Genomic DNA, 922,746 nt, shown 5'->3' with positions numbered 1-922,746 from the left:
AAAAATATTTAATATTTACTTTTTTAATACCCTAACCTTTTATAAACATAGAGTTTTTTATAAAACTGCTCAAAAAATTTTCTATTCACTATTGAATTGAATTAAAAATAGAAGTACAACATTAAACTTATTCTTGACTAAAACATTCAGTTTTAGCACAACCACAAGGAGGGATGGAGATGTTATCATTACATTTCAACAAACAAGTCTTCATTAACACTCTGAACAGCAAAGATTCAGTTGTTTATGGAGTAACGCCGCTTGCTCTTATGCTGACTTTACTGTTTCAAGGTATGATTAAGGGAAATCTGAAACCCGAATACTTTATGTATGCGATGGTTGTTTCTTTCATATTTTGTGTGTGGGCCTTTGTCGACCATAAGATGCGAAAATTAGCTAAAAGACGTCTTAGTCAACAGAACTCGAATACTTAAAAAATGGATGAGTGATCATCCATTTTTATATATCTAAAAATAAAAAAATTGTTCCGATAACTAAAATAGCCGTAGCAAGTAATTCAGTCACAATTAATCCTACCATCATTAAAGACATTAACCATGAAGGCAAACCAAAACGGCCTAACTTGTGCGGTCGTTTAAATTGATTTGTCGTGTCCTGTAAATAGCCATGTAGGATATAAACTAAAATTGAAAAACTAAAAAACAGAATATTTGCAAACACGCACCACAAAGTAATATTTTCATTTAAAACAGTAAAGTAGCTTAAGACAGCTAGAATTAGGCTAGCGGCTGCATATAACAAACTACTTCGATGAGCGATATCTACATAATAATGAGCACGACTTAATTCTGAACGGCGTATTTGCCAATATTTCCATACTCCGGTTAACATCCCTATCCATAAAAATATGCCACTAAACACAATAGCTAACTGTACAGCCTGTGGTAAATACATCTTTTTTCCAATTATTCGTTTTATTCAAATTTAATGAGTTGTATAACATAATTATTGACTTCATAGTCACATTTTAATCAAGTTTCATTTTAGAACTCGTGTAAATTAAAGATATCTACAAACTTATCACTATGAAATATTATGGATAATACTTTTGAATCATTTTGGATGACCTGCAAAGATGGTTATCAACTTGCTGCACATTTTTATCCAGCTCAATCAAAACAACTGGCCAGTCCCGTGTTGATTTGTCCAGCCACAGGTATTACCAAAAACTTTTATCATTCTTTTGCTAGTTGGTTAAGTGAACAAGGCTATGATGTATTAAGCTTTGATTTCCGTGGAATTGGAGATTCATTGCATGGGCCGTTAAAGCAAAGTGGTGCAAGTATTAATGATTGGGGAACTCTCGATATCCCTTGTGCAATTGATACTTTATTAGGAAAAACCCAAGCACAACAAGTTACTCTTCTTGGCCATAGTGCTGGTGGGCAATTGCTAGGAATTGTGCCTAACTTCCATAAAGTAGCAAAAGTTGTTGCAGTCGCAGGTTCTACTGGCCACGTAAAAGGTCTTAAGGGTAAAACCAAGTTTTTAGCGCCAGTGATGTTTAATGTTATCTTCCCGATCTCTAGTGCCTTAAAAGGTTATGCTGCTACCCAATTTATTGGAATGGGAGAAAACTTACCTAAAAAAGTCGCTCAACAGTGGCGTGAATTTTGTAGTCATCCCGGCTATGTGAAAAACGCCATTGGTAAAACTATTTTTCAGGATTTTCATACTGAAATTAGCTGCCCTATTACTTCTATTTGGGCAAGTGATGATGAAATTGCAACCGAGCGTAATGTTGAAGCTTTATTAAAGTTGTATCCGAATGCACCTACAAAAATGCTAGAGCTAAACCCTATTAAACTCGGATATAAATCAATTGGGCACATGTTAATGTTTAAAAAATCACATCAAAAGTTGTGGTCGCTCTTGGAACAAGAAATTCGACACTAATTTTAATTAATCTTTCACTTTTTTTGCCTCTATACCCGTAATCCGGTATAGAGGTTTTTTTATCTGGAGGATTTAACTCCTTTTATAAAATTACTTTATTATCTTTATGGTTAATATAAAAATTTAAAATACTATTCATGGATTATCCTTTGTATTAAAAACAAGCATTTTTTACGTAAATACGTCGATATACCTTTAAAGTTCTGCTATGGTAATTTATACGAAGCTGTTGTTTAAAAACGGTTAAATTAACCTATTTTTAATACAAACGGCTTCTTTTTTTCTGTTTTAGCTAAACCTAAAGATATTGTTCAAGGATAAATATGCTAGCACTAGAGCCTCGACATATTCATATGAATCAACATGCTGTTGATAAAACACATGCATTACAGTGTCTAGTAGATATATTGGAGAAAGATGGGTTAGTCACACCTGACTATATTACAGGACTCATTAATCGTGAAGAGCAAAGCGCAACCTATTTAGGTCAAGGCATAGCTATTCCCCACGGTACTCCCCAATCTCGTGAATGTATTTTGGAAACAGGTATCCGTTTAGCTCACTTCCCCGAAGGAATAATATGGGATGGTGAAAACAGAGTTTATTTAGCTGTTGTTATTGCAGCAAAATCAGATGAACACTTACAAGTCCTACAAATATTAACCCGAGCTTTAATGCATGATGTAAGTGAACAGGTAAAAAATGCAAAACAACCTGAGCAAATTATTGAAATATTACAAGCTCAGCCGTTATCTTTAAATTTACATGAAAATTTAATTCAAACTGAAATTGAATCTCAAGATATTGAAGATTTGTTTTGGTCAGCATCTCAAATTCTAAAAAAACACAATTTTGTAAAATGTGGTTTTCTAAGTTCGCTTAATCCAGATCAAGTTATTCAACTACAAGATCAGATCTGGTCTATTTCAAGTACCAAATTCGTTCAACAACCAGCAATCAGTATCGTAAAGCCTCGCCATGCATTACAGCTAGGTGGAAAAAAGTTAAATACACTCGTATGTATTGCTGCCAATGAGCAATTAGATAGCCAGAGATTTAATCGGCTAATTGATATTCTGTTTAATCCAGAGCAAGTTGCACAATTAGATCAAACACAAGCGCCAAATGAAATTGCCAAAATCATTGGGGCAGATGTTATTCCAGATTGGCCTCATCGTTCTGTTGTACTCGCTAATGCACATGGATTACATGCACGACCAGCCACTCATTTGGTGAACTTAACAAAAAGTTTTCAAGGTGATATTCAGGTCGCAGTAGATGAAGGGAATTTTGTTTCTGCTAAAAGTTTGACACGCCTCTTGGCTTTAGGATGTAAACGTGGACAAACTCTACGTTTTATAGCCGAACCAGAAACAGATGCAGTCGAAGGTTTAGATAAAGTTATTCAAGCAGTGCAACAAGGTTTAGGTGAAGAAGTCGAACCTATACAATCTTCCGATATAAAAATAGAGCCATCAAATAAAATTAAAGCTCCATCAAAACTACTTAGTTCAAATACGGGCATTGCCGCTTCAAGTGGTTTAGCTTTTGGTCCTGTTCATGTCATTAAACCTAAGGTTTATCAATATGAACGTATGGGTTTGAGCGTCAAAGTAGAAAAAGAAAATCTTGATATTGCCCTTCACGCAGTTAAAAACAACATTCACCAAGTTATTGCAAAATCTGAAGTGGCTGAAATTAAGCAGATCTTCCAAGCACATTTAGAAATGCTTGACGATCCAGATCTTATTAATGGTGTTTATCAAAAAATTAACTTAAACCTTTCTGCTCCTGCTGCTTGGCATGAACATATTGAAGCAGCAGCCAAAGAGCAAGCAGCTTTACCAGATCGCTTATTGGCTGAGCGGGCTGCAGACTTACGAGATATTGGCGATCGGGTTTTGGCTCAACTTTGTGGTGAAGTTATCATTGAAGAGCCTAAAGAGCCTTATATTTTAATTATGTATGATGTGGGGCCAAGTGATGTGGCCCGCCTTAATAAAGATCGAGTTGCAGGTATTTTGACAGCCGTAGGTGGTGCAAGTGCGCATAGTGCTATTGTTGCTCGTGCTTTAGGTATTCCTGCAATTGTCGGCGCTGGTGAGCAAGTACTAGATATTGAGCAAAAAAGTTCTCTTTTAATTAATGGAGATACAGGAACCTTTATCTTAAATCCTAATACTCAGCAAATCGAACAAGCAAAACAAGAACGCGAGCATCAGAAAAAAATTCGTGAAGAGGCTGAACGTCACAGTCAAGAACCTGCAATTACTCTAGATCAGCATCAAATCGAGATTGCTGCCAATTTAGGAAAAGTTCAAGCGACAGCCCATGCAGTCGAGTGTGGTGCTGAAGCAATTGGCCTACTGAGAACAGAGCTTGTTTTTATGGCGCATAGTAGCGCCCCTAGTGAAGCTACCCAAGAAGCAGACTATCGTATTGTTTTAGATGCTCTTGCAGGCCGACCACTCGTAGTACGTACTCTAGATGTAGGTGGTGACAAACCACTCCCTTACCTTCCAATTGCTGAAGAAGAAAATCCATTTTTAGGATTAAGAGGCATCCGCTTAACTCTGAGACAGCCAGAACTGTTGCGTCAACAACTTATTGCTTTGCTTAAGGCTGCCGATGATCGCCCTTTAAGAATCATGTTTCCAATGATTGGCCGTGTAGAAGAATGGCGTGCAGCGAAAGCCATTCTTGACGAAGTAAAAGCAATATATCCGTGTACCGACTTACAAGTTGGTATCATGATAGAAGTTCCTTCAGCTGCTTTACTTGCACCTATCCTTGCTCAAGAAGTGGATTTCTTTAGCATAGGAACAAATGACTTAACTCAATATACTTTAGCCATTGACCGTGGACACCCTATCCTCTCGGCTGAAGCAGATGGCCTACACCCAAGTATTTTGCAATTGATTGATCAAACTGTAAAAGCTGCCCACAAACATGGCAAATGGGTGGGCATATGCGGTGAACTCGCTGCTGATCCAAAAGCTGTACCGATCCTTATGGGTTTAGGTGTAGATGAGCTTAGTATGTCACCGAATAGTATTCCTTTGGTTAAAGCTCAAATTCGTACACTCAACTACAGCAAAGCTCAGTTGCTTGCAAAGCGTGCACTAGAATGTGATAGCGCCCCTGCTGTACGTCAGTTATCCGAACAAGAAATGTAAAGATTAGGAATGGTAATGGCTAAAGTTTTAACAATTACTTTAAATCCTGCAATTGATATGACTATACAACTCAATGAGTTACAGATAGGTCAAGTGAATCGTCAAGAATCTGTAGAAATACATGCAGCAGGCAAAGGCTTAAATATTGCACAAGTTTTAAAAGATTTGGGGCATGAGGTTATTGTTTCTGGTTTTTTAGGCACAACTAACAAACAGATTTTTGATGAGCATTTTAAAAAAGCTCAATTCCAACCAGAGTTTATTTATATTGAAGGTGAAACTCGCCAAAATATAAAAATTGCTGAACATTCCGGAAGGATGACTGATTTAAATGGAAAAGGTTTCTTAGTATCCGAACTAGATAAGAAAAATCTCTTTCAAAAAATCGAAATGATTTTACCCCAGATCGATGTGGTTGCTATTGCAGGGAGTCTCCCGCAAGGTTTTAATGTTGATGAGCTACAACAACTTATTAAATTCATTCAAGGGCAAGGCAAAAAAGTTGCACTTGATACAAGTGGTAAAGCATTGGTCGCTGCAATCGAATGCCAACCATGGATGATTAAACCAAATACAGATGAGTTAGTTGAAAGTTATCAGCTTCCTGCCGCGACGTATTCTGAACAAAAAAAGCTTTTTGAAAACTTAGCTAAAATTGAGCATGTCGTCATTTCGATGGGTGAAGACGGTGTAAACTGGTTACATGACAGTCACCCACTTCATGCCAAAGCTCCTAAAGTGATCGTTAAAAGTACCGTTGGTGCAGGTGACTCTCTTTTAGCAGGAATGATCCATGGTTTAATCAATGGTTTCTCTGCCGAAGAAACATTAAAAACAGCCACAGCAATTGCGAGCCATGCTGTAACACAAATAGGTTTTCGCATTCCTAATGCTGAAAAGCTAAACCAATTAAAAGCCCAAACTACAATCAATTCATTGAGTGAATCTGATGCCAACTGCTAAACATTTATTATTTGTCATTAATAGTCCGCAACAGCAAGTCAATGCTTTGATTTTAGCTCGTAAACTTGCACAAGTTGCATCCCAACAAGGTTATGAGAATAGCATTACCACGATCAACGAATTTGATCCGAATGAAAGCTTTGACCAAGTCATCGTGATTGGTCAACGGCCGAAAGATCTTCATATTTTTGGTACACATTCTTTATCTTTCATTAGCATTGAAGAGATCAAAAATGATGCTCACACAGCGTTGCAAATAGCATTAGACAATTTTAAGTTTGCCCAAGACTGGCAAAATGATAATAGCCTAGCATTAACTACCGCTAAAAAATTTGTTGCAATCACCGCCTGCCCTACGGGGGTTGCACACACTTTTATGGCTGCTGAAGCTTTACAACAAGGTGCAGAAAAACTGGGTTATGACATTGAAGTAGAAACTCAAGGTTCTGTGGGTGCAAAGAATATCTTGTCACCTCAAGCTATTGCTGAAGCAGACATTGTCATTCTTGCGACTGACATTGAAGTTAATACAGATCGTTTTGTAGGTAAGCGCGTTTATCGATGCGGAACAGGCTTTGCTCTAAAGCAAACAGATAAAGCCTTTGCTGAAGCTATTAGCAATGCACAAGTTTTAGAACAAGGTAAGCAGCAAACATCTGCAGAAAACAAAGATAAAACCGAAAAAGTTGGCGTATATAAACATCTCTTAACAGGTGTTTCTTATATGTTACCTATGGTGGTAGCTGGAGGCCTTTTAATTGCTCTCTCTTTATGCTTTGGCCTTAATGCCGCTGAACAAGCAGGCAGCTTACCAGCTATATTAAAACAAATTGGGGCCGCTGCATTTATGCTTATGGTTCCAATGCTATCTGGTTATATCGCTTACTCGATTGCTGATCGTCCTGGTCTTGCACCTGGTTTAATTGGGGGCTTACTCGCTTCTCAGCTGCAAGCAGGCTTTTTAGGTGGCATTGTCTCAGGTTTTCTTGCTGGCTACATCGCGCTTTTTATTGCAAAAAAACTTAAACTTCCTACAAGTTTAGAAGCACTTAAACCTATTTTAATTATTCCCCTATTGGGTACATTATTCGTTGGCCTTATCATGTTTTACGTGGTGGGTCAGCCAGTAGCACATATTTTTGAGCTAATGAAAGACTTCCTAAACAACATGGGTACAACAAATGCCGTGTTAATGGGAATTATATTAGCAAGCATGATGTGTATTGATTTGGGTGGTCCAATCAATAAAGCAGCCTACGCTTTTACTGTCGGCTTACTGACAACAAACACGTATATGCCCATGGCAGCTACGATGGCTGGCGGTATGGTTCCTGCTATTGGTATGGCAATTGCAACTTTCATTGCTAAAAGTAAATTTAGTACAGGAGAGCGAGATGCTGGAAAAGCCGCTTTCGTATTAGGTTTATGTTTTATTTCTGAAGGTGCTATTCCATTTGCAGCAAAAGACCCAATGCGTGTAATCCCGACGTGTATTTTAGGTGGAGCAGTAACTGGAGCACTTGTTGCCCTTTTCCATTGCGAATTGGTTACTCCTCACGGCGGTGTATTTGTTCTTTTAATTCCGAATGCAATTAATCATGCTTGGTTATATCTTGCTGCAATTGCTGCGGGTAGTATCGTTACAGGAATAAGCTATGCGATTGTTAAGAAAAAGTTAGAAGAAAAGCCCGTGGCTATTTCATAATAAAAAAGGGAGAATTTATATTCTCCCTTTTTTATAAATTATATATGCCAGATCTCATAAAAATTTAAATTAAAAACTACTTAATAGTTAATTGTCTAAGACTTAACTCATTTAATCTGAATAGCTCTTGCCATAATTTGTGCTGGCACTTCCTCTGCCAACATTACAGTTAAAGTTGGTTGGTTTTGCGATTTAGTAGATAAATTCTGAGATTCTAAAACCGCATTCACATCCTTAGGAGCTAATTTAAACATTGCACCTGTCGCAGGATCTACAATTAAAATACCAATTAACCCGCCAAAAAGAATATTACCAAAATACCACCCACTCAATGTTCCAGTAACTTCTACAGTCTTGCTTTGATAACCTGCTTTACTAAAAGTGACCTGATAGCTTTCTGGTTTGAAATAACCTGCTCCTTTTTTCAAACTTACTGTTGCTGGGGTTTGTCCTGTATGGATTTTTATTCCTTTACGATTTTTAATTTCAATTGTTGCAGATTCTGGAACACTAGTGAAAGTAAGTGTTTGGGAAGAACCAGAAACAATAGTTGCACAACCATTAATTCCCAAAGTTAAAGCAATCAACGAAGTAAGTAGGATTTTTTTCATCATTAAGCCAAAAGATTTATCAATATTTATTGGAATACGCACTATAATAAACGAAACAAAAAATAACAATTAAAATACAATTCATCAGATTAACAATTAAACATTTAGTACAATATAATTTATAGACAAAATTCACTCTCTATCATAATTTATGATTTAAGAGCTAATATATAAATTACTAATAAAATTCAATAGCTTATAATAAAAAATAATTTTAATTTACTAAATAATAGATGTTTCATGTTAAATTTATGGTAAATTTTATGAATATAAAAATAAATCAAAACACTGATATATAAAGATATTTATTATTTAAATATCTTAATTTTTCATAATTATGACTTTAGAGACAAAAACTTTCTCGTTCAATGCCACGGTCAAATCATAATTTTTTTTCTACGATGCGGTTGCAAGCAATATCGTTCATTTAACGATCAAGCAAGCTTAGATGCAAACTTATATATCGATTCAAAGAGCTTTTGGGACTGCTTTGTTAAGCAGTATTAATTTTCAATACTCTTTGATTATAGAGGAAGAATATTTTTAAGTTCGTGCAAAGATATAGTAATGCTCTATAAAGATAAGGAATATTCAAGGCCATTATCAACTGAAGCTATATAACTTTTGCTCATCAAGTAAAGTCCTGCTATAACTTGCTTGATGAAACTATATTTTTCAACTATTAAAGATAGTTCACCAGGAATGCGATCCACCAAGGTATGGGGAAAAGTCAATGACAAAGAAGTATGCGCGTTTTTTACCTACAACAGAATCTTTTACTCTTGAAGATTTTCCATATTATTGGATTACTCAAGTACATGCTCAATATGTACAAAACATTGATAATGCTTTAAAAAAATATGGTTTAGATAACTCACGTCGACGTATTATGTTGGCTTTAAGCAGCAAGCCCCATGCGAGTGTTTCTGAACTTTCAGATATGATTATTTCAAAAATGTCGACTACTACAAAAATCGTTTATCGATTAAAAGATGAAGGACTGGTTGAAACATATTCCTGCCAGTCTGACGGCCGAATTACCCGCGTAGTACTTACAGAAAAAGGTACTGAAATGATCAACAAGATCAATGATCTAACCAGTGTAGTACTTGAGCAGTCGTTTGAAGGTATTACTCCTTTACAACTCGAAAAAATGATGGAAAGTTTAAAATTACTTTTAAAGAACCTTTCTCGTTAAAACCAAATAAAAACTCTCTTATAGATAACAATTTAAGCTCTCCTTACGAGAGCTTAATTATTTTAATATTTTGTCTGAGCCATTGAGAGATATAGCAGCCTACATAAAATAATCAATTAACCTTCTATCTGTTGACTTGAGCTTGCAACTCAAGTAGAAATTCTCTTTCAATAACTGAATAGCAAACCCCGGAAAAATGGCTAAAAGAAAATACAAAAGTGACAAGTTTCAAGTACGTCGTATTAACCGTGAATGGTGGGTACTCGAAAAAGATCTTGAATCAAATTGCTATTTAAAACATGAGCAAGTGGCGACAAAAACATTAGCAAACAACTATGCTGATGATTATATCGAACAATACTATATGAACCTGTACATTCAAGAACAGTTAAAAAAACCAGAAACTGCGTAAAAAGCCATTTTGGCTTTTTTTATTTTTAGTAGTTAGAATTTCTAAAAATTATGTATAAAAAAAACCTACATCTTGGGGAAAATGTAGGCTATAAAATGCACAAAAAGGAAATATATATCCTTTTTGACAAAAAGAATTTTACGATAATAGAAGCCTTTATTTTATGTTACTTTTGTAAACTTAATAGTGATTATTGTATTTATTTAAACTGTCTTTAGGATTTCTTTATTTATATAATCTAAAGGAAATTTAAGTTACTAGATTTTTTATTTTTCCCGTTTTCTTCTTCTCATCGTTAAGTTTATTTGTATTAAGCTAATTATATCAAGCCAGTTATAAGTTTCTGTTTTAATAAGTTTTTTACAAAAATCATCATAAATATTTTTTTAAAGTCAAGAATGCTAAAAACTAATAAATAACAAAAACATAAATTAAATATTGAGTATATAATAATTTTAACAACCCAGTTTTAGTTCAAAAAAAATACACATAAAATTTATTTATACTATTTTGGATACTACAGAAAGATTACAATACCCACTAATAAATAGATTAATCAACTCTCAATCTTTCTAGGCATGTTATGACTTCAATGTCGAACACTACCCAAAAGCATTTTATTGTTGAGCAAATTCCACTACCAACTTGGGTAAGTGATGAAAATGGCTTGATATTATATTGCAATGTAGAGTGTACAGAATATTGGTTGGATACTTTTTCTCCATTGCCAGAGCAATGGTTAGATTTTATATATCCTGCTGATTTAGATGAAGTCAAAAATAGATGGCTCGAAGCAATTCGCCTTCAAAAAAGAATAGAATTAAAATGTCGACTTCTCCAAGTTGGAAATCAATATAGATGGTGCAAACTCTCTATTCAAGCATCTAAGTATCACGGCCCATCTCAAGTTAACGAATGGTATGTTAGCTTTTTAGATATTGATCATGATATCCAAGAACAACAAAACTTGCAGAAGAATATTGAAATACAAAATCAAATGTTAGACATCAGTGAGGATTGCATTAAAGTACTTAATGTAGATGGCACAGTTTCTCATATGAATAAATCAGGATGCCTCGCTTTAGGTATCCCTGTTGACGAAACAGAATTTGGAATGAAATGGCTTGAGTTATTGCCACCTCATATTCGTAAGCGTGGGCGCGTTGCTTTAAAAAAAGCTCTTCAAGGAAAGGTTGCTCGATTTGCAGGGATGAGCTGTTTACCCAATCAAAACCCTGAATATTGGGATAATATGCTTACCCCGATTCATCGGGAAAATGGTGAAATTGGACAAATACTTTGTGTCTCACGTAATGTTACCCAACAACATTTGGCAGAAAACCAGCTCAGGAATATGAGTGAGAGAGATGAGCTGACTGGTTTATGTAATCGGCGCTCATTTAAATTTCAACTTAAACGTACCCTCACCTACTCAAAAGACACCCAAACAAGTGTGGGGTTGCTTTTAATTGACCTTGATCATTTTAAACATATTAATGATACTTTAGGGCATAGCGCAGGCGATCATCTTTTAAAAGTTTTATCCAAACGCTTTAGCCATTGTGTCGATGATGAACGATGTTTTGTTGCGCGATTAGGTGGAGATGAATTTGCGGTTATTATTAATAACCTCAAATCTGAAAATGATGTGCGCGACCTAGCAGCCATTTTACTTCAACAGCTAAATCAACCTATCACCTATTTAGGTAATGTTCTAAATGGTGGCATGAGTATTGGTTGCGCAATTTACCCGCAAGATGCCATAGATCAGTCAGGTTTACTTAGTTGTGCTGATATGGCATTACATGACTTAAAAGCACGTGGTCGTGGCGGAATTCGCATGTATGATCCATGCATGATGCAAATGACTGAAACAGTCGCTTCTCAGCTTAATTTAGCACGCCAGTTAATTCGCCATCATACAATTCAGCCCTACTATCAACCTAAAGTAGATTTAAGAACCCATCATGTAGTTGGTTTTGAAGCTTTATTAAGATGGCATACCACCTCAGCTCAAAGAGGCTACCCTGCACAAATTGCAGAAGCTTTTAAAGATTATAATTTAGCGAGTAAAATCGGTGAAACAATGCAACATCAAGTTTTACGTGATATCGCAAAATGGATAAATCTTGGTATTACACCCCTTCCTGTTTCCTTAAATGCCGCACCTGTAGAGTTCTTAAGAGATAACTACGCTGAGCGGCTTTTGAAAAAGATTAATCAATTTCAAATACCGACTCATTATATTGAAATTGAAGTCACTGAACACATGTTGGGTGATCGAGGTTCAGAGTATGTAATCCGAGCACTGAATAAATTAAAACAGCATGGGGTCCGTATTGCACTAGACGACTTTGGTACTGGTTTTTCATCGCTCACACATATTCGTGATTACCCGATTGACAGTTTGAAAGTAGATTGTAGTTTTATACAAAAGATGCAGCACGACCCATCAATTTATGCAATTGTGCAAGCAATTGGGTTACTCGCTCCAAATTTATCACTTGGGCTTATCGCTGAGGGGATTGAGACCCCTGAACAAGAAGAGCTACTTCGGCAGTTTGGTTATAGTATAGGTCAAGGATTCTTATTTGAATCTGCTATAGATGCCAATCAAGTTATTTCAATACTTAGACAAAATCAACCTTACTTAGAAAGTCATTACAATGCTTTAAGCTAAAATAGCTAATAAGCTTTTTGGTTCTGTTCATACTAAAAATAAACAATAACTTTTAAAAAATTGTTCATAATATAGGCATAAAGATAATAATTTGGTGTTTTGCCACCCCACATTGTCACAGGACAATAAGGAGCAATATATGAGTTATCACCATATCTTGGTTCCAGTCGATGGTTCTCCTACTTCACTTATTGCTGTCAATCATGCAGCGGCAGTTGCTAAGGCCTTTGGTAGTAAAGTGACTCTAGTATATGCGCTGACCATAGATCCTTTCATTTCTGTAGAATTTATTGATAGTACAGAATTAGCACAGGATTACTTTAATAAAGCTAGAGCATCTATTCAGACTATTTTAGATCAAGCTAAAGAACAATTTAGCCAGCATGGAATTTCTGTTGAAACAAAAATTGTTGAAGGTCACACAATTCACACAGAAATTATTAAAGCAGCTACCGAGCTAAAAGCAGACTTACTAGTGATTGGCTCTCATGGTCGAAAAGGGTTTAAAAAGTTCTTCTTAGGAAGTGTGACTCAAGCTCTTTTAGGAGAAATTCATTTACCGGTACTCGTCGTAACCGAATAGTTTTTCTAAAGCAAAAAACCGATCTATAATGATCGGTTTTTTAATGGGCAGCTTTATTGAGTCTTATATGTAAACTTAATGAGAGATCCTGGATTTTCTAATGTGTTGGTTACAGAGCCATCATCCTTTTGAACATTCCCAGCCGTGTCAGTTAATACATATAAAACGTTCCCATCTGGGCTGGCAATTACATCACGATAACGGTTGTTGCTTTTAAACATTGGCACAGCATCATCATAAGTCGTACTGTAGGTTGGATCTAGCTTGATACGGAAAATAACGCCACGTTTTAAAGATGGAACCAATAATGTATTTTCCCAACCAGAAATAGCTTTTCTACCGCCCTTATAGACATAAGCAGATGACGGCGCAACTGTTGGCCAGCAAATATAGGCCATATCCCCACAAGTTGGGTCATTATAGTTATAGGTATCTTGAACGGTATATAAAGTTTTTAATGGTGGTATAAAGTTTTTACCAGTCCATTCAGATTCTTTCGTTACTGGTACACCTGCGGCTACTTTTACTCCGTTCTGAGCCAAATCCTTAATTGATTTATTGGCGGCTGCCGAATAATTTGCATAAGCATAGCCACTATCGTCTTTATAACCTGCTACATTTGGCCAACCATAGTTTCCGCCTTTAACTATGATGTTAATTTCGTCATCAGAGTTTGGGCCTTGTTCAGATTGCAACAATTTACCATTTGGAGTGAATGCTAAGCCCTGTGGGTTACGGTGCCCGAGCGTATAAATATGGCTAACCACCCCGTTAAAACTTGGATTATCTTTTGGAATACTTCCATCAAGATTTAAGCGGAGTACTTTACCCATGTAGGTGTGATAGTCTTTGCCATTCAGCTCTTGTTGAGTCGGCGTGTGTTGTGCTTGATTTGGCAAGAACAAATAAGCAAGTTGGTTACGCCCTTGGTCACCAATCGTATAATAAATCTTTTGATCTGGACCAATGACAAGACGACCTGACTGATGGTCTTTCGATGAAGGTAATCCTGCTAACAAATCGACTGGCTTCTCAAGCGTATCTGTTGACTTGTTATAAGTATAGCGACGAATAATCGTTTGATTCGGTAATTCTTTATCTAGAGATTTCGGATTTTTAAATGTACCTGAAATATAAATATAAGGATTATTTTTAAAGTCAGGATGAAAAGCAAAGCCTAACAAGCCATTTTGTCCATCAGCATCACTTACAATCTCAGGCACCTGAAAAATTGTTTTTACACTGGCCGACTCAGGATTCACTCTTAAAATCTTACCTGTTGCTCGTTCAGTTAACCAAATTTGATTATCAGGTCCCCATAACAAAGCATGTGGCTTATTTAAATTAGTTAGAATAACTTTTTTATCAAACTTGTCTATTTTAGCTTTAGCAAATTGAGAAGGAGTAAGAGGAACATCAGCTAATGCTGCATTGAGAGTAACTAACTGAGCAGCGCCCAGTAAGGCAATTTTAGCCAATAAATGTTTATTCATGTGTCCACCTTATAAATTGTCAGAATTTTCCGAGAATTTTTAAACCTTTATTAAAGGCTTTGTACGTTTTCTCTCTATATTTTGTATTATGATGAATAGCAAATTTATTAAAATCCAATTTTCTGAAAGGCTCTGTTGCATAAAAGTAGCTATTAAAAATAAATAAACTCTTTTTAAGATGAGTCACTTAACTTTACGATTTTTCTATTTATTTACCGCTCTACTCATTTTATATCTAAATTGTCTTGAAAGCGGCGCAATTTAAATAAACACTTATTAACGAAGTAATTGATTGTTAAAAATTAATACTTAAAGAGACAATTCTAATGAGAAAAATATACATCATAAAAAGATAAAAGTTAGAAGCTGTAATTAAAGAAAAGTTTTATAAGCAAGGCGGTCTTATGTATGCAAATTTTAAACCTATTAAGAAAAATCATGCTGATCAATTAAATTTATTTGAACCAACTTTTGAATATAAGATGGATATTTTCCCAAGTGATGATTGTCCACTCATTTTATTGAATCAAAATGAGCTTAAGTGGCGAAAAGCTAAATTTGGAATGCTTCCTCCTTATGCCAAAGAAATCGCATTTAAATATGCAACTTATAATGCCAGAACAGAGACAGTACAACAGAAACGCTCTTTTAAACATGCTTGGTTAAATAACCAATTTGCACTTATTCCTGTTGAAGCCATCTATGAACCTAAATACATCAATGGAAAAGCTCATTGGTATGGAATTTTCCGGCAAGATGGGCAACCTTTTACACTTGCAGCGATCTACGAGGAAACACTTATTGATGAACAGAAAGTTAGGTCAATGTCGCTATTAACAATTAATGCTGATCACCACCCTTTTATGAAACAATTTCATAAACCTAATGATGAAAAACGATCCATCATTGTGATACCTGATGATCTGAGGAATGATTGGCTTAATTGCTCTCACACTGAAGCAAAAGATTTTTTCCTAGATATGCCTTCGAATGAGTTTACTTCGATGCCAAAAGCCGAAATGAAAAATTATGATTAACTCGGTTTAGCAAGCTTAGGTTAGTCAACCTTAAAAACTTATGTTATTCTTCGGGCACTTTTAAATGCCTCAAATTTTCTATACCTATGACGCTTACGCCACCTTAAGTTTATTTACGCTTATCTCCTGTAAATAACTCATCACTGTTTAGTGATGTGGTGTAGTCGCTTGTGTTGGTATATCACATCACTAGCCTTTTCAAAATTTAGAACTTAGGCTATTTCTCATGTTAACGAATGTCCGAGAACAATGGTTCTCTAATGTCCGCGCAGATATTCTTTCCGGTCTTGTTGTGGGTCTTGCTTTAATTCCAGAAGCAATTGCATTTTCAATTATTGCAGGTGTAGATCCAAAAGTTGGCCTATACGCCTCTTTTTGTATTGCCGTCATTATTTCTTTTGTCGGCGGTCGCCCGGCTATGATTTCGGCTGCTACGGGTGCCATGGCTTTAGTTATGACAACGCTCGTAAAGGAACATGGACTTCAATATTTATTTGCTGCAACGGTATTAACCGGTGTCATACAAATTTTGGCTGGATATTTTAAACTTGCCAAACTCATGCGTTTTGTTTCCAAGTCAGTTGTTATTGGATTCGTTAATGCCCTAGCCATACTCATCTTTATGGCTCAATTACCAGAATTAATAAGCGTGACATGGCATGTCTACTTACTAGTAGCTATTGGTTTAGGAATTATTTATCTATTCCCCTATATTCCCAAAATTGGAAAATTCTTTCCATCTCCCCTTATCTGTATTGTGGCAGTCACACTACTCGCTATTTTCTTAGGCTTTGATGTTCGAACGGTTGGTGATATGGGTTCACTACCCGACACTTTACCGATATTTCTAATTCCCGATATTCCTTTTAATTTAGAAACACTTCTGATTATTCTTCCATATTCTTTAGCTCTTGCTGCCGTTGGTCTACTTGAATCAATGATGACGGCAACAATTGTTGATGAAATGACAGATACATCTAGTGATAAGTTTCAAGAGTGTAAAGGTCAAGGCATTGCCAATATTGCCTCAGGTTTTATGGGGGGTATGGCGGGTTGTGCCATGATTGGTCAATCAATGATTAATGTAAAATCGGGTGGCCGCACACGTTTATCCACTTTTTGTGCAGGTATATTCTTACTTATTCTCGTTGTATTTTTAAGTGATTGGTTAAAGGTTATTCCCATGGCCGCTCTGGTTGCTGTCATGATTATGGTATCGATTAGTACTTTTGAGTGGAGCTCACTGACTCAATTTAAGAATAATCCTAAAAGTAGTAATGTCGTTATGATCGCAACAGTTATTGTGGTAGTTGCTACCCATAACTTAGCGTTAGGTGTATTAACTGGAGTATTACTTTCAGCACTTTTCTTAGCAAATAAACTTGAAAATGATATTCGTATAGAAACTTCATTCGAAAATCAAGCTCGTCTATACGAATTAAGAGGTCAAATATTTTTCAGTTCATCTGAAAAATTTATGCAAAGTTTTAACTTTAAAGAAGAAGTTAAAGACGTCATTATTGATCTCACCCATTCTCATATTTGGGATGTGACTTCAGTTGCCATGCTAGATTCAGTAGTGAATAAATTTCAAAAGAATGGTATTAGGGTAACAGTTCGCGGTTTAAATGAAGCCAGCTCAATCATGATTGATAAATATGGTACTCATGCGAAAATTTAAGAAAGGTCCTTCGGGACCTTTTTTAATTTCAAGCCATGCTTCTTATTAAGGAGATTTATATAGCAACCGGTTTGGGCTACCTGAAGGATTTTTTACTACATTACTACTTGCTTGATTTAAAAGATTAGTTGTAATTGTCTGAGGCGTAGCACTAGGTGTACTTTGTAACATTTGAGCAACTATACCTGCAGTATGAGGGGTAGCCATTGAGGTTCCATTTAAAACTTTAGTTGCTGTATTACTCCCAATCCAAGAAGAGTTAATCTGGCTTCCGGGCGCGAAAATATCAACACAGCTTCCATAATTAGAATAGCTGGCTCGAGTATCTGTATTATCTGTAGCAGCAACAGTAATCGCCTTACTTACTCTGGCAGGAGAAGAACTACATGCATCTGTATTAGAGTTCCCTGCAGCCACAACCATCACATAACCATTATTAAATAAGTTTTCAACCGCACTATCTAAAGATGTACTTGCATCACCGCCTAATGACATATTCACAACAGCAGGCTTTTTACCATTCTTTAATATCCAATCTAAACCAGCAATCACGTTACTCGAGGCACCAGATCCATCACATCCTAAAATTCGTATCGGTACCAAACTTACATTCTTAGCCACACCATAAGTACTGCCTCCCACTGTTCCTGCAACATGAGTACCATGACCATTACAATCCGTTGTGCCATTTCCATCAGATATCGCGGTATAACCACTTAATACTCGTCCAGAGAACTGTTGATGTGTAGACAATATTCCTGTATCAACAATATAAGCTGTTGTACCTGAACCTGTCTGTAAGTATGAATAGGCTGAATTTAAAGGTAAGGTTTTCTGATCAATACGATCTAGTCCCCAATCTGGATTGCTTTGGGTAGTCGCATCAATTTTCATGATTGTGTCATTTTCTACTGAAAGGACATTTGGATTTTTTTTCATGGCTTCAACAAAAGCAGTACCAGCAGCCTCAGGTAGGTAAACAGCAAACCCCTTAAGTACAGTGTCATAAGTCTGCAATACTTTACCACCATGTTGTTTAGCAATATTTTGTGCAAAATCGTTAGAAGGACCAGCATCTTTATTGAGAATAACAATGTATTGGTTTTTAATGATTCCTTTTGCTTGAGAAGAACTTAATACAGAATTTGTTGTAACTGGTGCAGCATAAATTAAATGACTCACAGCTATTGTTAAAAGAAAACTCGAAACTTGGCAAAACTTCATAAAAAATCTCCATATCTTTTACTTCAGATATCGTTGTTATGATCAGTACAGTTTTTATATTGAGGGTGTAAATTTTTTAGAAAGGAATTTTTATTATATTCTCCATGTATTATGACCAAGTCATATTTTCATAAAACTTGGGTACATGCAATGCTCTTATCTTTTTTCAATTAAAATTGAGAACCAATTCAAATAAATCAATAAAGCAAAATTTTAGATTAGTTGGTTATTTTACTCTTTTATCATTTAGATTAGGTAGGATGTATAATGTAAAAATATATAATCATTAAAAATAATATAAATGTAGAAATAATGAGATATGTGCCAGTCGTATTAAAGCTTTTTAAAAATTTCCAGATATCCATAAATAAACTATAAAACAGTATGTTATAGAAATTCTTGCAAATTTTAATATCGCCTTCAACTAAAAGAGATTTACATTTTTTTAAACTATAGATGTTCAATGCCAAATACGTAAAGATATATTGCATAAATACTGCTTACTTAAAGTAGCGTACAGTCTTTAAAACATTGCAGTTAAAATAAATACTAAAATTATTATAATCTATAATTATTTAATTCTAGTTCTGGTAACTCAACTCTACATCCAGCTAAAGGATGTCTACAATTAAGGCTATATTCAATAAAACCATCTTTAATAGAGTAATTACAACAGTCATTTATAGTTATGATTGAATCAAATGTAGGTTTTTCTAAGTTATTATTAAAATCCCATTGGTTTCCATTGGAGAAAGGATGATGTACAGGAATATAATGAAGGTATCCGCAACCAGGACACATATATTTATACATACCTCCTTCAAAATATTGTATTTTCATAAAGGCTCCTTTATAAATAGAAAAACCAACTCATAAGAGCCGACTAAATCATTTAATTTAAAGTTATATATATTATTTAATTACCTACTATAGCTTATTTTTTATATTTAATTTATCAAGACTATATGACAAATTCATGAAGATTAAACAAATTATATTTTTATTTTACTTAACTTATTAAATGACAATTCAATTTAAATAATAGAAATCCAATATAAATTTATCTATTATTTAATTCATTTTTATCTTATTAATTTATATTAATTATTAAATAGATATTAATTCATATCTAAGTACAAAACTTTGTCTACCTTATTGTTTTTAAAAATCAATAAAAAAGTCCGTATCTTGGGAAGCTACGGACTTGAAACTCAACTAAACAACAGCTAAACATTTTGCCGCTTAGTGAGAAAGCACTATCTTTTTAATCTAATTAAATTCTTTATTCAGGTCAATAAGAACACACCCTTTCTATAAAAAATACAGCAAGTTGTGAACTAACTCACATTTAGATCCTGATCGCTTAAGTTAATCATTTCATAAAATAATATCTTATATATTATTTTCAAATACCTAGTTTAATATATATCTAAAATAATACTCTAAAATCATATAATGATTGATATGAGGTATAAGCTTAAAAGATACTAACTCCTGATCTCCTCTTTTTTTAATTTCAAAATAATTTTGGCTTTGCCATTTCAACTCATCAAGTTCCATTTCACCCCATAAAATTGAACATGGAATAGTAATTCGATCGCTGTAATGAATAGGACTATATTTTAAAATATCTTCACTTGAAAGATTGAGAGCATGATTTAAATGGGTGCTTTGAATAGGTTCTAAATCATAAATTCCACTTAACAACACCATCTCAGAGATGATTGGATGGCCTAATGACAAAGCAGCTAGATGTGCCCCTGCCGAATGCCCAACCAAAATCATCTCGTCGGTTCGCCAGTTTTGCTCTCGAATAAAATCGAGAGCTTGATTAACTTGAGAATTAATATCTGAGATTTTACTTTGTGGTGCCAGATCATATTCTAAAAGCACACACTGTGCGCCCTTGGCTAGAACATACGGTACGATAAATGCAAAATCTGACTTATCACACCATTGCCAATAGCCACCATGAATAAAAATAACAGTCTTTTTAGCTTGCTCTAAAGGAAAGAAATCTAAAGTTGATCTTGGGTTCGGACCATACTGAATATCTGAGATATGGGGGAACTTTTGGTAGCTAAGTAAACTTGTCTGTTGAAATCCTGCCAATATTTCATGTTCATTCGCTACATTTCTAGCATTGTCATATAATCTCATAGGTGTCTCACTTCAATGATTCTTCATGAGCATTTAAAGCAAGCTTGGCTGATGATCGTTTTAAATAATAGAAAAACGTAAGCACAACAACTAATGGAATCCCAAATTGTAAAGTTGACTTGAACTCATTGGTAAACCATGTTGTGACGGTGATACTTAAAATTGCAATTAATCCCAACAGTGAAATTAACTGGCTCGCTGGAACCTTAAATTTTAATTTCTGTCCTTTCCGCGCCATATTTCTTCTAAAAAACATATGGGTAATAAAAATACTGCCCCAAGTGAACAACGCACCAAACATAGATAAAGCAATCATGATCGGGAAAGCAGAGCTCGGATTAATGGTATAAACAATACTCGCGATACCAATACCAACAGCTGACAATAACAATGCGTTAATTGGTACGCCATTGTGACTAATACGGCCGAATAGTTTTGGTGCATCACCTGCTCGTGACAAGCTAAATAGCATACGTGTCGAGATATACAGCATACTATTCATGGCTGATAAGGCCGCAACAATTACAATAAAATTTAAAATACTATCTGCATATGGAATACCTACAATTTTCATCACCATCACAAAAGGACTAGTCGCGTCTGCTCCAATTAAAGTTGTCCAAGGAACAAGTGCCACTATGAGAAATAAAGACAGTAAATAAAATAGGATTAAGCGAATTGCAGTACTTTTAAAAGCTTTCCTAACCGCTCTTTCCGGATCTTTAGCCTCACCCGCTGCTACAGCGATCATTTCAATACTTAAATAGCTAAATATTGAAATGATTACCCCAATCCAGACTCCACTAAAACCATGAGGGAAAAAGCCCCCATGCTCGGTTAAATTAGAAACAACCTGAACTGCTCCTCCATGACTTTGAGTCAAAATACCAATTGCTAAAAGAATAAATACAATAATTGCAAAGACTTTTATGGTCGAAAACCAATATTCAACCAATCCAAAAGCTTTAACACTATATGCATTAACCACAAGTAACGTCAGCGAAAAAAACGCAATCCAGACCCAAGAACTTACCTCTGGAAACCATAATTTCATATAGTCAGCAACTGCTGTAATTTCTGTACCAACCGCTAAGACAATACATGCCCAATAACAATAACGGACTAAAAATCCCGCAAGTGGACTTACATAATGCTCAGCATATGCTCCAAATGAGCCTGATGTAGGGTGCTGAATTGTCATCTCAGCCAAACAAGCCATAATAGCAAATGCGATTAAGCCACCAATGGCATAACTCACAATGACAGCGGGACCAGCAAAGCTGATTGCAAACTTGCTTCCCATGAACAGCCCTGTACCAATCGCTCCACCAATTGCAATCATTCCCATCTGTTTTGCAGATAATTTCTTATGTAAACCCGCTTCTCGATTTTGTATCTCATCAAAACTGCTCATAGGCCCTCCTAGCCATTCTTCTGCTATTAACCTTTAATGATCAGGTCACTTCGCTGCGCACTAGATAACGCTCATTTTTCCATTCACTATTCAGCATAATTTGCTTAAGTTGTTGTACAGCATTCCAGATATCTTCAAATCCCAAATATAAAGGTGTAATTCCGAAACGTAATACTTCTGGCTCTCGGTAATCCCCAATCACACCACGAGCAATAAGTGCCTGAATAATTTCATAACCAAACTCATGTCTATAACTGACATGGCTGCCGCGATATTTATGGTTTAAAGGAGTAATGAGTTCAAAGCCAAACTGAGCACATTCTTGTTGAACAAGTTGAATAAACAAATCAGTTAATTTGAGTGATTTCTCACGTATTTGTTGCATATCAGCTTGTAAGAAAATATCGATACCACATTCAATTAGACTCATCGAAATGATGGGTTGAGTTCCACACAAATAACGACGAATGCTATTGGCTGGTTCATAGTGCTGAGCCATATCAAAAGGTTTTTTGTGCCCCCACCAGCCCGAGAGAGGTTGCCAGAACTGATCACGATGCTTTCGATTTACCCATAACAACGCAGGAGAACCTGGACCACCGTTTAAGTATTTGTAAGTACAACCAATCGCAAAATCACTGTTGCTTTGATTAAGATCCATAGGCACCGCACCAACCGAGTGACACAAATCCCAAATAATCAAAGCATCTTTAGCGTGAATTTGTTGATTAATAGACTCCATATCATAGAAATATCCAGTCCGATAATTCACATGAGAAAGAACAACTACAGCCACTTCTTTTGCCAAAACACGGGATAGATCATCTGCACCATCAATCAACTCAACTTGATAACCTTGATTGATCAAGTCTATAAAGCCTTCAATAATATAAATATCGGTTGGGAAGGCATCTTTTTCTGCAACAATAATTTTACGTTCCGGAAATATTTCGGCTTGAATTTTTACCGCTGCTGATAAAACTTTAAATAAATTTAAGGTCGTTGAATCTGAAATAACCACTTCCCCTTTTTCGGCACCGATAAGCTGCGCGACTTTATCTCCGAGTCTAGTCGGTAGCCCCCACCAATCTGCTTTATTCCAACTATTAATAAGGTCCTCGCCCCACTCTTTGGCAATAATATGCTGAGCAACCTCTAATGATTTCTTTGGTCTTGCACCTAAAGAATTCCCATCTAAATAAATGACGTTTTTTGGCAGTGCAAATTCATCTTTAAACTTTTTGAGTTCATCTTCCTGATCCCAATAGAGGCATTGTTCGTGAGTAATCATTTGTTATTTCACCTATTTTCAACATTTCCTTTGTTTTTGAATTTTATCATGCTCATTCTTTCGATTTATTCGATAATATTTGATTAAAATTTGCTATTTTCGTATAAAATTCGAATTAAAATCAAAAAACATGGATGAAATTCGAAAATGAATGTAGATGCGATTGATCTTAAAATTTTAAAATATTTGCAAGATAACGCTCGGTTAAGTAACCAAGAACTGGCCGATCTGGTTAACCTTTCGGCTTCGGCATGTCATCGACGAGTTAAAATTTTAGAAAGCAATGGTGTAATTGAAAAATATCAAGCCAAAGTTAACTATGAAAAATTAGGAATAAAAATTGAGGCAATTGTCGAAATAAAACTTGCCCAGCTAACAGAAAATGATCACAACTTCTTTTTAAGTCAGATCAAAAATTTTGATGAAGTCATTAATGCATATATTATTACGGGTGAGTCTAATTATGTTTTGCACGTTGCGACCAAAGATTTAAGTTCTTTTTCTCATTTTGTTATTAACACCTTAAATAAAATTAAAGGTGTAGTCAGTATCAATTCTAAGATCATTTTACAGAAGATTGTGCAAAAACCGCTTTGATTTTCCTGATTTTTATTAAAGAACCCTCTCATGATCGAAACTCAGCGTTTGATTCTAAGATAGTGAAAGGAGATTCTGAACCTTTTATAAAATGGGCTTAGATAAAGTTGTTATACAGTTTTTCCCCAATCTTTTAATGCCTCTTCTCAAGCTGTAATGGAGCGGAGAGGAAAGCAAATATTAAAAAAATTTGCTCATTCCAAGGCTCCTCTCCATCACTAATTAAAAGTATAAGTCTTATGTGAAATTACGAGCTCTTCATTTAATTTTTGATTTTTAAATTCAAAATTTTAAGTTATTAATAAATATTTCTTACTCATCAAAATCATAGCCAACACAGGTAGAGCATTCCCAATATTCATGGATTTTAGTCGCGATATCTTCTTTCTCCATTGTTGTGAGTACATAAAAGAGCTTAGCCTCTTTATTTTTTCTTAATATTAATAAGTTGTAATAATCATACTCAGGGCCATTAAGCCCTAATGTTGGCTGTGATTCACAGTGCTTTTCTGCTTTGTAGTGCCATTCAAGCTTATAAGTATCAAGGCCATCAGCGGCATTAATTACAATACCGTCATTGGCTCCGCCAATAAATCCAATTTTCATTGCTTTCTCTAAATTCTTATTAGGGGTAATTTTAAATATAACTTTAAACAAGTATGCTTCAATTTATAAAATGTATGTCAATACGTATCCTATGTAAGTAAAATTAACCATAAATATAAATGAAACATAAAACTTCTAAATTTTGAAACTTTGTTCAACTAGTTTTATTCCACACACGAAAATTTTCTACTAAAAGTATTTATTATTTTTTTGTTTTGCAAAATTACAGGCTATAATTTTCAAATCATTTATCCTCCTTACCCATCACATTAATTTAATCTAAACAACTTTTGAAAAAATTAATGAGTGGAGTTTTAAATTAATTTTTTATATACCAAGCTTCTTTAATTTATGATTTTAAAAAGGATATATGGTAGATGTGTCTTAAAAAATTTGCTTTGAATGGTTTTGGAGATATTTAAAATATGTCTAAAATCGTAATGTTTGACATGGATGGAACTTTATTAGACCTCGCTTTTGATGATTTTATTTGGAATGAATGTCTTCCTAAGCGACATGCAGAAATACATCATCTTCCACTTGGTGAGAGCCAAAAAACCCTCTATCAGTTCTATCAATCACATAAGCATACACTTGTTTGGTATTCATCAGCTTATTGGACTAAAACCGTAGGCGTTGATGTACTCAAATTACAGCAAGAGTTTCAGAACAAAATTCAAACTCGTTCTGGTTGTATGGAGCTTCTACAGCAACTGAAAGCTCAAGGATATAGTTGTTGGTTAGTTACAAATGCTGACCGTGCAAGCTTACGGTTAAAGCTCGATAATATTGCAATTGAACACTTCTTTGATGTAATCGTATCGAGTGAACAAATTGGTTATGCAAAAGAAAACATTTATTTTTGGCAAGAGCTCCAAAAATTGCACTCTTTTGATCCAGACTCAACAATTTTTATTGATGATACAGCTCCTGTACTAAAAACAGCTGAAAAATTTGGTATCAAGCACTTGTTTACTATCTTACAGCCCTCAAGTCTAAAGGATGTAAGAAAGCATGAGGATTTAGAGTATAAAGCGCTAGATCGACTTACAGAATTGCTGTCTATATTGAATCAAATTGATAGAAAGGATAATGATGTCAAAATTGCTTGAAAACGATGCTGTAGAGACCATGCGTGTCGACAAATGGTTATGGGCTGCTCGTTTTTTTAAAACTCGTTCAATTGCTAAAGCAGCGATCGAAGGAGGTAAAGTACATCACAATAATGAGCGTGTAAAAGTTTCAAAAGAAATTCGTGTCGGAATGGAACTTATTATTCAACAAGGTTTTGATAAAAAAACGGTTGTCGTAAAAGCGCTTTCGAATACACGTGGTCCAGCGCCAGTTGCCCAGCAACTTTATGAAGAAACAGAAGTAAGTATTGCTAGACGGGAGTTGATTGCATCCCAACGAAAATTGCATAATCTTGCTCGACCTGAAAATAGACCGAGTAAAAAGGATCGTCGTCAGATTAATCGCTTTAAACAGGAGAATGATCAACACTGGTCATATAGTGATGAATAAAAACGTCGAGTTGTGTCGCACACACACAGACAACACATAGAAGCTATAGAAAAAATCTGTCACTATTAGCCCTGTGAAACAAGTTGAGATTCAATGCATCCACTTGGGTTAAACGTGATGAACTTAGAGTATTGAGGTTTTTGAGATGGATGAGAATAAAAGCAAAGCATTACAAGCCGCGCTAAGTCAAATTGAAAAACAATTTGGCAAAAATACGGTGATGCGTCTCGGTGACAACACTGTTCAAGCTGTTGAAGCTGTATCTACAGGTTCTTTGACTTTAGATATTGCATTGGGGATTGGCGGTTTACCAAAAGGTCGTATCGTTGAGATTTATGGTCCAGAATCTTCTGGTAAAACCACAATGACTCTACAAGCAATTGCGCAATGTCAAAAAGCTGGTGGTACTTGTGCATTTATCGATGCAGAGCACGCATTAGATCCACAATATGCACGTAAACTCGGTGTGGACATTGATAATCTACTTGTATCACAGCCTGACAACGGTGAACAAGCTCTTGAAATTGCAGATATGCTAGTTCGCTCTGGCGCAATTGATTTAATCGTTGTCGACTCAGTTGCTGCACTTACTCCTAAAGCAGAAATTGAAGGCGAAATGGGCGACTCTCACATGGGCTTACAAGCTCGTTTAATGAGTCAGGCGCTACGTAAAATTACGGGTAATGCTAAACGCTCAAACTGTATGGTTATTTTCATTAACCAGATCCGTATGAAAATTGGTGTAATGTTTGGTAGCCCTGAGACTACGACTGGTGGTAACGCATTGAAGTTCTATGCTTCTGTACGTTTAGATATCCGCCGTATTGGTCAAGTTAAAGAGGGTGATGAAATCATCGGCTCTGAAACTCGAGTTAAGGTTGTTAAAAACAAAATGGCTCCTCCTTTCAAAGAAGCTATTTTCCAAATCTTATACGGTAAAGGTACAAACCAGCTTGGCGAACTTGTAGATTTAGCTGTACAACAAGATATCGTGCAAAAAGCGGGTGCTTGGTATTCGTATCAAGGCAATAAAATTGGTCAAGGTAAAAACAACGTTATCCGCCACTTTGAAGAAAACCCTCAAATGGCTGGAGAGATTGAAAAAGTTATCCGTGAACAACTATTAACTACGGGTACTAATGGCGCTGTACAGGTCGAAGAGGAAGAAGAAGATCTTCTATTAGAGTCTTAATCATTATCGCTCATTAGTCTTAAAAACGCCCTTCGGGGCGTTTTTTATAAGGAAACCTTAATATGTTCAAAAGATCAGAAGAACAGTCTCAACAACGTGCTTTGCTTACAGGTCAGCGTTTGCGCTCCTATGCTTTCGCTTTATTGACTCGTCGAGATTATTCAAAAGCAGAACTTACCGAAAAATTAAATCGTTATGCACAAAACCCAGAAGAGGTTAAACAACTTGTTGAAGAATTATCTGAACAAAACTATCAAAGTGACCAACGCGTTGCAGAACTGACATTAGCTAGCCAAATTCGAAAAGGTAAAGGCCCAAAACGTATTAAACAAGCTTTAAAAACAAAACAAATCGAAAATGATTTAATTGCAGATGAAATTCATAACATTGATTGGGTAGAACAGGCTTATCAGCTTAAAGTAAAGAAGTTCGGTGAAGAAGTAGAAAAAGATCCTAAACTTAAAGCAAAACAAATGAGATTTTTACAATATAGAGGATTTGATTTAGATGTAATTATTAAAGCAATCCAACGGAAAGTGGATTAAGGAATGGTGGCAGCCCCACTAGCAAAACTTCGGCACATCATAGATCTGCTACCGTTGCTACCTTCCGGTCCTGGCGGGGTTCACAGAGTACAATTGCGAAGCCACCAGCGGGGCTACCATTGCAAAACAGAGTATAGAGATTTTTAAAAGAGTTGCAAGCCTTCTTCTCATTTTTAAGCAAGTTTATGTTTCAATTGATTAATTCATCAGCAAAAATACATAAAATTCTAGAATTTCTAATCTTATATTCTTTCTTGATACTTATTTTTAATAAAATATGCTTGAAGATTGTAAACTATTCTTGCATTTATACTGTTAGCTGTTTTAATTGCAATGATCAATTAAAACCTTAGATAGCTAGCGTGAATAGTTTATATATTCCCTTCTCAAGTTGGCTTTTACATAAAATTATGGACCTATACTCATGCGATTGATGAAGCATTCTTTATTATTTATTGCCTTAATGAGCACTACTTCTCTCTATGCCAATATTCCAATTGAATCGCGCGGTTTAAGCCAAAGTGGCGGCAACTCAACCACTACTGTATCTAGTAATTCTTCAGCTCCTAGTAATTTAAATTGGGAATTGATGCAAAAAAATCAACAATTAGAAAGTGATATACGCACTCTACGTGGACAATTAGAAGAACAATCCAACGATATTGAACAATTGAAAAAAGATTTAGCTAATCGCTATACTGATTTAGATCAACGTCTAGAGTTACTTAATCAAAAAGTAGATCCGGAAAGTGCAACGCCAGACAATACCGCAAATAGTGATACTACAACTGCTGGAAGCACAGAAACTTCGCCTACTGACAATAAAGCAGTAAATAGTACAGCTTCTACAAATCAAGTTGCCCCTTCCTCACCGACTCAAGTAACACAACCTGTTCCATCGCCTGTACAAAATCAATCAAACCCTGTAGAACTTGAAAAAGCAGCGTATACCGTCGCTTTAGATGCCTATAAACAAGGTGGAGCAAAAAAAGCGATTGCTCCAATGCAAAACTTTATAAAAAATCATCCTAATAGCGTCTATACAGGGAACGCCTACTTTTGGTTAGCCGAGTTTAATTTAGCTACTGATCCAGTAAATTATAATGAAGCTAAAAAGAACTATAATGTAGTCGCTACGCAATACCCAAATTCCAGTAAAGCTCCTCGTGCCCTTTACCAACTCTACAGTATTGCCAAAGATGTCGATAAAAATACTGTTTCAGCAAATCAATATAAAGCTAAGATCTTAAGTCAGTATCCAAAATCTGAAGAAGCCAAATTTTTTAATAAATAAAAGTTTTTAAGAAAAAAGACACCGCATATTGCGGTGTCTTTTTTATAATATCTTTGCTTAACGCACAATACCACGTTCTGATTGTTCAACAGAGTCAATTAACAATTGAGCTTCTGGAACGTTTGGAAGGATATCATTTTTAATCTGCTCAACCGCTTGAACAGAAGTCAGGCCTGATTTAAAAATCAATTTATAAGCCTCTCTAAGACCTTGAATTGTATTTTTAGACCAACCCTTTCGGCGCATACCTTCAATATTGATACCAAATGCATGTGCTGGATTACCAGACGCCATAACATAAGCCGGCACATCTTTTAAGATTAAAGATGCTCCACCAACCATACTGTAAGAATCAATTTTACAGAATTGATGAATCCCAGAATTACCACCAATAATGACATGATCACCGATATGTACGTGTCCAGCAACACCGACATTATTTGCGAAAATATTATGATCACCAACAACACAATCATGTGCAATATGCGTATTAACCATCAATAAGTTATGACTACCTATTTTAGTTAAAGCATTATCTTGTACAGTTCCTCTATGTAAACTGCAATGCTCACGAATTAAATTATGATCTCCAATCTCTAACCAAGTTTCTTCCCCTTGGTATTTCAAGTCTTGGCAAACTTCACCAACACTTGCGAATTGAAAAATCTCATTATTTTGACCAATTTTGGTAAAACCACCCACTACAACATGTGAATGTAATTTAGTACCAGCACCAATTGTCACATTTGGACCAATAATACAATAAGGTCCTATTTGGACATCTGGGGCAATCACTGCAGATGGATCAATAATGGCCGTAGAATGAATTAAATCGTGATTGCTCATGCCTGCTCTGTTTTTTGGTGTGAAATCATAATTTCAGCGGTTGTTGCTACAATACCATCAACGGTAGCCGTACAGTTATATTTGTAGATACCGCGTTTTTGCATTACTAATTCAGATTTTAATACAAGTTGGTCGCCCGCAACTACTTGTTTTTTAAATCTAACCTTTTCTGCACCAGCAAAGAGGAATAAAGAACCTGGTTTTGGCGTCTCATTGTTCATAATGAAACCTAGAACGCCTGAAACTTGAGCTAATGCTTCTACAATTAATACACCCGGCATAATTGGATATTCAGGGAAATGTCCTTGCAAGAACTCTTCATTGATAGAAACATTTTTATAACCAACAATACTGTTGTCAGTTACTTCAGTCACACGATCAACCAATAAGAATGGGTAACGATGCGGCAAATATTGACGAATCGTTTGAATCTGCATTGGTAATTCAGGGATGGCAAATTTAGGTGTAGTTGACTCGGTCATAATATTCTATTTACGCAAATTAAAAGTTGATTCAAGAGACTCTATTTGAGCTTGTATATGATCAAGTCGTTTAGTGATTTGGGTCAATGGCACATCTGCTAATTGTCGCAAGCGTACAATCGTCTTTTTCCAATGACTATTTTCAAATAATCCAATTCCTGAAGAATAAGTACCAGCTTCAGAAATATTTTTTGTGACCATTGACATTCCTGTTAAAGTCACATTATCAGTGATTGAAAGGTGACCAGACACACCACAGGCACCTGCAAGAATACAGTTTTTGCCAATTTTAGTACTTCCTGCAATTCCACATTTAGCAGCAATAGCAGTATTTGAACCAATATGAACGTTATGTGCAATTTGCACAAGGTTATCAATAATTACCCCATCTTCCAAAATTGTATTATCTAAAGCACCCCGATCAATACTACAATTTGAACCAATGCGGACATCATTACCAATGATAACTGAACCTAATTGTGCAATACGATGCCATTTACCTTGATATGGTGCAAAGCCAAATCCTTCACTACCAATTACGGTACTTGCATGGACTCGAACGCGGTCAAGTAATTTAGCCCCACCCGTAATAGTGACATGAGAATCAATAAAACAATCCTTTCCAATTTCCACATTATCATCCAGACGAGTATGAGACTGAATAATCGTGTTATCTCCTACTACACAATTTTCACCAATTACAACGTAATGGCCAATATATGCATTTTCAGAAATAATTGCAGATGGATGAATTTGAGCAGTACTTTCAATACCTATTGATGTGATCTTTTTATCAAAAGCATCGGTAAGGATGGCAAAAGCTAAATAAGGATTATCAACAATAATAAAATTTTGTTTATCAGTAAGCTGTTCTTTAATTGAGTTTGTAACAATGTACGCACCCGCACGGCTAGCTTTTGCTTGATCTATATACTTTTCGCCATTCACGAAAGTAATATGAGAAGGTTCAGCATTTTCTAAACTTGCTAAGTTTATAAATTGAAGACTACCCGTACCAACTAACTCACCATTAACTAGGTGAGCTAGTTCATCTAAACGATAATGTTGCACTTTCATTAATTTATTTCATTGAATTAACCTTTTGTATCATTTTATCAGTTAAATCATATTTAGCGTCATAGGCAACGGTCGAATTTTTATTCAAAATGAAGTCAAGATTATTTTCTTTTCGTAATTGTTCAGCGGCTTGCTTCACACGGCTCTCAAAAGTTGAGTTCATTCCTTGCAAACTAGTTTGAACTTTAGACTGCAACCCTTGTTGAGTTGAATTAAATTCATTTAATTTTGACTGATATTGAGTCTGAAGCTTTTTAATATCATCTTCTTTCATTTTTTGGCCTTGTGTTTGGGCTTGACGCTGAAGACCTTCTAACTCTTTACCCAACTGCTCAAGGCGAGTAGTCGTTGGTTTAACGGATTGATTTAAACTTGCATTTTGTTGTTTTAAATAAGTACTGCTTTCAACAACTTTAGCAAGATCAATCACGCCATAACCAGCAGCATTCGTCATAGCAGAAACAGTAAGGCCTAACCCTAACATTAATATATTTAATTTTTTCATCTTAATTTGTGTCCTTATTTGATTGTTTAGTCAAGTCGTACTTAGAAAGTACGACCGATTTCAAACTGAATCTCTTTAGTTTCGTCACCAGGCTTGTCATTTAACGGGAATGCATAACTAAGAGATAATGGTCCAATCATAGTGATCCATGTAAATCCTACACCTACGCTATAACGCATATTGCCTAAATCAAAACCGTAGTTATCTTCACAGTATTTTCTAGCGTCTGCGATTTGCTGCCCATTCATAATCATAGAATAGGAGCCAACATCGCACTTGGTATCAAATACTTGACCGCCTTCAGCAAAAATGACTGGTCTCACTTGACGAGTCCAATCTCCTTTGAAAGGTAATGGTAAAGCAAGCTCTGTTCCAAACTGAACTAAAGCATTACCACCAACTTCTTCTGGAGAAGAGTCATTTTTACCTTCTTCTTGTAAATTCACACTTGAATATTTCGGCCCCAAAGTACTGTTGTCATAACCACGAACAGAACCGTAACCACCCGCATAGAAGTTTTTATAGAACGGCAAATCATTACCATAGCCAAGCTTACCATAACCACGAAGTACAAAACCTGTACTACCAATTGGGAAAAAGGCTTGAGCATCATAAGTTACTTTTTGATAATCGACATCACTACCCGGCAAACCAATTTCAAGGCCAACTCGATGTGACATACCTGAAGTCGGGAAAATTGGTCTATTTAAGGTGTTATATGACCAACCTAAATTCAGGTTATAAGTAAAGAACTCACCCTCAAATGCACTTCCATAAGGCTCAGAAGTTTTGCCATCTGGACACTTATACAATCCTGTTGTTGGATCTTTTTCAAGGTCAACGAGGCAGTAAGTACTTGTTGAAGTAGTTTTTCCACCATTTGCCTTTAAGTAGTCACGTACATAAGTAGAGACATAAGGACCAGTTGTTACCTTAGTATTATCAACACCAAGTGAAGCACTTAAACTTTGATTTTCATCAATTGGATAACCAAAACTCAAACTACCACCGAAACTATCGGTAACATAGTTATTAACGTTATAATTATCATTAAGTTTAGTCTTACGGTAGTAAACGTTATAACCTCGGCTTACCCCATCAATTGTAAAGTAAGGGTCGGTAACACTTAAGTTATAGTAATCTTGAGTTTCAGAACGAGATAAATCGATCGAAACACGATTACCCGTTCCCATAAAGTTCGTTTGGCTTAAACCTGCCTGGAAGGTGACACCACCACTTTGTGAGTAACCCACAGCTAAGGTTGTAGTTCCCGAGTGTTGTTCTTCAACATTTACGTTTAAGTCCACCTGATCTGGTGAATTCGGGATACGAGCTGGTTTAATATCAACTGTTTTGAAGAATCCTGTACGCTCTAAACGTACTTTAGATAAATCAATTTTTTCATTACTCGCTAAAGCGCCTTCCATTTGACGCATTTCACGACGCAATACTTCATCGGCAGTTTTACTGTTACCTGTAAAATTAATACGACGTACAGTAACTTGCTGACCTGGGTTTACATAGTAATTTAAGTCAACAACACCCGTCTCATTATTAATTTGCGGAACAACGTTCACATCAGCAAAGTAATAACCAGCATTACCATATTTACGCAATAACAATTGCTTAACAGCATTTACTTTTTCTTGTGAATAAGTATCGCCATCTTTATAAATTTTTAAAGCTTGCAGTTCTTCAGGTTTATAAAGTGCATCACCTAAAAACTTGGTTTGACCAAATTTGAACTGACTACCTTCCTCTACAGCAACTTCAATAAAGATATTCTTTTTATCTTCACTAATATTAAGCTGCGAGTTATTGATATGAAAATTGATATAACCTTTATTCAGATACATCGCACGCAAAGCTTCAAGGCTTGCTGCCATTTTCTCTCTAGCATAACGGTCATTACGGGTTACAACAGAAGCCCAACCACTTTCTTTAACTGCGAAAGCTTGTTTAATTTCGCTGTCTTTAAAAACAGTATTACCAATGATATTAATATTAAAAACTTTAGCAGCCGTACCTTCATTAAAATTTAATTTAAGTTCAACACGGTTATTTGGACGAGCAATAGTATCAATAGTTACATCAGCATCATAACGGCCTTGCTGTGTATATTGCTGCTCTAATTCAGTTTCAATTGTTTGTAAAGCTGACTTCTTAAAAACTTCGCCTTCAGCAATGCCCATTTTTTTGAGGCCTTGCTCTAAAGCCTCTTTAGGAATAAGTTTGTTACCCTTAAATTCGAGTTTTGAAATAATTGGGCGCTCTACGACATTAAAAACTAAAGTGTCGTTGTCTCTTGAGGCTTTAATATCGTCAAAAAGTCCAGTGGCATACAATGTTCGAATTGCTTCTGCGATCATCGGTTCATTAACGCGATCGCCACTGTTGATTGGCAACATGGTAGAAACATTTGCAGGAGTAAGACGAACCAATCCATCTATACGAATATCTCGAACAACGAAATCATCAGCTGCATATGCTTGTTGTACCGCTGCCATAGCGCTAACAAGTGCCAAAGGCATTAAAAAATGTGTGTGCCGCATGCCAGTTTTTTCCAGTAAGTTATAAATCCATATACGTTTACAAACGCATAAAATCGTTAAATAAAGCTAAAAGCATCATACTACCGAGCAGTACCATACCAATTTTTAGACCAAACATTTGTATTTGTTCAGAAACAGGCTTACCGCGAATAGCCTCAATAATGTAATAAACAAGATGTCCACCATCTAGCATTGGAATGGGCAATAAATTTAAAATTCCAAGACTTACACTCATTAAAGCCATAAATGAGATGAAAGTCTGCCATCCCATTTCTGCACTTTGTCCCGCTACTTTCGCGATAGTAATTGGTCCAGAAAGATTCTCTAAACCAATTAAACCCTTAACCATTTTTACTATCGAACTCAATATCATGCTAGAGATTTGGCCAGTCTTATCTAACGACATCTCGAAAGCTTGTATTGGAGTATATTGAATTGTTTGCTTATATTCGTCAGGAATTGTAATTTTTCCTGCATCGCTTTTTACGCCTAAAACCCCGCTCACTTGCCCCATGTTGTCACGCTTTCCTTGAGGCATGACTTGCAAATGAACGAGTTGACCATTACGCAACACATCAATACTGAGCAATTTTTCTGGTGAGTGTTGTACAACTTCTACCACATCAAACCAGTCTTTCATCGCTTGACCATTAATAGATACAATACGATCACCGACTTTCATTCCTTGTCGAATTGCTGCTCCATCTGCAGTCAACTCAGTTACAACAGCTGGAATAACAGGACGATATGGTAAAAAGCCTAATACATCTAAAGCTGATTCATTCTGATTTTTTAAAAAGTTTTTAATCGGCAAAACAATATTTTTTTCAGTGCCTGCACGATCTACATCAAGATTTAGGCTACCAGTTTCACCCACACGGTCAATCAAAGCAAAGTTAAGTTTTTCCCAAGTTTGCGTTTCTTTTCCGTCAACAGCAATAATCTTGTCACCTACTTGCAGTTGGGCAGTTGCTGCTGGCGAGTTTGGTATAACTTTACCTACTCTCGTATTTAGTTGTTCTTGTGCTGGTAAAAATAGAATCCAGAAAAGTAAAACAGCAAAAATCAAATTAATTAAAGGTCCGGCCGCAACAATTGCTATACGTTTCCATGGTTTTTGACGGTTAAACGCATAAGGTAAATCTTGCTCTGCAACATTACCTTCTCGCTCATCGAGCATTTTTACGTAACCGCCTAAAGGTAAAGCTGAAAGTTGATATTTAATTCCAGATTTTTTTGATGTCCATTTGAGTAATGTTGGACCAAAACCAATTGAATATACTAAAACCTTAACGCCAAGTTTTCGCGCCACCCAATAATGGCCGAACTCATGAATTGCAATTAATGGACCGAGCAAGAGAGCTGCTGCTGCAATCATAAATAATGCGCTCATTTCAGCCTCCTATACTTGATATATACTGCTGTGCTACTTGTCGTGCTACTTCATCTTTATTTAAAATAGACTCGATATTATCAGCAACTGAGTTTTCCAATTTTTGCAAAGTATGCTCTACCACTTGTGGGATATTTGTAAATCCAATCTGTTCCTTTAAAAATGCAGCAACAGCAATCTCATTTGCAGCATTTAAAATAGTGGGTGCCAACCCTCCTGCACGCATTGCCTGACGTGCCAAGTCAAGTGCAGGAAATTTCTGGATATCCGGTGCTTGAAAATTAAGTTGAGAATACTCAAATAAATCTAAAGCAGGAACATTAGTCTGTAAACGCTCTGGCCATGCTAATGCATGAGCAATCGGAGTACACATATCTGGATTACCCATTTGCGCTAATGTTGAACCATCAACATATTGCACCATAGAATGAATAATACTTTGTGGATGAACAACAACTGTAACAAAATGTTCAGATATTGAAAACAAATGACATGCCTCAATTAACTCCAACCCTTTATTCATAAGAGTAGCTGAGTCAACTGAGATTTTCTGCCCCATAGACCAGTTCGGATGCTTACAGGCTTGCTGTGGGGTAACTTTTTCTAATTGTTCTAACGAATGATTTAGAAATGGGCCACCTGAAGCGGTCAATAAGATTCTTGATACGCCCTGTTGCGGCTGTCCATTTCTTTCAGCCTCTAAATAATTATGAGGTAATGATTGGAAAATAGCGTTATGTTCTGAATCTACAGGTAATAATAATGCCTGATGATCACGTGCTGCTTGCATCATGATTTCACCGGACATTACCAAAGCTTCTTTATTAGCTAGCAAAACGCGTTTACCAGCTTTTACAGCCGCTAATGTTGGCAATAAACCTGCTGCACCAACAATCGCAGCCATAACCACATCCACATCAGGGTGAGATGCGATACTTACCAACCCTTCCTGATCAGTCAAAATCTCAATATTTCGTAATTCATTTTCTACAAATAAAGCTGCTAATTCATCAACTTTTTGCTTTGGAACAACTACAACTTTTGGTTGGAATTGTTTACATATATCAACCAATTCAGAAATTCGACTATGAGCGGAAACTGCAAATACTGAATACTTATCAGGATGTTGATTTAAAATTTTTAAGGTACTTTGCCCAATGGAACCGGTTACACCCAATATGCAAACAGATTGTGTCATTTATAAATCTACACCAATAAGTTTTAATATATACATTCCCGTTGCAAAAATCGGGGCTGCAGCAAGTAAAGAATCAATACGGTCTAAGACACCACCATGACCAGGTAGTACACGTCCAGAATCTTTAATACCAGCACGTCGTTTAATCATTGACTCAAATAAATCACCCAAAACTGAACCAAATACTGTAATGAGTGACAATATAAGAAATAGAATTTGCTGGATTAAAGTTAAATTTAAATAATTATATTGCACAACCAGCATAACCAATATAGTGGTGATAATACCACCATATAACCCTTCTACTGATTTGTTCGGACTTACGGTTGGAGCTAACTTTCTTTTACCAAATTTACGACCAACAAAATAAGCACCACTATCTGCGCCCCACACAAGCAAGAACAGATACATTAACCACCATGGTGAACTTTGCCACACGACAAAAATTGAAGTTACTGCAGCACAGACTAAAATTATGCCAATTACATACAAAGTCGCGTTATACCAACCATCAAATTCAGGAAAAGACTTGACCCAATAAACGCTTACAAGCCAAGTCAAAATTGAGGCAGACCACAACAATAAGGCAATATCATGGAAAAATAAGGCAACACCTGAAACGAATGCAACAAGCAGACCGTAGCACCAAGCTTTAGGCTTTACAGCATTTACAGTTTCACGAGGCATTAATTTATACCATTCATACCCCGCAACCCCTGCTGCTACAATCATAAGAACCAACATTGGATAATGTGATTGCGTAGCAAACATACAGCCTAAAACAACTGCAACAAGTACCAATGCGGTAACAATCCGCTCTAACATTATAAGTTCTCTATTTTCTCTTGCTGAATTTGTTCAGATGTTTTGCCAAAACGACGCTCACGCCCTGAAAAAACATTCAATGCATGATCGAATTCTTGTACTGTAAATTCTGGCCATAAAGTATCAGTAAAATACAGCTCCGCATACGCTGCTTGCCATAACAAAAAGTTAGATATGCGATAATCTCCACCTGTACGGATCAATAAGTCCACAGCTGGCAGATCGTTTAGACTGACATATTTTTCGAACAAATCAACATTTATTTGATCAGCACCAAATTCACCACGAGAAACTGCTTCAGCAACTTGTTTTGCTGCATTTGCAATATCCCACATCCCACCATAGCTCACGGCAATAGTTAAGGTCATAGTGTCATGATGTGCTGTTTGTTGCTCTGCATCTTCCATTAAGGCAACTAAGTGTGAGGGTAATCGAGAACGATCACCAATAAAACGCAAAGCAATATTGAATTTCTTCATGCGAGGTATTTGCTCATGAATAGTTTCTTCAAGAAGCTTCATAAGCAGATCGACTTCAAATTGTGGTCGATTCCAATTTTCGCTTGAAAATGCAAAAACCGTTAAAGCACGAATACCCGTTTTTTTACAATGTTCAACGATAGGATCAAGAACATTTTTACCCTCTCGATGTCCATCGCCTTTTTGCATTTGATTTTTTTTTGCAAAGCGGTTGTTGCCATCCATGATGATGGCAACATGCTTAGGAAGATGATACTCTTCTGAATCGGTCATAAAATTTAGACCTTCATCAATTCTGCTTCTTTCGCTGCAAGACGTTTGTCTACTTCTGCAACATATTTATCTGTAATTTTCTGAATATCCTCACCTGCACGGCGCTCATCATCTTCAGAAATTTCTTTTTCTTTCAATAACGCTTTAATATCACCTAACACATCACGGCGAATATTACGAATCGCAACTTTTGCATTTTCAGCTTCACTACGTGCAACTTTTTGCATGTCACGACGTGTTTCTTCAGTTAATGCAGGTAAAGGGACACGAATTGAATCTGCCGTAATCGGGTTTAAACCAAGATCGCTTTCACGGATTGCCTTATCAATAGCAGATACCATAGTACGCTCGAATGGTTGAACAACAAGTGTACGAGAATCTTCAATACCTACGTTTGCTACTTGATTTAAAGGCACATCAGAACCGTAGTAAGGAACCATCACACCATTTAAAATTGATGGGTGTGCACGGCCGGTACGAACTTTAGCAAACCCTTGTTCCAAAGAATCAAGAGTTTTTAACATACGCTGTTCGCTGTCTTTTTTCAGATCGTTAATCATATGATCTACCTTACTTATTTATTCAAGAATGTATTTAACAAATTTAATTTAGCGCTAGTATAAAGAGCTTTCAACAACACGTACATTATTTAGTAACGCGTGTACCCTCTTTTTCGCCCATTACTACTGACAATAGCGCACCTGATTTATTCATATCAAAAACTTGTAGCGGCACATTATGGTCACGACATAAACAAATAGCTGTCAAATCCATAACACCAAGCTTTTCATCTAATACCTGATCAAAAGTTAAATGATCGTATTTAACTGCGTCTTCGTATTTACTTGGATCTTTATTATATACGCCATCTACTTTGGTTGCTTTTAGAATTAAATTCGCTTCAATTTCAATTCCGCGCAAGCATGCTGCTGTATCAGTTGTAAAGAATGGATTTCCTGTACCAGCAACAAAAACACAAACTTCGCCCTGACTCAAATGACGAATCGCATCACGACTTGAATAAGATTCTACAACCGTACCAATTGGTAATGCAGACATAAGACGAGTTCTGATATTACGGCGAACCAATGCATCACGCATAGCCAAACCGTTCATTACAGTTGCAAGCATCCCCATTTGATCGCCAGTAACACGACCAACCAAGCCATCTTTTTGCAACTGACTGCCACGATACAAGTTACCGCCACCAACAACGATACCCACTTGCACGCCCAAACCAACTAAGTGAGCAATCGAAAGGGACATTTGATCAAGAACTTGGGCATCAATACCCATATCTTTATTACCTGACAATGCCTCACCAGATAGTTTTAATAAAATGCGTGAATAACGGGGGCTAATTGTTTCCGCCATGAGTTTGCTCCAAAACCTCTTAAACTGAATGCTTTTTGAATCGTTATCGATTAGACCGACTTAATTTTAATTAACTTTGCAAATAAATCGTATTCATCCGCATCGGTGATTTCGACTTCCAACATATCGCCTGGTTGAATAGTGCTCTTATCGATATCTTCTACAAAGACATTACCGTCAATTTCCGGAGCATCCGCATAAGAACGTGCAACAGCAACAGGATATTCATCTTCCAAACTATCGACTAATACAGTCATCGTTTGACCAATACGTTTTTGCAACTTGGCAGCAGAAATTTGTTGCTGCACTTGCATAAAGCGCTCGTAACGCTCTTGCTTAATTTCTTCAGACACATGATCGGGTAAATCATTTGCCGTAGCGCCTTCTACTGGTGAGTAGGTAAAGCAGCCTACACGATCAAGTTCAGCTTCAACTAACCAATCGAGTAATATTTGAAAATCTTCTTCAGTTTCGCCAGGGAATCCCACCACAAATGTAGAGCGAATCACAAGTTCAGGGCATTTTTCACGCCACAATTTAATTTTTTCTAGTGTATTTTCACTGTGAGCCGGACGCTTCATTAACTTAAGAATGCGCGGGCTTGCATGTTGGAATGGAATATCAAGATAAGGTAGGATTTTACCTTGTGCCATTAAGTCAATAACTGCATCGACATGTGGATATGGATAAACATAATGTAAGCGCACCCAGATGCCAAGTTGGCCTAGTGCTTCACACATATCAAAGAATTTTGTTTTAACAGGTTGGCCATTCCAGAAATCAAGCTTATATTTGGTATCTACACCATAAGCTGATGTGTCTTGAGAAATAACCAAAATTTCTTTAACACCTGCTCTTTTAAGCGCAGCAGCTTCTTCCAGTACACTTCCGACTGGACGAGAAACAAGATCGCCACGCATACTTGGAATAATACAGAAGGTACAACGATGGTTACAGCCTTCAGATATTTTTAAGTAAGCATAATGTTTAGGTGTTAAACGAATTCCCTGTTCAGGAACCAAATCAACAAATGGGTTATGTTTAGGCGGTGCTGGCACATATTCATGCACAGCTTCCATCACATCTTGATAAGCTGCTGCACCAGTAACCTTTAAAACGTTTGGATGCATTTGACGAATTTTATCTTCGTCTTTACCTAAGCATCCAGTAACGATTACTCGACCATTTTCACTCATGGCCTCGCCAATTGCATCTAGCGACTCTTGTACCGCAGATTCAATAAAACCACAGGTATTAACAACTACTAAATCAGCACCATCATAATCTGATGCAACTTGATAACCTTCAGTCTTTAACTGAGTTAAAATTCGTTCAGAATCTACCAATGCCTTAGGACAACCTAAAGAAACAAAACCGACTTTGGGGGTCTTCATGAATCTGCGCTCCACTTGAATGCGCGTATTGTATGTCTTTTCTTGCCTCAAGCATAGGTGGAAAGCCTACTCTTTGTGTAATGCACCAAAATACGACCAACATTTGCACCAAAACTCACCTTTGCACCAAGTTGGTTCATGTTATTATCTATTTTTAAGCCATCAGTTTTGATCAATAGATATAAAGACCGATTTCAGCGCGTTTTTAAATACCTTAAAACTTTAAAATAACCCATAAACAAAGTTGGCGTATATTTTGCATCGTTCATGTTCTATAACGGTGAAAATCCGATAACCAAGAAGATGCCATTGCGCTATTTTAAGACAGGAACGATTCGCTAATGGATCAACACAACCCTATCGACTATCGCCTATTGGTAGACAACCTAACTACTGCGATTTTATTGATCGATAGTAACTTAAATATTTTTTATTTAAATTCTGCCTGCGAAGCACTATTTGATATTAGTTTGCTTCGAGCTTCAGGACAGCCCGTTCTAAACCTACTTCATGCACCTGATGATACTTTTAATACACATGAAGCGTTATTAAACACCATAAAAACCGGTCAACCCTATACTCGTCGAGAAGCTGTTATTAATGTCAACTTTAAAGATCTTCATGTTGATTACACAGTATCTCAATTAAATACCGGTAAAAGTTATCATCCATTACTTTTGATTGAGCTCAACCCGATTGATCGCATGTTAAAGATTTCTAAAGAAGAAAATCTGGTACAACAACATCAAGTGGCTAGGCAGCTTGTACGTGGCGTTGCCCATGAAATTAAAAACCCACTTGCAGGTATTCGTGGTGCCACTCAATTACTGGCTCGAAGTTTAAACGATAAGAGTTATTCGGAATTTACGGATGTCATTATCAATGAAGTAGATCGCTTAACAAACTTGGCAGATACCATGTTGGGTTCTAGACAACTTCCAAGTTATGAAAATGTTAATGTACATGAACCTTTAGAGCGGGTACGTTCACTGATTGCTAATCAGACAAAGAAGAAAATTAAAATCATACGGGATTATGATTTGTCTTTACCCGATGTTAATGCTGATCGTGATCAATTAATTCAAGTTATGCTCAACATTAGTGTAAATGCAATTCAAGCTATAACAGAAAACAAAGCATTCTTTATAGATCATGAACCGGAGCTAATTCTACGCACACGCATACAACGTCTTGTCACAATTAATGGTGTACTCAATCGCTCTACTGTACGAGTCGATATAGAGGACAATGGACCAGGCATCCCAGAAAGCATTTTGGAGTCTGTGTTTTATCCTTTGGTTACTGGACGAGCAAAAGGTACCGGGCTTGGCCTGAGTATTGCACAGAATATTATGCATCAACATAACGGAATGATTGAATGCCAATCTGTTCCTGGAAAAACAATTTTTAGCTTATATTTACCTTGGGAGTCAGACCGTGTCGCGAAATAAAATATGGGTTATTGATGATGATCGCGCCATGCGATGGGTATTGGAAAAGACCTTTAAAGAAGAAGGATTTGACGTTACCAATTTTGAAGAAGCTCAAACTGCGCTGGAACGTTTGCATCATGATGCTCCCGATGTCATTTTAACTGACATCCGAATGCCTGGAATTGATGGGTTAACTTTTTTATCTAAAGTCAAAAATTCTCATCCAGATTTACCTGTCATTATTATGACAGCGCACTCTGACTTAGAATCAGCTGTATCAAGCTATCAAACAGGTGCATTTGAGTATTTACCAAAACCTTTTGATATTGATGAGGCTTTAGCTTTAGTCAATCGTGCAATTCTGCATATCAACAAACTACAACAACAAGAAGCTACAAAAACAGCTTCACCTCTTCAATCAACAGAAATTATTGGTGAATCTCCTGCAATGCAGGAAGTTTTCCGTGCTATCGGTCGTTTGTCTCAATCCCATATTACCGTTTTAATTAATGGTGAATCGGGTACAGGTAAAGAGTTAGTTGCTCATGCTTTACACAAGCATTCCCCACGCCGCGCCAAACCTTTTATTGCTTTAAATATGGCAGCAATACCAAAAGACTTGATTGAAACTGAGTTATTTGGACATGAAAAAGGTGCTTTCACAGGTGCAAACACTCAACATCAAGGTCGCTTTGAACAAGCAAATGGTGGAACACTATTCCTTGATGAAATTGGTGACATGCCATTTGAAACACAAACTCGACTACTGCGCGTACTCGCTGATGGTGAGTTTTATCGTGTAGGTGGACATATTCCAGTTAAAGTTGATGTTCGAATCGTAGCGGCAACACATCAGGATTTAGAAAAACTGGTAAATGAAGGTCGCTTCCGTGAAGACTTATATCATCGCCTAAATGTGATCCGTATTCACATTCCTAAACTTGCTCACCGTAGCGAAGATATTCCAATGCTTGCTCAGCACTTTCTTGCGCGTGCAGGTAAAGAACTTGGCGTAAGTCCCAAAATCTTACGTGCCGAAACCACAGACTATATGCAACAGTTACCATGGCCCGGCAACGTTCGACAACTTGAGAATACATGCCGTTGGTTAACTGTAATGATCACTGGTCGTGAAGTTTATCCAGAAGATTTACCATCAGAACTCAAACAGGTTCCCTTACAAAAGAATAGTGACTCTGGACAACCGGCACCTTCCTTTGAACGTATCTCCCTACACCATTGGGATGAACTACTCAATCAATGGGCCATTCAAAAGCTTAAGAATGGTGAAATGAAAATTTTGGATATTGCTACGCCAATGTTTGAACGCACGTTGATTAACGCGGCATTACAACAAACACGCGGACGCAAACGTCACGCAGCAGAACTATTAGGTTGGGGTCGTAATACCCTAACTCGCAAGTTAAAAGAACTTGGAATGGACTCTGCAGATGATGATGAAGAAGATGAGCATAAAATTACTCAAACTGAAGCCTAGAAAGCTTATGAGTTAAGTTCAAAGCGGTTAAGTCATTCTTAGCCGCTTTGTTTTTATTAGCAATTTTTCATTAAATTCTAAATAAACATAAGGTTACATCATATTACCCACCTACAACCCACTCTAAGCTTATATTTTCTATTAGTTTATTTATTGAATTAGCCATGTATTGTTCAGCAGTTAACCTAAAAAAATAGCAACAAGCATCCTTAAAGATAGTTTTGCTATACTAGATAGGCAAAGTTAACCGTTGTTATGAAATTATATGCATGATCCAGTCCTTGAGTCACATCACTCAGTATGTGATAAACCACAAACACGTCGCGGTATTGAACGTCGTTTAGCACTATTGTTAAGCGCAACCGAGCTGTTTTTGGATAAAGGATATGATGCTGTTTCACTCGATGACATTGTGAATCATGCGGGTGGTTCAAAAGCTTCAATATATAAGTATTTTGGCAATAAAGATGGTTTATTCACAGCAATTTGCGACTATCGCCGTGAAATGTTCTTTAAAGATATTTGCATCCCTTTTCAGCCCTCACAAACCTCTCTACGCGATTATTTAGTTCAAACGCTTATTCGTTTTTATACTCATATTATTCAACCTGAACATATCGCTTTTTTGCGTCTAGTTATTGAGCAAACCCAATGCAATGCAACTTTGAGCCAATACTTATATGAAAAGTGTGCTCAAGATGTACAAAACACAATTGCTCAGGCACTTCTACTTTCTCATCAAGCTGAAGAAATTTTTTGCGCATCTCCAGATTATTCTTCACTAATGTATTTTGGAATTTTACGCGATATTGAATGGCGTATGATTATGGGAATGCCCCTCCCTCCCAATGAGAAAGAAGTCATTGATTATATTAATTATTGTGTAGATATTTTCTTAAAGGGCCATCATAAAGTCTAATTCTTTTGCATTTTAAAATGCTTATAGTATAGTAGACTTCTTTTTTCCCACATCCACCCAGCCAACAACAGATAATTGTTGTATTTCAAAACAATTATTATGGAGTAGCTACATGGCTCTAAGACATTTCCTGACTTTACGTGATCTATCCACTCTAGAACTTAATCGCATTTTAGAACGCGCAAGCGAACTAAAAAAAATGCAACATGACAATAAGGTCTATCAGCCTTTTGTCGGTAAAGTATTGGGAATGATTTTTGAGAAATCTAGTACGCGTACACGTATCTCTTTTGAAGCAGGTATTAACCAATTTGGCGGCAGCGCGATTTTCTTATCGCCTCGTGACACACAGTTGGGACGTGGCGAACCAATCGAGGACTCAGCACGTGTAATTTCAAGCATGCTTGATATTGTGATGATTCGTACCTTTGGTCATGACATTGTTGAACGTTTTGCATCTTATTCAAAAGTTCCTGTGATTAACGGCTTAACTGATGACCATCATCCATGCCAGTTACTTGCTGACTTACAAACGTATATTGAACATCGCGGTAGTATTGAAGGCAAAACGGTTGCGTGGATCGGTGACGGCAATAATATGTGTAACTCATATATTGAAGCTGCACATATGATGGGTTTCAAACTTAAGATTGCATCACCAAAAGGATATGAACCTAAACCTGAATTTTTAGCAGAGTTTGGTCATTGTGTTGAGCTTTTTGATAATGCAGAAGATGCAGCAGTAAATGCTGATCTCATTGTGACAGATGTATGGGCAAGCATGGGCCAAGAAGAAGAACAAAAACTTCGTGAAAAAGCCTTTGCTGATTTTCAGGTTAACGAAAAATTAATGAGTCTTGCTCACCCTGACTGTTTATTCATGCATTGCTTACCTGCTCATCGTGGTGAAGAAATTTCTGAAACCATGCTCGATCATAAAAATGCAGTAGTATGGGATGAAGCAGAGAATCGTCTTCATGCTCAAAAAGCTTTAGTCGAATTTTTATTGAATGAAAATCTAAAAGCTTAAGTATTGAGCAGGTAAGCAATTAGACAGGAAACAGCATCTTTATGATGCTGTTTTTTTTATTTTATAAGGCTTGTACTTTTCCAGTTAATTATTTTTAAAATTTTGATAACGTTGTCGAATATATAAGCAGGCTGTATTTCAACTATTCTCTAGAATCGTGTATAACATTCTACACAATAAGCTAAGCCTACTCGTGTAGAGTGCGATCATGACAACCCTTGAACAATCATTATCTCAAATTCCCGCATTTTCGATTATTCATGAACATTTATTTAGTTCGGCACAGCCTTCCATTGAACAACTAAAATTGATTAAAGAGTATGGCTGTAGCACAGTCATTAATCTTGCTTTAACTAATGCCCCAAATCACATTGAGAATGAAGATCGTATTTGTTTAGACCTTGGTTTAAATTATATTCATATTCCAATTGATTGGGAGATGCCTTCTGCTGAGCAGTGCTTATTAGTTTTAGATTTGGTTAATCATTTAGTGCAAAATGAAATTGTTTGGGTACATTGTGCCAAAAATAAATGCGTAAGTTGTCTTATGTATGTCTATAGACAGTTTTATATGAATATGGACATGCCGACTTCACAAGATTTACTACACGAAATTTGGGAACCTAATGAGACTTGGACTGGTCTCATTCATAATATTACCTTACAGCTACAAGGCCGTAAGGCAACTCTCGAACTTCAACAGTCTTTGCAACAGGCCGATCACTTAGTGTGATGAGAGACTAAAACAGTCGCCGTAGCCAAAATACCCTCTTGACGACCGGTAAACCCTAGTTTTTCGGTTGTCGTTGCTTTAATACTAATTTGATTAATATCGACATTTAAAACATCAGCAATGCTTTGACGCATTTCCAAATTGTGCTTAGCTAATTTTGGACGCTCACAAGCTACCGTAATATCGGCATTATTTAACTGATAACCACGGTCTAAGATTAATTGGTAGACATGCTTTAACAATACGCGGCTATCCGCACCCTTGTATTCCGGATCAGTATCAGGAAAATGTTGTCCAATATCTCCAAGCGCTAAAGCACCTAATAAAGCATCACATAGTGCATGAAGCACCACATCACCATCAGAATGTGCTTTCAAACCATGTGTGTGTGGAATTTGAATACCAGCCAATGTAACAAAGTCCCCCGCTTCAAAGGCATGTACGTCTATTCCTTGTCCAATACGAATCTGAGCAACCATATAAATTATTACCTTCCATAAAAACTTAAGAAATCTTGTATTCAGCCTTTCTGTTTCGCTATAGTACACCTAGCAAAGTAGACTGAAAGTATAAGCGATCATGCTGTCTAATACTGATATGAATCAATTGAAAAGATTAAGTTTTGTCGTGACACTGAGTTGTTTATGTTCACCTCTTGTCTTTGCAGAATCCATAGACTGTTCCAATACTGGAGCTGAGCTTAAAATCTGTTCAAAAACATTTAGTGAATCGAGAAAGCAACTCAATAATAAATATCTTTCTGCATATTTAGTTACTGATGCCCCTTTACAGCTTTTACAGGATACACAAAAGTTATGGTCTAAGCATACTCAGCAATGCAAGAGTAATACGTGCATTCAACAACAGTTTGATTTACGTACTGATGACCTAAATTTTTATGCGTCGCTTAAGCAAACCCTTACCCAACATTATCTTAAGTTTGAAAATGGACATATAGCAGCTCAACCTGTCCACATTCAAGTCCATCAACTCGCGAAAGATAAAATCAAAATTGAAGGGATAGCCTACCGCAATCCAAATAACCGCAAGGAAACTCAAACGATTTCACTGATGGCCTATAGTTCACCTGAACAAAAAAGTGAAATTTTAGACAATGAGCACAACTGTAAATATCAGTTTAATTTTCAAAAAGCTTTACTGAATGTGAAAACCCAACAAAAAGGCTGTGAGCGTTTTAGCGGAATATATCGACTATATGACTAGCACTTTAAATAAAAGCCAGTGTTTGAACACTGGCTTTTTTAGCTTCTACGCTGGATATTTTTGAGCAATATCTTGACCGACTAAAACGGCGGTTGCCGCAGACAAAGTCCAACCTAAATGCCCATGCCCTGTATTATAAAAAACACGAGGTTGTTTAGATTGTTTCACCACTGGCAACATATTCGGCATCATAGGTCTTAAACCTGCCCAAGGCACCACATGCTCAGTTGAGATATCAAAGTTACGGTTTACCCAATTGACTAATGGTTGAATACGATCAGCTCTTATGTCGCGGTTATAGCCATTAAACTCAGCGGTCCCCGCTACACGCAATCGATCCTTACCTAAACGAGAGGTCACAATTTTTGCACTTTCATCTAGTAAGCTCACCCAAGGAGCATTCTTTACACTGTGCTCATCTCTTAATTGCACAGTAATTGAATAACCTTTTACTGGGTACACATTTACTCGCTCACCAATCATGTCAGCAAGTTGATAACTCCCTACACCACCACAAACAACAAGCACATCGCCTTCAAGCTGGATGTTATCAGATTCAACCCGATAAGGATGCTCTGCACTTGGCTGACAAGTCACGACTACTTTGTCTGCGCTGCACTTAATATCCATAACTTCTAGGCCGAACTTATATTGAACGCCATATTGCTTAGTCTTCTCGGCCAAAGAGGTCGAATACTTATGAATATCGCCCGTTGCATCACTTGGTGTGTAATAACCTCCGAAGTAATCTCCCGTTAACGATGGCTCTATTGTTTTCATTTCATCAGGTGAAACCGAATAGCGCTCTAATGTACCTTTGTTCAATACATTATTCACTTGTTTAGCAATCTCGTAGTCAGCCTTACTATGATACATATGGAGAATTCCACGTTTCTCCAAATCAAACTCAAGTTGCTCTTTTTCCGCAACTTCAAATAAACGCTTACGAGCGAGTAATGCCAAACGAACTGTTTCAATCGTATTCGCTTCATAGTTTTTAATATGTGATAGAAACTCAACTAGCCAACTATACTTATGCAAACTAAATGAAGGATTCAGCAATAGAGGTGCATCTTTTTGTCTCATCCATTTAAAGCCTTTAATCACGGTGGCTTTTTGGTTCCATACTTCAGCATTACAAGCCGATAGTTGCCCTCCATTGGCAAATGACGTTTCCATTGCAGGATATAAATGTCGATCGATCACTGTGACTTGATAACCCAGTTGCGATAATTCATAAGCAGAGGTAACCCCTGTGATTCCCGCACCTATCACAATAACATGTGGCATAACAGACTCCTCAGAAATGCAAAGCATTTCATCAGTACAGCCCATCTGTCATTGGTACCTGAGAGTTTCGACCCCAACGTTACCTTTTAACGTTTAGATCTTCCCCTTCGGTGAGTTTATAATTTATAAGTTATTATTTTCCATTCTTATAAATCTAAGCTTCTCTCCAGATTTTTTAATTATTACAGTCCTTTTGCCTGAGAGTTTCCGGGCTTGTTGCTCCTTCGGCGGGTTCTTAATGAACCTCTCTCCCGCAATAATTTTGTATTTATATAAGCAATGTATCTGCCACATTGAAAAAAACGCATTCTTTTCTTGTAAACTTTTGTATAAGCAATTTTTTAGTTATAAAAATTTGATTTATATAAAAAAGGTGAATTAATATAAATTCACCTTTTTTATATAAATTAGAGTTTTCCGTTGAGCACTTGGTCTGTAACTGTACCCTTCCATTGCTCACGCAAAGTAGGTAAATAGAATTTTTCACCAATAGTGACCAGTTCAGCATCAATCAATGCGTGAACTTCGTGCATAAAAATATAATCAAGTGCAACTAAAGAAAGCTGATGGTTCTTTTGGGCTGTTTTCTTACGTTTTACCTGTGCTTGTTTCACTAACTCATTTGCAAAGTTTTTATCTTTGTAAGCAGTAATTGCGTTTAAACGAAGCTCAATAACACCCCATCCCGCTAATAGCTTTTTAAAGATTTCAAAATCTTTTGAGGTTGATTCCCAAGTTACATTTTCTAGGTCATTATCTTCAGGTAAAACTGGCAACAATAAGTCCGCTGTACTTGGGAAAATCTTTTTAAGATTTAACAGAAACTTAACCGGCTGATCACTAGGGTAATCATTAAATTGCACATGTTGTTGGGTATCTGTTAAATAAATAGAGAGCATTCAAAAAATCCTTAGCTAAGCAACTGTTTTTATTTATTTTATCTCTAACTTCGCAAAATAAATGCAAAACAAAAAACAATATAAAAACAGGATAAGGTGGGCATTTTAACAATTATGACGGCTTATTCAACGCCAATTCACCATTAATTAGTGAAACTTTAAACCTTTGTGATAAAAAGCCCTCCGAAGAGAGCTTAAATTTAAATAGAACACTTAAAATCCAATGTCATTCCTAGTTTTGATTAAACTTGGTATTGATCGACTTTATGATTGGGTTGATCTACAAGCAATTCAATAAAAGTTGGAATGGATGTAGTGTTAAGCAAATATGGATTAAACTCATCAACATGATGATGACGAAAGAAATCTTTTATTTTCGTATTAATAGGAGCAAATTTCATGCTCCAATGTTTAAATAAACGTTGTTCGGAAGATTCAGAAAAGATGATTTCGCAGTTTTGGTGTCTCGAATCTTTTAAAATTAAGTTATAAAAAAGTGATTCGACTTGTTCTTTCTCACCTTCCAAATATTGCAAGAAGTATCCATTACCATAGTAAAGTACTCCTGTAATATCATTATAAGAATTGAATTTGACTGCTTCTGTGAGAATATCAATTAAATCTTGTTTTATTTGACTATGTTCACTATTGGTTTTACTTGCATACATAAAGCCTATTAAACTCATAGCGATACTCGAAGATAAATTTCAGTGTCCATTCTGACATCTACCTACTCCTCTTACAATGTAAGCTATTTAAAACCTTGTATTTCAAAAGTAAAGATTATTTTCATTTTGAAAATGACAAACTTTAACAACTCGAAATCTTTTGTAAATGAATGCCAACCTAACAAGTTAATCAAATAGAATTAATTTGAGTAAAATTAAAAATTGTATTTAATGGATGGATGTCTAATGGAGAACCATGAAATTATTCTTCAAGACGAACATCATAAACAATTTAAGATTGTTAAAGTACAAGATGTTCGTTTTGATAAAAGTACGCTTAATAATAGCTACCAATGGTTATGGATATTTGATCATAGTTCAGAGTTTTTCCCATTTGAATTATGGGATCAGCTTGATCATGCAACCATTCATCAAAAAATTAAACTCGGTAATCAAGTTTTCAAAATTATTAAGATCTTAACGAAGAAAACAAAAGTTAGGCCTTCATAAAAGATAAGTACTTAACCAAGTTGAAATCACTGAAACCAATATCTTCGGCTGTTCAATCGGAATCATATGGCCCGTATTTTTAATTATCTCAAGCTTTGCATGTGGTAACTGATCTAATAACTCTATCGCTTCTTCCTTAGAACGCAGCTGGTCCTCTGCACCAGAAATAATTAAAGTTGGGCATGTGATCTTACTCATATCATAAGAACTTCTATCTAACATAGATTGTTTAACGAACTCTTCATAACCTAAAGCCCTACCCATCTCTTGGATTCTTTTTACAAGAGCGCGATTCTGAACATTCGATGGATGAAGTGTTTTTTCAATTGATATTGAACTTAGCCCATGGAAAGTTTTCCCAGAGTTAAGCTTAATCGCTGTTAACTTTTGATTTTTCTGCTCTTCTGTATCTGAGCGTAGTGAAGACGCTATTAAAACAAGCGCCTTAACTTTTTCAGGAAATTGCTCCACTATAGATCTCGCAATGTATCCTCCAAGTGAGAATCCAATTAGTACAAAGCTCTCAGGCGCATTTTTAGCAATATTCTGAGCAATCTCTTTTATTGTTTGCCCTTCTTTTAAAGTAGCTCGATATATATTCCACTCTTTAGGCACTTCATTTATGACTTCATTCCAGAGAGATTCGTCAAGCATATAACCAGGAATTAAAACAACTGAAAGTGGCTTTTGATTCATAAGTTTTTTAATACCTTACTTGTAAATTATAGCTGACAGCATTTTATGCTAATAAAAAATCTATAATTAGAATATTGAAGTAAAAAATAAAATCACTATATAAATTAAACAGTATTAACTCTACAAGCACGCCAGACTAAAACATTCCCTTTCTACGCTTGAAGGAGGTACACATGAAAGTTAGAGCATCACGTACGTATTCCGCTTCAGCAAATAATTATTTTATTTCCAAAGAATATGATTGTACTGTTATTCCTGTAAAAGGAATATGTTTTATAGACTCTGGTCTAACTGAGAGTGGAGTGATCCAACCAGTAGAAATTATTGAAGTGACTATAGAACCAGAAACTAACTCTTATCATGTTCTTTTAGCAGGCGATCCTCATAACTACGAAAAAGAAGAGCTAAAAAAGAAGTTTGAAGCTATGAAATCTCATGGTTGGGAATATATAGAAGGTTTACTTTGATATTTTCCTATCTCGAGCTATAAGTTAGTCTCTATATAAAAGCCCTCAGATGAGGGCTTTTATATAAACCTTAACGCTTACTTTGTTTTTAGTGATTACTTACTATTTGGCGAAACCATTTTTTCAGGTTTTACCACTTCATCAAATTGCTCTGCTGTGACCAAGCCAAGCTCAACAGCAACCTGCTTCAAAGTTTTATTTTCTTTATAAGCAGTCTTTGCAACTTTTGCAGAATTTTCATAGCCAATTACTGGATTTAACGCTGTGACCAACATGAGAGAGTTATGTAAGAAGTGGTCAATCTTATCGCGATTAGGCTCAATTCCTACTGCACAGTGGTCGTTAAAGCTATTGCACGCGTCTCCAAGCAATTGAATAGATTGCAATAAGTTATAAGCAATTACAGGCATAAATACGTTTAACTCAAAGTTACCTGAAGCACCAGCCACATTAATGGTTGTGTCATTGCCAAGCACTTGTGCAACCACCATGGTCATTGCTTCACTTTGGGTCGGATTTACTTTGCCCGGCATAATGCTTGAACCAGGTTCATTTTCTGGAATACGGATTTCGCCGAAACCACAACGTGGACCACTTGCCAACCATCGAATATCATTCGCAATTTTATTTAAGCTTACAGCCAATGTTTTTAATGCACCTGATGCAAAAACAGCCGCATCACGCCCTGCTAGTGCTTCAAATTTATTAGGTGCAGTTACAAATGGCAAGCCTGTAAGTAGAGCAAGCTGTGCTGCTGCTTTTACTGCATAGTCAGGATGTGCATTTAACCCAGTCCCTACAGCAGTTCCACCCAATGGCAATTCATATAAACCAGTTAAAGCCTGTTGTAATCGAACCAATCCATGCTCAAGCTGAGAAACATAGCCACTAAACTCTTGGCCTAAAGTTAATGGCGTGGCATCTTGCAAATGAGTACGGCCAATTTTGACAATATCTTGGAACTCATCAGATTTTTTTTGCAAAGTCGCTTTAAGTTGCTCAACCGCAGGGATGAGTAATTCATTAATTTGCAAACTTGCTGCTACATGAATAGCCGTTGGAAATGAGTCATTTGTTGATTGAGCACGATTAACATGATCATTTGGATGTACTGGTTTTTGTGCGCCTAAAGCTTGCCCTAATTTCTGGTTGGCAATATTGGCAATCACTTCATTACAGTTCATGTTACTTTGCGTACCAGAACCCGTTTGCCAGACAACTAAAGGAAACTGTGAATCCCACTTGCCATCAATTACTTCTTCAGCTGCACCCACAATATATTGGCTCAAGTCTTGCGGTAATTGTTCAAGTTCAGCATTGGTTATTGCAGCAGCCTTTTTGACCAAACCCATTGCTCGAATCATGGCACGAGGTAATCGTTCTTGCCCAATTTTAAAGTTCTGTAAGCTGCGTTGAGTCTGTGCTCCCCACAATGCTTCATTTGGTACTTCAATCTCACCCATCGTATCATGTTCAATTCGTGTTTGCATAGAAACCTCGGTTATCTCAATAAAGAACTCACGGGCTGAAGCAAGTGTTTGCTCTGGCTAGTTAATTTTGGATATCGTACTCAAGCATTCCATTATTGTAAATAAGAATCATTATCTTATCTTCCATTTAATGTATTTTGATAAAAGCGCCATTCATCTTCAATCATTTGTTTTAACGGACGTTTTGGTGCCCATTGCAGTAATGTTTTGGCTTTTTCAATATTAGCTCCAACTTGATCCAACTCAACATGCTTATAAATTGCTGTTTGTGTTGGAATCTCAGCTTGAGTGACTTGCGAAATTTCATCGAGTAATTGACGAATTGAATGAACTTGATCATGGGCAATATTAAATGCTTCACAACAATGTGTTTGATCATGCAACCAATGTAAACTCGCACTCACCGCCTCACACAAATCTAAAACATGTAGGAAACTGCGTTCAGTTGTATGATCTGATGTTTCAGCTTGATCTTGTAATTCAATCAAATCACGCTGCATCGCTGCTACTTGCATTGCAAGCGGTACGATATTTTTAGGAAGCTGAGCGACATACTCTCCGAGTACACCATGTTCAAATGCACCTACAATATTAGATAAGCGCAAGATTGCAATTTTCCACTCATGATCAATTTTATAAGTATCACGGATAATTTCTTCAATCATCTGTTGAGACTTAATGTAGGGATTAGGATAAGCGTAATTAAATTCTTCTGTTTCACTTAATTGCAGTCCAGATTTACCATAAGCTGCAAGGCTAGACAGGTGAATAAAATGACGTACACCTGTACGTTGCATGGCACGTAGTAAACTCATGATGCAACTGACATTATCATTATAATATTCAAGAGGTTTAAGGTTAGATTCTTCAATTGATTTAAACCCGGCAGTATGAATAACCGCATCAATTGAGTATTGCTCGAAAACCTTATTCAATGCTGGTGTATTACGTACATCAAGTTTGACAAATGGAACGTACATACCAGAAATAAACTCTAGTCGTTCAAGCGTTTGCAAGGTCGAATTAGCCAAATTATCGACGATTACCACTTCTTGCCCTTGAGCCATAAGACTCAATGCAATGTGTGAACCGATAAAGCCTAAACCACCTGTCACTAAAATCATTGTATACTTACCTTTCTCTTAATGTATCTACGCCCATTTAGACGTATGACCATAGTGAATTCTCAATGAGTACATTACTACTAATTACCTCTGCTCCTACTTCCATTCATGCTTGGCATGCGTTAGGACTTGCTCAGGCACTCAAAAGTAAAAATGAAGACTTCCGTGTATTCTTTTACCAAGATGGCGTGCAGGTTGCTAATGATTTTCAATGGGTTCCTGACGACCAGCGTAATTTAACGCATGAATGGCAAAAGCTTGCGATTCGTCTTCCTGTTTGTGTGAGTGCTGCCCTCGCTCGTGGTATTACGGATGCAGAAAATGCTAGTCGCCATCACCTTACTCATCACAACCTTGCCAAAGACTTTGAACTTGTCGGGTTAGGTGAACTTGCTGATGCAGTACAGTCAGCATCTCGTCTTATTCAATTTTAAGTTACTTTGTTTGCTTAGATTGTTGCTTTTAAAAGGTATATTGTGTGAAATCTGTACTCGTCATTTTAAGCCAAACCAATTTAACCAGTCTTCAAATCAATGAAAGCCTTTCCGCTACTATGGTTTTAGCAACCTTTGGCTCACCAGTCAAAGTATTATTGAAAGATGCTGCTCTTAGTCTTTTGCAAAATAATTTGAGCTTTGATCAGTTTGCTCAGGCTTTTAAAGTGGCTTCAAATATGGTCGAAAGTTTTGAGTTCTACGACTTGAGCCCCATTCTGATTGAAAGTAAAAATCAGCAACATCCTCTTGTACAAAAAACCGAGCAAGAGATTGAATTTGTTCAGTTGAATGCTGAATTTATTCAATCTTTTGATCATGTTCTATATTGGTAGATGAAGGTGTAAGTTTAATGAATCCATCAACTCTTTATCTTGTGCAATCTTCTTACCACGCTACGCCTAAAATTATTGATGAGTTAAGTCATCTTTTTCAGGCAGGTGACCAGATTGTTTTTATGGGTGATTCCGTTGCGCACCTTTCTGCCAAAATGATTCAATCATTTGAAGCTGTTTCATGTTTAAGCATCGAAAAAGACTTACTTGATACAGATACTTTAGCTCAGATTAATGTATTAGATTATGATCAATTTGCAGATCTTGTTTTAACATTTAATCGCTGTATTTCTCTTAAATAATATATTTAGGCTGGTTTCATGAATTTAGAATTAGACCAAGATGGTCATTTGGTTGATTACACAATCTGGAATCCTGAAGTTGCACAAGAACTTGCCAAATCGCTTGATCTTGAACTCACCGATTGGCATTTTGAAGTTTTAGCAGCTGTACGTCAGTTTTATCAACAGTTTGGACATTCTCCAGCAACTCGCCCACTGATTAAATTTTTAATGAAAACGGTCAGTCCAGAGATTAATAATGCAGTTTTACAGCAACAATTTAATACTGGTTTAGTTGCCCGTCATTTAAGTCGCTTAGCAGGGATTCCTAAACCAGCAAATTGTTTATAAAGTTAGGTAAATTTTTTAGCAGCAGCGACACATAAAACAGTTGCTGCTGTAACCACTAACATTGACCAGCTCACATGTTCGTGCAACAAAGCCGCTGCAATACCTAGCCCCATTAAAGGCTGTAAAAGTTGTAGTTGGCTAATCGCAGCAATTCCTCCTTGAGCAAGCCCTTTGTACCAAAAGAAAAAGCCAATGAGCATACTAAACAAAGACACATAAATAAGCCCAGCCAAAGCTGACGTAGACACGCTCTGAAATGAAGCTGGCATATAAAAAACAGTCAGAAACAGCATAAAAGGTAGTGACAAAATAAGCGCCCAACAAATGACCTGCCAGCCACCTATTTTGCGCGAAAGTACGCCACCCTCAGCATAGCCAAAGCCACAAAAAATAATTGCCATCAACATATAAAAGTCACCCATCCCAAGTGATGTATCACCAGAAATGAAAAACATATAAGCGAAGACAACCGCACTCCCCAAGACTGCAAATATCCAGAAAAATTGATTCGGTTTTTCGCCACCTCTCAACACAGCAAATATTGCTGTTGCAAGCGGTAAAAGGCTAACAAAAACGATTGAATGAGCTGCATTCATGTATTGTAGGGCAAGTGCTGTAAATAGTGGAAAACCTATCACTACACCTAAAGCAACGATGGCAAGAGGCCACCAATCTTGCTTAGCTGGTTTCTTTTGTTTTAAAACTAATATGAGAATAAGGCCTAAAATACCGGCAATTGCCGCACGTGCTGCGGTTAAAAAACCCGGATCGAAACCCATTACAGCTACACGTGTTGCTGGCAATGAACCCGCAAAAATAGCTACGCCAATAAAACCATTTACCCAGCCATTCATAAACCTATTCATAATTTTCTCCGTCACTATACGAAGAATTTAAGCTGTGCTAAGGTGATTAAACCAGATACAAAGCAGTACAATTTAAAAGAACTGTTATGTACGACTAACCAGTACAGTTGGGATTTTAAGTCAGTGAATCAGAGCAAAACAAAAATTGAAATTGTTATTTCAGAGATTGAGCAACAAATAAAAAATCGGTCTTTAATGCCTGGAGTACGCTTACCTTCTGTTCGTAAGTTAGCGAATAATCTTGGCTTTTCTGTATCAACGGTTGTAGAAGCATATGAACGATTAATTGCTTTAGGCAAAATCGAATCAAGAACTGGATCTGGTTTTTATATTGTTGGTCCGCTCGCACCTTTAGCTTTAAGCGAATTAGGTCCTAAATTAGATCGCTCAGTCGATCCATTATGGATTTCACGTCAATCTTTGGAAGCAAAAGCAGATGTTTTTAAGCCCGGCTGCGGTTGGTTACCCGATGACTGGATGCCATTAGACAGTATTCGTAAAGCATTAAGATCTGCTGCAAGAAGCCCTGATGATTGCTTGATGAGTTATTCAACACCGTTAGGATTACCCGCTCTACGTGACTTACTGGCAAGACGCGCTCAAGCAAAAGGGATAAACGCAAACCTTAATCAGGTACTTTTAACAGACTCAGGGACTCAAGCGATTGATCTGGTTTGCCGATTTTTATTAAAGCCCGATGATGTCGTTTTGATTGATGACCCTTGTTATTTCAACTTTCATGCATTACTTAAAGTTCATCAAGTCAAAGTGATTGGTATTCCCTACACACCAACAGGTCCTGACTTAGAGGCATTTAAAGAAGCAATTGAGACTTATAACCCACGTCTTTATATCACCAACTCAGGAATTCATAATCCAACTGGAGCAGTACTTTCTCTTTCTACGGCGCATCAATTATTAAAACTTATTGAACAATCAAATTTGATTGTTGTTGAGGATGATATTTTTTCAGATTTTGAATATAACGCGGCTCCTCGGCTTGCTGCTTTGGATAATCTTTCACGTGTAATCTTTATTGGAAGTTTTTCTAAAACGTTATCAGCATCTATTCGCTGTGGTTATATTATTGCTAAACCAGAATGGATTGATCAGCTCACTGACCTGAAAATTGCCACCAGTTTTTCTCACAATGGAGTATCGGCTGAAGTTTTATTAAGTGCTTTAACAGATGGATCTTACCGTAAACATATAGAACTACTAAAAGTTCGTTTAACCAAAGCGATGCACGATACTATTACTAAACTTGAACCATTGGGTATAAAGCCATGGATTAAGCCTCAAGCTGGAATTTTTGTTTGGTGTCATTTGCCAGAGGGAGTTGAAGCTTCAGAAATTGCAAAATATTGTATTAACCATCAAGTTATTCTGGCACCAGGAAATGCGTTTAGCCAAGCTCCCTATGCTGGTCAATTCATCCGCTTTAATGTAACCCAGTCAAATCATGACCACATCTATAAGACTCTGGCTGATGCGATTCAACAAGAGTCTTTATGATGGGTAATAAGAAAAATTAAGCTTGTTTCTGTTTTTGCTGCATATATGCAAAATAACCCGGCCCAGCTGAAACCTGAACTTGTTTTGCATGTAAAGGTTCACGGCAAACCGAACACACCATGACTGGTTCAAACTTATGACCACAAGTTTTATGACGATATTCTAAAGGTTTACCTAAGCCTTGATCCATCCATTTATCTGCCCAATTTGCCATAGATAAGATAATTGGATAAAGCTCAAAACCTTTATCAGTCAATTTGTATTCAAAGCGTTCCTGACGGTCAAAATAAGGAGCTTTGACTAAAATTTCATATTCAACCAAACGCTTTAAACGATCCGAAAGGACATGACGAGTTACGCCTAATGACTTTTGAAAATCGTCAAAACGACGTATCCCCATAAAAGCATTACGTAATATTAGCATCGTCCATCGATCGCCAATCACTGATAGCATACGAGCAACCGAACAAGGTTGATCACCGATGTCGTCCCATTTCATCTTTATGCGTTCCTCGATATTTCCTAGCCTAATGGCCCTATTATTTATACCCTAAACCACTTACCACGATTTATGCAAGATTCATTATAAAAATAACTTCTTATCAATTATATAAAAGAATTCTTATTATAAAAAATAGGAAGTTATTATATAAATTTACTTAACAAATATAACTCACACAATTGTATAGTGAGTTATATTTATCATTAGTTATGCTTAGTTTGAAATAAATACGCCTTTCAATATATAACCCGCTTCCAACTTTACATTTGCCGGAATTCGAACCAGACAATTGGCTTGCATTAAATTACTCAGCATGTGCGATTGCTGTTTTGCCAAACTTTTAACTTTGAGCTGTCCATTGTCAAAATAAGCATGCATCCGTAAAAAACGTTCACGCGCATCTTCTTTTAAATCATGATCTAAAATTGCACTAAACCACTCTGGCCCATTTTGATTCCCCTGCAAAGTGTCGAGCAATACTTTACCGTAAACCTGCATAGAGACATAGACCGCAGCAGGATTGCCCGGCAATCCCAACAAATAACAACGGTGATCTTTTTCAGGTTGAGAATATTCAGCAAAAAAGAGTGGCTTACCCGGCTTTTGTTTTACTTTCCAAAAGATCTGTTCAAAACCCGCTTCAAAAGCGCATGGTCGAACAAAGTCATAATCACCTACTGACACTCCGCCTGTGGTTATGATGACATCATGACTATCTTTTAAACGGTCGAAATACTGTTTGACCTGTGCTGCCTCATCTGCCACATGAATAATTTCAACATCTAAACCATAATCTTCAAACCAAGCTTTTAGTAATGGACCATTTGCATCAAAGATTTTACCTTCGGCAAGATCTTCTGCTTTTTCGGCAACTTCATCACCAGTGACTAAAACAGCAACTTTCGGTGCACGATAAATCTCAACCGTTTGTACACCAGCCATACTTAAGGCAGCCAAGCTTCCAATATTTAGAAACTGTCCAACTTGTGCAAGTAACTGTCCGTTCTGGATTTCTTCGCCTGTAAAACGAATGTCAGCTTGAGGTCGAATATGTTCAGTTAACGAAATTTCTTGTGCTGATACGACCTCTACTATTTCTTGCCTCGCAACATGTGTTGTGCCTTCAGGAATTTTACCACCTGTAAATATACGAATTGCTTGACCTTCACTCAGAATGTCATGACTTTCGCTTCCAGCACGAATCTCACCCGTAACCTGAAACTTTTGATTTTTTAAATCTTCTACATGGCTACAAAGCGCGTAACCATCTACAGCACTTTGAGAAAAGCTTGGCAAGTTAATTTCTGAATAAATTTCTTTGGCAAGATACCTACTTAGGCTATTTTGAAGTGCTTGCTGAATTGAACCTAATTTTTTAGGACGATTACTCATCAACTCAATTGCTTCATCTACGCTAATCAACCCACGCTCTGTACCACAACCTGACATTATTCATAGCCTCCCGGATGTGGTAAATCACGGCAAACATCAAAAATATGAACTAATGCGGGCAGGATAGCAGCCATTGATTCGCTTGCTCCACCACGGCTTCCCGGTAAAGTCACCACCAATGAACGGTCAATAAAACCAGCTACTCCACGTGACATTGCAGCATATGGCGTGCGTTTTTGCCCAAAAGATCGTGCAGCTTCCATTAAACCATCTAGCTTACGCTCTAAAAGTGGCTCTAGCGTATCAACCGTAATATCACGCTTACCAATTCCAGTGCCACCAACGGTCATAATACAAGCATATGACTTGCTCAACTCAAGCACTAAGTTTTTTAAAGTATCTGCTTCATCTGGCAAAATTTGGTAATGAATCGGATCGAATCCTGCCTCGGTTAAAGTTTCAACCACAGATTTTCCGGCAGTATCTGGCTTTCTACCCGCTGCCACAGTGTCTGACAACACAATAACAGCAGCCGAAACAGGCTGACGAAGAACACGCTTAAAGTATGATTTGCCACCTTTTTTCTTAAGCAATTTACATTGGTCCATCCAGAGTTCTTCTGGTTCACAATGTGGTTTTAACATGTCGTAAATGGTTAAGCCTGCAAGACTTGCAGCCGTTAAGGCTTCCATTTCTACGCCAGTTGGACCAATGGTTTCGACCACAGCAATAATCTTTACAAAATCATGTTCTAATTCATATTCAACATCTGCACGATAAATCGGCAATGGATGACACAAAGGAATCAGCTCATCAGTTCGTTTTGCTGCCAAGATTCCTGCAACACGTGCAGTTTTTAATGCATCCCCTTTTTCAGTATTTCCTTGTCTTAATAATTCAATACAGTGAGGTGGTGCATATAAAATCGCTTGTGCTTCAGCAACACGATAACTTTCCGGCTTCATTCCTACATTTTTCATTATTTATCCTAGTCTTGCTTATTTCAGTGTGAGTGTTCATGGCCAGCATGATGATGTTTGTGGTCGTGCGGTGCATCCTTACGAATACAGCAGCCTTCTACATAGTGACTTGTACCATCTGTAAAGAACTCTTCTTTAAATACAGGTACTTCATGCTTTACTCGCTCAACTGCTTCCTCACATGCTTGAAAAGCTTCACGGCGATGGGCTGCATAAGCAATTGCAATAATGGCTGTTTCACCAACATCTAAATATCCAATCCGATGAACCACTCGCACATAAGATACCTGATACTTTTTCTCAATTTCCAGTTCAATTTCACGTATCATTTTTTCAGAAAGCGGTTTATACGAGGTATATTTCAATGCTTTAACAGCTTTACCTTCATGATGATTACGAACCGTACCCATAAAAATATCAATTCCACCGCATTCAGGAAATGATTCAATAGGATCAAAGGTATCAAGGCTTAAAGCCTGCTCTTGTATACGTGCAAAATCTCGCATGACTTACCCTCCTGCAACTGGTGATAATAAAACCAAAGTACACGGCTCACTTAAGGCAGATTGTCTGGTTATAACGTTATCCTCTATCGCACATGCACATTTTTCCATGGCCTGTGTACATTCCGGATGTAAAGTCACAATTTGATCTAAGACATCTTTCACTAAAATATTGGTAGGACAAACGATCGAAAGATTTTGTGGAAGCAATTTTTCAATTGCACCAAATGATTCGATTTTAATTTGGATAGATTGCTGCATTTATCCCCCAAGCATATGCATACTGATTTTACGGGTTTGTTGATGTTGTAAAGCATGAAAGCCCTTAGCTTTATTCCAGATATACGGCATAACTCTCTCTTTTAACTGCTGACTATGCAACATATGATCGGTTGAGTTCTGTGCGCGTAATAGTGCTTGAAGCTGTGGCTTAATATTTAAACCCTGCGGGGCAAAGAGACAGTTATATAGCTCACCTTGCGCCGTTAGTCGAATGCGGTCACATTGGTGGCAAAATGAATGAGTAATGGTAGAAATGATGCCTAGAGCATAATGATTGTTCAGCAAATATTGGCGAGCTGGCTCATGTTGTTGCTCGATAACTTGTACTGAATAATGCGGTTGCAACGCCTGTAAAATTTCAGCTTCACTCACCACATCTTTATTTGACCAAAGTGCATCGCCATCAAGAGGCATGAATTCAATAAAACGTAGTGGAATCTGGTTAGCAATCGACCATCTCACCATAGGTAGGATTTGATCGTCATTTTTATTTTTCATTAACACACAGTTAATTTTAAAGGGTAGTCCTGCATCTTTTGCAGCTTGAATACCTTCAAGAACTGGTTCTAATTTTTTCTTGGTGAGTTCTTTAAATTGAATCGAATCAAGACTATCTAAACTAATATTTAAGTCATCTAAACCAGCATCTTTTAACTGCTGAGCGTATTTAGCCAGATAATGTCCGTTGGTGGTCATTGAAATGCGTTTTAAGCCTAATACTTTTAAAGCTTGTAAATCGCGAACGAAATGCACAATGCCTTGACGCATTAATGGCTCTCCACCCGTAATACGGATGCTTTCAACACCATGTTGCACCATAAAACTGCAAAACTGAAAAAGCGCCTCAAAACTAAGCAAATCTTGTTTATTCAGCCATTCAGGATGTTCCGGCATGCAATATACACACTTAAAATTACAGCGATCGGTTACTGAAATTCGTAACTTTCGCTTGATACGCCCATATTGGTCTTGCAGAACAGATGGCGTATTTTCAGAGTGATATTGTTTCATCTTTTGCACTCATGTCGAGAACAGTTCAAATATTGCTGGCACCTTTTCTGGGCAATTAAAGTAGAAAATTGCGCCTCTATAGTGCTCTGATGTTTATGCAAAATTTGTTCCAATTCTATTTATCATCCATAACTCTTCGGGTTTTAATTAAAATATTGGCCTACTGTTTTAGCTCAGATTTAAAAAGTCTTGCACAATCAGCGCGGCCTCAACTTGTTATATTGCCCTACTTTATTTCTAGCACTTTTCTAAACGGATGGGTACATATTTATGGTACGGCGTTTTAGATAATGGATCACAATGTTCACCGGAAATTAGTCGATTTAATTGTGGTCCAATTGGCTCTCCACCTTGAAAACGCATGCCATAACCATGTGGAAGTGACACCACACCTTTTCGCATTCCCTCATCAAAATCTACAGTAACCTTAATTTCTCCATGTTGTGAAATACATTTAAGCTGACCTCCTACATCTATATTTAGTTGTTTTGCATCTTCAGGATGAATCCGTAAGGCTCCTTCAGCATCTACTTTTCGCCAGGCTGGATCACGGTAAATTTGATTGGCGTTATAACTACGTCGCTCACCTGATAAAAGTATGAAGGGAAATTCTTCTACATTAACCTGATGATTTTTTAAATTTGCAAGCTCGTTTAACATCTCTGGAATAGCAAGACGTATTTTCTTATCCTTATAAGCCACTAGTTTCCAGACTTCATCATATTCATGTTGTGACAACACCACACCTGAACGTTGCTTTAAAATTTGATCGAATAAACGGACGCCTAAAGTTAAAGGATTACCTTTATAACCTGCACGGCGTACCGCTTTGGTGTGTAACACAGCATATTGAATTGACAGTGGGAGTAAAAAAGCAACTGAACCAGCTGAGTTTTCTAACCGTTTTCCTAAAGTGCGATAGAGAATTGAAGCGGCAAAAGGAATATATTTTTTATGTCGGGCAAAAGTTAAACCTAAAGCGGATAGATAAGGTAAATAGGCTGTTTTTTTCGAGTCAACCGCAGCAATTTTTTCTAAAAGCGGAAAGCGTTTTGGAATCACCTGCATAGCTTCAAGTAATCGTGTATAAATTTCTGCCTCTGGCAAAGTATTCGCTTGAGCGGTCAATACTGGATGTCTTAGGTGAAAGCCATTCTTAGGAAACTCAAGATTAAAGCCCGTAAATTCCCATTTTTCAAACTGAGTGTGTGCAGGCAAAATATAGTCAGCAAGTCTAGCAGTTTCTGTCATGGCGACATCGACCACAACCAACAAATCTAATGCTTGAAAGGCTTCCTCAAAAGCAGGTGTATCTGGATAAGTTAATAACGGGTTACAGCTATCTACAAAAACTGCGCGAATTCGCTTTTCCCCTGCTTTTAAGATTTCATCGGGTAAAATGTTAGGTGGAAAAAACCCTGAGATCGGGAACATTTTATGGTAAACGCTACGTCGATATTTTGGCTTTCTTTCATCTGTGTCGCTTAAGATTGGAATAAACATGGTATGCAAATTATTGGTGCCTTGCTTTCCAAAGTTTCCAGTCACTAAGTACAGTAGTTTTTCTAAATATCCGTTTAATGTGGTATTTAAAGTATGTTGAATACCTAAATCAATACGCACACATCCTCTTTTTGCCTTTGCAAAATCTCGAACCACTTGGTAAATCAAGTCGACTGGAACATCTGCTTTGGCAATATAGTCTTCAATCGGCACACGACTAAATGCTTTTTTTACTTCTTCAAAACCTTGTGTGTGCTGCTCAATGAATGCTGCATCATAAAGGTTTTCTTTAATAATGATTGCAATCATTGCTGACATTAAAAAAGCATCTGTTCCAGGTTTTAGCTGCACATGAATATCTGCTTGTTTGGCTGTCTCGGTAACACGTGGGTCAAACACTACCATGGTCCGATTCGGATCTTTCTTAATATGTTTTAGCGTGTCGCGTGCGTTGGGAATGCCATGGGCCTGAAAAGGATTTGTCCCAATAAAAAGAACATAATCGGCATACTCAACATCTTCTGTGGTATGGCAAGCCTGACTCCCGAATAACCGCCCATTGAGCCAGAAATCACCCGTTTTTTCTTGTGCAAGAGAGTTGTAAGCATAATAACTTTTCATGGCCAGCAAAAGTTGGCGACCATATGCGGCACCCAGATGATTGCCTTGACCGCCACCACCAACAGAAGCAAAAGCAGTTCCACCAAACTTATCTCTAATCTGCACTAATCGATTAGCAATTTCTTGAATTGCAACATCCCAACTCACTTCTTTAAATGAGCCATCTGGCTGGCGTTTTAAAGGTGCGGTCAAACGATCTGCGTGTTGCTGGTAGTGCTGTAACCTAGCAGCTTTTTGGCAAATGTAGCCTTGAGAAAATGGATGTTCGGGATCACCTTTAATTTTGACAAACTGGTTATCTTTAATTTCTACGCTTAAACCGCAGTTTCTAGAACACAAAATACATGCGGTCACATCTGTTTTATTTTGCTTCAGCGCTTCAATCATGCCCTTTGACTCCCTTTATTTTTATACATTTGATTGGAATAAATACCAAGTTCCAAAATAGAACTTAAATAATAAATAGTCAACAGTACAAAGATTAAAAACGTATTTCACTTGACCAATGTAAGTTTTAAATCACTCATATACGAAGTTAATTTGCTGTAAAAATTTCTTTAAATGCTTTGATTTGTTTGTATTGCTGAAGCTCATCCAATGAGTTGATGCTATGAAAAAAAAGATTCTGTTTTTGAAATATAGCCACTTGAGCATGTAAAAGCTTAAAGCACTCTTTCAAACTTAACCGCTGCTTTTCAATTTGCTCTGTTATGGCATTTAAACTTTCACGTTTTAATAAGCAAAATGGGTATAAGGCATCTCCATTAATTGAAACATAAGCTGCCTGAGCCTGTTTATTTTTCCGAAGTGCACCGTGTAATTTAGCAACGACTTGGGTAGGTATATAGGTCACATCACAAGGGATAAATAAAACATAGTCTGCGCTTACATTTGACCATGCACTTTTCATTCCCATCAGCGGACCGAAAAAACCTGCTGCATCATCTTGATAACATTGAATGTCCGGCACAATACTTTGATAAATTGAATAATCGCGATGGCTATTCACCCAAATTTCAGACACTGATGATCTTAGTTTCTGATGAATTTTAGTGAGTTGAGTTTCACCATCAAATTGCTGTAACAACTTATTTAAACCATTCATACGGCGGGCTTGTCCACCCGCCAGAATGACCAAATCAGTTACGGGATACCCCTTATTCACACTTCCACCTCCTGTTGGCAAGCTTTAATCAAGCCACGGATTTCAGGTAAACATGAACCACAGTTACCACCTGCTTTTAAACAAGCTGTCACTTGCTTTTCATGAGTAATATTTTGAGTTTTGATTGCGTCTATAATTTTGTTCTTACCTACTTTAAAACAACTACAGACTAAAGGTCCGTCATTATTTGTAGCAGACATTGGCATACCAGCCAGTAACGCTTTTCGATGTAACGCACTTAAACGTTCACGTTTAAATAAACTTGCGACCCAATCACGATCCGGCAATAAATCTGGTGGGGCGATATATAAACTTGCAATCACCACACCATCTTTCAAAATGATGCTATGACTGAGTTGTGAAGAAATATCTTCAATACTCAACCATTCAAAAGTTTCATCGGCAAACGGTAAAAAGCTTTTCAGGTTCTTTTGAGTGTCATGAAAAGTTTGACGGTCTGCAAGTTCATAACGGTTGGTTTTCACCATTTTGACCTTAGTCCACCACGCACAAGTATGCAATGAGGTTTGGATGTGTTGATCAAACCCATCACGTACATACAGTACACCCTGCCAAGTGGTATAAAACGGTTGAATCGTGACAGGTGTATGTTTGAACTCAGGTTCGCCTGAAATAGCATCGACTTCGGGGTTAACGACTTTACCAATACGAGCATCGGATGCAACTTGTTCAGTCCAATGAATTGGGGCAAAAATTTGGCCGCGACGTACTCCCGACGAGAATGTTACACGTAGTACACAACTGCCCCATTTTGAACGGACTTCGACCAAGCCTTGATCACGCACACCAAACTTCAAGGCATCACTCGGATGAATCTCGCAAAATGGTTCGGCACGGTGACTGGTCAAATTTGCTGACAAACCTGTACGCGTCATGGTGTGCCATTGGTCTCGAATACGTCCAGTGTTTAAAATAAGTGGATAATCTTCTGAAATCGCATGAACTGGATCAATTGCAAGAGTTGGAATCAATTTCGCCTTAGTGTTTTTATGACTAAACTGACCCTTGGCAAATAGTTGTTGAACGGCTTTAGCGTCTTGGTTTTTATTCCACACTGGCCATTGAATGGGTTGCAGCGCATTGTACTCAGCAGCGCTCAGATTCATTAAGCCTTTTAAGTTGAAATAACGAAAATTATTACTTTGTTCACGAGCTTCGATATCTGCATTGTCTTGTGCAGATAACGCTGCATGTTCATTAAAGATGTCACTGGCACTCGCAAAGTCAAAACCTTTAAAGCCTAATTTTTTCGCGACTTGGCTAACAGACCACCAATCCGCTTTTGCTTCACCTGGCGCAGGTAAAAAAGCACGCTGACGTGAAATACGACGCTCAGAGTTCGTCACAGTTCCGTCTTTTTCACCCCAACCTAAAGCTGGAAGCAAAACATCGGCATAAGCCGTAGTATCCGTATCTGCACAGATATCTGACACGACGACTAACTCACACTTCTCTAAAGCACGTTTCACTTGATCGGCATCTGGCAGGCTCACTACTGGATTGGTTGCCATAATCCAGATGGCTTTAATTTTTCCAGCCTCAACGGCACGGAACAAATCCACTGCTTTTAAACCCGCTTGAGTTGCAATAAATGGACTGTCCCAGAAAGTTTGAACAACTTTTTGATGTAGTGGGTTATCTAAATCCATATGTGCAGCCAACATATTGGCTAAACCACCAACTTCACGCCCACCCATCGCATTGGGCTGACCTGTCATTGAAAATGGCGCAGCGCCGAGCTTACCAATTTTTCCAGTCAATAAATGACAGTTAATAATACTGTTGGCTTTATTTACACCCTGACTTGATTGATTCACACCCATTGAAAATAAGGTAATGACTTTTTCAGTTTGAGCGAATTTCTCAAAGAAATGCTGCAATTTGTCTAAAGAAATACCACTACGTTTTGCCACATATTCGATATCAGTTTCTGGCTGACTACTTGCCAAAACATCGTGCAGACCTTCGGTATAAGCATCTACAAAGGCCTGATCAGCATGACCATTTTCATATAAATATTGAAATAAGCCATTAAACAATGCGACATCTTGACCCGGCAAAATCGGTAAATGTAGATCCGCTTGTTCACAAGTACTGGTAAAACGTGGGTCAATTACCACCACAAACATATCCGGATTTTGGTTCTTAGCCTGCATGATCCGCTGATAAAGTACAGGATGACACCATGCGGTATTAGAACCGACTAAAACCACCATGTCGGCATGTTCAAAGTCTTCATAGCTTGCAGGGACAATATCTTCACCAAAGCTGCGTTTATGCCCAGCAACCGCAGATGACATGCAAAGGCGCGAGTTGGTGTCGATATTTGCTGTGCCCAAATAGCCTTTTACAAACTTATTTACTACATAATAGTCTTCAGTCAAAAGCTGACCTGAAACATAAAATGCAATGCTGTCACGGCCATATTGGTCGATACAAGATTGGAATTTATCGGCAATTTTATTGATTGCCGCATCCCATGTCGTTACTACCCGATCGGCTTTTCGTCCCATCATCGGTTGTAGAACACGTGTTTCTAACCCCAAAGTATCCGCCAAGCGGCTACCTTTAATACATAAGCGTCCAAAGTTGGAAGGATGCTCAGCATCCCCCTCAACTTGTACCAGAGGTCCTTGAGGTTTTTGCTGGACGTTTACGCTAACACCACAACCCACCCCACAATATGGACATGTTGTTTTGGTTATAGTTGTTGCAACATGGTCGGAGCTATCGATTTCAACGCTTGGAATACTATTCATAACTGCTCCTTTCCCTATTTAGCCTGCATTTTTTAATGCAAAATCTCGACCAAATAGCAGTTTATTTCTAAATGATGAGACTGGGGTTTGATCTGCAATTAACTCTGCATACCACATACCATCTTCAGTATCGCCAAATAAAACTGCACCAATTACTCTATCACTTTGAATAATAATGCGTTTGTAGATGTGACGTTTTTCATCATTCAAAATAATGTCTTCATAATCATCTTTCGGCTCAAAGTTACCCGCCGAGAATACATCGACACCGCTCACCTTTAACTGAGTCGGTACGGTTGGTGCTTTAAAAGTTAAGCTGCCGTGCTCTGCTAAATGTGTCGCGCAGATAAATGCTTGACCCCATAATGGTTCAACCAAACCAAAAGTTTGTCCGCGGTGTTCAATACATTCACCCACCGCATAAATACTTGGGTCAAACGTTTGCATGGTGTCATTCACCAACACACCGCGGTTACAACGTAAACCAGCACTTTGTGCCAAGCTAATATTTGGTCGAATACCGACTGCAAATACCACAAGATCGGCTTCTAAAACCGTGCCATCTTTCAAACGGATTTGCTTCACATGACCATCTTCATCACCAATTAACGCTTCAGTATTCGCTTCGGTAATAATGTGAATACCTTTTTGCTCAATGCTATGACGCAGTAACTGACTCGCACGGCTGTCGAGTTGACGTTCCATAATGCGGTCCATTAAATGCAGCACAGTCACATTCATACCGCGTTGTTTTAAACCGTACGCTGCTTCTAAACCAAGTAAACCACCGCCAATCACCACTGCATTGGTTTTTGAATCGCAGTATTCAATCATGGTATTAACGTCATAAATATCACGGAAAGTTAACACGCCTTTTAAGTCAACACCTTGAACTGGCGGAATAAACGGAGCCGAACCTGTCGCCAAGATCAAACGGTCATAATCAACAGTTTGTCCTTTTTCGGTGTAAACCACTTTACGTGGACGATCAATTTTTACAGCCTTGTCACCTGCAATAAATTTGATGCCTTTATCGTCATACCACTTCGGTGGATGGAGCATAATGTCTTCAATGGTTTTTTCACCTGATAAAACCGGAGATAGCATAATGCGGTTATAGTTTCCCCAAGGTTCTTCACCAATTACCGTGACTTCATAACGGTCTGGTGCCATATCCAGTAAATCTTCTAGGCAACGCATTCCTGCTAAACCATTACCAATCAACACCAGTTTAAGTTTGTCTTGAGACACACCTGTATTGGTAATATAAGTTTTTTGCGGCACAGGATTGATCAAAACACGACCATCAACAATTTTGCTCGGATAAACTGAAAGTTTTTGATCTTTATCTTCTAAACAACGACCTGTTGCCAAACTAAAGTGTTGTTTATAGATTGGCGATGCAATGACCCGTTCACCTTGCAAATCGCCAATAATGCCGCGGCTCATGACGTTGGCTTGGCTAAACGGATCTTTATTGCTTAACACGTAAACACGTTTTTCATGCCCCACGCGAAAGATTGCAACCGCTTGACCGCCCACTAGCGCACCTGCGCCAGTATTTGGGGTTAAATCATCGAGCGCACATACATCAATCCATTGATCATCAGGAAGCATATTTTTGTCTTGTACAATATTCATAGAGATTCTCCTTGTTATGCTTCAACCATTGGAATGCGGTCTTCTGAACGTTCAGCATCAGTTAATGGACGGATCTGACCACGTTCAGTCGTAAATTGAATGTGTGGATCGGCCTGTTCACTTGCATCTGCATTGATATAGGTCTGGAAGCGTTTACGTACTTCAGGATTTTCTACCGCAGTACGCCATTCGTCTTGATATGTGCCAATAATGTGTTCCATACGACGCTCAAGCTCGGCAGCCAAACCAAGAGAGTCATCTACAACTACAGATTTAAGGTAATCTAAGCCACCTTCCATGTTGTCGCGCCATACGCTGGTACGTTGTAAACGGTCTGCGGTTTGGATGTAGAACATATAGAAACGGTCGATATAACGGATGAGCGTTGCTTTATCGAGGTCAGAGGCGATTAATTCTGCATGACGTGGTTTCATACCACCGTTACCACATACATAAAGGTTCCAACCTTTTTCAGTCGCGATAATACCGACGTCTTTACCTTGTGCTTCCGCACATTCACGTGTACAGCCAGACACAGCCATTTTTAATTTATGTGGTGAACGTAAACCTTTGTAGCGGTTTTCAAGTTCGATCGCTAAACCAACCGAGTTGTCTACACCGTAACGGCACCAAGTACTTCCCACACATGATTTCACGGTACGCAATGATTTACCGTAAGCATGACCAGACTCGAAACCAGCAGCATTTAACTCTTCCCAAATGAATGGAAGCTCGTGAACTTGCGCACCGAACATGTCAACACGTTGACCGCCAGTAATTTTGGTGTACAGGTTATATTTTTTCGCGATTTGACCAATGGCAATTAAACCATCTGGAGTCACTTCACCGCCTGCCATACGCGGCACAACCGAGTAAGAACCATCTTTTTGGATGTTACCCAAGTAATAGTCGTTACTGTCTTGTAAGCCTGCGTGACTTGGCTCAAGTACGAAATCATTCCAGCAAGAGGCCAAAATGTTTGCCGCAGCTGGTTTACAAATGTCACACCCTAAACCATGACCATGTTGATGAATCAAATCATCGAAAGTTTTGATTTCATTAACACGAACCAAGTGATACAACTCTTGGCGCGAGTACGGGAAGTGTTCGCAAATATGGTTATTTACAGTCACACCTTGACGTTGTAACTCAGATTTCAATACTTGAGTCACTAATGGCGCACAACCACCACATGCTGTTGCTGCTTTGGTGCATTTCTTTAATGCACCTAAAGAGGTCGAACCATCGCTAATTGCTTGGCAGATATCCGCTTTTGAGACGTTGTTACATGAACAGATTGTTGCGCTGTCAGGCAGCAAATCTACACCACTACCACCCGACTTACCTGCTGATTGCTCAAAGCCCGGCATAATCAAGCTTTCAGGAACTTCCGGTAAAGCCAGACCGTTTAACATCATTTGTAAAAGGTCGTTATATTCTTTGGCATCACCCACCAAAACTGCACCAAGCAATTTGGTTTTGTCGGCATTTACAACAATCTTTTTATAAACCAGTGCATGCTCATCTGCATAGAAATAGCTTAATGCACCCGGCGTCATGGCATGCGCATCACCTACAGAGGCAACGTCCACACCCATCAACTTCAACTTAGTGCTCATGTCTGCACCAGCGAAGCAATGACACTCTTCATCTAAAATGTGTTTTGCTGCAATACGTGCCATGTCATAGCCCGGAGCAACCAAACCATAAATTTTGTTTTGCCAAAGTGCACATTCACCAATGGCATAAATATTGGTATCTGAAGTTTGGCAGTAATCATTAATGACGATACCGCCACGCTCACCAATCGCGAGTCCACTGTTGCGTGCAAGCTCATCACGTGGACGGATCCCCGCAGAGAATAAAATGACATCGGCTTCAAGCTCACTACCATCTGCAAATTTCATTACATGCGTAGTGCTGTTGCCCGATTCAATAGACTGAGTCGCTTTTTGTGTATGAACTTTTACACCAAGATCTTCGATTTTGCGGCGTAAAACTTTACCGCCCAAGTCATCAATTTGAACTGCCATTAAACGTGGTGCAAACTCAACAACATGAGTTTCTAGATCTAAATCACGCAACGCTTTGGCTGCCTCAAGCCCCAGTAAACCACCACCAATAACTACACCTGTTTTTGCATTAAGACTTGCTGCACGAATCGCGTCTAAGTCTTCAATCGTACGGTAAACAAAACAGTTTTCACGGTCGTTACCTGGAATTGGGGGGACAAATGCATAAGAACCCGTTGCCAACACCAATTTGTCATAGCTAATCACATCGCCATGGTTGGTTGTAACTGTTTGCGCTGCTGTATCAATTGCCGTTGCTTTAGTGTTTAAACGTAAGTCAATACCATGCGCATCGGCAAAGTCAAAACGAGCTAAAGATAAATCTTTTGCCGATTTCCCCGAAAAATATTCTGTCAAATGTACGCGGTCATACGCGATACGAGGCTCTTCCGCGAGAATCGTGATTTCCAGTTCATCATCTGCTTTTTCTAAAATGGCTTCGATGAATTTGTGGCCCACCATACCATGACCAATCATTACCAATTTCATAGTGTTTCTCCTCAAATCACGTTGCTTTTAAGCTGCGTTATTGCGTTCTAAAATAGCTTGCTCAAATAGACGTTGTTCTTTTGCCTTGTGCTCTACCGAGAAGCGAATCAACATCACGAAGCATCCAGCGACAATGACAAATCCACCTAATGCCATCAGGCAAGATTGAATATCTGTCATACCTTTTAATAAAAAACCTGCAACGACCGCCCCAGCATTGCCTCCGGCACCGATAATGCCAGACACACCACCCAGTGCTTCACGGTCGATAAATGGAACCATGGCATAGGTCGCACCGCATGCCATGTTGATGAAGAGTGCAAAGACCACCATGCTCATGATGGCCAAGTGCGCGACATTCATTTGTGAAAATAAAATCAGGAATAGCCCTTCGCCTAAAATCATGACAAAGAGTAGTTTTGTACGGCCATCCAAACCTTTTTTGATTGCTACTTTGTCAGAGAGAAAACCTCCCAAAGAGCGAGCAAAGATGGCAAGTAGTCCTAAAATTCCGGCAGTTAAGCCTGCCTCTTTTAAGCCAAAGTGAAATTTTTCGACGTAGTACATGGCCAAGATGTTGTGCATAAAAATCTCAACACCAAAACATGCGCCGTATGTACCAAATAAAATCCAGACACGGTAATTGCCAGCTGCTTGTTTCATTACAGCCCAGCCGCCTTTTTTACCACTATCGGTTGCAATGCCTTGAGCGCGTAGCTCATCAAAGTTGCCTTGTGGACAGTCTTGGGTAAATTTCCAGTACATAAATGCCACCACAAGCATCATTATGCCGGGCATTAAAAGTGCAATACGCCAGCCCATAGATTGCTCAACGCCAAACATCACAATTGCAGAGAGAATCAAAGGCATGACGGCTTGTGTTGTACCACCGCCGGCATTACCCCAACCTACGGCGGTTGCATTGGCTGTGCCCACTACATTTGGAGCAAACATGACGCTGGTGTGATATTGAGTGATGACAAAGCTTGCGCCAATGGCACCAATCAAAAAGCGGAAAAAGAGAAAAGATTCATAACTTCTAACAGCAGTGATCCCAATGACTGGGATACTGCCAACAAGTAAAAGCGTGATGTATGCTTTACGTGGGCCATATTTGTCACACAAAGGCCCGACAATCAAACGTACGACAATCGTGACAGCAACAGCCGCAATACTAATGTTAGCAATTTGGTCTTTTGTTAAATGGAACTCACCTGCAATGACAGGCATGAGAGGCGCACAGGCAAACCACGCAAAAAAGCAAGCAAAAAAAGCGAGCCAACTCATGTGGAAGGCCCGCATCGCTGGAACTGTAAAATTAAACAGCTTAATAGATGTTGCTTTTGTGGCTGACAAATTCAAAGACATTGCCTTCACTCCGACTGAACGTAACTTCTTTGTGCACACCTAGGTATTCACAAACTCGATCAGAACGGACTTCATTGGCCGTCTTTAAAACTCATGGTCGTCTTCGACCTGTTATTGAATAAGCATTTTGCATGCCAGCTTTTTTAAAAATTAAATTAATATTTTTTTATTATTATTTTTCATATAGATAAAAATTTTTTAAATATCAAAATGATCATTCTCACATCTTTAACTGCTCTAACCTTGCACACTTATAGGGTTCAGGTAAAAATACGCTCTGCTACAAAATGAATCGCATTTTTGCACCAAGATTGATCAGTAGCGCCATTAAGCATGCTAATTTAGCGATAAAGCTCGATTTTTTCTTTAGTTTGCTATGGCATTAATCTTGCTTAAATAATTGATAACAAAAACGCGTCGAATTGGCGCATTTTCTTAGCCTGATTTTCTGAACTTATGCCAAAACTCAAAATAGCCCTTATTGATGATGATCATGCGCGAGCCGACTATATAAGAAAAAGTTTGCTTGAAAATGATTTTGAAGTAGTCGCATGCCTTACTTTGGATCATTTGAATATCTTCCGCCTGGAGCATTTACAAGCTGATGTCATCTTGCTTGATATGGATCATCCCCATCGTGACATTATTGAAAGTTGTGTCAGTAGTTATGACCTGCCTACAGTTCTATTTACCAAAAATTCTGATAAAGACACCATTAAACAAGCCATCGATGCGGGAGTAACTGCATATATTGTGGATGGCATCGACCCTTCCCGCTTACATACCATTTTAGAAATCTCAATTGAGCAATATAAAAAGCACAAAAAACTCGAAGGTGATTTAAAAGAAGCTCAAACCAAACTTGCTGACCGCAAGGATGTCGAAAAAGCCAAAGTGCTACTGATGCAACTGCATGGCCTACCTGAAGAAACTGCATTTCAGCTTCTTAGAAAAAATGCGATGAGCCACCGCATTACAATTGGAGAAATGGCACGGCGTTTACTTGACGCTCAAAAATTACTTGGCAATCAACTAAAGGATGAATAAATGAGCAGATTAGAAAAGACTCAATTACAACTCGGTTATATTCCTTTGCTTGATTGTCTTGCGTTGCTTTGGGCAAAGCAAAGAGGTTTCTTTGAAGAAGAAGGTTTAGAAGTTACTTTAGTTAAAGAAGCCTCGTGGGCGAGTCTGCGCGACCGTCTTGCTTTTGGATTATTGGATGCAGCCCATTGCTTATCTGCAATGTTACCTGCGGCGGCTGTAGGCGCAGATCAAATTGGTACACCTCTACAAACATCGCTGGTTTTAAGTGAAAACCGTGCTTTTATTAGCTTAAGTCAAAAGCTTACTCGTCAACTTGCAATTCAAGAAAATGACACCGCACAAGTAACAGCACAAAAAGTGGCGAGCTATCTTGAACAAGGCCATCCTCTTTCTTTAGCGCATGTGTTTAAGCATTCTATTCACCATTATTGTTTAAGAGAATGGTTGGCTTTAGCAAATCCAAAAATCGCACAGTCTATTCAGCTCAAAACATTACCGCCACCATACATGGTCGAAGCACTGGATAAACATGTGATTGATGGTTTCTGTGTAGGTGAGCCTTGGAATACCCAAGGTGAGCTTCTTGGTTTAAGTAAAATGATTTGCTCAAGCCAAAACGTTATTCCATCTGTCGCTGACAAGGTTTTAGCCGTAACGCAAGAATGGGCGGAGCAGCATCCACAAACGCTCGTCGCGCTCACCGCCGCAATCATGAAAGCCCAACAAGAGTTGAGCGAGTTACAAGACTTTGCGCCAATTTTAAAATTATTGGTTGAGTCTGGAATCGTTCGTTTTCATTGTTCTGAAGAAGTACATGTCGATAAATATTTCATGATTCAGGATATTGTCCGTCATTTAGTAAAAGAAAGTGCACTTCCAAAAGTAGAAGATTTTTACTGGCTGCTCGAACAAATGCAAAAATGGGATGAGCTTCAAATCGACCAAGCACAAATCACAAGTTTGGGAACTCAATGCATTAATCTTGAGGCTTATAATCAAGCCAAACAGCGATATTCTTCATAAACTATCTGGGTCAAATCAGTATAAAAATGCTGTCTTTTGTGACAAAGACAGCTTGAAAGACCCATAAGACAAAATGCGAAACACGCATTACTATACTTTCTGGACTCAACTGATCCATTGAAAATACAGTGCTTATGCAAATGATCATATCTATCTAAGCATATCATTTTCAGACATTTTCATATCAATAACTGCCACTTAGTCAATTTCAGTTAATCATTCTCAGCCTTTTAAGAAAGCCTTCAAATATTCCTCTCTTTTTAAGCCTTCATCTTAGCTATGTTCTCTACAAAATAGTGATACATAACTGATGTGGGTCTGGTCATCAATTTCTTTTTAATTCTTCGAAGTAATTTCAAACAGACGTCTTAATTAAATTAATTTTTTTAGCTTAAAAGTAATTTATTGCCTATGTGGTTATATTTAAAAAGATTTATTTATTTATCCTTCTATAAAACTTAAATATTACGATTCAAATAATTACCTAAAAAAAATTAGTGAAAATTCCTCTAACTATCTCCTTTTTTGAGTTACAAACAGCAACAATCTTGTCACAAATGGTAATCATAATTAAATTAATAATCATTATCATTCACACCACATAAAAACCTGAGAAGATCTACCATGATCCATGAAAATATTCTCGAATGCATAGGTAAAACGCCACTATTACAACTATCAAGGCTATTCACGCATCAATCAGTCTCAGTGATTGCGAAAATGGAATTGTTAAACCCAGGAGGAAGTATTAAAGACCGTCCAGCATTATTCATGCTACAGGAAGGTCTGAAATCTGGAGTCATCAATAAGGATAGTCATATTGTTGAAAGTTCGTCAGGGAACTTAGCTATTGCTCTTGCAATGGCATGCAAAATCTATGGATTAAAATTTACTGCGGTGATTGACCCGAAAATTGCTTCAGCAAATTTACAAATGTTGAAGCTCTACAAAGCCAATATCGAAATGGTCTCTGAAAAAGACCAAAACGGCGGTTACTTAAAAACCAGAATTGACACTGTAAAACGACTCTGCCAACAACTGCCGAATGCTGTCTGGATTAATCAGTATGCAAATCCAAACAACTGGAAAAGCCACTATTTTGGTGAAGCAGAAGAAATCCTCAATCAAATTGACCGCAAAATTGATTACCTCGTGATTGGGGCGAGCACTTCAGGCACGATTATGGGCGTATCTCGTCGCCTTAAAGAAAGATTTCCAGAATTAAAAGTGATCGCAGTCGATATCGTCGGCTCTGTGTTGTTCGGTGGTACATCTGGTCCACGCGAAATTCCTGGCATTGGTGCAAGTACTGTCCCCCCACTACTCTCCCCCGATGAAATTGATGATGTCATTTATGTAGATGACTATGAGTCGGCACTCGGTTGCAGAGAGCTTCTTGAACATGAAGGAATTTTTGCAGGCGGTTCGAGCGGCTCATCTATTTCAGCCATCAAAAAACTGATTCCAACCATTCCAGAAGGTTCATGCGTCTTAACGTTGTTGCCTGATCGTGGCGACCGTTATCTCGATCTGGTTTATGAAGATGAATGGTTCGAAATGATCAAGAAGCGTCACTTCAATCGAAACTTACGACGCCAAGAAAACCTTACTTTACAAAATGTTGTTTAACTTTCTCCTTAGGACATATTCATGAGCAATTTGGCTACCCTTCGCTATTTAAGTCAATCAGATTTATTAAATCTGGGCGCAAATCATAGTAATTCATTTATTGAAGCGATTACTGAAGGTTTAACCCTGCATGCAAATAAACAGTTTGTACAACCCTTAAAACCATACCTTCGCTGGCAAGGTGCCGACCATATTGCTGACCGCATTATTGCTATGCCTTGCTATTTAGGTGGCAATGACCCGATTGCTGGAATTAAATGGATTGGCTCAAGACAACATAACCCTAAAAAATTCAATATTCCTCGTGCTAGCGCACTGATTGTTTTAAATGACTCAGAAACAAATTATCCGGTCGCGGTGATGGAAGGCAGCTTAATTAGTGCCATGCGAACTGCTGCAATTACGGGTGTTTCAATTAAATATCTAGCGAAAAAAGACTTTTCAGACATTACCGTAATTGGCTGCGGACCAATTGCCCAAATGCAGATTAAAACTGTGCTTGAACAATATGCTCAAGTGAAAAAAATCCATTTATTTGATGTGAACCCTGAAGCGGCTGCAAAACTCAAAGCGTTGTTCTTATCGGAATATCTGCAATTAGAAATTGAAATTCATGACAGCGCTAAGTCTGCAATTGAGCAAGCCGATGTCCTTATTACCTGTACCGTTTCAGATAAACCTTACATTCCATTTGAATGGCTTAAAAAAGGCTGCTTTGTTTCAAATATTTCAATTATGGATATTGAGCCCGAAGTCTTCTTAAAAGTAGACAAAGTGATTGTAGATGACTGGGACCAATCAAACCGAGAAAAGAAAGTCATCAACGTACTCGTTGAAGATGGCTTATTCAGCCGTGAAAAACTGCATGCCGAACTTGGCGACATCATTATTGGTCATAAAAACGGCCGCGAACATGAAGATGAAATCATTTTGCTCAACCCAATGGGCATGGCGATTGATGACATTGTCTGCGCCAAGTGGTTCTTCAATGCCGCACAAGAACAAAACGTTGGCACAGTTCTACCGCTTTTATAAGAATAGGAATAACTAAAATGTTAGATCGGATTTACACAGCACAACTACAAAAAACGATAGATGCTCTCTACATGGAGAATTATGGAGATTTTAAAGATCATATTTCCTATAAAAAGCCGCATCTGGCAATAACTCTCAATGATGAGTTGGAACTCTATTTAAACTGTTTAAAAGTAGATGGTGTAAATCCTTTCTATGTCACCCAACCCGAAGTTCTGCTTTATAACCTCTTAAACAATACGACGTCTAAAATTTCTATTTCTGAAGTTTTTAACTATTTAACCCAAGCGTCTTGGTGGCCGTCACCACACCGTCAGAAAGCAATTAATTATTGGCTTGACAACTTAGTAACGGCTGAAAAAATTCCTCAAATTTTACAGTCAGCACTTTCATTTTCATCGCCTTTAGTTACTAGCGAACTGCTCTCGCTGGTAGCCGACCGTCCATTTCATCCGTTCGCTCACTCAAAAGGTGAACTTGCACCACTCACAACTCAAAAAGAAATTGAGGTGTATTGGTGGGCTTTTAAGAAAGATGACGTCATCAATAATATGGAATCGATTCCTCATAAAGAGCTTCTGTTATCAGAAGCTGAGGACAAGCATATTACTGAAAAAATGGCTGAGCTTTCAGATGACTACTTAGCCCTGCCTTTGTTAGAGACTCAACATCGCTATTTAAAGTTTGATGAAAATAAGTACGGCGCTATTGACCTGAACCATGTCACGACAATTGGCTCACCGACTTCTTCATTAAGAACGCTTATTCATAACGCAAACCCTACTCTACATTTAAAACTCTCGACCAATGCTAAAACATTAGGCGCAATCCGCTCTATGCCAGGTCGTTATTTAATGAATGGGCATACGGCTTATGATTTTTTAAATGAAGTCATTAATGAAACTTCTTTATTAAAAAATCGTCTCTTTTTGAGTAATGAAACGCATTGGTGGGTGTTGGGTAAACAAGAGCCGATTGTAAAAAATTTAGGTGTAATCGGTTGCCAAGTCAGACATTTACCTGATTTTTGCCAAGATAAAAATGTCTCTCCTATTACCATGTCAGCTTTAAGCTGTACTTATGTTGACCCTTGGGAAACATTGGGCATTGAAGGTGACAAATGGTCATTACTAAAAGACTTAAGTGTTCATTTTATTCAAACATTCTTAACGCTTTGGGCAAAAGGCATCATGCCGGAATGCCACGGGCAAAACACCATGGTGTGTTATGAAAATAATAAGTTTAAATGCTTTATTTTACGAGACCACGATACCTTAAGAATATGTACAACAGCCATTGAAGAAAGCGGTTTTATACCTCCGATCTATACCATTGATACCAGTACGCCGAACAATCTTATCTTTACTAAAAATGAGGACTTATTTAACTACTTCATTACTTTAGGGATTCAAATTAACCTCTACCCAATTGCTTTAGCGACTTTGAAATATACAGATCGTACAGAAAGCGATTTTTGGGAAATGGTTCAAGACATTATTCAAGATTTTGTAGAAACCCAATCGATTTCAGAGCAAACAAAATCACAAATTCAAACTTATCTTTTTGACAATAAGACTTGGCCATTCAAACAGCTACTTACCCCTTTACTCGCGCAAGAAAGTGACTCAACAGGCATGCCAAGTAAAATCGGAACCACACCAAACCCTTATCAGAACTTGTGTGTTTCTAGCTATGAGACCATGGACATCTAAATCATGCGCTCATCTCGCCTAGATCATTTCATTATTTTGCTCTGTCAGTTTTTTTCCACTTTTGGGCTTATGGTACTTATTCCAATCATGCCGCTTTATATGGAAAAACTGACGGCGCATATGAGTGCTCCCACTATCTGGGCAGGTTTGGCACTCGCAGCTCCGGCTATTGGCAGTTTATTTACAGCACCGATTGTGGGTCATCTATCCGACACATTCGGCCATAAAAAAGCCTTGTTACTTTCTTTGGCTGGTTTCTGTATTTCAATATTGCTTATGGCGAGCGCCCAGCATTTATACCTATTTATTTTTGCGCGAATTTTACTCGGGTTTTGCGGTCTTTCCGTGATTTTAAATGCCTATGTTTCATATCTTTCCAATGAACAACAACGAGGTGCCGCTTTTGGGCAACTACAAAGTAGTGTTGCGCTTGCTTGCCTATGTGGTCCGGTTCTCGGTGGGATATTTATGGATCAGTGGAGAGTTGAAGTATTACTTAACGCGACTGCATTTGTTGTGATGACCTTAATTTTGATTGCGTCATTTGTATTAACCAATCCCGTTAAAACCGAAGCGTCAAAAACCAAAGAGAAATCTAAGCTTCCAACCTTCTTTGATAGAACGATTTTTTCATGGTTAAGCGCCGGTATTTTGGTTCAAGCGGGCGGCTTTGGCTTAGTGTCTTGCTTTGTTTTATACATTAGTGAAATAAGCCAGAGCATTCATTCATCGTTATCTGCTGCAAGCTTAACAGGAACAATTCATGCACTCTCGTGGGGCGCGGCTTTTATTGCAGCAACCTATTGGGGAAAACGAAATGACCATAAAGGAGATTCTTTTAATAACTTCGTTTATGCATCTTTAATTTGTGGCATCACAATTTTTGCATTGATCTGGGTTTCTAATCTCTGGCTGATTCTTATATTACGACTCATACAAGGTTTCTGCTTTGCAGCTTTGATTCCTTCGATCTTACACACAATGTCTCTAAAAGCTGGCGCTCAAAGCCAAGGAAAAGTGATTGGTATTTCTAACAGTGCCTTTGTTTTAGGGCAACTTATTGGCCCAATCACCATCACCCTCACCTACTCATTTTTCAATATTACCGCTGCATTAATCTGCACTTCACTATTTTTTATCGGTGCGGGATTAGTGGTGATTTTGAACAGATTCTTAATGGATACAATTTTAAAAGAGGCACAAGAATGAACTCAATTATTACAACAGATGCATGGTCTTATAAACTTTTCGAACAGTACCTGAATACTTTCTTTCGTGAACTTAAAGTGAATCTTGAAGAGCACATTATTCCAGCTCAAGATTCTCCTTTATTCACACTGTATACGGAGCGCCCAGACACCCTATATTTTGCTTATACATTTAATGCATCTAACACAGTTGTTTATGGCGCAGTTCAACATCTATCCACCACTGGTTATCATAGATATCAACGTGGTTTTAGCCTACAAAACTTAAGCAACAATACATTTGACTCGCTTACCGACCCTAAAAATTTAGTGAAGCTGATTACAGATGAGCTGAATAGCTTATTTAAAGATAAAAAACAAAATAAGAACCTGTATTTTGATATTGCTAATAGTATCGAGAATACAAAATTCTTTTTAGAAAATAAGCCTTCCCAATCAGCAACTAAAGCATTAAGCGGTTTTCAGGCAACCGAACAAGGCATGTTATATGGACATCCTTTTCATGTGACTTCTAAAGCCAATTTAGGTTTTTCTAAAGAAGACATGAAAAAGTATAGTCCTGAGTTAGGCGCATGTTTCCAACTCCACTACTTCGCGGTTCATTCTTCTCTAATTCAAAAGCTGGTAAGTGAAGAACAGCCTTCTTACCATATTGAAGATGAAGTTTTAGAGACCGCAAAAGAGCGTTTGCAAGAAAACTTCGCAAACTATGAGCTGATGCCAACTCACCCTTGGCAAGCCAACTTCTTACTTCAACATCCATCTTTAAAGAAACATTTAGATAACCAAGACGTTATTTATCTAGGTGCTTTAGGTCAAACAGTGTGGCCTACTTCATCCGTTCGTACCGTGTGGTTACCTCAATCGAACCTGTTCTTAAAGCTCTCGATTGATGTACGAATTACCAGTTTCATTCGTAATAACCCAATGGATGAAATGGAGCGTGCCATTGATGCAAGCAAAATCATTATCAATCATAAGATTAATGAGCAATATCCCGACCTTGTGATTCTGCCAGAGTTAGAAGCAAAAACAGTCAAAATTCCTGAGCTTGAAAGTTCATTTGGCATTATTTATCGAGCAGGACTCACGCCAGAGGTATTAGAAAATACCAGAATGCTCGGCGGCTTGGTTGAAGAAAACGAACATCATGAAATCCCACTTTTAAGCTTCATTCAGCAAGCTGCCCCAAATCAAAATTTACAATCGAAAGATGCCAAAGACTTCATTACCTTTTGGTGGAAACAGTACGTTAAAGTTTCACTTATTCCATTAATTGAGTTGTTTGCAAATAAAGGTATTAGCGTAGAAGCGCATATGCAAAACAGTTTGATGGAATTTAAAAACGGCTATCCACATCGCCTTATTCTTCGAGATATGGAAGGCATTAGTATTGTTCCAGAAATGATAGAAGACAACTCATCTATTTCTGAAGATAGTACTGTTTGGTTCTCTCAAAAAGATGCATGGACCTTTTTAAAATATTATCTCGTGATCAATCACATTGCTCATCTCATCAGTGCAATTGCACGAGTTACCGTGATTGAAGAATCTGAACTTTGGCAAGCCACCCGTCTTACGCTCACACAAGAAAATTTTAGCGCAAAAGGTCAGCAGTACCGCGATTTATTAATTCATTCACTCACATTACCAATCAAGGCAAATATGTTAAATACGCTCTACCACAGTGGTGGCAATCCTATCTGGATTGAAGTTGAAAACCCTATTTATAAATATCGCGGCGCAGAAGCGCTTTGCCCTCTTCAACCAACGCAACAAACCAATTATAAAACCCTTGCGGAAAATCGCGTGATGGGCCAATTATTAGAAGCACTCATTTTTGAAAATACTTTTAAATACGAGTTTTCTAAAGGTCAGATCAAGTTCTATATTTCCGATACAGTTTTTTATACTTGCGCGGCCAAGAGACATTTCAGCTTCAAACGAATTAAGTTAGATCCTTCAAGCTTAGTCCGTTCTGATATTACGTTAGACACTGAAACTCGCCCTAACTTAAAAACACTACTTGCCGACCTCAAAAATATTATTGAAGCTGATCCTGTGAAATGGCAAAACTTTAATGATGAACTCAATTTAACTTACGTTAAACATACGCAAACTTTAAGCCAAGCACCTGCTCAACCTTTAAGAACCTTGCCTTACCTAGAACAAGAAGCACGAATTACCAATGCGCATTTATATCATCCAAGTTTTAAATCTCGTATCGGCTTCGATTTAAAGGAAAACCAGAAATATGCACCCGAGCTTTCTGAAGGTTTTACGGTTCAATGGGTCGCGACTCATAACAGTTTATGCAAACTGGTTTTAAGTGAAACAATTAACTTAGAACAGCTTTATAAACAGCATTTTTCAGAGAAAGATCTACAAGTCATTAACGATCAATTGAAAGATAACAATGTAGATTTTAAAGATTATATCCTCACCCCAATTCATCCTTGGCAGTGGGATAAAATTATTGAACTGTATTATCAAGATGCAATCAGCAACCAACTCATCATTCCGTTAGATATTGAAGGTCCAACCTATTTACCACAGCAGTCAATTCGAACCTTATCAAATATTAGTGATATCTCGGCGCTTTCTCTCAAATTGGCAATGAACTTGGTTAATACTTCTACCTCTCGTGTATTGGCACCGCATACCGTTCAAAATGCTGCAAAAATGAGTGACTGGCTTTATAACATTGTTGAGCAAGATCATATTTTAGAAAAACAACGCAAACCTGTTATTTTAAGAGAGATTGGCGGTCTTTCAATTAACCAGCCAATTGCTCTTCCAGTTCAATACGGCGCACTCGCCTGCATTTGGCGCGAAAGTATTTACAGTTACTTAAAAGAAGGTGAATCAGCAACGCCAGTAACCGGTCTAATGCAACTCGATACAGACCAAAAACCTTTAATTGATGAGTGGATTCAAGAGTACGGGATCGAGTTCTGGTTAGAAAAGTTACTCACCAATGCTTATTTACCGATCATGCATATTTTATGGTGCCACGGCCTCGCTTTAGAGTCACATGCACAAAACATGGTGCTCATTCATAAAAATGGCTTACCTGTTAAAGCTGCTTTGAAAGATTTCCATGATGGCATTCGTTTTAGTCGTCATCTGTTGCGCGAGCCCGACCTTTTACCTAACTTGCAAGATGCGCCGAAAGAACATGCCAAAATTAACCCGAACTCTTTCTTGGAAACCCATTCTCCAAATGAGTTAAGAGACTTTACTCAAGATGCGCTGTGGTTTGTAAATTTGGCAGAGTTAGCAATTTTCTTAAATGAACATTATGACTTTGATGAAATCAAATTCTGGACTATGTTAAGAACCATCATCAATCAGCATAAAGAAGCTCACCCAGAATTTAGCGAACGATATGAATTATTTAACTTTACAGATGACACTATCGACATTGAACAGCTGGCGAGTCGCCGTTTCCTTCCGGAAATTCGCCTAAGAGTACAAACCACACCAAACCCGCTTAGTCTTATTAAGGAAATTGAATATGAATAAATATTCGATTTCTTTTAAGAAACGAATAGCACACGGCGAGACGCTCTACGGAATATTTTGTTCCGTAGCCTCTCCCATTAATGTCGAGCAACTGGCACTTGCCGGCTATGACTTCATCATTATCGACTTAGAACATACTTTATTTAGTACGTCTCAAGTCGAGACTATGATTTTAGCTGCTAGAGCCATAAGGCTTGATGTCTTCGTGAGAGTGCCATTAAATGCCAATCATTTGATTCTACCTCTGCTCGATGCAGGGGTAACGGGTATTGTGTTTCCGCGTATTGAAAATGCCCAGCAAGCACAAGAGGCCGTGAACTATTGTCACTACATGCCGCTTGGACAAAGGGGGCTGAATTCGACAAGGTTAAATCGCTATGGCATGGACGATTTAGCGAGTTTTGTTCAACAGGCTGCAAACGAAACGGTCGTCATTGCCATGATTGAAAGCTTGGAAGGACTGGAGCAACTAGATGCAATTCTAAAAGTTGAAGGTATAGATATTATTCTGGAAGGTGCTGCCGACCTTTCTCAATCGATGGGAATGCCGTGGCAAACTAGCCATCCCAAAATGAAAGAAAAAGTTCAAGAGATGTATTTAAAGACTAAAAATAGCCAAAAACATTTCTGTGCTATTCCTCGACAACCTGAAGATATTGCAGCTTGGAAACAACAATCCGTTCAGCTTTTTGTACTCGGTGATGACCGAAGTATTATTCGCCGTGCCCATCAAAATCATTTGAATTCTTATAAGGAAATCTCATAAATTTTCAGTCGTGTAGAGCGATAGAAATACGGTCCTCTACACAACAATTAATAAAAACGAATTTTATTATTTTTTGTCCAACAACGATATTGTGAATTACAATCATTCTCACTTATAATTCGACAAATTTAAAATCACTCTCAGGGCGAGACAATGGGAAATAAGATAAAAAGTCACAAACTTTTTACGAGGAAGTCTGAAGTAAAAAATATTATTCCACTCCTTTCACTTGGTGGGGCCATCTTTCTCTCAAACTCAGCCTTTGCAGCCTCGTCTTCTGAGGCCACCGATGCTGAAAAAAAGCCTGAAGCATTACCTACAATCACAATTACCGCTTCACGTGCAGATGAACTTTCTACTTCTGCCAAGCAAGTAACCAAGCTAGATGAAAAGCAAATTGAACTTTTAAGAAATGGTTCATCTGGCAGTATTGCAACCGTTTTAGCGAAAGCCGTACCGGGCCTGTCAGATTCAAGCCGAACCATTACCGATTACGGCCAAACTTTACGTGGCCGTAATGCCCTCATCTTGGTCGATGGCGTACCAATGAACCTGACCCGCGACACATCACGCGGACTTTCAGCAATTGACCCTGAAAGTATTGCCAACATTGAAGTGATTCGAGGCAGTAACGCAATTTATGGTGGTGGTGCTGCTGGCGGTATTATTTCAATTACCACAAAAGCTGCGGGTGGTGAACCTACAGCTAAAACCGTGGTTGGACTTCAAACACCTTTAACAAATTTCCGTTCTAATGCTTTAAGTGGCGATATTCATCAATATTTCACAGGCAGCTTTAACGCTTTTGATTATGCGCTCGACTTTGGTTACCAACGTATTGGTAGCCCGTATGATGCAAGCGGTGACCGTGTTGCACCTGAACCAAGTCAGGGTGATTTATATGATTCCGATGGCTACAGCGTAGGCGGTAAACTTGGTTATCATATTGATGACAACCAATATCTACAGTTTGCTGCAAATTACTACAATGCCGAGCAAGACTCAGATTATGCATCTGACCCAAGTGTGAAGAATGCCCCTGCCGGAACCGTACCAGCTAAAGCCATTAAAGGCTTAAAGCTCAAAGACCAAAATAAAAACGAAAACCAGATCTACAACTTAACTTATAACCATAAAGACTTTTTTGGTAATAAGGTCGATGCTCAAATTTATTACCGCGACTTCTTTACCCGTTTTTCACCATTTGATGCACGAAAAAATGCAAATCGTGGTGGACAAGTCGATCAGATTTATCAAGAAAATAACGTACTCGGTAGCCGCTTAACTGTTACCACACCACTTGAGTTTTTAGGGGATACCTCATTGGTTTGGGGGGGCGACTTTAGCCGTGAAAAAAGCGAAATGCCTTTAGATATTTTTGATCAAAAAATTTATGATCAATCTGGTGGCTTAGAGTTTGTAAAAACTGGCAAGCTTATTTATTTGCCTGAGCTCACCACGCAAAGTGTCGGTGGTTTTGTACAGTTAAAGCACCGCTTTAATGATCAATGGTCAGCAGAAGCTGGTACACGTTATGAAGATAGCTATGCCCAAATTGATAGCTTTGTTCCATTATCACAATTGGGCAAGACTAACCCTTATACAGTTCCAGGCGGAAAAGTGAAAGCTGATGCATGGTTATACAATGCCAATTTGACTTTCTCACCAAATGATCAAAACTCGATTTATGCATCGTTTAACCAAGGTTTCCAATTACCTGATGTAGGTTTGATTATTCGTAATGCTGGCGAAGGTTTTAACCTTGGTTCGTCATTCTTAGAGCCTGTAAAAGTAGATAACTACGAGTTGGGCTGGAAAGGAAACTTCAATAACTTCTCTTCAAGTTTAGCGGTCTTCCACTCTACTTCTGACCTAGGCGCTGTGCAATCATTCAATAACGGTCTAGTACTTGCTAGAACCAAAGAAAAAGTTACTGGTGTGGAAGCAACTTTTGACTATCTGGACGATGCGAACATTTGGGGAACGGGTGGTAGCGTTACGTGGATGAAAGGTCGTGAAAAACCGCAAAACGGTGCTGAACAAGACATGACAGGCTTCCGTATTCCACCATTAAAACTCACAGCTTACGTTTCTTATAGCCCAACTGAAACTTGGACAAATCGCCTGCAAGCCACATACTTTGGCGCAGAAGATTATCGATTGAATGGCGTAAATGGTTTTGGTCGTTACGATGTAAAAACTTATACAACAGCAGATTTAATTAGTAGCTTTGTGCTTAACAAAAAAGATACTGTGACGATCGGTTTAGAGAACATGTTTAACCGTAAGTACTATCCTCTCTACAGCCAACTATTAAGAACAAGTGATAACACTAGCCATTTAGTGGCAAATGGTGCAACGCTGAAAGTTTCTTATAGTCATAAGTGGTAATCAAAAATAACTTAGAATGTTTCATCAAAAGGAGATCTATACGATCTCCTTTTTTTATTAAAAACTTTAAACCCTTATCTATTTTTTCCATGGTTAACTTGAGGTAAACCCGCAGAACTCCTCTAGCTTTCCGTTAGAAACTTTGTTAACTTGATTTTGTTACATATTCAAGATGTAATTTTTTCAGTTAACACACCACCTCACTGTGTTTATGAAAGCAATATCAATATGTAGTTTTACCAATATTTTTAATGGGGCAAATCATAATGGAAATCTCACACCGCGAAATTTACGCGCTTGTCGACATTAATAATTGTTATGTCAGTTGTGAGCGCTTATTTAACCCCAAACTTATTGGTCTGCCTGTTGTAGTACTTTCTAACAACGATGGATGTGTTGTATCACGTAGTGAAGAAGCAAAAAACATGGGTATCAAAATGGGTATTCCATGGTATCAAATCGAGCAAGACGCTCTTCAAGCAGGTGTACACGTCTATTCAAGTAACTACACTTTATATGCCGAGATGTCGCGTCGCTTTTTTTCAGTACTTGGGGAGTTTTTCTCACCCGATGATTTAGAAGCTTATTCTATTGACGAATGCTTTATTCGCCTTACCCCTTACCTACAGTCTATAGATATTCACTCTTACTGTGCCAAAGTCGTAGAAACTCTAGAAAATTGGTTAAGCTTACCTTGCTGTATTGGTATCGGATATTCAAAAACTCAAGCAAAATTAGCCAATCACTATGCTAAAAAGATTCCAAGCTTTAATAAAATTTGTAATTTCATCACTTTAGATCCTTTGCTTCTTGAAGACCTCATGCAAAATACTTCGGTCAAAGAAGTGTGGGGAATTGGCTATCAATTGGTCAAACAATTACGAAGCTATGAGATTTATTCATGCTTAGACTTAACTTTTGCCAATGAGCATCATTTAGCAAAAGCTTTTTCTGTGGTGATGGCACGTACCATTCGTGAGCTAAAAGGCCAATCCTGTATTCAACTCGATGATCCTGCCATCGTCACAAAACGAATTTTAGCTTCACGTAGTTTTGCTCAAGCTTTATCCAGTATTGAGATTATTAAACAAGCACTTATTTTCCATCTCAACCGTGCTCATCGCCGTTTAATGAAACAAGAGCAGCTATGTGCCTGCATTCAAGTCATGCTTTATGAAAAAATAGATAAACCACCTTATAAAAAAGCATCATCTCAAGCGATAGGCTTAAATTATGCAACAGATGATCTATGCATACTAACAAAAGCAGCAATGCAACAAATTGATGTTTTATATAAAGAAAATAAGAAATATATTAAGATTGGAGTTTTATTTTGTGGTTTGCATCCCCGTCAACATCACATTGATGATTTATGGCAACCTCTGGAGTTAATTCATCAAAGACAACAATTGATGCAAACGCTCAGCACAGTTCGTAACCGATTCGGTAGTCACTATTTACAAGTCGGTTATCATTCTCGAAGTTCATCTTGGCATATGAAACAATGCCACCGTTCAAAAAACTATCTGACTCGGTGGAATGAACTATTAGTGATTGGAGAGAACTCTATAGTCGTTACACAAAATACATGAACTGTTTTTGTCAATTCAGTTTAAAATAAGCTCCATTAAATTACTTGAAATTTTGTCATTTTTTAACATTGCTAAATCATCGCAAAATTTACAATATATAAGCCGAATTTGGTATACCCTTTCTGCGACGATGAAAACAAATTATAAAAAAATTGTAGAAACATATGCCATAATAAGCAAACTTTGCAGACATCTTGCAAAGAATATTTGCAACTTTAGAGCTGGAGCAATCTGAATGAGTTCGACCATTTTGGTGATTCATGGACCGAATTTGAATTTGCTGGGAAAACGCGAACCAGAAGTATATGGTCATCTTACCTTAGGTGATATTAACCAACAACTTATTAATCAAGCTCAACAAGCTTCAATTACATTAGATACTTTTCAAAGCAACTGGGAAGGTGCCATTGTTGATCGTATTCATCAGGCACAAACTGAAGGCGTAAAACTTATTATTATTAACCCTGCTGCCCTCACCCACACTTCCGTTGCTCTACGTGATGCCCTACTTGGCGTTGCGATTCCATTCATTGAAGTACATTTGTCGAATGTCCATGCAAGAGAGGCATTCAGACACCATTCTTATTTATCTGATAAAGCAATTGGCGTGATTTGTGGTCTAGGTGCAAAAGGCTATCGTTTTGCACTCGATTACGCTATTGAAAAAATTCAACCATCTAACCCAAACTAGTTTAGGAATAGTCGCCCATGGATATCCGCAAAATTAAGAAACTCATCGATTTAATGATTGAGTCTGACTTGCAAGCGATCGAAGTTAAAGAAGGTGATCAATCAATCGCTTTAACTCGTCGCAATCCTGTCGTTGCTGCGGCTGGTGTAGCACTTCCGGCTGCTCCTGTTGCAGAAGCACCAGTTGCAAAAACACCGCGTGGAGCAGTTGAAACTTCTCCAATGGTTGGCGTGTTCTACGCTGCTCCAAGCCCAGGCGAAGCACCATTTGTTAAAGTAGGTCAAACTGTATCTGCTGGTGAAACTTTGGGTATTATTGAAGCAATGAAAATCATGAACCCAATTGAAGCAACTCAAAGTGGCGTGATTGAAGAAATTTTAGTGAAAAATGGTGAAGTTATCCAATTCGGTCAACCTTTATTCCGTTATCGCGCGTAATTACCCCGGGGACGTCTATGTTGCAAAAAGTTTTAATTGCAAACCGTGGTGAAATCGCTTTACGTATTACCCGGGCTTGTAAAACATTAGGAATCAAGACTGTTGGTATCTATTCAGATGCCGATAAGGATTTGATGCATTTACGTTTTGTTGATGAAGCAGTATGTATTGGTCCGGGCGCAAGTAGTGATAGCTATTTAAATATCCCGGCAATTATTACTGCTGCAGAAATTACCGGTGCTGATGCTATTCACCCGGGTTATGGTTTCCTTTCAGAAAATGCTGAGTTTGCTGAAATTGTAGAAAGTTCAGGCTTTACTTTTATTGGCCCTCGTCCAGAACATATTCGCCTTATGGGGAATAAAGTTTCTGCGATTGTTGCCATGAAAAAAGCTGGCGTACCTACTGTACCAGGTTGTGATCATGCAGTGACCATCCACAATGCATTGGCAGAAGCGAAAGAAATTGGCTTCCCGCTTATTGTTAAAGCCGCTTCTGGTGGTGGTGGACGTGGTATGCGTATTGTTGAGCGTGTAGATACACTACTTGAATCAGTTCAAGCAGCGCAGCGTGATGCAGAAATGTGGTTCGGTGATGATACCGTTTACATGGAACGCTTCTTACAAAAACCTCGCCATGTCGAAGTTCAAGTTCTTGGTGATGGTAATGGTCATGCAATCCATTTATATGACCGCGACTGTTCATTACAACGTCGTCATCAAAAAGTACTAGAAGAAGCACCTGCACCGAATTTACCAGAGCAAGCTCGAGCTGATATTTTAGAAGCTTGTGTTCATGCTTGTCAGTTAATGCAATATCGTGGTGCTGGTACATTTGAATTCTTATTTGAAGACGGTGAATTCTTCTTTATTGAAATGAATACTCGTGTTCAGGTAGAGCACCCTGTAACTGAAATGGTTACTGGTGTTGATATTATTGAACAGCAGTTACGTATTGCAGGTGGCCTAGGACTAGAGCTTCAACAAGAAGACATTAAAGTTCAGGGACATGCAATTGAATGCCGTATCAATGCAGAAGACCCGACAACTTTCTTACCTTCACCAGGTAAAATCGAAAGTTTCTATGCGCCAGGTGGTGCAGGTATTCGTTTAGATTCTCATATCTACCCAGAATATAGCATTCCTCCTTACTATGACTCTATGATTGCTAAATTGATTTCTCATGGTAAAGATCGTGAAACTTCAATTGCACGTATGCGTCAAGCATTAGATGAAATGATCCTTACAGGAATTAAAACAAATATTCCTTTGCATAAAGATCTTATTTTGCAAGATAAGAGCTTCTGCTCTCAAGCAATGGACATTCATTACCTTGAAAAACACTTGTTAAAGCAAGTGGAAGAAAAGAAAGCTGAAACTGCATAATAAAAAAAGCCTCTTATTTTTAAGAGGCTTTTTTTATATCTATCATTTTATGGTAACACTCTACGCAGAGTCGCAAAGCATTGCTCACCCTTCGCAGTCGAACAGAAATTGATGGTATGATCGTTTTTCCATTGTACAAAATATTGTGAGACATCCCCTGTTTGGTCTTGCTTCTGACCAGAACAATCTACTTTATTATTATCAAATTTAATTTGCATCACTAAAGCGGCTAGCTGCTCTTTAGGATCATCAGATGGTTGATATTCATAAATACCATAAGACCATTCCTGACCGCTTTTAATCACTACATCGTTACTACTACGAAAGTTATAATATTCCACACATTTCTTATTATTTGGAATCTCCATTCCCCATAATCCCATAATTTCAGGACGCGTAACAATACGTATAGCGTTAGGATTACTTGCAGTCCGAACAGGTTGTTCGGCTGGCTGTTGAGTAGCTGTTTCTGCCACAGCTAAACCAGAACAAGCCCACAATAATCCAATAATATAAATATTTTTCATAGATTTATTAATCATTAAACGCATGAACTTAAGTTAGCATATTTTTTTAGAAAATCATTGCTCCATAACCATATAAAAACAATATTTTTCAACTGTAACGTGCCACAACAAGTCAACAAACAATTTTATATTTATTTGCTTTTTTCAATACTAAAGTTATTAAAGTTTTATCTCACCTCAAACTTATGTGGAAGAGTCAATTTGTTTAGGAAGCCACATCACAAAACCTAGGCCTAATAGCACCACCGCACTTGCACACATAAAGATGACTTCACCAGAAAGAATTTTCCAGAAATGCCCAGCTAAAACACTACCAAAGGCTACCCCTAATCCCCACATCGTGCTGTAAAGTGCTTGTCCGCGGCCCTGTTGTCCCGCTGAGAAGTTCTGAAAAATTACTCGCATCGCAATTAAATGAAATAAACCAAAACTAAAAGCGTGCAAACACTGCGCAAAAATTTGACCAACAAAATAATGTGAAAATATTGCAACCATCATCCAACGTATGCTCGTCAATATTAAGCAAACAATTACCAAAATACGCCATGAGAAATGTTGAAAAACTTTTGCAGCAATTGAAAACATAAAAATTTCAGCAAAAACCCCCATAGCCCATAAGAAACCAATTTGAGTGGTACTAAAACTTAAAGATTTCAGAAAATTACTATAGAAACTATAAAAAGGCGCATGTGAAAAAAGCAGAATAAATTCAATTGCAAAAAATGCAGCCACAGTTGGACGTTTAAGAACAGGAAGTAAAGGTTCTAAATGTTTTTGTGAGGTAGGTGCACTATCAGGTTCGCGGATTGTGAAAGACCAGACGAAGGCCAGTGAAGCAATAATTAATAATAAAATTGGGAGCATTGAAATAGGCACTATTTCTAAAATTGCTCCAATAGTGAATACCCCAACAATAAACCCAACAGACCCCCATTTACGAATTTTGCCGTAAAGCTTCGCTTTTTGGTCACCCAACCAAAATAAAGTAACACCTTCAAATTGAGCTAAAATAGCATTTTGAAAGAAACTAAAAATAAGCATGAGCAAAGCAATTGACTGAAAAGTATTTGGCACTATAAAAATAGCTAACCATATACAGGACTCTATCCAAGTTGCCAGCCGGACAAGTAGCATTCGTTTACCAGATTTATCAGCAATCCAGCCCCAAACTAACGGTGCAAAAAAACGCGTTACAATCGCAATTGATGATAAAACACCAATTTCTTGATAATTAAATCCTTGATCTTGAAGATACAAATTCCAATAAGGCATGAATGTACCAACAATGGAATAGTAGAAAAAGTAGAATCCGCCAAGTCTAGTTTGGATGGTAAGTGGTTGGAACAAGCTGTAAACCTTTGCATTTTCAATAGGTTAAAATTAGAGATAGTCATATATCAAAACATCCCAACTTTTTAATTTTAACACTTTGTTTTGTAATACAAATAACTAAATTATCGTTAATTCCATTGTCTCTAAAAGCATTTTTTATGGATAAGAAAGAAAAAATAAGGGAAAAGAGAACTGTAATTTAATTTGTACAATCTGTTAACTTGTGTAAAAATACATTTAATATTCATAAGGTATTTAATCATCAGATGTTTTTTCTTATTTTTTTAATTTGTCTTTTTCTGTTTTTACTCATCCTAAAACAACATTATCGATAAACCCCTCTATAAATTCCGATATATTCAAAATTTCGCTTTCAATCTAAATTAAGTCATCCTATTTCCCCCACTCCAATTCGCTGTGTAAAATTAAAAATATATTAGATTTCTTTAAATTAATTAAGAGATCTAGAAAAGACAATAAAAAGCAAAAAATTTAATTCTCAGCTCCGAGTAACTTCACATTTAAAAATAGAATTTATCTAAAATAAATAACCCCCTTAATTTTTATTATTTGTGTGGATTTTATATCTTCTACTTTATTTTAGGTTTGAGCTAACAATTCCATACTTGTAGTTTGACTTGCTTCTTGGCAAGGTATGTGCCAGTAAAACATTAGGAATTTGTTCCAATATGGCGAGTCCAGCACAAATCATTCGACATAAATTTCTCAATACATTTTTCTCACGCCATTCTATCTGGTTTTTATGTATTTTTACTGCGCTCAGTATTACGTGGTTTCGTACTGTATATACCCCTCACAGTATCTACTATTTTGTTTCTGACACTCTCCTTAACGGTTTATGGGTGGTTACAGGCGCCTTAAGCTTATTAGGTCTCTATGATGTTTTGCAGAATAAACATTCAATATTAAGAAATTACCCAATTATGGGGCATTTTCGTTTTTTGTTTGAAGATATCCGTCCTGAAATTCGCCAATACTTTATTGAAGCGGATCAAGATGCTCTACCTTTTTCACGCATGCAAAGAAGCTTAGTTTATCAACGTGCTAAAAATGAAAATGCAGATAAACCTTTTGGTTCAATCATCGATGTTTATCAAGAAAATTATCGTTTTATTGTTCACTCAATAAGCCCTTGCCCGCCCGCAGATCCAAAAAGCTTCCGTATTCAGGTAGGTAATGCACAATGCCTACAACCGTATAGCGCATCTATTATGAATATTTCTGCCATGAGCTTTGGTAGTTTAAGTGCCAATGCAATTCGTGCCTTAAATAAAGGAGCACAATTAGGCGGTTTTTATCATGATACTGGCGAAGGAAGTTTAAGCCCTTATCATCTGGAAAATGGCGGTGATATTGTTTGGCAAATTGCCAGTGGTTATTTTGGTTGTCGTACGCTTGATGGAAAATTTGACGAGCAAAAATTTGCCAAGCAATCTCAATTACCACAGATCAAAATGATCGAGCTGAAGCTTTCACAGGGTGCCAAACCTGGTCACGGCGGTATTTTACCTAAACATAAAATTACCGAAGAAATTGCTCAAATACGTGGTGTTTCGCGCGATCACGATTGTATTTCTCCTGCCAAGCATTCTAGTTTTTCTACCCCAATTGAAATGATGCATTTCTTACAAAAGTTACGCACATTATCTGGTGGTAAGCCAGTTGGTTTTAAATTGTGTATTGGCCAACCTTGGCAATTTATGAGTATTGTTAAAGCAATGCTTGAAACAAAAATTGTTCCTGATTTTATTGTTGTTGATGGTTCTGAAGGTGGTACAGGAGCAGCACCAATTGAGTTTAGCGACAATATCGGTACTCCATTACGTGAAGGCTTACGCTTTGTCCATAACACACTTGTCGGTGCAGGGCTAAGAGATCAAGTTAAAATTGGCGCGAGTGGAAAAATCATTAGTGCATTTGATATTGCGAGTACTTTTGCGCTCGGTGCAGATTGGGTTAACTCGGCACGTGGTTTCATGTTTGCTGTCGGGTGTATCCAGGCACAAAGCTGTCATACCAACCAATGCCCAGTAGGCGTTGCAACCCAAGATAAAGATCGTCAAAAGGCAATTGATGTACCGACTAAATCAGAACGAGTATTTAATTTCCATAAAAACACATTGCATGCATTATCAGAAATGATTGCTGCTGCTGGTTTACGTCATCCTTCTGATATTAAAGCTCATCATTTAGCTCAGCGAGTAAATGACCGTGAAATTAAGAACTATGCTCAATTGCATTTTTTCTTAAAAGAAGGTGAACTTTTACAGTCTGAACTTAATAATGAAGATGATAATTTTTATTATCGAATGTGGAATATGGCGGATGCTAATCATTTTTAATTGATATTAATTTTATTAGTTAAGCATTTATAGTGGGATGCATCTCCCTATCAATACTTCATACAACTTTATCAAAATTAAAAAATAAAGCCCCGGATTCATGCATCTATCTAAAATTTTTGGATAGATGCATTATTTTTTAATAATAAAAATGTTTTGGCTTTGCATGTAAAAAGGCCGGAATCAATCCTGTTAATGCGGCACGTATATCCGCACGTTCATTAATTAATTGATGAGAACCTTCTTCAAGCATTAACAACGTTTGCAGTCTAAATTTACGACGAATAAATTCAATGTTGTAACGCCAATCAACCGTTTGATCGAGAGCACCTTGTGCAAGCCAGACTGGGATACGGCAAGCAGGTCGCGCTTCCATTTCTTGCATCCATTTTGACATGGCCAAAATCCAGTCCATTCCCATCATTCGGGGTTGTAACGGATCTTTTAAACGAATAAAACGCAAAAATTCAGGATTATGATTATTACGTCTAAAGTGTCTTGGTACTTGACGTTTAATACGGCGAATAATGCCCAATCCAACAGGGTTATGCCACCATGCAGTTTTTGCCGGTCGAATCAAAGGAGAAAGTAAAAGTACTCGATCTACAATCGGATCTTGCCGTTTTTCAGCATACTCCAATAGGTGATGCATCCAGATTGCGCCCCCCGTACTCTGACCGATACCAACCCATGGCTTTGGCAATTGATCTGCATGTTTTACATATTGATAAACAGCCATCAAAACTTGCTGATAATGATCAAAATTTTTAATACTGGCCGGTGAACCATCACTTAATCCGTGACCAGGCAAATCATAAGTAATGATGCTAAAACCCTGCTCAAGAATTTCACGGATAATTGGCTGATAAATACCGCTATGTTCAAGATAACCATGCAATAGGCAAACTGTACCTTGTATTTTTTCTACTTTGGGTTTAAAAACTTGTACATGCAAACGGAATAAAGGCATTTGAACATAGCCCTGCCAATGGTCACATTCAAGTAAATGTAAACCATATAATTTGCGGTAAGCTAACAAATCACGAGAAGGTTCTTCTAATGTATTTAAATTGAGTGGACTCAAAACCTGCGGCGTAAGATCACGGTTAGGAACCGGTAAATCTAATTGTTTTAATACGGCAGGATTGAGAAATGGAATATCTGACATTAAGGAACCTCTCGACAATCACTTGAGCCAAACAACATGTCGCGAATTGTCGCAAGTAATTCATAATTTGCACGGCGGCTATGATCGTAATTTTGCACACTTGGTTGCCAGCGCGTCAGTGGAGTTGGCATTGGTGCCACAACAGGAATTGTTTCTATACCATTTAAGGCAAAGAGTCGGCGTGTACGCGGCATATGATATTCATCTGTAACCAGCATCACCGTCGGTGCTCCACCTTTTTTCTGAAGCAATAAAGAGCTAAAACGAGTATTTTCACATGTGTTCATACTACGCTTTTCTAATAGCTTGGCATCAACACCGCGCTCTTTTAACCAAGCTTGCATATAAGGCGCTTCTACACCACTCAGTACAATAGGTAGATGATTTTGTTTTTCAACTTCTAAAGTTTTTTCTAATCGCAAACGCGTATAGCCATTCACTACAATATCTTTACCATTTTTGTCTAAAGTTAATCCTCCGCCCAACACAACAATTGCATAAGGCTCTGATAACTTTTTAGGTTGTACAGGTATTGGATTTTTACGTACATATTCGATTTTCTGTTCAGGTTCACTGACAGCTTCTTGATGCTCCGATACCACAGGTTTTCTTGCTAAAAACTCTGTATATTGCTCGGTAAGTGCCTTATTTTCAGAACTATTAATAAAAAGTGTTTCATCAACAGGGCTACTCGCCTCGTCTGCAGCATCAATTTCTGAATTTTTAGCAACTAGAGGAACGGTTACCGTGGTTTCCTGTTCTTCTGTATCCTGTTCCTTTTCTTCTAAAAGAATAATTTGCTGTAAGGCTTTATAATTTTCTTGAATATAGGTCAGATCAGATGTCTTTTTTTCACGTAAAGCTTGCTCTGTCAATTTTAAATACGCCTGACGAGCAATCCATAAATTTGAACCAGGTTCTAAATTATCATGTTCACTTAACGAAGCCTGTCTTTGGCTCTCAGCGGCAACCTGATTAACGTCAACAGGAACAAAATAATTAAGCCCAGCTACAATAAGTTTTGAATAAAACGGTGAATATAAAAAAACCACGAAACAGCCTAATAGCACAAATAGTACGGTGACTACTTGGACTAAACGTACCATTAAGTGTACTTTTGGCATAAAACTATTCCGTATGATTTTCAATTAAACCTAAACTGTTATAAAGCACAGGCTCTGGTTCTAACATAATATGGAAACGCTGATCAACATCATGTTGTACAGCCTGATAAGTTTTCTTTACATCAGTAAGAGATGCATTGGCATAATTCACCAAAACTAATGCCTGTTTATGGAACATCCCCACCATATCGAGTTGCTTCCCTTTCCAACCTGCCTGATCAATTAACCATCCTGCTGCAATTTTAACGTTTCCATTCACTTGAGGATAATGAGGAATTGTTGAGAATTGTGTGACTAAGCGCTCAAACTCTTGAGGACTAACAATCGGATTTTTAAAGAAACTACCTACATTTGGATATTCTTTTGGATCAGGAAGCTTACTTTGGCGAATATGGATGACCTGATTCTGTAAATTTTCAGCAGTCTGATTATCTCCAACTGCTTGTTTCAAATCGCCATAGTTAAGTTTTAAGCGTGGCTGTTTAAGTAATTTAAAAGTGACATGCGTAATAATGTAACGGTTCGGATCATCTTTAAAAATACTATGGCGGTAGGCGAAATGGCAGTCAGCCGCTAAAATTGTTTGAGTTTGTTTTAATTTACGATCATACACTTGTACTGACTCAATAAACTCACCCACCTCTACCCCATAAGCCCCAATGTTTTGTACGGGAGAAGCGCCGACTAAGCCTGGAATAAGTGCAAGATTTTGCAAACCAAACCAGTTTTGCTCAGTGCTGTATAAAACAAAATCATGCCAGACTTGGCCTGCACCAACCTTAACCCGAACAAAATCATGATCGTTCGATAAAACTTCAATTCCCTGAATATCAAGATGAATAACTAAAGCATTAATCTGCTGCGGCAACAACATATTACTACCGCCCGATAATACAAGTACATTTAACTGATGCTGCTCTGCAAAATCTAAAGCTTCTTCAATATCGTGAATATTGGCAACTTTAGTATAGTGAGAAACGGTTGCATCTAAACTTAAGGTATTGAATGGCTTAAGCTGTACTTGATTCTGAATTTGCATTGTGTTGAAAAACCTATTCTTAAACATTCAATTGTTTTTTTAAAATATTAACCCACGCCAAACTACTAGACTCACATTGATTGAGTACACGTTCAAAGCCATCCGCACCGCCATAATAAGGATCTGGCAACGCTTGTTGTGGATATTCAGGATCATGCTCACTCATTAAAGCTACTTTTGCACGAATTTGATGAGCGCCAAATTGTGAGACTGCTCTTTGCAGTACTTCATGAATATCTTCAAAATTTTGATGATCCATTGCCAAAATCAAATCAAACTCTAAAAAGTCTTGAGTTGAAAGTTGTCTTGCTCGTAAAGACGATAAGTCATAGCCTCTTTTTTTAGCATGCAACTGACTGCGCTGATCTGACGCTTTATTTGGATGATAATTACTTGTTCCAGCTGAATCGACAATGACACTGAGTTGATGTGCGTCACAATAATGTCTAAAAACCACCTCAGCCGTGGGAGAACGGCAAATATTTCCTAAACAGACACATAACACCTTATATTGTGTTTCCATTAGAAATTACATCCAAACTTTTGAATTAAATAAAAATAAATTGGGTGCACGCAAAATCTTAACAAACTATAAATTTGTGACAACCGCATTGACCATGTGACTTGTTGCATTTTGTCAAAACTCACATGGGTTGAAAAGGAAAATAATGTTTATCAATAGATTAAAAGTTGATAAATCGGTCGATAAACTATCTGATCTTTTATCCTTTCTTATGACTCAGCCATATCAAAGAACTCGAGACACGATATAAAAAAAGCCTACTTTTTCAAGTAGGCTTTCCCCTTATGACTTTTGCGCTGATCATTAAGGTTTATTGTTGTTTAAAGCAACTCGGGGATCTTACAGAAATACTTAAGAATAAAAAAGCTTATTTACTTAACTGAATGTAAGTACTCATATGCGCCTTTTTCGTTACTCTCCAGTTTAATGACTGCATCTGTTTCATCATTTAGTGTCAGGTTAAATACTTTTTCACCATCATATGAAATTTGATGCCCCATGCGAAACTCCGAGTCAAGTGACTCAAGAATAATAAAATTTCCTTCGTTGTTCGAAGCGATATAGTAAGTATTGTTCCGATGAACATATCTAATTGTGTACATCACTATTTAAATTCCACCTCAAAAAATTATGTTTTTTCTTAATAATAAAAAGACCTTGTTTTCCCTTCTCAACCAGAAATGGTCCTAACGAAAAAGACATCTAACCTCTAAAAACAGGAAATACGTATTTGTTTATACTATTAAATTCATATTACAGAAATACTTAATAATAAAAAACCCCGCCATTAGTCGATAGTGAGCGGAGTTTTTTGTATTCTAAATTTGCTTTTGCTGGTTTAAATGCTGAGCTATAAAATCACCTTACGAGAATGCTTTATTTTAAAGTGTCTTATGCTAACTTATTTGAAGCTTGAATCTTATAGAACCATTCAACAATAATGTTCAAAAATAAGGAAATAATGTATATGAGCCATTTTCAATTTCAAACTGTTCCAAATATCATCTCTGGCTTAGGCTCTATACAAGAATTACAGAATATATTGTCCTCAAAAACTTACCGTAAGTTATTGCTGGTCACTGACGCGGGTATGGTTAAAAATCAATTACACCGTCCCATCCTTCAAATTTTAGATACCCTCAATATTGAATATGTCATTTATGCGGATGTGCAGGCTGACCCACCAGAACAAGTGGTTTTAGATGCAGCCAATTATGCAAAACAGCAAAATGTCGATGTCATTATTGGTTTTGGTGGTGGTAGCTCTTTAGATGTTGCAAAAGTTATTGCTTTACTCGCCCACCCCAACCAAACTCAACATTTGCAAGAGATGTATGGTGTAAATCAGGTCACCACAACTCGCCTTCCGCTTATTTTGATTCCTACTACGGCTGGTACTGGCTCAGAAGTAACGCCAATCTCAATTGTGACTACTGGTGAAACGACAAAAATGGGGATTGTTTCTCCAGTACTGTATGCCGACACAGCAATTCTTGATGCAACCTTTACTCAAAACCTTCCAGCCCATATTACTGCTGCAACAGGTATTGATGCGATGGTGCATGCCATTGAGGCATATACCTCTAAGCACAAAAAAAATATATATACCGATATTTTAGCCAAACATGCACTCAAGCTACTAAATCATAACTTACCGAAAGTTCTTAAGAACGGCAATGATTTGGAAGCAAGGCAAAATATGCTGTTCGGCTCAATGCTTGCAGGTCAGGCATTTGCAAACTCGCCCGTTGCTGCGGTACATGCTTTAGCTTATCCACTGGGTGGACATTTTCATCTTTCGCATGGTCACACCAATGCCTTAGTATTGGTTGAAGTATTAAAATTTAATGCACCACATGCTAAACAATATTATGCAGAGCTTATGCAATGGTTAGATCCATATAGTAATGGCAGCACCGATGGTCTATGTGATCTGTTTATTGATCATATGCAAAACCATTTAGACCGTAGTGGTTTGACTTTAAAACTTAGAGATCTGGGTATTGATGAGTCTAGCTTACCTAGACTTGCTCAAGATGCCATGTTGCAAACCCGCCTACTACAAAATAATCCACGTGACATGACAGAAGCCGCTGCTTTGGCAATTTATCAGGCGATTCATTGATGACTAAACCCGTTTTAAAAAACCGTGATCAATTTAAGTTCTTTTTAGACATTCAAACGCGTTGGGCAGATAACGATATTTATGGTCATGTGAATAATGTGACTTACTATAGCTATTTTGATACAGCAGCCAATGCATTACTGATTCAAAAAACAGGTTTTGATATTCATGAAGCAAAATCAATTGGGTTAGTCGTCGATTCAGCTTGTAGCTTTAATCAGGAATTGTCATTTCCAGAAATTATTCAAGTGGGTGTTGCGATTGGTAAAATCGGCACCACATCTTTACGCTATGAATTGGCAATCTTTAAACAAGGTCAAGACCAAGCGTCAGCTCAAGGACATTTTGTTCATGTGTTTGTTGATCGCGAAACGCGTAAAATTGTACCTATTTCTGAGACAGTTCGTGAGGTTTTAGAAAGTTATTTATTATAAAAAATGGGGCAAAAAGAAAATAAACTACTCTTTTTGCCCCTCTCTACTTATATCATTGCAGGATCACTAAAGGAGTCTTCACCCGTCTCAACTCGACCAGCAAAACGTCGGTAATAATACGGATCACTTTGACTGGTGATTTCAAAATCATACCAATGTCCTACGTCAGCCAAAGCCCAATGTTGTTTAACGACTTGACCTGCTTTTATGGTCAGTTGTAACGGTGCATCTTGGCGGTATGCACAAGGTTTTACCGTCAATATTGTATCCTTAGTTCCTTCATTCATGAGTTCGACATACACATCACCGTTGGCAACGTCATAACACACTCGAATTTCTGGTTTAACGCCACTATCGACAATACGTTGAGTATCTCCTTTAAAATGACGATGGTAGCCATTTGGACCGAGTACCCATAAGTCGTAACGACCTAAATTATCTTTTAAAGCGTCCCATTCATCATCTAGCGTTTTATTCGGCTCTACAATATAACGCTTTGGAATACGGTCTAAGTTGAGCTTGTCATATACGTGGAAAACCGCTGCTTGCGTACCCGTATTAGAGAATATCAATTGTACCGTCCCATCTGCTTTACAGCGCGCACTGGTATGCAGCTCGTAAGGTAGCGCACGTGACAGACGTATGCCACTCTGTTGAATCGGCAACTTAATATCTGTCGGTACGGGAACAGCTGGCAAAGCTTCTTGATTTTCTCTTAACTCATCTGCCTGCACACGGGTTTGTTTACCATTAAGCTGCGGTAAAATATCTGCATTTGGTGTTTTAAAGTTAAATGCACTGGTTAAATCACCACACACTGCACGGCGATATGGACTGATATTCGGCTCTTTTATTCCAAAACGTTTTTCTAAAAACATGAGTACAGAGGTATGGTCAAAAACTTGTGAGTTGACCCAACCACCACGGCTCCATGGAGAAATCACATATAACGGGACACGCGGACCCGGACCATAAACTCGTCCATCAGGTGTAGGCTGAGAATGGCTTCCCTCAGGTGCAGCATGGTCAAAATATTCGTCCTGCATATCAGCACTGCTTAATGTTGATTTTCCAGCGTACTGACCATTTTTAAGACGAGATGGCGCTGATGGTGATGGCACATGGTCAAAGTAACCATCATTTTCATCGAAATTGATAATGAGTGCAGTTTTACTCCAGACTTCAGGCACCGCAGTTAACGCGTCAATAATTTCTTGAATAAACCATGCCCCTTGAACTGGGCTTGAAGGATCCGGATGTTCACAATAAATTGATGGCGCATTAATCCAAGAAACTTGCGGTAATTTACCCTCACGAATGTCTCGTTTAAAAGCGTCAAGATATTCTTCTGGTTTATTACCCGGCAACGTATTTGCAATGCCTTTGTATAGGGGGTTTTTGGCATTATCGGTCGCAGCATCATAGGCTTTATACGGTAGCTTTTGACCCGTATCGGCATACGGTTTATTCGGTTCGCCGCCGCTTGAAACTGGATAACCAGATGCAATGTTCGCCTTTCTAAACGTACGAAATGCACCAAGCATATTATCGCCCCATTCATCTGGCATATTTTGATAACAAATCCAGTTTATGCCTGCTTCTTCTAAACGCTCGGCATAGGTCTTCCATGTATAACCACGATCTGCCGTCGCTGGGTTGCCATCAATCCAGTCCCACTCATTGTTCACAAATGAACGCTTGGTCGGTGTTGCACCATTGGTACCCGTCAAATGATAAGAACGATTTGCATCTGTTCCTGTATGCATAGAGCAATGGTAGGCATCACAAATCGTAAAGGCATTCGCAAGTGCAAACTGATATGGAATTTCTTTTTCTTTAAAATAGCCCATGGAGATATCAGTTTTGTGGGTTGGCCAGTTCGCCATACGCCCATTGTCCCAAGCCAACTGACTGTCATTCCATGTATGTGGCGTCCCATCTGCACGCTGTGCATTATTGGCCGTTCCATCCAAGTGAAAAGGTGTTAAAACTTGTCCATTACTTCTAAGCTGCTCCCAGACACGACGGCCACTGGGCAAAGGAATCGTAAAACGATCAGCAAAACCTCGAACACCTTTTAATGTTCCAAAGTAATGGTCAAAAGATCGGTTTTCCTGCATTAAGATAATAACGTGTTCGACATCCTGAATGGTGCCTGTTTTATTGTTTGCAGGAATTGCTAAAGCTTTTTGAATACTCGATGGGAAAGCTGCCAATGCCGCAGCACCAAAACCCATATTTAAAGAGTAATTTAAAAATTTACGGCGTGTAATCATGATCAGGTTCTTTTTATTATTTAAGTTTATGGAGCACAGCGCATTACAGGCTTTTTACCTGTATCTGGCGTATTTGAATTATCATTTGATGAGTCGTTACAACCACTCAGCAGAATCGCGCCAATTAATAAAAGATATGAATATTTAAAAAAATTTATTCCAGTGCATTGCCTTTTCATTGCTATGTACAATCCATTTAAAATCTAAAATGGCTAACATAGAAAAGTACAATGACAGTGACATGACCTGAATATTTCAATCCAGTGAAGAATATGAAAATACTATGATTTTCATATTCTTCACCAGATCAAAACTTAGATGAATTTAAGGCTTTAATTGAATATTTTGCAGTTCGCCATCAAAAGTTTCTATGAGACTCTTAATGACTGGCTGTTGCTGTAATAGCTCAGCTGCTCGGTGAAAGGCCTTTTCTTTACGTGCACTTTGAATGGTATATGGGGTAGATGTATTTAAAGCACCATATTCAACTGTAAATTGAGTATTCGGCCATTGTCCATTTAATGCATCAATAAGCCCTTGTTGTAATTGAGTCAGCATATTTTCATATTCTTGAGGAATATGGAAAACAGTATTGCCACCAATTTCACCAGTCATCACACCATGCTGAGCAAGTTCTTGAACCGCTGGAGACAGTTGACTATTTCTAAACCAGTATTCCCATTTTTCAAGTGTCCACTCACCTTCCAAAACTTGAGGAGAAAGCTTCAAGATATCTTGAGGCATAAGCTGCTCATTATCAGTTACGCTAGAGTCTTTTACAACGGCAACTGTTTCAATAACTTCAGACTGCACCAATGACTGTTGTTCAACAACAGGTTCAGCAGGCAAATCATGAGTTATAGGTGCATCTTGACCAAGGGAAAATTCAGCGCTAGATGATTCAAACAAACCTTGAGGTTCAGCAGAGAAAGCTGGTTCAGATTCAATTTGTTTGGCTTGAGTCTCTGCCTGAACTTGTACTAACTTTTGCTCTGGTACCGGAATGAAATCTTCTTCCAGAACACTAACTGTTTCTTGAACAGCTGCTGACTCAAGCCCAATCAGCTCATGATGATTTGGGTCGAATACCATTAAATCCTGATTAGACTGTGGTTCAGGTTCAGGTTCAGGTTCAGGTTCAGGTTCAGGTTCAGGTTCAACCATAGCGGGTTGACTAATAACTTCAACAGGCTGAACAGTATTTACTGGAGTAATCTCCTGAGCTGTGGGCTGAGTCTGTTGACTCAAAGCTACCACTGCTTGCCCATTTTGCTGAACTGGCTCTGACACTACAATTTCATTTGGTGCTAAAGGACGGAATGCCAATAAGCGTAAAACGCACATTTCAAAACCTTGCTCTTGCGTCACGGCAAGTTGTAAGTCTGAACGTCCTTTACACGCGATCTGATAGTAAAGCTGCAAATCTTGAGCAGAAATCAGCTTAGACAGCTGCATGATTTTGCGATTGATTTCATCGCTATATTTCAAACTCAAATCAGGCAAATATTGCAAAATTGCCAATTCATGCAATGTCGAAATCAACTGATCCAGCACCAGTGAAACATCTAGCGCTTGATGTCTAAATTGCAATAAAAGCTGACTAACTTTCTCACGTTGGTTCTGATGAATCGCTAAAATCAAATCATAAATAATGGTGCGATCAATTAAGCCAAGCATTTCTTTAACATCTTGGTGATGTACCGCACCCTGTCCATAAGCAATGGCTTGGTCAGTTAAAGATAATGCATCACGTAATGAACCTTGAGCAGATTCGGCAATTTGCCAAATTGCATCTTGGTCAGCAGTAATCTGTTCTTTTTCAAGAATAGCGCCAAGATGCTTGGTAATTTCATCTACAGCTAAAGGACGCAGAGTAAATTGCAAACAACGTGAAATGACCGTAATTGGCAGCTTTTGCGGGTCTGTGGTTGCAAACAGAAATTTAACGTGTTCTGGTGGCTCTTCGAGTGTTTTTAATAACGCATTAAAAGAATGCGTCGATAGCATATGTACTTCGTCAATCAAGTAAACTTTAAAACGACCTTGCGTTGGCGCATAAGGAACGTTGTCTAAAAGTTCACGCGTATCTTCTACTTTTGTTCTTGAAGCAGCATCGATTTCGATTAGGTCAATAAAGCGGCCTTCATTTACCGCCTTACAAGTGGCACAGACTTCACATGGCGTAGAAGTCACACCCGTTTCACAGTTCAAACACTTGGCTAAAATACGTGCAATTGTAGTTTTACCTACACCACGCGTTCCTGTAAATAAATAAGCATGGTGAAGACGGCCGCGTTCCAATGCACTGCTTAATGCACGAGAAACGTGGTTTTGCCCCACTAACTCATTGAAATTACGTGGACGGTATTTTCTAGCAAGTACTTGATACATGTATGCTCCTTGTTACAGGCATAAGCATACTTTGTTTTTAAAAGAGAGTGAACGCATAAAGCTCATATCCGTACAGATAAACTGCGAACTACACCATTTGTCTGAACTATCAATGATTTTAAAGTTTCGGAAAAACTGTCTACCGAAACTTTAAATACTATGAAATATTCTAATTTACTTTCTTTGGAAAACTAAACCAGACAAATACAGTTAAAAGGAAGAAACAAATGGCGGAGATGGTAAGCACCCAACTATGTGCATAGCTAAAAGCTTGCTGTGCAACTGCAATTAATTGTCCACCCAAAGGATTTTCAAGATTAGATGCTAATTGCATAGTTTCACCAATCGAAATACTCGCTTTTTCAATTAAGCTTGTCGGAAGCTGTTCTGGCAAAATAATTGAACGACTGTAAAACCAAGACAACATTAATCCAAAAATAGCAACGCCCAAACCAGCGCCAAGCTCATAGGCCATCCCTTCAATAGCACCTGCTGCACTCGCTTTTTGAGGCGGTACAGATGACATAATGGCAGCGGTGGAAGCCAATAAGGCAATTTCAATGCTAAAGCCTAAAAAGACCATACACGTCCATGCTAAAAAGTGATCGGTCGAGAAATTAAGCTGAGCGAGCCCCCATAAACTAAATCCACTTATTAAAATACCAACAGTAGATACAAGTCTAAGTCCCCATTTATTTAAACAGATTCCTGCGAGTGGACCACCTAAACTAATTGCAATCATAAATGGAATAATAAACATCGCTGCCTGTAACGGCGAAAACCCATGTACAAACTGCAACTCTTGAGACAAAAGTAATTCGAACCCAACCAAAGCAATCATCGAAACAACAGCCATGACAATGCTGGTAGAAATCACCGGATGTTTAAATAACTCCAAATCAATCATTGGCGTCGTACTTCTTTTTTGGCTTCGAATGAAGTGAATTAATGTGCTTATACCCACTACGAACATCACAACCGTAAGTACCGAGAAGTTATACATAGCCGATTTGATTGAATAGATAAGACTTAAAATTGCTACAACCAAGATTAAAGCTTGCCCTAAGTTAATAGGCTGATCGGTTTTCTCTTGTTGTTTAGGAATGATCATCACGATCATGAGCAAAACCACTAAAATAATCGGTATGTTAATGAGGAACACGGCTCCCCAATGAAAATGTTCTAGTACAAAACCACCTACCAATGGACCGAAAGCTGCCCCTCCACCACCTACTGTAGACCAAAGTCCAAGTGCAAAATTTCTCTGCTTTTCTTCGGTAAAAGCATTACGAATGCCAGATAAAGTGGCAGGAATAAGCATAGCTGCCCCTAACCCCAAAACAGCACGGGAAGCAATTAGGGCGTAGGCAGTTGGAGAAAAGGCAGCAGCTAGCGAACCAACACCAAAAACTGCGGTTCCAATAAATAATAATTTTTTAAAGCCAATACGATCACCGAGTGCACCCATTGGCAAAATCAAACCCGCCATAATCAGTGAATAAATATCAATGATCCATAAAAGCTGATTGGCAGTTAAATTCAATGCTGCACTTAAAGATGGTGTTGCAACATGCATCACTGTTGCGTCAATCGTAACTGGTAAATATATAAGGACAATAATTGTCAGGATTAACCATTTCTTTTGCATAACGCTCTTCGATATCCAGAACTTGGACATGTGTTCAAATTGTGGTTATTATATACACAACTGGACACTTGTCCAACTTTTAATTTTAATGTAGTTTGTGTCGAATTCAGTCAGGTGAAATAAACATGGCCTATCTTAATCGCGATCAACGCAGAGAAATGATTCTGCAAGCCGCCATGCAAGTTGCTTTGGCTGAAGGTTTTGCAGCTATGACGGTACGTCGAATCGCAACAGAAGCACAAACCTCCACAGGACAAGTTCATCATCATTTTTCTTCGGCATCTCATTTAAAAGCTGAAGCTTTTTTAAAGCTGATGGAACAGCTTGATGAAATTGAACAAACCTTAAAAACAACTAGCCAATTTCAAAGAGTCTTCATTTTATTGGGTGCAGAAAACATCGATAGACTTCAGCCCTACCTACGCCTATGGAATGAAGCTGAACTCTTAATTGAACAAGATATTGAAATACGAAAGGCTTATAACCTTGCTATGCAGAGTTGGCATGAAACAATTGTGCAGGCCATTGAATGTGGCAAACAACAAGGTGAATTTAAAAACATATCCAACTCAACAGACATTGCGTGGCGACTCATTGCCTTTGTGTGCGGATTAGAAGGTATTTATCAACTTGGATTACAAGGTTTAGCTGAAGAAGACTTCAAGCGCCATACCGAAGCGATTATTCGACTAGAATTATTATAAATATTGAGCTGGCATTGCTTAAAAATACCAGCTTTAAAATATTAAAATTAGAACCAGCCTTTACGGCCTTTTAAAATTTGGTCGGTACACCGTAAGGCTTCTTGAGTCAGTCCCCATAAACGGTAATCGCCCGTTATTGAACCAATCTGGAAGTTATGCGTATAGGCAAAGCTAAGATCACGCTCAGGATCGCACCACGCCCCTGAACCGTTGTAACCAATATGTCCAAAGCCATTTTTAGCGCGTTTACCCATGGTAATAATACGGTGATAGCCTAAACGCCAATTCATCGGAATTGGCATGACACGATCACGTGCATAACTTTGAATAGTACTAAGTTCTTTAAATACTTCTGGGCGAATCAATTGTTGTCCATCCCATTCACCTTGATTTGCTAGCATCGCATAAATTTTAGCAAGGCTATTTGCAGTAAACGTGCCGTTCGCTGCCGGAATGACTGCTTGAAGTCCCTCATCACTAAAGAAACTAAAATTTTTCATTCCTTTTGGAATCATGGCATCCTGAAAATCTTGCGGGTCTTGTCCAGTCCACGTAATCATTTTTTCAGAAAGTGAACTTTTACGGGGCTGAGGCTTTTTAGGTTTTTCAGCTTGAGTAGACGCTGGTTTTTCTGGTTTCGGTTGAATTATTAAACGTGCTACACGATCTAACTCGCTTACAGGCGTTCCAAAGTAAGCACCATCTAACTGCAAAGGTTCAACCAGATATTTTTGCATGAGCTGATCTAGAGATTGACCAGTTGCTTTTTCGAGTACACCACCCACCAACCAACCAAATGTTAAGGCTTGGTAGGCATTACCCTCTCCTGCAAGGAATCTAGGCTTAGTCGCCGCAACCACATCTAACATATGTGACCAGTCAAGCATTTCTCTCGCACTTTCGATGATATTACGAACATCAAACATGCCGCTTTGATGGCTTAGCACATGGCGCAATGTCATTTGCTCTTTTCCATTTTGAGCAAACTCAGGCCAACAGGTCGTAATCGGTTTGTCGTATTCTAAAAAACCTTCACTTACTAAAATATGCGCTAAAGTTGCAAGTACACCTTTACCCGTAGAGTAGCAAACTGCCAAAGTTTCAGGTTGCCAAGCTTCATTTTGTGATTGTAGACCGGTGTAGATATCTACAACTTTTTGGCCTCTAAAATAAACCGCTAAAGCAGCTCCACCTTGTCCTGTTCTAGCATCTTGAAGACGGCTGAACTGGTGAGCTAAATCAATAAAACGTTCATCTAAAATACCGTGATAGTTATGGGTATCGGCCAGTAAAATTTCTTTAATCACATGAAGTTCCTTGCATTTTTTGTTATTTTGCTCAAAAGCAGCCCAAACATTTGCTTAGGCTGCTGATATTTTTATAATGCTTTTACTGTTCCTGCAACATGCGGTTTTTGTGATTTCGCATTACGAATCAAGAAATCAGTCTTTTTGTCTGCATTGGCAGTTAAAAACTCAACTTTTGATGGCAAGAACATTGGCAGCTTAAACCACACATCTGCTTCATAAGCATTTGGCAGCTCAAGATTAGCTAAAGCTTTTGCTTTGCTCCACATACCATGAGCAATTGCTTGTTTAAAACCAAATGCTTTTGCTGTGATGGCATGGATATGGATTAAGTTAAAATCACCAGACACTTTTGCGTAACGGCGGCCAGTGTTTTCTAAAATATCCCACTGGGCTTTTGGAGCATAAGAAGGTGCTTGTTCTTCTTTAGCTTTCTCACCCACTCTTTTCTCAACTTTTTGGCGAGATAAATAAGTGGTTAAGCCTTCCATCACCACTTCATTGCCAATTTTTGCCGTGGTAATAAAGTCAAACTGAACACCTTTATCATGCGGTTTTAGTTCCCCAAATTTGCATGACAAAGTTAGTTTTTCAGTTACACCAATTGGTCTAGTCTGTTTAATCTGGTTGCGGATATGCACTAAACCTAAAATTGGAAATGGAAAGGCTTCTGCCGTCATCATATGCATTTGCAAACTTTGAGAAAGCACAGCCAAATAAATTGCTGGTACAAAGCCATTATTTTTAAAACCACATACTTCGTTATACGCTTTGAGATGGTTCTGATCAATTTCTAGAGCATCAACCACATATTCAACTTGCGGTAAGATTTTTGGGCCCTTAGGCTTTTTAAAAATTAAACCTTGTACTACTTTTGGGTAAGCCAATGCCGCTTTTGGTAGCTGGCTAAAATGACGAGTATTCATACCTAACCTTTTATAATTTATAGATTCTTGAATAAAAAAGGGATGCACAAGCACCCCTATTTCACTAAAAGTGCTTAAGCGCCCAACAAGCTTTGACCACACACACGTACAACGTTGCCATTTACGCCTGTAGAAGCAGTTGATGCAAACCATGCAATCGTTTCTGCTACATCAACAGGTAAACCACCTTGTTGCATCGAGTTCATACGGCGACCAGCTTCACGAATTGCAAATGGAATTGCAGCTGTCATTTGTGTCTCAATAAAGCCAGGAGCTACTGCGTTGATGGTAATACCATTTTTTAGAATAGGTGCAGTAAATTTCACTAGGCCAATTACACCAGCTTTCGATGCAGCATAGTTGGTTTGACCAAGGTTACCCGCAATACCGCTAATTGATGATACACAAACAATGCGGCCATTTGCATTTAGACCATCATTTTCTAATAAATAGTCATTTACGCGTTCAGCAGCAGACAAGTTAATGTTAATTACCAAGTCCCAAAGCTCTGGCTTCATGTTTGCCAAAGTTTTGTCACGAGTAATACCCGCGTTATGAACGATAATATCTAAACCACCTTGTTTTGCAGCAGCAGCTTTAATTTTTTCGCCCGCATCAGCAGCTGTAATGTCAATTGCCAATGTAGAGCCACCAATATCAGCAGCTACACGGTCAAGATCAGCTTGTTGTTGGGGCACGTCTAAACAAATAACATGCGCGCCGTCACGTGCCAATACATGTGCAATTGCTTCACCGATACCACGGCTCGCACCTGTTACCAACGCAGTTTTACCAGCAAGCGGTTTTGCCCAATCAACATCAACTACATCTGCTTTAGAAACACGAATTACTTGACCAGACACATAAGCTGAACGTGGAGAAAGTAAGAAACGTAAAGTTGATTCAAGGTTTGCAGCAGCACCTTCATCTACATATACAACTTGGGCAGTAATACCCTTTTTAAATTCTTTACCTACAGATTTAATAAAGCCTTCAAGTGCACGCTGAGCAATCGCCTGTTTTACAGTTTTTGCAGTTTCAGGTGTTGTACCAATAACAATCACACGACCAGAAGTCGCAACTTGACGTGCAATCGGGTTAAAGAATTTATAAAGTTCATTTAACTGTTCTGAGTTTTGGATACCAGACGCATCAAATACTACTGCTTTGAATTTTGATTCTTTATCGCCTGCATTAAATGGGCGTAAATTTAAACCAACTTTTGCAGCTTCTTGCTGTAATGCAACATGATTACCTACATAGCTATCTGCATGAATATTGCTAAGTACTTGTGCAATCGCACCAGACAATACACTTGACGGCGCTGCGCCAACCAATACTGCACCATTCACTACTGGCTGAGCACTTTCAAAACGCTCTAATACAACAGGTGATGGTAAACCCAGATTTTTGACAACGAATTTACCAATAGGAGATTGTGTAAATGCTTGGTATTGATCAGTCATGATTATTATCTCTCAAAAAAATGATTTTCTACGACAGGCTTCATTATGTTATGAAATGGAGAGGAACAATATGAAAGCGGCCGTTCATTAGAGTCATCCCAAATCATACTTGAGTTCATCTTTTGATGTCTTGACCTGAATGCTATCTACAATGTCATTCTAGTCAATACAGGTCTATTTGAATTGTGTTAAGGTAGCTTATAAGAATATCGTTAATATGCTTGGAAAAGCCTTATGAGCAAACCAACTCAAGAAAATCCAGCAGTCGAAAATTCTGCTCAGGAAAAAGTGTCAAATACATCAAAGCCGGCTTCTAACACGGCTAAGCGTAACAGTACTACTCCTAAAGCAGCAACTAATACTCCAAAAACGACACGTACTCGTTCAACGACTGCACCTGCACGTAGCCCCCGTACTAAGAGTGCCGCTACAGCAACTACTTCTACATCTTCAAATGTAGCTGCAGAACCAAAAGCAACAAAAACCAAAACTTCTGTTCAACAGGATAAAACCATGAGCCAAAACACTGTTCGCCGCGTTGCAATTATTGGTGGCAACCGTATTCCATTTGCACGTTCAAATACTGCTTATTTTAAAGCGTCTAATTCTGACATGCTGACAGCAGCATTAAACGGTTTGGTTGAGCGCTTTAATTTACAAGGTAAGCGTATTGGTGAAGTCGTTGCGGGTGCTGTTTTAAAACATAGTCGTGACTTCAATATGACTCGTGAAGTTGTATTGAGCACAGATCTTGCTCCTGAAACTCCTGCTTATGACATTCAAATTGCTTGTGGTACAGGTTTACAAGCAGCTTTTGTTGTTGCAAACAAAATTGCACTTGGTCAAATTGACGTAGGTATTGCCGGTGGTGTAGACACCACGTCTGATGCACCGATTGCTGTAGGTGATGGTTTACGTAAAGTTTTACTTGAACTCAATGTTGCTAAAACTGGTAAAGACCGTCTTAAAGCTTTAACAAAAATTGATTTTAAAAAGCTTCTTGATGCACCAAGTAACGGTGAACCACGTACTGGCCTTTCAATGGGTGAGCACCAAGCAATCACTGCTTTAGAATGGGGTATCACTCGCGAAGCACAAGATGAGTTAGCTGCTAGCAGCCATCAAAAACTTGCTGCTGCTTATGAGCGTGGTTTCTTTGATGACTTAATGACTCCATTCTTAGGTCTTAACCGTGACAACAACTTACGTGCAGACAGCACAGTTGAAAAGCTAGCTAAATTAAAACCAGTTTTCGGTAAAGGCGAAACTGCAACAATGACAGCTGGTAACTCAACTCCGTTAACTGACGGTGCTTCTGTTGTCTTGCTTGCTTCTGAAGAATGGGCAAAAGAAAACGGTCATGAAGTTTTAGCTTACCTTTCTTTCTCTGAAACAGCAGCTGTTGACTTCATTGGCAAGAACGGTCCTAAAGAAGGCTTATTGATGGCTCCTGCTTATGCAGTACCTCGTATGCTTAAACGTGCGAATCTTAAACTTCAAGATTTTGATTTCTACGAAATCCATGAAGCATTCGCATCTCAAGTGTTATCTACTTTGAAAGCTTGGGAAGATGAAAAATTCTGTAAAGAACGTCTTGGTTTAGATGCACCTTTGGGTTCAATCGATCGCTCTAAACTGAACGTAAATGGTTCATCTTTAGGTGCAGGCCATCCATTTGCTGCAACTGGTGGTCGTATCTTAGCTACTGCTGCTAAATTGATTAATCAAAAAGGTTCAGGCCGCGCATTAATCTCGATCTGTACAGCAGGTGGTGAAGGTGTGGTTGCGATTGTAGAAAAATAATTTCTATAATGAACTAACAAAATAAGCACCCTTTTGGGTGCTTATTTCATTTCAATAGATTAGCTTAATGAAGTGATGCAGCTTTAGCATCGGGGAAAAATTTATCTTCGATATAGTCATAACACCACTGAAAAATAAAGGTATAAACCAAAATACATAAGGTTAAGCCAATATCTAAAATAAATGCATCAATAACACTCATCTGCATCATATAGGCGATCATCGGTACAGTCGCAATCAGCAAACCGCCTTCAAAACCAATCGCATGTAAAATCCGTACAGGGATCGTTCTTTCCCAATTATATTTATGCTCTACTTTTTCGAAATAATGGTTAAAAATCATATTCCAGAAAACTGAAACCACCGCCATAAACACACCGAGTGTTCCGGTCACTTCCATCGGCATATCAAAAATAAAACTTAATGCAATCGCAATGATGACCAATAAAATTCCTTCATAACTGATTGCATGAATGAGTCTTCTCTTGGAAATCAACATTTTTAAATACTCAATAATTACTTGGATAATGTGCATTTTATTTTTATAATATTGATTAATCCAATCAGGTTCTTTCAGTTTTTTTGACAGATGAATATTAATCAAGAACAACTACTCATGTTTCAAGCTGTGATTGAAACTGGCTCTTTTTCTGCAGCAGCCCGTAAACTTGGCAAAGTTCCTTCGGCTGTAAGCATGTCTATTGCCAACTTAGAAATTGATCTGAACTTAACATTATTTGACCGTAAAGGCCGTGAACCTATTCCTACTGACGAAGCACGAGTTTTATATGAAAAGACATCTCAGCTTTTGATTGAGATGAATCAATGGAAACAACATGCTCATGCATTAAGTACAGGGTTAGAAGCTAATTTAACTATAGTGATTGTCTCTGAACTCTTACATACCAATTGGACTGACTATATTTGTCTTTTAGAGAACCGCTTTCCAGACTTACAAATTAATATTGTGTCTGCCCCTCAAGAAGATGCGCTCCAAATGCTATTGGACGGGTCTGCCCAACTTGCACTGATGTTTGAACGCGAGAACTTAGATAATAGAGAACAATTTGTAGAACTAAAACGTGAGGCTCTAATTCCAGTCATTTCAAATAACCATCCTCTAGCCAGCCAAAATCAGGTTTCTTATGAGCAGATCCTCACTACACGACAAATTGTAGTCGCAAGTCGTGATGAGACTTTAAAGCCTGAATTACTTTTTTCAAAACATTATTGGCGTACAGACAACCACCACTCTGCTTGTTTAATGATTTTACGTAATCTAGGTTGGGGTGTTCTTCCTCAAGAAATGTTTAAAGAAAACCCTGAATTAAAAAATAAACTTAAAGTATTGGATTTATTGGATTTCACTCCACGCTTTGAATATTATGTCGACTTGGTTTGGAGCCGGGAAAGTGAACTTGGTGCCGCTGCTAGATATCTCATTGAGTATATCCGTACGCAAAGAATGCAACAGGTGCCTTAAAATTATTTCAATTTAGATGCAGAACCTAAACGTTTTTCTTTGAAAGATAACAATTGATATATCGACAGCATGAATAGACTTTGTGCTATAAAGAAAACATAAGATTTATTACTGAAGATGTTGAATATCAATGACTCATACAGCACTTGACCAATTAAAAACATTAACGACCGTTGTTGCCGACAGTAGTGACCTTGATGCAATTCGTAAATTCCGTCCATTAGACGCGACGACTAATCCTTCATTGATTACGGCAGCAGCAGAACAACCAGAAAGTAAAGAGCTCATTGAAGATGCTTATTATCAAGCCAAAGAAGAAGGCTATACCAATGATGAATTAATCGAAAGAACCATTGATATTCTAACCGTAAAATTTGGTGTAGAAATTTTAAAACTGATCGAAGGCCGAGTTTCAACAGAAGTGGATGCTGCACTTTCATATGACACTGAAGCAACTATTCAAAAAGCACATGAATTATGTGAACTTTACAAAGGTTATGGGATTGATCAGTCACGTATTCTGATTAAAATTGCTTCGACTTGGGAAGGTATTCAAGCTGCTAAAGTATTAGAAGCTGAAGGTATTGCTTGTAACCTCACCCTCCTTTTCGGTTTACATCAAGCTCAAGCATGTGCAGATGCAAAAGTAACTTTAATTTCGCCATTTGTAGGTCGTATCTTAGATTGGTACAAAAAAGCTGAAGGTGTAGATGCTTACCCAATCGAAAAAGACCCAGGTGTTGTATCAGTGAAGAAAATCTATACCTATTACAAACAGCAAAACATTCCAACTCAAGTGATGGGTGCAAGCTTCCGTAGCATCGACCAAGTACTTGGTCTTGCTGGATGTGATTTACTTACGATCTCACCAAGTTTACTTACCCAACTTGAGCAAGATACACGTACAGTTGATGCGGCACTTGATGCCTCTCAAGCAAAACAAGCAGAAGCGATTGTTCGACCAGCGCAAGATGAACAAAGCTTTAAAGATGAACTTAACCATGACTTAATGGCATTTCAGCTTTTACAAGGTGGTGTTGATGGCTTTATCAAAGCACGTGACCAATTAAGCCTTTTGTTACGTCAGTCTTTTGGAATTGATGCGGAAATAAAATCTTAAAAAACTGCACTTTTCATACAAAATCACCGATTTTTGTTATCATGACAAAAATCGGTTTTTTATTGGGTTTCTCGTGTTCGGCATAACAGACTTAACAACATATATTATTGGTACATTCCTAATTGTGTTATTGCCCGGACCCAATTCTCTTTATGTGATGTCAATTGCTTCACGTTACGGCATTAAAACCGGATATATGGGTGCATTCGGTATTTTCACCGGTGACCTTATTTTAATGCTGTGTACAGTGCTTGGTGCTGCTTCTTTACTTAAAGCCTTTCCATGGGTATTTGTTATTCTTAAATTAACAGGTGCACTTTATCTTTCTTACTTAGGCTTTAAACTATTACAAGGCAGTATTCAACGCTGGAAACAACGTAATCAACGTCAACCAGAAATGGCCGATTTACCCGCTTTAGATAAAATTCATCCTTATAAAACAGCACTTAGTATCAGTTTACTCAATCCTAAAGCAATTTTATTTTTCCTCTCTTTCTTTGTTCAATTTGTTGAACCAGACTACGCTTATCCTGCTCTGAGCTTTTTAATTTTAGCGATTATTTTACAGATTATTAGTTTTAGTTATTTAACTGCATTAATCTTCTCTGGCATCAAACTCTCGGCATTTTTTAAAGAGAACCATAAAATTGCAGCAAGCGGAATCTTTCTCGTAGGAATTCTATTTTTTGGGTTTGGTTTAAAACTAGCAACTTCAACGATTTAATCATTTTACCCTATCAGTTTTGTATTAGAAAGTTAAAGCATGATGAGCCATTAAAATGCCAGCATGCCATCTGTTTTAACTTCATTCAGCACAAAAAATGTTCTGACTTGTCTTACTCCGGGTAAAGCAATAATCTTTTCGCTATGAAATCGATTAAACGCAGCTAAATCTTTAACACGGATTTTGAGAAAATAATCGACTTCCCCAGCTACCAGATAACATTCTAAAACATTTTCCAAATCACCCGATGCTTGTTCAAAAGCCTGAAAGCTATCAGGAGTTGAACGATCCAAAACTACACCGACTAACACCACAGTACCACGTTGAACGGTATGGGGATTGATCCGAGCACGAACATCCAAGATGGCCCCAATCTTAAAAAGGCGCTGAGTATGATTCCAACAAGATGATGTACTAATGCCTACAAGTTTTGCCAACTCAGCATTACTTAAACGTCCATTTTCTTGTAAAGCACGCATAATTTTCAGTTCAAGGGGTGTCAAATTTTCAGCTTGCTCTTCCATAAAATAATATCCCAAATTAATTATTAGTTCCGAAATAAATAATAGCATTATTCAATATTTTAAAAATATTATTTCTTTTTTATGCTCAAAATAGAAAGCACCTTCTTAAAAAAAATTGTTAAATTCACCCCAACTGGAAGCAATGGCAGAAGCCTATAAACTTTTCTTGGATTTAGAACACGTATTATGCAAAAGATTCTTCAAGATTTTTCAATTCCGGCAGTATTTGCTGGCTTTATTACTTTTTTAATCGGTATTAGTGTTTCGGCCGTTTTAGTCATTCAAGCGGCTCAAATTTTAGGTGCTTCACCTGAACAGATTACCTCTTGGTTTTGGGCATTAGGTCTAGGAATTGGCTTATCGGGACTCATTCTTTCTTGGAAATTTAAGTATCCCGTAGCGACTTCATGGTCAACCGCTGGTCTTGCTTTAATTATGGCAACAGGCAGTGGATATAGTTTAAATGAAGCGATTGGTGCTTTTTTAGTGGGTGGTTTACTCACTGCTATTTTGGGCTTTTCAGGTATTTTTCAAAAAGCTTTGTCATATATTCCTCAAAGCTTAACCAGTGCCATGCTTGCTGGAGTCTTACTCAAATTTGGTATCTCACTTTTCGCAAGTTTACAAAATGATTGGGCATTTATTTTGTCCTTACTTAGCATATATGTCATTACAAAAAGATTGTGGCCGCGTTATAGCATTGTATTTACCGCAATTGCAGGAATTGCCCTCTGCCCCGTTTTTTTAGAATTTCATATGCCTACACTTCAGTGGTCTTTAGCAAAGCCTGTTTGGATTAGTCCAGACTTTAGTTGGTCGGCACTGTTGGGCTTAGCTTTACCACTGTTTGTGATTAATATGGCCTCGCAATATTTACCGGGAATTGCCATGATCAAAAGTTATGGTTACAAACCACACGTTAACCAACTCATTGGCTGGACAGGTTTAACTCAAGCTTTGCTTGCCCCTTTTGGTTGTTACACCGTAAATATTGCTGCCATTAGTGCTGCGGTAAGCTTAGATGATCAAGTTCATCCTGACCCTAACAAACGCTATATTGCGGGCATGAGCTGCGGATTTTTCTACATCTTAATGGGCTTGTTTGCTGCAACACTCACAAGTTTATTGATGTCATTTCCTCACATTTTTATTGTAGCTTTGGCAGGCATTGCTTTACTTGGTACGATTAGCCACAACGTTGCAATTGCCTTTGCTCAAGTTGAAGAACGTGAAGCCGCATTATTTACCTTTTTATGTAGTGCTTCGGGTATTCAATTTTTCGGTATTGGTTCAGCATTTTGGGGATTAATTGTCGGTATCCTTGTATTTGTAATACTTAAATTTAAAACCAAAAGAAACTAATAAAAAGCGTTCATAGCCTGCTATTTTCAATGCTATGAACGCCTTTGCCATAATTCTTATAGCTCTCTGACTACGACTGTTTTTGCCATTTTGTCATGCCACCCTTGTTTTTTAGAATCAAATGCAACCCAGAAAAGGCCAATGCCAAACACTAAAATTGATGGAATATAGCCAATGTAGCGGATAATACTTTGCATAACAGTGAGCTTATTGCCTGTTTTTTCATCTAAAACTTTTAATCGCATTAAACGTTTACCAGGTGTTCCCGCAAAATACAACCAACATAAAACTGAATACAAGAAAGGAAATGCATAGTTCACAATAAGATCGAACAAATAATTTTGTGGCTGACTACTTAAGCCAGTAGCAAAAACCAAGTCATAATCTCCCCGATAAAAAATCCATGCCGCTGGAATAATTGCTAAAAAAAGAATCAGACTATCAATAATCATTGCACCAAATCTTAACCAGAACCCTGCATACTCATACTTATAAGACATGCTCACCTCACTTTGTTATTGTTTAATAGATCAAAACGTTCTTACAATTTTAATTTTATCCTAAAGGAATCTTTTTTAGTTTTAAATACTTAAATAAATTTAATATTTTCTACTTTTATATTTTATTGTAATTATTTTGATCAAAATAAATCTAAATTTAATATTTTAAAACTGACACTTTTTATGTCAGTTATATTGAAATACTTTTTCTAGTCGATGAAAATTAAATTAAAGATAAATATTATATTTATTCCCAAAATAAAATATCTATTTTAAACTCATTTTTTAATAGTAATGCTGCAAATAATACACCTAACCCAATGACAATTAAAAAAACACTTAAACTGAATAGTCCACAAATAATAGCTATAGCACCTAATATAGCTAATATATAGAATATAATTACACTAAATGTTGGCATTTCAATTTATTCCACTACTTAAAATAAAAGCAATTTATTTTATCGAGTTTATAAACGATTGCTGTTTTCAAATGTTGGTTACACTATTAATTTGTATCATCATACAATAATCATGTTATTAAACTTAATTAGTGTTACTTTGTTTTAATAACGAGTGATGCAGTTCACATAATTTTTAACGAATTTCAAAGTAATGTTTTTCAGTTACAAGTTTAATTTTTAAATTTTTATATAAACGTTCTTTTGAATCTTCGAGTGAAGGAACAACTTTTTCTGCAAATTTATCTTCCGTCATGAGTCTGGCATAAGTTTTGTAGCCAATGATTAATTTTTGGGGTTCTTTACCGGTTTGACGAAACTCTTCAATGAGCTTATTTACTTTCTTTGCTGTTAAATCTGCCATCTTCCTTTCTCCCCCTAAATTTACTATTTTGTTATACGGGTTCTATGTGACAGAAATATGAATAGTAATTTTTTGTAATTTTCATGTAAATATTAAAGATTTACTTCTGTAGTGTGGTCACCCATTTACAGTGAAGCAGAAAATTCATTCAAAATAATGATTTATATTGTTTTTGTTTAATTTCAAATACTTTCAATTGAATAGATGTCTCCAAAGAATGAAATATGTTAATCTTTAATTAATAAAAGCTTCATACATATAACAACTGTAAATAAGAGGAATAACATCATGAATTATCAACATATTATTGTACCAGTAGATGGTTCTGAAATTTCTTTAGCAGCAGCTAGACAGGCAGCCCACATTGCAAAGGCATTTGGTAGTAAATTGACCGCCATTAGTTTGGTTGCGGTAGACCCTTTTAGTGGCGTAGATTTTTATTACATCTCACCTGTTGTAAAAGATTATTTTGTTGAAGCACGTGCCAATGCAGAAAAGACTCTCGCTAAAGTAAAAGCTTTATGTGCAGAAGAAGGTATTGATGCAGAGACTCAAATTATCCAAGGTGAAATTTCTTCAGATGGTATTTTGAAAGCTGTAGAAGACTTAGGTTCTGATTTGATTGTGATTGGTTCACATGGTCGTAAAGGCTTCCAAAAACTAATATTAGGTAGTTTTGCTCAAGATGTTTTAAATAGCACTAAAATTCAAGTTTTAGTCGTAAAAGAGTAAAACCCTAGAAAGACAAAAGCCCAATCTAATGATTGGGCTTTTTAACAGAATAACTCCTAGAAATTTTACACTTATCTAAAACCTCTATAGAATAGTTCATTATTCCCCCAAATTTTGTGAGTCACGCCAATGAAGTAAGTCTTTTTTCTCATCAATTTTTTCTTTCTTTGATGTGCAAAATAGACTATTTTTGTGATTTACCATCTCTCCTAAAAATTATTACTCTCCTATTTTGTACATCCTGTATTTATGAGGTTTTTTATGACTCAACAGGCATGTGTAATATCGCAACTTACCTTAGAATTCCCTTCAAAGGTAATGTTTAAGCATCTAAATTTTAGTCTTGAATCAAATCAGGTATCTGCACTAATTGGTCGTAATGGCCAAGGTAAATCTTTGCTTATGCAAATGTTAAATGAGACGCTTGCAGCAGATTCAATTTTTATTTCTGGCCAAATATCTTGGCATGTGAAGCATGCATATTTACCTCAATTACATCGTTTGACGGCGCTGACCATTGCCGAAGCATTAAATATCTTAAATATTTATCAGGCTTTTAAAAGAGTCGAACAAGGTGATGCTAGTTTTGAAGATTATGATTTATTAGAAGGTAAATGGGACTTACCCACCTTATGGAATACCCTATTAGAAAATGCTGGTTTACCAACAGATTTAGATTTTCCAGTTAAAAATTTAAGTGAAGGTCAAAAAACCAAGTTAGCTTTAAGCTGTTTATTTCTAAAAACAGATCACTATCTATTACTTGATGAGCCTAGCAATCATCTAGATCAGGAATCTAGGCAATGGTTAATTAATCATTTGAAAAAACACCCAGCAGGTGGACTGATTATTAGCCATGATCGGACTTTATTAAATGAAGTAGACCATATTTATCATTTAAATGAACATGGACTACATCACACCACAGGAAACTATGAAAAATTTTATGAGCAATATCAGATAAATATTGCTGCTCTGGAGCAATCCATTCAACAAAACCAACGTGAAGTTAAACACATGAAGCAAAAGCAGCATGATGTATTAATGAAAGCTCAAAAACGTGAGCGTGCTGGTAATAAATTAAGAGAATCAAATTCTCAAGCCAAAATTTTGCTCGACTTTAAAAAGGAACAAGCAGGCCAAAGTATTGCCGCTCTACAGTCTCAACATCAACGACAAATTTCGAACAGTCAAAATGAATTAAAAGACAAGAAAATGCTTCTTGAAACCGTCAAACCTCAACAGTTTGTATTCCCAACTTTTCAGAAGAAATCAGGTGAAATACTTCGTATTAAAAAACTTAAACTGAAACATGGAACTCAAAGACCCATTGATCTCGCTGTACAAGCTGCTCAAAAAATTCACATAACTGGACAAAATGGCATTGGAAAGTCAACTTTGCTTAAAGCAATTTATGAACAGAACAAGCAGCCATGTGACAGCATCCACTTATCTGTAGGGTGTTTCTATCTCGACCAGAACTTTAGCTTTTTATGTGACGAGATGACTGTGATTAACAATCTAACTCAACTGAATAATGAACTTTCAGAAGTCGAGTGGCGGAATTTATTAGGTCAACTCCGAATCCGCGGTGATAAAGGTACACAACTACTGTCTCAGCTAAGTGGTGGTGAAAAACTAAAAGTAGCTTTATTGGCTCTTAGTCAGATAAAACCTACACCTGAACTTCTGTTATTAGATGAACCCGAAAATCACTTAGATATTGAATCTAAGGAGTTACTCGCTCATGCAATTCAGAGTTATGAAGGCGCCGTATTACTCATTTCACACGACCCATTGTTTGTAGAAAATTGCGGTATAAGTGAGTCATTTACATTAGCCGAATAGTTTTTTTCAGACTATTGTGCAAATTTACTAGTTCTCATTTGAGAGCTAGTAAATTTTATCAATTCTTATTTTTTTACTTTATTTAAAAGTTCAAGGTCTAAATTATATTTCACAGTTTTATTTTTACGGGCACTATTACGCATTTGATAAACTTGAATAATATAATCACCATCGGCTGGTAAAATTAGCTCTCCTTTAAAACCTACTGTTGAGCCAATCAATAATGCTGTATCTTTACCAGGTTTTGTTCCGGGTGCAAAAATATTAATGTAGGCTAAATTACCAAGACTATTAATATCAAACTTTAATATTTGACCTTTTTTTGCATAAATTCTATACCGCACATCATTATAGCCCTGAAATTTTCCAGTTAAATTAGTATGCGGTGAACCTTGTAAAAAATTAACTTTTTGTTCAATATTTTTTGCATAAATAGTAAATGAAGTCATTGAGATTAATGATGTTAAAAATAAAGTTTTAATGATTTTTTTCAATTTCCAACCCTCAAAATATTTTTAAATTATTATATTAAAAATAGTTTTATAGAATTTTACTTTATGTATAAGTTTAATAAGTAATAGTTGTTTTTTATAAATAGTAACAAATAAGGTATCTCAAAAATTTAATATTATTAATTCTGAGATACCTTTTTTTAAAACTTAGAATCGATACCCTACCCCTAAATAGGTAATCAGCGGATCAATATCAACTTTTGTTGTTGCATGTATTAAGCGAGTCCCAGTATTTTGATTAACTACATCAATTTGTGCTTTGTTGTTTAGTTTTGCATATGATACTGAAGCAACCGTATACCATGAGTCATTAAAATCATAGGTAAAACCAGCAGTAAAAATAGGGGCTATTGCATCATCTGTATCGACATTAACCACCATTTTTCCGCTCGACTCTTTTCGATCTAAAGCCGCTCCAGCTTTACCATCTAAGACATTTTGAATCATATGACCTGCGGAGACTAAATCAGAGTGAATTCCATCATTAAGTTTAATATCATTAAAATGAGCATACATTAAGCCCGCACCAATATAAGGTCTAAACTTATTTACTCCGCTTCTACCAAATTGGTATTGTGCTTCTATCGTAGGTGTCCAGGCTCGAATAGATGCCGCTTTAGATTTATTTCCTAAGTTAGTAATTGGAATCGCTTGACCCAAGGCAATCCCATTCGGAAAAAGGTATTTTACCAAGTCAAACGGAGACATGGCGACTCCACTTAATGGCGCTAAGATTTCTCCTTTACCTTTAACGTCCACTTTAGGTGGAATTCCGCCAATAAATTGTAAAGACACATTATCATTCAGATAATAGTTAAAGGTTAATCCCAACGTATCTACATCATCAACTTCAAGCCCTGCATCATTTTGTTGCCAGTTTTCGATTCCTCGAACCGTCGCAATACCTGAAACTTCAGGTTTAATATTGCCATCTGCATCAAGAATAATTTCTCGCATAGACTTCTCTTTGAGAACCAGGTCTAGAAATTCTTTTTGATTAAAGACTCCGCCGCCCAAATCTACCTCTGTGGCATTTGGATCAACAGAGTTTAAAAAGCTTGTTGTTGAAATAGTGCCAACTTTAGCAGCAGTTCCATTTTTAACAGCGGTATTAATATTAAACGGATTAGCTTTACCTTGTGGCATTACATGTAACCATCCAGCAGATACAGAGAATCTTTTAAATCCTTCCGCATAACTCATGCTTGTTATTACAGATAATGAGCTCACTATTGCTATTTTTATTACTCTTTTTTTCATTTTTATTCCATCCTAGAAATATATTGCTGATTTTGCAATATATGTATGGAATATAGCCAAGTTGCCTTTTTTATCAATCAGTATATTTATTAAACAAAATTAATTTAGATAACTCTATCAATTTATAGCATTAATTATATGAAATAGTTATCTAATTTTTCTGACGAATGGCATAAATAAAGTTAAAAATAATTTAACGTTTGGTAAAATAATAAAAATAAGGCTTATATGAGTTAGCTATCATAATTGAATTACTTAGACTAAAATCTAAATAGATATTTAAATTTCTTTTATGGATATTTCGACAAAAACCAATAAAGAGAACTTATCTAACTGTTAAGCCGTATAGCTAATCAATAAATCTGGAAGAGTTTTTTAATGAATATTATTATTCGTGATGAGCAAGATAAAGATATTGAAGCGATAGAAAAACTAACAAAAGCAGCTTTTGAAAATGCTGAGCACACAAGTCATACCGAACATTTTATTGTTAATAGTTTAAGAACTCACGGTCAACTCATTATTTCTCTAGTGGCAATTGAAGATGGCTCTATTATTGGCCATGTTGCCATTTCACCCGTTCAAATAAGTTCAGGTGAAATAGGTTGGTATGGTTTAGGTCCTATTTCTGTTCACCCCGCTAAACAAGGTCGTGGTATTGGCTCACTCCTCATGAATAAATCATTGGAAAAATTAAAAAAACTCGAAGCACAAGGATGTGTTTTATTAGGTGATCCAAGCTATTACAACAGATTTGGTTTTAAAAATTATCCTGAGCTAATTCTGCCTGATGTACCGAGTGAGTATTTTCAAGCTCTAACTTTCTCCGGCAATATTCCAAAAGCGAATGTTGCATATCATGAGGCATTTAATGCGACACAATAATAGAAAGTTATTGTCTTTAAAAGAAAACTCCTAAAAGTAGGAGTTTTCTTTTTATTAAGATGAATACGATTTATGCAAATTAAACTGTTTTATTTAACTCGTTCAATCTGAAAAACTTCAATATCGGTAGGTTTAACTCTATGCTTATCTACCTCTCCCACCACACGGACTTTATCCCCTGCTTTTAACTGTAAAGGCTTCCATAAGTCATCATCGATATCAATAATGATGGAACCAGTTGCATCTTTGAGCTCAAAATGATCACCAGCAATATGCTTTACAATAGTTCCTGTTAAAGTTACCCCAGCTTCATCAGCTAAAGTTTTTATTTTAGATACTGCGACTACATTCTTTGTCGCTTCTTTTAATAAAGCAGCATCTGGTTTAGCCATCACAGCATTACTACCTAATAAAGCACATCCAGCCAATGCTGTTAAAAGTATTTTTTTCATTACAATTTCCTGTTTTATAATAGTCTTAGTTATATAAACAAATTCTTTTAAAGTTATAGATTTAGCTTTTGTGGTTTTTTGTATCTTATTAAAGGCTTTGTTTAAAAAGATAAATTAAAACACGGAATAATTTTATGAGTTCTACTGTTTAACTCTATTTTTCACTTAAAGTTTTTTGTTCAATTTACTCAAGAAAAAGTGTCCGTAAGTAAATTGAACTCATTTAAAAAATCACTTAATTTTTAAACAACAAGCTGTCCTAAATCCATTAAAACATTCATGGCTTCTGTCTCTTCTTCTGTTTGCATAACAATTATTCTGTCATAAGAAATTCCACCAATCTCAATATAAATTTTCGGATGTGGAAGTTGGGGAATATAGACTTTTAGCGGCTGATAAAGAGCAAGAAGATAACCAAATGAATCATAAGGATAATGGTCATTTTTTAATGACTTTTTTATCACGACATAATGGTTCAATATATTTAATATAAAACCATATTCATTTTCAGAGTGAAATTTAGCATCCATACCCACCTCCTTGATTCATTTATATTTTTATAATCAAATTTAAAGGTTAAATTTCTGAACTGATGATATTTAAACAAGTTATTTTAAATATAGAGTTCTATTTAAAATAATGAGTTTCAAATTTAAATATATTTAAAACCTAGTGTACTAGTCAACATATTTTGAACAGTGCCGTTAAAAATAAATATTTTGAGTTACAAATCACACTTTGGTATAAGAATAAAAGATATAAAAAAACCCATCTTACGACGGGCTTTAGAGATTTAACTAGGTTATGAATCCTTATCCATTGAATGTGGAGTCGTGGTTTTATCTTGCTGGTTTGTGTCGTTTTCACCTTGGCAAGCGCTCACACTTAAAGCAATAAAAGCAGCTAAACCTAAGGACGCTATAATTTTTGTCATGTTTCACCTCATGAATTGTTTAGATTAATGAGTTAATAAATACTTTTTATTAGTTTTACGATCAGCATAGGTTTCTAGGCTTTTTTGTAGATTTAACGCAAAAATGTAAAGCTATTTAGATATATCTTAAATTTCAAAACAAAATGTGCAAACAAATATAAGTAGTTCCCCAAAATGTTAAAATCAAACATTAACCGAATGCCGAAGTGTTTTGATGAGTAAGTCATATAAGTGATCTACAGCTTTTGATTCTAAAGATGCTCTACTTCGATAGACAGCGGCCTCCATCGGTTCTAAAGGTCCAAGGCCATGATCAGCCCCCAATATCGTTAAATGCTCGGGTGCACTACACTGTGTGAACACAGCAATTGCTAAACCACTTTCAACTGCTGCAATTTGGCCTGCTAAGCTTGAACTGTTATATACCACACGATAACGGCGTCCTTGTAATGCTAAGGAATTAATCGCACTCTTTTTTGCTTGGCTGGTACTTTCATAAACTGCAATTGGAAGTGGGTCTTCTCGCCAAAGCTCAAACTGTGGGGAGCCTACCCACACCATCGGTTCATGAAATAAAAGTGTGCCTTGACGAGCGTTATCTCTTGAAATTAATGCCAAATCTATATCCCCATTTTCTACCCGCGGTATTAACGAAGTAGATTGCTCACAGATCAACTCGATTTCAACTCCTCCATAACGTGGCGCAAAACGCTTCAGTACGGGCGTTAAATATTTCGCTGCATAATCATCGGGTACCCCAAGACGTATACGCCCTTTCAGTTCATCTCCGTGAAATGCCATTTGAGCTTCAGCATGCAAGTCAAGAATACGACGTGCATAACCTAAAAGTAGCTGCCCTTGCGACGTTAATTCAATTTGTCGATGTGTTCGTATTAAAAGTTGGCAATGTAGCGCTTCTTCTAGTTTTTTCAATTGCATGCTAACAGCAGACTGTGAGCGGTATAACTCAGGGGCTGCATTCGATAGTGAGCCTGTATCTACTACGGTGACAAAACACTTTAACCAATCGATCTGTAGGTTTTTTAAATTCATGAGGATTTATCTATTCGATTTTCAAATAGTATATAAAAGAATTATGCGCTTTTCTTTATTTGTTGTCTCTCTCATACTGAAATTAGAAGAAGTTAAACCAATTCATTTTTCTTAAAAAAGTTATCCATGAATTGCTTAATGACTAAATAAACCTTTAATCACTGTACTTAAAAATTATTTTATCACTTCGTATTTCTTAGATATTACGCACTAGGAGGAGGTTTTATGCGCCTAAATAAACAGCTGCTCGCATCACAAAGTGCGACATCTATTTTCGTTTTACTTTGGGGAAGTGCCGCGATTTTTACTCGATGGGGACTCGATAATGCCTCACCCATAGCATTATTAATTCTAAGATTTTCTATCGCTTTGATTGTTCTGTTGTTACTTGCGATTTTCAGAAAAAGGTTCTTACCCAAGCACGGAACTCGAAAGCAAGTTTTACTGACTGGATTGCTCATGATTGCAGGTTATTCAATCTGTTATTTCAAAGCGATGGCTCACGGGGTTACTCCTGGTTTAATGGCAACAATCATGGGAATACAGCCAATCTTGACGCTTTGTCTTCTAGAAAAGAATTTACAAAAAGAAAGATTATTAGGGCTATTTATTGCTTTAGCCGGACTCATCCTTTTAGTGTGGAAAAGTCTGACTATATCTTTTATCGCTCCAATTGGCATATGCTTTGCCTTGGCTGCACTGATCTGTATAACGTTTGGCGCCATCATGCAAAAGAATATTCAACAAGCTCCAACTGATATCTTACCGCTCCAATATGTAGTCAGTCTTGTCGTTTGCTTATTTATAGTTCCGTTTGAACATTTTGAAATAATGTGGAATTCACAACTCATTATTTCGGTGTTATTTCTTGGAATTTTAATTTCTGTAGTTGCTCAACTTTTACTTTACCGGCTTCTAAGTCAGGGCAATATTGTAAATGTTACAAGCTTGTTTTATTTAGTCCCTGTGGTTACTGCAATTTTAGATTTTCTAATTTTGAAAAATAAGTTGCCACTGGCAGGTTTAATTGGAATGATGGCAATTTTAATAGGCTTAATGCTTGTATTTAAAAAGAAATAAATCATTTAAAATTTAGTCTAAAACCCTCGGGTGAGGGCTTTAGAAGGATTGAAAACTAGTCTAAATTTTTCCAATCTTTGCCGATTTGAGCGAGTGCGGGAAGTTCATCACTGTTAAACACATTAGAATTGCGATCAATAGCAAATCGATAGATGGGTACAGAATCAGCTTCTATTTTTTTATAGAAGCTAAAATTTTCAGTAATATGATAATTGCCAGCTTCTGTAGATTTTACAGCCGCTCCTGATGGGATATGGATATAACTTTCACATTCCACTTCAACATTATTTCCGTCAAGATCTTGGTAGGAAAATTTCATATTCTCATCCTTTTTAACTTTTTATGATTGAGAAAAACTTAACATGCTACCTGACTAAATAATGGAAACTTTTTTCAACTAATTGTTTAAGTGTGTATATTTAGTTAAAACCAAAAAAGTTATTTAAGATAAAAATCCTATCCAAATGCTGCGGTCCTCAATCACAATCCCAAAGCTTTAAAAGCCCGCTCATCCAGTTCTTTAAGCTCCTCAAGTGTATATAATCGCCCTTCTGGATCAAAAAACTTATCAAAATCGAATTCCCCTTCTTTATATAGTTGATACCTTTTAGGTCCTAGCCACTCTTTTTGAAAGAAATCATCTGTCAATTTAAAAAATTCTTTAAAAGAAGTATTTGCATCTAATTGACCAGTTAATTGTTCACGTTCACTTTTAGGAATATCCTTAAATTTTCTTTCATCCATAATGAAAGCTCGGCTGCCTACGAGCTGACCATCTTCATGTGTTGGAATTAAAATACTACGACAATGAGGATGTAGAGGAGGAACTTTCTTTGTAGGATCATTGATGGTCCAGACACTACTATCAAGTGCAGCACACACTTTAGAGGTTCTTCCATCAAGGACACTTACAAATCTGACATATTCAAACTTTAACTGTTTATAGCTATTTAAATAGGCCTGATTGGATATATGGCTTCGAATTGTACGTACAGTTCGTTCAATATCTGCCTTTGTGCTATTTAATAGTCCATCTTCATATTTAAGGCGTTTAGTACCCTGAATCCTTTGAATAATTTGTTGATTTGTGGCTCCAGTATTAAGGCCATCCCGAATTGCATATTCGACACGTTGACGCGCCACCTCTACAATTTTCAAGAGCAACTCATCTACCAATGCGCCACCTGCTAAAGGAACACGTTTAGCAGCTTTATAGAGCTGTTCACCTTTTAACTCTTTATGTTTACCACCAAAAATTTTTGACATATATCTGGCTTCATAGACAGCCAATGCCACAGCAGAGACGGTAAACGTATCAATGAGTGCATCATTCGTTACATTAAACCATTGAGAAATTAGTGCACGTATCTCTTTTAATGGAGCTGTTGAGTAAAGCCCACCTGCTAGCGCTGTTTTTTCCTTTTCATTTAGTCCATCTAACAAATTACTTAACTTGGTAAGCATGTTAACCGTTTCGGAATTAAATAAATTAAGAAGCTCATTGACCGATCTTGAGGATGCTCGATATAGATAAGCCTGATGTTGAGTCAGAACATCAAAAAGTGATTTCTGGTGAAGATTAACCATAAATTACCTCTACAGAAGTGCCTTTTTTGTTATTTTCTATTTGCCCGTCTTCCCTTACATATTCGTTATTTATTAATATTTTCAGTATCTCTAGAAGAAGTTATGACTAACAAGTGTAGCTACGTAAAGTTATTTAGCTAACAGCTCATCCTTGTAATTTATGTCTTTATAAAATTGTTTGATGCCTAGACTAAATAGAGTCATTCATACTGAGTAACACAGCATTACTCGGAATATTTTTAAGTATTTTCTTTTGTTGTTTTCGCCATTCTTTATGAAATTTTTTATCAGATTGTTCGGAAAAACTGTCTCTATGCTTTTGACAATCAGTATCTTCTAAATTTGCTGATTGTATACATGGCCAATTGTTTAATTGAGGTGTCAAAACCGCATTACTCATCAATGAGAGTTCTTCTAATCTAATCAAATTCATATTTACTTCCTTGCTTACATCCGCCCTGATTCTTCAAAATGTTCACTCCAAACGTTATTTGAATCATTTAACCGCTATTGCTTCGTTCCCAAAGCCAATCTAATCGGGGCTTACACACAAATACCACACACTCCAGAATACAAAGTGCAAGTTTTGTGTCTTGGTTTACTATTGATGTAACTTGCTATATGCCTCAATAAATTAAGTACAAATAGAATAAGTAAGCTATTTAAAGGTTTTCTTCTCTACTCCCCTAAATTCAGTTATACTGTTCTTAGTATGAGATGAGCCTTATATAGTTCATTGGTAGATCAATGAATGACTAAGCCCTTCGCTTTCGAGCAAGGGCTTTTTTAATGCGTATATTCTGAAAAATTTAATTTTAGCTGACTCAGCAATTCAAGCCTCAGTTTGCCTTTACAGAGCAGGTCTGTTAGATTGGTCTTGTTCATCAACTCCTATTGTCGATGAATACTGAAGCCTGATTCGTAGCATCAGGCTTTTTTTATGCCTAAAATTTTATAGATATTGTTCTTTAACTTAATTTCATCTTCTGGCGTCATAATCTAAAAATAGCTGAACTATCTTGCTTTTAACCAAGTACCTACTTCTTTTAGCACCTCAACCAAGCCGTTTAATTTCTTGCCATCTTCAGTTAAAGAATACTCAACTTTAACAGGAACTTCCGCAAAAACTTCCCTATTAATAAATCCTTCTTCTTCGAGAAAACGCAATTCCAAAGTTAACATTCTTTGAGAAATATTAGGAATGGCACGTCTTAACTCATTGAAACGCATAGGTCGTTCGATGAGAAATGAAATAATTAACATTCTCCAACGACCACCCAATACAGTCATTGCTTCTTCTACAGAACAGCCAGAAATATTATCTTTCATTGATGATATAGGTATAAAAAATATACCTATATAACAAAATAGTGCCTAATTTACAATCTATACCTAGTGATAAATAATAGATTTTTATCACGCAAATGCTGGCCTATATTATGGAATATAAAGAAGTTGCAAAAAAAACGATTAATCATTTGTACTCTGCACATGCCTCAATTCGAAGCTCTGGAATTGATCCACAATTAATAGCTTTAGCTGAGTTATATGTGTCACAAATTAACGGCTGTGCTTACTGCTGTGCTTTTCATGCACAGGAATTAAGAGACATGGGTATGAGCCAAGAAGTTATTGATAAAATTCCGGGCTATAAATATTCGAATGTCTTTTCTAAGAAACAACTGATTGCACTCGAACTTGCAGAAGCAGTCACTTTTTTATCTGAAAAAATTGAAACTGTAAAAGCTCACTTAGCAGAGTATTTCAGTGAAAGAGAGATTGTAGAGTTAACGACTAGCATTTCACTCATGGGAGCATTAAACAGGCTTAGAATTACCTTAGGGGATAAAGCTTAATTCATTAAAGCTATGGAGATGAAAATAATTTCTTTTCCATGGCACGCCGTCTCACCAATCCCGGTAAACGCTTACCTCCTGCGTTTACCCATACATCAAACTGATTCGCAGCCTCTTTGTAATCACCTGAATTTAATTTTTTTAGTAAGGTCGAGTTTTTAAAAGCACCCGTCCCAATGTTGTAGGTTAGAGATACTAATGCATCGAATTGATTTTGCGTTAAAGGAACTTTTACAGCGTTATTTACGGCATGTTCAAATATTTTTAAATCATGCTGCATATAAGCCTTGGCCTGCTCAAGGGTACATGTGTCACCTTTTTGAACGCTCACACCATTGGGATATCTTGTTGTACCATAACCGATACTCCACACGCCTACTCCATCATCATAAGCACTGAGTCTTAGTCCTTCAAAATTACAAATGTGGTTTATACCGACCTGACTAAGAGACATCTCATCAACAGCGAAACCAACTTCTTCAGTGCCGTTATCAGTTGCTGTAGCAATGAGACTATTATTAGCATCACTTGACCGAGACATACCAGTAAAAAATTTGTGAAGATAATCCAATATTTTTTGCATTTAACCCTCTGTCATATTACTTTTTCTCTGTAACCCAAAGCGTAATATACCCTTGAACTACAGGCTGTCCATCTGCTCTATAGGCATTTACTTTTATTTGTATATCGCCAACTTTCCATTCTTCATCAATTGTTGCGACGACTTTAATATCAGAATCGGCTTTGGCAACATAATTTACGGTCATGCCTTTAGGTAGCCATCTTAAATGTTGAGGAATAGATGCTTCCGTTAGTACACCCATAACAAATTCTAATCCATTACATATGGCAATAACGTGAACTGTTCCTATGTGATTTTCGACTGATTTATTCTTTTTGATGAAAGCTTCGCACATGTCAGCATCTAGCTTTTGAATAACCGGATTTACCGTTTGAAAATATGGAGCAACGCGGCTAACAACTTTTGACAATAACGTTAATCCACCTGGTATTCCTTTTAAAGTTCTAAAAGCGAGCAAAACGTCATTAATTGGTGGTACAACGTTATGTTTGATTTTGTTGGCAAATTTATAAATATAATTACTCATAGTTTTACTTCTGGCTGAGAATAAGAATTTAATAAATATATAGCCTTATATCTCTAGACTCATTGCTTAACTCTCATTTTTTTAAGTCATTGATGATAATTTTTGAATAACATTTAGATTTTTTTTGTTCAACCAAATATGCTAAAAATTAAAATGCCCAATATTGAATTGGGCTATGGATTACTCTTCAACTTCTATCGGATCACCATCTTCAGGGCGAATATGCCGCTCACCATCATCGGCCGGATCTACACTAGAGCCATCTTTGGTAATAGTGTTATATAACTCATCCTCTTTTTTATCATCGATAAATTCTTCATCTGCAAAATCAAGAGGTTCTTCATCATCGTCAAAATTTAAGGGTTTTTCTTCATCAATCATGAGATTTATCCTTTACTTAACTTGTGTTATTCCATGCTTAAATAATTGAAAGATACATTCAATCCTAAACATTCACCATTTGTGTAACAGACACTTTAAGATACATTTGCTAAAAAACCGCCATAAAAGGCGGTTTATAAATCTTATACATTTTAAGAGGGCAATTTATTATTTTTAAGATAATCATCTGATTTAAAATAATTAACAATCATTTCTGCATTTTCTTCTTTTTCAGGTAAAGTGGTTACTGGAATACTTTCATTTCCCAGACTAAAACCTTGAGGCACTAACTGTGAAATTGGCGGAAATTTAGGTTTTCCACCCTCAGTGATCCTTTCAATAAATCCCGCTAACCATAAAATAAATTCCCCTTCATTTTCAAATTTAGGTATAAGACTAAAATCAATTTTTACTGAGCATTGCTCAGTAGGTTTGGTTAAGCAGTCTTCAAAATTAATAAAGTTATACTTTAATTTAAATTCAGTCCCTTTTATGGTATTACGAATTAGACCGACCAAACAATTTAAGTTCTCTATCATGTCATCAGAAAACAAGTTGTCATTTTTAATTTTTTTATAAACCTTATCCGCTATAGCTAGATATTTTGGCATCATAACCTCCTATCTTCTTATGAGTATATTCATATACTTTTTTAATCTATAATTTTTTTATGTAATATAGGGTAAAACTCATAAACCTAATGTAAAAAGTATAGGTACTTTGCAAGTTAACATTAAAATCAATCACACTTTAAACACTAAAATGCAAAATAAATCACATTAATTCCCATATAAAAAGTCTTTTTTGAAAAATTTACTTTCAATCTTTGCTATAAATTATTAATAATTTTTGCTCAATAAAATTTTTTAATTTTTATTATTTTCTAGATGATTCAAAATACTACTAATTTTTAGAAGTAAATAACCAAACAACAGTCCATTAAATATAATAAAAAGACCTATGGTAATCATTTCTGTAGACCATACTTGAATAATGTCTAAATTATCATTTCTTGTTTCAACTTGCCCATATGACAAAATAAAGGCTATTCCTAAAACAATTCCGAATAAAATTATGCACCACGCTACGACTTTAGTAGCTTTACTCTCGCTATGAGATTTCATTACTTCACTCATATATTTTCTAGACATTTTTATAAATTCACTTATTTTTTATAATGATTTTTACTCTTTTAAAGTTTTCTTTATGTTACCTTTTGATAGTAATGTAATTAATTTTTATATTTTTTTAATTTATAAATAATATGTCTTATTTTCTAACTACACTGAAATGTTAGCTTGCTACTTTTGAAGTTGAATTTAGCTCTTAAAGATCACTTCAACGCAGCTAAAACCTAATATATCAAAGCTATAAATAACCAAAGAGCAAATTTAATTTCCCTTAAAAATTATAAATTGCTCTCAGTGTTTAAACATAACTGACTTATTTTGCTTGAAATTTCATATTGAATTTTCTTGCTTGCTTTCTTGCCTCAGGATTAGAGGGTAAAACAAATGGACTTGCACGCCATATCGCTTTTTCAATACTTGTTTTAAATTTTTGCTCTTCTTTATCTAAAAAGATAATTTGCTCAATTTCACCACTATCCGTTAAAAAGACTTTTACACTTGCACTCATGCCTGTAGAAGACTTTGGAATATCCCATATTTTATAAATTTTCTTTTGATATTGTTTTTTATATTTCTCAGCTTCTGAGGTAATTTTAGTATCAGTCACTTGAACAGGAGTAGTTTGTTTATGACCTGTATTACACCCAACTAACAAAAATAAAGAAGCAATAATAGTAAAAATTTTCATATAAAGTACCTTTTTTCAATCATTAAAATTTAACAGTTTAAAATTTAAAAAACTACCTAAAGGTGATATCGATTATTGATTACGTTGAGTCAGCAAAGGTGTTAAGCCACCTTTGCTCATCCTTTTGTTAATTTACTAATTGGTTTGCTTTAAAAAGCAATTTCATAACGGAAATTCATATTGGAATTTTCCGGCATATTATAGATATCTTGATCAGTAAAAAGTCCATGATCTGGTGTTTTAAAACTACTAAATGCTTTATTGACTGGAACAACTGGAGGTTTATTTAAATAATTTTCTTGAGAATTATATGTTGATGAGGCACAACCAACTAGCCCAAAACCCAATAAAGAAATAATTAAAAATGTCTTCATAAATTCCGCCCACTTTTATAAAAACCAAACAATCTAGCAAATTAAATAACGATTGTCACATCAGAATAGTTTAGATTTACTTAATAATTAAGTACTTACAAGCCTTTTGATAAATAATAAATTATTGATAGATAAATATTAAATTAGATAATAGACAGGTGCTTTGAATTGAACATTTTTTTAATTTAAATCTTAATATTTATCTGAAGTCATCAATAGAGCTTCATATACAGCACTATATATCCCTTGGTTATTTACCAATTGATCATCTGGTCTAAAAAACGGCCCCAAAATTCCAAATTTTAATGTTACAATACAGTGATTTACTCAATTTCAATTGGACTTCCAAAGAAATGAATAGATTTTTATTAACTTTTTTATTTTTAAATATTGGGCTTTTTTCTTCTTCCGCATTTGCTGAAACAAACACATTTCAAACGAAACAAGAATATAACCGCCCTAAATTTAATCAGCATAAAAGCATGCTTGAAGTGAACGCAAACTCTCAAGATCAAAAGCTGAGTGAACAACAAAATGTAGATTTTTTTGAAATTGCAAAACAATATCAAGAAAATGAAACGAGACCTTCCTCTTTTACTGATGACACAGTAAATATGAGTGATCATGAGCGTAGTCTTTATTACATTAGACATCATGATAATGTGGGTATTCAAAGAGAAATTCGTGGCCAACAATTTAGATCGCTCAAACAACAGCGAGATAAAGGTGTGATTTCTAATGATGCCTATAAAGAAAAAGTCTATAAAATTTTAGAAAAACCTACTTTTAGGTAGATTCAAAGCCCTCTTAGGAGGGCTTTTTAAATTTTACTTTGCAGCTTGTGGAGTATTTCTAAAACTAATCGCCATACGGTTATATGCATTCATCAAACTAATCGCTATCGTCAAATCAACCAGTTCTTTTTCCTCAAATACAGAATGAGCAAGTTGATAAACATCGTCAGGTACACCAGTCGTAGACACTTTAGTTACTGACTCTGCCCAAGCTAAAGCTGCTCTTTCTCTTTCATCAAAGAGATGACCACCCTCTTGCCAAGCTTGAACTAAAGCAAGTTTCTCAATTGCTACCCCTTTCTTGATTAAGTCTCTGGTATGCATATCCAAACAATATGCACAGTTATTAATCTGCGATATCCGTAGATAAACCAATTCAACTAAGTCTGTTGGTAAACCGCTTTGCATGACATAGCTATAGACACCACCTAGAGCTTTAACCCCTGCTGGAGCGACCTGATTATAATCAATACGTTGAACCATAATAGACACCTATTCACTTTCTATTTTACTGGGGTAACTAATTCTTTATCGTCAGTATCGACAACAAATACTGCTAATAACTTTGCTGGTTTAGTCTTACTTACATTACGACTAATAGAATGAACCGCTCCTGGTTCTTCAAACCAGCTCTGACCAGCCTGATAAATTTTCGGCTTCTCATTATTCACCTTAGACTCAATGCTGCCTTCCACTACATATGCATATATAAAAGATGACTTCGCATGAGTGTGAGGAATTGAAGCCCCGCCTGGTGGATAATCAACTTCTAAAGCAATAAGAGATTTGCCCGGTATATTAGGAATTGTGTGTTCAAAATTAGGTGTAACTTTTTCAACTAATTCATGTGCCATAGAGGGTGTAATACTCACAAGCATTAGACCTAAACTTAAAAAGAATCTTTTTTTGATCATTTCCATTTCAAATTAAACCTACACAAAGTTAGGGAGTTGTTTTTATTTTATAGATCCGTAGTATAAATTCATGAACCAAAAATGTACTAAAAGGCTGTACCACGCATGTACCAACAGCTCAAAATTAAATTAGATCGCCAATTAAAGACCCCCTTAGCAGAACAAATACGCCTTGGGATTGAACAAGCCATTATTTCTGGAACTCTACAACAAGGTGATCGTTTACCGTCATGGATAGATTTGGCTAGTCAACTTGGCGTTTCTAGAGGTACTGTAAAAGTTGCCTATGAAAGACTTGCCGATGGTCAATTTATTATTGCTTCTAGATCACAAGGTACACGTGTTGCCTACCAAACAGTTAAATTACCCTCTACTCAAGATAGTCATAAAAATAGTTCGTTTACACAGATGTACTTAGATATGACATCTGTGCAGGGGATTTTTCAATTAGGTATTCCCGCAAAGGAAATTTTTCCTGCAAAATTATTTGCAAAAATCAGATCTAGATCTGTACGTAATGAATCGAGTGGTTGGCCCAATTATCCTGACCCGCGAGGAGAATATGCTCTTCGCCGAGAAATTGCTGCTTATTTAGCTTTATCGAGAGGAATTCAATGTACTCCTGATCAAGTATTTATTACTTCAGGTTTTTCGGGTGGGCTTGGTCTTACATTACATGTTTTAGGATTAGCAGGAAAAAAAGCTTGGGTTGAAGATCCCGGTTTTCCTTTTTCTAAGCATGCCCTTGAAGTAGGAAGAATGGAGTTATGCCCAATTCCCGTCGATCAAGATGGGATCGACGTAGAGTTCGCAATAAAAAATGCACCCCATGCTTCTCTTGCATTAGTTACGCCCGGACAGCAAGCACCTTTAGGGATGTCCCTTTCTTTAACTAGACGATTAAAGCTACTAGATTGGGCTAACCAAAACAAAAGCTGGATTATTGAAGATGATTATTTAGGAGAATTACAATTAGATGGCCGAGCAGCACCTGCTTTATTTTCATTAGATACGACAGGAAGAGTGATTCACTTAGGAAGCTTTAGTAAAACAATCAGCCCCAAATTACGGATTGGTTTTGCAGTTGTGCCTTTTCATATGATTAATGACTTTGCAGAAACTACAGCCACTTTAGTACCCGCTCCCTCTCCATCTTTACAACTTTCGATTCAAGAGTTTATGCATGAAGGTCATTTTTTAAGACATTTAAGACGGACAAAAAGAACTTATAGCGCTCAGCGAGATGAATTAATAAAGTGTTTAAACCAATTTAATCTACAAACTTCTACCGCAGGTTTATCAGTTCTTATTGACTTACCTTGTTCTTTATCTGATCAAAAAATTGCTCGTGAAGCATTAGCTTTTAATCTGGCTCCTGTTCCATTATCACTCTGGTATCAAGACCCTAAAAATGTTGTTTCAGGTTTAATGTTAGGTGTTGCAACCACACCTATATCAAAAGTAAATCAGTCATGTGAAAAATTAGTGGAAATCATAGAACAACATAAAGTTTCCTAATAAAAATCTTTAAAGTTTAATTGCACAATCAATAGGCTTTTTACACTAATTTTTATTCGTATGAATTCGTACTTTAATATGATTCATCCCATAGTTTGATTTGGAAAAATGGGCTTCTAACTTTTTTATTTTAATCAAGAATTTTTACTTTTTATCATAATACTTTTTGTACCAAATGGTTTACAATTAGGACTAATATCATTGGTTTTCAAATAGATTTTTTTACCCACTACTAAAAAAGCCTTATTAATCAATTTAAGTGTAAATAAGCCATTAGCAGAGGAACTAAATGGATTATCATCAAGAGTTAATTGAAAATGGTTTATCAGCTACCTCTTCGCGTGTTGCTATTTTCCGTTTTTTACATGAGAACGATAAGGGAATAACTGCAGAAGAAATATATCTGTTATCCCAAAAGAAAAACCTAAAAATTAGTCTGGCCACTACATATCGTACTTTAGCGGAACTTGAACATAGAAAACTAATTAAAAGAGTTGTTTTGGGTAAAAGTAACAGAGGAATTTATAGACCAGCCTCTAATAAAATTAGTTTAAATCTGATTAATACAAAAACCGGGAAATCTCATCCTTTCGAATATGATGAAAAAATAGAAGAACTATTAGAATGTTTATTGAAAAAAATTGATGAAAAGGCATTAAATATTGAAGTAAATGTTTATAAGTAGCGTATCAAATAATTTACGCTACTTAATCACTTTTGTTGTTATTTAAATCTCAGCCCACTTACGAATTAAGTTGTGATAAGTATTTGTTAAGTTCAACACTTCTTTGTGATCATCACCTAGTTGCATACGTAAGTTTTGAATAGTTTGATCTAGGTTAAATAACATATGTCGCTCTGCGTCATCACGAATCATACTCTGTACCCAGAAAAAAGATGCTATACGACAGCCTGAAGTAATAGCGGTCACTTCATGTAGACTAGTAGATGGATACAAAATCATATCACCAGCAGGCAATTTAATTTCGTGATATCCGTAAGTATCTTCAACTACGAGTTCCCCTCCTTCATACTCTTCTGGCTCGCTTAAAAAAACCGTACAAGATAAATCTGTTCTTAAACGCTGATTACTACCACGTATTAGCCGTATTGAATTATCTACATGAAAGCCAAAAGACTCATGATTTTCATAGCGATTAAATAAAGGCGGTATGATATTCAGTGGAATTGCAGCAGATAGGAATAATGGATGTTTTCCTAAAGCATCAAGAATAATATTACTCAGTTGATGGGTTAGAGGATGATCTTCAGACAATTGTTGATTATGTTTTACTGTAGCTGAAAGTGTACCAGCAGTGACTTTCCCATTAACCCATTCTACCTTGTCCATTTCTTGACGGAAAAACTGGACTTGCTCTTTACTAAGTACATTAGGAATATGGTGAATCACGGCGATACCTTTAAAAATAGCCTCAAATTGAGGCTATTTTAGATTACTTTTTTAGACTAATAAATTTTTAAACTTATTAGTATTTGAAGTTAACTGATAATACTGCACTACGTCCTTCTGCTTCAGTTGCATAGTGTGAAGCATAGGCTTTAGTAAAGTAACGCTTATCAGAAAGGTTATTTAAGTTTAGTTGCAAATTAACATTCTTGTTAACGTCATAACGAGCCATTGCGTCATAGCGAACATATGATGGAACCCATTTTGTATTAGCTGCATCACCATATACTTTGTCAGCATAGAAAGCGCCAGCGCCTACAGTAACTTGTGGCAATACTTTATATGTAGTCCACAAAGTTGCTGAATTTTTAGGTACGTTTGGAAGTTGCTTACCTTTAGCTGCATTTTCAGGAGTACATACACCAGCACGGCTACAACTTGGTCCTGGATCAGTATTTTCACTATCTAAGTAGGTGTAACCTGCGCTCACAGCCCATTTATCAGTAATATTTCCGTTTGCTGAAAGTTCAATACCGTCAACTTTACTATCGCCGCCATTCGTATAATGGCTTGAGTCAACTTGAATACGTGTATTTTGTTTCTCTGTACGGAAAATGGCAGCAGTTAAATTAAGTTTTTCGTTTAGAACGTTCCACTTTGTACCCAATTCAATGGTTTGGCTTTCTTCTGGTTTAAGGTCCATATAAGCTTGACCGATTGACTCAGATCCATCACCGCCATCAACACCTACAGGGTTAGCAGAAGTTGCATAACTTGCATAAATACTACCATTTTCAGTAGGTTTGAAAGTTACACCTGCATTATAAGTAACAAAATCTTTATTACTCTCGATTTTAGCGCCAGTGGCATTTGTAACCTGTTCGGTATCAAACTTGTCCCAACGAACACCTAAATCAAGTAACCATTGAGGATTAAACTCAATATTATCTAATAAATAGACAGAAGTATTTTTTGTAGTCGTTGTCGTAGTTGCTTTATTGGCAATACGACCACCTAACCACGCATCTTTAGAATTAGGATTAGTTAATGAAGTACACCACGCATCATTAATAGCACAGTCACTATTAAAACCGCCCGTTGTAGAACCTACATACCCCGGATATGTTGTCGTGTAGCTACCTTTATCTGACTCTTGATCACTGTATTCTGCACCGACATTAAAGCTATGCTTGATAGCTCCAGTATTAAACTTACCTCTTAAAGATAATTGATCGGTGAAAATATCAGTGTCAGTAATTCGAGAGTTAATACGGCGCCAAACTTTACCGTTTGCTACATTACCTTTTGAATCATCTGGCTGAGTCCAAAGGTAATCATTTTTTGATTTGCTGTAGAGTACGGTGTTAGCAAGAGTAAGATTTTCATTTAAATCATGCTCTACTTTAAAAGTACCAATATGATTTTCTTGTTTTTGGAAATCACGACCTTTTAAACCATAATAAATACCTTGTTTAACATCAACAGGCTTACCAACAGTTGTCTTTTTAGCCGTATCGTAATTATATGGAACACCTGAATCTGGAGTGTCATCAGATCTTAAGTAGTAATAACTTAAAGTTGCACGTGTTGGTGTATCCAATCCAAATGTAATGCTAGGTGCGATACCTACTCGCTTGTATTCAGCGCCATCGCTTTGACCCGCTTTTTCATTTTTATGCCCCATAAGAACAACGCGACCAGCAGTACCATTACCGAAGTCTTTATTACCATCTAATGTGATACGTTGATAATTATCAGTACCTGCTTGTACAGAGCCTTCTAAAAAGTCACCTTTTTTAGCAACTTTAGAAATCATATTAATGCTACCGCCAACAGAACCTGCACCACCCATAGAAGAAGCAGACCCCTTAGTCACTTCAACTTGCTCGATAGCAAACATTTCACGGTTTTGTGAAGATGAGTTACGAATACCATCAACGTACATCGAACTTTCTGAATTGTAACCACGAATAAATGGGCGATCTCCATTCGGGTTACCGCCTTCTCCTGCACCTAAGGTAATGCCTGGTACAGTACGAAGTGCGTCACTTAATGTATTTACTTTGATATCTTCAATAAGTTGTTTTGAAATTACTGAAACTGATTTTGGTGTATTTAATAGAGGTGCGACAAATTTAGAGTTAGCCGATTTATCAACTTTAAGGCTCTGTGCAACCTCTGCATCTGCTTGAACATGAATTAATGGAAGCGCTACAGAATTTTCCTGAGCGGCCATTGCAGTTGTAGCTACAATTGATAATGAAGAAGCTATTGCTGATTTAGCAATCTTCTTGCGAGACTTAATAAATTCCATATATATTTTGTGTGTTCATGTAAATATTAGCGCGAATAATAATGATTATTGATTATTAAAACAATAATTTAATATAAAAATCCTATAACAAATGTTCAATAAAAATTAATAATTATTTGATTTTAATTAAAAATATTTATGAAATTATTTTCAATTTCACACAAATAGCCTTTAAACTCAACTTATTACCTGTTTATCTTCATTAAGTTTGTAATAGTATACTTTTGATCTCACCACTACTTTTATACTTACTGTGTCTTTAAATAGAAATTATATGTGGCTGTACATAAGAGGGCTTCGATCTTTTAACAGCCAATCTCTAGCTAGAATCTTATTATTTATATCTAAATCATAGTCAGCTCTTTGAAATTATTATCAAAATTAACCTTTTAGAAAAAGTTTAAAATTCTTAGAAAAAAACATGAACCATTTTATAAAATTTTGTTACTTTTTCGCTATAATGATTATAATTATCGTTTAGGATTTCGATACATCAACATGGACCGCTCATCTGCTCTTTCACTCCCAAATTTTAAGTTCAAAGTTTCTACACTTAGCTATGCAATCGGAATTGCGTGTACTTATTTAGCACTTCCTGCTCATGCTGAAGATACAACTACCAGTGCATTACCGACCATCACCATTAAGGCACAAGGTAACTGGTTAGAAGAAGCTAATGCTGAAACCGTTCACAAACATGCTGGCGCTCGAACTATTGTTGACCGCAAACGTTTGGATGAAACAGCTGCAACTTCAATTCGAGAAGCATTAAAACAAATTCCTGGAGTTCAAGCTCAAGATAGCAGCGGAACAGGTGGTAGTGATGTTTCACTCAATATTGGTGTCCGTGGTCTAGCATCTCGCCTATCACCTCGTTCAACAGTTTTAGTAGACGGCGTTCCGCTTTCATTTGCGCCTTATGGTCAGCCACAATTATCTTTAGCTCCTGTTTCAATTGGTAATATTGAGTCAGTTGACGTCGTCCGTGGTGCGGGATCGGTTCGTTTTGGACCTCAAAACGTAGGCGGAATTATTAACTTTGCCACTCGTTCAATTCCTCAAGATTTTAGTGGAACTGTTAGCCTAACTTCAGAATATGCCTCTGGCACTGACCAAGTAAAGCTCAGCCCTAATCTATTTGTGGGTGGAACTTTAGATAATGGCTTAGGTCTTGCTCTGTTATATTCAGGGACTAAAGGTAACGGTTATCGAGAAGCAAATAACAAGATTGATATCGATGATGTAATGTTAAAGTCTGCTTATCAATTTAATGATAAAGACTCGGTTGCTTTAAATCTGCATCACTATGAAGGTCGCGGCGAAATGCCAGAGGGTTTAACTCAGGCGCAATATGCTGAAAACCCATATCAGTCTTCTGGTGAAAAAAACTATTTTGCAGGTCGTCGTACAGATGTCTCTTTACGTTATAACCATAAAGATGAAAAAAATAACTTCGAAGTTCTGAGTTACTACATCGACTCTTTCCGTACAAGTAATCTTGAAACTACTTTAGCGAGTGGTGACAAGCGTCTCGACTCTGCTCCACGTGATTATAAAGTCTATGCAATTGAACCGCGTTACTCTCGTATTTATCAACTAGGTAATACTCAAAATGAAGTAACGGTAGGCTATCGTTACTTAAAAGAAGAAAGCTCTGAGTTTGCTGGGCGTACTGCTTCTTATGCTGCTGGTTCATCAGCCCCAGATTTTGCTCCACGTAGTAGCAGCGAAGGCGGCACCAAAGCGCATGCGGTATATATCGACAACCGTATGGAACTCGGCCGCTGGACCATCACACCGGGCGTACGTTTCGAATCAATCGAAACTCATAATAGCTTCACTGGTTATGATAAAAATGGGCTAGCGAATACGGTTCATCCAAAAATTGATTCAGACGAATTTTTACCAAGTTTATCTGTAATGTACTCGGCAAATGAAAACTGGAATATATTTGCAAACGCAGGTGTATCTTTCGGGCCACAGCAATACAGCCAACTAGCACGTCTTGAAGGAACCACTGCGACTGCTACAACCGATGGCTTACATCCTGAAAAGTCTAATAACTATGAAATTGGAACTAAATATCTAGGTAATGGGTTAAACGCCGAAATTACGGTGTTCTACCTAGACTTTGATAAAGAGCTTTCATTAGTACGTGATGCTGGAAATAACGGAATCTGGACAGATTTAGGTGCAACTAGCCATAAAGGTGTCGAAACAGGTATTAGTTATGATTTCGGTCATTTAACAGATGCGTTAGAAGGCTTAAAAGTATATGGAAACTATACTTTTACCAAAGCAGTTGCTGAAGCGGGTCAATTTAAAGATAAAGACCTACCGTTTTACTCACGCCATGTCGGTAATGTTGGGTTAGGTTATACCTTAGATAAATGGTCTTTAAATGCCGATATGTTTGCTCAGTCTAAGCAGCATTCACCCGATGTTCCTGATAGTGATGTCTATCAAACAGAAGAAACTGCAGATGGCAAATACGGAGATATTCCGGGTTACACCACTTTTGCGCTACGTACCTCTTATGACTTAAGTTCACAAGTTAAAGGTTTAAAAATCGCTGGTGGAATTAAGAACGTTTTTGATAAGCAATATTTTACTCGCTCAACAGACTCTACGGGCGGTAAGTATGTAGGCCAGCCACGTACGTTCTATCTTCAAACATCTTTTGACTTTTAAAACTCAATTAAGTTAAAAAAAGCCCTCTTCGGAGGGCTTTTGTATAAGTTAAACGCTAAAATATTAATCAACCTAAGTAAGTGTCGACATAAAATATTCTAATAATTTATCTCTTTCATCGATCTTATTTGCACTTAAAAGCTGCACCATTGCCCCATCAATCACAAACAAAAACATATAGGCATCTTCAACTGTAGCGGTAACTTTTACAGTTAAAAGTAATTTATAAATTTCTTGAACAAACCAAGTCCGATAGTCGCTAACGACTTTGTAAGCTACGGGATAAAGCTTTTCAATTTCAAAAATGGCTTTAAATGGCAGCCGATAAAAGCCCTCTAAGTTTGCATGTAAAAAGTAGATTTTCTTAAGTTTATCGAATGCCATGAGTTCACGGTACGAGTGAATGATAGAAAACACCTCATGTTTTAATGCATCTGTTTGAAAAGTTAAGCTCATCTGAATGAGCCTTTGTTTGGAATGAAAATAGTTATAAAAAGTGGCTTTAGGAATTTTGGCTTCCTCAACAATTCGATCGACCCCGATGTAAAACCCATGTTGATTAAATAAATCTTTTGCCGCGTGGAGCACGCGAAGTGCTCTAAATGATGCTTCTAAATTTGGCATTTTTATACCGTTTAAAATATTTTTTTGTTGTATGTAAAAGAGATAGAAATGCCGTCACTCTTAAATTGAGCGCTAAAAACAGGCATGCAAAAGCCGCACGAAAAAGGTGTGCTCGCCTATCTCAGGTTTATTGTTGCTATGATTTTTAGTCGTAACGATTCTTAAGGCGTAGAAAACCTTGTGTTGATTAAACCTTTTAAAGACCGTTTACATGAGACAAATAGAAAGACTTTAGCAAAGGCCAATAAAGAAAAAGAATTAGTACGCATAGCGGACTCCTAGATGAAATAGAAGTTCTGCCAAATCACTGCTAAATGATTATGGTGGCAGAACGAAGAAGGGTTAGCAGACCAGTCATCTAGGAACCGGCACGCCCGAAGGCGTCCCTCCTCCGTCCTACCGCTACGAAGGGGGACGAACGAGTTCGACACCAAAAAATTTCTTTTTTGATGTACTAGATGAAAACGGTCTGCTAAAACCGACTGGCAATGTGGCCAGCAAGCAAAGAATAATCGGAGCGGTTTTGGGTGTCAATGTGATATTGGCTAGAAAACAGTTAAATAATTATTGTTTTTCATTCTCTTAACTTAATTTTATTCAACATCTTACTAAAGCTTTTATCAGTTGCTTTAAGTTGAGAATATTGAACAAGTCAATTTCAAGACAAGCTAAGTTCTTGGCTCCATGCCGAATCAGGCTGCTGATAGATGTGCTGACAGACTTGTTTAAGAGATGAAGTAAAGTGCTGATTTTGCCCCTCCCATTTTTCAATCATGCAATAAGCAACATGAATACCTTTAGGCTGAAACTCTCTTGCCAATGACTGCGATAAAGCGCGAATACCCGCAAACATACTTTGGCCTAACACATCGTATTGAGTCGACTGACTAGAGGGTGCGCCAAGAAAAATAAGGGTTCCCCGCTGTTGTTTGAGCATCGGCTTAATCACGGCTTGCGCTACACTCACTGCACTTAAACCTGTGGTCTGCCAGCTATGTTCAATTTCTTCTAAAGATAACGCTTCGATGTTTGATGAAGATGAGAAACTTGGCTGAAATACACAGAGCTCAATAGTATGTCCATGGCTGGAAATATAACGCACCAAGCTTTTTAAATGATCTGCATTCACCAAGTTTAAGTGAACTGCGGTCACGCCATCATTTATAGAATGAATTTTCATATTCTGCACGGCTGAATCATGCACAACCTGATAAAGGTGTAATGGGAAGTGCGCATTTTTATCTAAAATTACAAAATCACGCTCAATCAGTTGTAGGTCATGGCCCGCGACCACTACACAGCCCTGCTTTTTTTGAAATCTTTGAAATATTTTTTTTAGCATTTTAGTCTCTCAAAACTTTTCTTGATAAGGGCGTAAATCTAGTTCATGTGTCCAAAGCTTCGGAGTTTGTTGGTAAAGCATCCAATAGTTTTCTGCAATCGCATCGATATTGAGGCCACCCGTGCCACGCGTAAGGCGGACTAAACGCCCCAGCCCTAATAAGGCTTTATTGACTCTATCGCCATCGACCATTCCATCAACAATCACATGAGCAATATGGATGCCTTGTGATTTATAAATTTGAGCGAGATTTAAAGCATAAGCTCGCAAAGCAGATTTTCCCATGGTAAAGGCAGCAAAAAAAGGTTTGCCGCGCAATGAAGCACTCGCCCCTGTAAAAATAAGCGTACCGTGATTTTGGTCTTTAAATATTTTTAGACAGCTTTGAGAAACTAAATAGGCCGATAAAAAAGTGGATTGCCACATTTGAGTAAAAAACGACAATGGACTGCGTAAAAAGATAGAAGGAATATTTCCTCCCACATTATGAATGACAGCAGTAATACGCTCATTCTGACTAGTGATGGTGTCAAACAAGGCCTGTACTTGCTTTATATCTTCTGCATCCAGACGGAACGCTACAGCATCTCCACCATTGGAATGGATTTCTGCAGCCACTGCTTCAATTTTCTGGAAAGTACGCCCAGCAACATAAACTTTTAAACCTTCTTTGGCGAAAAGACGACACACGGCTGCACCAATCCCTTGTAATGCTCCGACGCCAATAACAACCACACAATCTTGTTTTTTATTTAGTGTTGCTGATGTCATAGACATTTCACCCTGTTTGTTTTTTATACCCTAATGCAATCAAAGGACGAACCGACATTTATTCACCTTTGTTTAATTGCCTGTACCCTCTTCTAGTTCTTTTTTAGAACTAATCAATAAATATACAGTATGTATTTTCAAGTCAAATTGTTTTTGATGACAGGTAAGTTTCAAAGAATGAAAATATATTGAAATTACGCAGATCCCTTCAGTGAAAAGATCTGCGCGTAGATTAAAAAAATTAATAAGTCACTGTCACAACAACACTATCAGAATAAGTGCCCGGTCTACTTGCAATGGAAGTACCTTGCGGAATCTTTCCATAAACAGGTGTACTTTGAGCACCGCCTGTACCCGTTTTTGAGACTCCTCCCGTTCCCCCAACACTGGTTACGCCACCTGTAGCGTCCCAGACCGTACTATAGTTAGAGTCTTTATATAACTGATATGGAATAAATTCATTATTACTATTAACCATACGCCTGAACCCACCAGTGATACGGTTATTGCCGTCTCCTAAATAAATACTGTATGGCGTTCCAAAATTACAAGTTGTATTTACCGCTCCTTGAGCTGTGTAATCTTTCTTAGTAATACCGATATCATTAATATTGCCAAAATCAACATTTGAAGTTGAGTTTAATTGGCACAGACTTGGAACCACAAAGTTCGCTGTTAGTAATGTATCGCCAGAATCCCAGCCACCAATTAAATCACCGCATATTAAGCCCAGAGCATCCATATCCCAATATAGCCGCACCGTAGCCGTATATGTTCCTTGAGGATAGGCAATAAGTGAACCTGTTCGGGCAGGCACTTTCACATTTACCGAGTAGTTAACAATATTATTTGAAGCAACCGTTCTTACTGGACCATACCAAACATTGGAGGTTTGGTTTGTGGTGGTAGAACCCGCTCCACCTACTGTACCCACTACTGTATAAGGTAGTGAAACATTATTATGGCTATTCGTTGTTCCAGTAAAGACGGTTTTCATACACATATAAGCAGAAATCTGGGGAAGTCCCAAATTTGTACAAGTAATTGTTCCTGAAAGGTTTACAGTTGCATCACTATTAATATTTGCTGCCGTATAGATAAAAGTATTATTGGTGGTTCCACTTACCGTACAAGCAGCATGTGCTGGACTAAAAAATGCATAAACGAGATAAAATAAGCAAATACCGATGAGGTATTTCAAAAACAATGGAATTTTCTTGCAGCTCTCTATTTGAGCCTTATCAAAAATACTTATCGACATACATAAGGTCCCAATTTCTTAGTTGAGTACTGATTACTGTTATAGGTGAAGTCAACTTGGCACGAACCATGATCCATAAGATCGACTTCAAGTTTGTTTTGCTTTAATAAGTTTTGAATAAATACTTCACCGTCATAGCCAACAACCCCATCCTGCTGCCCATTAATTTGAACCGTATAACCTGGCAATAATGGTGAATTGTTTTGATCAACAAGTTTTACTAATCCTGAAATAACCTGATGAGCACCAAAGTCAACTAGAGTTCCTTGGCGATAGCCGACCACTGTTTTTTGATCTGTTGCCTTAACGCTCCAATTTAAAGGAAGATAAGACGGATCTAAATAAATATGGTTCTCTTGATACGGCATTAAGCTCGGAATTAGAAATCTTCCAGACTTATCAGTAAAACCTAAATTAACCCCACCATTTAAAATCTGGCTTCGCGGTCCAGCATTGGTGACAACTGCATAACCGTCTCCAATTTCATTGGCCGCAAATATACGTCCCGCTGCCGCAACCAGTGAACCTGTTGCTGAAAGTGCAACCTGATCGTTATCTCCAAATCGGTTATAACGTCCTGTCAGGTAAGCAGCACGGGCACGGTAAGAGGCATAAATCGAAGCATTATTTTCATGTGCATCCTGATCTCGCTCAACATAACCACCCCATCCAAATGAACCGATTTTCGGTTCCGATAAACCAAATATTTCTTGGCGGTAGCTCAGTCTGCCACTCTCATTAGATACACTTGTGATCGCATTGAGTTTGTTAGACGGTGTGTACCGCAGCGCAAAGTAAACGCCATAGTCCTTATTATTTTCATAATCTTTATAGGCAGAAGTATAAAATCCCCAGTTCTTATTGAGACTTCCGCTTAAGTTGGCAGACAGTAATTTATAGGAATTGTCGCTATATTTGATCTGGTTATATCCCAGATAAGCCCCATAGCCTGCGTAAAAGTTGTAGTTAATCCCTGCCCTAAAAATCTCATCTGCCAGTGCACTGTAGCTCAGATAGTTTTGTGACTCGGCATTAATCTGGTTATCTTTTAAATATCTGACTTGAGACACACGGGCAAGATCAAAATAGTTATCAAATACTTTACGGTAACTGGTGTTAAATGAAATATTTTTACTGATGCGCCCTTCTAAACCCAATAAGGCAGAATAGCCGTTTTCATCTTTATACTGGCTCGCTGCAATGTCGGCATTAATCACTCCAAAACCAAATAGGTTCTTGGCAAAACCTGTACCGAGATTCGACAGGCCATCTGTTGAAGCTTCCACTCCTCCGCTTAAAGTCAGTGAATTGCTATAACCGTAACGGATTGCACCTGATGCAAAGGTGGCATCGTCGTAATCGTTTGAATAGAGACCATAGTTATAACGAGGAACACCAACATCTACAGAGAACTCATTAATACCTTTTGCCAGAATCTTGGATGAAAAATAGTAAGGCTTTTTGGTAATGCTCTGCTGTCCTGTTGCATCCGTGGTCACTAGCGTGACTTCGTTGCCTGAAATAAACGGGAGCTGTTTAATGTCAAATGGGCCTGAAGGTACCAGTCCTGAATAAATCTTTTGCTGGTTAACGTATAAATCCAAAGTTGAAGGCAGTGCAGCCGAACCGGAGAATTGCGGGAGTGCCGAGGTGACAATATCACCGCGCTGGGTGTAAGCACTCGACCACTGGAAGCCTGCAAGGCGTACACTACTACCCCAGTCGGAACTGTTAGAAATAAAATCCCCTAGGGTATAAATCCTGATCTTTTCAGGGTCAACATATTGCCACTTACTTTCTAGGCGTACCCATTTTTCATGGCTATAACTATCTTCATTACTTCCGTTATATAAAACCCCTGACGAAAAGTTACCAATCGCGCTGTTAAAAATTCCCTCAGCCGAACCTGAAAATGTATTTTCGTCATTGGTTATACTGTTATACAGGCTATAGTTAAGAATAGCCGCGTTTAACGGTTTCATCTTAAGTAAATGCGGGCTAGTAATCTGCTGACCATTGAGGTCCACTGCATAACCCGTCAACATGTTTGACGGAACTTGCAAATTTAAAGACTGCTCATTCTCTAGATATTTAAACTGGATTCCTTTTAGATCATTAATACATACCAATTGACTGTCAGCAGTCTGCTCATCCATTTTCAGCCTTAAAGCTTTTAAGTCACGGGCACGGATATATAACTTGCCATCTTTAGATTGTTTGACAGCAACCAAGTCTTCAGAAGCATTTGCATTAATAGAAATATTTAAAAAAAGCTGAGTAAAGTTAAGCTCTTGTTCCTGTTTATCACCCTTCGCTTGCGCATATTCATTGTTACTATTTATAGCATCCGGAACACGAGGAGTTACTGTGTTCGTATGATCTTGAAGTTGCTCAGCAAAAGAATATGCAGGAAGATATGCAACACATAAGACACCTATAATGTATTTCATATAAGCCTCTTAAAGTGTTGTTTTCTTACCATTAACTGTCAGAGACACACTGTATTTATGAGTTGGCTGATATGTAAAATTATTAATAGTGTAACTTCTGTTCTGCTCCGCAAGAATATAGCCATTTACGGTGTTTACTTTAATCGGATAACTTTTTTTCGCGGTCGTATCAACAAGCGTTAAATTATTTAAAAGCGCATGTCGATTTCCAATATTGCTAATATTTAAAGAAGGTGATTTCTGATTAGGATCAATTTTCCAATTTAGTTTAGTAATCGCGTCTTTATCTACTACAAATACAGGCAATGACGAACGTAGTAATACATTTATTCCTTGAGCTGCTTTACGGCTATCCGCGGGTTTTGGTAACTCATCAATAATAATACGATAGGTTTTTTCACCAGTAATCGCTGCCGGATTAATTCTGACAACACGCAAATTATAAGAATCATTCGGTTTTAATTTTAAAAACGGCGGGCTAATCGCGATCTCATCTGTCGGGATAAGTTGATCTTGTCCATCCTTCTGCTTCCATTCAAACACACGAATCTGCAAATCAGTACTTTCATTCGACTGGTTAAATAAACTAATCGAAGAAGCACTCTGATTACTCAATATTTCTACATTCACAGGTGAAATTCGGATTGTAGCCGCACTCAAAGCGCTAGATAGAGATAAGAATAAACTCGTAATAATAAAGATATTTTTTTTCATGACTTGCCCAAATAAATCTTTTAAAGCATTAGCCCTTTAAAAGGGCTAACAGTATTTCTTATTTATAAAAATTAATAAGTTACGGTCACTGTTACTGTATCTAAATAACTACCGGCACTTGGTAAAGTCGTACCGGCAGGAATACGGCCATACACATTTACAGTTTGAACATTACCCGTACCGGTTCCGCTGTAGGCAGTTGTGGCAATACCAATTGCTGTTGCACGTCCCGTGTCCGAGAAAAGGTTATAAGGAATATATTCTGTAGTGGTTGCTCCACCAATCATGCGACGTTGGGTTGATAAAACATTCTGGCCACCATCAAATGATAAAGTCCACGGCACAGTGTTGTTACAAAGTACTCTGATTGGAGTACCACCTGTGGTTGTGGTATCTGCGTCTACATTGCTCGCAAGTGAACTTAATGTTCCAAAGTCTAAGACTGCATTTGAAGTTGTGCCTGTGGCTGAGGTATTTAGAACACAGCTATTTGTTACTGTCGCTCTAACAGTCAATGTACCTGTTGCTGTAGCGGCATTTGCTGTATTGAGAGAAAATAATCCTACAGCAATTGCTGATAAATAATAAAAAGTCTTTTTCATGGTCTAAACCTTTTTACATTAAATTGTTGAAATTAATAGATGTAAAAAAATTAACCCTTAACATTACAATCATTTTAATTTGACTGCTCTTTTAGAGCTTATATTTTTTACCCTATTTTTGGCATAATACATAAAAAAAATTAAAATGTTTGACAGCATTTTTATTGGAAATTTCAAATAATAAAATATACTTACCCAAATTAACCACCAATAACAATCCATTAACATTATAAAAATTAAGTTATTGATTTTAAATATATTAATTAAATTACAATAAAATTTATTAGAAAAAATTTAAATAAATATGTCAATCGATTTTATTAAATTAATCCATAAGAAAAGATTATTTAGCATATTTATTTATGTTTACTTTTCTTTTTAGATTCATTTAAAGGTATATTTTAAATAGATCATTAACAATCATGATTAAAGCCATCAGCAAAATATTAAGCAATCTATCTACAGCAAAATCACTATAGAAAGAATTTCTGAAAACTATCTTTCTGTAGAGATAAAATAAAGGCCTCATATGAGACCTTTATTTATTTTATTTCAAACTAATTAAACACTCAGCATACTATTTAAAGTTTCAGAAACGTTTTTCGACTTCACTTTAGGCTGTAATGCTTGTAAAGCCTGCTGAACTTGAGTGCGCTGAGGCTCTGCAAGCGTATACCAACGTGACAATACCTGTAATAAACGCGAACCTAAAATTGGATTTTTCTCGTCTAGATATTGTGCAAGGTTAATAAAGTGAGCTACACCAAAACCCCATGTATTTTCAGGGTTATTTGATAGGCCACCGCTTACAGCACGAATACGGTTTGGAGTTGTTAAATCATAGTCAGGATGTTGAGTTAAGTACTCAATTGTTTCTGCGGTCGCATTTGGATTCGCAGCTTGAATCATAAACCACTGATCTAAAGACAAAGCCTCATCTTTAAAGCGGTCATAGAAATCAGCAAGCACTTCTTGAGCTTGAGGCGCATTTTGCCAAACCAATACACGTAGTGCCCCTAAACGTTCAGACATATTGCCTGTGTTTTGGTACTGCACATGTGCTAATTCAAATGCAGTTTGATCACCCTGACGTGCCATCATCATGAGCATGATATTCTTTAACGCACGTACACCCATCGCTAAAGAAAATTCTTTTTGCAGGTCTGGGTCAAGCGTTAGGTAAGTATCTTTCCAGAATGAACCTAATTCTTGTGCCAAACGATTAAGTAAGGCTTCACGTTTGACATGAATATCAGATGGTGCATAGTCTTGATCGATACGGCTACCTAAATAACCTTCACTTGGTACATCAAATAAGCGCGAAGCTAAAAGCGGGTCACGACCCACTAACTCAGGCAACGTACTTTGAATAGCTTGAATGTACGCATCTGCAGAATGGTCTTCTAACAAAATACGTTCAAGCAAAGTTTGTGTTGCTTGCCACTGGTTAAAACCATTTGTTTCGTGCTGAATTAAGAATGCTAATTCTTCATCAGTATAATCAAATACAAGATTTACTGGAGCAGAGAAATTACGCAGTAACGACACTACGGGTTGCTCAATCACCCCTGTAAATTCAATGGTTGTCTCATCTTGGTCAAACAAGTACACGCCATCTTTAACATCATTTACGAACAGGCTGTCACTGTGCAATGTATATTGCTCACCTGTTTTCGCATTAAATAGGGCTAAAGCTACAGGTATCGGAACCGCTTTTAAATTTGGATATTTAGGATGTGCTTTTAGGCTTTGTTTAAAGCTTAAACGGTAAGTTTGTGCTGCGGCATCATATTCACCTTTTGCTTCAAGCTTTGGTGTACCCGGTTGGTTATACCAAGTTAAGAATGCAGATAAATCGACACCTGAACCTGCTGATAATGCAGCAACCCAATCTTCTACAGTCACGGCTTGGCCATCATGACGGCGGAAATATTCATCAGTACCCTTACGGTATTTTTCTTTACCCAACAAAGTCGACATCATGCGGTTAATTTCCGCACCTTTTTCATAAACAGTTGCCGTATAGAAGTTATTAATTTCGACAAAATGGTCCGGACGTGGTGGATGCGACAATGGACCTGCATCTTCAGGGAATTGGTGCGATTTAAGTACCGCAACATCATCAATACGTTGAACCGCAGCAGATTGTAAATCTTCAGAGAAAGATTGATCACGGAATACCGTTAAACCTTCTTTTAAACATAATTGGAACCAGTCACGGCAAGTAATACGGTTTCCTGTCCAGTTATGGAAATATTCATGGGCAATCACAGACTGCACACGCATAATTGCAGCGTCCGTGGTGTATTCTTCATCGGCCAGCACGCATGAAGTATTAAAGATATTTAAACCTTTATTTTCCATTGCACCCATGTTGAACTGGCTCACCGCAACAATCATATAGTTATCGAGGTCATATGCGCGGCCATAGTGTTCTTCATCCCAACGCATAGAATGCTTTAATGCTTCCATCGCGATATGGCATTTTGGAATGTCTTTCTCGATTGCATAGATTTCTAAAGCAACATCACGCCCTTCAGAAGTCGTGTAACGATCTTTAAGTACAGCTAAATCACCAATGACACAAGCAAATAAATAGCTTGGCTTTTTAGTCGGGTCTTGCCAGATTGCAAAATGACGGTTTTCACCCACTTCACCAGTTTCAAGCAAGTTACCATTGGCAAGTAATACCGGATATTTTTTGTCTGCTTCTACACGTGTCGTAAAGACAGAAAGTACGTCCGGACGGTCTGGATAGAACGTAATTTTGCGGAAACCTTCAGGCTCATTTTGCGTAACAAATAACTCATCTGCTTTATATAAACCTTCAAGCTGAGTATTGGTTTCAGGGTGAATAACGACTTGAATCTGTAAAATGACTTCATCTGGTGCATCAGTGATCACCAGTTGCTCACTATCGAGTGAATATTGTGCAGGAGTGAGAACTTGACCATTGAGCTGAATAGATTGCAACTCAAGATCACGGCCCAATAACACCAGATCTCCAGCAGTTTGACGCTTCATCACCAATGTTGAATCAACAACTGTTTTATCGTCATAAACTTGAATATCAAGATTAATGGATTCAACCAAGAACGAAGGTTTTTGATAATCTTTTAAATAAACTGTTTGATCTGCCTGAACTGGAGGCTGTGCCGCAATATTCATCTTTATTCCTTATATACTTTTCGGAAACCGTAGTACAAATTGTTATGAGTTGACCATATTCAATCATACATACTGTGTTTACTTACCTTTATAAAATTAATGGGACTTCATTTATACATTTCAAATTAGAATCGTCTTTTATTAGCACAGATTAGACCAAATTTACGATAATCGTTGCTTATATAATCAATCTATACAATAAAAATAAAACAACTTCAGCTTTTAACATTTTTTAGAGTCAGCTTACATTTTGGGCATGGTTCTTGCCTTATCTCATAGACCAATATGAATATTTCAATGAGATAAGAGGTATTAACATGGAATTAAAAGCACATTTTCATCGCTTAGAAAATATTAAAGCGATTCATGATCTAGACGCGGCAGGACTTGATCACCACGTGATTGCAGTTTTTCTATCTGCCGAGGGCGTTTCAATGACTGCTCAAGAGGTAACCACAATCGTCAACACTTACGATGCTTTAGGTAAAGTCAAATTACCAAGTAAAAAAGTACAGGCACTTATCAACGCTAAAAAACTTGGACAACATGATGAGAGTTTGCCGTGCCCTGTTTAATTAAACTTCGAATTATGATGAAGACCTAAAATCTAAACGTAGATTTTAGGTCTTTCTATTTTAGCAGCAAACAAAAAGACAATCTCAGCCATCGATAGCGTTGCTGTGTATAATACCCCTTTCATTTTTTATTTTATGTTCGGAGCAAAATGGCCTTACAAATTCTACAGAAACAGCTAGATGAAAGTAGCCATTGTCCTCTCTGCCAAGCTTCGATGTACTGGGTAGATGCCGAGCAATTTGAACAAGACATTCAATTTCATGAATGCAGTCATTGTCAGCACCGCATATTTAAAGATGAAAAAATGACATGCCACTGTGAAACTTGTACTAAACAACGTAAAAAGCTTTTACAGCAAACGCGCTTACAAGAACAACGCCAATTTAAGTCAAAAGATCAACCACAGCGAAGTCTGGAACAACTGAGTTTTTTACATAAATTATTTTTACTTAGTGTACTTGATGACTATGCCCGTGATGATATTGCACATGATGAATACATTCACTGGGACCGGATTAAATCCCATCACATTACTCCGAACTGGATGTTTCAAAACTATCTAATTAAACAACTTCATAAAGATGGAATTTTAAACGCTCAAGACCAAGCGAATGAACCTCAATGTTTTTATCTAAATATTCGACTAGATGGTTATAGCGACCCAAGTTTATTTAGTGTTGCCCAGCAACTACGCCATTGGTTTTATGAAAACTTAAGTCTCGGTATACCATTTCGCAGTGCCGATGAAGTGAAAGATGTGCTATTTCAGGTGCTCTATCAAGAAATTATCCAGTTTATGCAGTTCTATTGTAGAACATGGGGCATTCAAATTGCAGGAAGTACTCATTTCCAAACTTTTTGCTACCGTTTAATGGATTCATTAGCGATTGGACAAATTTACTATTTGATTCAAACGGCGCTCGAATATCTTTATAAACAAAATGCCCTACAGCCGCGCAATGAAAAATTTATTAATACCAATTTATTAAAGAAAACCTTAGAACAATATCGTGAGAAAGCCTTAGCCGAAAAGTGGGAAACCTCAGTGCTGCCTCGTCCTCACAATATTCCATACAGTAAAATGAGCTATATTTTGCTTAACCGCTTCTTAGGCTACGACGAACAGATATTCGTACAACCTGTCTGGAAAGCATGGCGTAAAATTGAACCGCGTTTAAACTTCTATTCGGTTAAACGTTGTATGCATTGTGGTTCAAATGATTTAACTGTTGATTATGATGCGGCCGATTATGTTTCTTTGATTTGCCAAAAATGTAAGCATCAAGATCACTATTTCACCCACTAAATCTGTAATCACTTTGGCTTGATAAGGATAATAATATGACATCAGCATCGACTTTAATTGAGCAAGTAATTGAAGCTTGGCAAAACATGCAGGCAAAAACGCCTCTTGTGCAATGTATTACCAATAGCGTTGCAGCGAACTATACAGCCAATGTGTTGCTTGCTTCTGGTGCTTCACCTGCCATGATTGATAATCCTTATGAAGCCGAAAGTTTTACCAAGATTTCATCAGCTTTAAGCATTAATTTGGGCACGCCAACTTCGGAGCAAATGCAAGCTATGCAAATCTCTGCAAAGACTGCACAGCTTCATAATATTCCTTGGGTACTCGACCCAGTCGGCTATGGACCAATTTTAGCTTGGCGCAGTCAAATGACGGACGAGCTTTTACAATTTAAGCCAAGTGTTATTCGAGGTAATGCCTCAGAAATTAGTACGCTTGCAGGCAACCAAGTTCAATCTAAAGGTGTCGATAGTACCTTAAGTAGTGATCAGGCCTATCAACAGGCTTTCTCCCTCTTAACGCATGCAGACTGTATCGCTATTTCGGGCGAGTCAGATTACATTTTATCTAAAGAATTAGACATCGTTATCCAAGTAAATGGCGGAAGTCCGTTGCAACCTAAAATTACGGCAACGGGCTGTGCGTTGGGTGCTTTAATCGCAGCATATAGCGCTGTGACTACCCCAAGCATTGCTGCACTTTCAGCTCATGTTCACTTCGCAATTGCAGGTAAACTGGCAGCAAATCAGGCACAAACTATGGGAAGTTTTAGTACCCTCTTTATGGATTATATCCATATGTTAGACGCCAACTTAATTGAGCAATATGCTGATATCAAACTTCTAAACCTACAGGCATAACCTAAGTTAGGCCTGTATCACTTGCACTTACTTTAAAAGTAAGTAGATATCTGTAATAAGCTCGGACTCTTTCACCTCATGTACAAAATTGTGATAGTGAAAGAAAACAGGATAATCCCCAGCTTCTTCTGATTGCTCAGATAACCAGTTTCTAAAGATGTAATACACACTATCTTTAATCTGGTCATGACTACCAACATGCCTTACGGTTGCATAACGACCCGCAGGAATTTCTCCTGTTTGTACGCCGTAAGTATTTTCAGGTACAGCTTTTTCAATTGAACCCGCAATATCAAATCTAAACTCGTCAGATGGCGTCTGTTCAGGGTCAGCAAACGGAATACCATAAGTTCTAGATTTGGTCACAGGTGATAAACCCGTTTCTTTACGCCAAGCAATAAAACGTGCAGCCGTTTCAAAGACTTTATCTGGACTGCCTAAATGCGACAGATAGGCAATCTTTTCAACAGGCCGCTCAACAATATTTACATTCATTTTTAGCTCACTTTTTGGAATCATAAAAACAAACTTCTGGTGCCAAGATTCCCAGTCTGGTTTCTCTCTAAAAGCCCGAGGAGTTTGATCAAATGAACGCTTAAATGCACGAGTAAAAGCCTCTGGACTCTCGAACCCTGCTTGCAATGCAATCTCAATAATTTTGAGATCAGGTTCAAATGCCAGTTGAAAAGAGGCCCGCTTTAAACGAGAAAGTTGAATAAACTTCATCACATTTAGGCCAATATGAATGGCAAAAATTCGATGAAAATGAAACTTGGATAAGGCCGCAATCTGGCTCAATCGATCAACATCTAAATCTTCATCTAAATGTCTTTGAATATAATCACAAACCAGTTGCAGCTTTTGTATATATACAGCCATACATTTATGTCTGTTCATTCGATAGCACTACTTTTACATAGTGCTCATCTCTATTCTTGATCGAAATTGCGCTTTTTTAGTGTTATACAACTTGCTTAAAATAATCTTCTCTTGGCATATCGATAAGCTCAACGCACAATTGAATTTCTTTATTAAAATCTGGTTCTAGATATTTTTTGTTGCTGAGTGCCGCTAATAACTGCTCACCCATAAGTTGTTTTTGTTCGGCTGTTCTTCCTGACAAAATGTAGGCTTTTACATGAATATAGGCTTGATCAGCCCCTAAGCCAATGAGGAAAACATCATCTTTACGCGCACGGCTTTTAATATCTTCTGGGCTGAATAGCTCTGTCTCAATAAGCGTGGTATTAATTTCTTCAAGTAATTGTTTTGCGTTTAATCCAGTTAAATTTTCTGAATAATCAACTACAACGTGCGGCATAGCCACCTCAATTTATATAATAAGTCATTAAGCGAATTAAACTTTACTCAATAAATAATAAAGCTAATCGAACTTGATCATATCCCATCCGAGGGCTGGTTGCCTCAACAATTGGTCTTAGTTTGATCGAACCATCATCAGAAAAATGATCTGGATTTTGGCGTTTTTTAAGCTTCTTATAAATTTTACGAATTTCTTCGACCACCTCTTCACCCGGATGGGCAACCGAAATATCTAGCTTTTGTTCTTTATGAAGTCGAGCCAAGTGATTAATAATCGTCGCTGGGGTTAAACCACGTTCATGCGCGATATCTTCAATCTCATAACCTTCTTCAAACAAGACACGTGTCTCGTCTAGCGTTGCCGTAGCGTAATTTTGCTTGCCACCTTTTGCGAGTTTCTTCTCATTACGAGAAATCTCAGTTTCATTTAAGGTACCACCGCAATGACGAATAAAAGCTTTATGCTGAGCAGTTAAATCTACATCTGCAAAGTTATCTTCGGCTTCTTTAGACAGCTCTTGAAAACGGCGATCGGCTTTTACAGCTAAACTGTCTAATTCTAAAGCTTGCTCATTAATACCTAATAGCTTTAACCCCGTTAAAGATTTTAAGCGCGAAAGTGCAACATAACCCTGACCTTTCTCAAAGGTATTCATGAGGTTAATTTCAGCCGCTTCTAACGTCATACCTTGGCTTTTATGAATGGTAATCGCCCATGCTAAGCGAAGTGGAATCTGCTGAAAACTTGCAATGACCTTACCTGCTTCATTTTCAACTGACCATGTTTCAGGAGCAACCAGTAATGTAGTGCCATCAGTAAGTTTTACCTTTGGTAGTAAGCCATTTTCGTCATCTTCTTCAAAGCCGATGACTTCACCTAAACTTCCGTTGATATAACCCATATCAAAGTTGTTTTTTACAAACATGACTTTGGCATGCTTTTTAAGCGTTAACTCTTCTGGCGCACGAACAGAAGATTTTAAAGTTTCTAATAGTTTTTCATTACCATCTAAAACAGCATTGAATTGGTGCCCTTCATTATCAATTTCATTTAGGTGCTGATAATTAATATTGTCGACATCCATATTGTGCGTGTAAAGACGCGTAAAGGTCTCACCAATATCGTGTGAGCGTGATTGACGCAGTGCTTGTAAATGATCTGCTTGAATATTTTGCGCGCGAATAGCATTTAAAATCTGGTTCAGAATTTCATCGTCTTGACGGTGCTGTTCTGTTAAATAACATACGCGAAATTTAGCTTCGACCCATGCATCCGACATAAAACAGAACTTGTCGCGATTGGCTTCACCATTACGGCCAACAGGTGGCAACTGGAAGAAATCTCCAGCCACGATGACTTGAATGCCACCAAAAGCTTCATCGCTTTCTTTAAAATATTTTAGAACTTGGTTAACCAAATTAAGCTGCTTCGCATGGAGCATCGAGATTTCATCAATCACAAGAACTTGCGCATTTTCAAGGTGTTCCTTAAGGTATTTACGCTCTTTCATGCGTTTTAGATCATCATCGGTTAACTGATCTTTAATACCGATACCAGCCCATGTATGAATAGTCATACCGTTCATATGCGTTGCAGCAATACCTGTAGATGCCGTAATCGCCACAGGCACTTTACGTGCTTTTAGGTATTGGATGTACTGATTAAGTGTATAGGTTTTCCCTGCACCAGCCGAACCGGTTAAAAAGACATTTTCACCTGCTTTAAGCAGTTTAAGCGCAGTTTCCTGTTTCATAATCTCATATGTACATCTTCAACAGCCCATAGCTTAACGATTTTCCCGAAAAAATTAAATGAATGTGCCAAACTTTCTAAAAAGCACCTATAAATCAATAATTAATAAACAAATAATATTTGGTAGGTTTTTGGTAGGTAGGAAAATAATCCTCACATCACAATACTAAGGCCATGGTGAGGCTCACCTGTAATAACAAACAATGGATTTATGGAAAAGGAATCACTCCATGGCTTTTAAAAATATTGCAGATCAAACAAACGGTTTTTATATCCCATGTGTATCACTCTTTGGACCAGGATGTGCCAAAGAAATAGGTATAAAGGCACAAAACCTCGGCGCAAAAAAAGCATTAATTGTGACAGATGAGGGCTTATTTAAATTTGGTGTTGCAGATCTTATCGCGAACTATTTAACTGAAGCAGGCGTCGCGAGCCATATTTTCCCGGGTGCAGAACCGAACCCAACCGATATTAATGTTCACAACGGTGTGAATGCCTATAACGAAAATGGCTGTGACTTTATTGTTTCTCTAGGTGGCGGTTCATCTCATGACTGTGCAAAAGGGATTGGTTTAGTCACTGCAGGTGGTGGCCATATTCGTGACTATGAAGGCATCGATAAAAGTAAGGTTCCGATGACGCCATTGATTGCAGTGAATACAACGGCTGGTACTGCATCTGAAATGACTCGTTTCTGTATTATTACCAATACAGACACTCACGTGAAAATGGCAATCGTTGACTGGCGCTGTACCCCACTCATTGCGATCGATGACCCGAAACTTATGATTGCAAAACCGGCAGGTTTAACCGCTGCAACAGGTATGGATGCGCTAACCCATGCAGTTGAAGCATATGTTTCTACGGCGGCAAATCCAATTACTGATGCCTGTGCAGAAAAAGCCATCACGATGATTAGTCAATGGTTACAACCTGCAGTTGCCAATGGTGAAAACATCGAAGCGCGTGATGCAATGAGCTATGCACAATACTTGGCTGGTATGGCATTTAACAATGCATCTTTAGGTTATGTTCATGCAATGGCGCACCAGTTAGGTGGTTTTTACAACTTACCTCACGGTGTGTGTAACGCAATTTTGTTACCACACGTATGTGAATTTAACTTAATTGCTTGTCCAGATCGTTATGCAAAAATCGCTGAGTTAATGGGTGTGAATACTCAAGGGCTGACTCTAACAGAAGCTGCGTATGCTGCAATTGATGCCATTCGCAAACTGTCTTCATCGATTGGTATCCCATCTGGTTTAACAGAGCTTGGAGTAAAAACCGAAGACCTTGCTGTCATGGCAGATAACGCTCAAAAAGATGCATGTATGCTCACCAACCCTCGTAAAGCAAACCATGCACAAGTTGTGGAGATTTTCAAAGCAGCACTTTAATACTGATGTAATGGCATATCCCTCTAGTAAGTCAAATCCCTCCGACCGTTGACTTACTTTTTTGGGAATACTTAGCTCCAGCGGTATTCCCTTTTTTTTAGTACCTTTATTCCAACCTTCTCTAAACCTGATTGACAATTCGCCCATTTCATTGAAGGATACTCTGCATGACTTAATGACAATAGCTCGATAAAAATGAATACATCTTCAGCTAATCAAACTTATGTTCCAGATATTTTAGGTACTGGCTACGAACAGCTCACACTCAACTTTCCTAATGATTATGAAGGTAAAGTTGTAGCAACTTTAGTGCGTAAAAAGGCCTCTCAACCGCCTCAAAAAGCCGTACTTTATATTCATGGTTTTTTAGATTATTTCTTTCAAACCGAAATGGCCGAGCAATTCAATGCCCATGGTTATGACTTCTATGCACTCGATCTCAGAAAATACGGCCGTTCAAAGCTGCCTCATCAAATTTTCTATAATGTACTTGATTTAAATGAATATGATGCCGAAATTACTCAAGCATTACAAATTATTGGCAAAGAGCAACACAATCAAGTTTTACTTGCAGGACATTCTACGGGTGGTTTAACTGCGACGCTTTATGTTGCCCATCATCCAGCTCATCCTCTTATTAAAGCGCTCTGGGCGAATAGTCCGTTTTACGATTTTAATTTAAGTTTGGTCGAGAAGAAATTCGGTATTCCAGTGCTCAGTCGAGTAGGAAAATATCTGCCTAAGGTTAAATTTCCAAGCAAACTTAACAAATGGTACACCACCAGTCTTCACAAACAACTTAAGGGTGAATGGGACTTTAATCTGGACTGGAAACCTACCTCTGCACCTACTGTTCAACTCAGCTTTCTACATGCAATTCATACGGCACAAAAAGAAATACACCGCGGCGTTAAACTGAATATTCCAGCACTCATTATGCATTCACATCAAACTAAAAACCCTAAAAAATGGGGAACAGACGCGACTCAAAGTGATGTGATTTTAGACGTTAAAGACATTGCGAAATTTGGTAAAAAAATCAAAGGCGATGTCTCTATTGTCCCTATTCAAAATGGATTGCACGACTTAGTTCTTTCGGCCCAGCCAGTACGAGAACAAGTCTATCAACAATTGTTCCAGTGGCTGGATCAAAAAATCACTTAACTGAGTTTAGGTGAATCAAGGTATTTCACCAGCAATTGATGCGCAGGATGCTCACTCGGTAATAGCTCCATCAGGCGTTCTACCGCATCGATTGCTTCAGGGAAATGGGCGAGATGCTTAAGTAATAAATCTGTTTCTTGGGTTTTAAAAATTGCATCACTCAAGCGTGACTCAAGGCAGTCACGCCATGCACATAAAAATGGACTTTCAGTTTTTGCCAGAAATACGCCTGTGTAAAGCTGCAAAGCAGAAGCCGCATATCCTGCATCCAGTGCCTGTTCAGCTTGTAAAAAATCAGCTTCAACATGCACAAGCAGACGATATGGACGAGAACCAAGTAAGCCCCCCAAAATATCTCGTAGTTGAGACATTTCAGCTTTAAGTGTGCCCATGCTGACTTTACGCTCACCATAAAGCGCCTGATAAAGATGCTCTAAAGTTAAACCATGTGGACATAACGCCAATATTGTCAGAATTTCAATTTGACGCGGCGTTAATAACAAGCTTTTGCCGTTAAATTTAACTTGCGGTGTCGAAAAAGCACGAATATGTAATTGCTGGCGCTGCTGCTCCAGCAAAGCGGATTGAATAATGGATGCACATCGTTCGGCAGCTAATATTCCTAAACTATTATGATTCTTCCAAGTCGTCGACAAATCAACGACACCAAGAGTTTGTTTCGAGTATGGATCGATAATCGGCGCAGCATAACACACCCAATCATGAATCGATTCCATATAATGTTCATTTGAAAAAACACAGCTTGATTGTTGAGTTTTTAAAGATAAAGCCAAAGCATTAGTGCCTACAAATTCTTCACGCCACTGTCCACCTTGTACAAAATGCACACGCTCAGCAGCACTTTGCATTTGAGCACTTGGCGCCGTCCAAATAATGGTACTACCGATATCACCGACAGCAATCACCATTGAAGATTGCTCTGCAATATGACGCAAGTCGTCGGCACATTGGCTTAAAGCCAGATCTAAAGCATTTTGTGAAGCAGTTTTTTTCTCGACTAATGGAGCAGCAAAACGCTCTTTAGGAATCGCAGCAGAAGCTGATCGTTCCCATGAGCTTGCAATGCTTTGACCGAGTTTGGCAGCGTTTTGAGGAGAGAGACTATTTTGCGTGCGCAGTTGATCAATCAACGTCCGTTGCTGCAATAAATCCTTTTTTGTGAACATTTGTAAATTCCTTATATATCCACATTTCTATTCCAACCTTTCTCCAACCTTCTTCTTTATATCCTAATTATACAAAGTACGAAAGTACCTACTGACAGGGTTCTTGTTAGTCTTTAGTCCTAAAAAGCAAAGGAATATTTATATGCGCTATATCGATCCAAATCAACCAGGCTCAAAAGTTCAATTCAAATCACAATATGAAAATTTTATTGGCGGTGAATGGGTAGCACCTATAAAGGGTGCATATTTTGATAATGTATCTCCTGTTGACGGAAAAGCTTTTACACGTATTCCACGCTCTAGTGCCGAAGATATTGAGCTCGCTCTAGATGCAGCACACAAAGCGAAAGCAACATGGAATAAAGCCTCTCCAACGGTACGCTCAAATATACTTTTAAAAATTGCTGATCGCTTAGAAGCAAATCTTGAAATGCTTGCTGTTGCAGAAACTTGGGATAACGGTAAAGCAGTCCGTGAAACTTTGGCAGCTGACCTTCCACTTGCGATTGACCATTTCCGTTATTTCGCAGGATGTATTCGTGCCCAAGAAGGCGGTATCTCTGAAATTGATGAAGATACCATTGCCTATCATTTCCACGAACCACTCGGTGTAGTTGGTCAAATCATTCCATGGAACTTCCCAATTTTAATGGCGGCATGGAAACTTGCACCTGCTTTAGCAGCTGGTAACTGCGTTGTGATTAAACCAGCTGAACAAACGCCAGTGGGTATTTTGCTAGTTGCTGAACTCATCCAAGACATTTTACCGCCGGGTGTCCTTAATATTGTCAATGGTTTCGGTGCAGAAGTCGGCCGTCCATTAGCGACAAACCCACGTATTGCCAAAATTGCATTTACAGGGTCAACTCAAACTGGACAAATGGTGATGCAATATGCGACCGAAAATATTATTCCAGTAACGTTAGAGCTTGGTGGTAAGTCACCAAACCTTTTCTTTGAAGACATCATGGATAAAGAAGATGACTTCTTAGAAAAAACGCTTGAAGGTTTTGCCATGTTCGCCTTAAACCAAGGTGAAGTATGTACTTGCCCTTCTCGTGCTTTAGTACAAGAAAGCATTGCTGACCAGTTCTTAGAGATGGCTGTCGAACGTGTAAAACGTATTAAGACTGGTCATCCACTTGATACTGAAACCATGATTGGTGCTCAAGCATCGCTACAACAACAAGAGAAAATCTTACGTTGTATTAACACGGGCCGTGAAGAAGGCGCAGAACTTTTACTAGGTGGTAGTGGCCGTAAAGAAGTAGGTGATGGTTACTATGTTGATCCGACTATTTTTAAAGGTCATAACAGCATGCAAGTTTTCCAAGAAGAAATTTTTGGACCTGTACTTGCTGTGACAACGTTTAAAGACTTTGACGATGCAATCAAAATTGCCAATGACACTATGTATGGTTTAGGTGCAGGTGTATGGTCACGTTCAGCTCATATTTCTTATCGTGCGGGTCGTGCTATTGAAGCGGGTCGTGTTTGGACAAACTGTTATAACATCTACCCTGCACATGCTGCATTTGGTGGTTATAAGAAGTCAGGTATTGGCCGTGAAAACCATAAGATGATGCTTGATCACTACCAACAAACCAAAAACTTGTTAGTGAGTTATTCAACTAAACCAATGGGCTTCTTCTAAGTCTCGCACCAAGTTGATACCAAATTATCAACATTAGAAAGAAGTACGGTCATTAATTATATGAGAAGCCAGTAATTTAGATTGCTGGCTTCTTTACTTACGATTGTTAAGCTGAAGTTTTTATCATTTGGAATAAAAAACCATCATCGATTATTTAATGCTGATTGGTGAACACCCTGATTTAAGCTCCATTGAAAGTATGGGAATTTACTACACATGGAATGCATATTCGGGTTGTCCTGATGCCAATTGCAGCACAAAGTTTAATTGCATTAATGAAAAAATCAAAACAGCTTGGCTTTTCAGGAGTTAATTTAAAAGACGCACATCAACTTCCAGATATAGGCTTCGAACAAACTCAAAAGCTATTATTTTAAGCAAAGGAATATACAAAGAGATTTATTGAAAAATAGATAATCCTTTGCATAACAATATTCTCTTAACGAAAAATATCAATTTTCAGGTATTGACGATTTATACAGATATTTTCTTCTTTATATTTATCGCTATACTCCACCTATTGATCTTCTATGAATCATTTGTATGAACACAACAAACGCCTTCCCTAAAACTATTTATGCCATCCAGCATCTTGCTTTCGAAGACCTAGGTTCATTAGAAGATGTCTTTTATCAACTTGGATTTCGCGTCCGTTATTTTGAAGCTGGTGTTGATGATTTAACTGCTGCTTTTGCACACGATGGATTAACTATTATTTTAGGTGGACCAATCGGGGTTTACGAAACCGAAGATTATCCGTTTTTAAAAGATGAAATCGCTTTACTCAAACAACGCTTGGCAGCAGACAAACCTACACTTGGTATTTGTTTAGGTGCGCAGCTTATTGCCCATGCACTTGGGGCCAAAGTATATGCAGGCCATCAAAAAGAAATTGGCTGGGGAGCCTTAAGCTTAAGTTTACGTCCTAATCAGGTGTTATCTCCTTTGCTTAATAATGTGCATGTTCTACATTGGCATGGTGATACTTTCGATCTTCCTGAAAATGCTGTGCTATTAGCTAGCTCAGAGATTTATACCAATCAGGCATTCGAAGTTGGGAATAATATTCTTGCATTGCAATTCCATATTGAAACGACAGAAGAAAATTTTGAGAAATGGCTGATTGGCCATACATGCGAACTTCGCCATGCCAATGTTTCAATTCCAAAACTTCGAGAAGAAAACTTACAACATGCTCAAGCACTCGAACATGCAGCATTTGAAGTAATTCAAAAATTTCTAAAACGCATTGGATATAGTGGTTAATAATATAAATTAATCTACAATCCAATATATTAATCAAATTATATTTATAAACCAAATGTTTATTTTTTACCCAAAGATAGATTATTAATCTATCTTTGGGAACATTTACTATTAAATTACGTGTATTATAAATTTATTAATTTTGTAACATAAAATATACGCTGATTTACTATGGACATCTGGAAATTTATTAAAAGCTTTAATACGGTTAATACCTATTTATTGCTTGCATGTATTCTTCTTACCGTATTAGTTCTTTATTTTTATGTGATTAACCCAACCTAAGCTACTTTGCCAAGGACGTTAATCATAAAGAAAAAGAAAATATGAGAAGACATCTAATAAAAAAGCCCAACTTTACAGTTGGGCTTTTTTATTAGCTAAAATTTACTCACAATATGTTGCGTCTTACTTTTTCTCAGGCTTAAAGCTGTCTTTTAAATCAAGAACACGGTTAAACACAGGCTTTTCAGGAGTGTGATCGTATTGATCAGCAACGAAATAACCTTCGCGCTCAAATTGGAAACGATCTTCTGGCTTCGCTTGAGCTAAAGCAGGTTCAATCACTGCCTGAACGACTTTCAAAGAATCTGGATTTAAGTTTGCTAAGAAATCATCACCAGTTTCTGGGTCAGCTTCTGTAAATAATCGATCATAAATACGTACTTCAGCAGGAATACCTTTAGTTGCAGACACCCAGTGAATCACGCCTTTTACTTTACGACCTTCAGGGTTTTTACCTAAAGTTTCAGGATCGATTGAACACTTCAGCTCAATCACCTCACCGTTTGCATCTTTAATTACTTCATCACATTTAATGACATAAGCATGGCGTAAACGTACTTCACCATCAGGAATTAATCGTTTAAAGCCTTTTGGTGGTACTTCTTCAAAATCTTTACGGTCAATATAGATTTCCTTAGTTAAAGGAATCACACGATCACCCATATCCACATTAGGATGGCGAGCATGAGTAAGATCCATATCTTCAGGTAAGTTAGTTAAAGTCACTTTAAGTGGACTTAAAACAGCCATACCACGCGCAGCAGTATTTTCTAAAGATTGACGAATACAGAACTCAAGCATTGCAACATCTACAATACCATCAGTTTTTGACACGCCTACACGTTTACAGAAATCACGTAAACCTTCAGGAGTAAAACCACGACGGCGCATACCTACTACGGTTGGCATACGAGGGTCATCCCAACCATTTACATGGGCACCTTCCACCAATTTACGTAGTTTACGTTTTGAGGTGATGGTGTAATCAACGTTTAAACGTGAAGATTCATATTGATGTGGAACTGCTTTAGATTTTACTTTTTCTACAACCCAGTCATAAAACGGACGGTGGTCTTGGAATTCCAATGTACAAAGTGAATGAGTAATCCCTTCAATGGCATCAGACAATGGATGAGCGTAGTCATACATTGGATAGATTTTCCATTTATCGCCCGTTTGGTGATGCTCTGAATGCAATACACGATATAAAATCGGATCACGCATGTGTACATTTGAACTTGCCATATCAATCTTGGCACGTAAAACTGCTTCACCTTCTTTAAACTCACCATTACGCATTTTTTCAAAGCGAGCAAGGTTTTCTTCAATAGAGGCATCACGGTATGGAGAGTTTTTACCCGGTTCAACAAAGCTACCGCGGTTTAACTTAATTTCTTCTGGAGATTGTAAATCTACATATGCATCGCCCTGTTCAATCAATTGAACTGCCCATGCATATAATTGATCAAAGTAACCTGATGCATAGCGTGGTTCACCATTCCAGTTAAAACCAAGCCATTTCACATCATTCGCAATACCATCAACATATTCTTGTTCTTCAGCATCAGGATTTGTATCGTCAAAACGCAAATTACATAAACCATCAAACTCTTCAGCCACACCAAAGTTCAAGCAAATTGCTTTTACATGGCCAATATGTAAATAGCCATTTGGTTCTGGTGGAAAACGCGTTACGATCTGTTTTGCACGACCCGTTGCTAAATCATCAGTAATGACTTGGCGAACAAAATCTAAGCCAGCCTGTTGTTCTTGCTGCGCAGAATCGACAGAGGCATGAGTATTCGGTGTCGGGTTATTTGGCAGGTTCGAGACAACATCATTAGGCTTCATAGTGTATCAATCACTTCTTTGTAGATAAATTTCGAAAAATTTAAACGCTATCTTCATTTTTCACAAAGATTTTAACGTTTTTTACTTGCCTTGTAGTTTACAGTTTGCTTATGCTTCTCTCAACCAAAAACCCATGGTCATAAGCCCATGTTTAGGAGATTAATGTAATGAGTTTTCCTCAAGTCGAATTAAACACCAATAAAGGTCGTATTGTTCTTGAACTAAATACTGAAAAAGCACCAAAAACAGTAGCAAACTTTTTAGAATATGTACGTGACGGTTTTTATGACGGCGTTATTTTCCACCGTGTCATTGATGGTTTCATGATCCAAGGTGGCGGGATGGATGAAAACTTCAAAGAAAAAGCAACTCGTGATTCTATCGAAAACGAAGCGGACAACGGTTTAAGCAATGATGTTGGTACGATTGCTATGGCACGTACTCAAGCACCTCACTCTGCTTCTGCACAGTTCTTCATTAACGTAAAAAACAACTCTTTCTTAAACCATACCTCAAAAACTGCTCAAGGTTGGGGTTATGCTGTATTTGGTAAAGTTGTTGAAGGTATGGACGTTGTTGAAGCGATCAAAGGTGTTCGCACAGGCAACCGTGGTTACCACGCTGACGTTCCTTTAGAAAACGTTGTTATCGAATCTGCTAAAATTATTTCTGAATAATTTTAGGAATAAGCTGTGACTTATCTGTTTATTTCAGATCTACACTTGTCACCTGAACACCCTCGACTTGTTCGAGGGTTTTTAGATTTATTGGTGCATTATCAAAATAAACAAACACAGCTTTATATTTTAGGTGATTGGTTTAACGCTTGGATTGGCGATGATTACTCAGCACCATGGCTCGATGAAATTGTTGAAGCATTAAAAGAATTTAGCAAAAAAGGAAATCGGGTTTACTTTCAAGTTGGCAACCGTGATTTTGCCTTAAATCAGGTTTTTCTTAATAAATTTAACGGTGTATTACTACCTGACATTTATTATCTCAACATTGCTGGACATCAGTACCGTTTAGAACACGGTGATGCTCTATGTACAGATGATATTTCTTATCAAAGATTTAAGAAGATTATTCGAAATCCGCTCTTAGTTGCTCTTTTACGCCGGACACCTCTCAGTTTTCGTACCAAACTGGTGAATGGTTTTCGTAAAAGAAGCTCTGCTGATAAAGAGCAAAAAAGCTATGAAATTATGGATGTGAATGAACAAGCTGTTATTTCTGCTTTAGAAGATGTAGATATACTGATTCATGGGCATACTCATCGCCCTTCAATTCATCAGGTACAAGCTAAACAACGAATTGTTCTTGGCGATTGGCGTGAAGATCAAGCTTATATTTTGGAAATTGATCCATCTACAAATACGAAACAGCTTGAATTGGTTGTCTGGAATTATTAGCTAGAGAAGACTCAATACAAATGCAAAAATTAGAAAGGCTTTAATAATTCTAATTTCTCGCAGTTTACTTTTTCAATTAATTGATATTAATTCAAACATTTTCAAAAAATTAGTAAAAATTTTATATAAGTATTATATTTCCTTAGCACATTAAAATGCAGAGGTTTTTCTCTAAAATCGCGTATGATGCCAAAGATTAGCCCCCTTCCATTGTAATAAGATTGATATGGAGTAAAGTATGGATTTATTAAATACGGTAAAAAGTCGCTACACTACCAAAGCGTACGATCCTGAAAAAAAAATTCCTCAAGAAAAACTTAATAAATTATTAGAAATATTACGTTTCACTCCCTCTTCAGTAAATATTCAGCCTTGGCATTTCGTAGTTGCAGATAATCTTGCTGCTAAAGAACGTATCGCGAAAGCCTTAACAGGCAAATATGCTTACAATGCACCCAAAGTGCTTGAGTCATCACATACAATTGTTTTCTGCACAAAAACAGATATTTCATCTGAATATTTAAATCAATTACTTGAACAAGATGATTTAAGTGGTCGTTTTAAAGATGAAAAAGCAAAGCTCGGCCAAAAAGATACTCGCCATGGCTATGTTGAATTCTATCGAAATGAACAGAAAAATTTATTTGGATGGATGGAAAACCAAACGTTCATTGCTTTAGGACAGTTGCTGTTTGCTGCTGGCTTAGAAGGCATTGACGCAACTCCAATGGGTGGCTTTGATGAAGAAGTTTTAAATACTGAGCTCGGATTAACTGAAAAAGGCTTAAGAAGCTCTGTGATTGTTTCGCTAGGCTATCGTAGTGAAAATGACTTTAATGCCAAACTTCCTAAATCACGTTTGCCAGATGAAGTGATTTTCACATACTTATAAAGATCTCAATAGTTCAAGAGATTCGATTCTCTTGAACTATGAAGCCATCGCACTTGCCAAACAAATCACCCCACTTATTCCTAAAAGAATCCCCAAAATAGTAGGCCATTTTAATTTTTCTTTATATAAGATTACTCCACTGACAGTCCCCAATAACACCACAAGAATATTCATGCTTGCAAAAACAATTGCAGGTGAATCTTTTAAAAGAATATGAGCCTTTACATATAAAGCAATATTCAAAAAATTAAGTACACCTAATACTAATCCAGCTAGCGTACTTTTAAATTGCCACTTTTGATTTTTCTGTACGAGTAAATATGAAATCGATAATATAAAAGCAGTAATAAAAATAAGATTTAAAGTGAGGGTAAACTGAAGTCCTAGACTACTTGTATATTTTAAGAGAATGTCTACTGCTGCATAACCACACCATACACTTAATAGAGCAAATATCGCTTTTCGAGATTGATGATTTGAGAAAGAATTCATTTGTCCAAATAAGACAAGTAAGACTGCAAAAATTCCTAGACCTATTCCCCACAGTTTTAATGCATTAAATTGCTCATGAAAAAGGAAATATGCTGCAAGTAAAGAGAGAACAACCGAAAGTCTTTGGGCAAGTTCCGTCTTAACAATTCCTGCATATTCTAATGATTTAGCAAGACATAAAAAAATACTAGGTAAAATTATCCCTAAGGCAATAATTAGCCACCAAGGCGTATGTTGTATTGAAACATGTTGAATATCAGGCTGAAACCACAAAAAACAAAGCAGACTTGCGCTTGCATAATTCCATGCAATCATTTGTAAGGGTTGATAACCTTTTCTCTTTAAATTTTTTAATAGGATAGACACCAAGACACTGCTTAAAGCAGCAGCTAATATTAATATCATTTGTTAAGTCCTATTTATTTAAATATATTAGCTATCATGTTCAAATCTTTACCCATGACCAGTTAAATATTTGGAAGCAACTTTTAAATACACATAAAAAAACCAGTCATTATCTGACTGGTTTCTTTTTTAGATTTCAATTAACGATTATTTTCGTCGTCTTGACCATCTTCAAATTTAGTATCGTTGTCAAAACCACCTTGATGACCGCCGAAACCGCCTTGACCACCGAAGCCGCCTTGACCACCGAAGCCACCTTGACCACCGAAGCCGCCGCCTTGACCACCGAAGCCACCTTGACCACCGAAGCCGCCTTGAGCGCCGCCGAAGCCACCTTGAGCGCCGCCGAAGCCGCCGCCTTGAGCGCCGCCGAAGCCGCTACCTTGACCACCAAAACCGCCTTGAGTGCCGCCTTGTGCTGGGAAGCCTGTACCTTGAGCGCCTGCTGGACGTGGGTTACGTGCTGGAACAACAGTTGAAATCGCGTGTTTGTAAACCATTTGACTTACAGTATTTTTTAATAAAACAACATATTGGTCAAAAGATTCAATATGACCCTGTAATTTAATACCGTTCACAAGGAAAATAGAAACAGGGATACGTTCTTTACGGAGAGAATTTAAGAACGGATCTTGTAAAGTTTGACCTTTAGACATTTTTAACTCCAAAAAAAAATTTTTAAATCAGCGCAAAAAAACTATCTTTATTTTTCAACTAAAAATTATAAAAAGACAGTGTGCAAATTTTGCTTTATCCATAAGAGTTTCGCAAGTCTTCTTTCGCCTGCTTTATCGTCAAGTAAGTTTTAAAATCGTGTATTTCTTGCAAAGAACGTAACCACGTATATTGACGTTTGGCAAGTTGTCGTGTTGCAAATAAAGCTTTATCCTCCATTTCACGTTTACTTTTGAGACTTAAGTCACTTTTTAATAAAAATTCTAGTGCTTGTCGATAACCCACTGAACGCATTGAGGGTAAATTTTCATCTAAATCGTATTTTTCAATTAGAGATTCAACTTCACTCAAAAAACCGATATCCCACATTTTGCTTAATCTTTGCTCAATGCGTTGATGTAATTCTACCCGATCTGGAAGCAAAGCATAGTTATGAAATATGTATCGATATGGTACGTTTTTTGGTTGTTCTGCCTGTAATTTAGTAATTGGTTCGCCCGTTATTTTATAAACCTCTAAAGCCCGAATAATCCGTTGCTTATCAGTCACATTAAACTTTATAGCCGCGTCTGGGTCTACAGAAACCAACTCATCATAAACTGCCTGCCATCCTTCATTTAGAGCTTTCTCTTCAATTGCAGCTCGAACTTCTGCATCTGCGCTTGGCAAATTACCAGACAAGCCCTCTAATAATGCCTTGAAATACAGCATTGTCCCTCCTACTAAAATAGGAGTTTTCCCACGCGAATGCATGTTATCAATTAATTTACAGGCATCTTCAACAAATTGAGCAGCTGAATAGACTTCTAAAGGAGTAATAATATCAATGAGGTGATGAGGATAGAGCGCTTGTTCTTCACGCGTTGGCTTAGCAGTACCGATATCCATATCTTTATAGACGAGTGCGGAATCAACAGAAATTAGTTCAAAATTTCCACGCTCATATAATTCACATGCCAAAGCGGTTTTCCCGCTCGCAGTTGGTCCCATTAAATTGATGACGGGCAATTGATTTGACATGTAAAACTACTCTCCTCGAGCAAATAATTTATCTAGTTGAGATAATGGAAATGCACGCCAAGTTGGCCGCCCATGGTTACATTGGCTTGCAAATTCGGTTTGTTCCATTTGACGAAGTAAAGCGTTCATTTCTGAAAGACTGAGTTGTCGATGTGCACGCACTGCCCCATGACATGCCATTCCAGCGAGTAACTCATCTCTTTTTTGAAGTAATCCTTGTGCTTCATCATTCGGATCTAAATCGTTTAAAAGTTCTGGAATGAGATTTTCAAAATCAGCTTTTTGCAAAATGGCTGGCACACCACGAACAATAACCTGCTCATCACCGTATAAATCAATTTCCAAACCTAAGCGCTCAAGCTGAGGTTTTAATTCCTCAACCCTAACAGCTTGCATACGGCTAATGGAAATCACTTTAGGTATAAGCAATTGCTGAGATGTCCAAAATTCCGGTTTATCCCAAGCATTTTTCATTTGCTGTAATAAAATACGCTCATGGGCCGCATGCATATCAACAATAATAAGCCCTTCAGTATTTTGGGCTAAAATATAAATTCCATGTAGTTGAGCAATTGCGATCCCTAATGGAAACTCATCTACTTTAGCAACTGGCTCTATATCTTCATTTATCGAGAAACTCGCAGGTTGGTCACGCAGAGGCGCTAAATAAGTTTTTAAAGCATTATTTAATTGAGCAGAACCATTATATTTGGGTGTTTGATCTGCATACTGAACTGCTTGCGGACGGCTAGCGTTAAAATCGGTTAACAACTCTGTTGGTACAGAATGAGTTCGTTCTTCATTATCTGGATTTAAAGTTTCATTTGCTCGATGCAATGAAAATTGTTCTTGATATTTAGGCTGCGGTTGTACCGAGTAATCTGAGCTTTCATCCGTTTTCATCGCTTGAGCTAGATCAGCACTCGCTGTCTGAAATTGCGCTAGAGTTTCTTTTGTATAATGCCTTACAAACTCATGTACTTCTCTTTGATTTAAAAAGCGAATTTCATGTTTAGTCGGATGGACATTGACATCGATATTTTCAGGATCAACTTCTAAGAAAAGTAAATAAGATGAATGTTGATGACCATGCAAAATACCATCATAGGCCATGCGTAGTGCATGTGAAATTGTTTTATCTTTGACAATACGGCCATTCACATAGACATATTGCATGTCGGCCTGTGCACGTGCATCTGAAGGATGACCAAGCCAACCTGATAAACGCATGCTAATACTTTCGGCATCCATCCAATATGCATTTTGTACGAATTGCGAACCTAATAATTGCTGAACTCGCTGAAAACGCAGTTCTCCGCTATCTGCTATAGGTAAATTAATTCTAATATTATCATTATGTTCAAGCACAAAACGTATATCGAAATGTGTTAGGGCTAGACGGCGAACGATTTCTTCAATATGACCAAATTCAGTGGTTGGTTTTTTTAAGAATTTACGACGTGCAGGAACATTAAAAAATAAGTCCTGAACTCGAATATGGGTACCTTTTTGTGCTGCAACAGCTTGTACCTCTTGATGATCAAATGCTGTACCGTTTACTTCAACCTGGTGACCAATACCACTTTCATCTTGGCTACTGGTTAAAGTCAATCTTGAGACAGCAGCAATCGAAGCTAGGGCTTCTCCACGGAATCCCAAACTCACAATCGCATGTAAATCTTCAGCGGTTTTAATCTTACTTGTGGCATGACGCATGACAGCAAGCGCCAAATCATCCGGATGAATACCGTGCCCATTATCAATGATTTCGATTAAAGTCGAACCACCTTGTGCAATTCGTACAATCAGTTCAGTCGCGCCGGCATCGATAGAGTTTTCTAATAATTCTTTGACCACAGAAGAAGGACGCTCAATTACCTCACCCGCTGCAATCTGGTTCGCTAACGCTGCGTCTAATGTATGGATACGACGTTTTGTTAGCTTTTCATCAGTCATGAAGCTGTTCCTGCAAAGTCTGGTATAAATTTTTTGTTGGTAGAGTTAATGTTACGAACCGGCTCAACTCATCATCTGACTTTTGAATGTCAATGATGATATCCGCTTGCGGAATTTCATCCCCACCTTTAGATGGCCATTCAAACAGAAATAAAGCATCAGTGATATCTAAATAGTCACGGATTCCCATTAATTCAAGTTCGTACGGATCATTCAAGCGATACAAGTCAAAATGAAAAATTTCTTTATCATTAATTTTATATGGCTCAACGAGTGTATAAGTTGGGCTTTTAACAGAGCCTTTGTGACCTAAAGCCTGTAAGAAATAGCGCGTAAGTGTGGTTTTACCCGCGCCCAAGTCCCCAATTAAATAAATTACACCCGACTGAACATGCTGCGCCAAAGCTTGAGCTAAACGCTCAGTATCTTCTTCATGATTTAAGACCAATTTCAATGAATACGACATAGCACACATAACATGATTCGAAATAATCGATATGATAACATTGCCCTGCCTTAAAAGCCTACTTAAGCCCTAGAAGTTGGCTTTTTTTATATCAATTTTCTTAAATATTCATACTTTCTTATGTCTAGTCCGAACGATTTTTTGCCGCCTATGATTGATGGAGTAAGTGCGAGCCAAGTCTATCTTCCTCCGCAAAAAGATACTCAAACGATTTATGAGTATCTATGTGGTCACTTTGCACATATTAGAACAGATGAGTGGAAACAAAGATTTCAAGATGGACTTATTTATGGGGCAAATGGGGATAAATTAACTTTAACTAGTCCCTATGTAAGCAACACCCATATTTTTTATTATCGCTTTCTTGCCTATGAACCGCATGTTCCATTTGAACATCGGATTTTATTTGAGAATGATGATTTATTAGTGGTCGATAAACCACATTTTTTAACAATTAGCCCGACTGGACAATATGTTCAAGAAACACTTTTAGTTCGTCTAAAAAAACAAACAGGTAATGAATTTTTAACCCCTATTCATCGTTTAGACCGTGAAACTGCTGGCGTGGTTTTATTTTGCAAGCGAGTTGAGTCACGCGGTATTTACCAACAACTATTCGCAGAGCGCCAAGTTAATAAAATTTATCAGGCTGTTGCACCTTATAAAAAAGATTTAAATTTTCCTCAAACTTTACATTTGCATTTAGATAAAGGTCATCCTTTTTATACTATGCAGGTTATAGAAAATGCTAAAGCCAATACTCAGACTTATATCGAGCTGCTCGAGCACAATCAGATTTGGGCAAAATATCGCTTAACCCCAACAACGGGGAAACAGCATCAGCTTCGCGTGCATCTTAATTACTTAGGCATCCCGATTAAAAATGATCCATTTTATCCAATAGTTCAGCACAAAGCTGAAGATGACTTCTCGGAACCCTTACAACTTTTAGCTAAGCATATTTCATTTATAGACCCTCTAACAAAAGAGGGTATGTCTTTTAATTCTGAGTTTGAATTGACATTGTAATGCAACCGTAATGACAAAAAGAATATTTTTTATGCCAAAAAACATTGAAATTACATTGCGATGGTTTAAAATGAATTCCTAAAAATTAAAAATCATTTGGTTTTGTTATTCATGCGAAAAACAGAAGTTTATCAGGTTCGACTTGACTCCCAAGAAAAAAAGCAGGCTTTTGCTGTTTTTAAACAACTTGGAATTACCCCTGCCCAAGCGGTACGACTTTTTTTCAAACAGGTCGTACTCACTAAATCTATTCCTTTTGCGATCGAAAATCAGAATATTAATATGGAACAATTATTAAAGCTGAGAAAAGCAAAAGCATCTTCATTGAACCAAAACCCTTTGACTTTAGCTGAAGATGACGACCATGAAGATTTATTTGAAGAACTGAATGCTCTTCTTGGTGAAAGCGACAAAACTTAACACTGTTGCATTTATAAACAAGTTTTAACGTCAAAAAGCTCTTTTTTTCGTTATGCTCTCTTTGTAAAAACATAATGATAAGTTACAAGGAGTGCCAAATGATCGTTAGACGAGCGACTTTTGAAGATTTAGAGCAACTCGCCGTTTTATTTGATGAATACCGCCAGTTTTATGGGACCTCTTCTAATTTTAATGAATCTCTTCACTTCCTTAAACAACGTTTTGAGAATAGAGAAAGTGTGTTCTTTATTCATATTAAAGACGATAAAATTACGGGTTTTATTTTACTCTATTTAGGTTTTTCTTCAGTTGCTTGTTCAACTTACTATATCTTAGATGATGTCTATGTTACACCCGTTTTCCGTCGTCAAGGTTCAGCTAAACAGCTCATCGATACAGCAATCTTATTTGCAAAACAAGAAAATGCATTGCGGATTAGTTTAGAAACCCAAAGTAACAACCATGAATCTCATCGTTTATATGAACAAATGGGATTCATTCGAGATAGTGAGTTCCAAACTTTTCATTGTTTCCTCAAATAATATTTTGAGCGAGCTGTTTTTGTTGGTCAGATAAATACACCCATTCTCCATCTTCAAGTTCAGGTAAAACCAATTGTCCTACTTGATGGCGATGCAATGCTTCTACTTTATTTCCTACAGCTGCAATCATTCTTTTTACTTGATGATAAACACCTTGATGAATTGTCATAGTTAATTGATGAGTTGCTAATATCTCTACATCCGTTGCAGCAAACACACCTTTTTCTTGATGCAAACTTACGCCTTGACTCAACATTTCAATTTGCTCAGGTGTGACTGGATCTATAGTCGTAACATGATAAACCTTTGGGACATGTTTACGAGGATGGGTTAAAGCTTGAAGATATTTACCATCATCGGTAAGTAAAAGTAAGCCTGTGGTATCTTGATCTAGACGGCCAATGGCTTGCACGCCACGTTGAATCATGATTTCCGGTAAAAGACTAAATACACTTTGATGATGGTGAGGCTGATGTGAACATTCAAAACCTTTTGGTTTTTTTAAAGCGAGGTAAACTTTTTCTCTATATTGATAAGTTTCTCCAAAAAGAGAAAATTCTAAATTTTCAGGAGAGAATTGTTTTTTAAGTTCACTTACAACCTCTCCATCAATACTTACAGATCCATTTTTTATTAACTGCTGACAATATTTACGTGAACCAAACCCTTGTGATTGTAAAATTTTTTCCAGCAGCATGAAGTTTTCTCATTAGAACTAAGCTGTTATTTTAACGTAGTTTCTATTTTTTGCTAAACACTACTCTCTACTGTTTTCATCTATTTGATTTAAGGTGCTCTCTTACTCTTCCACTACTCGATAAATATTTTCGTTTTGTTCACTTTCAAACAATAATTCAGTGGTAGGCAAAATAATTTCATTATCAACAATAATATGCTCAATACGTTGGCTCAGCTTTAAAGGCTCATTTTCATGTTCCACTAAATTTTTCTTTAGTTGCGCTTTTGCATCATGAATCTGGTCAAACTGATCTTTGATCTTAATATCTATAATATCCATAAAATTATCCTGTACTCATGAGTAATCACTATTTTTATATCACAACTTTAAGAAACTAAATTTTTTAACTTGTTAATTTATATAACATTGTTTCCAAGCGTAACCAGAAATTAAAAATCTTTATCATTTATAGATATACAATGATTTTTTATCAAAAATAAGATTTAAAATCAGCTATATCTTTTAAAGCCTTCACATCAATACTCTTAAATATTATACAATTCCACTTATTTACTTCCTCTGCACTCCCCATGCTTGCCCAATTTGATGTGAATTTAGTTGTTTTACTCGTCCTGCTGATTTGCGGCTTATTAAGTCAAAATGCAGCTGTAACGATTGCAGCAGGTGTGCTCATTGTCGTTAAAATTACGCCATTAAATGAGTTTTTTCCCTATATTCAAGCTCACGGTCTTAATTTAGGAATTCTTATTTTAACAATTGGTGTACTTACTCCAATTGCCAGTGGCAAGCTCAGCGGCGAGAGTATTTTAAAATCATTTATTAGTGTTAAATCACTGGTGGCTATCGCAATTGGCTTATTAGTCGCTTGGTTAGGTGGTCGTGGCGTAAAACTAATGTCGAGTCAACCCGATGTGGTTGCAGGTTTACTCATTGGTACGGTCGCTGGTGTTGCTTTACTCCGAGGTGTACCAGTCGGTCCTCTGATTGCAGCAGGTTTACTCTCTTTATTCATTGGTAAATAAGAAGTCGAAATAAAAAGGTGCAATTAAGCACCTTTTTAAATACTTAGGCTAAATTAACTGTTTTAGCCGGAATAATAGGCGTTTCGTTTTAAAGAGAACTTTTCCAACTGCTTTAAAAAGCCTTCAAAATAACTTTTCTCTTTTTCTTCAGTTCGATAACCTGCATATAAAGTTCGTCTTAAACCTGTATGAGAAACACAATCTAAACGACGACTTGTGACCCATCCTTTTTGTTCATATTCATTTACGACCCAATCAGGTAAAGCAGCGATACCGCGTCCACTTGCAACAAGTTGAATAAGCATTTGGGTTAAATCTGTTGTTCGTATTTGCTTAGGCTGAATATTCGTAGGAATAAAAAGTTTAGACATAATATCTAAACGATGTTTATCAACTGGATAAGTAATTAAAACTTCTTCGGCCAGGTCTTGAACTGTAATATTTTCAGCCCGCACCAAAGGATGAGTATTTGATAAGACTAAACGTGATTCGTATTCAAAAATTGGAAAATACTCAATTCCTTTTAAAGCAATTGGATCAGCTGTAATCAATAAATCAAATTCTGCATTTTGTAAAAGTTCATGCGGATTGGCCTCAAAACCTGAGGCAAAATCTAAATCAACATCTGGATATTGCTGGCGATACTGATTTAACAAAGGCATTAACCAGTCAAAACAACTATGACATTCCGATGAAAAAATAATTCTACCTGTCTGCCCATGCACAATACGTGTGATATCACTGTGAGTAATCTGAATTTGTGGCAAAACATCATCAGCTAACTTCAGTAACCGCTGTCCAACATTAGAAAAGCTAACAGGTCTGCTTCGACGATTAACCACTTCTACCCCATACCAATGATCTAATTCTTTTAATTGATGGGAAATTGCAGATGGTGTTAAACAAAGATCGTTAGCTGCCGAAACTAATGAACCATGCTCACGTAAAGCAACTAAAGTTTTAAGGTGACGAATTTCTAACATGGACCAAGCCTAAAAAGAGATTTATCTACAAATGGATAAAGCTCATCTTTACTTTTCCACAAAACTTTCGACAAATCTTTATTGATGAATTTTATTCACTTTAACACAAAATTAGTTATTTTGTCTCAACATGAATTTTATTTCACTATTTTTATTTACGATGAATTTTGGTATCTTCAAAAAAAGTAGAAAATTAACACGATTTTATGAAATTTTTTAAGTCGTTAAAAAAGTATGAAAACCTAAAATAGACCTCATAAAGGTCTATTTTTTAAAACATTAAAAGCTACTGTGGTAATACATTTAAACTAATAATTGTATAGCTCTGATCTTTAGGTTTTAATTTCAAATTTAAAGGAGCGGTTACTTCTACTAGATATTCTCCAGTTTTTGGAAATACAAGCTCAACCTGACCGTTGTTCTCTGCCTTAAACTGCTGAACCTGTTTGTTAGTTGCACCCTTTTCTCTTAAATTAACTTCCGCATAAGCTAAAGGTTGTCCTTTTTCAGTGATAGCTAATTTAACAGGTTGAGCAGCTTTAATTTGATTTGGGTGTACAGAGAAACTAACTTTAATCGGTGTATTTGGAAGGTGAATATCTGAAACTTTTCCTTTAGAAAGATAACTCTGCAATATCCACTCACGTGTTACTTGCTCTGTTTTAATTGTCTTTGTTTTAAGATCAGTCGGAATCAAATATTCACGTTCTGCTTTAGGGGGAGCTTTGTCAGCTGGCAAATCAAAAAATAGATGCCAAGCTTTTTGGTTATATACATATTTTAAAGGATAACTCGCCTGAGTTTGAACAATATATGTACCTTCTTCAGGTAGCTCTACATCAAACACACTTACAGACTTATGCAAAGCTTCTGAGTTGACAGTTTTAAGCTCATTTTTAGGTGTGATTACGGTAAGTTTCGCGTCCTTTAAAGCATATTCACTATTTAATGCTTCTTCAGCATAACCAGCAATTACAGGCATTTGGGTTTGTTCGGTTTTATAAGCTATAGGTGCTACATAAGGTTCGTGAGCGAAGCCTGTTGTACATATCAATACAAGTGACGTTATTAGAAATCTATTCATTATTACAAAATCCTGTTGTACACAAAGTTAAATAATTTCAGACAAAGTATAAGCACATACAGTATACACAAATAAAAATAATTCTTATTATCATTAATGGGTTTAATTTTATATCGGAAAAAATATGTAATCATTCTCTCAATATTTTAGTTTTTTATTATTCTGTTCACTTTTCCCTTATACTTCTCTTTTTTGTGTTTTCCCTTAACTTATTATGGCGTCCCCGCAATCCCCTCTTTCTAAACATCAACATTATTCTCTCTTTTTAGCAATTTTCTCACTCGCTGTGGGTGGTTTTTGTATTGGAACCACTGAATTTGTCGCAATGGGACTTATTCAGGAAATTGCAAATAATTTACATATTACAGTACCTGAAGCTGGCCACTTTATTAGTGCCTACGCATTAGGGGTAGTTATTGGTGCTCCTATTATCGCTATTCTTGGAGCCAAAGTACCTAGAAAAACTTTATTACTTGGCTTAATGCTTTTTTATGGAATTGCTAATGCTTGTACCGCTTTGGCTCATACTCCTGAAACTGTCTTAATCTCACGTTTTATCGCTGGTTTACCACACGGAGCATATTTTGGAGTCGGTGCGTTAGTTGCAGCTGAACTAGCGGGTCCATCAAGAAGAGCTTCTGCTGTTGCTCAAATGATGATGGGACTTACTGTCGCAACTGTAATTGGTGTTCCTCTAGCAACTTGGTTAGGTCAAAACTTTGGTTGGAGAGCAGGTTTTGAATTTTCGGCCACCATTGCTTTTGTTACTTTAATTGCTGTTGGCTTCTTTGTACCTAATATTCCAGTCCAAGCTACTGCCAGTATAAAAACAGAATTAGCTGGCCTTAAAAATATCAATATGTGGTTAACACTAGCAGTAGGCGCCATCGGTTTTGGTGGCATGTTTTCTGTTTATAGCTACGTTTCCCCAATTTTGACTGAATATACACAAGTTAATATCCAAATCGTTCCAATTGCCTTGGCTATTTGGGGTGTTGGTATGGTTATTGGAGGTCTAACGGCAGGATGGCTTGCAGATAAGAACCTCAACAAAACTATAATAGGCGTATTAATTAGCTCAGCTATCGCTTTTGTGGTTGCTAGCTTCTTAATGAGTAATATCTATACTGCTATCGCCTCTTTATTCTTAATTGGTCTCACGGTAATGGGATTAGGTGGAGCATTACAGACTCGTCTAATGGATGTAGCGGGCGATGCTCAAACTTTAGCAGCATCACTTAACCACTCTGCCTTTAATATGGCCAATGCCTTAGGTGCATTTTTAGGAGGTTGGGTGCTCAGTCATCAAATGGGTTGGATCGCACCAATCTGGGTGGGTTTTGTTTTAAGTCTCGGCGGTCTTATCATTTTACTTATTGCATTTGCAGTAGAAAAAGCCAGTAAAAAAGCTTAATTAAGAGTGAAGCTAACTTATTTTTCTAATCAGTTAGCTTTCCACCACAGTGTGGGCAATAACATTTTTTCTCTCGAGCTGATTCATCTTCCTCTAATACTTTTTCACGCATAATTTGAATAATCAGGTTATGCGCTTGCTCTTTGGGTAATCCCACTTTTTGACGGACTCGTTCTATTTCAATTTCATCATGTAAAATATCAATGCCTCGTGCTTGAAGTAACTCACGAAATTCTTGCTCTAATCTTTGATTACGTTGATTAAGCTCATTTGCGAGTCCAGATGCCAAAATACCTGCGGGTAATGCTGCAATACCTACACCCAAAATAGTAATAAGCGCCCCTAATAACTTTCCTAGGCTAGTTACCGGAGTGACATCACCATAGCCTACTGTAGTTAAGGTAACCACTGCCCACCACATAGATTTAGGTATTGAACTAAAAGCTTCTGGCTGAGCTTTATTTTCAACTACGTAAATTCCAGAAGCAGTCATAATAATCATGATAATTAAAATAAAGATAACGGCTTGAAAAGATCCTTTCTCACGTTTAATCACGCATAACAGTATCTGTAGCGAGATGAAATAGCGTGTTAATTTTAATAAGCGGAGTAAACGTAAGATTCTAAGCATACGAAGGTCGATTCGTACAAAGAAATTTAGGTAAGCCGGTAAAATTGCCATCAAATCAATTATAGCTTCACCGCTTTTCATCCAGTTCAAGCGGATTTTCCATGAGGGTTGTGTCGTATCTCGATCAGCAATACTCCACAATCTTAATAAATATTCGATACTAAAAATTGCGATAGAAATATTTTCAAAGTAGTCAAACCAAATACGATAACTTGTGTACAGATCATTTACTGTTTCCAATAAGACCGCAGCGACATTACCAATAATTAAAACAACTAAAAAATAGTTAATGCATTTACTTACCGTAGTTTCACAGTCATGGTTATGAAGATTATTATAGAAAAACTTACGCAATCCCTTCAAAGCTGAATTTTGCATATGGCTCTGACCACTTGATATTGTAGTTATAGTAAGCGCTTAGTCTGTATTCACCAATATAGTCTCTAACAATTTTTGCTTTTACTTACATCCATATTTAAGGCTTAAACTTTACTTCGTGCATCAATCCGCGGCTACACACCGGAATTCTTTTTCTTCCCACCACATCACATCGTAGATGCCGGGATGTGATTTTAAAATAATATTTATATAGTTTTGCAGCACCATAATATGATGAGTAATATCAAGCTTTCTAAATAGAAATTTTCTTAAAATTGGAGTATTTGGAGAAATAAAAATTGCGAATCCATTGCTATATTCTTCATAAACGCTGATTCCAAGATACATTGTTATTTCAGGTAGTGGAATCTCAATTTGCCACCCCCATTTCTCACTATATAGTTCTATATTTAAATGATATCTATTCTTTAATATACTAAAAATATATTGCGCAATATCTTCAGTTTTTTGAACTAAAATACCACCTTCATTAGCATAAGATTTTTGATCATATAATTGATAATCATCAAATTTAAATTCAACAATTGTCTTTAACATTCTTAAGTTCCCTATATAAAATACTCATATTTTTTTTAATTATTATTAAGTTCATTCAATTATTTTAAAGCAAAAAACGTTTTAATATCTAGAGTAATATTTATTTTTACATTTTCATTAAATAAAATTTGATCTATTTATTATTTTTAAAACTAATTATGTATAAAGTCTCATTTAAATAAAAAAGGAGCTGAATAATCAGCTCCTTTTTTGTACTAAATCGACATATTAAGTCAATTGAGCAGCTTGGATTTTCTTAGTATCAACTTGATCAGCTTCTTTAGTATATTCACTCATCTTGTCAAAGTTTAAGTATTTGTAGATGTCAGCAGAAGCGCTGTCGATTTGCGACGCGTACTGTTGATATTCTTCTGGGCTTGGTAATTTACCAAGAACCGCAGCTACAGATGCAAGCTCAGCAGACGCTAAGTAAACGTTTGCACCTTGACCTAAACGGTTCGGGAAGTTACGAGTAGAAGTCGATACACATGTTGTGTTCGGCGCTACACGTGCTTGGTTACCCATACATAATGAACAACCAGGCATCTCTGTACGTGCACCAGCACGGCCATAGATGTTGTACAAGCCTTCTTCCATTAATTGATGCTCGTCCATACGAGTTGGTGGAGCCAACCATAAACGAGTAGACAATGAACCACCAGGTACTTTGTCAAGTAACTGACCAGCTGCACGGAAGTGACCGATGTTCGTCATACAAGAACCGATGAATACTTCATCAATCTTGTCACCTTGAACATCAGAAAGAAGTTTCGCATCATCTGGATCGTTCGGGCAGCAAAGAATTGGTTCTTTGATGTCAGCTAGATCGATTTCGTAAACTTTTAAGTATTCAGCATCCGCATCCGCTTTTAACAAGCTTGGGTTATCTAACCACTTCTGCATGTTTTCAGCACGACGAGCAAGTGTACGTGCATCACCATAACCTTCTGCAATCATCCACTTCAACATAGTGATGTTAGAACGTAGGTATTCAGCAACTTTCTCTTCAGAAAGTGTGATTGAACAGCCTGCAGCAGAACGTTCAGCTGACGCATCAGAAAGTTCGAATGCTTGCTCAACAGTCAAGTCATTTTCCATTTCTGATAAATCGATCTCAAGTATACGACCAGAGAAGATGTTTTTCTTACCTTTCTTCTCTACAGTTAAATCACCCGCTTGAATTGCATAGTAAGGAATTGCATGTACAAGGTCACGTAAAGTGATACCAGGTTGCATTTTACCTTTGAACTTAACAAGTACAGACTCAGGCATATCAAGTGGCATAACACCAGTTGCTGCTGCGAACGCAACAAGACCTGAACCCGCTGGGAATGAAATACCGATTGGGAAACGAGTATGCGAGTCACCACCAGTACCTACTGTATCTGGAAGTAACATACGGTTTAACCAAGAGTGGATAATACCGTCGCCTGGACGTAGAGATACACCACCACGGTTCATGATGAAGTCAGGTAATGTATGGTGAGTTGTTACATCAACTGGTTTTGGATACGCAGCAGTGTGACAGAAAGACTGCATCACTAAGTCAGCTGAGAAGCCCAAGCACGCTAAGTCTTTTAACTCATCACGAGTCATTGGACCTGTTGTATCTTGAGAACCAACAGTTGTCATTTTAGGTTCACAGTAAGTTCCTGGACGGATACCTTGGCCTTCTGGTAAACCACATGCGCGGCCAACCATTTTTTGAGCTTGTGTGAAGCCTTTGCCAGTGTCAGCAGGTTGTACTGGAGTACGGAACAATGTAGACGGTGCAAGACCTAATTCTTCACGTGCTTTAGCAGTTAAACCACGACCAATGATCAAGTTAATACGACCACCAGCACGTACTTCGTCTAAAAGTACAGGAGTTTTAAGTTCTGCTTCAGAGATTTGTACGCCATCTTTAAAAGCAGTTACTTTTGCAGCAGCGTGGTCAATCTTCAATACTACTTCGTCGCCCATGTTCATGTTAGCAACGTCGATTTCTACAGGTAATGCACCTGCATCTTCCATAGTGTTAAAGAAAATTGGAGCGATCTTAGAACCTAAGCACACACCACCATCTTTTTTGTTTGGGATGTGTGGAAGTTCATCACCAAAGAACCAAAGAACAGAGTTAGTTGCAGACTTACGGCTTGAACCCGTACCAACAACGTCACCTACGTAAGCAACTTGATTGCCTTTCGCGATAAGTTCTTTAATTTGGCTTAATGGACCAACTTCACCTGGTTTTTCAGGGTTGATACCATCACGCTCGTTTTTCAACATCGCATTTGCGTGTAATGGAATGTCTGGACGGCTCCAAGCATCTTGAGCTGGAGACAAGTCATCAGTGTTTGTTTCACCTGTTACTTTGAACACAGTGATTTTGATTTCTTCTGGAACGTCAGGACGGCTAGTGAACCATTCTGCTTCAGCCCAAGATTGTAAAACAGCTTTAGCAGCTTCATTACCAGCTTTTGCTTTATCTGCTACGTCATGGAAAGCATCAAATACAAGAAGAGTTTTCTTTAATGCTTCAGCGGCTAAGCCTGCAAGTTCAGCATTGTCAAGAAGCTCAACAAGTGGTGCTACGTTATAACCACCTAACATAGTACCGAGTAAGTAAACTGCACGTTCTTTAGAAACGAGTGGTGAAGTTGCTTCGCCTTTTGCAATCGCTGCCAAGAACGCTGCCTTTACGTAAGCTGCTTGGTCAACACCTGCAGGAACACGGTTTTCAAGCAAATCAACCAAGAACGCTTCTTCGCCTGCTGGTGGATTTTTTAGTAATTCAACAAGCTGAGCTGTTTGAGCGTCATCAAGTGGCTTCGGTGGGACTCCGAGTGCGGCACGTTCTTCAACGTGTTGGCGGTAAGCTTCTAGCACGGTGTTCATTCCTCTTTTTTTGAAAAATTACTTGCAAATTCCAGCTTTCTTAAAAGCTTCACAAGTAATATGGACTACAAAAGTTTACTAGAGTTCAAGGTAAAAGTTAATGAGCGCGGGGTGTTTCTCCGTGATGCCCATTATTTTGTATCTAAATACCCATGTACAAATAATGAGCATATTGGGCAAACTTGAACTATTTTTGAGCAAAAAGAGCTTTAGCTGGATAGAATTCAATAATCTGATCTTCAATTAGAACGATTTATATTTTGGCATTTTGTCATGCGGTGTTGCCAAACATTCATCCATCATTTGCTTTCTAACTTTTTCTTGAATTGCTTGAGAATCTTTTGTCAGTTCTTCTTTTGGAATTGCGTAAACTTTCTCAATAATATTAAGAATGAATTTTTTAGTTATCTCATCTTCAATCTTATTTGCATGCTCGATAGCCTGAGTTTTTTCAATAGCTTGTTGACGATCAAAAACAATACTTCTAGCTGCATTTCCTACGCTAGTACAAAAGCCGTGCCACTGCTCTTCTGGTGTTAACGGCTTCTTTTCTGAACAACCGACAAAGAACAAACTCACTGCAATCAATAAAATCTTTTTCATCACTTCACTACACTAATTATTGCTGTTCATATCATACGGAAAATCATCATTTTTGCAAAAACTGCTATAAAAAAACCGAGATAGCACAACCTCGGTCTTTTATTTCAGGCACTAGAAATGCCAGTTTCATGATTCGGATTAATTAAAGAACTTAATATCCGTAGGTGTTGATATTTTTGCTGCATCGCCAGCTGGTTTTAAGGTGCCATTTTTTTCGTCAAAACGGAATAAACTAATGTTATTACTAAAAACATTGGTCACATATAGATATTTACCAGATGCATCAAATGAGAACGCGCGTGGTTCAATACCATTGGCTTTATAAACTGCTGGTTTACCAAGCAATCCACTCTGTTGGATTTTAAATACCAAGAGTTTATTGTCCGCCCCCCGATTGGCAGCAATCACATATTTACCATTTGGACTAAGAATAATTCCACTCGCGCTCTTAAATTCAGGTGTTTTGTCCTCATGGATCAGTTTCAGCTCAGCCACTTTTTTCAAATGACCATCTTGCACGTTAAATGTCACAATCTCACTCCGCATTTCTGCGGTAACGTACGCTTGTTTGCCATTTGGTGAAAAGACCATATGGCGTGGGCCAGAACCATGGGTAAAAGTCACATCTCGAGTGCTATCCGCTTCGAGTGGTTGAGGCTTGTTAGGGTTATAACGGAAGGTGTAGATTTTGTCATTTCCAAGATCGCTAGCATATAGATACTTACCGTCTGGGCTGAAGGTTGTCGAATGTGCATGACCACTGTCCTGACGACCTTTGACGTGACCAGAACCTTCGTTAAAAACAATATTTTGTACTTTTTGACCTAAGTGGCCATTTGGTAAAATTGGTAAAACAGCCACACCACCACGACCTTTATCAAATGCCGAATAGTTCGATACAAACAGGAATTTACCGTCTAAACTGATTGATGCATGTGTTGGGTGCCCACCATGGCTATCCACAGTGTTCAATACTTCTACCTTTCCATTTTGAATTGATAATGCAGTCACCGCTCCTTCATTTTCTTCATTAGTGGTATATGCAAAACGCCCATCTTTCGACTTCACAATCCAAGAAGGACTTTTCATTTTCAACACATTAACTGGAGTTAAAGTTCCATCGCTATTTACTTTAAGCTGATACAAACCTTCACTGGCTTGTTTTGGTTTTTGCACAAGTGGCGCATCAGGAATTGATGTCCATGTTCCGACTAAAGCAATTTGTTGTTGTGCGGCATTTACGGCGGAGCCCCATCCCAATGATAAAAGCGTCAATGACAATGTTGCTGTTAACTTTTGAATTAGCTCACGATATTTAATATTTGTATCGCTTTCCTTGCTATGTTTAATTTCAACACAAGTATCTATTTTCACTAGTATATCCTTGAAAAATTACCTTATTTGCACTTATCAACAAGGTATTATTAATTTAATTTCGTTTGATAATTCTGAAAACTAATTTATAAAACAGCAATTTTCAAGTGAATTTTCTTTAATCATAAGCCTGATCAAGGTTTACGGACGTAAAAGAGAATGGATCGTGTATAAGATAAATATTCAATTTTTTAAGTCTTATGAAGATGTTATCAAATAAAAAGCCCACTTGAGGTGAGCTTTTTATTTATGAGTCGTATTGAAACCCATTAAGGCATTTCCGATACTAACGTACTTTTAATGCTTGATTTCCACCCACTAAAAACGCCAGTTATAGAAAAGGTCGATTGCTCTTTCTAAAGACTGACTCGCTTCTAGATATAAACGTCGATTCATTTGATAACGTAAAGTGAGTTTATTTACTGGCGTAAACACTCCGACACCATAACGAATAAACAGATCTGGTGTGATATAACCCGTTAAACTCACTTGCGTATCATCACCTGTACCCTGTGCATCTAAAGCAAGGCCGCTCAAACCAAACGTACGTCCAATCTGATTCGTTAAAGCACGTGTACCACCTAAGCCCATACTAATACCTGCAGCCGCAATGGTGTTGTTTACATCAGATTTAAAGCCCTCTGCATTACTCAAGCCACTCGAACCTTCATTAATACGTCCAGTAACAAGCGCATTTAATGCTTCTTGTTCAGATAGACCTGCATCGTTATAAACCTGAATGTTTGGTGATGTCGCCGTACCTGTCACACGAACACCAACCATACTACCTTGAACATTTTTATTCGCATCGATATCTAAAGTCGGGTTTGCCAATGGTCCATTAAAACGGGCAATTGCTCGGTTCAAGTCTAGACTTTGTCCATAAGCTTCAATTTTCACTTTTTGGCTAACACCAATCGCGCCGTTAGCCCTCATTGCCGTCTCAAAGCCACGTTGGCTTAAGTTTAGACGGCCAACTAATGGAATATTACTGTTAAAGCCTTGGAATATCACTTGTTTTCCAATATTAACAGAAATATCAGCTCGAATATCCCAAGGTTTAGCAGCCCGTAAAATTGCAAGTGGGTCTTGACCTTGGCGTACGATACGAACATCTGATGAGGTATTAATAATTGGTGCAGTTGTTTCTGGCATTGAAATACGTGCGCGAGGAACATCTACGGATCCTTTTAAACTTAATCGCTTATCAAAAGGATACATATCAAGTGTCAGGTTCGGGTTAGCAATCGCGGTAATTAATGGAGCTTGACGCACCAATAAATTATCACCTTTCAGATTTAATTGAAGGCGTGGTGCATCTTTCCATTCAAAACTACCTTTAAGTAAACCCACACCTTGTCCACTGTTAAATGCTCCATCAATTGTTGCCATATCTTGACGAATTGATGAGTAAACCTGAACATTGGTTAAATTAACTGGCAAAGAAATCATACTGATTGCACCATTTTTCAGACGCATTTCACCAGTAAACTGAGGTTGAGTTAACGTACCGTTGATTTTACCTGCCAAGGCTAAGGTACCACTCATTGAACGGACATCTTGGATAAATGGTTTTAAGACTTTTAATTGAACATCATTAAAAGCCACCTCACCATGCATTGGCATTGATGACTGGAATGGATTAACAATAACGTTCGCATAACCCGTACCAATATCAGGTGTTTTAACATCAACTCGGAATAACAGCCCTTCTGATACACTTTTTGCAATCACACCCAACTCATCATAAGCCAGAGTAGTTGCAGGATCTTGCGGATCTTCAGCGGCTAAACCAATTTCACCTTTACGCGTAATTAAACGTGCATCAAGTTTTGGATTACCACCATTTACCCATGATGCCTTGGCATAGCCATTTAATTGTCCAGTCATTGCCAAACCTTCTGGCATAAATGCCGCGAAGTCGCTTAAATCCATGTTCTGAGTTACAAAGGAAACATTACCTCGTGCTTTACTCACTCGTACCGGCTGATCGAAACAGAGTTGACTGTTAGTACTTTGCCAGCAATGTTGACCCACATATAGCTCAGACTTAGCAGAAGAAAAAATTACTGGAGCATTTTGATTTTGTGCCAGACGGATACGTCTTGAATCAAAACTTCCTTTTTGGATTTGTCCTAACCAATCATTATTTTGGTTAAAACCGCCAGCTAACTGAACATAGAATTTAGAAATACTATTATTGCCGAGTAGTTTCAATAAATGCGCTTTTCTTGTTCCTGTTAAATTCACTTCCGCAGACTGGATTTGTCTATTTCCGCTACGCAAATTATCTAATTTTGCGGTTAATTGAGTCGGTGTTGTTTCCGAAGTTGGAAGCTCACCTTGAATACTCAATCTCTTTACGCTGACTAGTGTATTAAAAGCAAAATTATCTACTGCAATATTTGCTGTTGCTTTTAAACGTGGTTGTGATTGAACATTCAGATCACCATAAGCTCGACCACGCAGCCCTGGATATAACTCGTAGAGTGCTGGTGCATTCAGCTTAATTTTTAGATTTTGTGCATTGCCCGTAGCTTGTAACTGGTTCTGCCCATACACTAAAAATAAGTTATTTGCTTCAAACTGCTGAGGTAAAAAGCCATTTTGATTGGAATCCATCAATAGAGATAGATTACCTTTACCTCGAACAGGTTTATTATTTAAAAAGCCTGCAAGATTCAATTGCTGAATATTAATTCGCTTCAAGTGATCAGACCAAACCCCTTGAGTTTTCAGATTCCCTGAAATTTCACCTTTAACAGTTGAGGCAAAATATTGAGGTTTAAAGCGTACCAATGAACTATTAATATCCCATGCGATACGGTCTTTTAAATTTACAGAACCAGTAGCATAGATTTTCCCAGCCACACCATCGTGTTGTAATTGGCTAATTCGAATAAAATCCGGTGTGCCGGCTATAGAAAACTTCAACAAACCATTTGCTTGTTTTAAGGCTTTTAAAGACCCGTCATAATTAACTGCAAAGCCTTTAAACCCGCCACCAGCTTTCACATCATGAAATAATAATGCAGCAGTACTTTTTCCACCTAAACTTACAGTTTCTTGACCTGCTTGAGCCAATCGACCCGTTAAATCAATTTTCTCAAATTGGATAATTTGCTGATTTGGTTTAGCAAAACCATTTGCCTTAATTGAACCATTTAACAAATTAACTGGCGCTGCGGCCTGAATACTTTGCGGATTAAAATCTTTTGCATTTAACAAAGCATTCCAAGCGAGCTGACGTTTTTCAGTAGGTAATAAAACTTTAGCCTGACCCGTTAAGCTACCTTTTTCAGCAGTGAAACTAAAATTAGGAACATTTAAGATATTATCTTTAACATTTAAATTGGCTAGATATTGTCCTGCTGGCAATAAAGTTTTTTCATGCTGATATACTTTTGTTGCAACTTTAATATCTTGCTGACCGTCACGTAATGTTAAATCGACTTGCCCCTTATCACTGCTTAACCATCCAATATAAGGCATTGCACGGTCTATTTTCGTCCAAGCTACATTCATGAGCATCGGTTGAGGTTTATTATTCTTTTCCGGAGCCTGATTAAGTTTGAGTTTCCACGACTCATACCGGTCAAAGTCAATGTTAGCAAATACTTCTGTACCTTTTTCCAAAGACCCAGTTGAGGCAACAGCCGCATCTAAACTTGGCGGTAAAAAGTCTTGAACCACCTGAGGAATTGCTTTGTCTTTAGGATTAAGGTGATCTAAACGGCCTTTAATATCCCAAGTAACATGATCTTTCCAATTCACTAAACCTTTAAGGTTAACGGCACCTTTCATAACTTGGCCGTTAAAATTAGTAATATTAAGCTGATGAACCAAATCAGTATTCATTAAAGCGTTGTACTGACCTTCAGGTAAATTTTCACCTTTTAAATCTGTATCAAGTGCCAAATTAAGTTGTTTAATATCACCTTGAAACTTGATCACACCATTTTTTGCAAAGAGTTTCTGCTCTTCTAGCAAAGGTAAGTGATAGTTTTTTAGCAATAATTCTCCCTGCATTGGAACTTCATCGCGAACAGGATGCAGTACAACCCAACCCGTCAATAGATCAGGAGTAGTTGTTGCTACACCAGCTTTTAAAGTATCTAAACTTCCGCGAGCTGCAACTTTAATATTTTGAATATTTAAACTGTTTAAAGATGGGATTCTTAAATCCGCCGTAGCATTTAATGGATATTTACCACTAAAATCCATTTTCCCTGTCGCGTTATGAACTGAGAGATAACCCATATCCATACTGGATTTTTCAAACTCTAGTTTGGTTTCTGACCAAAGTGCATCTTGCAAATGAACGTCATGAAAACTTATATCTGAGGTTGCTAGTTTAATCTCTAAATGATCAACATCCCCTTCATTTACCCGCAAGACAAAAGGTAATTTAATTGGTTTAAATTGGAATGGCTCATCTGAGGATGGCATTTTATCAATGATGCGTAGATTACGTACATCCGCATGGCTTAAATGCACTTCTTTTTCTAATAATAAAGAGCGCCATCCTAAGCCTACATCAGCTCGATCTAATGAGACATCGACTTCCTTTAATTGCACCAATACATTTTTAAGGATGATGCCCCGCAGTAAGTTGCCGCCTTCATATTCATATTTAATTATTTTCTGAGCTTCTAAAACCCGATCTAATAAAAAACGACTTCCGCGATCTGTTGACATCATAATGACCAACGAAGAAGCCAACAATAACAATATGATCAATATCGTCAGCAAGAAGCTACGCAAAATGCGACGCTTCTTCTTAGGAGAGCTAGGTGCCGAAGTGGGCTGCTGTTCTACTTCCGCCATAAAATAAACCTAATAAAATTTTATTTTTAAAGTTGTGGGCCTATAAAGAAATGTAGACGAATCGGATGATTTTCATCTGAAATACCCGAAGCGACATCTAAACGGATTGGCCCGATTGGAGACTTCCAGCGAATTCCCACCCCAACGCTATAAGCTGCCGGATTATTAAAGTCTTTATCGTAAGCATTACCAAAGTCAGAGAAAACGGCTGCTCGCCATCCATCTTTGAACTGATAATTATATTCTAAAGAACCTACAGCTAAAGCTTGGCCCCCAATTTTATATCCATCTACTTCTGGAGAAAGACTCTTATAGTCAAATCCACGAATTGTTTGGTCACCACCCGTAAAGAATCTAAGATTGTACGGAACTTTATCAAAGTCATCCGTAAAGATGTAGCTAAGATCAGATCTTCCAACGAATTGGTGATCATCATTTTCACCTAGAGAATAAATAAATCTCCAACCTGCACTCGCAATTGCCATATTGGCATCAGACAGTAAACTCTCGCTACCTAGTTCTAATTTATAGGTTTGTTTAAAAGCTTTGGTTGGGTTTAAACGTGTATTACTCGAAGTTTTAGATGTTTCGTAACTAAATAATAATGCTTCTTGCTCAGATGCAGCCGTTTTAAATGCATCCGGTAACTCAGAAATATCAACATCCCCTTGTTGGGTCAAACGGTCTAAACGATAACGGACCCCAATAGTATGTTGCCAATTTCCTAATGGACGTTTGATTACGCGCTCGCCACCCACAACAGCAGATTCAGTTAACAGACTTACATCTGGGCCAATATCATCACGTGTTTCACGCTCATATCCGCCCACAATATTAAAATAGTCATTTAACGGGTGTTTATAAGGAATACTATATCGACCATCAATAGATTGACGAATTTGTGAGACTTCCAAGTTGGCATCAAAAGAATGACCATACTTATTTACAATAGAACGGCGATACTGACTACGTAGACGCGCACCCGTATCGGTGCCGTAACCAATACCAGTTTCCAAACTATTTAGCTTATCTGCATTTAAAGTCACAATAACCGGAATTCTTTTTGTTTCTCTGGCTTGGGCTTGTAAACGGTCTTGTTCTGTTTCTTGTTCGTCTTGTGGAACTGCTGCACTTTGCAACATCGCTGTTTGAGGCTCTGCCTCTTTTGCATTTTGTGTGCCAGCAAACTGTTTTTCATCTACTACGTTTTGTGTAACTTCTTTATTCGATGTCGCTAATTGACGCGCTTTAGCAAGTTGTCGTTGTTCTGGTGATAGTAAATTAGACTCATCAACATCGATGTTTTGTTCATCGACCAAAGCTTGTAAATCTGGCGGTAGCTCAAGTGGCTTTTCAATCGGATCTGGTTTGATACTATCAACCAAAGTGTAATTAAAATAACGTGAGTTGGTTAGATTGTTTGCTAACACATTCACACGCCAGAAGGCATAGTCATCACCCTCTTTCCAAGGTGCCATACTTTCTAATATATTTTGATTTAATGGCAAAGGTTTCGATGGATCACTCATACGAAACTCGACCTTATCTAATTTATAACGCTCGCCTGTCTCGTAGCGTAAATTAATATCAGCCTTATTTTCTGGCTGACTCACTTTCACGTCGTGCAGTCGCCAATAGGCATCAAAATAACCATTATCAGATGCTGCATCGACAATACGGCTTTTTGTGGTTTCATATAAACCATGGTTAAAGATATCACCGACATCTTGATCAGGAACTAAACGAATAACCTGAAATTGTGGCTGCTTTTCACCTGGGCCTGTAAATTCAATATTTTGCTCATTAATCCGTACTGGTTCATTTGGTGTAACTCGGACACGTACCCGAGTCGGACTTAATTTTTCAAATTTAAACTCAGCATTATAATAACCAACAGCTTGAGCAGCTTGATTACTCAATGTTCTAAGCTGAGGTAAAGCAGCATTAAAGTCTTCAAAAGACTCTTGCGTAAAGGTTGATAATTTACCTTTAATATTTTTAGCCAGCACATCTGAAGCGCCTTCCACTTCTGCACTAATACGCGGTACTTGCTCCATTGGAATTGCACGCGGCGGACGCACTTTATTTAAAATACGTTTAAAGAAGCCAGCTTGTTCAGGCGGTTCTTCAACTTCTGGCGTTAATTCAGGTAGTGTTTTCCCAGTCTCATTGGCTTCGACAACAATCTTACTATCAGATTTAATCTCCTGCATGAGCTGATCAATATTTACAGGTGCCTGATTAATTTGATTTAATTCAGATTGAGTTGCATCGCTTACAGTAACTTCAGGCTGTTTTTGTGCCCCATTTTGAAAGTTCTGTGCTTCACTTTTAGCTTCTTCCGCTACCCTATAAATTTCATTTGCCATGTTTTGATCAACAGGCAAGTCGGGTAAATCTTCAAGATTATCAAGAGTAATTGGCTTAAATTCATCAATTTGATTTGGAAATTGTTCTTGTTGTTGCAATATAGCCAAGCTATCTTGTTGCTGCTGAGCTTGGGTTACAAGTGTAGCAATATCTGTAACTGGAGCGGAGTATTGTTGATTAGTCTGAGCTAATTGTTCAGTTGACTCATCAGATACAGTCTGGTTTAAAGTGGATGAACTATTCTCAACAGAAGTTTGAGCAAAACTTGGCGTTACACAAACACTTAACAACAAGCTGCTACAAATAAGTTTAGGAATGCCCTGCATTTTTAAAATTAAATGCATAGAATGTGAGAGAGTTGACTGTTTAAACTTAATTTTAGAAGGCATAGAAAACTCTAGACTTATTTTTTAATAAAACGCACCAAGGTAAGTGTAAAACTCACTCAAAACCATTGATTTTTCATTTAATCAAGCGTTAAAAATATCATACATGGTTTTCGATGCAAATTAACACTCGGTCACATTTTTTTATAAAACACAATGAAGTTTGCACATGATGAAACAAGATGAGCACCTGATGACCTCACGTCGGTTTGTACCGATGTTTTTTACCCAGTTTTTTGGCGCATTAAATGATAACGTTTTTAAGCAAGCTTTATTATTGGTGATTACTTATGGATGGATTCAGCAACAATCTGCTCCTGTAAGCACACTTAATAATTTGGCAGCCCTCTTATTTATTTTGCCGTATTTCTTTTTTTCGGCAACTGCTGGGCAAATTGCAGATAAATATGAGCGTTCTCAACTCGTCCGTGGCATTAAAATTTTAGAAATCATCATTATGCTCATCGGTACTGCTGGTTTCATGTTGGGGCACTTATGGCTACTTCTTTTCGCTTTATTTTTAATGGGTACACATTCGACATTCTTCGGTCCCATTAAATACGCAATTTTGCCTGAAATCTTAAAACCGAATGAGTTAATGTCAGGTAATGCGCTATTTCAATCTGGCACATCCATGGCAATCTTGTTCGGTATGATCTTGGGTGGTGCCGTAATTGCCTCATCAGATGGAAATTTATTGTGGATTAGTATCACCGTAGTGGCTATTGCTTGCATAGGCTATTTATTTAGTCGCTTCATTTTGCCACAAAAAGTTGCCGCGCCTGACTTAGATATTGATTGGAATTTTATTCGTACCAGTTTCCAAACGATTAAATATGCTAAAAGCTTACCGTTAGTATTTACTATTTTGCTAGGCAACTCATGGTACTGGTTTTATGGAGCGACTTATTTAACTCAAATTCCGCAGCTGACCCAACAAAATCTGCATGCATCAGAAAATGTCGTTAGCCTTTTGCTGACTTTCTTCTCAGTAGGAATTGGTATTGGTTCACTGCTTTGCCGAAAGATTGGCGGTTCGGAAATTAATATTAAAATGGTACCGATCGGTGCAATTGGTCTTACTGTTTTTGCGCTTTACCTTGCCGCCAGTTTAGCTTTTGTACCTGAACGAACTGGAGCATTACTGACTTTAAAAGATATTTTCACTCAAGGCTGGGTTTACTACCACGTCATGTTAGCGGTGACTTTATTGGGAATTAGCGGTGGTTTTTACATTGTTCCTTTATATGCCATGATGCAGGCTTACTCACCACGTTCACATCGTGCTCGTGTTGTAGCAGCAAACAACATTTTAAATGCTGTATTCATGGTTTCTTCTGCAGTTTTTTCAATCTTAATCTTAAGTGTTTTAAAAATTGATATTAAAATACTATTTATTATTACAGCTGTACTTAGTGCAATCTTTAGTATCTGGCTTCTTGCCCGACTAAAGCCAATGCTTGCCACAGCACATCTTTCTTTAGAGGACTAATTTATGCGCCACTATACTGGAATTGATCAGCTTATTAACTCATTTGATCAAGCATTACGTAGTCTTGTTCCGGGTGCAACAGCAGCACAGCGTCAAAACCCAGCTGAAACAGTAGAAACAAAACTTGGTGTAGAAGATGCTCGCCATGTTGCAGGCCTAATGCGTGTTAATCATAGTGGTGAAGTATGTGCCCAAGCGCTTTATCATGGACAAGCATTAACAGCGAAATTACCCAATGTACGCCGTGAAATGCAGCAAGCAGCAATTGAAGAACAAGACCATTTAGCTTGGTGTGAAGATCGTTTAAAAGAGTTAAATAGCCATACAAGCTTATTAAATCCTATCTGGTATGGCCTCTCATATGGTATGGGCGCTCTTGCAGGTATTGCTGGTGATAAATATAGCTTAGGATTTGTTGCTGAAACTGAGCGTCAGGTAAGCATGCATTTGCAAGACCATTTAAATCAATTACCAGCTCAAGATGAGCGCTCTCGTAAAATTTTAGAGCAAATGAATGAGGATGAATTGCACCACCGTCATACTGCGCTTGAAGCAGGTGGTGTTGAATTACCTTATGCAGTAAAAATCAGTATGACTGCTATTTCAAAGTTAATGACAAAAACGAGTTATTACCTTTAAAAAAAACAAAGGATTGATCTTAATCAGATCAATCCTTTTTTCAAATATTATTTTAAACCGTGATCATATTTGAAACGTTCGATATCTCGAATTGAGTTCCAATAGTTGCGATTAATACGGTCACGATCAATTTGTAATTCTCTTAAAAGTTTACGATAACGTTCCCGCTCTTCTGGCTTTAATTTTTCGTTGTATGCACTGTCCGAATATTGCTTAAACTTTTCGTCATAACGATCATATTCAGCTTTTGCATTGTAGTAATCGGAAGCTGCACGATAGTAAGGTCTTAAACGACTACGCTGCTCAACTGGGCATACATTAATATTTCCATTCCCCTCTAAAGCATTATAAAAAATGTTCGCTGGCTGACAATAGTACCCTAGACCTTCTTTATACCCGCGATCATAAGACTTTTGATCTGGCACAATATTAGCCTTTCCACATGCTTTATAATATTGATCTAATCGTGGTGACAAGCCTTTTGAACCATCTTTCTCACCCACTAATGACCAATTTGCAGTCTTACATTCTTCTACGCTCATTGCAGCACAACCTGAGAGGCTGATGGCCAGAATGGCTAAACCGATATTTTTCATATTAAGAGAACTCAAAAATAAAATTTAAAAAAACGCAAAAAATAAAATTCCAGTACAGGGACTATATAAGTCTTGCTCTATTCAAGATTTATATATCAATGTTTAACTGGATAAGCGTTTAAGTTTAAAGTAGTTTGATCATCTCACCAAATTTAAGAACTATAATTCATAGCCAAGCCTGCAATATTTATCATCAGCGACAAATAAGATAACTGGACTTAGCTCAAATCATGATAAAGGCTGTAACCGTATGCAAAACAAGTTCCATTTCATAATTAGTATTAAACTTTAAAATTAACCACTGGATAAAGCGTATTGTCAGCCTTTAAAGTTTCACAATGCCAAAGCTCATATAAAGGAATTTTTACATCAAGTGCTAAGGGCAATTTTTTAGAATTAAATTGCATATGTTCCAGATCACTTCCCCACGCAATCAAATCTACATCTAAAGAAATATGGTGCGATGGACGAACACGCCCAGAATCTGACTCAAGTTGCTTTAAAAAAGATTCAATTTGTTCACATGATAAAGTGCTTTTTAATAGACATGCCGAATTCCAATAATCATCTCCAATGCCATCTCTGCATGGAATTTGATAAACAGATGAAAACTGCACTTTCCCCAATGTTGCTAATTGTGTGTAAGCAAAATTAAAGTGCTGATCTGCGTCTAAATTACTCGCCAGAGCGAGCGCAAAAATTGTTTCTGGTGCGTTCAAGACGAATTCCTACAGCATTAGCTTCTGCAATGATGGCTGGCTTACGGATGGTTATGATAATTTTTTCAATTGTTGGAAAGGTTTCAAATAAGCATTGCAAAACCAGATGGGCTGCATGTTCGATTAATTCAGGTTCGGCGTTTTGAATAGTTTGAGCCGATAACTCACAAATCTGCGCATAGTTGAGTGTGTCCTCAAGCTTGTCAGACTCTGCAGCACGGCTCAAATCATTATGGATGGTTAAATCCAACATTAAAGGTTGAATGATTTGTCTTTCCCAGTTGAAACAGCCGATCACTGTCTCAACCTTCAAGCCTTCAATAATAATGGCATCCATAAATTTAAACTGACCTTAGTGCTTTAACAACGAAGCAGGTTCCATATTTTGAACCATTTTCAAACGTTGGTCTGCATAAATATCAGTATATGGTGCGAGTACGCGCATAAAACGATCGAAATAAAGCATTTGCTTAAATAATAAAGCAAAATCACGTGGGAATTTAATACCGTGACGCTCGCCCACACCTACCATATCCATCATGATGTCATTTAAATCAGCTGGATTTGAAGACAATATCTGCTGTGGATCGGCCATTAATACGCCATTAAATAAACGCTCTAGATCATGAGCCAAAACCTGAACATCAATTTTGTTATGGGTCATACCCATTTTCAGCATATTTTCAGCCATTGCCTGATAATCGGTCTTTTGTAAGGCGTCCATAAACGCAATACATGCTGTCCAAACTTCAGGCTTTAACTGCCCCACGATACCAAAATCGATAAAACCAATACGTCCATCTTCAAGAAGCATTAGGTTCCCAGCATGTAAGTCAGCATGGAAACTCTTACACAACATGAGACTACCAAACCATGTATTCATGGCAGTAATCAATACTTGTGATGGATCTTTAGCATATTGTTTTACAACACTAAAGTCAGTCAAAGACACACCGTATAAACGCTGCATGGTCAAGACACGGCGCGTAGAAAACTGATGATAAACTTTAGGTGCAGTCGCAGCTTTATTTTGTGAAATGTTCAGATATTCCACAAAATCATCCAAGTTTTGTGCTTCTTCAATGAAATCGACTTCACGAACCATACGGCTTTTAATTTCATCAACAATTTCAGAAAGAGCAGCAAATTTAATCTTTGGTACTGCACGCTCAAGCAGCTTAGCAGCCCAATGCACTACACTTAAATCAGTATATAAAATGGTTTCAACACCAGGCTTTTGTACTTTAATAACTACATCTTCCCCTGTGGTCAACTTAGCGGCATGAACCTGAGCAATTGATGCAGAAGCTAATGGCTTTTCATCGATATAGCTAAAAATCTGGCTTAAATCGCGTCCTTCAAACTCAGATGCAAGCACACCTTGAATATAACTAAATGGGAGTGTTGGAGTCTGGTCTAAACAACCTTGAAATTCTTCTACATATTCACGCGGAAATAGCGATGGAGTACTCGCAATAAACTGACCAAGCTTAATATAAGTTGAACCAAGTGACTCAAAAGTCTCTCGCATGAGTTTGGCATTACTTGGTTTTTCAGTTGCGTATTTAATTCCAGCTTTGGCCGCAACCACTGCTGTTTCACCAATGCGGGCGACGGAACGTAACCCATCAAACAAAATATTTTTTTTCATATTTCTTCAAAACCAAATCATTCAGGTTGAGTGTAGCAAATTTTGTTTCATTTACTGATTAGCTTGCCTGACAAAGTGGGCAATTTACATCTTTATCAAAACTAACAATACGTTGTGTCATGTTTAAACCATCCCACAATAATAGTTTCTGCTTTAAAGGTGCACGATTTAAACCTAAATATAGTAAAGTGTGATGTGCTTGTAATGACGCTATCATTACAGGAGTAGTCGCAAGTACGCCTGACTCAGCACAGCGAAGGCCTTCATTGGCATGTTGTTCTTTTGGAAAAATACATTCATAACAAGCTGAATCTCCATCAACCATAAACATTTGTGCCTGAAAACCAATTGCTGAAGCACTAATTAATGCGACCTGATGTTTCTTACAAGCTGCATTTACCAAATAGCGAGTTGTAAAATTATCGCATCCATCTAAAACCACATCTTGGTGTTCAACAAGTCTATCAATGTTATGTTCGTCTAAGCTTTCGTTATAGTATTCAACACAGATATAAGGGTTAATTTTCTGTAAACGTTTAGCCAAAATTTCTGCTTTATAACGTCCGATATCTTCATGACCAAATGCGATTTGGCGCTGTAAATTACTTATCTCGATCGTATCTGCATCAATCAGTGTAATTTTCCCAACCCCTGCTCGTGCAAGTAGCTCTGCACTACTACAGCCTATTCCACCCGCACCGACAATCAACACATTAGCAAGTTTGAGTTTTTCCTGAGCTTCAATATCCCATCCATCGAGTAAAATCTGACGGCTATAGAGATGCATTTCTTCATCACTTAACTCTACAAAATCGATATCTTGAAGCTCGGTCACTTGTTAATCCTTTCACTTAGAAGCGAAATGATTTTATGATTAAGTCAATCATTATGAAAGCTATAAAATAGAAACAAGTTTTTATTCTTATAAAGCTTGTTTAATAACATTGCATCTATAAAGCTTTCTGCAACAATAGAAATATCTATTTTCTTTATTACTTAGGCTAAATATGACGCAATCATATATTGCACCAGTAGAGTTAGAAAAAGCTTATCGTTTGTTAAATCATGGTCCAACTGTCCTTGTTTCTGCACAACATGGCGATGACCGCAACGTGATGGCTGCTGCTTGGGCATGTGCCTTAGAGTTTAAACCAGCCAAAGTGTCTGTGGTTCTCGACAAAAGTACTAAAACCCGACAGCTCGTTGAGCAAAGTGGTTATTTCACCCTACAAGTTCCCTGCTATGCACAGCTTGATATGACCAAGCAACTTGGAACCATTAGTAAGTTGGATGACGCTAAAAAGCTTGAACATTGCGGTACTGAACTATTTTATCAAGAAGGTCTTACCAGTCCGCTTGTATCAGGATGCATTGCATGGCTCGTATGTAAACTTATTCCAGAACCGCATAATCAGTCAGCACATGATTTATTTATTGGTTCTGTTGTAGGTGCCTGGGCAGACAGTCGCGTTTTTAGAGATGGGCACTGGTATTTTCAAGATGCACCTAAAGAACTTCGAAGTCTGCATTATATTGCAGGAGGAACGTTTTACTTAATTGGTGAAGAAGTCAAAGCTCAGCTTTAATTATCAAAAAGCTAGCTCTAACATTCTAAATTTCATTGAAATGAGTTAAAACTAGACAGTTTTAATTGCAAAAGACCGCATAACAATTGCGGTCTTTTGCATTCAGTGACTATTTTCAAAATCTTATACTTAAACTTGGGTTACTTCTCGAGCAATCACTAAACGTTGAATATCAGAAGCACCTTCATAAATCTGACTTACACGAACATCCCGATAAATTCTCTCAACAGGGAAATCACTGACATAGCCATACCCTCCATGAATCTGAATCGCATCCGAACACACTCGCTCAGCCATAGTAGATGCAAATAGCTTTGCCATTGAAGCTTCTTTTAAACAAGGCAATCCCGCATCTTTTAAAGTTGCAGCATGTAAAACCAACTGATGTGCAGCTTCAATCTGGGTTGCCATATCGGCTAAACGAAAACTCACTGCCTGATGTTGGACTAACTCTACACCAAAAGCTTTACGTTCATTTGCATATTGCACCGCCGCATCAAAAGCAGCTCTTGCCATTCCAACAGATTGAGCAGCAATCCCAATACGTCCAGCTGCTAAATTAGAAAGTGCAATTTTATAACCTTCACCTTGTTGCCCTACTAAATTTTCTAAGGGAATTCGACAGTCCTCAAAAGTAATGGTCGCTGTGTCGGAAGCATGTTGGCCCATTTTGTCTTCAATTCGAGTCACCAAGTAACCTTGTGTATTGGTCGGCACAAGAAAACACGAAATGCCTTTTTTTCCCGCTTGTTTATCTGTAACCGCAAAGACCAAAGCCACTTGGGCGTTTTTACCGCTGGTAATAAATTGTTTTACGCCATTTAAAACCCAATGGTCGCCATCTCGCTCGGCTTTACATAAAATCGCGCTTGCATCAGAACCCACATGTGGCTCAGTTAAACAAAAACATCCTAGCCATTCACCAGATGCAAATTTTGGCAAATAGGTTTGTTTTTGCTGTTCTGAACCGTATGCCAGTGTAATACCGCAAACTAAGGAATTTTGTACACTTACGATAGTCGAAATAGCGCCATCTCCCGCAGCAATTTCTTCAATTGCAAGCACCAAAGATATATAGTCCATTCCAGCACCGCCCCATTCATTTGGAACAGTCATCCCCATAGCACCTAGTGCACCTAAATCTTTTAATTCCTGCGCAGGAAATTCATGGGTTTTATCGCGATGTGCGGCTGTGGGTTTTAACTGATTTTGCGAGTAGTTACGCATCATCTCCTGAACCATACTTTGTTCAGCATTTAAAATCATTTCAACATCCTTATTTTTATTATTTTGCTGCCATACGAATTGCACCATCTAAACGAATAACTTCACCATTTAAATAGGAGTTTTCAGCAATATGAGCAACTAAACGAGCAAATTCTTCTGGTTTTCCTAAACGAGATGGGTACGGTACCATTTGCCCTAAAGCATCTTGTACATTTTGTGGCATACCCTTAAGCATTGGAGTTTCCATAATTCCCGGTGCAATGGTCATAATACGAATGGCATGACGCGCTAACTCACGAGCAATCGGCAATGTCATCGCCACAATAGCCCCCTTAGATGCAGAATAAGCTGCCTGCCCAATTTGACCGTCAAATGCCGCAACAGAAGCAGTGTTCACAATAACACCACGGTCCTCTTCACCTGCTTCAACTGTATTTTTACTCATTGCATCTGCTGCAAAACGCAGCATGTTAAATGTACCTGTGACATTAATATTTAAAGTCTTTGAAAATAATGTCAAATCATGCACACCTTCACGACCAACCACTTTTGCAGAAGGACCAATACCTGCACAGTTAACTAAACCATGCAAACTGCCATGTTTTACCAAAACATCCTTAAAGAACTGTTCAGCAGCAGCTTCATCGGTTACATCAAGTTTTACAAAGTCAGCTTTTGACCCTAGTTGTTTCGCCTGTTGCTCGCCTGCTTCTACATTCATATCAACCAATGTGACTGAAGCACCTTGCTTTACCAAATGCTCAGCTGTAGCAGCACCTAGACCAGAGCCACCACCAGTAATCACGAAATGTTTTCCTTGAATTTTCATTATGGAACGTCCTATAAAAATATTCTTTAACTTTAGTTGTGAGAGTAAAAGTTGTTGTTTTCCGATACAATTTCAAAAAGCCTCAAAATGTTTGCAGCTTTTGATCAATCCAAATTTTAAATATGAAATATTTCACTTGAAATATATGAAGAAAATATGAGTCTTTGACATGGTTGTCCAGTCTTCTTTAAGTAAAGGCACAATTTCGATTGCACTAGTACATGAAGCACTGAGTGCGGCTTATGCCAAAGGTCTAAATACACAAATAATTCTAAATAAAGCAGGCATCCCCGCTGAATTACTGATGTCTCCAAAGGCGCGTGTGCCTGTTACCACCTATGCCCAATTGTGGATAGAGCTTGCCAATGCCATGAATGATGAGTTTTTTGGCATGGATAGCCATCCCATGCGGCGTGGAAGCTATAAGTTACTGACTAAACTCGTCAGTACGGCTGAAACTTTAGAAAAGGCACTCTACGATATTTTGAAGTTTTTTAACTTTGTGCTTGATGACATACGTGCAGAACTCATTCGAGAGCAAGAAAAAGCTTATTTGGTTATTCATGATCGTGGACAGCCTAAACGCATGTTTACTTATGCAACCTTTTTAATGTTGGTACATGGACTTATGTGTTGGTTAGTTGATCAACGAATAGGCTTAAATAATATTATGGTGCGCTGCCCTAAACCTCAGGATATTCAGGATTATCTCGTACGTTTTGGTGAAGATATTCAATTTAATGCTGAGGTAAATCGAGTTGAATTCGAGGCTCATTACTTAGATATTAAAATTAAAAAAGATAAAAAAGCGGTTTATGATTTTTTAAAGCAAACGCCACAAAATCTTTTAGTTCGTTTTAAAAATGAGAATGCATTGAGTGTTCTTATTCGTCGCCATTTATTAAAACTCCACCCTGAGCACTGGCCAGAACTCAAAGATGTCGCACAACAACTTAATATTTCCGAAGCCACTGTCCAACGCAGGCTGAAACATGAAGGAGTTAGTTATCAACAAATTAAAAATGAAATCCGCTGTGATATTGCGGTTGAACGCTTAAGTAAAACGAATGACTCAATTCAAGATATTAGTGAAGATCTAAGCTTTCATGACCCAAGTGCATTTCATCGTGCCTTTAAAAAATGGACAGGTGTTAGTCCAGGTGCTTATCGGGAAGCAACCTTTAACTCTATAGATTAAATCGTTCTTATTCTATTAATAATGAAGCCAAAGTGACCCGATCATTTTGGCCATAGTCTTGAATAGTTTTTATCTCACTAAAACCATGCTCTGCGAAAATGCCTCGAACAGCTTGCCCTTGATCATAACCATGTTCCAGAGCAATCCAGCCTTTTGGGTTTAACCAGCTCTTACCTTGAGAAATAATAATTTCAATATCAGCCAACCCCTGACGATCTGCAACTAATGCACGGCGTGGTTCTGTAGCCAAAGCTTGCATGTGTTCATCTTCAGGGTCAATGTACGGCGGATTAGAAACAATTAAATCAAACTTTTGTGGTTCCAGCGCTTCAAACCAAGCTCCAAGAGCAAATTTCACATGTTGCAAATCATGTGCTTGTGCGTTTTCTTTTGCGACTTCTAAAGTAGGTGCATAAATATCCGTTGCCGTGACTTGCCAATCTGGACGTTCACTCGCTAACGCAAGTGCAATTGCACCTGTTCCTGTTCCCAAATCCACAATATTTGCATTCTTTGGCAAATTCAGATTTAAAACGGTTTCAACTAAAACTTCTGTATCCGGACGTGGCACCAAAGTATCGGAAGTCACTTTTAAATCGAGCGTCCAAAAAGGCTGTGAACCAGTCACATAAGCTAAAGGTTCACCCTTTTGAATACGTTCAAGACCCGCCAAGTAGTCTTGCTCTTGTTGGGTTGTTAACTCTTGCTCAAGTCTAAACTTTAATTCAAGCGAATTGATTTTTAGAAAATGCTCAAGTAACCAAGCATTTTCTTGTCGTTCATAACTGTCAGGCTCACCACGAATTGTAAGCGCTTGAGCAATATTCATTAGCCGCCATTTTCCTGTGCAAGCATCGCTAACTGATCTGCCTGATATTCACGGTGTAAGCTATCAAGCAACTCAGTTAAATCGCCTTCCATAATCGCGTCTAACTTATATAAAGTTAAGTTAATACGATGGTCAGTCATACGCCCTTGTGGGTAGTTATAAGTACGGATACGTTCCGAACGGTCACCAGAACCTACTAAATCACGACGCATTTCAGAAGTTGCTGCATCAGCTGCTGCACGTTTGGCATTTTCTAAACGCGATACCAAAAGAGCCATCGCTTTAGCTTTGTTTTTATGCTGTGAACGTTCTTCTTGGCACTCAACCACTGTACCCGTTGGGATGTGGGTAATACGCACTGCCGAGTCAGTTTTGTTAATGTGCTGACCACCTGCACCAGATGCACGGTAAGTATCAATACGTAAATCTGCCGGATTAATTTCAACGTTGGTATCGACATCAATTTCAGGCAAGATCGCAACTGTACATGCTGAAGTATGAACGCGCCCTTGTGATTCAGTTGCAGGAACTCGTTGCACTCGGTGAGCACCACTTTCAAATTTTAAGCGACCGTAAACGCCATCACCATCTACGCGGCAAATGACTTCTTTAAAACCACCATGCTCGCCTTCATTTTCAGAAAGAACTTCAATACGCCAACCTTGTGTCTCGGCATATTTACTGTACATGCGGAATAAATCACCAGAGAAAATTGCGGCCTCATCACCACCTGTTCCAGCGCGAATTTCTAAATAAGCCGCGTTAGAGTCATTTGGATCTTTTGGAATCATTAAAATATTGAGCTGGCTTTCTAATTCTTCAAGCAATGTTTTATTCGCCTGAATTTCTTCTTCTGCCATATCTTTGAAGTCTGGGTCAGACTTCATCATCTCAGCAGTTTCAATATCTTCTTCTGCTTGACGGTATTTACCCCAAACTTCGGTAATTTCAGATAAATCACTATGTTCACGAGACAATTTACGGAAACGTTTGTTATCGGAGATCACTTCAGCATCTGCAAGCAATGCAGTAAGTTCTTCATGTCGATCACAGAGTTGATCAAGTCGTAAACGGAGTGACGCTTTCATAAGAGGAAATATCTCAAAAGTCCAAAAAGCTTATCGAACGCTATGTAAGTATAGAAGATAAGCAAAATCGTAAAAATAGCGCATAGTTTACAGATTATGGCGCTTAAATGACATATATAATCAGCTAATTCATCAACTTTCATAGTCAGTAGCGGTATATCAATACAATGATTTCAGATGAGATTTATCGAGTAATCTAGAATTTTGCTTTTTATTAAGAATAATAAATCAGCTTTTTAAAGCGTCTATGACAAGAGAGACTTTATTTCTAAAGCCTCTCTATCACGGTTATCTTATTTTAATTTCCCTAACAAAGTTTTACCGACAAGAACAGCCGAGGCTGGATTTTGCCCAGTAATAAGCTCACGATCTACCACCACGTTTGGAGTCCAGGCAGTTGTATTACTTTGATATTTACCTCCTATAGACTGTAGAGCCGTTTGCGGATAGAACTTCATTTCACCACCTTTTAATAAAGCTTTTGCTTGCTCTTCTTCTTGATTGCTAATCACCGTCATTCGATAATTTTTATAAATCCATTCACCAGTTTTGACTGTTTTACCTTGTTCTAGTTGGCTAACTACTTCCGAAGCATTAGGTAAAGTTGACATTAAAGCGATAGGACCATGACAAACCAATGCGGTAGGTTTTCCAGCTTTATGAAAAGCCGTGAGAACTTTGCCAAGCTGTTTATCTTTTAATAAGTCTTGCATGGGCGCATGTCCACCCGGAATATAAATCGCATCAAACTTATCAAACCCAATTTGCTCGATACGAGACAAACTCAAAACTGGAGAATCTTGAGGAGAGGTTAACTTTAGATTATGCAATAAACCTGCATATTGCTTTAACGCTTTTTCATCTTGGTTAAAATACATTGCACTATTTGATGACTCATCTAAAGTCGGAGCTTTACCATGAGGGGTCGCAAAAGTTACTGTGTGGCCTGCATCTAAAAGCATTTTTGTAGGCTGCATCAATTCATTAAGGTAAAAACCTGTTTTAAAAACCTGATTATTCTTTAGCTCTAATTGGGCTTCATCAGACAACACAACCAATACATGAGCTGCATTTGCACTTAACGCTGCTGAAGCGGTAATCATTGCAAACATTATTTTATTTAACATCTTCATTATTCGACCTTCATTCCAAGCATTTGCTGGATTTATAACTGGGATGGATATATTCTATTTTTACCCCAGAGGTAGAAAAACAACTCCATTTACAAATCTTTTTTGCGTTTGAGGACAAAATGTCTCGCCAATTTGACTACCTTGCCGATGTTGAAGTGTTTTTAATTGTAGCTGAGAAGCTTTCTATTAGCGCAGCGGCGATTTATTTGTCCACCACACCCTCCGTTATTAGTAGAACAATTACACGGCTAGAGAAAAAATTAGGGATACAGTTTTTTAGACGAACGACTCGCCATTTAAGTCTGACTGAAGCTGGTCAACTTTATTATGAAAAAATGCAACATGCTTTTCAGTTAATTGACCATGCAGAGCGTGTGATTCAAGGTGAACAACTACAAATTTCTGGAAAGATTAAATTAAGTGTTCCTACAACTTATGGGCATTATCGGTTACCTCCCTTATTAGAAAAATTTCTTTTGCAATATCCGGACATTCAAATTGAAATCAGTATTTCTAATCGAAACGTTGATTTAATTGCTGAAGGATTTGATTTAGCTATTCGTCAAGGACATCTTCCAAATAGCTCTTTTGTAGCTCGACCTTTAGAGCAGGCCCCTTTAAAACTTGTTGCCTCACCCACTTATTTAAAACGTATGGGTATTCCAAAAACGCTAGAAGAATTAAATCATCATCAATGTATAGCCTTTGAGTTACCAAGTAATGGTAAGGTCACTCCATGGTTTCTTAAAGATATAGATCAGGAAATTCAGTGGATACCAACAAATCGGATTTTAGTAAAAGAAGATATTTTAGGAGTCGTGTCTCTTGCTGAAAATGGACTAGGGATATGCCAGAGTTACGACTTTATCGTTAATGAAAAAATTCAACAAGGAACGCTACAGCCTTTACTTGAGCCATATGCAGGTCACACACGCCCTTTCTCTTTACTATATGCACAACATAAGCATATGTCTTCCGCCACACGAGCTTTCATTGACTTCTTGTGTTCAACTGACCGTAAATAAACTTAAGAATGTTAAATGAGAATTACTTTTTCTATATGAGCATTAAATACTCTATTTTAATAGAAAACATACAAACCAGACACTAAACTGCAATACTCAAAAGATGGTTCTCCATATTTTAGGAGAAGTGTTTTGTTACATTTGCCGTAACAAAAGATTAGGGGTCCTGCAGTTAAGGACACGGAGTAGAAAATGAAATTAAATGCTTGGTTATGTAGCGCTGTTTTAGCAACTTCTATGGTTACTGTAGCGCATGCTGACAATACAACACATGTAGCAGCTGCTTCTGCTCTAGGTAGTGTCGCTGGTACTGCAATTGGTAAAAGTATGGGCGGTACTTCTGGCGCAACAATTGGTGCTGCTTTAGGTGGTGCTGGTGGTGCAGCTGTTGCAAGTGATCGTCGTCACCGTACAGAATCTGCAATTGGCGGTGGTTTAGGCGGTGGTGCTGGTTATACCGTTGGTAAAAGCATGGGCGGTACAAACGGTGGTTACATCGGTGCTGCTTTAGGCGCGGCAGGTGGTTCTGCTTTAGGTAATAAAATCTCTAAAGACCGTGATGCTGACAGATCGTCTAAGCACTGGAAGAAAAAACACCGTCGTCATCACTAATCAAAGTTGATGAATAGACATTTAAGCACCTTCGGGTGCTTTTTTATTTTTAATAGATTTTCACGCTACCCTTTTGTATGCACATGATTTATCCACATATTAATACAAACCATACAAACCGACACAAAACACTCGTATCTCCGTTTGGCTTCTCCATAATTATCACGAAATTTTTTATTACATTTACCTCAAGATAAAAATACTGTCCTTTCAGTAAAAAGGACATGGAGTTCCAAGATGAAAATGAATATTTGGTTAGCTAGTGCAGTACTTGCAACGTCTTCTATGGTAACAGTTGCACATGCAGATAATGGTACACGTGTTGCTGCAACATCTGCTTTAGGTAGTGTAGTTGGTACAGCGATTGGTAAAAGCATTGGTGGTACATCTGGAGCGACAATTGGTGCTGCTTTAGGTGGAGCTGGTGGTGCAGCTGCAGCGAGTGACCGTCGCAATCGTACAGAAGCTGCGATTGGCGGTGCATTAGGTGGTGGTGCTGGCTATACCGTTGGTAAAAATATGGGCGGTACAAATGGTGGTTACATCGGTGCAGCAGTAGGTGCAGCTGGTGGTTCGGCACTCGGTCGTAAAGTAGCTGAAGACCGTAATTACGATGACCGTTACGACCGTGGTCGTTATGATCGTGATGACCGTAGATATTACGATGGTGACCGCCGTTATTATAAAGGTGGACGTCACCGCCACGACAATGGCTTACACCGTGGCTGGTATAAAAATCGTTAATTTATATATGAGTCAAAATAGCACCTTCGGGTGCTTTTTTATTGTATGATAAAAATTAATATCGAAAAAAAACGATATACATCGAACTTCATATATCGTAGTATTTCGATATATCCTTATTCGAGAATATCGCATGCGATCACTTCAAGATACCAAGTTTTCAATTTTGGAACTTGCTCCCATTCGTAATGATAAAACCATCGAATTTTCATTGCGCCACGCACTAGAATTAGCACAACATGCAGAAAAGCTAGGTTATGAACGTTTCTGGCTGGCAGAGCATCACAACATGGATGGTATCGCAAGTTCAGCTACAGCCGTCTTGCTCGGTTTCATTGCAGCACACACACAGCACATTCGTTTAGGTTCGGGTGGGATTATGCTCCCTAATCATGCCCCTCTCGTTGTCGCCGAACAATTTGGGACACTTGCTACACTCTATCCAAATCGTATTGAACTTGGTTTAGGTCGTGCTCCTGGTACAGACCAACTCACAATGCGAGCTCTACGCCGGGGTCATCAAGAAACAGAAGACCAGTTTCCAAGAGATGTTGTCGAAATCTTAAAATATTTCGATGTACCTCAGGCAGGACAAAAAATTATTGCTACACCAGGACAAAGTACCCATGTTCCTGTTTGGTTACTGGGGTCTAGCCTTTTTAGTGCGCAACTTGCGGCAAAACTTGGACTTCCGTACTCATTTGCATCCCATTTTGCCCCACGTATGTTAGGTCAAGCGATTCAACTCTATCGAGAGAACTTTGAACCTTCTGAATACCTAGATAAACCATATGTTTCAATGGGTGTGCCTGTTGTTGTGGCAGACACAGATGAAGAAGCACAATATTTAGCAACCAGCGCATACCAACGCGTACTAGGTTTAATCCGCGGAGAAAGCTTAAAGCTTAAACCTCCAGTTGAGTCAATGCAGGGATTATGGAATACAGCAGAACAACTGTCTGTCGAAAACTTCTATGCAATGGCGCAAATTGGTTCTGTAGATACAGTTCGCACTGGTTTACAAAAGCTTTTAGCAACATACGATGTTGATGAGTTTATTTTTACATGTGATGTATACGATACAGCTAAACGTTTAGAAAGCTTTACCCAGCTCATGAATGTAAAAACAGAACATTAAAACTCCGTCTCACATTCCCATACTTGAATTGATTTTGAGTATGGGACGACCATCTATCTGAAAAGACTTTACCCCAACTTCCTGCTTGGTTATTTATATTAAAACGATAAAAACATCATGATTTAAAAACCAAAAGGACTTTTGGAAAATGAGTATTAATATTAAAAATAACACTTCAAAATCAGTAATTTTTCAGAATACTTCTCAAGATTTTGAAGGTTTTACTGGACAAGTGATTTCATCAAGTTCAATTAAAGAATTTGACTTTTCACATTCAACTGTCGCAATTATTGGTACTAATCAAGATAGCGTGACGCATCTTGAAAAAATCTGTCAGCAAGCAAAATTTGTGACTGTATTTCAAATCACGCCACACTTTATTTTGCCCCACAGTCAAATGGGCACAAATAAGTTAATTACCCATCCACTCATTATCAAAAACCGGAGATTATTTAACAATCGAGTAAAAAGTCTTTTGGCCTTACGTTTTCTTGACACGCAAGTGAGTGAAACGTGGCTTAAACGCCTTTTAACCCCCAATATTGCAACCAGCAAAAAAGTATTTTTTAAATCTGATAGCTATTATGCTGCACTTCAAAAACCTAACTGTAAATTACAAACTTGGCCCATTGTTAAGATTACCCCTACTTCTATTCATAGTATGGACGGTATAGAACACCCCATTGATATCATTATTAGAACCACCGTATAAAAATAAAAAAAAAGCATGGTTTTTAAACCATGCTTTTTTTTATTTACTCATATTTTTGCAAATTACCATGATCATCGTAATGCAAAATGATGCGTTGTTTTTTTTGCAACTCAGTTAATATCTCGGGCGTAACCAAAAATTGGGCGGCTAGTAATTCAACTGAACTATTAGGTGCCTTAGCTCGTCGATCTTCGCCACTAAATCTAATCCAGTTATAGCTCGCCCACAAAATTAAAATGAGCGCACTAATTCCGATGAGCAATGCTAAATGTAGTAAGGTCTTAACTTCTGATATATGGTCAACCCAGACGTAGTCATAAATTAAATGCCCTTCAAACACCCATAAAAACAATGAAACCAACGGAAATAGCAACCACATTAAACAGAACCAACCAACTGTTTGTAATGTATAGTTTGCCGTTTTATTTTTGACATATTCTGGCTGGTCAATATATTCAGGAATATCTAGCGCTTCGATATTCTTATTTTCCTCAGGTTTCATGGGTTATCTCCACGGAAGCCTCGGTCTGGACTTACCCAGCGAGCACGTTTTTTAGTGTTAAATAAAGTTTTTGGTACCGCCACAACACTTGTAAACAAAGTCAGTAACCAGAAAAATAACGGATACCAAATGACCCAAAAGTAATTTCTAAAGAAACGCCCTCGGTCATAGCGCTGGTCAATCCACAAACTCACTAAAAACTGAATTAAACATGTTCCGCCGAGTATTACACCGTACCACTGTGGCATAAGCGTTTTGATTTGCCATTGTTGAGGCAGTTCAATAAATAATCCCACAAAAAATAGCGTGAAGATCATAATCATGACATAAGACCAGATAATACTGACTAGCGCCTCAATCATGACAGGCCACATTCTGCGAACACGCAGTTTGAACATTTGTGGAATATATTCTATAAGAACCTCTACCCCACCTTGTGCCCAGCGAAGACGTTGTTTCCATAACCCTTTAAATGTCTCAGGCATATAGATATAGCAAAGCGCTTGCGGAATATATTGAATATCCCAATGGTCGAGCTGTAGCTTCCATGAAATATCAATATCTTCAGTAATTTTATCGTCTGACCAAAATCCCACTCGAACAAGTGCTGTTTTACGAAATGCTGCAATCACACCCGATACTGTAAAAATACGACCATATGTACGCTGTGCACGTTTAATCAAACCAATAATCGAAGAAAATTCACCTACCTGTAATTTTCCTAAAATACTAGATCGGTTTAAAATTCTTGGATTACCCGTTACGGCGCCAATTCGCGGGAAATTAATAAAGGGCTGCATTAACCAAAGTACAGCATGCGGATGTAGTAATGCATCGCCGTCAATACAAACAAGATATTCGTATTTACTCACCAATACTCCCGATCTTAAAGCTACGGCCTTACCCTGATTTTCTGCCAAATGCACAACCCGAAGTCGTGAATCTTGCGCTGACAATTCATCAAGTATTTCAGCTGTTCTGTCACTACTTCCATCATTGACGGCGATCACTTCAAAATTAGGATATTGGGTTTGTAGCGCATAACGAATTGTTTGGCGTACTTGCGCTTCTTCGTTAAAACACGGAATGATGATACTGCATCCTTCGCCTGTAGGTTCAGGAAGCGCTTGTTCACGGTATTCTCTTTTAAAGAAGAACCAGAGTCCGCCCACCATCCATGTCCATGCCATCAGTAAGGGATATAAAAAGGCAAAAGCAAACAGAATATCGAGCAATACTCTCATTACTTTTTCCCCTCTACCAATCCAGCAAAAGGCTGATACATCACAGGGCTAGCATTCAAACTAATCGGATTATATAAATATTGATGAACATCTTTTGATTTTTCAAAATCATAGCCATCAATACCAAATTTCTGAATGCCTATCCGCTGAATAGCAAAGAGGGCTTGCTGCACTTCAGTCCAAGCAGTTTTTTGCGATTTTTCTGGTAACGCTAAAGTCAGCATTAATCTTTGCTTATCATTTTCATCAAGTGTATTTAAAAGCATTAATAACTGATGAAATTGCTTTTTCTTGCCAATCACATCGAACTTTAAATTGACTAAATCATGTTGCAATAAAAGCGTTTTTATAAGCTCAGGTAGATTTTCGATATGATCTAAATCAGGTGTAAGCAATAAACTAAACTGTGCCTGATTACTCATATTTAAATAAGGTTTAACTGCTTTTTTAGTCAGCTGGGCAAGTTGTGCGAGATGTTTAGATTGTTCAATGCAACTATTTTCCTGAACTGTGATTTTTTGCATTGCGCAATTTAAAGATGTTCCCGCATTAAGTTGAACACCACTTAAATTACTGTTAAAGCGTGCTATATCCTTAGCCAAATCTACAGTTAAAAATGGTTTATCTTTTTGCGGATAAGCTGGTAATTCTAATATTACCGATTGACCCGCACGAGTTTGAGCCTGCCATAAACTACGGTTTAAAATATCTTGTTGGACAGACATTTTATTTGTAGGGAAATAAGCAACATCATATTGCCCATCCCCATCTTTATCCTCTAAAGGCTTTAAGATTAAAGCATTGTTTTTTAAGCTATATAATTTTGATAACAACTGCCCTAATTTTTCATCGGTCTGAGCATTTTGTTGAGCTGCTAACTCCTTTAAATCCATACTTACAAAGTGACGAGGTTGCTTAAATAAATCTGACTCTTCGAAATTCAGAATATTTATCATGCCTTCTGTCAGTTGTTCGGCCGTAGGATTATTAATGACTAGGCTGCGGTTAAAAGTTGAGTCACTTACGCGATTCATGCCATCACGTCCTAGACTGAACGAAAATTGAAAACCTGCCTGTTGCGCTAGTTTTTCTAATTGCTCGTTTACCGCGCCATATGGCCAAATAATTGCTTTCGGATTAACACCTATTTCTTTTTTTAAAACTGCATGAGATTTTTTTAAATCCTGCAAAATACGTTGTTGATATTCTGTATCGGTTTCATAACGTGATTGCGATTTTAAATAGGCATAAGAAGTCGCAGCAGGTTGCTCATTGCCTTGAGGATTGGCCAATACGCCATGATGTAAATCATCGCTATGGCTTGCAAACTCTGCTAAACCTGAGGCTTGCATTTCACGAACTTGAGCCCAATTCACCAAGTTACCTTGCCCATAAGCTTCATAACCTGCTTGAGTATTGCCATTTAACCAACTGGTTGGAAGAGCAAAAACTGCTGGAATCTGATATTGCTTAAGTAAAGGAAATACTCGGCTGTAACTACTCAAAGCACCATCATCGAAGGTGAGTAGAATAGAGTTATGAGGTAATTCTTTACCTTGTTTACGCGCCTCTTCGATGTCTTTTAGACGAATCGGTTTCCAATCGGACTGACTGAGCCAATCAAGAAACTGTGCCAGATTATTGGTCTGAATCGCATAAACATCACGGTCACCTTCCTTGAGTACGTCATCTCTGACATCATGAAAAGTTAAAGAAACCGTATGATTTTTTGGTAGTTCAGTTTCAACGTGGGCATGAGAAAATTGTACGGGTAATAATGTTGAGGCAAACACACAACTCAACATTTTTGACATCATATTATTCATTAAAAACGCCCTTCAAATCCGAAAATACCGTAGGTATGTTGTTCATCATGACCATCGTATGGATGGTATTGCCAACCAATTCCATAATTAAGTTGCCAAGTCCGTGAGAGCTGCCATTGATGTTGATATTGCAAAGAGTATGTTGGTCGAGCTGAGTAATCTGCTTGTTTATAAAGCCCTACTCCAGCTTCAAAATGCTGTTTAAATGAGCGTTCATATTCTCGCCAAGTAACCCAGTCATGACTTAAATTCAGCTCAGCGCTGTAATGATTGCTTGGGCTAAAGTAAGCGGTCTGATCTTGGCTATTGCTGCCATAAAATCCACGCACCGTTCCGTAGGTAATATGATGAGGTGCATCAAATAATCGCTCGCGCCAAAAAGTAGAAAACTCTTGTTGTTTATTACCGTCGCTTATATCGGTTAAGCCATAACTTGCCCCAATTTGACGTGACTCATCTTTTTGCCATGTCAGAGCAGCACGGTAAGCTTGTCCATCCTCACCAGCATCAATTGCCTGTAATGGAATATTAGCTTGGCTGTCATATTGCAATTGATATTGCCAGTGGTCGTTTAACCATTGCGACCAATCAAGGCGAGCACCGGCTTGTCCACCATCTGTACTTTGCGACAAGATTGCCGACAATGCCTTACGGTTTGCTTGCCACTCAGCGCCGACCCCATAACGTTGGTCATGCACATCTCCAAAACGGTATTCTCCGTAACGATCTTGATGCCAAGCAAATAGACGATAATTATCTTTAATCCACGGGCTATTAATACGAGTTTCCATTTCACGGTCTTTCAAACCATTTTGCCCACTCACAGAATCACTGTTCTCTGCTTTACTTTGGCCCCAAGTTGTTGAGTGCGAGATCGTTGCTCTATCACGATCATCCAACTCTTTTCGACTTTTAACTACCCCGCTATCTTCAGGATAATATTGCAAAAGACTTTCTGTGCTTTTGCGCCACTCAGGAATATTCCCTAAAGCCTGAGCATTTTGCATTTGGTTAATACGCGTATCTTTAGCAACTGGTGTTAAACCATTTAAACGATCAATTGTTTGCTTCGCCTGTAATGGCTTATCTCTCCAGCGCTCAACACGAGCAAGGTTATTAATTAAACCTTCATTAGCAGGTGCAAGATCTACTTGTTTCTGAAAGTGCTTTTCTGATTGATCCAAATGGTTTGCATAAGCTAAATGCATACCTTGTAAAGCAATATAATCATCACGATCAGGATGGCTTGATTTATCTACGCCTTTCGCTTGACTATATTTATACGTAGGAATCAACCGATCAACGTCACTCAAAAGTTGTTCAGCTTGTTTATATTTTTCTTGTTCAATATAAGAATAATAAAGCCCCGTATATACCGTCATATCTGAGTAGTTTTTTTCGGTAAGCAGGGTTTTAAAAGCAAATTCAGCTTGCTGCGGTTTTCTTTCAGCTAAATAACTATCAGCAATCGCATGACGCACATAAGCCGGGAGTTTTTCTAAAGGCATATTTAATTTAGCAAACTCATCTAATACCGTACGGCTACGCCCACGAAAGTCCAAAGCATACAAATAGTCATAATGAAATCTTAAATAATTAGGGTCTGAAGATTGAATCAAAGGCTGTATTTGTTCACCTTGCTTCAATACTTCATCTAACTCTGAAAAACCTTCACTATCCGATAAACCTTCTCGATTGAGATATTTATAGCGAGTAATTGCATTATTTACGCGTTGAGAAAACTCACTGACCTTTAACCAATGCTGAAGCGATTCAGTTTGTACATTTTTATCACTGGCAAGCAATAACTGCTGAGCTTTTTTATAGGCGCCTACAGCGGCTAAGTCGTAAGTATATTCTTGCAAAACTGCAAAAGACTTTGGTTGTTGCTGATAAGCTTGCTCAATTACAGATAAAGCATCTACGGGTGAATTGATGAGTCGATACGCATAGGCAACTCGAACAAGTTGATCTGCTGTAAGTTTTTTACTTTTAATATTTTTTAAGTGTAGTTTTGCATTTACAGTATCTTGAGCCTCGGCATATAAAACTGCTAACAAAATTTGCCCATCAGGCGTTTTTTGAATATTAAATTTGTTTGACCATTCAATCGCATTTTTAAAGTGTTTAAAATCACGGAAATTACGTATTAATGGGAATTGCCCATATTCTGGAAAATTCACATAATTAATATTTGCTAAATGTTGAGAAAAAGTCATTAGATCTTTTTTCTCACTTGCCATTACAACTAAATAATCGGCTAGCAACTTTTGGTCATGCGGGTACTTATTTAGCAATTGTTCTAGTTGCAATATTGCTTGTTGAGTTTGTCCAGTTTTGTAAATATGAATAGCTTGCTCTCGCAATTCATCCACTTGAGCGGCATATAAATTAAGTGGCAAGATATATACCAATGAAAAAACACATTTTCTTAGCATTTTGATAATCGGATAGTCCCATATCGAGGTGGGAAAGTATAATTAAAATCAAAACTCAATCACATAACACCAAAAAAAGTGTGATCTATTTAACATTTTATGAATTATGGATTTTTTATGGATGCTTTCTAAAAATATTTAGAAAAAATAAATAATTACTATTTTTTAGCGCTATAAAAAACATACATTTCTTTTCAATAGTATTATTTAAATTTACGAATGAGTTTCAAAACGACTACGGGTTTATAACCAATAAAAACCATTTAATAATATTTGGTTTTATATATAAAACTTTTATTTTTTACTATGATAGATATTAAAAAACCATTCAACTTATCTATAAATTAATATAAAAAATCGAATGGTTAAACTAAGCACTTGATTAAATTAACCAATACGACGTTTTAATCCCGTCATTTGTAAAATACGTGTTGAAATCTCTTCAATTGACATTTCGGTCACGTTTAAATATTTAATACCTTCTGAAATATAAATTCCTTCAATTGCTCTAAGCTCCATTTGGCATTGGCTAAAACTCGCATAACGGCTATTCGCTTTACGCTCACTACGAATCGCAACTAAACGTTCAGCATCAATCATTAAACCAAATAATTTACTACGATGAGCTCTCAATACTGCTGGTAAACGGTTATCGTCCAAATCTTCTTCAGTTAATGGGTAGTTTGCAACACGAATCCCGAATTGAAGAGATAAGTAAATAGAAGTCGGCGTTTTACCCGAGCGGGAAACTCCAATTAAGATTAAATCCGCTTTATCATAATGACGAGTACGTGCCCCATCATCATTATCAAGCGCAAAATGAACAGCATCAATACGGGCTTTATAGTATTCAGAATCGGTTACCGCATGGGTCTGCCCGACCAATGTTGTTGGTGGTGTCCCAAGCTCTTGCTCAAGTTTACTAATTAAGCCTTCAAATACATCCAGATTAACCGCTTTAGCCGTATTAATAATCTCTCGTACATGCGGATCGACTAAAGTATCAAATACTAAAGGGAGACAACCGTCTTTGGTTTGACATCGATTAATCTCAACCACCACATCCATTGCCGCCTCTTCAGTGGTAATATACGGCATGATATGGATATCAAAATCTACATTGGGAAATTGAGCTAATAACGAATGTCCAAGGGTCTCGGCAGTAATTGCAGTTCCATCAGAAATAAAAAAAACACTCCGCTTAAACTGTTTACTTTCTGACATTAAAATTCTCCTTAAACATTTGTCTTAGTGCTATATAATCTTTATAGTAAACTGATCTTACATGACTGTCGCTTAGTATAATTCTCAACTAAGCACTTTATTTTTATAATTTCATGCCAAGATAGACATTAATACTGCAAAAGTGGAGTGAAAACTTTGGAAGCGCGCGTAATCGGTCTAGAAAAATTAGGGAAACACGATGTCGAACTCGTAGGTGGGAAAAACTCATCTTTGGGTGAAATGATCAGCCATTTATCAAATGCTGGTGTATCGGTACCTGGTGGCTTTGCAACTACTGCTGCTGCCTATCGTGAGTTCTTAGACCAAAGTGGTCTTAACGCTCGAATTCAAGCAGAACTTGCTCAACTCAACGTTGATGACGTAAATGCTCTTGCAGAAACAGGCGCTAAAATTCGTCAATGGATTGTAGAGACTCCACTCACTGCAACCTTAGAACAAGAAATTCGCGCCGCTTTTACAGCACTTTCTAACGGCAATCCTGATATCGCGGTTGCCGTTCGTTCATCTGCAACTGCTGAAGATTTACCAGATGCATCTTTCGCGGGTCAACAAGAAACTTTCTTGAATATTCGCGGTATTGATAACGTACTTATTGCGATCAAAGAAGTATTCGCTTCTTTATATAATGACCGTGCAATTTCTTACCGTGTACACCAAGGCTTCGATCATGACGTTGTGGCATTGTCTGCTGGTGTACAACGCATGGTTCGTTCTGAAACTGGCGCTGCGGGTGTAATGTTTACACTTGATACAGAATCTGGTTTCCGTGATGTTGTATTTATCACAGCATCTTACGGTTTAGGTGAAATGGTTGTACAAGGTGCGGTTAACCCTGATGAATTCTACCTATCTAAACCATTATTAAATGCTGGTAAACATTCTGTTTTACGCCGTAATCTTGGCTCTAAACACCAAAAAATGATTTATGGTGAAGAAGGTTCTGCGGGTAAATCTGTTGTTGTTGTTGACGTTGAAAAACAAGAGCGCCAACAATTCGCTTTAAATGACCATGAACTACAAGAGCTTGCAAAACAAGCACTTATCATCGAAAAACATTACGGTGCTCCAATGGACATCGAATGGGCAAAAGACGGTGATGATGGTCAAATTTATATTGTTCAAGCTCGTCCTGAAACTGTAAAAAGCCGCCAAAATGTAGGCACTATGGAACGCTACCTTCTCAAACAAAGAGGTACTGTTCTTTGTGAAGGCCGTTCAATTGGTCAACGTATTGGTTCTGGTAAAGTCCGTATTGTTAACTCAATTAAAGAAATGGACAAAGTTCAAGAAGGTGACGTTCTTGTATCTGACATGACCGATCCTGACTGGGAACCGGTAATGAAACGTGCTGCTGCAATTATCACTAACCGTGGTGGTCGTACATGTCACGCAGCAATTATTGCACGTGAACTTGGTGTACCTGCTATTGTTGGTTGCGGTAACGCAACAGAAGTATTAACTGACGGTCAAGAAGTAACTGTTTCTTGTGCTGAAGGTGATACAGGTTTCATTTACGAAGGTGCATTAGATTTCGAAGTTCAACGCAACTCAATTGAATCTATGCCTAAACTTTCGTTCAAAATTATGATGAACGTAGGTAACCCTGACCGTGCATTTGACTTTGCTCAAATTCCAAACGAAGGTATTGGTCTTGCTCGTCTTGAATTCATTATTAACCGTATGATCGGTGTGCATCCTAAAGCCTTACTCAACATTGACAGCCTACCTCGTGAAACTCGCGCTGCGGTTCTAACGCGTACTGCAGGTTATGCGTCACCTGTAGACTTCTATGTTGAAAAATTGGTTGAAGGTATTGCAACTCTTGCTGCTGCATTTGGTGACAAGCCAGTGATCGTTCGTATGTCTGACTTCAAGTCAAATGAATATGCAAACTTAATTGGCGGTAAGTTATACGAGCCTGAAGAAGAAAACCCGATGCTCGGTTTCCGTGGTGCTAGCCGTTATGTATCTGATAACTTCCGTGATTGTTTCGAATTAGAATGCCGTGCACTTAAGAAAGTTCGTGATGAAATGGGTCTTACCAACATTCAAATCATGATTCCTTTTGTACGTACAGTATCTGAAGCAAAACGCGTTATTGAATTACTTGCACAAAATGGCTTGAAACGTGGCGAGAATGGCTTAAAAGTAATCATGATGTGTGAATTACCAACTAATGCCTTGTTGGCTGAACAATTCCTTGAACACTTCGATGGCTTCTCTATCGGTTCTAATGACTTAACTCAGTTAACATTAGGTCTTGACCGTGACTCAGGTATTGTTTCACATTTATTTGATGAACGTGACGCAGCGGTTAAAGCACTTCTTTCAATGGCAATCCATGCCTGCCGTAAAGCAGGTAAATATGTAGGTATCTGTGGTCAGGGTCCTTCAGACCATCCAGATCTTGCAAAATGGTTAATGGAACAAGGTATTGAATCTGTCTCTCTTAACCCAGACTCAGTTTTAGATACATGGTTCTTCCTTGCTGAAGAAAAAATCAAGCAAATCTAATAAGTTATAAAAAAAGGCCCATCCGTGGGTCTTTTTTCATCTTTAGAATAGAGAATTTTTATTTATGCAAATTTACTTGGCACGTAATAATCAACAAGCTGGGCCTTATACTTTAGAACAAGTAAATCAAATGTTGGCGAGCCAACAAATTTTGTTGACTGATTTAGCTTGGCATGAAGGCATGACAGAATGGAAAGCTTTAGGAGAATTAACCCAAGGTAAACTTGTATATCAACCTATTGGTTATTCTGTACCTCCGATAAACACGAATACTTCACCTAATGAAACTATTCGTCAAATTCGTGTAGAACCTAAAGTTCATGAACTTGCGTCTATCCCAGCTCGGGCTTTAGCGAAAATTATTGATTTATTGCTATGGTTACCAATCGCTGCAATTCCTTCTTTTTTCTTTAATGAAGCTCAATATAAGCAATTATTCGAATTACAAAAACAAATGCAATCTGCAGAAGTTGCATCAACTAAAGCTGCAGAATTGCAACAGCAACTTTTTACTTTAATTCCGATAGAAGCGTGGCATTCAATGCTTGTTTATGTCGTAATTATGCTTGCAATTCAAGCCATCCTTTTAACAAAGTTTGGGCAAAGTATAGGTAAGAAAATCGTTGGAATTAAAATTGTAGATGCTGAGGACAATAGCAAGGTTAATCTAACTCGTATCTTCTTATTAAGAAGTATTGTTTTTATTATATTAAACTTACTGTTTATGCCGATCAGTACAATTATTGACTACGCTTTTGCATTAGGACAAAAGCGACAAGCTTTACATGACAAAATTGCAAGAACAAAAGTGATCAAATGATAGTGAATGACTCATTCATTTAATGTCTAAAAAAAGAGGAGGTACCCCGCCTCCTTTTTTCTATAGAGAGTTGATATTTAAATAAAAGCTCTTTTGAAATTAGATACCCTACAAAAAAAATCGGGTTTTAAAACAATTATTTCAGCCTACTTTATGTATAGCTTAGTTTGTCGATATGAGGCATAATGCCCTACAACGTAGCGGTGTCATATAATTGAGAAGTCTAAATTTTAGAATTAGCGTTCTCAATCATGCGACACTTTAATCGCTATCCCATATTTAATTAGGGAATGGGACTCTTCACCGAGGTTGTAAAATGAGACAAACGATTTTAGCTGTATTGTCTTTATCAACGCTTGCCGCACTTTTGACTGGGTGTGGTGGTGATATGGTACTTCTAAACTCTAAAGGTCCAGTTGGTCAAGGTCAAAGTGACCTTATGATGACTGCGATCTATTTAATGTTACTTGTGGTGATTCCTTCAATCATCATGGCATTATGGTTTGGTTGGAAATATCGCGCGTCAAATAAAGATGCAGACTATAAACCTACATGGGCACACTCAACTGCAATTGAAGTTGTAGTATGGGGTATCCCTGTCATTATTATTGGTATTTTAGCTTGGTTAACTTGGTGGGGTTCCCACAAGTATGACCCATACCGTCCTTTAGAATCAGATAAAGCACCTTTGACTATTCAAGTTGTTGCTGAACAGTTTAAGTGGATCTTTATTTATCCTGAACAAAACATTGCAACAGTTAACGAAGTACGTTTCCCTGAAAAAACTCCGTTAAGCTTTAAAATCACTTCTAACTTTACAATGAACTCATTCTTCATTCCACAGTTAGGCGGCCAGATTTATGCAATGGCAGGTATGCAAACTCACCTTCATTTGTTAGCAAATGAAACTGGTGTATATCGTGGTTTCTCTTCTAACTACTCAGGTTACGGTTTCTCTCAAATGCGTTTCAAGGCGCATAGCGTTACAGAGCAACAATTCAATGAATGGGTAGCAGCGGTTAAAGCAGGTAATGGTTCAACCATTAACCCAGAAGCAGTTCAAAAAACTACGCTTGACCAAGCTGAATTGGCAACCTTACGTGATGGTGACCGTTCTAAGCATCAGATTGAGCATTTAGTAAATCGTGCTAAAGCTGCTGGTGATCAAGAAGCGCTTGCTAAAGCTGAAGCTATGAAACCGTTCCCGACTAAGCCACACCCTGTGACTTATTACTCTTCAGTTGAACCAAAATTGTTTGAAACAATTATCAACCACTATATGAGTAACTATCATGGTGTTGACCACTCTGCTGAACACGCAACAGCTGACACTCATGCTGCAGCTGAACATGCTGCTCAAGGGGAATAAGACATGGATATGATTTTTGGTAAACTGGGTTGGGACTCTATCCCGACAGAGCCAATCGTACTTGTCACCATGGTCCTTATGGCAATTGGTGCAATTGCAGTGCTTGGCGGTATCACCTATTTTAAAAAATGGGGATATTTGTGGAATGAGTGGTTTATTACGGTAGACCACAAAAAGATTGGTATCATGTATATCATCGTATCTGTTGTCATGCTTCTGCGTGGTTTCGCTGATGCGATCATGATGCGTTTACAACTTTTCCTCGCTAAAGGTGGCGGCGAAGGTTATCTACATCCTGACCATTACGACCAGATCTTCACCGCACACGGTGTAATCATGATCTTCTTCGTAGCAATGGGTCTCGTTGTAGGTATGATGAACATCTCTGTACCTTTACAGATTGGTGCTCGCGACGTTGCTTTCCCATTATTAAACTCTTTAAGCTTCTGGTTATTCGCTGGTGCTGCTGGTTTAATGATGCTTTCACTTGTATTAGGTGAATTTGCTGCGACTGGTTGGATGGCTTACCCTCCTCTATCTGGCATTCAATATTCTCCTGGTGTAGGTGTTGACTACTATATCTGGGCACTTCAGGTTTCTGGTCTAGGTACGCTTTTATCTGGTGTTAACTTCTTCGTTACCATCATCAAAATGCGTGCACCTGGCATGAAATTAATGGACATGCCTATTTTCACGTGGACTTCACTTTGTACGGCTGTATTAATCATTGCATCGTTCCCTGTATTAACAGGTACTCTTGCAATGCTTACTCTTGACCGTTACTTCGGCTTCCATTTCTTCACAAATGAGCTTGGCGGTAGCCCAATGCTTTATGTGAACTTGATCTGGACATGGGGTCACCCTGAAGTATATATCTTGGTATTACCAGCATTTGGTCTATACTCAGAAATCGTTGCAACCTTCTCTCGTAAAGCGTTGTTCGGTTACAAGTCTATGGTGTATGCAACTATCGCAATTACTGTTCTTGCGTTCGTTGTATGGCTTCACCACTTCTTCACCATGGGTGCTGGTGCGAACGTTAACGCGTTCTTTGGTATCATGACCATGGTTATTGCGATTCCTACTGGTGTGAAAATCTTCTCTTGGTTATTCACCATGTATAAAGGTCGCATCACCTTTACTACTCCAATGTTATGGACGCTTGGCTTCCTTGTAACATTCGGTATCGGTGGTTTAACTGGTGTACTTATGGCTGTTCCACCTGCGGACTTCTTGGTACACAACTCATTATTCTTGATTGCTCACTTCCATAACGTAATTATCGGTGGTGTGGTGTTTGGTATGTTTGCCGGCATCATTTACTACTGGCCAAAAATGTTTGGTTGGAAGCTCAATGAAGCATGGGGTAAAGCTGCGTTCTGGTTCTGGTTCTTCGGTTTCTATTTTGCATTCATGCCACTTTATATCCTTGGTTTCATGGGTATGACTCGTCGTTTGAATACATATGACAACCCTGAGTGGGATCCGTACCTCGCAATTGCATTATTTGGTGCTGTTCTTGTTGCAATTGGTATTGCATGTTTCCTAATGCAAATCATCGTTGGTTTCTTACAACGTAAAGACAACATGGACCTTACAGGCGATCCATGGGATGCTCGTACGCTTGAGTGGGCAACCTCTTCTCCTGCTCCGTTCTATAACTTTGCGCATGAACCAGATGCAAGCGGTATCGACCGTTTCTGGACTGACAAAGAAAACGGTGTAGCATACGCACGTAACACTAAATATGAAGACATCCACATGCCGACTGATCGTGCTGCTGGTTTTGTCATTGCAATGTTCATTACGCTTCTTGGCTTTGCACTCATCTGGCATATTTGGTGGCTCGTTGTTGTTTCATTCGTTTCGGCTGTTGTTAGCTTGATCGTAAGCTCATTCACTAAGAATGTTGATTACTATGTTCCAGCTGCTGAAGTTGAGCGTATTGAAAACGAACGCTATGCTTTACTTGAAAAACACTTGAAGAAGGACTAAGGAAATGGCTGAAGTACTTCATCACGACAACCACGGCCATGACGGTCATCATGAACATGATGATACTGATTTAACGGTTTTTGGTTTCTGGACATACTTGATGAGTGACTTGATTCTTTTCGGATCACTCTTCATTGCGTTCGCTGTATTAAGCAGTCATGTTCCAGCAGGGACTCCAAGTGCATATGACCTATTCCATGAGTCATTAGGCTACGTGTTAACTGAAACATTTGCCTTATTGATTTCATCGGTAACTTTCGGTTTTGCTGTACTTGCATCTTATAAAAAGAATGTAAATCAAGTGATCACTTGGTTATTTATTACATTCCTTTTTGGTGCGACCTTCATCGGTATGGAACTCTATGAATTCCATCACCTTGTAGAAGAAGGTCATGGTCCAACTCACAGTGCATTCTTATCATCGTTCTTTACTTTGGTTGGTACACACGGTATCCACGTAACTTCTGGTTTAGTATGGATGCTTGTATTAATGTATCAAATCAAAACTAAAGGTTTGACTTTACCGAATACACGTCGTCTTGCTTGCTTAAGCTTGTTCTGGCACTTCCTTGACATCGTTTGGATCTGTGTATTCAGCGTCGTTTACTTACTGGGAGTTCTCTAATGAGTAGTCATGAGCATAATGCTGCTGGTGCGTCACACGGTAACTTTAAGCAATACACTGTTGGATTTATCCTTTCTGTTATCCTCACCATCATCCCGTTCGGGATGGTGATGATGGGTGGTTTCAGTCGTGGTCTTTTAGTTACTGTGATTGCGATCACTGCGGTTGCTCAGGTTCTTGTACAACTTGTGTACTTCTTACACATGAATACATCATCTGAACAACGTTGGAATATGATTGCATTTATCTACACAATCCTCTGTATCGCTGTACTTTTAATTGGTTCTGTGTGGATTATGAATTACCTTCACTACAATATGATGATCTAAACTGATTGTCATGTTGAAAAAATATCTATTCCTGACTAAACCAGGAATTCTCTTCGGTAATTTCATTACCACCTTGGGCGGCTTTTTCTTAGCCGCCCAAGGCTCTATAGACATCTCATTATTACTTCTTACCCTAATTGGAACAACTTTAGTTGTGGCCTCTGGTTGTGTGGTTAATAATGTTATAGATCAAGATATTGACACAAAGATGCAGCGTACCCAAAACCGCGCACTTGTTAAAAAAACAATCTCTCCTACTGTTGCGCTGATATATGCATTAGTGCTTGGAGTAATTGGTTTTAGCATTTTATGGTTCGGTGTAAATGGTTATGCATTTTTGTTTGCAATGATTGGTTTTATTGTCTATGTCGGTTTTTATAGTTTGTGGACCAAACGCACCTCAATCCATCAAACCGTCATTGGTAGCATCTCCGGAGCGAGCCCTCCTGTTATTGGTTATACCGCAGTAACTCATCAATTTGATGCAGCAGCCTTGCTTTTGTTTTTAGCATACGCTTTATGGCAAATGCCTCACTCTTGGGCAATTGCAATTTATCGTTTTGATGATTACAAAAATGCGGGAATTCCAATTTTGCCTGTAGCACGTTCTATTTATCGTACGAAAATTGAATGTGTCATTTATATCCTATTATTTGCAGCTGTTTTGAATGGATTATATTGTTTTGGCTATACCAATATCTTCTTTTTAATTACCTTTAATGCTTTAACAGCTTATTGGTTATATTTATCAGTTATTGGATTTAAGGCCGAAAATGATCAACTCTGGGCTAAACGATTTTTCCTCTACTCGGTCATATTAATTACCCTGTTAAGTTTGAGTTTTAGCTTTACCTATCAATCCCCTGCTCCAAATCTTCCTCTCTTTTAAACAAGAGAGGATTTCCTCTTTATAGTAAAGAAGTTTTACTTTTCTGATCAAAAGATTTGTTTTTAGTCGAACTTTTACCTATAATTCAGCCTTCGCAATTTTTGCGACATAACTTATTAAGTTATGACTCCTTGCTTCTAATTTTTTGATTAGGGGCTGTTTAAACCGTAAGGAGCTGACAATGCGTCATTACGAAATCGTACTTTTGGTACACCCAGACCAAAGCGATCAAGTTGTAGGTATGGTTGAACGCTATATCTCTCAGATCAAAGAAGCTGAAGGTCAAATTCACCGTTTAGAAGATTGGGGCCGTCGTCAATTGGCTTACCCAATTAACAAAATTCACAAAGCGCACTACATTCTTATGAATGTTGAATGTGGTCAAACTACGCTTGATGAGTTAGAAGAATTATTCCGTTATAACGACGCGATCATTCGTAACCTTATCATCCGTCGTGAACACGCAATCACTGAAGAGTCATTGCTTGCTAAGAGTGCTGAAGAAAAGCGTGCGCGTAAAGCTCAACGCGAAGAAGCACAGCAAGTTGCTCAAGAAGCTGAATAAGGAGAACATCAATGGCACGTTTTTACCGTCGTCGCAAGTTCTGCCGCTTTACAGCTGAGAATGTTGCGTACATCGACTACAAAGATATCGACACTTTAAAACAGTACATCACTGAAAACGGCAAGATTGTTCCTAGCCGTATCACTGGTACTAAAGCTCGTTATCAACGTCAATTAGCACTTGCTATCAAACAAGCTCGCTATTTGTCTTTGATTCCGTACACTGACAACCATAAGTGAGGTGATCTGTGGACGTTATCTTATTACAACGCATTAAGAACCTTGGTAAATTAGGCGATAAAGTATCAGTTAAAGCTGGTTACGGCCGTAACTTCCTTATCCCTCAAGGTAAAGCAGTTGCAGCTACTGAAGCTAACACTGCTGCTTTTGAAGCTCGTCGTGCTGAACTTGAGAAGCAAGAAGCTGAAGTTTTAGCTGCTGCTCAAGCACGTGCTGAACAATTGAACGAAGTTAACATCGTTATCACTGCTAAAGCTGGTGACGAAGGTAAACTGTTCGGTTCTATCGGTACTCGTGACATCGCTGACGCATTAACGAATGCTGGTCTTACAGTTGACCGTGCAGAAGTTCGTTTACCAAATGGCGCGCTTCGTCACACTGGTGAATTCAACATCGCAATTCAATTGCACCATGATGTTGTTGCAGAAGTTCTCGTTACTATCGTATCTGAGTAATTTCTCATCAAAAAAAAGAGCATGCTTTTGCATGCTCTTTTTTTATGTTTCAAATTTTAAAATAAGATATATTAATTCCTGATCAGTTCTTCAGTTTAATTGGTTTTTTAATTAGGTAGTTTATTTAATTTTGTTTTAAGATAGTTCTCGGCTTTACAGCCTCGTTGTGTACACCCTTCTTTATCATCAGGTCTAATTATGTCTCAGGCGAATGCCACTTCTTTAGCGCTTTCATCTCCAATAGAAAATAAAACGAGTGAATCAGGCCAACTTAAAGAGTTTCGCACTCCCCCACACAATTTAGCCATTGAGCAAGCTGTTCTGGCTGCTTTGATGACAGTTGCTGAATCTTTTGAGCAAGTCAACGATGTACTAAAAGAAAATGATTTTTACGCGACTCGTCATAAATATATTTTTCGTGCAATCGAGAAATTAGCACAGGAAAACTCACCCTATGATGCTGTCTTAGTAAGTGACTGGCTTCTAAAACAAAATTTACTTGATGCTATTGGTGGCGAAGAATATTTAATGCAGCTCATGGCTGATTCACCATCAAGTTTCTATAATTTAGAAACCTATGCCACTAAAATTAAAGAATTTTCTACTCTACGCAGTATGATTAAAGTTAGTACTGAAATCTTACAAAATGCTTATGACACAAAAGGTCGTGGTGTTAGTGAAATTTTAGACTTAGCTGAAACGAGTATTTTCTCTTTAGCAGAACAGCACAATAATAATAAAAAAGATGCAGGCCCTAAATCTATTAGTTCAGTTACCGCAGACGTTATTAGCAAGCTAGACGAGCTTTCAAAATTAGACGGCAATATTACAGGTTTAACTACAGGTTTCTTAGAACTTGATAATAAAACATCAGGTATGCAACCTGGTGATTTAATTATTGTTGCTGCACGTCCATCGATGGGTAAAACTACCTTTGCCATGAATTTGGTTGAAAGTGTTTTGCAATATAACAAACTACCTGCTCTGGTATTTTCAATGGAGATGCCAGCAGACTCGATTGCGATGCGTCTTATTTCTGCAATGGGTAAAGTTCATCAAGGACATTTACGTTCGGGGAATTTAGATGCAGATGAATGGACCAAGGTAACTGGTACAATTTTGCAGCTTCAACAAATGCATTTGTATATTGATGACTCATCTGCTCTACCTCCAACTGAACTCCGTGCCCGTGCCCGCCGCGTTGCCAAAATGCATGATGGTAAAATTGGTTGCATCATGGTCGATTACTTGCAGCTTATGAAAGTTCCAGGTATGGGTGATAACCGTGTAGGAGAGATTTCAGAAATTTCTCGTAGCTTAAAAGCACTAGCGAAAGAAATGCAATGTCCTGTTATCGCACTTTCCCAGCTTAACCGAAGTCTGGAAAACCGTCCAAATAAACGCCCTGTAATGTCCGACTTACGTGAATCCGGTGCGATCGAGCAGGATGCCGACTTAATTATGTTTATTTACCGTGATGAGGTTTATAACAAAGAGTCGAAAGAAGCTGGCACTGCAGAAATTATTATTGGTAAGCAGCGTAACGGTCCAATTGGTTCAGTTCGTCTTGCTTTTGAAGGTCAATATACTCGATTTAGTAATCTCTCTCCTGAGTATTACAGCCAATATGATGATGAAGAATAAACTCTATCTCTAGCCCAAAGGAGTAAATGAGGGTGCGCCAAGCAACAGTTTATATTGATCGCAATGCACTTCAATATAATTTAAACCGTGTCAAACAACTCGCAACAAATTCAAAAATTGTAAGTATGGTGAAAGCTAATGCTTATGGACATGGAATCAAAGACTGTTTAGCAGCCTTAAATGCCTCAGATGCCTTTGGTGTCGCCTGCCTACAAGAAGGTTTGGAAATTCGTCAACACGGATTCCAACAACCCGTTACTTTAATTGAAGGGGTATTTTCTGAAGATGAAATGCCAATTGCAATTAAACAAAAATTTGAATGTGTGATTCACCATCAACAACAATTTGAATGGTTAATTAAACACAAACAAGCCTACATTACCCAAGGTTTAAAAGTTTGGGTTAAGCTTAACAGCGGCATGAACCGTCTAGGTTTTAAAAATCCAGAAATTATTGAAGTTATTAAGACTTTAAAATCTGAAGGATTTACTTGTGTGCTTGCAATGCATTTCGCAAATGCAGATGTAGACCATCCACTGAACGAACAACAAAAACAACAATTTTTACAAGTTAAACACGCTTGTGATCCTGTTTTAGCATCTTGCTGTAACTCAGCTGCTATTTATAAATGGCCAGAATTACATTTTGATTATGTTCGTCCCGGTATCATGCTTTACGGCGCCTCACCTTTTGCAGATCAAACAGTCCATGATCTTGACTTAAAACCAGTAATGACTTTTTCAGCAGAAGTCATTGCCCTAAACCATATTCAACCTGATGAACATGTCGGTTATGGTTCTACTTTCTGCGCAACGCAAGCCATGGATATCGCCATTGTTTCTATAGGATATGGTGATGGTTATCCACGCGCTTATGTTAAACAAAACTATGTCGCTATTGATAAACAGCTCTGCGCAGTTGTAGGACGAGTGAGTATGGATATGCTTGCAATTGACGTAACAGGTCTGCAAGTGAAATTAGGTACTCCAGTTGAACTTTGGGGTCCCCACCGCCTCGTTGATGATGTTGCGGATGCAAACGGAACGATAGGATATGAATTACTCTGCCGCCTAAGTAATCGCCCTACTCGTAAAAGCAGTTAAATAATAAAATATAAAAAAATCCAAGCTTGCTTGGATTTTTTTATTTAAATATTCAATATTTTATCGCCAGTAATCATCTGTTGGTTTTGGCATTTCTTGTAAGCCGCGACGTAGAGTATCTGACCATTGCCGACTAATTTGTGAAAAATAAGGATCGTCTTCTGTAATTCGTTTTCCCATCGGAATAACAAAACTATCTTTCTTATAAATCAATGCATCAAGTGGTAAGCCAACAGATACATTTGAACGTAAAGTTGAGTCAAAAGAAATCAGGCTACAACGTAATGCATCATCTAATGGCATTGCATAATATAAAGCTCGATCTAGAATCGGTTTGCCATATTTACTTTCACCAATTTGAAAATAAGGTGTATCAGTCGTCGCACAAATAAAATTGCCTTGTGGATAGACATTATAAAGCTGCATGTCACCACCCTTAATCTGACCACCGACCAAAATACTACAAGCATAATTCATTTGTTCTTGAGTGTCTGAACTAATATCCTCTAAAACAGCTTTTAAAGTTTTCCCTATCAGTTCGGCTGCCTCAAACATCGTATTAACACTATACAAATTAGGCTCTTGCTGCAAAGTAAGCGCATTTTGCAAATGACCTATAACAGCTTGCGTTGTTGCCAAGTTGCCTGCTGTTTGCAACGCCATAAAGCGCTCTCCGGTAACGCCGAAAGTATGCAATTTTCGGAACACAGAAATATGATCAACCCCTGCATTGGTTCTTGTGTCACTGATAAACACTAAACCCTGTTCCAATCTTAGCGCACAACAATAGGTCATTTCATTCTCTTTACATTCAACATGCCAACACTTGAACCACAGACATCATGTTCTCAATTCCACCTTGCTCTCTTACACCACGAATAGGTGCTACATCGAGATAGTCACGTCCTACAGCAAGGTAAATATGATGTTTGGGTGTAAACAACTGATTGCTTACATCAAAACAATACCACTGATTTTCTAAAAATACTTCCGCCCAAGCGTGACTGGCAAGGTGCGGATAGTTCTGATCAAATAGATAACCCGAGACGTAACGTGCAGGTAATTGTAACGCACGGCACATCGCAATTAAAATGTGCGCATGATCTTGGCATACACCTTGTCCAGCATGAAATGCTTCGATCGCAGTTGTCTGAACTGAAGTACTTTCAGGCTGATAAAGTATTTTCTGTAAGATATATTCACTTAATAATGCAATATGTTGTCGGTCTTTAATCACCACAATATTTTTTGCAAAGTCCAACATTTCCAAATCACATCGAGTTGCACCTGTCATTTGCAAAAACAAATTAGCGGGTGTAGAGAGATTTACACAACCCATTTCCACGTTTTGAAGCTCAACAATTCCTTGAGCCATAAAGGTTAGATGTTGGTATGAATAACGCTGACTAGCCGTCATCCATACATTATTAAATATATCTCTTTTGATGGTTTTATCGCCCGGCACACTAATTGCCCAATTCATAACATGTTGATGAGCCGATGTTTGAGGCATCATTTTAATATACTGAATGCTATTTCGAGCAGTTTCAGTATAGCTATAATGCGTTTGATGATTAACCATCAATTTCATAATCAGCCCTCAAACATATTTTCCAACTGCTGTGTAAAAGTATAATAAGCGTCCCACGTAAGTTGCTGCTTTAATACTTGCCAATTTTCATCTATATTTTCCCAATTCAAATGAGCAAGCTGTTGCACCACAATATCTAACTCTGATAAGAGAACAGATAAATCTTTTCCAAAACGCAGTTCTATATCAAATTGCTCTATTTTTTGGCCTAAATACAAAAATAAATAAATATCTTCATGTTCCGCTTCTAATATTTGAGTGCAGTGTTCAACAGCTTTTTTCAATGCATCAGGTTGAGGTTGAAGCGTATTAATCACATTATTTAATTCTGCATAAGCATGTGCCGACAAAATCCCTCTTAGTTCCTGAATATTATCTTTAGCAATAATGAGCTGGTTCAGTAATGAAAATGTTTGCTTCTTGTCTAACATATAGTGATTTAGTAATTCAGCATTTTCTATAACTAAACCAAATGCTGCTGCAAATTTTGTTGCTTTCTCATCTTCTATAAAGGGTAAATGAGAGGCTGCAAATTTAACTCGCATCAAATATCGACCCAACCAATATATTTGATGCGCACTCGAATTGAGTAAAACCATAAAGTTCCTCTTTAACCCACAATCAGGAATGTAATGTTTCGACAACCCATGTATCTTTTATGCCGCCACCTTGAGATGAATTTACGACCAAAGAGCCAGCTTGCATGGCCACGCGTGTTAAACCACCAGGTACAATCTCTGTACGATAAGGTGAGCTCAACACGAATGGACGCAAATCAATATGACGCTCAGCTACTCCTCCCGTAGTTAAAGTCGGAGCAACAGATAAAGCCAAAGTAGGTTGTGCAATGTACATATGAGGCATAGCTATTAATTTTTTTCTAAATTCATCAATTTCGCATGAGCTTGCTTTAGGCCCGATCAACATGCCATACCCACCTGAACCTTGTGCTTCCTTAACGACTAATTGATCCAGATTAGAGAGTACATAGTCTAAGTGTTCTTCTTTACGGCACTGATAAGTAGGTACATTTTTTAGAATTGGTGTTTCATCCAAATAATATTGAATCATTTGGTCTACATAAGGGTAAATAGATTTATCATCTGCCACACCTGTTCCAGGTGCATTTGCAATCACCACATTTTTCTGCAAATAAGCAGACATAAGACCAGCTACTCCTAAAGCACTGTCGGGTCGAAATGCTAAAGGATCTAGAAAATCATCATCTAAACGGCGGTAAATTACGTCTACTTTTTGACGCCCACGAATAGTTTTGACAAATACTTGATCATTTTCTACAAATAAATCTCGATTTGTAACCAATGGCACATCCATTTCGCGCGCTAGAAAAGCGTGCTCATAATAGGCACTGTTAAAACGCCCTGGTGTTAGTACCACGACAAAAGGTTGATCCGGGGAAGAATTTTCTTGCAATATCTCTTTTAAAAGTTTTGGATAATGCTCAATCCCCTGTAAATTATTGGCTGTACATAGCTCAGGCATTAATTTCTGGCTAATGTTTCGGCTTTCAATCATGTAAGATACGCCAGAAGGTGTTCTTAAATTATCCTCCAATACAAAAAACTCTCCTTCACCATCACGGATAATATCAATTCCACTAATTTGTGAATAAATTTTACCTTTCAAAGCGTGTTTGAGCATATGAGGTTGGAAAGCATCATTCCCCATAATCTGTTCTTCGGGAAGAATGTGTTCTTTTAAAATATGTTGTCCATGATAAATATCATCTAGGAAATAATTTAATGCCTTAACACGCTGTGCACAGCCCGAGGCAATTTTTTCCCATTGTTTTTTCTCGATTACTCTTGGAATTAAATCGAAAGGTATGGTGCGCTCGGTTCCTTCTTTATCGCCATAAACATTAAAGGTAATCCCTTGATAAAGAAAATGCTGCTTCGCCTGAGCATTTAGCTCTTTTAACTCATCTAAAGTGCGGATACTCAACCATTGTTCAATTTTTTTAGAAGCTGCCCCATTCGATGTTACATCATCAAGCATCTCGTTAAAGAACTGTGATTTTAGTTGTTCAAAGAGATTGGTTTGCACAGAAATATGTTCTAAAAAAGAGGTTGGATTAATAAGTGCCGTTGTTGTCTGCTCTTGTATAAAAAAATCGTTATCTAGATGTAATTCATGCTCTTGTTCTGACATAACCACCTCGTCTTATCATTTATCTATATTTCATTTTTAAATAAGCAATTTCAGTGCCACTTATATATCTGTAATACTTTTACGGCATCATTGTTATAACTTTCTTCTAAATCTTATCATCCTTTGTCCAACGGGCTATAAACTGAATCTGACAAACTTGCTAAATCTGTAAAGATTTTTTATTGTGTTGACACCAAAGCAATTGGATATAGATGTATTACGCTTATGTCTGTAATAGAAAAAGAAACTTCAAATAGTTTATATCGCCAATGGCAGATCTTGTCTCGCCTACCCACCGGTAAATGGATCGGAACTCGAGAATTACAAGAAATGCTTGAGCGCGAAGGTATTGAAATCAGTTTAAGGACTATTCAGCGTGACTTAAATCAAATTGCTCAGCGTTTTCCGATAGAGAGTAATAAAGCCGTACCTCAAGGCTGGCGGTGGCAGTCAGACGCTCCTATCCAGAGTTTACCTCACATGACGAGCTCACAAGCAGTGACCTTTATGATGGTTGAGGAACACCTAAAGCACTTACTTCCTCCAAGCCTGCTTGATGAGATGGGTCCATGGTTTGATTTAGCCAAACGTAGCCTCTCTACTCAAAATAATGTGAGACAGTGGATTAACCGTGTACGCATTGTTCCTGCAAGTCAACCGCTTATTCCACCTGTAGTGGATCGTGGCGCTCAGCAGGCAATTTATGAAGGTCTACTACAAGACAAACAGATTGAGTGTGTTTATCGGGCCCGTGTAAATCAAGGTGAAGATAAAACTTATATTTTAAACCCTTTAGCTTTGGTACAAAAAGGTGCAGTCATTTATTTGATTTGCACACGGCATGACAAAACTGAAGTGCAAACATTTGCTCTGCACCGTTTTAAATCAGCAAAAGTATTAGATAGTCGCGCCCTACATCCGGTCAATTTTGATATTGATCATTATATTGATTCAGGCGCTTTAGGCTTTAGAGTGGACTACAACCAGCCAACTGAATCAATTCAGCTCACCTTAACCATGACAGAGCAAACTGCGAAAACTTTTTATGAAAGTCAGTTAAGTAAAGACCAAACAATTACTCCACTTGAAGAAAATATCGTAGAAGTTACAGCTACCGTACCTTTTACATCTCAACTGGTGTGGTGGCTACGTAGTTATGGTAAAAAATTACTGCATATTGAGCCAGTTCAAGTACACAACGCTGTACGTGAAATTGAAACTGATAGTAAATAGTTATAAAAAAGAGAACCATACGGTTCTCTTTAGATTTTGAATTATAATTTTCTTAATTTTATATTCTTTTTATATTTCTACTTGTTTCCAGATCAAGATGTTCTCCCCCACCAAAACTGATCCGCTCTTTCTTTTGCGCTATTTTGAACATGAGCATTGGCATGCCATTTCATATCCATTGTAGCGAATTGATTTCATTGTCATGGTTAAAGCCCTCTTGTTTGAACGTGAATTCAATATAACTGGCGGCTTAAAATATGTGAAATAAGAAAAAAAGGAAGCGAAATCTCTTTTCTTCCTTAGGAAGTTTCCATATATTTTTTGAACAGAAAATAAAAAAGCCCAGTCTTAACTGGGCTTTTTATATACTCAAATGATTAAGCTGTTTTCTTAATCATATTGTTCTTACGAATTGTGATCATGACAAGCTGAACAGCTGCTGGCGTAACACCAGGAATACGGCTTGCTTGAGCTAAAGTTTCTGGAAGCACTGTTTTTAACTTCTGTGTGATTTCACGTGATAAACCAGACACGTTATCATAATCAAAATCGGCTGGTATTTTAGTTTCTTCAAGACGCTTTAATTGAGCAACATCTTCATGTTGACGGTTGATGTAACCTTCATATTTCACGGCAATTTCGATTTGCTCACCCACTTGCTCTGAAACTTCAGAACCCGTAAGTTCTGCAATTTGACCAAAGTTGATGTTAGGACGCTTAAGCAAATCAATTGCGCTGCATTCCTTACTCAAATCTGCACCCGTCATTTCAACGAATTTTTTACCCATAGGGTTATTTGGTGCTGCCCATATATGTTGTAAACGAGAGGTTTCACGCTCAACTGCTTCCATTTTTTCACAATAAGCAGCCCAACGTACATCATCGACCAAACCAAGTTCACGACCAATAGTTGTCAAGCGTTGATCCGCGTTATCTTCACGCAACATCAAACGATATTCAGCACGTGAGGTAAACATACGGTACGGTTCTTTAGTACCTAACGTGATGAGGTCATCAACCAATACACCCATGTAAGCTTGGTCACGTTTAGGCGTCCATTCTTCTTGCTCCCACGCACGGCGTGCAGCATTTAAACCTGCAAGTAAACCTTGAGCACCCGCTTCTTCATAACCTGTTGTACCATTAATTTGACCAGCGAAATACAAGCCATTAATCGCTTTAGTTTCGAGGGTAAATTTCAAAGCTTGCGGGTTGAAATAATCATATTCAATTGCATAGCCTGGACGTAAGATATGAGCGTTTTCCATACCACGAATTGAGCGTACAAGCTCAAACTGAACATCAAACGGTAAAGAAGTCGAAATACCATTAGGATAAAGCTCATGTGTATCTAGACCTTCTGGTTCCAAGAATACTTGATGTGAGTCTTTATCAGCGAAACGGTGAATCTTATCTTCAATTGATGGACAGTAACGTGGACCTACCCCCTCAATAACACCCGTATACATTGGTGAACGATCTAAACCACCGCGAATAATATCGTGGGTTTTTTCGTTTGTATGCGTGATATAACAGTTTACTTGTTCAGGGTGCATAGAAGCATCACCCATGAAAGACATGACTGGAGACGGGAAATCACCCGGCTGTGGAATCATGACAGAAAAGTCAACTGAACGTGCATCAATACGTGGTGGAGTACCGGTTTTTAAACGACCAACAGGTAGTTTTAATTCACGTAAACGCTGAGCAAGTGCAATAGAAGGAGGATCACCCGCACGACCACCACTTGATTTTTCTAAACCAACGTGGATTACACCACCCAAGAATGTACCTGTAGTCAACACAACAGTTTTTGCATCAAAGCGAATACCCATTTGGGTAACAACACCTTTAACAGTATCGCCTTCAACAATCAGATCATCAGCTGCTTGCTGGAAAATATCAAGATTTGCTTGATTTTCCAAAGTGTCGCGGATGGCAGCCTTATAGCGCACGCGGTCAGCTTGAGCACGTGTTGCACGCACAGCTGCACCTTTACGCGAATTTAAAATACGGAACTGAATACCACCTTTATCGGCAGCTAAAGCCATTGCCCCACCAAGTGCATCAATTTCGCGTACTAAGTGAGACTTACCAATACCGCCAATTGCTGGGTTACAACTCATTTGGCCCAAAGTCTCAATGTTATGGGTCAAAAGCAAAGTCTGTCGTCCCATACGCGCAGCAGCAAGGGCCGCTTCCGTACCTGCGTGACCGCCACCGATAACGATAACATCATAAACTTTAGGATAGTGCATGAGTACAAAAACACCAGAAAAAAAAGACGGAACATTATAGCAAAATTATCTGCTTATTGATGTACATAATTACAAAATTGTCTTCACATGATTTACGGTACTCCACATGTTTTGACATTTTGTTGCATGAATTCAATACAAAATGAATGTTTTTAAGAATCTTTCATCTTAGAATAAAAAATGTACAGCACTTCTACGACTTTAAAATTAACGCAACGAGAAGGAATACAAAATGAAAACGACCATGTTAAAAATCTTAACTGCATCTCTAATTTGTTTTTCAGGCGTAACTTTTACCCATGCTGCTGACACGAGCAAAGCCGAAATGCAAAAACAAATTCGAGTCTGTGCAAAAAAACAGCAAGGTGAATGGGTCTCTTACAATCACAACGGTGTAACCTTTAACGGTACTTGCCAACCAAACGAAAATGGCAAGTTACAATTTAAGGCCCCTGCTCCTTAATCTGTTTTACATAAGGTATAGTAGAAGTCATTTATTTACTGCTATATCTCATCAGTATTTTCAAAGACGGTCCATTAAAGATGGGCCGCTTTCTTTTTTAAAATGGTCTAGTCCGCTACAATACGCCTTTAAATAAAATTTTTAGGTCCTTTTCGTGAAGTGGTTACAAATACACATTACCGTTGATCAAGAACAAGTTGAGTTCACAGAAACACTTTTAATGTCTCTAGGTGCGGTAAGCGTAACTCTGGATGATGCTGAAGATCAGGCTTTACTTGAACCATTACCAGGTGAAACACCTTTATGGAATAAAGTCATTGTGACAGGCATCTATCAACAAGACGAACAAGACCCGATTGATGTCGACACTTTAGAAGCTTTCTTAAAAGCTCAACTTCCAGATGTTCCTATGCGTCATGAAGAACTTGAAGATCAAGTGTGGGAACGCGCATGGATGGATTATTATGAACCAATTCAGATTGGGGAAAAGTTCTGGATCGTACCTGAATGGCTAGAACCACCAGAAGCGGACGCTACTAATATTAAGTTAGACCCAGGTCTTGCGTTTGGTACAGGTAATCACGCAAGTACTTTCCTGTGCTTACAATGGCTAGGTAAAACTGATGTTAAAGATAAAATCGTGATTGATTATGGCTGTGGTTCAGGCATTTTAGGCGTAGCGGCTTTATTATTAGGTGCTAAAAAAGTATATGCTACCGATATTGACCCTCAAGCTGTTTTAGCAACAAAACAAAATGCAGAACTTAATGGTGTATTAGATCGCCTTTATGTAGGTCTTCCGGAAGAATTCGATCAAGAGTTCAAACCTCAGCAGGCAGACGTTTTAGTTGCAAACATTTTAGCGGGTCCATTAATGGCACTTGCATCTGAGTTTGCAAATTTAATTAAATCTGAGGGTGAGTTCGCACTTGCAGGTGTAATCGAAGAGCAAGTTGCTGATGTTTCACGTGTTTATTCTGAATTTTTTGATATATTAGATGTCGAAAAACGCGAAGAAAATTGGTGTCGCATTTCAGGAAAACGTAAAACAATAAATTGAGACTTCTAACTCATGAATGAAAAACAAACCCGCTGCCCTAAGTGTTTAACAGTTTATAAAGTATCTCTTACTCAATTGACTGTTGCTCAGGGTATGGTTTGTTGCCCCAAATGTAATTCGAATTTTAATGCATTAACCAATCTGATTAATATTGAACAGCCAGCCATGGTTAATTCATCTACTTTAGTTAATGGTTCAATGCAAACACGATATATGACACATTCACACGTGTTAGATATCTTTGACCAAAAAGTTGAGAACTCTAATATTGATCTATTAACCTATCTCAACAACTTAAATTACTTTCATAATGAACCTATTAATGCTTTACCAAACCTTAATTTGGCTGAGCAAGTGTCCCCACAAGAACAAGACAATAATAAAAAACATAGTTGGTTGTACTATACGCTCTGGAGCTCTGCCAACCTTATTCTGATTTTAGTTTTTACTTTCCAGATTCTCTGGTTTAACCCTAAACTCATGCATACAAGCCCTACCGTTAGTCATGCATTTAATTATGTTTGCCAAATACTACATTGCAATAAAACAGCAGAACTGTATGAACTTATTCATATAGAAAAGATAAAAGTTCGTAGAATTGATGCAAACCATACCCAATTTTCAGGCATATTACTTAATCAGAATGATAAAAGTATTGAGCTTCCTAACTTAAAGTTGATTTTTACGACAGAACCAAGCAAAACTGAAGAAATCATACTAACTCCTCAGCAATATTTAGTAGAGAACTTACAGGGTATTCAGCGCATTCCATCCAACACCCCTTACCGATTCCAATTTGAGCTAAACAAAAGCAAAAAAAGCCTAGTAAATTATCGATTAGAAATTGTCCACCCCTAAAATGTAAAAAAAGTGAAAAAAAAATAAAAAAAAATGCAGTTAATTTGCTCACTTTTTCCTAGACAATGTTATGATACGCGCCACGAAAGCTTTGACTCATATACTCCTCGCTCTCAATCCAAAAAAAATACTGTTAAGCATGTGTGCTTTTCTACTTTAAGCGCATAGCCTAACTTTTTTTGTTTTTGAGGGGGCTGTAACAAATATTTAATTATTGTTACGCTTATTTTTTATTCAATACGAAGAAATATGGCAAGCTAATTGTTCTTATGTTTTAGAGTCACTGTTTTAGGATCTAAAACAGGACTCCGTATTTTTAGACCACATTTATATACTACTTTACCCAAGTTAGTATTTGATTTTCGGATTAACTCGCATGAATAGCAAATCTCCTATTTTTACTGCACAATCTGATGTTGCTCTTCGCATCCACGTGGATCGCGCAGTTCGCCATTATTTTGCACAATTGCAAGGTGAGCAACCATCTCAGGTATATGACATGGTGCTAGCAGAAATGGAGAAACCTCTTTTATCTGTAGTTCTTGAATATACACGTGGTAATCAAACACGTGCTGCAGAGATTCTTGGACTCAACCGTGGCACTTTACGTAAAAAGTTAAAAGCTCACGGTTTAATGAGTGAATAAATGATAAAATGCTCACGACGTCGTGGGCATTTTTTTATGCTTATTGGTTTTAATCCGTAGACTTGAAATTGTTGAATTAAACATCATGACTATTAAACGTGCTTTGATTTCTGTATCTGATAAGACAGGAATTGTCGAATTTGCTCAAAACCTTGCAGCTCTAGGGGTAGAACTATTATCTACAGGCGGCACATATAAGTTGCTTAAAGATAATAATATCGCGGTTGTAGAAGTATCTGAACATACGGGCTTCCCTGAAATGATGGATGGTCGTGTTAAGACATTACATCCAAAAATTCATGGTGGTATTCTTGCTCGTCGCGGTTTAGACGAAGCAGTTATGGAAGAACACAACATTGATCCGATTGATCTTGTTGTTGTAAACCTTTATCCATTTGCTGCAACTGTTGCAAAACCAGACTGTACTCTTCCTGATGCAATCGAAAATATCGACATCGGTGGTCCTACAATGGTGCGTGCAGCAGCTAAAAACCATGCTTCAGTGGGTATCGTTGTAAATGCTTCAGATTACGACACTGTAATCAATGAATTAAAAACCGCTGGTTCACTTTCTTATGAAACGCGTTTTGATTTAGCAGTTAAAGCATTTGAACATACAGCTCAATACGACGGCATGATCGCTTCTTACTTAGGCGCTCGCGTTGGTAAGACCGAAGGCGAAGCTGATTTATTCCCTCGCACATTCAATACCCAATTGAACAAAGCACAAGATTTACGTTACGGTGAAAACCCACATCAATCTGCAGCATTTTATGTTGAAGCAAATGCAAAGGAAGCTTCAGTTTCTACTGCAAAACAGTTACAAGGCAAAGAATTGTCTTATAACAATATTGCAGATACAGATGCAGCACTTGAATGTGTTAAATCATTCGCAAAACCTGCTTGTGTAATCGTAAAACATGCTAACCCTTGTGGTGTTGCTGTTTCTTTAGACGGTATTAAAGCTGCTTATGATTTAGCTTACGCAACAGATCCAGAATCTGCTTTTGGCGGTATCATTGCATTTAACCGTGAGTTAGATGTAGCAACTGCTCAAGCAATTGTAGAGCGTCAATTCGTTGAAGTCATTATTGCTCCAAGCATTGCCGATGGTGTACTTGAAGTAACTGGCGCAAAGAAAAACGTACGTGTTTTAGTATGTGGTGAATTACCTGCAATTGATGCACGTGCACCGCAACTTGACTACAAACGTGTTAATGGCGGCTTACTTGTTCAAGATCAAGACTTGGGCATGATCACTAAAGATGATCTTAAAGTAGTTACTAAGCGTGCACCGACTGAGCAAGAAATTGATGATCTCATCTTTGCTTGGAAAGTTGCGAAATATGTGAAATCAAACGCAATTGTTTATGCTAAAAACCGCCAAACTATTGGTGTAGGTGCAGGTCAAATGAGCCGTGTTAACTCAGCTCGTATTGCTGCCATTAAAGCTGAACATGCTGGTTTAGTTGTTGAAGGTGCTGTAATGGCTTCCGATGCATTCTTCCCGTTCCGTGATGGTATTGATAATGCAGCTAAAGCTGGCATTAAATGCATCATTCAACCAGGTGGTTCTATGCGTGATGAAGAAGTAATCGCAGCAGCAGATGAAGCTGGTATTGCAATGGTCTTCACTGGTATGCGCCATTTCCGCCACTAATTTAAATTTAGTCCTCCCTAACCCTCCTTTTATTCAGGAGGGTTTTCCACAATAATGGAGCTAAACTCCACCTTGAGGGATAGAGGGGGATGAAAAGGATTAAAGTTAAGGAACAAATTAAAAATGAATATTTTAGTTTTAGGTAGTGGTGGTCGTGAACATGCTTTAGCATGGAAAATCGCGCAAGATACCAAAGTTACTCAAGTTTTCGTTGCACCTGGTAATGCTGGTACAGCAACAGAAGACAAATGTATAAATGTTCAACTTGATATTTTAGACAACCCTGCAATTATTGCTTTTGCTAAAGAAAATAATGTTGAGCTAATTATTGTTGGCCCAGAAGCACCTTTAGTGAATGGTGTAGTAGATGCTGCACGTGAAGCAGGTCTAAAAATTTGGGGACCGACTCAATACGCTGCTCAGCTTGAAGGCTCAAAAGCATTTGCTAAACATTTTTTAAAGCGTCATAACATTCCAACTGCTTTTTACGAAGTATTTACGGAAGTTGATGCAGCTAAAGCTTATGTTGAAAAAAATGGTGCACCAATTGTAATTAAGGCAGATGGTCTTGCTGCTGGTAAAGGTGTAATCGTTGCAATGACTAACGAAGAAGCTTTTGCAGCAATTGATGACATGCTTGCTGGCAACAAATTCGGTGATGCTGGTTCACGTGTGGTAATTGAACAGTTCCTTGCAGGCGAAGAAGCTTCTTTCATTTGTATGATTGATGGTAAAAACATTTTACCAATGGCAACTTCTCAAGATCACAAGCGTATTTTTGAAGGTGACCAAGGTCCTAATACTGGTGGTATGGGCGCCTACTCTCCTGCTCCAGTTGTTACTTCAGACATTTTCGAACGCGTTATGAATGAAATCATGCGCCCGACTGTTGAAGGTATGGCTGCTGACGGACATGTCTACACTGGTTTCTTATATGCTGGCTTAATGATCGATGAACAAGGTCAACCACGTGTAATCGAGTTCAACTGTCGTTTTGGTGACCCTGAAACTCAACCCATCATGATGCGCTTAAAATCATCTCTTGTTGAATTGGTAGAAGCAGGTATTGCTGGTAACTTACCAAATGAAGCTGAATGGGATGAGCGCAAGTCAATCGGTATTGTACTTGCAGCAGAAGGTTATCCTGATAGTGTGCGCAAAGGTGATGTAATTTCAGGTATTGGACAATCACCTGAAGATACTAAAATTTTCCATGCAGGCACTGCAACTCGTGAAGACGGTCATATTGTGACTTCTGGTGGTCGAGTTCTTTGTGTAACTGCTTTGGGTGACAGCGTTCTTGAAGCGCAAATCAATGCACTTGAAGTATGTGGCCAAGTTACATTCACAGGTATGCAATATCGTAGCGATATCGGTTATCGCGCAATTGCACGTGAAAAAGCTGAATAAAAGTTTAAATATAAAGAAGCTCTCTTTGGAGGGCTTTTTTATTTTTCGTCTTCACTTATCTTAAATATTCATATTAATCTTAATTTTTATTCAATTGTGATGATTAAGATCGAAAGATGTCCACTATATTGAATATGTTTTTATTGATATGATTAGTTAAAGCGTTGGAACTTTCCATAAAGTTAATGTGTCTTTAAATATTAGGGCACATCATCTAATTCTGTTAAAGATAATCGTTATTTTTAACACTCATACTTTTAGAGACCGTTTAAAAACTGAGAATACAAGATAAAACTGTTGTAAAAATAGTTTTATTTAGCTCAGATGAATGCGGTAAATCAAGTGTCTGAAGAATTAGAAAAGAGCTATAAGTAATAACCTTTAGCCTTGAAAACTTTGTGACGTTGCAACAAAACTCATTTCTTTACTAGTCGAGAGGCAACTTAAATAGTTGATCTCTCACTTAATCAGGACTTTTTTTACATGAAAAAGCTGATCAGTCTTTTTTTAAGCGTGTCTGTGCTATTACTTGCAGCCTGCGGTAAACAACAAAGTGAACCACAAGCTGGAAAAAGCGGTGATTCATCACAACTTCAAACTGTGGTTATTGCCTCAACGGGTTCTGACGCTGACATCTGGCGTTATATTTCAACTTTACCGGAAACTAAAGCTGCTGGTATTAAGCTTGAAGTGAAAAACTTCACTGATTATGTTGCAATGAATACAGCTGTAGCTAATAAAGAAGTTGACTTAAACGCATTCCAATCTTATGCATATTTAGTTGCTTTCAATGCATCAAACAAAGATAAAATTGCACCAGTTGCTACAACTTATCTTGAACCAATGGGTATCTACTCAAGTAAACATAAAAAAGTAGAAGAATTCCCTCAAGGTGCAAGCATTGCAATTCCTAATGATGCGGCGAATGAAGCTCGCGCGTTATTGTTATTACAAAGTGCTGGTTTAATCAAGCTTAAAGCTGACTTCGATCCTGCGAAAGGTACGCCAAGCGATATTATCGATAACAGCAAAAAAATTGATATTAAACCAATCCAAATGGCAACTGCTGTACGCGTAAAAGATGAAGTGGATGCAATCATTTTAGGTAATACTTTAGCGCTGGAAGGTGGTCTAAATGTACTTAAAGATTCTATCTACTATGAGCCAGTTGATCAAAGCACTAAACTCAATGTAAATATTCTTGCGGCAGCAGAATCTCGTAAAGATGACCCAATTCTTCAGAAGGTTGGTCAGCTATACCACACTGAAGCTGTTAAAAAATACGTTGAACAACACTTTGGTGGTACAAAAGTTGACGTGAATCAGCCAATCAGCTACCTCACGGAAGCTAAATAGTAATATAATACCGGCAACGCGAAACAGGCAAAGTCTCTTTGCCTGTTTTTTCTTTTTAGCATAGTTTTTGACGACATGATTCAATTTAAAAACATTTCAAAGCACTATCAGCTTAAAGGCCAAACCATACGAGCTCTGGACCAAATTAATTTGGAAATTCCAGAAGGAAGTATTTTTGGGATTATTGGCTATAGTGGTGCAGGTAAAAGTACTTTAATCCGCCTGATTAACTTACTTGAACGACCAAATGAAGGTCAGGTTATCATTAATCAAAAGGACTTCACTGCTTTGGATGCGCGTTCATTACGTCAGGAACGTGCAAATATTGGTATGATTTTCCAGCACTTCAATTTGCTACAAACCAAGACGGTTGCTGAAAATATCGAAATGCCAATGCGTCTGCTGAATTACAATAAGGCAGAACGTGAAAAGCGCTTGAATGAATTATTGGAGTTCATTGATCTTAAGCATAAAAAAGATGCTTATCCAGATGAGCTTTCTGGCGGCCAAAAGCAACGTGTCGGTATTGCTCGTGCTTTGGCAAATCATCCAAAAATTCTTTTGTGTGATGAAGCAACCTCTGCCCTCGACCCACAAACAACCAAGTCTGTGTTAGAGCTACTCAAGAAAATCAATCAAGAGCAAAAAATCACAATTGTTATGGTGACCCATGAAATGGATGTCATTGAAACTGTTTGTGATCATGTGGCTGTGATGGAAGCAGGTAAAGTCATTGAACAAGGTTCAACGATTGATATCTTTAGTAAACCTCAACACCCGACGACTAAAAACTTCATTCAAACTGTTTTACATCAACAGTTGCCTGTGAATATTTTAAATCAACTCGAGAATCAGCATCATCATAGCATCTACTGTTTACAGTTCTTAGGGCGCTCGGCTCAAGAGCCAGTAATTCAGTCACTGATTAAACAATTTGATATTAGCTTAAATATCTTGTTCGCAAACATGACTGAAATTAACGGTACTGTGATTGGCCAAATGTTTGTGCAGCTTCTAGGCGATCCTCAGTTGATTAAACAGGCTATCGAGTTTTTGGAACAAAATGAAGTAGGTGTAGTTCAATCAGGAGATCAAGTATGAGAGATTTTATCGTACAATGGTTGACTGAACTTACTCAGCCTTTCTGGCACAGTTCCCTTTCAATTGACCAATTTGTAACAGCGTTGCAAGAAACATTTCACATGGTGTTTTTTGCGCTTTTATTTGGTGGTATTTGGGGTTTTATTCAAGGAATTATCCTGCTTGTAACCCGTCCGGAAGGTATTTTGCCAAATAGATTCATTTATCATTTACTTAACCCGATTGTAAATGCGTTACGCTCTCTGCCATTTATTATCTTACTTATTGCAGTAATTCCTCTTACCAAGTTATTGGTAGGTACTTCAATTGGTACATGGGCCGCGATCGTTCCTTTAACAATTTATGTTGGGCCATATATGGGACGCCTGATTGAGACTTCCCTACTCGAAGTAAATGAAGGAATTATTGAATCTGCTCAGGCGATGGGTGCTACACCTTGGCAAATTATCTCCCGCTTTGTTTTGCCAGAAGCACGCAGTTCACTCATTTTAAACTTAACCACAGCGACCATCAGTCTCATCGGTGCAACAGCAATGGCTGGTGCCGTTGGCGCAGGTGGTATTGGCGATTTAGCTATTTCTTATGGCTATCAACGTTTTGATACAAGTGTGGTGATTTTAACAGTGATTGTTCTATTGCTCTTAGTACAGATTGTACAGACACTAGGCAACTGGCTCGCCAAGGTACGTTAAATCATCCATATAAAAAGCTCCCTACATGGGGGCTTTTTTGTTTTATATAAGTCCTTTTCATCAACTAGTTGAGTGCATAGGTTAATACTATTTTCTGTTATGATCAAAATTAGTGATTATTTACTTTTTGGATTTGGTTTTAGGATAAAACAATGCGTTATAGAATTCATTTTATTGATGTACAGAATGCCCTCCAAAACTATATCTGGATTTTAGAAGATACTGAAACCCAAGAAGCTGTTGCAGTTGATCCAACAGAGGCAGAACTCGTTACCCACTTTTGTCAGAATCATCAGTTAAATTTAAAACAAATCTGGCTTACACATTGGCATAAAGACCATATCGGTGGAGTTGCTGATTTAACTGCTGCTCAAAATATTACAGTGTATGGTCCACGTGATGAGCTTTCAAAAATTCCGGGAATTACCCATCCCTTACAGCATAATGACCACCTAAAGTTTAATGATTTAAAAGTAGAAATTATTGCGACCCCTGGCCATACTTTAGGTCATATTGTCTATTTTATTGAAGAGTTAGAAGCTGTCTTCTGCGGCGACACTTTATTTGCAATGGGATGTGGTCGATTATTTGAAGGTACGGCAGAACAAATGTATCACTCACTTAGTCGTTTAGCAGCATTACCCACACAAACCAAAGTATATTGCACGCATGAGTACACACTTTCAAATGCCGAATTTGCATTAACGGTAGAACCACACAATCATGCTTTATCTGAACGAGCTGAAGAAGTCCGTGAGCTACGTAAACAAGGATCAATCACCCTACCCAGTACCATAGAACTTGAATTGGCAACAAATCCTTTTCTCCGTGCAGAAAGTGCCGAAGACTTTGCTCACTTACGTGCCCTTAAAGATAATTTCTAAAATTAATCTTCAATAAAAGATACAGTTTCATTTTAAAAACTGTATCTTTTTGCATAGTACAGATTCATGGTAATTATTTTTTACATTTACTTTATTCTTATTTATTCAGCTTTTTTTAAAATTTCGCCAAATTTATAATTTTTTAAAAATCTGCTAAGGGACAATCTTTTAAATAAAAAGTTTTTATTTTTTAGTTACATAACCTCTCTATAATTTTATAAAAAAGAAAACTTTTCTTTCTCTATCTTACTTTTTTTACAAGTTGCAAAATAAAACAAAGATTTCCCCCTTTAAAAAATCTACTTAAAACCCTATTAATAAATAAGATGTAATGCCACGGATAGAAGGAGTTCTCACGTGAAAAAGGTTGTTAAAGCTAAAAATTTGATTGCGTTTCGTATTTGGTTAGAAAAGTTAGGGTATTCAGTTAAAAATCTTGCTGATGGAAAAGGTTTTACTTTTAGTTTTAAAAAAGAATATGGTTTAGTGACCTGTGATTTGGCAGGAAATTCATTAGCGATGCAATTAGGTGAAGAGTTTGAAGATCACTTAAAAGCATAATTTTTTACAACTCATTTTTTATTTAAGATTGTCTTTTTTAAAAGATAAGCAATGTTGCAGAACTTTAGAATGGTTTAATTAAAATATATTTTTAGATGTTGAAAAAATCTGTAGCCGGGCTACTCTCCCAAATTGCCCTTAGCTACAGATTTTTTTTATAAGGTTATTCTGCTTTATGGTTCTTTAAGGCTTTATCTAAAAGATCTTTATCTAAAGCTTTATCCCAACGTGCTACAACGATTGTTGCGCAGGCATTCCCTACTAAGTTTGTTAATGCACGGCACTCAGACATAAAACGGTCAATACCAAGAATTAACGCCATACCTGCAACAGGAACAGCTGGTACAACCGATAGAGTTGCAGCCAGAGTAATAAAGCCTGCACCAGTCACCCCTGCTGCACCTTTAGAACTTACCATCGCAACTAGAAGCAATGCAATTTGTTCACTAATGGATAAGTCCACGTTACACGCTTGTGCAATAAACAGAGCAGCCATGGTCATGTAGATATTTGTACCATCAAGGTTAAATGAGTAACCTGTTGGAATCACCAAACCGACTACCGATTTTTCACAACCTGCTTTTTGCATTTTATCCATTAAAGATGGTAAAGCTGCTTCAGAAGAACTCGTCCCTAAAACCAGCCAAAGTTCATCTTTGATATAGCGAATTAAATGGATAATTGAGAAGCCGTTATAACGAGCTACAGCTCCTAAGATCACGATGACAAACAACACCGCTGTAATATAGAACGTCATAATTAATAGTAATAAATTACCAATTGATTCGATTCCATAAGCACCGATGGTAAAAGCCATTGCACCAAAAGCACCGATTGGAGCTAGCTTCATTAACATACCAACCAGATAGAAAACTGGAGCTGTTAAGTTATTTAAGAAATCGGTAATTGGACGTGCGCGGTCACCCAATGCAGCCAAAGAAATACCAAATAACACCGCTACAAATAGAACCTGCAAAATTTCGCCACCTGCCAGAGGGCTGACTAGTGTTTGCGGGATAATATTCATGAAAAAGTCGGTAATATTTGTTGCGTGCGCCTTTTCAACGTAAGTATTTACTTTATCGTTGACTAAGGTAGCAGGATCAATATTAAGACCTTTCCCCGGTTGAATAATATTTGCCACAATCATACCCACCACAAGAGCCAAGCTTGAGAAGGTAAGAAAATAAAGCATCGCTTTACCAGTTACACGGCCAACTCGGCTCATGTTTGTCATACTGGCAATGCCTGTCACAACAGTTAAAAAGATGACGGGAGCAATAATCATTTTAACAATCTTGATGAATGCATCACCAAGCGGTTTTAAACTTTCGCCAAGTTCTGGGTAAAAATGACCTATTAAAATGCCCAAAATAATTGCAAAGATGACCTGTACATACAAAATTTGGTGAAACTTCTGTTTTTTCTGTACTGTTTCTTGGTCAAGGGTATTGAAATCCATTATCTAAATACCTTTTCGATGGGGATAAAAAAAATAAATATAAAGCGTACACCACAAGCTGCTTTATCAAGGAAAAGCCATTGTAAAGAATAAAAAACGGGCTGTGTTATAAATTTAAAAAATGTCAAATTTAATAGTCATGCAATAAATTATATAAAATCATTTTTATTTTTAAGTTTTAAAAATTAAAAATGCAACTAAAATTAATCATAAGTATTTATTTACTATTATTATTTTTGATAAAAACTATATTCATATTGCCTATATGAGCTTAATTAAGCCATACCACCCAAACATTTATTAAATAAATGATTTTATAAAAAACATGTAAATTAAAAATTATGAAAATTTAATTTAAAAATAATAAGAAAAATTGATATAAAATTTTATAAATAAGATAAATTTTTGCCTATTTTTATAAAATATTTAGATTTGCAGCCGTTTCAATTAAATTACATCAGAATGTGCTTTGAATAAACGTGCTAATAAAGTTTGGACATAGTCTAAACCTAATGCTCGATCAGTGAATAAAATTCTGAACAGCATAGGTGCAATCACAGCTTCGATAATCTCTTGATTGTCTATAGTGAGTTCATTACGTGATTTAGCTCTGGCTTGAATAATATCAAGTTGTTGAATAATTAAAGTTTCACATTTTCGAGCATTTGAAGAGTCATTTGTATATAGCACATCTCGTAGCAATGTTTGACCAACTTCAGAAGAGTATTCTTCAAAATATTGTTCAATCCATGCAGTGATATCAAGCTGAAATGAACCTAAGTCTTTCGGTTCCATGTCTGGCTTCAGTTCATTTAGAGCTACATCTGAAAATAGCTGATTGATATCGCCCCAACGGCGGTAAATTGTTGAAGGTGTTACACCTGCTTCATTAGCAATCATAGGTATAGTAATTTGGCTTTGTTCCAAATTTTTTTGAAGCTCTTTTACCGCTTGATGCACTGCGGTTTGAATTCTTTCACTACGACCACCTGGACGTAACCCAGTAACAACTTTTGCCATTAATCAGCTCTACTTTAAGAAAAAACAATTAAAATATTATTTGTATATACAAAATACACTAAAGCTAATGATTTGCTTTAGTGTGAAAATAATGTATAAAAGCTAAATATTCGCTTTAATGTTATTCATCTTATATGAACAATTCAAGTTCAAAACGGTCTGGATCAGTTTTTCAGTTAGATTCAAAAGTCGCGTTGACCTTAAACACAATCACGCTCATGACCTTTATGGCGGCGTCTAGTGCCCCTACGCCACTATATCGTCTGTATCAGCAGACATGGCAATTTTCGCCTGTTACCTTAACTTTAATTTTTGCGACCTACGCGTTTACCTTACTTGCTTCTTTACTCATTATTGGTTCTTTATCTGATTATATCGGACGTCGGCCTGTCATTATTTCAGCAATTTTTTTGCAAATTGCTTCAATGAGTTTTTTCCTTTTTGCCTCAGATGTTTCGATGTTATTTATTGCGCGTGGCTTACAAGGTATTGCAACAGGTCTTGCTGTTTCTGCAATTGGAGCCGCAATTTTAGATTTCAGTAAGCATCATGGTTCCCTAATTAATAGTATTGCTCCCATGGTCGGCATGGCGGTAGGAATTTTTATTACTTGCCTTATTCTGCAATTTTCGGTTCAACCTTTACATCTAGTTTTTGAACTCTTATGTGTATTGTTTGCAGTTGAACTCATTTTAAGTTTTTTTAATCCTGAAACAGTACGCAAAAGATCAGGTGCTCTTGCTTCTTTAAAACCCAACATGGCTATTCCACATCAAGCAAGGAGTGCTCTATTCAGTATTAGTCCTATTAATATTGCGCTTTGGATGGTCAGTGGTTTTTTCTTATCACTTATGCCCTCTTTATTAGCAAAAATTTTTCACACATCTTCAGCTTGGCTAAATGGCGTTATGTTTATGGCACTCGCCCTTTCAGGTGCAGCAGGGATTCTGACTCTTAGAAAATCTACCAACTTTCGTATTTTGCTCACGGGTACCTTATCCATCATTATTGGTGCAACCGTTTTATTTCTAGCGATTAATTTTACCAGTGCCGTAATTTTACTCTTGGGCTCTATTATTACTGGGGTAGGTTTTGGTACGGCTTTTATGGGTGCAATTCGTACAGTCATGCCTCTAGCTTTACCCGAAGAACGCGCAGGACTCATGGCTGCTTTTTTTGTAGAAAGTTATTTGGCTTTTAGTATTCCAGCAATTTTAGCAGGTTACTTTGTGGGTAAAATTGGACTCATGAACAGTGCCAACATTTATATGAGTTTAATTATTGGTCTTGCTCTGATTGCACTTGTGATGATTTTTAAAAATATTAAAAGCAAATAATGATTAAAAAAAAGCCTCCATTGAGGCTTTTTTACTTTACTGATCACGCCAAGGTTTCAAAAAACGCTTTACATACTTTTTAAAGGGCCAAGTAAACTGTTTTATAAAACTATTTGGGATTTTATAACCCACCGTCCCATATACAGTCGCCAAGTGACTAGGCATATATACGCTTTTAAAAATAACATCGTATAGAGGAATAAAAGCGGCGTAATTTTTATCAATGGCAGGTTTTTCTGAAGAATGATGCCAATGATGAAATTCTGGCGTTGCGATAATCCAGCGTAAATATGGAAAGCGAAAACGCACATTGGAATGAATGAAAATAGCGTGGAATGAAATGAAGACTAAATAGGCAAAAACAGCCGAAGTATGAAAACCCAGCAGGAAAATCGGTAAAGTAGCAATGAAGCGAGTCATGAGCACTTCAATGACATGCAAACGAGAAGATGCTAACCAATCCATATATTCAGTCGAATGATGAATTGCGTGAAAGCGCCATAAGAAATTAACCTCATGCATAGCCCGATGTAACCAGTACACCGTAAAATCGACCACAATGAGCAACTCAATAAATTGCAGCCAAATTGGTTGAGCTTGTACATAAGGCACAATTGGATTATCAGGTAGATGCGTAATCCAATATTGAATTGGCATGACGGTTAAAAAGCTAAATAATTGAATGCCAATATGGCTGACCATGAAATATTTCATATCGGTCACCCACCCTACTCTTAATATTTTTTGTTCAGGATTTTTAGCAAAAAAACCTTCAAGTGGAATAAAAACAAAGGCTAAAATAAATAAAGTTAGTACAAAATAATCGATACCTGCATAAAACGGCACACTTGGTAAAACGGGTGCTTCAATTACACCACAGCCCAAAACCGCTGCCACAAGTGAAAAACATAACCCATAAAAACCATATCGGTTTTGACGAATAATTGCACTAAATGCACCAAAGCCAGCGCTAATAATAATGCCTGTGATCAGCCCATAATAAAAAAGATTATAGTGTTTTGCGTAAATAGGACGGAGTTCTGGGGTGGTTAATACACTGGGAAATAAAAAACATAATGCACCAAATAGACAAAGTAAGCTGAGCGACATTGAAATAAAGGCGCTAATTTTCCCTAATCCTGCGTTAAGTTCTAAATTTTCAAATTTTGCTCTTAATTGATCGGTCATAATTCATATAAAGTTCTTATTGTATATAACGCGAATGCTATCAAAATTTAATAATAAATTGGAAAGAACTTTAAATTCTCAAATATTCCCCATTCCACTGAAAATGAGATTTTAAATAGCATTAACTAGTTTTATAAAACCTCAAATATTTGACCGACAGATTGAATCAGCCATTTTCTGGCAATAATATCATCACTACGATTAAACCAGTTCAAGCTCACTTTAAAAGAATCCATAGCAAAAGGTAATTCAAACATTTGGACATTACCATGGGCTAAATAATGCCGAGCTGCTCGCGATGGTAAGGTCACCAACATATCTGAACTCTGCACAACCCCTTGTAAAACACTAAAATGTGGGACCTCTAAACGAATTCGTCGCTTTAAATCCATTGTTTTTAAATATTGCTCAACTTGGATATGTCCTGTAGATGATTTGATAGCCACATGATCTTCTTGCAAATATTGCTCTAACGTCAGTTGCTGCTGTAGCCTTGGGTGGTCAGCTCTAGCAATGCATACATATCTTTCTTCAAATAAAGTACGCGTTTCTATTTTAGGCATTATGGTCTGCGTACTATTAAATACGGCTAGATCTAAAAAGCCGTCAATAAGCCACTGTTCAACCTTAGACGACTGAATCTCTTCAATCTCAATTTGAATATAGGGTGCTGTTTTCTGCAAAAAAGCCATAAGACTAGGCAAAAGACAAATTTCCCCTGCGTCAGAGAGTCCGATTCGGAAAGTTTTATTTGAATTTTCAGGACGAAATTCCTGTGCTTGAGCGATCGCTGATTCAATATTAAAAATTGCTTGATGAAAAATTGGATAAAGCTCATGCGCAACTTTTGTCGGTTCGACCCCACCTCGGCTTCGGGTAAACAACTCATCATTTAACTGACGGCGTAAACGATTCAAATTATAAGTCACAGAAGGCTGACTCAAATTTAATTTATCAGCAGCTTTACTAATATGCCGAGACTCATAAATACAGACAAAAACTTTAATCAAACCTAAATCCATGGTTCTGATCCTTTAAATACTCTAAACAAAGACTTTAACTTCTTTGTTTAGAGTTTAGTTCCTTTTATAGGAAAAAAATGCTTCATTCTTATGGAGATATACTTGAATTTAGCATTACGCGTTTAGTTCGATTGCAAATACTTATGGCAATAACACTTAAGGTTGCCAGCACACAAGGGATGGCTAGAGCGATAAAATTATATTCAATGGGTAGATGCAAACTTAAAAGCCAGCCGCATAAAATCGGACCTAAAATCGCCCCAATCCGACCTACCCCCAAAGCCATACCAATGCCGGTACTGCGAATTGGTGAAGGATAAAACTGAGCCATATAAGCTAACAATAAAATTTGCCCGCCAATAGATGCCGCTCCTGCAATGGCAACACAGAGATATAAGATGACCATAGGTAAAGCATAGCTCAGCAAGTAAAGTGAAATTGCACCCGCCAAGAAGAGTAAACAAATGACTTTACCTAGGTGAAAACGATCAGCAAAGTATCCTCCACCGATTGCACCCAGCATCCCACCCAAGTTTAGCGCCAGTAAAAAAACAAGACTGGTTGATAAATCATATCCAGCCTCGACCATGAGTTTGGGTATCCAGTTACCGAGCGCATACACCATGAGTAAAGCCATAAATACACTCAGCCAGAAAAATACAGTGACTAAAGCACGGTTCTCGGTAAATAGAGCAACCAAAGGTCGAGCCGCAGTTCGTTGGTTTTCTTGATGTAATACGATGCTCGTATGATCAGCTATGTTTTGTTCTGGCGCTAACTGTTTAAGTAAATCACGTACCTCATTCCATTTTTTTTGGCGAACCAGATAATCAATTGATTCGGGTAAAAATTTCCAAATAATAGGTAATGAAATGAGTGGTATGCCCGCCAGAATAAACATGATTTGCCAACCAAACTTAGGAACCAACCACATGCCTAAAAGCGCTGAACTCATCCCGCCAATCGCATAGCCGCTAAACATGAGCGACACTAAAGTTGATCGTAATTTCTTTGGGGCGAATTCGGTCATTAAAGCAATGACGTTCGGCATTACTCCGCCCAAACCAAGGCCAGCAATAAAACGGTAAATGGCAAACTCTTTGGGGCTGTTGGCAAAACCACATAACACCGTAAAACCACTAAAAATAAGGACACATAGCATAATTAAACGCTTACGGCTAAAGCCATAAGACTCTAATTTATCGGCTAAGCTACCGAAAATCATGGCACCAAACATCATGCCAAATAATGCAACACTGCCCAGCAATCCAGCAGTCATACTATCTAACTGCCAATGTTGCATAAGCTTAGGCAATGCAACACCATAAATAACTAAGTCGTAGCCATCAAAAATAATAATAAGCGCACTCAGCAAGATCACACGCCAATGTAATGGTGTTAATCTTGCGTCATCAATCAATTGATTTGCATTTAGTTTTTCCATAATTGCTTTCCTTAGCAAATTGCGTGTAAAACAAAAATTTATTTAAATCGTTGCTATTTTTAATTGATGTAATTGTCGCTTTGCTTCTGCAACATCCTGTTCTAGATCGTGTTGCCATAACCAATCAAACCGATGTTCAAGATGTTCACCAATTTCGGCAAATGTTGGGTACTGAGTCGAATAACACTCATAAATTTCGCCAGATTCACGAGAAGTTTGCTGAACACGACAAGCACGTTTTAAACGGAGCTTTTCATATATTGAAGACACATCGGTTAACTGATCTGCGTGTAAGTTTTTTGTCGACAATAATGCTGCAAGGATTAATGCATCTTCAAGACCTTGTCCTGCTCCTGCACCTTGATGGGGTAACATCGCATGTGCAGCGTCCCCCATAACAATCACATGACCAGAGGCACTTTGATAAGTTGAAAGTTCTTCAATTTCATGTAAAGCCCAAATGGTAGGTTGTTCAATTAAACCCAGTAATGTTTGGCAGCTTTCGCTCCAGTCTGAAAAATCAGAAAGCATTTGAGCTTTATCTACAGGTTTGGTCCACGGTGTATCAGCTGGGAGTACCGTATCTTCACGGTTTGAGCAGAAAGCAACGATATTAATTTGCTCCCCCTTACGAATGGGGAACGTTAAAATATGTTTGTCTTTGCCCAATAACATTTGGGGAATATCTGCTAAATCTGTATCGCTGTTTATTTGCTTCAAAGCTTCTTTAAATGAAGCGTGAGAAATAATGCCACGATAAGCCCAAGTTCCTGAGAAACGTGGATGAACCGGTGGTAAATCGTGAGTAGCTAAAACATATTGGCGAGCCACAGAGCGGATACCGTCAGCCCCAATTAAATAATCGCACTCATATTGACTACCATCATTAAAATGCAAAATTACCTGATCATTTTGTTCTTCAATTGCTTCTAGCCGTTTCGAAAAATGGACATTTTGCGTAGGCATGTGAGGAATAATGGCATCTAGAAAATCAGCACGATGAACAGATGACTGCCCTACATCTGTCGCGATAGATGCAGATAAATATTCATCGGTGTAGCCATTGCGCCATTGAAACCAAACGTCTTGAAAGGGTACCGATACTTTATCTGCAATTGCGTGATATTCGTCGGCTAAACCTAGCAGTTCAATGGCTTTGACTGCGTTAGCACCAAAAGAAATTCCTGCCCCAATTTCAGAAAACTGAGGTGCAGATTCAAACATTTGCACATCTAAATGGGCGTGTTTACTTAAATTACTTGCTAAAGCCAGACCAGCAATACCACCACCAACCACCGCAATTCGAATATGTGTATTCATGTGTTTGTTCCTTAAACATCATTATCGTTTTCACATATTCATTTTTGAGAAGTTAGCTTATAAAGTCCAATTAGTATTTTTTTTGTTCAATTATTTAAAAATTAAATAATAGCCATTTGGACGAGCCTCTATAAAGCTTAGAGGCCGTCCATGCTAATCAATTATTTTTGATAGACTTTATGGTGTGCCTGGCGGGGTTCCAATAGCATGTTTCATGGGAGCTTCATAAGTCGTCTCGGCAACCGGTGAAACGCGCCAAATCGTATTGCCTACATCATCTGCAACTAATACGGCACCTGAAAAATCAATTGCCACACCCACAGGACGACCATACGCTTTGCCTTTATCACTCAGGAATCCGGTCAAGATATCTTGTGGTGGACCAGAGGGTTGACCACTTCTAAATGGTACAAAAACGACTTTATAACCACTGTGAGGCTTACGGTTCCAAGAACCATGCTGACCGATCAATGCGCCTCCTCTAAATTGTGGCATGAGTTCAGCTGTATAAAATGCAAGGCCCAAAGAAGCCGTATGGTTACCAAGTGCATAGTCGGGTTTAATTGCACGAGCAACCATTTCCGGATTTTGTGGTTTTACTCGCACATCTACATGTTGACCATAATAGCTATATGGCCATCCATAAAAACCACCGTCTTGGACTGACGTCATATAGTCAGGTACTAAGTCACTACCAATTTCATCGCGCTCATTAACAACAGTCCAGAGTTTTCCACTTTGCGGTTGCCAAGCCATACCATTTGGATTACGCAGTCCTGTTGCAAATGGACGTGACTGACCGCTTGCAATATCAAACTCTGTAATTTGTGCACGGCCTTTTTCTTGATCTAGGCCATTTTCAGCAACGTTACTGTTAGAACCAACGGTAATGTAGAGCTTTGTACCCGCCGCGTTAGCAATGACATTCTTGGTCCAATGGTGATTTAAAGGACCGCCCGGTAAATCTAATACTTTGGTTCCACTGGCTGTAATTTGAGTTTCACCCTCTTGATAAGGGAAACGTACAAGCGCATCCGTATTGGCGATATATAGGTTATTACCTACCAATGCCATGCCAAATGGAGAATTTAAGTTTTGAAGAAATGCTGTTTTCTGATCGGCAACTCCGTCTCCATTAGTATCACGAAGTAAGCTAATACGGTTTGCACTTGGATGGGATGAGCCTGCACGTTTCATCACAAAAGACATAATTTTACCTTTAATGCCTTTGCTATCTTCTGGTTTAGGCGGAGCATCCGTTTCAGCAACCAATACATCGCCATTCGGCAATACATAAAGCCAGCGCGGATGCTCAAGTCCTTTTGCAAATGCTTTTACCTTTAAACCTTCCGCGGGTTTTGGCATTACCCCACTCGGCCAGCCTTCTGCAGGTGCAATATTAACAGTGGGAAACAAACTTGATTTAGGTTCAGGTAATTTTGGATCTGGACCATAACTCTCAGTAATCGGATATTGTGAGGATGAAGCGCATCCAGCTAATGTAACTAAAACCGTAGTGCCTAAAACTGGCAGTAAAAAACGTTTAATCATGATTTATCACCATTTCTTTTTTGATGTCATGGAAATAGCGTAATTTATGTCTGCAATTAAACAAGCAACTTTAATGGAGTCTTTTGTTTATCGCTTGCAAAAAAGCTTCTTTATTTTTCGGTGAAATCATAACCGTTGCGATTTTTCCATTTTTCATATAATAAATTTTGAGTCGATCTAATGAGAGCGCTGGAGATGAAAGTGGATTATGAGTAGGTTCTATTTGGGTAATATCATTAATATTAATTTTCCATCGGAATACCAAGCTTTTAATCACTAGAGTACCGTTTTCTACCACATAGTAAGTATTAAAGATGGGAAGCCAAATAATAAAAATGACTAAACTATAAATGATAAGATGCGGAAAATTTGAAGCTAAAGAATAATGATGATTTGCTTCATAAATTTTTATAACAATATTGGCAGTGATAACAATAAATATTAACAAAAGCCACCAATCAATTTTTGATCTAAATTTCAAAATTTATCCTCCATTTTTAAATTAGTTCTTAGCAATTTATTCATTCTAATTTATTTAATTTATATATTCTTAAATTAAAGCAAAACTCACCGCCTCTTTGGCATGAATAGTGGTTGTATCAAATAAAGGAACCGAGAATTTAAGCTCACCAATCAACATACAAATTTCAGTACACCCCAAAACAATCCCTTCAGCACCTTCAGCTATGAGCCTTTCTACAATAGCGATGTACTGTTGCTGCGAATCTGGGTTGATCACACCTAAACAAAGCTCTTCATAAATGATGCGATGGACGATCTTTCGGTCGGCTTCATTTGGAATAACGACATCAATTCCATAATCTTGTAATCGGGCTTTATAAAAATCTTGCTCCATTGTAAAAGCTGTCCCTAACAGTGCAACTTTACCAATGTTTTGACTCAAAATTTCTTTTGCAGTTGCATCAGCGATATGTAAGAAAGGAATCGTAATAGAATCTTCAATCTGTGCAGCAACTTTATGCATGGTATTAGTACACACCAAAATACAATCTGCCCCTGCTTTTTCTAAATTTTGTGCTTGCTCAGCTAAATATGCGCCAGCTTCTTGCCATAAACCCTTCGCTTGTAAGGCTGCTATTTCTTCAAAATCGACACTATTAATAATGACCTTAGCTGAGTGCAATTTTCCTAATTTACGATGAACCATTTTATTGATTTGCTGATAATAAAGCGCTGTAGATTCCCAACTCATTCCGCCTAATAAGCCGATTGTTTTCATTATTGAATCCTTCTATTTATTTAAAACTTATCTATATCTCTTATGAGTAAAGTGTAGCTAGAATAAAATTGCTGCTTTTATACTAAAAACTTTAAATGAAGTTAAAATATTTTGAGTAAATTTATACTTGATAAAAAAGATATGAACATTGATATATTTAATGATAATTATGAACACATTGGGATTATTGATAAAAAATTAGCCCACCAATTAGGTCTATGGCATAGGGTGTTTACTTGTCTTGTATATAACCCATCAACTCGATATGTTTATTTTCAGCTTAAAAATTCTGATAACTATACTTTTAATAGAAAAAATTTTATTGATATTTCAGTTGGTGGGCATTACGAGGCAGGTGAAACCATTGAACAAGGAATAAGAGAGTGTGAGGAAGAGTTAGGAATTAAAATAGAATTCAATCAACTTATCTCTATTGGAATTCGACAGACTGCTTGCCATATTGCGGAAAATTATATTGCAAATGAATTTCAGCATATCTTCTTACTCCCTTTAAATATTGAATTATCTGAGCTAAAACCAAAAGATAATGAGGTAGTAGGATTTGTAGAAGTTCAAATATATGATTGTATTGATTTACTTCAACATAAAGTTAATACAATACAAATAAAACAGAGTATTAAAATCAAAGAAGACTTATGGGAAATAAGTACCGGAACCATTACATTAAAAGACTTTCCTCCAAATTATTTAGCCATTGATAAAATAATAGAGAGACTGCTCATCGCAGCTACGAGACAAATTTCTGGCGAAAATAAAGACAATATTTATTGGTGAGTTAAGAGTCAATTTAAGGGGAGTTTAGTCATGCTTATACATCACAATGAGAACTCTATGTTAGAGACAGAACGTTTAATTCTACAACCATTTATTGAAGAAAATTTATCTATTGTGATCGAGTTTTTACGAGATAAAGATTTTATGGCTTTTTCACCTTATGGTGCCCTATCGACTGAAGTAGCAACTAGTCGATTTTTAGAAATTTTAGAACATTATAAAAATTATAATTTTGGCAAAATGGCTATCGTCTCAAAACAAACGCATAAAATTATTGGTTATTGTGGTTTTGAAACTTGTGAGGTTGATGGCAAGACAGAAGCTGAGCTAGGTTTTAGACTTATTAAAAGTGAACGAAATAAAGGCTATATTGTTGAAGCTTCACTTAAATTACTAGAAGACATGAAAAATCGAAACTTTAAGCATGTGATCGCTTTTTCAGAAAAAGATAATTTACCCGCCCACAACTTATTAAATAAACTTGGTTTTGAAAAAACAAACTCATCTAGTTACATGAATATGGATGTTATCTTTTTCAAAAAAGATCTGTAATTTCTTTGATAAAAGATAAAACATTACTACAAAAAACTTTGAGTTAGTGAAGATCTATTTGCCTCAAAAAAACCAGCATTAACCCCAAATCATAAAACAAGAATTCACGCAAACTTCACGACCAGCTCTTTAATTTAATCTTATAAAGTTGGTTCGGATATAGACATGAAAATTATAACTACAGCCCTAGGGCTAATTACCTTGGCAGGTTTAACAGCGTGTAAAAGTGTGCCTAGCTACTCAGGTGATTACGGCAAAGCCGAACAAAAAATTACTGGAATAGAATTAAATGACCAACAAGCGCTAGATATTGGCAATCGTTTTGTTGCCGCATTTAATACGCTTGGCACCCCTTCTTTTGTGAATAACGCGAGTCATCTTTACGCTGATCAACTTTATATCAACGATACACTTTCGCAGTTCTCTCAGAAAAAAGATCTGATTAAGCATTTTGAAGGTATGAATGCCCGAGTGAGTAATGTCACTGTAAAACTCATTAGTGCAACTCATCACCAAGATACAGCCTACATTCATTGGTACATGACCTATGACTTTAAAATGTTAGGCCGCTCAAAAACCATGGCTTCTTATGGAATTAGTCAAATTAAGATTAATGAGCAACAAAAAATTATTTTCCAGCAAGATTATTGGGATCCGGCGAATGGCCTTTACCGTTCTTTACCAATATTTGGAGGAGTATATAAATGGGTATTACCGTTCAAAAAAGTCGAATCTTGATATTTCTGGGAATCTTAATCGTATCTCAAGCAAATGCGGCTGAACTAAAAAAATGCAGTTCAGTACCTTTAATGGTGACGAGTAAAAAAGTAGGAAATGTCAGTTACTTTGCTGAAGATTGCTTAAAAAATTGGCAAAGCCAAAGTATCAAAATGGAGTTTAGCTATAACCGCGATATTCCCGAGTGGGCATTTAAACGCGCAGCAACCCACTTTTTGAAGAAAAATGTTAGCGGCTTTGATGCAAAATCTCCGCTTAATCATATTAATGAACTATATCGACCAATTAAGAGTGGAGATCTTTACAGTCTTTACTATCAACATGAAAATCAAAAACTAGAACTAAAATTAAACCAGAAGCTGCTCGGTTCTTTAGACAATCCAAATGCAAATCAATATTTTAAAATCTGGTTTGGTAGCGAACCGTTTAATGCTAAATTAAAACAACAATTATTAAATTAATGGCTTAATAAAATCTCATGGGTAATCACTTTATCCTCATGGTTGAGGACCATTTTGAACTCGCAGCAACGGTCTGCGAATTTCTTGAAGTGCATGGTTATGTCATCGATCATGCGCGTAATTTAGATGCTGCACGGACTTTTCTTAAATCTCAGCATTATCACCTTTTACTGCTCGACATAAATCTGCCCGATGGCTCTGGTTATGACCTATGTAACTGGCTACGCACCGAACAAGGTGTTGATATTCCAGTTCTTATGCTGACAGCAAGAGATACCTTAGATGACAAACTTAAAGGCTTTACTGCTGGCACAGATGATTATTTGGTAAAACCTTTTGATTTTAACGAACTAGTGATGCGGATTCGTGCATTAATCAAAAGAGCAGCTGGTGAAGTTACTCATCATAAAATTCAGATTCACGACTTAATTCTTGATAGTGCAACTCAAACCGTGGTTCGTGCCGGAAATAATATTGAGTTACCCCCCATTCAATTTAAATTATTAAAAATTTTGATGCGCCAGTCTCCAAAAGTGGTGACCAAACAAGAACTGATGATGGAACTATGGGGCGATGAAGAACCCGAAAGTGATGCGTTACGCAGTCATATCTATAATTTGAGAAAAATGGTTGATAAACCTTTTGACCCTAAACTATTACACACAGTAGCAGGCGTCGGTTTAAAAATTGCTTTAGATAGTTCCGCAACTTAACTCAAATAGACCACAACAATTAAACCCGTGGTCGGCTCCAAATCCAATTCAGGATGAGTAGTTAAATAATATTGTCGATCAAACAACTCAACTCGCCATCCTAATTGTTTGCAAAGCTTTTGTACCAATTGCAAACCAATTCCATGGCCTTTAGCCTTTAAGGAAAGTTGTGAATCGCTGAGCTCTTGTACTTTTACATCGTTAGGTAAAGAAATTCCAATTCCATTATCTGCAATAATTAGGCTGTTTTTTTGTTGAATGATGTCGATTTGTGATCCTTGAGAATAGTTCAGCGCATTACGTAAAATATTGCTTAACACCATTTGTGTCATAGAGGGATATAACCAACGCGGCTGTTCAGAAAGATCGGGTTGAATATGAATATGTATGCCCTTACTCTCGCTGACCGCATCTAAACTTTCGACTAAATCCCTCACAATTCTGGATAAAAAATTCTTTTCAGACGGTAAGCTTTTTACTGTATTACGTGCGATTGCCAGCAAGGTGTCGACTAATAACTGCATATCTTCAATTGTATTATGAAGTCGAACTAGGGCTTTATCCTCTCCATACTTCGCCTGACAAAGTTGCACATTACCCTTCAAAATTGTGAGCGGAGTGCGTAACTCATGGCTCACATCTCCCGTAAATTCTCTTTCGCGTCGAATAAAATCGCTTAAAACCTGATGATATTTTTCCAAGGCTTGTTTGAGATATTCTGCTTCCATATTGCCATTGGTATTAATATCTTTAAAAGGAGAAGCTTGAGTGTCTTGATGTGCCCAATCAATATTTTCTAAGGCATTCGCTAAACGCGTAATTGGGGAAAAATAGCGTCTTGCTCTTCGGTTTGACCACCATAAAAAGCTATATAAAACAGATAGACTGAACATCAGTGGAGCAAGTCCAAATAACCAGATCAGCTTATTGACATTACTTTCGCCAAACACCAATAGAACATGCTGACCGTGATGCTCACCATAGACCGTCATCCGTTCTTTACCATCAACAAATACTCGGTGCACACCACTTTTTAAACGCATGTCTTTAAAAGGTTGAGGTGCGACCTCTGTATTCCACCGATATCCATATAAATTTTTGGTATCAGGTAGATCAGCATTTGGATTACGTTCTATGCGTAACCAGTAATGTTCCATTTCCTGTTCTAAAGCAGTTTTAAGTAAAGAGCCTTTAATGACCCAAGCACTACAAGCCAACCCGACCACGATCGATAATGCAATCAGACCAATCTGCAACCAATAATATCGATTGAACATTTGGGCTAATGGATGACTCGCTTTGCCATCGTTTCGAGTTCTTATCATATCTTTATCGCCGGGATAGGCTGTAGAAATTACAATGCTCTCTTTTTAAATAAAAAGTGACCAATGACCCATTCTTGTCCTTGCTCAAAACCGAATAGCTCAGCACAAGCCATGAAGAAAATACGCCAGCGTTGCCACCAAATATTGGCATCTTTTCCATAGATTTTTTTAAACAGTGGTTTCATTTCGACTTCTTGGTTATCCATGTTATCAAGCCAAGCATTTGCCGTTCTCATATAGTGCTCACCCGTCCACTGCCACTGTTGAGCCAACTCTAAATGCTCTTGAAAATGCAAAAAAGTTGAAGTCGACGGCATTAAACCACCAGTAAAGAAATACTTCGACATCCAATCATAGTCTGATTTCACTTCAAAAGGATAATGTAAAAAGCGATGACAAAAAATATGGCACCAGAGTAAGCCATCTGCTTTCAACCAACCCTGAATTTTTTCAAAAAGACGTTGATAGTTACGAACATGTTCAAACATTTCAACCGATAAGACTCGGTCAAACTGACCTTTTTCAAGTTCAAGTACATTTACATCACAGGTAAGTACTTCAATATTGTTTAAACCTCTTAACTTTGCTTGCCCAAGAATATGCTTCTTCTGTGTAGCAGAGTTAGAAACTGCCGTAATCCGTGAACGTGGATAGTTTTCTGCCATCCACAAAGTTAAAGAACCCCAGCCACAGCCTAGCTCTAAAATGTGTTGACCATTTTTAAGTTGTGCTCTTTCACAATAAAGCTGAAGTGCGAGTTCCTCTGCCTGATCTAAAGTTGTTGTTTTAGTCGGGAAATAACATGCACTGTATTTGAGTCTTTTTCCAAGCACCGCCTGAAAAAACTCAGTGGGTAATTCATAGTGCTGCTCGTTTGCTTTATCTGTTTCAACGGCGATTTCACTCCGTTTTAACATATTAAGTACATCCATATAGCGCTGTGCCCCTTGTTCAGGGTCATAACGGCCTTCTTGAATTAAGCGTTTTTTGCTTAAAGCACGAATTGCAGCTCGAATGGCATGATCTGGAATCACACCACTTTCAACAATTTTCAAAGACTGATGAACAATAAAATCCATATGCGCACCTATTTTTTGGGTTTTCGCGGAATAAACATTGATGTTTTTTGTTGATAATCAAGATAATTTTGACCGCGACTTTTAATTGCTTGTTTTTCACTAAATGGAATACCCGTGACGTAATATAAAAACAGCCACATCAGTAACGGATAAATCCACAATAAATATTGGCCTGCCGCTAAACCAATGATTGGATAGGTAAACCAATGTAACCATTCAAAAAAATAATTTGGGTGACGTGAGTAACGCCATAAACCCTGATCCATCGTTTTGCCATGATGTTCTGGATTTAATTTAAATCTATATAACTGCTGATCAGCGAGCTGCTCTCCAATGAAAGCAATCGCCATAATTACAGCTGCAATCACTAAAGTGACTTTATATCCACTACTCCATTCAGTTGCTTCTACATTGAGGAGTGTCCACATTGGTAAAAAGAACAAACACACTAAAAGTGTTTGAAAGATAAAAAATAAAAAGAAGCCAACATGCTGAAACTTTCCCATGGCTTGACGCATGTTTGCGTAACGACCATCTTCTTTTTGTTCAGATTGATAACGTCTTAACAGATGCCAAAATAATCTTAGAAACCATAAGCCGCTAAAAATACCAATAAACAGACGTACTTCAACAGGAGCAACTGAAATGAGTAAAGAAGACACAATAATGTTTAATGCCAGACAGAAACTCCATGCGGCATCTACAATTCCAGCTCGGCCATTTGCGGTAGCAAGTAACCAACTTATCAACATGATAAATAAGTCTAGAATCAGTAAATTCAAAAACATCAGCAGTCTCCTTACTTGAGCTGTTTGAGTTAGTAACTGCTACTTTCAAACAACAAGTGAACATTGCTTATCACGCCTTCTTTAAAACCACCCTCGCAATAACATAAATAGAAATCCCACATGCGAATGAAGTTTTCATCGAAACCCAGAGCCAATACTTCTTCTCGTGCGGTTAAAAACCGTGCTCGCCAGTGATGAATTGTTTGTGCATAACTTAAACCGATATCATTTAAATGCTTTAGCCTTAAACCACTTTCAGAGGCGGTTTGAGTTAATACACTCACGCTAGGAATAAAGCTACCAGGGAAAATATAGCGCTTAATATAATCAACTGTATTTAATGCTTTTTTATATCGAAAATCTTCAATGGTAATGGCTTGAATAAAGGCTAGACCTTTTGGTTTTAACAGTGTTTTACATTGATCAAAATATGTCGGCAAATATTGCGCTCCAACAGCCTCAACCATTTCAATTGAAACAAGCTTGTCGAACTTTCCTTCAAGTAAGCGGTAGTCTTTGAGTTGCACATCAATTCGATGTGCCAAACCCGCTTCATTTACACGGATAACGGCTTCATCATATTGAGCTTGTGAAATGGTAATGGTGGTCACTCTACAGCCGTAATGCTCAGCCGCGTAAATTGCAAAACCGCCCCAACCGCTTCCAATTTCAACTAAATGATCTAGTGGTTTTAAATCTAACTTTTTGCAGATGATCTCTTTTTTTAAATCAGATGCTTCTTCGAGAGTCATGGTTTCATTTTCAAAAACCGCACTCGAATACATTAAAGACGGATCTAAAAATAATTTAAAAAAGTCGTTGCTTAAGTCGTAGTGCTCAGCAATATTTTTACGGCTGCCACTTATAGAATTCTTTCGATTTTGATACCAAGCTTTAAGAAAAAACTGGCTCGCTTGAGCAATAACATTTTGATTAAGTTGGTCTAGTACATCTCGATTACGTGCCAAGATCTGAATCAACTCTACAAGTTGCTCGCTGCTCCAGTCACCACGGATATAGCCTTCCGCAGCCCCTAAAACACCATTTTTCAAAATGAGATCCATAAGCAAAGGATTGTGAACTTCAATTACAGCATGCAAGTCTGATACTTCACCAACCGTACCATTCCATGCACCCTGAAAAGTGATCTGTCCATGGCGTAGTTTGAGAAGACTTTTGAGTAGCACTGGTAGTGAGTCATCCTCACCATACAGAAATGTTTTTATCATGTCTTATCTACCTTGATCTTTTTAGGATGACGATAAAATGGAACTTTTTTTCGCCACAACTTAAATGCCTCTAAATATATTGAAAACAGCATTTTAAAAGGCGCTAGGCTGTTCATAAGAGCATATCGATATTGCTGTGAAGGAAATGTGATGGGCACAAGCTCAAATCGCATAGTGGCATCGAAGAGTTGTTTTTGTTCTTCAAAAAGCTGCATGTGAATGACATTTTGCTGATCTGAAAAACTAAACCGCCAGTGATAAGTCAACTGCATGGGCATGAACGGCGAAACATGAAATGATTTTTCAAAGTTAAAATTAAAACTCTGATAATCACCCATATTTCTTTGTTGTTTTGAGCAGTCGTGTATATAAACTTTTCGTTCATTCCACGGGGTATTGGTAATTTCACTGACAATAAATACGGGTTTTCCAGTTTTATTTAAAACAAAATAAAATACGACCGAATTAAACCTAAAACCCAAACAACGAGGTAAAGCCAAGACTCTGATTTGCCAGTCTGGCCGAAGATGTGAGTTGTTATTTTGCAGTATCGCTTTCTCGACTCGATCCCTTATAGAACCGCGATACATATTTAAAAAATCTTTTTCAGATAGTGTTAGTACATTCCAATGATCAGTCGACCAAAGTGAGCAACTCTTTGAAATCTCATCTAATTGATCTGGATCAAACCATAAATAATTTAGGGTCGATGTGAATTGATGCGGTTTCGGGCTATAGCGTCTGTGACGAATAAGTGCAGGAGCGATAGCAAGTTTATTTAATAACATTTGAAAGCTCCTTACCTATTTTTATAACGCTAAGAGTTGCTCTACAACACGTGCTGCACTACGGGCACCATCTTCATGAAACCCCCAGCCCCAATACGCTCCACAAAACGAAGTCCGATTTTGTCCATTAATTTCTTGCCAACGAGATTGAGCTTGAATTGCTTTTGAATCAAACACAGGATGACGATATTTACGCTCAACCAAGATGTCTTCGGCTTTAATTTTCATATTCGGATTTAACGTAGAAAAAATCTGAGTAGCGCAGGATAAATTCTGCAAATTATTCATCCAGTAGGTAAAACCATAATGTATGTCGGATACTTCGTTTTGAACTTGAGATTTTGGTGTTACATGCACATGCCAGCTTGCCCACTGCAAACGGCTTTTAGGCATAATTGAAAGATCACGGTGAACCACCATTCGATTATCTTGATAACCAAATTGGCTTAAGATTTCCCTTTCAAGCTCTGATGCATCTTTAATTAAACTTAGGCTATCGTCAGCGTGGCTTGCAAAAATTACCCAGTCGTATTGGGCTTGTCCTTCTGAAGTTTCGATCAAAACTGTTTCTAGTGAACGGCTCACAGCTTTTACTTCTGCAAACTTCCACTCAATGGATGGGCAATTCTTTTGAATAGCACGAATGTAACTTGCTGAACCGTGTTTAACTGTTTGCCATTGCGGCCGCTCTTTTAGCTGTAACATGCGGTGATGCTGAAAAAAGCTCACCACAAATCGATATGGAATTTGTCCTACTTGCTCAACGGGTGCCGACCATAAGGCACCGCACATCGGATAAAGATGCTCATAACGGAACTCATGACTATATTTGTGAAGGTCCAAATATTCTTCAATCGATAAATTAGGATCAATATCCGCCACATCTATATCTTTATTGTCATCATAAAAACGCAGCAAATCTGAGAGCATTTGCAGGAATTTACGGTTTAAAAAGTTCTGCGGACGGGCAAAGAGCGACCATTTTTTTGAAGGATTGTATTGAAGTCCACTCACCAAATTATTCACCGAAAAACTCATATCGCTACTTTGAGTTTCTACACCTAATTTTTTAAGCATGTTGGTAAATAACGGATAGTTGTAGTCATTAAACACGATAAAACCACTATCTACCGCGACTTTATCCCCTTCTATCTCTAGCTCGTGAGTGTCGGTATGACCACCAAAATAGTTATTTTTTTCATACACAGTGACTTGATGTTGTTTTGACAATCTCCAAGCTGCGTAAAGTCCAGATATACCCGAACCAATAATGGCAATTTTCATAACACTTCACCGTTTTCAATTTTCTCTATCGATAAGTCTTTAATCTTTTTATATTGATAAACCTTGTCTGGTACGGGCTTTAGTCCCCACACTAAACCAAATAAAGACATCATTTTGAGTACATAAAAGGTGATATCAATCTGCCACCAATAAAAACCTTGACGCACACTGCCAGCGTAAAAGTGATGGTTGTTGTGCCATCCCTCACCCAAGGTAATTAAAGAAAGTAGGAAGTTATTACGACTGTCATCTGGGGTATTAAACTCACGTGAGCCATAACGATGAGCGAGTGAATTAATACACAAGGTTGCATGCGTTAATAGAACTGTGGAAATCACAAAACCCCACACCAAAAGCTGTAAGCCATTCGTACCTAACTCAGGAAAATGTTGTGCAAGCCATGAACCTAGGCCATAAATTGCTAAGGCCGTCAAAATCACAATAGGCAAACTAAATCGGTCCAGCCAAATCAGCTCAGGATATTTCAACCAGTCTTTAATGACTTTTTTTCGAGTGGCAAAATTCTGCTCATTTAAAAACCAACCAACATGGGAATACCAAAAGCCTGCTTTCGCTGAATGCGGGTCCTGATCGGTGTCGGTAAAGTGATGGTGATAACGGTGATGTGCTGCCCACCATAATGGTCCGCGCTGCGCACTCATGGTTCCGATCAGTACAAAAATGAATTGAACAATACGTGATGTCTGAAAAGTTTTATGCGAAAGATAGCGGTGGAAAAAAGCAGTAATTGCAAACATGCGAAGAAAATAAAACCCCAGCATGAAGAACACAGCGAACCAAGATACGCCCACCCAAAACGCTGCTAAACAAGCGATATGTAATAAAATAAAAGGAATAATTCTTAACCATTGAATTTTCTTTTCAATGACATATTCGCTAGAAGCACCCACTTGCGCATTTCCTGAATCTGACCAGCTATCGATCCAGCGCAGAAAAAATTTAGACATTGATTCTTCCTGATCTAAAGCATTTCTTTTGGTTCTAATTTAGAGAATGCGCAATGAATTTTATGTGAAGTTCACTCGGTTACGAGATAAATATAAGCATCTACGCAACTAGCATTCACTATTTAGACTGTGTTGTCTTAACGAGTTTAGAAACGTCGTAGCCATAGCTTTTTGCGGTTTGCAGATAAGATTGATATGTCGCCTCATCAAGTTGAGGGCTACGAGAAAGAATCCATAAATATTTATGGCTTGGACCACCCACTAAAGCGACCTGATAATTTGGGTCAACTCTTAAAACCCAGTAATCCCCTTTTGTAAAAGGAATCCATCTAAGACCAGAAGGTAAAAAGCTCACCTTCAATTTACTGTTGCCTTCATTTTGCGGATAGGCAATCCCTTCAGATGAAATCATTTCGCCTTTTTTAGTCGTACAAGTATTTAAAACACCAACGGTTTTGTCCGCGTTAATAGAATAGTTTGCAGTTGTATTGGCTACGCAATTACGCTGAAAAAACATGGGTAAATGCGCAATCTCATACCACTTACCTGCATATTTATTAATATCGATAGATTCAACAGCGACAGGTTTCGTATTTGTGTCGGCGTAAGTGCTCAAAGGAAGCATTAAGCTCACCGCTGCAAGGCTGCTGCTGATGACAAGTGACTTAAATAATAATTTCATGATTGCCCTCTTTTGTTTGTTTCATATGTTTAAACATACTTTAGAGGGCTGTGAACAAAGTGTGAATTTTACAAATTAAGGAATATTAATAAAGATTTAATTATATTTCTTTACAGCATCTGCAACTGGAAAATCAAGCTCAAAACACACCCCCTCGACCGTGTTATAAACTCGATAGAGGCCATGATGTAGATCCATAATAGAAGCAACAATCGACAAACCTAATCCACCTGTTTGATTCTCATCACTTCGACTTGAGTGACATTGGTAGAATCTTTCAAAAAGATGCTCAAGTTGATGATCAGCAATTGAAACACCACCCGTTACCACAGTCAGGCTGACCCATTGCTTATGCTCAATCATCTTATGTTTAGTTGCGATATAAATAGTCCGCTTGTCACCACCGTGAACCAGCGCATTTAAAATCAGGTTATAAACTGCTCTTTGAAATAGCTCAAGATCTGCAAATAAATTTTTAGCCTCTAAGTTAAAACTAAAATGACACTCTTGTTCTTCAGCTTGATATTCAAAAATCTGGCATAGGCCATCTATAACGTCTTGAACGTTTATTTCCTGTTTATTTACAAGAACCATTTTCTGATCGGCTCTTGCCAAGAAAAGCATGCTATCAATCATGCGTTTTAATCTGTGGTAATCATCTAAATGAGACACCAGTAAATCTTCATATTGCTCAACCGAACGTTCGCCAGTTAAAGCAATCTCGGTTTGCCCAATCAGATTATTTAAAGGCGTACGGAACTCATGAGCGATATCTTCAGAAAAACGGTTGAGCTGCGTATAGCCCTTTTCGATACGCTCAAGCATGTGGTTTATATCTTTTGAAAGTAGCTCAACTTCTAAAGGAGAATTTGGTAGGTTTAATCTTTTCTGGAGCTGATTTACGTTAATAGAATGAGTTTGCTTGCGAAGCTGTTGCAGCGACCGTAAACCTAAATGACACGCTAAAATGCAAAGCACAAAGATTGCAAACACGCCCCCGACCACATACATCAAGAGACTTTCTTGAAAAGGTAAAATAATATTGATGCGTTCCGACCACTGTTTACCTGCAATGAGCAGATAAGGTTCGTCATTAATTTTTATGGTTTTCCACGCAATTCGCGTTGGATATGGTTTGTTCACTAAATCTTGAAATTGAAGGCTATTGCGCTGTGCAAGTTCAGGTAACTGAATATGCAGTGGATTGATATTAATTAAAGTTTTGTCTTTATGAATGAGCAGAAACAAATTGTCTTGGTTGCCGAGCATGTTTTGATACAGTTTAGGGCGCGCAATGATTTGCTCTACATTTTCGCTATCTTGCAGCAAAATTTCCAAACGGTTAATTCTGTCTGCTAAAGCTTTATCTTGCTGCTTTAATAAAATCTGGTTAATGCCCAAATAGGTCATAAAGCCGACTGAACATAAAATTAAGGCAGAACAAAGCGTGACCAATAATGTAATACGGACTTCCAGAGAACGCAGAAATTTAAATTTCATAAGCTAACCGAAATTTTATAGCCCAAACCACGTATGGTATGAATGAGTTTTAATTCATATCCCTCATCAATTTTGCTTCGTAAACGGCGTACAGCGACATCAATAAAGTTGGTATCTGTGTCAAAGTTAATATTCCAAACTTCGGAACCAATTTGTCTGCGCGTCACGATTTGCTCTTTGTTGAGCAACAGGTAACGCAACAAATTAAATTCGGTCTTACTCAGCTCAATTAAATTTCCGTTACGCCATACTTTATGGCTGACCACATCCATTTTTAAATCACTAATAGACAGCTCATTTTCTTGTAGATATAGCTGTCGTCTTAACAGGCTTTTAATACGTGCCAACAGTTCAATATAAGAAAATGGTTTAGCCAAGTAATCATCTGCACCCAGCTCCAAACCTTTAACTCTATCTATTACCTGATCTTTTGCCGTTAAGAAAATCACCGGAATTTTTGAAAACTGGCGTAATACTTGTAATACGCTCCAGCCGTCTATGTCCGGCAACATGACATCAAGAATAAGCAATTCATATTGATCTCTCTTTAGCAATTCCAACCCTTGCAGCCCTAAGTGAACACACTCTGCTTGATATCCAGACTCTTTTAATCCTTTGACCAAATAAGTGGCGATCTTGATCTCATCTTCAATAATAAGGATACGCATTTTGTAGAGACTCATTAGAAAGATGACAACTTTGTAATGTGATTGTCATGCTTGAAATTAAGCAATGTGTTTAAGATTTTCAAAGCGACATAGAGGCGATCATTATGAAAAAATTGAACTGGCTGATGTTAACAGCCTTGCTATTCGGTAATAGTACTTTTGCACAGCCCCCTGCTTTGAATCAAGTTTATTCGTTAGATCTAAAAACTGCGCATCTGCTAGCCGACAGTGCTAAAGAAGCATGCAAAAAACTAAATCAAAATATTGCGGTCGTTGTTGTGGATCGTGGCGGTAATCCATTAACTGCCGAACGGCATGAATTAGTTGGTCCGCATAATTTAATGGCTGCCGAGAAAAAAGCCTATACCGCTTTATCTACCAAAACATCGACCTTAGTTTTAAGCCAAAACATTAATCAAAACCCCGATGCAAAAAATTTAACCACCATAACAAATTTACTTTTGTTAGGTGGTGGCGTGCCTGTTCGTTTTGAGAACCAAGTGATCGGAGCGATTGGGGTTGCAGGTGCTGGCGGCGCACAAAATGACAATCAATGCGCAAGCAAAGCTATTGATACCGTTTTTCATTCATAAGGAGTTCACCATGACTAAATCATTTATTGCTTTATCTTCGTTATTTATTGCTTCAGCTACGTTTGCTCAAACTAATCCGCTAAGTGTGCATGTGTTAAATCTAGAAACGGGTTTGCCCTCTTCTCAGGTTGAAGTGGTTTTAGAAAAAAACACCAATAACCAGTGGGTGAAACTCAATCAGCAAGTGACCGATTCAAATGGTCGTATTACTGCGCTCTATCCAGAAAATAAAAAATTAGAGCAAGGGGTTTATAAAGTTACTTTTAAAACTGAAGACTGGTTTAAAAAGAACAAACAACAAACTTTTTTTGCCGAAGTACCTGTGATTTTTAAAGTGGATGGAAGTGTAAACCACTACCATATTCCGTTATTACTCAGCCCTTACGGTTACTCAACCTATCGAGGCAATTAAAATAAAAATCCCTTTATCTGTTGTGTACAAATAAAGGGGTTGATTAAAAGCGCTTGGTTTTACGAACAAACACCATCGCTAATAACCGATTTTTTATTTGAATCCAGCGCCACAATTGAAGAAGAAACCGTATTAATAATTTGGGTCATGGCCTCACTTGAAGCACTCACAATCGCATCCATTTTTTTAGCTTTTTGATCAATCGGCTGCTTAAACGCAATTCGACAATTCAACTGCGAGCCTGCATTAGTGATGACTTTTGCATTATTTGACTCTAATTGAGTGGGTGGTATTTGACGCTTCACTACCCAAGACACCGCAATATTAATATAGCTTTTATCTACAATATCAAAATGAGAAAAGTCTGTAGAAACTCGATATAAAGGTTGGTTGTTTCCAGCAAGACCACTGCTATAACTATCAATTGCCCCTAATTTTTGCTGTAAACCCGCCGACAAGGTATCGCGTAATTGCGTACCCATAGTCGATGTCCAGCGCTCATTATTTAACACCGTAGACTTACCACTACTGTCTTGTAGCACCAAAGGCGCACGGTCCAATCGGTCTGGAATCCCGACGGGTAATACCTCAATTACCTGCACAGTTGTTTTTGTAGCCGCAGTGATTTTAGGAGACATCGTATAATAGTTTGGTGTTGGCGAGCTCGAACATGCCGTCATGGTAACTGCCGTTAAAAATAGGCCACTCCCAAGCAGCCATTTGGCTGCTTTAGGATGCTGAAAAGATAGAGTGTTTTTATTTTTCATCATCGGTCTCTGGTGTTTTACCACGAATAATTGATTCAGGGTGTTGTTCAATATAATCTGCCATTAACTGTAATGAAGCTGCCGCACGTGTCATTTGCTGCAATGCTTTACGTACATCTTGTTGTAACGGCGCATCACTCGACAAAATAGACTCAGATGATCTTACCGTTTTACGGACATCGTCTAGCGTTGCTTGTAAACCAGGTGCAACTTTTCCATCTAACTGTTTAACCAGTTTATCGGTAGAGGCAATGGCTGTGTTCATATTGTTGAGCGTTTTACGTACATCTTGCCCAATCTCAACTAACGGGAATTTCGTTAACTTGTCAGCAATCTGAGAAACTTGTGCTTGTAAGCCACTGAGTTCGGTCTGTGTAGTTGGAATCACTACGCGATCATCACTCAAAATTTGTAATTTGGCTGGTTTAGCTTTAGGGAACTTATCTAGGGCAATATAGTTTTGACCCGTGAGTAAGTTGCCTGTTCTCATTTGAGCACGCCATCCATGTTCAACAAAGTCTTTGAAGATTTCACTATTCGGATTAAGTGCCAAACCTTTTTCAACACGTGAAGGATAAAAGACAGCATCAACACGCATACGCATCTGTTTATAGTCGTTAGTAAATTCGGCATTAATCGCTTTAACATTACCAACTTCAATGCCCATGAAGTCAATTGGCGCACCGACTGCCAATCCACGCAATGAATGATCAAAATACATAATCACACCACGAGGTTGTCCATCCGGATCTTTCAATGCATCAGATTTTGAATCCCAAAGATTAAAGCGGCTATGATTTGCTGCTGTGGTCGCATGTGAGTTTTCAGGGTATCCAAAAGCAATACCACCCGCAACAATACTTGCAAGCGACTGAGTATCTAAATTAAAGCCAGAAGCATTTAAGGTCACATCAATCCCACTTGCCTGCCAGAAACGTGCATCGGTAGTTACAAACTTGTCATACGGCGCGCGGATAAATGTTTGCAGCTCTACAGTTTTACCATCATCAGATAATTTATAGGCCGTAATTTGTCCCACATTAATGCGACGATAATAAATTGGAGAACCAACATCTAAAGATCCCAAATCGTCTGCATTTAAGAAAAATATTTTTCCGGGCACATCTGAAGATATGACTGGCGGTATCTCTAACCCAGTAAATTCAAGTTTTTTCTCCTCAGACTTGCCCCCATCCACTTCAATATATGAACCTGACAATAAAGTATCGATGCCCGAGACCCCACTCGTCCCAATACGTGGTCGCACGACCCAAAACCGTGAATCTTTTGCTGCAAAGTTACTCGCGTCTTTACGCAAATCAATTCTGGCAATCACGTGTGAGCGGTCTTCTGAAAGATCAATCTGTCGTACTAAACCAATATCCACCTGTTTATAACGGACCGTTGTTTTACCAGCAACCAGTCCCTCAGCAGTCCTAAAAGAGACGTCAATTGTAGGACCGTGAGACAAGAGCGCTTTTATCGCTAATGAAAGCGCGATTAAAAGAGCAATCAATGGAATAAGCCAAATTAAAAGAGGCTTCCACCGACTTTTCTTTTCTTGAGGTTCTGGTAAATCATTCATGCTATCCAGTTCAATATCGGTATCACGACGATCTGAGTTACCAGGGGTTATTTCATTTTCAGACATACTCATTGTTCTTTTATTGACTTGGATTAATGGAATCATTATTCAACGGCGGGTGTTCTGCCTGAATAATCGTTGGTTTTTCTGAAGCAAAAGAAGAAGGTTTGTTTGTATTTTGAGATGCGTAGAAGTTATCCCAAATAAGTCGTGGGTCAAAACTTAAAGATGCAAACATGGTTAACACCACAACCGCACCAAAAGCAATCGAACCCGGCCCTGCTAAAATAGTAGCAAGCGATTGAATCTGAATAAGCGCTGTTAAGAGTGCCACCACAAACACGTCAATCATTGACCAACGTCCGATAAATTCGACAATTCGATATAATTTAACGCATTGCTCAGGTAAAAACTTCCAAGCTGCTGATTGTTGAAGATATACCGCTACCAATAAAAAATACAAAATTAGTAGCTTCAACATGGGAATAAAAATACTGGCCATGAAAATGACCACAGATACCAGATAGTCTCCGCTTTTCCAGAAGTAAATGACACCACTCATGATGGTATCTTGCTGACTACCTAAAAGTGAGTCAGTTACTGTCATTGGAAGTACATTGGCTGGAATATAAAGAATAGTTGCAGCCACAACTAGGGCAAAAGTTCGGTTTAAACTCGCTGGCTTACGTGAATGCAGTACGCTATTACAGCGAATACAACGTAACTCCTGATGGCTTTGGCCTAGACGTCTTTTTTCATTTTGAGCAGAATTTACGACACCACAGCAGTGACACACAATTAATGAGAGATCTTTAGCTCTTGGATATTGCTTAATTATCGAACCTTGCTGCGAGCTTTTTGTTTGGGTCACGTTTTTTATCGTTTTCATGGTAGTGACCTATCAATTTCGTTCCATATATCACTTACCTTTATGGAAGTAATATAAACCAACAATACACTCAAGATCGCAAATGCCCATAAAGCAATCTCGGGAATGACTAAGACCATTCCTATTAACTTTACGAGCGTGACCAAAATCCCGATTAAAAACACCTCAACCATTCCCCACACTCTCATAAAAAAAAGTGTGCGTAAGGCAATCACCAAAAATGCGGGTCTTCTCTTCAATATACTCACTGTACCTAACACATAGGAAAGTAATAAAAGATAGGAAAGCGGCACAATAAAAGTAGTAATTAAAATAAGTATGCCAACGAAAGCCCGATCATAATGAAACATTACCCAAACCGCACCAAGTAAGGTAGTTTCAGAGATATTTCCCTGTAATTCAATTTTTACGATAGGAAAGCTATTGGCAAGAATAAATACAATTAATGCCGTTAAGATTAAAGCCAATAATGTCGAAAAAGGCTTGGTGTGCCGATAGAGTTCAGCGCCGCAACATACGCAATAAGCTCTTTTTCCATAAGCAAGCGGGGTTCTACGATAGACTGTATCGCACTCCTCACAACCTGCTAATTCTTTAAGCCGCATAGTCATACTCTGAAATTTATAATTTTTACTGTGTCAGAACTGCTTGCTACAACGCTTGCATAAAATTCTACGTCTAAGCAATGTGCCAAACTAATCTCATTTCTTCAAGAGAAAATTGAATAACGACTCTACGGTCTAGTTTATTAAATTATATAAATAACAGAAAAGTATATAAGAAACCCCTTTCTTAAAAAGGGGCCTTAATTGATTTAAACCAAAGAAATCATCAGTAAAAAGTAATCCCAAAGCTTATCTCGATCATCTATCTGATTCTTCCCTGCAAGCTGAACCATTGCCCCATCAATCAAAAATAAAAACATATAGGCATCTTGGACTGAGGCAGTCGATTTTAGCGTTAAAAGTAGCTTATGAATTTCATTAATTAACCATTTACGATAATCAATTACCACCTTATAGGCATTAGGATAGAGCTTTTCAATTTCAAAAATGGCTTTAAATAGCAAATGGTAAAATCCCTCTAGATGGGCATGCAGAAAATAAATCTCCTTGAGTTTATCGAGCACCATTTGCTCACGATAAGAATTGAAAATTGAAAGTACTTTTACTTTGAGTGCATCTGTTTGAAAAGTAAGGCTCATCTCGATGAGTCGTGCTTTTGAATGAAAGATGTTATAGAAAGTGGCTTTGGGAATTTTGGCCTCAGCAATAATGCGGTCAATACCCACCTTATTAAATCCATATAAATTAAATAAGTCTTTTGCTGTGTGAAGCACTCTGAGTGCTCTAAACGAAGATTCTAAATTTTTCATGTATACCGCTTAAAATAATTTTTTGTTGTATATAAAAGAGAGAAAAATGCCGTCACTCTTAAAATGAGTGCTAAATACAGGCATGCGAAAGCCGCACAATAATGGTGTGCTCGCCTATCTCTGGTTTATTGTTGCTATGTTTTAGTCGTACTGATTCTTAAGGTGTCGAAACCTAGAGTCGATTAAGCCGTTTTAAAGACTGTTTAAGTGGTATGGATAGAGAGAATTTGGCAAAGACCAATAAAGAAAAAAAATTAGTACGCATGAGCGAACTCCTTTTGATTTAAAAGAGTCTTACCAATTACTGTCAAATAATGGTGGCAAGACTAGAAGGGTTGACAGACTGGTACAAAAGGAAACCAGCGCACGCAAGCGTGCCCCTCCTAGCCTCACCATAAAGGCGTGACTTAGGAGAACGCACAAAACGAAATAATACGTTGTTGTGCGCCTTTTGTACCAGCTCTGTCAAAAGCTGACTGGCAATGTGGCCAGCAGGCAAAGGATAATCGGCAAGGTTTAGAGTGTCAATGTAAGGTTGAATAGAAAATAGTTAAATAATTATTGTTTTTCATTCAATTAGATATTGAATCTTAATAATACCTAAGTTCAACTTTAAAGAAGCTAAACATTTCAACCAACAATAATATTTGCAGATAAAAATTGATTAAAACAAAAAAGCCAACTCTTTCGAATTAGCCCTAATTACCTCACGACCACGTCTGTGAAAATTGCTTTTGATTTTATTGTTCGCAACAATCTTCATCAATTTTTGTTATGAGTTTAAATTAGCCTTTCTTTATGACAATTCAATTAAAAAATACCGTAATTTTCCCAAAAATAAACTTGATACATAAAATGTAATTTTTGCAGAAGTCGCTCCCGATTTAAAGGGTCGCATATTTTAAAGGCACTCCTTAGATGGCTTATAGTGATTTTGTAGAAGTGCTTCTAAACAGAACTTTTACAGATATTTTTATGCTAATTCAGGCTTTCATTATCTGAGGCATCTTCTTTGTTTAAAATCCGCCCTTCTTGTTTCGGTCGAATTAACGGTGCAGTTGGTCGTGGATGATGAGCATGTGTATATTGCAAACCAACTCCAGCATATACATCGTCTGCTGCAATTTCAGTTTCAAATCGCTCATTATCAAGATCTCGAATTTCGTCGCTAATTCTTACGACTTCGTCTTCATCTACGCCAAGTTCTTGTAAAATCACTTCGCCCAACTTGATTGCAGATTCAAACGTTTCACGAATCATAAAGTCTACTTTTTGTTTGACTAAATGCAGTGAATGCTCGCGGTCATATGAACGGACTAATAATTTCGCTAAAGGAAATTCATGGCTAACAAGTTCAACAATTCGATTGGTCGTTTCCTTACTGTCTACACACACCACAATCGCTTGCGCTGTTGCAGCGCCAGAAGCATGCAGAATATCTAAGCGACAGCCATCGCCATAATAAATTTTAAAACCAAATTTTTCAGCGTTTTGAATCATGTCAGTATTATTATCAATAATGGTGACATCTACGCCTCTTGCCAATAAGAGTTGACTGGTTACTTGCCCAAAGCGTCCAAATCCAATCATTAAAACACTACCGCTTAACCCGTCAGCAACATTCACGTTTTCTAGTGAAATATTGGCTTTGGTCTGAGTGAAACGTTTAAAAATAATACCTACAATTGGAGTCAACACCATTGAAAGTACAACAATAGCGGTGAGGTTAGATTTAATCATACTATCGATGACTTGTGCACTGAGTGCGGCAGAGAAAAGTACAAAGGCAAACTCGCCTCCTTGAGCCATGAGCAAAGCGCGATCCAAGGCTTCTGTGTGAGGACTTTTAGTTATACGGGCTACTATATAAATCATGAGCGCTTTGACAAACATTAGAGCAACTACGCCACTCACAATAAGCTGCCAGTTTTGAGCGACAACTGATAAATCCAACGACATACCCACGCCAAGGAAAAACAGACCTAACAAGATTCCTCGGAATGGTTCAATATCCGCTTCAATTTGATGTCTAAATGTTGATTCAGATAGAAGTACACCCGCTAAAAAAGCACCCATCGCCATGGACAAACCGCTAACTTGCATGAGTAACGCAGCGCCCAACACCACCAATAATGCGGCGGCAGTCATGACTTCTCGGGCTTTGGCAGCAGCCAAGAGTCTAAATAATGGATTAAGTAACCAATACCCTGCCGCAATAAGACCTGCAATTGCGATTAAACCGATTCCTATATTTTCCAAACGTACCGATGTGCTTTCAACTACATGATTCGGTGCCATAAAAGCGACAATAGCCAGTAATGGCACAATTAATAAATCTTCAAATAGTAAGATGGCTACAATCTTTTGCCCACGTGGCTGAGTCAAATCACCGCGGTCACCCAACAACTGCATCACAATCGCAGTCGACGTTAAGACGAAACCTGCCGCACCAATAAATGCCACTTGCCACGTAAAACCAAATAATAGCCCTACGCCAGTCAAAGCCAGCGCACAAATAATGATCTGTAGTGTACCTAGACCAAAAATTTCGCGTCTAAGACTCCACAAATGTGATGGTTGCATTTCCAAACCAATCACAAATAGGTACATCACAATGCCCAACTCAGCAATATGCAAAATTGCGGCAGAATCTTGAAAAAAAGCAAAACCGAATGGGCCAATAATCAGCCCTGCAATTAAGTAACCTAATACTGAACCCAAACCAATACGTTTAAAAATAGGAACTGCAATGACAGCCGCTGCCAATAAAACCACTGGGGCAACCAAGCTAATTGAATGCGCTTCTGAGCTCATACATTTCTCATTTTATTTATCTGCAAATTATTCTAAGTGAAACTTGGTGTAAGGGCGATTATTAGTTTTGAGAAAAAGCATCCTAAAAATAAAATGGCTTAAATCCTCCGAAAATAAAAATTGGGCCTATAGATACAAATCAAATATTCATAGACAAACACCCATAAAAAAAGCCCTTACGGGCTTTTTTAAATTAAGCAATAAATTTCAACATGAGCTGAATAACCGTTGCATTAATTAAGTCGACAAAGAATGCCCCACAAAGTGGAACAATCAAAAAGGCCTTATGCGATGGACCATACATGTTGGTAATAGCTTGCATGTTTGCAACGGCGGTTGGTGTCGCCCCCATACCGAAACCACAATGACCTGCTGATAACACTGCTGCATCATAGTTTTTGCCCATAACACGGAATGTCACAAATGCTGCATATAGCGCCATCGTAATCGTTTGAGCACCCAAAATTACAACTAATGGGCCAGCTAAGTCGGCAAGTTGCCAAAGCTTTAAAGAAAGCAATGCCATTGCTAGATAGAGTGATAATGATGCATTACCAAATACATCAATCGCACGGTCGAAAATATCAATTTTCAGCACGCTCTCTAAAATATTTCTTAAGATAACGCCGCCACCGAGTGCCCAAACGAAAGTTGGTAACTCAAACCACGTTCCCTTACTAAAGCCCGTCATAAATTCAGCAAATGCTAAACAGGCTGCAAACATACCCAGCGTAGTAATCGCATTGTCTGCTGTGATTAAACGAACTTGATGCGGGTTTTCAAACGGTGCAAGATCATCTGAGTTTTGTTCAAGATGCGTATCACGATTTTGGATTTCAGCATTGGTTTTTGCTTGAGCAAGGCCATAACGGTTGATAAGCAATTTTGCTAAAGGACCGCCAATCACACCACCAATAATCAAACCAAAAGTAGCACTCGCCATTCCTAATGCTAAAGCACCTTGAATACCATGTTGGGTTTCTAAAATTTCACCCCATGCACCAGCTGTACCATGACCACCTGTTAAGGTAATTGAACCCGCAATTAAACCAATGAGTGGATCAAGACCGAGTAAAGTCGCAAGACTCATACCTACCGCATCTTGTACGACAATAAAAGAAGCTACACAAATCAAGAAGATGACTAAGCCCATACCACCTTCTTTCAGCTTCATAAAATTGGCACTTAAACCAATTGAAGCAAAGAATACAAGCATAAAGCTGGTTTGCAGCTCACTGCTGAAAACAACGCTATATCCCCATACTGAATGAACAAGTAAAGAAATAACCGCAGCCACCAAGCCACCTGCTACAGGTTCGGGAATATTATAACGCTGTAAAAAATTAATTCGATTAACAAGAAAGCGGCCTAACAACAAGACGATAACCGCCGAAATTAGTGTATAAAAACCATTAAAAACAAATTCCATATATGCTACTTTCTAATTACATTCCTAACGGATTGTAAAATATTTATATTTTTATTTTTAATATGTAAAAAAAACACAAATAAACTTTACAAAAATACGCTACCAATATTTTTTATTATTTTTAAAAGTAGCTTAATTTTTTAATATTTTACATTACTTTTTGATCTTAAAACCATTTAATTATTTATTTTCAACAACTTAAACAAAACAACCCTTGATTAAAAATAATATTCTCTTGATATCTTAAACAGAAAATCCTGTCTTTTGGGTCACTGAACTCATCTTTTATTCCATTTAATATCCGTAAAAGACCAGCTCGTCACTGCTCTGGGCAACATCTTTATAGGTTTTATATTCAATGAGTTTATTGCTTAAAGTTCGTCAGAACGTTCCACAGCTACAATCTATTAAAAAATCTCTTCAGACACGTGCTGGTCAAAAAATACCTCACATGCTGATCAATGCATCAGATCTATTTTTCCGAGGCCCTCAAATTGCCTTGTCAGGAAAAACACCTTTTGATGTGATTTACAAGCATGAAATTATTAGCTTACGCCATTATAGAAATGAGACTGACACATCCACACCTAAACACCGCGTACCGTTAGTAATCGTTCCACCGCTAGCAGTGAACATGCTCATTTATGATTTGTTTCCTACGCGTAGTTTTGTACGCTATTTTTTAGCGCAAGGTTTTGATGTCTATTTAATCGACTGGGGTGTCCCAACTCGGCACCAAGCAAAATACAATTTCGGCACTTATATTAAAGTTTTCATGCCAGAGATGTTAAAGCAAGTTCGCTTGCACAGCGGTCAACAACAGCTTTCTTTACATGGTTGGAGTTTAGGCGGTGCACTTTCACTCTGCTATACCGCATTATTTAAAGATAAAGATATTAAAAACCTGATTATTCTTGCTTCCCCTATCGACACACATAAAGCGGGTTATATGGGGAAACTCTACGGTAGTCTTACCAAACCTGCCGAATGGGTTCGTAAACATACGCCGTTTCGTATTCGCCATCATGTACCAAGTGAAGCATTTCACATTCACGGCTGGCAAAACACCCTTGGTTTTAAATTAACCGACCCGATTGGAAATCTGAAAACATATTGGGAACTTTTTAAGAATCTTGATAACCGAGAGTTCATTGTCGACCATGCAACTTCAAGTTCATTTATCGATAATATGCTGGCTTACCCAGGTGGTGTCATGCGCGATATTATTCTCCGCTTCTGGATTGATAATGAACTGTCTAAAGGCGTCGTTAAGTTTGGTGAGCTTACAGCTTATCTAAAAGATATTGAATGTTCAGTACTCGCAGTAGGTGGCAACACAGATATTATCGTGACCGCTGAAGCTGTTAAGCCGCTTATGGATTTGATTAGTAGCGAAGACAAAACCTTTAAAGTCGTACCGGGTGGCCATATGGGTGTCGTTTCGGGTAACCAAGCACCGACTACAGTCTGGCCAGAAGTGAATCAATGGTTAGTCGAGCGCTCAGATTAATCCATTCAAATATTAGCGAAAACCAGTCTAATCAACTTAGATTGGCTTTAATTCTCACTAAATTTTTAAAGTTTTGCACAAATCTTCTAGAACTGCGTTGATCTCTTTTGTAACGTTCTAGAGGCAAGAGTTAAAAATTTACGGGTCAAAGATTATGGGTAACTGGGTGGATATTTCAAAAGATACCAATACTGGTATCGAAACAATCCGTGCCCATTTTACGGGTCATGCCTATGACCCTCATTGGCATTCAAGTTATTTAATTGGCGTAACCGAATCTGGTGTTCAGCAATTTCATTGTCGTAAAAAACAGATTAATAGTCATGCTGGACAAGTCTTTATGCTTGAACCAGAAGAAATTCATGATGGAAATGCCCCTGCCTCTGATGGCTTTACCTATCAAATGCTTTATCTGCACCCGGAATGGTTGAAGCAACGTATTCAAGGATTATTTCATAACAGTCCTGATCATTACGAGTTAATCATTGATGCACCATTAAAGTCCGATGAGCAACTTGCAATTATTACGTCACAAGCATTTCAGCATTTGCATTATAAAGAAATGAATATTGTGAAAGACAATAGTCTGGACTTGCTAATTCAATATATTGCCCAAGGGAAATGGTTAAAAAGAGCTCAACAAACATCGTCTATGCATGGTCCTCGGGTCGCCCACCAAATCCGAGATATTCTGCATGACCATTTATTTGATGATATTGGATTAGAAGAGATTTCAAATATGATCGGTCTAGACCGATATCATATTCACCGTATTTTTAAAGCTGCCTTTCACTTGGCTCCTCACCAATATCTGATTCAACTCAGACTTACACGAGCAAGAGAGCTACTTTCCAGAAGCATCTCACCTGCACAAGTTGCTTCAGATTTATGTTTTGCCGATCAAAGCCATTTGAGCCGCTGGTTTAAGCGTTGCTATGGTTTAACTCCCGCCGCCTATAGAAAAATCTGCACAAATCTTTAAGATTAAAGTTTAAATTAACTCATCTTATAGTTGCTCTTTAATAAAGCCGATAAAATAAGAAATCTCACTATATTTTCATTATTTACGATTATTAATGTAATTATTCAAATAAACAAACTTCATAATTATAAATTCAAGCATTCATCACAATTGTTTTTTAATAATAATATTTTTTGTTTATTCTTTTTATTTAAAAAAACATAAAAAGCCGATGTTACTTTTTGTTATTTATGTAAAGTTTGGCTTACTCCTTAAATCAATATAACCTCCTGAAAAATATATATTTAATATAAAATCAGCTTTGTAAATTTTGCTTATTTTTTGAACAAATGTAGGTATTCTCTCACAACCATGTAAGCTAAAACTTACAATACAACTCATTGTTTTTCTTATAATTAATTTCAGTACATATAAGCACTCTTTCCTATTAAATAGAAAGCTTAATATTAATAAAGAGATCTGGAGAAAATGATAAAGTTATCTTTATTAATAGAAAAACTCTTAATAATAGAAAAAGAATCTCAAAAAATTAATATGTACTATCTTTCCTCTGGAAACAGAGGAAAGATAATTTTTTAATCATCAGATAGGATATAGAAAATGTTTATTGCAAAAAATATATTCGTATATTTACTATCAATGTTAGCTTTATGCTTACTGATTATTCTTTTTAACTATATAGGAATGAACGAGACGATTAATCTCCTTCTCTCTTCCACGCTTTTTGGGATATTTATTACTTGGTATTTCAAAGGTAGTGGACTGTGCCTTGCTTTATTTGGCTTTTTTTATTGGGCAATGTTTGTCATTAGTCAAAGCCTAGAAGTGATATGGATGCTTGCAACTACAGTTATTGTATATTTAGTGATGACTAGAATACTACCTAAACTCAAGATCATCCATATCGGTGTAATAGCCAAATAGCTAAAACGGGTTCACACCCCGATTCACCATACCTACTCTCTTAACTGTCTTAATTTTGGTTTGCTCAGCAGTAACTAATTCTTTGATGAAAGCTTTTAAATTTTGCTCATCAAGACGAATCGGATTAAAAGTAGTTTCTCCCATTTTTAGAAAAAAAGATTCAATATTGGTATTGCGTTGCACATATTTCATTGACCATTTTTTAAAAGAGTTTTGTTCAATGGAATATGTACACAACCATTTAACATTGTGGTGTCTTTCATCATTTGCAATTTTTTCAAATAATGTCTCAACTATCTCTTGTTCACCTTCTAAACATTGAAAGAAAGCATTATCAGCATAATAGAGTACGCCACAAATTTGATTCAAATCATTGAAATCTCTAGCTTCTGTCAAAATATCACGTAGATCTTGCAACAAATCTTCATTTTTTTCGTTTCGTTGACTGGCATAACACAGGCGAACGTTCATTAGCAATTCCGTGAAATATAAAATTTCTTTATTTAAAGATTTTTTAATCTAACATACATCTGTTACTAATAATTTATATTTCACATATATTTTAAAGTTTACATTAAAATTAAATGAGTAATTACATGTACTTGAAATTAAATATTAATTTTTATATAAAAATAAAAAGCCCTCTTATTTAGGGCTTTAAGGCTTCAAAAAACATCAATTAATTACTTTAAAGCCGAAATAAAAAAAAGCACTAAAAAGTGCTTTTTTTTGTTTGCTGTATATTATTGTGGAATAATATTTACAGCATTTGGGCCTTTTTGCCCTTGAGTAACAGTAAACGTTACACGTTGACCTTCGTGCAAAGTTTTGAAACCTGAACCAGAAATTTCTTTGAAGTGAGCAAACACATCTGGACCATTATCTTGTTGAATGAAACCGAAACCTTTAGTTTCGTTAAACCACTTAACTGTACCACTTACTGTATTAGACATGATATATCCTACTGATTTCTAATATTTTAGAATCATTAAACAAATAATGACCCTATCATAACTTTGAAAAAAGAATAACAAATTGAGCTTAATATCTTAAAAAACGAAGGATTATGACTAAAACTACGATACTTAAAAGAAGATTTACTAACAAGACTTTTTTCTAGTTAACTAAATCATACAGGAAATAAATTTGTATTCAAGGCTTTTATTTAAATAATTTCCAAAACGTAACTTAAATAAATAGAAAACAATAGCTTAAAAAAATATTAAGAAATTCAGCATATTGTCTAAGTAAAGAATAATCTATTATTTAATATACAACCATGCAAAACAGAGATCGAAATATCTATTTATAAAATTACCTTAATCGCCAATAAAAATTTATCTCTAAAAATTATAGATAATAAAAAAACTCCTAAATAGGAGCTTCATCTTTTATTCAATGGCAGAGGATCAAGGACTCGAACCTTGACGAACGGTTTTGGAGACCGTCATGCTACCATTACATCAATCCTCTATATTCATGACTAAACCCGTTAGATTTAATCATAAAAAAAGCAAGATCATTGTCTTGCTTCTTTCAATGGTGGGGGCGAAGAGACTCGAACTCTTACACCTTGCGGCGCTGGAACCTAAATCCAGTGCGTCTACCAATTTCGCCACGCCCCCATCTGGGACATTTATTTAAAATAAATGTGGCAGAGGATCAAGGACTCGAACCTTGACGAACGGTTTTGGAGACCGTCATGCTACCATTACACCAATCCTCTTCCAAGATCTAGATGACTTAACATCTACATCAACTTTAAGTTTCTAACTTAAAGTGGTGGGGGCGAAGAGACTCGAACTCTTACACCTTGCGGCGCTGGAACCTAAATCCAGTGCGTCTACCAATTTCGCCACGCCCCCGATGGCTGTGTATATTAGCGATAAGATCTAACAGTGACAAGTGTTTTTTTTCTAAAAAAAACTAACCGTGTAAATTGTATACAGATACTAGATCAATGATTTTTATCAATTTGAATCTGCTTTAAGCAATTTATTGCTTCACTGGCATTTGAAAACCGATTTTGCTGCTGTTTTTGTAATAAACCTGTGAGCAATGGATAAAAATTGAGAAACTGCGGAGGCAATTGAATGCTTAATTTTTGGCAATGTAATATTGCCCAATCACGATAACTGGTTGCTTCTAAGCGAGTTTGGGTTAACCATTCATATAAAACGATACCCAATGCATATAAATCGCTTTGTATGCTCTTATACCCTCCTCGAAATAGTTCAGGAGCCATATAACGAGGTGTTGCATCCATGATTGATTCTTGACTTGAGATAGGCCTTGTTTTCTCAAAATCAATCAAATAAGGCTTTTGCTGAAACTCTCTAAAATGTTCTGTCTTAACATCCCCATGAATCCAGCCAAATTCATGCAGTTCAGCAAGCTTATTTATTGCGAACCAAATCTTTCGATATACATCATTAAAAACAGTTTCATGATTTAATGAATCAAACCACACATCACTATCGGGTAAAATCAGAACTTTACCTAAAGACTGGCCTAACTGAGGAATTAAACTGACTTCAATCAATTTGTAAGGTAAAAGCCATGTTGAGTTCTTAAGGTTAATTTCTTTGTAAAATAATTGCTCATGCAAGAAGTCTTGCTCACTTTGAGCATGGGTTTCAGGCAAATGATATTTTAACCAGTAATTCTTAGTGTCTATGGTACATGTCCATAAACACCGCCCTAACACTGCACTTGCTGGCTTGGTCACACATATTAAGTTTTCTATGGGGGAAGCAAAATCATGCTTCAGCATAGTAGGACTCAGGCTGTTGTTTCTTTTCTTCAAAACGCAAAACCTCTAAACAATGCTGAATTGTTTTACCAATACGAGCATGCGTCTCAATTGAAGAAATTTTTGGCCAAGTCGCGCGTTCTCCTTCCCTTTGCAAACGTTTAAACAAATGTGGACGCGGATTTTGCAAAGTATAGGTATAGTGACTTAGGCTATATTTAGCAATGATATTTACATCACCATAATAACGTTGCCCCATTACGCCATATCCATGATCTAACAATCTTCTGACTGGGGATATAGAACCAAGTCGCTGACGAGTAAAATCCATAACGCCCATTGATAGCACTTTACCTTGGCGTCTTAGAATTCTTTCAGGCCAACTTAGTACATCTTTACGAAAGCGATCCGCATCATTTTGCATAAATGGAACAATATGGGGATTAACCTGACTCGCAATCGTGTAGTTTAAATTGTAAAGCCGAGCCATTCTTTCTTGAGGGAAATCGCTTCTGACACTTCCATCCACCCACTTTGTATTTGCCATATAAGGTGTATGCTCACCATCATAACGCTTACTAGTTAAACGTACCGGTGGGAATAAAATTGGCACAGCACATGAAGCTAATACCGCACTCCACACCAAAACGTTCGGTGTCATAATGGCGTTCATAATCCGCGGGTTTTCTGTTGCATCATACGGCGCTACAGCAACATTAATATTCAAACCTGATTTTTTAAAGGCCTCTTCAAAAGTAAGATCACCTAAATTTTCAATAAGAAATTTTTTCAAATAGTGAACATCGGCAATCCCACCATTGCCTTTAATAAGTTCACGGAATTTTCTGAAATGAAACGCATCACTAAAGAATTGCTCGCCATTTAACAAGTTTTGAATATCTTCACTAGCAGAGGTTCCCAGCATACCTGTCATAATTGCTCCAGCACTTGAGCCAGAGAGTACTTTAGGCATTAAGTCTTGTTCAATTAGAGCTTTACATACCCCAGTATGAAACAGACCTAAAGTCGCCCCACCCGAGAACATAAGTGCGGGCTGTCCGTAAGCCTTTTCACAGTTTTCAAAAAACTCAATTTTTTCTTTTCTTTGAAAGGTGATGCATTCACTTGAAGCAATGTAAGCCAAGCTTTGGCTTACCTCATCAATATAGTCTTCAATTAACTTTTTTGTTCCCACATGCGTTGCAGCAAAAAGCATGGGGTGACCAATATTTGCAATATCATAGGTTAGACCTTCTTTGAGTAAATAGATGAGGTCTAGTGTTCGATGTTGCTGACGATATCTTTTGAGTAAGGTATACCGATAAGAAATGAGCTCGGCATCGAAGTAAGGTGAACTATTATCAAATTTCCACTCTTGTACCCCTGTTTCTTCATCTAGCTTTAGGGCAAAAGACTTCCATTCTTCATAAGATTCAGCCATGTCTAATTGACGTTGTAATTTTTTGATACGGTAAGCCTGATGTGGATTCATATCACTTCGTAATTTTTCAAACATAATTCGTCCTCATCTTCTCAGATGATTTTACTGAATAGACATGACAACACTATGCTCGGTCTGAACATTTCAATCAATTGCAAAACCGATAAAGTGTATAGGCAATAAGTTTTTTGTCAGCCTGTTAATTTCGGTGTTAGTATCCTAGTAAATTACTGTTTAACATGATTGATTAACCATGGCTACCATTGATTTACCAGAGAATTTAGTTCAAACATTATCACTTGTATTAAATCAGCTACAGCAGGTCTTACCTGAACCTCGAGAAGAGACAGATTTTACTGCACCTGCTTTTAGATGGGAAAATCAGCAACTTAAAGCCATCTACACACCGAAAAATATTTATCTTGATGACTTAAAAGGCATTGAGCGTCAAAAAGAAAAAATCCTCCAAAATACTTTGCAATTTTTAAATGGCCTACCGGCCAATGATGTGCTTTTAACGGGTTCGCGTGGTACAGGAAAATCTTCTATCGTTCGTGCTTTATTAACTGAGTATGCCCCTCAAGGATTACGTTTAATCGAAATTGAACGTGATGATTTAGCAGACTTACCTAAAATTCAAAAACTCATTCAAAATCGACCTGAAAAATACATCGTCTATTGTGATGACTTAGCTTTTAACGCTGAAGATGAAAATTATCGCAGTTTAAAAAGTGTATTGGATGGTTCATTACAATCTGGTTCAACAAATTTTATTATTTATGCAACCAGTAACCGTCGCCACTTGTTACCAGAATTCATGCATGAAAATACACCTGTAACCAAGGTCGATGTTCCGCAATATACTGAGTTACACCCGCAAGAAGCGATTGAAGAAAAGATCTCTTTATCAGATCGGTTTGGTTTGTGGTTATCTTTTTATCCTATGGACCAAAATTTATATTTAGAAATCGTAGAACATTATCTTGATAAAGCGAACATGCCTTTTAATGACGAAGTTCGTGCTGAAAGTTTACGTTGGTGCCAGATGCGTGGTCAGCGTTCTGGTCGAGCTGCTTATCAGTTTTCTAAGCATTGGATTGGTTTAAATGCGTTAAAAGAGCTAACCAGTTCTTCCAAATAAAATAAAACGGCTATTTCAATAAAAATAGCCGTTTTTTTAAGTATTAAGAATTTACTGGAATAGATAACTCGGTCATTGGCCAACGCGGTGTAGTCGTGACAGCTAAACCATCATGTTGGCCGGCTTTTAAACGCTGATAACCTGCAAAAGCAATCATTGCCCCATTATCAGTACATAAAGCAGGTTCGGCATAATAAACTTGCGCTTTAATTTTCGCTAAGGAAGTTTCTAATTGCTCACGCAGTCTTAAATTTGCACTGACTCCACCGGCAATAACTAAACGTTTAAGTCCAGTTTGCTTTAAAGCTTTTACTGATTTTTTTACCAAGGTATCTACAATTGCTTCTTGGAAGGAAGCAGCAATGTCCGCGTCTCTATTTTCACCATTCAATTTTTTCAATTGAACAGAAACGGCTGTTTTTAAACCACTAAAAGAAAAATCTAGACCTTGATGAAGCATAGGTCTTGGAAATTCAAACGCTAATGGATCACCAGATAATGCAAGTTTTGCGATATTTGGCCCACCTGGATATGGTAGGCTCATCATTTTTGCAACTTTATCAAAAGCTTCACCTGCAGCATCATCAATAGACTCACCCAATAACTCATATTGACCAATAGCATGGGCTGCCATCAATTGTGTATGCCCACCTGAAACTAACAATGCCACAAATGGAAATTCGGGTGGTTGACTTGAAAGTAATGGTGCCAACATATGCCCTTCCATATGGTGTACACCAATAGCAGGCTTATTTAGAGAAAAAGCTAAAGTTCGTCCAAATAAGGCGCCTGTCATTAATGCTCCCATTAAGCCAGGACCACGCGTATACGCGACTGCATCAATCTCTTGTTTTTTTACACCACTTTGCTCAAGCAATTGATTCATTAAAGGAATTAATTTACGAACATGGTCGCGAGAAGCAAGTTCAGGTACTACCCCACCATATTCGGCATGAAGTTTAATCTGGCTATAAAGAACCTGTCCCCGTAAGCCGAGTTCGCTATCATAAAGTGCCAACCCTGTTTCATCACAAGAAGTTTCCAAGCCTAAAACAATCATCAAAACTGCCTTTTATATGAGTCAAAATATTGCAATCGCTATTATAGACTTGTGATATGAGTTGTAAATGAGTAAAATACTGACCTTCACTTGTGATCCGGCGCAATGGTGTGCCTGATCTTATCCATAATCTAGAGGATTTTACATGCCACAAGTTAAGTTGAAAGAAGGCGAACCAGTTGACGTAGCTATCCGTCGTTTCAAACGTTCATGCGAAAAAGCTGGTGTTTTAGCTGACGTTCGTAAACGCGAATTCTACGAAAAACCAACTCAAGAACGTAAGCGCAAAAAAGCTGCAGCAGTTAAACGCTACCAAAAGAAATTGGCTCGCGAATCTGTACGTACTACTCGCCTTTACTAATTAATTTGTGATTGACTGCTGAATTATGACTACTTTAAAAAACCAAATTACTGATGCATTAAAAACTTCTATGCGTGCCAAAGATATGGCAACAGTGACGGTTTTGCGTAGTCTACAAGCGGCAATTAAGCAAATCGAAGTCGATGAGCGCAAAGAGCTTGACGACGCTCAGGTTCTTGCGGTCATTGAAAAGCAAATTAAACAACGTAAAGAATCGATCAAAGCCTTTGAAGGTGCTGGTCGTAATGATTTAGCTAGTAAAGAACAAGCCGAAGCTGAGATTATCTCTCAGTTTCTACCAGAAGCTATGACTGAGGAAGAGCTTGATTCTCTCATTGAGCAAACGATTTCTGCTCAAGAAGCAACTAGCATGAAAGATATGGGTAAGGTGATGAATTCTCTACGTCCGATCATAGCCGGGCGTGCCGATCCTGCTCAAGTTTCAGCAAAAATTAAAGCTAAATTAGCTTAATCCCCCCTCTTTTCTTATTCTTTCTTAGATTAAACTTTCATTTACTTGTAAGTTTAAATATATCTACGTCTACGAAAATTATAAGGTCAAACTACAGATCTAAATTTTCATTCGTCGTTCATCTTGCATTTGTTTGAGTCGACTGTCTATTCTAGCTGACATTGCTTGATTGTCTTTTGCTAATCGTTGAGCATGCAACATTGATTTAATTGCATTTTCTTCACTACCTGACCAATACTCTGCTTCAGCCCGATAGCGTAAAACATTAACCGCTCTTAAAGGTGCATTCTTATCCAAATTAGCGGCTTGCTGTAAAAATTGCCAGCCTTGTATATCTCTCGGATTCTTATTAATAAATCTTTGAACCAAGGTTTGGACTTGCGCAAATTTACCTTGACGTAGCAACACTTCAGCCAACTTATAACTAAAAGCTTTATTTTCAGGCATCGTCATTTGTGTAGCAGCAATCGTAGTATAAGCTTGATCTAATTTGTTTTGACCCAAATAAATATCTGTCTGCAATAATGCCACTAGAGGCTTTCCACTAGATTTCGCTTGATCTAAAATAGACTGGGCTTGAGCATAATCACCTTGTCTTGCATAAAATGCTGCTAAAGCAATCAGACCAGCAATATTCTTTTGAGCGGCCAAACTTTGTAGTTGGTTTTCAGTTGCCTGATTTGCAACCACCATGGTGTACCATTTTAGAATCTCAAAATCAGCATCATATATACGGTTTTTAACTCTAGGCATCTGGTTTGCACGAAGGCGAGCTTCACTCATACGCTCGGTCGTTAATGGATGAGTCAACCAGAAGTCTGGTAAAAAACTCACTCGACTTGTAGCCCTATGCATGGTTTCAAAGTAATCTGCCATACTTTGTGGGTTATAACCTGCCGCATACATATATTGCATGCCGATACGGTCTGCTTCACGCTCTTGATTTCGACTATATGTTAATTGCTTGTCCATGAGTGCAGCTTGCGTTCCAAGCATCACTGCTGCACCCGCATCACCACCACCCTGTGCAGCTATAGCCACACCTGCCAAAAGTCCTGCTAGACTTAATAAAGTTTGACCCTTAAAGGCTTCTTCAGAGCGACTAAAATGTCTTTGTGATACATGGGCAATTTCGTGCGCCATCACCCCAGCAATTTCATCAATATTACGAGCTGAAGCAATAAGCCCTGTATTGAGTGCAAATAATCCACCCGGCACAGCAAAAGCATTAATTTGGGGATCTTTGATAACAACCAAACCAATGGGCTGTCCAAGCTGAGTTTCGCTTAAGATACTCGAAAATACCTGAAAAAATTGGTCTTCTAACCAGACATCTTGAATGACTGGCATTTGTTTGTGAACTTCTCGGAAAACTTTTTCACCAATAAATTTTTCTTTTTGTTGATCAAGCAAACCGATCCCACTTCCAATATTTGGAATTTCCACCTGATTTGCAGATGGTTGAGGGTCAAAAGGCTGCGCGTACGAAGCATTTGTTATAAAAGCCGTACTTAAAATAATTGGCAGAAATCTCAAAAGTTTTTCTCTATTAAAATTAAACCATCAAAAAAGTCTACTGATATAAAACATAAAAAATTATGTTCAATCAATAGACTTTTACTATATCACTCGAGATAGTTTAGTTTTGCAATGAAGTGTTATTCATCATTTATGCAAAATTTGGATTTACCAAATATCTAGGAGTTTTATCTTCTAAGGCTTCAACTAGATTTTTATAAGCAAGATTTGCCATTTTTTTACGGGTCTCTGCAGTAGCCGATCCTACGTGAGGCAAAGTAACCACATTAGGCAATTTAAAAAGCGCTGAATCTTGCAAAGGTTCTTTTTCGTACACATCCAAACCGGCTGCAAAGATTTCCTCACTTTGTAAGGCCTCAATCAAAGCTTGCTCATCAACCACTGAACCACGCGCAATATTAATAAAAATAGCGTGCTTTTGCATAAGCTCAAATTGAGCTTCGCCCATTAAGGCTTTTGATTCATTATTTAAGTCAACAGCGGTTACTACAAAATCAGACTGTTGCAGCAATTCATCCAAACCAAGATATTGTGCTTTTAAAGGCTCAGCCAATTCAGGCTTTTCACGGCGATTATGGTAAACAATATTCATGTTAAATCCGTAAAAACCCCGGCGTGCAATTGCAGCACCAATATTACCAAGTCCTATAATTCCTAGGGTTTTTCCAAAAACATCCAAACCGAACTGCTGAGGCCCTACTGTTCTTTTCCATTCACCTTGTTTAGTCCAATGATCAAGAAAAGGAACTTTTCTAGCAGCGCTTAGTAATAATGTAAAAGCAAGATCAGCAGTTGTTTCAGTTAAAACGTGAGGGGTGTTTGATAACCAGATTTTTCTTTGATTTAAATAAGCCACATCATAATTGTCATAACCTACCGTTACAGATGAGATAATTTTTAGTTTTTGAGCCGGCGCAAGATTACTTTCATTAAGAAGTCTCCCAGCACCAATCATTCCATCGGCATCTACAACTTGCTGGCGTATTTGCTCATTAATATCACCCAATTTTGGGTTAAGAACCACAACCTGATAATCCTGTTGTAATCGAGACAAAATTTCTTCATCAATTTGGCTAAAAACTACAACTTTTTTCATGTAAATCCCTACTACTCGTTGTTATCTTGCATCAATTGCCATAATCTTTTTTTAAGGAGCGGTTTCTCCAACATCTCTTTTAAACTTGCCAAGTGAATAATATTGGCATGTTGAATATAAGAACATTCACCCAAACACAAAATTTTCTTATCTGCTGCAATAGCATCTAAAAATCCTTGAATATATGAACCTACACCGCGTTGGTCTTGATAACTAGCCAAAGGGAACGGCCATTTCAATTCAGTATATTGCCCTATTTTTGCTTTTTGAATGTTACTCCAAAGCTGCTTTTCTTCATCAGCTAAATTGGTAACATCTAAAAAAATGACACACTTTTCAAGTGCAAATGCTTGCATCTCAAATGAAGCAATCGTAATCGTTGGAACGTGTACCTCATTACGAGGTGGCACAACAGGCGGAACTTCTGCTGGAATTGGGGCCACAATTTCAGGTTCAACTTTGGGAATTTCGTTGACTTGTGGTTTTATGGGTTGTTCAAGAACTAGATTATTCTTAGAAGGCAGTATAATCGGCTCCACTTCTGGAGCAGTGTGATCTCGCCAGAGGCTTTGAGCATTATTTTTTTGGCACGCCTGTGTCTTAGGAACCCATACGTCAATCCCTAAAGTCGCCAATATATTTCTTTGCTGCCCAATCATTTGTAAATCAATACCTCTACTCTATCTACATTCTAACGGGCTTGAGTTTTTTTTTCAGTGTTTTATTTCATTCAATTATTTTTATAATCGTATATGTCTTTTAAATAATCATCACACTATTTCTTTTTTGCATTTGATCGACAATTTCTTCTGTCTCAAAACCAAAACGCCAATAAAGCAATTCAAGGACATCTAACTCATCTTGCGTGATAATACGATCGCTCCACAGACACATTTCTGCAATTGCTAGAATACTTAGACGGTCACGCAATAATAAACCAGCAATATCATTTAAAATTTCAGCCAGATCTAATGGCTCATCTGAAATTTCATCATAGATGTACATTTCATCTGGGTTAAGTAGTGAACGCAAAATACGCTCACGTACTTCTAACTGATTTGGGCTATTAATTTGCTGAACATGAAGCAATGCATCAATCAAACGAACAATTTGAGGTTTTACTTCTTCAAATGCAGTGGGCAAATGTAACGGCATCAAATTCAATTCATATTTAACCCGCTCTAGCAAAAGTGCATCTAATAGACCAATCTCACCATCTTCCTGAATAATAAGTGCCAGTTTTGTCAAAAATTGACGCGCAATACTTGCAGGTATATGACCGATATTTTTACATGCATCGTGAAATATCTGAATATGAATACGCCCATCCAGATTTAGTAGCGCATCTATAATGGCATGACTAACTGGCGCGTCTTTTGGAATGAATTCTCGATATTGGCGAATCATCAAAATAGCGACCATTACCTCGCGTGAGCCAGTAGCAGTTTGTAGTGCCCGCTGAATTAATTCAGGACGCTTCTTATTTCGACGTACGTCGCTACTCAGAGGTTTAATAGCATCATTTAATGCAAAACTAATCGGTGACAGTCTTAACAAAGGTAGAGGCTGCGGAGATGACCAAGGAATATAAATTTCTTTCTCAGATTCTTCCAAGAAATGAAATAAGCTAAACAATGGACGATTACGAAGTTTCTTTAAATTTTCTAATTGCAGATCTTGTAGTAAAGTCGGATTTAACTCATAAATACGTTCACGAATACTCGGATGAATATTCATCCAGCTTTGTGGGCTCAGTGAGTTAGCAAAACACATGTGTGCGATTGATTCAGAGTAAGCACTATGAATTTGCGAACCAGAGTGGTGAACATAAATACGCAACAAGGTTTGGGTGTTCGCATTATTTTTTAATAGTCGTACTGTTTTTTGATCATTACGGAATGTACGTCCACTCAAAGTCAAATATTTAATAAAACGAGTAATCAGCACGCCTAAGCTTCCGGCTAACCAAATTACCCCACCTACGGCAACAAAAACTGTTTCAAACTTATGTTTATAACCCGGGCTATAGCGCTTAAAACCTTGTTTGGCTAATTTACTGCCCCACTGACTAAAAGTTGTTAAACCACTATATAAAATCTTTAATTTCGTATTCTCAACAGCCTCACCCGATAAAATCTGATTAAACTCATGGCCTAATAAACCATATAACTCAAGCTTATCCAAATTTTGTAAAGCACCCCAGGTCAGAATAATGACAATATCTTTAGGATGAAAACCTGCCGTAAGTGCATTTACACCCACTTCATCAGGTAAAACATATACGGTTGGTACTTTTAAGGAAAAAGTTTGCGCCAAGTGTTCTGTAATTTTTAATGCGGCGAGTTCTTCGGGAGTACTTTCCTCTTTCACCAAACGACGTGCTTTAAGTTGTTTTGCTAAAGAGTGCCCACCTTTACGCAGAATATAAAGTTCGGTAACTACTGACCAAACCATAATAAAAAGTAATAGCGCGACGAAATAAGGACTTAAAGTATGCCACCAAATTGGTTGGCTATAATCAAAAAAATGGACGAGTAAACCTAAAATTAAATTTAAAATAAAAATAGTCAGCAACACGGCAACCAAACACATAGTGATGGACCATGCCATATTTTTATTTTCGATTAGATAGTGGCTTACTTCTTTCAATGTAAATATTCCCAATTACATTGTTAGGTTTCATCATAAAAGAAAAAAGCGGGAAACACCCGCTTTTTTCGGCTATTTCTATTCTTCTTTAATACCAGTTAAATCTACAGAAGCAGCATCGACATTCACATCAATATAACCATCTTTTTTCTTTTTCGCAGAATCATTACGCTTCTGCTCCAAATTATTTAAATAGTTAACATCAATATCACCAGTTACATAGATTCCATCAAATACCGAGCAGTCAAACTCAGTTAAATCAGGCACTTTGCTAGTACGTACAGCATTTTTCAAATCTTCCAACTCTTGGAAAACTAAGCGATCAGCACCAATAATTTCTTGGATCTCTTCAACACTGCGCTCTGAAGCAATAAGTTCAGCCTTCGCAGGCATATCAATACCATAAACGTTTGGATACATCACTTTTGGTGCTGCTGAAGCAAAGTATACTTTTTTTGCACCAGAATCACGTGCCATTTGAATAATCTCATTACACGTTGTACCACGCACAATAGAGTCATCAACCAATAGAACGTTTTTCCCTTTAAACTCTAACTCAACAGGGTTTAATTTCTGACGTACAGATTTTTTACGTTGCTGTTGACCCGGCATAATAAAGGTACGGCCGATATAACGGTTTTTCATAAAACCTTCACGGAACTTCACACCCAGAATATTTGCAAGTTCTAAAGCTGAAGTACGGCTCGTATCTGGAATTGGGATAACCACATCAATATCATGGTCCTCACCCCAGTCACGTAAAATTTTATGAGCAAGCTTTTCACCCATTTTTAAACGTGCTTTATAAACCGAAATTCCATCAATAATGGCATCAGGACGAGCAAAATAAACATATTCAAAAATACATGGACGGTATTTTGGATTAACCGCACATTGTTTAGAGAATAATTGACCATTTGCATCGATAAAAATTGCTTCACCTGGTTCAATATCACGCTCAATTTTAAAACCAAGAGCAGTAATAGCAACTGATTCAGAGGCAATAATGTATTCCATCTCACCCTGTTCAGTTACACGTGAACCATAAATAAGTGGACGAATACCGTTTGGATCACGGAAACCTACTAAACCATGACCAGTGATCATCGCCACGACACCATACGCGCCCTGACAACGCTCATGCACACGAGAAACCGTATGGAAAATATCGTCAGCTGTAGGATTTAAAGTACCTTTCTTTTGTAATTCATGTGCGAATACATTTAAAAGAACTTCTGAGTCAGAATCAGTATTCATATGACGTAAATCTGTTTTAAACAGGTCATCATGAATTTCTTCTGCATTGGTTAAATTACCATTATGTGCAAGTGTAATACCGTAAGGTGAGTTCACATAAAATGGCTGTGCTTCAGCACTGCTCGCAGAACCAGCAGTTGGGTAACGTACATGGCCAATACCATAATTACCAAGTAATGCTCTCATATGACGAGTATGAAAGACATCACGTACCATACCGTTATCCTTACGCAGGAAAAGACGGCCTTCATGGCAGGTTACTATTCCAGCTGCATCTTGCCCACGATGTTGCAACATCGTTAAAGCATCAAACAACATTTGGTTCACTGGCGATTTACCGGCTATACCAACAACTCCACACATAGCAACCTCGCAGACAAGCTAGGAATTAATAAAAAGGATTCTTTGTCGAATGGTCAGATCGGCTTTCTAAATCTTCCGATTTGTCCATTGGTTTTGAAGGCGCGCCTGATGCGCTACCTCCAGATGTTATTTGATGAAATGCCTCACTTGCTGCATCTTTAGATAACTCTGTAGCTAAAGGGGCATATGGCAATAAATACTGTATAAGCTTGGATTGCTTCCAGTGTGGTGAACTCTCAACCCAAGGTCCTATACCCTGCATTGTAATCAGCACAACCAACAAACCTTTTAAAGAACCAAAAGCGCCACCTGCTAAACGATTTAATGGCCCCAATTTCAGACTTTTCAAGAGGCCATTTAAAAATGCAGAGACGATCCAAGTTAAAACAATGATCAAAAGTGCTATAAATGCAAAAGCTGCAATTTTTTGAACCACTGGATCATGACTTAAACCCGCCATAGACGGCGCAAGAAGGACAGCATATTTTGCACCCATAATTAATGCAATGACCCATCCTACCAAGTTCGCAAAGGCTTTGATAAATCCTTGTCGCAAACCGTTTAGCCCCCCAATGAGCAAAAGTATCAGAATAATGATATCAATTGTGTTCATATTCACTTATGACATAGATGCAACACATTGTTTCACTAAAATAGGACCGGTATAAATCAGCCCACTATAGATCTGTACTAATGTTGCTCCAGCTTGCTGTTTGACTGCTGCTTGTTCACCCGACAAAATTCCACCCACGCCAATTAACGGGATTTGTCCTTTTAATGTTTGGGCAAACAAACGTAAGCATTCTGTACTTTTTTCAAAAACAGGTGCGCCTGATAAACCACCCGACTCGTTACCATTAGGAAGATTTTCTACACCTTCTCTTGATAAAGTCGTATTGGTAACAATTAAACCATCAATTTTAAAATGCAATAATTGTGCTGCAATAAACTCAACATCTTCAGCTGTTAAATCAGGTGCAACTTTTAGAACCAAAGGAACATAATGGTTATATTGTTCGGCTAGCTCAAGTTGTCTTTCTTTTAAGGTTTGCAATAATTCAGTTAATGCATCACCGCTTTGTAAACTTCTTAAGTTCTTAGTATTTGGAGATGAAATATTAACGGTAATATAAGAAGCGTAGTTATAAACTTTCTCTAGGCAAATTAGATAATCATCGACAGCCTTTTCTACAGGCGTATCGGCATTCTTACCAATATTAATGCCTAAAATCCCTTTAAATTTTGAAGCTTTGACATTTTCAATCAACTTATCAACGCCATCATTATTAAATCCCATGCGGTTAATAATGGCTTTAGCTTCAGGAATACGGAATAAGCGGGGCTGCGGATTACCCGACTGAGGGCGAGGCGTAATGGTTCCAATTTCAATAAAACCGAATCCTAGACCTGCCAGTGCATCAATGTGTGCACCATTTTTATCAAGTCCAGCTGCTAAACCTACCGGATTTGGAAATTCAATTCCCATACAAGTCGTTGGTTTCGCTTCTACGCTCTGACGTAGCAGGCCGAACTTATGTGCTTTATCAAGCATAGATAATGTTAATTCATGGGCACGCTCTGGTGCTAAACTAAACAACATCGGGCGAGCAAGTGAATATAACATACCAATCACAATCTACTGATTTTAGGTAGGCATATTATAGGCACAGGGAGCACAAAACACCATGCTTAAGACCAGCATATTTTAATATGTTATTGAACCGTCGCTGTTAATTTAATCTGACCTTCACTTGAAACCATTTCCATTTTTTCAATACTTAAGCCCATTTGCGCCAGTTGGGTTAAAAAGTTCGCTAAAATTGCGTAATTCTGATGAGTAACAATAATTTGTAACTGCTCACCATTTTGTTGAGAAGTGACAGTTAACCCTTGTTGTTGAGCTACACGTTGTATTTTTTCTGCTTGACCCAACTCAAGCTCACTCGCAGGTTTCATCGTGACTGCATTACTTTGCATCCACACCATCAAATCTTTTAAATCATTTAGGCGCTGTTGCTGTTGTTCTGCTAAGGAATGCATTTTCCAAAGTGAAGCTCCAATAATAGCCACTACAACAAAAATTGTAGTAAAGACCACCATGATACGTTCACGGACAGTTAAACGGTCTAAATATTGATTGATTTGTTCAATCCACTGATCAAACCGGTTTTGCAATTGAGCTAACATTTTCATTATTGTATTTTCACCACCCCAATTGCCCCACCACCATCGGCTTGAATATTACCTAACTCTGCCTTGAAGCCTTGCTGATTAAGCTGCTGTGTTAAAGCTTGCAAATCATCTCCCGATTTTGCTTTTAAGGCCATGATTAGTGTAGAAGCATCATAATTTAACTGCTGAGCTAAAATTTGTCTTTGCATTAAAATAGGTCCAACACGGCTCAACAGAGAGAGTGCTTGTGTATCACCCTGTTTACTCATTCTTAAATGACTTTCAAATTGGCTTTTTATATTTTGTTCATTTACACGACTAGAAGGACCAAACCAATATTTATATTGCTCAATTGTCTGCTCAGCTGTTTGATTTGCTACATTTCTTAATTTCACCCAACGCAACAAATCATAGCTAAACTGAACCACAATTATTGCTAAAACAATAACCGCACATGCTTTCCAGTACCCAGAAACCGTCTGCTCTTGCCCTTTGGCTTTTGGTAAAACATTAAAAGGATGTTGTTTAGGTTTATCTAAGCCCTGAAACTCATAAAAAAATTCTGAACGCTGCTCAACACTAGAAGCTGCTTCTAAGCTTTCTAACTGTTCTACAGTCAGCCCACTATATTGATAATGTGTTTCAACTGGCTGGAACTCCAAAAACAATCCCAAATCATCCAGTGAATTACCCACCCACTTGCTTTCGCGTACCAATAATTTTTGATCAATATTACACAGAATAACTTGTTGATCTTGAGGTTCCGGCAAAATCAAAAAGTCTGGTAATAAAGCAACGAGCTTGATTGGCAACAAATTCATCGCATGTTGCCATGTTTCCACAGTAGTTTTTGCGACGCCCAATATTGTTAATTGATCAGCATGAAAATGATGAACCACTTTCATGTGATCAATCGGCAAAGTTACAAACTCTTCAAGCAAATATTTAACACCATCTGCTCCGAGTTGTTTGTAATGAGACTTTGCTATTTGTTGCTGGAATACCTGAGCATGACGGCTAGGAAAAAAGACGACAGCCTCTTTTCCTTGATGCAATTGTAGGTCTTGTATTAATTGATCCAGACTTGCAGCCTGTAACCAGTTTTCTCCGTTAGACCAATGCCATATTCCATTGGTTTCAGGCATCCATAAATACAGCATAATGGGCGAAATAACCTTTTTTAATTATATTGTGGGTATAAAACTATTTTTTTGTGTTGATAAACCAGTTGCAATCACAGCCTGATCATAAATTCGGGCTTCAGCCAATGCAAATGGATTAAAGCTTTCATGAGTCAGCAGTTCAGCAATATGTCCTACTACATTCATATGACACACCACTACAATTGACTCATAAGGAACCTGAGATAACCACTCAATTGCTTCTTTCGCATTATCATCTGGCTTAATTTTATCGCATAACAGCACAGGCACATCTTTAAAATACGCTTGAATATGTGCCAATGTTTCTTGAGCACGTAGTAAAGGACTAACTACAAAAATGTCAGGCTTAACAATATCTTTTAAAAATGTTGCTGTCTGTTCAGCTTGAGCGTGTCCACGAGCAGTAAGAGGGCGTTTAGTGTCGTTACCATTTACAGGTGGAGCGGCTTCCCCATGGCGAACCAATGTCAGTTGCATAAATTTTCCTTGTTAATAATTCTTGCATTATAACCACAATTTATGACATTTCTTCTTCAGACTTCGTGATGAGGCAAAACAAATTCTACATCACTACGATGTCCGTTTTTCATAAGAGATAATGCAATATTTAAAGGAGGTGCCCCTTCAAAAATAACTTCATATAGAGCGTTGGTAATAGGCATATAAACATCTAGTTCTTCTGCTTTACCACGCACCTGAACGATTGTATTGATGCCTTCTGCTGTCTGGCCCAACTCTTTACTGGCTTGATCAAGTGTTTTACCCGAACCTAAAGCATAGCCAATCTGATAATTACGGCTTAAAGGACTATTACAAGTCGCGAATAAATCTCCCACACCTGACAACCCCAAGAATGTAAGTGGATTTGCACCTTGTTTTACTGCAAAACGACTCATCTCGGCCAGAGCACGGGTTAAAATCATACTCTTGGTGTTTTCACCAATTTTGTAAGCTGCGCCAATTCCCATTGCAACCGCATAAATATTTTTAAGCGCACCACCTAATTCCACACCATGTACATCATCACTACCAAAAACACGGAATAGAGCACTATGCAGAGCATGTTGCACAGCATAACGAACTAATTCCGAATCACTAGCAATAACGGTACCCGACGGCATACCTGCCATAATTTCTTTTGCAAGGTTTGGACCTGATAGCACACCATAAGGTACTTCCGGCAATTCTTCACGAATAATATCACTCATGAAGCTGAAAGTTTTAGCTTCAATACCCTTAGTTAAAGAAACAACCGCTTGTGCAGTAATATATGGAGCAATTTGTTTTAAGACATCACGGAATGAGTGACTTGGAATTGCGACCAAAATAATATCTCGGTCACACACGGCTTGCTCAAGATCAGACACGGCACGTAATGATGACTCTAAAGTAAAGTCCGGCAAATAACGTTTATTAATGTGGGTTTTATTAATTTCCTCAGCTGTTTCGGCATCACGAATCCAGATCATGGTATCGCAACCGTTACGTGCAGCTAAATTTGCCATAGCCGTTCCGAAGCTCCCTCCCCCTAGAACGGTAATACGTAAAGCGGTTTTTTTATCAACCGCAACAGGTTCTACCAAATCTGTAAACTTAAATTCAGCCATCTTTTATTATCCTATTTCTTACTTTTACAGACTTTTAAGCCTGCCAAACTTTTACAAATTCTTTACTTTCAATATCTGCACGGGGTGCAATTACTTTAGCTGCCGTACCGACGTAAATAATACCTGAAATTAAATCACGGGCTTGCAGGCCTAAATGCTGTTTTAACCAATTTGATTCAACAACTGCACCACTACGCCACATGGTCGAAAAACCTTGAGCTTGCAAAGATAACAAAAGATTTTGTACTGCGGCCCCTGTACTTAAGATTTGTTCAAAATGCGGTACTTTTGGATGATCTTGTAATTGTGTAAGCGCCAAAATGAGTAGCGGGGCGCGAAAAGGATGTTGTTTAACTCGTTCGAGTTGAGCGGGATCAGTTTCACCCAAATCTGCCAAAGCCTTTGTTAGCACTTCTCCAAAAGCAGCACGTTGTTCGCCCGAAACTACCACAAAACGTGTTGGCTTAAGTCTATGATGATCTGGAGCTGTCAAAGCTGCTTGGAAAGCTAACTCTAATTGCTCTGTATTTGGAGCTGGCTCAACTAATTGGCCAATAGACTGACGCTGATGAATATTTTGGTGAATTATTTGTATTGCTGAATCCGTCATTAATATTGATCTAACTCAAAAATTCAAAATAGATTAGCATAATCTACCGTTAATCCACCATTGAATCTAGCTTATAAAATTAGCGAACTCACACTTTGACATTTTTTAATACAAAACATCAAAACTCATACAACGTATTCAAAATCAATTAGAAAACCTGTGTTCAAATGGCAATATCTTTTAGCGATTAACTTTAGGTGAATTATGAAAAAAATAATTTTAGCGAGCGCAATGAGCGGTGTCGTTTTATTACTTGGTGCTTGTGCAACTACTCCTAAAAATACTCTAGCAGTTCAGAAAGAAAATAATCAGTTTGAAGTTACAGGTATTGGCAAAACCAATTTAATTGCAAAAAACAATGCAATTACAGCAGCCCAAAAAACTTGCTCAAAAAGCACTTCACCAGTGGTTGTGGATGAAAAAACAACCTACAACGGTGTATTAAAAGATGTTGTAAGTGAAAAAACTGGTCAAATGGTTGAAGCTGCGGCAGGTGTTATTGGTACATTGACTGGTAAAAATGCATCTTTAGCAAAAGATGATGACTATCAAACAACGCTTACTTTCTATTGTAAAATTAATTAATTAAAAAAATCCCAATCAAATGATTGGGATTTTTTTAATTAGCAGTAACCATCTAATCTGGTCAGTGGTAATTTCTTACCAATTGCTTTTTCAATTTCGGGTAAATAAAAGGCATCATCTTCTGAAAGAAAACTAATACTTACACCTTGTGACCCAGCGCGACCTGTACGACCAATACGGTGTACATAATCATCAGACTGCTCAGGCAAAGTAAAGTTAATGACATGTGATACGCCATCTACATGAATACCACGACCAGCAACATCCGTCGCAATCATAATATTATGTTTACCTTGCTTAAATTGCTCTAGCATTTTTAAACGTTTATCCTGAGCAATCTCACCTGAAAGCATACCGACTCTATATCCATCTTTCTTTAAATGATCATAAAGACGGCGCACCTGATCACGTCGATTAGCAAAAATCATGACTTTATCGATCGGCTCTTCACGCAAAATATCTTGTAATAAACGATATTTATCTTGTTTAGCCACGACATACACTCGTTGCTCTACATCGTTATTCGTTTTTTGCTCAGGCTCAATTTCAACAGTGATGGGTTCAAACAACCATTGTCTTGCCAAATTCAAAACATCATAACTAAACGTCGCAGAGAACATCAGCGTTTGACGTTGTTCCTTACGCGGAGAGTAACGGACAATACGTTTTACAGAAGGAATAAAACCCATGTCCAGTAAACGGTCAGCTTCATCAATCACTAAAAATTCAATTTGATCGAGCCAAACTTCTTTTTGTTCTACAAAATCAATTAGACGCCCAGGTGTAGCGACCATGATATCGACAAAATTAGCATCTAGCTGTTTCTTTTGCTTATCAAAATCTACACCACCTAATAATGTTACAAGGTGCAAATCTGAGAATTTTGTGAGTAGCTTTGCATCACTTTCAATTTGCAACGCCAATTCACGAGTGGGTGCCAAAATTAAGGCACGTGGCTCACCACGGAAACGCTGCTCTTGAACCGGATTATTGAGTAAATCATTAATTACACTAATCAGAAAGGCAGCTGTTTTACCAGTTCCTGTCTGTGCTCGCCCAATTGCATCATGCCCGGCTAATGTATATTTTAAAACCTTTTGCTGAATTGGGGTCATTTGAGTAAACCCTAAAGCATCAATCGCCTTTTTAAGTTGCGGATGTAAATTCAAGGTTTCAAAACCAGATGTCATAAATACGTGCTCTAACAAACAATCTCTCGAATGAGAAGATCATTATAAACAAAAACGCCCCAATTCAAAAATTGGAGCGTCCATCATTCATCAAAAAGATGAATTAGTCTTAGTCTAAAGGCTGAACGTTTTCAGCTTGAAAACCTTTTTGGCCTTGAACTACGCTAAATTCTACACGTTGGCCGTCACGTAAAGAACGGTGACCGTCACCTACGATCGCACGGAAATGAACGAATACATCGTCACCGCCGTTACGTTGAATAAAACCAAAGCCTTTAGTGTCATTAAACCACTTTACTACGCCTTGTTCACGAGCTGTCATAAGTCAATCCTCAGATGTTGAAAAAAGGACCTTCCGGTGTTGCAAACAGCAGAGCAAACAAGGTTTTAAAATATTTATAATCTTAAAGCTTGTAATCATTCTGTAAAACTATCAACAATTTCCGGTTACATCCATTTGTTATAGGGTTATTAAATCAATTTGATTGTGTGGTAAATCCTAAAACGGTTCGAGCTTAACACGGGTTTATGACAATTAATAGAATTTTTTTCAATTATTTCCCCTATTTTTAGTTCTTTTTTTAAACAGCTTATTACAATATTTTTTATAGAAATTCCCCCTATCTTGTTCCATAAAATATGCTGTATTTACTAAAAATTTGTTAGAATATTTTTTTTAGTTGTTTTGATGATGAATGAGCAATACTTCTTCTAATACAGCACCCATTGAAATTAATGCCCTTGGGCAGCCCTGCCCGATGCCATTGTTAATGCTAAAACGTGAACTTAAAAAAGCGCCAGGCAAACAACAATTTTTATTAAAATCGTCAGATCCTCATAGCGAAATTGATGTAACTCGTTACTGTGGTTTGCATCATTTTATGTGTCAAACTACACACGTATCAGAGAGAGAATTTCACTATTTAATTGAAACTCAATAATTCTTTGCTAAACTAAAAGATTAGAAATTGCATAAAATTTTACATTTCTCTACCCAATTTTCCTTAATTATGAAGCTGATTCAAATTAAGATGAATTTATTGGTTATCCCATTCGATCCTATAAGGAGAACTCATGAGTGACAGCAGCAATCAATTGATGCCCCTGTCATTGTCTGCGCCCGGTGTAAACCTTGGTGCATATATCAGTACTGTCAATCAGATTCCTATTTTAACGGCCGAGCAAGAAAAAGAACTTGCTGAGCGTTATTATTATGACCAAGATCTTGATGCCGCAAAAATGCTGGTAATGTCGCATTTACGCTTTGTCGTTCATATTGCGCGCAGCTATGCAGGTTATGGCCTACCACAAGGCGACCTTATTCAAGAAGGTAATTTAGGCTTAATGAAAGCCGTGAAACGTTTCGACCCAAACATGGGTGTACGTTTAGTATCTTTTGCCGTCCATTGGATTAAGGCAGAAATTCATGAATACGTTATTCGCAACTGGCGTATTGTCAAAATTGCAACGACAAAAGCTCAGCGTAAATTATTTTTCAATTTACGTAGTCTAAAAAAATCGAGTAAAAAACTTACCCTCGAAGAAGCTCAATCGATTGCTAATGACTTAAATGTAACACCAGAGCAAGTACTGGAAATGGAAGGTCGTTTAACTGCCTATGATGCTGCTTTTGAGGCACAAGGCGACGACGATGACGACACCCCACATACTGCTCCTGCGTTGTATCTTGAAGATAACCGCTATGACCCTGCTCGTTTAGTCGAAAACGAAGACTGGGAAGAGCAAAGTACTTCAGCCTTGCATGATGCAATGGACCAGTTAGATGACCGTTCACGTAATATTTTGCAACGCCGCTGGTTAGATGATGACAAATCTACTCTTCATGAGTTAGCGGCTGAATATAATGTTTCTGCAGAGCGTATCCGTCAGCTTGAAAAAAATGCGATGGAAAAGATTAAAACTGCTATGTCAGCAAGCTAAAATAAATGAAAAAATAAAAGGGCGATTCGCCCTTTTGTTTTATCTGGCTATGTTTAGCCAACCCAATCTATGTTAACGTTGCCTTTCATTATTCAGTTGCGTTTTTTGTTATGTGGATTGCCATTTCAGCCCTTAATCTTGCCTTTGCAGTCATGTTGGGTGCTTTTGGAGCACATGGTCTTAAAGCTCATGCGGGTCCCGAGCAACTTGCTTGGTGGCAGACTGCAACCGACTACTTTTTTTATCATGCACTGGGTCTATTGGCGCTTGGTATTTTAAGTAAGGTTCTTCCTCATTTCCCAATCAAGTTATCTTTCTTGTTTATCCAGATTGGTATTCTATTTTTTTGTGGTTCGCTTTATATCATGGCGCTAGGTTTACCACGAATATTAGGTGCAATTACACCAATCGGTGGAGCCTTAATGATTGCTGGATGGCTGGTCTTGGCTTGGAATGCTTTCAAATACGCAAAATAATCGGAATGTGATCATGCAAATTTATTTAAATGGCGAATTAACGGACACGCCTTGTCAAAACCTGTTGCAACTCATTCAGGAACTGGCACTTGAAGGAAAACGCTTTGCTGTAGAACACAATCAGCAAATCGTTTCTAAAAGCAAATTAGAGCAAATTTCTATTGCTCAACATGACCGTATCGAAATTATTCACGCTGTTGGCGGCGGCTAAGTCGGAGTTATCCATGCAAGACACCCCTCTCATTATTGGTTCACGTTCTTTTCAATCTCGTTTATTGGTCGGAACTGGCAAATATAAAGACTTAAATGAAACGGATTTAGCTATTCAAGCCAGTGGTGCAGAAATCGTAACCGTCGCAATCCGCCGTGTGAATATTGGACAAAATCCGGATCAACCAAACTTACTCTCAGTTATTCCGCCAGAAAAATATACAATCCTACCAAATACTGCAGGTTGTTTTGATGCTGACAGCGCGGTACGGACTTGTATGTTAGCGCGTGAGTTACTGGATGGTCATAATCTAGTAAAACTTGAAGTTTTAGGCGATGAGAAAACCTTATATCCAAATGTGACCGAAACTTTAAAAGCAGCACGTACTTTAATTGATGACGGTTTTGAGATTATGGTTTATACCTCGGATGACCCTATCATTGCGCAAGAACTCGAAAGTATGGGTTGTGTTGCGATTATGCCTTTAGGAAGTCTGATTGGCTCGGGTTTGGGCATTTTAAATCCACATACCATTTCAATTATTAAAGAAAATGCAAAAGTGCCAGTTTTGGTAGATGCAGGGGTTGGTACAGCAAGTGACGCTGCTATTGCAATGGAACTCGGTTGTGATGGCGTACTCATGAATACTGCTATTGCAGCTGCTCAAAATCCTATTTTGATGGCTTCTGCAATGAAAAAAGCTGTTGAAGCAGGACGTGAGGCATTTTTAGCTGGTCGTATGCCACGTAAGCGCATGGCAAATGCAAGCTCGCCAGAAACAGGTTACTTCTTTAAATAATTTATTTCTTGCAATAACACAGCCTTTAATTGTCGTTATAACGCCCATGCAACTTGTATAGGCATTTTACTTTTCAAAGATGAAAAGTAACAAAAATCTTTTGTTTCGCTGATATTACATCCATGTGATACAGCGAAACGGTGGCATCCATGCCACCTCACGATAGTTATCGCTTGCGAGAGTTTACGTTGAGTAAGACTAAGCCTGTTGCTCATCACGTTTAAACACCAACTCTTTTGCTGATGAATTCTCAGCATCAAAGTAGTAACCTTCGGTATTAAATGCTTTCATGTCATCAGCTTTATTTAATTGATTTTCAATAATAAAACGAGCCATTAAACCGCGCGCTTTTTTCGCATAGAAACTAATGACTTTATATTTGCCATTTTTCTGGTCAAGAAAAACAGGCTTCACAATTTCAGCCTTAATTTTTTTCTCATTAACCGATTTGTAATATTCATCTGAAGCTAGATTTACCAACAATTCAGATTTAATTGCGGCCAAATCTTCATTAATCTGGTTAGTAATAATATCACCCCAGAATTCATACAAATTATGACCACGAGTATTTTTTAATTTAGTACCCATCTCAAGACGATATGGCATCATTAAATCCAAAGGACGCAACAAACCATACAAGCCCGATAACATACGTAAATGGTGCTGTGCAAAATCAATATCTTTGTCTTTTAAGTGGTAAGCATCTAATCCAGTATAAACATCACCCTTAAATGCATAAATCGCCTGACGAGCATTTGAAAAATCAAACTCGGGCTTCCAATCTCTAAATCGGTCTGCATTTAGTGTGGCAATTTTTTCACTGACATTCATTAAGCTCGCAATTTCAGAAGCGGAAAGTTTACGGCTAACATCAATTAATTGTGCTGAATGTTCTAACAAGCGAGGCTGAGTAAACTCATCTGTAGGTAACGCTGTTTCATAATCTAAAGTTTTTGCAGGAGAAATTAAAGCAAGCATAGACAACCTGAAAAAATTATTATTAATGCCAACTATAACAGTAGATATTTTTTAATGCTAACTCGTGTTTTCAATGACGACTATCGGTAAAATAGGAATACGTATTGTTATTTATCGATTCTTATATGTCTGAGCAAATTTTCATTCAGGGTCCAGTAGGTAAAATTGAACTTTTTGTAGACCGCCCTGAAGGTGAAATCAAAGGCTTTGCGGTTGTTTGCCATCCGCACCCATTGCAAGGTGGAACTCCTCAACATAAAGTCCCTGCTCTTTTAACCCAAATCTTTAATGAATATGGCTGTATTGTATATCGTCCGAGTTTCCGTGGTTTAGGCGGTAGTGAAGGTATTCATGATGAAGGTCATGGTGAAACCGAAGATATCTTAGCTGTAATTGAACATGTCCGTAAGCTTCATGAAGGCTTGCCATTTTATGCAGGTGGTTTTAGTTTCGGTTCACATGTTTTAGCAAAATGCTTTGCACAGCTTGAACCTGAATTACGACCTGTACAGTTAATTTTATGCGGTTTACCAACGGCTACTGTAGTAGGTTTACGTCACTATAAAACTCCTGAAATTCAAGGTGATATTCTACTCATACATGGTGAGCAAGATGACATTACCTTACTTTCAGATGCGATTGAATGGGCAAAACCGCAGAAGCATCCAATTACAATATTACCGGGCGCCAACCACTTTTTTACAGGTTATTTAAAACAGCTTCGTCAAATCATTACACGCTTTATTATTATGAAATAAACGATAACTTGATGGGCATGGATTGAGCCTATGTCCATCATTTTATAGGCAGCTTCATTATTAAAAATTATTCCAAATTAATCCGAAACGGGCTAAATATTTTTTACTTGGTCGCTATCTTTTATCCTGATTCTTATAAAATTTTAATAAGTGTCTATAATAACTTTACGCATTTGACTAAAAAATTCCAACAATATGCTTCATTTTACTTTTTTAGGCACATCTTCAGGTGTACCCACTCTGACACGTAATGTTTCAGGATTAGCGGTTCGTAACAGCAGAAATAAGGACTGGATTTTAATTGATGCTGGTGAAGGTACACAGCACCGCCTTCAACAAGCTAGACTATCCTTACAAAACCTAATAGCCATTTGTATTACACATGTTCACGGGGACCATTGTTACGGTCTAGTTGGCTTATTGGCAAGTGCAGGCATGAATGCTCGTACCAAACCATTAACCGTGATTGCACCGAAAGAGATACAGCAATGGTTTGAAATTACAGCCCAACTTACAGATTTATATTTGCCCTATCCCATCAATTTTATTGATGTTAATGAGGCAATACAGTCTCAGCAGATCTCTGATGAGTTTATTGTTCAGGCCCATCCTCTTAGCCATCGTGTCCCAAGTTTTGCCTTTAGCGTTTATATAAAATCTACACAGAAGAAGTTAGATATCCAAACTTTAACTCAACTTGGTGTACCCAAAGGCGATATCTGGGGGCATTTAAAACGAGGTTACGATGTTGAGTTTGAAGGACGAATTTTAAAATCGAAAGACTTTATCAAAGTTCAGAATCAGCAAATCCACGCAGTTATAGGTGGTGATAATGATCAACCTGAACTATTAGCAGATGCTTGCAAAGATGCTCAATTACTCATTCATGAATCGACTTATTTACAAACGGTTTTGGATAAAGTTGGTAAAGGACCAATGCATAGCTCAGCAAAAATGGTCGCTGAGTTTGCGGAACAGCAATCTTTAAGTAATTTAATTCTGACACATTTTAGTCCTAGGCATCAGGATAAAATTGGACAGCAAGCTATTACCGAAGAAATTCGCCAATTTTATAAAGGTCATTTTTATTTAGCGAATGATTTTGATGAATTTACTTTAAATGAAGCTGGACAACTTTTAAAAGTCGAGTAAAAGTTAAAGTTGAAGAAGCTCATGACTGAGCTTCTTATTTCTAAAAAAATTACTCTACAGATGCTAAAGCTGTTACCAACAACTTCCAGCATTTCTCTACAGTGTCTACTTTAACTCGTTCACCTGGCGCATGAGCGCCCTGAATATCTGGTCCAAACGATACCATTTGTAAGTCTGGATAGTGTTCAGCAATAATCCCACATTCCAAGCCTGCATGAATTACTTTAAGATTTGGTTCAATATTAAAAGTCTTTTGATATGCGTGTTGTAAGCACTTTAGAGCAGCCGAATCTGGATTTGGTGTCCAACCCGACACTAACGGTGTAAGTGTAGAACTGATATTAAATTGACTAAAATGTGCCTGAATTTTTTCTGCAAAATCTTGAGCTTCTTGATTCACCATTGAGCGAACCATTAAGACAGCTTTTCCACCTTCGCGATTTAATTTCACAACCCCAATATTATTTGAGGTTTCAACTACGTCCGGTAGAGCTTGACTCATACTTGCAACACCGTATGGACTTGTTGCCAAAGCTTGCAACCATTCGTTTTGCTGTTGTTGAGTAATCACTTGATTCGTTTCAACGCTAGTAGGTTGAATAGTTAATTGCAAATTATCATCAATACCCTTTAATTGGTCTTTCCATATCGTTTGATATTCAGCGAGTAATTTTTCTAATTCAGGCAATTGGTTAGATGAAATTGCAATGGTTGCTATAGCTTCGCGAGGTAAAGCATTACGAGCAGTACCACCTGTAAACTCAACAAGGTGTCCACCAAGCTTTGCTAAATACTCATTTAAAAAACGGGCTAAAATAACGTTGGCATTGCCGCGTCCTAAATGAATATCTACACCAGAGTGACCACCTTTAAGACCAGCAACTTGAATATTTACAACCGTCAAATTTTCAGGAATTGGTTCATACGTAAGTGCTTGTTCGACTTCAACATCAATACTGCCTGCACATCCAAGATATAACTCGCCCCACTCTTCTGTATCAATATTAAATAACCATTTTCCTTTTAGCACACCTGCCTGTAAAAGCCGTGCACCACTCATCCCTGCTTCTTCATCAACAGTTAAAAGAACTTCAATTGGCCCATGAGCAATATCATTTGAGTCTAAAACTGCCAAAGCTAAAGCGACCCCAATGCCATTATCAGCACCTAAAGTAGTGTCTTTGGCCACTAACCACCCATCCTCAAGAACTGGGCGAATCGGATCTTTAAAAAAGTCGTGTACTGTGCCAGTGTTAGCCTGCGTGACCATATCTAAATGGCCTTGGAGAATGACTCCAGCTACATGTTCTTTACCCGCAGTCGCATCCTTACGGATAATTAAATTACCGACCTCATCTACATAAGTTTCTAAATTCCGACTTTGTGCCCATTTCTGTAAAAATTTACGAAGTTGCTGCTCATGCTTTGATGGGCGCGGAATAGTGCAAAGCGTTTGAAAATGCTGCCAAACCACTTGAGGAGATAATGTTGCAATATCAACTTGTGTCATGAAAACCACACTCTAATTATGTAAATATCTTAATAATTTCAATATACACAATGCATTAAAGATAGGTAGAGATTTCGGGAAAGATTTTGTATTTTTATCTTTAATCTAAAGAGTACGACTTTTTAAAAAGCCGTACTTCATAAATAAGTCTTAACAGTCTTAGACTTAGTTTTTCCATTCAAATGCTGAAAAACTCTGATCAGCTTTCAGACTATTTTCCACGGCCTGTGCAAGCTGGCGAATAATGCTTTGCGTTTCAATCTTTTCAAACCAGTCTTGTTCTTCATCAGGATTGGCAGAGATTTCACACATCAAATGCCCTTCATGATCTGTTTTTTGGCAAGTAATAGATAAGGGTAAAAGATGATTATCAATACTGACTTCTACTTTTTCATGTTCATGCACAATATGTTGTGCATCAAAGCCATAATGTCCCAATTGTTTAAATAGTAAAGCCGCTACATATTCTTGTGTGATATGGCATTCATTTGGTGGATGATCAAGCACCCCATGTTGTGGGCAACTGGCAATAAATTGTAATTTTTTCATCCTTTGTCCTAACACTTTTATCATTATCTGCGCTTAGCATAAGCAATAAACAAACAGCAGCCAAGCCTTTAGCCCGCTGCTGCCGTTGCTATTGTGTTAGCAATTATAAAATGTGTTAGGTCAAAAGTTATTGGCTAACTTCGATTGTTAAGCCTGCACGATTCGCCAACTCAGTGAAAGTTGGGAAGCTTGTAGCAACAGTTTCAGTACCGTGAATTGTAATCGGACCAGAAGTACGAAGACCAGCCATACTAAAACTCATAGCAATACGGTGGTCATGGTGCGATTCGATTTCACCACCAGCAAAAATTGGTGACCAATCGCCAGATTTGCCTTTACCTTCGATAATGATGCCATCTTCAGTTGGCGTACAATTAATGCCCATAATTTTTAAGCCATTTGCCATAACTTGAATACGGTCAGATTCTTTCACACGAAGCTCTGCTGCACCAGTCAATACCGTTTGGCCTTCGGCACAAGCTGCTGCAATAAATAAAGCTGGGAATTCATCAATTGCTAAAGGCACTTGGTCTTCAGGCATATGAATACCTTTAAGCGTGCGTGAACCTTTAATATGAATGTCTGCAATAGGCTCACCACCAGCAATACGTTCATTTTCAACAGTGAGGTCGGCACCCATCTGTTTTAAAATTTCAATTACACCAGTACGTGTAGGGTTAATACCTACCGCTTCCAAAACAACATCGGATCCTTCAGTAATTGCAGCACCCACCATAAAGAAAGCAGCAGATGAAATATCAGATGGAACCTGAATATCAGTACCTACTAATTTTCCACCACCAACAAGTGAAATCTTGTTGCCTTCGGTTTTAACATCATAACCAAATGCACGAAGCATACGCTCTGTATGGTCACGAGTTGGCTCTGGCTCAGTTACCGAAGTTTCACCTTCAGCCCACAAACCAGCAAGTAAAATACCCGACTTCACTTGAGCAGAGGCCATTGGTAAGTCGTATTGAATGCCTTTTAATTGCTGACTACCCGTAATGCTGACAGGTGGTGTACCTTTTTCACCTGTTGTTTGAATTTGCGCACCCATTAAACGCAATGGCTTAGCAATACGCTCCATTGGACGTTTAGAAAGCGATGCATCACCCGTCATCACTGAATCAAACTTTTGCGCAGACAACATGCCTGAAAGCAAACGCATGCTCGTTCCAGAGTTACCCATATACAATGCACTTGCCGGTGCTTTTAAGCCATGCATGCCCACGCCATGGATGGTCACTTCACCATTTTTAGGGCCTTCAATGCTTACACCCATATCACGGAAAGCCTGCAAAGTTGCCAAAGCATCTTCGCCTTCAAGGAAGCCAGTTACATGGGTAGTGCCTTCGGCAATAGCACCAAACATAATGGAGCGATGTGACACAGATTTGTCACCCGGTACGGTAAATTTACCTTTAAAGGTCTTATTTCCCGGTAAGATACTGAATTGCTGTGTCACCTTATTTTTCTCCATTAAAGGTTTTTTGGCTAACATATGATTGAAATGCTGACGTGCTGCCTGAGCATGGCCGAGTAAACCCATTAATGCATGAGAATCTTCGTTTTCAATCAATTTTCTAAGTACGGTAAGTTGTTTTTCGAAGCCATCAACAGCATTTAATATCGCTGTTTTATTGGCAAAGAAAATGTCATGCCACATTTGAGGATCACTGGCAGCAATACGCGAAAAATCACGAAAACCACCGGCTGCATAACGGAAAATATCAAGATTATCTTCACGGTTTGCAAGTTGCTCGACCAAATTAAATGCCATCAAGTGCGGTAAATGACTGGTATGCGCCAAAACTTCATCATGCTTGGCAACATCCATACAAATGACTTCAGCTTTGGCTGCTGACCAAAGTTGAATCAGTTTCTCAACTGCCCATTCTGCACTTGTTGGTAACGGCGTTAAAATGACTTTGTGATTTGCAAATAGATCAACCTTGCCCGCATGAACACCAGTATGTTCACTCCCTGCAATAGGATGTCCCGGTACAAAACCTGCTGGTAACTCTTCACCAAATACAGCTTTTGCTGCATCAACCACATTGCCTTTTGTACTTCCCACATCAGTTACGATCGTGGTTTCTGACAAATAAGGCTTAATTTGCTCAAGTACTTTTTGCGTCGCACGCACTGGCAAGGCTAAAACAACTAAATCGGCCCCTTCCACGGCTTTAATAGGATCGGAAAATCCTTCTTGTATTAAGCCAAGTGACTTTGCATCTTCTAAAGTTTTCTGCGAGCGTGTAGATGCCACGATAGTTGTCGCCAACTTTTCGGTAATAATAACGCGAGCTAAACTCGACCCAATGAGTCCTAAACCAATAAATGCAACTTTTTTAAATAGGGGTTGTGACATAACTTCAACTTTGCTTTTGCTCAAAGTTATTTAGACCTTTGAGCAATTTGTTTTTAAGCATAATGACATGCCCATCTTAATGCATGTCATTATTCCAACATGAATAATTAGAGAACAGCAGCAGGATAAGAACCTAAAATACGAAGCTCTTTTACCATTGGACGAATATCATTGATTGCCGCAGCAACATTCTCTTGATCGATATGGCCTTCTAAATCGATAAAGAATACATAGGCCCATTTTTCAGGTAATGCCGGACGTGTCTCAATGCTTGTTAAGCTAATATTATGTTTTGCAAATGGCGCTAAAATTTCTAATAAAGCACCTGCGCGGTCATGCGCTGAAATTAATAATGAAGTTTTATCATTACCGCTTTGTGGAATCTTTTCACGACCAATCACTAAGAAACGAGTGGTATTTTCAGGGTTATCTTCAATATTGCTATGTAGGATTTCAAGATTATACATGCCTGCTGCGATATCAGACGCGATCGCTGCTGAATGCCATTCGTTGCGAATACGACGTGCAGCTTCTGCATTTGAGTTTAAAGCAACACGTTCAACACCCGGATAATGCGCGTCTAACCATTGACGACATTGAGCCAAAGTTTGCTGGTGTGCATAAATCTGTTTAATACTGTCTTTACGTGTATTTTCAGAGACGAGGAATTGATGATGAATACGTAATTCAACTTCACCAATCACATTTAAATTCGATGTTTTAAAACAATCTAAAGTATGGTTCACAATACCTTCAGATGAGTTTTCAACTGGTACTACGCCGTAATGTGCACTACCCGCTTCTACTTCACGAAACACTTCATCAATTGTTGGTAATGGACGAACAACTGCATCTTTACCAAAGTGTTTAAGTACAGCAGATTGAGTAAAAGTACCTTCTGGCCCTAAAAATGCAATACTTTGCGGAGCTTCTAAAGCGAGACAAGCAGACATAATTTCACGGAACAAACGCGCCATGGTTACATCAGACAAAGGACCTTGATTACGTTCCATGACTTTACGTAAGACTTGTGCTTCACGTTCAGGACGATAAAACAAAGGATTCTCTTCGGAAGCAAATTTAGCTTTTGCAACAGCTTCAGCAAGGCTTGCGCGGCGATTTAATAATTCTTGAATCTGTTGATCTACACTATCAATATCTTCGCGAATTTGTTCCAAACTAAGAGAAGTCGTTTTGTTTTGATCATCGTTGATCATTAGAATGCAGCCTCAGTAAAATCATCTTTTGAACGAGAGTATAACAATAGTCTGCTTTGATTTGTTAGGCAATATGGCTGTAAAAGCTTTTTTCATTAACCTTTTTGCGCACATTTCTTTGATCACTTTATTTGATAATGATTTTCATTTATCATTTGCATAATAAATTTTATTATTCCCCATTATGCATAAATCATTTTTCTTTTTATCTTCAAGTTTTTTATTAAGTACTTTAATAAGCTGTTCTGTTTTGGCTCAAACGTCTGTACAAAATCAATCAAAAATCGTTTTTCAAAATAATCAGGCACAATTTCAAATTAAATCTAAACATACAGGTCATGATTATCTTATTCAAATTTATAAACCGCCTGTTGCTCCACCCCAACATGGTTATCCAGTACTTTATATATTAGATGGCAATGCAACATTTCCAAGTGCTGCCAATATTGCTCAATCGATTGGAGCTGGTTCTACCAAATTAGGCTTAGACCCGCTCATGATCGTCGCGGTTGGTTACCCTCAGCAAAAAACCTTTGATGTGCAGAAGCGTGCTTATGATTACACTCCAAAACCTTCTGCTGAATTTCAAGCACAAGGTAAATATAAATATGGTGGTGCCGATCAGTTTATTGCGTTTTTAGATAGCGAACTCAAGCCTGAAATTGCGAAACAATTTCCAGTTAATAGCCAACAACAAAGTCTCTATGGGCATTCTTTTGGAGGCCTATTTGTGCTTTATCATTTTTTTCAAAAGCCTGATGCATTCCAACGCTACTTTGCTGCAAGCCCTTCTCTTTGGTTCGATCAAGGCATGTTATTTCAACAGTTAAATCATTGGCAAAGTCAAAAACAAAGTCACTCTCCGATGCTTTTAACCACGGTCGGTACCCATGAACAAGGCGGCCCTCGTACTCAACTTAACAATAAATTTAATGAAACAGATTTCTTTAAAGCTTTAGAAAAAAAGCGTTCAGATCAATTTACTTATTGGCATTTTTATAACCCAGCTGAACAACACATTACAAATTTGTATGCGAGTTTACCCAAAGCCCTTATGTTTGCTTCATCTCAAAATTTAGAAAGCTGTAAATCTTTATTTGATGAGCAGAAGCAGAAGACAGCCCAATAAAAACTTACTCGATTTTTAAAAGCTGAGCTCGTCTCAATGTGTAGATTAGCTATACTACCTAAAGACGTCATAACAACAGTAAAATAGAATGAATAAAATTATTATTTTAAGCCTACTTGGCTTCACCAGTTTCACTTTAACAGGTTGTGGTGGTTGCCCAATAATTGCAGGATGCAATGGTACAGACCCTTCTCCATATTATATAACGACTACCAGCAGTCAAGTTCGTGGTATTCCAATTCCACCCAAAACCAAGCTGACCTATCAATCTCAACATTTCAGGCAGAAATTTGAGCAAACGCATGCTTTAAAAGAAAGAAATTTATCAGGTATCTCTTTACCGGCAGACACAGCCATCATTTGGGGTGGAATGCCAGTTGACATGTTTATACAGTTTTCCAATCCTGAAATGAAAGGATTTTCGGTCTATCCTGCACCAGGATTTAAAGCAGAGTTATCAAATGAGTTTTTACGTTTATGGAAAAGCTGTGAAAGTGATTTAGACATAACTTTAAAGGATCCAAATGACTGGTCATTTAATCCTAAAAATATGAAAATAAGAGGTTGTAGTATCAATATTCAAGAACGTAGTGCATACACCGAAGATTCATTTCATCAAGATGAAGCAGATGAGTTTTTAAGAAAGATGAATCATGTATTACAGCAATTACCAAAACAACAAGACTATCCTGTCATTCAACAGAAAACTAAATAGTTAAAAACAAAACAGCCTGTTCTAAGACAGGCTGTTTTTCTCTGCTTAACTAGGCTTTGCCAATTAATCCACGTGCTACGATTTCTTTCATAATTTCGTTTGTACCACCGTAAATACGCTGGATACGGGCATCTACAAAGAAACGTGAAATTGGGTATTCAGTCATATAACCATAACCACCGAAAAGTTGTAGTAAGTTATCAGCGACTTTCATTTGCATATCACTACTGAAACTTTTCAATGCTGCAGCCGTTTCTACATCTAGTTTACCTTCTTGATATAAGGCAACGTTTCTTTCATAGAAAGCTGCTGTTGCAAGCTCATCAATTTTTGCTTGTGCTAAAACAAAACGAGTATTTTGGAACTGTGAAATAGGTTGACCAAATGCTTGGCGCTCTTTTACATACGCTGTTGCCAAATCAATTGCACCACGAATTGCCCCAATTGCAGTAGATGCAATGGCTGTACGTTCACGAGGTAACTCTTGCATTAAATAAGCAAAACCTTGCCCAGCTTGACCGAGTAACTGGTCTTTAGGCACTTTTACATTGTCAAAAAATAGTTCAGAAGTATCTTGAGAATGCAGGCCGATTTTGTCGAGATTTGTGCCTTTTTTAAAGCCTTCTAAATGCGTATCTGCTAATAGTAACGATACACCTTTGGCACGCGCTTGAGGATCTGTTTTTACTGCGAGTACAACAAGATCAGCATGTTGTCCATTTGAAATAAAGGTTTTTGAACCATTTAATAAATAGTGATCGTCTTGCAAAATGGCGCTGGTACGCATTGATTGTAAATCCGAACCTGCTCCCGGTTCAGTCATGCCGATTGCACCCACAACCTCGCCTGTTACCATTTTCGGCAACCAGTATTGTTTTTGCTCTTCTGTCCCGATATGTAAAATATACGGTGCAGCAATTTCAGAGTGGCAAGAAATCGCTGTTGATAATGCACAAAAACCAGCACGTGCAGATTCTTCAACTAACATTAATGAATAATAGGTTGGTACACCGTAACCACCATATTCTTCTGGGACATCCACACATAAAAAGCCATTTTCGCCCAGTTGACTCCAGACAGAACGCGGCATAATTCCTTCACGCTCCCATTGGTCGTAATGTGGCGCAATATGCTCACTCAAAAAACGTTTAAAATTATCACGGAATAATTCTAAATCTGCATCGTATGCCAACATAATATTTTCCTTCAGCTTTATTGTTTTATCGAATCTCATTGCTGTGCATGCTAATCATTTTTTTAGCAACTGTCATGGCATAGCCGCTCATTAAAACTGTACTTTTCAGTCAGCCAATAAAAAAGGAAGCCTAAAGCTTCCTTTTTTATATAGGTTTATTTGAATTAATCTAGACCTTCAGCGACTTGAGGAGTTTTTTGTTCCATCATTTTTCTGTCGACTTCATCTGGATTATTCAAAGCATCATTCAACTTATCTTTATCTAAAGCACCGACCCATTTTGCGACGACTATCGTTGCTAAAGAGTTACCTACAAGATTGGTTAATGCGCGTGCTTCTGACATGAAACGGTCAATACCTAAAATCAATGCCAAACCTGCCACTGGAATATGACCAACAGCAGATAAAGTTGCTGCCATCACAATAAAGCCAGAACCTGTTACACCCGCTGCACCTTTAGATGAGATTAAGAGTACTAGTAACAAAGTAATCTGATGCTGAATATCAAGCTGTGTATTTGTTGCCTGAGCAATAAAGATTGCAGCCATGGTCAAATAAATTGAGGTACCATCAAGGTTAAATGAATAACCTGTCGGTATCACTAAACCAACTACAGATTTTTCACAACCTGCAATTTCAAGTTTACGCAACATGCGAGGCAAAACTGATTCAGAAGAAGATGTACCAAGTACAATTAATAACTCTTCACGAATTAAGCGAATCATCTTAAGGATACTAAATCCGCTAACACGGCTGATTGTACCCAAGATCAAGAAGATGAAGAGTAAACACGTAATATAGAAGCAGATAATGAGCTGCCCTAATTGTACAAGTGAACCAACACCATATTTACCGATAGTGAATGCCATCGCACCAAATGCACCAATCGGAGCCAATTTCATGACCATATTCACAATGTTAAAGAACACATGTGCAACTTGATCAATAAATTTTAAAACTGGACGTCCGGCATCACCTAACTTATGTAAAGCAAAACCAAAAAGAATTGCAAAAAGAAGGACTTGTAAGATTTCACCATTTGCAAATGCACCAACAACCGTATCTGGGATGATGTGCATTAAGAAATCAATGGTAGATTGTGACTCACCAGAACTGACGTATTTTTGAATGCCCGAAGTATCAAGAGTAGTAGGGTCAACATTCATCCCTACACCCGGTTTAGCAATGTTAATTACAACAAGGCCAATTAGAAGTGCAATTGTTGAAACGATTTCAAAGTATAACAATGCAACGCCGCCAGTTTTTCCGACTGACTTCATGCTTTCCATACCAGCAATACCGCTTACAACGGTACAGAAAATAACTGGAGCGATGATCATCTTGATCAAACGAATAAAGGCATCACCTAATGGCTTGAGTTTCTCACCTAAACCTGGGATATGTTGTTCAACACCATTGACAATTTGCGTGGAGCTTGGAGAAAAATGTCCCACCAAGATACCTGCAATAATCGCAATAATCACCTGAAAATAAAGTGATTTATAAATCGGTTTTTTAGCCATAACTTTACTTCAATCTATATTTCCAAGTCCGTTGGAAATACCAAAATGAAACGTCTATTCTTTACGAATACACAGCCCTAACCTTTCACATTAACACCGCAAAAGGGAAATGGTTTTTTGTGAACAAAAAACCTTCCTACTACCTCAATGAAAACAAAATAGATGTTTTCTAAAACAGGAGAATACCTGAAGTTTCTAACCACTTTGAGTAGCTAGAAATAACCTCTTACTTTTTCAATAAAAAGCTGAAGATATAGGAGAATCACATAAAATTATGATATGAGTGCTCAAAAAAGCACGAGAAAGTGTACTCGAATTAAATAACGATTCGGTTAAATTTTTAGCTGATACGCATAAAAAACACTCAGGCAATCCTAAGACTTTAGTATAAGAAACACTTTTGATATTTTTTCAGCAGTTTTTTATGTCATATTGATTAAATACTTGTGGACATTTCATTTTGAGCTGCCTACATCCCATCATTTTTATTGTTTTGAACTACGATGAATACTAAACGTAATATCTATAAAGATGCTGAACATCCCTTTGCTCAATATGTCCGTATTTTAGGTAAGGGGAAAACCGGATCTCGCTCTTTAAGCTACGAAGAAGCCTATCAAGCATTTACCATGATTTTAAAAGGTGAAGTTTTAGATGTGCAGTTAGGCGCATTTTTAATGTTACTTCGGGTTAAAGAGGAATCTATTGAGGAACTTGCAGGATTCGTACAAGCGACCAAAGACCAGCTTCATTTTGAACCTCTAGACGTCGATTTAGACTGGTCATCTTATGCAGGTAAACGAAAACACTATCCATGGTTTTTGTTAGCCGCTCTTACACTTGCACAGCATGGTCATAAGATTGTTATGCATGGCGCGTCAGGTCATACGCTTAACCGTGTTTATACCGAGCAAGTTTTAGAATATCTTGGTTATCAAATTTGCCATTCTGAACAAGAAGTTCGCACTCAATTAGCAGAGCAAAATTTCGCTTACTTACCCTTAGAGGTAATTTCACCAGTTTTAAGCGAACTGATTTCTCTAAGAAATGTCATGGGATTACGTTCACCAATTCATACTTTAGCCCGATTAATTAATCCTTTTAATGCCAAGGCCACCTTACAAGCAATATTCCACCCGGCCTACAGAAGTTCCCACCAACATAGTGCATTCCGCTTAGGCTATCAAAATAGCGCAGTCATTAAAGGTGAAGGTGGTGAGTTTGAACGAAATCCAGATGCCAAAACACTCATCTGTGGCATTAAAAATGGTGAACTCTATGAACATGAGTTGCCAAAGCTCACGCCAGAACGAAGCCCAATTGAAGAAGAGCTAGATTTAGCTACTTTTAAGGCAGTATGGCTTGGTCAACAGCACCATGAATATGGGGAAATGGCAGTAACAGAAACCATCGGAATCGCGCTATATACCATGGGAGTTATTGCTAGTTTTGAAGAAGCGATGCAAAAAGCAAAAGTGTTATGGGAAACACGTAATTCAAGCCAATAAAACTAATATAAGATCATACAGCCTTGTATTGCATGTTTTTCTTATATTGCTACATATAGGCAATACTTACTTTTCAAAGATGAAAAGTAACAAAAATCTTTTGTTGAGCAAACAGTACTTCCTTGTACTGTTGCTCAACTGGCGACATCCATGTCGCCCACGCGATAGCAAATGCTAAATAAGATTTATTCTGAAAGTGATTTCAAACAAAACGAATTGGTTTAAATTCAGGTTCATGCTTGTGATGATCATCATCACACTCTTCACCTTCTTCTTTCGTTCCACGGTCAATATAACCGCTACGCTGATCTTCTGGTAAGTTTTTTAACTCCCAAGCAATCACAGCTTGCATACAAGTCTCACGCTGCTCTTTTGTTAAAACAACGCCATTTGGCCATTTACCAATCTCTACTGCTGTTTTTAAACGCTCTACAATTTCAGGGTTTAAAACAGATAGCATTTGTTCAATATTCATGATTCATCTCTTTGAAAAGATTCAAAATCTTGGTTCCAACCAAGTTTGGTACGGCAGGCCATATAGAAATCATAACCTGGTGGATGCAATAAACTTAGTTTAAATGGGTGTTTACGAATGTGTAAACTGTCTCCAACATTGAGCGAGACACTATGTTGTCCATCTGCACTCACCATTGGTAATACCCGATTTTCGCGAATAACGATTTTAATTTCGCTTTGACCACCAACTACGATAGGTCGTGATGACAATGTATGGGGATGCATTGGAACTAATGCAATAGCATCCATACTTGGATGTAAAATTGGTCCACCACCTGACAAAGCATAAGCTGTCGATCCGGTTGGGGTCGAAACAATTAAACCATCACTATGTTGGCGATAAACATATTGACCATCAATATTAAGCTCGAAGTCAATCATGTGTACCGATTTGCCCGAATGCAAAACGACATCGTTTAAAGCAATCGCATCATAAATCACTTCACCATTTGTTCTTACTTCCATTTCCAGTAAGAAACGACGGTCAAGTTGAAAATGTCCTTGAAGCACTTGGTCGAGTTTGAAAATAGCTTCTGAAGGTTTGATATCAGTTAAAAAACCTAATCGCCCTCGGTTAATGCCAATTACAGGCGTATTGTAGCGAACTAAAGCTCTTGCAGCGTGGAGTAATGAACCATCCCCTCCTACTACTATGACCAAATCAGCAACTTCACCTAATAAATGACGGCTCACTACCTGTGCATGGTCATAAGGCACTAATTCAGCAGTTTCCTGATCAAAAATGGGGTTTAAGCCTAGGTTCAACAAATGATCATGAATTAAACATAGTGTTTCTACAACTGATGATTTATCTGGTCGACCGATTAACCCGACGTTTCTGAAGGACTTATGTGAAATTTGCACGAATGAGTAAGCTCCGCTGCGATACTTGCCTATAATAACATTAACCTGATTAATTTAAAAAAACATAACTACAAGATGCTGTAAAATTCAATCTAAGTTTTCTAATTATTCACAGTTTTATCATTGCAAATTGATGACAAGCTATCGCATCATTACAGGCATTGTTAGGGTTTTATCTCATTTTTATGAAGTTTGAACGTGGTATCGGTTTCTTTGCACTAATCTTTTCCATTTTGGTCATTGGTGCTTTTATTGCTCTTAGTATCTATCTGATTCGTCTAGATAATATTATCCGTGAAAAATTTGAAGGGCAACGGTGGGATATTCCTGCCAAAGTGTTCGCACGACCTTTAGAAATTTATAACAATGCGCCTATTACCCAAGCAAACTTCACTCAAGAATTAAAACTTTTGGGTTACAAAGCTTCAAGTAATTATGACAAGTCTGGAACGTATGTTGCTCAAGGTAGCAATATGTATATCCACACGCGTGGTTTTGATTACGGCGATAGTGTTGAACCAGAACAGGTACTAGAGTTAAGTTTTGCAAATGATCAAGTTGCTGAGGTTCGTAGCACAAAACCCTCTTCAACAGGTGTTGCACGATTAGAACCTTTATTAATTGGAGGGATCTATCCTCAACATAATGAAGACCGTGTTCTAATTAAACTGAATAAGGTTCCTAAACCACTCATTGAAGCTTTAATTTCAACAGAAGATCGTAATTTCTATCATCATCACGGAGTTTCAATTCGTGGTACTGCTCGTGCATTGGTGAGTAATATTACAGGCGGAAAGCGTCAAGGTGGTTCCACCCTAACTCAACAATTAGTTAAAAACTTCTACCTTACACCTGAACGCACCTTAAAACGTAAAGTTAATGAAGCATTAATGGCTTTGCTCATTGAGCTACATTACAGCAAAGGTGAAATTTTAGAAGCCTATTTAAATGAAGTAAATTTGGGCCAAAATGGTAGCTACTCAATTAATGGCTATGGTTTGGCTTCACAATTTTATTTTGGTTTACCATTACGTGAACTGAATGTTTCACAACAAGCTTATTTAGTCGGTTTGGTGCAAGGTCCTTCTTTATATAATCCTTGGAAAAACCCTGAAGGTGCGAAAAAACGCCGCGATACCGTGTTAAATAACATGCGTGTAATGGGTTATTTAACTCAATCAGAATATGAAGATGAAATTGCACGTCCTTTAAATGTGCTAAGTAAACCAAGTTTAGGTCCTGCAAAATTCCCAGACTTTTTAGATATTGTGCGTCGTCAATTACGTACAGAATATCAAGAAAGTGATTTAACTAATCAGGGTTTACGTATTTTTACGACTTTAGACCCAATTACTCAAACGCAAGTTCAAAATGCTTTTAAAGCTTCTGTAGATCGCTTGGCAAATAGTAATCCATCACGTTTGAAAAATTTACAAGGTGCTGTACTCATTGCGCATCCTGAAAATGGCGAACTGGTTGCAGCAGTTGGCTCTACACAAGACTTTACTGGTTTCAACCGTGCGTTAGATGCAAAACGTCAAGTCGGTTCTTTATTGAAACCTGTAATTTATTTAAGTGCTATTGAATCAGGACGCTACAACTGGGCAACCCAAATTGAAGACGCACCAATTAGTGTTCCTGTAGATGGTGGTAAAAGCTGGACGCCTAAAAACTATAGTGGTGGCGGACATGGCATTGTAAGCTTGAGTGAAGCATTAGCAAACTCATATAACCTATCGGCTGTACGCTTGGGTCAAGAGTTTGGTTTATCTACTTTTACCAATAATTTAAGAAAATTTGGTGTCGAGTCAACAATTCCTGCCTACCCTTCTATTTTCCTTGGGGCAGTCAATATGTCACCAATGGAAGTATTGGGAATCTATGAGAACTTCGCTACAGGTGGTTTTAAATATCCAACACGTGCGATTCGATCTGTCGTAGATGCCAACGGCCGCCTACTTGATCGTTATGGCCTTAATGTTCAACAAACAATTGATCCATCTGTTGGCTATATCATGAATTATGGCCTACAACAGGTCATGTCTTCAGGTACGGGTCGCTCAGCTTATAACAGCTTATCTCCAGCTTTAAAATTGGCAGGTAAATCAGGTACGACTAACGATACACGTGACTCATGGTTTGCGGGTTACTCAGGTAATCACGTTGCTGTAGTTTGGTTAGGTTTAGATGACAACAAAGTAACAGGATTAACGGGTTCATCTGGTGCGTTGCCAGTATGGATTAATGTGATGAAACAATTACGTCAAACCCCTGTGAATCTACGTCAACCAGACACTGTACAGTGGCAGTGGATTGACCGTGCAACTGGTGATTTATCTGCTCAAGCTTGTGATGGTGCTATGTATATTCCAATGTTAACGCATACGGTTCCGCACCGCGCTACCCCGTGTGGAGCACCTTATTATCAAGTTGATCCAACATATACACCACAAAGTGATAACACAATTCCTGAATCTCAGGATGATAATACCGACAGTTATATTCGTGAAAGTGAAAACCAGATGGAACAAGATCTGGCAAACAACACGCATGTAATATCGAGTGGTAGTTATAACAACTAAGCGTTAACAGGAAATTAGGATATGTTGAAGAAAGGTGTTTTTTATATTGGTGCTGTTCTTATGGTTGGCTGTACAACTTTGCCTGATCATTCTGACTCCAAACAGAAAACACCTACTCCTCCTGTTAAAAAGACGGAAACTCCATCAGGCGTAAAAATTACGCCTTATGACCATCCGGAAATTCAACGCAAAAATTTACAGGTGATTGTTCCTCAGCAAAAAAAGCCTCAACATTTTAGTGATGATGGCAGCCAGCTACCGGCATTTAAAGTGTTAATGCAAAAAACGCAGCAGGCTTATAAAAACCAGCAATGGTCAGAGGCTGAGCGCTATGCACTTCAAGCACAGCGTTTAGCACCGCAAGCAGCTGAGACTTATTTATTTCTTGCACTTACGGCAAATCATAAACAACAATATTCTAATGCTGAGTCTTTAGCACGACGTGGTTTGAGCTTTGCCCAAAGTCAGCCAATGAAAAAGCAGCTTTGGTTGGTCATCTTAAAAGCTGGTCAACAACGCAATAATCAAAAAACTGTTCAAGAAGCACAGCAAGCATTAAAAGCCCTTTAGCTTTTAATGCTTATTTATTTTCTCATTAGAAATTACGAATACCCGCTAAGCCATATGCACCATGCTGCTGTGCAGTGGCTAAATCGTCCGGATGTACTCCCCCTAAAGCAAAAACCGGAATCTGGCTATTTTGGGCAAGCTCACTAAAACGCTCCCAACCTAATGCCACAGCTTCGGGATGAGTCGCTGTTGTTTTTACAGGACTAATAAAAACAGCATCACAACCAATCTGCTGAGCCTGTTTTAAAGAAACTGCATCATGACAAGCGGCAATATATCGCACCCCCACTGTTAAATCGCCTTTATGCAAATTCATGAGTTGAGATTGTTTTAAATGAACGGTCTTAATCTGTTTTTGTAATTCAGGGCTTAATTGCTGCCAGATATCTACATTTATAATTAAATTTGATCGTTGCCCTTCATCTAAAGCAGTTAATTGCTCTATATACTGCGGTTCAAATTCTTCAATACGCCAATACAATAAGACATCACTGTTTTCTAGAGGTTTAAGCGTATTGCTAATTTTGATGAGATGAGGCCAATAGAGTCGTTTTATGATGTTTTTATTGGCTTTAGGGAAGTTTAAATGAAGTAGCTGATCACGTGTGTACCATGCCCATGGTTGGTGAATAAGATTTAATAACTCATCAGGTACATAACTATGGAACAAATGAAGGTTGACGATAATGTCATCATATTCATGGTGAATATAATTAAACTGATGCCAATCTTTTAAACCAATACCCACCTCTTCATAGATTTCACGGCGGCAGGCTTCTTCTGGCGTTTCACCCTGCTCAACCTTTCCTCCGGGAAACTCATGCTTTCCGCCTTGATGTTGCTCTTCTTGGCGCCATCCAACTAATATTTTTCCACGATGAATTAAGATAGCTATTGCGACATCAACAATCGGTTTGGGCATTTTTCTACTCTCTAAAACTTTTCTCAAGTGTAAGCAAATTTTATCATTTTATAAAATCTTAAAAATCTCATTGACAGATCTATTCGATAATGATTATCATTTAAATCGTTCAAGAACATACCACGGAGCACAACAAATGAACGCACCTTTTAGCTTATTTACTCGTAACAATGACACAGCTCACGCCTTACCAATGTTACATTCTAACAACCTATTTGCATTAGGCCGTGAAATCCGCATTATGCATGCTGGCGAGGAATATCGTTTACGCCTCACTCGCAACAATCGTCTAATTTTAACTAAATAAAAAATACACTCGCGTTTCAATAATATTCGTGGGAAAACAAAAAATGGATAGCATGGGTAACCATGCTATTTTTTATGAAGGAAGAATAATCTCTGCCCTCAGACCACCTTGTTCGGCATGCATAAAATGTAATGTGCCATTATGCAATTCAATAATTTTTCGCGTAATTGAAATTCCTAACCCAGAACCTTGCTGCTGAGTACCGAGTACCCGAAAAAAACGCTGCCCTAATCGTAGCAACACCTCATCATCCACCCCATTTCCCGTGTCTTCAATTGACACCTTAATTTGCTGTTCATGACGACCAATCTCAACATGAATAGAGCCTAAATTCGGGCTATAACGAATGGCGTTATCAAATAAATTTCTAAAAGCAATAAATAGTAATTCTTCATTTGCAAACGTTTTAGTTTCTGTCGATAAAGTATTTGTCTCTATCAACATCTGTTTAGCTTTCGCATCTAAATCTACAGTTTCAATAACTCTTGCCAGTAAGTAATTTAAATCGATAACTGTCTTAGGAAGTTGTGGCTGCTCAGCTTCATTCGGTTCCAAACGAGCAAGCAGGAGTAAATTTTCAAGTATCTTTGTACTTCTAGAAACGTCTTCTTGTATACGTTCAAAATCTTGATGAAGCTCCGGAAGATGCTGGTATTTACGCTGTAAAACTTGAAGACGCATTTGTATGGCGGATAACGGAGAACGTAGCTCATGCGAAGCATCTGCGGTAAAACGCTGTTCAGCAACGAGAGCCCTTTGCAATCTTGCAAGCAACTGATTTAAAGCATCTATAACAGGTTGAATTTCTGTAATGACATCTGGTTCTTGAATTGGTTCTAAATTTGATGCAGTTTTTTGAGCAATTCGCTTCGAAAGTAAATTTAGTGCAGCCAATTGATGCCCGGTACGCCAACTTACAATCACCCATTGCAGCAGCCAGAACAACACCATAAGGCCGCTATATCCGGCAAGTGCTTTAAGTACCTCTTCAACACGTGTACTCATTGGTTGAAAAACTTCAACTTGTAGTTGAGAGTCTTCTTGTTGTGCAGCCAGACTACGCCATAATTGACCATCAAACCAAAAATATGAGAATCCTTCTGACAAGTTACCCTGTTCAAAAAGTTCATGCTGATAGCTATGAGAATGGGTCAATACTTGGCCTGTGTTTAATAACTCATATTGAATATCAAATTCATCACTCAGCTCATCAAACTGTTTCATGGAGTGTCCAGAAAGGTCAGAAACCAGCAAAGTATCTGAAATTTCATCCATGATTTCGTCTTGCACTGACATGTTGTGATAGATCGAAAATATGGTGAGTAAACTTAATGCCAACAGCCCCACCACAACGCTGCTCCACATCGTGGTTTTAACCAGTTGCGACTGTAAGGATGAGCGATTCGATTTCATTTTAAATCTCCCATACGGTAGCCTAGCCCCCGTATGGTTTTAATACTGCTACTTCCAATTTTTTTTCGAAGCTGATAAATAAATACTTCAATCGCGTTACTTTCAATTTCTTCACCCCATGCATAGAGTGCTTCTTCTAATTGATCACGGGTAATAATATGCTCGGGATGTACCATAAGCTTACGTAATATCTGAAATTCTTTTGCCGTTAAATCGATAGACTTTCCAGCACTTAATACAACTTTTGCTTGTGTGTCGAGTTGCAGATCGCCCCACGTTAAAATTGATTGCTGACTCAAAGTTTGTTTGCGTAATTGAGCGCGGATGCGAGCCGATAATTCTTCTAAACTAAAAGGCTTAACCAAATAATCATTTGCGCCTAAATCTAGCCCCTCTACCCGATCATGAATGCTGTCACGTGCAGTAATAAAAATAACAGGAACATTTTTTTGTTTATGGCGGATCGTTGTTAAAACCTTTTCACCAGCCAGTTGAGGTAGCCCCCGATCAAGTAAAATACAGTCATAATCATGCTGTTCGATTGCCGTAAGTGCATAGTCACCTCTTTCAACCCAGTCTACTTGATAACCGTCTAACTCTAACCATGATTGAATGCTTTCAGCTTGAGAGCGATCATCTTCTGCAAGCAAAATTCTCATCTATTTTTCCTATTATATCCTGATTTGATCTTGCCAAGCCTTTATAAAAAAAGCAAAGCCGCATGATTTAAATGCGGCTAAAAGTAGATCTACAGACTCATGAATTAAAACTGAACTTGATCCACATCAATTTCTACGCGTTTTAAAGGTTTATAATCAATGTCTACTTCACCAATTAAAGTTACATTTGTATTGGCTGAAATAGGACGACCTTGCCAAAGTTCATCATCTACATCAATTGTAATGCTACCCGTCTTGTCAAGAAATTGATATTTTTCATCACCTAAAGACTTTACAACCTGACCATGTAACTTGATCGGTGTATTGTCTTTTGAGGTTAATGCCTGTTTGACCGTTGTAACAGTTGCTGGAGCAATTGCAGCTTGATTCACTGGTGTATTCGCGACAACTACGCCAGCAGCAGTCATACCAGCAGTCATCAACATTACTTTAAGCATATTCATATTATTACCCTCTGTTTATGGTTCCCTCTTGGGATAAAGCAATTAAATCAAGCATAAATGAGGTGAATCTTAAGAAAAATTTAATTTAATGGCACAACCCGCAATACCTCTTCTAATGTCGTAAGCCCTTCAATCACCTTACGGGCCCCAGCAATTCTTAAAGGTTCTATACCTTCTTTTTTAGTTTGAGTTCTCAAATCATTTAACGTCCCATGACTGCTAATAAGATGCTTAAGCTCAAGACTGACTGGCATAAATTCATAAATACCAATTCGCCCCTTATAACCTGTATGACGACATTCTTCACAGCCTACTGCTTGATAAACTGTTTCAGGCATTTCCATAATATAGTCAAATGTTAGGTGTTCCCACTCGTCCTCATTAATATGAGTTTTTTGTTTACAAGGGGGGCAAAGCTGTCGTACTAAACGCTGTGCAAGAACACCTAAAATTGTTGCGGCAGTCAGAAATGGTTGTACACCCAAATCATGCAAACGAGTCAAACTAGACGGCGCATCATTGGTATGTAAAGTTGATAATACTAAATGCCCTGTTAATGCTGCCTGAATCGCCATATTTGCCGTGTCTTGGTCACGAATTTCACCAATCATAATAATGTCTGGGTCTTGTCGCATCAGCGCACGCACGCCATCTGCAAAACCTAATTCAATTGCATTATTCACCTGCATTTGGTTAAAACTAGGCTCTAGCATTTCAATCGGATCTTCAATAGTACATACATTGACCTGCTCAGTTGCGAGCTGTTTTAAAGAAGAATATAGCGTAGTTGTTTTACCTGAACCTGTAGGACCGGTAACCAAAATAATGCCGTGGCTATTTTTTGTTAATTGTTGCCACTGTTGTAATAAACGCTCTTCAAAACCCAATTGCTGAAAAGAACGCACCAGCACATCAGGATCAAAAATTCGCATGACCAGTTTCTCACCAAATGCTGTTGGTAAGGTTGATAAACGTAATTCGGTTTCTTGCCCTTTAGGTGTCCGTGTTTTTAACCGGCCATCTTGTGGTTTACGTTTTTCCGCTACATTCAAACGTCCTAAAATTTTAATCCGAGAAATCACGGCGGTCAGTGTATTTGAAGGCATGTTATAAATGGTGTGCAAAACGCCATCAATACGGAACCGGACTTTACCATTGTCTTTACGTGGTTCCATGTGAATATCACTGGCACTCTGCTCAAATGCGAACTGTAAAATCCAGTCGACCAATTTAACAATATGCTGATCATTAGCATCTGGGTTTTGACTATCACCAAGCTGCAAAAGCGCTTCAACATTTTTACTGTCACGGTCATGCGCTGCATCTTTTTGAGCCGAGTTTACTGCGCGACTCACTTGATAATATTCTCGCAAATAACGCTGTAACTGTTCGGGATTAAGCAGTACCCGTTCAATTTTTTTAGGCGCTAGACTTCGTTCAAGGTTATTGAGCCAATCTGTTTGAAATGGTTGATCTGTTCCAATCACGATTCGGTCAGCATGAATTTCAACAGCTAAAATATGATTGCGAATGGCAAACTCTTGTGACATGACCTGCGTTAAAGCGCTGACATCGGCCTTTAAAGGATCGATCACAAATAGAGGTAGCTGAACCCGATCTGCAAACCATAAACATAAGCGGTTTAAACTTAAATGAGCGTGTGTATGCTGCTGATCTTTTAAATTAAAATGTGCAATCCACTGTAAAGGGTGCCACTTTAACTGGTCTTTTTGGCGGTGGCTTGACTGTACCAGTAATTTATCTCGTTCTGTTATACGGCCTTCTTGTAATAGTTGTTCTAGACACCAATACGTGTCTATTTCTACATGTGCATTCATGCGTTATCCCCAATATATTTTTATAATATAGCAGAGATGATTTAGATTTAAATATCCTTCAACTTCAATTAATTAAACCAATTCTCAACTTAATATTTTTTTGTGTCATAGGTCATATTTATAAAAATATTTTCTACCTAGTTTTGTCTAAAAAAGACACTATTCTCACTGTAATAAAAAGCATAAACTGAATATGAATACATGATTTTAAAATGATTCAAATCTACATATAACAATAAGCAAAGAGGAAGTAATATGGAACTTCCAATGACAATGTCATTACAAACAACATCATTTGAAGAATTTATTACGGTGATTGCCGCTGCGCTCGGTTGTGGTTTATTAATTGGTTTAGAACGTGAACGAAGCAAGCTTAAACATGAATATAAAACCTTTGCCGGATTCCGATCTTTTGCCATTAGTGCATTACTTGGAGCGATTTGTTTTTTATTTGGCACTGAAATTGGAATTGTAGGCGCCCTTCTCATTGGGGCTATTAGTATCGTTTCCCTCAAAAATCAGCCGAATGACCCAGGTGTGACCACAGAACTCGCCTTTATTATGACTTATTTCATTGGGGGAATTTGCATTTGGAATATTTCGCTCGCTGCTGGCTTAGCTGTGATCATGACGATTATTTTATTTGCAAAGCAGTCTATGCATGGCATTGCCAGTCAGTGGATTACCGAAACGGAATTGCGTGATGGTATTTTTCTACTTGCCTTACTTCTAATTGCTCTACCTTTAGTACCCAATAAACCCTTTTGGGGTCCAGTTTTAAATCCTCATGTGATTTTAAAATTACTGACTTTGATCTTATTTGTACAAGCACTCGCTCATATTGCGAAACGACTTTTGTCATCTAAAAATGCCCTATTACTTTCTTCTCTAGCTTCAGGATTTGTTTCTAGTACAGCGACGATTGCCAGTTTAGGTTTAGAAGTACGCTCTGGCAAAGCCAATGCAACGACAAATGCAGGTGCTGCGTTAATGTCATGCGTCTCCACACTGATTCAAACCTTAATTATTGTGATCGGTATTAGCTTTGCTTGGTTTAAGCTAATTATCTTTCCGACACTTATTGCATTAGTAGTTTTATCAGTATGGGCCTTTATTTTATTACGTAAAGCAGAACCTAGTACGGCTTCGCCCGAGCTTGACTCAAGAATGTTCAGCTTAAAAGAAGCCATTATTATTGCAGGTACACTTACCCTTATTCAGGCAGGTGTTTATGGTTTAAGTCTATCTTTAGGCGATGCTGGATTAATCGCGGGGACCTTACTCGCATCTTTGTTTGAAATACATGCAGCAATTGCGGCAGTTATTGTGCAAGGTGAACCTGATAGCGCACATATGACACCTTTACTCATTGCCTTTTTAGGAGGTTTCGCAGTTCATGCACTTGCCAAAAGTGTGAACTCCGCAATTTCGGGGGGGCTGCACTATGCACTTGCTTTCGTTCCCGCCCAACTCATTCATATGGCTATTTTTATTAGTTTACTTTGGCTCAATATCCATTGGTTTTAAAAAATTTCTATTGTGCAAGCGAAGAAGTCTTCACCGCATCAACCACAGTAACTACAAATTGATCGACCTTAAAATGAATATCAAAGTTTGAAAATTTCATTTTATAGATTCGTTCAGCGTCTTCTTGATAGGCTGGTCGAGGATCTAAAGCTAAGACTTGCTCAAGCTCATCAATATATTGAGAATTCATTTCATTATTTTTTAAAAAATATTTTTGTGCTGTTAATGCAGCTTCCCCCCAAATGACTGCCTTCCGTTCTGGTTCTGCATGGGCATAACCACTTTGTGCATCGCTAATTGCATCAGAATATTGAATATAAGGCTTAATATCTAAAATTGGAGTGCCATTTAATAAATCGCTTCCTGTGATATAGACGCGGACAGCCTTCCCCACTTTTTCCACTTTATTAAGTTTTACGACTGAAAGACCTATAGGAGAAGGTCTATACATGCTACGTGTAGCAAATACGCCTATTTTTTCATTGCCCCCTAAACGTGGCGGACGAACCTGTGGACGAAATTTATCGGCACTCCCCTGATTTTTATTATCATGAAACTGCCAAACTAACCAGAGATGACTGAACTGCTCAATTCCCTCAAATGCTAGCAAGTCGTTATATGGTTCTACCATGTCAATATAAGACTCAATATTGACCAAATTAGGCTGGCGTGGAATACCAAATTTTTCACGATAAGGAGAACACATGTAGCCAATTATGGGGAAGGTGACAGAGTTGATCATCACTTTTTCTTATAAACACAATTAAATATATTCAGTTTATCGGGAATGAAATTAGATTAGAATAGCAATCTGTTTTCTTTTAATCGTGATCGAGACCTTTAATGGCTGCTTTTAACGTTGAACGCATTACTCATGTTCACCACTGGAATGACACTCTTTTCAGTTTTAAAACTACACGCGACACCAGCTTACGTTTTAAAAATGGTCAGTTCGTAATGATCGGACTTGAAGTGAATGGCAAACCGTTAATGCGTGCATATTCGATTGCAAGTGCAAACTACGAAGAAGAGTTAGAGTTCTTCTCAATTAAAGTACAAGACGGTCCTTTAACTTCGATTTTGCAAAAAGTACAAGTTGGTGATGAAATTTTAGTTTCTAGAAAACCAACAGGTACTTTGGTTCATGATGACCTTTTACCAGGTAAAAATTTATATCTTTTATCTTCTGGTACTGGTCTTGCACCATTCTTATCAATTATTCGTGACCCAGAAACTTACGAACGCTTTGAAAAAGTAATCGTTGTTCATGGTACACGTTATATTTCTGAATTAGCTTATCAAGACCTTATCTTGAATGAATTGCCAAATCACGAATTCTTTGAAGAGTTAGGCATTAAAGACAAACTTGTTTACTACCCTACAGTAACTCGTGAGCCTTTCCACACTCAAGGCCGTGTAACAACTGCAATTGAAACTGGCGCTTTATTTGAAAAAATTGGTTTACCACGCTTCAACCGTGAAACTGACCGCGCAATGCTTTGCGGTAGCCCTGCATTCTTGAAAGATGTTGCTGCATTACTTGACCAACATGGTTTAGTTGAATCACCTCGTATGGGTGAAATGGGCGACTATGTGATTGAACGTGCGTTCGTAGAAAAATAATTTTTTCTAGAAATAAAAAACCGAGGCAAAGTCCTCGGTTTTTTTATGTCTGTTTAGAGAAATTTAAGACGCTAAATTTACTCGGCTAATCTATTTCTTAAAAAGTCTAGAGTAAATCAAACTAAAGTCGCTGATCCTCTTAAATAACTATGCAGATCAATGTTTAAATTAAACGAATAAATAGCTGAGACCACATAGCTAGTGATAAAATCAATTTATCAGTTCAGTTTGATTTACTGGTAATTTTGTACCAAAAAAATTAAACAATCGTTAAAACTGCCAAACCATTTCAACATTTCATGTAGATTGATTAAAACTCATTCTGGCGCAACTTCCCATGTCTTATCTTTATTTAGCAATTGCGATTGCTTGTGAAGTCATTGCAACTTCAGCTTTAAAAGCATCTCAAGGTTTTACTGTTCCTATTCCATCCATCATTACAGTGGTGGGCTATGCAATTGCTTTTTATTTATTGTCCCTGACTTTAAAAACAATTCCGATAGGGATTGCATATGCCATTTGGTCAGGTGCAGGTATTATTTTAATTTCCGCAATTGGCTGGATATTTTACAAACAGCATTTAGACTTGGCAGCGTGCATTGGTCTTACTTTAATGATCGCGGGTATTATCATTATTAATGTGTTTTCTAAAAATACTCATCTTTAAACTATAGCTAAAACAACCGAGTAAGATACAAATCCTTGTTTAAAAAAATTCACCTTACTCGGTATGAACAACTTATTTCAAACTACCCGTCAAAAATTGCTTTAAACGCTCACTTTTTGGGTTATTGAGCACTTCATCAGGATGACCTTGTTCCTCAATTTTCCCCTGATGCAAAAAAATCACTTGATTAGATACATTGCGCGCAAAGCCCATTTCATGTGTGACCACAATCATGGTGCGCCCTTCTTCCGCCAAGCCTTGCATAACTTTAAGTACTTCACCTACCAACTCTGGGTCAAGTGCACTGGTTGGCTCATCAAACAACATCACTTCCGGTTCCATAGCCAAAGCACGAGCAATTGCTACACGTTGCTGCTGACCACCAGATAAAAATGTCGGATATTTACTTTCAACGCTTTCAGGTAATCCAACTTTGCGTAGATATTTGCGTGCACGCTCTTCAGCCTCAGCACGTTTAACCCCAAGTACATGAATTGGTCCTTCAATGACATTTTCCAGCACTGTCATGTGTGACCACAAATTAAAATGCTGAAACACCATCATGAGCTGGGTACGCATTTTTTGTAGTTGCTTTGGGTCAACGACTTTTAAATTGCCTTTTTTATCAAAGACTGTGTGTAGTTTTTCACCATTAAGTTTAATAGTGCCATTACTGGGTTGTTCCAAAAAGTTAATACAACGCAGCAAGGTACTTTTACCTGAACCAGATGAACCAATGATACTAATGACATCACCAGCATTTGCATCAAGTGATATTCCTTTTAGTACTTCATGATCGCCAAATGTCTTATGTAAATCGCGAATCACTAGTTTTACAACGTGTTCCATTTATGTCTCCTAATGATTCGATGGTTTTAAAAATGCCAGCCAACGTTTTTCAAGCCGACGAAATATCCAAATCAAAATAAATGCCAATACGGCATACAACACCGCGGCAATCCCAAAAGCATTGAAGGTGTCATAGGTTGCTGCATTCACATCACGCGCAATTTTCAAAATGTCAGGAACTGTTGCTGTAAATGCAATAGTTGTCGCATGTAACATTAAAATGACTTCATTGCCGTAAAATGGTAAAGCACGGCGCAACATCGACGGGATGATAATACGGGTATAGCGTTTCCATTTCGACATACCGAAAGCTTGTGCAGCCTCTATCTCACCATGTGGAATAGAACGGATCGCTCCAGCGAAGATTTCAGTGGTATATGCACTAGTATTGAGCGCAAATGCCAAAATGGTACAATTTATGCCTTCTCTAAAAAATGCATCGAGTGTCTGATGTTCATGGATGTAATCAAAGCTGTAAATGCCTGAGTAAATAATCAGTAGCTGGATGTACAGTGGTGTGCCACGAAAAACATAGGTAAACAACCAGACTGGACCACGCAACCAAAGATTTTCTGATACACGTGCAAGCGATAAAGGCACAGCAAGCACAAACCCAATACCAATAGATAACACCAATAACCAAGTAGTCATCGCTACCCCAGTCATTTGAAAACCATCTGTCCAAAGGTATGCCTGCCAATATTGTTGAAGGATTTCAATCATAATTGTCCCTTCCTCACACCAGCAGAATAACGACGTTCAAGCCCCATTAAAATCAGGTTCGACACTGTGGTAATTGCCAAATAGATCGCAGCAGCCACGATACTGAAAAAGAACAATTGCATGGTATTTCTACCGGCATCTTGCGAGATTTTTACAATATCAGTCAGACCAATAATTGAAACCAATGCGGTTGCCTTAATCAAAACTTGCCAGTTATTACCAATACCCGGTAACGCAAAACGCATCATTTGAGGGAATAATACTCGGTGAAAAACCTGCCAAGGAGTCATACCATAGGCCATTGCTGCTTCAATTTGTCCTCTTGGAACCGATTGAAATGCACCACGAAAGGTCTCGGTAAAATATGCACCATAAATGAACGCTAAAGTAATCACACCAGCCACAAACGGGTTGATATCAATTTGATCCATTTGCAAGGCTTCAGTAATTTGGTTTAGGCCCAACTGCAAGCTATAAAATAACAACAGCATAATGACCAAATCAGGCACACTACGGATGAGTGTGGTATAGGCTGTCGCAATGTAACGTAAGATTTTAATATTAGAGAGTTTTGAGCTCGCACCAATTAAGCCAATAATCACAGAAAGCAAAAGTGACAACAGCGCAAGCTGTATGGTCATCCATGTACCGCTGAGAAGGAGTGGCCCATAGCCAGAAAAAAACATGACTCCTCTTCTCCTTAAAAACAATATCTAATATTGATAAGATGAGAATAGATCTAAAAATGTCGGCTTAAAGCCGACATTTTTCACATCATTAGTAAATGCTAAAGGAGAAATATTTTTTCTCGAGTTTCTTATATGTGCCATCTGCAATGATTGCAGCTATTGCTTTATTAATGTTAGCTTTCAAATCTGCATCTTCTTTGCGTAAGCCAATCGCCGCGCCTACACCCAGTGTTTTTGCATCAACCACATTGCCACCAACAAAACCGAAGTTTTTGCCTTTTGGTTGTTTTAAGAAAGCACCATCAACCATAATTGCATCTTGTAAGGTTGCATCCAAACGTCCTGACATCATGTCTTGGTAAATCAAATCTTGGACTGGATAAGGTACAACAGTTACACCTTTTGGTGCCCAATAGGTTTTAGCATAAGTTTCTTGAATTGTGCCCTGTTGTACGCCCACACGTTTACCCTTCAATGATGCAGCGGTCGGTAATAACGGTGAACCTTTTTTTGCAACCATACGTGTTGGCGTATTGTAGATTTTGCTAGTAAATGCAATTTGTTTCCCACGTTCATCCGTGACTGTCATTGATGAAAGAATGCCATCAAACTTTTTCGCTTTAAGTGCCGGAATCATCCCGTCAAAAGAGTTCTCAACCCAAACACATTTGGCTTTGAGTTTTGCACAAATAGCATTCCCTAAATCAACATCAAAACCAGTTAACTTGCCATCTGGTGTTTTATATTCAAATGGTGCATAAGACGACTCAGTACCAAAACGAATCACCTTCCAATCCTTTGCTTGAACATTCGTCGCAACAGCAGCCAAAACTAAAGTTGTTGAAACGAATATTTTTTTCATAAAGCTTGCCATCTTGAAGCTTCTCCTTAAAATCCCAATAAGGTGATAAAAACTTGAGTATTTCTAACTTACTCTTCTGCCGAAATAATTGCAATTTCTATACCATAAATTAAGGATTTATGAAGATGACTAAACAGTGGATTGTATTAACTGATTAATTGTTGAAAAATCACTCAAAATATGAAGCTAATTTTTGAGTGCATAGGCTTCTGCCATATTTTCATTTTCGACCAAGGTCCTAATGGTATATTCATGGTTATGTTCTTTGGCAGTGGCAAATTCACATTTCTGATCCCATAACATTGAGCAACCACTTAGCAACGGACAACCTGCAAATAATTCGGCTACCCAATCAACAAACACTCGAACTTTAGGCGATAAATGACGGTTTTGTAGATACACAACTGATATTGGCATAGGTGCAGGCAACCATTCAGTCAGTACTTCTTTGAGCGTACCTTCTTCTAGATGTTTCGCCACCATGTAATACGGGCATTGAATTAAGCCAAAACCTTGGACTGCCAAATCAACATAGGAGTCGCCATCGTTGACAGAAACACGCCCCTTTACACCAACACTATGAATTTCGCCATCCACCATAAAATCCCAGTCGATATTGCGTCCGGTACGGCTGTTAAAATAATGCACGACTTGATGCTGCTTTAAGTCATCAATAGTTTTTGGTTCACCATGCTCTGCCAAATAACGGGGTGCAGCAACCGTCACACACTGAATTGTTCCAATACGACGTGCAACCAAACTTGAATCTTTCAACTGACCAATACGGATGACACAGTCCACCGCATCTTGTACCAAATCGACTGGACGATCACTCATTCCAATTACCAAATCAATATCTGGATAACGTGTATGGAAGTCACAGAGCATTGGAATTAAGATCATGCGCCCAATCGAAGCTTTAACATCAATACGCAGACGGCCTCTTGGTCCACGTTCCGAATCATGAAAATTTGATTCTACGTCTTCGACATCGGCTAAAATTCGTGAAGTACGTTCATAATAAACTGCCCCATCTGGTGTCAAACTAAGTTTACGAGTCGTTCGGTTAAGCAACCTAACTTGTAAATGTTTCTCTAAACCCTGGATGGTTGTCGTCACAGAAGCACGCGGTAAACCCAAACTATCAGCTGCTAAACTGAAACTATTTGTTTCGACAACTTTATTGAATACTCTCATGGCATGAAATAGATCCACACGCACACTCCTATTAATGCGTTTTATTTAACTCAAACACATCAATTATTATAAAAATACGAATAGTGTTATCAAATTTAATATATTTATTCGTGATTGACAAACTTTTATGCTCCGTCCATCCCATAAACCCTGTTTCTCCCATACGGACCAAAACTAAAAGTCTGAAAACAGGTATCCAAATAACTAGGAGCACCTCATGTCATTTTCCCGCAAACAGTTCGCACTGTCTGCCATCTTTGTTGCCATTTTAGCAACAGGAGGCAGTTTTATGTTTTTACATGAAAATGCCGATGCAAAAGCTGCACCGACCGCTGCCCAACAAGCTGCTACTGTTGATGTCGCCCCTGTAGTGAATAAAACCATTACCGATTGGCAAGAATATTCCGGGCGTTTAGAGGCGATTGATCAAGTCGATATTCGGCCTCAAGTTTCAGGAAAACTCATTGCTGTACATTTCAAAGATGGCAGTCTGGTTAGAAAAGGCGACTTACTTTTTACAATCGACCCGCGTCCTTTTGAAGCAGAACTCAATCGTGCCCAAGCTCAACTCGCTTCGGCTGAAGCACAAGTCACTTATACGGGTTCTAATCTTTCCCGTATTCAACGTTTAATCCAAAGTAATGCTGTCTCACGTCAAGAGCTAGATTTAGCTGAAAATGATGCACGCTCAGCCAATGCCAACCTGCAAGCTGCTAGAGCTGCCGTTCAATCTGCACGTTTAAATCTTGAGTACACCCGCATTACTGCACCAGTCAGCGGCCGAATTTCACGAGCCGAAGTCACCGTCGGCAATGTAGTTTCTGCAGGCAACGGAGCACAGGTTTTAACAAGTTTAGTATCTGTATCTCGCCTTTATGCATCTTTCGATGTTGATGAACAAACTTACCTGAAATACATCAGTAACCAGCGTAATTCTGCACAAGTTCCTGTTTATATGGGACTTGCTAATGAAACAGGCTTTACTCGTGAAGGTACGATCAATTCAATCGACAATAACCTAGATGCAACCTCAGGAACAATCCGTGTTCGCGCGACCTTTGACAATCCAAACGGCGTTTTATTACCGGGCTTATATGCACGAATCCGTTTAGGCGGGGGCCAACCTCGTTCAGCAATTTTAATTAGCCCAACCGCAATTGGGGTCGATCAAGATAAACGCTTTGTCGTGGTCGTTGATGCTAAAAACCAGACTGCTTACCGTGAAGTAAAAATCGGAGCGCAGCAAGATGGTTTGCAAATCGTGAATAGCGGATTAAAAGCGGGTGACCGTATTGTGGTGAATGGTTTACAGCGGATTCGTCCGGGTGACCCTGTTACACCACATCTCGTTCCTATGCCTAACGCACAAATCACAGCTAATAGCACCACGACTCAACCTCAGCCAACAGATAAAACATCAACTCCGGCAAAAGGTTAATCGCATATGAATATCTCTAAATTTTTTATTGATCGGCCGATCTTTGCTGGTGTTTTATCAGTATTGATTTTACTCGCCGGTCTGCTTTCGGTGTTTAAACTGCCGATTTCTGAATATCCGGAAGTTGTTCCCCCGTCTGTGGTGGTTCGCGCTCAATATCCGGGGGCAAACCCGAAAGTAATTGCTGAAACTGTTGCTTCTCCGCTTGAAGAATCGATCAACGGTGTAGAAGACATGCTGTACATGCAATCTCAAGCAAACAGCGACGGTAACCTCACCATTACGGTAAACTTTAAACTCGGTATCGACCCAGATAAAGCTCAGCAACTAGTTCAAAACCGTGTGTCTCAGGCAATGCCTCGCTTACCTGAAGATGTACAGCGCTTGGGTGTCACGACTTTAAAAAGCTCACCAACATTAACCATGGTTGTGCATCTGACCTCACCAGATAGTCGCTATGACATGACCTACTTGCGTAACTATGCGGTATTGAACGTGAAAGACCGTTTAGCGCGTTTACAAGGGGTGGGTGAAGTTGGTTTATTTGGTTCTGGTGACTACGCGATGCGTGTGTGGCTCGACCCACAAAAAGTGGCACAGCGTAACCTCACAGCAACCGAAATTGTGACTGCAATCCGTGAACAAAACATTCAGGTAGCAGCGGGTACAATCGGTGCATCACCAAGTAATTCACCTTTACAGCTCTCAGTCAATGCTCAAGGTCGTTTAACCACTGAACAAGAATTTGCAGATATCATTTTAAAAACTGCTCCAGATGGTGCGGTTACCCGATTGGGTGATGTAGCTCGTGTTGAACTCGCAGCTTCACAATATGGCTTGCGTTCATTGCTTGATAATAAACAAGCAGTCGCGATTCCAATTTTCCAAGCACCGGGTGCTAATGCATTGCAAGTTTCCGATCAAGTGCGCGACACGATGAAGGAGCTTTCAAAAGATTTCCCATCTTCAATTAAATACGACATTGTGTATGACCCGACCCAGTTCGTACGTGCCAGTATTAAAGCGGTCGTTCATACCTTACTTGAAGCAATTGCACTGGTTGTTGTTGTTGTAATTTTATTCTTGCAAACATGGCGTGCCTCAATCATTCCATTGCTTGCCGTACCAGTTTCAATTATTGGTACGTTCGCACTCATGCTTGCTTTTGGTTATTCCATCAATGCACTGTCACTATTCGGGATGGTACTCGCCATCGGGATTGTGGTCGATGACGCGATTGTCGTCGTCGAAAATGTCGAGAGGAATATCGAAGCAGGTTTAAGCCCAAGAGATGCAACTTATCGCGCCATGCGAGAAGTGAGTGGGCCGATTATTGCGATTGCCTTAACGCTTGTTGCAGTATTCGTACCTCTTGCCTTTATGACAGGCTTAACAGGGCAATTTTATAAACAATTTGCCATGACCATTGCCATTTCAACAGTCATTTCGGCATTTAACTCACTTACTCTATCTCCTGCTCTAGCAGCCATGTTACTTAAAGGACATGATGCTAAACCTGATGCTTTAACGCGCATTATGAATCGCGTATTTGGACGTTTCTTTGCGCTGTTTAACCGCGTATTTACACGTACTTCAGACCGTTACGGTAAAGGTGTGAGTCGTGTCATCTCACACAAAGCATCGGCAATGGGTGTCTATGCAGCACTTTTAGGTTTAACCGTTGGTATTTCTTATATTGTTCCGGGTGGTTTCGTTCCCGCGCAGGACAAACAATATTTGATTAGCTTTGCGCAGTTACCAAACGGCGCGTCATTAGATCGTACCGAAGCTGTCATTCGTAAAATGAGTGATACAGCTCTTAAACAGCCTGGGGTAGAAAGTGCTGTTGCCTTCCCGGGCCTCTCAATTAACGGTTTTACCAACAGCTCAAGCGCTGGTATTGTCTTTGTAACCTTAAAACCATTCGATGAACGTAAGGCGAAAGACTTATCTGCCAATGCAATTGCAGGTGCGCTCAATCAGAAATATTCAGCTATTCAAGATGCCTATATTGCAGTTTTCCCACCACCACCAGTGATGGGCTTAGGGACCATGGGCGGCTTTAAACTCCAACTCGAAGACCGAGGTGCCTTAGGCTATTCAGCCTTGAATGATGCTGCACAGAACTTTATGAAAGCAGCACAATCAGCTCCTGAACTTGGCCCAATGTTCTCAAGTTATCAAATTAATGTACCTCAACTGAACGTAGATCTGGACCGTGTCAAAGCTAAACAACAAGGTGTTGCTGTAACAGATGTTTTCAACACCATGCAGATTTATTTAGGTTCTCAGTACGTTAACGACTTTAACCGTTTTGGACGTGTTTATCAGGTTCGAGCACAAGCCGATGCGCCTTTCCGTGCAAACCCTGAAGATATTTTACAGCTTAAAACCCGTAACAGTGCCGGACAAATGGTGCCGTTATCTTCACTGGTAAATGTAACTCAAACCTATGGTCCTGAAATGGTCGTTCGTTATAACGGCTATACCTCAGCAGATATTAACGGCGGCCCTGCACCGGGTTATTCATCTAGCCAAGCAGAAGCTGCGGTTGAACGTATTGCCGCACAGACTCTTCCACGTGGTATCAAGTTTGAATGGACGGATTTAACTTACCAAAAAATCTTGGCTGGTAATGCAGGACTCTGGGTATTCCCAATTAGCGTATTGCTCGTGTTCTTAGTTTTAGCCGCACAATATGAAAGTCTAACTCTGCCTTTAGCTGTAATTTTAATTGTACCAATGGGAATCTTGGCGGCTCTGACAGGTGTCTGGCTGACAGGTGGAGATAACAACATCTTTACCCAAATTGGTCTGATGGTACTGGTCGGACTGGCCTGTAAAAATGCCATCTTAATTGTCGAATTTGCGCGGGAACTTGAAATGCAAGGTGCAACTGCCTTTAAAGCAGCTGTTGAAGCAAGTCGACTACGTTTACGTCCAATTTTAATGACTTCTATTGCATTCATTATGGGGGTTGTACCACTGGTTACCTCAACTGGTGCAGGTTCTGAAATGCGCCATGCCATGGGTATTGCCGTGTTCTTCGGCATGATTGGTGTAACACTGTTTGGTTTATTCCTGACTCCTGCCTTTTATGTGCTGATTCGTACCCTGAACAGTAAACATAAATTGCATTCGGCAGCCGTTCATGAAGCGCCTTTATCTACCCCACATGATCATTAAGGAGGATATTTGATGGCTACAGCAAAACAAAGCTTATTATTGTCCTCACTCATGGGAAGCCTGCTCCTTGCAGGCTGCTCTTTGGCTCCAGAATATCAACCTGCAAAGGTGATTGTTCCAGTCAAATTTAAAGAGTCCGATCCTCAACTTGAGGACAATAACTGGAAAATTGCCCAACCTGCCGATCAGCAGGTTCGAGGTGAATGGTGGCGTGTTTTTAATGATGCTCAATTGAATGAGCTAGAACAACAAGCCATTTCCGGAAACCAGACCCTTAAAGCGGCAGCAGCCAATATTCAGGCTTCACGTGCGTTACGTTCAGCAGCACAAGCTGAACTTTTGCCAAGTATTGGTGCTGGCTTTGGGCCAACTCGTCAAAAGCCCTCTCCAGCTTCACTCGGTTTAGATGAAAATGCCCATACGTCTGCACAAACCTTATGGCGTGCTCAAGCGAATGTTTCATATGAGCTCGATTTATTTGGTCGTATCGCCAGTAGTGTGAATGCAGCAACAGCTGATGTACAGCAACAAGAAGCATTATATCAGTCAGCACTTTTAGCCCTACAAGCAGATGTTGCGCAAGGCTATTTTCTTATTCGACAGTTAGATGCTGAACAAGCAATTTATAATCGCACCATTAAGTTACTTAGCGAAACACGAGATCTTGTTCAAACTCGATTTCAAAATGGTTTAGTCAGTGAATTAGATGTTTCCCGCGCACAGACCGAGCTTGCTACAGCACAAACGAGCGCATTGAATATTGCTCGTAACAGAGCCAATGCTGAGCATGCACTTGCAGTATTATTAGGCAAAACACCTGCTGATTTTAGCTTGGCAGTTCAGCCTTTAACTGCAAACAGCCTCCGTCTTCCAGCGGGTTTACCGTCAGCTTTACTTGAAAGACGACCGGACATTGCTGCGGCTGAACGTGCTATGGCAGCGGATAATGCGCGTATTGGAATTGCGCGTGCTGCCTTCTTCCCAAAACTGGACCTGACAGGTGCGCTCGGTTATGAATCATCAACTTTAGGTGATTTAGGTAAATGGTCGAGCCGTACATTCTTACTTGGTCCAGTTGCAGGTACTATTTTGTCTTTGCCATTATTTGACGGCGGGCAACGTAAAGCTGGAGTCGCTCAAGCACGGGCTGCCTATGAAGAAAGCGTGGCAAACTATCGGCAAACTGTACTGAATGCATTTCGCGAAGTTGAAAATGGTTTGTCCGATCAACGTATTCTCGATCAGCAAATTCAGGCTCAAAATCAAGCGCTCTCCTCTTCTCGTCATGCAAACCAGCTTTCTCATCTGCGCTATAAAGAAGGTGCGATTAGCTATCTTGATGTGATTGATTCAGATCGGACTATATTGCAACAAGAGCAACTTTCCGCACAGCTTAACGGCAGTAGAATGATGGCGAGTGTAGATTTAATCCGCGCATTAGGAGGCGGATGGCAGACTGCCTCACCTAATTAACTTGATATAAAAAAGCGCCATATGGCGCTTTTTTTATATTTACAACTTATTGTGCATATACAGGGAATTTTGCACAAACAGCTTCAACTTTTGCTTTTACGTCAGCAATAACTTTTTCGTCACCTTTACTGTCAATCACGTCAGCGATCCAACCAGCAAGTTCACGAACTTCAGCTTCACCGAAACCACGAGTTGTTACTGCTGGAGTACCAATACGGATACCAGAAGTCACAAATGGAGAACGTGGGTCATTTGGAACTGAGTTTTTGTTCACAGTAATGTGAGCAGCACCTAACCAAGCATCTGCATCTTTACCAGTTACATCTTGCTTGATTAAAGATAACAAGAATAAGTGATTCTCTGTACCACCAGAAACAACATCATAACCACGTGCAATTAATACTTCAGCCATTGCTTGAGCATTTTTCACAACTTGTTGTTGGTAAGCTTTGAAGTCATCAGACATTGCTTCTTTGAAGCAGATTGCTTTAGCAGCAATCGCATGCATTAATGGACCGCCTTGGTTACCAGGGAATACAGCTGACTGAAGTTTTTTCTCGATTTCTTCATTCGCTTTCGCAAGGATTAAACCAGAACGTGGACCACGAAGTGTTTTATGAGTCGTAGTTGTCGTTACGTCAGCAATTTGAACTGGGTTTGGATATACGCCAGCAGCAACAAGACCTGCAACGTGAGCCATATCAACAAAAAGGTAAGCGCCAACTTTGTCCGCGATGTCACGGAAACGTTGCCAATCTACAACACGGCTATAAGCAGAGAAACCAGCAACGATCATACGTGGCTTGTGCTCTAACGCTAAACGTTCAACTTCTTCATAATCGATCTCGCCAGTTTCAGCGTTTAGACCGTATTGAACCGCATTATAAGTTTTACCAGAGAAGCTTACTTTTGCACCGTGAGTCAAGTGACCACCGTGAGCCAAGCTCATACCTAAAACTGTATCGCCCGGGTTAAGAAGCGCTAGATAAACAGCAGAGTTAGCTTGTGAGCCAGCGTGTGGTTGAACGTTTGCGTAATCTGCACCAAAAAGTTCTTTAGCACGATCAATCGCCATTTGCTCGATGATATCCACATACTCGCAACCGCCATAATAGCGTTTGCCTGGATAACCTTCTGCATATTTGTTCGTAAGTTTTGATCCTTGCGCTTCCATCACAGCAGGAGAGCAATAGTTTTCAGATGCAATTAACTCGATATGTGCTTCTTGACGCTCACCTTCAGAAGCAATTGCTTGAGCTAATTCTGGATCAAATTCAGAAATGGAAATATTGGCAAACATTAGCGGGGGTCCTATAAATTAGGGCTTTTAAGCCGTGCTAAGATTGCGGCATATTGTAGCATGAACTTTATAATTAAACAGAATGAAGTTAGCTCAGTTTTAAATAAAAATGGCTCAAGTTTTATAAAAAATGAGCCATTGTTTATAAATCAAATAAAAAGCACGTTTAAAGCTTATATTTTAAATTTTTCCATCGTTTATTTTAGCTTACAACAATATTAAAAAGCCTTTAAATATCAATAACTCTATTGAGATGTCAGTAAGGTCTGAACATTTCCAACGATGTTATCAACATTACTACTCATTGCCGTGCCATGATCCCAGTTACCCGTTACATAACTATTAATTTTGGTGCCTACAACAGTGGCATTAGATATCAAGATATCCGTTGCTACTTTAGGAACTGTTGAATCTGCTAAGCCCTGATAAATAATGATTGGTGTCGTGACTTTTACTTGTAACGGCTGCGAATCTTTATCTAAAAATGTTTTAACTAACGGCACAGCCATAAAGTTAGGTTGTGTCCGCGTATAACCATCCAGCGTTCCATTGTGATCTGTAGCATACTTAGTCATACCTGCGCCAAAAGCTTGGCCCAATGGCCCGGAACAAATGGTTTCTGCTTGCGCTGCAATACTTGAAATTTGCGAAGTAAAGACTTGTCCATAATCAAAGCTCGACTGTGTGTTGCGGATACCCGCACTAACTAAAGCTGTATAAGTATCAAGTTGAGCATACATTGATATCTTTTTATCTAGAGTCGCATTAGCAACAGATTGCTCTCCCGCCACTAAAATAAAACCTAAATTAGAAGCAGGCGCTACGGCTACAGTACCTTTATAGTCGAGCTGTGCACGACTCGCATATTGTGCAGCACCCAATGCAGCATGCCCACCTTGCGAATGCCCTACAGTGACCCATTTTTTCGAAGTTAATAAGTTACGCTGTAATAAATAATTGCGTGTTGCAACCACCGCATCTGTAATTGAAAAAGCCTCACTTTTAACATTTAAAAAAGGATGTATACCTGGTGTACCTAAACCCTCATAGTCAGGTGCAACAACAACATAACCTGCTGTTAGTAATTTACTAATTAAATCTTTTGTACTATCTGCTAAAGCTGCTTTACTTGGTGCACAAGCATCTGCCACACCCGTAGTGCCATGCGCCCAGACTACAATTGGCCAACCGCCTACTGGTGGTGGAGTATTTGGTGTAAATACCAAACTGGTTGCCTGTACTTCTTGACCACTTTGACCCAACATTTTATAAGTCAAAATACTACTTTCTGCTGCCACACTTCCTAAGTTGGTACTTGTGTAAGCTTCAACTTTAACAACTGGATTTTGAATATTATTGACTGGTGTCCCGGATGGATTAGTAGGAGCTGGGCTATCATCACTACTCCCTCCTCCACAAGCGACTAAAAATAAACTCGTGCTCAGAACGCTTGTCATTAATAGGTTCATTTTCATTGATATATCTTCCCTTAAATTCCATTTTTGTTGTGCTTTAATTTTTAATCAACATTTTCTAATGTCTTAAAAACAATTACGCCTAATCTTTCTTTTCCGCAAGTTCTATTGTATGGAATTAATCTCTGAAAACTCTGTTTTTAATATAAATTGACGTTATCGCTACTTTATAGCTTCACTTCATGTTTTAAAGTAGGTAGTCAACTGTTAACATTCATAATTACTCGTGATTGTTTAAAGGGCCAGTTATGCAAACCATTATTTTAGATACAGAAACACATACACTAAATGGTTTGCCAATTGAAATTGCGTATGCCCCAATTGAGATTAATGCAGGCAAGCTCACCTTAGATAAAAGCAAATTGTTTGATCAACTGTATCAAGTCGGAACCCCTATCTCTTACGCTGCTATGGCAGTACACCATATATTAGAGTCAGATTTAGAAAACCAACCCCACTATAAAACCTTTAAATTACCAGAAACTACCACTTATATTATTGGTCACAATATTGATTACGATATTGCCGCGATTGCTCGTTGTGGTGTAGATGTATCGAATATCAAACCGATTTGTACTTTAGCCTTAGCGCGTAAAACTTGGCCTGACGCAGAAGCGCATAATATTTCAGCATTGATCTATATGATTTCTCAAGGCAGCAGTAAAGCTCGAGAATTGCTCAAAGGCGCACACCGTGCTGACGCCGATATTATTTTGACCGCTAATATTTTGATGCATATTGTCTATCATTTAAATATTCAAGATATTGAAGAGCTGTACCGAGTCTCTGAAGAAGCACGTATCCCTACAACTATTAACTTTGGAAAGCATAAAGGCACGGCAATTGCTGAACTTCCTAAAGACTATATTCAATGGCTATTGCGCCAAGATGAACTGGACGTCTATTTACGTAAAGCGTTAGAAGGCGCATTTTAAAGACTTAAATAGATGATATTCATAAATTCTTCATCATATTGTCATTTTTGAGTTTTATCGTTAACCCCATTTATATTTTATTAAAAATAGTACTGTTCAACTGAGAAGATTGAACAGTCTGATTTATTTTTTATCTTGGGGAAAAATGATGGCTGGTTTTTATCGAACCAATTTGGGAAGAGTCGCGCTTCAACAACGCAATATTGTTTTAAATGCAAAACAAAGACGTTTACTACTATTAATAGACCATGAAGATTTTCAAAATTTAAATAGTGAATTTAAAAAACGTATTGCGTCTCCAGAACTTATTCAACAACTTATCGACTTAAAACTTATTGCTCCTTCAAGCGAAAACTATTCAGAATTAAATGAACAAATATCTTTTCCACAACCCCCTATAACTACTGTAGAAGAGCATCAGAAAAATCCTACAGATGATCATAAAAACGACAATATAATTGGTGAAATTCAGGTTCCCCAATCTTTGCAATCTACAAATATTGAAAATACTCAGCCACCAGTTCCTGTTCAACAACTTTCTTTTGAAGAAATACAACAACTGATGAAGCAAAATTTAAATCAGTACTGTGGACTTATGGCAAAACCACTTATCCAGAAAATAGAGCAAATAAAAACGCTTCAAGAGCTTAAAATGTGCCAAATTCAATGGATTACCCACTTACAGGACTCACGTATTCCACCTCATGAGCTAGCCCATACTCTTCATTCTATTAATTATTCAATTCAACTTATCCAACAGCGCATCTAAAAAAACAACAAGCTGCTGTTTAATTAAGCATTAAACTCACTTGTTACCTATTTCGTGCTTTACCTATTGGTGTTTTTTTCCTATGATGTGGCCCACACACGTGCGCTCGTAGCTCAGTTGGATAGAGTACAGGTTTCCGAAGCCTGGGGTCGTGGGTTCGATCCCCGCCGAGCGCGCCAATTTATATATAATAACTTCATAAATTTATCTCAATTTTATAAAATTCCGACTATTTTACTTGGTTTATTAATCATTATCGCTCAAAATATACCCCTCTTTCATAATGTGAGAATTTCATGACTGATGCTTTGGTTTTAAGAGATTTGTCCAAAACATATCGTAATGGTTTTCAGGCGTTAAAAGGTATTAACCTCACTGTGCCTGAAGGTGAATTTTATGCGTTGTTAGGCCCAAATGGTGCCGGCAAATCAACAACCATTGGTATTATCAGTTCCCTCACGAAAAAAACCGAAGGGACAGTTGAGATTTTTGGGCATAATCTCGACACTCATCCATCCTTGGCAAAACAGCAGCTTGGCGTCGTCCCTCAAGAATTTAACTTTGGACAGTTCGAAAAAGCGTTCGATATTTTAGTCACCCAAGCGGGTTATTACGGCATTCATAAAAAGATTGCAGAAAAACGCGCCGAACATTATTTAGAAAAGCTAGGTCTCTGGGAAAAACGTAATATACAAGCACGCATGCTATCGGGTGGTATGAAGCGCCGCCTCATGATTGCGCGCGCCATGATGCATGAGCCTAAACTACTTATTCTAGATGAGCCTACCGCGGGTGTAGATATTGAATTGCGCCGCTCTATGTGGGATTTTCTCACCGAAATGAACGAAAGTGGTACTTCTATTATTTTGACTACACATTATCTCGAAGAAGCAGAAATGTTGTGTCGTCAAATTGCCATCATTGACCGTGGTGTCATTAAAGAAGACACCAGCATGAAAAGTTTCTTAAACCAGCTGAGTGAAGAGTCTTTTATTTTTGATTTGGCAGAACCCATTGCCCCACTTCAATTAAACATCATTGGTGTGAAGTTCAACTTAATTGATAGCAGCACTTTAGAAGTGACAATGGATAAGGCCCATACATTAAATGACTTATTCCAGCTTTTAGAATCACAAGGTATTCGTGTTCGTAGTATGCGAAACAAATCGAACCGTCTAGAAGAGCTATTCGTCAAAATGGTCGAGAAAAATCTTGAAGGAGAGGCAAAATGAATTTTAACCAACTGCAAATTGCCCTCTGGACTCTAGTTCGTAAAGAAGTACGCCGTTTTCTACGTATTTGGCCACAAACTTTATTACCACCTGCGATTACAATGAGTTTGTACTTTGTCATTTTTGGTAATTTGGTTGGTTCGCGCATTGGACAAATGGGCGGTGTGAGCTATATGCAGTTTATTGTGCCCGGCCTAATCATGATGGCGGTTATTACTAATAGTTATGCGAACGTATCTTCAAGTTTCTTTAGTGTGAAATTCCAAAAAAGCATTGAAGAGCTGATTATGAGCCCCGTGCCACTCCATATTATTTTATGGGGTTATGTGATTGGTGGGATTTGCCGTGGTGTATTGGTCGGAACAATTGTGACTGCAATGAGCTTATTCTTCACCGACCTTTTTATACACAACTGGTTCGTGACTATATATACAGTCTTAATTACCTCGGTTCTTTTCTCATTAGGTGGTTTTATTAATGCAGTTTATGCGAAATCATTTGATGATATTTCTATTATTCCAACATTTGTCCTTACACCTTTAACCTATTTAGGTGGTGTGTTCTATGCCATTAGTGCACTTGGTCCTTTTTGGCAAAAACTTTCTTTAATTAATCCTATTGTGTACATGGTCAATGCTTTCCGTTTCGGTATTTTAGGTCATAGCGACGTGAACGTTACGTTCTCTTTAATCATTGTGACATTATGCTGTGTTGTACTTTACGGAATTGCTTACTATTTACTTGCTCGTGGTTCAGGAATGCGTGAATGAGTGTCGAACAGTCTTTATTGGGTAAAGAAACTCAATATCCAACTAACTATCAACCTGATGTTTTATTTCCAATTGCTCGTGCCCAGTCTCGTGAAGCTTACTCGCACATTGAAGGTATTACACAAGGTAAAGATTGGTGGCATGTTTTTGAAATTTCATGGTTAAACGCTCATGCCATCCCGCAAGTTGCTATTGGCAGAATTACGCTGCCAGCTTCTTCACCAAATTTGATTGAATCAAAGTCATTAAAACTTTACTTCAATAGTCTTAACTTTACTCAGTTTGATTCTAAAGAATCATTCATTGAAACAGTTGAAAAAGACTTATCGGCTGCGGCAGGCGCTAAAGTTGAGTTAACCCTATTTCAGGTAGATGATTTAGAGATTTCTAAGCCTCAAGGTATTTGTATTGATGAGCTAAACCCAGAGCGTTTAGAGCAACATCCAGATGCGACTCTTTTAAAACAAGATGAGTCTAACGAAGAAGTGGAAATTGAACTGTATTCTCATCTTTTGAGAAGTAACTGCCCAGTCACGGGACAACCGGATTGGGGTACAGTTTTTATCCGTTTTAAGGGCAAAAAACCTTGTTATCGTAGTATTTTAGCTTATATTATCTCGTACCGTCAGCATAACGGTTTTCACGAACAATGTGTTGAGCAAATCTTTGCTGATATTTGGCAAAATTTGCAGCCTGAAAAGCTGATGGTTTATGCAACTTATACTCGTCGCGGCGGACTTGATATTAACCCTTGCCGAGTATCGGATCTTTCATGGATGCCAAAACCGATTCGATTGGCACGACAATAAAACGAATAATTTGAGGATATACCATGCCGTTTTTTGGTTTTACCCCTTCTGAAGGCTTATTGAACGATATACAAACTGGAATTGCGAATAAAAATTCTAGCGAACCTTTGTATCCACTTCGCGATAAGATTGCTTTACAACTCAATGAAGAGATTATTGATAATGTCTTAATTCAGTTAGTTCAGCATTTCCCTGCAAGTGAAAAACGCGATACTGCCGAAAAACTAGCAGGCTATGTCAAATCAACAGTTGCAGTTCTTTTAAAACAATTGTTAAGCAAAGCACCAAACGATGTTGTTAAACAGTCTGTAGAGTTCTCTGAAAAAAGCTTATTTAAAGACCCACAAGGTCAATATAAAGTAGGTGTAACTTTAGATCCTAGTTTAGTCACTAACCTTAAGCATAACTTCACTGAGCTTGAAGCTGGCAACGATATTAATAAAGCTGCATTAGCTGAACTATATAAACAATTCGGCGATGCTATGATCAAGCATTTTATGTCTGATTTTAACAAAACATTAGACCTCGGCATGATCAAGCGTAAAGCGGCTGATATTGGTGCTGCGGCTGTAACAAAAGCAGTTCATATTGCAATTGATAAGCTCATCCCTAGCTTAAATCGTACTGAACTAAAAGCGATGGCTGAATATCATGATGGCCTATTCTTTAACTAATAAAAAATAGCCTATCGGAAACCTAGCGAGAGCTAGGTTTTTTTATTGCAAAATATTGATATACATTGCCATTAATCAGGTTTATGTTAGCATGCGCCAAGCACTGATTGACCTAGTTAACGCCGCATGTCTCCGAGTCCACAATATAAATTTTTACGCCAAGCTCCTCGAGATGGTCTTAGCACAGCTATGCAACCATCAAAGTGGCAACAACTCCATATTGACCCGTGGTTATGCCTATTTTTGCTCTTAAATGCTCTGTTAGGTTTAACTGTACTATATAGTGCTTCAGCACAAGATGTAGGGTTAGTCAGTAAACAAGCCATGAGTTTTGGTATTGGTTTCCTAGTGATGGTTGGCCTAGCCCAAATTCCACCTAAGGTCTATCAAGCTTTTTCACCCTATTTTTATTTGTTTGGTCTATTTTCACTTGTGGCAGTCATGGTGTTTGGTGAAGTCCGAATGGGTGCTCAGCGCTGGATTGATATTCCTGGTTTCGGAAGTGTTCAACCCAGTGAATTCATGAAAATCGGCATGCCAATGATGATTGCGTGGTTCTTAGCAAGAAAACCTCTTCCCCCTAGCTTTTCACAAGTTGTTTTATCATTAATGTTAATTGGTATTCCTTTTTTACTGATTGCAGAACAACCAGATTTAGGGACATCGCTTTTAGTCTTGGCAAGCGGCATATTTGTCTTATTTTTAAGTGGACTATCATGGCGGATGATTGGTGCAGCTGCCGCTTGTGCAGCGGTCATAATTCCCATTGCATGGGAGTTTCTTTTGCACGACTATCAGCGTCAAAGGGTGTTAACTTTACTTAATCCAGAAGCAGATGCACTCGGTACAGGTTGGAATATTATTCAATCTAAAACTGCAATTGGCTCTGGCGGTTTTTCAGGTAAAGGTTTCCTTGAAGGTACTCAATCACATTTACACTTTTTACCCGAAGGACATACTGACTTTATTATTGCTGCGTATTCCGAAGAATTTGGTCTAATCGGTGTACTTATTTTAGTAACTCTTTATTTTGCTATTATTTTTAGAACATTCCAGATCGGTTTACAAAGCTTCCATAACTATGGACGTTTAGTTGCCGGCGCCTTTGGTTTGTCTTTTTTTGTTTATGTATTTGTAAATGCGGGAATGGTCAGTGGTATTTTACCTGTAGTAGGTGTTCCTTTACCTTTTATGAGTTATGGCGGAACAGCTATTATTACTTTAATGGCCACCTTTGGTTTAGTCATGTCCATTCATACACATCGATAATCTGGAATTTTAAAACGATATGTTGTCTCAACACTTAAATAAAACTTTAAAAATGCTTGCTTTGTGTACTGGCTTAATCAGTACCAGCCATTTTGCTCAGGCTAACGATTTTGCCACACATCCTGATTATTTAAACTTTAAACAAAAAACGATGAATGCTTATGGCTTAAGTAGCGACCAAGTCGATGCAGCCATGAGTGGCGCAAAAAATTTACCAAATATTCTAAATATTATGACTCGTCCAGGTGAAAGTAAGCCTTGGTATGATTACCGTTCCATGTTCTTGGTAGAAGGCACAATTCAACGCGGCGTGCGTTTTAAAAACCAATATGCAGATGCTTTAAATCGCGCTGAACAGCAATATGGCGTATCTCAAGCTGTCATTTTAGGTATTTTGGGCGTTGAGACAGGTTATGGTGCAAATAAAGGTTCTTTTATTACACGTGATGCCTTAGCTACCCTTGCTTTTGGCTACCCTCGCCGCGCTGAATATTTTGGTGATGAGTTAGCTGCTCTGATTGCATGGACATATAAAGAAGGTTATCCAACTAGAAGTATTGTTGGCTCATATGCAGGTGCGATTGGCTATCCGCAATTTATGCCAAGTAATATTAGTAAATATGGTGTGGATTATGACGGTAATGGCCATATCGACTTAAGAAACTCAGCAGAAGATGCCATCGGTTCAATCGCTAACTATTTAGCAAAACAAGGTTGGCAACGCGATCAGCCTATCGGGTTTATTGCACGTTACACAGGATCAAATCCGGAAAGTATTATTGCGAAAGATTTAACTCAACCTTTCCCCTATGGCGCACTAAAGACACTGGGTATCGCACCATTAAATCCTTTAGTTAAAATTGATGATCTGGATATGGTGAATGTAATTCAATTACAAGACTATAACGGTCCAATTTACTATTTAACTTACCCGAATTTTCAAGTGATTACGACTTATAATAAGAGCCGCATGTACGCTACCGCTGTGTGGTTATTAGGCACTGAAGTGGCTAGCCGATAGGCTAGCTTTTTTACATCCATACCAAAAGTCAATAAATATTTTTGTTAAATAGCTCACAATACATACATTTTAAATAAATTGTTACACTATTGATTATTTTTTAACCTAAAACTGTAAGTTTTTGCCCTTTTTGTAACGATTTCTCGTTAAAGACTAGACACTCTCCGTAAGCGATGAATATTATCCACCCCAATATAGCAATTGCAAAAGTGAATAATAAGGCATGTTCACTTTAAATTTCAGTCAATGGCTGAAAGAAAAAAGTACATGTTCTCAGGAGTTTATACAAATGCAGTTATCGCTGAAATACATTCTTGCACTGACGGCTAGTTTAAGCATGGCCCCACTGCACGCTGAAATGGTGCAGTCATCATCATTAAACAGTGATGTAGATGGTCCTAATCTAGCAGCACGTGTGTTGAGTAAAGATACTCAAAACTTTAATTCTCGTTTTTCTAACATTAACAGTCTTTCAATCACTGAACGTTCTGGCGATCAAATCCGTCGTCAAGCGATCGCAGCAAAAATTGAAATCCCTGAAGATGAGCCTTCAGTGATTGAAAAACTTAACACAGTAGCTTCAAATACTGTTCGTAAGTTTAGCCAAACTGGTATGGCGTCTTGGTATGGCCGCCAATTCCATGGTCGTAAAACTGCAAGTGGTGAAACATTCGACATGAATGCTCTAACTGCTGCTCACCGTAGCCTACCATTGAACTGTTATATTCGAGTAACGAATAAAGACAATGGTAAAAGTGTGGTTGTAAAAGTAAATGACCGTGGTCCTTTCCATGGTAATCGTGTACTTGACCTATCTTACGGTGCAGCTAAACGTCTTGGTATTACCAATGCCGGAACTGCAAAAGTAAATATTGAGCGTGTTGATGGCCCAACTTCATAAGTTATAGCCTCTCGAGTTCATGTAAAAAGCCGCATATTTTCTGCGGCTTTTTTATATTTTAAACTATCAAATATAATTTCCCACCTAGAATTGAAGTGACTTCTTTTTTGCCCCTAATTCACCCCAAATTTGAATACTTATTAATCAAAAAAACACATTAATTTAGTCCAACTCAATTTAACGCCTAAATTGCGCTTAGAGCAACTTTATAAAATTTTGGCTACCCTAGTACCATTTTTCTAAAACAAAGGCTATTTACGGCGTTTTTAGAGTAGATGAGTAGAGCTTTTTCACACAATTTTCCCGACTATCTCAAAATGGCACTTTTTTTGATAATTTCATCATCTAGCAACATAGAAAAAATATTATGAAATATTGCACCTCTCTTGAGGTCAAATTGATCACTTTTTCAATTACCGTGACCTTATTTTTTCCATTGTGCTTTCCTAAGCGTTTATTACCAATTTTCCATAGTTGAATAGTGTGAGTTTCTTGTCGATATCTTCAAGAACAGGCTAAAATACACTCAGAAAAAATAAATCAAATTTAAAACAAGGAGTGTGCTACTCATGAAATCCATTACTGAATGGTTTGATGAATATAGTGAAAGTCATCAAAATCCAACAAACAAACAAATTCACTGGCTTTGCGTTCCTGCCATTTTATTTTCTATTATTGGAATTATTGCGCATTTCAGCACCTTACTTACTGCGCTATTACTTGTGCTGACCTTAGTATTTTATGCACGTTTAGATCTTGTACTTGCTGTTGCGATGGCTGCTTTACTTGTTGTTATGGCATGGCTCATTTACACCCTGCCTGTAGGAGTCGGGTTTTATATCGCTATTTTTGTGATTGCTTGGGTTGGACAGTTTTACGGACACAAAGTAGAAGGCAAAAAGCCATCATTCTTTAAAGATTTACAATTCCTACTGATTGGACCAGTTTGGTGTATGGATGCTTATCTCGGAAAAATCTTACCCAAATGGAAAACTAGACAAAAACATGCTATTTCCTAATTGTTAAATTAGAGCTGAATCCTCTCGATTCAGCTTTTTTATATCTTAGTAATTTATTAGAAAATTTATAAAATAAAAGAATCCCAAACTTGCTATCACACTTAAAAGTACTTTTTTTAGATAAATAGCGATCACAATACAAAAGATTGCTGCATAAATATAAGGATTATTTATCATACCTCTAAAATGATCACCATCGAAAAAAATAACTGGAATGCAGATTGCAGTTAACAAACAAGGTGCGGAATAATGAAGCATCTTATTCATCATAAGCGGCATTTTAATTTTTACTTTCGGCTCTAAAAAGTAATAGCGATTAAAAAAGACAATTGCTGCCAAGCCTAAAATCATAAACCAAGACATACTATTCCCCCATCCCTATTTTTTCAGTTAATACAGCAATTAACATCCCTATTAATCCTGAAAGTAAAATCGCCCCCTCAATTTGATAAAGTTTAAATAAAAATCCGCTTAAACAAGTGGTTAATACACCCGCCACAACAGGATATCCTTTACATAACGGCACAATCATGGCAATAAAAATAGCAACGATCGAAAAATCTAAATGATAATTTAAAAGATTAGGTATCACTGTTGCGAGCAATATGCCCGCCAAGCTAAATACCACCCAAAATAAATAAAAAGACAGTCCGGCTCCGAGCAGATATTCCGATCTTCTTTTTTCCAAGGGAGCGCTCACAGCAAACAATTCATCTGTTAATAAAAAACCTAAACTTAACCGTTTTGGGAGGGACAAAATAGAAATATCATTTCTGAAAGTTAATGCATAAATAAAATGCTGAGCAGTTAAAAAGAAAATAGTTAAATAAATTGTAAAAACAGATGCCCCTTCCATAGACATGCTTAAACTAACTAACTGAGCAGCTCCAGCAAAGACAAGTCCAGACATTGCCAGTGCTTTAGAAAAAGATAGTCCCGCATGAATTGCCATAGACCCCGCCAAAATTGCCCACGGAATAATAGAAATTGACAAGGGCAAAATATCCACTGCACCGCGTAAAAACAAATAGGATGGCTTATTTTTTGAAAACTCAACCGTCTGATTAAGCTGAAAATTCATATATAAAATCCAATATAAGAAACACCTCCATAACTTGCTTGATGAGTGCTGACTTATATTGGATAAAATTGCTTGAGTACCAGTTTATTTATATGTTTAAACTTGCCACATATTGAGTAGGTGTAACGCCCATTGCTTTTTTAAAGTGACGGTTAAAATGGCTTTGATCAGAAAAACCACATTGTTGTGCCACCATCACAATTTGATCCCCCTGTTTTAATAACTGTCTCGCTTTTTGCAAGCGCGCTTGAACCAGCCACGCATGAGGTGGTAAGCCTACATATTTTTTAAATTGTCTTAAGAAATGCCAAGCGCTCAAGCCGACCATGTCCGCCAAATCTTGTAAAGAAAAGTTCGTTTCAGGCATTTCTACCAGCAATTCTTTAACTCTTAATATTTTTGAATACGCCTCTGGCAGCTCACAAAAAGTATGATTTGATTTACCATGTCGTTTCATTAAACAAGCTAATGTCGATAAATACATTGTTTCTTTGAGTAGAAAATTATCTTTTTGTTCTAATAAATCAAATAGTAAACAAAGCTGTTGAGCCAAACCTAGATCGTGAATCACAGCTTGTGGAAACCATGGAGCTCCATGCGGATTTTCAAAAAAATCTTGGCTAACTTCTGCCAACATTTCCGGTGTAGGATAAATTGCTCGATAGCGCCAACCCGATTCGACAGCAGAGGAGCCAGTATGAATCTCATCTGCATTAACTAAAATAATATCGCCTTTAGGGGCTACATGTAGCTGTCCCGTCCGAAAAAAAGACTGTGCCCCTTCTTCAATTACACCAATACAATATCCTTCATGAGTATGCTTTGAAAATTGTGTTTGGTGATAATGTGCTTTTAATAACTCTAAACCGCCCAACTCTCGCACATGCAGATAATCGGCTTGCTCCCGCTGCATAAATACGTCTCATCTATTCAATAAAAAAACCATAGCATGTTTTAATAAACTGAATAGAACAAAATTGCTCTATGAAAATAATCTAATCAGACATTCACTGGAGTTTTATTGGTAGATTTGTCCATCATGTTTAAGCCAACCACTTTCATGACGACCTTGTGGATCATGATGAGTCCAATGTAATACCCCACCTTTTGGGTTGTATTCATATTCGCCGTAAAACTCTACGATATCACCTTTATTTAGATTGGAAATTTTAGGTGCCAAATCGATGTTATGAGCGACCAAAATTGAAAGGCCATTGTTTAATACTAGAATGAATTTCTGATGTCTCGACCCATCATTATCATCTCTTAAAATTGCTTTAACTCGACCCTTTCCCCCTACTTGAACATTACTTTGTCGCTGCTCGTAAGCAGTTTTTATAGTGTCCACCCAATTATTTGAAAATGTAGTTTTATTATTCTGAGCTGTGGGTATAGTTGATGAAGGCGATTGGCTTTGCTTATGTCCAGATAAATCTAGACCAAAATACGCAGCAATCAATAAAATAATGATACCACCAATACTAAGATTTTTTTTATTTGTCATTGTATACCCTTATTTTAACTAAGATAAAAAAAGCCCCATTGGGGCTTTTTTTATTGTGATACGAATTACTTCGCAGCAGCTTGAGCAGCAGCAACTTCTTCAGCGAAGCTAAGTTCTGCTTTCTTCTCAATACCTTCACCAACTTCGAAACGTACGAATTCAGCAACAGTAGTACCAGTTGCTTTTAATACATCAGCAACTTTTTTGTCGTTGTCGATTACGTACATTTGACGATCAAGAGCAACTTCGTTCAAGTATTTATCAACTGAACCAGTTACCATTTTCTCAACGATGTTAGCAGGCTTACCAGATTCTAACGCTTTCGCTTCAGCAATTTCTTTTTCTTTAGCGATAAGGTCAGCAGGAACAGCTTCAGCATTTACAGCTACTGGGTTGAATGCAGCAACGTGCATTGCAATACCTTTACCAGTATCAGCATCACCAGTATAAGAAACTACAACACCGATTTTTAAACCGTGTTTGTAGATAGCCAAGTTTTCGCCTTCAACGATTTTCGCACGACGAACTTGGATGTTTTCACCGATTTTTTGAACAAGCGCAATACGAGCTTCTTCAACTGATTGACCGTCTGCTAATTTTAATTCAGCGATTTTAGCAGCATCAGTTTCACCAGCAGCTAAAGCAGCTGTAGCAACAGCTTTTGAGAAGTTAGAGAAGTTTTCATCTTTAGCAACGAAGTCAGTTTGACAGTTAACTTCAACTAAAATTGCTTTGTTGCCTTCTTGAACGATTGTGATTGCACCGTCAGCAGCAATGTTACCAGCTTTTTTAGCAGCTTTAGCTTGACCAGATTTACGAAGGTTATCAATAGCAAGCTCGATGTCACCGTTCGCTTCTGTTAATGCTTTTTTGCATTCCATCATTGCAAGACCAGTACGGTCACGTAATTCTTTTACCATGCTTGCAGTAATTGCAGTCATGTTGATCTCCTAAAATCGGTAGAAAATAAATCTTTTCAACAAAAACGGCCCAAAGAATCTCTGGGCCGTTTGCACTCTCGACGCTTAATTTGCCACCATTACATGTCGCAAAAATGACAAGCCTGCGTCAAAACGCATTAAGCCTCAGAAGCGTCTTTCGCAGCGTCATCGCCTTTTGCTTGAGCGTTCGCTTGAGATTGAGCGTATTCTTTACCAGCAAGAATTGCGTCAGCCATAGCTGAAGCATATAGAGTTACTGCACGGATCGCATCGTCGTTACCAGGAATAACGTAATCAACGTTGTCTGGGTTAGAGTTTGTATCAACGATACCGATAACAGGAATACCTAAGTTCTTCGCTTCTTTGATTGCAATCGCTTCGTGATCAACGTCGATTACAAATAATGCGTCAGGTAAACCACCCATGTTTTTAACGCCGCCTAAAGAGCGCTCAAGTTTTTCCATCTCACGAGCACGCTCTAAAGCTTCACGTTTAGTAAGCTTAGCAAAAGTACCATCTTGAGATTGAGTTTGAAGATCTTTTAAACGGTTGATAGATTGGCGAAGTGTTTTCCAGTTCGTCAACATACCACCTAACCAACGGTGATCTACGTATGGTTGACCAGCGCGTTGAGCTTGTTCACGGATGATGTTAGAAGCAGCACGTTTTGTACCAACGAACAAAACTTTGTTCTTTTTGCTTGCTAATTGGTTAGCGAAGTTCAAAGCATCATTTAACGCAGGAACAGTGTGCTCAAGGTTGATGATGTGAATTTTGTTGCGCGCGCCAAAAATGTATTGACGCATTTTTGGGTTCCAGAAACGAGTTTGGTGACCAAAGTGCGCACCTGCTTGAAGAAGGTCGCGCATGCTTACGTTGTAATCTGCCATTTTCTTTACCTTAAAAGTTGGGTTAGGCCTCCATATATCCGCATTCTCCACCCTTTTACAGGCACCCAGAGTAATGTGACGATATATGTGCGGATTTTTTACTCCATCTATCAAAATTGTTCGTAAAAGATATTCACGAAAAGCATTTGATAAAATGGGCGGCTATTTATACCATAGACACTTGTAAATTACCAAAAGTTTTTAGAGATCATGAACAGTACTTATACAGCTCCACGTCGATTAATCAAAACTCCAGATGAAATTGAAAAAATGCGCATTGCAGGACGACTGGCGGCTGAAGTTCTAGAGATGATCAAGCCCCATATTAAGGCAGGTGTAAGTACACTTGAACTTGATACCATTTGTCGCAATCACATTGAAAATGTGCAGCATGCTATTCCTGCATGTGTCGGCTATGGTGGAGCTCCTGGCCGCCCGGCTTTTCAGCACTCTATTTGTACTTCGGTTAACCATGTTGTATGCCATGGTATTCCCTCTGAAAATAAAATTTTAAAAAATGGTGACATTCTTAATATTGACGTAACTGTCATTAAAGACGGTTATCACGGCGATACCAACATGATGTATGTCGTTGGTGGTGAAACTTCTATTTTAGCAAACCGTCTATGTAAGGTTGCTCAAGAAGCGATGTATCGTGGAATGGCAACTGTCAGAGATGGTTCATATTTAGGTGATATCGGCCATGCAATCCAGAAGTATGTTGAATCAGAACGTTTTAGCGTAGTACGTGAATATTGTGGCCACGGTATTGGGACTGTTTTCCATGATGAACCTCAAGTCCTCCATTATGGTCAAGCTGGTACAGGTATGCGTTTAGAAGCTGGTATGACTTTTACGATTGAACCTATGGTAAATGCGGGTGTTTGGCAAACCAAATTATTGGGTGACAAATGGACGGTTGTAACGAAAGATCATAAACTTTCAGCTCAATATGAACATACTATTTTAGTCACTCAAACAGGTATTGAAGTTCTAACTGCTCGTCCTGAGGAAGATCTATCTCGCTTTAACTAAATAGTTTAACAACCTTAAATAAAAGGCTGCCTTGTGTAGCCTTTTATTATTTATTATGTACTTTTTATTAATAAATATTTCCAAATATAAACAAATATTTCAAAAAAATTACAATTGTTAATTTTAAATACACAATCATTTTAATAAAACACGCTATGGTGGGCTCAATAAAAATCAGTAAACAAATGCCGGACATGGAGTCCTTTTATGATGAAAAAGTCATTATTTTGTATGACAGCTGCTTTTTTTGCTCTGCCAACAGTCACTTGCGCCGCTTCTCCATATTTTAGTTTAAAAGATGGCGATGGCTTCAAACGTTTTTCTATCTCTGCTGGTCCGTTATATGTCAAACCGACAGGTAATGCTCAACCATTTAGAATTAATACTTCTGTTAAAGAGAATGAGCAGTCTAAGGTCGGAGATATTAAAGTAAAAACTATTCAAGACAATATTTCAGACGATAATAGTAATGTCGTTCTTGAACAGCTCATTGATGTTATTGGTTTAGGTACAGATACTATTCCTGCATGGTTAAGTGGGACAGCAGAAATCCGCGGTTTAAGCCAATGGGAAGCTGAAAATACAGGTTTAGAAGCAGATGATGTGACTACTCTCGGTCTCATGTCAAATTACTTTTTTACAGATAATGTTTCACTAGAAGTAAAAGCAGGAATTCCCCCTAAAGTTGATTTACAAGGTAAAGGGAAAATATATGCTCCCTTTTCTGCTACTGCAAAACCTGCTGGTGGAATCCTCGGGTCGATGGAGCTTGAAAATAATATTTTTATTACCGATCTTGAAGCACATGGAAGTGCGGCATCGGCTCGAGCTTGGACACCTGCATTTGAACTACAGTACCATTTTGGCAAAACTGGCGTAAATAAGTTTAGACCTTATGTCGGATTAGGTGTGATGTATGCCTATTTCAGTGAGTTAGAAATGAATCCTGAAATTGAGAAAGATTTGGTCAGTGCCGGGCACATGATTGTCAATATTAAAGATGGTAAATCAGGTGCTGCCTTAGAAAGAAAAACTAGCTCAGGAGATCCTAAAGTAGAACTTGAAGCATCCGATGCAATTGCGCCTGTAGCAACTTTAGGTTTCACCTATGACTTCAATGATAAATGGTATGCGGTCGGGTCTGTTTCTTATGCTCATTTAAAAACAGATACAACGATTACAGTCAATGATGCTAAGTATGGTGAATTAATTAATGCAAAAGCAGATATCGAAATTAATCCAATTTTAGGTTATGCAGGTATCGGTTACCGTTTCTAACTTTTGTGTCACGTAAAGCTATAAGAACGGAGGAACGTTGTTATAGCTTTCTTTCTCTCTACACACTGCCTCTTTTTAAAACAAAGTGCTAAAAAAATGAGCACTTTTTAAAAATAGGTTTATCAAATCTCTCTTTCTTCACTTTTATCATCTTCTTTCTTTAAAATTCCCTACCCTAATAGTTTTTAATTTTAATAACTAAATGAATAAAATTAAAAACTAAGGTTTTCCTTTTAGTAAAAATAATTTTTTGGCACAAGCTTTGCTTTATTCATAGCAAGATGAGTCAACGATGACTCAATGAATAAACCAAGACGGCCAATGATGTCCGCTCTGATCGGTATGCAGTAGGCAATAAATTGCCAAGCAAATTAACATTTCGTTCAGTTCAGGGGGACGGCGTATGTCTTCAAATATCAATCTAGATGCAAAAAAAGCAACTGAGATTAAATTATTCAGTTTTTCTACTCCAGCAATGCGTGCCTTCCATATGACATGGCTCGCATTCTTTGTGTGCTTCTTCGCATGGTTTGCATGTGCTCCATTAATGCCAGTGATTAAAGGTGAGTTCGGCTTAACCAAAGATCAAATTGCCAATATTAATATTGCTGCCGTTGCGATTACGATTTTAGTAAGACTCGCTGTCGGTCCCCTATGTGATAAATATGGACCCCGCATCACTTACACCACCCTATTGCTATTAGGAAGTATTCCAGTATTTGGAGTAGCCGCAGCCAACAGTTATGAATCCTTTTTATTCTTCCGCTTGCTGATTGGTGCAATTGGTGCAAGCTTTGTCATTACTCAATATCACACCAGTGTCATGTTTGCCCCTAACGTAGTAGGGACAGCAAATGCGGCAGCAGCTGGTTGGGGAAATGCTGGTGGCGGTGCAACCCAAGCGCTTATGCCTTTATTACTCGGTGCAATTATCATGTTTGGCGTCGAGCAAACTATGGGCTGGCGTGTTGCGTTAGTCGTACCGGGCATAATGATGGTCATTGTTGGTATTCTTTACTGGAAACTCACTCAAGATTGCCCGCAAGGAAATTTTAAAGAAGTCCGCGCACAAGGCATTGAAGTTGGCAGTGGCAAAAAAGGTGGCATGGCAATTTTAATGCAAGCTGCTCGCAACTACCGCGTCTGGATTTTATTTGTAGCTTACGGGGCATGCTTCGGAATCGAAATTTTTATCCATAACGTTGCAGCAATGTACTATGTTGATCAATTCAAAATGGATTTAAAAACTGCGGGTTTAACTGCCGGAATATTTGGTCTTTTAGCATTATTCGCTCGTGCGCTTGGCGGTATTATTTCTGATAAAATTGCTCTCAAAAAAGGTTTAGATGGCCGCACTAAAGTACTGGTACTCATGATCTTGAGCGAAGGTTTATTCTTAATTCTTTTTTCTCAAATGAATATGGTTGCTCTTGCAATTATTTCTATGACAATTTTTGCCCTCTTTACTCACATGGCTTGTGGCGCGACCTATGCTCTCGTACCATTCATTGACCGTAATGCATTAGGTGGTGTTGCTGGCATTATTGGGGCTGGTGGCAATGTAGGTGCTGTAGCTGCTGGTTTCTTACTTAAAGGCTTGCTTGATGTTCAAACTTGCCTATTTATTTTAGGTGGCCTAGTCATGGTCGCAGGCTGTAGCGTCATTTTGATTCGCTTTACCACCGAACATAAAGAAAAAGAACAAGTGCTTTTTGAACAAGCATTACTTGAACGTAATTCCGCCGCGTAATTTTTATAAGAAGCAGAGATCAAAATGATGTCTGCTTCTTTAATTGTCTTCTCATAAAATACGACCCTTAAAAACTTTTTAATTCTTCTTAAATATCATCCCAACCATATCGATATTGTTCGATATATCTTCTACAATAAATCATCATTATTATAATTTTCCATTAATCATGACTAAAACTGGCAACCAATTTTCTCAGTCCCTCATCTATATGTTGATTGGCAGTGCAATTATTCTGGCACTTTCATTAGGTGTTCGTCATGGTTTCGGCCTTTACCTCGTACCAATGAGCCATGAGTTCGGTTGGGGGCAGCATGTTTTTAGTCTTGCAATCGCTATGCAAAATTTAATCTGGGGCGCAGTTCAACCTTTTACTGGGGCAATCGCAGATAAATACGGCAGTAAAATTGTGGTTGCTGTTGGTGGGCTATTTTATTCCCTCGGCTTACTACTCATGGCTTTTAGTTCAAGTGTACTCATTTTGAATTTGAGCCTAGGTCTTATTATTGGTTTAGCTTTATCAGCAACTTCTTTTACAGTTTTACTGAGTGCAGTAGGCCGAGCTGCTCCACCTGAAAAAAGGAGTATGGCAATGGGGATTGCCAGTGCAGCAGGTTCTTTTGGTCAGTTTATTATGCTGCCCTCAACCCTTCTCTTACTTAAAAATGTTGGATGGTCAGCAGCCCTAATGGTCAGTGCGCTATTAATTGCCCTTATTATTCCACTAGCGTGGATGTTAAAAGGTCCTAGTACTCAAACACCAAAAGCAATTACACAACCTCAGCTCACATTTAAACAAGTATTGAATATTGCCCAAAAACACAAACCCTTCTGGTGGTTAGCATTAGGCTTTTTAGTTTGTGGATTTCAAGTTGTATTCTTAGGTGTACATTTACCCGGTTATTTAATCGACCATGGCTTTGATGCAGCTACAGGTACCGTGTTTCTGGCACTAGTTGGACTATTTAATATTGTGGGGACTTACGGCGCAGGCTGGTTAGGAGATCGCTTCTCGAAGCCTAAGTTATTAATGGCACTTTATGGTAGCCGCGGCATCGCAATTATTGCTTTTTTACTATTACCTTTAAGCACATATACGGTATATGCTTTTGGAGTGATTATGGGCCTTTTATGGCTTTCTACAGTTCCACTCACAAACGGCATTGTGGCAAATATGTTTGGTGTTAAATACCTTTCAATGCTAAGTGGTATTGTGTTCTTCACTCATCAAGTCGGCTCTTTCTTTGGCGGTTGGCTTGGCGGTGTTAATCACGACTTAACAGGTAATTACAATGCGATTTGGCTATGTTCTATTGCATTGAGTATATTAGGTGTAATCGTACACTTCTTTGTAAATGAGGAGGCTGTTATTCATGACGCATAATGCCTTACTTTTGAAAACAATTATGATTTTTCTCGTCATTACTCTTTTGGTCTGTTCACTTATTTTATGGATGCAGACACCTGATTTATTTGAGTATTTTAATCAAGCATTTTGTGCTCACTAGAGATATCAACAATCAGACTAAAGCTTTGCATTGTCATAAAAATATAAGAAACCTATGGTCTAATAAAAATAAAAAAGCCCGCAAATTTGCGGGCTTTTTTATGGAAAAATTATTTAAAATCAAAATAAACGGTTCATACCATTAAGTGCAGCTACACGGTATGCTTCCGCCATGGTTGGATAGTTAAATGTCGTTTCAACGAAATATTTCAATGTATTATTTGGGCTGTGCATAACTGCTTGCCCAATGTGGATAATTTCGGCAGCGTTATTACCAAAACAGTGAATACCCAAAATTTCCATAGTGTCGCGATGGAAAAGAATTTTTAACTCACCTACGGTATCGCCGGTAATTTGTGCACGAGCCAAATGACGGAAAGAAGCTTGACCCACTTCATACGGAATTTTCTCTTCCGTTAATTCCTGTTCATTCTTACCAATTGATGAGATTTCCGGGATGGTGTAGATACCCGTTGGGATATCACGTACTGGCTTCGCATCTTCACCACTCATGTTTGCGCCCGCACAGCGCCCTTGGTCATAAGCAGCAGAAGCAAGTGAAGGCCAGCCAATCACGTCACCAGCAGCATAGATGTTTTCAACTTCAGTTTGGTACTGATCATTTACTGAAAGTTGGCCGCGGTTGTTTGGAACTAAGCCAACATTCTCAAGACCTAAACCTTCTGTGTTTCCTGAACGACCATTACACCAAAGGATCGCATCAGCTTTAATCTTTTTACCACTTTGTAAATGCAGAACCACATGGTCATCAAACGTTTCAAGATGATCCATTTGTTCATTGTGACGAATCAATACGCCTTGTTCACGTAAGTGATAAGACAGGGCATCAGCAATTTCATCATCTAAATAGCTTAAGAGTTTTTGCTGAGTATTAATCAAGTCAACTTTATGATCTAGACCAATAAAGATTGAGGCATATTCACAGCCAATAACGCCTGCGCCGTAAATAATAATTTTTTGAATTGAGTAATCAAGATCAAGGATTTTATCCGAATCAAATACGCGAGGATGATCAAAATCTAGACCTTGCGGATGATAAGGACGGCTACCTGTTGCAATCACGATTTGCTTACAAATAATCGTTTCTTTAATACCTTCATGGCTAAAAACTAAAACTGTATTTTTATCTTGAATATATGCACGGCCGTGGAATACACCGATTTTGTTGCGGTCGTAAAAACGTGTATGCGTATCAACCTGTTGTTGAATTACTTTGTGCGCATTACGCAATACCTGTTTCATGGTGAACTGTTTCCATTCACCTACTTTTTGAAACATTGGATCACGCTGATAGCGAATAATACTAGAAACCGTTTGACGCAATGCTTTACTTGGAATGGTACCTACGTGTGCACAGTTACCACCAAGTTGATCACGCACATCTACAATTGCAACACGCTTACCCGCTTTTGCAAGCTTCATTGCCGCGCCTTCACCTGCAGGTCCAGAACCGAGAACTACCGCATCGTACTTAACGAAATTCCCACTAACGACCTCTTTTTTACGTGGCATTGAAAGCTCCTTCCTCACTTGAATGACCATATTTTATAATAAATTATGGGTAATATGCGGTGAATTTATGTATTTCTCAACCCTATATTTCTGAATAACCACATTTATTATATGAATAGTTATTTTCCGCTATTAACTGCAGAAGTTCGCTATAATACAATGTCAATGTCTCTATAAACGAGTGGAAAAGTTAAATATGTCAGAACACCGTAAACCTGAACAGGGTGTAAAACTTCGTGGCGCAGAAAAAGTCGCAAGAATTCCTGTAAAAGTTGTACCTACGGTTGAAGTGCCGCGTAAACCTGACTGGATTCGTGTCAAGATGACGGCACCAGAAGAAGTTCAGCGTATTAAAACGACTTTACGTGCTCAAAAACTCCATACCGTTTGTGAAGAAGCTGCTTGTCCTAACCTACCTGAATGTTTTGGTGGTGGTACAGCAACATTCATGATTATGGGTGATATTTGTACACGTCGTTGCCCTTTCTGTGATGTAGCACATGGCCGTCCAAATGCACTCGATGCTGATGAACCTCGTCACATGGCAGAGACAATTGCTAATCTTAAACTCAAGTATGCAGTCATTACTTCGGTTGACCGTGACGACTTGCTTGACGGCGGTGCACAACACTTTGTGGACTGTATCAAAGAAGCTCGCGCACTTAGTCCAAATACATTACTTGAGATTTTAGTACCAGATTTCCGCGGACGTATGGACATTGCTTTACGCATTATGACTGAATGTCCGCCAGACGTATTTAACCACAACATTGAAACTGTGCCACGTCTATATAAAGCGATGCGCCCAGGTTCAGACTATCAACATTCTTTAAACTTATTAAAAATGTTTAAAGAATATTGTCCAGACATTCCAACGAAATGTGGTTTGATGGTCGGTATCGGTGAAACTGAAGAAGAAGTTATTGCATTACTTGATGACTTACGTGCTCACGATGTTGACTATGTAACTATTGGTCAATATTTACAGCCTTCTAAACAGCATGCACCAATTGACCGCTTTGTAACGCCAGAAGAGTTCGAACGTTATGCAGAGCATGGCCGTAAACTTGGCTTTAGAAATATTTGGTCTGCACCAATGGTTCGTTCAAGTTACTTTGCTGATCGTCAATACCACGGTGAACCAGTACCAGAAGTTCGTCGTAAAGTAGATCCAGCTAAAAAAATTGCCGTTCAAGTTGTCGAAGCTTAAAAATTCAAATCAATGAAAGCCCTCTAGTTCAGAGGGCTTTTTATTTGTATAAGAAAATCAATAACATTTCTTGACAAATCGATAAAACAAGCCATTACACTTTCACTTAAAAATATCTTATACCTAAAAGTACGATATATCCCTGCTCTAGCATATACATCAATTGCGACATAAAAAATTAAATTTAAACAGCATTAAAATTAGCTAGTTAAGCCTTAAATCTCTCCTCGCTTTTTTTTGTAACTTCTAACTTGAGGGCTTATCTAGCAAGGAGCAAATATGATTTTCCTACTCTTTGTTTTAAGCATTGTCATTCAGCTTTTTGCAATATGGGCAATTTTCTTTTTTAACCTGAATCGAATCATTGGTAGTGTAATTACGATTGCTATCGCTATATTTACAGCACTCATATTAACGCCATGGGCTCTCATTTTAGGTATCCCCCTCATTGCCCTTAGTATCATTATTTTATTTGCACCATTACGCTTTAATTTGATTACTAAACCGGCATATAAAACATTAGCAAACTCAATGCCAAGCATCAGTACAACTGAACAAGAGGCTTTAGAGGCAGGTACCAGTTGGTGGGAAAAAGAATTATTTATGGGGGCACCTGATTGGTCGCAATTTGAGAAATATCCCTACCCAACGTTGTCAGCAGAAGAACAAAGTTTTATCGACAATGAAGTTGAGCTACTTTGCAGCATGCTAGATGAGTGGGAAATTCATCATCACTTAAAAGATCTTCCACCAGAGGTTTGGCAATTTATTAAAGACAAAGGTTTTTTAGGTCTCATTATTCCAAAATCTTTTGGTGGTAAAGAATTTAGCTCATTTGCCCAAAGCCGTATTATGAGCAAAATTGCTTCACGCTCACTCACCACTGCTGTGAGTTGTATGGTTCCAAACTCGTTGGGGCCGGGTGAGCTACTCATGCATTACGGTACCGATGCTCAAAAGCAACAATATTTACCGGGCCTTGCAAAAGGTGAAGAGATTCCATGCTTTGGTTTAACCAGTCCAGAAGCGGGTTCAGATGCTGGTGCCATTCCAGATTCAGGCGTTGTTTGCTACGGTGAGTATGAAGGTGCTCAGGTTCTTGGGCTGCGCATGAATTTCTCTAAACGCTGGATTACGCTTGCTCCAATTGCCACCGTTGTTGGCTTAGCATTTAAACTTTATGACCCAGAAGGCTTACTCGGCGATAAAAATAAAATAGAGTACGGTATTACCTGTGCCTTAATTCCTGCCAGTCATGCAGGTGTAAAAATAGGAGCACGTCATTATCCTGGCTCTCCATTTATGAATGGAACAGTAGAAGGAGAAGATGTTTTTATTCCTATTGATTGGATTATTGGTGGTCAAGAAAATGCCGGTAAAGGCTGGCGTATGCTCATGGAATGCTTAGGTGTGGGCCGTGGTATTTCCCTTCCAGCTTTAGCAACAGCAGCAGGTGAAATGAGCTATTTAACCGTTGGTGCTTTTGCGAAAATTCGTCAACAGTTCAATATTTCTGTCGGTAAATTTGAAGGTGTACAAGAAGCGACCAGTGAAATTGCCAGCGATGCCTATATGCTTGAAGCATTCCGTTATTTAGTGACATGTGGCTTAAACCAAGGTGGAACTCCTGCTGTAATGACTGCCATGGCAAAATATTATGCAACTGAAACGATGCGTAAAGTGGTCAATCATGGGATGGATATTGCGGGAGGACGTGCAATTCAACTTGGACCACGTAACTTCCTTGCCCTTACCTATCAAGCCATTCCAATTGCAATTACGGTAGAAGGCGCAAATATTTTGACCCGTTCATTGATGATTTTTGGCCAAGGCTCAATGCGTTGTCATCCTTATCTATTTGAAGAGTTGCAACTCCTTCAGTCTGAAGACAAAAATAACTCAGTCAAAAAATTCGATGATTTATTATTTAAACATTTAGCCTATACCTTTAACCGTGGTGCTAGATCATTTGCTTACGGTTGGACAGGTGGCTCAAGCGATGCACCTCAGTCAGCAGATCAATTCACCGCAAGTTACTATAAGACGATTAACCGTTTTAGTGCCAACTTCGCGCTTGTTTCGGATATGTCACTTGGCTTACTTGCAGGAGACTTAAAACGCAAAGAGATGTTATCAGGCCGTTTGGCAGATATTCACGCGCACCTGTTTATTTCTACTGCGATTTTAAAATTTTATGAAGCTGGACAAAAAACTGAAGCTGAACAACTTCACGCTAAATTAGCGCTACAAAAAGCGTTCTTGAATATTCAAGAAGCATTTTGGGGATTATTTGAAAACTTCCCAGCCAAACTTCCAGCAACGTTTGTGAAATGGATCTGTTTCCCTTTTGGTCGTGTCATTTCAAAACCAGATGATGAGTTAAAACAACAAGTCGCTGAACTTATGATGCAAGAGCATCCTTTCAGAGAACAGCTTAAGCATCACGTATTTTATTCAACCAAAGCCGATGATGTAACTGGCCGTTTAGAGCATGCTTTCCAAATTCTGCGAACACTTGAGCCGCTTTGGGATAAGTTTAAAAAAGCTGAATCTAAAGGCAAATTTAAAGGGCTTACTTTTGAAGAAAATATTGAACAAGCAATAAAAGAAGGCTTTATTTCTGAAAGTGAAGCTCAACAATTATTGCAATACAACGCAATTCGATTTGATAGCATGCTTACAGATGTATTTGATGAAGATTTAAATAAGGATCTTCCTTTGTCGAACCCTCATCAAATTTAGTGACTGATGCCTCCACTAATTCACTATTGCAATCACACTTGATTCGCATTAATTAATAAACAGCCATAAAAGCGTCAATCGACGCTTTTATTTTTAGGAGAAATTAATGTCTAAGCAAGATTACGAAAATGGATTAAAAATACGCACAGAAGTGATGGGAGAAGCTTTTGTAAAACGTGCCCAAGAAAACACCGTATCCTTTACCCAGCCTTTACAAGACTGGATTAATGAACATGCATGGGGATCGACTTGGCAGCGTGAAGGTGTGCTACCACGTAAATATCGTTCATTAATTACTTTGGCAATGCTCACGGCACTCAAATCACCTACTGAACTCAAAGGTCATGTTCGTGGTGCGCTCAACAATGGCTGTACAGTTGAAGAGATTCAAGAAACTTTATTGCATAGTCTGCCATATTGCGGTGCGCCTGCTACACAAGAAGCTTTTCGTGCTGCTTTAGAAGTGATTCAAGAATATCAACAACAATAACTTCAATATGAGCCAGCACGCTACTGGCTCTTTTTTAATCTAATTCAATTTGGTCGGATATGCCTGAAAATTACGGTCATCAATCACGATAGCCTGACGACAAATCCCTTCTACTTGACGCTGCATTTCAAAAACTGTTGCCGACATCGGCTCAAAACTATCAAAAAAGCAGATTTCATTTGAGTCAATAGAATAGATAAGTGACTGATTTCCGATACCTGCTAAAGTATCGTAATAGACAATCACCATTTTTCCATTTTCAATTGCAGTTTGAATATCTTGATAGCTGAGCGCTGGTCCAGTTGGAATTTTTAATACCTTTGCTTCTTTATAGCTCATGCGTTCGCTTTGGCTAATATTAGGGTCTTCATCTGAATGAAATGAAACTTCAAATCCGAGTTTGTTTAAAGCGACGGCTAAAGCAATCGTATAGGTCCCTCCTTCATCATGTCGACAAACTTTGATCAACTCGGTCACATCAATTTGCACTGCATGATGCTGAAGTACCATCCACACTGCAAATACGCCACAGTTGGCTTCAAGGTTCGCTAATACTTCGGGGATATTTACTGCCATAATTGAAATCTAAAGTAATAATTACGCAGATAATAAACAAAACTGGATTGGCACTAAAAGCTTTTCCAAGTACAATGTCCCACTAGTCGAGGGATGCTGCGACAAATGATCGGCACTAAAGATCAATTTGCCAGGCTCGACGATCGGTTAAACACTCGTTTTAACCAACAACGGCATCCGCGAACAGAATGATCAATACTATTTTTTCCTAGGAGATCCTGATGAACGCGGTTAATGCTTCATTTACAGATTACAAAGTTGCTGACATTTCACTTGCTGACTACGGTCGTAAAGAAATCAAACTTGCTGAAGCAGAAATGCCAGCTTTGATTGGCTTACGTAAACGCTATGCAGCGACTAAACCACTTGCTGGCGCAAAAATTCTTGGTTGTATTCACATGACCATTCAAACAGCGGTTCTTATTGAAACGCTTGTTGAGTTAGGTGCTGAAGTACGCTGGACATCATGTAACATTTTCTCGACTCAAGACCACGCTGCTGCTGCAATTGCTGCTCGCGGTATTCCAGTTTTTGCTTGGAAAGGCGAAACTGAAGAAGAATATGTATGGTGCCTTGAACAACAGATCAATGTGAATGGTCAACCTTGGGATGCCAACATGATCTTGGACGATGGCGGTGACTTAACTGCTCTTGTTCATGAAAAATACCCTGCTCTTTTAGAACGTATTCACGGTATTACTGAAGAAACTACAACAGGTGTTCAACGTCTTATCGAAATGTGGAAAGACGGTTCTTTGAAAGTTCCTGCAATCAACGTAAATGACTCAGTTACTAAATCTAAAAACGACAACAAATACGGTTGCCGTCACTCATTAAATGACGCAATCAAACGTGCAACTGACATGCTTTTGTCTGGCCGCCGTGCACTTGTAGTTGGTTATGGTGACGTAGGTAAAGGTTCTGCTCAATCTTTACGCCAAGAAGGCATGATCGTTCGTGTAACTGAAGTTGACCCAATTTGTGCAATGCAAGCATGTATGGACGGCTATGAAGTTGTATCTCCATACAAAAACGGCGTACAAACAGGAAAAAAAGAAGATATTAACCATGATCTTCTTAGCAACACTGACCTTGTTGTAACAACAACTGGTAACTACCACGTGTGCGATGCAGCAATGTTAGACAGCTTAAAAGCTGGTGCAGTTGTATGTAACATTGGTCACTTCGATACAGAAATCGACACGGCTTATTTACGTGGTTACAAGTGGGTTGAAGTTAAGCCACAAGTTCACCAAGTTTATCGTTCAGAAGACGAAAACAACTACCTTATCCTTCTTTCTGAAGGTCGCCTTGTAAACCTAGGTAATGCAACTGGTCACCCATCACGTGTGATGGACGGTTCTTTTGCTAACCAAGTTTTAGGTCAAATTCACTTATTCCAAGAGAAATTTGCTGACCTTCCTGCAAATGAAAAAGCTGCAAAAATTCGCGTAGAAGTTCTTCCTAAGAAACTTGACGAAGAAGTTGCTGCTGCAATGGTTGCAGGTTTTGGTGGTGTACTTACTCAGTTAACTCAAGAGCAAGCCGATTATTTAGGCGTTGCTGTTGAGGGACCATTCAAATCTGACGCTTACAAATACTAAGAAATTAAGGGCAGACGGTGAACCGACTGCCCTTTTTTCTAAAAATGTTTCGCTGTTTACAAGGATTTGACATGACTAAACGTACACCTATTTCTTTTGAGTTTTTCCCACCAAAAACTGATGCTGGTGCAGAAAAACTTCGTATTGTTCACCAAGAATTACAACTATTAAACCCTGAGTTTTTCTCGATTACTTATGGGGCTGGTGGTTCTACTCGCGAACGTACTCTTGCTGCTATTGAAGATTTTAACGGTAAAGGTACGCCAGTTGCACCTCACCTTTCTTGCATTGGTGATGATAAAGCTCGTATTGCTGAGTTACTGGATTTATATAAAGCGCAAGGCATTAATCGTATTGTCGCTTTACGCGGTGACTTGCCTTCTGGTCAGGTTGGACTTGGGGAACTTCCTTACGCACAGGATTTAGTACGTTTTATTCGTGAGCACTCAGGTGATCATTTTCATATTGAAGTTGCAGCTTATCCAGAAATGCATCCTCAAGCTGAAAACCTTGATTCGGACATTCAACGTTTTATTGAAAAAGTACAATCTGGTGCCAATGCGGGAATTACCCAATTCTTCTTTAATCCAGATTCATACTTTTATTTTATAGAGCGTTTAGATAAAGCTGGAATTAACATTCCGGTTGCTCCTGGTATCATGCCTATTACCAATGCAAGTAATTTAATTCGCTTTGCAGATGGTACGGGTGCTGAAATTCCTCGCTGGATCCGTAAGCAGTTACAAGCCTATGGCGATGACAGTGAAAGTATTAAAGCTTTCGGTCATGAAGTTGTTGTTAAGCTATGCGAACGCCTTATTGCAGGTGGAGCACCAAGCTTACACTTCTATTCAATGAATCAAGTCGAACCAACTCGTCAGCTTGTTGTTGACCTTGGTTTAAATTAATTTTGTAAGGCGTACCCAATGAATCGTTTTTTTATCGAAACTGAACTTACAGTTGGCTCAACAATTCAACTGACAGAATCAGTATTTCATCATTGGGTACGTGTTTTACGTGCACAACTACAAGAACAAGCGACTTTATTTAATGGACAAGGTGGTGAATATCTCGCAACGTTGACCGAAATTAATAAAAAAAATGCCTTTGTCACAATTGAAAATTTTAACCCTGCAAACCGTAATGCCCCTTTTAAAGCTGTTTTGGGCCAGGTTATGAGTAAAGGCGATCGAATGGATTATGCTATTCAAAAAGCCACTGAGCTGGGTGTAAGCCAAATTCAATTATTAACAAGTGAGCGTTGTGAAATGCGCTTAAAATACGATCGAGATCAAAAAAAATTAGATCACTGGCAAGCAGTTGCAATTGCAGCATGTGAACAATGTGGCTTGAACTTAGTGCCAGAAGTATTAGCACCTATTTCCCTTCATGAATGGTTAAGTTCGTCTGAACTTCCTCACTCTAAATTTGTTTTAGCGCCTGAAAAAGAACAAAAAGATGTATTGGCAGGAATACAACCTGAACTTGCCCTATTAATTGGCCCAGAAGGTGGGCTAAGTGAAAATGAAATTACCCAAGCCAATCAAGCTGGTTTTATGAACTGGTGTATTGGTGACCGTGTTTTACGTACAGAAACTGCCCCAGTTGTTGCCTTGTCTATCTTAAATTATCGATTTTTATCCACCTAAGTTCTCAGAACATTGATTAAATCGTGATTTAAAGTTAATTTACTTTTATTGTATGAATAAAATTTCAAATTCTTTTTCACTGATAAATCAGATTCTTTCTGTATATATGTAAAAAAATAGGATAGAAAAATCTTATGTCTGGGCTTCAGGAAGAATATCTACAGCATCAAACAAAAATTGAACAGCTGAAACTTTCAACTCAATATATACGTTGGTATTTGATTAGCCTGATATTACTGTGCCTTATTTCATATGGTATTTTTTCTTACTATTTTTCCTCTGTAATAACAATATTTAGCTGGTCTATTGGACTGACTATCATTTCTTTTATCTGCTTATTATTTATTCTAAATATTTTAACTCACTACCGCACTATCGACTTCACAAAAAAAGCTGATCGTGTCTTACAAAGTATTTGTTTATTATCTGGCATTTTAATGGGAATAAATGTCACGATTATTCATTTTTATCTTCCGCCTGAGCTAGTTGCACTACCAGATGCTCATATTTTAATTGCTTTATTTATTACCTCTGCTCATATCATTGGCCTTACGTTTTTAACGCAACAACCTCGATACTTTTATCTCTTATTTATTCCTAGTACTTTGCCGCTATTGTTCGCCCAATTCACACACAACTCCATTACTGAATTACCATTTTATTTTGCCTATAATCTTACCTTTGTAGCAACAGTACTTTGTGCATACGCAACTCAACGTAATTACCAAAAAATTTCTCAACTATTACTTAAAAACAAACAGCTTGTTCAAATTTCAGACCAACATACTCAGTGGGCTGAAGAATTATGTGTACAGCTCCAGCAAGAAGTAAATAAGTCTAAAGATATTGAAGCCCAACTTCAGTTCAACAATCATTTACTTGAGCAAAAAGTACGTGAACGTACTTATGATCTCACCAAAATGAATGAGCAACTCGAAAGCCATCACTACAATTTAGCTTTTGCGCATGAAACTGCAGGTATCCGGCCTTGGGATTGGGATATTGAAAATCAAAAGTTAGAAATTACTTTTTTTGATCAACAAAAGCAAAGTCAGACTGCTGTTATTCATCTTCATGCGATATTAGATCGGATCCATCCAAGTGATAAAAAGCTTTTTGAAGAACGTTTAAAACAACATTTGGAAGGTATTACAGATCATTTTAATATCAATTTTCGCATTTTACGTCGAGATGGTTCTTGGCGATGGATTCATGATGTAGGTCGAGTCATCACAAGAGATCCTAAAACACAAAAAGCGCTTCGTATGGTTGGAATGACCCGAGATATACATCAAGAGAAAAAAGATCAAGAACATCTAAGACTATCAGCTATTGTGCTTGAGCAGGCTGCGGAAGGAATATTTATTTTAGATGAACATCTGAACTATATTAATATTAATCCTTACTACGAAAAATTGACTGGATTTACTAAAGCAGAACTTTTGAATAAAGAGTTATTTAGCATTACAAGTAATCAAAAGGAATTACAACAACAATTTCATACCTCAATAAAACAGCAGCTCCTCGAGACAGGAGAATACATGGGCCAGTTTGACGAAAAATTTAATTCTGGCAAAAGCGTCTATTTGTGGTTGCATATTAATGTCGTCAAAGATGAGTTCAATCAAATCACCAATTACATTGGATTTGCCCGCGATCTCACTGAGCAGAAGCGCCAAGAGCAGCACCTATCTTATTTAAAAAATTACGACAGTCTCACCCACTTACCTAATCGTCTTTACTATTACAATCAACTACATCAATATCTTGTAAATCCTTCATATAACATTAAAAATTTAGCTTTAATACGAGTCAATATTGACCGATTCCGGGCTTTTAATGAATTTTTAAATAATGATAGTGGTGACGAACTACTTAAACAGTTCGCACAAAGATTACGCTTAATCAATATTAATGCAATTTTAGTCGCCTACTTAAATAGTGATGATTTCGCAATTATTTATGAAATTTCACCAATTCATCCAAATATTGAGCAATATTGCCAAAATATTTTGCAAGCGCTAAACGCACCATTTTATATTGATAATCACGAATATTTTATTACTGCTTCTATTGGTGTGGCATGTTTCCCTGAACATGGCAGACAAATTGACCATCTCAACCATCATGCAGAGCAAGCACTTTCAGAGGCAAAACGTTTAGGAGGCAATACCATTTCTTACTACTGCAATAAAACAGATCACCCATATAAAACTGCCGATTTAGAACAAGAATTACGCAAAGCTATTCAAAATAATGAATTTGTAGTTTATTACCAACCTAAAATTAGTCTACAAGATCAATCCATTATCGGTTTTGAGGCACTCATTCGTTGGCAACATCCTGAAAAAGGATTAGTCATGCCGAATATGTTTATACCTTTTGCTGAGCGTAGTAGCCTAATTTCAGACATTGGTAAAGTTGTTTTAGATAAAGTTGGAAAGCAACTACAAGAGTGGAAAAATGCAGGCTATATCAACATTCAAGTCTCTGTAAATATTGTGGCACAACAGATACATCGAGGCTTATTACTCAGTGATTTAGATGAGGTTTTGCAAAAATATAATATACAAGGTTCAGATCTTGAACTTGAAATTACTGAGTCAGCCCTTTTAGACAATACTGATAACGTAAAAACACTATTACACGCGATAAAACAACGAGATATCTCAATTGCCTTAGATGACTTTGGTACGGGTTATTCTTCTTTGGCGTACCTGACAGAATACCCAATTGATGTATTAAAAATTGATCGTGCTTTTATTTCTAAAATTGGTGATCACAAACAAGAAGCGATTGTGAATGCAATGATCGCAATGGGTAAAAGCATGGGGCTTAAACTGGTTGCTGAAGGCGTAGAAACAAAAGAACAAGTAACCTATCTGCAAAAACAACAATGTGATTTTTTACAAGGCTATTTCTTTAGTCGTCCAATCCCTGCCGAGCAGGTCATTCCTTATCTACAAACAAATCCACATATTTCTTAACTGTTTTGGCCATCTATTTTACCTATGCTGCTTTTTCCAAAAATGAGCGTTTTTGACTGTGAGAAATAAAGAAGTAGTGTTATATTCTTTAGCATTTAGCTCACCACGGGGCTATTGGCAATTCGTCTACTATTCTCTTAATTGGTAAAAATTAAAGCATAGTCAAAGAGCCGCGTTGCCTCTCCCTAAATGAGCGATTTGACTAGTTTGCTTTTTTGTATCAAATAGAGACTCAGATGGACGATCAATCTTTAAAACAGGCCGCTTTAAATTACCATGAATATCCAAACCCAGGGAAAATCAGCGTCACCCCAAGTAAGCAACTTGTCAACCAACGAGATTTGGCTTTAGCCTACTCACCAGGAGTTGCTGCGCCATGTTTAGAGATTGAACGTGATCCATCAACTGCTGCTAAATATACAGCTCGCGGAAATTTGGTTGCCGTAGTCAGTAACGGTACAGCTGTTCTTGGTTTAGGTAATATTGGACCATTAGCTTCTAAACCTGTAATGGAAGGTAAAGGGGTTCTATTCAAGAAGTTTGCTGGTGTTGACGTATTTGACATCGAAATTGCAGAAAACGATCCAGATAAAATTGTAGATATTGTTGCTTCTCTTGAGCCAACTTTCGGCGGTATCAACCTCGAAGATATTAAAGCGCCAGAATGTTTCTATATTGAGAAGAAACTTCGTGAACGTATGAAAATTCCTGTATTCCATGACGATCAACATGGTACAAGTATTATTGTAGGTTCAGCTTTGCTCAATGCATTGCAACTTGTAAATAAAAAAATTGATGAAATCAAAATTGTAGCTTCAGGTGCAGGTGCAGCAGCACTTTCATGCTTAGACTTGCTTTGTGCACTTGGTGCTAAAAAAGAAAATATTATTGTTGCCGATTCTCGTGGTCTATTAACGACTTCTCGTGATGGACTTGATGAATCTAAAAAACGTTATGTTCAAGACATTACTGCATCTCAGCTTCATGAAGTAATGGCTGGTGCAGATATGTTCTTGGGTCTTTCTGCTGCTGGTATTCTCACCAAAGAAATGGTGAAACAGATGGCTGAGAACCCTATTATCTTTGCTTTGGCAAACCCAGATCCAGAGATTTTACCTGAACATGCACATGAAGTACGTCCAGACGTGATTATGGCAACAGGTCGTTCTGACTATCCAAACCAAGTAAACAACGCATTATGCTTCCCTTACATTTTCCGTGGTGCACTTGACGTTGGCGCAACGACGATTAATGAAGAAATGAAAATTGCATGTGTACATGCAATTGCACGTATGGCACATGTAGAAGCTGATGCAGCTACTTATGGTGAAAAATCTGCTTCATTTGGCCGTGATTATTTAATTCCACGTCCACTTGATCAACGTTTAATTTTAGAAATTGCCCCTGCTGTTGCTAAAGCTGCAATGGATTCAGGTGTTGCAACTCGTCCGATCGAAGATTTCTCTGCATACCGTCAAAAACTATCTGAGTTTGTTTATAACTCTGCATTCTTGATGAAACCGATTTTTGCTCAAGCAAAAACAGATCCTAAACGCATCGCATATGCTGAAGGTGAAGATGAGCGCGTATTACGTGCAGTGCAAATCGCAGTTGATGAAGACTTGGCTAAACCAATTTTAGTAGGTCGTACTGCTGTAATTGAAGCTAATATCAAAAAATTAGGCTTACGTTTACAACACGGTGTAAATATTGAGATCGTAGATCAAGAACAAAACCCGATGTATGAAGAGTTTTGGAAAGACTACTATCAAACAATGCAACGTAAAGGCATTACTGTTGAATATGCTCAACGTGAAGCTCGTCGCCGTTCTACTTTAATTGCATCTTTACTGGTTAAATTCGGTAAAGCAGACGGTATGTTATGTGGTACTTATAGTAGCTATAACATTCACCTCGACTTTGTACGCAATGTGATTGGCCTTAAAGAAGGCATGAATAACTTCTTCACATTAAATGCATTAATGCTTGAAGATCGTAATTTATTTATTGCAGATACCTACGTAAACACCAACCCGACTGCTGAACAACTTGCTGAAATGACTATTTTAGCAGCTGAAGAAGTGCGTCGTTTTGGTATTACTCCACGTGTAGCCCTACTTTCTCATTCAAGTTTTGGTAGTGATCAAACTGATTCAAGTGCTCAAAAAATGCGTGAAGTTTATCGCATCTTATCTGAGCAAGCTCCTGAACTTGAAGTTGAAGGTGAAATGCACGGTGATGCAGCATTAGACGAAAATATTCGTCAATTTGCATTCCCAGGTTCACGTTTTAAAGGATCTGCAAACTTGCTCATTATGCCGAACCTAGATGCAGCAAATATTTCATTTAACTTATTGAAAGCGACTTCTGGTAACAACGTTACTATTGGTCCAATTTTGTTAGGGGCTGCTAAACCTGTTCATATTTTGACACCGACTGCAACAACTCGTCGTCTTATCAATATGACTGCTTTAACTGTTGCTGAAATCCAACAACAAGAAAAGTAATTTAGAAACCGCTTTTTACGAAAAGCCTCTCTAATGACTTGAGAAAACCTCTATTCTGTAGCATGATTGCTTGAAGAATAGAGGTTTTTTCATGCAAGTGTATTTAGTAGGCGGTGCTGTCCGTGATTCTTTACTTGGGCATCCCTATCAAGAAAAAGACTATGTTGTGGTCGGTGCAACGCCGGAACACATGCTCGCCCAAGGTTTTCAACCTGTAGGCAGAGATTTTCCTGTGTTTCTTCATCCTGAAACAAAAGAAGAATATGCACTTGCACGCACTGAACGTAAGTCCGGTAAGGGATATCACGGTTTCCAATTTTTTACCGATACTACTGTAAGTTTAGAAGAAGATTTAATTCGCCGTGATTTAACCATCAATGCCATAGCAATGGATCAAGATGGCAAACTATATGACCCATATGGCGGTCAAAACGATTTAGAAAATAAAACTTTACGTCATGTTTCAGAAGCTTTTGCTGAAGATCCTTTACGTGTTTTACGTGTTGCACGCTTTGCAGCGCGTTATTCTTCATATGGTTTTCATATTGCACCTGAAACCTTAGAACTCATGCAAACAATGGCAGAATCAGGTGAACTAGATGCATTAACGCCAGAGCGTGTATGGAAAGAGACTTCACGTGCACTTTTAGAAGATCATGCCGATGTTTATTTCCAAACATTACGTGATTGCGGTGCCTTAAAACATCTTTTTCCTGAAATTGATGCATTGTTTGGTGTTCCACAGCGTCCTGAATATCATCCAGAAGTAGATTGTGGCATACATACCTTAATGTCCTTACAGCAAGCTTGTAAGGCCAATTATTCGCTCGATGTTCGATTTGCTGTGTTAGTGCATGATTTAGGTAAAGCATTAACTCCAGTTAATGAACTTCCTCGCCATATCATGCATGAAGAACGTGGAGTGAAACCCGTTACCGAGCTATGTGAACGTTTAAAAGTTCCTACTCAAACTCGACAGTTGGCACTCTCAGTGTGTAAAGAACATCTAAAATGTCATCAGATTATGTCGTTAAAACCTGGAACTGTATGGCGTTTATTACAGCGTCTAGATGTCTTACGCCGTCCTGAGAGAGTAGAAGCTTTTGTACAAGCATGTGAATGTGATGCTAAAGGAAGACTAGGTTTAGAAGACCGACCTTATCCTCAAGCTCAATATATGTTAGACGCGATGCAAATCGTTCGCTCTATTAAAGTTCAGGATTTACCTGAGAATATTAAAGGTGCTGAGATTGGTGAAATGTTAATTCAGTCTCGCATTGATGCTTTAACTGAGTTTAAACATCAACATCAAGCACCCTCTCATTCTTAATTCAAGCCAATAAAAAAAGCCTCACTAAGAGGCTTTTTTACTTTTATTGTTTAGGCAGTGGTATAAATTGTGATTGAGTATTTTGGTTTTTCCTTTCCCCTACTGTCACCACAAAGTTTTGTTGCTTCCCATCTCGCTCAACCATTACATTAATTTCGCTATTAGGCGCTTGTAATGCGACGTAATTAATCAAATGAGATGCTGAAGTGATTGGCTCATTATTAACTTGAATAATTTTATCGCCAATTTTAATACCTGCTGACGCAGCTGGACCACTTTTCAAGACATCTGCAACTACTACGCCAATTTGCTGTTTCGGCGCTAATACATCTTCTTGTGTAGGGGGTACTAAACTAATCCCTAACCATCCACGGACAACACGACCATCTTTCAAAATTGAGTTTAAAACTTGTTGGCAAACTTTAGCGGGAATTGCAAAACCGATTCCTAAAGAACCACCTGACTGAGAGAAAATAGCAGTATTTACACCAATTAAATTCCCAGCCACATCAATTAATGCTCCACCAGAGTTACCTGGGTTAATTGCTGCATCCGTTTGAATAAAGTCTTCATAGGTATTGATACCTAAATCAGAGCGTTCAGTCGCAGAAATAATACCCTGGGTTACCGTTTGCCCTACACCAAATGGGTTACCGATAGCCAAGACAACATCACCTACTTCATTGCCACTTAGCTTAAATGGCAATACAGGTAATTTATCTAAATCGATTTTAATTACGGCTAAATCCGTATCAGGGTCTGTACCAACAATCGTTGCTTCTGCACGACGCCCGTCATGTAATGCTACTACAATTTGATCAGCTTGAGCAATTACATGATTATTCGTAAGAATATAACCGTCAGCTCGTACAATAACTCCAGAGCCTAAGCTATTTTCATTTTGCTGTTGTTGTTCAGGAACCTGATTTCCAAAAAATTCGCGGAAGACAGGATCACTTAATAATGGATGATTTTGTTTAACTTTCTGGGTCGTAAAAATATTAACAACGGCTGGCGCTGCAACTTTTACCGCAGCGCTATAAGATACCACCCCGCCCGTTCGTGAAGTATCAACCAATGGTTCAACTTTCTCAGCAGGCATTTGCACCCCATCAACTGCAACAGTTGGTTTCGGCTGATGGTATTTTTGCCATGCAATAAAACTGGCAATTACAATAATAAGTAACACCCAAGGTAACCATGTAAAGGTGCGGCGCACGTTCATATCCTCTACGCAAAGAAGTTTTTAATTAAATTAATATATTGAACAAAAAGACTTTTCAGTTAAGCATTTTAAATTAAATATGTCGATATACATAAAAAAGTCAAAAAAGATTTGTCTAGCTTTAGTTACACAACAAAATATGTTTCTATAGCTTTAGCAATTATTTACTACTCAATTCAGGAAATATCATGGCAAATTTGCATGAAATTATTCAGTGGTGCGACCAAACCTTAAAAGCAGCAGAATTTAAAGATTACGCACCTAATGGCCTGCAAATTGAAGGTTCAACTGAAGTAAAACATATTCTTTGTGCGGTTACTGCTTCCGAAGATGCAATTGATGCTGCAATTGCTCAGAATGCAGATCTATTACTCGTACATCACGGTTATTTTTGGAAGGGCGAACCGTATCCAATTACAGGAATGCGCGGCAATCGCATTAAGAAACTCATCCAAAATAATATTTCATTAGTTGCTTACCATTTACCTTTAGATGCCCACCCAACTTTAGGCAACAATGTGGCTATTGCAGAAAAACTGAACTTGCAGAATTTAGAACCACTCGATTTAGCCGAGAAACATCCAATTGGCAATATTGGTTATTTAGAACAAGCGCTTTCTGTTGATGAATTTAAAGCAAAACTACAAAACAGTTTTGATTTTAAGGTGATTCATTTGCCAGCAGAAAAACAAAGCATTCAAAAAGTGGGCTTCTGCACAGGTGGGGCTCAAGATTTTATTGCTAAAGCGGCTTTGCAAAATTGTGATGCTTATATCTCAGGTGAAGTCAGTGAACGAACTTTTTATGAAGCAAAAGAGTTAGGTATTCATTATTTTGCTTGTGGCCACCATGCAACTGAGCGTTATGGTGTTCAACGTTTAGCACAAGCAATCTCAAAACAGTTCTCAGTTGAAAGTGAATATTTTGAATTGAATAATCCGATTTAATTAAGTCTTTTTTTCAATCTGTGTTATGCGTATTAATTAGATCTTTATTGTGTATAGTTCTTTAAAACGATGCCCTATTGTGACCAGAATCATTTACAATAGAGCCACTTAATTGTATAACCCAGCAAATGCAAGGAATAGGAACATGACAACCATTACTTTACCTGCACTTCCATATGGCTATGATGATTTAGCGCCACATATTAGTAAAGAAACTTTAGAATACCATCACGACAAACACCACAATACCTATGTTGTTAACTTAAACAACTTAATCAAAGGAACTGACCTTGAAGGTAAAACTTTAGAACAAATCATCAAAGCAACTGCTGGTGATGCATCTAAAGCTGGTATTTTCAACAACGCTGCTCAAGTTTGGAACCATACATTCTACTGGAATTCTATGAAGCCAAATGGTGGTGGTAAGCCTACTGGCGCAATCGCTGCTAAAATTGACGAAGCTTTTGGTAGCTACGAAAAATTTGCAGAAGAATTTACTGCTGCTGCGACAACTCAATTTGGTTCAGGTTGGGCTTGGTTAGTTGCTGATGAAGTAAACGGTAAACTTTCTATTACTAAAACTTCTAATGCAGACACTCCACTTGCACATGGTCAAATTGCTGTATTAACAATTGACGTATGGGAACACGCTTACTACATCGATTTCCGTAACTTACGTCCTAAATATATCGCAACTTTCTTAGAAAGCCTTGTGAACTGGGACTATGCAAATGCAAAACTTGCAGGTCAACCAGCAGGTGTAGAGAAATAATTTTATTTCTTTATAAAAAACCACCCTATTTCGGGTGGTTTTTTTATTTTTGATACCACAAAAGCATATTAATCAAGCAAACGATTCATTTTCTTTAATATTCTTATTGACGGTTTTAGATTTCATCCATAAAATGCGCATCAGATTCTCCAATAGCTCAGTCGGTAGAGCGACGGACTGTTAATCCGCAGGTCCCTGGTTCGAGCCCAGGTTGGAGAGCCATCTACTAATCTCCCATAGCTCAGTCGGTAGAGCGACGGACTGTTAATCCGCAGGTCCCTGGTTCGAGCCCAGGTGGGAGAGCCAAGATTCTAAAAGCCCGCATTTATTGTGGGCTTTTTCTTTTTTATCATTTAATACTTTTATTATTTTTAATAAAATCAACGTTTCGAGTATTTTTAAACCAAACGATTAGATATTCTCTCTAATTCTGCCATTAAGGCTTGACCCAGCCCCCTTTCCTGCCTAAAATCCTTTTCCAGATTCTCCCATAGCTCAGTCGGTAGAGCGACGGACTGTTAATCCGCAGGTCCCTGGTTCGAGCCCAGGTGGGAGAGCCAAGATTCTTAAAAACCCACTCATCATGAGTGGGTTTTTATTTGTATGATGCTTTCCCATGTTCGAATCGAGTCACTTATTTTTTATTATTTTAGGTTGCGTAAGCACCTGTATTTTTCTTCTCGTTTGTTTACGCCCTTATTTATTTCCAAAACAAAAATTCTTTGCTCGTCCTGTCATTACAAACTTTGAAACTCAAATGTTTATCCGTTTAAAACAAAGTTTTCCAAATTATCATGTGTTAGCACAAGTGGCTTTTAGTGCTTTAATTACCAGTAATGACTATAAAATTCGTAGTCAGTTCAACCGTAAAGTCACTGACTTTGTCATGCTAAATGACAAGATGGAAGTGATTGCTATTATTGAGCTAGATGACCCTACCCATCTTGAAAAAGTAGAAGAAGACCGTATTCGTGATCAAATGCTTACTGAAGCAGGTTACCTAGTAAAGCGCTACACGAATATTCCTACCATACGCCAGTTACAAAAGGATATTCATTAACAAGCTGCTGTTATTTCTTTTCAGAATTTACCGCTTCTTTTTCAGCGATTCTTTTTGCCATTTCTAAACGCTGCTGTTCGTATTGTTTTTTATTCTTCGCATCGCTTTTTGCAGCAAAGAAAAGAATCCCTATAATCAGAAAAGGAATGAGTAAACCTAATCCCATTAATAACCAAGGAACAGATTTTTTTTCAACTGATTGCTGATTCATAAGTGATTTAAACTCGAACATCATTAATTTTAAGCTACGTAACAATATAATAAAAAAGAGCCTATATAAAGGCTCTTTTCTTAAGCTAAATGCTAGTTAAATAAAACTTAGAACTTACCTGTACAGTGCGGGCTTTGGCTAGCATCTTTCTGTGCATCAGTCAGCACAATACCCGTACCCGCTGACATATTAGCTTGAATGAAATCTACAGCATTGGCATTTTCACATATGATTGCTTGAGTATGGGTCGCATTCGGTACAATAGTTAGCTTATAGCCTTTATCATAGCCGGCTTGTGGGAAGAATTTCACAGCATTAGCTTTCATATTATTAAATAAGCTTGTCGTTACCACAGGCAACACAGCTTGATCTTTTTCACCTTGAATAATGAATACTGGTGTTTTAATAACTTTCTCGGCTGTAGCATTCGTCGCAGGTTGAGTCGCCGTCAAGAAGCGTTGAACAACTTGATCTCCTTTAAATTTATTTAGATCAATACCGTACTGGGTAATTTGATGTGCAGGGTCAGCCAAGAAAGCTAAGATTCCCGCTTTAAACTTTTCTTGTAAGCCATTAGCACTATCTGGTGCAGGATAACTTAAACATGCACCATCATCACCTGTACGACCATAAGCCAATTCTGCAATATCAGCCGCTCCTGAAGTAAAAATTGCCTTCAAGTCATAGTCTGGTTGCTGTGCTTTAATCCCTGCACTAGCAAAAGCTGCATATGCTAATAATTCGGCATATCCTTCTGCAGTTTTATCAATTGTAGGTACAGCAAGCGCCAGTGGATCATTTGGAGACATTTGCCCTGCAGCAATCGCTGCATCAATCTGTCTACGCGCTCTAATTGCCTGATCTAGCTTACTAACTGCAAAATTACTATCTTGATTCATTGCGGGATCAATATAAATTTGAATAATTGTTCCTAAGCTTGATGCAGGTGCACCAGCTACAGCACCTTTATAACTTGCATCAGTATTAGCAAATTCAGCAGTTCCCAAAGATGCATGCCCACCTTGAGACTGACCAATCGACATCCAGTCACCTTTTAATTGAGCGCCATAATGTTCTTTTACTGCTTTAACTGCAGCTAAGGCTGATTTTGCCTCACTTGATAAGTTTAAGTACGGATGCACCCCTTGTGTACCTAATCCCTCATAATCTGGTGCCACAATCACATAACCTGCTGCTAACAAAGACTCAGCAAGGATTTTAAATCGCGGATTAATTGTATTTTTACTTGGTGCGCAACCATCACCCACCCCAACAGTTCCGTGTTCCCATACCACTACGCGATAACCATCTTTCGGTTGTGTAGCTTTTGGAAACAATACCATTGCTGTAGCAGTTGCTGTTTTTCCTTGAACATTTGCCATGTTATAAGTCATTACTTTGATCGTTGAGGCATTATCAACTTTATCAATTGCGTAATTACTTTCAGAGACATAGGCTTTATTTGTATCTATCCCAGTGTAATTATCATCATCGTCATTACACGCTGTAAGAAATAATGCTGAAATTGATAATGTTATAGCTAAAGCAATGTTTGACCGTTTCATAGAATATCCTTTTTATATGTTATTTATTCCGCATATTTTTTATGCACAAATATTAAGACATAAAAAAAGTGCTCTGCATAGAACACTTTTCAACCTCATGGTCATTTTTACTATATGAAATTTAAAAATATTCCTAGAAAAATGATTAATCCAACCCAACGATTGTGACGGAATGCCCAAAAGCAGACTTGAGGATTGCGGTCTTTGGTTTTCATTGTTTGATATATAAAATCGAATGCTACAATCACTAAAGCGATGATCGCCCATGGAAATAAGATATTTTCTAAATACAGTGCCGAACCAATCAAAACAAGACTCGTTACCTGTAGGAGTGCAATAATCTGGATGTCATATCGACCGAAAAGAATAGCGGTAGATTTCACACCAATCTTTAAATCATATTCACGGTCAGTAATTGCATATTGAGTATCGTAAGCAACCGTCCAAGCCAAATTACCAAAATAGAGCAGCCAACACGTTATATCTAAAGGCTTACCCATTGCTGTAAATGACATTGGAATACCCCAAGAAAATGCCATACCTAAAACGACTTGCGGTAAATGGGTATAACGTTTCATGAAAGGATATATAAATGCTAGAACCAAACCTCCTAATGCACAGTAAAATGTTGCTATAGGTAAAAAGAACAAGGTACAAGCACTCGCAAATACTAAAGCTAAAAATACATATATAGCTTCTCTTGGGCTAATTACACCAGTTGCCAAAGGACGTGTCTTTGTACGCTCTACATGACCATCTACTTTACGATCAGCAAAGTCATTAATGGCACAGCCAGCAGCACGCATAAAAATTGTACCTAATACCATCGCCAGAAGAATATGTAGAGGTGGCATCCCCTCTACTGCAACCCAAAGTGCCCACATGGTTGGCCAAAACACCAGTTCTGTTCCAACAGGCTTATCAAATCGACATAGATAATAATAAGCTTCTAAGCGCTGACGCCATGTTGTGCCTGTTGCAGTCGTCATAGTAATTCCTTGTCGTGCTGCTGATTTAAAAAAGCTTCAAAAGCCGGTAAGAATGTCTCTTGGACGATAAATTTACATCCATGCCAAGTATAGCAACTTTGCCGTGTCCAACCTTCTGGTAAACGAATGACACGGCGGTCACAAAGCGGAGTGGTTCTTTGAAATAAAAAAAAGCCAATCGGCTTAGAACCAATATGCTGAAATATACGGGCTTTTTTTTGTAAGCTTTGAATTGGAAAAATACTTTTTGCCTTCACCCACGGCTCTGCCTCACAGCCATATAAATAAGTTTCCCTTACCCACGAGGTGTGAGCATGAGACATATTCATCCATTGGCTATCTGCAAAAGTTAAACGCTGAAAGTGTTCTTTAAAGGGTTTTACACTGAACTGGCCACCACCAAGCTCAGTTAATTGTTGGGTCAGAGAACCAGACGCATACAACCATGTTTTCAACTCAGGATTTAAAGTCTTTTCCTGTTTAAGTACTGGTTGCCGTTTACGCATAATCTGCTCACATGAAAACTCGCACCTAGTTTACCCCAATTTTTTGATAAAAAACGTAGAGAATTCAATCAACATTTTGAACAATAAAAAAGCCTGCATAAGCAGGCTTTTTTACGAAAATATGTATTACAAGCTGTAGTACATATCGAATTCAACTGGGTGAGTAGTCGTGTTAAGACGACGTACATCTTCAGTTTTAAGTTCGATGTATGCATCAAGCATTTCTTTAGTGAACACGCCGCCTTTTAACAAGAATTCGTGATCTGCTTGAAGTGCTTCAAGAGCCATATCTAAGCTATGAGCAACTGTTGGGATTTTTGCTTCTTCTTCTGGAGGAAGATCATACAAGTTCTTATCAGCAGCTTCGCCTGGATGGATCTTGTTTTGGATACCGTCGATACCAGCCATCAACAATGCAGCGAAACCTAAGTACGGGTTCATCATTGGGTCTGGGAAACGAGCTTCGATACGCTTACCTTTAGGGCTAGAAACGTATGGAATACGGATAGAAGCAGAACGGTTACGCGCTGAGTAAGCAAGCATAATTGGTGCTTCGAAGTGAGGAACCAAACGCTTGTATGAGTTTGTAGATGGGTTTGTGATTGCATTCAATGCACGAGCGTGCTTGATGATACCACCGATGAAGTACAACGCCATTTCTGAAAGGCCTGCATATTCATCACCAGCAAACAAGTTCTTGCCATCTTTAGAGATAGACATATGAACATGCATACCAGAACCGTTATCACCTACCATTGGTTTAGGCATAAACGTAGCTGTTTTTGCATATTGATGTGCAACGTTCCAAACAGCATATTTAAACTGTTGAACTTCGTCAGCTTTACGTACAAGAGTATTGAAGCTCACACCAATTTCTAATTGGCAAGAAGCAACTTCGTGGTGATGTACTTCTACACGACCTGGGCCCATGATGTCTTCGATTTTCGCACACATTTCTGCACGCATATCTTGTGAAGAATCAACTGGAGGAACTGGGAAGTAACCGCCTTTAACACGTGGACGGTGACCAGAGTTACCAGACTCGTAGTCTTTACCAGTAGACCAAGCAGCTTCTTCAGCGATTAATGTATGACGAGCGCCAGACATATCGATGTCCCATTTCACTTCGTCAAATACAAAGAATTCTGGTTCTGGACCAAAGAATGCAGTATCACCGATACCTGTAGATTTTAAGTATTCTTCTGCACGGCGAGCAATCGAACGTGGGTCACGCTCATAACCTTGACCTGTTGAAGGTTCAATAACGTCACAAGTCACAACTACAGTTGGTTCAGCAAAGAACGGGTCGATGAAACCAGTTTCTGCATCTGGACGTAAAATCATGTCAGATGCTTCAATGCCTTTCCAACCAGCGATTGAAGAACCATCAAACATTTTACCGTCTTCAAAAGTATCTTCATCAATAGAATCAGCTGGGTAAGTTACGTGCTGCTCTTTACCCTTAGTATCAGTAAAGCGAAAATCGACCCATTTTGCGCCACTTTCTTGTATGAGTTGAAGGACCTTGTTCGCCATGCTCATTTTGCTCCAATGAAATTTTGTTGCACTTGTTAAGTGCGTGTTAGTTGCTGGTATTTATATAGCAATTCTCATACCAACTTTATAAGACTTACCTAAAACATTGAATTGCTTATAACTATCGATGATTTAGGTCCCTTGTCTCGAACCCATTATACTGTTTGCATAGTTAAATGCACCATATTCAGACATTTTCAAATTATGGCATACAAGAATAGCTCGCAATCGCCCTAATTTAGTGCAAAATTGTTGCGCCAATATGTATCATCGCATCAATATCTAGCAGTCATTCACGATCATAATACTTTCTTATATAGAAAGCCGACCTTCCTACTGCAATGCATGAAAATAATAATCTATTTTATATGAAATTTTTAAGCTAGAGCTGAGACCATGGTATATACCCCATGATTTGCTAATAAGAGCTTTAAAAAGACTTCGTCTGAATAGATATTTTAAAAATGGAATAGTTTATGAGTTCATACTCATCCATTGAAATTCTAAAGCTTTAAAATATTAATCTAATTTTGTTCTTATTGTTCTTTGTACTAAAGCGAGAGTTGATCAGCTTTGGTGCAGTAAAAACTTTATAGAACCCACCTCACCTTATAATTTTTCTGATCTAATTTTTACCATTTGTTATATACCTTTTTTATACATGACAAACTTGCTTTTCAAGTTAAAAAAATCTAAAAAATGAAACATAACTTTTTTTTATAATTAAACAAACTAAAAGTTTGGTTTTCTCTAAACTACCAATCAGTTCAAAGGATTTGAAATGAAGCATGAAATCGAACAATATGACAGAGCTTTTTTCGGCCATCCAAAACCCCTAAAAACTTTATTTTTTACAGAGCTTTGGGAAAGATTTTCTTATTATGGTATACGGCCTTTACTCGTTCTTTATATGATTGCAATGGTCAACGACGGTGGTTTAGGCCTTGACCGTCCAACCGCTGCAGCAATTGTTGGGTTATTTGCCGGCTCTATGTATTTAATGACTGTTTTTGGTGGTTGGATTGCCGATAACTGGTTAGGTCAGGCACGATCAGTCTGGTACGGTTCCATTATTATTGCGCTAGGCCATTTATCAATTGCCCTCACTACCATTTTTGATCAATTCTTTTTTTATTTCGGTTTAGTTCTTATTGTGCTTGGATCAGGTCTATTTAAAACCTGTATTTCAGTGATTGTCGGAACCTTATATAAAGCTCAGGATAGTAGACGAGATGCAGGATTCTCCATTTTTTATATGGGAATTAATACGGGCTCGTTTATTGCCCCGCTCATTACAGGTCTATTAGCTCGCGATTATGGCTGGCACTTAGGCTTTGGTATTGGTGGCATTGGGATGCTCATTGCTTTATTAATTTTCCGCTTTTTAGCTATCCCACAGCTCCAAACTTTTAATGAGCTACGCCAAGAAGCCAACAGCTGTAGCAAACCTGTCGTAGAAAATAAAAATGCGCCTAAAATTGTATTTAGCTTTTTATTCGCTGTGGCGGTGGTTATTGGATTAACTTTCTTTGGGATTATTCACATCAACCCAGTCGTTGTTGCAACCTACTTAACTGTAGGAATTAGCATTGGGATTATTGCTTATTTTGCCTACTTATTACTTTTCCTGAATTTAGAGCAACATGAAAAATTTAAAATCGTTATTTGCTTCGTTTTATTAGCAGCATCTGCCCTATTCTGGTCAGCTTTCGAACAAAAACCCACAACTTTTACTTTATTTGCCCAAGATTATACGGATCGTATTGTTTTTGGATTTGAGATCCCAACTGTATGGTTTGAATCAATCAATGCCCTTTTTATTATTATATTTGCTCCAGTAGCAGCTTGGCTATGGGCTAAACTAGGTAAAGCAAATAAAGATCCAAGCTATATAAGTAAATTTATTATTGCGTTGCTATTCGCAGCAGGTGGCTTTTTGCTTATGACTTTAGCCAGTCATTTTGCTATTCGTGGCGGAGTAGTTTCACCATTTTGGTTAGTCGGTACTTTATTTCTTCTTACCATAGGTGAACTTTGCTTAAGCCCGATTGGCTTATCAACCATGACCAAACTTGCACCTGATGTCATACGCAGTCAAATTATGGGTTTATGGTTCACTGGTTCAGCTTTAGGCAACCTCATGGCAGGTTTAATTGGCGGACATGTATCGGCAGATGGTATTAATCATTTACCTAGCCTATTTATGCGCTGTGTATTGGCCTTGGTTATTGGCGCAATCGTGTTATTTTTATTAAAGAAACCAATGAATAAATTAATGGGCAAAAGCACCAACAAAGTTCAACCTGATTTGGAAACAATATGAACGATTTAACTGTTCCAGAAAAACTAGCGAAACTTCGTGAACTCATGCGCATTCAGCAAATTGATGCATTTGTTGTGATGAGTGCCGATCCCCATATGTCAGAATATTTACCAGACTATTGGAAGGCGAGACAATGGCTCAGCGGGTTTAGTGGCTCTGTTGGAACACTAGTAGTGACTCAAAGCTTTGCAGGACTTTGGGCCGATGGGCGCTATTGGGTACAAGCCGAGCAACAACTTGTTGGAACTGGCTTTAATCTTCAAAAATTAACAAGTGATGAGTCTTCAACACATTTAGCTTGGATTGGACAAAACTTAGCAGCAAATTCAATCATTGCTGTAAATGGACATACCTTATCTATTCAACAATTTAAAGCACTCGAACATACTGCACGAGTTCATAGCTATAAACTCGAGACTCAAAAAGATTTAGTTGGAGAGATTTGGTTAGACCGCCCAGAACTACCCTCTGAAAAAATCTATTTAATGCCTGAAGGGCTAAATGCACTATCTCGTAAAGAGAAAATTCAGGCTATTCGTGAGACTTTACATAGCAAGAATATTTCAGGGCATTTTCTTTCATCTTTAGATGATATTGCATGGGTCTTAAATGCACGTGGACAAGACGTAGAATACAACCCAGTTTTTCTTTCTCATTTTTATATTAATGCAGAGCAAGCTGTTCTGTTTATTGATAGCAGTAAAATAGACTCAACCATTCAACAAGCTTTCGCAGCCGATGGCATCGAAATTCGTAATTATGAAGATACGTCTAAGTTTTTAACGAATATTTCTGATTCATCTGTGCTTTTAGATCCAGCAAAAGTATCGATTTTTCATGAACAAGCCATCGCAAAAGATATTCAGGTTGTATACGACATCAACCCAAGTACTCTTTTTAAATCGCGCAAGCATGAAAGCGAAATTGCTCATATCCGCCATGCAATGCTTAAAGATGGAGTCGCGCTTTGTCACTTTTTCCATTGGCTAGAAAAAGCACTTCATCAGGGTGAACGCATTTCAGAACTGACTATCGATGAGAAAATTACTGCCTACCGCGCTCAGCAAGACGGATTTATAGGACCAAGTTTTTCAACGATTGCAGGCTTTAACGCCAATGGTGCTCTACCTCACTACCGTGCAACTCCAGAGCAATACTCATTCATTGAAGGCGATGGTCTATTGCTCATTGATTCTGGTGGCCAATATGTAGATGGAACAACTGATATCACTCGTGTTGTTCCTGTGGGGACACCAACAGAGCAACAAAAACGTGACTATACGCTGGTTTTAAAATGTCACATTGCTTTGGCAAAAGCTATTTATCCAGAAGGGTTAGCTGCACCGCTACTCGACTCAATTTGTCGACATACTTTATGGCAACATGGTTTGGATTATCGACACGGAACAGGTCACGGCGTAGGCTTTGCACTTAACGTACATGAAGGGCCACAAGTTCTTTCTTACTATGCGCCTGTACATGCCTACAGCAAATTGCGTGAGGGAATGATTCTCTCTAATGAACCGGGTCTATACCATGAAGGACAATATGGTATTCGTATTGAGAATTTGGTTACAAACAAACTTCACTCAGGCTTTGAAAAAACTTACGGTGAATTTTTAGAGTTTGAAACGCTCACACTGTGTCCAATTCATTTAGACTGTATCGTAGTTGACCTACTAACAAATGAAGAGAAAGACTGGCTAAATCATTACCATCAAACAGTTCAAGAAAGACTCGCTGAACATTTGTCGGGAGAGGTCTTAGACTGGCTGATTTATAACACACGTAAGATTTAATCTTCTCTTTTTATGGGGGCAGAATAATTTTTTATTTCTAATGAAAAGCTTATTCTGCCTTTAGTGTCTTTATCTCTATTTTTAAACAAACTTAATATGCATCAAAGCTTAATTTTTTCTCAAATGTCTAACGAATGAAATAGTTAAACTGGTCACTTCTTTTTTTGTTATATTAGCCGCTTAGAAAGCGGCTTTTTATTTGATCAAATAAAGGTACTTTTTAAAAAGTGAGTAACATTGTGAGTAAAACTCTAGTCACTTAATTAAATATATATTAATTATCATGAGGTTAAGTTCATCATGCTTCTAATGATCGACAATTACGACTCTTTTACCTACAACATCGTCCAATATTTTGGCGAGTTGAATCAGGAAGTAAAAGTAGTTCGCAATGATCAAGTCACATTAGAGGATATTGAACGATGGCAACCTAAATATCTGGTTATTGGTCCTGGTCCTTGCTCTCCAAGTGAAGCGGGTATTTCCATTCCTGCAATTAATCACTTTGCCGGAAAAATTCCTTTGCTTGGCGTGTGTTTAGGGCATCAAAGTATTGGGCAAGCGTTTGGCGGAAACATTGTAAGAGCCAAAACGGTTATGCATGGACGTTTATCTGATATGTACCACAGCAATAAAGGTATTTTCAGTAATCTCCCTAGCCCATTCTCGGCAACTCGTTACCACTCTTTGGTGATCGATCAGCAAACATTACCTGATTGCCTTGAAGTCACGTGTTGGACCAATGAAGCAGATGGCTCAATGGAAGAAATTATGGGTGTTAAACATAAGACATTGCCTATCGAAGGTGTGCAGTTCCATCCAGAATCTATTTTGAGTCAACATGGCCATCAAATCTTTAAAAACTTTTTAGATATTTATGCATAAGTGATCACTATGAATATTCAACAAGCACTTAACCATATAACAAAAAATATTCACCTGACTCAGCCGCAAATGGAAGACATTATGCGCAGCATCATGCAAGGTGAGGCAACCGAGGCACAAATTGGTGCTTTGATGATGGGCCTTCGCATGAAAGGTGAAAGTATTGACGAAATTACTGCTGCCGCACGTGTTATGCGTGAATTCGCCATCAAAATTGATGTGAGCGATATCAAATACTTAGTTGATATTGTGGGTACTGGCGGTGACGGACAAAACTTGTTTAATGTATCTACCGCTTCAAGCTTTGTCATTGCAGCAGCAGGCGCAACTATTGCAAAGCATGGTAACCGAGGCGTTTCGAGTAAATCAGGTTCATCAGACTTACTTGAGCAAGCAGGAATTAATCTTGATTTAGACATGCAACAAACTGAACGCTGCATTCGTGAGATGGGTGTAGGGTTTTTATTTGCTCCAAATCATCACAAAGCAATGAAATATGCTGTCGGCCCACGTCGTGAGCTTGGTGTTCGCAGCATTTTCAATTTACTTGGCCCGCTTACGAATCCGGCCGGCGTAAAACGCTTTGTGATTGGGGTATTTTCAGATGAACTTTGTCGTCCGATTGCAGAGGTTATGAAGCAACTCGGTGCTGAACATGTCATGGTGGTTCATTCAAAAGATGGACTCGATGAAATCAGCCTTGCTGCTCCTACTGCTGTTGCAGAACTCAAAGACGGCGAAATTACTGAATGGACGCTTACCCCAGAAGATGTCGGAATTGAATCACAAACTTTAAATGGTTTAGTTGTTGCGGATGCTGCTGCCAGCTTAAAGCTAATTAAAGATGCGTTAGGTAAAAATAAAACTGCTATTGGTGAAAAAGCAGCAAACATGATTGCACTTAATGCGGGTGCAGGAATTTATGTGGCTGGTATTACCAAAACCTATGCTCAAGCTGTTTCATTCGCTCAAGATATTATCTACGGCGGACAAGCTTTAGAAAAAATGAGTGTTTTGGCTGAATTTACCAAAACATTAAAACAATGTCAGGCAGATTAAGGATTTCTCATGATTAATATTCAAAATACCATTTTAGGTAAAATTGTTGACCGTAAACATGAGGAACTTGCTGCGCGTTTAAAACAACGTAATTTACAGGATGTTGAAGAACTTGCGAAAGCTGCAACTCCGGTAAGAGGATTTGCAAAAGCGTTACAACACAAACGCCCTGCCGTGATTGCTGAAATTAAAAAAGCGTCTCCATCAAAAGGTATTATTCGTGCAGATTTTAATCCTGCTGAAATTGCCGAACAATATGAACAAGCTGGCGCAGCGTGTTTATCTGTTTTAACTGATGTTGATTTTTTTCAGGGTGCAGATGAAAATATCGCAATCGCAAGAAGCCACTGTGCTTTACCCGCTTTACGTAAAGACTTTCTGATTGATCCATATAATGTAGTTGAAGCACGTGCTTTACATGCTGACTGTATTTTATTGATTGTTGCCTCTTTGTCAGACCAGCAGCTCGAAGAAATGTCTAAAACTGCTTTTGAACATCAACTCGATGTATTGGTTGAGGTTCATGACGAAGAAGAACTTGAACGTGCTTTAAAGTTGTCTGAGCAATGTATATTAGGTGTGAATAACCGTAATTTAAAAAATTTTGATGTTGATTTAAACACATCAATTCGTTTGAAAAATTTACTTCCTGCCTCTCGTTTACTCGTGACTGAAAGCGGCATTGCCACTCCAGATGATGTTCGCATGATGCAAGAACATGATATTCACACCTTTTTGGTTGGTGAAAGTTTTATGAAACAACCAAGACCAGATCAAGCCTTTAGTGCCCTTTTTGGACAACCCCAAACGGTTTAATAGAAGATATATGAGTAATAAAGATTCATCGCTTTCTAAAGAGCAACAAAAGTTATTGAAGCAATTTAAAAAGCAAATCTCCAATCCTCATTCAAGCAAAATCGCAAGTCAGCCTGAGGTCAAACAACCTCAGGCTGAGTCTGAAGAATTGGAAAATGCAAATCTGTTTCAAAGTGCTGTAGCAGGTGTTAAACCCATCAATAATAGTAATATTGCTGATGTGAGACCCCCTCGCGTAAAAAAAGTTGATGCTCAAACATTAGCAAAACGTGCAGCTGCCGAAGGCGGGCGTGACACTGAACATGCCGAGTTATCTGATACTCAAGCGGCTTTAAACCCTGTCGCAAGCCAAGCGACCTTAAGCTATCGCCTTGCTACCCTTCAGCATAAAGTATTTGAAGACTTAAAAGCTGGCAAAATGCGTTGGTTTGAAGCTGTCGATTTACACGGCTGTACCATTGAACAAGCACGTGATGCGGTTCTACAAATTATCCAGATCGCAAAAGATGAAAATCAAAATGTGATCAAGATCGTACATGGTAAGGGCCCAGAAGCTGTCTTAAAAACCTATGTCAACGGATGGTTACGCCAACACCGCGATGTTTTAGCCTTTGTAAGCGCTCCAGAAAATCAAGGTGGCACAGGTGCCGTTCTCGTACTGCTTAAACGTGCAGAAAAAAATCCCAAGTACCAACAATAATCGGCATTTTCTACAGAATTCAGACTTTTTATAGTTTTCTGATAGAATGCCGTTTTGTTCAACCAGTGTAAGTGAACATTCTTATGTCTATGCAGCAATCGTACGCAAATATTCTGACTGCCGTCGGTGAAGATCTTGATCGTCCCGGCCTTAAAGATACGCCTGTGCGTGCGGCTAAAGCTTTTTCATATTTAACTTCTGGCTATAGTAAAACTTTAGAAGAAGTCACCAATAATGCTGTTTTCCCATCAGATAACCATGAAATGGTATTGGTGAAGAATATTGAATTTTATTCGCTTTGCGAACATCATCTCCTTCCATTCTATGGTCGTGTTCATGTTGCCTATCTACCGGAAGGCAAAGTTCTCGGCTTGTCGAAATTTGCACGTATTACTGAAATGTTTGCACGTCGTTTGCAAATTCAGGAAAACTTGACTCAGCAAATCGCAGAAGCTGTGGCTGAAGTGACTGGTGCTCGTGGTGTAGCCGTAGTTATTGATTCAGCACATATGTGTATGATGATGCGTGGTGTAGGTAAGCAAGAATCAACTACACGTACTGTGTCATTTATTGGTGATTTTAAAACTGATAAAGAAGCACGTCGTGAGTTCTTAAGTGCCGTACCTGAAAGTTACTAATTTTTATTTAGTAAACTAATTAAAGCCCGACTCAGTTGGGCTTTTTTTACATCTTAATACTTCGCGAACTCCATAAAACATAACAATTAAATTATGTGATTTTTGTTATAAAAGTACCCATCTTTATTTTTAAAAAATTTATGAGCTAATCATGCGATTTAAAAAAATTTCTTGTCTACTTTTATCCCCGCTTTTTATTTTTAGTACCTCAATTTATGCGGGCAATACACCAAAAGACCAAGAAATTAAAAAACTGGTAGATCAAAATTTTAAACCATTAATAGAAAAATATGATGTGCCGGGTATGGCTGTGGGGGTTATTCAAAATAATAAAAAGTATGAAATGTATTATGGTCTTCAATCTGTTCAAGATAAAAAAGCCGTAAATAGCAGTACTATTTTTGAGCTAGGTTCTGTCAGTAAATTATTTACCGCGACAGCAGGTGCTTATGCAAAAAATAAAGGAAAAATCTCTTTTGACGATACGCCTGGTAAATATTGGAAAGAGCTAAAAAATACACCGATTGACCAAGTTAACTTACTTCAACTCGCGACGTATACAAGTGGTAACCTTGCCTTGCAGTTTCCAGATGAAGTACAAACAGACCATCAAGTTTTAACTTTTTTCAAAGACTGGAAACCTAAAAACCCAATCGGTGAATACAGACAATATTCAAATCCAAGTATTGGCTTATTTGGAAAAATTGTTGCTTTGTCTATGAATAAACCTTTCGATCAAGTCTTAGAAAAAACAATTTTTCCGGCCCTTGGCTTAAAACATAGCTATGTAAATGTACCTAAGACCCAAATGCAAAACTATGCTTTTGGCTATAACCAAGAAAATCAGCCGATTCGAGTTAACCCCGGCCCACTCGATGCCCCAGCATATGGCGTCAAATCCACCTTACCGGATATGTTGAGTTTTATTTATGCCAACCTTAACCCACAGAAATATCCGGCAGATATTCAACGTGCAATTAATGAAACACATCAGGGTCGCTATCAAGTAAATACCATGTATCAAGCGCTTGGTTGGGAAGAGTTTTCTTATCCGGCAACGTTACAAACTTTATTAGACAGTAATTCAGAACAGATTGTGATGAAACCTAATAAAGTGACTGCTATTTCAAAAGAACCTTCAGTTAAGATGTACCATAAAACTGGCTCAACCAACGGTTTCGGAACATATGTGGTGTTTATTCCTAAAGAAAATATTGGTTTAGTCATGTTAACTAATAAACGTATTCCCAATGAAGAACGCATTAAAGCAGCTTATGCTGTGTTAAATGCAATAAAGAAATAATCGTCTTTTCTAAAAACAAAAAGAGAAATGAATAATCTCATTTCTCTTTTTTTATGGGCTTATTCTTTAAAAGAACCAAACATATCCTAGACTTAATTTCATCCAGTCTTGACGATTTTGTTGTTCATAATCCCAGTTTAAACGAACAGCATTATTGCGATTAATTATATATTGCCACTGCGTATTGACTCTCAAATTCCATTGATTTTGGTCTTCCCAATAGGGCAATTCGATTTGCACGACCGAGTTGAAGCGCTCAAACCATTGGTTCATACAACCTAAAGTTGGACCTACGCCTACACGCCATCCTTTATCTAGATTTGAACCAGTTTGTACGTAGCTTTGCAGTTGCCCATAGCAAATATGCTTGCGCTCATAGTCAGCAAGACTGTAACCGACCTGTGCATTAAAGCTTGCGACGCCGTGTTGTTTGTCTTCATTAAAACTTCCGTCATGAATAGCTTCCTGACGCCAGCCTAAGTTAAACCCCCAACTCAGCGGTGTTTTAAAAGGTTGAATCGGGTTATAAGAATTTACTTCGAGCAAATCAAGACGTTCTAGTTTTAAATGGTCATCTCGCCACTGCGCATTACCATTTAAAAAGAGTAATTGAGTACCTGCACGATATCCGCCTTGAGGGTCTATTAAGTCATGGTAGGCTTGCCGATGACCAAGTTCAATAAACTTATCACCCTGCACCTCTCCAGCTTTCACGGAAAAGTTACGAGCGTTATGACCTTGAGTTGGTTCCTTTGCTGGTCTTTTAGGTTCTTGACGTTGCTTATCTAAATCAATCTGACTTCTTAGCGCTAAAAGCTGACGTAACTGCGGTTGAGCAACACTTTCTTCTATTTTTCGGCTAATAAATTGGAGATATAAATCATCGTAAGCCATCTCGAGGATTTTAGCCTGATCCTGTTCACTAAATGATTTTAAAATCTGAGAAGACTGCTGTGTAGGTAGCATCGTAATTTGATGAGCCACCTTTGCCAAAGAGGCACCATGCTGATGAGCTTGGGCTAGTAGCTGAGTTTCTAAAGCAGGTCGGTACACAGGAGCTTTGGTGAGTCCCTGCTGCTGCATCAATTTAATGGTTTCCATTGGAATGGAGGCATAAGTAAATTTTTCTTGTAAGTTAGATTCAGGTTTGACTAAATCGACTAACCCTAAAAGCCTATAGGCGCAGTTATCACTCACAAAATAATAAGGGAAGCTCACATGTTGCATTTCCCAAATATGACTTACTAAAAACCGAGTTTCTTCAGGTGATAGATTTAACTCATATTCCCATAAATCACGGCTTTCAAAATCACCGTACTCTTTTACCTTACGGTAATAAGGCATCAGTGAATATTCACCCGGATACTGCCCTGTTAAACCTTTCCATGCATATGACCAGTTATCGCTCCCTGCCACAGTTGCTGCATAATTTACAGCGTAGGAAACTAAATTTAATTGTTGCTGATCTTTAGGGTCTAAACGCAATAACGTATGGCCAAACATGGAGCTAGGATTGCCCATAAAATCGGTCGCATAAATTAATGTCGCTTTGTAGGGCTTAATCTGCCCAATCCAGTTTTCAAATTCTGAACATTTTACTTGTGGCAATTCATTTTCTTGAATACCGACTTTTTGTATGAGCCATTGGCTACGTGCAGGGAACTTACAACGAATCGACTGATTATCTTGAGCGGGCATAAATAATGCCGAGATATCCGCTTTCAGCTCTTCTTTTAGATTATTTTTTCCATTTTTTGATAGGAAATAGCCACCGTAAGTGACCTCACTTTTCTGGTTTTTATTGGCATACATGAGCCTTTGCCATGTAATGTCTTGATCTAGATTTTGTTGTTCTGCGATTGACCAATATTTTTGAATAGATGGATTTATATCTGCTGAATACGCAATATTCACTGCCAAAGAGGCAAAAACTAAAACAACTGACTTCATTAAGCTCATCAATTTTTATCATTAAATATAAGAAAAACCCTGCCATACGACAGGGTTTTCAGTTTCAAACTTATACGTAAGCTTTTAAAACGTCGTCTTTAGCCATTACAGTTTGTAATGATGCTAATACTTGAAGCGTATTTTGGTTGTTTGCAGAATAGATTTCACCAAAGTTTGCTTTTGAAACTTTGAAGAAACGATCTTTGTCTTGAGGTTTAATTTGCATTAACTCAGCAAGTACGTTCAGGCTTTCACCTTGGCCTACTGCCATATCACGAGCTAAAGCTTCAGCATTTTCATTTGTGAATGTAACCACTTGAGCAGTTACTGTTCCGCCTTGTCGGCAGCCTAAAGTACCGAAAGTGATCCCTAGTAATTGGTTAGTAAAAATACCGTTTGTTGTCGCAGCAAGAATTTTAGGCGCTACTCCTTTTTTGCCAGCCCAGACTTGTGTACCCACACCACAACCTACATCGTTGTCAGCCATTGCAACACTTGAACCAGCTGCTAATAACGCAGCTAAAGCTAATTTTTTTAACATAGATGTATAACTCCAAAATCATTATTGATTGTTTCTTATGTGTTGTATTGTTATGTGTAATTTTTATTACACGCTATTAAAGATAACGAGAAGGCTGTGAATTAGCAATTAAAAAATAAACAATATGATAAAAAGTGCAAAAGAAAAATTTATCTTAAATTCCAGTTACCTTGATTATCTCGATGACCTAATATTTTAAGCACCAGTACTAAACTTAACAGTAATAATAAATACCATGAACCAAGTTTACCCCAGCCCACCATATGCCAAGCATCTACCTGACTTGGATAGAGCCAGATTTTATAAAAAGTACTAATATTTTCAGCAATCCAGATGAGAAAAGCGAGTGTAAACAATACAGGCAACATCGGGATTTTAAATTTATGTTCATTTAACTGAAAATAAAGCTTAGTCTTCCAAAAAATAAACATACTGATCGCAAATAAAATATAGCGAATATCAGGTACAAAAAATTTACTCATAAAGTTTATATATGAGAAAAATGCCAATAAAAGCATACTTCCAAAACTAGGAAGCTTTTCAAAAGAAACTTGAAACAGTCGGATTGAACGTGCAAAAAAACTACCCACAGCCGAATACATAAAGCCTGCAAATAAAGGCACAGTTAAGATTTTAAATACGGCGGGCTGAGGATATTGCCATGATGCAATCGCAGGATGCGTTAAAAATATTTCCATGACCATCGCCATGACATGAAATAAAGCAATAACTTTGGCTTCTGCCCATGATTCAAGCTTTAAATAAAGTAAGCAGATCTGGATTAACAATGCATAGATGAGTAAATAATCATAGCGATAAAAACCCATATATTCATGGCTTCCCATCGGTGCTGTTAAAGCAAAAGCAATTAAAAGCAGAATACCAAACAAGGCTGCCGAAACAGCCTTGCCGATAAAATGAATTGGTAAAGTCAGATGGCGCACAAAAAACTATCCTAGATATTTAGCACTATACTCATGTACTGTATCTACAAAGATTTTTGGCTGTGCAGGGTCTACCCACTGGGTAATCCCGTGGCCTAAGTTAGCAACGTAACCTGTTTTTTCACCATTTGCGTAGGCATCGTCTAACATCGCTTTCACTGCTTTTTCAATTGAAGCAGCCGAGCCATATAAAACAGCAGGATCAAGATTACCCTGTAACGCTACGCGTCCAGAGACAACATTACGTGCTGTATTGAGCGGAGTAGTCCAGTCCAAACCTAATGCATCTGCACCAGTGGTAATCATCGGTTCTAACCATTGACCGCCACCTTTGGTGAACACAATAACAGGAATACGTCGGCCGTCTTTCTCACGCTGTAAACCTGCAATGATTTTATTCATGTAGTTTAAAGAGAATTCGACATATTCACGGTGTGCTAATGCCCCGCCCCAGCTATCAAAGATCTGGATCGCCTGAGCACCTGCATCAATTTGAGCATTTAAATAATCAATGACTGAATCTGCTAAATGATCAAGTAAAGCATGCAAAACTTCTGGCTGCGCATACATCATTTGCTTGGTGAAACGGAACTCTTTACTTGAACCACCTTCAACCATATAAGTTGCAAGCGTCCAAGGACTACCAGAGAAACCAATCAGTGGAACTTGACCACCTAAAGCTGAGCGAATTGTACTTACCGCATTCATCACATAATCAAGATCTGATTTTGCATTTAACTTTGGTAAATTCGCGACATCTTGTTCAGTACGAACAGTCTTTTGAAATTTAGGACCTTCTCCAGTTTCAAAATAAAGCCCTAAACCTAATGCATCAGGAATAGTTAAAATATCTGAAAATAAAATCGCTGCATCTAAGTCGTAGCGGCGTAAAGGCTGCAAAGTCACTTCGCAAGCAAATTCTGTATTTTTACATAGAGATAGAAAGTCGCCTGCTTTTGAACGTGTTTCACGATATTCAGGCAAATAACGTCCCGCTTGACGCATCATCCATACCGGTGTGGTATCTACAGGTTCGCGTAACAAAGCTCGTAGGAAACGATCATTTTTCAAAGTCGTCATTACCAATCTCTATATTCTTTATGTGGCAGCATCATATCAAAAACATAGAGAATTTTATAATTTCAATTTCACACAAAAAACGCGTCAATCTACTAAAAAATGCATATTTACACAAAAGTCTACTGCAAGTAGCGGGCTTTTCTGCAATACTTGCAACATGTTACATTGGGTTTATTGATATTCTTTTAATCACTAAATTGCCAATCTTGGGCTCATAGAGATGAGTTATTGGTAGTTTTATGCACTTTGAGATCAAATCAATCTTCCTATTGCTTATATGAAAATTCTTAAGGTTGAATTACATGTTTGTTCGCTCATTACTCGCTATGAGTTTAAGTTGTATTATTGCTAATGTTGCTTTTGCTGCTTCAACAACTGAGCAACCCCTGAACCCTAAAAAGGTATCAGCTCCTGTAGAAGATCCGATTGATCCTTTAGCAGTAGAAGCAGCTTCAACTGTACAAGCTCAAGCTCCGACACAAATCACCGCTCAAGAACAAAATGACCTAAATCGAGCGTCAACAACATTACAAAATTTACAGAAAACTGAAGACCCAAATGCTGTATCAGGCATCGCGGCGTCGACTCCAGCTGTTGCTAAAACCACTGCTGCGTCTACGACTACTGCGACAACCGCTGCATCATGGACTTTAGATAGCTTAAACTCGGCGGAATGGTCTGAAAATATTGGTAAAGGCCAGCTTCCAGTTTATGCACGTGCTCACGTTATGCTAAATAATGCACATGCATCACCAGGTGCAATTGACGGCATGAGCGGTAAAAATACTTTAAAAGCAATTTCTTCATTCCAACAAATGAATGGTTTGTCACCTACTGGTGAACTCACTAAAGAAACTTGGGATGCTTTAGTTGCTAAACAAACAAAGCCAGCATTTATTGAATACACAATTTCTGATGCTGACTTAAAAGGTCCATATGCTGAGTCGATTCCTTCTGACTACGCATTACAGGCCAAAATGAAAGGTTTGTACTACACGCGTGTTAGCGAAATGTTGGGTGAGAAGTTTCACATTGATGAAGCTTTCTTAAAGAAAATTAACCCAACTGCGACATTCAAAAAAGTGGGCGAAAAAATCATTGTTCCAAATGTACGCAATGATTTACCAGAAGACATTCATTTGATTATTGCGCATAAAGGCGCAAAACAACTGTACCTCTTTAACAGCCGGAACCAAATGATTGCCTCATTTCCTGCAACAATTGGCAGTACTGATACGCCTTCTCCGACCGGTACTTACAAGGTAGTTGGTGTAGCACGTAACCCATGGTACAGCTACTCACCTTCAAACTTCGTACAAGGTAAAAACCTAAAACCACTTTCTTTACCACCAGGTCCAAATGCTCCTGTAGGTAATATCTGGATTGGTTTAAGTAAAAAATCTTTTGGTATCCACGGAACACCAAACCCGTCTTTAATTTCTAAAACAGCTTCACACGGTTGTATCCGTTTAACTAACTGGGATGCAAACGATTTAGGAAGTAAAGTACGTTCTGGCGTAACTGTTAAATTCCTTGAGTAATTAATAGCTCTATTAAAGACCTGCCTTCATGGCAGGTTTTTTTATCCTTAAAAATATATGAGTAAAGAACCCTATAATCATATCAATTATGCAACGACATGTTGCAGTTAACCTATTTTTTCGCCCTTCATAGAACATTAAGATATTTCTCAAGAGATAAATAAAAATTTGGGAGATTAGGTCATGAATGCTTATCTACATCGTAGTGAAGATCGAGGTCATGTAAAAGCAGGCTGGTTAGAGTCTTATCATAGCTTTTCATTTGGTAGCTGGTACGACCCTAAATATATGGGTGTAAGCGCTCTACGCGTAATTAATGACGACCAGATTGATGCGCATAATGGTTTTGGTACGCACTCACATGACAATATGGAAATCTTAACCTGTGTGTTAGATGGTGCGATTTCACACCGCGACACGATGGGAAATGAAGGCCAGATTAAAGCGGGTGAATGGCAACTTATGAGCGCCGGCACAGGTGTTGCCCACAGTGAAATCAACAACACTGATACGCCTGTACATTTATTACAGATCTGGATTATTCCAAATGAAAGAGATGCCGAGCCAAATTATCAACAAATTAATTTGGACCCACGTAAAGAACCAAACAAATGGCATTTAATTGCAGGGCCTGATGCAAATGCACCAATGCATATTCGCCAAGATGCAGAAGTAAAGTCTGCTGTATTGGAAAAAGGCCATGAGTTAACTGTCGATACGGTTAAAAAAGTGAACTATGTGCACGTGATTTCAGGTGTAGTTCGCATTGGCGATCAAGAAGTTAAAGCCGGTGATGCTCTAGTTTTTGAAGACAAAGCGACAATTCAAGCAACTGAAGACAGTCAATTTATCTGGTTTGATTTGCCTTAAATCACCAACAGCCCTTTGCATAAAAGGGCTTTTTTTAATCTCCGCCACCACCGCTATCACAGCTACCTGAGTCTGAAGATGACGAACAATCATTTGAATGGTTAGTACTATGATGATGGCTAGCACTGTTATCGTGAAAATGATGCGTTGAAGAAGATGAATGATCATGCTCACCAGATGGTGAATAATTTTTTAAATTTCTAAACAGAGCAATTAAACAAATCAGTCCGATACTGGAAAAAATCGCAATAAATATAATAATAAATAACTTCAAATAACGACCTCCTAAACTAGATCAAGCTATAGAGATGCTTGCGTGTTCCTATTCATTTAATTATTTAAATGAGTCATGCCTAATAAACAAGTTGTTTTTTGATGAATAAGATAAAACTTTTAAGTTTCCTTCACATACAAATAGGCACTTGCTCTTGATATACCTAAATGTTGTGCAACTGTCTCGACAGCCTTTTTAATATCTAATAAGCCATTATTTTTTAACTCATGAATTAATTGTTTTCTCTCATTAAGTTTTAACATACGTGGTGTAGTGGCATGTTTTGAAGCAAATTGATCGATGTATTTACGGATTGCTTCAGTACCTTTCGGCTCCAAATTTTCAACAATGTTATCAGTTTCAATTTTAGCAAACTGTTCTAAAGCGCTTTGCATTCCCCTAAATAGGGTTAAATCAATATTCATACATAAAGCGGCCACATACTGCCCCTCTTCATCTTTAATACCAATAGAAGTACTTTTTGCAGGGCGACCATCAGCAAACTGGTTTGCATAGTTTGAAATAAGGTTTGGAAATTCTGGAGACATGATTCTAGCCAGCCCTAACTCAGTTGCCGGATCACCCACTTTTCGGCCTGATAAATTATTGTGTATTGAGAGTATGGCATGCTCAGGATTTGTTAAGTCATGGACAACAACTTCGCAAAAAGGAAATAGCGTTTCACTTAACCCTTTCGCGATAGTATCTAGTTGAGTGAGTAAATGTTTATCACGATTGTCCAATGTATTTCCTCCAAATGACTTGCTTACTATTTCAAACTCGAGTGTAAAGAATGTAATAGTAATTTAGACTTTTTATCTAATTTTAAACTTAATGTAAATCAAAATCTTATATCTCATTGTTATCTCATTAGAAAATAAAATTAGACATTTTATCCAAAAGTATATACTTTATCTAAAAAGGTTAATATTTAGTGTATTCCTTGCGCAATACGGAATCTTGAACTCAAAAACATTGAATAGAATTAGGTTTAATTATGAAAAATTTAACCCTTCCAACTTATGAAGATGTCGCAGCCGCTGCTGAACGTATAAAAGGTTTTGCAAATAAGACTCCTGTTTTAACTTCACGCACTGTTAACAATGAATTTGAAGCAGAAGTATTCTTTAAATGTGAGAATTTTCAACGTGTTGGCGCTTTCAAATTTCGTGGCGCAATGAATGCACTTTTGCAATTCAATGAGGCTCAAAGAAAAGCGGGCGTGGTTGCTTTCTCTTCGGGAAATCATGCACAAGCGATTGCACTTTCAGCAAAAATTCTTGGTATTCCAGCCACAATCATCATGCCCCACGATGCTCCTGCTGCAAAAATGGCAGCAACGCGAGAATACGGCGGAGATATTGTTGAATTTGACCGTTATACAGAAGATCGGGAAAAAATTGGAAAAGAAATTGCTGAAAAAAATGGCCTAACCTTAATTCCATCTTATGACCATCCCCATGTAATTGCGGGTCAAGGTACGGCTGCAAAAGAGTTATTTGAAGAAGTAGGTGAGTTGGATTACCTATTTGTATGTTTAGGAGGTGGCGGTTTATTGGCTGGTTCTGCCCTATCTGCTCGCCAGCTTTCTCCAAACTGTAAAATATATGGTGTTGAACCTGCCCTAGGAAATGATGGACAGATGTCTTTTAGAAAAGGAGAAATTGTTCATATTGATACACCGCAAACGATTGCCGATGGTGCTCAAACTCAGTATTTAGGCAAACTCACTTTTCCCATTATTCAACAAAAAGTTGATGACATTTTGACTGTAACTGACGAAGACCTTGTTACTTCAATGAAGTTTTTTGCAGAGAGAATGAAGATGGTGGTTGAACCGACAGGATGTCTAGGTTTTGCTGCTGCGCGTAATTTAAAACATGAGTTAAAAGACAAACGTATAGGTGTCATTATTAGTGGTGGGAACGTCGATATTTCTAAATATGTAGAGTTTTTATCTGCTTAATAAAAGTTGGAGCCTATCTATGAGGTCAGTTAAAACGTCATAGATAGGCACTGCATACGCTAGCCACCCAACTTGTTCACGTCATAATTTAAATAAACTGCATAAAAAAATACTCTAACAATCGTTCTCTTTCATCTGGTTTGTTTGGATCTAAAAGCTGTACCATCGCCCCATCAATCGTAAACAAAAACATGTGTGCATCTTGTTTTGAAACATTGGTATGGCTCGTTAAAAGCAAATGATAGATTTCATTGATAAACCAGTTTCGATAGTCAATTACGACCTGATACGCCTTCGGATGGGTTTTCGCTATCTCGAAAATAGCTTTAAATGGCAAATGATAAAGTCCGTCTAAATCTGCATGTAAAAAGTAAAGTTTGCGAAGCTTTTCAAGCAGCGTTAAATCTTTTTGAACATAGATAATTGAAAGATCCTCATGTTTAAGCCCATCTTTTTGAAAGGTTAGGCTCATTTCAATAAGCCGCTCTTTTGAATGAAAATAATTATAAAAAGTTGCTTTTGAAGTTTTTGAAGATTCAAGAATGCGGTCCACTCCGACTTTATGAAAACCGTAGTTATTAAAAAGATATCGGGATGTGTGAAGCACACTTAAAGCACGAAATGGGAGATCTGAATGTGGCATATTTTTACCGTTATAAATTCTTGTTGTTTCTAAATGAGATACTTTTTTGGGAGAAAAAAGGCATAGCAAAGCCGTAAGACTGTGCTTGGCACATCTCAAGTTTTATTGTTGATGCAAGTTTTTTTGAGCCGTAATGACTTAAAGCCTGAACACCCTAAAGGTCATCAAGCTGATAAATATGATTTAAGTTGTGTCGTTATAGCTTTTGGCAAAGACTGCCAAGAATTTAAGAATGTGCAAAGCCAACTCCTTTTTATTGGGAGTTCTGCCAGACATGAAAATTATGGTGGCAGAACGAGAAAGGGTTAGCAGACTGGTGAAAGATATAACCAGCACACCCGAAGGTGTCCCTCTCCCGTCCTACCGCTACGGGAGGAGACGAGGAGTCTACGCATAAGACTATTCCTCAGACGGAATAACTCTGATGCGATCTTTCATCACGGTCTGCTAAAACCGGCTGGCAATGTGGCCAGCAGGCAAAGGATAAGCTTCACATTTATTGCAGTCAAGCACACAAAATGACATTTGCTTTAAAATAGATCATTAAAAAGTAAGGATAAATAATCAATAAGTTATTGTTAATTTGGGGTTTATAAAGTTGGGGCTTTTAAGGGTATAGGGATTTGAAAATTAGCAATGCGCTAGTATAGTTTTCACCACCTGCGCTTTATTATTAAATTCTTAGAACTCTATCCTGCCGCGTTAAATACACTTCATTGATAGATTAATTTATTTTATCAATTTTAAAAATTTTACCACTTAAAGTACTTTGAAAAAACATTTCAAAACCCGGGCGTATATCTTCACCTTCGACTGTAATGTATTTCAAATTAGAAAAACATTGAGTATTAGCGAAATAATTATCTACTGTTGCCTGAATGACGTATTTAATTCCAAACTGGTCTTTAACACTGATATTTTGTTTAAGCATGACGATATCCTAATAAAATTATGGCAGAAATAATGGATCTACCGAAATATCCAATAGTAAGTTGAGTTTTAACTAACTCTATAATCTAATTTAAATAATTGATTTGCAGACGCATAAAAGGTACGCCCATCTAGATTTAAATCAACTTCAATTCCAGAGGAAAGAAGAACTCTTTTACCAACTTCAACAGTTTTAAAACCTTCACGTGTATTTTGTATTCTATTTAGAGGAATTAAAGACACTAGAATTTCTGTACCATTTTTAGATTTTGCTATTAAATCATTTATTTTTAACAATTTATATCCTAACTTAAAATTTACTTATAATCTTAAAATAACTTTAAAATCAATTTAAAAAGCACTCGTGAGTGCTTTTATTTATGAGTGCTTATAATTATTTATAGAGCAACAATATTTACAGCATTTGGGCCTTTTTGGCCTTGTGCAACACTGAATTCAACACGTTGACCTTCAGCAAGCGTTCTGAAACCTGAGTTAGCGATTTCGCTAAAATGAGCAAAAACGTCTGGTCCTGATTCTGGTTGGATAAAACCGAAACCTTTAGCTTCGTTAAACCACTTAACAGTACCTTTCATGATATTTGAATTAGACATAATACATCCTAGTTTTTTAAAAATTTAAACCATTTTATTGGTTATGAGTAACATCGAAATAATAAAGAATGGAGCTGAAAATCTGAAAAAAACGAAGGATTATGACTAATACTGCGGTACTTAGAGAAGATTTACCAAACATGACTTTTTCTAGTTATGTTCATTATATACGAAAAATAAAATTAATCAAGTTTTCTAATATATATATTTATTTTATTTATAAAATAAGGTGATGTTCTGCACTCTAAGCATTTATAAGGAAATAAAACAGCCTAGAAAGGCTGTTTTTGATTTAACTTTAATAACAATATTGTACCCACACTCGCTCAGCTAAAATGATGGTCAAGTAAACTCATCATTGAAGAGTTATGGAAAAGGTACAAAAATTACCACCAATGCTCTAACTGAACACCAAAATTAGATCCGTGACTCAGTTGATAAAATGCACTGTCTGTATTTAAAGAATCTCGTAATTTTTGCTCATCAGAGTTCCAAAAAGCATAAGTGTAATAGAAACGAAGTTCCGGTCGGTCATAGAAACCCGTACCTTTTAAAGACCATGTTGGGGCAATGGTCAATTTCGTCAAATTGCGGTTTTGATCACCACCTTTAATTTGATCATAACCAACCTCGGTAGAAATCTTAAAATGATCTTGAACGACATAAGCTAAACGCGAACCGACAGAGTACCATTCGGTATCTTCTTGATCTTTAAAATTATTCTTTTGATATAAAAGTTCTGTTTGACCATTAAACTTTTTATTTTCAGAAACCCAATCTATCACATCAATAACGCGGAATGATGAATCATCTCGGTCAGCATCTGGACTTCCCGTATAGCTTAAGCCCGTACCGGAACCTTCCCCATACTGAACCACAAATGTATTCTTTCCATTAAATACATTTGCAGTCACATTTTGAACCGTAAAATCCCAACCCGTATGTTCGGTATCAACAATAGATACCCCGACATTGAGTTTGTTATTTTTATTAATATCAATATCTTTCACCGTCACATCATGACGATTAATATATTTTTCTTGAAATACATTATCTTTTCTTGAAAATGCATAACTCAAAGATAATCCATTAATTTTATAATCATCTATACCAAAACCTGTAGCACTTTGGTTCCAGTAGTAAAAGTCAGACATATTAATATCATTACGATTATAGTAACGTCGTCCTGCCCAGATATTAGCTCCGTTTAAATAAGAAATATTTTCCCAATTCAGATAGATCTGGTTTAAACGGGTAAATCCATCTTCACCACTGAAACTCAGCGATTTTCCATATTGGTTATAAAGCTGTAGCATGCCATTGATTGAAATGGTCGAATTGTCTTTCAGGCTAATCAAATTTTGTTTAGCTGTTAACTCACCATATTGCTCACATTCATTGCCTAAACGATATTTAGACGGCGCTCCGGTCAATTGAAAACATTCTTGTGTTTGACCATTGTCACTGCTTCCAATACCTGTACGGAAATAACCGTTAATGTCTAAGGCTGATACAGCATTTGACAAAATTAAAGTTGTTGCACCCATAATCCATATAGGCTTGTTCATATAAAATTCCTTTTAAGATTCATCTTTTTTTGGGTGCAACTCTCTAGCTCTATTTATTTGAACAGAGAGAATTGCACACGAAAAATAAATGGTTAGTTTAGGAAATAGATCCCTTAAATATAGGTTGCGCCAATCCTGGAACATCAACCTGACATGCAAACAAACTTCCAGCATCCGGATAAAGCGAATATTCTTCACTTGTTAAATGCTGACGAGCAGTGGTGACAAACATTGTTTTTAAATCATCTCCGCCAAATGTCACCATTGTTGGATGCGGGCATGGCAACAAGTAACTATGTAAATACTCACCTTCAGGAGAGAAACATACGACCTGACCGCCGCCATACAGTGCACACCAATAGCGCCCTAAACTATCAACGGCAGCACCATCAACAACGCCCGGCAAATTGTAAGTATCTAAATTAATCCACAATTCTGCCTCACCAATTTCACCGGTTTGCGGATTAAACCGATGACGTACCACCTGTCGTTTAGGAGAGTCAGTATGATAAAGCCAATCACCGGCAGGGCTAAAAGCTAATCCATTTGAAATGGTAATACCTGATTTTTTCTTCTCAAGTTCAGTTCCAGATAAGCAATATAAAGCTGCTGTTGAATGCTTTTCTTCACTATCTAATGTTCCGACCCATAATCTTTTTAATGGATCTACACAGCCGTCATTAAAACGGTTGCCCTTTTCACCATCCCATTCCGGATTTTTGGCTAAGAAAAACGCAGGTTGAAGTTCTGCATCAAGCTGGCAGATCCCACTTTTCATTGCAGCAATCACATGATGCTGTTCACTTAAAGCCAAACACCCTACAGGCTCATTTAACTGAATACTCACAGGCTGCTTATCTACACTGGGTTTCCATGCATAAATACGCCCAACATGAATATCAATCCAATATAAACATTGCTGGCGATAATCCCATAAAGGACTCTCCCCTAAATCCATTTCTAATTTAACTACAACATCCAAATGTGCCATGTGAATTAGCCCCATCCACCATTCACAGGTAATTCTGTCGCTGTAATGGCCTGACTTGCATCAGATGCCAAGAACAGGACGGCTGGTGCCACATGCTCTGCAACCAATCTAAATTTAAGACATTGATGTTTCTGGATATTGATTTCATCTTCTGGTGAAATCCATTTCTCCAACTGTCTTTCTGTAATAATACAACCCGGCACAATAGTGTTCACCCGAATACCGTGCTCACCTAGGCTTCGTGCCATTGCTCTAGTTAAACCATGTGTAGCCGATTTGGCAGTAACATATGCAGGCATTTCACCTGCGGCCAACTGGATACTAATCGAGCCAAAATTAATAATTGAACCTTTACCAGCTTTGATCATTTGAGAAGCAACAGCTTGGATCGCAAAAAAAGCTGGGCGTATATTAATATTTACTCGATCATCCCAATATTCTGGCTCAACCGTACGCCAGTCGTGGCGGTCATCACTCGCAGCATTATTGACCAACACACTAATCGGGCCAAGTTGTTCCCCTACGTCTTCAATGACTTTACGCAGCGCTGCAATATCGCGGATATCACACACTTGAAACCATGGCGCTCGTCCTGTTTCAGCTTTTAATTTTTCAATTAACGCCAGACTTGCAGTTTGATCAATATCAATAAATGCAACCTGAGCCCCTTGCAAATGAAATGCACGAGTCAACTCTGCACCAATACCACTACCACCGCCTGTGATAAAAACAATTTGATTAACTAAACTTGGGTAATGAGCGGGCTGTAAATCCATATAATCCTCTCTGCCTTTAATTGGCTTCCTTCCTGATTTTGCTGGGCATATAAATGAACTTTATTAAAGTTATACAATGCAACAAGCTAAAGTTTTTTCAGAATTTATGTTCTAGTATCATGATTTAGCTTTAATTTAAACTGATACGATCGTGAAAGTTCTGATCACCGTACTCTAAGTCCATGATCGGATGTTGTCTAATGCAAGATTTTGATTAAACAATAACTAATAGTTATCAAAACAAGATATATCAATAAATATTTGAAAACCCTTTACCCCATCTAAAGTCTAATATCTCAGCACATCAAAACCCGACATTGTCTTTATTAAATAACTAGAAGTTATTGCATAGTGAAAATATGCAATTGGAATTTGTTGAAAGTCTTATCTAGCATGTCCTTATAAATCATTTTAGTTTGTTTAACAAACATAAGATTTTCATTCAAATAATTAAAGCACAAGGAATTAATGGTGCTTTTTCTAAAAAGGATTGTAGGTACTTTTATGTCCAAAAGTTATACTAGCTTATCTATACCCGAGTCTAAGGATAGCAGAAAAACCGGCCTTCCTATCGCCGTGATTTATATTACCGCTCTATTCTTCATTTGGGCTCTGGTCACCAATTTACTCGACCCCTTATTGAAAACGATGAAAACCGTTTTCACATTAACCCCTGTTGAAGCCAGCTTAACTGGATTTGCATTTTTCTTAGGTTATTTTATTGCGTCTTTACCTTCTGCGGCCTTCCTTTCAAAATTTGGTTATGCCAAATCGGTTGTTGTCGGATTAGGAGGTATTGTTGCAGGCTGCTTTATCGCAATTCTTGCCGCCAAAGTTCACATTTATATGGTGTTTTTAATTGCATTATTTATTATGGCAGCGGGCGTAACCCTACTACAAGTTGCAGCAAATCCATTAATTGCATCTATGGGCAAACCCGAAGACTCTGCATTTCGCCTGAACCTATCACAATCATTTAATTCGCTGGGCGCAGCCTGCGGTTTATTTTTCGGTGCATCATTTCTATTGAATGGCCCAATCTTTACAAAGAATATTGTAATTACAGACATTATGCGAGAAGAAGCTCTGGGCTTCGTGACCAATGTTTATCTTGCTATTGGCTTAATGCTTACTTTATTTATTTGGGCAATTTGGCTCATCCGTGACAAAATTACAGCTGCTGCCCCGCAAACTGGTCAATTTGTTTCGCCATTCTCTGCCTTAGGTTCTAAATGGGCAAGACTCGGCACAATTGGTATCTTTCTTTATGTCGGTGCTGAAGTTGCAATTTCTCTAAATCTCCTTCTTTTCTTAGAACAAACGAATATTCTTAATATCGAAGCACAATCTGCCGGGCACCTCACTACCTTTTATATGCTATTTGCAATGATTGGTCGCTTTGCTGGTTCAGCATTGATGAAAGTATTCAAAGATTATGTGATGTTAACTGTCGTCGCGATTGGGGCAATTGTTTTATGTTCAATCATCATTCTGACCAACGGAATGAACCCATCTGCTCCTACTGGAATGATCAATGTACTTCTGACTTCTGTTCCAAATACGACAGGTTTAATTCCAGCATTTGCAGCACTCTTAATTGGGCTTTTTAACTCAATTATGTTCCCGACCATTTTTACTTTGACATTACAACGTTCAACGGCTCCAACTCCTGCAATCTCAGGACTTCTTGTTTTAGCAATTTCTGGTGGTGCAATTTTGCCACTCGTTTTTGCGAAGCTTGAAGAAATGACTGGTTCTAAATCAATCGCATTTATTGCTCCATTATTATGCTATGTCTATGTTCTTTGGTTCTCTATCGCTGCTAAAAAAGCGCCAACGCATGCAATTGGCGGTGAAATCGGGCATGGTCATTAACAAACTACATTCTTATTAATTTTCAATGCTAAACGACCCATTAATCAATGGGTCGTTTATTTTTATAAATATTAATAAAGTCCCGGATGGTTTAAGACAATACCATAGAAATCTAGCTTTTTAGGCAATATGAAGCCCTGCCACGGTTATTTCATATGGCAACTTTCTATTTGTCATATCAGCAACAATCTCTATGTCAGCTTTACCTTTAAAGTAAGCATGATCAAATTTATAAAAATTAACTATTTAGCAAATTATAAAGTAATAAAAAAGCCCTAAACCATTATAGTTTAGGGCTTTTTAAGTCATGTAAAGCTATTCGAGTTTATATGACTTTAATATCTTGGTAGGTATATCCAGACTCGAACTGGAGACCTCTACGATGTCAACGTAGCGCTCTAACCAACTGAGCTATACACCTAGAATGGAAAGCATCATATTCATTTTTCAAAAGCAAAACAAGTGATTTTCAATTGAAAAAAATACAAATGAGCAGACTTTAAGCAAACTCTTTTTGACTTCCCAAGAAAGAAAAACGGTACATGGTTTAACCACATACCGTTTTGTTTAGCTGAATTTAACTCTCAACTTAACAAGGACATTTCTTCAAAGTACCGCCTGCAGATGGATAACGCGCATCGACACAATGACGATAGAAAGTCTTTGCATCCATGGGTGTTAAATCAGGATGATGAGCTTTCATGTGTTCCAGATAAGTCTGATAATCTGGCACACCCACCATCAGTCGGAAACTTTGCTGCAAACGCTGCCACAAGGTTGCAATGCGCGACCAGTTCTTTGGAGAAAGCAATAGCTCTTTTTGCGAGAGCACCGTCATTTTGATGATTTTCGCAATAATGACAGTTCCATTTTTTGCAAATTTAAAATTCATCATTACTCTCCTCGTGGGGTGACCACTTCCGGATCGGCATATACAGCTGGCGCTTCGTTTACAGTCGGTTTAGGGCTTGCTAAAGCACGGCGCACAATACCAATTGAAGCAATAATCATGACAATCGAAACAATCATAAAGAAGCCACAAAGCGCAGCATTAATCTGATTTGACATCACAATATTTTGCATCTCAGCAATAGTTTTGGCTGGTTTAAGAATTTCACCACGAGCAATCGCATCTGAAAATTTATTAGCTTGAGCCAAGAAACCAATCTTTGGATTTTCGTGGAAAATCTTTTGCCAGCCCGCAGTCATACAGGTTACAAATAAGAAAATTGTTGGGATGATCGTCACCCAAACATATTTTTCTTTCTTCATTTTAAACAGAATGACTGTACCCAAAATGAGTGCCATCGAAGCCAACATTTGGTTACCAACACCAAATAAAGGCCATAACGAATTGACACCGCCTAATGGATCAATCACACCTTGATAGACGAAGAAGCCCCATCCACCTACAGCAACTGCCGTACCGACCAAGTTACCGAAGAATGAACCTGATGCTTTAACCGCCGGAATAACAATACCGACCGTGTCTTGCACCATAAAACGACAAGCACGAGTACCTGCATCTACAGCAGTTAAAATGAATAAGGCTTCAAATAAAATCGCAAAGTGATACCAGAACGCCATCATTTCACGGCTATTAAAAATTTCCGAAATGATATGTGCCATACCAATCGCAAATGTAGGTGCACCACCCGTACGTGAAAGAATTGAGCTTTCACCCACTTCTTGAGCCAACAAAGTTAGCATTTCTGGAGTAACGACAAAGCCTAAATTGCGCACAGCTTCTGCCGCAGATTCTACAGTTGTACCCAGTACAGCCGCAGGAGCATTAATCGCAAAGTACACCCCTGGGTCTAAGACAGTTGCACAGATCATCGCCATAATACCGACGAAAGATTCCATGAGCATGCCGCCATAACCAATCACACGAATATCCGCTTCGTTATTCACGAGTTTTGGTGTCGTACCACTTGATACAAGTGCGTGGAAGCCAGAAATAGCACCACAGGCAATGGTAATAAATAGGAATGGAAATAAACTACCTGAGAAAACAGGACCAGTACCATCAATAAAATGAGTCACTGCCGGCATTTTCAATTCAGGTAATGCAATGACAATACCGATTGCTAAACCTAAAATGACACCAATTTTAAGGAAGGTTGATAGATAATCACGTGGTGCTAACAATAACCAGACAGGTAAAACTGAGGCAATAAATCCATAGATGATTAAGCACCATGTGAGCTGTGTACCTGTTAAAGTGAAAAATTCACCCCAATAAGGATCTGCTGCAACATGTCCACCATAAACAATGGCAAGCATCATTAAGACGAAGCCAATAATAGAAACTTCAGCAATACGTCCCGGGCGAATAAAACGCATGTAAACGCCCATAAATAACGCAATTGGAATCGTCGCTGCAATACTAAAAACACCCCATGGACTATGGGCAAGTGCTTTCACCACAACTAAAGCCAGTACCGCAAGGATAATAATCATTACCCCAAGCGCACCGAGCATGACGACAATCCCGGCAAAAGAACCTAATTCCTGTTTTGCCATTTCACCAAGCGATCGACCGTCTCGACGCGTTGAAATAAATAAAATTAAAAAGTCTTGTACCGCACCCGCCAGAACCACACCGACCAGTAACCAGATCGTTCCTGGTAAAAAGCCCATTTGTGCAGCCAAAATTGGTCCAACTAACGGCCCCGCTCCTGCAATTGCAGCAAAGTGGTGACCGAAAAGCACATATTTATTGGTGGGTACATAGTCCAGACCATCGGCTAAACGATGTGCTGGGGTTAAACGTCTTGGGTTTAATTCAAATACTTTAGTTGCAATAAATAGACTATAAAATCGATATGCGATGCTATATACACATGCTGCAGCGAGTACAAGCCAAACCGCATTGACATGTTCACCACGGCTGAGTGCCAGCATCCCAAAAGAAATTGCACCTATAATTGCCACTAGGCTCCAGACCAGCTTGGAGGGAAGCGTAGATTTCGCTTGCATTGTGTCCATTCTTAACCTCTCAATAAATAACTACAGCATTTTTATATTGTTATGTACTGTTCTCTGCGTAATCCTTGTGACTCTACTCCTCCTTTAATTTTTTTCCTCTTATACTTTCGCATAAAAAAAGGGATGATTTACATCATCCCTTCGATAATAGTTTATTTTTTAACTATTATGCACGCTCTAAATACTCACCAGTACGAGTATCTACACGAACGCTTTCTTCTTGCTGAACAAATAACGGCACACGAACAACCGCACCTGTTTCAAGCTTAGCTGGTTTACCGCCACCGCCAGAAGTATCACCGCGTACGCCTGGATCAGTTTCAACAATTTTTAATACTACGAAGTTCGGCGGGTTTACTGTTAAAGGAACGCCGTTGAACAACATAATTGTACATTTTTCATTTGAATCATCTTTTAACCATTTAGCAGCATCGCCCATTGCAGTTTTGTCTGCAGCGATTTGCTCAAAAGATACAGGATCCATGAAATTCCACATTTCACCATCGTTGTATAGATAATCCATTTCAACTTCAACAATATCAGCAGCTTCTAAAGAGTCACCTGATTTGAAAGTTTTTTCTAATACTTTACCGGTTTTAAGGTTACGTAATTTTACACGGTTGAACGCTTGACCTTTACCTGGTTTTACATATTCGTTTTCCATGATTGAACATGGGTTACCATCAAGCATAACCTTAAGGCCTGCTTTGAAATCATTTGTAGAATAATAGGCCATGAAAGGCACACTCCAAACTTAACAAGTCAACTATGCGATATAATGCGTTGTTGCATTATCTTAATCGTGTCAAATGATAAACTATTTATACCAAGAGCAAAACTGGCAATCTCAACTGAGTGACCTTATTACTGATCCTTCTGAATTGCTAAGCCTACTCGAGTTATCCTCAGAACAGCTATTATCGGGTGCGATTCTGGCTTCTGAAAAGTTTAAATTGCGTGTTCCTCGCGCGTTCGTCGGAAAAATGAACGCTAAAAACCCGCTTGACCCGCTTTTGCTACAAGTATTACCTCATCATTTAGAGCTTGAAGAACATCCTGAGTTTGTCACTGACCCATTGGGTGAAGAAGCAGCAAATCAATTACCGGGTGTATTACATAAATATAAGTCGCGCTTTTTACTGACTTTGACAGGCGCTTGCGCCGTTCATTGTCGTTATTGCTTCCGTCGCCATTTCCCCTATCAAGAAAACTTACCGAAAAATGAAGACTGGCTAAATATTAAAAATTATATTGAAGCAAACCCGAACATCAATGAAATCATTTTAAGTGGTGGCGACCCCCTTACACTTTCTAACCGTAAATTGGCACTTTGGTTAGAACGCCTATCATCTCTCAAACAAATTAAGATTCTGAGAATTCATTCACGAGTCCCTATTGTCATTCCTAACCGGATCGACGAAGAGCTGATTTCTTTATTAAAAAACAGTAGGCTGCGTATAGTTCTGGTGGTACACTCAAATCATGCTTCTGAACTCGATGACTTCACTTGTTCAAAATTGTTGCAGTTATCTGACCATCATATTACTGTACTGAATCAGGCAGTATTGCTAAAAGGTGTGAATGATTCTGCACAGACCTTAGTCGATTTAAGTTATCGTTTATTTGAAGCTCGCGTTATGCCTTATTACTTACATGTTTTAGATAAAGTAAAAGGTGCACAACATTTTGATTTAGATTCATCTGAGATAGATGAGATCTATCGTGACGTGTTAGCGAACCTACCGGGGTATTTGGTTCCTAAACTTGTCAGGGAAATTGCGGGCGAAAAGAATAAAACACCGCTTTTTGGGGCCACAACATTTTGAGTTATATAATAAGTGATGATGAATAATGCGCTGTCAGACATTTTTCACAATCAAACCGCACTCACTCGTGAACGGTTAAGCTTTTGTGAAGCCAAAATTAAAGATCTTAATGAATGGGTCACTACCCTTTCTATTATGCAACTCGGTGATACGTCAAAAGCATTATTCACAGCCATTTTAGAACTCAATGAATTAAAATGTAGTGAGACTCTACGTTTTGATCTCATACAAACGCTCCATCCAACCATTAATAATGTGCTCGCGAGCCTAGAAAAAAACTTCTTTAACCAAGGTGTTATTAGTACAGATCGTAATGAACATATTATTGAATTAGCAATGTTGCTCCGCTGCTATTTCGCCAGTATTTATTTGAATATTGCGCAAAATAGTCATGAGCAACTACAGCATCAAAAGTTTTCACTCTTTGCTTATAAGCAAAAAAAGAATTTGCAAACGGCGCGTACTCTATCGACTTTTCATGCTTTAAAGCAGTTAACGAGTCTTCTATATCAGCAGCATATGCTCTATAGCGAGCCTCTTAAAGGACAATGGTTAATTGCACATCAGCTCTATGAAACCGCTGTTCAACACAAATACCATCTGACAAATATCAATCATATTCAGGGCATCCACCACCCGCTAGCAAATATCACTCAGGCCTATGCTCAACTGATTTTGCTCGATATTTTAAATACCAACCAGATTCGTCAGTCAGAAATTCAGGCATTATTTCAATGTAGTTTTGACTGGGCAAGAATGATTCATATTTTGCCGAAAGATACCGCATTAACAAAATACGTCGTCGACCCAAATAAAGATCATCCACCTGTTTATAATACCAAGCGTAGCTCTAATTTTAATCCGAGCATTTTTATAGGTACGCAAGCCTTACTTGAGCATGTCACTGCAACCATGCATAAAAATGCTCAATATATTTCTAAGAATGAAAAGTTTTATTTAAGCCCAGCTTTAAAGTTTCATGTTCAAACGATTTTAGGAACCACAGCTCAACGTCGTCATGAACGTTATGAGTACAATGCAGAGCTACAAATTTGTTTTGGTTTAAGCACTGCTCACTTCTATCTATCAAAAGCAAAGAACTTTGAAGAAACATTACAGCTTAACCATAACTATAACTTGCAAAGCGAATCTAAAGTTTTATCTAACTTAGAGAAAAAAGAACAACAAACAAGCTCCTATCAACGCTTGAGTCGTGAGAGCAAAACCATTTATCAAACCACTGTTCTTGATATTAGTGTCAATGGATACCGTATTAAATGGTCTGGCGAAGCACCGAAAAACTTAAGAACCGGTGAATACATTTTAGTTAAAGAGACTTTGCACGGACAATGGCGCGGTGGCGTGATTCGCTGGATTAAGCAATCAACTGAAAAATCTCTAGAGTTAGGTTTAGAGATCTTGTCACAAGCCATGTTCCCTTGCGCAGTGCATATTCAAGCTGAGCGCCATACTCGCAACTATCATCCCGCACTATTACTACAAACACAAAATCTAGAAGAAATACAAAACACGCTTATTTTACCGGGCTCTCAAATTTTTAGAGAGCAACAAACAATTCATTTACGATTGGGGACAGAAGAAATCAAAGTGTATCTACTCAAAGCACAACTCATTACGCAAAGTTTTATTCAATTTCATTTCGAACTTTTGAATGAGCAGCAACAAGGCCTGCTTGATCAGTTCATGATGAAAAAGGGTAATAACTCTAGCAGCCAAGATTTATGGGAAGCACTAAAGTGAGAAACTCTTTATTATCTAAAAAGTTAAAACGTACTGAAACACGTTTACTCATTATTGATGACAACCAGCTACGTTATAACCAGATTTTAAATTTATTATTGGGGAATGATTATCAAGTTCAGGCATTATTACTTGATGATTTAAAAAGTTTTGAAAAACAGTTAAATACGCCGTGGGATGCTATTATTTTTGGTCGCGCTTATGACCTAAAAATTGAACAAACTCTCTCCCTCATTCAAGCATCTGAGCAGCCAAATTTACCTGTTTTATTATTACAACCTGAAGATTATCAACCTCAGCAATATCAGGCTTATATTCAAAAAGGCATTTATGATGTAGTTCCATTAGAACCATTAGATTATTTTTATATCACTCTTATTCGGACCTTGTCATATAGCCAGTTATTACAAACCGAACAACGTCTGACCAATGAGTTAGAAACGATTCACTCCCATACACAAACATTGGTCAATAACAGCCATAAAGCAGTTGCCCTTTTTCAAGAAGGCATGCATGTCAAAGCAAATACAGAATATCTCAACCTTTTTGGCTTTAAACAAGAAGATGAGATTATCGGCCTGCCTATCTTAGATGTTTTACAGCCTAATGATTTAAATGTTTTTAAACAAAGATTTAAGAAAATTTCATTAGGCCAATTTGATCAGGCACGTTTTGAAATTCAAAGCCAACATGCAGCAATTTCAGGTAATAAGGCGCTAAAACTAGAGTTTATTCCTAGTCAGGAAGAAGATGCCGTACAGTTGACCATTGACTACCAACTGGATTTGGCAACACCAGCAAATACACTCTTTTCCGAAAAGAGTGATGGTGTACAAACAGCTTGGCAACAAATTAATCGACATCTATCGACCTACCCTGCTCAAGCCAATGCATTAATTTTATTTCGCTTAAATCAGTGCCCAGAACGAGTATTTCAACAAGATTGGCAAACCCCTGCACAATATTTCAACCAGTTACAAAGTTTCTTAAAAGAGCACGCACAAATACCGATTTTCAATCTTGAATTGGGCGCGTATGTTGGCGTTTTACAAGCTGAAAACAGTAGTGTGCTTAACTCTCAACTGGTTAGTCTGCAAAGTTTGCAGAAAGAGCATTTATTAAAGATTAATGAGTTTAACTACTCGGTCCAGTTTAAGCTGAGTTATGCCCCAATAACTGAACCTTTAAATGAAGATAGCTTTACAAAATTACTTGATCAAACTCATCAGCAAGAGTTACCTAAGGCAAAGTCAGAAATTGAGTTAGCACCAACGATTGATATTGTCGCTGCTGAGCCTGCCAGCTCACCTATATCGCTTGATCTAAGCCTTCAACACGTTGATGCTCCTCTGCAATCATCTGTATTACAGCAATTAAAGCAACAACTAGCCCGAAGTGAAATTCATTTAAAATATCAGCAGATCTACGACAAGCATGATCAGGAAACTCATAACTATGAAGTGACTAGTGGTTTTATTAGCGATGAACAATGGTATGACATAAATGACTTAGCTGAATTAAGAGAAGACAGTGAGCTTTCTATTCAATTAGACCGCTGGATTTTGGTTGAGGCGTGTAAGCAACTACATAATTTTATTACTCAGTACCCTAAAGCTAAACTGATTATCAACCTGAATATTGATATCTTGCTCAAAGATAAGTCATTCCCTGAGTTGATTTCAAAACTACTCACCATTATTGGTAGCAAGCTTGAAAGCCCATTGGTTTTACAATTTTCAGAACAAGCGATTCAGCCTCATCTTGCAATTGCCCAGCAACACATTGCTCGCCTACGTCAACATGGCGCAGAAGTTTCAATTCGGGATTTCTCTTCTTCTATGTATAGCGAATCAATATTGCAACAACTTGATGTTCAATATTTAAAACTGCAATCGAAGAAAACCGAGCTGTTAAACTCAGATGATGGGCTAGTTCGCTTACAAGAAAAGGTTCTGAACTATTTGACTGTAAAACCAGTCGGGATTTTACTGAGTGAACTTAATGACATGAACTCATTTGCAAATGCTTGGAATGTAGAAGCTCGTTTCTTGCAAGGCCAATATTTTCAGAAAAAACTTGATCGTTTAACGGACGTACAAGACCAATAATGGGCTGGTACGCTAAAAACAAAAAACGGGCATAAAGCCCGTTTTTTGTTTCGTGTCGCAGTATTAACGCTTGATAGAGCGAGACATACCAGCAAAACGTTGTTTGAATTTGTCGATACGACCACCAGTGTCTACATTCTTTTGCTTACCAGTGTAGAATGGGTGGCAAGCTGAACATACGTCAAGGTAGATAGTTTCTTTACCTAAAGCAGAACGAGTTTCGATTACGTTACCGCAAGAACAAGTTGCAACTAATTTTTCATATTTTGGGTGAATATCGGCGCGCATCGTCGATTACTCCTAATTGGAAGAAAGGCTTAAGCTGTCATCGCAATTGATCACTCTCAACTTCAGTTGAGGACAGGCTCAAAATGAGCAGATCAACACCACAACAGACCATTCTTTTGGCCCACCGAAACCTCTAGGGTTAGAGCTAAGCACAACAAGTGGGCAACATTATACATCAAATAATTTCTTTTTGCGAATTAATCTTTCGATTTAGCCCAGTAATTTGCGATCACCCCACACACCATTAATTGGATTTGGTGAAAGATCATAATAGGTAACACAATCATACCTAAAGGCTGACCAATAAATAAGATTTGCGCCATTGGAACACCACTTGCCAAAGTCTTTTTTGAACTACAAAAGAAAACCGTGACTTGATCTGCTCGGTTAAAACCTAAAGCACGCGGTAGGTAAAGTGCTAATAGCATAATGACCGTTAAAAGCACTGAACATGCAATTGTGAGAATGAGTAAAGTTTTCCAGCTCACTTGATGCCAAAGCCCTGCAACCACAGCCCCACTAAATGCACCATACACCACCATCAAAATTGAACCTTGATCGAATGCTTTAACAATACTTGGAACTTTTGCCATATAAGGGAAAATATAAGGGCGTAATAATTGACCTAAAATAAATGGTACTAACAGTAATAATGTAATTTGTATAATTGAAGCTGTTGGATCGAACCCATGTTGGCTTTGACCTAAAATAAAAAAGCTCACCAATACTGGTGTAATAAACATACCAATCAAATTGGAAAAAGATGCACTACACACCGCTCCAGCCACATTCCCTTTTGCCACTGATGTAAATGCAATAGAAGATTGAACTGTAGAGGGCAAAAAGCACATAAACAAAAAACCCCAGTACAACTGTTGACCTAATAGAGGTAACAGAATTGGCTTAGCCAATAAACCAATTACTGGAAAAATAAAGAAAGTAAATGCAAAGACAAGTACATGCATTTTCCAATGCAAAATGCCTTCAATCACCGCCTCTCTTGATAGTTTCGCACCATGTAAAAAGAATAAAATTGCAATCGCGACTGTGGTCAGTGTATTGAAATATTGTGCAGCTTGACCACTGACTGGAAAGAATGTTGCGAGTAGTACCATTCCAACCAATAAAATTGTAAATCGATCAAGCGCCAATAACTTCAGCATAGCCATATCCTATGATTATTTTAGATAAATAAAAAACCCAGTTGATAAATTGACCATTTGGTCAAGCCTTCATCATACTGGGCTAAAAAAATAAAGCTAGACTTTTAAGAACTAAATCTTAAAGCATCACAGTCAATTTTTAGTTATTTGTTGCATTAGCATCTTGTTGAATCAATTCGACTTTATAGCCGTCCGGATCTTCAACAAATGCGATCACGGTAACACCACCTTTCATTGGACCCGCTTCACGCACAACTTTGCCACCACGTGCTTTAATTTCTTCACACGCTTTGTAAGCATCATCAACACCAATGGCAATATGACCATAAGCATTGCCTAAATCATAACTTGATGTATCCCAGTTATGAGTAAGCTCAAGCACGGTATTGGTTTCTTCATGGCCATAGCCAACAAATGCCAGTGTAAAGCGCCCTTCTTCATAATCACGCTTACGAAGTAACTTCATCCCTAATACTTCGGTATAGAACTTTAAAGATTGTTCTAGATTGCCTACTCGCAACATTGTATGAAGCATTCGCATGTCTATTCACCTGCCTTTTCTGATTCATGTGCTTGATGATCTTTTAGCAGTTTTCCAACCCAAACCACTAAGATCAAGATTGGAATACCAATAAGAGTTGTCATCAAAAAGAATTTTGGGTAACCAATATTACTCACTATGGTACCTGAATATCCACCCAAAAGTTTTGGTGTAAGTGTCATGAGTGAACTAAAGATTGCATATTGAACAGCTGTGAACGAAACACTGGTTAAACTTGAAAGGAATGCAATAAATGCTGCACCAGCCAAACCAGAAGCCAAATTATCGACAATAATGGCAAAATAAAGCCATAAAGAACTATATGGTTTAATGACCTTACCGCTAATTTCAACTGTTTGACCAGAAAGCGGATCAATATACGATATCGGCTCAATATTCACATCAAGTTCACTTGGTGCTTTTAGATTTGGGTTAACAGCATATGGATGAGATGCAGAAAGTATTTTTTGTTCACCCTCTATTACAGCTACATGAAGCTCTTTACTAGTCGATGCGACTAATTTTTTCGCATCAATGGCTGCACTAAAAACACCTTTTTGATCAGTCATTTTTGCATCAAAATTTTGCCCATCAAGACTAATAATAATTTTTTGGGTAGGAGTTAAAGCTTGACCAAAATATTGTCCACGGACGACAACACTTCCCTCTCCCTCTTTAAGTGAAACCTGATCATTCCCCATGACAGGTAAAATTTGTAGAGGTAATTTAGCTGACTCAGCCGTAAGTAATGGCTGAGTACGGATGACAGGTGCTACATCAGTTTGTGCAGCATAAGCAGCTTTTACTTCGATTTGTTTTGTTCCGCTAAAAGCAGAGCTTGGGACTTCTAATTTCCATAACCCGACTTCATCTGGCTTGACTTGATAGCTATGTCCACCAACTTTTACGTCTACCATATCTAAAGGCTGACCAGATTTTACCAGTCCAATAAAAATTAAATTGGTAGAGCTTGCCAAAACAGCACCAACAAACATGAGCTTCATAATGTTGATGCGCTGTGCTAGAAGTCCGCCTAAGAAACCGCCGACTAAACTAAATAACACACCATAGATTTTTACTGCTTCTGCAATTTGTTCTTTACTAAAGTTTAGGTCTTGGTAAAACACATTAGAGATGACGCCAGCAATAATATCTGAAATACGGAAGAAACCAATAAGTAGCAACAACACTAATGCAAGCTTGACACCATAACGTTTAAAGAAATCAAGAATTGGTGCAATCCACGTCTCTTTAGCCATTTGCTGGTTAACCACACCGATTTTAACGAGTAGGTAGCCCACAAAAATAGCTGCCCCAGTTGCTGTTAAAAATCTTAGTGCTTCTAAGCCAAATAATGCAGCACTGTCTTTAATATTGCCAGCTTGTGAAATTGCTTCGGTAACTTGCCCCGAATAAATATAAGTCACTACGAATGAAATAACGGCAATAAAAAATACGATAACCAAACGGTAGTAATCACTACTCTTATAGTTTTTATAAACACGATTTACCTGAGGTTCACGAACAAGCAGAGTCGTTACAATACCCACCAACATCACGGCGGCCATAGTTAGGTAAGTCGTTTTCCAAGCTTCGTAAATGTAATTACCTTTAGCCGTTCCCAAGTGGGCAGCTAAAAATAATGCTCCCGCTCCAGCCACAATCATCCCAATTCGGTAACCCGCATTATAGGTAGATGCCAATACCGTTTGCATTTCTGTTTCTGCTAATTCAATACGGTAAGCATCAATTACAATATCTTGGGTCGCTGCCGAGAAACCAAGTAATACCGCACCTACCGCCATTTGAACAAGATAACTTTGACCTAAAGCAGGATCAGAGAAAGCCATAATACAAATAGCCAAAACGATCAAACACTGTGCAATCAATAACCAAGCTCGTCTTCGGCCTAACATCTTGGTTAAGACTGGCACAGGTAGCTCATCAATAAGAGGAGCCCATACGAATTTAAAAGAGTAACCAAGAGCCGCCCAGCTAAAAAAAGTGACTGCACTTTTATCAATGCCCGCCTCACCAAGCCATAAAGAAAGGCTTGAGAAAATTAATAAAATTGGAATTCCGGCAGAAAAACCCAGAAACAGCATAATTAATGCACGGCGATCTAAAAATGCTTTAAAAGCCGAGACCCAACCCGAAGCTTGTGTGGTCATTCGTTTTTTATTTTCCATAAATTATAAATGTGCCTATTCAAACTCTTCTTACAATTGCTTTCAAGATTCTTTATGCAATCAATTTTGTTTTGGCGATAAAAACGGCAAGTTTGCTTGATATTTTATGCTAAACCTGTATACCTTTAAGCTTCAACCTTCGTTTTCTTTTGCTGGATATCAACAGTGACACAAAAACTTGATCAAGTGACTATCTCAACTTTATCACTCGCTAAAACAAACACCACAAACGTCACAGTAAATGCATTTCCTTCAGCTTTTGAGCAACCTGATATAAAAATGACCTTAGATAAGACAGCCTTAAAACCCGAACAACTAACACATATTCCAGATTTTGAAAAAATTCCAGCTTCAACCAAACGCATCAAACCGCTTAATAACTTTTTAGGTCAAGATCGTGCTAAAGCATCTGTAGAGGCAGGAATTTCTTTGCCCTATTCAGGCTATAACATATTTGCTGTAGGAACTGCCGGTTTAGGCAAACGTACTATGATTAAACGTTTGCTACAGCAACACGCCAAAACGATGCCAACACCTGATGACTGGGTGTATGTCTATAATTTTAAACAAGCACGTCAACCGATTGCGCTGCGTTTTCCAGCGGGTCAAGGAACAAAGTTTCAACAAGCACTTCATCAAGCTTGGCAAATTATTTTAAAACAGCTCGAACGTCGTTTTAGCGCCGAGACTTACCATAATCGTATTGAAAGAATTCGTCAGGAAACTGGAGATGAGCAGCAAGAAGCGCTTGTCGAGTTAACCAAAGAAGGCGAAGAGCTCGACTTAAAACTCATCTCTCGCAATGAAAAGCATGGCTTTGTACCTGTGCAGTTAAAAGATGATCAGGTTCAAGAGCTCACCCAAACAGAAATTGATGCACTTAATAGTAAGCAACGTGCCGAAATTGCAGCCAATATCCGCTACATGGATAAAAAGCTGGAACGTCTTGGCTTACATTTAGGTGATTTAGAAGATGATGCTCGCGACAAAGTATCTGTTTTAAATCGCGATATTGCAACACAAGTCGTTATGCCAAGAATGGACCTTATTTTAAATAAATATGGTCAGGTTAAAGGGCTTGAAGATTATTTAAAACAATATGCTCAAGATATTATTGAGAATGTTGAACTAATTTTAGAACAAGATGAAGACGACTTTGCTCCTTCAATGTTCAATCGTGTACCCGCACGTTATCAAGCCAATGTAATTGTAGCGAACAAGCCAAACAGTGGCGCTCCTGTTATCTTTGAAGATTTTCCAACGCATTATAATTTGCTAGGTCATGTTGAACAGCTCACTCATAACGGCACAATTACCACAGATTTCACCTTAATTCGTCCTGGTTCTTTGCATCAAGCCAATGGTGGTTTTTTAATGCTGGAGGCGGAGCAGTTATTAGAACAACCTTATGCGTGGCAAGGTTTAAAACGCGCTCTTAAATCTGGACAGCTTAGATTGTCTTCACTCGAACACATGCTCACCTTAACAGGCAGCATTTCGATTGAACCGGCGGCAATCCCACTCGACATTAAAGTGATTTTAATGGCTGAGCCTGAAATTTATTATGAAATTTTGGAGTTAGAACCAGAGCTTGGCAGTGTCTTTAAAATTCGTGCAGATTTTACCGATACCCTGCAACGTAACGAAACCAATGAACAAGCTTATATGCAGTTGATTGCTGACTACGTACAAGCCGATAAATTATTACCGTTTGACCGTAGTGCTTTGGCTGCTCTATTAACTGATTCTAGCCGACAAGCAGAAGATCAAAGCTCATTATCATTGCATGCTTCTACTTTGGGTGATCTCATTCGAGAAGCACATCACCATGCGTTTAAAGCTGATGATAAGATCGTTACTGAACAACATATCAACCTAGCGCTACAACACCGACAATATCGCTTAGGCTATTTAAGAGAGCTTTACTGGCAAGATCTTTCTCGTGGTACTCAATTAATTGAGACTTCAGGTTACCGTCTAGGTCAGATCAATGCCCTCTCCGTTATTCATTATGCAGATGTTGAATTTGGTTTACCTTCACGTTTGACGGCATCTGTTTATCAAGGTGGCGGTGATATTCTTGATATTGAGCGTAGTGTAGAGCTCGGGGGCTCACTGCATGCCAAAGGCGTGTTGCTGATGTCTAGCTTCTTAAAAGCTCACTTTGGTCGTGAACAAATTTTGCACTTCTCTGCTGCGCTTGCATTTGAACAAAGCTACGGCCAAGTCGATGGTGATAGCGCAACTGTAGCTGAGCTTTCAGCATTGATTTCTGCAATTAGCCAGTTACCAATTGATCAATCTTGGGCAATTACTGGATCAATGAACCAGTTAGGACAAGTTCAGCCAATTGGGGGTGTAAATGCAAAGATTGAAGGCTTCTATGATGCTTGTAAATTACAAGGGCTAACGGGTAAGCAAGGTGTCATTATTCCTCGTCAAAACATGCAGCATTTAATGTTACGCCAAGATGTAATCGATGCTGTTCGAAGCGGCCAATTCCATATTCATGCGATTGACACGATTGATCAGGCACTTGAAATCTTAATGGCTCGCCCAGTAGGTACACTTGATAAAAAAGGTAAATACAGCAAACATTCAATTTATGCGGCCGTAATGGAACAACTTGAGTACTGGCAAGCGATTGAAGATGGTGCTGAAGTTGAAGAGGAACCAAAAAAGAAAAAGAAAAATAAGAAAAAAATTAAGAAGCATGAAGAACTTACTGCAGAAGATCTACCGCAAGAAAGTGTAGAGGAAGTTGCAACCTTAAAACAAAAGTAATAAAAAAGGGCCTGTAATAAACAGGCCCTTTTTAGTCTTAGAAAATTAGCGGACGATTTGGATCGCTCGCCCTCCTGCTAACTGACTAAAATATTGTTTAAGTGCTTCAACACAGCGCTGAATTTTCATGGGTTGTTGATCATGCTTGGCAACTTCTGCATACAACGTAAAAGTTGGCAATTTCCAATCAGGCATGAGTTCAATCAAAGAGCCATTTTTTAACTCTTTTTGAGCATCTAAATATAAAATTCGGGCAATTCCATGGCCTTGCTGACATAACGCTTTTGCAACTTGTAAATTATTGCTCTGCAAACGGCTTTGCATTTCAACATTAAGCGTTTCACCCGTTTTTACATGCTGAAAATGGAAATTGTGTGATTCATTCATTACATTAATCGACAACAGCTCGTGATCTCTTAAATCATGAGGATGCACAATTGGACTCGATTGATTTAGATAACTTGGAGAAGCTACTAAAATTTGATCGACAAAAGCCATTGGAATGACAGAGCTACTTTCTTCTACCGGAGTAGAACTCATGCGTACTGCAATATCAATTCGTTCTTCAATTAAGTCGATATAACGATGCCCAACTTCAAAATGCACAGATAAACCGCGATGAGCTGACATCCAGTGAGATAATGCAGGAATGAGGTGTTGAACTGCTAAATCAGGAGTTGTTGCAATACGCAAATCCCCAATTAAGTCATCCCTCAATTCATTAATTCTGATTTTTCCCCTTTCAGCAGCTGCCAACATTTCTTGACAGCTTGAAAAAAAAGCCTGTCCGGCTTCTGTCAAACTAAGTTTACGAGTGGAACGGTGTAATAGAATTACGTCCATTTCATGCTCAAGGGAGCGAATCTGCTGGCTCACCGCACTTGTTGTAATTCCTAATTCACGTGCCGCACCACTGAATGAACTTTTTTCAACCACACAAGCAAAAACACCCATCGCACGAAGCTGATCTAACATAGGTTTCCTCAAATCTAATTCTAAATTTATAAAAAAATGCTTATTGTTGTAATGAAAGCAACCAATTATATTATACGAGGAAACCTAAGTTTTATGCATTAGCTATTTTGGTAAAAGATTTATAGGATTAATTGGTTTTCCATCCAGACGGATCTGGAACTCAAGCATGACCTGAGATGCCCCAGTAGAACCCATTTCGGCAATTTTTTGTCCAGCAGTTACATTGTCACCGCTTTTCACCAACATCTTGCTATTGTGAGCATAGGCACTGATATAACCATCAATATGCTTAATTAAAACCAGATTACCGTATTCTTTTAAGCCATCGGCTGCGTAGACAACTTGACCATCCGCTGCGGCATAAATAGGATCGCCCTGATTTCCACCATAACGGATTCCTTTGACATTATTTGCCAAATTAAAGCCTTGAATCACGGGTCCATTGGTCGGTTTTATCCAGCGTAAGCTAGAATTTGGTGCAACCGAAGTCACTGTCGTATTTGTTGACGGTGCAGTCGTTGCAGGCGGAGTTACTGGGGTAACAGGTTGTGTAGTTGGTAAAGCAATCGTTTGACGCTTGATTTGCTCAGGCTGCGCCATAACTTGTGTAGATACCGTTCTTGGTGAAGAACCTTTCTTCAAACGCAAAGACTGATTAACATAAATACGATATGGTGCAGGAATATCATTCATTTCGGCAATACTGATATAGTCCAGACCATAACGCATTGCGATACCACTTAAAGTATCACCTGAACGAACTGTGTAATAGTTAGGGGCCATTGCATAGCGAGAACTATTATTAATTTGTGGTTTAGAAGCACATCCCGCCATAACCGCAGTAAAGCCTACTGCTATAGACAACATCATAATTTTCATTATTTTGTCTTTTTGGATATGCACTCTGCTTTGTTGCCCAATTAAATGCATTGATCTCCCTCACTAAATGCTACAAATCATTTCGGCTAAGAGTACCAAAAAAGTAAGAGGAAACACGTTCCTCTTTTTCTTTATTCACAAAGTTATAACATTTGAAGCAGATTATTGACTCAAACTGAGCTGTAAATCTTCTAAAACGGCGTAATTTGTTGCATCCATTTGAATCGGTGTAACACTTACATAACCATTTGCAACCGCAAAGAAATCAGATTGAATCTGACTTGAAACACGCTGCGGATCTGTAACCGCCTCACCTGCTAAACCAATCCAGTAAACTTGACGACCTCGTGGATCGACGTGACTAGTAATTGGTTTAGATTGAGCACGACGTCCTTGATACGTAATCTGTGCTCCTTTTAACTGTGGCACATCAGGAATATTGACATTAAAGATATGTCTTGGCGGCAAAGCTGGTAAACCACTTGCGATAAAATCATGTACCCACTGCGCTGCCTGAGCATAATCTTCTTTATTGTTATAGGCACGCACATCAGGACCTGCTAAAGACACGGCAATTGCGGGTTGTTTCATTAAACGGCCTTCAAATGCAGCCCCTACCGTTCCTGAATATAAAACGTCATCACCCAAGTTTGCGCCACTATTGATTCCGCTTACGACCAAATCGAACTCAAAATCAAACAAACCATTCATGGATAAATAAACACAATCTGCTGGTGTACCGTTTACTGCCCAGACATCTTCGGCAATTTGAATTGGGCGTAATGGTCGATCCAATGTTAATGCACTAGAGAAACCACTTCTTTCACTTTCCGGTGCAACCACAACCACGCGTCCAAGCGGTCTTAATGCTTCAGCTAAAGCCTGTATACCTGGCGCAAAAACACCATCATCATTCGCAATTAAAATATTCACTAAAATCTTTCTCTACAAATAAACCTAAAGGTTTTCACAATTGAATTATTTGTTGAATTATATATATTTATGCCTCCATAGCATTATAAAATTGTGAAAAAATGAAAACTTTCGCTCCTTTTTTTCAAGTATTGGGGATCAGTATCACATTGTGTACGCAAGCGGTTTTTGCAGATGAGGATATCTCAACACAAGAGGCTGATAGCTTAATTAAAGATGACATTGCCGCAACGCAAGTTTTACAGGAAATCTGCCCAGCTTTCGTCGCAAAAAATAAAAAGCTTGAATCAAATGCTCAAAAAATTATTGCAATGTATCTAAGTGGTTATTCAAATAAATCAATGACCTTAAATACTCTACAAAACGATGCTGAGTTTAAAACTCTATTAAATGAAGCACGTCTTGCGGCAAAACAAATGGACCATCATGAACAACATGAGCTCTGCGAAGAGATCGTCAATTATAAAGAATGATCTTGCTATTTTTAGATATAGAGATTTATTCATTTTTGGTTTTCTGCTTGGTATTAAGCAGAAAACCAACATAACAATACATTTTTTCCATTTTTTTAAAATCTAAATTGGTTAAGCTAACCGCATATTTAAAAATTTTATTTTGAGTTATCGATGTTTATGAAGAAAAGCTTAGTTCAATCGCTCTCTTTGGTTTTACTTATGAGCATGGCAACAGTTGGTTTCGCTGCTGATAAGAAGAAAACAACTGAGAAGAAAACCGAAAATGAAAATGTTGTTGAAGTGACTCCACAACAAGGCACAACTCCTGAAGAATTAGCTGCAATTCAAGTACTTTCTGAAATTTGCCCAAGTTTGATTGGTAAAAAAGATACCGATTTTGCTCAAGGCTATGAACGCTTAGTGAAAGACTATCTACCAAATGAAGCGGATGCCGTTTCTGCATTAGAAAAACGTAGCAAAGACAAAGGTTTCAAAAAATACTTAAAAGAAGCGCGTAAAGATGCAAAAGCTGCGGGTGATGAGCAAAACACTTTAGTTTGCCAAGACGTGAAAGCATATCAATCGCAAAACTAAATTAGTAAAAAACTCTTGAGTTACAATACTGTTTGAAAAAGCCGACTTCCCCCATAGAAGTCGGCTTTGCTTTATCCTAAAATGCTAGGCTCTTCTGCTTCATACAAGATATTGGAATTACCTAGAATGACTCGAAAAAGCGCTATTGCTGCACTACTCCTCTTACCAAGTTTTTCTTATGCAGCAACTGTCTTATCAGCTCCGCCAGAATTAAATAATAAGTCTTATGTATTAATGGATTATGAGACAGGACAAATTCTCGCTTCTAAAAATGAAAACGAAAAGCTTGCACCTGCTTCTATGACAAAAATGATGACCAGTTACATCATTGAACAAAAATTATTAAAAGGTGAACTGACTGAAAATGAGCAGGTTCGTATGAACGAGTCTGCGTGGTGTAAAGGAAGTAGTTCTGAATCATGTATGTATGTCCCTTTAAACGGTACAGCGACTGTTCTAGAAATGCTCCGCGGTATTATTATTCAGTCAGGTAATGATGCATCGAAAGCAATGGCTGAACATATTGCCGGAAATGAAGGCACGTTTGCTCATATGATGAATCAGGAAGCAAAACGTATCGGCATGGTAAACACTCAGTTTATTAACTCAACCGGTATGCCTGCTGAAGGTCACTATTCAACTGCAAAAGATATGGCTGTCTTAGCGCAACATATTATTAAAGACAGTTCAAAATACTATCCAATTTACTCTGAAAAAGAATTTACTTTTAATGGTATTAAACAAGGTAACCGTAATGCCTTGCTTTACACAGACCCAAGTGTAGATGGTTTAAAAACAGGCCATACAGATGAAGCGGGCTACTGCTTAACAACGTCAAGTAAACGTGGTCCAATGCGTTTAATTTCAGTGATTTTTGGTACGCCAAGCATGTCTGAACGTGCAGACCAAACTCGTACCTTACTGGCTTGGGGTTTTGCTAACTTTGAAACTGCAAATGTTCAACCAGCGAATCAAGTTCTTGCAAAAGCAAAAGTTTGGTTTGGTAAAGAAGATGAAGTTCAAGTTGGTTTGGCTGAAAACTTTAGTGTGACTATGCCTAAAGGTAAAGCTGATGGCATTAAAACTCAGTTAGTGGTTCAACCTAACTTAAATGCACCACTTCAAAAAGGTCAGGTTGTGGGCAAACTTGTTGCTAGCCTAGATGGCAAAGTAATTGCTGAAAAGCCTTTAGTTGCATTAAAGCCAGTTGAAGAAGCAAGCTTCTTTGCTCGTTTAATCGACCATATCAAACAATTCTTTAGCAACTTATTCTAATTTTTGAATAGGTGAATTAAGCACTCATGCTATTTAGCCTGAGTGCTTTTTTATTTTATAATTCGACTAAATTTTATTTTGATACTCATCATGGCAAAGAACATTCGTCCTTATCTTGAACACCACCCTCAAGTAGATGCAACCTGTTATATCGATGACATGGCTGTTGTGGTTGGTGACGTTAGCTTAGCTGAAAATGTTTCTGTCTGGCCTTTTGCAGTCATCCGTGGTGACGTAAATAGTATTCAAATTGGTAAAAACAGCAACGTACAAGACCATTGTATGTTGCACGTTAGCCATAAAAATGATGCAAAACCGAATGGTTCACCTCTAATTATTGGTGAAGATGTAACCGTTGGCCACCACGTAACTTTACATGGCTGTACTATCGGTAACCGTGTTTTAGTCGGAATTAACACTGTTATTCTAGATGACGTGATTATTGAAGATGATGTAATGATTGGGGCAGGCAGTTTAGTGCCACCACGCAAAGTCTTAAAAAGTGGTTATCTCTATGTAGGAAGCCCTGTACAACAAGTGCGCCCACTGACTGAAAAAGAACTCGCATTTCTTCCTTATTCAGCAAGACATTATGTAAAAGTGCAAAATAATCATAAAGCTGCACAGGCAAATCAAGATTAATTATCCATCTTGATTGTAAGTAGTAAAAGTTCTGTTTTTTAAACGATATGGTTTTGTAGTATTGCTCATATCGTTTAGCAGATCACCGTAGCCAAAAACCCCTAAATTTCGTATTATACGTCTTTTAAATCATGGTGCTTTTTTATGGCCGCATGGACTCCTCATGTCACTGTTGCTACAGTCGTAGAAAAAGACGGACGCTATCTTTTTGTAGAAGAGCATAGCGAAGGTTTTGTACACACAGTATTTAACCAACCTGCCGGTCATGTGGAATGTGGCGAGTCATTAACAGAAGCTGCTATTCGTGAAACCTTAGAAGAAACAGGGCATCATGTTGAAATTGATGCCTTGCTTGGTATTTATACTTATACCCCACCCATGTTTCCCGATCGCACATATTACCGCTTCTGTTTTTTAGCGCATGTGACTCAAGTTGAAAGTAATCCTCAACTTGATACAGATATTGTCGCTGCTGTGTGGATGACACCAGATGAGCTCAAAGAATCTGCCCGTGCCCGTAGTCCTCTTGTGCTAAAAGCAGTTGAAGATGCCATGAAAGGCCACCATTATCCTCTATCGCTTATTTATGAGCACCCCTTCTCTCCCTCATTAACTTCTCATTTGGATGCCTAGTCCTATGCAACAACGTGTCATTGTCGGTATGTCTGGTGGTGTAGACTCTTCTGTTTCTGCAGCACTTTTACTTCAACAGGGTTATCAAGTTGAAGGTCTTTTCATGAAGAACTGGGAGGAAGACGACGGCACGGAATACTGTACAGCAATGGAAGACCTAGCCGATGCTCAAGCAGTAGCTGATAAAATTGGTATTAAGCTTCACACAGCAAACTTTGCTATGGAATATTGGGATCGAGTGTTTGAACTTTTCCTAGCTGAATATGCGGCTGGACGTACACCAAACCCCGATATTTTATGTAATAAAGAAATTAAGTTCCGTGCATTTTTAGATCATGCTATGACTTTAGGTGCAGACTTTATCGCGACTGGTCATTATGCACGTCGTGGTGAAACTGCATATAACTCTAAAGGCGAAGCATATGCACCATTATTACGTGGTGTAGATAACAACAAAGACCAAACCTATTTCTTACACGCTGTTCATGGTAGAGAAATTAATAAAACTTTATTCCCTGTAGGCGAAATCGAAAAACCTGAAGTTCGCCGAATTGCTGAAGAACTTGATCTTGCTACAGCCAAGAAAAAGGACTCAACAGGAATCTGTTTTATTGGGGAACGTCGTTTTAATGACTTCCTTAAACAATATTTGCCCGCTCAACCGGGGAAAATTGTACTTGATACAGGTAAAGAAGTTGGTGAACATCACGGTCTGATGTACTATACGCTCGGTCAGCGTGGTGGAATTGGTCTAGGTGGTTTGAAAGGTGCAGCTGAGGGTGCATGGTTCGTACTACATAAAGATCTAGATAATAATCGCCTCGTTGTTGGTCAGGGACATGAACATCCACTCATGCAAAGCACTCAGCTTTGGAGTGAGTCAATTGACTGGGTAGCGGGTGAACAAAATATTCCTGTTGAAGGATTACGCTGCACAGCAAAAACACGCTACCGTCAACCTGATCAGGCATGTACAATTTTTATTGATGAAAACACTGAACACGGTGTACGCGTAGAGTTTGATGAACCTCAGCGTGCTGTTACACCGGGTCAAAGCGTTGTATTTTATTCAGATGAAGTTTGCTTAGGCGGGGGTGTCATTCACCATACAAATGCCCCTACACCAAATTTTATTTAAGGGAATGAATGGCATGGTGGAGTTACCATTTCAACAATCACAAGCCTTGAATGTTCGACAAAACCGTGCCCTTGCCTTGGCTGGGGTATTTCAGGCCACCCAGCTTACTCATATGACAGCGATGACGGGTCAACAAAGTATTGGTGAAAGTGGTAACTTCTATTTTGAGCTGTTAATTAAAGCAAGTTTAAATATTCGACCTACAGCCAATAATGGTGTTCAAACCTTAGATTTTTTTAATCAGTTGGCTGATATTTCTTTAGGGCTTAAAACCCTCGAAAATTGTATTACTCAACCTTTTTCAAACATGCCTAAATCTCGACTTCCAAAAATGGGCACAGCCAAACTTCCAATGTCCTACGCGATGTCGCTTTTACAGCTAGAGAAAAAGGTTTATAGCAATCCTGAATATGTCGCAATCATTGAGAAAGCTCAGCAGAAAATTTTAAAACAGCTTTCTTTTTTTGATAATAACTATTTACACCCAAGCATTTTAGCCAATTTGGCACAAACTTATGTTGATACTGCCGGGCAGATTAATCCACGCATTTTAGTTCGTGGTAATGCAGAAGCATTTAAAGATACCAACCATACTAACCGCATCCGTGCTTGTCTGTTTACTGGCTTGCAAATGGCCCATTTATGGCGACAACTTGGCGGTAGTTCATGGAACATGATTTTTAGCAAACGTAAATTGCTACAGGATATTCAAGCACTTGCTCGTTTACAGTACCAAGTCATTTAAGACTATAAACGAGATTTTTTTAGTTTTATGTTTATTCCAACATTAAGGAATCGTTATGAACGCTTTAACCGCTCTATCACCATTAGATGGACGTTATGCCAGCAAATGTGATGCGCTACGCCCTTTTCTTTCTGAGTTTGGTTTAATCCATGCTCGTGTCACTGTAGAAGTGCGTTGGTTACAAGCACTTTCTAACCGTTCAGAAATTGTTGAAGTTGCTCCTTTCTCAAACGAAACAAACGCAGCTTTAGATGCAATTGTTAGCAACTTCTCTGAAGAAGATGCAAACCGCATTAAAGAAATTGAACGTACAACTAACCATGATGTAAAAGCAGTGGAGTATTTCTTAAAAGAGAAGATTGCGGGTATTGCTGAATTACAAAATGCGGGCGAGTTCATTCACTTTGCATGTACATCAGAAGACATCAACAACTTGTCTCATGCGCTTATGCTTAAAAACGGTCGTGAAGTTTTAGTATCAAGCATGAAGCAAATCCTTAATGCGATCTCTGCTTTGGCAACCACTCACGCAGAACAACCAATGTTGTCTCGTACACACGGTCAAACTGCTAGCCCAACTACTTTGGGTAAAGAGATGGCAAACGTGGCATACCGTTTAGCTCGTCAAATCAAACAATTTGAAAATGTTGAGCTACTTGGCAAAATCAATGGTGCTGTAGGTAACTACAACGCGCACTTATCTGCTTATCCAGATGTTGACTGGGCTGCACACGCTCAAGCTTTTGTTGAATCTTTAGGTTTAACATTCAACCCTTACACGACACAAATCGAACCCCATGACTACATGGCAGAGTTGTTTGATGCGTTACGTCGTTTCAATACGATTTTGATCGACTTTAACCGTGACGTATGGGGCTACATCTCTCTAGGTTACTTCAAACAAAAATTGAAAGAAGGCGAAGTTGGTTCATCAACAATGCCACACAAAGTTAACCCAATTGACTTTGAAAACTCTGAAGGTAACTTAGGTATTGCAAATGCAGTATTGGCTCACTTAGGCGAAAAATTACCAATTTCTCGCTGGCAGCGTGACTTAACTGACTCAACTGTATTACGTAATATGGGTGTTGGTTTTGCGCAAAGCTTAATTGCTTTCGATGCATGCTTAAAAGGTGTTGGTAAACTTGAGTTAAATGCAAACCGTTTAAATGAAGATTTAGACCAAGCTCAAGAAGTTTTAGCTGAACCAATTCAAACTGTAATGCGTCGCTACAACATTGAAAAACCATATGAGAAGTTAAAAGCATTAACTCGTGGTCAAGCAATGACGCGTGACATGATGGTTAATTTCGTAAATGGTGACGAACTTTCTCAAGTACCAAGCGAAGAACGCGCACGTTTAGCTGAGCTTACGCCTGCAACTTACACAGGTAATGCAGCTGAACAAGCGAAACAAATTAACGATTTAATTAGCAAAATCTAATTAAAAAGTTTACAAAAAGCGGAGCTTAGGCTTCGCTTTTTTATTACACTGATATAAATCACAATAAAGTCTTCATAAAATGATCGAAAAACAATTCAAACTAAAACACTATATTGCACTTGGCCTGCTTTTGATTGCAATTGTCATCTCAGGTATTCAGCCTCTTGAATTTGAAGCTTATTTACTTCATCAAGCTGGCACTGTTTTCATGTTGATTTTGCTCTTTGTTATTTTTAAAAAGATTGGGCTCGACTTTTTAAGTTTTACTTTATATTTGCTGTTTTTGCTCATCCATATTATCGGTGCGCACTATTTGTATTCATACGTTCCGTACAATGATTGGATACAGCAGGTATTCCATTTCAACTTAGATCAATATATGGGTTGGTCCCGTAATATGTATGATCGTTTAGTTCACCTCGTTTATGGCGTTTTGCTCTACCCTCTTATTTATCGTGTTTTTCAAGTATGGTTACCCTCAGCAAAACCATTTAGTCTATTTTTACTAGTGGTTCAATTCGTAATGGCTTCAAGTGTTTTATATGAACTTATTGAATGGGCAATTGCAATTGGATTATCACCTGAAGAAGCCGAAAATTATAATGGGCAACAAGGTGACATGTGGGATGCACATAAAGATATGCTATTAGCAACGATTGGAGCAATTATCTATGGACTTCCAGCACTAGTGCTTCCCTCTAAAACAAATAACTCATAAATAAAAAAGCGCTCAATGAGCGCTTTTTTAAGACCAATTTAAACGACAGGATTCGTCTGTTCTAAAAGGTTTTGTAAAACTGAAGAAGTTGTATCAGGTAAAACATGCTCAAGATTAGCTGTCGTATTGCTAGCGTTGGTAGCTATATCACTTTGATCATTTACTTGCGTAGGCTTTAGTGCTGTTGATGATAAAAGAGTTTCAATTGGGTCTGGTTCACTAGAGACAGAACTTTTTAACAAATCATCTATTGGGACAGATTTATGCTGCTGACTGTCCGCTTCATTCGTTGTGTTTTGGACTAACTTTAATGTATTTAGGCCAACGCTATCAGCAACAGATACAGTTTCTGCATGAGCAGTATCAACTGCTGCATCACTTAAGCTCGCAGTCTTTGGAGCAACCACATAAAACGTAAATGGCGAACTCACTTCACTTGTAAGCCCTGCAGCATCTGTTTGCATTAAAGTAATGGTATGTTTCCCTAAGGCTAAATCTTTATCTAGTGTGAATGACCAAGTCTTACTAGTACCTAAATCACCTACTTTAATAATTGAGATGGCTACCCCATTATCGTAAATAGTCAAAGTCGCATTGGATTCAACTTGAACAGTAAATTTTGGTTTGGCATCATCAGTTTCAGAACCAGCTAGGATTGCCCCCTTTAAAGCCCCCACATCATCATCTAAACTTTTTAAAACAGGCTTAGCTGGTGGAATCGTATCTTTATCACTGCCAACAATTTCCAGCGCAGTAGACTTATTCCCTGAACTGTCGATTGCTATTACAGAACCTTTCGAGCTATCGGTTAAAGCAGGTGAAATCGTAATTGTAAATTTACCATTTGCATCTGCTGTACCAGTACCGATAACCTTATCAGCTGAGTTTTTGATCTCGATTTTTGCATTGGGTTCAGCTGTACCAGTAACAGAGGTGCCATCCGCATTCACTTGAGCGGTAGGCTTATCTGGCGCTATAGTGTCATAGCCAGAGGAAATTTCTAAAGGTTTAGATGTATTACCCGCTGTATCTTCAACAATAACCGTTACCTTTTGTGATTCTTTTAAAGCAGAAGAAAGCGTAATTTGAAACTCGCCTTGAGCGTTTGCCGTACCGGTTCCAATCACTTTACCATCAGCATCTTTTATTTGAACTTTTGCATTAGGCTCAGTTTGTCCTTCAACCTTGGTGCCTTCTTTATTTACTTCAACTAAAGGAGCATCTGGAGCAAAAGTATCCTTTCCTGCAATGATTTTAGTTGGCTCAGATTTATTGCCGGCTGCGTCTTCTGCAATAACTTTTCCACCTGCTTCACTCGTCAATGGAGAATTAAGTTTTAAAGAAAAAATACCCTCTTTATTCGCAGTTACAGTACCCAATATCTTACCGCTAGCGTCATAAACAGTAATTTTTGCATTTGCTTCAGCTTTACCAGTTAACAATGAACCATCTTCACTTAACTGGGCTTGTGGGGCATCGGGAGCAATTGTGTCTTTACTACCAGTCACAGTACCTGCTTTAGACATATTACCAGCAGCATCCTCAGCAAAAACATTTAATTTATTTCCATTTGCTAAAGGTTTATCGAGTTTAATTGTAAAATTACCGCTTGCATCTGCGACACCTGTTGCGACTGTATTTCCAGCAGCATCTTTAAGATAAATTTTTGCATTAGCTTCTGCTTTACCATTAACCGTAACAGTATCATCGGCAACGGTAGCCGTCGGTGCAGCAGGCGGTAGGATATCTACAGGTCCTGAAGAGTCGTCTTTGTCATCTTTATCAAAGGCCCAAAGGTATAAACCTTCAACGGCTAAAACTGCTAAGCCTGCTTTTAGGACATTGCCCATCGAAAAAGTTGGGGACTCATCGACTGCCATTGATGCAGCTGGTTGACTCGTACTGGTATAGGCTAAATCTGTGACATGGTTTAGACCTGTATAGTCAATCACCTTACCTTGAGCATCAAATTGTGCTTCGACAAATTTTCCATGTTCAGTCGGAAAAACAAGTGAATGATCTGTCGTATTATTTGCTTCATTAAAGAAGTTTTCTAAAACAAGCGTTTCACCATTTTTCAAATGGATCACTAAGTTTCCACCTTGTTTAACCATTGATGCAATATCTTGTTGGCTCACACCAATCTGGATAATTGCAGGTTGGTTTAAAACCACTTTACTGAGCTGACCATCTTGCAGAACGTCCAAACCCTCTTTGGATGCCACAATTATTCTTGTCATTATTTCCTGTCCTAAATTTCAGTTATATTTTTAAATGTCTAACTTTTTAAATGTTTCATCTAAAAGCTATTTTATTGCTGCTTAAAATATCAAAACCATGTGTTTATCACAATTCAAAAAGTATATTTATCAATATTTATTTTTTACTTTCTATTAAAAATCCAAATATATTTAACCAGACAACTTTGAATATTAACTTTATAAAAAAAACCAGCATTTAAGCTGGCCTTTTATAAAATTAGAACTAGATAAACTTATAGTTTTGGATCACGTACTTGCACAAGCGTCGTGTTCGCTTTTGCAAGGCTCTCCACTACTTTACTCATTACAGCAGGAATCAAACCATCTGCCATTTGTGCCGCTTGCAAACCTAGCTTCTCACCCAAGGTCGCTTTCTTACGTGTATTAATGACGTATACATCATGTTGAGGCAATAGACCCAGTAGATATTCATCAGATGTTTGTAATTTATCAACAAGGTTTAGATCTAGCGCATCTTCACCATACCAATGTTCACCTGTAGCCACCTTATCGACATTCAGCTGCGGGCGATACTTTTCTACAAAGTGTTTAAATAAAACATGGGTTTGTTGGAGTTCTTCTTCGAACTTCGCTTTACCTTCTGGGGTATTTTCGCCAAACATGGTGACTGTGCGCTTATACTGCCCTGCTGTGTAAAGCTCAAAATCCACATTATGCTCTTTCAAAAGACGATTAAAGTTTGGAACTTGAGCTACCACTCCAATCGAACCCACAATTGCAAATGGTGCAGTAATAATTTCATTTGCAATACATGCCATCATATAGCCGCCGCTCGCAGCGACCTTGTCTACACAGATAGTTAAATGGAAGCCCGCATCACGTAAACGAACCAGTTGAGCTGCTGCCAGACCATAACCATGGACCATACCACCTGGGCTTTCGAGACGAACGACAACACGGTCACGCCCTGCTTTAGCAGTCGCTAAAATAAGAGTAATTTCTTCACGTAAGTTTTCAACTGCAGAAGCTTGAATATCGCCCTTGAAATCTAAAACAAAAATTTTCTGATTATTTTTACGGCGAATTTTAGCTTCTTTAGCAAGTTGTTGAGCTAATTGTAAAAGTTCTAAACGGCTTGCCGTAGTTTGTGCAATTTTTTTTCTCTGTTCATTGACACGCGCATTTAAATGACTAACACGTATTTCCGCAGGGAGTTTAGGCAAATGGAATAACATAAAATTCTAAGCTCATAAGTTTATCTTTATAGCCTTAAGATGTGGTCCTTTTGATTAAAATTCAATAGCGATTTTGCAAAATAGAGTCATTTTCATTTATAAAATAAAAAAAGAGCACTTGGCTCTTTTTCTTTTATTGATGATTAATCAACCGAAGCGTCCAGTAATATATGCTTCCGTTAACTGATGATCGGGTTGAGTAAAGACTTTTTCAGTTGAGTTGACTTCAATCAAATCACCTAAATGGAAATAAGCAGTACGATCAGAAACACGTGCAGCTTGCTGCATTGAGTGAGTCACAATTACGATCGTATATTGATTCGACAATTCAGAAATCAATTCTTCTACTTTTGCTGTCGCAATTGGATCGAGTGCAGAACACGGTTCATCCATTAAAATCACTTCAGGACTAACAGCAATGGTACGTGCAATACATAAACGCTGTTGCTGACCACCTGATAAACCTGTGCCTGGTTGGTTCAAACGGTCTTTAACTTCATCCCACAAACCAGCTTTACGTAAGCTATTTTCAACGATTTCTTCTAGATCGTACTTATCACGTGCTAAACCATGAAGTTTTGGGCCATAAGCCACGTTGTCAAAAATAGATTTAGGGAATGGATTTGGCTTTTGGAATACCATACCCACCTGAGCACGCAATAGCACTACGTCTAGATTTGGGTCATAAATATTGTGATTATCGAGGGTAATTTTACCTGTTACACGGCAACCATCAATGGTGTCATTCATACGGTTTAAAGTACGAAGAAACGTTGATTTACCACAACCTGACGGACCAATAAACGCGATTACTTCGTTTTGGTAAATGTCTAGATCAATACCTTTAATGGCTTCAAAATCACCATAATAAACATGGGCATCTTGTGCACTAATCTTGATTTCGGTTGAGTTCTGCTTTTTTGAAGTTTGTGGTTCAAAATGCGAAACATACGAAGTGCCATGATTCAGCGGTTTGTCTGTAAATTGCGATTGTTCAGTATTCACTAACTTATCCTTTTCTAAGGAATTCGTAATATCAATAGTATTCATGATTTATCCTCTATTACCAACGCACTTCGAACTTTTTACGTAACCAAATTGCAAGACTGTTTAAACCAATCATTAATGCAAGTAGTACGATAATCGCAGCGGCAGTACGGCCTTCGAAGAAGTTACGCAACTCATTACCTTGCCATAAGTAAACTTGGACAGGTAAAGCAGTTGCTTGATCAAATGGTGTTGTTGGAATACTTGCAACGAATGCACTCATCCCGATTAAAAGTAAAGGTGCGGTTTCACCAAGTGCATGGGCAACCCCAATAATTGCCCCTGTCATAATGCCTGGTAATGCCAACGGTAAAACATGATGGAAAATAGTTTGGAACTTAGAAGCTCCTAAACCAAGTGCAGCTTGTCGAATAGAAGGTGGCACTGCTTTTAATGAGGCACGGGTTGTAATAATGACTGTCGGTAATGTCATTAAGCTTAAAACCAATCCACCTACCAGCGGAGCTGATAGAGGTAAGTGCATCCAGCCAATGAAGATTGCAGCACCGAGTAAACCAAATACGATAGAAGGAACAGCAGCAAGGTTATTAATGTTGACTTCAATAATGTCGGTCAGAACATTTTTTGGAGCAAACTCTTCAAGATAGATTGCGCTAGCAACACCGATTGGAATCGCAATGATGATTACAATCAGCATCATGAACAATGAACCCATGAATGCACCTGCCAGACCACTGATTGCTGGTGAACTACGTGAGTCAGGGTTCTTAAATAAGTTCAAGTTAAATGTACTTTCAAGAACGCCTTTTGCTTTTAGATCATCTGCAAGCTTACGCACTTCTGGATCAAGTTGTTGCTGATCATCTGGCAATGAACGATCAATATTACCTTTTAACCAAACATCGACATTCGCATCGCCCAAGAAAGTAATATTTTCTTTTTTACCAATAAGTGATGGATCTGCAAAAACCATATCACGTAAGCGATAAGCTTCTGAGCTTGCATATAAGCTACTTAAGTAATCGCGTTGTGTTGCAAGTGTAGGATCTTTAGCAATCATTCCATTTACAATGATGCCACCCCAATCCACCATACCCATTTTAGTTTGCCAATCCACATAACGTTCTTGGTAATGAGCTGGTGTTTCACCTTGAGTACGTACAGGTACTGGCCCTGCATCAATGACTTTAGGATCAAAGTAAATTGGAACATTCATACTGGTCTGCCAAAAAGCTGGTAAACCTTTTGCCAAAATGCTACCGAACAAGAGAGCAACAAATGCAAGACCAATAATAACTGCCGAGAAACCCGCAAAACGGAAAGCTTTTTCTTTGCGATGGCGTTTAGCCAAAGATTTTTCAATCACCTGTTTACGTCGTTCACGTGTTTCAGCAGCAGCTTTCGGATCAAATACGTTCTGATCCATAGGAGACGATGTATTTGATGTACTCATTCGTATTGCTCACGGTATTTACGCACAATGTACAGTGCTACAATGTTTAATCCCAAGGTAATCACAAATAGTGTTAGACCTAGCGCAAATGCAACCAATGCTTGTGGACTTGAGAAGTCTGTATCTCCGGTCAACTGCTTTACAATAGTTACGGTCACAGTCGAAACAGCTTCAAATGGATTTGCGTGTAAAAGTGGACTGTTCCCTGCTGCTAAAACCACAATCATGGTTTCCCCAACAGCACGAGAAACTGCCAATAAGAAAGCACCTGTAATACCCGGTAAAGCTGCTGGTAATACGACTTGACGAATTGTTTCAGACTTAGTCGCACCAAGTCCCAAAGAGCCATCACGCAGTGCACGCGGGACTTGAGTAATAATGTCATCAGACAAAGATGAAACGAATGGGATAATCATAATCCCCATGACAAAACCAGCAGTTAAAGCACTCGTCGCATTAATCTCTAAACCAATAGAAGCGCCTGCTGCTTTAAAGAAGGGTCCAATAATCATCATGGCAAATACACCATAAACAATTGTTGGAATACCAGCTAATACTTCAATTGTTGGTTTCGCCCATGAACGGAACCATGGTGAAGCATATTCAGCTAAATAAATTGCAATCATTAATCCAACTGGTACAGCAACGAGTAGCGCTATACCACTGACCATGAGCGTACCCCATAGCAATGGTAATAAACCATAACTACCTTCAGCATTACCGGAAGTACTAAAGCCCGGATTCCACTCTGTACCAAAGAAAAAGTCTACTGGGCTAACAAAACGGAAGAAGTGCATTGCTTCGCCAAACATCGACATTACGATACCGATGGTGGTTAAAATCGCTACACCCGAACATAAAATCAAAGCAACGTTAATGGCACGTTCAACTTGGTTACGAGCACGGTATTGTTGATTGATTTTTTTCTTTGCCCACACTAAACCGAGTAAAGCTGCACAAACGACAACAGCAAATTTGGCAAAAGAGCCAATGGTTTGAAATTTTGCAAACTGTTGAGCAGCAGCTAATTCATAAGCAGCTGGTTTATCACTTACACCAAAACCTGAAGCGATTGATTGAACACGATCAATCAGTACACTTCTGCCTGCTTCATCAAGCGAAGCACTTACAGACGCCGGAATATTATTAAAAATAATATGATTTAAAATACTTGGTTCAACCAAGTTCCAAATGATCAAAATTAAAAAAGCAGGGATACCGCACCAAAGACCAACCAGTGCGCCATAATAACCAGGACGAGAATGTAATGTCGCCGAGTTGCTTCCCTTACCTGCTATGTTACGGCTCTTTCTCAGCCCAAGTTGATATGCGATGGCCACAAGGGCTAACAACACACCGATAAGTAGCAGATTCATGTACTCTCCACTGTTTTCTCAATTGTCATAATTTGGAAAAACAAGTTAGACAAAAAGGCTGATGAACCCTTAAGATCACCAGCCTTCATTCAAACTAACTTATTTAACAGTTTTACCTGCTTTAAAGTCAGCCAAAACTTTTGCACGTTCAGCATCAGACATCGCGATTAAACCATCACGCTCAGCTTTAGAACCTTTACCAGTCGCTTTTTTGCTTACGAAATATTCTACATATTGTGGTAAGCCTTTAACTGATTTTAAGTGCTCACCTTTCACGTAGAAGTACAATGGACGAGATACAGGGTATGTACCATTCAATACTGTCTTCTCAGATGGAATAACGTTGTTTACTGTTGCCACACGTAACTTGTCACGGTTCATGTCATAGAAACTTAAACCAAACACACCTACTGCACTTGGAGAAGTTTTTAAGCGAGCCAATGTTTCTGTATAGTCGCCAGCGATTTCAATTACACGGCCATCTTTACGGAAAGTAGAACATGCTTTCTTCTGAGCATCTTTGTCTAAGCTCTTGAAGTATTCATATGCTTCACAACCAGCTTCAACCATTTTCTCTTGGAAAACTTCACGAGTACCATGGTTAGATGCAGGGATTACAAGAGTAATCGGCTCATTTGGAAGTGTTTTATCAATTTGGTTCCAGTTTGTATATGGGTTTGGAACCAATTTACCTTTTGAAGGTAACTGTGCAGCTAAAGCAGCGAACACATGGTAAGGTTTTAATTTATAAGCTGCTTTGTTTGAGTTAGACGCAAATACGATACCGTCGTAACCAATTTTAATTTCTTGGATTTGTTTTACACCAGCTTTATTACAAGCTTCAATTTCAGTGCTTTTAATTTTACGAGAAGCGTTTGCAACGTCGATTGTATTATCGCCAACACCTTGACAGAATTGTTTCAAACCAGCAGAAGAACCGCCAGAACCCACTACAGGAGTTTTAAATTGAGGGAATGTATTACCAAACTCTTCAGCTACAACGCTGGCAAACGGTAATACAGTTGAAGAACCAGCAATTTGAATCGTATCACGAGCTGCATTTGCAGTCGTTGTTACAGCTGCCCCAGTTACTGCTAACGCAATTGCGATTTGACGTGGATTTAAGCGCATTCTGTTCTCTCTCATTAATGCAATAGGTTGTACGTCACTTTTTGTTGAGTGCTTGTACGCTCTTCGATAGCTGCATTGTGAATAGAAAATATGACAAATAAGTTACAGTATGATGACGCTTTAATGATTTTTATAATGTCGATTGTCATATTATTCTTTTTATTTATTATCAGTTATTTAATTCAAACTTCTCACCTATTTTACAGAAGGTCATCATGTTTATTATGACAATGATTAAAAATCCAAAATATAGTTATTTATAAATTATAAAAATAAAATTTATTATAAATATATTAAAATCCACTAATTTACGATGTTATTAATTTTATGATTTAAATATTTCCTATTTTTAAAATATGATTAAAAATTTCTAAAAATAATTATTTTCTTTGTAACATTAAAATAATATGACAAAAGATAAAGGGTTACCGACTTTAAATCAGGTAACCGCAATATCATTGTCAATTTAGACGATCAATTCGATTGTACTTCTGGCATCGCTACCATTTTTTTGCGATATTTTAAGAAATACATCACAGCTAAAACAGCAAGCCAGATTGGCCCTAAAATAACAGCCAACCTCATATCTGGTGTAAACGCCATAATAATAAGAATAAAGCATACAAAGCTAATGGTTAAATAGTTACTCCATGGGCTAAGAATACTTTGAAATTTAGTTTGACGTTTTTGCAATTTCATCGCTTTAGTAAATTTCAAATGTGTGACTGAAATCATAAGCCAGTTAATAACAAGTGCTGCCACAACCAACATCATAAAGAGCTGAAAAGCTTGACCAGGAATCAGATAATTCACAACGACACATATTGCTGTAATAGATGCAGAAACAACTGCTGCCGGCACTGGAATACCACGGCTGTTTACTTTTTTCAAAATTGCCGGAGCATTACCCTGCTCTGCCAAACCATGCAACATACGACTATTACAATAGATACAACTGTTATAAACCGAAATAGCAGCAATCAAGACCACAAAGTTTAGAACGTTCGCAACACCATTACTATTGAGTGACTGGAAAATCATGACAAATGGACTACCGCCTTCTGCCACCATATTCCATGGATAAAGACATAAAAGAATACCGATCGCACCGATATAAAAAATCAGGATGCGGTAAACGATCTGATTTACTGCTTTTGGAATAGTGGTTTCAGGTTTTTTCGTTTCCGCTGCAGCAATACCAATTAACTCCAAACCACCAAATGCAAACATAATGACAGCCAGAGCCATGACAAAACCGTGAATCCCATGCGGGAAGAAACCACCGTGTTGCCATAAATTTGCAATACCTGCTTGCGGACCTGCTGAACCTGAAAATAATAGATAAGCACCAAAGCCAATCATGCTTAAAATCGCAACAATTTTAATGCAGGAAAATAAGAACTCGGATTCCCCAAAAAAGCGGACATTTACCAAGTTAATGCCGTTAATTAAAATAAAGAAAAATAAAGCAGTCAGCCATGTCGGAATTTCAGGCCACCAAAACTGTATAAAAGTCCCAATTGCGCTCAGTTCAGCCATGCTCACCAGCACATACAAAACCCAGTAGTTCCAGCCAGACATAAAGCCAGCCATTTTGCCCCAGTATTTATTCGCAAAATAGCTAAAAGAGCCGCTTACCGGTTCTTCAACAACCATTTCACCTAAATGACGCATAATCAAAAAGGCAATCACGCCTGCAATTGCATATCCTAATAAAATTGAAGGACCAGCCAGTTTAATTGTTTGAGAAAGACCTAAGAATAAACCTGTTCCAATCGCCCCTCCGAGTGCGATGAGTTGAATATGCCGATTGGATAAGCCTTGTTTTAACTCGTGCTTATTGTTTGCATCCATAACATTATCTCCAATGTTGGTGTCACTTCCTGTACACCTTTATTCAGCACCATATCCGAAGATCAGAAACCGACCTTCGGACATAAATAGCTTTAATATGAGTCCATTTAATTTTTGAGAAGACGTGTCCTGTCCTCTATTTAAAAAGAGATTGCATCCTTACATTTAATCGGTTGGGAACGCTCCTTTAAAATTTCGTAGCCACGATCGCCGTAATCAAAACGCGCAATCACAGAAGCAAATTTTTTCAAACTTACTGGTGCATCCATTGCTGGTAGTTTTAATTCAATGAAAGTTAACTGATCATTTTGCTGAACGTTATCTAAAACACTCTTCAGTTGCCCAGCGGTTTCAACCACATAAGTTGTATGGCCTTTTTTACCGTTAAACACAGCCGGGATTTCAGTGTATTTCCAGTTTTGCACGTCGTTATAGGCTGCATTTTCACCCATAATTAAGCGCTCAATGGTATAGCCGCCATTGTTCAGCAAGAAAATAATTGGCTTTAAACCGTGACGGATAATCGTAGAGAGTTCTTGTACCGTAAGTTGGAATGAACCATCACCAATAAATAAAATTTGACGACGTTCAGGCGCGGCCAGCAAACTACCAAGTAAAGCCGGTAAGGTGTAACCAATAGAACCCCAAAGTGGCTGAGCAATATATTTAGCTGTAGCTGGAAGCTTTATTCCTGACAAAGCTGAGTTTGATGTTCCGACTTCACCAATAATTACATCATCTTCTTTTAAGAAACCTGAAATGTAATTCCAAAGCACATCTTGGCTAAGCTTTTGTTGAGCTGGAGCTTCTATTACTTTCGGCGGTTGTTTTTCAAGAAGAGGTGTTGTTGATTTACGTGGTGCAACTTTTTTATTTAGCTCAACGAGTAACTGACCAATCTCAATACCCGGAAAATCCTGCCCAAAAATATTTAGGCCATAAGATTTAATTTCGATGTAGTTCTTGGTTTCAATATGATGAGTAAATACAGCCGAACCAACATCGGTAAAGCGTGCACCAACACCAATTAAGCAGTCAGATTGTTCAATGATATTTTTCACATGTGGTTGACTTGCACCACCCACATAAGTTCCGATGTAACGAGGTGAGCCTTCATCCATAATATTTTTTGCAGTATTCATCCCTGCAAATGGAATTGAGCATTTTTGAGATAAATCATTTAAAAGTGATGTCACACCAAAAACCGAAGCTTCATTATCAATAAGAAGCGCTGGACTTTGAGCATTCTCAATAATGTTACAGAGTTTGCTTACCACACTTTGCAATAATTCAGGTTCAACAGCTGGATAGCTTAGGTCGAGTGGACGCTCAGATACTTCAATCTTAACGTGAGTAATATCGCCTGGTAGTTGAATGTGTACAGGACGGCGTTCAAGGAAACATTGACGTAATACACGGTCAATTTCAAAAGCTGCATTTGCAGGAGTTAAACGTGTTTGGGCAACTGTGAACTCTTTCATACAGTTCATAATATTGTTATAGTTACCATCGACAAGCGTATGATGTATTAAAGTGCCCTTTTGAACTGCATGTAATGGTGGAATACCAGAAATATGAATAAGAGGTACATTTTCTGCATAGGCACCTGCGATGCCATTAATCGCACTTAAGTCACCTACACCATAAGTGGTTGCCAAGGCAGAAAAACCGTTAATTCGTGCATAGCCGTCTGCTGCATAGGCAGCATTTAATTCATTACAATTTCCAATAAATTCGAGTTGTGGGTCTGCTTCAACTTGTTCTAGATATGAAAGGTTAAAATCACCAGGTACTCCAAAAAGATGTTGGATACCCAATTGTTTTAAACGAAGATTTAAAAATTCACCGATTTCTATGAACATTGCTCTATATCCTTTGAGACCAATTTTTATTCCATAGAAAAATAATATTTCATCTATCTTTTAGATTTCGTGCATAATGAAAACGCATTTTAATAAAAATACATGATTTGTGTATCATAAAAGGATTTTATGCAATGGATAAGTTCGACTGGCAAATCATTCAGGCACTACAAAAGAATGGACGGCTCACCAATCAGGAAATTGGAGATTTAATCGGATTATCAGCTTCCCAATGTTCAAGACGACGACAGTTACTTGAGCAAAAAGGCATAATTTTAGGTTACTCCGCACGTATCCAGCAGCAGGCATTAGGGCTGGAAGTTACAGCGATGATTCATATTAATTTAAGGACACACGAAGCAAAATCTCAGCAGGCTTTTCAGGAACTGATCGAAGCTGAAGATAACATTCAAGATGCATTTTCAATTAGTGGTGATGCAGATTTTATTTTAAAAGTCGTTGCTGAAAACTTAGAACAGCTCTCTCAATTTGTGACTGAAAGATTACTTTCTTATAATTTTATTGGTCATATAAAGTCTTACATTGTTCTGAAAAAAATCAAAGAACAGAATCATTTTTTAATCAAACCTAAAAGCATGAGCTATCATCACTCCCAATAAACAGCTCAGCTTTTCACTCATAAAAGTGAAAATAAAAAGGCGGATACTAGATCCGCCTTAAAGTTAATATTTAGACTTTACTAATATGAACTGTTTGCCCGATCGTATTTTCAAGTAAACCTTCTAAACCAAACTCAGCACCTAAGCCTGACATTTTCCAGCCACCAAAAGGTGCATGAGGCAGGACTTCTGCATGGGTATTAATCCAAACAGTACCGCATTGAAGCTGACTAGCATAAGTTTGAGCAGCTTTAATATCAGACGACCAGATTGAACCGCCTAAACCAAATTCACTGTCATTAGCGCGGGCAATTGCATCGTTAATATCTGTATATTTTAAAACAGGTAACACAGGACCAAACTGTTCTTCTTGCACCACGCGGCAAGAGTCAGAAACTTCAGTCAAAATAGTAGGAGCAATAAAGTAGCCTTGCTCTGGTAATTGCTGTTGACCAGAAAGTGCTTTTGCACCTTGTCCAATGGCTTCAGCAATAAGGGTTTTCACCTTGTTATATTGCATTTGGTTTTGTACTGGGCCAAATGTTGTAGAAGATTCCATTCCGTCACCCACAACTTGAGCGTTGGCAATATCAGCTAACTTTTGAGATAAAGCTTCATATTGGCTTTCATGGACATATAAACGTTTTAACGCCGCGCATGTTTGGCCTGCATTTAAGAACGCCATATTAAAAATCTTAGCTGCAATTTCATCTATATTTGCATCTGGTAATACAATACCAGCGTCATTACCACCAAGCTCTAAAGTTAGGTGTTTTAACTGTTGAGCTGCACCAGCCATGATGTGCTGACCTGTTCGAGTTGACCCCGTAAACACAACTTTTTGTACATCTGGATGAGAAGATAATGCTTCACCAATCTCACCAGCACCGACCACAATTGAGATCACGCCTGCTGGAACTTCTTGTTGAATAATTTCACATAAACGCAAAGTTGAGAGTGGCGTGTATTCAGAAGGTTTGCTAATGACCACGTTACCTGCACGCAATGCAGGCATGATATGCCAAACCGCAATCATTAATGGCCAGTTCCAAGGAGTAATTGAAGCTACCACTCCTAATGGTTGGCGATGGCGTTCAATGCGCTTGGTTTCACTGTCTTCGATCACTTCAATAGGTAAATCCATAGCAGCCGCGTAACGCGTCCAACCAATTGCGCCCTGCACCTCCATTTGTGCAAGTGCGAGTGGCTTACCTTGCTCAAGTACAACCAACTCTGCAAGCATTTCAGCGTGCTTTTCAATACCATCTGCAATCTTATTTAAGATTGACTTACGCTCTTCGTGTGAAACTTGTTGCCAAGCTTTAGATGCTTGTTTAGCAGCGCTAACCGCCTGATTTACTTGCTCAACCGATGCTTTTGCACAGCGTGCGGCAGTTAAACCTGTAGCTGGGTTAATAATTTCTAGTTCACCCTGTTCACCTGAACAAGATTGACCGTTAATAATTAATTTAAATTCATTAAGCACATTAACTTGTTGCATTTCTTCTTCCTTGTCTTAATTGTAATTACAGCCTCTTACCTTATGACCATTTGAGCAGCGTCTTTTAAAGAGTAAGTGCAGTATTGATATATCGATGTGACCAAACATTGGGGACATACCAATACAATAAGAAATTTGCTTCCCATAAATCATGCATAATTATTTTTGTTTTTTGAAAATATGCATGGTTTGTGCATATCAGTCTATTTCGATGCACATTTTAAATAAAAATAATATGTAATAAAAAAGCCCGGCAATAAACCGGGCTTTTTTTGGTATCAACTCAATTAGTCGATTGGTGGTACATAATTACCAGAAGCAATCGCATCTTTAATGCGGTCAGCTTCAGCCAATACTTGACCTAAAAGGTTTTTAACATTTTCGAATGTCACAACTGGGCTTAATGTGGTCATTTTCAATGACTGTACATTACCAACTTTTGTTACACCGATATTTGCTTCACCACGTGCAAACAACTCGTCCGCTACGTTTTGATTCAAGCTATCGATAAACTCAACTGGGTAGCCTTGTGGCACAACACGGAACAATACCGAAGCAAACTGAGGCTCAACTAAAAGCTCTAAACCGTCAGTTGCCTTGATGTAATCTGCAACTTCACGAGTAAGTTTTACACCATGGTCGATCATTGAACCGTAAAGGTCTTCACCAAGTGATTCAATTGTCATCCACAATTTCAATGCATCAAAACGACGAGTCGTTTGTAATGATTTAGAAACAAGGTTTGGTACACCATGCTCTTCATCATAAGCAGAGTTCAAGTATTCAGCTTCGTAGTGCATAAAGCGATAGTTCGCTTCATCTTTCAACAAGAACGCACCACAGCTAATGCTTTGGAAATAATGCTTATGGAAGTCAAGGGTGATCGAGTCAGATAACTCAATACCATCAAGCATTGCACGGTGGTCATTTGAGAGAATTAATGCACCGCCCCATGCCGCATCGATGTGCATCCATGAACCATATTTATTGGTAATTTCACGGATTTTCTTCAATGGGTCAATTGCACCAGCATCGGTTGTACCTGCTGTCGCAACGACACAAGCAACAACTTTGCCTTCAGACTGAAGATGCGCCATCGTTTTTTCGAGAGCATCTACATCCATCTGTGCATTTTCATTCACAGGAACAGTTACAACTGACTGGAAGCCCATCCCCATCATTGCCATGTTCTTTTGCACAGAGAAATGCGCATTTTCAGAACAAATGACTTTGACGTTTTTCATTGCATCGGCAGGAATACCATCACGCTGTACAGACCATGGATTACCATTTTCGTCTTTCCAGTTTTTCGAGATACACCAGTCACGAGCAAGCAACACACCCATCAAGTTAGATTGAGTACCGCCAGAAGTGAAAACACCAGCCTGACCAGAACCATAACCTACTTTTTGACGCAACCAATCAATGAGCTGAACTTCCATTAATGAACCTGCAGGGCTTTGATCCCATGAGTCCATAGACTGGTTAGTTGCATTGATTAACACTTCCGCGATCTGGCTCATCACCATGGTTGGGCAGTGTAAATGTGCTAATGAATGTGGGTGATGTACTTTCAAGCTTTTATTCAAGAAAAGCTCAATCATACGTTGAAGAGATTCTTGTACACCCATCCCTTCTTTTGAAGGTTGGAAAGAAATTGCTGAACGCAATTCTTTAATGCTACCGCCAGTGTACATCTTTTCATTTTGCAACCATGCTGAAACGGCTTTTACCGCTTCGCCCATTGCTGACTCATAGTCAGCAATGGATTGTGCATCATTGCAGAGTAACGCTTTACGATGTTCTGCAAAATCCACCATACTTATGCGCCTCGTACTGCAACCAATGCTTCTGCAATTGCTTTCTTAAAGCGAGCAACTACTTCAACACACTCGTCTTGAGTGATGATAAGCGGGCAAAGTAAACGAATTACTGTACCGTTACGACCACCTTTTTCAAGCAATAATTTATTGTTGAAACAAGCAGTTTGAATTGCAGCAGCTAATTGTGAGTCAGCAGGATGCGAACCAATACGGTCAGCTGGTTTACGCTCGTCAACAATCTCAATACCGATCATTAAACCGCGACCACGTACGTTACCGATACATGGGAATTCTTGAGCTAATTTTTTAAATTCAGCTTGTAAGAAGTCACCACGTTCTTGCGCATTTTGAGCAAGATTTTGTTCATTAATCGTTTTTAATACAACAAGACCAGTACCCATAGCAAGTTGGTTACCACGGAAAGTACCCGTGTGACCAGCAGGTTGCCAAGCATCAAATTTACGTTTAATACCTAATACTGCAAGTGGTAAACCACCACCTACTGCTTTAGACATTACAACAACATCAGGTTCAATACCTGCATGTTCAAATGCAAACATTTTGCCTGAACGTGCAAAGCCAGCTTGAACTTCGTCTAAAATTAAAACGATGTTGTGCTTTTCAGTCACTTCACGGATTTTTTGCAACCATTTTACTGGAGCTGTAACTACGCCGCCTTCCCCTTGAATCGCTTCAAGAATAACAGCAGCCGGTTTTGTTACACCGCTTTCAACATCTTCAATAAAGTTTTCAAAGTAGTAAGTTAAAGCGTCAACACCTGCTTCACCACCTAAACCAAGTGGGCAACGGTATTCATGCGGATACGGCATGAATTGTACGCCTGGCATTAAACCATTAACTGCATTTTTTGCACTTAAGTTACCAGTCATAGCAAGTGCACCATGGGTCATACCATGGTAACCGCCAGAGAAACTGATCACTGAACTACGGCCAGTGTAAGTCTTAGCAAGTTTGATTGCTGCTTCAGTTGCGTCTGCACCAGCAGGACCACAGAACTGCAAGCAATATTCTTCTTTACCACCAGGTAAATATGCTAACAATGCTTCAGTGAATGCATCTTTTAAAGGTGTGGTTAAGTCTAAAGTATGCAATGGCAAACCACTTGCCAATGTATCTTGAATACTTTGAATCACCGCAGGATGATTATGACCTAAAGCCAATGTACCTGCCCCAGCTAAACAATCAAGGTACTGTGTACCTTCAACATCAGTAACCCAGCATCCTTGTGCTTTCGCTATCGCTAACGGTAATTTACGTGGATAGCTACGAACATTTGATTCCATTTGACTTTGGCGAGTCAAATAATATTCGTTAGTAGCATTAGTGGCAGGGTTAACGGAAGTAACGCTCATATCGGATTACCATCTCTGATAGGGGTAGAAAGAAATAAGTCTGGTGACGATTGGTCCTTTGACTCGGTGCTTTATAGAACTAGCAAAGACACTTATTTTATATCTTGTAACTAGGAGCGCGATGATACCTAATTTTGCAAGAAAAAAAACGTCTTTTATGTACTTTACTCATCTAATCTTATTGAAAAAATGTATCATCCCAATAGTTATGATGAATTATCATCATACTATGTGACAACCTAAAGAAAATATTCTTTTTTTATATTAGTTTGATTTTTTAAGTTACATTGAAACACTTTAATTTTAAGTTATTATTTTTTAAAAACTTTATATTTACCAAAATTTAAAAAAACCTGATTTTAATATTACAAATACGCCACAAAATCTGCAAAAGTTATGCATAAGTTATGTTTAACATTTCTTAATGAAAAAAATTAAATTTATATTAATTTTTAAAGGAAAAATTTATGCGTACTTTAGCCGTCTCTACCCTTCTTTTAGGTTCCCTCCTTAGCCCTTTCGTTTTTGCTCAGGATGATAATGCTTTGAACTACAATATTGTAAATGTACAAGCTGAGGCTTCTCGTCAAGTTTCAAACGATGAAATGCATGCAACTTTATATATTGAAAAAAGTAACAAACAACCAGCCGAACTTTCAAATCAAATTAACCAATTAATGAATCAGGCGCTTACCGTTTCTCGTAAATATCCTCAAGTCAAAGTGGAAACAGGTGCTCAAAGCACTTATCCAATTTACGATAACGATAGCAATAAGTTAAAAGAATGGCGTGGTCGCGCTGAAATCCGTTTAGAAAGTAAAGACTTTAAAGCTGCTAGCCAGCTAGTGAATGAATTACAGCAAAACTTCCAGACTCAATCGATTAATTTTACAGTTTCTGATGAACAACGTAAAAAAGTTGAAAATGAGTTAATGGTAGAAGCATCTAAAAACTTTCAACAACGCGCTCAAATGTTGACTCAAGCATGGAATAAAAACCAATATACATTGGTTAATCTGAACTTGAATACCAACAACTATTTCCCACAACCTGTAATGCGTGCCAGCATGGCTAAGTTCGCTATGGCCGAAGCTGCACCAGCTCAAGACATGGCAGCTGGTGAGTCTAAAATTACTGTAAATGCGAACGGTTCAATTCAGTTTAAATAAATTACCTTTTCCGGCCCAAGCACTTGACTGCTTGGGCTTTTTATTAGCTAACTTTCCCCATCTAAATACTCTGCAAAAGCTTGAGCCAAATAATCAAAAAGCGCTCTGATTTTTGGAATTTGTCTAAAGTCTTCATGAATAACCAGCCATAGATCATATCGATGAATCTCTAGGTCTGGAAGCAGTTGAACAAGCTCTGGGCATTGATTTGCTATAGGGCACTGAATAAAACCTACTCCTAAAGCAGCTTTAACTGCTGAGAACTGAGCAGGATGACTATCGGTGCGTATTTTGAATTGTTCATTTTTTATTTCAGGTAGAAAAATCCTCATCATTTCTCTTTCAAGAAGATTACGGTCGGGTCCTATCAGATCATGCTGGCTTAAATCTGCTAGACAGATGGGGGAACCTTTACGCTGTATATAATCTCGATGTGCATATAGCCCCAATGGCACCTCACCAACCTTTTTGGCTACAAGCGCTTCCTGAACAGGAGGATACATCCTGATTGCCAGATCAACCTCTTGCTCTAATAAGTTGGCAGAAGCATTGTTTAAAGATATTTCGATATTAACTTCTGGGTAAAGTGAACGGAATTTTGTGAGCATTTGAGGCAGAACAAGCGTGCCCAGGAACTCCGATACACTTACCCGTACACTGCCTGCAATTAGATTTAGAGGGGCACTTGCTGTACGCATAAAATGATCAGAAGCACGTTGCATAGCCCGAACTGGCAGTTCAAGAGCTAGAGCATGTTCTGTCGGTTTCAAGCCATGAACAGAACGACTAAACAAAACAGTCCCCAACTGATTTTCAAGCTGTTCTATACGTGTTCGTACAGTGGGTTGAGTAACGCCTAATTTACGAGCGGCTGCCGAGAAACTCCCCTCTTCTAAAACCACTAAAAAGAATTTCTGATCATCCCAAGAAGTCTGTTTGTTCATCAAAATTCTTTCATCTGCTCAATTAATTTAGTCAATTTTATTATAGGTCTGCTTTTTCTATGATGTGAATATTGTTTATGCATGTGATTACTCATCATAGAAATTAAGGAGACATACTATGAATAAGCCACTTTTACTGGTCTTTCATCCCGATTTAAATCAGTCTAAGGTTAATCGTGCTTTGGTTGAAGCATTACAGCTTCGAAACCAAATCGACATTGTTGATATTCAGGAGTTATATAACGGATCTCTGGATATAATGAAAGACGGCGCAATTGAAGCCCAACGTCTAATCTCTGCTTCACACATCATTTTCCAGTTCCCGATCTATTGGTATTCAGTTCCTCCGATTTTCAAAACTTGGATGGATGCGGTTTTAACACGGATGTTTTATCTTTTTTATGAACAGGAAGGTCAGAATATCGAAGGTAAATCACTTTACCTACATGTCACAGTTGGCAATTTGAATTCGGCATATCAAAAACAAGGACAAAATGGCTTCACCCTAGATGAGCTCATGGCACCTTTAAAAGCTACTGCACGTCGATGCGGATTAAATTGGCACACACCTCATGTTATTTTTAATGCAAATCAATTAGATGAAAATGATATAGAAAAAGAAATTTCATTATCTTTAAAGCAGTTTGAACAATGGGGCATATTCAATAAGGCTCCTCTTACTTCTTCATGCTAGTGCCAACCATAAAAAAACGCACTCCTGAATAATCAGTAGTGCGTTTCGGGGTTAAAGTAATATCTTATTTTTTAAACGGTAAAGCATATTTAAAGATACGGCCTACAACCTGTCCAAACTGTTTAGCTAGACTCGCGTTGTTATAATTTAGACCATATTTTTTACATACAGCTTCAACTTTTGGAGCCATTTGGCGATAACGACGCGCTGGAATATCAGGGAATAAATGGTGCTCGATCTGATGACTCAAGTGTCCGCTTAAAATATGTAATGCTTCTGAACCTTTTAGGTTAGAAGAACCACGAATCTGGCGCATATACCAGTGACCACGGCTCTCTTCTTGTAAAACGGACTTTGGAAATACTTCTGCATCTTTTGTAAAGTGACCACAGAAAATAATCGTAAATGTCCAGATATTACGAAGACCATTAGCAACTAAATTACCAGTAAATACAGGTAAAGCTGCCGGACCCGCAATTAATGGGAAGAAAACATAGTCTTTAAAAAGTTGCGTACCAATCTTTTTATTAACAGGTTTTAATTCTTCCAAGAATTTTGCCATGCTCTTACGTTTATAAAGGACACGTCCAATTTCAAGGTTCTGAATGGCTACGCCCCACTGGAACAACAAACAAAATGGGATGCTATAAACGGGTTGAAGTAAGAAACCTGGCTTCCAGCGTTGTTCTGGAAATAAACGAAGTAAACCATAACCAATGTCATCATCAATACCTTTAATATTGGTATAGGTGTGATGTTTATAGTTATGCGTTTGACGCCAGTTATCAGAAGTACCGACAGTATCCCATTCGTAAGTTTGGCCATTAAACTTAGGATCGTTCATCCAGTCATATTGACCATGCATCACGTTATGACCGAGTTCCATGTTTTCCATAATTTTAGAAAAGCCTAATAGACCTGTTCCTAAAATCCATGCTGGTGGGAACCAACCTGCAAACAAACATGCACGGCCTAAAAAGCTACTATAACGAATTGCAGCATACACACGGCGGATATATTTAGCATCCTTCTCACCCAAATCATCCAATACTTCTTGTTTGATCTGATCAAGCTCTTTTGCAAATGCATCAAGTTCTGCTGGAGTCAAATCACGATTTTTAGGATTTTTAAAATATTCGACTTTCACTGGCATATTCATAAGAGTTCTCTCTTAAAGATCAATAACTAGATCGGATTGTGCTGAGTTCACACAAATTTTGAGTAATTGGCTTGGTTCAGTATTTTCACTACCGTTGAGTAAATTACGTGTTGAACCTTGTGTTTTACTACACACACATTTATTGCAAATTCCCATACGGCAACCATGAGTTGGTTTAACGCCTTCATGTTCAAGGCTAACCAAAATTGATTGGCCTTTAGGAATTGCAATCACCTTATTAGACTGGGTTAATGTGACATTCACATAACCAATATCATCAGCAGAACTTTCATTTGTTAAGCTAAATGCTTCTGTTAAAAGGGCTGGAGCTTTTTCAAACAACTGCTCAACAGTCGCCACAAAACCAGAAGGTCCACACGCATAAACTGTGCTGTTTTCTACATCATTAACTAATGCTAAATGCTCTGCATTTAAACGTTCATCATTTGGGGTTTCTTGGGTATAGAAAACCTGATAACTAAAATTTGGGTATTGCTGTGCAACTTTTTCAAAGTATTCAACAAAAGCGGCATCCGAACGTTGTTTCACCCAATATAAAAGTTGTACTTGAACTTTATCTAATTGCTGACTTTGTTTAATCGCAGTAATCAAGCTCAACATTGGGGTAATACCACTACCCGCTGCCAACATAATTAAATTCGGTGTTTTGATGTTTTGTTGCATATCACCATAGGGTTGACCAAGCTCAAAAACATCACCGATTTGGCTTTCAGAAATAAACCAGTTACTGACAATACCATCCGCAACTTTTTTTACGGTTAAACGTAAGTGCTGCGCATCAATTTGCGTCAAACTATAAGTACGTTCATAGCGACGACCAGCAATTTCTACAATTACAGGATGATGCTGGCCTGCAACGCCCATTTTCACTAAGCGGTTACATTTTAGCGTCAAGCTCACCATGTCGTGAGCGACAAATTCTTTTTTTACAATTTGAACAAGGCCATGTTTTACAGACCATAAAGGATTAACTTTTTGTAGCCAGAAATTAGCCATTTCTTTATCAAAGATGGCTTGTGTCAATGAATTGAATAGAGGATTTCTCTTTTCGATTGCTTGCATAACTGAGGCTCTGTCGCTCTTTTTTAATTATTATACACATGTATATATATTTGTATATACACCCGTACTTTTAATTACAATTTCACAAGTTCAGCTTCTAAGGCTATAATCCTGAGAGTTTACAAATATATTGAACAGCATGACCCAATCTTCACTTTCTCAGAACCTGAATGACACACCTCTTCAACAAGATGTCATTGAAATTAAAACAGCTACGCGTTCTGTGGGAAGAAAAGCGACAATTACTAAAGAAGAACTTTTTCAGGCAGCTTTGAATCTCATTGGTCCACAAAAAAGTATTGCTTCACTGAGTTTACGTGAAGTAGCTCGAGAAGCAGGAATTGCACCAAATAGTTTCTATCGACACTTTAAAGATATTGATGAGTTAGCAATTTCTTTAATTGACCGTGCAGGTATTGTTTTACGTAAAATCATCCGTCAGGCTCGCCTACGTGCTTCTTTACAAGAGAGTATTATTCGTAGTTCTGTCGATATTTTTCTTCAACAGCTTGATGCTGATGAAGGCAATTTAAGTTTACTACTCCGTGAAAGTTTTACAGGTTCAGCTTCTTATAAAGCTGCAGTAGACCGTCAACTCAACTTTTTTCAGCAAGAGCTACAAGAAGATTTAATCCGTCTTGAGCGCTTGAATAACAATCACCTCTACCATCCAGACCTTGTTGCAAAAGCAATTACTCAACTTGTGTTTCACATGGGTGCAAAAGTTATTGATTTACCAATGAATCAACGTGCAGAAGTGGCTGAACAAACCATGATTATGATTCGGATGATTTTAGAAGGCGCACGTCATTTAGATGAAGCAAAAATTCGCTAAAATTGTTTTATGAATGGCTTGTTAATTAACAGGCCATTTTTAAATCTAACTCCTCTATTTTCCAATAAAAATATAATTCACTAATTGAAGCTAATAGCTTGCCAGAGTATAAATAATCATTCCGTTTGCTCTTTCTCCTATATTCCCAACGATCTCAGGGATCCACATGCAAAATTTGAATAATCGTCAAAGTCTGATTGCAAGCTACATTCTTATGGGCATCTTTTTGCTTTCGGTTATCCCCTTACATTTATTAGCAAGTTTTTTTGCAGGCTTTCTCATTTATGAAATTATTATTAGCTTAAGTTCAGTTGTAGAACGTTATATTGACGGCCAAAGAGCCCGTATTTTTATTAGTATTTTACTTAGTATTGTTACCATTTCGCTTATTGGTTTTTTCATTACGAGTCTGATTAGTTTTGTTGTACACGATCTAAAAGGTATAGGTTTACATAGTATTAATGGCAAAGTTGACCAAACCCTACTTCATTTGCAGGCAGAGATCGGAAAATATCTTCCAGGCTATATTCCCGATAGCGTGACAGATCTAAAAGACGAAATCTTTGCTTTTATGAAAGATAACGTGACTACATTAAAAAATACCAGTTCCGATATTTTGCATAACTTCGTAACTATGGTGATGGGATTAATTATCGGTATTTTGGTGGCAATACATGGTTTTCACCGCCGTACCCCTCAGCCTGTTTTTAAGTCTCTTCTGATTCAACGTATCCAAAAACTATCGATTTCATTTAAAAATGTTGTTTTTGCACAAATAAAAATTTCAGCTATTAACACACTGCTCTTTATTTTATTTGCATTTATTTTATTACCACTTTGGGGAATTCACCTCCCTTTTGCCAAAACCTTAACCATTTTGACCTTCATGTTTGGACTGATTCCAATTTTAGGTAATCTTATTTCCAATACATTGACGTTCATTGCTGCTCTTACCGTTTCCTTAGGACTAGCAGGTGCAGCATTACTTTATCTGGTTCTGGTTCATAAGCTTGAATATTTTATTAATGCTAAAATTATTGGGCATAAAATCAATGCCAGTGCATGGGAAATTTTATTGGCAATGTTAGTGTTTGAGTCCATTTTTGGTTTAGGCGGTTTAATCGCGGCTCCAATTTTCTATGCATATTTAAAATTAGAATTAAAAGATGCTGGTCTCATCTAATTCAAAATCGATGTATAAAAAAAGCGCCCTCTAGGCGCTTTTTTTATTTTGAGTAAGTTAAGGTTTAACTACAACTAACACTTGAATCGCTTCTGGTGTAACCGTTAAGCCATCAAGTAAGCTTAAACCTTCTTTTTGCAACTTCTGTAAACGTTCAATTTCGTCTTGACGAATACTTGGGTTGAATTGTTTTAGATAAGTTAAACGGTCAATTTCATATTGCCATTTATTACCATAATGTTCTTTTGCTTGCTGTTGAAGTTGCGGCAAATCAACTTTCGCAATCTCTAACGCTTGTTTATAGCGCTGCTCAATGATATCACGACGAGCTTTAACCACCTGACGACAGCTATTACCATCTAAGTGATGTAAATAAGGTTTTAAAATTGTCGGATCAATTTTTTCAGACAAATCTTGACCATTTTCACTTAATAATACGCGAATAAGCTGCTTAGGTAAGCTCGATGGTAAATTCAGCGATTTCGGCGCAACAACATCCACTTTAAACCAGACTTCAATTAAGACTGAACCCTGCTTTAACGCATTCGATTTGAGCACAGCAACATTGGTACTACCAAATGATTGTGTACGGATCATTTCCATAACACTTTCAATGAATGGATGCTCTAAAGTTAAATATTGAGCATCTTCACGAAGCTGAGCTTGATCGCGATAGAACGTTGCGGTCATACCTTCTTCGTCTAAAGCTAAACCTTGCACTTGCATTTGGTCGGTCGGTTTAATAATCACCGTACCATTACTTTGCTCATCAAAGTCGATATTGGTTGATGACATGAAACGCTTCACAAACATTGGCAGCGTAGTATTGTCATCATAGTCTTCAAGGGCCTGAACAATTTCTTGTGCCACAATAGGACGACATGAATTATATTCAAGTAAACGGTCTCGGCCAGCTTGAAGTTCAGCTTCTAAGGCTTGACGTTGAGCATTCACTTCTTCAAGTAAATCTTCAAATGTTTGACCTTGGTCTGCAAGTAAGCAGTCTTTTAATTCAACAATAAAGTTCTCTTGCAGCGTTTGTGCTGTTGGAGAAATATTGCTGAAAATATTAAGTGCTTCGTTATACCAACGGAACATACGTTCTTGAGCTGTTCCCACAAGATATGGCACATGAATCTGAATACGGTTTTCTTGACCAATACGGTCTAGACGCCCAATACGCTGCTCTAAAACATCTGGGTTAGCTGGTAAATCAAATAAAATTAGATCACTGGCGAATTGGAAATTACGGCCTTCCGAACCAATTTCCGAACACAATAGAATCTGTGCGCCATAGCTTTCTTCAGCGAAATAAGCAGCCGCTTGGTCACGTTCAAGTAAGCTCATGCCCTCATGGAACATTGCGGTACGAATACCTGCATGCAAACGCAACACATTTTCTAAAGACTCAACCACTGGTCCGCTACGCGCGATTAAAAGCACTTTTTTATGCTTAAGATCTTTGCGTAAAATTTCCATTAACCATGGCACACGCGGATCATTTTGCATCCATGAACCATCAATCTGCGCTTCTTCAGGCCACATCTGCTCACGCAGTTTGCCGTCTTTTGACCAATCTTCTGGTGCTGGTAATGGTGCTGGCTGACAATCACGGCCTGGGAAACCCTGAATCGCTTCACGTGTATTACGGAATAAAATACGTCCAGTACCGTGACGGTCTAATAACTCGTGAATAGCTCTAAAGCGTTGATCAGGCTGGTCTTCAATAGTGTGACCTAACAAACCTTCTAAAGCAGATAAATGCTCTGGCGTTAAAGCTTGATCAGACATGAGTACTTCAGCAATTTTTGCAGTTTGCTGATATTGAGTCTCTTCATCTAGAAAGCGCTCTAAACTACTAAAACGCTGTGGATCAAGTAAACGTAAGCGAGCGAAATGGCTTTCTACGCCTAATTGTTCAGGTGTTGCAGTGAGTAATAACACCCCTGCTGTATTTTCAGCTAACTCTTCAATTAAATCGTAGCGATCATTACCGCCTTCTTCTTCGCTCCACATCAAATGATGTGCTTCATCAACCACAAGCAAATCAAAACCAGCTTCTATGGCTTGCTCACGCAAATCATCATGGTCAACCATTAAGTCAACGCTGGCAATAATGCATTGCTCGGTCAAGAACGGGTTAAGCTCTGGATCATGTTCTTTAATAGATGCAGTACGCGTTAAATCAAACAGAGAGAATTGCAAGTTAAAACGGCGACGCATTTCAATCATCCACTGATACTGTAGAGAATCAGGGACTAAAATAAGAATTCGTTCTGAACGTCCTGTTTTAAGCTGCTGGTGAATAATTAGACCAGCTTCAATTGTTTTACCTAAACCTACTTCATCGGCAAGTAAAACACGAGGAGCAAAACGTTTACCAACTTCATGTGCGATATAAAGCTGATGAGGAATCAGGCCAACACGTGCACCAACCATACCACGTAAAGGGCTAGTCTGCATTTGCGCTTGCATGAGCATCGCTTCAATACGCAAGTCATACCACTCTTTATAGTCGACCTGACTTGCAAGCAAACGATCTAAAGGTTTAGATAATTGAATTTGCGCACCAATACGCGTTTCATTGAGTGCTTTACGCTCTTGTTCGCCATTTTCTAAAGTACGAACAACGTTATAACGCAAAACACCATGGCGGTCTTCAACAGACTCAACAATCCACTTCTGACCTTCTTGATCTTGAACTTCATCATTGGTATTGAAGATGATACGAGATAGTGGAGCATTGTTACGTGCATAGACACGTGTCTCATCACTTTTGGGGAATAAAATGCTGACAGATCTTTCATCTACATCAATAAGCACACCTAAACCGAGTTCAGTTTCTGTGTCTGATAGCCAACGTTGACCAATAGCATACTGCTGCAATTTTTCCACCTTTCTCTCAAGTTCGCACTACATATTGTACGATGCAAATTAGCTTATTTTTGCATCTTTTTATGTAGTCTTTAAAGCAAAATTTTGAAGCAAAAACCAATTAAATCGCTTTGCTACAAAAAATTACTCATCAAAAGTTTTTACATTAAAACGGTACAGGACAGTCAAAAGTTAATGTTTCTGCTGTGACAGGATGATTAAAACTTAACTGTTTGGCATGCAAACATAAACGCGGAACAAGTTGCTGCTCCGGTGTCGCATACAGCGTGTCACCTACAATTGGATGTCCCAAATATTGCATGTGTACACGGAGTTGATGAGATCGTCCCGTAATTGGTGTTAATTTCACACGAGTTACAGGTTGTCCCTGAATTTGAAAATGTTCTATGGCCTGCCAATGTGTTAAAGCAGGTTTGTTGTGAGAAGCGTCGACAATATGTAAAGGCGGTCGACTTGGGTCATAGATGACAGGAATATCTACAGTCCCTTCACCTTCTAAATGACCTGCGACAAGCGCTTCGTATATTTTTGAAGTCTGACGATCTTGAAATTGACGTGCAATTGCACTTTGACCGCGCTTCGATAAACCAAATACTAAAATACCTGAAGTATCTCGGTCTAGACGATGAATGAGCAAGGTTCTAGGTTCAATCGCAATCAACCTTGTCAAAACGCTATCATGTAAATCACCCTTACCAGGAACACTCAAAATGTCCGAAGGTTTATGAATCACCATAAAATCATCATCACGATAGATCAGATGTTCACTTAGAAAATCACTCAAAGTTGTATTCCCAAGGTAAGATGAAAAACAAGCGGGCAATAATAAAAAGCTTACGTCCGAATTACAATGCCGTTCGGGTAAATTAACAGCAGAATTTGCAAATAATATGGATCACTTCGCCCCTATCGGCAGTCATTGCTTCAATAACTGCATAATATGTTGCAATGTCGGTGCTTGCATTAACTCTTCTGCGCTCAATCTCGCACCATTTGCACGCCATAGATCGGCCAGATAATTAACAGCAGACTGATCTAGTCCGTAGTTTCTTAAATCAATTTCCGGATGGATCTCCATAGGATGTCGCCCCACCTGTTCAGCAATTGCCAATAAAATTCCTTTATCTGACAAGATATAGGAAGATGGCGCACTTAAAGACCATAAGCGTATTAAAGTCTTTGTGTTTACATGTTGAATGGAGTCAAAACTGATCTTTTCAACCCATTGGATATGCTGCTCTAAGCTACTCGCCAAGATTGCATCGTTTACCACACTGACTTGATCTGTAATCGATAAAACAAGCTGCATGACTTGCTTAAATAGAGGAGACAAATCACCTGCCATCATAACTTGAGCCTGAGTATTTGATGACAAACGCTGACCAAGCTCCAACATGGTTTGTTGAAGCTGAGCTGTATCTATAAAAATAACTGGAATTTCGAGTGATTGCGCTCGTTTACTCAACAGTTCTAAATGGTGTGCCAATGGTTGCTCAGACCAATCTGGTCGTACTCTAAGCTCATTGAGCCCAACCAATAGCAATATACTTTGCGTAGACTCAATTGACCAATTTGAAGTACTTGTTGCTAATTGGATTTTTCGAGGTAAGGGGTAAAACATTATTCTCTACAAATATAAAAATAGCTCAAATTAAAAAGCCCGTTTAACACGGGCTTTTTGCTTACTTCATTTCAGCGAATGTTTCTTTCGCAGCCTGAATCGTAAACTCGATATCTTCGTCTGAATGAGCAGATGAAATGAAGCCAGCTTCAAACGCAGACGGTGCTAAGTTGACTCCACGTTTTAACATACCATGGAAGAACTTTTTGAAAGCTTCAATGTCACAGGCCAACATAGAGTCAAAGCTTGTAATATCTTCTTGGTCGGTAAAATACAGACCAAACATTGCGCCAGCTTGCTGAGTCTTAAATGGAATACCCGCTTCATCAGCTGCAGCTTGTAGGCCTGCAAGTAACTTTTCAAGTTGAGCAGATAAGTTGCTATAAAAGTCTGGTTGGCGAAGATGCGTGAACATCTCAATACCAGCACGCATAGCAAGTGGGTTACCAGATAATGTACCTGCTTGATATACCCCACCTAAAGGTGCGATACATTCCATGATTTCACGTTTACCACCAAACGCACCAACTGGTAGACCTGCACCAATAATTTTACCTAAAGTGGTTAAATCAGGTTTAACGTTATATACCGATTGTGCACCGCCGAGTGCAACGCGAAAGCCTGTCATCACTTCATCGATAATGAATACAGATTTATATTCATCACAAATATCACGAATGGCTTGTAAGAAACCGTCAATTGGTTTCACCATATTCATGTTACCTGCGACAGGCTCAATAATAACACCCGCAATTTCATGGCCGAACTTAGCAAAACATTCTTTTAATGCAGCAATATCATTGTAAGGCAGCGTTAAGGTGTGTTTAGCAAAATCAACAGGTACACCTTTCGAAGTCGGCTCACCCTCACCTAAAGTGAGTAAGCCCGAACCTGCTTTTACTAAGAGTGAGTCTGAGTGACCATGGTAGCAACCTTCAAACTTCACAATCTTGTCACGGCCAGTATAACCACGTGCTAAACGAATAGCCGTCATGGTCGCTTCTGTACCAGAGTTCGTCATACGCACCAATTCAATTGATGGCATGATTTCACAGATAATATCTGCCAACGTTGTTTCGTGAACAGTCGGCGCACCAAAACTTAAACCATCTTCTGCGGCTGTTTGTACTGCTTTAATAATTTCTGGATGAGCATGACCCAAAATCATTGGTCCCCAAGAACCAACATAGTCAACATAACGCTTACCATCGACATCCCACAAATAAGCACCTTTAGCTTTCTCGATGAAAACCGGTGTTCCTCCAACGCCATTAAAGGCACGTACTGGAGAGTTCACACCACCTGGAATGTGTTTACTGGCTTGTTTAAATAACTGTTCTTGCTTTGGAGATAAACTCATGGAAATGCTCGTCTTAAATATCTAAAAAATAATTTTGAAAGCTTAAGAAAATAATTGTGCCCAGGCCTGTACACGGGCAGGAATTTCAGCAGTTGATCGGCCTAATATATCACTAATGACTGCACAGAGGTCAGCCCCGGCCTCAATCACAGATTGTGAGTTTTCAACAGTTAAACCACCAATCGCACAAATTGGTACATCATATTGAGCTGCTGCTTGCTTAATCACTTCAATACCGACATTACCTGCTTCAGGTTTTGTAGAAGTCGCGTAAACCGCACCAAATGCAATATAAGTCGCCCCATCGGCAATTGCTTTTTGTGCAAGCTCTAAAGAGTTCAGGCAAGTACGACCAATAATGACGCCTTCTGGTAATTGCGCTGTTGCATCGGTAATTTCACCGTCACTTTGACCTAAATGCACACCTAATCCAAACTGAGCAGCCAGTTTCAGATCGTCATTAATCACAAAAGGAACCTGATATTTTTCACATAATAATTTGATGTGTTCAACTTCAGCAGGTTGATCTGCTTTGTCTACTTTTTTGCGACGATACTGTAAAATTGCGACCTGACGAGTTGCGAGCGCGGCGTCTAATTTTTCTAATAATAATTGGATTGGGTCATCATTGGTAATGAGATATAAACCGCGCATACTCTACTCTCGCTTTAAAAAACTTGGCTAGTATAACGGATTTATAGGACATCATAAGTACCGATTGATCTAGGTCTACCAGTACCAATCGGTATAATGAGAATAAAAGTAAAAATTAACTCGGAATTTTATCAAACTTACGATCAACCAAACTCAAACGGCCACGTGCAACATCCGACAACATTCGCCAATCAGAAATAAAACTATAAAAAGGCTGTTTAAAACTGGCAGGTTTATTTTTTTCAAACACAAAATGTCCAACCCAGGCATTTGCATAACCAGCTACCAAACCATAGAGCACATATTTGGCCTGTTTCTTACGAATTGCTTTTGAAAAAAAGTATATGCCAATACTGCTACCCACCACATGTAAGCGTCTGCTCATGATGTTACGGTGTTCAGTTAAATAAAAACGATAAAAGTCCTGATAGTTTTTAATCGGTAATTCAAACTCTGGCTGAGCTTCATGGCTAAAGTTTATTGGTGCATTCACGATCATCTTCCTGATTTTTATTTGATCAAAACGTCACCTGATTGTACACCTAAATAAAAGTGTAGCGTCATATGTTTGATTGTAACTTTCTCTATCAAAATCATTATTTTTAACGCTAAGCTATTATACTTATTCAAGATAGTCTAAATACCTGATTCAGGGAGATATATTATGGTCGAAGTCGAGCTAAAGTTTCAGTTACCTGAATCGAAGAAAAAAACTGTCCAGCAATACTTAAAAAAACATAAAGCAAAAAATATTCACTTACAAGCAAAGTATTACGATACTCCTGATCGACTGCTTGCAAAAAATGGTATGGCTCTACGTCTACGTAAAGAAGATGATCAATGGGTACAAACATTTAAAGCTGCAGGTCAAAGCCATCTTCACCGTGTTGAAGAAGAAATTCATTTAGGTAAGTGTGAGCAAGAACCTGACTTAAACCTTGAGTTATATCAAGATAATAAAGTAGTCATGGATTTAATTAATACAGCTTTAGGAGCACACGCTGAAAAATTGAGTTTGCAGTTTGAGACCGATGTACAGCGTACCTACCACGTATTTGAAGCAGATAATACAGCGATTGAAGTTTGTTTAGATGATGGTGTGGTAAAAACGGCGGATGCACAAAGTGTAATTTGCGAAGTCGAATTTGAACTCAAGCAAGGTCCAGTGAAAACGCTTATTCAATTTGCACAGCAATGGATTAATCGTTACTCACTTTGGCTTGATGTAAGAAGTAAAGCTGAGCGTGGCAACTTATTAGCACTAGGGCAAGCTACCTCACCTGCTGTTCATGCCAAAGCTCTGACACTAAATAAAGATATTACTGCTGAACAGGCTTTAAAAAAGATTGTTGAAAACTGTTTGGAACAGTTCTTGCCAAATATGGCTGTCATTGCCGATGGCGTTGCTGAAGCTGAGCATATTCATCAGGCACGTGTAAGCTTACGTCGTTTACGTAGTGCGCTTAAGCATTTCGCTGGTTGGTCAGGCGAGCTAAATCCACTTTGGGAAGAACAAATTGCTGAGCTTTTCCGTAAACTTGGAGACACTCGTGATGAAGATGCTATTCGCACCGAAGTGTTACCTGTTATTCAACAACACGGTTCACCTGAACTTTTACTACCAGTTTCAGCCCAGCCCTCAAAAGAACTTTCAACAATCTTTACCTCTGCGGACACGATTAAGCTATTACTTGATTTATTAGCATTTGCTTATTCAGAAGAAGATTCAGAGAACAAAACTGGTGGGTTAAAAAAACATATTAAAAAGAGTTTAGATAAGTTACATCATAAAGTGATTAGCCATGCTGACCATTTCTCTGAGCTTGAAGTTGTTGAACAGCACAAAATAAGAAAGCAAGCTAAGCAGTTACGTTATTGTGTTGAATTTATTTCAAGTCTTTATTCAAACAAAAAAGTACAGCAATATTTAAAACAGCTACAACCTGTACAAAACACTTTAGGCCACTATAACGACTTATTTATTGCAGAAGGTATTTTCAATAAAGCTATTGAAAATGACTCATCTTTCTGGTTTGCTCTAGGCTGGGTAAAAGCCAAACAGCCGCAGCTACAAAAGCGTTCAGCAAAAGCTTTACAAACCTTTAGTCAGACTGAAACTTTCTGGTAATTTATAAAAAGTCGCTGTAAACATGCAGCGACTTTTTATCGATACTTACCAAATACTTTCCATACACCGTTATCTGCTAACGGATCACTATAGCTATCACTGCGCTGCTTTCTTGGTTTATCACGAGCATCGACCAATTTAAAATGCGGTTCAACCCCTAGCACAATCCCATTGGTATAAAACCGTGAACGGGTATATTCACTTTGCCCATGTTGAAACACATAAGTTCTTAAATCAATGAATTCACGGTGAGCAACTAGAGCCGCGGTATCGTCACTTTGCAACCATTCTTGCATCGTAAATATCTGGTCTGTTTCAAACTGTCCACATTTTTCAATAAGACTCGCTACACCGCGGAAAGTTTTAGATTCTTTTGCGCGTGTTTTATTAATCCGAATTCGGTCTACATGAAAAAAGAATAGCGGTAAATTTAAGTGACTTGGTAAATGAATAGCATCTGGTAATTCATCTTCCATAAATGGCTGAAAAAGCTCTTGTGCCCTTTCAATTAGGCCCTGCCATTGTTGGTAATAATTTTCGACTTCTTTTTGCAAGCCATAATAAATTGGCAACCCTTCAACATGTTCTAAATATTGAGGTGGAAAAACATGCTGTCGTAATAAAGCAGTATCTGTTTTTAAACTTTGAATCGCAATTGCATCTTGCATATTATTCTCTCCTACCAATACTTAGGCTATTTACAGACTAAGTCAAAGGTTTTGTTTCTGCAAGCGTTTGCCTATAATAAGCAGCTCTATTTTTGCGGGAATAAGTCATGTCTCAAAAGATTAATGCAACAGATATTACTGAAGAAGAAGCGTTAAATGCTGTTTTCTTTGAGCGTGCGGATGAATTTATTAAACAGGCTAATGATTTTTGCCGCCCGCCAAAAGATAAAAAAGTTGATCCAGCTGAGTTACGTGGTCAAGTGAGTGCTGCGATGTTGTTTGCTACTGCCCGCTTCAACACATGGGTGGCAGCAAATAACTTTAAAGATGGTAATGAAATGCGTGATGCGAAAGATCAGGTCATGTCTTACCTTCTTCAACAATTTCAAATGATGCTTGAAGATAACTTCGATGAGTATTGTGAGCAATTCGAAAATTATTTACGTTTCCGTAAAAATGAAGATTTTCACGCGCATAAACACGATCATTAATATGATTTAAAAATCCAAATAAAAAGCCACGATTCAGTGGCTTTTTATTTGCGAGAAGACTTTATTTTTTTGCTGCCTGACCATATTGATCAGCCATCACTTCGACCAAATGCTCAGGTTTAATATACTTTTTAATTACTCTATTGACGTCCGCAACAGTCAATTTAGTTAACTCTTGATCATGACGAATTCGGTCTTGCAATGTTTTGTCTGTTTCAAGCTGTAGATTTAACATCCCATGAATATTACGTTCATCTTCTAATGCCGTAACTCGTTTCTTCATGATATCTGCTTTAGCAGCTTGAAGTTCTTGCTCAGTTACACCGTTTTTCACCAAGTCATTCAACACTTTATGTATTGATGCAGACACTTGGGCTGAACGACCCGAAGTATAATTTGCACTAATACTCAAAGCCCCTACATTCGTATCACGGTCAAGTTGCAGCCCACTTCCAAAACCATAAACTAGTGCATTTTTCTCACGAAGCTCTTGAGCCAAACGTGAGGAAATTTGAGATTCGCCTAAAATATAGTTCATTAAAATAAGAGCAGATGCATCTGGATGGTTTTTCCCAACTGGCAGTGACAGTACGCTTTGGTAGCTACCAAATTCACGTTGCTCAGATAAAACATGAACTTTCTGTGCTGGAAAATCAACGTGATCAATCAAGATTTTTTGATATGGCTGTTTACCGTTCCAACGACCAAATTCCTGATTCAGTAATTTCTGCATCTTTTTCGCATCAAATTCGCCTGTAATGGCAATTTGAGCGTGGTTCATTGCAAAGAAACGTTCATACAACTCTTTCACTTGCTCTTGAGTTGCATTTTTCAACTGCTGTTTTGCCAGTTCAGGTTCAAAGTGATAACGCAAATCACCCGGTTGGTATTCTTCAAGCAAACGTGAAAGTGTTAAGCCTGCTACTACATCTGGCTCGGTATAAGGACGATCAAGGCTTGATAAGCTTTGCGATTTAATTAAATCAAATTGAGATTGCTCAAATTTCGGATTTTTCATCACATCAAGAACAAACTTGAAAAACTCATCAAATTTTTCTGATTTAGACTGAATGTTAATCGTCATGCCATTGCCGTCAGCACTTGCATAAGCAGCGCCGCCGGCATCAATCGACTTATCGGCAATATCTTGCAAACTATATTTATCAGAACCACGAAGCAATAAGTATGAGGTTAAATCAACTACCGTACCTTTATTAAATAAAGATTTTTCTGTCCCGAAGTCCATAGTAATCGTTGCATAAGTACGATCATCACGTGTTTCAACCGGGAATAAGGCATATTTCATTCCATTTTTCAGTTTTCCACGGATAATCTTTTTCTCATTACTTTCAACATATTGCTTTGAAGTTTTTAAAAACTCTGCAACTTCTTGTTGATATACCTTTGGATCTTTTAAAGGCTCGGCCTTTACTTCTACCTGATCTAGAGTTTTAGGGATCTCTTTTGAATTTTGCTGTTGAGCTTTTTTCTGGTCTTCAGGCGTTGGTAGAATTTCACCATCAATACGATGCTCAGCTACAAGGAACTGTTTTAAAGTTTGATTTACTTCATCTAGCTTAACTTTTTCTACCAAATCTAAATCTTTAAAATATTGATCCCACTGCCCGCCAGCAACGGTGTAATCACTTAAACGTGACCCCAGTGCTACCGCATCTTTCGTGATTAGGTCACCTTGAGTTTTCATTAAACTTTTAACACGATTTAATTCAACTTCGGTAAAAGGCTTCCCTTTTTCAATGCCCGCTAGCAAAGAGCTTTCAACTTTTTTAGGATCATTACTTGGTGAATAAATCGCGCCTAAAAACACCACATTAAAATCTTGGTCTAACCAAGTGCTAGACTCTACATTTGTGGTAATGCCCGTTTCAACCATGTCCTGATATAAATGACCACTTGGCTGCATGGTATATAACAAAGGGGCTAAAGCGAGTGTTGGCTGAATTTTGGTATTTTTACCATTCATATAGATATGGAATTTAGCCAGATCACTTCCCTTTTTCACCATGAACTGACGATTTTTTATTTTTGTAGAGTCAAGTACAGGAATCTGTACAGGTTTTGGAACCTCTCGTGCCGCAATTGGACTAAAATATTGGTCAATTGTTTTTAATACATCTGTTTTATCGAACTTACCTGAAATCACCATGACTGCATTATTAGGCGCATACCAGCTACGATAGAACTGGTTTAATTCAGGCATCTTAATAGATTTAAGCTCAGGCAAATCACCAATCGGTAAACGTCCTAGATATTGATTACCGTAAGCTGACTTCCACATTTGATCCATCAGCACAGCAAATGGCTGATCCATACGGACTTCACGTTCGCGCTTTACGATTTCAATTTCAGAAGGAACAAATTTTTCTTGAAGAACTAATTTATCCATACGTTCAGATTCAAGATACAGCACCTGATCAAGCGCAGTTTTCTCTGGACGAACGATATTGGTATATTTTGTTGAATAATAATCCGTACTGGCGTTTGTCATCAATGTATATTGATCTAAACGGCGCTGGAATTCTTCCCCTTTAACATTTTTAGTCCCTTTAAAAGCCAAGTGCTCAAGCAAATGAGCCAAGCCACTTTTGCCTTGCGGGTCATTTAATGAACCAGTTAAATAAATGGTATTAATAAAGATTTTATTTTCTTTGGCATTCGGTGCTAAAACAATCCGAAAACCATTATCTAATTTATATTCCTCAATATTTTGCTTACTTTTTACTAATGTAGTTTGTGCCCAAGATGCAGCACTTAAACCAAGAATACACAGGGAGAGAGTCAGTTGTTTAAACTGCATAAACATATAAATACCAATTAATTTGAATAATAAAAAATCAATAGTTGTGGGACTATAGTAGGAAATTTAAGCTGACTTTCATAGTAAAGTTTTGAAAAAAAAGCCGTTTATTTAAACGGCCTTATATTTTAAGGAAAAATTTCAGCTTGCATATAAAGTTTTCCATATCCTGCGATTTCAATACGTTCCTCCGACAGGACGTTGCAATATAAAACCCCACCGCGGCTAGAAGCCTGATAAGCCGTAATATTATTTTTAGCGAGTTTTCCTGCCCATAATGGCGCTATTGCGGTATGAATTGAACCTGTAACAGGGTCTTCATCAATACCCGCGACAGGAGCAAAATAACGCGATACACAATCATATTGCTGGTCTGCTTTTGATGTTATTACAACATCCATACCAGCAGTTGTAATTGCAGTTCTCTTACCTAGAGCTTTGAGCAAATTCATATCAGGCTGCTCATCTAATACATCTTGTACTGATTCATACTCAACAATATAGGCTTGAACATTTTGATAAACCGCTTTAAAAGGTTTGGTTAAAGCTTGGCGTAAAATATCTGGATAATCTTCCACTTGATGAGCTTTACGAATCGGGAAATCCATTCTGATTTTTCCATCTTCATCTTGATGTACCACAAAAAGCCCCAAATTTCGTACATGGAAATTAATTGTCTTTTTATCAGTAAAATCTTTAAAGATTACAAAAGCGCTAGCAAGCGTGGCATGCCCACAAAAATCAACTTCAACCGTTGGTGTAAACCAACGGATTTCATAATTTTCAGCATCTATAATTTTTACAAAGGCAGTTTCCGACAAGTTGTTTTCAAGTGCTATCTTCTGCATTAAATCTGTATCCAGCCATTCTTTTTCAACAATCACAGCAGCCGGATTTCCACGAAATAGCTCTTTTGTAAAAGCGTCGACTTGATACATTTTCATGATAGTACTCTCTTTTGTAATAGACTCATTTTCGAAAATTATTTAGAGGAAAAACAGATACAGTTTTTTAAAAATTAACATCACAGTGGCAATTTACGTATATAAAAAAACGGCTCATCCAGAGTAGATGAGCCGTTTAGTATCAGTTATTAATGATGTTGAGTTAGCTCAATTTCATCTTCACTGTCTAATATTTCTTTATCGGTCTGACCCATTAATTGACTGGTCACAACACCAGCGGTCATTGAGCCATTTACGTTTAAGGCAGTACGCCCCATATCAATGAGTGGCTCGATTGAAATAAGCAGTGCAACCAAAGTCACTGGCAAGCCCATAGCAGGAAGCACGATTAGCGCAGCGAAAGTCGCACCACCACCTACTCCGGCAACTCCAATTGAACTTAAAGTTACAATACCAACCAACGATGCAATCCACATTGGGTCTAGCGTGTTAACCCCCATGGTTGGCGCAACCATCACCGCGAGCATTGCTGGATATAAACCTGCACAACCATTTTGACCAATGGTTGCCCCAAAAGAAGCTGAGAAACTCGCAATAGATTCAGGAATACCTAAACGACGAGTTTGGGTTTCGATACTGAGCGGAATACTTGCAGCACTTGAACGACTGGTAAATGCAAATGTCAAAACAGGAGCAACTTTTTTGAAGAATTTAAGTGGAGAAACACCTGTCAGGGTCAAGATAATCGCATGCACAACAAACATGATCGCTAGACCTAAATAAGATGCCACCAAGAAACCACCAAGGTTTAAGATATCTGCGACATTCGAACTTGCCACAACTTTTGTCATAAGTGCAAAAACACCATACGGTGTAAGTGTCATCACTAGACGAACCAGCTTCATTACCCAAGACTGCAAAGTCTGAATTGCAGTTAAAATACGCTGACCTTTCTCTGCATCATCTTTCATTAGGTTGAGTGCTGCTATCCCTAAAAAGACAGCAAAAATAACCACACTAATAATTGAAGTTGGATTGGCGCCAGTTAATTCAGCAAATGGATTACTTGGAATAAAGGAAAGAATAAATTGCGGTACACTTAAATCGGTAACTTTACCTACATAGTCTGTATTAATCGCAGTTAAACGTGCAGTTTCAGCAGCACCTTGCACTAAACCTTTTGCAGTTAAGCCAAACAGGTTTGTAACAAACACCCCTACCAGGGCAGCAATCAGTGTTGTAAAGAGTAAGGTACCAATCGTATAAAAACTGATTTTGCCTAAAGATGAGGCTTGGTGTAATTTTGCAACCGCTCCCAAAATAGACACAAATACCAAAGGCATAACAACCATTTGTAAAAGTTTTACATAGCCGTTTCCAACGATATTAAACCAGCTAATAGATTCAGCAAGAATCGGATGGCCACCGCCATAAATCAAATGTAGTCCTAAACCAAACACCACACCTAGAACTAAGCCAGCCAGAACTTTTTTTGATAAGCTCCAATCTGTTTTACGTGTTTGGGCGAGTAAAAATATTAACCCGACGAAAACCACAATATTGATGATTAAGGGTATATTCATTCCCAAACTCCAAATTATTGCTTGTGTCATCTTTCAAGGGGGCATATTTGACCATAGCCAGCCTATATAAACTACCCTTTTCCACAATTTTATAGCATCAAGATGATTACAAACCTGCGTGAGAATATAAAATGACTTTTAAATACATATATATCACTTTTAATTTATAACTTAAGTAAGATATTTATGTATAAAAATCAGCCTCTACTTAAGCAACCTTTAATTCAAATTGTTGCTCAATAAAACGAATAAACTGCTTTAAATTGGTTCCCCAGGTTTCTGGTAACTGAGCAACCAAGTAGGTAGTAAAAAAAGCAGATTCCGTATTTAATCCAAAACAATTGACTGAAACTTTATCTGCAACTTTTGTGAGATATGACTTCGGTAATAAGGCAAAACCCACACCCAATTCCACACAACTCACGATTCCGTCAAGGCTTCCCATTTCCATGATTTGTGAAGGCGGAACGCTAAAATCATTCAAGAAAAGCTCTATGGCATGTCGATATGAGCAACCTTGCCGAAATGCTATAAATCTAGTCTTTGCAAGGGTGGCCTTGTCTGGAAAGCTCACTTGTTGCTTTGGACAAACCAGAACCAGCTCTTCGTGCCAGACAGGAAAACTATATAACTCTGGAATCACATATTTAGAAGCAACGAAAGCACAATCCACCTCTCCTTGCTGCACCGCACTCAACAAATATCGGGTTGGGTGGGTTTGTAACTCAATCGGTAAATTTGGATATTGCTGCATACATTGATTGAGTAATTGAGGAAGACGTATTGCTGCTGTCGTTTCCATACTGCCCAAACGAATGGTTTCATTCGGGTCAATATCACCTTCTTGAAAGATCTTTTTAGCTTTATTATGTAGCGCAATCATTTGAACAGCATAACTATGTAGCTGTTGTCCGGCATTGGTTAAGGTCACTGGGTTATTGCGATTGAATAAAATAACCCCCAACTCTTCTTCAAGTTTTTTTATATGGCTCGTGATATTCGATTGAACCGTATACATTTTTTGTGCAGCCAATGAAAAACTTCCACTCTCTGCAACAGCTAAAAAAAACTCTAGAGACTTAAGTAACATACCACTATCTCAAAACAAGATAATTAACATCATATTAAATCATTTTTAATGATTGATAAACTCGTTTTTAATAATAAAAAAATTGAGCGTCTTCTCATGTCTACGTTTTATCGAATGAGCATAATTGTCTTTTTGGCAACTTGTTTGGGAATTGGTGTTTTTAGATTTTCCTATACTGCGCTCATGCCTATCATGATCGAGCAGTATCACTGGAATCACGATTTTGCCAGTTACTTAGGCAGTGCAAATTTATTGGGATATCTCATGGGTGCCTTATTGGCGCTGCCCAGTATTAAAGAAAAGTACATCCCCTCCCTCATCGTACTTTCGGCTATAGCTGGTAGCCTTAGCCTACTATGTTGTTCATTCATGGATATGCCTCTGGTATGGTTCATTGTCTGGCGTACGATTTCAGGTATTGCCGGTGGTTTACTTATGATTTTGGCGCCTAGCTTTGCAATGAAATACACTCCCAACACGCAAAGATTAAAAGTTAATTTTTTAGGATTTAGCGGGATTGGTGTCGGCGTTTTATCTGCCACTATTATTATTCCCTTACTTAAAAATATGCCCGTACATTATGTTTGGGATATTTTTGCTGGTCTTTCTCTATTAGGAAGCTTAACTCTTTATCGATTATTAACTCGTAATACTGCCCAGATTATTAAATCGCAATCGACCTCTCTACAAGCTTCACAAAAATCACGTTTGGGTCTGGTTATTATTATTGCCTATATGTGTAGTGCCTTTGCCTATATTCCCCATTCTTTGTTTTGGATGGATTATTTATCTGGAACTCTGCATTTTCCCCTACAGCAAAGAAATCTATTTTGGGTTCTCTATGGAATGGGAAGCTGTATTGGTGCACTTGTTGCTTATGGCTTAAGCCGAATAATGGGATATCTACAAACTATTAAATGGTTATATGCCATTTACTGCCTAGCTGTTGTTTTACCTTGCCTTTCACAAATGACTTCTTTACTGGCCTTATCTTCGCTTCTGACAGGTTTACTCACTCCCGCAACCGTATTTATTAGTTCTTATAGTCTGTTACAGATTTATGAGCAACGTTATCAAAAGCTTTGGAGCCTTGCCACTATTGGGTTTGCTAGCACTCAGCTTTTAGGAGGTGTTGTCATTAGTACTTTACATCATTTGCATTGGTCTTATGCACATCTTTTTCTTTTAGGTGGAATCGTTCTCTTTTTTGCGATTTGCCTTTTGCTTCCTATACGCCCCTCTCTCACCTCAACTCTCGGAGAAACTAAATCGTGAAAACTCTGCTCTTTCCTTTATTTCTAATTGCTTTCGTTCTTATTATTCAGGCCCTAGACCAGAGTTATCAAAAGAAAACTGGTTTTATTAAAACTCCGAAACACCCCGAATTTATGCAATAAAAAAAGCCCTCGAATTGAATCGAGGGCTTTCCTATATAAGATTTATTTAATCTTCCATGTGTTTGATAATCGCATCACCAAACTCAGAACAACGTAACAAGGTTGCACCTGGCATTAGGCGCTCAAAATCGTAAGTTACAGTTTTGGCAGCAATCGCTCCAGAAATCCCTTTAATGATCAGGTCAGCAGCCTCTATCCACCCCATATCGCGTAGCATCATTTCGGCAGAAAGAATAATAGAACCGGGGTTTACTTTATCCTGACCTGCATATTTAGGCGCAGTCCCATGAGTTGCTTCATAAACTGCAATTGCACCACCAATATTTGCACCAGGTGCAATACCAATACCGCCTACTTCTGCTGCCAAAGCATCAGAAATATAGTCCCCGTTTAAATTTAGGGTAGCAATCACAGAGTAATCAGCTGGACGCATCAAGATCTGTTGTAAAAACGCATCTGCAATGACATCTTTAATAATAATGTCTTTACCCGTTCTAGGGTTTTTAATTTTAACCCATGGACCACCATCAATCAGCTCTCCACCGAAACGATCTAGAGCCAATTCATAGCCCCACTCTTTAAATGCGCCTTCGGTGTATTTCATGATATTACCCTTGTGAACCAGCGTCACAGAAGGCTTGTCATTTTCGATTGCAAACTGAATGGCTTTACGGACTAAACGCTGTGTTCCTTCTTTTGAAACAGGTTTAATTCCAATACCACATCCTTCAGGGAAACGAATTTTTGTAACACCCATTTCTTCTTGAAGAAACTTAATTACTTTTTTAGCTTCTTCTGAATCAGCTTTCCATTCAATACCGGCATAGATATCTTCCGAGTTTTCACGAAAAATCACCATATCGGTTAATTCAGGGTGTTGAACGGGTGATGGAACGCCTTCAAACCAACGCACTGGTCGTACACAAACATATAGATCTAATTCTTGGCGCAAAGCAACGTTGAGTGAACGAATGCCTCCACCAACTGGTGTGGTTAAAGGACCTTTGATGGATACAACAAACTCGCGGAGTGCTTCGAAAGTTTCTTCGGGCATATAGTTGCCATAAATTTTATTGGCTTTTTCGCCGCAATACACTTCCATCCATTCGATTGAGCGTTTACCACCGTAAGCTTTTAAAATCGCAGCATCTACGACTGCTTTCATTGTTGGTGTAATATCCACACCAATACCGTCGCCTTCAATGAAGGGAATAATTGGATGATTTGGTACGCTCAGTGATAGGTCTGCATTTACTTTGATTTTGTCACCGTCGGCAGGAACCACGATCTTCTGATAACCCATTGTGTAGATTCTCCCTTTTATAATACTTAATTAACTAAAAATAATTATCGATAAACAATACTTTCAACTTTTATTAACGCATAATAGCTTAATCGAATTTAATTCTTTTTGAGATTTATGTGGGAAATAAGCAAATTTCACACTTAAATATAGCTCAATGTTTTCTCTAGTTATTTGAAAGAAGAAGCCATTTTTTATGAAAATTGTGATTCTCAACAAGCCATATGACGTTCTCTCCCAGTTTCGTAAAGACGAAGCACATATGACCGTCTCTGACTTTGTTGATGACCCGACTTTACGCTTAGCAGGCCGTCTTGATATGGACTCTGAGGGTTTAGTTTTTTTAACCGATCATGGTGGTCTGAATCAGTTCATTACCAACCCTGCAAATAAAAAATACAAAACGTATTTAGTTCAAGTTGATGGCGATGTAACCGAAGAAGCGCTTGAACAACTTCGTAAAGGTGTAGAACTGAACGATGGTATAACGCTGCCAGCTAAAGCCATTAAAGTCAGTGAACCTGAATGGTTGTGGGAACGTAATCCGCCAGTACGTTACCGTGCAAATATTCCAACATCTTGGATCGAGATTTCAATTTGCGAAGGCCGTAACCGTCAAGTTCGTCGTATGACTTCTGCGGTAGGTTTTCCAACTTTACGTTTAATTCGTACTAAAATTGGCTCAATCGACTTAGTTCAACTTGGCTTAAAACCAGGTGATGTTAAAGAAATTGAACCATTACTCTACCCTGACTTTAAAGATGTGCCAGCTGAACAGCCTTATCGTTCACGTTCATATGTTAAAAAACCAGGCGGTACAGGCGGCAAGCCAATGGTTCGCAAAAATAAAGATGGTTCTGCGAAAAAGTCTGGTACAAAACGTATTTGGCAAATGGATGAAAGCGAGAAACCACGTCGTAAGACCAATGGTACAACTCGTCCAAATACCAAAGCACCACGTGGTCGTGGGCGTAATAATGGTCGATAAACACATTTAAGTTTTAAAGCTCACATCAGTGGGCTTTTTTAATGTCTTTTATTTTTAGGCAATAAAAAACCGGTGCATATGCACCGGCTCTTAAACTATTTACTAACGAGTTAGTAATTAAGCCTCAACTGTTGCAAGAGCTGCATTGAATGTAGCACTTGGACGCATTACAGCATTTACTTTAGTCGGATCAATTGCGTAGTAACCACCGATGTCCGCTGGTTTACCTTGTACTTGCGCAAGTTCAGCAACGATCTTCTCTTCATTTTCAGCTAAAGCTTTAGCAAGAGGAGCAAATTTAGCTTTCAACTCAGCATCTTCGTTCTGAGCAGCAAGCGCTTCAGCCCAGTAAAGTGACAAGTAGAAATGGCTGCCACGGTTGTCGATTTCACCAGTACGACGTGATGGAGACTTGTCATTGTCAAGCAATTTACCAGTCGCTTCATCAAGAGTCTTCGCAAGTAACTTAGCACGAGCATTATTTTCTTTAATACCCATTTCTTCTAAAGATACTGCAAGTGCAAGGAACTCACCAAGTGAATCCCAACGTAAGTGGTTTTCTTCAACAAGTTGTTGTACGTGTTTTGGCGCTGAACCACCTGCACCAGTTTCGTACATACCACCACCCGCCATTAGCGGAACGATAGACAACATTTTTGCAGAAGTACCAAGTTCCATAATTGGGAACAAGTCAGTTAAGTAGTCACGTAAGATGTTACCAGTCACAGAAATCGTGTCTAGGCCACGTACCACACGCTCAAGTGTGTAACGCATTGCACGTACTTGAGACATGATTTGGATATCAAGACCAGTTGTATCATGATCTTTTAAGTACTTTTGTACTTTCTTGATCAACTCGTTTTCATGTGGACGGTACGGGTCAAGCCAGAAGATTGCAGGCATGCCTGAATTACGTGCACGAGTTACTGCAAGTTTAACCCAGTCACGAATCGGAGCATCTTTAACCTGACACATACGCCAGATATCGCCTTCTTCCACATTTTGAGTCAATAACACTTCACCAGTGTCAAGATCGGTAATGTTTGCAATACCTGCTTCTGAAATCTCAAAAGTCTTGTCGTGAGAACCGTATTCTTCAGCTTTTTGAGCCATCAAACCAACGTTTGGTACTGTACCCATAGTCTTCGGATCGAAGTTACCATGCCATTTACAGAAATTGATCATTTCTTGGTAAATACGGGCAAATGTTGATTCTGGCATAACAGCTTTAGCATCATATTGCTTACCATCAGCACCCCACATTTTACCACCGGCACGAATCATTGCTGGCATAGAAGCATCAACGATGATGTCGTTTGGTGAATGGAAGTTAGTGATGCCTTTTGCCGAGTCAACCATTGCAAGTGCAGGACGGTGTTCTTGACAAGCATGTAAGTCTTCAATGATTTCTTCACGTAATGAAGTAGGAAGAGTTTCGATTTTCTCGTATAACCCAGCCATACCGTTATTTACGTTAATGCCTAACTCGTCAAATAACTTACCGTGTTTTTCGAAAGCTTCTTTGTAATAGATTTTCACACAGTGACCGAAAACGATCGGGTGTGAAACTTTCATCATTGTCGCTTTTACATGTAAAGAGAATAAAATTCCCGCTTCTTTACAGTCATCAAGTTCTTTTTCATAGAAATCACAAAGTGCTTTCTTGCTCATGAACATTGAATCAATGATTTCACCTTCTTGAAGCGCAACTTTTGGCTTAAGAACAATGCTCTTACCACTGTTAGTGATAAGTTCCATTTTCACATTACGCGCGCGATCAAGTGTCATTGATTTTTCACCATGGTAGAAGTCACCTTCTTCCATATGTGAAACGTGAGTTTGTGACCACTGTTTCCACTCGCTCATTGAATGAGGGTGTTTCTTCGCGTAATTTTTAACTGCTGCAGGAGCACGGCGGTCAGAGTTACCTTCACGAAGGACAGGGTTTACTGCTGAACCAAGGCACTTACCATAACGAGCTTTGATTGATTTTTCTTCTTCAGTCGTCGGATTTTCCGGATAATCAGGAATTGCGTAACCTTTTGATTGAAGCTCTTTAATACATGCAGTTAATTGCGCAACAGACGCACTAATGTTCGGGAGTTTGATAATGTTTGTATCTGGATCTTGTGTAAGACGACCTAGCTCTGCAAGGTTGTCAGATACCTTTTGCTCTTCACTTAGGTAATCAGCGAATTCTGCGAGCACGCGTGCAGCTACAGAGATGTCACTTTTAATAATCTCGATGCCAGCTGGCTTGGTAAAGGTCTCAATGATCGGCAGTAGCGAATAGGTCGCCAATAATGGCGCCTCATCAGTCAGTGTGTAAATAATAGTTGACTTTTCACCAGCCATATATAGCCCCTTCCGTTTGATTGAGTGTTGAGGACCGAGCTTGTGGCCCAGTGCCTACGAACCGATATGCTTAAATAAAACCCTGAGAGTATCGGCTCTCATTGCCTTCCAGTCAACGAAATATCCAGTGATAACGACATTTCGTAGTGAAATAATACATAATTTAAATCTATTAATAATATTCTTATACCTAACTTAAGGTCATACATACAGCTTTATCCACCTTTTAGGTATAGAACAGTCTTAAATTACATGAGATATCTTTCAGAGTTCTGACAATTATTATACTTTTCATTCAAAACAAACTCAAAGATAACGCCTTGACTATTTTTTTATGCCATTCAAAAGAAAAACCGATGTACAAAACATCGGTTTTTATAAACGATTTAACTGCTATTTAAGCCTTTAACCATTTCTCGATTTTCGCCTGATCTTCAATCACCAGTTCAACTTCAGTTAAATCAGATGTAGCACACTCAACGTCAAAAGTTAGTAACTCATCGCGGCGGAAAGCAAAGATAGTGTAAGTACCACCCTGCTTTGCATACTTCTCAACAAGTTTAGTGGTCGCTTTTAACCCATCAATTGCAATAATTACATCATTAGCAGAAATACCTGCTTTCGCTGCTGCGCCATCACGACGAGCACTTTGTACGAGTACACCTTCTGGCTTATCAGCAAGTTTTAAACCTAGTGGCAATGATTTGTCAGTTTTAACTCTATAACTTAAGCCAAACTCAGGAAACAATTGATCAAGTGGTAATTCATCAGTGGTATTAATCAAATGATTAATTTGTTCAATCCAGCTATCACCCGTCAATTCCTTACATAAATCAAAAATGGTTCTTTCGTTTACTTGCATACCATTTTGAGTATTTTCATATAATCGACGCATTAAAGCATCAAGACTAGAACCACGTAGGCGTAAACCTAGATCTAGGCATAACGCAACTAAAGCACCTTTATTGTAGTAACTAGTACCTGCGTTATTTGAGTTTTCATCTTGACGATAAAATTTGATCCAAGCATCAAAACTTGATTCGGCCACTGTTTGAACAAAACGGCCTGGGTTTTGTAAATAACGGTCAATTTGTGCTTTGAGTAAATCAAGATAAGACTTCTGAGAAATCACACCGCTACGTAATAAAATCAAGTCATCGTAATATGAAGTAAAACCCTCAAATATCCACAATAAAGACGTGTAGCCTTCTTGATGCAAATTATAGTTTGCAAAGTTTTCTGGACGGATAAACTTGACTAACCATGAATGAAAATATTCATGACTACATAAGCCTAAAAAACGTTGATAGTCTTTAGAAGGTTCAGTTGGTTCATTCGACTTTGGCAAATCGTCACGCGGTGTGATCAAACTTGTACTATTACAATGTTCTAACCCACCATAATTATTCCCTGTTGCCATGGTCATGAAGGTATAGTTTTTAAATGGTGCTGAACCGAACATATTTATTTCAGCTGCACAAATCTTTTCGATATCGGTTTTTAAGCGATCAATATTCGTATTATGCGAACCAGAAATTACGAACTCATGTTCAATGCCATGGGTTTCAAAACTAAAGCGTGTTTGGTCAGCTAGTTCAAATGGGCTATCGATCAGTTGATCATAATGATCTGCTTTTAAAGTAAATCGACCTTTAACTAAACTTTTTGAAGCTAAGCCTGTTGCTAACTGAAAATGCTTTAATTCATCCGGCAAGAAAACTTCAACTTCACATGCAGATTGCTCCTGCCCTTCTAAAGCCAAACATACACATGCTGGATTAATATATAGACGAGTCTGGTCGACATACGCACCACGTACCGACAAATCATATGCATACACATCATATTCAATCGTCATTAATTCGTGGTCTGTATTAAATAAACGCCAGCGATTCTTGCTCGTTTTTTTAATGTCCAGCAGACGACCAGCTTCATCATAAGCTTTAACGGATTCAATATGTTTTGAGAACTCTCGAATTAGATAACTGCCCGGAATCCACGTTGGTAACCAAAGTTCCTGATTCGGGTTGGCTAAAAAACGAATTGTCACGTGAACAAGGTGTTGTTTGTAATCATCGAACTCAATTTGATAATGCAACATAAATTCTTCAATTTAAAATAAGAACGGCTTCACATTAGATTATCACTTTTTTGTATCGTCTTGCGTAGATGTATTTTTTGGCAACAATTCCCACTAGCCTTCCATGAAAAAAAGGCATAGCATGCTGTGCATCTGTGTCCCGTATTTGCCAGTGAAAGTTAAGGTCATCCGTGAAATTTTTTCTATCTCTTTTTACCCTCTTTAGTATTTTCTGTACTACCCTAACCAATGCCGCATTACTCAATATTGCACCTGAAAGTGTTGAAGCTGCTGCATGGACTATTGTAGATACTCAATCGGGTCAAATTATTGCTGAGCATAATAGCCATGTGCAACGTGCACCAGCATCTTTAACTAAAATGATGGTTGCCTACATTGCCTTAAAAGAGATTAAAGCCGGCAAGCTGAAAAAAGAAGAAATCATTACTGCGACTCCAGTGGTTAGTGTTGTGCAGTGGGATGAATCACAAATGTATCTTAAAGCTGGTGAACAAATTTCAGTTGATCAGTTATTGGCAGGTTTAATCGTGATGTCTGCGAATGATGCAGCCGTGACTTTAGCTGAAAAAATTTCTGGTGATGTTCCTCACTTTGTACAACGTATGAATCAGGAAGCTCAGGCATTAGGTATGAAAGATACTCACTTTAGTAATCCTGCCGGAATTACGATGCCTGATCATTTCACTACAGCACACGACCTTAGCTTATTAAGTCAGGCTGTCATTAAGCAGACCCCTGAATATTTACATTATTCAAAAATGCCAAGCTTTAGCTATAACCAACGTTTCCACCACGCGACTAATCTTGCTTTGAAATATGATCCATCTGTAGATGGCTTAAAAACGGGATATACCAAGGCAGCAGGTTACAACTTGGCTTTAACGGCTTCACGTCCTTCATTCTCATCTAACCTAAATCAAAGACGTTTATTAGTAATCGTTTTAGGTACGCCAAGTGCAGTAAAACGTGCTGAGATTGCAGATAAATTAATGAATCTTGCGTATGCCTATACACGTGATGAAGTGATTATTCCTGAACAAAAATTAATTGCTGAACTGCCTGTTGTAAAATCGACTTTAAAAATGTTTAAGGTAGAAACAAAGCAACCGACCATTGTAACGACGTCTTTATATGCAGACCCGACACCAATTGATTTAAATACTTTTGACAATGTGACTCAACGCGTCCAAGTCCTCGACAGCAACATGCAACCAAAAATTATTGCTCCGCTCGAAACGACTCAAACCCGTGTAAACATTGAGCTGAATGAAAAACAATTAACTGCGCCGTTAATGAAAGTCATGAGCTTGGCAACAGTATCGATTTATCAAAATAATCAACTGATCCGTAGTCTTCAAATCGAAGATAACGTACATATTGAAGAAGCCAATATTTTCCAAAAAATCGCAATGTGGTTTTCTAGTCTCTTCTCTATTTTTTCATCGAGTGAACATAGCGCGGCAAAACTCTACCCTGTAGATTCGCACTAAAAACATCAAATTGTGCACAGACGCACAATAAATTTTATAAATAAAAGATGGCATAATTTAGCCATCTTTTTTTATAGAAAAATAATTAGGTGAAAAAATGACCCAAAATTTACATCATATTGTAATTGTTGGTGGTGGTGCTGGTGGCTTAGAACTGGCCACACAACTCGGTGAAACTTTTGGGAAAAACCGTAAAGCAAAGATTACATTGGTTGACCAAAACCTCACCCATATTTGGAAACCTTTACTTCACGAAATTGCTGCTGGTTCTTTAAATCCGCACGAAGAACAAACAAACTATTTTGCACACTCAGAAAAACATCATTATGAATTTGTGCTCGGAACATTAGTTGGCGTTAATAAAGACAAAAAATTAATTGAGTTAATTCCTCCTCAGCTGTCTAAGGAACAACAAAATCATCCGCAAGAGTTAAGCTATGACACGCTTATTTTAGCGCTTGGTTCAGTATCCAATGACTTTAATACAACAGGTGTGCGTGAAAACTGTCATTTCCTCGACAGCAGAAAACAAGCCGATGTTTTCCAGCAAGATTTATTACATCTCTATATTGAAGCTCAAAATCAACCTAATCAGCGAACTTTAAATATTGGAATTGTGGGAGCTGGAGCGACAGGTGTAGAGCTTGCAGCTGAGTTAATTGAAACAACTAAAAACTTTTATAAATATGGTCTAAAGAAAATTCATCCCAACCAAGTCAAAATTACACTGATTGAAGCTTCTGAACGTATTTTACCCGCTCTAAGTGATAAAACTGCCGACCACAGTGCTGAGCAGCTCAAAAAAATGGGCGTTGAAATTTTAACTCAACACCGCGTTGAAAAAATTGATAAGCATTGCATCTACTTTAGCAATGGTAATCAATTAAAAAGTGATATTACTGTTTGGGCGGCAGGCGTAAAAGCACCTAAGGTTCTAGAAAGTTTTACCGATTTTAAACGTGATAATATTAACCGTCTGATGGTCTATGCAACGTTGCAAACCTATTCCGATCCAAATGTATTTGCGTTTGGTGACTGTGCTCATTGCCAACTTGATGCAAGACAACCTCCACTTGGCCCACGTGCTCAAGTTGCAAGTCAACAAGCGAGTTTCTTAGTCGATGCTATGGCTGCTCGATTAAATGGCCGATCACAGCCGATGTTTACATTTAACGACAAAGGTTCTCTCGTGTCTTTAAGTCGTCATAAGGCCGTTGGAGAATTACTTGGTGATGTCAGTGTGCAAGGCTACATTGCAAAAACCATGTATGTCTCTTTATATCGTTTACATCAAGCAACGATTCACGGATACACTCAGGCTGGAATACTCACAATGAAAGATTTACTTACAAGACGTGTACGTCCAAAAATTAAGCTGTATTAAGTTGAATTTTTTAAGTTCGTCCCTATTTATATAAAAACGCATCAGAAAAAGTGCCAAAGATTAAGATTTTGTAGTCTACAAAATTTATTTTTCACTTTATGATGTACGCTTCAATTGATTGAATGGATCAAAAACATGACTGCTATTGCAAATAACCACGTGGTTTCATTCCACTACAAATTAACAAACGCTGAGGGTGAAACACTTGATCAATCTCAAGGTGAACCACTTGCCTATTTGCACGGTGCAGGCAATATCATTCCTGGTTTAGAAAATGCATTAACAGGTAAAACTGTTGGTGAAAAATTTACTGTTAACGTACCTGCTGCTGAAGGTTATGGCGAATACAACCCAGACCTAGTGCAAGAAGTGCCAGCTCAAATGTTCCAAGGTGTTGAGAACATCCAACCTGGTATGCAATTCCAAGCTCAAACAGATGACGGCGTTCAGATCGTTACTGTTAAAGCGGTTGAAGGCGACAACGTTGTTGTTGATGCTAACTTCCCACTTGCTGGTCAAGATTTAACTTTTGAAGTTGAAATCGTAGAAATCCGTGATGCTTCTCAAGAAGAATTAGATCACGGTCACGTACACGGTGCTGGTGGTCATCACCACTAATTCATCTTTAAAGATGAATAAGAGCAAAGCTTCGGCTTTGCTTTTTTTATGTTTTTATTTTTATATACTATTTTAATAATTCTCTCGCTCACTTAAATTTATAAAGGTCATTTTTCATGTCAAACGTAAATCAGCTGGTTTGGTTTCGTCAGGATTTAAGAGTTCGAGACCATGCTGCTTTATGGCATGCATCTCAACAAGGACCTTGTATTGGATTAATTATTTTATCGCCTGAACAATGGCAAACGCACCACGACGCACCTATAAAAATTAATTTCTATTTACGTCAGCTTCAACAGCTCAAAAAAGAATTAGAACAGCTTAACATTCCACTTATTATCCAAGTCACGCCTTGCTGGAAAAGTATTGCTGACTTAATGGGTAAACTGACAAATCAGCTCAATATTAAAAACGTCTATTCAAATATAGAGATCGGCTTTAATGAATTAAAAAGAGATAAAACTGTACAGGAAGTTTTAAATCAGCAAGGTAAAGAACTCTTTTTATTCCATGATCGTACAATTTTTCCTTTACGTTCTATTCGCAATCAGTCACAACAGCCCTACCAGGTTTTCGGTGCATTCAAAAAAGCCTGTTATTCAAAATTGGATATTAGTGGTTTACCTCAATGCTATCCGATTCCTGAAAAGCAAAATGACTACCCCACTTCTTTTTCAAAAATAAACAGCTTAACTCTAGAAGATATCGAAGCTTTTTTTGACTCATCTGTTTCTAAAGAACAAGAAGACCTATGGCCAGTTGGAGAGAGATTTGCTCTAGAGCAGCTCGATGTATTTATTAAAGATCATTTATTTGACTATAAATTAGAGCGTGACTTTCCCCATGTGAAAGGAACTAGTCAACTTTCTCCCTATTTAAACCTTGGAATTTTGTCTATTCGTCAATGCCTGCAGGCCCTTTTTAGAACTGAACATGGCAACTTTCATTTGACGAATGAAGGCCAGCAGACTTGGCTAGATGAACTGCTTTGGCGAGAATTTTATCAACATATTTTATTTGATTTCCCCCATGTTTCTAAACACATTCCATTTAAAAAGGATACTCAGAAAATCAAATGGAATTATAATCCAGAGCACCTCACCGCATGGCAAACTGGCCAGACGGGTATACCGATTATTGATGCTGGAATGCGCCAACTTCTAAAAACAGGATGGATGCATAATCGTGTTCGCATGATTACGGCCATGTTTTTATGTAAAAACTTACTGATAGATTGGCGTATTGGTGAACAATGGTTTATGGAGCATTTAATCGATGGTGATTTAGCAGCAAACAATGGTGGTTGGCAATGGTGCGCTTCTACAGGAACCGATGCTGTACCTTACTTTAGAATTTTTAATCCTATTGCTCAATCAAAGAAATTTGATCCAAATGGGGATTATATTCGTCAATGGGTTGAAGAATTAGCTCATCTAGACAATAAAGCCATTCATGAACCCTACTCAACCAAAACGAATACTCAGTTAAATTATCCAAAACCAATAGTTGATTTAAAGGAAACACGTCTTAAAGCAATTGAAACTTTCAAGAGTATTTAAATAAGAGTTAGGTCTTATCTGTTTATTTTTAATTAAAAAATAATAACAGTATTTGACTAAATGGTGACTTTGATCTAAAAATAAACATAATAGATACTTAAAAAGGTCATAAACAACAATAACTTCGTAATACCTCACATTTAGTAATAAAAGTATAAAAACTATCATTACCAGAAGGTAACCATAGCTCACATGCAACAACAACAAAAGAACCCTGGAAGAACACTCGTCTTATGGATTATCGCAGCTCATCTATTTATGGGCATAGTAGCGTATGAGTGGTTGCCTGTAAGTTTTAGAGGAAGCTGGATTTTCATCCTTATTCTTTTAATTTCTGGAGCTTTTTTACAAGTTGGTGCATCTTTAATCGTTGGGCTAATCGCTTTCGTAGGGGTTGCTGTATATTTCTTGCTTGATTTAAGTGCACAAACCCATATTGAAAGGCAGCTTCTTTTACTTTTTATTATCCCTCTCATTCCTCTTTTTCTTAGCGCTATACGCCATAATATTGAAATTAATGTCCAAAAGTACCGTGACATTCAAAGCTATGACCGTAATTACCGACGTGATATTTTCCCACTAAGTGCACTCAAGTACTTTCAACGTAGTTTCTTTAAACTTCTCGATCATCATCAAATACAAGACTATGAAGTCTTTGAAATCAAAATTCTCAACCGCAGCTTAATTAAAGAAATGTTAGGTGATGATGTATGGAAAACCACTCAAAATGAAATGATCAAAATTTTGAGCCAGCATCAGCCGCAAGAAATTATTTTCCAATTTGCCGATGATGATCTTGAAAAAATATACAGTATTGTAATTCGCAACCAAAAAACGGATGAAGAACCTGATTTTATTAAAAAATTAAGAGAAATTATGACACTACGTCTTGAGGTGGAATATAAAGTTATTCCTATTCCGCCTGAGGAGATGAACTAATGTCCAATCTTCTTAATATTTGTGGAATTATTATTGCTTCTAGCCAATATCCAGACGCTACTTTACAACAGTTCTACCGCCAATATTATCATTGTGAAATTAAAGCAGAACAAAATAAAAAAGAAGTTCAGAGTACAGATGATCTTTCTATGTTTTTCCCATATCAAGATACATGGTGGCCTGTTTTTACAATTGACCAAATCAGTTCAGATAGTTTTCAACAGCTGATTCACAAAGGAATTAAGCCTGGCATTATATTACCGGATGAAGTATTCGGATTTCCTCATTATTTCTTGCTCAAAGAAGCAGTAAGCCAAGGTGCGATTCCGATTGCACTCTATAAATCAGAGCAACCTCAATATTTTGCGGCCAAAGCCACATTTTCCACTGCCATTGGTTTACGGCCCATGGCTGCTTTTGTTTCAACAGGTTGGGATGAAAATTTAATTTCACAACCTGCGGGTAGCTATATTATTCAATTCAATCCGGCACAGCTTCCCCTACCTTCACGAGAAATCTTGCAAGGCCAACATTTATTCTACTCAGCTAAAAGTTTTAATAACCATATGTCTGGTTATGAAATTATTATTAATCCTCCTGCTGATTTACCAACAACAAATATCCGATACCCTCAACTCGGTATCTCTTGGAAATTTAATAATATCAATTATGTAAGTACACCCGAAGAAGTAAAAACAAGCCTTCTTGGCTATATTTTCATTGGGCTAAGCACTGTTGTAGTTCCGCTTGACCTTATTTTAACAAGTAGTTATCCAAACCTTCTCGGTACATTTGGTAGTTATATATCTTGGTTTTCACTGGTAGTCGGGCTAATTTTACTATTGTTGCTCATCTCTTCTATTATCAGGAGGGTACGAACAAATGGCTCCAATTGATATTCTCTTTTTATTTGGTTTTTTAGGGATTTGGATTCCACAAGCATTTTGGGCGTGGTTAAGTTATCAAGCTTGGAAATATTCAAAAACAGCGGAAAAAGAATTACAAAACCTTCCTATACCAGAGAGGTGGCCCGTTCTGAGTGTCTTGATCCCTGCTTACAATGAAGGCGTTGTGATTGAAGATACTTTGCATGCAATTGCTCAACAAGATTACCCAGCCGAAGCATATGAAGTTCTACTGATTAATGATGGATCTAAAGATAACACCTTAGAAATTGCCGAAAATTTGGCACAGATTTATCCTTGCATAAAAATTGTCAATGTTCCTAAAGGAATGGGGGGCAAAGGTAAATCTAGAACGCTGAATAATGGCCTTCCCCATGCCAAAGGCGAATTGATTGTTGTCTATGATGCGGACAGTACACCAGAACCCGATTGTGTTCGCCTGCTCGCTCAAACCCTCCTTGCCGATAAAAAATTAGTGGCCGTCAACGGGAAAGTAAGAACGCGCAACTGGCAAGATAGTATTTTGACCCGATTTATCGCAATCGAATTCATCTTTTTTCAATGGATTTTCCAAGGCGGGCGTTGGCAACGTTTTGAATTATCGACATTAATGGGTACAAACTATGTCATTTGGCGTGATGCTTTAGAAACCTTGGGTGGTTTTGATGAAAAATCATTAGTCGATGATACGGAAATGAGTTTTAGGATTTTTATCGGCCAAAAACGGATTAAATGGGTGCCTTATGCAATTGGTTGGCAGCAAGACCCACCCTCTTTAAGTGTATTTGTTAAACAGCGCTCCCGTTGGACTCAAGGTAATTTTTATGTAACTCGTAAATATTTACCCGTAGCGTTAAGAACGCCTTTTCCTATCGGAATTGAAATTCTAAATAACATTATGTGCTACATACTTTTTGTACCCGCTTTATTCTGGAGTCATATCACTTTAACTCTTGGGTTGCTTGATATTGCAGGTATTTCAGTTCCGGGGCCATTTACCACTTTGTGGGGGCTTTCATTTTGCCTATATGTCGCACAAATGTGGTTTACCCTTTCGCTCGAAAAAGTTAAACCAGAACTCTACTTTTACTCTGTTATATCTTATGTAAGTTACTCACAAATCTTTCTTTTTATTGTATTTAAAGCCGCATATGACATGCTTAAAAATAAAATACAGGGTAATTCCCTTCAATGGTACAAAACGGAACGTAGCAAGGAGAAAAAATAAATGAAAAAGACTTTTGATCTTTATAAAACAGCTCAAGTGCTCCTTGCCAGCACCAGTCTTATGCTCGCCATGTCTGCTCATGCGTACACATGGAAACTCGACGATATTAGTACCTCAACCAAATATACAGTCGAGCCACATTTTTTCTATATTGGAAAAGGTGCCCAGTGGCAAAGCATTCAATTTTCAAGTGATTATTCCACGGAAAGTGATACAACTTTACTTGTAAAATATGATGATAAACTGATTTATAACACTACGTTGAGCGGTGATGGTCAATTCAAATTTGATATCCCCGCAAGTCAGAGTGGCTTTCATCGTTTGGATTTTATTATTCAACAATATGCGAAACCGTCTACGCTTAATCAAACCAGAGAAACATTCTGTACAGAAGATATTGATCACCTAACTTATTTAAGCAATTCCCAACTCGACTTTACACCTATTCGTAATGAATACCGTTTAAAAGACTTGCCAGATGCTTTATTTAACCCACAAGCGAGACGTCCAACTCCCTTTGTTGGGATTTTAAAATATAATCGTAATGAGATTACAGAAGCCTCCATGCTCGCTAGATTGGCAAGTTCATGGACTTCAATCACCCCTATTGAATGGGTCGATTCAGGTCAAACAAATTTAAATCCGGAAACAAACTTTATTATTGAAGTTATTCGCTCACCAGCACCACTAAAAGGCGGAGCATTAGTACAAATTACGAAACCTGTAGATGGTGTGCCTACACTCTCCATTACATACCACACGCAACAAGACTTAACGAGTGCAATAAATGGGTTAATTAATCCTTCTTATGTACAACAATTGAGTACAGGAAGTGCACTTTTCCCAAATACGATATCCCATCCAACTTGGGCTCAATTTAAAAAAATCGATACACTCGCTGATTTAGGCATTGAAGATTTCAGATTAAATCACGCCGAAAAAAACTTGTTTCTTGATTTCCCTGCGGTATGGCAACCAACTGATATTTTGCAAGGACAAATTGCGCTTCGTATTCAAAGTGGTTTATTACAAGGTTCCAATATTACGGCTTGGATTGATGGCGGGCTTGCAGGAAGTATGAAAACGGCGGATCTGGCTTCCGACCCAGTAAACCGTCAGTTCAATATTTTCGCAAAAGCCATTTCTAATACGACAAATTTTAGTCTAAAGCTAGAAAACTCAGTCATTGCCAATTCTCAGTGTTTACCGAATGCACACGGTTCACTCTGGATTGACACAGCCAAATCTACTGTAAAGCTTCCTCATAAACTCAAAAATGGGGTGGCGGCAATTTCAATGACTTTAGCAACGACTCCGACTATTGCGATTGATGATCAATCAGGTGCGTTAAATATTGCTATTGTATTAGGTCAAACGGCGAAAAAAATGCTTTTGACAGAAGCACCAATGCCTCTCAATCTAGTCCGTTATTCACCGAACGCGCCACAATCCGTAAATGTCCGTGTGAATAAAGATATTTATCAGCAACAGGTATTAATGCATCAGGATATTATTTATGCACCTGCTGCGCAGAATGGCTTCATTGTTAGTTATAACAATAATCGCTTTGATGTGATTACTGATTCCGAAGGTGGTGCACAAACGTTTATGCACCTTTGGGAAAAGATCCAACATAAAATTCCAAATAACGTGACCAAAATGTTAGTTTCGGAAAATGGAAATATTTATGTTTTACAAAAACTCATCGTCGGTAATCAAAAGGCTCCTTTAGTCCAACAGTCTTCTTTCTTCTTATTAGTTGTGATTATCTCTGCAATTATGATAATAATTATCTTCTTGTGGTACTGGTTAAGACGAAATAATGAGAAAACAGATACCAATTAAAATAGCTGCATTTATTATTTTAATTATATGTAGTGTCATCGCATATGCAGGGCTTTTCAAACATCAAGGTCAAGCCCCGCATATTGAAGGCATTTTTTGGCAGCCCGACAATGATACAACTCCACCAGAGGGAAATTGGCACTATTTAGGTGTTGATACCTTTGTTCCTCAATGGTCTGTGGTTGAATCTAAATCATGGTGGAAAGAATCAAATTTTCCACAATGGGAAAAAGCTATTAATTTAGAAAAAATTAAACAAGAACCTTGGGCAAAAAACATCATATTGGGCTTAGCAGGTGAATATAATGAACCTAAAGCTCGAGCTAATGTCATTGAGTTAGGTGAAAAATCTACCCAAATTATAAAAGAACAAAAAATAGCACCTAAAGGTTATTATTTTCCAGTAGAAGCAGATCCAACTTGGCTAAGAGTAAGTGCTTTGGGTCATGTATTATCTAAACTCCCCTCACCAGTCTGGGTAAGTATTTATAGTGGCGAAAGCGAACCTGAACATTATGATTTATGGGTTAAAAGCTGGCTACCTGACCATACTGGAGTTTTTTTTCAAGATGGTGTTGGCGTGGGTGTTCGCTCACCTCAACAAGCCAAACATATTTTAGAACAACTTGAACAGAAGCTTGGGAAAGATAGAGTAATTATAGTGTTAGAAGCTTTTAGGGTAAAAAAGAATGGGCAATTTAGAGCCGCGTATCCTTGGGAAATTATTTCTCAGCTAAAAGCGTACGAAGGCAAAACTGTTTATATTTTTGATGGTCCTCATTACATGAATCGTTGGTGCGTTAATATTGTGAGCTTATGGTACCGACTCACTTATGGTGGGGTTAATAAATCCATAAGTGAGAAGAGATTCTGAACTCACCATTATGCCAATTCATAAGATTTAGCAATTTGATCGAGAATACGTTGAGCAGCTTGCCCATCACCAAATGGGTTTTCTACATGTGCCATTTTCTCATAGTGCTGTTGGTCAGTGAGTAGCTTTTCAGCTTCTTCAATAATTTTTTGTTGGTTTGTACCCACTAAAACACCTGCCCCAACTTCAACAACTTCAGGTCGTTCTGTGGTGTCTCGTAAGATTAAAACTGGCTTATTAAATGATGGACTCTCTTCTTGTAAGCCACCTGAGTCCGTCAAAATAAAAGTAGATCGGTCTATGACTGCCAATAAACTAGGATAGTCTAATGGTTTAACCAAATGGATCTGCGAATGATCTTTAAACTTATCATGAACCACATCATGTACGGCTGGGTTTAAATGGACTGGCCAAATAAAATGTAAATCAGGATGGTCTTGGGCTAAATGCTCAACCGCATTGCAAATATTTTGAATTCCACCACCAAAGTTTTCACGACGATGAGCAGTAATAAGTACAACTTTGTCATCCTGCTTTAATTGAATTCCATAAGGTTCAAGCTGATTCTTCAAATCCGATTTTTCGGAAATTAACTTACGTCCTAAATACACCGCATCAACGACTGTATTGCCTGTAACAGTAATAAGTTCTGGCGGAATTTGTTCATTAAGTAGATTTCTTTTTGATTGTTCAGTCGGGGCAAAATGCCATTTGGTAATACGTGAAACTAACTGACGATTTCCCTCTTCAGGAAAGGGATGATCCAAATCATAAGAACGCAAACCAGCTTCAACATGCGCAACAGGAACTTTCATTGAAAACGCGACTAATCCAGCGGCTAACACAGTTGTTGTATCCCCCTGAATAACAATTGCATCTCTTTTTTGTCCGTCAGCGTATACATTCTCGATTTGACTCAAACCATGAATTAATAGCTGGTTTAAACTTTGTCCAGCATTCATAATTTTAAGACGGTGGTCAATTTCAACCCCAAAGAAATCTATCGCATCTCTGACCAATTCATCATGTTGTCCAGTAAAAATTACCTCAACTTGAAAGCGAGGATCTTGTTTTGCCAATAAAATAACAGGAGCAAGTTTGATTAATTCAGGTCGGGTTCCAAATACAATAGATATAAAAACTTTCTTCATTTTAAAAATCCTTATAAAAAACGAGTTCTACTCGAGTATTGTTGTAATGATCTTTCGTATTTACTGGCACATCTTTAAAGTAATTGCCATATAGTCGTTCTACACGTAATTTTATAGGTTGATAATTAAAAGGCTGCCATGAAATGCCGGGGCCATATTCAAATAAGTTATTGTAATATTCATCTTTACTGTCAGCTAAACCATGCAATTTCATATAAGCCTGTACAGTTCCGTTCTCGCCTTTATAGACATTCAGACCCGTGCGTAATCTTAAATCACCAATAACGTTATAATCTTCTCTAGAATAAGTCGCTGCATTGCCATATAAATCAGTGAAGTAATCATTAAAGCAAAGTGACTGATTACAACTATTTTGAGAATACCACTCTTGATAACCTGTCACCCCACCGACAACACTTTCACGAAACTTATCTCTATTTCGATCAATCAGATCGTAGCTTCCCCCCACTTCTAAATACATGCGCACAGGTATAGAAGTCCAAGGTTGATAATTAGCGCCCACACCTAGAGTTACTGCATTTTCATCAATAATTTCAGGTCGTACACCACCTTGAGATTGAGTATCGCGGTTTAGGTTTAAAAAACCGTAAACCTGTGCTCGACCATTATCGAGGTTCTTACCATAGCGAGCTTTAAGTGGGAAAATCACATCGTCATAACGTGACTCATATGAAGGCGCAAAATAAACATCTCGGAAATAAGTTTTGACTTCCCCTCCACTTAAATTCTTTACGGCCTGTGTCGCTTTGGTGGCAATATCAGCATCTTTTGATTGCGTAAGCTCCTTAAAAACCACTAAAGCTTCTTTATTATTTTTTTGAGAATTGAGCAAATAGGCTTCTTGTAATTTTAAATTATCATCTGCTGGGTCCAATGCCTCTGCTTTTCTCAAACTTTGTAAAGCAGCTTCTTGCTTCCCTAGCTGAATCTGTAAATAAGTTAAGCTTTTCCAGACTTTAATATCTTGCGGTGTCATCTCTCCAAGTTCTAATAATAACTTCTCGGCATTTTCAGGTTGAGTCTTTTCAATTTTATAAAATTGGTCCCACTTATCATAAATCGGATTACCCGGTTTATATTCTTGATTCACAATCTCTTGGGCAAAGGTAGTCTCAACACTTAAGAGGCCTAAAGCTGGACAGATCGAACCTATAACGATAAAGGAACGGGTTAGAGATTTTATTGTTTTGCTATTCATTGAGACCTCTAGTTGAAAGTAGATAGAATGTTTGCGTAGAAATAGAATTAAAATTTAATCAATAAGTATTATAATTAAACTCCTAAACTGCACTATTTAAGTCTATAGAAGCCTTCCATAAGTTGTTCATTTTATCTCCTTTTATATTATGTTTTAAAAAGTACTTATCTGTTTGTTTTTCCTATCATGACACATTTTTTAATCGTATTATTGTAAATAATCTTATAGGATAAGATAAAAATTTATAACTAAAAAAGGTAAAGTCATGTCCTTTTCCCAACACTCAGAACATCACTTTATTCACCGCTCAGGTTGGTTAAGGGCAGCCGTTTTAGGTGCAAATGACGGGATCATTTCTGTTACAAGTCTAATCATGGGAATGGCTGCAAGTGGAGCCACTGCTCATACGCTTCTTATTACCTGTATTGCGGGTTTAATTTCCGGTGCAACTTCTATGGCTGCCGGAGAGTATATTTCAGTAAAATCACAAGAAGATATTGAAAAAGCGGACTTAAAGTTTGAAGCACAAGAACTTAAAAAGCATCCGCAACGTGAACTGGATGAACTCACTCAAATTTATGTAGCCAGAGGTTTAGAGCCTGATTTAGCTCGACAAGTTGCTACACAACTTACACATCATGATGCCTTAGGTGCTCACGCACGCGATGAAATTGGTATTCATGAAAATACCGCAGCAAATCCTATCCAAGCCGCATTAGCTTCAGCTGGCTCATTTTCATTTGGGGCGTTGTTTCCCATGCTGGCTATTTTACTCAGTCCAGAAATTTGGATTGAAAAAATCGTTTTAATATTTGGCATTATTTCATTAGCTTTTTTAGGGGCGCTATCCAGTCATTTCGCAGGTACGTCTAAACTTAAAGGAAGTTTACGCATTACCTTGTGGGGAATTTTAGCGATGGCTTTTTCAAGCTGGATCGGGTCTTTATTTCATGTTTCTCCACTTTAAAAAATCAGAACTTTTAAATATTTAAGAAATAAATATTTAAAAACTAAATGCCCAATATTATTTGCGCTTGGTTCGGTTTTCACGCTATGGTGAAGATAAAGAAACGAGGTGAATAAAATGACCCTATTACAACAATTTGAAATTAAACATCCGATTTTTCTTGCTCCTATGGCAGGTGTATCTACGCCTGAACTTGCCGCAGAAGTTTCTAATCAGGGTGGTCTGGGGTCCTTAGGTCTAGGTGCAAATACAGCGCAAAGTGCTCGAGAACAGATTTTAAAAACCCAAACACTTACAGAAAAATCATTTCAGGTTAATTTTTTCTGCCATCAGCCCGAACAACTTAATCCTCAAACATCAGCACAGTGGATTGAATATTTACGTCCACAATTTGAAAAGTTCGGAGAACAGCCTCCTCAAAACTTAAACTGTATTTATCCAAGTTTTCTTGATAACGATGATTTTCTAAATGTCGTATTAGAAACCAAACCTAAAGCTGTCAGTTTTCATTTTGGTATTCCCCATCCTCATCAAATTCAGGCGTTAAAAGATGCCGGAATTATCACGATGGTATCTGCTACCAATTTAGTTGAAGCACAAGCCATTGAAGCGGCTGGTATTGATATTATTATTGCTCAAGGGATTGAAGCTGGTGGACATCGTGGAATCTTTAATAAAACCTTTGATGCAGCAATTAAAACCAGTGATTTAGTACATCTGATTGTCCAACATTGCAAACGACCTGTGGTAGCCGCTGGCGGTATTATGAATGGAGCACAAGCACGACATATGTTGAGCTTAGGAGCTACTGCTGTTCAACTCGGAACTGCCTTCGTTCAATGCCCATCTTCAAATGCATCTGTCGAATACCGTAAAGCTTTATTTAATGAGACTGTGACGCAAATCAGTACCAGTCTTTCTGGACGTCCTGCCCGCGGCCTGCTCAACCATTGGCACACACAAATTGATTTACCTAGCCGCCCTCTTCAACCCGAATATCCATATACCTATGATTTGGCTAAGCAGCTCAATGCAATTGCAAGCAAAAATAAAGACTATGGCTTTGGTGCTTTTTGGGCGGGTAGTAATGTCTCACAAATACGTGAATTAGCTGCTGCTGATCTAGTTAACCAACTGGTCGTAGAAATGCTAGAAGATGAGTAAATTTAAAAAAGCCAGTAAACATTTACTGGCTTTTTATTTAATGAGTCTGCAATAAGTTAACCTGCTCAACTTGCACATCACTCATTAAATTACCTTCAGCCAATAACTGATTAAAATAGTTTTCGACCACTAATGCTTGTTCAGCAGTGCTTTCAACTTTATACATATTTTGGCGAAATTCGTTACTTGAACGTAAGCCTTTTGTGTACCAAGCAATATGTTTACGGGCAATACGGCATCCAGAGTATTCGCCATAAAATTGATATAACTCAGACAAATGTCCTAAAAGTACATCTTTGACTTCTTCAATATTAGGCGCAGCTAAGTGCTCTCCAGTTTTTAAATAATGCGCAATTTCACGGAAAATCCATGGTCGACCTTGAGCAGCACGACCAATCATGATTGCATCGGCACCAGTATAGTCGAGCACATATTTCGCCTTTTCAGGACTATCAATATCACCGTTCGCAATAAGTGGAATATTGATTAATTCTTTGACATGTTTAATCAAATCATAACGTGCTGTATTTAAATACATGTCTTCACGGGTACGACCATGTAAGGCTAGTGCAGCAATTCCCGCTTCTTCTGCCCTTTTTGCGACTCTTAAAATATTTTCTTGACCATTTAAAAAGCCCAAACGGGTTTTTAAAGTCACGGGAACATCAACAGCAGCGACAACTGCATCAAGAATACGAGCCACTAAGTCTTCATCTTGTAGTAATGCTGAACCAGCAAGTTTGTTACATACTTTCTTGGCAGGACATCCCATATTGATATCAACAATTTGTGCACCATTTGCGACTTGATAGCGTGCAGCCTCTGCTAACTGCTCAGGATCAGAACCTGCAATTTGAGCAGAGATCGGAGCGAGTTCGCCATCAAAGTTGGCACGGTAAAGGCTTTTCTTGCTCATCCGCAAAGTTTTATCAGCAGTCATCATTTCACTGACTGCATGACCTGCGCCAAAATACTTGCAGAGTGTTCTAAATGGACGGTCTGTGACTCCAGCCATAGGAGCAACAATTAAATTATTTGACAGTTGATAGGGACCAATATACATATATATTCATACAATTGATGATCAACATAGTATACTTCATCCGCTTAATCGGCTCATCTTTTTATGCAGGTGCCCTCCTCGCCATGAACAAACCGTTGTCTTCCCGTTTTTTATTAAAATCATTCGGTATGGTCGCCGTATGCATGAGTTTAGCTGCTTGTGGTGATAAAGCTTGGTGGTCAAACGATGATGAGCCCGAACTAGAAAGCCAACAGATTAAACGTCTAATTCCATCGCGTGTGCATGACCGTGAGTCATGGGCTAAAGATATTGATGACATTATGAAAGACTTGGATATTGCTAAAACCAAGAAAAATGTCTGTAGTATTGTGGCTGTAGTTGATCAAGAATCTAACTTTGTTGCCAACCCTCAAGTGCCGGGATTAGGTCAAAAGGCGGTTGAAGAAGTTAGCACACGCTTAAATGAAAAGTTTGAAGATAAGCTGGGCAAAACCATTGGCGGAACAATTGCCGGTTATTTTGAAGAAGTGCTAAGAACTCAGCCTTCTCCTGATAACAACTATATGAGTCAAATGCGTAAGGTTAAAACCGAGAAAGAACTCGACTTACTTTACCGAGAAATCTTCGATTTCATGGCTAAACATTATCATGTGAGCGCATTAACAGGTGCAGCCAAATTGGTTGGTCAAGATATTGGCGAGAAAATGAACCCTATTACCACACTGGGTTCTATGCAAGTTCATATTAACTATGCGAAAGCCAATAAACGTTCAAGCATGAACACCGCTGCACTTCGTGATGACTTATATACTGAATATGGCGGTTTATATTACGGCATACATCGTTTAATGGTTTATCCAGCAAATTATGATAAAGCTATTTATCGATTTGCAGACTATAACTCAGGCATGTATTCTAGCCGTAATGCTGCTTTCCAAAGTATGCTGAAAGCTCTAACGGATACCGAAATTAGTCTGGATGGTGATCTACTTCTTTACACAAAAGATGGCGATCCGCGTGCAGCTCAAAGCCAGTCTGAAAAAGAACTAATTACAGTATTTGCAAAAAATAATATCTTAGTTACACCAAGACAGATACGTGATGATCTTAAATTAGAAAAAGAGAAAAAGTTTGAGAGTACTCAAACTTATATTGCACTGACTAAACTTTATAAATCAAAAACTGGTAAAGAGCCACTCTATGCAATAATGCCTCAAGTGGTGATTTCTGGGCCTAAATTAAGTCGTGATTATAATACCAATTGGTATGCAACCCGCGTAAACGGACGATATGAAACATGTATGCAACGAGCGAAACGAATAAGACTATAAAAAGTCTCGCCCTGTTCGATTTTGATGGAACCTTGTGTAGTAAAGATAGTTTTACAGGGTTCATCTTTTATGCTTTATCTAAGCGTCACATTGTTAAGCAAGGCTTGAAAATTCTGCCATGGATTCAAGCCTACTATCTTAACTTTTATCCGGCCCATGCTATGCGTGCCAAGTTATTCCGTAGCATGTTTAAAGATACCCCTGCAATTGAATTGCAAAGATTAGGTGAAGAATACGCACAAGAGTTAGTCTCTGCGCTTTCGCCTGAAATTTTTACTCAGTTACAACACCATCAATTGCGTGGTGATCAGGTCGTATTAGTTTCAGCTTCAATTGATGTCTATCTCGCTCCACTTTGTAAGTTACTAGATATCGAGTTGATTTGTACCGAAACTCAAATTAAAAACGGTAGGATGACGGGTTACTATTCCACTCCGGATTGTAGTAGTGAACAAAAGAAGTTAAGAATACATCAGCAATATACGCTACAACATTACCATCAGATTTATGCGTATGGTAATAGCTCAGAAGACCTAGATATGCTGAGCCTTGCCACGCATCCCTATATGGTTGGTGAAGATCGTGTTTTACCCCGTTTAACCCCAGAAAAAAAGCTCGCATAAAGCGAGCTTTTTTATTTGAATAAAACTTAATAAATTGCCATATGATCACGATGAATCATTTCAAGTGAACGAGCCTCACCTAATACTTGATAAACCTTATCTGAGGCTAAGCCTTTAATAATTTCAGCAGAGCGTGAGCTAAAGTTCACTCGACCTACTGCAATACGTTTACCTTGTTTATCAACACATTCAACCACATCACCACGATCAAAATGCCCTTCAACATTTTTAACCCCAACAGGGAGCAAACTGCGATGCTTCAATTTAATCGCTTCAACGGCACCATCATCAATCACAAGACGCCCTGCTGTTTGTAAATGAGCAGCAAGCCACTGTTGATGAGCTGTCATACGATCTTTATCTGTAGTAAACAAAGTACCTAGCATCTCACCTGCCATCGCACGTGATAAAACATTATCACTTTCACCACTCGCGATGAGCGTTGGACAGCCTGACTTAGCAGCTAAACGTGCAGCACGAACTTTAGTGACCATTCCACCTCGCCCGAGTAAACCCCCACCACCAGCCATATCGAATAAATCATCATCCATAGCACGAACGGTAGACAGTAATTTAGCCTCAGGATTATGACGCGGATCTGAGTCAAACATACCTTGCTGATCCGTTAAAATGATCAGTAATTCTGCGTGAACCTGACCTGCCACCATCGCAGCTAAGGTATCGTTATCTCCAAAACGGATCTCATCGGTAGACACCGTGTCATTTTCATTAATGACCGGAATCACACGCCAATCAATCAAGTTTTGCAAAGCATCACATGAGTTCAGATAACGACGGCGATCTGCTAAATCATCATGAGTCAATAAAACCTGAGCAGTACGAATACCATGGTTTTCAAGCACACTAGACCAAGTATGAATTAAACCCATCTGCCCAATTGCAGCACAGGCTTGTAGACTGGGTAGATCGGTGGGTCGACTCGCAAGCTTCATACGAACCATACCTTCTGCTACAGCTCCTGATGACACTAAAATAATTTCGTGTCCGGCATTGTGCAGATCTGCAATCTGTTTCGCCCAATGCGAAATAGCGTCCAGATCTAAACCTTGCCCATTAGCTGTAAGTAAAGATGATCCGATTTTAACAACGATTCGTTTACACTCACTGAGCTGACGTTGCCCATCGACCACTTCTATCATGTTTCCCTCGGTTTTCTAGTCACGAACGTAGATGACTTCTACATCATTGTCGTCTTCATCATCGTCAAAATCGTCATCATCATCCATCATGCTTTCGAGACGTTGTGCTCGACGCATTGCACGATATGCTTCTTTTGCCGCAATGGTTTGTTCACGTGTTTCAACTTCTAGTTGTTCACGGAAAGCTCTTACTTCTGCTGCGTATTCAGGATCTTCGACTTCACGTTCGCGTTGTTGTTCAATTTGATCCATTAAGTAATACACAACTTCTTTTGTACCTTCGCTTAATAAGCCTGAAGTTTTAAAGACAGGCCCAGTCCACTCTAGTTCATCTAGAATATGCTGGCACCACTCTTCACGACTTTCTTCAGCAATCTGGTCAAGTTTATTAAGTACTAAAACAACTGGTAATTTCGCCAACGTAGGTGAAAACTTAACCAGCTCATTCATAATTGCTTTTGCATTATGCGCTGGATCTGAACCATCAATTGGTTGTACATCAATAATGTGTAAAAGAATACGCGTACGAGCCAAATGCTTAAGGAAGCGAATTCCTAAACCTGCACCTTCTGCTGCACCTTCAATCAATCCAGGAATATCGGCCATTACAAATGAACGATGGCGGTCAGCATCGACTACACCCAAGTTTGGAACCATGGTTGTAAATGGATAATCTGCCACTTTTGGTTTTGCAGCACTTACAGCACGAATGAAAGTAGATTTACCGGCATTTGGCATACCCAATAAACCAACATCTGCCAATACTTTTAATTCAAGGCGAATTTCGCGGAACTCACCTTTTGTACCAGTCGTACATTTACGCGGCGCTCGGTTAGTTGATGATTTAAAGTGAGTATTCCCCAAACCACCTTCGCCACCACCAGCAACCAGAATTCTTTGGCCGTCTTCAACCAAATCGCCAATAATATCGCCTGAATCTGTATCAACAATTGTTGTACCAACGGGTACTTTTAAAACCACATCTTCACCACCACGTCCAGTACAGTTAGCACCTGCACCGTTCTTTCCGCGCTCAGCTCGGAATTTACGTGTGTAACGGTAATCGACTAGCGTACTTGTATCGTCATCAGCTTGAATATAGATACTTCCACCACGTCCGCCATCACCACCATCTGGGCCACCAAATGGTACAAATTTTTCACGGCGAAAACTGGCTACGCCATTGCCACCGTCGCCAGCCTCTACGGTAATGACTGCTTCATCAACAAAGCGCATCTGCCAATCCTCTAAAAACTCTAAAACCGCCTATTCTGCCATATTTTCATAAAATTCTCGAATAGAAAATGGAACTATTCCATTTATAACGAGCTGTTTTACCTTTAATCCAGCAGAAGCTTTTAGATTTGCAAATAGGATCTTCATAAAAAATAAAATTTAGTCAATTTATTTAATTATCAAGGATGCACATTACGCAGAGGTAAGGTCATTTGCATATCAAGATTTGCTTTTGTTTTTGGCACAGAATTATACATGATGGCATTAAATGACGAGACATTACCCATTTCCATAGGGTCATTCACGTTTAAGCTCGGTTTAAACTGATGTTTCACCGATAAATTTACAGGCTCATCGAATTCAAAATAAACAGGACCATCAAAAACAATTTTAACGGGAACGGTATAACTACGTTTTAAATTAAAAGGTACATCCAACTTAATAGGAATATCTAATTTAAGTGGAAATTTTGGTAAAAATTTACTTTGATAGACCAAATCTGTAGTCGTTTCCAAAGGCATAATCTGATCAATTTTTAGAGTTGTTGAATAGTCCACACTTACCGTAATTGGTGTTTCTACAGCAAAATTTAAATCTGCTAAATATTTGCCTTTTAAAGGTAAAGATAATTGGCGGTCTATATCTAATGTTGTATCAAGTTTACCAATAGACTGAACTTGTAAAGTATTGCCAACTTGGATTTTTGTTTCTAGAGAGTCAGGTAAACTAATATCAGCATTATGAGCAGAAACGACTAAATTTGCCTGAATGTTGAGATACACCCAAAACATAATAGCCGCAAGAATCATCATTAAAAAGAAACTGATTACCATACTCTTGAGTGAACGAAACATTGGCATCCACCTTATTGCTCAGTTGTTTTCTGTGATGTTTCTGAACCTATTACTCGATTTAATCGCATAGTGGACAGAGGAATTTTTAACTCACCATTTGCAATCTTAACAGGTAAAGTATTTTTCACATCAACCGAAGCATTTAATGCTGTTTTGACAGGTACGTTTAAATTACCTTCAATTGGGATATTCGTATCTAATCTCGCTTTTAGAGGAATATGTAGATTTTCTTTTAATACTGTGCGTACTGGCGCATCAAATTTTAAATGAACCTTTTGCTCAAGCGGAACCTTAATATCAATTGGCACATCAAGTTTTAATGGGATTGTACCTTTCAATGGTAACGTAATATCACGTCCCAAAACTCTCACCTGAACCTTGGTATCGATTGGTAAATTTTGCTCAACTTTTAATGTTTCTTTGACAGGAATAGTGGTGCTAATCGGCACCATATTATCGAAATAAACACGTGGAGTTAATGTTTGTGTTAATGGAATATTCAGTTGCTCATCAATTGGAATACTGGCATTTACTCGACCTTTTACATCCACATTTAAAGCATCTTGTACTTTAACTTTAACTTGTAGAGGCTCTTGTAAATCAATAGCAACAGCTTGATTTTTCAATGGAATATAAATATTAAAATGCTTGAATACCCATATTGCAATCAGAACACCACATAAATTGGCAATGATGATGAATATAAAAACGACCAATAAACGTTTAAACTGCGACAATTCCTATCCCTTACTATTTTCTTTTTTTCCTTAATTTGTATTCTCATTTATTTACAAAGAATAGTCAGCATATATTTTGTACGGTTGTAAAAAAACCCAGTCTAAACTGGGTCTTTTTGTGAAAAACTTTTATAGATCGTTAAATGATCTTAAGCATTCAATTCTGCTGGAATTTTTTTGTAGCTTACGCCGCACATTTGTTCTGCGATACGTAATACCTGACAGCTATAACCAACTTCGTTATCGTACCAAACATAAGCAGTTAAACGGTTACCAGAAGTAATCGTTGCTTGAGCATCGTATACACCTGCTGTACGAGAACCGATAAAGTCACTCGATACAACTTCAGTCGAGTTGGTATAACCAATTTGACCTTGAAGGCTAGAGTTAATCGAGATTTGACGAATGTATTCGTTTACTTCTTCACGATCAACTTCTTTATCAAGTGTTAAGTTCAAGATTGCAAGAGACACGTTTGGTGTAGGAACACGTACAGAGTTACCAGTTAACTTACCTTTCAATGCAGGTAATGCTTTAGCAACTGCTTTAGCTGCACCAGTTTCTGTAATTACCATGTTCAAAGTAGCAGCACGGCCACGACGATCTGCTTTATGGTAGTTATCGATTAAGTTCTGGTCATTTGTAAATGAGTGAACAGTTTCAACATGACCGTTAAGAACTTTATATTTGTCATCCAACACTTTAAGAATTGGAGTAATTGCATTGGTTGTACAGCTTGCAGCAGAGATGATTTTATCTTCATCTAAGATATCTGAGTTGTTTACGCCAAATACAACGTTTTTCATTTCGCCTTTACTTGGTGCAGTCAATACAACACGTGCAACGCCTGGGCATTTCAAGTGTTGGCTTAGACCTTCAGCATCACGCCATTTACCGGTGTTGTCGATTAAAAGTGCGTTTTCAATACCGTATTCAGTATAGTCAACTTCGCTTGGGCTAGATGCATAAATCACTTTAATGAAGTTACCGTTAGCAATGATTGCTTCGTTTTCTTCATCAACAGAAATTGTACCAGCGAAAGTACCGTGAATAGAGTCACGACGAAGTAAAGAAGCACGTTTTGCCAAGTCACCGTCAGAAGACTTACGTACAACAATTGCTTTAAGGCTTAAACCACGACCTAAACCTGATTGGCTAATGATTAAACGAGCCAAGATACGGCCAATACGACCGAAACCGTAAAGAACTACATCTTTAGGTTGTTCAGAAGTTGCGCTTCCTTGAATTGACTCAACAGCTTGAGCAACAAAAGCATCAACATCACCGCCTTTTTCTTTATATTCAACAGCAAGTTTACCGATATCAACTTCTGCAGAACCAATGTTTTCAACTTTTGCTAAAGCTTCTAAAATTGGGAAAGTATTTACAACAGAAAGCTCAACGTCTACAACACGTGTACGGCGGTGAGTTTTCAAAATTTGGATAACAGAACGGTTAATTAAAGAGCGACCGTAAACAGATACGACAATATTTTTTTCACGGTATAATTGACCGATTAATGCAATCATACGTTCCGCGATTTCTTCACGGTTTTTCCAACGGCCTTGGTGTTCAGCGTGCAGGGCGATGATAGTGTCTTTGCTCACAGATACGTCCTCTAATTAATTATATCTAGGCGTGATTTTTAAAACCCCGTAATTGTAATGGAATTATTGACAAGAATGAATCAAAAGCTGACGTTAGTGACTAGATTTTCCTAAAATTCATCATAAATTCATAAAATACCTATAATTATTTTTTATTATCTTATTGTTTAAATCAGCTAAATTTTTGCTTTTTCTTACTTTTTAGATTCTAACGACCTAATCAAACTCATCATTTTTTAATCTTTTTTGATATTTCTCGATGTTGAGCTGCAAATTTTTGGCCTTTTGTTGTTGTTGATAAAGATGAATTGCCCCTTCTAAAACGAGTACGAATACAGCACACCAAATCGGAATATAAGTGAACCATTCTTCTTGACCAATGCTCTCCCCTAAAACTAAAGAAGCTAAAGCAAGTAATACTGGTTCTAAATATCCTAATAGACCAAATACGACTAAAGGTAAAAAACGGCTTGCTAAAATATAACTTCCTAGCCCAATAGCACTTAAAATTCCAAGTCCTATAATCACCAAACTCAGCGTCGGCTGATCAAAAAACTTACTATATGGCAGTAAACCTGTATGCGTTAAATAAATCGCAACCGGCATGATAATGACCAAATCCCACCAGAAGCCACCTAAGTTGTCTGTTTTAATTTTCTTGCGTAATAAAAAGTAGGCAGAATATCCAACTGCAACCAATGCTGTTTCCCAAGCAATACTTCCTAAACGCCATATTTCATGGCTAACCCCAATGACTGCGAGAACAATCGCCACCCATTGAAATTTTGATATTTTTTCGCCATAGAGCACACTTCCAGCTAAGACCAGAACCAGCGGTAATAGGAAATATCCTAAAGATACTTGTAGCCCACGCCCATGCATTGGCCCCCATAAAAAAAGCCAAAGCTGTACTGAGGTTAAAATAGAGGTCGTGATTAGCAGCAATAATAAAGAAGGTTTAGCCAGAATGCGTTGATAGATATTTTTGATATAGGCTAAATCACCACTCCACCACATAAACAAAGTTAAGAATGGTACTGTTGCAATAATTCGCCATCCAAAAGTTTGTTCGCTATCGAGCTGACTTAATAATTGAGTATAAAAATAAAGTACACCAAAAGTGAATGATGCCATGACAGACAAGATCACGCCCTTAAACATCATCAACCTCTTAGACTTTAGTAAAAATAGCCCACTACAATACTTGATTTATCCACTATAAAAAAGAAAAAACCATGCAAAAACATGGTTTTTTCTTAAGGAGGTATACATCATTATTCTTTATGTTCTGTACGGATAATATCTCGAATATCAAAACCTAATGTTTTTGCATAATTTAGATATTCATCTACCACTTCTTGCTCAGGATGAGGAGTTCTTGATAGAACCCAAAGATATTTACGTGAAGGTTCCCCGACTAAAACCGTCTGATAGTCTTCATCAATTTTTAAAATCCAGTAATCCCCACGGATGACTGGAATCCATCTTACCGCTTCAGGTAAAAAACTTACCTTCAATTTGGTGTTATATGGCGGGTTAACCACAAAGGCTTCCCCAACAGATTGCTGTAATTGTTTTCTGTTATCGTAGCAGCGGTTATCTACAACTATATTTCCATTTTCATTTAAGGTGTAAGTTGCAGACACGTTGTAAGCACATTTTTTCTGGAAAAAAGCTGGCTTACGGGCGACTTCATACCAAACACCTAAATATCGGTCCAGTTCAACTTTATAGACAGTTTGCAAGGGTTTCGGCTGAGCGTAGACATAGGTTCCAACAGCTAAACCAGCCAAAACGACACCGCCCAACGCAATTTTAGCCAAACGCCAGCTGGCTTGCGGAACATTATTTTGAAATGCCATTGTTGCCCTCAACGATTAGTTGTGAATACAAAGAACTCAATTATCTACACTAGCTTGTTTTTTAAACACATTATGTAGCGTTATGTATTCGTTTATTGCAACATTTGCGCTTTTAATCGAAGGATTTCATCACGTATTCGAGCTGCCTGTTCAAACTGTAAATCTTTCGAGGCCTTTAACATCTCTTTTTCCAGTTTAGTAATATGCTTACTAAACAATTTTGGATCTGAGAGAATATGTCTTTCATCCGCACTTAAAGCTTGTGCCTGTTCAAGAACCTTCTCATCAATCTCATCATCTGAAAGTACTTCACCTGAATCAATTTCTTTGATGACCTGACGAACAGCACTGCGTGGCGTAATACCATGTAACTCGTTAAACTCGATTTGTTTAGCTCTACGACGCTCAGTCTCATCTATTGCTTTTTGCATAGAATCGGTGATTCGGTCAGCATATAAAATTGCTTTACCTTTCACGTTACGCGCAGCACGACCAATCGTTTGAATGAGTGAACGCTCTGAACGTAAAAAGCCTTCTTTATCTGCATCTAAAATAGCAACTAAAGAAACTTCTGGCATGTCGAGACCTTCACGCAGTAAGTTAATACCAACCAACACATCGAACACACCTGTACGTAACTCATGAATAATTTTGACACGTTCAACTGTATCAATATCTGAGTGTAAGTAAGCGACTTTAACCCCATATTCTTTTAAATAAGAAGTCAGATCTTCTGCCATACGTTTTGTTAAAGTAGTCACCAACACACGTTCATTTAGGTTCTTACGAATATTAATCTCAGAAAGAACATCATCAACTTGAGTTAATACAGGACGAACTTCAATTTCAGGGTCGATTAGTCCTGTTGGACGTACCACTTGCTCAACCACTTGCTCAGACTTTTCTAGCTCATATCTAGCTGGTGTCGCACTTACAAAAATGGTCGTCGGTACAATGCGCTCCCACTCTTCAAATTTCATTGGTCGATTATCAAGTGCACTTGGTAAACGGAAACCATAATTCACTAAATTTTCTTTACGTGATCGGTCGCCTTTATACATTGCTCCAATTTGCGGAACAGTAACGTGTGACTCATCAATTATCAGCAACGCATCTTCTGGCACATAATCAAATAAAGTTGGAGGCGCTTCACCAGCTGGACGGCCCGATAAATGACGTGAATAGTTTTCGATACCGTTGGTATAGCCCAACTGTTGCATCATTTCCAAATCATAGCGGGTGCGCTGCTCAATACGCTGAGCTTCTAACAATTTGTCATGTTCACGGAAGAATTTAAGTTGATCTTGTAACTCATCTTTAATCGTATCAATGGCACGAGTCAGATGGTCTTTTGGTGTTACATAATGACTTTTTGGATAAATCGTAACGCGCGGAACTTTACGAACCATTTTACCGGTTAGCGGATCAAACCAACGGATGGAATCAACCTCATCATCGAACAGCTCTATACGAATCGCATGTTGATCAGATTCGGCAGGGAAAATGTCAATAATTTCGCCACGAATTCGATAGGTACCACGTAAGAACTCAAGTTCATTACGCGTATATTGCATTTCAACCAAACGACGAATGATTTCATCACGACTTACGCGGTCGCCCTCAACCACATGCAGTAACATTTGCATATAGGCATTTGGGTCGCCCAAACCATAAATTGCAGATACCGAAGCCACAATAATTGCATCACGACGCTCTAATAAAGCTCGTGTTGCTGACAATCGCATCTGATCGATGTGATCATTAATGGCCGCATCTTTTTCAATAAAAGTATCTGAAGATGGGACATAAGCCTCTGGTTGGTAGTAATCATAATAGCTTACGAAATACTCAACCGCATTATTGGGAAAGAACGCTTTAAACTCTCCATAAAGCTGGGCAGCCAATGTTTTGTTATGGGCCATCACAATTGTAGGTCGCTGTGTTTGAGCGATTACATTTGCCATGGTATAGGTTTTACCCGAGCCAGTTACACCCAGTAATAACTGATTACGAAAACCATGCTCGATACCATTTACCAGTTTTTCAATGGCCTGTGGTTGATCACCTGCTGGCTGATAATGAGTGACCAAATCAAAAGGTTGATTTTCGTTCAAAGTTATCTCTCTTTATGAAAAAATTGAATTTAACGTCTTACCCTTTAATGGGGGTTTTTATCTTAATTTAAAGTCTAAATTGGGCTGGAAATTCAATGTAAAAGATTAAGCATCTTAACACTTGACCAATACCCTAATCGGTTGCAACATGAAGCTATCCATTAAACAAAAAGTATAACCATGACCTATCAATATCATGATGAAAGTATTGTAACCGAACTTCCTGAAGATACAGTTTTTGTATTTGGAAGTAATCTTGCTGGACAACACGGTAGCGGTGCAGCACGTGTGGCAAGTCAGCACTTCGGAGCAGTTGAAGGTGTAGGTCGTGGCTGGGCTGGACAGAGCTTTGCAATTCCAACTTTAAATGAACACATTCAACAAATGCCACTTTCCCAAATTGAGCACTATGTTGAAGACTTCAAAATTTATGCAAAAAATCATCCTAAAATGAAATATTTTGTCACTGCTTTAGGTTGTGGTATTGCAGGTTACAAAGTTTCGGAAATTGCTCCTCTTTTTAAAGGGATTTACCACAACGTTATTTTTCCAGAATCTTTTAAACCTTATGTTGAAGATAATGCAGTATCTCAGTTTCCGACTTTAACTCAAAAGATGGTACAAAGTTTCATTAATGATGAAGTTATTTTTTACTTTAACCATGGCAGTGAATCTTTTGAAGAAGCCTTAGATAAAACTGATTTATCTGATGCTGAAAAAGCCATAGCACTGATTGTTTTAAATGAAGAGTTATATCCACGAGATCGTTATGGACGAGGCCGTGATCATGAGCTTAGTGATATTTTAGGTAAGCTCAATGGTAAAATTTTTAATCTTCACGGAAATTCAGAAGGTGCCATGATTTTTGTCAGTGCTGTTGTTGCACTTATGGAACTTTACGATTTTGATGAACAAGATTTTATCAAACTATGGCGTGGCGAAAAAAATATTGATCACCCGATCAATCGTTAAGTTTTCTTATAAATTATGAGTTAAGCAGGTCATATCTGCTTTCTCATTATTTTATTTTTACTTACGTTTAATCTTTTTATTTTTAATTATTCTAATAGATTTAAACTCTTTACTCTCCCAAATATTAATTTTTCTCATTATACTTTAAGGCAAACTGAATACTTAAAGAAACATATGGAAACTTTAGATTCTTCGATTTTTGACCTTAGCCCAATTCCAATGTGGATAGAGGATTTCAGTGAAGTTAAAAAACAATTTGATTTATGGAGAAATCAAGGCATTGAAAACCTGCATGAATTTTTAAATCAAAATCAAAATTTAATTACTGAATGTGCCCATAAAATTAAAATAATTCGTGTTAATCAAAAAACATTAGAACTTTTTGAAGCAGAAACACAAGAAGAATTATGCTCCAGTTTAAATTTGATTTTCAAAAAGGAAATGTTTGAATCACATATTTATGAGCTAGAAGAGCTTTGGAATGGTAAAACTCATTTTTCAAGTACTACGGTGAATTATACTTTATCAGGCAAACGCATTGATGTTCAGCTCAGAGGTTCTATTTTACCTGGCTTTGAATCTAATTTTGAACGTGTATTAATTACCACTGAAGATATTACGCCCTATCAAAATGCGCTTCGTCAGGAAGAAAAAAATCGTCGCTTAGCTGAATCAATGTTTATCTACTCACCAACTTCTCTTTGGGTCGAAGATTTCAGTCGTATAAAAAATAGAATTGATCAACTTAGGCTATTAGGAATTGAAGATTTTAGAACTTTTCTAGATGTTCATCCTGAATTTGTCCGCCAATGTATAGAAGATATTTTAATTTTAGATGTTAATCAGGCCACTATAGATTTATTTAAGGCTCCTGATAAGTCTACCCTTCTTAGAAATACACATAAGATTTTTGCTGAAGAAATGATTGAAACCTTTCGAGAGCAACTCATCGAATTGTGGCAAGGTAATATTCATCATAAACGTGAAGCGATTAACTACGCTTTAGATGGCCAAATCAGAAATGTCTTGCTGCAATTTACCGTCTTTCCGGGATATGAAGAGACGTGGGGACTGGTACAAGTTGCACTGACAGATATTACTGCGCGGAAAAAAGCAGAAAACTACCTTGAATATTTAGGACAACATGATGTCCTTACCAAACTATATAACCGTGCTTTTTTTACCGAGGAACTTAATCGTTTAAACCGAAGTATTATTCGACCAGTTTCTTCAATTTTTTTAGATATGAATGGCTTAAAAGAAACAAATGATCAGTTTGGCCATGATATTGGGGATGGCTTATTACGTCGTGTGGGGAATATTTTAAGTCAGGCTATTTTAAACACTGCATATACGGCATCTAGAATAGGTGGCGATGAGTTCGTGATTTTAATGCCGGGGGCTGATGAAGCGATTGTTCAAATTATGCTTCAAACCATTCAGGAACTTTTTAATATCGACAATCAATATTATTCAAGCCATCCTATTAGTATCGCAATTGGGCATGCCACCACTCAAACAAATGAACAAATTGAGGACATGTTAAAGCGAGCAGATCATCACATGTACCAAAAGAAAAAAAGCTATTATCAGGAAATTTTACTCAAACAATAAAAAACAGGCATATTGCCTGTTTTTCAAAATTAGCGTTTTCCCATAGAACGGCGCGTACCACGTGGAGGCATCCACGTTCTATCTGCGTATTGCTCTGGCTTAGGACGCACTTGGTTGTGTACCGCATCTTCGGCTTGATTGCTTTCATTCGGCATTGGGAATGGCAATTTCACCAAAGCCTTTTTCTGTTTTGGCTGTTGCTCAGTCATGATTCATTCTCGAAATTTCGATTGCGACTTATTATAAATGATTTTTCTCATTTCTTTTCAAAAAAGCTTCAATTGTATAAATCTTGCTTAAGTTTATTACCAAACTAAACTTTTTTACATCTGAGAGGAATCACTTCCGCAAATTGCTTAATTTTTGCGATAAGATAGGATGCTTTTTATTTTTAATCCCATAAGAGGAATATTGCCGTGGACGTACGTCTTTCTGATCGTGTCAATGCTATCAAACCGTCCCCTACACTTGCTGTAACGAACAAAGCTGCTGAGCTTAAAGCTGCTGGCAAGAACGTGATTGGTTTAGGTGCTGGCGAGCCAGATTTTGATACCCCTCAACATATCAAAGATGCTGCAATTGAAGCGATTAATAATGGTTTCACCAAATATACGGCTGTAGATGGTACTCCTGGGTTAAAAAAAGCAATTATTGCTAAATTTAAACGTGATAATAATCTTGATTATCAAGCAAATCAGATTTTGGTTTCATGTGGTGGTAAGCAAAGCTTCTTTAACTTGGCACTTGCTCTATTAAACAAAGGCGATGAAGTGATCATTCCAGCACCTTTCTGGGTAAGTTATCCAGATATGGTTATTATTGCTGAAGGTACTCCAGTCATTGTGAAATGTGGCGAAGACCAACGTTTCAAAATCACTCCTGAGCAATTAGAAGCTGCGATTACACCGAACACTCGTTTAGTGGTATTAAACAGCCCATCTAACCCGACAGGTATGATTTATAGCAAAGCTGAATTAGAAGCTTTAGCTGAAGTTTTACGTCGTCATCCACAAGTATTTGTTGCATCTGACGATATGTATGAACCAATTCGTTGGGAAGATGAGTTCTACAACATCGCAACTGTTGCTCCAGATTTATATGACCGCACGATTGTTTTAAATGGTGTGTCTAAAGCATATGCAATGACAGGCTGGCGTATTGGCTATGCAGCCGGTCCAGCAAAAATCATTGGGGCAATGAAAAAAATTCAGTCTCAATCAACTTCAAACCCAACTTCTATTTCACAAGTTGCTGCTGAAGCTGCATTGAATGGTCCACAAGACGTTTTACAGCCAATGATTGAAGCATTCAAACGCCGTCATGACCTAGTTGTAAATGGCTTGAATGACATTAAAGGGATCTCTTGCTTACCTGCTGATGGCGCTTTCTATGCCTATGCAAACATTCGCCCTCTTATTCGTGCAAAAGGCTTAAAGTCTTGCACAGAGTTTTCTGAATGGTTACTTGAAGAGACTGGCGTAGCAGTAGTTCCTGGTGATGCATTTGGTTTGGGCGGTTTTATGCGTATTTCATATGCAACAGCTGACGAAGTACTGGTTGATGCATTAGCACGTATCAAAAAAGCTGCTGACTCAATTGAAGGTGTAGATGCTGCTATCGCTTCAATTGAAGCTGAAAAAGCTGCGAAATAATCGCTATTTTGCATAAAAAGGGTTCTCTAAAGAGAACCCTTTTTTAATTCTATGCTTTGTTAGTTTTAGAAGGCTTTATATAAATAACCAATAGAATTCCAAATAAAACCATAACACTAGATAAAATCACTCGCTCGGTTACAGTCTCATTTACAAATAGGCTCCCGCCTATAATCGCTAAACATGGCACACTTAACTGTACTGTGCTGGCAGTCACCCGATCAATATGCTTCAGAATCGCATACCAGAGGACATAAGCCCCACTTGAAGTAACACCACCCGACAAAACCGCTAAAATCCATCCTTGCAAGTCAATGTAGCGATCTTGAGCAAGTAATATATTTGCCAACAAAACTATTGGTACAGCTAATGTAAAATTTGCCAAAGTACTACCAATAGGCTGTGTCATATTACGACCCGCAATACTGTATCCCGCCCATGCCAAACCAGATATCGCCATAATTAGAGCATATCCCCAATCAGGCGCGTGAGCACCCGGTAATAGCAAAACAATGATTCCAACTAAAGCAATACATAAGCCTATACCACGATATATGCCAATCTGTTCACCCTGCCAATAGCCGTAAAGCACCATGGTCAGCTGTACAACCCCAAACAATAGTAAAGCACCAATACCTGCATCAATTTGAAGGTAAGCATACGAAAATGCCAAAATATAAACCGCTAGAAAAAGTGCATTTTTTAGGTTCCACTGGACTTTGGCTTGAGATGATTTTGAATATAAAAACAGTCCTAATAAAACAACTGCACCACTTCCTACTCGTATCAAGCTAAAAGTCATTGGGTCAATATGTTGGCCCGCCAAAGCCAAACGGCATAGTACAGAATTCGCTGCAAAAGCCATCATTGCTAGCGCAATTTTAAACAGCATTGTCCTTATGCTCCTGTTATTTTTTATAGTGTATAAGAAGACTCTCTTATCTATCTAATTCATTATGCAACTCATTTAATTCAATTTTTATAATAAAGAAATTTTGTACTCAATAAATAGGTTTCTAAGCTTCGACTTATCAGTTCAATTTTTAACTATAGAATTGACACAACTCGGACCGAATAATAGGCTAACAATAAGTTCCATTTTAGAACTTAAATATTTAAAGGACTTAAAAAATGAAACACCCAAAAGACATGACTGGACTTGAAGTTTTACAGGCACTGCTTGATGGTCACTTCCCGCCACCGAGCATGGGAAAAACAATTCCAATGTATCCAACTGAAGTGGCAAAAGGCTTTGCCAAATTTCATGCTCAGGCAGATCAAAATCACCTAAACCCAATGGGCGGTGTACACGGTGGATTTGCAGCAACTGTACTCGACTCGGTGACTGGTTGCGCTATACATAGTGCACTTGAAGCAGGTGAAGGTTATGGAACTATCGACCTCAATGTAAAAATGTGCCGCCCAATCCCTCAAAATAAGCAACTTATTGCGATTGGACAACTGATCAACCTCAGCAAAAACTTAGGGATTTCCGAAGGCAAGATTATTGATGAGGACGGTAAACTATATGCCTATGCAACTGCAACCTGCATGATTATTCGTTCATAATGATTAAAGGCAGCCTTAAACCGCTGCCTTTTTTATTGAGTAATCTTGATTATTTGGACGTTCACAAGTTTGTGCAATCACATAGGATGCCCAAATATTTTTAAGTTGAAGCTCTATAATTTCTTGATGCTCGTCAGACCAAGCTAAAACTTTATTTTTACCCAGCAGTAATTCCCCTTCCAATTGAAAAATATATAAATCTTTAGAAGAGTTTAATGGTTTTGAGCTTTTTAAAACTTTAAGTGAATGATGCACATTCCATTTAGTGCTAAACCAAAGTTGCAATAAGTCGCCTAAATACAATTCTTGTTTTTTGAAGGGGTAAGCATTAATCCATGCACCTTCTACAAGTGTGTAATAAGATTCTGATTGACTTAAAATATTAAGATAATTGATTTGATAAAAATCAAAATTTGAAAAAATAGAAGCGATCGTAAGCGTTTTCATACTTATCTCCGATTTAGCCATTTTAGTGCTGGCAAGTTGGTTTAAATCCACACTGTTTGGATTTCTCCAAACGCTTGTTCTTTTTTGAATCTAGCAATTGATTTTTTAAAGCGCAAGTAATTTTTTAACTCATCACCCAACTGATCAAATAAAAAGCATACAACACAAAAATGAAGTAAACATGACAATTTACACTTGACCCTTCTCAAAATCTCCTTATAATCGCATGCAGATTCTCCCATAGCTCAGTCGGTAGAGCGACGGACTGTTAATCCGCAGGTCCCTGGTTCGAGCCCAGGTGGGAGAGCCAAATACTAAAAAGCCCGCAGCATTAAAGCGGGCTTTTTTTTGCCAAAAATTTATCAAGAGTTATAAAAAATCCCCTATCAGCACATAGAGGATTTAATTTTTATTCTTAGAACCTTTGGGGTTAATGATCCAATCTAACTCTAAAGAATATCTTACCTTCTTAAGTCATTAATCTACTTCAACGACTTTTAAGGGATTAAAAGATTGCGTGGTCGGCATCATTTCAATACGATTAATATTAATGTGTGGCGGTTGTGAAGCAATCCAAGCTACCGTATTTGCAATATCTTCAGGCAAGAGTGGATTCTTTTTATCATACAGACTATTTACTTTATCCTCATCGCCCTTAAAACGTACTAAAGAAAACTCTGTACCACCGCAAAGTCCTGGTTCAATATTTGTTACTCGCACCCCAGTACCAGCTAAATCTGCACGAAGATTCAAACTAAATTGTTCCACAAATGCTTTGGTTGCTCCATAAACATTACCCCCAGGGTATGGATATGTACCTGCAATCGAACCCATATTAATAATTAAACCTGATTTTTTCTTTACCATACTTGGCAAAATTAATCGGGTAATCGTAACCAACCCCTTCACATTGGTATCAATCATTGTGTACCAATCATCTAATTCTGCTTTATCTGCGGGTTCCAATCCTAATGCCAATCCAGCATTATTCACCAATAAATCAATTTGACTGATTTGAAATTCAGCTGGCAAATCAACCAATACTTTATTTATATTTTCTGCCGTATCTGTCATATCAAATACTAAAGGATAGAATTTTTCACCGAGCTCTTGTTGTAATTCTTCTAGCTTTTCTGCTCGTCTTCCACATCCAATAACGTTATAGCCTAACTCAATCAGTTTTTTTGAAATACTATAACCAAAGCCCGCTGAGGCACCTGTAACTAATGCTAACATTCTTATATCCTTAGAAATAATCAACTATTTTAGCTAAACCGATCTTGAACAGATTTATCTTTATATTTACATCATATTCTTTATTACTTTAAAAAATAAAAGATTTTTTTGAAAATTAATTTTAAAGAATTATATAGTTATAATAAAAAAGTTTATCTAGAGAGATAAACTTTTTTATTTCAATCATCTAAGATTAGACTGGTACGCCACTATGAAAACGGAAAGTATCATCTGGTGTTAAAATCAGATTCTTTTCAACCTCACGAATATGATCAATTCGCTGCTGAATATCCTCTTTAGGATCTTTCATTTTTGCAGTGGTTGCCACATCAAGCGCAAGAGCTAGATAGTCTTCAAAATGACGAGACTCTGACTTAAGCAAGTATCGATAATAACGTCCTAACTCATCATCTACACGCGGAGCAAGTGCATAAAAACGTTCACATGAACGAGCCTCAACAAAAGCACCAATGACCAGTACATCAATTAAAGCTTCAGGTTCATAAGTACGAATCTCTTTGCGCAGCCCACCCGCATAACGTCCGGCACTTAAACCGGTCCATTCTTGACCACGTTTAGCCATAAGCTCAAGCACTTGTTCATAGTGGAGCATTTCCTCTCGTACAAGTTGAGCTAGTTTTACTTGTAAGTCAGGAAAGAAGCTATAACGAAACATTAAGTTCATTGCTGTACTAGCTGCTTTCTTTTCGCAATTCGCATGATCTTGCATCAAGATATCTAAATTATTGACTGCTTCATCCAACCATGCATTTGGTGTTTGGCACCCTAAAAAGGCCACCACAGGTTGCATTAGTTCATCGTAATTGATACTCGACATAAGTAATTATCCTGCTGCTTGAATCGCTGTTTTCATATCTTTAACAGCTTGAACCAGACCTACAAAAACACTTTCAGCAATAATTGAATGCCCAATATTTAATTCATGAATTTGGGGAATAGCTGCAATTGGCGCAATATTTTTTAGGTTAAGGCCGTGACCAGCATTTACAACCAAACCTTTTGAAGCTGCGTATTCAACACCTTTGATAATACGTGCTAATTCAGCTTGTTGATCTTGCTCTGTTTCCGCATCTGCATATGCACCCGTGTGCAACTCAATCGTAGGTGAACCACATGCAACTGCTGCATCAATTTGAGCTAAATCAGCATCAATAAATAATGATACGTCACAACCAAGAGCCGCTAAGGCTTGAGTTGCCGCTTTAACTTTTTCAAAGTTACCAACGACGTCCAAACCACCTTCAGTCGTTACTTCTTGACGTTTCTCAGGAACAAAACATACGTGCTGTGGTTGAATTTCTTTCGCAAACTCGACCATTTCATCAGTAACAGCCAACTCTAGATTCATACGTGTTTTTAATAATGGACGCATGCGACGTACATCATCATCTTGAATATGACGACGATCTTCACGTAAATGCAAAGTAATACCCTCTGCACCAGCTTGTTCACAAATAAGAGCAGCTTCTACAGGATCTGGGTAAGTAGTACCGCGCGCCTGTCTCAAAGTAGCAACATGGTCTATGTTTACACCAAGCAATGCAGCCATAAATAAATCCTAATTACGATTGAGTTTGAGTGTTTTGAATCCATAATTGTCGACTTTTTAGGGGACGATCACCTAAAAGCGATGTAATCATTTGGCGGTATAGTTTACCTAATAATTGCAATTGTTCGTGAGAAAAATCCTGACCTTGCTCATAATCCAACATAGATAAAATTGCTTTACCTGACAATGAAGAACGGCTCGCTTGAACAACGGGGGCAAAACCCTCGGTCACTTGGAATTGATAAAACTGATGAGCCTGTATTGGCTGTTGTTGAGTATCAATTGAGAAATCAATCGCGTAACCAAGTTCAGGAAGTAAAACATGTTCGAACTGACGCAAAATCTGTCTCAAAAAAAGGTCAGGATTTTCGTGCGAAGATAATTGCTGTAATTGAAGCAGAGTTAATTGATATTGCTCAAAAGTTTGCGGCATTGCCTCTTCTAGTGGGCAAAGTCTAAGAACAATTTCATTTAAATAGAATCCGGCAAAAAAAGCATCACCAAAAAAGAAAACTGGCTGATTTAATATTTCTAGCTTTGTAAAATTCTTGAGTTCACTTTTACCCGTTGCTTGCAGGCGAATAGGTTGATATTGAGGAGGCGGAGTCTGTCTTAAAATACCATCGACTCGCCCATATTCCTGAGTAAAAAGATGCACAATATGACTTTTTTCACGGTACTTACGATGATGAATCATATATCCATGGAGGACTTCATTGCGCATCATAAAAAGAATCTATTCCTCAGATTCTTTTTCTTTTTTATCATCACCATCAGGAATCACAGCACCTACGACGGCTGCTGTACCTTTAACTACACCTTTGGTAGTTTTATAGGCGATACCTACTGGTACGGTTACAAGCTTATATACACAACCCTGTAACAGCAATGTACATCCAAGTATAGCGATTAATGATGTAATTGTTTTCATACCAGTATCCTTATCCTTTAGATATCACTATATCCTAAGCTTTTTAGAGCACGCTCATCATCAGACCAGCCACCCTTCACTTTTACCCAAAGTGTGAGCATAATTTTTTGCTCAAACATTTTTTCCATGTCTTTTCGAGCATCCATACCAATCGTTTTAAGCTTGGTTCCTTTCTCACCAATTACAATGGCTTTTTGACCAGCACGGTCTACAAAAATCGTTGCATCAATATAGGTACAAGCTGGTTTTAAACGACCAGTTTTTTCATTAACAGTTGCCTCTTCCGTTTTGAAAGATTCAATTTGTACTGTTAAATCATAAGGAAGCTCTTCACCTAACTGACGCATGATTTTTTCGCGAATAATTTCACTCGCCAAGAAACGCTCAGAGCGATCAGTAATCTGATCAAATGAATACAAAGGTGGTTGATAAGGAAGATACTTCTCAATCGTTTCGCTTAAGTGTTCTAAGTTTGCTCCACGTAATGCAGAAACAGGAACAATCTCAGCAAAATTCATAAGTTTGGCACGTTCTTGAATAAGTGGAAGAATCTCTCTTTTATCTTCAAACGTATCCGCCTTATTAATGACTAAAATAACCGGCATTTCAGCATTCTTGAGTTTCTCAAGCACTAAATCGTCGTTTTGAGTCCACTTATAAGCATCAATAACAAATAAAACTAAATTAACGTCACGTAATGCAGAGTGTGCAGCACGGTTCATCATTTTATTAATAGCACGCACTTCTTTTTTATGCATACCCGGGGTATCTACGTATACCGCCTGCATTTTTTCACGTGAATCAATACCAATAATTTTATGACGTGTAGTTTGAGGCTTACGCGAAGTAATAGAGAGTTTTTGACCTAACAAATGGTTCATGAGGGTAGATTTACCCACATTTGGACGTCCTACAATCGCCACAAATCCGCTCTTAAAATCCGAAGGGATTGTAACGCCTTTGGAACTAAAAAATTGATCAATCAGATTATTAGGATCTTGGTTTTCATTTGAATCTGGATTGATTTGATCAGAATGCATCGACATGCAGGTTATTGCTCCAATAACTTTAAAATTTCCGCCGCTGCTGCCTGCTCGGCAAAACGACGACTTGAACCCTCACCATAAATCTTCGGTAAACCATCTACTACACATTCAACTTTAAAGTGCTGATGAGGTGCATCACCCTGAATATCTACAACCTCGTAAACAGGGAGAGGTTTTTTACGTGCTTGTAGATACTCTTGTAAACGTGATTTCGGATCTTTGAGTTGATCCGTAGGTTCTATATGGTCTAAATAGGGTATGTACCATTTTAGCACAATATCTTTAAGTAAGTTGAGATCACCACTATCAAGATAGATTGCGCCAATAATTGCTTCCACCGTATCTGCTAATATTGACTCGCGATGATGACCGCCAGACTTCAACTCACCTGTACTTAATATTAAACACCGACTAAGTTGCAAATCTGTTGCAATTTTACCTAAAGCTTCCTGACGAACTAAAGTCGCTCGCATACGCGTGAGGCGACCTTCATTTTCATTTGGATAGGCATGATATAGATAATTAGCGATGATCATACCTAATAATGAATCACCCAGAAACTCTAAACGCTCGTAATTGTATTTATGACTCACCGAACGATGAGTCAAAGCTAACTGTAACAACTCAAGCTGCTTAAATTGATATCCGATTCGACTCAGTAAGCGAGGATCACTTAGTTTGAACTGATGTTTTATCAAAACTCTTCTCAAATGTTAAAACTAAATCAATATTAAATAAGAAAGGTTTTCTTACTTCATATTTCTTTTTGACCGTTAGACCTGACTGATTAAACACTTGAGCGATCTCTTTAAAGTGGAGATCACGAACATTGTTCATTTCGAGTCGCTGATCCATTTGTGTTACAAACTTTTGTGGTGTGATCTCAGAAGAGCTTTCTTGTAAAAGCTCTTCTATCTGATTATTAATCAGCCGATCATCCCAATATGCTGGCCAAACTGCAAGTACAGCTTTTACTGTAATTGCAAATATAACCACCCCAAATAAAATTGCTAAATACGAAGTACCCTGTTGTGCCTTACGCATTTCTTTTTTTCCTAATGGTTGTTTTTAATCTATTTTTCCATTTCGGCCAAAGTTAGGAAGGTGTAAGCCCGGTTCTTTATGCATCCACACATAGAATGCTCGTCCTGTTAAGTTTTCTTCAGGAACAAAGCCCCAGAAACGACTGTCTGCACTTTGATCGCGGTTATCCCCCATCGCAAAGTAATGTCCTTTTGGAACAGTCACTTCCCAATATAAACCGTCTTGGTTTGCATATTTACCATTTTCAACATAGTTGATAAACGGTGCTTGACGCGCCACATTTACGCCTTCAAGCTCACGCATTGTAAAGGTATGCTCACCAATCGTCTCTTTATGATAAATAGACGTTGGCGTATCCATTACATCTTTTTCACGACTGAACTGTGTTAATACTTTCGGTACTTTTTGCCCATTAATAATCAATTGCCCATGGTCGTAAACAATATGATCACCAGGTAAACCAATTACACGTTTAATATAGCTAATTGTTGGTTGAGGTGGATAACGGAATACAATTACATCACCACGCTTTGGTTCACCAACATCAATAATTTTCTTATTAACAATAGGTAAACGCACACCATAATCAAATTTATTAACGAGAATAAAATCACCAGTTTCTAGAGTTGGCACCATAGAATCCGACGGAATATTAAATGGTTCATAAAGAAATGAACGAAGTACAAGGACTACAGCTAAAACCGGCCAAAAGTCATAGGCCCATGTAATGACAAAATTTTCGTTCCCGCGCCCTTTATTTGCACGCTGTTTTAATACAAGTTTATCTAACAACCACACTGCAAATAGAATCAGCGTAACTGGAACAAGAATTAAATTAAAATCAAAATCCACATGACCTCACTCGCAGCCTCGCTGCTTGTATTACAGTGGGGAAAAGAAATAACTCCTTTCCCCCACCCTCATTTCTTATCTTTCTACTTTCAATACAGCCAAGAACGCTTCTTGTGGAATTTCAACACTTCCCACTTGTTTCATACGTTTCTTACCTTCTTTTTGTTTAGAAAGTAGTTTTTTCTTACGCGAAACGTCACCACCATAACATTTTGCCAATACGTTTTTACGCATCGCTTTTACGGTAGAACGGGCAATAATTTGCGCACCGATTGCTGCCTGAATAGCAACATCGAACATTTGGCGAGGAATTAAATCTTTCATTTTCTCAACCAATGCAATACCACGATGGCGTGCATCATTACGGTGGCAAATCATAGCCAAGGCATCGACCTTTTCGCTATTAATTAACACATCAACCTTAACTAAAGCTGAACTTTCAAAACGTACAAAGTTATAGTCTAGCGATGCAAAGCCACGAGAACATGACTTCAATCTGTCAAAGAAGTCCATAACAACTTCAGCCATCGGGATTTCAAAAGTAATAGAAACTTGGTTACCCAAGAATTTCATATCTTTTTGTACACCACGACGTTCGATACATAGCGTCATTACGTTCCCTAAATATTCTTGAGGAACAAGGATATGACACTCCGCAATTGGTTCACGTAAATCTTCTACAGTCGATCCATCTGGCATTTTTGATGGACTATCGATGTAAATCGTTTCGCCTTTCTTGGTTAATGCTTCATAAATTACAGTAGGTGCAGAACTGATGAGATCAAGATCGTACTCACGTTCTAAGCGCTCTTGTACAATTTCCATATGTAGCATACCTAAGAAGCCACAACGGAAACCAAAGCCTAAAGCATCTGAACTTTCTGGTTCAAAGAATAAAGCCGAGTCATTGATCTGTAATTTTTGTAATGCTTCACGGAATGGTTCGAAGTCACTCGCATCAATCGGGAAAAGACCAGCATATACCTGCGGTTTAACCTTTTTGAAACCCGGTAAAGTTGTGACTTCCGGTGTAGACGCAAGTGTAATGGTGTCACCTACTGGCGCACCAAAAATATCTTTAATACCCGCGATAACAAAACCTACTTCACCAGCTTCAAGGATATCTGTTTCAGTATGCTTAGGATTAAATACACCTACAGAAGTTACCGGATGAGTTTGCCCTGTCGACTTAACCAACATTTTGTCGCCCTTACGGATACGACCTTGTTTAATACGAACAAGAGAAACTACGCCTAAGTAGTTATCAAACCATGAGTCGATAATTAATGCTTGTAATGGTGCTTCACGATCACCTTCTGGTGCTGGAATAACATCAACCAAACGCTCGAGTACGCCTTCAACACCTAAACCAGTTTTTGCTGAACAAGTTGGTGCATCTGTCGCTTCAATCCCGATAATTTCTTCAATTTCATGAATTACACGCTCAGGTTCAGCCTGTGGTAAATCAATTTTATTTAGAATAGGAAGAACTTCGAGACCTTGTTCAATTGCTGTATAGCAGTTTGCAACTGATTGCGCTTCAACACCTTGTGCAGCATCTACAACCAATAGCGCACCTTCACATGCAGCTAATGAGCGAGAAACTTCATAAGAAAAGTCAACGTGCCCAGGTGTATCAATAAAGTTTAGTTGATATTCCTGACCATTTGGATGGGTGTAATATAGCGTGACGGAAGCGGCTTTAATGGTAATCCCACGTTCACGCTCAAGCTCCATTGAGTCTAAGACTTGAGCTTGCATTTCACGATCTTGTAGACCACCACACATCTGAATAAAACGGTCAGCCAATGTAGACTTACCATGGTCAATGTGGGCAATAATCGAGAAATTTCGTATATTTTTGATATCGACGGATTTTTTAGCTTGCGCCATGGGTTACCTTGAGAAAATATAGAGTGCTATGTAGCTTGTTTTAATACACAGCCAAAGCGGTTAAATAAATTGCGTGAGATTATAACAGATGCATATTTTAAAGTATCCAAAATAATCATGAGCTTTGTACTTATGTTTTAAAAAAGGACAGTCAAAGGAAGTGTATTACGTCCAATTATTGAGCATATGAAACGGTAAAATCATAAGGATTTATGCTTGAATCAAGCGGCGTATATGCATGAGTAAAAGTTGGCGACATTCGTTTAGGACGACCTGAAGCAATTTCAATACATGCCCATTTGGTATTTCCAACGAATAATACGGACTGATCTGATGGGCGGAAAAACACATACTGGCGGAACGAATAAAGGGCGTTAATGTCATCTAACCATGTGCGTAATACAATTTTTTCGCCTTCAAATGCAGCTTTACGATATTGCACATGATGCTCAACCGCGACCATGGCATGTTTTAACTCAAGATATTTAGTTACCCCTACTCCCAAAGTTTCAACATGGGCAGCAGCTACATCTTGCATCCATTGAACATACATTACATTATTTACGTGTCCTAACGCATCAATGTGATGTGGCTGCACCTCAATATGTAAATCAAAAATACTACTCACAAATGAACACTCTTATTTATTAACCTTAAAACTGAAATTAAGTGTAGGTAGATATCGCTAAACGCTCAAGTTAAATAACAAAAACCACCCATTTTAGGGTGGCTTAGTAATCTGGTTGAAGATTATTGAATACGCAAACCAAGCATCGCACGCTGTCCCTGACGAATAATAGCAACACGTGCTACTGTATTTTTCGGCAAGTTAGAAACAACTTTTGCAAAATCCTGACTATTTAAAATCTGGTTATTATTGACTTGAGTAATCACATCACCCGGAATGATATTTGACAGTGATGCTAAACCACCACGGCGAACATCTTGTACATAAATACCGCCTTTCACGCTCAACGCATTTTTTTCCGGTTCAGCTAAATCACGAATACTCATGCCTAGAACTGGCCCTTTAGATGTAGCACCTTTTGTACCAGTGGCAGGCGTTTCATCTGGTGCAGTTGTTAAGGTCGCTGAAATATTGCGTGTTTTATCATCACGTAATACTTCAAACTGAACAGTTTGGTTTGGCTGTACTTTATTTAATGCGTAGAGTAAATCACTCGTACGAAGTACAGATGCACCATTTAATTTTAAAATCACGTCACCCGCTCTCAGCCCTGCTTTTTGTGCAGGTGAGTTCGGAGAAATTTGAGTAATTAAAGCACCTTCAGGTTTTGGTAATTTGTAGGCATCAGCAAGGTTTCGGTCAATATCTTGCATCATTACACCAAGGTAAGAGCGTGTTACTTTACCTTTTGTTTTAAGCTGGTCTGCAACGTCCATGGCTACATCAATCGGAATAGAGAAAGACAAGCCCATATAGCCGCCAGTCCCACTAAATATTCGAGAGTTTACCCCGACCACTTCACCATTTTGGTTAAACAATGGACCACCTGAGTTACCCGGGTTTAAAGCCACATCTGTTTGAATAAATGGCACCGAAGTTTCACCGCTCATGTTTCGTGATTTTGCACTGACAATACCTGCCGAAGCTGAGTAGTCAAAACCAAACGGCGAACCAATTGCTAAAACAGGTTCACCGACACGTAAACGGTCAACATTACCTACTCGTAAAGCTGGATAGTTAGTTCCATTGACCTTTAACAAGGCAACATCTGTACGCTCATCACTACCCACTACAGTTGCATCAATTTCACGTCGGTCATTTAAAGTAATACTGATACGAGAGGCATTTTCAATCACATGATGGTTAGTAAGTAAGTAACCATCTTTACTAATAAAGAATGCACTTCCGTAAGCTGTCTTTTCTTGTGGACCTTGTTGTTGTGGAATGATGACCTGATTGCCAAAGAAACGTTTTAAAATTTCAGGAACTTGCTGCTGCAACAGTTCATCCTGAGTCATTTTTTTTACGACATTTACACTCACGACTGCCGGACTAACTTGTTCAACAAGATTTGAAAAATCAACAGCAGCATTTGCTTGAACAGCAGCAACTGTAAATACCGCTGCATACATTCCTTGTTGTAAATAGCGAGATTTCATTCGGTGCTCACCCACAATTGGTCTACGAGAATAAGGATAAAACTGTTGTATCACAACGCTTTGAGGTTGTGCGTAACAATATGTTTATTTGTAATACGTCACCACAAGGATTATTTTACGCATTGCAACTTTTTAAGCCAATTGCAATTTTTCTCTGAGTTAGAGCGCTTAGGCTCTTGCCTTTTTAGGTAAAAAGGGGTGTCATTAGCGGACGTTTTAAATTGAAGCGAATGGACATGCCTAATTTACAGACAATTCACCACTTTGACGTGATTATTGTGGGCAGCGGCGGCGCTGGTTTAAGTCTGGCTTTATCGTTACCAAATCATTTTAATATTGCAGTTTTAGCCAAAGCTGCTCTAACCGAAGCAAGTACCTTTTATGCTCAAGGGGGCGTTGCTGCTGTTCTTGACGAGACTGACTCTATTCAACAGCACATTAATGACACTATGATTGCAGGCGCTCATTTATGTGAAATGGATGCAGTGCAACATACCGTAGAAGGCGGCCGCCCTTCTGTTGATTTTCTTTTAAAACAAGGCGTGCAATTTACTCTAGATGAGGATGAGCAGCTTCACTTAACTCGCGAAGGTGGTCACTCTCAGCGCCGCATTATCCATTCTGCGGATGCAACAGGTAAAGCTATTTCAACCACTTTGGTTGAACGTGCCAAAGAACGTAAAAATATTACTATTTTTGAAAACTATATTGCGATTGATTTAATCACTTCACATAAATTAGGCCATACCGACCAAGCGAATCGTGCTATTGGTTTATATGCATTAGATGAAAACACTGAAAAGGTTCATACTTTCCTTGCCCCATTTACCGCACTGGCTTGCGGCGGTGCAATGAAAGCTTACCTGTACACATCTAATCCAGATATTGCTACAGGTGACGGTATTGCGATGGCTTACCGTGCAGGTTGTCGTGTAGCGAATATGGAATTTAATCAGTTCCATCCAACTTGTCTCTACCATCCTCAAGCCCGCTCTTTTTTAATTACTGAAGCTATGCGTGGTGAAGGCGCTTACTTGCGCTTGCCGGATGGCGAACGTTTTATGCTACGTTTTGATGATCGTGCAGAATTAGCTCCCCGCGATATTGTGGCACGTACCATTGACCATGAAATCAAGCGTCTTGGTATTCGTCATGTCTGGTTAGACATTACCCATAAATCACCTGAGTTCATTAAAGAGCACTTCCCTACACTTTATGCACGATTGCTTGAGTTAGGCATAGACATTACCAAAGACATGATTCCAGTGGTGCCGGCAGCTCATTACACTTGTGGTGGTGTGGTGGTTGACTCAAATAGCCAAACCGATATTGAAGGTCTCTATGCGATTGGTGAAACGTCATATACGGGCTTACATGGTGCAAACCGTATGGCAAGTAACTCATTACTTGAGTGCTTCGTTTACGGTATGAGTGCAGCAAAAGATATCGAAAATAAATTTGATGAAAACTTCAAATTACCGGAAGTACCCACTTGGGATGACTCACAAGTAACTAATCCAGATGAAGATGTGGTGATTTTACAAAACTGGGATGAGTTACGTTCGACCATGTGGAACTACGTTGGTATTGTAAGGACTACGAAACGTTTAGAACGTGCTTTACACCGTATTGAAATGTTAAAGCGCGAAATCACTGAATATTATCAAGATTACCGTGTCAGTAAAAACCTGATCGAGCTGCGTAACCTTGTTTTAGTATCTGAAATGATTGTGCGCTGTGCTATGCAACGCAAAGAATCACGTGGTCTGCATTACACACTTGATTATCCGGAAACTTCGAGTGAGATTCGTAAAACGGTTTTAACTCCTCCAAATTTTGCAGTAGAACAGCCCTTAGTTAATACTGATATTTAAGTTGTTCTTCTACAAAAAAGCACAGTTCAGACTGTGCTTTTTATTTGCTTTAATCTTTATGATTTAGGTGGTATTGAATAAGTCGCGGTCACATGCGCAACGGGTTCATCTAAACCGACCGAATAAATCCAAACCTCACCCACCACTAAACTCTTTCCTACTTTCATGAGTTTACATTCACTACGTAAGTCTTGATCACCCGCGGGCTTTCTTAAAAAATTAATATTAAAGTTAGTGGTTACGGCTAAACCAACAAGGCCGATCTCACCTAATATCGCAATATATAACGCAAAATCTGCCAAAGTCATCATGGTTGGGCCAGATATGGTGCCACCTGGACGTTGATGTCTTTGATCAACATGATAGTAAACAACTGCAGCTTTTGGGGTGACTGATTCAATCGTGCAATGTTCAAGACTGGGTGGAAATTCCTTTTCAAGAAATGCCACGATTTCTTCTTTTGAGCTTTTCATCCTTGTTATTCTTCAATCTATAAAATCATATGTAAGATAGCATAAGAAAATAACAGATCTTTTCTATGACGTTTTAAATCAGAATTAACATCATTTTTAACCACTCCCATTTTTATAAGAGTGGCTCATTCAATTGCTTATCCTAAATATTGCAATGCCTGTTCGAACACCTGATCAGGACTTTGGGTTGCATCTATTCGCTTAATACGTTCTGGTTCAGCTTTCCACAAGGTTTCATAGCCTTCACGAACCTTAGTAAAGAAGCTTAACTTTTCTTGTTCAAAACGGTCTAATGCTCCACGCTCACGGGCACGGTTCATACCAAGTTCAATCGGTGCATCTAACCAGAAAGTCACCTCAGGCATGCGCGAAACAAAGTTCTGATTTAAAAGCTGTAATTTATCTTGGCTTAAACCACGACCAGAACATTGATAAGCAAAACTTGCATCAGTAAAACGATCACTTAATACAATTTTGTTAGCGTCTAGAGCCGGCAAAATAACCTGTTGTAAATGTTGAGCACGTGCCGCATAAATAAGCAATAGTTCAGTATCATGACTCATGTTTTCATCATGATTCACTGCTAAAAGCATTGAACGAATTTGTTCAGCTAGCGGCGTCCCACCCGGCTCTCGAGTTAAAACAACTTGTTTGCCTTGTTCTTCAAAATACTGATGAATTTTTCGAATGAGTGTAGTTTTACCTACCCCTTCCGTGCCTTCAAAGCTAATAAACATCTCTTTTCCTTATTTCTTCGATCTCAACACGGATAAATAGTCCTGCACCGCTTGATTATGCGCTTGCAAACTTGCCGTAAATTTATGCCCACCATTACCAGTCGCTACAAAATAGATGTTGTTTGAGTTATCTGGATGTAACGCTGCTTCAATCGCTTTTTGGCTTGGTAAAGCAATTGGAGTTGGAGGCAAACCATTAATGGTATAAGTATTATATGGCGTTGGGGTACGCAGGTCTTCTCGGGTAATATTACCTTTATAGTTATTACCCATACCGTAAATAACCGTAGGATCTGTTTGTAAACGCATACCGAGTTTTAAACGGCGGACAAAAACGCCAGAAACTTGTGTAAGTTCACTATCTAAACTTGTTTCTTTCTCAACAATAGAAGCCATAATTAATGCTTCATATTTGTCTTTATAAGGTAAATTCGGCGCGCGTTTTGCCCAAGCTGCATCGAGAGCTTTTATTTGACGATGATATAAATCGGTAAGAATTTTCTTGTCAGTCTCGCCTTTGGCAAAGAAATAAGTATTCGGCGCGAACAAGCCTTCTGGATGATCGTAAGGAATCCCAAGCGCTTTCATAAGCTGATCGTTAGGTAAATCCAATATTGTATTTTTTACATTTTTATCATTTTTAAGTGCAGTAATAAGCTGCTTAAAAGTTGTACCTTCAATGACCAAAACACGGTTCATCTGAGCATTATCAGCATCAGATAACATCTCTAATACTTGTCTTACACTCATCCCTTGTTCAATTTCATACACGCCAGCTTTCATGCTGTCATGAATCATAAACTTTTGATAAAGCTTTAATACGATAGGAAAGCTAATTTTGCCTTCTTTTGCCAAACGATCAATAAAACCAGAATAAGTTTCTCCAGATGTAATCGATAACATCTGTTTTTTTCCTTCAACAGGATAAGCCTTAAACAAGCTTGACCATAAAATGGCAAAAGTAGAGATTAAAACAATAAAAAGGCCAATTAGAACCAATCGCTTAGAAAATTTTGGAGCTTGTTTTTTGTTATTTTTCTTAACGTTTTTTGCTTTCGCATTCACAGGTGGCTTCGGCATATTAATGAATCTGATTTAAGTTAAGGATATGAAATAAATCTATGCATGCCTGTGTATCTAGCATTTTTTCGCCTAAATGAGTGACTACTCGCATAGGGTTTAAAGCATTACAAAAGAATAGACTTTGTATTTCAGATACTTCATCTAATTCAATCACACGTACTTCACAGGCAATACCATGGTGCTGCATACGCGCCAGAATTTCTGCCCGCATTACACCGTGGACGCCATTATAGCGAAGTTCAGGAGTAATCCATCTATCATTTAAACGAATAAAACAATTACTGCTGATCCCTTCAACAATATAACCTTGTACATCAGTCACTAATGCTTCAGCCCACCCGAGTTGATCTGCTTCTTTTTTTAGCAATACTTGTTCAAGACGGTTTAAAGATTTGAGTCCGACCAAGCTCGGCATGGTTAAACCTAGAGCCTGATTTAAGACACCACACTGGATAGAGTCTGGCAAAAATGGCTCTAAAGCTTTTGGATAAAACCAGATATAAATATCTGCTTCATGATTTGGCAAACTATAACCACGGTCACCTTCACCACGACTAATCACAATTTTTAAAGTGCCGTTGAGCACAAGATTTTGCTTTTGTAATTGCTGTAAGCTTTGTTCTATGAGTTCAAAATTTGCAGTTAAAGACAGTCTTTGACATGCAAGTTTTAGACGCTCCCAGTGTCTTTCTTTAAGCTCAATCTGGTTTTGAAAAACACGAATTGTGGTAAAGCACCCATCACCATAATGAAATGCTCGATCCAATAAAGGAATGGTCTCAACAGGTTGCCCATTTTTAAAACACCACATGTTTGATCACCCTTTCTTAAAAACCGGACAACAAAAACGACACCTTTCATTTAAATAATAAATGATTGATTTTAAAAAATTATACCGATTTCGTATTAACTTTTGAAACTTGTTATATATCAAGATTTAAGAATAGTTTATCTCTTTTTAGTATTTCTATTTTTTTCATATTAAATTCGTTTTTTATTATTTTTTTAGAATAAAGACTAGCGCTATTCTGCGTTCATGTTTTGAACATTTCATATTTTTTGAGGACTTATCTCATGCGTTTTTCTCAATTAAAAGTCGGGGTTATCGCTGCACTTCTTTCTGTTTCATCATTTGCAGCTCAAGAGTTTTTAAACGTTTCTTACGATCCAACTCGTGAGTTATATACAGATTTCAACAAACAGTTCGGTACTTATTGGAAACAACGTACGGGTCAAGATATTGAGTTTAAGCAATCACACGGTGGTTCTGGTAAACAGGCGCGTGCGGTTATTGATGGCTTAAATGCAGATGTAGTGACATTGGCACTTGCGGCTGATATCGATGAAATTGCTGAAAAAGCAAAACTACTTCCAACAGACTGGCAGAAAAAACTGCCACAAAACTCAACGCCATATACATCAACGATTGTGTTTTTAGTGCGTAAAGGCAATCCAAAACAAATCAAAGACTGGGCTGATTTAATCAAACCTGGTGTAGAAATTATTACACCAAACCCGAAAACTTCTGGTGGTGCTCGTTGGAATTATCTTGCAGCTTGGGCTTGGGCAAAACATCAACCGGGTGGCAATGATGCAAAAGCACAAGAGTACGTTCGTCAAATTTATAAACACACTAAAGTTCTAGATTCGGGTGCACGTGGTGCAACGACTACTTTTGCTGAGCGTGGTATTGGTGATGTATTGCTAGCTTGGGAAAACGAAGCTCATTTAGCTCTTCGCGAACAACCAGGCAAATTTGAAATTATTACCCCGTCTCTTTCGATCTTAGCAGAGCCTCCAGTTGCAATTGTAGAGAAGAATGCAGCTAAAAAAGGCAACTTAACGATTGCTAAAGGTTATCTCAACTACTTGTACTCACCTGCTGGTCAAGAAATTGCAGCTCGTAACTTCTACCGTCCGCGTAACGCAGCTGTTCTTAAGAAATACAGCAATGTATTTAAGCCATTGAAGCTTGTAACCATCGACAAAGAATTTGGTGGTTGGACAAAAGTGCAAAAACAACACTTTGATAATGGTGGTGTTTTCGATCAAATCGTGAAAATCAATAGTGCAGAGAAGTAATTCTTTGTACTAAAGATAAGGAGAACAGACATGATTCACACTGTAATTGTTCCGGGTGTAGGTGGTAGTGAACATCAACATTGGCAATCTTGGTTGCAGCGTCAACTCGTGTCTAGTTCTCGTGTTGAGCAAAAAAACTGGGATAGACCCGTACTAAGCGAATGGGTTGAACAATTTGTTAAAACAGTTCAAGCAGCACCAGCTCCTGTTCAGATTGTTGCCCATAGTTTTGGATGTTTAACAAGTGTTGCTGCTTTAGCAGAGTATCCAGAATTAAGAAGCCAAGTGAAGAAACTTATTTTAGTCGCGCCAGCAAATCCAGCACGCTTTGGGGAAGCAGGATTTGCTCGCCATAGCTTGACCGACTACAAAGCGTATTTTCATCAATTAAACATTGATGTGCCTGCAACGCTACTCATTAGTGAGAACGATCCTTGGCTTGGTCTTTTTGATGCTTTACAACTTGCAAAATCATGGAAGTTAAATCCAGTGAATCTTGGTGAAGTTGGTCATATTAATGTTGCCTCAGGTTTTGGGCCATTTCCAGATTTACTGAATTATTTGATTCCAGAAGATTCGACGTGTAGTCACTCATCTATCGACCCGGTAAAAACACATTTCTCTTTGAAATTTGCTTAATACCAATCCTTATACCACACCGTTTATCTTTATTTATTCGCTTACTGGTTTCAGCAGGCTTTTCTCTTTGAGGAAATATCATGTCGCAGCGATCCCGAGTGCTGCCAGGGTTTGGTCTATCTTTGGGCTTCACCCTCGCCTATGTGTCTTTTATTGTGCTTATTCCATTAGCCGCGGTCTTCATCAAATCATTTGGAATTGGATGGGACGGATTATGGGAAATTTTAACGTCTGAGCGTATTTTAAAATCGCTTCAACTCAGCTTTAGCTCAGCCTTAATAGCAGCGTTTATTAATGTTGTGTTTGGTTTGCTTTTAGCTTGGTGCCTTGTTCGTTATAACTTTCCTGGAAAACGTCTGGTTGATGCTTTGGTCGATTTACCTTTTGCACTTCCAACAGCGGTTGCAGGTATTGCGCTGACCTCACTCTATGCACCTACTGGCTGGATAGGTCAATATCTGGAACCACTTGGTATTCAGGTTGCCTATACACCTATCGGGATTACGCTGGCATTGGTGTTTATTGGTATCCCATTTATTGTAAGAACAGTTCAGCCAGTACTCAGTGATATCGAAACTGAACTTGAGGAAGCGGCTTCCGCACTCGGCGCAAATCGTTGGCAAACCATCACTAAAATTATTTTACCGATCTTACTACCTGCCCTATTTACAGGCTTTGCTTTAGCATTTGCTCGCGGCGTGGGTGAATATGGTTCTGTTATTTTTATTGCTGGCAATCAACCTTTTAAAACAGAGATTGCACCACTCATGATTATTTCTCGTCTTGAGGAATATGACTATGCAGGTGCAACCACAATTGCTGCGGTGATGTTAGTTCTCTCTTTCATTATTTTATTTGCCATTAATTTACTTCAAGTCTGGGCAAACCGTCGTACGGGGAGAAATATCATATGAATCTACATACTGACAGCAATGCGCTTGCCTTGAAGTTGCAATCTCGTGACGCGACACGTGAGCCGACTTGGGTACGTTATACCTTAATTACCATTGCACTGATTTTCTTTCTCAGCTGCCTGATGTTGCCACTTATTTTGGTTTTCGTGGAAGCATTTAAACAGGGACTTGAAGTCTATGTTCAGGCTTTGATTGATCCAGATACATTATCAGCAGTGAAACTAACATTATTAACCGCAGCGATTGCTGTGCCAATTAACGTGATATTTGGCGTTGCCGCAGCTTGGGCCGTTTCTAAATTCCAGTTTAGAGGCAAAGCTATTTTAACGACCATTATTGATATGCCTTTTTCGGTTTCACCTGTTATTGCAGGTTTAATGATTGTACTGATTTTTGGTGCTCAAGGCTGGTTCGGCGGCTGGTTAATGGATAATGACATCAAAATTCTATATGCCGTACCTGCAATTGTTTTAGCGACTATCTTTATTACCGTTCCATTTGTAGCACGTGAGTTAATTCCACTCATGGAAGCTCAAGGAACTGAAGAGGAAGAAGCAGCGATTGTACTTGGTGCATCTGGATGGCAAACCTTTTGGAAGGTCACACTCCCTAACATTAAATGGGGGCTAATTTACGGCGTGATTCTGTGTAATGCCCGCGCAATGGGTGAGTTTGGCGCAGTATCTGTGGTTTCTGGCCACATCCGTGGTGAAACTAATACCCTGCCACTTCATGTCGAAATTTTATATAACGAGTACACCTTTAGCGCAGCCTTTGCCGTGTCCTCATTACTTGCTTTTTTAGCCATATTAACGCTGGTATTGAAAACGTGGTTAGAACTACATCAAGACAAACCACAACCGCATTCAACTGATTCGTAAGGAATGAGATCATGAGTATTCAAGTTAAAAATATTGAAAAACACTTTGGTGCATTCCATGCGCTTAAAAATATTTCCCTAGACTTTCCGGAAGGTGAACTAGTCGCATTACTTGGTCCATCTGGATGCGGTAAAACAACGCTACTTCGTATTATTGCCGGTCTAGAGTCAGCCGATGGTGGTCAAGTGCTACTTGAAGGCGAAGACGCGACTAATGTACATGTGCGTGAGCGTCAGGTTGGCTTTGTATTTCAGCACTATGCTCTATTCCGTCACATGACCGTATTTGACAATATTGCCTTTGGTTTACGTGTTCGCCCTCGTGCAACACGCCCTTCGGAAGCTGAAATTAAAAAACGTGTTACTCGTTTACTTGATCTAGTTCAACTGGGCTTTTTAGCAGACCGCTACCCTGCCCAGCTTTCTGGCGGACAACGTCAGCGTATTGCTTTAGCCCGTGCTTTGGCGGTAGAGCCACGCGTATTATTGCTTGATGAACCATTTGGTGCTTTAGATGCCAAAGTTCGTAAGGAATTACGCCGCTGGTTACGTAACTTACATGATGAATTGCATATCACTTCAATTTTCGTAACTCATGATCAGGAAGAAGCGCTTGAGGTGGCAGACCAGATTATTGTCATGAATAAAGGCAATGTCGAACAGATCGGCTCACCTCGTGAAGTCTACGAAAAACCTGCAACGCCGTTTGTATTTGATTTCTTGGGTCAGGCAAATCGATTTGAAGGTGAACATACAGAAGGTATTATCCGTATCGGCAATGACCGTATTCAATTACCGACAACAGTTGAGGCACCTCAAGGAAAAGTAATTGCTTTTGCCCGTCCAGATGAGTTACATATTCACTCGCAACCGCAAGCGAATACCATTGAAGCGACGTTTGTGCGTGAAATCTGGATTGCTGGAAAAGTAGTGGCCGAATTACAAGACCGTAATGGACGTTTAATTGAAATTGCTCTGAGCAGTGAAGCTGCAAAATTACATGCATTTAAACCTAATCAAACTGTTTGGGTGAGTGCATCTCAATTGCACTTATTTGCAGACCAAGTTGCTTAAGAAATATATTTGGTGAGGAAATATCTTGCGGATTTTTAGACGCTCCTCACCTCTTTTGAGGAAAAGTGTAAATGAACTTTCAACAATTAAGAATTATCCGAGAAACAGTACGCCAAAACTTTAACTTGACGGAAGCATCGGCTGCACTCTACACATCTCAATCAGGTGTAAGTAAACACATCAAAGACTTAGAAGATGAATTAGGTGTTCAACTTTTCGTTCGTAAAGGTAAACGCCTTTTAGGTTTAACTGAACCAGGACAATCACTTCTTAGCATTGTTGAACGCATGTTAGTGGATGCTGAAAATATTAAACGACTTGCTGAAGATTTTAATAAGGTTGACGAAGGAACATTAACGATCGCAACTACGCATACTCAAGCGCGTTATGTCTTGCCTCCGATCGTCAATCAATTTAAAAAATTATTTCCAAAAGTTCATTTGATTTTACAACAAGCTAGCCCCGTCGAAATTTCAGAAATGCTTTTACAAGGCGAAGCGGATATTGGAATTGCAACCGAGTCTTTAACGACTGAAGAAAATCTGGCTAGCATTCCTTACTACCAATGGCAACACAGTATTATTACGCCGCAAAATCATCCTTTAGTGCAGGCAGATAAAATCACTTTAGAACTTTTAGCTGAATACCCACTCATTACTTATCATGGTGGTTTTACAGGTCGATCTAAAATCGATAAAGCCTTTGAAGAAGCCCAACTCGATGCCGATATCGTAATGTCAGCTCTTGATGCCGATGTTATTAAAACCTATGTGGAACTTGGCATGGGTGTGGGTATTGTCAATGATGTAGCTTATGATACAGAACGTGATTATCGTTTAAAGCAAACCAAGACTGATATTTTTGGTGTCAACACGACATGGATTGCGGTGCGCAAAGGCCATCTATTACGCGGTTATGGTTATGAGTTTATTTCATTATGCTCACCTGATGCGGATATTAAAGCGCTAAAGAAAATTGCTTATCCAGATGAATAAAAATTAAGAAAAAATAAAAGAGCTTTTTAGCTCTTTTATTTTATTAGATGCAAAAAAAAACGAGCCGTAGCTCGTTTTTTCTTTAAGATCTTACCAGTAGAAGTTCACACCAACTTTACCAACTGGTAACCACTTGTATTTATCATCATTACGGATTTCATTTTCTTCCTTATCTACTGCATCCTGAGCAGACGTTGGATTCCCATTTACAGGGGCAAGGTTATATTGAGTTAACTGAACTTTTGGATTACCAGTGTAGTAGGCACCTACCTCACCAAATACACCCCAATTCTTGTTAAATTTTGGAGCAAAACCAAAGCCTACGTAAGGAGCAATATTATTTTCATAATTCATCTTACCCTTTACGCCACCCTCTTGACCTGCAACTGCTTGTTGATAGTTTTTACCATCAATTGATAATGTTTCACCGTTACCAATGCGTTTAGCTAAGTCATAATCATTATCTAGATAAGCAGCACCTGCAGCAACATATAAGCCTTGAGCCCATGGATTAGAGCTAGCACCCCATGGACGAATCTCAGCATTTAAATAGATATTGTTGTTGTCCATATCTAGGTCATATTTAGTACCATTTACAGAAACATCATCTGTCCACGAAATGTCACCACCGTTATAACCTAAAGCTAAGCCCACATATGGATTTGCTTGCCATAATAAAGCACCACCGTAACCAGTTGTACCTACCTCAGCACGCACCCCCACAGGAAGTAATTGTTTTTGATCAAATGCGTAGCTGTCATGAACAACGGCTTCATCTGCCATTGCAGCGCCGGCAGCAAATAAAGCTGTTGTTGTTACTAAAACACGTAATGCTTTCATAGTTTTCTCCTTAAAAAGGCTCTGTTTTTAATTTATTCATCTTGTGACTGAAATCATAATAAAGACAGCTTAGATTCTTTTTTATACAAAAAATGCTAGATTTCTGTTATTTTTTGATACAAATTGAGTTAAATTTTTATTTTCAAATCATTTTTGTGTAAAAAACACTTGATTATCTAATAAGCTTATTCCGATTTACCTCATTTATATCACCAATTAAACCTAACACGTTTTTTGAAAGATTCTTGTCACAAATTAGTGTAAAATCTTTAAAATTTTTTATGGAAGGAAGATCATGTCTCAGCTTTCTACGATCATTGAGCAAGCATTTGAAGACCGCGCAAATTTTACTGCAGCAGATTGTTCAAGCGAAATTCGCCAAGCTGTTGAAGAAGCAATTGCTGGTTTAGATAACGGTACACTTCGAGTTGCTGAAAAAATCAATGGTGAATGGGTTGTTCATCAATGGTTAAAAAAAGCTGTTTTATTATCATTTAAACTAAATGACAATAAACCAATCGAGTCATGTGATCTTCGTTTCTACGACAAAGTTGAAACTAAATTCTCTGGTTGGACTGAAGAGCAATTTAAAGCAGCAGGCGTTCGTGTTGTTCCTCCAGCTGTAGCACGCCGTGGTAGTTTCCAAGCTAAAAACGTGGTGTTAATGCCATCTTATGTAAACATTGGTGCTTATGTAGATGAAGGCACAATGGTTGATACATGGGCAACTGTAGGTTCATGTGCTCAAATCGGTAAAAATGTTCACTTATCTGGTGGTGTAGGTATTGGCGGTGTTTTAGAGCCATTACAAGCAAACCCAACTATTATTGAAGACAACTGCTTTATCGGTGCACGTTCAGAAATCGTTGAAGGTGTTATTGTTGAAGAAGGCTCAGTCATTTCAATGGGCGTTTTCATTGGTCAATCAACTAAAATTTATGACCGCGAAACTGGTGAAATCCATTATGGTCGTGTACCAGCAGGTTCAGTTGTAGTTTCAGGCAGCTTGCCATCTAAATGTGGTACTTACAGCTTATATGCTGCGATCATCGTGAAAAAAGTTGATGCGCAAACGCGTGCCAAAACAAGCTTAAACGATTTGTTACGTGCTGACTAATTTGTTATAACTCTCTTGCGGAGCTTTAATCGCTCCCCATCTCTACGATCCCACTGATCGTAGAGATTTTATTTTTTATATAGTGTGGTATTTCTAGAATGGCTTCCTTACGTTCCTCTGCAATTCCTGTCTCAGACCCTGCGTCCGGTTTACGCATTACCGAGATTTTTTACTCGTTGCAGGGTGAAGCAAACGCCTCTGGCCTACCGACTGTATTCATTCGTCTAACGGGCTGTCCATTACGTTGTAGCTATTGCGATACCACTTATTCTTTTGAAGGTGGCGAACGTTTTTCACTTGAACATATCATTGAAACAGCCAAGCAATATCAAACACCTTATATTTGTGTGACGGGTGGTGAACCTCTCGCACAGCCAAACTGTTTGATTTTATTACAACGTTTATGTGAAGCAGGTTTTGACGTTTCCTTAGAAACCAGTGGTGCACTTGATGTATCGAAAGTCGACTCTCGTGTTTCTAAAGTTCTTGATTTAAAAACTCCAACTTCTGGTGAGGAACATCGTAATCTCATCAGCAATCTTGATCATTTAACATTGCATGACCAAATTAAATTCGTCATTTGCAATCGTGAAGACTATGAATGGTCAAAGCAACAAGTTGAAAAATACCAACTGCATAAAAAAGTCAGTACCGTTTGGTTCTCCCCTGCCTTTGCAGTTGAAAAAGGTGCTGTAGGCCTGCCACGTTTAGCACGTGATCTGGCACAGTGGATACTTGATGATAAATTATCGGTTCGTTTCCAACTTCAGTTACATAAACTGCTTTGGAATGATGAATCAGGTCGTTAATCACTCAATAAAATAAATCATTCCGAATATGGAGAAAAATATGCGCTCTCGTGCCATTGTTTTACTTTCAGGCGGCTTAGACTCAACCACTTGCCTAGCTTGGGCACAAGCGCGCTATGAATGTATTGCTATTAGTTTTATGTATGGTCAACGCTCAACTACTGAACTTGATGCTGCAAAAGCTTTAGCTCAGCGTTCGGGTGTTGAACATCGTGTAATTAATATTGATCTAGCTAATTTAGGTGGATCAGCACTTACAGATCACAACATTGCCGTACCAGAACAGTTACAAGAAGGTATTCCTGTAACTTATGTACCAGCGCGTAACACTATTTTCCTCTCATATGCTCTAGCAGCAGCTGAAGTATTTAATGCTGAAGCAATTGTTATTGGCATCAATGCTGTTGATTATTCAGGATATCCTGACTGTCGTCCTGAATTTATTGATGCTTTTGCCAATATGGCTCGTTTAGCAACTAAAGCTGGCGTAGAAGGAAAACCACTTAAGTTTGAAACACCCCTGTTACATTTATCCAAAGCGAATATCATACGTTTAGGTATTGAACATGGCGTAGACTATAGTCAAACGGTATCTTGCTACCAAGCAGATGCTCAAGGACGTGCGTGTGGCAAATGTGACAGTTGCCGTTTGCGTAAAGAAGGCTTTAAAGAGGCTGGTGTTGCCGACCCAACACGCTATATACCGTAATAAGTAGGTAAAATTTATGAAGTTGTTAAAATCAAATCTTATTCTTTCATCTTTGTTCTCAACTGTAGCTCTTATGGCTGGTGCAGCTCACGCTGCTGAAAACCCAGTTCAAGCAGCATATAAAAATACTAATGTTAAAGGCGCATTAGTTAATGTTTGTAAAGAACAAACAGCTAAAGGCGGCAAGTTAAGTTCATCTGAAGTTAGTAAATTCTGTAGCTGCCAAGTTGAAGCACAAGGTAAAGTGACTGAAGCACAAAAATGGGAAATCCAAAGTGCAATCAATGCGAAGAAGAGCCCAAGTTCTCTAGGATTTGTACAACAACAAAACCGTGATCTTAAAGCATGTTTCGGTCCTCAGTTAACAACTAAACTTGAAAAATTAACTGAAGAAGCTATGAAAGCAGCTCAACAACAAGCTCCTAAGAAATAAGAGTTTAATGTTCCAAATTAAGCCTGCATTTATGCAGGCTTTTTTGTAGCTCTGTTAAAATACCTTAACTTTTGAACAATTCTTTTGAAGTAAGCCATGCAAGAACAGTGGAAAACAAATGCTAACCATAAAAGGTCTATTGTTTCATTTAGTGGAGGCAAAGACAGTTCGCTAGCGCTCTACCATACCATGCAGACTGGCGAAGTAATTGGAATGATTGTAATGCTAGAAGAACATGGCCACCGTTCTCGCTCACATGGTATGCCACTTGATATTATTCGAGCACAAGCTGAAGCAGTCGGCCTGCCAGTGTTCATGGCTTCATCAAGTTGGAATGACTATGAACCTAAGTTTATTGAATTACTCAATCAAGCAAAGCAACAAGGAGCTGAAGTACTAGTTACAGGTGATCTTGATATGCCTGAACATGGCTGTTGGCATGATCGAGTAACTCAACAAGTGGGACTTCAATTAGGCATGCCTCTTTGGCTACGCCCGCATCGTGAAGTTGTTGAAGAATTCATTACTCTTGGATTCAAAAGTGTCATTGTTACTGTGAATCTAAAACTAGGGATGAAGGTCGAGGATTTAGGTAAAATCTTAACTTTAGAATATATTCAAGAACTTGAAAACCGTGGCATTGATCCATGTGGTGAGGGCGGTGAATTTCATACGACTGTAATTGACGGGCCAATTTTTAACAAAGCAATTCCTGTAAGAAAACTCAATATTGTTTATCATGAGGAATATGCTTTTTTACCACTTGAATTAGATCAAATTTAACTTTTAAAGGATAAGAAATGTCTGAGAATATTCAACTGCCAAATCAGGTGTTCCCTACCACACACGGTGAAGTGAACTTGACCGAAGTCGAAAATGAATGGTTAATCATTTACTTCTATCCTAAAGACTCAACACCAGGGTGTACAACACAAGCAGTTGGTTTTTCTTGTCTGAAAGATCAATTTGAAGCTTTAGGTGCCCGCATTATCGGTGTTTCACGTGACTCAGTGAAAGCCCATCAAAATTTTACAGAGAAGCAGGCACTTACTATTGATCTGATTAGTGATAAAGAAGAAGTTCTTTGTCATCATTTTGATGTGATTAAAGAAAAGAATATGTATGGAAAAAAAGTAATGGGTATTGAACGTTCTACTTTTATTTTCCATAACAAAGAATTGGTTAAAAGCTACCGTAAAGTTAAGGCTGCTGGACACGCAGAACAAGTTCTAGAAGACCTAAAATCTCTGCAAACAGCTTAATAAATTCAACCAACAAAAAGCGAGTTTAATACTCGCTTTTTTTAGTGCAAAGCATTACCGAATAATTTGAGTTTAGCGTATCATAAAATATTAGAATAATTAGTTTAAGGCATTGATATGAGTTCACTCAAAACTTGCTCTTTACTGCCTGCCATTCTCTTTATTGGTGCATGTAGTACAAATACATTAGCCATACCAACTGACACCAGCACATCACTTGCTCAAATTCAGAAAAATTCAAAAGAAATAAGCTGCCAAGATTTACAAAACCCCGCCTATCAACAAGCTGTACTCAAAAAAATTAATCAAATCCGTCAGCAATCACGCCAATGTGGTCGACAATATTTTTCTGCAACCAGACCACTAAGTTGGAGCAATAATTTATATAAAGGTGCACTTTCCCATAGTGAAGATATGGCTACACATAATTTTCTTGGGCATGTTGGCTCCACTGGCCTAGACTTAAAATCACGCTTAAAACTTTACAATACACTCGGTAAAGCCAATGGTGAAAATGTCGCTAGTGGACAGAAAACATTAGATGAAGTGATGTCTAGATGGCTATCGAGCCCCTTACATTGTAGTAACCTCATGAATCCTAAATTTACAACTTATGCAATTGCTTGTGCTTCTGATCAATCAGCAAAACAAAAGAGCTATTGGACGCAACAATTTGGTACACGTTAAAAGGAAAAAAGATGCAATCAGGTTCGATCACACCTATTTTAAGAATTTTTGATGTTGAGTTAGCTCAATCATTCTATCTTGAGTTCTTAGGCTTTCAGCCTGATTGGCAACACCAATTTGAAGACAATTTCCCACTATATTTACAGATTTCTAAAGACGATTGCGTCATCCATCTATCTGAGCATTTTGATGATGCGAGTCCCCATAGTGCAATCCGTATTTATTGGGAACATATCTATGAGTTACACAGTGAACTAAGCCAAAAAGATTATAAATTCTCTAAGCCTCAGATTGAAAAAACAGATTGGGAAACACTCGAACTCAGCATCACCGATCCTTTTTCAAACCGAATTATTTTTTGGGCAGATGCTTAATCTATATTCACTTATTCAAAATCATCTAAATTAGAGCGATCATCTTCTTTGAATCGTTGTTGCAGTTGTTGATAAATACGTGTTTTTTTAAACTCATCCAAAAATTGAATAGTTCCCATAGGGAAAAATTCCGTTTGAATTTCACCACGATAATAAGCTTCACGCATTGGCGTCGCTGAAATCGAGTCTTTTAGGCTATCGAGTTCGACCATGGTCCATTCTGGAAATAATCTTAAATAATAAGATGACTCATCCTTAAAGTGCCCTATTAGACCAATTTTTGAGTTTGGTTCAATCACGCCATTGACTAAAGATTTGACCTGTTTTACCCACTTTTCATCATTATAGACATCGACCACATGCACAAATCGAATACGTTTTTGCTCATCTGGTGAAAAATTAGATAAAATCATTTGTTCTCGTTCAACTGCAAGAAACGGATTTTTAATATTACGTTCCATTTGAGCAGAACCTAATGCCAAAATCACATAACGACTTTGTTGTAAGGCAATTTCAATTGTCTGCATATGAGCCAAATGAAATGGTTGAAAACGCCCTATAAAAACGAGATAGTCAAATTTATACATAATTAGATTTTCACTTTTTATGAACTCACCAGTTACCCGCATTACAGAAAATATGCGCCATAATGAGAACCTAAAAATTAACAACTTGGTTTAAAGCAAGGATAGTACGATGACACTTAGCTGTATTCAACAACCTCATCAACATTTACACGCAAATTTAGAAGGTGGCGTACTCACCTTAGCCATAAATCGTCCAGAAGCAAAGAATGCATTATATGGCGAACTTTATTTATGGATTGCTCAAGCACTAGATGAAGCCGATCTCAATAAAGACGTCCGAGTGGTTGTTCTACGTGGTGTAGAGCAAGATTTTACCGCCGGTAATGATATGAAAGATTTTATGGGTTTTGTACAAAATCCTAATGCAGGCCCAGCGGGTCAAGTTCCTCCATTCGTACTCCTTAAATCTGCTGCCCGATTGTCAAAGCCACTGATTGTTGCAGTAAAAGGTGTAGCAATTGGTATCGGTGTTACAATTTTATTACATGCAGATTTAATTTTTGCTGACAACACTGCCCTTTTCCAAATTCCATTTGTTAGTCTTGGCCTTTCTCCAGAAGGTGGTGCTAGCCAATTACTTATTCAACAAGCTGGCTATCATAAAGCAGCTGAGCTTCTATTTACTGCGAAAAAATTTAATGCAGAAACCGCAGTACAAGCAGGTTTAGTGAATGAAGTCGTTGAAGATGTTTATACGACCGCTCAGGCAACTGCTCAACATTTAGCAGCTTTACCGCTTGCATCGTTAAAGCAAACAAAAGCATTGATGAAGCATAATCTAGACCAAATTATTGAATGTATTGATCATGAAGCTGAAATCTTTATGCAGCGAGTTCAGTCCCCAGAAATGCTAGAGGCTGTACAGGCATTTATGCAAAAACGTAAACCAGATTTCTCACAGTTTAATTAAAATCAATTTCTATGATTTGAATAAACTCAAAGGCAGGCTCTTCGTAAGGATGGCTTGCCTTTAATGCTTTCGCTACAGCCTTTGCATTTTCTTCAATTACAATGGTTTCAACCCGCCACTCATCCACTTGTTCAAGCTCACCCACCTCTCCGATGTAAGGATCTGCGCCTTTAACTGGTTTAAACTCCCCGATTCCTTTTACTTGCCATGCGCAGTGTTCATAATTACCAATCCCACCCGCACCAGCAGAAAAGATGGCTTGTTTAGTCGACTCAAGATGTGAATCAGGCACGTAATAAATCAGCTTTAACATGAGTAGAATGACTCCTGACTATTGAACTAGCTTAAATCATACCTTTAAAAAAGCTTTACAATCAAAGTCAGCTCATCATTACTAGATAATTTGCTCCAATAAAAAGGATTTGAATGGCAAGTGCCAAGCCAAATAAACGCCAGCCCTTATCTTTGGTATACATTGTTCTTATGTGATACTTATTTTTCATCATTTTGATCTCCGATTTTTATCGTTGTTACAGAGAAAGCAAAAACTGATCCAATTTTAAACAAACTATAAAGTGTTAAATAGTCGAATGTCTATAGGCTTATAATTTTTCTAAAATGCTTAAAAGAGCTATCCTCATTTATAGATAGCTCTTATTTTCAACAAATTTTAAAATTCAGTGTGCTAGCTGCATCTTTATAATTTTAAGCATTCGATTTCTTTAAATGTCTGTTCTCATATATGGTCATAGCACAAGCCAAACCACATAAAATGACGAAGCCGCCTGTCACTGGAATTAATGTACCGTTATATAATTGCCCAATAATAGAGGCTAGAATAAGTGACAAAACAGACGAAGCTGCACCAATAATAGCCGAAGCCATACCAGCAACATGCCCCATCGGTTCCATTGCAATCGCGTTTAAATTACCAAATAGAGTTCCAAATAATAAGAACAAAATGCAGGCATAAAGCATAAACATCCAGAATGAAACAGCCACGCCTAAAAGTTGAATTCCTAAGAAAACCAAAGAAATTAAGCATAAACCCAAAAAGCCATAAATACAGATTGGACGCATACCGAACTTCATCACAATTTTAGAGTTGGTAAATGAAGCGACTCCCATTACACCTGCAAGCACAGCAAAATAAGCACTAAACTCTTGCCCCGTTTTACCAAACTGCTGCATAAAAATTTGTTGAGAAGTTCCCAAATACCCAATAAATCCACCAAAACAAAAACCTGCACATAGCAAATAACTCATGGTGGTTTTATTACTTACGACCTCTTTAAATCCCTCTTGAAAAGCTTGCAAGCGCATAGGTAAACGATTTTCAGGAAGTAGCGTCTCTTCTAGTCGTAATGCTATCCACGCTCCAACGACTGTGGCATAGACCATATATAAAACAAAAATTTCACGCCAGCCAAAGAAATGAATAATGAGCTGCCCCAAACTTGGTGCAATTGCTGGAGCAACCATAAACACCATCATAATTAAGGACATAATACGTGCCATTTGTGCACCACTGTATTTATCGCGCACAATTGAAATAGAAGCTACGTAAGGACCAGATACTCCAATCCCTTGAATAAAGCGGCCAACTAAAAACCATTCAAAACTTTGTGTGGTAAAGCACAATAAACTTCCCAAAAAATAAATAATAATTCCTGCAAATAAAATGCGTTTACGTCCGATCGCATCAGATAGAGGCCCTGCAATGAGTTGCCCTATCGTCATGCCAGAAAAAATACCAATGATGACCCATTGCGTCTGATTGTTATTCTTTAAGTCAAAAACTCGTCCAATCTCACCTAAAGCAGGTAAAACTGCATCTATTGAAAAAGAAACAATAGACATGAGTAATGCCATCAGCAGTGCAAATTCACGGAAATGGATTTTTGATTTCATTCTTCTTCTCTACTATTTATTCTATTTAAATTGTACTACATACAAATAAGCCACCTAACGGTGGCTTATTTCAGTGTCTATATTAACCAATAAACTTACGAGCGTTACGGAACATACGTAACCATGCACCATCTTCAGTCCACTCTTCTGGTTTCCAAGAGTGCTGAATTGCACGGAAAGTACGCTCTGGGTGCGGCATCATAATCGTTGCACGACCATCTTTAGACGTTACACCTGTAATCGCTTCCGGCGAACCGTTCGGGTTCAATGGATAATGTTGAGTCGGGTTGCCGTGGCTATCAACATAACGCAATGCAACTTGGTTAGCTGCATTTAAGCTTGCAATGTCAGCTTCACTTGCAACCGCACGACCTTCACCGTGTGCTACAGCAATCGGTAAAATCGAACCTTCCATTCCATTAAGCAATACAGAAACAGATTTTTCAACACGAACGTTTACGCTACGAGCTTCAAAAACTTCTGACATATTGCGGTGGAAACGTGGCCAGTGGTCAGCACCCGGAATAAGCGGCGCTAATTGTGACAACATTTGGCAACCATTACAGATACCTAAGCTGAATGTATCTTCACGATGGAAGAACTGTTCAAACTGATCACGTAATTTCGCATTGAACAATACTGATTTTGCCCAGCCACCGCCAGCACCCATTACGTCACCGTAAGAGAAACCACCACAAGTCACTAGACCTTCAAAATCACTTAGGCTAACGCGACCAGCAAGTAAATCACTCATGTGCACATCAACAGTATTGAAACCAACCTTATCAAAGGCTGCTGCCATTTCAATATGACCATTTACACCTTGCTCACGCAAGATCGCCATATTAGGACGGCGTGTGTTAATGAACGGCGCTTCGATAGGTTCATTCAAATCGAATGTTGGTTTAGCAATTAAACCTTGATGTGATTTATCAGTAATTAAAGCGAATTCTTGGTCAGCAGTTTCTACGTTATCACGTAGACGTTGGATCTGATGAGATACCTCAGACCAAGCTTGTTGTAATTCAGCACGATCTAAAGTCAAACCATTTACAGATAATTGATCGGTGTTGTTTACACGACCAACTACAGTAATTGCATCTTTCAAACTAGATGCAGCAACTTCTGCTTGTAAAGCGTCCCAATCAGCTGCTTTGATTTGAAGAACTGCACCAATTTCTTCAGCAAATAAACTTGCTGGAGTTTGGTCTTCTAATGCAACACCTAAACGTGCAGCAAACATCATTTCAGCAACAGTTGCGAGTAAACCACCATCACCGATGTCATGGTAAGCTTGAATCAAGCCACGGTTATTCCAGTCTTGAATTAAAGCAAAGAACGCTTTGAAATCATCAAAACTATCAACATCAGGAGTGATTGAACCGATCGCTTTATATACTTGCGCAAGAATCGAACCACCTAAACGGAACTGACCTTTAGATAAATCAATGCGTACAAGTACTGAATCTTCTAAATTCTTAAGTTCAGGTGTTAAAGTTTTACGAACATCCATTACTGGAGCAAATGCGGTAATTACACCAGTCATTGGAGACGTTACAGCTTTATCTTCACCGTTGTCATTCCAAGTGGTACGCATTGAAAGTGAGTCTTTACCTACAGGAATCGCAATTCCTAAAGCTGGACACATTTCCATACCAATCGCTTTTACACCTTCAAACAGCGCTTGGTCTTCACCTTTTTGACCAGCAGCAGCCATCCAGTTTGCAGAAAGTTTGATATCGCTAATTTGTTCAATGTTTGCACATGCAATATTGGTAATTGCTTCAGCAACTGCCAAACGAGCAGATGCTGCTGGATTTAATAATGCAACTGGTGGACGTTCACCCATCGCCATTGCTTCACCAGTGAAGCCTTGTAAGCTTGTAGTCGTTACTGCTGCATCTGCAACAGGAATCTGCCAACGACCAACCATTTGGTCACGCGCAACCATACCAGTAATTGAACGGTCACCAATGGTGATTAAGAATGACTTAGATGCAACTGTTGGATTTTTCAATACGCGGAAAATCGCATCTTTCAAATCAACTTTTGAAGCGTCAAATTCGTTACCTTTACGCTCAATTGTTTCATAAGAACGTTGCATACGCGGTGTACCACCAAGCATCACTTGCATTGGGATATCAACTGCATTGTTTTGGAACAATGGATCTTCAACAGTTAGATGACGTGCTTCAGTTGCTTCACCCAACACGGCAAAAGGACAACGTTCACGAGCACAGATTGATTCGAACTGTTCTAAAGACTCTGGGCGAATTGCAAGAACATAACGCTCTTGTGCTTCATTTGACCAGATTTCCATTGGGCTCATGCCCGGTTCTAATGAAGGAATCTTACGAAGGTTAAGAACTGCACCTAACTCATGATCATTCACAAGTTCAGGCATAGCATTTGATAGACCACCAGCACCAACGTCGTGTACAGAAACGATTGGGTTAAAGTCTTCTAAGCGCCAGCATGTATCAATTACTTCTTGGCAACGGCGTTCCATTTCTGGGTTTTCACGTTGTACAGAAGCGAAATCAAGGCTTTCACCCATTGTACCGCTGTCTACAGAAGATGCTGCACCGCCACCAAGACCGATTAACATTGCAGGGCCACCCAATACAATGAGTAAATCACCTGGTTGGATCGCATCTTTTTCTACATGGTCAGGACGAATGTTACCGTAACCACCAGCGATCATGATTGGCTTATGGAAGCCCTTCACTTCACCATTTACATTCTGTTCAAAAGTACGGAAATAACCATTTAACGCTGGGCGACCAAATTCATTATTAAATGCCGCACCACCTAATGGACCTTCAATCATGATTTGTAATGGCGATGCCATACGTGAAGGTTTGCCATAGTTCTCTTCCCAAGGTTGTTCAAAACCAGGAATGTTTAAGTTAGAAACTGTAAAGCCTGTTAAGCCAGCTTTTGGTTTACCACCACGACCAGTAGCACCTTCATCACGGATCTCACCGCCTGAACCAGTTGCAGCACCAGCAAATGGAGAAATTGCTGTTGGATGGTTGTGAGTTTCAACCTTCATTAAAATATGAGCAGCTTGACTCTTATATTTATAAACAAAGTGACCGTTTTCATCTGCTTTTGGATAAAAACGCATCGTGTCATAACCAACGATTACAGATGCGTTATCTTTATATGCAGATAAAACATCAGTTGGTGATTCTTTATAAGTATTTTTAATCATCTGGAACAATGATAATGGTTGTTTTTCACCATCAATTGTCCATTCAGAACCAAAGATTTTATGACGACAGTGCTCAGAGTTGGCCTGCGCAAACATCATCAATTCGATGTCATTTGGATTACGACCAAGCTTACCGAATGCTTCAGTTAAGTAATCAATTTCTTGTTCAGATAACGCAAAACCGAACTCATTGTTCGCTTTAACCAAAGCTTCTTTGCCTTGCCCTAAGATATCAATTGAATTTAATGGTTTTGGAGCTGTTTCTGAAAATAATGCTTTTGCATCATCAATTTGAGCAAAAACTGTTTCTGTCATACGGTCATGAAGTACTTGTTTAACTTCATTCGTAATTTCTGAAACACCTTTTAATGTAAATAAAAGACCGCGTTCTAAGCGGTGAACTGGTGTATTACAGTTTTTGAAAATATCAGTTGCTTTAGAAGACCAAGGTGAAATAGTACCCACACGTGGTGTTACTAAAATCTGAATCTCATCACTTGCAGGTTGACGAAGTTCAAAAGACTCACCGTCATTTAATAATTGCAAAGCAGATTGATGTTGCTGCTCGTTGAGCGCTTGATCAAACAAATAGACCCATTGGCTGTCAAAAGATTGAACAGAACTAATTGACGATAAACGTGTTAATAGTTGAGCTTTCTTAAAAGAAGAATGTGCTGCTGCACCGGCCACGATAAACATGTTGATTTTGGCTCCACGGGCAGGTCTTGTGAACCTTACCGCAATGTGACTTTAGAGAGAGCGCATATTCTACTGCGTCTTGCTAAAATCAGCTAGATGTAGAATCAGTATTCTGTAACCTAATTCTGCAAGAAGTGATTTCTTTTTTGTTCAAAATCATTTTTTTAGTCATTCTCGTTAAAAATAAATTGTTTCATGTTTATTCAATAACATAATAAAACCTGAACTAAGACAAACTATGTCGCACCAAGCTAGTGCTTTTAGCTTTTTTTTGGCATGATCAAGCTTTATAGTTTTGAATAATGATAAATGGAACAAATGCGTTGGTTAGAGCTGCTTTCTGCAGTTCGTTTAGGTAGCAAAAAAAGTAGTACAGAACTGGCTCGTAGCCCATTCCATAAAGATTATGATCGCATTATATTTTCTCAAAGTTTTCGTCAGTTAAACCGTAAGACCCAAGTTCACCCTTTAGCACAACACGATGGCATTCACACTCGCTTAACACACTCCCTTGAAGTTTCCTGTATTGGTCGCTCAATGGGTATGCTTGCCGCAGAAAAAATAAAAGATGAATTACCTGTGTGGATTTCCCCTGCCGATGTCGGTGCCATTATTCAAGCAGCCTGCCTGGCCCACGATATTGGTAACCCACCTTTCGGCCATGCAGGCGAATATGCGATTCGTGAATGGTTCGATGATGCCTCACATGACGATTTTTTAAAAAAACTAAGCCCCGAAGAAGAAGCCGATGTTCGCCAGTTTGAAGGTAACGCTCAAGGCTTACGTCTATTAAGCCGCATTGATTATCACCCAGATGATGGAGGTATGCGTTTAACATATGCAACCTTAGGCGCTTATTTAAAGTATCCGTGGCTTTCAAAAACAATTGCTTCACAAGGTGATCGACCTTCACATCAACGAGCAAAGTTTGGTTGTTATCAATCTGAAAAAGAAATTTTAAAACAGATCGCTGAACAGCTTGGACTGATTCAACTCGGTGAATATCATTATTGCCGTCATCCACTCACCTATTTGCTAGAAGCCGCTGATGACATTTGCTATGCCCTTATTGATTTAGAAGATGGCATTGTCTTAAATATGCTGAGTTACCAAGAAGTTGAACCCATTTTTTTAAATCTTATTGCTGACTATGGCCAACCTGAAGAGTTATCTCATCCAAACAGTACATGGCAACAAAAGATCTCAGCATTACGTGGACGAGTCATGAAACGTCTTGTTGATGAAGTGACCACAGCATTTGCCAAAAATCATTATGAGATTATTACAGGTCAGCTTAAAGGCAACCTTTTGCAATATTGTTCACCTGATATTGCAAAAGGTATCGAAACTGCCAAGAATCTTGCCCGTGACAAAATTTTTGAGCACCCACAAAAATCTGGTTTAGAAATTATTGCACATCAGAGTTTACAAACGATTTTGGATGCATTTGTACCACTCACAACGCCACATAAATCTTTAAGCTTTAAAGAACAACGTTTAATGTCTATCCTTAACCTATACGGTGCTAACTTTAGCAATAATCACTACAGCAATATCATGCAAGTACTCGATATTATTAGTAAGTTCTCAGATCATCAGGCTTATAGCTTGGCGCAAGAGTTGCAAGGTAATAAAATTGGCTTGTTTTAAGCTGGCTTGATATAGAAAGAAATAAAACCAGTGTCGTTTTCAATCCATTTTAGAACGACCAGATTTACAGTTATGAATAAGTGAAATTACGCTATGATCGGATGTTTAATTGGCGAAGTGTTTGCCCTAGAAGCCCCTACTGTCTTACTGAATGTAAATGGTGTGGGTTATGAAATTGATACGCCACTTTCAACATTTTGCCAATTACAAAAAGGCCAGAAAGTTACGCTATGGACGCATTTGGTTGTCCGTGAAGATGCGCAGCAGCTCTACGGTTTTAGTGATGCTCAAGAGAAAACAATTTTCCGCACCTTATTAAAAGTAAATGGTGTCGGTCCAAAAATGGCATTAGGCATTTTATCTACGCTAAGCGTTGAATTATTGGTTCACACTATTGAACATGATGATGTGAATACTTTGGTCAAAGTTCCGGGTGTTGGCAAAAAAACGGCTGAACGTTTAATGATCGAACTTCGTGACCGTTTCAAAACATTAGCTCAAGGCACTTCAACTGCGGCGACCATGCCTCAAATTCAATTTGCTGCAAACTCTCCTGTCGCAGAAGCAGAAGCTGCGTTGCAATCTTTAGGTTATAAACCACTTGAAGCACAAAAAGCTGTTGCGGCGGTTAAAGCCGATTACACAGAATCAGCCGATATTATTCGTGCTGCTCTCAAATCCATGATGAAGTAAAACACTTATGCAAGACCGTCTAATCAGTGGAACAGAAAAACCTGAAGATCATTTTGATCGGGCTATTCGACCAACTTCTCTTGCCGACTATATTGGGCAACCAGTCGTACGCGAGCAAATGGAAATTTTCATTGGCGCTGCTCGTGGTCGTGGTGAAGCTCTCGACCACACACTGATTTTTGGTCCGCCCGGCTTAGGTAAAACCACACTTGCTAATATTATTGCACGTGAAATGGGTGGCAATCTTAAATCGACTTCAGGACCAGTATTAGAGCGTGCAGGCGATTTAGCGGCAATGCTCACCAATCTTGAAGAAGGCGATGTTTTATTTATTGATGAGATTCATCGTCTTTCACCAGTGATTGAAGAAATCCTCTATCCAGCAATGGAAGATTACCAATTAGATATCATGATTGGTGAAGGTCCTGCTGCCCGTTCAATTAAACTAGATTTACCCCCTTTTACACTCGTTGCTGCGACCACACGTGCAGGCTTGTTGACCTCACCACTACGTGACCGCTTCGGTATTGTGCAACGTCTTGAGTTTTACTCTGTAGAAGACTTAACTCACATCGTGTCACGCTCTGCAAACCTCATGGATGTACCTATTACAGTTGAAGGTGCAGAAGAAGTAGCACGCCGATCACGCGGAACACCTCGTATCGCCAACCGTTTATTACGCCGTGTACGTGACTATGCACAAGTAAAAGGTACAGGCGAAGTGACTCATGAAATGGCACAGCGTGCGCTTGATATGCTCAATGTTGATAAAGCTGGCTTAGATACCCTAGACCGACGTTATTTGAGTATGTTACTAGAGCGTTTTGATGGTGGCCCTGCCGGAGTTGAAGCTCTTGCAGCTGCTATGGCTGAAGACAGCGGTACGCTTGAAGATGTGATTGAACCTTATTTAATTCAACAAGGTTATGTCATGCGTACTGCACGAGGTCGCATCGCAACCAACCAATCTTATTTACAGTTTGGAATGACGCCACCTGAGCCTAAAAACTAACCAAAGGAAGAGAGTTTTCTCTTCCTTTTTTAATGCAATCAAGCTATCTAATTAAAAATAACAATTATCTTATCAATAAATTAGCGACTCTATACCTTTTAAGTCTTTCTTTATACCTTATTGATTTTTTAATATTTTTCAAAACTGAATTATAAGAAATCTAGATAGTAAATCTTATGAACAATAATATTTTTAGGATAAGGATATGTATAAAAAAACCGCTTTATTTTTGCCACTCGTTCTAATGAGCCAGCTAAGCCTAGCAGATTGGGTAAAAGATGCTGCACAACAAAATGAAAATCAGGTCATTCAATTAAGACAACATATTCATGAACACCCTGAACTAGGCAATATGGAATTTAAAACATCTGCACTGGTTCAAAAAGAATTGAAGTCTTATGGCATTCAAATCAAAACAGGTTATGCAAAAACAGGCGTAATAGGTATTTTAAAAGGCAATAAACCCGGACCTATCATTGCGCTTAGAGCCGATATGGATGCACTACCTATGGAAGAAAAAAGTGGTGTTCCCTTTGCGAGTAAACAAAAAGCAATTTATCAAGGTAAAGAAACTTATGTGATGCATGCTTGTGGACATGATGCACACACTGCGATGCTATTAGGGGCAGCAAAAATTCTCGCAGCCAATAAGGATAAAATATCGGGCACAGTCGTCTTTGTTTTTCAACCTGCTGAAGAAGGTGGAGCAGATATAGATAACTTCACACAGGGTGATCAAATCGGCTCACGGAAAATGATCGCGGATGGTGCCTTTAAAGACTATAAACCCGAAGCTATTTTTGGAATACATGTCATAGCTGGCATGAAAAGTGGACATCTTTATTACAAGGATGGAGCTATTTTAAATAGTGCAGACCACTTGCGTATTCAGATAAACGGCAAGCAGGTGCATGGCTCGACGCCGTGGCTAGGCAGAGATCCAATTTATGCATCGGCACAAATGATTAATAATTTACAGAGTCTTATTAGCCGAAGAACCGATCTAACCAAAGGTATGGGCGTAGTTAGTATCGGCAATATTCAAGGCGGCACGGCAGGTAATGTGATTCCTGAACAGGTCAATATGATCGGGACTATTCGTTCTAATAACGAACAAATACGGGCGAATATTTTAAAAAGTTTACCGACCATGATAGAGCATAATGCTCAAGCCAATGACGTGACTGCTAAAGTTGAAATTGCGTCTTATGCACCAGTAACTATGAATGACAAGGCGCTTACTCAATTTATTCAGCCAACATTAGCCAAAGCTGTTGAAGCTTCAAAACTACATGTTTTGGATCACAATGAGAGCGCAAGTGAAGATTTTGCTTATTATGGAAAATTAATGCCCTCATTCTTTGTTTTCTTAGGTGCAACACCAGAAAATCAAGACTTAAGCCAAGCTGCACCCAATCATAGTCCTTACTTTATTGTAGATAATAAAGCCTTAAAAACAGGAACTGAACTACATGTAAGGTTCGTATTAGATTACCCGAACATATCAAAACAAGTTCAGACTGCATGGAAACCTTCTTAACTTAAAAGTAAGCTGGTCATAGAGTTCACCGTTTTTAGACTAGAAGTACAGCAAACGCAATTGAAAGGTTGTGCCATAGGACTTAGTATGCAATCTGCTAAACTGCCCCGTATTTAAAGCATATGCGTGGCTTCAAATAAAATGAATATTTTATTCAGTAGCCATAATTGAAATGCAAAGCTCTATAGTGAACTAAAAACGGAATACTCTCATGGCGAATCATTTTGAATTCAACATTCGTGTTTATATTGAAGATACGGACGCAGGTGGTATTGTTTACCATGCCAACCATATTCGCTATATGGAACGTACCCGTACCGAATGGCTCCGCGCTGCTGGCGTTGATCATTACTGGCACCAAAAAGACTACAACTTTGTCGTATATAAAATTGACGTAAAATATATGCGTCCTATTTTAATGGATGATTTAATTACTGTTACAGCACGTGTAGTTTCATGTAAAGCTGCGTCATTTGTGTTGCAACAAAATATTTATCGTGGTGAAATCTTGCTTGCTTCTGGTGAGGTTGAGTTGGCATGTTTAAGTAAAGACTTAATGCCTCGTCGTCTTCCAGAAGAAATACGTGATCTTATTCGTAAAGAATTGGAACAAGACTAAAAAAACAACCGGCATATGTAACCTATGGCAACAAACATTGAATCAACCCTGCATATTTCTGACCTTATTTTACAAGCAAGTCCAGTCGTTCAGTTGGTCATGCTAATTCTATTGTTAGCATCGATCTTTAGTTGGTATCTGATTGCCAAGTTACATATGAGTTATAAAAAAGCACATCAAGACGATGAACATTTTCAAAAAATGTTCTGGTCTGGTGCTGAACTCAATACGCTTTATAACAATGCTCAGCTCAACTCAAAACGCTCAGGTCTTGAAGATATTTTTTATCAAGGGTTGAGCGAATTTTTTAAACTCAAAAAACGTCAAGCTCCTGTTTCTCAAACGATTGAAGGCACTGAGCGTATTTTGCGTGTAGGTTTGAGTCGTGATCAGAGCCATTTAGAGTATGGTTTAGGGACTTTAGCAAGTATAGGTTCTGTAGCGCCTTACATCGGTCTATTCGGTACCGTATGGGGTATTATGAATGCCTTTATCGGTTTAGCTGCCGTTGACCAAGTAACTCTGGCAACTGTTGCACCGGGTATTGCTGAAGCACTTATTGCAACTGCAATTGGTTTATTTGCTGCTATTCCTGCTGTATTAGCTTTTAACCACTTCACTGCTAAAAGTGAAAGTGTTTACTCTGATCGTGCTTTATTTGCTGAAGAGATGATTGCTTTATTGCAACGTCAATCTGTGGGTTCATCACAGGAAGATGCATAATGGCAATTCAGCGTTCAGGGCGCTTTGAGCGCATAAAAAAACCATTAAAAAGTGATATGAACGTCGTACCTTATATTGACGTTATGCTCGTGCTTTTGGTTATTTTTATGGTAACTGCTCCTATGATTACCAGTGGTATCAAGGTTGATTTACCTCAAGCAAACAACCACCCAATCGAATCAAAAGATATGCCTGCCATGGTAACAATTGGCAAAGATGGTAATATTTATCTTCAATATGAAGATTACAAAGATAATGAACCATTATCTCGTGAAAAGCTCGAAGCAGTTTTAAGCGATGCTCAAAAACAAGCTGAACAAGAAAACAAACAACTTACAGTTTTAGTCAATGGTGATAAGTCTCGTCCTTATGGAGAAGTCGTATCATTAATGGCGAGTTTACAAGAAGCAGGTTTAACTCAAGTTGGCCTTCTGACAGAGCCTTTAAAATAAGCTATGAACAAAGATCAAAAGCCGCCCTTTAAACAAAATGCGATTGCATTGAGCTTTACACTCGGAGTTCATGCAATTGCCATTGTTGGCTTGCTTTTTTTAGGCTTGAGTAAACCACCTGAACAGCCAAAAAAGCTAACGACTATTTTAGTTAAGCCAGAAGATTTACCCCCTCCTTTAGCCAAAGAAATTGAACAAGAGACTACAGCTACGAATGAAGCAAAAGAGGTATTAGCCCCTATTGTGGATGAAACTCTACCTCAAAATCTTCCAGTTGTACCTCCTCCTCCAACAGCTCAACAACTTGCTGCTCAAAAGCAAAAGGCCGAACAGGCCCAGCAAGCCAAGTTAGCTGAGCAAAAGCGTAAAGCTGAAGAAGCTGCGAAAGCGAAACAAGCAGCAGAACAGCAACGCATAGAGCAAGCTCAAAAACAGCAGGCTGAAGCTAAACGCCAAGCTGAGGCTAAAGCAAAATTAGAAGCCGAACAAAAACGTAAGGCTGAACAAAGTGCAAAAGCTGATGCTGAAGCTAAGGCCAGCCAAAAAGCTGCTGAAGACGCTAAACGTAAAGCTGAGGCTGATGCAAAATTAAAACGTGAAGCTCAAAAGGCTGAAAACGCTAAACTTCAAGCACAACAAGAAGCAAAGCGAAAGGCCGAAGCTGATGCTAAGGCTAAGCAACAAAAAGCTGCTGACGACGCTAAACGTAAAGCTGAAGCAGATGCAAAAGCGAAACAGCAAAAAGCAACTGAAGACGCTAAACGTAAAGCTGAGGCTGATGCTAGAGCTAAGCAGCAAAAATCTGCTGACGATGCTAAACGTAAAGCTGAAGCAGATGCAAAAGCGAAACAGCAAAAAGCAACTGAAGACGCTAAACGTAAAGCTGAGGCTGATGCTAGAGCTAAGCAGCAAAAAGCTGCTGACGATGCTAAACGTAAAGCTGAGGCCGATGCGAAAGCCAAACAGCAAAAAGCTGATGATGCTAAACGTAAAGCTGAGGCCGATGCGAAAGCCAAACAGCAAAAAGCTGCTGACGATGCTAAACGCAAAGCTGAGGCTGATGCTAAAGCCAAGCAAAAAGCTGCTGACGATGCTAAGCGTAAAGCTGAAGCGGAGGCCGAGGCCAAAGCTGCATCTGCTCAAAAAGCACAAGAAGAAGCAGCTCAAAAGAAAGCTGAAGCTAAAAAAGTTGCTTCTTCAGCTAGACGTGATTTTGAACAAAAAATTCGACGCTCTTGGGATGTTCCAACTGGTAGTAGCGGTAAAACAGTTGGTGTTCGTTTTACCCTTTCCGACTCGGGAAGCGTTAACTCTATTGTGATCACGCGTTCAAGTGGTGATGATGCCTTAGACGCAAGTATTAAAGCTGCAATTCAAGCCGCAGCGCCATATCCTATGCCATCAGATCCAGATGCAAGACGTGAAGCAAGAAGTGTTAGCTCTACATTTAGAGCGCAATAATTTTGAAAGAGTTACATGCTTTAAATAGTTTAAGGCATGTAACTATGCTACAAAATCAACAGTCACAAAAATACCTGCTATGACTTTAAACTTATGAATACGAGCCGCAAACACCTGCTATCTTTAGCACTGATCACAGCCTTAAGCCCTATTGCTTCTACAACTGCTTTTGCCCAGTTATATCTGGAAATTGCCAAAGCACCAGATCAGGCACCTAAAATTGCTATTGTCCCGTTTACCAATGACAATGGGCTCTATCCTATTGTTGAAACAGACTTAAACCGTTCTGGGCGCTTTACAAGCTCATCTAAAAATTTGCCTGCCAATGCTGCTATCAATCAGATTCAAGCTTCTGACTGGCAAACTGCTGGTATTCCATATGTAGTTACTGGACAAATTAAACAAACAGCGACAGGTTTTGAAGTTCACTACCAACTTTATGATGTACAAAAGCAACAATACATTTTAAATGAACTTTTAAATGTACCTGCTTCACGCATACGTCAAGCTGGTCATATGGTAAGTGATGCTATTTATCAAGCGCTTACTGGTATTCCAGGTGACTTTAGCGGCCGTATTGCTTATGTATTAAGAAACCCTGCAACACCTGCCGAGCGTTATACCCTACAAATTGCAGATACGGATGGTGAACAACCAAAGACTGTTTTATCATCCCGTGATCCAATTCTTTCTCCGGCATGGACACCGGATGCTAAAAAAATTGCTTATGTTTCTTTTGAAACTAAACGTCCAGCAATTTATTTACAGGATTTATCAACTGGAACACGTGAAGTCCTTACCAGTTTTAGAGGCCTAAACGGCGCGCCAAGTTTTTCACCGGATGGCCAATCAATGCTATTTACAGCATCGATGAATGGTAATCCTGAAATCTACCAAATGGATTTATCAACTCGCCAAGTCAAACGCATGACAAATGATTCGGCAATTGATACCGAAGCACGTTATACACCAGATGGAAAATCCTTTATTTTCACTTCTGACCGTGGTGGTTCTGCCCAAATTTATCGTTATACCTTTGCTGATGGCTCAGTAAAGCGTTTGACATTTAAAGGCTCATTTAATGCACGCGGAACTCTAAGTGCAGATGGCAAAAAGATTGCACTTGTTCATCGCCCAAGTGGCAGCAGTTATAAAGTTGCAATTCAAGACATTAATACTGGCATCACCAATATTCTTACCCCAACTAGTTTAGATGAATCACCAAGTTTCTCACCAAATGGACAAATGGTGGTTTACGCAACTCGTGAAGGCAACCGTGGCTTGTTGTCTATTATGTCTACTGATGGACGTTTCCGTATGAATTTACCAAGCGAACAAGGTGAAGTACGTGAACCAGCCTGGGCACCAAAATAACTTTTAATTCCATTGACGGAGATGATCATGAAATCAATCAAATATTTAGCTCTACCCTTTCTTAGCGTAGCACTCGTGATGACAGGCTGTGCTAGCCGTAAACCGGCAGCGACGACCACGACTGGCACAAACCCAAGTACAGTAAACACTTCTGGTTTAAGTGAAGATGCTGCATTAAATGCTCAAAATTTGGCAGGTGCTTCATCTAAAGGCGTAACTGAAGCAAATAAAGCAGCTTTAGCTAAACGTGTTGTTCACTTTGATTATGACAGCAGCGATTTATCTACTGAAGACTACCAAACGCTTCAAGCTCATGCTCAGTTCCTTATAGCAAATGCAAATTCAAAAGTTGCATTAACTGGTCATACAGATGAACGTGGTACACGTGAATATAATATGGCTTTAGGCGAACGCCGTGCTAAAGCTGTACAAAGCTACTTAATTACCAATGGTGTAAACCCACAGCAACTTGAAGCTGTAAGTTATGGTAAAGAAGCGCCTGTTAATGCAGGACATGATGAATCAGCGTGGAAAGAAAACCGCCGTGTTGAAATTAATTACGAAGCAGTACCTCCTTTATTAAAATAAGAGATCTGCATAAAAAAACGCTCATAAAAATATGAGCGTTTTTTGTTATTACTTAAGAAGATTTCTTTTCTTCTTCAGTATGTTGCATGGACTCAATCAAATCATGCTTATTAAAATCTTTATATTCAGGTTTTGCCTCATAGTCTTTCCAAGCTTCCTGAACATTTTCTTTCGAAATTTCATCTAGATTGATTGGTTCACCTGCCGTGGGGGTCGCATCAAACTTCTTTGTTGTCATTTCGATTCTCCTAAAAACATACAGTCCTTTGTGATGCAATCAACATACCATTTTAATTGGGGGCTTGTAAGCATAAATCCAACACAAATAAAGTAAGATAATTTTTATTTTGTGACATTCTCATCTAGAATATGCCACGTATTTATCTGACTCATTTTGATGCTTGAAGCACAGGAGCTATTTTATATGTCCAACCTCACTTTGTCCCAATTTTTACAACAACAAAAAGGGAATCTAACACCTGAGTTGGCTCAAGTCATCGATACTATTGCCACGACCTGTAAAACGATCGACCAAGCACTACAAAAAGGTGCTCTCGCTGGTATTTTAGGTAGTGCTGGTAATGAAAATGTTCAAGGTGAAACACAGAAAAAACTTGATGTGATTTCTAATGACTACTTAATTGATGCTTTAAAAGTGCATCCACATGTGGGCGGTCTCGCTTCTGAAGAGCTTGATGATTTCACCCCTGCACAAGAAAATGGTGAATATCTTGTTTTATTTGATCCATTAGACGGCTCAAGCAATATTGATATCAATATGTGTGTAGGCACAATTTTCTCTATTCTTCCTGCAAAAAATGCAGTAACACAAGCAGAAGATTTCATGCAAGCTGGTACACAACAAGTTGCAGCGGGTTATGTACTTTATGGCCCATCAACCATGATGGCTTTAACAGTTGGAAATGGCGTAGCATTCTTTACTTTAGACCCAGAAACTCAAACTTTCTTACTCACAACTGACAATGTTCAGGTTGCAGCAGATACTCAAGAGTTTGCAATTAATGCCTCTAACCAACGTCATTGGGAAAATCCTGTAAAACAATACATTGATGAATTACTTGCAGGTAAAACTTCTGTTCGCGAAAAAGATTTTAATATGCGCTGGGTCGCATGTATGGTTGGCGATATTCACCGTATCTTATGTCGTAGTGGTATTTTCCTTTATCCATATGACTTAAAAGATCCGACAAAAGCGGGGCGCTTACGTTTAATGTATGAAGCAAATCCAATGAGTATGCTCATTGAACAAGCTGGTGGTGCATCAACTACAGGCCGTGTTCGTATTTTAGATATTGAACCAACCGAGCTTCACCAACGTGTTCCTGTAATCATTGGTTCTAAAAATGAAGTTGAACGCGTAACAAGCTACCACTAATAATTTTAATTACTTAGGGCATCATAGTATGATGGTGCCCTTTTGTTGGATATTTTCTTATGGCGGTTATTTTTTTAGAATCAAAAGACAATGCAAAAATTAAACATTTGCGTGGATTAATCGAACTCAGTAACGCCCGAAAAAAGCACCAACAAACTGTTCTTGAAGGCACTCATCTTTGTTTAGCTTGGTTACAACAGCAAAAAAAGATTTTTTCTTTATTTACGACAGAACAGGCCTTAGAACACGAAGATTTAAAAAAAATAATTGAACTGCATCAAGGTCATATCTTTGTTATTAGCGAAGTTTTATATAGAGATTTAAGTACATTAGGTACGAGCTTACCTTGTTTAGCTATTATTGACCTACCTAAAACTGCATCAACCATCGATTATAAGGTAGATACCTTAATTCTTGAAAATATTCAGGATCCAGGTAACGTAGGTACTTTACTACGTTCAGCAGCAGCAGCAAATATTAAACAAATCATTTGCACACAAGGCTCTGCATCACTTTGGTCACCACGAGTTTTAAGAGCGGGTATGGGTGCTCATTTTAGCTTACATTGTTTTGAAAACTTTCAGTTGACAGATATTCTTCCAAAATTCCAAATTCCAGTTTTTGTTACAAGCTCTCATCGCTCAACGAGTCTTTATTCAAAAGATCTTTCAAAACCGTGTGTCTGGATTTTAGGAAATGAAGGTCAAGGCGCTAGTGATTACGCATTAGATCACGCACAATCAGTAACTATTCCCCAACCAGGTGGACAAGAGTCATTAAACGTGGCAATTGCAGGATCTATTTGCTTTTTTGAGATGGTCCGCCAACGCCAATAAAACGTTAATTTATTTTACATTGCACATATTTGTGAAAAAAATCAATTACACTAGTAAAAAATAACCGATTGTTGTCAACCTCCCACCTCTTTTCAACGTTATATAAGAGATATATTGAAGATAAGGTGGGTATGTCCAATGACAGGATTTTCCATCTCCATGGATTTAGCACCGAAAAAGTCTCGATCGGAAACATCTAGTGCTCATGCCAGCACGGCTGAGCAACGCCTGAAATTTTTCATGCAGGATGTCACTGGTCGTGCTTTAGTGATGATGGAGAGTGCTACCCAAGGTCAACAAGGTATTGCAATGGATTTGGTTCAAGAAGCTTTTATTGCTTTACACAAATCTTACGCCGATAAAAGTACTGAAGAATGGTATCCCCTGTTTTACACTATTTTGAATAACAAACTTCAGGATTGGCGCCGCAAAGAAGCTCGTAGAGCGAACCCATTTTCATTCTTCAAAAAAGTTAGTCTGGATAATGACGACGACGAAATTATCGATGTAGTTGATGAAAAAGCTATTAATCCTGCAGATTTTCTTGATCAAGCGGTAACGATTGAGGAAATTCGGGAAGCGATTGAAAAACTACCTGTTCGTCAACAGCAGGCATTTATGTTACGTGCGTGGGAAGGGTTTGACACCCATACAACAGCTCAGATCATGAACTGTACCGAAGGTAGTGTGAAAACCCATTATCACCGAGCAATTCAGGGACTTAGAGAATACTTAGCACATTTAAATCCCTTGGGAGGTTCTGATGAATCATGATGATTTCACTAAAAAGGTGACCTCCAAACTTGATAGTTTGGCAGATCACCACAAAAACAAAACAGTGGTCATGAATCATGTGCTTGACCATATTCAACAAAAACCAGCCTCTTATTATAGTGTCTGGAAAATGACTGGTTTTGCACTTGCTGCAGCAATTACAGGTTTTGTAATCCTACCAAACTCAGTCGAAATTGTAGATAAGCCACAAAATCAAGTCATCGTAAATCCTAAATTATCTCCACAAATGGTAGAAGATTTAGAGATGTTAATGGTATTGGGTGAGGATAAAGTACAACATGGCAGCTAAAAAATTAGCACTTATCCTGTGTTCATTAAGTTTCTTGCAGACAAGTTTTGCAGGTTTTGAACGCTTTTGGATTTTTTCTAAAGATGCCAATGCACAAGTCGATGACACATGGGATGCTCTTTCTGAAGAAGAGCAACGTGCAGTTATTAAACGTTATCAGAGTTTAAAAGAGTTACCAGCAAATCAGAGCAATAACTTACAGCAACGCATGGACTGGTTTACTCAACTTCCTGAAGCTGAAAAACAAAAAATGCGTGAAGCATGGCAAAAGATGAGTACACAAGAACGTAAAGACTTACGTGAGCGTATGCTTAAAGCGAATGGTGAAGAAAGAACAGCTATTCGTGAAGAATATATGAACAAGTATTTAGAACACTAAATTAGTGTTGAGTTATCAAATAGGTGAAATCTAATCACTTAATTATTTTGATTTCATCTCTTATAAAAAGCCTCCGATTGGAGGCTTTTTTATTCTTAGGATTTATTTACGGTAGCGTCTATAGGCTGCTAAACCAAGTAAGGATGCCAAAGATAAAATTCCGAGGCTACCACCTCCGCCCCCACCCCGTGTATCGTCTGTAGTGGTGGCAGTGCTTACAAGGTTTATTACGCCAGCTTTAGGTGAAATTTTCCCATCAGCGTCATAAACGTTATAACTTAATGAGTCATTAAAAGTATTAAATACGTTATTTGCTTGAATATAAATATTTCCACCATAACAAGTGTTATCCTTATCATCACCCGGACAAGGCCCTTCTCGATCAGCTTTAACTACTTTAAAAATACCATCTTTCGATGTTTTGCTTGGTAAATAAATTGGTAATTCTACACCCTTTTCATTTACCCAAAATTGAGGTTTAGGCTTTAAAAGCGTATTTACAGGCCCATCACCATCATCGTTAGCATATTTAAGTAAATTCAATGGAATAGTTTCATTTGCAAGATATTTAAATGTAATTGTTCCATCGCCAGAAACTGGTTCAATATTATTAAAACGAGCCTTAATCAAACCGCTTGAGCTTAGTTTATTATCGGCTGTAGTAATTGTATATTTACAATATACATAACTACCAGCTTGAGTTACTGAATCATCCTTACGATATAAAATAATTTGTTGTAAGGTCGCATTCCATTCACACATCAAATTTGGTTCTTTAGTAACGTTATAAACACCTTTATCAATCTGCCCAATACCTAATGGCTCTGTTGTAATACGATAGTCAGTTGGGTTGAAGAACTTCAGCACATGATTAGCATCTTCTGTCGGCAATGGTAAATCATAGTTCTTTAAATCAAGATAAATTGCGCGATATTTAAGATTTGCCTTAGTAGCATCAATTAGATTCTTAAACTCCGCTAAACGTACTTTATAGTAAGTAATAAAGTTAGAAGGTGTCTTAGGGTCTTTAATATAATTATCAAATAAATCATAATTTTTTTGATAATTATCAATCCAAGTCGTTAATGAAATATTACTAACATCCTCTAAATCACCTGAAGTGAGCTTCATTAACTCGACAGAACCAATATCGCAACTATTACGACTTTCTGGCTGATAATATGAGATAATGTCTGCCAAACGATTTAAACCACGTTGGTCAATTGTGGCACAACTTCCTTTACTATCTTGATCAACATTAACCAAATCTACTTGTTTAGTATCAATAATCTCTTTTGGATAATAAATAGGTAACCAACCTGTATAGGCCGATACAGTCTGTGGACTTAGTACACTACTAAATGGTTGTCCACTAATATTAATATTCGTCTGACCATCAGGTAAAGATTCTTTTGGAACATCACATTTTGCTGTCGTAGATGTCCAGTCAAGCGCATTAAAACTCAGCGTTAAACCTACACTCTTTTGCTCTGCCGCTGCCCCTAAAAGATATTTACACGCATAACTTCCGCTATTATAAGCCAATACATTAAAACTTAGTTTTTTTGTACCCAGTTTGTCGTAGAGGAAAGTACTATTCGCGTTGTTTTCAACAATTGTATTATTTAAGAGAACTAAACTACTGCTTGAACTTAAAATACTTGATGTATTGGCTGGATTATTGGTATCACCAGTAAACTTGATAATACTGCCGTTAGTACTATTGGCTATATTTTGTGCAATAGTGTTAACCGATAATGTCGCAGTAGGTTTACCGCAAAACTCAAATGCACTTGTTGTAGCGGTATCACCATTATTCACAATACTATTTGATGTAAGAGTAATAGTACGTGGCGCATAGACGGTGTCACTAAAACACCCCATTGATAAAACACTACCTTGTGTTGCGTTATTGCCTTTCAGTAATGAATGATTCACTGATAAAGTAATATTCGGTGAAGCTAAATAAATTGCTCCACCGCTTGTTGCCCGAGATGATAAAATTTGGCTATTTTGTAAAGCAATGTCAGCACCTGCATAAATCGCCCCACCCTGACCAGTTGTGACACCATTTTCAAGAATTACATTATTTATGCTTAACGGCTGTTTATAAGTAGTCGTATTAAAAATACGTGACTTACCTTGAGCATTAATACGTGTTTGTAATTCAAGTTGTGCAGGATAATCATTGGTTAATACACTTTTTTTCTGCCAATCTACAGGATCAGCACCAAAAATAGCAATATTGGCATTTGGAACCAACTCTTTAGTTAAAGTATAAATTCCTGCTTTAAGTTGAATCGATTTTTGTGTAGTTTCACGTGTATCAATAACGGTACACCCACCATATGACTTACGTAGCTCAGCTGTCTTTATTGCTTCACGCAACGAGCAGGCATTCGTATTTTCACCATCTTCATCGTCAAAAGTTGTAACATCAATTCTTCCAGTCGTGGTATCTGCAAATAACGGCATTGCAGCAATCACAGCTAATGCTAAAAAAGCTTTTTTATAATTTTTCATAGCCTTTATCATCCTTGATTATGACTTTAAACGTCTTAGAGCAATTAAGCCAAATAGACCAAAAACTAAACCACCACCTACACTTCCGCCACCACCCGCACTTACAGACTTATCCTCAATACCTGAGGGTGGATCTTGTACAATTTGAACTGGAATTGTTAAGTAAACGTCAGCAGCATTATTGAAACGTGTGGTAGTAGTAACGACTAAAAGGTTAAATACATCTGCTCCATGCCAGTTTCCATTTGGAACATAAGTTAAATTTCCCTGAGCATCGATAGACAAAGTTCCTTTAGATGGTGTACTTGTTTGAACAATCTTCATACAGCCTGACTGCCAGGCTTGACCATCTGTTCTTTTTCCAAACATTTTTTCGCATGTTTGTGGAGAAACTAATTCTCCATCACCTACCACATCGGCAATATTAAATTTAGCAATTTCGCCATATTTAATATCTTGGCCATGTGTACTAATATCATCGCGGTTAGTAATTAATTCAATTGCCCCTAAATCACACAACTCATCATAACCACTTCGATTTTTTCCACGTTGATCTTGTTTTTCACAACTCGCCAGACCTACAGAAGTCCCATCACTATATAAACGACCTTTGTTAATTAATAATGATTGTGAAAGACTGGTATATTTATCTAAAACTCTTGGTTTAAAGAACCCTAAAAAGCTATTGCTCGGTGTTGAATACGGACATAACAAACCATCTGCTGGTGGAACATCACAGGTTCCTTCATCTGCATTTCCAGCAATTAGTTTTTCACTTGCAGGGTATAGAATATTTGGTAACTCTGCAGAAGCATTACGATTACATTCTGTTGTTACTAAATTGCTTTGCACAATCGTTTTATCTGTTGCAGATACCTTACAGTTTGTTGTGTTGCCTACTAAAATACTATTAGAGACAGACGCTTTTCCTTGTGGGGCATCAAAATACAAGCCTCCCACATTTTTAATAAGAGTAATATTATTGATTACCATGCCATCACGAACATTGGCAATGAAACTACCTTTATTATGAAAAATTGTACTATTACTCAAACCAATGATACGAGAAGTTAAATATCCGCCCGTACTTTCATCTGCAAATTTAGTTGCAGCATGAAATAATGCACCATCTGCTGCAGTCACTTCATTATCACGCACCACAGATTGCGTAACATAGTAAAGTGGCATATCAGTATATAAAATGCCTCCCTGACTTGCTTTGTTATTTTGCATCAGGCTATTAATAATCGTTACTGAACCCGCTGTTTTTGGAGTATTTGATAAATTACCAGCGTTATAAATTGCTCCCCCATTTGTTGCATATCCATCCATTAAACGCGAATTTTGAATAACCAATTGTTCATGATTATAAATTAATCCACCGTTACCTTGAGGTATTAAACTCTTTGAGCCAGCACCTTTTAAATTAACATCAACAAATAAAACTGAAAAAGAAGCTTTTTCAACACTGCCATCATCTATACGGAATAGTTGATCCGTACCGACCATTTTAATAGTTGCATTATGAGAGTTGGGTGCTCCTTCCTCAACCAGAGTAGAATCGTTTTTTGCCGTACTAATAGCTACAGGAACAGTAATCACTATACTTTTATTTAAAGTATATTCTTTATCACGCTGCAAAATAATATTTGAAGAAGCATCTTTATTTCCGCAACCATTATAACCGTTTGCATATTTTTCAACTTCAGTCGCATTGGAAGAGGCTCGATAGTTTAAAAATTTTACAGCCTCACGTAATGAACAGACTGTGTTATCGACGTCCTCATCAGCTGTAGTTGTAACTTGAATATCGGCAGAATAAGCGTGTCCAGCAATAGCCAATAAAGCAAAAGCAATGCTCCGTTTGAGCATACCCATCTCCTTACATCTTTTTTCATTTTTCTTTGTCAAAATTGCAAAATTTCCGCTTTTGCAACCGCATCCTTTGTGCGTACTTTGTCACAGGAAGTAGAATTTCTCAAGACATTTTGATCGGTCTATAGAGTCATTTTTGAGCTAGATTACAAAAAGCTTTATAGTTTTAAAAAAGTTTTTTAAATACAAAAACTGATTTGTTAAAAGTTAGAAATACAACTATTTATTCTGGAATGAAAAACAATTCTTTCTAGAAAGTTATTTTTTAATTGTATGAGTTAAATTTAGGCAAAACAGCAAACTTAAGGTAGAAATTTTATTGTTGATACTCATCAATCAAAGCATAAATTTGCCTTAAAGTCGCATTAGATAGTTTTGTTTTTTCACCTTTGAGCAGTTTTTCTAATTGAGCAACAGTCTTTAGTAAAAGAGATGCTTGATGAGGACCATGTAATAATAAGTAGTCAACAATTTGCTGATCGAAGTGGATACCACGTCTAGCCATTACAGATGTAACCAAGGCATAGCGGTCTGCATATAAACTTCCACTCGGCACTTTTACACTAACGGCCTGTGTAAGGCGTGACTGTAAGTCTGGTAATTCAAGTTTTAATTCGATCGGTGCTACACGCGAAGAAAATACAAGTTGTCCTTCGTGATTATTCATTAAATGAAAAACAGCTTTTTGCCAGTGAGGTACGCCACTAATTGATTCAATATCATCCAAAGCAACAAGGTCATAATGTTCTAAAGAAGTAATAGCTTCAATAGGAGCATCAAGTAGTTCAAGCAAAGAGACTTTAATCGCAGATTTGCCTAGTTCTAAATAAGAATCACAAATTGCAGAAAGTAAGTGACTCTTTCCTGTCCCTGCTCCACCGTAGATATAAAATCTACTCACCAGACCAGCATGTAATTGACGCACGGCATCAACTACATGCCCCCAACCTGGTCCCGAAAAATCACTGATTCGGGCATCAAGTTGAGGTTCTATATCCAGTTGGAGTTGACGCATATATTGAATTAACCTTGAAATTATTTCTGGTTAGGGGATTTCAGTTCATCTGTATCTTGCTGTGTTTTAACTTCAAGATCAAGCTTAGTGCTCTCAGTTTGTACATGAATTTGCTCAATATCGCCATGTTGGATCACTAATGTAGAAGGTGGAGCATAAAGTGAGCTTCTTTCATAATTCTCTCTTAAATGCTTCAACAACACCACAATAACAGCTGCAACCGGCAAAGCAATTAACATTCCTAAGAAACCTGCAAGCTGTGCACCTGCCAATACTGCAAAAACAACTGCTACAGGAGATAGACCAATTTTATCGCCCAATAGGAATGGCTGTAGAATATAGCCTTCTACCGCTTGGCCAATCATAAAAACTACACCAACCAGTAATAGATGCATCCAATCCAATCCGAACTGGAACAAGCTGGCAATAACAGCTGCAATAATACCTACAGCAAATCCTAAATAAGGAATAATACTAGCAAGACCAGCCACCATACCAATAATAAGACCAACTTCTAAACCGATTAGCTGTAAACCAACTGCATAGACTACGCCAAGCAATAGCATGACGAGAAACTGACCTTTAACAAATGCCCCTAAAACGCTATGGCATTCGCCAACGATCTGTAAAGTAGTGGCTTCATATGGACGCGGAATGAGACGACGTAAGTTCTGTAACATACGTTCCCAATCAAGCAAGAAATAGAATGCAATAATAGGAATTAAAACAACTGTCCCACCAATCTGAATAAAATTCAAACCTGATTGAGCCAATTTTAATAACACTGCTTGAATGCTGTCTGCACTATAATTGGTTTGGACATATTCCATCACAGCTTTGGACAACTGCTCGGTGTCAATTTCCATTTGCTGGACATTAAATGTCGAAGATACCCAAGGTAAAAAAGTAGCATTAATCCAGTGAATGCCTGCTGGAATACTATCTCGGGCATAAACTAATTGTTTCCAAATCAGTGGAACTAAATACCAAAGTGCAATAGTTAAAGTTACGCCTATTCCGACAAATACCATGCTAATTGCCAACCAGCGAGGCAATTTCATTTTTACCAGCACATCAACAAGTGGACTGAATAAATAAGCGAGGAAAAAAGCACCGATAAAAGGAATGACTACAGGCTTGAGTAAGTACAACACCCATACCAGCAATACAATACCTGCGAGTAAAAAAATACGGCGCAGTATACGATCTTGCATAAAATCTAGCCTTTTTTGATTTAATCGTTATAAATGAAAAAATATTTTTATTAAAGATAGCATTTTCGAGCATAAATAACATAAGAGTTTCGTATATTCAGGTTATAATCTGCCGCCAATGCGGAGACTTCATTTATGAGCAACTCAACTTCTACCCCAAATACCGGTTTAAGCTACAAAGATGCGGGTGTTGACATTGAAGCGGGCGACGCACTGGTCGATCGTATCAAGTCAGTCGCTAAACGTACAAGTCGTCCTGAAGTAATGGGCGGACTTGGTGGCTTTGGTGCACTATGCAAAATTCCTAAAGGTTATGAAGAGCCTGTTTTAGTTTCTGGAACTGACGGTGTAGGAACTAAATTACGTTTGGCACTTAATCTCAATCGTCATGACACAATTGGCCAAGACCTTGTGGCTATGTGTGTAAATGACCTTTTAGTTTGTGGCGCAGAACCATTATTCTTCCTTGATTATTACGCGACTGGTCACTTAAATGTTGACGTTGCTGCAAATGTTGTTACTGGTATTGGTAAAGGTTGTGAACTTGCAGGTTGTGCACTTGTAGGTGGTGAAACCGCAGAAATGCCAGGCATGTATGAAGGCGAAGATTACGATCTTGCTGGTTTTGCCGTTGGTGTCGTTGAACAAAGCAAAATTATTGATGGCTCTAAAGTAAAGTCTGGTGATGTACTTATCGGTGTTGCATCAAGTGGTGCTCATTCAAATGGTTATTCATTACTACGTAAAATTTTAGACGTTAAAAACGTTGATTTAACTCAAATAATTGATGGTCGTCCTCTTGCTGATGTAGCAATGGAACCAACTCGTATTTATGTAAAACCAGTTCTTGAACTCTGCAAACAAGTTGATATTCATGCTATGGCACATATTACTGGTGGCGGTTTACCAGGTAACTTACCTCGCGTATTGCCAAATGGTGCACAAGCAGTAATTGATGAGTCTTCTTGGGAATGGTCTGAATTATTCCAACTTCTACAACGCGAAGGCAATGTAGAACGCTTTGAAATGTACCGTACTTTTAACTGTGGCGTAGGTATGGTTATTGCTGTTGATGCAAATGATGCTGAAAAAGCAATTGAAGTGCTTAATGCGCAAGGCGAAAAAGCTTGGAAGATTGGACATATCCAAGAAAATGCTGAATCAGTAGAAGGTGCAGATGAAAAAATTCGTGTGATCTTTGCATGATAAAAATTGCTGTTCTAGTCTCTGGGAACGGCAGTAATTTACAAGCCTTGATAGATGCAAATCTATCAGGGCAAATTGTAGGTGTACTGTCTAATAAAGCAGATGCTTATGCCTTAGAGCGCGCTCAAAAAGCTAATATTGCTACCGCTGTTATCTCCCATAAAGACTTTCCAACTCGTGAAGTGTTTGATGAAGCAATGCATCAGCAACTCTTAGCTTGGGAAGTAGATGTAGTTATTTTAGCTGGCTTCATGCGTATCTTAACGCCAACCTTTGTCAACAAATGGCAAGGGAAAATGCTGAATATACACCCCTCGCTTCTTCCAGCTTACAAAGGTGTGAATACGCATCAACGTGTTTTAAACACAGGTGATCGTTTACATGGTTGTACCGTGCACTTTGTAACTGCTGAACTGGATTCTGGTCAATCTATAGCCCAATCAGCTATATCAGTTAAAGAACATGATACTGCTGCTTCGTTAGCAGATCGAGTCCATACACTTGAGCACTTTATCTACCCACAAGTTGCAGAGTGGTTGTGTAACGGTCAACTTACTTGGAAAGATGGACAGGCCTATTTCCGTAATCAAGCTCTAAAAGACCCTATTCGTTTTGCAAGTTGGTAAAATGTTTTACTAACAAACAAAAAATAAAAAAGGACATGCTGGCATGTCCTTTTTTATATGTTTAAAAATTAATTTAGCTGTTGATGAATCAATTTCTTTATAGAGTTTACTGTGTCGATAGGATGCTCTAGTGGAAACATATGCCCTCCTTCAACCACAGTAAATGGGATACCCATTTTCCGCTTTGCCATTTGAGGAAAGCCTCTTTTTAAAAAAGCACTTTCTTTGCCCACAACTAAATGCACAGGCATCTTAGGTTTTGGCATAGGTAACCACCACCAAGAAGGATTTTTACGGAAAATCGCAACTTCATCTTCACGGGAAATGGTTAAAGTTACTCCACCGCGAACCGAATCCTCTTTCAAAGCATAATCAATATAAGCTTGGAAACAATCTTCATCAAAATCTTTGTAAAATCCTTTAGGACGTAGTAATTCAGCAGCCTGTTCTCTCGATTCCCAATGTTCACGGCGACGTGCAGATAAACCCGCTGGTGTCATTGCATCAACTAATTTAGGACGAAATAATTTTGCCATATGAAAAGCAAATGAATATCTTCCTAAAATAAGAGGCGGATCTAACATAATGACTTGAGAGAAAAGTTCAGGACGTCGGAAAGAGGCCATCAATGTTAAAACCGAACCAAGAGAATGGCCCAGTCCAATGACTTTACGTCCTTTCGCTTGACGCACAATACTATCAATAACCTGGTCAACTAAAGCAGGCCAATGATTCGTCACAGGATAGCGCTTATCAGGACCAATCAAGGGAACATAAATAACGTCATATTCCCCTTTCAATTGGTCAAACAGTTTTTGATACACTTTTGATGGTACACCATTGGCATGAGCAAAGTGTATAACTGGTTTCATTGACATACCGCTATCCTAAAAATACAGATTTATTGTAATTTTGCGCTTTGACGAGTCTGCACCTCTTGAGCAATAGATTCACTTACCCCTTGCCCGATTTGTGCACCCATACGACCTAAAATGGATTGTAATGGGTTGCGCTCAATTGTGTAGTCAACTTTATTATCAAGGTTTAGTTCACGCATCAAGCTCGTAATATTACCTGAACGGTCAGCAACACCTAACTGGATTGCTTGTTCACCAGTCCAGAATAAACCAGAAAAAATAGCTGGATCATTCGATTTCAAACGCTTGCCACGCCCTTCTTTAACTGCAGTAATAAAGTGAGTATGAACATTATCAAGGACAGATTGAATATGTTGCTTTTGAGCAGGATCAATCGGTTTTGTCATACTTAAAATGTCTTTATTAGTTCCCGCTGTTAAAGTTCGATCTTCAATACCGAGCTTCTGAGCTAAACCAGTAATTCCATAGTTAGGCATAATAACGCCAATTGAACCCACTAAACTTGATGGATTAACAATAATTTCATCGGCAGCAGACGCAATATAGTACGCACCTGACGCACCCATATCACCGATAACGGCATAAACTTTTTTATCAGGATGCTGCTTTTTCAAATAACGAATTTCCTGCCAAATTTCATCAGACTGAACTGGAGAACCGCCAGGTGAGTTAATATTAAGTGCAACAGCTTTACTATTTGAGGCTTCAAAAGCACGTTTAAGCGCTTTATTGGTATCTTCACTATTTACTGCTTGATTGCTTGAAGCATCAATCGTTCCAATAATATCCACCACTGCCAAATGAGCGCTACTGCTACTTACAGCAGAACCTTCTTTGCTGGTTGAACAGCCTTTGCCCATAAGTACAATAATGAATAGTAAATAAATAAAAGTTAATGTTTTGAAGAAGATACCCCAACGGCGACTACGACGCTGTTCTTCTACGGAAGCGAGTACAGCTTTCTCAAGAATTTGCCATTCTGGTCCATTTTGTTTAGGGATTATAGGTTCATTTTGTGGTTTTGGTGGCCAATCGGACATAAAATTCCAATCCAAATCAATCTAAAATGATGTCATTATATACGTTGATTTGATAAAAACTGTCTAAATTATATGATTTCATTTATAATATTTTTATCTTTTTTTACTTGTTGCCTCCTTTTTACCGCGATAGATGACCAAACTAGATGTAAAAAGCATGAACTATTACTTACTCAGAACTTTTAGCCGTCAGCCAATTCAATTTGGACGTTTTATTGCCCGTATGTTGGCAGGATTAGTTAATACTTTAAAAATTACTAGAACATCAAAAAGTATAGAACTTAACTTACAAATTGCACTTCCGCATTTAACACCGCAGCAACGACTAGATATTACACAACAAGCTATACGTAACGAATTAACCTCATACTTTGAGTTTTTAAGTATTTGGGGCTCGTCAAATAGTAAAAATATCGAAAGAATTCACCATATTGAGGGTGAACATTACTTTCATGAAGCACTAGCAGCGAAAAAAGGTGTGGTTTTAATTGTTCCACATTTTGGCACATGGGAAATTATGAATGCTTGGTGTGCCCAATTCACTTCAATGACTATTTTATACAAACCAGTAAAAAATGTAGATGCAGACCGTTTTGTTCGAGAAGCACGTAGTCGCGAACAGGCCAACTTGGTTCCTACCGATGAAACTGGTGTTAGACAAATTTTTAAAGCATTAAAACAAGGTGAAACCACTGTAATTCTGCCCGACCATACACCTAATGTTGGTGGGGATATGATCAATTATTTTGGTGTGCCACTTGCGTCAAGTAATTTAAGTGCCAAGCTCATCCAAAAAACCAAAGCCAAAGCATTATTCCTTTACGCGATTCGTAATGAACACGATGGCTTTACGATGCATATTGAGCCTATGGATGAGAAAATTTACGAAGGTAGTGCCGATGATGGAACCTTTGTTATCCATCAAGCCATTGAACAACTGATCCAGCACTATCCTGAACACTATCACTGGAGTTATAAACGTTTTAAAGCAAATCCTGCTTTAGATAATATTTATAATCTTGATCCAGATGAAGCGTTACAAATCATTGCTAAGCTTAAAGCAGAAGCTTCACAAATTCCGGTGAAGCCAAGTACGCTCGAAACGTCGAGTATATAAAACCATCTCATGATTGCGAGATACAAAGCTTAATGTTCCTTGTTCAACTGTGCTTTTAAATGGAATATGAAGTGCTTGTACTCTCGCTAAAACCTCTTTGCTTGGATGTCCATATCGATTATTAAAACCAGCAGAAGCCACCACAAGCTTTGGCTTTAAAGTCGCTAGGAAGTCATAAGCTGAACTATGTTTACTTCCATGATGTCCTAATACCAAAACATCTACCTTTAACTCAGGGTATTCCTTTATAAGTTGATATTCTGCTTCCCACCCAGCATCCCCCATAATTAAATAGTTTTGATAACCATTAATCTGTTTTAAATGAATATAAACCACACAAGAATATTGGTTTTGATTTGAAGGAACTAAATTTAAATCTTTTTCTTTAGGCCAAAGAATTTCAATATCTAATTGTGGATATTGCCATTTTTGCCCTTGATGACAATAAGTAAAAGGTTCTTTAACCTGTTCTTTCCATAATTCATTTGATATGACTTGTTTAATAGGAAAAGCCTGAGCGATAGAAGGAAATGCTCCGCTATGATCTTGGTCAAGATGAGATAGTATGACGTGATCTAATCGTTTAATTCCCTTTTGACGTAAATATGGAATCACCACATTTTGACCAATACTAAAAGTCTTCTCATCATAAGAACCACCTGTATCGATGAGCCATGTCTGCTCTGGATGTTGCAAGAAAATAGCTTGCCCCTGTCCCACATCTATAATATTTAATTGAATTTGCTGGGACGACTTATTCGGAATAACCAAGGGTAAACAGCATATGAGTCCCCAAGATTTTGGTAAAACCCCACGCGGTAAAAATAAGATAATAATAACGAAGCTAAGGCAAACTAAATCAAGTGTTGTCAGGCTAAAGCCTTGTAATGGTAATGATAATTTTTCTAAAAGATCAAAACATGTCAGTACTATACTAATCAGGACATCATTAATTTGAAAAAATAAATTTCCAATAGGATTAAAAATAAGCCATATACAAGCAGCAAAAATATTTAAAGGAACAATTACCCCTCCGAGTAAAGGCACCGCAATAATATTTGTAAAAGGTGCAACCCATGAAATCTGTTGAAAGAAAACCAGCATTAAAGGACATAGAGCAATAAATATTTTGCCTTGAGATTCAATTAAGATTTTGCCGAAAAGAATGATTCTAGATAACAGACTCATTGAAACTAGTTTTGGAACCTGTTCTATAGTTTGATAAATACGTAATAAAATAAAGCAGGAACTATAAGAGAGCCAAAAGCCTGCAGATAAAACACTGAAAGGATCGAAAAATAAAAGTAGACTTGCACTGTAAACTAACAATGAAAATGGCTTAACAGGCAGTTTTATCAATAATAAAGAAGCAAATAAAAATACTGAAAGTAAAGTTCTTAAGGCGGGAATTTCAAAACCAACAAATGCCGTATAAATCAAAACACCGAAACATAATGGAACCATGGCCCAAATTTGTTTAGGCTGATACAAATAAAGCTGCGGATAATAACGCCGTACTAATTGATGTAATCCCCAAGACAACATGATGGCAAAAATGAGCACATGAGGCCCTGAAATCGCCAACAAATGAGAGACTCCTAATTCCTTAAATTGATTTTTAATCTCATCATTTAAGAGACTTTCATCCCCTGTTAATAAAGCTAATAATAGCCCTTTATTTTGCAAAGGAGATTTTTGTAGCATCAATCTAAATTTTAGACGCAATTTTTCTATATTTAATTTTTGTCTGTTAAAAAACTTTTGTTGCTCTTTTAAATGATATTGATAACCCAACCGATAAATTTCATCAGAGCTTAAAGACTCAATATTTTGAACACTAAAACCAGACATTATGTCTCGCTGAATAAACCATCGTTCTTGATCAAAAGCTCCTGCTACTGCATAACTATGAGCTGGTCTGGTTTTACCCGAAATTCGATAGTAATGACCTAATTGTAATTTTGGTTCATCTATCGCTGAGTTTACTTTTTGGCTTTTTAAATATAATAGCCAGTTAACGGGACGTAAGGATTGCCCTAGTACCTGAACGGTTTGCTGCGTCTTATCTTGTTTTTCTTCACTTATGTGGTCTACATACACAACTATATCTAAAGATTTAGGCTGCATTTGTCGCAGTTGTAATCTTTCATTTAAGGCATGTTGAGCATATTGATGTCCTATAGTAAAAAGACTAATAGCGCAGACTAGACAGTAAATGGCTTTTAATATGGGCCGATTTAAAAATGTATGCCCCTTAAAAATATAAAAAATAAAACCTATAACAATTAATACTTCACAGATCCAACCATATTGCATGATGAGAGGGATATTTATCCCCATAAATGCAATACCCCCAATCCACCCCATTAAAATAAGTTTTAACATTCAACGTCATAATCATTATCTTTTTAAGGGCAAAATTAAAGCCCAACTAAGTGGGCTTTAACAATGTGATTTAATGACAATTTTTAAGAACCACTCACCCAGAGTCCATCTTGCATATGCAAAATAGAATCAGCAGCCTGAGCTAAATGCTCATCATGGGTCACAATTAACATTGCCATGTTGAGTTCTTTCTTAAGATCGGTCAGTAACTCAAAAATACCTAGAGCTGTTTTACGGTCTAAATTACCTGTTGGCTCATCTGCTAAAACAACCGCAGGTTTAGTGACTAAAGCACGCGCTAAAGCCACACGTTGGCGCTCACCACCTGAAAGCTCACCTGGCTTATGGTCCATACGATGAGATAACCCAACTCGATCAAGTAAATATTCAGCTTGTGCTTTTACCGATTTAAATTGGCTATCTGCTCGAAGCATAAGAGGCATTGCTACATTTTCAAGCGCAGAAAACTCAGGTAATAAGTGGTGAAATTGATAAACAAAACCGAGGTATTGGTTGCGTTGAAAACCACGCTCGGCTTCACCTAAATTATCAAAACGCTGACCATTTAAAAATACTTGCCCTTGAGTTGGTTGCTCTAAACCACCTAGCACATGAAGCAAAGTACTTTTACCTGAACCACTTGCACCCACAATCGAAACAAACTGCCCTGCTTCAACTTGTAAAGAAAGACCTTTAATGACTTCAACTTTAGATTTACCGTCATCAAAATGTTTGTATATTTCTTTCGCTTCTAAAACAATTTTACTCATAGCGCAAAGCCTCGGCAGGTTGAACTTTGGCAGCACGAAGCGCCGGATAGATAGTCGCCAAAAAGCTTAAAAGTAAAGAAACAATCACGATAATCGTCACATCTTGCCATCTTAAATAAGATGGAAGGTAATGCACAAAGTAAGCATCAAATAGATTTAAGCCCAACACATTGTTAAACCATGAAATAATATCGCTAATAGTTAAAGCTAAAATAACACCTAAAACCGTACCTGCAACGGTACCAATCACACCAATTACGGTGCCTTGAACCATAAATATTTTAGTAATCATCGACGGCGAAGCGCCTAAAGTACGCAAAATTGCAATATCTGATTTTTTATCAGTTACAACCATGACCAATGACGAAACAATATTAAATGCTGCAACCACAATAATAAGTACAAGCAACAAACCAACTAGAGTTTTTTCCATTTGAATGGCATTAAACAAATTGCCATGTGTATAAGTCCAGTTCGTTGCATAGAAATTACTTGGTAAACTTTTTACCAAATCATCGGCAACTTGTGGCGCTGCAAAAATATCATCTAGTTTTAAACGAACACCTTGGGCACCATCTGGTAAGCGTAATAAGGTTGAAGCATCATATAGGGCAATATAACCCACCATAGAGTCAACTTCGGCCCCTACACTAAAAATACCAACCACTTTAAAACGCTTGAAACGCGGTACTACACCTGCTGGAGATGGCGTTGCTTCAGGTAAAACCAATGTCACACTGTCATTTAGACGTAAGCCCAATGAATCAGCCATATCTTTACCAAGCACAATACCAAACTCACCTTTTTTAAGTGAATCTAAGCTTCCGGCAACAATATGATTTTGAATAATAGAAACATTCTTTTCATATTTTGGGTCAATACCCGTCACCATAATACCAGCGACTTGCCCTTGCGCAGTTAACATACCTTGCAATTGCGTAAAAGGTGCAACCCCAGTTACATGTGGATGATGTTCAACTCGCTTCACCAGCTCAGGCCAATCCGTGAGGATTTGAGTAGATGAAACTGTCGCTTGCGGCACCATTCCTAACACACGGTTTTTCAATTCGCGATCGAAACCGTTCATGACAGAAAGTACCGTAATCAATACAGCGACACCGAGTGTCAAACCGACCATCGAAACCAATGCAATAAAAGAAATAAAATGATTACTGCGTCTTGCGCGAGTATATCTCAACCCTATATACAGTGAGATTGGTTTAAACATACCTTCTAAATCCAAGGTCATTGATGGAAAATAAAAGATGTTGATGTCAAATTGCACCCACATCGACTATTTGACCATACCGTTAGATGCTGTATTAAGGTTTAAAAATCAGTAAGTTCTGACTTATCCTTAACAATCCTAATATGATATTGCTGCGCTATTTTCTACTACTTAAGTTAGGAGATCAATTTGATCATGCATTTCGCTACGAATTAGAACAATTTAATGAATAAGCTCAACAAATTACCCAAATCTTCTCCTATTTAGACTTCATATGTTGAGCAAAGTTCCGGTTTGCTTGAATGTCTTTATAGAAATATAAAAAGAGTCCAGACAAGATAATGAAAGCACCGACAAAAACCATAATTGAAAGCTGCTCATGATTTAAAGCTGCTCCAATTATCATAGCGATCATTGGCGTAATTACTGTCGTTAAGGATAAGGTAGTTGCCTGAATATTTTGTATAAGTTTGAAATAGCAGAACATGGCAACCAGTGAGGCCATAAGTACCGTATAAATTAAGGCAAATAAAGATTTGGCTTCTGGTAAATGTGTCGGTGCATATTGCCAAATAAATGGGATAAAACAACTAGCAAAAATAGAAGAAACTAAAATAGAACCTGTTGCCTGAGCCATCGGCTGAATTTGTGCATTAACTTTCTTAACCCAGAAAATTGAAAAAGAATAAACAAACACACTGATCAGCATGAGAACAATACCAAACGGGTGTACATGCTGATTCGCACCGCTCAAACAAATAATAGCTAACCCACAGACAGCAATTGCCATGCCCAACCATTGTAGCTTATAAAGTTGTTGGCCAAATGCAAACCGACCAATAAGCCCCGCCATAATAGGTGCCAAACCAAACATAAGCGCAATCATGCCTGAACTTAAATATTGGGTCGCGGCATAAGTGAAAATTTGAGAACCAATTAAGCTAAAAGATCCGGCAATATAGCTATGAACTGCTTGCCGATGAGTCGGAAAAGGTGTTCTTAAAATTAGCAATATGATGACTGCCAAAGGCAATGCAATAAAAAAGCGTAATAACAATGCCCACATCAGATGTAGATCTGACACACTCCAGACGATTGCCAAAGGAGTTGTTGCCCAGATAAACACTAACAATGCATAGGTTAAAGCCAAATTGGTTTGCGATGGCATGTGATGCTCACTTAGCTGTTTTACGTTTTTGCTTTAAAATCGTTTGATCTAATGAACTTGAAAATTCACGTTTATCTCGTTCGGAAATAGGAGGCGGTCCACCAGTTTGCACACCCGCGCCACGAAGCGTGTCCATAAAATCACGTAGATGTAAACGTGCTTTAACATTCGCAGTTGTATAAACTTCACCACGCGGATGAATAGCCACCCCGCCTTTCTCAATCACCTGAGCTGCCAGTGGAATATCCTGCGTAATGACAATGTCATTTTCAACCATACGCTCGACTATTTCTTTATCTGCCTGATCGGCGCCGCTTAAAACCTGTATTGATTTAATGCGTACAGAAGGCGTAATCCCAACATTTTGATTGGCAACAAAAATAACTTCTAATTGATAACGATCTGATGCACGTAAAATTACTTCGCGTAAAATTTTTGGTAAGGCGTCTGCGTCTACCCATAGCTTAAATGGCAGCACGTTATTCTCTATTTCCATTAAAAATATTAGTCTAACAGATGCTTTTCTAAGGTGAGTAGAAATAAACATTAAACTTATTTTTAATTTCAACGTTGAAGTTTTTATAGATTAGGTTTGTTTTTAATTTATCAATAAAAGTAGTATTTCTCTTTAAATGACTAAATACGCGCTTTTACAAGAGAATTTACATATGGTGACTTGAAAAATAGCAAACACCCTCGATTTAATATAACAAGTAATGTGAACCCAACAGCATCGTGCTTATGAAAAATCAAAACAGTCCAGAAGTTATTAAAGTAAATGACCAAAATTTTGGTAGTCATGGAGAACATTGGAATCTATTGACGTCCCATCCCGAAACAGATGTACCAAAATGGTTAGGACTGGCACTTGATGCACCTGTAATGCCAATGGGTTTGTGTGAACATGAAGAAGACATGGATCCATCTTTTTGGCTTATTCAAGGTCCACAAGATCAAAAGGTTACCATCAACCAAATTATTGCTGTTGAAAACCAAAAACCTCGCGCGCTTAAAACAGCCTTCCCAAGTTTTGAAAGTCCATATCAATATAATGCGAAAATTGAACGCATCATTACTTGCGACTCTGCGACACAAGCCGTGTTAAGTTTAAGACTAAATAAAAATACAACTGTTTATGCGTTTGATAATTTATTTAGTGTTAACTACTGTCAATATGACAAAAATCAAAACTATCAAGTCCAATTTAATGCATGGGCATATGAATTAGAACCTGTTCCAGCAGGCGAAAAAATTATTGTTGATGATCCAGCTTCGATTAAACATCACCGTGCATTAAATGCAATTTTGACTGAACATAATGGTGTTGCTCCTGAAAACCTACAGGAACTCATTAATGAGTGGCAACCAAAGACTCCAGAAGATCAAGAATCTGTAACTGTTGATTTTTCTAAAATGGTTGCTTATTTATACGGTGAAAATCTTGGTCAAGAAGATGAAGCATGGTTCCAAGGTAATATTGTTGGCAAAACTTCTATGACATTTATGGGGGAAGAATATACCCTTTATGATGTTACTTTGGTTTTAGAAGATGATCTTCCTGCCATATTAGTGCGCATTGCAACCAAAAACGATTTGTATAAAAACTTTAATATTGGCGAATATATTCGCGGTAATATCTGGATTCAGGCGACTATTTGTGCTAAAAAGGGTGAAACTAATTGAATTTCACTAATATTTTAATAATTAGGTTATTGAATGAAGATTATACCCGAACAAACTACCAGCCTCATTCAATCCAGTAGCCTGCGCGTAAAGGTCGATACTGGTGCGTTTTGCTTTTTTGTCTTAGGTATGTTCTTAGCTGCCATATTCATGCACCAGTTTGGCCTAGTGCCTTTTTAATTTATAACTTATTCAATAAATAAAAGCCCTCATTTGAGGGCTTTATTTTTTTGTTTTGCTTAACCATTACGCTTTGCAAAATCATCCATAAAGTTGATTAAAGCCTGTACACCTTCTAATGGTACGGCATTATAAATACTTGCACGCATACCACCTACAGAACGGTGTCCAGCTAAATTCAACAAGTGATTAGCTTCCGCTTCTTTTAAGAATTGCTTTTCTAAAGCTTCATCTGCCAAAGTAAACGGTACATTCATAATTGAACGGTTTGGAATGGCAATCGGGTTATTGTAGAAATCACTTGAGTCGATATAACCATAGAGCAATTGAGCTTTTTCAAGGTTCACTTTATGGATCGCATCTACCCCACCCTGCTCTAGCAACCACTCAAATACTAAACCAGACAAGTACCATGCATAAGTCGATGGTGTATTTACCATAGAACCATTTTTGGCTTGGTCAGCATATTTTAAAATGCTTGGAATTTCTGGTTTAGCTTGATCAAGTAAGTCATCACGAATAATGACAATTGTTAAACCAGCAGGACCAATATTTTTTTGCGCACCAGCATAGATTAGACCAAACTTGGTCACATCTAATGGAGCAGATAAAATACTTGATGAATAATCACAAACAAGTGGCGCTTTTACATCAGGAATTCCTGCGAACTGTAGGCCACCAATCGTTTCATTATCTGCATAATGTACATAGGCTGCATCATCAGACAAATTCCATTCGCTTTGTTCAGAAATTGCGAACTTGCCATCTACTTTAATACCAGCTTCTACAACATTAATATCGCCATAACGTTTTGCTTCTTTTAACGCTTTTTCAGACCAGATGCCAGTATGAATATAGTCGGCTTTACTGTTCTTACCTAAAAGGTTTAAAGGAATCGCAGAAAATTGTAATGACGCACCGCCTTGTAAAAACAGTACTTTATAGTTTTCTGGAATATTCATTAACTTGCGTAAATCTGCCTCAGCTTTTTCAGCTACAGCAACATAGTCAGCACTACGGTGACTCATTTCCATGATGGATAGACCTTTACCTTGCCAATCCAACAATTCTTGTTGAGCTTTTTCTAAAACGGCAGTAGGTAATGCAGCAGGACCAGCACAGAAATTGTACGCGCGCATGATTTTTCCCTTGTATAAAGTCAAACACAATAAAAATGGCATTTAACCACAGATTGCTTAAGCTTGCAGCAGCTTCTCAAGTAAATATTTCAATGCTGGACTGTATTTAGGTTTATTTTTTCAATTATTGTGGCAGTTATTTCTTTAGTTTAAATGACCACCTTCCCTCATTTAAAAAATTTTTAAGCAAAAAGATCAACTTGACTTGTGATTATCATTTCACATACCTTGATAGCTATTACAAAAATATTGGCTTAGTAAATTCGATAATTAAAGGAGCTAAAAACCACCATGTTTTTATACAAATGTATAATAAACAAGATGATAATTGAATTTAATAACAAGAAATTTAAACTATAAGGGATGCCAAAAATTGTTATTTAAAATGCCAGCACATCGATATAGACAGTCTATTTTTCCCTTTTCATTTAAACCAAAACATCTTGCTTTGGCTTTAGGTCTTTTTTTTACTAATCATTTATATGCCGAAAGTTTAAGTTATGCCGAAGCAGAACAACAAGCTTTGAAAAGTTCATATAGTACTCAAGCCAATCAAGCATTGCAGCAAGCCTCTCAATTAGAAGCTGAAGCAGTAAAGGGCCTCGGATTACCTCGAGTTGATTTAAATGTCAGAGCATATGCTTTTCACAGTGAAACAGATGTACCTCTGGGCTCTTTTAAACAAAAACTTGAGAATGATTTAAGCCAAGGGCTAAATGATAAACTTTCACAGTGGAACAATGTCATTCCATCAGATGTGCTGGGGCAAGTCCAAGAAGGCGCAAACCAAACTATCCATGATGGTGTAAATCGTTTTCCAAATTATGCAAATTTAACTATTGAAGATCAGGTTGTACGCCCTTCTATTTCAGTTGTTATGCCACTTTATACAGGCGGCTTAACCAGTAGTGCTAAAAAAATAGCAAATATCCAAGCGCAGCGTTCGGAACTTTCAAGCCAACAACAACAAGATATACAGCGATTCGAAGTTGTACAAAGTTACTTCAATGTTCAATTACAACAGCAATTGGTAGCAAGTAGCCTATTTAACTTTAATGCTATGCAAAAACATTACAGCAATGCCCTAAAGCTCGAGCAACAAGGGTTTATTAGCAAAGGGCAACGCATGCAGTTTGAAGTAGCGCGTAATAATGCGGAACGTACTTTACAAAATGCTCAAGCCAACTTAAATGCCAGTCGCTTTAGCCTTAATAATCTTTTACATCAACAAAATAATACGGATTTAAGTACCCCATTATTTGTAAACAATACGCCAAGCCAAACTCTAGAATCACTTTTAACCAGTTATTCGCAAAAATCTAGCTTAGTACAAAAAATGCAAATGGATACTCAGCTGGCTAATGTAAATATTCAAGCTCAACAAGCTGCAAAAAAACCAAGTCTTTTTGCCTTTGGAGAATATGCGCTTGATGAAAATGAAAACTGGATTGTGGGTGTGATGGCAAAATACAATCTATTTTCTGGTGTAGACAAAAATAAGAATATTCATGCCGCCGAATTAAAGCGTTACGCTTCTGAACTCATGACCGAAAGAACCAAACAAGAAATTGAAGCTCTTTTGAATAAGTCATATAACGAGCTTAACTCTGCTCAGCAAAGTCATCAGCTTTTACAAAGAAACGTAAATGCTGCTCAAGAAAACCTACGTATTCAAGAACTTTCTTTCCGCGAAGGAATGGGCACAGCAACCCAAGTGATTGATGCGCAAAATGCATTAAGTGCGTTAAAAACTGAAATGGCTTTAAATGCTTATAAATATGTCATGTCACTTGCAACTTTACTGCAAAGTCATGGCTCAATTGACCAGTTTAAAGCTTACGTTAATCAACCACATACCGACTATATTCGTTAAGGGGAGTATAAAATGAATCAAGACTCAGCTCATTCAGAACAAGATTCTCCTGCTGCGGATACGGCAGAAAACAGCCAAGCTCCAAAACATGATCAAGCTAGTGATCAGCAAGAAACAAGCACAAATAAAAATGACGCCAATCCTCCTAAAAATTCCAAAATCAAACTGATTATTGGCCTGATCATCATTGCCTTATTAGGTTTAATTATTTTTGGTTTGTGGAAAAGCTATCAACCCAAACCTATTGAACTACAAGGCCGTGTTGAAGCTGAAACTATTCACGTAAGTACAAAAGTTCCGAGTCGTATTGAAGAAATTTATGTACAAGAAGGCCAGAAAATTTCCAAAGGTCAGCCACTTGTTCGTTTGATTAGCCCTGAAATAGAAGCTAAAAAGCAACAAGCCTTGGCTACCTTACAATCAGCTTTAGCATTTCAATCTACGGTCGATCGCGGTTCTCAACAAGAAAATATCGATACCCTTTATGCCAACTGGCAAAGCACCAAAGCGCAAGCAAATCTTGCAAAAACCACTTACCAACGTGGCGAAAATTTATATAGACAAGGGGTAATTTCGCGTCAAAGACGAGATGAAATGCTCGCAGCACAGACCTCTGCTCAAGAATTAAGTGAAGCCTCTTATCAACAATATGCTCGTGCAAAACGTGGAAGCACCAGCCAGCAAAAATCTACAGCAGATGCACAGGTTGAAATTGCAAAAGCTGCGGTAGCTGAAGCAAAAGCTTTAGAGGAAGAGACACGCTTACTCTCTCCGATTTCGGGTACAGTTTCAAAAACTTACGGTAAGCCTTCTGAATTAGTCGCTATGGGTGTACCTGTTGTCAGCATTTTAGAAGATGATGATTTATGGGTAAGTTTAAACGTCGGTGAAAATCAATACGCCTCTGTTTATAAAAACAAAACCCTTGAAGGATTCATTCCGGCTCTTAATCAGAAGGTGAATTTTAAAATTGAGAATATTGATGCTGAAGGCGAATTTGCCACCATAAAAACGACTCGCCAAACCGGAGGCTATGATATTCGTAGCTTCAAATTACATCTGGTGCCTGAAAGTCCTGTCAAAGATTTAAAGGTTGGCATGAGCGTTCTATTTAAAATTAAAGAAGAAAAATAAAGCATGTTTGCCAGTATATTACGTGAACTAAACTATCTAAGAAGCAATAAATGGGATTTGTGTATGGTGACACTTATCCCTGCTTTTATCATTTTTATGTTTAGCAGCATGTTTTACGCAGGTAAAGCTGAACATTTACCGATTGCAATTATTGATCAGGACCAAAGTGAACTCAGCCGTAATATTGAAAAATATCTTTCTTTAAATCATACGGTAGACATTAAGACAATTACGGCAAGCTCCACTGAGGCTGAACAACTACTTAATGAAACCAAAATATGGGGTTATGTTTTCATTCCAGACGGCGCTGAAAAACGTTTTGTAAAAGCGCAAGATGCTCAAATCAGCATTGCATTTAACCAGTCTTTTTTTAGTGTCGGGAACACGATTTCCTCTGCAATGCTAGTCAGTACACTCAATGCTTTAGCAGATTATGCAGGTCAAAGTTATCTTGCAAATAGTATTCCCTATTTAGATGTACCTACCGCGCATGTCAAAATCTCAACGCTTTACAATCCAAGCATGAGCTATGAATTTTATTTAGAACCTTTCATGGTTCCAGCGGTATTACACTTATTATTATGTTGTTGTGTTGCCTTTGCTATTGGACAAGAACTGAAACGTGGCACGTTAACAACATGGGTAAACCGAGAAAGTTTTGTTCAAGGCTTATTGGCTAAAAATCTGCTTTATAGCCTTATATTTTGTGCGTGGACATGGCTATGGATGTTCTGGCTAATTGAAATCCGTGGCTGGTTCGTAGCAGGTTCTCTTAGTTTATTGGTATGCGCACAGTTCCTACTTTATTTTGCTTATGCTTTGATTAGCAGCACGGTCATTCTTGCAACCAAAAATCTAAGTAAAACTTTCGGCTTTATTGCAGTCTATGGTGGGTCTTCTTTAAGTTTCGCCGGTGTTACACTACCTTTGAATAATGCCCCTATTTTTACCAAGTTTTGGTCACTCATTATTCCTTATACCCCTTATGCCAAATTGCAAACCGAACAATGGGTGATCGGCAGTCCAGTTTTCATTTCTATGATTCCTTTTTTAATACTCTTGGGTTATTGCCTGATTTACTTCTTTTTAAGTTGTCTATTACTTAAAAAATTAGTTCAGGGAGCAACCCAATGAAAGAATTCTTAAAGGCGTATGGGCAAACATTTAAAGATATTGTAAGTAATAGCTCAGTTTTTACGACTCTGATTTTATCGGTAATTCTTTATAGCTTTTTTTATCCTACTGCCTATAAAGCTGAGCGTGCAGAATCTATTCCTATTGTGATTGTTGATGAAGAGCAAAGCCTCTTAACTTCTCAATTAATCGGCCAAAGTGCAAATAGCCCGCATGTTCATATTGTGACCGTTACAAGCAATTTTTTACAAGCTGAACAAATGGTACGTGAGCAAAAAGCTGATGGTATTTTACTTTTACCAAACAACCTAACTCAAAGCTTACGCCGAGGTGAAACGGGTGGAATTGGCTTATACTTAAGCACAACCAACTTTTTAAAAACTAAAGAAATTGGTTTAGGTCTAGCAACCTCAATTGAAGCTACATTAAAAGAATATATTGAAAAATTCGGTCAACGCACGCATTTCCAGCCAGCGCTTTCTATTCATCAAGTGCCGTTATTTAATCCGCTTTCAGGATATGGAAGTTATATTTTTCCGGCTGTGGCATCGTTAATTATTCATCAAACGATTGTGCTCGGTTTAGCAATGCTAATTGCAAGTTACCGTGAACAAAATAAAAAAATTACAACTGTTCGCTTTGCTGGAATTTTCGCAAGTATATTGACCATTGGCTGTTTAGGTTGTTTTTATCTTTTCGGTTTTACTCTGTGGTTCAATGACTATCCACACGGTGGAAATTTTATTGGTCTACTCATTGCTGTTCCAATTTTTATTAGTTGTGTGATTGGACTAGGTATGTTGATCGGCTCACTTTTAGATATGCCAGAGCGTGCCGGACATATTATTGTGTTTAGTTCAGTACCTTTATTCTTACTCACTGGAGCTGCTTGGCCTCATCAAGCAATGCCTGACTGGTTACAATGGCTGGCGTGGTGTTTACCTTCCACACATGCGGTACAAATGTTTGTGCAACTTAACCAGATGGGTGTTCCGTTAGCGACAGTTGTACCGAAACTGATTTTTCTTGGGACCATTGGATTATTATTAGGAAGCTTAGCCTATTATCGGATTGTTAAAAAAACGTCTTTATAAAATAAAAAAAGGAAGCTTACGCTTCCTTTTTTTATTTAATTTCTTCTTACTCTTCTGACACATCGTCATTCGTAGAAACTGCATCTTCACCATCTACATCTGAAGTATCAACTTCTCCTTCGAGAAACTCTTCTTCATCTTCAACAGCTTCAATAGACACAACGCCCACTAGAGTTTCTTCTTCGCTTAAACGAATCAGACGTACACCTTGTGCATTACGACCAGTCATTGCAACTTCTGCTGCGCGAGTACGAACTAATGTACCGCCGTCAGAAATAAGTAACAACTCTTTGGTTTCATCAATAGAAACTGCACCAACAAGCTCACCGTTACGTTCGCTTGTCTTAATCGCAATGACACCCTTACCACCACGTTTCTTGGTTGGGAAGTCATTTACAGGAGTACGCTTACCATAACCGTTGGCACTTGCACACAGTACTTCACCTGTCTCAGGTACAACCACAAGCGATACGATACGGCTTACTAGATTTAGATCTGCTGAATCTTCACTATCATCAGAATCATCATTTTCAACTTCCGCATCTTCTTCGCTTAAGATACTGCTTGCAAAGCTTACACGCATACCACGAACACCTTTCGCGGTACGACCCATTGCACGCACATCAGTCTCAGCAAAACGAATTGCCTTACCTTCGTTCGAGAACAACATGATTTGCTGATTACCATCAGTAATCGCAACACCAATTAAGGTATCTTCTTCATTGAGTTCAATTGCGCGTAAACCATTTGAACGGATATTAGCGAATTGCTCTAAATCAACACGTTTAACCGTACCTGACGCTGTCGCCATAAATACGTAATGGTTTTCCGGGAACTCAGTTAACGGCAAGATAGCTGTTACTGTTTCATTCGCATCTAAAGGTAACAAGTTCACAATTGGACGGCCTTTGGCACCACGTGATGCTTGAGGCACTTCAAACACGCGAAGACGATATACTTTACCTACATTGGTAAAGCAAAGCACAGTCGCATGGTTTGAAGCCACAATGAGATGTTGAATAAAGTCATCATCTTTCATTGAGGTTGCAGACTTACCACGTCCACCACGGCGCTGAGCCTGATAGTCTGAAAGTGGTTGAGTTTTTGCATAACCTGTTTGTGAAACCGTTAATACAACTTGCTCTTCAGGAATTAAATCTTCACGGCTAAAATCAATACGTGATTCAATAATTTCAGTGCGACGTCCATCACCATACTGTTGTAGTACTAGTGCTAACTCTTCACGAATTACAGCCATCAATAAATTGAAATCATTCAAAATTGCCGTAAGTTCAGCAATTTGACCTAAAATTTCAGTATATTCTGCATGTAATTTGTCTTGTTCAAGGCCAGTTAAGCGATGTAAGCGTAATTCTAAAATTGCACCTACTTGTGTTGGCGATAAACGGTAAATCGACTCAGTTAAACCAAATGGACGATCTGGGTTTTCACCTTCGATTTCATCTGGACGAACAGAAATAGCACCCGCTTTTTCAAGTAATGAAACGACACCACCACCTGCCCACTCACCCGCAAGTAAACGCTCACGCGCTTCAGCAGGGTTAGCAGAAGTTTTGATGGTTTCAATAATCTCATCGATATTGGCTAAAGCAACTGTTAAGCCTTCTAAGATATGGCCACGTTCACGTGCTTTACGCAGTTCGAACATGGTACGGCGTGTCACAACTTCTTGGCGGTGACGGATAAATGCCGCAATAATATCTTTCAGATTCATCAGTTTTGGTTGTCCATTGTCTAGACAAACCATGTTGATGCTGAATGAGTTTTCAAGCTGGGTATTTAGGAATAAGTTATTTACAACCACTTCAGCGTTTTCGCCACGCTTTAAGTCAATTGCAATACGCATACCTTCTTTGTCAGATTCATCACGAAGTTCTGAAATACCTTCAAGTTTTTTCTCTTTCACTAACTCGGCAATACGTTCAATAACTCTTGCTTTGTTTACTTGATATGGAATTTCAGTAAAGACGATGGTTGTACGACCTGTCTTTTCATCTTCTTCGAAATGGTACTTACCACGAATGTGTAAACGACCTTTACCCGTACGGTAGGCATCAACAATGCCTGATTTACCGTAAATAATACCGCCTGTAGGGAAGTCAGGACCAGTAATGTATTCCATCAATCCTTCAATAGAGATATTCGGATTGTCAGCATAGGCCAAACATGCATTCACAACTTCTGTCATGTTGTGTGGTGCCATGTTAGTTGCCATACCAACGGCAATACCAGCAGCACCATTAATTAACAAGTTAGGAACACGTGTCGGAAGTACCTGAGGAATACGCTCAGAACCGTCGTAGTTATCTTCCCAATCAACCGTGTCTTTTTCTAGATCTGCAAGAAGCTCGTGTGCAAGCTTAGTCATACGGACTTCGGTATAACGCATCGCAGCTGCACTATCACCATCAATCGAACCGAAGTTACCCTGACCATCTACCAATAAATAACGTAAGCTAAAGTCCTGGGCCATACGTACAATGGTTTCATAAACAGCTGAGTCACCATGAGGGTGATATTTACCGATTACGTCCCCAACAACACGTGCAGATTTCTTGTAGGCTTTGTTATAGTCATTGCCCAATTCGTGCATGGCATATAGCACACGACGGTGAACAGGTTTAAGACCGTCTCTCACATCCGGCAATGCACGAGATACGATTACACTCATCGCGTAATCTAAATATGAATGCTTGAGTTCGTCCTCAATGGCAATCGGTCGGATTTCCGATACGCTCATGCATACTCCTTCTTACAGATAGAAATTTCCATCTGCTTATATGTCTTGATCTTGCAAAAAATTTAGTTCCGGAAACTGAACTAAAATCGAAAAAAATATAGCTGTATACTATAGCATAAAAGCACTTTGTAATGTGCGGAATCTACACCGCCAATCTAGTGATATTTGTATAATTTAATTGCATATTATTCTTATCATATCGATATAACGAGCATCTTCTCGTCTTCGTAAAACTATGTGATTTTTATTCTATAAAAATCAAACCTCAAATGAACTAAAAGTCTCACTTATACATTTCAGGACACTACCCACAATAAAAAAACCCCTAGTAAAAACTAAGGGTTTTTTAACTTTAATCGATAAAGATTAAAGTTTAGATACCAATTCAGGTACTACAGTGTTCAAATCACCAACTAACCAGTAGTCAGCAACACTGTTGATTGGCGCTTCTTCGTCTTTGTTGATTGCAACAATAACTTTAGAATCTTTCATACCAGCTAAATGCTGGATCGCACCAGAAATACCTACAGCAACGTAAAGCTCAGGCGCAACGATTTTACCAGTTTGACCCACTTGGAAGTCGTTAGGTACAAAGCCCGCATCAACTGCTGCACGTGAAGCACCTTGTGCTGCACCAAGCTTGTCAGCTAATGGATCAAGTACTTTATGGTAGTTCTCACCAGAACCTACACCACGACCACCAGAAACTACGATGCGAGCTGCAGTTAATTCTGGACGGTCAAGTTTAACGATTTCTTCAGATACGAAGTTAGAAATACCTGCATCTTTTACTTCGCCAACTGTTTCAACCGCAGCTGAACCACCTTCCGCAGCAACTGGATCAAATGCTGTACCACGAACAGTACCAACAATGATTGCTTCGTCAGATTGAACAGTTGCAATCGCGTTACCAGCGTAGATAGGACGCTTGAATGTGTTTGCAGATTCAACAGAAATAATATCTGTGATCATGCTCACATCAAGAAGAGCAGCAACACGTGGAAGAATGTTCTTACCAGTTGTTGTAGAAGCAGCTAATACGTATTTGTAACCTTTAGCCAAGTCAGCAACTAAGCCAGCTACGTTTTCAGCTAATTGGTTTGCATAAGCAGCGTTGTCAGCAAGTAAAACTTTGCTTACACCAGCAACTTTAGCAGCAGCATCAGCAACTGCTTGAGCACCAGAACCAGCAACTAATACAGTAATATCACCACCGATTTTTTGTGCTGCAGCAACAACGTTTAAAGTAGCACCGTTAAGTACTTGGTTGTTGTGGTCAGCGATAACTAAAATACTCATGATTTTATCCTTCCGTATTAGATCACTTTCGCTTCATTTTTCAATTTTTCAACAAGCTCATCTACAGATTTCACTTGTACACCAGCTTTACGTTCTGCCGGAGCTTCAACTTTAACAGTTTTAAGCTTAGTACCAGCTGTAACGCCATAATCAGCAGGAGATTTAGTATCAAGTGGCTTCTTACGAGCTTTCATGATGTTAGGCAATGCTGCATAACGTGGCTCGTTCAAACGCAAGTCAGTCGTGATGATTGCAGGAAGTGTAAGTTCAACAGTTTGTAAACCACCGTCAACTTCACGAGTTACTTGTACTTTACCGCCATCAACTTTCACTTCAGAAGCAAATGTACCTTGACCAGCACTTAGTAAAGCACCAAGCATTTGACCTACTTGGTTAGAATCATCATCAATTGCTTGTTTACCAAGAAGGATAAGTTCTGGTTTTTCAGCGTCAACAACACCTTTTAAAATTTTAGCAACTTCTAAAGCGCCAATTTCATCAGTAGTTTCAACTAAAATACCGCGATCTGCGCCTAGAGCCATTGCAGAACGGATTTGTTCTTGAGCTTCTTTAGGACCTACAGAAACAACAACGATTTCTGATACTGTTCCTTTTTCTTTTAAGCGAACCGCTTCTTCCACTGCGATTTCACAAAATGGGTTAATTGACATTTTAACGTTAGTTAGGTCAACCCCACTATTGTCCGGCTTAACACGAACTTTAACGTTGGCATCAACCACGCGTTTTACAGCAACAAGAGCCTTCATGTAATCCTCGGCTGTTCTAGCAAAAGTAAATGTTGAGAAAAGTATATTAACTCTTCAATTAAAATTTTTTAGGTACCCTATCTTGCAATGTGTTTGGCATTTCGGTCAAGTCACAATTTTCTGGAACAGCACAAAAAAAATGAAATCATCAGTTCATAAAAAAAATTTAGACTACTATTAAAAGCTATTTTATTCTTTTTAAACTCTATTTTATACATTGATTTTTATTATCTTTTTATCTTATTTAGCATATTAGCCAGAAACATAAGATTACGTTTAAAAACCTTAAATTCAAGGTTTTTTAGACTCAGTCGTCGACAAAATATGCAAAGATCAAAATGGTCAATTAGGCTGTTTTAGCTATTTCTATTAAACAAATTTGTAAAAAAAGACAAATGATCTCTACATTCCTCTAAAACTTCCCAATTTAATTATCTTTTTATTCGGTCTATTTTTAACTTTTAGTTTTTATGTGCCCTTGGATGGGCTTGATCATAAACTTGCGCCAAATGATCGAAATCAATATGGGTGTAAATTTGTGTCGTAGATAAATTACTATGACCTAGCATTTCTTGTACCGAACGCAAATCACCGCTACTTGATAGCATATGGCTAGCAAAACAGTGTCTCAGTAAATGCGGATGTAAATCGACATTTACACCAGCCCGTTGAGCTTGAAGCTTTACTCTTTTTTCGATTTGCCTTGGGGTGAGCGCTCCGCCTCGTAAAGAAATAAAGACAGAATCGTTTTGATCAAAATACCCTTTCCAAATTTTGTAAACTTTCAACCAATTCAATAGGCTTTCTTTTGCCTTTTTTCCAAACGGTACAATACGGGTCTTATTTCCTTTACCTGTAATACGTACCAGTTGACGATTAAAATCTACATCTTTAACTGTTAAACCCTGCAATTCAGCCAGACGTAAACCACTTGAGTAAAGTAACTCGAGCATGGCTTTATCTCTTAACCATAATTGCTGATCAACAGGCTTTTCAGGCATAGGTTGATCTAAAATTTGATTGACTGTTTCTATGTCGATCATACCCGGCAAAGGTCTAGGTTGACGTTTTAATTTAAAATCGTCAGTCGGATTAACTTCTAAATATTTACCTTGTTCCGCCCATTTCATGAACTGACGAATTGAGGTGAGATGACGTTGCATACTGCTTGAACTTAACTGATCCTGCTCAACGCGTTGGGCCAAATATTCTCTTAAATCTGAAGCTTCAATATTTCTTAAATCTAGTTTTTTTTGTTCACAGAACTCAAGAAAGCTTTTCACATCTCTTTCATAAGCCGTAATTGTATGCTCAGACTGGTTCTGAATTTTTCTTTCTTTTAACCACATCGAGAGCAGTTGTAATGCAAAATCCAAATTGCTCTCCATTTGTTTACTCATTTTTTTGAGTGTATCAAAAACTATTGAATCAGGAAAATTTGATAACGCACAGCATAACGATGAATAACCTTATATATTACAATTCACCTCAAGTATTTGTCGGAAATCTGCTGTCATGACCACCATACTCATTCCTTACTTAATTGCGATTACATTACTTACGCTTACTCCTGGTCTGGACACGACTTTAATTATTCGCACCGCTACACTGGAAGGTAAATCTAAAGCATTTCAAGCAGCAGTAGGTATTAACCTTGGTTGTATTGCATGGGGAATTGTGGTTGCTTGTGGTTTAGGTGCTTTACTCATGGCATCTGATTTAGCTTTTAATATTCTAAAATGGATGGGAGCAGCATATCTCGCGTGGCTGGGTTTAAATATGATTTTAAAACCCCGAAGCCAACTTGCAGACACACAAGAAAGTCATTCAAATCGCTCTACTTCAGAGAATTGGTTCATTAAAGGTTTTTTAGGTAACTTACTTAACCCGAAAGTTGGGATTTTTTATATTTCATTTCTTCCACAATTTATTCCGCCGCAAGCATCGGCTGTGACTTGGGTGATGGGACTGGTAATGATTCATGTGGTGATTGGAATAGTATGGTCAATTTTATTAATTTTGGCTATGCAGCCACTGTCACGTTATCTAAAACAACCTAAGTTTGTGAAGTATATGGACCGAATTACAGGCAGTATTTTTGTGTTGTTTGCGTTGAAATTGGCTTTGAGTAAAAGATAAATTAAAAAATTATTGTACATATAAAAGAAAGCCTTTTTTATCACTTTAGCTGATAAAAGAGGCTTCTATTTAGGTCATGCGATTAACCTTGGAAATAACGTAAATCCAAACGCCCATCGTAAACATGAGTTGTTGGACCAGTCATCCAGACCACATCACCTTCTTGCCATTCAATTTGTAACTTACCACCAGCCAGTTCAACTTCAACTGAGTTAGCAAGTAAACCACGGCGCATACCACTGACCGCAGCAGCACAAGCGCCTGTACCACATGCAAGTGTTTCACCTACACCACGTTCAAATACACGTAAACGCACATGTTTTTCATCAATAATTTGCATGAAACCAGCATTCACACGTTCAGGAAACCGTTTATGTGACTCAACTTGTGGACCAATACCAGCAACATCTGCAGTTAATACATCTGGAACAATAGTGACAGCATGAGGATTACCCATATTGACCACATCAATACTGATGTTTTGGTCGTTGGCTAACTCAAGTGTATATAAAGCTTCTGGTTGTTCAGCAATGAATGGAATTTCATTTGGTAGAAACTTTGGGTAGCCCATATTTACGCGAACCCAACCATTTTGCCCCAGTTCAGGTTTTACAATCCCAGCTTTGGTTTGAACAGTAATACTTGTTTTCGTTGTTAAATGGCGCTCATGTACAAAGCGAGCAAAACAACGTACACCGTTACCACATTGTTCAACTTCAGAGCCATCAGCATTAAAAATACGATATTTAAAATCTGCTTCCGGTAAATCTGGTGGTTCAACAATTAAAAGCTGATCAAAACCGATGCCAAAATGGCGGTCAGCTAAGCGTTGAATTGTTTCTGTGTCCAAATAGGCACGTTGGCTGATCAGATCAACCACCATAAAGTCATTGCCTAGCCCATGCATTTTAGTAAATTCTAACAACATTTCATTTACTCCTAAGGCAACAATCTTTCTTTTTCCCAAAGCGACTCAACCGTTTCACGCTCACGAATTAAATGAGCTTTGTCGCCAGACACCATCACTTCTGCAGCACGTCCACGTGTGTTGTAATTTGAACTCATGACAAAACCATAAGCGCCAGCACCGAGAACAGCTAACAAGTCATTTTCTTTTAAAGCCAATGAGCGATCTTTACCAATGAAGTCACCTGTCTCACAGATTGCACCCACCAAATCCCAAGTTTTTTCTTCAGCATCTGAACTTGGCACTACAGGTTGGATATCCATCCAAGCTTCATATAATGCAGGACGAATTAAATCATTCATTGCTGCATCAATAATGGCAAAATTACGGTGGCTCGTTGGCTTGAGCAAATCAACTTTTGTTAAAAGTGCTCCTGCATTTGCACTAATGCTACGGCCCGGTTCCATATAAACCTTGAGACCTAGCTTTTCTAAAGCAGGTTTCATTGAGTTGGCATATTCTTCGACACTTGGTGGTGTTTCATCTTTATAACAAACACCTAAACCACCACCGATATCAATATGTTTAAGATTGATACCAAGCTTTTTCAATTCTTCGATCATTACCATGACACGATCTAAAGCATCAACGAATGGTTTGGTCTCGGTCAATTGCGAACCGATGTGGCAGTCAATACCAATGATTTCAAGATTTGGTAAAGATGCAGCATATTGATAGGTTTCATAAACGGTATCACTTGGAATACCAAATTTATTTTCTTTTAAACCTGTTGAAATATAAGGATGAGTTTTTGCATCTACGTCTGGATTTACACGTAAAGAAATCGGCGCTTTTTTGCCTAGACGAGCTGCGACTTTTTGCAGACGGTCCAGCTCTGCATAAGACTCTACATTAAAGCAAGCAATACCTACATTTAACGATGTTTCGATATCGGCTTCGGTTTTACCTAAACCAGAAAAAACAACTTTAGATGCATCTCCACCCGCTTTTAGAACACGTGCTAGTTCCCCACCCGATACGATATCAAAGCCAGCACCAAGTTTTGCCAATACATTCAAAACAGCTAAATTTGAGTTAGATTTCACCGCAAAACAGATTTGATGATCAATAAAATCAAAAGCACGGTCCATATCTAAGTAATGTTTTTCAAAAGCTGCTTTTGAATAAACATACAAAGGTGTGCCAAATTGCTGCGCAAGCTGCTCCATAGAACATTGCTCTGCATGCAATACTCCATTAATGCGAGTGAAACTCATGAATGTGTCCTTATTTCAAAGCTTAAGGTGATGTTGTTTGGGTTGGGGCTGATGCTTCAACTGACTGTTCAGCTTGTTCATCCTGTTGCACAACTTGTTTCTGTTCTTTATTACGATAGAGCAAGTATTTCGCACGTTTGTCATAATTCGGATCAGAAGGTAGCTGTAATGCTCCTGACTGACCACAAGCGCTTAGCAAAATACTGCTGCTCAATAAACTGATGAGGCAAATGACACGACGCATCTGAGCACCTGATTTAAACAATTCGATGCAGTATACCGTGATCATGCAGGCGGCTAAAGAGTAAACTTAAAGAGAAAAACAATATGCATAAAAAACGCCAGCTTTTCAGCCAGCGTTTGATCATAACCAAATAAATTTAATTACTTTTTATGACGCGGTTTATAGAAGAAGAAATAACCAATGATCAAGATAAGAAACCAAATTGGGCTGACTTTAAGTGCTTTGAACGTATCTGGTTCTAAAGACAACACGTAAATCATGCCAATAAAGAAAATAATCGTGATCCAACATGTAAATAGACCACCCGGTAATTTAAATGTTGATTTTGCATGTAGCTCAGGACGCGTCGTGTAGTAACGGATATAACTCCAGATAATGAGTAACCACACGCAAATGAACAAAATCGTTGAAAGTGTTGTTGCGAGCGTAAATGCTTCAACAGTATTTGGTACAAAATACTGTAATGCTGCACCTAACAATAAACACGCAGCAGAGAAATACAATGCATTTGCAGGTACTGCACGTCTGTTCAATTTACCAAAAGCTTTTGGTCCCTGATCTTCACGAGATAAACCAAATAACATACGGCTTGTCGAAAACACGCCACTGTTCATTGATGACATCACTGATGACAACACCACCAAGTTCATCAAAATTGCTGCTGCTGCCACCCCTGCTTGACTGAACAAGTTTACAAATGGGCTGATTGCTGGATCAATTTTATTCCATGGTGTTACTGACATTACAATCAACAATGCCAATACGTAGAAAATAATGATACGAATTGGAATTGAGTTAATTGCTTTTGGTAAGTTACGTGCTGGATCTTTCGTTTCGGCAGCTGTTGTTCCCACAAGTTCTACACCAACGAAGGCAAAGATTGCGATTTGGAAGCCTGCCAAGAAGCCATGCACGCCTGTTGGGAAGAAACCACCATTTGCCCATAGATGAGTAAATGAAGCAACTTCACCTGTAGTCGAAGTAAAGCCTGTAAAGATCATCCATAGACCCACAGCGATTAAAATAATAATCGCAAGAATCTTAATGAGCGCAAACCAAAACTCTAATTCACCAAATAGGCGTACAGTTAATAGGTTTAAACCCATAATAAATACAATGGCAGCAACACTGATCATTGCCCCCTCAACAGGTGTGAAAGGCAGACCATTATTGAAGAACTGTAAGTAATAGATAATTGCTGAGAGGTCAGCAATACCAATCGTGATCCAACACAGCCAATAGGTCCATCCCACAAAGTAACCAGCCCATGGACCAATTAAATCTGTAGAGAAGTCAATAAATGATTTATATTCAAGATTTGAAAGAAGTAATTCGCCAAGCGCACGCATGACAAAAAACACCATCACACCAATAATTAGATAAATGAATAAGATCGATGGGCCAGCAAGACTAATTGTTTTGCCTGATCCCATAAACAATCCTGTACCAATTGCACCGCCAATCGCGATCAGCTGTAAATGCCGATTTGAGAGGCTACGATGGAGCTCACCATGTTCATGAGACTCACTCAGATTTTGATTCGACATCTTATTAATACACTCCAGTAATTTTTTTTAGTCCGTTAGCTAAAATCAAAAAGACGATATCGCACCATTTGCAGGTATCTTTTAAATGTATATTTTTTGACAATTTTTCAGCTAACCGATTTTTATCTGTATTGCTGATGATTTCAAGCTACATACAATTAAATCTGATAATACGCACAAGCCCATAGCAATACAACGCACTTTACGGTCTAAAAACATGACTTGAACTGGTCTGATTTTTAAATTAAAAAGACAACTCAATTTGATTGTTTCTCTAATTTTCAATTTCATTTCAGTCCTTCATCTGTTTATTAAAAAATACCCTGCTCGATCTTAATCTTTTAGATTAGTTAACACATGACAAAGACCTGATTTTTACGTTGTTTTAAATTAAGCAAAATGTATTCCACATCAAAACTGATTCTCTATTTTGGTTTTGTTATACTCCGTTTCTACTATTAATTAAGAAGTTTTCAACTGAATCAAATATGAGCAAAGTCAAAACTGTTTACCGTTGCGAGCAATGTGGGGCCGATCATCTTAAATGGGCTGGTCAATGCTCAGAGTGTGGTGAATGGAATTCTCTGACTGAAGTCAAACTTGAGCCGACCACTGCTCACCGTGCACGTCCAAAAATTGGAGGCTATGCCGGTCAAGTCGCGAATATTACAACATTAAATAAAGTTTCAGTTTCGCATGAAACCCGCTTACCTACAGGGATTAGCGAATTTGACCGTGTACTTGGTGGCGGTTTGGTGACAGGTTCTGTTGTGCTGATTGGTGGTGACCCTGGTATTGGTAAATCGACCATTCTTTTACAAACCGCAACTCATATGGCAAGCGCAAAAAGCTCTGCGCTTTATATTACCGGTGAAGAATCTTTGTCTCAGGTTGCGCTTCGTGCTCAACGCCTTGACTTACCTACTGACCAATTAAAAGTCATGGCGGAAACCTGTGTAGAACGAATTTGCGAAGTTTTAGAACAAGAAAAACCTGTAGTGGCTATTCTAGATTCGATTCAAACACTTTATACAGAAACCCTCCAATCTGCTCCGGGTGGTGTTTCACAAATTCGTGAATCTGCCGCTTTATTAACCCGCTATGCAAAAAATAGTGGCACGGCGCTCTTCATTGTTGGTCATGTGACTAAAGAAGGTGCACTAGCAGGTCCGCGTGTTTTAGAACATATGGTGGACTGCGTACTTTACTTTGAAGGCCAATCAGACTCTCGTTATCGCATGATTCGTGCAGTTAAAAACCGTTTTGGTGCAGTGAACGAACTTGGCGTATTTGGCATGACTGATAAAGGCCTACGTGAAGTTGCCAACCCTTCTGCCATTTTCTTAAGTCGATATGATGAAGCGATTCCCGGTTCAATTGTTATGATTAGCCGTGAAGGAACTCGCCCGCTTTTAGTTGAAGTACAAGCGTTAGTTGATGATGCTCAAGGACAACCACGACGTGTTGCTTTGGGTCTTGAGCAAAACCGTTTAAATATGCTGCTTGCTGTAATGCATCGTCATGGCGGTGTTCAAACCACGGGACAAGACGTTTATGTCAACATTGTAGGTGGCTTAAAAATTACCGAAACAGGTTCTGACTTGGCTGTCTTACTCGCATGTGCTTCAAGTTTGCGCACTAAAGCGTTGCCTCAACAGCTTGCAGTTTTTGGTGAAGTTGGTCTTTCTGGTGAAATTCGCCCAGTTCCTAACGGACAAGAACGTCTAAAAGAAGCTGCAAAACATGGCTTTAAATATGTCATTTTACCAAGAGGAAACGCCCCTCAAAAAGCAATTCCGGGCGTTCAAGTCATTGCCGTTGCCCGCTTGCATGAAGCGTTGACCGAAGCGATGCAACTCAGTGATGAATTGACATAAAAAAACATACTTTTAAGGTTGAAATTTAGAGTAAATACCTGCATAAATACTATTACAAATTAACTTTAAACAGGAATTTCCTATGGAAGTACACCAGCGTGGCTTGATTACCGGTATTTTAATGGCTGCTTTAGCAATTTCTCCTCTTGCTGAAGCTAAACGTGCAGGTGGTGGTAAAAGCCACGGTATGGCACGTTCTACTACTTCAAGCCAGTCTTATCAACAACCTCGTCAAGTGACTCCTGCTCAACAACCTGCTACGGCACCTCAAAGATCAGGTCCAGGCGTAGGTTCAATGGTTGCGGCTGGTGTGGCTGGTGCTGCCGTAGGTGCTGTTGCAGCAAATGCTTTAGCTGATGACAAATCAACATCAACTGAACAGCAAGCAACACAGCCTGGAAATGAACAAGCTGCTCAAGCCCAAGAAGAGAAAAAAGGTGGAATCCCTGGCTGGATTTGGGTCTTACTTGCCGCAGCTCTCGCTTTCTTTGTATTCCGTAAATTGGGATCAAAAAAAAAATTAGCGGGTAACAACCCTTACGCACCAAATAATGACGGTCAAAACCCATTTGGCCGTTCTGCTGCACCACAAGCTGCTCCACGTAATGCTGGAGATAATACAAATATCTTTGGTCAATCTGTGGGTGGCGGTGCAGCAACCCAAGCGCCTTTTGGTGGTGCAACAACGAGCAATGGCAATCAACTTCCAGATGGTACTGAGCCTGCTGCGTTCTTGCGTATTGCACGTCAACGTTTTAATCACATCCAGTCGATGAATACTGCAAGTAACATTGAAGAAATTCGCCGTTACTTAACACCAGAACTTTATAGTTCTATGTATAACGACATTATGGAAAACCAAGATCAAGACGTTGCTGAATTTAGTAACTTGAATGCGATGGTTGTAGACAGTGCGACTGAAAATGGTCAATACGTAGTAAGCGTACGCTTCACTGGTACAGTAAGTGAAGATTTAAACAGCTTGCCACAACCGTTTACTGAAATCTGGCACTTTGTTAAGCCAGTTGGTTCTCAGCAAGACTGGGTCGTTGCTGGTATTCAACAAGCTTAATTTGAATCCGTCTTAAATAAAAAAGCCACAATATTGTGGCTTTTTTATTTGTCAGTTTTAGGCAATTTCTGCTGGAAAGGTAACTACTTTTTCAATTTTGACCTGATCTGTGGCAACCATGAGTAAACGGTCTACACCTAAAGCGATACCAGAACATTCCGGCATATGAGGTAACGCTGATAATAAATGTTCATCTAATGGCATGACATGAAGGCCTTGTTTAGCACGCTCTGCATTGTCTGCTTCAAAGCGTGAACGTAACACGTCTGCATCAAGTAATTCATCGTATGCATTAGCAAGCTCTAAACCTTCAATATAAACCTCAAACCGTGCTGCAACCTCTTCCCCATCTTCATCTACTTTTACTTTTGCTAAAGACGCCATTTCTGGCGGAAAGTCAGTTAAAAAGACAGGCGCATCAAAACCTAAACTTGGCTCAACAAAATGAGAAAACAACAAATCCATATAAGCTAAACGGTCATCGCCTAAATCAAGGTTTAACCCCACACGATTTGCCGTATCTTTGAGTTGCTTCAGCGTTGCTTGTAAAGGGTTGATGTCTAGGCGATCTTGAAAGGCATGCTTATAACTTAGAATAAACGGACGAAATTCACCAAAACGATGTTGCAAACAGGTTTGCAATAAATCAGCGGTTTCATGCATTAAAGCTTTTAAGTCTAGACCCGGACGATACCATTCAAGCATGGTAAATTCACTGTTGTGTTTGCGTCCGTGTTCATCGTCTCGGAAAACCTTACAGATTTGATAAATCGGCCCGCTGCCACTTGCCAACAAACGCTTCATGGCAAACTCTGGTGACGTTTGTAAATATTGAGTTCGCAATTTGCCATTAATATGACGTAAAACCTGAACAGAAGCTAAATGTACATCGGTGACACCTGCTTGTGAAACAATGGGTGTTTCGACTTCCATCACATCACGTTCAGCAAAAAACTGACGAATTTGAGTGTAAAGCTTAGCACGAGCCTTTAAAGCATCAATTGAACAAGTAGGTTGATAACTTAAACTCATGCCTGTGGTCTCCCATGTGCTGCCCATTCACGGCGCAGCGGATAATTCTTACGTAATAAATCAAATGCTTTTTGCTCAACTTTGCCATCTTTAATACAGGCACGAATGTTGGCGTCATCTTGAGCAATATCATAAATCTGAGCTAATTTTTGCTTTAACACTGCTTTTAAATCATTTCCTGAAAAATAGTCTTCGCATGTAGGCAACTGAGTCTCGAAACGCTTATTTATATCAAAACCAAACTTTTGGCAGAACGCTTCATAAATCATTTGCGTACCGCGTGCCTTACCTTCCAAGCTATAACCTGCAATATGCGGTGTTGCTAAGGCCAACATATCTATAAGTTCTTCAGAGATGACGGGTTCATGTTCAAATACATCAAGCACGACTTTACGCTGAGTACGTTGAATGTCTTCGATTAAAGCAGCTTCTTTAACGACTGGGCCACGTGCACTATTAATTAAAATCGTGTTCGGTTGAAGCGCTGCAAAAGCTTTTTCATCAAACAGATGATATGTGGCATGTTCACTATTTTTAGTAAGCGGCACATGAATTGAAATTGCATTGGCTTGTTGCAACAAAGTTTGAAAGTTTACATTTTCAATTGAATCTAAATGCACATATGGGTCAAAACCAATCACATTCCAACCAAGTAACTGGGCCATATAGGCCAAACGCTTACCGACATTTCCAAGACCAACAATGCCTAGCGTAAATTTTTCTTGTGGTTCTAAAAGGCTCGCATCTAAATGAAGTAAAGCAGTAATGACATATTCAGCCACAGCCTGGGCATTACAACCTGCGGCATTGGCCCACGTAATACCTTGTTTTTCTAAAGCCGCGATATCTAAATGATCAGTACCGATTGTCGCGCTACCTACATATTTTAATGCTGTATTTTCAATTAAACTTTCATTCACTGCGGTGACTGAACGAACTAATAATGCTTCAGCATCTTTGACATCTGCATGAGTTAAAGTGCGCCCTGCTTTGTGTTGAATATCGCCAAACTCAGAAAAAAAGTAATCGGTAAATGCCAAATTTTCATCTGCGACGATTTTCATTGTCTGCAACCCATAGCTTATAAAAATGTTATTATCCTTTGAGTTGTAGCAAAGCACAATGTTAATGCCTTTAAATTCACGATTCTAAACTTTGATGGTTTATAAATTACAACCCACCACCAAAATAGAAATAAGCTATCATTGCCAGAGTTATCCAAATTAAAATAATGAGTACGGCAACCAAATAATTTTGAGGTCGACGCTCTTGCTGTTCTAGCCATTCTTCAGCTTGTTGTTCTGCATCAAAAATGACTTGTTTAGGCGTAAATCGAACCGCTAACCAAATCAGTATGGGCAAAATTAAAGCGTCATCAATAAATCCTAAAATGGGAATAAAGTCTGGAATTAAATCGATCGGACTAAAAGCATAAGCCACAGCCACCACAGCAATAATTTTGGGTAACCACGGCATTTGAGGATGCTTTGATGCAAACCAAAGCATAATAATTTGTTTTTTTAGACGTTTTGCCCAATCTTTTAAAGACTGCAACCAAGCCATTGGGACACACTCTGAACTCCATACATCTGATCATAAAGTATAAAGCTCGTGCTTAACTTAAAATTAGGAAAAATAGAAATGTATATTTCCATTATTTTTGAGCATTCTTTTGATTCGCACTTATTTCATCAATATTTTAAAGCGCTATGCTCATGTATATAAAACAAAATCATCTCCGCGACAAAAGCTTGCCAATGTTAAGCCAGATATTTTTGCGAGCCTAATAGCCATGCTGGTTGGAGCAGAAATTGAAGCCAATAAACCAATATTAAGCTGGGCACATTTTCGTATCAGTTCATAGCTTGCACGACTGGTCATCACCACAAAACCTGCACTGGTGTCATAGTTTTCTTGAGCTAAATAACCCAGCAATTTATCTAAGGCATTGTGACGGCCAACATCTTCAAATAAAGCTATAATTTTGCCTTCAACCACCCAAGCTGCGGCATGTGCTCCACCTGTTAAGGCAGTAATTTTTTGCTGATCTTTTAATTGAGAAATCGCGACTGGAATTTGTTCGAGCCACTCTCTGGAAGGTTCGATGGTAATTTTAGAAATATCGAGCTGAAGCTGCTCTAAACTTTCAATGCCACATAAACCACAGCCTGTACGACCCACCAACATACGTCGTCTTTCTTTTAAGGCAGCAAAAGCTCTGGATGAAATGGTCATTTCAACCGTAATGCCCAATTCACTTTGATGAACCTCAATGGCATATAGTTCTTTTAAGCTCGTTAAAATTCCTTCGGAGAGGCTAAAACCTTTGGCAAATAAATCGACATTTGTCGGTGTTGCCATCATCACCGCATGAGAAATACCGTTATATACCAAAGCAATCGGATGCTCTTGAACAATATGATCTAAAACACTTTTAGACTCGGCTTTCTTAAACCGCTTTACTTGTAATGTTTCAACCCCATAAGAATCTGGTGTCAAAATAATTTCCTTTATCTTGAAGTGGCGCTTTGAATAGCACCACTTGTTGAGATGATATTGTTAATATCGCCTTTGATTTAAAGGCTGCTTACTTTTCTATCTGCATCTTCAGGGTCAACTGCCGTTGCCAAGTTGAAGTGCTCTGGTGCATTACCGGGATGCAAAATCACCGGCACACTTTTGGAAGCCGGAATCTTGGCATATTTATCATGACTGCTTAAGGCCACTAAAGGATTGGTCTCTGGATAGTAAGCCGCTAAGCTGCCACGTGGAATGTTGTATGGCACAATACGGAAACTGTGCACAATACGCTTCACGCCATCTGAGAAAACACTTTCAATATCAACCCACTGGTTTGCTTCAAAACCAGCTTCATCAATATCGGCTTGATTCATAAATAACACACGGCGCTGGCCGAACACCCCACGGTAACGGTCATCGAGACCATAAAGCGTCGTGTTGTATTGGTCGTGAGAGCGAGTGGTCATTAAGGTATAAACTTTACTCTCGGTATATGCAGCAGCATATTGATGTTCTTTATCGGCATAGACTTCACTCAGCGGTGTAATCATAAACTGCGCTTTGCCACTTTTTGTATTCCAGATGTGCTGATTGGCTGGATGCTCTAGGTGGAAACCACCCGGTTTATAGACACGTAAATTAAAGTCATGGAACTCATCAAATACATCGGCGATTGAGTCACGAATACGGTCATAACTTTCAATGTACCATTTCCATTTGATCTTACTGTCTGGCAGCACTGCTTCAGCCATTCTTGCCACAATGTCTGGTTCAGACAAAATATTTTCAGAAATTGGAGTATTACGCCCGGCCGACAAGTGAATATTACTCATCGAATCTTCGACAGAAATGGCCTGCGGACCATGAAGCTGCTCATCAATTTCGGTACGGCCTAAACATGGCAAAATGAGCGCGTCTTTACCACACACCAAATGACTACGGTTTAACTTGGTGGCAACATGAACAGTTAAATCACACTTTCTAAGCGCTTCTTGCGTATAGGTGGTATCGGGCGTTGCAACAGCAAAGTTTCCACCTAAACCAATAAAGACTTTGACCTCACCTTCAGCCATGGCTTTAATGGTTTCGACCACACCAAAACCATTTTTTCTTGGTGATTTAATTCCAAACACGCGATCAATGTTGTCGAGTAATTTAGGACTAGGTAGCTCATTAATGCCCATGGTGCGGTCGCCCTGCACATTACTATGCCCACGAACTGGACAAAGCCCTGCACCCGGTCTACCAATTTGACCACGCGCCAATAATAAATTGGCTAACATATGCACATTGGCTGTTCCGTGGCGGTGTTGAGTAATACCCATTCCCCAACAGAAAATTGAGCGCTCGGACTCTAAAAACAGTTGGGCGAGTTTTTCTAAATGCTCTGGTGATAGCCCCGAGTGTTTATAAATATCTTCCCACTCAGTTCTATCGATCTCAGCAATCATCTCATCAAAACCGACTGTATTAACCGCAATAAAGTTTCGGTCAAAAACACTAGGTTTACCTGAAGCAAGTGCTTTTTTATCCCACTCATTTAAGTGCTTTAAAATCCCTAACATTAGCGCATAGTCACCACCAATTTTAGGTTGGAAATAATAGCGACTAATTGGTGTACTACCATTGGTCATCATTTCAAGCGGTGCTTGCGGGTCTTGAAAGCGCTCTAGACCTCGCTCTTTAATCGGGTTAATCGCAACAATATTACCGCCACGTTTAGACACTTCTCGTAAAGTACCTAACATACGTGGGTGATTGGTTCCGGGGTTGTGTCCAAAACTGAAAATTGCATCAGCCAAATCAAAGTCTTCTAGGGTAACGGTGCCCTTTCCTAAACCAATCGAGTCAAGTAAGCCAACACTTGTGGTTTCATGGCACATGTTCGAACAGTCTGGAAAATTATTTGTACCAAAGCTTCGCACAAACAATTGATATAAAAATGCCGCTTCGTTACTGGCACGACCAGAGGTATAAAACGCAGCTTGGTCTGGGTGGTCTAGCGCATGGAGGTGTTTAGCAATAATCTGAAATGCTTCATCCCATGAAATAGGAATATATTTATCGGTTGCAGCATCGTAGCGGACTGGATCGGTCAAGCGGCCTAAGTCTTCTAGAAAAAAATCACTTTGTTCTGATAACCAACTAACAGTGTGACCTGCAAAATATTCAGGAGTAACTGTTTTACTGGTCGCTTCAAAAGCCACTGCCTTTGCGCCATTTTCACAGAAGTTAAATGCATGAGCATCTTTCTTTTCTGGCCAAGCACAACCGGGACAGTCAAAACCTGTAGGCTGGTTAATGTTGAGTAAGGTAATTGAACCTTTTTTTAAAATATCTTGTCGCTTTAAGTTTCGAGCAACACTAAGAAGCGCTCCCCAACCGCCAGCAGGATGAGTATATGGCTCAATTCGCGCAAAGCCATTATTTTCCTGTATGTGCTTTTGTTCTTCTGAATTATCCACTTTTTTATCCTCTTATTTCTTCTTACACACTCAACAGATTCAATAAAATCACAATTTAATTATGGTTATATCTAGGCGATCTGCTGTTTAGCTGGTCAGGAGAGTACGCTTTTTATCTTATTCACAATATTTTAAAAGCTGGCTCAACCCTGCTTATAATATGTGCCATATTCTTTACAATTACAATAATTCAGTCTATTAGTGTTATTTTTAAAAAATTATATATAACAAATAATTAAAAATTTATTGGATGTGTTTTTTACAGATAAAAACATTATTATTGGTTTTCATTTTTAACAGATTAGACCGATTTTTCAAATTGACTCTGATTTGGTTTTATCTATGCTTTTTTCGTATTAAGCAGTATAAATCAATTAAAAACCCATCAGAATTAGAGTGCTTATGAAAGTCATTATTGCCCCTGACTCTTTTAAAGACAGCTTATCTGCTTTAAACGTAGCTCAAGCAATTGCCAAAGGATGGCAAGCAGTTTTCCCCCATGCCGAAACGATTTTATGTCCTATGGCAGATGGCGGTGAAGGAACCATTGAAGCTGTTTTAGAAGTCTGCGGTGGTCAATGGCGTGAAAAAACCGTGGTCGGACCATTAGGTCAGCCTGTTCAAGCTAAATGGGGATGGTTAGAAAATCAAAGCATCGCCATGATTGAAATGGCTCAAGCGAGCGGCATACAGTTAGTACCGCCTTCACAACGTGATGCCTGCCACAGCACAACGTTTGGAACGGGCCAGCTCATTTTGGATGCTTTAGATGCAGGTGCAAAAGACATCATTCTAACTGTGGGCGGTAGCGCCACCAATGATGGTGGCACAGGATTGCTCAGTGCTTTAGGCGCAGTTTTGCTCGATGCTAACCAAAACGTTTTACCTGCTGGCGGCCTTGCCCTTAGTCATCTTTCAAAAGTTGATTTAACACATTTCGACTCACGTATTCAGCACACACGGTTTTTACTGGCTGCCGATGTAACTAATCCACTTTGCGGCGCAAACGGCGCATCACATATTTTTGGACCACAAAAAGGTGCTTCTCCTGCTCAAGTCCAGTTACTCGATGAAGCGCTTTCTCATTTTGCCGATGTCTCTGCACACCTTTTAGGTTTCGACAAACGAGATGAAGCAGGTTCTGGTGCTGCTGGTGGTTTAGGTTTTGCAGCCAAAAGTTATTTAAATGCGGAGTTTAAAGCTGGAGTTAAAGTTATCGCCGAACTTAACCAACTGGCCCATAAAATTTCAAATGCAGATTGGGTCATTACAGGTGAAGGTAAATTTGACCAACAAACCTTAAGTGGCAAAACAGTGTTTGGAGTGAGTCAAATTGCCAAAGCGCACAATGTTCCTGTTATTGTGATTGCAGGAACATTAGGTGAAGGCTACCAAGCGCTTTATGAGCACGGGGTTACGGCTGCTTTTTCACTAGCCAATGGTCCAATTACATTAGAACACGCCTGCGAACATGCAGCCGACCTGATATATGAGCGAACAGTAGATATTGCGAGACTAGTTCAATTTAGCCAAACAAGTTTGAGAGATAAAAAAGTTTAATCAGCTAACTTTAACAGGCTCTCTCTACAACTTTCTAATATTTCATCGCTAAGTGTAGACTGATCAGGGCATGCGCGAGATAAAGCAATTGCTCCTACAGACTGGGCAAGAATATTAATGGCTTGCTTTCTTAACTCTGCCGTTTCTAAAGAAACTTGTTTTTCTCGTTCATTCATAATGAACTGAATAAGCTGCTCAATACCCTCTTCAAATTCGACTTTCACTTCATCTGGCTGTCTTGCGGCATCACAAGATAGTGCTGTTAAAGTACAACCCTGATCTCGATTGTCTCGATGAGTACGAGATACGTACATTTCAATAAATTGAGTTAAATTTAAACCTTCTATTCTTTTTAAAACCTGCTCAAGACCATGTTTGACGGTAATGGAAACAAGGTCTGTTTTCGAGCTGAAATGTTTATAAAACCCACCGTGGGTAAAGCCTGCGCTAGACATTAACTCGGCAATGCCGACGCCGTCATAGCCTTTACTACGAAACAGTTGAGTCGCCTTTTCAACAATTTTATCTCGGTTTTCTTTTACCTGAGTTTTACTGACTTTCATGATGGCGCACCCACTTTTATTCACCCTACTCATTATAATTATACATTGATTATGATTGACATCAAAACCCGTATATTTTAGATTATAATCATCATCTAAAAATTAAAGCGTAGAGATATCACATGTCAGCTCAATCAAAAGTACTTATTACAGGCGCTTCGTCAGGAATTGGTTCTGTTTATGCAGATCGATTTGCTCAACGTGGCTATCACTTAATCTTGGTTGCACGGGACACAAACCGCTTAGATAGGATTTCAAAAGATCTTCAAGAAAAATACGCTGTACAGGTCGAGTTCATTCAAGCCGATTTATCAAAAGATCAAGACATTAGTAAAATTGAAGATGTACTCAAAAACGATGCTGATATTGAAATTTTAGTCAACAACGCAGGGATTGCCCTTAGCGGAAACTTTTTAACTCAAGATCGTCATGAGATTGAAAAACTTCTGACTTTAAATATGACTGCAGTTGTTCGGTTATCTCATGCAATTTCCCAACAACTTATACGCAAAGGTAAAGGCGCTATTATCAATTTAGGTTCTGTGCTTGGATTAGCGCCTGAATTTGGTTCTACAATTTACGGTGCTAGTAAATCTTTCATCCAATATTTTAGCCAAGGTTTATATTTAGAATTAAAAGATCATGGCGTGCATGTGCAAGCCGTATTGCCTTCTGCCACTAAAACCGAAATTTGGGAACGGTCAGGCATAGATTTAAGCCAAATACCGCCATTAATGGAAGTAAATGATTTGGTAGATGCAGCTCTAATTGGTTTTGACCGTAAAGAAACAATTACAATTCCTGTGCTGAAAGACGAAAATCAATGGAATAATTTTGAAAAATTACGTATTACATTACTACCAAACTTTTCTTCGGCTGATGTAGCTCAACGTTATAAAATTAACTAGTATCGCTACCCCCTCTTAAGTAGGAAAATCTTATGAATGTTATTGATGCCATCCGTAACCGTCGCGCAGTTAAACGCTTTGACCCTGCTTTTCAAATCTCTGATGATGACAAGAAGCAATTATTACAAGAAGTTTTAGCAAATGCCCCAAGCGCTTTCAACTTACAACACTGGCGTCCAGTCATCATTGAAGATGCTGAGTTAAGACAAAACATCCGCACCATTGCTTGGGACCAACCACAAGTTACAGAGTCATCATTACTGATTGTACTATGCGCAAAAGTAAGTACATGGGAAGCCGATGCTAAACGTGTATGGGATGGAGCGACTCCGGAAGTTCAAAATATTATGGTTGGCGCGATTGACCAATATTACCGTGACCGTCCACAAACCCAACGTGATGAAGTTATGCGTAGTGCGGGTATCTTTGCTCAAACCTTAATGCTGCTTGCTCAAGAGCATGGTTTAGATAGCTGCCCTATGGATGGTTTTGACTTTGATGCGATGGCGAAACTGATTAACTTACCTGAAGACCACGTGGTGTGTTTAATGATTGCAGTTGGTAAGTCGGCTTCTCAGCCTTACCCACGTGTGGGCAAACTTCCTTACGATGATGTAATTACTAAAAATACCTTCTAAGTTATTAAAGTTTTAGGCTTCCATACGATTCCACATTATTTAATATAAATCGTTTGGAAGCCTTACCATATATAAATTTAAGGCCGTTCGTGTCTACTCGTCTAAACTATTTTTTAGAAAGTTTTTCTGCACCGAACTGAATAGGTAAAGTAATAATATCCAAGCCTAGTGCTAGTGGAGACAGTAGATTTTTCTTTAAAGTATTATTTTTATTTTCTTGCATAGTTAAACGCTGTTCTTGAAGTACAATTGGGATAGAACCCGTTAACGATAACTGAATCGTCTGTTTTGTACCTTCATAAACAGTACCTTTTATGGCTATATTTCTACTTAAATATATTCCTTTCTCTTGATTATTCACCTGTAAAGATTCTTCTAGAAAACCCAATTTAAGCAACTCTTGCTTCTTCGTATTACTCAGCTGATTAACTGGTACGGGATGATAAAAATAGATGTGCCCATAAAAGATATTGTTATTATAAACGTCTAATTCAAGCGGTAATTTATTAAGCAAAATACGCTCTTGGTTAGGTAACTTTTGCGTAATATTTAATAAATCAGAACCACCTTCGGTAAGTAGATAATTAAATTTTTCGCCGATGAGTAGAGCACGGGACGATTTTTCATTTTTAGATTTTGTTTCCCCTATACCAATAATATTGTCTTCGTGTAATACGTTACTAGTAAATTTCTGCTCGTAGCTTGGATATTTAGACTCCAATGATAACGATGCACAAGCGGTAAGATGAATTGCAGTTATGAGAAAAGTTAGTTTTAAGCAATTTGAAATAGACACGCTCTTATCACTTGAGTACAAAGAAAAGGCCAAAAATTCTACCTCATCTAAAAATGTAAGTAAAAGCAGCCGAATAAGCCTCTATTACGCAACTTTATAGCTACTTTTCTTAATTCAACTAAGCAAACTAAGTTTAATGGGTTTTAGATTTAATACATTTTTCTTTAAGTTCTTCTAAAGCTGAAGGCTCCATTGGCGCAGTCATCATAAAGGTTAAGTTAAACCACCTTATTTCTATCATTCTCTATGTATGACATTGTAAGGTTAATTAAGCAGTCAACTAATTCTTCAAAAGTAAAACCCATATTTTGTGAAGTAAAAAAGTTCATCGTTAAAGCAATACTTGAATGAATCAAAATATAAACCATCATTTTCAAGTTTTTGATTTTTAATACTTCAGGATGTTTCATGGCATATTCAATGGCTAAGACATTGATCGCTTTTACAGCTTTTACATGGCTTGCTTCAGTACTATATTTAGAAGAAACACTAAGCCAATAAAAATATTTATTATTATCTTTTGCCAAAAATTCACCGATTTTTAAAAAAATTGTTCTGATTGCTTCAGGGATCTCTAAATCTAAAATTTCAGGAATTACGTCATAAATGACTTTCGATATTTCCATAATAAAATGCTGCTGCATCTCAATGAAAAGTGCTTCTTTATTTTTGAAATATTCATAAAAACTTCCCGATCCTACCCCTGCTATCTCACACACTTTAAGCACAGTTGTATGGTCTAAGCCATTTTTCATAACAGAGATAAATCCTGCACTTACTATAGACTCAAATGTATTTTTAGCTCTATTTTGTTTTGGTTTTCTTATAGTTACCATTACCTTTTATCCTTCTAAAAATCCGTCTTTTTTCCGTATAAATTCATTGATAAATTCTAGTTGAAATCAAAATTTGATCAATTATTTTTTAAAGATGAGTTAAAAAAATGAATACAGCTCTCGCTACAAATCAAAAAATTGTTCGTCGTAATGTTGAACTTTCTTACGATACGAATAAAAGTTACTCTTTTTATTACGAAGAAAATCCTGTTGTTACTTCTTTGTTCGTTGTACTTTCCGCCATGTTTCCTCCGGGTGAAATGTTCTTTATTGAAAGTATCAGAAATGTTCGAAGCCAAATTAAAGATGAAAAACTTTTAGAAGATATCAGAGCCTTTATTGCTCAAGAAGCCTTTCATAGTCGTGAACATAAAACCCTGAACAATCACCTCATACATTCTAACTACCCTGAAGTAATCGAGATTGAGGCCAAAACCAAAGCACGTTTGGATAAGTTACGTAAACTTTCAACGGTCGAACAAGTCGCGGCGACCGTAGTCATGGAACACTACACGGCTACCCTCGCTCGTCTATTGCTCACAGATCAGTTAATTAAAAGAAAAACTACACAAGAGAGCAGAAATCTTTGGGAGTGGCATGCACTCGAAGAGCTTGAACATAAGTCGGTCGCATTTGATGTGTTAAATGCGATCGGTGGCAACTCGAGCAAAAATAGAAAACTCGCTTTAGCTAGAGTCACAAAACTTATCATGCCTATTATGTTTGAATATTGGATAAAAATTTTAAAAAGAAAAGATATTAGATTTAGCTTAAAGCAATTAAAGGACGGCGTTTATTTAGGATTTGGAGGAGTTAATCGGTTGGGAATTTTATCGAAAGCATTTGTAGATATGCTTGATGTCAGAGATGAAAATTTTAACCCCTTACACATGCAAACCGAGCAATTAGAGGCCGAATTTCGTGAAAAACTATTTGGCCAACAAGGTTTTTTAAAAGAGTCTCTAAGCTAGAAAAATCAATATGTAGGCCCTCATTTGAGGGCTTTTATTGAAATGACTAGCTGAATGCTATAAGCCAAACTTTTGATCTATTCTCACGTTCTATTCAAACTTAGGATCTATGACTTAGAATGAGAAAGTGAGGGGATTTTTTGGTAAAAATAGTCTAATAATTTCTCTCTTTCATCTGCTTTGTTTGAGTCTAAAAGCTGAACCATTGCCCCATCAATCATAAATAAAACGATGTCGGCATCGGGTTTTAATGAACTGGTTTCTAGACTAAATATCAGATCAAAAAGCTCTCGTAGCAACCATTTTCTATATTCAATCGCCATTTGATAAGCTTTCGGGTAAAGCAGTTTTATTTCAAAAATGGCTTTAAACAAAAGATGGTAAAAGCTATTTAAATCGACATGTAAAAGAAAAATTTCTTTAAGTTTATCCTGTGAGTTTGGGTAACGATGCGAATAAATAATTGCCAGCACTTCTTCTTTTAGCCGACTTTTTTGAAAGGCTATGCATCTTTCAATGAGTCGCTCTTTGGACTGAAAATAATTATAAAAAGTCGCCTTCTGAATTTTGCATTTTTTGATCAGAAGGTTTACCCCTGTATTGTGAAATCCATAAATCGTAAATAGCTGAATTGAAGTACAAATGACCTGTAATTTTTTGGCAGATATTTCTGAATGAGGCATATTTTTACCGTTTTAAAATAAGTTCTTGTTGTAGGTGAGATACTTTTTTGGGAGAAAAAAAGCACAGCAAAGCCTATAAAGACTGTGCTTGGCACATCTCAAGTTTTATTGTTGCTAAGTTTTAGTCGTGACGATTTAAAGCCTGAAAAACCCTTAGGTGTTCAAACCGCTTTAACGTTTAAGTTGTGTCGATATAGACTTTAGCAAAGGCTGCCAAGAAATTAAGAATGTGCAAAGCCAACTCCTTTTTATTGGGAGTTCTGCCAAGTCATTAAAGTTATGGTGGCAGAACGAGAAAGGGTTAGCAGACTAGTAATAACTCAAACTAGCACACCCGTAGGTGTCCCTCTCCCGTCCTACCGCTACGGGAAAGGAACGAGTGGCTACCACACAAGACTATTCCTCAGAAGGAATGACTCTGATGCGGGAGTTATTATGCGGTCTGCTAAAACCGACTGGCAATGTGGCCAGCAGGCAAAGAATAGTGCTCTCCCCTTTTGCAGTCAAGCACACAAAATGACATTTGTTTTAAAATAGATCATTAAAAAGTAAGGATAAATAATGAGTTGGTTATTGTTAAATTGGGGTTTATAAAGGGAAAATAAATACAGCCTAGAAAGATTGTGTACAAGATGTAGTATATTAATTTTAGATATTCTAAGAAATTATCAAACTTAAATATATTTTATAGGATGGTATTTTAAGAAAACAAGTCATATATTACAAGGACTTTAAAAGAAAGGAAGTATTAAAAACAATGTTGACAATAATGTATCCAGAGCTGTTAGGAATTATTAAAGACTTACATGGAGGAATATTACCTATAAAGATTGGAAATGAATTTAAATTAATACTTAAAGTCCCCAAAGAGTTTATCCTAACTGCAAAAATTAATAGTGGATTTCAAATTTTTTTAACAGAAATAAGAGATGATAAAAATATCGTTCCTTTAATCATTTCTACTTTCTATGATGATAAAGATGAACCATTAGTGATTAAAACTCCATTATTTGAAGAAGAACTTAGTTATTGGTACAAAGAATTCTTATTACAAGATAAATGCGAAGTTCACTTTTTTAATGAAAATAACTATGAGTTGCTAAGTTGTAGTGCAGAAATTTCTAAAAATGATACTTGTTCTAGGAAAGTTGAAGAACTTAAATTTATCAGAATTGAAGATATAAACTCTAGGGTGCTACAAATAGAGCTTAATGATTGGTTTATTCTTGATAAACTTGATCAAAATTTAAAATTAGAGCTAAAATTTCTAAAAGATGAACTTCTTAGTAATTATATGATTTTAGATGCATGTGCGACTTCAAAGGAGCATGTAACTGATAATTTGATTTATCATACACAGTTAGAAAGAGAAGAACCTGGTGCATTTCAAGAAAGTGAAATAGTAAAAATTTTAGGAAGAGTTTTTGAACCTGATAATATTTTTCTAAATCCGCTTCGATTGGAAGATGGCGAGGAGATAGCAGATATCATGATTATTACTAATTCTGAAATTTTAGTAATCCAAGCTAAAGATAGTCCAAATACTGAAGAACTATTATTAAACACACTTGAAAGAAAAAAAAGCAAGGCAATTAAACACTTATCTAAAGCTATACGCCAATATGAAGGTGCTGTAAAATATTTATCAAAATCTCCTATACTTAACTTTAAGATAGGAAATGAAAGTTTCACACAGAATATTGATAAAAAAAATGTGTATTCGTTAATAGTAATCAAAGAGCTATTCTTGGAGGATTATGAAAAATATTCCGAAATGCTTTTATCTAAAAGCAATCAATTAAATAGACCTTGTATTTTTTTAGATTTTATTGATTTACATAAATTCTCAATGGTTTGTAAAGGTGACAAAAAAAGCTTTATAGGCTTATACGACAGAATCTATACTCTTGCAAATAAAAATAAAATTTTTGCTAAAACTGTTGTTAACTAGTATTAAATTTGGGGAAGGCCATACTTCCTCAAATTAACAAAGTTTTAATGCAACAATTTAGATATAACTTGGTTGATCAGTTGATTGAGAACACTCAGTTTTTACTTATTTCTTATAATCTTTATCATATAGTTATATAAAATTTATAGCCTTATAAGTGGATTTAATGAGTAAAGAGTACTTTCGAGCTGGTGTAATAGAAAATTTACAATATTATGTATATCGTTTAATCGATCCTAGAGATGGACAAACATTCTATGTTGGTAAAGGAAAAGGAAACAGAATATTTAGTCATATCTATGATGAGCAAGTATCAAAAGAAAGTGACGTAACTTCTGATAAAATTCAGCGTATTCGAGATATTAAAGCTTCTGGATTAGAAGTTCTCCATGTAATACATAGGCATGCTCTAAATGAACAAACCGCATTTGAAGTGGAAGGAGCATTAATTGATGCTTATTTAGGACTGACTAATGTTCAAAATGGAGCTGGGAATAGTGAAAATGGTGTCATGCATGTCCATGAAATTAATCAAAAATATGCAGCTATAGAAGCAGTTTTTGAACATAAAATTTTATTAATTTCAATCAATAAAGGAATCAAAAATAGTTCGATATATGATGCTGTTAGATTTGCATGGAAAGTAAATAAAAACAGAGCTGAAAAAGCTGAGGTCATTCTTGCTGTCGCTCATGGAATTATACGTGGAGCTTATATCAATGCTAATTGGTTAGAAGCTATAGCAAAGAATTTTCCACAACATATAGTTCGCGATACAGATTCCCATAAATTTGGTTTCATAGCAGATGAAGCTCCAGAAGATATCAAAAAACTATATATTGGTAAAAAAATTCCAAAAAAATATGAAAGAAAAAAAGGAGATATTTCTCCGATAAAATATACTTATTAATCCCCTATTTAACTTAATGGATGGTCTATGAAAAATCATTTTTAATTTTATCTATACGGTAATTTAAGTATACCCTTTAAATAGACTAAAGCTAAGTCAAATAACTATGATTTACCTGTAAAAAAGCCTCTGTTCTACAGAGGCTTTTCAACTCAAAAACTCATTATTTATGAACCCAGGACACGGCTGGTGAACCAATCCAAGCATATTTAGCCGGAATATTTCACCTTTCATCACTAAGGTTAATGGCCCTAACACAGCGTGATTGCTGTCATTAGCACTCCTCTTCAGTGCTTAAGGAAGTTGAGTCGCTAAAATGAAATAAGCAGATGCGATTTACTACTAATTATTCAAATTGATATAAAGTAAAAAATTTTAAATAGATAAAAAAAAGCCCTTGTCATTAACAAGGGCTTTTTAAGAATTTTGGCGGAAGCGGTGAGATTCGAACTCACGGAGGACTCACACCCTCGTCGGTTTTCAAGACCGGTGCATTAAACCGCTCTGCCACGCTTCCAACGAGCGCTATAATATAAACAAAAACACAAGTTGGCAAATCTTTTATTTAATTTTTAATTCAACCGCTCAAAATAAACACAAATCTATTTAATTTTCGGGGTTTTCTGTCTTTTCATAGCGAATTGTATTGATATACCACAGCTTTTTCCCAGATGGCGTGTGTACTTCGATCTCATCATCGACTTCTTTACCGAGCAATGCGCGCGCCATTGGCGATTCAATTGAGATATGTTGCGGATGATGATCATAAATTTCATCGATTCCTACAATACGTAAAGTTTTTTGCTCGCCTTCTTCATTTTCAATCTGTACCCAAGCGCCAAAGTAAACCTTGCCGTCTTGCTCTGGTGAATAATCAACAATTTTTAATTCTTCTAAGCGTTTTCCTAAATAGCGTACACGTCGATCAATTTTTCTAAGGAGCTGCTTATTGTATTGATAATCCGCATTTTCACTGCGGTCACCCAAGCTTGCCGCCCAGTTTACTTTTTTGGTGATTTCAGGTCGTTCTTCATGCCAAAGTTGTTTTAATTCAGCAACTAATTTGTCATGCCCTGACCGAGTGATTAAGTTAGATTTCATGATTAAAAACCACTGTTCAACAACATATCGCTTACAAGATGTAGCATTTTATACCCTATTTTCTCACATCAGAAGTGTATAAATTTTCTTCCTTAAGAAATTCATGTGTTTATGATGTTATATCGAAGATTTAATTGTACAAAATTTGACATTACTTTTTTTCAATATTATGATGCGCGCAGATTAAATGTTGAGCATTTTTTAACCCACTCGAAAACTATGTAGATTTTCTACACAGTTTATTTTTTTCATTTCATGTCATTTTGAATGACGTCATGACTGCCCACCCCTTATTGAATTTATCAACTTTTAGAAGTTATGGCAGCTTATTGTCTGACTTTTAGGGCATAAATTATCTGTAGCGGAGACAACATGCACAGTAATTCAAGTTCTGGGTCGAGGCTTTGCCTTAACTCTTTATTTTCTTCTCTCCCGTTAAAAGCACTTGCACTCAGTACTATGCTTCTCCCATTTCATAGTCTTAATGCAGGTAAAACCCTACAGTACAATACTGTAGTTAACACAAACACTCTAACTGTTGTTGCGGTAGAAAGCCCGACAACCGTTTTCAAAGAAGATCAGTTTTTACATGGTTTTGGTTATGACCTAGCGCGTAACTATGCACAGAACCTAAATGTAAAGCTGGACTTTAAAATCGTGGCAGACAATGCCACTGCACTTAGATGGGTCCAGCAAGGTAAAGCAAACTTTGCAATGACTACAGCAGGTTTAAGCACAATCGAAAACAAAGGTTTGATGTCATTTTCTGCAAGTTGTGGTGACACAACAAATTTGCAAAAAAATGGTTTAAACCCAGAGTTAAGTTGGGTATTTAAACAGGCTGATGACCCACTCACCCAGACTGCCAGTGGCTTTGTATGCCAAAGTAAGCAAAATGGTGTGACCCAGCAGCTTGCTTCTTTTTATAATCGCAATGTGGTGAAACCAGAAGCATGGTCAACCATTCAACGTGACTTAAGCACACGTTTACCGATTTATAAAGCGAGCTTTAAGCAAAGTGCAGCGAAGTATGATCTAGATTGGCATTTACTTGCCGCAATTGGTTATCAAGAATCGTATTTAAAGCCTGAATCTGTTTCTCCCACAGGTGTACGTGGCTTAATGATGCTAACCAATAGCACTGCTCGAGCAATGGGTGTGAGCAATCGTAGTGATCCAACTCAGAGCATTCAAGGTGGAGCGAAGTATTACGATTTAATGTTAAGTGAATTTGATAATATTCCATTCCCTGATCGGAACTGGTACGCGCTTGTGGCCTATAACATGGGACCGGGTGCGGTAAGTCAGATTCAGAAGCGCTTGCAAGCACAAGGGAAAGACCCAAATCAGTGGGTTAATCTTTACGATTATTTGCAAAGTAATAAAATGCGAAATGGTCGATATAAGCAAGCGGTTCAATACGTGACTCGTATTCGTGCTTATCTTGAACATATTAAAACGGCGCAAACAAGAATCAATATCTAATTTTTATTATTTAAAAGTTGATAAATTCATTGTTTGTATAAATAAAAAGCTTACCTCTTTGGGTAAGCTTTTTATATGAATTCTTTTAAGTTTAAGCAGTATGCTCTAATACTTTCTTAAACAAATCTTTTTGTTCTTGGCTTGGCTTAGCTGTTTGTAGAGCCATCAATTGAGACATATCGCCTTGAACTTTAATTTTACCAGTCATGAATGCCTGCATAGCAGCAGCCATATCAAACTCTAAGAATACTTTACGTAAAGTTTCAGCATCCATATTTAAAGTTGTTTTGGCATTTGAAGACAAACCTTTTTGGATTTTACCCCCATCTAAAGCTAATTCGGTATTTCCAGCAGCATCTGTAACTACTAAATTAATTGCCAAATTCGCAAGAGCGGGTGGCAAATTAAGATCACCTGCTTCAGCAGTTAATTTTTCGACAGTCGCAAACCAATCTTCAGTTAAAAATGCAGGCATGATTCTTCCTCAAATTTATTTGTTCAATTTCTCTAGTTGCCTATCCAGACAACATCATGTGAAGCAATTCTGCTTGTGGGTTGTTATAGCATGTAATTTAAATTTTGGGCTATGACTTTTTGTACGGAACATTCATTTTTTAGTATTTTGATACATTAAAGGCACTTGATTATAAAGTGCCTTTAACATTCTTTATGCTAGCGTTTATTCAGCAGCAAAGCTTAAGTTCACTACATCTAAGCGTTTCTTAAGCTCTTCTGGATCTTTAATATCCAACTCACGCTGAGAGTCTAGAGCTTCAAAATCGAACAGCTCACGATCCGCTAACTGAGATGGAGATACGTTCTGTAACGCACCGAAAATGCTGTGTAAGCGCTTCGGATATTGTTTATCCCATTCACGTAGCATTTCATTAAGCATGGCACGCTGTAGGTTTTCCTGCGAACCACAAAGGTTACATGGAATGATTGGGAACTGACGTAACTCGGCATATTTAATAATGTCTTTTTCTTCAACATATGCCAAAGGACGAATCAAAATGTTCTTTTTATCTGAGGATAATAGCTTTGGAGGCATCGCCTTTAAGCTACCGCCATGAAATAGGTTTAAGAAGAACGTCGCGATGATATCGTCACGGTGATGACCTAAAGCCACTTTAGTTGCACCAATCTCTTGTGCAAAGCCATATAAAGAACCACGGCGTAAACGTGAACATACTGCGCAGTAGGTTTTACCTTCCGGTGTTAAACGTTTAGTTATGGTATAGGTGTCTTTTTCTAAAATGTAATATGGAATGTTGTTCTCTTCCATATAACGAGGCAAAACATCTTCAGGAAAGCCTGGTTGTTTTTGGTCAAGGTTAACCGCAACCACATCAAAATCAATCGGTGCGATACGCTTAAACTGCAACAAAATATCAAGCAAGGTATAACTGTCTTTACCACCAGACACACACACCATGACCTTATCGCCATCTTCAATCATATTGAAGTCACGAATAGCATGCCCAACTTGACGGCGAAGCTTCTTGAGCAAACGGTAATAGGCCGAGCTTGTTGGAAGTTCAGGCTTAAAATTAAATCCCTGATTGGACTCAACTGGCGCGTACATAGACGAGGTATACCCATAAATAAAAATACCGCGCAATTTTATATGATTCAGAAGAGAATCGCATCAAAAGAATAGTTTCAATTCTTGAAGTCGTCACATTGCTCATGCATGATGCAAAACACATGCTTTATTTTTGACTCAAGCGTTCAAATTTTGTGCAAAATGCTTACTTTTTGGACTTTTCCACAGTTTTCCACAAAACCTGTGGATAAAATTGTGGATTTCTTCGTACTTGACAAACTGTTTTGACCTTCTGTTAAGGGTTTTATTTAAATTGATCATTTTTTAACCAATGTTTTTTACCTTTAATAATCAACATGTTATTCAAGTCAATAGAATCATTTTAAAAAAATTTTTTAATTTTTTTTGATGAGCATTCGAACAAATAAGCTTGATTTTTTGAAAGAGTCGAAATAAAAAAAATTACACAAATCTTCTTTAAGTTGTATTTTTTGATAAACTCTTTTGCAAGTTTTGAGTACCTTAAAATTGTGAATAACATAAAATGAAAAAATCGGTTCAATTTCTTATTTCTTGTTCGCTGGGGATGACCACTTTTATGGTCGGCATAACTTCAAGTTCAGCAGGTCAAATGTATATTTACCAAGATAAAAACGGTAGTACATTGCTCACCAACCGAAAAAGCTATGATCACTCTCTAAAAAAAGTAAAAGTAACCTATTATCCAGATAGTAATATTCACAGTTATACAAACTGGGGAACGTCAGAAGCTTCTGTTCTGCCAAGTTACAACAAGAATAAAAATGCGTTCGACCATATTATTAGACAAGCTGCACAGCAACATGGTGTATCGGAAGGTTTAATTAAAGCCGTTATGCACACCGAGTCTGGATTTAATGTAAAAGCTCGTTCGCCAGTAGGTGCTCAAGGTTTAATGCAGCTTATGCCTGCGACGGCCCGTCGTTTTAATGTATCTAACGCGTATGACCCGCAACAAAATATTTTTGCCGGTGCGAAATATTTAAGCTGGTTACTCAAGCGTTTTAATGGAAATACACAAATGGCACTTGCGGCTTATAATGCAGGTGAAGGTAATGTCGACAAATATGGTGGTATTCCCCCTTTCCGCGAAACACAAGATTATGTGCGCCGTGTGACAAGCCGATATCAAAACCTATATGCATCGGGTTCAGGTTTTTCATCTTTTACGAATACTTCAGCGCAAACCGTTTCTCATTCTTCCAATTTGGTAGAAAACACAACAGCTCAAATCACTACTCAATCACCGAAATATTCATCTTCTCGTCAAATCGTGACCTTATCTGACGGTAGCTATACAGATGCACCGACAGGCACTTATGTCACCAATAATGCGACCGCAATTGCCCATATACGAATTGAATAAACAATGACGAAGAACTGTAGCTCACGGTTCTATGTAGTCAAGTTCAGATGTTTTAAATTGTAATGATCTATTACCTGATCTTTACCATTTTGACGAACTTAGCCAATTATTCTTTAAATTTAGGCACATTCTGCTAAATGAAAGAATGTATCAATTCCTTATTTTTTTCTTGAATTTTTCCCCTAAGCCCCGCATATTAGCTGCATGATTTAGAATTTGTAAATCAGATAACATTTTATTTATAAGAGGATTTTCTCAATGATGCGGATTGGTTTGTTTTTGCTTACCAACCTCGCGGTACTGGTTGTAGCTGGCATTATTTTGTCACTCTTCGGTGTCGGTAGTTACCATGGCGCGGGTGGCTTGAATCTAGGCAACCTTCTAGTGATCTGTTTTGTGTTTGGTATGGTGGGATCTTTAATCTCGCTATTCATGTCAAAATGGATGGCTAAGAAAACGACCGGTACAGAACTGATCGACCCGAATGCTCCTCGTAACCAAGCTGAAAGCTGGTTATTGCAAACAGTCGCTGAACTTTCTCAACGCGCTGGTATTAACATGCCAGAGGTTGGTATTTTTCCATCATATCAATCCAATGCCTTTGCAACAGGCTGGAACAAAAATGATGCCTTAGTTGCCGTTTCATCTGGTCTACTTGAGCGTATGAACAAAGATGAGCTACGTGCTGTGCTTGCGCACGAGATTGGTCACGTTGCGAATGGTGACATGGTTACCCTCGCACTCATCCAAGGTGTCGTGAACGCCTTTGTTATGTTCTTTGCTCGTGTAGTTGGTGACTTTATCGACCGTAACGTTTTTGGTCGTCAAGATGATGAAGCCCCTGGTATGGGTTACTTCATTATTACCATGGTATTGGATATCGTCTTTGGTATTCTCGCTTCTGCCATTGTGATGTGGTTCTCTCGTTATCGTGAATACCGTGCTGATGAAGCAGGTGCACGTTTAGCAGGTAAACAAGCAATGATTTCTGCATTATTACGTCTACAAGCTGAGACTGAAATGCCAGATCAAATGCCAAAAGAAATGAAAGCTTTCGCAATTGCGGAAGGTAAAGAACAAGGTTTTAGCTTAGCTGCTTTGTTCCAAACCCACCCAACAATTGAACAACGTGTGGCAGCTTTACATCAATTAGATTGCCCATAAAACGTTTAATGTAAAAATAAAGCCTCCAACTGGAGGCTTTATTTTTTATTACATGGCTTGATAGAGACCCCATAGGTAACTTGCGCCCCACCAAACAGCTATACCAATTAAAAGCAGTACAAACGCACCAAGCAAATCTGGGATATGCAGCCATAACCAACTCACCACTGGATTACGCCAGAAAGCTGAATTCTGCTGCTTTTTTTCAAGTTTTTCATGTAAGTATGGATGAATGACATGAATATCACTTTGGATCTTATATTCTTCGCGTATATGCGTATGAACCACATCTAATGCTTTTCGACTCGGTCGTATAAAAATATCGAAAATAGTCCCGGCAACTGGAACAAAACCCACTACAGCATCTACAACAGCGAGTTTGATAACTGGCGTTAGCTTATGTTGAGGTACACCAATTTGTTTAGCTTTATAAATCGCATAACAGGTCAATACGAAACCAGCAACATCACCGGCAATTGGAATCGTGCTCAGTGCAGCATCGGCACCAATGCCCTGCTTTGTAAAAGGAATACGAACCGCGCTGTCCATCATGGTCGCGAACTTGGCCAGGTCTCGTTCTAGTGCGATGACCTGTTGCTCTGTTAATTTTTTTTCTTGAGGCATCTAAATCAAATATATGAAGAGAAGTTAATCTTAATATACTTGATTTAATACCTCTTTTTAAATTATTTACTTAACGAGCAGCTTTCGATCTAAACAATGAACGCAATAACACGTACATGACTGGAATAAAAAACAGAACCAGTACGGTACCGAACATAACGCCACCTAAAATACTAATACCGATTTCTTGACGGCTTACAGCCCCTGCCCCTTGTGCAAAGACCAAAGGAATCACACCTGCACCAAAAGCCAAAGAAGTCATTAAAATCGGTCTTAAACGTAAGCTTGCGCCTTCTAAAGCGGCTTGAATTGCAGTCTTACCTTTTTCTTGAGCTAAGGCTGCAAACTCAACAATTAAAATTGCGTTTTTACATGACAAGCCAATCGTGGTTAATAGTGCAATTTGGAAATACACATCATTGGGTAGACCAAAAATATAAGAGAAGATGACGCTTCCCCCTACACCAAGCGGAATAGATGTCATCACGGCGGCAGGAATGCTTAAGCTTTCATAGAGTGCGGCTAAGCATAAGAAGATAAAGCCTGCCGAAATTAAATATAACCAGACGGCCTGATTTGTCGACTTCTGTTCTTCAAAAGATAAACCTGTCCATGCCAAGCCAACGTCTTTTTGCTGATTTACGAGTTGTTCAACATCTTTCATTGCCTGACCCGAACTGCTGCCACTCGCCACATCGGCTTGTAACTGCAAGGCACTATAACCCATATAACGTTTTACAATTTCAGGAGCGCCGCCCCAACTAAAGTTAGCAAATGAGCTAAAAGGTACCATTTCATTTTGGTTATTACGTACAGACCAATTATATAAATCTTCTGGTTTTGATCTGAACTGGGCATCACCTTGAATCATGACACGCTTAATACGACCACGGTCAATAAAGTCATTTACATATGTTCCACCCCATGCACTCGACAAAGTGCTGTTAATTGCAGGTAGCTCTAATCCATTTGCTAATGCTTGTTTCTGATCAATCTTAATATTAAGGTTTGCTTTACTGTTAGTCGATTGCTTATCAAAGTTTTCAAAACTTGAATAGCTTTTACTCTGCGTTTGCAACTGACGGAAGGTATTATCTAGAAAATCTTGCCCTTGCCCATTCAAATCTTGAATCCATAAATCCAGACCATCGGTTTGGCCTAAACCATTAACTGAAGCGGGTAATGTCACATTAATTTGTGCATTATTGAATTGACTAAAATATTTCATCGCACGCTTTTGTATCGCGTCAGCCGAATTTTCTTTACCTGTACGTACATCCCAAGGTTTTAAAGCGATAAATCCTTGTGCCAAGTTCTGCCCTGTACCAGAATAATTTCGACCATAGCGGATCAAAACCAAATCCACATTCTTATCTTCTTGGGTTAAGAAGTATTGACGGACTTGTTCTCCAATTTTTTGACTTTGCGAGATTGGCGCACTATCAACAAGCTTAATTTGAACGCTTAAAATGCCTTGGTCTTCTTTAGGAATAAATCCACTTTTTAAACCGCTATAAAACAGCATAAACACAGCAATCAAAGCCACAAAAATGACCACAACCGATTTACTGTAGCGAATGCTCGTTTGGACGATTTTTATATATTGATTTTTAAGTTGATCAATTTTTTGGTTAAACCAAACCGCCCAACGCATAGGCTCTGGATTAGGCTTTAAAATTAAAGCGCATAACGCAGGTGTAAGCACTAAGGCAACGACGAGCGATAACGCCATAGCGGCGACTAAAGTAATAGAAAACTGGCGATAAATCACGCCAATTGAGCCACCTAAAAACGACATTGGAATAAAAACGGCAGTTAAAACCAATGTAATCCCAATTAAAGCTCCACTAATTTCTCCCATCGACTCAATGGCTGCTTCTTTTGGGGTTAAATGCTGTTCATGCATGAGCCGCTCAACATTTTCGACCACCACAATCGCATCATCGACTAATAAACCAATAGCGAGTACCAATGCAAATAACGTTAAAGTGTTAATACTAAAACCGAGCACATATAAAACAGCAAAAGTTCCTAAAATCACAACAGGAACGGTAATGCTCGGAATGAGTGTAGCGCGCCAGCTTTGTAAGAACAGGAACATCACCAAAATAACTAAAATAATGGCTTCAATAAGTGTCTTTACGACTTCCTTAATTGACTCTTGAACAAACGGCGTATTATCTCGTGGGTAAACAATTTTATAGCCGGCAGGTAGTTTAGTTGTAAGCTGATCTAGAGTTTGATGGATGAGTTTAGAAGTCTGAATCGCATTCGCGCCCGAAGATAGCGAAATACCTAAACCAGCGGCGGGATAGCCATTAATGGTGTTAAAAGACTGATAATTTTCTGCACCCAACTCGACTCTAGCAATATCCTTTAAATAGACATAACTTGCTGTTTGATTAGCTTTCACCACAATATTTTTAAAATCTTCGACTGTTTTTAGTCGAGAACCTGCGGTGACTTTAGTATTTAAATATTGTCCATCAATAACAGGTAAATCACCGATTGCACCTGCGGCAACTTGTGTATTTTGAGCGGTGATTGCACTGGCAACATCACTTGGTATTAAATTATATTGTTTTAATTTCTCTGGATTTAGCCAGATTCGCATTGCATATTGCGAACCAAAAACATCAGATTCACCCACCCCTTCAATACGGTTTAGGTTATCGACCACATGTGTAGTTAAGTAGTCCGATAGCTCGATATTTCCCGATTTACCAGACGAGTCATATAAACCTATCACCATAAAAGTATCACCGAGTGACTTACTCACCGTCACCCCTTGGCGTTGTACTTCATCGGGTAAACGTCTTATGACACCACTAATACTATTTTGGACTTGGACCTGTGCTGTATCTGGATTGGTTCCATTATCAAAACTAATGGTAATTCGACTACGTCCCGATGAATCACTGGTAGAGCTGAAATAAAGTAAGTGATCAATACCTTGTATTTGCTGCTCTAAAATCTGAGTAACACTTTGCTCAACCGTTTGTGCATCTGCCCCACTATAACTTGCCGATACTGTAATTTTAGGAGGGGCAATATCAGGATAGCGCTCTACGGGTAAATTCAGCACCGAGAAAATACCAAATGCCATAACAATAATTGCTAGAACACTGGCAAAAATAGGGCGCTGAATAAAAAATTTAGATAGCATGGCTGCTCAGAATTAAGTCGTCAATTAACAGGTGGCAATGCCAAATTTGGCCTTTTGATCATCAACGAGCGATATAAAAAAGACAAGTAGAATTAACACAATAAATGCAATTAGAACAAAAACAAAGCAAGAACTGGCATTTCCTACAAACCCATAAAGAAGGTTTTAACAAGTGTCACTGAAAATTCATGAATTCTTCATGATCACGTCAAGTTCAATGAGCAGACTAAATGCGTTTCGACTAAAACAATATGAGTAGAATTATGTTTAAAAAAGCACTTTTATGCTTAAGTTTAATTAGCTTGGTGGGTTGTAATGACGACGATAAAACTGAAAATTCACCGACCACACCTGAATATCAACTTCCTAAAATCTTGGTGGTAGGCCACCGTGGCGCGAGCGCTTTACGTCCTGAGCACACATTAGCTTCATATCAAAAAGCTATTGATGATGGTGCAGATTTTATTGAACCAGATTTAGTGTCTACACAAGACGGCGTATTGGTTACTCGTCATGAAAATGAGATTGGTGGAACAACCAATGTAAGTACTTTAACTCAGTTTGCAGACCGTAAAAAAACAAAAAATATTGATGGTAAAGACCTAACAGGTTGGTTTACAGAAGACTTCACATTAAGTGAATTACAGCAACTTAAAGCGCGTGAACGTATTCCAGAGTTCCGACCTGCAAACACAGCCTATAACGACCTTTACCCGGTCCCGACTCTAGAACAAGTGATTGAGCTGGCTGAAGCAAATTACAAGAAAACGGGCAAAATTATTGGCTTATATATTGAAACTAAACATCCGACTTACTTTAAAAACCAGAAATTGGCAATGGAAGATACCCTTCTTAAAACCTTAGCCAAATATGAATATACACGTGATATTGCACCTGTTTATTTACAGTCTTTTGAAGTGAGTAATTTAAAATATTTAAAAGATCAGCTCGACCTTCATAAGACACTTAAACATGCACAAATCATTCAATTATATGATGCTAAAACCTCTCAACCAGCCGACTTCGTTGAAGCTGGCGAAACTAAAACTTATGCTGATTTAGCCACAGCACAAGGCTTAAAAAACGTAGCTAAATACGCAAACGGTGTAGGACCAAGTAAAGGCTATATCCTTAACTTTAATGATAATGGTTCAGTTCAGACGACTTCATTTATTTCTGATGCACATACGGCTGGCTTAAAAGTGCATCCTTATACTTTCCGTCCAGAAAACAACTTTTTACCAAAGCCTTTAAAATGCAGTCAAGATAAGCCAGCTGAGCGCTGCCCATCTGGTGCTTTAAAAGAATTTGAAGCCTATTTCAAAGCGGGTGTTGATGGTGTCTTTACAGATGACCCAGCACTTGGCCGTGAAGCAGTCATTAACTTTGAAAAAGCCAAAAAATAAATAACGTTATGAAGAAAAGACAGGGCAATAAATGCCCTGTTTTTTTATTTCTCTACGACATTGTCAAAATAAAGTGGGATCCACTGATATTGCTCAGCATTTACTTTATAAACATGACCAATGCCCGGAAACGGTAAATGAGGCGCTGCAACCCATTGCTGCTTATTTGAAATTTCAGCAAACATTTTTAAACGTGTATTAATCGCCTGCTCAGAATTCACATCGAAATCAACTCCTGTTTTTGGAGCATCAAACTGTAAAGAATGTGAGTGTACGATGTCTCCAACAAAAATGATTTGCTGATCATTACTTTTTAAGCGGAAGCTATGGTGACCTGGTGTATGACCACGCGTATCAATCACCTCAAAACCTTGAATAACATCGCCGTCTTTAAATGTCTTAAATGCTTTTTTTGCTTGATATGGAGCAAGAGCAGTTTTTACATTTTTAACCGTGCCCAAATAACTTTCTTTTTTGTCTGCTGGTACTGTTTTTTCAGAAGCAGGATTTAACCAATAATCAGCTTCACGCTCATGGGCATATACAGTTGCGTTAGGAAATACAGCTTTTCCATTTTGAGTAATACCGCACACATGGTCTGGGTGTAAATGAGTAAGTAAAACAGTTTTTACATTAGCAAGTTTATAACCTGCCAATTCAATATTTTTTGCAATCGAACCCAGTTGCGGTCCAAAACAACTTGCTGCCCCACTGTCTACAAGTGTTAAGCTTTTGCCGTCATCAACTAAAAATGCATTTACCGAAGTCTGAATCCCTTTCTCATTAACAGCAGCATATTTAGTTAAAATTTTAGTTTTTTGTGCCTGATTTAAATTTTTAAATAATTCAGGATTTAAGTAAATCGTACCATCAAGCAAAGAAGTTACACGGTAGTTGCCAAATTGATGGTGATAATATCCCGGCACTTGTGTGGTTGTACTTGGCTCAGCATAACTTGTATGTATGCTTCCAATTGCAAGGCCCAAAGCGACACATAATTTTTTCATCTCTTCTTCTCTATCAAGTTATAAAGTCGAAATCTTTAAAAAAGATTTAATAATTTTTTAAGACCCAAATTATATAATGCATGAAAAGTGTCAGAAATATAAGTAAATGAATAGCTATTCTCCTTATAAGGGTAAAAGTGGTCTGAAACGCATACTCAATGCTACGGGCTACTCCATTTCGGGATTTAAAGCAGCCTATAAAAATGAGGCCGCTTTTCGCCAAATTGTTTTGATAAATATTATTTTGATCCCAGTTAGTTTTTTTCTTGATGTGAGCCGTAGCGAACATGTATTACTGATTATCGTATGTCTTTTTGCAATGATCGTGGAACTATTCAACTCGGCTATTGAGGCAGTGGTTGATCGTGTTTCTCTTGAGAAACATCAACTTTCTAAAAATGCAAAAGATATGGGAAGTGCGGCTCAGTTTGTTGCACTCTCTATCATCGCTATTACTTGGTTAATTATTTTATTAGGCTAAAAAAAACCATGCCTACAAGTAAATAAGCATGGTTGTAACAAAAGAGGAACTTCTAGCTGCTGTTCCTGTTTTTTAATATAAGCAAGTGAACTTAATTATTTCTTAAAATTATGTGAAAAATAAAAAAAATCCCTGCATAAGCAGGGATTTTTTTTGGTTAAAGCGTTGATGCGATATTACATCATTCCGCCCATACCACCCATGCCACCCATATCTGGAACAGCTGGTTTATCTTCAGGAATGTCAGTAATCATACATTCTGTAGTTAACATTAAGCCAGCCACAGAAGCAGCATGCTCAAGTGCAGAACGAGTTACTTTAGCTGGGTCAAGAATACCCATTTCTAACATATCGCCATATTCACCAGTTGCGGCGTTGTAACCAAAGTTACCTTCACCATTCTTAACAGCATTGATGACTACAGATGGCTCGTCACCAGCGTTTGCAACGATTTGACGAAGTGGAGCTTCGATCGCACGGCGTAAAATATTGATACCCGCTGTTTGATCTTCGTTAGCGCCTTTTAAGTTGTCTAATGCATTTACCGCACGTACTAGAGCAACACCACCACCAGCAACAACACCTTCTTCAACCGCAGCACGAGTTGCATGAAGCGCGTCGTCTACACGGTCTTTCTTCTCTTTCATTTCAACTTCAGTCGCTGCACCGATTTTAATTACAGCAACACCGCCTGCTAATTTAGCAACACGTTCTTGTAATTTTTCACGGTCATATTCTGAAGTAGATTCTTCGATTTGAGCACGGATTTGTTGAACACGTTCAGCAATACCAGCAGCATCACCCGCACCATCAACGATAACTGTGTTTTCTTTAGAAACAGTGATTTTGTGCGCAGTACCTAAATCTTGAAGAGTCGCTTGCTCTAAAGACATACCAACTTCTTCAGAAATAACAGTTGCGCCAGTCAAGATTGCAATATCTTGAAGCATTGCTTTACGGCGGTCACCGAAACCAGGAGCTTTAACAGCACACACTTTAATAATACCGCGCATGTTGTTTACAACAAGCGTAGCAAGTGCTTCACCTTCAACATCTTCAGCGATGATAAGAAGTGGTTTACCAGTTTTTGCAACTGCTTCTAAAACAGAAATCAATTCACGGATGTTACTGATTTTCTTATCAACAAGAAGGATGAATGGGTTTTCAAGTTCAGCAGTTAAAGTATCTTGCTTGTTTGCGAAGTAAGGAGAGATATAACCACGGTCAAACTGCATACCTTCTACGACGTCTAATGCGTCTTCGAAGCCAGAACCTTCTTCTACAGTAATTACGCCTTCTTTACCTACTTTTTCCATCGCTTGAGCGATAAGTTTACCAACAGTAGTGTCAGAGTTTGCAGAGATAGAACCTACTTGTTCGATCGCTTTGAAATCATCAGCTGGTTTTGCATTTGAACGGATATTTTCAACTACAGTTCTTACTGCGATATCGATACCACGTTTTAAATCCATTGGGTTCATACCTGCAGTTACAGATTTGATCCCTTCATTCAAAATTGCTTGAGCAAGTACAGTTGCAGTTGTCGTACCGTCACCAGCGATGTCGTTAGTTTTGCTAGAAACTTCACGAACAAGTTGAGCACCCATGTTTTCAAACTTGTCTTTTAATGAAATTTCTTTAGCAACAGTTACACCGTCTTTAGTGATGTGCGGAGCACCGAAAGAACGATCGATAACAACGTTACGACCTTTAGGGCCTAAAGTCACTTTAACCGCATCTGCAAGTACGTTTACACCTGCAATCATTTTTGAGCGAGCTGAATCACCAAATTTTACGTCTTTAGCTGACATATTAAACTCCGAATCTTTTTAAATACTGAATCTGATAATGAATTGAGTTATGGATTGATTAGCCTTCCAACACAGCTAAAATGTCTGACTCTTTCATAATTAAGAGTTCTTCACCACTTACTTTCACTGTTGTACCTGCATAAGTACCAAACAATACTTTGTCACCAACTTTAACATCCAAAGCACGTACGCCATTCTCAGTGATTTGACCATTACCTACTGCAATTACTTCACCTTGAGATGGTTTTTCAGCAGCAGAACCTGGAAGTAAAATACCACCAGCAGTTTTGGTTTCTTCTTCTACGCGACGAATTACAACGCGATCATGTAATGGACGAATGTTGCTCATAATTAACTCCATCAGACTAAGTCTTTTTGATTAATCGTTATTGCTTTAATCCAGAGCAATAACAAAATATTTAGATGTCACTTTTGTGGGGATGAAAAAAAAGGCTTCAAGGGGAAAATGAAAAAAAACTTATCTTTTTTGGTCATTTTTTAACAGGTTGTGAAGAGTTTTTATTAAATTTAAAGCAAAAAATAAAAGAGGCCATTTTCATAGCCTCTTTTATAAAGATAAATTTTATTTTTAAACAAATAGTTGCTGATTATTTAACAATTCATCTAATGTTGTATTGACCTGATTTAAGGTTATCAATGACGTGCTACTAAACATTGTACCTTCACCATCTCGGTCAAGACTAATAGTCGTGTTTCCAGCATCTTGCTCAACAGTAATAAATTTCGCTAATGTGTTCACATCTTTAGAATAGTCAATCAATAGTTCACTTAAATCGATTTTGTCAGCTTGGGGGTCAGTTCGTACATCACCTAAAGTAAAATCTAACACCGTGTCATGTCCATTCCCGCCTGTCGCATCTTGGCTATTTAGCAATTGGAACAGAATGGTATCAGCACCTTCATTAGTCATATAGGTATCGTTACCTTCACGCCCATTCAAAACGTTATTACCAGAGTTACCTGTTAAAAGATTATCTAAAGCATTACCTGTTGCATTGAGATGAGCAGAACCAACCAACTCTAAGTCTTCAACATAACGCCCGCTTTCTAGATCTGTCGACCAATCAGAATATCCAACCAGACTATAACTCACAGAGCTAACTATTTTATCGTGTCCCCCAAAATCGACATCTCGGTAGCCTGATTCGACAAGCTGGTTCTCCCAATAGCCACTTTCTACCCAAACATCTTCATAGTGGCTAGTATCTACCCAAACATCTTCATAACGGCTAGCATCCACCCAAACATCTTCATAATGACTTGTATCAAAATAGATATCTTCAAAATGACTAGTATCAACCCAGCCTTCTTCTGAACGTATATAGGTCAGTTCGTAGCCTTCTTGCCATTGTTCATTTACAGCATCATAATGTTGTTCTACATATCGACTATAGTCGCTCTCTGCCGTGCCATTATCTATATAAGTTATATTATCTTGATTTATATATATTTTTTGTATAGTCGAATAACCACTTATGATCCACTGCTTTTCATAATATACATCTGTTATTAATTGTTGTTCATAATATCCATCAACAAGCCATATCTGTTCATAATGCCCTTCATTAATCCATTCTGGATACATATAGCTATTATCAACCCAAACATCTTTATATGTTGCATACGGCTCAACAGTATATTCTTCAACAAAATCACTTATATGATCAACTACATATGTATTATCCGTAGCATCACCTTTAAATTGATCAACAGTGATGGTAGGTAAATCACTAATTATTTGGCTAATGGTTTCACTACGGTTTCCAGCACGATCAATAACAGTAAGGTCAAATGATGTTGCAGTCCCATCCACATAAGTAGAGAAAGTTCCATCTGCCATGACCGTAGTACTTGTTACAGAAGGTTCTTGATCAGCAAAATAATAAGTCACTTCAACAGTAGCATTGCTTTCGGCATGTCCTACCAGCCAATTCCCCCATTCATTTATGGCAAGCTGGGTGACCACTTTCGGTGCTGTTGTATCATTTATAGCAACAACCGTTGTACCCACACTCACATTTTGATTGGCATCAACTATTTTTACCGTCAATGTTTCGCCATGCCAATATTGTGACCATAATTGCGCCAAGAAAGTACCACTACTTCCAACCGTAGTCTGACCAACTAAATTATTATTAACATCAAAAATATTAACCGTTGAATATGCTTCCGCTTGTCCTGAAAGTATATTTCCATCTGCTAAAACAAGCTGAGTTGCTGCATTTGGCGCGACGATGTCTATGGGTGCCTTAATTTCGGTGTAAGCACTTTGATAGCCATTTTGCTCCACAACAATGCGTAAAGTTTGCCCATTCGCCTGAGGTGAGTATAACTGGATATTAAAATGCCCTGTTTCATCTACAGAACCACCACCAATATAATTACTATACACATCAAAAATACGCACCTCACTATTTAGTGAAGCAGTTCCCTCAATAAATAAACCATTTTCAGATACAACGACCTGATCTGCTGTTGGTGGTGCATTAGTATCTGGATTAAAAGTAATATTAAGTGGGGTACTTATATTTTTGGCTAAATCTGTTGCCGTGATAAATAACTGCTCTCCACGTAATAATGGTGGATAAATACTAGCATTGAAATATCCAGCTTCATCCGATTGAAATTCTGCTCGTAAATCTCCATCCGCATCCATTACTTTAATGATTACTTTCGGATCAGCTTGTCCCGTAATACCATAACCGTCATTACTAATCACCACATCATTAATTACTGGAGCAATATTGTCTAAAGGCGCAATAATTTCAGAGATTAGGCTATATTGATTGATATTCTGGTCATAAACTCGAACTTGTAATGTCTGTCCCTGTAGATAGTAATCAATTAACTGAATAGTAAAACTACCATCTTCATTCACGGCATTATTCCACCCTCCATTAATGATCTGACCATCAATAGATGTAACAACAATCGACATTCCTACTGTTGCCTTTCCTGTCAGAATATGGCCATCTATATCTAGTTTTAGCTCTGTTGCAGTAATTGGTGAATTCGAAAATACAGGTACTAACTGATGAGCAACTTCGCTTCGGTTACCAGCAATATCTTTGACAACAATACTCAAATTTTGTGTCTGGTATTGACTCAGATTAATCCATTGATTAAATGTGCCATCGTACCAAACATAAGTTGTTGTGATAACTGCACCATATTGATCAATAATTTCAATCGTTGCATTTGGCTCAGCCTCACCAAAAAGCAATCCGTCGGAGGTTAATGTAATATTTGAAGCAGCTGGTGGTGCAACATCATCAATTAAAGCATTTTGTTTAACCTCAACACTTCGGTTACTTGCTTGATCAATTACAACAAAAGTAAGCTCTTCTCCATGTAAATAGACTTGATTAAAATAACCTGACACATTACCAGCACCATCTACATAACCAAAACCTACAACCTCACCCGCAGCATTTTTGACTTCAATTCGAGTATTTACTTCTGCTTGCGCCGTAAAGTTTTGGCCGTTTGAGTCGAGCACAATATTTTCAATCGGATTTGGTGCGATATCATCAATCAAAGCATTCTGCTTGATCTCTGTACTGCGGTTACCCGCTCGATCAACTACAACAAAAGTGAGCTCTTCTCCATGTAAATAGACTTGATATAAGTAACCAGAAACATTACCCATGCTATCGGTTGAACCAGATCCTACAACCTCACCCGCAGTATTTTTAACTTCGATTCGACTATCTGCTTCCGCTTGAGCTGTAAAGTTTTGACCATTTTCATTTAAGACGATGTTTTCAATCGGATTTGGTGCAATATCATCAGTTAAAGCATTTTGCTTAAATTTAAGACTTTGATTACCTGCTTTATCTATAACAGTAAAATTGAGTTCCTCACCTTTTAAATAAACCTGATTGAAATAGCCTGTCACATTACCAGTGCTATCGACATAACCATAACCGACAAACTCACCCGCAGCATTTTTGACACTAATAAAACTATTTGCTTCTGCTTGTGCCGTAAAATTTTGCCCATTTTCATTAAAGATAATATTTTCAATCGGATTTGGTGCAATGGTATCCATCAAAGCATTTAACTTCATTTCATCACTACGGTTACCTACTCGGTCTATGACAACGAAAGTGAGTTCTTCTCCATGTAAATAGACTTGATATAAGTAACCTGAAACATTACCCATACTATCTGTTGAACCAAACCCTATGACTTCACCAGCAGCATTTTTGACTTCAATCTGACTATTTGCTTCCGCTTGTGCTGTAAAGTTTTGACCGTTCGCATCAAGTACAATATTCTTAATCGGATTTGGCGCAATATCATCAAATGGAGCCTTAACTGAAACAGCTTCACTCACATTTCCAGCTCGGTCTTTAATAGTGACTGTGAACTCTTCACCATGTAAATTATAAGTACCGAAAGAAATAGTGAATGTACCATCAGCATTTACACTCTGATTCCACGTATTCATCTGTTGACCATTTTGATCAAAAATCTGAATGAAGGTATTTGGCTCAGCTACACCAGAAAGGGATGAACCATCTTCACTAAACGTGAGATTACTTGCAGCCATAGGAGCAACATCATCAATCGGTGCTTTTACAGTAACCCCACCACTCAAATTACCCGCCCGATCTACTACAACTACCTTAAACTCTTCGCCATGCAAATAATTAGTATCTAAAGAGATGCTAAATGTTCCATCCCAATTAACATTATTATTCCAAAGATTTAATAATTGGCCATTCTGATCAAATATTTGAATCGTAGCATTGGGTTCAGCCATACCAGTTAGATATGAACCATCTTCGCTAAATACTAAATTAGTCGCATTTTCCGGCGCAGTATTATCAAGAAAAGCTGTTTGTTTTACCTCAACGCTCCGATTACCAGCTTGATCAATCACAACAAAAGTGAGTTCCTCACCTTTTAAATAAACTTGATTCAAGTAACCTGAGACATTACCAGCACTATCTACATAACCAGAACCTACAACCTCACCCACAGCATTTTTAACTTCAACTTGAGTATTTGCTTCTGCTTGCGCTGTAAAGTTTTGACCGTTTTCATTGAAGATGATGTTTTCAATCGGATTTGGTGCAATGTCATCAGTTAAAGCGTTTTGCTTGATCTCTGCACTACGGTTACCCGCTCGGTCAACGACAACAAAAGTGAGTTCTTCTCCATGTAAATAGACTTGATATAAGTAACCTGAAACATTACCCATACTATCAGTTGAACCAGACCCTATGACTTCACCAGCAGCATTTTTGACTTCAATTTGAGTGTTTGCTTCTGCTTGAGCTATAAAGTTCTGTCCGTTCGCATCAAGTACAATATTTTCAATCGGATTTGGTGCAATCTCATCAATCAAGGCATTCTGCTTAACTTCTGCACTACGGTTACCTGCTCGGTCAACGACAACAAAAGTGAGTTCTTCTCCATGTAAATAGACTTGATATAAATAACCTGACACATTACCAGCGCCATCTACGTAACCTGAACCGATGACCTCACCCGCAGCATTTTTAACTTCAACTTGAGTATTTGCTTCTGCTTGCGCCGTAAAGTTTTGACCGTTTGAGTCGAGTAAAATATTTTCAATTGCATTTGGTGCAATATCATCAATCAAGGCATTCTGCTTAACTTCTGTACTACGGTTACCCGCTCGGTCAACGACAACAAACGTGAGCTCTTCGCCATGTAAATGTACTTGATAAAAAGATCCTGAAACATTGCCTGTACTATCTGCTGATCCATACCCGATGACATCACCATTGGCATTTTTAATCTCAATTTGGCTATTTGCTTCTGCCTGAGCTGTAAAGTTCTGCCCATTGATATCTAATACAATATTTTCAATCGGATTTGGTGCGACATCGTCATTCAAAACACTCTGCTTGACCTCCGCACTGCGGTTACCCGCTCGATCTACTACAACAAAAGTAAGTTCCTCACCGTGTAAGTAAACTTGCGGGAAATAACCAAATACATTACCTAAGCTATCGGTATAACTAGTAGTAATCTTATTTCCATCCTGATCGAATACATCAATAGAGCTTCCAGCTTCTGCCTGAGCTGTAAAGCTTTGACCATCTTCGTTGAAGATAATATTTTCAATCGAATTTGGTGCAATGGTATCAATTAAAGCATTTTGCTTAAATTCGACACTTCGGTTACCTACTCGATCTATAACAACAAAAGTAAGTTCTTCACCATGTAAATAGATTTGACTGAAAAAGCCTGAGACATGACCAGCACTATCTGTAGAGCCCCAACCCGTCTGATTACCCAATGAATCAAAAACTTCGATCTGACTATTTGCTTCTGCTTGTGCTGTAAAGTTTTGACCGTTAGCATCAAGTAAAATATTTTTAACTGGATCCGGTGCAATATCATCAAGTGGAGCTTTGATTGAAACAGCTTCACTCACATTTCCGGCTTGGTCCTTAACGGTGACCGTGAATGCCTCTCCATGTAAATTATTGCTGCCTAAGAAAATAGTAAATGTACCATCCGAGTTGACGGTATTATTCCATATATTCAATGGCTGACCATTATGATCAAAAACCTGAATCGTAGTGTTCAGTTCTGCTATACCTGTAAGATATGAACCATCTTCTGAGAAAACTAAATTAGTAGCTGGTGTAGGAGCAACCGTATCAGCGGTAATTACAGTATCGGTGCTTACTTGTCCGCGCGCATCTGTGATTGATAAGAACAACTGCTCACCATCAACAAGAGGACGCTCAAGCTGGAGTTTAAAATAACTTGATCCATTCCAACCGTTATCTTCACCGACTTTAATTTCAGCTACGATTTCCCCTTTGGCATCTTTAACAATGAGAGTACTATTATTTTCAGCTTGCCCACTTATTACTCCGTCCGAAGTAAAGCTATCTACATATGGGGCAAAAGCATAGTTAGGCGCCTGTATCTGAGCTGCTAAACTTACATTTCCATTTACATCTGTAGCCGTGACATAAACTGTCTCGGCATTGGTTAAAAACATACCTAGTTCTATCGAGAAACTTCCACTTTCATCGGTCCAGTTATTCCAGAACCATTTATTAAGAATGTTTCCTTGTCCATCTTTAACTAAAATTTCAGAGAAAGGTTCTGCATGACCATAAACTAGATCACCAGCATCATTGAAATTTAAATCTGTTGGAATAGGTGGAGGAGTCAGATCTACAATGATATTCTGCTCAGGACTCATCAAACCTTTATTATCAATAATTTGAACGGAAATTTGCTCTCCATCAATTAAAGGTCGGTTTACACTCAAGCTAAAATGGCTAAATTCATTCCAACTATTATCATCACCTAATGTAACCTTTCCTAATTCATTTCCTTCAGCATCACGCACGATTACCGTACTATTATCTTCAGCAACTCCAGAAATTAAGCCTTCTTGTGTAATACGTTCGACATGTGGAATATAAGCAAAGTTTGGAACTTCAATTAGGGTTTCACTAACATTCTGATTTTTATCCACTACCTGTACGGTAACCGATTCGCCTTCTTTTAAAAATTGGAAAACAACTAAACTTGCAAAGCCTTGTTCATCGGTAAAACCTGTAGCAATTAAATTGCCTTCTCCAGAAAATGCACGAATAAAGCTGTTCGGCTCATTAACATGTACTGATAAAGTTTCACCACTAACATCAAACTGTGGAGTTTCTATAAATACCGCGGGCGTATAGTCTGCGGTAATATATTGTGGATGACCTGAAACATTATCTTTATCTGTAGAGATAATAATTTGAGTCCCTTCCTCCAAAGGCTGATCGAGGGACAAAGTAAATGGTCTAACTTCACCTAATGCCATTACACTAAAAGGCGTAACACCAGAGCCCTCAAATGCAATGGAGTTAAACTCTTGTAGAATATTTCCATTCTGATCTTTTACAATAAAATGACTACCTTCAGTCGCATAACCAGTGATCAAACCTTCTGGACTAATTCTTGTAATACTAATAGCTGGAACTTCAGTAACTAGTCTAATTGATGAATTTTCACTGCTATAACCATTATAAGTAGCGACTGCGTAAACTTCTTGATTTGAGTTAATTGAAAGATCTTGTAAAGTATATTTACCTTCTTCATTCGTTATTGTACTTGCAAGCCAATCACCATTTTTATTGTAGATATCGACCTTACTTCCTTTATATGCACTACCTGAAATGATAGCTCCATCTATATTATTGAAAGTCAGTGAATCTAGGGTTGGTGAATTCGGAGTATGATCCACATTATAATTTTGGGTATGTTTGATAATGGCTGTATTGCCAGCTTGATCAGTAAGACTAATATCAATTGATATATTGGTTTGCGATTCTTCTGACCACAAGAACTCTGCTGGAATTTCAGTAACCCACTCTTGGGTGACCTCATCAAAATGAAAGTTATAAACAACATCGTTTAAAGTCGTATTTACTGAAGTCAGTGAACTATTTAAATCTGTTGGTAGGTTACCTACTTCCAGTCTTATAGAAATAATTTGATCTTTTTCAACTAGACTTATTGTATTGTCTTCGGTAATCGGCTTTACAGTTACTGTAGTTGATTCAACATTTAAGGAATGATCTACAACTACTTTTTGTATAGCAGATACTGAGGTATTCCCTGCAACGTCTGTTACTACAGCTTTATATTGATAAACACCGTCAGCTAAATCTTTTTGATCAGCTGTTGTTTCTTGCCAAGTTTTTCCATCATCTTTTGAAACTTCATAGTGGTCTAATAAAGCAGCTTGCTCTCCGATCACAATCGGTTGAGCTAGCTTCAAAGTAAAATTATTATCTTGCGTAATCTGGTCTGTTGCAGAAACACCTGTATCAGTCAAATCAGCTAAAGTGAGTTCACCTGCTTTTGGCGCCGTAGTATCTACAACAACTTTTTGTATAGCGCTTTCAGATACATTGCCTGCAATGTCTGTCACTACGGCTTTGTAGAGATAAATACCATCAGCCAAATCTTTTTGAGCAACTGTTGTTTCCTGCCAAGTTTTTCCATCATCTTTCGATATCCAGTAAGTGATTTGGCTATTCACTTCTTGTCCGCTAACCTTTAAATCAAAAGTTTTATCTTGCGTAACCTGATCTGTTGGCGAAACGCCTGTATCGTTCAAATCGGATAAAGTTAGTTCGCCTACTTTCGGCGCTGTTGTATCTACAACAACTTTTTGTATAGCAGTTTCTGACGTATTCCCTACAATGTCTGTCACTACGGCTTTGTAGAGATAAATACCATCAGCCAAATCTTTTTGAGCAACTGTTGTTTCCTGCCAAGTTTTTCCATCATCAGTAGAGACTAAATACTTTACTCGGCTACCATTTTCCTGTCCTTCAAGCTTTAAATTGAAGTTCTTATCTTGCGTAATCTGGTCTGTTGCCGAAACACCCGTATCAGTCAAATCAGCTAAAGTCAGTTCACCTGCTTTTGGCGCCGTAGTATCTACAACAACTTTTTGTATAGCAGTTTCCGAAGCATTTCCCGCTCGGTCCGTTACTACGGCTTTATAAAGATATACACCATCAGTTAAATCTTTTTGAACAACCGTTGTTTCCTGCCAAGTTTTTCCATCATCACTAGAGACTAAATACGCTACTCGGCTACCATTTTCCTGTCCTTCAACTTTTAAATTAAAGTTTTTGTCTTGAGTGATCTGGTCGTTTGTTGAAACTCCAGAATCTAAAAAATTTTTGAGATTCAAAGTACCTGGCTCAGGGGGCGTCGTATCTTTAGAATCTTTTCGAGACAATAAAGCAACTGTTCCTGCCCCTGCTAAAGCACTAACTACCCACGACCAGATAGGTACAGAAGATGAAGAATCTATAAACTTTGGTACATCTTTTAATTCTAAATAATTAACACTAGTCTGCCCGGTAGCATCTTCACCCAAATTGGCAGTCCAATAACGTTGCCCGTCATTTAAAATAATTTGTGGATTTTCACTTACAAAAAAGTTTTCTAAAACAATCTCAGTTCCATCTTTTAGATGAATAACTGCACTATTTCCGTCTCTTGTTATTGAAGCAATCTTTTCTGGATTTATATCGATTTTTGCGATTTCTTTAGGATCTACTACAATATTTTTTGTCTGGCCTACATTAATATCAACTGGATTATTTTTTGAAGCATTATTTGCCATTAATGATACTTGTACCATTTTTCCACCATGAATTTTTAAATAATTATTAAGTTTCTCTAAAATATTAAGTCAAATAGATACTCATTTTAATCAAATATTATTAACTATCATAAAACACTAACCCCTTATTATAGCTACTTAAAATTGCGGCTTTTTATATAGTTAAAAATTTTTATGCATCCATTAATATTATTTTTAAAATGATAAAACATTTAAAATGTTTTTCTATTCCCCATATATAGAATTTGAGCTTAGGCATTGTAATGGATAAAATTTTATCAATCTACTCTTAAGTTAAATGTCTTATAGTGTTTTTATAAATTAAATTAATTGAAAAACCTTTAAATCATCATTAAACCAATAATGATTAATTTTTCCTTCATTTGAAATGACATTAAAACTATTCGGAACATGGTAATGTAAACGGCTAGAAGTTGCTGTTCCTGCATGAATATCATAAATAGGATGATCAATCTTTAATTGATAAATTTGCGTTAAATCATATACAGCAGTTTTATGTAAGTGCCCATGCAACATACCAAATAGCCCAGTCGTACTCCATTTTTCTAGAGCCATTTTTCCTAATACAGGACAATCTTTAATACCATGCTCATCATCAGGCGGGGTATAAAAAGGCTGATGAAAAACAACTAATTTGATTTTATTTTTTGGTGCTCGTTGTAATCGCTCATAAGTCATCTGAATTTGTTCAATCGAAATATGTCCACGAGTATGATAGCGGCGACGTATACTATTCACTCCGACAATATAAAAATTCTCAGTTTCTAAAGTTGGTTCAAGCTGACCAAAAAAATATTGATAGCGAGTAAATGGTGAAAAAAAACGATTCCAGACATGGTACAACGGAATATCATGATTACCAGGCACAACAAGGTAAGGAATATTAAGACTATCTAAAAACTGACGACAATTATAAAACTGTTGATATCGAGCACGCTGAGTAATATCTCCACTCACAACAATAACTTCAGGTCTATGTTCGGTACAAAAAAGCCGAATTGCATCTAAACAGGCATCAATTTCTGTTCCAAAATGCAGATCAGACAGATGTAACAACATTTGGCACCATAATATTTAAAGCATTTTTTTCTACAGTGAAATTTAAAGGGGGTTTCATCTCTATTATTTCACCATCTAAAGCAACTGTGAGTTTCGATTTTTTTGCACATTCAACCACAACGTGATCTGCACAAAAACTATAAACATCTTGTGCTTCTTCTACTTTGCCTTGAATCCACTGCCACAACATGTTTAATAAACTAAGCCTATCACTTTTTGTAATGACCACTCCAGCGACCCGTCCTTGTGCAGCACAATCGGCAATCCTTAATTTCATATCACACAATTGCAATTGGTTATTACCAAAGAAAATTAAAGGTGTTTTAACTGGATATTTCTTCCCATCAACTGTGACAGATAGTTTCATGGATTTATTTTCTCTTAATAAGACATCCAGAGCTGAGGTATAGGCATGTAAAGGTAAACGTCCTAAGTACTTATTATAAAGCTCACGTTTTTTTATAAATAATGGATACAACCCTAGGCTCGCATTATTCAAATAAACATGATCATTAATAGTCGCAATATGTACAGAACGAGATGTACCTGTAGCGATAACTTCAGCAGCTTCTAACAAATCTAAGGGTATATCTAAAACTTTAGCGACATAATTAAAGGTTCCCAAAGGTAAAATTCCCATAGGAATATGAGTATGTCTAAGCTTTGACGCTACTGCATTTAAGGTTCCATCCCCACCCGCTGCAACGACAACGCCTAAATTTGTGTTTTGACTATGCCGATGGATCACTTGACTCATCAAATCATCAAAGGAAACATCTTCTGCCAATTCAAAAACTTGTATTTCGAAACCAAATTCGGTGAATAAAGTCATTAACTGCTCATACATATCTTCATGTTTTGACGCATGAAAACCCGATTTTTGGTTATAGATGATAGAGAGAGGTTTTAAAGTCCGCATTTTTATTATCTTAGAGGGATTCATCACAAATATTGTATATAAAAACGTCTAATAAAAGTCCCTTTATGTAAATTTTGAATGAACATCATCTATATAATCAATAATAATTCTCAAGAAAAAAATTTAATTCAAAATGTTGATTTTTAAAGAAATAAATATGATAAATAACATACATACAACATAAAAATATGACCAATAAGATATTGTAAAAAAACACAAGTTATTGATTCAAATAATAAAAAATTTAAAAATCAAAATATCTATTTCTTAGTCTTTAGTCTTATTTTTTTTATGATTTTGTGCTTTAATACAGCCACTTTTTTATTTGATCTTTCATTGTACCTCTCAATGAATGACTTGTACGTTGTACATATTTTGAATAGGCCTCACCATGACCACAGTGAACGCACCAGAATTCGTTCGTCATCCTAAGCTTATCGCATGGGTTGAAGAAATTGCAAACTTAACCAAACCAGCAAAAATCGAATGGTGTGACGGAAGCGAAGAAGAGTATCAACGTCTAATCGACTTGATGATCGCTAACGGCACCATGCAGAAATTAAACCAAGAAAAACATCCTGGTTCTTATCTTGCAAATTCTGACCCATCTGACGTTGCACGTGTTGAAGACCGTACTTACATCTGCTCTCAAAATAAAGAAGATGCTGGTGCGACAAACAACTGGGAAAACCCGGCTGTTATGCGTGAAAAATTAAATGGTTTATTTGAAGGCTCAATGGAAGGCCGTACAATGTACGTTGTTCCTTTCTCTATGGGTCCTTTAGGTAGCCATATTGCTCATATCGGTATTGAGTTAACTGACTCTCCTTACGTTGCTGTTAGCATGCGTAAAATGGCTCGTATGGGTAAAGCAGTTTATGACGTATTAGGTACAGACGGTGAGTTTGTTCCTTGTGTACATACAGTAGGTGCTCCACTTGCTGAAGGTCAACAAGATGTTGCTTGGCCATGTAACCCTGAAAAATACATCGTTCATTATCCAGAAACTCGTGAAATCTGGTCTTTCGGTTCTGGTTACGGCGGTAACGCATTACTGGGCAAAAAATGTTTAGCTCTTCGTATCGCTTCTGTCATGGGACGCGAACAAGGTTGGTTAGCTGAACACATGCTTATTCTTGGTGTAACTAACCCTCAAGGTGAAAAACACTACATCGCTGCTGCATTCCCGTCTGCATGTGGTAAAACGAACTTTGCAATGTTAATTCCGCCAGCAGGCTATGAAGGTTGGAAAATCGAAACTGTAGGTGACGATATTGCATGGATCAAACCAGGTGAAGATGGTCGTTTATATGCGATTAACCCTGAAGCTGGTTTCTTCGGTGTAGCTCCTGGTACAAATACCAAGACTAACCCTAACTGTATGGCAACTCTTCACAAAGATGTTATCTATACAAACGTAGCGGTTACTGAAGATGGTCAAGTATGGTGGGAAGGTCTTTCTAAAGAAGTTCCAACAAACTTAACAAACTGGAAAGGTCAACCTCACGTAAATGGTGAAAAAGCAGCGCATCCAAATGCTCGCTTCACTGTTGCAGCTGGTCAATGTCCTTCTATCGATGCTGACTGGGAAAATCCAGCAGGTGTTCCAATTTCTGCATTTATCTTTGGCGGTCGCCGTGCAGATACGGTTCCTTTAGTTTCTGAAGCTTTCGACTGGGTTGACGGTGTATATAAAGCTGCAACTATGGGTTCTGAAACTACTGCTGCTGCTGTTGGTCAACAAGGTATCGTTCGTCGTGACCCATTCGCGATGCTTCCATTTGCTGGCTACAATATGGCTGACTACTTCGATCACTGGTTAAACATTGGTCAAGAAGTACGTACAAAAGCTGAAGCTGCCGGTAATAAATTACCAAAAATCTTCAACGTAAACTGGTTCCGTCGTGATGCTGAAGGCAACTTCGTATGGCCTGGTTTCGGTCAAAACATGCGTGTTCTTGAGTGGATCATTGACCGTTGTGAAGGTCGTGCAAATGCTGTTGAAACACCAATTGGTCTTGTTCCAACATATGACGACTTGAACTGGCAAGGTACTGAATTCTCTAAAGAAGAGTTTGACCTCATCACAGCTCAAAATAAAGATCAGTGGATTACTGAAATTGAAAGCCACACTGATTTATTTAATAAATTAGGTGATCGCTTACCTAAAGCATTAAAAGAACGTCAAGCAGCTTTACTTGAAGCTGTAAAAACTGGCTTCTAATTGCCAAATATAAAAAAGGTCGCTATGTGCGGCCTTTTTTATTATGCGGCATCATCTTTTTGTCGACGCTCAGATAAATAAGCTTCTAATACTTTTACTTGTTTTTCATTAAATGCTAGACCGAGTTTAGTTCTACGCCACAATATATCCTCAGCAGTACTCGCCCATTCATATTCACATAAATATTTAACTTCACATTCAAATAGATTATGTCCAAAATTTTGGCCTAATTGCTCTAATGCATTTCGCTCTTGAAGCATATTCCACACTCTTGTGCCATATGCATGCGCCCAACGGTTGGCAAGTGACTCAGAAACTCCGCTTATACGTGACTGAATCTGATGCGTTAAATCATCTAATGTTGTCCAATTTTCGGCTCCCGGTAATGGCTCGTTTGCAGTCCACTCCTCTGCCATATTATTAAAAAACGGGGATAGATCTTCTAAAGCAGCCTCTGCCAATTTCCGATAAGTCGTGATCTTGCCGCCAAATACAGATAACAAAGGTGCTTTTTTATGTTCACTCTGCAGCGCCAGAGTATAGTCACGGGTAATTGCAGATGGATTATCTGACTCATCATCACATAACGCTCGTACACCCGAGTACTGACTTACAATATCAGCTCGAGTTAACTGCTTTTTAAAATGTGAATTTGTCACTGTTAAGAGGTAATCTATTTCTACATCGGTAATCTCTACCTTTTGTGGATCACCTGTATATTCCTGATCTGTCGTACCAATCAACGTATATTTTTCCAAATATGGAATTGCAAAAACGATGCGTCGGTCTTCATTTTGCATAATAAAGGCTTTATGACAATCATATAGTTTTGGTACAACAATATGACTTCCTTGGATCAATCGGATTTGATAAGGCGATCTTAAATTTAGATTTTCACTAATAACTTTCTCGACCCAAGGTCCTGCCGCATTCACTAAAGCTCTTGCACGGATCTGATAAAACTCAGCCCCACTTTGTAATTCCAAATGCCACAGTTCTTGTTCTTTATAAGCCTTAACACATCGTGTTCGTGTCACGACTTTAGCACCCTGCTCTTTGGCCTGTAGTGCATTTAACACTACAAGACGTGCATCATCTACAGTACAGTCAGAATATTCAAAACCACGCGTGATAGCTGGTTTTAAAGGGCTATCTTCTCTGAAGTAAATAAGATTCGAACCTAATAATTTTTCTCGTTTTCCCAAGTGATCATAAAAAAACAGTCCTGCACGAATTAACCATGCAGGGCGTAAATGTGGTCGATGAGGCATAATAAAACGCATAGGTTTAATAATATGTGGAGCTTTAGCCAATAGCACTTCACGCTCTGCTAGAGCTTCTCTAACCAATCTAAATTCTTTATGTTCTAAATAGCGCAGACCACCATGGATTAATTTGCTACTAGCAGATGAGGTGTGGCTAGCTAAATCATCTTTTTCACATAAAAATACGGACAGACCACGGCCTGCTGCATCATTAGCAATACCGACGCCATTAATACCGCCACCAATTACGGCAAGATCATATATTTTTGAATAATCATTAGGCTGTACTGTCATTTCTCATTTTCTTTTTATTGTTGATCTTATAAAAATTAAACCATCAAATTGATGAAACAACAATCAAAAAAGTAGAATAATCAATTTTAAATAACCAAGTATTTAATCGTTAATTGATTACCCCACTATTGAATTCAACCAGCTAAAGAATAGATCAATCCTCAGCCCAACTTTGACTACGCTTCACTGCCTTGAGCCATCCTTTATAAATCAGCTCGGATTGCTCAGAAGACATTTTCGGTTCAAATACCTTTTCTATGGCAGATTTATTCCTTAACTCGTGAAGGTCTTGCCAGAAACCCGTCGCCAATCCAGCTAGGAAAGCCGCCCCCAAAGCAGTGGTTTCTTTCATTATGGGACGTTCTACTGGTGTCGCTAAAATATCGGCCTGAAATTGCATCAAGAAATTATTTTCGGTTACTCCACCATCAACTCGAAGTGTGCGAAGCTCTTCTTCTGCATCTTGCTGCATAGCATCTAAAACATCCCGAGTTTGAAAAGCAATCGACTCGAGAGTTGCACGAATAATATGTTCAATACTGGCACCACGTGTCAGACCAAAAATTGCTCCACGCGCAGTTGGGTCCCAATACGGTGCACCTAATCCGGTAAAAGCAGGAACGACATATACACCATTGCTGTCTTTTACACGTGTTGCATAAAGCTCAGAGTCTTTAGCGTTCTTAATGACCTTTAACTCATCGCGTAACCACTGTACGCAAGAACCACCATTAAATACGGCGCCCTCTAATGCATAGTTCACTTCACCATTGGCACCACATGCAATAGTAGTCAGTAACCCATGCTCTGAACGGACAATCTTCTTACCCGTGTTCATTAATAAAAAACAGCCCGTACCGTAGGTATTTTTTGCTTGGCCTGACTCAACACACATTTGACCAAACAGTGCAGCTTGTTGATCACCTGCAATTCCTGCAATTGGAATACCTACTTCTTGCCCACTGATGGTATGTGTATATCCATAAACCTCAGATGAGCTACGAACTTCGGGTAGCATTGCTCTAGGAATATCTAAAGCTTGTAAAAGTTTTTCATCCCATTCAAGCTTTTCTATATCAAAAAGCATGGTCCGTGAAGCATTGGTAAAATCAGTAACATGGACCGCCCCATTGGTGAGTTTCCAAATTAACCAAGTGTCCACTGTACCGAACAACAGCTCTCCTCGCTCAGCGCGTTCACGACTTCCTTCAACATGGTCTAAAATCCATTTAATTTTTGTGGCTGAAAAATACGGATCAATCACTAGACCTGTGGTTTTTCGAATGTATTCTTGCCATCCTGCTTTATGCAATTGATTGCATATTTCAGTCGTCTGTCTACTTTGCCAAACAATCGCATTGTAAATAGGCTTGCCCGTTTTTTTATCCCAGACAATTGTGGTTTCCCGCTGATTTGTAATGCCAATTGCTGCAACTTGTTCACTCTTAATACCTGCTTGAGCTAGAGCTTCCACCCAAACAGCACTTTGTGTTGCCCAAATTTCCATAGGATCATGCTCGACCCAACCTGGCTGCGGATAAATCTGAGTAAATTCTCTTTGAGCAATACTTACAACGTTAGCATCATGATCTAAAACGATTGCTCTTGAGCTTGTAGTTCCCTGATCGAAAGCCACAATATATTTTTTCGGGCAACTTGACATCTGAATGTCCCTTTCATTATCCACACACATCTAGTTCACAATGCCAAAACATTATGTCTAACTGTATTTATTAAAAATTTTCTTTGGAATATATCATTATTTTTAAGGTATACAGGAATTCTTCGCCTAAACATCACTCATTCTTTATCAGTTTTTTACTACTTGGGAAAAATAATATGCGAAATATGAGAATTAGATGATGAAAATATATTGATCGGCTAATTTGAAATCACATAAATATTCAACTTATTCCTTTGCTTAAATAATAAACATTGTTTTACAGACATAAAAAAAATAAAGTGAAATACTCCTCTAGAAAATATGTAAAAACGGAATAAATCTTTTCTTTTAGCATTCAACCCAAGCGAAACATGGAGCGACTCATGGTTGATCAACCTTCTACCGCAACAACTCCACAACCTCATTTAGATACAAAAACACGCCTAAAATCAATTTTGGGTGGTTCTGCGGGTAACCTTGTCGAATGGTACGACTGGTATGTATATGCCGCATTCACGCTCTATTTTGCTCATGCATTTTTCCCAAAAGGTAGCCAAACTGCTCAGCTCCTTCAAGCAGCCGCAATTTTTGCGGTAGGATTTCTCATGCGCCCGATCGGTGCATGGATTATGGGAATCTATTCAGACCGTAAAGGGCGTAAAGCAGGCCTTACACTATCCGTCACATTAATGTGTGTAGGTTCGCTGCTTATTGCAGTGACACCAAGTTATGAAAGTATTGGTGTATTTGCCCCTCTTCTTTTAGTAGTCGCTCGTTTAATCCAAGGCTTAAGTGTAGGCGGCGAATATGGTGCTAGTGCTACCTATTTAAGTGAAATGGCGGAAAGAAACCGTCGAGGTTTTTTCTCTAGCTTCCAATATGTAACATTGATTGCCGGTCAGCTCACAGCTCTATGTGTTCTATTAATCTTACAAATGGTACTAACCGAAGAACAACTTCATGATTGGGGATGGCGTATTCCATTCTTTATCGGGGCTTTACTTGCTATTGTAGTTTTCCGTATTCGACGCGGCCTATTAGAAACCCAATCTTTTAAAAATGCTCAAACTGAAACAGACCAGCCCAAATCAGGCATGTTTGCTTTATTTAAACATTATCCGAAAGAAGCGTTCACAGTATTGTTTTTAACAGCTGGTGGGACATTAGCTTTCTATACTTACACAACTTATCTGCAAAAATATTTAGTGAATACTTCTGGATTTACTAAACCTGAAGCTACCCAAATTACAACCTTAGCGCTATTTATTTTTATGTGTCTACAGCCGGTAGCGGGAGCTTTATCTGATCGTATTGGTCGTAAGCCACTCATGATCGCTTTTGGTGTAACTGGGGTTCTATTTACTTATATTCTATTTAATACCCTTGCAACGACAGACAACTATTGGACTGCTTTCTGGTTATGTTTAGCAGGTTTGGTCATGGTAACTGGCTATACATCAATTAATGCCGTAGTTAAAGCTGAACTCTTCCCTGCTCATATCCGAGCTTTAGGGGTAGCTTTACCTTATGCAATTGCTAATACATTATTCGGCGGTACAGCAGAGTTCTTTGCTTTAAGTTTTAAAGAAGCTGGACATGAATCTTGGTACTTTATTTATGTCAGTATCATGATCTTCATTTCTCTCATTATTTATATTTTCATGAAAGACACCAAGCATCATTCGAAAATTAAAGAACATTAACAATTTTCTCATAAGAGCTAATATCGTTCGCCGATGTTAGCTCAAACATGCGATTAAGCCCCAACAACCTCTGTATTTTATGAGATACTAGCTATAAGAAAATAAGGACGATACTGATGAATAGAAGTATTTTATGCTTGGCATTAAGTAGTATGTTTGTTTTAACTGCTTGTCAGACCACCCCTCGACAATATAATGGTTCAACTGGATACCAGATTGAAAACAAAACAGAAACTTCAGCGACTTTAGCTTACACTTTAGCTGGTCGTAATAACCAGCAAATCGATGAACGTAAATTACAACGCGCTTGTCAAAATGTGCTAGGCGCTCAGAAAGTTTATAAATTATCAGTTTTGAGTATTAACGAAATTCCTAATCCAGCAAAAGATGAGCATTATGGAATTCAACTCGGTGAAACTCGTGCTTCTTTTGGTTTATCGAATACACCTAGTTTAAATAATGGTGAAGACTATGCAACTCGCCAAGCGCTTGAAGCACGTCCAAGCACACTAAAAGTTGTTCGTTATACTTGTTCATAAAATAAAAAAAGACGCTGTTCTTTTTACAGCGTCTTATAAAAACTCACATTTCTAAATTCTTTAGCTTCATCCAGATCAGGCCATGTAGAAGCACTTCTTTCATCAATCTTTTGATATTTCGGGTGACTAAAGTTTTTAACACGGCTATCAGCCACCCAGACTTCTGACGCAAACTTTAAAAATTCATCTAAGAAGAACCGATTACATTGGTCATATAAAACATCAGCTGCCAATAAAACATCGACTTGCTCAGCCTTATATAAATCCTCTAAATATTCTAGCTCAACATCATTCAACAAAGCGTTTTCGCGGCAAGCATTTAAACTAACTTGATCAATATCACAGCATATTACTCGTTTTGCTCCTGCCATTTTTGCAGCAATTGCGACTACACCGGAACCCGCTCCAAAATCCAAAACGACTTTATCTTTAACATGATGTGGCTCTGCAAGTAACCACTGAGCCATCGCCAAACCTGAAGCCCAACAGAAGATCCAATACGGCGTATCATTCCAAATGCGGCGAATAACTTCGTCATCTAAGCGATCAGTTGGAAAAACAGGTGGAATCAACCATAAAGAAATAGGTGTTTCTGGTAACTGTTGTACCATCAATTCACAATTGGGAATAACCTCATTGAGTGCTTGAAGTAAATGTTCAGGGGCTTTGGTCAATTGAAAGGTGCAGCTCATCAGATTTCTTTTAATTCATTTTTATAACAAGCATAACAGAGTCATTCCATTATGATTTGAATTTTTACCTTAACCTTCGGTTGGACCTACTTTTCTTTCGGGAAAAGTAGGCAAAACCATTGTCATCCGCAAAACTCGGCAGATACTCTCTAGAATCGAAAGCATCGCAGAAACATTAAATTTTTAACGTATTTCTGCCTCAAACAATTGCGGATGACGGTTACGCATATCAAATAACAGCCTAGCGTTAATTAAATTAACCTAAAGCTTTTTCAGCAGCTTCTACAGTTTGACGAATCAAAGTTGTAATAGTCATTGGACCAACACCACCTGGTACTGGTGTGTAAGCAGAAGCAATTTCTTCAATACCTTGTAGTTGGATATCACCAACACCACCACCATCACGCGGATGGAAACCAGCATCGACAACCACTGCACCTTGTTTAATCCAATCTTTTTGGATCAATTCAGCTTTACCAACTGCACCTACAATAATGTCAGCTTGTTTTACCAGCTCAGGTAAATTTTGTGTACGTGAATGGCAAATCGTTACTGTTGCATTGGCTTGCAATAACATCATTGCCATTGGTTTACCTAAAATTGCAGAACGCCCAACCACAACTGCATGTTTACCAGCAATTTCGATATTATTTTCTTTTAAAATGGTCATGATGCCGGCAGGAGTCGCCGAACCATATGCAGCTTCGCCCATAGCCATACGGCCAAAACCAAGACAAGTTACACCATCAACATCTTTAGCTAATGAGATTGCATCAAAACATGCACGCTCATCAATTTGTGCAGGAACTGGATGTTGTAAAAGAATACCGTGTACATCTGGATTAGCATTAAGTTTTTCAATTTCTGCTAATAATTGTTCTGTTGTCGTTTCTTGTGGTAGTTCAATTTTTAAAGAATCCATGCCAACTCGACGGCAAGCATTTCCTTTCATGCGTACATAAGTTGCAGATGCGCCATCATCCCCAACCAAAATAGTCGCCAAAATTGGGGTACGACCTGTTTTAGCTTTTAAAGCTTCTACACGTACTGACAAATTTTCTTCAATTTGCTTTGCTAATGCACGACCGTCTAAAACCAATGCCACAGCACATCTCCAAGGTAGACATGAATTTAATGTGCCAATAATACATGATTATTTGGGCAAATTTATTCTAGATGTTGCTTTTATGTTCATCTTATCTCAAAACAGTATTGTTTTTTTTCTAAAGGTTGCTAATATGTGCATCACCAAATGTAGGCGGGGTGGCAGAGTGGTCATGCAGCGGACTGCAACTCCGTGGACGCCGGTTCGATTCCGACCTCCGCCTCCAAATTTGGTAAAGCCCGGGTGGTGAAATAGGTAGACACAGGGGATTTAAAATCCCCCGCCCACAAAGCGTGCCGGTTCGAGTCCGGCCCCGGGCACCACTTTCTAGTACAGAAATTGGTGCAATAAAGAATCCAGCGTAAGCTGGTTTTTTTATGCCTAAAAAAAGGGATATTTATTACTATCCCTTCCCCCATATATCTAAGCAGTTTTTTTCTGGTCTTTTTCAGGTGTTAAATTCGCATCCAACACTAATTGATAGTGTCGGCTTGAATCTACTTTATATTCTGCATTTTTAATTGAATCTACAAAAATCCAATCCGATTGCACCTGTTTATCATCAAGCGTAACCGCAAGATAGCCCCGCTGATTTAAATTACAATAGGCCAACTCATCGATAAGCGTAGTAAAAGCAAATTCAAACTGTTGCAACTGAGCTAGCGGAATACTGAAATATTTTTCAAGACCTGATGAAGAAACCGAGCTTGTTGCCAGTTCAACACCAACATATTCCCCTTTTTGGCTATACAAGTAAGATGTCCATGCATTATGGGTATCGCCAGCCAAAACAATAATTTTCTTATTAAACTCTACCAACTTATCATACACAAACTCTCGCTCAGCATAGTAACCATCCCAAGCATCGAGATTATATGGCACTAAAGTTGTGACTCGCGCTTTTTCTTGAATAGTTAAATTTGGATCACCCTGCTCTAATCGCAATTTTAAAGCGACTAATTCTGTAATTTGCGCATTCATTTTAGCTAACGTATCAGGCGAAGCTCCCCCTGAAGTAATTTGCCCTAGAGAAGCCAACAATTCAGCAGGAATCCACATTTTACTCATTAAAACTTGCTGACCAATCACATTCCATGTTGCGGTCGATTTATTTAATTTATCAACCAACCAATCTCTTTGTGTGTGTCCCATTAAAGTACGCTTTGGATCTGTTAAATCAGTCTGAAATTTTTGAGCATCTAAACCAGATGCTGTCATGTAATCTTTATATTCAAGCTGTTTATCTCGCGCAATAATACGTGTATCCAGCATCGTCAACTCAACCAATGAGCCAAAATTAAATTGACGATAAATATTCAAATGATCGGTACTAGAAACTGGGCGAATTGGCATCCATTCAAAATAAGCTTGTAGAGCAGCTAATTTACGCTCTAAGAAAAGACCTTCATTACTTTGATGATTTTCTGCACCTTCGCGCCAAGTATCATTCGCTAGCTCATGATCATCCCAAATCACAATGAAAGGATGACGCTGATGCGCTGCCTGTAAGTCTTTATCTTGACGATACAGCGCATAACGTTTGCGATAATCATCTAATTTAATAATTTCTTTATTATTATCTGATGGCAGAGTACGGCCCAGCTTTGCAGCATCTTCTGTCGCATAGCCATCAGCCCCATATTCATAAATATAATCGCCCAAATGGATGACAACATCCACATTCTGTTTTGCCATTTCACGATAAACGTAAAAATAACCCGCAGGATAATTAGAACAAGAACATACTGCGAAGCTGACCTTATTGATAGTTACAGGTAATGTTTTTGTTTGCCCTACTGGCGAGACTATGCTACCAAATCGAAAGCGATAATAATAAGTCGTACCCGCCTGTAGACCTGTTGCATCCACCTTCACGGTAAAATCGTCAGTTTTAGTCGTTTGAACCGTACCAGTCTTTAAATTCTGAGTAAATTGATTATCGGTGGCAATTTCCCAAGTTACTTTCAGGCGCACCCCAAAATCTGTCGGTGTCACACGTGTCCACAAAATGACTCTGTCTTGTAATGGATCCCCACTTGCTACCCCATGAAGGAAATCTGCTTGCGCTTCTGAACTTTCATCATCGGAACCATCATTACACCCTGTAAAAGCAACAGACAAAGATAGTGCCCCAAAACCGAATAGACTTTTTTGAATTAATTCTCGGCGTGAAATTTTCTCTGACATAAAATTACCTAAGTTTTAAGCAATGAGTGTCTTAAATTTAGGTAAATAAGATGAACAACTGATCTCAGTTTAATGAACAAATCATGACAAAAAATGGTTAATTTATATAAATACTGATAAGAACTGATTGAAAATAAAGCAAACTCTCTGATTTTCTCTTGCCAATCGTGCACTTGTCCTCTATTATTGCGCACATGCCCGGGTGGTGAAATAGGTAGACACAGGGGATTTAAAATCCCCCGCCCACAAAGCGTGCCGGTTCGAGTCCGGCCCCGGGCACCATTTTCAAATATTGAATGTGGTGTTACAAAGAATCCAGCGTAAGCTGGTTTTTTTATGTCTGATGAAAATGATAGCCACAACAAAAAACTATTGGATCAGCATATTGGCAGAAGTAAATAAACAGCAGAATAGAAATTTAATTTTAAAAATTAAGAAAATCGAGAGTAATCACCACTCTCGATTCATCACCAGTTCTTCCATTTCAAGGTCTAAATATCCTGCATCCTGTGCCACCATCATCATTGCCTCAGCAATATAGTCAGCAGCACTATCATCCAGGGAAGAATCTAGATCCTCAAACTGAGGTTTCATTTCATTAATTTCAATAACAGTTTGATGAGCATATCGATAGATATCCTGCTCAGCTAAAGCAGGTTTCTGAACTTTTTTAGCAAATTGTTCAATCAACTGCTTGAGTTCAGCGACTAAAATATCTGGATAATATTCATCATCAAACATTGGGAGAAGTAAGTCTTCGAACATACAAAAGTTTACACAACAGCAAAAACTTGCCGCTTATAACATATTTTCCAAAGAATAACGATCATTTTCCCTGACTCAGCCATCTAGCCCAATCAATTAATGGTCACCCTTTGATTCTATACAGCCTATTTCATTAAGCTTGTATCATCGTTTTCCAAACCCGTATTGCATCTGTCATTGCTTTCACGTCATGTGCCCTAACAATGGATGCACCTTGCTGAATACTCAGCAAATGCCCCGTAACGCTTCCTACAGCGCGCTGATCTGCGGCTGCACCTTGCAAGGCTTCACCAATAAAACGTTTACGAGAAAGACCAGATAAAATTGGATAACCCATTTCATTAAGCTTCCAAAATTCATTGAGAAGTCTTAAATTTTGCTGCGCATTTTTTGCAAAACCAAACCCGGGATCAATAATAATATTTTGTTTTTTTACGCCTGCCTTTAAAGCCTCATTCACACGCTGCTGGAGCTCTGCTATAACATCCAAGGTTACGTCTGTATATTGGTCTAGCTGATTCATCGTAGTGGGTTCACCACGCATGTGCATAATTACCACAGGTATATCTAGCTCTACTGCCGTTTTTAAAGCATTTGGTCGAGTAAGCGCACGTACATCATTCCAAATATGTGCTCCTGCCTCTTTCGCTGCACGAATAACATCTGGCTGACTTGTATCAATTGATAGAATCACATCATGTTTGGCCAAAGCTTCAACTACAGGTACAACTCTTCTAATTTCCTCTTCTACACTTACCTCAGACGCCCCCGGGCGAGTAGATTCTCCACCAATATCAATAATGGTAGCACCCTGTTCTATCATGACTAGCGCATGAGCAATAGCTTGATCTACTTGATTATGTTTTCCACCATCACTAAAAGAATCGGGTGTGACATTTAAAATACCCATAACGTGAGGCTGTGATAGATCCAACTGAAGCTGTCCACACTCTAAAATTTGCTGAGGTAAAGGCATTAACTGCATAAAAAGCTCCGGTTTAAAATCTGATAAGTATTTTAGCAATTATCAGCTATCTATAGTGTTGATTTGTTTTCAGCTTTTATTAAATTCATCCCATAAAAAAAGCCACATGACTGTGGCTTTTTTTATTAACTAATTAGTTCATTGCTGGCAATGGTGGCGGTGTAGATGGACCATCTTTTGGTGGTTCAAATGCAGCCACTGGGTTTTCAGCAACATATACTTTAGGTGGTTGTGGCTCACGACCTTCCATAATGTCACGGATTTGATCACGATCAATAGTTTCCCATTCCATCAAAGCTTTTACCATTGCATGTGCAATATCTTTATTACCTTCCAAGATATTACGTGCAACTTTGTATTGCTCATCAAGAATACGACGTACTTCTTCATCAACTAACTGTTGAGTTGCTTCAGAAATCGTACGGCTTCCTACATTTCCAAAGAAACCATTTTGGTTTTCATCTTCATAAACCATGACACCCATTTTGTCAGACATACCGTACTTCGTAACCATCGCACGTGCCATTTTAGTAGCTCGCTCAAAGTCGTTTGAAGCACCAGTAGATTGCTGTTGAATAAATACTTCTTCAGCAATACGTCCACCAAACAAAATTGCAATTTCGTTTAGCATCTTGTCTTTATAATGGCTAATTTGGTCTTGTTCAGGTAACTGCCAAGTTACACCCAAAGCCCAACCACGCGGCATAATCGTTACTTTATGAACAGGGTCTGTACCTGGCAAAATCTCAGCAACAATCGCATGACCTGCCTCATGATAAGCAGTTGCACGACGCTCTTCTTCACGTAGAACCATCGACTTACGTTCTGGGCCCATGTAGATTTTGTCTTTTGCATCTTCAAAGTCATGCATGTCGACAGTATTCTTATTACGACGTGCAGCAAATAATGCAGCTTCGTTCACAAGGTTTGCCAACTGTGCACCAGAGAAACCTGGAGTACCACGAGATAGAACTTTAACATCCACGCCCGTAACCGAAGGTAATTTTTTCAAATGTACATTCAGAATTTGCTCACGACCACGAATATCAGGTAAACCGACCATTACTTGACGGTCAAAACGACCTGGACGTAATAATGCTTTATCCAGCACATCAACACGGTTTGTCGCAGCAATTACGATTACACCTTCGTTACCTTCAAAACCATCCATCTCTACGAGCATTTGGTTTAAGGTTTGCTCACGCTCATCATGACCACCACCTGTACCTGAACCACGGTGACGACCAACTGCATCAATCTCATCAATAAAGATAATACAAGGCGCATGACGCTTCGCTTGCTCGAACATATCACGGACACGAGACGCACCCACACCCACGAACATTTCTACAAAGTCAGAACCTGAAATGCTGAAGAAAGGAACTTTAGCTTCACCAGCAATTGCTTTGGCTAATAACGTTTTACCAGTACCAGGAGGTCCAACCATAAGTACGCCACGAGGAATCGTAGCGCCCAAACGTTTGAATTTAGCTGGGTCTTTTAAGAAATCTACAATTTCAACAACTTCTTGTTTTGCTTCATCACAGCCGGCGACGTCAGAAAAATTGACTTTGATTTGGTCTTCAGAAAGCATTTTTGCCTTCGATTTACCAAAACTCATCGGTCCATTTTTTCCGCCTGCACCACCACCCATGTTACGCATAAAGAACATGAATAACAAAATGATTAACAGTACAGGGAAACTAGCAATGAGAAGTTGCATCAAAATGCCTTGACGTTGAGGAGCCGTTCCCTCTACAACAACATTTTGCTTATTTAAGCTCGGCATAAGCTCAGTGTCTTCAACTTGCGGACGAACAGTTTCAAACTGTGATCCGTTAGTTTTTTCACCATTAATATTTAAACCGTCAATTGTGACTTGCTTAATTTGGCCAGCATTCACCGCTGCAACGAAATCTGAATATTTCATCGCAGTAGGCTTATTGCGGTCACTGATATTACTGAAAATTAAAATCAGAACACCAAGTATTATTAGCCACAATACGGCATTCTTGAAGTAATCGCTCAAAGCTTTATTCCCATATCGATCTAATTTGATCATGCCCAATCTTGGCCGATCGTCATAAAAACAGCAACTGTATTGCTTGCGGATAACCTAAAAGTACAAAATGCACAATTTTTAGGAGCTTGGCAAGTAAACTTTATTGCAATGCTTTCTTACGCCCTTGTCCAACCAAAAAAACTTCTTTAGAGCGCGCCCGAGAAGCTGCCGGTTTTGCTGTCTTTAACACATCAAAACTATCAACCACTTGTTTACGAAACTCATCAAATCCTGCGCCTTGGAACACTTTAACCACAAACTGTCCATTAGGACCAAGAACCTTTTGAGCAAAATCTAAAGCCAGTTCACATAAGTAAATCTGTCTAGGTTGATCAACAGCCCTATTACCTGATGTATTGGGGGCCATATCAGAAATTACAATGTCTACTTGTCGCCCATTTAAAATATTTAACAATTTTTCAAATACAGCTTCTTCTCTAAAGTCGCCTTGTAAGAAAGTGACATCAGGCAAAGCATCCATAGGCAAAATATCGGAAGCAATTACTAATCCCTTGCTACCCACAAGTTTTCCAGCAATTTGAGACCAACTACCAGGAGCTGCACCCAAATCTACCACCGTCATGCCTGGCTTGATCAACTTATATTTTTCTTGAATTTCAAGAAGTTTATATGCTGCTCGCGCACGATACCCTTCCTTTTGTGCTTTTTTTACAAAAGGATCGTCTAGATGCTCCCTCATCCACGCACGACTACTTTTCGACAATTTCTGGTTTGTAATGCGTGTTGCCATAACTCACTAAATATCAAAAAAACTTCTGATCGTTCATTGTACGTGAAAATTACTCTCATTACAGTACGGATGTAGCGTAATCTCACCAAGTTTTACAGTTTTTTTTCAATAATGTTAATCGATTATTTATACAGTTTTTCGTACATTTGAATTTAAGTTTTTTGCTATACTAAGTCGTTTTTAAAATCAGGTATTTTTAATGGCCGCTTTATCTATCCATGAACGTAAACGTTTACGTCAAATTGGTCATGTGCTTAATCCGGTTGTCATGATTGGTGGACAAGGCTTAACAGATGCTGTAATCGAAGAAACTCTTCGTGCTTTAAATGACCATGAACTTATCAAAGTTAAGGTTGCCGGTGAAGATCGTGAAGCACGTACTGCTGTAATTGATGCAATTGTAGAAGCGACTGGTGCAGAAGCTGTTCAAAAGATTGGTAAAATTGTTTTACTTTACAAAAAAGCAGCTAAACAAAACCAGCATTTGTCTAATCTTGTTCGCCACGCTCACCTAGCAAACTAATTTGATTTGACAAACTATGGCAAGTTACGAACTTTCAGCTTTTGATCGTTTTCATGCTGTTTCTGTTGTTGGCGCAATTGAACAGCAGGCACCGCACACCTTAAATGTCGGTTTTTGGATTCGTGATCCAAATCAACTCATTATCTGGCCCCAAGAAGTCGCGGCTCATCCTCGTCAGGATTTTTTGTGGGAAGAAACTTGTTTCGAAATTTTTGTTGGCGTGCATGATGAAGATTATTATCGGGAAATTAACCTTTCCCCTTCTCAAGCATGGCAGTCTTATCAGTTTGAAGAATATCGCTATCCAGAAAGTATGCCTCCCCTTGCTGCTTACGATATTGAACTGAACCATCTCAAGCGTACTCATTATGGCTTAAATGTTAGTCTTGATTTGGGACAATTTATGCAACAGCATCGCTTGAAATGGGCAAACCTTTATTTAGGTTTAACTGCAGTTTTAAAAACCAAAGAAGGTATTCAATACTATGCAATGCAGCATAGTGGAAAAAGTGCAGATTTCCATAATAAGCGTGACTGGTTACATCAGTTTTAAAAGTAAAAAAGCGAGAAATTAATTCTCGCTTTTTTATAGCTTAGAAAAACTGGAACTATTAATTATCCCGCGCTTTATTCCAAGCTTCGACTGCATTATTTTTAGTACGTTTAATGCTTTCACTTAAAGAATCTTTGTGCTTTAAAGAAATCTGGCTAATATCACCTTTAAGCTCTTTACTGACTTTAGTCAAATCTTCAATAAGTGCATTAATTTCTGCTTTCAAAGCATTTTTAAGTTCAGACAATCCTTCTTGTGAAGTACTAAACTGAGCTTTAATCACATCTAGTCGTTGCAAAATATCTTGTTTAATTTGGATAAATTGATTCTGAATATTTTTGTTTAACTCATGAGTTTCAGCTTCAATTTTTTCTTGAGCCTCACTTATGACTTCTTTGACCTGTTCTTGAGTTTCAGCGACAGCCTCTTTTACCTGAGTTTTCGCTTCTATAGCAACTTCTTTAATCTGCTCGGTTTTCTCAGCAACACTTTCTTTTACTTGTGCAGTTTTAGCAGTGACTGCTCTTTTAGCTTTAGTCGTAGTAGCAGCTACGGTTTCTTTCACCTCACTCACATCGGCTTTTGCTGAATCAACAACAGCTTGAGCTTTTTCACTCACATCTTTTGAAACTTGATTATTACTCATGCTATTTCCTCGTATTGGTTATTTTTTAACTAACAATACAATAAATCCAGTTCTAAAAATCGACCTTGCAAATTGTTAGACAATTTATCAAAAGTACTTGATTCGGATGAGTGGATAATTTTTTTGTAAAAAGCAAGCAATGAATTATATTTTTTAGCAGAAAATAAATAGACTTTTTAAGGTTCCATGCGTATAATGCGCTGTTAAGTTACAAGCGAGCAGACCGATAGGGAGGGCCATGTTTTATCACAACATCGCCTATCTTTTTTGGGTCTACTCGCTTTTTTACAGCCGAAATTCAGGAGCTTTGGTTTGAGCACCCCCGCCATTTTAGCCCTCGCAGATGGAACGATCTTTAAAGGAACGTCAATCGGCGCAACGGGAAGTACGACTGGAGAAGTCGTTTTTAACACAGCCATGACAGGCTATCAAGAAATTTTGACTGACCCAAGTTATGCACAACAAATTGTGACATTAACTTACCCTCATATTGGTAACACTGGTTGCAACGCGGAAGACGTTGAATCTGGTCGTATCCATAAAGTATGGGCGAATGGTTTAATTATTCGTGACCTTCCACTACTACACAGCAACTTCCGTGCTGAACAGTCTTTAAGTGAATATTTACAAGCGCACAATGTTGTTGCGATTGCTGATATTGATACACGTAAATTAACGCGTATTTTACGTGACAAAGGTGCACAAAATGGTTGCATCCTTGCTGGCGAAAATATTACTGAAGAAGAAGCAATTGCCAAAGCTCGTGCTTTTGGTGGTTTAAATGGTTTAGATCTTGCAAAAGAATGCTGTGATCCAACAGGCTTTGAGTGGTCTGAAGGTTCGTGGGTATTAGGTAAAGGCTTTACTCAACCCGAATTAAAATATCACGTGGTTGCATACGATTACGGTGTCAAAACCAACATCTTGCGTATGCTTGCAGACCGCGGTTGTAAACTCACTGTTGTACCTGCTGAAACTCCGGCTGAGAAAGTTTTGGCACTTAATCCAGATGGCGTATTCCTTTCAAACGGCCCAGGCGATCCAGCTGCTTGTGATTACGCAATCGAAGCTGTAAAAACTATTGTTGAAACCACAACATTACCTGTATTTGGTATTTGCTTAGGCCACCAAATCTTGGCACTCGCTTCTGGTGCAAAAACTGTAAAAATGAACCATGGTCACCACGGTGCTAACCACCCTGTACAAAATCTTGAAGATGGTACAGTGATGATTACTTCACAGAACCATGGTTTCGCTGTAGATGCAGAAACTTTACCGGCTAACTTAAAAGCAACGCATAAATCATTGTTCGATGGCACCTTACAAGGTATTCACCGTACAGACAAACCAGCTTTCAGCTTCCAAGGTCACCCTGAAGCAAGCCCAGGTCCACATGATTGTGCCCCATTGTTCGATCACTTCATCGAACTTATTGAAGCATCTAAACAGTAATTACGGAGCGAATAATGCCTAAACGTACGGATATTAAAAGCATCTTAATTATTGGTGCTGGCCCGATTGTGATTGGTCAGGCATGTGAGTTTGACTACTCAGGTGCTCAAGCGTGTAAAGCTCTTCGTGAAGAAGGTTACCGTGTTATTTTGGTTAACTCTAACCCAGCAACCATTATGACAGACCCATCAATGGCTGATGCAACGTATATTGAGCCGATTACTTGGCAAACAGTTGCTCAAATCATTGAAAAAGAACGTCCAGATGCAGTATTGCCAACTATGGGTGGCCAAACTGCATTGAACTGTGCTCTTGCACTTGATGAGCACGGCGTTCTTGAAAAATATAATGTTGAATTAATTGGTGCAACTAAAGACGCAATTGAGAAAGCCGAAGATCGTAAACTCTTCGATATCGCTATGCGTAAAATTGGCTTGGAATGTCCAAAAGCTGCCATTGCTGAAACAATGGAAGAAGCTTTAGAAATCCAATCACGCTTTGGTTTCCCAGTAATTATCCGTCCATCATTCACAATGGGTGGTTCGGGCGGCGGTATTGCATATAACCGTGAAGAATTCCTTGAGATCTGTGAACGTGGTTTCGACCTCTCTCCTACTCACCAGTTATTGATTGATGAATCATTAATTGGCTGGAAAGAATATGAAATGGAAGTTGTTCGTGACAAAAACGACAACTGTATTATCGTATGTGCGATCGAAAACTTCGACCCAATGGGCGTACACACTGGTGACTCTATTACTGTAGCACCAGCTCAAACATTAACTGACAAAGAATATCAATTGATGCGTAATGCTTCAGTTGCAGTTCTTCGTGAAATTGGTGTTGAGACAGGTGGCTCTAACGTTCAGTTCGGTATTAACCCGAAAGACGGACGTATGGTTGTGATCGAGATGAACCCTCGTGTATCTCGTTCATCTGCGCTTGCTTCTAAAGCAACAGGTTTCCCAATTGCTAAAATCGCAGCAAAACTTGCTGTTGGTTATACCCTTGATGAATTGAAAAATGACATCACTGGTGGCGTGACTCCTGCAAGCTTCGAACCGTCGATTGACTATGTTGTAACGAAGATTCCTCGTTTTAACTTCGAGAAATTCCCACAAGCAGAACCAGTTCTTACCACTCAGATGAAATCTGTTGGTGAAGTCATGGCAATTGGCCGTAACTTCCAAGAATCTGTACAAAAAGCATTACGTGGTCTTGAAGTTGGTGTAAGCGGTTTTGATGAAAAAATCGAAGCCGGTGCAACAAATGCCAAAGAAACCATTTTAAAAGAGCTTAAAGTTCCGGGTCCTGAGCGTATCTGGTACGTAGCGGATGCATTCCGCCATGGTTTCTCTTTAGATGAAGTTTTTGAAGCAACTAAAATTGATCGTTGGTTCCTCATCCAGATTCAAGACATCGTTAAAACTGAAGCTCAAGTGAAAACTTTAGGTTTTGGTGACTTAAACGCTGACAACATCCGTTCGTTCAAGCGTAAAGGTTTATCTGACCTTCGTATTGCTCACCTCATGGGCATTTCACAAAAGCAATTCCGTAAACAACGTTGGAACTTGGGTGTTTATCCAGTTTACAAACGTGTTGATACATGTGCAGCAGAGTTTGAGTCTGGTACTGCATACATGTATTCAACTTACGATGAAGAATGTGAAGCAAATCCATCAAACCGTGACAAAATCATGGTGATTGGTGGTGGTCCAAACCGTATTGGTCAAGGTATCGAATTTGACTACTGCTGTGTACACGCTGCATTAGCGATGCGTGAAGACGGTTATGAAACAATCATGGTGAACTGTAACCCTGAAACTGTTTCTACCGACTATGACACATCTGACCGTCTATACTTCGAGCCTGTAACACTTGAAGATGTACTTGAGATCGTACGTACCGAGAAGCCTAAAGGCGTAATCGTACAGTATGGTGGTCAAACTCCACTTAAATTGGCACGTGCTTTAGAAGAAGCAGGTACCCCAATTATCGGTACATCACCAGATGCGATTGACCGTGCTGAAGACCGTGAACGCTTCCAGCAAATGATCCAACGTTTACAGCTTCGTCAACCAAATAACAGCATTGTAAAATCTGCTGAAGAAGGTATCTCTGAAGCTGCAAAAGTAGGTTATCCGCTTGTTGTTCGCCCATCTTATGTATTAGGTGGTCGTGCAATGGAAATCGTATATAACGAAGAAGAACTTAAACGTTACCTTCGTGAAGCAGTTCAGGCATCTAATGAAGCCCCTGTTCTTCTTGACCGTTTCTTAGATGATGCAACTGAAGTTGATGTTGACTGTGTATCTGACGGTAAAGACGTTGTGATCGGCGGCATCATGCAGCATATCGAACAAGCGGGTATTCACTCAGGTGATTCTGCATGTTCAATTCCTCCTTATTCTTTATCAAAAGAAATTCAGGATGAAATGCGTCGTCAAACGATTGCAATGGCAAAAGAACTTGGTGTTGTTGGCTTGATGAACGTTCAGTTCGCTGTAAAAGGTGACGATATTTACGTTCTAGAAGTTAACCCACGTGCTTCACGTACAGTTCCATTCGTATCGAAGTGTATTGGTGATTCTTTAGCTAAAGTAGCTGCGCGTTGTATGGCAGGTCAATCTCTTGAATCTCAAGGATTTACTAAAGAAATCATTCCAACTCACTTTGCTGTGAAAGAAGCAGTTTTCCCATTCGCAAAATTCCAAGGCGTTGATCCAATGCTTGGACCTGAGATGAAATCTACAGGTGAAGTGATGGGTGTAGGTAAAACATTTGGTGAAGCATTCTATAAAGCTGTTTTAGGCTCAAATGAACGCTTACCAGGCTTACCAACTGAAGGCGAAGTAAAACATGCTTTCTTATCAGTACGTGAATCTGACAAGAAATACATCGCTGATATCGCTAAGAAATTAGTTGCGTATGGCTTCAAGCTTGTTGCAACAGGTGGTACTTATCAAGTGCTTAAAGAAGCAGGTTTAGAATGTGAATCTGTAAATAAAGTTACTGAAGGTCGTCCACATATTGTTGACCGCTTGAAAAATGGTGAAATACACCTTATTGTCAATACCACTGAAGGTAAACAGGCTCAATATGACTCTGCAATGATCCGTCGTGCTGCCCTACAAGGCAAAGTGTATTACACAACGACAATCAATGGTGCAGAAGCTGTTTGCCAAGCCTTTGCTGTGAAATTGCCAATGGATGTATACCGCTTGCAAGATTTAACTGTAGGTTAATTTTTTTACCGATAAGTCCCGTCACCTTATCGGTGGCGGGATTTTTTCATTTTTTTAACTGTGTTTTCTCAACTTAAGAGGGACCGAAATGCAACGTTATCCAATGACCCCTGAAGGTAAAATCGCCTTAGAGAAAGAATTACAACATCTGAAATCTGTTGAACGTCCACGTATTACTCAAGCAATTGCCGAGGCACGTGAACATGGGGACTTAAAAGAAAATGCAGAATACCATGCTGCTCGTGAACAGCAAGGTTTCTGTGAAGGACGCATCCAAGATATCGAAGGTAAATTGGGTGCTTCACAAGTCATCGATGTTAAAGACTTAGAACAAAACGGTCGTGTTGTATTCGGTGTTACGGTAACGATTGAGAACCTTGATACTGAAGAACGCAAGACTTATAAAATTGTTGGTGATGATGAAGCAGATTTTAAAATCAATAAAATCTCAGTGAACTCACCAATTGCACGTGGCCTTTTGAGCAAGAGTGAAGGTGATGAAGTAAAAATCGTTACTCCTCAAGGCGAAGTGGAATATGAAATCGTAAGTGTAGAATATATTTAATTTTTAAATAGATATACTTAAGTTATAAGACCCCTCAATTGAGGGGTTTTTTATATTTCCGACTAATATTAAAAAATTCACTAGGCATCTTTTAAAAAACCTGATGCGAAGATTTGAAAAGCATTTAATGCTTCAGGAAGTACCTGTTCAGGATATTCACTAGAGGCCACCCATAATGCAGCGTTCATGGCAGCACCATTTAAAAGCACTGCTGCCGCTTCAGGATCTACAATTTTAATTCGTTCTGCTGTCAATAGCTGTTCAACACACTCACGGGTAGACTGCAGACATCTATTTTGACTTGGCCAATGCGCTGGATCGCCCAGCACTGCAGGTCCATCACGTAACACAATACGCTGAAACTCAGGATTCAAAGCATTTTGAATATAGGTCTGCCCTTCAAGTAATAATCCTCCCCAAAGATCATCAGGTTGCTCTCGATGCTGCTGGGCATATTCTGCCATTTGTGAATCAATTTGATCGACCACTGCAGCAAATAAACCACGCTTATCGCCAAAATGATGGTACAACGCCCCACGGGTCAAACCTGCTTCTGCCGTGAGTTTATCCATTGAAGTATCGGCATAGCCATATTCAGCAAATGCACGACGAGCTACTTCAATTAGTTTCTTGCGGGTTTCCGCCATCTTTTGTTCACGAACAGACATGTATTTCACCAAGGAATCATCATAAAAATTTTAATTGACATACGCCTCGTATGTCAATTATGTTTACATACGAGGCGTATGTTAAACTTAAGCCACATTTACTGATTTGGTATTTAAATAATGAAGGAGAACAAACCTGATGAGAACTGCAATATTTCCTCAAGACCGTCATGCATTATATGAACAGCATGGTTATTCAGCCGCAATTCAATCGAAAGACTTACTCTTTGTTTCAGGACAGGTTGGTAGTCTTGAAGATGGCTCGCCTGTACCTGATTTTGAAAAACAGGTAACACAAGCTTTTAAAAACTTAGCAGAGACATTGAAAGCAGCGGGTTGCACTTTCGATGATATTATTGATGTCACCACCTTTCATACCGATCCTGAACGGCAGTTTGAAAGTATTATGAAAGTTAAAAATCAGATCTTTACACAAAAGCCTTATCCCAACTGGACCGCTGTTGGTGTAACCTGGCTAGCGGGCTTTGATTTTGAAATTAAAGTCATTGCACGTATTCCTCATAATAATTAGTTCAAATTAACCCCTCCTTTAATATTTGATTCACTGGCTGGGCTGAGATTATGGGTTCAGCTTGAATCGCAATTCGGTATAATGGCGTATTCTCTTTTTTATATTTCCCTTATGGCTGAAAAGTTAATTGGCTCCCCTGTTCGTCACTGGTGCGAATTTGAGTTTATTTCCAAAACTGTAAGAAATCCAAATATCCATATTAAAGGAAATTATTCTTACTATTCGGCCTATTGGGATCAGGGTTTTGAACGTTGTGTCGTGCGTTATTTACATGACAAGCCCTCTATGCCAGACAAGCCAATTGACCAGCTTTATATTGGTAATTTTGTTTGTTTCGGCGCTGAGTGTGTGATCATGATGGGCGGTAACCAACTTCACAGACCAGACTGGATTTCAACTTTTCCTTTTGATACTCGAAGTTTTTTGGCAGCTGGTGATACTGTAATTGCTGACGGATGCTGGATTGGTAGCCGTGCGATGATCATGCAAGGTGTCAAACTGGGTGAAGGTGCGGTGATCGCAACGGGAGCTGTGGTAACTAAAGATGTTCCTCCTTATGCAATTGTCGGTGGGGTGCCCGCGAAAATTATTAAATATCGCTTTCCTCAAGAACGAATAGACAAATTACTTGCTTTAAAACTTTATGACTTAGATGAGAAGCAAATTTTAAAAATACGCGAATATTTACAATCTGATGATATAGATGCTTTATCTGCACATGTAGAAAATTTGCGTATTTTATAAAAAATATATCTACAAAAATTTGTTGTTATAAAGCCACAAATGATTACGCGCTTGAATTTAAATCGTCAAAAAATAAGTTTAAAGTATTAATAAATAAGCATCATTACAATAAGGAAAATACTCATGTTATATCCACATATTCTTGTACCAATTGATGGTTCTGAAACGTCTATGGTTGCCATGAAAGAGGCAATCAAACTGGGAAAAGCGCTAAATAGCAAAATTACAGTTGTACAGGTGATGGCACTTGATCCATTTATTGCTGATGCCTATGTAAAAACTGGTAAAACCAATGAGCTGATTGAACGCACACGAACTTATTTACTTGATATTTTAGAACAAGCAAAACAACAATTTTCTAATGAAGGCCTTACTGTTGAAACTAAATTACTGGAAGGTTTCGTCGTACATGAGGAAATTATTCAGGCTGCCCAAGATTTAAATGCAGATCTAATTGTTATGGGCTCACATGGTCGCACAGGGGTTCGAAAACTTGTATTAGGAAGTGTGGCACAAAAAGTCTTAGGTGAAAGCCATATTCCTGTTTTAATTGTGCGCTAATGCAAGATTGCCTGTCTGGCTAAATTGAGCAAGATAGGATTTTATTTCTTAAAAGGTTGAGTTAAAGCTTCCCTTTTTCAGCATAACTCATCTGTGCCATCAAACTTAAAAATCATATTGCTCCACTAAACCATTTATTATTTTTTATGTGTAATTAGGCTCTAATCTGAACACTAAGGCTGCCAAGCAAACTGCTTTAAGTTAACTTTACCATTTAACAAATAGACGCCTTCAGCTTCCAACTTTAATTGCTGAATATTTTCACCCTTTTCATTAAATTTACTTAGGCTAATTTTGCCTTGAGAATTAATCACACGATACCAAGGAACTTGATGATCAGCTTCAAGATGTTTTAAAACATAGCCCACCAATCTTGCATGTTTAGGTAATCCTGCCATACGAGCAACTTGCCCATAAGTTGCAACTTTTCCGTAAGGAATCAAAGCAATGACTTCTAAAATCTGTCGATGTAGTTCATACTGAGTTGTCAAAATGGACTCCATAAAAATTGACATAATTCATATCATATAAAAATTTTTGCCTAAAACTAAATGCAATCCAAGGTGGGCTTGAGGGAGATCTGCATGAAAAAAATATTACTGGTGGTTACTGGAACTTTACTATGCGTTTCTTGTACTACACGTCCTCCTTTTACGTCAGGAGAACCCCCTAAAGTATCTATAGATGGTCGCCCTATTGTTCCAGTCACTTTTGTTTTTACAACCAATACACCAGAAGCGACGAAGTTTGATAATTATCAACAGATGCGTAAGGAAATTAAAATACTAAATAGATATTATGTTGATGATAAAAATAATAAAATTTTCAAGTTTAAATTACATCGTTATATCCCTTATGAAGAGTTCTCAAAATTACGCTGTGATTTAAAACAACAAATTAATCAGCCTTACCCAATTACGACCGAGACCATTCCTGCAAGTGTAAATACCTGTTTTCCTAAGCGGACTGCGAGCAAAGAGGTTATTGTTTTCATTTATGATGCCTACTCAACGAAGTGGAAATTTGAGGATGTAACGAGTAGAGCGTTTCGCAATAATGGTAAACCTTTTGTTTTATTAGACTGGAACCGTCTCAATTATAATATTCAGGCGGGTAGCGTACATGAGATGGGCCATGTGTTTGGACTAAAACATGTATGTGCACCGAACGCAACTAAACGTACGCCAACCAACATCATGACGAGCGCAGAATGTAAACTTGGTAGTGGTGGACTTAGAAATTTAGGTTTTACGCCCGTACAACTTCAAACAATTTTAGAAAACTATCAACGCTATCCATAAACTTTATTAAAAACTCATTTCAACGTAAAAACCTAAATCATCTTGTGCCGTGTAATAATTTTCTTGGGCTAGTAAAGTTGTCATGTAACTACTGGCCTTTAAGAAATCTTCAGCATTGACTGGATACGGTTGCCAAAATGTTTTCAGATTATTAGTGTAGATTGGATATAAACGCAGCTGATCTTTTGACAAATCTAACCTTGCTATACAGCCATAAGGTAAAGCATTGTGTGCGTCATATTCACCATTACTATTAAAGACAGCATTGCCAATACCAAACACGACTGGCTTGTGGTTGATCATCTGAAGAGGTTGAATAGTATGAGCACCATGGCCAACTATAAGATCTGCACCCGCTTGGGTTAAAATCTTAGCAAGTCTGCTCTGCTCTTTTGTAATGGGCTTAAAATCGACACCCCAATGACAAATAACAATAATTTTATGCTCAGGGTTAGTCTGCTTATAACGGCCTATTTGTTCAAGCAAAACTCCATTTAAACACGAAACTCCATTTGTATGACCTAAAGCATAAAAATCATAATCTAAATAGGCCGTGTCTCTGTGCCAATAGCCGTTAAAAATAGCGTAATGCTTGTTATTAAAAGTGATTTCAAAGTAGCTATGAGCATCTTTTTGATTTAGGCCAGCCCCAATATAAGAAAGATTAGCTTGATCAAATTGTTGTAATGTATAAATTAATCCACGATCCCCATAATCTTTTAGATGATTATTTGCCAGTACAACATGGTTAAGGTGAATATTTTTGAACGCACCTAATGTTTGTTCAACATCAGCTTTAAGAATGAATGGCTTTTTATGTGCTAAAGGAGATTGAGTTTCTAAAGCAAAGACCGCTTCAAAGTTAGCAATATTTAGGTCATTTTCGCCTAAAAAGCCTTTTATTTTATCGAATGAATAGTCATACCCATATTGCTGCAGAGCATCCGTTTGTCCTCTCGCCTTACGTTTTTCGGTGTAGATTTCCCCAAAGTAGGTATCCCCAAAAATGTTAATAATGCCACTCGGAGTAGAGCAAACTTTAGGTTTTACATTCTGTGCTTGAAAACAATGATAGTAAGGAATCAAGTGCTCAGCACGATGAATATCATCTAAGAATAAAAAGAAACCAATCGTTTGGTTTTCTTCAAAGAAAGTAAGATAAATTTTTCTAAATGAGTTTGTAAGATATAAGACCTCTACTACGTTCTGTGCCATTAATGAGGTCTGAGGAAGATAGGACTTTCCTTTAAAAATAAGTTCCTTAATAAAAAAAAGTTTTTTTATTTCAATTGGGTAACTAAAAATTTTTCTGAGCAATAAAAACAAATGCTTTAGCTGATTTTGGTTACCTTCATTTTCTAATGTTAAGTGATAGGTAGCGGCTCTTTTTGAGAAAATTAAAGATGCTTGCTCATTTGTACCGCAGAGCATCTTACTTAAAGCATCTTTTACATCTGCTGCTTGAGTAAAAATTAAGAACTGCAATAGCTCGGTAAATGTATAACTTTCCGTTGTTTTTAAACCTAAATTTTGCTGTCCAATTTGCTCACTCATTTTTTGTGGCACGACATAGACGTCTTGAGCCTGTACTTTTTTTTGTTGAAATTGTTCTAGTGCATAGTCGATGAGTAAGAGCGTTGAAATATCATCATCAACTTCGAATTGCCATACAGCTTCATCAAAACTTGTAGTCTCGATATGTGCTAATAATTTGATTTCAACGGGTTGATACTTCATGACTCATCCCCTTTGTAATCTTTTACATAGGCGATGTAGCCCGATAAGTTGTGTTCCTGGTCATCAATCCTTACTCGAAAACGGTCATGGCGGATATAAAATGCGTGTAAAATTTTATCTGGCCGCGCCATATACATCGCCATTTCCGGATAAAAAAAGCCTGTGGTTTGGAAATCAGCTCTAAACTCAATTAGCTTTTGAAGCTCAGACATATAAGCCTGCTCTAAAAGTACCGTTCGGCCCTGCTCTTTTAAACGGTTTACCATTTTATAAGCAGCCATTAGCATTTCTAATAAAGTTGCGTAGGTCGTTTTTCGATTTCGAATAAAAATAAAATGTTTTAAATAATTATTTAAACCAAAAATAAAATATTTATCTTCAGGGCATATTTTAGTGAGTTCATTTGTACAATAACTTAACCAGTGGTCATGATATTTTTCATATCTATTTTTAATAAAATATTCAAACATTAATTTAACAGTTTCTAATAAACTAGAATTCTGGTTAATTTGATATAACCTTAATAAAGCTAAAGCAGCTTCACCATCATAATAAATAATTCTGAATTTTTCTTTTAAATCATAATCTGGATAATTTAATACATGAGTGGTTGAGCCATTTGAATCGACTAATTTTAAAATACCATTTGCTAGTTTTTCTGCATATTTTTGATAATCATTTTTTTGGGTAATTTCTTGATATTTAGTTAACATTAAAATAGCAGCTGCATTGGCACCTAATTTAACTTCAAACTCCCCTTCTTTACCATCAATCATAAAACTGGTTTCAGGGTCTTTTTCTTTATAAAAGTTGGTCAGCGCATATTGGATAGCAGCATGTACCTTGGGCCAATACTCTGGCTTATTCTGCACTTCAAATGTTTCTAGCAACGCATATACCGAGGTACAGTGGCGTACCGTATTATAGTTACGGATGTCCCGATCATAAGCAGAAAAATAGCCATAGATAAATTTGCCATTTTCTTGAATCTGATCATGCAAAAATGCCGAATTTTTTTCAATTAATGACTGAAAATGCTGTTTCTTATTGCTTGAAATCGCTCTAATACCATTCGCATCATAGCGGCTCGCTAAATTAATGAATTGCTCATTTTCATAAAATGCTGCATAGGTATCAAAAGTCCAAATGTCTTGTAATTCTTGTAGTTTAATCTGTGGTTTAGTCGTATTATATTTTTGCTTAACTGCGTAATTTAGGTTTGTTTCATCAAAAAAATTGGGTTTGTCATAGCTCAAACCTCGAATGATGGCTTTTCCATAAATCTCTTGCTCAAGAAATGCAACCGAACATTGTTCATCAAATCCAATACCTCGACGATAGTGGTTGTTATGAAATTGATGATGGACCTGCTGCTCTACTACTTTCCAAGCTTGTCTTGCTAAATTATATGCAACATCAATTTTTATATAATCAGTAAGTGTTTCCTGTGCAAACTGATCATTAATGAAATCTAATAATTCTTTTTTTGCTTGTGAAAAGCTTGTCTTTTTACTATGCCATACGTTACATCTTTGGTCTTTGGGACCAAATGATATAAATAAAATTGTTTCTTTCTGAAGATCTGAAACATGGGGAGCGATATGTTCTAACCAAAGGTTCAGTTGTCTTTGGAAGTTTAAAAATGCTGTCACTCGAAATCAGTCCCTATCCATTATTTGTTGTTCTATAAAGTTTTCAATGCATCATAACATGAACATGTAAAAAGCTAAGTTAACGTATTGTTTAGACGTAAAAAAAGAGCCCGAAGGCTCTTTTTTTTATAAGTCGATTGTCAGATTAGAAAATGATTTGATTGTTTTGCAACAATTGATCTAGGGTTGTATCAGTATTATTTAATACAAGTAAATCTGTTGTAGCATAAGTTGTTCCAGCTCCGTCACGATCAATACTAACAGTTGTATTTGTACCATCAGAAGTCACTGTGAGGTATCCAGCAAATGATGCTGCAGTACCATTTCCAGTGTAACCAACCAATAGGCTACTTATATCAATTTTGTCAGCATCAGCATCGGAAGCAGTTGGCCCTACGTGGAAGTTATTCCATGTATCTACACCATTGCCACCAGCATTATCAGCATTATTCAATACATTAAAGACTAAAGTATCTGAACCACCTGCATTACTGTTAAGAACATCTTGGCCAGCTGAGCTAACTACAATATCATCGCCCGTGCTGAGGTTAAATTCTTTATCTAGATTGATCGTCAAGCTAGATGAAGATTCCTGACCAGTTATTCCTGATACCAGTTTATATTCAATTACGTCAGATGCCGCTGTCGAAGAAGTACTTGGCAGATATGTATACGAACCATTCGCATACATATGTAGCGTTCCTGTACCTGTATCGATAGCTTGACCTAAAGCAAGTTCATATGTACCAGTTGTGGTATTCAATACATATAGTTGAGAACCCTCAGCGATGTCAGCAACTCCTCCAATTGCATCACCCTCCAGTACATTACCAGAAACCACTCCACCATTAGCACCAGTATAGTCATAGCTATCTAGGTGAGTGATTGTTTCACCCATATATACTGAAGTGGTATAACCAAGGCCTAAGATGTTTCGACTAGAGATAGTCGCTGTGTATGTACCAGCTTCTAAATCATTTAAGGTCAAACGAACACCGCCATCTAATAGGCTTACAGCATTTGCTAGAGAAGTACCCGTTACTGTACCAACCACAACTCCTGCACTATTCGTTACAGTGATTGTGTAAGAAGGTAACACACTCAAACCTGCACCAGGAACTGCGTAAATTGTGACATCACTCATATCATTGGCATCAACTGTGAAGTTGTATGTCATTGTGCCAGTTCGAGGAGTGAGCGGAGTACCTAGTGGTGTACTAAACGAACCTTGACCATTATCAAGCGGATCAATATTAGTCATTGCATTCACTAAAATGCTGTTGACCGTAATCTCATCCGGATTTGCGATAGGTGCAGGAACAATACCATCTACTGAAGGATCTGCAGTATTCCAAGTCACTGTAACGTCTGGAGAACCTACCTGAACATGTAATGTTGCAGTATCAGTAGTTCCTGTTATTGCATCACGAATTGTGTAAGTGAATGAATCCACTTTACCAATTGCACTCAGATCAGCTGTATTTGGTGTATAGGTGTAGTGACCATTTGTAGAAATCACCAATGTACCGTATGCACCGCTTATAACTGTATCTGTTCCTACTGTTTGTGGTAGAGCACCCACTACCTCAGAAGTTACGGTTGTAACCTGAGTAGCTAATGTCGTTACATCATCAGTCAGTACATTACCCTCTGCAACTACTGCTGTATTAGTAGAAGCAACTGTGTAATCAAAGTCATCTTTCACTACACTCATTGTACCTAGTAAGCCCAAACCTAAGCCGGTGTAAACCATAAATGCTCGGTATTCACCTTGATCGAGTTGAACCGTTGCACCAAAGCCACCACTGCCCAATACGCCAATGTTGAGTAAGCCAGTACTTGTACCGCCATCAATATTGTACCAAGAACCATCGGCACCTTTTTGTTGCAATACCACTTTGTAATCATTCAATAATGATACTGATAGCAATGCACCATATGAGAAGGTAACTTCAGCTTCATGACCAGCGTCAATTGTAAATCCAACACTTGGTGTTCCTAATACCGGTACATTAAAGTCCTCTGTAATTCCTAGCAATGCTAGATAAGTTGCAGAGCCTATAGCTACATCGAATGTGGCTTGAGGAACGATATCTACACCAGCAGAAACCACATTATCGATTGCATCTACAGCATTAATTGTTGCAGGTTGTGATGGGTCACTTGTATTCCAAGTCATATCAATAGCATCACTATCAATATGTAGATACAAGGTCGCTTGCGATGTATTTACACCATCTGACAAGGTGTACGTAAATTGATCAACTTGACCAAGACTTGCAGCCTCACCATTTGGTTCATAGCTGTAATTACCATTAGCGTAGATTGACAATGTACCGTGGTCACCCACAATTGTTGTTACACCTGTCGCATTAACCGCAAATGTCGTGCCATTAAAGTCAACGCTAGTCACTGTACTGAAACCAGAAGCAGTATCTGCGTGTCCATTTAGGCCAACATCATGGATAACGTTACCTTCAGCGACTTGTGTACTGTAGCCTGTGATATTTGTCGCATCAAATACATCTTTTTGAACTGACAATGTACCTAGCACACTAACTCCGACACCACCACCAGCATAAGTCATATAAGCTCTATATTGACCGGCTGCTAGGCCTTCCAATGTCACTGAGTTTCCACCAAAGGCTGCAAGACTGAGTAAGTCAGCATCTCCAGTACCATTCACAGCTACCCATTGATTCGTTGCAGTATCAAATTTTTGAACCACGAGTACATAGTCAGCAAGCAGACTTGCATCTATTAATGCACCGTAATTGAAGGTCACATCATTTAAGGTGCTATCGGTCAAAGTAAAGTTAACGCTTTGACCACCAGCTTGGAAGTCAAAATTATCAGTCAATGACAATAATGCTAGATACGTAGTACTACCTACCGCCACATCATTTTGGAGTTGTAAATACTCTGGATTAATGACTGCTACAGCCAAGTCATCAACCGCGATGATTGGAGTACTATTACCAATTGTAAAGTCTAGGCTTGCACTAATATTGCCGCCCATAGGATCAGACAATGTATAAGTGAAGTGATCAACTAGACCTAGGTTGGCATTCGTATTAGTCGGTGTATAGCTATAATCACCATTTGCGAATATTTGAAGCGTACCATATTGACCTTGAATAGTTGTGCCAGTATTTGGATCAACATTCGTAGTCACACCGTTCACAGTAACCGAATCAACAATTGTGAAGCCCGTTACTGTATCGGCATTTGTGCCTACGCCAAGTCCGGTAATCACATTGCCTTCTGTTGCTAGACCAGTAAAGTCAATTTGATTTGGATCATAAACATCCATCGTACCAGACAATGTACCTAGGATACTCTTACCATATAGGCCGTTGTATGTCATAAAGGCACGATATTGACCTTCATCAAGTCCTTCAACAACCGCTCCTGGTGTCGCATTCACACCTATACCCAATACACTCAAGTTCAACAAGGAAGCTTCACTACTACCAGTAATTGACTCCCAACTATTAGTAGCAGTATTGAATTTTTGTACTACAAGTTGGTAATCACCAAGCGCTCCTTCATTGATTAAACTGCTGTATTTGAAGGTTGCAGTTCCGTTTTCACCAGCGCCTACATTGAACTCCACAGTACTATTCACGAATGGTAAAGGAGCTTGTAGATTGATACCGGCCAACGATAACAATGCAAGGTAACTTGCGCTACCCAATGCTCTGTCATCCTCAATTAAATGAGGCTCAGCAGCAATTGCAGCATTTACAGCATCATCCACTGCTGTAATTGTTACAGTAGCAGGTTGTGATGGATCAGCTGCATCCCAATTCATATCCACAGCTTTACTATCTAGATGTACATAGAACGTAGCTTGTGAAGTTGTATTAGAAGCAGGGTCTAACAAGGTATAGGTAAATTGATCAACCTGACCTAAACCAGCACTATCAGCATTTGGTGTATAGGTGTAATCACCATTTGCATAGATGAGTAAAGTACCGTGAGCACCGATAATTTCAGTTGGAGATGCTCCAATTGCAATGCCATTGACTTCACTAATAATACTGTTAGGTGTAGCAATATCAACATCACCATTTGTATTTGGATCAGAGATTAGATTGCCATGAGCTGCCACAACATCGTAACCAGTAATAACCGCAGGGTTATAAACATCTACACTGCCGTTTAATGTTACTGCGAGTGCGCCACCCACTGCACCACTGAATGACAAGAATGCTCTATATTCGCCTTCAGTAAGTCCTGCAATCTGTGCTGTCGGTGTAGTTCCTAGTAAGGTTAAATTCAATAATGAACGATCACCTGTACCATTCACAGCTTCCCATTGTCCTGTCGCATCATTGTATTTTTGCAACACAACATTGTAGTCACCTAAAGCAGATGCACCAATCAAACTATTGAAGTTGAATGTTGCAACGCCTTCCTGACCAGCAGCGATAGTAAAGTCAACTGTATCTACAGTGAGGAGTTGTAAGTCAACAATATTTCCAACATTTAATAGAACACCATAGAATGCCGAATCAGTCTCTGTACCCACCAATTGATATTGTGGATTGAGTTCAACCTCAACAAGATTATCCGCTGCACGAATCGAATCAAACACGATATTAAGATTAGCTTGTCCAGTTGCTCCAGTTACTGAGTCAGTTAACGTATATGTGAATACATCAGTTTGACCTACACCAGAACCATCTGCATTTGGTACGTAAACATAACTACCATCTTGATAGAAAGTAATTGTTCCGTAAGTACCTGCAAATGTCTCACCATCAGCATCAATCGCATGACCATTTACTGATGAAACAAAAGTATCTGGAGTTACTTGATCGATTTGACCTGTTGTTGGATCCGGATCAGTAATCACGTTACCTTCAGCATTACCAATTTCATATCCACCTGCTACAGACAAGTCATAATCATCCATAGTGGCAGAAAGAGTACCTAATACGCCAACTCCTAACAATCCATCGTAGGCTAAGAATGCGCGGTATTGACCCGCATCTAAACCATCAAGGACTGCACCAGGAACATTACCTGTACCAATACCTAACAAGTGCAAGCTAATTAAAGATGAATCAGCATCGCCATGGATAGATTCCCATTGGTTAGTTGCTGTATTGAATTTCTGAACTACTAGTTTGTAGTCAGAAAGTACAGCTGCGTCGATTAAGCCACTATATTGGAAAGTGACATCACCTTCATGACCATCAGCGACAGTAAATCCTAGAGAATTACCACCAAGTTGAAGGTCTAAGCCTGCTACAGATGTAAGTACTAAATAAGAAGTACTGCCTAGGCTTACATCATCACCAACAAGAGCTGGTTTCGGACTAAGAACTGCATGATCAGTGTTGTCAAAGGCAGGAATAGAACCCGCAAGAGTATAGCTTTGTGTATCCGCTACTGTGCTTGGGTTACCCGCCGCATCGGTAAAGGTTGCTACTGCATCAACTGTTAAGTCTGGATCTGCAGCAAGGCCACTACCAGCTACATCAACGGTCCAAAGACCCGTTGCTGCATCCACGGTTGCAGTATAATCAACACCATTTACAGTCACCACAACCTCTGTTGTTGCAGCATCTGTAGGAATGTTGGTCAAGGTACCTGTTAAGGTCACCAGACCACCTGCTTCTACTGCATTCAGTATGTTATCAGCAGTAACTGGGTCAATTGCTAACACAGTTGTAGTGATATCTGGTGGAGTAACATCGAGTGTTACTGTTACATCAGCATCAGCTGCATCCACGTTACCTTGAGCATCTACAGCCTCAGCATGAATCACAATCTGACCAGTCACAGGATCTGCTGCTGTTGCGGCAAGAGCTGCTGTGATAAAGCCGTTGGCAAGGTCAGTTGCTGTCACGGTGTAGTTAGTACCGTTAACATTAACCACTGTGCCATCGATTGCATCTGGTCCCAACGCCACTTGTGCATTGAAGGTACCGTCTGTGCCAAGTTCTGCAGCATTTAAGATACCGTCGCCATTTAAGTCTTCAGGAACCGTGATCGCTGTAATCAGATCTTGTGGAGTTGTATCAATTGTTACTGTTACATCTGCATCAGCAACATCCACGTTACCTTGTGCATCTACAGCCTCAGCATGAATCACAATCTGTCCAGTCACAGGATCTGCTGCTGTTGCATCCAGAGCTGCTGTGATAAAGCCGTTGGCAAGGTCAGCTGCTGTCACGGTGTAGTTAGTACCGTTCACATTAACCACTGTGCCATCGATTGCATCTGGTCCCAACGCCACTTGTGCATTGAAGGTGCCATCTGTGCCTAGCTCGTCTGCATTTAAAATACCGTCGCCATTTAAGTCTTCAGGAATCGTGATCGCACCGATCAGGTCTGCAGGTAAGGTATCAACTGTTACTGTCACATCTGCATCTGCAACATCCACGTTACCTTGTGGATCGACTGCTTCTGCATGGATCGCTACAGGGCCTTCGCCTGTGACAGGGATCGCTGCTGTGATGAAGCCGTTGGTAAGGTCAGCTGCTGTCACGGTGTAGTTAGTACCGTTCACATTAACCACTGTGCCATCGATTGCATCTGGTCCCAACGCCACTTGTGCATTGAAGGTACCGTCTGTGCCTAGCTCGTCTGCATTTAAAATACCGTCGCCATTTAAGTCTTCAGGAATCGTGATCGCACCGATCAGGTCTGCAGGTAAGGTATCAACTGTTACTGTCACGTCTGCATCTGCAACATCCACGTTACCTTGTGGATCGACTGCTTCTGCATGGATCGCTACAGGGCCTTCGCCTGTGACAGGGATCGCTGCTGTGATGAAGCCGTTGGTAAGGTCAGCTGCTGTCACGGTGTAGTTAGTACCGTTCACATTAACCACTGTGCCATCGATTGCATCTGGTCCCAACGCCACTTGTGCATTGAAGGTACCGTCTGTGCCTAGCTCGTCTGCATTCAAGATACCGTCGCCATTTAAGTCTTCAGGAATCGTGATCGCACCGATCAGGTCTGCAGGTAAGGTATCAACTGTTACTGTCACGTCTGCATCAGCAACATCCACGTTACCTTGTGGATCGACTGCTTCTGCATGGATCGCTACAGGGCCTTCGCCTGTGACAGGGATCGCTGCTGTGATGAAGCCGTTGGTAAGGTCAGCTGCTGTCACGGTGTAGTTAGTACCGTTCACATTAACCACTGTGCCATCGATTGCATCTGGTCCCAACGCCACTTGTGCATTGAAGGTGCCATCTGTGCCTAGCTCGTCTGCATTTAAAATACCGTCGCCATTTAAGTCTTCAGGAATCGTGATCGCACCGATCAGGTCTGCAGGTAAGGTATCAACTGTTACTGTCACGTCTGCATCTGCAACATCCACGTTACCTTGTGGATCGACTGCTTCTGCATGGATCGCTACAGGGCCTTCGCCTGTAACAGGGATCGCTGCTGTGATGAAGCCGTTAGTAAGGTCAGCTGCTGTCACGGTGTAGTTAGTACCGTTCACATTAACCACTGTGCCATCGATTGCATCTGGTCCCAACGCCACTTGTGCATTGAAGGTGCCGTCTGTGCCTAGCTCGTCTGCATTTAAAATACCGTCGCCATTTAAGTCTTCAGGAATCGTGATCGCACCGATCAGGTCTGCAGGTAAGGTATCAACTGTTACTGTCACGTCTGCATCTGCAACATCCACGTTACCTTGTGGATCGACTGCTTCTGCATGGATCGCTACAGGGCCTTCGCCTGTAACAGGGATCGCTGCTGTGATGAAGCCGTTGGTAAGGTCAGCTGCTGTCACGGTGTAGTTAGTACCGTTCACATTAACCACTGTGCCATCGATTGCATCTGGTCCCAACGCCACTTGTGCATTGAAGGTACCGTCTGTGCCTAGCTCGTCTGCATTTAAGATACCGTCGCCATTTAAGTCTTCAGGAATCGTGATCGCACCGATCAGGTCTGCAGGTACGGTATCAACCGTTACTGTCACGTCTGCATCTGCAACATCCACGTTACCTTGTGGATCGACTGCTTCTGCATGGATTGCTACAGGACCTTCGCCTGTAACAGGGATCGCTGCTGTGATAAAGCCGTTGGCAAGGTCAGCTGCTGTCACGGTGTAGTTAGTACCGTTCACATTCACCACTGTGCCATCGATTGCATCCGGTCCTAACGCCACTTGTGCATTGAAGGTACCGTCTGTGCCTAGCTCGTCTGCATTCAGGATACCGTCGCCATTTAAGTCTTCAGGAATCGTGATCGCACCGATCAGGTCTGCAGGTACGGTATCAACCGTTACTGTCACGTCTGCATCTGCAACATCCACGTTACCTTGTGGATCGACTGCTTCTGCATGGATCGCTACAGGGCCTTCGCCTGTAACAGGGATCGCTGCTGTGATGAAGCCATTTGCAAGGTCAGCTGCTGTCACGGTGTAGTTAGTACCGTTCACATTCACCACTGTGCCATCGATTGCATCTGGTCCCAACGCCACTTGTGCATTGAAGGTACCGTCTGTGCCTAGCTCGTCTGCATTTAAGATACCGTCGCCATTTAAGTCTTCAGGAATCGTGATTGCACCGATCAGGTCTGCAGGTAAGGTATCAACTGTTACTGTCACGTCTGCATCTGCAACATCCACGTTACCTTGTGGATCGACTGCTTCTGCATGGATCGCTACAGGGCCTTCGCCTGTGACAGGAATCGCTGCTGTGATGAAGCCGTTTGCAAGGTCAGCTGCTGTCACGGTGTAGTTAGTACCGTTCACATTCACCACTGTGCCGTCGATTGCATCTGGTCCCAACGCCACTTGTGCATTGAAGGTGCCATCTGTGCCTAGCTCGTCTGCATTCAGGATACCGTCGCCATTTAAGTCTTCAGGAATCGTGATCGCACCGATCAGGTCTGCAGGTAAGGTATCAACTGTTACTGTCACATCTGCATCTGCAACATCCACGTTACCTTGTGGATCGACTGCTTCTGCATGGATCGCTACAGGGCCTTCGCCTGTGACAGGGATCGCTGCTGTGATGAAGCCGTTGGTAATATCAGCTGCTGTCACGGTGTAGTTAGTACCGTTCACATTCACCACTGTGCCATCGATTGCATCTGGCCCCAACGCCACTTGTGCATTGAAGGTGCCGTCTGTGCCTAGCTCGTCTGCATTCAGGATACCGTCGCCATTTAAGTCTTCAGGAATCGTAATCGCACCGATCAGGTCTGCAGGTAAGGTATCAACTGTTACTGTGACATCTGCGTCTGCAACATCCACGTTACCTTGTGGATCGACTGCTTCTGCATGGATCGCTACAGGGCCTTCGCCTGTGACAGGGATCGCTGCTGTGATGAAGCCGTTGGTAAGGTCAGCTGCTGTCACGGTGTAGTTAGTACCGTTCACATTCACCACTGTGCCATCGATTGCATCTGGTCCCAACGCCACTTGTGCATTGAAGGTGCCATCTGTGCCTAGCTCGTCTGCATTCAAGATACCGTCGCCATTTAAGTCTTCAGGAATCGTGATCGCACCGATCAGGTCTGCAGGTAGGGTATCAACCGTTACTGTCACGTCTGCATCTGCAACATCCACGTTACCTTGTGGATCGACTGCTTCTGCATGGATCGCTACAGGGCCTTCGCCTGTGACAGGAATCGCTGCTGTGATGAAGCCGTTAGTAAGGTCAGCTGCTGTCACGGTGTAGTTAGTACCGTTCACATTAACCACTGTGCCATCGATTGCATCTGGTCCCAACGCCACTTGTGCATTGAAGGTACCGTCTGTGCCTAGCTCGTCTGCATTCAGGATACCGTCGCCATTTAAGTCTTCAGGAATCGTGATTGCACCGATCAGGTCTGCAGGTAAGGTATCAACTGTTACTGTCACATCTGCATCTGCAACATCCACGTTACCTTGTGGATCGACTGCTTCTGCATGGATCGCTACAGGGCCTTCGCCTGTGACAGGGATCGCTGCTGTGATGAAGCCGTTGGTAAGGTCAGCTGCTGTCACGGTGTAGTTAGTACCGTTCACATTAACCACTGTGCCATCGATTGCATCTGGTCCCAACGCCACTTGTGCATTGAAGGTACCGTCTGTGCCTAGCTCGTCTGCATTTAAAATACCGTCGCCATTTAAGTCTTCAGGAATCGTGATCGCACCGATCAGGTCTGCAGGTAAGGTATCAACTGTTACTGTCACGTCTGCATCAGCAACATCCACGTTACCTTGTGGATCGACTGCTTCTGCATGGATCGCTACAGGGCCTTCGCCTGTAACAGGGATCGCTGCTGTGATGAAGCCGTTGGTAAGGTCAGCTGCTGTCACGGTGTAGTTAGTACCGTTCACATTAACCACTGTGCCATCGATTGCATCTGGTCCCAACGCCACTTGTGCATTGAAGGTACCGTCTGTGCCTAGCTCGTCTGCATTCAAGATACCGTCGCCATTTAAGTCTTCAGGAATCGTGATCGCACCGATCAGGTCTGCAGGTAAGGTATCAACTGTTACTGTCACGTCTGCATCAGCAACATCCACGTTACCTTGTGGATCGACTGCTTCTGCATGGATCGCTACAGGGCCTTCGCCTGTAACAGGGATCGCTGCTGTGATGAAGCCGTTGGTAAGGTCAGCTGCTGTCACGGTGTAGTTAGTACCGTTCACATTAACCACTGTGCCATCGATTGCATCTGGTCCCAACGCCACTTGTGCATTGAAGGTACCGTCTGTGCCTAGCTCGTCTGCATTTAAAATACCGTCGCCATTTAAGTCTTCAGGAATCGTGATCGCACCGATCAGGTCTGCAGGTAAGGTATCAACTGTTACTGTCACGTCTGCATCTGCAACATCCACGTTACCTTGTGGATCGACTGCTTCTGCATGGATCGCTACAGGGCCTTCGCCTGTAACAGGGATCGCTGCTGTGATGAAGCCGTTAGTAAGGTCAGCTGCTGTCACGGTGTAGTTAGTACCGTTCACATTAACCACTGTGCCATCGATTGCATCTGGTCCCAACGCCACTTGTGCATTGAAGGTGCCGTCTGTGCCTAGCTCGTCTGCATTCAAGATACCGTCGCCATTTAAGTCTTCAGGAATCGTAATCGCACCGATCAGGTCTGCAGGTACGGTATCAATAGTAAGCGTAGCTGTATCTGTAGCTGTATTTCCAGCTGGATCAGTTGCAGTTACAGTCACTGTATGTGGGCCGTCTGTTAACGCAGGCAGTGTATTGTCTGCAAGCGTCCAAGTACCATCGCCATTGTTTGTCGCTGGATAGTCAACACCATCCACAGTCACAACCACGCTTGCTGTTGGGTCATTAATCGCCCCTGTTAAAGCAGGAGTCGTGTCATTAGTAACGACATCATCTAAAGATACTACTGGAGCGCTAGTATCAATCGTCACCACTGCAGTATCTGTACCTGCATTGCCTGCTGCATCTGTTGCAGTCACGGTAATGGTGTGTGGGCCGTCTGTTAAAGCAGGCAAGCTATTGTCTGCAAGGGTCCAGGTGCCATCACCATTGTTCACTGCTGGATAGTCAACACCATCCACAGTCACCACCACAGTTGCTGACGGATCGTTCACTGTACCTGTGAGTGCCGGTGTGCTGTCGTTAGTGAGCACATCATCAAGGGCAACCACTGGCGCTGTGATGTCTGCAGACACTGTACCTGTACCTGGCAATGAGGTATTGCCTGCAGGGTCAGTGGCTGTTGCAGTTACTGTATCGCCATCCACCAGAGTACCTGGGTTTGGTACTGACCAGCTGCCATCTGTACCTGCCACTACTGTTGCAGTCGTACCGTCAGGATAAGTCACAGTCACGGTTGAACCCGCTTCTGCTGTACCGCTGATCGGGTCAGTCGCATTGATTGGATCAAGTACCGGTGCATTTGGTGCTGTGGTATCAATCGTCACCACTGCAGTATCTGTACCTGCATTGCCTGCTGCATCTGTTGCAGTCACGGTAATGGTGTGTGGGCCGTCTGTTAAAGCAGGCAGTGTATTGTCTGCAAGTGTCCAGGTGCCGTCACCATTGTTTGTCGCTGGATAGTCAACACCATCTACAGTCACCACCACAGTTGCTGACGGATCGTTCACTGTACCTGTGAGTGCCGGTGTGCTGTCGTTAGTGAGCACATCATCAAGGGCAACCACTGGCGCTGTGATGTCTGCAGACACTGTACCTGTACCTGGCAATGAGGTATTGCCTGCAGGGTCAGTGGCTGTTGCAGTTACTGTATCGCCATCCACCAGGTTACCTGGGTTTGGTACTGACCAGCTGCCATCTGTACCTGCCACTACTGTCGCAGTCGTACCGTCAGGATAAGTCACAGTCACGGTTGAACCCGCTTCTGCTGTACCGCTCACCGGGTCAGTCGCATTGATTGGATCAAGGACCGGTGCATTTGGTGCTGTGGTATCAATGGTCACCACTGCAGTATCTGTACCTGCATTGCCTGCTGCATCTGTTGCAGTCACGGTAATGGTGTGTGGGCCGTCTGTTAAAGCAGGCAAGCTATTGTCTGCAAGTGTCCAGGTGCCGTCACCATTGTTTGTCGCCGGATAGTCAACACCATCTACAGTCACCACCACAGTTGCTGACGGATCGTTCACTGTACCTGTGAGTGCCGGTGTGCTGTCATTGGTGAGCACATCATCAAGGGCAACCACTGGCGCTGTGATGTCTGCAGACACTGTACCTGTACCTGGCAATGACGTATTGCCTGCAGGGTCAGTGGCTGTTGCAGTTACTGTATCGCCATCCACCAGGTTACCTGGGTTTGGTACTGACCAGCTGCCATCTGTACCTGCCACTACTGTCGCAGTCGTACCGTCAGGATAAGTCACAGTCACGGTTGAACCCGCTTCTGCTGTACCGCTCACCGGGTCAGTCGCATTGATTGGATCAAGGACCGGTGCATTTGGTGCTGTGGTATCAATGGTCACCACTGCAGTATCTGTACCTGCATTGCCTGCTGCATCTGTTGCAGTCACGGTAATGGTGTGTGGGCCGTCTGTTAAAGCAGGAAGTGTATTGTCTGCAAGTGTCCAGGTGCCATCGCCATTGTTTGTCGCTGGATAGTCAACACCATCTACAGTCACCACTACAGTTGCTGACGGATCGTTCACTGTACCTGTGAGTGCCGGTGTGCTGTCATTGGTGAGCACATCATCAAGGGCAACCACTGGCGCTGTGATGTCTGCAGACACTGTACCTGTGCCTGGCAATGACGTATTGCCTGCAGGGTCAGTGGCTGTTGCAGTTACTGTATCGCCATCCACCAGAGTACCTGGGTTTGGTACTGACCAGCTGCCATCTGTACCTGCTACTACTGTCGCAGTCGTACCGTCAGGATAAGTCACAGTCACGGTTGAACCCGCTTCTGCTGTACCGCTGATCGGGTCAGTCGCATTGATTGGATCAAGTACCGGTGCATTTGGTGCTGTGGTATCAATCGTCACCACTGCAGTATCTGTACCTGCATTGCCTGCTGCATCTGTTGCAGTCACGGTAATGGTGTGTGGACCGTCTGTTAAAGCAGGAAGTGTATTGTCTGCAAGGGTCCAGGTGCCGTCACCATTGTTCACTGCCGGATAGTCAACACCATCCACAGTCACCACCACAGTTGCTGACGGATCGTTCACTGTACCTGTGAGTGCCGGTGTGCTGTCATTGGTGAGCACATCATCAAGGGCAACCACTGGCGCTGTGATGTCTGCAGACACTGTACCTGTACCTGGCAATGACGTATTGCCTGCAGGGTCAGTGGCTGTTGCAGTTACTGTATCGCCATCCACCAGGTTACCTGGGTTTGGTACTGACCAGCTGCCATCTGTACCTGCCACTACTGTCGCAGTCGTACCGTCAGGATAAGTCACAGTCACGGTTGAACCCGCTTCTGCTGTACCGCTCACCGGGTCAGTCGCATTGATTGGATCAAGGACCGGTGCATTTGGTGCTGTGGTATCAATCGTCACCACTGCAGTATCTGTACCTGCATTGCCTGCTGCATCTGTTGCAGTCACGGTAATGGTGTGTGGGCCGTCTGTTAAAGCAGGAAGTGTATTGTCTGCAAGGGTCCAGGTGCCGTCACCATTGTTCACTGCCGGATAGTCAACACCATCCACAGTCACCACCACAGTTGCTGACGGATCGTTCACTGTACCTGTGAGTGCCGGTGTGCTGTCATTGGTGAGCACATCATCAAGGGCAACCACTGGCGCTGTGATGTCTGCAGACACTGTACCTGTACCTGGCAATGAGGTATTGCCTGCAGGGTCAGTGGCTGTTGCAGTTACTGTATCGCCATCCACCAGAGTACCTGGGTTTGGTACTGACCAGCTGCCATCTGTACCTGCCACTACTGTTGCAGTCGTACCGTCAGGATAAGTCACAGTCACGGTTGAACCCGCTTCTGCTGTACCGCTGATCGGGTCAGTCGCATTGATTGGATCAAGTACCGGTGCATTTGGTGCTGTGGTATCAATCGTCACCACTGCAGTATCTGTACCTGCATTGCCTGCTGCATCTGTTGCAGTCACGGTAATGGTGTGTGGACCGTCTGCGAGTGTTGGCAAGCTATTGTCTGCAAGGGTCCAGGTGCCATCACCATTGTTCACTGCCGGATAGTCAACACCATCCACAGTCACCACCACAGTTGCTGACGGATCGTTCACTGTACCTGTGAGTGCCGGTGTGCTGTCATTGGTGAGCACATCATCAAGGGCAACCACTGGCGCTGTGATGTCTGCAGACACTGTACCTGTACCTGGCAATGAGGTATTGCCTGCAGGGTCAGTGGCTGTTGCAGTTACTGTATCGCCATCCACCAGAGTACCTGGGTTTGGTACTGACCAGCTGCCATCTGTACCTGCCACTACTGTTGCAGTCGTACCGTCAGGATAAGTCACAGTCACGGTTGAACCCGCTTCTGCTGTACCGCTCACCGGGTCAGTCGCATTGATTGGATCAAGGACCGGTGCATTTGGTGCTGTGGTATCAATCGTCACCACTGCAGTATCTGTACCTGCATTGCCTGCTGCATCTGTTGCAGTCACGGTAATGGTGTGTGGACCGTCTGTTAAAGCAGGCAAGCTATTGTCTGCAAGGGTCCAGGTGCCATCACCATTGTTCACTGCCGGATAGTCAACACCATCCACAGTCACCACCACAGTTGCTGACGGATCGTTCACTGTACCTGTGAGTGCCGGTGTGCTGTCATTGGTGAGCACATCATCAAGGGCAACCACTGGCGCTGTGATGTCTGCAGACACTGTACCTGTGCCTGGCAATGACGTATTGCCTGCAGGGTCAGTGGCTGTTGCAGTTACTGTATCGCCATCCACCAGAGTACCTGGGTTTGGTACTGACCAGCTGCCATCTGTACCTGCTACTACTGTCGCAGTCGTACCGTCAGGATAAGTCACAGTCACGGTTGAACCCGCTTCTGCTGTACCGCTGATCGGGTCAGTCGCATTGATTGGATCAAGTACCGGTGCATTTGGTGCTGTGGTATCAATCGTCACCACTGCAGTATCTGTACCTGCATTGCCTGCTGCATCTGTTGCAGTCACGGTAATGGTGTGTGGACCGTCTGTTAAAGCAGGAAGTGTATTGTCTGCAAGGGTCCAGGTGCCGTCACCATTGTTCACTGCCGGATAGTCAACACCATCCACAGTCACCACCACAGTTGCTGACGGATCGTTCACTGTACCTGTGAGTGCCGGTGTGCTGTCGTTAGTGAGCACATCATCAAGGGCAACCACTGGCGCTGTGATGTCTGCAGACACTGTACCTGTGCCTGGCAATGACGTATTGCCTGCAGGGTCAGTGGCTGTTGCAGTTACTGTATCGCCATCCACCAGAGTACCTGGGTTTGGTACTGACCAGCTGCCATCTGTACCTGCCACAACTGTTGCAGTGGTACCGTCAGGATAAGTCACAGTCACGGTTGAACCCGCTTCTGCTGTACCGCTCACCGGGTCAGTCGCATTGATTGGATCAAGGACCGGTGCATTTGGTGCTGTGGTATCAATGGTCACCACTGCAGTATCTGTACCTGCATTGCCTGCTGCATCTGTTGCAGTCACGGTAATGGTGTGTGGGCCGTCTGTTAAAGCAGGAAGTGTATTGTCTGCAAGTGTCCAGGTGCCATCGCCATTGTTTGTCGCTGGATAGTCAACACCATCTACAGTCACCACCACAGTTGCTGATGGATCGTTCACTGTACCTGTGAGTGCCGGTGTGCTGTCGTTAGTGAGCACATCATCAAGGGCAACCACTGGCGCTGTGATGTCTGCAGACACTGTACCTGTACCTGGCAATGAGGTATTGCCTGCAGGGTCAGTGGCTGTTGCAGTTACTGTATCGCCATCCACCAGGTTACCTGGGTTTGGTACTGACCAGCTGCCATCTGTACCTGCCACTACTGTCGCAGTCGTACCGTCAGGATAAGTCACAGTCACGGTTGAACCCGCTTCTGCTGTACCGCTCACCGGGTCAGTCGCATTGATTGGATCAAGGACCGGTGCATTTGGTGCTGTGGTATCAATGGTCACCACTGCAGTATCTGTACCTGCATTGCCTGCTGCATCTGTTGCAGTCACGGTAATGGTGTGTGGGCCGTCTGTTAAAGCAGGCAGTGTATTGTCTGCAAGTGTCCAGGTGCCGTCACCATTGTTTGTCGCTGGATAGTCAACACCATCTACAGTCACCACCACAGTTGCTGACGGATCGTTCACTGTACCTGTGAGTGCCGGTGTGCTGTCGTTAGTGAGCACATCATCAAGGGCAACCACTGGCGCTGTGATGTCTGCAGACACTGTACCTGTACCTGGCAATGAGGTATTGCCTGCAGGGTCAGTGGCTGTTGCAGTTACTGTATCGCCATCCACCAGGTTACCTGGGTTTGGTACTGACCAGCTGCCATCTGTACCTGCCACTACTGTCGCAGTCGTACCGTCAGGATAAGTCACAGTCACGGTTGAACCCGCTTCTGCTGTACCGCTCACCGGGTCAGTCGCATTGATTGGATCAAGGACCGGTGCATTTGGTGCTGTGGTATCAATGGTCACCACTGCAGTATCTGTACCTGCATTGCCTGCTGCATCTGTTGCAGTCACGGTAATGGTGTGTGGGCCGTCTGTTAAAGCAGGCAGTGTATTGTCTGCAAGTGTCCAGGTGCCGTCACCATTGTTTGTCGCTGGATAGTCAACACCATCTACAGTCACCACCACAGTTGCTGACGGATCGTTCACTGTACCTGTGAGTGCCGGTGTGCTGTCGTTAGTGAGCACATCATCAAGGGCAACCACTGGCGCTGTGATGTCTGCAGACACTGTACCTGTACCTGGCAATGAGGTATTGCCTGCAGGGTCAGTGGCTGTTGCAGTTACTGTATCGCCATCCACCAGGTTACCTGGGTTTGGTACTGACCAGCTGCCATCTGTACCTGCCACTACTGTCGCAGTCGTACCGTCAGGATAAGTCACAGTCACGGTTGAACCCGCTTCTGCTGTACCGCTCACCGGGTCAGTCGCATTGATTGGATCAAGGACCGGTGCATTTGGTGCTGTGGTATCAATGGTCACCACTGCAGTATCTGTACCTGCATTGCCTGCTGCATCTGTTGCAGTCACGGTAATGGTGTGTGGGCCGTCTGTTAAAGCAGGCAAGCTATTGTCTGCAAGTGTCCAGGTGCCGTCACCATTGTTTGTCGCCGGATAGTCAACACCATCTACAGTCACCACCACAGTTGCTGACGGATCGTTCACTGTACCTGTGAGTGCCGGTGTGCTGTCATTGGTGAGCACATCATCAAGGGCAACCACTGGCGCTGTGATGTCTGCAGACACTGTACCTGTACCTGGCAATGACGTATTGCCTGCAGGGTCAGTGGCTGTTGCAGTTACTGTATCGCCATCCACCAGGTTACCTGGGTTTGGTACTGACCAGCTGCCATCTGTACCTGCCACTACTGTCGCAGTCGTACCGTCAGGATAAGTCACAGTCACGGTTGAACCCGCTTCTGCTGTACCGCTCACCGGGTCAGTCGCATTGATTGGATCAAGGACCGGTGCATTTGGTGCTGTGGTATCAATGGTCACCACTGCAGTATCTGTACCTGCATTGCCTGCTGCATCTGTTGCAGTCACGGTAATGGTGTGTGGGCCGTCTGTTAAAGCAGGCAGTGTATTGTCTGCAAGTGTCCAGGTGCCGTCACCATTGTTTGTCGCTGGATAGTCAACACCATCTACAGTCACCACCACAGTTGCTGACGGATCGTTCACTGTACCTGTGAGTGCCGGTGTGCTGTCGTTAGTGAGCACATCATCAAGGGCAACCACTGGCGCTGTGATGTCTGCAGACACTGTACCTGTACCTGGCAATGAGGTATTGCCTGCAGGGTCAGTGGCTGTTGCAGTTACTGTATCGCCATCCACCAGGTTACCTGGGTTTGGTACTGACCAGCTGCCATCTGTACCTGCCACTACTGTCGCAGTCGTACCGTCAGGATAAGTCACAGTCACGGTTGAACCCGCTTCTGCTGTACCGCTCACCGGGTCAGTCGCATTGATTGGATCAAGGACCGGTGCATTTGGTGCTGTGGTATCAATGGTCACCACTGCAGTATCTGTACCTGCATTGCCTGCTGCATCTGTTGCAGTCACGGTAATGGTGTGTGGGCCGTCTGTTAAAGCAGGCAGTGTATTGTCTGCAAGTGTCCAGGTGCCGTCACCATTGTTTGTCGCTGGATAGTCAACACCATCTACAGTCACCACCACAGTTGCTGACGGATCGTTCACTGTACCTGTGAGTGCCGGTGTGCTGTCGTTAGTGAGCACATCATCAAGGGCAACCACTGGCGCTGTGATGTCTGCAGACACTGTACCTGTACCTGGCAATGAGGTATTGCCTGCAGGGTCAGTGGCTGTTGCAGTTACTGTATCGCCATCCACCAGGTTACCTGGGTTTGGTACTGACCAGCTGCCATCTGTACCTGCCACAACTGTTGCAGTGGTACCGTCAGGATAAGTCACAGTCACGGTTGAACCCGCTTCTGCTGTACCGCTCACTGGGTCAGTCGCATTGATTGGATCAAGGACCGGTGCATTTGGTGCTGTGGTATCGATTGTATAAGTGTGGGTATCGTTAACAGTGCTGCTATTACCTGCCGCATCCGTAAACGTTACAGTAGCATCAATCGTTTTATCTGCATCAGCTGTTAAACCACTACCCGGTACGCTTACTGTCCATGTACCCGCTACTTTATCTACAGTAGCAGTGTATGTCTGACCGTTGATCACAACTGTAACGGCCGTATTCGCCGCATCTGCCGGAATATTTTTCAATACACCTGTAATGGTGACATTGCCCGCTGCTTCCGATGCATTAATCACGTTGTCAGCTGTTACTGAATCAACTGCGAAATTAACGCCATCTGTATTTGGTCCAACTCCATCAACAATGGCCGTACCTGGTAATGACGGGTTGCCTGCAGGGTCTGTTGCTACTGCTGTAACTTCATCACCATCATTTAAGCCTGGGTTTGTTACTGACCAGCTGCCATCTGTGCCTGCAACTACACTTGCTGTGCTGCCGTCAGGATAAGTCACAGTCACGGTTGAACCAGGTTCTGCTGTACCTGTAATCGGGTCTGTTCCGTTAACTGGGTCAATTACTGGGGCATTTGGTGCTGTGGTATCGATCGTATAAGTGTGGGTATCGTTAACACTGCTGCTGTTACCTGCCGCATCTGTAAACGTCACTTTCGCATCAATGGTTTTATCTGCATCAGCTGTTAAATCACTACCCGGTACGCTTACTGTCCAGGTACCTGCTGCTTTATCTACAGTAGCAGTGTATGTCTGACCGTTGATCACAACTGTAACGGCTGTATTCGCCGCATCTGCCGGAATGTTTTTCAATACACCTGTAATAGTGACATTGCCTGCTGCTTCCGATGCATTAATCACGTTGTCAGCTGTTACTGAATCAACTGCGAAATTAACGCCATCTGTATTTGGTCCAATTCCATCAACAATGGCCGTACCTGGTAATGACGGGTTGCCTGCTGGATCGGTAGCGATTGCTGTAACTTTATCACCATCATTTAAACCCGGATTCGTTACCGACCAGCTGCCATCTGTGCCTGCCACAACTGTTGCAGTCGTACCGTCAGGATAAGTCACAGTCACAGTTGAACCAGGTTCTGCTGTACCTGTAATCGGGTCTGTTCCGTTAACCGGGTCAATTACTGGGGCATTTGGTGCTGTAGTATCAATCGTATAAGTTTGTGTATCGTTAACAGTGCTGCTATTACCTGCCGCATCTGTAAACGTTACAGTAGCATCAATCGTTTTATCTGTATCAGCTGTTAAACCACTACCCGGTACGCTTACTGTCCATGTACCTGCTGCTTTATCTACAGTAGCAGTGTACGTCTGACCATTGATCACAACTGTAACGACTGTATTCACTGCATCTGCCGGAATGTTTTTCAATACACCTGTAATAGTGACATTGCCCGCTGCTTCCGATGCATTAATCACGTTGTCAGCTGTTACTGAATCAACTGCGAAATTAACGCCATCTGTATTTGGTCCAACTCCATCAACAATGGCCGTACCTGGTAATGACGGGTTGCCTGCTGGATCGGTAGCGATTGCTGTAACTTCATCACCATCATTTAAGCCCGGATTCGTTACCGACCAGCTGCCATCTGTGCCTGCCACAACTGTTGCAGTCGTGCCATCAGGATAAGTCACAGTCACAGTTGAACCAGGTTCTGCTGTACCTGTAATCGGGTCTGTTCCGTTAACCGGGTCAATTACTGGTGCATTTGGTGCTGTGGTATCGATCGTATAAGTTTGAGTATCTTTAACAGTGCTGCTATTACCTGCCGCATCCGTAAACGTTACAGTAGCATCAATCGTTTTATCTGCATCAGCTGTTAAACCACTACCCGGTACGCTTATTGTCCATGTACCTGCTGCTTTATCTACAGTTGCATTATAAGTTACCCCATTAATAACAACTGTAACGACTGTATTCGCTGCATCTGCCGGAATATTTTTCAATACACCTGTAATAGTGACATTGCCCGCTGCTTCCGATGCATTAATCACGTTGTCAGCTGTTACTGAATCAACTGCGAAATTAACGCCATCTGTATTTGGTCCAACTCCATCAACAATGGCCGTACCTGGTAATGACGGGTTGCCTGCTGGATCGGTAGCGATTGCTGTAACTTCATCACCATCATTTAAGCCCGGATTCGTTACCGACCAGCTGCCATCTGTGCCTGCCACAACTGTTGCAGTCGTGCCATCAGGATAAGTCACAGTCACAGTTGAACCAGGTTCTGCTGTACCTGTAATCGGGTCTGTTCCGTTAACCGGGTCAATTACTGGTGCATTTGGTGCTGTGGTATCGATCGTATAAGTTTGAGTATCTTTAACAGTGCTGCTATTACCTGCCGCATCCGTAAACGTTACAGTAGCATCAATCGTTTTATCTGCATCAGCTGTTAAACCACTACCCGGTACGCTTATTGTCCATGTACCTGCTGCTTTATCTACAGTTGCATTATAAGTTACCCCATTAATAACAACTGTAACGACTGTATTCGCTGCATCTGCCGGAATATTTTTCAATACACCTGTAATAGTGACATTGCCTGCTGCTTCCGATGCATTAATTACATTATCTGAAGTAACAGGGTCAACTGTGAAGGTCACCCCATCTGTACTTGGTGGTGTTGTATCGGTAGGTGTTGAAGAATCATCATCACTATCACTGTTCGATGCGGCAGCAATAATACCACCCGCAACTAATGGGATAGCCCATAGCCATGGGTTTATGCCTGCATCGTGATAAAGTAATGGTTCAATTGAAGAAATAGGTTGATAAATAACATCAGACACCAACTCTTGTGGTGCTTCTGCTGGTAAAGCAGCTGGTAAATCTTCTGCTACCAGAGCTTGTGGTTCAACATCGCTGTCGGCATCGGCATCTGCGTCAGCATCTGCGTCGGCATCATTTTCAGCATCTTTGAATTTTGCCCAAATTAACTGTCCATTTTCGTCTTGAAAAACAAGGCTGTTATCTTTAGGTTCAGCTGTACCGCTAAAGAAGTCTTCAATAACAATGGTTTGGCCATTTTTCAGGCGAATAACTGCATTGGTACCCTCCCTATTTACTACCAACACATCACTGGCGGCTACTTTTACCAATACGACCGATGCTTCTGAAAGTTTTGCAGAAGTTCCCTCTGTTGTTGCTAAGGTTTTATGATTGTCCTTAGCAATAATTTGTATTTCAGGCATATCTGTATTCCTTTTATATTATTGATTTAAATGATTTTATGTATAATTCTTTTTACTTAATGTTTCTAAGTTTTTGACCTACAACTTAAAAACATTAAGTAATGTGATCATTTTTACATTAAACACTTTAAAATAAAAAAAACAAATACTAAAGTACCTAAAGAAAAAAAATTAATTAATACAAATTATATATAAGTCTTTATTAGGTTTTTCTTGTGTTAATTTAATAAAAAATTGCATTAAACGTTTTATATATAAAACAAATTTAATATTTTATTATTTACTGTTTGTTGAAAAATCATTTAATTAAAATATTTATATAACACCCATTAATATCTTAATAAAACAAAATATATTATTAATGATATATATAGAAAAAAAAGGCTTTAGATAATATTTTACTATTACACTAAAACCTAATTTTTAAATGGTTTCTAAAATTTAAAACTATTTAAGTTTAGAAATTATCAGGACTCTCAAATCGTTTTACTTCTTGTAACTTATTTGGGTCATGCATTGTTGCAATTCCATCTTCAGTTTTTTGGTCAACAAGAATATCTGGATTAAAAACAGTGATCGTCTCTCTGCCCAGTGCATCCTCTCCAACAATATACTGAAAACCTCTTCGGTTCATCTTATGACACAATCTCTGATAGAAACCTTTTAAGCCTTCAGTTTCTTCATTCGGATTGTAATAAAAAGCATTCATCACAGCTGGCAGACCTAGACCACAGACTATGCCGGATAACAATACACTGATAAAGGTATATCCAATCAGAATACTACTATAAGGACTTAAAGCAGGAATATTGGCAACGGCCAAAATCAATGCAAGTGAAATCCCCCCTCGTACCCCACCCCAAGATAAAATGGTCAAACTACCATTGTAGCTTTTGGTTCTACGCATTGTAGGAAAAAAAGCAAAAGCCATGAAGTTAGCTGCAAAACGAGAAATATGTAGGATAAAGAACGCAACAATGCCGCCTAAAATCAGGCTGAAGTTTAAATCAAGAATAAATAGCTCTAAACCAATTAAAGTAAATAAGAAGGAGTTAATAATTCCTTCTACAGTGTGCCAGAAATGGTTAACTTCTTGAATCTCACGCTCTTCTCGTATTTCTTTCCATTTGTTCCCAACAATTAAACCACCAATTACACAAGCAATTGGTGCTGATGCATGCGCAAACAAAGCAACCAAATATGCTCCACTCGCGAGTAGCGCGGTTGTTAAAATCAGGGATTCCATTTCGTGTTTACCACGTAATAGACGCAATACCCCTACCCCAAATGCCCAACCAATCCCGACTGCAACAACAATTTCATAGAGTAGAGCTTCTAAGGTTGCGACCAATGAGAAATGTTCACCTTGCAAAACATTGAGCAAAGTCATAAACAATGCAATACACATTGCATCATTAAATAATGATTCACCTTCTAGCTTAACAATTAAATGATGAGGTGCACGAATCGAACTAAGCACACCTTTAATACCAATAGGGTCTGTTGCCCCTAAAGCTGCACCTAAAAGTAACAACACCAGAATTGGCACGTGATATCCAACTAGTAATTGGAATCCGTACAGTAAACTGCCAAACAATACGGCGCAAAGCACTAAGGCAATCGTTGCCAAAATACTAATTTGTTTCCAATAACTTTTTAGATCTGAAATTTTAAATTTGAGTGCCGAAGAAGTCAGAATAAAACAAATAACACCATTAATTAAAAAATCATAAAAATCGATATGGCGTACTGCTTCTTCAATATTATGAATATTAATGGTGATAAACTGGTTACCGTTTAGTAGGCTAGCACCCCACTGTAGAATAAAGACAAAAATCGCAGAAACAAGAGGAACACCAATAGCTTGGGGAAAACCCAAAATACGTTTATTAAAAATCGTGGTTGCGATTGATAGCGCAAAAACCACTGTAAATGCTTGTAGTAGAAAAAAATTACCCATGAACACCCTTCTTCTGGGTCAACGACCAAATAAGAAAATTTTGCTAGGTCGACCAAACTAAACAAAATGTAGGCATTAATAATGCCATGATCATAAAAAATGAAAATTCGGATGCAAGTTTAACGAATTGATTGAACAATCTATCAATCTGTTAAATTTCTTAACATTATTTATAGCTAACATTTAAAGGAAGATGGATGAGCTTCTTAAATAATATTAATAAGTCTCATCCTTCTATATTTAGATTGAATTATTGAAGGTATCACACTGGTTAATGTCACCGGTTTTTAAACCGACTTGGAACCAATGCATTCGCTGTTCACTGCTACCATGAGTAAAGCTATCAGGAACGATCTGACCAGTAGAACGCTTCTGTAAATAATCATCTCCAATTTTTTGAGCAGCATCCATCGCTTCTTCAATGTCACCTTGCTCTAAAAACTGAGTTCGCTGTTGATTATGGTTAGCCCAAATACCTGCTAAACAGTCAGCTTGTAATTCTTGGCGAACAGATAATTGATTACCTTCTCTTTGACTCACTTGTGCACGGGCTTGCTGGACTTGCGATGAAATACCGAGCAGAGTTTGAACATGGTGCCCTACCTCATGTGCAACAACATAAGCTTGTGCAAAATCGCCAGCCTGATCTTCCCTGGAAAGTTCAGTTTGGTTTTGTTCACCAGAAATTCCCATTTGCTGACGCATATCTTTAAAGAATTCTGTATCGATATAAACCTTTTGGTCTGCCGGGCAATAAAATGGACCCATAGCAGATTGAGCAGTACCACATCCTGACTGAATCATTCCACTAAACAATACTAATGTTGGTGGCGTATAAGTTTTACCCAGCTGTTTAAATATAGGAGTCCAAGTATCCTCTGTATCAGCCAAAACTGTTCCAACAAAATCCGAGGCTTCTTTTTGTTCGGCTGTTAGACTCTCCGGTGCAGTTGCATTTGATTGCTGGGAAGCAGTAACCTGTTGCGTTGCTTGATAAGCTTGTTGTGGATCGACCCCAAAAAACTTCCATGCAACAAACGCAACAACTAAACCAATAATACTGATACCGCCCGCTCTAACACCGCCACCACCTCGGCGGTCTTCCACATTGCTACTAATTCGACGACCTTTCCAGCGCATAATTTCCCTCTTCTTTTTAGAATGGCATCATGAACCCGATGCTTTTTTAGGCCACATTTTTTGTATTAAGCTTACAATTAATAAAACAATTGCACCCGCAACTAGTCCTATTCCAAAGTTAATCAGTGTCGGTGTTAAAGCACCAATGATATTACCTACCGCTGGTATTGTTTCTACGTGATCTACTGTGTCTTCAGTTAAATGATGAAGTAACGGAATTGTATGATTAATAATCCCGCCACCCACTAAAAACATTGCAATAGTGCCCACGATTGAAAGTAATTTCATCAAAATAGGAGCAAAAGCCAATAGACCTCGACCTATAGTTTGTTTAAAAGAGGCAGTTTGCTTAGTTAAATATAATCCTAAGTCATCAATTTTAACAATCATGCCAACCAGACCATACACACCGATTGTCATGACAACGGCAATAATGCTGAGAACACTTACCTTAGTCATTAAAGTAGCTGTAGCCACAGTACCTAAAGAAATAACGACGATTTCAGCTGATAAAATAAAGTCTGTCCTTACTGCTCCTTTTATTTTTTCTTTCTCAAAATTTGCTAAATCTAATTCTTCACTATCAAGCTCTGCTTTTGCTTCTTCTTGTGTAGAAGCTTTTTTATGCATAATGGTATGGAGAACTTTCTCGACTCCCTCATAACATAAAAATAAACCTCCGAGCATTAATAAAGGATTAATGAGCCAAGGCGCAATCACGCTAATTAATAAAGCTAAAGGAACTAAAATAAGCTTATTAACAAATGAGCCTTTAGCCACTTTCCAAACAATAGGAAGTTCGCGATCTGCACGAACACCTGTTACTTGCTGGGCATTCAGGGCTAAATCATCACCTAAAACTCCGGCAGTTTTCTTCGCTGCCATTTTACTCATTAAAGCAACATCATCTAAAATTGTTGCAATATCATCTAGTAATAAAAGTAAGCCACTTGCCATTTCTTATCCAAGTTTGTATTTATTAAGCTATTGTAAGATGATTTTTTTGAATTTCTGTAATTTTACTGAATAAATTCACAATATTATTTTAAGAAAAGTTTATCCAATCGCTGACGAATTTTTTTTATTTCCCGTACAATAATGCCAATCTTTTATATTGCAGGGCTTACTACCCCCTGATTAAGCCAATAAGACAGTGGAATAAATAATGAGTAATGTTGATCAGCGTCCAATTATTTTGACAGGCGACCGCCCAACCGGACAACTTCATCTTGGGCATTTTGTCGGTTCTTTGCGTTCTCGTGTAGGTTTACAGGATAGCCATCATCAACATCTCTTGTTAGCAGATGCACAAGCATTAACAGACAATGCAGATAACCCAGATAAAGTCCGTCGCAATATTTTGGAAGTAGCTCTAGATTATCTAGCTGTCGGCATTGATCCAACAAAAACTACCATTTGTGTTCAATCTTGCTTGCCAGCCCTGAATGAGCTCACCATGCTCTATCTTAACTTCGTAACTGTTGCACGTTTAGAACGTAACCCAACCATTAAATCTGAAATTCAAATGCGTGGTTTCGAGCGTGATATTCCAGCCGGCTTCCTCTGCTACCCTGTTGCACAAGCGGCTGACATTACTGCTTTCAAAGCGACTGTCGTTCCGGTAGGTGAAGATCAGATTCCAATGATTGAACAAACGAACGAAGTGGTACGCCGTGTAAACCGTCAAATTGGTCAAGATCTTTTGCCTGAATGTAAAGCTTTACTTTCTAACATGGCACGTTTACCTGGCTTTGATGGTAAAGCGAAAATGTCTAAATCATTAGGCAATACCATCGTTTTAAATGCTTCTGATAAAGACATCAAAAAAGCTGTAAATGCGATGTATACAGACCCAAACCACCTTCGTATCGAAGATCCAGGTCAAGTTGAAGGCAATATTGTATTTACCTATTTAGATGCATTTGATCCAAATAAAGAAGAAGTTGAAGAGTTAAAAGCTCACTATCGTCGTGGCGGTCTTGGTGATGGTACAGTTAAAAAACGTCTTGAAGGTGTGTTAAAAGAGTTAATTACGCCTATTCGTGAACGTCGCGAAGAACTTGCTAAAGATCCTGACTACATTATGGATGTTTTACGCCAAGGTACAGATAAGTGTCGACTTATTACTCAGCAGACTTTAGACGAAGTTAAAGATGGTTTAGGTTTATTTAGATTTTAATTCTCTTTGAAACTAAAAGCCCTGCGGGGCTTTTTTTGTATTTTTTTAATTTTTATAATATTCATTTTTTAGAATTACTAACGTATTGATGACTATTCACATGCTTTTACCCTATTAACGTGAAGTAACACTTATTAACGCTAATAGCAATGAAGATAATCTTAACTGTATCTATTATTCACTGTGTAGGTCACATCATATGAGCCTCACGACATTTCTCCTTAAACCGAAACTGTTTTTACAGATTCGTTGTTCTACGCAATGATCACCCCAATCATTGCGTATTTTTTTTGCCTAAATATTTTATTTTTGATTTAACTTTACTTATAAAATTTTGCTTATTTATCTTTAATAAATAAAAAAGCACCACATCATTTTCAGATGCGGTGCTTTTTAAGATTCAGGATAAAGCGATTAAGCTAAGCCTTTCTCTTTTAAAACTTGCAACATTGTTGAACCAAGCTCAGCTGGGCTACGAGTGTAAGCCATACCTGCTTTTTCAAACGCAGCGAATTTCTCTTCAGCAGTACCTTGACCACCAGAAATGATCGCACCAGCGTGACCCATACGCTTACCTTTAGGTGCAGTTACACCAGCAATGTAACCTACTACAGGCTTAGTCACGTTAGATTTGATGAATTCAGCAGCTTCTTCTTCTGCTGTACCACCGATCTCACCGATCATGATGATTGCATCAGTATCTGGATCGTCTTGGAACAATTGAAGAGCTTCGATTTGGTTCATACCTGGGATTGGGTCACCACCGATACCGATACAAGTAGACTGACCTAAACCAAGCTTAGTTGTTTGAGCAACAGCTTCATAAGTCAATGTACCTGAACGTGAGATGATACCAATACGACCTGGTTGGTGAATGTGACCAGGCATAATACCAATCTTACATTCACCTGGAGTGATCACGCCTGGGCAGTTAGGACCAACTAAACGAGTACCGTTACCGTTAGTTTCTAAATAACGTTTTGCTTTAAGCATGTCGATTGTTGGAACACCTTCAGTGATCACAACGATTAGGCCAACACCTGAATCAACCGCTTCAACGATTGAGTCTAAAACGAATGGAGCTGGTACATAGATTACAGATGCATCTGCATTTGTTTCACGTACAGCTTCTTTCATTGTGTTGAATACTGGTAGGTCAAGGTGAGTAGTACCACCTTTACCTGGAGTAACACCACCAACAACTTTTGTACCGTAGTCTAAAGCTTGTGCAGAGTGGAAAGTACCGTTTTTACCAGTAAAACCTTGTACCAATACTTTAGTGTCTTTATTAATTAATACGCTCATGATTGATACTCCCCTTACGCTTTAACTGCAGCTACAACTTTTTCTGCGGCATCAGACAAGCCGTTCGCAGAAATTAATTTCAAACCAGATTCATCAAGTAATTTAGCACCTAACTCAGCGTTGTTACCTTCTAAACGAACAACAACTGGAACAGTTACATTTACTTCTTGAACCGCTGCAATAATTGCTTCAGCAATCATGTCACAACGTACGATACCACCAAAGATGTTGATTAAAACACCTTGTACAGATGTATCAGCAAGGATAATTTTGAACGCTTCGATTACGCGCTCTTTAGTTGCACCGCCACCAACGTCAAGGAAGTTTGCAGGCTGACCACCATAAAGTTTAATGATGTCCATAGTTGCCATTGCAAGACCAGCACCGTTAACCATACAACCAATGTTACCTTCTAAAGCAACATAGTTAAGGTCGAATTCAGATGCTTTTAATTCACGCTCATTCTCTTGAGATTTGTCACGTAAAGCAGCAACTTTAGGTAAACGGTAAAGCGCGTTAGAGTCGATACCTACTTTAGCGTCTACACATAAAATTTCGCCATTTTCACGAACTGAAAGTGGGTTAATTTCAAATAATGCAAAGTCATTTTCAACAAATGCTTGGTAAGCAGCTGTCATGATTTTTACAAATTGACCGATTTGTTTGTCTTTCAAACCTAACGCAAACGCAACTTCACGCGCTTGGAATGGTTGTAAACCAACTAATGGATCAACTTCAACTTTGATAATTTTTTCTGGAGTTTCTTCTGCAACTTTCTCGATTTCTACACCACCTTCTGTAGAAGCCATGAAAGTAATACGACGGCTAGAACGGTCTACAACCGCGCCCAAGTAAAGCTCACGCTCAACTGGGTATACGTCTTCAGCAACAATAATGCTGTTTACTGGTTGACCATTTGCATCTGTTTGATACGTTACAAGACGAGTACCAATGATATTGTTTGCAAATTCGATAACGTCTTCTTTAGATTTTGCAACTTTAACGCCACCAGCCTTACCACGACCACCAGCATGAACTTGCGCTTTCATTACCGCGAATTTACCACCAAGCTGTTCAAATGCAGCAACTGCTTCGTCTGCATTGGTAGCCAAGATACCTTCTTGTACTGGCATACCATATTCTTTCAATAACGCTTTAGCTTGATACTCATGTAAGTTCATTTAGTTACCTACTTAACTTTGTTTGTTGTCTTCAATTTGCGCAACATTCTCATGTTGCATATGCAAATTGCTGTCTACGTCTTTCACCTTGATGCTTTTTTAATCACACCATCGAATGTGAAAAAGAGCGGAGAACCGCTCTTTATTTTATTTACGCTTACGTTGAATCGCGTGAATTGCACGACCATCTACAGCAAGTGCAGCTTCATGAACAACTTCAGAGAATGTTGGGTGACCAAATGTCATTAACTGAAGATCTTCAACAGAAGATACAAATTCAAGAGCGATCATACCTTGGTGTACGATATCAGATGCTGCAGGTCCAATAACATGCATACCTAATAAACGGTCAGTTTTTGCATCAGCAACAAACTTAACAAAACCAGCACCTTCACCCGCCGCTAAAGCACGACCATTTACAGCAAAACCGAATTGACCAGTTTTAACTTCATGACCTTTTTCTTTAGCTTGTTCTTCAGTTAAACCAACCCAAGCCGCTTCCGGATGTGTATAGATAACAGAAATGATTGTGTCATAGTTCACTTGAGCTGCATGACCGTGAATACGCTCAACAGCCATTACACCTTCTTCCATTGCTTTATGAGCAAGCATTGGACCGCGAACCAAGTCACCAATCGCGTATACACCTTCTACAGAAGTTGCACAGTGATCGTTTACTTCTACTAGACCACGTTCAGTCAATTTAATGCCTGAATCATCTGCCAATAAACCTTCTGCATAAGCTTTACGGCCTACACAAACGATTAATTTGTCAAAAGTCTGAGTTTTTTCTTCGCCACCTTGAGTGTATTTAACAGTCACTTCACGACCATTAATTTCAGTACCAGAAACTTTAGCACCAATACGAATATCAAGGCCTTGCTTAGTTAAAAGTTTTTGATAGTCTTTTGCCAAAGCTTTATCAGCCATTGGTAAGAATGCATCCATTGCTTCAAAAACAACAACTTCAGCCCCAAGACGACGCCAAACAGAACCAAGCTCTAAACCAATTACACCGGCACCAATAACACCTAAACGCTTAGGTACTTCTGGGAAGTTCAATGCACCAGTTGAATCAACAATAATATCTTGATCTACAGGAGCTACTGGAATGTTTACAGGTACAGAACCAGACGCAAGAATAACGTATTTAGGCTCTAAAACTTGAGTTTCACCTTCATGAGAAACGAACTCAACTTTTTTACCAGCAAGTAATTTACCAGTACCTTTTAACCACTCAATACCATTGCCTTTAAGCAATTGATCGATACCACCAGTTAATTGGTCAACAATTTTGTCTTTACGAGCAAGAAGCTTAGCAAGATCAAAATTCACTTCACCTGTAGTGATACCGTGATCAGCTAAGTGATGTACTGTATCTTCATAACGGTGAGAAGAGTCAAGTAATGCTTTAGAAGGAATACAACCCACGTTTAAGCATGTACCACCTAAAGATGGCTTACCGTTGTGAATACGTTTTTCGATACAAGCGACTTTAAAACCTAGTTGAGCAGCGCGAATCGCAGCTTCATAACCACCAGGACCACCGCCAATAACAACAAGATCAAATTGTTGAGACATTGTTTATCTCCATGGTCCGAGATAGAGGATCACTCTACCTCGGTAATATTATTCGAAGAAATTAAAGATCAAGGATGAGTTTAGCTGGTTCTTCTAACAATTCTTTGATTGCTACCAAGAAACCTACAGCTTCTTTACCATCGATCATACGGTGGTCATAAGAAAGCGCTAAATACATCATTGGCAAGATTTCAACTTGACCATTTACAGCCATAGGACGCTCTTGGATTTTGTGCATACCCAAGATACCAGTTTGTGGCTGATTCAAAATTGGAGTTGAAAGTAATGAACCGAAAGTACCACCGTTAGTGATTGTGAAAGTACCACCAGTCATTTCTTCGATAGATAATTTACCATCACGTGCTTTACCAGCATAAGCAGCAATACCTGCTTCAACTTCTGCATAGCTCATACGGTCAGTATCACGTAATACTGGAACAACAAGACCACGATCAGAAGATACTGCAACACCGATGTCATAGTAACCGTGATAAACAATATCATCGCCATCAATTGAAGCATTTACCGCTGGGTAGCGTTTAAGTGCTTCAGTAGCAGCTTTAACAAAGAATGACATGAAGCCTAAACGAGCACCATGGCGTTTTTCAAACGCATCTTTATATTGCTTACGTAATTCCATGATTGGCTTCATGTTAACTTCGTTGAATGTAGTTAACATTGCTGTTTCTTGAGTAGCAGCAAGAAGACGCTCAGCTACACGCTTACGTAAACGAGTCATTGGAACACGTTTTTCGATACGCTCACCAACAGCTACGCTTAACGGAGTAACGTTAGCAGCTGGTTTAGCTTGATGGTTTGCCACATCTTCTTTAGTGATACGACCACCACGGCCAGTACCTTGTACGTCAGCAGCAGCAATACCAGATTCAGTTAACGCTTTACGAACTGCAGGAGCTTGGTCAGATACAGTTTCTGTACGCTCAACAACAGGAGCCGCACCAGCTTGAGTCTGAGCAGCCGCTTGCTCTACTGCAGGAGCAGCCGCTGCTGCACCAGCACCAGCTTCAAACTGAGCAATCACTTCGTCAGAAAGAACTGTATCGCCTTCATCTTTAATGATCGCAACTAAGCTACCATCAGCAGGAGCAACAACTTCTAAAACAACTTTGTCGGTTTCAATATCACAGATCACTTCGTCACGTGATACAGGTTCACCCACCTTTTTATGCCAAGTTGCGATGGTTCCATCTGCAACAGACTCTGGGAATACCGGTGCTTTAATTTCGGTTGCCATTATTGAGAATCTCCTGATTGTTCAGCTTCGATTGCCAATGCATCATTAATTAGCTGAGCTTGTTGTTTTGCATGCAAGTACGGTGAGCCACAAGCTGGTGCAGCAGAAGCTTCACGACCTGCAAAACTGATACGGATTTGTTTGCCAGACTTTAAGATATCGTCATATAAACGAGGTGCAATAAATAACCATGCGCCTTGGTTCTTCGGCTCTTCTTGTGCCCAAACAAGTTCTTTCACGTTTGGATATGCAGCCAAGATTTCTGCAAGACGTTGCTCTGGATATGGATACAACTGTTCAATACGTACAATTGCGACATTAGTTAAGTTTTGTTCACGACGTTTTTCGAGTAAGTCGTAATAAACTTTACCGCCACAAAGTACAAGACGAGTTACATCTGACTTATTAATTTGATCGATTTCGTCAATTACAGTTTGGAATGAACCATTTGCAAGCTCTTCTAAAGTAGAAGTCGCAAGTTTATGACGAAGTAAAGATTTTGGTGACATTACAATCAATGGCTTACGAATTGGGCGTACAGCTTGACGACGTAATGCGTGGAAAATCTGTGCAGGTGTCGTTGGAGTGATCACTTGCATATTATCTTCAGCACATAACTGTAAGAAACGTTCTAAACGAGCTGATGAGTGTTCTGGACCTTGACCTTCGAAACCGTGTGGTAACAACATTGTTAAACCACAAACACGCTCCCACTTAGTCTCACCAGAAGCAATGAACTGGTCAATTACAACCTGAGCACAGTTTACGAAGTCACCAAATTGTGCTTCCCAAATAATTAAGCTCTTAGGAATTGTAGTTGCATAACCATATTCGAAAGCAAGAACAGCTTCTTCAGACAATAAAGAATCGTAAATTGCAAAACGTGGTTGGTTCTCTTTAACATGACAAAGAGGAATGTAAGTTGAACCGTCAGCTTGGTTATGCAATTTCGCATGACGGTGTGAGAAGGTACCACGACCCACGTCTTCACCAGTAATACGAACTAGATAGTCTTCATCTAGTAAAGTTGCATAAGCTAAAGTTTCTGCTGCACCCCAGTTTAAAGGAGTTTCACCAGTTTGCATTTTTACGCGATCTTCAATTACTTTTTGAACCTGACGCTGCATTACAAACCCTTCAGGAAGTTTGCTCATGCCCTCGCCTAATTCTTTTAAGCGATTTAAGTCAAATGAAGTATCCCAATCGTCTGTGTAGTCATGGCCCAAATATGGAGTCCAATCTACAAACATTTTGGTATTTGGTTCAAGAATTAATGCATTTGCTACATGATTACCCGCTTCTAAATCAGAACGATAATCTTCAACCATTTGGTCTGCTTCAGCACGATCAATTACTTTTTGTTGAACAAGTTGATCAGCATAAAGTGTACGAGTAGTTGCCTTCTTAGCAATTACTTGATACATCAATGGTTGTGTACCAGATGGCTCATCTGCTTCGTTATGGCCACGACGGCGATAACAGAACAAATCGATAACAACATCTTTACGGAATTCGTGACGGAAATCATGTGCTAATTGAGTAGCAAAGATAACAGCTTCAGGATCATCACCATTTACATGGAAAATTGGTGCCTGAATCATTTTAGCAACGTCTGTACAGTATTCTGTAGAACGTGCATCACGAGGATCAGAAGTTGTGAAACCTACTTGGTTGTTCACAATAATATGAACTGTACCACCAACCGTATAGCCACGAGTTTGTGACATTTGGAAGGTTTCCATGTTCACGCCTTGACCTGCAAATGCCGCATCACCATGAACAATCACTGGTAAAACGTCATCACCGCCAATGTCTCTACGACGTACTTGACGTGCACGTACAGAACCTTCAACTACAGGCCCAACAATTTCCAAGTGAGATGGGTTAAATGCCAATGCCAAGTGAACTTCGCCACCTGGAGTCATTACATTACTTGAGAAACCTTGGTGGTATTTAACGTCGCCAGAACCTTTTTTATGAATTGATTTACCTTCGAACTCACCAAATAAGTCCGCAGGGTTTTTACCCATAATATTCACAAGAAGGTTTAAGCGGCCACGGTGTGGCATACCAATAACAACTTCTTTACAACCTACAGCACCAGCACGCTGGATAATCTCGTTTACCATAGGAATAAAAGATTCGCCGCCTTCAACACCAAAGCGTTTAGCACCGACGTATTTATTACCAAGATATTTTTCAAGACCTTCTGCAGCAGTTAAACGCTCTAAGAAGCCTTTCTTTTGATCATTTGTGTAATTGAATTTACCACGAGCACTTTCAAGACGCTGTTGAATCCAACGCTTTTCTTTTGTGTCCACGATATGCATGTATTCAACACCGATTGAACCACAATAGATTGCCTCCATTGCTTCAATCATTTCAGCAAGCGTTGCTTCACTTTTGCCGATTTCAAGATTGCCAGTATTGAATACAGTGTCTAAATCTGATTTGGTTAAACCGTGAGCTGAAAGATCTAAATCTGGAATCTCTTCACGCTTAGCAAGACCTAATGGATCTAATTTAGCTTTTTGATGTCCGCGATTACGATAAGCAGCAATAAGTTGTAAAACGCCAATTTGACGACGCTCATGCTCAGTACTTACCGTACTTTGTACAACAGGTTGAACACGATTAGCATTACGTCCTAGTAATAGGAATTGCTCACGCACAGCGCTGTGTGGTTGGTCACCCTTTGGATATTTATCGAAATATTGGCGCCAGTCCTCAGCTACAGAGGTTGGGGAAGTCAGGTACTGCTCGTAAAGTTCTTCAATATACGCTGCACTATCAGCGGAAAGTTCAGTGTCAAGACGCAATGCGTCAGCAACTTCTTGCATTTGTGGACCCATTTCCTATTGCAAAAAATATTACAGGCTGCCTTTTAAGCATACCCATGATGCATAATGCCAAATTGGTAAAAAAGGCATTACTTACCCAACAGGTCTTTAAGACCATGGGGCGTCATACTACCTAGAGAGAAAACTCCATAGGTAATTAATGAATCACAACGCCCTCAATGGCATCATCACTCACCTTATACTCGATTAAAACCGAGCAATTTTTTGCAAATCTTTTTAGAAAAATTAACTTTAAAATTAACTTTTCTAAAATGACTTTAACCATAAAAATTAAGCACAGATCTAAGATCGTGCTACTTAAATTAATTCTACTAGTATACGCTTTTTTCACCTATAACTTTGTGGCAAATCGTATCATGTTCTTAAACAACGATTGATTTTTTTGACACATACCACCTATAAATTGGCGAAATACATAAGCGATTTTATCTTTTAATATATGGTGCAATATATAAAAACCTCGCTCTTTTCGACCAAAGTCTAAAGTTTACATTATAAAATTAAAAAAAAACGCACATCAAGGATGCGCGTTTTCCATTTGTGCAGAATTAACCCGCTTGATCTAATAGCATATTACGGATGTGACCGATTGCTTTTGTAGGGTTTAGACCTTTAGGACATACTGACACACAATTCATAATACCTTTACAACGGAACAAACTGAACGGATCGTCAAGACGAGCTAAACGGTCTGCAGTAGCAGTATCACGAGAGTCGATAATAAAACGGTATGCATTCAACAACGCTGAAGGACCCAAGAATTTATCAGGGTTCCACCAGAATGATGGGCATGAAGTTGAACAACATGCACAAAGAATACACTCATACAGACCATTTAAGTGTTCACGCTCTTCAGGAGACTGTAAACGCTCTTTAGGTGGAGCTGGCTGGTTATTGATCAAGAATGGCTGAATTTTGTCATATTGATCATAGAATTGGTTCATATCAACAACCAAATCTTTAATAACCGGCAAACCTGGTAATGGACGAATTACAATTTTCTCAGGTAAGTCGTTTAAATTCCATAAACAAGCCAAACCATTTTTACCATTAATATTCACACCATCCGAACCACAAATACCTTCACGGCAAGAACGACGGAATGTTAATGTTTCGTCTTGAACTTTCAATGCAAGTAATGCATCAAGCAACATACGGTGCTTATCAGTCAATTCAAGCTTGAAAGTTTGCATGTACGGCGCTTTATCCTTATCAGGATCATAGCGGTAGATTTCGAATGTACGAGTACCTCTACTCATCTTTATACTCCCGATTAGAATGTACGTGGTGCTGGTGGAATTGCATCAACAGTCAACGGTTTGAAGCGCACTGGCTTATATTCCAAACGGTTGTCTGATGAATACCATAAAGTATGCTTCATCCACTCATCATCACGGCGACCGTATGAATAAGTTGGGTGATCAGCTGGTAATTCATAATCAACTACCGTATGCGCACCACGACATTCTTTACGCGCAGCAGCTGAAATTAATGTCGCTTTTGCAACTTCATATAAGTTTTCAACTTCAAGCGCTTCAACACGTGCAGTGTTAAATACTTTAGATTTATCTTTCAAGTGAATATTACGTACACGTGGCTCAAGAGCAAGGATCTCTTTTACACCTTTATCAAGCAAAGCTTGAGTACGGAATACACCAGCATGGTCTTGAACGATATCACGAATTGCATCAGCAACTTCTTGAGCATTTTCACCAGAAGTTGACTCATCCAATTTACGTACGCGATCTAATGTTTGCTCTAATACGTTTGTTGGAAGCGGTGCATATTCATCACCATGATGCTTAGTTACGTAGTCGATAATGTGCTCACCAGCAGCTTTACCAAATACAACCAAGTCAAGAAGTGAGTTAGTACCTAAACGGTTTGCACCATGTACTGATACACAAGAACATTCACCAATTGCATAGAAACCTTTTACAGGTTTAGTGTAATTGTCTGTACCTGCTTCAGGTAAGCACACTTGACCATGCATATTCGTAGGAATACCACCCATTTGATAATGGATTGTTGGTACTACAGGAATTGGTTCTTTAGTGATATCAACGTTCGCGAATTTTTTACCAATCTCAAATACAGATGGTAAACGCTTCATGATTGTATCAGCACCCAAGTGAGTCATATCAAGTAAGATATAATCACCTTTTGGACCACAACCACGACCTTCTTTAATTTCTTGGTCCATAGAGCGTGATACGAAGTCACGTGGAGCCAAGTCTTTTAAAGTCGGTGCATAACGTTCCATGAACGGTTCGCCGTCTTTATTACGAAGGATCGCACCTTCACCACGACAACCTTCAGTCAACAATACACCAGCGCCCGCAACACCTGTTGGGTGGAATTGCCAGAATTCCATATCTTGTAATGGAATACCTGCACGAGCAGCCATACCAAGACCGTCACCAGTATTGATATAAGCATTTGTTGATGCACGGTAAACACGACCAGCACCACCAGTCGCAAATAATGTCGCTTTTGCTTGGAATACTGCGATGTTACCAGTTTCTTGGTCAATCGCTGTTACACCAAGAACATCACCTGCTTCGTTACGGATCAAATCAAGAGCGATCCATTCAACGAAGAACTGAGTACCCATTTTCACGTTGCTTTGATAAAGCGTGTGCAATAACGCATGACCTGTACGGTCTGCTGCAGCACAAGCACGTGGAACTGGTTTATCACCATAGTTAGCAGAGTGACCACCGAACGGACGTTGGTAAATTGTACCATCAGCGTTACGGTCAAAAGGCATACCCATGTGTTCAAGTTCATACACAACTTTTGGTGCTTCACGACACATAAATTCAATGGCGTCTTGGTCACCTAACCAGTCAGAACCTTTTACTGTATCGTAAAAGTGGAAATGCCAGTTATCTTCTTGCATGTTACCTAACGACGCACCGATACCACCTTGAGCGGCTACTGTGTGCGAACGTGTCGGGAAAACTTTAGTGAGCACTGCAACCTTCAAACCCGCTTGAGCGAGTTGGTAAGATGCACGCATACCAGAACCACCACCACCAACGATAACTGCATCGAAAGTGAGGTTTTGAATATTTGAATAATCTTCTTTAGGGGTTATCGCGCCCATGATATCTTCCTATCAATTCGCCCAGAAAATCTGGATACCCCAGATTGCGTACACAAACACTGCAATAATGACAGCCGTCGTCAGTACAAGGCGTAAACCTTTCGCTGAAGGACCCATTTGACGTGTAGTGACATAGTCAGTGAAAACTTGCCACATACCAATCCATGCGTGTGCGATAAGCGATAAAATTGCCAATAAAGAAAAAATCTTCATTGGTAATGTCATCATGAAGCCAGCCCACTGTTGATAGTCAAATCCGCCTTTGCAGAGAATCCAACCAAAAAGAACAACAGTATAAGCCGCTAATACAACCGCACTTACACGCTGGATAAACCAATCACGAGAACCTGAACCAGTTAAACCTGTAGCACTTTTCATTAGAACATAATCCATACAAAGGCTGCGATAATGGCTACCACAGATAAGATCAATGAAATTGTCGCTGCAATACGACCACTTTGCAGTTCTTCAGCAAAACCTAAATCTGCAAGTAAGTGCTTAACTCCAGCAATAAAGTGGAATATCAAGCCGGCTGCAAATACCCAAACAACAAAACGTACAAGGATATTTCCAAAAACGACATTTTTAACGTAGTCAAATCCTTCTGGTGAAGATAATGATTTATCTAGAATCCATAAGAGAACTGGTACTAATAAGAAAACGATGACACCTGATAAACGGTGTAAAATTGATGCAATAGCCACGGGTGAGCGTAAATTTACCGCTAACACCTGACCCATGGACAAATTGACAGGTCTGTTGCTTTTCACAGCGGGCATCCTGTAGGTAGAAACTCCGACCGGAGTTTGTTGAATTAATTCCAAGGAAAGCTGGCATTGTTAGGCAAGCACAGCTCATGCCTAACCTATAAACGACACTGAATTATAAAACGCGAAGTATCAAAATACAAACGATCCACTTTGCCTTTTCAGCAAAAAATCATTAAATAAGAATCATTCATAACAATATTCCTTCACTACTCCTATAAAAAGAAGAAGTCCCTACACATCATGTCATTGTTTAAAATAACTTTTTATTTAATTTCATTTTTTCTGAAATTTCTTTTAAATAAGTCTATTTTAGACTAAAGATAAAGTTATAAATTCCTCATATAAATAGAAAAATGATGGCAATACCTCATATTTTGTAATCAGGCCACAATTCAAATAAGTGAAACTACTTATATTCAAATACATATTAGATAATCTGCACTACTTTTAAAAAGTTAAATCTATTTTAAAAAATTTCTTATTATTTCAATCACGTCTGATAAGCTATTTTTTATACAATTAAACTTAAAAAAAGAACAATATTCTTTGTTACAACTAAATAAAAATACATTGTTTTTTGATTAGTAATTTTAAATTACATCATGAGTTTTATGATTTTTTTAATTAGATTGGCATTTTCTACCGTCTTATTATTTTGAATTTCAATTTAAAAATTTGCTTACAATTGTACTCACCCTTCATTTTTTTTCTGCACGTTCCTGTTGAATTGACTTATTATACCATCCCGATGCAGTGATTTTACTGACTTTTTTGCTCGGGTCTTGATGACTAACTCTCTGTGGGAACGTCATTTTTTATCCATAAGTATAATTGACAAAATTTCAGTACTCACTAATCTTATAGCAAATTTTGACACCGTCTGATTCGCACATGAGAACATTAGGATTTCGAGTCAGATCAACATTCACCAGGACAGGAGATCTATTGAATGTCTGAAGCAAATGGCAAAAAAGCCGTATTACATCTTGATGGCAAAGAAATTGGTTTACCAATCTACAGTGGCACTTTAGGTCCAGATGTAATTGATGTCAGCAGCATACTGAAAGAAGGTCATTTTACTTTCGATCCTGGTTTTATGGCGACAGCCGCATGCGAATCTAAAATTACTTTCATTGATGGTGACAAAGGTATTTTATTACACCGCGGTTACCCAATTGACCAGTTAGCAACTCAAGCAGACTATCTTGAAACTTGTTATTTATTATTAAATGGCGAGCTCCCAACTGCTGAACAAAAAGTTGAGTTTGATACGAAAGTTCGTGCTCATACTATGGTTCATGATCAAGTTAGCCGTTTCTTCAATGGTTTCCGTCGTGACGCTCACCCAATGGCGATCATGGTAGGTGTTGTAGGTGCATTATCTGCGTTCTATCACAACAACCTAGATATTGAAGATATCAACCACCGTGAAATTACTGCAATTCGTTTAATTGCAAAAATTCCAACACTTGCTGCTTGGAGTTACAAATACACAGTAGGTCAACCATTCATCTATCCACGTAACGATTTAAGTTATGCGGAAAACTTCTTGCACATGATGTTTGCAACTCCTGCTGACCGTGATTACAAAGTAAATCCTGTTCTTGCTCGCGCAATGGATCGTATTTTCACGCTTCATGCTGACCATGAGCAAAATGCTTCTACATCTACAGTACGTCTTGCTGGTTCTACTGGTGCAAACCCGTATGCATGTATCTCTGCGGGTATCTCTGCACTTTGGGGACCTGCTCACGGTGGCGCAAACGAAGCAGTTCTTAAAATGCTTGATGAAATCGGTAGCGTTGAAAACGTTGCTGAGTTCATGGAAAAAGTTAAACGCAAAGAAGTTAAACTTATGGGCTTCGGTCACCGCGTTTACAAAAACTTCGATCCACGCGCTAAAGTGATGAAGCAAACTTGTGACGAAGTTCTTGAAGCTTTAGGTATCAACGATCCTCAATTAGCACTTGCTATGGAACTTGAGCGTATCGCATTGAACGACCCGTACTTTGTTGAGCGTAAACTTTACCCTAACGTAGACTTCTACTCAGGTATCATCCTTAAAGCGATTGGTATCCCAACAGAAATGTTTACTGTAATCTTCGCTCTTGCACGTACAGTTGGTTGGATCAGCCACTGGTTAGAAATGCACAGCGGTCCTTACAAAATCGGTCGTCCTCGTCAGCTTTATACTGGTGAGACTCAACGCAACATCAAACGTTAATATTTGAAAGAAAATTAATGAAAAAAAGCTGCCTTCTGGCAGCTTTTTTATTTAAGTCTTTTTTCTACTCTAAACTTATTCTTCTTCATACATAGTTAACAAGTGATGGCTAATTCCATCTGCTCGCAACCAAGCCAATTCATAGCTCGCTTTAGCCAAAGCTAAAACACGTCTTTCAAATTCTACCCATATGGTTTTGACTTGAGACTCCGAAATACCCAAACCACTCTCGTGTGCAAGATGTTTATTCTTTTCACATATTTTTAAAGCGTGATAAAGCTTACGACCTTGGCTCGCCCCTTCCATTAACCGAACACGCTTACTTAAAATGAAGCCCTCAACATGCTGTAAGTCTGCATGAGGCAGCATCGGTACTAAGATTTGATTCAACTGATCGTCTAAACGCTTCCATACAGCCAAACGCTGCTCTGCTGTATAAGTATTCCATTGAATCACCTCGTGGTTAAAACGACGACAACCACGGCAAACCTGATCACCAAAAACTGTTGAACAACGCCCTGCACATGGGGTGAGAGAGAGCGTTCGATGATCATTACTCAAAACAAACTCCTTAAATAAACCATATACTTTTTATGGTTTTCTCGCTTATTACAAATTTTCGCGCTAAAATATGCGCCTTAAATTTCTATCTTAATACATTTGGAGTTTTCCATGAACGCTACTGTAGAACAGCTTGCACCTGTAGAACAGCAAGCGACCGCAGGTTGGGTTGTTGCCGCACTATATCAATTTAAAGAAGTTCAAGATCCTGCCGATCTTCAACAACGCTTATTAGACTTAGTGAAAACAATTAACCTCTGTGGAACTCTGATTGTAGCAGGTGAAGGAATTAATGGTACTGTTGCTGGCGATCGCGTAGCAATTGATACGTTACATCAATTTTTGCTCAATGAAGGCTTCGGCTCTATGGAATACAAAGAATCCCATAGCTCTGACAAACCTTTCCGCAAAATGAAAATTAAGCTTAAAGAAGAAATTGTAACTTTAGGCGTTGAAGTTAAACCACGCGACTTAGTGGGTCACTACCTTGATCCTAAAGAATGGAATGATTTAATTGCACGTGATGATGTAATTTTAATCGACACACGCAACGACTATGAATATAAAGCAGGTACGTTCAAGGGTGCAATTGATCCTAAAACAGAAACATTCCGTGAGTTTCCAGAATACGTTAAGAAAGAATTAGAGCAACATAAAGATAAAAAAATTGCGATGTTCTGTACTGGCGGTATTCGCTGCGAAAAATCAACTTCTTTACTTCTTCAAGAAGGATTTAAAGAGGTTTACCACCTTAAAGGCGGTATTCTTAAGTATTTAGAAGAAACCCCAGCTGATGAAAGTTTATGGGAAGGTGAATGTTTTGTATTTGATGGCCGTACTGCTGTAACTCATGGCGTCGAAGAAGGCGTTAACATTAAATGTCATGCTTGTGGTTGGCCTTTAACTCCTGAAGAGTCGGCTCTACCTAGTTATGAACACGGTGTTTCTTGCGTTTATTGCATCGACAAGACCACTGAAAAGCAAAAAGCTGGTTTCCGTATGCGCCAGTCACAAATTGCTGCTGCAAAGCGTAAACGTCTATAAAAATATAAAATAGTTTTCAAAGGGCATTTAGATTTCTAAATGCCCTTTTTTATTTTATATCACTTAATTTTTCATAATAAAAAACGCCCTAGAAAGGACGTTATTTATTATTTCTTCTAATAAATTAATTTGGCGTATGATACATCAAGTATAATTCATTCAAATTATCTGGGATTTCTTCTGCCAGTTCATCCATTAACTGTCCATTACGACGGAAAGATTCCATCTGAGGATCTTCTTCATCAATTCCACTAAATACCATCATTGGTAAAGTTAAATCAATTAGTTGTTCTTCGTATTCAGGTGCAAACCATGCATCTTCATTTAAGAACATTGCATCAACAAATCCAACACTCCAGTCGCCTAAGCTAGACTCAACATCGGCTTCTTCAATTTCAAACGGAAATTCAATCCCATTTTCATTTGCTAAGTCTTGTCGAATTGACTCTAACCATGCTTTGATCTGCTGAATAATTTCGGCAGGAACCTTTTTATGGTTATTATCAAATAATTCATCCAACCAACGATCAAACTGAGGGCCTACTGCAATTGCACACAGAAAACCATGAGTTGCAGCGAAATCTAGACCATACTCATTGTGGTCTCCATCTAGATATTCACTTAATTGGTCTAAATCTAACGCACTCATTGTGTTACCTGACTATAAAAAAGAAATCTACGATAGCATAGCATCTAAGCTGACGATGCCCTATTCAGATTTGATTAGTCTTCATCATCAAGATCATCATCGTCTAAATCGTAATCAAAATCTTTTAACTCACGCTCTAAACGACGTTGAGCCAATAGATCATCAATTAATCTACGTTTTTCTAATGATTCTTTCGCAGTGATTTTGCCTGATGACTCATCAAAACCGACATCATCATCATCACCGTAGTTATCATCTAATTCAAAATCTGTAGAAGACACTAAAACTACCTCTAATGAAAAAATGTGAATGGGTCTAGCCGCTATTTATCTTGCTTATTTAACCGTGTCAAGTTTTATTTATATTTTTTTCATTAAACTGCATATTTGTACTTTTTTTCACCCAAAAAATTGTGTATTTATAAACCTGAACTATTTTTTTGAACAAAAAAAAATTCTATGATCTTTTCGATGATTTAAGCTTGAAAAAAATGATTTTAGCCCAATATTCAAAAAACAGACGTGAATTCAAAGATATTTTTTATTTAACGGTTACTGATCAAAGCCAAAACATTTCAAGCAAATTGTGCTATCATGCACGGTTTTTCACTGCCACAGATTCAACAAAGAGTAAGCAAAGATGAGCGATATGCATTCCCCTACTTCTCAAGTAGCGGCTCTGATTAGCCGAGGCAAAGAACAAGGTTACTTAACTTACGCTGAGGTTAACGATCATCTGCCGGACTCGATTACTGAAAGCGAACAGATTGAAGACATTATTCAAATGCTTCAAGACGTTGGTATTCCTGTACACGAGCGTGCACCTGAATCTGACGATACCATGTTCGGTGAGTCGGCTGAAGCAACTGATGAGGTTGCTGAAGAAGAAGCTGCTGCCGTACTTGCATCGGTTGAAAATGAGCCTGGACGTACGACAGACCCTGTACGTATGTACATGCGTGAAATGGGTACAGTTGAGCTGTTAACCCGTGAAGGTGAAATCAGCATTGCCAAACGTATTGAAGAAGGTATCCGTGATGTCCTTAATTCAATCGCTTACTGGCCAAATGCTGTTGAAGTTGTATTAAAAGAATATAATGATTTCCTAACTGGCGAACGTCGTCTTGCCGATATTTTATCTGGTTATCTCGATCCTGAAACTGATGAAGATATTCCAGAAGTTTTAGAAGAAGTTGAAGAGCTTGAAGAAGAAGACGAATCATCTTCAAAATCAACCAAAGAAGTTAAGCTTGATGATGACGATGAAGAAGAAGAGTCTGAAGGTGATGATGACTCTGAAGGTGATTCAGGTCCAGACCCTGAAGTAGCGAAAGTTCGTTTTACTGAACTAGAAGCTGCTTGGGCTAAAACAAAAGCTGCAGTTGAAAAACATGGTCGTAATAGCCCAGAGGCTGAAGAAGCTTTAGAAGCTTTAGCTACTGTATTCATGATGTTTAAATTTACACCTCGTTTATTCGATATCATTTCTGAAATGATTCGTGGTACACATGAGCAAATTCGTGCCAATGAACGTGAAATCATGCGTTATGCAGTCCGTCGTGGCCGTATGGACCGTACTCAATTCCGTACATCTTTCCCTAAACAAGAATCTAATCCAGCTTGGTTAGACGAACAAATTGCTAAAGCTCCTGCTGAAATCAAGGCACATTTAGAAAAAGTTCGTCCTGATGTTTTAGCATTCCAGCAAAAGATTGCAGATATTGAGAAAGAGCTTAGTTTAAGCGTTGCTGAAATTAAAGATATCTCTAAACGTATGGCAATTGGCGAAGCGAAAGCACGTCGTGCCAAGAAAGAAATGGTAGAAGCCAACCTTCGTTTGGTAATTTCGATTGCGAAGAAATATACCAACCGTGGTTTACAGTTCCTTGACTTGATTCAAGAAGGGAACATTGGTTTGATGAAAGCTGTAGACAAGTTTGAATACCGTCGTGGTTATAAATTCTCGACTTATGCAACTTGGTGGATTCGTCAGGCAATTACCCGTTCGATCGCCGATCAGGCTCGTACAATTCGTATTCCAGTACACATGATTGAAACGATTAATAAGATCAACCGCGTATCTCGTCAATTGTTACAAGAAATGGGCCGTGAACCAACACCTGAAGAATTAGGTGAACGTTTAGAAATGGATGAAGTTAAGGTTCGTAAAGTACTTAAAATTGCGAAAGAACCGATCTCGATGGAAACACCTATTGGTGATGATGAAGATTCGCATCTTGGCGATTTCATTGAAGATCAAAACATCACTTCTCCAATTGATGCTGCGACTTCAGAAGGCTTAAAAGAAGCAACTCGTGAAGTATTGGAAAACTTAACTGAACGTGAAGCGAAAGTATTGAAGATGCGTTTTGGTATTGATATGCCAACCGATCACACACTTGAAGAAGTAGGTAAACAATTTGACGTAACACGTGAACGTATTCGTCAGATTGAAGCGAAAGCATTGCGTAAATTACGCCACCCTTCTCGTTCTGAACACTTACGTTCTTTCTTGGAAAATGACTAATTTTTGAAAGCTTGAAATTTCAAAACCAAGCCCCATTTAATAGAAAGAGCTATAAACGCCTGCGATAATGCAGGCGTTTCAAATCATGAGGTAACTTATGTTAGACCGCACTCCATCTCGCGAACTACAAGAACATCTTTGGGTATTTCCGATGGATTATCCAATTAAACTTATTGGCGATGCGGGTGAAGAATTACGTGTTGCAGTAGTCGATATTTTGGTGAAACATTTCCCAGACTTTGATGACTCAACATTAAAAGTTCAAGAATCTCGCACCGGCAAGTATCATTCTTTAACAGCACAATTGCGCTTTGAAGAATTAGAACAAGTTCATGCACTTTATGCCGACTTGGCTGCTTGCCCGCAGATTAGAACTGCGCTTTAATTTTAAGTTCTTCAATGAATACCACAGTTAGATATTCTTACTGTGGTATTTTTTTGGAAATTTTAAAGTTAACAAGCCACGAAAAGCCCTACAAATATTTAGAATTCCTTTTACAAAATCCTTTAAAATTACAAAGTTTTCGGCTTTTATCTAGTAGATGTTAACTGGATGCCGCATAAACTAACTTATAGGAAGATATTGTGATGAGCCTTGATAAACCCAACTTGATCATTCGGCAATGGAACGATTTACAAGATTATCAAAGCAAGTTTGAAACCATGAAACTCTTAACAAACGAGCGTGATCAAGATACGCCTGATGAGTTATGGTTACTTCAACATCATAATGTCTTAACCCAAGGTCAAGCTGGTAAACCTGAACATATCCTAATTTCATCAAATATCCCCGTAGTACAAACTGACCGTGGTGGGCAAGTAACTTGGCATGGACCAGGTCAACTCGTTGCCTACTTCATGTTTGATCTTAATCGTCTAAAATGGAACGTACGTACATTGGTCAGTTTTGCTGAACAATTCATGATAGATATTTTGAAAAAATACGGAATTGAAGCATATGCCAAGCCCGATGCTCCTGGAGTATATGTGGATGGTCGTAAAATTGGTTCTTTAGGTTTTAAAATTCGTCGTGGCCGTAGCTATCATGGATTAGCATTAAACTTGGACTGTGCGTTAGATGGGTTCCAAACTATCAATCCTTGCGGTTATGCAGGTTTAGAAATGGTCCGCATACAAGATTTAGTGACTCCCTATCCATCATTCACTCAACTTTGCCAAGACTTTATTGAGTATATTAAGAATACTGGGTACTTTAATGACCCAGAAGTCAAATCTGAATAAATCGCTTTGCGATGAAATAAAAATGGATTAGAGTAATTACTCTAAATTTGCTTTTGCATAATTTTAACAAGGGATACGCGAGTGATTTCGACAAAAGCTGTAAAGCCTACTCTGCAACTTGCCTATGTTAAGCTCATGATGGATGTTATTGGTCGTGGCTTAGTCATGGCGAGTCAAGTGGACACTGAAATACAAGAGGAAGTATCTAAATTTCCTGTTCACTTTGTACTTTCAATGAATGTTTTCCCAAATGGACCAGCATTTTTTGCTCGGGTCACAGAAGACAAACAGTTAGAGCTACTCAAAAGAGCTGAAAGAAAGCCGGACTTAACCATCACATTCAAACATGTAACTCATGCATTTATAGTATTTTCTTTTCAAGAAAGTACTGCTCAGGCATTTGCTAATGATCGTATGATCGCCGATGGTGATGTGTCTGCTGGAATCCGCTTTGTTCGTTGTTTAAATAGAATGGAATCTCTTATTTTACCTAAATTGGTTGCGTCACTTGCAGTCAAAGAATACCCAACAGAACTTACCCTAAAAGAAAAATTCAACGAGGCTGCAAATATTTACTTAAAAGTAGCCAAATCCTATTTCAAGCGGAGCGCATAACATGGCTAAACCATATTACGAATTCTTTTGTCCTGTAAAAGTCATTGCTGGTAACGCTGCGTTAGAACATATTCCATTTGAACTTGCAACTTTAGGTGCAAAACGTCCTCTTATCATTACAGATAAAGGTGTACGTGCGAATGGTTTGTTGTCCCCGATTGAAGCTGCATTTAGTACCACAGATACTGTTATTGCTCATGTCTTTGATGATGTACCACCTGATTCAAGTTTAGAAGTGGTTCGTTTGGCAGCAGAAGCTTATCGCACCAATAAATGTGATGCGATTATTGCAGTAGGTGGTGGTTCAGTTATTGACACCTCTAAAGCCACTAACATTTTAGTATCTGAAGGTGGAGATGACCTTCTGCAATATGTTGGCGCACATAACTTACCAAAACCATTAAAACCATTTTTTGTAATTCCCACAACTTCAGGTACTGGATCTGAAGTGACTATGGTTGCTGTGGTTTCAGATACACAAAAGAATGTTAAATTAGCATTCACATCTGCCTACCTCATGCCACATGCAGCGATTTTAGATCCACGCATGACCCTTACACTACCACCTCATTTAACCGCAATGACAGGTATGGATGCTTTAACGCATTGTGTTGAAGCCTATACATGTTTGGCTGCTAATCCATTAAGTGATGCATATGCAAGTGCGGGGATTAAGAAAATTAGTGAAAACTTATTTAATGTCTTAGAAAATCCAAATGACCAGCAAGGTCGTTTAGAACTAGCACAAGCCTCAACAATGGCGGGAATTGCATTTTCTAATTCAATGGTAGGACTTGTACACTCTTTAGGACATGCTTTAGGTGCTGTTGCTCACCTGCCCCATGGGTTATGCATGAATTTATTCTTACCTTATGTGCTTGAATATAATAAGCAGGTAAATGGGCAGAAAGTTGGTGAGTTACTATTACCGTTAGCTGGTGCTGATATCTATGCACAAACTCCAGCAACTCAACGTGCAGATAGAGCAATTGCTACGATTTTGGCAATGCGTGACCGTCTATTTACTTTAACCAAGTTACCACGCACTTTACGCGAAACAGGTAAAGTAAATGAAGCTCAGCTCGATGAAATTGCAGAAAAAGCACTAAATGATGGCTCAATTATTTACAATCCTAAAGAAGCTAGCTTAAAAGATATTCGAGATATCTTACAAAAAGCATGGTAATTCGATAAGTTAAATTTGAACCTCAATTCTAAAGGTCTGATTTTTAAACAAAATCAGACCTTTTTTATAGTCATGAATTTTTGCTCATCATTTTATTTGGAAATATGGCAAAAAATTTGCTAAAAAATCGATGAAAGTACTGACAATTTGCATCAATTTAGGATAGATTGGCGCACTTTATCTTTTTCTGTAGGGGGGATCGTTCGTCTCAAACGATCCTTAACACCAAGCTGATCCTTGATCAACGATTATGAGGATAACGCCGTTGACAAATTTATCTGGGACTAAACCAACAGCTAAACTTCAAAAGAATCTTGTGCTTTGGCACATTATTATTATTGGTTTAGCTTACATTCAGCCATTAACGTTATTCGATACTTTTGGTTTAGTATCAGAGCGAAGTGGCGGTCATGTACCAACTTCCTACATCTTTGCATTAGTCGCAATTTTATTAACATCGATCAGTTATGGACATATGATTAAGCGCTACCCTTCTTCTGGGTCAGCCTATACTTATGCCCAAAAATCAATTCATCCTAATGTTGGTTTTATGGTGGGTTGGTCTTCTTGGTTAGACTATTTACTGTCACCGCTTGTTAATATTATTTTGGCAGATATTTATCTAAGAGCTCTTTTTCCAGAGGTAAATAACTGGCTATGGGTGATTGGTTTAACCACCCTAATGACCGTTATTAACTTATTTGGTGCACGATTCGTCGCGCGTTTTAACAGTACGATCGTTGTTATTCAGCTTGGCGTAATTTTTTATTTCGTTTATCAGGTATATATTTTACTTACTCAAGGTGTATATGCAGACGGAACTTTAAATCCGGATAAAGCTGCGTTGTGGTCATTGACTCCTTTTTGGAACGACATGACATCTGTAAGTGCCTTAATTGCTGGTGCTACTGTACTCTGCTTCTCTTTCACTGGGTTTGATGCTTTATCTTCTCTCGCCGAAGAAACAAAAGACGCCGAGAAAACACTTCCGAAAGCTATTTTCACTACGGCATTACTTGCAGGTATTATTTTTATTGTAAGTACTTACTTCATCCAATTATATTTCCCAAGTAACCCAAATGCTTACTTTAATCCCCTCGATGAGTCACAGCCAGTGATGGTCGCTGCGATTGGTAGTATTGCATTTAAAACTTTGGTTTTATATTTTGCTGTAGTCGCTGTTATGGCATCGGGTATTTCTGCACATGCAGGCGTATCTCGTTTAATGTATGTGATGGGACGCGACGGCGTAATCAACAAGAAATTATTTGGTCATATTAGTCCAAGACTACACACCCCAACTTACAACATTCTTATTGTAGGTGTAGTTGCTTTATCCGCTGGTTTCTTAGATCTTGAGCATATTGTCAACTTGATTAGTTTTGGTGCTTTAACCGCTTTTAGTTTTGTTAACTTCTCTGTTATTTCTCGCTATGCATTAAGAGATGGCAAGAATAAAACGTTTAAAGACATCGTCAATTATATTGTTATACCAACACTTGGTTTTGCCAGTGTGTTTATGATGTGGCTTGAGATTGATAAGCTTGCCTTACAAATTGGCTTAGCTTGGGCGGTTATTGGTGTAGGTTATTTGGCCTACAAAACCAAAGGCTTCAAATATAATGCTCCGCAGCATAATGAACATGAATAATAAAAAAGGCGCTTAAAGCGCCTTTTTTATGGTCAAATTAACCAAAAATTTTGTTCACAATCTTTTGTACACGTTGAGCATAAAGCTTCGCTGTTTCAAGATCTCCAGTAGGAACTTCCTCTACACTTGCATCTGAAGGTGATTGAACCAAAAGCCCAACTGAACCGCCTAAGTTATTTACATCCTCACGTGTTGCATCTTTTGTATTCGCCGGTAATAAACCAAGGCTCACCCAGATTCCGCCATGCTGCGAAGCTAAAGTTTGTAATTGAATAAGAGTAACCTGCTTATCCCCATTTAAGCTCGCGCTGTTTGTAAAACCTGCAAAGACTTTATCTTGCCAACCACGTGTAAACCACACTTTCGAAGTTGCATCAGCAAACTTTTTAAACTGCCATGGCGCTGTGCCCATATAAGTCGGAGCACCAAAAACAATCCCCTCTGCATCATTTAATGTCTGCCAATCTTGATCAGTAATATTACCTTCCTGATCAATTTGAATGAGCTGAGCATTAATTTCATTTGCAAACGTTTCAGCCACTACTTTGGTATGGCCATAACCAGAGAAATATACAACCGCGATATTAGAATTAGACATGGGAGCAAACCTTTGTTTTATTAAATTCCACTTTATGATATATTTTAGAAACTAGGTGTCAATTAGTTACTAACTGGTAACTATGGTAATTTTTTAAGAAATTAGTAGGTAAATAGTATGAATGAATGTCTAAAATATAATATTTTTCAACAACATTGCCCTGCTCGTTTATTTTTTGAAAAAATTGCAGATAAGTGGGTTTTATTGATTTTAAATGTGCTTGAAGAGGAAACTCAGCACTTCAATTTGCTCAAAAAGAATATACAAGGCATTTCTCCTAAAGTCTTATCACAAAAACTAAAAATGCTAGAAAGAGATGGTTTTATCGAACGTAAAATCCAGAATACCTCTCCTATTCGTGTTGATTACTCACTAACGTCGCTGGGGCAAAATGTAGCTGCAATGGCCTTCCAATTAAAGGAATGGGCTGAAACCAATATTGAACAGGTTTTAGCAGCCCAAAATACATATGACGAAAAAGCATTAGAACAGGCTTAAATAATTTAGAAAAAAATAAGGCCACAACTGTGACCTTATTTTTATTTAAAAACTATTAACTTATCCTAAGTTTTTAAAACCCTGCTGACGCCATGCTTCATAAACAATCACGGCCGTTGCATTAGATAAATTTAAACTTCTTGAGTTTTCAGCCATCGGCAAACGAATCCACTGTTCTTGTGGAAACATTAAGCGAACATGCTCAGGCAAACCACGTGTTTCTGGCCCCATCAGTAAAGCCACAGGCCGATTCAAATCAACCGTATGTGGAGTTGCGGAACCTTTAGTGGTGAGGGGAAAAACATGCTCGACACCTTTAGCTTTTAAATCTGCAAGGCAAAGCTCTATGTTGTCCCAAATCTGCATACGTGCCCATTCATGATAATCAAGGCCTGCTCGTTTGAGTTTTTTATCATCTAATTCAAAACCTAGAGGTTTGACTAAATGCAACTGTGCGCCCGTATTAGCACATAAACGAATGATATTGCCTGTATTGGCAGGAATTTCAGGCTCGTATAGGACAACATGAATCACAAATTTTCTCGACTTAAATAATCAGCAAGAAACTCAAATGAGCTTATTGCCATTTTAACTGTTCACGTAAACTTACCACTTCACCAATAATAGTTAAAGTTGGCGCCACGATATGATGTTCAGATACTTTAGTTGCGATATCAGCTAATGTTCCAACAACAACTTTCTGTTCTGGTGTGGTTCCTTTAGAGATTAAAGCCACCGGCATATTGGCACGCTGACCATGAGCAATAAGTTGCTCACAAATACGCTCCAAGCCAACCAGCCCCATATATAAAACCAAAGTTTGATTTTCATAAACCAGCTCATTCCAAGGAAGTTCAGGTGAACCTTCCTTTAAATGCCCAGTCAAGAAACGAACACTTTGCGCATAATCACGATGTGTTAAGGGAATACCTGCATAAGCTGAACAGCCTGATGCTGCAGTTATACCCGGTACAACTTGGAAAGTGACATTCGCTTCAACCAGCTCTTGAATTTCTTCACCACCACGCCCAAAGATAAACGGATCACCACCTTTTAGACGACAAACACGCTTTCCTTTTTGAGCATACTCAACCAGTAAAGCATTGATGCCATCTTGGGGAACAGAGTGATTCGAACGAGCTTTACCCACATAAATTTTAGTCGCATCACGGCGGCAAAGTTCTAAGATGGGTGCAGAAACAAGACGATCATAAATCACGACATCTGCTTGTTGCATAAGACGTAATGCTTTTAGTGTCAGCAACTCTGGATCACCGGGTCCAGCCCCTACCAAATAAACTTCACCTTTAGGTGCTGTCCATTCTGTTAAGGCTTGCTGAATCAAATCATTTGCAACGTCTAAATTGTCATTAAAAACTTGTTCTTTTAATGGGCTAGCATAGAGGTTTTCCCAAAAGATTCGACGCTCATCGGGGTTAATAATCTTTTCTTTTACTTGCTTACGCCATTGACCAGAAAACTCAGCCAACTTACCCATGCCATGCGGAACAATTGTCTCTATTTGAGTACGAAGTTGTCTCGATAAAACTGGTGACGCCCCATTTGAAGCAACAGAGATAATTAATGGAGAACGGTCAATAATGGCTGGAACCATAAATCGGCAATGCGGAATATCATCGACACTATTTACCAGTAAATTACGCGCTTCACATTGCTCAAAAACAGCTTTGTTCACCTGCGCATCATTAGTTGCCGCAATGACTAATCGATAAGACGTATTTAATACTTTTTCAGCAAAAGACTCGGCAAAATACTCTCCACCGGCCGTTTTGACCAACTGTAAAAGCTGCTCTTCAATTGCAGGAGCAATAATATCAATTACCGCTCCTGCTTTGGCTAGAAGGTTTGCTTTACGTAGCGCAATATGCCCACCACCCACAATCAGACAACGTTGCTTTTGCAACTTTAAAGAGATTGGAAAAATATCCACCTTAAACCTCTACATGAATCATCTGATTTAGGTTAAGCAAAAACCGTGCACAATTTAGATGCAAAGCTTAGTCAATAAACGTTACACCACCCATATATGGGCGTAATACTTCTGGAATCTCGATAGAACCGTCTTCACGTTGGTAATTTTCCATCACAGCAAGCAAAGTACGTCCAACTGCAAGACCTGAACCATTTAAAGTGTGCACCAATTCGGTCTTCTTTTGATCCATTCTGTAGCGTGCTTTCATGCGGCGTGCCTGAAAATCCCCCATATTAGAGCAGCTTGAGATTTCACGATAAGTATTTTGGCTTGGAACCCAGACTTCTAAGTCGTAAGTTTTAGTCGCACCAAAGCCCATATCCCCACCACAGAGCAAAATTTTGCGATATGGCAAGCCAAGTGCCTGCAAAATGCCCTCAGCATGAGCAGTAAGTTCTTCAAGTGCCTGCATAGAAGTTTCAGGTTTAACGATTTGCACCATCTCAACTTTATCAAACTGATGCTGACGAATTAAACCACGTGTATCGCGCCCATAAGAGCCTGCTTCACTACGGAAACATGGTGTGTGAGCTGCATATTTTAAAGGTAAACGTTCGGCATCAATAATCTCATCACGAACGAAGTTAGTAACAGGAACTTCTGCTGTAGGGATGAGGTAATATTCTTTTTCGCCTTGAAGTTTGAATAAATCTTCTTCAAATTTTGGTAACTGACCAGTACCGCGCAGTGAATCAGCATTTACCAAATAAGGCACATAAGCTTCTGTATAGCCATTTTTTAAAGTATGGGTATCGAGCATGAATTGCGTTAATGCACGTTGTAAGCGTGCTAAAGGACCTTTCAATACGCTAAAACGTGAGCCAGTCAATTTAGTCGCAGTTTCAAACTCTAAACCGCCCATCCACTCACCTAAATCAGTATGATCTTTGATTTCAAAATCAAACTGACGAGGCGTGCCCCATGTTGAGATTTCAACGTTATCATCTTCATCCTTACCAGCAGGAACAGATTCATCTGGTAAGTTAGGAATACTCAGCGCTTTTTGTTCAATCTCGTTTTGTAGCTCTGATAAAGCAACTTCAGCAGCTTTGATTTCATCACCAATGGCTTGCATACGCGCCATGATTTCAGAAGCGTCGCCACCGGATTTTTTAATCTGACCCACTTGTTTTGCACCGGCATTACGTTCTGCCTGCAATTTTTCAGTTTTCGATTGCAAGTCTTTACGGCGAGTTTCTAAAGAAGCCCATTCTTGAACATCTAATTGAACACCACGTTTTGCCAAAGCCGCATTAACGGCTTCAATATTATTTCTGAGTAACTTAGGGTCGATCATAATCAATCATAATATGGGTAAAAAACTGGCTATAGTGTAAGGCCTTAACACTAAAAAATATAGTGATCATCTTCATAACGAATAGCTTTCACACAATTCTTAGAATAGATCACCTATTTTAGAACTTATAGTTTGGCACACTCGGCAAATACTCAGGTTTAATGAATTTACTCGCTTCAAAATACGGCAGTGTTAATTCAGACATTCCCTCTGCATAAGACGCCAACTCATAGATTGGATAGACAAATACAATGCCATTCGCTCCATAGTAAAAATTATCGCTTAGCTGAAGTTTTTCACGATTGATATTGTGCTCTTGAAGCCAATTTGTATTTGCATCATAGAGGGCATCAACCAACTGTTTTTCAACATCTGGTTGAATAAGCTCAGCAACAGTAATGTGCTTTTTATTTAATAAATCAAAATTTACAAACTCTTGATGAGACATACCATGAGCCGCACCAGCTGAGTACGAATAAGTCTGTAATGCAAAAGTCGCAAGATTATAATTTTGTCCTAAATAACGAACATAAATTGCACTTTGGCTCGAACGCGGTTCACCTTCAGGTACTTCGACAGGTTGATCGGCTAAATTTGCAAAAGCATTCGGATCTGCTTTCTTTATACGATTGGTGAAGTAATCATTAATCCATTTTTGATTAGTCTGTACGGTTTGAAAATCATACTCCGTACATCCGTCTTCTAAACAAACTTTTGATTTTGGCAATTTTACTGGGATTACTTTTGCTTGAATCACAGGAACATCAGCCTCTTTAGTCTCTTTAACTTTTGCAGTTGAAGCAGCCTGCTCTTCTTTAGCTGCTGACTTTGGTTGGCAACCGCTTACAATTACCATTGCAGCCATTAATGGAAGAATACAAATAATTTTTTTATCGTAAAGTCGCATAATAATCCCCATGAATTTAACCCTATCACTATACAAAGCGTAAGAATAAGACGGGGTTAAAAAATGTATCTATCTCTCTTGTATAAAAAAAGCTACCGTGAAGGTAGCTTTTTTGAGAGGTATTCATTATTGGTCAATAACATCTGTACCTTTTGGCGGCGTAAAGTTAAAGACAGATGCAGGAATTGAGGCATTTACCTTAACATTCTTAAAGCGCACATAGGTGGTTTGACCTAATGAGTCTTGCAACACCATAAGTGTAGGGGCTTTATTTGCTCCAAAACTAATGGTTAAGCTTTGGAATGCACCATCTTCTTTTTTAGGAAATAATGTGAAATAGAGTTTAGATTTATCGGGTTGCGTTACACGATAAGACTTCATGATTTGGTTGGTATTACCAGAGAGTAATAACGCTGGCGTATCTGCAACCTGCTCATCTAAGCTTTGACGGACTGCTTGCTGTAAATCTGGGTCATAGATCCAAACTGTTTTCCCGCTCGTTACAATTGTTTGTTTAGCCGGACTTACTGTTTCCCAATAAAATTTCCCCGGACGTTCAACTTTCATTGAGCCTTTAAATGTCTGATTCATATGCTGTGCACTTAAACTCTTTTTCTGTGCCACAGTTTTTGTATTGGCTTTTGTTGTTTGTTCAAAGTCGGCAGTCAAACGCTGTAAACCTGATAACTGATTAACCAGGTTCCCAATTGCCTGTTGCTCCGGTGCTGCTACAGGCGCAGCAAACACTGTAGTACTCATTACAGGAGCAAGCACTGACGCGCTAAGTGTAATAGCACACATAGTTTTACGAAGCATATTCATGTCATCACCTTTTTAGTTGCTGTAAGACAACTTGCCTTCTTTCAAAGTTATGAAACTTGGCAAGCTCTTAATTCAAGACTCATATTAACCGACAAACTCTGTGCTAATCATTGAGAAAATAAGATATTTTGTTATGTTATTCATGTTGTTTGTAGAATTTCATTCATCATGATGAAGATAAATAAAAATTAAAACCATAAAAAAAGCCCACAAAATGTGGGCTTTTTTGAAGCTAAAACTTATACAGTTTCAACTTTTACGTAGCGACGGCCAAATTGACCTTTCACTTCGAATTTTACTACGCCGTCAGCAGTAGCAAATAAAGTATGGTCACGGCCCATACCAACATTTGCACCAGCGTGGAACTCTGTACCACGTTGACGAACGATGATGTTACCAGCAGTTACAGCTTGACCGCCGTAAACTTTAACACCTAACATTTTTGGGTTTGAATCACGACCGTTCTTCGTCGATCCACCGGCTTTTTTAGTTGCCATGTCTCTTACTCCTCGTGATTAGCCTGAAATACCAGTAATTTTCAACTCAGTGAACCATTGACGGTGACCTTGTTGTTTACGGTAGTGTTTACGACGACGCATTTTGATGATGCGGATTTTGTCGTGACGACCATGACCAATCACTTCTGCAGTTACTTTAGCGCCAGCTACAACTGGAGCACCGATTTGAATGTTGTCACCGTTTACAACCATTAATACATCATCAAATGTAATAGTCGCACCAGATTCAGCTTTCAATAATTCAACTTTAAGGGTTTCACCCTCAACTACACGGTGCTGTTTACCACCGCTTTGGATTACTGCGTACATAATGTACTCCAATCAGCCCGTGTCGTCGTGTCGATAAAGGGATATATCGATCTTAAAACGATCGCCACTGGGGTTATACAAGGCGACAGATTTTAAGTGAAATTTGATCAAACGACAAGTATTTTCTATCTATCAGTAAAGCATGATCCTCTATTCTTACAAAATCGAACAGCTTGGATTGGAATTTAGCAGTTTTCATTGATTCTGAATGAAAATTAAAATACAGTTCCAGACACAAATTGCGTCAAGAACAAGTTGTATTAATGCTGATGTCATTAAATTTATTGTTTTGCCGGAAACATCATGTTTTGCTTAAATAAAGAACAAAGAACGCTTAAAGACAATAGAAATGATTAATATCAGCCACTTGTTAACCTGTGCAACTCATCTTTAATTGATACACTAACGCCACTTATCTACCAATACGGGGTTTTTCTTCATATGGTCATCGATTTCAAGCAAGACATTCTTGCGCCTGTTGCCTCAGACTTTGCTGCGATGGATCACTTGATTAATGAAGGAATTAGCTCAAAAGTCGGTTTAGTCATGTCTGTCAGCAAGCATGTCGTTGAAGCTGGCGGAAAGCGTATGCGCCCAATCATGTGTTTACTTGCAGCCCGTGCTTGTGGTTTAGATAACATGGTAAACGCACAGCGTTTAGCTGCAATCATTGAAATGTTGCATACTGCGACATTAGTCCATGATGATGTAGTAGATGAATCTGGGCTTCGTCGTGGTCGTCCTACAGCAAATGCGACATGGAACAATCAAACAGCCGTATTAGTCGGTGACTTCCTTATTGCCCGTGCTTTCGATTTATTGGTTGATTTAAATAACATGACTTTATTGAAAGACTTTTCAACGGGTACATGTGAAATTGCTGAAGGTGAAGTATTACAACTGCAATCCCAGCATCAACCAGATACAACCGAAGAAACTTATTTAAAAATTATTCATGGTAAAACGTCTCGCCTGTTTGAGTTGGCTACAGAAGGTGCTGCTATTTTGGCAGGGCAAGAAGCTTACCGTGAACCATTAAGATTGTTTGCTGGTCATTTTGGTAATGCGTTCCAAATCATTGATGATATTTTAGACTACACATCAGATGCTGAAACATTAGGTAAAAATATTGGTGATGATTTAATGGAAGGTAAGCCAACTTTACCGTTAATTTCTGCATTAGCACACTCAACAGGTGAAGAGCATGCGATTATTCGTCGCAGTATCGCCACTGGTGGAGTAGACCAATTACCTCAGGTCATCGAAATTGTACAGAAGTCTGGTGCTTTAGATTATTGCAACCAACGTGCCCAAGAAGAAACAGAAGCAGCACTGCAAGCTTTATCAAACCTACCCGATACACCGTATCGTCAGGCATTGATTAACTTAACTCAGCTTGCGTTACATCGAATACAATAGATATTATTTTGCCTATGCATGTAAATTTTTCAGAACATTTTTTAAAAATAGAGAAGCAGCTTGAGGATCCTCAAGCTGTCATTGATGAAAATCTACTGATTGAACTCGTCAATGTCGTCCGCCCATCCGACCCAGAGGATACGGATGAAATTAAAAACAAAATACAGGCTTTAATTGAAAGTCTTTTACGCACACCTACAGCACCCTTTTTATTACAAACTTTCTTATTACGTTTGATTAATCGCTATAAGCAAGTCAGCTTATATGCGGACAGCGGAATTTTGTCTTTAGATGGTTTCTGGAACCAGCTTGGACAAAGACTCGGAGCACATTTTTTACCGCTAATCGAAGACTCAAGCCAACTCAAAATTTTAATTGGAAAAATTTTCTATTTAGAAAGTGACAAAATCTGGCTCAATAATATTGCTGATGAAGATTGGTCAAATTTATTTAGTCTTATTGGGCAAAGCCAAAGTAATGTCGATGAAAAGCTTGTCATTCAAAGTGAAATGATTAAAGCCATCACTGTCTTATCTTATCGAATTAGTGGAATTGGACTTTATCCTGAATTTATTAATGCTCAACCAGAATTAACGGAATATGAATCTCCATTTTTAGTTCAAAATCGTGAAATTATTGAGTTTATAGAAAAATATAAGAAACAAGAACTTTCTGATCATGAAATTGCAGTTATTGCTCCTCCCGATGCATCACAAGCATTCGTTATGTTGGAACAATGTCGGGATGTGGTGTTAAAGATTCGCCGTGCTACGAAAAGAATTGGTGTCAGTTTAAGTTTGACTTATTTACTGTCATTACTTGAACAATGTCTTGATCGTATTGAATTATTACTTTATCTGGTCGTAGACAACACTCATGGAAAATATGTTTCCTTAGGACATCTTATTTCCGATTTAACCAAGGCGCACTACAGCGAAAAAAGTGTGCGCTCTTTACTCAGCACAACCAGTGAGCTCATTGCCTTTCAAGTTACAGAAAATGCCAGCCGTACAGGTGAGCATTATGTAAGTACAGATACCAAAGGCTTTTGGGGAATGTATAAAGCGGCCGCTGGTGCAGGTGTCATTATTGCTTTCATGGCATCTTTAAAAATTCTTGCATCAAGAATGACCATGGCTCCGCTTATGCAAGCCTTTACGTTCAGTATGAATTATTCTCTGGGTTTCATTCTGATTCATGTTCTGCACTTTACTGTTGCAACCAAACAACCCGCTATGACTGCTGCGGCCCTCGCTGCAACGGTACAACAGCGTAAAGGTTCTAAAACAGCTCAGATTGCAGAGTTAGCGGCCCTCATTATTAATATTATCCGAACGCAGTTCATTGCTATTTTGGGTAACATTTCAATTGCAATCCCTACTGCAGCACTGATTACTTTTGCTTGGCAGTTTTACCTCGATGAACCGTTATTAACCCATACCAAGGCGACTTATCTACTACACAGCTTAAACCCCTTTACGTCATTAGCAGTGCCTCATGCCGCAATTGCTGGAGTATGTCTATTTTTGTCCGGTCTGATTGCTGGATATTTTGACAACATGGCTGTTTATCGAAAAGTTGGTCCACGCTTAAGAGCGCATCGTCGTTTAGCTAACTGGTTTGGGCAAGATCGACTTAATCGTTTTGCTGAATATATTGAACGTAATTTAGGTGCTTTAGCCGGTAACTTCTTATTCGGGATCATGTTAGGAAGTATGGGGACCATAGGCTTTATTTTAGGCTTACCCTTAGATATTCGTCATATTGCCTTTGCATCTGCTAACTTTATTCAAGGTTTAATGACCATTAATGGCAGCCCGGATATTGGCTTGATTATAGTCTCCTTTCTCGGTGTGCTATGTATTGGTCTGACTAACTTATTCGTGAGTTTCACCCTTACTATTATTGTGGCATTAAGAGCGCGTCGAGTCCGCTTTGAACAATGGAAACCTTTAGCCAAGTTAGTCATGACCCATTTCCTGACTCGCCCGAGCGATTTTTTCTGGCCACCAAAACAACCATTAGAACTTGAAGAAAATACCTCAACAAATAGCGGAAAAAAAACAGAACACTAAAAGTTTTGCTTTGTACACAGAATGTGACTTTCGTCAATTTTGTTGTGATTGTTTTTCCAAATGTTAAAAAAATTTCAAAATGAATTTACGATGATCTATCAGGCTTGAAAAAAAGTGTACTGGCAAGTACACTTTTAACGGCTTTCAGTAGTGGACACTGCTTGAATAAGCAAAGGTATATACATGCCCTATATATTGCTTTTTATTGGTTGTATTTTTTTAGGATTAGGTGTTCTTGGTCTTTTTGTGCCGAGACTTCAATCTTTGGATCTTCTCACCGTTCAAATATTGAGTGAAAATCGTTCAGATTATCTTAACTCTATTACGATCTTTTTAGCACGTATAGGCGGTATGCCTTTTGTATGTTTTTTATCCTTTCTGGTATGTGTATATCAAGCATGGTATAAAAAATATATTACTGTTATTTTCATTAGCGTGGGGGTTCTTGGCAGTATCACCATGGGTTGGCTGCTCAAGTGGTGTGTTGACCGTCCTAGACCTTCACAGGCATATCATATTGTCGAAAGTTATGGTGCATCGTTCCCAAGTGCACATAGTGTTTATGCATCAACACTAGCTTGTCTGGCAATGTTAATGTTATGCCATAGGCCCAACATTAACTCTCCTTATATCATTTTGATCTCCTGTTTTTGGTTTATCTGCATGGGGCTTTCAAGAATATATGCTGGAGTTCATTTTCCAACAGATGTACTCGCCGGTTGGGGCATAGGTTTTATTTGGATTGCACTGCTTTGGCTCTGGTTATTACAAACACAAAGTAGGTTAAGTAGAAAACAAATATATTTTTAGATTTTATCTAAACGAGGTGGAACAATGATGTCGGCTAAGCTTTGGGCTCCTGCCCTTACTGCTTGCGCATTAGCAACAAGTATCGCACTTGTTGGTTGTAGCAAAGGCTCCGATGAGAAACAGCAAGCTGCTGCTGCTCAGAAAATGCCGCCTGCAGAAGTAGGTGTTATTGTTGCTCAACCACAAAGTGTTGAACAAAGCGTTGAGCTTTCCGGCCGTACTTCAGCATATCAAATTTCTGAAGTTCGCCCTCAAACAAGCGGTGTGATTTTAAAACGCTTGTTTGCTGAAGGAAGCTATGTTCGTGAAGGTCAGGCGCTTTATGAGCTCGACTCTAGAACGAACCGTGCAACGCTTGAGAATGCAAAAGCTGCTCTTTTACAACAACAGGCAAATCTAGCTTCACTACGTACCAAGCTAAACCGTTATAAGCAACTTGTTTCAAGTAATGCTGTATCTAGACAGGAATATGACGACTTACTTGGTCAGGTTAATGTTGCCGAAGCACAAGTTTCTGCAGCTAAAGCTCAAGTAACGAATGCAAATGTTGATCTTGGCTACTCTACAATTCGTTCACCAATTTCTGGTCAGTCTGGACGTTCTTCTGTAACAGCAGGTGCTTTAGTTACTGCAAACCAAACTGATCCTTTAGTGACGATTCAGCAGTTAGACCCGATCTACGTTGATATTAACCAGTCTAGTGCCGAGTTATTGCGTTTACGTCAACAACTCAGCAAAGGCAGTTTAAACAATAGTAACAACACGAAAGTGAAATTGAAGCTCGAAGATGGTTCAACCTACCCAATCGAAGGACAACTTGCTTTCTCTGATGCTTCGGTTAATCAGGATACAGGAACGATTACTTTACGTGCCGTATTCTCAAACCCGAATCACCTGTTACTTCCAGGCATGTATACCACTGCACAGATTGTTCAAGGTGTAGTGCCTAATGCTTACCTGATTCCTCAAGCTGCAATTACGCGTTTACCTACAGGTCAAGCTGTAGCAATGCTTGTTAATGCCAAAGGTACTGTTGAGAGTCGTCCTGTTGAAACCTCTGGTGTTCAAGGACAAAACTGGATTGTGACTAACGGTCTTAAAGTTGGTGATAAAGTGATTGTTGATGGTGTTGCCAAGGTTAAAGAAGGGCAAGAAGTTTCAGCAAAACCTTACCAAGCTCAACCAGCAAATCCACAAGGCGCAGCTCCAAATGCGACAAAACCGGCTCAATCAGGTAAACCTCAAGCAGAACAGAAAGCATCTTCAAATGCATAAGGGGTAGATTGAATGGCACAATTTTTTATTCATCGCCCCATTTTTGCGTGGGTGATTGCATTAGTCATTATGTTGGCGGGTATTCTCACGCTAACAAAAATGCCTATTGCACAGTATCCGACGATTGCACCGCCGACAGTTACGATTGCTGCAACTTATCCTGGTGCATCGGCTGAGACTGTTGAAAACACCGTAACCCAGATCATTGAACAACAAATGAATGGTCTAGATGGTTTACGTTATATTTCATCTAACAGTGCTGGTAACGGTCAAGCCTCTATTCAATTAAACTTTGAACAAGGTATTGATCCAGATATTGCACAGGTTCAGGTTCAAAACAAGCTGCAATCTGCAACTGCACTTTTACCTGAAGATGTACAACGTCAAGGTGTAACTGTTACTAAATCTGGTGCAAGCTTCTTGCAAGTTATTGCATTTTATTCACCAGATAACAACTTGTCTGACTCTGACATTAAAGACTATGTAAACTCGTCTATTAAAGAACCGCTTAGCCGTGTGGCTGGTGTTGGTGAGGTAACGGTCTTTGGTGGTTCATACGCAATGCGTATCTGGCTTGATCCAGCTAAGTTAACCAGTTATCAGCTTACACCTAGTGATATTGCGACAGCTTTACAAGCGCAAAACTCACAAGTAGCTGTAGGTCAATTAGGTGGTGCACCGGCTGTTCAAGGTCAAGTGCTTAACGCAACAGTAAATGCACAAAGTTTGCTGCAAACTCCTGAACAGTTTAAAAATATCTTCTTAAAGAACACAGCATCTGGTGCTGAGGTTCGATTAAAAGATGTTGCTCGCGTAGAATTAGGTTCTGATAACTATCAATTCGACTCGAAGTTTAACGGTAAACCAGCAGCTGGTCTTGCAATTAAGATTGCAACTGGTGCCAACGCACTTGATACGGCAGAAGCAGTTGAACATCGTTTATCTGAACTACGTAAGAACTATCCAGCGGGTCTTGAAGACAAACTGGCTTATGACACAACTCCATTTATTCGTCTTTCAATTGAAAGTGTTGTACACACATTAATTGAAGCGGTAATTTTGGTATTCATTGTCATGTTCTTGTTCTTACAGAACTGGCGTGCAACGATTATTCCAACACTTGCTGTACCAGTTGTTGTATTAGGTACATTCGCAGTTATTAATATCTTTGGCTTCTCAATTAACACCTTAACCATGTTCGCCATGGTATTGGCAATTGGTCTTCTGGTCGATGATGCCATCGTCGTCGTCGAGAACGTCGAACGTGTTATGAGTGAAGAGCATACCGATCCGGTGACGGCGACTTCACGCTCAATGCAGCAGATTTCTGGCGCGTTAGTAGGTATTACGAGTGTACTAACGGCTGTATTCGTACCAATGGCATTCTTTGGTGGTACAACTGGTGTAATTTACCGTCAATTCTCGATTACCCTTGTAACAGCAATGGTTTTATCGTTAATTGTGGCGTTAACATTCACACCGGCACTTTGTGCAACCATTTTAAAACAGCATGATCCTAACAAAGAACCAAGTAATAATATTTTTGCTCGTTTCTTTAGAGGCTTTAACAATGGTTTTGACCGCATGTCGCATAGCTACCAAAATGGTGTTAATCGCATGCTTAAAGGCAAAATCTTCTCTGGCGTACTTTACGCTGTGGTTATTGCTTTATTAGTGTTCTTGTTCCAAAAACTCCCGTCTTCATTCTTACCAGAAGAAGATCAGGGTGTGGTAATGACACTTGTTCAATTACCACCAAATGCAACACTTGACCGTACAGGTAAAGTGATTGACACCATGACAAACTTCTTCATGAATGAAAAAGACACTGTGGAATCTATTTTCACCGTTTCGGGCTTCTCATTCACAGGTGTTGGTCAAAATGCTGGTATTGGCTTCGTTAAATTGAAAGACTGGAGTGAACGTACTTCACCAGAGTCTCAAATTGGCGCATTGATTCAGCGTGGTATGGCATTGAACATGATCGTTAAAGACGCATCTTACGTTATGCCATTACAGCTTCCAGCAATGCCTGAACTTGGTGTAACAGCCGGATTCAACTTGCAACTTAAAGATTCAAGTGGTCAAGGCCATGAGAAACTTATTGCTGCACGTAATACGATCTTAGGTTTGGCTGCACAAGATAAACGTCTTGTGGGTGTTCGCCCTAATGGTCAAGAAGATACACCTCAGTATCAAATTAATGTAGATCAGGCTCAAGCTGGTGCCATGGGCGTGAGTATTGCCGATATTAACAATACGATGCGTATTGCATGGGGTGGCTCATACATTAACGATTTCGTTGACCGTGGACGTGTGAAAAAAGTTTATGTTCAAGGTGATGCGGGTAGCCGTATGATGCCTGAAGACTTAAACAAGTGGTATGTACGTAATAACAAAGGCGAGATGGTTCCGTTCTCTGCATTTGCTACTGGCGAATGGACATACGGTTCTCCACGTCTTGAACGTTATAACGGCGTGTCATCTGTTAACATTCAAGGTACACCTGCACCTGGCGTAAGCTCTGGTGACTCAATGAAAGCGATGGAAGAAATTATTGCTAAGTTACCATCTATGGGCTTACAAGGTTTCGACTATGAATGGACAGGTTTATCACTTGAAGAACGTGAGTCTGGTGCTCAAGCTCCATTCTTATATGCACTTTCATTGTTAATCGTTTTCCTTTGCTTGGCTGCATTGTATGAAAGCTGGTCTATTCCGTTCTCGGTTTTACTTGTAGTACCACTCGGTATTATTGGTGCAATCGTATTAACTTACTTGGGCATGATTATTAAAGGAGATCCAAATCTCTCAAATAACATTTACTTCCAGGTAGCAATGATTGCGGTAATCGGTCTTTCTGCAAAAAATGCGATCTTGATTGTTGAGTTCGCAAAAGAGCTGCAGGAAAAAGGTGAAGACCTGATTGAGGCAACTTTACATGCCGCAAAAATGCGTTTACGTCCAATTATCATGACTACCCTTGCCTTCGGTTTTGGTGTACTTCCGCTTGCCCTTTCAACAGGTGCTGGTGCAGGAAGTCAGCACTCTGTCGGTTACGGTGTACTCGGTGGCGTACTCAGTGCAACATTCTTAGGTATCTTCTTTATCCCTGTATTCTATGTGTGGATTCGTAGTATCTTTAAGTACAAACCAAAAACCATAAACACTCAGGAGCATAAATCGTGATGCAAAACGTATGGTCTATTTCAGGTCGTAGCATTGCGGTATCTGCACTTGCGCTTGCTTTGTCAGCTTGTCAAAGCATGCGCGGCCCAGAACCAGTCGTGAAAACCGATATTCCACAAAGCTATGCATATAGCGCTTCTGGTACGTCTATTGCTGAACAGGGTTACAAACAGTTCTTTGCTGACCCTCGTTTGCTCGGAGTGATTGATTTGGCACTTGCCAACAACCGCGACTTACGTACAGCAACGCTCAATATCGAACGTGCTCAACAGCAATATCGAATTACGCAGAACAACCAGCTTCCAACAATCGGGGCAAGTGGTAGTGCAATTCGTCAGGTTTCTCAAAGCCGTGATCCGAATAACCCCTACTCTACTTATCAAGTAGGTTTGGGGGTAACTGCCTATGAGCTTGATTTTTGGGGCCGTGTACGTAGCTTAAAAGATGCTGCGTTAGATAGTTACCTTTCAACCCAAAGTGCACGTGATTCGACTCAAATCAGTCTAATCAGTCAAGTTGCTCAAGCGTGGTTAAACTATTCTTTCGCAACAGCGAATTTAAGACTTGCAGAGCAAACACTTAAAGCACAGCAAGACTCTTACAATCTCAACAAAAAACGTTTTGATGTGGGTATCGACAGTGAAGTTCCACTACGTCAGGCACAGATTTCTGTAGAAACTGCGCGTAATGATGTAGCAAACTACAAAACACAAATTGCTCAAGCACAAAACTTGTTGAACTTGTTAGTAGGCCAATCAGTTCCACAAAACTTGTTGCCAACCCAACCTGTAAAACGCATTACTCAACAAAATGTGTTTACAGCTGGTTTACCAAGTGACTTGCTTAACAACCGTCCAGATGTAAAAGCTGCCGAATATAACTTAAGCGCTGCTGGTGCGAATATCGGTGCTGCAAAAGCACGTTTATTCCCAACGATTAGCTTAACGGGTTCTGCAGGTTACGCATCAACTGACTTAAGTGATCTATTTAAGTCTGGTGGTTTTGTATGGTCAATTGGTCCAAGCTTAGATTTACCAATCTTTGACTGGGGCACTCGTCGTGCCAATGTAAAAATTTCTGAAACTGATCAGAAAATTGCATTGTCTGATTATGAAAAATCAGTTCAGTCTGCGTTCCGTGAAGTGAATGACGCACTTGCAACTCGTGCCAACATTGGTGAGCGTTTAACAGCTCAACAACGTTTAGTAGAAGCAACTAACCGCAACTACACACTTTCAAATGCCCGCTTCCGTGCTGGTATTGATAGTTACTTAACGGTTCTTGATGCACAGCGTTCATCTTATTCAGCAGAACAAGGTTTGTTATTGCTTCAACAAGCAAACTTAAACAACCAAATCGAGTTATACAAAACTCTAGGTGGTGGTTTAAAAGCAAATACTTCAGATACAGTGGTTAATCAACCATCTAGTGCTGAACTTAAAAAGCAGTAAGTTTTAAATAACTTATTCATAAAAGCTCACTTCGGTGGGCTTTTTTATTGCAACTCAACTGAATATTTTTTATCTTGAAACCTTAAGAATTTAGATTGATAAAAAACAATGTTACTGAGTAATTTAGAAAGTGTTCCAGGCCACCAGATTTTGAAACAGCTTGATGTTGTTTATGGAAGTACGGTTCGTAGTAAGCATGTTGGCCGTGACTTGATGGCAAGTTTAAAAAATATTGTAGGTGGCGAACTTACGGGTTATACCGAATTATTAGAAGAATCTCGCCAAGAAGCTATGCAGCGTATGATTGTAAAAGCCCAGCAGCTTGGTGCGAATGCAATTGTCGGTATACGCTTTTCAACTTCAAATATTGCCCAAGGTGCTTCTGAGTTATTCGTATATGGCACAGCAGTGGTTGTGCAGCCTCAAGCGCCCCATCTACCCGATCCATTTAATGCATAGGTAGAAAATGGACAATCTTATTTTTCAGCTTGTTATTTTTCTCATTCTTTTCAGTATTGGCTGGGCTTTTGGACGTCATATTGAAAGAAAACATTTGAATGAACTTTTAGAAAAAGAGCAACAATTTGCCCATATCAGAATTGATACCAATCGTTTTGCAACAAGTGATCAACTGGGCCATTTTATTAGCAGTAATGTGGTCATTTCTCATGACTATTTTAAATATGTACTGGCATCTATAAAAAATGTTTTGGGTGGAAGACTGACCAGTTATGAAAGTATTGTTGAGCGTGCTCGCCGAGAGGCTATTGTACGTTTAAAACAACAAGCACATACCGCAGGAGCTAACCATATTATGGGAGTTCGGCTGAGTACAACCGAACTTGGTATGCAAGGTGGAATGGTTGAAGTTTTTGCTTATGGAACTGCTGTCAAAGATTAATACTGCCCCACAGCAGAAAAGTGAATACGTGGATTACCAATATTTTTAGTTAAATGTTGGCAAATCCCCGTAATTTTCCAACGATCCTGTTGTTTAGCCAAAGTGAAGTAATAACGACCAAAAGAATGAAAATAGTCATTTTCTGAAAAACGATAAATCTGATAATTACACTCTAGCCATGCTTGGTCTTGTTCAATACGAATAATTGGATTACTCAAATTATGCTGTAGTCGCAAATGCGATAAAGCTTGCTGCCGAGAACCTTTATATTCATGACAAGACACGACACATAAAGGCTCGCCCCTAAACTGAAAATAATCCACCTCAAGTTGTTCTGCCAACAACTCATCAAAAGCGTCCCAATTTTTCTGGTCAAAGACCAATTGAAAACGCGTGATGACTTCTAAAATACGGTGATAATCCTGATCCATGGCGAACCTTCTATACGGGTTTTTCACCAATTTAGCACGGCAATATCACTTTTTTATTTTACTTTTGTTTTCCGAATCATTTTATAAAGAAGTTTTGGTGACATCCGAGAAACCATTACACCTAGTTTTTCTTTAGTCCCACCCACAACGATATATTCTTGACCCTGCATTAAAGCTTTCACAGCTTGCTCTGCAAAAACATCCGCTTCTAAACCATTTTCAATTGCTTCATCTTGGTGGCCTTGAGGTTCCCCTGCACCATTAAGTGCATTGAATGAAACATTAGTTTTTACAAAACCAGGGAAAATAACTGAAACTTCGACCCCTTGATCTGAGACCTCAGCACGCAAACTATTTGCCCACATGTGAATTGCGGCTTTAGCAGCCGAGTAGCTTGCACGGTACTGTGTACCCAATAAACCCGCCACACTCGACACAAATACAACTCGGCCAGACTTTTGTTTGAGCATCGTTGGTAATACAGTTTTAGTTAACGCAACTTGCGAGAAATAATCGACTTCCATAATGGCGCGTTCAGTTGCCATGGTCGTATCTTTAATTAAAGCGCGTTGACTCAAACCAGCATTATTGATAAGCCAATCAATACGACCTTTAGCCTTTAAAATCTCTTTGTAAGCTTCTTGAACCTGCTTTTCATCAGTAATATCTGCAACCACAGACAAATGATGATCGGGATTTAATAAACCAACCCGAACCTCTTCTAGCTCTTCAAAACGGCGCGAGGTCAAAATCAACTTTGCCCCTTGTAAAGCGAGCTCTCCTGCTAAGGCCTTACCCAAACCAGAAGATGCGCCCGTAATCCATACCACTTTATTTTGCAAAGTATCAAGTTTGGCCATGTGATGTTCCTATTATCTTTTTTAAATTATGCTGCTTGATGCATGAAGGCCAAAAAGTGGTTGATATAATGAGTTGCTGTGGTCTGATCGACCTGTGTCCCTAACTTTTCCAAACGTTTATAGCCCAAATGCGTCGTCATGTTGATGACTCCGTTAAGAGTTTTATCGACAACTAAATTAAATTTTAAACGCTTTTTAGGTTCACGTACTAGGCTTGTTACGCCTAAATCCACAATTTCTATAAGCGTCTCAAATGCAGCCGTAATACTTTGCATATTACCGTCACGAATTTGCTGCGTAAGGGTTTCGGCTTGTTGTACAAGTTGAAGTGTGACCGGATAGGTAATATAAACTTGCTGCCCCTGCTCTTTCATGAGAGAGGTCATATAATCAACTAAGGGTAAAAGACGTTCATTTCCAAAAAATGAAACCGACCAAGGCATGTATTTTCGAAAAGTCTCTAAAACTTGCTGAATAACTTTTTCAGACTCAGCCTGTTGTTTTGGAGACATAGTTGTATTCCCTGACTGTAAAAGTACAGAAAAAACCTGCTCAATAATTTCGCAAGAAAGGTCAGACAATACATCCCCCAAAACTTTTGCCTGACTTTGGCTTACTCCATCATGCAGTCTTTGCCGAATAGCCTCGAATTGGGTATAAGTCGAATCGGAAATTTTCAAAAAAACTTCATAACTCATCAGCAGCATCCTTTTTCAATTCTTTTGTAATTTTTGTGCCGTGTCGCTACACGATTAAATTGTGATCCATCTTTCATAAATCTACCGTTTTTTGAAAAAAATACAAAACCGTTTATCTGTTTTCAGCACATTAATTTCGAGGCATTTTTTTGCTACAATAGGTGCAATTTTTTATGCATATTCGATCTAAGCTACTATGACTGACGCTCAAACCGCTCAAAATATTGCCACCACCTACGATCCAACCGAGATCGAAAAGAAGTGGTACAAAACGTGGGAAGAACAAGGTTACTTCAAACCTTCTGGTCACGGTGAATCATTCTGTATCATGATTCCGCCACCAAACGTCACTGGTAGTTTGCACATGGGCCATGGCTTTAATAATGCCATTATGGATGCCCTTACCCGTTATAACCGCATGATGGGTAAAAATACGTTGTGGCAACCAGGTACTGACCACGCTGGTATTGCAACTCAAATGGTTGTTGAGCGTCAACTTGGCTTACAAGGTGTAACTCGTCACGACTTAGGCCGTGAAAAGTTCATCGACAAAGTTTGGGAATGGAAAGAACAATCTGGCGGCACAATCACTAAACAAATTCGTCGCTTAGGTTCTTCTGTAGACTGGTCACGTGAACGCTTCACGATGGATGAAGGTTTATCAAACGCAGTTAAAGAAGTATTCGTTCGTTTGCACGAGGACGGTTTAATTTACCGTGGTAAGCGTCTTGTAAACTGGGACCCTAAACTTCAAACTGCTCTTTCTGACCTTGAAGTAGAAAGCAAAGAAGAAAAAGGCTCACTTTGGCACTTTAAATATTTCTTTGAAGACAAATCAGTTAAAACTCAAGACGGCAAAGACTATTTAGTCGTTGCAACAACTCGTCCTGAAACTTTACTTGGTGATACTGCAGTTGCTGTTCACCCTGAAGATGAGCGTTATGCACACCTTGTTGGTAAAAATATTGTATTACCAATTACTGGTCGTTTAATTCCGATCGTTGCCGACGACTACGTTGAAAAAGACTTCGGTACTGGCTGTGTAAAAATCACGCCTGCTCACGACTTCAACGACTATGACCTAGGTAAACGCAATAGCTTGCCAATCATCAATATCTTCAACAAAAACGCCGAAGTTTTAGGTGAGTTTGAATATATTGCAAAAGCTGGCGAACAAATTTCTAAAACGATTACTGCACCTGCGGACTATGCTGGTTTAGAGCGTTTTGAAGCACGTAAAAAATTAGTTGCTCAAGCTGAAGCGGAAGGCTGGTTAGATCAAATCCAACCATATGACTTAAAAGCTCCACGTGGCGACCGTTCAGGCGTGATCATTGAGCCGTTACTGACTGACCAATGGTACGTAAAAATTGCGCCTCTTGCTGAGCCTGCAATTGAAGCAGTTCAAGATGGCCGTATTAAGTTTGTTCCAGAGCAGTACAGCAACATGTACATGGCATGGATGCGTGACATTCAAGACTGGTGTATTTCACGTCAGCTTTGGTGGGGTCACCGTATTCCAGCTTGGTACGATGCAAATGGCAACATCTATGTAGGTCGTAACGAAGAAGAAGTACGCGCGAAAAATAACATCGCTGCTGACGTTGAACTTAAACAAGACGAAGACGTTCTTGATACATGGTTCTCATCTGCACTTTGGACATTCTCAACTTTAGGTTGGACTGGCGACGCACAAAAAGATGCAGCGAATGATTTCTTAAAAACCTTCCACCCAACAGATGTGTTGGTAACTGGTTTTGACATCATTTTCTTCTGGGTTGCCCGCATGATCATGATGACCCTGCACTTCATGAAAAATGAAGATGGTTCATCTCAAGTTCCATTTAAGACTGTTTACGTTCACGGCTTGGTACGTGATGGTGAAGGTCAAAAAATGTCGAAGTCTAAAGGTAACGTACTTGACCCATTAGACTTGATTGACGGTATTGATTTAGAAAGCTTAGTTGCAAAACGTACAACTGGTCTAATGAACCCGAAAGATGCTGCGAAGATTGAAAAATCAACACGCAAAGAATTCCCAGAAGGTATCAATGCTTATGGTACTGACGCAGTACGTTTCACGTTCTGTGCACTTGCAAACACCGGTCGTGACATCAAGTTCGATTTAAAACGTGTTGAAGGCTACCGTAACTTCTGTAACAAAATCTGGAACGCGACTCGTTTCGTTCTGATGAATGTTGAAGGTCAAACTGTTGGGCAAGAAGCACGTCCTGATCTTTGGGAACTTCCAGAGCAATGGATTATCAGCCGTCTGCAAAAAGCGGAAGCTGCTGTACACCAAGCGTTTGCAACTTACCGTTTAGACCTTGCTGCTCAAGCGATTTATGACTTTATCTGGAATGAATACTGTGACTGGTACGTTGAGTTAACTAAACCAGTTCTTAACGATGCAGAAGTGTCTGAAGAGCGTAAAGCTGAAGTACGCCGTGTATTGCTCGCTGTGATGGAAGCTTCTTTACGTTTAGCTCATCCATTAATGCCATATTTGACAGAAGAAATCTGGCAAACACTTGCACCAATGCTTGGTCAAGGCGGCCCAACGATTATGACTGCTCAATACCCTATTCCTGAGCAAGCAAAAATCAACGAGCAAGCTGAAGCAGATATGCAATGGCTTCAAGGTTTGATTGGTGCGGTACGTAACATTCGTGGTGAAATGGGCTTAGGTAATGCGCGCTTGTTGCCAGTATTACTTCAAAACATTTCTGATGCTGAACGTGAGCAAATTACTCGTATTGAAGCGTTGTTCAAAGCATTGGCTAAAGTTGAAAGTATTGAGTTCTTAGGTAAAGACCAAGAACCACCGCTTTCTTCTTCAAGTGTTGTAGGTCATGCATCGGTATTTGTACCAATGAAGGGCTTAATTGACCCTAAAGCTGAGCTTGCTCGTTTGCAAAAAGACTTGGATAAAATCCAAAAGCAACACGACCAAATTGCGGGCAAACTTGCAAACGAAGGCTTTGTTTCTAAAGCACCAGCAGCAGTTGTTGAAGGTGAAAAAGCGAAGCTTGCTGAATTTGCTGCTCAGTTAGAGAAAGTTAAAGCGAATATGGAGCAAATTGCAGCGCTTTAATGTAGTGATTTGATTCAAAAAATCCCCTCACTTGAGGGGATTTTTGTTTGGAATAATTACAAATTAGTTCAAAGATATATTTTTTTTAAGCTTTGATATAAATCTATTTGATAACCACATTAAATATTGATCAAAAATATAAATTCAATCAAATCTTAGCCTATTAATTTAATAATTTAAAAATATCAATCAATTTTATACACACTAAATAATAGTTTTCCATTTGCAGAGATTGCCCAATATAAATGATCATTTCTCTGACTTTCTTCTAAAATAATGAATTTATTTTGCTGGCAAGCCTGTTCCACTAAACCAATCTTTTTTTCTGAACCATACACATTAAAAGAATCGTGTCCTTCAAAATCATCATGATGTCTTAACGATTCAGGTGGTTGAACATAATGAATATTGGAGTTAAATGTTTTCCAACGTTTTTTAATAGTTGGCTTAATACACTCAATTGTTGAATAGGTAAATTTTTTCTGAACTGGCGACTGCTTTTTAAGTAAAAAATTTACTTTAGTTTTATTATCTAAGGGATAGACTACAATCCAGTAACCATCGTCATATGAATCTAGCCTTTGATAAAAAAATATCGATTCTGTCAAATTAGGAAAGATTTTATGATCATATAAGATACTATTTTTCAATCTTTTTTTATTTAAACTCTCTTCAAAAAAATTATCCGCCATACATACTAAAAAAATTATTACTATTAAAAAACTTACAATTGAAATAAAGATATAAACTACTAACTTTAAAACTATACTTAAAAATTTATTTAACATAAAAACTCAACTTCAAAAATAGAAAAGGCCCACCTAGGCCTAATTTCTTATAGCTATATTAAAATAGCCCCCAATTTTTTAAAATTCGCCCAAGTCATCACTACTAATCTCACGGCATCATATAACTTCTGAATGCTAATTACTCCTGCTATAAGTTAATTAATTTAGAGTATTATCTAATAAATTAAAGCACCCCATGCCTCAATAACATCTCTATCCCACTCACTTTTTTCATATGTTTTAAACGCTCCTTTTCCCACTTCAACTGTTGTTTTAACTCACTACAGTCAGCATCTACAGCTTTATAAACATCGCTGATATGTACATGCTCAGCTTTTACATTCTTTGCTACTTGAAAAGAGTCCAAAATATCTGCAATTTGGCTTTCAAGCTGCTGACTTTGTGCATCCAAAGCAAGTTTATAAAACCGCAACTGCTCAGCAGATAATTCTTTAGCCCCTAGCCCCTTATTCTGTTCGAGCTGTAACTGAAGTTTGAGTAAATAAAACAAATCCTGCTTTTCATAGGCCTGACTTGCCTGTTGGAACAACTCAGTTTTTTCTGCTTTCTTAGTTTCATCTTGCTCACGGTCTGGGTGAATCATCGAAGCAATTTTTAAATAGACTATTTTGAGTGACTGGGCTGCCATCTGCTCAGCTTGTTCACGTTTTTGTTGCTGCCTTTGCTGTTTGGCTTGCTCTCTTGCTTGTTGCTGCTCGGCAGCATACAGTTCAAAATCTTCTTCAAGTTCTGAACCTTGATCAGCACTTTCTTCGTATTCAAATTTTATTGAATGAGTTTTTTTATTCTTTTTTACCGACTCTTGTGCATGTTGCTGATAAAAGGTATCGATTTGCTTCACTAGCTCCAATTGTTCAACAGACAGCATTTTGGAGCGCTTCAACATTTGTGCAAGCTGGGCATTTTTTACATCGAGTTGTTGTACATCTGCTTTGGAAAACTCATGGCTATGTAACATATTCCAAAGTTGCTCTAACTGTTGAAATAAAACCTCGTGCAAATCGCCATATACAGGCATCAGTTTTTGGCGTATGTGCTGTTGAATCTCAGCTTGCGCATTTTGCCATGTGCTTAGGCTAATTTTTTGCTGTTCTATTTTATCAATCAGGCGATTCAGTTTTTTCTGCTGTGCAGACGGTTCCGACCTTTGCTGCAAGCTGACTTTGAGATCAAAGGACATACTCATCCACCCGAAAAAGAAAAAAGTGTAGCAATAATCAGATGAGGAAGGTAGCCAAGCATTCTTTAAATACGAGTCAGGCTAAAGATTTATATCTTAAGAAATCCACCAAATCACCAGTGGTAAAGTCACGGCAGCACATAAGGTTTGAAAGCTAATCACGGCTGCCATAAGCTGACTATCGCCACCCAAAACTTTGGTTAAAATGTATGAAGCAGAAGCTGTCGGTAGCGCAAAGAAAATGATTAAAATTTGTGTTTGTAAGCTTGGTAAACCAAACCACGTACAGACCACATACGCCAAAGCAGGCACTGCTAAAAGTCGTGCAAACGTGTCTGCTGCCAATACCACAATGTCTTTTTTAATTTGCATAAACTGCAAAGCTGCGCCAACACATAACAAACCTAGTGGCAAACTTGATACTGAAAAAAGCTTAATAAACTGAGTAAAGCCTTCCCAAATCGGGATTTGAAGCGCATTGACTGCTGCCCCCACTACACATGATGCAATTAACGGGTTTTTAAGAAGCGCAATCAAAACAGGTTTAATTGCCATGTGTTCTTTAGAGGTTAGAGCAAGCACCGAAATAACGTTTACTAGTGGAATGCAAAGTGCCAATAAAATTGCCAGAATTGCCATTCCTTCACTTTTAAAAAGCGAAGTGACTAGAGCCAGACCAATATAGGTATTAAAGCGAACCATACTTTGTACATGCACACCAAAACGTGCGGGTGGTATGTGCCAAAACATTCGAAGTATGTATAAAATGATGGTCACAGCTAAGACCACAATCAACATCACAATAATGGCTGTGCTCAAGCTTTGTAAGTCAATTTTTGCGGTCGATAACGTACTAAAAAGCAGAGCAGGAAATAAAATATAATAATTGAGCTTCTCTGCCCCAGCCCAAAACTCATCGCTGAAAAAACGATATTTTTTAAACAGGTATCCCGATGCAATTAATGCAACTAAGGGAAATAGAGATAAAACAATGCTATTCATTTCTTTACTCGAGTTTTATTAGGGCTTGCTGTTTTTGGCAATGACCTTGGCTTCCTCATATATTAAAGATAATGAAAACTCATGATAAAATGAGTTTTTACTCATAACAAATACAACATGACATTTACCCAGCTTGAAATTTTTGCACTCATTGCTGAACTAAAAAGCTTCACTGCTACTGCAGAAAAGCTGGGAATTTCACAGTCGGCAGTTTCTCATGCGCTTAAATCATTAGAACAACAATGGGGCATTAACCTGATTTCAAGATCCCAGAGTGATATTGAGCTCACCACGACAGGTCAGCAGTTATTAACTCATGTGAAAGAGTTATTGAGTATTTCTGATACCTTAGAAAAAGAAGTGGCTGCCATCCACGGTTTAAATGAAGGCACATTACGTATCGGATCTTTTGGGGCTTCATCCTCTATTTATCTATTGCCTGAAATTTTAGAAGCCTTTCGGCAACGCTACCCAAAAATCGAAATTTATATTGATGAAGGTGAAGATAAAGAAGTTGTTCAGTGGTTATTAGAACGGCGCATCGAGGTTGGTTTTTTAATTATGCCCGATGAGCGTTTTGATACATTCCCCTTAATTGAAGACCGTTTTGTTGCCCTAATTCCAAATGGTTACCCACTCGCAGAGCAGCTCTACATTGATCCAGCACAGCTAGAAAACTGCCCTTTCATTATGACAATGGCGGGTAGTCGTCATCAGGTCGAATTAATTTTAAAAAACTTTAATGTGAAACCAGACATTAAATTTTATGTTTCACAAATTTTAAGTATCGTCAGCATGGTTCACAACCAGTTAGGGGTGTCCATTGTGTCTGATATGGTCATCACCAAAGAGTTACTCTCACTTTATCCAAATGTAGTCAAACGCCCGTTTAAACCGAACCTTAAACGTTCTATTGGTCTTGCGGTGAAAAACAAAAAACACATCAGTCCAGCCGTAAAGGCATTTATTGAAGTCGCACAATCAGTTTGGTCAGATCATTAAATGATTATGGATAACTTTTAAGAATTTGATAACGAACTTTTTCAGGTCAATTTATCAGTATATTAGATGACTTGTACCGTAAAAAGCGCCATAACTGCCCTATCTTAACCAAATCGACGCACCATTTATCGCCAAAAACCACTTTTCTAATTCAAATTGGTGCACTTATTGCATATTCACTTTTATGCAATTGAGTTTGTTTCGACAAACTTAGGTTTTTAGATTCCTTAAATCTATTTTGGTGCAATTTACAGACCCAGATTTGTTCCAAAATGGAATTTAGCACTTTTTTCGAGCATGCTATGCAAAATGTAGATCTATTTTTCTTATTACTTGGTGCTGTTTTGGTTCTTGCCATGCACGCAGGTTTTGCATTCTTGGAACTTGGTACGGTTCGCCATAAAAATCAGGTGAACGCACTGAGTAAAATTCTGACTGACTTTGCCCTCTCTGCAATCGCATATTTTTTTGTTGGCTATTACATTTCGTATGGTCAGCACTTCTTCCATGATGGAACGGTTTTATCAAGTGATCATGGCTACAACCTGATGCGTTGCTTCTTTTTACTCACTTTTGCTGCGGCAATTCCTGCCATTATTTCGGGTGGTATTGCTGAACGTGCGAAAATGCGTTCACAAGCAATTGCAACACTCGCTTTGGTGGCGCTGATTTATCCGTTTTTTGAAGGCATGGTCTGGAATGGTAACTACGGTTTGCAAAAGTGGTTAGAAACAACCTTCGGTGCAGCTTTTCATGATTTTGCTGGTTCAGTCGTAGTTCATGCCATGGGCGGTTGGATTGCACTTGCAGCGGTCATTTTATTGGGTGCACGTTCTGGTCGTTATAAGAAAGATGGTCGTGTAAGTGCTCACCCGCCGTCTTCTATTCCCTTTTTGGCGCTTGGTTCATGGATTTTAATTGTTGGCTGGTTTGGCTTTAACGTGATGAGTGCTCAGCGTGTTGATGCGATTTCTGGTCTGGTTGCGATTAACTCGCTCATGGCAATGGTCGGCGGCACCATTACAGCAAATGCGATTGGAAAAAATGACCCTGGTTTCTTACACAACGGCCCACTTGCAGGCTTAGTTGCGATCTGTGCAGGCTCTGACATTGTTCACCCAATCAGCGCGCTTGTTATTGGTGGTGCAGCTGGTGCAATGTTTGTATATCTATTCACCTATACTCAAAACAAACTCAAAGTGGACGATGTACTCGGTGTATGGCCTTTGCACGGCGTATGCGGTGCATTTGGTGGTATTGCAGTAGGTCTATTTGGTCAGCAATGGCTTGGTGGTTTAGGCGGTGTCTCATTTATCTCTCAACTCATCGGGACAGCGCTCGCGATAGCCATTGCACTTGCTGGCGGCTTTATTGTTTACGGCTTGCTTAAAGCAACTATCGGCATTCGTTTATCTCAAGAAGACGAGTTCCGTGGTGCAGATTTGTCTATTCATAAGATTTCAGCAAACTCTGAAGAAGGTATGTTTTAATACTTGCTCAAGTGCTATAAGCGACGATACTTCTCGTCGCTTTTTTTATTTTTTAAAGAAAATTGAACTTCTTTCTTCGTATAGTTTAAGAGCAATTTAAGCTTAATTTTATGTAATGCCTTTACACACGATTTAATTGATGTTGCATGGCATGAATCAACAAAAACAATTTTTTCAGCTTAATATCATTCTTCTTTTTTTCAGTTTTTTCCTGCTTTTGATCGTTTTTCCTGTGGGTGGAAAAATTGACATGTATTTCATCCACCCTTGGATTGATTCAACAGGTCATTTTTTCAATCGGGACAATTGGTATCTTGAAAGACTGAATCATGAAATTGTTAAACAAATCATTACTACCATTTACGTCATCTTTTTCGGTCTATGGCTTGCATCATTTAAAATTGAAAAATTAAAGCTTTATCGCTGGCAATATGGTTATATGTTTTTTGTGAGTATGATTGGTAGCGGTATAGTTGGCCTCTTAAAATCACAATCGGCTCATGCGTGCCCTTGGAATATGGTTCATCCTACTGCTTTAAGTTATGTATGGGACTTCACTGCTAAGCATGGGCATTGCTTTCCAGGCGGCCATGCAAGCGCTGGTTTTATTTTAATGACAGGTTATTTTGTTTATCGTCTTGAACAACCTAAACGTGCCTATTTTTATCTCATTGCAGGCATTATTTTGGGCTTTATGATGGGTTGGGGACAAATGATGCGTGGAGCACATTTCCTGAGTCATAATTTATGGACAGGTTGGGTGGTTGGGGCAGTGAATATCTTATTCTATGCAATTTGTATTCACCGCTTTGAATTTGAGAAACGAATCAAACAAGAACTTACCTAACTCAAGTTCTTGTTTCGTGAATATGGAGAACTTTAGGAAGTTTAACCAAAACAGAAAGTCCACCAAGCTCTAAGCTTCTGTCTAGTGTCAGAGTCCCACCTAAGCGCTGAGTCGCTCGATCTACAATCGATAGTCCCAAACCACTGCCAACCTCAAGGTGGTGATGTACACGATAAAAACGTTTTAGTACTTTATCATAATGCTCTGGGTCAATCCCTGCACCGCTATCTTCAATTTGTATACACGCATCGCCATCTGTAGCAGTAAAGACTGAAATATTAATCATCCCTTCATGAGGCGTATATTTGATAGCGTTATCAATTAAGTTAAAAATAATTGAATGAACTGTTGGCTCGACACTATGCATTTCAATTGGTTCGTTACGAACAAACCCCAAGTCAATTTCTTTTTGCATAGCCAGATTAACAAGCTGCTCAACACAATTTAAAGCGACATCATTGAGTTGAAAAGCTTTTGTCGGTTCAATCACACTTAAAGAGACATCCTGCTTAGCCAGCGCTAAAAGCTGCGTCACTAAATGCTGAATACGTGCTAATCCTTTACTCAAATTTTGCAGCGATTCATGCTCAGGAAACTGACTGATTAAAATCTTGGTCTGTAAATTTAAAGCAGTCACAGGAGTTCGAAGTTCATGAGCAGCATCTGCAATAAACTGTTTCTGTTCATTTTGTGCTTTAGAAATACGCTCAAAAAGACGGTTCATTTCATCAATTGTGGGTAACAGTTCTTGAGGATAATCCACAACTTCAATAGGTGTCAGCTCTTCTGAGTCACGATGAGACAGTTCATTTTTAAAGTCATCAATCGGCTTTAAACCTCGACGAATAATTGCAGCTAAAGCAAAAATCGCAAAAGGTAAAATAATCAAATATGGAATAAACATACTGCCCGCAAGCTCCCAAGCAAAAGCTTCACGAACTTTTTCTTGTTGGCTAATCTGGATTTGATAATCCTTTAATGGCAAAACATAAGTACGGATTAAACCTTGACTGGTTTTATGCGAATAAAAGCCTGCTTGTGTAACGGGTGGAACCAATAAATGGAGATGGTGAGATAAATGGGCTTGGTCTTTATAAGCCCAAATATCTACAAATAGGTCTTCTTCATGATAAGTTTTATGAAAATCAAACTCACTGCTTACCGTTTTCAATGGATATTCAGCTGTTCGTTCAGCTAAATAGCGCATTTGCGTATCTAAAATTTCATCGACTTCTTGAAGTGCAACTTTATAAGCACTAAAAATTAATATACAACCTAAAATGACACTGAAAACTGAGGTGCCCCAAATCAGTCGTTTTTTTAATGAATAATGCACTGTTAAGAAGTTCCAAAATTTAAATTATGATTGCCCTAAACGATAACCCAGCCCTCGAATCGTTCGAATAAAGTCTTTCCCGAGTTTAGCTCTCAAGTGATGCACATATACTTCAATCGTATTACTGGTTACATCACTATCGAAATCATATAACTTATCTTCAAGATTTGCTTTAGAAAAGATTTTATTTGGGTGGCTCATCAAAGGAATAAGAATTGCCCATTCACGATTGGACAAATCAATACGTTGACCTTTAAAAGTAGCAATGTGCTGTTCAACATTTAAAACCAGATCACCACTTTGTAATAGCTGCTCATGATTGGCAAGCTGAGCCTCTACCCCACTACGGCGTAATAGCGCGTGAATACGAGCAAGTAACTCATCAAACTCATAGGGTTTAATTAAGTAATCATCTGCGCCATGGTTTAAGCCATCCACGCGGTTTTGTAACTGATCTCGTGCTGAAATAATTAAGACTGGTGTCGCTGCTCTTTGGCGAATTTGCTTTAAGACTTGCATGCCATCCATCATCGGTAGCCCTAAGTCTAAAAGAATTAAATCAAACTTATTTTTAGCTAACTGAGCCAGACCATCTAAGCCATTATTGACCCATTCCACCTCAAATTGATGATATTGCAGCAACGTTATTGTTGATTCTGCAATCATAAAATCATCTTCAATCATCAAGATTTTTGTCATGTTTTAAGCTCGCTTTAATTCACATGGGCACACGCGTGCAGCATATCCAGTTGAGGGTTGATGACCTGAGTTTTTACGCCTAACAAGCTTAATAAGCTTGGGAATAAATTATCCTGACTTAACGTTTCTTTTGTTTGTTGGCTTAAACAACTTACTTGTGCAAAATTGTGTTGTTTCCATTTATCAGAGAACCACATAATCATTGGTACATGTGTTTGTTGACTCGGTGCGATTGCATACGGTGAACCATGTAAATATAAACCATGTTCACCAGTTGATTCACCATGATCAGATAAATACCATAATCCTGTTTGATATTTCGATATTTCTTTTAAATTATTAATCAACTGACTTAACACATGATCTGTATACACAATCGTATCATCATAACTATTCAATAACTCTGTTTGAGAACAGCCCTGTATCGCATTAGTATCACAAGTCGGTTTAAACGGTTGATATTGAGCAGGCGCACGTTTGTAATAGGCTGGGCCATGACTTCCGACTTGATGTAAAACAATGAGTCGTGGACGAGTGTCTTCTTTAGGTATAGTTGCTAAATACTCATTTAAGCTATCAATCAAAATATCATCATAGCATTCGCCATCTTTACACCATTTTTGCTTTAACTTTTCTGATATCGGGTACTGCTCAACACGATCACACGCGCCCTTACATCCAGAATTATTATCAATCCAAGTCACTTGGTAACCCGCACGTTTGGCAATGTCCAATAGACCTTCACGATGACTTGCAAGTTGTTCATCATAGTCAACGCGAGGCATTCCAGAGAACATACATGGAACTGACACAGCAGTTGCTGTACCGCATGAGCTGACTTGAGAAAAATTCAAAATATCTTGTTTAGAAAGCTCTGGATTCGTATTTTTAGCATAACCATTTAATGCAAAACTTTCCGCACGGGCAGTCTCGCCTACCACCAAAACCATTAATTTAGGCAAGTTGTTTTGTACTTGCTGAACTTGATGAGCATCCTCACCATAATGTATGAGTGGCAGGTTCTTTTTAGGTGCCATTTTGTGATAATAAGACATTAAAGATGAAATACTATTTTGTGGTGAGATCATACCTTTCAAATCACGATGCTCACGAAAAATAGATGCAAAATCAACATAATAAACAAATAGTAAAATACCCACGATTGCACATGAACCCACAATCGAACCAAGTTTTTTCATTAATAAATAAGATACTTTTTCTTTTTTAAGTTTTACCTGCGTAATTAAAATAATAGGTAAAATAACAAAGAAAATTGTCCAGAGTCCAAAACGTAATGAAATTAAATCAGAAACTTCAGATACATCTGTTTGTATCATATTTTGAATCTGATCGGGCGAGATGATTATCCCTAAGGTATTGACGAAATAAGAGCTAAAACCACCAATCATGAGCAGTAAAATTGCAAAAATTTTAGCGGTCCATGTCCAGTTTAAAATCTGTAAAACTGCATAATAAGCAGCAACTACAATAACTACTGTAGCAGCTAAAAATAGAATAGCCTTTACTCCAAAATATGGAGTTAAAATATCAATGCTATGGAAGAAACCAATATTGAGAATGGCCCCCAACCAAATAGCTAAAATTAAATTAAACATAAACAGTGAAACCTGTTTATTTTTTAATGTAGAAAAAAAATTCAGCATCTCGGACGACTACAATCTTTTTATGATGCTCTAATGTAGAAATTGAAACTTAAAAATGACTTAAATAAAAAATGATCTAATCCACCGACCTTACTGCATATTTATTTTTTAAATTTTAAATAACAAAAAGGCAAGATTAATTAACCTCGCCTTTTTTAATTTTTAACTAAATATTGTTCTTAGAAACTATATTTAGCCATTAAACCAACACGGTTATCTTTGTAAGACTTACCATCAAAGGTATCACGCTTACCGTTAACGTATTCAACACCTAAATCAATTGGTTTAACTGGTGTATAAATGAAGTTAATCCATGCTTGTTGAACTTTTTCATTACCAGCTGCATATGCTTTAGCATAGTCAGTGCCGTCATCAGAGAATTGAGCGCCGTAAGCTAAAGTCGAACGTAAGTTAGGTAAAATTTTATAAGTTCCACCCACTTGTACGGCTACAAATTCATTTTGCTCAATATCACCATTTACGATTGTATAGGCCTTATTACTACCATATAAGTAGTTACTGTTACCTACAACATAAGATGCATCAGCAAATAGTTTTAAAGGATCAGATACTTTAAAGTCTGTACCAACAGCTACACCCCAACCGGTTTGGTTATCACCGCCAGCTTTTGATTTATAGTTTTCAACTAATGCACGAGCTGAAGCAGAACCTTTACCATCTGCATAGCCTTGAGTGATTTTAGCAGTTAATACTGGCAAACTATATTTAATACTGTCATTTACCCAGCTACCATCTGTATCTTTTGTACCAGTAAGACCAGCGCTATCACCTTTTTCAGCCGCTACAAACAATTGTGTTGTTGGTCCTAGTTTGTAGTTATAGCGTACTTGTGGAACACGAGTAGTACCACCACCAATGTTTGTCGAGAAGTCGATCATTTCTGGTGCATGATTAGCTAAGAAGTTTGAAGTTGTTTGACCAAATAACCAGTTATTATATGTTACATAAGCATGACGAACACGCAATGAGCCATTTGAATCTGTTGTTGAACCAGCAAAGTCAACTTCGAGTTTACCACCGACTTTGGCATCATTTACTGGAGCTGTGAAATCAAGGCCTAGACGAGTCGTTTTAGCAGTTGCACGAATTTTGTCTTTTGCTTCGCCTTTTGATTCAGCTACTTTACCAAAGTCGTTATCAGCACCTTCAATAATATAATTAGCGTCGCCACGAACAAAACCATATAGATTCACATCAGCGCCAGCTTTAGATTTAAATCCTGCTAAAGGTGGAACTGGTGCAGCAACAGGTTGTGCTTTAACTTCAGCGAGTTGTACTTGCTGTTGTTGCTGTACTTGCTGTTGTTGTTGCTGTACTTGTTGTTGCTGTTGAATTAAAGCTTTAAGCGCTTCCACTTCTTTACGAAGCTGTTGAATTTCCGCTTTGTCGGAAGTTGCAGCATGTGCCCCACTCATCATTAAAGCTGTTACTGTAAGAGCTAAACTTTTAATAACGAAAGATTTACGATTAAGGAATAGATCCATCAAGAACTCCTAAAAATATATTTTATGTTGCCTATCCATGCCAAGTTGATTTACGCCATTAAATTAAGGGGCTAAAAAATCAACTCTCCTCCACTTTGGTTACATTAATTTTATTACCGCAACCAAAACCAATTTCAACGCTGTGCAAGACTAAAGCCTATAACCAAAGACATACTTTGTTTTACAGATTTTTACCTTAACTTCATGTTGTAACGAATCCTACACAACTCTCTTATCTTATAGAATGATTAAATCGTTATTTCATTATTCTTTTTTAGACTTTAGGCTAATATCCAATCTAATTGAACATTTTTCTGCCGATATTGATTGATTCACATGATTTTTCTTGTTATCGAAATCCATTTTTTCTCCAGTTAGCTTCCATTTGCTACTCACACAAGATGGCACAATTAATAGCGCATTTAAATAGCTAAAAATATACATTTTTAAAAACATAGACCAAGGTAGTAGATCTAGGCTAGATCATGGCTTAAGCAATATTAAATTTCTTTATTTCATTTAGTTAACATTAATTTTCCTGTAGTTTTGCATGTTTCCAGAGATAAATAGGCAGTAAAGTAATCACTGCAATAATGACAATAGCTATCAAATAATGGAAATAACCAAGTACATCACCAATCACCCCACTGCAACTATAAAGAAGACCACTCACAGTCGCCATGACTGATACTTGAAAGGTAAAATCTGTTCCTGCATATTCTTTGCGACTGTAATGCATGACTAGAGTCAACATAACCACCAACAACATTGCCGAGAAGGCATCTTCTAAAGCATTTACTATATAGATAGCCCAGACATTGAGCTGAATTTTTTGTTCATAGGTATAGGCTAAGTAAGCATAGGCTCCTAGACTCATAATTTTAAAGACTGAAAAAACAATTAAAGCTGTTGACCTTGAAAAGTATTTAAGCCCCCATCCTGCTATTGCTGCCCCTATCAGCGCCGCTACTGCACCGAGCATCGTGATATAAACACCAATTTGAGTAAAACTTAACCCCATATCCACCATTAAAGGTTTGAGTAATGGTCCCGCTAAGCCGTCCGCTACTTTAAAAGTGATGAGTACTATTAACCAAGAACGGAGCTCTTTACTTTGGGAGAAATAACCCAAATAGGCTTTAATTTTTAGAATTAAATTTTGTTGGCCAAGTTTGGGTTCTTCATTTAGATGAGAAGTGTGTTGAGGCTCTTTAAATAATAAAACGGGTAAAGTATTTAAAAATACTAAGGTTGCTAATAGCAAAAAAGTAGGTTGCCATGTCAGCCAGTCTAAACACCAAAGTACGGCGCCTCCACCGACAATAAAACCTAACCGCGAACCAATGACCTGAAATGTATTCCCCCAATGTTGTTGATCATGTTTCAATAAATTGACTGCTAAAGCATCAGTCGCAATATCTTGGGTTGCTCCTGTTAAATTCATAAAAAGAAGTGAAATAAAAAAGGCAAATAAATAAATGGGCTGATCTAAAGCTTGAACGGGGAAAAAAGACAAAATAAAAAGTACACCTACCGTCAAAAACTGCGTAGGTAATATCCAACTACGATAGTGCCCTAAACGGGAAAGTGCGTGTCGATCGACCCACGGCGCCCAAAAAATCTTGATTGACCAAGGCAGCATTAATAAGCCAAAACCACCAATATGGGCGAGTGAAACTCCTTCTGCTCTTAAGATCACGGGTAAAGCATGGGTCATAAACCCAACAGGCAGTCCTTGTGCCCAATATAAAGAAAATAGTAGAAGATAAAGATTTTGCTGCCGCAACATAGAAACCTACTTTTTATTTGTTTAATGAGGAATAACATCAAATGTCATGTTGTTCTTACATTTTGCCAATGAAGCATATATTTCAAAAGATTAAGATAAAACGAGGACAAGTTAAAATTTAAAAAAATATGGATCAACATTTCCCTAATTTACCTGATTTGGTACCCCAACGTGGCACTGCTTTAAGTCGGGCGCTATTTAAGAAACTTTTTTTAGCACAAGGTTGGACAATCGAAGGTGAAGTTCCCAATTTTCCAAAAGCAGTCGCGATTATCTCACCCCATACCTCTAATATTGATGGATGGTATGGCTTTCTTGCGATTTTCGGATTAGGTATCCAAATTACAGTATTAGGTAAAGACGCTCTTTTTAAACCACCTTTTAAACGAGCTTTAGATTGGGCTGGAGTCATTCCTGTTAAACGTGACACGGCCAATGGACTGACAGAACAAGTCGTTGCTACCATTCAAAAACATGACAAGATCTGGATTGGAATGGCACCCGAAGGCACACGTAAAAAAGCAAAAAAAATGAAAAGTGGTTTTTACCATATTGCTGCAAAAGCCGATATTCCTATTGTGATGTTTTCTTTCGATTATGATCATAAGACGATTCACTGCTTAGGGCACTTAAATCCTAGTGGTAACTATGATGAAGATCTCGCTAAGATTTTTGAGCGTTATGAAGGAAAAATATCACCCAAAAATCGCAATTGGCTCGCTGAACCTTTACAAAATCTAGTGAAAAAAACCTAGCAAAAATTGAGCAAATCTGGTCTTATGGCCCTTCTTAATTTATCTCGACGTAGATTATTTTTAAAGATGAAAATTGCTCAATTTGCCAGTATTGGATTTATCTCTTTAGCACTATTTGGCTGTGATAAATTTAGCAAAACACCAGCACCGACAACCTCAATGAAAGCCCGTGAACCTGTGATTGCGCTTGCTTTAGGTGGCGGTGGAGCAAAAGGATTTTCACATATTGGTGTAATCAAGGTTTTAGAGTCTCACGGAATTAAACCTAAAATTGTGACAGGTACTAGTGCCGGTAGCTTTGTGGGAAGTATCTACGCAAGTGGACAAACGCCTTATCAATTGCAAAGTCTAGCGCTGAAGTTACAAGAATCGGATATCCGCGATTTAACACTCAACCGTCAGGGTATTATTCTTGGACAAAAGTTACAGGACTACGTTAACCGTAACGTAGGCAACAAACCAATTGAGAAATTTCCAATTCGTTTTGCAGCGGTCGCAACGCGCCTTGATAATGGTCAAAAAGCTGACTTTATTAAAGGTAATGCAGGCCAAGCCGTACGTGCATCTTGTAGTATTCCGAATGTGTTTGTACCAGCAACTATTGGTAATCAAAAATATGTAGATGGTGGATTGGTTAGCCCAATTCCTGTAAAAACCGCTCGTGATATGGGTGCTGATATTGTGATTGCGGTTGATATTTCTGCGCGTCCAGCAGGGAACCGCCCAGCAAACATGTGGGGACTACTGGATCAAACCATTAATATTATGGGTCAGCAAAGTATTAATGAAGAACTCAAGCAAGCCAATGTAGTGATTCAACCTAAAGTGGGCCACTTAGGTACGCTTGATCTCAAGTCAAGTAATCAAGCAATTTTGGAAGGTGAAAAAGCTGCTCAAGCGCAAATACGCCAAGTTGAAACTGCAATTGCAAACTTCAAAAAATCTCCAGCTGCATTTAAACCTGCACCACGCCCTAAATTTTAATTGAGGTGGTTTTTTTCTATCCACACTCCCCATCATCTGCTACAGTGGTAAAAGTGATATTGAATCACTTTTACCCATCATAAAGATATATAAAAGAGCAGATCTATGGAGTTTGTTATACAACCTTGGCACTGGTTTGTATTGGGTATCTTACTTATTCTTTCTGAACTGATTCTACCCGCCTTTGCTGCGCTTTGGTTTGGTATTGCCGCCATTATGGTGTGCTTTCTCTACTGGTTATTTCCAGATATTAGCCTTACAACGCAAATTGTATTGTGGATAGTTCTTTCAGTGCTATGCACCATTCTTTGGTTCAAATTTATTAAACCATTATCAATTGATAAAACTAAAGCGGGATTACCCCGTGAAGCGACTATTGGTCAAATCGGTATGGTGATTCAAACCGATCTTGACCATGATCAAATTATTGTTCGCTTTCCAATGCCTATTTTAGGAGCCGATGAATGGAACTGTCGAAGTACTACTCCAGTCAAAGTCGGTGACCGCGTTAGAGTTATTGATATTTCGGGTAATGACTTAATTGTCCAGTCCCACGGTACTTCATAAACATTAAAGATAAAGAGAGGGTATTTTCATGCCAGTTGGTACTATTATTGTTTTAGCCTTTTTGGCTTTTGTGGCTATCACTATTTTTAAAGGGGTTCGCATTGTTCCTCAGGGTTATAAGTGGATTGTTCAACGCTTAGGTAAATATCACTCTACCCTAAATCCAGGGCTTAATTTTGTGATTCCCTATGTCGATGATGTGGCTTATAAAGTTACCACTAAAGATATTGTGTTAGATATCCCTTCTCAAGAAGTGATTACACGTGACAATGCGGTATTGCTCATGAATGCTGTGGCATATATTAATTTAACCACACCAGAAAAAGCAGTTTATGGTATTGAAAACTATACATGGGCAATTCAAAACCTTGTACAAACTTCATTACGTTCTATTGTCGGCGAAATGGATCTAGATGATGCTTTGTCTTCACGAGACCATATTAAAGCCAAGTTAAAAGCAGCTATTTCTGATGATATTTCAGATTGGGGCATCACTTTAAAAACTGTTGAAATTCAAGATATTCAGCCCTCTTCAACCATGCAAGCTGCCATGGAAGCTCAAGCTGCGGCAGAACGTCAACGCCGTGCGACAGTAACGAGAGCGGACGGTGAAAAACAAGCTGCTATTTTAGAGGCTGACGGTCGCCTAGAAGCCTCTCGCCGTGATGCAGAAGCACAAGTTGTTTTGGCTGAAGCTTCACAAAAAGCAATTGAGATGGTCACAAGTGCAGTGGGTGATAAAGAAACACCTGTTGCTTACCTGTTAGGTGAGCAGTATGTCAAAGCAATGCAAGATATGGCGAAATCAAGCAATGCTAAAACTGTGGTTTTACCTGCCGATGTTTTAAATACAATTCGCGGCATTATGGGAAAACATAATTAATTCAGTTACTTTAAATAAGTAATTGAAAGCAAAACGGTGGCCATCATGCCACCGTTTTTATCTTTTATATTATTGATTTTTTAATTTTTTCTGATCTTTCAAAGGAAGTTTTTTCACGACTACATCATAAGAATCATGAATCAAATCTTGAAGTAAATCACTTGATAAGTTCTTATGCGGTGTAATCGAAATCCAGTGCTTTTTATTCATATGATAGCCCGGAATAATAAATGAATAGAGTTCTTGATATTCCTGACTTTTATACGGGTCACATTTGACATTAATCATTTTGACGCCCGCGACTTCTGTAGTCAGCATGAATATTTTTTCTAATATTTTAAAAACTTCATATTCAGGCCCAAATGGATGAGTCTGCTCACTAAAAGGAAGATTTCGTGCAATTTCAATTGCATTTTGATGAAGCTGAGCACCATTCATTCTTTTCTCCTTTATTCATTGAATATGAATAGAAGCATGAATATTGATTTAATCTTATTAATTGGTACGAGCTAAAAGGAATTGTGAGATATCGACTAATTCTTTTGCATCGTCACCAAAATGAGCTAAGGCTTCAAAAGCTTGATCATGCAACTCTTTAGCATAGTTTTTTGCTTGCTCAAGCCCCATTAAGGCTGGGTACGTCGATTTTTGTACTTGCTCATCCTTACCCGCAGTTTTACCCAAGGTTTCAGTACTCGAAGTAATATCAAGAATATCGTCTAAAACCTGAAAAGCTAATCCAATTGTTTGGCCATATTGACGTAACTTTGGAATTGCTTGATCTGTTCCAGAGAAAATGGTCACTGCACCCATCATAATGGCCGCTTGAATGAGCGCACCAGTTTTATTGCGATGGATATTTTCAAGTTCGTCTTGAGTAATTTGCTTGCCTTCAGATTGTAAATCTAAAACCTGTCCAGAAACCATTTTAGAGCTGGCAGTTGCTAAAATCTGCATTTGTTTTAATACAATCGCGGCATCGGTACCCTGCCCTTGTTCATCAAACAAACGGCTACCTAAAACCTCAAAAGCCATTGATTGTAATATGTCACCTGCAAGCAAAGCAGTATCTTCACCAAACGCAACATGACAAGTCGGTTGACCACGACGAAGCAAATCATTGTCCATACAAGGCAAATCATCGTGCGCTAATGAGTAACAATGAATAAGTTCAACTGCGACCGCAGCACGGCGAGCCGCAGCAAAATTTGGATTTGGCTGTAAAGAGGCAGTGGCATAACATAAAGCCGGACGCACACGCTTTCCACCAAGCATAACTGCATGATGTACTGCGCCTTTTAAAGGCTCTGGAATTGAGAATGCGGCCAGTGTCGTCAATAAATCTTGTTGAATACGTTGTTGAGCTTGTTTTAAAACATCCGCATTAACTTGAGAGAGTGATGACACAGTCGCCTCGATAAAATCAGTAGAGAAATTTTATTGAATGTCATGAAGCATTCATGCGCTACATCATACACGATTCACTGTGAAAAGTGCGTGATGAGTTTTCGAAGGCCTATGTAAAAAAGCCTCTACAAAATTGAGAGGCTTTTTCATTCTTAAGTGTTTTAGAAACTGTCACCCGGAACGCGTACCCAACCTTCCATTAACACACGTGCACTACGGCTCATAATCGCCTTTTTAACGACCCATTGATCATTAACAAGTTCAGCTTGAGCGCCAACACGTAATGTTCCAGATGGATGACCAAAGCGTACTGCCTCACGCTCACCACCGCCAGCTGCAAGGTTTACTAATGTGCCCGGAATGGCGGCTGCCGTACCAATCGCCACTGCTGCTGTTCCCATCATCGCATGGTGTAATTTACCCATCGACAAAGCACGAACCAATAAATCGACATCACTATCTGAAACTTGTTTACCACTTGAAGCGATGTAGTTTTTCGGTTTAGAAACAAAAGCAATTTTTGGTGTGTGCTGACGTGCAGCCGCTTCTGAAATATCTTTAATTAAGCCCATCTGTACCGCACCATACGCCCGAATTTTCTCAAAACGTGCCAGTGCAGTTGCATCACTATTAATATGATCTTGTAGCTCTGTACCTTGGTAACCCAAATCTTCTGCATTTAAGAAAATGGTTGGAATACCTGCATTAATAAATGTCGCTTGGAAACGACCAACGTCAGGGACTTCTAATTCGTCAACGATATTTCCCGTCGGGAACATATCGCCGCCTTCTTTACCGTCATCGGCTGGGTCTAAAAACTCAATTTGAACTTCAGCTGCAGGGAAAGTCACCCCATCCAACTCAAAATCACCTGTTTCTTGAACTTGTCCATTAGTAATGGGCACATGCGCAATAATAGTCTTTTGAATATTTTTTTGCCAAATTCGAACCGTACATAGGCCATTTTCTGGAATACGATTTGCATCAACTAAACCATTTGAAATCGCAAAAGAACCAACCGCAGCTGTCAAATTACCGCAGTTACCACTCCAATCTACGAAAGCTTGATCAATTGAAACCTGACCAAATAAATAATCGACATCATGATCTGGCTGAGTACTTTTAGCGAGAATAACTGTTTTACTGGTACTCGAAGTAGCACCACCCATGCCATCAATTTGTTTTCCATATGGGTCTGGGCTACCAATTACACGTAGTAACAGCTGATCTCTGGCTTGTCCTGCAACTTGGGCTTTTTCCGGCAAATCATCAAGCTTAAAAAAGACACCTTTACTGGTTCCACCACGCATATAAGTTGCTGGAATTTTAATTTGCGGTACTGAGCTCATATCAACTGTTATCCTTACTATTATGTTCTTCTATATCAAAACAAGCATTCTTGTTTACCCTTCTCTTCATCTTAAATTGTTTTAAGGCCAAGAGATAGCGATCTGCTTTATACATCAATCGTATTGACGCGAGCATATTTTGAGAATTAAGCAATATGCTGGCAATGACTTAATCTAAGCAAAATCTAAGAAAAAAAGTCTATATGAAATTATATTTTTTAGAGGACTTTTTACTTTATATTGAAATATTAAAAGTAAATCAATGATTTTAAATATTTTTTATAATTACTTTTCAGTCACAGCTTATTAATTTGTAGTCTAGGCTAAAATAACTCCATCTATTAGAATAATTTACTTATTCATTGTGAGTGAAGACCTTTGACCAACGAATCTTCTACACTGCAACGAGGACTAAAAAATCGACACATCCAATTAATTGCTATGGGTGGAGCAATTGGTACCGGATTATTTTTAGGCTCGGCGCAAGTGATTCAATCTGCGGGACCATCCATTATTTTAGGATATGCCATTGGCGGCTTAATCGCGTTTTTGATTATGCGTCACTTGGGAGAAATGATTGTTGAAGAACCTGTTGCAGGATCGTTCAGCCATTTTGCGTATAAATATTGGGGGAAATTTCCCGGATTTTTAACCGGATGGAACTATTGGATACTCTACGTTCTGGTGGCGATGAGTGAACTCACCGCGGTAGCCAAATATATTAATTATTGGTGGCCTCATATTCCAGCGTGGACTTCTGTCTTATTTTTCTTTGTCGTGATTACGGCAATTAACTTAACTAACGTCAAATTCTATGGTGAGTCCGAATTCTGGCTCGCTATTATTAAAGTTGCTGCGGTCATCTCTATGATTGTGTTTGGGCTTTATTTGCTCTTTACAGCAGATGTAGGTTCAAGTATTTCATTTAGTAACCTTTGGTCTCATGGTGGATTTTTTCCAAATGGCTTTAGCGGCCTGTTCTATATGTTGGCTTTCTTGATGTTCGCCTTTGGTGGTATTGAACTGATTGGTATGGCCGCAGCGGAAGCAAAAGATCCGAAAAAAACCATTCCAAAAGCAATTAACCAAGTCGTTTTCCGTATCTTGATTTTCTATATCGGTTCACTAGCGATCTTACTTTCATTAGTGCCATGGAACCAGTTAGATCTTGGCGGTCTCGACAAAAGTCCATTTGTTATGATTTTTAGCCAAATGGGTATTGGTTGGGCTGCACACTTACTGAACTTTATTATCTTAACTGCTGCCCTCTCTGTTTATAACAGTGGGATGTTTGCAAATAGCCGTATGCTCTACAGTCTCGCTCAACAAGGGAATGCACCAAAAGTTTTTGCAAAAACTAATAAACAGGGAGTTCCTATTCCCGCTGTTCTGCTTTCTGCTTTATTAATCTTTGGTTGTGTTCTTTTAAACTACTTTGTACCTGAAGATGCCCTTGGACATCTCATGTATGTTGTGGTTGGTGCACTTGTTCTAAACTGGGCAATGATATCAATTACACATTTGAAGTATAGACGCTTTGTTAAGCACGCGAATATTAAGACTTCTTTTCCAGCATTATGGTCACCTTTTAGTAATTACTTAGTTTTAGCGTTTATTGCTGTGGTTCTCTATATTATGTGGACTCAAGGCTTCAAAGAGTCAGTAATGATGATCCCTATTTGGATTACGGCAATGCTCGTACTTTTTGACTATTTAAATCCTAAAAAACTAGATTCTATTGAGAATCCGGAAGAATAAATAAATCTAAAAAGCCATTGTCTAGACAATGGCTTTTTTGTTTATAATCAGAAAATTATGCGCCCTTAGCTTAACTGGATAGAGCAGTTGCCTCCTAAGCGACCGACGTGGGTTCGAGTCCCGCAGGGCGCACATACTTAACACGTTAATCCTTCACTTCAGCCAACAATGTGCCAGCTGCAAGTTTTCCTAAATTATTAGAAGCAAGCGGACTATCACCAGTTAACAATTTACGGTCTCTATGACATTGACCTGTAATGCCTTTATTTAAAATTTCGACACCAAGCTTTTCAAGGTTTTCCCCTACTAGCCAAGGTAAAGCCCCTGGCATATAACCAATATCAATATTTGCTCCCTTATCTAATGAATCAGGGAATACACAAATTTGATAGCCTTTAAAAATATAGTTTTCTGGCTGTTCATCTACTGCCGCAGCTAGCAATGAAGCTGGACCATGACATAAAGTAATAATAAATTTATCTTGTTCAACTGCCCATTTAAGGATTTTTTTCACCTCAAGGCTATGTGGAATTTTAGCTAAAACGCCATGCCCACCCGGAATAAATACGGCCGCATATGGAGAGTTTTCCCCCACTGCGTTTTCTAAAATATCAGCCAGCTTTAAAGGACTTTTTAATTTTTCTGCATATTTTTGAAAGGTGTCTAACACCACTTGTTCTTGCTTTGGCATTGCCCACATTTCAAGTTTGGCTGGATTTCCTGAAAGTGTCGCAATATCAATTTCAAAACCTGCATTATCTAAATGAAACATCGGTAAAAGCATTTCTACAGGATGGTTACCTGTTGAAAAGAACTTACCGTTTTGCATCTGGATGTAACGCTCATCAGTCGCAATCATTAAAACTTTTTTATTGCCCGTATACGGCGTTGAATAAGTCGTGCCATCGTAATCGGTTTTAGGAGCAGTATATTGACTCAGTGAGTATGGTGATGGGAAAAAGGCATTATCTTCAGCCAAATCTGGAGTAGGATTTTTATCATCAATATTTGCGGTATTCATTGTTACTATCCTTTTTCATCAGTATGGAAAGAAATAATAAGGTAAGAACCAATTATTATTTCTTAATCAATTTATAGGTGAAGTTATGGAACTGGTGCAATCTGCCAATAGAATTTGGCAATTTTTATAGAGAAATAGGCAGGATCTAGAATTATAAAATTTAGTTTAGGCAAACCTCTCGTTCACCTAAACTTTAATTAGGAGATTACAGCATTACGCATTCATTTCTAAAACGATCTTTCCAATGTGATCACCTTGCTCCATACATGCATGGGCACTTTGCACATCTGAAAAAGCATACGTTTTATAGATTTGCGGTAAACATTTACCTTGAGCCAAAAGCGGCCATACATGCTCATGCAAAGATTGGGCAATTTGTGCCTTTTCTTGGCTATTACGTGCACGCATCGTTGAACCCGTAATTGTGGCACGTTTTAAAATCAGTTTCTGTAAATCAAATTCTTTTGCGATTCGTCCACCCATAAAACCAATAATGACCAGTCGGCCATCACGTTTTAATAGATTTAAATTTTTCGTGAAATAAGAACCACCCACAATATCCAAAATAACATCAACACCTTGATCTTGAGTATGTTTCAAAACTTCTTGCTCAAAATCTTGGGTTTTATAGTTAATTGCTGTGGTTAAATTTGAAAGTGCATCGACTTTATCTTCACTACCAACCGTAGCAAAAGTTTTAATTCCTAAAGCTTGGCAAATTGCTAAAGCTGTGGTTCCTATACCACTTGCACCGCCATGAATTAGTGCGGTTTCATCTTTCTTCAAACGGCCGATATCAAACAGATTTGCCCAAACCGTAAAAAATGTTTCTGGAATCGCAGCAGCTTGCGTAAACGTTAAATTTTCAGGTATTGGCAATACTTGAGTCGCAGTTACCGCGCAGTATTCTGCATAACCGCCACCATTTGTTAGGGCGCAAACTTTATCACCAACCTTGAATTGATTTACTTGTTCACCCACGGCAACCACAACCCCAGCGACTTCAAGTCCGGGTATTTGAGTAACACCTTTAGGCATCGGATATAATCCCATACGCTGTAAGACATCAGGGCGGTTAATTCCAGCAGCCTTTACCTCAATTAAAACTTCATCTGCTTGAGGTGCTGGAATATTTGCATCTTGAACTTTTAGAACCTCAGGTCCACCAGGAGCCGTAATTTCAATAATTTTCATGGTTGTTGGAAGGGTCATAAAATACTCCATGTTTGATTTATATTTCAAAATACTAATCTACGTTAAATAATTGAGGACTTGGGTGGCACCCCAAACAGACGCTTAAATTCTCGGCTAAATTGTGAAGCGCTCACATATCCAACTTCATAGGCGGCTTCTGCTACACCCATTTTATTGTTGATGATAAGTTCGCGTGCTTTATGTAACCGAGTAATTTTGATGTACTGTAAGGGCGAATAATTCGTCACCTTTTTAAAAGTCTGATGAAAAAGCGAGATGCTCATACCTGCTTGTTTCGCCAACTCTTGAACCGTTAAGTTATGATAATAATCACGCTGAATAATTTCACAAATGGTGTAAATCACACCATTTCGACTTGCCATAGCCGATAAGCTCTCGACTAGATTGCCACCTGAAGCTTGAACTACACGATAAACCAATTCTCTTTTAACTTGCTCACCCAATATAAAAGTATCTTGTTTAGAGCGAAGTAGATTGAGCAATCTGAGAGCAACCTCTGAAATGGTGGCATTCATGTCAATCACTCTAAGCCCACAGCTTAATTTTAAATCTTCTGAATAAGCATCTTCAGTAACCACTTGTTGCTGTTTATCCATTTTAGTAATGAGATCAGCCATTATTTGTGGTTCAAACTTTATTGCGATCGCCAACATTGGTTCATTATTTTCGACAATAGTATCGCAATCAAACGGTATTGCAATTGAGATGAATAAGCACTGGCCTTGTTGAAACTGAAAGATTTCTTTTCCAATATATCCTCGCTTTAATCCCTGTATCACTAAAACAATTGAAGGCTCTTGTAGCACTGCAATAGGTTTCGTGGAATGGTCTACCCGCATTAAAGTGATATTAGAAATAAAAGTAGGATAGAGACCTTCTACTGGAGCCAAGTGCAAAAAAGCATCGACCAAATGTTCTGTAAGATGATTTCGCGGCATAGTTTTATTGTGAGAAGTAATCTAATAATCAATATAACAATGAACCTAAAATGAAAACATCTATCTTGCGTTTACTTTGTATAAATAGGCAATTCAAATCAATTTTTAGGCATAAAAAAAACCTAGAGCATTCTAGGTTTTTTCACTTTATCAAATGATTTAAGCCGATAAATTAAAGAACATGGCTGCAATTAAAATAATTACACCGAGTACAATTCGGTACCAAGCAAATACACGTAAGGTATGACGTTCTACAAATAATACCAATGCTTTTACAACAAATAGCGCAGCAATAAATGCAGCAACGAAACCTACCCCAATATTAATCATATTGTCTGAGGTGAGTACGTCAGCATTTTTAATCAAGTCAAAAGTTGCAGCACCCAACATGGTTGGCATTGCAAGGAAGAAAGAGAATTCTGTAGCAGCTTTACGTGACAAGCCAGCAAACATTCCGCCTACAATTGTTGCACCTGAACGTGAAGTTCCTGGAATCATGGCCACACACTGAGCAAGGCCTACTAAAAGCGCTTGTTTAAAAGTAATTTTAGTTGCATCCAGTGTCTTATGCTCAAACTGTCTAGATTCAACCCAGAAAATGATAAGAGCACCGACAATCAAAGCAATCGCAACGACGATTGGGCTGAATAAAACACTCTTAATGAAGTCGACAGCTAAAACACCAATAATGACTGCTGGGAAGAATGCAATAAGCACACTAATCGCAAAATGACGTGATTCTACATCGCCACTAAAGAATCCCTTAATCAAGTTAATAATTTTTTGTCGGTATAACCAGCACACTGCCAAAATAGCACCTAACTGGATTACGACCTCAAATACACGACCGCCGTCTGAATGGAAATCGATAATATGACCAAATAAAATTAAATGGCCTGTACTCGAGATAGGTAAAAATTCAGTTAAGCCTTCGACAAAGCCTAAAAACAGTGCTTTTATAACTTCAAAATTTTCCATAACTTGCTCAAAGAAAGTTAATCATTAGAACGATCTAAAATTAGTTTTATCGCAATTGATAAGTCTCAAATTAGACTTAACACATGTTCAATATCAGACCATTTCTAACGTTTGTGGTTATTGCCCCTAGTTAAAGGCAGTTTATTTAAAGTGCGATAATGTATCACAACATGATGACAAACTTGGGTTAACTATCGTAAAAAGATAAAACTTGGTTAAGAACTCCCAAAATTTTTCTTGTTATAGATAAAGCTTTTCGCCCTTACTTACTCTACAAAATGATCTTAAAATGTCCTTAAAGAAACATGATATTATTCTGTTCAAATGCAACTCATATCAAAAATTCTATCTGAATGAAAAATACCAAAATTAATGCACGCCACCTTATTATCGATTTATTTCTTTCCTCGGCTTACCCTCAACTCACTATTAAACAAATATTGATTGCCGCTAAACTTTTTAATATGAGTGACAACGGTATTCGTGTGGCTACGACTCGGCTATTAAATGAAGGCATGATAGAAAGTGTAGAGCGCGGTATTTATCAACTGTCGCCATCAACTAAAGAATGGGCAAAAGTCATTTTGAATCGTAAAAATGGCATTAAGCAGACCAAACAATGGCAACAGCAGTATCTTGCCGTATTTACTGGAACTTTAGGTCGTATTGATCGGACTGCTTTAAAAAAGAGAGAACACGCTTTACATCAATTTGGTTTTAGAGAGCTCGAAACTGGTATTTATATACGTCCAGACAATTTAGCGTATAGCTTTGAAAAAACATGTGAAGAACTCGTTTTAGCGGGTCTTGAAAATGAAGCTAAAGTTTCTATTATTCAAAAATTTGACGCAAAAACAGTTTCATTAATTCCTTCTTTATGGGATACCAAACAGCTTGAAAAAAACTATGAAATGTATAGTCAAGATATTCAAGAATGGCTTTTGAACTATAAAAATTTATCCTTAAACGAGGCTGCTACTCAAGCTTTGTTATTAGGACGTGAAACAATTACCTTACTCATGAATGATCCTCTACTGCCCTCTCCATTTGTTGATGAACATGCCCGCAATCAGTTTGCTCAAAATGTACAGCAGCTCGATTCGATTGGACAAAAGCTATGGCAAAAACTTTATGAAAATGAATTAGCCCATTAAAAGGCGATTTATTTTTTTACAAACAAATATTTCACTTTTTAAAATTTTATGATTATATTTGTAATATAAAATATGAATGCCAAAATCTGATTTGGGAGAATAAAAATGAATGCACAAGTGAGTGTGACCGATCTATTTAGCAGAGAAGAAATACAGGAGCTCACACAACCCTCAGATGCATACGGCGCTTGGGCTGTTGCAAGCACATGGGCCGTTATTGGCGGAACATTTGCAAGTTTAATCATGATGTGGGATTACTTACCTAACTGGGGCAAATTACTTGCTTGTATGCTAGCTTTGGCCATATTGGCGGGCCGCCAGTTATGTCTAGCAATTTTGATGCATGATGCATCGCATAAAAGCCTATTCAAAAATAAAAAAATAAATGACTTCGTAGGTGAATGGCTATGCGCCCGTCCAATCTGGAATGATCTACAAAAATACCGCGTACACCATGTCCGTCATCATGCAAAAACCTCTACTCAAGATGACCCTGACCTTTCTTTAGTTTCTGGTTTTCCAGTAAGTAAAAAATCTCTTACTCGTAAATTCTTACGCGACTTAACAGGTATGACAGGATTAAAGTTTAGCTTTGGTCGAGTGTTAATGGATCTCGATTTAATGAAATGGACCGTTGCAAATGATCAAGTCTGGTTAGATCGAAGCAATAAAGATTTCGTTGATTATGCCAAAAGTCTTATAAAAAACAGTAGTGGTGCCATTGCAACCAATGTCGCTCTTTATGGCGTTTTAAAGGCATTTGGGCACCAACGTTTTTATTGGTTATGGCCTTTAGCGTATTTAACACCATTTCCATTATTTTTAAGAATCCGCTCAATGGCCGAACATGCAGGCATGCAAACGAGTAATACAGCCTTAACCAATACACGCACGACACGCGCAGGTTGGATTGCTAGAAGCTTTGTGGCACCTATTCATGTCAATTATCATATGGAACACCACCTAATGGCTTCGGTGCCCTACTTCAACTTGCCGCGCATGCATCGACTATTAAGAGACCGCGGTCATGTTCCGGCACCACCTAGTTATTTTGAAGTGATTGAATCACTCTCATCTAAGCCAGAATAATCTACTTAATAATTCAAATGATTAATGAAAGGCCATAAAATTAAATTTATGGCCTTTTAATTTAAATCAGCCATCTTATGTTTAGTTTGGAAATATTTAGGAGTAACCCCCATCCAACGCTTAAACGCACGAGTGAAGTGAGAAGTTTCGGCATAACCCAGCATTAAAGCCACTTTTTCAATCGACATGTTATTTTGAGCTAAAAGTTTCTGGGCATGTTCCTTTTTGAGAGAGTCTACCAAGATTGTAAAACTAGTATGATCAAGGGCTAAATAGCGTTGCAAGGTTCGCTCTGACATATTCATGATTTGAGCCACTTGCCCAACTTTTAATGTCTCCCCCTCCCCATCCAAAAGCAATTTTTCAGCAACTTGTTTAACGCGCCCTTTCCAACCACTTTTTAACTTTAACTTCTCTATATCCCGCTTACATTGCGCATTTAACAATGGCGCTAGCATTGGGTCTGCCGTTAATACAGGTTTTTTTAAATACTCTTTTGGAAATATCCAACAATTACGCTTTTGGTTAAATAAACAAGTCACAGCCAGTTGATGACTTATTTCGGCAAAACCTATAGGTTCTGGCATTTGTAATTCAACTTTTCCCAAATGAGAAAGCCCTGTTAATTTTTTTGCAATTTGAACAAAACCGATTAACAAAAAAATGTTGGCATTTGAGCTCAACTGAAATGCATCAACTGGCTGATGAATTGACCAATATGCATCATTATTTTCTTGTTTTAATTCTGGTTTAAAGACCTTGCAACGTGAACCAATGAAGTGTTCAAGAATTTTCAGCGCTTCTCCTAAATTTGAAGAAACGATAGCAGCCATTCCAACTGAACCATAACAGGAAGCTGTCATGTTTAAAGCTAAATATCCCGCTAATGCGGGCTCTTTGCATAACTCAATAGCCCGTTCAATAAGTTGATTTAAGATGTTGAATTCTACATACCAGTAAGGCTTTTCTAATTGGCCTAAAGTTATTCCACTTTCCTCTAAAAGCTGATCACCAGAGACCCCCCATCGCTTAATAGTTTCTACAATTAAATTAATATAAGTTCCTGGTAATTCTGGATCCATGAGCAACCCATTGAGCAAAATAAAATGGCGTGAAATGGTAAAAACTGTCAGTTCATGAACTATGCCATGCTTTTAAATTGATGCATAGTTAATCAAAACAAAATCCGTCGAATTGCATTAGACAGCACAATTCCTGAAAAAGAATACAGGTCACCTTATGAATATTCTGATTGTCCATGCTCATCCAGAACCACAGTCTTTTACTACTGCTCTAAAAAGTACAGCCAAGCAAACCTTAGAAAAATTGGGGCACAGCGTAGAAGTTTCAGATTTATATGCGATGAAATTTAACCCCGTTGCGTCCAAAGAGGATTTTCTAGAGCTCAATCAACCTGATTATTTTAACTATGCACTTGAACAAAGAAATGCCAGCAAAAATCAACTTCTAGCTCCAGATATTCAAGCAGAAATTGAAAAAGTAAAAAAAGCTGATTTAGTTATTTTTAATTTCCTACTTTATTGGACATCTGTTCCAGCAATTTTAAAGGGCTGGATTGATCGTGTTTTCGTCTCTGGCTTGTTTTATGGTGGTAAGCGGTTTTATAACCACGGCGGCATGGCAGGTAAAAAAGCGATGTTGTGTTTAACGCTCGGCGGTAGAACACACATGTTTGGAGAGAACTCTATTCATGGTTCAATCGAAAATTATCTATCGCCAATTCAGCGTGGTACTTTGGCATATGCTGGTTTTGAAGTCCTACCTCCATTCATTGCTTACCACGTACCGTACATTAGCCAAGAAGCACGAGAAAGCCTTCTTCAAGACTATGTGAATTATCTCTCTCACTTGGACCAGCTTGAACCACTAAAATTTCCTAAGCTAGAACAATTTGATGAAAAACTATATCCACTTTAATACTGTGTTTGAGCTCTAAAAATTAAATAGCCGAATCTAGATGATTATTTTCGGTTATTTTCTAATGATCGCTTTTAAATAGAGACTCCAATTTCGCTCAAAAAATAGATCAAATGGTAAAAAAATTAAGCTAAACTTTTTTATAAAATTAAGAATATAAAAGTGAATCAATAATATACAGATGTAGAAAAACTAGACTTATCAACTAAAAATGATGATTAATACTCATTTCATAATCATTTAATTCATATTTTTACAAAAAAATCTTTGACCATTTTTCTTAGATTTGTGACAAAAATGTCATAAAAACAAAGCTCATCACTAATAGATAAAAAATATAAATATCAATTAATTAAATTAATTTAATAATGAAAATATTCCTTCATATTTCATTCATTATCGGTACTATTTGTATAAAAAGTGAGTACTCCTCAGTTCATATAACAGATTTACTCTTATTGTAATTATGCTATTTTTGTTACATGGAGTTATCAAAGCTTCTATTACTTGTAATTAGGAGCTTTGAAGGCAACACAGTTTAAACGGTTTAACTCTGTTACTTTTAAAAAAATGTCTTGAAGTTCAAGGAAAGATTAAAATGAAATTAAAACATCTGAGCACTGCAATGATTTTAGCAACGCTGCCTGCAACTGGGGTTTTTGCAGCAGCATTGGATCGCTCTGGACAATCAATGTCTGCATTTTTGCAGCCTGGAAACTACTTTGAAGCGGGTATTTCTATTCTAGACCCAGATGTAGCGGGTAAAGAAGCAGGATCAAGCACAACAAATCGTAATATTGGTGATATGGCCGATGATTATTTTTTCCCAAGTGCAGCCTTAAAACTACAACTTAACGATAAATTCTCTTTTGGTTTACTTTACGATCAACCATTTGGTTCGGATGCAGAATACTCAGGTAATAATGCATTCGTTTCAAATCCAGGTTCTGACTCAGTTTTATCAGCTGGTGCAATTGACGGGATTGTTACTAAAAAAGCAATCCAATTATTAGAATCAAAAGGTATACCAGTTAATGAACAAACATTAACTGGTGCAAAGGGCCAAATTCTAGCAAGTGACAGTTTTAAAACATTAGCTGGCGCTTTGGCAGCGGCTAATGGATATTTAGGTACTGGCGGAACTAAAGTTGAGGTAGATACTCAAAACTTATCTTTTGTTTTTGGCTTCCAACCGAATCAAAACTTTAACTTCTATGCAGGTCCTGTATTACAAACCGTTAAAGGTAATGTAAGTCTTCGAGGTCAAGCTTATAGCCTTTACAATGGTTATGATGCGAATATTAAAGAAACTACTGGTGTAGGTTGGTTAGCAGGTGCAGCTTATCAAATTCCAGAAATTGCGCTTAAAGCATCTTTAACTTATCGTTCTGAAATCGACCATAAAACCAATATTAATGAAGACTTATCTTTATTAAATTTCCCAGGTCTTACTTCTGTGCTCGCTGGTTTAGAAGTACCTGCATCTAAACTTCAAGCTATTAATTCAGAAGGCAAAACTACAATTACTACCCCTCAATCTGTAAACCTTGATTTCCAAACAGGTATCATGGCAAATACAGTAGCATTCGCGAATGTACGATGGGTAAACTGGAAAGACTTCTCTATCCAGCCATATAAATTTGGTAAAGTTTCAGAAGCTGTAGGTGGACTTGTTGGACGTCCAAATGGTTTTAACTTAGTTGAATATTCTGATGACCAATGGTCTGTTAACGCCGGTGTTGGTCGTAAACTTAGCGACAAGTGGGCGGGTAACGTTTCTGTGGGTTGGGACTCTGGCGCAGGTAACCCTGTAACAACCTTAGGCCCAACTGAAGGTTATTGGAACGTAGGTTTAGGTCTTCAATATAGCCCTACTCCACAAACCTTCCTTGCTGGCGGTGTAAAATATTTCTGGCTGGGTGATGCTAAAGCTCAAACAGGCGCACAAGCTGGTAGCGATCAATATGTTGCAGACTTCTCTGACAACAATGCAATCGCTTATGGTTTAAAACTTGGTTATAAATTCTAAGTTTCAAAACTCATTCATATAAAAAAGGCGCTTAAAGCGCCTTTTTTATGATTTATTCTTAAGCAGGGATTGTACGCTGTGAAACCGAACGGATTGCTTCTTTTAATGCATCATATCCGCGGATAGCAGGAAACTGTGGAAACTCAGCAATCACGTTTTCTGGCGCATCAAATAAGAAACCATGGTCCGCTTCACCAAGCATGGTTGTATCGTTATACGAATCGCCAGCTGCGATTACTCGGAAATTTAAGCCATGCAGTGCCTTAACCGATTCGCGTTTTTGATCTGGCTGACGTAACTTATAAGCCGTAATCATTCCTTCTTCATCTGTCTCTAATTTATGACAGAAAATGGTTGGCCAACCCAATTGCTTCATCAAAGGATGAGCAAACTCATAGAAGGTATCTGACAAGATCACAAGTTGGAAATGAGTGCTCACCCATTCAACGAATTCTTTTGCCCCCGGTAATGGCCCCATCTCAGCAATAACTTCTTGAATGTCATTTAAGCCTAAACCGTGTTGTTTTAAGATATTAAGGCGCTGAGTCATTAAAACATCATAATCCGGAATATCACGAGTTGTTGCTTCTAGTTCTTTAATCCCTGTTTTTTTTGCGAAATTGATCCAGATTTCAGGAACTAAAACCCCTTCCAGATCTAGGCATACGATTTCCATGAATGCTTCCAACGTTGGTTAAAAATTGCTGTATCATACCATTAAGATTTTCAGTTTTGCGTTGTTATTGATCAAATCAATTTTATTCATAAGTTTCGAAATTAAAGTGCTAAGCACTTTATCAACTATCCTTTAGAATATTTTTCATAAATCAATGCGCCCAAGCCTTTTGCCAGGAACACACATGACCGTTATTCCGACTATTGATATCGTAGATGCTCTTGCTGCTGAGTATGCAACCAAAAGCCCTCGAGAAATTTTAGAACTTGCCTTAAGCCAACAAGGTGAAATTGCGATTTCGTTTTCGGGAGCAGAAGATGTTGTTTTAATTGATATTGCTTCACGTTTAGGTAAGCCTTTCCGTGTGTTTAGTCTTGATACTGGCCGACTCCACGCTGAAACCTATCAATTTATTGAAACTGTCCGTAAACACTACAATATCAATATCGAAATTTGTTTCCCTGAATCTGAAGCTGTCCAAACCATGGTCAACGAAAAAGGTTTATTTAGCTTTTTTACAGATGGGCACCAAGAATGTTGCGGTATCCGAAAAGTTCAGCCTTTACGTAAAAAACTTGCGACTTTAGATGGCTGGATTACCGGTCAACGTAAAGATCAAAGCCCTGGTACGCGTACAGAAATTCCGGTCGTACAAGCTGATGCGGGCTTCTCTGGTCCAGGTAAGCAACTCATTAAATATAATCCTCTAGCGAATTGGACAAGTGCTGAGGTATGGAGCTACATCCGTATGATGGAAATTCCATATAACCCTCTTCATGAGCGCGGTTTCGTTTCTATTGGATGTGAACCATGTACTCGACCTGTATTACCAAACCAACATGAGCGTGAAGGTCGCTGGTGGTGGGAAGAAGCCACTCAAAAAGAATGTGGATTACATGCAGGTAATATGAAAAAGTAATTTATTATCAAAAAACCACTGGTAAATCAGTGGTTTTTTTTGTGTCATGTTGCGTACACAAAGTCATATTTTCTCTACTCTAAACGCTATATACTTAATTTTACGGTTCTATAATTCTAATAAGAGCTCATATAAGGGCTTCTTAGAAAAATGCATGAGGCACAATGATTTATGCGTCCATTACACCCAATTGATTTCATTTTTCTGTCACTTGAAAAAAGACAGCAACCCATGCATGTCGGTGGATTATTTTTATTTGAAATTCCTGAAAATGCACCAGAAACCTTTGTACATGATTTAGTAGAAGATATTAGACGCTCAAAAAGTATTCCTATTCCTCCCTTCAATAACCGTTTAAATGGCTTATTTTGGGATGAAGATGAAGAGTTCGATATCGATCATCACTTTCGCCACATTGCTCTGCCTCATCCTGGCCGTATTCGCGAACTTCTGGTTTATATTTCACAGCAGCATAGCTCACTAATTGACCGTGCCAAGCCTCTTTGGACTTGTGACATTATTGAAGGAATCGAAGGCAACCGCTTTGCCATGTATTTTAAAATCCATCATGCAATGGTCGACGGTGTTGCTGGTATGCGTTTGATTGAGAAATCTCTATCAAAAACACCAGAAGAAAAACATGTTGTTCCTTTATGGTGTGTTGAGAGCAAAAGAACTAAACGCCTAAAAGTACCGACGCCAAGTACAAGTAAAATTAAAAGTATTTTAGGTGGAATTAAGTCCCAACTCGATATCGCTCCGAAAGTCATGCAAGAGCTATCTCAGACAATCTTCAAAGAAATGGGCAAAAATCCTGATTATGTTTCTACCTTTCAGGCACCAGTTTCTATTTTAAACCAAAGAGTCAGTGCTTCACGTCGTTTTGCGGCCCAATCATTTGAACTGAGCCGCCTTAGAAAAATTTCAAAAGCATTAGGCGTAACGATTAATGATGTTGTGCTGGCTGTATGTTCAGGTGCTTTACGTGAATATTTGATTAGCCAAAACAGCTTACCTAAAAAGCCACTGATTGCCATGGTTCCAGCTTCATTACGTACAGATGATTCTGACGTAAGCAACCGAATTACCATGATTTTGGCAAATTTAGGGACCCATAAAGATCAACCGTTAGAACGTCTAGAAATCATTCGCCGTAGCATGCAAAACTCAAAGCAGCGCTTTAGTCGAATGACTGCGAATGAAATTTTAAACTATAGTGCTGTTGTTTATGGACCGGCAGGATTAAACATCATGTCAGGAATGCTTCCTAAGCGTCAGGCATTCAATTTAGTGATTTCCAATGTACCAGGACCACGTGAGCCGCTTTATTGGAATGGCGCGAAACTAGACGCTCTTTACCCTGCTTCGATTGTCATGGACGGACAAGCTCTAAACATTACCATGACCAGTTATTTAGATAAGCTTGAAGTTGGATTAACAGCTTGTCGAAATGCTTTGCCGAAAATGCAAAACCTTTTGACTCATTTAGAAGATGAGATTCAACGTTTTGAAGAAATTATTGCAGAGAAACAAATGAAACATCATTCAGCAAGTTAGAAAAAATTAAGGGGCTTTAAATTGGCCCCTTATTTTTTGATTGTGCGGCACTGGTTAAGTAACTGATGACATACTGAACGAATCATTGCAGTTGTGATCGGTACTTCTTTACCTTGGTCATTCAACATATAGCAGCTATTTACTGGCGTGCTTTCTAAAACATGTTTAAGACCGTTGCTAATTAAGTTTTCACTTACATTCATGGGTTATACCTCTTATTGTTTGCTAAGACGTTTAATAGGGAGAACGTCTACGGCTACTGTATGTAAGTAGTATTTAAAATTCATGAATGAAAGTAAAATTTCAGTTGTAACAAGGATTAAGCGATATCTTGTTACAACTTTAACTTAAAATGATATCGTATTGCTCTTGCGTATATAAATTTTCGACCTGAAATTTAATAACACGGTTAATAAAATGCTCTAAATCTGCTACTGCTGGTGCTTCTGCTGTTAATAATCGGTCAATCACAGAAGGATGCGCAACAACAGTAAAGCCACTCGTTGACTCGAATGCGCGGGTATAACGCAATATCTCACGAAATATTTCGTAACACACTGTCTCTGCTGTTTTGACAAAACCACGTCCCTGACACGTTGGACAAGATTCACATAACAAATGTTCTAACGATTCACGAGTTCGTTTACGCGTCATTTCGACCAGTCCAAGTTCTGACACTTGAGTAATTTTGGTCTTAGCGTGATCTCGCTCAAGCATTTTTTCAAACTGACGCATCACCTCTTCACGGTGAGTTGCTTCTTGCATGTCAATAAAATCAATAATGAGAATACCACCCAAATTACGTAGTCTAAGTTGACGCGCAATAACTTGAGTCGCTTCCATATTGGTTTTAAAAACCGTGTCTTCAAGACTACGACCACCGACATATGAACCCGTGTTAACGTCAATCGTTGTCATGGCTTCAGTCTGGTCAATCATCAGATAGCCGCCCGACTTCAAAGCTACGCGGGTTTGCAAGGCTTTTTGAATATCTTCTTCAACATTGTAAAGATCAAATAGCGGTCGCTCACCCGGATAATGGATGAGACGACTCTTCATATTCGGAACAAATTCTTCTACAAATTCAAGCAACTTTGCATGAATCTCTCGCGAATCGACATAAATCTTTGCCGTTTCTTCGCTCGCTAAGTCGCGAATAATACGTTGAGGTAACGGAAGTTCTTCAAAAATTAATGAAGGGACAGCAACATCAGTCTGCTTACGCTGAATGTATTCCCATAACTTACTCAAATAGCACATGTCTTGTGCGATTTCTGCCTCATCCACACCTTCGGCAGCTGTACGGACAATCACACTACCGGGTAAATTATGTTCTGCTTGAATACTTTCAATAATATTACGTAGTCGCTCTCGCTCTTCTTCTGATTCAATACGCTGCGAAACACCAATATGATTTCCATATGGCATGAGAACCAAATAGCGAGAAGGAATTGAAAGGTCTGTACTTAGACGTGCACCTTTTGTACCCAACATATCTTTCATAACTTGGACAGTAAGGGTTTGTCCAGGATGTAATAATTCAAAGACATTTGGGGTAGGCTGCGAACGAGGCCAAACCATATCATTGATATGTAAAAAGGCTGTTCGAGACAGACCAATATCCACAAAAGCAGCTTGCATGCCCGGAAGCACTCGTACTACTTTACCTTTGTAAATATTGCCGACTAGACCGCGCTTGACTGTACGCTCGACATACAGCTCATTAACAGTTCCATTTTCGATTAATGCCACCCGACACTCCATAGGCGTGACATTAATAAGTAGTTCTTCTGACATACATAAACTCAAAGCATTATAAAATTTTTATTAAAGAGTCAGAGAAGCTGTTAACTTTAACTTTGTCTAGTGTTCGTCGACAATGCTATTCACTTAAGAATGATAACAACCCCTTATTTCTTTACTCTTTTTAATAACTGTGCAAATTCGTATAAAGGAAGTCCTACCACATTACTATAACTTCCTTGAATTTGGGGAATATATTGCGAGGCAATTCCTTGAATTGCGTACCCACCCGCCTTTCCAACAGGCTCACCTGTGGTCCAATAATCTTCCATATCTTGTGTAGTCAGGTGCTGGAACTCAACTTGTGTTTGCACTACCTGACTTAACATTTGTTGTTGATTCGCAACGCATAGTCCAGAAAAAACATCGTGCCAACGTCCAGACAATTTTTTCCAAATTTCAAAGGCATGCTTTTTCGATTCAGGCTTACCAATAATTTGACCATCAAGTCCTAGACTTGTATCAGCAGCAATAACAATTGCATCTGGAAAAAGCTTCAATACGGTTTGTGCCTTTTCTCTAGCTAAACGTTCAACATAATGATGAACCAGCTCATTTTCATGTACCGACTCATCAATATCAGGACTATAGATTTCAAAATCCAAGCCCAATTGTTGTAACAGCTCCTTCCGACGAGGAGAGCTAGATGCTAAAACTATATGCGCCATTTTGCCAAACAATAATAGACGACTGGCCACGTGATAATACTTGTCATCAAAGGTTGCCAATGTCTAGCAATCGAAAAATGAATTCCGCCCATGGTCTGTGTTACCCACATAAAAGCTAAGTGGGCAATAATGACCAGCGTTGCTATCGTCCATAAATTAACAAAAGTTAAAATACGGCGTTCCCGAATTAAAAACCGAGTAAGAAAAGTCACAATTACAAAGCTTAAGGCATTGAGACCTAAAGGTGCATCAAGCAATAAGTCTGTAAAAATCCCCATCCCGAATGCGAACCAAACCCCACACCATGTTGGCTGACATACTACCCAAAATAGCATAATCATTAACATGAATAATGGTCGCCAGCCTGAAATATCATAGGATAGCGGGTAAACCATGAGTACAGAGCCCACAATAACGGAGAGAATAATTCCCCATAATGGGTCTTTACGCTTTTCTCGTTTGAGTTTAGCGATCGGCATAAGGCTGCTCCTTCGCTAAGGACTCAGAGAAAAGTACAACTACATGGTGCCCTGTGGCTAATTGCGCTGCTGGTGTGACATCAATTTCAGCAAACTCACCTGAATTATGACGTCTTATTTTGGCAACTGTACCCACAGCGTAACCTGCCGGGAAATGTTCACCCAAGCCTGAGCTAAACACTTTATCACCCACCAGAATATTAGCACTGGTCGGAACATATTCCATTTTTAAACGGCCTAAATCACCTGTACCAGAAACAATCGCTCGCATTCCTGTACGCTCAAGTCGTACCGACAGTGAATGCTCTTTATCAGATAACAACATTACACGTGAGCTATGAGGATACACATTGATGATCTGCCCCATAATCCCCTTATCATCCAAAACCGTTTGTCCGACCTTGATATGGTCCATAGAGCCTCGGTTAATAATGATGATATGACGCAATGGATCTGCATCAGTCCCAATCACTTCGGCAATTTCCATACGGCCATCAATAATTAACGGTGTATCAAGAAGTCCGCGTAAACGGGTATTTTCAGCAGATAATTCAGAAAGCTTCTGTAAGCGGACTTGAGCTTGTAAAAGCTCAGCCTGCATCGCGGTATTTTCACGACGCAGTTGTGCTTCAGATTTTGTTTGTTGATTCAGCCATTCTCTCGACAGTACTGGATAACTGGCCAATGCATAAATTGGGTTATATGCAGCGTACAAGACATCCCTTGCTGGCTGAATTACATAAGGCATGCGCCAATCAAAGAACAGCACAACCAAGCATGTAATGACCGCAATAATGAACGAGCGGAAAGATGGCGGCTGTCTTGAAAAAATATTCGGTTGCACCGCCTAATCCTTAAACTTAACCGACGAAAAGCATGTCATGGTTCGGATTGTCAAAGAATTCCAATACTTTACCACCACCACGGGTTACACAAGTAAGAGGATCTTCAGCAACAACAACCGGTAAACCAGTTTCTTGAGCTAATAATTTATCAAGGTTACGAAGTAACGCACCACCACCTGTCAACACAATACCGCGCTCAGCAATATCAGAAGAAAGTTCAGGAGGAGTTTGCTCAAGTGCCGATTTAACAGCGCTTACAATACTTTGTAATGGATCAGAGATTGCTTGAGTAATTTCGTCAGAAGTTACAGTAATTGCACGAGGTACACCTTCTGCAAGGTTACGACCACGAACTTCGATTTCTAATGTCGTACCATCAGAAACAGCCATACCGACTTCTTTTTTAATAATTTCAGCAGTGGTTTCACCAATTACACAACCGTGAGCTTTACGAACATAATTGATGATTTGCTCATCAAAAACATCACCGCCGATGCGTAAAGAGTCAGCATAAACACAACCTTGCAATGAAATAATTGCAATTTCAGTCGTACCGCCACCAACATCCACAACCATAGAACCACACGCTTGTTCAACTGGCATACCTGCGCCAATTGCAGCAGCCATAGGCTCTTCAATCAAACGAACATCACGGGCACCAGCATTAAATACTGCTTCGCGAATCGCACGACGCTCGACCAAAGTTGATTTACATGGTACACATACAACTACACGAGGTGCAGGTGGGAACAAACGTTTTTCGTGAACTTTACCAATAAACTGATTCAACATGGTTTCAGTCACTTCAAAATCCGCAATTACACCGTCTTTCATTGGACGAATTGCAGAAATATTCGCAGGCGTACGGCCCAGCATTTGCTTAGCATCTAGACCTACAGCAGCAACAATTTTTTGTGAACCACTGTGACGAATTGCCACAACTGTTGGTTCATTTAATATAATGCCGCGGCCTGGTGCATAAATAAGTGTATTTGCTGTACCTAAATCAATGGCTAGATCCGGCGAAAACAAGCCAATTAGTCGTTTTAGAATCACGGTTCGTTCTCAGTTAAACTTTCATGTGGATGCAAGGTGGCAACTTTAAACTAAATGTGATGATTTGAACAAGTCAATCGCTTATTATAACGCACGATATTTTGAAAATTTTTAATACTGATTAGGTGATGTTATGTCTACATCGGATGCACAGCATTCAGCAGATTTAAATGCACAAACAGTTTCAGCAATCGCCAATCTTGCTCGATTGTCGCTCAATGATACGCAATCTGCTGAATATGCTCAAAGTCTAAATAAAATTTTAGGCATGATGGAAACCTTAAAAGGCATTGATACGGAAGGCGTAGAACCTTTGAAAAGTCCTTTTGACAATCCTCAACCTTTACGTGCTGATGTGGTAACTGAAAGCAATCATCGAGATGAATACCAAGCAGTTGCGCCTGCAACTCAAGATGGTTTGTATCTTGTTCCTCGCGTGATTGAATAACTTTTACTCAATTAACCCATCTTCCCTATTTTGAATGTAAAGAAATTTTACTCATGACTGATTTACATCGCTTATCAATTCGTGAACTTGCTGAGGGCTTAAGCCAAGCGAAGTTTTCATCTCGCGAACTGACTGAACATTATTTGCAACGTATTGCTAAAATTGACCCACTGGTAAAAAGCTACGTGACGGTTACGCCTGAACAAGCGCTTGCTGAAGCCGACGCTGCCGATGCAGCATTAAAAGCAGGTAATGCAACAGCTTTAACGGGTATTCCTCTTGCGCATAAAGATATCTTTTGTACCAAAGGCATTAAAACAACTGCCGGTTCAAAAATACTAGACAACTTCATTTCTCCTTACGATGCAACTGTTGTTGAAAAAACTAAAGCAGCCGGTCTTGTCACTTTAGGTAAAGTGAACATGGACGAGTTTGCAATGGGTTCAACTTCTGAAAGCTCATATGTTGGCGCAACAAGTAACCCATGGGCACTTGACCATGTTCCGGGTGGTTCATCAGGTGGTTCTGCTGCGGCTGTAGCGGCTGATTTAGCACCATTTGCTACAGGTACTGATACAGGTGGTTCAATTCGCCAACCAGCTTCTTTCTGTGGTTTAACAGGCCTAAAACCAACCTATGGTCGTGTATCTCGTTTCGGGATTATTGCTTATGCATCATCGTTAGACCAAGCAGGTCCAATGGCACGCTCTGCTGAAGACTGTGCTTACCTCATGAATGTAATTGCAGGCCATGATGTAAAAGACTCGACTTCGGTTAAAAAAGAAGTTGATGACTACGTTGCGAACTTAAATGGCACATCTATAAAAGGCTTACGTATTGGTATTCCTAAACAGTACTTTAACGTTGCAGGATTAGATGCAGACGTAAAAGCACGTGTTGAAGAGTCTTTGAAAAAACTTGAAGAAATGGGCGCAACGCTTGTTGAAATTGACCTCAACATGACTGAAGCCTATGTACCAACGTATTACCTCATCGCGCCAGCAGAAGCCTCATCTAACTTGTCACGTTACGATGGCGTTCGTTACGGCTACCGCTGTGAAAACCCAGCAGACTTGATGGATCTTTACAAACGCTCTCGTTCAGAAGGTTTTGGTCCAGAAGTTCAACGTCGTATCCTTATTGGTACATATGCGCTTTCTGCAGGTTATTACGATGCTTACTATGTGAAAGCTCAAAAAGTACGTCGTTTAATTCAACAAGACTTCTTAAAAGCATTTGAAAGTATAGATGTAATCGCTGCTCCTTCTGCACCAACAACTGCATATAAGATTGGTGCAAACTTAAGTCCAACTGAAATGTATTTAGGCGATATCTATACACTTGCAGTGAACTTAGCAGGCTTACCAGCAATTAATGCTCCAGTTGGTTTCGATAAAGACAGCTTGCCTGTCGGCTTACAGTTGATTGGTAACTATTGGTCAGAATCGCAATTGTTATCGATTATTCATCAATACCAACAAAACACCGATTTCCATACTCAACGTGCGGCAATTGCTGAGGAGAATGCATAATGGCTGAAGCTCAAAAGTTGAAATTGATTGACGGTTGGGAAGTCGTTATTGGTATCGAGATTCACACTCAGCTTGCAACCAATTCTAAAATTTTCTCTGGTTCATCGACTGAATTTGGTCAAGACCCAAATACACAAGCGAGCCTTGTCGACTTGGCTATGCCGGGTGTACTCCCTGTTTTGAATGAAAAAGTGGTGGATCTTGCAATTCGCTTTGGTTTAGGAATCGATGCTTACATCGACCAAGCTTCTGTGTTTGCACGTAAAAACTACTTCTACCCTGACTCACCAAAAGGCTATCAAATTAGCCAAATGGACAACCCAATTGTGGGCTTGGGTCATATTGATATCCAACTTGAAGATGGCACGACTAAACGTATTGGTGTAACTCGTGCACACCTTGAAGAAGATGCTGGTAAATCTGTTCATGACCAATTTGAAGGTATGTCTGGCATTGACTTAAACCGTGCTGGTACCCCTTTGCTTGAAATTGTTTCTGAACCAGATATGCGTTCGGTTGAAGAAGCGGTTGCTTATATCAAAGCGATTCACACATTGGTACGCTGGTTAGGTATTTCTGACGGTAACATGGCTGAAGGTTCATTCCGTGCCGACTGTAACGTGTCTTTACGCCGTCCGGGCCAACCATTTGGTACACGCTGTGAGCTTAAAAACCTCAACTCATTCCGTTTCATTGAGCAAGCGATCAACGTTGAAATTGAACGCCAAATGGAGATTTTGGAATACGGCGGAAGTATCGACCAAGAAACTCGTTTGTTCGATCCAAACAAAATGGAAACGCGTTCTATGCGTTCTAAAGAAGAAGCGAATGACTACCGCTACTTCCCTGATCCAGACTTGTTACCAGTGATTATTGCAGATGAGCAAATCGAAGCTGCTCGCGCTGCACTTCCAGAGCTCCCTGCTGCTCGCCGTGCGCGCTTTATCGCAGACTTTGGTGTAACTGAATACGATGCTCATGTACTTACGCTCTCACGCGAAATGGCAGACTTCTATGAAGCTGTTGTTGCTGCGGCTGGCGGTGCGAAGCAAGGTAAAGTATCTGCAAACTGGGTAATGGGTGAATTCTCTGGTGCATTAAACAAAGCAGGCCTAGACTTAGCAGACTCACCTGTTTCTGCGGAACAGCTTGGCGGCATGATTGCACGTATTGTTGATAACACCATTAGCGGTAAGATTGCTAAACAAGTCTTTGGCTTTATGTGGGAATCGGAAGGTAAATCTGCCGATGACATTATTGCGGAAAAAGGCTTAAAGCAAGAAACTGACACTGGTGCAATTGAAGCAATCATTAAAGAAGTACTTGCAGCCAATGAAAAAATGGTTGAAGAATACAAGTCCGGTAAAGAAAAAGCCTTTAACGGTCTTGTTGGTCAAGTCATGAAAGCGTCTAAGGGTAAAGCTAACCCTGCTCAAGTAAATGAATTAATGAAAAAATTGATTGGTTAATTTCATTAGCTAACTCAAAAAAAAGCCTCGATTTATCGGGGCTTTTTTTACATCCTTATGAAACATCCTTCGACTAAAGAATGTGCTTTTTGCTAAAAATCATACTTTCATTGTGCTAATTTAAATTAAAAATTGAAATCACATATATTTTAAATAAGAGAGATAAATCATGTCTAAAAAGATTTTAATGTTAGTCGGTGACTATGCTGAAGACTATGAAACTATGGTTCCTTTTCAGTTTTTAAATGGTTTAGGTTATACCGTGCATGCTGTTTGCCCAAATAAAAAGAATGGTGAGCATATTGCAACGGCTATTCATGATTTTGAAGGTGATCAAACCTATAGTGAGAAACGCGGTCACAACTTTGCCATTAACTATGATTTCGATGCCGTTAATACCGAAGACTATGTAGGTCTAGTTATTCCGGGTGGTCGAGCACCAGAGTATTTACGCATGAATGATCGTGTTATCGAAATTGTACGTGAATTCGATAGAGTGAAAAAACCAATAGCAGCTGTATGCCATGGCGCTCAATTACTCGCTGCAGCAGATGTATTACAAGGTCGCCTTTGCTCAGCTTACCCAGCATGTGCTGCCGAAGTAAAACTGGCAGGTGGGCAATATGCAGACATTGCTGTTACCGAAGCGGTGACAGATGGACATTTGGTGACTGCACCTGCTTGGCCTGCACATCCAGCTTGGTTAGCTCAATTTGTGAAAGCTTTAGGGGCTACGATTACAATCTAAATAGATCTCTTTATCCCAAATACAATAAAGCCTGCTCTTAGATAGCAGGCTTTATTACCAAAATAGAAAACCAGATTTTTATCTAGTAATTCCCAACTTATTCCAAATTTCTGGTGTTAAAAACGTTGTCACTAATTTATTTAAATCGATATAACGTAATGTACCTTGCAACTGTTGTTTAACGGCTGGGTCTTTAACAATATCTTCACCCGCACTTTGGCCTAACTGTTGAAAAGCTTCCCCAACTGCTTTCACACCTTCAGCCTGAATTACAGCTTTGGTCTGAGCAGAACATTGCTCAACAATCACACGTTGTAAAACCTGAGCCAGTTTTTGGTCTAACTGATCCTTTTGCTCAGGCGTTACATTACTAAATGCTTTTAAATCAGGATGGGCAGCTAAAGCCGTAAATGTCCATTGAAGTACAGTTGTTTTATCTGATGCTGTTGTCGCTTTCACCAGACAGTCGCTGAGTTGATCGACTGTTGGACCCGCCATCGCAACTTGTGCTTTACCCAGTACAGCAACCGCTACACATATTGAACGGCTCAGATGTGAAAACTTACGGCGAGCAATAGCGTAAAAATGACGTGACATAGGTCTAGCTCCAATAAACAATCTGTTCTTTTTATCATAGAGTCACTAAAGTTACCTGTTATGACTCTGTAACCGCAGAATACTTATTTGACCACAGACTCTATTCGATCAAGCTCCCACACCCCACCTGCTGCCAAGCCTTTGCACATCCCTGTCCACATATCTTTAGTGTGTACAAAACTCTTGCCATCCCATACCCATTCTTCACTTGCCCAACAGTCTCCAATGCCTCTTCCCTTTTGAGCACTACTGATAATACCGCTATCGAAATCTGAAGCGGACTCAGTCACAAATATTGCCTTACCATTTAAAGACTCATCTAACACCCAAGCCCCATACCCTTCGTTATAAGCCCCTCTCCAACACAGCGTAGTCGCGAGAACTTTCTTATTGGTTAGTTTATATAGCTCAATTTTTTGTGGTTCCGCTCTATCACTATTACCACTATAAATTCCTTCACAAAAGCCTTCTTTAGGATTCGGATTAGCTGCCATTAAACTACGATGTATTGCTTGGTACTGTTTACTTTTAGGCTGTAAAGTTAAATAAGGTTTGTTTGAAGTCTTAATCCGCTTAACAAGTAGTTTTGGCTCAGGCATAAGCACTTTGGTTTCATTGGCGCTGCCCTTTTTAACTAGAGCACCAACAGTTCCGATACGCTTCTGAAAATCATCCATTTTTAATAACACAGCAGTCATTCCAGCATCAGAAACTTTCCATTCATGCTGAGCATTTTTAAATAGAATTTCAATTTTCTGTTTGGACTGCTGTAGTAGAGTGTTGACTTGTGGGCTATTCAATTTACCCATAAGTGGCAACTCAGCACCATCTACAACCACAGCGCCTAAATCTTTACCATTTATATAAAAATGAATATTTTTAAGCTGATTAGCTGGCAAACTTTGTTCATAGTCTGATAAAGCAAATTCAATTTGTACGGGTTGTTTCGGACCTGCTTTACGCGTTAATAAAATTGAAGCTGGATTATTGCCATTTTCCTCGTTTTGATATCCTGCGGCTTTACATGTACCTGTATTACTACAAGAGATTTCCCACTCTTGGTGTGAAAATGAAATACCTTTTATGTCTTGAGCAAAACTATAAGAACTCAGGGCTGCCAAACAGCAGATTGAAAGTATGTTTTTCATTTTTTCATATCTCTATTAGTCTGTTTTTATTATGAAGTTAAAAACAGTTTAAAATTTTGAGTTACCGTTTAGTTTAAAAGAATATGCTAGATTTAGATAAAATTTAAACTGATTACTTTCTAAAAATGAAAAAACTAAATTTTTTATTGTGTACCGCATTGGTCAGTCTAACTTCAACTGCTTATGCAGAAGTAAAAAGCTTTACTCCTCATTTCCCCAAATTTTATAGCTCTGTGGAGACACGCAAAGCAGATAATCAGTTCTACACTCTAGGAGAGGCAAAGTTTTTAAACGGCGTTACAGTTCCATTTTATGGGGTTACTGCACAGAACCCAATGGAGGATGGTTTACTTAAAGATTTTGAAAAATGCATGCCTAAAAGCTGCCGTTTTAATTTTAAACTCGATGCTCAACATGCCAAGCAGCTCAAGCTTCTTGCATTACCTGAAATAGGTTTAGTGCTCGTTCCCAGAAACTGGCAAGATGTGCAAGCAAATACAGGTGCGAATGGAACTGGTTTTGCTCTAGTCATGAGTCCAGGCCACAAACAAGCAATAGAACTTTATGACTCTTCATTTTGTGTGGGGTGTGGCTTACCAAATGCAACACTTTATTTTCCTGAACTGTTAAAAGAAAGTCTTAAAAATGAGTTTGGCGGTTATAAAGACTCAAAAAAACTCATCAATATTGTTCACCCTTCTAAAAAAGTCGCTTTTTTTAGTTATCAAATTCCACAAGTGAACAATCAAACCCACGGCATTGCAAAATATGATGATGAAGACACTTTTAACTATAAAGAAATTCAAGTCACCTTAGATAAATCGCAGCAGTCTTTAGTTGGACCTATTCTTAATTTTTATAAAGCGACCCATTAAACCAATGCTTATAAAAAACCCGCTTTCGCGGGTTTTCTTTTATTTGTGTAGTATCGACTCAAAGGCTTTTAAACGCTTATAAATTGAAAGCAGTTCAATAATTGTTTTCCATGAACTAATTAAATATTGAAAAGATTCACGTACACGACCAAATACATTTGCAATTTGTTGAATTAAACCTAATGTGAGCTTACCAGCAGCAATTGATGGGAAAAGGACAACCAAGTTATATAAAACATCAAGTTGGCCATACCAAATCGCTGTCATATTAAAATAGGCATAATGGAAGTAAAGTCTGAAATAATTTTTACGTACATTACTAAATAACTCACGCAAGGTAGCAGGTTTTGCACGATCAGCATGGTCTTCACCGTAAACTAATTCTTTACGATAAGCCGCTTCTACTTTCTGATTGTTAAATTGCAAGCCTGGCAACTTAATCCCTACTACCATCAATAGAACAGTACCGAAAACTGACCACACTATTGCGGCCCATACTAAAGAGTGATTTAACTCACCCACAATCGGTAAAACGGGAACATGTTTAGAGAGTTGAAATAGAATAGGTAAAAACGCAATCAATGTGATAACCGCTTTTACTAACTCTACTCCCAAATCTTCCAAAATTGTTGCAAAGCGCATGGTGTCTTCTTGCACACGCTGCGAAGCACCTTCAACATGACGTAGTTTTTCCCAATGCTCTGTATAATATTCATTCATCGCTGTACGCCAGCGGAATACATAATGGCTTGTGAAAAAGGCATTAATCACAGCAAGAGTCACGGCGACCATAGCAATATACAGAAAGACCATTGTTTCACTATATAGTGCCGAGAGGTCTCCTCCTCCACTCGAAAGCATTTTCTGGATTAAATCCCAAAATGGTACATACCATGCATTAATCGCAACGCTAGCCTGAACAGCAAACCAAATGTTAAACAAAATAAATGCCGAACCCCACACTGACCAACGTTGCCATGGATTATTAGAAACAATTTTCCAAAAACCAGCAAAAAGCGCCGTAGAGATTAAAAACCAAAGATAGAACCATAGAAAAGCAGGCGACCAAAAACGGCTTACTCCAATAGGCAACTCAGCATCTGCATAACCATGAGGAAAGCCTAAATACTCCCCCCAGTGATCTCCACCTGTATACCAGAGCACCATATTGAGGGCGATCCAAACAACCGCAGATATGAAAAAATACCGTGGTGATGGAAAAAATGATTTGAACATTGAGCGTGGATATCCCTATATTTCTTCAAATTTACAATGAAAGGAATACTAAAACCTAAACCTTAAAATTGTGAAGGGTAAAGTTTAGAGAATTGTCAGTTTTTCCTGTTTCATTGAAGGATTTGATCGTTTTTTTGTAAATTAATCCCTTTTTTGGCAATTTAATCCATTTAAATTACCTTGTACATGACTCTCGATAGAGCCATATACAGCTTTTATAACATAGTGATATCAGAGATTAAATCTCTTCTTTACGAACAATATAGCCTTCCAATTGCATTGCTTGAATGAGCAAATCTAGGTCAGAGGCACTTTTTAATTCGACATCGACGCTCACAGCGCTTTCTTTGGCGCGACTTGTTGCCGCAAAACGTTCATGACGCAGTTCATAAATATTACCGCCCTGCTCAGCAATAATGGCCGTTAGACGCGCTAATGCACCCGGATTATCTGGTAATTCAACACGTATGCGAACCATACGCCCTGTACGAGTTAAATGACGTTGTAATACAGAGACCATAACGCGTGTATCAATATTGCCACCAGACAACACCACGCCCAATTTATGACCTAAAAACAGATCGGGGCGAGACATAATGGCAGCAATACCTGTCGCGCCTGCCCCTTCACACACGGTTTTTTCAATATTGAGTAATAGCGCAATCGCTTCTTCAATCATATCTTCAGTGACAACGACAATGTCATCAACATATTCTTTAGCAACTTGAGTCGTAAGCTCACCCGGCGTTTTTACCGCAATACCTTCAGCAACGGTCGAACCCATTGAAACTGCATGCTGATAATTGCACAGTAATTTTGCCATACTTGGGTATACGACTGATTGCACCCCAATAATTTTAATTTTCGGGTTGATCGCTTTAGCAGCAATTGCAATACCAGAAATTAAGCCACCGCCACCAATTGGCACAACTAAAATGTCCAGATCAGGTACAGCGGCAAGCATTTCAAGCGCAATGGTTCCTTGACCAGCAATAATTTCAGCATCATCAAATGGGTGGATAATTGTTAAAGATTCTTCTTGTGCAACACGATGCATTTCAGCCGCTGCCTCTGAAAAATCTTGGCCATGCAAAATAACTCGTGCCCCATATTCACGCACTCGCTGTACTTTTACATTAGGCGTAGATTTCGGCATTACAATAGTTGCCGTCACCCCTGTACGCTGAGCATGATATGCAACACCTTGTGCATGGTTACCTGCGGAAGCAGCAATGACACCATGCTGCTTTTCTTGCTCAGATAAACATAATAGTTTGTTGAGAGCACCCCGCTCTTTAAACGAGGCTGTAAATTGTAAGTTTTCAAATTTCAGCCACATCTCAGCCCCTAAGGTTTTAGAAATGGTTTCTGAGAAAACAAAGGGAGTTTTTACAACTAAACCTTCCAAACGCTCTGCGGCAGCATGAACATCATCTAATGTTGGAAACCCATTTTTAACCTGTTGCTGTATCATTTATCCAGTCAGCCTCAATACACTACAAATCAATTATTTTTTAAAAATGGCAACAATATTTGATATCGGCCATTAGAATTTTCAGCATATCCAACATGTCTCTAATATACAAAAAATTTTATTCCAAAAATTGAAGTTTTAAACTTCCATAAAAAAAGCCCTTTTTAGGCTTTTATTTAATTTTCAGAATATTAACGTTTATTTATTGGGTTTGGGCACTCAGTCCTTCCGTAGACATATTTTGTTCAGCTATTTTTTCATCAATAGCAAACTGAATATCGGAAAGCTTGGCATTGGCTGCGTCTATACCAGATTTCATCGTGGCTTCACGGCCTTTGACATCAAAAATATGCGCTTTTTCTCTTAAATCTGGCTGAATAACTACGTCCGCATATTGCAACTCTTCCGCCGCCAGACGTCCTTGCATAATATTAATATTCTGGTTAAATAGCCCCCAGACATTCGATGTTTCTGTGTAAATGGGTTGAGCTAGAATATCAACGGCAATAATAACATCCGCACCTAAATCTCGTGCGACTTCAACCGGCACAGGACTCACCAACCCACCATCGACATATTCAGATTTACCAATTTTAGTCGGCACAAACATACTCGGAATAGAAGCAGAGGCTCTTACGGCTTGCCCAGTATTGCCATAGTTAAATACGGTTTTGGTACCATGCTTTAATTCGGTTGCAACCACATACATAGGGATTTTCATTTTTTCGAGTGGCATATTGTTTACCTGCTCGTTAACGTAGTTCTCTACTTTTTTACCATCAAAAAAACCTTTTAGACCAATACTAATGTCACGGACATCACCAGCTTTCATTTTTAAAGCAGTATCACGCAGTTCAGCAGGTGTTTTACCACTTGCATAAATTGCTCCAACGATACTTCCCGCACTGGTACCTACAATAAAATCTGGTCGAATACCGTGTTGTTCTAAAACTTCAATAACTCCGATATGAGCGTAACCACGTGCTCCACCGCTCCCCAATACAAGCGCGACAACAGGGCGTTTTTGCATTTTTTTAATTCGTGCAAATGGCTGATCGACAGAACGAGCATAAGCTTCTGTCGTTTGTGGTTTTAAAGCAGCAGACAAGTGTGTGGTGGTCTGGCATCCCGCCAACACCAAAGAGAGTCCGAGAACCCACAATTTAAGCTGTTTCATGGCCCATCTTCGCACTATGAGGTTTAAGTTCGGATTGCAATTTTAGTGACTACTTTCGTGAAAAGCTGTAGTGAATTTATTTAATTTGTCATGTTTAAAATTTAGACTCAAGTATTTTATTTACCCTCTATATAAAAAAAGCCTCTTATGTATAAGAGGCCTTTTGAAACTTACCAGATATCTGAATCGACTTTTTTCTTCAATTCTGGATATTTATCAATTTTAAACTCTGGCTCTTTAATGCCTCGTTTCAATTGCTCGCGGTAATCTTTTAACAAAGTACGTGCCATTGGCGTTAATAGTAAAATTGCAATCAAGTTAATGGTTGCCATGATACCCATAAACAAATCAGCCATTGACCAAACAAGTGGAACACTACCGATTGCACCGAAGTACACCATCACCAATACGAAAATACGGAAGATGAACATGACTTTCGGGTTGTTATTAATAAACTGTACGTTACTTTCAGCATAGGCATAGTTACCTAGTACAGCTGAATAACAGAACAAGAATAATAGAACAGCAAGGAAGTCTGAACCCCAGTGTCCAACTTGAGTTTCTAATGCACGTTGAGTTAATTCAACACCAACAAAACCTGCATCTTGATAAACGCCAGAAACTAAAATGATGATTGCGGTACTTGTACACACAATGAACGTATCTACGAATACACCAAGCATTTGAACCAAACCTTGGTTTACAGGATGCTTTACATCAGACGCAGCTGCTGCGTTTGGTGCTGAACCCATACCTGCTTCGTTAGAGAATAAGCCACGCTTAATCCCTTGCATCATTGCCATTGACACAGCAGCACCAAAGAAACCACCGGCTGCAGCATTGAAATGGAAAGCTTCAGTAACAATCAGCTTTAAAATATCAGGCAAAATTGCATAGTTGCTTAATGCGATATAGAGAGCAACGGCTAGGTAAAGACCTGCTTTTAAAGGTACAAACATCTCTGCAAATTTAGCGATACGTTTAATACCACCAAAAATTGCCAATGCAACCATAACTACAAGAGCAAGACCAACCCAAGAGATTTCAAAGTCAACGCTACCTAAATGTGCAATAAGATTGGCTTTGTCCCAACCCCAAGCATGTGAAGAAGCATTAGCAATCGCATTAATTTGTACCGAGTTGAATACGAAACCATAAGTAAAGATGAGTGCTAGTGCGAAAACCACACCAAAGGTTTTACTGCGTAAACCTTGAGTAATATAGTAAGCTGGTCCACCGCGAAATTGCTTAGTCTTGCTATCTCTAACTTTAAAGAGCTGAGCAAGTGTAGACTCAATAAAAGCAGAACTCATACCGAGTACAGCAGTTACCCACATCCAGAACACCGCACCAGGACCACCAATTGCAATCGCGATTGCCACACCGGCAATGTTACCTACCCCAACACGGCTCGCAAGGCCAGTTACAAACGCCTGGAAAGGCGTAAGTCCATGCTCATCTGCGCCTTCTGTACGACTGCTTTTCATAACACGAATACTTTGCAAGAACATGCGAATTTGCACTGCCCCTGTTAAGACCGTATAAAAAATACCGACAGCCAGCAAGAAAATAACCAGAAAATCCCATAAAGGATCATTAAAAAATTGTACCCACGACATCAGTGTGGCATTGAGTTGTTCATTCATACTCGGTCCGCTTACGTTCTTGCTAATGTGCTATTAGCACAAGCCAAAATACTGCAATAAACAAAAAAGCCCCTAAAAATTGGGACTCCTTCAGTACATTTAAGAAAAAACTTTTAATGTCAATTGAATAGCAATTATCGTCACAAGTTTAAGCAACATCATGCCCAACACTAAGCCTTTGAAAGTTGCATGAGAGAAAGCGACCTTCAAAAAAAATAATATCATCGCACTACTGAACATTTCCCTTTTCGGGAAAGTAGTATGGATCGACTCAGCTACAAACTTGGAAACTAACAAATGACCACCGCTAAATAATCTCGCCTAATGATTCCCATCAATTAATCGAGTTATACAAAATCTGGATTTAAGCCAATAAGCATATTTACATATACTTGAGAGCGAATGTCTAAACTGGATATAAATTTCAAAGACTGTAACAAGCCATCGCCATAATGTGACTATCTGCGCCCCTTTCCCTTTGATTGAAGAAGAGTGCGTTTAGATCTGTACTAAGCTGTTGTTTTTCTTGTAGCCCAGTAGTTGCGTGAGTCATGTTCATTTTCATGGTTGCAATGGTAATCGCCAATCCTTGTTTCATGAACTGCTTGTTGATGAGTGGTAGACTCATTTAAAGCTCCTTATTCCTCGTGTATTTCTCCATTTCTACACCAAAATCCTTTTTGTAAAGGGATTTCGTATGCAGCCATTTCTTTCCTAACCTGAGTATGGAGAAATCATACCTGCGTAAAAAAGTCGGTATTATGCAGAAATTTAAAATTTTGTGTATGTTTTTCATTAAAATTTTATGTAATTTCTGGTTGTTTTTTATTCAAAAAAATCCATTCCGCTCTGTTTTTAAACATATTATACCTTTTTTTCAATTGAATATTTTTTAATCCAGTTGGTGTTGTGCATTTACTTTTTATAGCCAATAAGGCGATGCTTTTTTGTCTAATTTAAATCTAAAGTGGCATTTTCGCATTATAATTAACCAGACATTATGTCCAAACCAATTAAATTATCACATCTGTAAGGATATCTCTTTCTAATACTTTTTTCTTATAAATGAAGTACTTTCAAAGCATTAGATTAGGCTTCAAAAAAGCATGAAGTATTTAAGAAAAGATCTAGGAGTACTCATGAATTTGGAACAAGTTCGTCTCGTTGATGAGGCTATCACTTCTCGACATTCTGTCCGCGCATTTTTAAATACTCCCATTGAACCAGAAGTGATTAAAGATATATTAAAAGTCGCAAGTCGAGCACCTTCTGGAACCAATACTCAACCGTGGAAAGTCTATGTGGTAACAGGCAAAAAACGTGATGAAATTGTTGAGCGTGTCTGTGCTGCACAAATTGAAGTTTCAAAAAACCCGCAACTTGCAGAACAATATAAAGAAACTTTTGCCTATTATCCTGAAAAATGGATATCCCCTTTTATTGATCGCCGCCGCGAGAATGGTTGGGGACTTTATGGTTTACTCAAAATCCAAAAGGGTGAAAAAGAAAAAATGGCTGAACAGCAGTTACGTAATTTTAAACTGTTTGATGCACCAGTCGGTCTTTTCTTTACCGTAAATAAAACCATGGGAATCGGGTCTAAAATGGATATCGCAATGATGATCCAGAACGTGATGGTCGCTGCTAAGGCACGTGGTTTAGATACATGCCCTCAAGCAGCTTGGAACCATTTTCATCCTGTTGTTTTAGATATCTTGGGTGCATCAGATGAAGAAGAGCTCGTATGTGCAATTGCGTTAGGTCATGCTGACCCTCAGCATATTGTAAATACCTTTATTACACCTCGAGAGCCTGTTGAAAATTTCGCAGTTTTTCTAGACGAATAATATATAAGTGGCCATTCTCTAAAAATTTATGAGAATGGCTTGGTTTTTACCTGTTTTGTCGCTTTCAATACGACAATAAAACCGCTCAGTGTAAATAACACCATCATTACGCCCATATTGAGTGATGCAGACCAAATCAAAAAGTTAAGAAGCACACCACCTAAAAGGCCACAAGCGAATTGCATACTTCCCATAATTGCACTTGCTGTCCCTGCACGAGCACCTTGTTTGGACATTGCCAGCGCCATCGCATTTGGTCCTGTTAAACCAATGCCTGAAATAGCTAAAAATAACCCTAACATAACTAACCATAAAGGTGCCGCAGAAACTAAACCAGCAATAAAGACAATGATGGCTCCAGTCACTTGTACAAATGAACCTGCTTTTAACCGTTTAGTGATCTCAACACGTGTTGTTAGGTGCTTATTTAAAGATGACATTAACATAATGCCAAAAGCATTTAGTCCAAATACGTAAGCAAACTCTTGCTGATTAAGTCCGTACTGATCCATAAAAACCGCAGGCGCTGAGCTGATATAACAAAATAGTGCTGCACCTGTTAAACACCCTGCAAACATAGGTAGGCGGAAACTTGCATCTTTAAAAATAGCTCCATATAAGGTCACCACTTGATAGAGCGATAGCTTAAGCCTTTTATCATTTGCCAATGTTTCTTTAAAAAAGAAATGTACGCATAACCAACAGATTGCACCCACAATTGAAAGCGCGATAAAGATAGCCTGCCAAGGAAACCAAATTAAAATCCATGCGCCGATCATTGGGGCCAAAATTGGTGCAAGTCCCATGACAATCATCATGCTTGAGAAAGCTTGGGCCGAGCCTTGAACATCCAGTTTATCGCGTATTGCCGCACGAGCCATGACTACGCCCACACAACCGCCTAATGCTTGCAAAATACGAGCGGCAATCAAGCTCCATTCACTAGTAGCCATTACACAAAATAAGCTTGCGACTGCATAAAGTGCGAGGCCAAAGTAAAGTGGTTTTTTTCTACCAATACGATCACTTAGAGGACCATAAACCAGTTGTCCAATGGCTAAACCAAAAAAATAAGCTGGTAGTGTATTTGCCACCATTTGTGTACTTACCCCAAAATCATGAGCCATTTGTGGCAATGCAGGTAAGTACATATCAATGGATAACGGCCCTAACGCCGTGAGCAAAGCGAGCAACATAATCCAGCCAATAGAGTATTGACGCTGGGCTGTTTGTTCAGACATAACGATATTTCATTTTTCAATCATTTGCATACAGACAAGCTTACACTGTCTATCGTATGATTTGTGCAACATTGGTGTAGAAATACGCAAATCCTTTATCACCCAGGTTGATCAGCAAGGACTTCCTTTGAAATCTTGGTTAAAACGCCTAAAAAGAGCGACTTATAACACAACATTTATGTATAACGTGCGAATGCTGATAGCCTTTTCAGGAACTGCTTTCGTGCCTTATTTTTTGGGCTATCAATTAGCAACCATTCCCCTTACTTTAGGTGTGGTCGCAGCAGGTTTAAGTGATATTGATGATCGCTTTTCCGTGCGAATCATGAACCTGATTTATACTTATATTGGTTTCTTCGTTACCGCAGCATCCGTACAACTACTTTTCCCCTACCCAATGGCTTTTGCCTTAGGGTTGATTGCTTCATGTATTGGCTGGATTTTATTAGGTTCGCTGGGACGTCGTTATGCCACTATTTCTTATGGCTGTTTGGTTGTTTCGGTCTATACCATGTTGGGTGTTCACCTTTTTGATCATTGGTATATTCAACCGGCCCTTTTAGTCGCAGGTGCTGCATGGTATGGCCTGATTGCCACTATTAGCTTTTTATTGTTTCCGGTTCGCCAACTGCAAGACAAACTCGCAGCGTCTTATGCATCTCTAGGCGACTTTTTATTCGCAAAGTCAAATTTGTTTGATGTTGATATGACGCCTGCCAGCTATCAGCAAAGTATGATTGAGCTGTCATTAGAAAATGGTAAATTAATTACGATTTTTAATGATTTAAAAACAGCGTTATTGACTCGTTTAAAAGGTGACCGTGGACAAAAAGATACACGCCGAAGCCTACATTATTATTTTGTTGCTCAAGATATTCATGAGCGTGCTGACTCAGCCCATATCGACTATCAAAAACTAGCCAAAATTTTTCAGCACAGCGATATTTTATTTAGATTTCAACGAATTTTGGCAGTTCAAGGTAAAGCTTGCCAAGAGCTAAATGAATGTATTTTACAACGTAAACCTTACAATCATAACAAACGCTTCAAACAGAGTTTTGAGAATCTAAGATTGTCTTTAGAGAAGCTAAGACGTGATCAGCATTATGACCTTTTGTGGGTAAATGCTCTTTTCGCCTTATATCAAAATTTAAAGTCTATCGATTCTCAGTTGCTCAACTTGGAGACTGAACAACACATTCAATCTGATAAAGTAAAACAAGCCGAAAATCAGCTGAAAGATGATGATTTACAAGGATGGAATGATATTATCATCCGAATAAAACAGAATTTAACTCCCGAATCTGTACTCTTCCGCCATGCAATTCGTGTTTCGATTGTACTTTTCATTGGTTATGTCTTTATCCAAATGACCCGTATTGAGTATGGCTATTGGATTATGCTTACAGCTCTGTTTGTAAGCCAACCCAACTTCAACGCAACCAAACGTCGCTTACGCTTACGAATTGTTGGAACTTTAATTGGTATTGTTGTTGGACTTGCAATTATCTTCTTAATTCCTTCGACCGAAGGACAACTATTCATGTTGATATTAAGTGGAGTCCTATTTTTTGAGTTACGTAGTAAGCAATATGCGCAGGCAACAGCCTTTATCACTATTCTTGCATTAATTAACTTTAATCTAGACGGTTCAGCGATGGCTGCTGCCATTCCTCGATTTGTAGATACTTTAATCGGATGTGCGCTAGCTTGGTTTGGCGTGACATTTATTTGGCCTGACTGGAAATTCCGACGTTTACCTCGTAACATCAGACGTTCATTACAAGCTCAATGTAAATATTTAGCTGAAGTCGTTAAACAATATCATGAAGGCCGTAATCATGCGCTGAATTACCGTATTGTAAGACGTGCTGCTCATAATACTGATGCCGAGGTTGCTTCGCTTATTTCAACTTTAGCGACCGAGCCAGACTTTGACCCTACCCGTAAATCCGATATCTTTGAATTTTTATGTTTAAACCATACATTTTTAAGTTATATCGCAGCACTTGGGGCACATCGAGAAAACATACAAGATCAAGCTGTTCTTAAACTTTTAGACCAAGCACTAGATGACATTGAAGGTGCTTTATTAAGAGATGAGATGCCTGATCTGACAGCACAAAATATGCTCCAAACGATACGCCAACGTTTAAGTCAAAATAATGAGGAAGACCAAAAATCACTCATTATTTTACAGCAGCTCTCGCTCATGCTTGGAGTATTGAACCGATTTAGTATGTTAAAACAACGGCTAAGTCATGATCTTGATAATGATGCTAGTGAGCTCGCATCGTTATAAATTTGAGTCGGAAATTAGTATGAAATTGGCATAATATCCTTTCCTGACTTATGCCAATTAATGCTAAACTTAAAACAGTTTACAATTTGTTATTTGCACTATGACCGCGAAAACTTTATACGCTTATACGCTTCAGCCTGTTCCATATGACGTGTCAGAAGCTGAACAACGTAATGCACAGCTTCTTATCTGGCGCAGCACCAATAAAATCAGCACAAAAATTTGGGCAATTATGGGTGTCGTTTTAGCCCTAGCTATATTAGGTCTTATTTTTATTAAGAACTACTCTACTGTTTTTTGCTGGGTTGCTATTGTCGCTGTAGTACTTTATTACCTAGGTCGTAAATACGGATTAGAATGGTACGTTAAACGCAAAATGAATGAATTTCCGGTACAGGAAATCAAAGGGATTCGTTTAGGTGTGCAGCCTCACGGTATTGTGATGCGTCAACAAATGGGTCTACAAGAAGGCGTTGGTACTATTGGATGGAAAAATATCTACGAATGGTACAATACACCTGATTTTATTTTGGTCAATTTCAAAGTAAAAGATCCAAAAGGTCAAGAACAACAAGGTGCTTATATTCTACCTAAGCGCATGGATTCTAAGAACTTCTCGTTCAACACCATTCGCACGCACTTAAAAGAATCTGTTGGCGAGCCAAAAACCTTGTAATTCTCTATTCCATAAAAAGCCTCCTCAGGGAGGTTTTTTAATAAGCTAAAAATAAATGATAATGAAAATTAATATTATCTCCAAAATCCATATTATCTCCCCAATCTTCGGCTATACTTCGTTACAAGATCTCCATCATATTTACATTTTCGACCATGTTTAAAAAAATTTTATTTCAAATTCATTGGTTTCTGGGTATTACTGCTGGCCTCATCTTATCCATTATGGGTGTTACAGGGGCAATTTATTCTTATGACCAACAAATTTTAAAATGGGTGAATTCTGATAGTTATGTTGTTCAAGCTGAAAATAGTCCAAAACTAACTCCTGCTCAGCTTTATCAGCATTTCAATACAACTCAGCCTGAAATCAAAATTAATAGCATTACAATTGCCAAGGACCCCACCTCTTCTTCTATTGTAAATATTGAAAAAGAAGGTGAACGCCGTGGCTACAATATGATGGTGAACCCTTATAACGCTGAAGTTCTTCCAGATGTTAAAGGCCGAAAGTTATTATTACTCATACAACAAATTCATCGTAATTTAACCGCTGGTGAAGTTGGTAAACAAATTACTGGTGCTTGTGCACTCATGTTAATTTACTTTGTACTCAGTGGATTATATTTGCGTTGGCCCAAAAAGCATTCTGCTCGTCAATGGCTTGCGGTAAAACCGAAACTTAAAGGCCGAAATTTCATTTGGGATCTACATGCTGTTGTCGGTACATGGGTTATTGTTTTTTATCTTCTTTTCGCATGTACAGGTCTATATTGGTCTTATGATTGGTGGCGTAGTGGCATGTTCAAAGTGATGGGCGTTGAACAACCTAAGTCACAAGGTCATGGCGCTACTCCTCAAAATCGTGGAATGCAACAAGGCAAACAAACTGGCCGTAATAATGATAAAAAATCACAACCACAATTAGATAATACTCAGCTTATTACAGCACTCAATCAAACGTGGAGCGGTTTCAATAGTCAGGTCGGACGTAATTATTCGACACTAACATTGAACTTACCGAAAAAAGATGATGGAAAAATTGAGTTAAGCTTTGTTGATGCTACCCCACAACATGAACGTGCACGTAACCAAGCCACCTATAATTATCAAACTGGCAACATCGAAAAGATGGAGCTTTACGAAGATAAAAAGCTTAATCAGAAGATTATGAGCAGTATGTTACCTGTACACCGCGGTAGCTTCTTTGGACCAATTTATCAATTTGTTGCAATGCTTGCTTCTCTAGCAATGCCTTTGTTCTTGGTTACAGGATGGATGCTTTATCTTAAACGCCGTAAACAGAAAAAATTAACACAGGCGGCTCGCCAGTCTTTAGCAGGCCAATACATTGATCCAAATGCAAAATCTTGGCTTATTACCTATGCAACTCAGACTGGTGTAGCCGAACAACTCGCTTGGAGTACGGCAACAAGTTTACAAGAGGCTCATCAACCTGTTCAGGTAAAACCTGTACAGCAGCTAACACAAGCTGATTTAGAGCAGCATGAGCAAGTTCTATTTGTAATCAGTACTTATGGTACTGGCGATGCTCCTGATCTCGCCACAAGCTTTGCTAAGAAACTTTTAAAATCGAATTTAGATCTTAAGCACATCAACTATGCTGTTTTAGCTCTAGGTTCTAAAGAATATCCAGACACTTATTGTAGTTTTGGTCATGCGGTGGACGCTTGGCTCAAAGCGAATGGTGCTCATGCCCTCTTCAATACAATTGAAGTTGATAATGCAAACCTATCGGATATCCAAAACTGGAATCAATCTCTCGCGAAAGCAACTAAATTAGATTTGCATGCTGTAAATTTAGAAAAAGTCTTTGATACATGGACATTGCAGCAACGTGACTTACTCAATCCAAATAGCTTAGGTCAACTTGCTTATAATATTGAACTTAAAGCAAGTCATGAGGCTATTTGGCAAGCGGGTGATATTGCAGAAATACAACCGGGCAATAGCGCTGAACGTATTAATGAGTTTTTGCAGCACCACCATATTCTTAAAAATTCAAAAGTTGATTCATTACAGATTTCAATTGAAAAAGCACTTTGGAACAAAGACTTAACGGGAGAAATTGAACCGTTTGCTAATCTGGACCATTTATTAGAACAGCTTCCTAACTTACCAACACGAGAGTATTCGATTGCGAGTATTCCTTCTCAACAAGTCCTTCGTTTAGTTGTTCGTCAACAATATGATGTGTCTGGTAATTTAGGTTTAGGTTCGGGTTGGCTCACTCAACATACGCAAGTTAATAATGAAATTGCTTTACGTATTCGTACCAATGAATCATTCCATCTAATTGATGACAACCGCCCTATTATTTGTATTGGTAACGGCACAGGTATTGCTGGCTTAATGAGCCTATTACACACCCGTACGCGTCATGATTACACTGAAAATTGGTTAATTTTCGGTGAACGTCAAAGAGCATGTGATTTCTTCTATGCATCAACTATTGAAGCATGGCAAACCACAGGAATGTTAAAACGCCTTGATTTAGCATTTTCGAGAGACCAAGAACAACGCGTGTATGTTCAAGATGTAATTCGTCAGAATGCAGCAGAATTAGTAAGCTGGGTAGAACGCGGTGCTGTTCTTTATGTATGCGGTAGTATTGAAGGTATGGCAAGTGGAGTCGATCAAGCCCTTATTGAAATTCTAGGTGAAGAACAGGTAGATGAGTTAAGACAACAAGGCCGTTACCGTCGTGATGTGTATTAAAGGTCAATAAAAACAAAAACCGAGTAATAGCTTAAATGCTTTACTCGGTTTTTTATTGCATTCAGATTGATTTTGCATACACTGTCTGCAATTTAAATTGCAACTCTAAGCACAATGCAAGTCAGTAAGTGGATCCGTATTTTCCTAGCAATCATTGGTTCGATTTTATTTCTAGATGGATTAGTTCTAATTTGTCTTAATAAAATTAATGTAGGCACAATTATTCCTTTAATTTTAGGTGCTTTTTTCTGCCTCTATTCTTTATTTTATTATCACTTAGAACGTTTTTTCTTTTATCACTATCGCTTACACACACTTTGGCGTTTTGGATGGTTATGCTTCTGGATATGGTTGATTGGCTTAGGCTATTTCTTTAGCTTTATTAAAGAAAATAAAGATAGTTCAGATAATATACCTCTAGTAAAAGCAATTATTGTCTTAGGAAGTGGTGTCGAAAATGGTAAACCATCTACAATTCTTGCAAAACGTTTAGATACAGCCGCCCCTTTAGCCCTAAGACAGCAGCAAGCACAGGTTGTTTTAACAGGCGGTCTTGATTTTTCAGAAAAAGAAAGCGAAGCATTGGTTATGTCTCGTTATCTTGAACAAAAGTATCATATCGCAAAAGATCAAATGATCCTTGAAGATAAGAGTACTAGTACTGAGCTTAATTTAAAAAATAGTAAACCCTTATTAGAACAACATCAGATTACCTTAGGCCAGCCAATCGCTATCGTAACAAGTGATTTTCATATACCTCGAGCAATAGCAATCGCAAAAAAACAGGGCTATACCCAAGTTTATGGAGTCGCTGCCGAGACACCATTGGCTACTCGCTACAATGCATGGTTACGTGAATACTTCGCATACGCGAGTGGATGGCTTCTAAACGAATATTAAAAAATAATGTAATAAAAAAACTGCTATTCAAAAGTAGCAGTTTTTTATTTTGAGAAATGAGTAATCAGTGCAAATATAAAATTGAGATACGTTGACGCTAATAAATTACAGATTAGGTTCTTATTTTTAATCACTCATAGCGTAATTTAATGAGAATAAAGCCCCCGTAAACGTATGAGTATATATGGAGATACCAAGTGAAACCTTAAAAACTAACGATCATTAAAAGAATAACTTAACAATGAAATAAAGACTTTAATTTTAAAATAGAAAAGTTGAATCGATACTTAGTCACATAGTAAGTAAATTTACATGCAAGCATAAGATATTTATAAAAGAATTAATTTATGAAATTAAATTTTCTGAAAGAAATAATGGTGGGCGCTGACGGGATCGAACCGCCGACATTCTGCTTGTAAGGCAGACGCTCTACCAACTGAGCTAAGCGCCCTTAATGAGAAAAGATAACGAATGTATCTCTATACTCTACATTCTCTAGACAAGGGAATCAAGAGAATGGCGCAGCGGACGGGGCTCGAACCCGCGACCCCCGGCGTGACAGGCCGGTATTCTAACCAACTGAACTACCGCTGCACTACAATACTTTAAAATAAAGTATGGTCACATATATGGTGGGCGCTGACGGGATCGAACCGCCGACATTCTGCTTGTAAGGCAGACGCTCTACCAACTGAGCTAAGCGCCCCAAGAAGAAAAATTAATAATTTATTAATTTTTTGATTTAAAACTTTTACATCTCAAATCATCTTCCAATCACAACCCGAACTGAAAAGTGGCGCAGCGGACGGGGCTCGAACCCGCGACCCCCGGCGTGACAGGCCGGTATTCTAACCAACTGAACTACCGCTGCACTTTCACAATATCGAAATTGTGGGGTAAAACGATGTTAAGTCTTAAGTGGCGCAGCGGACGGGGCTCGAACCCGCGACCCCCGGCGTGACAGGCCGGTATTCTAACCAACTGAACTACCGCTGCACTTGAGAGCTTAACGTAAAGGCTTGGTGGGCGCTGACGGGATCGAACCGCCGACATTCTGCTTGTAAGGCAGACGCTCTACCAACTGAGCTAAGCGCCCTTAACGTCTTCATCGTTTGTGAGGTGCATTATAGAGAATCTTTAACAGGTGTCAAACGCTTTTCGATAACTTTTCAAAAAAATGCGAATGAATGATTAAAAATAAGTCATTATTAAGTAAAAAACAATTTTTTGTATTTTATTTAAACACTTATTTCAATTTTTTCGACATTTGCATAGCTAATCAATAATAGATAAAACTCGCTTTCAGGTTAAAGATTGCTCAGACAAATAAACCAATGCATCTTCAACCACTAAATCAAATAACTCAATGATTTCTTCATTACGCATTCGGACACAGCCATGCGACATTGGCACACCCATTGGTTGAGTGTCTGGAGTCCCATGAATATAGATGTAACGCTGCATGGTGTCGTGGTCTTCGCCTTTATTAAAGCCTTCTTCTAAGCCGTCTAACCAAAGAATGCGGGACAGTATCCAATCTCGCTCAGGGAATTGTGCTGCTAGTTCAGCGTTATAAACCTCCCCTGTTGGCTTACGCGCAATAAAAACTGCATTTTGAGGAGATTCAGCACCAATTTTTTTTGCAACTCTATGCCATCCACGTGGAGTTTTACCCGTGTTTTCTTGCTCACCAATTCCGTTCTTTCCAGTAGAGATGACATAAAACTTATTATGTTTAGGCAAAGTTAAGGTTTGGTTTGCCAAATCGATGAGGACATCGGCATCTTCGAGCTTAAATTGAGACATTGAACTTACTCTCTTATATCAACTCAAATATTTTGAGTTTAAGTAAAAATTTATAGGAAGAGGTTGTCTTGCACCAAAAATAAAAGGTTCCCAATCTTCTTTTATCTACGCGCAGTTTCACTTTTTGGCTCAGGCCGTAGCCATAACCAAACTGCAACGATGAACATGGTAGTATCAGTAAAAACCTTGACCCAAAGCGGTGCTGAAGTAAATAGCATTATGAGGCCACTGATTGCCATCATTATGCTTGCAATCCACTTAGCTTTACGTGGCACTGTACCATTGGCTCGCCAATCACGTAATGTTGGGCCATATTTAGGATGATTTAATAACCAAGCATCCATTTGTGGCCATCCTTTTGAAGCCGCCCAAGCAGCCAGAATCAAAAACACTGTTGTTGGCATACCTGGTAAAATTGCTCCAATAATGCCTAGCGTGATAAAAATCACGACCAAAGAGCGCCAGAACAATGTTCGCATATATAAACCTTAACCTGCTGTTAGCGTTAGTATAAAGTGTTTTTCTTATATTGTTTGTTGATCTCTTATGAAATTAGGATGAATTACTTCGAGTATTGAATATATGAATATTGCCTCAGTTAAAACTTCCTATTTCGAACCATGGCTTCAATTTCAACATCCTATAGTGCGGCAGTTAGCTTTTTGTATCGCTAGCCCCAATTTACTTTGCAAATTACCAAGAAGTTTTTCTATACAACACGACTTTAAATTGCATCCAAGCGAAGTATGGGAAAGACATTTTCAAAATTATTTACCACGTTTAAAAGAACTTGATCAGTCCCCAGAACCATTAATCCAGTTTTTATCTCAACTTAAAAGTACACGCTTAGGTTTACGCTTTGAAAATTTACTTTGGTTCTGGCTGCAAGAAGATGGTTATCATCCGTATCAGTTATTGGGCCATAGTATTCAAAAAATTGAAGGAGCAATAACTTTAGGGGAGTTAGATTTCTTAATTTTAAATAAAGAAACTCAACAAGTTGAACACTGGGAAGTCGCGCTAAAATACTATTTAGGTGAAGCAGATTTATATTTAGAACAATGGATTGGGTTGAATCGTCAGGATACTCTGAGCAAAAAGCTTTATCATTTTACTAACAAACAATTTCAGTTCACTGAAGCATTAGATTTTAAGATCGAACAACGTTTTGCCGTTCTAAAAGGACAGCTCTATCTTCCTTTACAGTTAAATTTGCAACAGTCATTGCCAGACTGGATAAATTTAAAGCGTCGATTAGGATATTGGGGTACTACCATTCCACACTCTTGCTTTTATCGATTAGAAAGGCACGAATGGTTGTGTCCAAATCAACAACCTAGTTCGGTTTCAGCGCATTGGTGGACAGATGGCTTATATTGTAAAAGTAGTGAAGAGGTCATGTTTTATATGTATAGACGCCCTGCATACTTAAACTTTAAGTCAAACCCATACTAATTGGTAAAAATTAAAAGAATTAACAATAACTTTTTAAGCTTCTAGAAACATTTAATAACGTTTTTACTATTAAACAGTCATGTTTCTTTTTCCGTTTGTTTTTTAATCTAAATTTACTTCATTATTAAATTTAAACGGAGAAAATGATGAAAAAAGTTTTAGCTGCTTCTGTAATGATTGCTGTTGTTTTAACAGGCTGTAATACGTTTAAAGGTTTTGGTAAAGATGTTTCTAAAGCAGGTGATGCTGTAACGAATACTGCTGAAAAAACACAAGATAAAATGTAAGTTAGAGTCATCACTTAAAAAACCTTATCTTCCCGATAAGGTTTTTTTATTTTTACATACCCATCCCGTAGAGATTCCCCTATTATATCGGACTATATTTCACCTGATCAGCACGCAATTTTCGGTATGAACCATTCAGATACTCTCTCGCTTAGCTTAGAACTGTTACAACAACCTTCTGTTACTCCTATTGATCACACCTGCCAAACCATCATGGCCGACCGTTTAGCTAAAATCGGTTTCCATATTGAACCAATGCGTTTTGGTGAAGTTGATAATCTCTGGGCACGCCGCGGAACTGAAGAACCCGTATTCTGCTTTGCGGGTCATACTGATGTAGTACCGACAGGTAAATTAGAAGCATGGAATTCAGATCCATTTGCACCGGAAATCCGCGATGGCAAATTATATGGTCGTGGTTCCGCCGATATGAAAACAGCTCTTGCAGCGATGGTCGTCGCATCTGAACGTTTTGTAGCAAAGCATCCTGATCACAAAGGTTCAATTGCCTTTTTAATTACTTCTGATGAAGAAGGCCCTGCTGTTAATGGTACGGTTAAAGTTATTGAGACGCTTGAAAAACGTAATGAAAAAATGACGTGGTGTTTGGTTGGGGAACCTTCAAGTACTCATAAACTGGGTGATATTGTTAAGAATGGTCGTCGTGGCTCACTTAATGCCGTATTAAAGGTTCAAGGTAAGCAAGGACATGTAGCTTATCCACATTTAGCGCGTAATCCAATTCATGAAGCGTCACCAGCTTTGGCAGAACTATGCGAAACGGTTTGGGACAATGGAAATGAATATTTCCCTGCAACCTCATTTCAGATTTCAAATATCCATGCAGGAACTGGCGCAACAAATGTTATTCCTGGAACATTAGAAGTTACTTTTAACTTCCGTTATTCAACAGAAGTGACAGCAGAGCAACTTAAACAACGTGTACACGAAATCTTAGATAAACATGGTTTACAGTATGAAATCGTGTGGAATCTTTCTGGTTTACCGTTCCTAACACCAGTCGGTGAACTCGTTAATGCAGCACAAACAGCTATTTTGAACGTAACAGGTACTGAAACTGAACTTTCAACAAGCGGTGGTACCTCTGATGGCCGTTTTATTGCTCCAACAGGCGCACAGGTATTGGAATTAGGTGTTCTTAACGCAACAATTCATCAAATTAATGAACATGTTGACGTGCATGACCTTGATCCATTAACTGATATTTATGAGCAAATTTTAGAAAATTTATTAGCTAAGTAAAAATTTAAAAGGAACTCAAATGAGTTCCTTTTTTATAGACGAAGAGAATTTTGAATATAGTGCAGGTTAGGCACATGGTAGCGTTGATTGTCCATACGCACATATTTAAATACAGTTGAATGCTGCAAAGACTCTTGTATCTCTTCATTCTCATCTACGACTTCAGAAATACGCAAACGGACTGAAACTGGCATTGATTTACACATCAATGCAAAACGTTGGCTAATATCTTCACTTTCAATGACTAGTGCTACTGCTCGCGAATCAATTTCATTGTGAACCGAATAAACAGGGAGTTTTACATCATGCCATTCAATGTGCTTTATGCCATTTTTAACATCCATAGCAGATAACACTATATTTTGTGGCAATAGCATCGGCACTTGCTGATGACACTCGATAATATATGCATCAATAAAACCAGTTGAGACAGTAATTAAATGCTGGAGCTCTTGCTGGTCCATTTCATTAATTAAGGATGTACTTATATTACTTTTCATTAGGCAAGTCCCCCTTCAAATGCCATGAATAACGCATCAATATTATGAAGTAAGTCTTCTTCTTGGAAAGGTTTACCCATGTACTGATTAACCCCTAAAGCAAATGCTCGTTCACGGTGTTTTTCGCCAGTTCTTGAGGTAATCATGATAACTGGCATATCTTGATGTAGATCATGATGACGAACAAGATTGAGAACCTCAAAGCCATCCATTCGTGGCATTTCAATATCAAGCAGCATCAGATCTGGTTTAATATTTTCCAATTGCTCAATTGCATCGACCCCATCTTTAGCGGTGATTACATCATAGCCCTGACGTTCAAGTAATCGAGACGTGACCTTACGCACAGTTACCGAGTCATCTACAATCATGATGAGACGGCGTTCATCAGACTCACGTTGTCTATAGATAGCTTCATTAAGCGACTTATGCCGTTGGGTAGATTGGATCTGGCGAGCAATATTTTGTCCATCTAAAATTAGACAAACTTGGCCATCACCTAAAATAGTTGCTCCCGCAATTGCCCCAATACTAGAGAATTGCTGTCCGACTGGTTTAACTACAATCTGCGCACGTGAGCCAATCAGTTGGTCGACTAATAATGCAACAGTTTGTCCATTATTTGCTTTAATCATTAATACTGGTAATGAATACATCATTCCACTTAAACGCGGAATGGGTTGATTACCAACAAATTCAGATAAATAACGTAATGGATAGCGCTTATTTTCAAATTCAAAGAACTCTTGTGCACTTCCGAAATATTGTTCTAATGAGGCTGGTGAAACCCGCACAATTCGATCAATTTGAGCCAATGGGATTGCAAATTGCTGATCAGCAACTTTAACCATTAAGGCATCACTAACAGCTACCGTAGTTGGAACACGTATGGTAAAGACAGTGCCCTGCCCATAGACAGAGTCGACACTCACGTGGCCACCTAAGGTCTTAATATCACTTTGCACGACATCCAGTCCTACGCCACGACCTGAAATCTGAGTGACTTGATCGGCTGTACTTAAACCAGGATGGAAAATCAGCTGTAAAATATCTTGATGTTCTAATACTTGTTCCGAGTGAATCAAACCAGACATTAATGCCTTTTGACGAACCTTCTCGATATCAATACCTTGTCCATCGTCCTTAAATGTAACGACAACATCTGTACCTTGACGATGAATATTCAGCTCAATGCGTCCAGTTTCTGGTTTTTGCGCTTGTTCACGTTGCGCACGGTCTTCTAAACCATGGTCAATTGCATTTCTAAGCATGTGCTCAAGTGGTGTGACCAAACGCTCTAACATTGTCCGGTCCAACTCACCTTCAGTATTATTCACGAAAAGCTCTGCTGGTCGATTTAACGCAGTAGAAGTCTGTCTCACAATTCTTTGTAAACGAGGCAGCAACCGAGAAAATGGTACTAAGCGTGTTCGCATGAGACCTTCTTGAATTTCAGCCTGAATACGTGATTGTTGAATCAATAGACCTTCGGTGTCTCTGATCTTTTCAGATAATGTATTTTTAAAATCCACTAAATCTGATGCAGATTCGGCAAGAGATTTTGACAACTGATTTAATGAAGAATATTGATCCATCTCTAAAGGATCAAATTCCGTATACCGAGAGTTTTCAATACCGTGTTTTGCAATAATTTGAGTTTCTAATTCACCTTCCATTCGACGCAACTGATCTGCAAGTCTTTGAATAGCCAATTCCATTTCTGCAAGCGTATGGCCAAATTGGCTTAAATCCATTTCAATTCGCGAACGGTTAATTGAATTTTCGCCAGACAGATCAATCATTTTTTCAATTAAATCTGCCGAGACTCGAATCATCTCATTATTTTGATCAAGACGTTGTGTTTGTTCCCACGCACCCATCATTGCCGGTGGCTCTGTACCGTCACCTTGCACAAAACTTATGACAGGTTCTGTGCTGAATAGATCAGTTCGAGTTAATTTACTAGGAATTTGAATTGCTGTTTCAATGAACTGAATATTTTCCAGACTTTGTTGTAAACCATCGAAGTGTTGATAATTTTGTTTAAAAATAGCCTCTTTTAACCAGACAATTGCACTCTCTAATAAATTGTCATAAATATTTGAACTGAAATGATGAAGTGCAAATTGTTCAAAAGCATTCTCAAGCTGATAAGCAATCGCTTGCACGGTTTCAAGTCCCAGCATACGGGAACCGCCTTTCAAGCTATGCACAGCCCTTTGTAGCTGAAGCAAGATACTACGGTTAGTACGCTGCTCGAACCATTGTTTTAATAGATGATCGGCCGTTTCTAATAGTTCAGCCGCTTCCTCCATGAATGTCTGCTCAACAACAGAGCTAATATCCTGATCTTGAAGATTTTCTGTATAGCCTTGGTCAGCGAGAACTTGTAATTCGGTTTGCCCAACAAGTCGATTATTAGACTCAGCAATCTGCTCAGACTCAGAAGTTAACTCACTGAAGCTTAACGCTGTATTATTTATCGTTTCTTGTGGTAATTCTGCAAAATTTACTTCAGGTATAACATAGGTTTCAGATTCTGCTTGCACTTCTTTAATACGAGAATCAAATACTTGGCCTGCATTTTTAAGCGCTTGAATAGTATGAGAAGCAGCATAATCTAGATGCTGTTCACGTACTATTTGAAGACGGTCAGCCAAGTCATCTTGAACTAGTCGAATAACATCAATGAGAGCAGACGAAGCTATCAACTGTTTTTGAATTAAGCGCTCATAAATACTTTCTAACTCATGTGCAATTAAACCAATATAGCCTGCCTGAATCATATTTGCCCCACCTTTTAAGGTATGCAAATAACGCATCAGGTTATTAAGAGCTGCAAAGTTTTCTTGATCATTAACCCAAATATTAAGATCTGTATCCATTCCTTCAAGCAACTCATCAGCTTCTTCAAGAAAAATATCTAATAGATCTGGATCAAAATTACGGTTTACCTGTTCAGTCGAAATGAACTGTCGATCTAGTTGTACACTTTGACTCATTAAGATCTGATCAGTGAATACATTTTCTGTTGAGACTAGAGGTTCATTCGTTGTTTGTTCAACTTCAGTATTAAAGGTTAATTCAATAATTTCCTGATGAGTTTCTAATGGTTCAACATTAAGACTCGGAATATGTTGAGTATATAGTTTTAGCTCTTCCAAGACATTTTGATGTTGCTCAATAATACTTACTCTTTGTCCCGCAGCTAAGGCATCAAATAACTGAATTAATTGTTGGTGTGCTTTTTGATAAATTTCAAAAACATAATCCGATTGCAATAAATCAGGTCGTTCAAGTAATACCTTATAGCTGTCTTTGAGCTGGTTAGTATATTCATATAAACCAACCATTGCCTGCGACTGAGTATGTTGCAACAACACATCTGCTTGTTCACTTAAGCGTTCAAGATAATGAGGAAACTCTGTCCGTATTCCCTTCTCAAAATCTAACTCTGCATCAAGCAATTCTGAAACATCTAACTGCAATAGCTGAGACACTAAACCATGTGGAGGCATGAGCGGGCTTGAATGCTCACCATGCTGCTCCATATAAGCATCCCAAATCTGATTAAATTTTTGTAGATCAGATTCCAATTGCTCAGTAGAACAATGGCTAGCCAATGAATCTAAACAATTTCGAATAAACTCGCGGTAATCACGAAGTAATGAAATTTCTTCTGAATGAGAAGAAAGCTCTTCTTGTAATAGTATTTTAAATAAATGCTCAACTTTGGTACTGGCATCAAATATTGGTTCTACATGAGCCATAGCAGAACTGCCACGTAACGTATGTAGCGCACGTATTAAAGCATTATAACTTTCATGCTGATGTATTTCTTGTTCTAAAAATTGATCAATCGTCGCTAAGTGCTCTTCTGCCTCTTCCATAAATAAAATTAAGGTTTCAGCAAGAGTCTGTTCAGTTTCTATAGCAACCTCTGGAGTGGCGATAGTTAAAACATTAGTTGACTGTGGTTCGAAGTCATTCGTTTCTAAACCAGTTTGAGTTTCAGCAGTAAGAGTATCTGATAATAATAAAAGTTCATCTAATGCGGGTTCTATACTTTGCTGTTGTTGTAATTGTTGTCCTAATAAAATAAGGGGCCTAAAGTCTAAGGTATGATCTTTTTTAGATTTAAAGTCATCTACTAACTTAAAGAAATAGAACTTAAATACCAACTGAACATATTGTTGGATGTTAGGAGTTAATCCGAGACTCTGATTGATTACGCGATTCAGCGTATCTTCTACAGTCCAGGCAAGCTCAGCAGATGATTTTGCACCAATCATCCGGCCAGAACCTTTCAATGTATGAAAATAACGGCGGATTTCGGTAAGCGTAGCAATATTTTCAGATTGCATCCATTCGTCAATCAAAGATTGTAATTCAATAAAAATTTCCTCAATTTCTTCGACAAAGATTTCAAGGAATTCATCATCTTGTTGAGAATAGCTATCTTCCGGTAGCATCATTGCTTCAGTTAAAGTTTTTAATATTTCTTTCATAGCAAAGGCTTCTTTTGCTTGTCTCCAAAATGGAGAAAAACGACAGAGTCAACACCAGAAAAATAGCTGTTTTCCCCAATATTTATCTGGTGTTGTAATACTTTTTAGAAGAATAGCGATTATAGGAACAGCTATTCTCATCCCCAATTTAATCAGGTAATTTAAAGTCCGTTACCGATTCACGTAATGACTCTGCCATGTTTGCTAATTCAGAAACAGAGCGCGCTGTATCGAAAGTTGCAGTGGTCGTTTGTGAAGTAATTTCTTGTACGACTGTCATGGTGGTCGCAATGTGACTGGCAGATGCAGATTGAAGTTTTGCTGCATCAGAAATGCTAGCAATTAAGTTAGCCAAGTCGCCCGATACTTTTTGAATTTCATCCAAAGCAATACCCGCATCTTTTGCTAAGTTCGCTCCACGCACAACCTCAGTAGTGGTTTGTTCCATCGAAATAACAGCTTCATTTGTATCTGTCTGAATCGTTTTAACCAGTGTTTCGATCTGTTTTGTTGCGGATGCTGAACGCTCTGCAAGACGCTGTACTTCGTCAGCAACCACGGCAAAACCACGGCCTGCTTCACCCGCCATAGAGGCTTGAATTGCTGCGTTTAATGCAAGAATGTTTGTTTGGTCGGCAATGTCGTTAATGAGCGATACAATGTTACCAATTTCTTGTGACGACTCACCTAATCGCTTAATACGTTTAGACGTTTCTTGAATCTGTTCACGGATTGTATCCATACCTTCAATTGAACGGTTTACCACTTGCGCACCATTAGAGGCAATTTGTACCGAACGTTCTGCTACCTCAGCAGATTCAGATGCATTTGAAGATACTTGGTCAATCGATTGCGCCATTTCATTCATTGCTGTTGATGCACCAGCAATTTCTTGGGCCTGATGCTCAGACGCTTCTGCCAATTGGTTAGTAATACTTTGGGTATCTTGCGTATAGCGAGCAACCTCTTGAGAGGTTTCATGAATACGGGATACAAGGTCACGTAGTTGGTCAATCGCAAAGTTAATCGAGTCGGCAATCGCTCCCGTAAAATCCTCAGATACTGTTGCATATGAACGCAAGTCACCATCTGCAAGATCGGCGATTTCATCAAGTAAACGTAAAATTGCGTTTTGGTTACGATCATACTCGTCTTGTAATCGAGTAACACGTTGCTTATCCATTACACTACGTAATGTAATTAATTTAAATACTGAGAAGATTAAGCCTGCTAAAGAACTGATTAGCACTGCACCTAAGAATAAAGTAAGCCAGTTCTTTCTTGCTACATCAGATAAATGCCCCAAGTTATCTAACATCACATCTGATTTAGAGAAGATCTGAGAAGATGCCTGACGAACATTGACAATCTGGTTACCATTTTTTAATACCGTGGCAGCAGCAGATTTTAAGACTTTGTCATATTCAGATTTAATACTTTCTAATGATTCACGTAAAGCCGGATCTGCAATACGGTCCACACCCAATTCAGCATTACCATTAAGTTCAGCATTTAAATATGTACCAAACGTATCAATATCTACACCAAAATCGCTAGTCGACACATTACCATCAGTACCACTTAGCACCGAGTTAATAGAACGTAAAATACGTTCGGCAATAAACACTTGGTTTTTAGCAATAATTACCTGACTACTGGGCAAACCTTGACGTGCCATTTGGTCAACCATCAAGTTATATTCTGCCTGAATCTCAGGAACGGTTTCGCTAATAGAGATGTTGGTGTCATATAGCTGGTTAAGGACTTTTTGATGTGCTGAAATCAAATCGATGTTTTTTGAAAGTTCAGTCCACATAACTTGAACTTTTTGATATTCATCAGTCGACTTACCGTGAATATTTTCAATCTCAAGTAAGTTTTCGTTAAAGTCCTTTTGAGACTGCTGTAGCTTGGTGATTGCCTCTTGAGAGCCAGACTCAGTTGCTTCAGTTGCTTGCTTAGAAATCGTTTGAGATAACAAACGTAACTCACCAAGACTTCTAATTAACTGGTTATGACGTGGAACGTTATAGAACAAATAGGCTAGAGAAACTAATGCAAGAACAAAACATAAAATTGCTGCATATAGGATTGGCTTGGACTTTTCACTTTCCCCAAATAAACCGGCAAACTGCTCAATTCTTGACTGGATTGTTGCAATAAAATTAACACCCGATTTTTCGGACGCAACCCGACTGCTGCCTTTCTTTTTAAGCTTAAAGCCCATAGCTTTTCCCCAGAAAAATACTCTGTTTTCACAGCGTAAAAATTAGTTTATAAATTTTGTCGATGCATTCATGTAATGTGGGTTTTGCAATAAACGACTAAATAAAAAAACATGCCAGTGTTGGTTATGTTGATGGAAATAACCTTGGCAATATTCTTTTAGATTTTCCTCTAAGTCTGAACTTTGAGAAAAAAAGCTTTTTTTATTAAAGTGCTGAATCCCCAAAACCTGATCTACGACCAACCCCACATACTGGTCGCGATGGCTAATACACAATACTTTTTGAGTTGACGAAAATGAACTTCGTTGCCCTAAAATAAAATGCGCCAAATCAGACACTGAAAGTAATCTGCCCCGAATATTTGCCAATCCCCTTACCCAACTTTGGGTATTTGGAACCGGTGTATATTTTGGTGGATAGATAACTTCTGACACTTCCCCAAGTGGTGCGACGAAGTATTGCCCTCTCATTTCAAAAGCAATTCCTGACCATCGCTGTGCTTCATTTTGAACTGAAGCGTAATTCTTATTACCCCGTTTAGACAAACGAAGTAACTCGATAAATCCATTCGCTGCCATACTCGATCCTATAAAACGGGTACAAAATGCCCGTTATTTATGTTTTTATGGATGGATGAGTTAATTTAGAAATTGTTTAATTACATCAATCAATTGCTTTTCTTCGATTGGTTTAATCAAATAGTCGATTGCACCTTGACGCTTGCCCCATACACGGTCAGTTGCCTGATCTTTAGTACTCACAATAACAACAGGAATATGCTTAGTGTCTTCATCACGAGTAATCTGACGTGTTGCCTGAAAACCATTTACACCCGGCATAACAACATCCATCAAGACAAGATCTGGTTGCTCTGCTTTTGCAAGAGTTACACCATCTGCACCATTTGATGCTTCAAGTACATCATAACCATGTTTTGTTAGGATTTCTTTAAAACGAAAAGTTTCTGTTGGTGAATCATCTACAATGAGAATACGTGCCATTTTTTTGCCCTCAAATTACTGGTTATGAACTTACATGATTACGAATCGCGTTTAACAATTCATCTTTGCTAAAAGGTTTCGTCAAGTATTCATCTGAACCTACCACACGCCCTTTTGCCTGATCAAATAAACCATCTTTACTAGAGAGCATAATAACGGGAATGTTCTGATAATTTTGAGAGTTTTTTATCAAAGCACAAGTTTGATAACCATCTAAACGAGGCATCATGATATCGACAAAAACAATATCCGGATTTGCTTCTGCAATTTTGGACAAAGCTTCAAATCCATCCACAGCAGTAATGACTTCACAGCCTTCGCGCTGCAATAAAGTTTCTGCTGTACGGCGAATGGTTTTTGAGTCATCAATCACCATTACTTTCAGATTTTGGAATGCATCTTCCATTTAATCTTCCATCCCCATAAATATAAAATATAAATGCAATTTAACTTAAATTTGTTTTTACACATTTATACGCATTTTTAACATATCTCACCTTCTATTTTCAATGAGGCATTTTTGTCTACTTTCTCATTTATAAACAATAACTTTTAACCTCATCACACTTTAATTAAAATTATCATTTTTTTTATAATGACTATATTTTTATTCAACTAAATAATAATTAATATAATGAAGATTAAATATTTAAAAATAAGTGGCTTAGCTATCTTTTTTGGGGATTTTCAATGAATGTTAGGATGAAATATGCCTTTTATAGGAACTGCTTGTCTGTATCTATAGGCATTATTTCCTTCGGATCACTTTTTTTCTTAGCTTCTACACTTGCTATTGCCGATACTTCTAAAGCAGTTTGGTATCGTTATTATGATCAACATGGTATTGCCAATATTAGTACATCAGTTACTCCAACCCATATTCGTTATGGTTATGAAGCGCTTGATCGCAATATGCAAGTGATAAAAAGAAACCATTCTTATAATGCTGAAGCCGATTTAAATCAATCGAGTCAACGAGCATTATTGGCACGACATAAAGAACAAGATATCAAATTAAAAAAAGCTTATAGCAATAGTAAGATAGCGTTGATTAAAAGAGATCAGGCATTAGTGTCTATCAAAAAACAAATTAATTATCAGCAGGAACAACTTAATCAATTACAACAAGACAAAATTTTATTTAAACGTCAGGAAATGGAGTATTTCAGAAAAGGAGAAATAACTCCTGAGCGCCATAAGGCATTGATTGAAAACAATCTAAATAATATTAATCGGGTTAAACTAACGCTTCAAACACTTTCCAAGACCTATAACCGAACCAACAGTGAGTATGAAAATATTATCGAACGTTTAAAAAAGCTTGAATAACTGCAAAGGTTTATCAAGAATAGGGGCAAAATAAAATTTGAATTATAGGATGATGCTGTATGCACACAATGCATCTCACCCCTTCTACTTTTTTTAAACTGAGTATTATTAGTTTATGTTTAATTTTAGCTGCATGTAATCAGCAAGAAACAACCAAAACTACTGTATCAACTCCTGCCAAAATTGAGCTTATTCCTCAAGATCTTATTGCAGTTAAACAAGGAGCACTTGACTCTCAAACTGCATTTACAGGAACTATCCGTGCGGTTCAGCAAAGTTCCATTCAGGCACAAGTGAGTGCAACGGCGACGAATGTCACTGCAAATGTCGGCCAACAGGTACAAAAAGGTCAAGTTCTGGTGAGATTGAATAATCAAGACAATGTTGCACGATTAGCACAGGCACGAGCTAACCTTGCATCGGCTCAGTCACAAGCTGAACTTGCACGTAATTTGATGAACCGAAAACAAAGATTATTTAATCAGGGTTTTATTGCTCGTGTCGAGTTTGAACAAAGTCAGGTGGACTATAAAGGGCAACTTGAAAGTGTAAAAGCACAACAAGCCAATGTTGATATTGCAAAAAAAGCGGATCAGGATGGAATTATTACCAGTCCAATTTCAGGTGTGATTACTAAACGGCAAGTTGAACCCGGTCAAACCGTATCAGTTGGACAGACACTATTTGAAATCGTAAATCCAGATCAACTTGAAATACAGGCGAAGTTACCCATTGAACAGCAATCTGCGCTTAAGGTAGGTAGCAACATCCAATATCAGATTCAAGGTAATTCTAAACAATTAAATGCAACGCTTACTCGCATTTCACCTGTCGCCGATCAAGACAGTCGACAAATTGAGTTCTTTGCTGCTCCTAAAGAAAAAATTGATTCGTTAAGCATTGGAGCTTTCATTAATGGAAACATTTTGCGCAATGACACTCATCAAGGCCAAACGATTCCTTTAGATAGTATTCAAAATATGCAACATGACCCGTTTGTATGGGTGATACGTAATCACACCATCCAAAAAGTTAAAATTCGGGTGATTGAACAGCGCTATAACGACAATATTGCTTTAGTCGATGGTTTGCAAAGCTCAGATCTGGTAAGCCGTATTCAATTTGAAGATTCCGACATTAATAAAAAAGTGACGGTTACAACCGACAAAAATAAATAAGGTAGCAAATAGCGTATGTGGTTTACTCGAATCAGTGTGAAATACCCCGTTTTTACCATTATGATGATGCTCAGCTTAATGGTACTCGGGTTAGCTTCTTGGAAACGCATGACTGTTGAAGAGTTTCCAAATATAGATTTCCCATTCGTAGTGGTCACTACGCAATATGCGGGTGCGTCGCCTGAAGCGGTTGAGTCAGATATTACAAAAAAACTTGAAGATCAAATCAATACAATTTCAGGAATTAAACAAATTACTTCACGCTCAAGTGAAGGCTTTTCGATGGTGATTGCTGAGTTTAATCTCGATACATCTTCAGCAATTGCAGCTCAAGATGTTCGTGACAAAATTGCACCTGTCACAGCACAGTTCCGTGATGAAATTGATACACCGATTGTACAGCGCTATGACCCCTCCTCTAGCCCAATCATGTCGGTTGTATTTGAATCAAACAACATGAGTCTGGCGCAATTAAGTTCGTATGTAGATAAAAAAATTGTGCCTCAACTTAAAACTGTTTCAGGTGTCGGTAATGTAAATTTATTGGGTGATGCAAAGCGGCAAATCCGAATAAAGGTTATTCCTGCACAACTGCAAAGCTATGGCATTGGTATTGATCAGGTCATTAACACCTTAAAAAATGAAAATATTGAAGTCCCTGCCGGAACCTTACAACAAAAAAATTCTGAACTGGTCGTACAGATTCAATCGAAAGTTATCCATCCCCTTGCATTTGGCGATTTGGTGATTGCCAATAAAAATGGTTCGCCCATTTTTTTAAAGCAAGTAGCAACTGTTGAGGACACGCAAGCAGAACTACAATCGAGTGCCTTTTATAATGGAAGAACCGCTGTCTCTGTCGATATTTTAAAAAGCTCCGATGCCAATGTCATTAAAGTTGTCGATCAGACTTATGAAACGTTAGAGAAATTAAAAGATCAAATGCCAGCGGGCTTAAATTACAAAGTCGTAGCTGATAGCTCTAAAGGTATTCGCGCCTCAATTAAAGATGTTGCTCGAACCATTATTGAAGGTGCGGCCTTAGCAGTTCTCATTGTTTTACTCTTTTTAGGCTCTTTCCGTTCTACCGTTATTACAGGTCTAACCTTACCGATTACTTTGCTCGGAACCTTAACGTTTATCTGGGCTTTTGGGTTTAGCATTAACATGATGACACTGTTAGCGCTATCACTCAGTATTGGTTTACTTATTGATGATGCAATTGTAGTGCGGGAAAATATTGTCAGACATACTGAACTTGGCAAAGACCACGTCACTGCAGCTCTTGAAGGGACAAAAGAAATTGGTTTAGCCGTACTCGCAACTACACTTACCATTGTGGCAGTATTTCTACCTGTAGCCTTCATGGGTGGTCTGATTGGACGTTTCTTTTATCAATTTGGTGTAACGGTCAGTACCGCTGTTTTAATTTCAATGTTTATTAGTTTTACACTCGATCCAATGCTATCAGCTCACTGGAAAGATCCTGTAAAGAAAAAAGATAATTGGCTACAACGGTTTTTTGACCATATTTCTAATCTGCTAGATCGGCTTGCTCATGTTTATGAAAAGCTATTAAAACTTGCTCTACGCTTCCGTTTCATTACAGTCATTGTTGCAATCTCCTCATTATTTGCTGCATTAGGACTATCTAAACTGATTGGGACCGAGTTTGTACCTACACCAGATAAAGGTGAAGTGCGTATCCAGTTCGAAACTCCTGTAGATGCTTCTTTGGAATATACTCAAGCAAAATTACATCAGGTCGATCAAATTATTAGACAATTCCCCGATGTGGTTTCTACTTACGGCGTAGTCAACAGTGAAGTAGACTCTGGTAAAAACCATGCAGGTTTAGGGGTGACCTTAAAACCAAAACAAGAACGTAGTTCTGATCTTAATACACTCAACAACGAGTTCCGTGATCGTTTGCAAACAGTAGCAGGTATTCGAGTAACTTCTGTTGCCGCAGCACAAGACTCTGTCTCTGGCGGCCAAAAGCCAATCATGATTTCTATTAAAGGATCTGACCTAAATGAACTACAGAAAATTTCAGATCGCTTTATCGCTGAAATGGAAAAAATTCAAGGCGTAGTTGATTTAGAAAGTTCATTGAAAGAACCTAAACCGACTTTGGGTGTCCATATTAATCGTGTATTGGCAAGTGATTTAGGCTTATCTGTATCCCAAATTGCGAATGCCATTCGACCATTAATTGCGGGTGACAATGTCACCACGTGGGAAGATCGTGACGGCGAAACTTATGATGTAAATTTACGTTTAAATGAAAATAAACGTATGCTTCCACAAGATGTGCAAAATTTATATATCAACTCTAATAAAACCAATGCAGCTGGACAAAACATATTAGTTCCATTGAGTGCCGTTGCAACGACCGAAGAAAAGCTTGGTGCTTCACAAATTAATCGACGTGATCTTGAGCGCGAGGTTCTGATTGAGGCAAATACTTCAGGACGTCCTAGTGGCGATATTGGTCAAGACATCGACAAAATGCAAAAGGCGTTTAAGCTACCAGCAGGCTATACATTTGATACACAAGGGGCAAATGCCGATATGGCTGAATCTGCGGGATACGCATTAACAGCCATTACCCTATCGATTGTATTTATCTATATTGTGTTAGGTTCTCAGTTCAATAGCTTTATTCATCCAGCGGCTATTATGGCCTCTTTACCCTTATCATTGATTGGTGTTTTTCTTGCCCTATTTTTGTTCCAAAGCACTCTAAATCTGTTTTCGATTATTGGTATTATCATGCTGATGGGGCTTGTCACTAAAAATGCGATTTTGCTAATCGATTTTATTAAGAAAGCAATGGATCAGGGTGTCAGCCGTTATGATGCTATTTTACAAGCGGGGAAAACCCGTTTACGTCCAATCTTAATGACCACAAGTGCTATGGTGATGGGGATGGTCCCTTTAGCTTTGGGTCTTGGTGAAGGGGGTGAGCAAAGCGCACCAATGGCTCATGCTGTGATTGGTGGTGTAGTTACCTCTACCCTGTTGACTCTTGTAGTTGTACCCGTCATTTTCACTTATCTGGATGACTTGAAAAACTTTATGCTGCGTCAAACTCGACGATTCATGTCATAATGCAGCGATTATCGTATAATCTGCGTTTTATATAACGCTTAACTTTTAGGACTTTTTCCATGCGCGCAAGCCGCTTTTTATTTGCAACGTTGAGAGAAACCCCAAATGATGCTGAAGTGATTTCACACCAGCTCATGTTACGTGCGGGGATGATTCGTAAATTGGCATCTGGTTTATATACATGGCTGCCGATGGGAACACGTGTGCTTAAAAAAGTAGATGCGATTGTTCGTGAAGAAATGAACCGTTCAGGCGCAATGGAAGTATTCATGCCCGTGACTCAACCCGCAAGTCTTTGGGAAGAATCAGGTCGATATGAACAATACGGTCCTGAATTATTACGTTTTAAAGATCGTCATACGAACCCATTTGTACTTGGGCCAACGCATGAAGAAGTTATTACGGATATGGCGCGTAACGAATTAAAAAGTTATAAGCAGCTTCCTGTAAATTTCTATCAAATTCAAACTAAATTCCGTGATGAAATCCGTCCACGTTTTGGTGTAATGCGTTCACGTGAGTTCATCATGAAAGATGCTTATTCTTTCCATGCAACTCAAGAATCATTACAAGAAACTTATGACGTGATGTACGACACTTATAGCCGTATTTTCACTCGCTTAGGTTTAGATTTCCGTCCAGTTCAAGCTGATACAGGCTCTATTGGTGGTTCAGCTTCACACGAATTCCACGTATTGGCTGCTAGTGGTGAAGATGACATCGCATTTTCAACTGAATCTGATTATGCAGCAAACGTTGAAATGGCTGAGGCTGTTTTAGTTGGTGAACGTGCAGCACCGACACAAGAACTAAAATTGGTTGAAACACCAAACCAAAAAACAATTGATGATGTATGCCATTTCTTAAATGCTGATCCAAAGCAATCTGTTAAAGCATTATTAGTTCAAGGTGTTGCAGACGAAAAAGGTAATATTCCTGTCGTCGCTCTATTTGTACGTGGCGACCACGAACTGAATGAAATTAAAGCTGAGAAGCATCCTTTAGTTGCGGCTCCTCTTACTTTTGCAACTGAAGAACAACTTCAAGCATTTGGTTTAACTGCTGGCTTTACTGGTCCACAAGGTTTAGTCGAAAAAGGCTTAACTGTCATTGTTGACCGTGCTGCATCTGTTCTTTCAGACTTCGTTGCAGGTGCAAACGAAGCAGACAAACATGCTGTTGGCGTAAACTGGGAACGTGATGCGCAAATTAGCGAAGTTTTTGATTTACGTAATGTGGTTGAAGGTGATCCATCTCCAGATGGCAAAGGCACACTACAAATTAAACGTGGTATTGAAGTAGGTCATATTTTCCAGCTTGGTACTAAATACTCTGAAGCTTTAGGCTGTAAAGTTCTAGGTGAAGATGGTAAACCATTTACAGTAACCATGGGATGTTATGGTATTGGTGTAACACGTGTTGTTGCAGCTGCAATTGAACAAAACTACGACGACAAAGGTATTATCTGGCCTCAAGCCATTGCACCTTTTGAAATTGCCATTGTTCCAATGAATGCGCACAAATCACCACGTACTCTTGAAGCAGCAGAATCACTTTATGCAGAACTTCAAGCTCAAGGTTTTGACGTATTACTTGATGACCGTAACGAACGCCCAGGCGTTAAATTCTCTGACCTTGAGTTAATGGGTATTCCACACCGTATTGTGATTGGTGAAAAAGGTCTTGATGCGGGTACGTTTGAATATAAAGGCCGCCGAGATGCTGAAGCGAGCAATTTAACGAAAGAAGAGCTTTTAGCTAAGTTAGCGCGTTAATAAATACTAAATAAAAAAGCAGCTTTTAGAAGCTGCTTTTTTTAACTCAACTTTATGCCTGAACCGTTAAGTCTTTGATATTGGTTGATGAACCATTGTTTTTAACCGACTCAATTCCTTTATCTCGTGAAGCTTCACTTGCATAGAACTGACTGGTGCCAATAATTTGATGATTTGCAGCTTTTAAATTGAAGTAAGGTTTCCCATTCCTTGCAGTTAAACGCTCATATCGGGCGTCATCACCACTATTTTTCTGAATTGATTCAATACCATTTACAGCAGAGGCTTTTGCCTTATATAGCTCGCTATTTAAAATAGGTTCACCATTACCTGCCTTTAGGATAAAGCGATATTGTCCATCACTCGCTTGTGAAATTTCGTACCATCCTGCCATAAAAACCTCATTTTTTTGTTGGTGTGGGTATGACTTTCGTTATTATTCTGGACGAAAGTTTTTTGTTATTAATAACAATATAAAGCCCCAATTATTCCTTGAATAGCCCATTTTTTATACTTTTTCGTAATAAAATTAGAATGATGTTAGAAATTTAAAAAGCAGAGATATATACATCTATCTCTGCTGAAATGTAATAATAATTAACAGTTTAAGCTTTTTTTACAAATTCAGATTTTAATTTCATCTGACCAATGCCATCAATTTTGCAATCAATATTATGGCCATCACTTGCATCTGGAACTAAACGAATCGTTTTTACCTTTGTACCGACTTTAACGACTGAAGATGAACCTTTAATTTTTAAGTCTTTAATTACAGTGACGCTGTCGCCATCAGCTAATACATTTCCATTCGCATCTTTAATAATTTCTTGTTCTTCAGTAAGCGATGCTTCTCCTTCTTTCCACTCATGTGAACATTCAGGACAAATCAATAAGTCGCCATCTTGGTAAGTATATTCTGATTGGCATTTTGGGCAGTTTGGCAAAGACATGAAAAAAATCTCAAAAAGTATATTATGCGAGATACAACTCATTTTTTAAAGTTTTAAATAAAAGACTTTTACCAAAAAAAAATTTATATATTCATTTTAAGTTTTTACTTAATAAATATTCTTTCAAAATAATTGCATGGTTATTTTCAACATCTTTTGCTGAATATAAAAACGTAACTGTATGCTCAGCTACAATCTTTTGCAGTTCTTCAACTGCGGAGTTGGTTTCAAGCTCTTTTAAATAACGCTGCTTAAATTCTTCCCAATGATCTGGCGTTGCAGCATGGAACCATTTTCTAAGTTCAGTTGAAGGAGCCACTTCTTTTAGCCACAAATCTAAATGAGCATTCTCTTTACTAATTCCCCTGGTCCATAGGCGGTCAACCAAAATTCGCTTACCGTCACTAGGGTCGGCCTTTTCATAAATTCTTTTAATATGTATATCCATCTTTTTTCTCTGCATACAACTTATATTTTGGAGTTATAAAATTATTCTATATTTTATTCATTTAGAATAAAGCTCAAAAAGAAAAAGTGAGCAGAAATAAATCTACTCACTTTTATATGTGACTCTAAAAATAACTTTTTATTGGTCTGGAATTTCAGCTTCAACTAATAACGTGAGTAAAGATAGTGATTCTTGCCATCCTAAGTAGCAGGCTTCTACAGGAATAACTTCAGGTATTCCTTCTTGTGTAATGTGCACTTCTGTACCCACCATTACCGTTTTTAATGTAATAGTGACTTGCATAGTTCCTGGTAAATTTGGATCATCGAATTGATCGTTGTAGCGAATTAATTCATTTGGAACTAGTTCAACATATGTTCCACCGAAAGCATGTGTTGAACCTGTTGAAAAATTGGTAAAACTCATTTTGTATGAGCCACCAACATTTGCATCAAAACTATGAACCTTGGCAGTAAAACCATGAGGTGGCAGCCACTTTACTAAAGCATCTGGATCTAAAAATGCACGATAGACTCGCTCGGCTGGAGCCTTAAACACACGATGAAATTTTACTGTTCCTGTTGTCATCGTATTCTCCTTATTTTAATTTCCCTAAAATTATTGAAATTATCGTTATTAGCTTAAACCTTCCAATTTATCCAAACGTATATTTTTGGTGTTTTTTTAAACTAAAAATCGGTATACAGCACAAAATCAAATTACGAAAACTATGGCTGATTTTTTAGTAAAAATGGAGCAAAATAGTCAGCAATCATAAAGAAACATATTGAATTTGAGATTAATCATGAGTCTGCTCGCTTTCTCCTCATATGCTTTAAACGGTGTAGATGCACAAAAGTTTTTACAAGGCCAAGTTACTGTAGATACTGAACGTTTAGCTGAAAATACAACTCGCTATACAGCTATTTGTGATCTTAAAGGTCGTATTCACTTTGGCTTATGGCTAAAGAAGATTAATGCTGAAAGTTTTGAAATTGTAGTTACTCAAGATCAAGCTGAAGAGTTTGCCAAGCACATTAAAAAATATGGCGCCTTTTCAAAAATGACCTTAAGTGAACAAGGCATTGTGTTCCCAAAAGTAGTGAATCATCAAACTGAGTTCACTACTGCTGAAACTGATATTTCTGAATGGCAAAAACAAGCCATTATGACTGGTCAAGCTTGGATTACACAGACAACGGAACATGAATTCCAACCACAGGAATTACGTTTACATCAACGTGAAGGCGTCAATTACGACAAGGGCTGTTACTTAGGCCAGGAAATTGTGGCACGCCTTTGGTTTAAAGCAAAACCAAAACACTGGTTACATCTTGTGCAAGGTACAGGTGAAGCACCAGCTTCAGCAACTCAATTAAATAACGATGTAGAAGTCGTTAATAGTATTGCAAATGATGAAGGCTATCTTGCTTTAGTTGTAGCTAAACCTGCTGCTCTTCAAGAGTTAGGGGTTCAAGTTCTTGAGTTACCAGAAGCTTTAAGTGGCGACGTAGCAAGACCACAATAATAACTTTTATTAGTTCAAACTGCCCACTGCTAAGTTAGTGGGCTTTTTTATAGATACAAAACACTAATGATTTCATTATATTAGAACGTCAATTTTTTAAGCTTTATATGCCATCATTAGCCCTGTTGTAATTCAAGAGAAAAAAGATGAAAACTAAACTTGCTACACTCATGTTGGGTCTGGCTATTTTCGGTTCTGCTCACGCTGATGTTAAAACACTTGAACAAAATCTTAAGACGAATTATCCCGATTTGCCTGTAAAAGGTGTTTATCAATCTCCTGTACAAGGTATTTATGAAGTGTATACAAGCGGCCGCATTGTCTATACAAACCAAGATGCGAAGTACTTTTTTGTTGGTAATTTAGTCGACATCAAACAACAAAAAAATATGACTGAAGAACGAATTGCCGAATTGGGTAAGATTGACGTTAAAAGTTTGCCATTAAATCAGGCCATTAAATATGTAAAAGGTAAAGGCGAACGTACGATCTATATCTTTAGTGACCCTGATTGCCCATATTGCCAGCGTCTAGAACAAAATATGGTTGGGGTTGATAACGTAACGGTATATGTATTCCTTTATCCTCTCACCAGTTTGCATCCAAATGCTGAAAAAGTTTCAAATCAAATCTGGTGTTCAAAAAATCCGGCAGAAGCTTGGACAAACTACATGCTTAATCGCAAATTGCCAACAAATAGCAAAAGTTGCTCAAGCCCAATTCAGAAAAATATCGCTTTAGGTCAAAAATTAAATATCGATGGAACACCTACTCTGTTCTTGCAAGATGGCCAAAGACTCTCTGGTGTACCAACTGATGCCAAGCAAATTGAAGCATTACTTCAGTCAGCAAAATAACAATATTACCCACTCCATTTTATGAATGTGGGTGGGTATTTTTCTCCACAATTTGCCCAAAGTGCAGTGCTTTATATACAAATCGGCTGTTTACTTTCATCAATCAATATTTATGATGAGAAATTGAAACTCTTTAATGCATCAATGGATTGATGTAGCTACAAAGTAAAAGGTTAAAAAGAAATGAAGAAATTACTAATCGCAAGCCTAATCACCCTTTCAAGTGCATCAATTTTTGCAGCTGATAACACAGCGACTGCTGCGAAAACCGATGTTTTCAAACAAGCTGAACAACTCTATGCAGCAAAAAATTATTCTGCTGCATTTCAGGAAATGCAACGCTTAGCCCAATCAGGTAATGCCCAAGCTATCTATAACTTAGGCTATATGACTCAAATGGGCCAAGGTACAGCAAAAGACTCTTCTAAAGCCCTTAAATACTATGAAGACGCTTCAAATAAAGGCTACGCCCAAGCAAGTTACACGCTTGCACAAATTTATGAGACTGGTGAATTAGGTGTTGCTAAAGATAGCAATAAATTCAGTCAATATGTTCAAAAGGCATCTGCTCAAGGTTCTGATGATGCAACTGTAAAAATTGCGACGATTTTATTTGCTCAGAAAAAATCGCAGTCACATCAAATCGCCCTGCAAAAATTGGCACCTTTAATTCGAAAAGGCAACTACCCTGCGATTCAGGTCAAAGCACTTTACGATATTAGCCAAGGGGTTGAAAATAAAAATCCTTTAATGAAACGCCAAGGCATTGAGGCTTTACAGTCAATTGCACAAAAAGGTTATGCACCTGCTTCTATGGCTTTAGCAACCATGATGGCAAATGGCAATATCATTCCGCAAAATCTACCGCAAGCAAAAAAGATTTTTACTGAACTTGCCAATCAAAATGTTCCAAATGCTAAAGAATCGTTAGCTTCGGTTGATAAGATTATTGCAGAAAAGAGCAAACAGGCTGCCAATGCTCCAACACAGCCAGTACCGAAAAAATAATGAATGATATAAGCCCCTCATGGGGCTTTTCTTTTACCACCACAAAGCAATCAGCCCGCTAACACCAATAAAACCAACAATCGTACTAATCATAAGCGGTGTTAATGCTTTTTCATTTAAGCCATAGGCTTGTCCAAAAATTCCAAAAGCAATCGGCATTGGTAAAGCAGCAATTAATGTTCCTGCATAAAGCATTTCACGACTTACATTGGGAGTGATCAAAAAGAGTGAAAAAATCACGGATGGCATGAGGATAACTTTCAATATCGCCAACAAAATGCTTTCTATATTTACCGTTGTTATTCCAATACCTACTAAACTTCCGCCAATGGCAAACAAGGCTAAAGGCGAAGCTGTAAGTCCAAGTAACTCTAAAGACTGGTCAAGCGTTGCAGGAAGATTAACATCTAAAAGAATGCATCCCATCCCAACCAAAATAGCGATAATGACAGGATTCTTAAGTAAGTTTAAAAATGTCTGTTTTAAAAGCGGTAAAAGATTTTGCTGTTGATGTAAACCAGCTTCAGCCAAAATGAGCATCAGTGCCACAATCAATAAATTTTCAATAATAAGTGTTAAAGAAATATAGATCGCAGCATGATTACCTATCAGCATGGTTAAAATAGCTGTTCCCATAAATCCAGTATTGGACATAGATGCGCCCATCGAGATGACGGCGCTATGAGTTAAGCTATTTTTAAAATATTTTCGATAGAGGACAAAAGCCAAGAAAAATAAAATTAAGGACCCTCCGCCATAAGCAATAAAGTAAGCGGGGTGCCAAATGTCTTGTAAGTTTTTATTTGCCAAGGAGTGAATTAAAAATGCGGGTAAGGAGATTTTAATTACGAATGCGCTAAGTACCCTGATTTGTTCAGGTGTTACCAATTTGATGAGAACACAAACATAGCCCATCAATAGCAATATCAAGATAGGTAAAATAACCTGAAAAACCACTGACCGTCCTCACTTAGCGAAAGAAAAATGGGCAAAGATGACTTTGCCCAATACAATTAAAAAGAGTTAAAAAGCTGTTTTAATCCATGAGGTTGGCAACGCAAATACTGAGGTGCAATTTTAACTTCTGCACCTAAAGCGGCTGCTGCATGCCAAGGCCATCTTGGGTCATATAACATTGCACGAGCAAGACCAATAGCATCGGCTTGCTGGTTTTCCAAAATTTGTTCAGCGTGTTCTGGCTCAGTAATTAACCCTACAGCAATGACTGGAATAGACACATGCTTTTTGACTTGTTCAGCAAAAGGAACTTGGTAGCCCGCCCCAATCGTAATAGATTGATGCTCGTGCAAACCACCACTAGACACATGCACGTATGCTGCGCCCAATTGCTCTAAAGCTTTTGATAAACCCACTGTAGACTCAATATCCCAATGCTCAATACTTTCTAACCAATCGGTCGCAGACAATCTAACACCTACAGGATAGCCTTCTGGTACAGCGAGTTTAATTGCCTGAAGAACCTCAAGGGTCATACGCATACGGTTTTCTAAAGAACCACCATATTCATCAGTTCGCTGATTGGCAATTGGCGATAAGAATTGATGTAGTAAGTAACCGTGCGCCGCATGAATTTCAATCAACTCAAATCCAGCCTCTACTGCACGTTTTGCAGCTGCAGCAAAGTCTTGTTGAACTTCTTTAATCTCAGCAATGGTCAAAGCATGGGGCGCTGCATCATGCACTGAAAAGGTACTTTCACTTGGAGCAACCGTTTGCCAACCATGAGGCTGATCTTTTGCAATCTGACCTTTACCTAACCACGGTTTTTCAGTAGATGCTTTACGGCCTGCATGTGCTAACTGAATTCCAAATGGCATCGGTGAAAGTGTATGAACCTTAGCTAACAACGTTTTGATTTGGTCACGTTGCTGATCATTCCACAGTCCAAGGTCAGCATAGCTAATTCGACCTTCAGGCTGTACAGCAGTCGCCTCCACAATACAGAGCCCTGCACCAGACAATGCATAATTTGCCCATTGCTGTTCATGCCAATAGGTAATTTCACCGTCATCTGTTGCCGAATATTGGCACATCGGAGCAATTACAATTCTATTGACCAGTTGTAGTGAACCAAAGTTAACCGTTTCAAATAATTTTGCCATTTTTAATTCCTAGAATTGCTTAATTACACGTAAACCTGCACTCCAGTTACGTCCATCCGCTGGTTCAAAGTAGCGTCCATTACCATCATTTACGATCACTGAACCTGCATAGTTTTTATCAAATAGGTTATCGACACGGGCAAAGCTATTCACTTTCCAATCGCCCATTACCCATGCATAACCAACATTAGCTGAGGTTACACTGTAGCTCGGTGCTGCGTCACTGTTGGTATCATTCACGTATACTTTATCCATATACTGTACATCTACACCACCATATAGACCGTGCGATGGCTGCCAAGCCAAAGAGGCATAAGCTTGGTTTTTGGCAATTCCAGGAATGGCATTGCCTGATGGAATTTGAGCAATATTCCCTAAAGCTGGAATATCAGCATCAAAAGTTGCATCTAAATATGTATAGCTTGCAGTCGCTGTTAAATCTCTCCATAACTTTTTATTCCATGCAAATTCTACCCCCTCACGCAAGGTTTTATCTGCATTGCGGAAAGTTGATCGGCCATTTGAGCTACCAGCAGAAACGATGTCATCTTTGGTTTTAGTCTGGAATACCGCCAAAGTAAAATCACCTAAATAGTTTTGTGATTTTAAGCCCGTTTCATAGGTATCGCTTGTTGATGCCGTTAAATCAAAATTAAAACCACTTTTGCCGTCTGGTCGATATGCCATTTCAGTAAAAGTGGGTGTTTCAAAGCCTTTGGCATAACTTACATAGGCCATAAGCACAGGTATAATTTGCCAGCTTAAAGCAGCAGAAGGTAAAACTTTATTATAATCAGTCTTACCACTATCATCGCCATTGCTTAAATAGTTATCTTCCGACTTATAGTGGACATTGCTATAGCGTACACCTGTATCTAAACGCCATGTTGGTAAGAACTGCCATGAAGCTTGCAAATAGGGGTCAATATTCCACAAAGTATTGTCTTCATCACGGCGTAGATTACCTTTGACGCCATAAGAAGGCTGACCGTTTACTAAATTAAAGTTTTCGAAACCTTTACGGTCTTCATCCATTGCATCAAGTGCAACACCAACGCTTACAGTGGTATTCGGAAGTAACTCTTTACCTGTCCAACGGAAATCGGCACCATAATAATTACGCTCAAAATCAATCACTCCACCCGCATGGTTTACATTCGCATCTTGTGTTGACTTAGGGATAGATTGATATTGAGTGACTTGACGATTGCCTAAATATGCCATGGCATAGAGTTCATTTTTATCATTAATCGGTTTAGACCAAGTCACCCCCGTTTGAGTCTGCTCAATATCTTTACGGACATTAAATTGCTTTAAAAATGGGACTTGTTGCTTCGGATTGGCATTCCACTGCTCACGGGTCAAGCCCTGCGGATCGTCTGCATGGATTTTGACATAATTGGTTACCCAGTTGATTTTACTACCATCATCAAGATTCCAACTGAGCTTTGCATTGTTTAATACTTTTTCTGCACCGCTATGTTCTCGGTAACCATCCGTATCGAAATATGATGAACTAATAACATAGTTTGGTTCATTCGCACTCTTTGCCCCACCTTGTAGCACGAGTCCTGCTCTGCTTTTATCGTGGCTGCCTCCCGAATAGCTCAGCTCAATTGAGTCCTTCCCTTGCCCTTCTTTAGTAGTCGTTAAAATTGTCCCGCCCGATGAGTTTCCATAAAGTGAAGAAAAAGGTCCCGTTAGAACTTCCACATGATCCAAACTACTTAAATCGATATTAGACGTTTGGCCTTGTCCATCTGGCATTGTCGCAGGAATACCATCCACATATAGACGAATACCACGGACACCAAAAGTGGAACGTGCACCAAAACCACGCATAGACAATTGTAAATCTTGAGCATAATTTTCACGATTGCGAAGCTGTAAACTCGGTACACCCTTCACAACTTCAGTTAAATTTACTTGTGAAGAAGTATCGACTTGAGGTGCATCTATTCGAAAAACCGAAGCTGGTGTTTGCAAATAGGTTGTATCGGTACGTGTCGCTTCCACATGTAAAGTTGGCAATTTGGCCACGTCTGAATTTAAGTCTTCTGCCCACACAATCGGGCTAGAAATACAGCCCATACTCATCAAAATACAGTAATGAAGTCGGTCTAAGCGTAATAAGGACATGCTTATTTCCTTTATTTATATTGTAGTTATGATAACAAAAGCAGTGTCTTGTCTGGCTATTGAATTCGGTCTGTATTGTTGTAAATCTGGAACAATCCTCATCAATATCCAAAAATTTACTTCCAGATTAAAATTATCGACTCAAAGATGGATGATCTTTCCAGCAATATCGTTCAGGCCAATCTTTTGCCTCTTCGGCATAATCAATTCCAATACGTGGCGTCAATTCTACTTCTGGCTGCGTTGATGCCGCTTCAACCCACAAACCAGATTCTTCACCCAAAGTCTGGCCTTTTAAAGATCGATCAATGCCTAAATAACGTGTCAATTTGCCCGGTCCAGCCAAAAGCTTATAATCTTTTTTGGTTGAAGCACCACTTAAAAATGCAGAACGAATCATTACCCCTTCAGGAACGCCTTCTGTCTGAGTAATAAGATTAAGCATTTCATACATGCCATAAATTAAGTAGACGTAAATCGTACCACCAGGGCGATACATTACATCTGTTCGTACTGTCCGTTTGTCATTATAGCTGTGGCAAGCTTTATCGCGAACACCCAAATAAGCTTCTGTTTCACTAATTGTGCAACGGATGACTTGACCATCAGGTTGCCGCTTACACAATACGCAACCGATTAAATCATAAGCCACTTCTGAGGTTTCACGTTGAAACCAGCTTAATGGTAAAATATCTGACATAGTAATCTCTGAAATATTACATACCACACGTTATACTTGATTAATCCAGTATATCTGTTAATTCTGCGAGTTGGCATGCCTGAGTTACCCGAAGTCGAAACAACCAAAACCAGTTTATTTCCGCTATTGAATCAAAAAGTTCAAAGTGTAGAGGTACGTAACCCAAGTTTACGTTGGCCTATACCAGATGATGTTCAAAAACTTATTGGACAACGTCTGATTGGCTTAAATCGACGTTCAAAATATATTTTGGCAGAATTTGAACAAGATCAAATGCTTTGGCATTTAGGAATGTCAGGTAGCTTTCGCCTGTGTCAACCGAACGATGAACTGAGAAAACATGATCATCTGATTATTCAATTTGAAGATCAACAGTTACGCTATCATGACCCACGTCGTTTCGGCTGTATTCTTTGGCTTACCCCAGAAACTCAAGGCAAACTTATAGATACTTTAGGGCCTGAACCTTTAAGTAACGACTTTCATGCAGAATATCTAGCTTCCAAACTTAAAAACAAAGCTGTCGGCATAAAAATTGCACTTATGGATAACCATGTTGTAGTCGGTGTAGGCAATATCTATGCAACCGAAAGCTTGTTTAATGTGGGTATTCACCCAGCCCAGCCCGCTGGTGATTTAAGCATGCAACAAATTGAGAAACTGGTTGTCGAGATTAAACGTATTTTAAAGTCGGCAATTGAGTTAGGTGGCTCGACTTTACGAGACTACAGCAATGCCATGGGAGAAAATGGTTATTTTCAGCAAACATTGCTTGCGTATGGTCGTGCTGGAGAAATGTGTGTTAACTGTGAAACCACATTAGAAAACTTGAAACTTGGTCAGCGTGCCAGCGTATTTTGTCCACAGTGCCAACCGCTTAAAAAGCTGAGAAAGCCTTAATTTTTTGGAGAAAGACAACATGCAAACAGCAATTGTCCGACATATTTTAGTCAAAGATAAAGACTTAGCCGAACAGCTAAAAAAGAAGCTACAAAGTGGTGCTGATTTTGCCAAGCTTGCTAAACAATATTCCACCTGTAACTCGGCAAAGCGTGGCGGTGAACTTGGCGAAGTCAAAAAAGGGCAATTGGTGCCTGTTATTGATAAAGTTGTTTTTACAGCTGCTGAACGTGTGCTGCAAGGCCCAATCAAAAGCCAATTTGGTTATCATCTTTTAGAAGTTAAATTCAGAATGGGTAGCTTACGTTGATTCCATTATTTTAATTATTTTTTTCAGAAACTTGCGCCTGCGCATTCATTTGATATGTCCAGGCTTTAACATACTCACCTGATTCTAGTTTTACATCTGCGATTACACGTTGATATTGAAAACCTTCAAAATCATCTAGCATCTGCCAATTTTCAGCCAATTTTTCAGAGCTAAATAAGTAGCCCTCTACCCAACCTGCTTGCGAATCTAACTCAAGCGCTTTTAAACCTTTGTCTGGCCCCCAATCTAAAATATGGATCACTCCTCGTACACTAGCTTTCGTCCAGTTACCACCAATCTGCTCTAAAATATGAGCGTTTGCTTGATTTGGACATAAAGTGCCATACACAAAAAGCTGATTCATTCATTTATATCCTTTTTAAATATACGTAATTAAGCATATCTGTACTTTGATAATTTTAACAATATCTATAGTTCAGCATAAAATACTCATTAATAAAAAACGGTACTCTTGGTACCGTTTTTTATTTCAAATTTTATTAAGCTTGTTTTTTCAACTCATCACGAATTTCACGCAATAACTGAACATCTTCAGGAGTTGCAGCTGGAGCTTCTGGCTCATTCTTATCACGGCGAAGTCTGTTTAATAATTTCACCATCAAGAACACAACCCAAGCTAAAATCAGGAAGTTAATTAAAATGGTGAGGAAGTTACCATAGGTTAATACGTTGATACCTGCTTTTTGTAAGGCATCTAAAGATTGTAAGTTATTAGGATTTGCACCTAACACAATAAACTTTTGAGAGAAATCAACACCACCACCAGTAATTACAGTGATAAGCGGCATGATGATATCTTTAACTAAAGAGTCCACGATTTTGCCAAAAGCACCACCAATAATCACACCAATGGCTAAATCCATCATATTGCCTTTAATGGCAAATTCTTTAAATTCTTGAATAATACTCATCTAAACATCTCCAGATGTAGGGGGGAGGAACACATCATATTTTTCTTTTTTCACTGGCCTCTTATCCGTCTAGATAGTACTCGCCATGATATTGATAATTTAATATTTTTTTCAAAAAAAGAAAGCTATTTCACACTTTAACAACATATTTGCTTACAAGAAAAATATGACTTTAAGTTTACTTTCAGCTTTACCAGTAATCAATAAAAAAACCGCTAAACGAATTTAGCGGTTTTTTCTTTTTCAGTTAAGAAAAATTATTTATCACGGTTACGTTTACGTTCATTTTCAGTCAAGTAACGCTTACGGATACGAATTGATTTAGGTGTTACTTCAACTAATTCGTCATCTTCAATGAATTCAAGCGCTTGTTCAAGCGTATATTCAATTGCAGGTACTAAAGTTAAAGCATCATCTGTACCAGATGCACGAACGTTAGTTAATTGTTTCGCTTTAGTTGGGTTTACAACCATATCGTCTGAACGAGAGTTAATACCCACGATCATACCTTCGTAAACTTCTAACTGTGGTTTAGCGAACAAACGACCACGGTCTTGTAAGCTGAACAATGCATAGCCCAAGCAAGTACCTTGAACCATAGAAATCAATACACCGTTTTGACGTTTCGCAACAGTACCTTGTTTAACAGGACCATAATGCGAGAAGCTTGAAGTCATGATCCCTGTACCAGAAGTCATGGTCAAGAATTCAGAACGGAAACCGATCAAACCACGTGAAGGTACAGTTGCTTCAATACGGATACGGCCTTTACCGTCAACTTCCATATTGGTCATCTCGCCCTTACGGTGACCCATTTGTTCCATTACAGCGCCTTGATGCTGTTCTTCAACGTCAAAAGTTACGTTTTCGTAAGGCTCTTGTCTTTCACCATCAATTTCTTTGATGATTACTTGTGGACGTGATACGCCCATTTCAAAACCTTCGCGACGCATGTTTTCAATTAAAACTGAAAGGTGAAGTTCACCACGGCCAGATACTTTGAAACGGTCTGGACTGTCAGTGTCTTCAACACGTAACGCTACGTTATGAATTAATTCGCGGTCAAGACGTTCACGGATATTACGTGAAGTTACGAATTTACCTTCTTTACCAGCAAACGGAGAGTTGTTTACTTGGAAAGTCATAGATACTGTAGGTTCATCTACAGATAAAGCTGGTAATGCTTCAACATTTTTCGGATCACAAATCGTGTCAGAAATGTTAAGTGCGTCGATACCAGTAATACATACGATATCACCAGCAGATGCTGATTCAACATCGATACGCTCTAAACCATGGTAACCCATGATTTTTAAGATACGACCGTTACGTGTATTGCCTTCTTTGTCAATTACAGTAACAGGAGTATTTAATTTTACTGAACCACGTTGAATACGACCAACACCGATAACACCTACGAAGCTGTTATAGTCAAGTGATGAAATCTGCATTTGGAATGGACCATCAACATCAACTGCTGGTGGTTCAACGATGTCTACAATCGTTTCAAACAACGGAGTCATGTCTTCTGCAAGTTCTTCAGGAGCAGGACCCGCTACACCACGTAAACCTGATGCATAAACGATTGGGAAATCTAATTGCTCGTCAGTTGCACCAAGGTTATCAAATAAATCAAATACTTGATCAATAACCCAATCTGGACGTGCACTTGGTTTGTCTACTTTGTTAATAATAACAATTGGTTTTAAACCACGAGCAAAGGCTTTTTGTGTCACAAAACGAGTTTGTGGCATTGGGCCTTCTTGAGAGTCAACTAAAAGTAATACGCAGTCAACCATCGACATTACACGTTCTACTTCACCACCGAAGTCGGCGTGTCCCGGGGTATCTACGATGTTGATACGGTAAGTTGTATCAGTACGTTTATCTAACCAAGTAATAGAAGTGTTCTTTGCAAGAATGGTAATACCACGTTCACTTTCAAGCGCATTTGAGTCCATGACACGCTCAATCTCGCCTGCTCGTTCACCGAGAGCACCAGATTGCTGAAGTAGTTTATCGACAAGTGTGGTTTTCCCGTGGTCGACGTGCGCAATAATTGCGATATTACGGAGATTTTTGATATCTGACATGAAAATTCGAAACGCCTGAAATTTGAGGGCAAATTATACAGAAAAACACTACTCTTGAGTAGTGACAGTTTATTGACATTGACAAAAAAATTTTCTAATAGCCTGTATTTCGTTTTGTAAAGATAGGTATCTCGATTAGAATAGCGCCAATTTGCGAAATTGCGGCGTACCTACACCCATGTCCAATCAACACTCTCAAGACCATCTTGACCTCGTTTATGGCTTAGATGATCGTCCAAAACCTTTGGTCGCTTTTTTAGCAGCGTTCCAGCATTTACTTGCGATTATTGTACCAATTGTTACACCTGGGCTTTTAATTTGTTTAGCTTTAGGTGTGTCACGTACCGAAACCAACATGATTTTATCGATGTCTTTGGTGATTTCCGGTATTGCTACATTTTTACAATGTAAAAAAGTCGGCCCGTTCGGTGCAGGTCTTTTGATTGTTCAAGGTACAAGTTTTAACTTTATTGGTCCAATTATTAGTATTGGTAGTGCAATGGTTGCCGCAGGAACGCCAGTAAACCAAGTTATGGCTGCAATTTTCGGTGTAGTAATTGCTGGCTCATTCATTGAAATGGGTGTTTCCCAGATTCTTCCATGGGTAAAAAGACTAATTACTCCTTTAGTAACCGGTATTGTTGTTTTATTAATTGGCTTAACGCTTATTAAGGAAGGCTTGATTAGCATGGGTGGTGGTTATCAAGCCATGCAAGACCATACTTTTGCAAGTGCAGACAACCTTATTATGTCATGTACAGTCCTTGCCATTATTATCATTCTAAATCGTATTCGAGTGGTATGGATTAAAAGTTCGGCAATCTTAATTGCTTTAGTCATTGGTTACATTCTTGCAGGATTTATGGGATACCTGGATTTCTCAGGTATTAAAGATGCCCCTCTTGTACAAATTCCAACACCAATGCACTTTGGGTTAAGCTTTTCTTGGGGCTTATTCATCCCAATGGCTTTTATCTACTTAGTCACTTCTTTAGAAGCGATTGGTGACGTTACTGCAACCAGTAAACTTTCAAACCAACCTGTTAATGGTCCTGAATGGATGAAACGTATTAAAGGTGGTGTTTTAGTAAATGGTGCAAACTCTTTACTCGCAGGTTTATTTAACACCTTCCCTAGTTCTGTTTTTGCTCAAAATAATGGAGTAATCCAACTCACTGGCGTAGCAAGTCGTTATGTAGGTATCTGGATTGCTGCTTTACTTATTTTATTAGGTTTATTTCCCGCAGTAGCTGGTGTAATACAAGCAGTTCCTCAAGCTGTTTTAGGAGGCGCTGTGATGGTCATGTTCGGTGCCGTGGCTGCATCAGGTATTAACATCCTCTCATCTATTCACTTAGACCGCCGAGCACTTTTAATTATCGCAATTTCACTTGCACTAGGTTTAGGTGTTGCTCAAGTTCCTCAAATTTTGGAACACCTACCAGAATTATTTAAAAATATTTTTAGCTCTGGCGTAGCGACAGGCGGTATCGCAGCATTAATTTTAAATGTTGTCCTCCCTGAAACACACAAATAACTATTTTTTAATTTTGATTACTGCCCAGTTTCCACTGGGCATTCTTCTTCATGAGAGATGTACATGGATCCTAGAAGTGAAGTGGTATTGAGACAACAAGACTACTTAAAAGGTAAAATCTTGTTAATTAATGCACCGAATGATGCCCTAGTCAGTCAATTACCAGCCGAGACTGATGCGTCAGTCTGGACGTGGAATCATGCTGACTATCAAGGCTTTATAAATAATGGAACAAATGCGCATTTCTCAGTTGAGTTCCCATTACAAGAATTCGATCAAGCCGTTATTTTTGTTCCCAAATCTAAAGAACTATTAAATTACATATTGCATGTAGTCATGAGCAATCTGAAAACTGATCAGTCTGTTTTTTTAGTGGGTGAAAAAAAGGGTGGTGTTGAACGTGCTGCCAAACAATTACAAAGCTTTGGTAAAGTACTTAAACTCGATAGTGCACGCCATTGTCAGCTATGGCACTTAAAGATTGAAAAAACAGAACAACTTAAACCTCTAGAAAGCTGGCTCAAAAGTTACACTGTTCAGGTGAATGAACAAGAGCTTACGATTTGTGCCCTTCCGGGTGTTTTTAGCCAAAATCATCTCGATATCGGAACTGCTGTTTTACTCCCTTATCTTAATCAGGTGAAATCAGGTAGAATTGCCGACTTCGGGTGTGGTGCTGGAATTATCAGTTGCTATTTGGCAAAAATAAATTCAAGTAATATTATTCATGCCCTAGATATTGATGCTTTCGCTTTACGGTCAACGGAAATGACTTTTAGTCGAAATGGAATAGGTTCAGACCAGTTGAGATTGCAGCCTGTTACAGGTATTGCAGACGCTCCAACAGAACTCGATGCCATTGTCAGTAATCCCCCTTTCCATCAAGGTATTCATACCAACTATGATGCAAGTGAAGGACTCTGCCAAAACGCTAAAAAACATTTAAAGGCATCAGGTGAGCTATGGATTGTAGCAAACCGTTTTTTAAACTATCCGATCTTAATTGAGAAGCACTTTGGTCAGTGCCAGATTAAAACTGATCTTCAAGGCTTTAAGGTGTTATATGCCTGTGCATAACAAACTATGTAAGGAATCTCCATGAGCGAAACACATGCTCCTGAAAAACTCCAGCGTAAGCTTGGGGCTCGTCATCTGAATATGATCGCCATTGGTGGTTCCATTGGTACAGGCCTCTTCCTTGCTTCTGGATCAACCATTGCAAATGCTGGCCCAGGTGGAGCGCTACTCGCCTATTCACTTATTGGCATTATGATTTACTTCTTAATGACCAGCTTAGGTGAGCTTGCAACTCATACGCCAACATCCGGTGCCTTTTTTACTTACGGCAGTCGTTATGTCGAAGAAGGTTTTGGTTTCGCTCTAGGTTGGAACTATTGGTATAACTGGGCCATCACAGTTGCATTCGAACTTGTTGCGGTCCAGTTCATTATGAAGTTCTGGTTCCCTGATATTCCAGGATTTTACTGGAGTGCCCTATTTCTTATCGTTATCTTCATGATTAATGCGATGACGGTTAAGGGCTTCGGGGAAAGCGAATTCTGGTTCTCAATGGTTAAAGTGATTGCGATTGTTGCCTTTATTATTATTGGTTTAGCCATGATCATCAAGATTATGCTAACCCCTGGCGTGGCAACTTTCGGGAACTGGACCTACAAAGAAGCACCTTTTGTTGGCGGTTTACAAGCCATGATTGGTGTAGCAATGATTGCCGGGTTCTCTTTCCAAGGAACCGAAATGGTTGGGGTTGCTGCGGGCGAATCAAAAGATCCAAAGAAGACGATTCCACTTGCAATCAAACAGATTTTCTGGCGAATCTTATTATTCTACATCCTATGTATTTTCATTATCGGCACTCTAATCGCCTATGATGACCCCAACCTATTACAAGCAGCTGCCACTGAAGATATTGCACTATCTCCATTTACATTACTCTATGAGAGAGTAGGCTTTGCTTTTGCTGCGGGTTTAATGAATGCCGTCATTCTTACTGCTATTCTGTCAGCAGGTAATTCAGGCATGTATTCTTCAACTCGCATGTTATTTAAAATGGCTCAAGAAGGTCGCGCACCAAAGTGGTTTGCAAAACTTGATGGTCGTGGCGTCCCGATGAACGCGCTATATGCCACCACATTTATTGCCGCATTTTGTTTCTTGACGACATTTATTGGAGAGAAGCAAGTATTTAACTGGCTACTCAATATGTCTGGTATGTGCGGTTTTATTGTTTGGTTAGGAATTGCGATTTCACACTATCGTTTCCGTAAAGGATATATTGCTCAAGGCTATAAATTAGAAGATTTAGCATATCGTGCCAAATTTTTCCCATTTGCCCCTTGGTTTGCCTTTATTCTCTGTTCAATCATTATCTTAGGGCAGAACTATCAAGCCATTTTAGGTGGAAAAATTGATTGGTTGGGCTTACTTTCAACCTATATTAGCTTGCCTTTGTTCTTGATCATCTGGTTAGGCTATAAGTGGAAAAATAAAACCAAATTGATCTCTTACGATCAAATGAATGTGAAGCCTGAGCAAGACTAAGAATCGGTAATTAAAAGTTAATCAAAGATCAAAAGCTTGATCTTTGATTAAAAAAGCGTAAAATGCCGTTCAGATTTTCAACGGCACTTTTAAATAAGGAGGACATCATGCCAACACTACAAGGTAAAACAGATTAAATAATTTGGCACGATGTCAGCTCACGGACAAGTGTACAAATTCACACCACTTGTCCGAATGCTTAAATTTAAAACCTAGCATTCGCTAGGTTTTTTTATGCCTGCTCGGACAAAAATAAGAGAAAAAATTATGGGCATACAAAAAATATTAAACAAGGAGGCACTCTACGGTGTCCCTGTTAAAATTTTCACTCAAGATATAGATAGTGAAAGTATCGAACAACTCAAAAAAATGGCTCAACTGCAATTTATATATTCACATATTGCTGTTATGCCTGATGTTCACCTAGGAAAAGGCGCAACTGTAGGTAGTGTTATTCCAACTAAACACGCCATTATTCCTGCCGCTGTAGGAGTAGATATTGGTTGTGGTATGAATGCAATTCGCTTGAGTTTAAAGGCTTCACAATTACCTGATAATTTAAGTCGTTTACGCGATGCAATCGAACGCAAAGTCCCGGTTGGCTTTGCTTTACATAAACAGGTTAAGGCAAAGGCTTCCAGCATTATTCCACTTGAAAAACGCTTAGAGCCAATTATCAAAAAGCATCCTGGCCTTGTTCGTATGCTTCGACAATTTGATGCAACATGGCAAAAGCAGCTTGGGACTTTAGGTGGTGGTAACCACTTTATAGAGTTATGTATTGATGAAAATCAAAACGTATGGGTGATGCTACATTCTGGCAGCAGAGGACTTGGCAATGTTATTGGTACTTATTTTATTGAGTTAGCCAAAAAAGAAGCTCAACATCGCTTTGGCCATGTTCCAGATAAAGACTTAAGTTATTTTGCCGAAGGCTCAAACAGTTTTGATGATTATGTAGAAGCTGTAGAGTGGGCGCAAGAGTATGCTTTTGAAAATCGCAAAGAGATGATGCGTTTAATATTAGAAGCTATCCGCCCCCTTTTACCTTCTTTTCAAATGACAAAAGAAGCGATTAATTGTCATCATAATTATGTGAGCCGTGAGACACATTTTGGTGAAAATCTATTGATTACCCGAAAAGGTGCAATTCGAGCAGGCTTAGATGAATTAGGAATTATTCCTGGCTCAATGGGAGCACGATCTTATATCGTTAAAGGCAAGGCAAATCCTGAATCATTTTGTTCTTGCTCTCATGGAGCAGGTCGCAAGATGAGTCGAAGCAAGGCAAAAACTCTTTTTAACCAGCAAGATCTTATTGAACAAACCCAAGGTATTGAATGCCGTAAAGACAGTGGTGTTGTCGATGAAATCCCAAGTGCTTATAAAGATATTGATGAAGTCATGGCAAATCAGGCTGACCTCATTGAAGTTATTCACACTCTTAAACAAGTTTTATGTATTAAAGGCTAAACATGAAAATTAAAGAAATGTCAAAAATCAAAGTCCGTAATCAAGTAGCTCTATCCCCTTTACTTCATAAAGGTGGGATGCATGAAACGGAAAAACCTCGTGCCCAACATCGTAAAGATAGACAAGATACTAAACAGCAATTGAAGAAAGGTATTTGGTAAATAATTTAAACCAAGATCGTAGTAATTATTAAGGAGACTTAGAAATGACTAAATATTTTAAAAATCGCAATAAAAAAAGCGACTCTAACGAGTCGCTTTTTTACTGTTCAAGAACTCAAATTATTGAGCTGCTGCAGGAGCTGCCGCTTCTTGACCAGGTTGAACAACTACAGTACGGCTACCAGTGATTGTCGCGAATACACGACGGTTCATAGCACGACCTTCTTTAGTTTTGTTGTCAGCAATCGGTTGATCCCAAGCGAAACCTTGAGTAGACAAACGAGATGCATCAACGTTGTATTCGTTTACAAGAGCTGATTTAACAGAGTTAGCACGAGCTAAAGATAAACGTTCGTTCAACTTACGTGGACCAGTGTTATCTGTGTGACCTTCGATACGTGCAGTAGCGTTAGGGTATTCAGTTAACTTCTCAGCAACTTTAGCGATTTCTGGCTTGTATTGGTCTTTGATGTTTGATTTGTTAGTATCAAAGAACACACGAAGTTCCATGTTAAGATCTTCAGTTAACTCTTGTGGTTGTGGAGCAACTGGAGTTGGTTCAACTGGAGCAACTTCTACTACAGGAGCAGCAGGCTTCAAGTGACCACCAAGAACTACGTTTAAACCAGCAAGAGCTGTGTAACGCCAGTATTTTTCGTCAAAATCATAAGTACCACGAGCTTCTGTACGAAGTGATAATGCATCATTCAAACGATAGAAAGCACCTACACCGGCATTACCGATAGTATCTTTCTTGTCTTCATAGATACCATCAAACTCAGTTTTAGTTTGACCTGCACCTAATAATACATACGGCTTGAATTTGCTGTCGTAGTTCTTAGTAATCAAATCAGAAGTTGCGTAGAAGTTACCAGCAATAGTTTTTTGCTTGTATTCAGAACCAGCTACGCCAGTACCTTCAAGATCACCTTTAACTTGGTTATATTCAGCTTCGAAACCTAACCAAGGAGTTAATTCAACACCTAGTGCAGCACCAACGAATAAATCATCTTGTAATTCAGCATGACTTGTTAATTTATCGTTGTTGTGGTCACTATCCTGCCAAGTATAACCTACTAATAAAGGAGTAACAGTTACGCCCGCATTAGCAGCAGCTAATGGAGCAGCGACAAGCATAGCAAGTGCAATACGACTCAATTTCATGGATATCCTCCAGAGATAACAATTGTTGTTCAAGCTCAGCCTAAATTTATTGGCCCCTGAGATATTTTTACCCCAGTATTATTTTTAAGCTATTCACATTTGAATCATACAAACACTTGATAGACTTTCCAAGTGCTTGATAATTTTAATCAAGTAAATTATTGACAAAATTACTTACAATTTCCGTTGTAATTCGGTAATTTTTCACTCAACTAGTAAATATGAACAACTTCTTTCTTTCGCTTACGGTGATTTTACCAGTATTCTAGCATCCTGATAACCTTTATTTAATTTTGTGTTTCCTCACTATAAAAATCATTATAAATCATTGATAGAAAGCATAAAATCAAAATATTTATCCATATATTAAGGAATTTTAATGTTTAAATCTCCCGGTTTTACGCTATTTGAACTCGCTATAACACTCGCAATTCTTATGATTATGGTCATTATAGCTCTACCTTTATACCATCAATTTATGGCTTCTGTAGAATTAAAAAATGTTTCTCGATTACTCACAATTCATATACAAAAAGCCAAATACGACGCAATTCTACGACATAAGAGCGTCGTACTTTGTCCAAGTGTTGATTTATCTATATGTAATAGTAATTGGGATGCAAGTCTTATTAGCTTTGTAGACACAAATCATAACCTACAGAGAGAAAGCAATGAAGAGATTTTGAGCAATATTGAACTTGCTCACCACTACGGTTCTTTAAAATTTCAAAAGTTTGGAAAAAAATTAAATAGTATTGTATTTCAAGGCGATACTGGCCTTCCGCGAGAATCTAACGGCACTTTTACTTATTGTTCTTATAACCAGCTTAAAAACTTTAAATTAGTTCTCAGTAAAATGGGGCACACTCGTTTAGAAGACCTAAAAAATTGTTAGAACTCTACAGTCTAATGCAGAAGATATCTCTCTTTAATTTTTGCAATATACTGCCTAAGTTTTAAATATTTCTTATTTCGAGATTAAGAACAATCGGAGATTACAACAATGACTGACATCGTAATTGTAAATGGTGCTCGTACTGCTATGGGTGGTTTTCAAGGATCATTATCAGGACTTACAGCGCCTGAGTTAGGGGCTGTAACGATTAAAGAAGCAATCGCACGAGCAGGTTTACAACCTACTGATGTCGAAGAAGTCATTATGGGGTGTGTTCTTCCTGCTGGTTTAAAACAAGGCCCTGCTCGTCAAGCCATGCGTAAAGCTGGCTTACCAGACTCTACAGGTGCTGTAACGATTAATAAGCTTTGTGGCTCTGGTATGAAGGCAGTCATGCAAGCTGCTGATATGATTAAAGCAGGTAGTGCTGAAGTAGTTGTTGCTGGCGGTATGGAGTCTATGACAAATGCACCTTATGTTTTACCAAAAGCACGAGCTGGCTACCGCATGGGCCATGGTGAAATTAAAGACCATATGTTCTTTGATGGGCTTGAAGATGCTGAAACTGGGCGTTTAATGGGTTCTTTTGCTCAAGATATGGCAAATACTCGTGGTTATACACGTGAACAAATGGATGACTTTGCGATTCGCTCTTTGAAGCGTGCTCAAACAGCAATTACTGAAGGCTATTTCAAAGATGAAATCGTTCCAGTTACCGTACCTAGTCGCAAAGGTGATGTCGTTGTTGATCAGGATGAACAACCTTTAAATGCAAAGATTGACAAGATTCCTTCACTCAAACCAGCTTTTGCAAAAGACGGTACAATTACCGCGGCAAATGCGAGTTCTATTTCGGATGGTGCGTCTGCATTAGTATTAACTTCAAGTGATGTTGCTACACAACGTGGTTTACAACCGCTTGCAAAAATTATCGCGACAGCTTCAAACTCACAGCATCCTTCAGAATTTACGATCGCTCCTGTGGGTGCTATCGAAAAAGTGCTTAAAAAAGCGGGGTGGAATGCTCAAGACGTTGACCTTTGGGAAATTAACGAAGCATTTGCGATGGTTACCATGTGCCCAATCGATGACTTCAAACTTGATGCTGAAAAAGTCAATATCAATGGTGGTGCTTGTGCCCTAGGTCATCCTGTAGGTTCTACGGGTTCTCGTATTATTCTTACCCTTATTCATGCGCTAAAACGTACTGGTGGTAAAAAAGGTATTGCTGCACTCTGTATTGGTGGTGGTGAGGCAACAGCAGTTGCAATTGAACTCATTTAATCCAAATTCATTATTTTAAAATCCCGCTTCGGCGGGATTTTTTTATGAAAAAACTACAAAAAATGACCCACAAAATCACTTTTAAGTTTTAACTTATTCCTTTAAACGAAAACAACAATGGACAATAACAATGCAACTCAATCACTATCTCAATTTCCAAGGTCAAGCAGAGCAAGCCTTTAACTTTTATAAATCAGTATTTGGTGGTGAATTCGGTATGTTAAGCCGTTATGGTGATATGCCCGCGCCTGAAGGAGTAACTTTATCGGAAGCCGACAAAAACCTGATTCTTCATGTTTCTCTACCGATTAATGAGTACACCGTGCTTATGGCCTCAGATACAAATGATCAGTTTTGTGCGCCTAACAGCGTTTTTACTCAAGGAAATAATCACTATATCTCGATCAACCTTGAAAAAGATGAGCAAGAAAAAGCAAAACAGCTTTTTGATGCCTTATCTGTTAATGGTCAAATTGAAATGCCTCTAGAAAAAACATTCTGGGGTGCACTGTACGGTGCTTTTACCGACCAATTCGGTATAAAGTGGATGGTTAACTGCCAGCTTGATACTTAATATTTTCAATATTTAGCCCTTATAGAGATGCCCATTATTTCTATAAGGGCTTTAAACATCGATATTGGAATATTGTGCAATAATCATTAAACCAACCGTAATAAAGCCGATTCCTATCCACCCTGCAATATCAATATTCTGACCAAGAAAAATCTTTGCTAAAAAAGCCGTCGCTAATACACCTATTCCAGACCAAAGCACATATAAGATTCCAGCTTGCATATACTTCAAAGCAATAGCAGCGCAGGCAAAAGAAATAATATATAAAACCAGAGCAATGCCCTGAGCTGTTTTATTAACTAATCCATTCCCCTTAGCAGAATAAAATGTTGAGAGTACATCTGTCGCAATAGCAAAGAGTAGCCACCAAGCACCGGGATTTATTTTTGAAATTAAACCTAACATTATTGTTCTTCAGTTGAGTCATATAAAAATTATTTATAAAAAAAGCTGAACCGGAGTTCAGCCTTTATATTTTAAAGCTATTTAAGCACCAGTTTGATAACTTGCTTGCGGTACGCCTGTTGAAGCTTGATATGGACGAGTAAAGTCTTGCAAACCAGCTGCTGCTTCTTGCACATCTTTACCTTCTTTAATCACAAAACTGTCAAAACCTGAACGTTTTAAGTAGTTTAAAACATCCTTAAATACATCACCTGTTGCACGAAGTTCACCTTGGAAACCTTGGCGACGCAATAGTGCAGCGAATGAATAACCGCGCCCATCACCAAAACCAGCAAACTCAATAAAGATTGCATCAAGTTCATTTAATGGAAATGTATGTTCTTCAGGTGAATCATTCACAGTTACATACAAAGCTTTTTTACCTTGAATGTTTGCCAATTGATCGAGTTGAGCTGTTGTTACAACAACATCACCTTGTGGAACAACACCATCTTCAGCAATGATTTGATAAGTATTATCTGCAATCGTGCCATCTTTATAAAGCACTGGTAGAGCTGTATTAAGCATATGCACGCTCCTTAAATGGTTGAATTCCTACACGGCGATATGTATCAACAAAACGCTCACCTTCAGTACGTAGATCAAGGTAAGTATTCAATACCTCTTCGATGACATCAGGCACAGCATCTGCTGCAAATGATGGCCCTAAGATGTCACCGATTGATGCATCATGGTCTGAATTGCCACCTAATGTAATTTGGTAGAATTCAGCACCTTTTTTATCTACACCTAAAATACCGATGTTACCTACATGGTGATGACCACAAGCATTCATACAACCAGAAATATTGAGATCTAAATGACCAAGATCATAAACTTTGTCTAAGTCATCGAAACGGCGTGTAATGGCTTCAGCAATTGGAATTGATTTCGCATTTGCCAGTGAACAGAAATCACCGCCCGGGCAACTAATGATATCGGTAATAAAACCAATATGTGCACGCGCCATATTTTGTTGTTCAAGCGCTTGCCATACATCAAACAAATCTTTTTGAGGTACGTCAGCCAAAGCAATGTTTTGTTCGTGAGTCGTGCGAAGTTCACCGAAAGTGTATTTATCAGCAAGATCTGCAATAAAATTCATTTCTTCAGTGGTCATATCACCCGGTGCGATACCTGCACGTTTTAGAGAAATCGTAACAATACGATAGCCCTTCACTTTATGCGCATGCGTGTTGATGTTGAACCACTGTTTGAATTTTGGATGCTCAGCAAATAAAGCTGTGAAGTCTTCATCCTCTAAAGCTTGATAATCAAACGGTGTGAATTCTTCATCCAGTTTTTTCAAGATTTCTGGCTGAATTTTCAATGCTTCGCGTGTATGTTCGAATTCAGCTTCAACTTTCTGTGCAAACACTTCAGGCGTTAATGCTTTAACTAGAATTTTGATACGCGCTTTATATTTGTTATCACGACGACCATGCAAGTTATAAACACGTAAAACCGCTTCTAAGTAAGCAATTAAATCTTCACGTGGTAAAAACTCACGAATGACACTACCAATGATTGGAGTACGGCCTAAACCACCACCAGCCATAATTTTATAGCCAATCTCGCCCGCTTCATTACGTACGATATAAACACCAATATCATGGAATGCAGTCGCCGCACGATCTTTTTCTTCAAGTGCAGAAACAGCAATTTTGAACTTGCGTGGTAAGAATGCAAATTCAGGGTGGAATGTACTCCACTGACGAATTAATTCACAGGTTGGACGTGGATCTGCAATTTCACCAGCAACCACACCAGCATATTGGTCAGTTGTCGTATTACGAATACAGTTACCACTGGTTTGAATAGCATGCATTTGTACAGTTGCAAGTTCCGCCAAAATGTCTGGCACATCTTCAAGTGCAGGCCAGTTCAACTGAATATTTTGACGTGTAGATACGTGTGCGTAACCACGGTCATAAGCGGTTGAAACTTCAGCGACTTTACGTAATTGTTTAGAATTCATTAAGCCATACGGCACAGCAATACGCAGCATAGGCGCATAACGTTGCACATATAAACCATTTTGCAAACGTAATGGACGATATTCGTCTTCAGAAAGTTTGCCAGCTAAATAGCGTTCTGTTTGATCACGGAACTGAGCAACTCGTTCATTAACCAGCTGCTGGTCGAAATCGGTATATAAATACATGGCGTATGGCTAGTAGATTCATTATTAAGGCGGATAGCATAGCGAGCTTTTATTCATCAATAAAATGCTTTTTTTGCATATTTAATAACGGTTTTATTGATAAGCTTTAATACAAATCGCCATAAAAAAGCCCGGATAAATCCGGGCCCTTTCTATAAAAGCTTTTTATTTGTTATCTGGTAAGGCATAAGCCACTAAATAGTCGCCCATTTTCGTACCAAATGAACCATGACCACCAGCCATGATTACAACATATTGCTTACCATTGATTTCATAAGTCATTGGTGTTGCTTGTCCACCAGCTGGTAAACGTGCTTCCCAAAGTTTCTTACCATTAGTGACGTTAAACGCACGTATGTAGTTATCTTGAGTTGCACCAACAAACATGACATTACCGGCAGTAGAAATTGAACCACCTAAACCAGGTACACCAATTTTCACAGCTGGTAACTGGAACAAGTTCGGTAAGCTGTCACGAATTGTACCAATACGTTTTTTCCATACCACTTCATGAGTTTTCAAATCAACGCCAGCTACATAACCCCAAGCTGGTTGTTTACAAGGTAAACCAAGCGGAGATAAGAATGCGCTAATTTCTACACCATAAGGTACGCCGTACATCGGTTGTACGCCCTGCTCAGTTCCCGCACCTTTTGCAGTTTCTGCACGGTTTGGATCAGCCGGAATTAAACGGCTTACGAATGGCAGACCAATCGGGTTCATTACAGCAACTTGACGGTCAGGGTTAACCGACATACCGCCCCATTCAAATACACCTAAGTTACCTGGGAAAACTAAAGTACCGTTTTCAGATGGTGGAGTGTAAATACCATCGTAATTTAGACGTTTGAAAGATACACGACACATGAGCTGATCAAGCATAGTGGCACCCCACATATCTTTATCTGTCAATTTGTCTTGTGGTGCCAAGTTCAAGTCAGAGAATGGCTGAGTTTTTGAGTAGAACTCACCTTTAGTTTGTGGTCCACGTTTAACTGTTTGTGGTACTGGTTTTTCAGTCACAGGAACAATTGGTTGACCATTACGGCGATCAAGAACAAAGGCATTACCTGTTTTTGTCAATACATAGATTGCAGGAACAGTTTGGCCAGCTTTGTTTTTAATATCAGCTAAAGATGGTTGTGATGGTACGTCCATATCCCATAAATCATGATGGGTTGTCTGGAAGTTCCACACTAATTTACCAGTAGAAGCATTAATCGCTAACATTGAGTTTGCATAACGCTCTTTCAGCTCAGTACGGTCACCGCCCCAGATGTCTGGTGTACCTACACCTGTTGGTACATAAACGATATCAAGTTTGGCATCGTATGCTAAAGGTGCCCACGCATTTGGTGAGTTATGAACAAAATTCGTACCTTCGCCCGGCATTGCATTTGGATCTGCTGCGCCAGTATCAAATACCCAAAGAAGTTTACCAGTGTTAACGTCGTAGCCACGAATTACACCAGATGGTTCTTTATTTGAGTAGTTATCGGTTACCGAACCAGCAATAACAACTGTTGAACCAGTTACGATACCAGGAGATGTCGGGTTGTAACCGCCTGGATACGCGTATGGCATAAACTCTTGCAAGTTCACTTCACCATTTTGACCAAAGTCAGTACATGCTTTACCAGTGTCAGCATTCACAGCCACTAAACGACCATCATTCACTGGTACAAATACCTTACGCGGACATTGTGTAGAGCTAGATTTCTTGCTTTGAAGACTCTTTGCAAACTCAGTTGTATTGTTTGCATCGTAGTACATCACACCACGACAAGTTAAATGCTGGAACGATTTATCCGTTTTAAGCTTCGGATCAAAGCGCCATTTTTCTTTACCTGTCGCAGGATCAATCGCAATTAATTGCTGGTGAGCCGTACAGATAAACATGTTATTACCGATTTTAATCGGTGTAACCTGATTGGTCGTTTCGCCTGAGTCATTACCTGTTTTGAGATCGCCAGTACGTAAAGTCCAAGCAACTTTCAAGTCTTTTACGTTTTGATCGTTGATCTGTTTCAATGGAGAATAACGTTCACCAGCTTGAGTACGACCATAAGCAGGCCAGTCGCTCTCTGCAACGCCCGGAACGGCTTGAGCAGTTTCAGGCTGAGGAGTTTTAATTTCACCATTAATTTCTTGCGGATCATTGAAGATTGAATAAACCATCAACACGATTGCAATTGCTAAAGTTGAAGATAAAGCAACTTTACTTGATCCAAGGTTGTTGATTCCACGAGTTACAGCCGGAACCAATAACCATAAACCAAGAATACCTAAAATATCTAAACGTGGTGCAAGCGCCCAAAAGTCTGTTCCAACTTCCCAGACACTCCAGATAATAGTTCCTAGCATTAATGCAGCATAAACCCACAAAGCAGTAGAAGCACGCTTGTAGAGTTGCCATGCAACAATGAGGAGCAAGACTCCAGCTATAATGTAGTAAATTGAACCGCCTAATGTAGCGAGCCAAATACCTCCAATTAACAGGAATAACGCTAATAACCCAATAATAATTACGGTAAAAGTCGTTAAACCTGATCTTGAAGTAGGTTGATTCATAAACCACCTCTTATCAATCATCATTTTTATAGGAAAGATATGCCGAGTTTCTAATTAAAAATCGACATTACCCATACATCTAAAACAAAATTCAGGCATAAAGAAAAAAACGGAAGGTCAGGATACTTCAATCAATGAGTTAGCCCTCGACAATCCGTTTTTTCGGAGTAATTACGCTTAGAATGCGGTTGAGAATTTAATGCCGCCTACCCAAGTGTTATCACCATTTTTTAATGCACCAACATGACGAACATATTGCACATTTGGACGAATAGTTAACCAGTTCGTCGCATGAATACCGTAGTAAAGCTCGGTATTATATTCGGTGTCATATTCTTTAGTTTGAACATCGTTCCAATCATCATTGATATGGATACGAGCCACACCGAGCGCCAACTCATCTTGAGGACGTTGATTAAGCAAACCTTTATAGACTAAGCCTACATTTTGCATATTATCAATTTTGTTGGTGTCAGAGTCGTGAAAAGTCAGGTTTACAAAACCTGTTAAACCGCGATCTGTTTGATCAGCAGGCTGGAATAATTTTTGTTTTGCAGTTACCCATACACCTTGTTTATGAGATGTTTGAACCTTATTCGTAATTTCTTCAGCATCGGCAGTGCTGTAGTAATAACCTAAACGGTATTCACCCGCCATACTTTGAGCACCTAATTTAGGTGACCAAACCACTTCGGCAGGAATAATTGCACCGTGAGAACCATCAGTACTTAAGTTAAAACCTTTGCCTCGCTCCAGATTTTCCGGGTTGTATTCATATACACCAACTTGGGTATATAAGTCAGGCTGCAAGTTATATTTAACACGCATTGCCCATTGGCTAACCGGCCAGTTATACCACTGATCGCCCACCCAGTTACCGACTTGCGAACCACAAAGTGCCAAGTTCTGGAAATCACAATCAAAACTATTAAAGTCTTCACCTTCACCAAAACGACCGACTTTAACATCTAATTTTTGATCCATGAATTTTTTCTTAATCCACAAATCAGTTAAACGCCAAGTTTGCTCACGCCCCCACACTTCTTGTACAGAGCTTAAGTGCCCTGCTAAAGCTGGTGAATGTTCAGAAAGCGACTGCCCATCACGATAAGTTAATGTGATTTGAGCTTCAGTATCTTGCCAACCTAAAATTTTATTTAGATCAAAATGAGTTCCTAATGCCAGTTGCCCCGTATAAGCACTACCATGCGTAGATGTATTTTTTGAATCTAAAATACCGGCATATTCGCCGGTATATCCAAAAGAAAAATCATAACCTTGTGCTTGTAACGCAGTGCGTTGACCGTTCCAATCACCCAACATCCAAGGACTATTTGGGTCGAATGCAGCAGCAGCTTGTGCATGCTGTATAAAAAGAGTAATTGATAAAACGGATAAACAGGAAGCCATCAAGGATTTATGTGTTTTCATGTTTACATACCTTTTATGTCTTTGTTTATAAAGGGTACGCTAATTTTATGTAAAGAAATTATTCAAAATGTTAATCGATTGATTAATCTAATAATAATTTTAATACACATTGTATAAGAAACAGCCTTGGCTCTTTACCAATGTCCTTCACCAAGTTTTTGACCAATAAAGGAATATCTCATTTTCGATCTTGAAAACTTAATTGGACAAGCCAATTGTGATTCTGTATCCGTCGCATTATTTTGCAAAGGTACATCCACAATCCATCCACGTTCTTGTGCTAAAGGCGAGTTTAGGGACTCAGATAGGCTTAAAACAGGTTCTACACATACATCAAGATTTGCGAAAATTTCATGCCATTCTTTAAATGTTTTGCTTTTAATTTTCTCTTGAATTGCTTGTTTAACTTCTTGTCTGTCTTCTACATTCAAAGAAGCACCTTTTTGTAATAATAAAGGTAAATCAAGAGCTACTGACAAACCAGACATAAACTGTGGCTCAAGACTACCTATTGAAAGATAACGACCATCTTGAGTCATATAATAGTCATAGAAAATGCCACCATTGAGCATGCCATGTTCAGGAGCCTGTTCAACTTGTGCCGCAAGTGTAGCGGATGCGGCCATACTATTGAGGCTAGCAACACAATCAGTCATAGAAATATCAATATATTGCCCCATTCCACTACGTCCGCGTTCGACGACCGCAGCCAAAATCGCAATGACCGCATGAAGTGAACCACCCGCAATATCTGCAACTTGTATACCGAGCGGAGGCGGACCGCTGTCTTGTCGACCACTATATCCAGCAATACCAGCTAAAGCTAAATAGTTTATGTCATGCCCAGCTCTGTCTTTATAGCTTCCTGTTTGTCCGTATCCTGTAATTGAACAATAAATGAGACGCGGGTTAATTTCGGCAAGTGTCGCATAGTCTAATCCGAGACGGCGCATGACATCTGGTCGGAACTGCTCTATGACAATATCAAACTCAGAAATTTTGGCTTTAATCAGATCAATACTCGTCTTATCCTTTAAATCCAAAACAATCGACTGTTTATTTCGGTTTAGATAACTATGTGCTGTTGCTTGACCATTTGCATATGGTGGCATGATTCGGATTAAATCAGGACGTGATGGAGATTCGATATGGATGACTTCGGCTCCCATATCGGCCAGATACATTGTTGCAAAAGGTCCAGGTAAGAGCGTCGAGAAATCGAGAACTTTAAGTCCATTTAATGCTGTCGTCATCGTATTTTTAACCACTATTATTCGAATTTTCTTTTATATTAGTTAAGCAAATATAGTAAAACAATGTCATGTTCAGCCATTTACCTTGATCATTTCGGCAATTTAACATGTAAAAAGTGCTTTTACTCTGTTGTAAATCGCCAATTTATTTTTTTAGACGGTCATTTAGGTCAATTTAAAGTGAACATCAAAGAGACTGAAGGATTCAATATGAGTCGCGATACGATTAGCATCCACTTCGTGAATGCGGCTTTGACAGGCGTAAAACGCCTTGGCATGGATGTTGAAATGCTCCTTTCACATGTGGGTATTGAAGCAGAATTATTACGTCAACCTAAAGCTCGAATCTCACCAGAACAATACACTCGTTTTATAAAAATGTTGTGGATGGTCACGCAGGATGAACACGTTGGATTTGACGTACAACCACGTCGTCTGGGCACTTTTGCCATTATGTGTCAGTTGATTATTCACGCAAAAACATTGGGCCAAGCCCTTGAACTATCATCTCAATTTTATAAATTATTTGGTGATGAATGGTCGGTAACACTAGAACGTGACAAACACGAAGCACGTCTCGTTCCTCTTATTCCAAAAACTTTAGATCCAGATCATTTCATTACTGAAAGTATGCTCATGATTTGGCACGGTCTAGCATCATGGTTGATTGAACGCCGTTTACCATTAGAACGTGTTCATTTTAGCTATCCACGCCCTGCACATGCAGATGAATATGATGCATTATTTTTTGCACCAGTCATGCAGTTTGATGCACCGCGTACGGAAATTACCTTTGCAGCTGATTATCTTGATTTGCCAATCCGCCAAGACGAAAAAACGCTAGAAGAGTTCTTAAAAGCAGCACCTGCTCAGCTTTTAGTAAAATTCAAAAATACCAATTCGCTAACTTCTCGTATTCGTGAAGTGCTCAAAAGCCAGATTGGTGAAGAAATGCCAACGCTTAATGATGTTGCATCAATGTTGTATCTATCTCCTCAAACCTTACGTCGCCGCTTAGCTGCCGAAGGTAAAAGTTATCAAGGCGTAAAAGACGCTTTACGTCGAGATGCTGCAATTCACCTGTTACTCAACCCCGAGTTAACACTTGAAGACGTTGCTCAACAAGTTGGTTTTAGTGAAACCAGTACGTTCCACCGTGCATTTAAAAAATGGACGGGAGTAACCCCTGGCCTTTATCGCCAGCTACACGGTTACCATTAATACTTAAATCTATTTAGCTTTACATTTAGCCCAAGTTCAACTTGGGCTTTTTTGTATTTCTATTGGCAAAAATCATCACCTGATGGGTGCGCTTATCGTCATTGCACTCGCTATTAAAACCAGTACACTCAAAACACAACAAAGTTTAAGTAATAAAAAAGGAACTGCTATGAGCGAGGCTTATATTATTGATGCCATTCGCACCCCACGCGGAAAAGGAAAAAAAGATGGCTCTCTTTATGAAGTAAAACCAATCACATTACTGACCACCTTATTAAATGAATTACAGCAGCGCCATCAACTTGATACATCTAAAGTTGACGACATTGTTTTAGGCTGTGTAACACCAATTGGCGACCAAGGTGGTGATATTGCTAAAACAGCAGCGATTGCAGCAGGTTGGAACGATGATGTTGCTGGGGTGCAAATCAATCGTTTTTGTGCATCAGGTTTAGAAGCAGTCAACATGGCAGCAATGAAAGTCCGCTCTGGTTGGGAAGATTTAGTGGTTGCTGGTGGCGTTGAATCAATGTCACGCATTCCAATGGGTTCTGATGGTGGGCCATGGGCTTTAGACCCAGAAACAAACCTTAAGTCATCATTTGTTCCACAAGGCATTGGGGCCGACCTCATTGCAACGTTAGATGGGTATAGCCGTGAAGATGTCGATAATTTTGCTGTGAAGTCACAACAAAAAGCGGCAGCGGCTCAATCAAATGGTTATTTCAATCACTCAGTTGTGCCAGTAAAAGATCACGCCGGCGTGGTGATTTTAGATAAAGATGAATTTATTAAAGGCAACACCACACTCGAAGGTTTAACGAAGCTCAACCCAAGTTTTGAAATGATGGGGCAAATGGGCTTTGATGCAGTGGCTTTGCAAAAATATCCTGAAGCACAAAAAATCAATCATGTTCATCACGCAGGTAACTCATCAGGCATTGTCGATGGAGCAGCTGTAGTTTTATTGGCTTCTGAAAAAGCGGTAAAAGAACAAAATTTAAAACCGCGCGCTAAAGTTTTGGCGACTGCCCTAGTCGGTACTGACCCAACTATCATGCTAACAGGACCTGCTCCTGCCGCACGTAAAGCTTTAGAAAAAGCTGGCCTCACGATCGATGATATTGACCTATTTGAAGTCAACGAAGCATTTGCGGCGGTTGTTATGCGTTTTATTAATGAGCTCAACGTTCCTGTTGAAAAAGTCAACGTAAATGGCGGCGCGATTGCTTTAGGCCATCCATTAGGAGCAACAGGTGCCATGATTTTAGGCACACTACTTGATGAGCTTGAACGAAAAGATAAAAAGCGCGGTTTAGCAACGCTCTGTGTGGGCGGTGGAATGGGTATTGCCACCATTATTGAACGCGTATAAAAATTAGGGATATAAAAGATGAGTGCAATTCAATACGAAAAAAATGCCGACAATATTGTCATTTTAACGCTTGATTCAACAGGTCAATCTGCGAACACCATGAATGCAGAGTTCCGTGACTCGCTCGATGAAGCGACTCAGAAACTTAAAACAGAAACAGAACTTTCAGGTGTTATTTTTCGCTCAGCTAAAAAAACGTTCTTTGCAGGCGGTGATCTAGATGAGCTGATTCAAGTTCAGCCTGAACATGTGACTGACTTTTTCAATATGGTTGAAAAGCTAAAAGGCCATTTACGTACAATTGAAACGCTTGGTATTCCAGTTGTTGCAGCATTAAATGGCACAGCACTTGGGGGTGGTTGGGAAATCGCATTAAGTTGCCATCACCGTATTGCAATTAATGATCCGAAAAGTAAATTTGGCCTACCCGAAGTTACCTTAGGTTTGTTACCAGGCGGCGGCGGTATTGTACGTATGGTACGCCTACTTGGCCTTCAAAATGCATTTCCATTTTTAATGGAAGGCAAACAGTTCGGTGTTGATAAAGCAAAATCTTTAGGCTTAATCCACGATACAGCTGAAAATGAACAAGAACTTTTAGATAAGGCAATTGCTTGGATAAAAGCTAATCCAAAATCTCAGCAGCCTTTTGATGTAAAGGGTTATAAAATTCCGGGTGGTGATCCAAAAACTCCAGCAGTTGCACAAGTTCTTGCAATTGCACCAGCCATGTTAAGAGACAAAACCAAAGGTTGTTACCCTGCCCCTGAAGCGATTATGGCTGCCGCAGTTGAAGGTGCTCAAGTCGATGTCGATACCGCCTTGCGTATTGAGTCTCGCTACTTTACTCAACTAGCAACAGGCCAAATCTCTAAAAATATGATTGGCACTTTCTGGCATGGTCTAAATGCAATTAAGTCTGGTGCAAGCCGCCCTGCCGACGTTGCAAAATGGCAAGCCACTAAAGTGGGTGTATTGGGTGCAGGCATGATGGGTGCCGGTATTGCTTATTCAACAGCCATTAAAGGCATTCCTGTTGTACTTAAAGATGTATCTATTGAAAATGCAGAGAAAGGTAAAGCTTATTCACAAAAGCTCCTTGATAAACGTGTTTCACAAGGCCGCATGACTGCAGAAAAACGTGATCAGGTTTTATCGCTCATCACAGCTACAGCTTCAGCAGTAGATCTACAAGGCTGTGATTTAATTATTGAAGCGGTATTTGAAAATCAAGAGCTCAAAGCGAAAGTTACTCAAGAAGCTGAACAATACTTAGCTGCAAACGGCGTAATGGCTTCCAACACATCAACCCTACCAATTACGGGTTTAGCTCAAGCAAGTAAGGATGATAAAGCGTTTATCGGCCTACACTTTTTTAGTCCTGTCGACAAAATGCAGTTGGTTGAGATTATTAAAGGCAAAAATACCTCAAGTGAAACTCTTGCTAAAGCCTACGACTTTGTACAACAAATTGGAAAAACACCAATTGTCGTTAATGACAGCCGAGGTTTCTTTACAAGTCGTGTGTTTGGTACTTTTATTCAAGAAGGTATGCGCTTGCTTGCCGAAGGCGTCCATCCAGCGCGCATTGAAATGGCTGCACTGAAAGCTGGTATGCCAGTTGGACCACTTGCGATTCAAGATGAAGTATCTTTAACCTTAACTGAGCATGTTGCCAGTGAAGCACGTAAAGCTCTACAAGCTGAAGGAAAAGATTTACCGAAAACTTCTGTAGATGAAGTGGTTCACACCATGATTCATGAATTAAACCGTAAAGGTAAAGCTGCTGGTGCTGGTTTCTATGACTATCCTGAAAATGGCAAAAAGCACCTTTGGGAAGGCTTAAACCGCTGGAAAAAAGATCATGATATTTCTGAACAAGATATGATTGATCGCATTCTGTTTGTACAAGCGCTAGATACCTTACGTTGTTATGAAGAAGGTGTATTAGAGTCTGTAATTGATGCCAATGTCGGTTCTATTTTTGGAATTGGTTATGCACCTTGGACGGGAGGAGCAATTCAATTCCTAAATCAGTATGGTACTGATAAAGCACAAAAACGTGCCGAAGAATTGGCTGCAAAATATGGTGAACGTTTTACCCCACCTGCATTACTAAAAGCTAAAGCTGAGCAGAAACAAAATATTCAATAACTTAGACGTACTGAATATTCAAAAACTGCATAAACCTTACCCATATAAATATATTTTATTTATATGGGTTTTTCTTTATAACCTTTAAGATTTCAGCCCCCACCTAAATATGCTATAAATAGACTTCATTTTTGTGCTTCTACAGCACATTCGAGAAATCCTTATGTCCGATAAAAATTCTTCCGAGTCAGCAATTTTAGGCTGGAAATTTGTTCTGATCGTTGGTGTCTTAAGTGCGATTTTCCTTGGTTTTTTCTATTTAGCGATGAGTAATGAACCTGACTATATGCCAGGTGCACAGCGCAAAGCTCAACAAGAGCAAATGCAGCAAAAGGCTGAACACTCTACTGAGCAACACGCTCAACATAGTGACAATATGCCTGAAATGGATATGCAAGAACACAAGCAATCAACTCAGTAATTAGATATTTTTCAAATGACAGATTTTTCCCGTAATGCACTGGTTGTAGAAGGTGGAGGCATGCGCGGTGCCTTTACCAGTGGTGTACTTGACGCGTTTTTACAACAACAGTTCAACCCTTTCGATTTATATGTTGGTGTATCATCTGGCTCAACCAATGTTGCCAACTACTTAGCAGGCCAGCAAGGCCGCACGCTAACCTTTTATATTGATCATTCACTCCGTCCGGAATTCATCGATTACAAACGCTTTTTTAAAGGCGGCGATTTACTTGATTTAAAATGGATGTGGGAAATTGGTGAGCAAGAGCACCCACTTGATCAACAAAGTCTTTTTGCCAAAAATCCAGATTTTTATATGGTATTAACCCATGCCAAAACGGGTCATGCGGAATATCTTCGTGCAGGTAAAGATAATTTACTCAATGCACTTCGTGCTTCTAGCTCAATTCCAGTTTTAACGCGTCATCCTGTTGATATTATGGGTGAACCATATTTTGATGGTGGTGTTGCAGATGCTTTACCCGTTCGCTGGACGGCTCAGCAAAGTGGCGTCAAAAAACTGTTAGTTTTACGCACTCGCCCGAAAAACTACTTCAAGGCAAGTAGTCGAGGTGATCAATTCCTCGCAAAATATGCTTTTAAACATCATTATGGTTTTGCAAATAGTTTGCGTAGCCGCTGTGCTCGTTATAACGCTTCAGTAGATTTTGTTCGTGGTGAAAATCCAGATCAACAAATTTTAGAAGTGTGTCCACCGCCACTTAAAAATATGGCTGGCCGTTTAACGACCAATCCGAAAAAGCTTCGCTACAGTTATGAAGTTGGTTTAGAGACTGGCTTACAAGCCATCGAAAGTTGGAATGCAATGAAATAAATTAAAATTGAGATTTCTAAAAAGAAGTCTCAATTTAATTCTAAAACCATATCAATATGTGGAATGCCACAGTCCTGATAAACCTCGCCTTGTACTTTAAAGCCTAAAGCTTCGTAAAAAGCGGTCACATAGGTTTGCGCCGAAAGCTTTAAGTAAGGCAATTTATGATGACGCGCATATTCAATAATATGCTGCATTAAAATTTTACCTATACCCTGCTTCCGATAAGGCATTAAAACAGCAACACGCCCTACGCTATGCTGCGGTAATAGACGTGCTGTAGCGATAGGCTGTTCTTTGTCATAGACAATAAAATGCAAAACTATGGCATCCAAGTCATCCCATTCATCTTCAGGTGCAATTCCCTGTTCTTGAATAAAGACTTGCTCACGGATGTATTTCGCATCTTTTTCAAGTTGTTCCCAACCACTCTCTATAATTTTATACATCCGCTCACCGTCCTAGCACTTGCAGCCAATATTTTCGATTGGTAACTGATCTTGTAACAGCAATTCTAGTGTGTGTTTCTTAATTCCATACATTTCTTTCAATGCTTGGATTTGAGCCATAATCTTGGCATCAGGTTGAGAAACATTTTTGCGCTTTGTTGCCAAAATCATTTTGTTTTTACTGGTATGTTCAAGCGATACAAACTCAAAAACTTTGGTTTCATAGCCATACGCTTTTAAAAGTAATGCACGTAAAGTATCGGTTAGCATCTCGGCTTGTTGCCCAGCATGAATACCAAACTGTAGCATTGGCTGTAAAACTTCTGGGCTATGTAATTGTGGGCGCAACTCTTTGTGACAACATGGCGCGCACATAATCATCGAAGCGTTTAAACGAATTCCAGTATGAATAGCAAAATCAGTCGCAATATCACAAGCGTGTAAAGCAATCATGACGTCTAGCTTTTCCGGTTGATAACTGCGTACATCACCTTCAAAAAAGTCTAAATGGTTAAAATGCACTTTGTCTGCAACATTTTGGCAAAACTCCACCAAATTACGACGCAGCTCTACACCCGTAATCAGTGGTGTTTTCTGTTGTTGTTGCAGATAATCATACAAAGCAAAAGTTAAATAACCTTTCCCCGAACCAAAATCGACAATGCGTAACTCTTGTTGAGACGCATCAATCTGTTCATAAGCACTCGCAAAAATTTCGATAAATTTATTAATCTGTTTCCATTTACGAGCCATGCTTGGAATGACTTGAGCTTTTTCATCAGTAATACCCAACTCTTTTAAAAATGCATTCCCCTGCTGTACATAACGCTGCTTTTCACGGTCATGTGACTGAACCGTTTGTGACGCATTTACCGCCTGCTTTTTACCCATATTCAATATGGCTTTTTTCTTATTTTTTTTTAGTTGAATTTCTTGAGTAGTCGAAAATAAGTTCGCTTGCTTACACTGAGTGATTAATTGCTCAATCTGTTGCAAACCTTCTTCAAATGAATAGTTTTTAGTCACATCTTGGGTGGTATAGTGATATAAAGCTGAAAGCTGTTTTTGTCCATGTAGCTCTACAACACGGAAAGTAATTTTTTCCAGCTGCGCCAACTCTCCCTTATATTGGCTCAAGATCAATCGCTCAAAAGCTTGTTGGTCAAGCATTTGCTTGATTTCATGAAAGAATTGCTGTTCTTGCTCAAAGGAGAAAACCGACACGGATATACCTAAAAATGAAGACTCATATAAAATAGAAGTTTAAAGGGTCTAGGATTAAAAATAAAATAACTTTACGACTGTTTTGTATTTCTATACATTTGTATTTTTAATCAAAAAAATTAAAGTTATGAGTAAATCTGTGTTGGAAACTTACGATCCAAAAGAAGAACTATTTAATGCTTATAGTCATGGCGCTGGTGTTGTTATGGCAGTCGTAGCTTCTATCTTTTTAATTATAAAAGGATCTTATCTTTCCACTGCTCAGTGGGTGGGTTTATGGGTATATTCATTTAGTCTTATTTTAGTTTTTACCAGCTCGACTCTCTATCATTTTGCTCAAACCCAAAACCTACGCTACTGGTATAAAAAACTCGACCATACTGCTATTTATTATTTAATTGCCGGTACCTATACCCCGTTCTTGAGCATCGCGATTCCTACACAAAAAGCTCATATTTTGCTTATTGCACTTTGGAGCATTGCTGCAATTGGTACACTTTTCAAGTTAGTTTTCATTCACCGCTTTCAGAAAATTTCTTTACTTGCTTATGTTCTTATGGGGTGGCTTGCTGTTTTTGTTATGGATGATATGCGTACTTATTTAAGCAAAGATGCATTGATTTTCTTAATCATTGGCGGATTAGCTTATACGGTTGGAGCATTGTTTTACGCGTTAAAAAAGGTAAGATATACCCATGCGATCTGGCATATTTTTGTGCTTTTAGGTGCAGGGGCACATTTTCTTGCCATCTATTGGTACATAGTTTAATCCATTTTTCACTCATATTCAGTGATCCTGAAAGAGTCATGGATGATGTTCTTTCACGCTATTCTTTGAGAAAAATATGTCTTTAAAAAGAGTAGTAATTAAAAATAAATTTTAACTTATATAAGGACTTATATGGAGTCAACCTCTGCGACTGCTGCTCCTGTAGTAGCCACTAATTCAAAGACACGAGTTTTGTTTGCAAGCTTAGTCGGTACAACCATTGAGTTCTTCGACTTTTATATCTATGCAACAGCTGCCGTGATTATCTTTCCACACCTATTTTTCCCTGCTAGTAGTGGCAGTGCCGCAGTCTTACAATCTCTGGCAACCTTTGCAATTGCCTTTATTGCTCGCCCTATTGGTGCTGCACTATTCGGCCATCTCGGAGACCGTATTGGCCGAAAAGCAACTTTAGTTGCAGCTTTACTGACCATGGGTATTTCGACCGTATGTATTGGTTTGCTTCCAACCTATACCCAAATCGGAATTGTCGCACCATTACTATTAGCCGTTTGTCGTTTAGGACAAGGTCTAGGCTTAGGCGGTGAATGGAGTGGCGCAGTATTATTAGCGACTGAAAATGCTCCAGAAGGTAAAAGAGCATGGTATGGCATGTTTCCACAGCTAGGTGCTCCAATTGGCTTTATTTTAGCAACAGGTTCTTTCTTATTATTAAGTGCAGCTATTCCTGAGCAAGCATTCATGCAATGGGGCTGGCGCATTCCATTTATTGCCAGTGCTGTATTGGTTATTGTTGGCTTATACATTCGCTTAAAGCTTCATGAAACTCCAGCTTTCCAAAAGGTTTTAGATAAGCAAAAAGAAGTTAATATTCCATTTAAAGAAGTATTAACTAAACATACAGGTAAACTTATTCTTGGCACATTTGCAGCAATTTGTACCTTTGTCGTGTTCTATCTTACTACCGTATTTGCTTTAAACTGGGGAACCACAAAGCTTGGCTATGCACGTGGTGAATTCTTAGAACTTCAACTCTTTGCTACACTTTGCTTTGCCGCATTCATTCCTTTATCGGCTATTTTTGCAGAAAAATTTGGTCGTAAAACAACTTCTATTGGCGTTTGTATTGCTGCTGCGATTTTCGGCTTGTTCTTCTCTAGTATGTTAGAGTCTGGAAATACCTTAATCGTCTTCCTTTTCTTATGTACTGGCTTGGCAATTATGGGCTTAACCTATGGTCCAATTGGTACAGTTCTTTCTGAACTTTTCCCAACTTCAGTTCGTTATACAGGTTCAGCATTAACTTTTAACTTGGCTGGTATTTTTGGTGCATCTTTTGCCCCACTCATTGCGACTAAGCTTGCTGAAACTTATGGTTTATATGCGGTTGGTTATTATCTTACTGCTGCATCACTTTTATCACTCATCGCGTTCTTACTCATTCGTGAAACAAAAAATGATGATGTAAATAACCAGATTTAAAGTTTTAAAAACACCCCATAAAAAAGCCGGTTCAAAATTGAACCGGCTTTTTTATACATATATGTCTTAATTCATTGTTGCTGGATTCGAAGGAGCCATACTATTTGATACAGCTGGAGCTGTAACATTGCTTGCTGCAACAGCTGCTGGTCCTGCTACAGCTGCTTCACCAATTAAAGCCACTTTTGCTTTTTCTTGGCTCTTTGCAGAGAGAGCTGGGTTAGTTGCCACAATACGATTGATGTTTGCTGAGTTTGCTGGAGCAATCGCAGTAGTTTGTAAAATAATTGGGCGATTATTTGTGTTCCCCAACGTATAGCGAATACCAGTACGTGGGCTAATCACTGTAGTATTTTCTTGCTTCACTACAGCTTGAGCCGAAGTTGGGCCTTTTGCTGCAAGAACTTTATCAACCGTTGTCGTTTGAGGGGCTGAAGCTGTTTCTGCTGCGAAAACAAAACTAGGCACAGCAAGAACAGTTAAAAATAAAGGTTGTAATACTTTTTTCATTGTCTTTCCAACATACACTCTGGATGAGAAGTAAATATCATTTAATGCTTAAAACTGCAAACATTATTCACAGGCTTACTACAAACATAAAAAAAGCAGAACAATTGTTCTGCTTTTTTGTGAAGGCAGATTAGATCTTACCGTGACATTGCTTATATTTTAGTCCTGAACCACATGGACATGGCGCATTGCGACTTTCTGGAACAGGGAAAGTTTGCTGATCGGCAGACTCGTTCATGGTTTCTTGAGAAAGTGTAACTTCACCAGTTAAACCATCTACATCATCATGTTCAAAAGAAAGCTTCATTGATTCAGCTTGCTGCTGCTGTTGAGCTTCCATTTCTGCAAGTTCTTCTGGTGTTGGGATATGTACACGAGACAAATCAGTCACAACATCAGTTTTAATAATACCCAACATATTTACAAACAGGTTGAAAGCTTCTTTCTTATATTCCTGTTCAGGATTCTTTTGCGCATAGCCACGTAAGTGAATACCTTGACGCAAATAATCCATTGCAGCTAAGTGATCTTTCCAATGGCGATCAAGAGAGTTTAAAACGAAATGACGTTCAAGCATTGCTGCCGATTCGTCACCCATTTGAGCACGGCGCTGACGATAACGCTCAATCACTTCATCGCTAATGCGCTCAACTAAACCTTCTTCATCTAAACGACGATCTTGGTCTAACCATTGTTGAATTGGCAGCTCAATACCTAAATCAATACGTAAAGCATTTTCTAAACCTTCCACATCCCACTGGTCATGAATTGACTCTGGTGGAATAAAGTTAGCAATCATGCCTTGCATCACTTCACGATGCATTTCTTCAACATATTCTTTTAAGGTATTTTCAGCTAATACTTCATCACGTTGTGAATAAATAATCTTACGCTGTTCATTATTCACGTCATCGTATTTCAATAAGTTTTTACGAATATCGAAGTTACGCGCTTCAACTTTACGCTGAGCATTCTCAATCGAACGGCTCACCATTTTATGTTCAATCGCTTCGTCTTCTTTCAAACCCATCGCGCGCATCATACCAACGACACGGTCGCCTGCGAAAATACGCATAAGGTCATCTTCAAGAGACAAATAGAAACGAGAAACACCAGGGTCACCCTGACGACCGGCACGACCACGTAACTGGTTATCAATACGACGTGATTCATGGCGTTCAGAACCAATAATATGCAAACCACCCGCTTGCAATACATCTTCGTGGTCCTGCTCCCATTGTGCTTTCAGACGTGCTTCATCTTCTGCAGTTGGGTTCTCTAGTTTGGCAAGCTTAGCTTTCCAGTTACCACCCAAGATAATGTCCGTACCACGGCCAGCCATGTTAGTTGCAATCGTTACTGCATTCGGGCTACCCGCCTGAGCAATAATGTCCGCTTCACGCTCATGCTGCTTTGCATTCAACACTTCATGGTGAATACCAGCTTGCATTAACTTAGAAGATAAAATTTCACTGGCTTCAATCGTTGCCGTACCAATCAGAATCGGAGCAACACCTTGCTGACGAATATTCATAATTTCTTGAATAATCGCGTTATATTTGCCGTTACGGTTTAAATAAATTAAATCGTTTTGGTCGTTACGAATCATTGGGCGATGCGTTGGAATAATCACAACATCAAGGCCGTAAATTTCTTTCATTTCCGCAGCTTCAGTATCAGCAGTACCTGTCATACCTGAAAGCTTTTTATATAGACGGAAATAGTTCTGGAATGTTGTTGTTGCTAAGGTTTGGTTTTCAGGCTGAATTTCCAAGCCTTCTTTTGCTTCAACAGCTTGATGTAAACCTTCTGACCAACGACGACCCGGCATCGTACGACCCGTATGTTCATCAACAATAACGACTTCACCCTCATGAATAATATAGTGAACATCGCGTTGGAACAGGAAATGCGCACGGATAGCAGCCGACACATGATGAACAAGATTTAGGTTTGTTGCTGAATATAAGCTTTCGCCTTCGGCCAACAAGCCCATTTGAATAAGTTCTTGTTCAACAGTTTCATAACCGATTTCGGTCATTTCAACTGAACGCTGCTTTTCATCAATCCAGAAATGCCCACCATCTGCTACTTTTTCTTCTTTTTGCGGATGTAATTTAGGTGGAATCGTATTGATTGCACTGTAGAGGTGTGAAGAATCTTCACTTTGACCAGAAATAATTAATGGTGTACGTGCCTCATCAATCAAGATGGAGTCAACTTCATCGATAATGGCATAGTGCAAACCACGTTGTTTCTTTTCTGCTAAAGAAAACACCATGTTGTCACGAAGGTAGTCAAAACCAAATTCGTTATTGGTACCGTAAGTAATATCAGCAAGGTAAGCTGCCGCTTTTTCTGACGGACCTTGCATTGAATAAATCGTACCAATTGATAGACCCAAAAACTCAAATAATGGGCGGTTCAACTCGGCATCACGCTGTGCCAAATAATCGTTCACAGTAATGACATGCACACCTTGGCCACTCAAAGCGTTTAAATAACACGCCAAAGTACCCATGAGGGTTTTACCTTCACCAGTACGCATCTCGGCAATCTTACCTTCATGTAAGGTAATACCACCAATTAACTGAACGTCATAGTGACGCATCCCCATCACACGTTTAGCGGCCTCACGACACACTGCAAACGCTTCTGGAAGTAATTTATCTAAACTTTCGCCATTATTATAACGTTGTTTGAATTCTGGAGTTTTTGCAGATAAGTCTGCATCGCTTAAAGCTGATATCGTCGGCTCGAGCGCATTGATTTGCTCAACAATTTTGCGCATGCGTTTGAGTTCACGCTCATTTTTTGTACCGAAGATACCTCCGATCAGACTTGCCAACATGGATAAACTCTCTAAATCTTGCTTGGTCAAATGAATAAACTTTTTCTCAGTCGTTTATTATGGTGCCAGAAATTTGAAGTACAAGGGGTTTGCACAAAACCCCTAAAAAAAATCTGATAGTTAGATGAACGGTTTTTCATTCATCTAATCTCCCCTTAATGTGCCGAGCACCAAAAACACACCATTAACGCTCATCGATTAAGCATAACTTCCGAGAAATCTAATTTAGCAAATTTACCTTAAAGTTACATTGATTAAGCAGTTAAAATAATGAGTTTTAGTCATATATATTTACACTTATATAAAAAATTCATAATAAAATACAAAAACAATAATTTTAATCATAAAGCAAATGCTGCATATTCTTTTGATCGAATGACAAATTATGAGCAATTGAGGAACGATCATGACACTACGATTAGGAGATACTGCTCCCGATTTTCAACAAGAATCGAGTGAAGGCACAATTAATTTTTATGATTTTTTAGGGGATAGTTGGGGGATTTTATTTTCGCATCCGGCTGACTATACCCCCGTATGTACAACTGAGTTAGGTTACACAGCAAAATTAAAAGATGAATTTACGAAGCGTAATGTTAAAGCGATTGCTTTGTCAGTAGACGATGTAGAGTCTCATAAAGGCTGGATCAACGATATTAATGAAACACAAAATACAACTGTCAACTTCCCTATCATTGCGGATAAAGACCGTAAGGTATCTGAGCTCTATGGTTTTATCCACCCTAAGGCCAGTGAAACACTGACGGTACGCTCATTAGTGATTATTGATCCTAACAAAAAAGTTCGCTTAATCATTACCTACCCTGCTTCAACTGGCCGAAATTTTAATGAAGTCTTACGTGTTGTTGATTCTTTACAGTTAACAGATAAACATAAAGTCGCTACACCAGCGAATTGGCAGCAGGGTGAAGATGTCGTTATTGTGCCATCACTTAAAGATGAAGAAGAAATTAAACAGCGCTTCCCTAAAGGCTATACAGCAGTTAAACCTTATTTACGCCTCACGCCACAGCCTGAAAGCAATAAAACCGACTAAAGGTTTTATTGCTTTCAAGACAAACGAAGTGCGTAGGCACGAGAGATTAAATATCACACCTTAAAAAGTCATCCAACGCGGTGGCTTTTTTATTTATGCATTGAATACTCATGGTTTTTATTGTTCAGATCAGTTATAACTCGAACCGATTCGGTAAAAAAATAAAAATCATGATCTATAAGATTCATCATTTAAAGTGTGGCAGTATGTGCCCGGTTTGTGCGCCATTATTTGGACAAAAAGGCTTCCGAGCTGAGGTAATCTGTCATTGCCTTCTGGTTGAAACTGATCGAGGCTTAGTACTTATCGATACGGGCTTTGGCTTGCAAGACTACTTACATATGAAGCAGCGCTTAGGCCCATTAGTGAAACGTCTAGGCAAGATTGAGCATAATCTTGAATTTAGCGCGATCCAGCAAATCCAAAAGCTCGGATTTAGCCCTAAAGATGTACAGCACATCTTTGTTACTCATCTTGATTTTGACCATGCTGGTGGTATCTCAGATTTTCCCCATGCCACAGTCCATGTTTTAGCAGCAGAATATAATGCGGCTCAACTTCCAAATCTTAAAGGCAAACTTCGCTATAGAACCAATCAATATAAAGACCATCGATATTGGAACTTTGTTGAATATCAAAAAGGTGAAAGATGGTTCAACCTCGAAAAAGTAAAAGGTTTTCCCCTATTTCAAGATGAAATTTTAATGGTACCGCTCCTAGGTCACTCGGCTGGACATTGCGGTATTGCTATAAAGCAAAAAAAACACTGGTTATTATTTAGTGGAGATGCTTACTACTCACACCGAGAGTTAAATCCTAAAAATAAATTAAGATCGCTCAGTCTGCTGGAAAAAACATTTGCAGAGGATAATGAAAAACGTATTTTCAACCTTAAGCGCTTACAGCATTTAGCTCAACATGAGCCAACAATTGAAATAATTTGTGCTCACGACCCCGATGAGCTGAAACGGTATCAAACATGAAGAAATTATCACTCCTTACACTTGTGATCTGTATAAATCTACAAGGCTGTATGCAGCACGAAAGTATTGCTCATGAGCATCGACCACAAGATTGGGGAAGCTTAGTTTCTCAAACCCATAACTTTTACCAAATTAGTAATGATGTTTTTCGCAGTGAACAACCAAATGCTGCCATGATTTCAGAATTAAAGAAAAATCAAATTGGAACGATCATTAATTTGAGGGCCAAAGACGCAGATACTTTAGTTTTTAAAAATGAAAATTTTAATCTTGTACACATTCCTATCAACACATGGGCAATTAACCGACAAGATTTATTAGAAGTCATGCAACAAATCAAAATTGCTAAGCAGAATGATCAACGCGTTTTATTGCATTGTTACCATGGTTCAGATCGTACAGGGGCCAGCGTTGCCATGTATCGCATTATTTTTGAAAATTGGGCAATTGATGATGCCGTTAAAGAAATGAAACACGGAGGTTATGGTTATCATATTATTTGGAAGAACATTGACCGGTTATTTACTCCTGAAAATGTAAGATGGATTCAACAACAATTGTCGAATTCTAGCAGCTAAAGACTCGAGTGTTTTTGCATACAAACCCAATTACTAGGCAAATAAATTGGCTCAATCACCCACTTATTGATCGTTTTCATTTTTAGCAAATACATCGAAAAATATATATTTAAAGAGAGATAACTATCAAAAATATGTTTTATTTTTATGATTTTCCCAAAGCGGCGTTGCTAAGCAATATCTTCAAAATCTCAGAATCACCACCATCGCTGTCTGTTACTAATAAAAAGACTTCGCCATTAGATCTAGATTCAAACCAAGTAATCCCTTCAACCTTGATTGGCAGCGTCTGTCCTTTCGCATCTTGAATCAAATGAGTCGCTAAAGCTTTACCATCAGGTGAAAACACCAAGATAAAACTTCCTAAGACAACACCATCATCATAGGTATTGAGTGTTTGTTCGACCGTAGCTGTAGCAACAATCAAATTTTTATCCGCTAAAAAACAAGCATCTGAAATGCCGCTTGCTGAACCATCAAGCTCAGCTAAGCTCAGTTTGAGGGAATGTATAAGTGTATTTGCTAAGGGTTCTTCTGCTTGAATTTTAATTAAATCAAAGATTAAAACCCCATGATGGCTATTTATGTTACCACGTTGAAAAATATAGAGATAACGATGGTCTGAACATATGGCTTCTATATTGAGATCAGCCCCACCTGTTAACTCAACCTGATGCTGCAAAAAATCATAATCAACCGCATCCAAGAAGGTCCTGACCTGATCATTGGCAGGGTTATAAAGTAATGCTCGTTTTCGATTTTCTGTTGAACCCGACCCCATCACCAAAAGCTGTGATTGTCCGTTCCAACTTATGGAGGTTAAAGCCTCAAAATCAGGTTTCTGTTTTTTGCTTAATACACTGAGCGGTATTTGCTCTGAGGGATCAAATAATGGAATTTTTTCAAAGACCTTTGCATCGGCCATGTTCTGGGTTCGCTTGATTCTTAATAGATAAGGGAGATTATCGCCAACAAAATAAACATCCTCCCCCACACAAGCAACTCCAGACAGCGCGCTAATCATTGAATCTTGTGCAAAAACAAATTTTTCTAATATTTTAATTATTGTATTCATCTTCAAGATCCCCTATTGAATGGAACACTCCTCACAAGAATACAGCCTTTGAAGTGTTCCAGATTTGATTTAGGGGATGATCAGCCTTTATCGCTGATCAAGCGGCACCCAGTCAATTACCCAAGCTGATTTCATATTTAAGCTTGAATCAGAAGTAATTTTTTTACGAGCTGCATCTGCTGTATCACGGTCTTTCGCAGGACCAACCATAATACGGATTCCCTTACTGGTTGGGCTTGTAGTTACCTTATAGCCCTTAGCTCGTAATTTAGAAACCACTGCATCTGCATTTGCTTGGTTAGCAGCCAAAGCCACTTGAACCATCCACTTTTTATCACCGTTTTCAAGCAGTTCACGCGCCTTTTCAGCTTCAGCTTTTTTCTCCGCTTCCGCTTTTCGTTTAGCATCAGAAGCTTTTTTATCAGCTTCTGCTTGGCGTTTAGCTTCGGCTGCTTTCTTATCAGCCTCTGCTTGGCGTTTGGCTTCAGCTGCTTTCTTGTCTGCTTCTGCTTGGCGCTTAGCATCTGCCGCTTTTTTATCAGCTTCTGCTTGGCGTTTGGCTTCGGCTGTTTTCTTATCAACTTCCGCTTGGCGTTTGGCTTCAGTTGTTTTTTTATCCGCTTCTGCTTGGCGCTTAGCATCTGCTGCTTTTTTATCAGCTTCTGCTTGTCGTTTTGCTTCAGCAGCTTTTTTATCTGCATCTATTTTTGAAGTAGCAGTTGTTTTATTCACCGTATTGGTTTGCTGGTTTTTAGCTTTCGCCTCACCCACTAACTCTGGTGGAATATTATCTGAACTTTCTTGAGCCGCTGTACGGCGCGCATTAATTGCAGCGTACTCTGCTGCGGCTTTACGAGCAGCATCAGCCTCAGCCTGCTGCTGCATTGCTAAAAACTCAGCTGCACGTGCTTCTTGTTCGGCAACAGCCTTTTCACGCGCACGACGTTGTTCTTCAAGCAAACGTTTTTCAGTTTCAACGTCAACCGCAAGCGGTTGCAGTTGTACCATTTGCCCTTCAGTTGTCTGTTTTGGTTTAGTTTGAGTTTTTGGCGATGTGGATGCGGATGGTTGAACTTCAACCTGTTTTATTTCCTCATTTCCTTTTAGAAGTAATGCTGCCAATAAAACACCACCTCCTAGTAAAACAACGCCACCCATCCAGCGTTGTTTGTTATTCATTGACATTCTTCCAAATACTCCCAAATCGCTTCTAAAGTATGAAACGAACCACAGGCCAAAATCAGCTGATTGTTATTTGTTTGCTCAAGCGCTGATTTAAAAGCCTCTTTGATATTGCCATATTGTTGTACTGTCTGGCCTTGCAAGGCATCATTGAGTTGCTGAATCGATGCAGCACGCGGCACATTCAATTCAGCAATTTTCCAATGTAAAACAGTAGGTTTCAATAAATCGACTACTGATTTTATATCTTTATCTGCCAGCATTGAAAATACTGCGACAACTTCTGTGTACTGTTTATTGTATTCTAAGAAATTTCGCAATTGCTTTAACAAAAATTCAACACCATGAGGATTGTGTCCAGCATCAAAAATTACCGTTTTCCCATCCACTTGGCGCTGTTCAAAACGCCCTGCTAAGCGAGCAGATTGAATACCTTTTTCTAATGCTGACTGAGAAATCTCAAGTCCGCTATTTAAAATGGCAGCAACTGCCCCAGCAATATTTTCAATCGCTAATGTACCTAACGGAAATTTTAAAGTAGTTCCTTCCGAAGCAAAGTACCAGTTTTGTCCATCATCTGCGAGCTTATAAAAATAATCACGATTAATAGTATATAACTCTGCTTGTGTACTTTGTGCTTTATCTTGAATTGCTTGCGGCAATGGTTGCTCGCCTGCAAAAATAACCGGAATATGTGGACGAATAATACCTGCTTTTTCAAAAGCAATTTTTTCGATGGTATCGCCTAACCAATCTGTGTGATCTAGGCCAATATTAGTAATTACTGCAATGTCGGGATCAATCACATTGACGACATCTAAACGCCCGCCCAAACCGACTTCGAGCACCCATACATCACATTGTTGTTGTTTAAAAATAACAAAAGCAGCCAAAGTGGTTGCTTCAAAAAAAGATAAGCTTAAATCGCAATCGCGACGAGCCTGATCGACTTGAACAAAAGCATCAATCAGACTTTGATCATCGACTTCGACTCCACCTAATTTGACTCGCTCATTAAAGCGATAGATATGCGGTGACTGATATAGCCCAACTTTATAACCTTGTGCGTTTAATATCGCAGCCAGTGTAGTTGTAGTTGAGCCTTTACCATTCGTTCCGGCTACTGTAAAAACTTTAGCATGGGGCTGAGTTACACCCAGCTTTTCTGCAACAGGAATTACACGTTCCAGACCAAGATCTATCCCTGTAACGTGAACATGGCTCCAATAATTGAGCCATGTATCTAAAGAGTCTATTGAAAGTGGAGCTTGTTGGTTCAAGGTAAGTTCATCAATTTCGATACAAGTCGAGATACAGTATCACGTAAAGCATGACGATGAACAATCTGATCGATTACACCATGATCAAGCAAATATTCAGCACGTTGGAACGGTTCTTCTAGTGTTTCACGTACAGTTTGCTCAATTACACGTTTACCAGCAAAGCCAATCATCGCTTTAGGTTCAGCAATATGAATATCACCCAACATTGCTAATGAAGCTGTTACACCACCATATACAGGATGTGTTAACACCACGATATACGGTAAGCCAGCATCTTTTAATTTTTGAATCGCAGCAGAAGTACGCGCCATTTGCATAAGCGATAACATACCTTCTTGCATACGCGCGCCACCAGAAGCTGCGAAACAGATTAATGGTTGACGTTTTTCAATTGCAAGCTCGGCAGCCTGAACAAAGCGATCACCTACAACCGTACCCATTGAGCCGCCCATAAAGTCGAACTCAAAAGCACATGCAATCATATCCACGCCATTTAAGTTACCTTGCATGGCAATTAAAGCTTCCGTTTCACCAGTTTTAGTTTGCGCTTCACGCATACGATCTGGATACGGTTTAGAGTCAACAAACTTTAGTGGATCTTTGGCACTAAATTCTTGGCCCAATTCAGTTACAACATTGTCGAAGAACCAGTTCAAGCGGTCACGAGCTTTCATACGTAAATGTTCATCACATTGCGGACAAACATACGCATTGAAAGATATTGCTGTACGTGTCACTAGTGCATGACATTCAGGACATTCAATCGTTGGCTCAGTAAATGTTGCTTTGAGAATTTGTTGCTCATCTGCGACCTCAATACCTGGAACCGGACGTTTTGTCCATGGTGTCGAAGGGCTAAGAACTTTCCCTGGTTTCACTTCTTGATTCATACTAACTCATCGAGCGCTGCTCGAAGCTCCTTGACTTTACTCACCGTCTGTTCAACAGCGTCATCCGCTGCCAACGTTGCAAAATTTTTAACGAAAGCACTACCTACAATCACGGCATCAGCAACGTTACCCATTGCTTTTGCTGAAGCGGCATCACTAATACCAAAACCAACACCTACTGGAATATCAGTAGCACTTTTGATCTTTTGAATACGTGCAGCAGCTTCTGCCGTATCAAGTGTTGCGGCTCCCGTTACACCTTTCAGTGAAACGTAGTAGATAAATCCACTTGCCTGATTTGCCACATGTTGAATGCGTTGATCTGTAGAAGTTGGTGCAAGCAAGAAAATTTGGTCCATATCATGTTGTTTCAACACAGCACCAAATTCTTTTGACTCTTCTGGTGGTAAATCCACAAGTAATAAGCCATCTACACCACATTGTTTCGCATGAGAAACAAACTTCTCGTAACCAATCACTTCAACCGGATTTAGATAACCCATTAAAACAACAGGTGTTTCCTGATCCTGCTCACGGAACTCTTTTACCATGTTAAGTGCATCCAACGTATTGGTCCCTGCTGCAAGCGCACGTTCAGCTGCAAGCGCAATTACCGGGCCATCAGCCATTGGATCTGAAAATGGTAAACCAAGCTCAATGACATCTACTCCTGCCGCAACCATTTTATGCAGTAACGGAACCGTTACTTGTGGCTGTGGATCACCCGCCATAACATAAGATACAAGCGCTTTACGTTGTTGGGACTTAAGCTTTTCAAAACGGGTGGCAAGACGTGACATAGGGTTGTGCTTTCCTTGAATTATTTAAAATTGAGGAGTTGTTTGTAGAAATACAAGAACATCGCATTTTAACGCTATTTTTTGTCCATTGAACAGCTCTAACGTTATGGCGATATTCGATTGTATGATTCATACAACCCATGGCGTACATTTATCAATATTTTGAAACTTTTCTCAATGATCAAAGCTTCCTATTTTCGAGCCATTATTAGACCCTAGCATGAACAAGAAATCACCACCCAAAAGTTATTTCTCAATATTTTTATGCGCGAGTTGTAATTGCCTTTTACGTGTGAGTAAAGTTTGTCCTGTCAAATTTTTATGTGCACGCGCAAGCGCCGACTGGTCCGAATATCCCAACTGTTCAGCAATTACAGTCAGGCTTTCATTTTGGTGAAGTAATATTTCACAGCGCTTCATCCGTTCAGTATCTAAAATTAATTTAAATGAAGTGTTTAACGACTGTAGTTGGCGTTGCAAGCTTCGTACTGAGATATTCAACTCAATAGCAATATCCTCTATTTTCGGGGCTTGTTGCTTGTGCTTAAAATATTCATGAACAATCCAATGTATTTGCTGAGCTAAATCTGTATGTATTTTCCGCTGAGCCAATGCCTCTTCTGCCTGTTTCACCAAAAGTTGCATTAGAGTTGGGTCGGCCTGACGAGGACGAACACTTAATCCTTCACTTGCAAAAGTTAATGCATAGTAAGGTTGCTCAAATGATAATTTGCATTGAAAGAAACGCTGATAATGTACTAATGCTCCACGGGAGCGATGTACAAACTCAACATGCTGCAAGAGGAAATCATGAAAAGGAGCAATTTGTTTAGCAAGTTGTACCATAGCTGCCAATGTTAGCTCACAAAGTATAATATTGCTGTCATCAACCAAAGGCCAATACAAACGGATGCTAGAAGTATCTTGTTCGATTTTCATAGGCACGACTTGCTCACCGTCAATGACGAGACGATGAAATTTCATGACATATTCAAGAACCTCTGCGAAACTGCCGCTTCGAGAAGCCATATAGCCCAATACACCAAAATTGGCAGGTGTAATACAAGTTGCCATTTCCAAAGCTAAATTAGAAACTTGTAGACGAGACTCTGTCAGCTCTAAGAGTTCAAGAAAAAAGTGTAAAGAAGATTGAGCATCAATAGATGAAGCTAAAATATTTTGAACCTGACGAGCCTGAACGTCCGTAAGATTTAATCCCTGCCAATCGATTCCTCTTTCTTTTAAGTAAGTGTTCCACAAATAAAAATAGCCATTTGAAATCGTAAAATCCTGCATGGCTCATCCTTTTTTTAATGCCATCTTGTCGCAAACTGTATAAAAATTGGTAATAACTGTCAAAACAAAGCCGACCATTCACGACATACTAATGAACATGTTAGATGCGAGAAATAAAAATATGAACGCACATGTTTCTTATCAAGTCGAACCCGTGGTTCGTAAAGATCTGGATTTTCATTTAAACGAAGCACCACGCTTTTGGTTTAATAATGATCCTTTTTTGACTCGTATGTTTGATGCACTCAGCTTAACCTTTCCTGATGGAGAGCGTTATTTTATCGAATGTGTTCGTATGTTCCGTGACAAAATTGATGATCCAGAACTACAAAAACGAGTTGTGGACTTTATTAAACAAGAAGCTCAACACGGTATTGCTCATGACAAAATGAATCAGCTCATGAAAGAACAAGGTATGCCTGTTGACCAATTCACAGCTACCTTGAAAAGAATTTTTCGTTTTGAACTCACCAAACGCTCACCGCAATACAATATTGCAATGACAGCGGCAGCTGAACATTTAACGGCATTAATGGCAGAAACGTTTTATAGCAATAAAAAAACTTTGGAAAATGCTCACCCCTATATTCGAGCGCTGTTTGCGTGGCATGCCATTGAAGAGATGGAGCACCGTGATGTTGCTTTTGATGTCATGAAACAAGTAGGTGAAGTACCAGAGTCAACTCGTCGTTTTGTATTGGTTCTTACGACTGTACTCATGTTTGGTTTTACACTCTATCGCACCAATATCATGTTGAAATGTGATGGCTTTAGTTCTAGAGAAAGACTCTTGATGAGCCTTAAAGGCTTACCTTGGTTCTTTGGTAAAAATGGCACCTTAACCGCCATGAAAAGCCAATATTTAGATTGGTTTAAAAAAGATTTTCATCCAAGTCAGCATCCAGTCATTCGTCAATATCCAGTTTGGATCGAAACACTTGAAAAGACAAATGATCCTATTGCAGCGGGTGAAGCATTTTGGCAAGCAGGTTTATAACCTGCTTGTTACCATTTTGCATAATGTTGTTCTAGTAAACCGTATTGTTCGTTGCAATTGATGATATCGGATGCCTCATGTTCAATCGTGCCACTAATTTTAGCTTGCCACTGATTGAACTGGCTGCCGATCATTCTTAAATTAATATTTTCGTATCTACACCAACCAATATGCACTTGTAGATTAAGCTTTTGATCTAGAGAGCTAATTTGCCAACGTTCATCATTTACTTTTTCAAATAAAACATCTGTTAGTGAAAATAAAACTCCGTTAATCCATAAGCAGTTTTCATTACCAAAGCTTTCATTAACCCCTGAAGCTAAATTTAAACCAATACGTCGTCCTTGCTCGTCCCAAAAGTTACATGAAAGCCAGAACCAAGCCGTTTCAGGTCGCAGAAAACCACAAGTATCATCTAGTGATGCAAATGTCTTTTCATCAAATTGTACAACTTGGTTTTGTTTATTAATAAACATGCCTTCTACAGCAAGCGTGGTCTGCTTTTGAGTATAAGTCCAACCGTTAATGCCAGTTGGTGTACATAAACTTAATATGTCTGTTCCAGCACAAAAAATTCGAGCGCTAAGTTGAATCTCACCATATTTCGTGACTCGAATGTACCGCACACCATTGGCATGCTGAATATCAAACTGATAAGGAGATTTAGAAAAATAACTTTGATTAAACAACGGCTGTTCATCAAGATAGGTTTTATGCCCTAAAGGCTGAATGGCATTCCACTCAATAACCTGCCCCGTTTTATGATCATAAATATAGAAAAAACCGTGCCCAACCCAGCCAATATCTGCAATAGCCAGACCAATACTATAGTGTTTATGTTGAATGCCGCAGAATTTGAATTTTTTATATTTTAATTGCTTACGCCAGCCTTTTAAGACCTTACCATACGGCGTTTTATAAATATAATGTTGTACATGAATGGTGGACGGTACAGATTCAAAACGCCCATAACGAGGCTGCCCATTTTCTTGAATTAAATCCATTTACCCACTTCCATATGAATATTAGATTTCAAATGACCTATACCACGGTCAAATACGTATTTTCCCAAGTTGCTGCAGCAAAATCGCCTTTTATTAAATGAATATAGCGCCCTGCTACACAATCTATTGCTAAGCAGTCATCAATATCAATAACTCGATCTGTATGTGCTTTTTGCCACTGCTGATCTATAAATTGTTTACCTAATTGTTTGGCAATGACCGCATTGGGTGCAACCACAAACTCATAACGATGAAGCTCACCGAATTCATGCGCATTATATCCACCCAAATTAATTAAATATAATTTAAAATCATCTGGTTGTGGAGCAGCATCTGTAAAATGAATTTGATAATTTTGCCCTTGAGAGCTAACTCCTGAGAGCTTGGCCCAAGCATCGATATGCAACCCTTGAGCCTCACCAAACCAAGCCTGTTTAAGTTGAGGATAAACTTCTTCCAAAGTATCCCCTACCGCCATGACTACATCATGAACTTCTGTATTAGCGCGGGCATGGCGCCCGCCCAACATCACCATAAACAAGCTTGGCATTATAGTTCTCTTACATCTCGACCATTTCTACGCCATCAATGCGTGCAACTGTCATTAAATCTTTATCACCACGGCCTGAAACAGTCGCAATAATAATCTGATCTTTAGACATCGTTGGTGCAAGCTTAGAGACGTACGCCATCGCATGTGAGCTTTCAAGTGCAGGAATAATCCCTTCGATTTTGGTTAAATCACGGAAACCTTGCAGAGCTTCTGTATCATTAATTGGCACATATTCTACGCGCTTCATATCTTTCAAGAAGCTATGTTCAGGGCCAACACCCGGATAATCAAGGCCCGCCGAGATACTATGTGTCTCAATGATCTGGCCTTGTTCATCACTCATTAAGTAAGTACGGTTACCGTGTAATACCCCCACATGACCTGCATTTAATGGTGCAGAGTGTTTACCAGTTTCAATACCAAAACCAGCTGCTTCAACACCATACATTTTCACGTTGGCATCGTTTAAGAATGGATAGAACAAGCCCATTGCATTTGAACCACCACCCACGCATGCAACCAATGCATCTGGTAAGCGACCTGCTTGTTCCAAAATCTGTTTACGTGCTTCACGGCCAATAATCGACTGGAAGTCACGGACGAGTTGAGGGTAAGGGTGCGGGCCTGCAACCGTACCAATGACATAGTAAGTCGTATCAACATTGGTTACCCAGTCACGCATCGCTTCGTTCATGGCATCTTTCAAAGTTTTAGAACCACTTTGCACAGGTACAACTGTTGCACCCAACAAACGCATACGATAAACGTTCATCGCTTGACGCTTAACATCTTCGGCACCCATATAAACAACACATTCAAGGCCCAAACGTGCTGCAATTGTTGCAGTTGCTACACCATGCTGCCCTGCACCAGTCTCAGCAATAATACGTTTTTTACCGGAAAGCTTTGCCAATAACGCCTGACCAATCGTGTTATTTACCTTGTGTGAGCCTGTATGGTTTAAGTCTTCACGTTTAAGATAAATTTGCGCACCACCTAACTCTTTTGACCATCGCTCAGCATAATAAAGTGGACTAGGACGACCTACATAGTAGGCTAGATCGCGGTCGAATTCTGCCAGAAACTGTTCATCATTTTTCATGCGAGAATAGAGATTTTCTAAATCTTCTAATGCCGCCATGAGTGTTTCTGACACAAAACGTCCGCCATGGATACCGAAATGCCCTGCAGCATCTGGGTACTGTGTATAGTCAATCACATTATTTTGCTGATCCACGTTGGACTCCTTGCATAAATCGTTCAATGAGTTGTTGGTCTTTTATACCTTTTGCGGACTCTACGCCTCCGCTCACATCTACTGCAAAAGCACCGGTAGTATGAATAGCGTCAATGACATTGTCAGGGGTTAAACCCCCTGCCAAGATTAAAGGAATATCAAGTTTTGGAAATTTAGACCAGTCAAACTGATGTCCTGTGCCCCCTTTAAGCTCAGGATGCCACGCATCGAGCAATACAGCACTGGCACCAGCCATCTGATATTTTTGAATTTCAGCAATTACATCTAAATCAGGTTTAACCTGAATCGCTTTATACCAGCGACGTTTACAATGGCGAGCTATTTCCTGACATTGTTCAGGAGTTTCATCGCCATGTAGTTGTAATACATCTAGGGGAATACAATCAAGTACATCCTGAATTTCAGTAGCACTTGCATTAACAAACAAACCAACCATTTGTACATAAGGTGGAATTACTTTTGCTAATTTTTCTGCCTGTTCAACTGTCACATGTCTTGGACTCGGCGGGAAAAAAACAAAACCTATCGCATCTGCTCCAGCAGCAACAACTGCCTGAACATCTTCAATGCGAGTAATTCCACAGATTTTTGCTCGTGTACGTTTTTGGTTTGATTGGCTCATGAGCTGTTTAAACTACAACCATTTCTTAAAATAAGCGCCATTGTAATGCAATTTTTGCCCCTTGCGTAAAAGTTCTCTGGGAATTGGGCTAAATGACATTGTATGAAATAAATCGTCACTTTATACTGCGTAAAATTGGAAGCAAGTGTAAGCAATTAATGCTTTAGGGAAGCTGGTGAAAGTCCGGCACTGCCCCCGCAACGGTAACAATGTAAAGCATATTTTTTAAGTCGAGAGCGACTTACACCACTGCAGTCATGTGGGAAGGTGAATATGTCCATAACATAAATATGGCGCTGAAGTCCGGAGACCTACTTGTTTCATCTATCTACCCGATCATTCACGTGGGGTGAATGTATGGAGCATGTTATGTCTAAGTCTTTTCAACCTACTCGTCTGGTAGGGGCTATCGCTATTGCGATGGGGTTTTCACCTGTTATTTTTGCTGAAGATGCAACGAACGCAACTCAACTTGATCCAATTGTAGTCACTGCTTCAAAAAGTGCTGAAAAAGCGAGTGAAGTTCCGGCGCGTATTAACATTATTGAACCAAAGGTTCTCGAACAATCCCCTATCGCTTCTTTACCACAATTATTACAAACCGATGCTTCCATCAATATGGTGCAAAGTGGTGGTATGGGACAACTTGCAGAGATTTATTTACGAGGTACAGAATCTGATCATACTCTCGTGCTACGAGATGGAATTCGACTAAATAATGCATCCTCAGGAACAGCAAGTCTTGCATTTATTGACACAACAGATATTAAACAAATTGAAGTATTGAAAGGGCCTGCCTCTGTTCTCTATGGTACGGATGCAATTGGCGGAGTAATTCAGCTCGTTTCAAAAACACCTGAAAAGAATAGAGCTTTTATCACGGGTGAAATTGGCGAGAATAAAACTTATAAATCAGTTATTGGCGCTGATTTATATGAAGATGGTTTTTATGCCCAAATTCGTGGACAACGCTTAGAGTCTGATGCAACTAAAGTAACTAATCAAAAAACCAACTCATCAGATACAGCATCATTTGATCAGAAAGGTTTTAGTACAAAGTTTGGTGTTGAGCAGAAAGATTACGGTATTTCTGTTGACTATAGCCATAATGAAGGTTCAAGCCTTTATGATGCTTATACATTTAATGGTGCATTGCTTAAACAAGACTTCGAAAATGAGATTATCAATTTACGTAGCCGTTTAAATGTAACAAATAACCTAGAATTAAATACTCGCTTATCACAATTCAAAGATGAAGTTAATCAAAAAGACTCTACTGATTTTGTTCACAGCAAAACGCAGGAAGTAGAGCTATATAGCAAATGGAAGTTTTTACCACAGCAAACACTCTTAGTTGGTGCCACCCACCGTACGTTGGATGGAGATATTCTATCTTATGGAGCACCATACAATGAGAACGTAGACTCGACAGGGTATTATCTTCAACATCAATTCAATGGTGATAGATTAAACACTCAAGTCGGTGTTCGCGTAGAAGATAATGAAAAATATGGCTCACATACTGTTGGTCAAATTGCTGCACGTTACCAACTCTTAGATAAAACAAGTATCTATACCAATATTGGTAGTGCATTTAAATCGCCAACGCTTAATGAACTTTTCAACTCATGGAACGGCAACCCAGATTTAAAACCAGAAGAAAGTACATCTTATGAAATTGGTATAGATCAAGCTCTACCAGCAGGTTTTAAAACAGGTTTATCTGCTTACTATACTGAAGTTGAAGATCTTATCGGCTCAGTGAACTTTGGTAAATTAACTAATATTAATAAAGCAACTTACCAAGGTGGTGAATTTTATATTGGTTGGCAGAAAGATGATCTTTTTGCAAAAGCAACTTATAGCTATGTCAAACCCGAAAACGAAGAGACTCATCAGGATTTAAATCGTCGCCCTCGTCAAGGATTAACCTTAACAACAGGTCTACAAAATGAAGTTTATGGTATTAGTGCTTCGCTCGTTGCAAAATCTAAGTCGAAAGACTGGGATAGCAATTACAAGAATCCAGGTTACGCAACTGTAGATATTAATGCTTACTGGAATATGAATCCGCACATTAAATTGTTTACTAATATTCAAAATATTGGAGATGTTGAATACAAAACAGCTTATCAAGACCAAGGATACTATTATGTCAACGGCGGCCGTCTCGCATCAGCTGGTGTGACCTTAAGCTACTAAGCAAAACTTTATTATAAAAATATTTTCTTAACTCCAGTTTCGGGGTAATGTTCTGACCGACATTATCCCTTTTTTATGTTCAGGATATCCATCATGGGACACCGTTTAAGCAAGATCTATACACGTACAGGCGACTCAGGCACCACAGGTTTAGGCGATGGTTCTCGTGTTGCCAAGGATGACTTACGAGTAGCCGCGCTTGGTGATGTTGATGAACTCAATGCCATTATTGGGGTACTTCGTGCTCAAATTACCGATAGCCAAGTAACTGAGAAGGCCGCTTGGGATAAAAGCTTAAGTTTGATTCAACATTGGCTATTCGACTTAGGTGGAGAGATTTGTATTCCAAACTACAACCTACTCCAGCCCGTTTGTATTGAATTTCTTGAAAAAGAAATTGACCGTATGAATGAAGATTTGCCTATGTTGAAAGAGTTTATTCTGCCGTCTGGCACTTTATCGTGCAGTTACGCTCATCAAGCACGTGCTGTTTGTCGTCGTGCAGAACGATCTCTAATGTCGGTACAAACTCGTGATCAAAATATTCAGACAACTGCCCTTCAGTTAATTAACCGTTTATCTGACTGGTTATTTGTTGCATCACGTGC

819 protein-coding genes, 21 tRNA genes, 1 other RNA gene, 8 pseudogenes and 2 riboswitches (1 of these 851 running past the window's edge) are annotated in these 922,746 nt (G+C 38.6%); of the genes and pseudogenes, 378 read left to right on the top strand and 471 right to left on the bottom strand.

Annotated elements, in window-relative coordinates; all coding sequences use genetic code 11:
• The first annotated feature begins 179 nt into the window (after positions 1–179).
• Complete coding sequence (locus tag SOI81_RS07070) at positions 180–434, top strand: hypothetical protein (RefSeq protein WP_005068965.1); 255 nt, start codon at positions 180–182, stop codon at positions 432–434.
• Positions 435–459: 25 nt separating this feature from the next.
• Here the strand turns inward: SOI81_RS07070 and SOI81_RS07065 are convergent, their stop codons facing one another.
• A complete protein-coding gene (locus tag SOI81_RS07065) occupies positions 460–915 on the bottom strand; it encodes a hypothetical protein (RefSeq protein WP_320541454.1) in 456 nt (151 codons plus the stop codon).
• Between the two features lie 141 nt (positions 916–1,056).
• Between SOI81_RS07065 and SOI81_RS07060 the strand changes: the two genes are divergently transcribed.
• The 4 genes from SOI81_RS07060 to fruA all read left to right on the top strand — a co-directional run bounded on the left by SOI81_RS07060 (position 1,057) and on the right by fruA (position 7,761).
• A complete protein-coding gene (locus SOI81_RS07060; RefSeq protein WP_320541453.1) occupies positions 1,057–1,917 on the top strand; it encodes an alpha/beta fold hydrolase in 861 nt (286 codons plus the stop codon).
• A gap of 323 nt (positions 1,918–2,240) precedes the next feature.
• The gene (gene ptsP, locus SOI81_RS07055) at positions 2,241–5,093 is read left to right on the top strand and encodes a phosphoenolpyruvate--protein phosphotransferase (protein WP_320541452.1); all 2,853 of its coding nucleotides are present in this window, start codon (positions 2,241–2,243) and stop codon (positions 5,091–5,093) included.
• A gap of 15 nt (positions 5,094–5,108) precedes the next feature.
• Complete coding sequence (gene pfkB / locus SOI81_RS07050; protein WP_239976978.1) at positions 5,109–6,056, top strand: 1-phosphofructokinase; 948 nt, start codon at positions 5,109–5,111, stop codon at positions 6,054–6,056.
• Complete coding sequence (fruA, locus tag SOI81_RS07045; protein WP_239976981.1) at positions 6,043–7,761, top strand: fructose-specific PTS transporter subunit EIIC; 1,719 nt, start codon at positions 6,043–6,045, stop codon at positions 7,759–7,761. The genes pfkB and fruA overlap by 14 nt, the downstream gene beginning before the upstream one ends.
• Positions 7,762–7,868: 107 nt before the next feature.
• Here the strand turns inward: fruA and SOI81_RS07040 are convergent, their stop codons facing one another.
• Entirely contained in the window at positions 7,869–8,372 is a 504-nt protein-coding gene (locus SOI81_RS07040; RefSeq protein ID WP_239937220.1) for a hypothetical protein, read from the bottom strand.
• 733 nt (positions 8,373–9,105) lie between these two features.
• Here SOI81_RS07040 and SOI81_RS07035 point away from each other — a divergent pair.
• The 4 genes from SOI81_RS07035 to uspA all read left to right on the top strand — a co-directional run bounded on the left by SOI81_RS07035 (position 9,106) and on the right by uspA (position 13,245).
• Complete coding sequence (locus SOI81_RS07035; RefSeq protein WP_016140756.1) at positions 9,106–9,570, top strand: MarR family winged helix-turn-helix transcriptional regulator; 465 nt, start codon at positions 9,106–9,108, stop codon at positions 9,568–9,570.
• A gap of 196 nt (positions 9,571–9,766) precedes the next feature.
• Positions 9,767–9,982: a hypothetical protein gene (locus tag SOI81_RS07030; protein WP_239976983.1), complete on the top strand. Its 216-nt coding sequence runs from the start codon at positions 9,767–9,769 to the stop codon at positions 9,980–9,982.
• Positions 9,983–10,565: 583 nt separating this feature from the next.
• On the top strand, positions 10,566–12,662 hold the full coding sequence (gene ykoW, locus SOI81_RS07025; protein WP_239975404.1) for an EAL domain-containing protein: 2,097 nt from the start codon (positions 10,566–10,568) through the stop codon (positions 12,660–12,662).
• A 139-nt stretch (positions 12,663–12,801) separates the two neighbouring features.
• Entirely contained in the window at positions 12,802–13,245 is a 444-nt protein-coding gene (gene uspA / locus SOI81_RS07020) for a universal stress protein (protein ID WP_016140753.1), read from the top strand.
• Between the two features lie 53 nt (positions 13,246–13,298).
• Here uspA and gdhB read toward each other — a convergent pair whose 3' ends face one another.
• Positions 13,299–14,738, bottom strand: coding sequence for a glucose/sorbosone family PQQ-dependent dehydrogenase (gene gdhB / locus SOI81_RS07015; protein WP_320541451.1), 1,440 nt, complete (start codon positions 14,736–14,738; stop codon positions 13,299–13,301).
• Positions 14,739–15,142: 404 nt separating this feature from the next.
• On the opposite strand from gdhB, the gene SOI81_RS07010 reads away from it, so the two are divergent.
• Positions 15,143–15,775: an SOS response-associated peptidase family protein gene (locus tag SOI81_RS07010; protein WP_320541450.1), complete on the top strand. Its 633-nt coding sequence runs from the start codon at positions 15,143–15,145 to the stop codon at positions 15,773–15,775.
• Between the two features lie 226 nt (positions 15,776–16,001).
• Positions 16,002–17,456, top strand: a complete 1,455-nt coding sequence (ybaR, locus tag SOI81_RS07005) for a SulP family inorganic anion transporter (RefSeq protein WP_239975402.1) — start codon at positions 16,002–16,004, stop codon at positions 17,454–17,456.
• A gap of 45 nt (positions 17,457–17,501) precedes the next feature.
• On the opposite strand, the gene aprA is transcribed toward ybaR, so the two are convergent.
• The 5 genes from aprA to kynU form a co-directional block, all read right to left on the bottom strand.
• The gene (gene aprA, locus SOI81_RS07000) at positions 17,502–18,680 is read right to left on the bottom strand and encodes a S8 family peptidase (protein ID WP_239975401.1); all 1,179 of its coding nucleotides are present in this window, start codon (positions 18,678–18,680) and stop codon (positions 17,502–17,504) included.
• Positions 18,681–19,238: 558 nt separating this feature from the next.
• Entirely contained in the window at positions 19,239–19,520 is a 282-nt protein-coding gene (locus SOI81_RS06995; protein ID WP_320541449.1) for a DUF6527 family protein, read from the bottom strand.
• A gap of 573 nt (positions 19,521–20,093) precedes the next feature.
• Entirely contained in the window at positions 20,094–20,840 is a 747-nt protein-coding gene (locus SOI81_RS06990) for an alpha/beta hydrolase (RefSeq protein WP_320541448.1), read from the bottom strand.
• 7 nt (positions 20,841–20,847) lie between these two features.
• The gene (pheP, locus tag SOI81_RS06985) at positions 20,848–22,254 is read right to left on the bottom strand and encodes an amino acid permease (protein ID WP_320541447.1); all 1,407 of its coding nucleotides are present in this window, start codon (positions 22,252–22,254) and stop codon (positions 20,848–20,850) included.
• 40 nt (positions 22,255–22,294) lie between these two features.
• Entirely contained in the window at positions 22,295–23,545 is a 1,251-nt protein-coding gene (gene kynU, locus SOI81_RS06980) for a kynureninase (RefSeq protein ID WP_320541446.1), read from the bottom strand.
• A gap of 147 nt (positions 23,546–23,692) precedes the next feature.
• On the opposite strand from kynU, the gene gigD reads away from it, so the two are divergent.
• Positions 23,693–24,142, top strand: coding sequence for an Lrp/AsnC family transcriptional regulator GigD (gene gigD, locus SOI81_RS06975; protein WP_004791887.1), 450 nt, complete (start codon positions 23,693–23,695; stop codon positions 24,140–24,142).
• Between the two features lie 30 nt (positions 24,143–24,172).
• A pseudogene (locus SOI81_RS17470) lies at positions 24,173–24,284 on the top strand (GNAT family N-acetyltransferase); the annotation flags it as partial.
• Between the two features lie 170 nt (positions 24,285–24,454).
• Here SOI81_RS17470 and SOI81_RS06970 read toward each other — a convergent pair.
• The gene (locus SOI81_RS06970) at positions 24,455–24,748 is read right to left on the bottom strand and encodes a hypothetical protein (protein ID WP_224991569.1); all 294 of its coding nucleotides are present in this window, start codon (positions 24,746–24,748) and stop codon (positions 24,455–24,457) included.
• A gap of 425 nt (positions 24,749–25,173) precedes the next feature.
• On the opposite strand from SOI81_RS06970, the gene yrfG reads away from it, so the two are divergent.
• The 4 genes from yrfG (at position 25,174) to recX (ending at position 28,009) form a co-directional block, all read left to right on the top strand.
• On the top strand, positions 25,174–25,860 hold the full coding sequence (gene yrfG / locus SOI81_RS06965; RefSeq protein ID WP_239975396.1) for an HAD-IA family hydrolase: 687 nt from the start codon (positions 25,174–25,176) through the stop codon (positions 25,858–25,860).
• Positions 25,844–26,272: an RNA-binding S4 domain-containing protein gene (gene hslR, locus SOI81_RS06960; protein ID WP_016140740.1), complete on the top strand. Its 429-nt coding sequence runs from the start codon at positions 25,844–25,846 to the stop codon at positions 26,270–26,272. The genes yrfG and hslR overlap by 17 nt, the downstream gene beginning before the upstream one ends.
• A gap of 145 nt (positions 26,273–26,417) precedes the next feature.
• On the top strand, positions 26,418–27,464 hold the full coding sequence (recA, locus tag SOI81_RS06955) for a recombinase RecA (protein ID WP_016140739.1): 1,047 nt from the start codon (positions 26,418–26,420) through the stop codon (positions 27,462–27,464).
• 62 nt (positions 27,465–27,526) lie between these two features.
• A complete protein-coding gene (gene recX, locus SOI81_RS06950; protein ID WP_031948563.1) occupies positions 27,527–28,009 on the top strand; it encodes a regulatory protein RecX in 483 nt (160 codons plus the stop codon).
• A 13-nt stretch (positions 28,010–28,022) separates the two neighbouring features.
• On the opposite strand, the gene ffs is transcribed toward recX, so the two are convergent.
• An RNA gene (gene ffs / locus SOI81_RS06945) (signal recognition particle sRNA small type) lies at positions 28,023–28,119 on the bottom strand.
• A gap of 314 nt (positions 28,120–28,433) precedes the next feature.
• On the opposite strand from ffs, the gene SOI81_RS06940 reads away from it, so the two are divergent.
• On the top strand, positions 28,434–29,303 hold the full coding sequence (locus SOI81_RS06940) for a YbgF trimerization domain-containing protein (RefSeq protein WP_320541445.1): 870 nt from the start codon (positions 28,434–28,436) through the stop codon (positions 29,301–29,303).
• Between the two features lie 57 nt (positions 29,304–29,360).
• Here SOI81_RS06940 and lpxA read toward each other — a convergent pair whose 3' ends face one another.
• The 12 genes from lpxA to rimO all read right to left on the bottom strand — a co-directional run bounded on the left by lpxA (position 29,361) and on the right by rimO (position 41,701).
• Complete coding sequence (gene lpxA, locus SOI81_RS06935; protein WP_016140736.1) at positions 29,361–30,149, bottom strand: acyl-ACP--UDP-N-acetylglucosamine O-acyltransferase; 789 nt, start codon at positions 30,147–30,149, stop codon at positions 29,361–29,363.
• Positions 30,146–30,631, bottom strand: coding sequence for a 3-hydroxyacyl-ACP dehydratase FabZ (gene fabZ, locus SOI81_RS06930; protein ID WP_002115603.1), 486 nt, complete (start codon positions 30,629–30,631; stop codon positions 30,146–30,148). The genes lpxA and fabZ overlap by 4 nt, the downstream gene beginning before the upstream one ends.
• Before the next feature lie 6 nt (positions 30,632–30,637).
• Positions 30,638–31,708 carry a UDP-3-O-(3-hydroxymyristoyl)glucosamine N-acyltransferase gene (gene lpxD, locus SOI81_RS06925; RefSeq protein ID WP_320541444.1) on the bottom strand — a complete coding sequence of 357 codons (1,071 nt, stop codon included), beginning with the start codon at positions 31,706–31,708 and terminating at the stop codon, positions 30,638–30,640.
• A gap of 4 nt (positions 31,709–31,712) precedes the next feature.
• The gene (ompH, locus tag SOI81_RS06920; protein ID WP_014206985.1) at positions 31,713–32,213 is read right to left on the bottom strand and encodes an OmpH family outer membrane protein; all 501 of its coding nucleotides are present in this window, start codon (positions 32,211–32,213) and stop codon (positions 31,713–31,715) included.
• A 41-nt stretch (positions 32,214–32,254) separates the two neighbouring features.
• Positions 32,255–34,765: an outer membrane protein assembly factor BamA gene (gene bamA, locus SOI81_RS06915; RefSeq protein WP_320541443.1), complete on the bottom strand. Its 2,511-nt coding sequence runs from the start codon at positions 34,763–34,765 to the stop codon at positions 32,255–32,257.
• Between the two features lie 37 nt (positions 34,766–34,802).
• Positions 34,803–36,158, bottom strand: a complete 1,356-nt coding sequence (gene rseP, locus SOI81_RS06910) for an RIP metalloprotease RseP (protein WP_320541442.1) — start codon at positions 36,156–36,158, stop codon at positions 34,803–34,805.
• Position 36,159: 1 nt separating this feature from the next.
• On the bottom strand, positions 36,160–37,356 hold the full coding sequence (gene ispC / locus SOI81_RS06905) for a 1-deoxy-D-xylulose-5-phosphate reductoisomerase (RefSeq protein ID WP_320541441.1): 1,197 nt from the start codon (positions 37,354–37,356) through the stop codon (positions 36,160–36,162).
• Positions 37,357–38,181 (bottom strand): phosphatidate cytidylyltransferase, encoded by an 825-nt coding sequence (gene cdsA / locus SOI81_RS06900; RefSeq protein WP_016140731.1) that lies wholly within the window; start codon positions 38,179–38,181, stop codon positions 37,357–37,359.
• Positions 38,181–38,933: a polyprenyl diphosphate synthase gene (uppS, locus tag SOI81_RS06895; protein ID WP_016140730.1), complete on the bottom strand. Its 753-nt coding sequence runs from the start codon at positions 38,931–38,933 to the stop codon at positions 38,181–38,183. The genes cdsA and uppS overlap by 1 nt, the downstream gene beginning before the upstream one ends.
• Positions 38,934–38,938: 5 nt before the next feature.
• A complete protein-coding gene (gene frr, locus SOI81_RS06890; RefSeq protein ID WP_016140729.1) occupies positions 38,939–39,493 on the bottom strand; it encodes a ribosome recycling factor in 555 nt (184 codons plus the stop codon).
• Between the two features lie 85 nt (positions 39,494–39,578).
• Positions 39,579–40,307 (bottom strand): UMP kinase, encoded by a 729-nt coding sequence (gene pyrH, locus SOI81_RS06885; RefSeq protein ID WP_000852257.1) that lies wholly within the window; start codon positions 40,305–40,307, stop codon positions 39,579–39,581.
• 50 nt (positions 40,308–40,357) lie between these two features.
• The gene (rimO, locus tag SOI81_RS06880) at positions 40,358–41,701 is read right to left on the bottom strand and encodes a 30S ribosomal protein S12 methylthiotransferase RimO (RefSeq protein WP_320541440.1); all 1,344 of its coding nucleotides are present in this window, start codon (positions 41,699–41,701) and stop codon (positions 40,358–40,360) included.
• Positions 41,702–42,042: 341 nt separating this feature from the next.
• Between rimO and glnL the strand changes: the two genes are divergently transcribed.
• The 5 genes from glnL to SOI81_RS06850 all read left to right on the top strand — a co-directional run bounded on the left by glnL (position 42,043) and on the right by SOI81_RS06850 (position 47,314).
• Entirely contained in the window at positions 42,043–43,152 is a 1,110-nt protein-coding gene (glnL, locus tag SOI81_RS06870; protein ID WP_016140727.1) for a nitrogen regulation protein NR(II), read from the top strand.
• A complete protein-coding gene (glnG, locus tag SOI81_RS06865) occupies positions 43,139–44,632 on the top strand; it encodes a nitrogen regulation protein NR(I) (RefSeq protein ID WP_320541439.1) in 1,494 nt (497 codons plus the stop codon). The genes glnL and glnG overlap by 14 nt, the downstream gene beginning before the upstream one ends.
• 265 nt (positions 44,633–44,897) lie before the next feature.
• Positions 44,898–45,551 carry a multidrug efflux transcriptional repressor AdeN gene (gene adeN, locus SOI81_RS06860; protein WP_016140725.1) on the top strand — a complete coding sequence of 218 codons (654 nt, stop codon included), beginning with the start codon at positions 44,898–44,900 and terminating at the stop codon, positions 45,549–45,551.
• 112 nt (positions 45,552–45,663) lie between these two features.
• A complete protein-coding gene (argF, locus tag SOI81_RS06855; RefSeq protein ID WP_016140724.1) occupies positions 45,664–46,581 on the top strand; it encodes an ornithine carbamoyltransferase in 918 nt (305 codons plus the stop codon).
• Between the two features lie 208 nt (positions 46,582–46,789).
• Positions 46,790–47,314 (top strand): protein tyrosine phosphatase family protein, encoded by a 525-nt coding sequence (locus SOI81_RS06850; RefSeq protein WP_239975372.1) that lies wholly within the window; start codon positions 46,790–46,792, stop codon positions 47,312–47,314.
• Here the strand turns inward: SOI81_RS06850 and ispF are convergent.
• Positions 47,302–47,793 carry a 2-C-methyl-D-erythritol 2,4-cyclodiphosphate synthase gene (gene ispF, locus SOI81_RS06845; protein WP_016140722.1) on the bottom strand — a complete coding sequence of 164 codons (492 nt, stop codon included), beginning with the start codon at positions 47,791–47,793 and terminating at the stop codon, positions 47,302–47,304. The two genes, SOI81_RS06850 and ispF, sit on opposite strands and share 13 nt — an antisense overlap.
• A 100-nt stretch (positions 47,794–47,893) precedes the next feature.
• Between ispF and SOI81_RS06840 the strand changes: the two genes are divergently transcribed.
• The gene (locus SOI81_RS06840) at positions 47,894–48,538 is read left to right on the top strand and encodes a hypothetical protein (protein WP_016140721.1); all 645 of its coding nucleotides are present in this window, start codon (positions 47,894–47,896) and stop codon (positions 48,536–48,538) included.
• Between the two features lie 45 nt (positions 48,539–48,583).
• On the opposite strand, the gene SOI81_RS06835 is transcribed toward SOI81_RS06840, so the two are convergent.
• The 3 genes from SOI81_RS06835 to SOI81_RS06825 form a co-directional block, all read right to left on the bottom strand.
• Positions 48,584–49,828, bottom strand: coding sequence for a D-amino acid dehydrogenase (locus SOI81_RS06835; RefSeq protein WP_239975370.1), 1,245 nt, complete (start codon positions 49,826–49,828; stop codon positions 48,584–48,586).
• Between the two features lie 175 nt (positions 49,829–50,003).
• Positions 50,004–50,092, bottom strand: a riboswitch (glycine riboswitch).
• Between the two features lie 143 nt (positions 50,093–50,235).
• Positions 50,236–50,727 carry a hypothetical protein gene (locus SOI81_RS06830; protein WP_239975368.1) on the bottom strand — a complete coding sequence of 164 codons (492 nt, stop codon included), beginning with the start codon at positions 50,725–50,727 and terminating at the stop codon, positions 50,236–50,238.
• Positions 50,728–50,969: 242 nt separating this feature from the next.
• Positions 50,970–51,413 (bottom strand): BLUF domain-containing protein, encoded by a 444-nt coding sequence (locus SOI81_RS06825; protein ID WP_016140719.1) that lies wholly within the window; start codon positions 51,411–51,413, stop codon positions 50,970–50,972.
• A gap of 228 nt (positions 51,414–51,641) precedes the next feature.
• Between SOI81_RS06825 and SOI81_RS06820 the strand changes: the two genes are divergently transcribed.
• On the top strand, positions 51,642–51,905 hold the full coding sequence (locus SOI81_RS06820) for a hypothetical protein (RefSeq protein WP_016140718.1): 264 nt from the start codon (positions 51,642–51,644) through the stop codon (positions 51,903–51,905).
• On the opposite strand, the gene SOI81_RS06815 is transcribed toward SOI81_RS06820, so the two are convergent.
• A complete protein-coding gene (locus SOI81_RS06815; protein ID WP_320139229.1) occupies positions 51,900–52,601 on the bottom strand; it encodes an alpha/beta hydrolase in 702 nt (233 codons plus the stop codon). The genes SOI81_RS06820 and SOI81_RS06815 overlap by 6 nt on opposite strands.
• A gap of 173 nt (positions 52,602–52,774) precedes the next feature.
• On the opposite strand from SOI81_RS06815, the gene SOI81_RS06810 reads away from it, so the two are divergent.
• Entirely contained in the window at positions 52,775–53,068 is a 294-nt protein-coding gene (locus SOI81_RS06810; protein ID WP_016140716.1) for a hypothetical protein, read from the top strand.
• A 95-nt stretch (positions 53,069–53,163) separates the two neighbouring features.
• On the opposite strand, the gene fumC is transcribed toward SOI81_RS06810, so the two are convergent.
• The gene (fumC, locus tag SOI81_RS06805) at positions 53,164–54,558 is read right to left on the bottom strand and encodes a class II fumarate hydratase (RefSeq protein WP_016140715.1); all 1,395 of its coding nucleotides are present in this window, start codon (positions 54,556–54,558) and stop codon (positions 53,164–53,166) included.
• A 116-nt stretch (positions 54,559–54,674) separates the two neighbouring features.
• The gene (gene galE, locus SOI81_RS06800; RefSeq protein WP_320541438.1) at positions 54,675–55,682 is read right to left on the bottom strand and encodes a UDP-glucose 4-epimerase GalE; all 1,008 of its coding nucleotides are present in this window, start codon (positions 55,680–55,682) and stop codon (positions 54,675–54,677) included.
• Between the two features lie 65 nt (positions 55,683–55,747).
• Between galE and tusD the strand changes: the two genes are divergently transcribed.
• The 4 genes from tusD to tusE are packed head-to-tail and all read left to right on the top strand — an operon-like array spanning position 55,748 to position 57,143.
• The gene (gene tusD / locus SOI81_RS06795) at positions 55,748–56,116 is read left to right on the top strand and encodes a sulfurtransferase complex subunit TusD (RefSeq protein ID WP_002115623.1); all 369 of its coding nucleotides are present in this window, start codon (positions 55,748–55,750) and stop codon (positions 56,114–56,116) included.
• Between the two features lie 44 nt (positions 56,117–56,160).
• A complete protein-coding gene (locus SOI81_RS06790) occupies positions 56,161–56,511 on the top strand; it encodes a hypothetical protein (protein ID WP_320541437.1) in 351 nt (116 codons plus the stop codon).
• A 17-nt stretch (positions 56,512–56,528) separates the two neighbouring features.
• Complete coding sequence (locus tag SOI81_RS06785) at positions 56,529–56,813, top strand: DsrH/TusB family sulfur metabolism protein (RefSeq protein ID WP_320541436.1); 285 nt, start codon at positions 56,529–56,531, stop codon at positions 56,811–56,813.
• 18 nt (positions 56,814–56,831) lie between these two features.
• Positions 56,832–57,143 carry a TusE/DsrC/DsvC family sulfur relay protein gene (tusE, locus tag SOI81_RS06780; RefSeq protein WP_002115694.1) on the top strand — a complete coding sequence of 104 codons (312 nt, stop codon included), beginning with the start codon at positions 56,832–56,834 and terminating at the stop codon, positions 57,141–57,143.
• Positions 57,144–57,145: 2 nt separating this feature from the next.
• Here the strand turns inward: tusE and SOI81_RS06775 are convergent, their stop codons facing one another.
• Positions 57,146–58,009 carry a DMT family transporter gene (locus SOI81_RS06775; protein WP_320541435.1) on the bottom strand — a complete coding sequence of 288 codons (864 nt, stop codon included), beginning with the start codon at positions 58,007–58,009 and terminating at the stop codon, positions 57,146–57,148.
• A 123-nt stretch (positions 58,010–58,132) separates the two neighbouring features.
• Here SOI81_RS06775 and SOI81_RS06770 point away from each other — a divergent pair, with 123 nt between their 5' ends.
• Positions 58,133–59,524, top strand: coding sequence for a PLP-dependent aminotransferase family protein (locus tag SOI81_RS06770; RefSeq protein ID WP_320541572.1), 1,392 nt, complete (start codon positions 58,133–58,135; stop codon positions 59,522–59,524).
• 16 nt (positions 59,525–59,540) lie between these two features.
• On the opposite strand, the gene SOI81_RS06765 is transcribed toward SOI81_RS06770, so the two are convergent.
• The 12 genes from SOI81_RS06765 to SOI81_RS06710 all read right to left on the bottom strand — a co-directional run bounded on the left by SOI81_RS06765 (position 59,541) and on the right by SOI81_RS06710 (position 75,833).
• A complete protein-coding gene (locus SOI81_RS06765) occupies positions 59,541–60,023 on the bottom strand; it encodes a winged helix-turn-helix transcriptional regulator (protein WP_005068860.1) in 483 nt (160 codons plus the stop codon).
• A gap of 216 nt (positions 60,024–60,239) precedes the next feature.
• The gene (moeA, locus tag SOI81_RS06760) at positions 60,240–61,475 is read right to left on the bottom strand and encodes a molybdopterin molybdotransferase MoeA (protein ID WP_320541434.1); all 1,236 of its coding nucleotides are present in this window, start codon (positions 61,473–61,475) and stop codon (positions 60,240–60,242) included.
• The gene (gene moaCB, locus SOI81_RS06755; RefSeq protein ID WP_320541433.1) at positions 61,475–62,398 is read right to left on the bottom strand and encodes a bifunctional molybdenum cofactor biosynthesis protein MoaC/MoaB; all 924 of its coding nucleotides are present in this window, start codon (positions 62,396–62,398) and stop codon (positions 61,475–61,477) included. The genes moeA and moaCB overlap by 1 nt, the downstream gene beginning before the upstream one ends.
• Before the next feature lie 23 nt (positions 62,399–62,421).
• Positions 62,422–62,904: a molybdenum cofactor biosynthesis protein MoaE gene (gene moaE, locus SOI81_RS06750; protein WP_262456535.1), complete on the bottom strand. Its 483-nt coding sequence runs from the start codon at positions 62,902–62,904 to the stop codon at positions 62,422–62,424.
• Positions 62,905–62,907: 3 nt separating this feature from the next.
• Positions 62,908–63,162, bottom strand: a complete 255-nt coding sequence (locus SOI81_RS06745) for a MoaD/ThiS family protein (RefSeq protein WP_031962498.1) — start codon at positions 63,160–63,162, stop codon at positions 62,908–62,910.
• A complete protein-coding gene (gene moaA / locus SOI81_RS06740) occupies positions 63,163–64,203 on the bottom strand; it encodes a GTP 3',8-cyclase MoaA (protein ID WP_320541432.1) in 1,041 nt (346 codons plus the stop codon).
• A 228-nt stretch (positions 64,204–64,431) separates the two neighbouring features.
• Positions 64,432–66,705, bottom strand: coding sequence for a molybdopterin-dependent oxidoreductase (gene fdhA, locus SOI81_RS06735; RefSeq protein ID WP_320541431.1), 2,274 nt, complete (start codon positions 66,703–66,705; stop codon positions 64,432–64,434).
• Between the two features lie 148 nt (positions 66,706–66,853).
• A complete protein-coding gene (mobA, locus tag SOI81_RS06730) occupies positions 66,854–67,483 on the bottom strand; it encodes a molybdenum cofactor guanylyltransferase (protein ID WP_262456531.1) in 630 nt (209 codons plus the stop codon).
• Positions 67,480–70,263, bottom strand: coding sequence for a molybdopterin-dependent oxidoreductase (nasA, locus tag SOI81_RS06725; protein WP_320541430.1), 2,784 nt, complete (start codon positions 70,261–70,263; stop codon positions 67,480–67,482). Before nasA ends, mobA begins: the two co-directional genes overlap by 4 nt.
• An 18-nt stretch (positions 70,264–70,281) precedes the next feature.
• The gene (gene nirD, locus SOI81_RS06720) at positions 70,282–71,904 is read right to left on the bottom strand and encodes a nitrite reductase small subunit NirD (RefSeq protein ID WP_224991243.1); all 1,623 of its coding nucleotides are present in this window, start codon (positions 71,902–71,904) and stop codon (positions 70,282–70,284) included.
• Between the two features lie 14 nt (positions 71,905–71,918).
• A complete protein-coding gene (nirB, locus tag SOI81_RS06715) occupies positions 71,919–74,465 on the bottom strand; it encodes a nitrite reductase large subunit NirB (RefSeq protein ID WP_320541429.1) in 2,547 nt (848 codons plus the stop codon).
• Between the two features lie 27 nt (positions 74,466–74,492).
• Positions 74,493–75,833: an MFS transporter gene (locus SOI81_RS06710; protein WP_239967891.1), complete on the bottom strand. Its 1,341-nt coding sequence runs from the start codon at positions 75,831–75,833 to the stop codon at positions 74,493–74,495.
• A gap of 456 nt (positions 75,834–76,289) precedes the next feature.
• Here SOI81_RS06710 and nasT point away from each other — a divergent pair, with 456 nt between their 5' ends.
• Positions 76,290–76,880 (top strand): ANTAR domain-containing response regulator, encoded by a 591-nt coding sequence (nasT, locus tag SOI81_RS06705; RefSeq protein ID WP_016140698.1) that lies wholly within the window; start codon positions 76,290–76,292, stop codon positions 76,878–76,880.
• A complete protein-coding gene (nasF, locus tag SOI81_RS06700) occupies positions 76,881–77,903 on the top strand; it encodes an ABC transporter substrate-binding protein (RefSeq protein ID WP_320541428.1) in 1,023 nt (340 codons plus the stop codon).
• Between the two features lie 10 nt (positions 77,904–77,913).
• Here nasF and SOI81_RS06695 read toward each other — a convergent pair whose 3' ends face one another.
• Positions 77,914–78,021 carry a hypothetical protein gene (locus SOI81_RS06695; RefSeq protein WP_320541427.1) on the bottom strand — a complete coding sequence of 36 codons (108 nt, stop codon included), beginning with the start codon at positions 78,019–78,021 and terminating at the stop codon, positions 77,914–77,916.
• A gap of 506 nt (positions 78,022–78,527) precedes the next feature.
• Between SOI81_RS06695 and sbnA the strand changes: the two genes are divergently transcribed.
• From sbnA to accC, 11 genes are all read left to right on the top strand, one after another.
• Positions 78,528–79,532 (top strand): 2,3-diaminopropionate biosynthesis protein SbnA, encoded by a 1,005-nt coding sequence (gene sbnA, locus SOI81_RS06690; RefSeq protein ID WP_031951060.1) that lies wholly within the window; start codon positions 78,528–78,530, stop codon positions 79,530–79,532.
• 21 nt (positions 79,533–79,553) lie between these two features.
• Positions 79,554–80,567, top strand: coding sequence for a 2,3-diaminopropionate biosynthesis protein SbnB (sbnB, locus tag SOI81_RS06685; protein WP_320541426.1), 1,014 nt, complete (start codon positions 79,554–79,556; stop codon positions 80,565–80,567).
• 71 nt (positions 80,568–80,638) lie between these two features.
• Positions 80,639–82,279, top strand: a complete 1,641-nt coding sequence (locus SOI81_RS06680) for an IucA/IucC family protein (RefSeq protein ID WP_320541571.1) — start codon at positions 80,639–80,641, stop codon at positions 82,277–82,279.
• Positions 82,280–82,282: 3 nt separating this feature from the next.
• Entirely contained in the window at positions 82,283–83,488 is a 1,206-nt protein-coding gene (gene yuxJ, locus SOI81_RS06675) for an MFS transporter (RefSeq protein ID WP_320541425.1), read from the top strand.
• Complete coding sequence (locus SOI81_RS06670; protein ID WP_320541424.1) at positions 83,485–87,012, top strand: IucA/IucC family protein; 3,528 nt, start codon at positions 83,485–83,487, stop codon at positions 87,010–87,012. The genes yuxJ and SOI81_RS06670 overlap by 4 nt, the downstream gene beginning before the upstream one ends.
• Entirely contained in the window at positions 87,005–87,778 is a 774-nt protein-coding gene (locus SOI81_RS06665) for an HpcH/HpaI aldolase family protein (protein ID WP_320541423.1), read from the top strand. The genes SOI81_RS06670 and SOI81_RS06665 overlap by 8 nt, the downstream gene beginning before the upstream one ends.
• Before the next feature lie 153 nt (positions 87,779–87,931).
• Positions 87,932–90,169 (top strand): TonB-dependent receptor, encoded by a 2,238-nt coding sequence (locus SOI81_RS06660; protein WP_320541422.1) that lies wholly within the window; start codon positions 87,932–87,934, stop codon positions 90,167–90,169.
• Between the two features lie 266 nt (positions 90,170–90,435).
• Complete coding sequence (gene impB, locus SOI81_RS06655; RefSeq protein WP_320541421.1) at positions 90,436–91,761, top strand: Y-family DNA polymerase; 1,326 nt, start codon at positions 90,436–90,438, stop codon at positions 91,759–91,761.
• 235 nt (positions 91,762–91,996) lie between these two features.
• Entirely contained in the window at positions 91,997–92,452 is a 456-nt protein-coding gene (gene aroQ, locus SOI81_RS06650) for a type II 3-dehydroquinate dehydratase (protein WP_016140685.1), read from the top strand.
• Between the two features lie 17 nt (positions 92,453–92,469).
• The gene (accB, locus tag SOI81_RS06645) at positions 92,470–92,889 is read left to right on the top strand and encodes an acetyl-CoA carboxylase biotin carboxyl carrier protein (protein WP_000354611.1); all 420 of its coding nucleotides are present in this window, start codon (positions 92,470–92,472) and stop codon (positions 92,887–92,889) included.
• Positions 92,890–92,906: 17 nt separating this feature from the next.
• Positions 92,907–94,274: an acetyl-CoA carboxylase biotin carboxylase subunit gene (gene accC / locus SOI81_RS06640; RefSeq protein WP_002115704.1), complete on the top strand. Its 1,368-nt coding sequence runs from the start codon at positions 92,907–92,909 to the stop codon at positions 94,272–94,274.
• Between the two features lie 47 nt (positions 94,275–94,321).
• Here accC and SOI81_RS06635 read toward each other — a convergent pair whose 3' ends face one another.
• Both SOI81_RS06635 and hcaT read right to left on the bottom strand, forming a co-directional pair.
• Positions 94,322–94,825, bottom strand: coding sequence for a hypothetical protein (locus SOI81_RS06635; RefSeq protein ID WP_002115710.1), 504 nt, complete (start codon positions 94,823–94,825; stop codon positions 94,322–94,324).
• Between the two features lie 159 nt (positions 94,826–94,984).
• Complete coding sequence (gene hcaT, locus SOI81_RS06630) at positions 94,985–96,148, bottom strand: MFS transporter (RefSeq protein WP_239975334.1); 1,164 nt, start codon at positions 96,146–96,148, stop codon at positions 94,985–94,987.
• A gap of 674 nt (positions 96,149–96,822) precedes the next feature.
• Here hcaT and SOI81_RS06625 point away from each other — a divergent pair.
• Positions 96,823–98,496 carry an FMN-binding glutamate synthase family protein gene (locus tag SOI81_RS06625; RefSeq protein WP_239975332.1) on the top strand — a complete coding sequence of 558 codons (1,674 nt, stop codon included), beginning with the start codon at positions 96,823–96,825 and terminating at the stop codon, positions 98,494–98,496.
• A gap of 139 nt (positions 98,497–98,635) precedes the next feature.
• On the opposite strand, the gene pldB is transcribed toward SOI81_RS06625, so the two are convergent.
• The 5 genes from pldB to SOI81_RS06600 form a co-directional block, all read right to left on the bottom strand.
• Positions 98,636–99,664 (bottom strand): alpha/beta hydrolase, encoded by a 1,029-nt coding sequence (gene pldB / locus SOI81_RS06620; RefSeq protein ID WP_016140682.1) that lies wholly within the window; start codon positions 99,662–99,664, stop codon positions 98,636–98,638.
• Positions 99,664–100,788 carry a YdcF family protein gene (locus SOI81_RS06615; RefSeq protein WP_239967904.1) on the bottom strand — a complete coding sequence of 375 codons (1,125 nt, stop codon included), beginning with the start codon at positions 100,786–100,788 and terminating at the stop codon, positions 99,664–99,666. Before SOI81_RS06615 ends, pldB begins: the two co-directional genes overlap by 1 nt.
• Positions 100,789–100,792: 4 nt before the next feature.
• Positions 100,793–101,827, bottom strand: a complete 1,035-nt coding sequence (gene murB, locus SOI81_RS06610) for a UDP-N-acetylmuramate dehydrogenase (RefSeq protein WP_320541420.1) — start codon at positions 101,825–101,827, stop codon at positions 100,793–100,795.
• A 19-nt stretch (positions 101,828–101,846) separates the two neighbouring features.
• Complete coding sequence (locus SOI81_RS06605) at positions 101,847–102,350, bottom strand: low molecular weight protein-tyrosine-phosphatase (RefSeq protein ID WP_320541419.1); 504 nt, start codon at positions 102,348–102,350, stop codon at positions 101,847–101,849.
• A gap of 371 nt (positions 102,351–102,721) precedes the next feature.
• Complete coding sequence (locus SOI81_RS06600; protein WP_005068773.1) at positions 102,722–102,952, bottom strand: hypothetical protein; 231 nt, start codon at positions 102,950–102,952, stop codon at positions 102,722–102,724.
• A 365-nt stretch (positions 102,953–103,317) separates the two neighbouring features.
• Between SOI81_RS06600 and gbsB the strand changes: the two genes are divergently transcribed.
• Positions 103,318–104,475 carry an iron-containing alcohol dehydrogenase gene (gbsB, locus tag SOI81_RS06595; RefSeq protein WP_320541418.1) on the top strand — a complete coding sequence of 386 codons (1,158 nt, stop codon included), beginning with the start codon at positions 103,318–103,320 and terminating at the stop codon, positions 104,473–104,475.
• Positions 104,475–104,909 (top strand): thioesterase family protein, encoded by a 435-nt coding sequence (locus SOI81_RS06590; RefSeq protein WP_320541417.1) that lies wholly within the window; start codon positions 104,475–104,477, stop codon positions 104,907–104,909. The genes gbsB and SOI81_RS06590 overlap by 1 nt, the downstream gene beginning before the upstream one ends.
• Positions 104,910–104,956: 47 nt before the next feature.
• On the opposite strand, the gene SOI81_RS06585 is transcribed toward SOI81_RS06590, so the two are convergent.
• The 3 genes from SOI81_RS06585 to amvA all read right to left on the bottom strand — a co-directional run bounded on the left by SOI81_RS06585 (position 104,957) and on the right by amvA (position 111,224).
• Entirely contained in the window at positions 104,957–107,185 is a 2,229-nt protein-coding gene (locus SOI81_RS06585) for a phosphocholine-specific phospholipase C (RefSeq protein WP_320541416.1), read from the bottom strand.
• A 324-nt stretch (positions 107,186–107,509) separates the two neighbouring features.
• Positions 107,510–109,576 (bottom strand): DNA polymerase III subunit gamma/tau, encoded by a 2,067-nt coding sequence (dnaX, locus tag SOI81_RS06580; protein ID WP_320541415.1) that lies wholly within the window; start codon positions 109,574–109,576, stop codon positions 107,510–107,512.
• A gap of 169 nt (positions 109,577–109,745) precedes the next feature.
• Positions 109,746–111,224 carry a multidrug efflux MFS transporter AmvA gene (gene amvA, locus SOI81_RS06575; RefSeq protein ID WP_239975324.1) on the bottom strand — a complete coding sequence of 493 codons (1,479 nt, stop codon included), beginning with the start codon at positions 111,222–111,224 and terminating at the stop codon, positions 109,746–109,748.
• 125 nt (positions 111,225–111,349) lie between these two features.
• Here amvA and SOI81_RS06570 point away from each other — a divergent pair, with 125 nt between their 5' ends.
• Complete coding sequence (locus tag SOI81_RS06570) at positions 111,350–111,928, top strand: TetR family transcriptional regulator (RefSeq protein ID WP_016140672.1); 579 nt, start codon at positions 111,350–111,352, stop codon at positions 111,926–111,928.
• A gap of 47 nt (positions 111,929–111,975) precedes the next feature.
• Here SOI81_RS06570 and lipL read toward each other — a convergent pair whose 3' ends face one another.
• From lipL to SOI81_RS06555, 3 genes are all read right to left on the bottom strand, one after another.
• On the bottom strand, positions 111,976–113,235 hold the full coding sequence (gene lipL / locus SOI81_RS06565) for a serine hydrolase domain-containing protein (protein WP_239975323.1): 1,260 nt from the start codon (positions 113,233–113,235) through the stop codon (positions 111,976–111,978).
• Between the two features lie 71 nt (positions 113,236–113,306).
• Entirely contained in the window at positions 113,307–114,161 is an 855-nt protein-coding gene (locus tag SOI81_RS06560; protein WP_239975322.1) for a MaoC family dehydratase, read from the bottom strand.
• Between the two features lie 74 nt (positions 114,162–114,235).
• Positions 114,236–115,627 (bottom strand): 3-oxoacyl-ACP reductase, encoded by a 1,392-nt coding sequence (locus SOI81_RS06555; protein ID WP_224991267.1) that lies wholly within the window; start codon positions 115,625–115,627, stop codon positions 114,236–114,238.
• A gap of 234 nt (positions 115,628–115,861) precedes the next feature.
• Between SOI81_RS06555 and fadI the strand changes: the two genes are divergently transcribed.
• Entirely contained in the window at positions 115,862–117,430 is a 1,569-nt protein-coding gene (fadI, locus tag SOI81_RS06550) for an acetyl-CoA C-acetyltransferase (RefSeq protein ID WP_262445338.1), read from the top strand.
• A 64-nt stretch (positions 117,431–117,494) separates the two neighbouring features.
• On the opposite strand, the gene aceI is transcribed toward fadI, so the two are convergent.
• A complete protein-coding gene (aceI, locus tag SOI81_RS06545; RefSeq protein WP_016140667.1) occupies positions 117,495–117,929 on the bottom strand; it encodes a chlorhexidine efflux PACE transporter AceI in 435 nt (144 codons plus the stop codon).
• Between the two features lie 90 nt (positions 117,930–118,019).
• Here aceI and yahB point away from each other — a divergent pair, with 90 nt between their 5' ends.
• The 3 genes from yahB to leuE all read left to right on the top strand — a co-directional run bounded on the left by yahB (position 118,020) and on the right by leuE (position 120,757).
• Positions 118,020–118,913 (top strand): LysR family transcriptional regulator, encoded by an 894-nt coding sequence (gene yahB / locus SOI81_RS06540; RefSeq protein ID WP_016140666.1) that lies wholly within the window; start codon positions 118,020–118,022, stop codon positions 118,911–118,913.
• 130 nt (positions 118,914–119,043) lie between these two features.
• The gene (tal, locus tag SOI81_RS06535; protein ID WP_016140665.1) at positions 119,044–120,033 is read left to right on the top strand and encodes a transaldolase; all 990 of its coding nucleotides are present in this window, start codon (positions 119,044–119,046) and stop codon (positions 120,031–120,033) included.
• Between the two features lie 73 nt (positions 120,034–120,106).
• The gene (gene leuE, locus SOI81_RS06530) at positions 120,107–120,757 is read left to right on the top strand and encodes a leucine efflux protein LeuE (RefSeq protein WP_016140664.1); all 651 of its coding nucleotides are present in this window, start codon (positions 120,107–120,109) and stop codon (positions 120,755–120,757) included.
• Between the two features lie 50 nt (positions 120,758–120,807).
• On the opposite strand, the gene SOI81_RS06525 is transcribed toward leuE, so the two are convergent.
• On the bottom strand, positions 120,808–121,281 hold the full coding sequence (locus tag SOI81_RS06525; protein WP_320541414.1) for an Lrp/AsnC family transcriptional regulator: 474 nt from the start codon (positions 121,279–121,281) through the stop codon (positions 120,808–120,810).
• A 186-nt stretch (positions 121,282–121,467) separates the two neighbouring features.
• Between SOI81_RS06525 and SOI81_RS06520 the strand changes: the two genes are divergently transcribed.
• Positions 121,468–122,643, top strand: a complete 1,176-nt coding sequence (locus SOI81_RS06520; protein WP_224991270.1) for a benzoate/H(+) symporter BenE family transporter — start codon at positions 121,468–121,470, stop codon at positions 122,641–122,643.
• Positions 122,644–122,699: 56 nt separating this feature from the next.
• Here the strand turns inward: SOI81_RS06520 and SOI81_RS06515 are convergent, their stop codons facing one another.
• From SOI81_RS06515 to SOI81_RS06505, 3 genes are all read right to left on the bottom strand, one after another.
• The gene (locus tag SOI81_RS06515; protein ID WP_016140661.1) at positions 122,700–123,143 is read right to left on the bottom strand and encodes an RDD family protein; all 444 of its coding nucleotides are present in this window, start codon (positions 123,141–123,143) and stop codon (positions 122,700–122,702) included.
• A gap of 247 nt (positions 123,144–123,390) precedes the next feature.
• Positions 123,391–123,564 carry a hypothetical protein gene (locus tag SOI81_RS06510; RefSeq protein ID WP_016140660.1) on the bottom strand — a complete coding sequence of 58 codons (174 nt, stop codon included), beginning with the start codon at positions 123,562–123,564 and terminating at the stop codon, positions 123,391–123,393.
• A gap of 175 nt (positions 123,565–123,739) precedes the next feature.
• The gene (locus SOI81_RS06505; RefSeq protein ID WP_224991271.1) at positions 123,740–123,967 is read right to left on the bottom strand and encodes a hypothetical protein; all 228 of its coding nucleotides are present in this window, start codon (positions 123,965–123,967) and stop codon (positions 123,740–123,742) included.
• 288 nt (positions 123,968–124,255) lie between these two features.
• On the opposite strand from SOI81_RS06505, the gene SOI81_RS06500 reads away from it, so the two are divergent.
• Together SOI81_RS06500 and SOI81_RS06495 are read left to right on the top strand one after the other, a co-directional pair.
• Positions 124,256–124,699, top strand: a complete 444-nt coding sequence (locus SOI81_RS06500) for a universal stress protein (RefSeq protein WP_002115225.1) — start codon at positions 124,256–124,258, stop codon at positions 124,697–124,699.
• 261 nt (positions 124,700–124,960) lie between these two features.
• A complete protein-coding gene (locus SOI81_RS06495; RefSeq protein ID WP_320541413.1) occupies positions 124,961–126,547 on the top strand; it encodes an ATP-binding cassette domain-containing protein in 1,587 nt (528 codons plus the stop codon).
• Between the two features lie 65 nt (positions 126,548–126,612).
• Here SOI81_RS06495 and SOI81_RS06490 read toward each other — a convergent pair whose 3' ends face one another.
• The 3 genes and pseudogenes from SOI81_RS06490 to SOI81_RS06480 form a co-directional block, all read right to left on the bottom strand.
• Positions 126,613–127,041 carry a PPC domain-containing protein gene (locus tag SOI81_RS06490; protein WP_239975315.1) on the bottom strand — a complete coding sequence of 143 codons (429 nt, stop codon included), beginning with the start codon at positions 127,039–127,041 and terminating at the stop codon, positions 126,613–126,615.
• 21 nt (positions 127,042–127,062) lie between these two features.
• Positions 127,063–127,161 (bottom strand): annotated as a pseudogene (locus SOI81_RS06485) (hypothetical protein); the annotation flags it as partial.
• 45 nt (positions 127,162–127,206) lie between these two features.
• Positions 127,207–128,319 (bottom strand): OmpW/AlkL family protein, encoded by a 1,113-nt coding sequence (locus SOI81_RS06480; RefSeq protein WP_239975313.1) that lies wholly within the window; start codon positions 128,317–128,319, stop codon positions 127,207–127,209.
• A gap of 378 nt (positions 128,320–128,697) precedes the next feature.
• Between SOI81_RS06480 and yhbS the strand changes: the two genes are divergently transcribed.
• Positions 128,698–129,204 carry an N-acetyltransferase gene (yhbS, locus tag SOI81_RS06475; RefSeq protein WP_320541412.1) on the top strand — a complete coding sequence of 169 codons (507 nt, stop codon included), beginning with the start codon at positions 128,698–128,700 and terminating at the stop codon, positions 129,202–129,204.
• Between the two features lie 89 nt (positions 129,205–129,293).
• On the opposite strand, the gene SOI81_RS06470 is transcribed toward yhbS, so the two are convergent.
• From SOI81_RS06470 to dgdR, 4 genes are all read right to left on the bottom strand, one after another.
• Complete coding sequence (locus SOI81_RS06470; protein WP_320541411.1) at positions 129,294–129,656, bottom strand: NirD/YgiW/YdeI family stress tolerance protein; 363 nt, start codon at positions 129,654–129,656, stop codon at positions 129,294–129,296.
• A 242-nt stretch (positions 129,657–129,898) separates the two neighbouring features.
• Entirely contained in the window at positions 129,899–130,186 is a 288-nt protein-coding gene (locus SOI81_RS06465; RefSeq protein WP_262456495.1) for a hypothetical protein, read from the bottom strand.
• Between the two features lie 272 nt (positions 130,187–130,458).
• Complete coding sequence (locus SOI81_RS06460) at positions 130,459–130,590, bottom strand: hypothetical protein (protein ID WP_032054042.1); 132 nt, start codon at positions 130,588–130,590, stop codon at positions 130,459–130,461.
• Positions 130,591–130,773: 183 nt separating this feature from the next.
• Entirely contained in the window at positions 130,774–131,643 is an 870-nt protein-coding gene (gene dgdR, locus SOI81_RS06455; RefSeq protein ID WP_320541410.1) for a LysR family transcriptional regulator, read from the bottom strand.
• Positions 131,644–131,868: 225 nt separating this feature from the next.
• Here dgdR and SOI81_RS06450 point away from each other — a divergent pair, with 225 nt between their 5' ends.
• Positions 131,869–132,723 (top strand): DMT family transporter, encoded by an 855-nt coding sequence (locus SOI81_RS06450; protein WP_320541409.1) that lies wholly within the window; start codon positions 131,869–131,871, stop codon positions 132,721–132,723.
• 55 nt (positions 132,724–132,778) lie between these two features.
• On the opposite strand, the gene SOI81_RS06445 is transcribed toward SOI81_RS06450, so the two are convergent.
• From SOI81_RS06445 to SOI81_RS06430, 4 genes are all read right to left on the bottom strand, one after another.
• Complete coding sequence (locus SOI81_RS06445) at positions 132,779–133,042, bottom strand: hypothetical protein (RefSeq protein ID WP_016140646.1); 264 nt, start codon at positions 133,040–133,042, stop codon at positions 132,779–132,781.
• A 161-nt stretch (positions 133,043–133,203) separates the two neighbouring features.
• Positions 133,204–134,310, bottom strand: a complete 1,107-nt coding sequence (locus tag SOI81_RS06440) for a minor capsid protein (RefSeq protein ID WP_262456490.1) — start codon at positions 134,308–134,310, stop codon at positions 133,204–133,206.
• A 190-nt stretch (positions 134,311–134,500) separates the two neighbouring features.
• A complete protein-coding gene (locus tag SOI81_RS06435) occupies positions 134,501–134,743 on the bottom strand; it encodes a hypothetical protein (RefSeq protein ID WP_239975304.1) in 243 nt (80 codons plus the stop codon).
• 581 nt (positions 134,744–135,324) lie between these two features.
• Positions 135,325–135,639 carry a winged helix-turn-helix transcriptional regulator gene (locus SOI81_RS06430; RefSeq protein ID WP_016140643.1) on the bottom strand — a complete coding sequence of 105 codons (315 nt, stop codon included), beginning with the start codon at positions 135,637–135,639 and terminating at the stop codon, positions 135,325–135,327.
• A gap of 110 nt (positions 135,640–135,749) precedes the next feature.
• On the opposite strand from SOI81_RS06430, the gene SOI81_RS06425 reads away from it, so the two are divergent.
• A complete protein-coding gene (locus tag SOI81_RS06425; RefSeq protein ID WP_320541408.1) occupies positions 135,750–136,166 on the top strand; it encodes a carboxymuconolactone decarboxylase family protein in 417 nt (138 codons plus the stop codon).
• A gap of 10 nt (positions 136,167–136,176) precedes the next feature.
• On the opposite strand, the gene SOI81_RS06420 is transcribed toward SOI81_RS06425, so the two are convergent.
• From SOI81_RS06420 to SOI81_RS06390, 7 genes are all read right to left on the bottom strand, one after another.
• A complete protein-coding gene (locus SOI81_RS06420) occupies positions 136,177–136,749 on the bottom strand; it encodes a lysozyme (protein WP_320541407.1) in 573 nt (190 codons plus the stop codon).
• A gap of 16 nt (positions 136,750–136,765) precedes the next feature.
• A complete protein-coding gene (locus SOI81_RS06415; protein ID WP_320541406.1) occupies positions 136,766–137,275 on the bottom strand; it encodes a hotdog fold domain-containing protein in 510 nt (169 codons plus the stop codon).
• A 180-nt stretch (positions 137,276–137,455) separates the two neighbouring features.
• Positions 137,456–137,656 carry a hypothetical protein gene (locus tag SOI81_RS06410; protein ID WP_005073749.1) on the bottom strand — a complete coding sequence of 67 codons (201 nt, stop codon included), beginning with the start codon at positions 137,654–137,656 and terminating at the stop codon, positions 137,456–137,458.
• A 152-nt stretch (positions 137,657–137,808) separates the two neighbouring features.
• Positions 137,809–138,267 (bottom strand): hypothetical protein, encoded by a 459-nt coding sequence (locus SOI81_RS06405; RefSeq protein WP_239970349.1) that lies wholly within the window; start codon positions 138,265–138,267, stop codon positions 137,809–137,811.
• A 255-nt stretch (positions 138,268–138,522) separates the two neighbouring features.
• The gene (locus tag SOI81_RS06400; protein ID WP_239969218.1) at positions 138,523–138,792 is read right to left on the bottom strand and encodes a hypothetical protein; all 270 of its coding nucleotides are present in this window, start codon (positions 138,790–138,792) and stop codon (positions 138,523–138,525) included.
• A 307-nt stretch (positions 138,793–139,099) separates the two neighbouring features.
• Positions 139,100–139,474: a TonB C-terminal domain-containing protein gene (locus SOI81_RS06395; RefSeq protein ID WP_320541405.1), complete on the bottom strand. Its 375-nt coding sequence runs from the start codon at positions 139,472–139,474 to the stop codon at positions 139,100–139,102.
• Positions 139,475–139,623: 149 nt separating this feature from the next.
• Positions 139,624–139,848 (bottom strand): hypothetical protein, encoded by a 225-nt coding sequence (locus SOI81_RS06390; RefSeq protein ID WP_320541404.1) that lies wholly within the window; start codon positions 139,846–139,848, stop codon positions 139,624–139,626.
• 305 nt (positions 139,849–140,153) lie between these two features.
• Here SOI81_RS06390 and SOI81_RS06385 point away from each other — a divergent pair, with 305 nt between their 5' ends.
• On the top strand, positions 140,154–140,642 hold the full coding sequence (locus SOI81_RS06385; protein WP_239969213.1) for a hypothetical protein: 489 nt from the start codon (positions 140,154–140,156) through the stop codon (positions 140,640–140,642).
• Positions 140,643–140,675: 33 nt separating this feature from the next.
• Here SOI81_RS06385 and SOI81_RS06380 read toward each other — a convergent pair whose 3' ends face one another.
• On the bottom strand, positions 140,676–141,125 hold the full coding sequence (locus tag SOI81_RS06380; RefSeq protein ID WP_239969211.1) for a carboxymuconolactone decarboxylase family protein: 450 nt from the start codon (positions 141,123–141,125) through the stop codon (positions 140,676–140,678).
• Between the two features lie 20 nt (positions 141,126–141,145).
• Complete coding sequence (locus SOI81_RS06375; protein WP_262456613.1) at positions 141,146–141,520, bottom strand: cupin domain-containing protein; 375 nt, start codon at positions 141,518–141,520, stop codon at positions 141,146–141,148.
• Positions 141,521–141,661: 141 nt separating this feature from the next.
• On the opposite strand from SOI81_RS06375, the gene SOI81_RS06370 reads away from it, so the two are divergent.
• Positions 141,662–143,074, top strand: a complete 1,413-nt coding sequence (locus tag SOI81_RS06370) for a PLP-dependent aminotransferase family protein (protein ID WP_320541403.1) — start codon at positions 141,662–141,664, stop codon at positions 143,072–143,074.
• Between the two features lie 289 nt (positions 143,075–143,363).
• Entirely contained in the window at positions 143,364–143,759 is a 396-nt protein-coding gene (locus SOI81_RS06365; RefSeq protein WP_111854201.1) for a Fur family transcriptional regulator, read from the top strand.
• A gap of 42 nt (positions 143,760–143,801) precedes the next feature.
• Here SOI81_RS06365 and SOI81_RS06360 read toward each other — a convergent pair whose 3' ends face one another.
• Positions 143,802–144,485, bottom strand: coding sequence for a Fe2+-dependent dioxygenase (locus SOI81_RS06360; protein ID WP_320541402.1), 684 nt, complete (start codon positions 144,483–144,485; stop codon positions 143,802–143,804).
• Positions 144,486–144,561: 76 nt separating this feature from the next.
• Positions 144,562–146,796, bottom strand: a complete 2,235-nt coding sequence (locus tag SOI81_RS06355; protein ID WP_320541401.1) for a TonB-dependent siderophore receptor — start codon at positions 146,794–146,796, stop codon at positions 144,562–144,564.
• A gap of 498 nt (positions 146,797–147,294) precedes the next feature.
• On the opposite strand from SOI81_RS06355, the gene SOI81_RS06350 reads away from it, so the two are divergent.
• Positions 147,295–149,487, top strand: coding sequence for a TonB-dependent siderophore receptor (locus SOI81_RS06350; RefSeq protein WP_320541400.1), 2,193 nt, complete (start codon positions 147,295–147,297; stop codon positions 149,485–149,487).
• 72 nt (positions 149,488–149,559) lie between these two features.
• Here the strand turns inward: SOI81_RS06350 and SOI81_RS06345 are convergent, their stop codons facing one another.
• From SOI81_RS06345 to pepN, 8 genes are all read right to left on the bottom strand, one after another.
• Positions 149,560–150,111 carry a TetR/AcrR family transcriptional regulator gene (locus SOI81_RS06345; RefSeq protein ID WP_320541399.1) on the bottom strand — a complete coding sequence of 184 codons (552 nt, stop codon included), beginning with the start codon at positions 150,109–150,111 and terminating at the stop codon, positions 149,560–149,562.
• 658 nt (positions 150,112–150,769) lie between these two features.
• Positions 150,770–151,453: an SDR family NAD(P)-dependent oxidoreductase gene (locus SOI81_RS06340; RefSeq protein ID WP_320541398.1), complete on the bottom strand. Its 684-nt coding sequence runs from the start codon at positions 151,451–151,453 to the stop codon at positions 150,770–150,772.
• A gap of 9 nt (positions 151,454–151,462) precedes the next feature.
• Positions 151,463–152,224, bottom strand: a complete 762-nt coding sequence (locus SOI81_RS06335; RefSeq protein WP_320541397.1) for an SDR family NAD(P)-dependent oxidoreductase — start codon at positions 152,222–152,224, stop codon at positions 151,463–151,465.
• A gap of 241 nt (positions 152,225–152,465) precedes the next feature.
• Positions 152,466–153,485 (bottom strand): spore coat U domain-containing protein, encoded by a 1,020-nt coding sequence (locus SOI81_RS06330; protein WP_320541396.1) that lies wholly within the window; start codon positions 153,483–153,485, stop codon positions 152,466–152,468.
• Positions 153,476–155,935 (bottom strand): fimbria/pilus outer membrane usher protein, encoded by a 2,460-nt coding sequence (locus SOI81_RS06325; RefSeq protein ID WP_320541395.1) that lies wholly within the window; start codon positions 155,933–155,935, stop codon positions 153,476–153,478. Before SOI81_RS06325 ends, SOI81_RS06330 begins: the two co-directional genes overlap by 10 nt.
• Positions 155,936–155,944: 9 nt before the next feature.
• Complete coding sequence (locus SOI81_RS06320) at positions 155,945–156,649, bottom strand: molecular chaperone (protein WP_224991295.1); 705 nt, start codon at positions 156,647–156,649, stop codon at positions 155,945–155,947.
• A gap of 71 nt (positions 156,650–156,720) precedes the next feature.
• Positions 156,721–157,251: a spore coat U domain-containing protein gene (locus tag SOI81_RS06315; protein ID WP_016140628.1), complete on the bottom strand. Its 531-nt coding sequence runs from the start codon at positions 157,249–157,251 to the stop codon at positions 156,721–156,723.
• A gap of 561 nt (positions 157,252–157,812) precedes the next feature.
• Entirely contained in the window at positions 157,813–160,419 is a 2,607-nt protein-coding gene (pepN, locus tag SOI81_RS06310) for an aminopeptidase N (RefSeq protein ID WP_320541394.1), read from the bottom strand.
• A gap of 317 nt (positions 160,420–160,736) precedes the next feature.
• Between pepN and SOI81_RS06305 the strand changes: the two genes are divergently transcribed.
• From SOI81_RS06305 to thiM, 3 genes are all read left to right on the top strand, one after another.
• A complete protein-coding gene (locus SOI81_RS06305; protein ID WP_320139059.1) occupies positions 160,737–160,994 on the top strand; it encodes a hypothetical protein in 258 nt (85 codons plus the stop codon).
• A gap of 149 nt (positions 160,995–161,143) precedes the next feature.
• Positions 161,144–162,301 carry a hypothetical protein gene (locus SOI81_RS06300; protein WP_320541393.1) on the top strand — a complete coding sequence of 386 codons (1,158 nt, stop codon included), beginning with the start codon at positions 161,144–161,146 and terminating at the stop codon, positions 162,299–162,301.
• Positions 162,302–162,336: 35 nt separating this feature from the next.
• On the top strand, positions 162,337–163,164 hold the full coding sequence (thiM, locus tag SOI81_RS06295; RefSeq protein WP_182002623.1) for a hydroxyethylthiazole kinase: 828 nt from the start codon (positions 162,337–162,339) through the stop codon (positions 163,162–163,164).
• 27 nt (positions 163,165–163,191) lie between these two features.
• Here thiM and SOI81_RS06290 read toward each other — a convergent pair whose 3' ends face one another.
• From SOI81_RS06290 to SOI81_RS06280, 3 genes are all read right to left on the bottom strand, one after another.
• On the bottom strand, positions 163,192–164,043 hold the full coding sequence (locus SOI81_RS06290) for an AraC family transcriptional regulator (protein WP_320541570.1): 852 nt from the start codon (positions 164,041–164,043) through the stop codon (positions 163,192–163,194).
• A gap of 82 nt (positions 164,044–164,125) precedes the next feature.
• Complete coding sequence (locus SOI81_RS06285) at positions 164,126–164,485, bottom strand: 5-carboxymethyl-2-hydroxymuconate Delta-isomerase (RefSeq protein ID WP_320541392.1); 360 nt, start codon at positions 164,483–164,485, stop codon at positions 164,126–164,128.
• 43 nt (positions 164,486–164,528) lie between these two features.
• Positions 164,529–166,241 (bottom strand): AAA family ATPase, encoded by a 1,713-nt coding sequence (locus SOI81_RS06280; RefSeq protein WP_016140621.1) that lies wholly within the window; start codon positions 166,239–166,241, stop codon positions 164,529–164,531.
• Positions 166,242–166,470: 229 nt separating this feature from the next.
• Here SOI81_RS06280 and mdh point away from each other — a divergent pair, with 229 nt between their 5' ends.
• Positions 166,471–167,643 carry an iron-dependent methanol dehydrogenase gene (mdh, locus tag SOI81_RS06275; protein ID WP_016140620.1) on the top strand — a complete coding sequence of 391 codons (1,173 nt, stop codon included), beginning with the start codon at positions 166,471–166,473 and terminating at the stop codon, positions 167,641–167,643.
• Between the two features lie 195 nt (positions 167,644–167,838).
• Positions 167,839–168,807, top strand: coding sequence for an alpha/beta hydrolase (locus SOI81_RS06270; RefSeq protein ID WP_239976562.1), 969 nt, complete (start codon positions 167,839–167,841; stop codon positions 168,805–168,807).
• Here the strand turns inward: SOI81_RS06270 and SOI81_RS06265 are convergent.
• Positions 168,804–169,994: a helix-turn-helix domain-containing protein gene (locus tag SOI81_RS06265; protein ID WP_016140618.1), complete on the bottom strand. Its 1,191-nt coding sequence runs from the start codon at positions 169,992–169,994 to the stop codon at positions 168,804–168,806. The genes SOI81_RS06270 and SOI81_RS06265 overlap by 4 nt on opposite strands.
• A 142-nt stretch (positions 169,995–170,136) precedes the next feature.
• Between SOI81_RS06265 and aldA the strand changes: the two genes are divergently transcribed.
• The 3 genes and pseudogenes from aldA (at position 170,137) to SOI81_RS06250 (ending at position 172,914) form a co-directional block, all read left to right on the top strand.
• Positions 170,137–171,648: an aldehyde dehydrogenase family protein gene (gene aldA / locus SOI81_RS06260; protein ID WP_224991302.1), complete on the top strand. Its 1,512-nt coding sequence runs from the start codon at positions 170,137–170,139 to the stop codon at positions 171,646–171,648.
• A 154-nt stretch (positions 171,649–171,802) separates the two neighbouring features.
• A pseudogene (locus tag SOI81_RS06255) lies at positions 171,803–172,025 on the top strand (hypothetical protein); the annotation flags it as partial.
• A 166-nt stretch (positions 172,026–172,191) separates the two neighbouring features.
• Positions 172,192–172,914 (top strand): glutamine amidotransferase, encoded by a 723-nt coding sequence (locus tag SOI81_RS06250; RefSeq protein ID WP_320139045.1) that lies wholly within the window; start codon positions 172,192–172,194, stop codon positions 172,912–172,914.
• Between the two features lie 408 nt (positions 172,915–173,322).
• On the opposite strand, the gene SOI81_RS06245 is transcribed toward SOI81_RS06250, so the two are convergent.
• Positions 173,323–175,050 carry a glutamine--tRNA ligase/YqeY domain fusion protein gene (locus tag SOI81_RS06245; RefSeq protein WP_262456446.1) on the bottom strand — a complete coding sequence of 576 codons (1,728 nt, stop codon included), beginning with the start codon at positions 175,048–175,050 and terminating at the stop codon, positions 173,323–173,325.
• A 167-nt stretch (positions 175,051–175,217) separates the two neighbouring features.
• Here SOI81_RS06245 and ppiB point away from each other — a divergent pair, with 167 nt between their 5' ends.
• The 3 genes from ppiB (at position 175,218) to nfsB (ending at position 177,354) form a co-directional block, all read left to right on the top strand.
• The gene (gene ppiB / locus SOI81_RS06240; protein ID WP_002122280.1) at positions 175,218–175,727 is read left to right on the top strand and encodes a peptidylprolyl isomerase; all 510 of its coding nucleotides are present in this window, start codon (positions 175,218–175,220) and stop codon (positions 175,725–175,727) included.
• Between the two features lie 15 nt (positions 175,728–175,742).
• Positions 175,743–176,462, top strand: coding sequence for a UDP-2,3-diacylglucosamine diphosphatase (lpxH, locus tag SOI81_RS06235; protein ID WP_262456443.1), 720 nt, complete (start codon positions 175,743–175,745; stop codon positions 176,460–176,462).
• Positions 176,463–176,700: 238 nt separating this feature from the next.
• Positions 176,701–177,354: an oxygen-insensitive NAD(P)H nitroreductase gene (gene nfsB, locus SOI81_RS06230; protein ID WP_320541391.1), complete on the top strand. Its 654-nt coding sequence runs from the start codon at positions 176,701–176,703 to the stop codon at positions 177,352–177,354.
• A gap of 36 nt (positions 177,355–177,390) precedes the next feature.
• On the opposite strand, the gene SOI81_RS06225 is transcribed toward nfsB, so the two are convergent.
• The 5 genes from SOI81_RS06225 to tsaE form a co-directional block, all read right to left on the bottom strand.
• Positions 177,391–178,251 carry a DMT family transporter gene (locus tag SOI81_RS06225; RefSeq protein WP_320541390.1) on the bottom strand — a complete coding sequence of 287 codons (861 nt, stop codon included), beginning with the start codon at positions 178,249–178,251 and terminating at the stop codon, positions 177,391–177,393.
• Positions 178,252–178,391: 140 nt separating this feature from the next.
• On the bottom strand, positions 178,392–178,907 hold the full coding sequence (gene hfq, locus SOI81_RS06220) for an RNA chaperone Hfq (RefSeq protein ID WP_016140609.1): 516 nt from the start codon (positions 178,905–178,907) through the stop codon (positions 178,392–178,394).
• Between the two features lie 94 nt (positions 178,908–179,001).
• Positions 179,002–179,946, bottom strand: coding sequence for a tRNA (adenosine(37)-N6)-dimethylallyltransferase MiaA (miaA, locus tag SOI81_RS06215; protein WP_320541389.1), 945 nt, complete (start codon positions 179,944–179,946; stop codon positions 179,002–179,004).
• Between the two features lie 6 nt (positions 179,947–179,952).
• Entirely contained in the window at positions 179,953–181,902 is a 1,950-nt protein-coding gene (gene mutL / locus SOI81_RS06210; protein WP_239976574.1) for a DNA mismatch repair endonuclease MutL, read from the bottom strand.
• Positions 181,895–182,368 carry a tRNA (adenosine(37)-N6)-threonylcarbamoyltransferase complex ATPase subunit type 1 TsaE gene (gene tsaE, locus SOI81_RS06205; RefSeq protein ID WP_239976582.1) on the bottom strand — a complete coding sequence of 158 codons (474 nt, stop codon included), beginning with the start codon at positions 182,366–182,368 and terminating at the stop codon, positions 181,895–181,897. Before tsaE ends, mutL begins: the two co-directional genes overlap by 8 nt.
• A gap of 120 nt (positions 182,369–182,488) precedes the next feature.
• Here tsaE and SOI81_RS06200 point away from each other — a divergent pair, with 120 nt between their 5' ends.
• The 3 genes from SOI81_RS06200 (at position 182,489) to SOI81_RS06190 (ending at position 184,359) form a co-directional block, all read left to right on the top strand.
• On the top strand, positions 182,489–183,397 hold the full coding sequence (locus SOI81_RS06200; RefSeq protein WP_239976589.1) for a pseudouridine synthase: 909 nt from the start codon (positions 182,489–182,491) through the stop codon (positions 183,395–183,397).
• 111 nt (positions 183,398–183,508) lie between these two features.
• Positions 183,509–183,817, top strand: a complete 309-nt coding sequence (locus SOI81_RS06195) for a type II toxin-antitoxin system RelB/DinJ family antitoxin (protein ID WP_224991309.1) — start codon at positions 183,509–183,511, stop codon at positions 183,815–183,817.
• 98 nt (positions 183,818–183,915) lie between these two features.
• Positions 183,916–184,359: a GNAT family N-acetyltransferase gene (locus tag SOI81_RS06190; RefSeq protein ID WP_320541388.1), complete on the top strand. Its 444-nt coding sequence runs from the start codon at positions 183,916–183,918 to the stop codon at positions 184,357–184,359.
• Here the strand turns inward: SOI81_RS06190 and rsuA are convergent.
• Both rsuA and SOI81_RS06180 read right to left on the bottom strand, forming a co-directional pair.
• Positions 184,352–185,056, bottom strand: coding sequence for a pseudouridine synthase (rsuA, locus tag SOI81_RS06185; RefSeq protein WP_239969169.1), 705 nt, complete (start codon positions 185,054–185,056; stop codon positions 184,352–184,354). The genes SOI81_RS06190 and rsuA overlap by 8 nt on opposite strands.
• Positions 185,057–185,158: 102 nt before the next feature.
• A complete protein-coding gene (locus SOI81_RS06180; RefSeq protein ID WP_016140601.1) occupies positions 185,159–185,377 on the bottom strand; it encodes a hypothetical protein in 219 nt (72 codons plus the stop codon).
• Positions 185,378–185,628: 251 nt separating this feature from the next.
• Here SOI81_RS06180 and SOI81_RS06175 point away from each other — a divergent pair, with 251 nt between their 5' ends.
• Entirely contained in the window at positions 185,629–186,081 is a 453-nt protein-coding gene (locus tag SOI81_RS06175) for a DUF441 domain-containing protein (protein ID WP_016140600.1), read from the top strand.
• Between the two features lie 62 nt (positions 186,082–186,143).
• Here the strand turns inward: SOI81_RS06175 and metR are convergent, their stop codons facing one another.
• Together metR and SOI81_RS06165 are read right to left on the bottom strand one after the other, a co-directional pair.
• Entirely contained in the window at positions 186,144–187,064 is a 921-nt protein-coding gene (gene metR / locus SOI81_RS06170; protein ID WP_239976591.1) for a LysR family transcriptional regulator, read from the bottom strand.
• A gap of 286 nt (positions 187,065–187,350) precedes the next feature.
• A complete protein-coding gene (locus SOI81_RS06165) occupies positions 187,351–188,148 on the bottom strand; it encodes a DUF4198 domain-containing protein (RefSeq protein WP_239976593.1) in 798 nt (265 codons plus the stop codon).
• Positions 188,149–188,362: 214 nt separating this feature from the next.
• On the opposite strand from SOI81_RS06165, the gene SOI81_RS06160 reads away from it, so the two are divergent.
• Positions 188,363–189,562: an MFS transporter gene (locus SOI81_RS06160; protein ID WP_239976595.1), complete on the top strand. Its 1,200-nt coding sequence runs from the start codon at positions 188,363–188,365 to the stop codon at positions 189,560–189,562.
• Between the two features lie 25 nt (positions 189,563–189,587).
• Here the strand turns inward: SOI81_RS06160 and SOI81_RS06155 are convergent, their stop codons facing one another.
• The 8 genes and pseudogenes from SOI81_RS06155 to SOI81_RS17460 all read right to left on the bottom strand — a co-directional run.
• Positions 189,588–190,571, bottom strand: a complete 984-nt coding sequence (locus SOI81_RS06155; protein ID WP_320541387.1) for an ion transporter — start codon at positions 190,569–190,571, stop codon at positions 189,588–189,590.
• A 123-nt stretch (positions 190,572–190,694) separates the two neighbouring features.
• On the bottom strand, positions 190,695–191,129 hold the full coding sequence (locus SOI81_RS06150; RefSeq protein WP_320541386.1) for a hypothetical protein: 435 nt from the start codon (positions 191,127–191,129) through the stop codon (positions 190,695–190,697).
• A gap of 228 nt (positions 191,130–191,357) precedes the next feature.
• Entirely contained in the window at positions 191,358–193,997 is a 2,640-nt protein-coding gene (gene acnB / locus SOI81_RS06145; protein WP_032035482.1) for a bifunctional aconitate hydratase 2/2-methylisocitrate dehydratase, read from the bottom strand.
• A gap of 252 nt (positions 193,998–194,249) precedes the next feature.
• On the bottom strand, positions 194,250–194,612 hold the full coding sequence (locus SOI81_RS06140) for a hypothetical protein (RefSeq protein WP_239976490.1): 363 nt from the start codon (positions 194,610–194,612) through the stop codon (positions 194,250–194,252).
• Between the two features lie 135 nt (positions 194,613–194,747).
• Positions 194,748–195,983 carry a lactonase family protein gene (ykgB, locus tag SOI81_RS06135; RefSeq protein WP_239976491.1) on the bottom strand — a complete coding sequence of 412 codons (1,236 nt, stop codon included), beginning with the start codon at positions 195,981–195,983 and terminating at the stop codon, positions 194,748–194,750.
• Positions 195,984–196,301: 318 nt separating this feature from the next.
• Positions 196,302–200,810 (bottom strand): translocation/assembly module TamB domain-containing protein, encoded by a 4,509-nt coding sequence (locus tag SOI81_RS06130; RefSeq protein WP_239976492.1) that lies wholly within the window; start codon positions 200,808–200,810, stop codon positions 196,302–196,304.
• A 26-nt stretch (positions 200,811–200,836) separates the two neighbouring features.
• Positions 200,837–201,736, bottom strand: a pseudogene (locus SOI81_RS17465) (autotransporter assembly complex protein TamA); the annotation flags it as partial.
• Positions 201,737–201,987: 251 nt separating this feature from the next.
• A pseudogene (locus SOI81_RS17460) lies at positions 201,988–203,569 on the bottom strand (POTRA domain-containing protein); the annotation flags it as partial.
• A 166-nt stretch (positions 203,570–203,735) separates the two neighbouring features.
• On the opposite strand from SOI81_RS17460, the gene lplT reads away from it, so the two are divergent.
• Positions 203,736–205,058, top strand: a complete 1,323-nt coding sequence (gene lplT / locus SOI81_RS06120; protein ID WP_239976494.1) for an MFS transporter — start codon at positions 203,736–203,738, stop codon at positions 205,056–205,058.
• A 3-nt stretch (positions 205,059–205,061) separates the two neighbouring features.
• Complete coding sequence (coq7, locus tag SOI81_RS06115; RefSeq protein ID WP_016140587.1) at positions 205,062–205,697, top strand: 2-polyprenyl-3-methyl-6-methoxy-1,4-benzoquinone monooxygenase; 636 nt, start codon at positions 205,062–205,064, stop codon at positions 205,695–205,697.
• 47 nt (positions 205,698–205,744) lie between these two features.
• Here the strand turns inward: coq7 and SOI81_RS06110 are convergent, their stop codons facing one another.
• The 5 genes from SOI81_RS06110 to moeB form a co-directional block, all read right to left on the bottom strand.
• Positions 205,745–206,293, bottom strand: coding sequence for a DUF2799 domain-containing protein (locus tag SOI81_RS06110; RefSeq protein WP_016140586.1), 549 nt, complete (start codon positions 206,291–206,293; stop codon positions 205,745–205,747).
• A gap of 281 nt (positions 206,294–206,574) precedes the next feature.
• Complete coding sequence (locus SOI81_RS06105; protein WP_320541385.1) at positions 206,575–207,012, bottom strand: 2-amino-4-hydroxy-6-hydroxymethyldihydropteridine diphosphokinase; 438 nt, start codon at positions 207,010–207,012, stop codon at positions 206,575–206,577.
• Positions 206,969–207,349, bottom strand: a complete 381-nt coding sequence (folB, locus tag SOI81_RS06100; protein ID WP_016140584.1) for a dihydroneopterin aldolase — start codon at positions 207,347–207,349, stop codon at positions 206,969–206,971. The genes SOI81_RS06105 and folB overlap by 44 nt, the downstream gene beginning before the upstream one ends.
• A 15-nt stretch (positions 207,350–207,364) precedes the next feature.
• Positions 207,365–208,663: an ABC1 kinase family protein gene (locus tag SOI81_RS06095; RefSeq protein WP_016140583.1), complete on the bottom strand. Its 1,299-nt coding sequence runs from the start codon at positions 208,661–208,663 to the stop codon at positions 207,365–207,367.
• A 58-nt stretch (positions 208,664–208,721) separates the two neighbouring features.
• The gene (gene moeB, locus SOI81_RS06090; protein ID WP_320149325.1) at positions 208,722–209,498 is read right to left on the bottom strand and encodes a HesA/MoeB/ThiF family protein; all 777 of its coding nucleotides are present in this window, start codon (positions 209,496–209,498) and stop codon (positions 208,722–208,724) included.
• Positions 209,499–209,670: 172 nt separating this feature from the next.
• On the opposite strand from moeB, the gene SOI81_RS06085 reads away from it, so the two are divergent.
• Positions 209,671–210,249: a flavin reductase family protein gene (locus SOI81_RS06085; protein ID WP_262456397.1), complete on the top strand. Its 579-nt coding sequence runs from the start codon at positions 209,671–209,673 to the stop codon at positions 210,247–210,249.
• A 129-nt stretch (positions 210,250–210,378) separates the two neighbouring features.
• Here the strand turns inward: SOI81_RS06085 and acads are convergent, their stop codons facing one another.
• On the bottom strand, positions 210,379–211,515 hold the full coding sequence (gene acads, locus SOI81_RS06080; protein ID WP_320138992.1) for an acyl-CoA dehydrogenase family protein: 1,137 nt from the start codon (positions 211,513–211,515) through the stop codon (positions 210,379–210,381).
• A 19-nt stretch (positions 211,516–211,534) separates the two neighbouring features.
• A complete protein-coding gene (locus SOI81_RS06075; RefSeq protein WP_239968538.1) occupies positions 211,535–212,305 on the bottom strand; it encodes a 3-hydroxyacyl-CoA dehydrogenase in 771 nt (256 codons plus the stop codon).
• A 169-nt stretch (positions 212,306–212,474) separates the two neighbouring features.
• Here SOI81_RS06075 and SOI81_RS06070 point away from each other — a divergent pair, with 169 nt between their 5' ends.
• Positions 212,475–213,503: an AraC family transcriptional regulator gene (locus SOI81_RS06070; protein ID WP_320541384.1), complete on the top strand. Its 1,029-nt coding sequence runs from the start codon at positions 212,475–212,477 to the stop codon at positions 213,501–213,503.
• A 7-nt stretch (positions 213,504–213,510) separates the two neighbouring features.
• Here the strand turns inward: SOI81_RS06070 and prmC are convergent, their stop codons facing one another.
• The 3 genes from prmC to SOI81_RS06055 form a co-directional block, all read right to left on the bottom strand.
• Positions 213,511–214,332 (bottom strand): peptide chain release factor N(5)-glutamine methyltransferase, encoded by an 822-nt coding sequence (gene prmC / locus SOI81_RS06065; RefSeq protein WP_239976522.1) that lies wholly within the window; start codon positions 214,330–214,332, stop codon positions 213,511–213,513.
• On the bottom strand, positions 214,332–215,420 hold the full coding sequence (gene prfA / locus SOI81_RS06060) for a peptide chain release factor 1 (RefSeq protein WP_002119588.1): 1,089 nt from the start codon (positions 215,418–215,420) through the stop codon (positions 214,332–214,334). The genes prmC and prfA overlap by 1 nt, the downstream gene beginning before the upstream one ends.
• 293 nt (positions 215,421–215,713) lie before the next feature.
• A complete protein-coding gene (locus SOI81_RS06055) occupies positions 215,714–216,553 on the bottom strand; it encodes a type 1 glutamine amidotransferase domain-containing protein (RefSeq protein ID WP_016140576.1) in 840 nt (279 codons plus the stop codon).
• A gap of 119 nt (positions 216,554–216,672) precedes the next feature.
• Between SOI81_RS06055 and SOI81_RS06050 the strand changes: the two genes are divergently transcribed.
• From SOI81_RS06050 to SOI81_RS06030, 5 genes are all read left to right on the top strand, one after another.
• Positions 216,673–217,578 carry a LysR family transcriptional regulator gene (locus SOI81_RS06050; protein ID WP_016140575.1) on the top strand — a complete coding sequence of 302 codons (906 nt, stop codon included), beginning with the start codon at positions 216,673–216,675 and terminating at the stop codon, positions 217,576–217,578.
• A gap of 192 nt (positions 217,579–217,770) precedes the next feature.
• A complete protein-coding gene (locus tag SOI81_RS06045) occupies positions 217,771–218,190 on the top strand; it encodes a glycine zipper domain-containing protein (RefSeq protein WP_016140574.1) in 420 nt (139 codons plus the stop codon).
• A 237-nt stretch (positions 218,191–218,427) separates the two neighbouring features.
• A complete protein-coding gene (locus SOI81_RS06040) occupies positions 218,428–218,934 on the top strand; it encodes a hypothetical protein (RefSeq protein WP_224991326.1) in 507 nt (168 codons plus the stop codon).
• A gap of 133 nt (positions 218,935–219,067) precedes the next feature.
• Complete coding sequence (yhbW, locus tag SOI81_RS06035) at positions 219,068–220,072, top strand: LLM class flavin-dependent oxidoreductase (protein ID WP_016140572.1); 1,005 nt, start codon at positions 219,068–219,070, stop codon at positions 220,070–220,072.
• A gap of 148 nt (positions 220,073–220,220) precedes the next feature.
• Positions 220,221–220,784, top strand: a complete 564-nt coding sequence (locus SOI81_RS06030; protein ID WP_320541383.1) for a flavoprotein — start codon at positions 220,221–220,223, stop codon at positions 220,782–220,784.
• Between the two features lie 43 nt (positions 220,785–220,827).
• Here SOI81_RS06030 and pgaD read toward each other — a convergent pair whose 3' ends face one another.
• From pgaD to SOI81_RS06005, 5 genes are all read right to left on the bottom strand, one after another.
• A complete protein-coding gene (gene pgaD, locus SOI81_RS06025; protein ID WP_320541382.1) occupies positions 220,828–221,286 on the bottom strand; it encodes a poly-beta-1,6-N-acetyl-D-glucosamine biosynthesis protein PgaD in 459 nt (152 codons plus the stop codon).
• Positions 221,283–222,530 (bottom strand): poly-beta-1,6-N-acetyl-D-glucosamine synthase, encoded by a 1,248-nt coding sequence (gene pgaC / locus SOI81_RS06020; protein ID WP_320541381.1) that lies wholly within the window; start codon positions 222,528–222,530, stop codon positions 221,283–221,285. Before pgaC ends, pgaD begins: the two co-directional genes overlap by 4 nt.
• Complete coding sequence (gene pgaB, locus SOI81_RS06015) at positions 222,530–224,356, bottom strand: poly-beta-1,6-N-acetyl-D-glucosamine N-deacetylase PgaB (protein ID WP_320541380.1); 1,827 nt, start codon at positions 224,354–224,356, stop codon at positions 222,530–222,532. Before pgaB ends, pgaC begins: the two co-directional genes overlap by 1 nt.
• Positions 224,356–226,794 carry a poly-beta-1,6 N-acetyl-D-glucosamine export porin PgaA gene (pgaA, locus tag SOI81_RS06010; protein WP_320541379.1) on the bottom strand — a complete coding sequence of 813 codons (2,439 nt, stop codon included), beginning with the start codon at positions 226,792–226,794 and terminating at the stop codon, positions 224,356–224,358. Before pgaA ends, pgaB begins: the two co-directional genes overlap by 1 nt.
• 387 nt (positions 226,795–227,181) lie before the next feature.
• Complete coding sequence (locus SOI81_RS06005) at positions 227,182–228,018, bottom strand: pyruvate, water dikinase regulatory protein (RefSeq protein ID WP_002119749.1); 837 nt, start codon at positions 228,016–228,018, stop codon at positions 227,182–227,184.
• Between the two features lie 147 nt (positions 228,019–228,165).
• Between SOI81_RS06005 and ppsA the strand changes: the two genes are divergently transcribed.
• The 12 genes from ppsA (at position 228,166) to alr (ending at position 240,586) form a co-directional block, all read left to right on the top strand.
• Positions 228,166–230,553, top strand: coding sequence for a phosphoenolpyruvate synthase (gene ppsA / locus SOI81_RS06000; RefSeq protein ID WP_171067911.1), 2,388 nt, complete (start codon positions 228,166–228,168; stop codon positions 230,551–230,553).
• 64 nt (positions 230,554–230,617) lie between these two features.
• The gene (locus SOI81_RS05995) at positions 230,618–231,373 is read left to right on the top strand and encodes an RDD family protein (RefSeq protein WP_016140565.1); all 756 of its coding nucleotides are present in this window, start codon (positions 230,618–230,620) and stop codon (positions 231,371–231,373) included.
• Between the two features lie 316 nt (positions 231,374–231,689).
• Positions 231,690–232,742 (top strand): ubiquinol oxidase subunit II, encoded by a 1,053-nt coding sequence (gene cyoA, locus SOI81_RS05990; protein WP_016140564.1) that lies wholly within the window; start codon positions 231,690–231,692, stop codon positions 232,740–232,742.
• Positions 232,743–232,745: 3 nt separating this feature from the next.
• Positions 232,746–234,737 (top strand): cytochrome o ubiquinol oxidase subunit I, encoded by a 1,992-nt coding sequence (gene cyoB, locus SOI81_RS05985; RefSeq protein WP_224991331.1) that lies wholly within the window; start codon positions 232,746–232,748, stop codon positions 234,735–234,737.
• A gap of 4 nt (positions 234,738–234,741) precedes the next feature.
• Entirely contained in the window at positions 234,742–235,362 is a 621-nt protein-coding gene (cyoC, locus tag SOI81_RS05980; protein WP_016140562.1) for a cytochrome o ubiquinol oxidase subunit III, read from the top strand.
• A complete protein-coding gene (cyoD, locus tag SOI81_RS05975; RefSeq protein WP_016140561.1) occupies positions 235,362–235,691 on the top strand; it encodes a cytochrome o ubiquinol oxidase subunit IV in 330 nt (109 codons plus the stop codon). The genes cyoC and cyoD overlap by 1 nt, the downstream gene beginning before the upstream one ends.
• A 10-nt stretch (positions 235,692–235,701) precedes the next feature.
• Positions 235,702–236,580 (top strand): heme o synthase, encoded by an 879-nt coding sequence (gene cyoE / locus SOI81_RS05970; protein WP_239976658.1) that lies wholly within the window; start codon positions 235,702–235,704, stop codon positions 236,578–236,580.
• Between the two features lie 181 nt (positions 236,581–236,761).
• A complete protein-coding gene (gene rpsF, locus SOI81_RS05965) occupies positions 236,762–237,145 on the top strand; it encodes a 30S ribosomal protein S6 (protein ID WP_002119610.1) in 384 nt (127 codons plus the stop codon).
• Positions 237,146–237,156: 11 nt separating this feature from the next.
• Complete coding sequence (gene rpsR, locus SOI81_RS05960; protein WP_000090661.1) at positions 237,157–237,384, top strand: 30S ribosomal protein S18; 228 nt, start codon at positions 237,157–237,159, stop codon at positions 237,382–237,384.
• A gap of 8 nt (positions 237,385–237,392) precedes the next feature.
• Entirely contained in the window at positions 237,393–237,839 is a 447-nt protein-coding gene (gene rplI / locus SOI81_RS05955; protein WP_000382591.1) for a 50S ribosomal protein L9, read from the top strand.
• Positions 237,840–238,037: 198 nt separating this feature from the next.
• On the top strand, positions 238,038–239,483 hold the full coding sequence (dnaB, locus tag SOI81_RS05950) for a replicative DNA helicase (RefSeq protein ID WP_016140559.1): 1,446 nt from the start codon (positions 238,038–238,040) through the stop codon (positions 239,481–239,483).
• Between the two features lie 32 nt (positions 239,484–239,515).
• Complete coding sequence (gene alr, locus SOI81_RS05945) at positions 239,516–240,586, top strand: alanine racemase (RefSeq protein WP_320149339.1); 1,071 nt, start codon at positions 239,516–239,518, stop codon at positions 240,584–240,586.
• Positions 240,587–240,646: 60 nt separating this feature from the next.
• On the opposite strand, the gene SOI81_RS05940 is transcribed toward alr, so the two are convergent.
• From SOI81_RS05940 to SOI81_RS05925, 4 genes are read right to left on the bottom strand one after another with little or no spacing between them, the layout of a single operon-like run.
• Complete coding sequence (locus tag SOI81_RS05940; protein ID WP_016140557.1) at positions 240,647–241,381, bottom strand: proteasome-type protease; 735 nt, start codon at positions 241,379–241,381, stop codon at positions 240,647–240,649.
• 16 nt (positions 241,382–241,397) lie between these two features.
• Positions 241,398–242,177, bottom strand: a complete 780-nt coding sequence (locus SOI81_RS05935) for a transglutaminase family protein (RefSeq protein ID WP_239976654.1) — start codon at positions 242,175–242,177, stop codon at positions 241,398–241,400.
• A gap of 2 nt (positions 242,178–242,179) precedes the next feature.
• Positions 242,180–242,776 (bottom strand): alpha-E domain-containing protein, encoded by a 597-nt coding sequence (locus SOI81_RS05930; RefSeq protein WP_239976652.1) that lies wholly within the window; start codon positions 242,774–242,776, stop codon positions 242,180–242,182.
• A 22-nt stretch (positions 242,777–242,798) separates the two neighbouring features.
• Positions 242,799–244,349, bottom strand: a complete 1,551-nt coding sequence (locus SOI81_RS05925; RefSeq protein ID WP_320541378.1) for a circularly permuted type 2 ATP-grasp protein — start codon at positions 244,347–244,349, stop codon at positions 242,799–242,801.
• 225 nt (positions 244,350–244,574) lie between these two features.
• On the opposite strand from SOI81_RS05925, the gene SOI81_RS05920 reads away from it, so the two are divergent.
• A complete protein-coding gene (locus SOI81_RS05920; RefSeq protein ID WP_224991339.1) occupies positions 244,575–245,582 on the top strand; it encodes a helix-turn-helix transcriptional regulator in 1,008 nt (335 codons plus the stop codon).
• Between the two features lie 377 nt (positions 245,583–245,959).
• Here the strand turns inward: SOI81_RS05920 and mnmG are convergent, their stop codons facing one another.
• Positions 245,960–247,840 carry a tRNA uridine-5-carboxymethylaminomethyl(34) synthesis enzyme MnmG gene (gene mnmG / locus SOI81_RS05915; RefSeq protein WP_016140552.1) on the bottom strand — a complete coding sequence of 627 codons (1,881 nt, stop codon included), beginning with the start codon at positions 247,838–247,840 and terminating at the stop codon, positions 245,960–245,962.
• Between the two features lie 232 nt (positions 247,841–248,072).
• Between mnmG and SOI81_RS05910 the strand changes: the two genes are divergently transcribed.
• The 11 genes from SOI81_RS05910 to SOI81_RS05860 all read left to right on the top strand — a co-directional run bounded on the left by SOI81_RS05910 (position 248,073) and on the right by SOI81_RS05860 (position 258,531).
• Positions 248,073–248,303: a hypothetical protein gene (locus SOI81_RS05910; protein WP_002119672.1), complete on the top strand. Its 231-nt coding sequence runs from the start codon at positions 248,073–248,075 to the stop codon at positions 248,301–248,303.
• 154 nt (positions 248,304–248,457) lie between these two features.
• Positions 248,458–249,363: a 50S ribosomal protein L11 methyltransferase gene (gene prmA, locus SOI81_RS05905; protein ID WP_224991341.1), complete on the top strand. Its 906-nt coding sequence runs from the start codon at positions 248,458–248,460 to the stop codon at positions 249,361–249,363.
• Between the two features lie 12 nt (positions 249,364–249,375).
• Positions 249,376–250,221, top strand: a complete 846-nt coding sequence (locus SOI81_RS05900) for a zinc-ribbon and DUF3426 domain-containing protein (RefSeq protein ID WP_016140550.1) — start codon at positions 249,376–249,378, stop codon at positions 250,219–250,221.
• Positions 250,222–250,597: 376 nt separating this feature from the next.
• On the top strand, positions 250,598–250,867 hold the full coding sequence (fis, locus tag SOI81_RS05895) for a DNA-binding transcriptional regulator Fis (protein ID WP_001086304.1): 270 nt from the start codon (positions 250,598–250,600) through the stop codon (positions 250,865–250,867).
• 85 nt (positions 250,868–250,952) lie between these two features.
• Positions 250,953–252,527, top strand: coding sequence for a bifunctional phosphoribosylaminoimidazolecarboxamide formyltransferase/IMP cyclohydrolase (gene purH / locus SOI81_RS05890; protein ID WP_025465553.1), 1,575 nt, complete (start codon positions 250,953–250,955; stop codon positions 252,525–252,527).
• Positions 252,528–252,650: 123 nt separating this feature from the next.
• Positions 252,651–253,937 (top strand): phosphoribosylamine--glycine ligase, encoded by a 1,287-nt coding sequence (gene purD / locus SOI81_RS05885; protein WP_320541377.1) that lies wholly within the window; start codon positions 252,651–252,653, stop codon positions 253,935–253,937.
• A 483-nt stretch (positions 253,938–254,420) separates the two neighbouring features.
• Positions 254,421–255,293, top strand: coding sequence for a MetQ/NlpA family ABC transporter substrate-binding protein (gene yhcJ, locus SOI81_RS05880; protein ID WP_320541376.1), 873 nt, complete (start codon positions 254,421–254,423; stop codon positions 255,291–255,293).
• Positions 255,294–255,368: 75 nt separating this feature from the next.
• A complete protein-coding gene (locus tag SOI81_RS05875) occupies positions 255,369–256,394 on the top strand; it encodes a methionine ABC transporter ATP-binding protein (RefSeq protein WP_016140547.1) in 1,026 nt (341 codons plus the stop codon).
• Positions 256,391–257,086: a methionine ABC transporter permease gene (gene metN, locus SOI81_RS05870; protein ID WP_016140546.1), complete on the top strand. Its 696-nt coding sequence runs from the start codon at positions 256,391–256,393 to the stop codon at positions 257,084–257,086. Before SOI81_RS05875 ends, metN begins: the two co-directional genes overlap by 4 nt.
• A gap of 152 nt (positions 257,087–257,238) precedes the next feature.
• Positions 257,239–257,970: a hydroxyacylglutathione hydrolase gene (gene gloB, locus SOI81_RS05865; protein WP_239968507.1), complete on the top strand. Its 732-nt coding sequence runs from the start codon at positions 257,239–257,241 to the stop codon at positions 257,968–257,970.
• Between the two features lie 357 nt (positions 257,971–258,327).
• The gene (locus SOI81_RS05860; RefSeq protein WP_002119766.1) at positions 258,328–258,531 is read left to right on the top strand and encodes a hypothetical protein; all 204 of its coding nucleotides are present in this window, start codon (positions 258,328–258,330) and stop codon (positions 258,529–258,531) included.
• A gap of 163 nt (positions 258,532–258,694) precedes the next feature.
• Here the strand turns inward: SOI81_RS05860 and SOI81_RS05855 are convergent, their stop codons facing one another.
• Together SOI81_RS05855 and SOI81_RS05850 are read right to left on the bottom strand one after the other, a co-directional pair.
• On the bottom strand, positions 258,695–259,993 hold the full coding sequence (locus SOI81_RS05855) for a dicarboxylate/amino acid:cation symporter (RefSeq protein ID WP_016140544.1): 1,299 nt from the start codon (positions 259,991–259,993) through the stop codon (positions 258,695–258,697).
• A 447-nt stretch (positions 259,994–260,440) separates the two neighbouring features.
• Complete coding sequence (locus SOI81_RS05850; RefSeq protein WP_239967268.1) at positions 260,441–261,013, bottom strand: TetR/AcrR family transcriptional regulator; 573 nt, start codon at positions 261,011–261,013, stop codon at positions 260,441–260,443.
• A 134-nt stretch (positions 261,014–261,147) separates the two neighbouring features.
• On the opposite strand from SOI81_RS05850, the gene SOI81_RS05845 reads away from it, so the two are divergent.
• On the top strand, positions 261,148–262,350 hold the full coding sequence (locus tag SOI81_RS05845; protein ID WP_320138960.1) for an MFS transporter: 1,203 nt from the start codon (positions 261,148–261,150) through the stop codon (positions 262,348–262,350).
• 36 nt (positions 262,351–262,386) lie between these two features.
• Here the strand turns inward: SOI81_RS05845 and SOI81_RS05840 are convergent, their stop codons facing one another.
• From SOI81_RS05840 to racD, 7 genes are all read right to left on the bottom strand, one after another.
• Positions 262,387–263,538 (bottom strand): sterol desaturase family protein, encoded by a 1,152-nt coding sequence (locus tag SOI81_RS05840; RefSeq protein ID WP_320541375.1) that lies wholly within the window; start codon positions 263,536–263,538, stop codon positions 262,387–262,389.
• 131 nt (positions 263,539–263,669) lie between these two features.
• Complete coding sequence (locus SOI81_RS05835; RefSeq protein ID WP_016140540.1) at positions 263,670–264,560, bottom strand: LysR family transcriptional regulator; 891 nt, start codon at positions 264,558–264,560, stop codon at positions 263,670–263,672.
• 88 nt (positions 264,561–264,648) lie between these two features.
• Positions 264,649–266,004, bottom strand: coding sequence for an MFS transporter (locus tag SOI81_RS05830; protein ID WP_320541374.1), 1,356 nt, complete (start codon positions 266,002–266,004; stop codon positions 264,649–264,651).
• Positions 266,005–266,046: 42 nt separating this feature from the next.
• Positions 266,047–267,324: a salicylate 1-monooxygenase gene (salA, locus tag SOI81_RS05825; RefSeq protein WP_320541373.1), complete on the bottom strand. Its 1,278-nt coding sequence runs from the start codon at positions 267,322–267,324 to the stop codon at positions 266,047–266,049.
• A 177-nt stretch (positions 267,325–267,501) separates the two neighbouring features.
• Positions 267,502–268,875 carry a sorbosone dehydrogenase family protein gene (locus tag SOI81_RS05820; protein WP_320138953.1) on the bottom strand — a complete coding sequence of 458 codons (1,374 nt, stop codon included), beginning with the start codon at positions 268,873–268,875 and terminating at the stop codon, positions 267,502–267,504.
• Positions 268,876–268,945: 70 nt separating this feature from the next.
• Positions 268,946–269,356, bottom strand: coding sequence for a PH domain-containing protein (locus tag SOI81_RS05815; RefSeq protein ID WP_016140536.1), 411 nt, complete (start codon positions 269,354–269,356; stop codon positions 268,946–268,948).
• Between the two features lie 69 nt (positions 269,357–269,425).
• Positions 269,426–270,115 (bottom strand): aspartate/glutamate racemase family protein, encoded by a 690-nt coding sequence (racD, locus tag SOI81_RS05810; protein ID WP_320541372.1) that lies wholly within the window; start codon positions 270,113–270,115, stop codon positions 269,426–269,428.
• A 141-nt stretch (positions 270,116–270,256) separates the two neighbouring features.
• Between racD and SOI81_RS05805 the strand changes: the two genes are divergently transcribed.
• The 5 genes from SOI81_RS05805 to cusR all read left to right on the top strand — a co-directional run bounded on the left by SOI81_RS05805 (position 270,257) and on the right by cusR (position 273,374).
• Positions 270,257–270,910, top strand: a complete 654-nt coding sequence (locus SOI81_RS05805; RefSeq protein WP_320541371.1) for an NUDIX hydrolase — start codon at positions 270,257–270,259, stop codon at positions 270,908–270,910.
• A 57-nt stretch (positions 270,911–270,967) separates the two neighbouring features.
• Positions 270,968–271,462, top strand: coding sequence for a GNAT family N-acetyltransferase (locus SOI81_RS05800; protein WP_320541370.1), 495 nt, complete (start codon positions 270,968–270,970; stop codon positions 271,460–271,462).
• A 165-nt stretch (positions 271,463–271,627) separates the two neighbouring features.
• Entirely contained in the window at positions 271,628–272,200 is a 573-nt protein-coding gene (locus SOI81_RS05795; RefSeq protein WP_215898288.1) for a nuclear transport factor 2 family protein, read from the top strand.
• The gene (locus SOI81_RS05790) at positions 272,167–272,661 is read left to right on the top strand and encodes a chalcone isomerase family protein (protein ID WP_320541369.1); all 495 of its coding nucleotides are present in this window, start codon (positions 272,167–272,169) and stop codon (positions 272,659–272,661) included. The genes SOI81_RS05795 and SOI81_RS05790 overlap by 34 nt, the downstream gene beginning before the upstream one ends.
• A 17-nt stretch (positions 272,662–272,678) precedes the next feature.
• On the top strand, positions 272,679–273,374 hold the full coding sequence (gene cusR / locus SOI81_RS05785; protein ID WP_320541368.1) for a response regulator transcription factor: 696 nt from the start codon (positions 272,679–272,681) through the stop codon (positions 273,372–273,374).
• On the opposite strand, the gene colS is transcribed toward cusR, so the two are convergent.
• The 10 genes from colS to irlR form a co-directional block, all read right to left on the bottom strand.
• Complete coding sequence (gene colS, locus SOI81_RS05780; RefSeq protein WP_320541367.1) at positions 273,371–274,699, bottom strand: HAMP domain-containing sensor histidine kinase; 1,329 nt, start codon at positions 274,697–274,699, stop codon at positions 273,371–273,373. The two genes, cusR and colS, sit on opposite strands and share 4 nt — an antisense overlap.
• 29 nt (positions 274,700–274,728) lie before the next feature.
• A complete protein-coding gene (locus tag SOI81_RS05775) occupies positions 274,729–275,778 on the bottom strand; it encodes a cyclopropane-fatty-acyl-phospholipid synthase family protein (RefSeq protein ID WP_320541366.1) in 1,050 nt (349 codons plus the stop codon).
• Between the two features lie 8 nt (positions 275,779–275,786).
• Positions 275,787–276,566: a DUF1295 domain-containing protein gene (locus tag SOI81_RS05770; RefSeq protein ID WP_320541365.1), complete on the bottom strand. Its 780-nt coding sequence runs from the start codon at positions 276,564–276,566 to the stop codon at positions 275,787–275,789.
• 29 nt (positions 276,567–276,595) lie between these two features.
• On the bottom strand, positions 276,596–277,795 hold the full coding sequence (locus tag SOI81_RS05765; RefSeq protein WP_320541364.1) for a cyclopropane-fatty-acyl-phospholipid synthase family protein: 1,200 nt from the start codon (positions 277,793–277,795) through the stop codon (positions 276,596–276,598).
• Positions 277,792–278,583, bottom strand: coding sequence for a DUF1365 domain-containing protein (locus SOI81_RS05760; protein ID WP_320541363.1), 792 nt, complete (start codon positions 278,581–278,583; stop codon positions 277,792–277,794). Before SOI81_RS05760 ends, SOI81_RS05765 begins: the two co-directional genes overlap by 4 nt.
• A gap of 21 nt (positions 278,584–278,604) precedes the next feature.
• On the bottom strand, positions 278,605–279,867 hold the full coding sequence (locus SOI81_RS05755) for an NAD(P)/FAD-dependent oxidoreductase (RefSeq protein WP_320541362.1): 1,263 nt from the start codon (positions 279,865–279,867) through the stop codon (positions 278,605–278,607).
• On the bottom strand, positions 279,864–280,835 hold the full coding sequence (gene desC / locus SOI81_RS05750) for an acyl-CoA desaturase (RefSeq protein WP_320541361.1): 972 nt from the start codon (positions 280,833–280,835) through the stop codon (positions 279,864–279,866). The genes SOI81_RS05755 and desC overlap by 4 nt, the downstream gene beginning before the upstream one ends.
• A gap of 118 nt (positions 280,836–280,953) precedes the next feature.
• Positions 280,954–281,517, bottom strand: coding sequence for a lipocalin family protein (locus SOI81_RS05745; protein ID WP_320149356.1), 564 nt, complete (start codon positions 281,515–281,517; stop codon positions 280,954–280,956).
• Between the two features lie 96 nt (positions 281,518–281,613).
• On the bottom strand, positions 281,614–283,017 hold the full coding sequence (czcS, locus tag SOI81_RS05740; protein WP_320541360.1) for a heavy metal sensor histidine kinase: 1,404 nt from the start codon (positions 283,015–283,017) through the stop codon (positions 281,614–281,616).
• Positions 283,014–283,685 (bottom strand): heavy metal response regulator transcription factor, encoded by a 672-nt coding sequence (irlR, locus tag SOI81_RS05735; protein ID WP_320541359.1) that lies wholly within the window; start codon positions 283,683–283,685, stop codon positions 283,014–283,016. Before irlR ends, czcS begins: the two co-directional genes overlap by 4 nt.
• Before the next feature lie 125 nt (positions 283,686–283,810).
• On the opposite strand from irlR, the gene SOI81_RS05730 reads away from it, so the two are divergent.
• Together SOI81_RS05730 and uraH are read left to right on the top strand one after the other, a co-directional pair.
• Positions 283,811–284,278 carry a heme-binding protein gene (locus tag SOI81_RS05730; protein WP_320541569.1) on the top strand — a complete coding sequence of 156 codons (468 nt, stop codon included), beginning with the start codon at positions 283,811–283,813 and terminating at the stop codon, positions 284,276–284,278.
• Positions 284,279–284,288: 10 nt separating this feature from the next.
• Positions 284,289–284,690: a hydroxyisourate hydrolase gene (uraH, locus tag SOI81_RS05725; RefSeq protein WP_000167347.1), complete on the top strand. Its 402-nt coding sequence runs from the start codon at positions 284,289–284,291 to the stop codon at positions 284,688–284,690.
• 59 nt (positions 284,691–284,749) lie between these two features.
• Here the strand turns inward: uraH and SOI81_RS05720 are convergent, their stop codons facing one another.
• From SOI81_RS05720 to gltS, 7 genes are all read right to left on the bottom strand, one after another.
• The gene (locus SOI81_RS05720; protein WP_224991353.1) at positions 284,750–285,457 is read right to left on the bottom strand and encodes a membrane integrity-associated transporter subunit PqiC; all 708 of its coding nucleotides are present in this window, start codon (positions 285,455–285,457) and stop codon (positions 284,750–284,752) included.
• On the bottom strand, positions 285,447–287,114 hold the full coding sequence (pqiB, locus tag SOI81_RS05715) for an intermembrane transport protein PqiB (protein WP_031945485.1): 1,668 nt from the start codon (positions 287,112–287,114) through the stop codon (positions 285,447–285,449). Before pqiB ends, SOI81_RS05720 begins: the two co-directional genes overlap by 11 nt.
• Positions 287,115–287,121: 7 nt before the next feature.
• Positions 287,122–287,931 carry a paraquat-inducible protein A gene (locus SOI81_RS05710; protein ID WP_320138928.1) on the bottom strand — a complete coding sequence of 270 codons (810 nt, stop codon included), beginning with the start codon at positions 287,929–287,931 and terminating at the stop codon, positions 287,122–287,124.
• Positions 287,928–288,536 (bottom strand): paraquat-inducible protein A, encoded by a 609-nt coding sequence (pqiA, locus tag SOI81_RS05705; RefSeq protein ID WP_320138926.1) that lies wholly within the window; start codon positions 288,534–288,536, stop codon positions 287,928–287,930. Before pqiA ends, SOI81_RS05710 begins: the two co-directional genes overlap by 4 nt.
• 209 nt (positions 288,537–288,745) lie before the next feature.
• Positions 288,746–289,306, bottom strand: coding sequence for a TetR/AcrR family transcriptional regulator (locus tag SOI81_RS05700; RefSeq protein WP_320541358.1), 561 nt, complete (start codon positions 289,304–289,306; stop codon positions 288,746–288,748).
• Between the two features lie 978 nt (positions 289,307–290,284).
• On the bottom strand, positions 290,285–292,120 hold the full coding sequence (gene kefBC / locus SOI81_RS05695) for a monovalent cation:proton antiporter-2 (CPA2) family protein (RefSeq protein WP_320541357.1): 1,836 nt from the start codon (positions 292,118–292,120) through the stop codon (positions 290,285–290,287).
• Positions 292,121–292,313: 193 nt separating this feature from the next.
• Positions 292,314–293,549 carry a sodium/glutamate symporter gene (gltS, locus tag SOI81_RS05690; RefSeq protein WP_320541356.1) on the bottom strand — a complete coding sequence of 412 codons (1,236 nt, stop codon included), beginning with the start codon at positions 293,547–293,549 and terminating at the stop codon, positions 292,314–292,316.
• Between the two features lie 358 nt (positions 293,550–293,907).
• Between gltS and SOI81_RS05685 the strand changes: the two genes are divergently transcribed.
• The 3 genes from SOI81_RS05685 to SOI81_RS05675 all read left to right on the top strand — a co-directional run bounded on the left by SOI81_RS05685 (position 293,908) and on the right by SOI81_RS05675 (position 296,965).
• Entirely contained in the window at positions 293,908–295,059 is a 1,152-nt protein-coding gene (locus SOI81_RS05685; RefSeq protein WP_320541355.1) for an alpha/beta fold hydrolase, read from the top strand.
• Between the two features lie 154 nt (positions 295,060–295,213).
• The gene (locus tag SOI81_RS05680) at positions 295,214–296,041 is read left to right on the top strand and encodes an AraC family transcriptional regulator (RefSeq protein WP_320541354.1); all 828 of its coding nucleotides are present in this window, start codon (positions 295,214–295,216) and stop codon (positions 296,039–296,041) included.
• Between the two features lie 600 nt (positions 296,042–296,641).
• On the top strand, positions 296,642–296,965 hold the full coding sequence (locus SOI81_RS05675) for a hypothetical protein (RefSeq protein WP_239975125.1): 324 nt from the start codon (positions 296,642–296,644) through the stop codon (positions 296,963–296,965).
• Here the strand turns inward: SOI81_RS05675 and SOI81_RS05670 are convergent, their stop codons facing one another.
• The 8 genes from SOI81_RS05670 to SOI81_RS05635 form a co-directional block, all read right to left on the bottom strand.
• Positions 296,966–297,436: an AnBLUF65 family BLUF photoreceptors gene (locus SOI81_RS05670; RefSeq protein ID WP_016140521.1), complete on the bottom strand. Its 471-nt coding sequence runs from the start codon at positions 297,434–297,436 to the stop codon at positions 296,966–296,968.
• A gap of 272 nt (positions 297,437–297,708) precedes the next feature.
• Positions 297,709–297,918: a cold-shock protein gene (cspA, locus tag SOI81_RS05665; protein WP_003650775.1), complete on the bottom strand. Its 210-nt coding sequence runs from the start codon at positions 297,916–297,918 to the stop codon at positions 297,709–297,711.
• A 446-nt stretch (positions 297,919–298,364) separates the two neighbouring features.
• Positions 298,365–298,438 (bottom strand) — tRNA-Trp (locus SOI81_RS05660).
• A gap of 67 nt (positions 298,439–298,505) precedes the next feature.
• Positions 298,506–298,590 (bottom strand) — tRNA-Leu (locus tag SOI81_RS05655).
• A gap of 27 nt (positions 298,591–298,617) precedes the next feature.
• Positions 298,618–298,691 (bottom strand) — tRNA-Trp (locus SOI81_RS05650).
• Positions 298,692–298,745: 54 nt separating this feature from the next.
• Positions 298,746–298,830 (bottom strand) — tRNA-Leu (locus SOI81_RS05645).
• Between the two features lie 92 nt (positions 298,831–298,922).
• Positions 298,923–299,738 (bottom strand): protein kinase domain-containing protein, encoded by an 816-nt coding sequence (locus SOI81_RS05640; protein ID WP_239975124.1) that lies wholly within the window; start codon positions 299,736–299,738, stop codon positions 298,923–298,925.
• A complete protein-coding gene (locus SOI81_RS05635) occupies positions 299,725–301,233 on the bottom strand; it encodes a DUF3336 domain-containing protein (RefSeq protein ID WP_239975123.1) in 1,509 nt (502 codons plus the stop codon). Before SOI81_RS05635 ends, SOI81_RS05640 begins: the two co-directional genes overlap by 14 nt.
• A gap of 178 nt (positions 301,234–301,411) precedes the next feature.
• On the opposite strand from SOI81_RS05635, the gene SOI81_RS05630 reads away from it, so the two are divergent.
• Positions 301,412–302,299, top strand: a complete 888-nt coding sequence (locus SOI81_RS05630; RefSeq protein ID WP_239975122.1) for an ATP-binding protein — start codon at positions 301,412–301,414, stop codon at positions 302,297–302,299.
• 43 nt (positions 302,300–302,342) lie between these two features.
• Here the strand turns inward: SOI81_RS05630 and tsaD are convergent, their stop codons facing one another.
• Entirely contained in the window at positions 302,343–303,359 is a 1,017-nt protein-coding gene (gene tsaD, locus SOI81_RS05625) for a tRNA (adenosine(37)-N6)-threonylcarbamoyltransferase complex transferase subunit TsaD (RefSeq protein ID WP_016140517.1), read from the bottom strand.
• Between the two features lie 145 nt (positions 303,360–303,504).
• Here tsaD and rpsU point away from each other — a divergent pair, with 145 nt between their 5' ends.
• Together rpsU and SOI81_RS05615 are read left to right on the top strand one after the other, a co-directional pair.
• Positions 303,505–303,720 carry a 30S ribosomal protein S21 gene (gene rpsU / locus SOI81_RS05620; RefSeq protein ID WP_001136722.1) on the top strand — a complete coding sequence of 72 codons (216 nt, stop codon included), beginning with the start codon at positions 303,505–303,507 and terminating at the stop codon, positions 303,718–303,720.
• Positions 303,721–303,745: 25 nt separating this feature from the next.
• Positions 303,746–304,192 carry a GatB/YqeY domain-containing protein gene (locus SOI81_RS05615; RefSeq protein WP_016140516.1) on the top strand — a complete coding sequence of 149 codons (447 nt, stop codon included), beginning with the start codon at positions 303,746–303,748 and terminating at the stop codon, positions 304,190–304,192.
• 99 nt (positions 304,193–304,291) lie between these two features.
• Here the strand turns inward: SOI81_RS05615 and SOI81_RS05610 are convergent, their stop codons facing one another.
• From SOI81_RS05610 to SOI81_RS05555, 12 genes are all read right to left on the bottom strand, one after another.
• A complete protein-coding gene (locus tag SOI81_RS05610; RefSeq protein ID WP_239975128.1) occupies positions 304,292–305,719 on the bottom strand; it encodes a M48 family metalloprotease in 1,428 nt (475 codons plus the stop codon).
• A 142-nt stretch (positions 305,720–305,861) separates the two neighbouring features.
• On the bottom strand, positions 305,862–306,827 hold the full coding sequence (gene tkrA, locus SOI81_RS05605; RefSeq protein ID WP_320541353.1) for a D-glycerate dehydrogenase: 966 nt from the start codon (positions 306,825–306,827) through the stop codon (positions 305,862–305,864).
• Between the two features lie 11 nt (positions 306,828–306,838).
• On the bottom strand, positions 306,839–307,486 hold the full coding sequence (locus SOI81_RS05600) for a hypothetical protein (RefSeq protein WP_239975120.1): 648 nt from the start codon (positions 307,484–307,486) through the stop codon (positions 306,839–306,841).
• Between the two features lie 100 nt (positions 307,487–307,586).
• Positions 307,587–309,476: a M48 family metalloprotease gene (locus tag SOI81_RS05595; protein ID WP_039758715.1), complete on the bottom strand. Its 1,890-nt coding sequence runs from the start codon at positions 309,474–309,476 to the stop codon at positions 307,587–307,589.
• Between the two features lie 78 nt (positions 309,477–309,554).
• Positions 309,555–311,096: an amidophosphoribosyltransferase gene (gene purF, locus SOI81_RS05590; RefSeq protein WP_320541352.1), complete on the bottom strand. Its 1,542-nt coding sequence runs from the start codon at positions 311,094–311,096 to the stop codon at positions 309,555–309,557.
• Between the two features lie 25 nt (positions 311,097–311,121).
• Positions 311,122–311,709, bottom strand: coding sequence for a CvpA family protein (locus tag SOI81_RS05585; protein ID WP_239975119.1), 588 nt, complete (start codon positions 311,707–311,709; stop codon positions 311,122–311,124).
• A 6-nt stretch (positions 311,710–311,715) separates the two neighbouring features.
• Positions 311,716–312,720: a quinone-dependent dihydroorotate dehydrogenase gene (pyrD, locus tag SOI81_RS05580; RefSeq protein ID WP_016140509.1), complete on the bottom strand. Its 1,005-nt coding sequence runs from the start codon at positions 312,718–312,720 to the stop codon at positions 311,716–311,718.
• 89 nt (positions 312,721–312,809) lie between these two features.
• Positions 312,810–313,289 carry a type II secretion system protein GspM gene (gspM, locus tag SOI81_RS05575; RefSeq protein ID WP_016140508.1) on the bottom strand — a complete coding sequence of 160 codons (480 nt, stop codon included), beginning with the start codon at positions 313,287–313,289 and terminating at the stop codon, positions 312,810–312,812.
• Positions 313,289–314,428 carry a type II secretion system protein GspL gene (gspL, locus tag SOI81_RS05570; protein ID WP_320541351.1) on the bottom strand — a complete coding sequence of 380 codons (1,140 nt, stop codon included), beginning with the start codon at positions 314,426–314,428 and terminating at the stop codon, positions 313,289–313,291. The genes gspM and gspL overlap by 1 nt, the downstream gene beginning before the upstream one ends.
• A gap of 24 nt (positions 314,429–314,452) precedes the next feature.
• A complete protein-coding gene (locus SOI81_RS05565) occupies positions 314,453–314,908 on the bottom strand; it encodes a SixA phosphatase family protein (RefSeq protein ID WP_016140506.1) in 456 nt (151 codons plus the stop codon).
• Positions 314,909–314,964: 56 nt separating this feature from the next.
• Positions 314,965–316,038: an NAD(P)H-dependent glycerol-3-phosphate dehydrogenase gene (gene gpsA, locus SOI81_RS05560; protein WP_016140505.1), complete on the bottom strand. Its 1,074-nt coding sequence runs from the start codon at positions 316,036–316,038 to the stop codon at positions 314,965–314,967.
• A 34-nt stretch (positions 316,039–316,072) separates the two neighbouring features.
• Positions 316,073–316,648: a nitroreductase gene (locus SOI81_RS05555; RefSeq protein ID WP_125697714.1), complete on the bottom strand. Its 576-nt coding sequence runs from the start codon at positions 316,646–316,648 to the stop codon at positions 316,073–316,075.
• Positions 316,649–316,852: 204 nt separating this feature from the next.
• Here SOI81_RS05555 and SOI81_RS05550 point away from each other — a divergent pair, with 204 nt between their 5' ends.
• Positions 316,853–317,233: a hypothetical protein gene (locus tag SOI81_RS05550; protein WP_016140503.1), complete on the top strand. Its 381-nt coding sequence runs from the start codon at positions 316,853–316,855 to the stop codon at positions 317,231–317,233.
• A 38-nt stretch (positions 317,234–317,271) separates the two neighbouring features.
• On the opposite strand, the gene rhlB is transcribed toward SOI81_RS05550, so the two are convergent.
• Positions 317,272–318,423 (bottom strand): ATP-dependent RNA helicase RhlB, encoded by a 1,152-nt coding sequence (rhlB, locus tag SOI81_RS05545; protein WP_016140502.1) that lies wholly within the window; start codon positions 318,421–318,423, stop codon positions 317,272–317,274.
• Positions 318,424–318,532: 109 nt separating this feature from the next.
• The gene (cspG, locus tag SOI81_RS05540) at positions 318,533–318,745 is read right to left on the bottom strand and encodes a cold-shock protein (protein ID WP_000126912.1); all 213 of its coding nucleotides are present in this window, start codon (positions 318,743–318,745) and stop codon (positions 318,533–318,535) included.
• A 373-nt stretch (positions 318,746–319,118) separates the two neighbouring features.
• Here cspG and SOI81_RS05530 point away from each other — a divergent pair, with 373 nt between their 5' ends.
• The 5 genes from SOI81_RS05530 (at position 319,119) to thiG (ending at position 321,850) form a co-directional block, all read left to right on the top strand.
• On the top strand, positions 319,119–319,364 hold the full coding sequence (locus tag SOI81_RS05530) for a sulfurtransferase TusA family protein (RefSeq protein ID WP_345791149.1): 246 nt from the start codon (positions 319,119–319,121) through the stop codon (positions 319,362–319,364).
• A gap of 133 nt (positions 319,365–319,497) precedes the next feature.
• A complete protein-coding gene (gene rpoH / locus SOI81_RS05525) occupies positions 319,498–320,364 on the top strand; it encodes an RNA polymerase sigma factor RpoH (RefSeq protein ID WP_002115267.1) in 867 nt (288 codons plus the stop codon).
• Positions 320,365–320,474: 110 nt separating this feature from the next.
• Positions 320,475–320,840 carry a DUF423 domain-containing protein gene (locus SOI81_RS05520; protein WP_063099210.1) on the top strand — a complete coding sequence of 122 codons (366 nt, stop codon included), beginning with the start codon at positions 320,475–320,477 and terminating at the stop codon, positions 320,838–320,840.
• Positions 320,841–320,853: 13 nt separating this feature from the next.
• Positions 320,854–321,051, top strand: coding sequence for a sulfur carrier protein ThiS (gene thiS, locus SOI81_RS05515; protein WP_174748960.1), 198 nt, complete (start codon positions 320,854–320,856; stop codon positions 321,049–321,051).
• A gap of 13 nt (positions 321,052–321,064) precedes the next feature.
• On the top strand, positions 321,065–321,850 hold the full coding sequence (gene thiG, locus SOI81_RS05510) for a thiazole synthase (protein WP_001154366.1): 786 nt from the start codon (positions 321,065–321,067) through the stop codon (positions 321,848–321,850).
• Between the two features lie 198 nt (positions 321,851–322,048).
• Here the strand turns inward: thiG and yaaA are convergent, their stop codons facing one another.
• Complete coding sequence (yaaA, locus tag SOI81_RS05505; RefSeq protein ID WP_239975116.1) at positions 322,049–322,828, bottom strand: peroxide stress protein YaaA; 780 nt, start codon at positions 322,826–322,828, stop codon at positions 322,049–322,051.
• 125 nt (positions 322,829–322,953) lie between these two features.
• On the opposite strand from yaaA, the gene SOI81_RS05500 reads away from it, so the two are divergent.
• Together SOI81_RS05500 and rnz are read left to right on the top strand one after the other, a co-directional pair.
• Positions 322,954–323,586, top strand: a complete 633-nt coding sequence (locus SOI81_RS05500; protein ID WP_125697704.1) for an alpha/beta hydrolase — start codon at positions 322,954–322,956, stop codon at positions 323,584–323,586.
• A 195-nt stretch (positions 323,587–323,781) separates the two neighbouring features.
• The gene (rnz, locus tag SOI81_RS05495; RefSeq protein ID WP_239975115.1) at positions 323,782–324,738 is read left to right on the top strand and encodes a ribonuclease Z; all 957 of its coding nucleotides are present in this window, start codon (positions 323,782–323,784) and stop codon (positions 324,736–324,738) included.
• 49 nt (positions 324,739–324,787) lie between these two features.
• Here the strand turns inward: rnz and pepD are convergent, their stop codons facing one another.
• The 4 genes from pepD to pheA form a co-directional block, all read right to left on the bottom strand.
• The gene (gene pepD, locus SOI81_RS05490; protein WP_239975114.1) at positions 324,788–326,248 is read right to left on the bottom strand and encodes an aminoacyl-histidine dipeptidase; all 1,461 of its coding nucleotides are present in this window, start codon (positions 326,246–326,248) and stop codon (positions 324,788–324,790) included.
• A gap of 165 nt (positions 326,249–326,413) precedes the next feature.
• Positions 326,414–326,797: a hypothetical protein gene (locus SOI81_RS05485; protein WP_016140494.1), complete on the bottom strand. Its 384-nt coding sequence runs from the start codon at positions 326,795–326,797 to the stop codon at positions 326,414–326,416.
• Between the two features lie 127 nt (positions 326,798–326,924).
• Positions 326,925–329,171: a bifunctional prephenate dehydrogenase/3-phosphoshikimate 1-carboxyvinyltransferase gene (gene aroA / locus SOI81_RS05480; protein ID WP_239975113.1), complete on the bottom strand. Its 2,247-nt coding sequence runs from the start codon at positions 329,169–329,171 to the stop codon at positions 326,925–326,927.
• 107 nt (positions 329,172–329,278) lie between these two features.
• Complete coding sequence (pheA, locus tag SOI81_RS05475; RefSeq protein WP_002049199.1) at positions 329,279–330,388, bottom strand: prephenate dehydratase; 1,110 nt, start codon at positions 330,386–330,388, stop codon at positions 329,279–329,281.
• 184 nt (positions 330,389–330,572) lie between these two features.
• Here pheA and SOI81_RS05470 point away from each other — a divergent pair, with 184 nt between their 5' ends.
• Together SOI81_RS05470 and SOI81_RS05465 are read left to right on the top strand one after the other, a co-directional pair.
• On the top strand, positions 330,573–331,517 hold the full coding sequence (locus tag SOI81_RS05470; RefSeq protein ID WP_239975112.1) for an alpha/beta hydrolase: 945 nt from the start codon (positions 330,573–330,575) through the stop codon (positions 331,515–331,517).
• 88 nt (positions 331,518–331,605) lie between these two features.
• Positions 331,606–332,232 (top strand): hypothetical protein, encoded by a 627-nt coding sequence (locus SOI81_RS05465; RefSeq protein ID WP_320541350.1) that lies wholly within the window; start codon positions 331,606–331,608, stop codon positions 332,230–332,232.
• A gap of 49 nt (positions 332,233–332,281) precedes the next feature.
• Here SOI81_RS05465 and acadL read toward each other — a convergent pair whose 3' ends face one another.
• Both acadL and SOI81_RS05455 read right to left on the bottom strand, forming a co-directional pair.
• Positions 332,282–333,427 carry an acyl-CoA dehydrogenase family protein gene (gene acadL / locus SOI81_RS05460; protein WP_239975110.1) on the bottom strand — a complete coding sequence of 382 codons (1,146 nt, stop codon included), beginning with the start codon at positions 333,425–333,427 and terminating at the stop codon, positions 332,282–332,284.
• A gap of 164 nt (positions 333,428–333,591) precedes the next feature.
• Complete coding sequence (locus tag SOI81_RS05455; RefSeq protein ID WP_320541349.1) at positions 333,592–334,950, bottom strand: dicarboxylate/amino acid:cation symporter; 1,359 nt, start codon at positions 334,948–334,950, stop codon at positions 333,592–333,594.
• Between the two features lie 503 nt (positions 334,951–335,453).
• Here SOI81_RS05455 and SOI81_RS05450 point away from each other — a divergent pair.
• A complete protein-coding gene (locus SOI81_RS05450; protein ID WP_320541348.1) occupies positions 335,454–336,458 on the top strand; it encodes a glycosyl transferase family protein in 1,005 nt (334 codons plus the stop codon).
• 202 nt (positions 336,459–336,660) lie between these two features.
• On the opposite strand, the gene SOI81_RS05445 is transcribed toward SOI81_RS05450, so the two are convergent.
• Complete coding sequence (locus SOI81_RS05445) at positions 336,661–336,933, bottom strand: YeaC family protein (RefSeq protein WP_002118245.1); 273 nt, start codon at positions 336,931–336,933, stop codon at positions 336,661–336,663.
• Entirely contained in the window at positions 336,930–337,838 is a 909-nt protein-coding gene (locus SOI81_RS05440; RefSeq protein WP_016145893.1) for an NAD(+) kinase, read from the bottom strand. Before SOI81_RS05440 ends, SOI81_RS05445 begins: the two co-directional genes overlap by 4 nt.
• A gap of 185 nt (positions 337,839–338,023) precedes the next feature.
• Between SOI81_RS05440 and mrcB the strand changes: the two genes are divergently transcribed.
• Both mrcB and SOI81_RS05430 read left to right on the top strand, forming a co-directional pair.
• Entirely contained in the window at positions 338,024–340,420 is a 2,397-nt protein-coding gene (gene mrcB / locus SOI81_RS05435; RefSeq protein ID WP_320541347.1) for a penicillin-binding protein 1B, read from the top strand.
• A gap of 21 nt (positions 340,421–340,441) precedes the next feature.
• A complete protein-coding gene (locus tag SOI81_RS05430; RefSeq protein WP_224991384.1) occupies positions 340,442–340,990 on the top strand; it encodes a tetratricopeptide repeat protein in 549 nt (182 codons plus the stop codon).
• A 25-nt stretch (positions 340,991–341,015) separates the two neighbouring features.
• Here SOI81_RS05430 and SOI81_RS05425 read toward each other — a convergent pair whose 3' ends face one another.
• On the bottom strand, positions 341,016–341,912 hold the full coding sequence (locus SOI81_RS05425) for an NUDIX domain-containing protein (RefSeq protein ID WP_320541346.1): 897 nt from the start codon (positions 341,910–341,912) through the stop codon (positions 341,016–341,018).
• 136 nt (positions 341,913–342,048) lie between these two features.
• On the opposite strand from SOI81_RS05425, the gene hemP reads away from it, so the two are divergent.
• Positions 342,049–342,219, top strand: a complete 171-nt coding sequence (gene hemP / locus SOI81_RS05420; RefSeq protein WP_002118129.1) for a hemin uptake protein HemP — start codon at positions 342,049–342,051, stop codon at positions 342,217–342,219.
• Between the two features lie 72 nt (positions 342,220–342,291).
• On the opposite strand, the gene SOI81_RS05415 is transcribed toward hemP, so the two are convergent.
• The 4 genes from SOI81_RS05415 to SOI81_RS05400 all read right to left on the bottom strand — a co-directional run bounded on the left by SOI81_RS05415 (position 342,292) and on the right by SOI81_RS05400 (position 346,593).
• A complete protein-coding gene (locus tag SOI81_RS05415) occupies positions 342,292–343,632 on the bottom strand; it encodes a sensor histidine kinase (RefSeq protein ID WP_320541345.1) in 1,341 nt (446 codons plus the stop codon).
• Positions 343,629–344,291: a response regulator transcription factor gene (locus SOI81_RS05410; protein WP_005073466.1), complete on the bottom strand. Its 663-nt coding sequence runs from the start codon at positions 344,289–344,291 to the stop codon at positions 343,629–343,631. Before SOI81_RS05410 ends, SOI81_RS05415 begins: the two co-directional genes overlap by 4 nt.
• A 104-nt stretch (positions 344,292–344,395) precedes the next feature.
• On the bottom strand, positions 344,396–344,755 hold the full coding sequence (locus SOI81_RS05405; protein ID WP_239967223.1) for a NirD/YgiW/YdeI family stress tolerance protein: 360 nt from the start codon (positions 344,753–344,755) through the stop codon (positions 344,396–344,398).
• A gap of 80 nt (positions 344,756–344,835) precedes the next feature.
• Positions 344,836–346,593: a GspE/PulE family protein gene (locus SOI81_RS05400; RefSeq protein WP_320541344.1), complete on the bottom strand. Its 1,758-nt coding sequence runs from the start codon at positions 346,591–346,593 to the stop codon at positions 344,836–344,838.
• A 255-nt stretch (positions 346,594–346,848) separates the two neighbouring features.
• On the opposite strand from SOI81_RS05400, the gene SOI81_RS05395 reads away from it, so the two are divergent.
• Positions 346,849–348,120, top strand: coding sequence for an MgtC/SapB family protein (locus tag SOI81_RS05395; RefSeq protein ID WP_239975101.1), 1,272 nt, complete (start codon positions 346,849–346,851; stop codon positions 348,118–348,120).
• A gap of 7 nt (positions 348,121–348,127) precedes the next feature.
• Here SOI81_RS05395 and tsaA read toward each other — a convergent pair whose 3' ends face one another.
• Positions 348,128–348,862: a tRNA (N6-threonylcarbamoyladenosine(37)-N6)-methyltransferase TrmO gene (gene tsaA, locus SOI81_RS05390; protein WP_239975100.1), complete on the bottom strand. Its 735-nt coding sequence runs from the start codon at positions 348,860–348,862 to the stop codon at positions 348,128–348,130.
• A gap of 101 nt (positions 348,863–348,963) precedes the next feature.
• On the opposite strand from tsaA, the gene SOI81_RS05385 reads away from it, so the two are divergent.
• Both SOI81_RS05385 and abeS read left to right on the top strand, forming a co-directional pair.
• Positions 348,964–349,743 carry a ferredoxin--NADP reductase gene (locus SOI81_RS05385; RefSeq protein WP_016140480.1) on the top strand — a complete coding sequence of 260 codons (780 nt, stop codon included), beginning with the start codon at positions 348,964–348,966 and terminating at the stop codon, positions 349,741–349,743.
• Positions 349,744–350,080: 337 nt separating this feature from the next.
• Positions 350,081–350,410, top strand: coding sequence for a multidrug efflux SMR transporter AbeS (gene abeS, locus SOI81_RS05380; protein ID WP_003650669.1), 330 nt, complete (start codon positions 350,081–350,083; stop codon positions 350,408–350,410).
• A 72-nt stretch (positions 350,411–350,482) separates the two neighbouring features.
• Here abeS and hisP read toward each other — a convergent pair whose 3' ends face one another.
• The 5 genes from hisP to SOI81_RS05355 form a co-directional block, all read right to left on the bottom strand.
• The gene (hisP, locus tag SOI81_RS05375; protein ID WP_239975099.1) at positions 350,483–351,259 is read right to left on the bottom strand and encodes an ABC transporter ATP-binding protein; all 777 of its coding nucleotides are present in this window, start codon (positions 351,257–351,259) and stop codon (positions 350,483–350,485) included.
• Between the two features lie 9 nt (positions 351,260–351,268).
• On the bottom strand, positions 351,269–351,982 hold the full coding sequence (hisM, locus tag SOI81_RS05370; RefSeq protein ID WP_239975098.1) for an ABC transporter permease: 714 nt from the start codon (positions 351,980–351,982) through the stop codon (positions 351,269–351,271).
• Positions 351,979–352,668: an ABC transporter permease gene (gene hisQ, locus SOI81_RS05365; protein WP_239975097.1), complete on the bottom strand. Its 690-nt coding sequence runs from the start codon at positions 352,666–352,668 to the stop codon at positions 351,979–351,981. Before hisQ ends, hisM begins: the two co-directional genes overlap by 4 nt.
• Positions 352,669–352,759: 91 nt before the next feature.
• Positions 352,760–353,545 (bottom strand): ABC transporter substrate-binding protein, encoded by a 786-nt coding sequence (gene argT / locus SOI81_RS05360; protein ID WP_239975096.1) that lies wholly within the window; start codon positions 353,543–353,545, stop codon positions 352,760–352,762.
• A 174-nt stretch (positions 353,546–353,719) separates the two neighbouring features.
• Positions 353,720–354,748: a LysR family transcriptional regulator gene (locus tag SOI81_RS05355; protein ID WP_224991394.1), complete on the bottom strand. Its 1,029-nt coding sequence runs from the start codon at positions 354,746–354,748 to the stop codon at positions 353,720–353,722.
• 199 nt (positions 354,749–354,947) lie between these two features.
• On the opposite strand from SOI81_RS05355, the gene adeF reads away from it, so the two are divergent.
• The 3 genes from adeF to SOI81_RS05340 are packed head-to-tail and all read left to right on the top strand — an operon-like array spanning position 354,948 to position 360,827.
• The gene (gene adeF / locus SOI81_RS05350; RefSeq protein ID WP_320541343.1) at positions 354,948–356,168 is read left to right on the top strand and encodes a multidrug efflux RND transporter periplasmic adaptor subunit AdeF; all 1,221 of its coding nucleotides are present in this window, start codon (positions 354,948–354,950) and stop codon (positions 356,166–356,168) included.
• A gap of 6 nt (positions 356,169–356,174) precedes the next feature.
• Positions 356,175–359,354, top strand: coding sequence for a multidrug efflux RND transporter permease subunit AdeG (gene adeG / locus SOI81_RS05345; protein WP_224991396.1), 3,180 nt, complete (start codon positions 356,175–356,177; stop codon positions 359,352–359,354).
• Between the two features lie 12 nt (positions 359,355–359,366).
• On the top strand, positions 359,367–360,827 hold the full coding sequence (locus tag SOI81_RS05340; protein WP_320541342.1) for an efflux transporter outer membrane subunit: 1,461 nt from the start codon (positions 359,367–359,369) through the stop codon (positions 360,825–360,827).
• Between the two features lie 46 nt (positions 360,828–360,873).
• On the opposite strand, the gene glyA is transcribed toward SOI81_RS05340, so the two are convergent.
• On the bottom strand, positions 360,874–362,127 hold the full coding sequence (glyA, locus tag SOI81_RS05335; RefSeq protein WP_016140470.1) for a serine hydroxymethyltransferase: 1,254 nt from the start codon (positions 362,125–362,127) through the stop codon (positions 360,874–360,876).
• Positions 362,128–362,187: 60 nt separating this feature from the next.
• On the opposite strand from glyA, the gene SOI81_RS05330 reads away from it, so the two are divergent.
• Entirely contained in the window at positions 362,188–362,349 is a 162-nt protein-coding gene (locus SOI81_RS05330) for a hypothetical protein (protein WP_081039056.1), read from the top strand.
• A 23-nt stretch (positions 362,350–362,372) separates the two neighbouring features.
• Here SOI81_RS05330 and SOI81_RS05325 read toward each other — a convergent pair whose 3' ends face one another.
• Complete coding sequence (locus SOI81_RS05325) at positions 362,373–363,602, bottom strand: alpha/beta hydrolase (RefSeq protein WP_320541341.1); 1,230 nt, start codon at positions 363,600–363,602, stop codon at positions 362,373–362,375.
• A gap of 248 nt (positions 363,603–363,850) precedes the next feature.
• On the opposite strand from SOI81_RS05325, the gene exoX reads away from it, so the two are divergent.
• From exoX to SOI81_RS05270, 11 genes are all read left to right on the top strand, one after another.
• Positions 363,851–364,537: a putative quorum-sensing-regulated virulence factor gene (gene exoX, locus SOI81_RS05320; protein ID WP_002118253.1), complete on the top strand. Its 687-nt coding sequence runs from the start codon at positions 363,851–363,853 to the stop codon at positions 364,535–364,537.
• 145 nt (positions 364,538–364,682) lie between these two features.
• Positions 364,683–365,306, top strand: coding sequence for a hypothetical protein (locus SOI81_RS05315; RefSeq protein WP_320541340.1), 624 nt, complete (start codon positions 364,683–364,685; stop codon positions 365,304–365,306).
• Between the two features lie 102 nt (positions 365,307–365,408).
• Positions 365,409–365,485 (top strand) — tRNA-Arg (locus tag SOI81_RS05310).
• A 117-nt stretch (positions 365,486–365,602) separates the two neighbouring features.
• Positions 365,603–366,538: an ABC transporter ATP-binding protein gene (yadG, locus tag SOI81_RS05305; protein WP_002118101.1), complete on the top strand. Its 936-nt coding sequence runs from the start codon at positions 365,603–365,605 to the stop codon at positions 366,536–366,538.
• Complete coding sequence (gene yadH, locus SOI81_RS05300; RefSeq protein WP_016140466.1) at positions 366,535–367,308, top strand: ABC transporter permease; 774 nt, start codon at positions 366,535–366,537, stop codon at positions 367,306–367,308. Before yadG ends, yadH begins: the two co-directional genes overlap by 4 nt.
• A complete protein-coding gene (gene queF, locus SOI81_RS05295; protein ID WP_224991403.1) occupies positions 367,305–368,117 on the top strand; it encodes an NADPH-dependent 7-cyano-7-deazaguanine reductase QueF in 813 nt (270 codons plus the stop codon). The genes yadH and queF overlap by 4 nt, the downstream gene beginning before the upstream one ends.
• Before the next feature lie 23 nt (positions 368,118–368,140).
• Positions 368,141–368,791: a hypothetical protein gene (locus SOI81_RS05290; protein ID WP_016140464.1), complete on the top strand. Its 651-nt coding sequence runs from the start codon at positions 368,141–368,143 to the stop codon at positions 368,789–368,791.
• 126 nt (positions 368,792–368,917) lie between these two features.
• Entirely contained in the window at positions 368,918–370,060 is a 1,143-nt protein-coding gene (gene rodA, locus SOI81_RS05285; RefSeq protein WP_057074415.1) for a rod shape-determining protein RodA, read from the top strand.
• A gap of 19 nt (positions 370,061–370,079) precedes the next feature.
• Positions 370,080–371,081: a lytic murein transglycosylase B gene (gene mltB / locus SOI81_RS05280; RefSeq protein ID WP_320541339.1), complete on the top strand. Its 1,002-nt coding sequence runs from the start codon at positions 370,080–370,082 to the stop codon at positions 371,079–371,081.
• Between the two features lie 289 nt (positions 371,082–371,370).
• Positions 371,371–371,982, top strand: a complete 612-nt coding sequence (locus SOI81_RS05275; RefSeq protein WP_130625771.1) for a septal ring lytic transglycosylase RlpA family protein — start codon at positions 371,371–371,373, stop codon at positions 371,980–371,982.
• A 569-nt stretch (positions 371,983–372,551) separates the two neighbouring features.
• Positions 372,552–373,001, top strand: a complete 450-nt coding sequence (locus SOI81_RS05270; RefSeq protein WP_224991404.1) for a DUF962 domain-containing protein — start codon at positions 372,552–372,554, stop codon at positions 372,999–373,001.
• Positions 373,002–373,046: 45 nt separating this feature from the next.
• Here SOI81_RS05270 and SOI81_RS05265 read toward each other — a convergent pair whose 3' ends face one another.
• The 6 genes from SOI81_RS05265 to rpsB all read right to left on the bottom strand — a co-directional run bounded on the left by SOI81_RS05265 (position 373,047) and on the right by rpsB (position 377,417).
• Complete coding sequence (locus SOI81_RS05265; RefSeq protein ID WP_320541338.1) at positions 373,047–373,364, bottom strand: AzlD domain-containing protein; 318 nt, start codon at positions 373,362–373,364, stop codon at positions 373,047–373,049.
• A gap of 1 nt (position 373,365) precedes the next feature.
• Complete coding sequence (locus tag SOI81_RS05260) at positions 373,366–374,082, bottom strand: AzlC family ABC transporter permease (protein ID WP_320541337.1); 717 nt, start codon at positions 374,080–374,082, stop codon at positions 373,366–373,368.
• Positions 374,083–374,170: 88 nt separating this feature from the next.
• Positions 374,171–374,995 carry a helix-turn-helix transcriptional regulator gene (locus SOI81_RS05255; protein ID WP_262444895.1) on the bottom strand — a complete coding sequence of 275 codons (825 nt, stop codon included), beginning with the start codon at positions 374,993–374,995 and terminating at the stop codon, positions 374,171–374,173.
• Between the two features lie 105 nt (positions 374,996–375,100).
• Entirely contained in the window at positions 375,101–375,586 is a 486-nt protein-coding gene (locus tag SOI81_RS05250) for a DUF3465 domain-containing protein (protein WP_320541336.1), read from the bottom strand.
• A 65-nt stretch (positions 375,587–375,651) separates the two neighbouring features.
• Positions 375,652–376,527, bottom strand: coding sequence for a translation elongation factor Ts (gene tsf / locus SOI81_RS05245; RefSeq protein ID WP_002118238.1), 876 nt, complete (start codon positions 376,525–376,527; stop codon positions 375,652–375,654).
• Positions 376,528–376,664: 137 nt separating this feature from the next.
• On the bottom strand, positions 376,665–377,417 hold the full coding sequence (gene rpsB / locus SOI81_RS05240) for a 30S ribosomal protein S2 (protein ID WP_002118204.1): 753 nt from the start codon (positions 377,415–377,417) through the stop codon (positions 376,665–376,667).
• 210 nt (positions 377,418–377,627) lie between these two features.
• Here rpsB and map point away from each other — a divergent pair, with 210 nt between their 5' ends.
• From map to SOI81_RS05220, 4 genes are all read left to right on the top strand, one after another.
• Positions 377,628–378,452, top strand: coding sequence for a type I methionyl aminopeptidase (map, locus tag SOI81_RS05235; protein ID WP_046811653.1), 825 nt, complete (start codon positions 377,628–377,630; stop codon positions 378,450–378,452).
• A gap of 207 nt (positions 378,453–378,659) precedes the next feature.
• Positions 378,660–379,730 (top strand): OmpW/AlkL family protein, encoded by a 1,071-nt coding sequence (locus tag SOI81_RS05230; RefSeq protein ID WP_239975083.1) that lies wholly within the window; start codon positions 378,660–378,662, stop codon positions 379,728–379,730.
• 403 nt (positions 379,731–380,133) lie between these two features.
• Complete coding sequence (gene crnA / locus SOI81_RS05225; protein ID WP_239975082.1) at positions 380,134–381,480, top strand: MFS transporter; 1,347 nt, start codon at positions 380,134–380,136, stop codon at positions 381,478–381,480.
• A 169-nt stretch (positions 381,481–381,649) separates the two neighbouring features.
• On the top strand, positions 381,650–382,864 hold the full coding sequence (locus tag SOI81_RS05220) for an MFS transporter (protein WP_320541335.1): 1,215 nt from the start codon (positions 381,650–381,652) through the stop codon (positions 382,862–382,864).
• Between the two features lie 243 nt (positions 382,865–383,107).
• Here the strand turns inward: SOI81_RS05220 and sthA are convergent, their stop codons facing one another.
• Entirely contained in the window at positions 383,108–384,520 is a 1,413-nt protein-coding gene (sthA, locus tag SOI81_RS05215) for a Si-specific NAD(P)(+) transhydrogenase (RefSeq protein WP_002118117.1), read from the bottom strand.
• 196 nt (positions 384,521–384,716) lie between these two features.
• On the opposite strand from sthA, the gene lipA reads away from it, so the two are divergent.
• The 3 genes from lipA (at position 384,717) to SOI81_RS05200 (ending at position 388,962) form a co-directional block, all read left to right on the top strand.
• A complete protein-coding gene (lipA, locus tag SOI81_RS05210; RefSeq protein WP_002118167.1) occupies positions 384,717–385,730 on the top strand; it encodes a lipoyl synthase in 1,014 nt (337 codons plus the stop codon).
• 279 nt (positions 385,731–386,009) lie between these two features.
• Positions 386,010–388,472 (top strand): acyl-CoA dehydrogenase, encoded by a 2,463-nt coding sequence (locus SOI81_RS05205; protein WP_239975080.1) that lies wholly within the window; start codon positions 386,010–386,012, stop codon positions 388,470–388,472.
• A 106-nt stretch (positions 388,473–388,578) separates the two neighbouring features.
• On the top strand, positions 388,579–388,962 hold the full coding sequence (locus SOI81_RS05200) for a carboxymuconolactone decarboxylase family protein (protein ID WP_239975079.1): 384 nt from the start codon (positions 388,579–388,581) through the stop codon (positions 388,960–388,962).
• Positions 388,963–389,001: 39 nt separating this feature from the next.
• On the opposite strand, the gene SOI81_RS05195 is transcribed toward SOI81_RS05200, so the two are convergent.
• A complete protein-coding gene (locus tag SOI81_RS05195) occupies positions 389,002–389,538 on the bottom strand; it encodes a cysteine peptidase family C39 domain-containing protein (RefSeq protein ID WP_239975077.1) in 537 nt (178 codons plus the stop codon).
• Between the two features lie 221 nt (positions 389,539–389,759).
• On the opposite strand from SOI81_RS05195, the gene ahcY reads away from it, so the two are divergent.
• From ahcY to cca, 6 genes are all read left to right on the top strand, one after another.
• Positions 389,760–391,142 carry an adenosylhomocysteinase gene (gene ahcY, locus SOI81_RS05190; RefSeq protein ID WP_239975075.1) on the top strand — a complete coding sequence of 461 codons (1,383 nt, stop codon included), beginning with the start codon at positions 389,760–389,762 and terminating at the stop codon, positions 391,140–391,142.
• Positions 391,143–391,213: 71 nt separating this feature from the next.
• Positions 391,214–392,050, top strand: a complete 837-nt coding sequence (gene metF / locus SOI81_RS05185) for a methylenetetrahydrofolate reductase [NAD(P)H] (RefSeq protein ID WP_224991413.1) — start codon at positions 391,214–391,216, stop codon at positions 392,048–392,050.
• A gap of 18 nt (positions 392,051–392,068) precedes the next feature.
• Complete coding sequence (locus tag SOI81_RS05180) at positions 392,069–392,791, top strand: 16S rRNA (uracil(1498)-N(3))-methyltransferase (protein ID WP_239975073.1); 723 nt, start codon at positions 392,069–392,071, stop codon at positions 392,789–392,791.
• A 134-nt stretch (positions 392,792–392,925) separates the two neighbouring features.
• On the top strand, positions 392,926–395,778 hold the full coding sequence (locus SOI81_RS05175; RefSeq protein WP_239975071.1) for a GGDEF domain-containing phosphodiesterase: 2,853 nt from the start codon (positions 392,926–392,928) through the stop codon (positions 395,776–395,778).
• Positions 395,779–396,014: 236 nt separating this feature from the next.
• Positions 396,015–398,285 (top strand): NADP-dependent malic enzyme, encoded by a 2,271-nt coding sequence (maeB, locus tag SOI81_RS05170; RefSeq protein WP_016140443.1) that lies wholly within the window; start codon positions 396,015–396,017, stop codon positions 398,283–398,285.
• 91 nt (positions 398,286–398,376) lie between these two features.
• Positions 398,377–399,615, top strand: coding sequence for a multifunctional CCA addition/repair protein (gene cca, locus SOI81_RS05165; RefSeq protein WP_320541334.1), 1,239 nt, complete (start codon positions 398,377–398,379; stop codon positions 399,613–399,615).
• Between the two features lie 43 nt (positions 399,616–399,658).
• On the opposite strand, the gene algW is transcribed toward cca, so the two are convergent.
• On the bottom strand, positions 399,659–400,834 hold the full coding sequence (gene algW, locus SOI81_RS05160; RefSeq protein ID WP_200042497.1) for a S1C family serine protease: 1,176 nt from the start codon (positions 400,832–400,834) through the stop codon (positions 399,659–399,661).
• Positions 400,835–401,028: 194 nt separating this feature from the next.
• Between algW and SOI81_RS05155 the strand changes: the two genes are divergently transcribed.
• The 6 genes from SOI81_RS05155 to SOI81_RS05130 all read left to right on the top strand — a co-directional run bounded on the left by SOI81_RS05155 (position 401,029) and on the right by SOI81_RS05130 (position 403,619).
• Positions 401,029–401,787: a Nif3-like dinuclear metal center hexameric protein gene (locus tag SOI81_RS05155; RefSeq protein WP_320541333.1), complete on the top strand. Its 759-nt coding sequence runs from the start codon at positions 401,029–401,031 to the stop codon at positions 401,785–401,787.
• Positions 401,788–401,932: 145 nt separating this feature from the next.
• Entirely contained in the window at positions 401,933–402,559 is a 627-nt protein-coding gene (gene sodB / locus SOI81_RS05150) for a superoxide dismutase (RefSeq protein WP_320541332.1), read from the top strand.
• Positions 402,560–402,705: 146 nt separating this feature from the next.
• Positions 402,706–402,781: transfer RNA gene (locus SOI81_RS05145), tRNA-Asn, on the top strand.
• 8 nt (positions 402,782–402,789) lie between these two features.
• Positions 402,790–402,865, top strand: a tRNA-Asn gene (locus SOI81_RS05140).
• 178 nt (positions 402,866–403,043) lie between these two features.
• Positions 403,044–403,119, top strand: a tRNA-Asn gene (locus tag SOI81_RS05135).
• Positions 403,120–403,175: 56 nt separating this feature from the next.
• A complete protein-coding gene (locus SOI81_RS05130) occupies positions 403,176–403,619 on the top strand; it encodes a DUF2726 domain-containing protein (protein WP_320541331.1) in 444 nt (147 codons plus the stop codon).
• A gap of 10 nt (positions 403,620–403,629) precedes the next feature.
• On the opposite strand, the gene SOI81_RS05125 is transcribed toward SOI81_RS05130, so the two are convergent.
• From SOI81_RS05125 to glnA, 5 genes are all read right to left on the bottom strand, one after another.
• The gene (locus SOI81_RS05125; RefSeq protein ID WP_224991419.1) at positions 403,630–403,830 is read right to left on the bottom strand and encodes a hypothetical protein; all 201 of its coding nucleotides are present in this window, start codon (positions 403,828–403,830) and stop codon (positions 403,630–403,632) included.
• Between the two features lie 107 nt (positions 403,831–403,937).
• Positions 403,938–405,395 (bottom strand): alpha/beta hydrolase family protein, encoded by a 1,458-nt coding sequence (locus SOI81_RS05120; RefSeq protein WP_320541330.1) that lies wholly within the window; start codon positions 405,393–405,395, stop codon positions 403,938–403,940.
• Between the two features lie 110 nt (positions 405,396–405,505).
• On the bottom strand, positions 405,506–406,384 hold the full coding sequence (ubiA, locus tag SOI81_RS05115; RefSeq protein WP_320541329.1) for a 4-hydroxybenzoate octaprenyltransferase: 879 nt from the start codon (positions 406,382–406,384) through the stop codon (positions 405,506–405,508).
• On the bottom strand, positions 406,381–406,890 hold the full coding sequence (gene ubiC / locus SOI81_RS05110) for a chorismate--pyruvate lyase family protein (protein ID WP_174726723.1): 510 nt from the start codon (positions 406,888–406,890) through the stop codon (positions 406,381–406,383). The genes ubiA and ubiC overlap by 4 nt, the downstream gene beginning before the upstream one ends.
• A gap of 126 nt (positions 406,891–407,016) precedes the next feature.
• Positions 407,017–408,432 carry a type I glutamate--ammonia ligase gene (glnA, locus tag SOI81_RS05105; RefSeq protein ID WP_002052696.1) on the bottom strand — a complete coding sequence of 472 codons (1,416 nt, stop codon included), beginning with the start codon at positions 408,430–408,432 and terminating at the stop codon, positions 407,017–407,019.
• 775 nt (positions 408,433–409,207) lie between these two features.
• On the opposite strand from glnA, the gene SOI81_RS05100 reads away from it, so the two are divergent.
• From SOI81_RS05100 to blaADC, 8 genes are all read left to right on the top strand, one after another.
• Complete coding sequence (locus SOI81_RS05100; RefSeq protein ID WP_320541328.1) at positions 409,208–410,749, top strand: peptide MFS transporter; 1,542 nt, start codon at positions 409,208–409,210, stop codon at positions 410,747–410,749.
• Positions 410,746–412,548 carry an aminopeptidase P family protein gene (locus SOI81_RS05095; RefSeq protein ID WP_320541327.1) on the top strand — a complete coding sequence of 601 codons (1,803 nt, stop codon included), beginning with the start codon at positions 410,746–410,748 and terminating at the stop codon, positions 412,546–412,548. The genes SOI81_RS05100 and SOI81_RS05095 overlap by 4 nt, the downstream gene beginning before the upstream one ends.
• A 300-nt stretch (positions 412,549–412,848) precedes the next feature.
• On the top strand, positions 412,849–413,433 hold the full coding sequence (gene trpG, locus SOI81_RS05090) for an anthranilate synthase component II (protein WP_016140432.1): 585 nt from the start codon (positions 412,849–412,851) through the stop codon (positions 413,431–413,433).
• Between the two features lie 9 nt (positions 413,434–413,442).
• Complete coding sequence (gene trpD / locus SOI81_RS05085; protein ID WP_320541326.1) at positions 413,443–414,492, top strand: anthranilate phosphoribosyltransferase; 1,050 nt, start codon at positions 413,443–413,445, stop codon at positions 414,490–414,492.
• A gap of 9 nt (positions 414,493–414,501) precedes the next feature.
• Complete coding sequence (gene trpC, locus SOI81_RS05080) at positions 414,502–415,308, top strand: indole-3-glycerol phosphate synthase TrpC (RefSeq protein WP_320541325.1); 807 nt, start codon at positions 414,502–414,504, stop codon at positions 415,306–415,308.
• Positions 415,309–415,318: 10 nt separating this feature from the next.
• The gene (locus SOI81_RS05075; protein WP_320541324.1) at positions 415,319–416,008 is read left to right on the top strand and encodes a Smr/MutS family protein; all 690 of its coding nucleotides are present in this window, start codon (positions 415,319–415,321) and stop codon (positions 416,006–416,008) included.
• A gap of 89 nt (positions 416,009–416,097) precedes the next feature.
• On the top strand, positions 416,098–416,646 hold the full coding sequence (folE, locus tag SOI81_RS05070) for a GTP cyclohydrolase I FolE (RefSeq protein WP_171067934.1): 549 nt from the start codon (positions 416,098–416,100) through the stop codon (positions 416,644–416,646).
• A 151-nt stretch (positions 416,647–416,797) separates the two neighbouring features.
• Positions 416,798–417,949, top strand: a complete 1,152-nt coding sequence (gene blaADC / locus SOI81_RS05065) for an ADC family extended-spectrum class C beta-lactamase (RefSeq protein ID WP_320541323.1) — start codon at positions 416,798–416,800, stop codon at positions 417,947–417,949.
• A gap of 66 nt (positions 417,950–418,015) precedes the next feature.
• Here the strand turns inward: blaADC and SOI81_RS05060 are convergent, their stop codons facing one another.
• The 4 genes from SOI81_RS05060 to hemE all read right to left on the bottom strand — a co-directional run bounded on the left by SOI81_RS05060 (position 418,016) and on the right by hemE (position 422,464).
• On the bottom strand, positions 418,016–419,908 hold the full coding sequence (locus tag SOI81_RS05060) for a DUF4105 domain-containing protein (RefSeq protein WP_320541322.1): 1,893 nt from the start codon (positions 419,906–419,908) through the stop codon (positions 418,016–418,018).
• A gap of 61 nt (positions 419,909–419,969) precedes the next feature.
• Positions 419,970–420,440, bottom strand: a complete 471-nt coding sequence (locus tag SOI81_RS05055; protein WP_003650547.1) for a DUF3015 family protein — start codon at positions 420,438–420,440, stop codon at positions 419,970–419,972.
• Between the two features lie 149 nt (positions 420,441–420,589).
• Positions 420,590–421,384, bottom strand: a complete 795-nt coding sequence (locus tag SOI81_RS05050) for a DUF817 domain-containing protein (protein WP_320541321.1) — start codon at positions 421,382–421,384, stop codon at positions 420,590–420,592.
• 6 nt (positions 421,385–421,390) lie between these two features.
• Positions 421,391–422,464, bottom strand: a complete 1,074-nt coding sequence (gene hemE / locus SOI81_RS05045; RefSeq protein ID WP_014207275.1) for a uroporphyrinogen decarboxylase — start codon at positions 422,462–422,464, stop codon at positions 421,391–421,393.
• 302 nt (positions 422,465–422,766) lie between these two features.
• Here hemE and SOI81_RS05040 point away from each other — a divergent pair, with 302 nt between their 5' ends.
• Both SOI81_RS05040 and SOI81_RS05035 read left to right on the top strand, forming a co-directional pair.
• Entirely contained in the window at positions 422,767–424,005 is a 1,239-nt protein-coding gene (locus SOI81_RS05040) for a L,D-transpeptidase family protein (RefSeq protein WP_016140423.1), read from the top strand.
• Positions 424,006–424,188: 183 nt separating this feature from the next.
• Positions 424,189–424,875, top strand: a complete 687-nt coding sequence (locus SOI81_RS05035; RefSeq protein WP_224991426.1) for a pirin family protein — start codon at positions 424,189–424,191, stop codon at positions 424,873–424,875.
• A gap of 34 nt (positions 424,876–424,909) precedes the next feature.
• Here SOI81_RS05035 and SOI81_RS05030 read toward each other — a convergent pair whose 3' ends face one another.
• Together SOI81_RS05030 and SOI81_RS05025 are read right to left on the bottom strand one after the other, a co-directional pair.
• Entirely contained in the window at positions 424,910–425,149 is a 240-nt protein-coding gene (locus SOI81_RS05030) for a hypothetical protein (protein WP_320541320.1), read from the bottom strand.
• A gap of 119 nt (positions 425,150–425,268) precedes the next feature.
• Positions 425,269–425,892 carry a transcriptional regulator gene (locus SOI81_RS05025; protein ID WP_016140421.1) on the bottom strand — a complete coding sequence of 208 codons (624 nt, stop codon included), beginning with the start codon at positions 425,890–425,892 and terminating at the stop codon, positions 425,269–425,271.
• A 254-nt stretch (positions 425,893–426,146) separates the two neighbouring features.
• On the opposite strand from SOI81_RS05025, the gene SOI81_RS05020 reads away from it, so the two are divergent.
• On the top strand, positions 426,147–427,115 hold the full coding sequence (locus tag SOI81_RS05020) for a threo-3-hydroxy-L-aspartate ammonia-lyase (protein WP_320541319.1): 969 nt from the start codon (positions 426,147–426,149) through the stop codon (positions 427,113–427,115).
• Positions 427,116–427,203: 88 nt separating this feature from the next.
• Here SOI81_RS05020 and SOI81_RS05015 read toward each other — a convergent pair whose 3' ends face one another.
• The 7 genes from SOI81_RS05015 to SOI81_RS04985 form a co-directional block, all read right to left on the bottom strand.
• Positions 427,204–427,758, bottom strand: a complete 555-nt coding sequence (locus tag SOI81_RS05015; protein ID WP_320541318.1) for a TetR/AcrR family transcriptional regulator — start codon at positions 427,756–427,758, stop codon at positions 427,204–427,206.
• A 724-nt stretch (positions 427,759–428,482) separates the two neighbouring features.
• Positions 428,483–428,689, bottom strand: a complete 207-nt coding sequence (locus tag SOI81_RS05010) for a hypothetical protein (protein ID WP_004643550.1) — start codon at positions 428,687–428,689, stop codon at positions 428,483–428,485.
• A gap of 68 nt (positions 428,690–428,757) precedes the next feature.
• The gene (locus SOI81_RS05005) at positions 428,758–428,985 is read right to left on the bottom strand and encodes a hypothetical protein (RefSeq protein ID WP_239967181.1); all 228 of its coding nucleotides are present in this window, start codon (positions 428,983–428,985) and stop codon (positions 428,758–428,760) included.
• A 101-nt stretch (positions 428,986–429,086) separates the two neighbouring features.
• Positions 429,087–429,302, bottom strand: a complete 216-nt coding sequence (locus tag SOI81_RS05000; protein ID WP_003650532.1) for a cold-shock protein — start codon at positions 429,300–429,302, stop codon at positions 429,087–429,089.
• Positions 429,303–429,688: 386 nt separating this feature from the next.
• Positions 429,689–430,870 carry a carbohydrate porin gene (locus tag SOI81_RS04995; protein WP_320541317.1) on the bottom strand — a complete coding sequence of 394 codons (1,182 nt, stop codon included), beginning with the start codon at positions 430,868–430,870 and terminating at the stop codon, positions 429,689–429,691.
• Positions 430,871–430,967: 97 nt separating this feature from the next.
• A complete protein-coding gene (locus SOI81_RS04990; RefSeq protein WP_320541316.1) occupies positions 430,968–431,861 on the bottom strand; it encodes an SMP-30/gluconolactonase/LRE family protein in 894 nt (297 codons plus the stop codon).
• Positions 431,862–431,866: 5 nt separating this feature from the next.
• Complete coding sequence (locus SOI81_RS04985; protein WP_224991433.1) at positions 431,867–432,637, bottom strand: SDR family NAD(P)-dependent oxidoreductase; 771 nt, start codon at positions 432,635–432,637, stop codon at positions 431,867–431,869.
• A gap of 504 nt (positions 432,638–433,141) precedes the next feature.
• Here SOI81_RS04985 and SOI81_RS04980 point away from each other — a divergent pair.
• The gene (locus SOI81_RS04980; protein ID WP_320541315.1) at positions 433,142–434,512 is read left to right on the top strand and encodes a sugar MFS transporter; all 1,371 of its coding nucleotides are present in this window, start codon (positions 433,142–433,144) and stop codon (positions 434,510–434,512) included.
• A 344-nt stretch (positions 434,513–434,856) separates the two neighbouring features.
• Here SOI81_RS04980 and SOI81_RS04975 read toward each other — a convergent pair.
• The 4 genes from SOI81_RS04975 to efp form a co-directional block, all read right to left on the bottom strand.
• Positions 434,857–434,933 (bottom strand) — tRNA-Val (locus SOI81_RS04975).
• 168 nt (positions 434,934–435,101) lie between these two features.
• The gene (locus SOI81_RS04970) at positions 435,102–435,407 is read right to left on the bottom strand and encodes a YbdD/YjiX family protein (RefSeq protein WP_016140379.1); all 306 of its coding nucleotides are present in this window, start codon (positions 435,405–435,407) and stop codon (positions 435,102–435,104) included.
• Positions 435,407–437,503: a carbon starvation CstA family protein gene (cstA, locus tag SOI81_RS04965; RefSeq protein WP_320541314.1), complete on the bottom strand. Its 2,097-nt coding sequence runs from the start codon at positions 437,501–437,503 to the stop codon at positions 435,407–435,409. Before cstA ends, SOI81_RS04970 begins: the two co-directional genes overlap by 1 nt.
• Positions 437,504–437,669: 166 nt before the next feature.
• Complete coding sequence (gene efp / locus SOI81_RS04960; RefSeq protein WP_016140377.1) at positions 437,670–438,239, bottom strand: elongation factor P; 570 nt, start codon at positions 438,237–438,239, stop codon at positions 437,670–437,672.
• 73 nt (positions 438,240–438,312) lie between these two features.
• Between efp and epmB the strand changes: the two genes are divergently transcribed.
• From epmB to SOI81_RS04945, 3 genes are read left to right on the top strand one after another with little or no spacing between them, the layout of a single operon-like run.
• On the top strand, positions 438,313–439,329 hold the full coding sequence (gene epmB, locus SOI81_RS04955; RefSeq protein ID WP_262456718.1) for an EF-P beta-lysylation protein EpmB: 1,017 nt from the start codon (positions 438,313–438,315) through the stop codon (positions 439,327–439,329).
• Positions 439,330–439,344: 15 nt separating this feature from the next.
• The gene (locus SOI81_RS04950) at positions 439,345–441,090 is read left to right on the top strand and encodes a GTPase (protein WP_320541568.1); all 1,746 of its coding nucleotides are present in this window, start codon (positions 439,345–439,347) and stop codon (positions 441,088–441,090) included.
• Entirely contained in the window at positions 441,087–443,198 is a 2,112-nt protein-coding gene (locus SOI81_RS04945; protein WP_320541313.1) for an EAL domain-containing protein, read from the top strand. The genes SOI81_RS04950 and SOI81_RS04945 overlap by 4 nt, the downstream gene beginning before the upstream one ends.
• A 63-nt stretch (positions 443,199–443,261) precedes the next feature.
• Here the strand turns inward: SOI81_RS04945 and rpmE are convergent, their stop codons facing one another.
• The 4 genes from rpmE to SOI81_RS04925 all read right to left on the bottom strand — a co-directional run bounded on the left by rpmE (position 443,262) and on the right by SOI81_RS04925 (position 447,379).
• Positions 443,262–443,486: a 50S ribosomal protein L31 gene (gene rpmE / locus SOI81_RS04940; RefSeq protein WP_001200845.1), complete on the bottom strand. Its 225-nt coding sequence runs from the start codon at positions 443,484–443,486 to the stop codon at positions 443,262–443,264.
• A gap of 197 nt (positions 443,487–443,683) precedes the next feature.
• Positions 443,684–444,655, bottom strand: coding sequence for a bile acid:sodium symporter family protein (locus SOI81_RS04935; protein ID WP_079284103.1), 972 nt, complete (start codon positions 444,653–444,655; stop codon positions 443,684–443,686).
• Positions 444,656–444,788: 133 nt separating this feature from the next.
• A complete protein-coding gene (gene gloA / locus SOI81_RS04930; RefSeq protein WP_320541312.1) occupies positions 444,789–445,190 on the bottom strand; it encodes a lactoylglutathione lyase in 402 nt (133 codons plus the stop codon).
• 2 nt (positions 445,191–445,192) lie between these two features.
• Positions 445,193–447,379 (bottom strand): AmpG family muropeptide MFS transporter, encoded by a 2,187-nt coding sequence (locus SOI81_RS04925; protein WP_320541311.1) that lies wholly within the window; start codon positions 447,377–447,379, stop codon positions 445,193–445,195.
• A 165-nt stretch (positions 447,380–447,544) separates the two neighbouring features.
• On the opposite strand from SOI81_RS04925, the gene ycbZ reads away from it, so the two are divergent.
• Positions 447,545–450,163 (top strand): Lon protease family protein, encoded by a 2,619-nt coding sequence (ycbZ, locus tag SOI81_RS04920; protein ID WP_224991441.1) that lies wholly within the window; start codon positions 447,545–447,547, stop codon positions 450,161–450,163.
• Between the two features lie 45 nt (positions 450,164–450,208).
• On the opposite strand, the gene aaeR is transcribed toward ycbZ, so the two are convergent.
• The 3 genes from aaeR to surE form a co-directional block, all read right to left on the bottom strand.
• Positions 450,209–451,138: a LysR family transcriptional regulator gene (gene aaeR, locus SOI81_RS04915; protein WP_016140370.1), complete on the bottom strand. Its 930-nt coding sequence runs from the start codon at positions 451,136–451,138 to the stop codon at positions 450,209–450,211.
• 102 nt (positions 451,139–451,240) lie between these two features.
• The gene (gene nlpD / locus SOI81_RS04910; protein WP_320541310.1) at positions 451,241–452,068 is read right to left on the bottom strand and encodes a peptidoglycan DD-metalloendopeptidase family protein; all 828 of its coding nucleotides are present in this window, start codon (positions 452,066–452,068) and stop codon (positions 451,241–451,243) included.
• 111 nt (positions 452,069–452,179) lie between these two features.
• The gene (gene surE / locus SOI81_RS04905) at positions 452,180–452,950 is read right to left on the bottom strand and encodes a 5'/3'-nucleotidase SurE (RefSeq protein WP_224991444.1); all 771 of its coding nucleotides are present in this window, start codon (positions 452,948–452,950) and stop codon (positions 452,180–452,182) included.
• 101 nt (positions 452,951–453,051) lie between these two features.
• Between surE and SOI81_RS04900 the strand changes: the two genes are divergently transcribed.
• From SOI81_RS04900 to yjdF, 9 genes are all read left to right on the top strand, one after another.
• Positions 453,052–453,423 carry an MCR_0457 family protein gene (locus tag SOI81_RS04900; RefSeq protein WP_320541309.1) on the top strand — a complete coding sequence of 124 codons (372 nt, stop codon included), beginning with the start codon at positions 453,052–453,054 and terminating at the stop codon, positions 453,421–453,423.
• 153 nt (positions 453,424–453,576) lie between these two features.
• Complete coding sequence (locus SOI81_RS04895) at positions 453,577–453,999, top strand: MCR_0457 family protein (RefSeq protein ID WP_224991446.1); 423 nt, start codon at positions 453,577–453,579, stop codon at positions 453,997–453,999.
• A 126-nt stretch (positions 454,000–454,125) separates the two neighbouring features.
• A complete protein-coding gene (gene dacC, locus SOI81_RS04890) occupies positions 454,126–455,274 on the top strand; it encodes a D-alanyl-D-alanine carboxypeptidase PBP5/6 (RefSeq protein ID WP_016140365.1) in 1,149 nt (382 codons plus the stop codon).
• Positions 455,275–455,364: 90 nt separating this feature from the next.
• Positions 455,365–455,916 carry a gamma carbonic anhydrase family protein gene (yrdA, locus tag SOI81_RS04885; RefSeq protein WP_239969224.1) on the top strand — a complete coding sequence of 184 codons (552 nt, stop codon included), beginning with the start codon at positions 455,365–455,367 and terminating at the stop codon, positions 455,914–455,916.
• 144 nt (positions 455,917–456,060) lie between these two features.
• Positions 456,061–456,549 (top strand): NUDIX hydrolase, encoded by a 489-nt coding sequence (gene nudJ, locus SOI81_RS04880; RefSeq protein ID WP_016140363.1) that lies wholly within the window; start codon positions 456,061–456,063, stop codon positions 456,547–456,549.
• Between the two features lie 4 nt (positions 456,550–456,553).
• A complete protein-coding gene (gene mnmA, locus SOI81_RS04875; RefSeq protein ID WP_005067972.1) occupies positions 456,554–457,687 on the top strand; it encodes a tRNA 2-thiouridine(34) synthase MnmA in 1,134 nt (377 codons plus the stop codon).
• Between the two features lie 13 nt (positions 457,688–457,700).
• Positions 457,701–458,432, top strand: coding sequence for a high frequency lysogenization protein HflD (hflD, locus tag SOI81_RS04870; RefSeq protein ID WP_016140362.1), 732 nt, complete (start codon positions 457,701–457,703; stop codon positions 458,430–458,432).
• A gap of 55 nt (positions 458,433–458,487) precedes the next feature.
• On the top strand, positions 458,488–459,876 hold the full coding sequence (purB, locus tag SOI81_RS04865) for an adenylosuccinate lyase (protein ID WP_239975012.1): 1,389 nt from the start codon (positions 458,488–458,490) through the stop codon (positions 459,874–459,876).
• 79 nt (positions 459,877–459,955) lie between these two features.
• On the top strand, positions 459,956–460,594 hold the full coding sequence (yjdF, locus tag SOI81_RS04860; protein WP_320541308.1) for a DUF2238 domain-containing protein: 639 nt from the start codon (positions 459,956–459,958) through the stop codon (positions 460,592–460,594).
• Between the two features lie 38 nt (positions 460,595–460,632).
• On the opposite strand, the gene blp2 is transcribed toward yjdF, so the two are convergent.
• From blp2 to SOI81_RS04820, 8 genes are all read right to left on the bottom strand, one after another.
• Complete coding sequence (gene blp2 / locus SOI81_RS04855) at positions 460,633–462,834, bottom strand: Ig-like repeat protein Blp2 (protein WP_320541307.1); 2,202 nt, start codon at positions 462,832–462,834, stop codon at positions 460,633–460,635.
• Positions 462,835–463,088: 254 nt separating this feature from the next.
• Complete coding sequence (gene sohB, locus SOI81_RS04850) at positions 463,089–464,051, bottom strand: protease SohB (RefSeq protein WP_320541306.1); 963 nt, start codon at positions 464,049–464,051, stop codon at positions 463,089–463,091.
• 147 nt (positions 464,052–464,198) lie between these two features.
• On the bottom strand, positions 464,199–465,101 hold the full coding sequence (gene pstB / locus SOI81_RS04845) for a phosphate ABC transporter ATP-binding protein PstB (RefSeq protein ID WP_016140357.1): 903 nt from the start codon (positions 465,099–465,101) through the stop codon (positions 464,199–464,201).
• A 13-nt stretch (positions 465,102–465,114) separates the two neighbouring features.
• Positions 465,115–466,512 carry a phosphate ABC transporter permease PstA gene (gene pstA / locus SOI81_RS04840; protein WP_320541305.1) on the bottom strand — a complete coding sequence of 466 codons (1,398 nt, stop codon included), beginning with the start codon at positions 466,510–466,512 and terminating at the stop codon, positions 465,115–465,117.
• Positions 466,509–467,888, bottom strand: a complete 1,380-nt coding sequence (gene pstC / locus SOI81_RS04835) for a phosphate ABC transporter permease subunit PstC (RefSeq protein WP_224991452.1) — start codon at positions 467,886–467,888, stop codon at positions 466,509–466,511. Before pstC ends, pstA begins: the two co-directional genes overlap by 4 nt.
• Positions 467,889–467,987: 99 nt before the next feature.
• Positions 467,988–469,019 (bottom strand): substrate-binding domain-containing protein, encoded by a 1,032-nt coding sequence (sphX, locus tag SOI81_RS04830; protein ID WP_320541304.1) that lies wholly within the window; start codon positions 469,017–469,019, stop codon positions 467,988–467,990.
• A 474-nt stretch (positions 469,020–469,493) separates the two neighbouring features.
• Positions 469,494–470,873, bottom strand: a complete 1,380-nt coding sequence (locus SOI81_RS04825) for an amino acid permease (protein WP_016140353.1) — start codon at positions 470,871–470,873, stop codon at positions 469,494–469,496.
• A 140-nt stretch (positions 470,874–471,013) separates the two neighbouring features.
• The gene (locus SOI81_RS04820) at positions 471,014–472,735 is read right to left on the bottom strand and encodes an alpha-keto acid decarboxylase family protein (protein ID WP_320541303.1); all 1,722 of its coding nucleotides are present in this window, start codon (positions 472,733–472,735) and stop codon (positions 471,014–471,016) included.
• Between the two features lie 134 nt (positions 472,736–472,869).
• On the opposite strand from SOI81_RS04820, the gene SOI81_RS04815 reads away from it, so the two are divergent.
• Positions 472,870–473,355, top strand: a complete 486-nt coding sequence (locus tag SOI81_RS04815) for an Lrp/AsnC family transcriptional regulator (RefSeq protein WP_016140351.1) — start codon at positions 472,870–472,872, stop codon at positions 473,353–473,355.
• Between the two features lie 70 nt (positions 473,356–473,425).
• On the opposite strand, the gene SOI81_RS04810 is transcribed toward SOI81_RS04815, so the two are convergent.
• The 3 genes from SOI81_RS04810 to dat form a co-directional block, all read right to left on the bottom strand.
• Complete coding sequence (locus SOI81_RS04810) at positions 473,426–474,856, bottom strand: aldehyde dehydrogenase family protein (protein WP_320541302.1); 1,431 nt, start codon at positions 474,854–474,856, stop codon at positions 473,426–473,428.
• A gap of 287 nt (positions 474,857–475,143) precedes the next feature.
• A complete protein-coding gene (ddc, locus tag SOI81_RS04805; RefSeq protein WP_320541301.1) occupies positions 475,144–476,676 on the bottom strand; it encodes an aspartate aminotransferase family protein in 1,533 nt (510 codons plus the stop codon).
• A 2-nt stretch (positions 476,677–476,678) separates the two neighbouring features.
• Positions 476,679–478,052 carry a diaminobutyrate--2-oxoglutarate transaminase gene (gene dat, locus SOI81_RS04800; protein WP_320541300.1) on the bottom strand — a complete coding sequence of 458 codons (1,374 nt, stop codon included), beginning with the start codon at positions 478,050–478,052 and terminating at the stop codon, positions 476,679–476,681.
• Positions 478,053–478,519: 467 nt separating this feature from the next.
• On the opposite strand from dat, the gene SOI81_RS04795 reads away from it, so the two are divergent.
• Positions 478,520–479,221 carry an SIMPL domain-containing protein gene (locus tag SOI81_RS04795; RefSeq protein WP_016140348.1) on the top strand — a complete coding sequence of 234 codons (702 nt, stop codon included), beginning with the start codon at positions 478,520–478,522 and terminating at the stop codon, positions 479,219–479,221.
• Between the two features lie 47 nt (positions 479,222–479,268).
• On the opposite strand, the gene SOI81_RS04790 is transcribed toward SOI81_RS04795, so the two are convergent.
• Positions 479,269–480,165, bottom strand: a complete 897-nt coding sequence (locus tag SOI81_RS04790) for a LysR family transcriptional regulator (RefSeq protein ID WP_239975197.1) — start codon at positions 480,163–480,165, stop codon at positions 479,269–479,271.
• Between the two features lie 118 nt (positions 480,166–480,283).
• On the opposite strand from SOI81_RS04790, the gene SOI81_RS04785 reads away from it, so the two are divergent.
• Positions 480,284–480,859, top strand: coding sequence for an NAD(P)H-dependent oxidoreductase (locus SOI81_RS04785; RefSeq protein WP_239975196.1), 576 nt, complete (start codon positions 480,284–480,286; stop codon positions 480,857–480,859).
• Between the two features lie 64 nt (positions 480,860–480,923).
• Here SOI81_RS04785 and SOI81_RS04780 read toward each other — a convergent pair whose 3' ends face one another.
• Both SOI81_RS04780 and SOI81_RS04775 read right to left on the bottom strand, forming a co-directional pair.
• A complete protein-coding gene (locus SOI81_RS04780) occupies positions 480,924–482,018 on the bottom strand; it encodes a fatty acid desaturase family protein (RefSeq protein WP_016140345.1) in 1,095 nt (364 codons plus the stop codon).
• Positions 482,019–482,030: 12 nt separating this feature from the next.
• On the bottom strand, positions 482,031–483,101 hold the full coding sequence (locus tag SOI81_RS04775; protein WP_320541299.1) for a ferredoxin reductase: 1,071 nt from the start codon (positions 483,099–483,101) through the stop codon (positions 482,031–482,033).
• Positions 483,102–483,240: 139 nt separating this feature from the next.
• Between SOI81_RS04775 and fabR the strand changes: the two genes are divergently transcribed.
• On the top strand, positions 483,241–483,936 hold the full coding sequence (fabR, locus tag SOI81_RS04770; protein ID WP_016140343.1) for an HTH-type transcriptional repressor FabR: 696 nt from the start codon (positions 483,241–483,243) through the stop codon (positions 483,934–483,936).
• A 166-nt stretch (positions 483,937–484,102) separates the two neighbouring features.
• The gene (locus SOI81_RS04765) at positions 484,103–485,119 is read left to right on the top strand and encodes an AI-2E family transporter (protein ID WP_239975194.1); all 1,017 of its coding nucleotides are present in this window, start codon (positions 484,103–484,105) and stop codon (positions 485,117–485,119) included.
• 57 nt (positions 485,120–485,176) lie between these two features.
• On the opposite strand, the gene rapA is transcribed toward SOI81_RS04765, so the two are convergent.
• The 6 genes from rapA to SOI81_RS04735 form a co-directional block, all read right to left on the bottom strand.
• Positions 485,177–488,014 (bottom strand): RNA polymerase-associated protein RapA, encoded by a 2,838-nt coding sequence (rapA, locus tag SOI81_RS04760; RefSeq protein ID WP_239975193.1) that lies wholly within the window; start codon positions 488,012–488,014, stop codon positions 485,177–485,179.
• Positions 488,015–488,159: 145 nt separating this feature from the next.
• Positions 488,160–488,798, bottom strand: coding sequence for an RluA family pseudouridine synthase (gene rluA / locus SOI81_RS04755; RefSeq protein WP_239975192.1), 639 nt, complete (start codon positions 488,796–488,798; stop codon positions 488,160–488,162).
• A 132-nt stretch (positions 488,799–488,930) separates the two neighbouring features.
• Positions 488,931–489,635 (bottom strand): phosphopantetheine-binding protein, encoded by a 705-nt coding sequence (locus tag SOI81_RS04750; RefSeq protein ID WP_239975191.1) that lies wholly within the window; start codon positions 489,633–489,635, stop codon positions 488,931–488,933.
• A 61-nt stretch (positions 489,636–489,696) separates the two neighbouring features.
• A complete protein-coding gene (gene hemL, locus SOI81_RS04745; protein ID WP_239975190.1) occupies positions 489,697–490,995 on the bottom strand; it encodes a glutamate-1-semialdehyde 2,1-aminomutase in 1,299 nt (432 codons plus the stop codon).
• A 42-nt stretch (positions 490,996–491,037) separates the two neighbouring features.
• Positions 491,038–491,649, bottom strand: a complete 612-nt coding sequence (gene thiE / locus SOI81_RS04740; RefSeq protein WP_239975189.1) for a thiamine phosphate synthase — start codon at positions 491,647–491,649, stop codon at positions 491,038–491,040.
• A 115-nt stretch (positions 491,650–491,764) separates the two neighbouring features.
• Positions 491,765–492,148 (bottom strand): DUF962 domain-containing protein, encoded by a 384-nt coding sequence (locus tag SOI81_RS04735; RefSeq protein ID WP_239975188.1) that lies wholly within the window; start codon positions 492,146–492,148, stop codon positions 491,765–491,767.
• Positions 492,149–492,313: 165 nt separating this feature from the next.
• On the opposite strand from SOI81_RS04735, the gene SOI81_RS17455 reads away from it, so the two are divergent.
• On the top strand, positions 492,314–493,777 hold the full coding sequence (locus tag SOI81_RS17455) for a CHAD domain-containing protein (protein WP_345791150.1): 1,464 nt from the start codon (positions 492,314–492,316) through the stop codon (positions 493,775–493,777).
• A 35-nt stretch (positions 493,778–493,812) separates the two neighbouring features.
• Here SOI81_RS17455 and SOI81_RS04715 read toward each other — a convergent pair whose 3' ends face one another.
• On the bottom strand, positions 493,813–494,445 hold the full coding sequence (locus tag SOI81_RS04715; RefSeq protein WP_320541298.1) for a hypothetical protein: 633 nt from the start codon (positions 494,443–494,445) through the stop codon (positions 493,813–493,815).
• A gap of 107 nt (positions 494,446–494,552) precedes the next feature.
• On the opposite strand from SOI81_RS04715, the gene SOI81_RS04710 reads away from it, so the two are divergent.
• The gene (locus tag SOI81_RS04710) at positions 494,553–494,936 is read left to right on the top strand and encodes a DUF3144 domain-containing protein (RefSeq protein WP_002118682.1); all 384 of its coding nucleotides are present in this window, start codon (positions 494,553–494,555) and stop codon (positions 494,934–494,936) included.
• Between the two features lie 61 nt (positions 494,937–494,997).
• Here SOI81_RS04710 and SOI81_RS04705 read toward each other — a convergent pair whose 3' ends face one another.
• The 4 genes from SOI81_RS04705 to SOI81_RS04690 form a co-directional block, all read right to left on the bottom strand.
• On the bottom strand, positions 494,998–497,760 hold the full coding sequence (locus SOI81_RS04705; protein ID WP_320541297.1) for a pitrilysin family protein: 2,763 nt from the start codon (positions 497,758–497,760) through the stop codon (positions 494,998–495,000).
• Positions 497,761–497,882: 122 nt separating this feature from the next.
• On the bottom strand, positions 497,883–498,698 hold the full coding sequence (locus SOI81_RS04700) for a PhzF family phenazine biosynthesis protein (protein ID WP_320541296.1): 816 nt from the start codon (positions 498,696–498,698) through the stop codon (positions 497,883–497,885).
• Positions 498,699–498,847: 149 nt separating this feature from the next.
• On the bottom strand, positions 498,848–500,242 hold the full coding sequence (gene ydjN / locus SOI81_RS04695; protein ID WP_320541295.1) for an L-cystine transporter: 1,395 nt from the start codon (positions 500,240–500,242) through the stop codon (positions 498,848–498,850).
• A gap of 208 nt (positions 500,243–500,450) precedes the next feature.
• Complete coding sequence (locus tag SOI81_RS04690; RefSeq protein WP_224991469.1) at positions 500,451–501,332, bottom strand: LysR family transcriptional regulator; 882 nt, start codon at positions 501,330–501,332, stop codon at positions 500,451–500,453.
• Positions 501,333–501,380: 48 nt separating this feature from the next.
• Here SOI81_RS04690 and SOI81_RS04685 point away from each other — a divergent pair, with 48 nt between their 5' ends.
• Together SOI81_RS04685 and SOI81_RS04680 are read left to right on the top strand one after the other, a co-directional pair.
• Positions 501,381–502,607 (top strand): YbfB/YjiJ family MFS transporter, encoded by a 1,227-nt coding sequence (locus SOI81_RS04685; protein WP_320541294.1) that lies wholly within the window; start codon positions 501,381–501,383, stop codon positions 502,605–502,607.
• Positions 502,604–502,729: a hypothetical protein gene (locus SOI81_RS04680; RefSeq protein WP_239967102.1), complete on the top strand. Its 126-nt coding sequence runs from the start codon at positions 502,604–502,606 to the stop codon at positions 502,727–502,729. The genes SOI81_RS04685 and SOI81_RS04680 overlap by 4 nt, the downstream gene beginning before the upstream one ends.
• A 46-nt stretch (positions 502,730–502,775) precedes the next feature.
• Here the strand turns inward: SOI81_RS04680 and icd are convergent, their stop codons facing one another.
• Entirely contained in the window at positions 502,776–504,032 is a 1,257-nt protein-coding gene (gene icd / locus SOI81_RS04675) for an NADP-dependent isocitrate dehydrogenase (RefSeq protein ID WP_239967103.1), read from the bottom strand.
• Between the two features lie 196 nt (positions 504,033–504,228).
• Here icd and rluE point away from each other — a divergent pair, with 196 nt between their 5' ends.
• Positions 504,229–505,020, top strand: a complete 792-nt coding sequence (gene rluE / locus SOI81_RS04670; protein WP_016140328.1) for an rRNA large subunit pseudouridine synthase E — start codon at positions 504,229–504,231, stop codon at positions 505,018–505,020.
• Positions 505,021–505,137: 117 nt separating this feature from the next.
• On the opposite strand, the gene SOI81_RS04665 is transcribed toward rluE, so the two are convergent.
• A complete protein-coding gene (locus SOI81_RS04665) occupies positions 505,138–507,375 on the bottom strand; it encodes an NADP-dependent isocitrate dehydrogenase (protein WP_002118624.1) in 2,238 nt (745 codons plus the stop codon).
• 397 nt (positions 507,376–507,772) lie between these two features.
• Positions 507,773–509,476 (bottom strand): M61 family metallopeptidase, encoded by a 1,704-nt coding sequence (locus SOI81_RS04660; RefSeq protein ID WP_320541293.1) that lies wholly within the window; start codon positions 509,474–509,476, stop codon positions 507,773–507,775.
• A gap of 170 nt (positions 509,477–509,646) precedes the next feature.
• Between SOI81_RS04660 and dacD the strand changes: the two genes are divergently transcribed.
• From dacD to SOI81_RS04615, 9 genes are all read left to right on the top strand, one after another.
• Positions 509,647–510,966: a D-alanyl-D-alanine carboxypeptidase PBP6B gene (gene dacD / locus SOI81_RS04655; RefSeq protein WP_262456695.1), complete on the top strand. Its 1,320-nt coding sequence runs from the start codon at positions 509,647–509,649 to the stop codon at positions 510,964–510,966.
• A 97-nt stretch (positions 510,967–511,063) separates the two neighbouring features.
• Positions 511,064–512,350, top strand: a complete 1,287-nt coding sequence (gene ndh, locus SOI81_RS04650) for an NAD(P)/FAD-dependent oxidoreductase (protein WP_224991474.1) — start codon at positions 511,064–511,066, stop codon at positions 512,348–512,350.
• A 135-nt stretch (positions 512,351–512,485) separates the two neighbouring features.
• Positions 512,486–512,968: an FKBP-type peptidyl-prolyl cis-trans isomerase gene (gene slyD / locus SOI81_RS04645; protein WP_002118581.1), complete on the top strand. Its 483-nt coding sequence runs from the start codon at positions 512,486–512,488 to the stop codon at positions 512,966–512,968.
• Between the two features lie 116 nt (positions 512,969–513,084).
• Entirely contained in the window at positions 513,085–514,527 is a 1,443-nt protein-coding gene (phrB, locus tag SOI81_RS04640) for a deoxyribodipyrimidine photo-lyase (RefSeq protein WP_320541292.1), read from the top strand.
• A 192-nt stretch (positions 514,528–514,719) separates the two neighbouring features.
• The gene (locus SOI81_RS04635; protein WP_016140323.1) at positions 514,720–515,466 is read left to right on the top strand and encodes a hypothetical protein; all 747 of its coding nucleotides are present in this window, start codon (positions 514,720–514,722) and stop codon (positions 515,464–515,466) included.
• Positions 515,466–516,362, top strand: coding sequence for a hypothetical protein (locus SOI81_RS04630; RefSeq protein WP_016140322.1), 897 nt, complete (start codon positions 515,466–515,468; stop codon positions 516,360–516,362). Before SOI81_RS04635 ends, SOI81_RS04630 begins: the two co-directional genes overlap by 1 nt.
• Positions 516,349–517,599 (top strand): glycosyltransferase family 2 protein, encoded by a 1,251-nt coding sequence (icaA, locus tag SOI81_RS04625; protein ID WP_224991477.1) that lies wholly within the window; start codon positions 516,349–516,351, stop codon positions 517,597–517,599. The genes SOI81_RS04630 and icaA overlap by 14 nt, the downstream gene beginning before the upstream one ends.
• Complete coding sequence (locus SOI81_RS04620; protein WP_239975178.1) at positions 517,600–519,444, top strand: hypothetical protein; 1,845 nt, start codon at positions 517,600–517,602, stop codon at positions 519,442–519,444.
• Complete coding sequence (locus SOI81_RS04615) at positions 519,422–520,318, top strand: hypothetical protein (protein ID WP_320541291.1); 897 nt, start codon at positions 519,422–519,424, stop codon at positions 520,316–520,318. The genes SOI81_RS04620 and SOI81_RS04615 overlap by 23 nt, the downstream gene beginning before the upstream one ends.
• An 8-nt stretch (positions 520,319–520,326) precedes the next feature.
• Here the strand turns inward: SOI81_RS04615 and wecB are convergent, their stop codons facing one another.
• Entirely contained in the window at positions 520,327–521,469 is a 1,143-nt protein-coding gene (gene wecB / locus SOI81_RS04610; protein WP_224991480.1) for a non-hydrolyzing UDP-N-acetylglucosamine 2-epimerase, read from the bottom strand.
• A gap of 1 nt (position 521,470) precedes the next feature.
• Complete coding sequence (locus tag SOI81_RS04605; protein WP_224991481.1) at positions 521,471–522,688, bottom strand: tetratricopeptide repeat protein; 1,218 nt, start codon at positions 522,686–522,688, stop codon at positions 521,471–521,473.
• A gap of 265 nt (positions 522,689–522,953) precedes the next feature.
• Between SOI81_RS04605 and SOI81_RS04600 the strand changes: the two genes are divergently transcribed.
• Together SOI81_RS04600 and SOI81_RS04595 are read left to right on the top strand one after the other, a co-directional pair.
• Positions 522,954–523,655: a VIT family protein gene (locus SOI81_RS04600; protein WP_239975176.1), complete on the top strand. Its 702-nt coding sequence runs from the start codon at positions 522,954–522,956 to the stop codon at positions 523,653–523,655.
• Positions 523,656–523,772: 117 nt separating this feature from the next.
• Positions 523,773–524,819: an NAD(P)H-dependent flavin oxidoreductase gene (locus SOI81_RS04595; protein ID WP_239975175.1), complete on the top strand. Its 1,047-nt coding sequence runs from the start codon at positions 523,773–523,775 to the stop codon at positions 524,817–524,819.
• 37 nt (positions 524,820–524,856) lie between these two features.
• Here SOI81_RS04595 and dusB read toward each other — a convergent pair whose 3' ends face one another.
• Positions 524,857–525,882, bottom strand: a complete 1,026-nt coding sequence (gene dusB / locus SOI81_RS04590; protein WP_224991484.1) for a tRNA dihydrouridine synthase DusB — start codon at positions 525,880–525,882, stop codon at positions 524,857–524,859.
• An 83-nt stretch (positions 525,883–525,965) separates the two neighbouring features.
• Here dusB and SOI81_RS04585 point away from each other — a divergent pair, with 83 nt between their 5' ends.
• The gene (locus SOI81_RS04585) at positions 525,966–527,174 is read left to right on the top strand and encodes a DUF1615 domain-containing protein (RefSeq protein WP_025470254.1); all 1,209 of its coding nucleotides are present in this window, start codon (positions 525,966–525,968) and stop codon (positions 527,172–527,174) included.
• Positions 527,141–527,797, top strand: coding sequence for an HAD-IB family hydrolase (gene cicA, locus SOI81_RS04580; protein ID WP_016140312.1), 657 nt, complete (start codon positions 527,141–527,143; stop codon positions 527,795–527,797). The genes SOI81_RS04585 and cicA overlap by 34 nt, the downstream gene beginning before the upstream one ends.
• Positions 527,798–527,823: 26 nt before the next feature.
• Here the strand turns inward: cicA and proB are convergent, their stop codons facing one another.
• From proB to uvrB, 8 genes are all read right to left on the bottom strand, one after another.
• Positions 527,824–528,957: a glutamate 5-kinase gene (gene proB, locus SOI81_RS04575; protein ID WP_239975174.1), complete on the bottom strand. Its 1,134-nt coding sequence runs from the start codon at positions 528,955–528,957 to the stop codon at positions 527,824–527,826.
• Positions 528,958–528,972: 15 nt separating this feature from the next.
• Positions 528,973–530,193 carry an Obg family GTPase CgtA gene (cgtA, locus tag SOI81_RS04570; protein ID WP_016140310.1) on the bottom strand — a complete coding sequence of 407 codons (1,221 nt, stop codon included), beginning with the start codon at positions 530,191–530,193 and terminating at the stop codon, positions 528,973–528,975.
• A gap of 179 nt (positions 530,194–530,372) precedes the next feature.
• Complete coding sequence (locus tag SOI81_RS04565) at positions 530,373–531,047, bottom strand: hypothetical protein (protein WP_239975173.1); 675 nt, start codon at positions 531,045–531,047, stop codon at positions 530,373–530,375.
• A gap of 11 nt (positions 531,048–531,058) precedes the next feature.
• A complete protein-coding gene (locus tag SOI81_RS04560) occupies positions 531,059–531,784 on the bottom strand; it encodes an MFS transporter (RefSeq protein ID WP_239975172.1) in 726 nt (241 codons plus the stop codon).
• A 149-nt stretch (positions 531,785–531,933) separates the two neighbouring features.
• Complete coding sequence (gap, locus tag SOI81_RS04555) at positions 531,934–533,391, bottom strand: glyceraldehyde-3-phosphate dehydrogenase (protein WP_224991488.1); 1,458 nt, start codon at positions 533,389–533,391, stop codon at positions 531,934–531,936.
• A 216-nt stretch (positions 533,392–533,607) separates the two neighbouring features.
• Complete coding sequence (gene rarD, locus SOI81_RS04550; RefSeq protein ID WP_239975171.1) at positions 533,608–534,555, bottom strand: EamA family transporter RarD; 948 nt, start codon at positions 534,553–534,555, stop codon at positions 533,608–533,610.
• A gap of 110 nt (positions 534,556–534,665) precedes the next feature.
• Positions 534,666–535,253, bottom strand: a complete 588-nt coding sequence (gene blc / locus SOI81_RS04545) for a lipocalin family protein (protein ID WP_016140305.1) — start codon at positions 535,251–535,253, stop codon at positions 534,666–534,668.
• A gap of 92 nt (positions 535,254–535,345) precedes the next feature.
• Complete coding sequence (gene uvrB / locus SOI81_RS04540; protein ID WP_016140304.1) at positions 535,346–537,367, bottom strand: excinuclease ABC subunit UvrB; 2,022 nt, start codon at positions 537,365–537,367, stop codon at positions 535,346–535,348.
• A 180-nt stretch (positions 537,368–537,547) separates the two neighbouring features.
• Here uvrB and SOI81_RS04535 point away from each other — a divergent pair, with 180 nt between their 5' ends.
• A complete protein-coding gene (locus tag SOI81_RS04535; RefSeq protein WP_032053069.1) occupies positions 537,548–538,339 on the top strand; it encodes a hypothetical protein in 792 nt (263 codons plus the stop codon).
• Between the two features lie 174 nt (positions 538,340–538,513).
• On the top strand, positions 538,514–539,953 hold the full coding sequence (yedQ, locus tag SOI81_RS04530; RefSeq protein ID WP_320541290.1) for a diguanylate cyclase domain-containing protein: 1,440 nt from the start codon (positions 538,514–538,516) through the stop codon (positions 539,951–539,953).
• Positions 539,954–539,982: 29 nt separating this feature from the next.
• Here the strand turns inward: yedQ and SOI81_RS04525 are convergent, their stop codons facing one another.
• Positions 539,983–540,162, bottom strand: a complete 180-nt coding sequence (locus tag SOI81_RS04525) for a hypothetical protein (protein ID WP_016140301.1) — start codon at positions 540,160–540,162, stop codon at positions 539,983–539,985.
• Positions 540,163–540,369: 207 nt separating this feature from the next.
• On the opposite strand from SOI81_RS04525, the gene aspC reads away from it, so the two are divergent.
• A complete protein-coding gene (gene aspC / locus SOI81_RS04520; RefSeq protein WP_002118408.1) occupies positions 540,370–541,605 on the top strand; it encodes a pyridoxal phosphate-dependent aminotransferase in 1,236 nt (411 codons plus the stop codon).
• A 49-nt stretch (positions 541,606–541,654) separates the two neighbouring features.
• Here the strand turns inward: aspC and SOI81_RS04515 are convergent, their stop codons facing one another.
• Positions 541,655–542,497: a DMT family transporter gene (locus SOI81_RS04515; protein ID WP_320541289.1), complete on the bottom strand. Its 843-nt coding sequence runs from the start codon at positions 542,495–542,497 to the stop codon at positions 541,655–541,657.
• Between the two features lie 239 nt (positions 542,498–542,736).
• Here SOI81_RS04515 and SOI81_RS04510 point away from each other — a divergent pair, with 239 nt between their 5' ends.
• Positions 542,737–543,174, top strand: coding sequence for a PaaI family thioesterase (locus SOI81_RS04510; protein ID WP_224991494.1), 438 nt, complete (start codon positions 542,737–542,739; stop codon positions 543,172–543,174).
• A gap of 15 nt (positions 543,175–543,189) precedes the next feature.
• On the opposite strand, the gene SOI81_RS04505 is transcribed toward SOI81_RS04510, so the two are convergent.
• Positions 543,190–543,621 carry a hypothetical protein gene (locus SOI81_RS04505; RefSeq protein WP_320149479.1) on the bottom strand — a complete coding sequence of 144 codons (432 nt, stop codon included), beginning with the start codon at positions 543,619–543,621 and terminating at the stop codon, positions 543,190–543,192.
• A gap of 41 nt (positions 543,622–543,662) precedes the next feature.
• Complete coding sequence (locus SOI81_RS04500) at positions 543,663–543,809, bottom strand: hypothetical protein (RefSeq protein WP_239967174.1); 147 nt, start codon at positions 543,807–543,809, stop codon at positions 543,663–543,665.
• A gap of 46 nt (positions 543,810–543,855) precedes the next feature.
• Here SOI81_RS04500 and SOI81_RS04495 point away from each other — a divergent pair.
• Positions 543,856–543,931: transfer RNA gene (locus SOI81_RS04495), tRNA-Asn, on the top strand.
• 167 nt (positions 543,932–544,098) lie between these two features.
• Here SOI81_RS04495 and SOI81_RS04490 read toward each other — a convergent pair.
• The 12 genes from SOI81_RS04490 to degP form a co-directional block, all read right to left on the bottom strand.
• Positions 544,099–544,857 (bottom strand): SDR family oxidoreductase, encoded by a 759-nt coding sequence (locus SOI81_RS04490; protein ID WP_239967123.1) that lies wholly within the window; start codon positions 544,855–544,857, stop codon positions 544,099–544,101.
• A gap of 193 nt (positions 544,858–545,050) precedes the next feature.
• On the bottom strand, positions 545,051–545,695 hold the full coding sequence (miaE, locus tag SOI81_RS04485) for a tRNA-(ms[2]io[6]A)-hydroxylase (RefSeq protein ID WP_125738403.1): 645 nt from the start codon (positions 545,693–545,695) through the stop codon (positions 545,051–545,053).
• Positions 545,696–545,701: 6 nt separating this feature from the next.
• Entirely contained in the window at positions 545,702–546,427 is a 726-nt protein-coding gene (pdxJ, locus tag SOI81_RS04480) for a pyridoxine 5'-phosphate synthase (protein ID WP_320541288.1), read from the bottom strand.
• A gap of 13 nt (positions 546,428–546,440) precedes the next feature.
• Positions 546,441–547,154, bottom strand: coding sequence for a DNA repair protein RecO (gene recO / locus SOI81_RS04475; RefSeq protein WP_016140294.1), 714 nt, complete (start codon positions 547,152–547,154; stop codon positions 546,441–546,443).
• Positions 547,155–547,163: 9 nt separating this feature from the next.
• A complete protein-coding gene (locus SOI81_RS04470) occupies positions 547,164–547,358 on the bottom strand; it encodes an NF038104 family lipoprotein (RefSeq protein ID WP_016140293.1) in 195 nt (64 codons plus the stop codon).
• A gap of 17 nt (positions 547,359–547,375) precedes the next feature.
• Complete coding sequence (era, locus tag SOI81_RS04465; RefSeq protein WP_014207367.1) at positions 547,376–548,398, bottom strand: GTPase Era; 1,023 nt, start codon at positions 548,396–548,398, stop codon at positions 547,376–547,378.
• Positions 548,399–548,409: 11 nt separating this feature from the next.
• Positions 548,410–549,102, bottom strand: a complete 693-nt coding sequence (rnc, locus tag SOI81_RS04460; RefSeq protein ID WP_005067830.1) for a ribonuclease III — start codon at positions 549,100–549,102, stop codon at positions 548,410–548,412.
• Complete coding sequence (locus SOI81_RS04455) at positions 549,074–549,448, bottom strand: DUF4845 domain-containing protein (RefSeq protein ID WP_262456682.1); 375 nt, start codon at positions 549,446–549,448, stop codon at positions 549,074–549,076. Before SOI81_RS04455 ends, rnc begins: the two co-directional genes overlap by 29 nt.
• A 24-nt stretch (positions 549,449–549,472) precedes the next feature.
• On the bottom strand, positions 549,473–550,300 hold the full coding sequence (gene lepB, locus SOI81_RS04450) for a signal peptidase I (RefSeq protein WP_016140291.1): 828 nt from the start codon (positions 550,298–550,300) through the stop codon (positions 549,473–549,475).
• Between the two features lie 75 nt (positions 550,301–550,375).
• Complete coding sequence (lepA, locus tag SOI81_RS04445) at positions 550,376–552,193, bottom strand: translation elongation factor 4 (protein WP_016140290.1); 1,818 nt, start codon at positions 552,191–552,193, stop codon at positions 550,376–550,378.
• Positions 552,194–552,368: 175 nt separating this feature from the next.
• Positions 552,369–552,821 (bottom strand): acyl-CoA thioesterase, encoded by a 453-nt coding sequence (locus tag SOI81_RS04440; RefSeq protein ID WP_239975166.1) that lies wholly within the window; start codon positions 552,819–552,821, stop codon positions 552,369–552,371.
• Between the two features lie 122 nt (positions 552,822–552,943).
• On the bottom strand, positions 552,944–554,320 hold the full coding sequence (degP, locus tag SOI81_RS04435; protein WP_016140288.1) for a Do family serine endopeptidase: 1,377 nt from the start codon (positions 554,318–554,320) through the stop codon (positions 552,944–552,946).
• Positions 554,321–554,550: 230 nt separating this feature from the next.
• On the opposite strand from degP, the gene nadB reads away from it, so the two are divergent.
• A complete protein-coding gene (gene nadB / locus SOI81_RS04430; protein ID WP_000367525.1) occupies positions 554,551–556,194 on the top strand; it encodes an L-aspartate oxidase in 1,644 nt (547 codons plus the stop codon).
• Positions 556,195–556,250: 56 nt separating this feature from the next.
• On the opposite strand, the gene SOI81_RS04425 is transcribed toward nadB, so the two are convergent.
• The 4 genes from SOI81_RS04425 to pabC form a co-directional block, all read right to left on the bottom strand.
• Complete coding sequence (locus SOI81_RS04425) at positions 556,251–556,667, bottom strand: PaaI family thioesterase (RefSeq protein WP_016140286.1); 417 nt, start codon at positions 556,665–556,667, stop codon at positions 556,251–556,253.
• 137 nt (positions 556,668–556,804) lie between these two features.
• Entirely contained in the window at positions 556,805–557,404 is a 600-nt protein-coding gene (tmk, locus tag SOI81_RS04420) for a dTMP kinase (RefSeq protein WP_016140285.1), read from the bottom strand.
• Positions 557,405–557,413: 9 nt separating this feature from the next.
• Positions 557,414–558,484 (bottom strand): endolytic transglycosylase MltG, encoded by a 1,071-nt coding sequence (gene mltG, locus SOI81_RS04415; RefSeq protein WP_320541287.1) that lies wholly within the window; start codon positions 558,482–558,484, stop codon positions 557,414–557,416.
• 1 nt (position 558,485) lies between these two features.
• Positions 558,486–559,298 carry an aminodeoxychorismate lyase gene (gene pabC / locus SOI81_RS04410; protein WP_320541286.1) on the bottom strand — a complete coding sequence of 271 codons (813 nt, stop codon included), beginning with the start codon at positions 559,296–559,298 and terminating at the stop codon, positions 558,486–558,488.
• A gap of 263 nt (positions 559,299–559,561) precedes the next feature.
• Between pabC and cysP the strand changes: the two genes are divergently transcribed.
• The 6 genes from cysP to SOI81_RS04380 all read left to right on the top strand — a co-directional run bounded on the left by cysP (position 559,562) and on the right by SOI81_RS04380 (position 565,071).
• A complete protein-coding gene (gene cysP / locus SOI81_RS04405; RefSeq protein ID WP_104079154.1) occupies positions 559,562–560,569 on the top strand; it encodes a sulfate ABC transporter substrate-binding protein in 1,008 nt (335 codons plus the stop codon).
• 30 nt (positions 560,570–560,599) lie between these two features.
• Positions 560,600–561,208, top strand: coding sequence for an alpha/beta hydrolase (locus SOI81_RS04400; protein WP_320541285.1), 609 nt, complete (start codon positions 560,600–560,602; stop codon positions 561,206–561,208).
• Between the two features lie 80 nt (positions 561,209–561,288).
• Positions 561,289–562,122, top strand: coding sequence for a sulfate ABC transporter permease subunit CysT (cysT, locus tag SOI81_RS04395; RefSeq protein WP_320541284.1), 834 nt, complete (start codon positions 561,289–561,291; stop codon positions 562,120–562,122).
• Entirely contained in the window at positions 562,119–563,003 is an 885-nt protein-coding gene (cysW, locus tag SOI81_RS04390) for a sulfate ABC transporter permease subunit CysW (RefSeq protein WP_016140279.1), read from the top strand. Before cysT ends, cysW begins: the two co-directional genes overlap by 4 nt.
• Positions 563,004–563,014: 11 nt before the next feature.
• Positions 563,015–564,076 (top strand): sulfate/molybdate ABC transporter ATP-binding protein, encoded by a 1,062-nt coding sequence (gene cysA, locus SOI81_RS04385; RefSeq protein ID WP_016140278.1) that lies wholly within the window; start codon positions 563,015–563,017, stop codon positions 564,074–564,076.
• 71 nt (positions 564,077–564,147) lie between these two features.
• A complete protein-coding gene (locus SOI81_RS04380) occupies positions 564,148–565,071 on the top strand; it encodes a CysB family HTH-type transcriptional regulator (RefSeq protein WP_016140277.1) in 924 nt (307 codons plus the stop codon).
• 90 nt (positions 565,072–565,161) lie between these two features.
• Here the strand turns inward: SOI81_RS04380 and carO are convergent, their stop codons facing one another.
• Complete coding sequence (carO, locus tag SOI81_RS04375; protein ID WP_016140276.1) at positions 565,162–565,911, bottom strand: ornithine uptake porin CarO type 1; 750 nt, start codon at positions 565,909–565,911, stop codon at positions 565,162–565,164.
• Positions 565,912–566,206: 295 nt separating this feature from the next.
• Here carO and dapD point away from each other — a divergent pair, with 295 nt between their 5' ends.
• The 8 genes from dapD to SOI81_RS04335 all read left to right on the top strand — a co-directional run bounded on the left by dapD (position 566,207) and on the right by SOI81_RS04335 (position 571,302).
• A complete protein-coding gene (dapD, locus tag SOI81_RS04370) occupies positions 566,207–567,028 on the top strand; it encodes a 2,3,4,5-tetrahydropyridine-2,6-dicarboxylate N-succinyltransferase (RefSeq protein ID WP_016140275.1) in 822 nt (273 codons plus the stop codon).
• Positions 567,029–567,126: 98 nt separating this feature from the next.
• Positions 567,127–567,837 carry a 7-carboxy-7-deazaguanine synthase QueE gene (gene queE / locus SOI81_RS04365; RefSeq protein WP_016140274.1) on the top strand — a complete coding sequence of 237 codons (711 nt, stop codon included), beginning with the start codon at positions 567,127–567,129 and terminating at the stop codon, positions 567,835–567,837.
• Positions 567,838–567,877: 40 nt separating this feature from the next.
• Complete coding sequence (queC, locus tag SOI81_RS04360; protein ID WP_224991506.1) at positions 567,878–568,546, top strand: 7-cyano-7-deazaguanine synthase QueC; 669 nt, start codon at positions 567,878–567,880, stop codon at positions 568,544–568,546.
• Positions 568,547–568,562: 16 nt separating this feature from the next.
• A complete protein-coding gene (locus SOI81_RS04355) occupies positions 568,563–568,979 on the top strand; it encodes a hypothetical protein (protein WP_320541283.1) in 417 nt (138 codons plus the stop codon).
• Positions 568,980–569,075: 96 nt separating this feature from the next.
• Complete coding sequence (locus tag SOI81_RS04350; RefSeq protein WP_320541282.1) at positions 569,076–569,762, top strand: diphthine--ammonia ligase; 687 nt, start codon at positions 569,076–569,078, stop codon at positions 569,760–569,762.
• A 17-nt stretch (positions 569,763–569,779) separates the two neighbouring features.
• On the top strand, positions 569,780–570,241 hold the full coding sequence (bcp, locus tag SOI81_RS04345) for a peroxiredoxin (protein WP_032053028.1): 462 nt from the start codon (positions 569,780–569,782) through the stop codon (positions 570,239–570,241).
• 117 nt (positions 570,242–570,358) lie between these two features.
• Entirely contained in the window at positions 570,359–570,928 is a 570-nt protein-coding gene (locus SOI81_RS04340) for a CAP domain-containing protein (protein WP_320541281.1), read from the top strand.
• Between the two features lie 11 nt (positions 570,929–570,939).
• Positions 570,940–571,302 carry a glyoxalase superfamily protein gene (locus SOI81_RS04335; RefSeq protein ID WP_320541280.1) on the top strand — a complete coding sequence of 121 codons (363 nt, stop codon included), beginning with the start codon at positions 570,940–570,942 and terminating at the stop codon, positions 571,300–571,302.
• 11 nt (positions 571,303–571,313) lie between these two features.
• Here SOI81_RS04335 and SOI81_RS04330 read toward each other — a convergent pair whose 3' ends face one another.
• The gene (locus SOI81_RS04330; RefSeq protein ID WP_239975159.1) at positions 571,314–571,889 is read right to left on the bottom strand and encodes a nicotinate-nicotinamide nucleotide adenylyltransferase; all 576 of its coding nucleotides are present in this window, start codon (positions 571,887–571,889) and stop codon (positions 571,314–571,316) included.
• Positions 571,890–571,998: 109 nt separating this feature from the next.
• Here SOI81_RS04330 and SOI81_RS04325 point away from each other — a divergent pair, with 109 nt between their 5' ends.
• On the top strand, positions 571,999–572,799 hold the full coding sequence (locus tag SOI81_RS04325; RefSeq protein WP_320541279.1) for an enoyl-CoA hydratase: 801 nt from the start codon (positions 571,999–572,001) through the stop codon (positions 572,797–572,799).
• On the opposite strand, the gene SOI81_RS04320 is transcribed toward SOI81_RS04325, so the two are convergent.
• The 4 genes from SOI81_RS04320 to purL form a co-directional block, all read right to left on the bottom strand.
• A complete protein-coding gene (locus SOI81_RS04320) occupies positions 572,792–573,112 on the bottom strand; it encodes an NGG1p interacting factor NIF3 (protein ID WP_239975158.1) in 321 nt (106 codons plus the stop codon). The two genes, SOI81_RS04325 and SOI81_RS04320, sit on opposite strands and share 8 nt — an antisense overlap.
• A 67-nt stretch (positions 573,113–573,179) precedes the next feature.
• A complete protein-coding gene (locus SOI81_RS04315; protein ID WP_002118600.1) occupies positions 573,180–573,305 on the bottom strand; it encodes a KGW motif small protein in 126 nt (41 codons plus the stop codon).
• Between the two features lie 199 nt (positions 573,306–573,504).
• The gene (locus SOI81_RS04310; RefSeq protein ID WP_320541278.1) at positions 573,505–574,710 is read right to left on the bottom strand and encodes a multidrug effflux MFS transporter; all 1,206 of its coding nucleotides are present in this window, start codon (positions 574,708–574,710) and stop codon (positions 573,505–573,507) included.
• Between the two features lie 82 nt (positions 574,711–574,792).
• Positions 574,793–578,626, bottom strand: a complete 3,834-nt coding sequence (purL, locus tag SOI81_RS04305) for a phosphoribosylformylglycinamidine synthase (RefSeq protein WP_320541277.1) — start codon at positions 578,624–578,626, stop codon at positions 574,793–574,795.
• Between the two features lie 309 nt (positions 578,627–578,935).
• On the opposite strand from purL, the gene dgt reads away from it, so the two are divergent.
• From dgt to pal, 11 genes and pseudogenes are all read left to right on the top strand, one after another.
• On the top strand, positions 578,936–580,276 hold the full coding sequence (gene dgt / locus SOI81_RS04300; RefSeq protein ID WP_239975155.1) for a deoxyguanosinetriphosphate triphosphohydrolase: 1,341 nt from the start codon (positions 578,936–578,938) through the stop codon (positions 580,274–580,276).
• A gap of 93 nt (positions 580,277–580,369) precedes the next feature.
• Positions 580,370–580,969, top strand: a complete 600-nt coding sequence (gene ruvA, locus SOI81_RS04295; RefSeq protein WP_032053016.1) for a Holliday junction branch migration protein RuvA — start codon at positions 580,370–580,372, stop codon at positions 580,967–580,969.
• 7 nt (positions 580,970–580,976) lie between these two features.
• Positions 580,977–581,981: a Holliday junction branch migration DNA helicase RuvB gene (gene ruvB, locus SOI81_RS04290; protein WP_002052424.1), complete on the top strand. Its 1,005-nt coding sequence runs from the start codon at positions 580,977–580,979 to the stop codon at positions 581,979–581,981.
• 205 nt (positions 581,982–582,186) lie between these two features.
• Complete coding sequence (locus tag SOI81_RS04285) at positions 582,187–583,521, top strand: M20 family metallopeptidase (RefSeq protein ID WP_239975154.1); 1,335 nt, start codon at positions 582,187–582,189, stop codon at positions 583,519–583,521.
• A gap of 211 nt (positions 583,522–583,732) precedes the next feature.
• Positions 583,733–584,140: a tol-pal system-associated acyl-CoA thioesterase gene (gene ybgC / locus SOI81_RS04280; RefSeq protein ID WP_001273591.1), complete on the top strand. Its 408-nt coding sequence runs from the start codon at positions 583,733–583,735 to the stop codon at positions 584,138–584,140.
• A gap of 24 nt (positions 584,141–584,164) precedes the next feature.
• A complete protein-coding gene (gene tolQ, locus SOI81_RS04275) occupies positions 584,165–584,863 on the top strand; it encodes a protein TolQ (protein ID WP_016140259.1) in 699 nt (232 codons plus the stop codon).
• On the top strand, positions 584,863–585,315 hold the full coding sequence (gene tolR, locus SOI81_RS04270; protein WP_016146149.1) for a protein TolR: 453 nt from the start codon (positions 584,863–584,865) through the stop codon (positions 585,313–585,315). Before tolQ ends, tolR begins: the two co-directional genes overlap by 1 nt.
• A 3-nt stretch (positions 585,316–585,318) precedes the next feature.
• Positions 585,319–586,557, top strand: a pseudogene (gene tolA / locus SOI81_RS04265) (cell envelope integrity protein TolA); the annotation flags it as partial.
• Complete coding sequence (locus SOI81_RS04260) at positions 586,540–586,776, top strand: cell envelope integrity protein TolA (protein WP_239975202.1); 237 nt, start codon at positions 586,540–586,542, stop codon at positions 586,774–586,776. The pseudogene tolA and the gene SOI81_RS04260, both read left to right, overlap by 18 nt.
• Positions 586,777–586,869: 93 nt before the next feature.
• Positions 586,870–588,150, top strand: a complete 1,281-nt coding sequence (tolB, locus tag SOI81_RS04255; RefSeq protein WP_016140256.1) for a Tol-Pal system beta propeller repeat protein TolB — start codon at positions 586,870–586,872, stop codon at positions 588,148–588,150.
• Between the two features lie 27 nt (positions 588,151–588,177).
• A complete protein-coding gene (pal, locus tag SOI81_RS04250) occupies positions 588,178–588,738 on the top strand; it encodes a peptidoglycan-associated lipoprotein Pal (RefSeq protein ID WP_002118513.1) in 561 nt (186 codons plus the stop codon).
• A 52-nt stretch (positions 588,739–588,790) separates the two neighbouring features.
• Here pal and SOI81_RS04245 read toward each other — a convergent pair whose 3' ends face one another.
• The gene (locus SOI81_RS04245) at positions 588,791–588,976 is read right to left on the bottom strand and encodes an NF038105 family protein (protein WP_009393678.1); all 186 of its coding nucleotides are present in this window, start codon (positions 588,974–588,976) and stop codon (positions 588,791–588,793) included.
• Positions 588,977–589,162: 186 nt separating this feature from the next.
• Between SOI81_RS04245 and SOI81_RS04240 the strand changes: the two genes are divergently transcribed.
• The 5 genes from SOI81_RS04240 (at position 589,163) to SOI81_RS04220 (ending at position 592,433) form a co-directional block, all read left to right on the top strand.
• The gene (locus SOI81_RS04240; protein ID WP_016140254.1) at positions 589,163–590,134 is read left to right on the top strand and encodes a class 1 fructose-bisphosphatase; all 972 of its coding nucleotides are present in this window, start codon (positions 589,163–589,165) and stop codon (positions 590,132–590,134) included.
• Positions 590,135–590,193: 59 nt separating this feature from the next.
• The gene (locus SOI81_RS04235; protein WP_016140253.1) at positions 590,194–590,970 is read left to right on the top strand and encodes a TrmH family RNA methyltransferase; all 777 of its coding nucleotides are present in this window, start codon (positions 590,194–590,196) and stop codon (positions 590,968–590,970) included.
• Between the two features lie 159 nt (positions 590,971–591,129).
• Positions 591,130–591,744, top strand: coding sequence for an RNA polymerase sigma factor (locus SOI81_RS04230; protein ID WP_016140252.1), 615 nt, complete (start codon positions 591,130–591,132; stop codon positions 591,742–591,744).
• Positions 591,734–592,054, top strand: a complete 321-nt coding sequence (locus SOI81_RS04225; protein ID WP_002118556.1) for a hypothetical protein — start codon at positions 591,734–591,736, stop codon at positions 592,052–592,054. The genes SOI81_RS04230 and SOI81_RS04225 overlap by 11 nt, the downstream gene beginning before the upstream one ends.
• A complete protein-coding gene (locus tag SOI81_RS04220) occupies positions 592,044–592,433 on the top strand; it encodes a DUF3106 domain-containing protein (protein WP_016140251.1) in 390 nt (129 codons plus the stop codon). Before SOI81_RS04225 ends, SOI81_RS04220 begins: the two co-directional genes overlap by 11 nt.
• 102 nt (positions 592,434–592,535) lie before the next feature.
• On the opposite strand, the gene SOI81_RS04215 is transcribed toward SOI81_RS04220, so the two are convergent.
• From SOI81_RS04215 to cxpE, 4 genes are all read right to left on the bottom strand, one after another.
• Positions 592,536–594,956: a CSLREA domain-containing protein gene (locus tag SOI81_RS04215; RefSeq protein WP_239975153.1), complete on the bottom strand. Its 2,421-nt coding sequence runs from the start codon at positions 594,954–594,956 to the stop codon at positions 592,536–592,538.
• 18 nt (positions 594,957–594,974) lie between these two features.
• Entirely contained in the window at positions 594,975–596,834 is a 1,860-nt protein-coding gene (gene rbtA, locus SOI81_RS04210; protein ID WP_320541276.1) for a rhombotarget A, read from the bottom strand.
• Positions 596,835–597,147: 313 nt separating this feature from the next.
• A complete protein-coding gene (gene hda / locus SOI81_RS04205; RefSeq protein WP_016140248.1) occupies positions 597,148–597,846 on the bottom strand; it encodes a DnaA regulatory inactivator Hda in 699 nt (232 codons plus the stop codon).
• A 20-nt stretch (positions 597,847–597,866) separates the two neighbouring features.
• A complete protein-coding gene (gene cxpE / locus SOI81_RS04200; RefSeq protein WP_016140247.1) occupies positions 597,867–599,060 on the bottom strand; it encodes a chloramphenicol efflux transporter CxpE in 1,194 nt (397 codons plus the stop codon).
• A gap of 135 nt (positions 599,061–599,195) precedes the next feature.
• On the opposite strand from cxpE, the gene purM reads away from it, so the two are divergent.
• Both purM and purN read left to right on the top strand, forming a co-directional pair.
• Complete coding sequence (purM, locus tag SOI81_RS04195; RefSeq protein ID WP_320541275.1) at positions 599,196–600,266, top strand: phosphoribosylformylglycinamidine cyclo-ligase; 1,071 nt, start codon at positions 599,196–599,198, stop codon at positions 600,264–600,266.
• Positions 600,263–600,892: a phosphoribosylglycinamide formyltransferase gene (gene purN / locus SOI81_RS04190; RefSeq protein WP_239967139.1), complete on the top strand. Its 630-nt coding sequence runs from the start codon at positions 600,263–600,265 to the stop codon at positions 600,890–600,892. Before purM ends, purN begins: the two co-directional genes overlap by 4 nt.
• A 68-nt stretch (positions 600,893–600,960) precedes the next feature.
• Here the strand turns inward: purN and SOI81_RS04185 are convergent, their stop codons facing one another.
• Together SOI81_RS04185 and sppA are read right to left on the bottom strand one after the other, a co-directional pair.
• Entirely contained in the window at positions 600,961–601,770 is an 810-nt protein-coding gene (locus tag SOI81_RS04185; RefSeq protein WP_016140244.1) for an alpha/beta fold hydrolase, read from the bottom strand.
• 23 nt (positions 601,771–601,793) lie between these two features.
• Entirely contained in the window at positions 601,794–602,810 is a 1,017-nt protein-coding gene (gene sppA, locus SOI81_RS04180) for a signal peptide peptidase SppA (RefSeq protein ID WP_016140243.1), read from the bottom strand.
• 133 nt (positions 602,811–602,943) lie between these two features.
• On the opposite strand from sppA, the gene SOI81_RS04175 reads away from it, so the two are divergent.
• Positions 602,944–603,927, top strand: a complete 984-nt coding sequence (locus SOI81_RS04175) for a lysophospholipid acyltransferase family protein (RefSeq protein ID WP_239975149.1) — start codon at positions 602,944–602,946, stop codon at positions 603,925–603,927.
• Here SOI81_RS04175 and comEC read toward each other — a convergent pair.
• The 3 genes from comEC to lolC form a co-directional block, all read right to left on the bottom strand.
• The gene (comEC, locus tag SOI81_RS04170) at positions 603,880–606,312 is read right to left on the bottom strand and encodes a DNA internalization-related competence protein ComEC/Rec2 (protein WP_239975148.1); all 2,433 of its coding nucleotides are present in this window, start codon (positions 606,310–606,312) and stop codon (positions 603,880–603,882) included. The genes SOI81_RS04175 and comEC overlap by 48 nt on opposite strands.
• A gap of 83 nt (positions 606,313–606,395) precedes the next feature.
• Positions 606,396–607,082, bottom strand: a complete 687-nt coding sequence (lolD, locus tag SOI81_RS04165) for a lipoprotein-releasing ABC transporter ATP-binding protein LolD (RefSeq protein ID WP_002118798.1) — start codon at positions 607,080–607,082, stop codon at positions 606,396–606,398.
• Positions 607,075–608,310 carry a lipoprotein-releasing ABC transporter permease subunit gene (lolC, locus tag SOI81_RS04160; RefSeq protein ID WP_004790618.1) on the bottom strand — a complete coding sequence of 412 codons (1,236 nt, stop codon included), beginning with the start codon at positions 608,308–608,310 and terminating at the stop codon, positions 607,075–607,077. Before lolC ends, lolD begins: the two co-directional genes overlap by 8 nt.
• Before the next feature lie 149 nt (positions 608,311–608,459).
• Here lolC and SOI81_RS17450 point away from each other — a divergent pair.
• A pseudogene (locus SOI81_RS17450) lies at positions 608,460–608,540 on the top strand (PilZ domain-containing protein); the annotation flags it as partial.
• 29 nt (positions 608,541–608,569) lie between these two features.
• On the opposite strand, the gene pagO reads toward SOI81_RS17450, so the two are convergent.
• Positions 608,570–609,478 carry a DMT family transporter gene (gene pagO / locus SOI81_RS04150; protein ID WP_057074300.1) on the bottom strand — a complete coding sequence of 303 codons (909 nt, stop codon included), beginning with the start codon at positions 609,476–609,478 and terminating at the stop codon, positions 608,570–608,572.
• 7 nt (positions 609,479–609,485) lie between these two features.
• The gene (locus SOI81_RS04145) at positions 609,486–609,974 is read right to left on the bottom strand and encodes a YaiI/YqxD family protein (RefSeq protein ID WP_080649425.1); all 489 of its coding nucleotides are present in this window, start codon (positions 609,972–609,974) and stop codon (positions 609,486–609,488) included.
• Positions 609,975–610,219: 245 nt separating this feature from the next.
• Here SOI81_RS04145 and SOI81_RS04140 point away from each other — a divergent pair, with 245 nt between their 5' ends.
• The gene (locus SOI81_RS04140; RefSeq protein ID WP_320541274.1) at positions 610,220–611,161 is read left to right on the top strand and encodes a hypothetical protein; all 942 of its coding nucleotides are present in this window, start codon (positions 610,220–610,222) and stop codon (positions 611,159–611,161) included.
• 239 nt (positions 611,162–611,400) lie between these two features.
• Here SOI81_RS04140 and serC read toward each other — a convergent pair whose 3' ends face one another.
• A complete protein-coding gene (gene serC, locus SOI81_RS04135; protein ID WP_174728018.1) occupies positions 611,401–612,480 on the bottom strand; it encodes a 3-phosphoserine/phosphohydroxythreonine transaminase in 1,080 nt (359 codons plus the stop codon).
• A 385-nt stretch (positions 612,481–612,865) separates the two neighbouring features.
• On the opposite strand from serC, the gene SOI81_RS04130 reads away from it, so the two are divergent.
• From SOI81_RS04130 to ybhR, 4 genes are read left to right on the top strand one after another with little or no spacing between them, the layout of a single operon-like run.
• A complete protein-coding gene (locus SOI81_RS04130) occupies positions 612,866–614,353 on the top strand; it encodes a TolC family protein (protein WP_239975144.1) in 1,488 nt (495 codons plus the stop codon).
• A gap of 12 nt (positions 614,354–614,365) precedes the next feature.
• Positions 614,366–615,487, top strand: a complete 1,122-nt coding sequence (locus SOI81_RS04125; protein WP_320541273.1) for an HlyD family secretion protein — start codon at positions 614,366–614,368, stop codon at positions 615,485–615,487.
• A gap of 3 nt (positions 615,488–615,490) precedes the next feature.
• The gene (locus SOI81_RS04120; RefSeq protein ID WP_320541272.1) at positions 615,491–616,621 is read left to right on the top strand and encodes an ABC transporter permease; all 1,131 of its coding nucleotides are present in this window, start codon (positions 615,491–615,493) and stop codon (positions 616,619–616,621) included.
• Positions 616,618–617,715, top strand: coding sequence for an ABC transporter permease (gene ybhR, locus SOI81_RS04115; protein ID WP_320541271.1), 1,098 nt, complete (start codon positions 616,618–616,620; stop codon positions 617,713–617,715). The genes SOI81_RS04120 and ybhR overlap by 4 nt, the downstream gene beginning before the upstream one ends.
• A gap of 46 nt (positions 617,716–617,761) precedes the next feature.
• On the opposite strand, the gene gyrA is transcribed toward ybhR, so the two are convergent.
• The 4 genes from gyrA to xerA all read right to left on the bottom strand — a co-directional run bounded on the left by gyrA (position 617,762) and on the right by xerA (position 623,891).
• Positions 617,762–620,476 (bottom strand): DNA gyrase subunit A, encoded by a 2,715-nt coding sequence (gyrA, locus tag SOI81_RS04110; RefSeq protein WP_016140231.1) that lies wholly within the window; start codon positions 620,474–620,476, stop codon positions 617,762–617,764.
• 366 nt (positions 620,477–620,842) lie between these two features.
• Complete coding sequence (locus SOI81_RS04105) at positions 620,843–621,775, bottom strand: electron transfer flavoprotein subunit alpha/FixB family protein (RefSeq protein WP_016140230.1); 933 nt, start codon at positions 621,773–621,775, stop codon at positions 620,843–620,845.
• A 17-nt stretch (positions 621,776–621,792) separates the two neighbouring features.
• The gene (etfB, locus tag SOI81_RS04100) at positions 621,793–622,542 is read right to left on the bottom strand and encodes an electron transfer flavoprotein subunit beta/FixA family protein (RefSeq protein WP_320541270.1); all 750 of its coding nucleotides are present in this window, start codon (positions 622,540–622,542) and stop codon (positions 621,793–621,795) included.
• Positions 622,543–623,003: 461 nt separating this feature from the next.
• Positions 623,004–623,891, bottom strand: coding sequence for a site-specific tyrosine recombinase/integron integrase (gene xerA / locus SOI81_RS04095; RefSeq protein WP_320541567.1), 888 nt, complete (start codon positions 623,889–623,891; stop codon positions 623,004–623,006).
• Positions 623,892–624,057: 166 nt separating this feature from the next.
• Between xerA and yrhP the strand changes: the two genes are divergently transcribed.
• A complete protein-coding gene (yrhP, locus tag SOI81_RS04090) occupies positions 624,058–624,681 on the top strand; it encodes a LysE family translocator (protein ID WP_320541269.1) in 624 nt (207 codons plus the stop codon).
• Positions 624,682–624,763: 82 nt separating this feature from the next.
• Here yrhP and dapF read toward each other — a convergent pair whose 3' ends face one another.
• The 4 genes from dapF to SOI81_RS04070 form a co-directional block, all read right to left on the bottom strand.
• Positions 624,764–625,609 carry a diaminopimelate epimerase gene (gene dapF / locus SOI81_RS04085; protein WP_016140226.1) on the bottom strand — a complete coding sequence of 282 codons (846 nt, stop codon included), beginning with the start codon at positions 625,607–625,609 and terminating at the stop codon, positions 624,764–624,766.
• Positions 625,610–625,620: 11 nt separating this feature from the next.
• Positions 625,621–626,865 carry a diaminopimelate decarboxylase gene (gene lysA / locus SOI81_RS04080; protein WP_320541268.1) on the bottom strand — a complete coding sequence of 415 codons (1,245 nt, stop codon included), beginning with the start codon at positions 626,863–626,865 and terminating at the stop codon, positions 625,621–625,623.
• A 22-nt stretch (positions 626,866–626,887) separates the two neighbouring features.
• Positions 626,888–627,109 carry an LPS translocon maturation chaperone LptM gene (lptM, locus tag SOI81_RS04075; protein ID WP_016140224.1) on the bottom strand — a complete coding sequence of 74 codons (222 nt, stop codon included), beginning with the start codon at positions 627,107–627,109 and terminating at the stop codon, positions 626,888–626,890.
• A 140-nt stretch (positions 627,110–627,249) separates the two neighbouring features.
• Positions 627,250–628,656 carry an amino acid permease gene (locus SOI81_RS04070; RefSeq protein ID WP_016140223.1) on the bottom strand — a complete coding sequence of 469 codons (1,407 nt, stop codon included), beginning with the start codon at positions 628,654–628,656 and terminating at the stop codon, positions 627,250–627,252.
• Positions 628,657–629,144: 488 nt separating this feature from the next.
• On the opposite strand from SOI81_RS04070, the gene radA reads away from it, so the two are divergent.
• Both radA and SOI81_RS04060 read left to right on the top strand, forming a co-directional pair.
• Positions 629,145–630,533, top strand: coding sequence for a DNA repair protein RadA (gene radA / locus SOI81_RS04065; protein WP_005073053.1), 1,389 nt, complete (start codon positions 629,145–629,147; stop codon positions 630,531–630,533).
• Between the two features lie 82 nt (positions 630,534–630,615).
• The gene (locus SOI81_RS04060; RefSeq protein ID WP_016140221.1) at positions 630,616–631,605 is read left to right on the top strand and encodes a Tim44 domain-containing protein; all 990 of its coding nucleotides are present in this window, start codon (positions 630,616–630,618) and stop codon (positions 631,603–631,605) included.
• A gap of 57 nt (positions 631,606–631,662) precedes the next feature.
• Here the strand turns inward: SOI81_RS04060 and epmA are convergent, their stop codons facing one another.
• The 5 genes from epmA to ydeP all read right to left on the bottom strand — a co-directional run bounded on the left by epmA (position 631,663) and on the right by ydeP (position 637,622).
• Positions 631,663–632,637, bottom strand: a complete 975-nt coding sequence (gene epmA, locus SOI81_RS04055; RefSeq protein WP_320541267.1) for an EF-P lysine aminoacylase EpmA — start codon at positions 632,635–632,637, stop codon at positions 631,663–631,665.
• A complete protein-coding gene (gene pdxB / locus SOI81_RS04050) occupies positions 632,634–633,701 on the bottom strand; it encodes a 4-phosphoerythronate dehydrogenase (protein ID WP_320541266.1) in 1,068 nt (355 codons plus the stop codon). Before pdxB ends, epmA begins: the two co-directional genes overlap by 4 nt.
• Positions 633,702–633,807: 106 nt before the next feature.
• Positions 633,808–634,200, bottom strand: coding sequence for a YkvA family protein (locus tag SOI81_RS04045; protein WP_320541265.1), 393 nt, complete (start codon positions 634,198–634,200; stop codon positions 633,808–633,810).
• A 150-nt stretch (positions 634,201–634,350) separates the two neighbouring features.
• A complete protein-coding gene (gene fdhD, locus SOI81_RS04040) occupies positions 634,351–635,136 on the bottom strand; it encodes a formate dehydrogenase accessory sulfurtransferase FdhD (protein WP_320541264.1) in 786 nt (261 codons plus the stop codon).
• A 77-nt stretch (positions 635,137–635,213) separates the two neighbouring features.
• On the bottom strand, positions 635,214–637,622 hold the full coding sequence (gene ydeP / locus SOI81_RS04035; RefSeq protein WP_320541263.1) for an FdhF/YdeP family oxidoreductase: 2,409 nt from the start codon (positions 637,620–637,622) through the stop codon (positions 635,214–635,216).
• A gap of 402 nt (positions 637,623–638,024) precedes the next feature.
• Between ydeP and glxK the strand changes: the two genes are divergently transcribed.
• Positions 638,025–639,182, top strand: a complete 1,158-nt coding sequence (gene glxK / locus SOI81_RS04030; protein ID WP_320541262.1) for a glycerate kinase — start codon at positions 638,025–638,027, stop codon at positions 639,180–639,182.
• Here the strand turns inward: glxK and SOI81_RS04025 are convergent.
• Positions 639,179–639,745 carry a TetR/AcrR family transcriptional regulator gene (locus tag SOI81_RS04025; RefSeq protein WP_239967159.1) on the bottom strand — a complete coding sequence of 189 codons (567 nt, stop codon included), beginning with the start codon at positions 639,743–639,745 and terminating at the stop codon, positions 639,179–639,181. The two genes, glxK and SOI81_RS04025, sit on opposite strands and share 4 nt — an antisense overlap.
• Positions 639,746–639,867: 122 nt before the next feature.
• Between SOI81_RS04025 and SOI81_RS04020 the strand changes: the two genes are divergently transcribed.
• Positions 639,868–640,653, top strand: a complete 786-nt coding sequence (locus tag SOI81_RS04020) for an SDR family oxidoreductase (protein WP_320541261.1) — start codon at positions 639,868–639,870, stop codon at positions 640,651–640,653.
• Between the two features lie 32 nt (positions 640,654–640,685).
• On the top strand, positions 640,686–641,291 hold the full coding sequence (gene drgA / locus SOI81_RS04015) for a nitroreductase family protein (protein WP_016140212.1): 606 nt from the start codon (positions 640,686–640,688) through the stop codon (positions 641,289–641,291).
• A gap of 106 nt (positions 641,292–641,397) precedes the next feature.
• On the opposite strand, the gene SOI81_RS04010 is transcribed toward drgA, so the two are convergent.
• Both SOI81_RS04010 and SOI81_RS04005 read right to left on the bottom strand, forming a co-directional pair.
• A complete protein-coding gene (locus tag SOI81_RS04010; RefSeq protein WP_320541260.1) occupies positions 641,398–642,087 on the bottom strand; it encodes a hypothetical protein in 690 nt (229 codons plus the stop codon).
• A 218-nt stretch (positions 642,088–642,305) separates the two neighbouring features.
• Complete coding sequence (locus SOI81_RS04005) at positions 642,306–642,923, bottom strand: TetR/AcrR family transcriptional regulator (protein WP_209734219.1); 618 nt, start codon at positions 642,921–642,923, stop codon at positions 642,306–642,308.
• 107 nt (positions 642,924–643,030) lie between these two features.
• Between SOI81_RS04005 and SOI81_RS04000 the strand changes: the two genes are divergently transcribed.
• Positions 643,031–643,894, top strand: coding sequence for a metal-dependent hydrolase (locus SOI81_RS04000; protein ID WP_320541259.1), 864 nt, complete (start codon positions 643,031–643,033; stop codon positions 643,892–643,894).
• Between the two features lie 107 nt (positions 643,895–644,001).
• On the opposite strand, the gene SOI81_RS03995 is transcribed toward SOI81_RS04000, so the two are convergent.
• The gene (locus SOI81_RS03995) at positions 644,002–644,577 is read right to left on the bottom strand and encodes a TetR/AcrR family transcriptional regulator (RefSeq protein WP_320541258.1); all 576 of its coding nucleotides are present in this window, start codon (positions 644,575–644,577) and stop codon (positions 644,002–644,004) included.
• Between the two features lie 757 nt (positions 644,578–645,334).
• Here SOI81_RS03995 and SOI81_RS03990 point away from each other — a divergent pair.
• Complete coding sequence (locus tag SOI81_RS03990; protein WP_320541257.1) at positions 645,335–646,528, top strand: hypothetical protein; 1,194 nt, start codon at positions 645,335–645,337, stop codon at positions 646,526–646,528.
• A 166-nt stretch (positions 646,529–646,694) separates the two neighbouring features.
• On the top strand, positions 646,695–647,438 hold the full coding sequence (locus tag SOI81_RS03985; protein WP_320541256.1) for an LEM-3-like GIY-YIG domain-containing protein: 744 nt from the start codon (positions 646,695–646,697) through the stop codon (positions 647,436–647,438).
• A 427-nt stretch (positions 647,439–647,865) separates the two neighbouring features.
• Here the strand turns inward: SOI81_RS03985 and SOI81_RS03980 are convergent.
• Positions 647,866–647,955: transfer RNA gene (locus SOI81_RS03980), tRNA-Ser, on the bottom strand.
• 89 nt (positions 647,956–648,044) lie between these two features.
• Entirely contained in the window at positions 648,045–648,539 is a 495-nt protein-coding gene (gene greB, locus SOI81_RS03975) for a transcription elongation factor GreB (protein ID WP_081172935.1), read from the bottom strand.
• 372 nt (positions 648,540–648,911) lie between these two features.
• On the opposite strand from greB, the gene yfhD reads away from it, so the two are divergent.
• On the top strand, positions 648,912–650,024 hold the full coding sequence (gene yfhD / locus SOI81_RS03970) for a transglycosylase SLT domain-containing protein (protein ID WP_239967166.1): 1,113 nt from the start codon (positions 648,912–648,914) through the stop codon (positions 650,022–650,024).
• A gap of 91 nt (positions 650,025–650,115) precedes the next feature.
• On the opposite strand, the gene SOI81_RS03965 is transcribed toward yfhD, so the two are convergent.
• Positions 650,116–650,499: an SCP2 sterol-binding domain-containing protein gene (locus SOI81_RS03965; protein WP_016140203.1), complete on the bottom strand. Its 384-nt coding sequence runs from the start codon at positions 650,497–650,499 to the stop codon at positions 650,116–650,118.
• Positions 650,500–650,703: 204 nt separating this feature from the next.
• Positions 650,704–651,609: a tRNA 2-thiocytidine(32) synthetase TtcA gene (gene ttcA, locus SOI81_RS03960; protein WP_016140202.1), complete on the bottom strand. Its 906-nt coding sequence runs from the start codon at positions 651,607–651,609 to the stop codon at positions 650,704–650,706.
• A gap of 505 nt (positions 651,610–652,114) precedes the next feature.
• Between ttcA and SOI81_RS03955 the strand changes: the two genes are divergently transcribed.
• Positions 652,115–652,975 carry a lytic transglycosylase domain-containing protein gene (locus SOI81_RS03955; protein WP_025470247.1) on the top strand — a complete coding sequence of 287 codons (861 nt, stop codon included), beginning with the start codon at positions 652,115–652,117 and terminating at the stop codon, positions 652,973–652,975.
• Between the two features lie 258 nt (positions 652,976–653,233).
• A complete protein-coding gene (gene htpX / locus SOI81_RS03950) occupies positions 653,234–654,139 on the top strand; it encodes a protease HtpX (RefSeq protein ID WP_002118851.1) in 906 nt (301 codons plus the stop codon).
• Between the two features lie 48 nt (positions 654,140–654,187).
• Here htpX and SOI81_RS03945 read toward each other — a convergent pair whose 3' ends face one another.
• A complete protein-coding gene (locus tag SOI81_RS03945) occupies positions 654,188–654,763 on the bottom strand; it encodes a DUF4112 domain-containing protein (RefSeq protein WP_320541255.1) in 576 nt (191 codons plus the stop codon).
• A 70-nt stretch (positions 654,764–654,833) separates the two neighbouring features.
• The gene (gene mexB / locus SOI81_RS03940) at positions 654,834–657,929 is read right to left on the bottom strand and encodes a multidrug efflux RND transporter permease subunit (protein ID WP_320541254.1); all 3,096 of its coding nucleotides are present in this window, start codon (positions 657,927–657,929) and stop codon (positions 654,834–654,836) included.
• A 263-nt stretch (positions 657,930–658,192) separates the two neighbouring features.
• Here mexB and glpQ point away from each other — a divergent pair, with 263 nt between their 5' ends.
• Positions 658,193–659,335: a glycerophosphodiester phosphodiesterase gene (gene glpQ, locus SOI81_RS03935; RefSeq protein ID WP_320541253.1), complete on the top strand. Its 1,143-nt coding sequence runs from the start codon at positions 658,193–658,195 to the stop codon at positions 659,333–659,335.
• A gap of 44 nt (positions 659,336–659,379) precedes the next feature.
• Here the strand turns inward: glpQ and SOI81_RS03930 are convergent, their stop codons facing one another.
• Positions 659,380–660,342, bottom strand: a complete 963-nt coding sequence (locus SOI81_RS03930; protein ID WP_239976030.1) for an MBL fold metallo-hydrolase — start codon at positions 660,340–660,342, stop codon at positions 659,380–659,382.
• A 106-nt stretch (positions 660,343–660,448) separates the two neighbouring features.
• On the opposite strand from SOI81_RS03930, the gene SOI81_RS03925 reads away from it, so the two are divergent.
• Positions 660,449–660,823, top strand: coding sequence for a diacylglycerol kinase (locus SOI81_RS03925; RefSeq protein ID WP_002118962.1), 375 nt, complete (start codon positions 660,449–660,451; stop codon positions 660,821–660,823).
• Positions 660,824–660,999: 176 nt separating this feature from the next.
• Here SOI81_RS03925 and groL read toward each other — a convergent pair whose 3' ends face one another.
• The 5 genes from groL to SOI81_RS03900 form a co-directional block, all read right to left on the bottom strand.
• Complete coding sequence (gene groL / locus SOI81_RS03920) at positions 661,000–662,634, bottom strand: chaperonin GroEL (protein WP_016140195.1); 1,635 nt, start codon at positions 662,632–662,634, stop codon at positions 661,000–661,002.
• Positions 662,635–662,692: 58 nt separating this feature from the next.
• Positions 662,693–662,983, bottom strand: coding sequence for a co-chaperone GroES (gene groES, locus SOI81_RS03915; RefSeq protein ID WP_002120604.1), 291 nt, complete (start codon positions 662,981–662,983; stop codon positions 662,693–662,695).
• Between the two features lie 240 nt (positions 662,984–663,223).
• Positions 663,224–672,811 (bottom strand): biofilm-associated Ig-like repeat protein Blp1, encoded by a 9,588-nt coding sequence (gene blp1, locus SOI81_RS03910; protein ID WP_320541252.1) that lies wholly within the window; start codon positions 672,809–672,811, stop codon positions 663,224–663,226.
• Positions 672,812–673,114: 303 nt separating this feature from the next.
• Positions 673,115–673,873 (bottom strand): metallophosphoesterase family protein, encoded by a 759-nt coding sequence (locus SOI81_RS03905; RefSeq protein ID WP_320541251.1) that lies wholly within the window; start codon positions 673,871–673,873, stop codon positions 673,115–673,117.
• Complete coding sequence (locus SOI81_RS03900) at positions 673,854–674,792, bottom strand: diacylglycerol/lipid kinase family protein (RefSeq protein WP_239976033.1); 939 nt, start codon at positions 674,790–674,792, stop codon at positions 673,854–673,856. The genes SOI81_RS03905 and SOI81_RS03900 overlap by 20 nt, the downstream gene beginning before the upstream one ends.
• Before the next feature lie 391 nt (positions 674,793–675,183).
• Here SOI81_RS03900 and pckG point away from each other — a divergent pair, with 391 nt between their 5' ends.
• Entirely contained in the window at positions 675,184–677,016 is a 1,833-nt protein-coding gene (pckG, locus tag SOI81_RS03895) for a phosphoenolpyruvate carboxykinase (GTP) (protein WP_016140191.1), read from the top strand.
• A gap of 41 nt (positions 677,017–677,057) precedes the next feature.
• Here the strand turns inward: pckG and glpD are convergent, their stop codons facing one another.
• Positions 677,058–678,575, bottom strand: a complete 1,518-nt coding sequence (glpD, locus tag SOI81_RS03890; protein ID WP_320541250.1) for a glycerol-3-phosphate dehydrogenase — start codon at positions 678,573–678,575, stop codon at positions 677,058–677,060.
• A gap of 154 nt (positions 678,576–678,729) precedes the next feature.
• Entirely contained in the window at positions 678,730–680,238 is a 1,509-nt protein-coding gene (glpK, locus tag SOI81_RS03885) for a glycerol kinase GlpK (protein WP_125697394.1), read from the bottom strand.
• A 371-nt stretch (positions 680,239–680,609) separates the two neighbouring features.
• Between glpK and kgtP the strand changes: the two genes are divergently transcribed.
• Positions 680,610–681,941, top strand: a complete 1,332-nt coding sequence (kgtP, locus tag SOI81_RS03880; RefSeq protein WP_080649424.1) for an MFS transporter — start codon at positions 680,610–680,612, stop codon at positions 681,939–681,941.
• 116 nt (positions 681,942–682,057) lie between these two features.
• Entirely contained in the window at positions 682,058–682,480 is a 423-nt protein-coding gene (locus SOI81_RS03875; RefSeq protein WP_016140187.1) for a hypothetical protein, read from the top strand.
• A 23-nt stretch (positions 682,481–682,503) separates the two neighbouring features.
• On the opposite strand, the gene SOI81_RS03870 is transcribed toward SOI81_RS03875, so the two are convergent.
• Positions 682,504–683,172 carry a class I SAM-dependent methyltransferase gene (locus SOI81_RS03870; protein WP_239976035.1) on the bottom strand — a complete coding sequence of 223 codons (669 nt, stop codon included), beginning with the start codon at positions 683,170–683,172 and terminating at the stop codon, positions 682,504–682,506.
• 256 nt (positions 683,173–683,428) lie between these two features.
• The gene (folD, locus tag SOI81_RS03865; protein WP_016140185.1) at positions 683,429–684,277 is read right to left on the bottom strand and encodes a bifunctional methylenetetrahydrofolate dehydrogenase/methenyltetrahydrofolate cyclohydrolase FolD; all 849 of its coding nucleotides are present in this window, start codon (positions 684,275–684,277) and stop codon (positions 683,429–683,431) included.
• A 152-nt stretch (positions 684,278–684,429) separates the two neighbouring features.
• Between folD and SOI81_RS03860 the strand changes: the two genes are divergently transcribed.
• Together SOI81_RS03860 and SOI81_RS03855 are read left to right on the top strand one after the other, a co-directional pair.
• Positions 684,430–684,503, top strand: a tRNA-Cys gene (locus tag SOI81_RS03860).
• A gap of 11 nt (positions 684,504–684,514) precedes the next feature.
• A tRNA-Leu gene (locus SOI81_RS03855) sits at positions 684,515–684,600 on the top strand.
• 100 nt (positions 684,601–684,700) lie between these two features.
• Here SOI81_RS03855 and phoD read toward each other — a convergent pair.
• Positions 684,701–686,464: an alkaline phosphatase D family protein gene (phoD, locus tag SOI81_RS03850; protein ID WP_320541249.1), complete on the bottom strand. Its 1,764-nt coding sequence runs from the start codon at positions 686,462–686,464 to the stop codon at positions 684,701–684,703.
• Between the two features lie 196 nt (positions 686,465–686,660).
• On the opposite strand from phoD, the gene SOI81_RS03845 reads away from it, so the two are divergent.
• Positions 686,661–686,746: transfer RNA gene (locus tag SOI81_RS03845), tRNA-Leu, on the top strand.
• Positions 686,747–686,914: 168 nt separating this feature from the next.
• On the opposite strand, the gene SOI81_RS03840 is transcribed toward SOI81_RS03845, so the two are convergent.
• From SOI81_RS03840 to rlmE, 4 genes are all read right to left on the bottom strand, one after another.
• Entirely contained in the window at positions 686,915–687,229 is a 315-nt protein-coding gene (locus SOI81_RS03840; RefSeq protein ID WP_016140183.1) for a DUF5713 family protein, read from the bottom strand.
• Positions 687,230–687,362: 133 nt separating this feature from the next.
• A complete protein-coding gene (gene folP, locus SOI81_RS03835) occupies positions 687,363–688,214 on the bottom strand; it encodes a dihydropteroate synthase (RefSeq protein ID WP_239976037.1) in 852 nt (283 codons plus the stop codon).
• 133 nt (positions 688,215–688,347) lie between these two features.
• A complete protein-coding gene (gene ftsH / locus SOI81_RS03830; RefSeq protein WP_005803954.1) occupies positions 688,348–690,243 on the bottom strand; it encodes an ATP-dependent zinc metalloprotease FtsH in 1,896 nt (631 codons plus the stop codon).
• Positions 690,244–690,376: 133 nt separating this feature from the next.
• Positions 690,377–691,027, bottom strand: coding sequence for a 23S rRNA (uridine(2552)-2'-O)-methyltransferase RlmE (rlmE, locus tag SOI81_RS03825; RefSeq protein WP_000235573.1), 651 nt, complete (start codon positions 691,025–691,027; stop codon positions 690,377–690,379).
• 199 nt (positions 691,028–691,226) lie between these two features.
• On the opposite strand from rlmE, the gene yhbY reads away from it, so the two are divergent.
• Together yhbY and SOI81_RS03815 are read left to right on the top strand one after the other, a co-directional pair.
• The gene (gene yhbY, locus SOI81_RS03820; RefSeq protein WP_002115576.1) at positions 691,227–691,550 is read left to right on the top strand and encodes a ribosome assembly RNA-binding protein YhbY; all 324 of its coding nucleotides are present in this window, start codon (positions 691,227–691,229) and stop codon (positions 691,548–691,550) included.
• A 16-nt stretch (positions 691,551–691,566) separates the two neighbouring features.
• Positions 691,567–692,103: a DOMON-like domain-containing protein gene (locus SOI81_RS03815; RefSeq protein WP_057105416.1), complete on the top strand. Its 537-nt coding sequence runs from the start codon at positions 691,567–691,569 to the stop codon at positions 692,101–692,103.
• A gap of 58 nt (positions 692,104–692,161) precedes the next feature.
• Here SOI81_RS03815 and SOI81_RS03810 read toward each other — a convergent pair whose 3' ends face one another.
• Entirely contained in the window at positions 692,162–692,749 is a 588-nt protein-coding gene (locus SOI81_RS03810; RefSeq protein ID WP_239976038.1) for a hypothetical protein, read from the bottom strand.
• 29 nt (positions 692,750–692,778) lie between these two features.
• Positions 692,779–692,925: pseudogene (locus SOI81_RS03805) on the bottom strand (hypothetical protein); the annotation flags it as partial.
• Positions 692,926–693,061: 136 nt separating this feature from the next.
• On the opposite strand from SOI81_RS03805, the gene carA reads away from it, so the two are divergent.
• From carA to greA, 3 genes are all read left to right on the top strand, one after another.
• Positions 693,062–694,201, top strand: coding sequence for a glutamine-hydrolyzing carbamoyl-phosphate synthase small subunit (gene carA / locus SOI81_RS03800; protein WP_016140179.1), 1,140 nt, complete (start codon positions 693,062–693,064; stop codon positions 694,199–694,201).
• 14 nt (positions 694,202–694,215) lie between these two features.
• Positions 694,216–697,446, top strand: a complete 3,231-nt coding sequence (gene carB / locus SOI81_RS03795; RefSeq protein WP_239976040.1) for a carbamoyl-phosphate synthase large subunit — start codon at positions 694,216–694,218, stop codon at positions 697,444–697,446.
• An 88-nt stretch (positions 697,447–697,534) separates the two neighbouring features.
• Positions 697,535–698,011, top strand: a complete 477-nt coding sequence (gene greA, locus SOI81_RS03790) for a transcription elongation factor GreA (RefSeq protein ID WP_016140177.1) — start codon at positions 697,535–697,537, stop codon at positions 698,009–698,011.
• 80 nt (positions 698,012–698,091) lie between these two features.
• Here the strand turns inward: greA and acnR are convergent, their stop codons facing one another.
• Positions 698,092–698,679, bottom strand: a complete 588-nt coding sequence (gene acnR / locus SOI81_RS03785) for a TetR/AcrR family transcriptional regulator (RefSeq protein ID WP_239976041.1) — start codon at positions 698,677–698,679, stop codon at positions 698,092–698,094.
• Between the two features lie 139 nt (positions 698,680–698,818).
• On the opposite strand from acnR, the gene yjgH reads away from it, so the two are divergent.
• From yjgH to SOI81_RS03770, 3 genes are all read left to right on the top strand, one after another.
• Complete coding sequence (gene yjgH, locus SOI81_RS03780) at positions 698,819–699,211, top strand: RidA family protein (RefSeq protein WP_239976042.1); 393 nt, start codon at positions 698,819–698,821, stop codon at positions 699,209–699,211.
• A gap of 111 nt (positions 699,212–699,322) precedes the next feature.
• Complete coding sequence (locus tag SOI81_RS03775) at positions 699,323–699,955, top strand: CatB-related O-acetyltransferase (protein ID WP_239976047.1); 633 nt, start codon at positions 699,323–699,325, stop codon at positions 699,953–699,955.
• Between the two features lie 123 nt (positions 699,956–700,078).
• Positions 700,079–700,516: a universal stress protein gene (locus tag SOI81_RS03770; RefSeq protein WP_239976043.1), complete on the top strand. Its 438-nt coding sequence runs from the start codon at positions 700,079–700,081 to the stop codon at positions 700,514–700,516.
• Positions 700,517–700,689: 173 nt separating this feature from the next.
• Here SOI81_RS03770 and SOI81_RS03765 read toward each other — a convergent pair whose 3' ends face one another.
• Complete coding sequence (locus SOI81_RS03765; RefSeq protein ID WP_079748510.1) at positions 700,690–701,019, bottom strand: MGMT family protein; 330 nt, start codon at positions 701,017–701,019, stop codon at positions 700,690–700,692.
• An 81-nt stretch (positions 701,020–701,100) separates the two neighbouring features.
• Between SOI81_RS03765 and SOI81_RS03760 the strand changes: the two genes are divergently transcribed.
• Positions 701,101–701,817, top strand: coding sequence for a metalloprotease (locus tag SOI81_RS03760; protein WP_224991562.1), 717 nt, complete (start codon positions 701,101–701,103; stop codon positions 701,815–701,817).
• 6 nt (positions 701,818–701,823) lie between these two features.
• Here SOI81_RS03760 and SOI81_RS03755 read toward each other — a convergent pair whose 3' ends face one another.
• From SOI81_RS03755 to SOI81_RS03730, 6 genes are all read right to left on the bottom strand, one after another.
• Positions 701,824–703,554 carry a CapA family protein gene (locus tag SOI81_RS03755; protein ID WP_320541248.1) on the bottom strand — a complete coding sequence of 577 codons (1,731 nt, stop codon included), beginning with the start codon at positions 703,552–703,554 and terminating at the stop codon, positions 701,824–701,826.
• Positions 703,551–705,206: a poly alpha-glucosyltransferase gene (locus SOI81_RS03750; RefSeq protein WP_239976045.1), complete on the bottom strand. Its 1,656-nt coding sequence runs from the start codon at positions 705,204–705,206 to the stop codon at positions 703,551–703,553. Before SOI81_RS03750 ends, SOI81_RS03755 begins: the two co-directional genes overlap by 4 nt.
• Before the next feature lie 145 nt (positions 705,207–705,351).
• On the bottom strand, positions 705,352–727,494 hold the full coding sequence (locus SOI81_RS03745) for a BapA/Bap/LapF family large adhesin (protein WP_320541247.1): 22,143 nt from the start codon (positions 727,492–727,494) through the stop codon (positions 705,352–705,354).
• A gap of 457 nt (positions 727,495–727,951) precedes the next feature.
• Positions 727,952–729,454 (bottom strand): cation:proton antiporter, encoded by a 1,503-nt coding sequence (locus SOI81_RS03740; RefSeq protein WP_016143220.1) that lies wholly within the window; start codon positions 729,452–729,454, stop codon positions 727,952–727,954.
• A 240-nt stretch (positions 729,455–729,694) separates the two neighbouring features.
• Positions 729,695–730,594, bottom strand: coding sequence for a neutral zinc metallopeptidase (locus SOI81_RS03735; protein WP_239976018.1), 900 nt, complete (start codon positions 730,592–730,594; stop codon positions 729,695–729,697).
• 27 nt (positions 730,595–730,621) lie between these two features.
• A complete protein-coding gene (locus SOI81_RS03730; RefSeq protein ID WP_016143218.1) occupies positions 730,622–731,551 on the bottom strand; it encodes a DUF808 domain-containing protein in 930 nt (309 codons plus the stop codon).
• 208 nt (positions 731,552–731,759) lie between these two features.
• Here SOI81_RS03730 and trpS point away from each other — a divergent pair, with 208 nt between their 5' ends.
• Positions 731,760–732,773, top strand: coding sequence for a tryptophan--tRNA ligase (trpS, locus tag SOI81_RS03725; RefSeq protein WP_016143217.1), 1,014 nt, complete (start codon positions 731,760–731,762; stop codon positions 732,771–732,773).
• A 414-nt stretch (positions 732,774–733,187) separates the two neighbouring features.
• Here trpS and sucD read toward each other — a convergent pair whose 3' ends face one another.
• The 10 genes from sucD to sdhC all read right to left on the bottom strand — a co-directional run bounded on the left by sucD (position 733,188) and on the right by sdhC (position 744,844).
• Positions 733,188–734,078, bottom strand: a complete 891-nt coding sequence (sucD, locus tag SOI81_RS03720) for a succinate--CoA ligase subunit alpha (RefSeq protein WP_000114637.1) — start codon at positions 734,076–734,078, stop codon at positions 733,188–733,190.
• Between the two features lie 14 nt (positions 734,079–734,092).
• Positions 734,093–735,259, bottom strand: a complete 1,167-nt coding sequence (gene sucC / locus SOI81_RS03715; RefSeq protein WP_001048573.1) for an ADP-forming succinate--CoA ligase subunit beta — start codon at positions 735,257–735,259, stop codon at positions 734,093–734,095.
• A 147-nt stretch (positions 735,260–735,406) separates the two neighbouring features.
• On the bottom strand, positions 735,407–736,840 hold the full coding sequence (gene lpdA / locus SOI81_RS03710; RefSeq protein WP_002116053.1) for a dihydrolipoyl dehydrogenase: 1,434 nt from the start codon (positions 736,838–736,840) through the stop codon (positions 735,407–735,409).
• A 61-nt stretch (positions 736,841–736,901) separates the two neighbouring features.
• Positions 736,902–738,095: a 2-oxoglutarate dehydrogenase complex dihydrolipoyllysine-residue succinyltransferase gene (gene odhB / locus SOI81_RS03705; RefSeq protein ID WP_016143216.1), complete on the bottom strand. Its 1,194-nt coding sequence runs from the start codon at positions 738,093–738,095 to the stop codon at positions 736,902–736,904.
• Positions 738,095–740,935 carry a 2-oxoglutarate dehydrogenase E1 component gene (gene sucA, locus SOI81_RS03700; RefSeq protein ID WP_016143215.1) on the bottom strand — a complete coding sequence of 947 codons (2,841 nt, stop codon included), beginning with the start codon at positions 740,933–740,935 and terminating at the stop codon, positions 738,095–738,097. Before sucA ends, odhB begins: the two co-directional genes overlap by 1 nt.
• Positions 740,936–741,092: 157 nt before the next feature.
• On the bottom strand, positions 741,093–741,221 hold the full coding sequence (locus SOI81_RS03690) for a hypothetical protein (RefSeq protein WP_002116082.1): 129 nt from the start codon (positions 741,219–741,221) through the stop codon (positions 741,093–741,095).
• A 283-nt stretch (positions 741,222–741,504) separates the two neighbouring features.
• Complete coding sequence (gene sdhB, locus SOI81_RS03685; protein ID WP_004705893.1) at positions 741,505–742,215, bottom strand: succinate dehydrogenase iron-sulfur subunit; 711 nt, start codon at positions 742,213–742,215, stop codon at positions 741,505–741,507.
• 14 nt (positions 742,216–742,229) lie between these two features.
• Positions 742,230–744,065, bottom strand: coding sequence for a succinate dehydrogenase flavoprotein subunit (sdhA, locus tag SOI81_RS03680; protein ID WP_002116225.1), 1,836 nt, complete (start codon positions 744,063–744,065; stop codon positions 742,230–742,232).
• Between the two features lie 12 nt (positions 744,066–744,077).
• Positions 744,078–744,443, bottom strand: coding sequence for a succinate dehydrogenase, hydrophobic membrane anchor protein (gene sdhD / locus SOI81_RS03675; protein WP_000833672.1), 366 nt, complete (start codon positions 744,441–744,443; stop codon positions 744,078–744,080).
• Positions 744,443–744,844 (bottom strand): succinate dehydrogenase, cytochrome b556 subunit, encoded by a 402-nt coding sequence (gene sdhC / locus SOI81_RS03670; protein WP_075384165.1) that lies wholly within the window; start codon positions 744,842–744,844, stop codon positions 744,443–744,445. Before sdhC ends, sdhD begins: the two co-directional genes overlap by 1 nt.
• Before the next feature lie 471 nt (positions 744,845–745,315).
• Here sdhC and SOI81_RS03665 point away from each other — a divergent pair, with 471 nt between their 5' ends.
• Positions 745,316–745,420, top strand: coding sequence for a hypothetical protein (locus SOI81_RS03665; protein WP_239968241.1), 105 nt, complete (start codon positions 745,316–745,318; stop codon positions 745,418–745,420).
• Positions 745,421–745,784: 364 nt separating this feature from the next.
• A complete protein-coding gene (gene gltA, locus SOI81_RS03660; protein ID WP_239976017.1) occupies positions 745,785–747,059 on the top strand; it encodes a citrate synthase in 1,275 nt (424 codons plus the stop codon).
• A gap of 75 nt (positions 747,060–747,134) precedes the next feature.
• Here gltA and SOI81_RS03655 read toward each other — a convergent pair whose 3' ends face one another.
• Positions 747,135–747,620, bottom strand: a complete 486-nt coding sequence (locus SOI81_RS03655) for a DUF1289 domain-containing protein (protein ID WP_005064555.1) — start codon at positions 747,618–747,620, stop codon at positions 747,135–747,137.
• A 111-nt stretch (positions 747,621–747,731) separates the two neighbouring features.
• Here SOI81_RS03655 and SOI81_RS03650 point away from each other — a divergent pair, with 111 nt between their 5' ends.
• Complete coding sequence (locus SOI81_RS03650; protein ID WP_224992945.1) at positions 747,732–748,664, top strand: rhodanese-related sulfurtransferase; 933 nt, start codon at positions 747,732–747,734, stop codon at positions 748,662–748,664.
• Between the two features lie 124 nt (positions 748,665–748,788).
• On the opposite strand, the gene SOI81_RS03645 is transcribed toward SOI81_RS03650, so the two are convergent.
• Both SOI81_RS03645 and SOI81_RS03640 read right to left on the bottom strand, forming a co-directional pair.
• A complete protein-coding gene (locus tag SOI81_RS03645) occupies positions 748,789–749,313 on the bottom strand; it encodes a YecA family protein (RefSeq protein WP_002116105.1) in 525 nt (174 codons plus the stop codon).
• A 74-nt stretch (positions 749,314–749,387) separates the two neighbouring features.
• Positions 749,388–749,594: a PA3496 family putative envelope integrity protein gene (locus SOI81_RS03640; RefSeq protein WP_002116495.1), complete on the bottom strand. Its 207-nt coding sequence runs from the start codon at positions 749,592–749,594 to the stop codon at positions 749,388–749,390.
• A 358-nt stretch (positions 749,595–749,952) separates the two neighbouring features.
• Here SOI81_RS03640 and rpoD point away from each other — a divergent pair, with 358 nt between their 5' ends.
• The 6 genes from rpoD (at position 749,953) to yeeF (ending at position 756,533) form a co-directional block, all read left to right on the top strand.
• Positions 749,953–751,839, top strand: coding sequence for an RNA polymerase sigma factor RpoD (gene rpoD / locus SOI81_RS03635; protein WP_016143211.1), 1,887 nt, complete (start codon positions 749,953–749,955; stop codon positions 751,837–751,839).
• Positions 751,840–751,936: 97 nt separating this feature from the next.
• Positions 751,937–752,224, top strand: a complete 288-nt coding sequence (locus SOI81_RS03630) for a YbeD family protein (protein ID WP_016143210.1) — start codon at positions 751,937–751,939, stop codon at positions 752,222–752,224.
• Between the two features lie 203 nt (positions 752,225–752,427).
• A complete protein-coding gene (lipB, locus tag SOI81_RS03625) occupies positions 752,428–753,081 on the top strand; it encodes a lipoyl(octanoyl) transferase LipB (RefSeq protein ID WP_224992943.1) in 654 nt (217 codons plus the stop codon).
• 81 nt (positions 753,082–753,162) lie between these two features.
• Entirely contained in the window at positions 753,163–753,696 is a 534-nt protein-coding gene (locus tag SOI81_RS03620; RefSeq protein WP_224992941.1) for a hypothetical protein, read from the top strand.
• A gap of 1 nt (position 753,697) precedes the next feature.
• Complete coding sequence (gene dhaT, locus SOI81_RS03615) at positions 753,698–754,882, top strand: iron-containing alcohol dehydrogenase (protein ID WP_239976016.1); 1,185 nt, start codon at positions 753,698–753,700, stop codon at positions 754,880–754,882.
• Positions 754,883–755,147: 265 nt separating this feature from the next.
• Positions 755,148–756,533, top strand: coding sequence for an APC family permease (gene yeeF, locus SOI81_RS03610; protein ID WP_224992937.1), 1,386 nt, complete (start codon positions 755,148–755,150; stop codon positions 756,531–756,533).
• Positions 756,534–756,570: 37 nt separating this feature from the next.
• Here the strand turns inward: yeeF and SOI81_RS03605 are convergent, their stop codons facing one another.
• Positions 756,571–757,131: a flavodoxin family protein gene (locus SOI81_RS03605; RefSeq protein WP_239976015.1), complete on the bottom strand. Its 561-nt coding sequence runs from the start codon at positions 757,129–757,131 to the stop codon at positions 756,571–756,573.
• 117 nt (positions 757,132–757,248) lie between these two features.
• Between SOI81_RS03605 and SOI81_RS03600 the strand changes: the two genes are divergently transcribed.
• Positions 757,249–757,629: a helix-turn-helix domain-containing protein gene (locus tag SOI81_RS03600; protein WP_320541246.1), complete on the top strand. Its 381-nt coding sequence runs from the start codon at positions 757,249–757,251 to the stop codon at positions 757,627–757,629.
• 60 nt (positions 757,630–757,689) lie between these two features.
• Here SOI81_RS03600 and SOI81_RS03595 read toward each other — a convergent pair whose 3' ends face one another.
• The 7 genes from SOI81_RS03595 to rplU form a co-directional block, all read right to left on the bottom strand.
• Complete coding sequence (locus SOI81_RS03595; protein ID WP_002116042.1) at positions 757,690–758,163, bottom strand: tRNA (cytidine(34)-2'-O)-methyltransferase; 474 nt, start codon at positions 758,161–758,163, stop codon at positions 757,690–757,692.
• A 43-nt stretch (positions 758,164–758,206) separates the two neighbouring features.
• A complete protein-coding gene (cysG, locus tag SOI81_RS03590; RefSeq protein WP_262446492.1) occupies positions 758,207–759,580 on the bottom strand; it encodes a siroheme synthase CysG in 1,374 nt (457 codons plus the stop codon).
• A gap of 67 nt (positions 759,581–759,647) precedes the next feature.
• Complete coding sequence (gene serS / locus SOI81_RS03585) at positions 759,648–760,919, bottom strand: serine--tRNA ligase (protein WP_262446493.1); 1,272 nt, start codon at positions 760,917–760,919, stop codon at positions 759,648–759,650.
• Between the two features lie 118 nt (positions 760,920–761,037).
• Entirely contained in the window at positions 761,038–761,838 is an 801-nt protein-coding gene (locus SOI81_RS03580) for an RsiV family protein (protein WP_320541245.1), read from the bottom strand.
• Positions 761,839–761,952: 114 nt separating this feature from the next.
• Positions 761,953–762,648 (bottom strand): outer membrane lipoprotein chaperone LolA, encoded by a 696-nt coding sequence (gene lolA / locus SOI81_RS03575; protein WP_016143199.1) that lies wholly within the window; start codon positions 762,646–762,648, stop codon positions 761,953–761,955.
• 239 nt (positions 762,649–762,887) lie between these two features.
• Entirely contained in the window at positions 762,888–763,145 is a 258-nt protein-coding gene (gene rpmA / locus SOI81_RS03570) for a 50S ribosomal protein L27 (protein ID WP_002116037.1), read from the bottom strand.
• 18 nt (positions 763,146–763,163) lie between these two features.
• On the bottom strand, positions 763,164–763,475 hold the full coding sequence (gene rplU / locus SOI81_RS03565; protein ID WP_000271409.1) for a 50S ribosomal protein L21: 312 nt from the start codon (positions 763,473–763,475) through the stop codon (positions 763,164–763,166).
• Between the two features lie 441 nt (positions 763,476–763,916).
• Here rplU and sdsA point away from each other — a divergent pair, with 441 nt between their 5' ends.
• The 8 genes from sdsA to SOI81_RS03525 all read left to right on the top strand — a co-directional run bounded on the left by sdsA (position 763,917) and on the right by SOI81_RS03525 (position 774,595).
• Complete coding sequence (gene sdsA, locus SOI81_RS03560; protein WP_016143198.1) at positions 763,917–764,894, top strand: All-trans-nonaprenyl-diphosphate synthase; 978 nt, start codon at positions 763,917–763,919, stop codon at positions 764,892–764,894.
• A gap of 14 nt (positions 764,895–764,908) precedes the next feature.
• Positions 764,909–766,969, top strand: a complete 2,061-nt coding sequence (locus SOI81_RS03555; RefSeq protein ID WP_224992963.1) for a site-specific recombinase — start codon at positions 764,909–764,911, stop codon at positions 766,967–766,969.
• A 183-nt stretch (positions 766,970–767,152) separates the two neighbouring features.
• Positions 767,153–767,779 carry a phosphatase PAP2 family protein gene (locus SOI81_RS03550; protein ID WP_016143196.1) on the top strand — a complete coding sequence of 209 codons (627 nt, stop codon included), beginning with the start codon at positions 767,153–767,155 and terminating at the stop codon, positions 767,777–767,779.
• 24 nt (positions 767,780–767,803) lie between these two features.
• On the top strand, positions 767,804–769,054 hold the full coding sequence (gene adeI / locus SOI81_RS03545) for a multidrug efflux RND transporter periplasmic adaptor subunit AdeI (protein ID WP_016143195.1): 1,251 nt from the start codon (positions 767,804–767,806) through the stop codon (positions 769,052–769,054).
• Between the two features lie 12 nt (positions 769,055–769,066).
• Positions 769,067–772,243, top strand: a complete 3,177-nt coding sequence (adeJ, locus tag SOI81_RS03540; RefSeq protein ID WP_016143194.1) for a multidrug efflux RND transporter permease subunit AdeJ — start codon at positions 769,067–769,069, stop codon at positions 772,241–772,243.
• Positions 772,243–773,694 carry a multidrug efflux RND transporter outer membrane channel subunit AdeK gene (gene adeK, locus SOI81_RS03535; protein ID WP_016143193.1) on the top strand — a complete coding sequence of 484 codons (1,452 nt, stop codon included), beginning with the start codon at positions 772,243–772,245 and terminating at the stop codon, positions 773,692–773,694. Before adeJ ends, adeK begins: the two co-directional genes overlap by 1 nt.
• 108 nt (positions 773,695–773,802) lie before the next feature.
• Positions 773,803–774,153: a YbjQ family protein gene (locus tag SOI81_RS03530; RefSeq protein WP_000927245.1), complete on the top strand. Its 351-nt coding sequence runs from the start codon at positions 773,803–773,805 to the stop codon at positions 774,151–774,153.
• A gap of 7 nt (positions 774,154–774,160) precedes the next feature.
• Positions 774,161–774,595 (top strand): YbjQ family protein, encoded by a 435-nt coding sequence (locus tag SOI81_RS03525; protein WP_016143192.1) that lies wholly within the window; start codon positions 774,161–774,163, stop codon positions 774,593–774,595.
• Here the strand turns inward: SOI81_RS03525 and SOI81_RS03520 are convergent.
• Genes SOI81_RS03520 through SOI81_RS03510 form a run of 3 tightly spaced genes read right to left on the bottom strand, consistent with a single transcriptional unit; the run spans position 774,592 to position 776,584 of the window.
• The gene (locus SOI81_RS03520) at positions 774,592–775,026 is read right to left on the bottom strand and encodes a nuclear transport factor 2 family protein (protein ID WP_016143191.1); all 435 of its coding nucleotides are present in this window, start codon (positions 775,024–775,026) and stop codon (positions 774,592–774,594) included. The genes SOI81_RS03525 and SOI81_RS03520 overlap by 4 nt on opposite strands.
• Positions 775,027–775,079: 53 nt before the next feature.
• Positions 775,080–775,886, bottom strand: coding sequence for an SDR family NAD(P)-dependent oxidoreductase (locus SOI81_RS03515; RefSeq protein WP_224992907.1), 807 nt, complete (start codon positions 775,884–775,886; stop codon positions 775,080–775,082).
• A 26-nt stretch (positions 775,887–775,912) separates the two neighbouring features.
• Positions 775,913–776,584, bottom strand: a complete 672-nt coding sequence (locus SOI81_RS03510) for a hypothetical protein (protein ID WP_239976008.1) — start codon at positions 776,582–776,584, stop codon at positions 775,913–775,915.
• 196 nt (positions 776,585–776,780) lie between these two features.
• Here SOI81_RS03510 and valS point away from each other — a divergent pair, with 196 nt between their 5' ends.
• Positions 776,781–779,678 carry a valine--tRNA ligase gene (gene valS / locus SOI81_RS03505; RefSeq protein ID WP_320541244.1) on the top strand — a complete coding sequence of 966 codons (2,898 nt, stop codon included), beginning with the start codon at positions 776,781–776,783 and terminating at the stop codon, positions 779,676–779,678.
• 185 nt (positions 779,679–779,863) lie between these two features.
• On the opposite strand, the gene SOI81_RS03500 is transcribed toward valS, so the two are convergent.
• The 3 genes from SOI81_RS03500 to SOI81_RS03490 all read right to left on the bottom strand — a co-directional run bounded on the left by SOI81_RS03500 (position 779,864) and on the right by SOI81_RS03490 (position 782,669).
• Positions 779,864–780,466, bottom strand: coding sequence for a hypothetical protein (locus SOI81_RS03500; protein ID WP_239976006.1), 603 nt, complete (start codon positions 780,464–780,466; stop codon positions 779,864–779,866).
• A gap of 184 nt (positions 780,467–780,650) precedes the next feature.
• On the bottom strand, positions 780,651–781,667 hold the full coding sequence (locus SOI81_RS03495; RefSeq protein ID WP_239976005.1) for a molecular chaperone DnaJ: 1,017 nt from the start codon (positions 781,665–781,667) through the stop codon (positions 780,651–780,653).
• Between the two features lie 96 nt (positions 781,668–781,763).
• Complete coding sequence (locus SOI81_RS03490; RefSeq protein ID WP_239976004.1) at positions 781,764–782,669, bottom strand: AEC family transporter; 906 nt, start codon at positions 782,667–782,669, stop codon at positions 781,764–781,766.
• Positions 782,670–782,786: 117 nt separating this feature from the next.
• Here SOI81_RS03490 and SOI81_RS03485 point away from each other — a divergent pair, with 117 nt between their 5' ends.
• The 3 genes from SOI81_RS03485 to SOI81_RS03475 all read left to right on the top strand — a co-directional run bounded on the left by SOI81_RS03485 (position 782,787) and on the right by SOI81_RS03475 (position 786,008).
• Positions 782,787–783,671, top strand: a complete 885-nt coding sequence (locus SOI81_RS03485) for a LysR family transcriptional regulator (RefSeq protein WP_320541243.1) — start codon at positions 782,787–782,789, stop codon at positions 783,669–783,671.
• A gap of 302 nt (positions 783,672–783,973) precedes the next feature.
• Positions 783,974–785,161 carry an ammonium transporter gene (locus SOI81_RS03480; RefSeq protein WP_320541242.1) on the top strand — a complete coding sequence of 396 codons (1,188 nt, stop codon included), beginning with the start codon at positions 783,974–783,976 and terminating at the stop codon, positions 785,159–785,161.
• 139 nt (positions 785,162–785,300) lie between these two features.
• Positions 785,301–786,008: a phosphatase PAP2 family protein gene (locus SOI81_RS03475; protein ID WP_320541241.1), complete on the top strand. Its 708-nt coding sequence runs from the start codon at positions 785,301–785,303 to the stop codon at positions 786,006–786,008.
• Between the two features lies 1 nt (position 786,009).
• Here the strand turns inward: SOI81_RS03475 and SOI81_RS03470 are convergent, their stop codons facing one another.
• The 6 genes from SOI81_RS03470 to SOI81_RS03445 all read right to left on the bottom strand — a co-directional run bounded on the left by SOI81_RS03470 (position 786,010) and on the right by SOI81_RS03445 (position 793,001).
• On the bottom strand, positions 786,010–787,344 hold the full coding sequence (locus tag SOI81_RS03470) for a two-component system sensor histidine kinase PmrB (protein WP_016143178.1): 1,335 nt from the start codon (positions 787,342–787,344) through the stop codon (positions 786,010–786,012).
• 24 nt (positions 787,345–787,368) lie between these two features.
• Positions 787,369–788,043, bottom strand: coding sequence for a DNA-binding response regulator PmrA (locus tag SOI81_RS03465; protein WP_002116411.1), 675 nt, complete (start codon positions 788,041–788,043; stop codon positions 787,369–787,371).
• Between the two features lie 14 nt (positions 788,044–788,057).
• A complete protein-coding gene (gene yjdB / locus SOI81_RS03460) occupies positions 788,058–789,707 on the bottom strand; it encodes a phosphoethanolamine transferase (RefSeq protein WP_239976001.1) in 1,650 nt (549 codons plus the stop codon).
• A 179-nt stretch (positions 789,708–789,886) separates the two neighbouring features.
• A complete protein-coding gene (locus SOI81_RS03455) occupies positions 789,887–791,212 on the bottom strand; it encodes a DcaP family trimeric outer membrane transporter (RefSeq protein WP_320541240.1) in 1,326 nt (441 codons plus the stop codon).
• 264 nt (positions 791,213–791,476) lie between these two features.
• Positions 791,477–791,668, bottom strand: a complete 192-nt coding sequence (locus tag SOI81_RS03450) for a hypothetical protein (RefSeq protein ID WP_320541239.1) — start codon at positions 791,666–791,668, stop codon at positions 791,477–791,479.
• Between the two features lie 73 nt (positions 791,669–791,741).
• On the bottom strand, positions 791,742–793,001 hold the full coding sequence (locus SOI81_RS03445; RefSeq protein ID WP_320541238.1) for an MFS transporter: 1,260 nt from the start codon (positions 792,999–793,001) through the stop codon (positions 791,742–791,744).
• 128 nt (positions 793,002–793,129) lie between these two features.
• Between SOI81_RS03445 and SOI81_RS03440 the strand changes: the two genes are divergently transcribed.
• From SOI81_RS03440 to qmcA, 4 genes are all read left to right on the top strand, one after another.
• Entirely contained in the window at positions 793,130–793,756 is a 627-nt protein-coding gene (locus tag SOI81_RS03440) for a lysophospholipid acyltransferase family protein (protein WP_320541237.1), read from the top strand.
• Positions 793,757–793,822: 66 nt separating this feature from the next.
• Complete coding sequence (locus SOI81_RS03435; protein WP_320541236.1) at positions 793,823–794,740, top strand: patatin-like phospholipase family protein; 918 nt, start codon at positions 793,823–793,825, stop codon at positions 794,738–794,740.
• A 105-nt stretch (positions 794,741–794,845) separates the two neighbouring features.
• Positions 794,846–795,307, top strand: coding sequence for an NfeD family protein (locus SOI81_RS03430; RefSeq protein WP_320541235.1), 462 nt, complete (start codon positions 794,846–794,848; stop codon positions 795,305–795,307).
• Positions 795,308–795,335: 28 nt separating this feature from the next.
• On the top strand, positions 795,336–796,190 hold the full coding sequence (gene qmcA / locus SOI81_RS03425; RefSeq protein ID WP_016143171.1) for an SPFH domain-containing protein: 855 nt from the start codon (positions 795,336–795,338) through the stop codon (positions 796,188–796,190).
• Between the two features lie 69 nt (positions 796,191–796,259).
• Here qmcA and SOI81_RS03420 read toward each other — a convergent pair whose 3' ends face one another.
• The 3 genes from SOI81_RS03420 to prpF form a co-directional block, all read right to left on the bottom strand.
• Complete coding sequence (locus tag SOI81_RS03420; RefSeq protein ID WP_320541234.1) at positions 796,260–796,628, bottom strand: MmcQ/YjbR family DNA-binding protein; 369 nt, start codon at positions 796,626–796,628, stop codon at positions 796,260–796,262.
• A 57-nt stretch (positions 796,629–796,685) separates the two neighbouring features.
• The gene (ispA, locus tag SOI81_RS03415; RefSeq protein WP_262446512.1) at positions 796,686–797,597 is read right to left on the bottom strand and encodes a polyprenyl synthetase family protein; all 912 of its coding nucleotides are present in this window, start codon (positions 797,595–797,597) and stop codon (positions 796,686–796,688) included.
• Positions 797,598–797,758: 161 nt separating this feature from the next.
• Entirely contained in the window at positions 797,759–798,946 is a 1,188-nt protein-coding gene (gene prpF, locus SOI81_RS03410; protein ID WP_320541233.1) for a 2-methylaconitate cis-trans isomerase PrpF, read from the bottom strand.
• 378 nt (positions 798,947–799,324) lie between these two features.
• On the opposite strand from prpF, the gene SOI81_RS03405 reads away from it, so the two are divergent.
• Both SOI81_RS03405 and SOI81_RS03400 read left to right on the top strand, forming a co-directional pair.
• Positions 799,325–800,704 carry an amino acid permease gene (locus tag SOI81_RS03405; protein ID WP_004789335.1) on the top strand — a complete coding sequence of 460 codons (1,380 nt, stop codon included), beginning with the start codon at positions 799,325–799,327 and terminating at the stop codon, positions 800,702–800,704.
• 59 nt (positions 800,705–800,763) lie between these two features.
• Positions 800,764–800,836, top strand: a tRNA-Arg gene (locus SOI81_RS03400).
• A gap of 13 nt (positions 800,837–800,849) precedes the next feature.
• Here SOI81_RS03400 and hchA read toward each other — a convergent pair.
• From hchA to SOI81_RS03380, 4 genes are all read right to left on the bottom strand, one after another.
• Complete coding sequence (hchA, locus tag SOI81_RS03395; RefSeq protein WP_320541232.1) at positions 800,850–801,725, bottom strand: glyoxalase III HchA; 876 nt, start codon at positions 801,723–801,725, stop codon at positions 800,850–800,852.
• Positions 801,726–801,938: 213 nt separating this feature from the next.
• A complete protein-coding gene (locus SOI81_RS03390; protein WP_320541231.1) occupies positions 801,939–802,949 on the bottom strand; it encodes an NAD(P)H-quinone oxidoreductase in 1,011 nt (336 codons plus the stop codon).
• 32 nt (positions 802,950–802,981) lie between these two features.
• On the bottom strand, positions 802,982–803,878 hold the full coding sequence (yqhC, locus tag SOI81_RS03385; protein WP_320541230.1) for an AraC family transcriptional regulator: 897 nt from the start codon (positions 803,876–803,878) through the stop codon (positions 802,982–802,984).
• Positions 803,879–804,037: 159 nt separating this feature from the next.
• Positions 804,038–804,856 carry an undecaprenyl-diphosphate phosphatase gene (locus SOI81_RS03380; protein ID WP_016143164.1) on the bottom strand — a complete coding sequence of 273 codons (819 nt, stop codon included), beginning with the start codon at positions 804,854–804,856 and terminating at the stop codon, positions 804,038–804,040.
• A 353-nt stretch (positions 804,857–805,209) separates the two neighbouring features.
• Between SOI81_RS03380 and SOI81_RS03375 the strand changes: the two genes are divergently transcribed.
• Both SOI81_RS03375 and SOI81_RS03370 read left to right on the top strand, forming a co-directional pair.
• Complete coding sequence (locus SOI81_RS03375) at positions 805,210–806,010, top strand: PaaX family transcriptional regulator C-terminal domain-containing protein (RefSeq protein ID WP_224992863.1); 801 nt, start codon at positions 805,210–805,212, stop codon at positions 806,008–806,010.
• Positions 806,011–806,115: 105 nt separating this feature from the next.
• Positions 806,116–807,099 (top strand): fatty acid desaturase family protein, encoded by a 984-nt coding sequence (locus tag SOI81_RS03370; protein ID WP_239975989.1) that lies wholly within the window; start codon positions 806,116–806,118, stop codon positions 807,097–807,099.
• A 56-nt stretch (positions 807,100–807,155) separates the two neighbouring features.
• Here the strand turns inward: SOI81_RS03370 and SOI81_RS03365 are convergent, their stop codons facing one another.
• A complete protein-coding gene (locus tag SOI81_RS03365; protein WP_239975988.1) occupies positions 807,156–808,181 on the bottom strand; it encodes an AraC family transcriptional regulator in 1,026 nt (341 codons plus the stop codon).
• 157 nt (positions 808,182–808,338) lie between these two features.
• On the opposite strand from SOI81_RS03365, the gene SOI81_RS03360 reads away from it, so the two are divergent.
• Together SOI81_RS03360 and SOI81_RS03355 are read left to right on the top strand one after the other, a co-directional pair.
• Positions 808,339–809,037, top strand: coding sequence for an NAD(P)H-dependent oxidoreductase (locus SOI81_RS03360; RefSeq protein ID WP_239975987.1), 699 nt, complete (start codon positions 808,339–808,341; stop codon positions 809,035–809,037).
• A gap of 598 nt (positions 809,038–809,635) precedes the next feature.
• A complete protein-coding gene (locus SOI81_RS03355) occupies positions 809,636–811,066 on the top strand; it encodes an OmpP1/FadL family transporter (RefSeq protein WP_239967272.1) in 1,431 nt (476 codons plus the stop codon).
• Positions 811,067–811,124: 58 nt separating this feature from the next.
• Here SOI81_RS03355 and thrH read toward each other — a convergent pair whose 3' ends face one another.
• Complete coding sequence (gene thrH, locus SOI81_RS03350) at positions 811,125–811,742, bottom strand: bifunctional phosphoserine phosphatase/homoserine phosphotransferase ThrH (RefSeq protein ID WP_016143158.1); 618 nt, start codon at positions 811,740–811,742, stop codon at positions 811,125–811,127.
• Between the two features lie 184 nt (positions 811,743–811,926).
• Here thrH and cysH point away from each other — a divergent pair, with 184 nt between their 5' ends.
• Positions 811,927–812,661, top strand: a complete 735-nt coding sequence (cysH, locus tag SOI81_RS03345; protein WP_239976662.1) for a phosphoadenylyl-sulfate reductase — start codon at positions 811,927–811,929, stop codon at positions 812,659–812,661.
• A 171-nt stretch (positions 812,662–812,832) separates the two neighbouring features.
• Complete coding sequence (locus SOI81_RS03340; RefSeq protein ID WP_239976669.1) at positions 812,833–814,218, top strand: WS/DGAT/MGAT family O-acyltransferase; 1,386 nt, start codon at positions 812,833–812,835, stop codon at positions 814,216–814,218.
• Positions 814,219–814,247: 29 nt separating this feature from the next.
• On the opposite strand, the gene SOI81_RS03335 is transcribed toward SOI81_RS03340, so the two are convergent.
• From SOI81_RS03335 to SOI81_RS03310, 6 genes are all read right to left on the bottom strand, one after another.
• Positions 814,248–814,421, bottom strand: coding sequence for a PA1571 family protein (locus SOI81_RS03335; protein WP_002116397.1), 174 nt, complete (start codon positions 814,419–814,421; stop codon positions 814,248–814,250).
• Positions 814,422–814,560: 139 nt separating this feature from the next.
• Complete coding sequence (gene rng, locus SOI81_RS03330; protein WP_016143155.1) at positions 814,561–816,015, bottom strand: ribonuclease G; 1,455 nt, start codon at positions 816,013–816,015, stop codon at positions 814,561–814,563.
• Between the two features lie 113 nt (positions 816,016–816,128).
• Positions 816,129–816,689 (bottom strand): Maf-like protein, encoded by a 561-nt coding sequence (locus SOI81_RS03325; RefSeq protein ID WP_239976723.1) that lies wholly within the window; start codon positions 816,687–816,689, stop codon positions 816,129–816,131.
• Positions 816,677–817,168 carry a rod shape-determining protein MreD gene (mreD, locus tag SOI81_RS03320; protein ID WP_002116279.1) on the bottom strand — a complete coding sequence of 164 codons (492 nt, stop codon included), beginning with the start codon at positions 817,166–817,168 and terminating at the stop codon, positions 816,677–816,679. Before mreD ends, SOI81_RS03325 begins: the two co-directional genes overlap by 13 nt.
• Positions 817,155–818,012, bottom strand: a complete 858-nt coding sequence (gene mreC, locus SOI81_RS03315) for a rod shape-determining protein MreC (protein ID WP_016143153.1) — start codon at positions 818,010–818,012, stop codon at positions 817,155–817,157. The genes mreD and mreC overlap by 14 nt, the downstream gene beginning before the upstream one ends.
• Before the next feature lie 16 nt (positions 818,013–818,028).
• Positions 818,029–819,069: a rod shape-determining protein gene (locus SOI81_RS03310; RefSeq protein WP_000601379.1), complete on the bottom strand. Its 1,041-nt coding sequence runs from the start codon at positions 819,067–819,069 to the stop codon at positions 818,029–818,031.
• A gap of 133 nt (positions 819,070–819,202) precedes the next feature.
• Here SOI81_RS03310 and gatC point away from each other — a divergent pair, with 133 nt between their 5' ends.
• The 4 genes from gatC to pfpI all read left to right on the top strand — a co-directional run bounded on the left by gatC (position 819,203) and on the right by pfpI (position 823,266).
• On the top strand, positions 819,203–819,517 hold the full coding sequence (gene gatC, locus SOI81_RS03305) for an Asp-tRNA(Asn)/Glu-tRNA(Gln) amidotransferase subunit GatC (protein ID WP_000107699.1): 315 nt from the start codon (positions 819,203–819,205) through the stop codon (positions 819,515–819,517).
• Positions 819,518–819,570: 53 nt separating this feature from the next.
• Complete coding sequence (gene gatA, locus SOI81_RS03300; RefSeq protein WP_239976677.1) at positions 819,571–821,049, top strand: Asp-tRNA(Asn)/Glu-tRNA(Gln) amidotransferase subunit GatA; 1,479 nt, start codon at positions 819,571–819,573, stop codon at positions 821,047–821,049.
• Complete coding sequence (gene gatB / locus SOI81_RS03295) at positions 821,049–822,518, top strand: Asp-tRNA(Asn)/Glu-tRNA(Gln) amidotransferase subunit GatB (RefSeq protein ID WP_000796643.1); 1,470 nt, start codon at positions 821,049–821,051, stop codon at positions 822,516–822,518. Before gatA ends, gatB begins: the two co-directional genes overlap by 1 nt.
• 169 nt (positions 822,519–822,687) lie before the next feature.
• Positions 822,688–823,266: a DJ-1/PfpI family protein gene (gene pfpI, locus SOI81_RS03290; protein WP_239976679.1), complete on the top strand. Its 579-nt coding sequence runs from the start codon at positions 822,688–822,690 to the stop codon at positions 823,264–823,266.
• A gap of 78 nt (positions 823,267–823,344) precedes the next feature.
• Here the strand turns inward: pfpI and SOI81_RS03285 are convergent, their stop codons facing one another.
• The gene (locus tag SOI81_RS03285) at positions 823,345–823,863 is read right to left on the bottom strand and encodes a hypothetical protein (protein ID WP_239976681.1); all 519 of its coding nucleotides are present in this window, start codon (positions 823,861–823,863) and stop codon (positions 823,345–823,347) included.
• 83 nt (positions 823,864–823,946) lie between these two features.
• Entirely contained in the window at positions 823,947–825,011 is a 1,065-nt protein-coding gene (locus tag SOI81_RS03280) for a DUF1176 domain-containing protein (protein WP_239976688.1), read from the bottom strand.
• Between the two features lie 125 nt (positions 825,012–825,136).
• Between SOI81_RS03280 and SOI81_RS03275 the strand changes: the two genes are divergently transcribed.
• The gene (locus SOI81_RS03275; protein ID WP_239976696.1) at positions 825,137–825,886 is read left to right on the top strand and encodes a DUF4850 domain-containing protein; all 750 of its coding nucleotides are present in this window, start codon (positions 825,137–825,139) and stop codon (positions 825,884–825,886) included.
• A 39-nt stretch (positions 825,887–825,925) separates the two neighbouring features.
• On the opposite strand, the gene sbmA is transcribed toward SOI81_RS03275, so the two are convergent.
• The 6 genes from sbmA to SOI81_RS03245 form a co-directional block, all read right to left on the bottom strand.
• Positions 825,926–827,122 carry a peptide antibiotic transporter SbmA gene (gene sbmA, locus SOI81_RS03270; RefSeq protein ID WP_262446526.1) on the bottom strand — a complete coding sequence of 399 codons (1,197 nt, stop codon included), beginning with the start codon at positions 827,120–827,122 and terminating at the stop codon, positions 825,926–825,928.
• A 238-nt stretch (positions 827,123–827,360) separates the two neighbouring features.
• Complete coding sequence (tdcB, locus tag SOI81_RS03265) at positions 827,361–828,596, bottom strand: threonine ammonia-lyase (RefSeq protein ID WP_005064397.1); 1,236 nt, start codon at positions 828,594–828,596, stop codon at positions 827,361–827,363.
• 202 nt (positions 828,597–828,798) lie between these two features.
• The gene (locus SOI81_RS03260) at positions 828,799–829,773 is read right to left on the bottom strand and encodes a patatin-like phospholipase family protein (protein ID WP_239976714.1); all 975 of its coding nucleotides are present in this window, start codon (positions 829,771–829,773) and stop codon (positions 828,799–828,801) included.
• Positions 829,774–829,943: 170 nt separating this feature from the next.
• Positions 829,944–831,419, bottom strand: a complete 1,476-nt coding sequence (locus SOI81_RS03255; protein WP_224992819.1) for an alanine/glycine:cation symporter family protein — start codon at positions 831,417–831,419, stop codon at positions 829,944–829,946.
• 99 nt (positions 831,420–831,518) lie between these two features.
• On the bottom strand, positions 831,519–831,659 hold the full coding sequence (locus SOI81_RS03250) for a hypothetical protein (RefSeq protein ID WP_080649560.1): 141 nt from the start codon (positions 831,657–831,659) through the stop codon (positions 831,519–831,521).
• 184 nt (positions 831,660–831,843) lie between these two features.
• The gene (locus SOI81_RS03245) at positions 831,844–832,047 is read right to left on the bottom strand and encodes a hypothetical protein (protein WP_239976716.1); all 204 of its coding nucleotides are present in this window, start codon (positions 832,045–832,047) and stop codon (positions 831,844–831,846) included.
• Positions 832,048–832,558: 511 nt separating this feature from the next.
• Here SOI81_RS03245 and SOI81_RS03240 point away from each other — a divergent pair.
• Positions 832,559–833,266, top strand: coding sequence for a nitroreductase (locus SOI81_RS03240; RefSeq protein WP_224992815.1), 708 nt, complete (start codon positions 832,559–832,561; stop codon positions 833,264–833,266).
• Between the two features lie 26 nt (positions 833,267–833,292).
• Here the strand turns inward: SOI81_RS03240 and SOI81_RS03235 are convergent, their stop codons facing one another.
• The gene (locus SOI81_RS03235; protein ID WP_224992814.1) at positions 833,293–834,507 is read right to left on the bottom strand and encodes a multidrug effflux MFS transporter; all 1,215 of its coding nucleotides are present in this window, start codon (positions 834,505–834,507) and stop codon (positions 833,293–833,295) included.
• Between the two features lie 127 nt (positions 834,508–834,634).
• On the opposite strand from SOI81_RS03235, the gene yccS reads away from it, so the two are divergent.
• The 4 genes from yccS to sanA all read left to right on the top strand — a co-directional run bounded on the left by yccS (position 834,635) and on the right by sanA (position 841,123).
• A complete protein-coding gene (gene yccS / locus SOI81_RS03230; protein WP_224992812.1) occupies positions 834,635–836,809 on the top strand; it encodes a YccS family putative transporter in 2,175 nt (724 codons plus the stop codon).
• Between the two features lie 100 nt (positions 836,810–836,909).
• Positions 836,910–837,485 carry an SdpI family protein gene (locus SOI81_RS03225; protein WP_002116136.1) on the top strand — a complete coding sequence of 192 codons (576 nt, stop codon included), beginning with the start codon at positions 836,910–836,912 and terminating at the stop codon, positions 837,483–837,485.
• Between the two features lie 155 nt (positions 837,486–837,640).
• A complete protein-coding gene (gene cysJ, locus SOI81_RS03220) occupies positions 837,641–840,223 on the top strand; it encodes a PepSY domain-containing protein (protein WP_239976718.1) in 2,583 nt (860 codons plus the stop codon).
• 114 nt (positions 840,224–840,337) lie between these two features.
• Positions 840,338–841,123, top strand: coding sequence for a YdcF family protein (gene sanA, locus SOI81_RS03215; RefSeq protein ID WP_239976720.1), 786 nt, complete (start codon positions 840,338–840,340; stop codon positions 841,121–841,123).
• A 375-nt stretch (positions 841,124–841,498) separates the two neighbouring features.
• Here the strand turns inward: sanA and SOI81_RS03210 are convergent.
• The 8 genes from SOI81_RS03210 to SOI81_RS03175 form a co-directional block, all read right to left on the bottom strand.
• Positions 841,499–841,574: transfer RNA gene (locus tag SOI81_RS03210), tRNA-Val, on the bottom strand.
• Between the two features lie 66 nt (positions 841,575–841,640).
• A tRNA-Asp gene (locus SOI81_RS03205) sits at positions 841,641–841,717 on the bottom strand.
• Between the two features lie 36 nt (positions 841,718–841,753).
• Positions 841,754–841,829: transfer RNA gene (locus SOI81_RS03200), tRNA-Val, on the bottom strand.
• An 88-nt stretch (positions 841,830–841,917) separates the two neighbouring features.
• Positions 841,918–841,994: transfer RNA gene (locus SOI81_RS03195), tRNA-Asp, on the bottom strand.
• Between the two features lie 48 nt (positions 841,995–842,042).
• Positions 842,043–842,119: transfer RNA gene (locus tag SOI81_RS03190), tRNA-Asp, on the bottom strand.
• A gap of 24 nt (positions 842,120–842,143) precedes the next feature.
• A tRNA-Val gene (locus SOI81_RS03185) sits at positions 842,144–842,219 on the bottom strand.
• A gap of 206 nt (positions 842,220–842,425) precedes the next feature.
• Positions 842,426–842,929 carry a cell wall-recycling L,D-carboxypeptidase ElsL gene (gene elsL / locus SOI81_RS03180; RefSeq protein ID WP_239975407.1) on the bottom strand — a complete coding sequence of 168 codons (504 nt, stop codon included), beginning with the start codon at positions 842,927–842,929 and terminating at the stop codon, positions 842,426–842,428.
• 101 nt (positions 842,930–843,030) lie between these two features.
• Complete coding sequence (locus tag SOI81_RS03175; protein WP_016143136.1) at positions 843,031–843,408, bottom strand: YbaN family protein; 378 nt, start codon at positions 843,406–843,408, stop codon at positions 843,031–843,033.
• Between the two features lie 103 nt (positions 843,409–843,511).
• Here SOI81_RS03175 and SOI81_RS03170 point away from each other — a divergent pair, with 103 nt between their 5' ends.
• The 3 genes from SOI81_RS03170 to dapE all read left to right on the top strand — a co-directional run bounded on the left by SOI81_RS03170 (position 843,512) and on the right by dapE (position 845,934).
• Positions 843,512–844,384 carry a DUF1853 family protein gene (locus tag SOI81_RS03170; RefSeq protein ID WP_239975408.1) on the top strand — a complete coding sequence of 291 codons (873 nt, stop codon included), beginning with the start codon at positions 843,512–843,514 and terminating at the stop codon, positions 844,382–844,384.
• 143 nt (positions 844,385–844,527) lie between these two features.
• Entirely contained in the window at positions 844,528–844,671 is a 144-nt protein-coding gene (locus SOI81_RS03165) for an entericidin A/B family lipoprotein (protein WP_003655297.1), read from the top strand.
• Positions 844,672–844,797: 126 nt separating this feature from the next.
• Entirely contained in the window at positions 844,798–845,934 is a 1,137-nt protein-coding gene (dapE, locus tag SOI81_RS03160) for a succinyl-diaminopimelate desuccinylase (protein ID WP_016143134.1), read from the top strand.
• 32 nt (positions 845,935–845,966) lie between these two features.
• Here the strand turns inward: dapE and SOI81_RS03155 are convergent, their stop codons facing one another.
• The 6 genes from SOI81_RS03155 to pilG form a co-directional block, all read right to left on the bottom strand.
• The gene (locus SOI81_RS03155) at positions 845,967–846,434 is read right to left on the bottom strand and encodes a hypothetical protein (protein WP_224992802.1); all 468 of its coding nucleotides are present in this window, start codon (positions 846,432–846,434) and stop codon (positions 845,967–845,969) included.
• The gene (gene chpA, locus SOI81_RS03150) at positions 846,434–850,942 is read right to left on the bottom strand and encodes an Hpt domain-containing protein (protein WP_320541229.1); all 4,509 of its coding nucleotides are present in this window, start codon (positions 850,940–850,942) and stop codon (positions 846,434–846,436) included. The genes SOI81_RS03155 and chpA overlap by 1 nt, the downstream gene beginning before the upstream one ends.
• 148 nt (positions 850,943–851,090) lie before the next feature.
• On the bottom strand, positions 851,091–853,169 hold the full coding sequence (gene pilJ / locus SOI81_RS03145; RefSeq protein ID WP_016143131.1) for a methyl-accepting chemotaxis protein: 2,079 nt from the start codon (positions 853,167–853,169) through the stop codon (positions 851,091–851,093).
• A gap of 42 nt (positions 853,170–853,211) precedes the next feature.
• A complete protein-coding gene (pilI, locus tag SOI81_RS03140) occupies positions 853,212–853,748 on the bottom strand; it encodes a chemotaxis protein CheW (protein ID WP_016143130.1) in 537 nt (178 codons plus the stop codon).
• A 60-nt stretch (positions 853,749–853,808) separates the two neighbouring features.
• On the bottom strand, positions 853,809–854,171 hold the full coding sequence (gene pilH / locus SOI81_RS03135; RefSeq protein ID WP_000101096.1) for a response regulator: 363 nt from the start codon (positions 854,169–854,171) through the stop codon (positions 853,809–853,811).
• Between the two features lie 22 nt (positions 854,172–854,193).
• Entirely contained in the window at positions 854,194–854,577 is a 384-nt protein-coding gene (gene pilG / locus SOI81_RS03130; protein ID WP_000389061.1) for a twitching motility response regulator PilG, read from the bottom strand.
• Positions 854,578–854,861: 284 nt separating this feature from the next.
• On the opposite strand from pilG, the gene SOI81_RS03125 reads away from it, so the two are divergent.
• From SOI81_RS03125 to proS, 4 genes are all read left to right on the top strand, one after another.
• Positions 854,862–855,500 (top strand): hypothetical protein, encoded by a 639-nt coding sequence (locus SOI81_RS03125; protein WP_320541228.1) that lies wholly within the window; start codon positions 854,862–854,864, stop codon positions 855,498–855,500.
• A 68-nt stretch (positions 855,501–855,568) separates the two neighbouring features.
• A complete protein-coding gene (nolF, locus tag SOI81_RS03120; RefSeq protein ID WP_320541566.1) occupies positions 855,569–856,678 on the top strand; it encodes an efflux RND transporter periplasmic adaptor subunit in 1,110 nt (369 codons plus the stop codon).
• A gap of 15 nt (positions 856,679–856,693) precedes the next feature.
• A complete protein-coding gene (locus SOI81_RS03115) occupies positions 856,694–859,792 on the top strand; it encodes an efflux RND transporter permease subunit (RefSeq protein WP_239975413.1) in 3,099 nt (1,032 codons plus the stop codon).
• A 59-nt stretch (positions 859,793–859,851) separates the two neighbouring features.
• On the top strand, positions 859,852–861,567 hold the full coding sequence (gene proS, locus SOI81_RS03110; RefSeq protein WP_320541227.1) for a proline--tRNA ligase: 1,716 nt from the start codon (positions 859,852–859,854) through the stop codon (positions 861,565–861,567).
• 52 nt (positions 861,568–861,619) lie between these two features.
• Here the strand turns inward: proS and SOI81_RS03105 are convergent, their stop codons facing one another.
• The 4 genes from SOI81_RS03105 to SOI81_RS03090 all read right to left on the bottom strand — a co-directional run bounded on the left by SOI81_RS03105 (position 861,620) and on the right by SOI81_RS03090 (position 863,553).
• Entirely contained in the window at positions 861,620–861,961 is a 342-nt protein-coding gene (locus SOI81_RS03105; RefSeq protein ID WP_320541226.1) for a YegP family protein, read from the bottom strand.
• 211 nt (positions 861,962–862,172) lie between these two features.
• On the bottom strand, positions 862,173–862,517 hold the full coding sequence (gene phnA / locus SOI81_RS03100) for a zinc ribbon domain-containing protein YjdM (RefSeq protein WP_004789255.1): 345 nt from the start codon (positions 862,515–862,517) through the stop codon (positions 862,173–862,175).
• A gap of 91 nt (positions 862,518–862,608) precedes the next feature.
• Complete coding sequence (yeaO, locus tag SOI81_RS03095) at positions 862,609–862,965, bottom strand: DUF488 domain-containing protein (protein ID WP_320541225.1); 357 nt, start codon at positions 862,963–862,965, stop codon at positions 862,609–862,611.
• A 138-nt stretch (positions 862,966–863,103) separates the two neighbouring features.
• Positions 863,104–863,553 (bottom strand): SRPBCC family protein, encoded by a 450-nt coding sequence (locus tag SOI81_RS03090; protein WP_320140075.1) that lies wholly within the window; start codon positions 863,551–863,553, stop codon positions 863,104–863,106.
• A 41-nt stretch (positions 863,554–863,594) separates the two neighbouring features.
• Here SOI81_RS03090 and SOI81_RS03085 point away from each other — a divergent pair, with 41 nt between their 5' ends.
• The 4 genes from SOI81_RS03085 (at position 863,595) to ybeQ (ending at position 866,358) form a co-directional block, all read left to right on the top strand.
• Positions 863,595–863,711, top strand: a complete 117-nt coding sequence (locus SOI81_RS03085; protein ID WP_080649775.1) for a hypothetical protein — start codon at positions 863,595–863,597, stop codon at positions 863,709–863,711.
• Positions 863,712–863,770: 59 nt separating this feature from the next.
• The gene (locus SOI81_RS03080) at positions 863,771–864,493 is read left to right on the top strand and encodes a YgfZ/GcvT domain-containing protein (RefSeq protein ID WP_016143122.1); all 723 of its coding nucleotides are present in this window, start codon (positions 863,771–863,773) and stop codon (positions 864,491–864,493) included.
• A 146-nt stretch (positions 864,494–864,639) separates the two neighbouring features.
• Positions 864,640–865,350, top strand: a complete 711-nt coding sequence (locus SOI81_RS03075; protein ID WP_320149943.1) for a DsbC family protein — start codon at positions 864,640–864,642, stop codon at positions 865,348–865,350.
• A 183-nt stretch (positions 865,351–865,533) separates the two neighbouring features.
• On the top strand, positions 865,534–866,358 hold the full coding sequence (gene ybeQ / locus SOI81_RS03070; protein WP_320541224.1) for a tetratricopeptide repeat protein: 825 nt from the start codon (positions 865,534–865,536) through the stop codon (positions 866,356–866,358).
• 33 nt (positions 866,359–866,391) lie between these two features.
• On the opposite strand, the gene mdcF is transcribed toward ybeQ, so the two are convergent.
• The 4 genes from mdcF to SOI81_RS03050 all read right to left on the bottom strand — a co-directional run bounded on the left by mdcF (position 866,392) and on the right by SOI81_RS03050 (position 871,320).
• Positions 866,392–867,315, bottom strand: a complete 924-nt coding sequence (gene mdcF, locus SOI81_RS03065; protein ID WP_320541223.1) for an AEC family transporter — start codon at positions 867,313–867,315, stop codon at positions 866,392–866,394.
• Between the two features lie 56 nt (positions 867,316–867,371).
• Positions 867,372–868,481, bottom strand: a complete 1,110-nt coding sequence (locus tag SOI81_RS03060; protein ID WP_239975418.1) for an NADH:flavin oxidoreductase/NADH oxidase — start codon at positions 868,479–868,481, stop codon at positions 867,372–867,374.
• A 9-nt stretch (positions 868,482–868,490) separates the two neighbouring features.
• Positions 868,491–870,620, bottom strand: coding sequence for a TonB-dependent receptor (yncD, locus tag SOI81_RS03055; RefSeq protein WP_320541222.1), 2,130 nt, complete (start codon positions 870,618–870,620; stop codon positions 868,491–868,493).
• Between the two features lie 133 nt (positions 870,621–870,753).
• The gene (locus SOI81_RS03050; RefSeq protein ID WP_320541221.1) at positions 870,754–871,320 is read right to left on the bottom strand and encodes a DNA-3-methyladenine glycosylase; all 567 of its coding nucleotides are present in this window, start codon (positions 871,318–871,320) and stop codon (positions 870,754–870,756) included.
• 75 nt (positions 871,321–871,395) lie between these two features.
• Between SOI81_RS03050 and mutM the strand changes: the two genes are divergently transcribed.
• Positions 871,396–872,220, top strand: coding sequence for a bifunctional DNA-formamidopyrimidine glycosylase/DNA-(apurinic or apyrimidinic site) lyase (gene mutM, locus SOI81_RS03045; protein ID WP_320541220.1), 825 nt, complete (start codon positions 871,396–871,398; stop codon positions 872,218–872,220).
• A 19-nt stretch (positions 872,221–872,239) separates the two neighbouring features.
• Positions 872,240–872,530, top strand: coding sequence for a peptidylprolyl isomerase (gene ppiC, locus SOI81_RS03040; RefSeq protein ID WP_002051379.1), 291 nt, complete (start codon positions 872,240–872,242; stop codon positions 872,528–872,530).
• Positions 872,531–872,540: 10 nt separating this feature from the next.
• Here ppiC and SOI81_RS03035 read toward each other — a convergent pair whose 3' ends face one another.
• The 3 genes from SOI81_RS03035 to typA form a co-directional block, all read right to left on the bottom strand.
• Positions 872,541–872,894: a gamma-glutamylcyclotransferase family protein gene (locus SOI81_RS03035; protein WP_320541219.1), complete on the bottom strand. Its 354-nt coding sequence runs from the start codon at positions 872,892–872,894 to the stop codon at positions 872,541–872,543.
• Between the two features lie 136 nt (positions 872,895–873,030).
• A complete protein-coding gene (gene mscL / locus SOI81_RS03030) occupies positions 873,031–873,462 on the bottom strand; it encodes a large conductance mechanosensitive channel protein MscL (RefSeq protein ID WP_032055316.1) in 432 nt (143 codons plus the stop codon).
• A 257-nt stretch (positions 873,463–873,719) separates the two neighbouring features.
• On the bottom strand, positions 873,720–875,555 hold the full coding sequence (gene typA, locus SOI81_RS03025) for a translational GTPase TypA (RefSeq protein ID WP_002116501.1): 1,836 nt from the start codon (positions 875,553–875,555) through the stop codon (positions 873,720–873,722).
• Between the two features lie 178 nt (positions 875,556–875,733).
• Between typA and yicE the strand changes: the two genes are divergently transcribed.
• The 5 genes from yicE (at position 875,734) to SOI81_RS03000 (ending at position 881,285) form a co-directional block, all read left to right on the top strand.
• Positions 875,734–877,092, top strand: coding sequence for a uracil-xanthine permease family protein (gene yicE, locus SOI81_RS03020; protein ID WP_320541218.1), 1,359 nt, complete (start codon positions 875,734–875,736; stop codon positions 877,090–877,092).
• A 63-nt stretch (positions 877,093–877,155) separates the two neighbouring features.
• Positions 877,156–878,169, top strand: a complete 1,014-nt coding sequence (rsmC, locus tag SOI81_RS03015) for a methyltransferase (protein WP_239967335.1) — start codon at positions 877,156–877,158, stop codon at positions 878,167–878,169.
• A gap of 21 nt (positions 878,170–878,190) precedes the next feature.
• Positions 878,191–879,651, top strand: coding sequence for an amino acid permease (gene lysP / locus SOI81_RS03010; protein ID WP_224992765.1), 1,461 nt, complete (start codon positions 878,191–878,193; stop codon positions 879,649–879,651).
• 267 nt (positions 879,652–879,918) lie between these two features.
• Complete coding sequence (locus tag SOI81_RS03005; RefSeq protein WP_320541565.1) at positions 879,919–881,124, top strand: RtcB family protein; 1,206 nt, start codon at positions 879,919–879,921, stop codon at positions 881,122–881,124.
• Positions 881,125–881,126: 2 nt separating this feature from the next.
• Positions 881,127–881,285: a hypothetical protein gene (locus SOI81_RS03000; protein ID WP_239967339.1), complete on the top strand. Its 159-nt coding sequence runs from the start codon at positions 881,127–881,129 to the stop codon at positions 881,283–881,285.
• Positions 881,286–881,405: 120 nt separating this feature from the next.
• Here SOI81_RS03000 and omp38 read toward each other — a convergent pair whose 3' ends face one another.
• Entirely contained in the window at positions 881,406–882,449 is a 1,044-nt protein-coding gene (gene omp38, locus SOI81_RS02995; protein WP_014207589.1) for an outer membrane protein Omp38, read from the bottom strand.
• Between the two features lie 379 nt (positions 882,450–882,828).
• Between omp38 and SOI81_RS02990 the strand changes: the two genes are divergently transcribed.
• From SOI81_RS02990 to SOI81_RS02980, 3 genes are all read left to right on the top strand, one after another.
• The gene (locus SOI81_RS02990) at positions 882,829–883,344 is read left to right on the top strand and encodes a GspH/FimT family pseudopilin (protein WP_320541217.1); all 516 of its coding nucleotides are present in this window, start codon (positions 882,829–882,831) and stop codon (positions 883,342–883,344) included.
• A gap of 108 nt (positions 883,345–883,452) precedes the next feature.
• Complete coding sequence (locus SOI81_RS02985) at positions 883,453–884,628, top strand: thiolase family protein (RefSeq protein WP_016143105.1); 1,176 nt, start codon at positions 883,453–883,455, stop codon at positions 884,626–884,628.
• Positions 884,629–884,758: 130 nt separating this feature from the next.
• Positions 884,759–885,202 carry a VOC family protein gene (locus SOI81_RS02980; RefSeq protein ID WP_199984860.1) on the top strand — a complete coding sequence of 148 codons (444 nt, stop codon included), beginning with the start codon at positions 884,759–884,761 and terminating at the stop codon, positions 885,200–885,202.
• Positions 885,203–885,253: 51 nt separating this feature from the next.
• Here the strand turns inward: SOI81_RS02980 and SOI81_RS02975 are convergent, their stop codons facing one another.
• From SOI81_RS02975 to amacR, 6 genes are all read right to left on the bottom strand, one after another.
• Positions 885,254–885,607, bottom strand: a complete 354-nt coding sequence (locus SOI81_RS02975) for a DMT family transporter (RefSeq protein WP_016143103.1) — start codon at positions 885,605–885,607, stop codon at positions 885,254–885,256.
• A gap of 81 nt (positions 885,608–885,688) precedes the next feature.
• The gene (locus SOI81_RS02970; RefSeq protein WP_320541216.1) at positions 885,689–886,174 is read right to left on the bottom strand and encodes a DUF934 domain-containing protein; all 486 of its coding nucleotides are present in this window, start codon (positions 886,172–886,174) and stop codon (positions 885,689–885,691) included.
• Positions 886,167–887,810, bottom strand: coding sequence for a nitrite/sulfite reductase (gene cysI, locus SOI81_RS02965; protein WP_320541215.1), 1,644 nt, complete (start codon positions 887,808–887,810; stop codon positions 886,167–886,169). Before cysI ends, SOI81_RS02970 begins: the two co-directional genes overlap by 8 nt.
• A 165-nt stretch (positions 887,811–887,975) precedes the next feature.
• Entirely contained in the window at positions 887,976–890,381 is a 2,406-nt protein-coding gene (gene gcd / locus SOI81_RS02960) for a glucose/quinate/shikimate family membrane-bound PQQ-dependent dehydrogenase (RefSeq protein WP_320541214.1), read from the bottom strand.
• A gap of 177 nt (positions 890,382–890,558) precedes the next feature.
• A complete protein-coding gene (gene oprB, locus SOI81_RS02955; RefSeq protein ID WP_320541564.1) occupies positions 890,559–891,791 on the bottom strand; it encodes a carbohydrate porin in 1,233 nt (410 codons plus the stop codon).
• A gap of 155 nt (positions 891,792–891,946) precedes the next feature.
• Complete coding sequence (amacR, locus tag SOI81_RS02950; RefSeq protein WP_320541213.1) at positions 891,947–893,065, bottom strand: CaiB/BaiF CoA-transferase family protein; 1,119 nt, start codon at positions 893,063–893,065, stop codon at positions 891,947–891,949.
• A 210-nt stretch (positions 893,066–893,275) separates the two neighbouring features.
• Between amacR and SOI81_RS02945 the strand changes: the two genes are divergently transcribed.
• From SOI81_RS02945 to yjjU, 5 genes are all read left to right on the top strand, one after another.
• Positions 893,276–894,286 carry an AraC family transcriptional regulator gene (locus tag SOI81_RS02945; protein WP_002116561.1) on the top strand — a complete coding sequence of 337 codons (1,011 nt, stop codon included), beginning with the start codon at positions 893,276–893,278 and terminating at the stop codon, positions 894,284–894,286.
• A gap of 169 nt (positions 894,287–894,455) precedes the next feature.
• Positions 894,456–895,661, top strand: coding sequence for an acetyl-CoA C-acetyltransferase (gene fadA, locus SOI81_RS02940; protein WP_239975481.1), 1,206 nt, complete (start codon positions 894,456–894,458; stop codon positions 895,659–895,661).
• 18 nt (positions 895,662–895,679) lie between these two features.
• Positions 895,680–897,815, top strand: a complete 2,136-nt coding sequence (locus SOI81_RS02935) for a 3-hydroxyacyl-CoA dehydrogenase NAD-binding domain-containing protein (protein ID WP_239975427.1) — start codon at positions 895,680–895,682, stop codon at positions 897,813–897,815.
• Between the two features lie 163 nt (positions 897,816–897,978).
• The gene (locus tag SOI81_RS02930) at positions 897,979–898,236 is read left to right on the top strand and encodes a hypothetical protein (protein WP_001280981.1); all 258 of its coding nucleotides are present in this window, start codon (positions 897,979–897,981) and stop codon (positions 898,234–898,236) included.
• 15 nt (positions 898,237–898,251) lie between these two features.
• Positions 898,252–899,112, top strand: coding sequence for a patatin family protein (gene yjjU / locus SOI81_RS02925; protein WP_016143095.1), 861 nt, complete (start codon positions 898,252–898,254; stop codon positions 899,110–899,112).
• 29 nt (positions 899,113–899,141) lie between these two features.
• On the opposite strand, the gene SOI81_RS02920 is transcribed toward yjjU, so the two are convergent.
• Both SOI81_RS02920 and gstcD read right to left on the bottom strand, forming a co-directional pair.
• Positions 899,142–899,561 (bottom strand): GNAT family N-acetyltransferase, encoded by a 420-nt coding sequence (locus tag SOI81_RS02920; protein ID WP_239975428.1) that lies wholly within the window; start codon positions 899,559–899,561, stop codon positions 899,142–899,144.
• 12 nt (positions 899,562–899,573) lie between these two features.
• On the bottom strand, positions 899,574–900,785 hold the full coding sequence (gene gstcD / locus SOI81_RS02915) for a class I SAM-dependent methyltransferase (protein WP_239975429.1): 1,212 nt from the start codon (positions 900,783–900,785) through the stop codon (positions 899,574–899,576).
• A 127-nt stretch (positions 900,786–900,912) separates the two neighbouring features.
• Here gstcD and trhA point away from each other — a divergent pair, with 127 nt between their 5' ends.
• Positions 900,913–901,554: a PAQR family membrane homeostasis protein TrhA gene (trhA, locus tag SOI81_RS02910; RefSeq protein WP_320541212.1), complete on the top strand. Its 642-nt coding sequence runs from the start codon at positions 900,913–900,915 to the stop codon at positions 901,552–901,554.
• A 132-nt stretch (positions 901,555–901,686) separates the two neighbouring features.
• A complete protein-coding gene (gene yhjE, locus SOI81_RS02905; protein WP_239975430.1) occupies positions 901,687–902,997 on the top strand; it encodes an MFS transporter in 1,311 nt (436 codons plus the stop codon).
• 66 nt (positions 902,998–903,063) lie between these two features.
• On the opposite strand, the gene SOI81_RS02900 is transcribed toward yhjE, so the two are convergent.
• Together SOI81_RS02900 and secA are read right to left on the bottom strand one after the other, a co-directional pair.
• On the bottom strand, positions 903,064–903,507 hold the full coding sequence (locus tag SOI81_RS02900) for a hypothetical protein (RefSeq protein WP_224992730.1): 444 nt from the start codon (positions 903,505–903,507) through the stop codon (positions 903,064–903,066).
• A gap of 130 nt (positions 903,508–903,637) precedes the next feature.
• Complete coding sequence (gene secA / locus SOI81_RS02895) at positions 903,638–906,358, bottom strand: preprotein translocase subunit SecA (protein ID WP_016143089.1); 2,721 nt, start codon at positions 906,356–906,358, stop codon at positions 903,638–903,640.
• Positions 906,359–906,764: 406 nt separating this feature from the next.
• Here secA and SOI81_RS02890 point away from each other — a divergent pair, with 406 nt between their 5' ends.
• The 3 genes from SOI81_RS02890 (at position 906,765) to SOI81_RS02880 (ending at position 908,976) form a co-directional block, all read left to right on the top strand.
• Positions 906,765–907,415, top strand: coding sequence for a peroxiredoxin (locus tag SOI81_RS02890; protein ID WP_239975431.1), 651 nt, complete (start codon positions 906,765–906,767; stop codon positions 907,413–907,415).
• Between the two features lie 170 nt (positions 907,416–907,585).
• The gene (locus SOI81_RS02885) at positions 907,586–908,398 is read left to right on the top strand and encodes an MBL fold metallo-hydrolase (RefSeq protein WP_239975482.1); all 813 of its coding nucleotides are present in this window, start codon (positions 907,586–907,588) and stop codon (positions 908,396–908,398) included.
• The gene (locus tag SOI81_RS02880; protein ID WP_239975432.1) at positions 908,395–908,976 is read left to right on the top strand and encodes a dual specificity protein phosphatase family protein; all 582 of its coding nucleotides are present in this window, start codon (positions 908,395–908,397) and stop codon (positions 908,974–908,976) included. Before SOI81_RS02885 ends, SOI81_RS02880 begins: the two co-directional genes overlap by 4 nt.
• Before the next feature lie 145 nt (positions 908,977–909,121).
• Here SOI81_RS02880 and SOI81_RS02875 read toward each other — a convergent pair whose 3' ends face one another.
• From SOI81_RS02875 to SOI81_RS02850, 6 genes are all read right to left on the bottom strand, one after another.
• A complete protein-coding gene (locus tag SOI81_RS02875; protein WP_239975433.1) occupies positions 909,122–910,051 on the bottom strand; it encodes a DUF6929 family protein in 930 nt (309 codons plus the stop codon).
• An 87-nt stretch (positions 910,052–910,138) separates the two neighbouring features.
• Complete coding sequence (locus SOI81_RS02870; RefSeq protein WP_239975434.1) at positions 910,139–911,236, bottom strand: SPOR domain-containing protein; 1,098 nt, start codon at positions 911,234–911,236, stop codon at positions 910,139–910,141.
• The gene (gene folC / locus SOI81_RS02865) at positions 911,227–912,513 is read right to left on the bottom strand and encodes a bifunctional tetrahydrofolate synthase/dihydrofolate synthase (protein WP_239975435.1); all 1,287 of its coding nucleotides are present in this window, start codon (positions 912,511–912,513) and stop codon (positions 911,227–911,229) included. The genes SOI81_RS02870 and folC overlap by 10 nt, the downstream gene beginning before the upstream one ends.
• On the bottom strand, positions 912,510–913,406 hold the full coding sequence (accD, locus tag SOI81_RS02860; RefSeq protein ID WP_016143083.1) for an acetyl-CoA carboxylase, carboxyltransferase subunit beta: 897 nt from the start codon (positions 913,404–913,406) through the stop codon (positions 912,510–912,512). The genes folC and accD overlap by 4 nt, the downstream gene beginning before the upstream one ends.
• Positions 913,403–914,206, bottom strand: a complete 804-nt coding sequence (gene trpA / locus SOI81_RS02855; RefSeq protein ID WP_016143082.1) for a tryptophan synthase subunit alpha — start codon at positions 914,204–914,206, stop codon at positions 913,403–913,405. Before trpA ends, accD begins: the two co-directional genes overlap by 4 nt.
• A gap of 246 nt (positions 914,207–914,452) precedes the next feature.
• Positions 914,453–915,502, bottom strand: a complete 1,050-nt coding sequence (locus tag SOI81_RS02850; protein WP_320541211.1) for an AraC family transcriptional regulator — start codon at positions 915,500–915,502, stop codon at positions 914,453–914,455.
• A gap of 121 nt (positions 915,503–915,623) precedes the next feature.
• On the opposite strand from SOI81_RS02850, the gene SOI81_RS02845 reads away from it, so the two are divergent.
• Positions 915,624–916,499, top strand: a complete 876-nt coding sequence (locus SOI81_RS02845) for a metal-dependent hydrolase (RefSeq protein WP_320541210.1) — start codon at positions 915,624–915,626, stop codon at positions 916,497–916,499.
• 8 nt (positions 916,500–916,507) lie between these two features.
• Here the strand turns inward: SOI81_RS02845 and SOI81_RS02840 are convergent, their stop codons facing one another.
• From SOI81_RS02840 to trpF, 4 genes are read right to left on the bottom strand one after another with little or no spacing between them, the layout of a single operon-like run.
• Complete coding sequence (locus SOI81_RS02840) at positions 916,508–917,503, bottom strand: DUF2804 domain-containing protein (protein WP_320541209.1); 996 nt, start codon at positions 917,501–917,503, stop codon at positions 916,508–916,510.
• A 37-nt stretch (positions 917,504–917,540) separates the two neighbouring features.
• Entirely contained in the window at positions 917,541–918,053 is a 513-nt protein-coding gene (locus SOI81_RS02835) for a DUF1543 domain-containing protein (RefSeq protein ID WP_239967389.1), read from the bottom strand.
• A 10-nt stretch (positions 918,054–918,063) separates the two neighbouring features.
• Complete coding sequence (gene trpB, locus SOI81_RS02830) at positions 918,064–919,293, bottom strand: tryptophan synthase subunit beta (protein ID WP_002116129.1); 1,230 nt, start codon at positions 919,291–919,293, stop codon at positions 918,064–918,066.
• Positions 919,277–919,936, bottom strand: coding sequence for a phosphoribosylanthranilate isomerase (trpF, locus tag SOI81_RS02825; protein WP_262457644.1), 660 nt, complete (start codon positions 919,934–919,936; stop codon positions 919,277–919,279). The genes trpB and trpF overlap by 17 nt, the downstream gene beginning before the upstream one ends.
• Positions 919,937–920,062: 126 nt before the next feature.
• A riboswitch (cobalamin riboswitch) is annotated at positions 920,063–920,270 on the top strand.
• A 35-nt stretch (positions 920,271–920,305) separates the two neighbouring features.
• Between trpF and SOI81_RS02820 the strand changes: the two genes are divergently transcribed.
• Both SOI81_RS02820 and SOI81_RS02815 read left to right on the top strand, forming a co-directional pair.
• Positions 920,306–922,138, top strand: coding sequence for a TonB-dependent receptor plug domain-containing protein (locus SOI81_RS02820; RefSeq protein ID WP_262457643.1), 1,833 nt, complete (start codon positions 920,306–920,308; stop codon positions 922,136–922,138).
• A 93-nt stretch (positions 922,139–922,231) separates the two neighbouring features.
• On the top strand, positions 922,232–922,746 hold the 5' portion of the coding sequence (locus SOI81_RS02815) for a cob(I)yrinic acid a,c-diamide adenosyltransferase (RefSeq protein WP_016143460.1). The gene runs 64 nt beyond the window's last position; the window shows 515 of its 579 coding nt (coding positions 1–515); the start codon lies at positions 922,232–922,234; its stop codon lies beyond the right edge, outside the window.

Source organism: Acinetobacter pittii, assembly GCF_034067285.1.
Classification (GTDB): Bacteria; Pseudomonadota; Gammaproteobacteria; order Pseudomonadales; family Moraxellaceae; genus Acinetobacter; species Acinetobacter pittii_E.
The sequence above is the reverse complement of the archived record's forward strand: the minus strand, read 5'-3'. Positions and strand labels throughout refer to the sequence as shown.

Excerpts from the sequence above, each read along its gene's own strand:
- SOI81_RS07070 (WP_005068965.1), top strand. The coding sequence starts at position 180 with ATGTTATCATTACATTTCAACAAACAAGTCTTCATTAACACTCTGAAC.
- SOI81_RS07065 (WP_320541454.1), bottom strand. The coding sequence starts at position 915 with ATGTATTTACCACAGGCTGTACAGTTAGCTATTGTGTTTAGTGGCATA.
- SOI81_RS07060 (WP_320541453.1), top strand. The coding sequence starts at position 1,057 with ATGGATAATACTTTTGAATCATTTTGGATGACCTGCAAAGATGGTTAT.
- ptsP (WP_320541452.1), top strand. The coding sequence starts at position 2,241 with ATGCTAGCACTAGAGCCTCGACATATTCATATGAATCAACATGCTGTT.
- pfkB (WP_239976978.1), top strand. The coding sequence starts at position 5,109 with ATGGCTAAAGTTTTAACAATTACTTTAAATCCTGCAATTGATATGACT.
- fruA (WP_239976981.1), top strand. The coding sequence starts at position 6,043 with ATGCCAACTGCTAAACATTTATTATTTGTCATTAATAGTCCGCAACAG.
- SOI81_RS07040 (WP_239937220.1), bottom strand. The coding sequence starts at position 8,372 with ATGAAAAAAATCCTACTTACTTCGTTGATTGCTTTAACTTTGGGAATT.
- SOI81_RS07035 (WP_016140756.1), top strand. The coding sequence starts at position 9,106 with ATGACAAAGAAGTATGCGCGTTTTTTACCTACAACAGAATCTTTTACT.
- SOI81_RS07030 (WP_239976983.1), top strand. The coding sequence starts at position 9,767 with ATGGCTAAAAGAAAATACAAAAGTGACAAGTTTCAAGTACGTCGTATT.
- ykoW (WP_239975404.1), top strand. The coding sequence starts at position 10,566 with ATGACTTCAATGTCGAACACTACCCAAAAGCATTTTATTGTTGAGCAA.
- uspA (WP_016140753.1), top strand. The coding sequence starts at position 12,802 with ATGAGTTATCACCATATCTTGGTTCCAGTCGATGGTTCTCCTACTTCA.
- gdhB (WP_320541451.1), bottom strand. The coding sequence starts at position 14,738 with ATGAATAAACATTTATTGGCTAAAATTGCCTTACTGGGCGCTGCTCAG.
- SOI81_RS07010 (WP_320541450.1), top strand. The coding sequence starts at position 15,143 with ATGTATGCAAATTTTAAACCTATTAAGAAAAATCATGCTGATCAATTA.
- ybaR (WP_239975402.1), top strand. The coding sequence starts at position 16,002 with ATGTTAACGAATGTCCGAGAACAATGGTTCTCTAATGTCCGCGCAGAT.
- aprA (WP_239975401.1), bottom strand. The coding sequence starts at position 18,680 with ATGAAGTTTTGCCAAGTTTCGAGTTTTCTTTTAACAATAGCTGTGAGT.
- SOI81_RS06995 (WP_320541449.1), bottom strand. The coding sequence starts at position 19,520 with ATGAAAATACAATATTTTGAAGGAGGTATGTATAAATATATGTGTCCT.
- SOI81_RS06990 (WP_320541448.1), bottom strand. The coding sequence starts at position 20,840 with ATGAGATTATATGACAATGCTAGAAATGTAGCGAATGAACATGAAATA.
- pheP (WP_320541447.1), bottom strand. The coding sequence starts at position 22,254 with ATGAGCAGTTTTGATGAGATACAAAATCGAGAAGCGGGTTTACATAAG.
- kynU (WP_320541446.1), bottom strand. The coding sequence starts at position 23,545 with ATGATTACTCACGAACAATGCCTCTATTGGGATCAGGAAGATGAACTC.
- gigD (WP_004791887.1), top strand. The coding sequence starts at position 23,693 with ATGAATGTAGATGCGATTGATCTTAAAATTTTAAAATATTTGCAAGAT.
- SOI81_RS06970 (WP_224991569.1), bottom strand. The coding sequence starts at position 24,748 with ATGAAAATTGGATTTATTGGCGGAGCCAATGACGGTATTGTAATTAAT.
- yrfG (WP_239975396.1), top strand. The coding sequence starts at position 25,174 with ATGTCTAAAATCGTAATGTTTGACATGGATGGAACTTTATTAGACCTC.
- hslR (WP_016140740.1), top strand. The coding sequence starts at position 25,844 with ATGTCAAAATTGCTTGAAAACGATGCTGTAGAGACCATGCGTGTCGAC.
- recA (WP_016140739.1), top strand. The coding sequence starts at position 26,418 with ATGGATGAGAATAAAAGCAAAGCATTACAAGCCGCGCTAAGTCAAATT.
- recX (WP_031948563.1), top strand. The coding sequence starts at position 27,527 with ATGTTCAAAAGATCAGAAGAACAGTCTCAACAACGTGCTTTGCTTACA.
- SOI81_RS06940 (WP_320541445.1), top strand. The coding sequence starts at position 28,434 with ATGCGATTGATGAAGCATTCTTTATTATTTATTGCCTTAATGAGCACT.
- lpxA (WP_016140736.1), bottom strand. The coding sequence starts at position 30,149 with ATGAGCAATCACGATTTAATTCATTCTACGGCCATTATTGATCCATCT.
- fabZ (WP_002115603.1), bottom strand. The coding sequence starts at position 30,631 with ATGACCGAGTCAACTACACCTAAATTTGCCATCCCTGAATTACCAATG.
- lpxD (WP_320541444.1), bottom strand. The coding sequence starts at position 31,708 with ATGAAAGTGCAACATTATCGTTTAGATGAACTAGCTCACCTAGTTAAT.
- ompH (WP_014206985.1), bottom strand. The coding sequence starts at position 32,213 with ATGAAAAAATTAAATATATTAATGTTAGGGTTAGGCCTTACTGTTTCT.
- bamA (WP_320541443.1), bottom strand. The coding sequence starts at position 34,765 with ATGCGGCACACACATTTTTTAATGCCTTTGGCACTTGTTAGCGCTATG.
- rseP (WP_320541442.1), bottom strand. The coding sequence starts at position 36,158 with ATGAGCGCATTATTTATGATTGCAGCAGCAGCTCTCTTGCTCGGTCCA.
- ispC (WP_320541441.1), bottom strand. The coding sequence starts at position 37,356 with ATGACACAATCTGTTTGCATATTGGGTGTAACCGGTTCCATTGGGCAA.
- cdsA (WP_016140731.1), bottom strand. The coding sequence starts at position 38,181 with ATGTTAGAGCGGATTGTTACCGCATTGGTACTTGTTGCAGTTGTTTTA.
- uppS (WP_016140730.1), bottom strand. The coding sequence starts at position 38,933 with ATGACCGATTCAGAAGAGTATCATCTTCCTAAGCATGTTGCCATCATC.
- frr (WP_016140729.1), bottom strand. The coding sequence starts at position 39,493 with ATGATTAACGATCTGAAAAAAGACAGCGAACAGCGTATGTTAAAAACT.
- pyrH (WP_000852257.1), bottom strand. The coding sequence starts at position 40,307 with ATGGCGGAAACAATTAGCCCCCGTTATTCACGCATTTTATTAAAACTA.
- rimO (WP_320541440.1), bottom strand. The coding sequence starts at position 41,701 with ATGAAGACCCCCAAAGTCGGTTTTGTTTCTTTAGGTTGTCCTAAGGCA.
- glnL (WP_016140727.1), top strand. The coding sequence starts at position 42,043 with ATGGATCAACACAACCCTATCGACTATCGCCTATTGGTAGACAACCTA.
- adeN (WP_016140725.1), top strand. The coding sequence starts at position 44,898 with ATGCATGATCCAGTCCTTGAGTCACATCACTCAGTATGTGATAAACCA.
- argF (WP_016140724.1), top strand. The coding sequence starts at position 45,664 with ATGGCTCTAAGACATTTCCTGACTTTACGTGATCTATCCACTCTAGAA.
- SOI81_RS06850 (WP_239975372.1), top strand. The coding sequence starts at position 46,790 with ATGACAACCCTTGAACAATCATTATCTCAAATTCCCGCATTTTCGATT.
- ispF (WP_016140722.1), bottom strand. The coding sequence starts at position 47,793 with ATGGTTGCTCAGATTCGTATTGGACAAGGAATAGACGTACATGCCTTT.
- SOI81_RS06840 (WP_016140721.1), top strand. The coding sequence starts at position 47,894 with ATGCTGTCTAATACTGATATGAATCAATTGAAAAGATTAAGTTTTGTC.
- SOI81_RS06835 (WP_239975370.1), bottom strand. The coding sequence starts at position 49,828 with ATGCCACATGTTATTGTGATAGGTGCGGGAATCACAGGGGTTACCTCT.
- SOI81_RS06830 (WP_239975368.1), bottom strand. The coding sequence starts at position 50,727 with ATGCTCTCTATTTATTTAACAGATACCCAACAACATGTGCAATTTAAT.
- SOI81_RS06825 (WP_016140719.1), bottom strand. The coding sequence starts at position 51,413 with ATGAGTTTAATAGGCTTTATGTATGCAAGTAAAACCAATAGTGAACAT.
- SOI81_RS06820 (WP_016140718.1), top strand. The coding sequence starts at position 51,642 with ATGGAGAACCATGAAATTATTCTTCAAGACGAACATCATAAACAATTT.
- SOI81_RS06815 (WP_320139229.1), bottom strand. The coding sequence starts at position 52,601 with ATGAATCAAAAGCCACTTTCAGTTGTTTTAATTCCTGGTTATATGCTT.
- SOI81_RS06810 (WP_016140716.1), top strand. The coding sequence starts at position 52,775 with ATGAAAGTTAGAGCATCACGTACGTATTCCGCTTCAGCAAATAATTAT.
- fumC (WP_016140715.1), bottom strand. The coding sequence starts at position 54,558 with ATGCAAACACGAATTGAACATGATACGATGGGTGAGATTGAAGTACCA.
- galE (WP_320541438.1), bottom strand. The coding sequence starts at position 55,682 with ATGATTTTAGTGACAGGTGGTTTAGGCTTTATCGGTTCACACATTGCA.
- tusD (WP_002115623.1), top strand. The coding sequence starts at position 55,748 with ATGAGTACATTACTACTAATTACCTCTGCTCCTACTTCCATTCATGCT.
- SOI81_RS06785 (WP_320541436.1), top strand. The coding sequence starts at position 56,529 with ATGAATCCATCAACTCTTTATCTTGTGCAATCTTCTTACCACGCTACG.
- tusE (WP_002115694.1), top strand. The coding sequence starts at position 56,832 with ATGAATTTAGAATTAGACCAAGATGGTCATTTGGTTGATTACACAATC.
- SOI81_RS06775 (WP_320541435.1), bottom strand. The coding sequence starts at position 58,009 with ATGAATAGGTTTATGAATGGCTGGGTAAATGGTTTTATTGGCGTAGCT.
- SOI81_RS06765 (WP_005068860.1), bottom strand. The coding sequence starts at position 60,023 with ATGAAATGGGACGACATCGGTGATCAACCTTGTTCGGTTGCTCGTATG.
- moeA (WP_320541434.1), bottom strand. The coding sequence starts at position 61,475 with ATGTCAGGTTGTGGTACAGAGCGTGGGTTGATTAGCGTAGATGAAGCA.
- moaCB (WP_320541433.1), bottom strand. The coding sequence starts at position 62,398 with ATGAAAAATGTAGGAATGAAGCCGGAAAGTTATCGTGTTGCTGAAGCA.
- moaE (WP_262456535.1), bottom strand. The coding sequence starts at position 62,904 with ATGCGAGATTTTGCACGTATACAAGAGCAGGCTTTAAGCCTTGATACC.
- SOI81_RS06745 (WP_031962498.1), bottom strand. The coding sequence starts at position 63,162 with ATGCAGCAATCTATCCAAATTAAAATCGAATCATTTGGTGCAATTGAA.
- fdhA (WP_320541431.1), bottom strand. The coding sequence starts at position 66,705 with ATGATTGAAGCGCTGAAGCAAAATAAAACAGATGTGACCGCATGTATT.
- nasA (WP_320541430.1), bottom strand. The coding sequence starts at position 70,263 with ATGAATAGTATTCCAAGCGTTGAAATCGATAGCTCCGACCATGTTGCA.
- nirD (WP_224991243.1), bottom strand. The coding sequence starts at position 71,904 with ATGAATATTGTACAAGACAAAAATATGCTTCCTGATGATCAATGGATT.
- nirB (WP_320541429.1), bottom strand. The coding sequence starts at position 74,465 with ATGAAATTGGTAATGATTGGTCATGGTATGGTGGGCCACAAATTCATC.
- SOI81_RS06710 (WP_239967891.1), bottom strand. The coding sequence starts at position 75,833 with ATGTCTTTGAATTTGTCAGCCACAAAAGCAACATCTATTAAGCTGTTT.
- nasT (WP_016140698.1), top strand. The coding sequence starts at position 76,290 with ATGCCAAAACTCAAAATAGCCCTTATTGATGATGATCATGCGCGAGCC.
- nasF (WP_320541428.1), top strand. The coding sequence starts at position 76,881 with ATGAGCAGATTAGAAAAGACTCAATTACAACTCGGTTATATTCCTTTG.
- SOI81_RS06695 (WP_320541427.1), bottom strand. The coding sequence starts at position 78,021 with ATGGATCAGTTGAGTCCAGAAAGTATAGTAATGCGTGTTTCGCATTTT.
- sbnA (WP_031951060.1), top strand. The coding sequence starts at position 78,528 with ATGATCCATGAAAATATTCTCGAATGCATAGGTAAAACGCCACTATTA.
- sbnB (WP_320541426.1), top strand. The coding sequence starts at position 79,554 with ATGAGCAATTTGGCTACCCTTCGCTATTTAAGTCAATCAGATTTATTA.
- SOI81_RS06680 (WP_320541571.1), top strand. The coding sequence starts at position 80,639 with ATGGAGAATTATGGAGATTTTAAAGATCATATTTCCTATAAAAAGCCG.
- yuxJ (WP_320541425.1), top strand. The coding sequence starts at position 82,283 with ATGCGCTCATCTCGCCTAGATCATTTCATTATTTTGCTCTGTCAGTTT.
- SOI81_RS06670 (WP_320541424.1), top strand. The coding sequence starts at position 83,485 with ATGAACTCAATTATTACAACAGATGCATGGTCTTATAAACTTTTCGAA.
- SOI81_RS06665 (WP_320541423.1), top strand. The coding sequence starts at position 87,005 with ATGAATAAATATTCGATTTCTTTTAAGAAACGAATAGCACACGGCGAG.
- SOI81_RS06660 (WP_320541422.1), top strand. The coding sequence starts at position 87,932 with ATGGGAAATAAGATAAAAAGTCACAAACTTTTTACGAGGAAGTCTGAA.
- impB (WP_320541421.1), top strand. The coding sequence starts at position 90,436 with ATGGAAATCTCACACCGCGAAATTTACGCGCTTGTCGACATTAATAAT.
- aroQ (WP_016140685.1), top strand. The coding sequence starts at position 91,997 with ATGAGTTCGACCATTTTGGTGATTCATGGACCGAATTTGAATTTGCTG.
- accB (WP_000354611.1), top strand. The coding sequence starts at position 92,470 with ATGGATATCCGCAAAATTAAGAAACTCATCGATTTAATGATTGAGTCT.
- accC (WP_002115704.1), top strand. The coding sequence starts at position 92,907 with ATGTTGCAAAAAGTTTTAATTGCAAACCGTGGTGAAATCGCTTTACGT.
- SOI81_RS06635 (WP_002115710.1), bottom strand. The coding sequence starts at position 94,825 with ATGCGTTTAATGATTAATAAATCTATGAAAAATATTTATATTATTGGA.
- SOI81_RS06625 (WP_239975332.1), top strand. The coding sequence starts at position 96,823 with ATGGCGAGTCCAGCACAAATCATTCGACATAAATTTCTCAATACATTT.
- pldB (WP_016140682.1), bottom strand. The coding sequence starts at position 99,664 with ATGTCAGATATTCCATTTCTCAATCCTGCCGTATTAAAACAATTAGAT.
- SOI81_RS06615 (WP_239967904.1), bottom strand. The coding sequence starts at position 100,788 with ATGCCAAAAGTACACTTAATGGTACGTTTAGTCCAAGTAGTCACCGTA.
- murB (WP_320541420.1), bottom strand. The coding sequence starts at position 101,827 with ATGCAAATTCAGAATCAAGTACAGCTTAAGCCATTCAATACCTTAAGT.
- SOI81_RS06605 (WP_320541419.1), bottom strand. The coding sequence starts at position 102,350 with ATGGAAACACAATATAAGGTGTTATGTGTCTGTTTAGGAAATATTTGC.
- SOI81_RS06600 (WP_005068773.1), bottom strand. The coding sequence starts at position 102,952 with ATGTACACAATTAGATATGTTCATCGGAACAATACTTACTATATCGCT.
- gbsB (WP_320541418.1), top strand. The coding sequence starts at position 103,318 with ATGAGCCATTTTCAATTTCAAACTGTTCCAAATATCATCTCTGGCTTA.
- SOI81_RS06590 (WP_320541417.1), top strand. The coding sequence starts at position 104,475 with ATGACTAAACCCGTTTTAAAAAACCGTGATCAATTTAAGTTCTTTTTA.
- SOI81_RS06585 (WP_320541416.1), bottom strand. The coding sequence starts at position 107,185 with ATGATTACACGCCGTAAATTTTTAAATTACTCTTTAAATATGGGTTTT.
- dnaX (WP_320541415.1), bottom strand. The coding sequence starts at position 109,576 with ATGTATCAAGTACTTGCTAGAAAATACCGTCCACGTAATTTCAATGAG.
- amvA (WP_239975324.1), bottom strand. The coding sequence starts at position 111,224 with ATGCAAAAGAAATGGTTAATCCTGACAATTATTGTCCTTATATATTTA.
- SOI81_RS06570 (WP_016140672.1), top strand. The coding sequence starts at position 111,350 with ATGGCCTATCTTAATCGCGATCAACGCAGAGAAATGATTCTGCAAGCC.
- SOI81_RS06560 (WP_239975322.1), bottom strand. The coding sequence starts at position 114,161 with ATGAATACTCGTCATTTTAGCCAGCTACCAAAAGCGGCATTGGCTTAC.
- SOI81_RS06555 (WP_224991267.1), bottom strand. The coding sequence starts at position 115,627 with ATGACTGATCAATACCAAGCATTTACACAATCTCCTATTGGTAAATTC.
- fadI (WP_262445338.1), top strand. The coding sequence starts at position 115,862 with ATGAGCAAACCAACTCAAGAAAATCCAGCAGTCGAAAATTCTGCTCAG.
- aceI (WP_016140667.1), bottom strand. The coding sequence starts at position 117,929 with ATGTTGATTTCCAAGAGAAGACTCATTCATGCAATCAGTTATGAAGGA.
- yahB (WP_016140666.1), top strand. The coding sequence starts at position 118,020 with ATGAATATTAATCAAGAACAACTACTCATGTTTCAAGCTGTGATTGAA.
- tal (WP_016140665.1), top strand. The coding sequence starts at position 119,044 with ATGACTCATACAGCACTTGACCAATTAAAAACATTAACGACCGTTGTT.
- SOI81_RS06525 (WP_320541414.1), bottom strand. The coding sequence starts at position 121,281 with ATGGAAGAGCAAGCTGAAAATTTGACACCCCTTGAACTGAAAATTATG.
- SOI81_RS06520 (WP_224991270.1), top strand. The coding sequence starts at position 121,468 with ATGCAAAAGATTCTTCAAGATTTTTCAATTCCGGCAGTATTTGCTGGC.
- SOI81_RS06515 (WP_016140661.1), bottom strand. The coding sequence starts at position 123,143 with ATGTCTTATAAGTATGAGTATGCAGGGTTCTGGTTAAGATTTGGTGCA.
- SOI81_RS06510 (WP_016140660.1), bottom strand. The coding sequence starts at position 123,564 with ATGCCAACATTTAGTGTAATTATATTCTATATATTAGCTATATTAGGT.
- SOI81_RS06505 (WP_224991271.1), bottom strand. The coding sequence starts at position 123,967 with ATGGCAGATTTAACAGCAAAGAAAGTAAATAAGCTCATTGAAGAGTTT.
- SOI81_RS06500 (WP_002115225.1), top strand. The coding sequence starts at position 124,256 with ATGAATTATCAACATATTATTGTACCAGTAGATGGTTCTGAAATTTCT.
- SOI81_RS06495 (WP_320541413.1), top strand. The coding sequence starts at position 124,961 with ATGACTCAACAGGCATGTGTAATATCGCAACTTACCTTAGAATTCCCT.
- SOI81_RS06480 (WP_239975313.1), bottom strand. The coding sequence starts at position 128,319 with ATGAAAAAAAGAGTAATAAAAATAGCAATAGTGAGCTCATTATCTGTA.
- yhbS (WP_320541412.1), top strand. The coding sequence starts at position 128,698 with ATGAATATTATTATTCGTGATGAGCAAGATAAAGATATTGAAGCGATA.
- SOI81_RS06470 (WP_320541411.1), bottom strand. The coding sequence starts at position 129,656 with ATGAAAAAAATACTTTTAACAGCATTGGCTGGATGTGCTTTATTAGGT.
- SOI81_RS06465 (WP_262456495.1), bottom strand. The coding sequence starts at position 130,186 with ATGGATGCTAAATTTCACTCTGAAAATGAATATGGTTTTATATTAAAT.
- SOI81_RS06460 (WP_032054042.1), bottom strand. The coding sequence starts at position 130,590 with ATGACAAAAATTATAGCGTCCTTAGGTTTAGCTGCTTTTATTGCTTTA.
- dgdR (WP_320541410.1), bottom strand. The coding sequence starts at position 131,643 with ATGAATTTAAAAAACCTACAGATCGATTGGTTAAAGTGTTTTGTCACC.
- SOI81_RS06450 (WP_320541409.1), top strand. The coding sequence starts at position 131,869 with ATGCGCCTAAATAAACAGCTGCTCGCATCACAAAGTGCGACATCTATT.
- SOI81_RS06445 (WP_016140646.1), bottom strand. The coding sequence starts at position 133,042 with ATGAAATTTTCCTACCAAGATCTTGACGGAAATAATGTTGAAGTGGAA.
- SOI81_RS06440 (WP_262456490.1), bottom strand. The coding sequence starts at position 134,310 with ATGGTTAATCTTCACCAGAAATCACTTTTTGATGTTCTGACTCAACAT.
- SOI81_RS06435 (WP_239975304.1), bottom strand. The coding sequence starts at position 134,743 with ATGAATTTGATTAGATTAGAAGAACTCTCATTGATGAGTAATGCGGTT.
- SOI81_RS06430 (WP_016140643.1), bottom strand. The coding sequence starts at position 135,639 with ATGAAAGATAATATTTCTGGCTGTTCTGTAGAAGAAGCAATGACTGTA.
- SOI81_RS06425 (WP_320541408.1), top strand. The coding sequence starts at position 135,750 with ATGGAATATAAAGAAGTTGCAAAAAAAACGATTAATCATTTGTACTCT.
- SOI81_RS06420 (WP_320541407.1), bottom strand. The coding sequence starts at position 136,749 with ATGCAAAAAATATTGGATTATCTTCACAAATTTTTTACTGGTATGTCT.
- SOI81_RS06415 (WP_320541406.1), bottom strand. The coding sequence starts at position 137,275 with ATGAGTAATTATATTTATAAATTTGCCAACAAAATCAAACATAACGTT.
- SOI81_RS06410 (WP_005073749.1), bottom strand. The coding sequence starts at position 137,656 with ATGATTGATGAAGAAAAACCCTTAAATTTTGACGATGATGAAGAACCT.
- SOI81_RS06405 (WP_239970349.1), bottom strand. The coding sequence starts at position 138,267 with ATGCCAAAATATCTAGCTATAGCGGATAAGGTTTATAAAAAAATTAAA.
- SOI81_RS06400 (WP_239969218.1), bottom strand. The coding sequence starts at position 138,792 with ATGAGTGAAGTAATGAAATCTCATAGCGAGAGTAAAGCTACTAAAGTC.
- SOI81_RS06395 (WP_320541405.1), bottom strand. The coding sequence starts at position 139,474 with ATGAAAATTTTTACTATTATTGCTTCTTTATTTTTGTTAGTTGGGTGT.
- SOI81_RS06390 (WP_320541404.1), bottom strand. The coding sequence starts at position 139,848 with ATGAAGACATTTTTAATTATTTCTTTATTGGGTTTTGGGCTAGTTGGT.
- SOI81_RS06385 (WP_239969213.1), top strand. The coding sequence starts at position 140,154 with ATGTTACAATACAGTGATTTACTCAATTTCAATTGGACTTCCAAAGAA.
- SOI81_RS06380 (WP_239969211.1), bottom strand. The coding sequence starts at position 141,125 with ATGGTTCAACGTATTGATTATAATCAGGTCGCTCCAGCAGGGGTTAAA.
- SOI81_RS06375 (WP_262456613.1), bottom strand. The coding sequence starts at position 141,520 with ATGCTTGTGAGTATTACACCCTCTATGGCACATGAATTAGTTGAAAAA.
- SOI81_RS06370 (WP_320541403.1), top strand. The coding sequence starts at position 141,662 with ATGTACCAACAGCTCAAAATTAAATTAGATCGCCAATTAAAGACCCCC.
- SOI81_RS06365 (WP_111854201.1), top strand. The coding sequence starts at position 143,364 with ATGGATTATCATCAAGAGTTAATTGAAAATGGTTTATCAGCTACCTCT.
- SOI81_RS06355 (WP_320541401.1), bottom strand. The coding sequence starts at position 146,796 with ATGGAATTTATTAAGTCTCGCAAGAAGATTGCTAAATCAGCAATAGCT.
- SOI81_RS06350 (WP_320541400.1), top strand. The coding sequence starts at position 147,295 with ATGGACCGCTCATCTGCTCTTTCACTCCCAAATTTTAAGTTCAAAGTT.
- SOI81_RS06345 (WP_320541399.1), bottom strand. The coding sequence starts at position 150,111 with ATGCCAAATTTAGAAGCATCATTTAGAGCACTTCGCGTGCTCCACGCG.
- SOI81_RS06340 (WP_320541398.1), bottom strand. The coding sequence starts at position 151,453 with ATGCTAAAAAAAATATTTCAAAGATTTCAAAAAAAGCAGGGCTGTGTA.
- SOI81_RS06335 (WP_320541397.1), bottom strand. The coding sequence starts at position 152,224 with ATGACATCAGCAACACTAAATAAAAAACAAGATTGTGTGGTTGTTATT.
- SOI81_RS06330 (WP_320541396.1), bottom strand. The coding sequence starts at position 153,485 with ATGTCGATAAGTATTTTTGATAAGGCTCAAATAGAGAGCTGCAAGAAA.
- SOI81_RS06325 (WP_320541395.1), bottom strand. The coding sequence starts at position 155,935 with ATGAAATACATTATAGGTGTCTTATGTGTTGCATATCTTCCTGCATAT.
- SOI81_RS06320 (WP_224991295.1), bottom strand. The coding sequence starts at position 156,649 with ATGAAAAAAAATATCTTTATTATTACGAGTTTATTCTTATCTCTATCT.
- SOI81_RS06315 (WP_016140628.1), bottom strand. The coding sequence starts at position 157,251 with ATGAAAAAGACTTTTTATTATTTATCAGCAATTGCTGTAGGATTATTT.
- pepN (WP_320541394.1), bottom strand. The coding sequence starts at position 160,419 with ATGAATATTGCGGCACAGCCTCCAGTTCAGGCAGATCAAACAGTTTAT.
- SOI81_RS06305 (WP_320139059.1), top strand. The coding sequence starts at position 160,737 with ATGGAATTAAAAGCACATTTTCATCGCTTAGAAAATATTAAAGCGATT.
- SOI81_RS06300 (WP_320541393.1), top strand. The coding sequence starts at position 161,144 with ATGGCCTTACAAATTCTACAGAAACAGCTAGATGAAAGTAGCCATTGT.
- thiM (WP_182002623.1), top strand. The coding sequence starts at position 162,337 with ATGACATCAGCATCGACTTTAATTGAGCAAGTAATTGAAGCTTGGCAA.
- SOI81_RS06290 (WP_320541570.1), bottom strand. The coding sequence starts at position 164,043 with ATGGCTGTATATATACAAAAGCTGCAACTGGTTTGTGATTATATTCAA.
- SOI81_RS06285 (WP_320541392.1), bottom strand. The coding sequence starts at position 164,485 with ATGCCGCACGTTGTAGTTGATTATTCAGAAAATTTAACTGGATTAAAC.
- SOI81_RS06280 (WP_016140621.1), bottom strand. The coding sequence starts at position 166,241 with ATGAAACAGGAAACTGCGCTTAAACTGCTTAAAGCAGGTGAAAATGTC.
- mdh (WP_016140620.1), top strand. The coding sequence starts at position 166,471 with ATGGCTTTTAAAAATATTGCAGATCAAACAAACGGTTTTTATATCCCA.
- SOI81_RS06270 (WP_239976562.1), top strand. The coding sequence starts at position 167,839 with ATGAATACATCTTCAGCTAATCAAACTTATGTTCCAGATATTTTAGGT.
- SOI81_RS06265 (WP_016140618.1), bottom strand. The coding sequence starts at position 169,994 with ATGTTCACAAAAAAGGATTTATTGCAGCAACGGACGTTGATTGATCAA.
- aldA (WP_224991302.1), top strand. The coding sequence starts at position 170,137 with ATGCGCTATATCGATCCAAATCAACCAGGCTCAAAAGTTCAATTCAAA.
- SOI81_RS06250 (WP_320139045.1), top strand. The coding sequence starts at position 172,192 with ATGAACACAACAAACGCCTTCCCTAAAACTATTTATGCCATCCAGCAT.
- SOI81_RS06245 (WP_262456446.1), bottom strand. The coding sequence starts at position 175,050 with ATGAAGCCTAATGATGTTGTCTCGAACCTGCCAAATAACCCGACACCG.
- ppiB (WP_002122280.1), top strand. The coding sequence starts at position 175,218 with ATGAGTTTTCCTCAAGTCGAATTAAACACCAATAAAGGTCGTATTGTT.
- nfsB (WP_320541391.1), top strand. The coding sequence starts at position 176,701 with ATGGATTTATTAAATACGGTAAAAAGTCGCTACACTACCAAAGCGTAC.
- SOI81_RS06225 (WP_320541390.1), bottom strand. The coding sequence starts at position 178,251 with ATGATATTAATATTAGCTGCTGCTTTAAGCAGTGTCTTGGTGTCTATC.
- hfq (WP_016140609.1), bottom strand. The coding sequence starts at position 178,907 with ATGTCTAAAGGTCAAACTTTACAAGATCCGTTCTTAAATTCTCTCCGT.
- miaA (WP_320541389.1), bottom strand. The coding sequence starts at position 179,946 with ATGTCAAATCAATTGCCCGTCATCAATTTAATGGGACCAACTGCGAGC.
- mutL (WP_239976574.1), bottom strand. The coding sequence starts at position 181,902 with ATGACTGATGAAAAGCTAACAAAACGTCGTATCCATACATTAGACGCA.
- tsaE (WP_239976582.1), bottom strand. The coding sequence starts at position 182,368 with ATGTCGTATTCATTGAAATTGGTCTTAAATCATGAAGAAGATACTGAG.
- SOI81_RS06200 (WP_239976589.1), top strand. The coding sequence starts at position 182,489 with ATGTCTAGTCCGAACGATTTTTTGCCGCCTATGATTGATGGAGTAAGT.
- SOI81_RS06195 (WP_224991309.1), top strand. The coding sequence starts at position 183,509 with ATGCGAAAAACAGAAGTTTATCAGGTTCGACTTGACTCCCAAGAAAAA.
- SOI81_RS06190 (WP_320541388.1), top strand. The coding sequence starts at position 183,916 with ATGATCGTTAGACGAGCGACTTTTGAAGATTTAGAGCAACTCGCCGTT.
- rsuA (WP_239969169.1), bottom strand. The coding sequence starts at position 185,056 with ATGCTGCTGGAAAAAATTTTACAATCACAAGGGTTTGGTTCACGTAAA.
- SOI81_RS06180 (WP_016140601.1), bottom strand. The coding sequence starts at position 185,377 with ATGGATATTATAGATATTAAGATCAAAGATCAGTTTGACCAGATTCAT.
- SOI81_RS06175 (WP_016140600.1), top strand. The coding sequence starts at position 185,629 with ATGCTTGCCCAATTTGATGTGAATTTAGTTGTTTTACTCGTCCTGCTG.
- metR (WP_239976591.1), bottom strand. The coding sequence starts at position 187,064 with ATGTTAGAAATTCGTCACCTTAAAACTTTAGTTGCTTTACGTGAGCAT.
- SOI81_RS06165 (WP_239976593.1), bottom strand. The coding sequence starts at position 188,148 with ATGAATAGATTTCTAATAACGTCACTTGTATTGATATGTACAACAGGC.
- SOI81_RS06160 (WP_239976595.1), top strand. The coding sequence starts at position 188,363 with ATGGCGTCCCCGCAATCCCCTCTTTCTAAACATCAACATTATTCTCTC.
- SOI81_RS06155 (WP_320541387.1), bottom strand. The coding sequence starts at position 190,571 with ATGCAAAATTCAGCTTTGAAGGGATTGCGTAAGTTTTTCTATAATAAT.
- SOI81_RS06150 (WP_320541386.1), bottom strand. The coding sequence starts at position 191,129 with ATGTTAAAGACAATTGTTGAATTTAAATTTGATGATTATCAATTATAT.
- SOI81_RS06130 (WP_239976492.1), bottom strand. The coding sequence starts at position 200,810 with ATGGCGGAAGTAGAACAGCAGCCCACTTCGGCACCTAGCTCTCCTAAG.
- lplT (WP_239976494.1), top strand. The coding sequence starts at position 203,736 with ATGATGAAACAAGATGAGCACCTGATGACCTCACGTCGGTTTGTACCG.
- coq7 (WP_016140587.1), top strand. The coding sequence starts at position 205,062 with ATGCGCCACTATACTGGAATTGATCAGCTTATTAACTCATTTGATCAA.
- SOI81_RS06110 (WP_016140586.1), bottom strand. The coding sequence starts at position 206,293 with ATGAAAAATATCGGTTTAGCCATTCTGGCCATCAGCCTCTCAGGTTGT.
- folB (WP_016140584.1), bottom strand. The coding sequence starts at position 207,349 with ATGGATGCCATTATTATTGAAGGCTTGAAGGTTGAGACAGTGATCGGC.
- SOI81_RS06095 (WP_016140583.1), bottom strand. The coding sequence starts at position 208,663 with ATGAAAAAAAATATTTTGTTTGATGGGTTACGTTCCGTCGCCCGCATT.
- SOI81_RS06085 (WP_262456397.1), top strand. The coding sequence starts at position 209,671 with ATGACGCAATCATATATTGCACCAGTAGAGTTAGAAAAAGCTTATCGT.
- acads (WP_320138992.1), bottom strand. The coding sequence starts at position 211,515 with ATGATTTTAAATGCTGAACAAAGTATGGTTCAGGAGATGATGCGTAAC.
- SOI81_RS06075 (WP_239968538.1), bottom strand. The coding sequence starts at position 212,305 with ATGAAAATTCAAGGAAAACATTTCGTGATTACTGGTGGTGGCTCTGGT.
- SOI81_RS06070 (WP_320541384.1), top strand. The coding sequence starts at position 212,475 with ATGGTTGTCCAGTCTTCTTTAAGTAAAGGCACAATTTCGATTGCACTA.
- prmC (WP_239976522.1), bottom strand. The coding sequence starts at position 214,332 with ATGAATATTGCTCAAGCGCTTACAATTCGTGGTGAGCCTGACAGTTAT.
- prfA (WP_002119588.1), bottom strand. The coding sequence starts at position 215,420 with ATGAAAGCGTCACTCCGTTTACGACTTGATCAACTCTGTGATCGACAT.
- SOI81_RS06055 (WP_016140576.1), bottom strand. The coding sequence starts at position 216,553 with ATGAAGATGTTAAATAAAATAATGTTTGCAATGATTACCGCTTCAGCA.
- SOI81_RS06050 (WP_016140575.1), top strand. The coding sequence starts at position 216,673 with ATGTCTCGCCAATTTGACTACCTTGCCGATGTTGAAGTGTTTTTAATT.
- SOI81_RS06045 (WP_016140574.1), top strand. The coding sequence starts at position 217,771 with ATGAAATTAAATGCTTGGTTATGTAGCGCTGTTTTAGCAACTTCTATG.
- SOI81_RS06040 (WP_224991326.1), top strand. The coding sequence starts at position 218,428 with ATGAAAATGAATATTTGGTTAGCTAGTGCAGTACTTGCAACGTCTTCT.
- yhbW (WP_016140572.1), top strand. The coding sequence starts at position 219,068 with ATGCGATCACTTCAAGATACCAAGTTTTCAATTTTGGAACTTGCTCCC.
- SOI81_RS06030 (WP_320541383.1), top strand. The coding sequence starts at position 220,221 with ATGAGTATTAATATTAAAAATAACACTTCAAAATCAGTAATTTTTCAG.
- pgaD (WP_320541382.1), bottom strand. The coding sequence starts at position 221,286 with ATGAAACCTGAGGAAAATAAGAATATCGAAGCGCTAGATATTCCTGAA.
- pgaC (WP_320541381.1), bottom strand. The coding sequence starts at position 222,530 with ATGAGAGTATTGCTCGATATTCTGTTTGCTTTTGCCTTTTTATATCCC.
- pgaB (WP_320541380.1), bottom strand. The coding sequence starts at position 224,356 with ATGAATAATATGATGTCAAAAATGTTGAGTTGTGTGTTTGCCTCAACA.
- pgaA (WP_320541379.1), bottom strand. The coding sequence starts at position 226,794 with ATGCTAAGAAAATGTGTTTTTTCATTGGTATATATCTTGCCACTTAAT.
- SOI81_RS06005 (WP_002119749.1), bottom strand. The coding sequence starts at position 228,018 with ATGTCAGAAAGTAAACAGTTTAAGCGGAGTGTTTTTTTTATTTCTGAT.
- SOI81_RS05995 (WP_016140565.1), top strand. The coding sequence starts at position 230,618 with ATGCAAATTTACTTGGCACGTAATAATCAACAAGCTGGGCCTTATACT.
- cyoA (WP_016140564.1), top strand. The coding sequence starts at position 231,690 with ATGAGACAAACGATTTTAGCTGTATTGTCTTTATCAACGCTTGCCGCA.
- cyoB (WP_224991331.1), top strand. The coding sequence starts at position 232,746 with ATGGATATGATTTTTGGTAAACTGGGTTGGGACTCTATCCCGACAGAG.
- cyoC (WP_016140562.1), top strand. The coding sequence starts at position 234,742 with ATGGCTGAAGTACTTCATCACGACAACCACGGCCATGACGGTCATCAT.
- cyoD (WP_016140561.1), top strand. The coding sequence starts at position 235,362 with ATGAGTAGTCATGAGCATAATGCTGCTGGTGCGTCACACGGTAACTTT.
- cyoE (WP_239976658.1), top strand. The coding sequence starts at position 235,702 with ATGTTGAAAAAATATCTATTCCTGACTAAACCAGGAATTCTCTTCGGT.
- rpsF (WP_002119610.1), top strand. The coding sequence starts at position 236,762 with ATGCGTCATTACGAAATCGTACTTTTGGTACACCCAGACCAAAGCGAT.
- rpsR (WP_000090661.1), top strand. The coding sequence starts at position 237,157 with ATGGCACGTTTTTACCGTCGTCGCAAGTTCTGCCGCTTTACAGCTGAG.
- dnaB (WP_016140559.1), top strand. The coding sequence starts at position 238,038 with ATGTCTCAGGCGAATGCCACTTCTTTAGCGCTTTCATCTCCAATAGAA.
- SOI81_RS05940 (WP_016140557.1), bottom strand. The coding sequence starts at position 241,381 with ATGACCTATTGTTGTGCGCTAAGATTGGAACAGGGTTTAGTGTTTATC.
- SOI81_RS05935 (WP_239976654.1), bottom strand. The coding sequence starts at position 242,177 with ATGAAATTGATGGTTAATCATCAAACGCATTATAGCTATACTGAAACT.
- SOI81_RS05930 (WP_239976652.1), bottom strand. The coding sequence starts at position 242,776 with ATGGTTTTACTCAATTCGAGTGCGCATCAAATATATTGGTTGGGTCGA.
- SOI81_RS05925 (WP_320541378.1), bottom strand. The coding sequence starts at position 244,349 with ATGTCAGAACAAGAGCATGAATTACATCTAGATAACGATTTTTTTATA.
- SOI81_RS05920 (WP_224991339.1), top strand. The coding sequence starts at position 244,575 with ATGTCTGTAATAGAAAAAGAAACTTCAAATAGTTTATATCGCCAATGG.
- mnmG (WP_016140552.1), bottom strand. The coding sequence starts at position 247,840 with ATGCACTATCCTAAAGTTTATGATGTTATCGTTATCGGTGGCGGTCAC.
- SOI81_RS05910 (WP_002119672.1), top strand. The coding sequence starts at position 248,073 with ATGAAAACGACCATGTTAAAAATCTTAACTGCATCTCTAATTTGTTTT.
- SOI81_RS05900 (WP_016140550.1), top strand. The coding sequence starts at position 249,376 with ATGAATGAAAAACAAACCCGCTGCCCTAAGTGTTTAACAGTTTATAAA.
- fis (WP_001086304.1), top strand. The coding sequence starts at position 250,598 with ATGAATAGCAAATCTCCTATTTTTACTGCACAATCTGATGTTGCTCTT.
- purH (WP_025465553.1), top strand. The coding sequence starts at position 250,953 with ATGACTATTAAACGTGCTTTGATTTCTGTATCTGATAAGACAGGAATT.
- purD (WP_320541377.1), top strand. The coding sequence starts at position 252,651 with ATGAATATTTTAGTTTTAGGTAGTGGTGGTCGTGAACATGCTTTAGCA.
- yhcJ (WP_320541376.1), top strand. The coding sequence starts at position 254,421 with ATGAAAAAGCTGATCAGTCTTTTTTTAAGCGTGTCTGTGCTATTACTT.
- SOI81_RS05875 (WP_016140547.1), top strand. The coding sequence starts at position 255,369 with ATGATTCAATTTAAAAACATTTCAAAGCACTATCAGCTTAAAGGCCAA.
- metN (WP_016140546.1), top strand. The coding sequence starts at position 256,391 with ATGAGAGATTTTATCGTACAATGGTTGACTGAACTTACTCAGCCTTTC.
- gloB (WP_239968507.1), top strand. The coding sequence starts at position 257,239 with ATGCGTTATAGAATTCATTTTATTGATGTACAGAATGCCCTCCAAAAC.
- SOI81_RS05855 (WP_016140544.1), bottom strand. The coding sequence starts at position 259,993 with ATGGATTTCAATACCCTTGACCAAGAAACAGTACAGAAAAAACAGAAG.
- SOI81_RS05850 (WP_239967268.1), bottom strand. The coding sequence starts at position 261,013 with ATGGCAAAAGTTGTTACTGGGTTACGTCCAGGTGGTCGTAGTGAAAGA.
- SOI81_RS05845 (WP_320138960.1), top strand. The coding sequence starts at position 261,148 with ATGAACAATTCAAGTTCAAAACGGTCTGGATCAGTTTTTCAGTTAGAT.
- SOI81_RS05840 (WP_320541375.1), bottom strand. The coding sequence starts at position 263,538 with ATGACCGATCAATTAAGAGCAAAATTTGAAAATTTAGAACTTAACGCA.
- SOI81_RS05835 (WP_016140540.1), bottom strand. The coding sequence starts at position 264,560 with ATGGATTTAGGTTTGATTAAAGTTTTTGTCTGTATTTATGAGTCTCGG.
- SOI81_RS05830 (WP_320541374.1), bottom strand. The coding sequence starts at position 266,004 with ATGGAAAAACTAAATGCAAATCAATTGATTGATGACGCAAGATTAACA.
- salA (WP_320541373.1), bottom strand. The coding sequence starts at position 267,324 with ATGAATACACATATTCGAATTGCGGTGGTTGGTGGTGGTATTGCTGGT.
- SOI81_RS05820 (WP_320138953.1), bottom strand. The coding sequence starts at position 268,875 with ATGATTAAACGTTTTTTACTGCCAGTTTTAGGCACTACGGTTTTAGTT.
- racD (WP_320541372.1), bottom strand. The coding sequence starts at position 270,115 with ATGAAAACAATCGGCTTATTAGGCGGAATGAGTTGGGAATCTACAGCG.
- SOI81_RS05805 (WP_320541371.1), top strand. The coding sequence starts at position 270,257 with ATGAACATTGATATATTTAATGATAATTATGAACACATTGGGATTATT.
- SOI81_RS05800 (WP_320541370.1), top strand. The coding sequence starts at position 270,968 with ATGTTAGAGACAGAACGTTTAATTCTACAACCATTTATTGAAGAAAAT.
- SOI81_RS05795 (WP_215898288.1), top strand. The coding sequence starts at position 271,628 with ATGAAAATTATAACTACAGCCCTAGGGCTAATTACCTTGGCAGGTTTA.
- SOI81_RS05790 (WP_320541369.1), top strand. The coding sequence starts at position 272,167 with ATGGGTATTACCGTTCAAAAAAGTCGAATCTTGATATTTCTGGGAATC.
- cusR (WP_320541368.1), top strand. The coding sequence starts at position 272,679 with ATGGGTAATCACTTTATCCTCATGGTTGAGGACCATTTTGAACTCGCA.
- colS (WP_320541367.1), bottom strand. The coding sequence starts at position 274,699 with ATGATAAGAACTCGAAACGATGGCAAAGCGAGTCATCCATTAGCCCAA.
- SOI81_RS05775 (WP_320541366.1), bottom strand. The coding sequence starts at position 275,778 with ATGGATTTTATTGTTCATCAGTCTTTGAAAATTGTTGAAAGTGGTGTG.
- SOI81_RS05770 (WP_320541365.1), bottom strand. The coding sequence starts at position 276,566 with ATGTTTTTGAATTTACTGATTCTAGACTTATTTATCATGTTGATAAGT.
- SOI81_RS05765 (WP_320541364.1), bottom strand. The coding sequence starts at position 277,795 with ATGATAAAAACATTTCTGTATGGTGAGGATGACTCACTACCAGTGCTA.
- SOI81_RS05760 (WP_320541363.1), bottom strand. The coding sequence starts at position 278,583 with ATGTTATTAAATAAACTTGCTATCGCTCCTGCACTTATTCGTCACAGA.
- SOI81_RS05755 (WP_320541362.1), bottom strand. The coding sequence starts at position 279,867 with ATGAAAATTGCCATTATTGGTTCGGGTATATCTGGACTTTACGCAGCT.
- desC (WP_320541361.1), bottom strand. The coding sequence starts at position 280,835 with ATGTCTAAATTTTTTCTGCGCTGGATCGATAGCTGGTCAGATTCAGGA.
- SOI81_RS05745 (WP_320149356.1), bottom strand. The coding sequence starts at position 281,517 with ATGAAATTATTATTTAAGTCACTTGTCATCAGCAGCAGCCTTGCAGCG.
- czcS (WP_320541360.1), bottom strand. The coding sequence starts at position 283,017 with ATGAAATTTAAATTTCTGCGTTCTCTGGAAGTCCGTATTACATTATTG.
- irlR (WP_320541359.1), bottom strand. The coding sequence starts at position 283,685 with ATGCGTATCCTTATTATTGAAGATGAGATCAAGATCGCCACTTATTTG.
- SOI81_RS05730 (WP_320541569.1), top strand. The coding sequence starts at position 283,811 with ATGTTAACAGCCTTGCTATTCGGTAATAGTACTTTTGCACAGCCCCCT.
- uraH (WP_000167347.1), top strand. The coding sequence starts at position 284,289 with ATGACTAAATCATTTATTGCTTTATCTTCGTTATTTATTGCTTCAGCT.
- SOI81_RS05720 (WP_224991353.1), bottom strand. The coding sequence starts at position 285,457 with ATGAAAAATAAAAACACTCTATCTTTTCAGCATCCTAAAGCAGCCAAA.
- pqiB (WP_031945485.1), bottom strand. The coding sequence starts at position 287,114 with ATGAGTATGTCTGAAAATGAAATAACCCCTGGTAACTCAGATCGTCGT.
- SOI81_RS05710 (WP_320138928.1), bottom strand. The coding sequence starts at position 287,931 with ATGAAAACGATAAAAAACGTGACCCAAACAAAAAGCTCGCAGCAAGGT.
- pqiA (WP_320138926.1), bottom strand. The coding sequence starts at position 288,536 with ATGCGGCTTAAAGAATTAGCAGGTTGTGAGGAGTGCGATACAGTCTAT.
- SOI81_RS05700 (WP_320541358.1), bottom strand. The coding sequence starts at position 289,306 with ATGAAAAATTTAGAATCTTCGTTTAGAGCACTCAGAGTGCTTCACACA.
- kefBC (WP_320541357.1), bottom strand. The coding sequence starts at position 292,120 with ATGAGCTCAGAAGCGCATTCAATTAGCTTGGTTGCCCCAGTGGTTTTA.
- gltS (WP_320541356.1), bottom strand. The coding sequence starts at position 293,549 with ATGGAATTTGTTTTTAATGGTTTTTATACACTAATTTCGGCGGTTATC.
- SOI81_RS05685 (WP_320541355.1), top strand. The coding sequence starts at position 293,908 with ATGAGTTTATTGCTTAAAGTTCGTCAGAACGTTCCACAGCTACAATCT.
- SOI81_RS05680 (WP_320541354.1), top strand. The coding sequence starts at position 295,214 with ATGGGTAACTGGGTGGATATTTCAAAAGATACCAATACTGGTATCGAA.
- SOI81_RS05675 (WP_239975125.1), top strand. The coding sequence starts at position 296,642 with ATGTTTATTGCAAAAAATATATTCGTATATTTACTATCAATGTTAGCT.
- SOI81_RS05670 (WP_016140521.1), bottom strand. The coding sequence starts at position 297,436 with ATGAACGTTCGCCTGTGTTATGCCAGTCAACGAAACGAAAAAAATGAA.
- cspA (WP_003650775.1), bottom strand. The coding sequence starts at position 297,918 with ATGTCTAATACAGTAAGTGGTACAGTTAAGTGGTTTAACGAAACTAAA.
- SOI81_RS05640 (WP_239975124.1), bottom strand. The coding sequence starts at position 299,738 with ATGCTGAAGCATGATTTTGCTTCCCCCATAGAAAACTTAATATGTGTG.
- SOI81_RS05635 (WP_239975123.1), bottom strand. The coding sequence starts at position 301,233 with ATGTTTGAAAAATTACGAAGTGATATGAATCCACATCAGGCTTACCGT.
- SOI81_RS05630 (WP_239975122.1), top strand. The coding sequence starts at position 301,412 with ATGGCTACCATTGATTTACCAGAGAATTTAGTTCAAACATTATCACTT.
- tsaD (WP_016140517.1), bottom strand. The coding sequence starts at position 303,359 with ATGATTGTTTTAGGCTTGGAAACTTCTTGTGATGAAACAGGGTTGGCA.
- rpsU (WP_001136722.1), top strand. The coding sequence starts at position 303,505 with ATGCCACAAGTTAAGTTGAAAGAAGGCGAACCAGTTGACGTAGCTATC.
- SOI81_RS05615 (WP_016140516.1), top strand. The coding sequence starts at position 303,746 with ATGACTACTTTAAAAAACCAAATTACTGATGCATTAAAAACTTCTATG.
- tkrA (WP_320541353.1), bottom strand. The coding sequence starts at position 306,827 with ATGAAAAAAGTTGTAGTTTTTAGCCAAATTGATGAAGAAATTTTGTCT.
- SOI81_RS05600 (WP_239975120.1), bottom strand. The coding sequence starts at position 307,486 with ATGATTGGGCAGCAAAGAAATATATTGGCGACTTTAGGGATTGACGTA.
- purF (WP_320541352.1), bottom strand. The coding sequence starts at position 311,096 with ATGTGTGGAGTTGTTGGTATAGCCGGTAAATCGCCAGTGAACCAAATG.
- SOI81_RS05585 (WP_239975119.1), bottom strand. The coding sequence starts at position 311,709 with ATGAACACAATTGATATCATTATTCTGATACTTTTGCTCATTGGGGGG.
- pyrD (WP_016140509.1), bottom strand. The coding sequence starts at position 312,720 with ATGTTATATTCACTTGCTCGCCCGATGTTGTTTAGTTTAGCACCAGAG.
- gspM (WP_016140508.1), bottom strand. The coding sequence starts at position 313,289 with ATGAAAATGTTAGCTCAATTGCAAAACCGGTTTGATCAGTGGATTGAA.
- gspL (WP_320541351.1), bottom strand. The coding sequence starts at position 314,428 with ATGCTGTATTTATGGATGCCTGAAACCAATGGAATATGGCATTGGTCT.
- SOI81_RS05565 (WP_016140506.1), bottom strand. The coding sequence starts at position 314,908 with ATGCAACTGACATTGGTTCGCCATGGGGAAGCCGCTCCACCTGTAAAT.
- gpsA (WP_016140505.1), bottom strand. The coding sequence starts at position 316,038 with ATGGCTGAATTTAAGTTTACAGATTTGGTAGAACCTGTTGCGGTTGAT.
- SOI81_RS05555 (WP_125697714.1), bottom strand. The coding sequence starts at position 316,648 with ATGACGGATTCAGCAATACAAATAATTCACCAAAATATTCATCAGCGT.
- SOI81_RS05550 (WP_016140503.1), top strand. The coding sequence starts at position 316,853 with ATGAAAAAAATAATTTTAGCGAGCGCAATGAGCGGTGTCGTTTTATTA.
- rhlB (WP_016140502.1), bottom strand. The coding sequence starts at position 318,423 with ATGACATCTGGTTTTGAAACCTTGAATTTACATCCGCAACTTAAAAAG.
- cspG (WP_000126912.1), bottom strand. The coding sequence starts at position 318,745 with ATGACAGCTCGTGAACAAGGCGTAGTAAAGTGGTTTAATGACACTAAA.
- SOI81_RS05530 (WP_345791149.1), top strand. The coding sequence starts at position 319,119 with ATGAGCAATACTTCTTCTAATACAGCACCCATTGAAATTAATGCCCTT.
- rpoH (WP_002115267.1), top strand. The coding sequence starts at position 319,498 with ATGAGTGACAGCAGCAATCAATTGATGCCCCTGTCATTGTCTGCGCCC.
- SOI81_RS05520 (WP_063099210.1), top strand. The coding sequence starts at position 320,475 with ATGTGGATTGCCATTTCAGCCCTTAATCTTGCCTTTGCAGTCATGTTG.
- thiS (WP_174748960.1), top strand. The coding sequence starts at position 320,854 with ATGCAAATTTATTTAAATGGCGAATTAACGGACACGCCTTGTCAAAAC.
- thiG (WP_001154366.1), top strand. The coding sequence starts at position 321,065 with ATGCAAGACACCCCTCTCATTATTGGTTCACGTTCTTTTCAATCTCGT.
- yaaA (WP_239975116.1), bottom strand. The coding sequence starts at position 322,828 with ATGCTTGCTTTAATTTCTCCTGCAAAAACTTTAGATTATGAAACAGCG.
- SOI81_RS05500 (WP_125697704.1), top strand. The coding sequence starts at position 322,954 with ATGTCTGAGCAAATTTTCATTCAGGGTCCAGTAGGTAAAATTGAACTT.
- rnz (WP_239975115.1), top strand. The coding sequence starts at position 323,782 with ATGCTTCATTTTACTTTTTTAGGCACATCTTCAGGTGTACCCACTCTG.
- pepD (WP_239975114.1), bottom strand. The coding sequence starts at position 326,248 with ATGACACAAGTTGATATTGCAACATTATCTCCTCAAGTGGTTTGGCAG.
- SOI81_RS05485 (WP_016140494.1), bottom strand. The coding sequence starts at position 326,797 with ATGAAAAAATTACAATTTATTGCCAGTTGCCCACAACATGGGGTGCTT.
- aroA (WP_239975113.1), bottom strand. The coding sequence starts at position 329,171 with ATGTCACAACCCCTATTTAAAAAAGTTGCATTTATTGGTTTAGGACTC.
- pheA (WP_002049199.1), bottom strand. The coding sequence starts at position 330,388 with ATGATCAACGATGATCAAAACAAAACGACTTCTCTTAGTTTGGAACAA.
- SOI81_RS05470 (WP_239975112.1), top strand. The coding sequence starts at position 330,573 with ATGCATAAATCATTTTTCTTTTTATCTTCAAGTTTTTTATTAAGTACT.
- SOI81_RS05465 (WP_320541350.1), top strand. The coding sequence starts at position 331,606 with ATGAATAAAATTATTATTTTAAGCCTACTTGGCTTCACCAGTTTCACT.
- acadL (WP_239975110.1), bottom strand. The coding sequence starts at position 333,427 with ATGTTGGCATACGATGCAGATTTAGAATTATTCCGTGATAATTTTAAA.
- SOI81_RS05455 (WP_320541349.1), bottom strand. The coding sequence starts at position 334,950 with ATGGCTAAAAAACCGATTTATAAATCACTTTATTTTCAGGTGATTATT.
- SOI81_RS05450 (WP_320541348.1), top strand. The coding sequence starts at position 335,454 with ATGAATACTAAACGTAATATCTATAAAGATGCTGAACATCCCTTTGCT.
- SOI81_RS05445 (WP_002118245.1), bottom strand. The coding sequence starts at position 336,933 with ATGAATATTGAACAAATGCTATCTGTTTTAAACCCTGAAATTGTAGAG.
- mrcB (WP_320541347.1), top strand. The coding sequence starts at position 338,024 with ATGAAGTTTGAACGTGGTATCGGTTTCTTTGCACTAATCTTTTCCATT.
- SOI81_RS05430 (WP_224991384.1), top strand. The coding sequence starts at position 340,442 with ATGTTGAAGAAAGGTGTTTTTTATATTGGTGCTGTTCTTATGGTTGGC.
- SOI81_RS05425 (WP_320541346.1), bottom strand. The coding sequence starts at position 341,912 with ATGCCCAAACCGATTGTTGATGTCGCAATAGCTATCTTAATTCATCGT.
- hemP (WP_002118129.1), top strand. The coding sequence starts at position 342,049 with ATGAACGCACCTTTTAGCTTATTTACTCGTAACAATGACACAGCTCAC.
- SOI81_RS05415 (WP_320541345.1), bottom strand. The coding sequence starts at position 343,632 with ATGAAATCGAATCGCTCATCCTTACAGTCGCAACTGGTTAAAACCACG.
- SOI81_RS05410 (WP_005073466.1), bottom strand. The coding sequence starts at position 344,291 with ATGAGAATTTTGCTTGCAGAAGATGATCGCTCTCAAGCTGAAAGCATT.
- SOI81_RS05405 (WP_239967223.1), bottom strand. The coding sequence starts at position 344,755 with ATGAATATGCTTAAAGTAATGTTGATGACTGCTGGTATGACTGCTGCT.
- SOI81_RS05400 (WP_320541344.1), bottom strand. The coding sequence starts at position 346,593 with ATGAATGCACATGTAGAAATAGACACGTATTGGTGTCTAGAACAACTA.
- SOI81_RS05395 (WP_239975101.1), top strand. The coding sequence starts at position 346,849 with ATGGAACTTCCAATGACAATGTCATTACAAACAACATCATTTGAAGAA.
- tsaA (WP_239975100.1), bottom strand. The coding sequence starts at position 348,862 with ATGATCAACTCTGTCACCTTCCCCATAATTGGCTACATGTGTTCTCCT.
- SOI81_RS05385 (WP_016140480.1), top strand. The coding sequence starts at position 348,964 with ATGGCTGCTTTTAACGTTGAACGCATTACTCATGTTCACCACTGGAAT.
- abeS (WP_003650669.1), top strand. The coding sequence starts at position 350,081 with ATGTCTTATCTTTATTTAGCAATTGCGATTGCTTGTGAAGTCATTGCA.
- hisP (WP_239975099.1), bottom strand. The coding sequence starts at position 351,259 with ATGGAACACGTTGTAAAACTAGTGATTCGCGATTTACATAAGACATTT.
- hisM (WP_239975098.1), bottom strand. The coding sequence starts at position 351,982 with ATGATTGAAATCCTTCAACAATATTGGCAGGCATACCTTTGGACAGAT.
- hisQ (WP_239975097.1), bottom strand. The coding sequence starts at position 352,668 with ATGTTTTTTTCTGGCTATGGGCCACTCCTTCTCAGCGGTACATGGATG.
- argT (WP_239975096.1), bottom strand. The coding sequence starts at position 353,545 with ATGGCAAGCTTTATGAAAAAAATATTCGTTTCAACAACTTTAGTTTTG.
- adeF (WP_320541343.1), top strand. The coding sequence starts at position 354,948 with ATGTCATTTTCCCGCAAACAGTTCGCACTGTCTGCCATCTTTGTTGCC.
- adeG (WP_224991396.1), top strand. The coding sequence starts at position 356,175 with ATGAATATCTCTAAATTTTTTATTGATCGGCCGATCTTTGCTGGTGTT.
- SOI81_RS05340 (WP_320541342.1), top strand. The coding sequence starts at position 359,367 with ATGGCTACAGCAAAACAAAGCTTATTATTGTCCTCACTCATGGGAAGC.
- glyA (WP_016140470.1), bottom strand. The coding sequence starts at position 362,127 with ATGTTTGCCAATATTTCCATTTCTGAATTTGATCCAGAATTAGCTCAA.
- SOI81_RS05330 (WP_081039056.1), top strand. The coding sequence starts at position 362,188 with ATGAACTTTATAATTAAACAGAATGAAGTTAGCTCAGTTTTAAATAAA.
- SOI81_RS05325 (WP_320541341.1), bottom strand. The coding sequence starts at position 363,602 with ATGAAAATGAACCTATTAATGACAAGCGTTCTGAGCACGAGTTTATTT.
- exoX (WP_002118253.1), top strand. The coding sequence starts at position 363,851 with ATGCAAACCATTATTTTAGATACAGAAACACATACACTAAATGGTTTG.
- SOI81_RS05315 (WP_320541340.1), top strand. The coding sequence starts at position 364,683 with ATGATGGCTGGTTTTTATCGAACCAATTTGGGAAGAGTCGCGCTTCAA.
- yadG (WP_002118101.1), top strand. The coding sequence starts at position 365,603 with ATGACTGATGCTTTGGTTTTAAGAGATTTGTCCAAAACATATCGTAAT.
- yadH (WP_016140466.1), top strand. The coding sequence starts at position 366,535 with ATGAATTTTAACCAACTGCAAATTGCCCTCTGGACTCTAGTTCGTAAA.
- queF (WP_224991403.1), top strand. The coding sequence starts at position 367,305 with ATGAGTGTCGAACAGTCTTTATTGGGTAAAGAAACTCAATATCCAACT.
- SOI81_RS05290 (WP_016140464.1), top strand. The coding sequence starts at position 368,141 with ATGCCGTTTTTTGGTTTTACCCCTTCTGAAGGCTTATTGAACGATATA.
- rodA (WP_057074415.1), top strand. The coding sequence starts at position 368,918 with ATGTCTCCGAGTCCACAATATAAATTTTTACGCCAAGCTCCTCGAGAT.
- mltB (WP_320541339.1), top strand. The coding sequence starts at position 370,080 with ATGTTGTCTCAACACTTAAATAAAACTTTAAAAATGCTTGCTTTGTGT.
- SOI81_RS05275 (WP_130625771.1), top strand. The coding sequence starts at position 371,371 with ATGCAGTTATCGCTGAAATACATTCTTGCACTGACGGCTAGTTTAAGC.
- SOI81_RS05270 (WP_224991404.1), top strand. The coding sequence starts at position 372,552 with ATGAAATCCATTACTGAATGGTTTGATGAATATAGTGAAAGTCATCAA.
- SOI81_RS05265 (WP_320541338.1), bottom strand. The coding sequence starts at position 373,364 with ATGTCTTGGTTTATGATTTTAGGCTTGGCAGCAATTGTCTTTTTTAAT.
- SOI81_RS05260 (WP_320541337.1), bottom strand. The coding sequence starts at position 374,082 with ATGAATTTTCAGCTTAATCAGACGGTTGAGTTTTCAAAAAATAAGCCA.
- SOI81_RS05255 (WP_262444895.1), bottom strand. The coding sequence starts at position 374,995 with ATGCAGCGGGAGCAAGCCGATTATCTGCATGTGCGAGAGTTGGGCGGT.
- SOI81_RS05250 (WP_320541336.1), bottom strand. The coding sequence starts at position 375,586 with ATGACAAATAAAAAAAATCTTAGTATTGGTGGTATCATTATTTTATTG.
- tsf (WP_002118238.1), bottom strand. The coding sequence starts at position 376,527 with ATGACTGCAATTACTGCAAGCATGGTAAAAGAATTACGTGACCGTACT.
- rpsB (WP_002118204.1), bottom strand. The coding sequence starts at position 377,417 with ATGGCAGATTACAACGTAAGCATGCGCGACCTTCTTCAAGCAGGTGCG.
- map (WP_046811653.1), top strand. The coding sequence starts at position 377,628 with ATGAACAGTACTTATACAGCTCCACGTCGATTAATCAAAACTCCAGAT.
- SOI81_RS05230 (WP_239975083.1), top strand. The coding sequence starts at position 378,660 with ATGATGAAAAAGTCATTATTTTGTATGACAGCTGCTTTTTTTGCTCTG.
- crnA (WP_239975082.1), top strand. The coding sequence starts at position 380,134 with ATGTCTTCAAATATCAATCTAGATGCAAAAAAAGCAACTGAGATTAAA.
- SOI81_RS05220 (WP_320541335.1), top strand. The coding sequence starts at position 381,650 with ATGACTAAAACTGGCAACCAATTTTCTCAGTCCCTCATCTATATGTTG.
- sthA (WP_002118117.1), bottom strand. The coding sequence starts at position 384,520 with ATGCCACGTAAAAAAGAGGTCGTTAGTGGGAATTTCGTTAAGTACGAT.
- lipA (WP_002118167.1), top strand. The coding sequence starts at position 384,717 with ATGTCAGAACACCGTAAACCTGAACAGGGTGTAAAACTTCGTGGCGCA.
- SOI81_RS05205 (WP_239975080.1), top strand. The coding sequence starts at position 386,010 with ATGATTTTCCTACTCTTTGTTTTAAGCATTGTCATTCAGCTTTTTGCA.
- SOI81_RS05200 (WP_239975079.1), top strand. The coding sequence starts at position 388,579 with ATGTCTAAGCAAGATTACGAAAATGGATTAAAAATACGCACAGAAGTG.
- SOI81_RS05195 (WP_239975077.1), bottom strand. The coding sequence starts at position 389,538 with ATGGCAGTAAATATCCCCGAAGTATTAGCGAACCTTGAAGCCAACTGT.
- ahcY (WP_239975075.1), top strand. The coding sequence starts at position 389,760 with ATGAACGCGGTTAATGCTTCATTTACAGATTACAAAGTTGCTGACATT.
- metF (WP_224991413.1), top strand. The coding sequence starts at position 391,214 with ATGACTAAACGTACACCTATTTCTTTTGAGTTTTTCCCACCAAAAACT.
- SOI81_RS05180 (WP_239975073.1), top strand. The coding sequence starts at position 392,069 with ATGAATCGTTTTTTTATCGAAACTGAACTTACAGTTGGCTCAACAATT.
- SOI81_RS05175 (WP_239975071.1), top strand. The coding sequence starts at position 392,926 with ATGTCTGGGCTTCAGGAAGAATATCTACAGCATCAAACAAAAATTGAA.
- maeB (WP_016140443.1), top strand. The coding sequence starts at position 396,015 with ATGGACGATCAATCTTTAAAACAGGCCGCTTTAAATTACCATGAATAT.
- cca (WP_320541334.1), top strand. The coding sequence starts at position 398,377 with ATGCAAGTGTATTTAGTAGGCGGTGCTGTCCGTGATTCTTTACTTGGG.
- SOI81_RS05155 (WP_320541333.1), top strand. The coding sequence starts at position 401,029 with ATGGCAAATTTGCATGAAATTATTCAGTGGTGCGACCAAACCTTAAAA.
- sodB (WP_320541332.1), top strand. The coding sequence starts at position 401,933 with ATGACAACCATTACTTTACCTGCACTTCCATATGGCTATGATGATTTA.
- SOI81_RS05130 (WP_320541331.1), top strand. The coding sequence starts at position 403,176 with ATGTTCGAATCGAGTCACTTATTTTTTATTATTTTAGGTTGCGTAAGC.
- SOI81_RS05125 (WP_224991419.1), bottom strand. The coding sequence starts at position 403,830 with ATGAATCAGCAATCAGTTGAAAAAAAATCTGTTCCTTGGTTATTAATG.
- SOI81_RS05120 (WP_320541330.1), bottom strand. The coding sequence starts at position 405,395 with ATGAAACGGTCAAACATTGCTTTAGCTATAACATTATCAATTTCAGCA.
- ubiA (WP_320541329.1), bottom strand. The coding sequence starts at position 406,384 with ATGACGACTGCAACAGGCACAACATGGCGTCAGCGCTTAGAAGCTTAT.
- ubiC (WP_174726723.1), bottom strand. The coding sequence starts at position 406,890 with ATGCGTAAACGGCAACCAGTACTTAAACAGGAAAAGACTTTAAATCCT.
- glnA (WP_002052696.1), bottom strand. The coding sequence starts at position 408,432 with ATGAGCATGGCGAACAAGGTCCTTCAACTCATACAAGAAAGTGGCGCA.
- SOI81_RS05100 (WP_320541328.1), top strand. The coding sequence starts at position 409,208 with ATGAAGCATGAAATCGAACAATATGACAGAGCTTTTTTCGGCCATCCA.
- SOI81_RS05095 (WP_320541327.1), top strand. The coding sequence starts at position 410,746 with ATGAACGATTTAACTGTTCCAGAAAAACTAGCGAAACTTCGTGAACTC.
- trpG (WP_016140432.1), top strand. The coding sequence starts at position 412,849 with ATGCTTCTAATGATCGACAATTACGACTCTTTTACCTACAACATCGTC.
- trpD (WP_320541326.1), top strand. The coding sequence starts at position 413,443 with ATGAATATTCAACAAGCACTTAACCATATAACAAAAAATATTCACCTG.
- trpC (WP_320541325.1), top strand. The coding sequence starts at position 414,502 with ATGATTAATATTCAAAATACCATTTTAGGTAAAATTGTTGACCGTAAA.
- SOI81_RS05075 (WP_320541324.1), top strand. The coding sequence starts at position 415,319 with ATGAGTAATAAAGATTCATCGCTTTCTAAAGAGCAACAAAAGTTATTG.
- folE (WP_171067934.1), top strand. The coding sequence starts at position 416,098 with ATGCAGCAATCGTACGCAAATATTCTGACTGCCGTCGGTGAAGATCTT.
- blaADC (WP_320541323.1), top strand. The coding sequence starts at position 416,798 with ATGCGATTTAAAAAAATTTCTTGTCTACTTTTATCCCCGCTTTTTATT.
- SOI81_RS05060 (WP_320541322.1), bottom strand. The coding sequence starts at position 419,908 with ATGAGCTTAATGAAGTCAGTTGTTTTAGTTTTTGCCTCTTTGGCAGTG.
- SOI81_RS05055 (WP_003650547.1), bottom strand. The coding sequence starts at position 420,440 with ATGTTAAAAAAATTAGCTTTAGCTGCGTTATTAGCAGCTGGTTCAAGT.
- hemE (WP_014207275.1), bottom strand. The coding sequence starts at position 422,464 with ATGACGACTTTGAAAAATGATCGTTTCCTACGAGCTTTGTTACGCGAA.
- SOI81_RS05040 (WP_016140423.1), top strand. The coding sequence starts at position 422,767 with ATGTTTGTTCGCTCATTACTCGCTATGAGTTTAAGTTGTATTATTGCT.
- SOI81_RS05035 (WP_224991426.1), top strand. The coding sequence starts at position 424,189 with ATGAATGCTTATCTACATCGTAGTGAAGATCGAGGTCATGTAAAAGCA.
- SOI81_RS05020 (WP_320541319.1), top strand. The coding sequence starts at position 426,147 with ATGAAAAATTTAACCCTTCCAACTTATGAAGATGTCGCAGCCGCTGCT.
- SOI81_RS05015 (WP_320541318.1), bottom strand. The coding sequence starts at position 427,758 with ATGCCACATTCAGATCTCCCATTTCGTGCTTTAAGTGTGCTTCACACA.
- SOI81_RS05010 (WP_004643550.1), bottom strand. The coding sequence starts at position 428,689 with ATGCTTAAACAAAATATCAGTGTTAAAGACCAGTTTGGAATTAAATAC.
- SOI81_RS05000 (WP_003650532.1), bottom strand. The coding sequence starts at position 429,302 with ATGTCTAATTCAAATATCATGAAAGGTACTGTTAAGTGGTTTAACGAA.
- SOI81_RS04995 (WP_320541317.1), bottom strand. The coding sequence starts at position 430,870 with ATGAACAAGCCTATATGGATTATGGGTGCAACAACTTTAATTTTGTCA.
- SOI81_RS04990 (WP_320541316.1), bottom strand. The coding sequence starts at position 431,861 with ATGGCACATTTGGATGTTGTAGTTAAATTAGAAATGGATTTAGGGGAG.
- SOI81_RS04985 (WP_224991433.1), bottom strand. The coding sequence starts at position 432,637 with ATGGATTTACAGCCCGCTCATTACCCAAGTTTAGTTAATCAAATTGTT.
- SOI81_RS04980 (WP_320541315.1), top strand. The coding sequence starts at position 433,142 with ATGTCCAAAAGTTATACTAGCTTATCTATACCCGAGTCTAAGGATAGC.
- SOI81_RS04970 (WP_016140379.1), bottom strand. The coding sequence starts at position 435,407 with ATGATGAATTTTAAATTTGCAAAAAATGGAACTGTCATTATTGCGAAA.
- cstA (WP_320541314.1), bottom strand. The coding sequence starts at position 437,503 with ATGGACACAATGCAAGCGAAATCTACGCTTCCCTCCAAGCTGGTCTGG.
- efp (WP_016140377.1), bottom strand. The coding sequence starts at position 438,239 with ATGGCCTATTATTCTACAAATGATTTCAAAGCAGGCCTTAAGGTTATG.
- epmB (WP_262456718.1), top strand. The coding sequence starts at position 438,313 with ATGATAAACTATTTATACCAAGAGCAAAACTGGCAATCTCAACTGAGT.
- SOI81_RS04950 (WP_320541568.1), top strand. The coding sequence starts at position 439,345 with ATGATGAATAATGCGCTGTCAGACATTTTTCACAATCAAACCGCACTC.
- rpmE (WP_001200845.1), bottom strand. The coding sequence starts at position 443,486 with ATGCGCGCCGATATTCACCCAAAATATGAAAAATTAGTTGCAACTTGT.
- SOI81_RS04935 (WP_079284103.1), bottom strand. The coding sequence starts at position 444,655 with ATGGCTATGCTGAAGTTATTGGCGCTTGATCGATTTACAATTTTATTG.
- gloA (WP_320541312.1), bottom strand. The coding sequence starts at position 445,190 with ATGCGAATGCTTCATACAATGTTGCGAGTAGGCAATCTAGAACAATCT.
- SOI81_RS04925 (WP_320541311.1), bottom strand. The coding sequence starts at position 447,379 with ATGGAAAATAAAAAACGAATGACCACACAAGCTTCGGGTTGGGTCTCG.
- aaeR (WP_016140370.1), bottom strand. The coding sequence starts at position 451,138 with ATGTTAGATCAGCTTCGTGCGATGGGTGTTTTTGCTTGTGTGGTTGAA.
- nlpD (WP_320541310.1), bottom strand. The coding sequence starts at position 452,068 with ATGCATTTAATTGGGCAACAAAGCAGAGTGCATATCCAAAAAGACAAA.
- SOI81_RS04900 (WP_320541309.1), top strand. The coding sequence starts at position 453,052 with ATGAAAACTTTCGCTCCTTTTTTTCAAGTATTGGGGATCAGTATCACA.
- SOI81_RS04895 (WP_224991446.1), top strand. The coding sequence starts at position 453,577 with ATGTTTATGAAGAAAAGCTTAGTTCAATCGCTCTCTTTGGTTTTACTT.
- dacC (WP_016140365.1), top strand. The coding sequence starts at position 454,126 with ATGACTCGAAAAAGCGCTATTGCTGCACTACTCCTCTTACCAAGTTTT.
- yrdA (WP_239969224.1), top strand. The coding sequence starts at position 455,365 with ATGGCAAAGAACATTCGTCCTTATCTTGAACACCACCCTCAAGTAGAT.
- nudJ (WP_016140363.1), top strand. The coding sequence starts at position 456,061 with ATGGCCGCATGGACTCCTCATGTCACTGTTGCTACAGTCGTAGAAAAA.
- mnmA (WP_005067972.1), top strand. The coding sequence starts at position 456,554 with ATGCAACAACGTGTCATTGTCGGTATGTCTGGTGGTGTAGACTCTTCT.
- hflD (WP_016140362.1), top strand. The coding sequence starts at position 457,701 with ATGGTGGAGTTACCATTTCAACAATCACAAGCCTTGAATGTTCGACAA.
- purB (WP_239975012.1), top strand. The coding sequence starts at position 458,488 with ATGAACGCTTTAACCGCTCTATCACCATTAGATGGACGTTATGCCAGC.
- yjdF (WP_320541308.1), top strand. The coding sequence starts at position 459,956 with ATGATCGAAAAACAATTCAAACTAAAACACTATATTGCACTTGGCCTG.
- blp2 (WP_320541307.1), bottom strand. The coding sequence starts at position 462,834 with ATGACAAGAATAATTGTGGCATCCAAAGAGGGTTTGGACGTTCTGCAA.
- sohB (WP_320541306.1), bottom strand. The coding sequence starts at position 464,051 with ATGTTATTCCATTTGCCTAAACTCCCTGCGGAAATACGTGTTAGTCAT.
- pstB (WP_016140357.1), bottom strand. The coding sequence starts at position 465,101 with ATGAATACTATTGATATTACGAATTCCTTAGAAAAGGATAAGTTAGTG.
- pstA (WP_320541305.1), bottom strand. The coding sequence starts at position 466,512 with ATGAGTACATCAAATACATCGTCTCCTATGGATCAGAACGTATTTGAT.
- pstC (WP_224991452.1), bottom strand. The coding sequence starts at position 467,888 with ATGAATCTGCTACTTATCGGTGTGTTGTTAGCCCTTGTGGCCATCGCA.
- sphX (WP_320541304.1), bottom strand. The coding sequence starts at position 469,019 with ATGCGCTTAAATCCACGTCAAATCGCAATTGCGTTAGCAGTAACTGGG.
- SOI81_RS04825 (WP_016140353.1), bottom strand. The coding sequence starts at position 470,873 with ATGGATGCAAACAATAAGCACGAGTTAAAACAAGGCTTATCCAATCGG.
- SOI81_RS04820 (WP_320541303.1), bottom strand. The coding sequence starts at position 472,735 with ATGTTCATAGAAATCGGTGAATTTTTAAATCTTCGTTTAAAACAATTG.
- SOI81_RS04815 (WP_016140351.1), top strand. The coding sequence starts at position 472,870 with ATGGATAAGTTCGACTGGCAAATCATTCAGGCACTACAAAAGAATGGA.
- SOI81_RS04810 (WP_320541302.1), bottom strand. The coding sequence starts at position 474,856 with ATGCAACAAGTTAATGTGCTTAATGAATTTAAATTAATTATTAACGGT.
- ddc (WP_320541301.1), bottom strand. The coding sequence starts at position 476,676 with ATGGTGGATTTTGCAGAACATCGTAAAGCGTTACTCTGCAATGATGCA.
- dat (WP_320541300.1), bottom strand. The coding sequence starts at position 478,052 with ATGAGCGTTACTTCCGTTAACCCTGCCACTAATGCTACTAACGAATAT.
- SOI81_RS04795 (WP_016140348.1), top strand. The coding sequence starts at position 478,520 with ATGCGTACTTTAGCCGTCTCTACCCTTCTTTTAGGTTCCCTCCTTAGC.
- SOI81_RS04790 (WP_239975197.1), bottom strand. The coding sequence starts at position 480,165 with ATGAACAAACAGACTTCTTGGGATGATCAGAAATTCTTTTTAGTGGTT.
- SOI81_RS04785 (WP_239975196.1), top strand. The coding sequence starts at position 480,284 with ATGAATAAGCCACTTTTACTGGTCTTTCATCCCGATTTAAATCAGTCT.
- SOI81_RS04780 (WP_016140345.1), bottom strand. The coding sequence starts at position 482,018 with ATGAATATGCCAGTGAAAGTCGAATATTTTAAAAATCCTAAAAATCGT.
- SOI81_RS04775 (WP_320541299.1), bottom strand. The coding sequence starts at position 483,101 with ATGCAAGCAATCGAAAAGAGAAATCCTCTATTCAATTCATTGACACAA.
- fabR (WP_016140343.1), top strand. The coding sequence starts at position 483,241 with ATGACCCAATCTTCACTTTCTCAGAACCTGAATGACACACCTCTTCAA.
- SOI81_RS04765 (WP_239975194.1), top strand. The coding sequence starts at position 484,103 with ATGCAAAATTTGAATAATCGTCAAAGTCTGATTGCAAGCTACATTCTT.
- SOI81_RS04750 (WP_239975191.1), bottom strand. The coding sequence starts at position 489,635 with ATGTTTTACCCCTTACCTCGAAAAATCCAATTAGCAACAAGTACTTCA.
- hemL (WP_239975190.1), bottom strand. The coding sequence starts at position 490,995 with ATGAGTTTATCTCCAAAGCAAGAACAGTTATTTAAACAAGCCAGTAAA.
- thiE (WP_239975189.1), bottom strand. The coding sequence starts at position 491,649 with ATGCGCGGTTTATATCTCATTACCAATGATGACCCAATCCAATTATTA.
- SOI81_RS04735 (WP_239975188.1), bottom strand. The coding sequence starts at position 492,148 with ATGATCGTGAATGCACCAATAAACTTTAGCCATGAAGCTCAGCCAGAG.
- SOI81_RS17455 (WP_345791150.1), top strand. The coding sequence starts at position 492,314 with ATGGTCGAAGTCGAGCTAAAGTTTCAGTTACCTGAATCGAAGAAAAAA.
- SOI81_RS04715 (WP_320541298.1), bottom strand. The coding sequence starts at position 494,445 with ATGCAAGATGCAATTGCGATTCAAAGTTTAAAAACAGATACTGCTTTA.
- SOI81_RS04710 (WP_002118682.1), top strand. The coding sequence starts at position 494,553 with ATGTCTCAAAAGATTAATGCAACAGATATTACTGAAGAAGAAGCGTTA.
- SOI81_RS04705 (WP_320541297.1), bottom strand. The coding sequence starts at position 497,760 with ATGTTTATGCAGTTTAAACAACTGACTCTCTCCCTGTGTATTCTTGGT.
- SOI81_RS04700 (WP_320541296.1), bottom strand. The coding sequence starts at position 498,698 with ATGAAAATGTATCAAGTCGACGCTTTTACAAAAGAGCTATTTCGTGGA.
- ydjN (WP_320541295.1), bottom strand. The coding sequence starts at position 500,242 with ATGAATATACCCTTAATCATCAATATTGTGGTTTTCGTCGGGTTAATA.
- SOI81_RS04690 (WP_224991469.1), bottom strand. The coding sequence starts at position 501,332 with ATGTTACTTAAGTCTCTAGAGTTTTTTTTAGCTGTTGCAGAGAGTGGA.
- SOI81_RS04685 (WP_320541294.1), top strand. The coding sequence starts at position 501,381 with ATGATTGATAAACTCGTTTTTAATAATAAAAAAATTGAGCGTCTTCTC.
- icd (WP_239967103.1), bottom strand. The coding sequence starts at position 504,032 with ATGGGTTATCAGAAGATCGTGGTTCCTGCCGACGGTGACAAAATCAAA.
- rluE (WP_016140328.1), top strand. The coding sequence starts at position 504,229 with ATGAAAATTGTGATTCTCAACAAGCCATATGACGTTCTCTCCCAGTTT.
- SOI81_RS04665 (WP_002118624.1), bottom strand. The coding sequence starts at position 507,375 with ATGGCTGGTGAAAAGTCAACTATTATTTACACACTGACTGATGAGGCG.
- SOI81_RS04660 (WP_320541293.1), bottom strand. The coding sequence starts at position 509,476 with ATGTTGCATTATCAAATTGAGTTCGATGATTACAAACAACACCTTGTT.
- ndh (WP_224991474.1), top strand. The coding sequence starts at position 511,064 with ATGACCCAAAATTTACATCATATTGTAATTGTTGGTGGTGGTGCTGGT.
- slyD (WP_002118581.1), top strand. The coding sequence starts at position 512,486 with ATGACTGCTATTGCAAATAACCACGTGGTTTCATTCCACTACAAATTA.
- phrB (WP_320541292.1), top strand. The coding sequence starts at position 513,085 with ATGTCAAACGTAAATCAGCTGGTTTGGTTTCGTCAGGATTTAAGAGTT.
- SOI81_RS04635 (WP_016140323.1), top strand. The coding sequence starts at position 514,720 with ATGCAACAACAACAAAAGAACCCTGGAAGAACACTCGTCTTATGGATT.
- SOI81_RS04630 (WP_016140322.1), top strand. The coding sequence starts at position 515,466 with ATGTCCAATCTTCTTAATATTTGTGGAATTATTATTGCTTCTAGCCAA.
- icaA (WP_224991477.1), top strand. The coding sequence starts at position 516,349 with ATGGCTCCAATTGATATTCTCTTTTTATTTGGTTTTTTAGGGATTTGG.
- SOI81_RS04620 (WP_239975178.1), top strand. The coding sequence starts at position 517,600 with ATGAAAAAGACTTTTGATCTTTATAAAACAGCTCAAGTGCTCCTTGCC.
- SOI81_RS04615 (WP_320541291.1), top strand. The coding sequence starts at position 519,422 with ATGAGAAAACAGATACCAATTAAAATAGCTGCATTTATTATTTTAATT.
- wecB (WP_224991480.1), bottom strand. The coding sequence starts at position 521,469 with ATGAAGAAAGTTTTTATATCTATTGTATTTGGAACCCGACCTGAATTA.
- SOI81_RS04605 (WP_224991481.1), bottom strand. The coding sequence starts at position 522,688 with ATGAATAGCAAAACAATAAAATCTCTAACCCGTTCCTTTATCGTTATA.
- SOI81_RS04600 (WP_239975176.1), top strand. The coding sequence starts at position 522,954 with ATGTCCTTTTCCCAACACTCAGAACATCACTTTATTCACCGCTCAGGT.
- SOI81_RS04595 (WP_239975175.1), top strand. The coding sequence starts at position 523,773 with ATGACCCTATTACAACAATTTGAAATTAAACATCCGATTTTTCTTGCT.
- dusB (WP_224991484.1), bottom strand. The coding sequence starts at position 525,882 with ATGTATATTGGTCCCTATCAACTGTCAAATAATTTAATTGTTGCTCCT.
- SOI81_RS04585 (WP_025470254.1), top strand. The coding sequence starts at position 525,966 with ATGAACAAACCGTTGTCTTCCCGTTTTTTATTAAAATCATTCGGTATG.
- cicA (WP_016140312.1), top strand. The coding sequence starts at position 527,141 with ATGTATGCAACGAGCGAAACGAATAAGACTATAAAAAGTCTCGCCCTG.
- proB (WP_239975174.1), bottom strand. The coding sequence starts at position 528,957 with ATGATAGAAGTGGTCGATGGGCAACGTCAGCTCAGTGAGTGTAAACGA.
- cgtA (WP_016140310.1), bottom strand. The coding sequence starts at position 530,193 with ATGCGCTTTGTTGATGAAGCAGTCATTACCGTAGAGGCTGGCGACGGT.
- SOI81_RS04565 (WP_239975173.1), bottom strand. The coding sequence starts at position 531,047 with ATGTTTCGTTCACTCAAGAGTATGGTAATCAGTTTCTTTTTAATGATG.
- rarD (WP_239975171.1), bottom strand. The coding sequence starts at position 534,555 with ATGATGTTTAAGGGCGTGATCTTGTCTGTCATGGCATCATTCACTTTT.
- blc (WP_016140305.1), bottom strand. The coding sequence starts at position 535,253 with ATGGCATTTCAAAATAATGTTCCGCAAGCCAGCTGGCGTTTGGCTAAA.
- SOI81_RS04535 (WP_032053069.1), top strand. The coding sequence starts at position 537,548 with ATGACCTATCAATATCATGATGAAAGTATTGTAACCGAACTTCCTGAA.
- yedQ (WP_320541290.1), top strand. The coding sequence starts at position 538,514 with ATGGAAACTTTAGATTCTTCGATTTTTGACCTTAGCCCAATTCCAATG.
- SOI81_RS04525 (WP_016140301.1), bottom strand. The coding sequence starts at position 540,162 with ATGACTGAGCAACAGCCAAAACAGAAAAAGGCTTTGGTGAAATTGCCA.
- SOI81_RS04515 (WP_320541289.1), bottom strand. The coding sequence starts at position 542,497 with ATGCTGTTTAAAATTGCGCTAGCAATGATGGCTTTTGCAGCGAATTCT.
- SOI81_RS04510 (WP_224991494.1), top strand. The coding sequence starts at position 542,737 with ATGAAACACCCAAAAGACATGACTGGACTTGAAGTTTTACAGGCACTG.
- SOI81_RS04505 (WP_320149479.1), bottom strand. The coding sequence starts at position 543,621 with ATGAAAACGCTTACGATCGCTTCTATTTTTTCAAATTTTGATTTTTAT.
- SOI81_RS04490 (WP_239967123.1), bottom strand. The coding sequence starts at position 544,857 with ATGTTAGCATTAGTTACAGGTGCCTCAGCGGGCTTTGGTTATAGTATT.
- miaE (WP_125738403.1), bottom strand. The coding sequence starts at position 545,695 with ATGTCGAGTATCAATTACGATGAACTAATGCAACCTGTGGTGGCCTTT.
- pdxJ (WP_320541288.1), bottom strand. The coding sequence starts at position 546,427 with ATGGCTGCATTGCTTGGTGTAAACATAGACCATGTTGCTACTTTGAGA.
- recO (WP_016140294.1), bottom strand. The coding sequence starts at position 547,154 with ATGATGCGCAATGAAGTCCTCCATGGATATATGATTCATCATCGTAAG.
- SOI81_RS04470 (WP_016140293.1), bottom strand. The coding sequence starts at position 547,358 with ATGAAAACAATTACATCATTAATCGCTATACTTGGATGTACATTGCTG.
- era (WP_014207367.1), bottom strand. The coding sequence starts at position 548,398 with ATGCATTCTGATCAAATCAATCCAGATTCAAATGAAAACCAAGATCCT.
- SOI81_RS04455 (WP_262456682.1), bottom strand. The coding sequence starts at position 549,448 with ATGCGTAAGGCACAACAGGGTACTTCGTATTTAGCAATTTTATTTGGG.
- lepA (WP_016140290.1), bottom strand. The coding sequence starts at position 552,193 with ATGGCGCAAGCTAAAAAATCCGTCGATATCAAAAATATACGAAATTTC.
- degP (WP_016140288.1), bottom strand. The coding sequence starts at position 554,320 with ATGAAATCTCGCTATTTACAACAAGGAATGTATGCAGCGGTATTTACA.
- nadB (WP_000367525.1), top strand. The coding sequence starts at position 554,551 with ATGGACATGCCTAATTTACAGACAATTCACCACTTTGACGTGATTATT.
- SOI81_RS04425 (WP_016140286.1), bottom strand. The coding sequence starts at position 556,667 with ATGAAAAGCTCAAAAGAAGAAATCGTGGCATTTCTTGAAAAGGAATTT.
- tmk (WP_016140285.1), bottom strand. The coding sequence starts at position 557,404 with ATGTTTATTAGCTTTGAAGGCACGGAAGGGGTAGGTAAAACTACACTC.
- mltG (WP_320541287.1), bottom strand. The coding sequence starts at position 558,484 with ATGCCGAAGCCACCTGTGAATGCGAAAGCAAAAAACGTTAAGAAAAAT.
- pabC (WP_320541286.1), bottom strand. The coding sequence starts at position 559,298 with ATGTGGTGTTTTAAAAATGGGCAACCTGTTGAGACCATTCCTTTATTG.
- cysP (WP_104079154.1), top strand. The coding sequence starts at position 559,562 with ATGCGTTTTTCTCAATTAAAAGTCGGGGTTATCGCTGCACTTCTTTCT.
- SOI81_RS04400 (WP_320541285.1), top strand. The coding sequence starts at position 560,600 with ATGATTCACACTGTAATTGTTCCGGGTGTAGGTGGTAGTGAACATCAA.
- cysT (WP_320541284.1), top strand. The coding sequence starts at position 561,289 with ATGTCGCAGCGATCCCGAGTGCTGCCAGGGTTTGGTCTATCTTTGGGC.
- cysW (WP_016140279.1), top strand. The coding sequence starts at position 562,119 with ATGAATCTACATACTGACAGCAATGCGCTTGCCTTGAAGTTGCAATCT.
- cysA (WP_016140278.1), top strand. The coding sequence starts at position 563,015 with ATGAGTATTCAAGTTAAAAATATTGAAAAACACTTTGGTGCATTCCAT.
- SOI81_RS04380 (WP_016140277.1), top strand. The coding sequence starts at position 564,148 with ATGAACTTTCAACAATTAAGAATTATCCGAGAAACAGTACGCCAAAAC.
- carO (WP_016140276.1), bottom strand. The coding sequence starts at position 565,911 with ATGAAAGCATTACGTGTTTTAGTAACAACAACAGCTTTATTTGCTGCC.
- dapD (WP_016140275.1), top strand. The coding sequence starts at position 566,207 with ATGTCTCAGCTTTCTACGATCATTGAGCAAGCATTTGAAGACCGCGCA.
- queE (WP_016140274.1), top strand. The coding sequence starts at position 567,127 with ATGGCTTCCTTACGTTCCTCTGCAATTCCTGTCTCAGACCCTGCGTCC.
- queC (WP_224991506.1), top strand. The coding sequence starts at position 567,878 with ATGCGCTCTCGTGCCATTGTTTTACTTTCAGGCGGCTTAGACTCAACC.
- SOI81_RS04355 (WP_320541283.1), top strand. The coding sequence starts at position 568,563 with ATGAAGTTGTTAAAATCAAATCTTATTCTTTCATCTTTGTTCTCAACT.
- SOI81_RS04350 (WP_320541282.1), top strand. The coding sequence starts at position 569,076 with ATGCAAGAACAGTGGAAAACAAATGCTAACCATAAAAGGTCTATTGTT.
- bcp (WP_032053028.1), top strand. The coding sequence starts at position 569,780 with ATGTCTGAGAATATTCAACTGCCAAATCAGGTGTTCCCTACCACACAC.
- SOI81_RS04340 (WP_320541281.1), top strand. The coding sequence starts at position 570,359 with ATGAGTTCACTCAAAACTTGCTCTTTACTGCCTGCCATTCTCTTTATT.
- SOI81_RS04335 (WP_320541280.1), top strand. The coding sequence starts at position 570,940 with ATGCAATCAGGTTCGATCACACCTATTTTAAGAATTTTTGATGTTGAG.
- SOI81_RS04330 (WP_239975159.1), bottom strand. The coding sequence starts at position 571,889 with ATGTATAAATTTGACTATCTCGTTTTTATAGGGCGTTTTCAACCATTT.
- SOI81_RS04325 (WP_320541279.1), top strand. The coding sequence starts at position 571,999 with ATGACACTTAGCTGTATTCAACAACCTCATCAACATTTACACGCAAAT.
- SOI81_RS04320 (WP_239975158.1), bottom strand. The coding sequence starts at position 573,112 with ATGTTAAAGCTGATTTATTACGTGCCTGATTCACATCTTGAGTCGACT.
- SOI81_RS04315 (WP_002118600.1), bottom strand. The coding sequence starts at position 573,305 with ATGATGAAAAATAAGTATCACATAAGAACAATGTATACCAAAGATAAG.
- SOI81_RS04310 (WP_320541278.1), bottom strand. The coding sequence starts at position 574,710 with ATGAAATCAAAAATCCATTTCCGTGAATTTGCACTGCTGATGGCATTA.
- purL (WP_320541277.1), bottom strand. The coding sequence starts at position 578,626 with ATGTTTATCGTGGCCGGTGCAGCAGCACATTCTTCTTTTAAGAAAGCT.
- dgt (WP_239975155.1), top strand. The coding sequence starts at position 578,936 with ATGGAACAAATGCGTTGGTTAGAGCTGCTTTCTGCAGTTCGTTTAGGT.
- ruvA (WP_032053016.1), top strand. The coding sequence starts at position 580,370 with ATGATCGGATGTTTAATTGGCGAAGTGTTTGCCCTAGAAGCCCCTACT.
- ruvB (WP_002052424.1), top strand. The coding sequence starts at position 580,977 with ATGCAAGACCGTCTAATCAGTGGAACAGAAAAACCTGAAGATCATTTT.
- SOI81_RS04285 (WP_239975154.1), top strand. The coding sequence starts at position 582,187 with ATGTATAAAAAAACCGCTTTATTTTTGCCACTCGTTCTAATGAGCCAG.
- ybgC (WP_001273591.1), top strand. The coding sequence starts at position 583,733 with ATGGCGAATCATTTTGAATTCAACATTCGTGTTTATATTGAAGATACG.
- tolQ (WP_016140259.1), top strand. The coding sequence starts at position 584,165 with ATGGCAACAAACATTGAATCAACCCTGCATATTTCTGACCTTATTTTA.
- tolR (WP_016146149.1), top strand. The coding sequence starts at position 584,863 with ATGGCAATTCAGCGTTCAGGGCGCTTTGAGCGCATAAAAAAACCATTA.
- tolB (WP_016140256.1), top strand. The coding sequence starts at position 586,870 with ATGAATACGAGCCGCAAACACCTGCTATCTTTAGCACTGATCACAGCC.
- pal (WP_002118513.1), top strand. The coding sequence starts at position 588,178 with ATGAAATCAATCAAATATTTAGCTCTACCCTTTCTTAGCGTAGCACTC.
- SOI81_RS04245 (WP_009393678.1), bottom strand. The coding sequence starts at position 588,976 with ATGACAACAAAGAAGTTTGATGCGACCCCCACGGCAGGTGAACCAATC.
- SOI81_RS04240 (WP_016140254.1), top strand. The coding sequence starts at position 589,163 with ATGTCCAACCTCACTTTGTCCCAATTTTTACAACAACAAAAAGGGAAT.
- SOI81_RS04235 (WP_016140253.1), top strand. The coding sequence starts at position 590,194 with ATGGCGGTTATTTTTTTAGAATCAAAAGACAATGCAAAAATTAAACAT.
- SOI81_RS04230 (WP_016140252.1), top strand. The coding sequence starts at position 591,130 with ATGGATTTAGCACCGAAAAAGTCTCGATCGGAAACATCTAGTGCTCAT.
- SOI81_RS04225 (WP_002118556.1), top strand. The coding sequence starts at position 591,734 with ATGAATCATGATGATTTCACTAAAAAGGTGACCTCCAAACTTGATAGT.
- SOI81_RS04220 (WP_016140251.1), top strand. The coding sequence starts at position 592,044 with ATGGCAGCTAAAAAATTAGCACTTATCCTGTGTTCATTAAGTTTCTTG.
- SOI81_RS04215 (WP_239975153.1), bottom strand. The coding sequence starts at position 594,956 with ATGAAAAATTATAAAAAAGCTTTTTTAGCATTAGCTGTGATTGCTGCA.
- rbtA (WP_320541276.1), bottom strand. The coding sequence starts at position 596,834 with ATGGGTATGCTCAAACGGAGCATTGCTTTTGCTTTATTGGCTATTGCT.
- hda (WP_016140248.1), bottom strand. The coding sequence starts at position 597,846 with ATGCGTCAACTCCAACTGGATATAGAACCTCAACTTGATGCCCGAATC.
- cxpE (WP_016140247.1), bottom strand. The coding sequence starts at position 599,060 with ATGCAAGATCGTATACTGCGCCGTATTTTTTTACTCGCAGGTATTGTA.
- purM (WP_320541275.1), top strand. The coding sequence starts at position 599,196 with ATGAGCAACTCAACTTCTACCCCAAATACCGGTTTAAGCTACAAAGAT.
- purN (WP_239967139.1), top strand. The coding sequence starts at position 600,263 with ATGATAAAAATTGCTGTTCTAGTCTCTGGGAACGGCAGTAATTTACAA.
- SOI81_RS04185 (WP_016140244.1), bottom strand. The coding sequence starts at position 601,770 with ATGTCAATGAAACCAGTTATACACTTTGCTCATGCCAATGGTGTACCA.
- sppA (WP_016140243.1), bottom strand. The coding sequence starts at position 602,810 with ATGTCCGATTGGCCACCAAAACCACAAAATGAACCTATAATCCCTAAA.
- SOI81_RS04175 (WP_239975149.1), top strand. The coding sequence starts at position 602,944 with ATGACCAAACTAGATGTAAAAAGCATGAACTATTACTTACTCAGAACT.
- comEC (WP_239975148.1), bottom strand. The coding sequence starts at position 606,312 with ATGTTAAAACTTATTTTAATGGGGTGGATTGGGGGTATTGCATTTATG.
- lolD (WP_002118798.1), bottom strand. The coding sequence starts at position 607,082 with ATGAGTAAAATTGTTTTAGAAGCGAAAGAAATATACAAACATTTTGAT.
- lolC (WP_004790618.1), bottom strand. The coding sequence starts at position 608,310 with ATGTTTAAACCAATCTCACTGTATATAGGGTTGAGATATACTCGCGCA.
- pagO (WP_057074300.1), bottom strand. The coding sequence starts at position 609,478 with ATGCCATCGCAAACCAATTTGGCTTTAACCTATGCATTGTTAGTGTTT.
- SOI81_RS04145 (WP_080649425.1), bottom strand. The coding sequence starts at position 609,974 with ATGGAAATAGAGAATAACGTGCTGCCATTTAAGCTATGGGTAGACGCA.
- SOI81_RS04140 (WP_320541274.1), top strand. The coding sequence starts at position 610,220 with ATGAAAAATCAAAACAGTCCAGAAGTTATTAAAGTAAATGACCAAAAT.
- serC (WP_174728018.1), bottom strand. The coding sequence starts at position 612,480 with ATGCGCGCGTACAATTTCTGTGCTGGTCCTGCTGCATTACCTACTGCC.
- SOI81_RS04130 (WP_239975144.1), top strand. The coding sequence starts at position 612,866 with ATGCCAGCACATCGATATAGACAGTCTATTTTTCCCTTTTCATTTAAA.
- SOI81_RS04125 (WP_320541273.1), top strand. The coding sequence starts at position 614,366 with ATGAATCAAGACTCAGCTCATTCAGAACAAGATTCTCCTGCTGCGGAT.
- SOI81_RS04120 (WP_320541272.1), top strand. The coding sequence starts at position 615,491 with ATGTTTGCCAGTATATTACGTGAACTAAACTATCTAAGAAGCAATAAA.
- ybhR (WP_320541271.1), top strand. The coding sequence starts at position 616,618 with ATGAAAGAATTCTTAAAGGCGTATGGGCAAACATTTAAAGATATTGTA.
- gyrA (WP_016140231.1), bottom strand. The coding sequence starts at position 620,476 with ATGAGCGTATCGGAAATCCGACCGATTGCCATTGAGGACGAACTCAAG.
- SOI81_RS04105 (WP_016140230.1), bottom strand. The coding sequence starts at position 621,775 with ATGAGTATTTTAGTTATCGCTGACCACAACAACCAAGTACTTAACGGT.
- etfB (WP_320541270.1), bottom strand. The coding sequence starts at position 622,542 with ATGAAGGCTCTTGTTGCTGTAAAACGCGTGGTTGATGCCAACGTTAAA.
- xerA (WP_320541567.1), bottom strand. The coding sequence starts at position 623,891 with ATGTGGTTAAAAGAAAGAAAAATTCAGAACCAGTCTGAGCATACAATT.
- yrhP (WP_320541269.1), top strand. The coding sequence starts at position 624,058 with ATGACCACCATACTCATTCCTTACTTAATTGCGATTACATTACTTACG.
- dapF (WP_016140226.1), bottom strand. The coding sequence starts at position 625,609 with ATGTTGTTAGAATTTACTAAAATGCATGGGCTAGGCAATGACTTTATG.
- lysA (WP_320541268.1), bottom strand. The coding sequence starts at position 626,865 with ATGAGTTTCACTCGCATTAATGGAGTATTGCATGCAGAGCAATGTTCT.
- lptM (WP_016140224.1), bottom strand. The coding sequence starts at position 627,109 with ATGCGTCGTGTCATTTGCCTCATCAGTTTATTGAGCAGCAGTATTTTG.
- SOI81_RS04070 (WP_016140223.1), bottom strand. The coding sequence starts at position 628,656 with ATGTCGAATCAAAATCTGAGTGAGTCTCATGAACATGGTGAGCTCCAT.
- radA (WP_005073053.1), top strand. The coding sequence starts at position 629,145 with ATGAGCAAAGTCAAAACTGTTTACCGTTGCGAGCAATGTGGGGCCGAT.
- SOI81_RS04060 (WP_016140221.1), top strand. The coding sequence starts at position 630,616 with ATGGAAGTACACCAGCGTGGCTTGATTACCGGTATTTTAATGGCTGCT.
- epmA (WP_320541267.1), bottom strand. The coding sequence starts at position 632,637 with ATGAGTTTAAGTTATCAACCTACTTGTTCAATTGATGCTTTAAAGGCT.
- pdxB (WP_320541266.1), bottom strand. The coding sequence starts at position 633,701 with ATGAAAATCGTCGCAGATGAAAATTTGGCATTTACCGATTACTTTTTT.
- SOI81_RS04045 (WP_320541265.1), bottom strand. The coding sequence starts at position 634,200 with ATGGCTTGGTTGCAGTCTTTAAAAGATTGGGCAAAACGTCTAAAAAAA.
- glxK (WP_320541262.1), top strand. The coding sequence starts at position 638,025 with ATGAAAGTCATTATTGCCCCTGACTCTTTTAAAGACAGCTTATCTGCT.
- SOI81_RS04025 (WP_239967159.1), bottom strand. The coding sequence starts at position 639,745 with ATGAAAGTCAGTAAAACTCAGGTAAAAGAAAACCGAGATAAAATTGTT.
- SOI81_RS04020 (WP_320541261.1), top strand. The coding sequence starts at position 639,868 with ATGTCAGCTCAATCAAAAGTACTTATTACAGGCGCTTCGTCAGGAATT.
- drgA (WP_016140212.1), top strand. The coding sequence starts at position 640,686 with ATGAATGTTATTGATGCCATCCGTAACCGTCGCGCAGTTAAACGCTTT.
- SOI81_RS04005 (WP_209734219.1), bottom strand. The coding sequence starts at position 642,923 with ATGGTAACTATAAGAAAACCAAAACAAAATAGAGCTAAAAATACATTT.
- SOI81_RS04000 (WP_320541259.1), top strand. The coding sequence starts at position 643,031 with ATGAATACAGCTCTCGCTACAAATCAAAAAATTGTTCGTCGTAATGTT.
- SOI81_RS03995 (WP_320541258.1), bottom strand. The coding sequence starts at position 644,577 with ATGCCTCATTCAGAAATATCTGCCAAAAAATTACAGGTCATTTGTACT.
- SOI81_RS03990 (WP_320541257.1), top strand. The coding sequence starts at position 645,335 with ATGTTGACAATAATGTATCCAGAGCTGTTAGGAATTATTAAAGACTTA.
- SOI81_RS03985 (WP_320541256.1), top strand. The coding sequence starts at position 646,695 with ATGAGTAAAGAGTACTTTCGAGCTGGTGTAATAGAAAATTTACAATAT.
- greB (WP_081172935.1), bottom strand. The coding sequence starts at position 648,539 with ATGAAATCTAACTTAATCACTCGGTCAGGGCATGACAAATTAGTTGCT.
- yfhD (WP_239967166.1), top strand. The coding sequence starts at position 648,912 with ATGCACAGTAATTCAAGTTCTGGGTCGAGGCTTTGCCTTAACTCTTTA.
- SOI81_RS03965 (WP_016140203.1), bottom strand. The coding sequence starts at position 650,499 with ATGCCTGCATTTTTAACTGAAGATTGGTTTGCGACTGTCGAAAAATTA.
- ttcA (WP_016140202.1), bottom strand. The coding sequence starts at position 651,609 with ATGTACGCGCCAGTTGAGTCCAATCAGGGATTTAATTTTAAGCCTGAA.
- SOI81_RS03955 (WP_025470247.1), top strand. The coding sequence starts at position 652,115 with ATGAAAAAATCGGTTCAATTTCTTATTTCTTGTTCGCTGGGGATGACC.
- htpX (WP_002118851.1), top strand. The coding sequence starts at position 653,234 with ATGATGCGGATTGGTTTGTTTTTGCTTACCAACCTCGCGGTACTGGTT.
- SOI81_RS03945 (WP_320541255.1), bottom strand. The coding sequence starts at position 654,763 with ATGCCTCAAGAAAAAAAATTAACAGAGCAACAGGTCATCGCACTAGAA.
- mexB (WP_320541254.1), bottom strand. The coding sequence starts at position 657,929 with ATGCTATCTAAATTTTTTATTCAGCGCCCTATTTTTGCCAGTGTTCTA.
- glpQ (WP_320541253.1), top strand. The coding sequence starts at position 658,193 with ATGTTTAAAAAAGCACTTTTATGCTTAAGTTTAATTAGCTTGGTGGGT.
- SOI81_RS03930 (WP_239976030.1), bottom strand. The coding sequence starts at position 660,342 with ATGAAAAAATTATGTGTCGCTTTGGGCCTTGCAATTGGAAGCATACAT.
- SOI81_RS03925 (WP_002118962.1), top strand. The coding sequence starts at position 660,449 with ATGAATAGCTATTCTCCTTATAAGGGTAAAAGTGGTCTGAAACGCATA.
- groL (WP_016140195.1), bottom strand. The coding sequence starts at position 662,634 with ATGTCAGCTAAAGACGTAAAATTTGGTGATTCAGCTCGCTCAAAAATG.
- groES (WP_002120604.1), bottom strand. The coding sequence starts at position 662,983 with ATGAGCAACATTCGTCCATTACATGATCGCGTTGTAATTCGTCGCGTA.
- blp1 (WP_320541252.1), bottom strand. The coding sequence starts at position 672,811 with ATGGTACAAGTATCATTAATGGCAAATAATGCTTCAAAAAATAATCCA.
- SOI81_RS03905 (WP_320541251.1), bottom strand. The coding sequence starts at position 673,873 with ATGTTGTTACATCTGTCTGATCTGCATTTTGGAACAGAAATTGATGCC.
- SOI81_RS03900 (WP_239976033.1), bottom strand. The coding sequence starts at position 674,792 with ATGCGGACTTTAAAACCTCTCTCTATCATCTATAACCAAAAATCGGGT.
- pckG (WP_016140191.1), top strand. The coding sequence starts at position 675,184 with ATGACCACAGTGAACGCACCAGAATTCGTTCGTCATCCTAAGCTTATC.
- glpD (WP_320541250.1), bottom strand. The coding sequence starts at position 678,575 with ATGACAGTACAGCCTAATGATTATTCAAAAATATATGATCTTGCCGTA.
- glpK (WP_125697394.1), bottom strand. The coding sequence starts at position 680,238 with ATGTCAAGTTGCCCGAAAAAATATATTGTGGCTTTCGATCAGGGAACT.
- kgtP (WP_080649424.1), top strand. The coding sequence starts at position 680,610 with ATGGAGCGACTCATGGTTGATCAACCTTCTACCGCAACAACTCCACAA.
- SOI81_RS03875 (WP_016140187.1), top strand. The coding sequence starts at position 682,058 with ATGAATAGAAGTATTTTATGCTTGGCATTAAGTAGTATGTTTGTTTTA.
- SOI81_RS03870 (WP_239976035.1), bottom strand. The coding sequence starts at position 683,172 with ATGAGCTGCACCTTTCAATTGACCAAAGCCCCTGAACATTTACTTCAA.
- phoD (WP_320541249.1), bottom strand. The coding sequence starts at position 686,464 with ATGTCAGAGAAAATTTCACGCCGAGAATTAATTCAAAAAAGTCTATTC.
- SOI81_RS03840 (WP_016140183.1), bottom strand. The coding sequence starts at position 687,229 with ATGTTCGAAGACTTACTTCTCCCAATGTTTGATGATGAATATTATCCA.
- folP (WP_239976037.1), bottom strand. The coding sequence starts at position 688,214 with ATGCAGTTAATGCCTTTACCTCAGCAAATTTTAGAGTGTGGACAGCTT.
- rlmE (WP_000235573.1), bottom strand. The coding sequence starts at position 691,027 with ATGGCAACACGCATTACAAACCAGAAATTGTCGAAAAGTAGTCGTGCG.
- yhbY (WP_002115576.1), top strand. The coding sequence starts at position 691,227 with ATGGCCGCTTTATCTATCCATGAACGTAAACGTTTACGTCAAATTGGT.
- SOI81_RS03815 (WP_057105416.1), top strand. The coding sequence starts at position 691,567 with ATGGCAAGTTACGAACTTTCAGCTTTTGATCGTTTTCATGCTGTTTCT.
- SOI81_RS03810 (WP_239976038.1), bottom strand. The coding sequence starts at position 692,749 with ATGAGTAATAATCAAGTTTCAAAAGATGTGAGTGAAAAAGCTCAAGCT.
- carB (WP_239976040.1), top strand. The coding sequence starts at position 694,216 with ATGCCTAAACGTACGGATATTAAAAGCATCTTAATTATTGGTGCTGGC.
- greA (WP_016140177.1), top strand. The coding sequence starts at position 697,535 with ATGCAACGTTATCCAATGACCCCTGAAGGTAAAATCGCCTTAGAGAAA.
- acnR (WP_239976041.1), bottom strand. The coding sequence starts at position 698,679 with ATGTCTGTTCGTGAACAAAAGATGGCGGAAACCCGCAAGAAACTAATT.
- yjgH (WP_239976042.1), top strand. The coding sequence starts at position 698,819 with ATGAGAACTGCAATATTTCCTCAAGACCGTCATGCATTATATGAACAG.
- SOI81_RS03775 (WP_239976047.1), top strand. The coding sequence starts at position 699,323 with ATGGCTGAAAAGTTAATTGGCTCCCCTGTTCGTCACTGGTGCGAATTT.
- SOI81_RS03770 (WP_239976043.1), top strand. The coding sequence starts at position 700,079 with ATGTTATATCCACATATTCTTGTACCAATTGATGGTTCTGAAACGTCT.
- SOI81_RS03765 (WP_079748510.1), bottom strand. The coding sequence starts at position 701,019 with ATGGAGTCCATTTTGACAACTCAGTATGAACTACATCGACAGATTTTA.
- SOI81_RS03760 (WP_224991562.1), top strand. The coding sequence starts at position 701,101 with ATGAAAAAAATATTACTGGTGGTTACTGGAACTTTACTATGCGTTTCT.
- SOI81_RS03755 (WP_320541248.1), bottom strand. The coding sequence starts at position 703,554 with ATGAAGTATCAACCCGTTGAAATCAAATTATTAGCACATATCGAGACT.
- SOI81_RS03745 (WP_320541247.1), bottom strand. The coding sequence starts at position 727,494 with ATGCCTGAAATACAAATTATTGCTAAGGACAATCATAAAACCTTAGCA.
- SOI81_RS03740 (WP_016143220.1), bottom strand. The coding sequence starts at position 729,454 with ATGGGTAATTTTTTTCTACTACAAGCATTTACAGTGGTTTTTGCGCTA.
- SOI81_RS03735 (WP_239976018.1), bottom strand. The coding sequence starts at position 730,594 with ATGCGCTGGAAAGGTCGTCGAATTAGTAGCAATGTGGAAGACCGCCGA.
- SOI81_RS03730 (WP_016143218.1), bottom strand. The coding sequence starts at position 731,551 with ATGGCAAGTGGCTTACTTTTATTACTAGATGATATTGCAACAATTTTA.
- trpS (WP_016143217.1), top strand. The coding sequence starts at position 731,760 with ATGAGTAATGTTGATCAGCGTCCAATTATTTTGACAGGCGACCGCCCA.
- sucD (WP_000114637.1), bottom strand. The coding sequence starts at position 734,078 with ATGAGCGTATTAATTAATAAAGACACTAAAGTATTGGTACAAGGTTTT.
- sucC (WP_001048573.1), bottom strand. The coding sequence starts at position 735,259 with ATGAACTTACATGAGTATCAAGCTAAAGCGTTATTGAAAGAATATGGT.
- lpdA (WP_002116053.1), bottom strand. The coding sequence starts at position 736,840 with ATGTCTCAACAATTTGATCTTGTTGTTATTGGCGGTGGTCCTGGTGGT.
- odhB (WP_016143216.1), bottom strand. The coding sequence starts at position 738,095 with ATGGCAACCGAAATTAAAGCACCGGTATTCCCAGAGTCTGTTGCAGAT.
- sucA (WP_016143215.1), bottom strand. The coding sequence starts at position 740,935 with ATGCAAGAAGTTGCTGACGCATTGCGTCTTGACACTGAACTTTCCGCT.
- SOI81_RS03690 (WP_002116082.1), bottom strand. The coding sequence starts at position 741,221 with ATGGTTAAAGTCATTTTAGAAAAGTTAATTTTAAAGTTAATTTTTCTA.
- sdhB (WP_004705893.1), bottom strand. The coding sequence starts at position 742,215 with ATGAGTAGAGGTACTCGTACATTCGAAATCTACCGCTATGATCCTGAT.
- sdhA (WP_002116225.1), bottom strand. The coding sequence starts at position 744,065 with ATGGGCGCGATAACCCCTAAAGAAGATTATTCAAATATTCAAAACCTC.
- sdhD (WP_000833672.1), bottom strand. The coding sequence starts at position 744,443 with ATGAAAAGTGCTACAGGTTTAACTGGTTCAGGTTCTCGTGATTGGTTT.
- sdhC (WP_075384165.1), bottom strand. The coding sequence starts at position 744,844 with ATGCCCGCTGTGAAAAGCAACAGACCTGTCAATTTGTCCATGGGTCAG.
- gltA (WP_239976017.1), top strand. The coding sequence starts at position 745,785 with ATGTCTGAAGCAAATGGCAAAAAAGCCGTATTACATCTTGATGGCAAA.
- SOI81_RS03650 (WP_224992945.1), top strand. The coding sequence starts at position 747,732 with ATGAACGCTACTGTAGAACAGCTTGCACCTGTAGAACAGCAAGCGACC.
- SOI81_RS03645 (WP_002116105.1), bottom strand. The coding sequence starts at position 749,313 with ATGAGTGCGTTAGATTTAGACCAATTAAGTGAATATCTAGATGGAGAC.
- rpoD (WP_016143211.1), top strand. The coding sequence starts at position 749,953 with ATGAGCGATATGCATTCCCCTACTTCTCAAGTAGCGGCTCTGATTAGC.
- SOI81_RS03630 (WP_016143210.1), top strand. The coding sequence starts at position 751,937 with ATGTTAGACCGCACTCCATCTCGCGAACTACAAGAACATCTTTGGGTA.
- lipB (WP_224992943.1), top strand. The coding sequence starts at position 752,428 with ATGAGCCTTGATAAACCCAACTTGATCATTCGGCAATGGAACGATTTA.
- dhaT (WP_239976016.1), top strand. The coding sequence starts at position 753,698 with ATGGCTAAACCATATTACGAATTCTTTTGTCCTGTAAAAGTCATTGCT.
- SOI81_RS03605 (WP_239976015.1), bottom strand. The coding sequence starts at position 757,131 with ATGTCTAATTCTAATATCGCGGTTGTATATTTCTCTGGTTATGGCCAT.
- SOI81_RS03600 (WP_320541246.1), top strand. The coding sequence starts at position 757,249 with ATGAATGAATGTCTAAAATATAATATTTTTCAACAACATTGCCCTGCT.
- serS (WP_262446493.1), bottom strand. The coding sequence starts at position 760,919 with ATGATCGACCCTAAGTTACTCAGAAATAATATTGAAGCCGTTAATGCG.
- SOI81_RS03580 (WP_320541245.1), bottom strand. The coding sequence starts at position 761,838 with ATGGGGATTATTATGCGACTTTACGATAAAAAAATTATTTGTATTCTT.
- lolA (WP_016143199.1), bottom strand. The coding sequence starts at position 762,648 with ATGAATATGCTTCGTAAAACTATGTGTGCTATTACACTTAGCGCGTCA.
- rpmA (WP_002116037.1), bottom strand. The coding sequence starts at position 763,145 with ATGGCAACTAAAAAAGCCGGTGGATCGACGAAGAACGGTCGTGATTCA.
- rplU (WP_000271409.1), bottom strand. The coding sequence starts at position 763,475 with ATGTACGCAGTAATCCAAAGCGGTGGTAAACAGCACCGTGTAGTTGAG.
- sdsA (WP_016143198.1), top strand. The coding sequence starts at position 763,917 with ATGGTCATCGATTTCAAGCAAGACATTCTTGCGCCTGTTGCCTCAGAC.
- SOI81_RS03555 (WP_224992963.1), top strand. The coding sequence starts at position 764,909 with ATGCATGTAAATTTTTCAGAACATTTTTTAAAAATAGAGAAGCAGCTT.
- SOI81_RS03550 (WP_016143196.1), top strand. The coding sequence starts at position 767,153 with ATGCCCTATATATTGCTTTTTATTGGTTGTATTTTTTTAGGATTAGGT.
- adeI (WP_016143195.1), top strand. The coding sequence starts at position 767,804 with ATGATGTCGGCTAAGCTTTGGGCTCCTGCCCTTACTGCTTGCGCATTA.
- adeJ (WP_016143194.1), top strand. The coding sequence starts at position 769,067 with ATGGCACAATTTTTTATTCATCGCCCCATTTTTGCGTGGGTGATTGCA.
- adeK (WP_016143193.1), top strand. The coding sequence starts at position 772,243 with ATGCAAAACGTATGGTCTATTTCAGGTCGTAGCATTGCGGTATCTGCA.
- SOI81_RS03530 (WP_000927245.1), top strand. The coding sequence starts at position 773,803 with ATGTTACTGAGTAATTTAGAAAGTGTTCCAGGCCACCAGATTTTGAAA.
- SOI81_RS03525 (WP_016143192.1), top strand. The coding sequence starts at position 774,161 with ATGGACAATCTTATTTTTCAGCTTGTTATTTTTCTCATTCTTTTCAGT.
- SOI81_RS03520 (WP_016143191.1), bottom strand. The coding sequence starts at position 775,026 with ATGGATCAGGATTATCACCGTATTTTAGAAGTCATCACGCGTTTTCAA.
- SOI81_RS03515 (WP_224992907.1), bottom strand. The coding sequence starts at position 775,886 with ATGGCCAAACTTGATACTTTGCAAAATAAAGTGGTATGGATTACGGGC.
- SOI81_RS03510 (WP_239976008.1), bottom strand. The coding sequence starts at position 776,584 with ATGAGTTATGAAGTTTTTTTGAAAATTTCCGATTCGACTTATACCCAA.
- valS (WP_320541244.1), top strand. The coding sequence starts at position 776,781 with ATGACTGACGCTCAAACCGCTCAAAATATTGCCACCACCTACGATCCA.
- SOI81_RS03500 (WP_239976006.1), bottom strand. The coding sequence starts at position 780,466 with ATGTTAAATAAATTTTTAAGTATAGTTTTAAAGTTAGTAGTTTATATC.
- SOI81_RS03495 (WP_239976005.1), bottom strand. The coding sequence starts at position 781,667 with ATGTCCTTTGATCTCAAAGTCAGCTTGCAGCAAAGGTCGGAACCGTCT.
- SOI81_RS03490 (WP_239976004.1), bottom strand. The coding sequence starts at position 782,669 with ATGAATAGCATTGTTTTATCTCTATTTCCCTTAGTTGCATTAATTGCA.
- SOI81_RS03485 (WP_320541243.1), top strand. The coding sequence starts at position 782,787 with ATGACATTTACCCAGCTTGAAATTTTTGCACTCATTGCTGAACTAAAA.
- SOI81_RS03480 (WP_320541242.1), top strand. The coding sequence starts at position 783,974 with ATGCAAAATGTAGATCTATTTTTCTTATTACTTGGTGCTGTTTTGGTT.
- SOI81_RS03475 (WP_320541241.1), top strand. The coding sequence starts at position 785,301 with ATGTTGCATGGCATGAATCAACAAAAACAATTTTTTCAGCTTAATATC.
- SOI81_RS03465 (WP_002116411.1), bottom strand. The coding sequence starts at position 788,043 with ATGACAAAAATCTTGATGATTGAAGATGATTTTATGATTGCAGAATCA.
- yjdB (WP_239976001.1), bottom strand. The coding sequence starts at position 789,707 with ATGCTGAATTTTTTTTCTACATTAAAAAATAAACAGGTTTCACTGTTT.
- SOI81_RS03455 (WP_320541240.1), bottom strand. The coding sequence starts at position 791,212 with ATGGATCTATTCCTTAATCGTAAATCTTTCGTTATTAAAAGTTTAGCT.
- SOI81_RS03450 (WP_320541239.1), bottom strand. The coding sequence starts at position 791,668 with ATGTTTTTAAAAATGTATATTTTTAGCTATTTAAATGCGCTATTAATT.
- SOI81_RS03445 (WP_320541238.1), bottom strand. The coding sequence starts at position 793,001 with ATGTTGCGGCAGCAAAATCTTTATCTTCTACTATTTTCTTTATATTGG.
- SOI81_RS03440 (WP_320541237.1), top strand. The coding sequence starts at position 793,130 with ATGGATCAACATTTCCCTAATTTACCTGATTTGGTACCCCAACGTGGC.
- SOI81_RS03435 (WP_320541236.1), top strand. The coding sequence starts at position 793,823 with ATGAAAATTGCTCAATTTGCCAGTATTGGATTTATCTCTTTAGCACTA.
- SOI81_RS03430 (WP_320541235.1), top strand. The coding sequence starts at position 794,846 with ATGGAGTTTGTTATACAACCTTGGCACTGGTTTGTATTGGGTATCTTA.
- qmcA (WP_016143171.1), top strand. The coding sequence starts at position 795,336 with ATGCCAGTTGGTACTATTATTGTTTTAGCCTTTTTGGCTTTTGTGGCT.
- SOI81_RS03420 (WP_320541234.1), bottom strand. The coding sequence starts at position 796,628 with ATGAATGGTGCTCAGCTTCATCAAAATGCAATTGAAATTGCACGAAAT.
- prpF (WP_320541233.1), bottom strand. The coding sequence starts at position 798,946 with ATGAGCTCAGTACCGCAAATTAAAATTCCAGCAACTTATATGCGTGGT.
- hchA (WP_320541232.1), bottom strand. The coding sequence starts at position 801,725 with ATGAATACCGCAAATATTGATGATAAAAATCCTACTCCAGATTTGGCT.
- SOI81_RS03390 (WP_320541231.1), bottom strand. The coding sequence starts at position 802,949 with ATGGAGTATTTTATGACCCTTCCAACAACCATGAAAATTATTGAAATT.
- yqhC (WP_320541230.1), bottom strand. The coding sequence starts at position 803,878 with ATGCCGCGAAATCATCTTACAGAACATTTGGTCGATGCTTTTTTGCAC.
- SOI81_RS03380 (WP_016143164.1), bottom strand. The coding sequence starts at position 804,856 with ATGGAAAATTTTGAAGTTATAAAAGCACTGTTTTTAGGCTTTGTCGAA.
- SOI81_RS03375 (WP_224992863.1), top strand. The coding sequence starts at position 805,210 with ATGAAAAATACCAAAATTAATGCACGCCACCTTATTATCGATTTATTT.
- SOI81_RS03370 (WP_239975989.1), top strand. The coding sequence starts at position 806,116 with ATGAATGCACAAGTGAGTGTGACCGATCTATTTAGCAGAGAAGAAATA.
- SOI81_RS03365 (WP_239975988.1), bottom strand. The coding sequence starts at position 808,181 with ATGGATCCAGAATTACCAGGAACTTATATTAATTTAATTGTAGAAACT.
- SOI81_RS03360 (WP_239975987.1), top strand. The coding sequence starts at position 808,339 with ATGAATATTCTGATTGTCCATGCTCATCCAGAACCACAGTCTTTTACT.
- SOI81_RS03355 (WP_239967272.1), top strand. The coding sequence starts at position 809,636 with ATGAAATTAAAACATCTGAGCACTGCAATGATTTTAGCAACGCTGCCT.
- thrH (WP_016143158.1), bottom strand. The coding sequence starts at position 811,742 with ATGGAAATCGTATGCCTAGATCTGGAAGGGGTTTTAGTTCCTGAAATC.
- cysH (WP_239976662.1), top strand. The coding sequence starts at position 811,927 with ATGACCGTTATTCCGACTATTGATATCGTAGATGCTCTTGCTGCTGAG.
- SOI81_RS03340 (WP_239976669.1), top strand. The coding sequence starts at position 812,833 with ATGCGTCCATTACACCCAATTGATTTCATTTTTCTGTCACTTGAAAAA.
- SOI81_RS03335 (WP_002116397.1), bottom strand. The coding sequence starts at position 814,421 with ATGAATGTAAGTGAAAACTTAATTAGCAACGGTCTTAAACATGTTTTA.
- rng (WP_016143155.1), bottom strand. The coding sequence starts at position 816,015 with ATGTCAGAAGAACTACTTATTAATGTCACGCCTATGGAGTGTCGGGTG.
- SOI81_RS03325 (WP_239976723.1), bottom strand. The coding sequence starts at position 816,689 with ATGGCGCATATAGTTTTAGCATCTAGCTCTCCTCGTCGGAAGGAGCTG.
- mreD (WP_002116279.1), bottom strand. The coding sequence starts at position 817,168 with ATGCCGATCGCTAAACTCAAACGAGAAAAGCGTAAAGACCCATTATGG.
- gatC (WP_000107699.1), top strand. The coding sequence starts at position 819,203 with ATGTCTACATCGGATGCACAGCATTCAGCAGATTTAAATGCACAAACA.
- gatA (WP_239976677.1), top strand. The coding sequence starts at position 819,571 with ATGACTGATTTACATCGCTTATCAATTCGTGAACTTGCTGAGGGCTTA.
- gatB (WP_000796643.1), top strand. The coding sequence starts at position 821,049 with ATGGCTGAAGCTCAAAAGTTGAAATTGATTGACGGTTGGGAAGTCGTT.
- pfpI (WP_239976679.1), top strand. The coding sequence starts at position 822,688 with ATGTCTAAAAAGATTTTAATGTTAGTCGGTGACTATGCTGAAGACTAT.
- SOI81_RS03285 (WP_239976681.1), bottom strand. The coding sequence starts at position 823,863 with ATGTCACGTCATTTTTACGCTATTGCTCGCCGTAAGTTTTCACATCTG.
- SOI81_RS03280 (WP_239976688.1), bottom strand. The coding sequence starts at position 825,011 with ATGAAAAACATACTTTCAATCTGCTGTTTGGCAGCCCTGAGTTCTTAT.
- SOI81_RS03275 (WP_239976696.1), top strand. The coding sequence starts at position 825,137 with ATGAAAAAACTAAATTTTTTATTGTGTACCGCATTGGTCAGTCTAACT.
- sbmA (WP_262446526.1), bottom strand. The coding sequence starts at position 827,122 with ATGTTCAAATCATTTTTTCCATCACCACGGTATTTTTTCATATCTGCG.
- tdcB (WP_005064397.1), bottom strand. The coding sequence starts at position 828,596 with ATGATACAGCAACAGGTTAAAAATGGGTTTCCAACATTAGATGATGTT.
- SOI81_RS03260 (WP_239976714.1), bottom strand. The coding sequence starts at position 829,773 with ATGAAACAGCTTAAATTGTGGGTTCTCGGACTCTCTTTGGTGTTGGCG.
- SOI81_RS03255 (WP_224992819.1), bottom strand. The coding sequence starts at position 831,419 with ATGAATGAACAACTCAATGCCACACTGATGTCGTGGGTACAATTTTTT.
- SOI81_RS03250 (WP_080649560.1), bottom strand. The coding sequence starts at position 831,659 with ATGTTCAGTAGTGCGATGATATTATTTTTTTTGAAGGTCGCTTTCTCT.
- SOI81_RS03245 (WP_239976716.1), bottom strand. The coding sequence starts at position 832,047 with ATGAGTCTACCACTCATCAACAAGCAGTTCATGAAACAAGGATTGGCG.
- SOI81_RS03240 (WP_224992815.1), top strand. The coding sequence starts at position 832,559 with ATGAATTTGGAACAAGTTCGTCTCGTTGATGAGGCTATCACTTCTCGA.
- SOI81_RS03235 (WP_224992814.1), bottom strand. The coding sequence starts at position 834,507 with ATGTCTGAACAAACAGCCCAGCGTCAATACTCTATTGGCTGGATTATG.
- SOI81_RS03225 (WP_002116136.1), top strand. The coding sequence starts at position 836,910 with ATGACCGCGAAAACTTTATACGCTTATACGCTTCAGCCTGTTCCATAT.
- cysJ (WP_239976718.1), top strand. The coding sequence starts at position 837,641 with ATGTTTAAAAAAATTTTATTTCAAATTCATTGGTTTCTGGGTATTACT.
- sanA (WP_239976720.1), top strand. The coding sequence starts at position 840,338 with ATGCAAGTCAGTAAGTGGATCCGTATTTTCCTAGCAATCATTGGTTCG.
- elsL (WP_239975407.1), bottom strand. The coding sequence starts at position 842,929 with ATGTCTCAATTTAAGCTCGAAGATGCCGATGTCCTCATCGATTTGGCA.
- SOI81_RS03175 (WP_016143136.1), bottom strand. The coding sequence starts at position 843,408 with ATGCGAACATTGTTCTGGCGCTCTTTGGTCGTGATTTTTATCACGCTA.
- SOI81_RS03170 (WP_239975408.1), top strand. The coding sequence starts at position 843,512 with ATGAATATTGCCTCAGTTAAAACTTCCTATTTCGAACCATGGCTTCAA.
- SOI81_RS03165 (WP_003655297.1), top strand. The coding sequence starts at position 844,528 with ATGATGAAAAAAGTTTTAGCTGCTTCTGTAATGATTGCTGTTGTTTTA.
- dapE (WP_016143134.1), top strand. The coding sequence starts at position 844,798 with ATGAACCATTCAGATACTCTCTCGCTTAGCTTAGAACTGTTACAACAA.
- SOI81_RS03155 (WP_224992802.1), bottom strand. The coding sequence starts at position 846,434 with ATGAAAAGTAATATAAGTACATCCTTAATTAATGAAATGGACCAGCAA.
- chpA (WP_320541229.1), bottom strand. The coding sequence starts at position 850,942 with ATGAAAGAAATATTAAAAACTTTAACTGAAGCAATGATGCTACCGGAA.
- pilJ (WP_016143131.1), bottom strand. The coding sequence starts at position 853,169 with ATGGGCTTTAAGCTTAAAAAGAAAGGCAGCAGTCGGGTTGCGTCCGAA.
- pilI (WP_016143130.1), bottom strand. The coding sequence starts at position 853,748 with ATGGCAGCGAATGGATTTATCGAGTTACTTCGTTTGTCTAAACGGGGT.
- pilH (WP_000101096.1), bottom strand. The coding sequence starts at position 854,171 with ATGGCACGTATTCTCATTGTAGATGATTCACCAACAGAAACTTTTCGT.
- pilG (WP_000389061.1), bottom strand. The coding sequence starts at position 854,577 with ATGGAAGATGCATTCCAAAATCTGAAAGTAATGGTGATTGATGACTCA.
- SOI81_RS03125 (WP_320541228.1), top strand. The coding sequence starts at position 854,862 with ATGAATGTTAGGATGAAATATGCCTTTTATAGGAACTGCTTGTCTGTA.
- nolF (WP_320541566.1), top strand. The coding sequence starts at position 855,569 with ATGCATCTCACCCCTTCTACTTTTTTTAAACTGAGTATTATTAGTTTA.
- SOI81_RS03115 (WP_239975413.1), top strand. The coding sequence starts at position 856,694 with ATGTGGTTTACTCGAATCAGTGTGAAATACCCCGTTTTTACCATTATG.
- proS (WP_320541227.1), top strand. The coding sequence starts at position 859,852 with ATGCGCGCAAGCCGCTTTTTATTTGCAACGTTGAGAGAAACCCCAAAT.
- SOI81_RS03105 (WP_320541226.1), bottom strand. The coding sequence starts at position 861,961 with ATGGCAGGATGGTACGAAATTTCACAAGCGAGTGATGGACAATATCGC.
- phnA (WP_004789255.1), bottom strand. The coding sequence starts at position 862,517 with ATGTCTTTGCCAAACTGCCCAAAATGCCAATCAGAATATACTTACCAA.
- yeaO (WP_320541225.1), bottom strand. The coding sequence starts at position 862,965 with ATGGATATACATATTAAAAGAATTTATGAAAAGGCCGACCCTAGTGAC.
- SOI81_RS03090 (WP_320140075.1), bottom strand. The coding sequence starts at position 863,553 with ATGACAACAGGAACAGTAAAATTTCATCGTGTGTTTAAGGCTCCAGCC.
- SOI81_RS03080 (WP_016143122.1), top strand. The coding sequence starts at position 863,771 with ATGAGTCTGCTCGCTTTCTCCTCATATGCTTTAAACGGTGTAGATGCA.
- SOI81_RS03075 (WP_320149943.1), top strand. The coding sequence starts at position 864,640 with ATGAAAACTAAACTTGCTACACTCATGTTGGGTCTGGCTATTTTCGGT.
- ybeQ (WP_320541224.1), top strand. The coding sequence starts at position 865,534 with ATGAAGAAATTACTAATCGCAAGCCTAATCACCCTTTCAAGTGCATCA.
- SOI81_RS03060 (WP_239975418.1), bottom strand. The coding sequence starts at position 868,481 with ATGGCAAAATTATTTGAAACGGTTAACTTTGGTTCACTACAACTGGTC.
- yncD (WP_320541222.1), bottom strand. The coding sequence starts at position 870,620 with ATGTCCTTATTACGCTTAGACCGACTTCATTACTGTATTTTGATGAGT.
- SOI81_RS03050 (WP_320541221.1), bottom strand. The coding sequence starts at position 871,320 with ATGTCAGATATTTTACCATTAAGCTGGTTTCAACGTGAAACCTCAGAA.
- mutM (WP_320541220.1), top strand. The coding sequence starts at position 871,396 with ATGCCTGAGTTACCCGAAGTCGAAACAACCAAAACCAGTTTATTTCCG.
- ppiC (WP_002051379.1), top strand. The coding sequence starts at position 872,240 with ATGCAAACAGCAATTGTCCGACATATTTTAGTCAAAGATAAAGACTTA.
- SOI81_RS03035 (WP_320541219.1), bottom strand. The coding sequence starts at position 872,894 with ATGAATCAGCTTTTTGTGTATGGCACTTTATGTCCAAATCAAGCAAAC.
- mscL (WP_032055316.1), bottom strand. The coding sequence starts at position 873,462 with ATGAGTATTATTCAAGAATTTAAAGAATTTGCCATTAAAGGCAATATG.
- typA (WP_002116501.1), bottom strand. The coding sequence starts at position 875,555 with ATGTCAGATATCAAAAATCTCCGTAATATCGCAATTATTGCGCACGTC.
- yicE (WP_320541218.1), top strand. The coding sequence starts at position 875,734 with ATGTCCAATCAACACTCTCAAGACCATCTTGACCTCGTTTATGGCTTA.
- rsmC (WP_239967335.1), top strand. The coding sequence starts at position 877,156 with ATGGATCCTAGAAGTGAAGTGGTATTGAGACAACAAGACTACTTAAAA.
- lysP (WP_224992765.1), top strand. The coding sequence starts at position 878,191 with ATGAGCGAAACACATGCTCCTGAAAAACTCCAGCGTAAGCTTGGGGCT.
- SOI81_RS03005 (WP_320541565.1), top strand. The coding sequence starts at position 879,919 with ATGGGCATACAAAAAATATTAAACAAGGAGGCACTCTACGGTGTCCCT.
- SOI81_RS03000 (WP_239967339.1), top strand. The coding sequence starts at position 881,127 with ATGAAAATTAAAGAAATGTCAAAAATCAAAGTCCGTAATCAAGTAGCT.
- omp38 (WP_014207589.1), bottom strand. The coding sequence starts at position 882,449 with ATGAAATTGAGTCGTATTGCACTTGCTATGCTTGTCGCTGCTCCATTA.
- SOI81_RS02990 (WP_320541217.1), top strand. The coding sequence starts at position 882,829 with ATGTTTAAATCTCCCGGTTTTACGCTATTTGAACTCGCTATAACACTC.
- SOI81_RS02985 (WP_016143105.1), top strand. The coding sequence starts at position 883,453 with ATGACTGACATCGTAATTGTAAATGGTGCTCGTACTGCTATGGGTGGT.
- SOI81_RS02980 (WP_199984860.1), top strand. The coding sequence starts at position 884,759 with ATGCAACTCAATCACTATCTCAATTTCCAAGGTCAAGCAGAGCAAGCC.
- SOI81_RS02975 (WP_016143103.1), bottom strand. The coding sequence starts at position 885,607 with ATGTTAGGTTTAATTTCAAAAATAAATCCCGGTGCTTGGTGGCTACTC.
- SOI81_RS02970 (WP_320541216.1), bottom strand. The coding sequence starts at position 886,174 with ATGCTTAATACAGCTCTACCAGTGCTTTATAAAGATGGCACGATTGCA.
- cysI (WP_320541215.1), bottom strand. The coding sequence starts at position 887,810 with ATGTATTTATATACCGATTTCGACCAGCAGCTGGTTAATGAACGAGTT.
- gcd (WP_320541214.1), bottom strand. The coding sequence starts at position 890,381 with ATGAATCAACCTACTTCAAGATCAGGTTTAACGACTTTTACCGTAATT.
- oprB (WP_320541564.1), bottom strand. The coding sequence starts at position 891,791 with ATGGCTTCCTGTTTATCCGTTTTATCAATTACTCTTTTTATACAGCAT.
- amacR (WP_320541213.1), bottom strand. The coding sequence starts at position 893,065 with ATGACGACAGCATTAAATGGACTTAAAGTTCTCGATTTCTCGACGCTC.
- SOI81_RS02945 (WP_002116561.1), top strand. The coding sequence starts at position 893,276 with ATGAGTCGCGATACGATTAGCATCCACTTCGTGAATGCGGCTTTGACA.
- fadA (WP_239975481.1), top strand. The coding sequence starts at position 894,456 with ATGAGCGAGGCTTATATTATTGATGCCATTCGCACCCCACGCGGAAAA.
- SOI81_RS02935 (WP_239975427.1), top strand. The coding sequence starts at position 895,680 with ATGAGTGCAATTCAATACGAAAAAAATGCCGACAATATTGTCATTTTA.
- SOI81_RS02930 (WP_001280981.1), top strand. The coding sequence starts at position 897,979 with ATGTCCGATAAAAATTCTTCCGAGTCAGCAATTTTAGGCTGGAAATTT.
- yjjU (WP_016143095.1), top strand. The coding sequence starts at position 898,252 with ATGACAGATTTTTCCCGTAATGCACTGGTTGTAGAAGGTGGAGGCATG.
- SOI81_RS02920 (WP_239975428.1), bottom strand. The coding sequence starts at position 899,561 with ATGTATAAAATTATAGAGAGTGGTTGGGAACAACTTGAAAAAGATGCG.
- trhA (WP_320541212.1), top strand. The coding sequence starts at position 900,913 with ATGAGTAAATCTGTGTTGGAAACTTACGATCCAAAAGAAGAACTATTT.
- yhjE (WP_239975430.1), top strand. The coding sequence starts at position 901,687 with ATGGAGTCAACCTCTGCGACTGCTGCTCCTGTAGTAGCCACTAATTCA.
- SOI81_RS02900 (WP_224992730.1), bottom strand. The coding sequence starts at position 903,507 with ATGAAAAAAGTATTACAACCTTTATTTTTAACTGTTCTTGCTGTGCCT.
- secA (WP_016143089.1), bottom strand. The coding sequence starts at position 906,358 with ATGTTGGCAAGTCTGATCGGAGGTATCTTCGGTACAAAAAATGAGCGT.
- SOI81_RS02890 (WP_239975431.1), top strand. The coding sequence starts at position 906,765 with ATGACACTACGATTAGGAGATACTGCTCCCGATTTTCAACAAGAATCG.
- SOI81_RS02885 (WP_239975482.1), top strand. The coding sequence starts at position 907,586 with ATGATCTATAAGATTCATCATTTAAAGTGTGGCAGTATGTGCCCGGTT.
- SOI81_RS02880 (WP_239975432.1), top strand. The coding sequence starts at position 908,395 with ATGAAGAAATTATCACTCCTTACACTTGTGATCTGTATAAATCTACAA.
- SOI81_RS02875 (WP_239975433.1), bottom strand. The coding sequence starts at position 910,051 with ATGAATACAATAATTAAAATATTAGAAAAATTTGTTTTTGCACAAGAT.
- SOI81_RS02870 (WP_239975434.1), bottom strand. The coding sequence starts at position 911,236 with ATGTCAATGAATAACAAACAACGCTGGATGGGTGGCGTTGTTTTACTA.
- accD (WP_016143083.1), bottom strand. The coding sequence starts at position 913,406 with ATGAATCAAGAAGTGAAACCAGGGAAAGTTCTTAGCCCTTCGACACCA.
- trpA (WP_016143082.1), bottom strand. The coding sequence starts at position 914,206 with ATGTCACGTCTTGCCACCCGTTTTGAAAAGCTTAAGTCCCAACAACGT.
- SOI81_RS02850 (WP_320541211.1), bottom strand. The coding sequence starts at position 915,502 with ATGCAGGATTTTACGATTTCAAATGGCTATTTTTATTTGTGGAACACT.
- SOI81_RS02845 (WP_320541210.1), top strand. The coding sequence starts at position 915,624 with ATGAACGCACATGTTTCTTATCAAGTCGAACCCGTGGTTCGTAAAGAT.
- SOI81_RS02840 (WP_320541209.1), bottom strand. The coding sequence starts at position 917,503 with ATGGATTTAATTCAAGAAAATGGGCAGCCTCGTTATGGGCGTTTTGAA.
- SOI81_RS02835 (WP_239967389.1), bottom strand. The coding sequence starts at position 918,053 with ATGCCAAGCTTGTTTATGGTGATGTTGGGCGGGCGCCATGCCCGCGCT.
- trpF (WP_262457644.1), bottom strand. The coding sequence starts at position 919,936 with ATGAGCCAATCAAACCAAAAACGTACACGAGCAAAAATCTGTGGAATT.
- SOI81_RS02820 (WP_262457643.1), top strand. The coding sequence starts at position 920,306 with ATGTCTAAGTCTTTTCAACCTACTCGTCTGGTAGGGGCTATCGCTATT.